This window comes from Cupriavidus sp. JZ107 (genome assembly GCF_053903255.1).
This window is the reverse complement of sequence record NZ_CP096480.1, coordinates 1,028,509-1,941,464: the sequence shown is the minus strand read 5'-3', so window position 1 is coordinate 1,941,464 and position 912,956 is coordinate 1,028,509. Positions and strand designations below refer to the sequence as shown.

Sequence of the window (912,956 nt, the reverse complement as noted above, 5' to 3'; positions counted from 1 at the left end):
ATCAGCATCTGTACAAGTCGCTGCCCTACGATCCGCAGAAGGACTTCACCTTCATTGCGCCGGTGGTCGATACGCCGTTCGTGCTGGTGACCAGCAAGGCCAGCGGCATCACGTCGATGGCGCAGTTCATCGAGAAGGCGAAAACCAAGCCCGGTGGGCTGACCTTCGGCAGCGCTGGCGTCGGCAATTCCACGCATCTGGCGATGGAGATGCTGGCCGACAAGGCGGGCATCAAGCTGACGCATGCCGCCTACAAGGGCTCGGGTCCGGCGCTGACCGGCGTGATCGCCGGCGAAGTCGATGCGATGGTCAGCGTGGTCGGTTCGGCGCTGCCGCAGATCACCGGCGGCAACGTGGTGCCGGTGGCGATCGTCGGGCAGAAGCGCGCGAAGGAGTTGCCCAATGTGCCGACCGTCAAGGAGGCGGGCCTGGACGTGCCGGTGATGCCGGGATGGTATGCGTTGCTCGGGCCGGCCAATATGGACGCCAAGGTGGTGGCTCGGCTCAATGCCTCGGTGCAGGCCTTCCTGGCCGATCCGCAGGTCAAGAGCAAGCTGGCTTCGCTCTATCTGGAGCCGCTGTCCGGTTCGGCCGACGCGATCAAGCAGCGCGCCGTGACGGACGCCAAGGTCTGGGGCGAGTTCATCAAGCGGCGGGGGATTCAGAACTCGTGATCGAAAGCCTGTGGCGTTGAGCCGGCAGGCCTCGACGGCAGCCTGTCGCCCTCGCGAGCGCGGGGACGACAGGAGCTTCTGCGATACCGCTAACTCTGCAGCTCCGGCACGTTGCCCGCTTCGTCGTGCACGGTCAGGCGATCGTCGATGTCCTGCACCCCGGCGACCCCGCGTACCGCGGCCAGCAGTGCCTCGTGCTCGGACGACAGGATGTGCCCGCTCAACCATACGCGTCCGCCGACTACCGCGACGTCGATGGCGCCGGGATGGCCGACCAGACGGCCCATTTCCGCGCGAACCCGCTCGGCAATGGTGTCGTCATCGGCCGCGTGCTTTCCCAGGCCGGTCGCGCTGCGTACCTTCGCCGCGATGCCCTGCATCCGGTCGGTGATCCGTTTGGCCTGCTTCTCCGCCAGATCCTGCATGTCGTGGCGGCTTGCCTCGGCCTTGTCGCGCAGCTCGGCGCGGCGCCGGCGACCCGACTGCGGATCGAACAGGTACATGATCGCGGCGCCAACCGCCGCCGCGACGGCAAACGGCAGCAGCCCCGGCCTGTTGCCGTGCATGTCGCGCTGCGTGCCTTCCCGCCGCTCCTCGTGCATTCCGTCGTTCATTTGCGCCTCCTTGGGAACAATGGCTTCACGCCCCGCCCGGCGGCGGGGGCGCGCTTAATGCGCCGAGCATCAGCTGTGCCAGTCCGAGCGCGCGCGAGGAGGGCCGGGCAGGCCGCGTCCATCGCATGGCGAGCGGGATCGGCAGGTCCGCGCAAATGCGAACTTACAGCGGCGTGTAATTCGGAAAGGCGAGCGAAACGGAAAACGACGTAGCCAATGCACGTGGCGTAATGGCGTCATGCAGCCGGCGTGATGCCAAGCGTTACGGCAACGAGTGAAGGGAACGGAAACGGCTGACTGGAAAACCGGGATGCGGAACGCGATCTCGGTGGGCAAGGTCGTCGCCGGCGCCGGATAGCTATGCCTCCGGCGCCGTCGTCGATTTGCGTTGGTAGGCTCGATTGGACTCGAACCAACGACCCCCACCATGTCAAGGTGGTGCTCTAACCAGCTGAGCTACGAGCCTGTGGAAGGCGCGGATTATAGAGAAGCTTTTGCGGACGCACAAGCCCGTCGGGCAAAAAACGCAGCGGGGCGTTTTCCGCTGTGGGACGCCGCCCGATTGCCGCGGCAGCGCGGCTCTCCTAAAAAGGGAGCATTGGCAAGCCAATCCGTCCATCGCCATGCTGAAAATCGCCACGTTCAATATCAACGGCATTCGCGCCCGCCTGCCGGCATTGCTGGAATGGCTCGAGCGCGAGGCGCCGGATGTCGTCTGCCTGCAGGAATTGAAGACCGCCGATTCCGGTTTTCCGGCCGATGCCATTCGTGCCGCCGGATATGGCGCGATCTGGCACGGCGAGAAATCGTGGAACGGCGTGGCAATCCTGTCGCGCGGGACCGATCCGATCGAAAGCCGGCGTGGGCTGCCCGGCGACGACAGCGACAAGCAGAGCCGCTACATTGAGGCCGCGGTGCATGGCGTGCTGGTCGGCTGTCTGTATCTGCCCAATGGCAACCCGCAGCCGGGACCGAAATTCGAGTACAAGCTCGCCTGGTTCGAACGGCTGCTGAAGTATGCGGCCACGCTGTACGACAGCGGCCATCCTGTCGTGCTGGCCGGCGACTACAACGTGGTGCCGACCGACGAGGACATCTATAACCCGCGCTCCTGGCTCAAGGACGCGTTGCTGCAGCCCGAAAGCCGCGCCTGTTATCGGCGCCTGCTCGAGCAGGGATGGGTCGATGCCTTGCGCGCAAACTATCCGCACGAACGGATCTACACGTTCTGGGATTACTTTCGGCAGCACTGGCAAACCAATTCGGGTCTGCGCATCGACCATCTGCTGCTGAATGCGACGCTGGCGCCGGCGCTGCGCGAGGCGGGCGTCGATCGCTGGGTCCGCGGCGCGCCCCAGGCGAGCGATCATGCGCCGGCCTGGATCACGCTGGACGTTGGCGGCGCCGCGGGCGGGCGCAGGGTATCGGCGAAGACGGCGACGAAATCGCCGGGCGGCGCACCGGCTGCGAAGAAGGTGACCGCTGCAAAGAAGGTGAGCGCTGCGAAGAGGACGACCGCCGTGAAGAAGACCATCGCGGCGAACAAAACCACTGCTGCAAAGAGGCCTGCCGCCAAGAAGGCAACCGGCGCGAGGCAAAGCGCGACTAAGCGACAATGACGCCCGTCGCGGCCACGGGGCCGTGTCCATGTCGTTTGTCGATTCACCTTCCGCTCGCTTTGCCCATGCTTCTGAAAGTCGGCACGCTCGCCAAGCAAACCGGCCTGACCGTCCGCGCCCTGCATCACTACGATCGCATCGGGCTGCTCAAGCCGTCGGGCCGCTCCGCGGCGGGCTATCGTCTCTACAACCGCGACGACGTGGCCCGCTTGCACGCAATCCAGGTGTTGCGGCAGTCAGGCCTGTCGCTTGCCGCGATCGGCGCGTTGCTGGCGGGCGGGGGGCCGCCGCGTCATCGCATCGTCACGCAGCAGATCGAAGCGCTCGATCGCGAGATCGCGCGGGCGACCGAGCTGCGCGGGCGCCTGGTGCTGCTGCAGACCGTGCTGGCCGCGGGCGGCGAGCCGGAGATCGAGCACTGGCTGGCGGCCCTGCGCCAGATGCGCGCCTATCGCCAATATTTCAGCGAGGCGGAACTCGAAACCATCTTTCGCCAGTGGATTGCCACCGAGGCGGAATGGCAGCCGCTGCTGGATGAAGTCCGCGAGGCCATGGCACAGCAGTGGCCCGCGGACGCGATCGGCACGCAAGCGCTGGCCGCGCGCTGGATGCATCTGGCCATGCGATGGATGCAGGGCGATATGGACCGGGCCGTCCGTTGGGGCGAAATGATCAAGCAGGCCGCGCAACAGGGCTTTGGCGGCATCGACGCCGCGATGGTCGCTTATATGGAGTCGGCCGTCGCACTGCGGATGGCGGCGTGGCTACGGCATCTGTCGCCGGACGAACTGGCGCGGCTCGACAAGCGCCTAGAACCCGAATGGCAGGCCCTGGCGCAGCGGGCCCGCGCGCTGATCGCCGCCGGCACCGATCCTTCGGCGGCCGCGAGCCGCACGTTGCTACACGATTGGGACGCGCTGGTCGATCGCATGGTTGGATACGATGCGGGGCTACGGGAAAAGCTGCTGAAGGCCTATCGCGACGAGCCGCTGCTGCAGATCGGGCATATGGTCGATGCCGAGGTGCGGGAGTTTGTCGAGGCGGTGCGCGCGCACGCCGGCGAGGCGGGGTGCGGCGGCGCTGACGGTCGGCGCTGAAAATCGGCGCTGAGAAGCAGTTCAAGCCATGACATGACGGCACCCGCCACGGGTGCGGGGGTTGACCCTGACGTGCACGTCAGGGTCTATGCTGCCCGGCTTTCGCAGCAGGAGCCGATCATGTCCCAAACCGAAACGACCGCGCTGGCTCAGGGCCGGCCCAGCACGACCGCCCTGATGATGGCCATCGCGCGCGCCGCCCACCAGTTGCTCGACGAGCCGATCGTGCTCCCCGATGCCATCGCCTTGCCGATCCTCGGCCCCGAGCTCGAGCGTGGTGTCCGCGACGATCCCTATCGTTATAACGACCCGATGGCGCGTCCGATGCGCGCGGCCGTGGTCGCGCGCGCGATGGTGGCCGACGCCGAACTGGCCGAGGCCTCGCGGGCTGGCGTGCGGCAATGCGTGGTGCTCGGCGCGGGCCTCGACACCCTGGCGTGGCGGGTGCCCGCCGCGGCCGACGGCATGCGCGTCTTCGAGGTCGACCATCCGGCGACGCAGGCGTGGAAGCAGGGGTTGATGCGGCAGGCCGGACTGAGCATGCCGGACTGGGCGACGTCCGTGCCCGCCGACCTTCAGCATGCCTCGTTGCAACGCGTGCTGGAAGAAGCCGGCTTTCGCGGCGACCGGCCCGCCTGCTTCGTGTGGCTGGGCGTGACGCCGTATCTGACCGACTCCGCGATCGAAGCGACGCTGCGCTATGTCGCCAGCCTGCCGCCGGGCACCCGCATCGTGTTCGACTATCGGGTCGATGCCGCCATGCTGCCGCCGTTTGAACGCGTGATGGCCGTGCATATGGCCGAGCAGGTTGCCGCGCTGGGCGAGCCCTGGCTATCCGAATTCATGCCGGAGCAGCTGGCGCAACGGCTGACCGCGATGGGCTTTGGCAGCGTGACGGACCTCGACGCGCCGGCGCTGAATGCGCGTTACTTCGCCCGCCGCAAGGACGGGCTGCAGACCGCGGGTGGCGGCCTGCGCGTGCTGTGTGCCCGCGTCGGCGAAGGGCGATAGCGCGGCGTCGCCGCGCCGATCCGGTCCGATCGAGTTCAGCCGCGTGCTCAGCCGCGTGCCGCCAGCGTGCGCCGCGCGTAGTACTCGAACGTCAGCTGCGAGCGTCGCGGCGTCAGGATCCAGTCGTGCGCCTCCCTAGCCAGCGCCTCCGGCAGCGGCTTGATCGTGCCCGCCGCCATCGCGGCCAGCTGCATGCGGGCCGCGCGCTCGAACAGCAGCGCCATCACGCAGGCCTCCTCCACCGAGGTCGCGGCGATCAGCAGACCGTGGTGGGCCAGCAGGATGGCACGCTTGTCGCCCAGGGCCGCCGAAATGATTTCGCCTTCCTCATTGCCGACCGGCACGCCGGGCCATTTTTCGAGGAAGGCGCAATCGCCGTACAGCACGCAGGTGTCCATGTGCGACACCGTCAGCGGCACTTCCAGCATCGACAGCGTCGCCGCGTGGAACGGATGTGTATGGATGATGCAGTTCACGTCCGGCCGCGCCCGGTAGATCCACGAGTGAAAGCGGTTGGCCGGATTGGGCATGCCGCCGCCTTCGAGCACGCGCAGGTCTTCGTCGACCAGCAGCAGGTTCTGCGCGGTGATCTCGTCGAAGCCGAGCCCCAGCTGCTGTGTGTAGTAGCGGCCGGGTTCGTCCGCGCGCGCCGTGATCTGGCCGGCGAGGCCGGAATCGTGGCCGCCGTCGAACAGGATGCGGCAGGTCAGCGCCACCTTTTCGCGCAGCGATCGTTCCGGTACGGTCAGCCGGGTTTGCATCTCGCCCTGTGCGCGGGCGATCAGCTCGTCTTTCTTCAGGTCGAAGGTATCAGCCATATTGCAGGTTCCGTTGGGATGTTGAAGGAGGGCCGTCGGTCATGTCTTCACTTCTATTCGGCCTTGATCTTTGCCGCGTCGACCACCGCCGCCCACTTCTTTTTCTCGGCGGCCATCATTGCAGCGTATTCCTGTTGCGTGCCGGCCAGTGCTTCGCTGCCTTGCGCCGCCAGGCGGCTGCGCAGGCTCGGACGGGCCAGCGTGGTACGCAGTGTCGTGGACAGTTTCTCGACCACATCGGCGGGTGTGCCGGCCGGAACGTACAGCGCATTCCAAGAGCTCGTCTCGAACGACGGCAAGCCGGCTTCCTGGCTCGTGGGCACCGCCGGCGCCGCGGTGGAGCGCGTGCCATTGGCGATGGCCAGCGCACGCAACTTGCCGGCCTTGACCTGCGGCATGACGACGGGCACGGCGTCGATCACCGCGGCCACGTGGCCGCCGATCGCGGCATTGACCGCTTCGGCGCCGCTCTTGTACGGCACGTGATTGATCTTCGTGCCGCTCAGCAGCTTCAGCAACTCCATGCTCATGTGCGGCGCGCTGGCGCTGCCCGCCGAGCCGTAGTCGAGCCGGTCAGGGTGGCTGCGCGCATAGGCGAGGAATTCCTTGAGGTCGCGCGCCGGTACGCCGGTCGCCACCGCCAGCATGAACGGCGACTTCGACACCATGCCAAGCGGCGTGAACTGGCTCTCCGGCGAGTAGGGCAGCTTGCCGGCCGGATAGATCAGCGGATTGACGATCTGGGTGCCGACCGTACCCATGAACACGGTATAGCCATCGGGCGCCGCCTTGGCGGCGGCCTGCGCGGCGAGCAGCCCGCCGGCTCCAGGCCGGTTCTCGATCAGCACGGTCTGGCCAAGCGCGCCGGACCATTCCTGCCCGACCAGGCGGGCGATATTGTCGGTAATCCCGCCGGCGCCAAACGGCACCACCAGCCGGATCGGCTTGGCTGGAAACGGTTCTGCGGCTACGGCATTGACGGCCAGCAGGCAGCAGCCGGCCACCGCCACCATCCATCGGGGCGCTTTCATCTGGAACTCTCCGTTGTGTGTCATGTCATTGCCGGCATGACACAATGTGTCCTACAGAATGTGTTGTGTCAAGTAGGACATGTTGTACCCGGAGCGCCGATATAATGCCGCGGTCGCTTTCGCTACCGCCCCCCATGGTCAATCTGGCGCATCGCCTTCGCACGCTCCGCCGCCAACGCGGCCTTTCGCTGGAAACGCTGGCCGAGCAAACCGGCCTGACGCGCAGTTATCTGTCCAAGCTGGAGCGAGGTCTCAGTTCGCCATCGATCGCCACGATCCTGAAGATCGCCGATGCCTATGGCATGGGGACGGGGCAGCTGCTGGGCGATGCACGCGACAGTGCGCACGAGGTCGTCTGCATTTCTCGCGCCGGCGAGCGGGAGCCGTTGTCGCCATCGGCGCGCGAGGGCACCTATCGCTACGAGGCCATCGCCGCGCAGCGCAAGGTCAAGGCGATGGAGCCCTTCATCATGTATCCGCCGCGGGAGTTTCCCGACGAAGCGCGCTCCGCGCACAGCGGCGAGGAGTTCCTGTTCGTGCTGAAGGGCCAGGTCGAGGTGATGCTGGGGGAAGAGACCATCGCGCTGTCGATCGGCGATTCGCTGTACTTCGATGCCGATCTGCCGCACCGCATTCGCACGGTGGGACGCGCGCAGGCCGAGGTGCTGGTCACCACGGCGAAATAAGAACCACAGCCGCAATGACAAAGCCGCCGGGGCGCATCGCTCCCGGCGGCTTTGTCATGATGTGGGCGGAGACGGCTGGCGCCGGGCGCCTTCGAGGCCGTTTCAGGCCGTCTTGGCCTCTTGATAAGCGGCGTACAGGCGCTTGAATACCGGTCCGGGCACACCGCTGCCGATCGTCTTGCCGTCGATCGTCACCACCGGAAGGATCTCCTTGCTGGCCGACGACAGCAGGACTTCGTCGGCGGCAAATACCTCGTCGCGGGTGACCGGGCGCGACACCAGCGGAATCTCGAAGCGTGCGCACAGCTCTTCGATCAGGCCATAGCGGATGCCCTCGAGGATCAGATTGTCCTTGGGCGGCGCGGCGACGGTGCCATGCTTGACGACCCAGACGTTGGACGCCGAGGCCTCGGTCAGCATGCCGTCGCGGAACTGGATGGCCTCGGTGACACCATGCTCGGCGGCATTCTGCGCGGCGAGCACATTGCCCAGCAGCGACGTCGACTTGATCTGGCAGTGCAGCCAGCGCTTGTCCTCCATCGTGACGCAGGCGACCCCACGCTCGGTCGCCGCGGCCGGCGGCAGCGACATCGGATTGGTCATGATGAAGACGGTCGGCGTGATCTCCTTCGGGAACGCGTGCATGCGCTTGGCGACGCCGCGCGTGACCTGGATATAGATCATCTGGTCAGGCATCGGATTGGCCTGCATCACGCGCGCGATCAGCGCCGACCATTGGCCTTGGTCATGCGGATTCGGAATACCGATCGCGTCGAGGCTGCGCGCGAGCCGCGCCAGATGCTGTGCCGCGCGGAACGGCTTGCCGGCGTAGACCGGGATCACCTCGTAGACGCCGTCGCCAAAGATAAAGCCGCGGTCGAGCACGGGAATGCGCGCCTCGGACAGTGGCGTCAATTCGCCGTTCAGATAAACGATGGCGTCGGAGCTGGAATTCATGGTCTGAATGGGATCGAAGTGAGAGGAACAGCGTTCAGGCATTGTTCCACAACGGGTCGCGGGCAGTCATGCCGAATCCGCATAACGTCGAAGCCCCGGCCCCGTCGCCCAGGCCGCCCCGAAAGCAAGCTCGGCCTTGCTTGTAGGACGAATCCTTGCCGTAATCAGCCATGCGCCGACGGCGCCGCCAGGTCCCCTCCGGAATACTCCGGGGAAAACGACTGACAGCGTGGCGCCGTGCTCACCTTCGTGCTGCTGACCCTCGCCGCGATCGGACTGATCGCGATCGTGATCTACCTGTCCAGATGACTGGCGGATGGACGACCGGAGTCGTGCGCCTGGGCACGAGCCAGGGCCGGGCGCGCTTGCAGCGCGCTTCAGCTGGCGCCGTCGGTGCGCAGCGGCGCGGCCGCGACAGGCAGGCCCGGCGGCTCCAGGCCGCCACCGCTGTCGTTGGCGGCGGTGTGCTCGGGTGTGGGCGCGGGCGTTGGCGTTTCGTCGAGCCGATTGCCATGCGCGTCGAGGTCGGGCCGGCGCGCAAACAGCAGCGCAAAGTCGCTGAGCGCCTGCCACGTGCTCTGGTGCGCAATGATGTCCGAATGATTGCTGCCGGGGATGGTCTCCACCGCCACCGGTCCCGGCCACGCCGCCATCAGCCGCTCGGAGCATTCATGCGGAACCACGTCGTCGACCTCGGCGAGCAGCACCTTGGTCCGCTGTACCACCTTCTTGCAGTGCGAGATCGAATCGAAGTGATGACGCATCAGCTGACGCAGCGGCACCAGCGGGAAACGCTTGCGCACGAGTTCCAGCAGCGAATCGTAGGGCGTAATCAACTGCAGACTCTCGAAGTCCTGCAGGTCCGCCAGCTGGATCGCGACCCCCGTGCCCAGGCTGCGGCCCACCACATGCACGCGCGTGCCCGGCAACACGCGACGCAGGTGCAGCAGGAACTGGCTGGCGTCGGCCACCGCGGCGGCCTCCGAGGGGCTGCCGTCGGAATGGCCCAGGCCCCGATAGTCGAACGTGGCGAAGCCTACTTCGGCCGGCAGCCAATGTAGAAATTGCATGGTCTCGAGCACGTCTTCGCCGCGACCTGGCAGATAGAACAACAGATCGGTGACGGCACAGTGCGCGTCGCCGCGATACACGTAGCCGCGCAGCATTCCGCCTGGAATGGTGTGCGAATAGGCGGTAATGCCCTCCGGCAGCTCGCGCGGCGGGCGCCGGCGCGCGTCGAACAGCAGGCGGCCCTGGTTGATGCCGAGGTAGGTCCAGTAGCTCAAGAAGCCGGCGGCCGTCAGCACGGCGGCGGCGCCGATGGTCTTGTAGGGCAGGTGCGTCAGGACCTGGCGAAACAAGTAGCGATTCGCATTGCGGTTTGGGTTGCGTTTCTGTTCTTCCATGAGGCGCACCTTATACGAATTCGGCCCCGCGCGGCAAATCGACGCCAAATGCGGGGCGGATAGCGGCAATTGCCGGCAGTACCTGATTTGAGCGGACCCGCGCGTTGCGGCATCGCATCGGCATTGCGGCTATGCCCTCGCGATAGGCGGATCGATTTCCTATGCTGCCTGTGTCCCCTCACCTGTCCCTGTCCTGACATGGAGAACAACATGGATCGTCGCCAGTTCTTGAAATGGGGAAGCTTCATCACCGTCTCGGTCGCCACCACGGGGTTGGCCGGCTGCGGCGGTGGCGATGACAATCCCGATCCGCCCGAACCGGACCTGTTCGACTTCCGCCACGGGGTCGCCTCGGGGGATCCCCGCCCCGACAGCGTCGTGCTGTGGACGCGCGTCGAGGGCGACAACGGCAGGCGTCACGTCAATGTGCGCCTGCAGGTGTCGACCCAGGAGGACTTCTCCACGCTGGTCGTCAACGACCTGTTGCGTGCACTGCCGGATTGGGATTACACGCTGCGCACCAAGGTCACCGGCCTGAACGCCGCCACCACCTACTACTACCGCTTCCGCGTCGGCAGCCGTTTCAGTCCCGTCGGCCGCACGCGCACCGCCCCCGCGGCCGGCACGCCGCTGTCGCAGCTGAAGTTCGCCTTCGTCAGTTGCCAGGACTGGAGCATCAACCACTGGGCCGGCATGGAGGAGCTCGCCCAGCAGGACCTCGATTTCATCGTGCATACCGGCGACTACATCTACGAGGCGGTGGCCGACGGCGCGCCGGTCAACCTGGTCGAAAGCCGCCATACGCCGCTGTCGCTGCCCAACGGCACCACGCTGCCGAGCGGCTTCCGCTACGCGACCACGCTGGAGGACTACCGCTATCTGTACAAGGCCTACCGCAGCGATGCGCGGCTGCAGGCGCTGCATGCGCGCTTCCCGATGATCGCGATCTGGGACGACCATGAGTTCTCCGACGACTGCTGGCAGGACCGCCAGAGCTATGACGCCGACGACGACCAGACGCCGCAGACCGCGCGGCGGCGCAGCGCCAACCAGGCGTGGTTCGAGTACCTGCCGGCCGACGTGACGCTGGACCTGAACAACCCGTCGTTCCAGAACATCCAGATCTATCGCGCCTTCACCTTTGGCAATCTGGCGACGCTGCTGATGACCGACGAGCGGCTGTATCGCGCCGACCATCTGATCTCGGAGGCCAATGCCGGCGGCGATGTCGGCAGCCGCTTCTTCATCCGGCGCGACACGCTGAAAGCCGCCGAGGACGCGAAGATCGCCGCGGCGGGCGGTGCGCTGACGCCGGTATCGATGCTGGGCGATGCGCAGCGCGCGTGGTGGCAGGACCGTATCGGCGGCGCGGCGACGACCTGGAAACTGTGGGGCAATCAGGTCTCCCTGCTGCGCATGCAGGCCGATCTGACCGAGGCGATCGCCGAGCTGATGGTGCTGCGGCTGATCGCGAGCAATACGGCGCTGACACCGCTGCGCGACCAGATGGAGACGGCGCTGACAGCGGACCTGCGCGCGGCGGTATCGTCGGGGACCTATCCGAACAACGTCGCCTACGCCAATCTGCGGCAACTGCTGTCGACGCAGGCGGGCATCGACGCCGCCAACTTCGACGCCAATATCAAGCCGACGCTCGACAGCCGCCTGCCGCCGGCTTCGCTGCTGGCCACCTACGTGCTGAACGCCGACCAGTGGGATGGCTACGACGCCGAGCGCCGCAATCTGATGGCCTTCCTGAAGACGAACAACGTGCGCAATGTGGTGGCGCTGACCGGGGATATCCACGCGTTCTTTGCCGGCGTGGTGATGGACGACTACGATGCGGCGACACCGACGCCGGTGATGGTCGACCTGGTCGGCGCAGGGCTGTCCAGCAATACGCTGATGAGCACGTACAAGAGCGTGGTCGACAACGATCCGCGCCTCGCCGAGATCAAGGCGCTGATCTACGAGGAGGTCAGCGGCGCCGTGGTCAACACGCTGAATCGCACGCTGCAGCATTTCAATCCGTGGATGCGCTACGTGGAGACCAACGTCACCGGCTATGCGATCGTCACGCTGACGCCGGACCGGCTCAATTGCGCGTTCCATATCCTGAAGGGACTGGTCGACGGCAATGCGCCGCCGCAGCCGGCGACGACCAGCGTCACGACGGTGGAGGTGCCGGCGGGCTCGGCGGTGGTCAACGTGGTGTAGCGCACCACGCCGCCGCGGCTCCCCTCTCCCTTTCGCGGGAGAGGGGAGCAGTACGACTCGGGATGTCGCGCGTCACGCGCTTTGGTACGATGCCCTCGTTGCCCGAGCCACCACGGAGTCCCCATGCGTCGCAGCGTTGCAGGCCGGGTTCTGCCCGCCGTCATAGTGGCCGCGTTGTGCGGCGCCAGCCTTGCGCATGCCGCGCGCTCGTCGTCACCGGCCGATCAGGCGCCGGTGCCGCCCGTGGTGCCGTCCATGCCGGCCCAGCCCACGCCGGTCGCCACCGCGGAAGGCATCACCGAGTACCGCCTGCCCAACGGGTTGCGCGTACTGCTCGCTCCCGACGCGGCGCAGCCGACCACCACGGTCAATATCACCTATCTGGTCGGAAGCCGGCACGAGAGCTACGGCGAAAGCGGCATGGCGCACCTGCTCGAGCACCTGCTGTTCAAGGGCACGCCGAGCCTGCCCGACGGCGCGACCGGCCGGCAGATGGCCAGCCGGGGCATGCAATTCAATGGCACCACCGCGTACGATCGGACCAACTACTTCGCCACCTTCGCGGCCAGCGAGGAAAACCTGGACTGGCTGCTGCGGATGGAGGCGGACCGGATGGTCAACAGCACGATCTCGCGCAGCGCGCTCGGCAGCGAGATGACGGTGGTGCGCAACGAGCTGGAGCGCGGCGAGAACAGCCCGACCGGGGTGCTGCTGCGGCAGCTGGCCGCCAGCGCCTATCACTGGCACAACTACGGCAAGGCGCCGATCGGCGCGCGCAGCGATATCGAACACGTCGGCATCGACGCGCTGCAGGCCTTCTATCGCCGCTACTACCAGCCCGACAATGCGGTGCTGGTGATCACCGGGCAATTCGATCCGCAGCGCGCGCTGGCCAGCGTGAGTCGCTATTTCGGCGCGATTCCCCGGCCCGCCCGTGTGCTGGCGGAGCAGTACACCGTCGAGCCGCCGCAGGAAGGGCCGCGCGAGATCCTGCTGCAGCGGCCCGGCGATATCCAGGTCGTGGCCGCGCAGTATCACATCGGCCCGGGCGCGCATCCGGATACCGCGGCGATGACGCTGCTGGTCGATATCCTGACCGCGATTCCCGGAGGACGCCTGTACCACGGACTGGTCGAGCAGAAGAAGGCGGCGTCGCAGACGGGCTTTGTGCGGGCGTTGAAGCAGCCGGGCAGCGTGGTGTTCCTGGCGCAGGTCGGCAAGGCGCAGCCGCTGGAGCCGGCGCGCAGCGGGCTGCTGGAGCTGGTCGAAGGCATCGCCGCGCGGCCGATCACGCAAGAGGAGCTCGACCGCGCGCAGCGGCGTGCGCGCAATGGCTACGAACGGATGCTGAACGATCCGGCCAGCTATGGCGTGGCGCTGTCGGAGGCCATCGCCAAGGGCGATTGGCGGCTGATGCTGATTGCCCGCGATCAGATCGAGCGCGTGACGCTCGACGACGTCAACCGCGTGGCACGCCACTATCTGCAGCGCGCCAACCGCACGCTGGGCCAGTTCATTCCCGTCGATGTGCCCGGCTACGTGGCGATTCCGCCGGCGCCCGACCTCGCCGAACTGACGCGCGACTATCGGGGCAAGCCCGGCGCGGCCCCGGTCGCGCCGTTCGCTCCCACGCCCGCCAATATCGAGGCGCATACGGTGCGCGCCACGCTGCCGAACGGCATGGCGATGGCGATGTTGCCCAAGCCCGCGCGGGGGCAGCGTGTGCAGGGCCAACTGGTGCTGCGCATGGGCGATGTGCAGAGCCTGCGCGGGCTGGACGCCGTGGGCACGCTGACCGCCGGCATGCTGATGCGCGGCGCCGGCGGGCGCGATCGCCAGCAGCTGATCGATGCGTTCGAGGCGCTGAGGGCGACGGTCGGCGTCTCCGGCGATGCCGAACGCGTGACCGTCGGTTTCCAGGCGCCGCGCGAGCACCTGCCGCAGGTCCTGACGCTGCTGCGCGACGTGCTGCGCGAACCGAGCCTGCCGCTCGCGGAATTCGAGGTGCTGCGCGCCAGCACGATCGCCGGCATCCAGAGCCAGGTACGGCAGCCCGAAGCCCTGGCCCCGGTCGTGCTGGGGCGGCACGGCAATCCCTATCCGAAGGGCGATCCGCGCTATGTGCCCACGCTGGAGGAATCGATTGCCGAATTGCGCGCGGTCCGGCTCGAGCAGGTGCGGGACTTCCATCGGCGTTTCTACGGCGCCAGCCATGCGCAGTTCGCGCTGGTCGGCGACTTCGATGCCGCGGCCGTGCGGCAGCAGGTGGAGGTCCTGTTCGGCGACTGGAATGCGCCGATGCCGTTCGCGCGTGTGGAGCGCGATTTCGTGCCGCTGCATCCGGCGAGCCTGGCCGTGCCGACGCCGCACAAGGCCAACGCCAGCTTCATCGCGGCGCTGCCGATCGGCATGACGATGGACCATCCCGACTATGCGGCGCTGGCGATCGCCAACCGGATCTTCGGCGGCAGCTCGATGAAGAGCCGGCTGGCCGATCGCCTGCGCCAGCAGGAGGGCATCAGCTACGGCGCCACCAGCTATCTGCGGATCGGCGCACTCGACACCGCGGGGCGTTTCGGCATCCAGGCATCCTTCGCGCCGCAGAACCTGCCGCGGCTGAAGGCTGGCGTGCAGCGCGAATTGCGGCGATTCCTGCGCGAAGGCGTGACCGGGGACGAACTGGCCGAGGCCAAGAGTGGGCTGCGGCAACAGGGGCTGGTCACCCGCAGCCGCGACGAGGCGTTGGCCTCGATGCTGGCCTATCAATTGTTCGTCGGCCAGACCATGGCGTTTACGGAGCAACTGGAGGCCCGCATCGAGCAGGCCACGGTCGAGCAGGTCAATGCGGCGATCCGGCGGTATCTGGACCCGGACCGCTTTGTCGAGGTCTATGCCGGCGCCTGGCCGGACGCCCGCGGGGCCGAGGACACGGGCAAAGTCGCGGCCTCGCCGGAGGGTGGTCTATAGCTTTATATAATGACGTCGGTTTAAATGATAAATTGTACAAATCGAGGGGGCATCGCCAGAATGGGGCCTTCGCTGCGAAACACAAAGCACGCAGCACAAGAATCTGAACCCTGACACCGACCATCCAACCAAGGAGCGATCCCAATGCTGCAATCCCGTGAAGGCCAACGCGTCCCCAACGTCACGTTCCGCGTCCGCGAGAACAATGAATGGAAGAACCTGAGCACCGCGGAGCTGTTCGACAACAAGACCGTCGTGGTCTTCTCGCTGCCCGGCGCATTCACCCCGACCTGTTCGTCGACCCACCTGCCGCGCTACAACGAGCTGGCGCCCGTCTTCGCCAAGCACGGCGTCGACGCGATCCTGTGCGTCTCGGTCAATGACACCTTCGTGATGAACGAGTGGGCCAAGGACCAGGAATCCGAGAACATCGTGATGATCCCCGACGGCAACGGCGAATTCACCGACGGCATGGGCATGCTGGTGGACAAGACCGACCTCGGCTTCGGCAAGCGCAGCTGGCGCTATTCGATGCTGGTCAAGAACGGCGCGGTCGACAAGATGTTCATCGAGCCGGAAGAACCGGGCGACCCGTTCAAGGTCTCCGACGCCGACACGATGCTGGCCTATGTCGCTCCGAACGCCAAGAAGCCTGACCAGGTCGTGGTGTTCTCGAAGGAAGGCTGCCCGTTCTGCGCCAAGGCCAAGCAGCTGCTGGCGGACAACGGCTACCAGTACATCGACGTGCCGCTGGAACACAAGATCCGCGGCAAGGTGCTCGGCGCGGTGTCCGGCACGATGACCGCTCCCCAGGTGTTCATCAACGGCAAGCTGATCGGCGGCGCTGAGCAGGTCGAGCAGTATCTGGCTGCCTGATCTTCCGCAGCGCCTCTTTTCCCCAATTCCACTGAATTTTCCGTGGCGCGGTCCGGCAGTCGCCGGACCCGATGGCGGCGTGCCGCCATCGGGTCCGTGGATTGAACCGCCCCGAATACAACGAACGTCTCTCCGAACAGGAATTTCGCCATGCAAACCATCGACACCGACATCGCCGTGATCGGCGCAGGCACCGCTGGCCTCGCCGCGTATCGCGCCGCCAGGGCCGCCGGCAAGCGCGCCGTGATCATCGAGGGCGGGGAATACGGCACCACCTGCGCCCGCGTTGGTTGCATGCCGTCGAAGCTGCTGATCGCGGCGGCCGAGGCCGCGCACGAGCTGCGCCATACCGCGCCGTTCGGCGTCCATGTCGATGGGCAGATCCGCATCGACGGCCGCGAGGTGATGGACCGGGTGCGGCGCGAACGCGATCGCTTCGTCGGCTTCGTCGTGCGCGGCGTCGACAATATTCCGGAGCAGGACCGCCTGCGCGGCTATGCCCGCTTCATCGACAACACGGTGCTGCAGGTCGGCGACGATGCCGGCGGCACCGTGGTCCGCGCGAGTCGCGTGGTGATCGCCACCGGCTCGAGCCCGGCCGTGCCAGCGCCGTTCCGCGTGTTCGGTGACCGCCTGGTAGTCAACGACGACGTCTTCGACTGGCAGGATCTGCCGCGCCGCGTGGCGGTGTTCGGTCCCGGCGTGATCGGCCTTGAACTGGGGCAGGCGCTGTCGCGTCTGGGCGTGCAGGTGCGCGTGTTCGGCGTGCGCGGCGGCGTCGGTCCGTTGACCGACCCGGCGATTCGCGCCTACGCCGCCCAGGCCTTCCGGCAGGAGTTCTATCTGGATCCCGATGCCAACGTCACGGACATGGCGCGCGAAGGCGACGAGGCGGTGATCTCGTTCATCGACCGCGACGGCAATTCGGTCACCGAGCGCTTCGACTACGTGCTGGCCGCCACCGGCCGCCAGCCGAATGTCCGCAATCTCGGCCTCGAAAACACCGGCCTGGAGCTCGACGCCCGCGGCGTGCCGGTATTCGATCCGGCCACGCTGCAGTGCGGCTCAGCCCCGATCTTCATCGCCGGCGACGCCAACGACGTGCTCCCGCTGCTGCACGAGGCCGCCGACGAGGGCAAGAGCGCCGGCGAAAACGCCGCCAGCTGGCCGCGGGTTTCCCCGGTGCCGCGCCGCGCGCCGATCGCGGTGGTGTTCTCGGACCCGCAACTGGCGATGGTCGGCCAGCGCTACGCCGACCTGCCGGCCGACAGCTTTGTCACCGGCGAGGTCAGCTTCGAGGACCAGGGGCGCAGCCGCGTGATGCTGAAGAATCGCGGGCTGATGCACGTCTATGCCGACAAGGCCAGCGGCCGTTTCCTCGGTGCCGAATGGATGGGCCCGCGCGCCGAACATATCGCGCATCTGCTGGCATGGGCATATCAACAGCAATTGACGATCGGTCAGATGCTGGCGATGCCGTTCTATCACCCCGTGATCGAAGAGGGCCTGCGCACCGCGTTGCGCGATGCACAAGCCAAACTGCGCGCCTGAGCCGGGTAAATGCCGCCGTGGCGGCATTCCTTCCATTGCCGTTATGCGTGCTGCCGCGCATCCCCGCCTCGACATCGCGGGGGTGCGAATTATTATGTAATTGCCGAATATTGTGATTCTGTCTTATTGGATTACATTTTTTATGGTGACGCGAACATAACCGTGAGCTAGCATAACGGCACCCTACAACTGGCAAGGAATGACGATGGCGACTTACAAACAATTGCTGGCAGAAAAGGAAAAACTCGAAGCGCAACTTGAGGAAGCCAGGCAAACCGAAGTGGCGACGGTGATCGCCCAGATCCAGCAGCTGATGGAGGATTACGGTTTGACGGCAGAGGATCTCGCGCCGCGCCGCCGTGGCCGTCCTCGCAAGTCGGCAGCCCGCTCCGGCACGCCGGCCCCGGCCAAATATCGCGATCCGAAGACCGGCAAGACCTGGTCCGGCCGCGGCCGCGCACCGGCATGGCTGGGCAAGAATCGGGATCGTTTCCTGATCACCGAGTAAGGTTGTGCGTGCAAGACCGTGCGTGATTGCAATTCACCAACGGTAATGCGCCGAATGGCAATATCCGGCGCGAGCGATGTCCTGCCAGGGGACGCGATTGACGCGATTTGCCGCCGTGCCCCCGCATGATTCTGTGCGATAGCCGGTCCCGGGGGCGCAGCATACCTGTCCGTTTTTTGCGGGAATTCCTGTTTTTTGAACCGGTTCCGCCAGCCTGCTTGCAGCAAGACATTGCGACAAGACATTGCGACAAGACAATGCGCAAGCCATTGACGGCGCTTAATTAAGTCTCTTCTTACAATCGAGCCGATCCTCCGTATTGCGACGGGTCAACGCAATACGGGCCGGCCGCCGCCGAATTGCCGAAACGATAACGGTAACGGTGCGCGGCGCATCGAAACGCTCGCCTCGCGCCAATACGATATCCCGCGCCGCTTCCGTGCGATCGTCCGATTCGCAGGTCAACCATACCGACCCTTGCAGGCAAAGCACGGTGTATCCTTGGCCGACCACCAGCCGAAGCGGTTCGGAGCCGATTCTGTCAACGCGACCAATACGATCGATCCGGTCAATTCGGACAATGCCGTCGGGTCCGGCGAATGCATGCATGGCGATCTCCGTGCGTGCCCAGTAGCGGTGGGGCGCCATGTCATTGTGGTCGCGCGTCCGATAGCCTGGCCGGATGTTTCGGCATCCCCGGCATTCCGGCGCATCATGACCGGCGCCAATGACCGCGCCAATACGGCGCCAATGACGACGCCTGCGCTACCATGACTGCGCATATCCGCAGCAACCAGCCATGACGAAGATCAGTCCGGCCGCTTCCCAGGCCTTGCGCGCCATGTCCCTCGACGCGCTGCGCGGATTTGACAGCGCGGCCCGTCATTTGAGCTTTACCGCGGCGGCGGACGAGCTGTGCCTGACACAGTCGGCCATCAGCAAGCAGATCAAGAGCCTGGAGGACGGGCTGGGCGTGCCGCTGTTCCTGCGCGGGGCCAAGGGGTTGTCGTTGACGCCCGAGGGCCGTCTGCTGCAGCAGGCCGCCCGCGAGGCGATCGAACGGCTGGCCGGCACGGTCGAACGCCTGATCGCGCCGGAGCGCAGCGCGATCTCGGTGACCACCACGCCGTCGTTCGCCACGCTATGGCTGGTGCCGCGCCTGGCGCGGTTTCAGGCGGAGGCGCCTGATGTCGACGTGCGTGTGGACGCCTCGGAGGCGGTCGCCAATCTGGACCGGGACGGTTTTGATCTGGCCATCCGGCTGCGCTCGCCGGGACAGGCCGCCGCCGCGCTGCTGCGCGAGCGGTTGATGCTGGTTGCCGCGCCACCGGTCGCCGCGCGCATCCAGCGCGCCGGCGATATTCGCGGCGCGACGCTGCTGGTCTATCACGATCCCAATGCCCGCTTCGGCTGGATGTCCTGGGGCGAGTGGTATCGGCGCCTGGGGCTGACGGCCGCCGCCAGTCAGCCCTGCCTGTATTTCTCGCGCTACGAGCACGTCGTCGCCGCGGCCGCGGAAGGGGCGGGCATTGCGATCGGGCGCACACCGCTGATCCTGCCGCTGCTGGCTCGCGGCGAGCTGCAAGTGGTACTGCCGGAGGCCGGGATGGACGGCATGGAGTACCAGATCGTGCTTGCGGACCATGCACAGGCACGGCCCGCGGTGCACCGCTTCGAGGCCTGGTTGACGCGCGAACTGACGCGCGACGTCACCGGCTGACCGGAGACGCCGCGGCCCACGCCATCAGAAGCGGTGGCGCACACCCACCCCGTAGTTGTTGCCGTGGGACAGGCCGCCGACCTTGTCGTAGTAATAGGCGACATAGACATCGGTGCGCTTGGACAGGTTGTAGTCGTAGGCCACCGCCGCCGTATTGCGCTCGATATCGGCGACCTCGTTCTTGACCTTGCCGTAGGCATACGACAGCAGCAGGCTGCCGGCGCCGATCGGCACCGACGCGCCGATCTGTCCGTTGCTGTGCTTGATGTCCCCGGTCGCGCCGTCGATATCCGATCGGATGTGCTGGCCCTGCGCAAACAGCTTGACCACCTTGAAGTCGTAGCTGAGGCCGGCCTGCACGGCGTTCTGCTTGCGAAAGCCGACCATCGCGGCGGGCGAGGTCACGTCTCCCGGCGTGTTGTTGAACTTGACCTGCTGGAACGCGACCGTCGCGGCAAACGGCCCGTTGAAATACAGCACGTTGCCGCCCCACTTGTTCTTGCCATTGTCGCCGGCCTGCTCGCCGAACGCATAGATCGCATTGAAGCTGAGCCCGCCGAACTTCGGCGACGAATAGACCAGCGAATTGCTCCACCCGGAATCGCCAATGATGCCCGGATCGTAGACCGTGCCGCCATTGCTGCTGACATAGGTGTGGAAGATGGTCGGCGAGAAGTGGTACGAATCGACCAGCGGATTGAACAGGATCGTCGACAGGAAATACGGCGTGGTATTTCGGCCGAGCCGGACGGTGCCGGCTGACTCGCTCTGCAGCCCGACGTAGGCGCTGCGCGTGAACATGCCGTCGGCATCGAACCGGCCCGCGCGGCCGCCGTCGGCCCGATAGAAGCCATTCAGATCGAAGATCGCCTTCAGGCCGTTGCCCAGATCCTCGGTGCCCTTGATGCCCCAATACGACGTCTGCATGCCGCCGGCACCAAGCACATAGGCGCGATCGCCGCCGACCGCCTTGTTGCTGCCGACGTAGGTGTCGATCTGCCCGTACAGCGTCACGCTGGACTGCGCCAGTACGCCCCCGCTCGCCAATGCCGCCACGGCGGCCACCATCGCGGCCGACAGCGCGCGCGCCGGCCGGAATATCGTTGTTGTCATGCGAACCTCCATCGTTGACCCTGATTTCTCTCGTGCTGCCTTCTATCGAGGCGTCGTTGTCGTGATGTCCCCGCTCGGCTGGCTCGGCCGATTTACCGGGGTGTTCGGAGCAGTGTGCGGAAATCGGGCGGGACCGACCACCATCATTTTTCGTGCGACGCGAGCACAAAATGTGTGCGGTGGCGGAACGAGCCGTGCAGAGGTCCGGACGAGATGGGGGGGACGGCGTCGCGCCCGTTATGCGGCCAACGTCAGCGGCGCGTGCAGGCCGCCGATGGCGGTCTTCAGATGCTCGGCGAATGCGGCGGCAGAGGGCGGCAGCGCGCGGCCCTTGCGAGCGGCCAGCACCAGCCGGCCCAGCGCCAGCTCGGGATCGCCGAGCGGCACCGCGGTCAACGTGCCCTGGCGCGTTTCGCGCAGCGTGCCGGCATGGAACTGGAAGCAGATCGCATCGGTCTGCCGGACGAAACCCTTCAGCGTCTCGACCGTGGTCGCCTCGAGCATCACCGACAGATGCAGCCGATTGCGCGCGGCGATCGCTTCGATCAGACCGCGGCTGGCAAAGGTGGCCGGGCCGAGGGCCACCGGGAAGGCCGCGCAGTCGGCCAGCCGCAGCGTGCGCCGTGCGGCAAGCGGATGGTCGGGCCGCATCATCGCGCAGAACGGCTGTGGCGCGGCCGCGAGCTCCTGCAGCAGCGGACTGGCAGGGGGATCGTGCGCCAGCAGCAGGTCCGCCTCGTCCTGCTTCAGCGCTTGCATCAGCGCATCGGTCCCGCCGATCTGCACCTGGAATTGCACGCCGCGATGATGTGTCTGATAGCGGCCGATCGCGCCGGGCAGGAAATCTGTCGCCACCGACTCCGCCGAGGCGATCCGCACCGAGCCGCGCACCAAGCCGCGCAGCTGTGCCATCTGTGCCGCCGCCGCGTCCAGGTCGGCCAGGCTGCGCCGGATGGTGGCCACCAGCACTTCGCCGGCCGACGTCAGCCGCACGCCGCGCGGCAGCCGTTCGAACAGCGGCGTGCCGATCTGCTGTTCCACCTCGAGAATCTTGCGGTTCAGCGCGGTCGACGCGACATGCAGCTGTTCGGCCGCCTTGCGGATCGAGCCGCAGCGGGCCACGGTGTCGAGATACAGATAGACGCGGGGAGGGTGGAGCATCGGCTCGGGGGGCGCGCGGCAGGAATCGGAACGATCACTGGCAAGCAAGGATCGTGCGCGGTCTCGAAGCCCTGGAGACAACACGGGCGTGGCCGCCCTGCGCTGGCCGATCTTCCGTTCGCATCCTATTGTGGGACGTGGTTGGGTCGGTCCGATCGTATCCGGGGCGGCCCGTGTCTCGTAACAACACTGACGGAGCGCATGGCTATGCAGAAGATTGGATCGGCAAGGTGGCAAGGCGGCATCAAGGACGGCGGCGGCACGATCTCGACCCAGAGCGGCGTGCTCAAGGATGCGCCATACGGCTTCAAGGCACGCTTCGAGGGCGGCCCCGGCACCAATCCGGAGGAGCTGATCGGGGCTGCCCATGCCGGCTGCTTTTCGATGGCCCTGTCGCTGATTCTCGGCGAGGCGGGCATGGTGCCGGACAGCATCGACACCAAGGCCACCGTCACGCTGGAAAAGGAGGGCGGCGGCTTCAGTATCACGGCCATCCATCTGGACGTGGCGGTGCGTATCCCCGGCGCGGACCAGGCCGCCTTCGACAAGTGCGCGCAGACCGCCAAGGAGAACTGTCCGGTGTCCAAGCTGATGAAGGCACCGATCACGATGAATGCCACCCTGAATGCCTGAGTACCCGCCCGCCGCCGTGCCGCGCCCAGGCGGCACGGCGGCGAGATTTCCCGGGAACCGGGCGCGCAACGCGCTTTCTATAATGGACAGGGCGCAGCGCCCCGCCATCCGGCGCTGCTGCCCGCCACCTCAGGAGGCAACATCATGCAGAGCAGCGAAGCGGTGCTCACGCAGGCCCGCGCGGCGCTGGCCAATCTGCCGTTCCACGGCCAGCATCTCCATCCCACCATCAATTTGCGCCTGTCCGACGGCGCACTGATTCTCGAGGGCGACGTCCCGGATATCGTCGCCAAGACCCGGGCCGCGGCCCGGATGCGCAAGATCGACGGCGTATCGTGCGTGATCGACCATCTGCGCGTGGCCAACGGCGCGGCGCCCGCCGGCGATGGCGAACTGCGCAACGCGGTCTGCGAGCGGCTGCTGCAGGCCGTGGATTTCCGCAGTTGCAAGATCTGCGTGCATGCCAAGGGCCGGCTGGAAACGCTGCGCGAGGCGGTCGGCGAGCGCAGCGGCTGGATCGAGGTCAATACGGTCGATGGCATCGTGACCTTGCGCGGACAGGTGATCAGCCTGTCCCATATGCGGCTCGCCGGCGTGCTCGCCTGGTGGTCCCCCGGCTGCCAGTGCGTGGTCAATGAACTCGAGATCGCGCCGGCGGAACGCGACAACGACGAGGAGATCACCGAGGCGCTGCGCCTGGTGCTCGAGTCGGATCCGATGGTCAATGCGGACCAGATCGCCATTCGCACCGAGAACCGCGTGGTCACGCTGGAGGGCTATGCGGGCGAGGGCGCACGCCGCCAGGCCGAACGCGATGCCTGGTATCTGCACGGCGTCGAGGACGTCATCAACCGGATCGAACGCCGGCCAGATGCCGTCTGAGCGCGCGGCAAGCGTTGCGCCAGGGTTTGGCGCTGCCATGGGCCCGGCCTATCGTCAGGCCGCGGTCCCTTCGCGCAGCCCGTCCTCCACGCGCCAGTAACGGCGCCGCGCCCGCAGCGCATAGCGGGCGCGATAGTCCGACATCGACATCCCGGTCGCGCGCTGGAACAGCCGCCGGAAGGTCGCTGCATCGCTGTAGCCGCACGCTTCGGCGATCGCCTGCGTGCCGTGCAGCGAGACCTCCAGCAGTGTCTTCGCCCGCTCGATTCGCAGGGCATGCAGGTAGGCCAGCGGCGTCATGCCGGTAACCTGGCGGAAATGCCGCAGCAAGGTCCGCTCGCTGACCGCGGCCGCGCCCGCCACCTCGGCCAACCGGTATGGCGCGCCGATATGGTCCCGCAGCCAGCGCCTGGCGCGGAATACCGGGCTGTCGGCGGTCGGGGTGAGCCAGCGCTGCGCCGTCAGCGCCGGCGTCAGCAGCTGGCGTTCAGCCTGCAGCAGCAGCACGCGGGCACTGGCCTGGGCCAGGTCGGGATCGTGCAGATGGCCGAGCACGCGCAGCATGAATTCGGTCTGCAGGGCCGGCGCCACGCTGTGGAAGACGCGGCCGTGCACGCCCATCGGTTCGTCGTGGGTGAAGTCGCACAGCCGGTAGCGGCGCGCCATCCAGCTCTGGTAAAGCCACGGTGCGCCGATGCGGGCGCCGTCGAGCAGTCCCAGTTCGGCGGCATAGGCGATGCCGTTGAACGACGCCGCGATCCAGCCGCCCGCCTGCGCATGCCGCTCCACCAGCTTGAGCACCGCGCGTTGCTGTTCGAACAATTCGCCGAGATGCGGCGCGTTGCGCGCCATCACGCCCGGGATCACCAGCAGTGAACGGGTTTCGCCCTGTTTGCGGCCGCGCTTGGCTGCGCGCGAGCGGCGGCGTGAGCGGACCAGACCCGGTACCGGCATCGGCAAGGCCCGTCCCGTTTCGCCGATGACCTGCCAGCTGAGCCCGCACTCGCTTCCCGGGCGCTGCAATTGCGCGATGCCGCTGGCCGTGCGCAGGACGTCGAGCGCGGCGAACAGCGAGCCCGGCATGGCATGGGGCAGCCACAGCAGCCGCACATGCAATGCCGGCGCGGGGCGGTCCGTCGCCGGTAGCGGGCCCAGTTCGGGGAAATTCGGCGCAGACGCGTCGTCGTCGGGGCAGGGCGGTGGAGGCGCTGGCATGGCGGGATCGACATCGGAAATGGCGATATTGGTCCTCCCCGATGCGGCGGACAAGCCCTAGCATCCCGGATTGACTCCCGGCACAACGCGGCCCCTTGCCGCCAACAACATTCGCTAACCGGGCCTTCACCTCAGGAGACTTCATGCAGCCACGCCTGCAACCCGCCGTACGCCGCCTCGCCGCGGCAGCCCTGTTCGCTTGCGCCGCCGGTGCTGCCACCATCGCAGGCCCCGCCCAGGCCGCGCCCGATGCGACGCTGCTCGAGGCGGCCCGCGCCGCGCAGCCGAAACTGATCGAATCGCTGAAGGAGATGGTGTCGATCGAATCGGGCAGCCGCAACGCGGCCGGATTGGCCCAGATGGCGGCGTATGCCGAAAGGCGGCTGGCGGCGCTGGGCGCAACCACCGAGCGCGTCAAGCCGAAAAGCGGGGACAGTCCGATCGTCAAGGGCACGCTGACGGGCAACGGCAAGGCGCGCATCATGCTGATCGCGCATATGGACACGATCTATCCGCCCAATACGCTGGCCACGCAGCCGATCCGCCAGGATGGCAACAAGCTGTACGGGCCCGGCATCGCCGACGACAAGGGCGGCATCGCGGTGATCCTGCACGCGCTGGAAATCCTGCAGGCGAGCGGCTGGCGTGACTACGCGCGCATCACGGTGCTGCTGAACGCCGACGAGGAAATCGGCTCGGAGGGCTCGGGCGAGCTGATCGCCGCGCTCGGCGAGCAGCACGACGTGGTGCTGTCGTGCGAGCCGACCGCGGCCAAGGCCGTGGTCAAGGCCGAGGCGCTGCTGCTTGGCGCCAGCGGCACCGCCAGTGCGACGATGGAGGTCAAGGGACGCGCCGCGCATGCCGGCGCCGCGCCCGAGCACGGCCGCAACGCGCTGCTCGAACTCGCCCATCAGTTGCAGCAGACCCGCGATATCGCCAAGTCGGTTCCCGGCACGCAGCTGAACTGGACTGGCGCGCAGGCGGGCGTCGTGCGCAACCAGATTCCCGAGGTCGCGGTGGCGACAGCCGACGTGCGCACCACCGTCAAGGACGGTCCGCAGAAGCTGAAGGCCGCGCTCGAGCGCAAGGTCGCCGAGAGCCGGCTGGTTCCCGATACGCACACCACGGTGTCGATGGAAGAGGGCCGTCCGCCCTTCGTCGTCAACGAAAAGGGCCGCGCGCTGGCCAAGCGGGCGCAGCAGATCTACGCCGAACTGGACGGCCGTCAGCTTGCGCTGGCGGAAGGAACCGGCGGCGGCACCGACGCGGGCTACGCCGCGCTGTCGGGCAAGCCCGCGGTGGTCGAGAGTTTTGGACTGGCGGGCTTCGGCTATCACGCGCGCGACGAGTACATCGAGATCGACTCGATCGTGCCGCGGCTGTATCTGATGACGCGCATGCTGCAGGAAATCGGCAGGCAATAGCGCTGCGCTTTCCATTACCGGCAATCTGAATCCAGTCCCGCGTCATTCCGATCTTTTCAATGCGCCCGCCGGCAATAACCGGCGGGCGCATTTTTTCTTGCGTAATGCCACAGAACCCGCCAACGCAAGTTTTGCAAGGCGTGCAGGGATTGTCTGTCGGATTCACAACGTGGGGCGCGTGCTGGCGCGGAATTGGATCGGCACGCCCGTTGCTAGAGCTAGAAACGCGTCGCCGGCGGCTCACCGCACGGCGTCTTTCGCTCACCCCACAACGGAGTTTCCATGGACACCTTGACCGATCTGCTGGATGCCAAGGGCTGCCCGCTGGGCCAGCAACATTTCACTTGGAAGGACCTGGTCCAGGCGCCGATCAGCAAGCTGGACGATGACGCATTCACCCGCGTCCGCATCATTCTGATGAATGGCATCGAATCCGATGCGCTGCGGCTCAAGCACATCATGTCGCGCTGCAATCGGGAATTGCGGATTCCGCTCGCGCAAATCCGCCGCGTCGAGCATCACCAGGCCACGATGATCAACTGGCTGATCGGCGCCGATCATTCCCCGCTGGAGACGACGATCGCCTATGAACAAGTGGCCATCGAGGTCACCGCGGCGGTCGCGCAGACCGAGCCCGATCCGTACCAGGCGCAGGCCTATCGCTTCGGCCTGCTCGAGGACTTCGATCATCTGTACCGCTATAGCGCGCTGCTCGACCGGCTCGAAGGCAAGGACGCGAATGCGATCACGCAGGGCCATACCGACATCGTGCCGGGACGCTCGACCTGGGTCGAACACCGCGCGCCGCAGGACGACGTGCGCGAAAGCTACGACCGCGCCAACGCCGCGCTGATCACCAAGATCCACGCCGCGATGATCACCGCGGCCGAGTACCAGACCCACGACTACTACATGAACATCGGGCCGCTGTTCTCCGACCCGCTGGCGCGCCAGCTGTACGCCGAGATCGCATCGATCGAGGAACAGCACGTGACCCAGTACGGCTCGCTGATGGATCCCGATGAAAGCATGATCGAGAAGTGGGTGATCCACGAAGCGATGGAGGCCTACAACTACTACAGCTGCGTGCAGCAGGAGAGCAATCCGCGCATCAAGGCGATCTGGGAACGCTTCCTCGACTACGAGCTGGGTCATCTGCATGTCGCCTGCGAAATGCTCAAGCGCCACGAGAATCGTGACCCCGCAGAGATCCTGTCCGGACCGCTGCCCAAGCCGATCGACTTCGCCAGCCAACGCGATTTCGTGCGCAAGGTGCTGGCGGACGAGGTCGACCTGCGCGCCAACGGCATGGACTTCGTGCCGCTCGACAAGGACAGCCCCGCCTCGATCGAATACCGCCGCGTGATGAATGCCGACGGCTCGCCGTCGCAGCTGGTTTCCGCCGGCTATGTCTGGACGCCCGGCACCGAACTGGCGCGGATGCACACCGCCGCCTGAGGCGATCGCTGAAGCCGCTACGAAGCCGCCACGAAGCCATCTCGCTGGACCAGCGAACTGGACAACCGAAACTGGAGAGAACGCATGCAACAGACCACCCAGATGGGCGTCAACCGCACCGGCGCGCAGATGTCGCCGATCGACACCGAGACCATGGAGCGTTATGCCGAGAACATGGGGCCGGACAGCGGGATCGACGACATGAACGTACCGGCCGAATCGCAGCCGGCCGCCGAGGTGCGTGCCCAATATATCGACGAGGCAGACCCGGTCGGTTCGGTGCCGCTGCCCGGTACGCTCAAGGGCGCGATGAGCACGACGATGGACAAGCTGACCGGCAATCGTCCCGAGGTGCTGATCGACAAGCTCGGCGAGCGCCTGGCGTTCGAACGCACCGGCACGCGCCTCTACGAGCTGATGATCGCCAAGTGCAAGGAGATGGATACCAGCGCGGTCGATCCCGACGTGCTCGGCACGCTGATGCATTTCCATGATGAAGAGGCCGAGCACTTCGCGATGGTCGACGAGACCATGCGGGCGATCGGCGCAGACCCGACTGCGGTCACGCCTTGCGCCGACGTGGCAGGCGTCACCGCCATGGGAGTACTGCAGACCATCGCCGATCCGCGCACGAACTTCGCGCAATGCCTCAATGCGCTGCTGACCGCGGAGATGACCGACAACGCGGGTTGGGAATTGCTGATCAAGCTCGCGACCGAGACCGGCCATACCGAGATGGCACAGAAGTTCCAGCAGGCGCTGACGGAGGAGGAGCAGCATATGGCCACGATCCGGCAGTGGCTGGAGCGTGCAGTCATCACGGAAGCGACGTAAGACGAGCGCACCAGCACCAGCACCAGCACCAGCACCAGCACCAGCACCAGCACCAGCACCGGCGCCGGTTGCCGCGGCGGACCCGCGGCACCGCCCGCCTGAAGGAGGGCGCATGAAGGAAATGTTCTATCGCGACCATCTGATCGCCGCGCACGCGGTGCCGGTCGGCGCCAGCGCGGGCGTGCGCTACGGCTACCAGGGCGAGATCCTGCCGGCCGGCGCGCGCGCGGCCACGACGCAGGAGGACTTGCCGGCGTCCTTCGCCTCCGATGTCGAGACGGCGTTCGACAACGCGGCCACCGCGATCGAGGCCTGCCTGCTCGAGGGCCGGCGGCTGATCGATATCCGGCTCGACGGCGCCGACACGCCGGCGGCATCGTCCGACCCGGCCCGGGCCCCCGGCTCGGGCAATAGCAACCAGAGGAGCATGCAATGACCCAGAAGCAGACCGACCAAGGCAAGAGCGGATCGAGCGGCAAGGGTGCCGCGCAGGGTGACAAGGGCGGTGAAGGCGGACGCGAGGAGCCGAGCCCGATCGACGTGCAGAAGTCCCTGAAGGGCATCGATTTTCCCGCCACCAAGGAAGACATCCTCTCGCGCGCCCGCGACGGCGGCGCCAGCGAAGAGGTCATGGCCGAACTGGAGCAACTGCCGGAGCGCGACTACGATTCCCCGGCGGAGATCTCGCGGGAGTTGGGCAAGCTGCATTGAAGCTGATGCGCTCGACGCGCGGCATGGGCGGTGGAGCGCGAAGGTGAGGCTCAGGTACACCTTCTGCTGCGACTTTTCGCAAAAGCGCGCTGCGGTCTTGCGGCGCGCTCATCGATTGTCTAGATTGGCCCGTCTACCGTGGAGGGGCCAGCATGCGCACGATCAACCTGGATGAAGCTTCCGCCGACTTGCCGCATCTCGTTGAGATGGCGGCGCAAGGGGAGTCGTTTGTCATCGCGAAAGGCGGCAAGCCAATGGTCAGGGTCGTTCCGGTCCAGGCCATCTATCGCTCCGGTGAAAAGCGGATCGGCATTCTGCAGGATCGGTTCAACGTTCCCGAGGATTTCGACCGGCTGTGCAGTGATGAAATCGAAGTACTCTTCACTGGCCGAATATGAAGCTGCTTTTCGATACGCATATCTTGCTGTGGGCGTTGATCAAGCCCGGACGTCTTCCAGCCATCGTGGAAGACATGGCCCTCATTACCGCGGATCCAGTGGTCGCACGTTATCCCGGCCCGGTGCGACACGTGTGACACTGGACCGAAGAGAGCCCAGACGGGTCCTTACGACACCGCCTCCAACACTGGCGCCACTACCGGCCGCGGTCCGGGAAACGAATCGCGATAGCCCATTTCCGGATCGCGCGCGAATATTTCGGCGGCCCAATCGACGAAGACGCGGACCTTGGCCGACAGGTTCCGGTTTTGCGGATACATGGCCGAGATCGGCATGACTTCTTCCTGCCAATCGCCCATGATTTCAACCAGCCGGCCGCTTTCCAGATACGGTTGGGCCATCACACGGGAAATGACGGCGATACCGTGGCCTTCCAGCGCGCAGCCGATATAGACCTCGGGATCGTTGGTCGAGATCGCCGACGGTAGCAGCAATTCATGGCGTTCGTCGCCGCGCGTCAGGATCCATGGCATTTCGCGGCCGGTGCGCGACGACAGGTAATTGATCGCGCGATGCTGCATCAATTCATCCGGCGTGGTCGGCGTGCCGTGCTGCTTCAGATAAATAGGCGAGGCGTAGAAAGCCAGGCGCAATTGGCCGATTCGGCGCGCCACCATCGTATCGTCGACGGTATCGCCGACCCGAATGACCACGTCGACGCCTTCCTTCAGCAGATCGATCGGTTTGCCATTGATCGTCAGTTCGACCTTCAGGTCCGGATAGCGCGCGAAGAACTCATGCAGATTCGGCACCAAGGCCAGCCGCGCCAGCCCGCCGACCGTATCGACCCGCAGCGTGCCGCGCGGGGTCTGGTTCTGATGCGTCAGCGATTGCTCGGCTTCGTCGACATCGGCCAGAATGCGGACGCACCGTTCGTAATAGGCGGCGCCTTCCGACGTCACGCTGATCCGGCGCGTGGTCCGGTGCAACAGCTTGACGCCCAGATGCGTTTCCAGATTCTGGATCAGCCGCGTCAGCGTGGCCTTGGGCAAATCGAGCGATTCTGCCGCGCGCGCGAAACTACCGACATCGACGACGCGGGTAAAGGCTTGCATTGAGACGAAGCGGTCCATGGCGGCTGTCCAATAAGAAAGCCATAGCGAGCGGACTGTGCCGCGCGGCTGGCGAGGGCGAATGTTACTCACTCTGCGAGGCGTATGCACGGTAGGGTCTTTCATTGGCATAACCGCAACAGTGGAGCGGTTATTGGCCGAATGGGGACGATCTACCGGAACGAACCCGGGGCCGGCGCGATTATTCCATCCGCAGAATAGTGCGTTGGCAAACTGCGCCTTTATCCCGCCTACGTCAATCACCATAATTCGGTGCAACGCAACATGCAAACCATGCGTCGAGCCGTTTCCGGCGGCCGCGCAACGGAACCCAGACCATGACCAAGCCGACGCAAGATACCGCTTCCCAGCCCGCCAAGGCCGGCGCCGCGGCGCGTGTGGTGCGGCATGAGATCGCCAGCGGCGAGCGCACCATTGCTGTGCACGTGTGTTATCCCGCCGGATATCCGACCGCGTGGGCGCCGTCTCCGCTGCCATGGTTGCTCTATCTGCATGCCGGCAGCTTCGTCGACGGCGGCATCGAGAAGGCGGCCCATCTGACCCGCCAGTTGGCCGGCGCGGTCCCGGCGGTAGTGGTCGCGCCCGAATACTCGCTGGCTCCGGACCATCCGTTCCCGGCCGCCCCGGAAGACGCCTTCAATACCGCCGAATGGGTATTGCGCCAGGCGCGCCGGCTCAAGGTCGACAAGATGCGTTTCTCGCTGGTCGGCGAGGAAGCCGGCGGCAATCTGGCGATTGCGGTGGCGCAGATGTTGCGCGATCGCGGTCTGCCGGCGCCGCGCGCGCAATGGCTGATCCGCCCGGTCACCGACCCCTGCCTGCAGCACGCCTCCTGCGCCGGCCAGGCGCACGTGCCGCTGGAAACGCTGCAGCGCATGGCCGTTTGCTATCGCGATTACCTGCCGACGCCCGCGGCGTCGGTCCATCCCTACGCCGCGCCGGCGCATGCGATGCGTCTGGCCGGCCTGCCGCCGACGCTGATCCAGGTGGCCGAGCTCGATGCCCTGCGGCCGGAAGGCGAGGCCTTCGGTCGCAAGCTGCTCGACCGCGGCGTGGCGGCGGAAACCCGAATCATGCCCGGCGCCTGTGGCGCCGGTGTCGAAGCATCCCACGACCGATGTCAGGTATGGGTCGATGAAGGCGCGCGCTTTCTGCGAGAACGTTTCGCGGACAGCGACGAAGCCTCGCCACAGGCCGAACGCCGGCCGGCAGCCAAGCCTTCCGGTTGGGCGCCGTGACGTGCCCGCGGCCGCGCCGGTGCTGACAGGCTAGCGCGGACCGCCATTCGAGAAGTCAGCCGCGTGTGAATGTCTCCGGACCCCGCGTCGGCGCCCCAGGGTTTGCATACCCGCAAGGCGTCGAACGGGCCCGGCGGGCGGCGTTCGTCCTTTTGCTTTTCCGGTTGAAGAAAACCCGAAACGGAGTGAAGAAATGAAGCTGCAATCCCGACGTAGCCTGATCGCCGTCGCCATCGTGATCGTGCTGGGCACCGGCCTGGCCACCACGGTCCTGCGCCCCTGGCATGCCGGCGAGGCACAAGCCGTGCCGAGCCCCGCCCCAAGCGCGGCGGCGGTTGATGTCGCCGCCGCCATCGGCAAGACCATTACCGAGTGGGACGAATTCTCGGGCCGCCTGGAGGCGATCGATCGCGTCGAGGTGCGGCCGCGCGTCGGCGGCACCATCGACGCGGTGCACTTCCGCGAAGGCGCGATGGTCAAGAAGGGCGATCTGCTGTTCACCATCGACCCGCGTCCTTACGCGGCCGAGGTGGCACGCGCCGAAGCCGCGCTGGCCGCCGCGCAGGTACGCGCCAGCCATGCGCAGAGCGAGCAGGTGCGGGCGCAGCGGCTGCTGGACGACAACGCGATCTCGCGCCGCGAATTCGACGAACGGATCCACGCGGCGCGCGAGGCGAACGCCAACGTGCGCGCCGCGCAGGCGGCGCTCGATTCCGCCAGGCTGAACCTGGCCTACACCCGCATCACCTCGCCGGTGACCGGCCGCGTCTCGCGCGCCGAGATCACGGTGGGCAATCTGGTCGCGCCGGGCGCCAATTCCCCGGCGCTGACCACGGTGGTGTCGGTGTCGCCGGTGTACGCCAGCTTCGAGATCGACGAGCAGAGCTATCTGCGCTACACCGCGCCGGGCGCCGCGGGCGGCGCCAACGGCAAGGGCATGGCGGTCTATCTGGGCCTGGCCAACGAGGAAGGCCATCCGCATGAAGGCCGCATCCAGTCGGTCGACAACCGGCTCGATCCGCGCAGCGGCACGATCCGCGTACGCGCCGTGTTCGACAACCCGGACGGTCGCCTGCTGCCGGGGTTGTACGCCAAGGTCAAACTCGGCGGCAATGCGCCGCATGACGCGGTGCTGATCAACGACCGTGCGATCGGCACCGACCAGGGCAAGAAGTTCGTGCTGGTGGTCGACAAGGACAACAAGCTGAACTATCGCGAAGTCCAGATGGGGCCCAACTATGACGGTCTGCGCGTGATCCGGTCCGGCCTGAAGGCGGGCGAGGTCATCGTGGTCAATGGCCTGCAGCGCGTGCGGCCGGGCGACACGGTTGCGCCGACGCCGGTGCGCATGGCGCTCAAGCGCGAGCTCGAGCGGGGCAATGCCACCGGGAAGAGCGCGGACAACCAGCCCGAGCAGGCGAAGAAGGAGTCGGTCGGATGATAGAGAACCTGCACGCCGCCGGCGCCTGACGATCCGGTACTCCCCTCTCCCGCCTGCGGGACAGGGTTGGGGAGAGGGCAGGGCAGTCGATGAACCGACCGCGCCATTGCCAGCGCATGGCCCTCTCCCCGGCCCTCTTCCGCAAGCGGGAGAGGGAGGACACCGATCCCGCGCCATTTCATCGCCCATATGCTTTTCCATGGCGTCCCCAGCGGACCGCCAGGGGGCTCCCTTTTTATCGAGACCCGTCATGAACCTCTCGAAATTCTTTATCGACCGGCCGATTTTCGCCGGCGTGCTATCGGTGCTGATCTTCCTGATCGGCGCGATCGCCATGTTCAAGCTGCCGATTTCCGAGTATCCGGAAGTCGTGCCGCCGTCCGTCGTGGTGCGCGCGCAGTATCCCGGCGCGAACCCGAAGGTGATCGCCGAAACGGTGGCCTCGCCGCTCGAAGAGCAGATCAACGGCGTCGAAGACATGCTGTACATGTCCTCGCAGTCCAACAGCGACGGCCTGCTGACGCTGACCGTGACCTTCAAGCTGGGCACCGACCCGGACAAGGCCCAGCAGCTCGTGCAGAACCGCGTGTCGCAGGCCGAGCCGCGCCTGCCCGAGGACGTGCGCCGGCTCGGCATCACGACCGTCAAGAGCTCGCCCGACCTGACCATGGTGGTCCACCTGGTCTCGCCGAACGACCGCTATGACATGACCTACCTGCGCAACTACGCGGTGATCAACGTCAAGGATCGTCTGGCCCGTATCCAGGGCGTGGGCCAGGTGCAGCTGTTCGGCTCGGGCGACTACGCGATGCGCGTCTGGCTCGATCCCGAGAAGATGGCCGAGCGCCAGCTCGCCGCCAGCGACGTGGTGCGCGCGATCCGCGAGCAGAACGTGCAGGTGGCGGCCGGCGTGATCGGCGCCTCGCCGTCGCTGCCGGGCACCGACCTGCAACTGTCGGTCAACGCCCAGGGCCGCCTGAACTCCGAGGAGGAGTTTGGCGGCATCATCGTGCGCACCTCGCCGGACGGCGGCGTGACCTATCTGCGCGATGTCGCCCGCATCGAGCTGGGCGCGTCCGAATACGCGCTGCGCTCGCTGCTCGACAACAAGCCGGCGGTCGCGATTCCGATCTTCCAGGCGCCGGGCTCGAACGCGATCCAGATTTCGGACGACGTGCGCAAGACCATGGAAGAGCTCAAGGAGAACTTCCCGGACGGCGTCGACTACAGCATCGTCTACGATCCGACGCAGTTCGTGCGGCACAGTATCGAGGCGGTCACGCACACGCTGTTCGAGGCGATCGCACTGGTGGTGCTGGTCGTGATCCTGTTCCTGCAGACCTGGCGCGCATCGATCATCCCGCTGCTGGCGGTGCCGGTATCGATCGTCGGCACGTTCGGCCTGATGTACGCGTTCGGCTTCTCGATCAATGCGCTGTCGCTGTTCGGTCTCGTGCTGGCGATCGGTATCGTGGTCGACGATGCGATCGTGGTGGTCGAGAACGTCGAGCGCAATATCGAGCAGGGTCTGTCGCCGAAGGAAGCCACCTACCAGGCGATGCGCGAAGTCAGCGGCCCGATCATCGCGATCGCGCTGGTTCTGTGCGCCGTCTTCGTGCCGCTGGCGTTCATGACGGGCCTGACCGGCCAGTTCTACAAGCAGTTCGCGCTGACGATCTCGATCTCGACGATCATCTCGGCATTCAACTCGCTGACGCTGTCGCCGGCGCTGTCCGCGCTGCTGCTGCGCAGCCATGACGCACCGAAGGACTGGCTGTCGCGGGCGATGGACCGCGTGCTGGGCGGCTTCTTCAAGCGCTTCAACCGCTTCTTCGGCGCCAGTTCCGAGCGCTACGGACAGGGTGTCAAGGGCGTGGTCCGCCGCAAGGGCGCGGTGTTCGGTGTCTATGCCGTGATGCTGGTGCTGACCTGGGGCATCTTCCAGCTGGTACCGAAGGGCTTCGTGCCGGCGCAGGACAAGCAGTACCTGGTCAGCTTCGCCAAGCTGCCTGACGGCGCGACGCTGGACCGCACCGAGGACGTGATTCGCCGCATGTCCGAGATCGCGCTGAAGCATCCCGGCGTGGAATCGGCGGTGGCGTTCCCGGGCCTGTCGATCAATGGTTTCACCAACAGCCCGAGCGCCGGCATCGTGTTCGCCACGCTCAAGCCGTTCGAGGAGCGCAAGTCCGAAGACCTGAGCGGCAACGCCATCGCGGCGCAGCTGAACCAGCAGTACGGAGCGATCCAGGACGCGTTCATCGCGGTGTTCCCGCCGCCCCCGGTGCAGGGTCTGGGCACCATCGGCGGCTTCAAGCTGATGATCGAGGACCGGGCCGCGCTGGGCTACGACGCGCTGTTTGCCGCGACCAATGCGTTCGCCACCAAGGCGCGCGCCACGCCGGAACTCGCCGGCATCTTCAGCAACTACCAGGTCAACGTGCCGCAGCTGGACGTTCAGCTCGACCGTGTCAAGGCCAAGCAGCTCGGCGTGCCGGTGACGGACGTGTTCGACACGCTGCAGACCTATCTCGGTTCTGCCTACGTCAACGACTTCAACAAGTTCGGCCGTACCTATCAGGTCAAGGTCCAGGCGGATGCCAGCTACCGCCAGCATGCCGAGGACATCCTGCAGCTGAAGACGCGCAACGCCGCCGGCGAGATGGTGCCGCTGTCGTCGCTGGTGCAGGTCAAGCAGAGCTTCGGCCCGGACAGCGTGGTGCGGTACAACGGCTTTACCGCCGCGGACATGAACGGCGGACCGGCGCCCGGCTTCTCTTCGGGCCAGGCGCAGGCTGCGGCCGAGCGCATCGCCGCGGAGACGCTGCCGAAGGGCATCAAGTTCGAATGGACCGAGCTGACCTATCAGGACATCCTGGCCGGCAACGCGGGTGTGTGGATCTTCCCGCTGTGCGTGCTGCTGGTGTTCCTGGTGCTGGCCGCGCAGTACGAGAGCCTGACGCTGCCGCTGGCGGTGATCCTGATCGTGCCGCTGTCGTTGCTGGCCGCGCTGACCGGGGTCTGGCTGACGCGGGGGGACAACAACATCTTCACGCAGATCGGCTTCATCGTGCTGGTCGGGTTGTCGGCGAAGAACTCGATCCTGATCGTGGAGTTTGCCCGCGAGCTGGAGCATCAGGGCCGCACCATCGTGCAGGCCGCGATCGAGGCGAGCCGCCTGCGTCTGCGCCCGATCCTGATGACCTCGTTCGCTTTCATCATGGGCGTGGTGCCGCTGGTGGTGTCGACCGGTGCCGGCGCGGAGATGCGCCACGCGATGGGCGTGGCCGTGTTCGCCGGCATGCTGGGCGTGACGTTCTTTGGCCTGTTCCTGACGCCGGTGTTCTACGTGGCGCTGCGCAAGCTCGCCACGCGGGGCAAGGCCGAGCCGGAGCCGGCGCCGGAAGCACGGCCGGAACGCACGGTGGCATTGGCCGAACCGCAGCATTGAGCGCATGCCGCGGGGTTGCTCCCCTCTCCCGCAAGCGGGAGAGGGAGCACGCCGGCGGCAAGCCACGAACTGAAGAGCGACGACGAGCCGACTGCAAGTCGACAACGAAGAATTCGAGGATGAACAAATGACAGCAAACCTGCAATCGTGGATGCCGCGGCTGGCCACGCTGGCCGCCGCGCTGGTGCTGGCAGGCTGCTCGCTGGCGCCGACCTACAAGGTGCCGGAAACCGCGACCATGCCGGCCTTCAAGGAGGCCGAGGCCGCGCAGGCCGAAGGCGCGCAATGGAAAGTGGCCACACCCGCCGAGGGTGCCGAACGCGGCCAATGGTGGAAGCTGTTCGGCGATGCGGAGCTCGACCGCCTGATCGAAGCGGCCAACAGCAATAACCAGGACCTGGCCGCGGCCGCGGCGCGGGTCAAGCAGGCGCGCGCGTTCACCGGCGTGGCCGAGGCCGATCTGTATCCGCAACTGAGTGTGGGTCTCGATCCGACCCGGTCGCAGCCGTCGGCAGCGTCGCTCGGCTTGCCCGACGGCACGCCGGTATCGCCGCGCACCGTGCTGCGTGCACGTGCCATCGCCAGCTACGAGCTCGACCTGTTCGGCCGCGTAGCCGACAACGTGCGCGCCGCGCGTGCCGAGGGCGAGGCTGCCGAGGACCTGTTCCGCTCGGTGCAGCTGACACTGCAGGCCGATGTCGCGCAGGCCTATTTCACGCTGCGCACGCTCGATGCCGAGCGTCAGCTGCTGCGCGCCACCATCGCGCTGCGCGAGGACGCGGTGCGCCTGCTCAAGCGCCGTTTCGATGCCGGCGAAACCACCGACCTGGACCCGGCACGCGCCGAAGCGGAGCTTGGCACCGCGCGTGCCGATCTGGCCGACGTCGAACGCCGTCGCGCCAATCAGGAGCATGCGCTGGCGGTGCTGACCGGCGTGCCGCCGGCCCAGTTCGCACTGGCCGAGCGGCCCTTCGACGCTGCGCCGGTCGCGATTCCGGCCGGCCTGCCGTCCGAATTGCTCGAGCGCCGGCCCGACATCGCACAGGCCGAGCGCCTGATGGCCGCGGCGAACGCCCGCATCGGCGTCGCCAAGTCGGCCTTCTTCCCGCGCATTTCGCTGACCGGCGTGTTCGGCTTCGAGTCCAGCGAGCTGTCCAACCTGTTCCGCTGGTCCTCGCGTGCGTGGCTGCTCGGTCCGCTGATCGGCTCGACCATCGCGGCGCCGATCTTCGACGGCGGCCGCAACCGCGCCAATCTGGCGGCGGCACGCGCCCAGCATGAGGAAGCGGTGGCAGCCTACCGGCAGACCGTGCTGGTGGCGTTCCGCGAGGTGGAGGACGGGCTGGCCGACGTCCGCTGGCTGTCGCAGCAGGCGAGCGCGCTCGACAGCGCGCTGGCCGGCGCACGCCGCGCCCAGCGGATCTCGCGCAGCCGCTACGACGCCGGCGCGGTCGACTATCTGACCGTGATCGATGCGGACCGTACCGTGCTGCAATCGCAGCGCGCGGCCAATCAGGTGGCGGGCCTGCGCGCCGCCGCGACGGTCGCGCTGGTGCGAAGCCTGGGCGGCGGATGGGGGCCGGTGCAGGCGCCGAGCGACGCGGCGGCACGTTGATCGTGGCGAGGCAATAACGCAGAACGGCCGCTGCCGGCGTGGAGCAGGCAGCGGCCATGCCGCAACAAGAGGCCGGTCTTTCACCGGCCTTTTTTTCATCAAAGCATCATGCCGCCCGAGGCCTCGACGCGTTGCGCGTTGATCCAGCCAGTACCGGGTGCGAACAATGCCGCCACGACGGCGCCGATGTCGTCCGGCTTGCCGGGCCGGCCCAATGCGGTCACGGACGATACGAAGGCATTGACCTCCGCGTTGTCGCGCACGGCGCCCCCGCTGAAATCGGTCTCGATGGCACCGGGCGCCAGCGTGTTGACGCTGATGCCGCGCTCGCCCAGCTCCTTGGCCAGATAGCGCGTCAGCACTTCGACGCCGCCCTTCATCGTCGCGTAGGCCGAGTAACCCGGCAGCGCAAAGCGCGCCAGGCCGGTCGACACATTGAGGATGCGCCCGCCGTCCGCAATCAGCGGCAGCAAGGCCTGCGTCAGGAAGAACGGTGCCTTCAGATGGATGCGCATCAGTTCGTCGAACTGGTCTTCGGTGGTTTCGGCAAAGCTCGCATGCAGGCCGATGCCGGCGTTGTTCAACAGGAAGTCGAAACGGTTGCGGCCCCAGCCGGCCAGTACGGACTCGACCTGCGCGGCGAAGCCGGCGAAGGTCCGGCTGTCGCCGACGTCCAGTTGCAGCGCGGCGGCGCGCCGGCCCAGCCCCTCGATTTCCGCGACGGCACGCTCGGCCTCGGCACGATGGCCCCGGTAGGTCAGGATCACGTCGGTGCCCTGGCGGGCGAGGTGGATCGCGGCATTGCGGCCGAGGCCGCGGCTGCCGCCGGTGATCACGGCGATGGTGGAGGTAGTGGTCATCAAGCGGACTCCGGTGGAAGTTCGGGTTGCGTTTCGGATGCGGTGGCGCCGCATGTGTCCACTTTATTGATTCGACCGGAGCGCATAAACTGCCGCCATGTGGCAGCTATGTTTGCAATACGTAAACAATTGACCAACGATCCGGCCCATGGATTCCCTCGACACGCTGCGCATCGTTCTGCGCGTCGCCGAACTCGGCGGTTTCGCCCGGGCCGCGGACAGCCTCGCGCTGTCCAAGGCCGCGGTATCGATCGCCGTGCAGCGGCTGGAGGCCAGCCTTGGCACGCAACTCTTCCATCGGACCACGCGCCGGGTCCAGCTGACCGCGGACGGGCAGGCGTTCTACGAGCGTGCGCGGGATCTGCTCGATGACATGGACGAGTTGCACGGCATGTTCCAGCGAGACGGTGGCGCGCTGAAGGGCCGCTTGCGTGTCGACATGCCGGCGGGCATGGCATCGCGCTTCGTGATTCCGCGACTGCCGGAATTCCTCGACCGGTATCCCGAGCTTTCGATCGAGATCAGCGGCACCGACCGTCGCGTCGATGTCGTGCGCGAAGGCTTCGACTGCGTGGTTCGCGTCGGCACGCTCGACGACAGCAGCCTCGTGGCGCGGCCCCTGGGGGCGATACGGCTGATCAACTGCGCCAGTCCGGACTATCTGCGTCGCCATGGCACGCCGCGCAGCATCGAGGATCTTCGCGATCATCGGCTGGTGCACTACGCCGGCACGTTGGGGCAGCGCCCGGTCGGATTCGAATATCCGGACGGCGGCGGCCATGCGGCATTGCCGATGGCGGGCAGCGTCACCGTCAACAACGGCGCCGCCTACGAAGCCGCGGCCGTGGCAGGGCTTGGCATCATCCAGGTACCCGCCATGGCGATGCAGTCAAGGCTGGCCGCAGGAGAGCTGGTCGAAGTCCTGCCGGGCTGTCCACCGCCGCCGATGCCCGTGACACTGCTCTATGCGCAGCGGCGCAACCTGCCGCGGCGCGTGCGCGTCTTCATGGATTGGATCGCACAGGTCCTCGAACCGCATCTCGAACCGGTGCCGTCAAGCCCGCGCAGCGCCTTGCCGGCATGAGCCGTTGGTGTCCGGCGACGGCAGCCTGCTTGGTGAACTGCACACGCCGCTGCGGTACAGTCGAGGCCATGAGCAAGCCCCGTCCCACCGAGCCCACCCACGACCCTGGCGATGCCGCGCTGCGGCAGCGCGCCGCGCGCCGCAGCACGCTGGTCAGCGTCGCGGTCAATCTGGTGCTGACCGCGGCCCAGGCCATCACCGGCATCCTGGCCGGCTCGCAGGCGCTGCTGGCCGATGCCGTCCATTCGCTGTCGGACATGCTGTCCGATTTCATCGTGCTGTTCGCCGGCATACACAGCGGCAAGGGGCCCGACGAAGACCATCAGTACGGGCACCAACGCTTCGAGAACGCGGCTTCGCTGGCGCTTGGCGTGCTGCTGCTGGCCGTCGGCGCCGGCATGCTGTGGTCGGCCGCCGGCAAGGTGGACCCCGCCGCGGACACGCCGCCGGTCGGCATGGTGGCGCTGTGGGTGGCGCTCGGCACGCTGGTGTTGAAGGAGTCGCTGTTCCGCTATCTGCTGGCGGTCGCGCACCGCGTTCGCTCCAGCATGCTGGCGGCGAACGCGTGGCATTCGCGCTCGGACGCCGCGTCGTCCCTTGTGGTCGCGCTCGGCATCGGCGGCAGCCTGCTCGGCTACCGCTGGCTCGACCCTGTCGCCGCGATGGTGGTCGGGCTGATGATCATCCGCATGGGCTGGCGTTTCGGCTGGAACGCGATGCAGGACCTGATGGACCGCGGCGCCGATGCCCACACCGTCGAGGCGATCCGGCACAGCCTGTTGTCGACCCCCGGCGTGCTGGGCGTGCATGACCTGCGCACCCGCAAGATGGGCGACCTGATCCTGGTCGACGTGCACCTGGAGATGGAAGCGATGCTGACCGTCGAGCAGGGCCACGCCATCGCAATGGAGGCCCGCCGGCGCGCGATGGAGAATCGCGACGTGCTCGACGTGATGACCCACATGGACCCGGTCCGCCGCGGCGGCGCCACGATGGACCGCGCGGCCGGCTAGCGCTTGCGCAGCGGCGCAAGCAGATGCGACAGGCCGTTGTGGTCGAGCTCCTGCATCAACGCCAGCAGCCGCCCGATTTCGCCGGGCGGAAATCCTTCGCGCGCAAACCAGTTCAGGTAGTTGCCCGGCAGGTCGGCGATCAGCCGGCCCTTGTATTTGCCGAACGGCATGGTGCGGGTAACGAGGAGTTGGAGGTCTTCGGGTTGCATGGCGGCTGCGAGCAGTTCGGCCGGGATGGGAACGCTTGTCGAACTGTTCGGGTGAGTCGGCGAGAACTACAATCGTATCCGACATGCCATCCATGGAACCGTCCACCACCTCGATCGCAGCTCTCCATGCTTGTGTTGCATGCCTGCGGATACCGTACGCTGACTAGCCGCGCTGGGCATCAGCGTACGGCGATCCGGGCCTTGCAAGTGGCCATGGGACTACCGGTTGAACGACTGATCGCGCTGGACACCTTGCGCAAGCAGCGCAATGCCACGGACTACTCCGGAGATACCTTGCCTCCCGCACTGGTAGTCGAATGCATCGAGGCAGGCAAGGCATTGCTTGGCGACGTCTTGCACTGGCTGCATGCCGAGAAGTCGGAATTGCTCTCCCAGGGCAGCAAGGACCCAAGGCGACTCTGCAGTGCCATCAACCAGCTTCGACCCCCGCCGCAGCCGTAGGCAGCGACGAACGAGTCCGCTCCAGCCGCACGCTCCAGGCCGCGACCGCCAGTGCCGATAGCGGGGCCAGCGCGGCGACCCAGGGCAGGGCGGTCAGGCCCGGTCCGTGGTCGATCACCATGCCGCCGAGCCAGGCGCCGAGTGCATTGCCGAGATTGAAGGCGGCGATGTTGAAGCTCGATGCCAGATTCTGGCCCGGGCCGCGCGCGTGCCGCAGCACGCGCAGTTGCAGCGGCGACACCGTGGCGAAGGCGGCGATGCCCAGGATGCCGACGAAGGCGACCACCGCGAACTGGTTGTGGATGGCGAAGGTCATCAGTGCCAGCACCGAGGCCAGCGACGTCAGTGTGGCGAGCACCGCGGCGACCGGACGGCGGTCGGCCAGCCGGCCGCCGAGCAGGTTGCCGACGATCATGCCGGCGCCGAACAGCAGCAGGATCGGCGACACCGTCGCCTCGCCATAGCCGGCCACCTTGGTCAGCAGCGGCTGCACGTAGGTGATCACCGCGAAGATGCCGATGGCCTGCAGGATCGTCATGGCAAGGCCCAGCATCACCTGCGGGCGCACCATGGTCGCCAGTTCGTCCTTCAGCGAGGCCGGCGCGCTGTGGTCGCGGCTGGCCTTGACCAGCACGCCGATCACCACCAGCGACACCAGCCCGATCAGCGTCATCGCCCAGAACGTCGAACGCCAGCCCAGATGCAGCCCGAGCCAGGCGCCGGCGGGCATGCCGAGCAGCGTCGCCAGCGTCAGGCCGGAGAACATCACCGAGATTGCCGAGGCGCGGCGATCTTCCGGCACCAGGCCGGTCGCCACTACGGCGCCGACGCCAAAGAAGGTGCCATGCGTCAGCGACGTGATCACGCGGGCGATCATCAGCGTGGTGTAGTCCGGCGCCAGTGCGCAGGCCGCATTGCCGACGGTGTAGATCACCATCAGCGCCAGCAGCACCGCCTTGCGCGGCATGCGCCGGGTCAGCAGCGTCAGGATCGGCGCGCCGGCGGCGACGCCGAACGCGTAGCCGGACACCAGCATGCCGGCCGAGGCAATGGACACGTGCAGATCGGCGCTGACCTGCAGCAGCAGGCCCATGATCACGAATTCGGCGCAGCCGATGCCGAAGGAGCCGGCGGTCAGCGCGTAGAGGGCCAGCGGCATGCCGGCGCGCGCGGGCTTCGCAGTGGGGTTGTTATTGGGCGGGATGGTGGCGGTAGGCGGGGCGGCCATGACAACTCTCCTATTGGAAGGTCCGCAGTTTGCCCGCCCCCATCTTTTTGAAAAACCGGCGGTATCATGAATCAGTTTCAATATTTGATTGATAGTCATGGACCGTATCGGCGATATCGCGCTGTTCCTGCGCGTGCTGGACCTCGGCTCGATCAGCGCAGCGGCGCGCAGTCTCGACCTGTCGGTGGCCGTGGCGAGCCAGCGCCTGAAGCGGCTGGAACAGGATCTGGGCGTGCGGCTGCTGCATCGGACCACCCGCAGGCTGCACGCGACGCCCGAAGGCGCGGCGCTTGCCGAGCAGGGCCGGGGGCTCGTCGAGGAACTGGAGGCGCTTGGCAGTTCGTTGCGCCGGGCCGGTGGCGAGGTCACCGGTACGCTGCGGGTGACCACGGCGTCGTCGTTCGGGCGCCAGTACCTGTCGCCGTTGTTGCCCGAATTCATGGCGCGGCATCCGCAGCTGCGGCTGAACATCCATCTGGACGACCGCGTGGTGGATCTGGTCAGCGCCGGCTTCGATCTGGCGGTGCGCATCGGCGCGCTCGACGATTCGACGCTGGTGGCCCGCAAGCTCGCCAACAATCGGCGGCTGCTGTGCGCGTCCCCGGAATATCTGCGCCGTCATGGCACGCCGCGCACGCCCGACGACCTGTCCCGGCACGAATGCCTGGTGCTGGTAGGAAGCCAGGGGCGGCAGGACCTGTGGCGGCTGGAGGGCCCCGACGGCCGCGAGATCGCGGTACGGGTACGAGGCCGGATCGAGGCCAATACCGGCGAATTGCTGTCGGACGCTGCGCTGGGCGGGCTCGGCATCGCGCTGCATTCGTACTGGCATGTCTGCGCGATGCTGCGGGCCGGCCAGCTGGTGCAGGTGTTGCCGGACTACCAGATCGCCGACACCGGCATCTATGCGGTGATGCCGCAGAGACGGCTGGTGCCGCCCCGTGTGCGGGCACTGGTTGATTTCCTGGCCGAGCGCTTCGGCGATGTTCCGCCGTGGGAACGCGGCGACAGCCGCGGAGGCTGAACCGAAACGGATGCGCGCCCGCGATCCTTCAACAAAAGCCGATGGCGCGCGGCGGCGGCCACGCCATGGACCGGACGAGCCGATCGTGGGCTGGTCGCCACCGCCAACACACCTGTCACGATTTCAGTTTCGATTTGCCGCCCTTGTGCGCGCCGTCCGAATAGGGATTGCGCGGACCGCTCCTGGCGCCGTCGCTGTAAGGATTGCGCGCACCGGCCCTGGCACCCTGGCTGTACGGATTGCGCGCGCCGGCCTTGGGCCCCTTGGCCTTGCCGTTCGATGCGAGCGTCGAGCGCTGCTCGGTACGGGCGCCCTGCGTGTACGGGTCGAATCGGTCCGAACGCGCGCCCTGCGTATAAGGATCGAATCGGTCCGAACGTGCGCCCTGCGAGTAGGGATCGCGTGCGCCGGTGGTCTGTGCGTTGGCCGATGACATCGCGCCGAACGTCACCATGGCGGCGACCGCCATGCCAACGAGTCCGCGCGTGGAAGCCGTTGAAATCGGCGCCGTCGTCTGCGAAGGGAAAGGTCTTTTCAGCATCATCTACCTCATCGTCTGGCGCCGCGATTGCCGGCGCGGATTGCATGGAACAGTGGATCCGTTCCACGTTGGGTCATGCGCGGGCCGCTGTCGCGGTCAGCGCATGGTCGCTCAGGAAGCGGTGAATCTGGGACACGACGGCGGCCCCCTCGCCAACGGCCGAGGCGACACGCTTGGTCGATCCAGAACGCACGTCGCCGATCGCAAAGACGCCTGCCGCACTGGTCTGCAGCGGCAGCTCCGCGCTCGAAGGCGATGGCAGGTCGGCGCCGGTCAGCACGAAGCCCTTGCTGTCCAGCGCGATGCCGCAGGGGCCCAGCCAGCCCGTCTTGGGATCGGCGCCGATGAAGACGAACAGATGGCGCGCCGACATGGCACCTTCGATGCCGCCGGCGCCGCGGTAGTGCACGCGTTCGAGCCTTCCCTCGCCCTCGAGCTGCGTCAGCTCGGTCCGGGTATGCACGGTGACGTTCGGCAGCGAGCCGATGCGATCGACCAGGTAGCGCGACATGCCGAGCGCGAGACTCGCGCCCCGGATAAAGATGTGCACGTGTTCGGCGTGGCTGGCGAGGAAGACGGCGGCCTGCCCCGCGGAGTTGCCGCCTCCAAGCAGCAGCACCGGCTCCTTGCGGCAGAGCCTGGCTTCCACCGGCGTGGCCCAGTAGTAGACCCCCGAACATTCGAGGCTGGCCAGATTGCCCAGATCGGGACGCCGGTATTCGGCGCCGCTGGCGATCACCACGGTGCGCGCGCTGATGCGCCGGCCATCGGCGAGCTCGACACAGCGCGGATGCCGGTCACAGTGCAGCGACGTGACCTCGCACGGAATGCCGATATGCGCGCCGAACTTCTGCGCCTGCACGAACGCCCGGCCGGCCAGCGCCTGGCCCGTGATGCCGGTGGGAAAGCCCAGGTAGTTCTCGATGCGGGCGCTGGTGCCCGCCTGCCCGCCGGGCGCACGGCAATCGAGCACGGCGACCGACAGTCCTTCGGAAGCGGCGTAGACGGCCGCGGCCAATCCGCCGGGTCCGGCGCCGACGATGGCCACGTCATAGACATGGGCCGGGTCGAAGTCCGGAATCAGGCCCAGGCAGGAGGCCAGGTGGCGCTCGTCTGGATTGCGCAGCACCCGGCCATCGGGGCATACCACCAGCGGGAACTCGTCGTGTCTTGGCGTCAGCCGGGCCAGCAGCGCGATGGCGTCGGCATCCTGCTCGGCATCGAGCGTGGTATGCGGAAAGGCATTGCGCCGAAGGAAGTTCTGCAAGCCCCGGGTTCGCGCATCGCCCGGCCGACCGAGCAGGACGACGCCGTGGCCGCGCTCGAGCACCAGCACCCGTCGCAGGATCAGCGCCCGGATGATGGTCTCGCCGATGTCCGCCTCGTTGATCATCAGCTTGCTCAGTTCGTCGGGACGCAACAGCACCGCTTCGACATCCTCGACCACGCAGGCATCGACGACGGCCGGCTTGTTCGACAGCTGCGTGACATCCGAGGTGAACTCCCCGCGGCGGCTATAGACGTGGATGGTCTGCCCGGCGCGCAATCCATCGCGGCCGGAGATCCGCACCTTGCCCGACAACAGCAGGAACACGCCGGGGCATGGACTGCCGGCCCGGTACAGATAGTCGCCGGCGGCGAAGTGGCACAGCGAGCCGAAGCGTCGCACCCGTTCGATGTCGGCGTCCGCCAGCACCGGAAACATCTGGTGAAAGCGCGGATGATCGCGCACGCCGCCATCGGCTACCAACGCGCCGTCATCGTCTTGCGCTTCGACCTGCTGTCGCGCGCCTGCTGCGTCGGGCGGGACCGTCGGATCCATGCCTGCTCCTGGTTGGCCGCCCGCTACGCCCGGGCCGGCAGGTCCATCAGCTTTTCCATCGTGATCGGCAGATCGCGGATCCGTTTGCCGGTCGCATGGTGGACCGCGTTGGCAACCGCCGCCGCCAACCCCGTGATGCCGATTTCGCCGATTCCGCGCGCGCCGAACTCGTTGAACGCTAGGTCCGGATAGTCGAGCAGGATCACGTCGATCTCCGGCTGGTCCGCGTGCACCGGCATCACGTATTCCGCGCAGTTGTTGTTGCCCGGAATGCCGTTGCGCTCGTCGAATTCCGTCGCTTCGAACAGCGCCATGCCGACCCCCATCACGATCGCGCCCTCGACCTGATTGCGCGCCATGACGGGGTTGATGACGCGGCCGACATCGATCGCGCTGACGACCCGCGCGACGCGCAGCCGCGAAATGCCCGGGTCCCACCGCACTTCGACGAAATGGGCGCCGAAGGACATGAAGGACACCTTGTCGGTCGGCGTGCCGCCCGTATGCGCATGGCCTTCGGCATTGGCGAAGCGCCGGGCGCGAAGCACGTCGGCAAAGTCGATCGCCCGCTTGCCATCGGTCAGCTGCCCCTTGCGCATGCGCAGCGCTTCCGGCTTGACGCCGGCGAACTCGCCGCCGGGCTGCGTGGCGATGCCGCCCAGTTGCGCGATGGCGTTGCGCGTCGCCTCGGCGATCGCCGGCAATACGCTGGCGGTCGCCCACGACCCCCCGGAGACCGGCGCGGCGGGGAACGAGGAGTCGCCCAGCTTGACTTCGATCCTGTCCAGGCCGAGCCCCGTCAGCTCGCTGACGGTCTGCGCCGCAATCGTGTAGGTGCCGGTGCCGATGTCCTGGATCGCGCAGAAGGCGATCGCGGTACCGTCGTCACGCAGCTGCACGCGCGCCTGCGCCGGCGTACGCCACGCGTCCCAGTTGCAGACCGCGACGCCATATCCGGCGATCTCGTTGCCGACCCGCATCGAGCCGATGCGCGGATCGCGCCTGGTCCAGCCGATCTTGTCGGCGCCCTTGGCAATGGCCTCGCGCAAATGATTGCTGGACCATGGCAGATTCAGGCTTTCGTCGCGCGTGGACAGATTGGCGAGCCGGAACTGGACCGGGTCGGTGCGGCAGGCCAGCGCCAGTTCGTCGATCGCCGATTCGAGTGCGAACAGCCCCGGGGCCGCGCCGGGCGCCCGCATCGACGTGGGGGCGCCGCGGTGCACCTCGGCAGTGTGGTGGCTGACCAGGACGTTCGGGCACGCGTAAATGCTGCTTGTCATGCCGCCGCAGTTCTCGACGTACTGCTCGATGAAGGACGTGGTATTGATCGACTCGTGCCGGATCGACGTGATCCGGCCTTTCGCGTCGGCGGCCAGCCGCAGCCGCTGCTTCGTCTCCGGCCGGTGTCCCGTCGCGGTAAACATCTGCGCGCGCGGCACCACCAGCTTGACCGGCCGGCCCGTCATCCGGGCCGCCGCGCTGGCCGCCACCGAATGCGGCCACAGGAACAGCTTGCAGCCGAAGCCGGAGCCGATGAACGGCGCTTCGACCGTGACGTACTCGGGCGGCAGTCCGAAGATCTGCGCCAGCGTGTTGCGATGGACCGTGACGCCCTGGGATGCCTCGTAGACCCGCAGGCGGCCGCCGTCCCACCAGGCGACGGTGGCGTTCATCTCCATCGGATTGTGGCTCTCGACCGGCGTGTGGTAAGTCGCATCGACTCTGACCGGCGACTGCTCGAAGACCGCCGCCGCCGACCCGCGTGCGTGCCCCCGTCCGCCGTCCTGCGGCTTGCCGGCGGCGAGCGCCTGTTCGAGGTTCGCCAGCGCTTTCGTCTGCTGGTAGCTGACCTTTACCTTGTAGGCCGCTTCCCGCGCGTGCTCGAAGGTATCGGCGATGACCAGCGCGACAAACTGGCCGGCGTAGTGGATGGTCGCGTCCTCGAACGGCAGCCGATGCTCGTCGGTGATGGCCGTCGTCAGGATCGCCGTTGCCGAGATCGGATTCTTCGGAATGCGATGCAGCGGCAGGAAGCGATTGTGATGAAGGACATCGACCACGCCTGGCGTGCGCATGGCTTCGCTGACGTCGATGTGTTCGATGCGGCCGCTGGCGATGGTGCTGAAGACGCCGTAGGCGTACAACATGCCCGGCAAGCGCCGGTCGGCGGTATAGGGGGCGGCGCCGGTCAGCTTGAGGCGGCCATCGATACGGCGCGGCGAGGCGCCAATGGCGTTGGTAGTCACGCGGATCTCCGGAAACAGGATGGGCTGCGGATCGATAGGTGGCAAACGGGCGCTACGCGAGCAGCGTCGACAGGTTGCGGGACACCGCCTGCTGGCCGAGCAGGATCTTGAAGCCGTTCTGCCCGTACGATTTGGCCCCGGTCATCGCCGCCGCCGCGGCCGACTGGATCAGCGCCGGCGTCGGCGTCTGGCCGCGCAATACCGCCTCGGCGCCTTCGGCGCGCCACGGCTTGGTGCTGACGCCGCCCAGCGCAATGCGGATATCGCGCACGGCGTTGCCCTCCATCACCAGCACGATGGCGCTCGATGCCAGCGCAAACTGATACGAGGTACGGTCGCGCAGCTTCAGGTAGGCGGACCGGCTTTGCGCCAGCGGCGGGTCGAGCGTGACGTGCGTAATCAGCTCGCCGGGCTGGATCGCATGCTCCTTCCACGGCTCGCTGCCCGGCAGCAGGTGGAACTGCGCGAACGGCACCTCGCGTCTTCCATTCGGACCCTGCAGCTGGATCGTCGCGCCGATCGCCACCATGGCCACGCACATGTCGGACGGATGAGCGGCAATGCAGTGTTCGCTGCCGCCGAGCACGGCATGGACATTGCGATTCAGCCCTTCGATCGCCGGGCATCCCGACCCCGGCGTGCGCTTGTTGCACGGCGAGACGCCGTCGCGGAAGTAGCCGCAGCGCACGCGCTGCATGATGTTGCCCGCCGTGGTGGCCTTGTTGCGCAGCTGGGTACTGGCGCCGGACAGCAGGGCCTGGGACAGCACCGGGTAGTGGCGCTGGATGTGGGAGTGCCGCGCCAGTTCCGTATTGCTGACCATGGCGCCGATGCGCACGCGGCCGTCCGCGCCCACTTCGATCTGGTCGAGCCCGAGCCGGTGGATGTCGACCAGCCGGGCAGGTCGCGTGATGTCGAGCTTCATCAGGTCCAGCAGCGTGGTGCCGCCGGCAAGATAGACCGTGTCGCCGGCACCGGCATGCAGCGCGATCGCTTCGTCGATGCTGCCCGCGCGCGAGAATTCGAAGTTGCGCATCAGCTCTCTCCCCGCAGTTTGCCGCGCGCGTCCTGAATCGCCGTGACGATGTTGCGGTAGGCACCGCAGCGGCAGATGTTGCCGCTCATCGCTTCGCGCAGCGATGCGTCGTCGGCGGGGATACGCTTGTCGCCGATCACGCCGACGGCGCACATGATCTGGCCCGCGGTGCAGTAGCCGCACTGGTAGGCGTCGTGTTCCCAGAACGCCTGTTGCACCGGATGCAGCCGTTCGCCTTGCGACAGGCCCTCGATCGTGGTGATGTCGTCGCCCTGGTGCATCACGGCGAGGGACAGGCACGCATTGACGGGCACGCCGTTGACGTGCAGCGTGCAGGCGCCGCATTGGCCGTGGTCGCAGCCCTTCTTGGTGCCAGTCAGGCCCAATTGATCGCGCAGTACGTCGAGCAGGATCGCGTTGTTGGCCACGGAAAGCGTGTGCGTTTTTCCGTTGACCTTCAGCGTCAGCGCACGCGCATCGGCGGCTTCGCGGCCGGCAGGGCCACCGGCAGGGCCGCCGCTGGGCGCCGCGGATGCCGTCGGGATCCAGCCGACACTGGCTGCGCCGACGCCTGATGCGCCGACCGATTGCAGGAAACGTCGCCGCGTCAGTCGTGGTTTCAACGCGCCGGTCGCGTCGTCGAGCTGGTGCTCGCCGTCGTGGTTTGCTGTATCGCCCATGGGCCTGTTCTCCGGGTGGGGGAAGGAGGAGATTTCATGGTAGTGGGCGGTGGGGCGTTGCGGACGCGGTCCGCGCGACAAGACCCAATGCATGCCGATTCGGGCCAAACCAGGCCGATACAAGCGCAATACAAGCGCGCAATACAAGGCCAGCGCAACGAGTCTGCCGTGGACCCGCCGCCCGCCGGCTTCAGCGCGCCGGAACGAGGAAGCGGAACGTCGCGCCTCGCGGCGGATTCGGCAAGGCGCAGATCTGTCCGCCGAACGCTTCCACGATCGACCGGCATATCGCCAGGCCGACGCCGAGCCCGCGCGGCTTCGTCGTAAAGAAGGCTTCGAAGCAGTCCTTGCCGTCGGCCGTCGGCAGCCCTGGTCCGGTGTCCCGAATCTCGACCATCACGCGGCCCATCGGGTCGAGTCCGCTGACGACGCGCAGTTCGCGCGGATGTCCAGCGGCGTCGGCATCCATCGCTTCGACGGCATTGCTCAGCAGATTCAGCACGACCTGCTGCAACTGCGTGCGCTCGGCGGCCGCGAACAGCGGGCCCGGATGCAGCGCCAGCACGATGTCGATGCCCTTGCTGTCGGCCTCGGCGGCGACCAGCGGCAGCGTCTGGTCGATGACCGCGTTGATATCCACCGCTTCGACACGCGCCGGTGCCTTTCGCATCAGGGCCCGCGTGCGATCCAGAATGTCGGTCGCCCTTGCGCTGTCGCGCATCACGCGCTCGAGCGCGCGTACGGTGGCCTCGATGTTCGGCGGGTTTGCCGCGAGCCAGCGCAATCCGGCATTGGCGCTGGTGACCAGTCCGGCCAGCGGCTGCTTGACGTCGTGCGCGATCCATGCCGACAGATGGCCCATCGTGACCAGCCGGTTGGTGTGGGCCAGCTCCGCATGCAGCATCCGATTGCGGCGTTCGATGGCGAGCGCCCGCGCCTCGGCCTGCTTCTGCTGGCTCAGGTCCAGCACGATGGCGATCCCTTGCTGAACGGACTCGTCGAAGGCGGTCGCGCCCATCAGGACCGGAAGCCGGGTGCCGTCCTTGCGAAAGTACTCTTTCTCGATGGGACGCAGCGCGCCGGTCCGCCGGATTTCGTCCATTTCAAGAACGACCTGGTCGCGCCATTCCGGCGGCGTCATCTCGAACCAGTTCATCGCGCCGTTTTCGACATCCTCGCGGCTGTAGCCGACCATGTTCAGGAAGGCCTGATTGGCGTCGAGCAGGCGGCCGTCGAGATCCCACAGCACGATGCCGATGACGTCGACCTCGAACAGCCGGCGCAGCCTGTATTCGCGGTTCTGCAGATCGGCGTACAGCCGCGCGTTCTCCAGCGACAAGGCGGCCAGCGTCGCAAGAAGTTCGAGCAGGTCCAGCCGGGCCTGCGCGAAGACGCGGGCCATCAGGTTGTTCTCCAGATACAGCGCCGCCTTCAGCCTGGCATGCGCGACGACCGGCAGGCACAGTACCGATCTGACGCGATGAAGGGCCACGTGGGGGTCGTGCTGAAAGCGGCTGTCGGCGGCGGCGTCGTCGACGAGGACCGTTTCACCGGTTCGCAATGCAAAGCGGATCAGGCCTTCCGTTACCGCGGCGCTCCATTTGCCGTCGTCGGGCAGGCTCACCCGGGTCCCTTCGCCGTCGATGGTGACTTCCGCAGCCAGCGAAAGGGTATCGTCCCTCGACAGCAGAAGCACCGCACGTGCTGCGCCCGCGTGCTGGGCCAGCGTCTGCATCAGGGTGATGGTCAGGCGCTCAGTCCTGCCGTCGCCATAGGCCGCGCCCGGCTCTATCCCGTCGCCTGTCTGCGGATCGGTCTGCCCGGACGCGCCTGCACGCGCCTGAGCCGCCAATCCGTCCGGCAGCCGGGCACGGGGCCGCGGATGGAACCGACGGAGCAGCCTGACCTTGGCCTCGGCGCCCCAGCGACCATAGCAGTCCAGCGCGTCGTCGATGTAGGCGGTGGCGATCCGGCCGAGCCCACGGGTTGCATAGAAGCGGCTGGCCAGTTCGCGTGCGAGTCCTTCGATCAGCAACGAGCCGTGCAGCCGGGCCGCGCGCGCGCTGTCGTCGTACAGCTTTTCCGCCGCCAGCCCGTCGCCATCGAGGTCCGCGATCTCGGCGCTCAGCAACAGATGGCGACAGGCGGCCATCGCCGTGCCCGTGGCCCGCGCCCAATCGCCGATCAGCGCCCGATGCCGGGCCAGGCGCGCGCGCAGGGGCTCGGCGTTCCGCGTGGTGACATTGCGCAGGGTCGCGCAGATCGCCAGCGCGGTGAAGAAGTGGCATTCGGCCTGTTCCGGGTGGTCGGCATCGAAGGCATCCGGATTGTGCCCGGATCGCTCGCCAAATACGGCTGCAGCGGCAGCCAGAGCGGCGTTGGGATCGCCCGCCAGGTAGTGGAGCATCACCTTGCTGGCCCAATAGGAATGAACCAGCAAGGTCATGCCCGAACCGGCGACGCTGCTTTCGAAGCGCCGGCCATCGAAGGCGCCATCGTTGAAGTCCGCGAGATGGCAGGTCTTTCCCATCAGGCATGCAAACGTCCGCTCCGGGACCTCCACCAGCTTCGCGGACTCGGACGATCCCGAGGCCCGTGCCAGTTCGAGGTAAGCGAGGACTTCGTCGTAGTCCTGTTGCAGCGCGTGGCCGCGCATCAGCAGATACATGCCGATCCGGTTCGCCAGCCGGCAGGCAAGGCCGGCATCGCCGCTTGCCGCTGCTTGCCTTGTCGCCTGGCGCAGCAGGTCGACGGGCTCGTACTCTGGTACGGATGTCGAGGCGATCATCGTCTGGAGCCAATGGCGTGCTCGACGGCGCTCAACAACTGCTGGGCCTCGAATGGCTTGCGCAGTATCCGTACCGAATCCGGCGGCAGCGCATGCGTACCGCATTCGGCTGGATCGTGTGCCGTCATCAATACCACCTGCAGGCCCGGCCGCCTTTGCTGCAGGATCGCGGCAAGCTGCCATCCGTTGATCACCGGCATGCGAATGTCCGAGATCAGGCATGCGATGGCATCGAGATAGGGGCACTCCAGCAACGCGGTGGCCGTTGCAAAGCACAGCGTGGCGTGGCCTACGGAGGCAAGAAGGTCGGATATCGACTCGACGATCGTCGGGTCGTCGTCGATCACGGCAACCACTGAGTCCGGCGCGAATACCATTGCCTTTACCTTTGCTTTTCCAGCCGGCCGCTATCCGCGGGAATGGTCCGCCTGCGGATTGCCGCGTCGAACCGGCGCGACGTCCTGGCAGCCGAAGGCATTGAGCTGTACCGACATGCGAACCAGCTCGGCGAAGGAGCCGGCGGCCATCTTGCGCATCACTTGCCGCCGATGGATTTGCAGCGTGACTTCGCTGATGCCCAGCTGCGCCGCCGCCTGCTTGTTCAGCAGGCCGCTGACCGCCAATGCGAAGACTTCGCGCTCGCGGGGTGTCAGCAGTGCATGGCGCCGGAGCAGGTCCGCCACTTCGGTGCGCTGTGCCAGCGTCTGCCGGTGTTTGGCGAGCGCGGCTGCCACGGCGGTAACCAGTTGATCGTCGCTGAACGGCTTGGACAGGAAGTCGATGGCACCGGCGCGCATCGCGCGCACCGTCATCGGGATGTCGCCATGGCCGGAGATGAATACGATCGGCGGATGCGCGCCGCCGGCCAGCTCGCATTGCAGGTCCAGGCCATTGACGTCCGGCAGCCTGACATCGAGAACCAGGCAGGACGGCGTCTGCGGCCGCTCGCAGGCGATGTACTCCTGCGCGGACCGGCATGCCACCACGCCCATCCCCATGGACTTCAACAGGTCCGTGGTGGCTTCCAGTACCGACGGGTCGTCGTCGATGACGAATACTGTGCTGTCCCGATTCATGTCCGTTCCATGGCGGTTGTCATTGTGGCGGCGGCGCGCCCTGCGGCGCACCGGTCTCGGTGGCGGCCCGTGGCAGCACCACGCGCAGGATGGCGCCATGCGGCCGGTTCGACGTCGCCGCGATGTGGCCGCCGAACGCTTCCACGATCGATCGGCAGATCGACAGGCCCATGCCGAGCGCGCCGCGCTTGGTCGTGACGAAGGCGTCGAAGCAGTCGCGGCCGTTCAGCGACGGAAAGCCGGGGCCAGTATCGCGAACCTCGATCAGATAACCGTCCGGATGATCGCCGTCCGTCAGCACCGTCAATGTGCGGGCGGCCTCGGACGCGCCGCTCATGGCGTCGATCGCGTTGACCAGCAGGTTCAGCATGACTTGCTGCAGCTGTACCCGGTCCGCGGTGGGCCGCATCGGCGAGCGGCCGAACGTGGTCTCGATCGCAATGCCCTTGCGGACCGCCTCCGGCGCGATCAACGAGATCGTCGTGGCAGCCACCTCATTGATATCGACCGCTTCCGCGGCGGGAGCGACCTTCCTGACCAGTTCCCGTGTCCGGTCAAGGACTTCGGCCGCATGCATGCCGCCGCCAACGATGCGCTGCAGCGCATCCCGGGCCTTGTCCAGGTGCGGCGTTTCTGCCGCAAGCTCGGCCAGTGCCGCCATGCCGCTGGCGGCGATGTCCGCGAGCGGACGCTTGACGTCGTGCGCGATCCAGTCGGACAGTTGGCCGATCGTGGCGAGGCGGTTGGCATGGGCGAGCTCGACATGCAGCTCGCGGCTGCGCCTTTCGCTGTCCAGCGCCCGCTGCTCCGCGGCCTTGCGGTCCGACAGGTCCAGCACGAAGGCGACGCCGCTGCGCGCTTCGTCGAACATGGCCGCGCCGATCAGGATCGGGACGCGCGTGCCGTCCTTGCGGATGTACTGTTTCTCCCAAGGCGCCATCGCGCCTGTTTCCCGCAGCTGCTGCAGCTTTGCCGACATCTGGGTTCGCCATTCCGGCGGGGTCATCTCGCGCCAGCTGATGCCGCCCCGCTCGACATCGGACCGGTCATAGCCTGTCATCGCGAGAAACGCATCGTTGGCGTAGGTGACGTTGCCATTCAGGTCCCAGAACAGGATCCCGATGACGTCGGATTCCACCAGCAGCCGCAGCCGCGCTTCCCGCTTTTCCAGCTCGGCATACAGTCTGGCGTTCTCGATCGCGGCGGCAGCATGCGTGGCCAGTATCTCGAGGATGTCGAGCCGCGTCGCGCGGAATGCGCCCGGGGTGTCGTTGTGCGCAAGATAGAGCACGGTCATCTGCCCACCGAAGCCCGCTATCGGCAGGCACAGCACCGAGCGCAGGCCTTGGCGGGCCACGGCCGGCTCGCCGGCAAACCGCTCGTCGCCGCGGGCATCGTCCACGATCAACGTCTTGCCGCGCTTGACCAGATGCCGGAGGATCGCTTCGGGCCAGCGCCGCGGCGCGTCGCCATTGCCGAGGTCGACCGCCACGCCGTCCGCGGCGAAGCGGGCCGAAGCCATGGTCTCCACCTCGTTCGAATGATGCAGGCGAAGCAGCGCCCCGCATTGCGCCCCCGTGGACTCGAGCACGGCACGCATCACCGTCACCAGCAGCCTGTCGAGCGCGAAATCGTCGTTGACCGGCGACGGCCGCTTGACGAAATCGGCAAAGCTGAACTGGTGCAGCGGCATCATTGCCGTCGGAGCCGGCTCCGCTGCATCCGCCGTGAATCGACTGGCGATCGGATGGGCACGTTGCAATTGATCCACCTTGGCCCGGGCGCCCCACTGCCAGTAGGCCTCGATGGCGTCGTGCAGGTAGATGGCCGCGATGCGTTCGAGCCCTCGCTCCTGGTAAAAGCGCGCGGCCAGCTCGGCCGCCAGCGCCAGGACATGCCTGAATCCGTTCTTGCCGGCGGCCCGTGCACTGCGTTCGTACAGCTGGCCGGCTTCCAGCGTGCGACCTTCGATCCGGGCGATCTCGGCGCCCAGCAGCAGGTGCTTGTCGGTGAAGGTGCGCGATTGCGATTCGGCGGCCCATTTGCGGATCGTCAGATAGTGCTCGTCGAGCTGCGCGCGCAGCGCCGGACGCCGCTCCTCGGGTGCCGAATTCCAGGCGGCCGCGGCGGCCAGCCCGGTATAGAACCGGTACTCGAGATGGCGGACCAGGTGGATCTGGCCGGGCGGCCCTTGCTGGAATCGCTTCGATGCCGCGAGCGCCGCGTCGTGCTGGCCGGCCAGATAGAGCAGCATGGTCATCGACGTCCAGTAGAGTTGGGAGACGACATTCAGCCGCGGTCCGCGGACGTCGGCTTCGAACGCGGTGCCGTCGAAGTCGTCACCCGTAAAGTCAGTCAGGCTACGGGTCTGTCCGCGCAGGCAGGCAATGGTGCGCTCCAGCGTCGTCAGCAGCGCGATGCCGTCCTGGAATCCGGTTTCCCGCGCAAAACCGAGGTAGGCAAGGCACATCCGGGCGTCCTCCGCAAGATCGCGGCCCTGCATGAACTGATGGATGGCGCAGTGGAAGGCGGAGAAGCAGGCGAAATAGATGTCGCCCGCCTCGATGCCCTTCTGGTAGGCCAGGCGCGACCATTCGACGCTTTTCTCCAGCGGCTGCGTCCAGGCCGCCGTCAATGCCATCGTATTGAACGTCCTGGAAGTTTCACGGCTGGTGGCGGCCTGGGCGGCTTGCGCGGCCCGCTCGCATGCGTCCAGGGCCAGGCGATGTCCCTCGCGGTAGCGCCCCAGCGCGGGGCCCATCAGCAATCCGAACAGCGCGAATCCCTGGTTGGACGAGCGGGCCGATCCATGGTCGAGGCTCAGCGTCACCATGTTGCAGACCACGACGATGGCCAGCCTGAAGTCGGTGAAGCTGGCCGCCGGCCACGTATCGGCGAGCAGCCGCATCGACATCAGCCGCAGCGGATCGGTCATGGCCGGCAAGCCGGCGATCGACCGCACGGCATGCTCGTCGAACCGGCGCCAGGCCGATTCGAGGGCGAGGTGCACGTCGTCGGCGCAGGGATGGGCGTCCAGCGAGATGCCGAGCCGGTTCAGTGCCGCGACCGCCGTGTCGACGGCCAGATCGTTCTCCGAGCTGACCATGTGCAACTCGATCTTCAGGCGATTGGCCGCGGCGATCTCCAGTTCGGTGCGGGCGAGCGTGAACAGCTCGCCGATCATGGCCTTCGCCTCCGCCACGCCGCCGGCAAGGAAGCGGCATTCGGCATGTTCGAGCGCGAGCTCGTATGCCAGGGCGCGCTGATCGCGTTCATCGGCGCTGGCCAGTTGAGCGCGGCCGGTCGCCAGGTAGTCGCATGCCGCCGCGTAGGCGGTGGAGGCCCTTGCCTTGCGGCCGGCGCGCAGATTCAGCGCCGCAACGTGCGGCCGTTGCGCCGCGGAGATCGGTCCGCCGCGATTCAGATGGCCGACGATCTCGAAAAGGTGGTCGTCGAGATCTCCGTCCGTCGTGTTGTTCAGCAGCAGCATCCCGATGCGCCGATGCATCTGGCTCCTGGCGGCATCCGGTTCCAGCGCATAGGCGGCCTCGTGGACGCGGTCGTGAGCGAAGGCGTACTCGCTCGAATACCGCAGCACCAGTCCGAGCGCGATCGCTTCCTCGAGATGGCGGCGGACGTCCTTCTCGCTGGCCGACAGTGCTATGGCCAGCTTGTACGCCGGCGTCCGGCTTCCCATGCAGGCCAGCACCGTGACCGCGTGGAGCGACGCCTCGGAAAGGCGTGTCAAACGCTCGACCATCAGACCGACGATGTTGTCGTCGATCTCGCGCCGGCGAATTCGCTCGAGGTCCCAGCCCCAGCCGCGGCTCGGGACGTCATAGACCAGCAGGCCATCGTCCGCCAGCGCGGCGACGAACTGCACGATGAAGAACGGATTGTCGCCAGTCTTGTCCAGGATGCACGCACTCAGTGCGGACACCGCGCTGACAGGACATTTCACCGCGTCGGCGATCATCTGCGCGACCTGCGCCTTGCCGATGCCGCGCAGCGAAATATCCAGCGGCGGGCTGGGCTGGGCGTGAAGTTCATCGAGCAGGCTGGCGAGTTCCGGCCGGCCTTCCACTTCGTTGCTGCGGTACGAGCCGATCAGCAGCAGGTTGGCCATGTCGGGATGCGTTGCCAGGTCGCGAAACAGGTCCAGCGTCGCGGTGTCCAGCCACTGCAGATCGTCCAGGAACAGGACCAGCGGATGCCCGGGACGGGCGAATACCCCGATGAAGCTGCGGAACACGCGCAGGAAGCGCGCCCGCGCCTCGGTGCCGGAAAGCTCCGAGATCTCCGGCTGCGGGCCGAGCAGATGCTTCAAGTCGGGGATCAGGTCGACGATCAGGCCGCCATGGCCGCCCAGCGCCGCCTGCAGCGGCGCACGCCAGGCCTGCAGCTCATGCTCGGTCTTGCCGAGCAGCTCGCGGACCAGAGGCTGGAGTGCTTGCGCCACGGCTGTGTACGGCTCGGCGCGCTTGTACTGGTCGAACTTGCCGATCGCGAAGGGGGCGGTCGACGCCGCGATGGTCTTGCGCAACGCGTCGATCAGCGCGGACTTGCCGATACCGGAATAGCCGGAGACCAGCACCACCCGGCGCTCGCCCGCATTGGCGACGTCGGCATAAGCGGCTTCGAGCTGCGCCAGCTCGGCGTCGCGGCCATAGAGTCCTTCGCGGAAGCGGAATCGTTCGGGCGATTCGCCCGCCCCGGGGGGAAACGGCCGAATCGTCCGGTCGGCCTCCCATTGCGCCAGGCAACGGGCAAGATCGGATGCCAGCCCGCTCGCGCTCTGGTAGCGGTCGCACGGGCTCTTGCCGAGCAGTTTCATCACGATGTCGGAGAGCTGCGCCGGCACCGATTCACGCCGGTGCATGGGCGGAGCCGGTTGCCTGGCCAGATGGCCATGGATCCATTCCGCCGGGCTCGATGCGGTCAGGGGCAACGTGCCCGTGAGCAGTTCGTAAAGCGTGACGCCCAGCGAGTACAGGTCGCTTCGTTGGTCGACGCGCCGATGGATGCGGCCGGTCTGCTCCGGTGCCATATAGGCGAACGTGCCGAACGTTGGGGCTTCGTCTCCCGGATCCTGGCCGGGCGGCACCGCGATGCCGAAGCCGGTCAGGCGGGCGGTGCCCGTCGCCGCATCGAACAGGACGTTTCCCGTACGGATATCCCGGTGAAGCCATCCCGCCTGGTGCATCTTCGAAACGGCGGTGGCCAGCGCGATCGCGATGGCCAGGAATCGCTCGATGGCCAGCGCCGGCCCGGCCAGCCGCGACGCGATGTCGCCGCCCGGATCGTGCAGCAGCAGTGCGCCGCTCTGCTCGACGAAGGCAAGCGGAACGACCGCCCATTCGCCATCGAGCCGCTCCTTCAGCCGGTCTTCGTGGCGCAGGCGGGCGCAATCCGGCTTGCGGCCGGGGCGGCCGACCGCTTCGACCACCAGCAGCGCAGATGCAAGGGGCTTCGCAGGGGAGGGGTGTCCGCGATAGATCCGGCGATCGGGCTCGTCGGACAGCAGTTCGATGTGGCCGCCGAACCAGTCGCCAGCTGGGCGCGGGTCATGCATCGCGACGATCTCCGTGCACGTCCTGTCTCCCTTGTCGGACTGGTCCGCGTAGTCGTGTAGCCGCGGCCAGCGCGGCCGTCGGGGTGCCATATGATCGCGCGAACCGCGCCGACTATCCAGCCCGCGGTATGCCGCTCGACATCATACAAAGCCATGATTTACGTACGGGCCCAAATGCTGTTGCCTGCGGGCCCTTGGACAGGGCGCGGAGGCGCTGCCGCTGCGCCGAGACACCCGGCGGCGTCGATCCTGCCGCTGGCGATCGCCGTCGCGGCAAGGCGGTCGGTCCAGTGGCCGCTGACGATCAGGCCGCCGCGATGCGCGAGCCGGACGCCCGCCGCGAACGGCTGGCAACAGGTGGCGTGGCCGGACCCTGTGGCCTGAAGGTGGACATAGGCCAGGGCTTCGGTGCCGACCGCGCGTACGGCCGCTTGCGCACGCGCCAGTTCCGCCGCCGTCGTTGGCAGGCTCAAGTTCAGCCCGACGCGGCCCGGCGGCCATGTGGTCAGCAGCGCCTGGACCGCGTCGCGCAGGAAGCCGCTGTCGGCCGACGTCCGGCCGATCCGATCCGGCCACGTACCGAGCGTCGCGGCAAGCTCGACCCCATCGAAGCCCGCGTCGATGGCCTGCTCCGCCGCGGTACGGTACGCGTCGAGCGCCGCATCGATCTGGTCCTCGTTCAGCGGCAAGCCGACCGCACCGGCCGATGCGCCGATGCGCGCCACGGCAATGCCGCCTGCCGCATGGATCGAACGCGTGGTCTCGAGCCAGCCATTGACCTCGCCGGCGCAGGCGATCCCCCTTGTCAGCGGATGACCCTGTCCGGCCAGCGCGCCGTCGGCCAGCGCGCAGACCCTCAATCGGCCTTCGGCGGTTCCGTGGCTGTCGGCCTGGCGGGCGCAGCGGACAGGGTCCGCCGGGGCGCCGACCATGAAGATCCGGTGTCGCAGGCGTAGCGCGCCCAGGGTCAATGGCAGGAGCAGGGCTCGAAATGGTTCGGCGGTCATGGTGGGGTGAGGCAGTGCCGCGGGGACACCGTTGATGTTGGTCCAGCGGTGCGGCAGGGGCGAGTTATTCGTTGCTAAGAATCGCCCGGCATGGCCGCGGGCCGGCGGGAGTTGGGGCGGGCAGGGATCAGGCGCCCGCAGCGTTCTTAGCAAGTCTTAACTCGCGTTATGCGCAGGCGCCGACAAGAATGACCGCAATGCATTTCTGTCTCCACTGAGCTACAGATCCCCATGAATACGCCGCCAGCCGCCACGTTTGGCCTTGCCGCAAGGCGCGTTCCGCCGCCTCCGACCGCCCGCGCCGCGAGCTCGCTGTTCGAGCCCGGCGTCACGCGACATGTGATGGACAACGGGGTGCCGGGGCGCGGCGCTCCGTTGTCACCGGGCGCCCGGGTTCAGGCACGGCGGGGGGCAAGCTGGCTGATGCCGGTCACGGTGTGGGAGTCCTCCGCGGATGGCGGGGCCGCGCCCGCACCGCCGCCTGTAGACGGCCATATCCTGGAGTGGCATTTGTCGGCCTCCACCGTGCAGCGGGTGTTGCCGTCCGGCCACATCATCGAAACGCTGCCGCCGAACGGCTTCCTGCTCCGCCCGATGGGTCTGTCGCTGCGGGTGAAGACGGCCGGCCCGACCTGCTACGTCCATTTCCATCTGGCCGACTCCTTTCTGCGTACCGTCGCCGTGGACTGGCTCGGCGATGCGGCCGACTGCGACGGCTTGCTTTGCTGCGGGCAACTGATGAGAAGCGATGCTCAGCTTGTGTCGATGCTCGATGTGTATTTGCGCCGCGCGCTGGACCCTGACGAAGCGCCGACCCGGCTCGAAATGGACAGTCGCGCCCACCTGATTGCGTTGCAGGTCCTGCGGCGCCATTCCACGCTGGTCGAGGGGCAGCTCCGCGCCAGGCGCGGCGGCCTGGCGCCCCATCAGTTGAAGAAGGCCTGCGAGCTGATGACGCGCGATCTCGCCGAGGATATTCCGCTGAGCGTGCTGGCTGGCGAGATCGGCGTTTCGTACCATCACTTCTGCCACGCCTTCAAGATGTCCACCGGACAGCCGCCACGGCAATGGCTGGTCGAGCGCAGGGTCGAGGCCGCGTGCGAACTGTTGCGGACCACGCGCATGACGGTGACCGAGATTGCCGCTGCCGTCGGATATGACGACCAGAACCAGCTGCTGCGCGTGTTTCGCAGCAGGCGCGGGACCACTCCCGGCGCGTATCGGCGCGAATTCCAGGATGTCGCCGGCGGCGCGGCCGTGGCCATGACCGTGGCCGCATGATGGCTTGAGGCCGAGCATGGAATCGGCTCGCTCGGCGCGAGCGCCCTGCAATGTGTCATACAATCGCCCGCTTTTTCGCCGGGCATGCCTTTGCCTCACCCGATTGGACTAATAGAAAGCTGTGATTCCGGCGCGCGCCCGCGTCACGGTATCTTCGCGCCGGAAGCCGTCATCGAGTCGGGGACGCAATGGTCGAGCGATTTCAATTCCTTGTTCCGGGAGCGAACGGCGCTGCCCTGATGGCGCGGCAGGGGCCATAGCCATGGCGCCCGAAGCGACGCTGAACTTCGGCCCTTTCAGCCTGCTCCCGCGTCAGCGCGTATTGCTGGAGGGCGGGGTGCCGGTACGGCTTGGCAGCCGCGCGTTCGATCTGCTTGTGACGCTGGTGGAGCGGGCTGGCGAAATCGTTCCGAACGCCGAACTGATGGCGCGCGTCTGGCCGAATGTGATCGTCGAATCCGGCGCGCTCAGGGTCCATCTGGCCGGCCTGCGCAAGGCGCTTGGCGATGGCCGGCAGGCACAGCGCTACATCGTCAACGTGCCGATGCAGGGCTACTGCTTCGTTGCTCAGGTCACGCCGGGAAGCGCGCCGGATTTGCCGGCAACGACTGCCTCCGAAGCAGGCGGAGCGGGCGGGATGGCCGGTGCAGGCGGCCCGATACCCACGGCAACAGGCACCGTGCCGGCCCCGCAAGCGCCGATGGCGATGCCGCTGCCCGCGCAGGTAGCGCGCGTGATCGGCCGGGACGAGGTCGTCGCCGAACTGGTGCGGGAGCTGCCGCAGCGGCGGTGCGTCACGGTGACCGGACCGGCCGGAATGGGCAAGACCACGGTCGCACTCGCCGCGGCAAGGCAGCTTTCCCCTACGTTTGGCCAGCACGCGGTATTCGTCAATCTGGCGCCGCTCAAGGACGCCTCGCTGGTCACCAACACCGTTACCGCCGCGCTCGGGATTTCCGCGCCCGGTGCGGCATCCTTGCACGTCCTGCTGACCCATCTGCGGGACCGTCGCGTCCTGATCGTGCTGGACAATTGCGAGCATGTGATCGAGTCCGCCGCGGAACTGGCCGAGGCGCTGCTGACAGGCGCGCCTGGCGTCCATTTGCTGATGACCAGCCGCGAGCCGCTGCGCATCCACGGCGAATGGGTCCAGCGGCTCGGCTCGCTCAGCGTACCTCCCATGCTGGAAAAGCTCAGCGTGCACCAGACGCTCGGCTATGCGTCGGCGGACCTGTTCGTCGAGCGCGTCAGGGCCAGCCTAGATTCGTTCGAGCTATGCGAAGCCGATCTGCCGGCCCTTGGCCGGATTTGCCGCGCGCTCGACGGCATACCGCTGGCACTTGAACTGGCGGCCGCGGGGGTGGACCGGCTCGGCATGCGCGGCGTGGCTGCCCATCTCGACGATCGGCTCGGCCTGCTGACCCGTGGACGCCGCACCGCGCTGCCGCGCCACCAGACTCTGCGGGCGGCGCTGGACTGGAGCTATGCGCTGCTGCCCGAACCGGAGCGCTGCCTGCTGCGAAGCCTGTCGATCTTCCGTGGCCGGTTTACCGCGGAAGGGGCCAGGGCCCTGATGGACGGCTGCGCGATGGCCGGCGATGTCGACGAGCATCTGTACAACCTGGTCAGCAAGTCGCTGCTGATGTCGGACGTCAGTGGGGAGGTCGCGCAGTACTGGCTGCTGGAGACCACGCGCGAGTATGGGCTGGCGCAGATGGAAAGCCATGGCGAAACGGCCAGGGTGTCGCGCCTGCATGCCGGCCACATGGTGCAGCTCGCCGACGCGGCCGAACGCGCGAGGCCGCATCAGCCGCAGGGCGAATGGCTGGCGCGCCATGCCTACCTGCTCGACGACTTTCGCTTCGCGCTGCACTGGAGCCTGTCCGAGCGCGGGGATCTGAACATCGGCGCCGCGCTGGCCGGCGCCTCCGCGCCGCTGTGGTACGCGCTGTCCCATATGGCCGAATACCTGTCGCTGGTCGAGCGACTGCTCGAACTGCTGCCCGGTACGGACGCGCTCGACCCCGCTCGCGAGATCGCGGTGCGCGAGGCCCACGGCCATGCACTGTGGAACAGCCGTGGTGCAGGACCCGCTGCCATCGCGACCTTCGAGCGTGCGCTGGAGCTTGCGCAGCGGACCAATTCGATTCCAGACCAGCTGCATGCGTTATGGGGCCTGTGGCTGGTCAGCAATTCGTTGGGGGACTATCCGCTGACCGTCCGCCGGGCCAATCAGTACGGGGAGCTGGCTCCGCTGACCGGCAATCCTGCCGATGCGGTGGTGCATGACAGGATGATGACGCTGAGCATGCATTTCACGGGCCAGCATGCCAGGGCGAACTTCCACGCGCGGCGGGTGCTGGCACAACCGTTGAACGTCAATGTCAGCGCGCGGCGCAGCGGCTTCCAGTTCGACCAGCGCGTGGCGGCGCTGATGACGCTGGCGCGCATCCTGTGGCTACAGGGTTTTCCGGATAGCGCGCTCGATCATGCGGAAGGAGCGATCGAGCGGGCGCTGAACATCAACCATTCGCTGTCGCTGTGCTTTGCCATCTCGGTGGGGTGCGGGCCGGTGGCGTTCTGGAGCGGCGACGGCGAGCGGGCCGAGCGCTATACCGCTCTGTTGCGCAAACGCGCGGCGGAGTACGCACTGACGTTCTGGGGCCATTTCGGAGAAGGCTATGCGCTGGTGCTCGGCCGTCGTCGCGGCGACGTCGACCACGCCGACGTTCCGGCAAATTGGCCGCGATCGCTTCGGGACACGCTCTGCACACTCGACGCGGACCTGGTCCAGACGGCGGATTTCGAACGCGGCCGGACCGGGGTGGTACCGTGGATCTCCCCCGAGCTGTTGCGGATCGAGGGCGAACGCCTGCGCCGTCTTGGCGATGCCGAGGCCGCGGAGCGATCGATACGGGCGGGCCTGGCGATGGCCGACGAACATGGCGCCCGGTCCCTGTCGCTGCGCTGCGCGATGAGTCTGGCGGACCTTCTGGCTGATGTCGGATCGCGCGGCCCGGCGATCGACGTGCTGGCGCCGGTGTATGAAGCCTTCACCGAGGGATTAGGCACGGCGGATCTGCAGGCAGCCTCGTGCCTGTTGAAGCGGCTGGCGTGAGGGCGCCGGCGGTCAGGCGATCGCGCTGGCGCCGATGCTGTCGAGCACGAAGCGGACGCGGGTGGCCACGTCGGCTCGCGGCAGTTCGATCAGCGTATAGCCGCAATCGCGATACGCCTGCGCGACGGCATCAAAGGTGCGCTCGGCTTCGTCCAGCGATTGCTTGCGCTCCGCGTCCTGCCGATAGATTTCCGGCCACGGCGGTGCGATGAAGACCTGTTGCCGATAGCGGAATGCGACGGCGGCCCGCAGCAGATGCTTCGGCACCGGCAGTTCGCACAGCCGCAGATAGCCGATGACGTCCGGCACGCCGCGATCGAACAATACCGGGCCCGCTTGCCGCTGCCCCATGCGATAGGACCTCAGTTCCCAGCCGAGCATCGCCTCGGCGAAGGCCTGCCGGTCGCGCCACGGCAACGCGGGGCCGTCGATCGCGACCTGATCCTGGATGATGCCGCGGCCCGCTTCTTCCGAGCGGGCGTAGCCTTGCTGCTCGAGCGCATCGATCAGCGTGCTCTTGCCCGAGCCCGGGCCGCCGGTGAAGACGATCAACCGGGCGGTATTGTCGGTGCCGCGGGCGGCGGCATGGCGGCCCGTCAGGCCCATGTCTTGTGCTGACATTGCTCCTTCCTCAAGTTGGGAGTATGGGGTGCTTCGGTTTGGCGCACTCGCGCCGCGACTACTTCGACGTGGCGATGCGCGCCGTCAACAGCGGGTAGGGATTGATCGCGCCGGCCGGCGTATAGATGCCGTAGTGCAGATGCGGCGGCGTACCGCGCGCGTTGCCGGTATTGCCGACATAGCCGAGCACGGTGCCCGGCATGACGCGATCGCCGGGCGCGATCTCGCCATAGCGGTCGAGGTGGGCGTAGTAGTGCATCTGCCGGCCCGGTCCCATGACCCAGACGACCTGGCCGCCGAGATTGTTGGTGCCGACGCGGGACACGATGCCTTCGGTCGCCGACACGACTTCGCGTCCGCGCGGCGCGAAGATGTCGATGCCCTGATGCCGGCGGCCGCCGGAGCGCGCGGCATTCCAGGTATCGCGCAACGCGTTGGCCGATACGCCCGCGACCGGCACCGGCAGCGCTTTCGGCGCCGGCATCGCGGCCAGGCGGATGCCGTAGACCATGCGATCCAGCACCGGCTGGAGGCGCGGCCAGGCCCACCAGGCGACGGCCGCTAAGGCCGCGATCCACAACCAGCCGGACCGCCTGCGCAGGATCGACACGGTGGTCAGTCCGTCGCGGTGGTCGCCGGCCCGCGCGGAATCAGGCGGCCCTCGTGGTGGCAATCGACACGCCGGCCTGCAGCGTGCGGGTGACCGGTGTCTTGCCGGCGATTTCCAGCAGGCGTTCCCACTGCTCGTCGCTCAGCGATGCCGACGTGTGCAACGTGCGTTCGATCCGCGTATCGCCGTCGCGGTTCTTCAGCAGCGTCAGCTCGACGCGAAGATCGCCGAGGTCCCAGCCCTTGCGGTCCGCATACATCCGCAGCGTGATCGCGGTGCACGCGCCCAGCCCGGTCAGCACATAGTCGTACGGAGCCGGCCCGGCATCCTGTCCGCCGGCCCTGGCGGGCTCGTCGGACACCAGCTGATGCTTGCCGGTGGTGATCTCGTGCCGGTAATTCGGTCCGGCGGCGCGGACGCTGGCGTGGGAAACCGGGGTCATGAAGGGGCTCCTGTCGGCGACTTCGAACGGCGAAGGGTCTGCGCAATGCCGCACCGCGGCGGCGCATGGCAGTGCTGCCTACACTATCACTTCGGGCTGGACCCGTACACTGGAACGCCGAAAGCCTGCGCCGGAAATCCAGCGGATTGCCATCGCCTTACCATTGGCGGCCCTCGCATATGTACGTGCATCGGGTCCCATGGACGCCGACACATATGCGGATATTGCCAGCGACCCAGGAGGCTTCCCAATGCCCGAAGTCGAAACTGGAGTACGAATATTTGTCCCCCAACACGGCAGCGATCTCGGCTTCCACGTCGTTGAAGTCCTTGCCGAGATACTTGTCAGCCTGGCGTACGAACTCCCTTCCACGGTCTGCCCAGGCATCTTGCTCTACGCGTGCCAGCCGATGTCGTTTGCGCTGCCACAAGATCCAGGCGGCAAGGCATCCGAGCGCCGCAGCTTCGATCAATATCAATGACATCAGGATTCTGCCGGGCCCACTGCGGGATCCAGCGTCGCGTTGACGGTGACTGGCGCATCGACCCGCCGGGCACCCCGTTCCCAACGGTGTCGGACGGCGCGGGAACGAAGACTCGGCGCGACCAACGGAACGCCGATGCATGCGGCGTTGAACAGAATCGCAAGAAAGGTCGATAGCAGCGGCCGCAATCCGGGCGGTGATCTCCTGGCATGGCAAGCTGCCAGTTTATCGCGGCTGCGCGCCATCAGAGCACCGCGCGCAGCCGTGCATCCTGCCATCGATGCCCGGCAACGGCGCAACGTGTTGGTTCAGGTGTGTGCCTCAATTCGTCGTCAACACCCGCACCGGCCCGCGCCGCTCCAGCATGTCGACGACGACATGCCGGCCCGAGCGCCGCAGCGCGACGTCGGCCGAGCCGCCGCCGACCGCGAGGTTGCGGAAGACCACCTCGTCGAGGAAAGCCGGCAGAGCCGGCTCGTCGAAGGTGATATGCACGCGTTCGGTGTCGAAGCCCAGCCCCAGGCTGGCCTGCAGCATGTACAGCGGCGCGGCCGCGGCCCAGGCCTGCGGGATGCAGGCGACCGGATAGAAGGTCGGGCCCTGCGTGCCCTGGCGCGGGAAGCCGCAGAACAGCTCGGGCAGGCGGCGCAGGTCGATATAGGTCGACGCCGCGAACAGGCCCTCGAAGATCCGTGCCGCCTCTCGATGGAAGCCGTAACGGGCCATGCCGCCGGCGATCAGTGCATTGTCGTGCGGCCAGACCGAGCCGTTGTGATAGCTCATCGGGTTGTAGCGCGCCTCGTTCGACGCGACGGTCCGCACGCCCCATCCGCAGAACGACGTTCCCGACATCAGCGTGCGGACCACCGCGGGCGCGCGCTCGGGAAACGCGATGCCGGTCAGCAGCGCATGGCCCGCGTTCGACGTGCGCACCCGGCAGGGCCGCTTGTCGCCATCGAGCGCGAGCACGTAGGTGCCAAGCGCCTCGTCGAAGAACGCCGCGTCGAAGGCCGCGCGCAGCGCCTCGGCGCGCGCGGCGCATTGGGTGGCGCGCTCCGTCATGCCCAGTTGCCCCGCAATGTCGGCGCCGGCCTGCCAGGCACCGTAGACGTAGGCCTGCACCTCGGCCAGTGCGATCGCTCCCTTGGCCAGCGTGCCGTCCGCGTGGAACACCGAGTCCTGGCTGTCCTTCCAGCCCTGGTTGACCAGCCCTTCGGTGGTGCGCCTGCCGTACTCGACGAAGCCGTCGCCATCGCGGTCGCCATAGCGCTCGATCCACTGCAGCGCGGCCTCGAGGCTCGGCCACAGCCGCTGCAGCGTGCCCAGGTCTCCGGTGCGATGCAGATAGGCGCCGGCCAGCATCACGAACAGCGGCGTCGAATCGATGCTGCCGTAGTAGCGGCGGAACGGCACCTCGCCGAGTTCGGCCATCTCGCCGTGCCGTACCTCGTGAAGGATCTTGCCGGGCTCGGCATCGGCGGCGGCATCGTTGTCGGTGGCCTGATTGGCCGCCAGATAGCCGAGCACGCCGCGCGCGATATTCGGGTCCAGCCACAGCGTCTCCAGCGCCGTGATCAGCGCGTCGCGGCCGAACACGGTGCTGAACCACGGAATGCCGGCGTAAGGGTACGGACCTTGCGGCGTATCGGTGATCAGCATGTACAGGTCGGACACGCTGCGCCGGACGGCCTCGTTGAAGATCTCGTTCGACGTGACGATCGAGGCCGCGCGCGAGGCCGAGTTGCGCAACGCCCGCCTGGCATCGCGCAGCGCGCTGAAGAACGTGCAGCGCGTCTGCTGCGGAATCTCGCCGATGCCGCAGCGGATCTCGACGAACAGCAGCCGCGCCTCCTTCGGCTGCAGCTCCATCGTGAAGCGGGCGCAATTGCCGGTCAGCCGTGTCGGCGCCGGATCGAACAGCAGCGCGGTGTGCCGGCTCTGCTGGTCCAGTCCGGTATAGCCGAGGATGACCCGATTGTTGGTGATGCGGGCCGGATGGTGTTCGCCGCGGCGCTCGCGCTTCGAGCCGCGGACTTCGAACAGGTCGGCGAAATCCGCGGCAAACGCCAGTTCGAGCTGGATGCGGCGCGGCTTGTCGTCATAGTTGCGGATCAGCAGCCGCTCGTAGCATGTCGCATTCCACAGGAAGCGCGAGCGGCGCAGATGGAGCACGTCGTGTTCGACCGTTAGCTGGCCATCGCCGTCGAACAGATCGGGATTGGTCAGGTCGCAGGTCAGCGTCGCGTTGTCGTCGCGCAGCGTCGATGACAGCAGCATCGGCCGCGCGCCATCGATCGACAGGAACAGGTGCGACAGATGGCGGCAGTCCCGATGGAATACGCCCTCGGGACTGCCGGGACCGGACAGCGCATCGCCATTGTGGTCGAACACGGCGAAGGTATCGCCATGCTTGAGCGTGCGCGGCCTTCGTTCCTGCAGCGACGCGGCGGCCGGGATGAAGAACTGGGCGAGCTGGGTACCGCCGGGCCCGCTGGGCGCCGGCGCGTGGGTAGCGGCAACAGTGCTGGCGGTTGGCATCGTCGCGATCCTTTGCGGTTCAGGCGAGGGCACGCAGACCGACGCGATCGCTGCCGATCGCGTTGCCCACCGTTGCTCCCATGGCACGGCGCAGCAGCGCACCGGCGTTCAGGTCGGCCAGGCTGCGATAGATCTCGACATACCGCTGCGCCATTTGTTCCACGGTGAAGCGGCGCTCGAAGGTGGCGCGGATCCGGCCCCGGTCCAGTTCGTCGATGCGTCCGACCGCTTCCGCCGCCTGCTCGATGTCGTCGACGATAAAGCCGGTCACGCCCTCGTCGATGACTTCGGGCACCGAGCCGCAGCGATAGGCGATCACCGGTGTGCCGCAGGCCATCGCCTCGATCATCACCAGGCCGAACGGCTCCGGCCAATCGATCGGGAACAGCAACGCGCGGGCATTGCCGAGGAATTCGGCCTTCTGGTGCTCGTTGATTTCGCCGATGAACCTGACTTTCGGATGCGCGGCGATCATCGGCGCGATGACCTCGTCCCAATAGGCCTGGTCGGCCTTGTCGATCTTGGCGGCGATCTTCAGCGGCATGCCGGTACGCGCCGCGATCTCGATCGCGCGATCGGGCCGCTTTTCCGGCGAGATGCGGCCGAGGAAGGCCAGATAGCCCCCCTTCGGATCGGCGGTGAAGGGCAGCAGGTCGCGCGGCAGCCCATGGTGCACCGTGCCGACCCAGTTGACAGGCGGCATCGGCCGGCGCTGGTGGTCGGAGATCGACACCAGCGGAAACTCCGGAAACGCGCGATAGAACGGCGCCAGATCGGGCAGATCGAGCCGGCCATGCAGCGTGGTGACGGTGCGCTCGGCGATATCGCGGATCAGCGGGAAATGCAGCAGGTCGATGTGGAAGTGCAGCACATCGAAGTCGTCGGCACGCCGACGGACCTCGTCCAGCATCATGACGTGATAGGGGATCGGGTCTTTCACCCTGGGATCGAGCCGTAGCGCGATGTCGGAGCCGCGTACCAGCTTCGCGGCGGTCCTGGAGTCGCCGCTGGCGAACAGGGTCACGTCATGACCCTGGCGGACCAGCTCTTCGGTCAGATAGGACACGATGCGCTCGGTGCCGCCGTAGAGCTTGGGTGGGCAACGCTCGGCAAGCGGGGCGATCTGGGCAATCTTCATCAGCAAACCTCCTCTTCAAGCGAAGTTGACTGTCCGGAAGCCGCGCGGCCGCGATGGCCGGCGCGGCGTGGGTGCCGTTCCAGAGAAGACGGGCCGACGCCAAAATAGGGGCGGCTGTGTGACCTTCAAGAGCCCGCCTCCCCAAATTTTTTGGGCGGCGCAGCTGCGCCGCCCTTCTGGATTAGTTATATGCGATGCCGAAACGGTGTGAAGAGCGGGCCGCATGGCGGCTTTGCGCAAAGGGATGTTCGGTGTTCAGCGCTGGCCGTCGCCGAGACCATGACGGGCATGCCATTGCGCCAGCGACTCCTCGGGCCACTGGCCGCAATGGATATGGCCCTTGCCGCGCGGCACGTCGACCCAGGGCGCCGCAAAGTCCAGCGCCGCCTCGACGACCTCGGGCGGCCGCGGCAGCGGGGTATCGATCGCCGACGCATGCGGATGGACCAGCTCCGGCCAGCGCGGGTCCCATAGCCACAGCGGGCTGCCGCATTGCAGGCAGAAATGGCGCGATGCCGGCGAGCGGGTCGCGCGCTTGCCCGGCTCGCGCATCACGGCGTGATAGATGCCCAGATGCTTGCGGCCCCGTACGCGCAGCGTGTTGGCGTCGGCGCCCAGATTGATCGCATAACCGCCCGAGCCCGCCGTCTTGCGGCAGATCGAGCAATGGCAATGCATGAACGGGTAATACGAAGACGACTCGACGCTGAAATGCACCGCGCCGCAATGACAGGAGCCTTCCAGATGCATGGCGACCTCATCTTCCAGAGTGGTGGATCGAGGTTCCCATTGTGGAAGCTGATCGCTGGAATACCAATCGAATGCCAATCCGCAGGCCGGGATGCAGGGAGGACGCCGCGCAAAACAAAAAGCCCGCCGATCTTGCGATCGGCGGGCTTTCTGCTTGTTGCTGGCGGAGTGGACGGGACTCGAACCCGCGACCCCCGGCGTGACAGGCCGGTATTCTAACCGACTGAACTACCACTCCTTGTCGGCATCCGGACGCCTTTGGCGACCGGTCAAGCTGGCGTCCCCTAGGGGATTCGAACCCCTGTACTCACCGTGAAAGGGTGATGTCCTAGGCCTCTAGACGAAGGGGACTGGAACCGTTTCGCTAACGCTGTGTTTTGCGTCGCGAGGGGCGCAAGTATAACCCCGTTTTTTTCGCGTGTGAAGCCTCTTCGATGCAATTGGCGAATTGGCGGGCAGGGTAGATGCCTATGGCATCATTCCGGCACGACAACATGAGGATGGACATGATTCAGGACACGCACAGCAAGCTGATCGGTTATTTGCTCTGGATCTTCGGATTCACCGGCTCGCATCGTTTCTACTATGGCAAACCGGTAACGGGCACGATCTGGTTCCTGACGCTGGGCCTGCTTGGCATCGGCTGGCTGATCGACCTGTTTCTGATTCCCGGCATGGACCGGGATGCCGACCGCCGTTTCACCTCCGGCCGCGTGGATTTCAATATCGCCTGGATCCTGCTGACCTTCCTCGGCATCTTCGGCGTGCATCGGATGTATATGCGCAAATGGCTGACCGGCCTGCTGTATCTGGTGACCGGCGGCTTCTTCCTGATCGGCGTGCTCTACGACTTCTGGACGCTCAACGATCAGGTGTCCGACAAGAACCGCGTGTTTTCCTGAGCGGCGGACCGATTCGAATGCGCACGGAGCGCTGACCGATGGCAGGCAGGCAAGGCGCCCTGGGCCTGAAAGGCATCGCGCTGCTGGAGGCGGCCAAGGGCGCGCTGGTGGTGCTGGCCGGGATCGGCCTCGCGGCGCTGCTGCATCGCGACGCGCAGGCACTGGCCGAAGCCATCGTCGCGCGGCTGCACCTGAATCCGGGCAGCCGCTATCCGACGATCTTCCTGTCGCTGGCCGCGCATCCCGACGATCCCCGCCTGTGGGCCATCGGCGCGTCGGCCGCGGTCTATGCGGCGATGCGCTTCGCCGAGGCCTATGGGCTGTGGCACGAGCGCGCCTGGGCCCAATGGCTGGGCGTCTGGTCCGGCGCGATCTATATTCCGGTGGAACTTTACGAAGCGGCGCGGCATCCGACCTGGATACACATCGGCGTGGCCGTCGCCAACGTGGCGATCGTTGCCTATCTGGCCGCGAGCCTGGCCCGCCGTCGCGGCACGCAGCGATGACAGGCCCCTGATCCCGGCACGATATCTGCAACGCCTGTAACGGGAACGGCCCGGGGTTGCCAAGGGACGATCGAAGACCGACCACGCGAGGAGCCCGATATGCCTGAATCGAACGATCCGACTCGATCATCGGCCGATCCATCTGCAAGGCCGCGGCATTTCTCGATGATCCGCGAGCTGGCGCTGGCCGACGTCTTCACGCTGGCCAATGCGGGCTGCGGCATGGCGTCGGTGTTCTTCGCGATGTTCTACATCGACAGCCAGTCGCTGCGGCATTTCCTGATCGCGGCGGCCTTCGCGCCCGCGGCCTTCTTCTTCGACGTGATCGACGGCCGTGTCGCGCGCTGGCGCCATGCGCATTCGGCGCTGGGCCGCGAGCTCGATTCGCTGGCCGACATCATCTCGTTCGGCGTCGGTCCCGCGGCGCTGGCCTTTGCCGCCGGCATGCGCGGCGGCTGGGACCTGATTGCGCTGATCTATTTCGTCTGCTGCGGCGTCAGCCGGCTCGCGCGCTTCAACGTCACGGCCGAATCGCTGTCCGGGGCCAGCGGCAAGGTCGCCTATTTCGAGGGCACGCCGATCCCGACCAGCGTGGTGCTGACCGGCGTGCTGGCGCTGTGCGCCTGGCAGGGGCGCATCGGCGACGCGCTGTTCGGCGGTGCCTGGACGCTCGGTCCCGCGGTGCTGCATCCGCTCGTGCTGCTGTTCGTGCTGTCGGGCTCGCTGATGATCAGCAAGACGCTGCGGATTCCGAAGTTCTGAGGCGGCGATCGTCTATCCCAGGCCCTTATCGCAGCCCCCTTATCGCAGCCCTTATCGCAGCCCTTATTGCAGCCCTTATTGCAGCCCTTATTGCAGCTCCTATCGCAGCCGCTATCGCAGCGACAGCCACACGGTCTTCGGCTCCGTGAAGTTCTGCAGCGCCGCGTCGCCATGCTCGCGGCCCAGTCCCGAGTCGCCGGCCCCGCCCCACGGCAGCCGGACATCGGTATAGCCATAGGTATTGATCCAGACGGTGCCGGCCTTCAGCTCGCCGGCGACGCGGTGTACGCGGCCGATGTCGGCGCTCCAGACGCCGGCCGCCAGGCTGAACGCGGTCCCGTTGGCGATGCGGATCGCATCGGCCTCGTCGTCGAACGGAATCACGCTGGCCACCGGGCCGAAGATCTCTTCCTGCGAGATGCGCATCTCGTGCGCGACGTTGGCGAAAACCGTGGGCGCGACGAAGTAGCCGCGCTCGCCGACACGCATGCCGCCGGCCACCGCCGACGCCCCTTCCTGCTTGCCGATCTCGATATAGTCGAGCACCGTCTTCAGTTGCGCGCTGGACACCAGCGGACCCATCGTCGTATCGGGCAAGGCCGGGTCACCGACGCGGATCGCGCGGGCCCGTTCGGCGAGCCGCTCGACCACCTCGTCGTAGACGGCGCGTTGCGCGAGGATGCGCGATCCCGCGGAGCAGACCTGGCCGGCGTTGAAGAAAATGCCTGACGCCGCGGCGCGTACCGCCGCGTCGAGATCCGCGTCGGCAAAGATGAGGTTGGCCGATTTGCCGCCCAGTTCGAGCGTGACGCGCTTGAAGTTGCCGGCCGCCCCCTGCATGATGCCGCGGCCCACGCCGGGCGAGCCGGTGAAGGTCACCTTGTCGACGCCGGGATGGCCGACCAGCGCATCGCCTACCACGCTGCCCTTGCCGGTGACGATATTGAGCACGCCGGGCGGCAGGCCCGCTTCGAGCGCCAGTTCACCGACGCGCAGTGCCGACAGCGGTGCAATTTCCGCGGGTTTGACGATCACGGTGCAGCCGCATGCCAGCGCCGGCGCGATCTTCCACATGCCTATCATCAGCGGGAAATTCCACGGCACGATCGCGGCCACCACGCCGACCGGTTCGCGCACGGTATAGGTCAGCGCATCGGGGCGGGCCGGTATCACGTCGCCGTGGATCTTGTCGGCCCAGCCGGCGTAGTAGCGCACGGTGTCGATCACCGCCGGCATATCCTGCCGACGCACGGCGGCCAGCGGCTTGCCGGCGTCAAGGCTTTCCAGTGCGACCAGCTCGTCGCGATGGGCCTCGAGCAGATCGGCGAAGCGCTGCAGGATGCGGCCACGCTCGGCGGCACGCATGCGGCTCCAGCCCTTCAGCGCGCGGCGTGCGGTCTGCACCGCCAGATCGACCTCGGCCGGACTGCCTTGTGCGACCAGCGCGATCGGAGCCTCGGTGGCGGGATTGATGTCGGTCGAATAGGCCCCGGAAATGGGCGCGACGCGCTCGGCGCCGATCAGCAGATCGTGCCGCGGCAGCGCGGAAGAGTTGGGCCAGATCGGCGAACTCGGCGAACCAGGCGAGTGAAGCGGCGACGGCATGATGGCTCCTCACGGGATCGACCCCGATGCTGTGTCGATTCAGTGTCCGCAAGCCAGCAGTCAAAGTCCAATTAATAGATCGGATTGATTTATCAAAAAAACTTATCCAAGTGCAACGGCCGCATTGTTGCCGGTCGCGTCTAACCCCGCGCCATGCTTTCCGGCGCGACCAGCGCCACGATCGCCGCGTGCAACTCCGCGGCGACCACGGGCTTGTGCAGCAGCACCGTGCCACTCGCATGCACGCTGCGCAGCCGGTCGGCCGCGGTATCGCCGGTAATGATGATCGCGGGTACCGCTTCCCCCAACTGCTTGCGCAGCGCGGCCATGGCCTGCAGGCCATCCCGGTTTCCGCGCAGCCGATAGTCCGCGACGATCAGATTGGGCCGGAACGCCGGCAGGCAGGCCAGCGCATCGCGCTCGGACTCCGCCGCCCGGCAGTCGCATTGCCAGCCCGACAGCAATTCGGTCATCGCCAGCCGGATATGCGGATCGTCGTCGATGACCAGCGCGCGCACCGCGGGCAGCGGCTTCAGCGGTGCCGGGGCATCGCTTGGCAGTCGATGTACCAGCGCATCGATGCCGGCCGGCGGCAGCCAGACCCACGGCAGCGCCATGCGGAACACCGAACCGCGCCGCGGCGTCGACGCCAGCGTGACTTCGGTGGACATCGTCCGTGCCAGACCGCTGGCGATCGACAGTCCCAGCCCCAGGCCCTTGCGCTGATCGCGCTCGGGATTGCCGAGCTGATGGAACTCCTGAAAGATCGCCGCGTGCTGCGACGCCGGGATGCCGATCCCCGTATCCCATACCTCCACCACCGCGTGTTCGCCGCGCCGGCGGCAGCCCACCAGCACGCCGCCGCGCTCGGTATAGCGGATCGCATTGGCGATCAGATTGCGCAGCACCAGTTCGACCAGCGCCGGATCGGCAAACACGGCGCAGGTGGTCTCGCGCGTCCGGTAGACCAGGCCGCGCGCTTCCGCCAGCGGCGCGAATTCGCTTTCGAGCCGGTAGAGCAGCGGTTGCAGGCGGAACGCCATCGGCCGGGCCTGCACCACGCCGGCTTCGAGCTTGGAGAAGTCGAGCAAGGTGTTCAGCATCGCCCGCGCGGCATCCGACGCGGACTCGATATGCGTCAGCAGCTGGCGCTGCTTGTCGTCGAGCGCGGTGCGGCTCAGCGACACCAGGAACAGGCCCAGAGCATGCAGCGGCTGGCGCAGGTCGTGGCTGGCCGAGGCGAGGAATACCGACTTCGCGCGGCTTGCCTGTTCGGCCTCGCGCTGGGCCGATTCGGCGCGCGCGGTCTGTTCGCGCAGCTGGCCGATCAGTTCGATATTCTCGAAGCGCAGCGCGATCGAATGCCGCGCCACGCGCGCGTAATTGCGCGCGAAGATGATCAGCACGATCAGATAGAGAGGCGTTGCCAGGAACATCGGCAGATAGTCCGGGTCGCCGGTGGCCAGGAAACTGATCCATACCGGCAGGATCGCCGGCACGAAGAAGCCGACGGCGACCGGCAGGCAGGCCGAGAACACCGCGAGCGCAGCGGCGCTCATGCCCGCGATCAAGCACAGCACCGAAATGACGATGGGTGGTTGACGAACATCCAGATAGAGCAGGGCGATCAATCCCCACAACGCGCCGATGCAGGTCAGCAGCATCGTCATCCAGCGCGCGTAGTACGGCGCGCCGGCCTCGCTGGTGCGGGCCGGCATGCGATGGCGGCCGAGCACGCCGTAGGCGCAGGCCAGCGTCATCGCGGCCATCCATGGCCACGCCAGCGGACGATCGCCGGACAGCACCAGCCCCGCGGTCAGGAACCAGGATGCCAGTGCGCAGCCGACCATGGCGACGCTGAAGCTCTGGTCCAGCAGGTCCATCTGCGCGGCCAGCAGCCGGCCCTCGTCGAAGCGCGGCAGCAAGGGCAGCCGCCGGCGGCCGCTGGCGGGCTTCACCGCGCGGCCTGTATCAGGCCGCGCCGCTGGGCCTCGATGATGGCCTCGACGCGGCTGACCACGCCAAGGTGATCGAGGATGGCGGCGACATGCACGCGCACCGTGTTCTCCGACAGGCCGAGATGGTGCGCGATGATCTTGTTGGAGCGGCCCAGCGCCAGCTGGCCCAGCACCTCGAGCTGGCGCGGTGTCAGTTGGCTCGGCAGGTAGCGTGCCGCGCCGGTGGCGGACTGGCCCGGCACGATGGCGTCATCGGCCGCGCGGAAGAAGTAGCTGCCGCCCTGCAGGCAGCGGGCAATCGCCTGCTCGATCTGCGTGGCATCCGCCGATTTCGGCAGGAACCCGGCCACGTCCTTCAGCACGTCCGCGGGAATCGCATCGCGGCCGGACGTGCCGGAGACGATCAGGATGCGCGCCGCGGGGAAATGCCGGCGCAGCACCCGCACGCCCTCGATGCCGTTCAGGCCCGGCAGCTGGATGTCGAGCAGGATGATGTCGATCGCCGCGCCGGCATGATGTTGCACCGCCTCCATCACCGTGCCGGCCTCGGCGATCGCGGACACGCTCGGGCTGTCTGCCAGCAGCAGACGCAGTCCGGTTCGGAACAGCGTATGGTCGTCGATCAGCAGCAGGCGGGCATCGGGCATGGTGGTCGGGAATGGGCCGGTCATCGGCATCGCGCGGCGGGGCCGATGCGCGCCGATCGCGGCTGCCGACCCTCGTCAGTGCTGGATTGGAATCGATTCCCGCTCGCTTGTCCATGCCCGCGATCGGACGCCAACTAGTCCGGATGGATTATTGGCGGGACGGGCGCATGGTGCGAGGATGCGCCCTGAGCGGAACCGCGACTCGCTCATACCACTTTGGAATACCCGCACCTCCCGGCTGCGGGTATTTTTTTGCCCGGGCCTTGTTCACCGATATGGCCGCCGTGCATGGCGGTCATTCGCGGCAATGATCCAGCCCCATCATGCAGCCTGGTCCAGTGGCCACACCCGCGTATCGCGCGGCGTATCGAAGCGATAGTCGCTGTAGGGGCGCGCAAACAGCTCCGTGCCAAGACGCTCGGCCTGCGCCATCGCGTCGGTCGGATCGCGTACCACCTCGCCGCGGCGATTGCCGGTGCCACGCACCACGCCTGCCAATTGCGAATCGGTATAGCGGGCATACTCCTGCAATTGATGGACGATGCCGAGTGCCGCGCCGGCATAGCTTTCCTCCGAGGCCAGCACGAGCCCCAGCCGCTTGCGGGCGAGCTTGGGCATCACGTTGGCGGAATCCGGATGCGAGGCGGCGTAGTAGCAGAACATCCGGTCGAAGAAGGCCTTGGTCTGCGCCGACAGGCCATACCAATAGATCGGCGAGCAGAACACCACGCCGGCCGCCGGCAGGAAGTCCTGCAGCAACAGATCGCGATAGCCGTCGTCGATGCCGCAGCTGCCATCGGGACGGCGGCATTGGCGGCAGTCGCGCAGCAGCCCGCCGATATGGTCGTCGAGAAAACGCAGCTTGACCGGATGGCCGGCGCGCTCGGCGCCGCGCTGCACGGCCTGCGCCATCACCGCCGAATTGCCGTCCCGCCGGGGGCTGCCGACCAGGATCAATACCGAGCCGGCAGAAGGGGTTTGGGAGACAGTGGTGTCCGTCATCATGTTCCTTGCATTGTGGGGTAGCGACACGGCGACTGTAGGATGGCGGCTGCGGCGCGACAAACGAGCAATTCTCGCGTCGGATCAATTGGATTCATCCCAGCGTTTTGTGCGCATTTTTCGGAGCGCATTGCATGTTCGCTTCCTTGCCGATCGCCGCCCTGCGGGTATTCGAGTCCGCGGCGCGGCATCTGAGCTTCAAGGCCGCCGCGGCCGAGCTGTCAGTGACGCCGGCCGCGGTATCGCATCAAGTGCGCGGACTGGAGTCCTGCCTGGGTGTGGCGCTGTTTACGCGCTTGCCGCGCGGTGTCGCGCTGACGGTCGAAGGCGAGCGGCTGTTCCATCGAATGCATGGCGCGCTGCTCGATGTGGCACAAGCGATCGACGAGCTGCTGCCGCAGCCTGCGGCCGGGTCGCTGACGGTGACCACCACCATGTCGTTCGCGGCGCTGTGGCTGGTGCCGCGGCTCGGACGCTTCTATCAGGCTCATCCCGATGTGCATGTACGGATCGACAGCGACGGCGCGCCGGTCGACCTGCATCAGGACGCGCGCATCGACGTAGCGATCCGCTATGGCACCAGCGCCTGGCCCTCGCTGCTGAACGCGTGCCGCCTCGGCGAAACCTTCGGCGTCTATGGATCGCCGGCCCGGATCGCGGCGGCCGGCGTAGGGGCCCCCGAACTGATCACGGTTCGCTGGACCGATTCCACGCTGTACGACGATGGCTGGCAGGCGTGGTGCGATGCCGCCGGTGTGCGCTGGCTGCAGGATGGCGCGACGATGCGCGCCTACGAGGAAGAAAGCTATGCGCTGCAGGCCGCCGTCGCGGGACAGGGGCTGGTGCTGGCCAGTTCGATCATGGTATCCGACAGCGTGCGCAACGGGATGCTGCAGCCGTACCGGCCCGATATCACGGTAGCCGGTGCCGCCTATACGGCGCTGTGCGTGCCCGGACGCGAGCGCCATCCGCCGGTGCGCGCATTTCTCGCCTGGCTGGCGCGGGAATGGGCTGAATAGCGTCATATCATTCAGATCGTGGCGGTTCCGCCAGCGGCCCTGGGAGGAAAGCATGCCGATCGCAGCCCGACACCGTGGTGCCCTTGCCGCCCGCCTCGCAAGCGTGGCGCTCGGCATGGCGTGCATTGCCGGCATGGCCCCGACCGCATCGTTGGCGGCATTGCAGGACCACTTCCTGTACTTCCCGAGCAAGGCACCGGTGGCTGCGCTGGTGTCCGACGAATTGCGCGCCTGGCCGGGAGAGGACGACTTTCTGGGCCTGCTCGCTGAACCTGCTCGTCCGGCCCGTGCTACGGCGATCGTGTTTCATGGCAACGCCGGTCATGCCGGCCATCGCAAGGTCTATGCGGACGCGCTGGTGGCGCAGGGCCTGCGCGTGATCCTCGCGGAATATCCGGGCTACGGGCCGCGCGAGGGCCGGGTAGGCGAGGCCAGCTTCGTTGCCGATGCTCAGCGTATCGTCGAGCTGGCCCATTCCCGCTACGGCGCGCCGCTGCTGCTGATTGGCGAATCGCTCGGCGCCGGCGTGGTCGCCGCGGCCGCCGCGCAACAGCGGGACAGGATTGCCGGCCTGATGCTGATTACGCCGTGGGACCGGCTGGCCCATATCGCCGCGCATCACTACGCCTGGTTGCCGACCACCTGGCTCTTGCGCGACCGCTACGACAGCGTCGCCAATCTCGCCGCATTCGATCGCCCGGTATTGGTGGTGGTCGCCGAGCGCGATCGGATCGTGCCGGCACGCTTTGGCCGCGCACTGCACGATGCGCTGGGCACCCGCCGCCAATTGCGCATCGTGCCGGGTGCCGACCACAACGACTGGTTCGATCGTGTCGATGGAGCGTGGTGGCGCCAGGCGCTCGCTTTCTTGCTCGAAGCCGGGCCCGCCGGCGTCTCTCCGTGAGCCGGGTTCATCAGCGCCAACGGTAATTGCATTAATGTTGGAACTTACGGATTTGGTCGCGCATTGGTTATGCTTCTGTCATTGCATTGAATGAACCAATCGGATGAAGCTCTCACCCGCCATTCCAATTCTGCGTATCTTCTCGGTGGAGAAGGCCAAGGAGTTCTATCTCGATTTCCTCGGATTTTCGGTCGACTGGGAGCATCGGTTCGAGGAAAGCCTGCCCCTGTACATGCAGATATCGCGCTCGGACTTGCTGCTGCATCTGAGCGAGCATCATGGCGATGGCACGCCCGGAACGGCCGTTTTCCTGCGGGTCGACGACATTGACATGCTGCAACGGGAATTGGCGGCGAAACCATACCGATATGCGCGGCCCGGCGTCGAAACGATGGACTGGGGCAAGGAAATGCAGGTGGTCGACCCCTTCGGTAATTCCCTTCGTTTCTGTCAGCTCATTCACGATTAATTAAATTTCGAACACCTACCGTAGTAGGGGTTGCGGGGCGCCGCGCAAATTCCGTTGTGCGAAATCAATTACACTGGCGCAAAAAATAAGCTTTATTTCGGCAGGGGTCAGGAGCCAAAGCTTGGTGAAGAGTCGAATTGCGTCGGGCATGGCCCCGGCGCGCCAGTCGTATGCCATCGTCGTCGACGACCATCCGCTGGTGGCGCGCGGTATTGCGGGATATCTGACAACGCATTGCGACTACGCGGTGGCGCACTATGCCGCGAATGCGCAGGAGTGCTTTCAACGGATCGATGACGACGGTCCTCCCAGCCTGCTGGTGGTCGATTTCTGGCTGCCCGGCGGCACCGCCCTTGCGCTGCTGCGAGAGGCCGCCGCAAAGCTGCCATCGTGCCGCCTGCTCGTGATGAGCGGCGATGAGGACGCGCGCGTGCAGATCAAGGCCATGGAGGCCGGCGCGCATGGCTTTCTGCGCAAAAGCGAGCCGCCGGAGACGTTCGCCCAGGCCGTAGCCGCGTTGCGCAAGGGGGGAACCTGGTTTCCCGCGATGCCGCCGGCGGAACTGACGCCGGCATTGCGGCGCGAACTGCCACTGAGTCCGCGTGATCTCGGCCTGACCGACCGGCAGGGCCAGGTTCTTGCATTGATGCTGCGCGGGCTGCCGAACAAGCAGATCGCGAAGGAACTGGCGATTTCCGAGCAGACCACCAAGGAACACGTGACGGCCATCCTGGGCAAGCTCGGTGTCAGCAATCGCGTCGAAGCCATCACGCTGCTGCACGGACGACGGCTCGAACCGTGAGCGAGCCGTTGTCGCCACCGCTGGGGCTGCGTCCCACCGCCGAATCGAGCGTCAGCCCGCGCGCCAGGGCGCGCCTGGTCGACATGACGTTCCAGCGGCTGGTCTTCAGCGTCAACGCCATCCCGTTCGTCGGCTTGCCGTTCGTTGCGTGGCTTCACGTCACCGGCAAGGACGCGCGTTCGCTGCTCGTCTGGACGCTGGCCTATTGCCTCGCGGCCGGCTGGATGCAGCTGGAGCGGCGCCACTATCAGCGCGAGCGGGCGCAGTCCGACGATGCCGTGATGGCCGAGCGCTGGCTGCCGGTGGTCAAGCGGATCGCGCTGGTTCACGGCCTGTGCCTGTCGATGGCGACGGTGTTGACCGCGGGACAGGTGACGTTCGACTTCGCGCTGCTGCTGCATATCAGCCTCGCCGCCATCCTGGCCGCCAACGCCACGCACCAGACGCCGATCCTGGGCGCCTTCCAGCGCTTTTTTTTCGCCTGCTGGGGCGTGGTCACCGTCAACGTGCCGTGGAGTTTTCCCGACCACTGGCAATTCGTGCTGCCGCTGACGCTGCTGTATGCGGTCGCGATCTATCGGCACGCGCTGATCGCCAATCAATTCTTCCGTCAGCAGGTGCAGCTCGAAGACGACGGCATCCGCCTCGCGGAAAGCTACCGGCTCGCCAAGGAGGCGGCCGAGGACGCGCTGCGAGCGAAGAACCTGTTCCTGACCACCGCCAGCCATGACCTTCGCCAGCCCGTTCATGCGATGGGCTTCCTGATCGAAGCGATCGCTCAGCGCAATCGCGATCCGGCGCTGATTCCGCCGCTGGACGATCTGCGGCGCAGCGTGCGATCGGTTCATCTGATGTTCAACTCGCTGCTCGACCTGTCGAAGATCGAGCAGGGCATGGCGATGCCGCGCAATGTGCCGGTGGCGCTCGCGCCGATCATGGAGGAGGTTGCGGCGCTGTTCCGCGAGGAGGCGCATAGCCGCGATCTCGATCTGCGCGTGCGCGTGCCGAAACAGGCGGCCGCGGTGCTGGCGGACGCCTCGTTATTGCGCCAGTCGCTGGTCAACCTGGTCCACAACGCGCTGCGGTACACGCAGCGGGGCGGCGTGCTGTTGTCCGCCCGGCGTCGCGGGGCGGACTGGCTGCTGGAAGTCTGGGATACGGGCATCGGCGTGGCCAACGAGGACAAGAGCCGCATCTATTCGCCGTACTATCGCAATGAATATGCATGGCGCATCGATAGCGCGGGCCATGGACTTGGATTGGCCGTGGTGGCCCGCTGCGCGACGCTGATGGGTGCCGCCTATGGGCTGACCTCGGTGGAACGCCGCGGCTCGCGCTTCTGGTTGCGCTTTCCCGCCGCGGATCCGGCGCAGGCCCATGTGCAGGAGATGACGACGGAGTCCCAGGCGCGGCCGACGAGCACGCTGCCGCCGCTGAGCGGCTGCTGCCTGATCGTCGAGGACGATCCGGTGGTTGTCAGGGCGTGGATGAGCCTGATGCAGGCATGGCACGTCGATGCCCGCTTCGCCGCATCGGCTACCGAGGCGTTCGCGCTGCTCGACGGCGGCCTGCGCCCGCAGGCGATCCTGTGCGACCAGCGCCTGCGTTCGGGCGAGAGCGGCTTCGAAGTGCTGAAGGACCTGCTGGAGCGCTGTCCCGACGCCAGCGGCGCGATGGTCAGCGGCGAATTCGATTCGCCGGCGTTGCTGCAGGCCGAACGCGAAGGCTATGTGGTGCTGCGCAAGCCGTTGGAGCCGGCGCAGTTGCATGCATTGCTGTATCAGTGGCTGCGGCGCGAAGAGGCGCTGCATCGTTCGTCGTGATTCGAAGGGGGGCGATGCGGGCCTGCATCGCTGTCCAATTCCTTGCAGGCGGTCAACATGCCCATTCAGATCCGTGACGAAGTACCAGCCGACATCCCGACGATCGAGGCGGTCGTCGGCGAAGCATTTCGCAGCGCGACGCATGCCAGCGGCACCGAGCCGCTGATCGTCAATGCGCTGCGCGCGCGAGGACAGCTGTCGATTTCACTGGTCGCCACGGACGCCGACCAGATCGTCGGCCACGTCGCGGTGTCACCCGTTGCAATTTCCGACGGCAGCGAGAAATGGTATGGCCTGGGACCGATCGCGGTACTTCCCGCATGGCAGGGAAAGGGCGTCGGCTCCCTGCTGATGAACGGGGCACTGGACGCGCTGCGCCGGCAAGGCGCACGGGGCTGCGTGGTGCTCGGCGAGCCTGGCTACTACGGACGCTTCGGCTTCGTTTGCCGCGCGGATCTCGTCTTGCCCGACGTGCCGCCGGAATACTTCCAGGCGGTGCGCTTGAAAGGGGGCTGGCCGACGGGGACGGTGCAGTATGACGAGGCGTTTTGGGTGACCGGGTAGCGTGCGTGCGCCTGCGCCAACAGGAGCGAGACATGAAAGGAAGCTGCCTCTGCGGCGAGATCGAATATGAAGCCCGGGCATTGGCCGGTCAGATTGTCCATTGCCATTGCCGCAAATGCCGAAAGGCGCATGCCGCTTCCTTTGCCACGACGGCGAGGGTGGATCGGACCGATTTCCAGTGGCTGAAGGGAAAACCGTTTCTCGGCTCGTTCGAGTCATCGCCTGGCAAGCTGCGCCATTTTTGCAAGCAATGCGGCAGCCACCTGATGGCTGAATGGATCCATCAGGATCAGGTCATCCTCCGCGTTGCGACGCTGGACGAAGATCCGGGCCAGCGGCCGGCCGCGCATATCTGGGTGTGCGAGCAGGCCGAGTGGTTGGCGGATACGGAACTGACGCGGTCATTCGACAAGGCACCGCACTGAGTTCTTGCGGTGGCTAGGTGTATGTTCGTGAAGATGGACGATCTGCCAGGTGCCAGCGCGGACGAGCCGCTGTTCACCTGCGTACAATGCCGGGCTCCACCCCTGAGATGATCCCGTGAAGAAAACTGACCTCGAAAAGAACAAAGGCCTGAAGATCGCCAACAGCATGAAGCAGGCAGGCGCCAAGCGCGGCGGCCCGGCGCCGAAGACCGAGCGCCGCGGCGCGGCCGCCAAGACCGGACTGCTCGGCAAATTGCTGGGAAAGGCGGTGCCGCCGGAGAAGTCCGGCGATTGAAGCCACAGGCGGCTTAGCGCGCCCCAAACACCAGCGATTGGTGCACCGCCACCCCGGCCATCACCCCATCGGCGCTGGCGAACGTCGCGCTATGCATGCCGCGCGCGATATCGCCCGCGGCGTAGACGCCCGGGACCGTGGTGTTCTTTTGGGCGTCGGTCCGGATGATCGAACCGAACGGCACTTCCTCCATTTCGCAGCCAAGCTGATGCGCAATGTCGCTGTTCAGGCTGCTGCGGACGGCTAGATAAAGCGCATCCACAGCGGCGGTGCGGCCGTCGGTAAACTCGATTGCCGATAGCGCCGTGCCCTGGCCGTGCAGCGCCTTGATCGGCGCCGTTTCGATCGATACGCCACGCTTCTCCAATTCCGCGAGCACGGTGTCGTCGGCGTTGTCGCCGCCATTCAGATAAAGCGTGGTCGGTCCCCATTCGGCAATCAGCATGGCCTGATGGACCGACATCGGCGACATGCTGAGCACGCCCAAGCGCTGGCCACTGAATTCGAAGCCATGGCAGTACGGGCAATGAATCACCGACTTGCCCCAGCGTTCCTTCAGCCCCGGCAGGTCGGGCAGTTCGTCCGAGATGCCATAGGCGAGCACCAGCCGGGCGCCTTCCACTACCTCTCCATTCGCCAGCCTCACCGAGAAGGCGCCCAATTCTCCGGACGCGCCGATGGCCTTGCCCTCGATAAACGTCGTGGTGGGATAGGCGGCGACCTGCTGCCGCGCGGTCGCGAGCAAGGCGCCGGGATTGCTGCCGTCCTGCGTGAGAAAGCCGTGCGAATGCGTGGCAAAGCGATTGCGCGGGGCGCCCGCATCGATGATGCAGACCGATCGTCTTGCCCGCGCGATATAGGTGGCGGCCGACAGGCCGGCGAAACTGCCGCCGATCACAATGGCGTCATACCGCATGGACGTGCTCCAGATCGTGGCGGCCGCCGCGGGCGACCATCCGTTGGTGGAAATCGGCGCTCAGCATGGCCAGCGTGACCTCGCCCAGCCGCGCCAGCAACAGCGCTTGCGCGTCGTTGAAGGCCTGGTCGAGCGCGGCATTGACGGCCTGCTCGACCAGGCAACCGGGCGACTCGGTCCGATTGCCGATGGCGAGCAGCGAGGGGCAGCCGAGCGCGGTGTAGACGTCGCGCAGCGTGACCGTGGACAGGTCGCAGGCGAGCGTCCAGCCGCCGCCGTGTCCCTTTTCCGAGCGCACGTAGCCCTGCTCGCGCAGGCCCGCCATGACGCGGCGAATGACCACGGGATTGGTGTCCATCGCCTTGGCGAGGACCTCGGAGGTGACCGGACCATCGTGCTCGGCCATGTGCAACAGGACGTGGAGTACGCCTGACAGTCTGCTATCGCGTTTCATGAAACTTATGGTGTTACATGAAACGCCGACTGTCAAGGGGCTGTTGCTGCGTTGGCAAGACCGCGGTCGCTATCTCGTCGTTCCCGCGAAAGCGGGAATCCAGCGTCGTTGCAAGCCACTGGATCCCCGCGTTCGCGGGGACGACAGTGCTTGTCGGCGATTCGACTACGTTCGGATTGCCTGCCGACGGATCAGATCCACTGGTCGTTCTGCACAGTCCGTTCGCCGCCTTCTTCACCGGTATTGCGCACGCCGCGCGGCTCGATCAGCAGCAATTTCACTTCTTCGGCGGCAAAGGGCTTGTGTTCGATGCCCTTGGGCACCACGGCCATCTGGCCGGCGCGCAGCACGATCGCGCCATCGCGAAGGTCGATCCGCAATTCGCCGTCCAGCACGATGAAGGTCTCGTCGGTATCGGCGTGCGTATGCCAGATGAAATCGCCTTTGAGCTTGACGACCTTGAACTGGTAGTCATTCATTTCGGCGACGACGCGCGGCTGCCAGTGGCCGTCGATTTGCCCGATCTTGTCGATCAAATCGATGGCGGTGCCCTGGCCGCGGGTGGCCGGGGCCGCGTGATTGTTGGCTTGCATGAGTGCTCTCCATGGATGCGGAGAGCACAGCGTAGGCGGATGCTGCGGCGGCGTCTTGAACGATCGTGCGAGCCGGATTGGCGCGCAGAATCAGCGGCCGCCGGCGGCGCGCACCATGCCCAGCCACCTGGCCGGGGGAATGCCGTACGCCCTGGTGAAGTGCCGGGTCATATGGCTCTGATCGGCAAAACCGGCGGCGGCCGCGCAGTCGGCCAGTCCGACGCCGCTCTGCATCAGGCGGCGTGCCGTCTCCAGGCGCCGCATCGTCAGGTAATGGTAGGGGCTGGTGCCGTAGAACGTGCGGAAATCGCGCGACAGGCTCCAGCGGTCTCGTCCGCAGGCGGCGGCCAGCTCTTCCAGCGTGACGATGCGATGCGACGAGGCATGCAGATAGTCGCGCGCCAGCTGGGCCGCCCGGAAGTCGCAGGAGGGGCGCAGTGGCCTGGCACCGGAAGCGGCGTCGAGCGCCAGCGCAAGCTCGACCATGCCGTCGTCCTGTTCCAGCGGATCGAGCCGCGTATCCGGCTGCTGCAGCAGCGCCGCGGTGGCGGCGAACAAGCGCGGGTCGTCGCTGATGCCGCCTTCGATGAATGGTAGCGGCTTGCCGCCGAGCACCGCCTGGAATACCGCGGGCTCGATATAGAGCATCCGGTAGCGAAAGCCCTCGTCGGTACCGGCCTGTCCGTCGTGCGGCTCGTCCGGATGCAGCACGATGGTCTTGCCCGGCAGGCTCGCGCGCAGGCTGCGCCGATACTGGAAGCATTGCACGCCGGCCAGCGTGCGCCCGATCGCATAGGTATCGTGCCGATGCATCGAATAGGCATTGCCGGTGAGAAAAGCCTCGATGCGCTCGACGCCTTGCGCTGGCTCGGCGCGATGCACCCAATCGGGGCTTTCGGCGCGGCGTGTTGTCATGATTGAGAAGGGTTCCAAGCGGCAATGATGCGGGGCATTGTCTGCAGAATGTATAGCCTTGCGCCCTTACCTGCAATCCGCTGTAATCCCGGGGGCTTCCTGTTCCCGCCGCCGAATAACTACCGAATAAAGAGACAAGCGAACCCGCCATGTTGAAAACCCGAATTGGCATTCTTGCCTTGGCGATATCCGCCCATGCCGTTCCCGCCTTTGCGCAATCCGCCGTCAATCGCGACGAATTCTATTGGCTAGGCGAGATCAACAAGGCCACCACCGTCATCAATACCGATGAGGGGCTATTGGACAAGTCACTCGCGCCGCGCATCGCGGCGGGCATCGTCAAGGTGCTGGAGGACGGCAATCGGCCCGGCGGCAAGCGGCCTTCCACGGTGATCACCTTCGAGCCCTTGCTGATCCAGGCGGCCGGCGTCGAGGTGACGCTGCTGCATGCAGGGCGGTCGAGCCAGGACATGCATGCGACGTACCGCGCGGCGATCCTGCGCGACCACCTGCTGAGCCTGGCCGACCAGTTGAACAGGACGAGCCGATCGCTGGTGTCGCTGGCCGAGAAGCACGCCAATACCATCGTGCCGAACTACACCAATGGCGTGGCGGCGCAGCCTAACAGCCTCGGCCACTATCTGCTGGGGCATGCGGCCGGACTGGAACGCGACGCGCAGCGGATTCGCGAGGCCTATGCGCGCATCGACCGCTCGCCGATGGGAACCACGGTATTGAACGGCACCAGCTGGCCGCTGAATCGCACGCGGATGGCCGACTATCTGGGCTTCTCGGCGATCGTCGACAACGCCTACGATGCCGCTCAGATCTCCTCGACCGAGCAACCGGTCGAGGTTGGCGCGATCGTCACCAGCATTGCGCTGCATGCGGGCAATTTCATCGAGGACGTGATGACGCAGTATGCGCAGTCGCGTCCTTGGATGCTGCTGCAGGAGGGCGGCAGCAATACCTATGTCTCCAGCGCGATGCCGCAAAAGCGCAACCCCGGCCTGCTCAATACGACGCGCCGGCATGCCTCGACGGCGGTCACGCTGGCGATGGGGCCGGTCATCCAGGCGCACAACATCACGCCGGGGATGGGCGACGCCAAGGAGGTCAAGCCCAACAGCGACATGGTCCAGAGTGCGATCCGCGTGCTGCAGGGCTGGGACAAGATCCTGAACGCGCTGGTGATCAGCCCGGAGCGCGCGCTGGAAGAACTGAACAGCGACTGGACAGCTTCGCAGGAACTGGCCGACGTGCTGATGCGCAAATACAAGCTGCCGTTCCGCGTGGGTCATCATTTCGCATCGGAAGTGGTCGATTACGCGAAGGCGAACAATATCCGGCCCAGCGAATTTCCATATGCGCAGGCGCAGCGCATCTATGCGGAGGCGGTCAAGGGCCAGGGGCCCGCGCAATTGCCGATGAGCGAAGCGGAATTCCGGGCCACGCTGGATCCGGTGGCGATCGTTCGCCACCGCGCCACCGTTGGCGGTCCGCAGCCTGCCGAAATGGAGCGGATGCTGAAGGCCGCGAAGCAGACGTTGGCGCAGCAGGACGCCTGGATCAAGGAAAAGCGCGGCCGGATCGACGCATCGCTGGCCCGGCTGGATCGGGATTTCAGCAAGCTGGTGAAGGCCGCGAACTAGGCCCGGGCGCGATGTTGATCCGATGAAAGCCGTTCGATCAACCGCTGCGCATCGAATGGCGCCTTGACCTTCATGTCGTTATCAAAATAGCAGTACACGTCGCGCCGCGCCGCCTTGCGTGCCTTGATGTGAGAAATACGCTTGGCGTCGTCCGGTTCTCCGCCGCCGCCCCACGCGCTCAGGCGATCGGCCCAGCGATCGAGCGCGGGATCCGAATAGGAGCCGCCATACAAGGTCTCCGTGCCGTGCAGCCGCAGATAGACGAAATCCGCGGTCACGTCCTCGACGTAGGGCCAGTCCGCCACCGCATCGGAGACCACCAGCGCCACCCGATGCTTGCGCAGCAGCGCGGGGAATTCCCGCGTGCAGAAGCTGGCGTGCCGGATCTCGATGGCGTGGCGCAGCCGGCGTTTGCGCGTCGGCTCGAACCACGGTTGCTTGACGCGGCCATCGTGCTCCCGGGCGAGCTTTCTCGCTTCCTCGGTATTGCGGGGCAGCATCGCCAGGAAGCGCTCCAGCCGTTCGGGTTTGAAGCTGAAATTCGGCGGGAATTGCCACAGGAAGGGCCCCAGCTTTTCCTGCAACGCCAGAACGCCGGAGGCAAAGAAGTTCGCCAGGGCCGGGCGCGCCTTTTCGTCGCGGAAGCGCAGCATATGGGTCAGATAGCGCGGCCCCTTGACGGCAAAGACGAAGCCGGGCGGCGTGGCCTCGTACCAGGCACGGTAACTGCCGATGGTCTGCAGCGAGTAATGCGAGCCGTTGATCTCGATGGTGTCGACCGCGCGCGCGGCGAATTCGAGTTCGCGCGCCTGGGCCAGTCCCTTCGGATAGAAGACGCCACGCCAGCCCTCGTAGCGCCATCCCGAGATGCCGATTCGAATAGTCATCGGATTGCGCCGGCGGCGGCCGATTCGCCTTGCGTCGTGGCGATGGCCTCGCTGGGCGACGAATGATCGATATGGACGATCATAGGCCGAATGCGCGCAACCAACAGGTGCCGCGACATCCACCGTGCGCGTAGGAACCGGCCTACGCGAGTCTCCGTTGCCGACCGATCCCTGCCGCGCGGCATGGCCCCTACATTGCACTTAAGCCGCAGCCGATTACGGCAACGCGCGGCAATTGCCAGGAGCTGGGTTATGTCGTTTGCACTATTCCTGATTGGACTGTTGATCCTCGTCGGCGGCATTGCGTGGGGCCTGATCACGGCCGGCGTGCCGGAGACCTATGTGGCCATCGCCTGTGTGATCGTGCTGGGTCTTGGCATCATGGGCGCGGTGTCGCGCACCCGTACCAAGGACCCGTCATAGCGCATCAGGCGCGGCCATTCCGCGCGGATCCGTGCGATTCGGATGAATGGGGCGCCTGCCGCAACGGCGGCGCCACCGTCCGGACCGCCGCCGCGCGTTGGCTCAACCACATGCTGGCGAGCACCAGCACCATGCCGGCCAATTGCGGCGCGCTGAGCCACTGATCCAGCAAGCCCCATCCCAGCAGCACCGCGCTTAGCGGGCTGAGAAATCCCAGCGACGCTACCACCGACGGTTCCAGCCGCGCGATGCCGCGAAACCACAGCACATAGGTCAGCGCGGCGCCGATCAATCCCAGATAGAGAAAGCCCGCCACGTTGGCCTGCGTCAGCTGCCCGAGCGGTGGCTCGATCCACAGCGCCACCGGCAGCAGCAACAGGCCCCCCGCCACCAGTTGCCATGCGGTGAAGGTCAGCGCGGACACGGGCGGTTGCCAGCGGCGCGTCAGCACCGTGCCGAGCGCCATCGATGCTGCGCCCAGCAGTCCCGCGGCCACGCCGGTGGCGTCCAGCGCGGCCTTCGGCGTCAGCACCAGCAGGGCCACGCCCACCATGCCGCCCATCGCGGCGATCACGGCAACGGGCCGGATTGCGCTGCCGAGCAGCAGCCGGGAGAACAGGATCACGATCAGCGGTTGCACGGCGCCCAGCGTCGCGGCCACGCCACCCGGCAAGCGATAGGCGCTGACGAACAGCATCGCCCAGAACACCGAGAAATTCAGTGCGCCGAGCACCAATACGCGCAGCCACCAGCCGCGCTGCGGAAATTGGCGGACCCACAGCAACAGCAGCAGGCCGGCGGGAAGGGCGCGCAGCATGGCTACCGTCAGCGGATAGCCGTCGGGCAGCAGGCCCGTCGTGACGACATAGGTGCTGCCCCAGATCGCCGGGGCCAGGCCCGTCAGCAGCAGGTCGGTGGTGCGGTTCATGGTAAGTGCCTCAGGCGAAATCCAGCACTTCGGCCAGCGGCCGGCGCGGCTTTTGCGGCCAGTTGCCCGGCGCCGCGTGGCCGACCGCCACCAGAATGGCTGGCACCTCGTCCGGGGCCAGCGCGAACTCACGGGCCACGCCCTGCGGATCGAAGCCGGTCATCGGGCCGGTCGCCAGGCCCATGCCCTGCGCGGCCAGCATCAACGTCGCGGCGCCCAGCGAGGCGGTGCGGATCGCTTCGTCACGCCGGCTCTGCGGCTGCTCCAGATATTGGCCGCGCGCCGCATCGACCCAGCCCTGCACCATGCCGGCCGGCATCAGGCCAGCTTCGACCATTGGCTGCAAGCGCTGCGCCAGCGTGTCTGGATCGGCCAGCACGCCGCAGACGATAAAGACGACCGCCGCATCGGTGACCTTGGGCTGGTTCCACGCGACCGCGCGCAGACGTGCCTTGGCCGCGGCCGTTCGGACCGCGATAAAGCGCCAGTTCTGCAGGTTGTAGGCGGTGGGTGCACGCGTTGCCAGCGCGGTCAGCGCTTCGATCTGCGCGTCGGATAGCGGACGGGAGGCATCGAAGAAATTGGCGGAGATACGTTGCTCGATGGCATCGATGACGGGATGGTTCATGGTCGTTCTGGTTTCGAAAAGTTCGTTGAATGTCGGACGGCGATTTGGGCAGTCATTGGGGTGACGTTTATTCACGGTCCAAGATTAATCGCGGTCCTCGCGCGTTGAAATATGCGATATGCTCACCACAATATTTACTAGCGGTGAATAATCGGGGCGAATCGACCGTGGACCATTTGACGGCGCTGCGCGTATTTCGGGAAGTCGTCGAGCGCAACAGCTTTGCCGCGGCGGCGCGGCGGCTTTGCCTGTCCCCCGCCGCGGTCAGCAAGAATATCGGCGAGCTGGAAGCGCACCTGTCGACGCGGCTGCTCAACCGCACCACGCGGCGGCTGAGCCTGACCGAGGCGGGCCAGCAGTACTACACGCAGATTGCACAGATCCTCGACGACCTCGACGAGGCCGACCGCGCGCTCGGTCCGATGCAGAGCGAGCCGACCGGCACGTTGCGTGTCAGCGCGCCGATGTCGCTGACGTTGACGCAATTGGCCGATGCGATTCCGCAGTTCCTCTGTCGCTATCCGCAGCTGTCGCTTGACTTGCGGCTGGACGATCGCCGCGTCGATCTGGTCAAGGAGGGCTTCGACGTCGCGATACGAGGCACGGACAAGCTGGAGGACTCGAGCCTGGTCGCGCGCAAGCTGATGTCGATGACGCACGTGCTGTGCGGCGCGCCGGCCTATTTCGCGCGCCATGGCGTGCCCGATTCTCCCGAGGCCCTGCGCCAGCACGAATGCGTGCAGTTCAGCCTGTCCGGCCACGCGAGGCTATGGAGCTTTCGCAAGGCGGGAGGGCGGGGAGACGTCGAGGGCGGCGTCCAGGTCGACGTGCCGATCGATGGCCGCTACAAGGTCACATCGAGCCTCGCGGTGCGCGAGGCGCTGCGGGCGGGATTCGGCATCAGCCTGATTCCGCTGATCTATGTCCGCGAGGATATCGAAGCCGGGCGGTTGGTCACCGTATTGAACGAATGGACCGCCGTCGAGACGCATGTCTATGCCGTCTATCCATCCCGGCGGTATCTCAATTCGAAGGTGCGCGCCTTCGTCGACTTCTTGATCGAGACGCTCGGCTGAATGGTGGAGGACTGCCCTCCAGGCTGCCTCAAGGCTGGCGCGCGTAGCTGACGGTCAGCATTTCCCATTGGTGCCCGTCGGGCTCGTTCCAGTAGACGATGCGCCCGCCTTGCCAGGTGTCGACCGCATGATCGACGGGGCCACGGACCCTGCTGCGGTAGGCAATGCCGGCCGCCTGAATGCGCTGCAGGATGCGGTCGAATTCGTCTTCGCTGACCCGGAAGCAATAGTGAATGCGCGGAAACGGCTCGTCCCATTGATCGAAATCGAGCGTCAGGCCGTCGTTCAGGTAGACCGGGCAGAACGGCCCAATGCCGGTTTCCGACCACGGCACGCCCAGCAGCTCCGCCACTTGCTTCGCCGCCGCGATCTTGTCGCGCGCGGGCACCATCAGGTGATCCAGTTCGATCGTCATCGTGGTCTCCGTTCTGGCGCGGCACGATGGCTGCGCATCGCGCCTGCGACCCTTAACCTGCGTTCAAGGCAGCCATGCCGCGTGGGGAGGGCAAGCCGTCCTAGACTGGCTTCGTCCTGTCCGATCCCACCAGAAAAGGCTGCGCCCCATGATCCGTTTTCCTTCCTTGCGCCGGCTTTGTGCCTGCCTGGCGCTGACCGTCGCCACGCCGCTGGCGCTCGCGCAATCCGCATCCGCATCGAGCGCCGGCTACCCGGAACGGCCGATCCGCTTGCTGCTGGGCCAGGCCGCCGGAGGCGCCGTCGATACCATCGCCCGCATGCTGGCCGAACGCCTCGGCGCCACGCTGCGGCAGCCCGTGGTGGTGGAGAACCGGCCCGGTGCCGGCGCAATGATCGCGGCGGAGGCGGTGGCGCGCGCGCCGGCGGATGGCTACACGCTGGCGCTGCTGGACGAAGGCGCGCTGACCGTCAATCCGGTGCTGCAAAAGAAGATCGCCTATGACGTCGTCAAGGATTTTAGTTACCTCGGCACCGTTGCGCGTATCCCGCTGGTGATGGTGGCGCACCCGTCCCTGAACGTCGCGACGCCGGACGATTTGACGCGCTACAGCAAGGCAAATCCGTCGGCATTGAGCTATGCGTCGGCGGGCGTCGGCAGCCCGCCGCATCTGGCCTTCGAGGCCTACAAGCAACAGTCGGGCGCCGTCGTTGCGCACCTGCCCTACCGCGGCGGCGCACCCGCGCTGGCCGATGTGGTGGCCGGCCACGTGCATCTGACCTTTATCGACACCAATCTGGGCAGCCAGTATGCGAAGACCGGGCGCGTCAAGCCGATCGCGGTGTCGACGCGACAGCGCAGTCCCTTGCTGCCCGCCGTGCCGACGTTCGAGGAGGCAGGCCTGAAGGGATTCGAATTTGCCCCATGGGTCGGGGTCGTGGGCCCGGCCGGGTTGCCGGCCCCGGTGGTCGAGCGTATTACCCAGGCGCTGCAGACCGTGCTGGCGGACCGCGATTTGCTGGCACGCGTGCGAGGCAGCGGCTTCGAGCCCTTCGCCACCGGCAGCGCGGCGTTCGCGACGCTGGTCCGGCACGACCTCGAGGCGCGCCGCACGCTGATTCGCGAACGCCATATCCGGCTCGAGAACTGAGCCGTCGCCACCCCCGCGCCCCTCGTCAATCGTCAATCGTCAATCGTCGACTGCTCCCTCCCATGACCAAAACCCTGTTGCTCGATGCCGTCCCCGGCGCCAACGCCGGCGCCGATCTCGATACCTTCGTCGATGCCTGTCTGATCCTTGCCGCCCAAGGCCATGCCGCGGGCTTGGCCGGTCAGATCACGATGCGTGACGCCCAATCCGGCGGTATGGTCACGCTCGCGCTCGGCACAGGGATGGAAGAGGCCAGCCCGGCCAATGCGCTGCTGGTTGACGCGGAACTGAACACGCTGCAGGGCAAGGGCAGGGCCAATCCCGGCGTGCGCTTCCACAGCTGGATCTACCGGCACCATCCGCAGGTCAAGGCGATCGTCCATACCCACCCGCCCGCGCTGTCGGCGCTGTCGATGCTGGGCATCCCGATGCCGGTCGCGCACATGGATGCGGCGATGTTCCACGACGATTGCGGCTTCCTGGCGCACTGGCCTGGCGTGCCGACCGGAGACGACGAGGGAGGATTGATCTCGGCCGCGCTGGCCGGCCGGCGCACGGCCTTCCTGGTCAATCACGGCGCGGTTTGCACCGGGGCGACGCTGCAGGAGGCGGTCTACCTGAACGTGTTCGCCGAGCGCAACGCGCGCATGTGCCTGGATGCGCTGGCCGCCGGGTCGTTGCAGCCGGTCGATCCGGCCGCCGCCCGCGAGGCGCACGACTTCCTGTTGCAGCCTGCGATCGTCAACGCGACGTTTGCCTACTGGGCGCGCCAGGCGAAGGCCGCGTTGCGTCGCTGATCCGCCGTTGATCGGCGGCCGCTATCGCGTCGCGATACGCGCCGCCGCCGACTCGATCGCGCGGATCGCGCGGCTGACCGCCTGGGTCGGCGTCGCGCCGCTGCGGTGGATCAGCACCACATGGCGATGCAGATTGGCCCCTTCGATGGCAAGCCGGTGCAGCCCGCGCGCCTTGATGGCGATGTCGGGCAGATCGCGCGGCAGGATCGTGGTGCCGACGCCCTGCATCGCCAGGTCGAGCGAGACGCTGACCGAATTGCTCTCCACCGCGATCGACAGCGGCCCCGGCAATTCGCGTTCGATCACGCGCCGCAGCGCGTACGGCCGCGGCGGCACGATCAGCGGCCGTTGCGCCAGCGCGCTGACGCTTAGCGTTGCCGGGTTCGGTGCACCCGGCTCGCGGCTATAGGCGGCGATCTGTTCGATGCACAGCCGCCGCAGCGTCACGGTGTCGGTATCGACGGCGAGGTCGTAGACCAGCCCGATATCGGCATGGCCGCGCTCGACCCGCTCGACCACATCGGGCGAGCTGGCGTTGAACACGCCGAGCGTGATGCGCGGATGCGATGCGCGCAGCGATGCGACCACCTGCGGAACCAGATAGGCCGCCAGCGTATTGACGGTGGCGATCGTCACGCGCCCATAGCCGCCGGCCGAGGTCTGCCGCGCGACGTCCAGCGCGCTGTCCACCATGCCGAAGCCCTGATCGATCTCGCCGACCAGGCGTTCTCCCAGCGGCGTCGGCCGCATGCCGCGCCCATGCCGGTCGAACAACGGTGCCCCGAGGAAGGATTCCAGCGCGGCTACCTGCTTGCTGACGGCGGCCTGCGTGATGCCCAGCGAAGCAGAGGCGGCGCGCAGCGATCCGGCGCGCGCAACGGCGAGAAAGGTGCGAAGCAGGCGATCTTTGTCTTGCATCGAGCGGGGCGCTGAGAGTATCTGCCGGAGCACGTGCTCCGCGGCGTCTGCATTGGAATCGATTCAACCGGCGCTGTCCATCGGGGTGCGTGCTATGGTTGCGCCAACGCTCCATCGATCCATGCCTGCCGGCCAATTCCAGCTCCTCCCTTGTGCGTTGCCCGGCGTGCTCGCCGTCCAGGCCAGCTCGCGGCACCGCTTCGCCCGCCATACGCACGAACAGTTCGGCATCGGCGTGGTCGAGCGCGGCGCGCAGCGTTCGGCCAGCGGGCGCGGCGAGGTTCAGGCGGTGGCGGGGGACATCATCACCGTCAATCCCGGCGAGGTGCACGACGGCATGCCGCTGGACGAGGCCGGGCGCTCGTGGCGCATCCTGTATTTCGATCCCGAGGTCGTCGCGCCGGTCTGTCACGATGTGAGCGAAGGGGCCGCGCGGCTCGGGGAATTCCTGCAGCCGGTGCTCAGCGATCGCGCGTCGGCCGCCGTCTTCCTGCAATTGTTCGATGCGATGACCGGCGGCAATGCAGCCGATGCGGCCTTGCGCCGCGACAGCCTGCTGCTGATGCTGCTGGCGCGGACGATGGATTGCCGGCACGGCTCGCGGGTCGGCGACGGCGCCCCGGCGGCGATTGGCCATGCGCTGGCGCGGATCGACGACGACCCTTCGGTGCCCGTGTCGCTGGACGATCTCGCCAACGCCAGCGGCCTGAGCCGCTTCCAGGTGCTGCGCGCCTTTACCCGTGCCACCGGGCTGACGCCGCATGCCTATCTGGTACAGCGGCGGATCGATCTCGCCCGCCGCCTGATCGCGCAGGGCGAGCCGCTGGCCGACGCGGCGATCGGCAGCGGGTTTGCCGATCAGAGCCATATGACGCGCATCTTCGTGCGCAAGTACGGGCTGTCGCCCAGCGCCTATGCCGCCATCGCCACCGGCCGATCGTCGCGCTGATGGGCATCGTCTGAAGACCGGCTCCCGCGCCGCTGCAATTTCGTTCAAGACGCCTGCCATGCCGCCGCCTAGCCTTAGGCATCCAACGATGCGGAGGCGGCCATGTCCGACAAAACCGAAGGTTATTTCTATCTGGCGCTGGCCATGATCCTGGTCGGCAGTACTGTCATTGCCAGCAAGGTCATCGCCGCCGGGCTGCCGCCGTTTACGGCGACGGCGTTGCGCTTCGCCATCGCGTTGCCCGGTTTCCTGCTGCTGATGAAGCTGACCGGCACGCGCCTGCCGCCCATCGGCCGTGGCGACCGGCTGCTGCTGGTCCTGCAGGCCGTCGCCGGCAGCGTCGGCTATACCACCTTGCTGATCTCCGGCCTGCGGATGACATCGGCCGCGGACGCCGGCGTGATCATCGGCACGCTGCCGGTGGTATCGGCGCTGGTGTCGATCGTCGTGCTGAAGGAGCGGCCCGGTGTCGCCTTGCTGCTGGCCATTGGGTTGGCGACCGCCGGCGTGGTCGCGGTGGCGGCGCCGGGCGGAGGCGGCGACAGCGGTCGGGGCACGTGGCTCGGCAACGCGTTGGTGATGGGCGCGGTGTTCTGCGAGAGCCTGTTCATTCTGCTGAACAAGCGGCTGCGCCAACCGCTGCAGCCGCTGGCCCTGTCGACCGTGATGACGGCAATCGGTCTCGCGGCATCGATCGTGCCCGCGCTGTTCGAGGCGCCATGGCGGCATGGGTTGCCGAGCGGCGCGCTGACCGCGGTGCTGTATTACGCGCTGGTGCCGACCGTGGCGGGCTTCGTGCTGTGGTACGCGGGCTCGGCCCGCACCAGCGGCACCGAGGCCTCACTGTTCACGGCGCTGGCGCCGATATCGGCCGTCGCGATGGCGTTCCTGCTGCTGGGCGAGCCGGTCGGCGTCAGCCAACTGATCGGCATCGCTTGTGTGGTGGTGGCCGTGCTGAGCCTGGTGCTGGTCGGCAAGCGCAATCCCGGCAGGCCGCGCACGGTGGCGCGCCGGGAACGCGGGTTCGACCGCGATTGCGACCGCCGCTGCGACCGCAAGTGCGGGCTAGCGCAGCGGCCGTGAGCGCGCGGCGCCGTCCGCGGGCATATACGCCCGCGGCGTCGTGCCGAGGTAGCGGCGGAACATCGCGATAAAGCTGCTGACGCTGGCATAGCCCAGATCGATCGCAATCGTGGTGACGCTGTGGCCCGCCGCCAGGCGCTCCATCGCCGCCAGCAGCCGCATCTGCTGCCGCCACTGGACGATCGTCCATCCCGTTTCGGCCTGGAAGCGCCGCGTCAGCGTGCGGCGGCTCATGCCGATGCGTGCGGCCCAGCCATCGAGATCGGTGTTGTCGTCCGGCGCGGCTACCATCCGCGCCGCCATCCGCGCGAGGCGAGGCTCGCGCGGCATCGGCAGGAACAGCGTCTGCGCCGGCTCGCGCGCGAACGCATCGGCGAACACCGCGAGGTAGTGCTCGAGGGCCGTGCCGGTGGGCGCCTCATCGCCGGTCAGCGCCGCGAGCAGCGCGTCCAGCAGCGGCGACAGCCTTGCCACCTGACCGTGTCCGGCATCGCGGCACGGCTCCACGCGCCGTCGAAATACAGGCCGGTGCCGGCCATGCCCCCCTGCACGCTCGCGCCATGCATCATTCCCGGTGGGATCCACGCGATGCAGCGGGTCGGCATGACCCAGCGGCCGCCCTCGGTCTCGATGGCGACCACGCCGGACTGGATCGTGAACAGCTGTCCTTGTTCATGCCGATGCCGGCGGCGCTCGCGGATGCCGGCATGCGACAGCCGGCGGATTTGCTTCAGCGACACGATCGATCGAATGGTGGCCCGATTGGAATATCGCCTGGCATTCTAGCGTTAGCGGGCAAGATGGGTCGGCTCTAGACTGGCTGCATCGCCAACACCATGGAGCCATTCGATGTCATCTACCGCGCCATCCCGATCGCTTGTCCGCAACCGCGGAGGCCGCGCATGAAGCCGGAAACCATGCTGCCGGACCATATCGATACCGTGCAGGCCAACGGCATCACCGTACGCAAAGGCAGTGTCGGCGCGTTCCTGGCGAACTGGCGGGTGCTGTCCAATCCGTCGCAGTCCGACGACAGCCGTGCCGCGGCGAGGGAAGACCTGATCGCGCTGCTTCCGGCGCTGACCGCGCTGGGTCTGTTCGATGTGTTCGAGGCCCGCGATCCGCGACTGCGCGAGCTGATCGCACAAGGCCGCGACGGCGCGTGAGCGCCCGCCGCGGCCTCATGCCCGCCGGGTGCGGGATGCGGTTGCCGCTGAAGATCAGACCAGCGTCAGCCGCACGTCGATGTTGCCGCGCGTCGCGTTCGAGTACGGGCAGACCACATGGGCCTTGTCCACCAGCGCTTGCGCGGTGTCGCGCGCGACGCCGGGAATCGCGATCTGCAGTTCGACCTCGATGCCGAAGCCGGTGGGGATCTGGCCGATGCCGACGTTGCCGGTGATCGTGGTCTCGGCGGGCAGCGCGATCTTCTCGCGGCCGGCGACGAACTTCAGGGCGCCCAGGAAACAGGCCGAGTAGCCGGCGGCGAACAGTTGCTCGGGGTTGGTGCCCGGACCGCCGGCGCCGCCCAGTTCGCGCGGCGTGCTCAGCTTGACCTCGAGCGCGCCATCGGACGAGACGGCACGGCCGTCACGGCCACCGGTGGCTTGGGCTTGGGCACGGTACAGGACTTTTTCGATCGACATGGTTGGCTCCTTCAGGTTGATGGCCGGGTTGTTACTGCAACATAGTGCGCTATTACATAGCGCGCGATATAAATTCGTCAAAACAGGACGGCGTCGTTGCCCCTTGCGGCTCAGTCCGCCGCGCTTTGGGCGATCTTCGCCGTCACGCTATCGAGCTTGCGCTTCAGGCCGGTCAGTTCCTCGACGCTGCACGCCGACGCGCACAACACCGACTCCGGCACCTTGCCGGCCTGCGTCTTCAGCGCGCGGCCGGCCTTGGTCAGGCTCACGATGACCTGCCGTTCGTCCGCTGCCGCCCGTGCCCGCGACACCAGCTGCTGGGTCTCGAGGCGCTTGAGCAGCGGCGTCAGCGTGGCCGAGTCCAGATTCAGCTGCGCGCCGATTTCCGATACCGTCAAGCCGTCCCGCTCCCACAGCACCATCATCACCAGGTATTGCGGGTAGGTCAGGCCCAGCGGCCGCAACAGCTTGCGGTACAGCTTGTTCAGCGCCAGCGAGGCCGAATAGACCGAGAAGCAGAACTGCCGGTCCAGCAACAGCGCGGTGGCAGGGTCGATTCGGGAGTTGGCTGCGGCGTTCATGGAACGGAATATAGATCGTGCGCGATTGAATAGCAAGAAATTTATTTGCTGGTACCGAAACATTGTTCCAAGCGCGCATGCCAACGTCCTCGTTGTCCCCGCGCAGGCGGGGACCCAGCTGCTTCGAAAGACGCTGGATTCCCGCCTTCGCGGGAATGACTCGGTGGAATGCGAGTTCGGCCAGCGCACCTCGCTCGTCTCGATTCTCTCCCGTCAGCCCGCCACTTCCATCAGCGCATCGACCACCACGACGCCATCCGGACTCGCCATCACCGGATTCAGGTCGACCGAGCGGATCGCCCCGGCGGCGGCGTGGACCATCCTGCCGACCGCCACCGCGGTGCGGCACAGCGCGGGCATGTCCACGGCCGCTTCGCCTCGTACGCCGGCCAGCAGCGGCGCGATGCGCAGGGCCTGCAGCGCGCGGGCGACGTCGTCTTCCTCGCAGGTGGCCAGCAGTACCGCGGTGTCGCGCAGCACCTCGACATACTTGCCGCCGTCGCCGACCACCAGCACGGCGCCGAATACCGGATCCCAGTGCGCGCCGATCATGCATTCGCGCTGGCCGCGCACCATCTTCGCGACGATGACACCCTCGGCCTCGACACCCATGCCGGCCAGCGTGGCCATCTGGCGATCGAATGCCGCGACGATCGAAGCGGCGTCATTGCAGCCGAGTGCCACCAGCCCGTGTTCGCTCTTGTGCGGCACCGCGGCGGCGCAGGCCTTGACCGCGACCGGCCCGCCGAGCGCCCGCCATGCCGCCACCGCATCGTCGGCGCTGCGGCACAGGCGATGTGCGACGACGGGAACGCCGGCCTGCGCCAGCCTCGCAAGGCTGGCCGCTTCGCTCAGCGTAGCCGACGGCGACGAGACATCGAGCGCGGCCGCCGCCGGCGGTGCCGGCGGACGCGCGGCCAGCTCCGCCAGCCGCAACCGGTGCCTGCGCCACTGGCTCAGCGCCGGCAGCGCCTCGCCGGCATTGGCATAGACCGGTACGCCGCGCTGCCGGAACGGGGCCGCCACGCCCTGCTGCCAGGCCGCTACCACGATCGGCTTGCCGCTGGTATCGGCAAAGGCCGCGGCATCGGCGGCGAAGCGTTCGATGTCGTAGCCCATGCCGGCCACCGGGATATCGAGCAGCACCATGTCTGCCGCCGCGTCGCCGGCGATCACCGGCAACACATCGCCGAACAGCGCGCTATTGGTCAGCAGCGCGGCGGTCACGTCGACCGGATTGGCGGTGGCGGCGAAGCCGGGCAGGCGCTCGGCCAGCGCGGACTGGGTCTGCGCGGCCAGCGGGGCCATCGACAGTCCGCAGGATTCGGCGGCATCGGCCGCCATCACGCAACTGGCGCCGGAATTGCTGACCACCACCAGGCCACGGCCTTGCGGGCGCCAATCGCGCAGATACAGCGGCGCGCAGCGCGCCAGTGCATGGGCGTCGTCGACGCGCCAGATGCCGTGATGCGCGAGAAACGCATCGACGGCGCGATCCTCGTTGGCCAGCGCGCCGGTGTGCGAGGCCGCGGCGCGTTGGCCCGCGCTGGTGCGCCCGGCCTTGATCGCGACGATCGGCACGCCGCGCGCCCGCGCCACGGCGGCGGCCTGCGCCAGCGTGGCCGGATCGGTCAGCGTCTCCAGATACAGCAGCATCAGCCGCACGTCATCATCGTGCGCGACGGCGAGCGCCAGGTCGCTGACGGTGACGTCGGCCTGGTTGCCGGTGGCATGCATGTGCCGCACGCCGATGCCCTGGTGGCGCAGCAGGCCGTAGACCATCGCGCCCATGCCGCCGCTCTGGCTGATCACCGCGACCGGGCCATCCTGCGGCGGTACTTCGATGAACATCGTCGAGAAGCTGGCGATCGCGCCGCTGCCGAAGTTGGCCAGGCCCTGGCTGTTGGGGCCCACCATGCGCAGGTCTCCCGCGCGCGCGATATCGACCATCTTCTGCTGCTGGCGCCGGCCTTCCTCGCCCGCTTCGCCGAAGCCCGAAGCGATCACGATGGCCGCCGCCACGCCCAGCCGCGCGCAATCGGCGACCGCCTGCACCGCCGCGTCGCCCGCGACCACGACGATGGCAAGTTCCGGCGCTTCCGGCAGCGCGTCGAGCGACGCGTAGCTGCGCAGGCCCTGGATCTTGTCGCGCTGCGGGTTGATCGGATACAGCGTGCCGCGGTAGCCGTGCTGCTGCATGTAGTGGATCGGCCGGCCGCCGATCTTGTGGATATGGTCCGAGGCGCCGATCACCGCGATCGATCGCGGCGTCAGCAGGGCCTGCAGGCCGCGGGGGAGGGAAGCTGCCATGTCGTTTTCCTGTCAGTCCAATGGGTAAGGCCGAGCGATGGATAAGGCGGAGCGATGGATAAGGCGGAGCGATGAGCCAATCAATGGAAGGTCAGTCGATCGTCGCCCCGGACGTCTTGACCACGCCGGCCCATTTGTCGATCTCGGCGCCGAGGAAACGGCCCGTGGCGTCGGGCGACGTCCATTCCGCGCCGAAGCCCTGCGTGGCGAAACGCGAGCGGACCTCGGCATCGTCGAGTACGGTACGCAGCGTCTTGCTCAGTGTGTCGATCACCGGAGCCGGCGTGCCGGCCGGCGCCAGCAGCGCGTTCCATGCGGTGGCCTCGTAGCCGGCCAGGCCGGACTCGGCAATCGTCGGCACATCGGGCGCCGCGGGCGAGCGCTTGCTGCTCGTCACGGCCAGCGCCTTGAGCTTGCCGTCGCGCACGAACGGCATTGCCGACAGCATCGTGTCGAACATCACCGTGGCCTGACCGCCGATCACATCGGTCAGCGCTGGCGCGCTGCCCTTGTACGGCACGTGGGTCATGCGCACGCCGGCCATCGCGTTGAACAGCTCGGCCGACAGATGGGTCGATTGGCCATTGCCGGAACTGGCAAAGGTGACCTGACCGGGCTTGGCCTTGGCCAGCGCGATCAATTCGGCGACATTGCGCGCCGGCGTCGACGGCGCGGTCACCAGCACCAGCGGTCCGCGCGTCAGCAGGCTGACCGGCGCGAAGTCGCGGCGCGTGTCGTAGCCCGGCTTGCGGAACAGCGTCATGTTGATCGCGTGCGCGGTGGTGGCGACCAGCACGGTGTAGCCGTCGGGCGCGGCCTTGGCGACGGCCTCGGCGCCGATGTTGCCGCCGGCGCCTGGCCGGTTCTCGACGACCACCGGTTGCCCGAGCCGCTCGCCAAGCTTCTGCCCCACCACGCGCGCGACGATGTCGGTGGGCCCGCCCGGCGGATAGGGCACCACCATCCGGATCGGTTTTGCGGGCCAGGTTTCCGCATGGCCAGGCCGCGGCAACACGGCGCACAGGGTGCCAAGCGCGAGCATCGACAGCAGGGCGCGCAACGCATGCCGCCTATGCCGCATGGATAGGGAAAACGAAGGGGCGAGCGCGGCCCGCCGATGCTGCTGATTCGGCTGCATAGGTGTCTCCATGTGGTTGTTGTGCTGTGCGGGGAATCCCGCCGGCGAATCACTGCCCGCCATTCCGACCGCCATTCCGACCGCTATTCCGGACCGCTATTCCGGACCGCTATTCCGGACCGCTATTCCAAGCCGCTATTCCAAGCCGCTATTCCCGCTGGAATCGCAACAGCGTGCGCTCGCCATGCCGGAAAAAGCCCGCGCGTACACGGTCGCCGATTGCCACGCCGGCCTCCGCATGGCCCATCACGCGGGGCCCTTCATCGAGCGTGGCCAGCACCAGCGTGTAGGGGACCAGCGCGCGGAAGCTGTCGTCCGGCGCGCGCGCGACCTCTGTCACCGCATAGACGGTCGCTGCGCCGGCGGCATCGCGCCACGCGAGCCGGACGCTGCCGCAGCGCTGGCAGGCATGGCGCTCCAGCGATTGGGCCGTGCCACAGTCGCCGCAGGACTGATAGCGAACGCGGCCGGCTTCCAGACCCGCGGTATAGGGATGACGCCCCTGGGGCAGGACGTCATCGGCGGAATTGGCTGAGCTCGGCATCACAGGGCCTCCAGCACCAGGCTGACATGGGAAGACAGCACGCCGCCATCGGCATGGAACAGCGCGCGGCGACGCGGACGGATCTGGCGGTCCCCGGCACGCCCCGCGAGCTGCCGGGTCGCCTCGGCCAGATGCATCAGCCCGCCCGCGACGCCTGAGTGGCCGAACGCCAGCAGGCCGCCATGGGTATTGAGCGGCAGCGCGCCATCGATATCGAAGTCGCCGGCCAGCAGCCGCGCATGCGCGCCGCCGCGCGGCGCCACGCCGATCTCTTCGAGCAGCATCAGCAGCGTGATGGTGAACGAGTCGTAGATCGCCAGATAGTCGAGCCGGTCGACACCGATGCCGGCCTCGGCGAGCGCACGCGTGGCCGCGTCGCCGGCGCCGGTCGTCATCACGCTGTCGATCGCGCACAGATGCTGATGGCGGTGCGCCTGCCCCGCGCCGGTGATCCGTACCGGCTGGCCGGACCCCGGTTCCGCCGACACCACCAGCGCCACCGCGCCGTCAGAGATCGGACAGCAGTCCGACAGCAGCAGCGGCGTCGCCACCGGCTTGGCGGCGCAGGCGGCGGCCGCGCTCAACGGTTCGCGCAGATGCGCATCGGGATGCGCGGCCGCATGCTTGCGCATCAGCACGGCGAAGTCCGCCAGGGCGTCGCGCGGCAGGCCGGTCTCCATCAGATAGCGCGACGCCAGCAGCGCGTAGTACGCCGGCACCGAGGCGCCGTTTGGCACCTCGACCTGCGGCTCGCCGACCTGGGCCAGCGTCTGCACCGACTGGTCGCGGCTCTGCCCGCTCAGGCGGTTCTCGCCGGCCACGACCAGCACATGGCGGCAGCGGCCGGCGCTCACCAGCTCGCGCGCCAGCATCGCCATCGCTCCGCCGGTGGCCCCGCCGGCGGCCATGCCGTGCGCATAGGCGGGTTGCAGAGACGCATATTCGCAGAAGCGGTCGGCCAGCATCAGATGCGGCAACGTGGTCGCGTAACCGCACAGCACGCCGTCGATGTCGGCGCGCGACAGCTCGGCTTCCGCCAGCGCGGCGTCGGCGGCCTGCGCCATCAGCGTCAGCGGCGTGCCGCCGGGCAGCCTGCCGAAGCGGGTATTGCCGGCGCCGCGCAACCAGGCGGCGCGTTGCGTCGATTCGCTCATGTCCGGCCCATGTCAGCGCTTCAGCAGCGGGCACTTCGACTTCGACGGCGGGATGAACGCCTGGTCGCCGGGCACCGTGGCGAGGACCTTGTAGTAGTCCCACGGATACTTCGATTCGGCCTGCGTCTTCACCTCGAACAGGTACATGTCGTGCACCATGCGTCCGTCTTCCCGGATACGGCCGTTGGACGTGAAGAAGTCCTGGATCGGCATCGCCTTCATCTGCTTCATCACCGCGGCGGTCTCGTCGGTGCCGGCGGCCTGCACCGCCTTCAGATAGTGCATCACCGACGAATAGACGCCGGCCTGGCTCATGTTCGGCATCTTCTTGAGCTTGTCGAAATAGCGGCGCGACCATTTGCGGGTGGCGTCGTTCATGTCCCAATAGAACGCCTCGGTCAGCACCAGGCCCGCCGCGGTCTTCAGCCCGATCGCGTGGATGTCGTTGATATAGAGCAGCAGGCCGGCCAGCTTCTGCTTGTTGTCGCGCGTCAGGCCGAACTCGTGCGCGGCCTTGATCGCGTTGACGGAGTCCCCGCCCGCGTTGGCAAGGCCCACGACCTGCGCCTTGCTGGCCTGCGCCTGCAGCAGATAGGAGGCGAAGTCGCTGGCGCCGATCGGATGGCGCGCGGCGCCGAGCACCTTGCCGCCGGTTTCGTTGACCACGGTGGTGGCCGAGTCCTGCAGCGTGTGGCCGAAGGCGTAGTCGGCGGTCAGGAAATACCAGCTCTTGCCGCCGCGCTGGACCATCGCGCGCGCGGTGGTATTGGCGAGCGCATAGGTGTCATAGGCGTAGTGCACCGAGATCGGCGTGCACAGATCGTTGGTCAGCCGCTCGGTGCCGGGGCCCGAGAACACCACGATGCGGTTCTTCTGCTTGGCGACTTCCAGCACGGCGAGCGCGGGCGCGGACGCCGCGACATCGAGGATCGCGTCGACGCGGTCCGTGTCGAACCATTCGCGTGCCTTGTTGGCGGCGATGTCGGCCTTGTTCTGATGGTCTGCGACCACCAGCTCGATCTTGCGGCCCAGCACCTTGCCGCCGAAATCGTCGATCGCCATCTGCGCCGCGGTGGCGCTGCCGCGGCCCGTCACATCGGCGTAGAGGCCGCTCATGTCGAGGATCAGGCCGACCTTGACCAGATCGTCGGAGAGGGCCGCTTTCGGCTGGGCCTGGGCATAGGCGGCGCCGCCGAGCGCCAGGGCGCCGCTGCCGAGCATCGCGGCCAGCGTGCGGGAAACGAGGCCGGCAATGCGCCGGCGTGCGGGAAATGGCTTCATGTCGTGGGTCTCCTCCGGATCGTTGGTGTCGCCGCCCAGTGTCGCCGCTCAGACGGTGGCGATCGGTGTGGTGGGCGAACCGACCGCCCCGGGCAGGCGCAGCGGCGGCGCCGTCAGCATGAAGCGGGTGCGGCCATGCTCGCGCAGCCATTGCGCCAGCTCGCGCAGATACCAGAGCTCGCCTAGCGGCAAGCCAAGCTTGAACAGGCAGTGTTGATGCAGTGGCAGCAGCGGATGCGGACCCGGACCGCTTGGCGGTTGCGCCGGATAGCGCTCCACCGCGTAGTTGTCGGCGATCAGCGCGGCAATGCCGGCATCGGTGATCCACTGCAGCAGCTTGTCGTCGCGCCCGTTCAGCGCGCTGCAGCTGTGGTGCAGCACGTTCTCGTCGGGTTCGCGCTGCATCGACAACACCACCTCGGCAAAACCGGTGCGCAGCAGCAGCATGTCGCCGCGCTCGACCTCGACCCGGTCCGCTTCCATCGCGCGCATCAGCTCGTCGTAGCCGATATCGCGGAGGTCGGTGCCGTAGCAGTGCGCCAGATCGACCAGCACGCCGCGGCCCTGCATGCCCTTGACGGCGAAATTTTCGATGCCGAGAGCGCGCGCCTCGCTGTGTTCGTGATTGCAGCCGTGCGCGGCGAAATGATCGTCGTCGGCGTAGTCGACCGGCCCGACGATATGTTCGTTGGCGCGATAGCCGTTGTAATAGACCCGCTCGGCGCGGCCGTCGCCGTCGGCATCGAACAGCGCGCCGACGTGCGCCAGCGAATCCCATTGCGTCGAATATTGCAGCGACAGCAGCACCTGGTCGTCGCTGATCACGTCGGTGGCCGCTGGGTCGACCTTGGCCAGCGGGAAGTTGACGTAGGGCAGGTCGTCGCGGAAGGTGGGCCGCAGCACCGGCGGATGGCGGCGCGGATTGAGCTTGTTGCCGCCGGGATAGTCCAGCGGCAGCGACAGGCAGAAGCTCAGGCCGGCCTGGACCTCCTGCGCGGCCTTGCGTACCTGCTCGGCGCCGATCAGATTGAGCCGCCCGATCTGATCGTCCGGGCCGAAGTCGCCCCAGGTCGAACCGTCGGGACGTTGTTTCCAGCGCATGCCTGATGTCTCCATGTCGGTGGTCCTCCTTGTTGTTGTTCGGGATGTCCTTTGCGTGGCCGGCGTTTGCGGCGGCAGCCCGCCGGCATTGCGGGGCGGACTCGATTACGGCGTATCGGCTGGCGACAGCGCGGCAGCCGCCGTGCGCGCGGCGGCGCCACGGTGCGGCCAGCGGTCGGGCTGCGACGCCTCGATGGCGCCCAGATGGGCGACGATGCCGTCAGCCTCACGCCGCAGCGCCTTGGCCATCGCGGCCTCCCGTTCGGTGATGCGCTCGTTCAGCGCGGCGATGCTCAACGCCCCGAGCGGATAACCGTCGGGCCCGGGCAAGGCGATCGCGATGCCGCCCATGCGCTCGACGACCACATCGAGCAGCACCGCATAGCCACGCTCGCGCGTCGCCTCGACATGGCGCAACAGCGCCCCCGTGCTCAGCCGCGGATAGCGCTTGAGCGCCGGCGCTACGCAGCGCAGTACCGCATCGATTTCGTCGTCGGGAAGGGCGGCCAGCAAGGCCAGGCTACCGGCGCCGACGCCGAGCGGGCGGCGGCTGCCGATATCGAGATAGTTGGCGCGGATCGGGAAATTGCCGAAGCGCAGCTCGGTGCAGACCGATTCCCAGCCGCTCGGCACCGACAGGATTGCGGTGTCCTCGAACGCGCAGGCGAGGCGGATCAGCGCCGGACGGGCCAGGGGCCGCATGTCGAGGCGCCGCAGCGCGGCAGCGCGCAGCACCAGCCATTCCGGCCCGGGACTGAAGGCCTTGGTGGCCGGGTCGCGCGACACCAGGCCCTCGGCGGCCAGCGTGTCGAGCAGACGCAGCGCCGACGCCTTGTCGACGCCCGACGCCTGCGCCAGGTCGGTCAGCCGCGTATTACGCGGATCCGACAGCGCCCGTAGCAGCTGGCAAGCCTTGCGCAGCGACGATCCCTGCGTCGTCATCCGGCCGTCTCCCTGTTCTGGTCATTTCGCGGAATGAAACCGCAGATGCCGTTATAGGGCGACTACAGGGCTGCGTCATTTTGCGACGCATCAAAGTTTCGCGGCGTGAAACTCGATTGGCGGACTCGCAACGACGTCCGGGCGATGTGTCGGCCGTGTTCGCTTTACCGGACATTCGCCGGCAGCGGCGGAGAAATGTCTGGAATTCCGTATCCGAAGAAAGCTGGCTGGAATCATCAGGCGCAACAGCGGGCCGCGGGCTCGACGGCAACACCTATCCCGCAAACACCGGCTCATCCCGATCGACCTTCGCCGCGGCCAGCAGCGCGTTCAGTTCGGGCACGCACGAACCGCAATTGCCGCCGGCCTTGACGCAGGCGGTGATCTCGGCCGCGCTGCGCAGGCCGTGCTGGCGGATCGCGTCGCAGATGGTATTGCGGCCCACGCCGAAGCAGGAGCAGACCGTCGGGCCGGCATCGACGCCGGGTTGGGCCGCCTGGCCGATCAGCAGGCCGATGCGGTCCTCGTCATCGAGCAGGCTCTTGGCGAACAGGCTGCCGAGCCAGGCCCGAGCCGGCAGCAGGTCGGACCGCGTCGAGACATAGACGCAGGCCTGCACCTTGTCGTCGACGACCAGGGCGGCGTGGTAGATGCCGGCGGAACGGTCCTCGCACTCGAGCCAGTCGGCCTCTGGATCAGCCGCGCCGAGCAACTGGCGCGCCCAGGCCGCACGATCGCCGACTGATTCTCGGCCTGCGAATTCGTAGCGCTCGAACCGTTGGCCCGTCACGCGGGTCCACCAGGTCAGCGCACCGCAGTCGAGCCGCTCGCGCGTCAGCGCGAAGCCGTGCCACGAGACCGGAAACGGATCGACGCGCACCGGCGTGTGCTTGAACTCGGGCTCGCCGGACACTGGATCGACCACCGGATTGACCAGCGCGCCGACGCGCGCATCGGAGCTGAACTGTCCGTTCCAGTGGATCGGCACAAAGACGCTGCCGCGCGGGATGCCGCCGCCATGGCGCACGCGCACCACCATCGCGCCCCAGCGGGTCGACACCCGCGCGAGCCGGCCTTCGCCGACGCCGCACAGCAGCGCGTCCTGCGGATGCATGTCGACGAAGGGCTCGGGCAGGTGTTCGGCCAGCCGCGCCGACATGCCGGTGCGGGTCATCGTGTGCCACTGGTCGCGCACGCGGCCGGTGTTCAGGATCAGCGGGTAGTCCTCGTCGGTCGCGTGGACCGGCTTGCGCGGCGCGGTGGCGACGAAGCGGGCGCGCCGATCCGGGTGCGAGAAGCCACCTTCGCCGAACAGGCGCGCGGTGCCGCCACCGTCCCCGAGCACCGGCCATTGCACCGGTTGCAGCGCGTCGTAGCCTTGTGCGTCGAGGCCGGCGAGGCCGCCGATGTCGAAGGCGCGCGGGACCACATCGTCGCTGCCGACGTCGCTGTGGTTGCCGCCCTGGTTCCGATACGCCGACAGCCGCGCATGCTCGTCGAAGATCTCGCGCGGCGAACCGTAGTCGAAGCCGGCAAAGCCCATGCGGCGCGCCACCTGGCAGACGATCCACCAGTCGGCCCGGGCCTCGCCCGGTGCGGGCAGGAAGGCGCGCTGGCGCGAGATGCGGCGCTCGGAGTTGGTCACCGTGCCGTCCTTCTCGCCCCAGCCCAGCGCCGGCAGCAGGATGTGCGCGCTGTCGTTGGTATCGGTGCGGGTCACGATGTCCGACGCGATCACCAGTTCGCAACGCTGCAGCGCGCGGCGAGCCTGGTCGGCGTCGGGCAGGCTGACCACCGGATTGGTGGCCATGACCCACACCGCCTTGATGCGGCCCTGCTCGATCGCCTCGAATAGTTCGACCGCCTTCAGCCCCGGGCGGTCGGCGATGGCCGGAGCAGCCCAGAAGGTCTGCACCAGCTCGCGATGGCGCGGCTCGGCCAGCTCCAGATGCGCGGCCAGCATGTTGGCCAGGCCGCCGACCTCGCGCCCGCCCATCGCGTTCGGCTGGCCGGTCAGCGAGAACGGGCCCATGCCGGGTTGGCCGATGCGGCCGGTCAGCAGGTGGCAGTTGATGATGCTGTTGACCTTGTCGGTGCCCGCGGACGATTGGTTGACGCCCTGAGAGTACGCGGTCACGACGCGCGGCGTGCCGGCAAACCATTGGTAGAAGGTCAGCAGGTCGGCCGGATCGATCTTGCAGGCACGGGCGACGGCCGCCAGATCGGCCTCGCCCGCGGCGGCCTGCAGTGCGGCCGCGAGCGCGTCGTCGCCATCGGTATGCGCCTGCACGAACTGCGCATCGGCCACGCCTTCGCGGTGCAGATACTGCAACAGGCCGTTGAACAGCCAGACATCGGTGCCCGGCCGTACCGGCAGGTGCAGGTCGGCCAGATCGCAGGTGGCGGTGCGGCGCGGATCGATCACCACCAGCTTCATCCGCGGGCGTTCCGCCTTGGCCCTGGCCAGCCGCTGGAACAGGATCGGATGGCACCACGCCGTGTTCGAGCCGACCAGCACCACCAGATCGGCGAGCTCCAGGTCTTCGTAGCAGCCCGGCACGACGTCCTCGCCGAAGGCGCGCTTGTGGCCGGCCACCGCCGACGACATGCACAGCCGCGAGTTGGTATCGATGTTGGCCGTGCCGATGAAGCCCTTCATCAGCTTGTTGGCGACGTAGTAGTCCTCGGTCAGCAGTTGCCCGGAAACATAGAGGGCGACCGACTCCGGACCGTGGCGGGCGATGATGTCGCGCAGGCCCGAAGCCGCGCGGTCCAGCGCCTCGTCCCACGACGCCCGCCGCAACGCGCCGTCGGCCTCACGCAATTGCGGATGCAGCAGGCGGTCGTTCAGGTCGACGGTTTCGGCCAGCGCCGAGCCCTTGACGCACAGCCGTCCCGCGTTGGCGGGATGCGATGGATCGCCGGAGACCTCGACGGTGCCGTCGGCGTGCCGCTGCGCGCGAACGCCGCAGCCGACGCCGCAGTAGGGGCAGGTCGTCTGCACGCTCGCCACCGGCTTGGACCGCGCCGCGGCGTCTTCGGCGATAGCGACTGGAATATCGGAGAGTTTCACACCTTGCCCCTTGCTACTGGATTCCATGTTGGCGCCGTGATGTCACATTCGTGCCCGTGCACGCGGGGACGACGACGGTATCGCCCACCATGTCGTCACGCGGCCACCGCCTCGCACTGCGCCTTGCCGAACAGCAGCCGATTGCGGATCGCGCCGATCGGCGTGCCGTTCTGGATCAACTCGAAATACCACGGACCGTCCTGCACGTCGCCATACAGCACCGCGCCGGCCAGGCGGCCCTGCTGCAGCACCAGGCGCTTGTAGATGCCACGGCGCGGGTCGCGCAGCACCAGGTCCTCGCTGTCCTCGCCGCCGACGATGTCGCCGGCCGAGTACAGCTCGACGCCGCTGACCTTCAGCCGCGTGGCGGTGGCCTGCTGGACATAGCGCCGGTGCCCGGCGCCGGCCAGATGCGCCGCGCAGACGCGGGCCTGATCCCAGATCGGTGCGACCAGTCCGAAGGTCGCCTGGCGGTGCTGCACGCATTCGCCGACGGCATAGATGCGCGGATCGTAGGTCTGCAGCGTGTCGTCGACGACGATCGCGCGCTCGCAATGCAGGCCGGCGGCGCGGGCGAGTTCGGCGTTCGGACGCACGCCGGCGGCCATCACGACGAGATCGGCCGGGATCTGCGTGCCGTCTGCCAGGCGCACGCCGGTAACCCGCGTCTCGCCGAGAATCTCGCTGGTATTGGCGCCGAGCAGGATCCGCAGGCCGCGCCGCTCCAGCGTGCGCTTGAGCAGGGCGGCGGCGTTGGCGTCCAGCTGTCGATCCATCAGCGCGTCGCCAAGATGCAGCACGGTGACGTCCATGCCCTGGCGCAGCAGGCCGTTGGCCGCCTCCAGCCCCAGCAGGCCGCCGCCGATCACCACGGCATGGCGATGCGCGCGCGCGGCGGCCAGCATCGTCTCGACATCCTGGATGTCGCGGAACGCGATCACGCCGTCGAGCGCGTGTCCGGGCACGGGCACGATGAACGGGCGCGAGCCCGTGGCCAGCAGCAGCCGGTCGTAACGGATCTCCTTGCCGGACCGCGAGCGCACCAGCCGGCGCGCGCGATCGATCGCCACGACCGGATCGCCGGCCAGCAGCGTGATGCCATGGCGCGCATACCACTCGCGCGGATGCAGCATGATGTCGTCGACCGTCTTTTCCCCGGCCAGCACCGGCGACAGCAGGATGCGGTTGTAGTTGCCGTGCGGCTCGGCGCCGAACACGGTGATGTCGTACAGATCGGGCGCGAGCGCCAGCAGCTCCTCGACGGTGCGCATGCCGGCCATGCCGTTGCCGACCACGACCAGGCGGGGCTTGTCGGTGTGGGTCATTCCGCCACCCATACCTTGCCGTCGTAGACTCGAGCGGGGTAGGCGTGCACCGAATGCTCCGGCGCCTCGAGGCATTCGCCGGTGCGCAGGTCGAAATGCTGCTTGTAGATCGGCGAGGCCACCACCAGCCGGTCGCCCAGGTTGCCCACCAGACCGCGCGAGAGTACCGCCGCATCGGCGTTCGGATCGTAGTTGTCGATCGCGAAGACCTGGTTGTCCGGCCCGACGCGGAACACCGCGATCTGACGGTGCCCGACCAGCGCGCAGACGCCGGTGTTCGGCACGATGTCGCGCAGCGCGCAGACCGCGGTCCATTGTTCGGAGGCGTGGGTGGCAAGCTGGCTCATGGATGACTCCTGGTACGGCTGGGTTTGGTACTTGTTCGGTACGCGTTCAATACTCGTCGTCCCCGCGAATGCGGGGACCCAGTGACTTCGAACGTGGACTGAAGACGCTGGGCCCCCGCTTCCGCGGGGGCGAAGACCGAGGCCATCACGCTACCGGGTCCGCCTCGGCGACCCGATCGATGCGCACCAGCGGCACCGCCACCGGGCGCTGCGCCGGCATGCCGCCGCCGGCCACGCGTTGCAGGTTCCTTTCCTCCGGCGTGGCCGGACGGATCTGGCCGCGTTCTTGTACGAACACGACATGCTCGTCCCCTCGCTCGCTGTTGACGAAATGGTGGAAACGCTGGCGCGTCTGCGGATCGGTGACGGCCTTCTTCCATTCGCATTCGTAGGTATCGACGACCAGCTGCATCTGTGCCTCGAGCTCGGCCGCGATGCCCAGGCTGTCGTCGACGACCACGGCCTTCAGATAGTCGAGGCCGCCTTCGAGGTTGTCGCGCCAGACGCTGGTGCGCTGCAGGCGGTCGGCGGTGCGCACGTAGAACATCAGCACGCGGTCGATGTAGCGGACCAGCGTATCGCGGTCCAGGTCGCTGGCGAGCAGCTCGGCATGGCGCGGCTTCATGCCGCCATTGCCGCAGACGTAGAGGTTCCAGCCCTTGTCGGTGGCGATCACGCCGATGTCCTTGCCCTGCGCCTCGGCGCATTCGCGCGTGCAGCCCGACACGCCGAACTTGATCTTGTGCGGCGCGCGCAGGCCCTTGTAGCGGTTCTCCAGCTCGATCGCGAGACCAACCGAATCGCCGACGCCATAGCGGCACCAGGTCGAGCCGACGCACGACTTCACGGTGCGCAGCGACTTGCCGTAGGCGTGGCCCGACTCGAAGCCGGCCGCGATCAGCTCTTCCCAGATCAAAGGCAGCTGTTCGACCCGCGCGCCGAACAGGTCCACGCGCTGGCCGCCGGTGATCTTGGTGTAGAGGCCGAACTTCTTGGCCACGCGGCCGACCGCGATCAGCCCGTCCGGCGTGACCTCGCCGCCCGGCATGCGAGGCACCACCGAATAGGTACCGTCCTTCTGGATATTGGCCAGGAAGTAGTCGTTCGAATCCTGCAGGCTCGCGTGCTCGGGTTTGAGCACGAACTCGTTCCAGCAGGAGGCCAGGATGCTGGCGACGGTGGGCTTGCAGATATCGCATCCGTGGCCCTTGCCGTGCGCGCCCAGCAGCGCGTCGAAGGTGCGGAAGCCGCCGACGCGGACCAGGTGATACAGCTCCTGGCGCGAGTAGGCGAAGTGCTCGCACAGGTGGTTGTTGACCACCAGCCCCTGCTTCTTCATCTCGGCCTTCATCAGCTGCGTGACCAGCGGCACGCAGCCGCCGCAGGCGGTGCCGGCCTTGGTGCAGGACTTCAGCGCGCCGATGCTGGTGGCGCCGTCACCGACCGCGGCGCAGATCTGGCCCTTGGAGACGTTGTTGCACGAGCAGATCTGCGCGCCGTCGGGCAGCGCATCGACGCCGAGGCCCGGCTTTGCCTTGCCGTCGGAGGACGGCAGGATCAGGAATTCGGGCGATTCCGGCAGCGGCATCCGGTTCAGCATCATCTGCAGCAGCGTGCCGTACTCGGCCGCATCGCCGACCAGCACGCCGCCGAGCAGGTAGGTGCCGCACTCGGACACCACCAGCTTCTTGTAGACCTCCTTGCGCTCGTCGGCGAACTGGTAGACGCGCGCGCCGGGGGTGCGACCGTGCGGGTCGCCGAGGCTGGCCACGTCCACGCCCATCAGCTTGAGCTTGGTGCTCATGTCGGCGCCGGTGAAGGCCGCCTCATCGCCGAGCAACTGGCTCGCGGTCACGCGGGCCATGTCGTAGCCAGGCGCGACCAGGCCGAAGATCTTGCCCTGCCACAGCGCGCATTCGCCGATCGCGAAGATGTCCGGATCGGAGGTGCGGCACTGGTCGTCGATCACGATGCCGCCGCGCTCGCCGATCGCAAGGCCCGCGGCGCGCGCCAGTTCGTCGCGCGGGCGGATGCCGGCCGAGAACACGATCATGTCGGTGTCCAGGTGCGTGCCGTCGGCGAAGCGCATCCGGTGCGTGCCGTCCTCGCCGTCGACGATCTCGACGGTGTTCTTGCCGGTATGCGCGGTGACGCCCAGCGCCGCGATCTTCCGCCGCAGCATCTGGCCGCCGGCATCGTCGACCTGCACCGCCATCAGCCGCGGCGCGAATTCGACCACATGGGCCTGCAGGCCCATGTCGTGCAGCGCCTTGGCGCATTCGAGGCCGAGCAGGCCGCCGCCGACCACCACGCCGGTGCGCGAGCGCGCGCCACATTCGCGCATCGCTTCCAGATCCTCGATGGTGCGGTAGACGAAGCAGTCGGCGCGATCGCGGCCGGGCACCGGCGGCACGAACGGGTAGGAACCGGTCGCCAGCACCAGCTTGTCGTAGTGCAGCGTCTCGCCGGTCGAGACGGTGACCGTGCGCGCGGTCCGGTCGATCGCGGTAGCGCGCGCGTTCAGCCGCAGCGCGAAGCCGGTCTCGTCGAAGAAGCCCGGCTCGACCAGCGACAGGTCGTCGGCGCTCTTGCCTGCGAAGAATTCGGACAGGTGAACGCGGTCATAGGCGGGGCGCGGTTCCTCGCACAGCACGGTGACCTGCAGGTTGGCGCCGCTTTCTTCGCGTGCCTGCGCCAGGCATTCGAGCAGTTTGTGGCCGACCATGCCGTGGCCGATGATGACGAGCTTCATGATGCGTTCCTTGTTCGTGGGCGCCTGCGTGGGCATCTCGTGGTGCGTTGTTGTCGGCAGTGGGGCAGGCGGTATTGGCTAGCTGGCGAGCGCGTTCTCGAGCAGTGCCTGTTCGCGGGCCTTGTGCTCCGCGGAGAAGCGCACCGCCACCGCGCACAGCGCCGACAGCACCACCAGCACGCCGAGCACCATCAGGGTCTGCTGCAGGCTGCCCAGGCCCTTCATCAGCAGGCCGGCGGCGACCGCGCCGACATTGCCGCCCGCGCCGATGATTCCGGACACGCCGCCCAGCGCCTTGCGGTCGATGAACGGCACCAGCGCATAGGTCGCGCCGCAGGCCATGTGCGTGAACAGGCCGAAGGCCAGCATCGCGATCACCGCCAGCACGACCGAATTCGATTGCGAGAACCACAGCAGGCCAAGACCCTCGCCTAGCATCAGCACGAACAGCAGCGTGGTGCGAGCGCTCAGGCCGTGCGTGCGCGCAACCCTGTCCGAGGCCCAGCCTCCCAGCGCGCGGGCGAACAGCGCCAGCAGGCCGAAGCTCGCCGCGGCCAGGCCCGCGGCCTTCAGCGACAGTTCGAACTTGTCGACGAAGTACATCGCGGCGACGTTGTGGATGAAGATCTCGACGCCGAAGCAGGCGCCGTACGTCACGAACAGCAGCCATACCCGGTAGTTGGCGCTGGCGGCGACGAAGCTGGCCCAGCCGCCTTTCTTGCCGCCGTCGATGGCGACGCCGCGCGCGCGCAGATCGGCGTAGTTGCCCTGCGGGCAGTCCTGCGTGAAGCGCCAGTACAGCGCGGCCATCAGCAGCATCGCAACGCCGGGAACCAGCAGCGCGACCCGCCAGCCCATCGTCTCGCTGACGCCGAGCATCAGCACGCCGGCCAGCAGCAGCGGCATCAGGCCCTGGGCCGCGCCGCCGCCGGCATTGCCCCAGCCGGCGGACGCGGCATTGGCGGTGCCGACGACGTTCGGCGCGAACATCACCGAGGTGTGGTACTGCGTGATCACGAAGCTCGCGCCGATCGCGCCGATCAGCAGCCGGAAAAACAGGAAGGCCTCGTAGGTCTGCGCCATCGCCACGCCCAGCACCGGAATCGAGCCGAGCACCAGCAGGCCGGTATAGGCCTTGCGCGGCCCATAGCGGTCGCACAGCGGGCCGATGATCAGCCGCACCAGGATCGTCACGGCGACGGCCGCGATATTGATGTTGGCGACCTGATCGGGCGTCAGTCCGAACTCGCCGCGCAGCATCGGCATCAGCGGCGCGCAGGCGAACCAGGCGAAGAAGCAGACGAAGAACGCCATCCACGTCATATGGAAGGCGCGCATCTGTGGCGTGCGGAAGGTGAACAGCGCGATGCGGGTCGCTTTGCTTTCCGCGCTGGAATTCAGGCTTGCATCCGGGCTGAGGGTCGCTGCCATGCTGGCTCCAAGAAAACAAAAGGCGTCCCGAGAGCCGATGCAGGCGATGCGATCGGTTCAGGGGACGCCGTTGTCCTGACGCCGGCGGTGAAGACCGCCGACGCGCTGTGTGTCTGGAGCGGGCCGCCGTTGGTCCGCTCGCGTCACAATTCAGCAAGCGGCATGCCAGCGGGTTTTGTGCTGTTCGATGCGGATACGACGCTGCGGCAGCGCGGCAAAGATCACGCGATGCGCGCTGTTGGGGCGGGGCGGCACGACGATGGTGCGCCGCAATGCGCGGCGGCGGTGCGCGGGGTCAGCCGGCGCTGGCGAGGTCTGGCGCGCCAGGGGTGACGTCCGCTTGCGGGGAGGAGGGCGAAGCGTTGGACTGGTCCAGCCGGGCCGGCATCGCATGACGCGATCGCACGGTCTTCAGTTCGTTCAAAGGCACTTCGTTGCCAGCCTCGTCGACCAACGCGGCATGGACCTTGAGACCACTGGTGGCCGAGCGCACCTCCACCAGGCCGCAGCCATCCCTCAGATGGCGGTCGCCCCACTGCATCAAGCCAATCAGCACGGGCAGCAGTTCGACGGCGGCGCGCGTAGGCCGGTAGGCGAAGCGCTCCCGCGCCCCCGGCTCGCGGTAGCTGACCCGCCGGAGCAGCCCGGCCTCGGTCAGCGTCTTGAGCCGGGCGGACAGCACGGCCGGCGAGCATTGGAGCCGGGACAGGAAGTCGTCAAAGCGGCTGACGCCGCTCAGCACGTCGCGAAGGATCAGCATCGACCATTTCTCGCCGATCAGAGCGAGCGTGCCGGCGATCGAACAATGACGGAGGTCTTCGGAGGTCGGTTCCATGATCGCAGCATAGCAGGCTGACTTCATTTGCAAAAGTCAGGATCTCGCCTATACTCTGGCTACGATAAATGAAGTCAGGATGCCAGCCATGCCCGCCGTCTTGCGTGCCGCCGAGATCGCTCCCTTCCTGTTTGCCAGGCCCCTGGCCTTCGGCGACTTTCCGCAGACCTGGACCGTCAAGGGTGGCCAGATGCTGACGGCGCGCGCCGTACGTCTCGATGACTTCGTCCGCCAGCGGGCCTTCGTCGACGGCCTGTCGCGCGAGAGCCGCTACTACCGCTTCCTGACCGGTGGGTTGGTGTCGGACGACTTGATCGGGCAGTTCGTCCGCAGCCGCTCCGCGCTTGTGGTCACGGCCCGCGGCGATGGCGATGGCGGCGGCGAGGAAATCATCGTCGCCAATGGGGAATACGCGGTGGGGGAAGCGGGCGTCGCCGAACTTGCCCTCGTCGTCACCGACCGCTGGCAGGGGCGCGGCATCGGCCGCCGGCTGGTGCAGACCTTGGTGCAGGGCGCCAGCGCGCAACGCCTGCGTGCGCTGCGGGGTGAGGTATTGAGCGAGAACCGCCGGATGCTGGCGATCCTGCGCGAGCACGGTTTCTCGGTGCGGCTGCATCCGGACGACGCGTTACTGCACGAGGCCACGCTGACGCTGAATCCGCCGGCCCGGCACGCCACCGAGTGGCTGCCGGAGAACTGGTTCTCGATGCGCTGAGCCGCGGCGGCGTGTTCAGCCTTCAGCGCTTTCGGGGCCTTCAGCGAGGATCTGCCGGATCGCCTGTTCGAACGCTTCCGCCGGCTGACCGCCGGTGACCAGATAGCGATCGTTGAAGATGATCGACGGCACCGATTGGATGCCCATCGACTGGTATTCCCGTTCCTCGGCGCGGACCTCGTCGGCATAGTCGCCGTTCTCGAGCACGCGGCGCGCCGCGGCACCATCGAGGCCCGCCGATTGCGCCGCCTCGACCAGCACGCCATGGTCGCTCGGATCCTTGCCGTCGCCATGATAGGCCTGCAGAAGCGCCAGCTTCAGCGGCAACTGCCTGCCTTGGAGCCGGGCCCAATGCAGCAGGCGATGCGCGTCGAAGGTGTTGTAGACGCGCTCGCGCGGACCGAACGAGAACCCGACGTCGGCGCCGCGCTCCCGGATCATCGCCTGCGTCTCAGCGATCTGCGCCGGCGTGCGGCCGTACTTCTTGCCCAGATAAGTGACGATGGCCTCGCCACCGGGTCCCATGTCGGGGTTCAGTTCAAACGGGTGCAGCACGACCCGGGCATCGACCTCGTCGCCAAGACGGGACAGCGCCAATTGCAGCGAGGAAAGGCCGATCGCACACCAGGGGCAGGCGATGTCGGAGACGAAATCGATTTTCAGCGGTTGGGGTTGGGGCATGTGGGGATTCCTGACAGAGGGATTGGATCCGAACGACGGTCGGAATCTTCAATTGGAGCGCGACAGGGTAGCGTGAATATCCGGACCCTGCAGGAGCGGCTCGCATGGAGCCATTCAGGTGCTGCTCCAACCCTGGACCTTCGCGGGAGGCGCAATCAAGCGCAATTCCAATGGTTGCTGCGTCTGTTCTGCTCGTGCAACGGCAAGCTCGCGCCAAGCCTTGGCGATGGCTTGGTACTGTACTTTTAGCGCTGCAGCACACCAGAAGTCATAAGGATCCTTCGCTAGTTGTTCCTCTGTTTCCCGGGCAACCGCAATCAAAGCCTTTACATGCTGTTCAAGAAATTCCGCGCTCACAATGCGATCTCCACGAATCCTTTCGCTGTAATCCGATCATGGCAAAAACCAAAAACGCCAGACCAGTAAGCCTCTCGCTGGAAACGGTCGCCGCTCCAGGGTCCCTCCATAAAAAAATCCAGCCCAAACTCACTGTCTACATGGTTCTTGTCGATTAGCGGCGCAAGGAGTTCTTTTGTACCCTCCGTCATCTCGCCATCCACTCGGGGATTCCAAAGGATGCAATCGACGTCACGGGGGCCGGGTTTTTCCGTGGCGAACGACCCGTCGAGCCAGAGTGTTGCCTTGACACCGAGGGACTGAAGCTTCTTTATCCAGGCTTCCAACCGAAGATACAACTCTCGCCGCCGCCCGTCGCGCGGGAACCGTTCCACCGCGACGGCGCGAAAGTCCGAAAGCGTGATCCTGTGACGGCCGGGAGGCCACAACGGCGGATAGTCCTGCTTGGGCACGGTTTGGTCCCTTACCAGCGAGTGTCTGGGAGTTCGCCCGGTTGGGCACGGTTTGTCCAGACGGAGCCATTTGCAACCCCTTCATTAGAGAAGGGAGGTCACGAATATACTGTGCATCCATACAGCTAGTGCGGCGCATCGGGACAAAAGCGAACAAGAATGCCGATTCGCAAAACTACCGACCTTCACCCTCCGGCGTCCGCTACTAGACGACCGGTCTAATTCTGGTATCATCGACCCCATGCCACCCTCCACCACCGCTGACGTCCGCCAGCACATCCTCGACACGGCCAAGCCGATCATGCTCCGCAAGGGATTTTCGGCGGTGGGGCTGAACGAGATCTTGCAGGCCGCAGGGGTGCCAAAGGGCTCGTTCTATCACTATTTCGGCTCCAAGGAAGCGTTCGGCGAGGCCTTGCTCGAATCCTATTTCACCGACTATCTGACGCACCTGGAGCAAATGCTGGTGCGCGGAGAGGGCGATCACGGCCAGCGGCTGTTGCGCTACTGGAACGTGTGGCAGAACGCGCAGAATGCGGACGACCCGGAGGGCAAGTGCCTGGCGGTGAAGCTTGGCGCAGAGGTGTGCGACCTGTCGCAGGCGATGCGCGGCGTGCTGGAACGCGGCACCGGGCAGATCGTGCAGCGGTTGGGCGCCTGTATCGAGGCGGCCTTGCGCGATGGCTCGCTGCGTGGGATCGACGATCCGTACGAACTGGCGGCCACGCTGTACCAGTTGTGGCTCGGCGCCACGCTGTTGGGGAAATTCCGGCAGGACGGCAAGCCGTTCGCGCTGGCGATGGCCGCGACGCGGCAATTGTTGAAGCTGTCGTAGCAGAGCACGGCTGGCGGAAAGACACCGCCAGTGGCGACGCGGAAGGCGCGTCGTTTTTTTTGGTTTCGTTACTAGACGACCGGTCTAATTCCCGGTGGCCGTTCGATTGAACCGACAAGGATTCGCATCATGAAACTGCTGATCGTACTGACCTCGCATGACCGTCTTGGTGACACCGGCCAGAAGACCGGCTTCTGGCTGGAGGAACTGGCGGCGCCGTACTACGTGTTCCGCGACCAGGGCGTCGATATCACGTTGGCCTCGCCGCTAGGCGGACAGCCGCCGCTGGATCCGAAGAGCAGCGACCCGGCCTCGCAGACCGACGCCACCCGGCGTTTCGAGGCCGATGCCGAGGCGCGCGCCGCGCTGGCATCGACGCGCAAGCTGGCCGACGTGTCGATCGACGATTTCGACGCGGTGTTCTACCCGGGCGGCCACGGGCCGCTGTGGGACCTTGCCGAAGACCGGCACTCGATCGCGCTGATCGAACGCGCCGTTGCCACCGGCAAGCCGGTCGCGGCGGTGTGCCACGCGCCGGGCGTCCTGCGCCATGTCAAGGGACCGGACGGCAAGCCGCTGGTCCAGGGCAAGACGGTGACGGGCTTTGCCAATACCGAGGAAGCGGCGGTCGGCCTGACCGACGTGGTGCCGTTCCTGGTCGAGGACATGTTGACGGCCCATGGCGGCCGCTACGAAAAGGCCGCGGATTGGCAGCCGTATGCCGTCACCGACGGCCTGCTGATCACCGGTCAGAATCCGGCCTCCTCGGAGGCGGTCGCGCACGCGCTGCTCGGCGCCGTGGCGGCACGGGACCATTGAGCCCGCCGCGCGCTGCCGCCTTGCCACCTTGCCACTTGGCTTTACCCGCTGTTTCGATCTCACTGAAGGAAAACGATAGATGTCCGCGCTGTTCCAACCGTTCCAACTGAAAGATGTCACGCTGCGCAACCGGATCGCGGTGCCGCCGATGTGCCAGTACGTCGCCGAGGATGGTGTCATCAACGACTGGCACAAGGTGCACCTGGCCGGCATCGCGCGCGGCGGCGCCGGTCTGGTGATCGCCGAGGCCACCGCCGTCTCGCCGGAAGGCCGCATTACCCCGGGATGCGCCGGGCTGTGGAATGACAAGCAGGCCGAGGCCTTCGCCCCCGTGGTCGGTGCCATCAAGGCCGCTGGCGCGGTGCCTGGCATCCAGATCGGCCACGCGGGACGCAAGGCGAGCGCGAACCGGCCGTGGGAAGGCGATGACCACATTGCCGAAGGCGATCCGCGCGGCTGGCAGACGATCGCGCCTTCGGCGATCCCCTTCGGTGCCGGCCTGCCCAAGGTGCCGCGCGCGATGACGCTGGACGATATCGCCCGCGTCCGCGCGGACTTCGTCGCGGCCGCCGAGCGGGCGCGCGACCTCGGCATCGAATGGCTGGAATTGCATTTCGCGCATGGCTATCTGGCGCAGAGCTTCTTCTCGCCCCACTCCAACCAGCGCGACGACGCCTACGGCGGCTCCGCGGAAAACCGTGGCCGCTTCCTGGTCGAGACGCTGACGGCGGTGCGCAAGGTCTGGCCCGAGCGCCTGCCGCTGACCGCGCGTTTTGGCGTGATCGAATACGACGGCCGCGACGAGGAAACGCTGAGCGAAGCCATCGCGCTGACGCAGCGGCTCAAGCAGGAAGGGCTGGACATGCTCAGCGTCAGCGTCGGCTTTTCGACGCCGCAGGCGAACATTCCGTGGGGTCCGGCATTCCTCGCGCCGGTGGCCGAGCGGGTCCGTCGCGAGACCGGCCTGCCGGTGGCTTCGGCCTGGGGCATCGATACGCCGCAGCTCGCCGAACGCGTCGTCGCCCAGCAGCAGCTGGATCTGGTGATGGTCGGTCGCGCCCATCTGGCCGATCCGCATTGGCCGTACCACGCAGCCAAGGCGCTCGGCGTGGACCGCCCTTCGTGGACCCTGCCCGCGCCGTACGCGCACTGGCTCGAGCGCTACAAGGTCGCCTGAGCGTGACCAAGGCCCCGTCACGGCGGGGCGTCGCGCGTGCTCAAGCGGCGGTGCCTGTGCCGCGCGCGTCCGTCTTGGCCGGGCGGCGCGCACCGGCCGTCGCGGTACAGCCAATTGAAGCGACGATGATGCAGCCGATCGCCAGCCATTGCGTGGCGCTCAGCTGCTCGTGCAACATCACCAGGCCCGCCAACGCACCCATCGCCGGCTCCATGCTGAGCAGGATGCCGAAGGTCCGCCGCGGCAGCCGCTTGAGCGCGACCATCTCCAGCGAATAGGGAATCGCGCTGGACAGCACGCCGACGGCCAACCCCGCCAGCAGCAACGGCGGGCTGAACAGTGCCGTGCCCGCATGGGCGAGGCCAAACGGGAATACCACCAACGACGCCATCAGCAAGCCTAGCGAAGTCGCCTGGCCCCCATGCGCATTGCCGGCGCGCTGGCCGAAGATGATATAGAGCGCCCAACCGACCCCGGCGGCGAGCGCGTAGCCGATGCCGACGGGATCGAGATTGTCGGCGTGCTCCCGCAACGGCAGCAGCAACAGCAGTCCCGCCACCGCGAAGGCGATCCAGACGAAATCGAGCGCGCGCCGCGACGAGGCGATGGCCACGGCCAGCGGCCCCGTGAACTCGATCGCAATCGCCAGCCCGAGCGGCACGGTCCGCAACGACATGTAGAACATCAGATTGGTCGCACCCAGCGCCGCGCCGTACAGCGCAATGGCGCGCGCATCGGCCCCCTTCAGCGGCCACCGCCACGGCCGCCACGCCACCAGCAGGATCAGCGCGGAAAACCCGACCCGCAGCGCGGTGGTGCCCTGCGCGCCGACCGCATCGAACAGGCTTTTGGCAAACGACGTGCCGACGCACAGCGATGCCATCGATCCCATCAGGGCGAGCACGGCGAGCAGGGTGGAGCGGTCTTGGGACGATGCGGAGGACACGATTTCTTGTTGTTCAACTCGGCCGGCGAGCCGAGGCCTGGAACGATGCCGGCACGGAATAGGAAAGCCGCAAGTGTAGTGGAAGGTGGGGTGCGGGGCACACCGCGGGATGGGTGGAGTCTGGTTGCGCGGAACGACGCTGATCCGCTACCGGGGCAATTCACTTGGGGCCACGGCTACTGCGCCTCCGCGCTCCCGGCCGGCCCCGGCTGCGTTTCCCCGTTTTGTTCGATCTGCCTGGCCTTGCGCATCCCGCGCAGATTGAGTGCGGCCAGCGCGAACTGCAGCACCACCAGCGCATAGGCGCTGGTGTGCAGGCCCCAGATGACCCACAGTGCGTTGCTCAGCAGGAAGACCCAGAAGCCAACCTTACGGCGCGTGGCGACTCGCGAACCGATCAGCCAGGTGGCCGCGACGGTGATGGCCATCGCGGGCCATTGCAGCATGTCGATCCAGTCCATCGCCTCTCCCGGTTGCGTGTCGGCCCATGCGGTCCAAACGTGGACCAGCATAGGCCGGGGCGGCGATCGCAGGACACCGGCGTCGGGCCGCATCGGCTGTCAGCCGATTCCGACACCGGCGCCTTTGGCGGCAGCGGTCAGCTGGCGAAGGTGACGTAGCCCTCGGGCGAGATCGGCCAGGCGGGGTTGTGGGCCACCTCCCACAGATGCCCGTCCGGATCGGCGAAATAGCCGGAATAACCGCCCCACGACAAGGCGCGCGCCGGCGACACCAGTGTCGCGCCGCTGGCGACGGCCTTGGCGATCAGCCGGTCGACTTCCTCGGGCGATTCGACGTTGTGGCCCAGCGCCGAGCCGCGCGCGCCCGGGCTGGATGGGCCATGGATTTCCGCTTCGAACGAGCTTTGGGTCCACAAGCCGACGATCAATCCGTTGAACTGGAAGAACGCGATATCGCCGTTGTCGAATACCGGCGACCAGCCCAGTCCACCGCAATAGAACGCCTTGGCGCGGTCGAGATCGGCGACGGGCAGGGTAACGACGGAGATGCTTTGTTTCATGATGGCCTCGCTGAATGGGCGGACCGGCATGCCGATGCGGCAGCCGGACCAGCGTCGAACGAAAGGCTTCGCCGCAAGAAGCGGGCAGGGATCGAGGCGGCAGGCGAAGTAGACGCGCGCGACCCCGCCCGCTCGGATGCAGGCGAAGGTCGCGGGTCGGCGGGCGCCGACAGAACTCCGGGAACCGGAGCGGGCGGACTAACCGATACCGCCGCTGTCTTTTTCGACGGTGCGATTGTAGCGCTGGCGGGTGGCATCACAGGCAAAACCTGCTTGCCTTTGTCTGCAATGTCAGGGCTTCGGCGTGGCTTTACATTTGCCGACCTCGTGCCTTAAATGTTCCGCACCAGCGCCCTCCGCCGATCCCGCCTCCCACCCTCATCCCTCGCAGGTCGCAGACCGATCGATCCGGGCACACATACCACGTGATGGCCATCACCGTGCCACCGCGCGGCCTCCAGGCCGGACAGCCTGTCGAGGACGCTGCGTCAAGAGCAAGACGAGAGGTGCGCCATGACCAGTGTGACCAGGGAAACCATCGACCAGTGGAAGTCGGGGATGCGGGGAGCGGTATTGCAGGCCGACGATCCGGGTTATGAAGAAGCGAGAAAGGTGTGGAATGCCACGGTGGATTGCCGGCCGACCGCGATCGCGCGCTGCGCCGGCGCCGCCGACGTGATCAGCGCGATCGGGTTTGCGACAAGACATGGCATGCGCGCGGCGGTGCGGGGCGGCGGCCACAATATCGCCGGCACCGCCGTCTGCGACGAGGGACTGGTGCTCGATTTATCGGGGATGCGATCGGTCGTGGTCGATCCGCAGGCACGGGTCGCATGGGTCGAGCCAGGTGCGACGCTGGCCGATTTCGATCATGAGGCGCAAGCCTTCGGGCTGGCGACGCCGCTGGGCATCAACTCGACGACCGGCGTCGCGGGCCTGACGCTGGGCGGCGGTTTCGGCTGGATCAGCCGCAAGTACGGCACGACGGTGGACAACCTGCTCGGTGCGCACATGGTGACGGCCGACGGAAGACACCACCGTGTCGATGCCGACAACGATCCCGATCTGTTCTGGGCCATCCGCGGCGGTGGGGGCAATTTCGGCGTGGTCACGCAGTTCGAGTTCGAGCTGCATCCGGTCGGACCTGAAATCTACGGCGGCCTGGTGGTCTATCCGTTCGAACAGGCGGCACAGGTGCTGCCGCGCTATCGGGAGTTCATGGATTCGGCGCCGGACGACGTGACGGTATGGTCGGTGTTCCGCCTCGCGCCGCCGCTGCCCTTCCTGCCGCCCGAGGTGCACGGCAAACCGGTGATGGTGCTGGCCTGCTGCCATATCGGCCCCTCGGCGCAAGGTGCCGACGCCATCGCACCGATCCGCGAATTCGGCCAGCCCTATGGCGAGCATCTTGGGCCCATGCCCTATGCCGCCTGGCAGAAGGCCTTCGATCCGCTGCTGACGCCGGGGGCGCGCAACTACTGGAAGTCGCACAATTTCGCGCGGCTCGACGACGGCATGCTGGCCGTGCTGGAAGACGGGCTGGCGACGTTGCCGTCGCCGGAATGCGAAATCTTCATCGGTGCGCTGGGCGGGCGGGTCGGCCGCGTGCCGGTCGACGCCACGGCCTACGCGCATCGCGACGCCAACTTCGTGATGAACATCCACGGCCGCTGGCAGCAGCCCGCCGACGACAAGCGCTGCATCCAGTGGACGCGCGGCCTGTTCGATGCGCTGACGCCATTCGCGCTGGGCAGCGTCTACGTGAACTTCCTGACGCAGGACGAGACCACGCGGGTCGACGCCGCCTATGGCGCCAACTACGCGCGGCTGGCGCAGATCAAGCGCGAATACGATCCGGACAATCTGTTCCGCGGCAATCAGAACATCCGTCCGGCGCAGTAACGCCGTCGCGCCATTCCGGCACGCAACGCCGCCCGGTGGCGCGGCCTAGGCCGTCGCCACCTGTGGCGGCCGCGGCCGCGTCGCCACGGCGAACGCGATCTGCGCGAGGCCCGCGGCCAGGCCCAGCGATACGCCGACCTGCCATGCCAGCGTGTAGGAGCCGAGCGCGTCGAACAGCAGGCCGCCGCCGAAAGCGCCGACGAAGCTGCCGATCTGGTGGCTGAAGAAGGCCACGCCGCCCAGCATCGCTTGCCAGCGCAGCCCGAAGGTCTCCGCGATCCAGCCCGCCACCAGCGGCGCCACGCCGAGCCACAGGAAGCCCATCACCGCGGCGAACAGCAGCGTGCTCTCCGGCGTCGGCGCCGACGAGAAATACCAGATCAGTGCCAGCGAGCGCAGCGTGTAGATGCCGCCGAGCAGCAGCAGCTTGTTGACGCGCCCGCCGGCCCAGCCGAAGAACAGGCTGCCGAGCACGTTGAAGCCGCCGATCACGCCGAGCGCCTGCGCACTCAGCATCGCGTCCATGCCGCAGACATCGAGATAGGACGGCAGGTGCGTGGTCAGGAAGACCAGCTGCATGCCGCAGACGAAGTACGCCATCGCCATCACCAGGAAGGGAGCATGGCGCAGCGCCGTGCCCAGCGCCTGGCGGGCGTTCTGCTCGATGCCGCTCGGCGACACGGGCGCCGGCAGCCGGTCGACCCGGCCGGCGAACCACGCGGCTGGCAGCATCGCCAGCGCCAGCACGACGAAGGCGACCATGCCGACACGCCAGCCGTAGCCTTGCGCGACCACCTGTCCAATCGGCGCGGCGATCAGTGCCCCCAGCGAGCCCGCGGCCGACACGATGCCGAGCACCGTGCTGCGCAGCGTCGGCGAGATCGGCCGGGCGGCGACCGCCATCGCGATCGCGCTGCCGGTGCAGGCCATCGAGGCGCCAATGGCGACGCCGGCGCCAAGCGTGACGCCGAGCATGCCTTGCGCCCCGGCCAGCAAGGCGAGCCCGAGCACATAGAGCGCGGCGCCGCTCATCATCAGCGGGCGGAATCCGATCCGCACCGCCCAGGCGCCGGCGATCGGCTGCAACAGGCCCCAGGCGAGGTTCTGCACCGCGATCGCCGCGGTGAAGTCCGATACCGAGATGCCGATATCGCGCGTCAGCGGCGGCATGAAGATGCCCAGGCTTTGGCGCAGGCCCATCGCCAGGCTCAGCATCACGGAGGCGCCGATCAGGATCGGCAGGGCGGGGCGCAACTCGCTGAGCAGCGAGGGAGTCAGGCGGGAGGAAGGCACGGCGAGGCTGTCTCGAAGAGATTTGTCGTTATGGGTATGGGGGACTGCGGTGCCGCAAGGGCTTGCGGCGCGGCGGCGCGAGGCGGCGTGCGGGGCATGTCCAGGGACGACCGAGCGTAAGTCCGTCCGTTCGGGGGTGTCAATTTTTCTCAAAGACGGACCGCGGCGGCCGGATCGTGGAACCGGCGCGGGGGGCGCGTGCGGCATGGAAATTGCAGCCGCCGCTCGGACATGACCACCACGCTGCCCGATTCCGTCCGCCGCCTGCTGCGCGAGCGCTTCGACATCCAGCGCCTGCGCCCCGGCCAGGCCGAAGTCATCGACAGCGTGCTCAAGGGGCACGACACGCTGGCGGTGATGCCGACTGGCAGCGGCAAGTCGCTGTGCTACCAGGTACCGGCGCTGTGCCTGGACGGCCTGACGGTCGTCGTCTCGCCGCTGATCTCGCTGATGCAGGACCAGGCCGAGAAACTGGAAGGGCTCGAGCTGGACCCGGCGGTCGTCAACAGCGCCGTCGGCGATGCCGCCGCCGATGCGGCGCTGGACAGCGTGGCTCGCCGCGACGAGCGGATCGTGCTGACCACGCCGGAACAGCTGCAGGACCCCGAGGTCATCGCGTCGATCCAGCGCAATCGCATCGCGTTGCTGGTCGTCGACGAAGCGCACTGCATCTCGCAATGGGGACATGACTTCCGTCCGGCGTATCTCGGCATCCCTGACGCGGTCCGTGCGCTCGGACGGCCGCCGGTGCTTGCGCTGACGGCGACCGCCACCGACGCGCTGATCCACGATATCGCCGCGCAGCTGGACCTGCAGTCGCTGTGCGTGGTGAAGGCCGGCCTGTACCGGCCCAATCTGATCTATGCGGTCCAGCATGTCGCCGGCGACGACGAGCGGCTGGCGCAGGTGCGCAGCCTCGTCGCGCGCGAGAAAGGCGCCGGCATCGTCTATACGGCCACGGTTCGCGAAGCCGAGCGGCTGCATGCGGGCCTGAAGGAGGCCGGGCAGCAGGTCGCGCTCTATCACGGCCGCTGCACGGCCGGGCAGCGCCGCGACAGCCAGGCCGCCTTCATGACCGGTGAATGCCGCGTGATGGTCGCCACCAATGCGTTCGGCATGGGCATCGACAAGCCCGACGTCCGCTTTATCGTCCACGCCCAGCTGCCGGGCAGCCTCGACGCCTACTATCAGGAGACCGGCCGTGCCGGCCGCGACGGCGAGCCGGCGCGCTGCACGCTGCTGCATGACGAACGCGACAAGCGGGTGCAGCAGTTCTTCCTGTCGAATCGCTATCCCAGTGCCGATACGCTCGAGCAGATCGTCGCAGAGATGCGGGACATCGATGCCGCCGAACCGCTGTCGCTCGACGCGCTGCATCAACGGCTGCCGAACGTGGCGAGGCGCAAGCTGCAGGTCGCGCTGACGATGCTGTGCGAGGCGGAAATCGCGCGCCGCCACAAGGACGGCCGCTACAGCCGGCAGCCGGGCAAGAACGATGCGCAGGCGGTGCAAACCATCGCGGCCCAGTACGCCGAACGCAGCGGCAAGGACCGCGCCACGCTCGAGGCGATGCTGCACTACGCGCGCAGCGGCAGCTGCCGCTGGGCGATGCTGCTGGAGTACTACGGCGAACATGGCGGCCCGGAACGCTGCGGCACCTGCGACAGCTGCGTGCGGGCGGCCGAGGCGGCGCGCCATCCGGTCGAACCGCTGCCCGAATCGAAAGCCGGCGCGAGCGCGCCGCGTTTCGCCGAAGGCGACAAGGTGCGCGCCCGCCGCCATGGCGTCGGCACCGTGGTGGCGACCACGCGCGAACGCGTCGATGTGCGCTTTCCTGATGGCGCGATCCGCCGCTTCGTGCCGCGCTATCTGAAGCGCGAGGCTATGCCTGCGGGCCGTACCACGGATAGCTGACGAAACCGTCAGCCTGGCGCCAGCGCCGTGACCGGCATGGACGGATAGCATCGGTGCCGCCCGATGTTCTCCGATGCCGCCATGCCTGCCGACCCTGTCTTCAACACCTCCCGTTCCCTGTCATTCGCGGCAACGCCCGCGATCGCGCTGGTCCTGCTGACGGCATTGACGCTTGCCGCCTGCGGCAGGCAGGATGCCCCCGCCGCTGCCCGCACTCCCGAGGTCGCCTATGTCACGCTGCAGCCCCAGCCGGTGGCGCTCAGCACCGAACTGCCCGGCCGCACCGTGGCCTACCGCGTCGCCGAGGTTCGGCCGCAGGTCGACGGCATCATCCTGAAGCGGCTGTTCAAGGAAGGCAGCGAGGTCCGGCAGGGCCAGCAGCTGTACCAGATCGATCCGTCCACCTACCAGGCCGCGCACGCCAGCGCCGCCGCGACGCTGGAGTCGGCCCGGCAGACCGCACAGCGCTACGAGCGGCTGGCACGCGAGCGGGCGGTCAGCCAGCAGGAATACGAGCAGGCGCGAGCGGCCTGGCTGACCGCGCAGGCGGCGGTGGACCGCGCCGCGATCGACCTGCGCTACACCCGGGTGCTGGCGCCGATCTCCGGGCGCATCGGCCGCTCCTTCGCCAGCGAGGGCGCGCTCGCCACCAACGGCCAGGCCAACGCGCTGGCCACCGTGCAGCAGCTCGATCCGATCTATGTCGATGTCACGCAGCCCTCGTCCGCGCTGCTGGGCCTGCGCCGCGATCTCGCGGCCGGTCGTCTGGAAGCGGCGGGGGAGAACGCGGCCCGCGTGCGGCTGATCCTCGAAGACGGCAGCGAGTACACCGAGCCGGGCCGGCTCGAGTTCACCGAGGTGGCGGTGGACACCGGCACTGGTTCGGTGACCTTGCGCGCGGTGTTTCCGAATCCGCGGCACGAGCTGCTGCCCGGCATGTTCGTGCGCGCGCGGATGCAGCAGGGCGTGCGGCCCGCCGCGATGCTGGCGCCGCAACGCGGCGTGACGCGCGACGCGAAGGGGCAGGCCACGGCGCTGCTGGTCAATGCGAACGACGAGGTCGAACTGCGCCGGATCGACGCCGAACGCGTGATCGGCGACAACTGGCTGGTCAGCGCGGGCCTGCAACCGGGCGAGCGCCTGATCGTCGATGGGCTGCAGTTCGTGCGGCCGGGCATGAAGGTGCGTGCGCTGCCGCTGGCGGGGGCAGCGCCGGCCAGCGCGCCCGCCTCCGCAGTCGCGGCCCCCCCGGCGCGCGCCGCCGTTTCGCAGCGTTGAACGGAGCGCCCCGATGTCCCGCTTCTTTATCGAACGCCCGATCTTCGCCTGGGTCATCGCGCTGGTGATCATGCTGGCGGGCGCGCTGTCGATCGGCGCGTTGCCGGTCAGCCAGTATCCGGCCATCGCGCCGCCGACCATCGCGATCCAGGTCAACTACCCCGGCGCCTCGGCGCAGACCGTGCAGGACACCGTGGTGCAGGTCATCGAGCAGCAGCTCAATGGGCTGGACCGCCTGCGCTACATCTCCTCCGAGAGCAACGGCGACGGCAACATGACCATCACCGTCACGTTCGAGCAGGGCACCAATCCGGACATCGCGCAGGTGCAGGTCCAGAACAAGCTGCAGCTCGCCACGCCGCTGCTGCCGCAGGAGGTGCAGCAGCAGGGCATCCGCGTGACCAAGTCGGTGCGCAACTTCCTGATGATCGTCGGCGTGGTGTCGAGCGACGGCAGCATGACGCGCGAGGACCTCGCCAACTACATCGTGTCGAACATCCAGGATCCGCTGTCGCGCACGCCGGGCGTCGGCGACTTCCAGGTGTTCGGCGCGCAGTACGCAATGCGGATCTGGCTCGATCCGGCGAGGCTGACCGCGTATCAGCTGACGCCGTCGGACGTCCGCGCCGCGATCCAGGCGCAGAACGTGCAGGTGGCCTCCGGCCAGCTGGGTGGGCTGCCGTCGGTCGCCGGCCAGCAGCTGAACGCGACGGTGGTGGGCAAGACGCGCCTGCAGACGCCCGAGCAGTTCCGCGAGATCCTGCTCAAGGTCAACGGCGACGGCTCGCAGGTCCGGCTCAAGGACGTGGCCGAGGTCGGCTTCGGCGGCCAGGACTACAACATCAATGCCCAGTACAACGGCCGCCCGGCTTCCGGCATCGCGATCCGGCTCGCCACCGGCGCCAACGCCCTCGATACCGCCAAGGCGATCCGCGCGACGCTGGGCGAGCTGGAGCCGTTCTTCCCGGCGGGCATGCAGGTGGTCTATCCGTACGACACCACGCCGGTGATCTCCGCGTCGATCGAAGGCGTCGTGCGCACGCTGCTCGAAGCCGTGGTGCTGGTGTTCCTGGTGATGTATCTGTTCCTGCAGAACGTGCGCGCCACGCTGATTCCGACCATTGCGGTGCCGGTGGTGCTGCTTGGCACCTTCGGCGTGCTGGCGGCGTTCGGCTATTCGATCAATACGCTGACGATGTTTGGCATGGTGCTGGCCATCGGACTGCTGGTCGACGATGCCATCGTGGTCGTGGAGAACGTCGAGCGGCTGATGGCCGAGGAAGGACTGCCGCCGAAGGAGGCGGCGCGCCGTTCGATGGGCCAGATCCAGGGCGCGCTGATCGGCATCGCGCTGGTGTTGTCCGCGGTGTTCCTGCCGATGGCGTTTTTCGGCGGCTCCACTGGGGTCATCTATCGGCAGTTCTCGATCACGATCGTGTCCGCGATGGTGCTGTCGGTGCTGGTCGCGCTGGTGCTGACGCCGGCGCTGTGCGCGACCATGCTGCGCCCGCTGCCGCAGCACGGTCATGAACATGGGCACGGCGCGGCGAAACGCGGCCCGCTGGGCTGGTTCAACCGCGGCTTCGAGGCGGCCACGCGCGGCTACGAACGCGGCGTGGTGGCGGTGCTCAAACGGCGCGGCCGCTACTTCGCCGTCTACCTGCTGATCCTGGCGCTGGCCGCATGGATGTTCACGCGGATTCCGACCTCGTTCCTGCCGGACGAGGACCAGGGCGTGCTGTTCGCCCAGGTGCAGACGCCGCCCGGCGCGTCGGCGCAGCGCACGCAGCAGGTGCTGGACCGGCTGCGCGAGTATCTGCTGCAGGAAGAGGGCGGCGTGGTGCAGTCGCTGTTTACCGTCAACGGCTTCAACTTCGCCGGCCGCGGCCAGAGCTCCGGCTTTGCCTTCGTGCTGCTCAAGCCATGGCACGAACGCATCGGCGAGGCGACCAGCGTGTTCGATCTCGCCCGGCGCGCGCAGGCGCGGTTCAGCGGCATGCGCGATGCGATGGCCTTCGCCTTCGTGCCGCCGGCCGTGATGGAGCTCGGCAATGCGACCGGCTTCGACGTCTATCTGCAGGACCGTGCCGGTGTCGGGCGCGAGGTATTGATGCAGGCGCGCGACCGCTTTCTGCAGCTCGCGGCCCAACGTCCCGAATTGCAGCGGGTACGGATGAACGGCCTGAACGACGAGCCGCAATATCGGCTGGAGATCGACGACGAGAAGGCGCGCGCGCTCGGTGTGTCGCTGGCCGAGATCAACAGCACGGTGTCGATCGCCTGGGGCTCGAGCTATGTCAACGACTTCATCGACCAGGGCCGCGTCAAGCGCGTCTATCTGCAGGGCCGCCCCGATGCGCGAATGCATCCCGACGACCTCGCCAAATGGTTCGTGCGCAACGACCGCGGCGCGATGGTGCCCTTCACCGCGTTTGCCAGCGGCAGCTGGGGCCATGGCTCGCCCAAGCTGCAGCGCTACAACGGCGTCGCGGCAATCCAGATCCTGGGCGAGCCGGCGCCGGGCCACAGCTCCGGCGAAGCGATGGCCGCGGTCGAGGCCATCATGGCGCAGATGCCGGCCGGCGTCGGCTATTCGTGGAGCGGGCTGTCGTACGAGGAGCGGCTGTCCGGCGCGCAGGCCCCGGCGCTGTATGCGCTGTCGCTGCTGGTGGTGTTCCTGTGCCTGGCTGCGCTGTACGAGAGCTGGACCATTCCGTTCTCGGTGATGCTGGTCGTGCCGCTGGGCATCGTCGGTGCGCTGGCGGCGACGCTGTCGCGCGGGCTGCCCAACGACGTGTTCTTCCAGGTCGGCCTGCTGACGACGATGGGGCTGTCGGCCAAGAACGCGATCCTGATCGTCGAATTCGCCAAGGCGCTGCACGATCAGGGCAAGGGCATCGTCGAGGCCGCGATCGAGGCAAGCCGGATGCGTTTGCGGCCCATCGGGATGACCTCGCTGGCCTTCGTGCTGGGCGTGGTGCCGCTGGCCACGTCGGTCGGCGCGGGTTCGGGCAGCCAGCATGCGATCGGCACCGGCGTGATCGGCGGGATGATCACCGCGACGGTGCTGGCAATCTTCTGGGTACCGCTGTTCTATGTCGCGGTGCATCGCTGGTTCGGCGGAAAGTACGCCCAGCGGACCAGCGAAGCGTCGGCAAAGACCGCGTGAAGAACCTTACCGGCCGGGTATTTGTTACTCACGGGTCCGGTGCCCGGGCGCGAGCCGATGCCGGCGGCACAGGCCTTGCTCCGGCCGCAGGCGCGTCCTGACGCGGTTTGCGGCCCCTGCTGCGCATGCGCCGCCGCCAATGGCAGGGTTCTTGCAGCTTGCCTGCAGGCATCGTGACGTATGGAGGACACCATGGCACAGCAACCGCAGGGTGGACAGCGCGGACAAGCCGGGCAAGGCGGCGACGCAAGACAGCAGAACGCCGCCGCGGACCCGGCGCAGCGTCCCGATCCCGAGGGCGCCAATACCGATGAAACCGTACAGGCAGAGGAGCGCGCCGCCGGAGGAGTCTCCGGCAGCGGCAATACGCTGGGCGACGGCATGACCGCCGGTGGCGCCGAGAACGTCGAGCAGCGCAAGGTCTTCAAGCAGGAGGACCAGCAGGATGACCAGGGCCAGCAGGGCAACAAGCAGCAGGGCCCGGTGAAGATCGCTGTCGCGGGAGACGAACACGGGGACGAGGACGCGACCAGCCAGTAGGACGCGATCGCATCGATCCCATCGACAGGGGCCACCACGTCCCGCGTCGGACGTCAGGCACCCACAGCAGAGGAGCATCCGATGAAAACCACCTGGGTCCTGGTGGCCGACGAGGCCATCGCCCGTATTCTCGAAGGGCACAAGCCCGGCCAGGAACTGGCCTGCATCGATGAACTGACCGACGCCGGCGCGCATGCGGATGCCGCCGACCTGCGTCGCGACGCGTACGGACGCCGCGCGGGCGCGGGAGCGGGTCCCGGCGCGGGGCCAGCGGTGGGCGGTGGCACCGGCCGCCAGCGCGCGCCGTCGAGCGTCACGTCGTCGGCCGGCGAGGACGAACTGCATCTCGAGGCCGAGGGCTTTGCCCGGCGCGTTGCCGAGCATCTGGCCGATGCACTGCAGAAGCAGCGCTATGACGAGTTGCGCATCGCCGCGGCGCCGCGCTTCCTCGGCCTGCTGCGCAAGCACCTGCCCGCGCAGGTCGCCAACGTGGTGACCGAGGAAGTCGACAAGGACCTGGTGCATCTGCCCGAGCGCGAACTGACCGAACGGCTGTTTGCCGCCAGGTTTGCCGGCGATCGGTCCGGCGGCCAGGCCGCGGGCTGAGCGCGAGGCCGCCATGCCGCGCCGCGCGGTGGGCGCGGTCCGTAATCTCTACGGACTGCTGAAGGACACGGTCAGCGCCTGGATCGACGACTACGCGCCCAGCATGGGCGCGGCGATCGCCTACTACACGGTGTTTTCGGTGGCGCCGCTGCTGCTGATCGTCATTTCGGTGGCGGGCGTGGTGTTCGGCGCCGAGGCGGCGCGCGGGGCCATCGTCACCGAGCTGCAGGGCTTTATCGGCACCGAGGGCGCGAAGGCGATCGAGGACATGCTGGCGGCGGTCAGCGAGCCGGCGACCAGCACGCTGACGACGCTGGCCGGCCTTGTCACGCTGCTGATCGGCGCGACCACGGTATTCGCGGAACTGCAGAGCGCGCTCGACCGCATCTGGCGCGTGCCGGAACGGCAGAAGAGCTCCGGGCTATGGGGACTGCTGCGCGCGCGCGTGCTGTCATTCGGCATGATCCTCGGCATCGGCTTCCTGCTGATCGTCTCGCTGCTGGCCAGCGCCGCGCTGGCGGCACTGTCGCGCGGTTGGGCGCCGCTCTTCGGAGAGGAAGAAGCGGTGGCCCATATCGTCGATTTCGTCTTCAGCCTGGCCGTGATCACCACGGGGTTCGCGATGATCTACAAGATCATGCCGCGCGCCCGCGTGCGCTGGCCCGACGTCTGGCTCGGCGCGCTGGTGACCGCACTGCTGTTCACGTTCGGCAAGTTCCTGATCGGCCTGTATATCGGCAAGACCGGCGTGGCGTCCGGCTACGGCGCCGCGGGCTCGCTGGTGGTGCTGCTGGTCTGGGTCTACTACTCCGCGCAGATCTTCCTGCTCGGGGCGGAATTCACCTGGCTCTACGCGCACCGCTACGGCTCGCTGCGCGGGCAGCAGCCGGCCGAACGGACGGTGGCTGTCAAACCTGGCCGCTACGTCGAGCCGCAGGAGCTCAGGGGCCCGCCCGAAGGGCAGGGGCGGCACCAGGGGCCGTGAGTCCCATGTCGCCGAAGCACGCCAGGCAGTGCCACACCTTCTTCAGATCCTGAGAGTCGTGCCTGCCGCCGCGGGCCGCCTCGCCGATCAGCGCGGGCGTCAGCCAGCCGCCGCGTGCCAGCGCGCAGCCCAGTTCGACGTAGCGCGGGCCGCGATAGCCGGGGTGGCGGCGCAGTTCGTCGACCGACAGCCGGAAGCCCGCATGCCATTCCAGCGCGCAAGGCAGCGCGCGGGCCATCGCCTCGATTTCGGTGCCGCGATAGCAGGGATCGAGCACCAGCGCCTCGACATCGCGCGCCAGATCGACCGGTCCGTGCACCTGCGCCTCGATATAGTCATCGAGCGGGTCGGGCTGCGGCGTGGCTGCCAGCGCCATCAGGCCCATGCGCTCGGACACACCGAACGCGGTGGGCTCGTAGACGCTGTCGGGATAGCAGAAGGTGGTGCGGCCCAGCACCGCGCCGGTCAGCCGCAGATGCGCCGAGCCGAAGCGCGGCGAGCCGCCGGTGGCTCGGCGGCGGAAATCGAGCGCGCCGTACTTCGGGCGCTCGGCCGGCGCGGCGTCATCGTAGGCGCCGCCGAACAGCCGGCTCTCCCACTGCCAGCGGTCGCCGCCGGGGTGCGCGGTCAGTCCGCCATTGCTGGTGCCGGTCTCGAACTGCGAGCGATAGACCCCGTCGTTGGCAAGCGCCTGCAGGAACGGCACGCCGCGGTGCAGGCGGTCGGGATGGAAATTGAGCGTGACGCGCAGCGTCGGGTCGATCGGCTCGCCGAGGCTGCGTGCGGCGACATGGGCGAGGGCGCGCGCCTGCGGAGAATCCGGGGGCGGCACCCATGCATTGCGGGCATCGATGGCGTGGACGGGCATGACGGTCGCTCGGCGTTCGGCTGGCTTGCGGCTTGATCTTGCGCTCACCGCGTCGGCGCTCACTGCGCGCCTTGCATTCTAACGTCGCCGATGCCGATGCCGATGCCGATGCCTGTCCTTCGTCCCATCAAGCCTGCATGCCGTCCAGTACCTTGTCCAGCGTCAGCGGATAGCTGCGCAACCGGATGCCGGTGGCGTTGAACACGGCGTTGGCCAACGACGCCCCGGCGCCGCAGATGCCGAGCTCGCCGACGCCCTTGGCGCCGAGCGGATTGGCCTTGTCGTCGTATTCGTCGAGAAACACCGCGTCGATCGCCGGGATGTCCGCGTGCGCGGGCACGTGGTAGCCGGCCAGGTCGCGGTTGACGAAGGCGCCGTAGCGCGGGTCCACCGTGGTCTCTTCCATCAGCGCCGCGCCGACGCCCCAGATCATGCCGCCGATCATCTGCGAGCGCGCCGTCTTCGGGTTCAGGATGCGGCCGGCCGCGAACACGCCCAGCATGCGCCGCAGCCGGATTTCGCCGGTATCGATGTCGACGCCGACCTCCGCGAAATGCGCGCCGTAGGCGTGCTGCGAATAAGTCTGGTATTCCGGACCGCGCTGCACCTCGCCGGTGACGCTGAGCCCGTCGGGCATCGCACGGGCGAGCAGCGCGCCCACCGGCTCCGATCTGCCACCGGCATGCAGGCGGCCGTCCGCCAGGCGAGCCTGCGCCGGGTCGGTGCCGAACAGCGGCGAGGCGCGGTCCGCCGCGGCGACCTCCGCAAGCCGGCGGCACAGCGCGGCGCAGGTATTGAACACGGCCGAGCCGGTGCTGGCCGCACCCCAGGAGCCGCCGGAGCCAGGTGTCGGCGGAAAGTCGCTGTCGCCCATCTCGACCAGCACCGCCTGCAGCGGCAGGCCCAGTGATTGGGCCGCGATCTGCGTCAGGATCGTATAGGTGCCGGTGCCGATATCGGTCATCGATAGCCGCACGCGGGCAATGGCATCGCGATACAGCGTGACCTCGGCGCTGGACGCCTGCAGGTAGTTGGGCCGGATCGCCGCCGACATGCCGTAGCCGATCAGCCAGCGTCCGTCGCGCATATTGCCCGGTGTCGTGGGCCGGCGCGACCAGCCGAATCGTTCGGCGCCCTCGCGCATGCAGGCGACCAGTCCGCGCGTGGAGAAGGGGACGTTGCGCTCGGGATCGACGCGCGGCTCGTTGCGGATGCGCAGTTCGATCGGGTCCATTCGCAGCGCATGCGCCAGCTCGTCGACCGCGCACTCCAGCGCCAGCGCGCCCGGGGCCTCGCCCGGCGCGCGCATGATGTCCGACGGCGGCAGGTCCAGCCGCACCAGCCGATGGCTGGTGCGCCGGTTCGGCGCCGCATACAGCGAGCGCGTGAAGGCCGCGGTCTGCTCGGCGAATTCGTCGTACATCGCGGTCTGCTCGATGACGTCGTGCGCCAGCGCGGTCATGCGGCCATCGCGGCCGGCGGCCAGGCGGATGCGCTGGCGTGTTTCCGTGCGATGGTTGGTGTTGGCGAACATCTGCTGCCGCGTCAGCGTGACCTTGACCGGCCGCCCTGTCATGCGCGCGCCGATCGCCGCCAGGATCGCGTCGGCATGGGTCGGCACCTTGGAGCCGAAGCCACCGCCGACATGCTTGCAGACCACGCGCACATTCTCGGCCGGCAGATTCAGCGTGCGCGACACCGCGATCTGGCAGGTGTCGACCATCTGCGTCGAGGTATGGATCAGCAGCCGGTCTCCCGACCACTGCGCGACAGTGCCGTGCGGCTCCATCGGGTTCACGTGTTCGTACGGGGTCGTATAAGTGGCGTCGATTCGCACCGGCCCGGCGGCGAACGCGGCATCGAAGTCGCCGACCGCGGTGTCGTGCGGCATGCCGGCATTGATGCCGTCCGGCACGTAGGCGTTGCGCAGCTCGGCGGTCATGTCGAATTTCGCGCCCCATTCGGGCGTGTACCGCACCCGCACGCGCGCCGCGGCATCGCGCGCGGCCTCGAACGAGTCGGCGATCACCAACGCCACCGGCTGGCCGTAGTGGCGCACCTGGTCGCTGTCCAGCATCGGCTTGGGCCGCTCGAAGCGCCGCGCGACCTTGGGCGGCCCATAGGGCGACTGCGCCGGCGCGTTGCGATGCGTGACGATCAGGATCACGCCGGGCATCTGCGCGGCGTCCTCGGTATCGATGGCGGCGATGCGGCCGCGCGCGATCGCGCTTTCGACGAGGTAGCCGTAGGCGAGCGGGCCGTTGGGCACGTGATCGCAGGCGTAGACGGCGCGGCCCGTGACCTTGAGGCGTCCCTCGACCCGGTCGACCGGCGTGCCGATCCATTGTTGACCGGCGTTTTGATCTCTCCGCTGGCGCTGCTGAAGTTCATCCATGGTGGGCTCCGTCGCGTTGCGATGCCTGCGTCAGGCTGGCCTGCAATACCCGCCTGGCCAGCGGAATCTTGAAGTCGTTGCCGCCGAAGCCGCGCGCGCCGGCCAGCGCCGTATCGGCGGCCCGGGCGAACAGCTGCGCGGACGGCGCCTTGCCGGTCAGCATGGCCTCGGCCTCCGGCACGCGCCAGGGACGATGCGCGATGCCGCCGAAGGCCGCGCGCACGTTCTGCAGACGGCCGCCTTCGACCTGCGCGATCAGCGCCACCGACACCAGCGCGAAAGCGAACGAGGCGCGGTCGCGCACCTTGCGGTACGACTGCACGCCGGGCGGGGGCGGCGGCAGCACGACCGCGCCGATCAGCTCGCCGGGCGCTAGATCGGTTTCCAGATGCGGTGTCTGTCCCGGCGCGCGATAAAGCTGGTGGATCGGGATCACGCGCATGCGCCCATCGGGCTGCACGGTCTCGATGCGCGCGTCGAGCGCGCTCAGCGCGACCGCCATGTCGGACGGATGCACGGCGATGCAGGCCTCGCTGTGGCCGACCACCGCGTGCATGCGGTTGCTGCCGCGCAGCGCCGCGCATCCCGAACCCGGCTGCCGTTTGTTGCACGGCATCGCCGTGTCGTAGAAGTAGGGGCAACGCGTGCGCTGCAGCAGGTTGCCGGCGGTGGTGGCCTTGTTGCGGATCTGCGCGGAGGCGCCCGACAGCAGCGCGCGCGTCAGCAGCGGATAGCGTTCGCGTACCAGCGGATGGGCCGCCAGATCGCTGTTGCGCACGGTTGCGCCGATGCGCAGCGTGCCGTCGGCGCCGGCCTCGATGCCCTGCAGCGGCAGCGCATTGACGTCGACCAGCCGGGCCGGGCGCTCGATCTGCAGCTTCATCAGGTCCAGCAGATTGGTGCCGCCGGCGATGAAGCGCGCGTCGGGCTGTGCCGCCGCCGCGATCGCTTCCCTGAGCGCGGTCGGGCGCTCGTAGCTGAATGGCCTCATCGCTGGCTCCCGGCCGCGCTGCGGATCGCGGCGACGATATTCGGATAGGCGCTGCAGCGGCACAGGTTGCCGCTCATGCGCTCGCGCACCTCGGCCTCGCTCAGGTCCTGCAGCGACACCGTGCGGGCACCGCTCAGATCGGCGCTGGCATGGCTCGGCACGCCGTCGGCGACCTCGCGCAGCATGCCGACCGCGGAGCAGATCTGCCCGGGCGTGCAGAAGCCGCACTGGAAGCCGTCGTGCGCGATGAAGGCGGCCTGCACCGGATGCAGTTGCCCGTTGCGCTCGAGCCCTTCGATCGTGGTGATCTCGTCCTGCTGGTGCATCACCGCCAGCGTCAGGCACGCGTTGATGCGGCGGCCGTTCAGCAGCACCGTGCAGGCGCCGCATTGCCCGTGGTCGCAGCCCTTCTTGGTGCCGGTCAGATGCAGCGTCTCGCGCAGCGCGTCGAGCAGCGAGGTGCGGACATCGAGCGCGAGCCGATGGCGTTTGCCGTTGACCGTCAGTGTGACGGGCTCGTTCGGGGTGCCGCCGGCGGCCGGCATCGGCTCGCTGGCGGCGGCGGCCGCCGTTTGCGCGCCGGCCGGAGCGCAGGGCAGTACCGTGACGCCGCCGGCGGCCACCGTGGTGCCGAGAAACGCGCGCCGGCTGAGCCGCGGCGTGCCTGTATCGTCGTTGCGATCTCTCATGTGGGGGCTCCCGAGTCGAGGTGACGGGCGCGGTGCTGGCGTCGATGGATCGGGTGGAACCGGCGCGGCAGCAGCGCGTTCGGGCGCAGTTTGCGCAATCGGCTGATCGCCTGGTAGCCTCGGCGCGGTTGAAACCTCTTCAACCGAATGACACGGAACGAGGCAGGGCCTGGGGTTGGCGGCGATGGCGTCAGCGCATCGTCACGACGCTGTCAGCGTGGTGACAGTTTTGGGTCAGCGGCCTGTCAGCGCATTGCCGCGATACTGCAAGCCAGGGTGACGCCGGGCGCGACGCCGGGCGCTATGAAGCCCCGCGCGACGGGCGGCACGCTCCCCCACTTTGAACCGCATCGACAGGATGGCGCGATGGACCGCTTGCGGGCGCTGACGGTATTCGTGCGTGTGGCCCAGGCTCGCAGCTTCAGCCAGGGCGCGCGCGAGCTTGGCATGACGCCGCAGGCGGCGAGCAAGCAGGTGATGCTGCTGGAACGGATGCTCGGCGTGCGGCTGCTGCACCGTACCACGCAGAAGGTCGGGCTGACCCGCGAAGGCGAGTTGCTGCTGGCGCAGTGCCAGCGCCCCGTCGAATCGCTCGAGGTGGCGCTGCGCCATATCGATGGCGACCGCGAGCAGGTGGCGGGCGTCGTCCGCGTCGCGGCGCCGTATTCGCTGGCGCATCGCTATGTCGCGCCGGCGATCGGCGAATTCGTGCAGACGTATCCCGACGTCGCGGTCGAGCTGATGGTCGGCGATCACCTGACCGATGTGATCGAGCAGGGCATCGATATCGGCCTGCGTACCGGCACGCTGCCCGACAGTTCGCTGGTCGCGCGGCGCATCGCGCCGCTGCAGCTGATCGTCTGCGCGGCGCCGGCCTATCTGGAGCGGCACGGCGTGCCGAAAAGCATCGCCGAGCTGGAGCGGCATCGCTGCACCAGCTTCCTGCATCCGCGCACGGGCAAGGTGTTTCCGTGGGAGTTCCTGGTCGACGGCGAGATCGAAGCGCGCATCTTCGCGCCGTTCGTCGCGACCAACGATGTCGATGCCGAGGTCGAGGCGGTGGCCAGCGGCGCCGCGATCGGGCAGTTCTTCCAGTATGCGGTGGCGCAGCATCTGCGCGCCGGGCGGCTGGTGCCGGTCCTGCCGCAGCATGTGACCGAGCGCTACGGCGTGTTCCTGTACATGCCGGCACGGGCGCATGTGCCCCGGCGCAATCGCCTGCTGGCGGATTTTCTGGTGCAGACGCTGGCAGCGCATCCGGACTTCGCGCGGCTGTCGCTGGGGACGGTCGTGCCGGTCAGGCGGCGGGCGTGACTGATCGGTTTGCGGGCGTGGTTTGCCCTCTCCCCCGACCCCTCTCCCGCAAGCGGGAGAGGGGAGCCGAACGTCGGTCTATCCGTGCGGTCGGCTCCTTTTCACCTCTGTCCCGCTTGCTGGACAGAGGAGCAGAGCAGCGGTTTGCCAGTGTCGTCGCGCGCCGCTTTTCTCCCCTCTCCCGCTAGCGGGAGAGGGGCTGGGGGAGAGGGGGGCAGCGGCGCTCGACGTGCGACAGCGCCTCACCGTGCCATCACGACGCCGGGCACGGCAATGCCGCCGCGATCTGCGGGCGGGCCTGCGCGACGCCAGGCGAATCGTCCGCGCTGACCGTGTTGTCGGTGAACCTGCAGCCGTAATCCGGCCTCGCCACCGTGGCCGCGTCGAGCACGTCGTCGCCCGCGGGTCTCGGGCCGCCCTGTTCCCACTGCACCATTGCCTCGAACGCCGCCTTCTGCTCGGCCACGGTGAAATCGCAATGGCTGACGCCACGGATCGCGCGCTGCACCAGCCACTGCGCGGTGCCCTGCGCATCGGCCCGCCGCTTGTAGATCTGCTGCATGCTGAACGGCACGTACATGTCCCCCAGCGTATGCAGCGTGACCACCGGCACGTTGATGCGCGCATTGGTCTTCGGAATCCAGCGCAGGCCGTCGCGCCGCAGGCGGTTGGCCTCGGGATCGGCCCTGGCCCGCAGGATGGTGTCGTTCAGCGTGGTTTCCTCGGCGGACAGCGCCGGATCGCTGTCCAGCTGATACACGATGCCGGTGGTCGACACGCCGTTGCGGTTCAGGATGCCGTTGATGGTGCCGTCGCCGCCGAACGTGCCCCACACCGTGTTCTGCACCGGGCCGGCAAAGCCTTGATCGAACATGGGCCGGGCGCCGCCGGTCAGGTTCTGCACGATCGCCTTGACCTTGTCGCCCTGCGCGGTGGTCGCGCTCGGGAAGGTCGTGAACAGCGCGTCGCGCACCGCCGGCCCGATCTCGGCCCAGTTGGTCACCGGCCATGCCGTGGCCGGACGGCCGGCATACTGCTGCGCTGCCAGCTGATAGGCCGCGAAGTAGTCGAACAGTTCGGTGTCGCCCATCACGCCGCACATCGGCACCGCGCCGTGATAGCGGACCTTGTTGTTGGCGGTGTCCAGCGTTTCCTGGTCCACCGCAGCGGCCGCGATATGGCCGCCCATCGAGTGGCCGACGATGTAGATGCGGCTGGGCGGCGCGAGCGGGCGCCGGTTCTGCGCGGCGATCTGCACGAAGGCCAGCGCCAGCGCATTGGTGTCCTCGACGCCGGCGCGCACGTCGTAGTAGTTCTTGCTGTAGCTGGACGCTGCCCACGCGTAGCCGGCCTCGATCAGATGGCGGCGGATGCTGGGCGTGGTGACGCCCAATGCCGCGCCGGTGCCGGCATAGCCGTGCGCGTACATCACCAGCTTGCCGTTCCACTGCTTCGGAACCTCGATGCGATAGCCGGAGCCCTTCAGCGTGCCGGTCCAGCGATCCGTCTCCGGGGCGTTGGGCAGTGCCTCGAAGGCGAGGGCGGCTTCGTTGACGGTGAAGGTGCGGCTGTCCTGGGCGCGGGTCTCTTCCGGCTGGCGCGGGGGATCGTCGTCGTCCCCGCCGCAGCCGGCGAGCGGCAATGCGGCGGCCAACGCCAGCGCCAGGGCGGCGCGCGTGGTGAGCTGCATGGTTTGTCTCCTCGTTATCTCGTTTTCGACTTCGGGAGGCCTTCGCCTTCATGCCGCACTGCCACATCGCTTCGTCACGAAAACGAACGACCGTGCACGAAGTCTAAAGATGAGGAGACAAAAAGTAAAAGAAAAGCCGCCCGGTGTTTCGCGCTGCGAAATAAACGCCGGGCGCTTCGTCGTTCCCGCGAAGGCGTGGACCCGGCGACTAGTTGGAGGCCCAGTCGCTGAAGCCACTGGGTCCCCGCCTGCGCGGGGACGACGGGGAGGGATGCAGTGTTCAGCCGCGCTTCGGAATCTCCAGGCCGCGGATCACCGCCGGCCGCGCGACAAAGGCGTCGAGCACGCGTTGCACCTGCCGGAAATCGTCGAAGCCGACGAGCTCGCGGGCCTCGTAGAAGCCGATCAGGTTGCGGATCCACGGGAAGGTTGCGACATCGGCGATGGTGTACTGGTCCCCCATGATCCAGTCGCGGCCCGCCAGATGGTTGTCGAGCACGCCGAGCAGGCGCCGCGACTCGGCGACGTAGCGGTCGCGCGGGCGCTTGTCCTCGTATTCCCGGCCGGCGAACTTGTGGAAGAAGCCGAGCTGGCCAAACATCGGGCCGACGCCGCCCATCTGGAACATCACCCACTGAATGGTCTGATAGCGCGCGGCCGGATCCGCGGGCAGCAGCTTGCCGGTCTTCTCGGCCAGGTACAGCAGGATCGCGCCGGATTCGAACAGCGCCAGCGGCTTGCCGCCCGGGCCGTCCGGATCGAGGATGGCCGGAATCTTGTTGTTCGGATTCAGCGACAGGAATTCCGGCGACAGTTGATCGTCGGTGTCGAACCGCACCAGGTGCGGCTCATAGGGGAGCCCGATTTCCTCCAGCATGATCGACGCCTTGACGCCGTTGGGCGTCGGCAGCGAATAGAGCTGAAGCCGGTCGGGATGTTGGGCGGGCCATTTGCGGGTGATCGGGTAAGCGGAAAGATCGGGCATGGTTCCTTGGGTTGGGCTTGAGCTTGGGCTTGGGCTTGGGCTTGAGCTTGGGCTTGGGCTTGAGCTTGGGCTTGGGCTTGGGCTTGGGCTTGGGCTTGGGCTTGGGCTTGAGCTTGGGCTTGGGCTTGGGCTTGGGCTTGCTCTGGACGGACGCTCGCCGCCACGGCGGGCAGAGGCGATCATAAGCGCATTGCCGATGACGCGCCGGGCGGCGCGCGGCCGGAGCCACTGGCCGTTTTGGTACGATGCACGCTTCCCGAATCCGCAGTACTCCGTGTGAAGCGTCTCTTCCTACTCAGCGCCGGCCATGCCGGCGAGCGCGCGCCATGATGCGCGACCGACTGCGCAGCACCCTCGCCGACTGGCGTGCGCGGCTGCGCCGGCCCACCGGCCGCCAGATCGCCTGGGGCGCGGCCGCGGTGCCCGTCCTGTTTCTCGCCTATACGCTGGTGCTGGTGCCGTTCACGCCCGGCATCAGCGATATCCGCAAGGCCAAATCCGAACGGCCGGCCCAGGTGCTGTCGGCCGACGGCAAGCTGCTGGCCGAGTTCAAGCGCGCCAACCGCGACTGGGTGCCGCTGGACAAGATCTCGCCGAACGTGGTGGCCGCATTGATCTCGACCGAGGACCACCGCTTCTACCAGCATTTCGGCCTGGACTGGCGGCGCACCGCGGCGGCGGCCTGGTACACGCTGTCCGGCGACCGGCAGGGCGGCTCGACGCTGACCCAGCAGCTGGCGCGCAACCTGTATCCGGAGGAAATCGGCCGCGCGGCCAGCGTGACGCGCAAGATCAAGGAAGCGATCACCGCGCTGAAGATCGAGGCGCTGTATTCGAAGGACGAGATTCTCGAGACCTATCTGAATACGGTGCCGTTCCTGTACAACGCGACCGGCATCGAGATGGCGGCACGCACCTATTTCGACAAGCCGGCCGACCGGCTCGACGTGCTCGAGAGCGCCACGCTGGTCGGCATGCTCAAGGGCACCAGCTACTACAACCCGGTGCTCAATCCCGAGCGCGCGGTGGAGCGCCGCAATACGGTGCTGGCGCAGATGGTCAAGCGCGGCAAGCTCAAGAGCGCGCAATTCGAGGCGCTGAAGAAGCGCCCGCTGCGGATCGACTTCGAACGCCAGACGCCGGAGGAGGGACCAGCCCCGCATTTCGCGCAGCAGCTGCGCAAATGGCTGATCGACTGGGCCGACCGCAACGACTACAACATCTACACCGACGGACTGGTGGTCCATACGACCATCGATTCGCGGCTGCAGGCGATGGCCAACCAGGCGGTCGCGCGCCAGGGGGCGCGGCTGCAGGGCATCGCCGATGCCGCGTGGTCCCCGCGCGGCGGCTGGAGCGCGAATCGCGCGCTGGTCGAGGCCTTCATGCGCGAGACCGCCCAGTACCGGGCAGCGCGCGAGGCGGGCCTCAGCGATGCCGACACGCTGGCGCAGCTGCGCAAGGACGGTGACGCGATGCGGAAGCTGCACGAGCAGAAGACCCGCATCCAGGCCGGCTTCTTGGCGCTGGATCCGCGCAGCGGCGAGATCCGCGCGTGGGTCGGCAGCCGCGACTTCGCCGACGACGCCTTCGATCACGTACAACAGGCAAGGCGCCAGCCCGGCTCGACCTTCAAGCCCTTCGTCTATGGCGCGGCCTTTGCGCAGGGCATTGGCCCCGACACGACGTTGCGCGACGAGGCGGTCGAGATCCGGCTGGCCGGTGGCGAGGTCTGGCGCCCGACCGACGGCGGCCCGCCGAGCGGGCGCGACCTGACGCTGCGCGACGGCCTGGTCTATTCGAAGAACACCATCACCGCGCAACTGATGCAGCAGGTGGGCCCCGCGCGCGTGGCCAACTTGGCGCGGGCCATGGGCGTGCGGCAGAGCCGGCTCGATACGGTGCCCTCGCTGGCACTGGGCACCAGTCCCGTGACGCTGAAGGAAATGGTCGCGGCATACGGCACCATCGCCAACGGCGGCGCCTATCTGCAGCCGACCATGGTGACCCGCATCGAGGACCGCGACGGCCGGGTGCTGGAGTCCTTCCGCCCGGCGTCGCCGGAGCGCGTGTTGCCGCCCGCGGTCGCCTACACGCTGCTCGATGTGATGCGCGACGTGGTCGACCGCGGCACCGGCGCCAGCATCCGCAGCCGCTATGGCATCCGTGCCGACGTCGCTGGCAAGACCGGCACCACGCAGGACAACGCCGATGGCTGGTTCATCCTGATGCATCCGCAACTGGTGGCCGGCGCCTGGGTCGGCTTCAACGACGCGCGCGTGACGCTGCGCAGCGACTATTGGGGCCAGGGCGCGCACAGCGCGCTGCCGATCGTCGGCGACGTAGTCCGCCGCGCGTTGCAGACGCGGACCATCGATCAGCGCGTGCGCTTCGAGAACCAGCAGCAACCCGGCATGCTGGACCCGTGGCTGAAGTCGGTGGAGGGCTGGTGGGCGCGCACCTTCGGCCCGGCGTCCGAGCCGGAGGCCACGGCCGAGGTGCACGTCGCGCCCGCGCCGGCAGAGCGGCGGCCGGCGCCGGTGGACGACGGCATGGCCTCCGAGCCGGAAGTCCTCGACGAGCCCGAGCCGCTGCCGATGCCGACCGATCCGCAGGCATCGGCGCCGTTCGGGGAACCGGTGCCCGGGTCCGGCCAGCCGGCATCGGCTGGGGCAGCGCCTGGGGCGATCAATGGAACAAACGGTGCGGCTGGCGCGGCCGGCACGAACGCGGGGCCGAATCCGGAGGGCTACCCGGGCACCTATCCGGGAGCGGCTGTCGGTACCGGCACCGGCGCTGGCACCGGCACCGGCAACCCCGCGCCGCCCGCGGTGCAGGGCAATGGAGCCGCGCAAGGCGCGGCCAACGGAGCGGCCGGGGCACGGCCATCGTCAACGTCGCCCACGCCGTCTGTTGCGCCGTCGCCGCACGCGGCACCGCCCGCCGTGCCGTCGGCACCGCCATCCACGCCGGCCGCATCGCCGGCACCGGTTCCAACACCGGCCCCGGCGCCGCCGGCCACCAACGGCACGGCGAGCCCCAATGCCCCCGGCTGACCGCAGTAGTCGCCGCAGTGCCCCATGCGCTATGCTTGCGCGATTTGGTGAGGATAGGCGCGCACAATGGGCATCCTGAGCTTGAGCAATCTGGTGGCGGAGTTCCTGCTCGCGTTCTCCGCGCTGCTCAGTATCATCAACCCGTTCGGCATGGCCTTCGTGCTGTTCGACCGGACGCGCTTCCTGACCGTCGAGGAGCGCCGCAAGCTGAGCCGCCAGGTCGCGATCAATTCGCTGATCGTGCTGCTGGTGACGTTCTTCCTCGGCACCGCGATCCTTGGCTTCTTCGGCATCTCGCTGCAGGCGCTGCGCCTGGCCGGCGGCTTCGTGGTGGCGTTCAGCGGCTGGACCATGCTGAACGCGCCGACGCAGCCCGCCGAGAAGCGCATCGAATCGGTATCGACCGGCGATGTCACGCAGATGGCGTTTTTCCCGCTGACGATCCCGCTGACCACCGGACCCGGGTCGATCGCCACCGCGATCGCGCTGAACGCCAGCCGCAGCCGCGAATGGCGCGATGCGATCGAGTCGGCGGTGGTGTCCGTGACGGTCAGCGTGGCGGTCGCGATCGTCGTCTATGTCGTCTACAGCCGCGCCGAGCTGCTGGCCCGCGTGCTGGGGCCGGAAGGCACCAATGTCGTCACGCGGCTGTCGGCCTTCCTGCTGCTGTGCATCGGTGTGCAGATCATGATGACCGGCATCAGCGAATACCTGACGTCGTTGCCGGGCCTGGGCTGATCCGCACGGCGGCCCGCAGGTTCGATCGCACCGCCGGCAAGCCGGCCGCCGGCTAGTCCAGGCGGAACTGCCCCACCGCGCCGGTCAGCCTCGCCAGTTGCTGCTGCTGGCGCGCGACCTCTTCGGCGGTCTGGTCGACATGGTCGGCGTTCTGGCGCGCCGCCGCGTCGATGCCGGCGATATTCCCATCCACCTGATCGATGCCGGCGCGCTGTCCCCCGGTGGCGAGCGCCATCTGGTCGACGATGGCGGCGAGCCGCGCGACGCTGGCCTCGAGCTCGCCCATCGTGCTGCCGGCGGTGCCGACCAGCTCGGAGCCCGCGCGTGCGCGATCGACCGATTCGCCGATCAGCGCGCGGATCTCCTTGGCCGCCGCTGCGCTGCGCTGGGCCAGCGTGCGCACCTCGCCCGCCACCACGGCAAAGCCGCGGCCCTGCTCGCCCGCGCGCGCGGCCTCGACCGATGCGTTCAGCGCCAGGATATTGGTCTGGAACGCGATGCCGTCGATCACGCCGATGATGTTGGCAATCCGTTCGCTGGCCGCGTGGATCTCGCCCATCGTGCGGATGACCGAGCCGATCACCTCGCCGCCCTGCGCCGCCACCGCGCGCGACGTGCCCGCCAGCGTATGCGCCGCCTGCGCGTGGTCGGCGTTCTCGTGGGCGCTGCGGCGCAGCTCGCTCATCGCCGTGACGATTTCCTCCAGCGCGTGCTGCTGGCCGTGGGTCCGTTCGGCCAGCACCGTATTGCGCTGCAGGATGTCGCCTGACGCGGCCGCCGCCTCGGCGGCGCTGTCGCGGACCTGCAGCAGCGTGCCGCGCACCGCGTCCAGCGTGGCCTGGAACGAGCGCGCCAGCGCGCTGACGGGCTGCGGCTCGCCTGCGCGCGCCGGCGTCAGCGTCAGGTAGCCGGGATCGCGGCCGATGCGCGCGGCCAGCGCCGCCAGTTCGCCGGCGGAGCGGGCGTCGGCCTCCATGCGATAGGCCAGCACCACCAGCACCGCGGTCTGTACGACGACGAAGGCAGCATGCAGCAGCACGATGCCCAGGCCCGGTTCCGTGAAGCAGATCACGCCCCAGCCCCAGGTCTGGAAGTAATTGAAGCTCAGGTGGTGCACCGCGATCAGCGCCGCGGCCAGCAGGATCGGGCGGAAGTCACGATAGGCGAGCAGCACGGACAGCAGCACGAACACCGCGAAGTGGTACTCGGCCTGTCCGCGCGCCTGGTGGATCAGCAGCCCGACCATCGCCATCGAGATCGCCGCGGTAGCGAGCCGGGTGCCCAGCCGGCCCGGCAGCGCTGCCGCCCACAGGCTGGCCGCCACAGACAGCGGCAGGCCGACCGCGAGACTCGGACCGATGGTGCCGTAGCGCCAGCCGGCCAGCAGCGAGGCGGCCCACAGCAGCCAGATCGTTCCGACCAGCAGGCGGTCGGCGCGCCGGTGAACGGCGGCCAGCAGCGTGCCGGCGGCCTGCGTCTCGGGCATGCGTGGATCCGGTCGCGCTGCGGTGCGATCCGCTTCGGCGCGCAAAGCCAGTGTGCTGCTACCCATTCGATCCCCCCTGTCGTTGCAATCAGTTCGCATTCGTTGTGGATGTTGTTATCGCGGCTGCACGACGGCATGCCGCCGCACCGACGATATCGGCAGATTCGGGGTGGACCTGAGGCCGGATGCAGTCATGGTTTACCCGCAGGAAAGACGGGGTTTGCCGGTAAGGATTGCCAGCCCGGTTGTAAGGAGGCATCGGCAAGGCTAGCGGTCCGGCTCGTTGGAAGGGAAGCGCAGCCAGCCTGGCAGCGCAGGGAACGGATATGGCGGTGGCGGCATGAAAGTTGCGGCCGCACGGCCAGGTGCCGCGCGACAAGGCGTGGCGTTCGCCAACCTTTGCCAGACAGGAGAAAGCCCATGGCCACACCCGAGCAACTCCCGCCGCAGCATCAGGACCGGCAGCCCGGCCTGGAGAGCGAAATGCACCCGAAGCCCGACAGCGGCGCCGACGACTATGTCGGCAGCGGCCAGCTGACCGGCAAGGTCGCGCTGATCAGCGGGGGCGACAGCGGCATCGGCCGCGCCGTCGCGGTGGCGTTCGCCCGCGAGGGCGCCGATGTCGCGGTGGCCTATCTGAACGAGCACGAGGATGCCCGGGAGACCGCGCGGCTGGTCGAGGAAGCGGGCCGCCGTTGCCTGCTGATGGACGGCGACCTGGGCGACAGCGCGCATGCCGCGCAGGTCGTCGAGCGGACCGTCAAGGAGCTCGGCAAGCTCGACATCCTCGTCAACAACGCGGCCGAGCAGCATCCGAAGCAGCAGCCCGAGCAGATCGACGAGGGCCAGGTCGAGGCGACCTTCCGCACCAACGTCTTCGCGATGTTCCACCTGACCCGCGCCGCGCTGCCGCACCTGCAGCCGGGCTCGGCCATCGTCAATACCACGTCGGTCACCGCCTATCGCGGCAGCGCGCACCTGCTCGACTACTCGTCGACCAAGGGCGCGATCGTCTCGTTCACGCGGTCGCTGGCGCTGCAGGTGGTCAAGCGCGGCATCCGCGTCAATGGCGTGGCGCCGGGGCCGATCTGGACCCCGCTGATTCCGTCGACCTTCTCGCCGGAGCAGGTCGAGAAGTTCGGCAAGGAGACGCCGATGGGCCGCCCCGGCCAGCCGTTCGAGGTGGCCGCCGGCTTCGTCTTCCTGGCCTCGCGCGCGGCCAGCTACATCACCGGGCAGGTGCTGCATATCAACGGCGGCGAGGTGATCAACGGCTAGCGCAAAGGCAAGTTTCGTTGTGGCAAGGGACCGATGGGCCGGACCGGCGCCGGCCCATCGGGGTGGCGCTCGCGCTTGACGTTCAGGGCTCGGCGTCTAACCTGAAGGCTTGCTGGGGTAAGCTGCGCATTCGTGCAGTGGCCGCTATCGCGGTTGCCCGGTCCAGCCCTTGCCACCATGCCCCACAGCTATCTCGGTACGCGCCACTACTTCGCCACGCAGCGCCGCACGCTGGTGGCGCTGCTGTTCGGCGCGATCCTGTTCCCCGCGGCGGTGCTGGCGACCTGGGCGTGGCTGTCGCTGCGCGCCGACGTGGCCGAGGCCGAGCAGCGCTCGGCGCGGCTGGCGCGGGTGATCCAGGAGCACGCCAGCAAGGTCTTCGAAGCCAATCACCAGATCAACAGCCGCATTCGCGATGCCACCGCGGGCTGGAGCAACGCGCAACTTCGCCAGCACGAGGACGACATCCACACCCGTCTTGCCGATATCGTTGGCGGCCTGCCGCAGGCGTCGTCGCTGGCGGTCTACGACGAGCACGGCATGCTGCTGGCGAGCAGCCGCTTCTATCCGGTGCCGCGCGTATCGATCAGCGAGCGCGAGGATTTCCGTGCGATCGTCGGCGGGCTGCGTCCGTTCGACGTGACCGGTGTCGTCATCGACAAGGTGGTACCCGAGCGGGTCATCAACGTCAGCATGCCGCGCGTCGGCCCCGCAGCGGAAGTCGCCGGGCTGGTGTCGGTGGCCCTGCGCCCGTCGTACTTCGCCGACTTCTATCGGGACGTGCTGAGCCAGGAGACCGGCGCCGAGGCCGCGCTGGTGCGCAGCGACGGCGTGGTCCTCGCGGCGTATCCGGACAGCGTGCCCGAGCAGGCGCCCGATGCGGTGCGCGAATCGCTGCAACGGATATCGGAAGGGTCCGGCGACAGCGTCTCCAGGATGACGGGCCTGGGCGGCGACGACAGTATCGTCGCCAACTGGTCGATCGGCAGCGGACTGCTGCACGCGGTGGTTGGCATTCCGATGCGGGTGATTCACGCCCAGTGGCGGCACCGGCTGTATATCGGCGCGACCGTCGCCGCGATTCCCGCCTTCGCGCTGTGGGCGCTGGCCTGGATGAGCCTGCGCCGGCTCAAGCGCGAAGAGCAGTCGTATCTGCGCTGGCAGGAGGAGGTCACGCGGCGCCAGGAGGTCGAGGAACGCTATCGGCAGTCGCGCAAGCTCGAGGCGGTGGGGCATCTGATCACCTCGGTCGCGCACGACTTCCGCAACGTGCTGTCGGTGATCTCGTTCAATACCGATCTGATGATCACGCGTCCCGACGTTGCCCGCGAGAAGGCGCTGGCCGGCATCAAGCGCAGCGTGGCGAGCGGCGTCGCGCTGAGCAACCAGCTGATCGGCATGGCCCGCAAGCGCCAGCACCGCAAGGAGGTGCTGTTGCTGGCGCAGGAGGCGGAGGGGTGGACGCCGCTGATCCGCTCCGCGCTCGGTCCGCGCGTGCAGTTGCGCTACGAGATCGATCCGGCCTGCTGGCCGGTCTGCGCCGACAAGAACGAACTCGAGCTGGCGATGATGAACCTTGCATCGAATGCGCGCGACGCGATGCCCGGCGGCGGCCAGTTCGTCGTGGCGGCATCGAACGTGACGCTGGACGGCAGCCGTCCCGGCGGCATGCGCGGCAACTATGTTTGCCTGTCGGCGCGCGACAACGGCAAGGGCATGCCCCCCGAGGTGGTCGAGCGCGTGTTCGAGCCGCTGTTCACCACCAAGACCGCGGGGCTGGGCAGCGGCCTCGGCCTGGCGCAGGTACACGACTTCTGCCGCGAAGTCGATGGCGTGGCGGTGATCGAATCCGAAGTCGCCAAGGGCACCACGGTGCGGCTCTATCTGCCGGCTTGGGAACATGGCGACAGCCATGCGCGGACCCGTTGGGGCGCCGGCGCCAGCGCGGTGCTGATCGTGGCCGATCAGCCGCGCAGTGTGCAGAGCGCCGTCGAATCGTTGCAGGCGACCGGCCACCGGGTCACGCTGGTGCGCGACGAGGCCGAGGCGATGGCGGCGACCGACCGCTACGGCTTCGATCTGGTGATCGCCGATGCGCGCCTTGGTCCCGCCCTTGGCGGACTGGCGCTGCGCGATCGCCTGACTCGCAGCTTTCCGTTCCTGCCAGTGATCCTGATGACCGACGACGCCGACATGATCGCGCTGGCGTCGGTGTCCGGGCTGCCGTTCCTGCTCAAGCCATGGAACGCGCAGACGCTGGTCAAGGCCGGCATCCTGGCGCCGACCCGGGCGGTGGACGGACAGTCGAGCCCGTCGCGGCTGTAGCGCTCGGCCGCGCCCGCCCGCTGCCGATCAACCGGTACGGCGCAGCAGCGCGACCGGCAGCGGATCGAGCACGTCGGCGACGCGCAGCCGGCCATTGGGCGCGGACAGCGTGCGGCCGGTCAGCGCATCGGTCCAGCGGCTCGCGCCGGGCTCGCCGACGCACAGCAGCGTGTCGCCCCATGCCGCCTGCGCAATCGCCGGCCGGTCCTGCACCAGCCGTGCCGCGAGCCGCGCGGTGATCGCGATCACGCGATCGTCGCCGTGGCGCCGCTCGAACGCCAGCAGATGCGACGCCGCCGGTCCTTCGCCATGCAGCTGCCGATAGCCGCCGTCGCGGAACAGCGCCGGCTGTTGCTGCCGCGCGGCCAACAGTGCGCGCACCAGCTGTACCTTGATGCGGCCGTCGCGCCATTGCTCGAGCCAGCTCTGCCAGCCCGCGGTGCAGGCGAGCGCCGCCCGCAGCGCGTCGTAGTCGACCGGGCGGCGATTGTCGGGATCGACGAGGCTGAAGTCCCAGCCCTCCGTGCCCTGATAGCGGTCGGGGACGCCGGGCGCCGTCAGCTGCAGCAGCGTCTGCGCCAGGCTGTTCAGCGCGCCGGCCGGGGCGATGCGCTGCGCGAAACGCGCCACGTTGCCGAGCAGATCGCTGTGCGCCATCGCCTGCAACAGTCCCGCATAGGCCTGCTCGTAGGCTTCGTCGGGCCGCGTCCAGTGGCCGTGCCGCTTCGCTTCGCGCACTGCCTTGATCTGCCACGCGCCGACGCGCTCTAGCAGCGCCTGCACGGCCGGGTCGCCGGCATCGCGGTCGGCGGGCAGTTCGGGTGGCCACATGCCCACCAGCGTCTGGTACAGCATCAGCCGGTCGGCGCCATCGGGACCGGCGCGCTCGGCGGAACCGGCCAGCCGCAACGCCCGTGCCTCCCACTCGGCGACGGCCGCCTGCCATTCCGGCGCGAGCTCGCTGAGCACCGCCAGCCGCATCCGCATGTCTTCGCCGCGCTTGTGATCGTGGGTCGCGGTCGCCAGCATCGCGTGCGGCCAGACCTGCGCGCGCACCGTCATGCGGGCATGGAAGCGATCCGGCGGCATCGCCAGCGTGGCGGGGTGGCTGCCGACCTCGTTGCGCGACAGCAGCCGGCCGTAGCGGTAGAACATCGTGTCTTCGGCAGCCTTGGCAGCCAGCGGCGGCATCAGCTGCTGCACGCGGGCGCGCGCTTCGCGCAGCCCGGCGCTGGCGTGCGGACCCGCGCACAGCCAGGCCAGCAGCCGATCGACGGTCGCGGTGTCGTCCGGACGGACCGCGCGGCGGGCCAGTTCGGCGGCGGTCTCCAGCCGCAGCCGATCCTCGCGCGACCACGCGTGTTCGCCCAGATAGGTGCGGTAGACCTCCAGCGGTTCGAGCAGCGCGGCCAGCGCGCGGCGCCAGCTCGCCAGCGTCAGGTCGCGCGTGGCGGGCTCGGCGCGGGCGCACGCGTGCAGACGACGGCAGGCACCTTCGAATTCGGTGACGAGGAAGCGCGACAGCAGATGGCGGCGCGCCTCGCGCACCTGATCGCCGTATTCCCGGCTGTCGCAGCCGACCTGCTGCCACAGCGTGGTCAGTGCCGTTTCACCGGCGCCGTCGTGCAGCACCGCGCCGACCTCGTCCATGAAGTCGTAGCCGGTGGTACCGTCGATCTGCCATTCGGTGCGCAGCGTCTCGTGCTCGGCCAGGATCTTCTCGATCACGATCCAGGGCCGTGCGCCGCGCGCCGCCATCGCGGCATTCAGGTGCCCGCGCAGTTGCTGGCAATAGCCGCCGGGGTCGGCCAGGCCATCGACATGATCGACGCGCACGCCGTCGATCAGGCCATCGCGCGCGAGCCGCAGCACCAGCGCGTGCACGTCGTCGAACACCTGCGGCTGCTCGACCCGCACCGCGACGAGCTCGCTGACCTCGAAGAAGCGCCGCCAGTTCAGTTCGTCCGCGGCGGTGCGCCACCAGGTGAGCCGATAGTTCTGCTGCTCGAGCAGCGCGTGCAGCCGCTCGAGGCCGCCGGGCGTGGCCGTATCGAAGCGGCTGCCGTTGCCGCTGCTGCTGTCGCCGCTGGCGTCGAACGCGGCCATCGACTCGTCGGACAACGGTACCTCGTGCTCGCCGTACTGCAGCCAATGACGCTGCCCGTCGCTGCGGACGGCGATCTCGCCCGCCTGCAGCGTCTCCCAATACGGGCGCCCAAGGATCGGCAGCAATACCTTGCCGTGCAGTTCGGGGTCGGGCGAATGCCAGTCGATATCGAAGTGTCCGGCGTAGGGACTCTCCGCGCCGCGCGCCAGCACGTCGGCCCACCAGCGGTTGTGGGTCGAGCTGGCCGCCATATGGTTGGGCACGATATCGATGATCACGCCGAGCCCCGCTGCGCGCGCGCGTCCGGCGAGCGCCCGGAAGCCGGCGTCGCCGCCGAGCTCGGGGTTGATCCGCTGGAAGTCGGTGACGTCGTAGCCGTGCGTCGATCCCGGCTTGGCCGTGAAGATCGGCGACAGGTACAGATGGCTGACGCCGAGCGAGGCCAGATAGTCGACCTGGCGCTCGGCATCGGCGAAGGTGAAGCCGGCATGCAGCTGCAGCCTTGCGGTGGCGCGCGGCACGATGGTGTTGCCGCGGTCGGCAGCATGATCGACAGTGTGCGGGGCCGGGTGAGCAGCGCCGGGGTGTGACGCGTTGGCTGGGGCTGACGACATGGTGGCAAGCGTGCGGCGTTCAGCCGGTGGTATTGACGGATGGTTGCTGCTGCCCGGATTGCAGATAGGCGACCGTGGCGCCGGCGGGCAGCGTGCCGTCTTCGAGCAGACGCGCGGCGCCGGGCTCGCTCTCGGCCAGCAGCTCGCCTTGCGGCGCGTCGCCGCAGGAAACGACGGCGTCGCCGAGATTGGCCCACAGCGTCAGCAACGCGCCGTCGCCCAGGCGCCAGCTGGCACGCACCGCCGCGTCGCCGAGCACGGCGGCGCCTTCGCAGCGCGTGCCGGGCAAGCGCGGCAACAGCTCGCGCCGGCGCAGCGTGATCAGCGACTTGTAGTACTGCGCGTATTCACCGTCGGGGTCGAACTCGGGCCGCGATGCCTCGAAGGTGGTCGGCGCATTCGGGTCCGGAATGCTGTCCGCGCGCGCGCCGTCGGCAAAGCCCGCCATCGAGCCGAACTCGCGGCGGCGCCCTTCGCGCACCGCATCGGCCAGTTCCGGCGGATGGCTGGTGAAGTAGAGGAAGGGCGTCTGCGTGCCGCCTTCCTCGCCCATGAACACCATCGGGATCTGCGGACACAACAGCTGCAGCGCGATCGCGGCGCGCAGCGGGCGCGGCTTGGCCAGCGCCGTGATGCGCTCGCCGAACGCGCGATTGCCGATCTGGTCGTGGTTCTGCAGGAAGCTGATGAACGCGGTAGGCGGCAGATGGGCGCTGCGCTGCCCGCGATGGACGGGCTTGTCGCCGCCCGATTCGCGCGTGCGATGCGGCGACGCCTCGCCCTGATAGGCGAAGCCCTCGGCCAGCACGCGCGCCAGATGGCGGGTGGTGGGGCCGAGCGGCTGGTGGTCGCCCCGCGGTGCCGCGTCCTGGTCATAGGCGCGGCCGTAGTCCGGACCGGGATGGCTGCCGGAATCGGCGCGATGCGCGGCATCGGCGCCGGCGCCGAATTCGGGAGCGACCACCGCGCCATAGTCGGCGTAATAGCCGTCGTGTTCGCCGGTCAGGAGCACGTGCAGCACGTGGTGCGCGTCATCGTTCCACTGCGCGTCGTAGCCGCCGGCGAGCAGCGCGGCATCGTTGTTGTCATTCTCCAGCACCAGATGGATCTGGCGGCCGGCGCAGCGCTGCCGCAGCGTGGGCGCCAGTTCGGCCAGCCAGCCCTCGTCGGCGATGGCGTGCACCGCATCGAGCCGCAGACCGTCGAAGCGGAAGTCCTGCAGCCAGTAGCTGGCGTTCTCGGTGAAGAAGTCGCGCACTTCCTGGCGACGGAAGTCGATGGCCGGGCCCCAGGGGGTGCGCACATCCTCGCGGAAGAAGGCGCTGGCGTAGCGCGGCAGATAGTTGCCCTCGGGGCCGAAGTGGTTGTAGACCACATCGAGCAGCACCATCATGCCCAGGCCGTGCGCCGCATCGATCAGCGCCCGCAGCTGGTCTGGCGTGCCGTAGCTCGATTCCGGCGCGAACGGCAGCACGCCGTCATAGCCCCAGTTGCGGCTGCCGGGAAACTCGGCCAGCGGCATCAGCTCGACCGCGGTAAAGCCGAGCGCCGCCAGCCGCGGCAGTTCGCGCGCCGCGCCGGCGTAGCCGCCGCACAGGCCGACGTGCATCTCGTAGACGATCGCTTCGTGCCATGGCCGGCCTTGCCAGTACGGATGGCACCACTGATAGGCGGCCGGATTGACGACCACGCTGGCGCCGTGCACGTCGCCGGCCTGCGCGCGCGACGCGGGGTCCGGCACGATGGTGCCGTCGCCAAGACGGAACCAGTAGCGCGCGCCTTCGCAACAGGCCACGGTGGCCTCGAACCAGCCGTCGGCGGCCGGTGTCATCAGCACTGGGCCGGCGTCGTGGATCTCGAGCCGGGGAATCTCGCCCTCGGCCGCCATATCGGGCGCCCACAGCCGGAAGCAGGTGCGGCCGTCGGCCAGCCGCAACGGTCCGAAGCGCGGCTGGCTGGCCGGCGCCGCTTCAGGCGCGCTGCCCAGCGGCGCGGCCGCCGGCGCGGTGCCCAACGTTTCCCAGCCGCCGCGCGGCTGGGCCGCGGCCGCCGCGGCTGCGGGATTCGGCTCTACGCTCATGATGATTTCCGTATCGATGAAAGGCGGGCGGCGGCAGCGGCGACGGCGCGCGGCCCGCGCACCGTGCCGTCCCGCCGGCTTGGGACATCAGGCGGCCGCCGTCGGCAGCGCATCGCCGAACCCGCCGTTGTTGGCAGTCGCACCGGCCTGCGCGGGAGCCGCGCCGCGGTCGACGCGTGCGCTCCGGCTGCGCCGCCGCGACGGCGAGGCCTGGATCGCCAGTTCTGGCGCCGGCTCCGGCGCCATGACCGGCGCCATCGCGGAAGCGATGGCCGGCGTGGAGCGCGGCGCGCGCTGCGGGACGCGTTGCGGCTGCGCGGATTCGGCCTGCGCCACCTCTGCTGCGCGCTGCGTGGCGCGCTGCATCGCCAGCGCCGATGCCAGCGCAGGCGACAGCGCGCTGTACAGCGACAGGTATTGCTCGGCCGGCCGGGTCCAGCAGAACAGCGACTGCATGCCGGCGCGCTGCAGCACCTTCCACGCGCGCGGCCGCCGCAGCCATTGCAGCGCGCGCTCGATCGCCGCGCTCATCGCCTCGACGGTCTCGCCGTCGAACAGGAAGCCGGTGGCGCCAGGCCGCGGGGTCGAGCCGTGGCCGGCGTCGCGCACGGTATCGACCAGGCCGCCGACGCGCGAGGCGACCGGCACCGTGCCGTAGCGCATCGCATAGACCGGGGTCAGCCCGAAGGGCTCGAAGCGGCTGCCGTGCAGCAGCACGTCGGCGCCCGCGTGCAGCAGATGCGCCGTTTCCTCGCGGTAGCCGATCGACACGCCGACGCGCTCGGGATAGCGCGCGGCCAGCGCCTCGAAGCCGCGCTCGATCGCGGCGTCGCCGCAGCCGAGCACCGCGAACTGCACAGTGTCGTCGGCCTGCAGCGCGCGTTCGATGGCACCGAGCGCGACATCGGCCATTTTCTGATGGGTCAGCCGGCTGCCCATCGCGACCAGCGGCGCGGCGGGATCGGCCGGCAGCCCGAAGCGGTTTTGCAGTGCCGCCTTGCAGGCGCGCTTGCCGGCCATCGAATTGGACGTATAGCAGTGCGGCAGCAGATCGTCGCTGGCCGGGTCCCAGTCCTCGGTGTCAATGCCGTTCGGGATCGCGCCCAGCACATCGCGCCGCGCCTGCAGCAGTCCTTCCAGCCCGTGGCCGAACTGCGGCGTCAGCATCTCCTGCGCATAGTTGTGGCTGACCGTGGTGACGCGGTCGGCGTAGCGGATGCCTGCCTTCAGGAAATTGAGCTTGCCCCAGAACTCGACGCCGTCGGCGGTCAGGCAGTCCTCGGGCAAGCCGAGCTGCCGCGCCAGGCACAGCGGGAAAATGCCCTGAAAGGCCAAGTTATGGATCGTCAGGATGCTCGGCGTATCGAGCCCCGCCGCGCGCATAAGCAGCGGCGTCAGCCCGGCATGCCAGTCGTGCGCGTGCACGGCCGCTGGCATCGGCAACGGTGTGCGGCCAGCGGCAATCGCGGTGGCCGCATGCGCCAGCGCCGCGAAGCGCTGCGGGTTGTCGGCAAAGTCGCGCCCGGTCGGGTCGGTGTATGGCGTGCCGGCGCGATCGTAGAACGACGGGCAATCGAGCAGGGCGACCTGCACGTTGCTTCCCGGCATTCGGCCGAGCATCAGCCGCATCGCGCTATGCCCGGGTGCCAGCGCCAGCCCGGGCGCGCTCTCGGCAAGCTTCAACGCGCCGAGGCTGCGCAGCCCCACGGCGCCGGCCAGGGCCTGCGGATAGCCCGGCATCAAGATCGTGACATCGAGGCCCCGCTGCTGCAGGGCGCGGGCCAGCCCGCTGACGACATCTCCCAAGCCGCCTGTCTTGGCCAAGGGCATGGCCTCGGCCGCCACGAATAGCACGTTCGTGTTCAAGTTGATCTCCGCCATTCTGAATGCGCTGGTGGTGGGGCGGCGGTCGGGCTGCACCGCCGCTGTTGCACTTCACTTGCGGAGCGTTGTCGCGAGGCCCCGGCGCGTGAAGCGTTGGAGCCATGCGAATGGCATGCCAGCGTGGCGTGAGTTTCGCAAAGGCTTTGCGTTCAACGGTTTGCGTAACCGGTTCGTAACTGTTGAAACACGCGCTGCGTAAAGGCTCCGCCGGCCGGTGTAAGAACTACATGCCCGGGCCGCCCTTGTGGCGGGTGCCCGCGGTGCTCATCGCGGCGCGATGCAGCAGCGGCACCGGCACCGGCTCGACGCGCCAGATCCGCTCGCAATACTCGCGAATCGCACGATCGGACGAAAAACGCCCCGAGCGCGCGCACGACAGCACCGACATCCGCTGCCAGCGCGTCTGGTCGGTGAACGCAGTGGACACGTCCTGCTGGCAATGCAGATAGGAGGCGAAGTCGGCCAGCAGCATGTAGGGGTCGTGCTGCAGCAGTCCGCCGAAGATCGGCTGGAACACCGACGGATCGCCGCGCGAGAAGAACCCCTGGGCGATCAGGTCGATCACCGCGCGCAGCTCGGCATGGCTCTCGTAGCAGGCGGCCGGCCGGTAGCCGGCGGCCTTCAGCGCGTAGACCTCCGAGGCCGACAGCCCGAACGGGAAAAAGTGATCGGCGCCGATCGCGTCGCGCAGCTCGATATTGGCGCCGTCCATCGTGCCGATCGTGATCGCGCCGTTCATCGCGAACTTCATGTTGCCGGTGCCGGACGCCTCCTTGCCCGCCAGCGAGATCTGTTCGGACAGGTCGGCGGCCGGATAGATCTTCTGCCCATAGGTCACATTGAAGTTCGGCAGGAACACCACCTTGAGCCGGTCGCGGACCTGCGGGTCGCGGTTGATCACGTCGCCGACGGAGGTGATCAGCCGGATCATCAGCTTGGCGTAGTGATAGCCCGGGGCCGCCTTGCCGGCGAACAGGAAGGTGCGCGGCACGATGTCGGCGTTTGGATCGGACTTGATCCGGTGGTACAGCGCGACGATATGCAGCACCGCCAGATGCTGGCGCTTGTACTCGTGGATGCGCTTGACCATCACGTCGAACATCGACGCCGGATCCACGACGACGCCGGTGGTCTCGCGCACCAGCCGCGCCAGGTCTTCCTTGTTCTCGCGCCGCGCCGCCTGCCACCGGTCACGAAAGCCGGTGTCGTCGGCGTACGGTTCCAGCTCGCGCAGTTTGTCCAGGTCGCCGATCCAGCCATCGCCGATGGACTCGCACACCAGCCGCGCCAGCCTGGGATTGGACAGGGCCAGCCAGCGGCGCGGTGTGACGCCGTTGGTGATGCTGGTGAACTTCTCCGGCCACATGGCGTAGAAGTCCTTCAGTACGTCCTCGCGCATCAGCCGCGAATGCAGCTCGGCCACGCCGTTGATGGTATGGCTGCCGACGCAGGCAAGATGCGCCATCCGCACATGACGCTGGCCGCGTTCGTCGATCAGCGACAGGCGCGACAGCTGCGACTCGTCGCCGAAGAAGCGGATCCGGACCTCGTGCAGAAAGCGCGCGTTGATCTCGTAGATGATTTCGAGATGGCGCGGCAGCGTGCGCTGGAACAGCGGCAGCGGCCACATTTCCAGCGCTTCGGGAAGCAGCGTGTGGTTGGTATAGGCGAAGGCCCGGCGGGTGATCTCCCAGGCTTCGTCCCAAGCCACATCGTGCTCGTCGACCAGCAGCCGCATCAGTTCGGCGATGCCGATGGCCGGATGGGTGTCGTTCAGCTGCACGGCGAACTTCTCGTGAAAGCGCGTGACGGGAATGCCATGCGCGTCGAGCAGCCGCAACATGTCCTGCAGCGAACAGGACACGAAGAAATACTGCTGCTCCAGGCGCAGCTCCTTGCCTTGCTCGGTCTCGTCGTTGGGGTAGAGGACCTTGGTCAGGTTCTCGGAAGTCACCTTCTTGCTGACGGCGCCAAGATAGTCGCCGCGATTGAACACGCCGAAGTCGAACGCCTCGGTCGCCTCCGCCCGCCATAGCCGCAATGTGTTGACCGTGTTGACGCGATAGCCAAGGATCGGCGAGTCGAAGGGCACGCCGACCACCGTCTTGGCCGGCACCCAGCGGACCCGGTAGTGGCCGCGATCGTCGGTGTAGTGCTCGGTCTGGCCGCCCAGCTTGACCTGGACCGCCCATTCGGAGCGCTGGATCTCCCACGGATTGCCGTGGCGCAGCCAGGTGTCGGTGCTCTCGACCTGCATGCCGTCGATGATCGACTGATGGAAGATGCCGTACTCGTAGCGGATGCCGTAGCCGAGCGCGGGGATCTGCATCGTCGCCAGCGAATCGAGGAAGCAGGCCGCCAGCCGGCCCAGGCCGCCGTTGCCCAGGCCCGGCTCCAGTTCCTGTGCCAGCACCGTGTCGAGATCCAGGCCGAGCTCGGCCATGGTTTCCTTGACCTCGTCGAAGATGCCCAGATTGACCAGGTTGTTGCCCAGGTGGGGGCCCAGCAGGAATTCGGCCGACAGATAGGCGACCGTGCGCGAAGGCTGGCCCAGATAGGTCTCCGCCGTACTGATCCAGCGCTGCACCAGCCGGTCGCGCACCGTATGGGCGAGCGCCTGATACAGGTCGTTGGGACTGGCAAGGCCGGGCAGCTTGCCCTGCGTATAGAAGACGTGATCGAGGAAGGCGCGGCGGATGGTCGCGCCCGACATCGCGGTGCGAGTGTCCTCGTGGCTGTCTGGGGGCATGGTTTCGGTGAGCTGCGCCCGGGCGGCTTGCGGCATGGCGGTCCTCCGGTTGGAAAACCGCAAACAGCTGCAAGAGACGTACCTTGCCGTCGGTAAGCGCGTTTTGCTTGACCAGACGGGCATCGGCGCCCTGGCGGTTCTTGCCAATTATTGGTGAGTTTGTAGAAAACGGTTAGATCTGATGCGGGATGCGGTCGGCTCCCCTCTCCCGCTGGCGGAAGAGGGGTTGGGCGGGACGTAGGGCGGCCGATCCGCAACGTCGCCAGCCATCCTGCCGCCCGATTCCCTCTGCCCGACCCTCTCCCCGCTCTCCCGTCAGCGGGAGAGGGGGAACACCGGCGTCGATGTCGTCCGTTTCCTACAAACGATTGCGCTAGCGGCGGGATGCATCGGGCGCCGCCCCGGACTAATGTCGGAATGCCATCCCGGACAACGGCGCAACCACCGCTCGACACGGCGCCGGAGGGGAAGGGCGGAGAGGGGAGACACGATGCGCGCTTCGACGCCAGCCGCCGACAGCGTGACGGCAGGGACGACAGCAGGGACCACGGCAGCGGCCGCGGCAACGACCGCGGCGGCGCGCGACGCAATGCCGCGCGGCGTCCGCTATGTCAACGACACCGGGCCCGGCATTACCCGGCGCCTGCTGCGCGGCCGCTTCGCCTACTTCGCCCCCGACGGCACCCGCATCCGCGATCGCGACACCATCGCCCGCATCGATGCGCTGGCGATTCCCCCCGCCTACCAGGACGTCTGGATCTGCCCCGATCCGCGCGGCCATATCCAGGCCACCGGCCGCGACGCCCGCGGCCGCAAGCAGTACCGCTACCACCCGGCCTGGATCGCGCTGCGCGACGAGAACAAGTACGACCGCCTGCTGGCATTCGGCCGCGCGTTGCCGCGGCTGCGCCGGCGCGCGCGGCGCGACCTGCAGCGCAACGGCATTCCGCGCGAGAAGGTGCTGGCCGCCGTGCTGCTGCTGCTCGACGCCACGCTGGTGCGGGTCGGCAGCCGGCGCTACGCGCGCCAGAACCGGACCTACGGCCTGACCACGCTGCGCCGCCGCCATGTGCAGGTGCGCGGCAGCCGGCTGCGCTTCCTGTTTACCGGCAAGAGCGGCGTCGAGCATGACGTGACGCTGCAGGATCGCCAGCTCGCGCGGCTGGTGCGCACCTGCGCGGACCTGCCGGGCCAGCATCTGTTCAAGTACCGCGACGAGGACGGCCAGCTGCGCGAGGTCGGTTCCGACGATGTCAACGTGTACCTGCGCGAACTGGCCGGCGAGGACTTCACCGCCAAGGACTTCCGCACCTGGGCCGGCAGCGTCCATGCGCTTGCCGAACTGCGCAAGGCGCCGGCGGCCGAGTCGGAGGCTGCCCGCAAGCGCGCGGTCGCCGCGACGATCAAGATCGTGGCCCGGCGGCTGCGCAATACGGTCGCGGTATGCCGGCAGTGCTATGTCCACCCGACCGTGGTCGACGCCTATATGAACGACCGCATGGCGGCCTGCGTGCAGTGCCGCCGCTCGGTCGCGGCGCTGAGCATGGACGAGACCCGGCTGCTGGCGCTGCTCGAAGCGCAGGGCGCGGCGGCCGGCGAGCGCGGTTAGCGGATGCGGGGCAAGGGCGTCAGGGCGCTGGCGCCTCGGCCTAGCTCTGTTCGAGCAGTTCGTCGATCGTGCGGATCAGCGTGTCCGGCGCGCAGGGCTTGCGGCAGTAGCGCACGATCGGATTCGGCACCTCGGGCAGCGTCTGGATGCTGGTGAAAACGACAATCGGTGTATGACTTAGCGACGCGTCGCCGAGCAGCAGATGACACAGCAAGGCGCCGTCGCCGCGCGGCATGACCCAGTCGGTGACAACCACCGACGGGTGCAGCCGCTGTGCGGCATCGAAGCCGGCCAGTCCATCTTCGGCCAACTCGACGGTAAATCCCGCGCGGCTCAGGGCGCTGGCCATGGCATGGGCTACGGCGGGATCGTCGTCCACGACGAGTACGGTTCGCACGGTCAGACCTTGTGTTTGCAGATCGCAATCGTTTCGACCGTGCCATGCAAACCGCGCGCCAGGGGGCCACCGCCCACCCGACTCAGCCCTTCTGCGCACGCCCCGTGCGCAGCGCGTCGATGCGCCGCTGCACGCCCGGCTGGCTGAACAGCGCCTGTACATCAAAGCGCAGCCGGCGCTGCCAGTTCGGATGGCCGCTGGTGGTGCCCGGCAGGTTGGGCTGTTCGACGTCGGCCAGCAGGTCCTCGACGGGCACCAGCCGCAGCGGCGTGCGGGTGCGCGACAGCCAGGCAAGGATCGTGGCCACCGGCGCGCGGTCGGGGTCGGGCGCCTCGCCTTTGGCGAGCCCGGCCTCGCACAGCGCCTGCCAAAGCGCCTGCCGGTCGCGGGCGCGCTCGGCGCGCGCGCTGGCCTCGGTGACATCCGGGCCAAGCTGGTCCAGGCGCGCGCGCCACGTGATGTCCTGCCCCGCCCACCAGCCGGCGATGGTCGGCAGGTCGTGCGTGGTGGAGGTCGCGACCGCGTTGGTCGGCCAGCGCTCGGGCGGCACGAACGCCGCGGGGCCTGCGTCCGCCTCGTCCCCCTCTCCCACCTCCTCGGTCTTGTCCGCCTTTTTTCCCTTGCCGCCAGCTTCGCCCTCCGGCTGCGCGCGCTCGAACCACAGCACGTCGATGCCGAGCATGCCGCGCTCGGCCAGCGTGGTGTTGAAGGTGTCCGGCACCGTGCCGAGGTTCTCGCCGATGATGATCGCGCGATGGCGCCACGATTCGAGGGCGATCAGCCGCAGCAGGTCGTCCATCGGGTAGCGCAGATAGGCGCCGGATTCCGGCGGCATGCCTTCAGGCACCAGCCAGACGCGCGCCAGCCCGAGCGCGTGGTCGATGCGCAGCCCGCCGACATGCGCGAGGTTGGCCCGCAGCATCTCGATGAAGCCGGTGTAGCCGTGCCGGCGCAGGCCCCGCGGCGAAAACACCGTGATGCCCCAGCTCTGCCCCAGCGCGTTGTACACGTCGGGCGGGGCGCCGGCGGAAAACCCCTGCAGCATCTCGTTCTGCCGGGTCCAGGCATGGCTGCCGGTGGGGTCGGTGCCGACCGCCAGGTCGCCGATCAGGCCGATCGCCATGCCGGCATCGCGGGCGCTGCGCTGCGCGGCGCGCAGGCCGTCGTCGGCCAGCCATTGCAGGAACACGTGATAGCCGATCTCGTCGGGACAGGCGCTGGCGAAGGCCGACAGCGCGGCGTCCTGCGGCGAGCGATGCGTGACGGGCCAGCGCCGCCAGTCGCCGGCCACCTGCAACTCGGCGCGGGTGCCGGCCTGCGCCACGTGCTGGGCCTGCAGCGCCTCGAAGGCGGCGTGCGCCAGCAGCGGCGTGCCGCCATTGCTGCGGAATTTCGCCAGATCGTCGGCGGCGTCGGCGGGCAGCAACTGGTCGCGGTGTTCCCATAGCCAGCGCGTGATCTTCAGCCGCGCCTGCGCGACCGCCGGCCAGTCGATCTCGGCCTTCGATTCCAGCGTCTGCATCACGCCGCCCAGCTGCAGCGCCGAGATCGCGCGCGCCACCGCCGCCTGGCCGAACACCGGCGCCGGGTCGGCATAGAGCACGTTCAGGAACAGCCGGCTGGACGGCGAATAAGGGCTGTAGCGTTCGGGAAAGGCCGCAAAGCCGGCGTGCAGCGGACTGATGGCGACGGCGTCGGCGCCTTCGCGGGCGGCCGCCTCGGCGAACATCGCCAGCGCGCTCAGGTCGCCGATGCCGGCCGGCGCGCCGCGGCGCAGGCCGTAGACCTGCACGGACGGGCCCCAGGGCTTGCGGCTGATCCGCTCCTGCTCGGACAGGCCGATGCCGCGCAGCGCGTCCTGCACGCCGAAGCAGCGCAATGGCGCGACGGCCACCTTGACCTCGATGTCGCCCATCAGCAGCCGATGGTAGCCATGGCTCTGCACCGCCGGCACGATCAGCGCGCCGTGCGCATCGCGCCGCGCGACGCCGGTCTGCACGCTGCCGTCTTCCAGTTCGAGCCGGAACGGCTGCTCCTGCCGGGTATGGACGAGCGGCACGCGGATCGGCTTGCCCTGGTCGGCCGTCAGCAGCGGCGCCAGCGCGGTGGCGGCATCGTCGGCCAGCATCCGGGCGCGCGAAGCCTCGCACTGGCCGATGGTCTTGCAGGGCAGCTCCAGCCGTTCGAGCACGGCCCGCAGCGATGCCTCGGGGACCACGCGTTCGCGCCCCTGGGCATCCTGCCAGTGGACCAGCAGGCCGGCGCGCTGGGCGAGCAGATGCAGCGATGCGAGCGCGGCATCGGGATTGGCTTGGCGCGGCATGGTGAGACTCCTTTGTGGCTGGCTGGTCGGGATGGCGGACGATGGCAAGGATGGCCGTTGAACCGGGTCCGTCCGCTACGACGGCCCCGACGGCGCCAGCGTGGCGGCCAGCAGCACCGCGGCGTGCGGCGCGACGGGCTGGACCGGGTGATCGAGCGGCGCTTCGGGCAGCTCCGGCCGGGCGCTGTCGAACAACCGGGACCAGATCAGCGCCGGCGGCGGCAGCCGGTATTCGACCGGCTCGGTGCCGGCGTTCAGCAGCAGCACTGTCACATGGACCTGGCCGTCGGCGTCGCGCGTCGCGCGCCTGAGCGCCAGCGTCCGCTCCTCGGGATTGGACCACTGTTCGGGCGTCAGCGGTTGGCCGTCGACGCCGAACCAGCCGATATCGTGAAGACCCGGTGCGAATTCCTGACGACCGTGCAGGAAGTGGCGTTCCGCGTAGGCGGGCAGCCGCGCGCGCAGGCCCAGCAGCCGGCGCACGCATTCGACCATGCCGCGCCCGGTCGGCGTGCGCGCCTCGTCCCAGTTCAGCCACGACAGTTCGTTGTCCTGGCAGTAGGCGTTGTTGTTGCCCTGCTGCGTGCGCAGCCACTCGTCGCCGGCGGTCAGCATCGGCGTGCCTTGCGACAGCAGCAGCGTGGCCATCATCGCGCGCGCGACCTGGCTGCGGGTGGCAAGGATGGCCGGATCGTCGGTCGGGCCTTCCACCGTGCCGTCGGGGCTCCAGTTGGCACTGGCGTTGTCGTCGGTGCCGTCGCGGTTGTCCTCGCCGTTGGCCTCGTTGTGCTTGGTGGCGTAGCTGACGAGATCCGCCAGCGTGAAGCCGTCATGCGCGGTGACGAAGTTGATCGAGGCCCAGGGCTTGCGGTGGCGCCGGTCGAACAGGTCGGCCGAACCGGTCAGCCGCGCGGCCAGATCGCCGCGCTGGCCGGGGTCGCCGCGCCAGTAGCGCCGCACCGTGTCGCGGAACTTGTCGTTCCATTCGGCGAAGCCTGGCGGCTGGTTGCCGACCTGATAGCCCCCCGGACCGAGATCCCACGGCTCCGAGATCAGCTTGACGCGCGACAGCACCGGGTCCTGCAGCACCGCGTCGAAGAAGCCGGCGCCCGGATCGAAGCCGTTGCCCTCGCGGCCGAGCGTGCTGCCCAGGTCGAAGCGGAAGCCGTCGACGTGGTAGCACTGGACCCAGTAGCGCAGCGAGTCGAGCACCATCTGCAGCACGCGCGGATGCGACAGGTTCAGCGTGTTGCCGCAGCCGGTGTCGTTGATGTAATGGCGCTCGTCGCCCGGCACCAGCCGGTAGTAGCTGGCGTTGTCCAGTCCCCGCCACGACAGCGTCGGGCCCAGCTCGTTGCCTTCGCAGGTGTGGTTGTAGACCACGTCGAGAATCACCTCGATGCCGGCTGCGTGCAGCCGGCGGATCGCCACCTTGACCTCGTTGAGCTCGCCGCCGCTCAGATAGGCCGGCTCGGGCGCGTAGTAGCTCAGCGTGCTGTAGCCCCAGTAGTTGCGCAGTTCCCGCTGTACCAGGAAGCGGTCCTGCAGGAAGGCGTGGATCGGCAGCAGCTCGATCGTCGTCACGCCAAGGTGATGCAGATGATCGACGAAGCGCGGGTCCGCCAGCGCGGCGAAGGTGCCGCGCTGATGCGGCAGCAGGTCCTCGCGCCGCATCGACAGCCCGCGCAGGTGCGCTTCGTAGATGACGGTGCGTTCCCACGGCACCGCCGGCGGCCGGTCGTCCCCCCAATGGAAGCTCTCGTCGACGACGATCGCCTTGGGCATCATCGGCGCGCTGTCGCGACGGTCCGGCGTCAGGTCGGCGCGCGGGCTCTGCAGCCGGTAGCCGAACAGCGCATCGGCCCAGCGCAGCGGGCCGGTCAGCTTGCGCGCATAGGGGTCCAGCAGCAGCTTGGCGGGATTGAAGCGATGGCCGTGGTGCGGTTCGTACGGGCCGTGCACGCGATAGCCGTAGACCGTGCCGAGCGCGGCGTGCGGCAGATAGCCGTGCCAGACCTCGTCGGTGCATTCGGGCATCGTCAGCCGTGCCAGCTCCTTGCGGCCGTTGCGCGAGAACAGGCACAGCTCGACCCTGGTGGCGTTGGCCGAGAACACCGCGAAGTTGATTCCGAGGCCGTCCCAGTGGGCGCCGAGCGGGTAGGGTTTGCCGGGAAGGAGCGTGCTGGCGATCGGGGAACGCGACAAGCAGGGCCCTCCTAGTCGGGCAGATGGCGCAGCAGCAGCGTCGCCAGCGGCGGCAGCGTCAGCGACAGCGAGGCGGGCAGCCCATGCGACGGCTCGGCCTGCGCGAACAGTTCGCCGCCGTTGCCGACATTGCTGCCGCCATAGCAGGCGGCATCGGTATTGAGGATTTCCTGCCAGCGTCCGGCATGCGGCACGCCGAGCCGGTAGCCGGGCCGCGGCATCGGCGTCATGTTGACCACCGCGAGCACCACGTCGCCGCTGTCGGGCGCCGCGCGGCGCAGATAGGCGAACACGCTGTTATGGCTGTCGTCGCCGATCACCCAGCTGAAGCCGCCCGGATCGTGGTCGCAGGCGTGCAGCGCGGGCAGCTCGCGATAGACGCGGTTCAGGTCGCGGATCAGCATCTGCATGCCGCGATGGCTGGGATGGTCGAGCAGCGCCCAGTCGAGCTCGCTCTCGTGGTTCCATTCGAGCCATTGCGCGAGCTCGCCGCCCATGAACAGCAGCTTCTTGCCGGGGTGGGTCCACATGAACCCGAAATACGCGCGCAGGTTCGCCAGCTTCTGCCAGTGGTCGCCCGGCGCCTTGTTGATCAGCGAGCCCTTGCCGTGCACCACCTCGTCATGCGACAGCGGCAGCACGAAAGCCTCTGACCACGCGTAGACCATGCCGAACGTCATGTCCTGGTGATGCCAGGCGCGGTGCACCGGATCGTGCGACAAATAGCGCAGCGTGTCGTGCATCCATCCCATGTTCCACTTGAAGGTGAAGCCCAGCCCGCCGCTGTCGACGGGCGCGGTCACGCCCGGCCATGCGGTCGACTCCTCGGCGATCGTCATCGCGCCGTGGCAGCGTTCGCGCACCACGGTGTTCAGCTCGCGCAGGAATGACACCGCTTCCAGGTTCTCGCGTCCGCCGAAGCGGTTCGGCACCCACTGGCCGGCCTTGCGGCTGTAGTCGCGGTACAGCATCGAGGCGACCGCGTCGACGCGCAGTCCGTCGATATGGAACTCGCGCAGCCAGTGCAGCGCGCTGGCCAGCAGGAAGCCGCGCACCTCGTTGCGGCCGAGGTTGTAGATCAGCGTGTTCCAGTCCTGATGGAAGCCCTCGCGCGGGTCCTGGTGCTCGTACAGCGCGGTGCCGTCGAACTGCGCCAGGCCGTGCGGATCGGTCGGGAAGTGCGCCGGTACCCAGTCGAGAATCACGCCGATGCCGGCCTCGTGGCAGCGGTCGACAAAGGCGGCAAAGGCCTGCGGCGGCCCGAAGCGCGCGGTGGGCGCGAACAGCGACAGCGGCTGGTAGCCCCAGGAGCCGCCGAACGGATGCTCGGTGATCGGCAACAGCTCGATATGGGTAAAGCCCAGGTCGCGCACATAGGGGATCAGGCGCTCGGCCAGGATCTCCCATCCGCGCGAAGGATCGTTGACCTCGCGCAGCCACGATCCGGCATGGACCTCGTAGATCGACATCGGCGCCGAATATGGATCCTGGCTCGAGCGGCGGCTCATCCAGGCCTGGTCGGTCCAGCCGAACGGCGGCGCCGACACCCCGGCCTGCGTGACCACCGACGCGGTGCCTGGCGGCAGCTCGGTGGCCAGCGCCAGCGGATCGGCCTTGTCGGGCAGCGGATGGCCGTTGGCGTCGCTGAGGTCGAACTTGTAGCGGCTGCCGGGCTGCACGCCGAGCCCGGCCGGCACGAACAGCTCCCACACGCCGGCGCCGTAGCGCAGCCGCATCGGATGGCGCGCCGGATGCCAGCCGTTGAAGTCGCCGATGACCGAAACGCGGCTGGCGTTCGGTGCCCACACCGCGAAGCGCACGCCCTCGATGCCGTCTACCGTCATCCATTGCGCGCCCAGGCAGCGGCCGAGCTCGAAATGCCGGCCCTCGCCGATCAGGTGCAGGTCCAGCTCGCCGAGCAGCAGGTCGAACGAATACGGATCGGCGCTCAGCTGGCGGGTGCCGTCGCCCCAGGTGATATCGAGCCGGTAATCGCGCCGGCCCAGCCTGTCGGGCAGCGTGCCGGCGAAGATGCCGCCGGCGTGGATGCATTGCATCGGACCGATCGCGTTGCCGACGTTGTCGGCCAGCGCGACCGACTGCGCGCCGGGCAGGCAGGCACGCACCACCATCCGATCGCCCTCCCGGTGCGGACCGAGCAGCGAAAACGGATCGGCATGCCGCGCGCCCAGCAGGGCGTCGTATTGGGCGGCGGTGTGTTCCGATTGCCCGTGCTGGCCCCGCGTCGACGCGGGGCCGGAGGAAGTCATGGTGGCCATGGTTGCGTCTCAGACGTGAGGGGGCGGGGGCGGCGAGGCCGGCGGCCCTGCAGTGCCGGCGGGCGCGCCGGTCAGCGTACGGATCAGCCGCGCCAGGCCGTGCACCGGCAGGTCGATCCACGTCACCCGATTGTCGGCCTCGTACTTGACCTCGTAGGCGGCGCGTTCGAGCAGGAACAGATCGAGCAGCGGCTGCATCTGGCCGGGGGCGACCCACGGGTGCAGCGCGGTCTCGGCCACCTCGCGGTAGCCGCCGAGGAAGGCGTCGGTGGCGGTCTGCCGGAAGCGCTCGAGCAGCCCCTCGCGCCGCTCGGCCTGCGCCGGCGGCAGCGCCGAATGGGTGCGCTCGCTGCGGTCGGTGCCGACCGTCGCGGCGGCATAGTCGAACGAGCGCAGGATGCCGGCCACGTCGCGCAACGGCGACGTCTTGCGGCGGCGGTAGGCCAGCGGCAGGCCCGGCTCGCCCTCGAAGTCGATGATGTAGGTGTCGTTCTGCGCGATCAGCACCTGGCCCAGATGCAGGTCGCCGTGAATGCGCGTCTGCAGGCTGCCCGGCGCTGCCGCGGCGAGCGCGGCGACCAGGTCGGGCAGCCGTTCGCGGCTGTCGAGTACCGCCTGCACGTCGGCGCGGTAGCGCTCGCCGATCGCGCCCTGCGGCGGCTGGCCGGCGCCGGCGCCGATCAGCTGCAGCGCGGTGTCCAGCGCGGCCATCGCGTCGTCGGTCCACTCGCGCACCTGGGCCTCGCCGGCCGGCACCGGCGTGAAGGCCTCGTCGTCGCTCGGCCGCGCCAGCACCGCGTGCAGCTCGGCCAGGCGCCGGCCCAGCGTCGCCGCCATCGCCGCGAAGCCGTGCATCGCCTCGGTGAACTCGTCGTCGCCGTTCTCGTTCTCCATCGGCAGCGCATCGTCGATCGCGCGGCCGATATAGTCCAGCGTCCAGTTCCAGCCGTCGCCCTGGTTCAGGATGTAGCCCTGCAGCAGCATCAGCGTATGTGGCGTGCCGTCGGCGCCCGTGCGTACCACTTCGCCGAGCAGCGCGGCGGCATTGGCATAGCCCTGCTCGGTCAGGTAGCGCGTCATCTCGGCTTCCGGATGAATGCCGCCGGAGACGCGGCGCACCAGCTTGAGCACCGCCGAGTTGTTGAACGACAGCGAACTGTTGGACTGCTCCGCCGACATCCACTGGACCGGATCGTCCTCCAGCGCCAGCGCCGCCAGGCCCGGTCCGCCGCGGAAGTGGATCTGCCCGCGCGGCGTGGCGATCTCGGTGCCGGCGCGCAGCGCCTTGACCACCTCACGGGCGAAGCGTTCGACGACGAAGCCGTCGGTGGCCAGGCCGACCCGGCTGCCGCGGCGCACGCGCGCCATCGCCAGCCCGTGCGCCAGTTGCGGCACGCTCGCGCCGGGCGCGTCGTGGTCCCACAGCACGCTGACCGGCAGCTGGTAGCACTCGCTGCGCTCTTTCAGCGCGACCTCGACCTCGGACAGATAGATCGCTTCGCCGGGCGCGGCGGCGCCGAACGGCACCGCGTAGGCAATGGTGACGCCCCGGATCTTCTCGCTCTTGGCGCCGAACCAGCGGCGCCGCGCGATGTAGTCCGGCAGCACTTCGTTCGACAGGATGCGACGCGACGCTTCGGTCAGGTCGGCTTGCGCGGTGTTTTGCATGATCAGCGTGATCAGCTCGGGCATCTGCTGCGGCGCGTCGACGTGCCAGGACGGCGGCTGCGCCTCGGTGGACAGCACGAACCAGTAAAAGCCATAGGGCGGCAGCGTCAGCAGATAGGTCAGCTGGCCGATTGCCGGGAACGGGGTCGCGCCGAGCATCTCGACCGGCACCCGGCCTTCGAATTCGGACAGGTCCAGCTCGACCGCCTGCGGCGCGCGCGACAGATTGGCCACGCAAAGAATGTGCTCGCCCTCGTATTCGCGCAGATAGGCCAGGATTTTCCGGTTGCCGGGGAACAGGAAGCGGAAGCTGCCGCGGCCGAACGCGCGGTGCTGGCGCCGCAGCGCCAGCATGCGGCGCATCCAGTTGAGCAGCGAATGGGTGTCGCGCGACTGCGCTTCGACGTTGACCGCCTCGTAGCCGTACAGCGGGCCCTGCAGCGGCGGCAGCACCAGCCTTTCCGGATCGGCATGCGAAAAGCCGCCGTTGCGGTCGGGCGACCACTGCATCGGCGTGCGCACGCCGTCGCGGTCGCCCAGGTGGATGTTGTCGCCCATGCCGATCTCGTCGCCGTAGTAGATCACCGGCGTGCCCGGCATCGAGAACAGCAGGCTGTTCATCAGCTCGATGCGGCGGCGGTCGCGCTCCATCAGCGGCGCCAGCCGCCGGCGGATGCCCAGGTTGATGCGCGCGCGGCGGTCCGACGCATAGACCTCCCACAGGTAGTCGCGCTCGCTGCTGGTCACCATCTCCAGCGTCAGCTCGTCATGGTTGCGCAGGAAGATCGCCCACTGGCAGTTCGGCGGAATCTCCGGGGTCTGGCGGATGATGTCGGTGATCGGGAAGCGGTCCTCCCGCGCGATCGCCATGTACATGCGCGGCATCAGCGGGAAGTGAAAGGCCATGTGGCATTCGTCGCCGTGCGCGGGCCGCTCGCCGGTGGCCGGCGCGCCGCCGAAGTACTGCTGCGCGTCCTCGGGCCACATATTGGCCTCGGCCAGCAGCAGCCTGCCCTGGTAGTGGTCGTCCAGATGCTTGCGGATCTGGCGGATCACCGTATGGGTCTCGGGCAGGTTCTCGTTGCTGGTGCCCTCGCGCTCGACGAGATAGGGCACCGCGTCGAGCCGCAGCCCGTCGATGCCCATATCGAGCCAGAACCGCATCACCGACAGCACGTCGCGCAACACCAGCGGATTGTCGAAGTTCAGGTCCGGCTGGTGCGAATAGAAGCGGTGCCAGAAGTACGCCCCGGCCACCGGGTCCCAACTCCAGTTGGACTTCTCGGTATCGCAGAAGATGATGCGCGTGCCGCTGTAGGCCTGGTCGGTGTCGGACCAGACGTAGTAATTGCGCGCGGCCGAGCCCGGCTTGGCATGGCGCGCGCGCTGGAACCACGGATGCTGGTCGGAGGTGTGGTTGATCACCAGCTCTGTGATCACGCGCAGCCCGCGCGCATGAGCGGCGGCGATGAAGCGCCGCACTTCGGCCAGCGTGCCGTATTCCGGATGGACGTTGCGGTAGTCCGCGATGTCGTAGCCGTCGTCGCGGCGCGGCGAGGGATAGAAGGGCAGCAGCCAGATCGTGTCGACGCCGAGGCTGACCAGGTAGTCGAGCTTCGCCAGCAGACCGGCGAAGTCGCCGACCCCGTCGCCATTGGCGTCGTAGAACGACTTGATGTGCAGCTGATAGATGACCGCGTCCTTGTACCACAGCGGATCGGCGTTCAGCAGCGCGGTGCTGCCGCGCTCGGAGAGGCGCTTCATGCAGACTCCTCGCGTCTTGGCTTGACGTGCCAGAGGGCGAACGGCAGCGCATGCGGATCGAGCCGGATGCGCTGATGCTTGCCTTGCCACTGGAAGCGATGGCCGTGCATCAGATCCTCGGCGGCCAGCGCGCCGTGATCGGGCAGGCCCCATTCCCACAGCGGCAGTTCGATATCGGCCTCGCGCACCGCGCGCGGGTCCAGGTTCACCGCGGCCAGCAGCACGTCGTCGCCGAAGCCGGCGTCCGCATCGTGCGAGGTCGGCACATAGCGCGCGAAGTACAGCACCGCGTCGTCGCTCGCGTGCAGGAAGCGCAGGCCGAGGTGGTTCTGCAGCGCCGGATGGCTGGCGCGGATCTGGTTCAGCCGCGTGATTTCGGCAACGATATTGCCTGGCCGGTTCCAGTCCCAGGCGCGCAGCTGGTACTTCTCCGAATCCAGATACTCCTCCTTGGTCACGCCGTTGACGACCAGCGGCGTGCCTTCGCACAGCTCGAAGCCGTTATACATGCCCCAGAGCCCGGACAGCAGCGTCGCCAGCGCGGCGCGGATCAGGAACCCGGGCCGTCCCGAGTCGTGCAGGAAGTAGGGGTTGATGTCGGGCGTGTTGACGAAGAAGTGCGGCCGGAAATATTCGCGCAGCGGCGAGCGCGTCAGTTCGGTCATGTACTCGATCAGCTCGCGCTTGTGGTTGCGCCAGGTGAAGTAGGTGTACGACTGGCTGAAGCCCAGCTTGGCCAGCCGCGCCATCATCTTCGGCCGCGTGAAGGCCTCGGCCAGGAAGATGGTGTCGGGATGGCGCTCGCGCACGTTGGCGATCATCCATTCCCAGAAGGGCAGCGGCTTGGTGTGCGGGTTGTCGACGCGGAAGATGCGCACGCCCTCGTTGACCCAGAACATCACCACGTCGCGCAGCGCGATCCACAGCGCAGGGGCGGCGCCGCCCTTGGCGTAGAAGTCGACGTTGACGATGTCCTCGTATTTTTTCGGCGGATTTTCCGCATAGCGCAACGAGCCGTCGGGCCGGTGTGCGAACCATTCGGGATGCTCGCGCAGCCACGGATGGTCGGGCGAACACTGGATCGCGAAGTCGAGTGCCAGCTCGAGCCCCGCCTCGGCGCTGGCCGCGCGCAGCCGGCGGAAGTCCTCGATCGTGCCCAGTTGCGGGTGGATCGCGTCGTGGCCGCCCTCGGGCGAGCCGATCGCGTACGGGCTGCCGGGATCGTCCGGCGCGGCGCGCAGGCTGTTGTTGCGGCCCTTGCGGTTGGCGCGGCCGATCGGATGGATCGGCGGGAAGTACAGCACGTCGAAACCCATCGCGCGGATCGCCGGCAGGCGTTCGATCACGTCGTCGAAGGTGCCGTGGCGCTCGGCGTCGCCGCTCTGCGAACGCGGGAACAGCTCGTACCAGCTGGCGAAGCGCGCCGCCAGCCGGTCGGCCTCGACCGGCATCGCGACCGGATGGCGCGTGGCGAAGTGGCGCGGATCGGCCGCCTGCATCAGCGTGCGGGTATGCGGCGACAGCAGGATCTCGAGCCGGCGCAGGTCGTCGCCGGCGGCCGCCTCCAGTTCCGCGGCGACGTCGCGCAGCGCGCGCGTGGCGTCGCGCTCGCCGCTGCGGCCGTGCCGCAGCGTATTGGCGACCAGGCGCGCGCCTTCCTCGATTTCCAGCGTCACGTCGACCCCGGCCTGCTTCTTCTTGGTGACCTCGTCGCACCAGGTGGCGAATGCATCGTGCCACGCCTCGACGGTGAATTCGTGCCGGCCCAGCGCGGTCAGCGCGAAGCTGCCGACCCAGCGGTCGTTGACGGTCGGCGCCATCGGCGCCTCGTGCCAGCTTTCCTCGCCGGGGCCGCGCCACAGCACGACGGCGGCGAGCTTGTCGTGGCCGTCCATCCAGATGTCGGCGCTGACCTCGACGCGCTCGCCGGTCACGCGGCGCACCGCGAAGCGGCCGTTGTCGCAGGCGGGCGCGACGTTCTCGATGGCGATGCGCGGCGCCTGTACGGCGGCGGCAACGCTGCGCTCCAGTGCGGCGCGCACCGACGCGCCGAAGCGCTTGCCTTCGCGCCGGGCCGGCTCGGCGAGCGCCGCCGACGGGGCGGCATGGAACAGCTGCACGCCGGCCGGGGCCAGCGTGATGTTGTCCAGCGCATCGAGCAGCGTGCCCGCCTCGACGCCGCCGCCGGGTCCGCCGTCGGCCGCCAGCAGCGTGCCCGCGCCATGCGGCAGGGCGCTGAGGATGCGATCGGCCCCGAGGCTGGCGGGCTGCTGCGTATCGGGATTGATCACGATGGCCAGCGGCAGCGGCGCGCCGGCGGCGGGCATCGGCAAGCGCGCCAGCGCGATCAGCGCGCCATCGGCGCCGCTCAACTGGCGCACGGCCAGCGCCGGGGCCGGACCGCGCGCGGCGATCCAGGCGTTGGCATGGATCAGTTCGTGCGACAGGTCGTAGCTCAGGCCTGGGTCGGCATCGCCATCGCGGGAGCCCGGCTGGTCGTAGGGCTGGTCACGTGGTGGGTCCTCCTCGCAATCGCCGCCGCCGCATTCGAAGCCGGCCGGCACCAGGATGCCGTCTCCCAGCGCGGCCGCGGTCCATAGCGCGCGCCGCGCCGCCAGCGCGTCGAGGCCGCGGGCCTGGATCGCCGGTGCGGCCAGCACCGCGCCGAAGGGCCGCAGCCGGGCGATTTCCTCGGTCAGCCAGGGGCTGCGGTAGTCCCACCACGGCAGCGAGCAGAAGGCGCCATCGAAGCCGCCGCCGCTCAGATCGGCCAGTTGCGCCGGGCTGGTGCCGGGCGTCCACGCCAGCATCAGCGGCGGGCGCCGTGCGCCCGTGTGGCTGCCGCTCACGCTTGTGTCACGGGCGCCCTTCAACGCGGCGCTCAGCCTGGCCCAGTGCCGTCCCGCCACGCGGGCCGGCGCGCGGCACACATAGCCGGCGATATCGAGCTCGGCCAGTCCCTGCAGCCGCTCGGTCCACCACGACACCAGCGCGGCAGCGACCCCCTCGTCGTGCCAGCGCAGCCGTGTGCCAGGCAGATGGTTGTCGGTATCGCGCGGATCGGGCATCGCGCCGTCGTGCCGCCAGAGCGGATCGATCGGCGCGGCGCCGTCGGGATAGCGGTCCAGCGCGAGCTCCAGCAGGCAGGCCAGCCCTTGCGCCCGGCAGTGGGCCGCGAGCGCGGCCAGCGTGTCGGGCGGGGTATGCAACGCGGAGGCGCCTGTCAGCAGCACATGATCGAAGCCGAGCGCCTTGGCCCGGGCCAGAGCCCCGAGGGCGCCGTCATTGGCCTGGTGGACAAAATTCGGATCGATCTGGCAGATGCGCACGGATTGGCTCGTCGGAGGCGAAGGACAGTCCGGGCACTGATGCGAAGCGCGTGCCAATATACCGCCGCGTCGGACAAGCACCGACGCGCCGGCAGAGCCTCCCCTTGCCGGGCAAGGCGCCGAGCACGATTGCGGCCGGGAAGCCGCTTGCCGATATGACAAGCCCCGAAATGTGGCCTGTAAAAACTACAGTGCCGCGCTGGCAGAAAGTATCCGAAGGAGTATCCGCCGCGTGTAGCCGCGGCAAGCATTCGAGCCGTCGGCGGGACCGGGCTCAGGCGGCAGGACGTCCGGTGGCCGCACCGCGCCGGCGCCGGCCGCTGCTGGCGGGCCGCCGTGCGGCCGCAACGGGGCGGCCGTCTTTATCGGCGGACATCGCGGCAACCGCGGCGCCATCGACTGCGGCGGGGGCCGGCAGCGCGGCGCGGCCAGACGCCGGCACGGTGCATTCGCAACTGCGGCGGCACACCAGCACGCAGCCATGGCCGGCCTGCCGGCAGTAGTCGCGATGCAGCACCGCGGCAACGATGGCCGGATGGCAGGCCATCAGGCCCGGATAGGACTCCAGCGCCCACGGCCACGACAGGCCATCGTCATGCAGCACCAGCAGCGCCTGCGGCGGCCAGCCGGCCTGCGCCTGCGCCAGCGGCCCGCGCACCATCGCGCCGCCATCGACCAGGGCCTCGCGCTGGCGCAACAACGGTTGCACCGTGAGCGGGCCGGTCACTTCGGTGCCCGCCTGGATCACGCAGGCGCAGAAGTGGCCCGCACCGGCGACGCGCACGTGGCCGGCCTGTGCTTCGATCTGGGCGGCCGCCAGCGCCATGTCGCCGCCCCCGGGAAGCGTGGCGCGCACGCGGTCGATCTGCTGCATCTGCGCGCCGAAGCCCTGCAGCGCGGCGACCCGGCGCGCCGCTTCGGCGCCGCGCCCCAGGCCCAGCACCACCGTCGACAGTCCGCGCGCGGAATGGATGTTCAGACCGCCCGGTGCGAGATCGCCGTCGGCCGGGGCCCACACCACGCCCACCGCCACGGCGGGCAGCGAGACCGGGCCGGGCCGATCGGCGGGGGACAGCGTCATCCGGATGACCGAGCCGGCGGGGCCGTCGTAGCGGTCCAGCGCGGTCACCAGTTCGTACAGCGCGGCAAGCCTGCCCCCCGCGCGGGCGCCGGCGTGCCTGCCGTCCGCACCGCGCGACGAATCAACCGGCCCATCGCGCGACCGATCGCCCAACCCATCGCGCGGGCGCGGCCGGTCCACGGCCAGGATCTCGACCTGCGGCGCGGCGGCGCCGGTCACCTCTTCCTGCAGGGGCCGCAGATGCAGCACGCCGCCGCCGGCGTGGTCGAGCATGCCGGTGGCCGCCGCGACGGCCGCTCGGCCGAGCCGTTCGGTGGCGATTTCGCCGAAGCCGCAGCGCACCGCCAGTTCCGTAGCCGCGTCATGCGCGTGGGCGAGGTCGTCGGTCGCGTCGATCGCAAGTCGAGTCTGCATGGCTGCGTGGCGGGGTAAAGAGGAGTGAACAGCGGTGAACCGGCGTGATCAGGTCTGGCCGGCGCGGGCTTCGCTGCCCTGCGCCGCGCGATTGCCCAGTTCGGCAAACAGCGTGACGATCTGCTGGTTGAAGGCGGGGATATCGTCCGGCTTGCGGCTGCTGACCCAGTTGCCGTCGCGCACGACCTCGCGATCGACCCATTCGCCGCCGGCATTGCGGATATCGTCGGCCAGCGACGGCCAGCTGGTCAGCGTGCGGCCCTTGACCAGACCGGCCGACACCAGCAGCCAGGGACCGTGGCAGATCACTGCAATTGGCTTGCCGTCGTCCTGCATTTTCTTGACGAAGCGCTGCGCGGCCTGGTCCATGCGCAGCGCGTCGGCATTCATGGTGCCGCCGGGCAGCACCACGCCGTCGAAGTCGTCGGGATGGGCGTCGGCCAGCGTGGCCTGCACGCCGAAGCGATCTGCCTTCTTGTCGTGCTGGGCGCCTTGTACCTCGCCATCGTGCGGCGCAACGATGACGGTTTCGGCACCGGCCTGTTGCAAGGCCTGGCGCGGGCCGGTCAGTTCGACCTGTTCGAACAGATCGGTAACCAGGAAGGCGATGCGCTTGCCCCTCAGCGGATGATTGGCGTCGGGGGACGTGTTCCGGTTCATGTTGCGGTCCTCGTTGCACAGGGAAGTCGATCCGTCGATTCATCGAATCGCCGAAATGGAGCCGGACGCGGTCCGACCTTGTAGCTTTTGCGGCCGGCGGTAAAAAAGCGCTCGCCGCCGCGCCGCGGGTCTTGCGGGATGGCGGCGTCCGCGTCCACTTCGGTCCAGAGCGGCAAGAAGCGTGCCCCCGAGGCCGGGTGCCGAGCCACGTCGGCCTGAGTCCGATGGGCCCGCAGCGGCCGCTGGCATAACATCGTCTTATCGATGTGCCGGCCGATGGACCCGATCGGCAAGGCCATCGCAGCCGGAGTCCGCATCCATGGACCTTGTCGTAGCGCGGCCCGAGGGCCTGTACTGCCCGCCGGGCGACTTCCATATCGACCCGTGGCGCCCCGTGGCGCGGGCTGTCATCACCCACGCCCATTCCGACCATGCGCGCGCCGGCAGCGGCCGCTATCTTTGCGCGGCGCCGGGACGCGGCGTGCTGCTGTCGCGCCTGCCCGATATTCACCTGGACAGCCTCGACTATGGCCAGGCCATCGTGCACAACGGCGTTCGCATCAGCCTGCATCCGGCCGGGCACGTGCTCGGCTCGGCCCAGGTCCGGCTCGAATACCGCGGCGAGGTCTGGGTCGCATCGGGCGACTACAAGCTCGCGCACGACGGCACCTGCGCGCCGTTCGAGCCGGTGCGCTGCGATACCTTCATCACCGAGAGCACCTTCGGCCTGCCGATCTATCGCTGGCAATCGCAGGCCGAGCTGATGGCGCAGATCCTGTCGTGGTGGCGCGCCAATGCCGAACAGGGCCGGGCCAGCGTGCTGTACTGCTACGCCTTCGGCAAGGCGCAGCGCATCCTGCATGGGTTGATGACGCAGGCGGGCGAGGCGGGGATGCCGGGCCCGATCGTCGAGCATGGCGCAATGACGGCGCTGAACCGCGCCTATGCGGCCGCCGGCGTGGCGCTGCCGGCGACGGTGCATGCGTCCGAGTTGCCGGCGCGCAGTCCGCTGCTGCGCCAGGCGCTGGTGATCGCGCCGCCGTCGGCGCAGCGCTCGCCGTGGCTGCGGCGCTTCGGCGATGCCTCGCAGGCCTTCGCCAGCGGCTGGATGCGGATTCGAGGCACGCGCCGGCGGCGCGGCGTCGATCGCGGCTTCGTGATTTCGGACCATGCCGACTGGCCCGGCCTGCATGCGGCGATCGAGGCGACCGGGGCGCAGCGGGTGTTCGTCACCCATGGTTATGTGCATGCGATGGTGCGCTATCTGTGCGAACGCGGTCTGCAGGCGCAGGGTTTCGAGACGCAGTACGGCGACGAGGAGGACCACGATCGGGACGAGCCAGAAGGCGCGGCCGGCGCCAACGGCGCGCCCGGAGAAAACGGCGAGCCGGCGGACGGCGCGATCGACGCAGCGGACGGCAAAGCGGACGGCAAAGCGGACGGTGTATCCGCCGATCCAAGGGGCGGATCATGAAGGCCTTCGCCGAGCTGTACGCCGCGCTCGATGCAACGACCTCGAACAACGCCAAGCTGGCGGCGCTGCGCGGCTATCTGCAGGCTGCGCCGCCGGCCGACGCCGCCTGGGCGGTCTATTTCCTCGCCGGCGGCAAGCCGCGCCAGCTGGTGCCGGTGGCGATGCTGCGCACGCTCGCCGAGCACGCGGCGCGTTTGCCGACCTGGCTGTTCGAGGAGAGCTACCAGGCCGTCGGCGATCTGGCCGAGACCATCGCCTTGCTGCTGCCCGAGTCCGAACATACCGACGATGCGGGTCTGGCCGAATGGGTCGAGCAGCGGCTGCTGCCGCTGCGCGGCCTGCCGCCCGACGTGCTGCTGCCCAGGCTCGACGCGCTGTGGCGGCCGCTCGACGCGCAGGCGCGGCTGGTACTGTTCAAGCTGATCACCGGCGCCTTTCGCGTCGGCGTCTCGCGGCTGCTGGTCACGCGCGCGCTGGGCGAGGTGGCCGGCATCGATCCGAAGCGCGTGGCCGAACGGATGGTCGGCTATACCGATATCTCGGCGCGGCCCGATGCCGAGCACTATCTGGCGCTGATCGCGCCCGACGGCAGCGGCGAGCACGGCGGGGTCGGAGAGCGCGTAGGCGATGGTGCCAACGTTCCACGCAGCCGCGGCGGCCAGCCCTATCCGTTCTTTCTCGCCCATCCGCTGCAGGCGCCGCTCGAGCAGTTCGACGCCGTGCTGGGCCCGGTCTCGCAATGGCAGGTCGAATGGAAATGGGACGGCATCCGCGCGCAGATCGTGCGGCGCGACGGCCAGACCTGGATCTGGTCGCGCGGCGAGGACCTGATCACCGAGCGCTTCCCCGAGCTGGCAGAAGCCGCCGCACCGTTGCCCGACGGCACGGTGATCGATGGCGAGATCGTGGTCTGGCGCGACGAACGCGTGCAGCCATTCGCCCTGCTGCAGCAGCGCATCGGCCGCAAGAACCTCGGCGCGAAGCTGCTGCGTGACGCGCCGGCGGTGCTGCTGGCCTATGACCTGCTCGAATGGCAGGGCGAGGACTGGCGCCGCCGCGCGCAGAGCGAGCGCCGCGCCGCGTTGGAGCGCGTGCTGGCCGCGCATCCGCATCCGTCGCTGCGGCCCAGTCCGCTGGTGCAGGCGGACGACTGGCCCGGGTATGGGGTGCTGCGCGAGTCGTCGCGCGAGCTCGGCGTCGAGGGCTTCATGCTGAAGGCGCTCGATGCCGCCTATGGCTCGGGCCGGACCAAGGATGTCGGCGTCTGGTGGAAATGGAAGATCGATCCGTATGCGGTCGATGCGGTGCTGATCTACGCGCAGCGCGGCCACGGCCGCCGCGCGAGCCTGTACACCGACTTCACCTTCGCGGTATGGAGCGCGCCGCCGGGTACCGAGGGCCGGGTGCTGGTGCCGTTCGCCAAGGCGTATTCGGGCCTGACCGATCAGGAGATGCGGCAGGTCGACGCGATCGTGCGGCGGACCACCATCGAGACCTTCGGGCCGGTGCGCAGCGTCGAGCCGACCCAGGTGTTCGAGCTGGGCTTCGAGGGCATCGCCCGCAGCAGCCGCCACAAGAGCGGCATCGCGGTGCGCTTTCCGCGGATGCTGCGCTGGCGTACCGACAAGACGATCGAGGAGGCCGACACGCTGCAGACGCTGCAGGGCATGCTGCCGTCCGCCGAAAGCGGCGACCGAGGGAACGCGGCATGAGCGCGCGTGGGGCCGACGCATTGGCCTTGCCGGCGGCGCCGCTGGCGCAGGCGCTGCCGCAATGGTTCGCGCGGCGCGGCTGGCAGCCGTTTCCGTTCCAGCAACAGGTGTGGCAGGCAATCGCCGCGGGCCGCAGCGGCCTGGTGCATGCGACCACCGGCACCGGCAAGACCTATGCGGCCTGGCTCGGCGCGCTGCTGCGCCATGGCGAGCCGGTGGCACAGACCGCCACCGCGCCGCCGCTGACCGTGCTGTGGCTGACGCCGATGCGCGCGCTGGCCGCCGATACCGCGCGCGCGCTGCAGGCGCCGCTGGCCGAGCTCGGACTGAACTGGACCGTCGGCCTGCGCACGGGCGATACCGGCAGTAGCGAGCGCACCGCGCAGGCGCGGCGGCTGCCGACCGCGCTGGTCACCACGCCGGAGAGCCTGTCGCTGCTGCTGACGCGGGCCGATGCGAGAGAGGCGTTGGGCCGCGTGCGGATGGTGGTGGTCGACGAATGGCACGAGCTGATCGGCAACAAGCGCGGCGTGCAGGTACAGCTGGCGCTGGCGCGGCTGCGCCGCTGGTGTCCCGACCTGGTGGTCTGGGGTTTGTCTGCCACGCTGGGCAACCTCGAACACGCCAGCGAGGTGCTGCTGTCCGGCACGCCGGCCGATCGGCGCGAGCTGGTGCGCGGCAAGATCCCCAAGGAGCTGATCGTCGATACGCTGCTGCCCGATGCCGCCGGGCGGTTTCCGTGGGCCGGGCACCTGGGCCTGTCGATGCTGCCGCATGTGGTGCGCGAGATCGACGGCAGCAGCACCACGCTGGTCTTCCTCAATACCCGCTCGCAGGCCGAGCGCTGGTACCTGGCGTTGCTGGAGGCGCGGCCCGACTGGGCCGGACAGCTGGCGCTGCATCACGGCTCGCTGGATCGCGATGTGCGCGAATGGGTCGAGGCCGGCCTGAAGACCGGCGCGCTGAAGGCGGTGGTCTGCACCTCCAGCCTCGATCTGGGCGTCGACTTCCTGCCGGTCGAGCGCGTGCTGCAGGTCGGCTCGCCCAAGGGCGTGGCGCGGCTGCTGCAGCGTGCGGGCCGCTCCGGCCACGCGCCGGGGCGGCCCTCGCGCGTGACGATCGTGCCGACCCACAGCCTTGAACTGGTCGAGGCGGTCGCGGCGCGCCACGCGGTCAGGGCAGGGCGCATCGAGGCGCGCGAGTCGCCGGTCAAGCCGCTCGACGTGCTGGTCCAGCATCTGGTCACGGTGGCGCTGGGCGGCGGCTTCGTTCCCGACGCGCTGCTCGACGAGGTGCGCGGCGCCTATGCCTACCGCACGCTGACCGACGCCGAATGGCAGTGGTGCCTCGACTTCGTGCGGCAGGGCGGCAGCAGCCTGTCCGCCTATCCGGACTACCGGCGCGTGCAGCCCGACGAGCAGGGCGTCTGGCGCGTGCCGGACGTCCGCCTTGCCCGCCGCCATCGGATGAGCGTCGGCACCATCGTCAGCGATGCGACGATGCAGGTGCGCTACTGGAGTCGCGCGGGACGCGGCGGCGCCTCCCTCGGCACGGTGGAGGAGGGCTTTATCGCGCGGCTGTCGCCGGGCGACTGCTTCCTCTTCGGCGGCCGGCTGCTCGAGTTGGTGCGCGTGCAGGAGATGACCGCCTATGTCCGGCGCGCCGACAAGGGCCGGCCCGTGGTGCCGCGCTGGAACGGCGGGCGGATGCCGCTGTCGACCGAACTGGCCGACGCGGTCGTCGCCACGCTCGAGGATGCCGCCGCGCAAAGGCTCGATCCCGCGGATACGCCGGAGCTGCCGTTGATCCAGCCGCTGGTCGAACTGCAGCAGCGCTGGTCGGCCCTGCCGACGCGCACCACGCTGCTGGCCGAGACGCTGAACTCGCGCGAGGGCTCGCATCTGTTCCTGTATCCCTTTGCCGGGCGCTCGGTGCATCTCGGCCTGGGCAGCCTGCTGGCGTGGCGGCTCGGCTCGCAGTTGCCGACGACGATCTCGGTCGCCGTCAACGACTACGGGCTGGAACTGCTGTCGGCCGCGCCGCTCGACTGGGCGCACTGGCTGCCGCTGGTGCTGGCGCAGGAACGGCAGCGCGATCTGGTCGCCGACGTGCTGGCCAGCCTCAATGCCGGCGAGCTGTCCCTGCGGCGCTTTCGCGAGATCGCGCGGGTGTCGGGGCTGGTGTTCCAGGGCTATCCCGGCGCGCACAAGAGCGCGCGGCAGCTGCAGGCCTCGTCGAGCCTGTTCTACGAGGTGTTTCGCAAGCACGATCCCGAAAACCTGCTGCTGGGCCAGGCCGAGCGCGAGGTCCTGAACCAGGAGCTCGATGCCGCGCGCCTGTCGCGGACGCTGGATCGGCTTGCGGAGCTGCGGCTCGATCTGCGCGTGCTGAAACGGCCGACGCCGCTGTCATTCCCGCTGATCGTCGAATTCCTGCGCGAGAAGCTGAGCACCGAGAAGCTGGCCGACCGCATCGCACGGATGCTGGCCGATCTCGAACGGGCGGCGGGGCCGGAGGGCGAGGGCGACGAAGTATCGGTGCTGGCGAACGAGCCGCCGCCCGATCGCGTCGCGGAGATCGCGCGCTTCGGCATGGCCGATCACGCCGGCCGGTCGTCCTCGTCCTCTTCCTCGTCCTCTTCCTCGTCTTCGTCGTCCCGGCGCCGGCGCCCACGCAAGGTGTCGAAGCCGTTGCCGCCGCTATGAGCGTGCCGATGTCGTCCGCTCCGTCGTTCTCGCCCTCGTCGGCTTCTTCATCCTCGCGTCAGGTCGAGGTTGCCGGCGAGACACTGTGGCTGCTGCCGGAGCGCGCGCTCTGGTGGCCGGCCGCCGCGATGCTGCTGGTGGCCGACGTCCATTTCGGCAAGGCCGCGGCCTATCGCGCGCTGGGCCAGCCGGTGCCGGCCGGCACCACGCGCGACAACCTGGCACGGCTGGCGGATCTGGCGGCGCGCTATCCGGCGCGCGAGCTGGTCTTTCTCGGGGATTTTCTCCATGCCCGCGCGAGCCGCACGCCGGCGGTGCTGGCGGCCCTCGCGGATTGGCGCCGCGGGCTTCCGTCGACGCTGCGCTGCACGCTGGTACGCGGCAATCACGATGCACGGGCCGGCGATCCGCCGCCCTCGCTCGATATCGCGGTGGTCAGCGAACCGTGGCGGCGCGGACCATTCGCGCTGTGCCACTTGCCGGGAGCGGCGAACGGCGGCTACGAACTGGCCGGGCACCTGCATCCCGCCTATACGCTGCGCGCCGGCTCCGACTCGGTTCGTCTGCCGTGCTTCGTCTTCGATGCGCATGCCGGCATCCTGCCGGCGTTTGGCGCCTTTACCGGTCACGCGCCGGTCAGGCGGGCGCCGGACCGGCGCCTCTATGTGATCGGCGACGACCGGGTCTGGGCCGTGCCGGCGCGCTAGCGCAACGGGTGAGCCGTCGCGGTCGGCCTCATGGATGCCAGGTCGCCGGTGCTTCGATGCGCGGCGCCGGCCGCTGGCTTCCCGCCATCGCATAGGAAAGCCGGTTCGCCGCCTCCACCACGGTCTTGGCCATCTTCAGCAACCGGGCTTCCGTCAGCCGGGAGGTCGGCCCCGAGATGCAGATCGAGCCGAGCAGCCGCCAGTGCAGCCCGAACACCGGCGCCGCCACGCTGGACACCTCGGGCTCGCGTTCACCCATCGAAAGATGAAAGCCCCGCTGCCGGATGGCTTCGTACGGCCGGCCCGACGCCCCGGAGAAGGCCAGGATCACGCGGCCGGGCGCGCCCTTGTCCAGCGGCAGCGTGGAACCGATCCGCACATGGTGCCGGATCGCCTGCGGTCCTTCGACGCGCAGCAGGCAGGCCCGCTCGTCTCCCTCTCGCACGTAGAACGACGCGCTCTCGCCGGTCTTGCGCGACAGTTCGCGCAGTACGGGCTCCACCACTTCCTGCACGTTGAACGTGGCCTGATAGCAGGCGCCGAGCCAGCCCGCCGCGCGCCCCAGGCGCCAGTTCCCGTCTTCCTTCTGCACCAGGTAGTTGTGCGCCGCCAGCGTCCTGGCGAGGCGAAGCACGGTGGTCTTGTGGATTCCCGTGCGCCGGCTGATCTCGGCCAGCGGCAGATCGGCATCGTTGACGCCAAACGCCTCCAGCACCATCAACGCCCGCGAGACGGCCGTCACGCCGCCGGCGGCGTCATCCCCGCGCTCTGTCGAGCCCTTCATCGCTCCGCTCCGATATGAAATGCGTTTTGCACAACGAAACGGCATTGTATGAGGTGAAACGACGCAACACAATGCGCGAAAACCAAACGGAGACAACCATGCAAGGCCCCTGCCGATTTTCGATCGCCGCCATCTGCCTGGCGAGCGCCTTCCTGACTTCCACCGCTGCCACCGCCACTACCGCCGCTGCCGGCTATCCCGCCAAGCCGATCCGCGTGGTCGTGCCGTTTCCCGCGGGCGGCGGGACCGACATCATTGCCCGCGAGGTCACCAACCGGGTGGCGCTGTCGACCGGATGGACCTTCGTCGTCGAGAACAAGCCCGGCTCGGGCGGCAATCTCGGCATCGATGCCGTGGCCAAGGCGCCCGCGGATGGCTACACGATCGCGCTGGGCCAGACTAGCAATCTGGCCATCAACGCCACGCTCTATCCCCGCCTTCCGTACAAGCCGATGACCGACCTCGCGCCGATCGCGCTGGTGGCCAGTGCGCCGCTGGTGCTGGCGACGTCGACGACCTCGCCCTACAAGACCCTGGGCGAAGTCATCAGCGCCTCGCGTGCCAGGCCATCGGCCATCAATTTCGCCTCGCCGGGCAACGGCACCGTGGCACACCTCGCCGGCGAGCTGTTCCAGAAAACGGCCGGCATCGAGCTGACCCATATCCCGTACAAGGGCGCGGCGCAGGCGGTCAATGACCTGATCGGCGGCCAGGTCGACCTGTACATGGCCTCGGTGCCCAGCCTGCTCGGCCATATCCGCAACGGCAAGCTGCGGGCGCTGGCCGTCACGTCGACCGGCCGCGTCGCCGACCTGCCGCAGGTGCCGACCTTTGCGGAGTCCAACGTGAAGGGCTTCGAGGCCTCGACCTGGTTTGGTTTCGTGGCCCCGGCCTCCACGCCAAAGGACATCGTGGTGCGCCTGAACGCGCAGTTCAACAAGGCGCTGCAAGCGGCCGAGCTGAAGAAGAAGCTGAACGACCAGGGCGCAACCGTGCTCAGCGGTACGCCCGATCAATTCGGCGCGCTGATCCGTCAGGACATCGCGCGCTGGGCGGCGGTCGTCAAGGCGTCCGGCACCACGCTGGATTGACGTCTTCGGTCATCCCGCCCGCCGTCCCCATCCGATCCGATTCCATCCGATTCCATCCGATCCTTTCTGCCTCACGGAGTAGCACCATGGCCCAGCCCAACATCCTGAAGTCGTTCGAGCGCGTGTCGCCCGATATCGTCGCGCGCGCCGCCCGATTCCAGCCTGCCATCCTTGCCGACGTCGCGGGTCGCCGCGGCGCGGTGCACGGCCGCATCAAGCCGCTGCGTCCGCAGATGAAGCTGGCCGGGCCCGCGTTTACCGTGGAAGTGCGGCCCGGCGACAACCTGATGATTCACGCGGCGCTGGCGCTGGCGCAGCCCGGCGATGTGCTGGTCATCGACGGGAAGGGCGACCAGACCTCCGCGCTGATGGGCGCGATCATGATGAACGCGGCGCGTCAGCGCGGTCTTGCCGGCGTGGTGATGGATGGCGCGGTGCGGGACAGCCTCGAGATCGAGGCGCTCGATTTCCCGGTGTTCTCGGTGGGCACCAATCCCAACGGTCCGACCAAGGAAGTGGCCGGCCGCATCGGCCACCCGGTCTCGATCGGCGGCGTCACCGTGAATCCGGGCGACTTCGTCAGCGGCGACGCCGATGGCCTGGTGGTGGTCGAGCGCGAGAAGATCGAGTCGCTGCTGCCGCTGGCCGCGCACAAGGAAGAGGCCGAGGCCCGCCGGATTGCGCAGATTCGCGAGGGCAAGACCAATGCGCCGTGGCTGCTCGCCGCGCTGGTGACCGCGGGCGTGCTGAAGGAAGGGGAGGTGCTGTAATGACCCGCTCCGTCATTCTGGTCACGGCCGCCGATCTCGCGCAGCCGGCGCTGGACCTGCTGCGCGACTACGACGTCGTGTTCGCCGGCAAGGCGCCGCAGCCCGACGATCTCGTGGCGCTGGCCAGGCAAACCAACCCGGCCGGCATCATCGTCCGCTACGGCAAGGTCGGGGCCGACATCATGGACGCCGCCCCGGCGCTGAAGGTCATCTCCAAGCATGGCAGCGGCATCGATGTGATCGACCAGGTGGCAGCCGCCAGGCGCGGGATCGCGGTGAAGGCAGCGGTCGGCGCAAACGCGGCGGCGGTCGCCGAACATGCCTGGGCGCTGATCCTTGCCTGTGCCAAGTCCGTGCCGCAACTGCATGGCAGGATGCGGGCCGGACACTGGGACAAGGCCGCCCACAAGACGATCGAGCTGTCCGGCCGCACGCTGGGCATCGTCGGCCTCGGGGAGATTGGCCGCCGCGTGGCCGTCATCGGGCAGGCGATGGGCATGCGCGTGCTCGCCTTCGATCCCTTTGCCCGCACTGTGCCGGAGGGCGTCGAACTGGTGGAACTGCCGGCGCTCTACCGCAACGCCGACGTGGTGTCGCTGCATTGCCCGCTGACGGACGAGAACCGCCGCATGCTCGATCGCGAAACGCTGGCGACCTTCAAGGATGGTGCGATCCTCGTCAACACGGCGCGGGGCGGATTGATCGACGAGGCGGCGCTGGTCGAGGCGATGGCGGCCGGCAAGCTGTATGCGGCCGGGCTCGACAGCTTCGAGAGCGAACCGCTGCCGTCTCCTCACCCGTTTCGCGACATTCCGCAACTGATTCTGTCGCCGCACATCGGCGGGGTCAGCGATGCCGCCTACGTGAAGATGGGCATCGGTGCCGTGCGCAACGTACTGGACGTGCTGGAGGCCACGGTCGCCACCTGAGGACTTCTTGCTGCTGGCGCCGCCATCGCGCCGCGCCAGCCGCGACACAAGATCGCCGCGGCCAACCGCGTTATGGAGACAACTGTGAAAACGACTTACCGCCTGGCTGCCGCCGCAGCCGCTATCGGCCGCACCGTGCTGCTGGCCACGACCCTGATCAGCGCCGGCGCCGCATTCGCAGCCTATCCCGACAAGCCGGTGCGCATCATCGTGCCGAACCCGCCCGGTGGCGCAGTGGACGTCGTCACCCGCAAGGTGGCGCAGCAACTGTCTGTCCAACTCGGCCAGAGCTTCGTCGTCGAGAACAAGCCCGGCGCGTCGGGCACCATCGGCACTGGCACGGTCGTCAATGCGCCGGCCGACGGCTATACGCTGCTCGCCAACGACAATTCGTACACGACGCTGCCTTACGTGTTCCGCAAGCTGAACTGGGATCATCAGTCCGCGCTGGTGCCGATCGCACCGTTTGCGTTCTCTCCGGTGGTGCTTGGCGTCAAGGCGGATTCCCGTTTCAAGGACCTGGCCGCGCTGGTCGCCCACGCGCGTGCGCACCCGGATACCGTGACGTTCGGCTCGGGCGGGGCCGGCAGCGCGCCGCACTTCGCGACCGAGGCGTTCCAGCAGGCCGCCGGCATCCAGCTGATGCATGTACCGTACAAGGGCGCCGCAGACGCCATGGTCGGGCTGTTGTCGGGCAACATCGACGTGCTGGTGCTGTCGACGCCCAGCGTGCTGTCGCAGGTCAAGGGCAAGCAGATCCGCCTGCTCGCGATCAGCGGCACGCAGCGGGCGGCAGCGCTGCCCGATGTGCCGACCTTCGCCGAGGGCGGCGTGCCGGGCTTCAGCCAGTTCAATTGGTCGGGGCTCGCCGCGCCCAAGGGGACGCCGCCCGAAGTCGTGCAGACGCTGCAGAAGGCAGTCCACCAGGCGCTCAGCACGCCGGACATCAAGGCGTTTCTGGCCAATATGGGTGCTCAGCCGGGCAATCTCGACACCGCCGGCTTTGCCAGCCTGATCCAGCGCGAGACCGCGCAATGGGCGACGGTGGCGCAGCGCGCCAACATCGAGAAGCAATGAGCCGGCGCGGGCCGACGCACAACAGGGAGCCGAACCGATGCTGTTACTGACCCAACCCGCGCTGCGCGATGCCGAAGTGTTTACGTCGCTTCCCGATGCCCTGCGATGCCGGGGCGTTGCCTCCGATTGGGCCCGTGCCAATCGCGGCGGCGCCGCGATCGACGCCTTCCTCGAAGGGCCGGTATGGGCCAACGGTTGCCTGTGGGTCACCGACATCCCGTTCGGGCGGATCTTCCGGATCTCGCCACGCGGCGATTGGGAACTGGTCGCGCAGTATGACGGCGAACCGAACGGCATGAAGTGGCTCGGTGGCGACGAGTTCCTGATCACCGACTACCGCAACGGGCTGATGCTGCTCGATGCCGGGTCGGGCACGGTGCGGCCCTGGCTGGAGCGGCGCAACAGCGAGCGCTTCCGCGGCGTCAACGACCTGACCTTCGACTCGCGCGGCAATCTGTACTTCACCGACCAGGGGCAGACCGGCATGCACGATCCGAGTGGCCGCGTCTATCGGCTGGCGCCGGACGGAAAGCTCGACATGCTGATCTCCAACGCGCCGAGCCCGAACGGACTGGTGCTGTCGGCGGACGAAACCGTGCTGTTCGTCGCCATGACGCGGGGCAACTGCGTCTGGCGCGTTCCGCTGCAGGCCGATGGTTCGGTCAGCAAGGTCGGCCAGTTCTTCACGAGCTACGGGCCCAGCGGTCCGGACGGCCTGGCGATGCGTGCCGACGATCATCTGCTCGTCGCCAATCCGGGATTGGGCTATCTGTGGGTGCTGAACCCGCGCGCCGAGCCGGTGGAGGTAATCCGCAGCCCCGTGGGGACATCGCTGACCAATGCCTGCTTCGGCGGCGACGACGGCGGCACGCTGTTCATGACCGAATCGACCTCCAGCTCCATTCTGCGGATCGAGATGCCGCAGGGCGGCGCGCCGGTGCATGCCGTGGGGAGCGGCCGGTATGGCAGGTGAGGGCGCCGCCGAGCCGAGGGGTATTCGGGATATCTGCTTCAACCTGACGGCTGTACGCCATGGCAACCGATGGCTGGCTAAAAAATAAGGGATGTCCGTCGAATACGGCAGTTGGCGATTTTTTACTATGAGATGACAACGCCTTGCGGCGATCGCTGCTCGTTGTTGCATATTAGCGTGTCCAGCACCTTTCAGATTTACAATAACTCCCACGCAGAAACGCTGGAAGGCTGTTGACTTGTATTGGCGAAACCACCGGGCCCCCTCCACCAATGTCGAGTACATGCTGATCACAGGGGGAATCCCCCTGGGATTGGTTGGATGTGTTTTTGCGCATAATTGCTATGCGAAGAGCTATGGCGTTCATTGGAGAGTCGCCATTGTCAGCGCCGTACTACTAGGCCTCGCCGCGACCGTCGCCGCTTATCGAGAACTCGCTCACGGAGCAGCTTGGCGACGCAAAACTGCCGCTGTTGCGTGCTTTGGCGCCATCTTGGGCTTTATAGTCGGCTTCATCTGGAGCGAAGCGCTACCTGCTTTCACCGCTTCGGGTACTCGTGTCTATACCGTGGCTTTCACCCAAACAGACGGCTGGAGGAATTGTGCGTTTGGCACGCGTTTTCGTGACGCGAATCTGGGCAGCGATATTACTCTGTGCGGGGCAAAATGGGGTTTGCCAAGATCAGCTAGCCGGGGCTATGTGCAGGTCACCGAAAGGGTCGGGCGCTTTGGCGTTCAGTTGAACGAAGTCGTCGTCATCGACACGAGTCCGCATTGAATGGCCAAGCGCTATGTGTCAATCGGCCTGCATCAGTATGCCCAATTAATGGCGCAGCACTCCGGGATGGCAGCAATTGGCACCCTTATCAAGCGCCGAGTCTGGACATTCGATTACGACGAGGAAAACGGCGGCGCCCGGTTTAACCCGGGAGCTCCATGAGGGCGCCGCCAGTATGGCGGATGCCGACCCTCAATCGGTGCGCGTCCAGCCGCCCCCCATCGCCTGGTACAACGCCACGCTGGCATTGAGCCAGTCCGCCTGTGCCTGGATCAGGCTCAGCTCCGCGCTCAGCAGTCCGCGCTGGGCGTCGAGCTGCTCCAGATACGGCGAATAGCCGGCGCGATAGCGATTGGTCGCGTGGCGCAGCGCGGCGGCGAGGGCATCGCGCTGCTGGCCCAGATGCAGCACCTGCGCCTCCAGCTGGCGCAGCGCCGCGAGGTTGTCGTTGACCTCCCGAAAGGCGGTCAGCGCGGTGCGGCGGTAAGCGAAGGCGGCCTGATCGCGCTGGGCCGTGGCGACCTGCGCGCCGGCCTCGATGCGGCCGCCCTCGAACAGCGGTGCCAGGATGCTGCCGCCGAGCGACCAGATGCGGACCGGGCTGGCGACGCCGCTGGCGTACAGCAGGCCGGCCGATCCCGATAGATGCAGCCGTGGCAGGAAGGCCTTGCGCGCGGCGCTCAGGTTGGCATCGCTCGCGGCCAGCTGGAATTCGGCCTGCGCGATGTCGGGCCGCCGCCGCAGCAGGTCGGCGGGCAGGCCGTCGGGGACCGGTGGAGGCCGCAGGGCGGACAGCGCGGCGCCGCGCGCGATCTCCCCCGATAGCGAGTCGCCGATCAGCAGCAGCAAGGCGTTCTCCTGGCGGGCGACGGCCAGCTCGGCCTGCGGCACCGCCTGCGCGGTGGACTCGTACTCGGCGCGCGCCTGGGCGTACTCCAGCTGCGAGGTGTAGCCGGCCTCGGCCCGGCGCCGCGCCAGCCGCAAGGCGTCCTCGCGGGCGGCCAGCGTCTGGCGTACCACGGCAAGCTGGGCGTCGAGCGCGCGCAGCGTCAGATAGGCGCGCGCGGTGGCCGCGGCGACCGACAGCACCGCCGCATCTCTTGCGGCTTCGCTGGCCTGTGCGCCCGCAAGCGCGGCCGCCGACAGGTCGGCCAGGCGGCCGAACAGATCGATCTCATAGGCCGCCTGGAACTGCGGTTCGAACGAATTCGAAATCGACTCGCGTCCGAGCGCATTGAGGCTGCGGGAGCGTCCGCCCGTCGCGGTCGCATCGAGCGTCGGCAGCAACTGGGCCTGTGCGAGCCGCTGCTGGGCGCGCGCTTCGGCGACCCGCGCGGCGGCGATGCCAAGGTCGGCATTGCTCGCCAGCGCGCGCTCGACCAGTTGTGCCAGCACCGTGTCGCCATAGCGGCGCCACCAGTCGCGCTCGAGCGGCACGCTGGGACCGGGTTCGACGCGCCACGCCGGTGGCGGCGTCAGCGCGGCGGCGGCCGGTGGTGCGGGCCGCGGGCCCATGCAGCCGAACAGCAGCGGCAGCGCCGCGGTGCACAGGACCACGCGCAACGCTGTCCGAATACGTAGGAGGCAAGCGCCAGCCGTCATCGCGTGCGGGACTCCGCTCCCCGCGTATCGACCTCGACCCGCACCGACATGCCGGGCCGCAGCCGCGCCGCGAGAGGCTGGTCCGGATCGATGGCGATACGCACCGAGATCCGTTGCGCGACCTTGACGAAGTTGCCGGTCGCGTTGTCCGGCTGGATCACCGCGAACTCCGAGCCTGCCGCCGGCGCCAGCTGTTCAACGTGGCCGGTCAGCCGCGCGTCGTCGAGCCCGTCGACGCGGAAGCTCGCCGGCTGGCCGGGCGCCATGTGCGAGGTCTGCGCCTCCTTGTAGTTGGCGATCACCCACAGCGTCGGCGGCACCAGGAACATCGCCTGCGTGCCGGCCGTGACGTACTGGCCCAGGCGCGCGCCGATCTGGCTCAGTTGCCCGTCCTGCGGGGCGCGCAGCACGGTGTTGGCCAGGTCAATCTCGGCCAGCTTCAACGCGGCGCGCGCCGCTTCGACCGCCGCCTGCAGCCCCTCGCGGCTGACCGCGACCGCCTGCACGTCCTGGCGGGCAATCTCGGCGGCGGCGCGGGCCTGGCGCACCGCGGCTTCGGCCTGCCGCAGCGCGGCGCGCGTCTGGTCGCGCTCGCGCAGCGACACCGAGCCGTCCGCCACCAGTTCGTCGACCCGCCGCATATCGGCCTGCGCCCGCAGCAATTGCGCCTGCGCGTTGGCGAGGCTGGCCTGCTGCGCCAGCACCGTGGCCTCGCGCGAGCGGCGCGTCTGGTCGGTGTTGTTCAGGTTCGCGATCTGCGTGTCCAGATTCGCGCGCGCCTGCTCGACCCGCTGGCGGTAGATGCGGTCGTCGATCTTCAGCAGCACCTGGCCGGCCTTGACACGCTGAAAGTCGCGCACCGGCACATCGGTGACGTAGCCGCTGACCTGCGGGCTGATCACCGTTGTCTGCCCGCGCACATAGGCGTTGTCGGTGCCCTGGATCACGCGCGTAAACGGCGGCAGTCCCCATGCGTACAGGATGATCAGGATGCTGGCGAGCGCGATCGCGACGACGATCACGGTGGCCCGCCGCGTGCCCTTGGGCGGCGACCAGCCAGTCGGTGGCGCCGAGGGCTGCTGCGGTACCTCGACGGGGTCCTGCAGGCGCTCGTGCGACTCGGCCTGACCGGACTTCTGGGCGGAAGGGGTGGGGCCGGGCTCGCGGGGCGGCGTTGGGTCGGTCACCGGTGGCTCCAGATATCGTTGTTGTTGTCGCGGCTATTGCTGACGCTGCCGCATTCTCGCCATCGCTTCGAGCGGCTCGGCCATCGGGTTGTGGCCGCGAATCCGATCGCGGATATAAAGTGCCAGCAGCCAGGCGAAGGTCACCGATGCAATGATGCCGATCATCAGGAAGACATCGTTGAACGCCAGCACATTGGCTTCGCGCGTGACCTGCTGCGCCAGCAGCGCCGAGCCTTCGAATTGCCGCAGCGTGGGATCGGACAGCACGCGTCCGTAGGCGCCGCCCAGCGCCTGGATGCGTGCCGCGTCGAGCGGGTCGGTCAGCGTGATCGACTGCACCAGCGAATGCGAATGGAACTTCTCGCGATAGACCTGGAACGTTCCCAACAGCGCAGAGCCGGCCAGGCCGCCAAGCGATTGCGTGATGCCGAACAGCGCCGAGAAGCTGACGATATGGCTCATGCCCCTGGACAGCGCGCGCAGCATGCCGATCAGCAGCGTCGGGCCCATGAAATAGACCGCGGCGAACGCGATCAGCGCCTGGCTCAGGTACATGTTCGCCGGCCGCGTCAGGTTGTTCGAATGCGCGTCCATGAAGGCGCCGATCGCGATCAACAGCAGGGAAATGCGGATCGGCCGCTCGAGATTCAGCGGGTTGACCGTCAGCGCGCTGACGGCCAGGCCGGCGATGGTCGCCAACGAGACCACGACGTACAGCGGAACCAGCTGGTCGTTGCCCATGCCCAGCGCGGTCAGCAGGCCGACCGCGCCGTAGGCCTGCTCCGACAGCAGCACGCGCACGGCGATCGCCACCAGCGCGAAGCGCAGCATTGCGCGACTGCTCAGCCAGCGCGTGTTCAGCAGCGGGTTGGCACGGTTGTGTTCGATCCACAGGGCCGCGGTGATCAGCGCGACCGCGCCGCACAGCGCATAGCCGAGCCAGGCGGCCTCGGTCCACCACAGGATGCGGCCCTGGCTCAGTACCGCGCACAACAGCGCCATGCCCGGCGCGAACAGTGCGAAGGTCAGGAAATCGAGCTTCTCGAAGGCGCGGATGCGCTCGCTTGGTGGCAGCCGCAGCAGCGCCACCGCGACCAGCGACAGCAGCGCCAGGCCCAGTTCGAACAGATACAGCGCCTTCCAGTTGCCGGCTTCGAGCATGCCGGAGGTGAGGACGCGGGCCAGCGGCGTGGCCAGTTGCGGCACGCCGATGCCCAGCACGATCCCCTTGAGCCGGTGCGCCGCCGGCATCGACTGGATCATGTAGTACAGCGCCAGCGTGCTCAGGCCGCTGGCCGCGATGCCATTGGCCGCACGCACCAGCAGCGCCGTCTCGAAGGTATGGACGAAGATGTGGGCGAGCGTGATGACGACATAGCCCAGCAGGAACAGCCGCGCGAAATGCTGCAGGCCGTATTGCTGCCGGAACTTGATCAGCAGCATGCTGGCGCAGACGTTGGTCATCACGTAGACCGTCGACAGCCAGGCCGCCTGATCGCTGTAGAGGCCGAATACCCCCTGGATATTGTTCAGGTTGGCGATCACCAGCGCGTTGCCGAAGCCGGCGGTCAGGCCGATCAGCACGCCGACGCAGAAATAGCCGACGCGCCGTGGCGCCGGATGATCGGGCGTCGCGGGAGAGCCCGGAATGGTGGGCCGCTCATGCGGCTTGAACTGGTATTCGGCCGTGGCAGCGCCCATTGGCATGACGGGAAGCGGGTTCAGCGAAGGTCCAGCGGGTTTGATGATTGCCGCTGCCGGGCTGAAGTGTCAAGCCATCGTTTGGGTGTCGGGGCAGGCAGTACGGAACGAAGTCCGACACCGGTCGGCCATCAAATGCGATGGCCGGGACGTGAATCCCGGCCATTGCTCGAGGGAAGGCGGTCCGCTGTCAGGCCGCCATCGCGCGCCGTTCATCCTCGGTCAGCTGCGGACCGTCCAGGGTCACGCGCGAATCGTCGTGGCGGAACTTGCGGATGATCGGCTTCAGTTCCTCCTTGATATGCGCCTCGCTGTAGCCGTTGAACAGGTGGCCGAACAGGCCGCGGCGCAGATCGCTGGTGCCCATCAGCCAGTCGGCGATCGGGAAGGTCAGGTTCATGTTGTAGTGCATCATGATTCCCTGGTTGTGGTGCGCGGTATGGTGCCGGCGGATCGTGTTGATGAACGGCATATTGCGCACGAACCAGTTGTCATGGACATGGCAGCAGTAGTGGAACACCTCGTAGACCAGGTAGTGGCCGACCATCGTCATGAAGACGATATAGGCGGCGTTGGCATTGATCAGCAGATAGGCCAGATAGCCGAGCAGGCCACCACCGACACCCAGCGTGATAAGGACGCGCCAGGGGAAGAACACGATGCGGAATTCGCGCGTGGTGTCGATGGTCGGCTCGTTATCGGTGAAGTACTGGTGATGCTGGCGAGTGTGCCGCTCGTAGATCGCCCGCAGCGCGAACACGTCGATGCGCCGGTGCATCACGTACTTGTGCATGAACCATTCGACCAGGTTGCCGGCAAGAAAGACCGGCAGCACCAGCAGCCATTCCCACGTCGCGTTCTCCAGCCGCGCCGCGCAGTAATAGAGCGCGGCGATGCCGGCGGCAAAGATCACGCCGATATGCAGCAGGCCGTTGTATAGCGGGCTGATATCGGCCTTGTATTGCTCGCGGAATTTGCGTTGGCGTTCGCTCATCATGATGTTGTCTCCTGTCTATGCCGAACTGACATCGTACTAATATATTAGTGGTATATGAAAATGTGTCAAACGGTTTTTCGGCGCGGTACGTCAGGCCGGCCATCAAGCAACCCATCAAGCAAACGGCCCTCGAATGGAGGGCCGTGCGGACACCGTCGTCCCCGCGAAGGCGGGGACCCAGTGACGTTTCGAAACGCTGGGTTCCCGCTTTCGCGGAAACGACATGGCAGGTTTGTTCAGCTCGACACTTCCTCCAGGCACCGGCCCTTGGTCTCGATGCCGAGCCACAGCACGGCCATCGCGGCGATCGCGAACGATAGCGCGCCCAGCGTGAAGATGCCGCCCTGGCCTGTGACGGGCAGCAGCACGCCAACCAGATACGGGCCCACCAGCGAGCCGATGCGGCCGATCGACGAGGCGAAGCCCGAACCGGTTGCACGGGAGCGCGTCGGATACAGCTCGGGCGTGTAGGCATACAGCACCGACCACATGCCGAACAGGAAGAACTGCATGCACAGCCCGGCGGCGATCAGCTGTTCGACCGGCAGCTTCAGCACTGCGGCCTGTCCGTACAGATAGGCGGACGCGGCGCTGCCGAGCAGCATCAGCGCGCAGGTCGGCTTGCGCCCCCATTTTTCCAGCAGCCACGCCGAGAAGATGAAGCCGGGAATGCCGGCCAGCGAGATATAGACGGTGTACAGCACCGACTTGGTCACCGCGTAGCCGGCCTGCTGCAGCAGCGCGCCGAGCCAGGTGGTCAGGCCGTAGTAGCCGAGCAGCGCGAAGAACCACACGCCCCACAGCATCACGGTGCGTCTGGCGTACGGGCCTTTCCACAGCTCGCCGAACATCGTCTTGCGATCGTGGACCGCGGCCGGCGCGAAGCCCTGCTGGACTTCCGGCAGCGGCTTGCCGCTGGCGCGCTCCACGCGTGCCTCGATGCCGGCCATCACGGCCTCAGCCTCGCGTTGCCGTCCCGCCCCTTCGAGCCAGCGCGGGGATTCCGGCACCGTCCGCCGCACCACGAAGACGAACGCCGCGGGAAACGCCATCGCGATGAAAATGCCGCGCCAGCCGATTACCGGCAACGTCAGATACGCCAGCAATCCCGCCGCGATAAAGCCGATCGGCCAGAAGCCCTCCAGGATCGCGACATACTTGCCACGGCTCCTGGCCGGCACGATCTCGGACACCATCGACAGCCCGATCGGAAATTCCATGCCCATGCCGAAGCCGAGCAGCACACGGTACAGCATCAGCGAGGTCACGCTGTCCGCCAGCCCGCACATCAGGCTGCCCACGCCCCAGAAGATCATGCTGACCTGGAACACCGGCTTGCGGCCGAAGCGGTCGGCCAGCATGCCGGCCACCGCGGCGCCGGCAAACATGCCCAGAAAGCTGGAGCTGGCGAGCAGGCCGGTCTGCGCCGCGCTCAGGCCGAACTCGGCTTTGATCGAGCCGAGCACGAAGGTCATCATGCCGAGGTCCATCGAATCGAAGAACCACGCGGTGGCGATGATGCCGAACAAGGTGCGCTGATAGCGGGTCATGGGAAGGCGCTCGAGCCGCGCCGCGACTCCGGGGGTCAGCGCCACACTGCCTGCCGACATGTCCATGGTTGTCTCCTGTCTTTGTCGTGGGGCCGCCTGTTGGCGGTCTGACTAATATATTAGATGGATGCTATACGTATGCAAACTGCGCACAGGGGATGAGGTGCCGCGTTGACGTTCGGGGCGCCGTGTTCTTGCCCGGGAAGCGTTATCTGGCGCGGCCTGGCGGACGAGGCTCGGGATTTGCCCTAAGCCGCCCGGCGGGAGCCCGAGGCGGCGTCGTGGGCGGCGAGTTCGCCGCGCCACGCGTGCTCGATGACGCGCGCATAGGTGCCCGGCAGGTCGTCGACGGGAAACGCCTGTGCCAGCCGCGTGACGCCCAATGCGTCGCGCGTCAGAGCGGGCAGCGCGTCGCGCGGCACACCGAAGGCCTGCAGATTCGACGGAATGTCGAGCGCGTCGATCAGGTCCCGCACGGCCAGCGGCACGCCGGCGATGCGCTCGGCGTCGCTGTCAGCGTCGACACCGAACAGCGGCGCGAGCGCCAGCAGATCGGCGCCGCGCGTGGTGCGCAGCGCGTCCAGCACATAGGGCAGCATCACCGCATTGGTACTGCCATGCGAGCGGTGGGTCAGGCCCGCGACGGCGTAGGCGATGCCATGCACCGCGTTCAGGCCGGCACTGCCATAAGACAACGCGGCGTAGAGGCTGGCATAGGACATGCCGATTCGCGCTTCGATATCGCGGCCGCCGGCTGCACCGTTGCGGCCGTCGCCGACGTTGCCGCTGTCGCGATAGGCGCGCAGCAGGTAGCGGCTGCACAGCGCGATCGACTCGCGGGCGAACAGCATCGTCAGCGCCGAGCGGCCGCTATAGCCGGGATCGGCGTTGCCTTGCCGCGGGTAAGCCGCGCTGTCCACGGTCAGGTACGACTCGATCGCATGCGTCAGCGCATCGATGCCGGCATCCGCGGTCACGCGCGGCGGACAGGTGTAGGTGAACTCGGGATCGATCAGCGCGATCTGCGGGCGCAGCGCGTTGTCCATCACCGCGATCTTGGTCGCGTTGTCGGGGTCGACGAGGATCGCGCCGGGGGTCGCCTCGGAACCGGTGCCGGACGTGGTCGGCAGCGCGACCAGCGGTATCGGCCGCGTGCCGGCGGGCAACGCACCGGCGAACTCGCGCACAGGCCGGCCTTCCCGCAGCGTCAGGCTCAAGGCCTTGGCAAGGTCGATATTGCTTCCGCCGCCCAGCGCGACCAGATGATCGGGAACACGGCCACCGAGCCGCGCGCGCAGCGCCAGCGTGGCCTCGTCGCACAGCGTCGTGCTCGGATCCGGCATGCCCCCGTCGTAGACCACCGTGTCGATGCCGGCCGCACGCGCGGCCTCGACGTATTCGGCGGCCCACGGCGTGCGCTCTGTGAAAAAGGTATCGGTGACCAGCACGCCGTGACGATGGCCGAGCCGCTGCAGCAGCGCCGGCAATTGCGCGCGCGTACCGGCGCCGACGATCAGACGCGCCGGCGCGCAGAAGTAGACCAGGTCTTCGATTCTCATGGCAGCTCCAGGGGGATGGACGGAGAGGGGGCAGGCGTGTCCCCGGTGTGGATCGAGTCGGCGAGTTGTCGCAGCCACGGCGAGGCGAACTCGCAGACCGCATCGGCATGACCGGTCAGCAGGCCATGGCCGGCGCGTTCGATGGTGGCCAGACGGCCGGCGGGCAATCCATTGGCCAGCGCCTGCGCATGGGACCAGGGGCAGTCGTCGTCATCGCGGCCATGGATGACCAGGGCCGGCATCGGCAGCGTAGCCAGGCGCGACCGCTGATCGGTCTGCCGGATCGCCTGCCACGTCAGCGCGACGGCGGCGTGGTCGGCTGCCTCGCTCAATCCGAGCCGGCGCTCGCGCGCCGCGATCTCGTCGAGCAGCGGCGCACCATCGTCGGCGCCGAACCAGCGCGTCTCGCACAGGGCAGGCGAGCCCGACAGCAACCACAGCGCGAGTGGCGAGCGTGCCTCGCCACGGTCGTCGCGGTAACGGTCCGCGTACTGCAGCGCCACCGACACCCCCATGCTCCATCCCGCCAGCACAAAAGGACGCCCACCGGCATGCCGTTCCACGACCTCGCGTACCGCGGCCGCATAGCGCTCCAACGTGTACCCGCCGGCCGTCGCCGGCCGCGGCGCCGCCCCACGTCCCTGCAGATTCGGCAGCACGAAGGTGCAGAGCGGGCTCAACCGTTGCGCCACCGGCAACCACGCCGCGCGCGTCCCCTGGATGCCGTGCAGCGCCACCACGCACAACGGCCCGCTGCCGACTTCGATCACGTCCATGGAGTCTGCCGCCATGGTGTCTCCTGTACATCTAATATATTAGATGGATCATAGTAGTGTACAGAATGGCGGGAAGGCAAGCGGATAGTCGGCAAGGGACGGCGGCTAGTGGACTGTGTGCATCGGCGCCATACGAATTTTCACTGAAACGGGCACTTTCAGCATTTGCTGAAATGGCCTGTTTCAGTGAAAATCGGGCACATCGACTGTCTAGAAACGCGCCACTTCCATCAGATGACGTTCACCGAAGTCGCGACCCCGGCACTTGAACGCGAGGCGACCGCGTTGCGCACGCTATTGCGGCAGGTGCCAGTGATCGAACGCCTCGAGTTGGCGACCGCCTTTCCCGAAGACATGGGGCCGGGCGTTGTCGCCGACATGCGCGTCGAGGACCGGTGCCATACGCTGGTCTGTCGCGTTGTCACAAGCGGCCAACCCCGCCATGTGCGAGCCGCATTGCTGGAGCTTCGGCATCTCGCGGCGGTTGGCGGTCGGGACGACGCGACGCCAGTGCTGATTGCACCGTATCTCTCCGCCGCAGCGCGAGCCTTGTGCCGCGAGCACAATGCGGGTTACCTCGACCTCGAGGGCAATGTTCATCTCGTATTCGGCAGCGTCTTCATCGAGCGGACGGTGACAAGCAAGCCGTTGGCCGAACGCCGCGACCTCCGTTCCTTGTTCAAGCCGAAGTCGGCGCAGATGCTGCGCGTGATGCTGCGTGAGCCAGGGCGCGCGTGGCGCGTCACGGCACTGGCCGAAGCCGCCGGCATCAGCCTCGGCCACGCCAGCAATGTCCGAGCCGGCTTGCTCGATCGCGAGTGGGCGAAGGTCTCGCGCGACGGTCTATCCCTGAGCGATCCCGATGCGCTGCTCGATGCCTGGCGCGATGCCTACGAGCCGCCGGTCGGCAAGCGTCACGGTTTCTATACGCCCCTGCATGGCAGTGCGCTCGAGCATGCGGTACGAGATGCGATGCGGACGCGGACCGGCCTGATGACGCTTGCCTCATTCTCGGCGGCGCAATGGCTAGCCCCCTATGCCCGCACGGCGACGCAGTATTTCTATGCCGACGAGGCGGGACTCGAACAACTGCGCTCGGCGTTGAAATTGTCACCGGCATTGAAAGGCGAGAATGCCGTGGTGATGACGCTGGAGGACCATGGTCCGTTCCGCGATACGGTCGAGCCGGCCCCCGGTGTCATCTGCACGAGTCCCGTTCAGACCTACCTCGACCTCGCGAATGCCGGCGAACGGGGCAGGGAAGCGGCCGATCATCTGCGGAAACATCAGCTCGCCTGGCACACATGAAATCCGGTGAACCGCAATCCGCGGTGGACTACGACGATCGCACGACAGCGGCGGTCCAGACGGTACTGATCCAAATCGGTCAGATTCTTGGCAGCTTCAAGGGAAAATTCGCCATTGTCGGCGGCGCGGTGCCCTGGCTGTTGCTCGGCAAGACAGACGATATGCCGCATGTCGGCACCATGGACGTCGATCTCGGACTGGATGCCGAGGCCTTGGGCGACGGCCAGTATGCGACGCTGATCGACGCGCTGAGGCAGCACGGATACGAAAGCGCCGTACGCTCCGGCGCTTTCAGTTGGTGCGCGAGGTTCCTGCAATGGACGACGGCCCGCCGATCGATGTCATCGTCGATTTCCTGATGCCGCGGGATGCCGAGATCGTGAAGAACGTTCCGCCGTTGATCAGCGACTTTGCGGTACAGCGTGCCGACGGCACGGATCTCGCGCTGCGCTTCTACCAGATGGTGGCGATTGCAGGACCGATGCCGACTGGCGGGACCAATCGCGTGGAAATTGCGGTGTGCTCGATTCCGGCGCTGCTTGCGATGAAGGGGCATGCGCTAGCCGGGCGCTACAAACAGAAGGATGCCTACGACATCTATTACTGCATCCGCAACTACCCCGGAGGACCCGAGGCGCTCGCCCAGGCTTGCCGTCCATTGCTCGATCACCCGAGTGGCACGATCGGCTTCGATTGCATCGCGCGCAAGTTCGATACGGTAGAGGGCTTCGGGCCGACCTGTGTGCGAAGGTTTGTCGAGGATACCGATGTCCTGCGCGACCGGACGCCCGAACAGTGGCAGCAGGATGCGTTCGGACAGGTCGATGCCTGGCTGCGGGCGCTTGGCTTGCGTCGCTGAACGTCGCGGCGATATCGCTGCCGGGTTTCCCGCTCGCACGCAAAATGACTCATATACAATTTGCATTCGTCAAACATGCAAACGACGTCAATGGTCAAGAAAGCGGCGACAGTCAGGCGGGCGGCGGCCCATGTCGAGGATGACGGCAGCGAGAACGGGGCCGGGCCGCGGGGGCGGCTGACGGACCAGGCCTATCGGTGGATCGAGGAAGCGATCGTCACGCTGCAGCTTGCGCCTGGATCGTCGGTCTCCGAATTCCAGTTGAGCGAGATGACCGGTATCGGCCGCACGCCGATCCGCGAGGCGATTCAGCGGCTGGCGCGCGAGCATCTGATCGTGGTGCTGCCGCAGCGCGGCCTGCTGATTCCGCCGATCGACGTGGCCAAGCAATTGCGGCTGCTGGAGACGCGGCGCGAGGTTGAGCGGTTGATCTGCCGCAGCGCGGCTCGCCGTGCCACGGTCGAGGAGCGCCAGGCCTTCCGGCGCCTTGCCGCCGAGTTCGAGCGCGCCGTCAAGAAAGGGGACGAAGTCGCGTTCGTGCGTGCCGATGCGGGTTTCAACGAGCTCTGTCTGCAGGCCGCGCGCAATGAATTCGCCGAGGGCGCGATGCGGCTGATGCATGGGCTGTCGCGCCGCTTCTGGTATTTTCACTACAAGCAGGCCGCGGATCTTCCCGAGATGGCGCGTCTGCACGCCCGTGTCGCCGCCGCCATCGCGGAAGGCGATGTCGACGGCGCGGGCGAGGCGCTCGACGCGCTGCTGGACAATATCGAAGACTTCACCCGCGCGACCGTGCTGGGCGACCGCCGCTAGGGGTTGCGAAGCGCGGCCGGCCCAGGCCATGCAAGACCATTCAGGCATTCGGCCGGCACGGCGCGGGTTTGCAACCAAGGAACCCACCAACGCATGCCACGTCGTCAGACTCGCCAGATCCGCCCGTTTCGTCTGCTCCCGGCCCTGCTGTTCAGCCTGCTGACTGCCCCAGCCTTCGCGCAAGCCCCCACGCCGCCCGCGTCGACCGACCCCGTCCCGGCCGCGGTCGAGGTCCGCAATCTGACCACGCCGACCACCTGCGCCGAGGAGGACAACGTCTCCTTCGCGCTGTCGGCCCCGTCGATCCAGCGCTTCCGCGTCGAGGCGCTGCATCCCGCCTATATCGGCAAGATCCGCAAGGACAGCTCGGCGCCCGACTTCTCGGGCTGCAATTTCGGCGATACCCCACATCCGACCGATCCGCGCCACGCGTTCAAGCCGCGCAAGGTCCGTCTCTATGACGGCAAGGATCTCGCGATCGTGGGCATCACGTTCGACAGCTTCTGGCGGCCGCAGCGCGTGCCGGTCACCGTGGGCGGGCGCAAGGACGGCGGTTTCCATCTGATTCAGTTCTTCGACAAGCGCAAGGGCGCCAAGGGCAAGGTCGTCGAGACCGAAGTGCTGGTGCTCTATCCGTCGGACGGCTACTGGCGCGCCAAGCCGCTGCCGGCCGCTCACCTGCCCGACAACGCCTACGGATCGTCGTTCCTGATGGGGCCAGTGCAGCAGGATCTGCGGCCGATCGTCGATATCGCCCACATCGATATCGATCCGCGCCAGCGCACGATCGGCCTGCGCTTTACGGCCGGCGGCGAGGCACAGGTGGCGATCCGCGAGATCAGCCGCACGCGCACCGCGCTCGACGTCGCCTTCAGTCCGCCGTATCGCGCCCAGGCACCGTTCGCGATGCTGCGCTCGATGTACGTTACCGAGGACAATGCCGACATGAGCCGCGTGGCCTGGCAGGACCCGGCCGGCCAGCGCCGCGATGCCACAGTCGCCGAGGTGTCGGACTGGCAGGCCAGCGATGTCCGTTTCGGCCGTACCGTGCCGTCGCGGCACAACACCAGCGCCCCGGACATTCGCTTCAGCGATTTCCGCTGACCTGCCTGCACGGTCTGCCGCCTTTGTAATTCCGGCCACCGGAGCGACGTGGCGGCCGGCGTGCCATGGCACCGCCGCCGGCGGAACGAAGTTTGCTTGATGACCCGGTTGGTCATGCCGCCCCGGCGCAGCGTTTGCGCCCGGCGGCATCCGCCGAGCCGCCATCAGGAGACCGCCGTGAACCAAGCCGTCCGTCCCTTTGCCGTCGTCACTGGTGCCTCGTCGGGCATCGGCTTCGAGCTTGCGCGCTGTTGTGCGACGCAAGGTTACGATTTGCTGATTGCCGCGGATGAGCCCGCGATCGATACCGCCGCGGTGGCGCTGCGCGATACCGGCATGGCCGTCGATGCGCTGTGCGTGGACCTGGCCGATCCGGCCGGCGTCGAGGCGTTGTATGGGGCCACGCGCGGACGTCCGGTCGACGTGCTGTGCGCCAACGCGGGCCGGGGACTGGGCCGCGCCTTCCTGGACCAGGACTTTCGCGATATCCAGCGCGTGGTGGAGACCAATGTCACCGGCACGCTGGACTTGCTGCACCGCATCGGCCGCGACATGCGCGATCGCCGCACCGGCCGGATCCTGATCACCGGCTCGATCGCCGGCTTCATGCCGGGCACCTATCAGGCCGTCTACAACGCCACCAAGGCCTTCCTCGATTCGTTCTCGTTTGCGCTGCGGCACGAACTGCGCGATTGCGGGGTCACCGTGACCTGCCTGATGCCGGGCGCGACCGAGACCGATTTCTTCGAGCGCGCCGACATGGTCGACACGCGCCTGGGCCAGCAAAAAAAGGACGATCCCGCGGAGGTCGCCCGCGAGGGATTCGAGGCGATGCTGCGCGGCGAGGGCGATGTCGTGACCGGCTGGCAGAACAAGCTGCGCGCCGCGATTTCGAACGTGACACCGGCCGATCTGCTGGCCGAGCAGCACCGCCGCATGGCCGAGCCAGGCGGTGGCTTCGAGCGCTGAATTCGCCGGAGCGCAAGCTTGCCGCGAGCCAAATCGTCGATAAGGACCATTGCATAGCGGCCCTGCGCGTACTAGCGTCGTAGTTGTCGTTCCCCACCGCCGCCGATCCGGCGCCAGATGCGCGCCGGCGGACGCGTTCGCATCCCGGGCACCGAGCCAGCCCATCCAACTGGTGCCCCACAACAAGGAGACAGCCATGCGACAGCGCACGACCTTCGATCCCGCCATTCCCGCATCCCCGCCGCGCAAACGCCCCCGCGGCTGGCTGATGATGGCCACCGCCGCGCTGCTGCTTTCCGCGTGCGGCGGCGACGATGACGACGACCACCATGGCCACAAGCCGCCGCCTCCGCAGCCGGTGGCCGGCTGCGAGCTGAACGGCACCACCGGCGGCGAAGTGATCGTGCTGCCCGGCGAACCGGGCGCGCCCGAGGTCGCGACGGGCTACGCGCCGAAGCGCACCGTCTATGCCAGGACCTATATGGCAGTGACCAACAATCCCGTGTCGACCAAGGTCGCCTGCGACATCCTGAAGGACGGCGGCACTGCCGTCGATGCGGCAGTGGCCGCGCAGATGGTGCTGAACCTGGTCGAACCGCAATCGTCCGGCATCGGCGGCGGCGCCTTCATCATGCATTACGACGCGCAGACCAAGAAGGTCATTGCCTACGACGGCCGCGAGACCGCGCCGGCCGGCGCCGACGAGAACTATCTGCGCTGGAAGTCCTCGACCGACCAGACCCCGCCGCTGCCCAATGCCGTGCGCAGCGGCCGCTCGATCGGCACGCCGGGCACCTTGCGCGTGCTCGAACTCGCCCATCGCGACTACGGCAAGAAGACGTGGAAGGAGCTGTTCTCGCCGGCAATCAAGCTGGCCACCGACGGCTTTGCGATTCCACCGCGCATGGCCGCGTCGATCTCCAGCGCGACCACCGTGCAGAACATCAAGCGCGATCCGGAGATGGCTGCCTACTTCCTGAACCCGGACGGCACGCCGCGCGCGGTCAATACGATCCTGAAGAATCCGGCGCTGGCGCAGACCTTCACCGCGGTGGCCGAGGGCGGGGCCGATGCGTTCTACAAGGACGGGCCGATCGCGCGCGCGATCGTCGACAAGATCCGCACGACGTACGACGGCGGCACCACGCCGGGCGTGACCACGCTCGACGACCTTGCCAACTACCAGGCGAAGAAGCGCGAGCCGGTCTGCACCACCTACCGGCAATACGAGATCTGCGGCATGCCGCCCCCGTCGTCGGGCGGCATCGCGGTCGGCCAGATCCTCGGCATCCTGGAGAACTTCGACATGGCCAGCCATGCGCCGACCAGCATGGACCAGAACGGCGGCAAGCCCAGCGTCACCGGCGTGCATCTGGTCGGCGAGGCCGGCAACCTGGCCTATGCCGATCGGAACCAGTACGTGGCCGACACCGACTTCGTGCCGCTGCCCGGCGGCAGCCCGGACACGATGCTCAACAAGAGCTATCTGGCCCAGCGCGCCGGCATGATCAGCCTGACCGCGGCGATGCCGCGGCCCGTGCCCGCCGGCAACTTCGGCGGGGCGCCGATGGGGGCGCCGATCATCGCCGAGCGCGGCACCACGCATCTGTCTCTGGTCGACAAGTACGGCAACGTGGTGGCGATGACGACGACGATCGAATCGGGACTGGGCTCGTACCACATGACCGGCGGCTTCCTGCTGAACAACGAGCTGACCGATTTCAGCGCGGAGCCGGTCGATGCGAACGGTGCGCAGATCGCCAACCGCGTGCAGCCGCTGAAGCGGCCGCGCAGCTCGATGTCGCCGACGCTGGTGTTCGAGCGCAAGGGCGACGGCAGCCGCGGCGACTTCAAGATGACCACCGGTTCGCCGGGCGGTGCCACCATCATCCAGTACGTCGCCAAGACGCTGGTCGGCGTGCTCGACTGGAAGATGGACGCGCAGCAGGCGGTGTCGATGATCGACTTCGGTTCGAACAACGCGACGATGATAGTCGGCGGCGAGCATCCGAACGTCGATACCAGCACGCCGCAAGGCGGACTGCCGGGCGACAACGACCCGCTGGTCAAGGGTCTGCGCAACCTGGGCCACAACGTCAGCGTGGGCAACCAGTCCAGCGGCCTGTCCGCGATCGTGCGTGAAACGATCGGTGGGGCGCCGGCGCTGGTCGGCGGTGCCGATCCGCGGCGCGAGGGCGTGGTGCTGGGCGATACGTTCCGGCCGTGACAGCGGCGCGTTAGCGCGGCAGTGAAGGGGCGGGCCGGGTCCTGTGCGAGCAGGCCCGGCCCGCTTCGCTTGCAGCGCCGGTTCGGGCCGGCGCCGGCAGCGCCCCGGTACAATACCCGCCTTCCGCTTGCGCGCTGACTCTTGACTCTCTCGCTCCCATGACCACGCTAGGAACGCCGCTGTCCCCCCGTGCCACCAAAGTGATGCTGCTCGGCTCCGGAGAGCTCGGCAAGGAAGTGCTGATCGCCCTGCAGAGGCTCGGTGTCGAAACCATCGCGGTCGACCGCTACGAGAACGCGCCGGGCCAGCAGGTCGCGCATCACGCGCGCACCTTCGCCATGAGCGACCCCGAACGGCTGAAGGGGCTGATCGAGGCCGAGCGGCCCGACCTGGTGGTGCCCGAGATCGAGGCGATCGCCACGCCGATGCTCGAGGCGCTGGAAGCGGCCGGCACGGTGCGCGTGATTCCGACCGCCCGCGCCGCGCGGTTGACCATGGACCGCGAGGGCATTCGCCGGCTCGCGGCCGAAACGCTGGGCCTGCCGACCAGCCCGTATCGCTTCTGCGATTCGCTGCAGGAACTGCGCGAGGCCATCGACGGCGGCATCGGCTATCCGTGCGTGGTCAAGCCGGTGATGAGCAGCTCGGGCAAGGGCCAGAGCAAGCTCGACGGCCCGCAGGACGTCGAGCGCGCGTGGGAATACGCGATGGCCGGCGGGCGCGTCAGCCACGGCCGCGTGATCGTCGAAGGCTTCATCGATTTCGACTACGAGATCACGCTGCTGACCGTGCGTGCCCGCGGCGCCGACGGCAACATCGAGACGCATTTCTGCGAGCCGATCGGCCATCTGCAGCAGGCCGGCGATTACGTCGAGAGCTGGCAGCCGCATCCGATGCATCCCGCCGCGCTGCAGAAGGCGCGCGAGATCGCCCGCGCGGTGACCGGCGATCTCGGCGGGCAAGGACTGTTCGGCGTCGAGCTGTTCGTCAAGGGCGAGCAGGTCTGGTTCAGCGAGGTCAGCCCGCGCCCGCACGACACCGGCATGGTGACGATGATCACGCAGTGGCAGAGCGAGTTCGAACTGCATGCGCGCGCGATTCTGGGCCTGCCGGTCGATACCGCGCTGAAGAGCCCGGGCGCGAGCGCGGTGATCTACGGCGGCGTGGAAGGGCAGGGCGTGGTGTTCGACGGCGTCGACGAGGCGCTGCGCGTGCCGCGCACCGATCTGCGGCTGTTCGGCAAGCCGGAGAGCTTCGCCAGGCGCCGCATGGGCGTGGCGCTCGCCTACGATGGCGACGTCGAGACTGCGCGAGCCAACGCGCGAGACGCGGCAAGCAAGGTGGTGCCGCGGCTGCCGGACTGATCGACGTCACCAACCGGCGCAGCGGCCGTACGGATCGGCCCCACGGATCGGCCGCACGCACCTGCCGTACCTGCCGACCAACCCATGCCCCGCCCGGGCCGCGCTCATGCCGCGGCCCTTTTTGTTTGCGAACGAACAGGCGACCCCTGATGTGGGGCAACCGCGGCAGGTAATGCCGCCAACGCGCCGCGCTAACCAGCCGCCGTCGCCAGATGTCGGGCCAACCGGTTTCTCTCCTGGCACAGGCGCCCGCCGAGCTCGCGTTGACGCGCGGGTGGTAGTCGATCCTGGATAGCGGCGATCGACAGGGCGCCCACGACATCGCCGGCTGGCCCTCGGACAGCCACGCCGATGCCCCACGAGCCTTTCAGCACCATCCCCTCGTTGACCGCATAGCCGCGTTGACGCGCAGCATAGATTTCGCGGCGCAGTGTCGTTTCCGTGATGGACGGATAGCGTTCGCGCAGCAGCGGGGCGATCTCCACAAGGCAACGATCCACCTCGGCATCATCGAGTGCCGCCAGCATGGCCAGGCTGCCTGCGCCAACCCCGAGCGGATGCCGGGCCCCGGGTTGCAGAACGTGCGTCTTCAACGGGTAGTCGCCGTCTTCGCGCAGCACGCAAAGCGCATAGATATCGCTGCGGATCGAGAAGAAGGCCGAATCGCCGCTGATCCGTGCCAACCGTGCCGCCGAGTCGGCCGCCTCGCGGCCAAGTCCAAAACGTTCGCTGGCGATGTTGCCGAGCACGTAACACTGCGGGCCGACGAAATAGCGCGCGCTTTGGTCGTCCTGCTCGATCAGGCCTTCCGCGGCAAGGGCTTGCAGCAGGCGGTGCGCGGTTGGCTTGTTGAGCCCGGTGTCGCGCACGAGTTGCGCCAGCGTGGTACCACGCTGGCGGCTCTGGGCGACCGCGCGCAGCAATTGGAGGGCACGGCCGACGGCCTGCGTGCCGGGTATGGTCTCTGTCATGGCGGAATATGGGTCCGTATTGTGGACCATGGTTAACCACTATATTGGTGGGAAACGGTGGTCCCCTCCGTAGCTTGGCGTGTAGGATCTGTCCCGGATATTACGCCAATTGCCAATCGAGGTCCATATAGTGGACCTATGTACGATTCCAGACCCCCGCGAGAGGTAACCCGATGCCGTTTCCTTCCATCATTGGCTGGTACCACCTGCCGTTCGGCAAGTTCGACGATGCCGATCCAGAAGCGATGATTGCCGAGAGCGCGCAAGGCGCGCTGCGGCATGCTGGCGTCCCGGCCGAGGACATCGATTCGGTGCATGTCGGCACCTTCAACGGCGGCTTCGTCTATCAGGACTTCCCATCGGCGCTGGTATTCAACGCCGTTCCCGCGCTGCGCTTCGCCGCCACCGTCCGCTGCGAGAACGCCTGCGCCACCGGTTCGGCCGCGGTGTACTCGGCGCTGGACGCGGTCCGATCCGGCCGCTCACGCTACGCGTTGGTGATCGGGTTCGAAAAGATGAACAGCCTGCCCACCGCGGAAGTTGGCGCCGTGCTGCAAAAGTGCTCGTATGCCAAGGAGGAGGCGGGCGTGGCCGGCGGCTTCGCCGGCATCTTCGGCGGTATCGCGCAAGCCTATTTCGATCGCTATGGCGACCACTCCGATGCGCTGGCGGCGATCGCGGCCAAGAACCATCGGAACGGTGTGGACAATCCGTTTGCGCATATGCGGCGCGACTTCGGCTACGAGTTCTGCAGGACGCCGTCGGAGAAGAATCCCTATGTCGCCGGGCCGTTGAAACGCACCGACTGCTCGCTGATCTCCGACGGTGCCGCCGCGCTGGTGATCGCGGCGGACGATGCTGCTCGTTCCTTGCCCCGCGCAATCGCCTTCAAGGCGGCGGTGCAAGTCAGTGATTTCCTGCCGCTGTCGCGTCGGGACCGCACCGAATTCGCCGGTGCACGGGAAGCATGGCGCCGCGGACTGGCGGAGGCCGGCGTGGGCCTGTACGACTTGTCGCTGGTGGAGACGCATGATTGCTTCACCATTGCCGAGCTGCTCGAATACGAGGCGATGGGGCTGGCCGGCCCCGGGCAGGGCGCCACCGTCGTGCTCGACGGCGTCACGCTGAAGGACGGACGGTTACCCGTCAATCCCTCCGGCGGGCTCAAGGCCAAAGGCCATCCGATCGGCGCTACCGGTGTGTCGATGCATGTCATGGCGGCAATGCAGCTCGCGGGCGAGGCGGGCGGCATGCAGATACCGAACGCATCGCTGGCCGGCGTATTCAATATGGGTGGCGCGGCCGTCACCAACTATCTCAGCATCCTGGAGCGCCGCGCATAAGCGCATGTTCCGCTATCGAGGCAAGCGCCATGTTGACCCGTGTCATGAACCTGGGCGACCTGCTGACGCAGGTCGCACGCCGGCTGCCAGACGCTCCCGGCTTCATCACGCCCACCGCGACTTACCGCTGGGCCGAGATCAATTGCCGTGTGGACGCGGTCTGCGCCGCCTTGCGTGCGAAGGGCGTGCGCAAGGGCGATCGCATCCTGGTCCATTCGCGCAACAACCTGCCCTTGTTCGAGAGCGCCTACGTCGCGTTCAAGCTCGGCGCGGTGTGGGTGCCGACGAATTGCCGTATCGCTCCGCCTGAGGCCGCCTATCTCGGTCGGGCGAGCGGCGCGCGCGTGATGCTGTACGACGGCGGCTTCGAGCACTATGTCGACGCCGTCAAGAAGGCCAGTCCGGCCCTCGAGATCGTGGTGGCGCTGGGCGCGCCTCGCGAGGGCGAGTTGTCGTACGAAGCGATGGCTTCGAGCCGCGCCGAATTCCAGGCCGAGGAGGTGGATCGCGACGATCCGCTGTGGTTCTTCTATACGTCCGGCACCACTGGGCATCCCAAGGCCGGCACGCTGACCCACGGACAGATGGCCTTCGTCATCACCAATCATCTGGCCGATCTGATGCCCGAGCTGACCGCGGCCTCGCGCTCCCTGGTGGTGGCGCCCCTGTCGCACGGCGCCGGCATCCATGCGCTGGTCAACACCGCGCGCGGCGCGGCGAGCGTGCTGCCGGCCTCCGAAAAGCTCGATCCGGAAGAGGTGTGGGCCCTGGTGGAGCGATATCGCGTCGACAACATGTTTACCGTGCCCACCATCGTCAAGATGCTGACAGAGCATGAGGCGGTGGACCGCCATGACCACAGTTCGCTGAAATACGTCATCTACGCTGGTGCGCCGATGTATCGCGCTGATCAGAAGCACGCGTTGCGCAAGCTGGGCCGCGTGCTGGTGCAGTATTACGGGCTGGGCGAAGTCACCGGCAATATCACGGTACTGCCGCGCGAACTGCATCACGAGGACGACGACGCCTGCCGCGTGGGCAGCTGCGGCTATCCGCGTACCGGCATGGAAGTGGCCATTCTGGACGGCGAAGGCAGGCGGCTGGCACCTTTCGAGACCGGCGAAATCTGCGTGCGCGGCCCGGCCGTCATGCTCGGCTACGACGGCAACCCGGACGCCAATGCCAAGGCTTTCCAGGGCGGCTGGTTCCATACGGGGGATCTCGGACATGTCGACCGCGAAGGCTTCGTCTACATCACCGGCCGCGCGTCGGACATGTATATCTCCGGCGGCTCCAATGTCTATCCGCGCGAGGTCGAGGAAGCGCTGCTGACGCACGATTGCGTGCATGAGGTGGCGGTGCTCGGCATGCCCGATCCCAAATGGGGGGAACTCGGTGTGGCCGTGGTGGTGCTCAAGCCAGGTGAAAGCGCGAGCGCCGAGGCGCTGGCCGAGCATCTCGAGGGGCGGCTGGCGCGCTACAAATGCCCGCGGCTGTTCGTGTTCTGGGACGCCTTGCCGAAGTCCGCCTACGGCAAGATCACCAAGAAGGACGTGCGCGCGCGCCTGAACGCAGAGTGGGAGCGGTACTGCGCCACGCAGACGGTTTAGTGCGGCCGTGCACGGTTGCGGCCGGGCCGTCCGGCATTGCGCGGCACCGAGCGGGCTGGGAGCGGCGTGGTGGCACGTGCAAGCCGATGGGAGCGCCAGCGCCCGCGGCGCGTATCCGCGGCCCGGCGACGTCCGCCTGTGCCTGGTCGCCATACCCTCCGGCACGTCCGCCGAGGCGGCGGGCTTGCGGCTGCTGAGCGCCGACGAACGCGACCGCGCCGCCTGCTTTCGCCGTGATATCGATGCGCTGCGCTATATCGCCACCCGCGCGCGGCTGCGGCTGTGTCTCGCCAGCGCGCTCGACGTACCGCCCGGCACGCTGCAATTCTGCGTGGATGCCGGCGGCCGTCCGATGCTGGCTGGCGAGCATGCCGGCCGGCTGGACTTCAACGTTTCCCATAGCGGAGGCTTCGGCCTGATCGCGTGGTCCGCCGAGCGGCGTGTGGGCGTCGATATCGAGCGACGCGAGTTCGCCTGGCGCTGGCAGGCCTTGCTCGACAGCGCATGCGGCGAGGGCGACCGCGCGTGGCTCGCGCGTCAGCCGCCGGGCCGCCGGGCCGCACGCTTCTACGACGTGTGGGCCGCCAAGGAAGCCTTGCTCAAGGCCCATGGTTCCGGCATATCGGCCGGCCTTGCGCATTTCTCCATCGCACCGGGACGCAAGGAAGGCGCCTCTGGTTGCCGCCTGCATGGCGCACCGCCACTGTGGATCCCCACCAACGAAGGGAGCGCGCCCATGCCCCTGCATGGCTATCGCGCACACAGCCTGCCGGGCATCGCGGGCTATGCCGCTTGCGTGTCATGGGCCGTCGATCGCGGCACGAACGTCGCCGCGACGGCCAGCGACAACGGCATGGCGCGCGCGTCGATACGGGGGCGCCGTTAGACAGTTGTTCGCCGCGGACACAGCTGCGCGCACACATGTATCGAATGTCGGCACATTTGCGTCCGCCAGCCTCGAATCCTTCGTCGCCGGGTCCTTGGCATCGAGTTTGCGGTGTGATCCGTCGATGGCGAAACCCTCTCGCTATCGCGGCTCACTCGTTCCCAAACCGATACCAAGCAAAGGACTCCCTCATGGACAACATCGCTCTCCTGGAGAAGCAGATCGAAGAGCACCACGCCATGCTGGCAAATCACCCGGTGTTTCATTCGATCGAATCGATGGACGGACTGCGTACCTTCATGGAATGGCACGTGTTCGCGGTATGGGACTTCATGTCCCTGGTGAAGCGCCTGCAAGCCGATCTCACCACCATCACGCTGCCGTGGGTGGCACCGCGCAACGCCAATGCAGCGCGGCTGATCAACGAGATCGTGCTCGGCGAGGAATGCGATGAAACGCCGAACGGCCATATGAGCCATTTCGATCTGTATCTGCATGCGATGCGCGATGTCGGCGCATCGACCGAGCGCATCGAGCGCATGATCGATCTGCTGCGGAGGGGCCATACCGTACAGGAGTCGCTCAGCACGGTAGGGGCCCCCGCACCGGTGGCACGCTTCGTCAACTCGACCTTCGCCACCTGCTACCAGGGGGCCACGCATCAGGTGCTGGGCAACTTCTTCTATGGCCGCGAGAACGTGATTCCCGACATGTTCCGCACGCTGCTGGACGGCTGGAAGATCGATCCGAAAAGCGTGCCGCTATTGACCTACTATCTGGACCGGCATATCGAGGTCGACTCCGGAGAGCATGGCCCGGCCGCGCGCGCGATGATCGTCGAGTCGGCGGCGAACGACCCACGCAAGATCACCGAGGCGCTGGAGGCCGGCCTGCGTGCCATCGACGAGCGCTTGCGGCTGTGGGATGGGCTGCATGCGCATCTGGTCCTGCAGAAGGAAGAAGTGGCTGCCTGACCCGCCATCCGCACGCGCCGGGCGCCGCGCGGCGGCGCCCCGGCTTTCGTCATGCAAATCGCCGAGGCAAGACCTATGTTGGCACTCGATAGTTATGTCAGCCACGCTGACCAATGGGAGCAGCGCGCGACCATCCGCTCGCGCCCGCGCCGTGTCGTCGAGGATGACGACCTGCGCTATTACCCGGTGGAACGGCAACCACTGTACGCGCATCCCGCGATCGTGGAAGCCGGTCCTAACGTGCAGGACTTCATCCTGCTCCAGAGCTTCTACAAGTACATCAACGACGTCATCATCTTCGAGACCGAAATCGTCAACCGCACCGCGCTGGCGATCGCCAAGAATCGCTTCCCGTTCGAGTTCCCGTTCCCATGCAAGAGCGATGCGATGTCGGTGGTCATCGACGAGCATTACCACGCCTACGTGGCGATGGACTACCTCGATCAGGTGGAGCGCAGCACCGGCATCGCGCCGATCCGGCAGAACAAGGAGATCGAGTTGTCGCGCGCGATACCGCTGGCGATGGCGCAGGTCGCGCAGGAGCACGCGCCGGGCATGGAGCTGATCGCGGTGGCGATTTCCGAGAACACGGTGACGGCCGAAGTGGCGGCATTCTCGCGTGACGCCACGCTCAAGCGCTCGGTCAAGGGCGTGATGGCCGACCATCTGGCTGACGAAGGGCGGCATTCGGTGTTCTGGATCAATCTGGTGAAGCTTTACTGGGCCAACGTGGATGAGGATACCCGTGTCGCACTGGGCCGCTGCCTGCCGTTCTTCCTGCAGGAATACCTGACAGCCGAGCTGCAGCTGGAATTCGATCGCCGACTGGTCGGTGCGCTGGAGCTGCCGTCGGCGGTGCGGGCGCAGATATCCAACGACATGGTGGGCGCGTATCCGATCACCAACAAGCACCCGATGATCGTCAACATCCGCCGCTTCCTGAAGATGTCCGGCCTGCTCGATCACGAGCCCACGCGCCTGGCGCTGGCTGACTACCTGTGAGGAGGGCGTCATGAGAACGCTTGTTTTTGCCGTGACAGGCAACGATGCGCTTGGCGCGCGGATCGCTACGGTGCTGCACGAGATGGGCCACACCGTACACGTCGCCGCGCACGAAGCGGGGCCGCTGCGCGACGCGGCGGAGGCGCTGGGCATTCCGGTGGACGGGCCGTGGCCACCGGCGCAGCGCGTTGAGTGGCTGGTGCAGTCGCATTACCTGCCCGATGCGCCTCTGGCCGCAGCAGATCATGTGCTGGCGTTCGTCGCGCACGCGGCCGATTTCCCGCCGCAAGCCGTGGCCGTGCAATGGTGCGTGCGGGACGATATTGCGGACAGGCTGGCCGCCTCGCGCGAGTGCGCGGTGTCGGCGCCGTTGTGCGGGGCCGACATCGCGCTGGATATCGAGACAGCGGCGGAGGATCTCCTGCTCGAATTCGTTAGCGGTCTTGGCCGCGATGCGGTGCAGATCCACGCGCTGCCCAGGGTCGCGCGGCCCGACACCGAGGCATTGCTCGATTTGCGGCGTTTGGCTGGCTGGCACGCATCGAACGAAACTTCGCGCGTCTTCGCGCTGGACGCCTCGCTGCCTGAAATGGTGGCGCGCACGGCTCGACTGATGCCGTACGCCACCGCGCTGCGGGACGAGGTCGGCGACGTGGACTACCGCACCTTCGTCGGCGCAGCGATCAAGCTGGCACGCCAGCTTGCCACCATGCAATCCGGGGCTCATCAGCAGGCGGCCACGGCGCCGGTCATCGCGGTGCGGCTGCGCAAGTCGCGCTTGCTGTACGCGGCCATGCTCGGGGCCATCGGTGCCGGGGCCGCCTACCTGCCGCTCGATCCGGCGTTCCCGCCGGAGCGCGTGCGAACCATCCTGGAGCAGTCGTGCGCGGTCGGTCTGATCACTGACGAGCATTACGACACGGGGGCGCTGGGCGATCTGCCTGTCCGTGTACTGCGCTATTCGGAGCTGGACGCCAGCGGAATCGACATCGTCTCGGATGCCTGGCCCCTGGAACAGGACGCGCGGCGATCCACGCGTTGCGCAGTCACGATCTTCACCTCGGGATCCACCGGCGTCCCGAAAGGAGTGATGTTGAGCCATCGCAGTATCGTGCACTTCTGCCATTGGTACCGCGATTACATCGAACTGACGCCGGCCTCACGCGTGCTTCAGTTTTGCACCGTGGCGTTCGACGTTTCGCTCCTGGACATCTTCCCGACGTTCCTTGCAGGGGCGATGCTCTGTATTCCCACGGAGGAGCAGCGGCATGCGCTGGACGAGTTGAGCGCGCTGATCGGGGGCAACGCGCTGACGCATGCCTTCCTGCCGCCGGCGCTGCTGGCCGCGATGCCCGATGCAGAATGGCCGCATCTGCGCCATCTGCTGACCGGGGGCGACGTGTGCTTCCCGGAAACGATCGAGCGCTGGAGCCGCGGGCGCGCGTTTCACAATATCTTCGGACCGGCCGAATGCACGGTGCTCGCCACGATCGCAAGGCTGGGCCCGGGCGACAGCAATCGGCTGATCGGCAAGCCCATGGCGAACGTGCGTTGCTATGTGCTGGACGAGCAAGGCAAGCCGGTGCGCACTGGCGAGGCCGGCGAACTGTGCATTGCCGGCGCGGGCGTGGCGGACGGCTATCTGCATCAGCCCGAGCTGACCGCGCGCAGTTTCGTGGCCAATCCGTTTGCGCCGGACGGCGGCCAGTGGCCAGAGGCGAAGGAGGAGCGCATCTACCGCACTGGCGACATCGTGCAGTGGGATCAGCACGGCGGGCTCCATTTCGTCGGCCGGCGCGACGCCCAGGTCAAGATTCGTGGCTTCCGCGTCGAGCTTGGCGAGATCGAAGGCGCGATCCTGAAGAGTGGGCTCTATGGGCAGTGCGCCTGCGTGGTCGACGACAAGAAGCGCATTCGCGCTTTTGTCACGCGGCCGGTTGAGTCGGCCACGCCAGACGCGCTGCGCGAACGGCTTGCGCAGCGGCTCCCGGACTTCATGTTGCCGCAGGAGGTGGTCGTACTGGAGCGGCTGCCGGCCACGCACAACGGCAAGATCGACCGGGCCGCGTTGGTACGGCTGCCATCGCCGCGCGCGGCGCATCTTGCCACCGAGGGCGAGCCGGCAAACGAGGCCGAACGTCAGCTGCGCACCTTGTGGGCCGGCTTGCTGGACCTGGATGAGGCCGAGATCAGCCGAGACGACTCGTTCTTCCATCTCGGCGGCCATTCGCTGCTGGTGTCGCGGCTGATGCTGGCGGTCAAGATGCAGTTTGCCGGCAATGCCCCCCTGGCGCGCTTCATGGAGCGACCGACCATCGCCGCGCTGGCCACGCTGCTCACCGATCGCGAGCAGAAGAAGGGCGATCAGATCCCCGAACGTGTGTACGAGGACATGCGGCTGCCCGACGACGTCTGGCCGGTGGAAGGGGTGCGCAAGCGCGCTGGCGACCCGGAGGCGGTGCTGCTGACCGGGGCCAACGGCTTCCTCGGCAGTTTCCTTGCCGCCGAGCTGATCGCGCAAACGCGCGCCACCGTGTATTGCCTGATTCGTGCCGAAGATGCGGCGGCCGGACGCGCGCGGCTGGATCAGGCCCTGCACGCCAACGGCCTCACCGCGCTGGTCGGGCATCCCCGGGTACGGGTAGTGCTGGGCGATCTGGCCAGGCCCCGACTGGGGCTGTCGCCGGACGCGTGGCGCCACCTGGCGCGCGAGATCGATGCCATCTATCACAACGGCGCGCACGTCAACCACGTCTACGACTACCCGTTCCTCTACGAGGCCAACGTCGGCTCCACGCTGGAGCTGCTGCGGCTGGCCTGCGACCACCGCAACAAGTCGCTGCACTTCGTCTCCACGCTGTCAGCGGCGAGCGCAATGGACGGCGGCGGCATGGTGCTGGAGGAGGGCCCGGCGATGAATGCGCCCGCCTTCGTCAACAACGGCTACAACGTGTCGAAGTGGGTCTCGGAACATCTGGTGTGGGAGGCATTGCAGCGCGGCTTCGATGTGACCATCCTGCGGCCGGGCAATATCACCGGGGTGGCGGCCACCGGACTGTGCCAGCCCGACCGCAATCGCATCCTGCTGCTGGTCAAGGGCTCGGTGCAGCTTGGGTACGCGCCGGCCGGCGATACCGCCTTCGATTTCAGTCCGGTGGACGCGCTGGCCCGGGCGATGGTCCGCTGCACCCTGGATCCGCGGCGCGACGCCGCGGTGTTTCATCTGCAGAACCCGCAACCGCTGAGTTGGGAGGACTACCTCGGCGCGCTTGCCCGCCTTGGCTACGACTTGACGCTGGAGGACCCCGCGGCCTGGCGGCGGCGGTTGCCGTCGATCGACGAGCGCAATGCGCTGTTCGACGTGGTGGCGTTCTATCTGGACGATAGCCAGGAGGACATCGGCGACATGTCGCGGATCGCCTGTGCGCGCACCACCGCGACGCTGGCACGGCTCGGCGTGGCCTATCCCGCCAAGGACCGGTCGCTGCTGGAGAGCCATTTCCGCTATCTCGTCGAGAGCGGCTTTCTGCCGCGCCCGGCACCGCGGACAGCGCGTTCCCGCGATGCTGCCGACGCTCTGAACTCCGCGCCGCAGTCGGCGTGAGAGCCGCGGCGCGCCCGCGCCGTGGCTGCTGTAGGCGATGTTGTTGCCGTACTTCCCGCTGCATTTTTCTTCAACCAGGAGAGCACCATGCTGCAAAAGACCCGCACCACACTGCAACCCGATACGCTGATCCGCAACCTCGATACCAGGCTGCACGAGGGCATCGCCGACCTCGACGCTCCCGCGCGCAAGGTATGGGCGGTGGTAGGCCGATTCGACGGCTACAACCGCTTTGTCACCGGACTGGAGCGTATCGAGATGACCGGTACTGCCACCGGCCTGCGCTCGCTGCGCAACAAGTTCTTCACCGGCGGCGACCTGGTCGTCGAACAGCTCAACTCGCGCAATGACGACGCCATGACGATGACCTGGACGCTGATCTACACGACGTTCGATATCGGCAACATGTGGGCGTCGATGGAGGTGATCCCGCGCGGTGACAATGCCTGCACCGCCATCTACCGTATTGTCGGCGAGGCGCGTTCCGGTGATCCGAAGGACCAGCCGGCCTTCGACGCCTTCGCCGAGGGCTTCCTCAAGATGGCGATGGGCAACCTGCGCGAGCTGTTCAACAAGCAGTAAGGTTGACGAGGCCGCGCCGCCGTATGGCGTCACCCTGCGACTGCGGTGGTCCAGCGGGCAGCGCGCCTCCGGCAAACACGCCGCCGCCGCTCCGTGCGGCGGCCTCCTTTCCCGCAATGCTCTGAGGCGATCCGACATGGATAGACACTTACCGCCGGCTGGCAATTGGACGCTCGCGCAACGCGCCGTCCGCATGAAGCCGTCCGCGCTGCGCGAACTGCTGAAGGTGGCAGAATGCCCGGACATCATCTCGTTCGCAGGCGGGCTGCCGTCCCCTCTGGCACTGCCCGCTGCACCGCTGCGCGAGGCTGCGGCGCGGATCCTGCGCGACGACGCCATCGCCGGGCTCCAGTACGGGCCGAGCGAAGGCTTCACGCCGCTGCGCGAGGCCATTGCCGCGTGGCACAGCCGTGCTGGGCGGCGCATCGCGGTGGAGCAGGTGATCATCACGACCGGCTCGCAACAGGGGCTCGACCTCGTTGCGCGTGTGCTGGTCGATCCTGGCAGCAAGGTGCTGGTGGAAAGTCCAACCTACCTCGGAGCGGTCCAGGCACTCGCTCAATACGAGCCGCGGTTCGCGCAGGTTCCGATCGATGCACAGGGGCTGCTGCCGTCGGCGCTGGACGAGGCCATGATCAGCGACGCGCGCCTCCTCTACACGCAGCCCAATTTCCAGAATCCCACCGGACGGAGCCTTTCCGCGCAACGCCGCGCGGAACTGGTGCGCCGCGTGCGCGGCCGCGGCGTGGTGCTGATCGAGGATGATCCGTATGGCGAGCTCAGCTATGGCGCCCCGGTGCCCCCATCGCTGCTGTCGATGGCACCCGAACAGGTGGTTTATCTAGGGTCGTTCTCCAAGGTACTGGCGCCGGGCATGCGGGTGGGCTATCTGGTCGCCCCCGAGGAACTGGCGATCAAACTGGTGCAGGCCAAGCAGGCCAGCGACTTGCATACCGCGGGCCTGATGCAGCGGCTGGTGCATGAGGTGTTCACCGACGGCTTCCGCGGGCGGCATGTCGCCGGCTTGCGCGAGCGGTATCGTCGCCAGTGTGCCACCATGCTGGCCAGTCTCGCGCGGCACATGCCGGACGGCGTCACGTGGACCCGTCCCGCTGGCGGCATGTTCCTGTGGCTGACCTTGCCCGGAGGTCTGGACAGCGCACGGCTGTTCCACGACGCAATCGAGGCGGGTGTCGCCTTCGTGCCTGGCGCGTCGTTCTATCCGTTGGCGGCCCGGCATGACACGCTACGCCTGTCGTTCACCACCGCATCGCCGGAGCAGATCGAAGACGGGGTGGCACGGCTGGCGGAGGTGGTGCGGTCGCACCTGCAGCGAGGGCAGTAGGGTGGCCGGGCGCGATGCGGCCGGAACGGGCCATCATCAGGGGGGGCGGACGTGCCGCTGCCTTGCCGTCATGGATGGACCAGCAACGCGACCGTTGCGGCGACGTGATGGAGCTTCCGATGACCGCATGGGCCGCCGCCATCGCGCGATTGCGGCGGCCCAACGCAACCCTATGACGGATTGGACGGCGCGGCATCCGTCTGCGGCAACCACTCCTGCAGCACGCATTCCACCGTGATAAACGACAGATTGGAGCCGCGCACTAGACGGCCGGCAAAGACCTGACTGTCGACACCGGACAGGATGGCGGTCAGCTCGGTCAGACCCGCGGCGCCATCGCCGTCGCGTTGCAGGCGCACCTCGCCGGTCAGGCTGACGATCTCCACGCCGGGCCCGGGAACGCGGATCAGCGCGGCGGAGTCGCGCGCATGGGCAAGGCAACCGTCGACGAGGCTGCCCACAGCGCTGCGGACCACTGCATGGGCAATGCCGTACTGCCGGCACAAGCGTTCCAGCGCTTCGATCAGATCTTCGTTGGGCTTGAGGCGCGCCACCAGGGTGCGGCCGTATTCGCCGTTCTCCAGCTTGATTTCGGGACCGGCGATCATGACCGCGCCTCCTCGACTTTCGGTCCAAAAAGCGTGAAGAGGGTCTCGGTGTCCGCGAAGTGCTCGAAACCGCCGCGTTGGAACGCGGTCATTCGGACCAGCAGCGGTGTGGTGCCCACGATCAGCCGATCCAGGATGACATGCCCCCCATGCAGCAGATGGTCGGAGCCGAGGAAAGCGGCATGACAGTGCAGCGCCGTCCCTCCGGCGGCATCGCGGCCGATAGTAAAGGTGCCGTGCAGCGCGGTCGCCTCGCCCGCATCGAGGAGCGGTGCGCCATACGTATAAGGCCGGTCGCCGGCGTCGGCCTTGACCACCACGTGATACTGAAGGCGGCACGCCGACCCATGCAGGATGCGACCGCAGCCGCTGTGAAGGCCGTGATGGTCGATGACATGCCGCAATACCGCGCCGGCGTTGCTGCCTGAGGGAATCTCGACGCGCAGCTCGCGCGTCTTTCCTACCTCCGCGGCCTGCACCCGCGGGTAAGCGGATGGGCCAGGATGGCGGAACGTTCGTGGTTGGGAAAGCATGGTTGAACACCGGAGTTGAGGGTGCGATTGTTTAGCAATTTGAATGCCCAGGACCCATCGCGCCTGTTCCATGGTGAACCCGCCGATTCAAGCGGCTTGCAGGACTGCATTGCGTAAAACGCTGCGACAGTTGTCGCAGCTTTTCAAACAGTTGTCGTCTGGGACAGCTGTGCCGGCATGCCGAGTTGATCGGCCATTTCGATAAAGCGCCCGACGCAGGGATTGACCGTGTCAGCGCTCCACACCAGCGCCACGTCGATATAGGGGGGCTGGAGCAGCGGAATGAAACGCACGTTGTCCGCGTGGGAGGTCTGCATCGAGCTGTGCACCAACGCTACGCCGAGGCCCTGCCCCACCAGGTTGACGATGGTCTGCTGGTAGTTGGTTTCCAGGCGGATATGCGGCGTGAATCCGGATCGCCGGCAATGTTCGACGATGGTGTTGTAGATAAAGGGGGAGGCGCCCTGCGGCGAGATAATGAAGTCATCACCGCGCAATTCGGATGCCGAAATGGCTCTGCGCTCGGCCAGAGGATGATCGTCGGGCAGCACCGCGACCAGCGGCTCGCGGAAGATGGTGCGCGTTTCCAATTCCACTCCGGCATCGGACGGATACATGATGCCGACATCCACCTTGCCCGCGCGCAGGTCGTTGACCAGCGAGGTGGGAATGTTCTCGCTCAATTTCAACGTGACCCGCGGAAACGCAAACGCGTAGGCACGCGTCAGCGTGGGAAGGATGCTATATGCTGCGGCGAACATAAAGCCGGCAACCAGCGTGCCTTCCTCGCCGATATTGGCCGCGGTGGCATGGGCGCGCGCCTGGTCCACCGTGGCCAGCGCGGTCTTGGCATCGCGATAGAAGCGGCGTCCCGCCGCGGAAAGCTGCACATTGCGGCGTGTGCGTTCGAACAGCACCACGCCGAGCTCGCTTTCCAGCATGGCAATCTGGCGCGAAAGCGGCGGTTGGGAAATATGGAGAATGCGCGCGGCGCGGCCAAAGTGAAGGGTCTCGGCCAATACCACGAAATAACGTAGCTGCCTTAGCTCCATGTACGAATCCAAGCGGCGAACGATGAATTCAATTGATATCGTGGCGGTATGACTGAAAGCATCATAACGTATTGGCGGTCATAAATATACCGCGCTATGCTTTACCGTGGCGCATCCAGCCGAAGCGGCGCGCCGCCATCGCCATCGCCGGGTCACAAGCCGGCGCGATGCCCGATAACCACTAAATAAGGGACGCCATGAAAGCCCGTGATCCCCAGGACTACACACGCGAACCCACCATTCGCCCGGCTTGGCCGTCGTTGTCCCAGCTATGCGGCGAGGACCCGGCGATGCTTGCCACCCTAGATCGGGCCCGCCTGCTGATAGACCGCAAGCTTCCCATTTTGATTCTCGGAGAGACAGGAACCGGCAAGGAATTTCTGGCGCGCGCATTGCATGCCTACAGCAATCGCCGCGATGCCTCGCTGGTATCAGTAAATTGCGGTTCGATTCCCGAAAATCTGATTGAAAGCGAATTATTCGGCTATCAGCGCGGCGCGTTTTCCGGCGCCCTGTCCACCGGAATGAAGGGAAAGGTGGTGCAGGCGCATGGCGGCACGTTGTTCCTCGACGAGATCGGCGATATGCCCGCCGCCCAGCAGACAAGGCTGTTGCGCGTGCTGTCCGAACGTGAGGTGACGCCGATCGGATCGGCCGCGCCGATCACAGTCGACTTGCAGCTGATCTGTGCCACGCACCAGAACATCGAAATGCGCGTCCAGGCCGGTGCCTTCCGCGAGGACTTGTATTACCGCATTGCGGTTGGCATCGTGCATCTCCCGCCGCTGCGTGCGCGGCGAGATCGCGCCTGGCTGCTCGACGCCATCCTGGCCGCCGAGGCGCAAGGTGCCAATGCCGCCAGCGTGATGGACGACGAGGCGCGCGAGATCATGACGACGTATAGCTGGCCCGGCAATCTGCGCCAGATGCGCTCGGCCATTCAGTATGCATGGGCAGTCAAGAGCGGCGACCGCATTCGCGCCTGCGATCTGCCCCCGAACGTGCTGGCCAATTTCGGTCGGCCGCATGTCGCGCTGGCCGGGAAGGGCAGCGCGGCTTCGGTGTTTTCCGGCCAACTCGGCCGGCATTCCGTCACGGTCCCGAGACTGGCCCAAGCCTACGGATTGCCAGCGGCTCCGAGCAACGGCACCGAAGCGCAAGCGCCGACCGGCGATGAGCGCGAGAACATCATCCGCGCGCTGACCGCGAGTCGCTGGAATATCTCGGCAGCATCGCGTGAGTTGGGAATGTGCCGGGCCTCGCTTTATCGCAAGCTGCGGCAGTTGCGTATTCCTCATCTGCGGGACGTTGGCAGCGACCTGCTGCTGACGATGGGCTGATCGCGCGGTGCGTTGAGGCCCGACCAGCCGACGTCGCAGGGATCAAGGCGGGGGACGGCACGGTTCGCCGCCCCGCCTCCACGCCGCACCATGCGTGGCGTTCAATCGTTCGAAACCGATCCCGCGCCGCGCGTCAACGCCATTCGACCGGCATGGTCCTGTACGAACTGCACCGCCACACGGCCGGAACGCGCACCGCGTGCCAACGCCCACTGCAATGCTGGTTCACGCGCCGCCTCGATCGCCGTGGAGTCGAATCCGAGCGCTGCCAGCCGGCTCTCGACGATGGCGAGATACTCGCGCTGGCCGAAGCCGTAGAAGGTCACCCACAGACCAAAACGCTCCGACAGCGAGATGCGCTCCTCCACCGCGTCGCCCGGATGCAGTTCGCCGTTCTCGTCCAGGGCGGTGCCGACGTTGTCGCTCGCGCTTTCGGGCAATAGATGGCGTCGGTTGGAGGTAGCGTACACGAGCACATTGGAAAGAGCGGCGCCGACCGAGCCATCCAGCACGGTTTTCAGGGTCTTGTAGCCGGTTTCTCCGACATCGAACGACAGATCGTCGCAAAACACGATGAAGCGCTCGGGGCGCCGGCGCACCAACTCGACGATGCGCGGCAGTTCGTTGAGGCCAGGTTTGTCCACTTCAATCAGACGCAGTCCCTGCGGAGCGAACGCATGCAGGCAAGCCTTGACGATCGACGACTTGCCGGTACCGCGCGCGCCCGTCAGCAGCACGTGGTTGGCACCGAGGCCGAGCACAAACTGCCGCGTGTTCTGCCGCACCGCCTCTACTTGGCGGTCGATGTTGTGCAATGCGTCGAAGCCAATCAGCGCCGGCTCCCGAATCGGTTCCAGCGGCGGCACGCGACCAGAGCCATCGAGCCCTCGCCAGCGGAACGCTATCGCCGCGTCGAAGTCCACGGCAGGCGGCGATGCGGTGCCGCTCAACATCTCGACCGCGCGCGCAATGCGTGCAAGTTCGGCGACGATCGTGGCGTGGAGTCCCGCTCCGCTTTCCGGCGCGGAGGCTGGCGTGACCGCTGCCGCGTACGGGTCGGGCGCTGAGTCGCGCAGATGGGCCTTCATTGCCGCACCGCGTCCGTTGCCTGCATCGGCGCGCGCAATCGCTGCGCCAGCACCACGCCGAGCAGGGCGAGGCCACCGCCGATCACGTGGTAGCGGTGCAGCGCTTCATCAAGCATCAATATCGCCAGTGCTGCGGTGAACAGCGGCAGAAGGTTCATGAACATGGCGCAGCGGCTGGGTCCGAGGTAGTGCACGCCACGCATCCAAAGATAGGGCAGCACGACGGAGGCGAGCACGCCGGCATAGAGGATCAACGGCAAGCTCGCGGCGGTAGGCACTCGCGCGCTGGCCGGAAGACTCAGCACCATCGGCACCATGAAGACCAATGCGGCGAGGGCCTGCACGTATGTCGACTGCCACGCCGGCAGCCCCAACTCCCAGCGCTTGAGCAGTACGCCGTATAACGCATAGGCCAGCGCCGCGAGCAGCATCAGCAGATCGCCGGGATGAAAGCTCTGGCTCAGCCAATGGGCGGGCTCTCCCCGCGAGATCAGATGCACGACGCCGATCAGGGAAAGCAGTCCGCCGCCGACCATGCCCACGGTGGGCGCCTCGCGCAGCAGCGGGCTGCCGAGCGCCATGGTCAGCAGTGGAACCAGCGCGGTGATGATCGCCATATTGGTGGCGGTGGTGGTTTTGGCCGCCTCGTACGAGAGCAGCTGGAACAGCGTCATGGCGAGAAATCCCAGCAACGCCAGGCGCGGCAACTGGCGGCGCACCACGGCGCGGTTCGCCCATGTCGGGCGCAGCAGCCAAAGGCTCATCAACGCGGTGGCAAGCAACAGCCGATAGAAGGTCACCGCCACCGGATCGATTGCCGATGCGCTCAATTTGGACACGATCACATTGCCGGCCCACAGCGCGACGGCCGCAAGCGGCATCAGGAAATGCGGTGGGTTCATCGCGGAAGATTGGTTCATGGCGCGCTATTGCTTATGATGGTAATCACGTCGATCGCGGCATGTACGCCGCCAGGCCATCGTGCCAGCCAGTGAAACCGCCTGTCTAACTCCAATATGTCAACCCGTATCGCGAAAGGGACAATCGCTGCGACCGATCCGCACGCGCACCTGCCTTACGAAACCACGTCGATGCCGGTCTCTGCGATGGCCGCTTGGTATCCCCATGGCACTGTCATCTCCCCGCATCGGCATCGCCGCGCGCAATTGCTTTACGCCGTCGAGGGCGTGATGCATATCGAGTCGGAACGGGGCTCCTGGGTCGTGCCGCCTACGCGGGGCGTATGGCTCGAAGCCGGGCTCGATCACACGGTGCAGATGAGCGGCGACGTCAAGATGCACTCGGTGTTTGTCGAGCCGGACATGGCCGAGCCATTGCCTGAGCAAAGCTGCGTGGTGGAGATTCATCCGCTCCTGCGCGAGTTGCTTGTCGCTGCGGTGGGCGTGCCTCTGGATTACGCTCCCGCGTCGCGGCACGATCTTCTGATGCGCTTGCTGCTGGCCGAGATTCCAGCGGCTCCGCTGTTGCCGATGTATCTCCCATGGCCGCGCGACACTCGGCTGCGCGCCATCTGCGAAGCGCTGCTGCGCGCGCCGGACGATGCGCGCGCGGTAAGCGAATGGGCTGCAATGATCGGCCGCTCGGAGAAAACGCTGCACCGGCGCTTTCGCAGCGAAACCGGCCTGACGTTCGGCCAGTGGCGGGAACAGGCGCGACTGCTGCTCGCGCTAAAACGGCTGGCGCGCGGCGACAAGATCCTGACGGTGGCGATGGATCATGGCTACAACAGCCAGAGTGCCTTCACGGCGATGTTCAAGCGGCATTTCGGCATGACACCGTCGCGCTTTTGTCAGTAGGGGGCAGCATTGCCACCCCCTCCAACAGCACCAAGCGGAATCAACGATCGACCAGGCTTTCCATTAGTCCCGTGTAGCGGGGCCCGGTAGTCGCCCCCCGTGGCATTGCCGCATCGAGTTCCGCCAATAGTGCAGGATCGACAGCGGCCGACGCCGCCGCCAGATTTTCTTCGAGCCGCCGCACATGCCGCGTGCCGGGGATCGGGACAATATCGCTGCCGCGCGACAGCACCCACCCCAGCGCCAGCTGCGCCGCGGAGACACCTGCTCGCTGGGCGTAGGTCTGCAGGATCCGGGCGAGCCGCATATTGGCGTCGAAGTTCGCGCCCTGCAGGCGCGGGTCGGAGGTGCGGCGGCTGTCGCCCTCGGGGAAGTCCTCGGCGCGTCGCGCCGTGCCGGTCAGGAAGCCACGACCGAGCGGGCCGAAAGGTACCAGCCCGATGCCTAGTTCGCGCAGGCAGGGAAGGATATCGCTCTCGATATCACGCTCCCATAGCGAGTATTCGCTCTGCAGCGCGGTGACGGGATGCACCGCATGCGCCCTCCGAATGGTTCGCGGCCCCGCCTCGGACAGCCCGAAATAGCGCACCTTTCCCGCCTTGACCAACTCGCCGACCGTGCCGGCCACATCCTCGATCGGCACGGCCGGATCGACCCTGTGCTGATACAGCAGATCGATATGGTCGGTGCCGAGCCGCTGCAGGCTGGCATCGACGACGGAGCGGATATGTTCGGGCCGGCTGTCGGTGCCCGCTATCTTGCCGGCGGAGTCGACTCTAAAGCCGAACTTGGTCGCAATCACTGCGCCATCGCGGCGTCCGGCCAGCGCCCGGCCCAGCAGTACCTCGTTCAAATAGGGCCCATATACCTCGGCCGTATCGAAGAAGGTGCAGCCCAGTTCAAGCGCGCGGTGGATCGTGCGGATCGATTCCGCCTCGTCGGCGGGCCCGTAGGCGTAGCTCATGCCCATGCAGCCAAGACCCAGAGCGCTTACCACCAGGCCCTGGCTCCCCAAAGATCGTGTCGGCAGCATCATGTCCTCATCGAAGGGTTTGAATTTCCGTCGCCGCTAACGGGACGGGATGCGAAGACGACAAGGGGGGCTCGCCGCGATGTCGACGTCCGGGCCACCTTGCCGCGGCGTGACAAGCAATTGCCCTGCCACCGGCCGTTGGACCGCTGGACCGCCCATGGACACGACCCGCCGGCCGGGCATCGGATGCGGCAATGAGACAGGTGTCGCATCGGCTCGACAGTTGACGGCCAGTTGTGTCCGTCGTGCCCCCGCCGCGATGCGCGGCTCCACCAGGGCCAACGGCAGGTATCGCGCGCAATCCCAGGTAAATCCAGCGTTTGCCGGCGTGCGTCCGTGCGCTGCACAGACCTGCCTGCATTGCCATGCCGCTGGCCTTCAAATTGCTATGAATGGACGCCTCGTCGCACAACTGGCGGCGAGGTCATAGTCAAAAGAAAACAGGAGACGCCTATGTCCTCGCTATCCCGTCGCGATTTTTTGTTGCGCACGTCTTTCGCCGCCGCGGCCACTGCCTTGGGCGCCGGCGCGCTTCCGGCCCAGGCCGCCGAATTCACGCTCAAGTACGCCAACAACCTGCCCGACACGCACCCGCTCAATGTTCGCGCCAAGGAGGCGGCCGCGCGCATTGCGAGCGAAACGCGCGGCCGCGTGTCGTTGCAGATCTACCCGGCGAACCAGCTCGGCAGCGATACCGACATGCTGTCGCAGGTGCGCTCGGGCGCCGTCGATTTTTTCACGCTGTCGCCGCTGATTCTCGGCACGTTGGTGCCCGCCGCGCAGATAAGCGGCATCGGTTTTGCGTTCAAGGACTATGGCCAGGTTTGGGCGGCGATGGACGGCGAGGTGGGCGCGCGCGTACGCGCCGAGATCGCCAAGACCTCGCTGATCGCGTTCGACAGGATCTGGGACAACGGCTACCGGCAGATCACCACCAGCACCAGGCCGGTACGGCAGCCGGACGATTTGAAAGGCATCCGACTGCGGGTGCCGATGAGCCCGCTATGGACTTCGATGTTCCGCACGCTGGGTGCATCGCCGGCCAGCATCAACTTCGCCGAGGTCTATTCGTCGTTGCAGACCAAGGTGGTGGAGGGCCAGGAGAATCCGCTCGCCACCATCGTGGCGGCGCGACTCTACGAGGTGCAGAAGTACTGCTCGCAATCCAACCATATGTGGGACGGCTTCTGGTTCCTGGCCAATGCCCGCTCCTTCGGCCGGCTGCCGAAAGATCTGCAGGACATCGTGCGCGCATCGATCAATGACGCAGCATTGCAGGAGCGCGCCGATGTCGCGCGTCTGAACGCGTCGCTGCGCCCCGAGCTGCAGGGCAAGGGGCTGCAGTTCAACGAGGTCGATGCCGAAGCGTTCCGTCAGCGGCTGCGGGTGGGTGGCTTCTATGCGGAATGGCGTCAGCGCTTCGGCGACCAGGCCTGGGCCACGCTGGAGAAATACACCGGCAAGCTGGGGTGAACCGCACCATGGAACTGACTCTCAACAAGACCCCTCCGGCGGTAGGCTGCGCGCCGCGCTGGCTGTCGTGGACCGTAGACCGAATCATGCAGCTGGTCGGCTTCGCGGCCGCTTGTCTGGTACTGGCTGAAACCTGCGTCCTGCTCGGCGGGGTGTACTACCGCTACGTTCTGAACCAGCCGCTGATGTGGTCGGACGAACTCGCGTCGATCCTGTTCAGTTGGCTCGCCATGCTCGGCGCCGTGCTGGCGGTGCATCGCGGCAGCCATATGCGGCTTGCCGCGATCGCCAACCGGTTGCCGCCCCGCTATCGCGGTTGGCTGGAGGCGGTCAGCGGCGCGACCGTCTGCGTATTCGCCGCGTTGATCGTCGGCCCAGCGCTCCAGCACGCCGAACTTCAGATGCCGATCACCACGCCGGCGTTGCAACTGCCGGACGGCATTCGCAGCGCGGCCTTGCCGGTGGGCGCGCTGCTGATGCTGCTGGCGGCGGTATCGCGGTTGGCTAGCGAGGTAACCGGCGCGCAGCTGGCGGCGGCACTGGCCACCGTCGGAGCCATCGCCGGCGCATTGTGGCTCGCGCAGCCGGTACTGTTGGCACTGGGCAATTACAACCTGGTGCTGTTCTTCGTGATACTGGTGGGCGCCTGCGTGGCGGGAGGTGTACCGATCGCGTTCAGCTTCGGCGTGGCCGTGCTCGGGTATCTGATGTCGGTCACGCATGCGCCGTTGGGGATCGTGGTCAGCCGCATGGACGAAGGCATGGCCCATCTGGTGCTGCTGTCCGTGCCGCTGTTCGTGCTGCTCGGCGCGCTGTTGGAACTAAGCGGGCTTGCCCGCACGCTGATCGACTTCATGGCGGCGCTGCTCGGCCACGTACGCGGCGGCTTGCAGTACGTGTTGCTGGGCGCGATGTTCCTCGTGTCCGGCATCTCGGGATCGAAGGCCGCCGATATGGCGGCCGTGGCGCCCGCGTTGCTCCCCGAGATGAAACGTCGCGGATCGAAGCCGGAGGAGCTGGTGGCGTTGCTGTCAGCCAGCGGCGCGATGACAGAGACCATTCCACCCAGCCTTGTCCTGATCACCATCGGAGCCGTGTGCGGGGTGTCGATCACAGCGCTGTTTATCGGCGGAATCGTGCCTGCGGTGGTGGCCACGTTAGCCATCGCCGCGGTGTGCTGGCTACGCGCGCGAGGCGAGTCCGGACAACTGGAAAAGCGGGCCAGCGCGCGCAAGATCGCCCGGACCTTTGTTGCCGCGCTGCCCGCGCTGGCGCTCCCCATCCTGATCCGTACCGTGGTGATCGAGGGCGCCGCCACGGCCACGGAGGTATCGACCATCGGCATTGCTTATACCGCATTGGCCGCGCTCGGCATGCATCTGCTGGGCAACCGCGTCGAATGGCGGCGGTTGTACGGCATCCTGCTCGATACGGCGGCATTGTCCGGCGCCATCCTGCTGATCATCGGGTTGGCCACGTCGATGGCCTGGGCGCTGACGCAATCGGGCTTCTCGGCCTCGCTGGTCGCCCTGATGCAGCAGGTGCCGGGCGGGCCGTACGCCTTCATGGCGATCTCCATCGTGGCCTTCATCGTACTGGGCAGCCTGCTCGAGGGTATCCCCGCCATCGTGCTGTTTGGCCCATTGCTGTTCCCGGTGGCGCGCTCGCTGGGTATCCACGATGTGCATTACGCCATCGTGGTGATTCTGGCCATGGGGCTGGGCCTGTTCGCGCCACCGATGGGCGTGGGCTTCTACGCGGCGTGCGCGATCGGCGGTATCGAGCCGGACCGCGTGATGCGCCGCGTGTGGCCTTACCTGGGCGCGCTGCTGGTCGCACTGGTGGTGATCGCTTGCGTGCCGTGGCTGTCGATCGGCTTTCTCGACTAAGCGGACGTTCGGGGCGTCCGGTCGTCTCGGACGCTCCTGCATCGTCCCATCTCTGGAGGACCTTCCTTGAATCGACCCCATCTATACGACCCCGGCCAAGGGCCGGCGTCCCGCCGGGTGGCCGTGGTGACCGGTGGCGCCGTTGGCATTGGCGCCGCCATCGTGCGGCGGCTGGCGACGGACGGCCATATCGTGGTGATCGCCGATCTGAATCTGCACGCGGCTGCCGATCTGGCGGGCGTGCTGAACCGCGAAGGTTTCGAGGCCTATCCGCAACTGCTCGACGTGGGCGAACCGGATTCCATCGCGGAGGCATTCGCGGACCTGAACGCCCAGCTAGGCCGCTGCGATGTGCTGGTCAACAACGCAGGCATCGCCAAGACCTATGCATTCCTGGACTATCCGCTGGAACACTGGCGCAAGGTCTTCGACATCAACGTCACTGGGGCGTTCCTGTGCGCGCAGCATGCCGCGCGGTTGATGTCGGCGCGGCAGTGGGGCCGCATCGTCAACCTCGCGTCGGTCAGCGGGATCCGCGCCAGCGCGGGTCGCACTGCTTATGGTACGTCGAAGGCCGCCGTGATCGGACTGACGCGGCAGATCGCCATCGAACTGGCCCCGCACAACATTACCGTCAACAGTGTTGCCCCGGGACCGATCGACACGTCGCTGACGCAAGCCCTCCATTCTCCGGTGGCACGGGAAAACTACACGCGTTCGGTGCCGGCGGGGCGCTACGGGCAACCGGAGGAGATTGCAGGCGTGGTCGGCTTCCTGTGCTCGGACGCGGCCTCCTATGTCAACGGACAAACCCTGGCGGTCGACGGCGGCTTCCTTGCTGCCGGCGTGCTCGAAATCTAGGCAGCGGGGTGGCGACGATGGCGTTTTCCGTGACAGTGGCCGGCTCCAGCGAGTGCTTTGGCGTGGAACCCGACGAAACGGTACTTGCGGCCGCGTTGCGCCAGGGCGTGGCGCTCAAGCACGGCTGCCGCGTAGGGTCCTGCGGCGACTGCATGGCCCTGGTGGTCAGCGGTGACATCGTGCGCGGGGCGCGCGAAGCGCAAACGCTCGCGCCGGCGCAGCGCGCGCTGGGCGGGGCACTCCTATGCCTGGCGCGAGCACGCAGCGATCTCCGCATCCAGGCCGAGCTGACCGCGCCGGACAATGCGGGGGCCGAGGTCCGCCGCATGCCGTGCCGGGTCGCCGAGATCCGCAACATGGCGCCCGATGTGGCGGCGCTCCGGCTCAAGCTGCCGGCCCTGCCCCCGCTTCGTTACCGGCCCGGGCAGTATGTCGATCTGATCCTGCGTGAAGGGCTGCGCCGCAGCTACTCGCTTGCCACGGCCTTGCCCGAGGACGGCTGCATCGAGGTCCATGTCCGGCGCATCGCGGGCGGCGCGTTCAGTGCGCGCGCCCTTGACACATTGCGCGTGGGCGACATCCTGCGCCTGGAAGGGCCGTTCGGCCAGTTCTATCTGCGCGAGGAGAGCCGCAGGCCGATCGTGTTGCTGGCCTCCGGCACCGGCTTCGCGCCAATCAAGGCGATCGTCGAAGCGGCGCGCGCCAAGGGGCTGGTCCGCCCGATGACGCTGTATTGGGGCGGAAGACGGTGCGATGACCTATATCTGGCAGCGCTGGCGCGGCAGTGGGAGACCGACCTGCCGTGGTTCCGGTTCGTGCCGGTGTTGTCGGAATCCATGGAGGGCGACGGCTGGCAGGGGCGCACCGGGCTGGTCCATCGCGCCGTGATGGAAGATCTGCCCGCTCTGTGCGATCACGAGGTCTATGCCTGCGGCGCACCGGCGATGGTCGACGCTGCACGACGGGATTTCGTCGCTGCGCGAGGCTTGCCTGGGGAGCGCTTCTTCGCCGACGCCTTCCTGCCGGCCGCCGCAGCGCCCTAGTTGACGATCTCGATGGTGCGATGAATGGCTGCGGCGTTCGCTGCGTGCTCCGCCTGCGCTGCCTTGGGCGCGACCACAGGGGGCGGAGGCGATCGGCGGCGCACCGGCCCGTGGCTACGGCGGGCGGGGCGAGCGCCTCTCGCAGCGTCAGGCGTTCCGGACAGCCGCGCGCCTCAGGCCGCCGGCTCGGCGTGAATCTTCCCCAGCAGCCACTGCATCCCCGCCAGATGCTGCTGGTCGTGGCTGCATAGATAGTGCACGAGGCTGCGGACCGTCAGCGGCCCGTAACCCTCGAACTCTGCGGTGCGGGCAAGCTGCCGATCGTCCAGCCCGGCGATCAGCGCGACGGTCTTCTCGCGCGCCGCGCGGAAGTCTGCGAGCGCCTGCGCGCCATCGGCCGTCGCATAGGCACGCTCGATTGCCAGCGCGTCGCCGTCGATCGACGGCAGCAGCGGGTGGGTCTCGCTCAGTGCGCGCTCAAGGCGCCGGTGATAGCCGTCGATCTCGATATCCCGAACGTGGCACAGCTGGCCGATCGGCGTGAACGGCTCGCTCGGCACGCCGTTCCAGCTGGCCGGGGACCAGTTGCGATGCTTGGCCGGAACGGCCGCGTAGAAGGCTTCCAGTTGGCGCGGGAAGTCGCGCAGGGCGGCAAGGGTGGCGGCGTCGATCATGTCGTGGGGGCGCTTGGGCTCGGCGTGGCGGAACGCATGGCGAAATGTACCGAGCGCCGCGGCACGTCGACAACCATGACGCCGCTGTTTCCCTCCGGCGGACCGGAACAGAGCCGCGCCGACCCGCGCCTCGGTCATGCGGCGGCCGCCTCGTCGCCGGCCATCCGGTCGATCTGCCGCATCGCCTTCTCGATTTCGTCCGCGTCGGTCGGCCTGACCAGCCGCGCCACTTCCTTGCCATCGCGCAGGAACACCAGCGTCGGCCACAGCTTGATGCGGAACGAGCGGCCCAGCGGACGGCCGCTGCCGTCCTCGACCTTGATGTGCCTTACCTGCTGGTGGCGCGTGAAGGCCGAGGCGATCGGCCCCTGCGCCCGCATGCAGTAGCCGCACCAGGGCGCGCCGAATTCCAGCACCGCGGCGCCGGGCAGCGCGTCGATATCCTCGCGTGGCGGTTCGATCGCCATATAGGTTTCGGACATGGCCATTTGTCGTCTCCGTCGTTGTCCTCGATATCCCTGAACTAGCGAAATTCACGCCAAGCGCGGCTCAAGTGTGCGCCAGGGCTGACGTAAACCCTGAATGAAACCACACTAACATCAGAATTAAGCGGCTACTGAGTCGCTTTTTTGATGATAGCCGTCCCCTTGGCCCATCATGAACATCAGTCAACGTCTGCTTTTCACGCTGTTCTTTTCCCTGCTCGCCATGCTCGTCGTCGGCCTCGGCGGCATCTGGCAACTGAACCAGGCCGAACAACGCCTCGAGTACTTCAACGAAAACACGCTGACCAGCGTGCGCCGGCTCAATGCGATCAAGGACAGTACCACCGCGATCCGGGTGCAGCTGTACCGCCACGCGCTCGCCGACGATGCGGCTGCCAAGGACGACGCGGAGAAAGAGGTCGCCAAGGCGATCGCACGCTTCGACGAGCTGGCCGCCAAATACGAGCGCGAGGACATCTCCAACGATGCCGACCGCAAGCTGCTGGAAGAAGACCGTGCCGCGCTGGCGCGCTATCGCGCCCAGCATGCCGCGTTCTTCACGCTCTCGCGCACCAACGACACCGCGGGCCTGCATGCGATGCTGTCGTCGGGCGAGCTGCATCTGGCATCGGCCGCGCTGCGCAAGCAGATCGACGCGCATCTGGACTTCAACAGCAAGATGGGCGACGACTCGGTGGCCGAGAACCAGCGCGCCAGCGCGATCGCGGTGCGCGTGTTCGGCACCGTGATCGGCGTGACCGTGCTGGTGGTGGCCGTGCTGGCGTGGCTGCTGTATCGCCGCATCCGCGACAGCCTGGGCGAGATGCAGGCCAGCATGGAGCATGTCAGCGAAACGCTGGACCTGGGCCATCGTTCGCCGGTGCGCCGTCTGGACGAGGTGGGTCGTACCGCGCAGAGCTTCAATGCGTTGCTCGACCGTGTCGCCGCAGCGATGCGCGAGGTGCGCCAGTCAAGCGATTCGGTCGGCGTGGCCGCACGCCAGATCGCCGCCGGCAACGCCGACCTGTCGTCGCGCACCGAACAGCAGGCCGCGTCGCTTGAAGAGACGGCCTCCAGCATGGAAGAGCTGACCACCACGGTCCGCCACAACGCCGACAGCGCGCGCCAGGCCAGCACGCTGGCCGACAACGCCGCCGCCGTCGCGCAGCACGGCCATGTCGCCACCGGCCAGATGGTCGAAACGATGGGCGCGATCAGCACCAACTCGAACCGCATCGCCGAGATCACCGGCATGATCGAGGGCATCGCCTTCCAGACCAACATCCTGGCGCTGAACGCGGCGGTCGAAGCGGCGCGTGCCGGCGAGCAGGGCCGCGGCTTCGCGGTGGTGGCCGGCGAGGTGCGCACGCTGGCGCAGCGCTCGTCGACCGCCGCCAAGGAAATCAAGGAGCTGATCGACGCCTCGGTGACGACCGTGCGGACCGGCTCGGCGCAGGCCGAAAGCGTCGGCGCGACCATGAACGAGATCCAGCAGGCGGTCAAGCAGGTGTCCGACATCATCGGCGAGATCGCCGCGGCCACCGGCGAACAGAGCCGCGGCATCGAGCAGGTCAACCAGGCGGTCGGCCAGATGGACCAGGTCACGCAGCAGAACGCCGCGCTGGTCGAAGAGGCCGCGGCCGCGGCGCATTCGCTGGACGAACAGGCGACGCGCCTGCTCGACACGGTGGCGATGTTCCGCCTCGCGGCGGGCCATGACGCCGCGATGCCGTCGAAGGCCCAGGCGGCTGTCCGCGGTCAGCTGGCGGCGGCTTGAGAACGTGAAGGACCTGAAGGACCTGAAGGACCTGAAGGACCTGAAGGACTAGCTCGCGGCGACCCGCTGTACGGTGCCGCGGTTGCCGTCGACGGCCACCATGTCGCCGTCGGCGAGCTGCGACAGGATGCCCGGCAGATTGACGACCGCCGGAATGCCGAACTCGCGCGCGACGATCGCGCCGTGCGACAGGTAGCCGCCGGTCTCCATCACCAGGCCGCCCGCGCGCAGGAACAGCGGCGTCCAGGCCGGATCGGTGCTCGGCGCGACCAGGATGTCGCCGTTCGCCATCCCGGTCGCCTGTTGTGGGCTGCGCGCGACGCAGGCCGGTCCGCGCGCCTGCCCGGCGCCGACCGGCGTGCCGGACCAGCGCCCGGCGGCCGCATCGGCCACGTACGTGGCGCTCGATTCCGCGGACGAGAACACCGCCGGCAACGCGCCCGGCTGTTCGACGATCACCGCCGGCTCGGTCCGGTCCGCCTGATCGGCCAGCACCTCGGCCCGCCGTGCCGCGCGCCGCGCTGCATGCCGCAGCGGCATGCGCCCTTCGGCGACAGCGAGCAATTCGAATGCGGTCAGATGAAATACATCGTCGGGCCGCTCGAATCCGTCCTCCTTGCCGCCACGGGCCAGTTGCGTGCCCAGCGCGAGCGCGGTACGGCGCACCGCTTCCAGATACCGCATCAACGCGCTGCGCGCCGCTTCGCGCTGATTGCACTCGCGCGTGGCCACTCGCACCAATCGCTTCAGCACCGCCAGCATCGCGGGCCGCGCCAGCGGCGGGATCGCCCGGCGCAGCCGCTGCCATGCCTGCGCCGCGGCAACGCGCTGGCGCTGCCGTACCGCCTCGGCGTTGCTGCCGATCATCCCCAGCACGGTATCGAGCAGATAGTCGGGCGCCTCGCGCCAGCGCGGCTGCCGCACATAGCTTTCCGCGGTGGCCCGATGGCCGTAGCGATCCAGGAACTCGGCGAATGCTCGCCGGAAGGGACTGTGCGCGGGCAGCTGCTGCGCCCACTGGGCGCCGCTGCGCTGTGGACCGCGCAGCCAGGCCAGCGCTTCGGCGTCCGCCGCGGCGGTCTCGGCCAACGCGATCAACGCATAGCCTTGCTGTGCGGTCACGCTCGGCTCGCCGCCTGCCATCAGCGCCGCCGTCACCGCATAGCCTTCGCCGGGGCAGTACTTCTCGACCAGATCGACAAGCCCTGCCAGCGTGCCCCCTGCCGACCCCTGCAGGAAGAACAGCGGATCGGCCTGCGCCACCGTGCGGAACTGCTCGCGCAGCAGCGCGGCCAGCGCGGCGGGGTCGTCCGGCAACGCTTGTTCGCGCCACTGGCGCGCCTGCTCGGCGGCGCGCGCCAGCGCGGCTTCGCCCAGGCGGCGTTGGCGCGGCGAGCGCGCCAGATAGCGCAGCATGCGCAGGCCGCGGGCGAGCCGGTCGCCCGCGGTCGGCGGCGGCACCGCGATCTCCGGCTGCGTGCCGCCAAGCAGGCGATTGACCGCGTCGGGACGCACGCCCAGCGCGTCGTAGCACTCCCATTGCATCAGCGACACGTCCAGATACAGGCGGCCGTCGAACAGCGCCGCGTGTTCGGTGCCGGGCAGGATCGGATAGCCGGACAGCGAGAAGCCGAGCGTCAGCATCCGGTTCGCCATCGTGCGGCAGCCGTGCCAGTCCAGCGCGGACAGCGGATCGGGCATGATCTCGCGGGTATTGCCGCGCGACCAGTAGCGCGGCTGCTCGCGCAGCGCCGGATAGGTGTGGCGCGCCCGCGCGGTGACGGGCCGCGCCTGCACGATCCAGAAACGCTCGCCGTCCCAGACCCATTCGATGTCGTAGCGGGGATTGGCGAAGTCGAGCGCGCCGGCGGCATCGCGCGCCAGTTCGCCAAGCGCGATGGCCTGCGCGTCGGACAGTACCGCCTGGGCGGCCTGCTGCGCGGGCGTGTCGATCGCCGTGGTGCCGCCGCCAGGCAGCAGTTGCGTCATCCTTTGCTTGCCGCCCAGGCGGCGCGCGATGACGCGCAGCGCGTCGTCGCCATCGGTGCTTTCGTTGCTCTGCAGCCGATACTCGTCGCCGTCGGCCTGTCCGCCGACCAGCGCCTCGCCCAGGCCCCAATGCGCGTGGATCAGCAACTGGTCGTCGCGGCCGGACAGCGGATCGCAGGTAAAGGCGATGCCGGCCGCCACCGCGGCCAGCAGCGGCATCACGACCACCGCCATCGCCGGTGGCTCCCCATCGAGGCCGAGGCGTTGCCGGTAGGCGACCGCAGCCGGCTCCCACACCGAATCCCATGCCGCCTGCACCGCCTCGGCGACGGCATCGACGCCGGTCACGTTCAGCCGCGACAGATGGATGCCGGCAAACGACGCTTGAGCCGAATCTTCCTGCGGCGCCGACGAGCGGACCGCCAGCGGCGTCCGCTCCCAATCCCGGGCCGCGAGCTCGCGCGCGAGCGCGTCGCGCAAGGCCTGGGGCACCGGATCGCCGGCGCGCCGGCCGCGGCTGGCCTCGGCGTGGATTACGAAGCCGTCGGGCACGGGCACGCCGAGCTGCGCCATCAGCGCCAGTTGCCAGCCCTTGCCGCCGGCCGCGGCGGGGCCTTGCGCCGCGGCAGCCCGCCAGTCGAGCAGCAGGGCGCTCATGACGCGTCCTCCGGCTCGGCCGCGCGTGCCGCGCCGTGGAAGAACAGGTCGACGGTCGCCGCGAACTCGGCGCGCAGATCGCTTTCCGAGGCTGCCAGCCAGCGCATCAGCGCGCCCAGATACAAATGATGGAACAGCGTGGCCAGTTGCCCCGACGGCAGGTCGCGGCGCAGCTCGCCGCTCTGCTGTCCCGCCGCCATCAACGCATCGAAGGCGAGGTCCATGCCGCTGCGCCCCGGCGCCCCTTCACCGTCGCTCTGCCCGAAGCGGCCCGGCCCGAGATCGAGAAAGCGGAAGCGCAGATAGTGCGGCAGGTAGCCGCGGCGCGCCTCGCACCAGTCGGCCGAAGCCGACAGCAGATAGCAAAGCCGTGCCTGGAAACTGCCCAGCCCGTCCAGCGCGGCCCGCAGCTGCTGCAGTCCCGCGGCCAGCTCGCCGTGGAACTGATGGGCGAGCAGCGCCTCCTTGACCGGGAAGTGGTTGTACAGCGTGCCCTTGGCCACGTCGGCCTGTGCGGCGATCTGCTCCATCGTCACCGCGTCATAGCCATGCGCCTCGAACAGATCGAAGGCGGTGGCCGCCAGATGGTCGAGCGTCTGGTTGCGCTTGCGCTGACGTCGCCCCGCGGGCGGCGGAGCGGCGCTGGCGTCGATGGGTGGGTCGAACGGGGTCTGGATGGTGCGCTGAGACGAGGCTTCCATTTGCACGTCGCTTAAATTTGAACGTCGTGCAATTTTATGCTTCGTACTTCGCTTGTCAAGCCATCCGGCGGAAAGACTCAGGCAGCCGTTTCCGCCTCGGTGTCGCCGATGTAGACGACCTTCTCGGTCATCGGATCGAACGGCAGCGAGCCATGTTCGTGCACGACCAGCCAGCGGCCATCCCGTTTCTGCAAGCAGACCGTGATGCGGATCCAGGTGCCGCCGGCCGGATGGTCGGGCTCGTCCACCGGCGCGATGCGGCTCAGGCAATGGCAAAAGGCAAGGTCCGCGCCGACGGTCAGCACGAGGTCCTTGCGCTCGGAACGGAAGCGCCGGGGAAGATAGGGAAAGCAGGCCTCCCAGGTGGCGCGGTATGCGTCCACACCACGCAGCGCGTAGGGCGGCTTGACGTCGAACAGCGCCACGTCGGGCGCATAGTGCGCCGTCATGGCGGCGGCGTCGCGCCGTTCCAGCGCGCGCGCCCAGTCCTCCATCATCTGCCTGATGGTGCGTTCATCGGTCTGCTGGTCCTTGCTGATGCTCATGATGGGCTCCTTGTCGGTTCGGTTGCGAACCCGCTTCCGGGGCCTGTCGGTACGGCCCGCGGAGCGGCTCCTATCCCTTTGTCGAGTGGGAGCGTCGCAATTCGACAATCGCCGATCCCCCGTCGCCCCCGCGCAGGCGGGGGCCCAGTGGCTTGGGGCACCCTCGACAAGACACCGGGTCCCCGCCCGCGTGGGGCGCCGGAATTTCGTGTCTTAAAATGCACAGAACCGGGTTTGCCACCGCTGGCAGCGGCGGCAATCGCGCCGATACTTGCTGGAAGACCTGTCAGGTCGCAAACCATCGAGGAGTGCGTCATGAGAAGGGTTCGCCTTGTCGTCGTACTGGGTGCCGTCACGCTGCTGGTCGGCGGCTGCTTTCTGCTGGGCATGGGTGACCGCGCCACGCTGACGGTGGCGCAGGGCACCGGTCCGTCGCCGACCCTGCCGCCACCGAACAAGACGCTGCTGCCGACCGTGGACATCGCACCGGCGATCGGCTGGACGGCCGGCGCGCGGCCGACGCCGGCACCCGGCCTTGCGGTGACGGCCTTCGCCGATGGGCTCGATCATCCGCGCTGGCTTTATGTGCTGCCCAACGGCGACGTGCTGGTGGCCGAGTCCAATGCACCGCCCAAGCCGGAATCGGGCAAGGGCATCCGCGATTGGGTCATGAAGCTGGTGATGAAGCGGGCCGGCGCCGGCACGCCCAGCGCCAACCGCATCACGCTGCTGCGCGATACCGACCGCGACGGCGTCGCGGACAAGCGCTCGGTGTTCCTGCAGGGCCTGAACTCGCCGTTCGGCATGGTGCTGGTCGGCAACGACTTCTATGTCGCCAATGCCGATGCGCTGATGCGCTTTCGCTATCGTCCCGGCGCGGACCGCATCGACGAGCCCGGCGTCAAGGTGGTCGACCTGCCCGCCGGCATCAACCACCACTGGACCAAGAACGTGATCGCCAGCCACGACGGCCGCAAGCTGTACATCACGGTCGGCTCCAACAGCAATGTCGGCGAGAAGGGCATGGAGATCGAACATGGCCGGGCCGCAATCTGGGAGCTCGATCGCGCCAGCGGCAAGATGCGGCTGTATGCGACCGGTCTGCGCAATCCGAACGGACTGGCCTGGGAGCCGGTCACCGGGCAGCTGTGGACCGCGGTCAACGAGCGCGACGAGATCGGTAGCGACCTTGTTCCGGACTACATCACCGCGGTGCGCGATGGCGGCTTCTATGGCTGGCCATACAGCTACTGGGGCCAGCACGTCGACGTGCGGGTCAAGCCGCAGCGCCCCGAATTGGTGGCCACCGCGCTGGTCCCGGACTATGCGCTCGGTCCGCACACGGCCTCGCTGGGAATCACGTTTGCCGACGGACTGCGCTGGCCCGAGCCGTTCCGCGAAGGCCTGTTCGTCGGCCAGCATGGCTCATGGAACCGCAAGCCCAAGAGCGGATACAAGGTGATCTTCGTTCCGTTCCGCGGCGGCGTGCCAAAAGGCGAGCCGATCGATGTGCTGACCGGCTTTCTCGACGCCTCGGAGCACGCCCATGGCCGCCCGGTCGACGTCAAGGACGATCGCCGCGGTGGGCTGCTGGTCACCGACGATGTCGGCAACGTGGTCTGGCGCGTCACCGCGATGACGGCGAAGCGCCGATGAGGGGCGGTGCAGCAGCATGGGCGGCAGGCGTCTTGCTGCCGCTGTCGGGATGGGCCGATGCGCAGGATGCGCGCTCCGCGTCGGCAGCGGACGCGGAGCGCGCGCTGGCGCCGGTGGTCGTGACCGCCACGCGCATCGATGCCCCGGTATTCGATACGCCCGCGTCGGCCGACGTGGTTTCGGGCGGGGCGCTGCGCGACGACAGGCCGCAGATCAATCTGAGCGAAGGGCTCGGCGGCGTGCCTGGCCTGCTGGTCAAGGACCGGCACAACTACGCGCAGGACCTGCAGTTGTCGATCCGCGGCTTCGGCGCGCGCTCCAGCTTCGGCGTGCGCGGCCTGCGGCTGTATGTCGACGGCATTCCCGCGACGATGCCCGACGGACAGGGGCAGACCTCGAATATCGATATCGCGTCGATCGATCGCGTCGAGGTATTGCGCGGCCCCGCGTCGTCTTTGTACGGCAACGCATCGGGCGGCGTGATCCAGGTCTGGACCGAACCCGGCGCGCGTCCGCCGTTGCTCGAAGCCAGCCTCGGCGCCGGCAGCTACGGCGCCTGGCGCTATGGCCTGAAGGCCAGCGGCGCGCCCGCGGAAGGGGAGCCGGGCCTGGACTATCTGGTCAGCGCCTCGCGTTTCACCACCGACGGTTATCGCGACCACAGCGCCGCGCGCAAGAACCTGGGCAACGCGCGGCTGACGTGGCGTCCCGATGCCGACAGCAGCTGGACGCTGGTGGCCAATGCAGTCGATCTGAGCGCGCAGGACCCGCTCGGGCTGACACGGGCGCAGTTCGGCAGCGCGCCGCGCTCGGCGCAGCTGGCCGAGCAGTTCAATACGCGCAAGACCGTGCAGCAGGCGCAGGGCGGCCTGCGCCATCAGCGCCGGGTCGATGCGGACAACACGCTGACGGCGATGGTCTACTACGGTCGGCGCGAGACCCGCCAGTTCCTGTCGATCCCTCCGGCGGCGCAGCGCAGCCCGTTGTCGGCGGGCGGCGTCATCGATCTGGCGCGCGACTACGGCGGCGCGGACCTGCGCTGGACGCACCATGCGCGGATCGGCCGCATGCCGCTGACGCTGATCGCGGGGCTCGCCTACGACACGATGGAGGAAACGCGCCGCGGCTACGAGAACTTCATCGGCAGCACGGAACAGCCGGTGCTCGGCGAGCAGGGGCGCCTGCGGCGCGACGAACGCAATACGGTCTGGAACTTCGACCAGTATCTGCAGGCGTCGCTGGACGTGACACAGCGCTGGACCGTCGAGGCGGGGCTGCGCCACAGCACGGTGCGCTTCTCCTCCAGCGATCGCTATATCGTCGGCGCCAATGGCGACGACAGCGGCTCGGTACGCTACGACAAATGGTTGCCGGTCGGTGCGGTGCGCTATCGCGTCAGCGAATCGCTGAATCTGTATGCGACCGCGGGACGCGGCTTCGAAACGCCGACGCTGAACGAGATCTCGTATCGGCCCGACGGATCGGCCGGACTGAACTTCGCGCTGCAGCCCGCCACCAGCACATCGCTGGAAGCCGGTGCCAAGCAGAAGCTCGCTGGGGGCGTGTTGACGGCCGCGCTGTTCCAGACCCGCACTGACCAGGAGATCGTCACCGCGACCAGCAGCGGCGGCCGCGCCAGCTACCGCAATGCCGGCCGCACGCTACGCCAGGGCGTGGAACTGGGCTGGAGCGGCGTGCTGCGGCCGCATTGGCAGGCGCAGCTCGCCTACAGCTTTCTCGACGCGACGTTCCGCGACACGGTGCCGGCCGGCATCGTCGCCGGCAACCGTCTGCCCGGCACCGCGCGCCACGCTGTCTATGGATCGCTCGCCTGGGCCCCGTCGCGCGGCTGGCGCGCCGGCATCGATCTGCGCTATCTGGGCGCGGTCCCGGTCGACGACCGCAACAGCGATCGCGCGCCCGGTTATTTCGTGACCGGCATCCACGCCGGCTATGCGATGCCCCTCGGCCGCTGGACCTTCAATGCGTTCGCGCGGATCGACAATCTGTTCGACCGCCGTTATGCCGGATCGGTGATCGTCAACGACGCCAATGGCCGGTATTTCGAGCCGGCGGCCGGACGCAATGCCTTTGCCGGGGTATCGCTGTCTTATGCGTTCTGAGTTCGCGCCGCGGTAAATGCTCCGTTAATTCCATGCGGCGGAAAAACGCAACAGCGTTCGCAAAAAGGGATCGGTGTTTCAGGTCTTACAATATGTCACGCCTTTCCAGAGGGGCGGGAAATTATGCTCAAGATTCCCCATAAGGAAATCAAGGAGAGGGAAATGAGAACCAATTTCAAATACCGGGGGCTTGCATTCGGCGTCGCCGCGTCCGCTGCAATCCTGGCCGCCTGCGGTGGCGGCGGCGATGACGATGGCGGCGGCACCGGTACGCTCAGCGTGTCGATGACCGATGCGCCGGCCTGCGGCTTCGACCATGTGTTCGTCACCGTCGACAAGATCCGCGTCCATACCAGCGCCAACGCCGAGGATGGCACCGGCGGCTGGGCCGAGATCGATGTCAATCCCTCCCGCCGCATCGATCTGCTGTCGCTGCAGAACGGCACGCTGACCAAGCTCGGCCAGACCGTGCTGCCGGCCGGCCAATATCAGCAGGTCCGCCTCGTGCTCGATCGCAATACCGGCAATTCGCTGGCCAATTCCGTGGTGCCGACCGGCGGCGCCGAACAGCCGCTCGATACGCCGAGCGCCACGCAAAGCGGGTACAAGATCATCCGTCCGTTCACCGTGCAGCGCGACACGCTGGTCGACCTGGTGCTCGACTTCGATGCGTGCCGCTCGATCGTGCAGCGCGGCAACGGTTCCTATGCGCTGAAGCCGGTGGTGACCGCGGTGCCGCTGGTGGTCAGCGGCGCGATCCAGGGCTACGTTTCGCCCGCGCAGGCCGGCGCGACCGTCTATGCGCAGCAGAACGGCGTGACCATCAAGGGAACGCTGGCCGACAGCAATGGCGCCTTCACGTTGTCGCCACTGCTGCGCAGCAGCGATGCAGGCAACTACAGCGTCGTGGTGGTGCAGAACGATCGTGCGACCGGCGTGATCCAGAACGTGCCGGTCACCGCGCAGACCACCACCACGGTCTCGACCTCGGCGGCACCGATCACGCTGCCTGCCTCGCCGATGCGCCGCATCACGGGCGCGGTACTCCCCGCCTCGGCACAGGCCTTCGTGCAGGCGAAACAGAATGTCGCCGGCTCGCCGATCGAGGTCGCCGTCGCCAACGCGAACTTCGATACCGGCGCCTATCAGCTGAACGTGCCGGCCGCCGCGCCGCTGGTGGGCACCTACCAGCCGACGCTGCCGATCGCGCTCGCTGCCGACACCGCCGCCGCAGGCAAGTACACTGTCACGGCGACATCGATCACTGGCGCCACGCTGAGCACCGAGCGCGACGTCTCGGCAGGCGATGCGACGGCGAACTTCCAGTTTTGATCGGTTGAACCCCACATCAACGACAAGGAACATGCAATGAGTTCGATGAAGGCAATCTGCGCGCTGCTGATCGGCGCCGGCACGCTGCTCGGTGGCTGCGCTGTCTATACCCCGCACGGTGCGGTGGTCACGCCGGGCGCGGTCGTGGTCGATCCGGGCCCCGGCCCGTATCACTGCCCGCCGGGACAGGCCAAGAAGGGACGCTGCTGATATCGGTCGACACTGTCGATCGTCTGTTCACGATGTCATTGCCGCGCGGGCGGGAATCCGGTGTCTTTTGACGCCACTGGGTCCCCGCCTGCGCGGGGACGACAATTGGTTCGAAGACGGTAGATGGGCCTGCGGGCCCTTCTTTTTTGCCCGCGCTTCAAGCGCAGGCAATCAATCGCGAATCAATCGATCCAGCTTGCCATGGACGGTGGCCCAGGCCTCGTGATCGGGCAATGGTCCCTTGGCATGGATCAACGGTTTCCATGCCGGATTGCGCGCCAGTTCGGCATTGATCGCAACGAAATGCCGCTGGTCTTCGGGAAGGTCTTCCTCGGAATAGATGGCACCGACCGGGCATTCCGGCACGCACATCGAGCAGTCGATGCACTCGTCGGGATTGATTACCAGGAAATTCGGCCCTTCGTGGAAACACGACATCGGGCAGACGTCGACGCAATCGGTATAGCGGCACTGGATGCAGGCATCCGTTACGACAAACGTCATGGGGAAATGCGCGGGACAGCGGGGGACGACGAAAGCCCCGATGCTAGCGCGCGAGCCGGCCGCCGTGCCGGCGCGGGTTTGTGCGACACCATCAAAAATCTTCAAGCCATCCGATGATGTGTGCGGCGCTAGCCGGACCGCCAATAAAAAAGGGCCGGTAATGCTACCGGCCCAACGTCCTTGCACCCATGAAGAAGACAAGGTCGATATGATCGTTCGCGCGGCGGCGCGCCCTGGCGCCGCCGCATGCCCGCATGGCGGGTTCGCAGGCTTCGCTTAGAAGCGGTGACGCATGCCGATCGTCACGCCGGTCTGGTTCTCGCCGGCCTGGGCGGTACCCGCGCCGTTCAGGCCCAGGTCCGAACCGTCCTTGTTGCGCACGTAGCCAACGTTCAGATAGACGTCGGTGCGCTTGGACAGCGAGTAGTCGGCGGACAGCACGAACATCCACGGATCGGCACCGGTGTTCTTGGTGTCTTCGTAGTAGGCCGCGCCGGTCAGGCTGAAGGCCGGGGTGAACTTGTAGCGAGCGCCGGCCCAGTACAGGTTGCTGCGGGTGCTGGTGTCGGTCAGCGCGCCGAGGCCTTCGTCGCGCATCCAGCGATAGCCGGCGAACAACTTGGCGGCGCCGAATTCGTAGGCGGTACCGACCGCCAGGCGCTTGGCCGCGCGGTCCTGCAGCGCGATGGTGGCGCCCTGGTACTGGTCGTACGCGGTGCCGATCGAGAAGCCGCCCGCCGCATACGACAGGCCACCACCGAACTGGCGCGCCACCTTGGCTTCGCCCGGCACTTCACCGTTGTTGTCGCGGCCGAAGCTGTAGAAGCCGGTCGCGGTCAGGCCACCGAACTTGCCGGTGTACTTGATGTTGTTGTCGGCGCGGCCGTTGAAGGCCGAATCAACGCTGTTCAGCGAGTAGCGCGGACCGACGCCCATCGGGTCGAAGGCACCGAACAGGTCGTACAGCGCGTTCTGCTGACGGCCCAGCGAGATGGTGCCGAAGTTGCCTTGCAGACCGACGTAGGCGGCGCGGCCGAACAGGCGGCCGCCCTGGGCCGAACGGCCGGTGTCGATGTCGAAGCCGCTTTCCAGCACGAACAGACCCTTCAGGCCGCCGCCCAGGTCCTCGGTGCCGCGCAGACCCCAGCGCGAGCCCGACAGGTTGCCCGAGTTCATGCGCACGGCGGTGTCGCCGCCGCCGGCGCTCGGCGCGTTGCTGATGACTTCGATGCCGGCATCGACGATGCCGTACAGCGTGACGTTGGTTTGGGCGGACGCTGCGCCGGAGGCGGCGGTGGCAGCGGTCGCGGCCAGCGCGAGGAGGGCTTTCTTCACGGTGTGTTCTCTTTTGACTGGTGATGGAAGACTGAAGAGGTCTGCCGCCGGCAGCGTGGCGCGGGTTCGACCCGTGAACCCCTGCCGGCGCAAACGGGGGCGATCTTCGCTTGCTTTTATGACACCTATAAGTAAGGTGAAAATCACGTTGTAAAAAAGCCGCAGTGCCATCCCGTTACGGCGTGCGGGGTCCGTGAAGACTTCGGATCAAACAGAGATGAAAAAGGGCGAAGCGCCGAAGCGCTTCGCCCTGGTGGCCATTCACGGCGAGCGACGGCCCGCGGCGGTTCAGCCGCCCTTGGCCAGACGGCCTTGCATGCGCTTGGCGCGATCGGCCGAGCCCGGGTGCGAATCGAACATGCCGGACTTGCCGCCATCGAGCTTGGCCAGCTTCTCGAACGCCGTCACCAGGCCCTGGCGATTGGCCTTGTTCTTCGTCAGCAGGTCGAACGAGTAATCGTCGGCCGCGGTTTCCTGTGCCTGGGAGAACTGCGCATTGATCAGCTTCTCCGACAGATCGCCCAGCTGCGACTGCGACAGCGCGGCCACGGTGCCGTTGGCGCTGGCCGCCAGCGCGCCGCGCGCGGCGACGGCGGTGTAGGCCACCTGCATCTGGCTCTTGCTGTGGCCCAGCGCCACGTGGCCGATTTCATGGCCAAGCACGCCGCGCACCTCGTCGTTGTTCATCATGTCCATCAGGCCGCTGTAGACGCGCACGCAGCCGTTGGCCATCGCCCAGGCGTTGACGTCCTTGGTCAGGTAGACCTTGGCCTGGACCGGCACGCCGCTGTCCTTCAGGCCGGCCATGATCGCGGTCAGGCGCTTGGTGTACGGGCTGTTGCCCGGGGCGATCTTGTTTTCCTTGTCCGATTCGGCGCAGGCCTGCTCGGACAGCGACTTGACGTCCGCGTCCGACAGCGTGGCGGCCTTGAACAGCGAGCCGCCGGCGTCGACCATGCTGTTGACGTTGGTGCCGGCGCAGCCGGCGATCAGCGCCGCGGCGCAGGTGGAAAGCACAGTGAGAGAGAGAACGGTTTTCATGCGTTGCATTGCCCCTGGATTCTTATTAATTCGTTATCAAGCGTGCCCGACGAATAAAAGGCGCCGCATTGTACGATTGTTTCGATTCCCCGATTGCAAACAACGGTAATAAAAAACGCCGGACAGGCCGGCGTTTCGGGGTCTTCCGGGTGAATTCACAGAAATAACCGTTTCAAGATCGCTTGCGATTGACGAATTCCGCCATGTAGCGCTGCGGCTCGCCGGTATCGAATGCGCTGCCGAATTCGGCGACGCTGTTGGCGATCGCCGTATCGACCGGTTGATCCTCCCATTCGCGCAGCAGCCGCTTCTGCTGGCGCACGACCGTCGGCCCGAAGCCTGCCAGCAGCAGTGCAACCCGCTCGACTTCGGCGTCGAGCTCGGCCAGCGGCACCACGCGATGCACCAGCCCCCACGACAGCGCCTGCGCGGCGTCGCACAGCTCGCCGGTCAGCAGCATCCAGGCCGTGCGGGCATTGCCGATCAGGCGCGGCATCAGCGCGGCGTGAATCACCGACGGAATGCCGACCTTGACCTCGGGCATGCCGAGGTTGGCGTTGTCGCCTGCGATCCGCAGGTCGCACGCCAGCGCCAGTTCCAGTCCGCCGCCGAGGCACCAGCCCGGCATGCGCGCAATCACGGGCACCGGGCAGTGCCGCACGGCATCGCAGAGCGCGCGCAAGCCGGAGATGAAGCGCTCGGCGGTGTCCCGCGTCAAGCCGGCCATCTCCTTGATGTCCGCGCCGCCGATGAATCCCTTGTCGCCGGTGCCGCGCAGGATCAGCACGCGCACCCGGGAGTCGGCGGCCAGCGTGCGTACCGCCTCGGTCAGCGCGGCAATCACCGGCGTGCCGAGGATATTGAGCGAGCCGGCCTCGCTGATGGTCAGCGTGGCAATGCCGCGCGCGTCGATGGCGACGGCCGCATGGCGGCCCGGATCGGCAACAGGTGTGGCGGTGGTGCTCATGGTGTCCTCACTGCAGTTTGGCGAACTGGATCTTGTCGACGACGCGTTTCCAGTGCTGGTTTTGATGGCGGATCAGGTCCGCGAAGGCCTTGCGCGAGGTCCACGCCGGAATCGCGCCCTGCTTCTCGATGGCGGCAATGACCTCGGGGTCCGCCAGCGCCTGGCGCACCGCATCGTTGAGCTTGTCGAGGATGGCGTCCGGCGTGCCGGCCGGGGCGCCGAGGCCGAACCACGACGGATTGTTCATCGCCGGCAGTCCGGCCTCCGCGTAGGTCGGCACATCGGGCAGCAGCTTCAGGCGCTGCCTGGCGGCGACCGCCAGCGGCTTCAGGCGCTTGCCCTGGATCAGGCCCGACGAGGACGGAATATTGTCGAACACGACCTGGATCTGCCCGGCCACCGCGTCGTTCAGCGCCGGTCCCAGTCCCTTGTAGGGAACGTGCAGCATGCGCGTGCCGGTCTCGCTCATGAACAGCTCGCCGTTCATATGGCTCAGGCCGCCGTTGCCCGAGGAGCCGAACGAGTATTTGCCGGGGTTGGCCTTCAGCAGCTTGATGAAGGACGCGACATCGGTCGCCGGGAACGATGGGTTGACTACCAGCACATTCGGCACGTCGGCCAGGTTGCTGATCGGCGCGAAGTCCTTGACCGGGTCGTACGGCGTCTTCACGTAGACGTTGGGATTGACCGCGTGCGAGCTCTCGACCTCCATGACCAGCGTGTAGCCGTCGGCCGGCTGCTTGGCCGCATAGGCGCTGCCGACCGCGCCGCCGGCGCCGGGCCGGTTTTCCACCACGACCGGCTGCGCAAGGATGGCGCCCATCTTCGTGCCGACGATCCGGGCCAGGATGTCGGTGGTGCCGCCGGCGGCGTAGGGGACGATCAGCTTGATCGGCTTGCTGGGATAGCTGTCGGCATGCGCGTGCGTGGCGACGGCGGCCGTGGCGGCCAACGCGGCAATCAGCCGCATGGACTTGTGCAAGGCGGCGCGGTGCGGATGTTTCAAGGGTGTCTCCTCGTGGATGTTCGTATGGAAAGGAAAGAACTCAGGCGCCGTGCTCGCCGAGCAGCGGCGGCGCGGCGAGCGGGGTGGCCGGCGTGTCCGTCGTGTCCGTCGTGTCCGTCGGCGAACCCGGCAGCATCGGATTGCGCACCATCGGAATGCGGCCGAGCACCGGATGTTGGGCGTGCCGCAGCAGGCCGCGATGCCGGACCTGCGGATGCGCGAACACTTCCTCGATCGAGTGGATCGGCCCCCATGGCACGCCGGCGGCATCGAAGGCGTCGGTCCATTGCCGGCGCGAGCGGGTTGCAAAGACCTGCGCCAGCAAGGCCCGCAATGCCGGCAAATTGGCGATACGCGCGCTGTTGGTCCGATAGCGCGGATCGGCCGGGAGGTCGGCCAGTCCGGCCACCTCGCAGAAACGCCCGAACTGCGCATCGTTGCCGATCGCCAGGATCAGATGGCCGTCCGCGCAGCGGAATACTTCGTAGGGCGCGCAATTCGGATGCGCATTGCCGCTGCGCGGCGGATTGCGGCCCGAGAACAGATAGTTGGCGCCCTGGTTGGCGTTGAGCGCCACCGCGACGTCCAGCAGCGCGATGTCCAGATGCTGGCCCTCTCCGGTTGCCTGGCGCTGGAACAGCGCGGCCAGCACCGCCGACGTGGCATACATGCCGGTGCTCAGGTCGACCACCGCGACGCCGGTGCGCAGCGGCCCCTCGCCGGGCTCGCCGTCGGGCTGGCCGGTATAGCTCATCAGGCCGCCCATGCCCTGGAACACGTAGTCGTAGCCGGGCTTGTCGGCCATCGGGCCGCTTTGGCCGAAGCCGGTGATCGACAGGTAGACCAGCCGCGGGTTGCGCGCCTGCAGGCTCGCGTAGTCCAGCCCGTAGCGCTGCAGCGTGCCGGCCTTGAAGTTCTCGACCAGCACGTCGGCCTGGTCGGCCAGCGCCAGGATGGCGGCCTTGCCCTCGTCGGTGGTGAAGTCGATCGCCAGCGAGCGCTTGCCGCGATTGCAGCAGGCGAAGTACGCCGACATCCGTTCGCTGCCGTCGGGCGACTGCAGATAGGGCGGGCCCCAGCCGCGCGTGTCGTCGCCGCGCTCCGGATGCTCGATCTTGGTGACCTCGGCACCGAGGTCGGCCAGATTCTGGGTACACCAGGGCCCGGCCAGGATTCGGGACAGGTCCAGCACCTTGATGCCGGACAGGGCCTTGTGCAGCATGGGGTCTCCGCGTCGATTCGATCGCGGAGCAGTATATTTTTGCGCCCGGCGGCCAACCAGTCGAATGTCTTCAAGCCACCGTTCGTGGCAATTCAACGGTCGGGCGGCCGGTCACGCCAGCGCGTCGCGGGTCGCCGCCACGTGCGGATCGCCCAGCAGGAACTCGGCAAAGGCCTCGGCGAAGGCGGGCAGCTTGCCGGCGGCCGGCAGCACCAGATTCAGCTGGCGTCGCGCCCAGTCCTCGGCCAGGCGTACGCCGACCACACGGCCGTCGCGCAACGAGGCCGCGGCGACGCTGCGCGGCACCAGCGCCAGCCCGACGCCGGCCTCGACCAGCGCCAGCACCGCGTCGAAGGTCGGCGCATGCAGGCGGACGTTGGGCGAGCGCCCCAGCCGGTGCGCGGTATCCCGCAGGAACACCACATTGCTGGTATCGCGGCCCGGGCAGACGAAGTCGTGCTCCAGCGCCGCGCCGAAGCGCACGCCGCCGGGCTGCGCCTCGGCCTCGCGCGCCAGCGGATGATCGGCGGGCACGGCCAGCATCAACTCGTCGACCGCATACGGCATCCATCGCACGCCCTGCGTCTCGACTTCGCCGGCCTGCACGCCGACATCGGCCTCGCCAGCGGCGATGGCGGCCGCGATCTCGAGACTGGCCCGCTCCTCCAGATCGATATTGACCTCGGGATGGGCGTTCAGGAAGCGGCCGACGCTGGGCAGGATGAAGCCGTTCAGTGAACTGCTGTTGGCGATCAGGCGGATATTGCCCTTCAATCCCGCGGAAAACCGGCCGAGTTCGCCATGCATTCGTTCGAGGCCGCGCAGCAGCTCGCGAACGTGGCCGAGCAGCGCGGTGCCGGCCGCTGTCAGCTCCATGCCGCGCGCCGCGCGCACGAACAGCGGCGTGCCCAGCGCCAGCTCGAGGTTCTTCAGCCGATAGCTGGCCGCCGATGCGGTGATATGGATGGCGGCGGCGCCGCCGGACAGGCTTTGCGATTCGGCGATGGCCTGGAACAGCCGAAGGTCCGTCAATTCGTAGCGCACCGGGTTCTCTCTGGCGGGTCGGTCGATGGGCGATGCCGTGCATGGCGTGCCGGTGCCGCATTCTAAGCCCCGCCGCAGCGGCGGCCGGCGTTGGCGAGCGGCGCTACAGGCCGAACGGATATGTGTCCGGCATGCCGGTGCGCGCCGCGGTGGGCAACGGCGTCACCGCGTCGGTCCGATCGAACCAGGCGAGTGCATCGAACTGCTGCGGCAGGCAGGCGAACGCATAATGGCTGGCGAACTCGGTATCGGGCCGGTACACCACGCCGATGAAGCGTTCCTGGCGCGGCACCGTCAGCAGCGCGCGCGCCTGCTCGTGGACGCCTTCGCGCAGGTCGATGAAGCAGCGGTCGATGCCGGTGCGCTGGAACAGCGCCTCGTAGCTATCGGCGCGCGCGGGCACCACGTCCATCAATTGCATCGGGCCATCCCAGTCGGACGCCGCGGCGACGGTGCCGCGCGACGTCGAAAAGCCGATCAGCGCTGCTTGCTTGCCGAAGCGGGCTCGGCACAGCCGGCCGATATTGGTCTCGCCGTGGTCGCGGCCCATCGCGGTCGCGTCGGCATCGCCGATATGCGAGTTGTGCGCCCATACCACGGCCTTGGCGCCGGGCGCATAGGTGTCCAGCAGCCGCGCCAGCGTGTCGAACATATGGGTGTCGCGCAGGTTCCAGCTTTCCGGGCCGCCGTAGTACATCAGCCGGTAGTACTGCTCGGCCGAGGCGACCAGGTGGGCGTTCTGCGCGGCGTCGAAGAACGGCTCCTTGCCACGCGTCGCATAGTCGAGCTGGCGCTCGAGCAGCGCCTGCAGCTGGGCGATGACTTCGTCCTCGCAATCGCGCGCGCGGCCGGTCAGCACCGCGCGCCCATAGCGCGACGGGTCTTCGCGCCACGGCAGCAGGCAGCCGTAGCGCTCGCGCGCCTCGCGCGCACCGTCGGGATCGACGCGGTTCAGATAGCCGAGCACGGTGGCGATCGAGCTGCCCAGGCTGTAGATGTCCAGGCCGAAGAATCCCGCGCGCGTATCCGGCGCCCGTTCGGCGTTGTAGCCGCGCATCCATTCGACCAGCGCCTCGACCGACGTATTGCGCCACATCCAGGTCGGAAAGCGCCGGAACGGCGGTTCCTGGTGCTCGGCCGCCGGCAGCTGGCGGACATAGCGGTCGATCGCCGCGGCATCGGGCCAGTCGGCCTCGACCGCGACGATGCGAAAGCCGTGCCGCTCGATCAGCCGTCGCGTGAAGGCCGCGCGGGCATCGTAGAACTGCGCGGTGCCGTGCGTCGATTCGCCGAGCAACACCACGCGGCAATCGGCAAACCGGTCCACCACCGCGGCGAATCCCGGATCGTCGATGGCCGGCAGACGCTCGGCGGCCTCGGCGATCCGTTCGACGATATCGCTGTCGGCGAGCACCTGGCCGGTGACGGGATCGTGCAGTGCGCTGGTCATGTCGGTCCTCCGTGGATTGTCGATGGTGTCGATCGTCGTCTGGTCGATCGTCGTCGGGTCGATGGACTTCAGTCGCTGGGCGTTTCGTTGCCGGCGTCCTCGGCCGTGCGTGCGACCAGCGGCACGAAGGCCACGCCGGCGAGATCCTCGCGCTCGAGTGTGCCGTCCTCGCGCTTGCCGATACGCAGCAGCCGTTGCGCATGGCCCGGATGGCCGTGCGGCATCACCAGCGTGCCGCCCGGTGCCAGTTGTGCCAGCCACGCGGCGGGGATATCGGGGCTGGCCGCGGCGGAAACGATGGCGTCGTACGGCGCGCCCGCTTCCCAGCCGGCGGTGCCGTCGGCCAGGTGCACTTCGACGTTGTCGAAGCCCAGCGCGCGCAGCACGTCGCTGGCCCGCTCGGCCAGCCGCCGCCAGCGCTCCAGCGTGATGACGCGGGCCGCGATGCGTGCCATCACCGCGGCCGCATACCCGGAACCGGTGCCGATCTCGAGTACGCGGGAGGCGGGATGCAGCCGCGCGGCTTCGACCATGCGCGCGACGATATAGGGCTGCGAGATGGTCTGGCCGGAGCCGATCGACAGCGGCGCGTCGTCATAGGCCGACTGGCGCAGCGCGTCCGGCACGAAGCGCTCGCGCGGCACCTCGCGCATCGCCGCCAGTACCGCGGGATCCTGAATGCCGCGCGCGGCGATCTGCAGCTCGACCATCCGCTGCCGGTAGCGTTCGGGTTGTTGTTCGGGGCTGTCGAAGAGGGGAGGCATCATGGCGGGATCGAGGCGCGATTGGTCTGGCGCAACTCTGTTCGCGATCGTGCTCGCATTGACGCATCGACCGTGCCATCGATGGCGCCGCACCATGCCGCGTGGTTTCGATCACGTCATTTCCTCGGCTTCCCGCAGGCTGGAAGATCGTGCACGGGCCCGCGTACAAGCCGTGTAAATGCTCCCTACGCGTGCGCGACGCTGCGGGCGCGATGCCGCTGGCGCCGTTCTTGCGTACCGCTCGGCTTCTTTTCCCTCGCCGTCCGGCGACTTCCAAGGAGCATGACGATGAAGAGCAAAGCACCTCGCACCCACGCGATCAGCGACGTCACCGATGTGACCGATGTGACCACCGAGCGCCTGGCCGAGCAGCGGCCGATTCCCGCGGTCACCGAAGTGCCCGACGCTTCCACCATGCTGGCGCGCGACTACCTGAAGCTGACCGCGCTGGGCTGGAGCTTCTATGCGGCGTTGATGGAGGAGGCGGGCTTCCAGTGGACCTCGTGGGCCTGGAAGTGGAACCCCGACGAGCGCCTCGCGCAGCAGATCACCGCGCCCGCGCCGGCGCTGTCGATGGCGACGAAGTACGGGCAGACCGCCTGGGAAATCGGCGCCGACATGCAGGGACGCTGGCTGGATGCATGGATGCGGTACTTCACGTGGAATCCGGCGGCGATGTGGGGCGGGATGACGGGAACCGCGGAGACGGGCGCTAGAGCGTAGTCACCACGGACCTGGGCGTTCGCGGTGGGACGATGTAGCGGAAGCGCTGGTAGAAGGCCCCGCTCTCCTACTTGCGGGAGAGGGGTGGGGGAGAGGGCAGCGGCGGTCGTATTCGCGATATCGCTCCTGCGGGCCCCCTCTCCCCCAACCCCTCTCCCGCCGCGCGGGAGAGGGGAGCAAGTCGTCCAGCGCGCAGGCGCCGAAGCACGTTTACGGCGCTGTGCACGTATAGTTCGACGCCTGCGCAGCGGCCGCGGCGTCGTTGGCCGGTCCCGTATAACGCGGATACTGCGGATAGCGGCACAGCGGACGCGAGAACGCGGTCGCGCCGTTGTTCTCCTTCGTCGCCGTCAGCGTACCCGGCGCGGAGCCTTTGGTGACCCAGGTATCGAGCGCCGTCAGCAGGTCGGTCTGGTCCGCACCCGGGCCGCCGGCGCAATGGTTGACGCCCGGTGCCAGGTAGTAGCGCACGAACTCGTCGGCCGATGCCTGCCCGCCGACCGCGGCGACCATCCCTTCGTAATAGGCGTCGGTGGCCTTGAAGCTCAGCGCGGCATCGTTGGTGCCATGCCAGAGGATCAGCTTGGCGTTGCTGTTCTTCAATGGCCGCAGGTCGGTGTTGGTTGCGTCGTTGAGGTTCGACAGATTCGCCAGCGCGGCGACGTTGCTGTCCCACGTATAGGTTAGCGAGTTCTGTGAGCGGTCGCGCGCCAGATAGTTCTTGACCGTCGTGTCCTGAAACAGGAACTGCAGCGCCACGTTCAGATTGCCGTTCCCGGTCAGCCAGGCGCCCCACGCTCCCGGGTCGTCCTCGTTGCCGCTCAGCGCCCAGCCGGCATTGGAATAGGCGCCGTTGGCCCACACCGCAGGCGAGGTCCACGATTGCACGGCCGCCAGCTGCGCGTCCGACAGGCAGGCGTCCCCGCCATCCGTGCCGCCGGCACAGCGAAGCACCGCCGGATCGAAGCTGCACGACCGCGGATTGGAAACGACGCCGTCCGCGATGCCATCCTGCGCGTCGCAGGCATCCCGCACCGCCTTGGCGAGCAAATTGATCTTTGGCGCGCCCAGCATGCCGCCCGGAGCGGCGAGGGCCTTCGCATTGCGATTGAAGGCGCCCATGAAGCCGACCCAGTTGTAGGCCGGCGCGCGGGCGATGATGCCGTCGAACAGGTCCGGATTGCGCTGCGCCGCCATCAGCGCCTCACGGCCGCCATTGGAGCAGCCCTCGAAGTAGGACCGCTCCGGCGCCTTGCCATAGGCGGTTTGCAGCATCTGCCGCGCCGACGACATCACCGTCGGTACCGACTGATGGCCGAACAGCGCGGCGGCGTGCGGATCGTCGAGCGCGAAGTCCGCTGACAGCACGTTGCCGGCATGCCCCGAGTCGCTGTTGACGGTGGCGTAGCCCTGTTTCAACGCGGTCAGGTTGGTGGGAACGTCGATGCCGGGGATCGACCCGTTGTAACCGCCGCCGCCGCCGTAATACAGCTTGCCGTTCCACCGATCGGGGAGCCGCAGTTCCAGGTTCAGTCGCGGTGCGATGATCGCGTTGACCTTGCAGAACAGCGGTTGGGGCCCGCTTGCCGCGACGGTCGCGGCCGCCGTGACCGTCGCGCCGGCGACGGTCTTGCCCGCCAACTGCGAGCACGCCTGCTCGGCATTGGCCGAGGCCGACGGCCCGGGTTTGTGGTCGTCGTCGCTGCCGCCGCAGGCGGCCAGCGCGGCCATCGCGACAGCAGTCAGGGCGATACGATGCCAACGGAAAGCGAAAGTCTGTGCCATGTCGTCTCCTTCGATGTCGTGGAGTCAGGCCAGGACGGGCGCGACCTGCCCCTCGACACCGGTCTGGCACAGACTCGAGCGGCTGCTGCTGTTGCTGCTGCTGGGGGCGGTCCGAAGGAAGAATAGACGGGAGGCGAGGTGCAGATTGTCCCCGCGCGGACAATCGCGCCGCCATCGGATCGGGGTTTGCCCTAGGCTCGCCACTTGATGTGCTGCGCGGGCAGCCTGCCGGCAAGGGAACAGCGGGCGGTGCCGTGCCTCAGCGCCGCCGCTCGTGTTCGATCAGCTGGGCCAGCAGCCGCACGCCTTCCTCGATCCGTTCCTCGGCGATTCCGGTGTAGCCGAGGCGGAAGTGCGGCGATGGTCCGTCGGTGGCAAAGAACACGTCGCCGGGCTCGATGATCACGCCGTGCCGCAGCGCGATATCGCCGAGCTTGCGCGCGTCGAGGCCCGGCGGTCCCTCGACCCAGAACGATGACGCGCCGGGCGAATTCTGGACGCGGCATTGCGGCAGATGCCGCGCCAGCATGTCGCGCAGCACGGCCGCGCGGCGCTGGAAGATCGGGGCGACCCGCCGCAGCAGCGCGTCGTGGTGGCCCAGCGAGATGAACAGCGCGGTGGCGCGCTGGTTGTTGGCCGGCGGGTGCCGCAGCATGTAGCGCCGCAGCGCCCGCGCCTGGCGGATCACCGAGCTCGGCGCGACGATATAGCCGAGCCGGATGCCGGGCACGAAGGACTTCGACAGGCTGCCGACATAGATCACGCGGCCCTCTCGATCCAGGCTCTTCAGCGCGGGAATCGGCTGTGTCAGTGCCGGATTCTCGGTGTCGTAGTCGTCCTCGATCAGCACCACGTCGTGCCGATGCGCCTCGGCCAGCAGCGCCTCGCGCCGGTCCAGCGGCATCGTCACCGTGGTCGGGCACTGATAGCTGGGTGTGACGAAGGCATAGTCGCAGCGCGCCAGCTCACCCTCGGGACGCAGGCCCGAGTCGTCGACCGGCAGCGGCACCACCTCGCGTGCCCGCATGCCGAAGATCGCGCGCGCATCGCTGTAGCCCGGTTCCTCCAGGCCGACCACCGCGTCGCGCATCAGCAGATCGGCCAGCAGATAGAGCGCATGCTGCGCGCCCAGCGTGACCATGATCTCGTCCGGATTGGCCCAGACCCCGCGGCGCGGCAGCACGTGGCGCTGCAACTGCTCGATCAGCAGCGGATCGTCGCGGTCGATCAGGTCGGAGGCCCAGCCACGGATCTCCAGCACGGCCAGCGCCATGCGCGAGCATTCGCGCCAGTCCGCGGTCGGAAACAGCGCCGGGTCGAACTGCCCATAGATGAACGGATACGGATAGTTCTGCCAGTCGTTGGGCTTGACGATGGCGCGCAGGCCGCTGATATCGGGCAGCCGTTCGCTCCAGTCGGGGCCGGGCGTCTCGCTGCCGCCGTCGCTGCGGGCCGCCGTGTCGGCGTTCGCCGTGGACGCCGGTGGCGCCACGCTCGGCAATTGCTGGACGACGAAGTAACCGCGGCGCGGCCGCGTTTCGAGGAAGTGCTCGTCGACCAGTTGCTGGAAGGCCAGGATCACGGTATTGCGCGCGATGCCGAGCGTCGCGGCCAGTTCGCGGCTCGACGGCAGCGCGCTGCCTTCCGGCAATTGCCGCGACAGGATGGCGGAGACGATCTGCTGGCGCAGCTGCGCCTGCAGGCTCAGCGCCGAGTCGGCGGGCAATTGCAGCAGCCGATTCCAGAAGGTGTTTCCCTTGCCCGCCGTGGCCATGCCGTTCGCGCTCCGTATCGCCGGTTTCGTCCTTGGGTCGGGGAGCATTATCGGATATGGGGCGGGGAGGGGGTATGGGTGGAAAGCCGGTGATCGAAGCGGATGCGTCGCTGATGGCTTTGCTCCCCTCTCTGCTTGCGGGAGAGGGGCTGGGGGAGAGGGGGCACGCAACAGCGATATCGCGTGCTCGACCGCCTGGCCCTCTCCCCAACCCTCTCCCACAAGTGGGAGAGGGAGCGCGTTGGCGGTTGGCCCGTCGCGCCGCGCTGGCAAGCGCTTCAACTACAGCACATCATCCTTCAAGTGATACCAGTGGTACAGGAACCGCTGCCCCAGCCGCCGGAACGGTGCGAACGCCGGCGACTCGACCCACTCGCGCACATTGGGGAACGGCAGCGCCGAGCGGAAGATCGGCAGCTCCGGTCCCGGGTTCTTGCCCGCAATCATCGCGGCCATGCGCCGGCCGGCCTGGGCCGAATACATGACGCCGTTGCCGCCGTAGCCCATCGCGTAGTAGATCGTCTGCGCGGGATCGGGCCGGAAAATGCGCGGCATCATGTCGTGGCTGACGTCGACCCAGCCCCACCACGAGTAGTCGATCGGAATGCCCTTGAGCGCCGGGAACTTGCGCACCATGTCGTCGACCAGCTTCTGCTCGTATTGGGGCCGCGGCGCGTCGGTGCCGGTGATCGCGCTGCGGCTGCCGATCTGCAGGCGGCCGTCGGGCATCAAGCGATAGTAATGGCGCAGGATGCGGGTGTCGGTGATCACCTGCGTCGTGCGGAAGTTGCAGGCCGCGATTTCGTCGGGTGTCAGCGGCCGCGTCACGATCGAGTTCGACAGGATCGGGAACAGCCGGTTCTTCAGATGCGGATGCAGGTTCTGCGAGGTATAGCCGCCGGTCGCGACGCCCACTGCGCGCGCCCGCACGATGCCGCCCGGCGTGCGCAGATAGTGCACGCCGTCGCGCGTGGTCCAGTCGAGCACCGGGCTCGACGGGTGCACGGTCGCGCCCAGCGCGCGGGCGCGGCGCAGATAGCCGAAGGCCAGCTTGCCGGCATGGATGCCGATGCCTTCGGGCTCGTGCATCGCCCCGGCCGCCTCCTTGTCGTCGACGTATTCGCGCTTGACGGTATCGGCATCGAGAATGCGGGCGTCGTAGTGGAAGACCTCGCGCAGCAGCTTGGCCTCCTTCTCCAGCGCCGGCATCGCCTCGGGACGGTGCGCGATGTACAGGTGGCCGCCGGGCTGCGGATCGCAGTCGATATCGCGGATCAGCGTCTTGAAGGTCTCCATGCCGGCGCACACTTCCTCGTGCAGCCGCAGCGCGGCGTCCAGGCCGTAGCGCTGGATCCATTGCGAGCGCTTGAGCCGGCCCGACGCGCATTGCGCCTGCCCGCCGTTGCGCGTGCTGCAGCCCCAGCTGACGCGGTTGGCTTCCAGCACGGTGGCCTTGATGCCGTGTTCCTGCGCCAGGAAGATCGCGCAGGTCAGCCCGGTGAAACCCGAGCCGATGATCGCGACATCGACGTCGACGTCGTGCGTGATCGGACCGTCGTCGGGCGGCGGCTCGCCGGCGGTGCCGATCCAGTAGGTCGGCGCGTAGTCGCGGCCCTGGCCGGGCGTCGGCGCGACCAGCGGGTCGTAGGCGGGATCGTAGGGCCGGGACGGACCGGTTGCCCGGTTTTGTCCGGTGTGGCCACCGGCCTGGCCCGGCGTCCCGTTCTCCCGTCCGATGGCGGTGATATCGGCAATGGCTTCCATCGCTGCGCTCCTGTTGGCGACGCGTTTGTCGACGCGTTCGATCAGCCGCGCGAACCGGCCGCCAGCGCGGGACGGTCCTTGCGATAGGCGTTCTTGACCGCGATCTTGCCGTCGCGGAAGGTGAACACGTCGACCATGCGCGCCTCGATGCGCGAGCCGTCGGCCTTGGTGCCGCGGAACGTCGATTCGCTGACGCCGCGGTCGCCGCAGACGAAATGCTCGCCGTCGAGCCAGGCGGCGTCGGGGAAGGTCTGCCACGCCAGCTGGAAGCCCTCGCGCACCGCTTCGCGGCCGCTGAACGTGCGGCCGAACAGCTCGCCGCCGGCCACCGCGTGGAACACGCAGTCGTCGGTCATGAACGACATCAGCGCGTCGATGTCGTGGCGGTTCCAGGCGTCGCTGAAGGCCTGCAGCGTGGCGGCGGTGACGCCGCCGCTGGCGCCACCGGCCTGCTGTCCGGACGGGTTGCTGTCGGGCGCGACGATGGCTTCGGTGCCGGCCTGCTTGCTTGCGTACTCCACTTGAATCTCCTCGATGTTGTTGCGGTCCGCGCGGCAGCGGACCAGGTCCTTTGCACGTTCCCAGCATAGGGAAGCGCCGGGACGCGCTGTAGGGCCAGTTGGATGGAATCGATTGGGCCAGCGTTTGCCGCTGGTGGAAACGCTGACCCTCTCCCCCAGCCCCTCTCCCGCATGGCGGGAGCGGGGAGCGCGTCATCGGCGTTTGATATGTCGCAGCGTTCGGGGCTCGTCTCCCCCTCTCCCGCTTGCGGGAGAGGGGTTGGGGAGAGGGCAAGGCGCTCGCCAGCCTCTGTAAGAGTCAAAACCGATGCACTTCGGCCCGCGGCATGTCGCCCAGATGCTGCTGATGCGGATCGATCTCGTTCTCGCGCAACGCCGCGCCGCGGCGGTACTGCCGACGCACCAGGTAGACCAGCAGCAGGATGCCGAGGCTGACCACCCCGAGCAGCAGCGGCTTGCGCTGGTCCGGAATGAAAGCCATTGCGATCACGATGCCGGCCATGCCGATGATCGCCACATAGGTCAGATACGGATACATCCACATGCGCACGCGCAGCTTTTCCGGCGCCTCGCGTTCGAGCCGCGCGCGCAGACGCAGCTGCGATACCGCGATCAGGATGTAGACGAAGATCGCGACCGTGCCGTAGGAGTTGACCAGGAAGGCGAACACCGTATCGGGCGACACGTAGGACATCACCACCGCGGCATAACCGAACAGCGTCGAGAACAGGATCGCGCGGACCGGCACGCCATTGCGGTTCAATTTGGCCAGCGCGGCCGGCGCATCGCCGCGGCGCGTCAGCGCGAAGATCATCCGCGACGACGCATACAGGCCCGAGTTCAGCGCCGACAGCACCGCGGTCAGCACCACCGCGTTCATCACCTGGGCGGCGCCACGGATGCCCATCGCGTCGAGCGCGCTGACGTACGGGGTGGCGATGCCCGGCGAGTTCCACGGCACCAGGCACACCACCAGCAGCACCGAGCCGACGTAGAACACCAGCACGCGCGTGATCACCGAGTGGGTCGCCTTGGCCACCGCCTTCTGCGGCTCCGCGGTTTCGGCCGCGGCGATCGTGACGATCTCCGCGCCGAAGTAGAAGCCCGTCGCGGCGACGGCGCCGGTCAGCACCGGCATGATGCCGTTGGGTGCGAACCCGCCGTGCGCGCTCAGGTTGGCGACGCTGGGCGCGGTATCGGGCCACATGCCCAGCACGAACAGGCCGGCCAGGAACAGGAACACGACGATCGCGGCCACCTTGATCGACGCGAACCAGAATTCGAACTCGCCGAAGGACTTGACCGAGAACAGGTTGGTCAGCGTCAGCATCACCAGCAGCACCAGGCTGATGGCCCAGGACGGAACGTCGGGCAGCCAGTAGCGGATCAGGTCCGCTCCCGCCACCGCTTCGATGGCGACCACGATGACCCAGAAGTACCAGTACATCCAGCCGGTCAGGAAGCTGGCGAGCGCGCCCGTCTGGGGCTTGTCGCGCCATGCTTCGCGCGCGTATTCGTAGAAGGAGCCGACGGTGGGCAGCGCGCACGCCATCTCGCCCAGCATCCGCATCACCAGCACCACCAGCATGCCGGTCAGCAGGAAGGAAAGGACGGCCGCCGGGCCGGCCGACTTGATCACCACGCCGCTGCCGACGAACAGTCCGGCACCGATCACGCCGCCGAGCGCGATCATCGTCATGTGGCGCTGTTTCAGGCTGTGCTTGAGGCCGCGCGAGCCCTCGGGGTTATCCAGCAATTTTTGTCTCCAGTGCTTCTCATGATGGTGTCGTCACGGCGTCGCTGTCTTTGTTTTGTCTGTCCGGGGCCGCATTGCTGCGGCGGCCCCGAAGGCCGTGATCGCGCGGCGCGGCAGGGCCGCACCGCGCGCCTCGTTGCTTCCGTTATACGTAATCCTTGTACTTGTCGAGCAGGCGGACCGGCTTGGACAAGGCATCGCGGCGGAACGGATCGCCCAGTTCGCGGGTGCACATGATTTCCACGATGGTGGTCTTGCCGTGGTTCATCTGCAGGTCGATGGCCTTCTTCAGCGCCGGGCCGACATCCTCGAGCCGGTCGACCACGATGCCTTCGGCGCCCATCGCGCGGGCGATGTTGGCGAAGCTCGGGTTGTCCAGCTCGCCGGCGACGAAGCGGCGATTGTAGAAGTCGACCTGGTTCTTCTTCTCCGCGCCCCATTGGCGGTTGTGGAAGACCACCGCGGTGACCGGGATGTTGTGGCGTACGCAGGTCATGGTCTCCATCAGGCTCATGCCCCAGGCACCGTCACCGGCGTACGAGATCGCCGGCCGGTGCGGCGCCGCGACCTTGGCGCCGATGATGGTCGGGAAGGCGTAGCCGCAGTTGCCCCAGCTCATCGCCGCGAAGAAGCTGCGCGGCTTCTCGAAGCGCAGATAGCTGTTGGCCACCGAGTTGATGTTGCCGATGTCGGTCGACACCATCACGTCGGCCGGCATCGCCTTCTCGAGTTCGCGCAGCACCTGGCGCGGATGCAGGTAGGTGCCGCCATTCGGCGTCCGTTCGTTCTTCTGCTCCTCGATCATGTCCAGGCTGAACGGGTCGCGCTCGTGCGTCCACTCGTCCAGTTCCTTCTCCCAGGCGGCCTTCTCGGTGGCGATCTGGTCGGCGCGCGCGGCGCGGGTCGCGTCGCAGGTCAGCGTGCGGTTGGCCAGCCGTTCGGTCAGCGCGACGGCGGCCGCCTTGGCGTCGCCGCAGATGCCGACCGAGATCTTCTTGACCAGGCCGAGCATCTTGTGGTCGGCGTCGATCTGGATGATCTTGGCCGTCTTCGGCCAGTAGTCCATGCCGTGCTGCGGCAGCGTGCCGAACGGTCCAAGCCGCGAACCGAGCGCCACCACGACGTCGGCGCGCGAGATCAGCTTCATCGCCGCCTTCGAGCCCTGATAGCCCAGCGGACCGCACCACAGCGGGTGGCTCGCGGGGAAGGAGTCGTTGTGCAGATAGCTGTTGACCACCGGCGCGCCCAGCCGCTCGGCCAGCGCCTTGCATTCCTCGACGCCATCGGCCATCACCACGCCGCCGCCGGAGATGATCACCGGGAACTTGGCCTGCGCCAGCAGTTCGGCCGCTTCGTTCAGGCTCTGCTCGCCGCCCGGGCCGCGGTCCAGCCGGCGCGGCTGCGGAATCTCGGCCTTGATCTGGCCGTAGAAGTAGTCGCGCGGAATGTTCAGTTGGGTCGGGCCCATCTCGGCCATCGCGCGATCGAAGCAGCGGCCGGTGAATTCGGCCATGCGCGCCGGATTGGTGACGTGGCCCTGGTACTTGGTGAACTCCTGGAACATCGGCAACTGGTTGGCTTCCTGGAAGCCGCCCAGGCCGATGCCCATGGTGCCGGCCTCGGGCGTGACGATGACCACCGGGCTGTGCGCCCAGTAGGCCGCGGCAATCGCGGTCACGCAGTTGCTGATGCCGGGGCCGTTCTGGCCGATCACGACGCCGTGGCGGCCCGACACGCGCGCATAGCCGTCGGCCATATGGCCGGCGCCCTGCTCATGCACGACCGGGATCAGGCGGATGCCGGCGGGCGCGAAGATGTCCATCGCGTCCATGAAGGCCGAACCCATGATGCCGAACATATCGGTCACGCCGTTGGCGGCGAGGGTTTCGACAAAGGCCTCGGAAGGCGTCATGGCTTGCGGGCCGGCGGTGGGGGTGTGGTCGGACATGCTTGCGGTCTCCGGTAGGTTGGGATCGTTGTGACTCGTAAAACGGTACGGGATGTACCGAAAACTGTTGTTTGGCTGAAATGTAGGACGGACCTTGAGCATCGTCAATAGGAAAATCCATTATTCGGTATGAGTTGTACCTAAAAGTGAGACTGGGATAAGATGGCCTCGTAAACAGCCGGCGGCGGGCATGCGCCTGCGCGGCGCGTCGAAGTAGTCCAGCCTTATCCAGGAGAAACCGAAGTGGCGATCGACCTTGCCAGCGTGACGCCGGACCGGATGGTGTCGGTGCGTGAAGTGTTCGGCATCGACAGCGCGATGCGGGTGCCGGCCTTCGGCGTGCGCGACGATCACGTGCCGGAGATCGATCCGGGCTACCGCTTCGAACCGGAGGTCACGCTGGCGATCCTGTCCGGTTTCGTCAGCAACCGCCGGGTGCTGGTGCAGGGCATGCATGGCACCGGCAAGTCGACCCATATCGAGCAGGTGGCGGCGCGGCTTAACTGGCCGTGCGTACGCGTCAACCTCGATGGGCATATCGGCCGCATGGACCTGGTCGGGCGCGACACCGTGGTGCTGCGCGACGGCCAGCAGGTCACCGAATTCCAGGAGGGCATCGTGCCGTGGGCGCTGCAGCGGCCGATCGCGCTGGTGTTCGACGAATACGACGCGGGCCGGCCGGACGTGATGTTCGTGATCCAGCGCGTGCTCGAGCGCGATGGCCGGTTCACGCTGCTGGACCAGAACCGCGTGATCCAGCCGCATCCGTTCTTCCGGCTGTTCGCGACCGCCAACACGGTCGGGCTTGGCAATCTGACCGGCATGTATCACGGCACCCACCTGCTGAACCACGCGCAGATCGACCGCTGGAACGTGGTGGCGACGCTGGACTATCTGCCGCGCGAGGCGGAGATCGATATCGTGCTGGCGCGCGTGCCGGAACTGGCCGACGCGGCCGGACGCGAGTTGGTTGGCACCATGGTCGCCGTCGCGCAGTTGACGCGCGAAGGGTTTGCCGCGGGCGACGTGTCGACGCTGATGTCGCCGCGCACCGTGATCGCCTGGGCCGAGAACTGCCAGATCTTTCGCGATCCGGCGCTGGCGTTCCGGCTCAGCTTCCTGAACAAGTGCGAGCCGGGCGAGCGCCCGATCGTGGCCGAGTATTTCCAGCGCGGCTTCGGTACCGAGCTGGAGCCCTGCGGCGACGCGGCGGCCTGACGATGTCGACGCCGGCGATACCGGACGCGTCGGGAACCACGGACGCCGCGATCACGGAGCCCGCGAAACCCGCGCTGCCGGCTGCGACGCAGCGCCGGCGCGAGGCGTTGTGCGCGGCGGCCTTGCGCGCGCTGGCAGGGGACGCCGCCTTGCATTACCGCGCGGGAAGGCCATGGCGCGGCCAACGGCCGCTGCCGCTGCACGCGCCGCACGTGCTGACCGATGTCGGCCGCGACTCCTTCCCCGACCTGCGCGGCAGCGTGGACGCCGTCGCGCTGCGCCTGCGCCATGGCGATGCGGACCTGCATCGCGCCCTGCGGCCCGCCGACCCCGTCGCGCGGCTGCTGTTTGAACTGTTCGAGCAGTTGCGCTGCGAGACCCATCTGCCCGCCGGCATGCCGGGTGTGGCCGCCAACCTTCATGCCCGCTTCGAACGATGGTCGCTGGCCTTCCATCGCTCAGGCCTGACGGAAGGGCGTTTCGGCATCCTGGTCTACACGGTGGCGCAGGTGGCCTGGTCGCGCCTGTCGGGCCGGCCGGTGGTCGAGGAGACCGAGGACCTGATCGAGGCCACGCGCGCGGCGATCGTGCCTGCGCTGGGCACCGCGCTGGCCGGCATGCGGCGCACGCGCGCCGACCAGCGCGCCTTTGCCGAACACGCGCTGGCCGCGGCGGAGATGGTGGCCGGGATGCTGCGCGACGATGCCCGTCGCGCAGGCCTGGCCGACGACGATGGGCGTGAAGCGCACGAATCCGTGCGCGACGGCTTCTCGCTGCTGCTCGACTTCGAGGACGAGGCGTTGTTACAGGAAGCAGGCGGCGCGGGCACCGGCGGTGCTCGTGCCCGCGCCAACGAGGCCCGTGCGCCGGCCTACGCTGCCTTTACCACCCGCTACGACCGCGAGCTGCGCGCCGCCACGCTGGCGCGGCAGGCTTCGCTGCAGGCATGGCGCGAACGCCTGGACCGGCGCATCGTCGGCGGTGGCATCAATCCGGTCCGCATCGCTCGCACGTTGTCGTCGGCCTTCGCGCTGCCGGCCGCCGATGGATGGTCGTCCGGCGACGAAGAGGGCCGGCTCGACCGCAGCCGGCTCGCGCAGCTTGCCTGTGCCGGCGGACAGCCGCGCATCTTCCGCCAGCCCCGCCTGCAGGCGCGCATCGATGCGGTGCTGGCGTTCCTGATCGATTGCTCGGGCTCGATGAAGGCGCATATCGACCAGATCGCCTTGCTGGTCGATGTGATGACCCGCGCGGCCGATGCCGCGGGCCTCGCCACCGAAGTGCTCGGCTTCACCACTGGCGCCTGGAACGGCGGCCGCGTGGCGCGCGACTGGCAGGCGGCGGGCCGCCCGCCGTCACCGGGCCGCCTCAACGAGGTCTGCCATCTGGTGTTCAAGGATGCCGACACCAGCTGGCGCCGCGCACGGACCGGCATCGCCGCGCTGTTCAAGGCCGATCTGTTCCGCGAAGGCATCGATGGCGAAGCGGTCGACTGGGCCTGCGCCCGCCTGCTGTCACGCCCGCAGGCACGCCGTCTGCTGGTGGTGGTATCCGACGGCAGCCCGATGGACCGCGCCACCGCGCAGGCCAACGGCGAACGGCTGCTGGACGACCATCTGAAGGACGTGGCGGCCCGCCACGAGGCCCAGGGGCGGATCGAACTGATGGGGCTCGGCGTCGACCTGGACCTGAGCCCTTACTACCGGCGCCACTTTCCGCTGGATACCACCCGGCCGCTGGATACGGCGGCGATCGATGTCATTGCGAGGTGGGTGGGGAGTGGGGGACGCTCGGCGCAAGGCTGACGCCGAGTCGGGCGCCGGCTAGCGTTGCAGTTGCCTCGACATCTGCGCGAGCGGCATGAAAAGGATGGAGTTCAATATCCGCATTTCACCTGCATCAGGTTGGGCCTCAGCCACGACCTGCTCGACGACCTCACCCTTGGCGCGTTCCAGCGTGGCGAGCAACGCGTCGAGTTCGGTCGCCGCTCCACCTTCGGACAGGCCCAATTCCACGCCGGCCTGTATCACGTCGTCACGGCGTATGTCGCGGAAATGGCGGGCGTTGCCGATCGGCATGGTCAATTCGGAGTCCGGCCAGAACGGGTCGTTGTTTCGGTAGGTGACCGTGTCATAGACCACGGTGCTGACCAGATCGTAGAAAGGCGCGAGCGCATAGCCGCGCGGCCCGCTGAAAAAGGACAGATTCTTCATGTGAGCGTCGCCATTGCCCATCAGCACATTGAAGGCGATCCACCGATACAGCGCCAGGCGCGACGCGGTGCGTTGCAAGGTCAGCGCGATCAGTTGTTTCACGGTCTCAGTCGAGCTCTGCGCATACTTGAGGACGCGGCTCTTTCCCCGTATCTGCATGCCGTCGATGACATGACGCCGCCAGATCCGCCCATCGGCGCTGCGGCGGTCGAATCGCGCCACGGCGAACACGGGCGCCGGTACGCGAAGAAAGGCGGTGGCGGGAACGGGAAGGCCAGCGCGTGCGGCCAGCCGCATGCAAAAGAACTCGTTGATCGCGGTGTGGCGCCAGGTCTCGGATCGGGAATCCGGCTTCAGGATATGCGTCGACGGTTCCGCGCCGACGGGTTCCCAGATGCTCCAGTGTCCCGGTCCGCCCTCGAGAATCGCGGCGAGCTTGTGTTGGGCACCCGCGACCGACATGTGTTTGGGGGCGTTCGCATCGAGAGGGCGGCGGGGCAAGTCGAGAATCCGCGCGTTCAATGTTTCCAGCGGAAGAGGAACGCGCCCGGGCGCCGGCTCGTCGGCGCCCGGCGGCAGCAGCGTGATGGCGCCAGCGGACTCGGCCCCGTAGTAGGCGAGCATCGACCAGGCGTCGTCGACGTCCAGCCTTGCCGCCGTCGCCAACAAGCCGCGTTGCTCTTCCTCCGGCAAGAGGTTGTCGAAGAACCATTGCACCGGGCGATCGGTACTGGTGTCCGTTTGGCGGCCAGGCTGCAACGGCAAGTCGGGACACAAGGCAAACCGGTCTGGGCGCTGCAGCCACAGCGGGTCGTATTCAAAGCTCCAGACGCCGTTGTCCTCGACCAGCTTGCCGATCCCGATGCCATTGGCACTTGCCATCAACGTCCGCGAATCGCCGTTCATTTCCGCACCCGCCGTTTGGTGACCGTCTTGGGGTTCGCCATCCATGGTTCGACATCGAAGGCTTCGGCGGACAGCAACACGCCCAGCTCGCGCAGCAGGTGCAGGACCTTTCCCAATTGGGCCGTGGATTTTCCCGCTTCGACGTTGGAGATGAAAGTTGGTGACAGGCCTGTACCCCGCGCCACTTCATCGCGGGTGAGCCGTTGGGACAGGCGAGCGGCGCGGACCAGTTGCCCGAGCACTTCAGGGTCGGAGATGGGGACGTGCATGGCACGATACCGTAGTCGATCGGCATCATTATAGGGCGAATGTCCGATTTGGGGAGCTTATCGTATTCGCTCGAATACTTTATACCGGTTCTTGCGCCAGGGCAGGTATAAAGAGTGCGATCGTAATCTTTATGATCATGTCGAGCGTTGAAGACTGATAAGGATTACGATCGGCAACGTTAACCCGAGAGCCTAGGTGGAGGGGGCCCCAAACCACTGCCACAGCGCTCCCACCATCAAGTACGCACCCAGCACGACCAGCACGCCAAACGCGACTCTTCGCGTGGCTTCCGTCGACAGCGGCGGCGGGAAGCGCCGTGCCGCGATCGTGCTCAGGGCCACGACCGGGAAGGCCAGCGCGGCCTGCAGCCACACGTCGCCGGCCAGCTCGCCTTGCCAGGCGCTGTAGGCGGTGCGGACGGCCGAAGTGGTGGTGAAGACCAGGATCCGCGCGCAGCGGATCTGCACCATGTTCAGCGGCTGACGGTAGAACTGGAAGATCAGCGGCGGCCCCGAGACGCCGAACAGGCCGCTGAGCAGGCCGCCGCAGACGCCGCTGACGAAGAAGCTGCCGTCGCCGGAGCGGCTTGGCAGCGCGGCGGGGCGCAGCGCGGCGCCGATGCCGCCATACAGCACGACCGCACCGAGCATCAGCTGCAGCACGCCGGCGGCGGTGCCGCTCAGGTAGTGCAGCAGCACGACACCGGCGACCACCGACGGCAGGATGCCGAGCGTGGCGGCCCGCACCGCGCGCCAGTCGATATGGTGCAGCTTGCCCGGCAGCGCCAGCGCGCCGTTGGCGAGCGTCAGCAGGCTGACCAGCGCGGCCAGCGTGGCGACCGGTGCCAGATGCAGGCCGCTGGCCGCGCCCATCACGATCAGACCCATGCCGAACCCGGTCACGGTCTGGAAGTAGCTGCCGAGCCCGAGCAGAGCCAGTACCGGCAGCAAGGTTTCGAGATTCATCGGGACTGCGCGGCTCCCGATGGCGGCGTGGCGGCAGGCAGGTCGATGGGCAGCGCCATCTGCGCGCCGGCATCGCCGTCTTCGAGGTCCGCGGCCTGTGCCTGCACCACGGTCACCGCGATCACATGGAAGATGTCGTCGGCGCTGCAGCCGCGCGACAGATCGTTGGCGGGGCGCCGCAAGCCCTGCAGCATCGGTCCGATCGCCACCGCGCCGCCCAGCCGCTCGGCCAGCTTGTAGCCGATATTGCCGGCCTCCAGGCTCGGGAACACCAGCACGTTGGCATGCCCGTGCACCTGCGACGCCGGCAGCTTGCGCTCGGCGATCTCGGCGACGATCGCCGCGTCGAGCTGCACGTCGCCGTCGATCGCCAGGCCGGGCCGCAGCGCACGCACGCGCTGCGTCGCCGCGGCGACCTTGTCCACGGCGGCGTGGTGGGCGCTGCCATTGGTCGAGAACGACAGCATCGCCACGCGCGGCGTCTCCATCAGCAGGCTCTGCGCGCTGTCGGCGGCGGCCATCGCGATCTCGGACAGCGCTTCGGCGTCCGGGTCGATCACCAGGCCGCAGTCGGAGAAGATCAGCCCGCCCTTCAGCGAGTGGAAGGGCTCGCAGAACATCATCAGGAAGAAGCTCGATACCAGGCGGAACGACGGCGCGATGCCGATGATCTGGATCGCGTGGCGCACCACGTCGGCAGTGGTATGGACCGCACCGGCCACCGAGCCGTCGGCGTCGCCGGCCCGCACCATCAGGTTGGCGAAGCACAGCGGCGCCAGCACGTCGCGTTGCGCCTGCTCGGGCGTCATCCCCTTCGATCGGCGCAGCGCCAGCCATTGCTCGGCGTAGCGGTCCCGCTGCGCAGCGCTGGCCGGGTCCACCACGTCCAGGCCGTCCAGCGCGATGCCGTGCCGCTCGGCGGCATCGGCGATGCGGGCGGCATCGCCGACCAGCACGATGCGCGCGATGCCTTCTTCCGTGGCGCGCCGCGCGCCCTGCAGCACGCGCGGATCCTCCGCCTCGCACAGCACGACGCGCCGGGGGGACGAGCGCGCGCGCTCGATGATGCGGTGGATCGCTTTCATGGCGGATACGGTGAATAAAAAAGCGGGATGAAACGTACCGAAAACGGGATTTGACCGAAGCATAGGTCGGCTGGCCCTCGCGGTCAACAAAAATCTCGAAAAACGGTACGTCATGCGCACTAAAACGGGACACAAGGGACCGTCATGGTGCGATGGAAGGGCGCGCGCGGCTGGCAGCAGAGCCGAATACGGTGCCGTTCGGCGGCCGGTCCGTGCTTGGACCCACGATTGCCGCCCAGTGGCACTATGGCGCGCGCCACCCGCTGCCTACGATAGCGCTACCCAACGTGCAAGGCGTTGGCCGCCGATTGCCGCCACGATGCGGCGACGGCCGATCAAAGGACGCGACAGCCGTCCACTGCAAGGAGACATTGGCATGCGACCTGCTTCCAGTCTTCCCCTCCTCGAGTAGGCACCTCGCCGGTGCCTGGATTCTCCGTGCCGCTCCCTGGCTCCCTGCCGCGGCACGCAACCTGTCTTTCTTGAGGAATACGACGATGCGTTGGATCGAGCGTTGGATCAAGCAGTTCGCAACAGGCGCAGTGCTGGCCGCCGCCGTGCAGACGGGCGCGCTGGCACAGAGCAAGGAGGTGGTGATCGCCTACCAGGACATGGTGGTGCCATGGCGCCATGTGCAGGACGCCAAGGAGATCGAGAAGCAGACCGGCTACAAGGTGTCGTTCCGCCAGTTTTCCGGCGGCGGCGACGTGATTCGCGCGATGGCGTCGGGACAGATCGCGATCGGCGAGGCCGGCACCTCGCCGATTGCCTCGGCGCTGTCGCAGGGGCTGGACGTCGAGCTGTTCTGGATTCTCGACGACATCAACGCCGCCGAGGCGATGGTCGCGCGCAACGGCACGCGCATCGACAGCGTCGCCGATCTGAAGGGCAAGCGCGTCGGCGTGCCGTTCGTCTCGACCACGCACTATCACACGCTGGTCGCGCTGGAGCAGGCCAAGGTCGATCCGAAGCAGGTCCGCATCATGAACATGCGGCCGCCGGAAGTCGCCGCGGCCTGGCAGCGCGGCGACATCGACGCGACCTTCATCTGGGACCCGGTGCTGGCGCGCATCAAGCCGACCGGCAAGGTGCTGCTGACCTCGGGGCAGATCGCGCAGTCGACCGGCAAGGCCACCTTCGACGGCATGATCGTCAGCAAGAAGTTCGCGCGGGAGAACCCGGACTTCATGGTCAAGTTCGTCAGGATGCTGGCCGCCGCGGATGACAGCTATCGCAAGAACAAGGCCGCGTGGACCGCCGATTCGCCGATGGTCAAGACCGTCGCGAAAGTGTCGGGCGCCAAGCCCGAGGACGTGCCGGGCAGCATGTCGCTGTACGCGTTCCCGACGCTGGAGGAGCAGGCTTCGGCGCGCTGGCTCGGCGGCGGCGCGGCCAAGGCCCTGCAGTCCGCGGCGCAGTTCCTGAAGGAGCAGGGCACGATCCAGACCGTGCTGCCGGACTACTCCGCCGGCGTCAATGCCGAGTGGGTCAAGCGGGCGATGCGTTGAGCCGCCGCCTGTCCAGTTCTTCCAGCGATTCGCCAACGACCCCACAGGGAGCCGAGATGGCCAAACTCGAAATCGACAACCTCAGCGTCAACTATGGCGGCGCGGGCGGTGCGCAGACGCTCGCGCTGTCGCAGGTCAACCTGACCATGGAACGCGGCGACTTCGTCGTCGCGCTGGGCGCCTCCGGCTGCGGCAAGACCACGCTGCTGTCCTGCATCGCCGGCTTCATGCAACCGTCCGAAGGCGAGATCCGGCTCGACGGCCGCGCCGTCAACGGGCCCGGCGCCGAACGCGGCGTCGTGTTCCAGAAGCATGCATTGATGCCGTGGCTCAACGTCGCGGACAACGTCGCGCTGGGTTTGCGCATGCGTGGCGCCGGCCGTGCCGAGCGGCTGCGCATCGCGCGCGACAAGCTGGCGCTGGTCGGGCTGGAGCATGTCGCGGACAAGCCGGTCTACCAGTTGTCGGGCGGCATGCAGCAGCGCGTCGGCATCGCACGTGCGCTGGCCAACGATCCGGCGGTGATGCTGATGGACGAACCGCTGGGCGCGCTGGACGCGTTGACGCGCGAATCGATCCAGGCGCTGATCCTGCAACTGTGGGCGCGCGAGCAGAAGATCGTTTTCTTCATCACGCACAGCGTCGAGGAGGCGCTGTTCCTGGCCACACGGCTGATCGTGATGACGCCGTCGCCGGGCCGCATCGCCCACACCTACGAGCTGCCGTATGCGCGCCGCTATATCGAATGCGGCGATGCGCGCGCCGTCAAATCCGATCCGGATTTCATTCGCCACCGCGAGGAAATCGTCGACCTGATCCATGCCACGCCACAAGGATAAGCCGATGCCTGCCACCGTTCAGAGCCTGCCGGGCGCGACGCGCGCGCCGGGCGCCCTCGTTGCCAACGAGATGTCTTCCACCACGAGCGCCACCATCGCATCGCCCGCATCGCCCGCCTCGCCGGCATCGCCAACGCGCAAGCTCCGCACGGTCTCCGGTTACCGGATGCCGGGCGAGGGCTCCAGCTCGCGCATTTCCGTGGTCACCGTGGTGTCGCTGCTGGTGCTGTGGTGGGTCGCCAGCCATTTCGGCTGGCTGCCGCCGCTGTTCCTGCCGACGCCGGAGTCGATCGGCAAGGCCTTTGTCGATGCGTGGAACGGCAATGTGCAGGGCGGCCTGCCGCTGCTCGACCATTTCTGGGCCAGCATGGTGCGCGTGTTCGGCGCCTTCGCGCTGGCGGCCGTCACCGCGGTGCCGGTCGGCGTGCTGATGGGCGTGTCACGCATCGCGCGCGGCGTGTTCGATCCGCCGATCGAGTTCTACCGGCCACTGCCGCCGCTGGCCTATCTGCCGCTGATCGTGATCTGGTTCGGCATCGACGAGACCTCGAAGATCCTGCTGATCTTCCTCGCCTGCTTCGCGCCGATGGCGATGTCCGCGCGCGCCGGCGTGCGTTCGGTGACGATCGAGCAGATCAACGCGGCCTATTCGATGGGCGCCACGCCGTGGCAGGTGATCCGCCATGTGGTGCTGCCCGCCGCGCTGCCCGACATTCTGACCGGCATGCGCATCGCGATCGGCTTCGGCTGGACCACGCTGGTCGCGGCCGAGATGGTGGCCGCCACCGCCGGCCTGGGCCAGATGGTGCTCAACGCCTCGAATTTCCTGCGTACCGACGTGGTGGTGATGGGCATCGTGCTGATCGGGCTGATCGCCTATGGCTTCGATCTGCTGATGCGTGCCGTGGAAAAGTGGCTGGTGCCGTGGAAGGGAAGGGCTTGATGGGCTGATGCGCGATGTCGCTGGACTACTCCCCTCTCCCGCCTGCGGGAGAGGGGCCACTACTGCCGGGCGCTCAGGTCTTAGAACGTCGACGCCAGATCCGCCGCCGCCTGCTGCAGCCGCGGCACGAATTCCAGCGAACGCGACAGCGGCGAGCGCACCGTCGGCGCATGGACGGCGAGGGCGGCCACCACCTGCCCGCGCTCGTCGCGCACCGGCACCGCCACGCAGCTGATGCCGGCGACGAACTCCTCGTTGTCGACGCCGATCTGCTTGTGCGCGCAGCGGTCCAGCTCGGCCTCGAGCAGTTCGACGTCGGTGATGGTGTTCTGCGTGAAGCGTTCCAGCGGCAGCTGCCGCACCAGCGCGCGGCGCTGTTCGCGCGGCAGCAGCCCGAGCAGCAGCTTGCCGCTGGCCGAGCAGTGCAGCGGCACATGAGAACCGGGCTTCAGGTCCAGCCGCAACGGCCAGGGCGCCTCCATGCGGTCCAGATAGAGCACCGCGCTCTCGTGCAGCATGGTCAGGTTGACGGTCTCGCCGATATCCTCGACCAGCCGCGACAGGATCGCGTGGCGCAGCTGGCGGGTGCCGGAATGCGTGACGATGGCCACGCCCAGCCGGGCCAGCCGCGGGCCGACCGCATAGGCGTTGCGCGCGCCCGGTTCGCGGATCACCAGCCCGCCGGACTCGAGCGCGCCCAGCATCCGGTGCAGCGAGGCCTTCGGCGCCTCGAAGCCCTGCATGATCTCCGCCAGCGTCAGCGGCCGGTCCGCGGCGACCAGGAATTCGAGCAGCGCAAAGGCCCTCAGTGTCGGTGTGTCGCCGCGGTCGTTCGCCGCGTCGCTGGGCGGCGGCGAGGGCGGCACCGGGGCAGGCCGCGCAGCGGCCTTGGCTGCGGCGGCCGCGCTGGCCTTGGCGGCCCCGCGCGCGCGCGGAGCAGTCGCCGCGGCGGTGGTGGCGGTTTTCAAAGCGATTCCTCCGTTCCGGAAAACGAGACAAGGCGATTGTACTTCCGGAAGGGGCAGGGGTGCCAGGCGGGGGCAGGGGCACGCGCCGGCCCTCTCCCCCACCCCTCTCCCGCCCGCGGGAGAGGGGAGCCGGGTTCGGATGTAGCAGTCATGTCAAGCCACCAGTTCGCTGCTCTCTCCCGGGAGAGAGCAGCCGAGTCGCACGCAGCAGTCACGTCCCGCCACCGGCTTGCTCCGCTCTCCCGCTTGCGGGAGAGGGGTTGGGGAGAGGGCGGCAGCCAAGTCAAGCCGCTGGTTTGCTCCGCTCTCCCGCTTGCGGGAGAGGGGTAGGGGAGAGGGCAGCAGCGTCCCCATTCCCCACGTCCTACCTCGCCAGCTGCAACGTCACGATCCCCGCCAGCACCAGCGCGGTCGCCAGTAGCCGCCGCCGGTCGAACGGCTCGCGCAGCAGGAAGTAGCCCAGCAGCGCGGCGAAGATCACGCTCGATTCGCGCAGCGCGGCCAGCTTGGCGACCGGCGCCAGCGTCATCGCCCACAGCATCAGCGCATACGAGCCGACCCGGTTGATGCCGCCGATCCACGCGCGCTTCCACTCGGTGCGCAGCAGCGTCAGCAGCGTGCGGCCGCGCCGGACCGCCGCATAGCCCGGCATGAACAGATGCGACAGCGTCTGCAGCCAGACGATGTACGAGAACACCTGCCCGTGGCGCTTGACCGCGGTGCCGTCGATCACGGTGCCTCCCGCCAGGCACGCGCCGGCCAGCAGCGCGAACCCCATCAACTGCGGCGATTGCGTGCGCCACCGCACCAGGCTGACCAGCCCGCAGCAGATCAGCGCGATGCCGGCGTAGCCGCCGGGGCCGAGCCGCTCGCTGCCCATCGCGAGCAGCAGCAGCGCGACCATCATCGGCGCGCAGCCCCGCATCAGCGGATAGGCCTGGCTGAAGTCGCCGCGGTTGTAGGCGGCCACCAGCGACAGCTTGTAGACGACCTCCAGGCAGACCGTCGCCAGCAGGAAGGGCCAGACCGCCGGCGCGGGCAGCGGCACCAGCAGCAGGAAGGGCAGCGCCGCCAGCAGGCAGAACGTGTCGATCAGCGCCATCGACGACAGGCGGTCGCCGCCGATCTTGACGATCGCATTCCAGGAGGCGTGCATCACCGCGGACAGCATCACCGCGACGAACGCCATCCAGTGGAAGTCGGCGGGAAGGGTCATGCCGCCTTGGCCAGCTGCGCCGCCATGTCGATGCCCATCTCCTGCAGCGTCAGCCCGATCGCCGACACCACGTTGCGCATTTCGTTGTCGTCGATCGCCCCGATGCAGCCGACGCGGAAGGTCTCGACCTGCGTCAGCTTGCCCGGATAGAGGATATAGCCGCGCTCTCGTACCTTCGCATAGAAGGTCTTGAAGTCGTAGCGCGGGTTGTCCGGCGCGTGGAACGTCACGATGATCGGCGCCTGTACCTCGGGACGCAGGAAGGGGCGGAAGCCCAGTTCGCGCATGCCATCGACCAGCGCGGCGCAGTTGCGGCGATAGCGGTCGCCACGCACAGCCTGCCCGCCCTCGGCCAGATACTGGTCCAGCGCCGCCCGGAAGGCGGCCACCACGTGCGTGGGCGGCGTGAAACGCCACTGCGTGGTCTTCTGCATATAGGCGTACTGGTCGTACAGATCGAGCGCCAGCGAATGGCTGTTGCCCTGGCTGGCCTCCAGCACGTCCTTCCTGACCAGCACGAAGCCCATGCCGGGCACGCCCTCGATGCATTTGCCGGTGGCCGCCACCAGCGCGTCGAACGGCATCGTCCGCGCATCGATGTCGATCGCGCCGAACGAACTCATCGCATCGACAATCAGGCCCTTGCCGAGCCGCGCGCACAGCTGCGCGATCTCGGGCAGGGGATTGAGCACGCCGGCGCCGGTCTCGCAATGGACCTGCGCCACATGGGTGATCGACGGGTCGGCGGCCAGCGCGGCCTCGATGGCCGCCGCGCTGGCGGGCTGGTCCTCCGGGATGGCCAGTTCGACCGCGGCGCGGCCGATCGCCTTGCAGATCTTCAGGATGCGCTGGCAATAGGCCCCGTTCTGCGGCACCAGCACCTTGCCGTCGCGCGGCACCACGTTCGCAATCGCCGCTTCGACGGAAAACGTGCCGCTGCCCTGCATCGGCACGCAGACGTGGGTGCCTTCGCCGTGCACGATGCGAATCAGATCCTCGCACAGGCTGCCGGTGATGGCGTTGAAGGCGGCGTCCCACGACCCCCAGTCGCGCAGCATGGCTTGCTTGGTCGCGAGCGAGGTGGTCAGAGGGCCGGGCGTCAGCAGAATGGGGTCGTTGCCGCGAATCATGGTCGAATCTCCTGGCAGGGTGTGGCGGAGCGGGAATCGTTTGTCATCGTTTGTCGTGGTTTGCCGCCGAGGGCTCAGTCGCGATCACCGGCGCCGCGCCATGCCTGTGTGCGGCGCTCGAGCCAGCGCTGCAGGCCGTGGTACGCCAGGCAGGCGGCGGCGCAGGTCAGCACGACCAGCGTCGCCATCGCCGCGGCCGGGCCGATATCGCCCGATTCGTCGAGGTTGACGATCTCGACCGAAGCCAGCTTGGTATCGGCGCCGTACAGGAACACCACCGCCGACACGGTGGTCATCGCGTTGATGAACAGGTAGCGCGAGATCTCGACGATCGCGGGCAGGCAGGCCGGCACGGTCACGCGCAGGAAGGTGGTGTAGAACGGCACCTTCAGCGAGGCGGAGACGGCCTCGAACTCGCCGTCGAGCTGCTTGAGCGCCGTCACCGCGGTCAGATGGCACGACGCGTAGTAATGGACGATCGTCACCAGCACCAGCATGCCCAGCGTCTGGTACAGGACATGGAGCGGATTGGCGGCCGGCACGAAGAAGAAGATGTAGCCCAGCCCAAGCACCAGCCCCGGCACGCCCATTGGCAGCACCGCCATCAGCCGCACGAAGCCGCGCAGCCACTGCAGGCCACGGGTCTTCTCCAGCAGATAGGCGGTGGTGAAGATGAAGACCGGACCGACCAGCGCGCAGGCCAGCGCCAGCTTCAGGCTGTTGAAGTACGAAGCGACGACGCCGCCTTCCACCAGTCCGAGCCGGTAGTGGTTCAGCGACAGCGAGAAGTCATAGGGCCACAGCTTGACGAACGACGCGTAGACCGCCATGCCCATCACGGCAACCATCAGCGCGGCGACCATCCAGCAGAACGTCGCCATCGCGGCATCGAAACGGCGGCTGCGACGCGGCACGTAGGGCACCGAGCGGGCCGACATCTGTGCCATCTGGCGGCGCTGCACCCGCGCGTCGATGCAGTAGGTGATCAGCACCGGCACCAGCAGCATCAGCGCGACCACCGCGCCCTGCGAGAAGTCCTGCATGCCGATCACCAGCTTGTAGATGTCGGTGGCCAGCATGGGGAAGTTGCCGCCGATCACCTTCGGGATGCCGAAGTCGGAGATCGCATAGGTGAATACCACCATCGAGGCACTGATCAGGCCATAGCGCGCGGCGGGGATCGTGATCGTGAGGAACTTGCGGACGGTCGACGTGCCCAGCGCATCGGCCGCTTCGTACAGCCTGGCATCGGTCAGCGACAGCGCCGTGATCAGGATCATCAGCGCATGCGGGAAGGTGGCGAACACCAGCGCGCCGACCACGCCGAGCGGCCCGTAGATCTGCACGCCGCCCATATAGGGCTTGAGCAGTCCCTGGTTGCCGAACCAGAAGATGAACGAGATCGCGGCCAGCAGCGACGGTGCCAGCAGCGGAATCAGCGCGAGATTGCGCAGCAGGCCCTTGGCGCCGATGCGGCTGCGCGTCAGCGCATAGGCGAAGGTAAAGGCCAGCGGCACCGTGATGGCGGTGGCCAGCGCCGATACCCAGACGCTGTTCCAGACCGAGTGCCACAGCGCCGGCGTGGCCAGGTATGCGCGGAGATGCGCGATGCCGGCCAGCGTGCCGTCGCGGTTCTGCACGCTCCTGGCGAGGATCATCACGATCGGCGCCAGCACGAAGCACAGCAGCGCCAGCGCGGCGGCGCACAACAGCGCGTGCGCGATGCGGTCGGTCCAGTGCGTACGGACCGTGCCGAGGACGGTGGCGGGCGCGAAAGCGGGAGATAGCGGCGTGACAGGCGGCGCGGGCGCCTTCGACAGGAGCAGGCTCATGGCTGGCGGAACACTCGCAGGCGGTCGGCGGGAATGGCCAGGCGCAGCGGATCGCCGGCGCTGGGACGCAGTTCGTGCATGTCGTTGAGCGACAGGTCGGCATAGAGCGGCGCCGCGGTGGCGCCACCGTCGGCCAGCTTCAGCGTCAGCCGCGAGAACGCGCCGAGAAACTCGATCTTGTCGACGGTGGCGTCGAGCACGTTTTCGCCCTGCTGGTCGCAGCCGCGCACGCAGACATCCTCCGGCCGGAAGAAGACCTGCACGGTGTCATCGGTACAGCAGCCCGGCGGCGCGATGCATTGCAGGCGCCGTTCGCCCAGCCGCAGATGGCCGTCGCTGTCTACCGTCGCGGGCAGCATATTGGTCTTGCCGACGAAGTCCGCCGCGAACGGCGTGGCCGGGCGCTGGTAGATCTGCGCCGGCGTGCCGATCTGCTCGATCGCGCCGTGGTTCATCACGACGATGCGGTCCGCCATCGACAGCGCTTCCTCCTGGTCGTGCGTGACCAGGATCGTGGTGATGTTCAGCCGCTGCTGCAGCGCGCGAATCTCGCTGCGTAGCCGCACCCGCACGCGCGCGTCGAGCGCGGACAGCGGCTCGTCGAGCAGCAGCAGGCCGGGCGAGGTCGCCAGCGCCCGCGCGATCGCCACGCGCTGCTGCTGCCCGCCCGACAGCTGGCCGGGATATTGCGCGCCGCGCTCGGGCAGGCCGACCAGGGTCAGCAGTTCGGCCACGCGCGCACGCCGCTGCTCGCGCCGCATGCGCCGGTTGACCAGCCCGTAGGCGACGTTGTCCGCGACCGTCAGGTTGGGGAACAGCGCATACGACTGGAACACGATGCCGTAGTCGCGCTCCATCGGCGGCAGCGTCGAGATATCACGCCCCGCCTGCATGATGGTGCCGGCGGTCTGCGATTCGAGGCCGGCGATGATCCGCAGCAGCGTGGTCTTGCCGCAGCCGGACGGGCCGAGGAAACACAGCAGCTCGCCCTCGCGCACGTCGAGGTCGACATGTCGCAGCGCGGTGAAGCCGTCGGCACCGCCGAACCGCTTGTGGATGCCTTTCAGGCTCAGATAGCTATCGTGCCTGCTGGGGGACGTGGACATGGATGTGGGCTCCATCGGGTCGGTTGCGGGCGGTGGCGGCTCGCGATGAGCGCGTGCTTTGCGTCGTTCCCGCGCAGGCGGGCATCCAGCGTCTCCGAGAGTCGCTGGGTCCCCGCTTTCGCGGGGACGACGAGCGCCGGAGGACCGGACGCTGCTTACTGCTTTTCGGCCTTGGCGCTGTAGCGCTTCTGCCATTCGGTCAGCACGCGCTCGCGGTTCTTCGCGATGTAGCCGAAGTCGTTCTTGACCAGCATCTTTTCGTAGCCGGCCGGAATCGTGTCGATCTTGCGGGCCACGCCGGGGTAGGCCACGATCGCCCAGTCGCGCGCGAACAGCTCGTTGGCTTCCTTGCTGGCCAGCCAGTCCAGATAGCGCTGCGCGGCCTCCTGCTTTCTGGTGCCCTTGACGATGGCCGCGGCCTCGATGTCGTAGCCCAGTCCTTCGCGCGGGAAGATGATGTCGATCGGCGCGCCGGCGGCCTTGGTCTTGTGCGCGCGCAACTCGAACGAGATGCCGATCGGAAATTCGCCGGCGCCGGCCTGCTTGCACGGCTTCGAGCCGGAATGGGTGTACTGGGCGATGTTCTCGTGCAGCGCATCCATGTACTTCCAGCCTTCCTGCTCGCCGAACAGCTGCAGCCACGCGGTCACGTCGAGAAAGCCGGTGCCAGAGGAGACCGGGTTGGGCATCACGATCATGCCCTTGTAGATCGGCTTGGCCAGATCGCGCCAGGTCTCGGGCCTGGGCAGGTTGCGCTTCTTCGCTTCGATGGTGTTGAAGCACACCGTCGCGCCCCAGACGTCGAGGCCGACCCACGAGGGCGGCGTCGCCTTGTCGCTGTAGTCGCGCGTCAGCCGTTCGAAGCCCTTCGGCGTATAGGGCTGGAGCATGCCTTCCTGCTTGAGCAACTCCAGGCTCGAGGCGGCGAGGCCGGCGATCACGTCGGCCTGCGGGTTGGCCTTTTCGGCGAGCGCCTTGGCGGTGATCACGCCGGTCGAGTCGCGCACGTACTTCAGTTCGATATCGGGGGCGACCTTGGCGAAGCCCTCGGCGTAGGGCTTCAGCGTCTCGATTTCCCAGGCGGTGTAGACGGTCAGCGTGGTCTTCTGCGCGAACGCGGCGCCGGTCAGAACAAGGGCGGCCGTGGCGGCGAGGGCTTGCTTGGCAAGTGTCATGGCGGTTCTCATTGTGGGGCTCCTTGTGGCATTGTATGTGCCATGTTGTGTCAATTTGGTGAATTACGTGCAGTGCCACACGAAGCCATGCACCACCTTGAATCACCGAGAAACCCTTGTGTAGCAACACTTGCAAGACATATGCCCATACGGAGCCGCGCTTTTTTCTCCGATCCAGCGCTCCGCGGCGTCTTGGTTTGTTGACAATATACAAACCGCTTGCTTTAATCGCAACCAGCAAATGCACGCACGCCGGCCGGTCTTGGCGGACCGCTGAAACGCCCTGCGCCGCGTGCAACGCCATCCCAGCAAGTCAGGAGTGTTCATGTCCCGCCAAGCGCCGCTGTCCAGCGAAATCGAGATCCTGCAGAGCCAGTCGCTGACCTCGCTGGTGCAGCGGGAGCTGGAGCGGCGCATCACCGCGGGCGAGCTCGCCCCGGGCGACAAGCTCAACGAGATCGAGCTGGCCAGCGAGCTCAACGTGTCGCGCGGCCCGGTGCGCGAGGCCTTTCGCGCGCTGGAGCAAGCCGGGCTGCTGCGTACCGAAAAGAACCGCGGCGTGTTCGTGCGCTCGGTGTCGCTGCAGGAGGCCGACGAAATCTATGCGTTGCGTGCCGTGCTGGACGAATACGTCGGCCGGCAGCTGGCGCAGCGCATCACGCCCGAAGCGCTGCGTGAGCTGCGCGCGATGATCGAGGCGCTGGGCGCCGCCAGCGCGGCGCGCGACCTCGACGACTATGCCCGGCTGAACTTCGCCTTCCACGATCGCATGGTCGAGCTGGCCGGCAATGGCAAGCTGCTCGAGACCTATCGACGCCTGGTCAAGGAATTGACGCTGTATCGCCGCGAGGCGCTGTCCGCCGCGCCGACCGCGATGCCGGCCTCGACCCGGGAGCATCGCGACATCGTCTCGGCGATCGCGTCGCGCGATCCGGAGCTTGCCGGCCGGCTGATGCGCGAACACGTCGAACGCGGCCGCGCCCGGCTGCACGCGGCGGTGCAGGGCCAGGCCGGAGCCGACACGGCGGCGCCGGCCGACACGCCTGCAGGCTCCGCCTGAATTGATCACCGGCTGGCGGCGCCCGGTCCCTGCCGGGCGTCGTCCGACCCTTACGCTTCCTCCGTCCAGGACCACCGACATGCCCGCCCCTCGCTCCGACTCCTCGCCCGGCAAGCCCGCCGTGACCGTCAACCAGCGCACCTACCGATGGATGCAGCAGCCCGTCGTCGTGGTCTGCGTCGACGGCTGCGAGTTCGACTATCTGGAAGCGGCCGCCGCCAGCGGCAGCGCGCCGTATCTGAAGCGGCTGCTGGCCGAGGGCGCGGCGTTCCGCGGCGCCTGCGTGGTGCCGACCTTCACCAATCCGAACAACCTGTCGATCGTCTGCGGCGCGCCGCCGTCGGTGCACGGCATCTGCGGCAACTACTTCTTCGATCGCACGGGCAATGGCGGCCGCGGCGAGGAAGTGATGATGAACGACCCGAAGTACCTGCGCGCCGGCACCATCCTCGCGGCCTTCGCCGAGGCGGGCGCCAGCGTCGCAGTGGTCACCGCCAAGGACAAGCTGCGCCGGCTGCTGGGCCATGGGCTGCGGGGCATCTGTTTCTCGTCGGAGAAGGCCGACCAGGCGAGCGTCGAAGAGAACGGCATCGACAATGTGCTGGAACTGGTCGGCATGCCGGTGCCCAGCGTCTACAGCGCCCAGCTGTCCGAATTCGTGTTCGCCGCCGGCGTGCGCCTGATGGAGACGCGGCGCCCCGACCTGATGTATCTGTCGACGACCGACTATATCCAGCACAAGTTCGCGCCTGGGTCGGACGGCGCCAACGCCTTCTACGCGATGATGGACCGCTATCTGGCCCGGCTCGACGCGCTGGGCTGCGTGGTCGCGCTGACCGCCGATCACGGCATGAATGCCAAGCACGACGCCCGGACCAAGGCGCCGAACGTGGTCTTCCTGCAGGACCGGCTCGATGCCTGGCTCGGCCGCGGCGTGGAGCAGGGCGGCGCGCGCGTGATCCTGCCGATCACCGATCCCTATGTCGTGCACCACGGCGCGCTCGGTTCGTATGCGACCGTCTATCTGCCCGACGATGCGGACGCCGGCGCCGCCGCCGCGTTGAAGGCCAAGCTAGGCGATATCGAGGGCGTCGATGCCGTGCTCGACAACGCCGAGGCCTGCGCGCGCTTCGAGCTGCCGCCCGATCGCGTCGGCGATCTGGTCGTGATCAGCGGCAAGCATGTGGTGCTGGGAACCAGCCGCAGCCGCCACGACCTGAGCGGGCTGGACGCGCCGCTGCGCTCGCACGGCGGCGTGTCGGAGCAGACCGTGCCGCTGCTGTTCAACCGCCCGACCGCCGGCATTCCTGGCAAGGCGGTGCTGCGCAATTTCGACATCTTCGACGTCGCGCTCAACCATCTGCATTGATCCGCCCGCATCTCGCCGGGGTCGCAACGATCCCGCCCGCACCCACGGAGCCCCGAACATGAACGCCCCACAGTTTCCCGCCGCCCAGGTCAGCCCGCACTTCCGCGCCGAGGCGCTGCGCATCGACGGCGAGAAGGTCGTGCGCGACCGCGTCATCGAAGTGCGCAATCCCTACGACGGCACGCTGGTCGGCACGGTGCCGAAGGCGACCGTCGAGGACGTGCGGCGCGCCTACGCAGTCGCGCGCGCCTATCGCTCGACGCTGACCCGCTACGAGCGCGCCGCGATCCTCGATCGCGCCGCCGCGCTGCTGCGCGAGCGCACCGAGCCGGCCTCGGACCTGATCACGCTCGAGTCCGGCCTGTCGAAGAAAGATTCGCTGTACGAGATTGGCCGCGTCGCCGACGTGCTGAACTTTGCCGCCAACGAGGCGCTGCGCGACGACGGGCAGATGTTCTCGTGCGACCTGACACCGCACGGCAAGAAGCGCCGCGTGATGACGCAGCGCGAGCCGCTGCTGGGCGTGATCACCGCGATCACGCCGTTCAACCATCCGATGAACCAGGTCGCGCACAAGGTCGCGCCGTCGATCGCCACCAACAACCGGATGGTGCTCAAGCCGTCCGAGAAGGTGCCGCTGTCCGCGTACTACCTGGCCGATCTGCTGGTCGAGGCCGGCTTGCCGCCGCAGATGCTGCAGGTGCTGACCGGCGATCCGGCAGAGATCGCGGACGAGCTGATCACGCATCCGGCAGTGGACCTGATCACCTTCACCGGCGGCGTGGCGATCGGCAAATACATCGCCGCCAAGGCCGGCTACAAGCGCGTGGTGCTGGAGCTCGGCGGCAACGATCCGTTGATCGTGATGGACGACGCCGACCTCGACCGCGCCTCCGACCTCGCGGTGCAGGGCTCGTACAAGAACTCCGGCCAGCGCTGTACCGCGGTCAAGCGCATGCTGGTGCATCAGGCCGTCGCCGCGCGCTTTACCGAGCTGGTGGTCGAGAAGACCCGGGCGTGGAAATTCGGCGACCCGATGGACCGCGGCGTCGACATGGGCACGGTGATCGATGCCCAGGCCGCGGCGCTGTTCGAGGCGCGCGTCAACGAGGCGGTGGCGCAGGGCGCGCGGCTGCTGATCGGCAACCAGCGCGACGGCGCGCGCTATGCGCCGACGGTGGTCGATCGCGTCGATCCGGCGATGACGCTGGTGCGCGAGGAGACCTTCGGCCCGGTCTCGCCGATCATCACGTTCCGCGACATCGACGAGGCCATCCGCATCTCGAACGGCACGGCCTTCGGCTTGTCGTCGGGCATCTGCACCAACCGCATCGAGGACTTCACACGCTTTGCCAACGAGCTGCATGTCGGTACGGTCAATCTGTGGGAGGTGCCCGGCTACCGCATCGAACTGACGCCGTTCGGCGGCATCAAGGACTCGGGGCTCGGCTACAAGGAAGGGGTGCAGGAGGCGATCAAGAGCTTCACCAACCTGAAGTCGATCACGATGCCGTGGGGGTGAGGGCCTGGGGCGGGCGGCAAGGAACCACCCCCTCTCCCCAGCCCTCTCCCCCTGAGGGGGAGAGGGAGAAAACAATCGGCCGGAACGTAAGGCGTCGCGTCGGGTAAGGCGTCGCGATCGATTTCCAGCGGTTTTCTCGCCTCTCCCGCTCGCGGGAGAGGGGGAGAGGGAGAGCACAATCGGCCGGAACGTAAGGCATCGCGTTGGGTAAGGTGTCGCGATCGATCTCCCGGCGGTTTTCTCCCCTCTCCCGCTCGCGGGAGAGGGGCGGGGGAGAGGGCAAGCGGCGTGCGCCGTTGCCACCACCGCCTGTCACAACGCTCGGCTAAAATCCCCGCACCTTCCACAAGCCCCGGAGCGCCCGTGCTGGCCGAACAACGGCAGAAATTCATCCTCGACCAGCTTGCCGCCAGCGGCGCGCTGCAGATCAGTCAGCTGGTCGGCGAGCTCGACGTGTCGCGCGAAACCATTCGCCGCGACCTCAATGCGCTGGCCGCGCGCGGCCTGCTGGTGCTGACCCATGGCGGGGCGCTGGCGCCGAACCGCGCGGAGGCCGATACGCAGACGCGGGCGGCGGTCAACGCCGAAGGCAAGCGCGCGATCGGGGTACGGGCCGCCGAGCTGGTGCCCGATGGCGCCTCGGTGATCATCGACTACGGCACCACCACGCATGCGGTCGCGCAGGCGCTGCTGGGCCACCACAACCTGCTGGTCTATACCAACGACCTGTCGATCGCGCTGCTGCTCGGCCGCCGCAACGGCAACCGCGTGGTCGTGCTCGGCGGCGAGTTGCAGGACAACGAGGACGCCACCAACGGCTGGGACACCGTCGAGCAGCTGTCGCGCTATCACGCCGACTTCGCCTTCATCGGCATCGGCGGCATCAGCAACGACGGCGAGGTCAGCGAGTATTCGCGGCCCGCGGCCGAGCTGCGCGGCCGGATGCTGCTGTCGGCCAGCGTGCCTTGCGTGGTGGCCGACCATACCAAGTTCGGACGCCATACCGGCGTGCAGGTCAGGCACTTCGACAAGGCCGCCTATCTGATCAGCGACATGGCCCCCGAGGCCCCGCTGGCCGACGCCCTGAAGCGCCGCGGGCCGGCGCTGCTGATCGCCTGAAGCGGGTCCCGGGACGGACGGCTGCGCATTTTTTCGCTCAGGGTCATAACACTTTTGACTGTCGAAATTCACCGTTTCGGTGCTAAAGTCGCGCTCCGACTCAAGAAAATCGACAGAGACAGCCGTGAGCCTTCCGACCCTCGATGCCTTCCTTGCCGGCGTGGCCCGGCGCGATCCTGACCAGCCCGAGTTCCAGCAGGCGGTCAAGGAAGTGATGATGACCCTGTGGCCGTTCGTCGAGCGCAACCCGCGCTACGCCGACCAGGCCCTGCTGGAACGGCTGGTCGAACCCGAGCGCGTGATCCAGTTCCGCGTGGCATGGACCGACGACCAGGGCAAGGTGCAGGTCAACCGTGCCTTCCGCGTGCAGCACAGCTCGGCCATCGGCCCGTACAAGGGCGGCATGCGCTTCCATCCGACCGTCAACCTGTCGGTGCTCAAGTTCCTCGGCTTCGAGCAGACCTTCAAGAACGCGCTGACGACGCTGCCGATGGGCGGCGGCAAGGGCGGTTCCGATTTCGATCCCAAGGGCAAGTCGGACGGCGAGGTGATGCGCTTCTGCCAGGCGCTGATGACCGAGCTGTATCGCCATCTCGGCGCGGACACCGATGTGCCGGCCGGCGATATCGGCGTGGGCGGCCGCGAGGTCGGCTTCATGGCCGGCATGATGAAGAAGCTGTCGAACCAGTCCGCCTGCGTCTTCACCGGCAAGGGCCTGGCCTTCGGCGGCAGCCTGATGCGTCCCGAGGCCACCGGCTACGGCACCGTCTATTTCGCGCAGGAGATGCTGCACCGGAGCGGCCGCGACTTCGACGGCCAGCGCGTGCTGATCTCCGGCTCCGGCAACGTCGCGCAATACGCCGCGCAGAAGGCGATCGAACTGGGCGCCAAGGTGCTGACGGTGTCCGATTCGGGCGGCGTGCTGCACTATCCGGAAGGCATGAACGACGAGCAGCTGGCCGCGCTGATGGAATTCAAGAACGAGGAGCGGGGCCGTCTGTCGGACTTCGCCGAGCGCGAGGGCCTGCGCTTCGAGGCCGGCCGCACGCCGTGGCATGTGCCGGCCGATATCGCGCTGCCGTGCGCGACGCAGAACGAGCTCGATGGCGAGGATGCCAGGCGGCTGCTGGCCAATGGCGTGTTCTGCGTGGCCGAGGGCGCCAACATGCCGTCGACGCTGGAGGCGGTGGACCATTTCCTGGCCGCGCGCATCCTGTACGCGCCGGGCAAGGCCAGCAATGCCGGCGGTGTCGCGACGTCGGGGCTGGAGATGTCGCAGAACGCGATGCGGCTGTCGTGGCATCACGCCGAGGTCGACGCGAAGCTGCACTTCATCATGAAGGACATCCATCAGAACTGCATCAACCACGGACGCAAGGACGACGGCTACGTCAACTATGTCGAAGGCGCCAATATCGCCGGTTTCGTCAAGGTGGCCGACGCCATGCTGGCGCAGGGCGTGATCTGACGACAGGGGCGGCCGGCGCCGGCGATGTAGCTTCTTACCCGTCTTGCCGCCGCGCCGCTTGCGGCGTGGCAATTCTGCAAGCCCGTGTAAGAACGCGCCACCGGCGCCGCGCCATACCGCGTCGCACAGCGGGCCTTCGGGCCCGCTTTCTTTTTGTCAGTCGGCGCGGGCCGACGGCGGCGCGGCCGGAATGGCTCTTGCATCCTGCTGCTGGCGCGGCCGGCATAGCGTGACCAGCGGCAGCGCGAGCCCGAAGGCGACATAGACCAGCGCCAGCGACCACGGCGACAGCCGCCGCTCGAAGCCCGGCGTCAGCCGTTTCGGCGTCAGGCGCAGGTCCACCACGCAGGCCGCCGCGGCGACCGCGAGGCCGGCCAGGATCGCTGGCGCCGGCCGCCGCCGCTGCGGCGAGCGCCCCACCCACGCTTCGTAGAACGCGGCCCAGAATACCGACATCGCATGATGGATCACGTATCCCACCGCGGTATAGCGCCATGCCGGACCATTGGCATGGATCGCGCGATCGCCCCAGACCCAGTGGCTGACCGCATTGACCGGCGCCAGCGTGTTGCGGCAATCGAAATGGCCGCCGCAGGCCAGGGCGATGGTGGACAGCGCGCTGGCGCTGGTGCCGGAGACCAGGCTGCGGCCGACGAAATCCTGGATGGCGCTCATGTCGGTTCCTTGGAGCGGGAGGCGGCAACCGGCGGCACCGCGCGTCCCACGGTGCTGCTGACCGGCGCCAGCGGGTTCATCGGCGCCGCGATCGCCGCGGCGCTGGCACGCGCCGGCTGCCGGGTCCTCTGCGGCGTGCGCGATCCGGCGAAGGCCGCGCGCGACCTCGGCTCATGCGAATTCCGTGCCGTCGATTTCGGCGCGCTGACCGACGCGCAGGCATGGCTGCCGCTGCTCGACGGCGTCGACGTCGTCGTCAATGCGGTCGGGATCTTCGCCGAGCGCGGCGCGCAGACCTTCGAGCTGTTGCACCGGCGCGCGCCGATCGCGCTGTTCGCCGCCTGCGCGCAGGCGGACGTGCGGGCGGTGATCCAGATCTCGGCGCTGGGCGCCGACGAGCACGCCACCACGCCGTACCACCTGAGCAAGAAGGCCGCCGACGACTACCTCGCCGGCCTCGGCATGCCCGCGGCGATCCTGCAGCCCTCGCTGGTCTACGGGCCGGGGGGGACCAGCGCGCGGATGTTCGGCACGCTGGCGACGATGCCGTTGCTGGCGTTGCCCGAGGGCGGCAGGCAGCGCGTGCAGCCGGTCCATCTGGACGACGTGGTGGCCGCGATCGTAAGGCTGGCGACGATGGCCGCCGGCAATCGCGGCGCGGCCCCCGCAATGCGCACGGATTGGCCGCAAGGGCGCATCGCTGTGGTAGGACCGACTGCGCTGACCCTGCGCGACTATCTCGGCCAATTGCGCGGCACGCTGGGGCAGCCCGGCCCGCTGCGCGTGGTGCCGGTGCCCGATGCGCTGGTTCGGGCCGGTCTGCCGCTGATGACGCGGCTGGCCCCGGGGCTGCCGCTGAACCAGGATGCGCTGGCGATGCTCGCGCGCGGCAATACCGGCGATCCGGCGCCGATGCATCGGCTGCTTGGCCGGCCGCCTCGCGCCGTCGATCAATTCGTGCCGGCGCGCTGGCGCCAGGCCGCCCGCACGCAGGCCGTGCTCGGCTGGCAGTTGCCGATCCTGCGCACCGCCGTCGCGCTGGTCTGGATCGTCACCGGCATCGTCTCGCTCGGCCTCTATCCGGTCGAGGACAGCTACGCGTTGCTGGCGCGCGCCGGCGTACCGCAGGCGCTGCGGCCGCTGGCGCTGTACGGCGCGGCCGGGCTCGACCTGCTGTTGGGGCTGATGTGCTTCGCGCCCGCGCGCTGGCGCTTCCCGTGGATCTGGGCCGCGCAGGCCGCGCTGATCCTCGGCTACACCGTGATCATCAGCGTGCGGCTGCCCGAGTTCTGGCTGCATCCCTATGGTCCGCTGACCAAGAACCTGCCCATGCTGGCCGTGCTGTGGCTGCTGGGCACGCTGGAGCGCAAGCGATGGACTACATGATCGTCAAATGGATCCACGTCGTCGGCAGCACGCTGCTGTTCGGCACCGGCGTAGGCAGCGCCTTCTATCTGCTGGCCGCCACGCTGACACGCGACAGCCACGCGGTCGCGGTGACCTCGCGCCATGTAGTGATCGCGGACTGGCTGTTCACCACGAGCACGGCGATCCTGCAGCCGGTGACCGGCTACATGCTGATGCGCATCGCCAATTTCTCGTGGGAGCTGGCGTGGCTGCGCGTATCGATCGGGCTGTACGTGATCGCCATCGCGTGCTGGCTGCCGGTGGTCTGGCTGCAGATGCGGATGCGGACCGTGTCCGCGGCCGCGGCCGGCGCGCAAACGCCGCTGCCGCCGGCCTACTGGCGGTACTTCCGCTGGTGGTTCGCGCTGGGCGTGCCGGCGCTGTTCAGCTTCCTGGCGATCTTCTATCTGATGATCGCCAAGCCGGCGACGCTGTTCTGAAGCGCGCCGGCGAAGCTGTCGCCGCGGGCGCCGGTCACCGCCCGCGGCCGGCGTCAGCGCGCGCCGGTCTCGCGCGGATCGGTGCTGGGCTCGCGCGCCTGGTCGATCGCCGCGCCGCCGCTGCCCTTGCGCTCGCGGCCCTTCAGCGGCGCCGGCGGAGGCGATGGCGCGGAGCCGGAGGCCTGGGTGCGCGGCGACGGCTCGTCCTTGCCGCCGGGCGGGTTGGGCAGCGGATCGCCCAGCTTGCCAAGGCCGCCCGGATTCGAGCGGATCGCTTCGCCTTCGCGGGTCGACGGCTGCGTCACGGCCTTGGGCTGGCGCGACATCTGGCTACCGCTGCCGCGCTCCGATTCAGTCCGCACATTGGCCGGCTGGGCGGCGGCGGTGGCGGCCCATGCCGTGCCGAGCGCCAGCAACGCCGCGCAAACGCCATGTCGATGGAACAGCATGATTTCTCTCCTCGCAGGGGGATCTCGACATGGACAAGCACAACGCGGGCCAAGGTAGGCCCCTCAAAACTAAAGCGTGCGAATCGAACTTAACAGTTCGGTAACACTTCGGCCAACACTCCTGATCAGTATCGGTGAGCGACCCGGTACTGGCACCGCCAGGGCCTGGCGGTGCGATCGATCCCTTCGACAGGAGCCATCATGATCGGCACGCCTACCGCCATTTCGCCCGCGGTCGTTGACCACCGGCCGCCGCGCGAGGCGGATACCGTTCCCCTGGGCAACGCTGCGACGATGGCGGTGCAGGCCGGCGGCAGCGCCGTCCGCCTGCGATGTCACCCTTCGCCGACCAGGCCGTTTCCATCGCGGTCGTCGGCAGACCGGGTGTCGGGCGCATGGCATGCGGTCGTGTCCCTTCTGCGGCGCAATTCGCCGACGGCGATGAAGCGGTGCGCCAGTTCGGAATCGCGTACGAGTCCGGACAAGCCGTGCCGTGCCGGTGGCGGTATCCGCCCGGCCGCGGCAGACCGGCCCCCGCAGGCAGCGCAGCCTGCCTCGTGGTCTCTGCTGCTCGATCTTCCCTTCGAGCTGCTGTGCGAGGTGCTGGCGAAGGTGCCGGCTTGCGACCGGCATTTCGCGTTCAGTGGATCGCCGCTGTCCGCCACATGCCGGTCCTTTCATCTCGCGTGCAACACCATCTCGACGATGCGGCAATACCAGGACGAAGATGCCATCGCCCGGCGTATCGCTGGCATGCGGCGGCCCGATCAGGTCCGGTCGACCACCGACGTGCTGGCCATGCAGCCGCCCTCGATACGGGAGTGGGCCATGAAAGCGATCGTGTCGATGGCGGGCGCGATGTCCCCGGAGGACAGGCGGTACCTGATCGTCGCGGCGCTCGAGCGGGCGCGAGAACACTCCGAATCGTGGGCCCTCGAGTTGATGCGCCATTTCGCCCGCTGGATACCGCATGACGACACCGCGTCTCTCGACATGCTGACCGACTCTGCCGTTCGGTTGCTGCCAGGCAACGACGAGATCCGCCTCGCCAGATCGCGCGTTCTTGCGCAGCTGGCGCAGAGAATCAATCCCGCCGACCTGCCCGGATCGGTCCGGCGGTGGGAAACGATCTATCGGGCCATGCCGCCCGATCTGCACGGCGAGGACTATGTCGCGCTGCGCGGGCTACGTCAGGCGCTGAGCCATCTCGGCAACGACTTCGACGCCGCCTTCACGATCGGCGATCCGACGGACCTGCTGATCGATTTGCTGTCCCGGCTCGGCCAGTTGCGCGCAGCGGGATCGGATCTCCATATGGCTGCCTGCGGCGACGAAGAGCTCGCCTGTCTGCCGCTGTCCGTGCCTGGCGCCGGGCCGTCGGCCTCGCGGCTGCGCGCCTGGACCGGCGTCAAGGCCAGGGCCGTACCGCAGGCCGATCGATTGCCTGCCCATATGGTCTAGTCCGCCAGTCCGCGCGCGAGGTTGCCGACGCGGCGGCCAACGCGGTCCGGACATGCGCCTTCCCTGAAGCACCGCAGATCACTGGAGGAAACCATGCCGATCAACGCGTATGGTTCGGTTCTACATGAGGCATCGCCTCCGCGCCTGGAACACGACGCCGGAAATCGGGAATCGATGGCCAGCGGTTCCGGCCGCCAATGGCCTCCGGCCTTCGCGACGCACGCCAGGCTGTCCCGGTCGAGGGAATGGCACCTGCTCAACGAGGTCACGTACGCGGTGTGGGGAGGTGCGACGACGGGAAGAGCCGGGCTGCAGGTCGGCGCGTTCGTCACCGGGAAAATCGACACGCTGTCCATCACGTCCGTCGTGCCCGCGACCAGCGAGGCCGGCGTTGCCGGCGCCGTCTTCGCCATCGTCGAAGCGGCCGGGGTGTTGCACCTGACATGGAAGGCGGGCTGGAAAAAGGCGGCGCTGGACGAATGCAAACGGCAACACGCCCAGGGTCATGCCCGGTTCGTCCAGGCGGATACCGGGCGGCAGGGCCGGATAGGTTGGCTGCTGGCCAGGCAGCAGGAATTGCAGGCGCCTTTGCGCGGTTTGCCGGCCGGCGAAGGCGGCAATCCGTTGTTGCCGCCGGCCCGGCATGTGCCCGATGCCGGCGGTCCGCCGAGGATGCTGGCCGATATCGCGCTCGAACTGCGGGACGTCAGGATCGGGCTCGAGAAGCAGGCGCTGGACCTGAACAACGACCTCGAACACTACGCCCTGTACGAGCAGGCGGCGAACGAACTGGGGCAGGCGGATGACAATATCCGGACGATGGGCGTGGCCGCCGCGCGTGACGTCGTCATTCAGTTGGGCGGCAGCGGATGCACCGTTGCCTCGGCGGTCGGAAGGGCCGGCGTTCCCGGCGTGGACATGGCGGCGGTCGGCATCGCCGGTGGCGTGTTCAGCGTGGCGATGGGTGTGCTGCAGATGGCCGCCGGGTTGCTGAGCTGGTATCAGTCCGCGCGCCGGCTCGACGATCTCTGCACAGCGCGTGCGCGCGCCTCGGAGTGGCTGACGCCGGACCATCGACTGCAGCGCACGGCCGCCATCGCCGATGCGTTCTACGAAGCGGCGCGCAGCGAACCGGCGGAGCCGGCGCAACGGGAGCAACGTTCGCAGCAGGCGCTACAGGCGGAACTGGCCAGACGGGCGGACATCGAGCGCGCCAACGAACTGATCGACATCCTGATGCATCACCGCGAGCAGGCGTTCCAGGCCATCGAAGCGGCGGAGCGGAGCAAGATCTGGTGGTCCAGGGTCCGCACGATATACGGTGCGGTCTCCGTCGGCATCGGTGTCGCCGCGATCGTGGCCACGACGGTATTCGCGCTGATACCACCGGTGGGCATCATCGTCGGCGCCGTCGCGCTGCTTGCGGGTACGGCGTGGCTGCTGGTTGCCTGTGTACGCCTCTATCGGGACCGGAGCCTTGGCCGCGCGGAAGCGGCGCGAGATCGACAGGCGCGCGCGCAGGCGCAGCAATTCGCCGATGCCGGTCGCGACCCCAACGTGGAAGACCTGCGCGGCAACCGCCTGCTGGCCATCGACGTGCTGCTGCACACCTTGCTCGATCACGAGCAGACGGTCGCCAGAGGCGCACTGTGGGAGATCCTGGCCGCGCTCGAGATGGACCGCGCCCTGATGCACGCACTGGAGCTGCGCTCGTCCGTGCGGCTCGACGCCGTCTACGCCGATGACCGCCGTACCCTGATCGAAAGGACGCGGTGCTGCGCCTCTGCCACCGAAGAGGCGGCACTGAGGAAGATGATCGACGGCATGAGCGTGCGCAGCGATGACGCGGTGCTCGGGCTGCTGCGGCAGCTGTTCCAGGACTTCATCGAAGGCAAGACGCCGATGCGGCTGGAGTACCAGCGCCGCACCGGCGTCTTCGCGTATCTGGGCGGGAAACTGCCTGCCGGCCTGCGCCGCTGGCTGGGGCTGGGCGGGGCCGACGCGGCACGGCGAGCGCCAGTGCCGACGACCATCAGGCCTCCGATGGTGCCGGCAATGGTGCCGCCGATGGTGCCGCCGATGGTGCCCGCCACCGAGGCGACGGAGCGGACCCCGTTGGTCGCGGCGCCGGCAATGCCGATGCCGGCCGAACCCTCGCCCGTTCGCGTTCGCTGACGCCGCGCCGGACCGGCCAGGCCGGCCGGCCGATCAGGCGTTGGTGCGGAACGGGTGGTACTGATACAGCCAGGTCTCCGACAGCGGCTTGCCGTTCAGGCGCAGGAACAGCCGCATGTCGACCGGCTCGTCGCCGTCGACGGTCAGGTCGAACTGCGCGCGCCAGTGGCCCGGTACGCCGTTGGGCACGGCCTCGGTGAAGATGTACGAGAACTTGCCGCGCGAGGCCCACAGCACGGCCTCGGGCTTGGTGCCGAACGGCAGGCCTTCGAGCGGCGCGCCCTTGAACTCGACCATGAACTTGCGCACGCCCGGCGGGCGCGGCTGGCCGGGCTGGCCGCCATTGCCCATGCGCGTGGCCACGCAGCGGGCCAGCGGCGTCGGGTAGGGCTCGTCGGCCAGCCAGTGCAGGCGGTAGCGCAGGCGATAGGCGCTGCCGGCCTTGGCCGGCGCCTTCGGCACCCACATCGCGACGATATTGTCGTGAATCTCGTCATCGGTCGGGATCTCGACCAGCTGCACGGTGCCTGCGCCCCAGCCTTCGCGCGGCTCGACCCACAGGCTGGGCCGGCGCTCATAGAAGACGCCGTCCTGGTAGTGGTCGAAATTGCGGTCGCGTTGCAGCAGGCCGAAACCGCGCGGGTTGTCGTCGCCGAACGCGGACGCGATGGTGCGCGGGGGATTGTTCAACGGGCGCCAGATGCGCTCGCCGGCGCCGGTCCACATCGCCAGCCCGTCGGAGTCGTGCACCTCGGGCCGCCAGTCGACGCCGGTGCGCTTGACCGACTCCGAGTACCAGAACATCGAGGTCAGCGGCGCCAGCCCCAGCCGGCCAACGTCCTTGCGCAGGAACAGCGCGCAGTCGACATCCATCACCACGCCCTTGGCGCGCTGCATCGTGAAGCGGTAGGCGCCGGTGACGCTCGGACCGTCGAGCAGCGCGTGCACGGTGACGGTATCGCTGCCGTCGCGCGGCGCCTCGAAATAGAAATGGGTAAAGGACGGGAATTCCTCGGGCTTGTCCGGCTGTGCGACATCGACCGCGATGCCGCGCGCCGACAGGCCGTACTGATACAGCTCGCCGATCGCGCGGAAGTACGAGGCACCGAGGAAGGCGACCCAGTCGTTCTTGCGCCAATCGAGCTTCTTCTGGTCGCCGAGGCGGCTCTCCTGGAAGCGGAAGCCGGCGAAGCCGCTGCCGCGCGGCAGCTTGCGCGCCGGGCTGTTGGCCGGCATGTCGAAATACGACTCGTCGTAGACGATCTCGCGCGCGGTGCCGCCGTTGTTGCTGGCGCCGCCGGTCTCGACCAGATGCATCCGTACCGGCACGCGGAAGAAGGTGCCCAGGTGGAAGAACGTCACCGGGAACTGGCCCGGGCCATCGGCGAACAGCGCGTCGTCGGTGCGATAGCGGATCTTGCCGTGTTCCTCGTAATCGATCCTGGCCAGGATGTCGGCCGGCGGCGAGGGCGGCGCGACATACGGCCGGCTTGCCATGGTGCGGGCCAGCTCGACCAGGCCCTCGTGGGTGAAGGGTTGGCCCTTGGCCAGCTTGATGCGGCCAGCGGCCAGCGCGGAAGCGGGAATGCCCAGTGCGGCGAGCGCAGCAGTGGCGGCGGCGGAGACCAGCACGGTCCGTCGGTTCATTTTCGGCATGCGGTGATTCGGCGTCTGGCGCCTTCAATGAAGTTGCAGAAAAGACGCCCGCTGGCGCAAAAAGTTCGACCGCTCCGTGGGGAAGCGGACGCCGCGGGCACGACAGAACGCAGCATGGTACCGCATGGTTCCGGCGCACTCGGCACTTGAAGAGATGCGCAACGGACGCGGACAAGGAGCGGACGAGACGCCGCTGAGACCGGGCTGAGACCTTGCCGGACGCTGGTTGGGAGGCTGCCTGGACCCTGCTGAAGCAGGCTCGGACTTGCCCCGCACGCAAATAGAGGTTGTGATTCCGCGCTTGTGAAATATAGTATGTGATATATCAATTCACCAAAAAAGCACGGGAGACAGCCATCATGAAGGTATGTATCTACGGCGCCGGCGCCATCGGCGGCTACATCGGCGCGCAACTGGCCGGGGCGGGCGTCGATGTCAGCTTCGTCGCGCGCGGTCCGCATCTGGCGGCGATGCAGGCGAACGGCGTCAAGCTGCTGATCGACGGCGAGGAACGGGTGCAGAAGGTGCGCTGCACGTCCGATCCGCGCGAGCTGGGGGAGCAGGACTATGTGTTCATCACGCTCAAGGCGCATTCGGTGCCGGGCGTCGTCGATCTGATGCAGCCGCTGCTGGGGCCGGATACCGCGATCGTCACCGGCGTCAACGGCATTCCCTATTGGTACTTCTATCGGCATGGCGGCGAGCTCGCCGGCACCACGCTGCAGAGCGTCGATCCGGGCGGCAGGCAATGGAGCGGCTTCGGGCCGGAGCGGGCAATCGGCTGCGTGCTGTATCCCGCCGCGGAGATCGCCGCGCCGGGCGTGATCCGCCACGTCTACGGCAAGAAATTCCCGCTCGGCGAGCCGGACGGCACGCGCTCGGAACGGGTGCTGCGGCTCAGCGAGGCGATGATCGCTGCCGACCTCGAGGCGCCGGTGCGCGAGGACATCCGCAACGAGATCTGGCTCAAGCTGTGGGGCAATCTGTGCTTCAACCCGATCAGCGCGCTGACGCACGCCACGCTGGACGTCATCACGTCCGACCCGGGCACGCGCGCGCTGTCGAGGCAGATGATGCTCGAGGCCAAGTCGATCGCCGAACGCTTCGGCGTGCATTTCCGCGTCGATGTCGAGCGGCGGATCGACGGCGCGGGGGCCGTGGGGGCGCACAAGACCTCGATGCTGCAGGATCTGGAGGCGGGCAGGGCGATGGAGATCGATCCGCTGCTGACCGTGGTGCAGGAGATGGGCCGGCTGGTGGACCAGCCGACGCCGATGATCGACGCGGTGCTGTCGCTGATCAAGCAGCGCGAGCGGATGGCGCAGGCGGCGTGAGCGCGGCGGGGCCCGCCATGGCGGCCACCATGGCGCTGGCCGTGGTGACCGCCATGACGGTGACCATGGCCGGGGCGGTGCAACGGGTCGGTTGCGCCGCCGCCACGCCTGGACGATGCCGCCACATCGAACTGGCGGTGCACGCGTTCTGATATACCATATACAAAAATCGAAAGAGCGATCCCATGTCCGTGCAACCCGCGCAACGTCAAGCCGAGATGTCTTCCGCCACTGCCTCAGATGCGCCTCCCCCGGGCCTGGCGCTGTCGCTTCAGCCCATCAATGCCGGCGCGAGCCTGCGCGACCAGGCCTACGCGATGCTGCGGCAGGCGATCGCCGATGCCGACATCTACCAGTCGCGCGAGGAGATCCGGCTCGACGAGCGCGTGCTCAGCGAAGCGCTGGGCGTCAGCCGCACGCCGATCCGCGAGGCGATGACGCTGCTGGAGCAGGAAGGCTTCCTGCGCACGGTGCCGCGCCGCGGCATCTACATCATGCGCAAGACCAAGCGCGAGATCGTCGAGATGATCCAGATGTGGGCCGCGCTGGAGAGCATGGCCGCGCGCCTGGCGACGCTGCATGCCACCGACGAAGAAATCTCGCGGCTGCGGCATATGTTCGACAACTTCCGCGACACCACGCCGGCCGAGCATATCGAGGAATACTCGGACGCCAATATCGCGTTCCATCAGGCGATCGTGCAGCTGTCGAAGTCGCAGATCATCATGGACACGATCAAGAACATCTTCATCCACGTCCGTGCGATCCGGAAGATGACGATCTCGCAGAGCGACCGCGCCGCGCGCTCGATCGTCGACCATCTGCGCATCATCGAAGCGCTGGAACGGCGCGATACCGAGCTGGCCGAACGGCTGGTGCGCCAGCATTCGCTGGACCTGGCCGACTACGTCGAGAAGAACTGCGATTTCCTGGATTGACGGCTGCCCGGGTAGCACGCTTCGCAAGTATCGAAGGCCGGCTCGCCGGCCTTTTTCATACCCTCGCCTTATGGCCGGCCCTATGCCCGCGCCTGCGTCTCCCGAACGAATTCCGAGGCCGACTCCAGCAGCCATTCCCGCAACCGCGACATCGCGTCGCTGACCGGCTGCATTTCGGGATAGACCAGGTAGTACCCGCCCGATGACGGCATTGCCAGCGGCACCGGCATCACCAGCTCGCCTTCGTTCAGGTAGCGCTCCACCAGGAAGCGCGGCACCAGCCCGATGCCCAGCTTGGCGCGCGCGGCGGCGATCACCATGCTGTGGTGATCGTAGCGCGTGCCGCGCATCGCATTGACGTCCTCGACGCCCGCGAGGCGCATCCACTGTTCCCACTCGAACTGGCGCGTCGACAGATGCAAAAGCTCGGCCCCGGCGATATCGGCCGGGCGGATGCGCTTGCGGCCGCCGAAATAGTCGGGATGGCAGACCGGCACGGACTCCTCGGGAAACAGCGGGTCGGCGCGCGCGCCGGGGTAGTGCGGCTCGCCGAAGTGGATGGCGGCGTCGAAATCCGTTCCGTCGAACAGGAACACGTCCGAGCGCGCCGTGAGGTTCAGCACCACCTGCGGATGGCGCGCGTAGAAGTCGGGCAGCCGCGGGATCAGCCATTCGACCGCCAGCGTCGGCAGGCAGGCCAGCTCGACGATGCCGCCGCTGCCCTCGTGCGCCATGATGTCCAGCGTATCGCGCTGCAGCTTGCGCAGCGTCTCGCGGACCTGCCGGCTGTACAGCGTGCCGGCCGGCGTCAGCGTCAGCCGCTGGTTGACGCGATGGAACAGCTGCACGCCGAGCTGGCTCTCCAGCGTGGCGATCTGCCGCGACACCGCGCTCTCGGTGACGTAGAGATCGGCCGCCGCGCGGCGCAGGTTCAGATGCGAGGCGGCGGCCTCGAAGGCGCGAAGACTGGACAGGCTGGGGACGCGAAATGCCATGGGCGCGATGGGGTGGAACGTGGTTGCGAAGTGGGCAGGACGTGGGCAGGACGTGGGTGCGACGTGGCCGGCAAAGTTGATGCGTTTTTCTCATCAACCCCGGCAAATTTCTCGCTTGAGCGCGGTCCGGCGATGAGAAAGAATCGGCGCCGTAGCAAATACCAAAGCCGATACCAACACCAATACCAACACAGCAAGAGCCCCGGAGGAGACCGCATGACACCGATCAAACCGTCCCGCATCCTTGCCGCGATCGCGGCAGCCGCGCTGACCGTGCCGATGAGCGCGGGCATCGCGCAGGCGCAGGAATTTCCGAACAAGGCGGTCCGCATCGTCGTGCCGTACCCGCCGGGCGGGACGACCGATATGGTAACCCGGCTGATCGGCGATCAATTGTCCAAGGTCTGGGGCCAGCCGGTCATCGTCGACAACCGTCCGGGCGCGGGCGGCATCGTCGGCACCAGCCTGGCGGCCAAGGCACCGGCCGACGGCTATACGCTGCTGATGGGCTCGGTCGGCGAGTTCGCCATCAACCCGACGCTGTACCGCAAGCTTGCCTATGACGTCGCCGATTTCGCGCCGGTGTCGCTGGTCGCCCGTGTGCCGAACGTGCTCGTGATGTCGCCGTCGTTCGCCGAGCGCTCGAAGGTGATGTCGCTGCCCGATTTCGTCGCCTACGTGAAGGCCCATCCGAAGAAGGTCAACATGGCCTCGGCCGGCAACGGTACCTCGACCCATCTGGCCGGCGAACTGTTCCAGCGCATGACCCACACCGAGATGAGCCACGTGCCCTACAAGGGCAGCAGCCCGGCGATCTCCGACATGATGGCCGGCAATGTCGACGTGATGTTCGACAACCTGCCCGCCTCGCTCGAATTCATCCGCGCCGGCAAGCTGCGGCCGCTGGCCGTGACCTCGGCGCAGCGCTCGCCCGCGCTGCAGGACGTGCCGACGGTGGCCGCGGCCGGTCCGGTGCCGGGCTTCGATGCGACGCCGTGGTTCGGGCTGTTCGCCCCCAAGGGCGTGCCGCCGGCGGTGGCCGAGAAGATCGCCAGGGACCTGGCGGTCGCGCTGAACGATGCCAGGATCCTCGGCCGCATGCGCAATATCGGCGCCGAGCCCGCCTTCAACACGCCGGGCCAGTTCGCCGAGCTGGTCAAGCGCGACCGCGAGAAGTGGGGCGAGGTCGTCAAGCAGTCGGGCGCCACCATCGACTGATGCAGATTCCCCGGGGCCGGCCCGTCGCAAAGGCGCGGGCCGGCCGCTTTTTTATTCGTTTGTCTTCCCTTGCATTACGAGCTTTCCATGTCCGACCACATCCTCTCTCTGGTGTCCGCCTGCGTGGGCGCGACCAAGGCCGCCAAGCTGCTGTCGCTGATCGAAACGCCCGCGGGCCTGCCCGCCGGTGCCGCCGGCCAGCCCAGCCGTGCCGAAATCGCTCACGCGCTGAACGTGGTGCTGTTCGACGGCATCCTGACGCGCGTGCCGACCGGCCGTGAATACACCGAGGATGTCGCCGCGGCCGGCGGCAAGGTGAATTTCGACCACGGCGCGCTGCGCACGGTGGCGTGGCGGGCCAATGGCCAGCTGCCTCCGGGCGAGGCCGCCTTCACGCGTTTCCTGCGGCCGCTGGGTTACCGCCTGAACGGCACCTATCCGCTGGACCGCATCGGCATGACCGGCCGCTCCTACGCGCACGAGGACGCGCCGGACGGCATCGCGCAGTTCTTCGTCAGCGAGTTCCACCCCGAGCGCTTCAGCGCGGAGCTGCAGGCGGCGGTCACCCGCGTGGTTTCGACCTCGGTCGACCCGCTGCGTCCGGACACGGTCGCGCTGCTGTGGAAGCTGGACCGCGACCGCGCGCTGCCTTTGGCCGAAGCCGTTCACGTGATCCGCAACCTCACCGCCTGCTTCGAGCGCCATCACGCCACGCCCCGGCTCGAGGACTACCAGCGCATCCTGCAGGAATCGGCGGAGATGGCGTGGATCGCCACCGAAGGCAATGCCTTCAACCATGCGACCGACCGCGTCGAGGACGTGTTCGCGCTGAGCGACCAGCAACGCGCCCTCGGCCGTCCGATCAAGGAGAAGGTCGAGGTCTCCGGCAGCGGCCGCGTCAAGCAGACCGCGTTCCGCGCCGATCCGGTGATGCGCGAGTTCGTCGGCGCGGCCGGCGAGATCGTGATGCGCGAGGTGCCGGGCTCGTTCTACGAGTTCATCACGCGCGACCGCTACGCCGATGGCGCGAGCCAAAGCAAGCTGGATCTGGGCTTCGATGCCTCCAACGCGCAGGGCATCTTCAAGATGACCGCGGCCACGGTCTGAGGCTGCGCAGATGTCGTCCAGCAAGGAGCTGATCGGGTATCTGTCGCAGGCCCATCCGGACCTCGACGTGCTGACCGATGCCACCGACCGCGCCGGCTACGAGACCGGCGCGCGCTACGGCGCCGGCATCGCCGCGGCGGTGGTGCGGCCCGCCACGCGCGAGCAGGTGCAGGCCGTGGTGGCGGCCGCGCAACGCTTCGGCGTGCGGCTGGTGCCGCAGGGCGCGAACACCGGCCTGGTCGGCGCGTCGACGCCGGATGCCGGCGGCGAGCAGGTCGTGCTGAGCACCGCGCGCCTGAAGGGCGCCATCACGGTCGACCCGCTGAACCAGTCGGTGACCGTCGGCGCCGGCGTGCTGCTCAGCGAGCTCAATACGCGGCTCGCGCAGGACGGCCTGTTCTTTCCGGTGGACCTGGGCGCCGACCCTACCATCGGCGGCATGATCGCCGCCAATACCGGCGGCGCGCGGCTGCTGAAGTACGGCGACGTCCGGCAGAACCTGCTGGGCGTCGAAGCCGTGCTGGCCGAGCCCGCCGGCGAACTGCTCGACCTGAACCGGGCGCTGCGCAAGAACAATGTCGGCTTCGACTTCAAGCAGCTGTTCGTCGGCACCGGCGGCGCCTTTGGCGTGGTCACCGCGGCGACGCTGCGGGTCTATCCGCTGCCCGTGCAAACCGCCACCGCGCTGCTGGTGCCCACCGGCGTGGCCGAGCTCGAGGCGCTGCTGCTGGCGTTGAACGCCGAGCTGGGCGATTTCCTGTCGTCGTGCGAAGGCATTTCTCGCGAAGCGGCGCAGGCCGTGGTGCGCCACCTGGACGATGTCGAGGACCCGTTCGCCGAGCTCGAAGGCGCCGATTACGCAATGCTGGTCGAGCTGTCGTCGACGATGCCCAACCGCGCCGGCGGCGTCGATCTCGAGGCGCTGCTGATGGATTTCCTCGAGCGCCACTACGGCACGCTGATCGGCAACGCGGTGGTCGGCAAGCCCGAGGCGCTCTGGCGCCTGCGCCATTCGATCACCGAGTCGATCCGCCACGAAGGCAAGATCATCGCGCTGGACCTGTCGGTGCCGCGCTCGCGCTTCCCCGCCTTCCGCGCCGAGGCGCGCGCATTGATCGCGGCGCGCTGGCCGTGGCTGCGGATCTACGACTTCGGTCATCTCGGCGATGGCGGCGTGCACCTGAACATGGTCTGGCCGCTGCAGGACGCGCCGGCCTACGACGACGCGGTGGCGGGCGAGGTCCGGGCCGAGCTGTACCGGCTGACCGTCGAGCGCTTCGAAGGCAGCTTCAGCGCGGAACACGGCATCGGTCCGTACAACGAACGCTTCTATCGCGATTTCACCGCGCACGCCGTGCTCGATCACGTCGGCGCGATGCAGGCGCGGCTCGATCCGCGCCGCACGCTGAGCCGCCTGTGGCTCGGCACCGGCGAATGACGAGCCAGGACGAATGACCAGCCAGGACACATCCATGTTCCCCTTTGCCTCGGCTTTCCAGCAGCCGGCCGGCTCGCCGATCCGCGAGCTGTTCCAGTACCTGTCGCGCCCCGGCATGATCTCGTTTGCCGGCGGCTACCCGGCCGCCTCGACCTTCGACACCGCGGCGATCGGCCAGTGCATGGCGGAGGCGCTGGCCAGCCATCCGGCCGAGTGCCTGCAATACGGCGCCACCGAGGGCGTGCCGGCGCTGCGCGAGGCGCTGAGCCGGCAGATGGGGCGGACCGGTACGCCGACGGCCGCCGAACGGATCCTGGTGACATCGGGCTCGCAGCAGGGCTTCGACTTCCTGGTCCGCGCCTTCGTCGAGCCGGGCGTGCCGGTCATCGTCGAGGCGCCGACGTATCCCGCGGCGATCCAGGCGCTGCGCCTGGCCGGGGCCCGGCTGGTGCCGGTGCCGGCCGATGCGGAAGGCATCGATACGGACGCGCTGGAGCAATGCCTGCGCGAATGCGCGCCCGCCGACAGGCCACGGCTGATCTATCTGGTGCCGACCTTCGCCAATCCGACCGGCGCGACGTTGTCGGTCCGGCGGCGCGAGGCGGTGCTGCGGCTGGCGGCGCAATACGAGCTGCTGGTGATCGAGGACGACCCTTACGGCTGTCTCGCGTTCGACGGCGCGCCGCCCGCCACGCTGCTGGCGATGGCCAATGGCGAGCCCGCGCTGCGGGATCGCATCATCTATCTGGGCAGCCTGTCGAAGACGGTGGCGCCGGGCCTGCGGATCGGCTGGATGGCCGCGCATCCCGACGTGGTGCGGCGCGCGGTGCTGGCCAAGCAGGCCTCGGACCTGTGCACGCCGCCGTGGATCCAGCGCGCGATGGCAGCCTATCTGGACGCCGGCCATCTGCAAGGACAGGTCGCGCGCATCATCGACGTCTACCGCGACAAGCGCGACGCGATGGTGTCGGCGCTCGAGCGCGAGCTCGGCGGCCGCATCGACTATATGCGGCCCGGTGGCGGCATGTTCGTCTGGGCTTCGCTGCCGGACGGCACCGACTCCGCCGAACTGCTGCGCGAAGCGATCGAGGAAAACGTGCTGTTCGTTCCCGGCAAGGCGTTCCACGTGGCGACCGGCCGGCCCTCGCCGGCGCTGCGCTTGTCCTTCGCGACGCCGTCGGTGGCGGAGATCGAAGAGGGCGTACGGCGCCTCGCGCGCGCGTTGGCGAAGCGCTGACCGGCCCAGGCGGCGGCATTCCCCGGTAAGATCGCGGGGCTTCGCCTGGGCCTGAGCGCCTGTCGTCCGTTTCCCTTTCCGCCTTCCCGATCCTTCGATGGAATATCTGATCATTGCCGTTGGCGCTGCCCTCGCGGGATTCGTGCAGGGCCTGTCCGGGTTTGCCTTCGGCATGGTCGCGATGTCGCTGTGGGCGTGGACGCTCGAGCCCAGCATGGCCGCCGTCCTGACGGTATTCGGCTCGCTGACCGGACAGGTGATCGCCGCGGTCCGCGTGCGGCGCGGCTTCGATGTCGCCGCGCTGCTGCCCTTCATCGCCGGCGGGCTGGCCGGCATTCCGCTCGGCATGCTGCTGCTGCCGTATCTCGACATGGCGTCGTTCAAGACCGCGATCGGCGCCTTCCTGGTGCTGTGGTGTCCGGCCATGCTGATGGCGCGGCGGCTGCCGCCGCTGCGCTGGGGCGGCAGGGGCGGCGATGCCGGCGCCGGGCTGGTGGGCGGCGTGATGAGCGCGATCGGCGGCTTCAGTGGCACCGTGCCGACGCTGTGGTGCACGTTGCGCGGCTACGAGAAGGACCGGCAGCGCGCGATCATCCAGAACTTCAACCTGACCATCCTGATGGTGACGATGCTGGTCTACCTGATCGCCGGCAACGTCACCGCCGAAATGCTGCCGCGGTTCGCCGTGGTCGCGCCCGCGATGCTGATTCCGGCGCTGATCGGCGCGCGCGTCTATCACCGCATCGACGAGGCGCGCTTCCGTGCGATCGTGCTGACCTTGCTGACGGTGTCCGGCGTGATGATGCTGTCGTCGGGCCTGCCGACCGTGCTCGGCCGCATCGGCTAGCGGCCGCGGCGTTCGCGCGGCATCTCCGTCAGGCCGGCTCGCCGCCGAATGCCTGCTCCAGTTCTTCGCGCAGCAGCCGGCCCAGTTCGACGCGCCGCCCGGCATGCATCCGGCTGCTGATCGCGCCGAGGCTGATCGCCGCCTCGGCACCGTAGGGCAGCGTGAAGGCGCAGCCCACGCCCGACACGCCGACGGTGATGCTGTCGACGATCTCGGCAAAGCCCTTCTTCCTCGCGCGTTCGACCGCGCTGTTCAGCTTGGCCAGCGTCATGCCGTGCTCGGCATAGAGCGACGCGCGCCGCTTGAATACCTCGCGGATCGCGTCGTCTTGCATCTTCGCCATCAGCGCCAGGCCGCCGGCGCCGATGCCCAATAGCCGCCGCTGCTGCGGCACCGTGGTGAAGATCCGCACCGGGAAGGGCCCTTCCTCGCGATGCAGGCAGACGGTGAAGTCACCCTGCTGCACCACCAGGAACACGGTATCGCCCGACAGCCGCGCCAGCCGCTTCATCGCCGGCAGCACCAGATCGACCACCGGCGCCTTGTCGTGGACCGCGGCGCCCAGCTGCAGCGCATCGAGGCCGAGCCGATAGCGCTTGCTGGCCGGATGGCGCTCGGCGAAGCGCTCCTCCTCCAGGCAGCACAGCAGGCGGTAGGCGGTCGGCCGCTCCAGCCCCGTGGCCTCGACCAGCTCGGCCAGCGACAGTCCTTCCTCCTGCCGTTCCGCCATCAGCCGCAGCAGCTGCAGGCCGCGCCGCAGCGTCTGCGCGCCGGCGGTCCTCGCGCCTCGTTCCCCAGTCTCCTCGGTCACCTTGGTCGTCCTGGCCATCGTATGTCCCGTATGTCCATATAGTGGTTATTTGGTGCGGATAAGTTTGTATTGTAGAAACCTTGCTTTCTACACTGGCCCTCGTTCGGCGGCAAGAGCGTCGAGACGAATCACGCGACCGACCACAACACCAACCACAAGACCAGACGAGGAGACCGGCATGGGCGATGCCACCATCGAGATCGAGCAGACAGGCGCGGTACGGCGCCTGTGGCTGTCGCGCGAGAGCGCGCGCAATGCGCAAAGCCAGCAAATGCTGGACGAACTGGACGCCGCGCTGCAGGCAGCCGAGCAGGACGACGGCGTGCGCGTGGTGGTGATCGGCGGACGCGGCAGCCATTTCTCGGCCGGCCACGATCTGAAGGAAGCGCAGGCCAGGCGCGCGGACTTCACGGTGGAGGAGCGCTGGGCCTACGAGAGCCGGCGCTACTTCGATTACTGCCTGCGCATCTGGGACTTCCCCAAGCCGACGGTCGCGCAGGTGCAGGGCGCCTGCGTTTCCGGCGGCTTCATGATCGCCAATATGTGCGACCTGATCGTGGCCGGCGAATCGGCTTATTTCTCCGATCCAGTCGGCCATACGCTGGGCGCCGCGGCCACCGAGGTGCTGATCCATCCTTGGGTGATGGGGCTGCGCAAGGCCAAGGAGATGCTGTTTGCCGGCGGCCGGATCGATGCCGCGGAAGCGCTGCGCATCGGCATGGTCAATCGGGTGGTGCCCGACGCCGCGCTCGACGACGAGGCGCTGGCGCTGGCCGCGCGCATTGCGCAGGCGCCGCCGTTCGGCCTGCGGCTGATCAAGCGGTCGCTGAACCGGACGCTCGATGCGCAGGGGCTGCGCTCGGCGCTGTCGGCCCACTTCGATACGCACCAGCTGTCGCACCTGAGCGAAGGCTTCCTGCGGGCACGCGATGCGGGGCTGGCCAAGGCGATCCAGTCGGGCCCGGCCCGCGAAGCGCGGAGCGGCGAACATGGCGCATAAGCTCGACCCGCTGCTGAATCCGCGCTCGATCGCGATCGTCGGCGCCAGCGACGACGCCGGCCGCATCGGCGGCATGCCGATCGATCTGCTGACGCGCTTCGGCTACCGCGGCGACATCCATCCGGTCAATCCGAAGTACGACACGGTATTCGGGCTGCGTTGCCATCCGTCGATCGAGGCGCTGCCCGAAGGCATCGACCTGGCGGTGCTGGCGATCGGCGCGGAGCAGGTCACGCCGATGCTCGAGCGCTGCCATGCGCGCGGCATCCGCGCCGCGATCGTCTACGCGGCCGGCTTTGCCGAAGCGGGCGAGGGCGGGGCCGCGCTGCAGCGCGAGATGGAAGCCTTCGTGCGGACCACCGGCATGGCGGTCGCCGGTCCCAACTGCATGGGCTTCGCCAATCTGAACACGCACGCCTATACCGCGTTCGCCTCGGTCTTTCGCACCGCGCCGCCGCAGCGCGAACGGGGCACGGTCAGCCTGCTGACGCAGAGCGGCAATGTCTGCGCCGCGGTGTTCGCGATCGCGCGCGAGCTCGGCGTGTCGTTCAGCCAGTTCATCAATACCGGCAACGAGGCCTGCCTCGATTTCGCCGAGTACCTGCAGTTCCTCGCGCAGGACCCGGATACCGATGTGGTGCTCGGCTATATCGAGGAACTGCGCAATGGCGCGCGCTTCATCGACGCCGCCATCGCCTGCGCGCAGGCCGACAAGCCGGTGATCGTGTTCAAGGCCGGCGAGACCGACAAGGGCCGCGAGGCGGTGCGCTCGCATACGTCGGCGCTGGCCGGCAACCAGCAGATCTATCGCGCCGCCTTTGCGCAGCTGAACGTGATCGAATGCCAGGACTTCGCGCAGATGGCGCATCTGGCGGAGCTGGCGCGCTACCGGCGGCGCAGCGCCGGCCGCCGCGTCGCGATCGTCAGCATCTCGGGCGCGGTCGGCGCGATCCTGGCCGACAAGTGCATCGGCGCGGGCCTCGAGGTGCCGACCTTGCCGGAAACATTGCAGCAGACGCTGCGCGCCGGCATTCCCGACTACGGCATGGTGTCGAACCCGGTCGACGTGACCGGCAATGTCGTCAACGACCCCGGCTTCGTGCGCACCGCGCTGACCGCGCTGGCGACCAGCGACGCGATCGACGCCGTGATCGTCTACGCGCCCGGCTATCTGCTGGACCGCATGGCCGACGACCTGATCGACACGGCCGCCGCCCATTCGCGCCTGCTGCTGGCGATCGACACCGGCCGCGCAACCCGTCGCGACGACCTGCGCGCGCATGGCGTGCCGGTGATGACCGATATCGGCATGGCAATGCAGACGCTGCCGCCGCTGCTGCAATGGCACGAACGCCGTGCCCGGCGGCCCTGGCGCGCGCTGCTTACCCTCTCCCCCGACCCCTCTCCCGCAGGCGGGAGAGGGGAGAACGCCGCCGGTATGGCAGCGCTCAGGGAGGAGCCATCGTCCTCCGAAGCAGCGGTCGCGCTTGCGGCAACCGGCTCCCTCTCCCGCTTGCGGGACAGGGCTGGGGAGAGGGAACGGGCGGCCGTCATGCCGGCGCCGCCGGCCTTGCCCTGCGATGAACAAGCGGCGCGCCGCTACTTGGCCGCGTACGGTGTCGGCGATATCCCGGGTTACGTGGTGCGGCACGCCGACGAGGCCGCCGCCGCGGCGCTGGAATTGGGCTTCCCGGTGGTGCTGAAGGTGCTGAGCGCGGACCTGCCGCACAAGACCGAGGCCGGCGGCGTGCGGCTGAATCTCGGCGATGCCGACGCCGTGCGCGCAGCCTGCGCGGAGATGCTGGCCAGCGTCCGCCAGCATGCGCCGCAGGCCCGCATCGACGGCGTGCTGGTACAGCCGATGCTGAGCGGCGGCGTCGAGCTGATCGTCGGCGCGGTGCGCGACCCGGTGTTCGGGCCGACGCTGACGGTCGGCCTCGGTGGCGTGCTGACCGAGCTGTACCGTGACGTCAGCCATCGGCTGCTGCCGGTCGATCGGCGCACCGCCGAGCAGATGCTGCGCGAGCTGCGGGCGTTCCCGCTGCTCGACGGCTTCCGCGGACGTCCGCTGTGCGACGTGCCCGCGGCCTGCGAGGCGATCGCGGCGTTCTCGGACGCGGTGCTGGCGCTCGGCGATGCGGCCGACGAGGTCGAGATCAATCCGCTGCTGGTGCGCGACAGAGGCAAGGGCGTGGCGATGCTCGATGCCCTGATCGTGCCGAAACGGGAATAACCACCGGCAAGCACCGCGCAGGCATCAAAGCCGAAGCAACGAAGCGCAACACAACGACAATCGAGAGGAGACTGACCATGACCACCAGACCCTGGATCGCCGCCCTGGCGCTGACCCTGCCACTGACCCTTGCCATGCTGCCCGGCGCCCGTGCCGCCGACGCCGGCGCCTATCCGTCCAAGCCGGTGCGCATCATCGTGCCGTTCACGCCGGGCGGGGCCGCCGACATCATGACGCGCGCGCTCGGCGAACGGCTGCGCCAGCATCTGGGCCAGCCCGTGGTGATCGAGAACAAGCCCGGCGCCGGCACCGTGATCGCCTCGGACTACGTCGCCAAGCAGGCCCCCGACGGCTATACGCTGCTGATGGCCGCGTCGTCGCTGGGCATCGCGCCGGCGGTGTTCAAGACGGTCGGCTACGACCCGGTCAAGGACTTCACGCCGATCACGCTGGTCGCCTCGGTCGTCCATGTGCTCGAGGTCAACGCCAAGCTGCCGGTGAACAACGTCAAGGAGCTGATCGACTATCTGAAGACCAGCGGCAAGTCGGTCAGCTACAGCTCCGCGGGCTCCGGCACCTCGACGCATCTGGAGGCCGAGCTGTTCAAGACCATGGCCGGCGTGCAGATGGCCCACATCCCGTACAAGGGCAGCGCGCCGGCGCTGAACGACCTGGTTGGCGGCAATGTGCAGGTGATGTTCGACGCGTACGCATCGTCGGCCCCGCACATCAAGAGCGGCAGCGTGCGCGCGCTCGCGGTGACCACGGCGAAGCGCTCGGCGACGCTGCCCGATCTGCCGACGGTCGCCGAGTCGGGCCTGCCGGGCTACGAGGCGATGCCCTGGCTGGGCCTGCTGGCCCCGGCCGGCGCACCGCCCGAGGTCGTCAAGCGCGTCTACGCCGCCACCCAGCAGGCGCTGAAGGACCCGGGCCTGCGCGAGCAGTTCCGTGCGCTGGGGCTGGACATCATCGGCAATACGCCGGAGCAGTTCGCGGCCTTCATCAAGCAGGACGCGCAGAAGTGGGCCAAGGTCGCCAAGGCGTCCGGCGCGCAGGCGGATTGAGCCGATGCAGCTGACGCTGAACGAACAACAGCGGCTGATCGAGGAGAGCGCGCTGAACTTCCTGTCGCGGCAGCCCGAGGCCGCGGGGCCGTGGTACGAGGCAGGACCCGAATCGGGACCCGAATCCGGACCCGAATCAAGACACAACTTGCGATGGATGCCGATGTGGCGCGCCTTTGCCGAGATGGGCTGGCTGGGACTGCCGCTGCCCGCGCAAGCCGGCGGCTTCGATGGCGGCGCGGTCGAAACGGGGCTGTTGATGCGTGCCTTCGGCCGGTACGGCGTCAATATGCCGTACCACGGCGGCATCCTGCTGGCGGCGCGCATGCTGGCGGCGATCGGCACGCCGGCGCAGCGTGATCGGTGGCTGCCGGTGGTGATCGACGGCAGCCGCCGCCTGACGCTGGCCCACGACGAACCGCAATGCCACGACCCGTGGGCCCCGCGCGCGACGGTGGCGCGGCGAGAAGGCAGCGGCTGGCGGCTGCACGGCGCCAAGCTGCTGGTGCCCGACGCCGATGGCGCGGACGCCCTGCTGGTCAGCGCTCGCATCGAGAACGAGGGAAGGGCGCCGAAGCCGGACGCCGATGCGGAACGCGACGGTCAAGCGCTGTTCCTTGTGCCGATGCGCGATTCCGTCGCCGAAGGGCTGCGCCTGCATCGCTGCCATACCGTCGATGGCACCGCTGCCGCCGACGTGTGGCTGGACGGCGCCCATGTCGAGGCCGACGCGATGCTGGGCGCCGGGGATGGCGGCGATGCCGCCCCGGTGCTGCACCGCCTGCTGGCCGAGGGCGCGATCGCGCTGTGCTGGGAGGCCTGCGGCGCGATGCAGGCCGCCTTCGAGCGCACGGCCGCCTATGTCCGCCAGCGCGAGCAGTTCGGCCGTCCGCTCGCGAGCTTCCAGAGCGTGCAGCACACGCTGGCCGAGATGGCGGTGTGCTGCGAGGAAGCGATCGCGGCCTGCGAGCTCGCGGCGTTGCGCGTCGACGCGGGGCTGCGGGACGCAACCGATGCCGTCGCGCTGGCCGCGATGGCGAAATCCAAGGTAGGACGCGCGGCCCGCTACGTCTCGCAACAAGCGGTGCAACTGCATGGCGGCATGGGCGTCTCGGAGGAACTGCCGATCGCCGGCTTGTTCCGCAAGCTGACGCGCTTCCAGCAGCAGGACGGCAGCCCGTCGTGGCATGCCGCGCGCTACGGCCGCGCGATGCTCGCGTCCGGGGCCTGGCGCGACAGCCGCACCCTGCCGTCTTCCGATCGATCTTGCGCCGAGGCGACCACGACATGGATCTGCAACTGACTGCCGAGCTCGCGGCGTTTCGCGAGGAAGTGCGCGCCTTCCTGCGCGACAGGCTGACGCCCGAGCTGCGCCGCGGCCAACGGCTGACCACGGCGATGTATCCGGAGCCCGAGGTCTCCGGCCCCTGGCAGGCGATGCTGCGCGAGCGCGGCTGGCTGGTGCCGCTGTGGCCTGAGGAGTGGGGCGGCACAGGCTGGAGCCCGCTGCAGCGCTTCGTCTTCGAGACCGAGTGCGCGCTGGCCGGTGCGCCGCTGGTCCATCCGATGGGCGTGCGCCTGCTCGGGCCGGTGATCCTGCGGTTCGGCACCGACGCGCAGAAGCGGCACTATCTGCCACGGATCCTGTCCGGCGAGGACTACTGGTGCCAGGGCTTCTCCGAGCCCGGCGCCGGCTCCGACCTGGCCGCGCTGCGCACGCGCGCGGTGCCCGATGGCGGCGACTACATCGTCACCGGCTCCAAGCTGTGGACCACGCACGCGCACCATGCCAACCGGATGTTCGCGCTGGTCCGTACGAGCAACGAGGGCCGGCGGCAGGACGGCATCAGCTTCCTGCTGATCGATATGGATTCGCCCGGCATCACCGTGCGTCCGATCGCGACGATCGGCGGCGATCACGACGTCAACGAGGTGTTCTTCGACGAGGTGCGCGTGCCGCAGGCCAACCGCATCGGCGAGGAAAACGCCGGCTGGGCATGCGCGCGCTACCTGCTCGAGTTCGAGCGCGGCGCCGGCATTTTCAGCCCGCGGCTGCGCTCGCAACTGATGCGCGTCGGCGACGTGATGGCGGTCCTGCAGGCGGGCGGCCTGCGCCATGACAGCGCGCAGCGCGAACTGCTGCATGCGCGCTTCGGCGAGGTCTGCGCCGATCTGGATGCCTTCGAGATGCTGGAGCTGAAGACGCTGGGCCAGCTGATGCCGGGTCAGAGTCCCGGCCCGGTGTCGTCGATCCTGAAGCTGCGCGCCAGCCGGCTCAAGCAGCAGATTGGCGAGCTGGGAGTGGAGATGCTGGGGCTGGAGGGGCAGCGCTGGCGCGATGACGTGGCGGGGCTGCCTGAGGGCGGCAATCCGGACGACGAGATCGTCGGTACCGTGCTGCCCGAGTACCTGAACAGCCGGGCCTTCACGATCTTCGGCGGCGCCGCCGAGGTCCAGCTAGGGATCATCGCCAGGAGCGTGGTCGGCGTGTAGTACGGGGACTGTAGTACGGCGCCTGTGGTGCGGCGCTTGTAATACGGCGTCGGCAGGACGGCGGCGGCAGGACGGCCGCCGCTGCATCGCGCCACGGCGGCCGTTCGCAGCGCGACGGCGCTACACCCCCAACGCCTTCGCCATCGTCTGCCCGAGCTCGGCCGGCGAGCGCGACACATGGATGCCGGCCGCGCGCATCGCATCGATCTTCGCCTCGGCCGTGCCGCTGCCGCCCGAGATGATCGCGCCGGCATGGCCCATGCGCCGACCCGGTGGCGCGGTGGTGCCGGCGATGAAGCCGACTACCGGCTTGTCGCTGCCGGACTCGCGCAGGAACTGCGCGGCTTCCTCCTCGGCCGAGCCGCCGATCTCGCCGATCAGGATGATGCCTTCGGTGGCGTCGTCCTCGAGGAACAGCTTCAGGCAATCGATGAAGTTGGTGCCGTTGACCGGATCGCCGCCGATGCCGATGCAGGTCGACTGTCCGAGCCCGGCCGCGCTGGTCTGCGCCACCGCTTCATAGGTCAGCGTGCCCGAGCGCGACACCACGCCGATCCTGCCGGGCCGATGGATATGGCCGGGCATGATGCCGATCTTGCATTGGCCCGGCGTGATCACGCCCGGGCAATTGGGACCGACCAGCCGGGTGCGCGAGCCGGACAGCGCGCGCTTGACGCGCACCATGTCGAGCACCGGGATGCCCTCGGTGATGCAGACGACCAGCTCGAGGCCGGCGTCGACCGCTTCGAGGATCGCGTCGGCCGCGAACGGCGGCGGCACGTAGATCACGGACGCCTGCGCGCCGGTGCGCTCGGCCGCCTCGGCGACGGTATCGAACACAGGCAGGCCGAGGTGGGTCTCGCCGCCCTTGCCGGGCGTCACGCCGCCCACCATCTGCGTGCCATAGGCCAGCGCCTGTTCGGTGTGGAAGCTGCCCTGCGCGCCGGTCAGGCCCTGGCACAGCACCCTGGTGTGGTTGTCGATCAGCACGGCCATCTCAATGTCCTCCCCGCTTGGTGTTGCGCGTGGCCGCGACGACCTTGGTCGCCGCATCGGCGAGGTCGTCGGCCGACACGATCGGCAATCCGGAATCGCGCAGGATCGCCTTGCCCAGTTCGACGTTGGTGCCTTCGAGCCGCACCACCAGCGGCACGGTCAGATCGACCTCGCGCGCGGCCGCGACCACGCCCTCTGCGATCACGTCGCAGCGCATGATGCCGCCGAAGATATTGACCAGGATGCCTTCGACATTGCGGTCGGCCAGGATCAGCCGGAATGCCGTCGCCACGCGCTCGCGCGTCGCGCCGCCGCCGACGTCGAGGAAGTTGGCCGGCTTGCCGCCGTGCAGCTGGATGATGTCCATCGTGGCCATCGCCAGGCCGGCGCCATTGACCATGCAGCCGATATTGCCGTCGAGCTTGACGTAGTTCAGCGCATGGCGCGCGGCCTCGGTCTCGGCCGGGTCCTCCTCGGCCTCGTCGCGCATCGCCTCGATATCGGGATGGCGGAACAGCGCGTTGTCGTCGAAGTTGAACTTGGCGTCCAGCGCCATCACGTGGCCGCTGTGCGTGACGACCAGCGGATTGATCTCGACGATCGACGCGTCCAGTTCGGTGAAGGCGCGATAGGCCGCCAGGAACAGCCGCGTGGCCTCGCCGACCTGCTTGCCGCGCAGGCCGAGCCCGAAGGCCAGCCGCCGCGCGTGGAAGGGCTGGATGCCGGTGGCCGGATCGATCGCCAGCTTCAGGATCTTCTCCGGCGTGTGCGCGGCGACTTCCTCGATGTCCATGCCGCCTTCGGTCGACGCCATCAGCGTGATCCGTGACGTCGCGCGGTCGATCAGCATGCCGAAATAGAGCTCGCGCGCGATGTCGCAGCCTTCCTCGATATAGAGCCGCCGCACCTCGCGCCCGGCCGCGCCGGTCTGCCTGGTGACCAGCACCGCGCCGAGCATCTTGCCGGCTTCCTCGCGCACGGCCTCGAGCGAGCGCGCCACGCGCACGCCGCCCTTGCCGCCGGGATCGTTCTGGAAGCGTCCGGCGCCGCGGCCGCCGGCATGGATCTGCGACTTGACGACCCACAGCGGGCCCCCGAGCGTGCGTGCCGCGTTGGCTGCCTCGTCCGGCGTGAACGCAACCGCGCCCCGCGGCACGGCGACGTCGTAGCGCCGAAGCAGCTCCTTGGCCTGATATTCGTGAATGTTCACTGTCTCCTCACTGGTTTGGATACGTCGTTGTCTGAAGCCCGAACAGAACTGCATGCGTGGGGCGAAAGACGCTGGGTCCCCGCCTTCGCGGGGACGACGCCACTCCCTCGTCGTTCCCGCGAAGGCGGGAACCCAGCGGCTTCAGGTTCGACCGCTGGTCGAAATATGGTATGTAATATATCAACGCACAACAAGGCGAATTATCGGCCCCGCGGTACACGGAGGCCAACGAAATCGACATTGATGCGGACCGCCACTAAGCGACAGTGTTTATAGAAGTTGGGCGAATTTATCGGCAAGAAAAAGGCTGTTTTGCTGCGTTGCGTCGTCGAAATTTGCCGCCTTTCCCACATTTCTCCTTGCCGACCTTTGATATATCACATACGGTATGTCATCAAGATCGCCCGAAACGATCGATTCGCGTCGCAAGCCGGCAGCCCTGCCGAGAAGAAGGTGAAGCGGTGCGTGCCCACACAACCGGGCCGCCCGGAGTCCAACGAGGAGACCAAGACATGTCTGCAGTCGTATCGCTGCGGCCGGAATCGACGACGGCCGATGACACCCTGAAGCAGAAGAGCCGGGATGCCGGCATCGTGTCGGGCGGCCATCTGGTCGCGCGGGCGCTGAAGAACGAAGGGGTCGACACCATCTTCACGCTATGCGGCGGCCACATCATCGACATCTACGATGGCTGCGTCGACGAAGGGATCCGCATCATCGACGTGCGCCACGAACAGGTCGCGGCGCATGCGGCCGATGGCTATGCGCGCCAGACCGGCAAGCTCGGCTGCGTGGTGACGACCGCCGGCCCGGGCTGCACCAATGCCGTGACCGGCATTGCCACCGCCTTCCGCTCGGAAAGCCCGGTGCTGCATATCGGCGGGCAGGGCGCGCTGACGCAGCACAAGATGGGTTCGCTGCAGGACCTGCCGCACGTCGACATGATGGCGCCGATCACCAAGTTCGCCGCGACCATCCCGAGTACCGAACGCGTTGCCGACATGATCTCGATGGCCGCGCGCGAATGCTTCAACGGCGCGCCCGGGCCCGCCTATCTGGAGATTCCGCGCGACGTGCTCGACCGCGAAGTCGAGATTGCCCGCGCCGTGGTGCCGCGCCCCGGCCACTATCGCGCCTCGACCAAATCGATCGGCGATCCGCGCGACATCGAGAAGCTCGCCGACATCCTGGTCAATGCCGAGCGTCCGGCCATCCTGTTCGGCCAGCAGGTGTGGACCGCGCGCGGCCACGAGGAAGCGATCGCGCTGTTGCGCGGCCTCGATATCCCGGGCTACTTCAATGGCGCCAGCCGCGGGCTGCTGCCGCCGGGCGATCCGCATCACTTCGACCGCACGCGCTCGCAGGCCTTCGCCAACGCCGATGTGCTGGTGATCGTCGGCACGCCGTTCGATTTCCGCATGGGCTACGGCAAGCGCATCAGCAAGGAGCTGACGCTGGTGCAGATCGACATGGATTACCGCACCGTCGGCAAGAACCGCGAGATCGACCTGGGCCTGGTCGGCGATCCGGGCGCGATCCTCGGCGCGGTGCTGCAGGCCGCCAGCGGCCGCATCAAGCAGGACAAGCGCCAGGCGCGCCAGAAGTGGATGGGCCAGCTGACCGAGGCCGAAGGCGTCGCCACCGAGAAGCTGATGCCGCTGTTCCTGTCGGAGAACACGCCGATCCATCCGTATCGCGTCGCCTACGAACTGAACAACTTCCTCGGCGAGGACACGATCTACATCGGCGACGGCGGCGACGTGGTCACGATCTCGGCGCAGGCGGTGCGGCCGCGCAATCCCGGCCAGTGGATGGACCCGGGCGCGCTGGGCTCGCTCGGCGTCGGCACCGGCTTCGCGATCGCCGCGGGCCTGGCCAATCCGGGCAAGGAGGTGCTGTGCTACTACGGCGACGGCTCCTTCGGCATGACGGCCTTCGACATGGAGACCGCCAACCGCTTCGGCGTGCCGTATCTGGCCGTGATCGGCAACAACTCGGCGATGAACCAGATCCGCTACGGCCAGCTGGCCAAGTACGGCGAGTCGCGCGGCAACGTCGGCAACCTGCTGTCGGACGTGCCGTTCAGCCAGTTCGCGCAGATGCTGGGCGGCTATGGCGAAGAGGTGCGTGACCCGGCCCAGATCGCCGGCGCGCTGCAGCGCGGCCGCGAGTCGATCGCCCGCACCGGCAAGTCCGCGGTGATCAATATCTGGGTCGATCCGCGCGAATACGCCCCGGGCACCAAGAATCAGACCATGTACAAGTAGCCGGCTGCCGGCCCCGGCCGACAGCGCGATCGCGGCGTGCGACACCGGATGCGGGGGCCTGCACCAGGCCCCCGCATCCGGCGGGCGGCGCACGCCCTCGCCGGCCCGGCCGCGGCCCTGGCTCCAGTGCAACGAACGATCACACCATAGAGGCGAGGAGACGACGCCATGAGCAAGGCATTGGAAGGAGTACGCATCCTGGACATGACGCACGTGCAGGCGGGGCCGTCGGCGACGCAGCTGATGGCGTGGCTGGGGGCGGACGTGATCAAGGTCGAGCTGCCCGGCCGGGGCGACATCACGCGCAGCCAGCTGCGCGATGTGCCGAACGCCGACAGCCTCTATTTCACGATGCTGAACTCCAACAAGCGCAGCCTGACGCTGAACATGAAGACGCCGGAAGGCAAGGCGCTGCTGGAGGACCTGGTCGAGCGCTGCGACGTGCTGGTCGAGAACTTCGGCCCGGGCGTGCTCGACCGCGCGGGCTTCGACTGGGACCGGCTGCGCGCGCTCAACCCGCGGCTGATCTACGCGTCGATCAAGGGCTTCGGCCCCGGGCCGTACGCCGACTGCAAGGCGTACGAGAACGTCGCGCAGTGCATGGGCGGCTCCGCCTCGACCACCGGCTTCGAGGAAGGGCCACCGACCGTGACCGGCGCGCAGATCGGCGATTCGGGCACCGGCGTGCATTGCGTGATCGGCATCCTGGCCGCGCTGCTGCAGCGCGAGCATACCGGCAAGGGCCAGCGCGTCGAGGTCGCGATGCAGGACGCGGTACTGAACCTGTGCCGCGTCAAGCTGCGCGACCAGCAGCGCCTGTCGGCCGGCGCGCTGCGCGAATATCCGAACAAGGAATTCGGCGACTACGTGCCGCGCGCCGGCAATGCGTCGGGCGGCGGGCAGCCGGGCGCGGCGCTGCGCTGCGCGCCGGGCGGGGCCAACGACTACGTCTACGTGATCGTGCAACCGCAGGGCTGGGAACCGCTGATGCGGCTGTGCGGGCGCGAGGACCTGATCGCGCATCCGCAGTTCGCCACGCCGGAAGCGCGTCTCAAATGCCTGCCCGAATGCTTCTCGATCATCGAGAAATGGACGCGCACGCGCACCAAGTTCGAGGTCATGGAAGCGCTCAACGAGGTCGACGTGCCGTGCGGCCCGATCCTGTCGATGAAGGATCTGATCGAGGACCGCTCGCTGTACGAGCGCGGCTATCTGGTCGAGGTCGATCATCCGCAGCGCGGCCGCTATGTGCAGCTGGGCTGTCCGATCAACCTGTCGGAATCGCCGGTCCAGGTCGATCGCTCGCCGCTGCTGGGCGAGCACACCACCGAGATCCTCGAATGGCTGGGCCGCACGCCCGCGCAGATCGAGGCGCTGCGCGCGGCCGGCGCGGTCTGACGCCGCCTTGCCCTGGGCGGCCCGGCGCCGCCCTTCGTTCGCAAACTCCGCTGCAACCATGACCCAATGGAGGTCTGACATGGCGTATGACAAGGACGCGGTGCGCAATATTCTCGCCACCGCCAAGGAACAGGGACGCACCGCGCTGACCGCGCCCGAAGGCAAGCTGGTCTGCGATGCCTATGGCATTGCGGTGCCGGGCGAAGGCCTGGCGACGTCGCCGGCCGAGGCGGTCGAGCTCGCCGGCCGCATCGGCTTTCCGGTGGTGATGAAGATCGTGTCGCCCGACATCCTGCACAAGACCGAGGCCGGCGGCGTGCTGGTCGGCCTGGACAGCCAGCAGAAAGTCGAGGAGGGCTACCGCACCATTCTCGATAATGCGAAGCGCTACAACGCCAAGGCGGACATCGTCGGCGTGCAGGTGCAGAAGATGATCGGCGGCGGGCAGGAGGTGATCATCGGCGCGGTCACCGATCCGTCGTTCGGCAAGCTGGTGGCGTTCGGCCTCGGCGGCGTGCTGGTCGAGGTGCTCAAGGACATCACGTTCCGCATGGCGCCGGCGAGCGAGCAGGACGCGCTCGGCATGCTCGACGGCATTGCGGCCGCCCAGGTGCTCAAGGGCGTGCGCGGCGCGGAACCCGTCGATCGCGCGGCGCTGGCCAGCATGATCCAGCGCGTGTCGCAGCTGGTGACCGACTTCCCCGAGATCGCCGAGCTGGACCTGAACCCGGTGTTCGCGAGCCCGAGCGGCGCGATCGCGGCCGACGTGCGCATCGTGCTGGACCACGCGCCGCAGCCGCAGCGCTATCGCCCGACACAGGAGCAGATCGTCGCGCAGATGAACCGCATCATGCGTCCGGACACCGTCGCGGTGATCGGCGCCTCGTCCGAGGATGGCAAGATCGGCAACTCGGTGATGAAGAACCTGATCAACGGCGGCTACCAGGGCAAGATCTATCCGATCCACCCGAAGGCCGAAGAGATCATGGGCATGACCGCGTACAAGAGCGTGCTCGACGTACCGGGCGAGATCGACGTGGCGGTGTTCGCGATCCCCGCCAAGCTGGTGGCGCAGGCGCTGGAGGAGGTCGGCCGCAAGGGCATTCCCGGCGCCGTGCTGATTCCGTCCGGCTTTGCCGAGACCGGCAATGTCGAAGGGCAGGAGGAGATCGTCGCGATCGCGCGCAAGCACAACATCCGGTTGATGGGGCCGAACATCTACGGCTTCTACTACACGCCGAAGAACCTGTGCGCGACGTTTTGCACGCCTTATGACGTCAAGGGCAAGGCCGCGCTGTCCTCGCAATCGGGCGGCATCGGCATGGCCATCATCGGCTTCTCGCGCTCGGCCAGGATGGGCGTGTCCGCCATCGTGGGCCTGGGCAACAAGTCCGACATCGACGAAGACGATCTGCTGACCTTCTTCGAGCAGGATGACGAGACCGAGATCATCGCGCAGCATTGCGAGGACCTGAAGGACGGGCGGGCGTTTGCCGAGGCGGCACGCCGCGTGTCGAAGGTCAAGCCGGTGGTGGTGCTCAAGGCCGGCCGCACCAGCCTGGGCGCGCGCGCCGCGAGCTCGCACACCGGGGCGCTGGCCGGCGACGACCGCATCTACGAGGACGTCTTCAAGCAATGCGGCGTGATTCGCGCCCGCTCGCTGCGCGACCTGCTCGAGTTCGCGCGCGGCATTCCGAAGCTGCCGACGCCGAAGGGCGAGAACGTGGTGATCATCACCGGCGCCGGTGGCTCGGGCGTGCTGCTGTCCGATGCCTGCGTCGACAACGGGCTGTCGCTGATGACGATGCCGGAGGACCTGGACGCGGCCTTCCGCAAGTTCATCCCGCCGTTCGGCGCGGCCGGCAATCCGGTCGACATCACCGGTGGCGAGCCCCCGACCACCTATCGCAACACGATCAAGCTGGGGCTGGAGGATCCACGCATCCACGCGATCATCCTGGGCTACTGGCACACGATCATCACGCCACCGATGGTGTTCGCCAAGCTGGTGGTCGAGGTCAAGGAGGAGATGGCAGCCAAGGGCATCGAGAAGCCGATCGTCGCCTCGCTGGCCGGCGACGTGCAGGTCGAGGAAGCCGCCGAATACCTGTACCAGCATGGCGTGCCGGCCTACGCGTACTCGACCGAGATCCCGGTCGCGGTGCTCGGCGCGAAGTACAAGTGGGCGCGCGGCGCGGGCAAGATCTGACTCTGCGGCGAAGGGCGAGAGCGGCGGCGTTGGGAGGCGCCGCTTGCCCTCTCCCCCGGCCCCTCTCCCGCAATGGCGGGAGAGGGGAGAGCGTCAGGCGAGAGCTGATGGCATTTCCCGATCCCCCGGTTTCCTCCCCTCTCCGACCTGCGGGAGAGAGGGGAGCGCCGGGCGAGAGCTGATGGCATTTGTCGATTCCCTCGGTTCTCTCCCCTCTCCGACCTGCGGGAGAGGGGGGAGCGCTGGGCGAGAGCTGATGGCATTTGTCGATTCCCTCGGTTCTCTCCCCTCTCCCGCGTGCGGGAGAGGGGCGGGGGAGAGGGCAGGGCCCCGACACCGCCCATAAAAAACCACCCGCCACAGGAGACCCCCATGCAAACCTGGATTCGCTTCGACGCCGGCGATGGCCGGTCACGGATGGGCCGGCTCGATGGCGAGCGGGTGTTCGAATACGACGGCCCCGGCTATGCGTCGCCGAACCCCACCGGCGTTTCATTCCCGCGCAACGAGGTGAGGCTGCTTGCGCCATGCGAGCCGTCCAAGATCGTCGCGCTGTGGAACAACTTCCGCGCGCTGGCGCAGAAGCTGGGCAAGCCCGAGCCGGAGCATCCGCTGTTCCTGATCAAGCCTGGCACCTCGTTGGCCGGCCCCGGCGACACCATCGCGCGGCCGGTCGGCTATGCCGGCAAGATCGTGTTCGAGGGAGAGCTCGGCATCGTGATCGGACGGGTCTGCCGCGATGTGCCGGTCGCCGATGCCGCCTCGCATATCTTCGGCTATACGGTCGTCAATGATGTCACCGCGGCCGACCTGATCGCCGAGGATCCGAATTTCGCGCAATGGTGCCGCGCCAAGGGCTTCGATACCTTCGGCTGCCTGGGGCCCGCCATCGTCACGGGCTTCGACTGGCGCGACGCCAGCGTGGTCACGCGGCTCGACGGCGCCGAGCGCCAGCGTTATCCGCTGTCGGACATGATCTTCACGCCCGAGCAGATCGTCAGCCGCCTGTCGCGCGACATGACGCTGATGCCGGGCGACGTGATCGCCTGCGGCACCTCGCTCGGCGTGGGATCGATGAAGGCCGGCGCGGTCGTCGAGGTGCGCATCGACGGCATCGGTGCGCTGGTCAATCCGGTCGGCGGCTAGCCCGCGCGGCGACGCGCCGCCGGCCTTGTTCCCGATGGTCGCGATGGAGGCCCGCCATGACGGACCCTCAAGAACTGGCTTATCTGCTCGCCTGCGCGTCGATGGTGGCCGGCCTGGCCGGCTACCGTCACGCCGGTGCAGCCGCGCTGCACGCGGGTTGCCTCGGCGGCATTGTGCTGGCCATCTCTGCCGCCTGGCTGTCCGGCGGCAATGGTCCGATGGTGGTGCTGACGGGATTGGCGCTGGCCGCGGTCGCGGCAGCGGGGATCGCGATCGGCGCGCGCAGCGGTGTGCGCGGCGCGCGGTCTTCCGAAGCGAAGTAGTTCCTCGAAGTCGTTCGATCGAAGTCGTTCGTCGAAGTCATTCGTCGAAGTCATTCGTCGAAGTCATTCGTCGAAGTCATTCGTCGAAGTCATTCGTCGAAGTCGTTCGTCGAAGTCGTTCGTCGAAGTCGTTCGTCGAAGTCGTTCGATACAAGCACGTCGTCCCCGCGCAGGCGGGGACCCAGTGGCTTTCATTCAACGACGCTGGGTTCCTGCGTGCGCGCGAACGAGGTGGTAGTTCGCGAAGCGGCCATTCAGCTGACGCGCCGGCCCATCGCGTCCAGATACCCGTTCTTCTTCTCCAGAATCAGCTGGCTCAGGAACGGCGCGTCGTAGGCGGTCAGCAGATGCGCGTGATAGGTCTCGATGTAGTGCGCGATCTGCGTGCGCTCGCAATCGACCACGCCGCACAGCCAGCGGTACATCGCCTCGTCCCAATGAAAGGGCAGCTCCAGTTCGACGAAGGCCGAGTTGTAGGCGGCGAGCTGCGCCTGTACCGGAATCTGGGGGTCCGCGGCCGCGGTGGTGACGTCGTTCTGCCGTTCGATCTGCGCTTGTGCCATGTCGCTCTCCTTGTGCCGGTGCGGTGGGACATGCAGGCAGCATAGGGGGCGCGAACGATTAACAACAATTGAAGTTGATCGGCAAAACCATAAGCCATCGTTTATGGATGGGCCCGCCGAAGGAAGGGTCAGCCGCGGGCCGCTGCCGCGCCCTTGCCGCGGATCAGTCCGGCGACCGCGGTGATCCGATCGATCTGCGCCGCGCCTTCGCTGAGCAGGAAATGCTTGAACGCCAGCGCGACCGGCGGCAGCCGCTTGTTCTTGCGATGGACCACGTACCAGTTCAGCATCACCGGGAACCCTTCGACGTCGAGCACCGCCAGATGGCCGGTACGCAGTTCCAGTGCCACCGTGTGGGCGGACAGGAAGGCGATGCCCATATTGGCGATCACGGCCTGCTTGATGGTCTCGGTGCTCTTGATCTCCATCGTGATGCGCAGGTTCTGCAGCCGCGCCGCGAACCCTTCCTGCATCGAGTTCCAGGTGTCCGAACCCTTCTCGCGGCAGATGAAGGCCTCGTCGGCCAGCGCGGACAGCGGCACGTTGCGCTTGCCGACCAGCGGATGGTCCGGCGCGGCGACGATCACGTAGGGGTGAGGCGCGAACGATTCGTTGACGGTATCCATCCCCGCCGGCGGGCGCACCATCACGGCGAGGTCGGTCAGGTTGCCGGCCAGCTGGTGCAGCAGTTCCTCGCGGTTGTGCACCGCCAGGTTCAGCGTGACGCCGGGGTGTCGCCGCATGAATTCGGCAATCACGCGCGGGAAGAAGTAGTCGCCGGCGCTGATCACCGCGATATTGAGCCGGCCTCCCGCGATGCCGCTCAACTGTGCCATCGCGTCCTCGGCCTCGCGGAACTGCTGGATGATGCTGCGGCTGTAGTGCAGCATCTCGGTGCCGGCCGGCGTCAGGTAGATCTTCTTGCCGAGCTGCTCGAACAGCGGCAGGCCGACATGGTTCTCCAGCTGCCGCACCTGCGTCGACACCGCGGGCTGCGTCAGGTGCAGCTCCTCGGCCGCGCGCGAAAAGCTCAGGTGACGGGCCACCGTTTCGAAGACCTTGAGCTGGCGCAGCGTGGCGTTTTTCATGGCGGCCTCTTCGGTCGACGCGGCGCTTGCTGCGGCGCGTGATCGGGATCGTTTCGCTGCGGTGCACGCTTCGTGCATTGCGACAGCGCCGCCGATCCATAGACGGTCGTCAATGATCTTAATAAAAAAGTTAAGGCGTCGTGGATAGTCGTTTGCACTAGCATCGAAGGACCCGTCGGCGTCCGCGCAGCCCTGCCGGACGACCATGGCGACATAAGAAAGCACAGCGCTGCCCCGTCAGTCCCACGCTGGCGGCACCGGCAGCGGCCGCGCGCCCACGAGGCAGGCGGTGCCAGAGGAGACCACGATGAATGTCTCGCTTCCGCAGTTGAAGGCCTTCGCCGCCGTCGCGCGGCATCGCAGTTTCACCCGTGCCGCCGCCGAACTGGGACTGACGCAATCGGCCGTCAGCCGCAGCGTGCGCGAGCTGGAGGAGGAGATCGACCTGCGCCTGTTCGACCGCACCACGCGCCAGGTCGAGCTGACCGAGGCAGGCACGCTGCTGTCCGAACGCATCTGCCATCTGATCGACGAGGTCGAACAGACCTTGCACGAGACGCACTCGAGCGCGCGGCCCGCGCATGGGCGCGTGCAGCTGGCGGTGGCGCCGATGCTGTCGTCGATGCTGGCGCCCGCCTGGCTGCAGGCCTGCCAGAGCGCCTGGCCGGACATCGATATCGTGCTGCGCGATGTCGGCCCCGAGGCGGCGCTGCATGCGGTGCGCGGCGGCGAGGTTGATTTCGCGGTGGTCAGCGATCCGGAGCCTTGCGCCGAGCTGCAGTTCGACCCGCTGTACGAGGAGACCTTCCATGCGGTGCTGCCGACCGGCCATCCGCTGGCGTCGCGCGAGGCGCTGGGTTGGGGCGATCTGAACGATGCGCAGCTGTTCGGGCTGGACCGCCAGTCGGGCATGCTGGCGGCGATCGAGCGCGCCATGGCCGCCTACCACGTGCGCCCGCGGGTCTATCGGCCCCTGGGCCATTTCTGCGCGGTGCTCGGCATGGTGGCGCGGCGGCAGGGATTGGGCGTGGTGCCGTCGCGCGCCCGCGCGGCCGGCGTTCCGCCCGGCGTGGTGCTGCTGCCGCTGCGGCCGCATGCCGCCATGCAGGTCGTGCTGGTGCGCCGCAAGGGACGGTCGCTGAAGCCGAACGCCGCAGCCATCTGGCGCGTGATTACCGAGCAAGAGGGCCCGGATGTGGCGTTGAAGACCGGCTAACTTGGGGCCTGTGGCACGGGAACGACAGAACAGGGCGTTTATTGATATATCACATACAGAATATTTACTTATGGTGCGTTGCACCATATACTGGGCATTCCTTGATTGATGTCTTATCGGAGTGTCCTGATGCAAACCACCCTGTTGACCCTGCTGTCGCTTGGCCTGTTCTCTCTCGGCGTGTCCGCCACCGTGCTGCTCGCGACCTCTCTGCCCGCCCCGGCGCTACTGCGCGCCCAGGCGCATGGCCGCCTGGCCGGATTCGGTAGCGCGCCCCGCGAGGAGGACGCCACCGAGGACTCGCACAAGGCCGCCGGCCAGTTCGTGCTGACTCATGCCTGATCGCAAGTTCGCTGGCCACGCCCCGGTCGTCTCTCGCGGCCATAGCGACGGACGAACCCGCCCGTGGCCAGCGGCTTCGCAGTCGCGCGTTCCCTCGTCGTTCCCCCCTCCTTTTCTCTCTTTTCCCCTCTCTTCCTCTCCGCCGCAGGGCGTCATTGCGCGGCAGTCCGCCGTCTCTTGAGTCGACAGCCATGGATGGACAAGCGAAAACGCCTTGACCATTTTGATATATCACATACCGTATAACACTAGCGGACGTTGACGACGCATCTGGCGACTGGATGCATGGAGACCGTGAAACGTCCGCGAGTCGATTTGACGCGAGGCAGTGACCCAGGGCAGTGCCGGCGGAGAAGCGGGAGCGTCGTCCGCAAGTTGCCACGGCCGATGGCGCTATCATCGACCGGCGGCGTCCCCCCGCGGCGCTCTCCAGGCATCCACGACAACGAACAGAGATGGCCATGAACCATGTCGTAATCCCCATTCCGGTCGAGAGCATCGGCCGCCAGCGCAAGCGCCGCCAACCGAAGGGGCGGCAGGTCGACCCCGCCGCGCTCGCCGAAGTCCGCGCCTTGCTCGGCGAGGCGCCGCGCCGGCGCGATCTGCTGATCGAACATCTGCATGCGATCAACGACCGCTATGGACAACTGGCCGCGCCGCATCTGGCCGCGCTGGCGGCCGAGATGAAGATGTCGCAGGCCGAGGTCTACGAGGTCGCGACCTTCTATCACCACTTCGACGTCGTGCGCGAGGATGCCGACGGCGCGATCGCGCCGCCGCCCGCGCTGACCGTGCGCGTCTGCGAGGGCATCGCCTGCGAGATGGCCGGCGCGCAGTCGCTGCTCGACAGATTGCCGGCGCTGTTCGGCACCGACGTGCGCGTGGTCGCCGCCCCTTGCATCGGCCGCTGCGAGCGGGCGCCGGCGGCGCTGGTCGGACAGAATCCGGTCGATGTGGCGAGCGCCGAGGCGATCGCCGAACGTGTCGCCGCGGGGGCGGTGCGCCACGAGCCAGAGCCGTACGTCGACTACCTGGCCTATCGCGAGCAGGGCGGTTACCGGACGCTGCGTGCGGTGGCCGAAGGCGCGCTGTCCGCCGACGATGCGATCGCGACGATGGAGCACGCGGGACTGCGCGGGCTGGGCGGCGCCGGTTTTCCGGCCGGCCGCAAATGGCGCATCGTGCGGGCCGAGGCGGGACCGCGAATGATGGCCGTCAATATCGACGAAGGGGAGCCGGGCACCTTCAAGGACCGCTTCTATCTGGAACGCGATCCGCATCGCTTCCTCGAAGGCATGCTGATCGCCGCGCAGGTCGTGCAGATCGATGCGATCTATATCTACCTGCGCGACGAATATGCCGGCTGCCGCGCGCTGCTGACCGAGGAACTGCGGCGGCTGCGCAAGGACCCGCCGTGCGCCGGTCTGCCGCCGATCGAATTGCGGCGCGGCGCCGGCGCCTATATCTGCGGCGAAGAGTCCGCGATGATCGAATCGATCGAAGGCAAGCGCGGCTGGCCGCGGCTGCGGCCGCCCTATGTGGCGCAGGTCGGCCTGTTCGGCCGGCCGACGCTGGAGCACAACTTCGAAACGCTGTACTGGGTGCGCGACATCCTGGAGCGCGGCGCGGATTGGTTCGCGGGGCAGGGCCGGCATGGACGCAAGGGATTGCGCTCGTTCTCGGTGTCGGGCCGCGTCAACAAGCCGGGCGTGCATCTGGCACCGGCCGGCATCACGATCACGGAGCTGATCGACGAGTACTGCGGCGGCATGCTCGATGGCCATCGTTTCTACGGCTATCTGCCGGGCGGCGCGTCGGGCGGCATCCTGCCCGCGTCGATGGGCGATATCCCGCTGGACTTCGACACGCTGCAGCCGCATGGCTGCTTCATCGGCTCGGCGGCGGTGGTGGTGCTGTCGGACCATGACCGCGCCGTCGACGTGGCGCGCAACCTGATGCACTTCTTCGCGCACGAGTCCTGCGGCCAATGCACGCCCTGCCGCGTCGGCACGGCCAAGGCCGTGCAGCTGATCGCGCAGCCTCAGTGGGACCGCGAGGCGCTGGCCGACCTGTCCGCGGTAATGCGCGATGCGTCGATCTGCGGCCTGGGCCAGGCCGCGCCCAATCCGATCGACTGCGTGATCCGCTATTTCCCGCACGAGCTGGCCTGAGCCCCGCAAAGCGGAAAGACACCGAAAGACGCCGCACGACAGAACCACGAGACCGCCATGAATGCATTGACCCGCGCCGAACGCGCCCTCGTCCAGGCCTCCGATCCGGCCTCGGTCTCCTTCCAGCTGAACGGCCGCGAGGTGGTGGCCGCGCCCGGAGAAACGCTGCTGCAGGTGGCGAAGCGCGAGGGCGTCGAGATCCCGCACCTGTGCTACAAGGACGGCCTCGAGCCGGCCGGCAACTGCCGCGCCTGCATGGTCGAGATCGACGGCGAGCGCGTGCTGGCGCCGTCGTGCTGCCGGCAGCCGGCCAACGGCATGAAGGTGCAGACCGATTCGCCGCGCGCGCGCAAGGCGCAGGGCATGGTGCTCGAGCTGCTGCAGTCGGACATGCCCGAGACCGCGTACACGCGCGACAGCGAGCTGGACCGCTGGTCTGCCCGGCTCGAGATCGGCAAGCCGCGCTTTGCGCCGCGCGCGCCCGTGGCGCCCGATCTGTCGCATCCGGCCATCGCGGTCAACCTCGACGCCTGCATCCAGTGCACGCGCTGCCTGCGCGCCTGCCGCGACGAGCAGGCCAACGACGTGATCGGCATCGCGCTGCGCGGCGCCGACGCGAAGATCGTGTTCGACATGGACGACCCGATGGGCGCGTCGACCTGCGTGGCCTGCGGCGAATGCGTGCAGGCCTGCCCGACCGGCGCGCTGATGCCGGCGCGTGCCGCCGCGCTGGCGGTGCCGGACAAGCAGGTGCAATCGGTCTGCCCGTACTGCGGTGTCGGCTGCCAGCTGACCTATCACGTCAAGGACAACCGCATCCAGTACGTGGAAGGGCGCGATGGCCCCGCCAATCACGCGCGGCTCTGCGTCAAGGGGCGCTACGGCTTCGACTATGCCGCGCATCCGCATCGGCTGACGGTGCCGCTGGTGCGCCGCGAGGGCGTGCCCAAGCGCGGCGATGCGGTGATGGATCCCGAGCGCGTGATGGAGGTGTTCCGCGAGGCGACGTGGGAAGAGGCGCTGGCGCTGGCCGGCGGCGGCCTCGCGCGCATTCGCGATACCCATGGCAAGCGCGCGCTGGCCGGCTTCGGCTCGGCCAAGGGCAGCAACGAGGAGGCCTATCTGTTCCAGAAGCTGGTGCGGACCGGCTTCGGCAGCAACAACGTCGACCATTGCACGCGGCTGTGCCATGCGTCGTCGGTGGCGGCGCTGCTGGAAGGGATCGGCTCGGGGGCGGTGTCCAACCCGGTGATCGACGTCGGCAAGGCCGAGGTGGTGATCCTGATCGGCGCCAACCCGACCGTCAATCATCCGGTCGCGGCGAGCTGGATCAAGAACGCGGTGCGCAACGGCACCAAGCTGATCGTCGCCGATCCGCGCCGCTCGGACCTGGCGCGCTTCGCCTATCGCTTCCTGCAGTTCCAGCCGGATACCGACGTCGCGCTGCTCAACGCGATGATGCATGTGATCGTCACCGAGGGGCTGGTCGATCGCGATTTCATCGACAGCCGCACGATCGGCTACGACGAGCTCGAACGCAATGTCGCCGCCTACAGCCCCGAGGCGATGGCGCCGATCTGCGGCATCGACGCGGAGACGATCCGCCATGTCGCGCGGCTCTACGCGACCGCCGGCAGCGCGATGATCCTGTGGGGCATGGGCGTGTCGCAGCACGTGCACGGCACCGACAACGCGCGCTGCCTGATCGCGCTGGCGCTGATGACGGGCCAGATCGGCCGGCCCGGCACCGGCCTGCATCCGCTGCGCGGCCAGAACAATGTGCAGGGCGCCTCGGACGCCGGGCTGATCCCGATGATGTATCCGGACTACCGCCGCGTCGACGATGCCGACGCCGCCGCGCGCTTCGAGGCGCTGTGGGGTACGCCGCTCGATCGCCGGCCGGGTTTGACGGTGGTCGAGGTGATGCAGGCGATCGAGCGCGGCGAGGTCCGCGGCATGTACATCATGGGCGAGAACCCGGCGATGTCGGACCCCGACGCGCAGCATGCGCGCGAGGCGCTGGCCGCGCTCGATCATCTGGTGGTGCAGGACATCTTCCTGACCGAGACCGCCTACCTCGCCGACGTGGTGCTGCCGGCCTCGGCCTTCCCCGAGAAGACCGGCACCTTCACCAATACCGACCGCATCGTGCAGCTGGGCCGGCAGGCGATCGATCCGCCGGGACAGGCGCGCCAGGATCTTTGGATCATCCAGCAGATGGCCGCGCAGCTCGGCCTGGACTGGCGCTACGACGGCGTGGCCGACGTGTTCGACGAAATGCGGCTGGCGATGCCGAGCATCGCGGGAATCAGCTGGGAGCGGCTGCAGCGCGAGCACGCGGTGACCTACCCGTGCCGCGCCGAAGGCGATGCCGGCGAGCCGGTGATCTTTACCGACAGCTTCCCGACGCCAAGCGGGCGCGCCCGCTTCGTGCCGGCCGATATCGTGCCGGCGGCGGAACGGCCGGACCACGACTATCCGTTCGTGCTGATCACCGGACGCCAGCTCGAACACTGGCATACCGGCAGCATGACGCGAAGGGCAGGGGTGCTCGATGCGCTCGAGCCGGATCCGACCGCGCTGGTCCATCCGCTGGACCTGGCGCAGTGGGGCGGCAAGCCGGGCGACATCATCACGCTGGCGTCACGCCGCGGCGAGGTCGCGCTGTACGCGCGCGCCGACGAGGGCACGCCGCGCGGCGCGGTGTTCGTGCCGTTCTGCTACTACGAGGCGGCGATCAACAAGCTGACCAATTCCGCGCTCGATCCGTTCGGCAAGATCCCCGAGTTCAAGTACTGCGCGATTCGGGTGACGCTGGGCGGCACGCCGCCGGTGCAGTCCAGCTATGGGGGCGGACAGATCCTGGCGCGGGCGGGATAGGCCGCTGACGGGCCGAATTATCGAACCAGCCCGAGATCGCCGGCCCGCAACGGTGCGTGCAGCGTCCGCTCGGTATGCAGCGGCGCCACCATCGGCGTGCGCGTGCCGCGCGACGACAGGCGCTGCGCGAGGAATGTCACCACCTGCTCGATCACGCCGGCATCGCGCAGGATGCGCCGATGGCCCAGGCCCTCGGTGGTCAGCAGCGTCGCGCCCGGCCACGCGCCGGCTATTGCCGCGCCATCCTCCCAGCGCACCTCCTTGTCGTGGCGATCGTGGACGACCAGCGTCGGCGGCACCGGCCGGCAGCGGCCGATGTCGGGCACGTTGAAGTCTCCCCACGGCATGCCGAGCCACTGTTCGCTGTTGCGCTGGACGCGTGCCAGCACCGCCGGCGCCACGCCCAACTGCCAGGCCAGCGTGGCCGAGGCATGGCGCATGTCGGCAGGCGCGCCGATCAGCACCGCGGCGTCGGCGGGCAATCCTTCCCGCAGCGCCAGCGCCGCCGCGGCGGAGCCCAGCGAGTGCGCCACCACCGCCTGGATCGGCCCGGCGTGCCACGCGGCCGCCAACAGTGCACGGGACATCTCGATCAGCGAGCTTTGGCCCGGCCCTAGTGCACCGGCATCGGAGGCGCCATGCGACAGCGCGTCGAAGGCGACCACGCGGTGACCGGCGGCAAGCAGCGCGGGCACCAGCGTCTGCCAGTGCGCGGCGTTGCCGCCCCAGCCATGCGCCAGCAGCACCGCCGGACCTTCGCCATGCCAGCGGTAGACGCGCACGCGGCGCGTCGCGCCGCCGCCGGTCACCAGCGCCCAGTCGGCGCGCGCGCCGGCAAGGAAGGCCTGGCCGGCGGCATCGATATTCGCTTCCGGCACGCCGAACCACGCGCGCTCGAAGGCGCGCGCCGTCTGCTCGGGAAACAGCGCCGACGCGGTCTGCCAGCGCAGGCGCCGCCATGCCAGGCCGGCCTGCGCGAGCCGCGCGGCGAGCTGGCCCGGCGCGGCTTGGCCGGGGCGGCGGGAAGACAGGGCCTGTGTCACGATATTCACTCCGTTTGCGGTTCCATCCCTGGCCCGTCGACCTCCCTGCGCGGCCCCTCCTGCATCTCTCTCGGGCCTCGATAAGACCGACCGGTCGTGCTATTTATCGGCGAAAATGTTACCGATCGAAAACGTTGCCGCGTGGACCAGCGCAAAACGGTTCCGCGCCGGTGACCCCAGCAAGCTATGCGGCCGCGCGTTTGCCGCGTGTCACCAGCGACTGGAAGGCGCGGCGCGCCATCGCTTGCGCGTCGGCGCGCCCGAGCATCTTCAGCGATTGCTGGAAGGCCATCACGATGCCGGCCATCTCGAAGGCGATCTGGCGCGGTTCCTCGTCCGCCCCAAGACCGCCATCCTGGATCGCGTCCGTCGCCACGCGGACCACGATGCCGTTCCAGTCCTTCAGCGCGCGGACCAGCATGTCGCGGATCACGCCGGGCCGGTCGCGATATTCCTGGCCCAGCGCCATGAACAGGCAGCGGCCGCCGGAGTCGGTGCTGCCGATCCATTCGAGCTGTCCTTCGAACAGCGCGCGCAGACGGGGCACGCCGCGCGGCTGGCGCAGCGCGGGCTGCACCACCATCGCCGTGAAGCGCTCGATCGCCAGTTCCAGCACTGCCTGCTGCAGGGCCTCCTTCGACTTGAAGTGCGCGTACAGGCCGCTCTTGGACATGTCCGTGCTGGCGGCCAGTTCGGCAAGCGACAGCTGCTCGAATCCGATCCGCGTGGCGGTATCGAATGCCTGAGCGATGATTGCGCTGCGCGTCAGCTGGCCTTTTTGCATGCTCGGAAGAATAGCACGACCGGTCGGTCTGTCAAACCGAACTTGGCGCTAACGAGGTCGATTCGCTATTGTGGAAGCACGGGCACTTCAAAGGGCCCGATATCGAGACGGCAGGGGCTGGAGGAAAGCCAACCGGCACAAATCGTGAAATCTGTAAAAGTGTTTCCCTGATTACATACGGAACGCGACGTGTGCTCTATACTCGAATGCACGTCCGCGCACTTTCTTTTTTGGTGACTGGAGACCGATATGAACAGTACAGCCGTGCCACGAGGCGCTAGCGAACCGTTCCGGCAACTGCGGGCGTTGCGCCGAGCGCGCAAGCTCAAGCAGGAGGACGTCGCCCGCAAGGCCGGGATCTCCCGGGAGGCGTATCTGCGTGCGGAGTCGGGCCAGGCCGATCCGCGTATGAGCACCTTCCTGGCCGCCTGCGAGGCGCTCGGTCTGGAGGTGGTGCTTGCCCCCCAGCATCTGGCGCAGGACGTCAACGCCTTCATCGCCAGCCGCAACGGCGGCGTGACTGCCGCCTCGATGGCCGGTCCGGCCGGCGGCGCCTCGGCGTCCTCGGCTTCGTCCGCCTCCTCCGGCGGCGGCACGTCCGGCGCGGGCGGCATGGGCTCCCCGCAGGGCGAAGGCCAGAAGCCCGCCTGATCCTGTCATTGTTCCGTTGGCGGCCGGCGTTCGTCCGGCCGCTGGTATTGGCACCGCGCGGCCTCCGACCGCGTGCGGCGTGACGCGGCTCGTTCGTCCGGACGCGCTCCCGCCTTCTGCCCCGCCTTCTTCTCCCTCCTTTTCCGTTTCCTGAGACCGGCACCCGGCGCCGCGCGCACATCGCCGTGCCGCCGATGGCCGCCCTCGTCCTCCGTCGTCGTTCTGTTCCGGTTCTCCGTCCGGCCTTTGGGGCCGGATCCGATTGACACCCTTCGTGCCGGTGATTACGATTCGGTAAATTCGTTTCACAATCCGTAATTAACGATGCGCGGCCACGGCCGGTACCTCTCGCGGCCTATGCTGGGAAAGGCCAGCCAGCAGGGCGGGAGCTCACAGCGGAACCCTGGCAGCTACAAGCAGAACGGAGACAAGCCCCATGTCCAAAGCCTTTGCGTCGCAAGCCGACCTCGAAGCGAAACAGGTCACCTTCACCAAACTGTCCGACAACGCCTACGCCTATACCGCCGAGGGCGATCCGAACTCGGGCGTGGTGATCGGCGACGACAGCGTGCTGATCGTCGACACCACCGCCACGCCGGCGATGGCGCAGGACCTGATCGCGCGCATCCGGAGCGTGACCGACAAGCCGATCAAGCACGTGGTGCTGTCGCACTACCACGCGGTGCGCGTGCTGGGCGCCTCGGCCTATTTCGACGAAGGCGCGCAGAACGTGATCGCCAGCCGCGGCACGTACGAGATGATCGTCGAGCGCGGCGAGGCCGACATGAAGTCCGAGATCGAGCGGTTCCCGCGGCTGTTCGCCGGCGTGGAGACCGTGCCGGGCCTGACGTGGCCCAACCTGGTGTTCGAGCGCGAGCTGACGCTGTTCCTCGGCAAGCTCGAGGTCAAGATCCTCCATCTCGGTCCGGGCCACACCAAGGGCGATACCGTGGTCTGGATTCCGTCGCAGAAGATCCTGTTCTCCGGCGACCTGGTCGAGTACGACGCGGCCTGCTATTGCGGCGACGCGCAGCTGGAGGAATGGCCGGCGACGCTCGACGCGCTGCGCGCGCTGCAGCCGCAGGCGCTGGTGCCGGGACGCGGACCCGCGCTGACCACGCCGGAACAGGTCGACAAGGGCCTCGCCTACACGCGCGATTTCGTCAGCACGCTGCTGCAGCGCGGCCGCGAGGCGGTGGCGCAGAAGCTGGACCTGAAGGGCGCGATGGCGCATACGCGCGCGGCGATGGATCCGAAGTTCGGCCACGTCTTCATCTACGAGCATTGCCTGCCGTTCGACGTGGCGCGCGCCTATGACGAGGCCAGTGGCATCAAGCATCCGCGCATCTGGACCGCCGAGCGCGACAAGGAAATGTGGGCAGCGCTGCAGGACTGAAGGCGCGGCATGCTGGCCGCCGCAGTCCGCGGGACAGCGGGCGCGACGGCCGGAGGGAGACGACATGGAAACCACAGCTGAGGAAACCACGGCTCAGGCAGGCGACAACTACCAGGCCCGCACCTTCGCCTACCGGCGCTGCGCCGAGCAGCAGCCGGACGCGCGGCCCGCGGTACGGCCGGTGGTCGTGATCGGGGCCGGTCCGGTCGGCCTCGCCACGGCGATCGACCTGGCGCAGCAGCAGGTGCCGGTGGTACTGCTCGATGACGACTGCACGCTGGCCAGCGGTTCGCGTGCGATCTGCTTCGCCAAGCGCACGCTCGATATTTTCGATCGCCTCGGCTGCGGCGAGCGGCTGGTCGACAGGGGTGTGCGCTGGCACGTCGGCCGCGTGTTCCTCGACCAGGAGCAGGTCTACAGCTTCGATCTGCTACCGGAGAGCGGTCACCATCGTCCTGCCTTCATCAACCTGCAGCAGTACTACGTCGAGGGCTATCTCGTCGATCGGGCCGCCGAACTGGAAGGACTCGAACTGCGCTGGCGTCATGGCGTCAGCGGGCTGCGCCAGCAGGAAGATCATGTCGTGCTGACCGTGTCGACGCCGGATGGCGACTACACGCTGCCGGCACGCTACGTGGTGGTGGCGGACGGCGCGCGCAGCCCCGTGCGCCAGCTGATGGGGCTGCAAAGCCAGGGCCGGACCTTCCGCGACCGCTTCCTGATCGCCGATGTGAAGATGGCCGCCGGCTTCCCGGCCGAGCGCTGGTTCTGGTTCGATCCGCCGTTCAACCGCAACCAGTCGGTGCTGCTGCATCGGCAGCCGGACAATATCTGGCGCATCGATTTCCAGCTGGGCTGGGATGCCGATCCCGAACAGGAGCGTCAGCCCGAACGCGTGCTGGCGCGGCTGCGCGCGCTGCTCGGGCCCGACGCGCAGTTCGAGCTCGAATGGGTCAGCGTCTACACCTTCTCGTGCCAGCGGATGGAGCGTTTTCGCCATGGCCGTGTGCTGTTCGCCGGGGACGCCGCGCATCGGGTGTCGCCGTTCGGCGCGCGCGGCGCCAACAGCGGCGTGCAGGACGCCGAGAACCTGGCGTGGAAGCTGCGGCTGGTGCTGGAAGGGCGGGCGCCCGACGCGCTGCTCGACACCTATGCCAGCGAGCGCGAATACGCGGCCGACGAGAACATCCTGCATTCGACGCGCTCGACCGATTTCATCACGCCGAAGAGCGCCACCAGCCGCGTGTTTCGCGACAGCGTGCTGCGGCTCGCCCGTCAGCATCCGTTCGCGCGCCAACTGGTCAACAGCGGCCGGTTGTCGACGCCGACCGTGCTGGCGCCTTCGCCGCTGAACACGCCGGACAGCGCGCCGTTCGCCGGCGCGATGGTGCCCGGCGCGGTCTGCGCCGATGCGCCGGTGCGCGTGGTCGGCGACAAGGGGCAGCGCAAGAGCTGGCTGCTGCCGCATCTGGGCAACGGCTTTACCGCGCTGGTGTTCGCCGATGCGCAGGGCCTGTCGTCCGCGGCGCGCACGGCGCTCGAACAATTGAGCGCCGCGCCGGTGCCGGTGAAAGTGGTTTGCATGATGCCACCGACGCCATCGGCGCAGCCCACGCCCACGCTGCCGCGCGGCGCGGTCGTGCTCGAAGACGTCGAAGGCCTGGCCGTGCGCCGCTACGACGGCCAGCCCGGCACCTGCTATCTGCTGCGCCCGGACCAGCATGTCTGCGCACGCTGGCGCGAGGTCGACCACGACGCGCTGCTGGCCGCGCTGCGCCGCGCGCTCGGCATGATCGACGTGCAGTGGCGCGCGGCCCCGGCCGAGCCGCAGCCGCAGCACGCGCGGCTCGTCACCGAACCGAATCTCGCGCAGCCGGACGACGTCTACGAGTCGCTGCTCGAGATGCATCGCGATCTGAGCGATGCGCAAAGCCAGGCCGCCAACGCGCAGCTGATCCTGCTGCTGGCCAACCATATCGGCGACACCGCGGTACTGCGGCAAGCGATGGCGCTGGCGCGCGCCGCGGTGCCACCCGCGGTGCCGGGGCCGCAAGCGGACGCCGCCGTGCCGATTCCGGTTCCCGCGTAAGCCGATCCATCAAGCCGATCTTTTTTCCGAGAACCCTTCCCGAACCTCTGTCAGGACCACCATGACCCAAGCACTACGCCAAGACACCGACACCGGCGCGCTGCGCTACCAGTCCGGCTTCGCCAACGAATTCGCCACCGAAGCGCTGCCGGGCGCGCTGCCGGTCGGCCAGAATTCGCCGCAGCGCGCGCCGTACGGCCTGTACGCCGAGCAGCTGTCGGGCACCGCCTTCACCGCGCCGCGCGCGCACAACCGCCGCTCGTGGCTGTACCGGATCCGCCCGGCGGCGGTGCACGAGTCCTTCGTCAAGATCGAGCAATCGCGAATCGTCAGCCGCTTCGACGAGGTGGCGCCGTCGCCGAACCAGATGCGCTGGAGCCCGCTGCCGATGCCGGACGCACCGACCGACTTTATCGACGGCATCGTCACGATGGGCGGCAACGGCGGCCCCGACGCGATGGTCGGCTGCGGCATCCACCTGTACCTGGCCAACCGCTCGATGCAGGGCCGCTTCTTCTACAACGCCGACGGCGAGATGCTGATCGTGCCGCAGCAGGGCCGGCTGCGCCTGGCCACCGAACTGGGCGTGCTCGAGGTCGAGCCGCAGGAGATCGCGGTGGTGCCGCGCGGCGTGCGCTTCCGCGTCGAGCTGCTCGACGGCGAGGCGCGCGGCTATATCTGCGAGAACTACGGCGCGCTGCTGAAGCTGCCCGACCTCGGCGTGATCGGCTCGAATGGCCTGGCCAATCCGCGCGACTTCCAGACGCCGGTGGCCTGGTACGAGGACGTCGAGGGCGACTTCGAGCTGGTGGCCAAGTTCCAGGGCAATCTGTGGCGCGCGAAGATCGATCATTCGCCGCTGGACGTGGTGGCCTGGCATGGCAACTACGCGCCGTACAAATACGATCTGCGCCGCTTCAACACGATCGGCTCGATCAGCTTCGACCATCCGGACCCGTCGATCTTCCTGGTGCTGCACAGCCCGTCCGATACCGAGGGCGTCGACAACATCGACTTCGTGATCTTCGGCCCGCGCTGGCTGGCGATGGAGCACTCGTTCCGCCCGCCCTGGTTCCACCGCAATATCGCCAGCGAGTTCATGGGCCTGATCGAAGGCGTCTACGACGCCAAGGCCGAAGGGTTTGCCCCGGGCGGCGCCAGCCTGCACAACTGCATGAGCGGCCACGGCCCCGACGCCGAGACCTTCGCGCGAGCCTCCGAAGCGGATACCACCAGGCCGCACCGCATCTCCGACACGATGGCCTTCATGTTCGAGACGCCGACGGTGATCCGGCCCACGCGCTTCGCCGCCGAATCGGCCGCGCTGCAGCCCGACTATCAGCACTGCTGGCAAGGGCTGAAGAAGCATTTCAACCCGAACGTGCGCTGATCGCGCGCGTTCCCCGGCGATAGCATCGACGTACCGAAACACAGCCAAACATCCAACGCATTGCATCCATGACTCAAGCCCAATCCTCCCGCAGCTGGATCGAATCGGCCAACGACGCCGCCACCCACTTCCCGCTGCAGAACCTGCCCTATGGCGTGTTCTCGCACGGCGCGCAGGCGCCGCGCGTCGGCGTCGCGATCGGCGAGAGCATCGTCGACCTGTCGGTGCTGGACGAAGCCGGCCTGCTGCCGGCTGCTGCGCGCGGCACCTTCGCCGCGCCGGTGCTGAACCGCTTCATCGCGCTGGGCCGTCCGGTCTGGCGTGAGACGCGCCAGCGCATCGCCGAACTGCTGGCCGCCGGCACGCCGACGCTGCGCGACGACGCCGCGCTGCGCGAGCGCGCGGTGGTGCCGATGGCCGGCGCGACGCTGCATCTGCCGGTGCAGATTCCGGGCTACACCGATTTCTATTCGTCGAAGGAGCACGCGACCAACGTCGGCCGCATGTTCCGCGACCCGGACAACGCGCTGCTGCCGAACTGGCTGGAAATCCCGATCGGCTACAACGGCCGCGCCAGCTCGGTGGTCGTCAGCGGCACGCCGATCCATCGTCCCAACGGCCAGATCAAGCTGCCGAACGAGGCGCGCCCGATCTTCGGCGCCTGCCGCAAGCTCGACTACGAACTGGAGATGGGCTTCATCGTCGGCAAGGACTCGGCGCTGGGCGAGCCGGTGCGCGTCGACCAGGCCGACGACTACCTGTTCGGCATGGTGCTGCTCAACGACTGGAGCGCGCGCGATATCCAGCAGTGGGAATACGTGCCGCTGGGGCCGTTCAATTCGAAGAGCTTCGGCACGTCGATCTCGCCCTGGGTCGTCACGATGGACGCGCTCGAACCGTTCCGCCGCGACAATCCCGAGCAGTCGCCGCAGCCGCTGCCGTATCTGCGCCAGTCTGCGCGCAATGCCTACGACATCGAACTCGAGGTCGCGCTGCGGCCGCAGGGCGCCGAGCGCGCCGAGCCGATCAGCCGCACCAACTTCCGTGCGATGTACTGGACGATGGCGCAGCAGCTCGCCCACCACACGGTGTCGGGCTGCAATGTGCGGGTCGGCGATCTGATGGGCTCGGGCACGATCAGCGGCACCACGCCGGACTCGTACGGCAGCCTGCTGGAACTGACCCGCAACGGCAACGAGCCGCTGAAGCTGGCGGGCGGGGCGCAGCGTGGCTTCCTGCAGGACGGCGACGAAGTGGTGATGCGCGGCTGGTGCCAGGGCGATGGCTATCGCATCGGCTTCGGCGAGGTCAGCGGCGAGGTGCTGCCGGCACCGAGGGTCGAGGGGTAATCCCGGCCTCGACGATCGAAAGCCACTGGGCCTCCGCTTGCGCGGGGGCGACGCGATACGTTATTGGATGTCGTCCCCGCGAAAGCGGGGACCCAGCGTCTTCAACCGGCCCGAACCGGCCCGCGCCGGGTTTGAGGAAGGTTCACCCGCCCGGCGTGGCGTCCAGCACCACCGCCGCGCGGCCCGTCAGCAGCACAGCGCCGCCGCCATGCAGCGCGAATTCGTAGAGCACCTGGCGTTCGTCGCCGCCGATGCGCTCGGCCTCGATCGCCAGCGGGCCCGCCACGGTATCGAGCCGCTCGGCGTGGATCTCGACCTTGCGCACGCTGGCCAGATAGCCGACGCGCGGCCTGGCCGCGGAGCCGGACGTCAGCAGCGCGCCGTGCACGGCCATTGCCTGCGCCGCATATTCGATGCCGCACAGCGCGGCGAGCCGTCCTTCGGCACGCAGCGGATGATCGGGCGACGCATGGTTGTTCGCCTCGCAGCGGATGCGCATCGCATTCCAGTCGACCACCCGGTCGAGCAGGCACATCGCGCCGCGATGCGGGATATGCGCGGCGATCCAGTCCCGGCCGACCGGCGTGCCGGGCCCCATGCCGCTCGCCGACGCAGCGTCGTCACGGCCTTCGTTCACCGCCATGGCGCGACCTCGACGCGCAAGCGCAGCGGTTCCAGATAATCGAGCACCGGGGCGGCATCGTCGCCCCGCGCCAGCGCTTGCAGCAGGGGCAGGGCGCGGGCGGCCGGGATCGCGGCGCGCAGGCCCTCCAGCGCGCCATCGGCCATCATCGTCGGCGCCTCGCCTTCGAGCGTCAGCGAGGGCCGCAGGCTCGCCAGCGTCGCCGGCCCGGGCTCCGCGCTCAGCACCAGCGCGAGCCCGAACACATCGGGAATCGGCCGCGCGCTGCGCAGCGGCTCGGGATAGTCGGTGTCATAGGCGATCAGCACACAGGGCGCGCCGGTCGCCAGCACCTGGCTGCAGGCATCGAGCAGGCCCGCGGCAAAGCTGCCGTCGTGCGCGCACATCGCGTTGGACGGCGCCATCGCGCCGGTGGCGATGCTCCAGTAGCCGGCCGGCGCGTTGTGCACCGAGTTGTGGAAGCGGGTCGGCGAGATCAGCGGATCCTCGCCCGCCAGCGATTCGCAGATCGCGTGATAGTTGTGGCCGTCGGCGCCGGAGGCGCTGAACACGGTCGCCAGCGTGGCAGCATCGCGTCCGCTGGCCGCGATCGCCTGCCGGCCGACCGCCAGCGCCAGCTTGACCGCGGGACCGGTGCGCCGGCGCTCGGCCGACGGCAGCCCTTCCGGCGCGGGCAATGCAGTCGCGGCATGCAAATAGGGGACCGCCCCACGCAGCACCGCGGCGCCTTGCTGCCAGTCCGACAGTCCCGGGCCGAGCAGGCCGATTCCTTCGATGAACACCGGCGCCGTCATGACCGTTCGCCCCGCAGATGCGCGTCGGCGCGGCCGAACAGCAGGCTGCAATTGGAGCCGCCGAAGCCGAACGCATTGCTCAGCGCATAGCGGGGACGATGGCCGGCATGGGACGTGTCCGTATGCAGCAGATAGCCCACCGGCAACGCCGGATCGAGCTCGGTACCGGCGATGCCGGCCGGCAGCCAGCCCTCGCGCAGCGCCAGCGCGCTGATCACGGCCTCGATCGCGCCGGCCGCGCCCAGCGTATGGCCGGTCGCGCCCTTGGTCGAGCTGCACGGCGTCGTGCCGAACAACGCCAGCACGGCCTTGCCCTCGGCGGCGTCGTTGCTCGGCGTGGCGGTGCCGTGCAGATTGATGTAGTCGATGTCGGCTGGCGTCAGCCCGGCATCGGCCAGGGCCTGCTCCATCGCCAGCCGTGCGCCCAGTCCTTCCGGATGCGGGCTCGACATGTGATGCGCATCGCTGGATTCGCCGACGCCGCACAGCAGCACCGTATCGTCGGGCATCGCCGCTCCACCTTCGCGGCGAGAGTCAGGCAGCCGTTCGAGCAGCCCGAACGCGCCCCCTTCGCCGATCGAGATGCCGTTGCGCCGCGCATCGTAGGGCCGGCAGGGCTCGGCAGACACCAGCTCCAGCGAATGGAAGCCGTACAGCGTGGTATGGCACAGCGAATCGACGCCGCCGACCAGCGCCGCGTCGATCAGCCCGGCCTCGATCATCCGGCGCGCGGAGGCGAACACCTTGGCGCCCGACGAGCAGGCCGACGAGATCGCCGCCGCGGGACCGGTCAGGCCAAGGTAGACGCGCACGAAGGCCGGCAGCGAGAACGGGCTGTGCCGGTGCGCATAGTCGAAGTCGGGCGGCAGTGTGCCTGTCGCCGGATCGCGCCGCCGGTAGGCCTGTTCGGTTTCGAGAATCCCCCCGGTGCTGGTGCCGAGGAATACGCCGATACGGTGCGCGCCATAACGCGCGATGGCCTCGCGCACCCGTTCGGCAAAGCCGTCCTGTTCCAGCGCGAGCCGGGCGAGCCGGTTGTTGCGGCAGTCGAAGATGGCAAATTCGGACGGCAGCGGCGCGTCGTCGACGCCGGCGACCTCGCCGACATGGGTGCGCAGCCGCACGTCGCCGAAGCGGCACGGCGCCAGTCCGCTGCGCTGCGCGCGCAACGCCGCGGACGTCGCGGCCAGGCCATGGCCCAGGCAACTGGTGACGGTGAAATGGGAGAACTGCAGGGCGGACACGGAGGGGGACAGCTTACGATCGGGATGCGAGGCGGCGCGCCGCGGTGCGGCGCCAACATTTGCAGGGCCGCCAGCGCCGCCGCGGCTGCCGGCGTTGCGGTCGGTGGCCCGCACCAACGGGCGGCGCGATTGTATCAAAGCGGCTCCAGTTCGCCGGCGGACGTCACGGTGCCGTGCCGGACCTGTGCCGTATGCGCGGGCTTCTGCTGTTGCGCGTGCAGCGTGCCGACCATCAGCACATTGGCGCCATGCGCGTCGCGCGGCAGTGGCACCTCGCGCAGCGTCATGCCCATGCCGCGCAGCAGCGCGCGCCACTCGTCGGCGGGCCGGCAGGTCAGCGGACTGGTGCGGCCGGCGCGCAGCCACTGCACCACGCGGTCGACCGCGCGGCTGTAGCAGGCGCGCCAACCCGCGCTGGCGTCGCCGACGCGCAGCAGCAGCCGGCCGCCCGGCGCCAGGCAGCGCAGCGCGTCGCGCAGCAGCGCCTCCTGCGCGGGGCGGTCGATGTAATGCAGCACGTCGAGCAGCACCACCAGGTCGCAGGCCGCGGCGACCTCGGCCACCGCGGCACGGGCGTCGGCCTGGCGGATTTCCGCCGGCCACGGGCCCGGCTCGGCCAGCGCCGCGCGCGCGCGTTCGGCGTCGGCCGGGGTCAGTTCGATGCCCAGATAGGAGCGCGGCACCGGCGGTGCCGGCCAGCCCGACGGCCAGTTGTCCGGGTGGCATTGCGTCGCCGCCAGCAGCCAGCTCGCCAGCAGCCCCTGGCCGCAGCCGATATCGAGAATGCGCGCGCCCTCGGGGATCAGGCCCTGCGCCAGCGCGATCGCGAAGACCGGATCGTTGCGCAGCTTGAAGCGGGCAAAATGCACGGCAAAGGGATCGGCCGCCCGGTAGCGCGCGCTGGCCCGCGCGATCAACGCCTCGCCGGCCTGGCCGGCGGCATCGGTCCAGCGCGTCATGCCGGCACCGCCTCGCGCAGCGTCACGTAGCGCAAGCCCGCCCGGTCGATGGCGCGCAGCACGCGCGGCAGCACGACCAGGATCATCGGCGTGCCGGCACGGTCGGTGCCCGGGTTGCCGTCATGCATCAGCAGGATGTCGCGCGCGGCCAGGTCCTTCAGCAGCCGCGCCTCGACCTTGTCCGGATCGCCGCCGCGGAAGGTATCGAAGCCGCGCCGCGTCCAGCTGGCGAGCCGCAGCCCATGCCGGCACAGCGCGGGCTCCAGCAGCGGATTGCGCAGGCCCGCTGGCGCGCGGAAAAAGCGCGGCACCTGCCCGGTCAGTTCGGTCAGCAAACGCTGCGCGTCGCCGACCTCGCGCGTGATGCGGCCCGGGCCGAACGTCGAGAAGTGCAGCCAGTGGTGCTGGGTATGGTTTTCGATCGCATGGCCGCGGCGCACGATGTCGGCCACCAGGTCGGGATGGCGCAGCGCGCGTTCGCCGATGCAGAAGAAGGTGGCGCGGGCGCCGTGCGCATCGAGCAGGTCCAGCACGGCCGGCGTGACGTCGGGATTGGGACCGTCGTCGAAGGTCAGCGCGATGCTGTGGCCGGCGCTGGGCGGCAGCCGCAGCAGGTTCGGTCCCAGCAGCGTACTGCGCGGCCACAGCCCGGCGCCGGCCAGCAGCAGATTGGCCGCGACCACCGAGCCGGCCGCCCACGGCAGCGTCGCCGGTTGGGCGAGCACCGCGGCCACCGCGCCCAGATGGACGGCGGCCGCGCCGCCGATCAGCGCCGACGGCCGCCAGCTGCGGACCGCACCGGGCGCGGCGGCCGAGGCGGTCGAGGCGGTCGACTGCGGCCGCGGATAGGGATTGCGCATGCGCGTCATGGTCTTGCCTCCTGATCGTGACCGGCCGCGGTCGGACGGGGCGAGGCACCCAGCATGGCCGCCGGTGCGAACACCGCGGAGAACAGCAGCGCCAGCACCGCGCCCGGACCGACCGTCTGGCCGAAGGCCTGCAACAGCGGCAGATGTGATAAGCCTAGCAGACCGAAGGCCGCCACCGTGGTCAGGTTGGCCAGCAGCAGCGAGACCAGCGTGCGCGGCGCGATGGCCGCGGGCTCGTTCGGCCCGGCCGTTCCGGCCGCGCCGTTGAAGAACAGCGCGTAGTTCGAGCCCACCGCGACCAGCAGCAGCATGCCGACCAGATGCAGCAGCGACAGCGTCTTGCCGGCCAGCGCCAGCCCGGCGATCACGACCAGCGCGGCGGCGGCCAGCGGCAGCAGCGTCGCCAGCACGCGGCGCGGCGAACGCAGCGCCACCAGCAGCAGCATCGCGATGGCGGCGGCCCCGCCGAGCGACAGCCGCAGCGCCTCGTGCAGATAGCCGGCGTAGAGCCGGTCCGATTCGCCCTTCAGGTCGACGAACAGCGCATCGGCGACGCCGGCCCTGGCGATCGCGGCGCGGATCGCCGTGGGGATCGGTGCGGCGGCCGGTTCCTCGCTTGGCGCCGAACCTGCCGCCGAACTTGGCGCCAAACTTGTGCCGGCATCGCCTGCCTTGGCCGAGGCTGGCGCGCGCAGCGGCAGCGTCGCGGTCCAGCGGCCGTCGTGCTCGGTCAGCAGCGCATCGACCGCCAGCGCCATCGACGTGCCGCGCAGATCGGCCCGCGTCAGCGGCGGCATCTCGCGCACGCGCGCGGCCTCGTCGAGGAAGGGCGCGAACAGCGCCGGCTTGACCGGCAGCTCGGCCACCGCGGCCTGCAGCCTGCCCGCCAGTTCGTCGCGCGGCGGCAGCGAGGCCTGCCGCGCGCGCTGCGTCGCCTCGCTCGGCAGGAAGCGCGCGGGGCTGTCGTAGCCGCCGATCACACCCTGCGCGACCAGCGGCGCCAGTTGCGCGCCGACGCGCTCGGCGCCCTGCAGCGCGCCCTGTTCGGTGGCCGCCGACACGGTGATCAGATAGCGCACATCCGGGGCGCCGAGGTCGGCGCGCAGGCCGGCATCGAGCGCCTGCGCGTCGGCCGGCACCGGGCTCAGCGAAGTCAGTTCCTGGCTCCACAACGGCGTGCGTTGCACGGCGACCAGCCACACCAGCGCGAGCGCGGCGGCCAGCACCAGCGCCAGCGCGGGCCAGCGCAGCCGCGGCGCATGGGCCGCGATGCGCGCCAGCCGGCTGCCGAGCGGGCGCAGATCGCGCATGCGCCAGCGCGCCGGGATCAGCTGCGGCAGCACGAAGCGCGTGACCAGCGCGGCGGTGGCGAGCCCAGCGATCGAGAACAGGCCGAGCTGCGCCAGCCCCGGAAAACCGGACAGCAGCAGCGAGGCGAAGCCGCAGACCGATGTCAGCACGCCCAGGCGTACCGTGGGCCAGAAGGCGCGCGTCCAGCGTTCGCGCGCGGCGGCAGTGCCGGTGTCGGCCGGCGCCTCGTCATCCCGGTCCTGCGCGGTCTGGGCAAACAGATAGATCGCGTAGTCGACCGACTCGCCGATCAGCGTGGTGCCGAACCCCAGCGTCAGCCCGTGGACCATGCCGAACCCGAGGCTGACCGCGGCAATGCCCGCCAGCACGCCGGACAGCACCGGCACCAGCCCCAGCGCCAGGGCGGTCGGCGAGCGGTAGACGAACCACAGCAGCGCAACGATCACGGCCACGCCGATCGTCGACAGCCGCTCGACTTCGGCACGGATGGTGTCGCGCGTCTGCACGCCGATCGCGCCGGGCCCGGACATCACCAGGCGGAATTCGCCGGCCCTGGTCCCGGTCTCGGCCACCGCCGTGGCAAACGCGGTGCGGATCGCCGCCATCGCCTGCGCCTGCGCGTCGAGGTCCGACCCGGGCGCGGCGGTCTGCGCCAGCAGCACCGCGCGGCGGCCGTCGCGCGAGGCCCAGACGCCGTCCCGCGTCGCGGCGCCGTGGCCGGGATCGAGATCGGCCAGCAGCGTCGCGATCTCGCCGGTCGGATCGCGCGGCAACAGCGGCTTGATCATCAGCCCGGCCGACGAGCCGAGCAGGTCGATGGTGTCGCAGACGGCCGCGCGCAGGCCCGCCTCGGTGAAGCGCTCGGGCGTGACGGCGGGACTGAGCAGATAGCGGTTGGCGAACAGATAGCGCTGGTCGCGCTCGCGGTTGACCGGCTCGCCGTTGTCGATCGCGGCAAAGCGGGAATCGCCGCGCAGCTTGCCCGCCAGCGCCTTCGACAGCGCCGCGCGCCGCGCGCCATCCTGGTCCTGCCCGGCGCCGCCTTCGATGCCGATCAGCAGCAGCCTTGACACCAGGCCATCGCGCAGCTGATCGACCAGCAGTTGCTGTTCGGCGGTCGGCGCGCGCGGCAGGAAGGCGGACAGGTCGGCCGTGAAGGTGGTGCGCGCGGCGATGGCGGCGCAAGCCAGCACGAAAGCCAGCCAGAGCGCAACCGCCAGCCGCGCCGGCAGCGTCCTTCGGTGCAAACGCCGGCCCGCCGCGCTCATTGGCCGCCGGTCGGCACGATGGTCATCACCGAGCGGTCACCGTCGGCCTGGCGGATCTCGACGCGCTCGAGCCGTTCGCCGGCGCCGTCGATGCGGATCGCCGCGATGGCGGCCGCCATGCGGCTGTCCGACGGCGTCAGCGTCAGCGTCCACCGCCTGGCGCTGCCTTCCAGCGCGAGCCGGTAGTACTGCTCCAGCGCCTGCCGGTTGCCGGCCAGCGTGCCGCGCAGGCTCTCGATGAAGCCGGCGAGCTCGGGATGGTTGCCAAGCGGAATGGTGGTCTTGCGGCCCGCCCGCTCGACCGTCAGCATGTCGCCCTGCACCAGCAGCGTCTCGGGCTTGGGCGCCAGCGTGCGCTTCTCCAGCCGATCGGGGGCGACGAAGCGCAGTTCGCCGCTCGACTCCAGCGGGCGCTCGAGCATCGCCATGTACTTCTTTTCGACGAAGCGCGCGTTGCCCGAAGGCTGCCGCGCCAGCGTCGCCATCAGCCGGTCCACGCTCCAGGCGGCATCGGCGCGGGCCGGGGCCGTCGCGGTCGACGTCACCGCCGGGGCCGCGGCGCCGGCTTGCGGCAGCAGGCCGGCCAGCGCCAGGCAGCACGCCGCGCCCAGACGAAGGGCGGCACCGAAGGTAGGCAAGCGAAGGCTTTCGAATGGGCTGCTGATCGGCATCATCCGTTTGCAGGCGCGCGCGCCGGCGCCTGCCAGAAATCGTAGAAATTGAACCAGTTGTATGGCGCCGCCCGGCAATGCCGCTCCAGCAGCGCGACATAGCGGCGCAGCGCGGCCTCGATCGCGGCCTCGCGCTCGGCGGCCGGCGTCGCCGAGAAGTCGGCGATCGTGTCGAAGTGGATGTCGTAGCGGTTGCCGCCGCGGTACAGGCCGGTCATGAACAGCACCGGCCGGCGCAGCATCGCCGCCATCCGCAGCGGCCCGGTGGCGAAGGGCGCCGGCGTACCGAGGAATTCGCAGTGCCGCGGCGGATCGGTGGCGAGCCGGGTCAGCGTGCGGTCCGCGAGCAGGCCGAGCAGGTAGCCGCGCTCCAGGTAGTCGCGCGCCTGCAGCATCGCGTCCAGCCGGCCCAGCGCGATCACGTCCTGCCGCACCGCGGGATTGATCGCCGCCAGCACGTCGTTGAGGCGGCTGGCATTGTCCTGGTACATCATCACCGCCAGCCGCAGCGCCGGATAACGCAGGCCGACCGTGCGCACCGCCTCGAAGCTGCCCAGATGGGCGCCGAACAGGAAGGCGCCGTCGCCGCGCGCGATGGCCTGCTGGATGACCGGCTCGCCGTGGACCCGGATATCGAACAGGTCCAGACGGCCGTTCAGCAGATAGACGCGGTCATGGATCGTCGAGGCGAAGGCGAAGCCCTGGCGGAGCAGGTCGATCAGGCCGGCCGGGCGTCCGAGCGCGCGCGACAGGTACAGGTGCGAGGTGCGGCGCGCGCCCGGCGAGATCAGCAGGTAGACCGCCACCACGGGCCACAGCAGCGTGCGGCTGGCGCGCCGGCCCAGCCGCAGCGACAGCCAGCGCATCGCGCGCAGCAGGCGCAGATGGCTGCGCTCGGGCTGGCTGCTCCAGTCGTCGGCCGGCGCCGCGTGGCTGTTGTCCGGTGCCGTCATACCACCGCGTCGGTGGGCCCGGCCGCGCCCGGCAGCGTCAGCATGCCGCTGGCGACGGTGCGTCCTGGACCTTCGAGCTCGAAGCGGACCGTGTGCTCGGCCTGGTGGCTGGCGTGGTGGTCGGCCTGGTCGCCGGCCGGGTCATCGCCGACGCTGGCATAGCGGACCGTGACCGGCTCGTTCGGCGCCACCGTCGCCAGGAACTTGACCGAGGCAAGGCGGGAAGGCTGGGGCGCGCGGCCCAGCGCGGCGGCGATGCGCAGCACCGCGTGGTCAAGCAGCACCACGCCGGGCACGATCGGCTGGCCGGGAAAGTGTCCCGGCAACGCCGGGTGGCCGGCTTCGATGGTGAAGACGCCGGCGCTGTTCATGCCGGCCCGAGCACGGTGGTGGGCGCGCGATCGTCGCGGCGCGCCGCCTGGCCGCTGTGCAGCCGCGCGACCAGCGGCTCGAGCAGGTCGCGCGGCAGCTTGCCGGTGGCATTGCGCGGCAGGCTGTCGACGAAGAACACGCGCCGCGGCAGGAACACCGGATCGATGCGCGCGCGCAGCGCCTGCCCGATATCGGCGGCATTCAGGCCCGGCGCGACGACCAGCGCCGTCAGCCGCGCCTCCTTGCCCAGCCCGCCCGGCGTCTCGCTGCGCGGCAGATGGAAGACGCCGTCGACCACGCCCGGAATCGCGTTCAGATGATGGTTCAGATAGGCCAGCGACGTGCGCTTGCCGGCGATCTTGATCAGGTCGGCCTTGCGGCCGTGCAGCAGGAAGCGGTGCGCGTCGAGCGGCTCGATCGCGTCGTTCAGCGCCACCGGCTGGGCCAGATGGGCGCCGCTCGCCAGCCAGCTCGGGCCGTCTTCGGCATCGTCGCCATCGGCTGCGGCTTGCGCACCCGGCGCGCGCTCGAGGCGCAGCGTCAAGCCCGGCAGCAGCTGCCAGGCGGCATCGTGCGCGGTGCGGCGCGTGGCGATGTGGCCGGTCTCGGTGCTGCCGTAGATTTCCAGCAGCGGCGCGCCGGTGCGCGCCTCGATGTCGCGGGCCAGCCGCGGCGCCAGCGGCGCCGTCGCCGACAGCAGCCGCGCCAGCGCCGGCAGCTCGACCGGCGACAGCTGCAGCGTGCGCAGATGCACCGGCGAGGCCACCAGCACGCGCGGTGCCGGCACCGCGGCCAGCGCGGCGGCGACATCGTAGGGGTAGAAGGGATGGGCCGCGCTCAAGGCGACGCCGCCGTGCAGCGCCAGCATCACCGTGCATTCGAGGCCGTACATGTGCTGCGCCGGCACCGTGCCGACCAGCGTCGCGCCGGCCAGCGCATCGATGCCGAGCCGAGCCGCCGCGGCCTGCGCATTGCGCACCATCGCCCCCCAGCTCTTGCGATGCGGCATCGGCAGGCCGGTCGAGCCCGACGTAAACAGATAGGCGAGGGTGCGATCGGCCGGGATCCGGGGGACCGTCACGGCCAGCGCGTCGTCCGCCTGGGCTTCGTGCGTGGCCGGCAGCGTCACGCGCATGCCCGGCAGTCCGCCGGTGCCGCCGCCAGCGCTGTCGCCGGCATGGCAGCCGGCGTTGCAGTGGCAGCCGGCGCCGTCGTACAGGCAGAAGGTGTCGGGCGCGAATGTGGCCAGCTCGCGGACCATCTCCGGCGTATGCGCCGGCGGCAGCAGGCTGATCTTGTCGGCGAGCAGGCTGGCGCACAGGCCGACCGTGAACAGGTAGCGGTCCGCGCACATATTGAAGACGTGGCGGCCGGCCGGCAGACGGGATGCCAGGTCGCGGACGTCGGCCAGAAAGCGCGCCACGGTGACCGGGGCGCCTTCCCGGTAGGCGACGATCTGGTCGCCGCGGGTATGCGCGATCAGCGGCAGCGTCCCGGCGGACGGGTTCGCCGCGGCGGCGCCGGCGCGGCGGGCGGCGAAATTCTGTGGGCGCGATCGGCGCGGAATGCGGGACACTGGCATGGCGGCGCGGTCGGGGCTTCGGCCGGGATCGGGGAGGGCAGTCTGGCGCTCCCACGGCGGCGGCGAAGCGGTCCGGTCATCGATCTTCTTGGGGACTATGGCTGGAAGACCCGAAGTGTGGGGGTTCCGTTTCTCGCCGTGGCGGCGAGGTTGTTACCAAATTTCACCCGTATGGAGCGAACCCGGAGGGCTTGGTAGCATTGCGCCCGAAGGCGGTGCCGCAGTATACCCCACGGCTTTGCGCGGCCCCGGGCCGGGCCCCGGCCGCCGCCGCGACGACATAACTTACATTTAGCGACAATGACCGATCTCGAAATCGAACTGGCCCGGATGATTCTCGGCGAACTGGACATTACCGAGCTGACGCTGGACCAGGTCACGGCCGATACGCCGCTGTATGGCGAAGGCTTCGGCCTCGATTCGATCGATGTGCTGGAAATTGCACTCCTGATCTCCAAAAAGTACGGATTCGAGCTGCGCTCGGACAATCCGGACAACAAGACGATCTTCGCCACGCTGGGCAGCCTGGCGGCCTACACCGCCGCCAACCGTACCCGCTGATGCCCCGCACGCCCCGGACGGCGCCCGCGCCCGCCCGCAAGCTGGCTCTCGTCACTGGCGGCAGCGGCGCGCTCGGACAGGCGATCTGCCAGACCCTCGCCGCCGGCGGCTGCCGCGTCTGGGTCCATGCCAACCGGCGCCTGGACGAGGCGCGGCAGGTCGCCGAGCGCATCCGTGCCGCCGGTGGCGAGGCCGAGGCGATCGCCTTCGACGTGACTGACGCCGATGCCACCGAGCAGGCGCTGCAGCGCATCCTCGCCGAAGGTCCGGTGCAGGTTCTGGTCAACAACGCCGGCATCCATGACGACGCCCCGATGGTCGGCATGACGCGCGAGCAATGGCGCCGCGTCATCGACGTCTCGCTGCACGGCTTCTTCAACGTGACCCAGCCCCTGCTGATGCCGATGATGCGGACCCGCTGGGGACGCATCGTCAATATCGCCTCGGTGGCAGGCCTGATCGGCAATCGCGGTCAGGTGAACTATGCTGCAGCCAAGGCGGGCGTGATTGCGGCCACGCGTTCGCTGGCGATCGAGATGGCTTCGCGCGGCGTCACGGTCAACGCGGTGGCGCCCGGCATCGTCGATTCGCCGATGGCGCAGCCGGCCTTCCCGCCGGAGCGGATCCGCGAGCTGGTGCCGATGGGCCGCGCCGGCCAGCCGGAAGAGGTGGCGGCGATGGTGGCCTATCTGGTGTCCGAGGCCGCCGCCTATGTCACGGGGCAGGTGCTGTCGATCAACGGCGGCATGGCGACCGGCTAGGCCAAAGGGACGAAGCGGAACGAACCGGAACGAAGCAAGGAACCAACGGTACGGCACAAACGTCGAGGAGAAAGGAGCAGTGCGCAGGCAGGGGCCGGCGGACGCGCAGCGCGCCACGCCGGCCAGGGACAACACATTGATGGAGCACGGCCGCATGACCGAACGTTCGACCACGCATCTGGTGATCATCCCGAGCTACAACCCCGGCCCCAAGGTGCGCGAGGTCGTGCGCGAGGCGCGAGCCCAATGGAACCCGGTCTGGGTCGTCGTCGACGGCAGTACCGACGGCAGCACCGAATGGCTGCAGCAGCAGGCCGAGGCCGATCCCGGCTTGCGCGTGCTGGTGCTGCCGAAGAACCGCGGCAAGGGCGCCGCGGTGCTGCACGGGCTGGAACAGGCCGCCGCGGAGGGCTTTACGCACGCGCTGACGATGGATTCCGATGGGCAGCATCCTGCCGCGATGATCGGCAAGATGCTCGAGCTGTCGCGCCGCAATCCCGACGCGATGGTGCTCGGCAAGCCGGTGTTCGACGACAGCGCGCCGCGCGCGCGGGTCTACGGACGGCGCCTGAGCAATGTGTTCGCCGACCTCGAGACGCTGTGGGCCGGCATCGGCGATTCGCTGTACGGCTTCCGCGTCTATCCGATCGCGCCGCTGTGCGCGGTGATGCGGGGCAACCGCTGGATGCGGCGCATGGACTTCGACCCCGAGGTCGCGATCCGGCTGTGCTGGCGGGGCGTGCGGCCGATCAACATCGATACCCCGGTGCGCTATTTCCGCGAGGACGAGGGCGGCGTCTCGCACTTCCACTATGTGCGCGACAACATCCTGCTGACGTCGATGCATGTCCGGCTGGTGTTCGGCTTCCTGCTGCGCCTGCCGATGCTGGCGCTGCGCCGGCTCGGCGAACGCGGCAGCGCGGGAACGAAGCCCGCGGCCTGATCCATCTCGAATTCCCTACGGTTTGCTCCCCTCTCCCGCGACGCGGGAGAGGGGCCGGGGGAGAGGGAAAACGGCACTCGCGGTCCATCGCGGCATCCCGACATCGCGGCACCCAAAAAGAAAAGGCGGTCTCTCGACCGCCTTTTCACCTGCCCGTCGCCCCCTGTCCCCAAACAAGGCGGCGGGCAGGCCTACCGGTACCGCGCGTGCTTCGATGCCGCGCGCTACAACCTGCCCATGACGACCAGGGCGATCACGATCAGCAGGATCAGGCCAAGCCCGCCGCTGGGCCAGTAGCCCCAGCCGCTGCTGTAGGGCCACGAAGGCAGCGCGCCAATCAACAGGATGATCAGCACGATCAGGAGGATGGTGCCTAGAGTCATGGGAGGCTCCTTTGCCGAGGGCTAGCCTGGCGGGTTTGTTCGTTGCTCTTCAGTACCGTGCCACCCCTTGGCGCTGTCCGGCCGCCTCGGGGTCCGCTCCCGGTTGCTTCAACGATAGACCCGCGCCCACGGGCTCCCACCCGGTCCGGCGCTGAAAGCCATGTAGGAATCGGACGACGCGGGACGACGCGCCACCGCGCGCAGTCCCCGGCCACCCCGGTCCGCGTGCCGATCCCGCGCCGCTGGCTTACCGGCGCAGGCGCCGGATCAGCGACGAGGTATCGTCGCGGCCGCCGCCGTCGCGCTGCAGTTCGGCGTAGAACTGGTCGACCAGCGCGGTGACCGGCAGCGTGGCGCCGTTGCGGCGCGCCTCGTCCAGGCACAGGCCCAGGTCCTTGCGCATCCAGTCGACCGCGAAACCGAAGTCGAACTTGCCTTCGACCATCGTCGGTCCGCGGTTTTCGAGCTGCCACGAACCGGCGGCGCCCTTGCTGATCACCGACAGCACCAGCGGCATGTCGAGCCCGGCGCGCTGGCCGAAGGCGATCGCCTCGGACAGCCCTTCGAGCAGGCCCGCAATCGAGATCTGGTTGACCATCTTGGCCAGTTGCCCGGTGCCTGGGCCGCCGATGCGCGTGACCGCGCGGGCGAAGGCCGAGATCACCGGCTCGGCGCGCGCGAACACCGCCTCGTCGCCGCCGCACATCACGGTCAGCACGCCGTTCTGCGCGCCGGACTCGCCGCCGGATACCGGCGCATCGATGAAATGCAGCCCGCGCGCCTTGGCCCGCTCGTACAGTTCGCGCGCCACGTTGGCGCTGGCGGTGGTGTGGTCGACGAAGATGCAGCCGGCCGGCGCGCCGTCGAAGGCGCCGTCCGGACCGGTCAGCACCGCGCGCAGGTCGTCGTCGTTGCCGACGCAGCTGCAGACCAGCTCGGCATCGCGCGCGGCCAGCGCCGGCGTGGCGGCCGACTGGCCGCCGAAGCGCTCGACCCACGCCTGGGCCTTGCTGGCGGTGCGGTTGTAGACCGTGACCTGATGCCCCTTGGCGGCCAGATGGCCGGCCATGTGAAAGCCCATGACGCCGAGGCCGAGGAATGCGACACGCATGACTGCTACTCCGTGTTGTTATCGAATGTGGAAGGGAAAGATCGGTGAGACGCGCTGTGCCGCGCGTTGGGGTGGGGCGCCCGACCGGAGGATGCGCGGCGCGCCAGGGGCATCAGTATACGGGCCTCGATTTCCCTCTCCCCCAGCCCCTCTCCCGCAAGCGGGAGAGGGGCTGGGGGAGAGGGCAAGAGGGCAGGCCCACCACAGACTACCGCCCATCGATCCCCGCATCGCCGCCCCCATCGAGATTCGCCGGCGCGATCTCGCCCGGCGCGCGAGGCGTCGGCACCTTGGCGGGCGGGGGGCGCGTGCGTGCGCCGTCGCCGAAGCTGCCGCGCAGCGGCGGCCGCGCCAGATTGGCTTCCCACGCCTGCCGGATCGCGCGCGCGATATGGTTGTAGGCCTCGCGCGAGATCACGTTCTCCTCGCGCATCGCCTGCAGCTCGTGCTGGCCCTTGCGCAGTGCGAACAGCATCAGCATCCGCTTCTCCAGCGCGACGGTATAGCTGCCGAACTCCTCGCGCATTTGCTGCAGCGCCTGTTCGGCGGCGTGGAAGCGGTCCTCGAGCACGCCGTCGAGCACGGCGGCCATGCGTGCGCCGAACACCGGCGACAGCATCGCGCGGTTGTATTGCCGCAGCCGCTGCAGCACGGTCTGGCGCACGATCATCAGCTCGAAGCGGTCGGCCAGCACGCGCGCCAGCGGCCGGTCGATCGACAGGCGCCGGTGCAGGAACAGCGCGATGCGAAAGCTCTTCTGATAGTCGAGGATATGGCGGGCGGCGCGGTTGTAGCCGATGCGGCCCTGTTCGCGCGCGGCGTCGATCATCTGCGCGGTGTTTCGCATCATCGCGTCGAGGTTGGCGACCGACACCACGCCGTTGCCGTATTCGGGGATCAGCTCGCTCTCGCGCGTCGCCAGCGTGACCAGCCCGATCGACAGCCGCGCGCGCTCGGACAGCGCGCTGTCGAAATCGAAATCGGCCGAGCCCAGCTCGATGTCGCGCCGGTAATGCGCGGCGACCTCGCGCGCGGCCGACGGCGGCAGCCCGAAGCTGTCGGCCAGCCGATCGAGCGCGCTCTCGACCTCCTCGGTCGACAGCCGGATCGCCTGGCGCTGCAGCGCCAGTTCCTGCGGCGACAGCGTGTCCAGTTCGAGCCGGCGGATCAGCCAGCGCAGCGTGGTGCCGTTGACCAGCAGACTGACCAGCACGAAGCCGGTCGCCAGGATCGCGACGAAATGGCGCGTTTCCAGCGGCAGCGCGCGGTTCTCGGCGATGCCCAGCGCCAGCACCAGCGTGACCGCGCCCCGCAGCCCGCCCCAGGCGATCGCCAGCTTGTACGCCGAGTCGATCGGCGCGGACAGCCGCAGCCAGGTCAGCACCGGCAGCAGGCCGAACAGCGTCGCCAGACGCGCCAGCAGCGCGGCCGCCACCAGCGCCAGCAGCAGCCAGCCGTGGTGCGGCGTGACACCCTGCAGCAGCGCCGGCACGCGCACCGCGGCCAGCAGGAAGACCACCGCGCCCGCGATCCCGGCGAACTGTTCCCAGATCATGCGCAGGTGCCGCCAGTTCGGCGGATTCAGCCGGGTCGGACCCAGCGCGCCGAGGGTCAGCCCGGCGCAGACCACGGCGACTACGCCGGACACATGCAGCAGCTGCTCGGCCAGCAGATAGAGCGGATAGGGCAGCGCCAGCGTCAGCGCGGCCTCGGCGACCGCAAGGCCGGCCAGCGCCGGCAGCAGCTCGGCCAGCAGGCGCCCGGCAATCAGGCCGCATACCATGCCGCCGCCGAAGGCCCAGGCCAGCTCGGTCAGGCCGGCGGCGAGCGTCGCTTCGGCGCCGTGACCGGTCAGCATCGCGATCAGCACGCCGACCAGCGCGATCGCCGCGGCGTCGTTCAGCAGGCTCTCGCCCTCGACCAGCCGGATCAGCCGGGCCGGCGCGCCCACATCGCGAAAGATCGCGATCACCGCGGCCGGGTCGGTGGTCGCCACCACCGCGCCGAGCAGCAGGCAGACCACCAGGTTCATGCCGCTGGCCGCCGCGGTGACCACGCCGATCACGCCGGTGGCGACCACCACGGCCACCACCGCCAGCAACAGGATCGGCGCCGCGTCCGGCAGCATGCTGCGCACGTCGGCGGTCAGCGCCGCATGGAACAGCAGCGGCGGCAGGAAGATCCACAGATAGGCTTCGGGCGGCAGCGACGGATCGATCAGCGGATGCAGGAAATGCTCGGCGAACTCGGGCAGCGTGGCGTCGATCGCCACATAGCCCGCGCCAATGGCGATGCCGATCCCCGACAGCAGCGTCGATTCCGGAAACCGCAGCCTGGCCGCCGCGACCTGCACCACCGCGACGATGGCCAGCAGGGCGCCGAGCAGGATCAGTACGTCGACGATGATGTTCACGGGCGCGCGCTCCTGGCGCGCGTGGCATGGCATCGGCGCAGAGGCGGGAAGGCGAGCGGCAACGACAACACGGAGGAATCCTGGCTTGCGGCGAAAGAGAGGCTCGACCTTAGCGCGAAGGCGTGGCGCAATTCAAGGTTTTGCCGCGCCGGCAGGGCGTATCGGCGCCGAGCCTGTAGAATCGCGATGTTCGACCGGCACCGCCGGGTCCTTCTGTTGTCCTCCTAGCCTGTCGGCCGCTTCGGGTCGGCAGCGTGCACGAAAACGCCATGTCCGAGTTCGATGAAGCCCGACTAGCCGCGGCCGCCTGGGTGCGCGCGCAGATGGATCGTTATGGCCTGTCGCTGGACGATCTGGTCGCGGCCGGTTGTTTCTCCGGCAGCGGCCGGACCGAACGCGGCCGCGCCGCCGATACGCCAACGTCGGCCACCCCGGCCCCATCATCGTCGGCCGCTCCTTCGCCCGCTCCTTCGGCTGCCACCCCCGCCGCGAACAAGGCCGCGCCGCCCGAGCCTGCCGGCGTTCTCTATCGCAATGCATTGGGCCAGTGCTGGGATGGCACCGGCGAGATGCCGGACTGGCTGCAGCGGGCCGTCAACGCGGGCCAGACGCCCGAGTTCTATCGCGTCAGTTAACGGCCCCCGGCATCACCGCGGTGCGGGCCGGCACGCCGCCGTCCATGTCGGGTCGGCGGAACATTGCAGGGCAGCAAGCCCCTTCGTCGGTTTTTCCATACACTTGCCCATTGCCCGCCAGGCCAAGCCTGGCGCGGCTTTCCACTTTCTGGGCAAGGCCAGGGGGACAGGCGTTTCGATTCAGACACATTTGTTTACAATGTTGTTTTTGAATCACTAGGACAATCCGCTCCGCGTTCGCAGAGCAGGTTCCACGGGGTGGGAGTTGTTGTCCCGCGAATCCGCTCCAGCGTCATCGCTTTCTCCGTCGCAGCCGACCCGGCCATGTCCCGGCACGCCATCGGGGAAACGCCTCAGCGATCCGAAATACCAGCAGCACAGCCTTGAAGCCGCGCCTCACCGTGTACGACACGGCGGGGAGGGTGGCGTGTGGGTTTGGCCGGCGTATGCCGGCACGCGGGCGGGGAGCCAGCCGCCCATCGCAGCGAAGCAAAAGAAGCAAAAGAAGCAAAAAGACAAGTCGGCCGGCGCGACAGCGCGATAGACGCGACCGCGACCGGCGTGGCCTTGAGGAAACGGGGAAATCATGGATTGGTCGTCTCGGACCGCGTTCGCGGGCCCGGGCAGGCGCGCGTGCGCGCTTGCCAGGGGCAAAGCCTGGCGCAACCGCCTGCTGGCGGGGCTGGCAATGGTCGTCATGTCATCGGCGGTCACCGCCGCGGACCTGGTGCTGAACCACAGCGACGACGGTTTCGATCCCGTTCCCGCCGGCGGGCTGCTGACCTACACGCTGCGGGTCGACAACAACACCACCAATGCGGCCGCGACCGGCGTCGTCCTCAGGGACACGCTGCCGCCGGGCGTCGTCTTCGTCGACGCCCAGCCCAGCCAGGGCAGCTGCGCGGCGCCGGCCGGCGGCGTGGTGTCCTGCTCGCTGGGCTCGATCCCGGCGTCGGGCGTCGCCACGGTGCTCGTCACCGTGCGCCCGCAGAGCGCCGGCACCATCGAGAACGTGGGCGAGGTCACCTCGGCCGAGTCCGACCCCGATCTGAGCAACAACACCCGGCCGCAGACCACCACAGTTACGCAGGGTGCCGACCTGGCGATCCAGCTGATTCCGTCGAGTCCGACCGTACAGGCGGGCGGCGCGCTGAACTACGCGATGCGCGTATCGAACGCCGGCCCGGACGCGGCGACGTCGCTGCGCGTGGTCAACACGCTGCCGCCGGGCTACACCGCGACCTCGCTGCCGCTGGGCTGCTCGCAGAGCGGTTCGACGGTGACCTGTAACGTTGCGGGGCCGATCGCGCCGAACGCCACCGTCGACGTCGGCACGATCCAGGGCGAGGTCTGGACCAGCGCCAGCTCGACGCTGACCGACAGCGCCTCGGTGTCGGTGGTGTCGCCGTCCGCGGCGCAGGACCCGACCAGCGCCAACAACACGGTCACCGCCAACACCACCGTGACCGCGGGCACCGACCTGCGCATCGTCAAGGGATCGACCGGCGCGGACACGGTGACCGTCGGCACCGAATTCGACTACACGCTCGCCGTCTCGTACACCGGCGACGCGCCGGTCGGCATGGAGGTGGTGGACACGTTGCCGTCCCAGGTGGCGCTGCGCAATCCGGGTGCGTTCAGTTCCGGCGGATGGAGCTGCACGGTGTTGGGCCAGACCGTCCGCTGTACCTGGGCGGGCGGCGCGCTCGGCGCCGGCCGCAACGTCAATGCCGGCACCATCTCCATCGGCGTGCGCGCCGTCACGGCGTTCCACCCGGTCAACAACGTGGCGACCATCAGCAGCAGCACGCCCGATGTCGGCAACCTGAACAACAGCAGCACCAAGACCATCGCCATCGTCGATCCGGCCGCCGACCTGCGCGCCGAGAAGCGCGGCCCCTCGCCGGCCCTGGCGACCGTCGGTTCGAAGTGGCAATGGCAGGTCCGCCTGCACAACGACGGACCGAGCTCGCTGGTCGGCACGGCCCGGATGATCGACACGCTGCCGGCCAATCTGCGCGTGCTCGGCTATACCGCGACCAATGGCTGGACCTGCACGCCGACGCCGCCGTACGACACCAGCGCGGGCACGCAGATGACCTGTACCCGCGAGTACACCAGCGGTGCGCCGCTGGCCTCGGGCCAGGCCAGTCCCTGGGTCACCTACGAGGTCGAGGCGAAGGCCGACGGCCAGTTCGCGAACACGATGTGCGTGTCCGCGGTGGCCTCGGCCAGCGGCACGCCGGCGCTCGACAACGTGCCCGAGAACAACTGCGCGTCGTACGGCATGTCGACGCAGCCGCCGAGCGCCTCGGCGAACCTGTCGGTGATCAAGCGCGTCGCGCCGGCCTCGCTGCCGGCCGGCGACATCCTGACCTACAGCCTGCAGGTCGTGAACGCGGGTCCGGAGCCGTCGACCGACGTCACGCTGTTCGACTCGCTGCATACGCTGATCAGCAACGGCGTCGGCCCGACCGGCGAAGGCTTTATCGATGCGGTGATCGCCAACGGCAACACGACCGGCGGCAGCTGCAACAGCGCGGCGGGCAATGCGGGCGTGCGCGATCTGTCTTGCCGGTTCCCGTCGATCCCGGTCTGTACCGCGGACAGCGACTGCCCGGTCGTCACGGTGCGCGTGCGCCCCGGCGGCGATGGCGGCGCGCGCCAGAACCAGGCCAGCGCGCTGTCGAGCAATGTCGCCGACCCGGACTACACCGACAACTTCGCGACCGTTTCTTCGAACATCGAGCCGCGCGCCGACGTCACGGTGCAGAAGTCCGCGAACCCGACCAGCATCCCGGCCGGCCAGGACCTGACCTATGTGATCACGGCGCGCAATGCCGGTCCGAGCAAGGCGGCCGATGTGCAGGCGGTCGATACCCTGCCCGCCGGCGTCTACTTCGTGCGGGCGCAGGGCAACGGCGGTGGCAGCTGCACCACCGCGCTGGCGCCGGGAGCATTGACCACCGGCGGCGAGACCGTGACCTGCAGCTGGGCCGAGATCGTGGCCAATGGGCAGCAGACCGCCACCATCGTGGTGCGACCCGGCACCGCGCTGCGCAACACCACGATCACCAACAACGTGGCCGTCAGCACGTCGACGGTCGAGACCAATACCGGCAACAACACCGGCTTTGTCAACACCAACGTGACCGGCCCCGACCTGGACCTGCTGGTCAACAAGCGCGACAGCGTCGACCCGGTCGCGGTCGACGACATGGTGGTCTATACGATCACCGTCACCAACAACGGTCCGTCGCAGGCGCAGAACGTGATGGTCACCGACACGCTGCCGACGAGCGGCCTGCGCTTCAAGACGCTGACCTCGACCGGCAGCTGCACCACCGGCCCGGTCGATTCGATCGGCGGCACCATCAGTTGCAGCTATCCGCGAATTGCGTCCGGCGAATCGGTGCAGATCCAGGTCGGCATGCAGGGCGTGACCAAGGGGACCGTGCAGAACGCGGTCAGCATCACCTCGGACGAGATCGCCGGCGGCTTCGACCGCAACGCCGGCAACAACCAGACCACCGAGCCGACCACGGTCCGTACCAAGGCGGACCTGATGGTACTGTCCAAGACTGCGGCGCCGGCGACCGTGGACCTGATGCGTCCTTTCATCTATACGGTGATGGTTCGCAACAACGGTCCCACCGAAGGCGACAACGTGCGCGTCACCGACACGCTGCCCGCCAATATGGTGCTGACCGGCCCGCCGGTGGCGACGATGGTCAGCGGTTCTGCCACCAGCCTGAGCTGCAGCGGCGCGGCCGGCGGCAGCACGGTGCAGTGTTCGTTCGGCACGGTCGACGCGCTGGCACAGATCTCGATCGCGATTCCGGTCAAGGTGACCGCGGTCAGCAGCGCCGCGCCGACGCAGTTCACGAACAGCGCGACCGTCACCACCGATTCCAAGGACGAGCAGCCGTCCAACAACAGCAACAGCGGCATCGTGACCGTGGTGTCGTCGTCGCTCGCCGGCGCGGTCTATGTCGATGCCGATAACGACGGGGTGCGCGATGCCGGCGAAAACGGCATCGCCAATATCGCGGTGACGCTGAGCGGCACTGCCTTCGATGGCACGCCGATCACGCGCAGCACGACCACCAACTCCAGCGGCGCCTACGTGTTCGACCGGCTGCCCGAGGGCACCTATCAGATCGGCGAAGGCCCGGTCAACAACGCCGCGTACGCGGACGGCCGCGACACCATCGGCTCGGCCGGCGGCACGGTCGGCAACGACGTGTTCAGCAATATCCCGCTGCCGGGCAATACCGCGGCGACCAGCTACCTGTTCGGCGAGATTCCGGCCAGCGGCATCAGCGGCCGTGTCTATCACGACCGCGATGCCGACGGCGCGATCGACGGCGGCGAGCCTGGCATCGCGGGCGTGACGGTGACGCTGACCGGCACCGACGATCTCGGCGCGACGGTCACGCGTACCGCGACTACCGATGCCACCGGCGCCTACAGCTTCACCGGCCTGCGTCCGGGCAGCTACACCGTGACCGAGACCCAGCCGGGCGACTATCTGCCCGGCCGCACCAGCGCGGGCACCGGCACCAACGGCGCCAGCGGCGGCTCGGTGTCGGGCGGCCCGACCGGCAACGCGGTGCAGGCGATCGCGCTGACGCTGAACGGCAGCGTGGCCAACGTCAACTTCGGCGAGGTCAAGGCTGCGCAGATCGGCGGCTCGGCCTATATCGATACCAATGGCGACGCGACGCGCCAGCCGGGCGAAACTTTCGGCCTGCCCAACGTCACCGTGACGCTGAGCGGCACCGACGATCTTGGCGCCGCGGTCAACGCCACCGCCACGACCAACGCCACGGGCGGCTACAGCTTCGCGAACCTGCGCCCCGGCACCTACACGGTGACCGAGACGCGCCCGGCCAGCATCAGCGCCACCGGCACGCAGGTCGGCACCGGCGCCGCCACGCCTGGCACCGGCAGCACCAACGCCGCGACGCAGGTTATCGCGGGCATTGGCCTGGTGTCGGAAAGCCATGCGGTCAACTACAACTTCGGCCACCAGGGCGACACGCAGCTGACCGGCTCGGTCTATGTCGACCTGAACAACAACGGCCGGCGCGATACCGGCGAGCCCGGCATCGCAGGCGTGGCGGTGTCCCTGTCCGGCAATACCGGCGCGGGCGCGGCGGTGTGTTCGGTCTACCCATGTACGACCACCACCGACGCCAACGGCAACTACGCCTTTGCCAATCTGCCTGCCAGCGATGGCAGCGGCTATTCGGTGCGCGAGCGCGACGGCGCCGGCAATCCGTCGGCGCTGCTGAGCGCCTATGCCGACGGCACGGACCGTGCCGGTTCGGTCGGCGGCGCGCCGGTGGGCAGCGCCGGCAACGACGTGATCAACGGCGTGGTGGTGCAGCAGAACCAGCTCGGCGCCGGCTACGACTTTGGCGAACTGGGCGGCCGCGTATCGGGCTCGGTCTATGTCGATGCCGACAACGACGGCGTGCGCGGCAGCGGCGAGACCGGCATCGGCGGCATCGCGGTGCGCCTGGGCGGCAATACCACGACCGGCGTCGATATCTGCACGCTGGTCAATTGCAATGCGACCACCGCGGCGGACGGCGGCTATCGCTTCGAAGGCCTGCCGGCCGGCACCTATACGTTGGTCGAAACGCAGCCGCCGCAGTACGGCGACGGCAAGGAGTCGGCAGGCACGCCCGCCGGCACCGTCAACCACGCGCTCTTCGACGGCACGCCCGGCGCCAACACGATCGGCAACATCACGCTGGCTCCAGGCCAGGAAGGGCGCGACTACCACTTCGGCGAGCGCCTCGGCGGCCTCGGCGGCGCGGTCTACAGCGACCTGAACAACAACGGCCTGCGCGATGCCGGCGAGCCGGGCATCGCCGGCGTGCAGATCCGCCTGAGCGGCACCGATGCCGCTGGCCAGGCGATCACCCGCACGGTGACCACCGGCGCGGACGGCGGCTACGTGTTCACCGGCCTGCCGAAGTCCGGCGCCGGCGGCTACCAGCTGGAGCAGCAGCAGCCGGCCAACTACCTGGACGGCAAGACCACCGCCGGGGAGCTCGGCGGCAGCGGCTGCGCCGGCTGCTGGACCACGGCACCGAACCAGGTGCCGAACCTGAGCCGGATCGGCAATATCGTGTTCGATCCGCTGCAGAGCGGCACGAACTTCAACTTCGGCGAAGTCGGCGGCGGCAGCATCGCCGGCAAGAGCTGGTTCGACGACAACGGCAACCGCGTGCAGGACGCGGGCGAAGGTTCGCTGCCGAACATCACGATCACGCTGACCGGCATCGACGATCTCGGCCAGCCGGTCAACCGCACGGTGCAGACCGGCGCGGACGGCAGCTACCGCTTCGACGGACTGCGGCCGAGCGACGCCGCGGGCTACACGATCACCCAGACGCAACCGACCGCTTATATCGACGGCGGCGTGGTGGTCGGCAACCGCGGTGGTACCGCGGGCACCAACCAGGTCAACGGCGTCAGGATCGACAGCGGCGTGGCCGCGGCGGGCTACGACTTCCCCGAGCGTGCCTCGGGCCTCAGCGGCTCGGTCTACGTCGACATCAACGCCAACGGCCGCCGCGACAGCGGCGAGCCCGGCATCGCCGGCGTCACGGTCGCACTGTCCGGCCCGGTCACGCGCACCGCGACGACCGATGCCGATGGCCGCTACCGCTTCGGCGACCTGCCGGCCGGCACCTACACCGTGACCGAGCAGGGCGGCCCGGCGCTGGCGATCTACAAGGATGGCCAGGAGACCGTCGGCAGTGCGGGCGGCACGGCCGGCAACGACACCATCGGCAATATCGTGCTGGACGCCGGCGTGCCGGCGGGCGGCTACGACTTTGGCGAACTGACCGGCGACAAGGGCAAGATCACCGGCCAGGTGTGGATGAACAAGCCGGGCGGTTCGCGCGAAGTGCGCGAGGGCGACGAGCCGCCGCTGGGCGGCTGGCGCGTGGTGCTGTACAAGGACGGCGCGCCGGTCGGCTCGGTGGCCCCGGTGTTCACCGATGCCAGCGGCCGCTATACGCTGGACAACGTGCCGGCGGACAACGGCTACGAGCTGCGCTTCTTCAATCCGGGCGGCGCGCTGTACGGCTATCCGGTGCCGAATCCCGCCAACGGCGTGGTATGCCCCCCGCAGAGCAACGATCCGCGCTGCGCCAGCGGCGGCCGGCGCGACGTGTCGGCGATCTTCGACGTCGTGGTGGCCTCCGGTGCCACGGTGATCGAGGAAAACCTGCCGGTCGATCCGACCGGGGTGGTCTACGACGCCGTCAGCCGCAATCCGGTGCGCGGTGCGAAGGTCACGCTGATCGGCCCGGACGGTGCGCCGGCGCGGCCGGAGTGGGTGGTGGGCGGCGCGCCCAATGTCGAGCAGACCACCGGCGAGGACGGCTTCTACCAGTTCCTGCTGACTTCGCAGGCGCCGGCGGGTACCTACACGCTGCGCGTGGTGCAGCCCGCCGCGTATCTGCCCCCGCCTTCGGGCATGCTGCCGCCCGCCAGCGGCGTGCTGCCGGCCGGCGGTGGCGGCCTGCTGCAGGTCGTGCCGACGCCCGGCGCGCCGCGCGGCAACGACACCGTGCTCTGGTACAACGCCTTCGCCTTCGGCGCGGTGCCGGCGCAGATCGCGCACAACCACATCCCGCTCGATCCCGTGCTCGGCGGCGCGCTGCGCGTGGTCAAGACCACGCCGATGCTGAACGTGATGCGCGGCTCGCTGGTGCCTTACACCATCGCGGTGACCAACACGCTGAACGCGCCGCTGACGCATATCGCGGTGCGCGACCTGCTGCCGCCGGGCTTCAAGTACCGCAGCGGCTCGGGATCGATCAACGGCGTCGGCTCCGAACCGCGCGCCAACGGCCGCGAGATGACCTGGCCGGTGCAGACCTTCGCCGCGGGCGAGACCAAGACCTACCGGCTGGTGCTGCTGGTCGGTACCGGCGTCAGCGAGGGCGAGTACACCAACCAGGCCTACGCGCTGAACGCGATCGCCAACCTGCAGGCGTCCAACACGGGCGCGGCGACGGTTCGCATCGTGCCCGACGCGGTGTTCGACTGCACCGACATCATCGGCAAGGTGTTCGACGACCGTAATGCCAACGGCTATCAGGACGACGGCGAGCCGGGCATTCCGAACGTGCGCGTGGTCACGGTGCGCGGGCTGCTGGTGACCGCCGACGCCAAGGGCCGCTTCCACGTGCCCTGCGCCGATATTCCGCAGGCGGACCGCGGCTCGAACTTCGTGATGAAGCTCGACGAACGCACGCTGCCGTCGGGCTATCGCGTGACCACCGAGAACCCGCGCGTGGTCCGTGCCACGCGCGGCAAGATGGTCAAGCTCGATTTCGGCGCGGCGATCCATCGCGTGGTGCGCATCGAGGTCGATGCCAAGGCCTTCGCCAACGAAGGCAACGAGCTGCGGCCCGAATGGCAACGCGAGCTCGGCAAGCTGGTGCCGGTGCTGGAGGCCGGCGTGTCGGTGGTCCATGTGTCGTATCGAGGCAGGCCCGGGGAGACGGGATGGGCGGACAGACGGCTGTCCTACCTGACCGATGCCTTGCGACGACTTTGGGCCGACGTTCCCAATCGTTATCCGCTGCAGATCGAAACCGAGTACGTCGAGGTCCGATAATGAAAACAATCCATCGACGTCGCACGGCCGTGCTGGTCGGGGCCCTGTTCGCGGGTACGCAGGGAAATCTGTGGGCGCAGGGCGCGCCGGGAGCCGGTGCGCCGGCCAACGCGTCCACCATGCCCACCACGCCTGCCGCCAACGCAACGAAGGGCGCGGTGCCGCCGCTGATGCGGGGCCTGTCGGAGACGGGCCGCCGCGATGACGACAGCCGGCTGTTCGAGCGCGCCATGCCCGCCTCGGCGGAGCGGCCGCTGCGGCTGGACGGCTTCACGCCATCGGAGATCGTGCAGATGCGTGCCGCCGGCGCGCAGCCGCCGCAGGGCGAGCCGCTGCTGCGCGAGCAGGTCTCCGATGCCGGCGGCGCGCTGTTCGATTCCGGCAAGGCCGAGCTGACGCCGGCCGCGCGCCAGGCGCTCGACGCCATCGTCGCCAAATATCGCGGACAAGCCGACGTGTCGATCCGCGTCACCGGCCATACCGACGACCAGCGCCTGTCGCGCCGGACCGCGGCGCGCTTCGGCGACAACCAGGGACTGTCGGAGGCGCGCGCGCTGGCGGTGGTGCGCCATCTGGCCGACGGCCTGAAGGTGCCGGTCGACCGCCTGGCGGTGCAAGGCCGCGGCGCCGCCGAACCGGTCGCCGACAACGCCACCGAGGCGGGCCGCGCGCAGAACCGCCGCGTGGTGGTCGAAATCAGCGCCACCGTGACGCGCGCGGCGGCACCGGCCAGCGCGGAAGACGCCAGCTGCCGTCCCGCCGCGGGCGGCGACGGCGCGCTGCCGCCGTTCCGCGTCACCGTCGATGGCAAGCCGATCGACGCGGCGCCGACCAGCGAGGCCGATGCGCAGCGCTGCGTCGACGTGGCGCTGGCGAACGCCGATATCCAGATCCGCTACGACCCGATGCAGGTCACGCCGGCGCTGAACGCCTGGGTGTCGCCGGAGAACGTGGCGCGCGGCGAGACCGTGCACTTCCGCAGCTGGACCAACTACAAGGCCTGGATCGCGCGCGGCGAAATCCGCGTGTTCCGCGCGGACCAATCGCTCGACGAGACGCCCTATGCGGTGGTGCCGGTCGTGCGCCCCGACGACATCGCGTGGCAGCCGCCGGTCGATGCGCCCGAGTCGATGCGCTTCGTGCTGCGGGTCTACGATCAGCGCGGCCGCTTCGACGAGACCGCGGCCAAGCCGCTGCGTCTGCTGGCGCGCGTGCGCGGCTTCGCCGATGCCGACAGCGCCGAGCGCGAACGGCTGGCCGGCTACGGCGAGAACAGCCGCATCGTGCGCAACATCCCGGTCGCGGGCGGCACGGTGACCGTCAACGGCACCGCGATTCCGAAGGGCTATCGCGTCGATGCGCTGGGCGATGCCGTGCCGGTCGATCGCAACGGCGCCTTCGTCACGCGCCAGATCGTCGCCGCGGGCTCGCAGCAGGTTCGCGTCTCGGTCAGCGATCCGAACGGCGGCGGCACCACGTTCGTGCGCAACCTGGTGGTGGCCGACAACGACTGGTTCTATATCGCGCTGGGCGACCTGACCGTGAGCCGCAATTCGACGGCCGGTCCGGCCAGCATGGTCGCGGTCGACGGCAAGGACACCTACGACAAGCGCACCTCGGTCGAGGGCCGCGGCGCCTTCTACCTGAAGGGCAAGATCAAGGGCGAATACCTGCTGACCGCGGCGGCCGACACGCGCGAGCAGCCGTTCTCGGATCTGTTCTCGAACTTCGCCAGCAAGGATCCGCGCTATCTGCTGCGCCGGATCGACCCGGACCAGTTCTATCCGGTCTATGGCGACGACTCCACCATCGTCGACGACGCGCCGACGCAGGGCAAGTTCTTCGTCAAGCTCGAGCGCGGCGATTCGCACGTGATGTGGGGCAATTTCCAGACCACGTGGACCGGCACCGAGCTGACGCAGTATTCGCGCGGACTGTACGGCGCGAACCTGCTGTGGCGCTCGGAGGACAGCACGGCCGCCGGCGAGCGGCAGTCGAGCGTCAACGTGTTCGCGGCCGAGCCCGGCACGCTGCAGTCGCGCGAGGAATTCCGCGGCACCGGTGGCTCGTTGTACTACCTGCGCCGGCAGGATGTGACGATGGGCTCGGAGCGGCTGTGGATCGAAGTGCGCGACCGCGACTCGGGCCTGGTGCTCGAGCGCACGCCGCTGCAGCCGGGCGGGGACTATGACATCAACTACCTGCAGGGCCGCGTCACGCTGCGCGCGCCGCTGTCGGCGGTGGCCGACGGCTCGGGCATGCTCGTGCGCACCGGTGCGCTGCCCGGCAATCCGGTCTACCTGGTGGCGACCTACGAGTACGTGCCCGGCATGACCGAAGTCGATGGGCTCGCCTATGGCCTGCGCGGATCGCACTGGTTCAACGACTATCTGCAGGTCGGCGTGTCGGGCTACCGCCAGGGCGGCGGGCAGGGGCGCCAGAGCCTGTTCGGCGTCGACGCGACGCTGCGCTACCGGCCCGGCACCTATATCAAGGTCGAAAACGCGCGCTCGACCGGCACGGGCGCGGGCACGCAGGCGTCGCTCGATGGCGGCTTCGCCTTCGCCGGCTACGCGTCCACCGGCGATCCCGCCAATGCGCAGCGGGTCGAGGGCGCGGTCGAGCTCGGCGACCTGGTACCCGACGCCAGGGGCCGCGTCAGCGCCTATTGGCAGAACCGCGAGCAGGGCTTCTCCGGCCCCGGTCAGATCGGCTTCGGCGGCGAGGCGACGCGCCAGCAGGGCGCGCGCGTCGACCTGCCGGTGGGAGAGGACACGCGTGTGATCGCCCGCGCCGACAAGCGCGATGCCGTCAGCCAGGACACCTCGTCGGCCGAGGCCAGCGTCAAGCACCAGCTCAACGAGCAGTGGGCTGCCAGCATCGGCGCCCGCAGCGACGAGCGCGGTACCGCCTCGCCGCTGGTGCAGAGCGCCTGGCTGGCGCAGCAGGGCCGGCGCACCGATGTGGTGGCGCGGGTCGACTACAAGCCCGAGACTGAACCGGTGCCGCCGGCCGCTGGTACCGAGCCTGGCAAGCCGCCCGCGGCCACGCCGCCGTGGGACGCCTATGGCTATGTGCAGCAGACCGCCCAGCGCACCGGCTCGCGCAGCGACAACGATCGCGCCGGGGTCGGCGGTACCTGGCAGGTCAGCGACCGCCTGCGCCTCGGCGCCGAAGCCTCGCAAGGCGATGGCGGCTTCGGCGGCAAGCTGTCGGGCGACTGGCGCGTCAACGATCGCAGCAATCTCTATCTGCAGTACGCGATGGAGACCGAGCAGCCCGACCTCGGCTATCGCGGCCGCTTCGGATCGCTGACGGGCGGCGGCCGTACCCGCATGTCGGACACCGTGGCGCTGTTTACCGAAGCGCGCTACGCCTACGGCAGCGGCCCGCAAAGCCTGACGCAGGCCTTCGGCGTCGAATACGCGCCGACCGACAAGTGGACCTATGGCCTGCGTGCCGAGGCCGGCCGCGTCTCGGACCTGTTCGCCGGCGACATCAAGCGCTGGACCACCGGCGCGTCGGTCGCCTACAAGGATGACCGCCTGAAGGCGACGTCGATGCTGGAATTCCGCCGCGAGCAGAGCAACGTCTCGGGAGACCGGGACAGCTGGCTGTTCCGCAACACGGTGGGCTACCAGGCCACGCCGGCGTGGCGGCTGCTGGGCAAGTTCAATCTGGCCGCCAGCTCGTCGAGCCGGGGTGTGTTCTTCGATGGCGACTTCACCGAGGCGGTGCTCGGCGCCGCGTACCGGCCGGTCGACAACAACCGCTGGAACGCGCTGTTCAAATACACCTACTTCTACAACCTGCCGTCACCGGGCCAGTACACGCCGGGCAGCGGCTCGTTCAATCCGGTGGTTGCCGATTACTCGCAGAAGAGCCAGGTGGTGTCGGTCGATGCGATCTGGGACGTGATGCCGGTGCTGTCGCTGGGCGCGAAGTACGGCCTGCGCTGGGGCAGCCTGAAGCCGACCAAGGCGGCGGGAGAGTGGTTCTCGAGCACGGCCCAGCTGGTGGTGCTGCGCACCGACTGGCACGTGGTGCATCAGTGGGACGCGGTGCTGGAGTTCCGCCGGCTGTGGGCGCGCGAGGCGCAGGATGCGCGCGCCGGCGTGCTGGCGGCGGTCTATCGGCATGTCGGCAAGAACACGAAGGTCGGCGTCGGTTTCAACTTCACCGATTACTCGGACGACCTGACCGATCTGTCGTACCGCCACCGCGGCTGGTTCCTGAACGTGGTCAGCGCGTTCTGAGCCCGGCGTGCCCCGCGTGCCCTGGCGGCTGCAACGCCGCCGGGCGCGCGCGCCGGCCGAAGGCGGGAGCGCTCAGCAGCGTGCCGGCGCGGGGAGCAACAGCGAGTCCGGCGTCGCGCCCGCCAGCGTGCCGAGCGGCGAGCGCGGCGGCATATGGCGATACTGGCTCAGTTCCCGCCCCGGCAGCACGGCGGCGATCGGGCACATGGCGGCGGCGGGATGCCACGCGTGGCGGTCTTCCCCCTCGGCGGCATCGTCGCCGGTGTCCCGCTCGCTGTCCGCCCCGGTGCAGCCGGCCTGCTCGCGCCCCAGCAACTGCGCTTCGGCCTGCAGCTTCAGCGCCGCGTGCCGGCTCATCAGCGGCGTGGCCGCGGTCGCCTGCGCCGTGCCGCACGTCGGCTTCGCCGTGCCCGCGAGTCCCGGCAAGGGCAGGGCCACCATGGCCAGGGCGACAGACAGCAGGAGGCGTTGCGGCAGACGGTTCACGAGCGGATCGGCGGGTGTCGGAGGGGTTGGAGAAACGGGAAGGACGTGTCGAAGGTCCGCGGCAGGCACTGCGGCGGCGGCCATCCGCACGGTCAGGCCGCATTGTACCCGCAGGCCCTCGAACACGACCCTGACGGCAACATGACAAAGTTGAAAGGCAGCGAGTCCCTGCGGTGCAGCGGCGCATAATGACGGCGCCCTTGTGGTATGGCCGCGAGGCACGCGGCGCCAGCGCGATGGCACCGGCGCCGCCAACCCTTCATCGACACGATCGACCCAGGAGACGGACATGCAGATACAGCCTTATCTCTATTTCGGCGGACGCTGCGAGGAGGCGCTGGCCTTCTACGGCAAGGCGCTCGGCGCCAAGGTCAACATGATGATGCGGTTCAGCGAGATGCCGGCCGAGGAAGGCGAAGCCGGCGACGGCCAGCCGCCGCTGCCGGCCGGCTGGGACGACAAGATCATGCATGCGAGCGTGACCGTCGGCCAGAGCGAGGTCCTGGCGTCGGACGGCATGCCGGGCGCACCGCCGGAGGCCTTCGCCGGCTTCAGCCTGTCGATCGTCGCGCCGTCGCTGGACCAGGCGCGCCAGTGGTTCGACGCGCTGTCCGAGGGCGGCCGCGTGATGATGCCGATGCAGAAGACCTTCTGGTCCGAGGGCTTCGGCATGCTGCAGGACCGCTTCGGGCTGAACTGGATGGTCAATGTGACGCACTGAGGCGGCGCGAGGCGGCGAGAGGCGGCAAGGGGCGGCAAGAGGCGCCGAGAGGCGGGGACGCGCGGCATCAGGCGCGGACTTCAGAAAATGACCGCGCCGGAGGTAGGGTGGCTTGACCCTGTAGCGGCTACAGGCTATTCAATGCCACCGATGCCACAGCCCACGGAACCTTCGATGGCCAGACTCTCGCCGGAAGACCCATCCTCCACCAGTTCCTCCTCCAGTCCGTCCACCAGCGCCGCCTCCTGCTGCGACGCGAAAGCAGGCGCCTGCGGCGGCCCCGCGCCAGCCGAGGGCCACACCCACGGCCACGATCATGATCATGGCCCTGACCACGTCCATGATCACGTCCATGATCACGTCCATGACCACGGCCACGATCATGGGCACCACCATGAGGGCGGCAGCGATCATCGCCACGCCGCCCCGGCCACCTCCGCCTCCCTGACTTCCTCCTGCTGCGGCAGCGCCTGCGGCGCCATCGCGATGCCTGGCGCGCCGACGGAAACCGCGGCGCCGGCCGGCGCCCGCACCGCGCGCTTTCGCATCGAGGCGATGGACTGTCCGACCGAGGAGGCGCTGCTGCGCGGCAAGCTGGGCGGCATGCCGGGCGTGGCCGGGCTGCAATTCAATCTGATGCAGCGGATTCTCACCGTGCACCACACGCTCGCATCCGAGCAGCCGCTGGTGGCGGCGATCGCCAGCGTCGGCATGCAGGCCGAAACCCTGGCCGCCGAAGGCGGCGCCTTGCCCTCGACTGCCCAGGCCGCGCCGGCGCCGGCCACGCCGTGGTGGCCGCTGGCGCTGGGCGGCGTCGCCGCGCTGGGCGCCGAGCTGGCCGAATGGTTTTCCGTGGCCACGCCGTGGCTGCCCGCGGCCTTTGCGCTGGTGGCGATCGCCGTGGCGGGCCTGGGCACCTACCGCAAGGGCTGGATCGCGCTGCGCAACCGCAATCTGAATATCAACGCGCTGATGAGCATCGCGGTGACCGGCGCGCTGCTGATCGGCCATTGGCCCGAAGCGGCGATGGTGATGGTGCTGTTCGCGCTGGCCGAGCGGATCGAGGCGGCCTCGCTGGACCGCGCGCGCAACGCCATCCGCGGCCTGATGGCGATGGCGCCGGAGCAGGCCACCGTGCTGCAGCCCGACGGCGCCTGGCTGGCGGTGCCCGCGGGCGGCGTGTCGCCCGGCGCGGTCGCGCGGCTGCGGCCCGGCGAACGCGTCGCGCTCGACGGCCGTGTGCTGCGCGGGCAGTCGGCGCTGGACCAGGCGCCGATCACCGGGGAGAGCGTGCCGGTCGACAAGCAGGCCGGCGATCTGCTGTTCGCCGGCTCGATCAACCAGACCGGCGAGCTCGAGTACGAAGTCACCGCGCCGGCCTCCGATTCGACGCTGGCGCGCATCATCCACGCGGTCGAGGCGGCGCAGGCGAGCCGCGCGCCGACGCAGCGCTTCGTCGACCGCTTCGCGCGTATCTACACGCCGACGATCTTCGTGATCGCGCTGCTGGTCGCCGTACTGCCGCCCTTGCTGGCCGGCGGCGCCTGGCTCGACTGGATCTACAAGGCGCTGGTGCTGCTGGTGATCGCCTGTCCGTGCGCGCTGGTCATTTCGACGCCGGTCACCATCGTCAGCGCGCTGGCCGCGGCCGCGCGCCACGGCATCCTGATCAAGGGCGGCGTCTATCTGGAGCAGGGCAAATCGCTGCGCTGGCTCGCGCTGGACAAGACCGGCACCATCACGCACGGCCGGCCGCAGCAGATCGACTACGCGCTGCTGTCCGGCGCACCGGAGCGCGCCCGCGCGATCGCGGCGAGCCTGGCCGCGCGTTCGGACCATCCGGTATCGGCGGCGGTCGCCGCGGCGGCGCGGCGCGAGGGCGTCGAGACGCTGGACGTTCAGGACTTCGAGGCGCTGCCGGGCCGCGGTGTCGCAGGCAAGGTCGACGGCCATCCGTACTGGCTCGGCAACCATCGGCTGATCCACGAGATGGGGCTGTGCTCGGAAGCGCTGGAGTCACGGCTGGAGACGATCGAGCGTCAGGGCCGCACCGTGGTGCTGCTGGGGGGCGGCGATCCGGGTGCCCTCGGTGTCCATGCGCTGTTCTCGGTCGCCGACACCGTCAAGCAGACGAGCCGCGATGCCATCGCCGAACTGCACGCGCTCGGCGTCGGCACGATGATGCTGTCCGGCGACAACCCGCATACGGCGCAGGCGATTGCGGCGGAGGTCGGCATCGACGAGGCCCGCGGCAATCAGCTGCCGCAGGACAAGGCCGAGGCCGTCGCGGCGCTGACCGCGCAGACCGCTGCAAGGCAGGGTGCGTCGCATGGCCGTGTCGGCATGGTCGGCGACGGCATCAACGATGCGCCGGCGCTGGCGCGCGCCGACATCGGCTTCGCGATGGGCGTGGCCGGCACCGACACCGCAATCGAGACCGCCGACGTCGCGCTGATGGACGACGACCTGCGCAAGATCCCGGCCTTTATCCGGCTGTCGCGCCGCACCGGCACGGTGCTGGCGCAGAACATCGCGCTGGCGCTCGGCATCAAGGCGGTATTCCTGGCGCTGACCGTGGCGGGGCTGGGCACGATGTGGATGGCGGTGTTCGCCGACATGGGCGCGAGCCTGCTGGTCGTGTTCAACGGGCTGCGGCTGGCGGGGCGGCTGCGCTGAGCGCCGGCGCGCGCCAGCGTCGGCAGATTCCGCTTCAGCGCTGGACGATCAGCTCGCCGCTGCGCCCCGGTACCGTGCCCCAGGCCAGCGGCAACTGCGGCAGCCGATTGCGATCGAGCTGCCCGTACAGCGCCGCCAGCGGCGCCAGCCGATGTCCCTGCCGGCGCCATCCGTGCAGCAGACGCTCGAACACCGGCGCCAGCTTGCCGCCCTCCAGTTCCGCATGCAGCGTGAAGACCTGGTCGCGGCCGTCTTCGGTGCGCGAGAGCAGCGCCTCGTGCACGTTGCCCTCGTCGATGCCGTCGGCGCCGATCAATTCGTCCAGCGTCGGCAGCGTGGTCGGCAGCTGCACGTGACGGCACGGCTTGCCGTCGAGCACCGGCACATAGGGCTCGGTGCCGCGGCCATCCGACGCATAGCGCAGGCCCCAATCGTCGAGCTGCCGGAACGCTTCCGCATTCATCTGCCAGCCGGCGGCGCCGTGCGTGGCCGGGGGCGCGCCGAACACCGCTTCGAAACGCTGCCACGCCCGCCGCATCTGCGCGCGCGTCCATGCGGCGTCGCGCGAGCGCACGTGGTCCTGCCAGTAGACGTGGTCCCAGGTATGGATGCCGCATTCGTGGCCGGCGCCGCGCGCGGCGCGCATCGCCTCGGCCGCGCGCAGGCCGATGTCCGGGCCCGGCAGCAGCACGCCATACATCAGCGTGCGCAGGCCGTAGTGCGAGACCACCGAGGTACGCGACACCTTGCGCAGAAATCCCGGGCGGAACACGCGCCGCAGCGCCCAGCCGGTATGGTCCGGTCCGAGGCTGAACAGGAAGGTCGCGCGGGCGTCGTGCGCGCGCAGCAGCGCGATCAGCTTCGGCACGCCCTCGCGCGTGCCGCGCAGCGTGTCGACGTCGACCTTCAGGGCGATCGTGGCCATCGATGTCGTGCCTCGCCGGCCTAGTTGCCCGAATCCACCAGCGTGCGGGCCTCGATCACCTTCTCGCGATAGGCCTCGAAGATCCGCCGCAGCGATTCGGCCATCGTCACCGTGGGCTGCCAGCCGAGTTCGCGCATCGTGTTGTCGATCTTCGGCACGCGGTGCTGCACATCCTGGTAGCCGTTGCCGTAGAACTCGCCCGACGACGTTTCCAGGATCCGGCTATGGCGCGCGCTTTCGGCGTACTCGGGATAGTCGGCCGCCATTCGCAGCATCATCTCGGCGAGCTCGCGCACCGAATGGACGTTGCCTGGGTTGCCGATATTGAAAATCTTGCCGCTGGCGATGCCGCCGGGATTCTCGATGATCCGCATCAGCGCGCTGATGCCGTCCGAGATATCGGCGAACGCGCGCTGCTGCGCGCCGCCGTCGACCAGCCGGATCGGCTCGCCGCGCACGATATGGCCGAGGAACTGCGTGACCACGCGCGAGCTGCCTTCCTTCGACTCGAAGATCGAGTCCAGTCCCGGCCCGATCCAGTTGAACGGCCGGAACAGCGTGTAGTTCAGGCCCTGCTCGATGCCATAGGCGTGGATCACGCGGTCCATCAGCTGCTTGGAGCAGGCATAGATCCAGCGCGGCTTGTTGATCGGACCGTAGACCAGCGGCGAGGACTCGGGATCGAACGCCTCGTCGCCGCACATGCCGTAGACCTCCGATGTCGACGGGAACACCAGGTGCTTGCGGTACTTGACCGCGGCGCGGACGATCGGCAGGTTGGCCTCGAAGTCCAGCTCGAACACCCGCAGCGGCTGCCGCACGTAGGTCGCCGGCGTGGCGATCGCCACCAGCGGCAGCACGGCATCGCACTTGCGGATGTTGTACTCGATCCATTCCTTGTTGATCGTGATGTCGCCCTCGAAGAAATGCATGCGCGGATGGTTGACCAGCTCGCCCAGGCGGGCCGTCGACATGTCCATGCCATAGACTTCCCACGACGTGGTTTCGAGGATGCGTCGCGTCAGATGGTGGCCGATGAAACCATTGACGCCGAGAATCAGGACTTTCTTCATGGACTTCCGGACTTCAGGCTTGAGGAGAAGACTGCAGCAGCGCGGCGAGCGCGGCCGGGGACAGCGGTGCGTTGCCGCGGGACAGCGCGTCGGACAGCGCGTCGATCAGCACCAGGCCGCCGTCGCCGCACAGGCCGACGATGCGGCCGTCGATGACGTGCAGACCGGGGGGGAGACCGGCCAGCACCTGCCTGGGCGGCATCTCGGCCGGCAACGGGCGGCGCGCGCGTTCGACCACCAGCCGGTGGCCCTTCCATTCGGTGAAGGCACCGGGATAGGGCGGCGCGACCGCGCGGATCAGGTTGTAGACGGCCGCCGCCGGCTGCCGCCAGTCGATGCGGCCGTCCTCGGGACGGCGGCCCGAGAAATAGCTGCCTTCGGCCAGCACATTGGGACGGCGCGGCGTGTTGCCGGCCAGCATCGCCGGCAACACGCGCCACAGCGTCTGCTCGGCCGCCACGGTGACCTTGTCGAAGACCTGCTGCGCGGTGTCGTCCGGCAGGATCGGCACCGCGGTCTGCGCGACGATATCGCCGGCGTCGGGCTTCGCCTCCATCGCGTGCAGCGTCGCGCCGGTTTCGGTCTCGCCATGCAGCACGGCCCAGTTGACCGGCACCCGGCCGCGGTATTTCGGCAGCAACGACCCATGCATGTTGAAGGCGCCGTGCGGTGCCAGCGCCAGCAAGGCCGGCGGAATCAGCGCGCGGTAGTAGAACGAGAACAGCAGGTCGGGCCGCGCCGCCTTGACCGCGGCGGCCAGCGCCGGATCGTTCGGATCGTCGCCATACACCAGCGGCAGGCCGAGCTCCGCGGCGGTGTCGGCCACGCGGCGGAACCAGATCGTTTCATCGGGACGGTCGCGATGCGTGACCACCAGCGGCACCTGCACGCCGCGCGCGTGCAGCACGCGCAGGCAGCGGTCGCCGACGTTGTGGTAGGCGAACACTACGGCGCGCATGGCGGCTTCCGGTCATGACGCGGATCGAGACGAGCGGGCTCTCCACCTTCGCCGAACTCGTCGAGCCCGCTCCAATCGTCCTGCGCCGCGCGGCGTCCGCCTTCGCCGCGCACCCCATCGCCCTGCGACGCATCCAGAATCGCCTTGATCCGATAACGCGGCCGGTCGCGTACCTGCTGATAGATGCGGCCGACATATTCGCCCAGCAGGCCGATGCCGAACAGCATGATGCCGACCAGGAAGAAGTTGAAGGCGAACAGCGTGAACAGGCCCTGGACCTCCGAGCCCAGCAGGAAACGGCGCACCAGCAGCACCACGAACAGCACGCCGGACAGCAGGGACAGCGCCGTGCCGATCATCGAGAACCATTGCAGCGGCACGATCGAGAAGCCGGTGACCAGGTCGAAGTTCAGGCGCACCAGCTGGTACAGCGAATATTTCGATTCGCCCGCGTGGCGTTCCTCGTGGCCGACCTCGATCTCGACCGGATTCGACGAGAACGTGTAGGCCAGCGCGGGGATGAAGGTATTGACCTCGCGGCAGGCATTGATGGTATCGACCACGCTGCGGTCGTAGGCGCGCAGCATGCACCCCTGGTCGGTCATCCGGATATGCGTGATCCGCTCGCGCAGCCGGTTCATCGCGAACGAGGCGACTCGCCGAAACGCGCTGTCATGGCGCTGGCGGCGGATCGTGCCGACATAGTCGTGGCCGGCGCGGATCGCTTCGACCAGCCGCGGGATTTCCTCGGGCGGATTCTGCAGGTCCGCGTCGAGCGTGATCACCATGCGGCCGCGCGCATGCTCGAAGCCGGCCAGGATCGCCATGTGCTGGCCGAAATTGCCGTTGAACATCACCACGCGCGTGACCTCGGGCCGCTGGCGGAATTGCCGCGCCAGGATCTGGGGCGAGCGGTCGGTGCTGCCGTCGTTGACGAAGACGATCTCGTAGCTGGTGCCCAGGCCGTCGAGCGCCGGATAGAGCCGGTCGAACAGCGCCTGCAGGCCGGCCTCCTCGTTGTAGACGGGGATCACCACCGACACCTCGATCGGCCGGGCGCGCGGCGGCGTGGGCCGGCCGGGCAACGGCGCGGTCTCGTCGTCGCGAATGCGGGAGGGCTGACCCGGCAGCGGATGCGGCATCGCGCAGGACACCAGCTCGGAAGTTACGGAAGCAGACGTTTGCATGTGTCGTTCAGCGTGGCGCAGACGCGCTCGACATCGGCCTCTTGCATGGCCGGGAAGAGCGGCAGCGTGAGAATGCCCCGCCCGATGCGCTCGGCGTGCGGCAGCATGCCGTCGCGCCAGCCCAGCGAGCGGTAGTACGTAAACAGATGCAGCGCGGGGTAGTGCACGCCGGTACCGATGCCGGCCTCGCGCAGGGCCTGCATCACCGCGGCGCGTCCGCCCCGCAGGCGCTCGGCGGGCAGTACCACTTGAAACATATGCCAGTTCGACAGTGCTGTCGCGGGGTCGCCGGCGACCGGCAGCTCGATGCCGAGTTCGGCAAGGCCATGCCGCGCGGCGGCGTCCATGTAGGCGCGGGCCAGCGCGGTACGGCGCGCGGTGATCGCGCCGAGCCGCGGCAGCTGGGCCAGCCCGATCGCGGCGTTGACGTCGGTCAGGTTGAACTTGCCGCCCGGCACCTCGACGTCCATGCCATCGACGCCGCTGCGGATCACGCCCTGCAGCCGCAACCGCTCGGCGCGCAGCGCCTCGTCCTCGTCGTTCATCACCAGGCAGCCGCCTTCGACCGTCGTGATGTTCTTGTTGGCCTGGAAGCTGAAGCTGACCAGGTCGCCGAAACTGCCGATGCGCCGGCCGCGCCAGCGCGAGTCGATCGCCTGCGCGGCGTCCTCGATCACGCGCAGGCCGTGCTGTTGGGCGATCGCGTAGAGACGGTCCATGTCGACCGGCAAGCCGGCCAGATAGACCGGCAGGATTGCGCGGGTGCGGGGCGTGATCGCGGCCTCGACCGCGTCGAGATCGAGGTTGCGGGTGCGCGGATCGATGTCGACGAAGACCGGGCGCGCCCCGACCGCGACGATCACGTTGGCGGTGGCGACCCAGGTGATCGCGGTGGTAATGACCTCGTCGCCGGGACCGATGCCGGCGATCCGCAGCGCGATCTCCATCGTCGCCGAGCCATTGGCGAACGTGCGCACCGGCCGGCCGTCGAACAGCGCCGACAGCGCGGCCTCGAAGGCCTGCATCTTCGGGCCGGAGGTGATCCAGCCCGAGGCCAGCACTTCGCCGACCGCCGCGATCGCGTCCGCGTCGATGTCGGGCCTGACGAAGGGCAGGAAGGGTTCGGCGGATCGGGTGGAAGCGGGCATCGGGCGAATCGGCAAGGACGTCGGCGTGGATCGGTGGCGAGGAACGGCGGAGGTCAGGAACAGGAAGGTCAGGAACGCGCGATCAGGAACACGCCAGCCAGGATCAGCAGGATGCCGGCCATCCGCAATGGTCCGATCATCTCACCGAACAGCCACCATGCGGCCACCGCGTTGACCACATAGCCGAGCGACAGCATCGGATAGGCCATCGATACATCGACGCGTGACAGACCGACGATCCACACCGCGACGCTGGCGACATAGAGCGTCAAGCCGGCCAGCACCGGCCATTGGGCCAGCACGCGCAGCGCGGTATCGAACAGCGTGGCGCGGTCCAGCGCGATCGCGCCGACCGCATTGACGCCGGCCTTGAGCAGCAGTTGCGCGCAGGCGTTCAGCAGCACGCCGGTCAGGATGAAAGCGAAGGTAGTGATCGTCATCGGTTCGAAGGAATGGCGCGGGTAGCGGCCGGCGGCGGGGCGAAATTGGTGACCACGACGCGGCGCACGTCTTCGGCGACCCGATACATCGGCAACGCCTGAGCCTGCAATCTGGTGTACATCTCCGGCGACATGATGGCCACCGCGGGGCGGCCGCTGCGCCAGGTCTGGGCGAAGCCCTCCAGCGTCGGAATCCACTTGTCCGGTTCCTGCTGCAGGCCGAACTGCAGCTCGTCGGGATGCCAGACCAGCGTCAGCGGATGGCGCAGGTAGAACGGCAGCGTGTGGTCGAGCATGCCGACGCCATAGAACGGCATGTCGTCCTTCAGCACTTGCTGAATCGCCGGCACCAGGTCGATGCCGGAGGTGCGCCGGCCCATCACTTCGTGTCCGAGCAGTGCGACCGTGAAGCTGGTGTACATCGCCAGGCCATAGCAGACGATGCTGGCCAGCCTGCCGTTGCGCCGCGCCAGCCAGTGGGCGAGCAGCACGCCGGCGAACATCACGACGAAGGCGGCGCCGATCCACAGCGCGAAGACCCGGTAATAGGCGTTGGGCGTGTTGTCCGAATCGAGCGTGGCGACCACCGGCGTGGCGGCCAGCCCGAGCACCGACACGGCCAGCATCAGCAGCAGCAGGCGCCGCCAGCCGGTGTCGCCAATGCGGTCCAGCGCGACCCCGGCCAGCATGCCGAGCGCCGGGAAGATCGGCACGATGTAGCCGGGCAGCTTCGAGTTCGACAGGCTGAAAAACACGAAGATGGCGCCGGCCCAGACCAGCATCAACAGCGCGGGGCGCAGCGGGGCGGCGCCCGCCGGCTGCGCGGCTTCGGTGCGCTCGCGGCGCACCGCGCGCCAGATGCCGGGCGCGAGCGCCAGCCATGGCAGGAAGCCGGCCAGAAGCAGGGGCACGAAGTACCACACCGGGCCCTGGCGATGATGGACGCTGGTGGTATAGCGCTGCCAGTGCTCGTGGATGAAGAAGAAACGCAGGAATTCCGGATTGCGCTCGGCGATCAGCCAGAACCACGGCACGGTGATCGCCAGCAGCAGCGCGGCGCCCCACAGCAGATGCAGACGGCGCCACAGCGCGAAGTCGCGGGTGATCGCGGTGTACACGACCAGCACCAGCCCGGGCAGTGCAATTCCGATCAGACCCTTGGTCAGGATGGCGACGCCCATCGCGGCCCAGCAGCCCAGCATCCAGCCGCGCCGGGCGGCGGGCGTGGTGTCGGGGTGTTGCGCCAGCAGCATGCAGGCCAGCACGCAGGCCAGCGCGCCGCCCAGCGTCATGTCCAGCGAATTGAAGTGGGCGGCGACGCTCCACATCGGTGCGGCCGCCAGCGCCAGCCCGGTCAGCCAGCCGGCGCGCGCGCCGAACCAGCGGCCGGCCGCCCACATCGACGCGAGCAGGCCGACGAAGCCCGACAGCGCCACGCACAGCCGCGCCTGCCATTCGCCGAGCCCGAAGGCGGTATAGGTCAGCGCCGTCACCCACAGGTGAAAGGGCGGCTTCTCGAAATACTTGACGCCGTTGTAGCGAATCGTGACCCAGTCGCCGCTGGCGAACATCTCGCGCGCGATCTCGGCATAGCGGCCTTCGTCGGAGCGCAGCAGATGGCGGGCGTCCAGCGTCCCGAACCACAGCAGGACGATATAGAGGACGACCAGGGCGATCACCGCCGCGGACAACCCGGCGGCTTGCGTGGTCGGAAAACGGCGCATGAAACTCCTGAAACGGTGCGGCGCGGCCTTGGCCGCTTGCTGACAACCCGCTACGGAGCCATGCGCTCCGTGTGGTGCTTACGACGCCTGTGTCAACGGCGAAGTTCGCATTTTGTGCGAAAGCGATGACACTCGATACCGAAAAATGTCCTACACGGGTCTCGCGGGCGGGTTTCGGGCGGCCCGGGACATATGTCCTGTGCTTTGGATGGCACTTCTTGGCGCTTCGAAGGCGTGTCAAAACGCGGGCGCAAAAAAACCCGCGCGCGGCGGGTTCTGGAATTCGCATCGATATCCGCATGGGATATCCCGCATGGATATCCGGATGGGGTCGGGCCGCCCCCGGGGTGGCCCGTGCACCGATCTCAGTTGGCTGGCTTGGCGGGCTTGGCCTTCTTCGCCTTGTTGTGGCCGTTCTTCTTGCCCTCGTCCTGGCCCGGCGCCAGGTCGGCGCGGGTGCTCTGGTTGGTTCCCTGGGTATAGGGATCGAACTTGTCGCCGGCCTTGGCGCCCTGGCTGTAGGGGTCGAACTTATCGCCCGCCTTGGCGCCTTGCGAGTACGGGTCGAACTGCTTCTTGCCGCCGGTGTTCTGGGCGTGCGCCGCCAGCGGGGCGATGCCGATGCACAGCGCGATGGCCGTCGCGACGAACTTGCTCATGATGTCTCCTCGAAAGTTGCCGTCCACCGGATGGGCGGCTGACGATGGGCGGGCGTCGACACGCCGCCCGCGCCAGTGTCTCCAACCTGTCTCGAGGCTGTCAAGCGAGTCACATCGGCTGCGGTCAGCGCGTCGCGCTCATGGAAAGCGAGCATTGCCGCGCGTCGGCGCTTCGGTATGCGCCTATTCGGTCACGGCGTCGGACGGATGCTTCCACGCCTCGCGAACCTCGGCCGATGGGGCGAGCGCCAGGTTGATATTGCGCGCGCCGATCGGCTTCTGGAACCAGCGCTGCTGCAGCGTCTCGATCTGCGGGCTGCCGTAGACGCCGGCCAGCGTCTGGTCGACCAGCTGCTTCCATGCCGGGTCTGCCTTCGACAGCATCAGCGCGTTCTGCTCGACCGACAGCGCCGGGCCGACGATCACAAATTGGGACGGGTCCTTGGCGCGGGCGCGCAGGCCGGCCAGCAGCACGTCGTCCATCACGAAGGCCTGGGCGCGGCCGGACTCGAGCAGCAGGAACGATTCGCCATGGTCCTTGGCGTAGATGTCGCGGTAGCCGTACTGGCCCTTGAGCCGGCGCACATGGCGGTCGCCGGTCGAGCCGGCGCTGGTCACCACGGTCTTGCCGCGCAGATCGTCGAGCGAATCGATGCCGGAATCGGCGCGCACCAGCATCCGCACCGCCGACACATAGTGGGAGACGCTGAAGGCGACCTGCTTCTGGCGCTCCAGCGTATTGGTGTTCGGCGCGCAGTCAAGGTCGACCAGGCCATTGACGATGCCCGGGATGCGGTTCTGCGGGGTCAGCGGCATCCAGCGGACCTTCAGGTCCTTCAGGCCCAGTGCCTGGCGCGCGCCCTCGGCCGCGCGCAGGCACAGGTCGACCGCGTAGCCGGCCGGCTGGCCCTTGTCGTCGGCAAACGAAAACGGCAGCGCGGACTCGCGGTAACCGAGCACGATGGTGCCGCTGGAGCGGATCTTGTCGAGAACCGGGCCGTGCAGCGCCTCGGCGCCGGCGGCATGCGCGACGCCGGTGCCGAGCAGAGCGGCCGCGAGCAGCACCGGGCGCAGCGAACCAAGAGAGCGACGGAAAGAGCGGAAGGAAGGCAACATGGCGGGGCGATAGAAAACAGCAAAGACCCAAGGGTAGCGATAGCTTTGTCCCGGGGGAACGACAACTTCGTCATAAGTAAATACCCTAGGTCAATGTGCCGAGCCGGACGCAACGGCAGGGAACGACATGCCGATGCCTGCACGTGGCCCCGGGTACAATCCCGGGCCACGCGGTCCGGTGCCGCGCCGCGCACGGGCGCGTCGGGGCCGGGCGGCGAATTCCCGTTCGGTTTCCGTCTTGTCCTCCATCTCTTCGCAACCCGCGCGCCTGGCCGGCATCGATGCGCTCAAGGCCATCGGCTCGCAATTGATCGTGCTGCATCACCTGGCCTTCTACGGGCCGATGTCCGATGCGGCGCATTCCCTCGCCCCCGCCTTGATCGACTGGCTCGCCGACTACGCGCGCATCGCGGTGCAGCTGTTCCTGGTGATCGGCGGCTTCCTGGCCGCACGCAGCCTCGCCCCGGACGGCCTGCTGCGCACGTCGCGGCCGCTCGCGGCGCTGCTGCGGCGCTATCGCAAGCTGGCCGTGCCCTTTGCCGCGGCGATCGGCCTGGCCATCGCCGCGGCGGCGCTGGCGCGGCAGGGCATGGACCATCCGTCGATCCCGGCGCCGCCGCAATGGGGGCAGCTGCTGGCGCATCTGTTGCTGCTGCACGACGTGCTCGATATCGACGCGCTGTCGGCAGGGGTGTGGTATGTCGCGATCGACTTCCAGCTGTTCGGGCTGCTGTTGCTGACGCTATGGCTGGCGCGCCGATTGCCCGCGGACTGGCAGGTCCGCGTGGGCGCCGCACTGGTGGCGGCGCTCGCGCTGGCCTCGCTGTTCTGGTTCAACCGGGACGCGGACTGGGACATGTGGGCCATCTATTTCTTTGGCGCCTACGGACTGGGCGTGCTCGGCTACTGGGCGTCGAACCCCGGCCGCTCGGGCTGGTGGCTCGCGGCGCTCGCCGCGGTAGGCATTGCCGCGCTGATGGTCGATCTGCGCTCGCGCATCGCGCTGGCGCTGGCCGTCGCGCTGCTGCTGACGCTCGCACGGCGCGGCGGCTGGCTGGCGGCGTGGCCGCGCGGCCGCGTCTTCGCCACGTTCGGCGCGATCTCGTACTCGGTGTTCCTGGTGCACTTTCCGATCTGTCTGCTGGTCAACAGCCTGATGTCGCAGCTGGCGCCCGGCATGCCGTGGCTCAATGCGGCGGGCATGGCGCTGGCGTGGTTGGCGAGCAACGCCACCGGTGCGCTTTTTTACCGATATGTCGAATCGCGCGATCCGTTCGCATCGCTTGGCAAGTTGTTGTTGCGCAACCGCGAGGGGCTGGCGCGCTAGGGGGCGTTGCCCATCCGCAACATGGCACGCGCTGCACGATACGCGGGCGCCGCATGAACCGTTGTTGTGCCGCGTTCGGTGAGGCGGCGTACTCAAAAGGGGAAAACGCCCATACGCGCTTGGCATGGCGATTGCCTACCATCAAGGTAAACCTGACCGTTTGGTCAGGATTCACGCCTCGAGGCTGCCATGTCCGATCACATCGTCCTGACCTCGCACGCACGCCGCGACAAGCCGGCCGAGCCGATCCACTGGGGGGCGCCGACCGCGGCCGAACGCGGCCCCGTGATCGCGACGCTGACCAATCCGGCGCACCGCAACGTGATCGGGACGCATGCCGGCGCCTACGCCGTCTATCGCGCGCTGGCGGTGGCTTCGGGCAAGCTGCAGCGCGACCATCGCCCCGACCTGACCGACACGGCGCCGGCCGAGCCGATCGGCCCGCATCCGCAGTGGGGCGATCCCGACACGATCGTGTCGCTGGACCCGTGGGGCCATCTGGTGTCGACCGTCTTCGCCGACCGCATCGCGGCCGGCGTCGATATCCGGCCGACCATCGCGGTTACGCGCGCCCATATCAACATGCCGGAACTGATGGCGGCGATCGCGGCCGGCCGGCTGATTCCCGATGGCAGGATCCTGTTTGCCAACGGCGATGTGCGCGTCACCAAGGCCGCGGTCGATCCGGTCTGGTATCTGCCCGGCATGGCACGCCGCTTCGGCATCAAGGAAAGCGCGCTGCGCCGCAGCCTGTTCGAGCAGACCAGCGGCATGTTCCCCGAACTGGTGACGCGGCCCGATCTGAAGGTCTTCCTGCCGCCGATCGGTGGCATGACGCTGTATTTCTTCGGCGACGTCAGCCTGCTGGGCAAGCCGCAGACGCCGGTCGCCTGCCGCGTGCACGACGAATGCAACGGCTCGGACGTATTCGGGTCTGACATCTGTACGTGCCGTCCTTATCTGGCGCACGGTATCGAGGTGTGCATCGAGATGGCGCAGCAGGGCGGCGTCGGACTGGTGGTCTACAACCGCAAGGAAGGCCGCGCGCTGGGCGAGGTCACCAAATTCCTGGTCTACAACGCGCGCAAGCGGCAGGTCGGCGGCGACCGCGCCGAAACCTATTTCGCGCGGACCGAATGCGTGGCCGGCGTGCAGGACATGCGCTTCCAGGAGCTGATGCCCGATGTCTTCCATTGGCTGGGCATTCGTCGCATTGACCGCTGGGCCTCGATGAGCAATATGAAACACGGCGCGCTGGTCGCGCAGGGAATCGAAGTGGTCGAGCAGGTGCCGATTCCCGACGCGCTGATTCCGGCCGACGCGAGGGTGGAGATCGACGCCAAGGTGGCGGCGGGCTACTTCACCCGTTACACGCCTCCGGACGCCACCGAACTGACGGTGGCCAAGGGCAGGGGACTGGACGAATGACAGAACGAGACGATGCAGCATCGATGGGCGCGGCCGGGCAGTCCGGCGTGCAAGCCCGCGCTTCGCGCGAGGGCTGGCAAAGCTGGGTCGAACCCGATCACCCGGCTTCGGCGTTGCTGACGGCGCAGGCGGTGCGGGCGCGCTGCGCCGCGGTGACCGCCGCGGTCGCGGCCGGCGACTCGCAGTGGTTCAGCTGGCATCCGCAGCGGGTCGCCGCGATCGCCGACTATGTGGCGACCACCATCCGCTCGCGCTACCGCGATCTGCAGGTGCCTTACCACAGCCGCTGGCGCCATTTCGAAAGCGGCGGACCGGGCGAGCTGCGCGACCGCTGGGGCATCCTGTGCGAACGCGCCGCGCTGACCGGCGACGATCATCGCGAGGAGCGCGCGCGCATCGGCATCGACCTGGTGATTCCCAGCGTGCTGCTCGACGCGGGCGCCGGGCCGGACTGGCGCTACCGCGATCCGGCCAGCGACCTGAGCCTGAGCCGCTCCGAGGGGCTGGGCGTGGCCAGCTTCGACCTGTTCGCGCGCGGCGGCTTTTCCGCGACGCCGGACGAGCCGCTGCGCTCGGATGCCGAGCGGCTGGCGCAGATCGATCCGTCGACGCTGGCCACCGCCTTCCAGGTCGCGCAGCACAATCCGCTGGTCGGGCTCGAGGGCCGCGCCGGCCTGGTGCGCCGGCTCGGCAAGGTCGCGCAGGCGACGCCGGCCGTGTTCGGCGAGCCCGCCAGGCTCGGCAATCTGTTCGACTATCTGAAGGCGCATGCCAGCGAGGGGCGCATCGACGCGGCCTTCGTGCTGCGCACGCTGTTGGTCGCGCTCGGGCCGGTCTGGCCCGGACGGCTGCAGCTGGAGGGCGTCTCGCTCGGCGACTGCTGGCGCCATCCGGCCAGCCCCGACGGGCTGGTGCCGTTCCACAAGCTGACCCAGTGGCTGACCTACTCGCTGCTCGAGCCGCTCGAGGACGGCGGCCTGACGGTGACCGGGCTCGATGCGCTGACCGGCCTGCCCGAATACCGCAACGGCGGCCTGCTGTACGACTTCGAGTTGATGGTGCCGCGCGATGCGAGCTTTGCCGAGGCGGTGCACCGGGTCGACGAGCCGGCCATCGTCGAATGGCGCGCGCTGACGGTGACCGGCCTGGACCTGGTCGCCGAGGCAACGCGGCAGGCGCTGGGCCTGTCGGCCGACGCCTTCCCGTTGGCGCGCGTGCTGGAGGGCGGTACCTGGGCGGCGGGACGGCGCATCGCCGCCAAGCGCCGGCCGGGCGGCCCGCCGCCGTTCGCGATCGACAGCGACGGCACGGTGTTCTGAGTTCCCAGTCCGTGCAGGGCGCGGCCGCCAGCATGCCGTCAGCATGCCGCCAGCATGCCCCCCACGAGCCGCGCGCCTGCACGCCGTCGTTTCGCCCTGGCCAGATCCGGCCACCGCCGCATCGAGGAGTGCCATCATGACCGCCCTGTCTGCCGATCTGTCCGTCGATCCGTCCGTGGCGCTGTCCACGGGGCTTCCCGCCGGCATGCCGCCCATCGCGCCGGCCGCCGCGCCCGTGATGGTGGTCGACCACCCGCTGGTGCAGCACAAGGTCACGCTGGTGCGCAGCGAGGACACCACCACCGACAACTTTCGCCGCCTGGTGCGGGAGATCGCGCAGCTGCTGACCTACGAGGCGACGCGGGATCTGGCGATGGAGACCGTGGCGATCAAGACGCCGATCGCGCCGATGCAGTCGCCGATGCTGTCGGGCAAGAAGCTGTGCCTGGTGTCGATCCTGCGCGCGGGCAATGGTTTCATCGACGGCATGCTCGACCTGCTGCCGGCCGCGCGGGTCGGCCACATCGGCCTGTACCGCGATCCGGAAACGCTCGAGCCGATCGAGTACTACTTCAAGATGCCTGACGATATCCAGGAGCGGCAGGTCATCGTGGTCGACCCGATGCTGGCGACCGGCAATTCCGCGATCGCCGCGCTGAACCGGCTCAAGGAGGCCGGCGTCACCGCGCTCAAGTACGTCTGCCTGATCGCCTCGCGCCCGGGCTTGCGAGCCTTGCAGGCCGCGCATCCCGACGTGGCCATCGTCACCGCCGCGATCGACGAACAGTTGAACGAGCACGGCTATATCGTGCCCGGACTCGGCGATGCGGGCGACCGGCTGTACGGCACGCGCTGACGCCGGGGCGCCCGTCCCGGCCCGGTCCGTGAAGGCGCTGCCGTTGCCCCCGCCACGCCGGACCGCGCCATGGACGCGCTAGCTCCCGCCGCGCGCCTGCAGGCGCTGGCCGGCCGCGACGGCAACGCGGGCCGCATCCGCCAGCGCAACGAGGCGCGCATCCTGCGCGCGGCCGAAGGGGTGTTCGCGCGGGCCGGCTTCGCGGGCGCGACCATGGCGGAAATCGCCGCGCGCGCCGGCGTGCCCAAGTCGAACCTGCACTACTACTTCCGCACCAAGCAGGCGCTCTACCGCGCGGTGCTGGCCAACACGCTGCGGCTGTGGCTGTCGCAGGCCGACATCATCAGCGCCGAGCGCTCGCCCGAGGCCGCGCTAGAGCAATACATCCGCGCCAAGATGCGGCTGTCGGCGCGCTATCCCGACGCGTCGCGCGTGTTCGCCAACGAACTGCTGCATGGGGCGCCGGAGATCGGCGACGTGTTGCGCGACGCGCTGCGCAGCCTGGTGGGACGCAAGTCCGTGGTGATACGCGGCTGGATCGCCGCGGGCCGGATGGCGCAGATCGATCCGAGCCATCTGTTCTTCACGATCTGGGCCGCGACACAGACCTATGCCGACTTCGAGGCCCAGATCTGCGCCGTGCTCGGCGTGCAGCGGCTGGAGCGGCGCGATTACGAACGGGCGACCGAGCATCTGGTCGCCCTGGTGCTGCGCGGCTGCGGGCTGACGCCGCCCGCGCCGTCCACGGCGGCAACGCCGTCCCGTCATGGCCGCCGTGCCCGCGCCGCGCCGGCACCTGGAGCGCAGCCCGTCGCCGGCGAACAAGCGACGCCACGGCGCCGCGCGTTCCAGCGCAATGCCGATCCCTTGCCGTAAGGCACACGCAATACCCCCGTATACCCGGAGGCCCGACATGCTCGATCTGATCGTTCGCGACTGCAACCTGCCCGACGGCCGCACCGGCATCGACATCGGCATCGCCGGCGGCCGCATCGTCGCGGTCGAGCCGGCGCTGCCGGCGCAGGCGGCCGAGCAGATCGACGCGGCCGGTCAGCTGGTGTCGCCGCCGTTCGTCGACGCGCATTTCCATCTGGACTCGACGCTGTCGCATGGGCTGCCGCGCGTGAACCAGTCGGGCACCCTGCTCGAGGGCATCGCGCTGTGGGGAGAACTGAAGCCGCAGCTGACGCAGCAGGCGCTGGTCGAGCGCGCGCTGGCGTATTGCGACTGGGCGGTGGCGCGCGGCCTGCTGGCGATCCGCTCGCATGTCGACGTCTGCGACCCGCGGCTGCTGGCGGTCGAGGCGCTGCTGCACGTGCGCGAGCAAGTCCGGCCTTACCTCGACCTGCAACTGGTGGCCTTCCCGCAGGACGGCGTGCTGCGCAGCCCCGGTGCGCTGGACAACCTGAAGCGCGCGCTCGACATGGGCGTGCAGGTGGTCGGCGGCATTCCGCATTTCGAGCGCACCATGGCAGACGGCGCGGCGTCGGTGCGGCTGCTGTGCGAGCTGGCCGCCGAACGCGGGCTGCCTGTCGACATGCACTGCGACGAGACCGACGATCCGATGTCGCGCCACGTCGAGACGCTGGCCGCGGAAACGGTGCGGCTCGGCCTGCAGGGCAGGGTGGCCGGCTCGCACCTGACCTCGATGCATTCGATGGACAACTACTACGTGTCCAAGCTGCTGCCGCTGATGCGCGAGGCGGGCATGGCGGCGATCGCCAATCCGCTGATCAACATCACGCTGCAGGGCCGGCACGACAGCTACCCGAAGCGGCGCGGCATGACGCGCGTGCCGGAGCTGCTGGCCGCCGGCGTGCCGGTGGCGTTCGGCCATGACTGCGTGATGGACCCCTGGTATGGGCTTGGCTCGGGCGACATGCTCGAGGTCGCGCACATGGGCCTGCATGTTGCGCAGATGACCGGGCAGCAGGCGATGCGCGCGTGCTTCGACGCGGTCACCGAGACGCCGGCGCGGATCCTGGGTTTGTCCGACTACGGCATCGCGCCCGGCCGCCGCGCCGACCTGGTGCTGCTGCAGGCCGCCGATCCGGTCGAGGCGCTGCGGCTGCGCGCGGCCCGGCTGCTGGTGATGCGCGCGGGCAAGGCCATCGCCAGCACGCCGCCGGCGACGGCCACGCTGCGTTTGAGCGGCAGGCCGGAACGCGTGGATTTCCGCGTCGGCGGCGCGGCAGCGGGACGGTTGCCCGCCAGGTAAATATTTTTTGTGAAAGGGTGTTGACGACCTTCGGTTCGATCTGCATAATTGCGGTCTTCGCATCGCAGCAAACGTGACGCAAGACACGGAAGCGGCGAAACGAAGCCCAGGTGGCGGAATTGGTAGACGCACTAGGTTCAGGTCCTAGCGGTGGCAACACTGTGGAGGTTCGAGTCCTCTCCTGGGCACCAAAATCCTGAAGAGAAGGCCGTTGCAAATCGCAACGGCCTTTTTTTCGTCTGCGTTTTTCCTTCGCCGACTCTTCCCTTCGTCCGCGCTCTATCCGAGCGCCCGGTCGCGCGGTCCTCGCGTTCTCTCTGCGATTCCCGCTGCCTCACCCGCCGATTCCGTATCGCGGCGCGCCGTTTCAGCAGGTGCGCATGGCCGCTGCCGCAGCGCGCGCGTGCGAACATGGATCGGGTTGACGACCCTAACGGTTGCGTTGCCTTTGACCTATGCTCAGAACAAATCGGGCGCGCGGACATCAGCCCGAAGGTGGTCGCCATGGACATGGTCTTGTTGTCGAGAGAGAGGAAGACCGGCATTGCCGCTGGCCGGGCTTGCGTAGGCACCAACCATCGAAGGACCTGCCGCTGTCGCCGATGGCGCTACGGTTCCTGCGTCGCCGTGCTGCTGAGCGCGATCGCTCAGGCCGAGAGCGGGCCCCCCGGCAGCGAGGCCGTGCTCGGCTGGCAGCCACTGGGCGAGGAAGAGGCCGCCGCGCTGTTGGCCGCGCTGGACCCGGCTACGACGCTGCAACCCACCTCCACCTTTTCACCGCCCGACCCCTTCGAGTCCGCGCCTTCCACCGGGCACGCCGCCGTTCCCCAGCCATCGTCGCCCGAGGCATCGCCACCATCGTCCGCGCCGGTATTGTTGGCCTCGTTGCCGTCGACTCACGCCTCGGCATCGCCTTCGTCTTCGTCCTCCGCATCACGATCCGCTCTGGCGCAAATGGCTGCGGAATCCGACAGCGCGATTCGTGCCGCCCTGGCCGCCGAGCCGCGCGATGGCGCGCGGCGGCCCAGCTGGCTGCTGCACGCCGACGATGCGGCGTCCGCCAGCGGTTTCGTCGACACGCGCGTGCGCACGTTGTCGCTGGCGCTCGACGCGGTGCTGCCGCGCAGCGGGGTCACGATCCAGCCGCGCGTGCAGCTCGCCTACCAGCCGCGCGACGACGGCCTGCCCAACCCCGCGCTGGCCGCGATGCCGGCCGACGACCGCGCGACCGGGCTCGCGGTACGGCTCTACGGGGCACAGCCGACCCGGCTGGCCGGCGTCTATCCCTTCGTCGAGGCCGACCTGTGGCAGGACAGCAGCCGCAAGACCATCAACATCAACGGCACCCGCATCGACACCGACCTGCTGCGCGGCCTGTTCTCGTTCAATATCGGCGCGCATGGCAGCACCCGCGGCGGCGTCAAGATCTGGGTCAAGGTCAAGACCGGGCGCAATGCGGGCGGCATCATCGGCGCCCGCTACCGGTGGTAAGGGAGGGGCAGGGCATCGGCGCGCAAAAAAGGCTTGCGTTCCCATGCCACTGCGATACAATTGCGCCCTCGCGTGCGGCTGTAGCTCAGTTGGATAGAGTACTTGGCTACGAACCAAGGGGTCGTGGGTTCGAATCCTGCCAGCCGCGCCACCTATACGAAGGGCTTCCAGTGATGGAAGCCCTTTTTCTTTGCGCCCGCCTCCTGGGTCCGCCTTTGCGGCGGACCTTCGTGCAGGGTCTTCGTGCAGGGATGCGTGACAGCCGTTACAGCGCGGCGCGACAAGATGCTTCCGGCATTCCCTACACTGCGCTCATCCCGATTTGTGCAATGCCGCTCAGCCGGCATGCCGATTGCCATGAAGCCATCGAAGCTGCCGTTCTCCAGGCTGTTCTCCAGGTCGTCCTTCCTGCGGGCCTGCCTGTTCGTTTGCCTGTCCGCCTGCCTGTCCGTCAACGCCAATGCCTATGCCTATGCCGCCGATGATGGCGACGCCATGACGAGCGCGGCGATCGCGGCGATCGTCGATGCCGCCGTCAAGCCCGCGATCGCGCAGCATCGGCTTCCGGGCATGGCGGTCGCCGTGACCGTCGACGGCAAACGCTACTTCTACAACTACGGGCAGACCGCAATGCGAGGCGGCCGGCCGGTGACCAAGGAAACGCTGTTCGAGATCGGCTCGGTCAGCAAGACCTTTGCGGCCACACTGGCAGCCTACGCCGAAGCGAGCGGCAAGCTTTCGCTGCAGGATCCGGTCAGCCGCCACCTGCCCGCGCTGCGCGGCGGCACCTTCGACAAGGTCACGCTGCTGCAGCTTGGGACGCATACCTCCGGCCTGCCGCTTGCGGTGCCGGAGCGAATCCGCAGCGAGCCCGACATGGCCGAATACCTGTCGGCATGGCGGCCACCTTACCCGGTCGGCACGCATCGCGTGTATTCGAACAATGGCATCGGCCTGCTCGGCGCGATTGCGGCGGCCCGCCTTGGCGGCGCGTACAGCGATCTGGTCCACGCGATCGTGTTCCAGCCGCTCGGCATGAAGCACAGCTACTTCAAGGTGCCCGCCGAGCGGCAGGCCGACCATGCGCAGGGATATACCGCGGCCGATGCGCCGATCCGGATGAAGGAGGGCTATCTATGGGAGCCGGCCTATGGCATCCGCTCATCGTCCGGCGATCTGGTGGCGTTTGTCGAAGCCAATATGCCCGGCGCCCGCATCGACGACACGTTGTGGCAGGCGATCGCGCGTACCCATGTGCCGCGCTTTCGCGCGGGACCGATCACGCAGGACCTGATCTGGGAACAGTATCGCTATCCGCCGACGCTGCAGCAGTTGCTGGCCGGCAATGCCGCGATCCTTCGCGCCGAAGCCGCGACGCCGATCGTCGCGGCGCCATCGGAGCAGCCGGCGTATCTGCACAAGACCGGTTCGACCAACGGCTATTCGGCCTATGTCGCGTTCGTGCCGGACAAGCGGATCGGCATCGTGCTGTTGGCCAACAAGGCGTATCCGGTCGATCAGCGGGTGACGATCGGCTACGAGATCCTGTCCCGCATTGCCGAGCGCGCGAAGCGCTAGCGTGCCCCTTCACGCCAGCACCGTCATCGAGGCACCAACGGAAACCGCACCCGCGCGACCACGCCCGATGGCACGTCGCGGCGGTTGGCGATGCTGGCGTCGCCGCCGTATCGCTCGGCGATCGCCTTGACGATCGCCAGTCCGAGACCGCTGCCTTCGGTGCCATGGACGTCGGCACGGAAGAAGCGGTCGAACACGCGGGGCAGCGCCTCGGGCGCGACGCCGTTGCCGGTGTCGCGCACTTCGATGCAGGCGAGCCACTCGTCGCGATAGGCGCGCAGGTCGATGGTGCCGCCGTCCGGCGTGTACTTGATGGCGTTGTCGACCAGATTGCTGAGCGCCGTGCGCACGTCGGCCAGGTTGGCGCGCACCTCCAGATCGTCCAGCTGTTCGACGCCCAGATCGATGCCGTGCGCCGCCGCGCGCGGCAGATGCATCTCGATGACGTCGGGCACCACATCGCGAATCGCCACCGGCTGCGACGAGGCCCGCTCGGGCGGAGCGTCGGCCCGCGCGAGCCGCAGCAACTGCGAGATCATGCGCGTGCTGCGCGCGATCACATGCTGCAGCGCGTGGTATTCGCGCAGGCTGTCCGGCTCCGACAGCGTGCGGCCGAGGTTGTCGGCCTGGATCTGCAGCGAAGTCAGCGGACTGCGCAGCTCGTGGGCGGCATCGGCGATGAACTTCTTCTCGACTCGCAGCGACTGCGACAGCCGCGTGATCATCAGGTTGATCGACTGCACCAGGGGCAGCAGCTCGCGCGGCACCTTGTCGGTCGGCAGCGGCTCCAGATGGCCGATGTCGAGCCGCGCCGCGCGCTCGCCCAACGCCCCGACGCGCCGCAGCGCGCGCTTGACCGTCACGAAGATCGCCAGCCATGCCAGCGGGATCATCGCCAGCGCTGGCGTGGCACTGGCGATCGCGGCGTCTTCGGCAATGCGCTTGCGCGAGGCCTCGCGCTGCGCGACGTTGATGGTCCACCTCGGCCCGTGCTCCGAGTACACGCGCCACCGTTCCTCGTCGACCGTCTGCGTCGAGAAGCCCGGCGGCGCCTCGCGGCCGATGGTGATCCGGTCGCTGTCCGGATGCAGCGTCGGCTCGGGCGCGCCGAGCCAGATCTGGATCACGATGCCGTCGGATGCGTCGCGATAGAGGTAGAGCGGCTTGGTCGCGCGCGTCATGTCGTCGCTGACGCGGGCCGCCACCTCCTGCAGGCGGCGGTCCAGCAGTTCATGGATTTCGGAAGTGGCCAGCACATACGTCCATGCCGTATGCAGCAAGGCGAAGACCGCGATCACGGTGCTGAGCGCCACGCTGAGCATCAGGCTCAACGAGGGGTTGCGCGATGGCGCGGCACGCCGGACCGGATGCGGTGCGCGGGGCGAGGCCTGGTGCGGTTCGGTACGGGCGGGCATGGGGATCTGGCCAGGTGCGCACCGGACTGCCGGCCGCGAGGTTCAGCTCGGGAGATCGTTGGGTGGACTGCTCGGGGGGGCGCCGGGGCGATTGCCTGGGGCGCTGCCATCCTGCGTGCTCGATTCGGGCGCCGTGGACGGCGTATCGCGCTTGAGCTTGTCGCCGCCCAGCAGAACGGTCCAGCCGAGGCCGCGCACATTGCGGATGGAGGAAGCACCGAATTTCTTGCGCACCGAGTAGATCAGCACGTCGACCGCATTGCTTTCGACTTCCTGTCCCCAGCCATAGATCTTTTGTTCGAGTTGATTGCGCGACAGGATCGTGCCCGGCCGTTCGAGCAGCGCCAGCATCAGCGCGAACTCGCGCGCCGACAGCGTTTCGGTGTGGCCATCGACCGTCAGGCTGCGCGTATCGAGATTGAGCCGGATGGTGTCGTCGCCCAGGCTCGAGGTCGCGTAGCCCGCCTTGCGCCGAAGCACCGCACGCATGCGCGCCAGCAGCTCCGGAACCTCGAAGGGCTTCAGCACGAAATCGTCGGCCCCGGCGTCCAGGCCCTGTACCCGCGTGTCCAGGTCGTCATGGGCGGTGAGAATCAGCAGCGGTGTCTGGTTGCCTTGCACCCGCAGCCGCCGCAGCAGATCGAGGCCCCCCATGCGCGGCAGGCCAAGGTCGAGCAGGATGATCGTGTAGGACCCTTGCTCGACCGCCTGCTGGCCGGCGACGCCGTCGCGCACCCAGTCGACGCTGCACTGCATGTTCTCCTTCAGCGCGCGCATCAGGCTGGTGCCGATCTGCAGGTCATCCTCGATCAGAAGAATGCGCATGATTTCCGCTCGATACGCCGTCGAAAAGATAAGCCGGAGAGACATCGGCTCGGTGCCGCTCCGTAACGCGCGGACAGGCTGGCGCGCGCTGCGGCTTTACTTATACCGCCGCGGAATACGCGGGGGAAGTGGCGCTTGTCCCCATCGGTGTGCCGTCGATGCTGTCAGCCGTGGAGTCGCCGGATCTCGGCGTGGCAAGTCGCTTTCCAGGATCGAAAGTCGCGTGCGATTTGCTGATGTGCCGGCAGCGATGGAAGACGACACTTCGCGCCGGTCGGACCCGTTTCCGGCCTCCCCGCCTCTGCTTTGTCCGCCTTTCACAGGCGGATTTTTTTTGCCTGCGTGGTTTCCTGCCGGCAGTCGCTACCCAAAGCGCGTGATCGCAGGATTCGGCCGTCCGCACCCCCGCTCGGAGGGTCCTGCACCGTGCGCTCGCGCACGCGAACCGCCGTAGGCGTCTCACATTTCGAGTTGAGAGAAAGAAGTTATAAGAAATCGATCAAGACTTTCTCTAAACGATTCGAGTAGACCCTCAAATTCTCAAAGTTCATTCGATAAATGGTTTGATATCGATGCGCTGTCCGGCGCCGCTCAACGCATCGAATCGAACGCATCGAAACGACGCGCAACGACCCCGGACAGCGACGTCTTTCAGGTCATCACCGGATCGGTCTCCAGCTCCGGCGATGGAATGATGCAGCCACTGAGCACCAGTGTTCGAGGGAAAGATGGGGGCAGTCAAGCTAATGATCTTCAGCCGGTCCGGCCGGATCGAGTGCAACGGCGAGACGCACGAAGTGCCGGCATGCAGCCTGGTTTTCACCAACGGCAATGCGACGGCGATTCCGGCGCGCGATGGCATCGATACCTACGTCTTCCATTCGGGGGACTTCCAGGACATCTACCGCGAACTGCATGAGCTGGCGAGCCGCTACCGACGAGGTACGCAGTTCTGGCGCGAACCGGTCAAGCGGATCACGGTGCCGGAGGAAACGATCAACGTGATCCGGCATCTCGGTGCCGTCGAGCCGCGCGCGATGCTGCGCTTCGCCTATGTCTACTGCATGGGAACGGAGCCCGAGTATTTCTCCCGGCTTCTGCACCATCTGATCGACAGCAGCCGCGACTTCTTCGAGTTCATCGAGGAGAACAGCATGAGCGCGTGGCCGGTCACGCAGTACGCCAAGGCGCTCGGCATCCCGGTACGCAAGCTGAACGTGATGTTCTACGAGAAGTTCGGCGTGTCGGCCAAGAACTGGCTGCTGGAGCGCCGGCTGCAGCGGGCGAGGGAGCTGCTGTTGCTGACATCGATGAAGGTCACCGATATCGCGCAGGAGTGCGGCTTCAACAGCCATGCGCATTTCAGCGTCAGCTTCCGCCGCCGCTACGAGGCCAGCCCCCGTCTGCTCCGGCAACACCACCAGAGTATCAACGACGCAGCGAACGAGGAATAGAAGGCGATGAGTCTGAACACAATGATCGATGGCATGGACGGTCCCGTCGCGTCCGCCAGTTTCAACATGGCCGAAGCGGTACAGCGCGCGGTGAGCACCGGCGAGACCACCGACTTCATCCTGGCCCAGAAGATGACGGCCGCCTTTACCAACATGACCGCGCTGCAAAGCTCGATCATCAAGGCGATGCACGACACCATCGCCGGCATCATCCAGAAGATCTAGCCATGCAGCGCTTGCCAACAGAGGTCAGGCGCCTGCTGGTCGAGCTGGCGTTCGCCGCCGGCAATCAGCGCCTGCACGCGGAGATCGACGTGTTTCTCGACACGTTGCACCTGCTGGTCGATGACGAGCAGGACCGCGCGATCTGCCGCGCGCATCTGTACATGCAAAGCGGCCGGCTCGTCGAGGCCCGTGCGTGCCTGGGCGACCGCAACGACCCGCCGGCGCTGTTGCTGGCGATGCTGATCGCGGCGCGGCGCGATGTCGCCGCCGCACCCCGCGTCATCGCCCCGTTTCCCCGCACACGTCACTGAGCGGACGCGTCACCGAGCACCGAAGGTTTTCATCATGACTATGGACCCCATCACCATCGCCGGCCAGATGCTGGCCAGTACGGCCGGCAAGGCGACCGGCAAGGAGCCCGCGGCGGCCGCCATCCAGGCGTTCATGGACGCGATGTCGGCCCGCGTGCCAAAGCCCGAGGCGATCGCCGCCGAGGCGATGCGCAAGGCGGACGCCACGGTTTCCGCGCGGGTGGAGACCATCACCGCAGCCAGCGCGCTCGATCCTGCCGCGATGAAGCGGGCACAGCAGGCCATGCTCGAGATGCGCAACGGCGTCGACCTGATCGCGAAGATCGCGGGAACGCTGTCGCAATCGATCAACAAGCTGACGACGATGCAATGAAGCGCTTCCGCACGATCGCCCTGGCCGTGCTCGCCACCATCAGCATGGCCGGCTGCAAGATGACGCTGTACTCGAACGTCGGCGAGGCCGAGGCCAACCAGATGCTGGCCCTGCTGATGCTGCGCCATATCGCGGCCGAGAAGGTGGTCGAGAAAGGCGGCGCGGTGACGTTGCGCGTCGACAAGGGCGAGTTCATCAATGCCGTCGAAGTCCTGCGGCAGAACGGTTATCCGCATCACAAGCGGCTTGGCATGGAAGACCTGTTTCCGTCGAACCAGCTGGTGACATCGCCCGCGCAGGAGCGCGCCAAGATGCAGCTGCTCAAGGAGCAGCAGCTCGAAAGCATGATCTCGGCGATGGACGGCGTGATCGGCGCCAAGGTCTCGATCGCGCAGAAGGTCGACGAGAACGGCAAGCCGACCGGCACGCCATCGGCGGCAGTCTTCATCAAGTACTCGCCGCAATTCAATCTCGGCAACTACGAGGTGCAGATCCGCAGTCTGATCCGCGATGGCATTCCCGATATCGCGTCCGACCAGATCAGCGTGGTGATGCAGGCCGCCGACTACCGCTATCAACCACCCGCGGCCGAGGCGCCCCCGCCGCGCTGGCGCCAGTGGCTGCAGGCGCAGCCGGCACAGGCGGCGGCCGCGGTGGCCGGCGGCGTGCTCGCGCTGTGCGCAATGGCCGGACTGTCGCTGTGGATCGCCCGCCGCAAGGGGAGTGCCGATGTCTGATGCCGCCAATGCCGGCGCGCGCGCGCAACAGAGCCTGTGCCCCGCCGTGCAGCGGCTGCACGCGCTGGCGTGGCGGCCAGGCGCCGTGATGCACCAGGGGTGGTGGGGCTATCTCGGGCTGGACGCCTGGCAAGACGACTACCGGCGGCATCCGGGCAGCCGGCGCGCGCTCGATGCGCTGATCGTGCAGCGCCGCGGGTTTCCCGCCGGCCCGCTGCCCGCGACGCTGTCGGACCAGCAGCGGCGCCTGCTGGCCATCGAGCCGCGTTTGCCGATGCTGCTTGTCGCGCTCGGAGCGGTGGCCGCGCGAGCGCCCGAACTGTTGCTGCTGGGCGATTACCGCCGGCAATTGCTGGCGGTACTGGGCGACGACGGCTGCGACCAGCTGGCTGCGCTGGTGCCCGACGGCAAGGGTGCGGCCCTGAGCCGGCCGCCCGAGCAGATCGTCGAATGGCTGCGCGAGCTCGGCAGGTTGTGGCTGGACCACACGTTGCCCGGCAGCACCGTCTGGCAGGCGTTGTCGATCTGCCTGCCACCACCCGGCTCATTGATGGCGACACCGCCGGCCGGCCTTGCCTTGCCGATGCTGTTTCGTCTGGAACGTCTGCTATGAATCCCTTTGGACTGACGATCACCGAGGTCCGCGGTGAGTTGCCCGTGGGCGGCATCGTGCCGGCGGCAATGCTCGACCAATACATCGATGCGGCGGCGGCGCTTCGTCGCAACCGGTCGCGGGCCGCCGCCGTGATGCTGGCAAGCCGGCGCCACCGGGCGCGGGCGCGCCTTCAGGCCGAGCAAATCCTGGTCGAAGCAACCGCCGAGGGCGAGCGGCGCGCGGATGCGGCGGCGCGGGCGGCCCACGACGCGATCTGCGGGGACGTGCTGCGCTGGCTGGTGCACGAGAACGAACTGGAGGCGGTCATCGCGGAGCGGCTGGAGTTGCGCTGCCGGATGGTGATCGCCGATGCGGTCGCCAGCTTCGCCGGCGAGGCCGAGCGCGCGGCGTTGATCGCGCAGCGCGTTGCGGCCCGCTGGCGCGAGCTGTCCTCACACGGCGCCTTCACGTTGCGGTTGTGCCCCGACGACGTCGAAGCAGTGGCGGCGCTGCTGCCGGCGGAGCCGGGGTTCACCATCAGTGCCGAGCCGGCGCTGACCTCCGGCCAGGCGCTGGTGGACAGCCCCTACGTCCAGCTGCGCATCGATCTGGACCGTCATCTGGCCGTGCTGTTGGCAGCCATCGGCGTCGAGCCAAGCGCAGCGAGCCCGTGCGCAGGCGAGCCTCACGCGGTCAGCGAGCGCGGGGACGAAAACGATCCGGATGCCCTTGCCAACCAGCTTGACGGCCTCGTAGAGGACGTGGACCGGATGGCAAGAGGCCGGCTTCTCCCACCGCAACGCGATCCCGGCGTGCCCGATGCCGATTCGACGGGATGGCCCGCATGAACCCGAAGGTACAGGGCGCCAAGCCCGTCATTCCAACCGGCCCGGCGCCGGCGGTCCTCCCGGGGCAGGGCGGCGGTGCGGCCAGCCGCGGGCCCCAGCAGGTCAGCCCGGCCCGTTCCGCGATGGATCTCGCGGCTCGCGCGCTGAACGCGTCCCGCCGCCTGCACGAAGCCGGGCTCAACAACGTGCATTCGTCCAAGCTGCACGCGCTGCTGCGCGGCGACCGCCGCAATGATGCGCTGCTGGCGCGCGCCTTCGTCGGCAAGCTCGCCAAGTCGCTGCTGGCCAACAAGGACCCGCGCATCGCGCAGCTGCTGCAGCAGTTCGGCGATATCGAGGACGTCGACAGCCTGTTCGCCGCAATCGAACGCAGCGAGCTGCATCCGGCGGCGCTGGCATTGCTGCTCGCCGCGATGGCCGAGCAGCACCGGCCGGGACGCAAGCGTAGCCGTCTGGAAGAGGCCCTGGAGCGGCGGCTCGGCGCCAACGGCGATTGGGAACTGGCCATGCTCGGCTGGCTCGAGTTCGGCGCGATGACGCCGGAACTGATGTCGCAGCTGAAGTCGCTGTATCAGCGCGCCGGTGTGGTGCAGCAGGGCATGGCGGCGTTCCTGGACCAGTTGGCCGGCATCGGCGAGCGCCGGCGCAAGGTCAAGGTGCTGATCCGCGCGCTGGGCGCCGAACTGAGCGGCATCGACGACGATGCCGCCGAGGGCATCAAGCTCGCCGCGGTAGTGCGAGACCTGAAACGCCTGTTGATCTTCCTCGGATGCGAGGAGCAATGCGGCCGGATCGCGCGCGCCCTGGGCGAGCCGCCGGTCGAGCCCGACTCGGTGTTGCGGCTGCTGATTCGCATGGTCGACCAGCCGTGGCTTTATCACGACTGGATCCGCGGCGAAGTCGGCGGCATGGAGCTGGGCCGGGAACGCGGCTTCAAGCTGGTCCGGGACATCACCCGTCTGGTCAAGCTGCTGCCCGAGCCGTGCTTCCGCGACGACGACCACAGGCAGCAGGTGCTGACGGCACTGAACGAGTTCAACGACCGCGCCGAGAACGCGGACCCTGCCGAGGGCGACCCCACGGGCTGACGCCCCTTCAGGTATCGGCCCGATGCCGCGTGCCGCGACTGCCGCGCACGATGGCGACACAGCAAGCAATGAGGACAGCAAGCGCGTCCGGTGGCTCGCGCCGCCGGGGTCGTGCCTGGATCACCGATGGATATTGGAACGCTGCGCAATCTGGAAAAGCTGTTTCGTCTGATGGACGTCAAGCCCGTCACGATCGAGCCGCGCGTCGAAATACGCGACGGCGAGATCCAGGTGTTCATGGAAGTGCGCGACCGCCGCGTGCTGCTGTCCACGATGCGGCCGGTCGATCGCTACGTGGCCGACGCCGCGCTGCGCTCGCTGTTGACGCGCTGGTCGCCGGCCTGCATGGCCGGCGTGCCGCTGCGGGTCTTCCGCGTCGACGACTGCCTGTTCGTGTCGGGCGCGATGCCGGCGGGCAGCGGTGCCGAGCTGTGGTACCGGACGGTCCGGGCACAACGCAGGCTGCTGGAAGCCTGCACGAAGGAGGAAGCATGAGGTTCGTCTTCGCGGCGTTGCTGTTGCCGCTGGCGCTGCTGTGGGGCACCGCGATCGCCGGGTTGGTGTTGGCGATGGCGCTGGCACTGGTGCTTGGCGCGATCACCTTCGGCCTCGGCTGCCGGACCGCCGTTGCACTCGTTGATGCGATCCGGCGTATCCGCCGGACATGGCCGGGAGCGCGGCCATGATCAAGCGCTTGAGTACCTGGCTCGCCACCGTCGGCGGCCGGCAGGACGTGGTGCTGGCCGTGATGCTGATGGTGGCGGTCTTCATGATGATCCTGCCGCTGCCGACCATCCTGGTCGACCTGCTGATCGCCATCAACCTGGGCCTGGCGCTGCTGTTGCTGATGACGGCCATCTATGTGCGCGATCCTCTGGACCTGTCCGCGCTGCCGTCGCTGCTGCTGATCACGACGCTGTTCCGCCTCGCGCTGACCGTCAGCACCAGCCGCCTGATCCTGCTGCAGCACGACGCGGGTGAAATCGTCACCGCCTTCGGCAACTTCGTCGTCGGCGGCAATCTGGCGGTCGGCATCATCGTCTTCTCGATCATCACGGTCGTGCAGTTCATCGTGATCACCAAGGGCGCGGAGCGCGTGGCGGAAGTCGGCGCCCGCTTCTCGCTCGACGCGATGCCCGGCAAGCAGATGAGCATCGACGGCGACCTGCGCGCCGGCACGATCGACGCCAGCGAGGCCAAGCGCCAGCGCCAGCTGGTGCAGAAGGAGAGCCAGCTGTATGGCGCGATGGACGGCTCGATGAAGTTCGTCAAGGGTGACGCGATCGCCGGCATCATCGTGATCCTCGTCAACATCGTCGGCGGCATCGCGGTCGGCACGATGCAGCACGATATGGGCGTCGGCAAGGCGCTCGAGGTCTACTCGGTGCTGTCGATCGGCGACGGCCTGATCGCGCAGATCCCCGCGCTGATCATCTCGATCGCCGCCGGCATCGTGGTGACGCGCGTGCCCGGCGAGAAGCGCGAAAACCTGGCGCAGGACCTGGTCAACCAGTTCTCGCGCCAGCCCAACGCGTTGATGATCGCCGCCGGCGTGCTGCTGCTGTTCGCGCTGGTGCCGGGCTTTCCCGCAGTAATTTTCATGCCGCTGGGCGTGCTGCTGGGACTGATCGCGTTCTATGCGCGCCGCCGCGCCAGGGCGCTCGCCGCCAATACCGCCGACCAGGGCGGTGCGGCGGCCGGCGCAGAGGGCGAGGCGCGCATGACCCCCGGTGCGGAGCCGCTGTCGCTGAAGCTGGCGAAAGATGTGGCGGCGCTGCCTGGTCTGGTCGACGCGCTCGAGACCCTGCGCTGGCAGAAGTTCGAGCGGCTCGGTGTCGCGCTGCCGAAGATCGAGATGGCCGTCGAGGCGGGTCTGCCCGCCGGCAGCTTCAGCGTGCTGCTGTACAGCGAGCCCGTGCTGAAGGTGGCTATGCCGGCAGGCCGGCTGCTGCTGGCGCGTCAGTCCAGCGCCATGCCGGTGGCCGAGCGCGTCGACAACCTGCCGTTCGGCGGACTGACGCTGCAATGGATTGCGCCCGAGCACCAGGCCTCGCTGGCGCAGTCAGGGTTGTCGCTGCTTGCCGGTGCGCAGGCCGTGTCGTACGCCGCCGCGCTCGCCGTCGACCGCTTCGCCGACGAATTCATCGGCGTGCAGGAAACCCGCTATCTGATGGACGCGATGGAGGCCCGCTACGGCGAGCTGGTCAAGGAGCTGCAGCGCCAGCTGCCGATCAGCAAGGTCTCGGAGGTGTTGCAGCGCCTGGTGGCCGAAGGCATCTCGATCCGCGACCTGCGCACCATCTTCGAGGCGTTGATCGAGTGGTCGCCGAAGGAAAAGGAGACCGTGATGCTGACCGAGTACGTCCGCGTCGCGCTGCGCCGCCAGATCGTCGGGCGCCATGCGCGCGGTGAAGGGCGTATCCATGTCTGGCTGATCGGCGATGGCATCGAGAACATGATCCGCGACTCGGTGCGCCAGACCGCCGCCGGGGCCTATTCGACGTTGCAGGGCGACCAGATCGAAGCGATCGTGGCGCGCATCAAGGCCGGCATTGCCGGTCGCGAGGACATGGAGGGTGCGCTGGTCACCGCGATCGATGTGCGCCGCTTCCTGCGCAAGTTTCTCGAGCGGGAGCTGTTCAGCGTGCCGGTACTGTCGTACCAGGAACTGGGCGACGACGTGCAGCTGCACGTGCTCGGCAATATCGACATGATCGGAGAGTACGACGATGCGTATGCCTGACGTCGATGCGATCGTCTCCCGGGTGGCCGGCCGCCTGACGTTGCCGGCGCTGGACGATGGCGTGGAGCGTTTCGGCCGCGTCGTCGAAATCGGACCCACGCTGATCAAGGCCAGTCTGCCCGACGCGGCGCTGGCCGAGCTTTGCCTGATCGGCGCCGACATGCAGGCGGAGGTGGTCGGCCTGCAGCGAGAGGTCGCGCTGCTGTCGCCATTCTCCGAGCCGATCGGCATGAGCTGCGGCGCACTGGTGCGCCCGCTCGGCACCGAGCATCGGATTCCGGTCGGTCCGCATCTGATCGGCTCGGTGATCGACGGCCTGGGCCGCCGGATGAGCGGTCCGCCGGTGCCGGCCGCATGCGAGACGCGCCCGCTGGAGGCACCGGTGCCCGATCCGCTGACGCGCACGCTGATCGACCAGGTGTTGCCGCTGGGCGTGCGCGCGATCGACGGCATGCTGACCTGCGGCCGCGGGCAGCGGATCGGCATCTTCGCGGCCGCGGGAGGGGGCAAGAGCACGCTGCTCGGCATGATCTGCGACGGCAGCCTGGCCGATGTCGTGGTACTCGGGCTGGTTGGGGAGCGCGGCAGGGAGGTCCGCGAGTTTCTCGACCAGACGCTGACCGCCGAGGCGCGCGAGCGGTCGGTGGTGGTGGTGTCGACCTCGGACCGCCCGGCGCTGGAACGCCTGAAAGCCGTCTATACCGCGACCACCATCGCCGAGTACTTCCGCGACCAGGGCCTGAACGTGCTGCTGATGGTCGATTCGCTGACGCGCTTTGCGCGCGCCGGCCGCGAGATCGGCCTGGCCGCCGGCGAACTTCCGGCCGCCGGCAGCTTCCCGCCCAGCGTGTTCGCGCGCCTGCCGCGCCTGCTGGAACGGGCCGGCTGCGCGGCCACCGGCAGCATCACCGGCATCTATACCGTGCTGGTCGAGGGCGACGACATGACCGAGCCGATCGCCGACGAGGTCCGCTCGATCCTCGACGGACATATCGTGCTGTCGCGCGAGCTCGCGGAAAAGAACCACTATCCGGCCATCGATATCCCGGCCAGCATCAGTCGCGTGATGCACCAGGTCACCAGCGAGCCGCATCGGCAGTGGGCGGGCAAGGCACGCCGGCTGCTGGCCCAGTACAAGGAAATCGAACTGCTGGTGCGGGTCGGCGAATACGAACGCGGACACGATGCCGAGGCCGACGACGCGCTGGACCGTCGCGCCGGGCTCGAGGCCTTCCTGTGCCAGGGAACGGGCGAGCGTGCCGACTACCAGGGCACGCTGCGCCAGCTGCGGCAGGTCGTGGAGGGATGATGGCCAGGCCCAGCACCGCACAGATGCTCGAGCAGTTGCGCACGATCAAGACGTGCCGCGAAGGCGTGCTGCGTCATCGCGCCCGCCGTGTCGAGGCGGACATGCGCGAATGCAGGCGGCAGTCCGATACCCGCAGGGCCGAGCAGGCCGAACTGCGCGTCCAGTGGCGCGCCGCCAACCAGACCGAGCAGGCGGTCGGCCCGCGCGATTTCCACCAGCTCAAGCAACGGTTCGCCGATTTCTATCAGCGCGAACAGCAACTGCAGGCTGCGCTGCGCAAGCTCGCCGATCAGCTCGCCGATTGCCAGGCGCAGGCGGCACGCCTTGCCCAGGCGCTGAAGGAGAACCTGCGCGGCCAGGAGAAGCTGGCCGCGCTGATCGAGGAGCAGCGATGAGTGTGACTCCGGTGGGCGGGGTCCCGCCCAGGGGTGGCCGCGATCGCGACGAACGTCGCAACGTGGAATCCCGGCAAACCGCGCAGTTCGATGCGGCGATGCGCAAGCGCAGGCCCGCCCGGGAGCGGGTTGGGGAAGAGAGCGAGGCTGCGGTGCCGCCGTCCGTGCCGCCATTCGTGCCGCCGGCATGGTGGTCGATGCTCGGCGGCGCGCGTCCCGAGTCGGCGGCCGCGGCGGCCTGTGGTGGGCCCGACAGCGGCCGCGCCGACGCGGCCGCTTCGGGCGAACTCGATGCCGACCGGTTCGCACCGGGCACGCAGACGCGCCTGAGCGGCAACGGCTTGCATGTCCGCTTCACACAGGGCAGCTGGGCCGGCATGGAACTGCAGGCGTCGCTGCACGCCGGGCAGATCGTCGTCACGCTGCGGCCGCTGAACCGCCAGCAGCACAAGCGCCTGGTCGAAGCGAAGGCGTCGCTGAGCGACGAGGTGGCCAGGCAGACCGGTGAAGTGATCCGATTGGAGGTGGCCGATGCTACTCGATGAATGGAGCGACCAGGACCTGGAACTGGCGCGGGCGATCGGCGCGGGCCGGTCCGGCGCCGCAGCCGGAGGCCGGCGCGCCGGCATCGGCAGCAGTGCCGAAGGCGATGGACTTGGCGCGCTGCAGGCGCTGCGGCGGCACGATGCCGCCGACCCGCTTGCTGACCCGATGGCGGATCCGCTGATGGATCCACTGATCGATCCGCTGAGGGATCCCCTGAGGGATCCGGCCCGGCCGCTCGATCCGTTCGACGACGGATTCGACGCTGCCCCCCAGCCGGACCTCCATGCCGATCGCCGCGATGGCGCGCAGGAGCACGGCATCGGCGGTATCGCAAGCATCCGGGACGCCGACGTGCACGCCGAAGGCGCCGCGATCGTGCTGGACCTGAAGTCCAGCGGCGGCGACGGCGTGGTGCTGTCGATATCGATCGACGGGCAGCGCGCCCGCGCGTGGGTCGACGCCGATGCCTGGTGCGATTGGCTGGCGCCGCGCCTGGCGGTCCAGCGCTTCCCGCAGATCCCGCCGGACCTGCTGGGCCTGCTCGGCGACTGGACGTTGCTGCCGCTTCAGCACCATGCCAACCGGGCCGGTCTGGGCTTGCCGCGCTTCTGCTCTGCCGAGCCCGGCAGTTGCGCGCGCGCGATCGCGCCGACGCTGACGTTGTGCCGCGCCGACGCGGAGCTGGACCTGCGCCTGCTCGACTGGCCCGAGCCCTGGATCGCCGCGCTGGCGCAGACCATGGAAGACCGGCGGCCGCCGCTGACGATCCCGCCGATCCCCGTCGCGCTGGCCGCAGGGTGGGTCCGGCTGACGCGCGCGCAGCTCGCCGGGCTGAGCCCGGGCGACGGCGTCGTGCTGGAGCGGCCCGCCGCGATCGAGCACGGCCACGCCTGGCTGGTCGCGGAGCGCCCGCTGGCGCTGGCGTGCCTTGCGCACGGCGCCTGGCATATCGAACACGCATGCAACGAGGAAACCAGCATGGAACAAGGGACCGAGGCCACGCTGCGCGGCAGCCAGCTCGACGACGCCAACATCGTATTGACCGCGGTGGCGGAAGTGGGGCGCCTGTCGTTGTCGCTCGACACGCTGCGCGAACTGCAGGCCGGGCAGACGCTGGAGCTCGCCCATGCCAGCCACGGCCGGGTCACGCTGACGGTCTCGGGGCACGCGGTCGCCAGCGGCACGCTGCTGCGCGTCGGCGACAAGCTGGTGATGCGGATCGAGTGAAGGCCGGTGATTTCAGGCATGGGCCCGATGCCGGCGCTTGCCGGGCATGCCGAGAATGATCGCTCACCCACGGACCAGATCATGTCGCTTGCCGATCATCCTCTGCAGCTGATCCTGCTGCTGTTCGCGCTGTCGTTGCTGCCGTTGTTCATCGTGATGGGAACGGCCTTCCTGAAGATCTCGATCGTGCTGTCCACGTTGCGCAATGCGCTCGGCATCCAGCAGATTCCGCCGAACATGGCGATCTACGGGCTGTCGCTGGTGCTGACGCTGTTCATCATGGCGCCGGTGGGCATCGCGATCGGCGACAACCTGAAGGCCAATCCGATCAAGATGGAAGCGCCGGACCTGTTCGGCCAGGTCGAAACCCGTGTGCTCGAACCCTACCGCGAGTTCATCAAGGGCAAGGCGAGCCCGCAGCAGGTCCGCTTCTTCATGGACATCGGCGAAAAGATGTGGCCCGAGCCCTATCGCAACCGGATCCCGGACGACTCGCTAGTGGTGCTGATCCCGGCGTTCACCGTCAGCGAACTGGTCGAGGCCTTCAAGATCGGCCTGCTGCTGTACCTGCCGTTCGTCGCCATCGACCTGATCGTCTCCAACGTGCTGCTGGCGATGGGGATGATGATGGTGTCCCCCGTGACGATCTCACTGCCGATCAAGCTGCTGGTGTTCGTGCTGATCGGCGGTTGGGAAAAGTTGCTCGGCCAGCTGATCCAGTCCTATCTATGAGCAACGAAATCATTGCGCAGCTGGCGTCGAACCTGCTGTGGCTGGTGCTGATGCTGTCGCTGCCGGTCGTGGTCGTCGCCTCGGTGGTCGGCGTGCTGGTCAGCCTCGTGCAGGCGCTGACTCAGGTCCAGGACCAGACCATCCAGTTCCTGCTGAAGCTGATCGCGGTCTGCGTCACGCTGGTGATGACCTATCACTGGATGGGCGCCACGCTGATCGGCTATACGAACATGGCGTTCGAGCAGATTTCCGTGATGGGGAAATAGGTGGGCGGCTGGCAGCATATCGTTCCGACGCTCGCGCTGACGATGCTGCGTCCACTCGGCATGCTCGTGCTGATGCCGATGTTTTCGGCACGCGCGCTCGGCGGCGGCCTGATCCGCAATGCGCTGGTGCTCGTGATGGCGCTGCCCGCGCTGCCGATGCAGCTCGGGCATGCCGCCGAACTCGCGGGCCGCCTCGGCGAGGTGTCGGTGCCGTCCCTCGCCGTGCTGGTGATGCAGGAGTTCGTGATCGGACTGGTGATGGGCTTCTGCGCGACCATTCCGTTCTGGGCGATCGACATGGCCAGTACTGTGATCGACACCGTGCGAGGGACCTCGATGGCGTCGGTGCTGAACCCGATGCTGGAAGAACAGTCGTCGGTGTTCGGCGTGCTGTTTACGCAGGTCCTTGCCGTGCTGTTCCTGGTCGGCGGCGGCTTCAACGCGATGCTGACCGCGCTCTACGCGTCGTATCAGAGCATGCCGATGCTCGGCGGCTGGCATCTGTCGGCGAGCTTCCCCGGGTTTATCGCGCACCAGTGGCAGATGATGATGGAGCTGTGCATCGGCTTCGCGCTGCCCGCGCTGGTGGTGATGGTGCTGATCGACGCCGCGCTGGGCCTGGTCAACCGCTCGGCGCAGCAATTGAACGTGTTCTTTGTCGCGATGCCGATCAAGAGCGCGCTGGCGCTGTTCGTGCTGGCGATCGGCATGAGCTACGCGCTCGGCGCCTTCCAGCAGCGCTTCGACGCGTTCGGCGGCGTGGTCGCCAATCTGCTCGGGACCATGCGATGACCGAGAAGACCGAACAGCCGACGCCGAAGAAGATCCGCGACGCGCGCCAGGAAGGCCAGATCGCCAAGAGCGTGGAGATTGCCATCGGCATCCAGCTGGCGGTGCTGCTCGGCTATTTCTGGGTGCGTGGCGAGGACATCGTCGACGCCTTCCAGAACATCATCGAGGTGGCGATTGCCAGCATCGGCGAGCCGCTGCGGGTCGCCATGGGGCGCGTGGCGACGGTTACCGGCATGCTGATGCTGCATCTGCTGGCGCCGGTCGGCATCGTGCTCGTTCTGGCCACTGTCGGCGTGGTCATGGCGCAGATCGGTCCGCTGTTCGCGCCGAAGTTCATCAAGCCGAAGGGCGAGCGCGTCAGTCCGCTGAAGAACGCGAAGCAGCTGTTCTCGCTGCGCTCGCTGTTCGAGTTCGGCAAGTCGCTGCTCAAGGTGTCGATCCTCAGCATTGCCTTCTATCTGCTGATCAAGCGCTACCTCTACTCCTTCCAGTTCCTGCCGCTGTGCGGTACCGAATGCGGGCTGCGGGTCACCGGCGTGCTGATCGGCTGGCTGTGGGGAATCCTGGTGCTGTTCTACGTGGTGTTCGCCATCGCCGACCTGGCGTTCCAGAAGCGCAGCCTGACCAGGCAGCTGATGATGAGCCGCGACGAGATCCAGAAGGAATTCAAGAACACCGAGGGCGACCCGCACATCAAGCACAAGCGCAAGGAGATCCATCGCGATATCCAGAGCGGCAGCATGGCGGCGAATGTCAAGCGGTCGACCGCGGTGGTGCGCAACCCCACCCATGTCGCGGTCTGCCTGTATTTCGTGCCCGGCGAGACGCCGCTGCCGCAGGTCATCGAGAAGGGCGCCGATGCGCGCGCGAGACGAATGATCGCGATCGCCGAGGAGGCCGGCGTGCCGATGGTCGAGCAGGTCCATGTCGCGCGCCGGCTGTATGCGCGGACCGACGTCGGCGACTACATCCCCGCCGAGCTGTTCGAGCCGGTGGCCGAGATCCTGAGCCTGGTCAGCGAGATGAGGCAGGCGGAGCAGGCGCTGGACGGCGATCTGGACGGCGATCTGGACGGCGATCCGGACGAGGAACCGGACGAGGAACCGGACGCCGATTCGGAACGCGACACCGAAGCCGGCACCGATTCCGATTCCGATTCCGATACCGATACCGATACCGATACCGATACCGATACCGATACCGATACCGATACCGATACCGATACCGACGCCGCCAGCCCGAAGCCGGGCCCGGACAGTCGCGGCGACCCTCGCGGCGATGGCGGCCGCGACCCACGTTCCGATCCCCGTCGCCCGGCCGATCGCTAGGCCGGCACCAGGGACGGTTCCCCAATTGGAGAGCGTTTTCGTGATGAGGACGATAACGGCGGTCCCGGTGATCGCCTTGCTCGGCGGCCTGACGGCTGGTGTTGCTCACGCCGACGATCCCGCGCCGGCGGCGTGGACCGCGATCGAGCCGCGAGCGGAGCCTGGCGACGACAAGGGCGGTGGCCGGCCCGCCGGTGCTTTCGGCAATGTCTGGGGCGTGCAGAGCGCCGCGGAGCGGGAGGCGAGGGCCATCGCCGATAGCGAGCGCGGTGCATTGCCTGCCGCGACGTCGCCAATGCCAACGGCGCCTGCCGCGCCAGCGCCCGCGGTCCGGCAACCTCGCGGCGGAGGTGGCGTCGATGTCGGCCGGCTGGCGCTCAGCACGCTGGCGCGGCACGCTGCGCGCGCCATGGGGCAGGACAACGCGCGCGTGCTGGGTCTCGATGCCATCGCGCCGACCGTCGAATCGCCGATGGCCCGCGCCGATGCGCCACCGCCGGCGCCCGCGGCGCCGCACGCGCGCACCGTCGCCTTCCAGCCAGGTTCGGCTGGAGAGGGCAGCGTATCGAGCCGGGACCTGCCCGGCGCGCGCGCCTCGACGCGGCCGCGCCACGCGCAACTGGCGCAGGCGCCGCCGAATACGCGGCTGGCATCGGCCTACGACGAGCTGATCGACGAAGTCGCGCGCCGGCACGATGTCGCGCCGCATCTGGTCCGGGCGGTGATCAAGGTCGAATCCAATTTCCAGCCGAACGCGCGCTCGCCAAAGGGCGCGGTCGGCCTGATGCAGGTGATGCCCGCGACCGGGCGACGCTTCGGCGCCGCCGATCTGCGCGATCCGCGCAGCAATCTGAGCGCCGGCACGCAGTATCTGCGCTGGCTGCTGAACCGCTTCGACGAGGACCTGACGCTCGCGCTGGCCGCCTACAACGCCGGCGAGGGCGCGGTCGAAAAGTATGGCCGCCGCATTCCGCCATTTGCCGAAACGCAAGGCTACGTCAGCAAGGTGCTGGCGCATCTCGGCCTGACACCGGGGACCGAGGCAGCGTCCTTGCGAGCGGTTCCGACGGCCGGCGGCGATGTCCGCGGCAACGGTGGCACGACCGACGAAGGCAGCGGCGCCAAGCCGGGCCGCACGGCAAGGGCCGGCGGCAACGACACCGTGGCACGCCAGCAGGCCGATGCGGCGCTGCGCTCCGTGTCGAACTGGCTCGGCGCGGTGCTGACGTCGAGCGCGCGGCCGCCGAGCCGCGCGGCGACGGAGGAGGCGGCGACCGACAGGACGGCGACGGACAGGACGGCGACCGGCAGGGTGGCCACGGTACCGGCCATGGCGGCGGATGCGTCCGTCGACGGGTCGACCTGGACGCGCTTGCCGCTTCCGGTGCCAGTACGCAGGGGACCGGCCTGATGTCGCTGCTGCAAACCATGCCGCCACCACCGCCATCGCCACCATCGCGCTGCACCGGCGCGCGGCTTTCAGGTCATGACCGGATCACGCCGCCGTGGCCCCTACCCGATGATGCATCGATGAACCCGCCGTCCCTTCCCGGCCAACGCGGCGCCAACGCCTGGCTGCGCAAGTTGATGGACTGTCCCAGCGTCGCGGTGATCGCCGCCAATGGGCCCACCGCGCAGATCGAGGTCGGCGGTGTGTCGGCCCACGCGTGGTGGCTCGAGGCCGGGCTCTGCGTGGGGCTGCGGATCGAGCTGGGGACCGACCCTCCCGAGGGCTGGCTCGATGACGCGACGCTGTCGCTGGCGGCAACACCGGCCGCGACCGACGACGCGCTGGCGATCGACGGCGAGGCGTGGCTGCTGTGGCATCGCTACGACCACGACATCGAAGCGAGGCAACTGGAAGAACGGCTTGCGCTGCAACTGGCGCTGGCGCGCCGGCTGGCGGAAAGCGCGCAGACGGCGGCGGCCGGACCGGGTTCGGATATTGGAAGATTGATATGAATGCAATGCAGCTGGGCAAGCTGTCGATCGTTGCCGCGACCCTCGCCCTCGCGCTGAAGGCGCAGGCGGCATCGGGCCCGCTGGGCCTGTCTGGCCCGGAGTTCTCCGTGTCTTCGCGCGGCATGAAGGTCGCCGCGCTGCTGCGCGACCTGGGCGCGAACTATGGCGTGCCGGTGATCGTCAGCCCGGACGTCAACGATACCTTCGTCGGCACGATCGAAGGCCGCCAGCCGGAGCGGCTGCTCGACCAGCTGGCGCAGCTGTACAACCTGGCCTGGTATTTCGATGGCCGCGTGCTCTATGCCTACAAGGCCGGCGAGGTCAGGATCGAGGTCGTCACGCCCTCCTATCTCGATGCGAACGAGCTGGCGCAGTATCTGCGCGAGGCCGGCGTGTTCAAGGGCGGCACCTGCTCGGTGCGGCCGGTCAGCAATTTCAATGCGGTCGAAGTGTTCGGCGTGCCGGTCTGCGTGCAGCGGATCGGCAAGCTGGCCAAGGACCTCGACGAGAAGACGCTGAACCAGACCCAGAACAAGGAGGTCGTGCAGGTCTTTCCGCTGCGCTATGCCTCGGCGGTCGACGGCGCGTACACCTACCGCGACCAGCAGGTCGTGATTCCGGGCGTGGTCACCGAGCTGCGCGAAATGGTGCGCAGCCGCGCGATCCCGGCGCCGACCGAAAGCGGGCAGGTGGTGCCGCCGGCCGGCACGCAGCCGACCTTCTCGGCCGACGCGCGCAACAACGCGGTGATCGTGCGCGACCGCAAGGCCAATATCGCGCTGTACGCCGAGCTGATCAGGCAGCTCGATCAGCGGCCGCGGCAGATCGAGATCTCGGTGGCGATCATCGACGTGGACGCCGCCGACATGCGCGAGCTGGGCCTCGATCTCGGCGGCAGCGTCGGCCTGGGCAAATCGCGCATCAGCTTCAACGCCGGCAATGCCGCGGCCGCCGACGGCACCTTCTCGACGGTGCTGAGCAATACCGCCGACTTCTTCGTCCGCATCAACGCGCTGGAACAGAACTCCAAGGCCAAGGTGCTGTCGCGGCCGTCGGTGGTGACGCTGAACAACGTGCAGGCGGTGCTCGACCGCAACATCACCTTCTACACCAAGCTGCAGGGCAACAAGGTTGCCGAGCTGGCCTCGGTCGCGGCCGGCTCGCTGCTGCGCGTGACCCCGCGCCTGATCGACATGGAAGGGGAGCAGGAGGTAATGCTGACGCTCGATATCCAGGACGGCAGGCAGGAGCCGCCGGCCAACAACATCGAGCAGCTGCCGCAGGTGCGCAATTCCGGCATTGCCACGCAGGCGATTCTGCGGCCGGGCCAGAGCCTGCTGCTCGGCGGCTTCGTCGAGGAAAAGCAGCGCCAGGGCCAACGCAAGATTCCGCTGCTGGGCGACCTGCCGCTGGTCGGCGGCCTGTTCCGCAACGAGACCCGGGAGAACCTGAGCGTCGTGCGGCTGTTCCTGATCAAGGCAGAACCGCACGCCCTCAACTGAAGTGGTCATGAAATACCGATACCAGATCAAGATCCTCAGCGGGCCGCTGTCCGGACGCCGGCTGCGCTTGCCCGAGGGCGAATTCACCATCGGCGGTGCCGATCCCGACCTGGACGCGATGCTCGAAGGCGGTGGCAGTGCGGTGCTCGACTGCACCGAGCAGGGCGTGTTGCTGCGCACCGAGGTGCCCGTATGGATCGAAGGCGTGCCCACCCGGATGGAGCAAGCGCCGTTGCCGCTGGAGAAGGTTGTCGACATCGGTGGCCTTGCGCTGCTGGTCGGCGATGCCGAGCGGGCGCTGCCCGAGCGCAAGGTGCCGCCACGGCGCGACGGTCGCCGCGGCATGGCGGCGACCGTGCTGGCCTACGCCGGCCTGGTGCTGCTGATGTCCGGCAGCGCGGGCGCGGCGATCTGGGCCTACGGGATGCTGCAGCCGGACAGCGCCGTGGTCGATCGCGACGAATGGCTGGCCGAATGGCGCAAGCGCGCGCGGCAGCAGGGCATCGACGTCGCCACCCAGCAGGACGGGCTGACGGTGCTTGGCGGCAGTTGCCTGGATTCGAGTGCGCGCAACGCGCTGGTCGACAAGCTGCGCGAGCACGGCAAGCCGTATCGCGACAACACCTTGTGCCAGGACGAACTGGTGCGCAACGTGCAGGCGGTGCTGAACCTGCATGGCTTCGGCGAGGCCCGCGCGCGGCCCGGCCCGGCGGGCGGCACGGTGGTCATCCAGGGCACGATCCACGCCGACGCGCGCTGGCGCCGGGCGGTGTCGATGCTGTCGTCGATGCAGGGCCTGCAGCGGTGGTCGGTCGAAGACCCGGTCGGCGCCAGCGTCAAGACGCTGATCGGCATGCTGCGCGATGCGGGACTGATCGGCCGGCTCAGCGTCGCGCGGGAGAAGGACCTGATCCTGATCACCGGCGTGCTCGACGAGGGCGGACAGCGCAGCCTGTCCGCGGTCACGCACGCGTTCGCCGGCTCCTATCCCGAGGCGCCCAAGGTCATCTTCCAGAACATCCCGACCCGGTCGATCCAGACCGGCATCTTTCCCGCGCCGGTGGTCAGCTTCGGCGGCAGCGGCGAGCTGGCCTTTCTCGATCTGGCCAACGGCACGCGGCTGAAGACCGGCAGCCGGCTGCCGGCCGGCCACGTGATCGTGCATCTGGACCGCAACGGCATCGACCTCGAGCGCGAGGGCGAGCTGATGCATCTACCGCTGGAGCTTTGATGGAACCCGATCCGACCGCCACCCCCGCCGTGTATGGCACCAGCATCGAAGGCCGTCTTGCCGAGGACCGCGACGGCGCGCTGCGCAAGCGGCTACGCGCCGATCTGGCGCGCGCACGCCGGGCCATCGACGCGCAGCTGCTTGAGCCGCAGACGCCGGAGGCCTTCGCCAGGCTGACCGCGCTGCGCGAGGTATGTGGGGCAGGGACACGCACGATCGACAAGATCTGGCGCCGCCTCGCGGAAAAGCAAGCGTAGGCGGCGCGTCGGGCTGGCGCACTCGACGGCCAATTCGGCGGCCAATTCGGCAACGCAGTCGGCAACGAATTGGCGCAATACCCGAACGCAAACCAAATGCTTTAGCACCCCGGATTTTTCAATAGATTCATGAAGCCTTGATCCGTAGAGTCACCACAACGGGCTTCGAATGGAGAAGCAAGATGGAAGAAGAGCAATTGTGGAAGCAGGCCGTGGAAACGCTCGAACGTCTGCGCGCGACGCTGCAAAGGGAGATGAACGACTGGGCCGAAATCGAACGGCGCATCGACGATCTGCAGCTGCGGGCGACCAGGGATCCCAAGGCCGCGCACGAGCTGGCCGCGCTGGCCGCCTTCCTGGAAGCGAGCCGCAACAACGGCGATGACATCCAGGGCCGGATGGAGCAGCTGCAGGCCATGATCAAGGAAATGAACCTGCGCGCCGCGCAGGACCGCCGCGAAATCGAACGCTACAAGCAAAAGGTGTTCGGAGCGGGTGGTGATGAACAACAAACCGCTCCGGTGCCGCCTCGCGCCGAGGGCACGGCGGAAAAGCCCAAGAAACGCGTGCGCCGTTTTGCATGACGAGGCCGTCCTGTCTTGAATCTTGAATATTGAATTGGAGTAGAAAAATGCCTGGACAAATACAAACGCGGCCCAATCCGGAGCTGCTGCTGCAAACCGACGCGCCTGCCAAGGAAGTGCCCCTGACGACCGCCGATCCCGCGCCGTTTGTCGGCGGCCTGCTGGTGCCGCGCAACTACGACACCAAGCCGGTCACCGATTCCGCCTGCTTCGCGATGATGTTCCAGGCGATCGAGAACCAGCGACTCGAAGTCGGCTCGCGCATGGACGAGTACAAGTGGAACAACGAAATGGCGCGCGCGATCGAGAGGCTGAAGAACGCGACCCAGATCGCGATCGACAAGGACATCGGTTCCGATCCGAACAAGACCACCACGTTGCCAAGCGATGTCGCCCGCTACATGTGGGACAACAACCTGCAGATCGACGGCGTCTTTCCCCGCAAATACGCAAGCTTCGAGGAATTCGCGAGCCAGAAATACTCGGCCGCCCAGTTGCGCACTGCCATCGGCAGCCTGGATATCAAGAAGACCGAGTACACCGACATGAACAGCCAGTACATGCAGCAGACCAATATTGCGCTGAGCCTGCTGCAGGTGGTCCAGCAACTGCTGACGTCGCTGATCGACATGGTCAAGCGCATCAAGGAACAGATCACGTCGAAGGTCTGATCGCGCAAGCCAGGGGAGAGCACCGTGCAAAGCGTGCTGAAGCAGACAAGCCCATCCGCAGCGGCGTCGGTTGCCAAGACCGGCCTCGTCGACGGCGATCGCGATCCGGCGCCTGACGAGCCGATCGCAGCGATCGAGCCAAGCGAGCCGAACGAGCCGAACGAGCCGGACGAGCCGGACGAGCCGGACGAGCCGGACGACCAGATCGCGGCCCGGCAGGGCGTCGAGCGCTATTTCGCCGAGGGCGGAAGCCTGCGCGCATTGTTCGGGCTCGATGCCGCCGCGCTCGAGGTCCTGTACACGTACGCCTGCCAGCGGTACGAGGCGAACGATCACGAAGGCGCGCGGCAGCTCTTCCTTGCGCTGGCGGCGATCGACCCGCATGGCTACGACTACTGGCTGTCGCTGGGGCTGAGCCTGCAGAAGCTGCATCGGCACGACGAGGCGATCTACTGCTTCACGCGCTGCGCGCAGCTGCGCATGTGGGAGCCGAAGCCGCCCTATCTGGCCGGGATCAGCCTGCAGCTGTGCGGCGACTATCAGAAAGCGGCGCAAGCCTATTCGGCCGCGATCGGGTGGTGCGGGGAGCAGGACGCCTGTCAGGGACTGCGCGGTCTCGCCGAACAATCGTTGCGGTCGTTGCGGGCCTTGCAGCCCGCAACGCCGCTGGCGGCCGAGTACGAAGGTATGGAGGAAGGAAAACAATGATCGGTGCCAATGCACTACAGCCCATTGGGCTGGTTCCCGGCGGGGAGAGGCGGGAACGCCTCGATACGCAGTGGGAGGCGAGCGGACCCGGCCGGACCGGCCCGGTCGGCGGCAGTACGGCCACGCGCGTCACCATGCCGGTGGCTTCGGGGCCGGCGGTCGAGGAGGCCGATCAGGCCGACGAGGTCGCTCGAGCCGCCGCCCTTGCCGCTTCACTGTTGAAGCCACCGCCGCCAGCGCTGCGCGAGGTCGATCGTCGAACCGCCGAGCGCGCCTGGGACAGCGTCATGGATGTGTTGTCCGGCGCGTTCCGTGCCGCGAAGGCGGCTTCGAAGCAGGACGAACGGGGAGTTCAACTGGCGCTGAACGACCTCGGTAGCGCGGCCGAATCGATGCACGCGTTCTATCGGCGCGCGCTGAATCCCGAGGCGGTGCTGATGGAACTGCAGGTCGAGAGCGGCATCTTCACGGCCGAAATGATGAAGGCCAACCTCGACCACACGCTGGCGCTGCGCAAGGAAGAAATGGCGGCGATCGAAGAGAAGCAACGCAAGGAGCAGGAGGCCGCCGAGAAGCAGAAGCAGATGCAGCAGAAGGCCGGCAAAGGGCAGGTGCTGGGGCTGGTGCTGAACTGGGCCATGGCCGCCGCGCAGGTCGTGACCGGCGCGTTGAAGATCGCCACCGGGCAGCCCCAGGGTGCCATCGACCTCGCGGCTGGCCTGGTGGGACTGGCGAAATGCACGCTGCAGACCATCGAGATGGCTCACCCCGAACTTGCCGGCAACCTTCGCCACCATATCGACGAACTGGCGAAATGGGAAATGGGCCTGAGCGTGGTGGCCGGCCTCGCCAGCGTGGTCTCGGTGGCGAGGATCGCCAAGGCGGCCAACGCGATCCTCGGCACGGCAGCCGGCGAGCTGCTGACCACCGGCGTGGAGCAGGGCGGCAAGCGAATCAGTTCGGTCGGCGTGACGCTGGTCAATGCGATGGAGAAGGGTGGTGACGCCGCCGAGGCCGCATCGCAGCTGGTCAAGAACATCGCGCAGACCCTGGTCGACGATGTCGCCGTGCAGCTGCGCAATTCGCTGCGGGTTGCCGGCGGCAGCCAGAAGCTGGCGGAGGCGTTCGCGAAGTCGTTCACCAACGAGGCGGTGCAGAAATTGGTCGAGCAGTCGCTATGGCAGGCGGCCAAGCAGGTGCGCGGATTGACCACCGAGGTCATCCAGTCCACCTTCATCGACCAGGTCAAGAAGCAGCTGATGCTGGCGACGATGCGCGCGGCGGTCAATTTCACGGCCGCGCTGGAGGCGGCGTCGACGACGGCGCGGGTGGTTGCGCCGGCGGCGCAGCAGATCACCGTCAATGCGCTGCGCATCGAGGGCGCCAACAAGAAGGAAGAGATTGAGCGCGTGATGATCCACGCGATGATGCTGCAGTTCCTGATCGACTTGATAGGCCGGCAGATCAAGGAGAACAAGAGCGCGCTCGAACGGATCACCCAGGACCATATCGACAATACCGAGAACATCACCAACGCAATCGGCGAGGTTCGCGACGTGGCACTGCAGGCGGTGACCGCCGGCGTTTGATTGCCGACAGTCGTTCCCTTTTCAAGAAGCGGGCGGTGGCGCCGCATCGGCAGGCCGCCGCCGCCGACATCGCGGAAGCGATTTCACTGATTTCACAGGAGCAGCAACGATGAACATCATCACCAATCCGGCCGGCGTCGCGACGCAGCAGCCGATCGCCGTGCCGCAAGCGCCGGCGGCCAGCAGCGAGACAAAATCGGCCCAGGCCATGATCCTCGAATTCCAGGCGTTGATGAGGAAGCTGTACAACACCTACGTGGAGTGCCATGCGGCGCTCGAGAAGAACGTGGCGGACCTGCAGAAGCTCGCCTACCAACGGGCCATCGAGGCGAAGGACCAGCGCAAGAGCGCCGAGGTGGGCAGCGGCATCACCGGGATCGTCACCGGCGGATTCAGCCTGCTGTGCGGCATCGGCGGCGGCGTGTACGGCGCCAGGAATCCGGCGATGGGTTTCGGCATGGGCGCGGACATGGGATCCCATCTGGGTACCCCGACCGGCAATATCGGCAATATGGTCGGGCAGATCGTCACCGCCGGCACGCGCGGCAAGGCAGAGGAGGCGCAGATTCATGCCGATCTCGCGCGCAACGTTTCGGACTCGGCGGCGCGCGACTCGGGCAAGGCACGCGACAACGCCGACCAGCACCACGATCAATATCTGCGTGAAGCTGGCCAGCTGACACAGGAAATGATCGCGGCCATCAGGGCCACGGTCGCCCCGCGGTAATCGATCGTGGCAGCGCCGAACCATTCCGACAGCGAATCGCCGCGGGCCGCGGCCGTCGTGCCGGCAGACCCGGTCACCGGCTTTCTGCTGTCGCGCGGCCTGCAGACCGTCATGGCCTATCTCGGCGAGTCGGCGTTCGAACTCGGGCGCCGGGTGCGGTTTGGCGGCCTGGATCTGATCTACCGCTTCGAGCAGGGCACCTTGTTGATCTGCGATATCGCGGCGTACGACGTCGCGGCGTACGGCGGGCCCGGCATATGGAGTTCGTCGGATTCGCCGTATTCGCCGGCTCCGCCGAGCGCTGCAGGCGACGTCGGCGGCGCGATGCGCGCGCTGGTATCGCTGATCCATGCGATCGAGCGATCGGTGCCGGAGGTCGAGACGGTCGAAGGGCTGGTGCCGTTGATGGAGGGCAAAGCGGGCGGAGGCGATGGGGGCGATCGCGGCGATGTCGACGAGCAGCAGCTTGGGCGGCGGTTGCTGTCGCTCTATCGCAAGCTCGGCGCGCAATGCTGGCCGGACGGCGATGCTGGCATGGTGCGGGTTCGCTATCGGATGCGGGGCGGCCAACGGCAAGGGCGGCCGGCACAGCCGTGATGCCGCATGACGCTACGGCGCAGCCCGGTCCGCGCGGCATGGCCCGGACCGTGGCTGCCGAATCGGCCCGATCAGATGTCGATCAGGCCGAGCCGCCGCGCCCATTTGGACAGGTCGGCGACGTGATGGGCGTCGAGCTTGCGCATCAGGTTCATCCGATGCGTTTCGACGGTCTTCAGGCTGATCGACAGGCGCTCGGCGACACGCCGGTTGGTGTGTCCCTCGGCGACCAGCTTCAGTATCTGACGCTCGCGCGGCGTCAGGCCCGCGGCGGCCACCTGGCTGCCGTCGTTCCCGTCGGCGCGGCGCATCGCGTCGACCTGTTCGAGATCGATGTCGGGATCGAGATAGGCCATGTCCTGCCGCACCGCATGCAGCGCCGCCATCAGCTTTTCCAGGTTGCTGCGCTTGAGCACGTAGGCGTGCGCGCCGGCGCGCAGCGCGGCCGCCGCCCGGTTCTCCGAATGCAGGCCGGCCAGGACCACGACCCGGATGCTCGGCCATCTGCGGCGAATCGTCGCAATGGCATCGACGCCGTCGAGCGAGCGCAATTGGAGGTCCATCAGGATCAGATCGGGATGGAGCTGCAAGCAGGCATGGACGGCGCCGTGGCCGTCCGAGGCTTCGCCGACGATATCGACGGTCGGGTCGGCCTTGGTCAGCAGGGACTTCAGGCCCTCGCGCATCACGGCGTGATCGTCGACAAGGACCACCCGCGTCGCGGGCAGGTGCGCGGCAATGGGGCGGCGCGCCGACTGCACCAGCCGAGGCAGTACGGCGAGGCTGTTCAACGTTGGGATAGTCATGTGTTGCTCCGAAGACGATGCCGGAATCCGAGTCGCGTCCGATGCCAGGTGTTGGCTCGATGGCCCTCGGTTCAGGATGGCGCCAGTCTAGGTAGCGACAATGAGCAATAAATGATGGAACGATGAGATGGAAATGAGGGCCGCCGATCGGCAGCATCGACACCCGGTATCGAATTCGATCGATGCCATGGATCGAGGTGTGAACGACGCCACTGGAGCGCGACATGAACAGACTGGATGGATTTGACCGCCTGCTGGCGGAGTTCGGCGAATCGATCGGGATTCCCGAAATGGCGTTCGACGAGGATGGCCTGTGCCATATCCGCGTCGACGAGGAGTACCCGATCACCTTCCGCCGCGATGACGACAACCACAATCTGGTGCTGGTCGGATTGATCGCCGAGGAACTGCCGCAGCGGCTCGGCCGTGAACTGGTCGGCGAGATGCTGGCCACCGGGGTCGAACCGCTGCGCGACCACGGCGCGGCGCTCGGGCTGGAGCCGCAGTCCGGCACGCTGATCCTGCATCAGACGATGCCGCTGGCGAAGATCGACCGCACGGTACTGGAGACGATGCTGGGGAACTTCATCCTGATGCAGAAGGACTGGTCGGCGCGGATCGCCGGTGCGGATGCCGACGGCGCGGAGGCGGAACCGGCCGGCCAGGCCGGAACCCGAGCAGGCCACGCACTGCCGGCCGGTCCGTTGGCAGGCCGGCCGCCCGCCCCCGGCAGTGCCGCCGGCGCGCCAGGCGCGCCAGGCGCACCTGGTGCGAAACCCGGCTCGCCGGGCGCCGGTCAGCCCGGTTCGAGGGCCCCGGCCAAGCCGGCCGCGACGGAACCACGCTACCACCCGCATCTGCATCACCGCTGATCGCAGGGCCAGTGGGGCCAGTGGGGCCATTGGGTCAGTGAGCTACTGGGGGCTACCGGGGGCTGACCGTTGGTCCGCCCCCAGGTTCGCGCCCCCGGGCGCGTGCCGTGGTCCCACGGTGCGAAGATCGACCGGCCGCGGCGTGCGGACGCCACACTGTCGTTGACAACCCCGGCCCAGGCTATCCATCATTCTGGTCGGAAAAGAAGGCGCCCCGGATCGGCATTTGCCGCCGGGGACAGCCGCACAAGAAGGAACGGGAAATGATGCAGTGGATACGCCTGGTGGCGGGCGCGGCGGGAGTCGCCGCGCTGTTGGCGGGGTGCGCGGCGGTGCCGCCCGACGAGTCGCCGATGCGGGTGGCAGTACAACCGACGCGGGACGACGCCCGCGCTCTGGCCGTCGAAGTCTATACCTACGCCTATCCCCTCGTGCTGACCGATGTCACGCGCGAAGTCATGGCGGCACGGGCCGCGGCCGGAGCGGCCGGTCAGACAGCCGTCAATACCTTTGTCCACCAGCGCGGCGCGCCGCGCCCCGGGGCCTCCGACATCGCGAGCCCGGACGCCGACACGTTGACCTCGATCGCCTGGCTCGATCTGTCGCGCGGGCCGGTCGTGCTCAGCGTGCCGGATACCCAGGGCCGCTACTACACGATCCAGTTGCTGGACGGCTGGTCCAACGTGTTCTCCGCGCTGGGCAAGCGGACCACCGGCACCCAGCGCGGCAACTATGCGATCGTCGGTCCGGACTGGACCGGCGCGTTGCCGGCCGGCGTGCGCGAGATCCGCTCTCCGACCGCGATGGCATGGGCGGCGCTCCATATCCAGGTCGACGGCAAGCACGATCAGGCGGCCGCGCAGCGGCTGCGGAACGGCTACCGTCTGACGCCGCTGGCAGCCTGGCCGAATGGACGCCGCGCCTTGCCGGCGGTGCCGACGATCCCGCCGGCGGCGGTCGACCTGGAGACGCCTCCGGTCGAGCAGGTCGCCGCGATGGACGCGCAGGCGTTCTTCAACCGCTTTGCCTCGCTGCTGCCAGCCAACCCGCCGACCGCGGCGGAGGAGGGCATGATGCAGAAGGTACGCGGGCTGGGCATCGTGCCGGGCGCGCCGTATTCGACCACCGTGCTGGAACCGGAAACGGCGCGCGCCCTGCAGGACGGCGCGACGCGGGCGCTGGCCCGCATCGTCGCGCTGGCGCGCGGCGGCGAGGGCGCGGCGTCAGGGACCTGGCTGTCGCGCAAGGACGCGGGGCGCTACGGCACCGACTACGACCGCCGCGCCGCCACCGCGTGGCTGGCGCTGGGGACCAGCCTGGGCGAGGACACGCTGGTGTTTCGCGCCAATGCGGACGCCAGCGGCCAGCCGCTGCACGGTGGGAATCGCTATGTGATCCGCTTCGACAAGAACGCGCTGCCGCCGGCCAAGGCGTTCTGGTCGCTGTCGCTGTACGACCAGGCGCAGGATGTTGTCGCGAACCCGTTGAACCGCCATGCGATCGGCAGCCGCGACCGGCTGCGGCGCAACCGCGACGGCTCGGTCGAGATCGTGGTCCAGCATGCGCGGCCGCCGCGGGCGCAGGCGGCCAACTGGCTGCCGGCTCCCGACGGTCCGTTCAATCTGATGCTCCGGCTCTACTGGCCGCAGCCGGCGGCGCTGGATGGCAACTGGAGCGCGCCGCCGGTGCGCAAGATCGGCGCGGACTGAGCGTCAACAGCGCGCGCCGACTGCTGGCGCCAACGCAGCAAAAAGGGGCGGCCCGGAGCCGCCCCTTCGTCATTGCGCCCGCGCTGCAGCGCCGCTGAAGGCGTCCATCAATGCGCCATCAATGCGCCCATCAATGCCCCCATCAATGCGCCGCGCAATCGCATTGGCCCGCCGGATGCGCCGCACGCTCGCGTGCCACCGGCTGGCCCCGCAGACCCGCCGGACCCTCCGCCGCCAGCCGCTCGCGCAACTGCCGGGCCGCGGCCACCATATTGCGTAGCGCCGCCTCGGTCTCGAACCAGCCGCGCGTCTTCAGTCCGCAATCGGGATTGACCCACAGCCGCTCGGGCGGAATCACCTGGCAGGCGCGCGTCAGCAACTGGCCGATCGCCTCGACGCTGGGCACGCGCGGCGAGTGGATGTCGTAGACGCCCGGCCCGATCTCGTTCGGATAGTCGAACGCGGCAAAGCCGTCGAGCAGCTCCATTGCCGAGCGCGAGGTTTCGATCGTGATGACGTCGGCATCGAGCGCGGCGATCGCCGGCAGGATGTCGTTGAACTCCGCGTAGCACATATGGGTGTGGATCTGCGTATCGTCGCGGACCACGGCCGCGGCAATGCGGAAGGCGCGCACCGCCCACTGCAGATAGTTGTCCCAATCGGCGCGCCGCAGCGGCAGGCCCTCGCGCAGCGCCGGCTCGTCGATCTGGATCACGCGGATGCCGGCCTGTTCGAGATCGGCGACCTCGTCGCGGATCGCCAGCGCAAGCTGCAGTGCCGTATCGGCGCGCGGCTGGTCGTCGCGGACGAACGACCATTGCAGCATCGTGATCGGGCCGGTCAGCATGCCCTTCATCGGCCGCTCGGTCAGCGACTGCGCATAGCGGGCCGTATCGACGGTGATCGGCTCGGGCCGGTAGACGTCGCCATAGATCAGCGGCGGCTTGACGCAACGCGAGCCGTAGCTCTGCACCCAGCCGAACTCGGTAAAGGCATAGCCGCACAGCTGCTCGCCGAAGTATTCGACCATGTCGTTGCGCTCCGCCTCGCCATGCACCAGCACGTCGAGGCCCAGCGCCTCCTGGCGGCGCACGGCGTCTTCGATCTCGGCGCGGATGCGCTGCAGATAGGCCAGCGCGCCGAGGTCGCCGCGCTTGAAGGCCGCGCGGGTCTGGCGGATTTCGGCGGTCTGCGGGAACGAGCCGATGGTGGTCGTCGGCAGCGGCGGCAGCTGCAGCGCCGCGCGCTGATCGGCGATGCGCTGGGCGAAGGGGCTGCGGCGATCGGCCATCTCCGGCGTCACCGCGGCCACGCGCTGGCGCACCTGGCCATTGACGACGCGGCGCGACGCGCGGCGGCCGGCCTGGGCGGCATCGGAGGCGGCCAGCGCGTCGGCCACCGCGGCTTCGCCATCGTTCAACGCGGTTGCCAGCACCTTCAGCTCATCCAGCTTCTCGGTGGCGAACGCCAGCCAGTTGCGGATTTCGGGGTCGAGGCGCGTTTCCGGCGCCAGCGACACCGGCACATGCAGCAGCGAGCAGGACGGTGCCAGCCACAGGCGGTCGCCGAGTTCGGCGTGCAGCGGTGCCAGCCGCGCGAGGATCGCGCGCAGGTCGGCGCGCCAGATATTGCGGCCGTCGATGACGCCGGCCGACAACACGGCACCGGCCGGCAGCACTTCGCGCCAGGCCTGCCACTGCTGCGGCGCGCGCACCAGGTCCAGGTGGAAACCGTGCACCGGCAACGCGGCGGCGCGGGCGGCGTGGTCCGCCGCCGAGTCGAAGTAGGTCGCCAGCAGCAGCTTGACGCCGCAGTCCCCGAGGGCGGCGTAGGCGGTGTCATACGCGTCCAGCCAGGCACCGTCCAGCTCGAGGCACAGCGCCGGCTCGTCGAGCTGCACCCATTCGATGCCGCGCGCCTGCAGCCGCTGCAGGATGTCGCGATAGGCGGCGGCCAGCCGCGGCAGCAGCGTCAGTCGGTCGAAGCCGGCGACATGGGTCTTGGACAGCCACAGCCAGGTGACCGGTCCCACCAGCACCGGCTTGACGCGGTGGCCCAGCGCCAGCGCCTCGTCGATCTCGTCGAACAGCCAGTCGACCCCGCCGTCGAAGCGCGTGTCGGGGCCCAGTTCCGGCACCAGGTAGTGGTAGTTGGTATCGAACCACTTGGTCATTTCCATCGCCGGCTGCGCCGCATTGCCGCGGGCCAGCTCGAAGTACTGCGCCAGCGTCAGCGTGCGGGGATCGAAGCCGAAGCGCGCGGGCAGCGCGCCGAGCAGGGCGCTGGTGCCCAGCATCTGGTCGTAATAGGCAAAGTCGCCGGCGGCCACCAGGTCGAGGCCGGCATCGGCCTGCAGGCGCCAATGCGTCTTGCGCAGGCCGGCGGCGCATTCTCGCAGCGCCGCCTCGCTCGACTCGCCGCGCCAGAACGCCTCCTGGGCAAATTTCAGTTCGCGTTTTGCGCCGATGCGTGGGAATCCCGGAATATGGGTGCGTGCCATTTCTCGCTCCAATCTCGCTTCAAAACAAGTTGGCGCACAGTGTCCGGTCGCGGGTAGAATGAATCAAGTGATATGTTTTAAACAAAATATGAACGAATTTCATATCAAGCGCCGATATGCGGCTTCCTTCGGCGGCGGCATCCCGATGATTTTCTTGACCCCCGCCGCCCTCCGGCTTCGGACGACTCCATGATCGAAGTCCGCCATTTCCGCTCGCTGGTCGCCATCGCCGAATCCGGCAAGCTCGCCGCGGCCGCCGAGCGCGTCCATGTCAGCCAGTCCGCGCTGTCGCATCAGATCAAGGCGATCGAATCGCACTACGGCCTGTCGTTGTTCGACCGTACGCGCGGCGGCCTGCGTTTCACGCCGGCAGGGGAGCGGCTGCTGGCGCTGTCCCGCGAGGTGCTGGCGTCGATCAGCGCGGCCGAGCGCGATCTGGAGCGGCTCAAGGGCGATACGCGGGGGGAGCTGCGCATCGTGCTCGAGTGCCACACCTGCTTCGACTGGCTGATGCCGGTGATGGACGAATTCCGCACGCGCTGGCCCGAGGTCGAGGTCGACCTGGTGGCGGGCTTTCATGCGGATCCGCTGGCGCTGCTGGCCGAGGGCCGTGCCGACATGGTGATCGGCTCGCTGCCGCCGACGCGGCGGGGGCTGGCCGTGGTGCCGCTATTCCGCTTCGAGATCCTGGCGGTGATCGCCAACGAGCATCGGCTGCGCAACCGGCGGCGGCTCGAGGCGGCCGACCTCGAGGGCGAGACGCTGATCACCTATCCGGTGCCGGAGCCGCGCATCGATCTGATCCGCGAGGTGCTGGAGCCGGCCGGCATCCGGCTGCAGCGCCGTACCGCGGAGCTGACGGTGGCGATCCTGCAGCTGGTCGCCAGCCGGCGCGGCGTCGCGGCGCTGCCGAACTGGGGCGTCAAGAACTACGTCGACCACGACTATGTGCTGGCCAAGCGCATCGGCGCGCGCGGGCTGTGGAGCGAGCTGTATGCGGCGATGCCGGCGGCGCTGGCCGAGCGGCCGTTCGCGCGGGACTTCGTCGCGATCGTGCGCGAGACCTGCGCGCGCGATCTCGACGGCATCGAGCTGCTGCCCGAGGACGCGGCGCAGCGGGCAGGGGGCAGGGAAGGCGCGAAGGAAGTCAAGCGAGGCGACCGAACCGGGAACTGAACGCGGCCGCCCCGCCGCGAACCCTCACAGCTCCAGCACGATCCGCCCGCATCGGGCGCGCGAGCAGCAGCTCATCATCTTGCCGTTCGCCTCGCGCTCGGCGCGCGTCAGCACCACGTCGCGATGGTCGATGTCGCCGGCCAGCACGCGCACTTCGCAGGAGCCGCACAGCCCTTCCTCGCAATCGCTCTGCACGTCGATATTGGCGGCGCGCAGCGCGGCGAGCAGCGTCTGGTCGGCCCGCACCGTAACGACGATGCCCGAGTCCTTGAGTTCCGCCTCGAAGGCCTGTTCCTTGCTCGGATCGAGCGCGCCCAGCGTCGAGGTGAAATGCTCGACCCGCAGCGCATCCTCGGGCCAGTCCGCGCAACAGGCGGCCAGCGCGTCGAGCATCCGCGCCGGGCCGCAGGCATAGATCTGCGTCGCGGCATCGGGCTGGCCGAGCAGCGCGCCCAGGTCGGCGCGCGCGCCTTCGTCCCTCGCGTAGACATGCAGCCTGTCGCCATGCAGCGCCGCCAGCTCGTCGAGCAGCGCCATCGACGCGCGGCCGCGGCCGCAGTAGTGCAGCTGGTAGTCGATGCCGAGCTCCTTCGCGCGCCGCGCCATCGCGCTGATCGGCGTGATGCCGATGCCGCCGGCGATCAGGATCAGCCGGCGCGCGCTTTCGTCGAGCCGGAAGTGGTTGCGCGGACCGCGGATGCGCAGCCGGTCGCCGGCCTTCAGTTCGCGATGGATCCACGCGGAGCCGCCGCGGCTGTCGGCCTCGCGCAGCACCGCGATCTCGAACGCGCGGCTGTCGGCCGGGTCGCCGCACAGCGAATACTGGCGCGACACGCCGGTATCGCCGCATTCGACATCGATATGCGAGCCGGGCGACCAGCGCGGCAGCGGCTTGCCATCCGGTGAAACGAGCCGCAGCCGCACGATGTCGTCGGCCACGCGCGTCATGCTCTCTACCACCACGGTGCGGTTGATCGCATGGCTGGACGGCTCGCCGATCCGCACCGGCGTGCGCACCTGCAGCAGCGCGGGGTTGCGCCGTTCGGGGTTCTGGCTCGGGTCCCACTCGACCCACAGATGCTCGGGACCGCGGAACGAGGTGTTCGGCACGTAGGTGAATGTCTGCTCCGACAGCTTCATATGCGGCAGCCGGCGCGTGAATTCCTCCAGGAAGATCTGCATCTCCATCCGCGCCAGGTTCTTGCCCATGCACTGGTGCGCGCCGTAGCCGAACGTCAGCTGGTCGCTGGCATTGGCGCGGCGGATGTCGAACAGGTCGGCGTCGGCGAAATGGCGCTCGTCGTGGTTGGCCGACGACGTGACGATCAGCAGCTTGGCGCCGGCCGGAATGTCGACGCCGCCGATCTGCACGTCGCGCGTGGCCAGCCGCCGCCAGGCCGCGACCGAGCCGTTGTGCCGCAGGCATTCCTCGACCGCGTTGGGGATGAGGCTGGGGTCCTCGCACAGCTCGCGCCAGGCGTCGGGATGCTGCAGCAGCAGCTTGATCGCGTTGGCGCTGGCGTTGGCCGTGGTCTCATGCGCGGCGACGATGCCGGCCATCATCATCGAATGCAGATAGGAATCGGTGACGACGTCCGGATATTCCTTCTGCTTGCGGATGCCGTACTGCATCCAGCCCGGGCCCGACGGATCCTGCCGCATCTTGTCGAGGATGCGCCCGGCGAGCTGCCAGAAGTTGCCGACCGCGTGCGCGACCTCGACCTGCTCCTCCGGTTTCGGGCGGCCCCAGGTATTGACGGTATGGGCGATCGAATACTTGCGCAGCAGGTCCATGTCCTCCTCGGGCACGCCGAGGAAATGCAGCGCGACGGTCAGCGGCACTTCCCACAGGATCTGGTCGACCAGGTCGGCCTTGCCGTCGTCGATGAAGCGATCGACGTATTCGCGCGTCAGCCGGCGCACCATCGGCTCGTGGTGCTGCAGCTGTTCGGGCGTGAACGGCTCCATCAGCACGCGCCGGCGCGGCATGTGCGCGGGCTCGTCCTCGTTGACCAGCGTGCGGTTCATCGCGTAGCCGTAGGAGGCCAGCACTGCGTTGGCTTCGTCGCCGGTCGGCGTGATCTTCTCCAGCGCGATCGACGGGCTGAACGTCAGGTTGTCGCGGAAGATCGCCTTGATGTCGTCGTAGCGCGTGACGACCCAGTATCCGAGCCTGGGGCTGTAGAACACCGGCTCCTGCTCGCGCGCCCAGCGCACGTAGTCCGGCGGGTCCTGCTGGTAGCCGTCCTCGAACGGGTCGAAGTCCGCGGCGCGCGCGCTGACCGGGCAGCCGGTCGGGCTCAAGGGCGTTGCAACGGCATCCGGGCTGGCGTTCGCCTGGCCGTGCGGCTGGACATGAAAAGGGCATCCCTGCGCACGGGCAGGTTCGGAGCGTTCGCTCATGGTCGATCCTCTACAACAGGTAGGCGCAGCGGGCAGGGCCGACGATGGCCCCGCCTGCCGTGCTCATTCGAGCGTGATATTCAGGTCGCGGATCAGCTTGTGCCACAGCGCGGTCTCGCTGCGCAGCAATGCGGCGAATTGCTCCGGCGTGCTGCCGACCGGCTCGACGCCGAAGTCGACCAGCTTGCGGTTGACCTCGGGTTGCTTGATCGCCGCGGCGACGCTGGTCTGCAGCCTGGCGATCACGTCGGGCGGCGTGCCGGCCGGCGCCACCATGCCGACCAGCGCGGCGGCCTCGACGCCCTGCAGGCCCACCTCCGCAAAGGTCGGCACATTGGGCAGCTGCGGCAGCCGGGTGGCGTTGGCCACCGCCAGCGGACGCAGCTTGCCGGCCTTCAGGAAGGCGGCGCCCGCGGCCAGGTCGGTCATCATCGCCGGCACCTGGCCGCCGACCACGTCGAGCAGCGCGGGCGCGGCGCCGCGATAGCCGATATGCACCATGCGCAGGCCGGCCCGCTCCTTCAGCAGTTCCATCGCCAGATGGTGCGGGCTGCCGGCGCCGGCCGAGGCGTAGCTGACCTTGCCGGGGGCGGCCTTGACCTTGGTCAGGAAGTCGCGCGCGTCCTTGTATTCGGCATTGGCGCCGACCACCAGGATCATCGGAAACTTGCCCAGCAGCGAGACCGGCGCCAGGTCGCGCGTCGGGTTGTAGCTCAGCGTCTTGTACAGCGCCGGGTTGAAGACCAGCGTGCCGTTGTCGGCCGACATCACGGTATAGCCGTCGTGCGGCGAGCGCGCGGTCTCGGCCGCGGCGATCGCGGTGTTGGCGCCGGGTTTGTTCTCGACCACGATCGGCTGGCCGATATGGGTCGACAGCTGCTGGCCGATGGTGCGGGCCAGGAAGTCCGAGCCGCCGCCGGCGGCATAGGGCACGATCCAGCGAATCGGCTTGCTCGGGAAGCTCTGGGCGGCGGCCTGCGGCGCCAGCGCCAGCGCGGTCAGCATCGTGCCGGCGAGCGCCAGCATCGACGAGATCTTTCTCATTGTTTGTCTCCTCTCGGGTGGGTGAGCGGACGGTGGGCCGTCTTCTTGTTGCCGCGTTTGCCGACATGGATCGATGCAATTACGTCAGGCGTAATGCGGTTATGCCAAAAGTAATTGGCGGTCTGCGGGCTGTCAAGAGAAAATTACGTTGTGCGTGCTAGCATTACGCTATACGTAATCAAACAACCAAGCGCTCGAAAAAGGGAGCGACCGGAATGGCCAATCAGCGAAGCGAAGCGGAGACGGGGGAGGGCAGCGGCGAGCGCGGCGGCGCCGGCGTGCAGGCACTGGAGACCGGGCTGTCGGTGCTGGACGCGCTGTCCGGCGCCCTGCACCCGATGCCGCTGAAGGACGTGGCGCTCGCCGCCGGCATGCACCCCGCCAAGGCGCACCGCTACCTCGCCAGCTTCGTCAAGCGCGGCTATGTGGAGCAGGACGACACCGGTCGCTACAGCCTGGGGCGCAATGCGCTGCGGATGGGGCTGGCGTGCCTGGCCCAGCTCGATCCGCTGCGGCTGGTGACGCCGGTGCTCGACGACCTATGCGCGTCGACCGGCGAAACGGTGCTGGCTGCGGTATGGGGCAGCCACGGGCCGACCGTGGTGCAGTGGCGCGATTCGCTGCGGCCGGTCACGGTCAATGTGCGGCCGGGCTCCGTGATGCCGCTGCTGTCTTCGGCGACCGGCCGCGTCTTTACCGCGTTTCTCGATCCGGCCGTGACGGCGTCACGGATCGAGGCCGAACTGACGGCGCGCGCCGCGCTGCAGCCGCCGCGCTTTCCGCGCGATGCGGCCGAGGTCGCGCAGCTGCGCGAACAGGTGCGGGCCAGCGGGATCGGCAGCGTCCATGGCGATCTGCTGGCGGGCGTCGATTCGGTCAGCACACCGGTATTCGATCGGGACGGCCGCATCGTGCTGGCGATCACGGCGCTGGGCAACGCAGCCACCTTCGACGGACGGCTCGATGGTCCGGTCGCCGCGGCCATCCGGGCGGCGGCCGCCGATCTGTCGCAGCGGCTCGGCCACGGCCTGCTGGCCGAGCCCGCCTGACAGGGGGCGCCGAAGGCGGGCGTGAACGCCGATCAGTGAACCGGCGCGGCGGCCGGCGAGGCCGCGGTCGCGCCATCGCGGCGCCGGACGGTCGTCGCCTCCGGCTGCCCCGCGGTTTCCTCGACCACGGCAACTTCGCGCACGTCGACGCCGTTTTCCAGGCGCTTGACCAGCAGAGAGAACAGCGCCGGCTCTTCAGCGGTCACCGTCAGCCGCAGCCATTGGCCGGCGCCAGGCAGTGCGCTATGCGAGAGCGTCATCGCGGCCAGTCCCAGTCCGGTACGGCGCGCCGTCGCCAGCGTCCACTCGATCGCGCCGATCAGATCGTGCTGGTCGAGCAGCAGCGCGAGTTGCAGGGCGGGCGTGGAGGCTTGGGCGGACATGACGGCAACCGGTGGTAGTGACGATGTAGTGAATCTACCAGCCGGCAGGCAGAATGTGCTTCTCAATATTCTGGTTCTCAGGCCTACAGCAGAATGAATCGGGTAGTATGTCGCCATCTGGGAGAGAAATCTTCTTTCTCGACCGAATTGACCCACTCGAACCGTTTCCCATGGCCGATCCAACCAGCGCCGCCACGACCCCAACCGCGGGCCGCCCGCCAGGCAAGCTCGCCCCCAAACTGGACGAAACCGACCGCCGCATCCTGCGCGCGCTGCGCCGGGACGGCCGTCTGTCCAATCTGAAGCTGGCCGAACAGGTCGGGCTGTCTCCCACGCCGTGCTGGAACCGCGTCCGTGCGCTCGAGGAGGCCGGCGTGATTCAGGGCTATACCGCGTTGTTGAACCAGAAGGCGCTGGGCCTGCCCGACACCGTGCTGATCGAGGTCACGCTGGAGCGGCACGACGACGACATGCTCGACCGCTTCGGCCGCGCACTGGCGCAACTGCCCGAGGTCATGGAGGCGTACCTGCTGACCGGCGAGTATGACTATCTGATCAAGGTGGCGGTGGCGGGCACCGAAGGCTACGAGGAGTTCCTGCGCCACAAGCTGTACAAGCTGCCCGGGCTGCGGCACAGCCGCTCGACCTTCGTGCTGCGCTGCATGAAGCGCGAGCCGTCGGTCGAGCCCTGAGACATGCGGTGCGCCGCGGTGGCCTGTCGGCGTCGAGCCCGTTTTTATTCGACCACTTCCAGCTGGAATTCCCCGCTCGGGCCGTCGTAGCCGATCCGCAAGCGCGCGCCGTTATGGCGGCACGATTTCGCTACGCTGCGCAGTTCCGCCTGGCGTTCGCCGCGCCGCAGATGCGAGCGTGCCTTGGTGCTGATTTCGGTGGGACCGCAGTCGTCATTGCGGCATTGATAGCGCATCCATTGCCCATATGAGCGCGGGCGTGCCGATGCTTCCGTGATGGTTGTGCACAGCGGACAACGTTGCAAGGCTTCCTTCATTGCCATTCCCATTCGGTGTCATTTGCGCGGTCATCGTGCGAGCGTTCGGAAAAAGCGCTGCCAAGCTCACTCCAATGAGCGCAAGCGATTGACGCAAAGTGATTTAACGCAAGAAAGTGCTGCCGGAAGAAAGCAGATTATCGGCACAGAGGGATGGGCTTGGCTACCCCCAAATCGGTAGCCCCTCGGCGGGAGGGTCGGCACCGCGCGATCGGGCGATCGCCGCGGTGCCATGATGCCGCCCTCGACGAGGGCATGGCAGCAGGATCGCCGGCGCTCAGGCTGCCTTGGCGACGACGGCGCCGGCGGCCGGCTTCGCCTTTGCGGCTGCCTTCGGTGCAGCCTTCTTCGGAGCCTTGACGACCTTGGCGGCCGGCTTCGCTGCCTTCGGTGCAGCGGCCTTCGGTGCAGCCGCCTTCGGTGCAGCCTTCCTCGGCGCGGCGGTCTTCGCACCGGCCGGCTTCTTTGCCGACTTCGCGGCCTTCGCGGCCTTGGCCTTTTCCTTCTGCGCGGCCAGCTTGTCCTTGGCAGCCTGCTTCTCGGCCTGCAGTGCCAGCTTGGCGGCGGCGACGGTCTCGGCCACTTCGCGCTTGGCGGCGTCGATCGCCTTCTTGGTGTCGGCGCGCAGCTTCAGCAGGCGCTTCTTCGCGGCTTGCGCTTCGCGTGCCAGCACGCTGGCCTTCTTGGTCGGCGCCGCCGGCTTGGCGGACTTCACTGCGCGCGGTGCGCTTTTCTTGTTGGCAACGGCCATTGTTCGATATACCCGAAATGTGGTTTATGGAGCGCGGAGTATAACCGGTCACCCGTGTCGGAAGAAACGTTCTCGTCGCATCGTGCGCGGCCATTGCACGAGAAAACGATCGTCTATGCTGCCTACTGGATTTGCCGCGCGAGACCGGCAGTGTTGCGCGGCGAGTCCTTCAGTCGATTCATTCCCGGTGGCGAATCGAATTCCGATTCGATTCCAGACTGACAACGCGGCCACCACGCCGCGCAAGGAGCGACAGAAATGACCGATATGAATTCCGGCGCTTCCCCCAGCCAGGGCAGCACGGCGATCCCGTGCGTGCGCTATCGCGATGCGCCGTCGGCAATCGCGTGGTTATGCGATACCTTTGGTTTTACCCGGCATCTAGTCGTGGAAAACGATGACGGCACCATTGCCCACGCGCAATTGCGTTACGGCAAGGGCATGGTGATGCTGGGTTCGGTGCTCGATTCCCCGTATGGCAAGCTGATGCGCCAGCCGGACGAAGTCGGCGGCGGGCAGACCCAAAGCATTTATCTGGTCGTGCCGGATCCCGATGCGGTATTCGCGCGCGCCCAGGCTGCCGGCGCGCAGATCGTGCTCGATCTGAAGGATCAGGATTATGGCGGCCGCGATTTCAGCTGCTTCGATCTGGAAGGCCATCTGTGGACCATCGGCAGCTATGATCCGTGGGTCAGCACGTCGTAACGACAAATCGCATTCCGACCCATTCCATTTCAAAAACAGTTCCGAAAACAGGAGACGCCTCGATGGCAAGCCAGATCTTCGTCAACCTCCCCGTCAAGGACCTCGACCGCTCGGTCGATTTTTTTACGCGGCTCGGCTATCGCTTCGATCCGAAATTCACCGACCGCAATGCCACCTGCATGATCGTGTCGGACCAGATCTACGTGATGCTGCTGGTCGAGGAATTCTTCAGGACGTTCACCGGCAAGGCCATCTGCGATACCGGCAGCAGCAACGAAGTGATACTCGCGCTGTCGATGGACAGCCGTGCCGCGGTCGACGACATGGTGTCGAAGGCGGTCGCAGCCGGCGCGCGCACGCCGAACGAGCCGAAGGACTACGGCTTCATGTATCAGCACGGCTACGAAGACCTGGACGGCCATCTGTGGGAGGTGTTCTACATGCAGCCGGAGGCCGCGCAGTAGTCGTAGACCCCATCACGGCGTGGGTGGCGGCGCGTTGCGCTCTCAGCTGCTCGCCGCCTGCAGCGCCGTCACCAGCGCCATCAGCGGCCCGCTGTGCTGGGCGCGGCGCAGCCACATCGCCTCCACAGGCGGCAGGTCCCAGCGCAACGCATGAGGCAGCAGCGCGGCGCCGCCGCCGTTGGCAAGCTCCGCCGCGACCGCGCGCGGCACGATGGTGATCGTGCGCGGCTGCGTCCGCAGCAGCGTGGCGATCGTCTTGATCGAATAGGTCTCGACCAGCGGCAGCGGCGGCGCCACGCCCGCGGTCGCAAACATCGTGTTGATCGTGCGGCGTGTCGGCGTCTGCGGCGGCGGCATGATCCAGTCGAGCGTGGCAAGCCGAGCCCAATCGAGCGGGCCGCGCGACAGCCGCGCCGCCGCGCGCGACGGCACCACCAGCGCCGGCTCCTCGCGGTACAGCGGCATCTGCACGATGTCTTCGCCGGCGGCATAGAAGGAGCGCGCGATCACGCAATCGACCTCGTGCGCGCGCAACGCGCCGACCAGTTCGTCGGTGGTGCCCTCGCGCACCAGCACCGCGATGCGCGGCTGCTGGCTCAGCGCATGCGAGCAGGCCGCGTCGAGTATCGCCGGCGCGATGAATGGAATCACGCCGATCCGGAGCCTGCCGCCGAGCCCCGTATCGAGGACCGCCAGCTCGTCGCCGAGCGCGCGTGCGTCGGCCAAGGCGAGCCGCGCATACGCCAGCACCGCGGCACCGGTCTCGGTGGCCTCCAGTCCCGCGCGCGATCGGTGAAACAGCGGCGTCAGGAAGATCTCCTCGATCTCGCGCAGCGCCTTGGTGACCGCCGGCTGGCTCAGGTTCAGCTCGGCCGCCGCGCGCGACAGCGAGCGATGCCGCTCCAATACCAGCAGCAGCGACAGCTGCTTCAGGCGCAGGCGGGAGATCAGGTTGTGCTGCAGGCGGTCGGCGAAGGCGGGCATGGCGAAGAAAGAAAAAAGGCAAAGGGGTCGGATGCGGGGAGTCGTATTCCCAGTCGTATCCCCAGACGTATAACCATTCGGGAATGGAAGAATAATGCAATCGTCCGTTCTGGTTATTCGATCTTTCTATACTTGCCCCATTCCTGCCCAGTCAGGCCGCACTCGGAAACCAGCATGTTCACCACCCGCCCCGAAATCGTCGGTACCTTCGGCGTCGTCTCGTCGACGCACTGGCTCGCCTCGCAGACCGCGATGGGCGTGCTCGAGCGCGGCGGCAATGCCTTCGATGCGGCGGTGGCCGGCGGTTTCGTGCTGCAGGTGGTCGAGCCGCATCTGAATGGCCCCGGCGGCGAGGTGCCGATCCTGCTGTGGAGCGAACGCGAACGCGCGGTGCGCTCGATCTGCGGCCAGGGTCCCGCACCGGCGCTGGCAGATCCGGCCGCGCTGCGCGCGATGGGGCTGGATCTGATGCCCGGCATCGGCCTGATGCCCGCTACCGTGCCCGGTGCGTTTGGCGCCTGGCTGACGATGCTGCGCGACTACGGCACGTGGTCGCTGGCCGACGTACTGGCGCCGGCGATCGCCTACGCGCGCGACGGTTTTCCGCTGGTGCCGCGCATTTCGCAGGCGATCCTCGCGGTGCGCGAACTGTTCCAGCGCGAATGGCGCGATTCGGCCGACGTTTGGCTCGTCGATGGCCGCGTGCCGTCGCCCGGCAGCCTGCACGCGACGCCCGCGCTGGCGCGCACCTACCGGCGCATCGTCGAAGAATCGCAGGCGGCCGGCGGCACGCGCGAGAAGCAGATCGATGCCGCGCTCGATTGCTGGTATCGCGGCTTCGTCGCGCGCGAGATCGATACCTACTGCCGCACCCAGCAGGTTCGCGACACCACCGGCGAGCGCCATCGCGGCCTGCTGCGCTACGAGGACATGGCGGGCTGGCAGCCCGAGGTCGAGGCGCCGCTGACGCTGGATTTCGGCCGCCATACGGTCGCAAAGTGCGGCGTCTGGAGCCAGGGCCCGGCCTTCCTGCAGCAGCTCGGCATGCTGCGGCACGCGGGGCTGGAGGCGCACGAACCGACGTCGCCGGGCTTCGTCCACCGGATCGCTGAGGCGGCCAAGCTGGCAATGGCAGATCGCCTGGCCTGGTATGGCGACCCGCGCTTTGCCGACGTGCCGGCGCAGGGTTTGCTCGACGCGGACTATCTGCGGGCGCGAGCGCAACTGATCGGGGAGCAGGCATCGCGCGAGTTGCGTGCCGGCAGCGTCGACGGCCGCGCGCCGCGGCTGCCCGATCTCGACGCGGCCGAACGCACGCTGGCAAACGCCGATACGCGCTTCGGCGTCGGCGAGCCGACCTTTGCCGCGCTGCCGCCGGTGCAGCAGTGGGCCGAGAAAGAGATCTTCGTCGGCGACACCTGCCATCTCGACGTGATCGACCGCGACGGCAATATGGTCGCCGCCACGCCATCCGGCGGCTGGCTGTCGTCGAGCCCGGCCATTCCGGCGCTGGGCTTCGCGCTCAATACGCGGCTGCAGATGACCTGGCTCGAGCCGGGCCTGCCCAATTCGCTGGCGCCGGGCAAGCGGCCCTGCACCACGCTGTCGCCGTCGCTGGCGTTGCGCGACGGCGAGCCTTACATGGTGTTCGGCACGCCCGGCGGCGACCAGCAGGATCAATGGTCGCTGGCCTTCTTCCTGCGCCACGCGGTGCACGGCATGAACCTGCAGGAAGCGATCGACGCGCCGGCCTGGCACATCGACCACTTCCCGGGCTCGTTCTGGCCGCGCCAGACCGTGCTGAACCGGCTCAGCATCGAATCGCGCTTTCCGCAGGCCACGCTGGACGCGCTGCGCGATGCCGGCCATGAATTGCGGGTCGGCGAGCCGTGGTCGGAAGGACGGATGTCGGCCTGTTCGCGCGAGCGCGACGGCAAGGGCAGGCTGGTGCTGCGCGCCGGCGCGAATCCGCGCGGCATGCAGGGCTATGCGGTGGGACGTTGACAGCGGGGATGCCTTGAGAACGGGGATGCCGCGGCACGGCCGGCACAGGCGTCGGCATGTCACGGCACGATCGAACGACAAAATGACAGAACGACAGAACGACAGGCCGGACGCGCGGTGCGCCCGGCATGACATACGGGGAGAAGCGAGGATGAACGCGAGGAGGAAAGCGACCATGAAGACGACGATTCGAAGCTGGCTGCGCGGCGTGGCCGCGCTGGCGCTGTGCTGCGCCGCGGGCACCGCGGCGGCGCAGGACTATCCGACCAAGCCGGTCACACTGGTGGTGCCGTGGGCCCCGGGCGGTTCGACCGATATCCTGGCGCGCGTGCTGTCCGAACGGCTGACGCGCTCGCTGGGCCAGCCGGTGATCGTCGACAACAAGCCGGGCGCGTCGGGCAATATCGGCTCGGCGATGGTCGCGCGCGCCAAGCCGGACGGCTATACGCTGCTGATCGGCTCGATGAGCACGCATGCGATGAATCCGGCGATGATGCCCAATATGCCGTTCCGCGGCGTCGAGGATTTCACGCCGCTGGGCCTGCTGGCCTATGTCACCAACACGATGGTGGTTCACCCATCGGTGCCGGCCAACAACGTCAAGGAACTGATCGCCTATGCACGCGCCAATCCCGGCAAGCTGGCCTACGCCAGCGCGGGCCCGGGTTCCACCAACCATCTGAGCGCGGTGCTGTTCGAGAAGATGGCCGGCGTCGAGATGCTGCACGTGCCGTACAAGGGCGGCGCGCCGGCCGTGGTCGACACGGTGGCGGGCCAGACCCAGCTGCTGTTCTCGGCCGGCACGCAGACGCTGCCGCACGTCAAGGCCAACAAGCTGAAGCTGCTGGCGGTGACCGAGGCCAAGCGCTCGCCGCTGCTGCCCAATGTGCCGACGGTCGCCGAGACCGTGCCGGGCTACGAACTGGCGGTCTGGTATGGCGCCTTCGGTCCCGCCGGCATGCCGCCGGCGCTGGTGGCGCGCCTGAATGCCGAGATCAACAAGGTGATGCAGCTGCCCGAGGTCAAGGCGAAGATGGACGCGATCGGCGTGGAGACGACCACGTCGACGCCGCAGCAGTTCGGCCAGGTGCTGCGGCGCGATGCCGAGCGCTACGGCAAGCTGATCCGCGACCTGAAGATCAGCGCGGAGTAAGCGTGAGCGAAGCATCGAATCTGCGGGTGGATTCTGCGATGGCAGCGTTGGCTGCGCTGCGGCCGCGATTGTCCGCGCAGCAGGCGTCCGCGCTGGAGGTTGCGGTTGCCCAGTCCGAACGGACCGCCGCGCTGTTCGACGCGGTCGGCGCCGCCACGCTGGCGCTGCTCGGTCCCGGGCTGCTGACAGTCAATCTGTGGCGCCCGGACAGCCGCGAGGTGGTGCGCCAATGGTCCAGCGATCCCGCCGCCTATCCGGTCGGCGGCAGCAAGCGCAAGGGCGATACGCCGTGGGCGCGCCAGCTGCTGGAGCGCTGCGAGGTCTTCGTCGGCGAGGGCGACGCGGCGCTGACCGAAGTATTCGACGATGTCGCAACGATCCGCGCGCTCGGGCTGAGGGCAGTGGTCAATGTACCGATCGGCGAGCGGGGTCGCTGCATCGGCACGTTCAACTACCTCAGCCCGAGGTCGGCGTGGCAGGCCGACGAGGTCGAGACGCTGCGCCAGTTGGCCGGCCTGGCCGCGCCGGCCGTGGCGCATTGCCGTGCCGGTCACGCCGACCACGCCGGTCACGCCGAGCCGGTGCGCGACGCGCGCTAGCTGCCGATCGGCTCCGGCGCCGGCTGCACGAAGCGCCGCGACAGCAGCGCCTCGCGCGGATGGTAGTAGCGCAGCGTCAGCGAGAACCGTCCGGCCGGCGCGGGCAGCCAGTTCGCCTCGCGCGCCGGCTCGGGCCGCGCATGCTGCAGCCACAGGTCGATGCTGCCGTCGGCGTTGACCTGTAGCCCCGGCGTGCGGTCGCCGATCGTATAGCGGCCGATCGGGTTCTCCGTGAAGAAGCGCCGCCCATCGGGCGCGAACTCGTACATCGACAGCGACCAGAACGCGTCGACCGGCATCGCCGGCGGGATATGCAGCCGGTAGGCACGGGCCCCGTCCAGCCGTTCGCCGGCGGCATCGTTGACGCAGGTCGCGTAGATCGCCTCGGCGCGTTCCAGCGCGCCCAGTCCGATCAGCGACACATGGGCGCGGTAGGTGTAGTCCTTGCCGAAGTTGCCCAGATGGTCCGGGCCCGACTGCCACGGCCCCGATTCGGAGCCGTTGCCGAAGCCCGGCGTGCGCGCCAGCTCCTTGCGCAGCGCCGGCAGCATCGTGCGCCACGCTTGCTGGACCGGCGCCGGCAACTGCGCGAAGACGTCGCGATGGCCCGGGCGGACGCCGGCTTCGGCAAAGCCCGCCACCAGGTCTCGCTCGTCGGCAGGGACCGGATTGCGGCCCAGCACCTCATTGACCAGATCGAGATAGCGCGCCGGATCGGCCTCGTCGGGCACGGTCTTCAGCAGGCCGCCATCGCCGCCATCGCCGCCATCGGCGCCATTTCCGCCATCCCGCCGTGCCACCGGCTCGAGGCCGATCGCGTCCTGCAGCGCATGCACCGCCGGCAGATCGTGCTCGCCATCGACCAGCAACCGGCCCAGCAGCCAGACGTCGTTGCTGGGGCAGCGTACCAGCCGCGCACCGGCCGGCGCGTCGCCGGCCCAGTCCGGCCCCGCCAGCAGAAATTCGGCCGCCCGTGTGCCCGTGGTGCGGTTGCCGATGCAGGCGAAGTTGTTGGTGAAGATGTCCAGCAGCGCGATGCTGTAGTAGCGCTCGCCCATGTCGGGCAGCCGCAGCAGCATCGGTCCGTCGTGCAGCGCCAGGTACGACAGCGTATAGAGCGTGTCGTTGTTGGGCTGCGTCACGGTGCGGGCGCGATGGTCGAGCAGCCGGCGGTAATGCAGCAGTCCATTGACGGGCACGCGGTTGCGATTCTGCGGGTTCTGCGTGATCTGCCAGCGGACCTGAGCGAGGTCGTGCACCGGGAAGGTATAGATGAAGGCCTCGCGCAGGCGCGCGGCGAGGGCGGGATCGGTCGTGGTGTTTTCCATGGCTTGCGTCGTGGCGTCTAGAAGATGGTGCGGATGCCCAGCGAGATGCCGAGCTGCCCCTTGGCGTCGGGGCGCTTGTAGTAGACCTGCGAGGTCGCCGGCGCGTAGCCGACCGATTGCCCGTTGGGCAGGTAGGCGATGTTGTCCCAGTTCAGCGAGGCATTGCGCGCGTACATCACGCCGGCGAACACATCGGTGCGCTTGGTCAGGCGGTAGTCGGCCAGCGCCAGGTACTGCTGCGGATTGGCCGGGTTGACGCTGGCGCCGCCGATATCGGCGCGCTTGATGTCGTCGTAGTACCAGGCCAGGCTCAGCCGCAGCGCGGGCGTGGTCTGCCAGTGCACGCCGGCCCAATACATGTCGTCGCGGTGGGGCAGCAGCGTCGGGGTGCCCTCGCCGGGCGCGACCGAGTTGCCCCAGCGGTAGCCGGCGACGAACTTGAACGCGCCGATCTCGTAGCTGCCGGCCAGGAAGGCCCGCATGTCGCGGCCGTAGTCGCCCGAGGACGAGGCGCCGGCCGCCTGCGCGGCGTTCAGCGTCTTGACTTCGTCATAGGCGGCCGCCACGCCGAAGCCGTTGGTGTAGTACGACACGCCGATGCCATAGGCCGAGCCCGCCGCCAGGCTGCCGGTGCGCTCTCCGAACGACCAGTGCGTGTGCAGCGACAACGGCCCGAACTTGCCCTGGTACTGCACCATGTTGTTCTCGCGGAAGTTCGGCCCGGCCATGCCGACCACCGGCTCGAACTCGGGCGCGTAGGCGACCGGCGTGAAGCTGCCCAGCGCAAGGAACGACGAGGTGTACTGGCGGCCCAAGGTGATGCGGCCGAGCTTGTCGTTCTTCAGGCCGACGAACGCCTGGCGGCCGAACATCGCGTTCTGCCCCATCCGTCCGTCGTCGGTGTTGAACTGGTTCTCCAGCACGAACAGCGCCTGCGTGCCGCCACCGAGCTCCTCGGTGCCGCGCAGGCCGAAGCGCGACTGCGCGATGCCCGACGAATTGAGCATCGTGCGCGAGCCGCTGCCAGGCGCCAGCACGCCGCCGCTGACGTTCTGCGAATTGTTGACGTACTGCAGGCTGGCGGTGACCACGCCATACAAGGTCACCGACGATTGCGCATGCGCGCCCTGCGCCATCAGGCCGGCGGCCGCCGCCGTGATCCACCATCGCTTCATGCCGTGTCTCCTCCGCGTCTTGCGGTGTTTTCGTTGCCCGCTCGCGTTTAATACGTCGTATTACGCGGGTCCGGAACACCATAGCGCCGCATCGCGATTCGAAAATCTGGGGATTACCCCGATGCGCCCGGCACGCCGTTGGCGGCGCCGGAGTTCTCGGGTTAATCCCTAGTATTAGAACGGCGCGACGCGACTATGCTGACAGCGAACCTCGCGATGTTCGCGGGGAAAACGCGGATTGCACGCATGAAGCTGAAACAGATTCGCTCGGTGATCGGCGAGGACGCCGAGACGGCGGGGCGGCGCAAGACAGCTGCGCCGGCCGCCGAGGACGACGCCCAGGTGCCCGGCACCGCGGCCAGGATGCTGGAGATCGCCGAGCGGCTCTTTGCCGAGCATGGCGTCGAGCAGGTGCCGCTGCGGCAGATCGTGATCGAGAGCGGGCAGCGCAACCGCTCCGCGCTGCACTACCACTTCGGCTCGCGCGAGGCGCTGGTCAGCCATCTGCTGAACCGGCGGCTGCACCAGATCAACGTGATTCGCCATCGCTATCTGGACCGGCTGGTCGCCGAGGGCCGCGACACCGATCTGCATGCGGTGGTCGAGTCCACCATCCTGCCGCTGGCCGATGCGGTGCGCGATACCGACTGGGGCCGCCACTACCTGCAGGTGCTGGCGCAGACCACGTTCAGCCCGAACCTGCTGAAGAAGGGACTGGTCGAACGCGACGCGGTGTCGGCGCTGATCCGCGTGCGCAAGCTGGTATTCACGCTGTGTCCGCAGGTGCCGCGCGAGGTCATGAATCTGCGGCTGACCTGGTTCAACGACACCGTGGTCTATTCGCTGGCGCACTGGTATCGCGATCAGGGCCGCCGCGGCGGCGAGCCGCCGCTGTCCGAGCTGATCGACTTCTGCGCCGCGAGCCTGAGCGCGCCGGTCGGTTCCCGCGTCGGCCGGCGCTAGCGCAGCCCACCTTTTCCTGGCGTTGCCCACGATGACGCTCCCCGACGGAGCGGGGCGGCGCTCGTCCTTCGTTCTGTCACAGGAGTCGTTCGCATGCAGGATTTCGAAGCGCGCCCCGCCGCGCTGGCCACCGGCGACGGGGTCGAGGCCGTCGCCCCGGGCGTCTGGAAGCTGCACGGCCAGGGCCAGTCCTTCGTCGCGCGGATCGCCACGCAGACCACCACGCAGGCCGGTGCCGCCGATGGCGATGCGCTGCTGCTGGTCGATGCCGGTCCCGGCGGCGCCATCACGCGGAGCATGATCGACGCGCTGCGCAGCGTGACTTCGCTGCCGCTGGCGGCCATCGTCTTCAGCCACGGCCATCTCGGCTACAACAGCGGCTTGCCGCTGTGGCTCGCGCATTGCGCCGAACGCGGCGACCCCGCGCCGCGCGTGATCGCCCACGCCAACGTGCTGCCGCGCCAGGCCCGCTACCGCGCCACCATGCCGCTGCAGGAGGCGCTGGCCGAGGTCCAGTTCCGCCAGCCGCGCGGACGCCTGGGCGGCAAGCTGAGCCAGCACGCACCGACCGAGACCTTTGCGCAGGGGCTGACCGTCGGCACCGGTCCGCGCCGCGCCGAGCTGCTGTGGGCGCCGTCGGAGACCGACGACGCGGTCGCGGTCTGGCTCCCGGAATCGCGGATCCTGTACGGCGGTCCTGCCGTCATCGATTCGATCCCGAACATCGGCACCCCGCTGCGCACGCTGCGCGACGCACCGCGCTGGGCGCGCACGCTGGAAAACCTCGCCGCACTCGAGCCGCAGCGCGTGGTGCGGGAATTCGGCGCGGACCTGTGCGGCGCGCAGGCGGTCGAGGTACTGCGCCATACCGCCGGCGCGCTGCACTGGCTGCACGACGAGGTGATCCGGCTGATCAACCAGGGCATGGACGAGCGCGAGATGCTGGCGGCGCTGCGCTATCCCGAAGCGCTGTTCGGCAAGCCATGGATGCGGCCGAGCTACGGCGATCCCAGCTATATCGCGCGCGACATCTACCGCGCCGAAAACGGCTGGTGGGACCGCAACGCGACGTCGCTGCATCCGGCCCCGCCCGAGCAGGCGGGCGCGCAGATCGCCGAGGCGGTCAGCGATCACGACGCGCTGATCCGCCATGCCCAGGCGCTCGCCGACAAGGGCGAGATTCAGCTCGCGCTCCATGTGATCGACGTGCTCGCCGGCGCGCCCGGCGATGCGCCGACGCTGCGGCGCGCGCGCGAACTGAAAGCCGGCTGGCTGCGCCAGCGCTCGCGCCAGGTCGCCAGCTATGTTTCGCGCAGCCTCTACCTGGCCTGCGCCGACAGCATCGAACGCGGCGAGCGCCACCCGTTCAGCCGACCGCTCAGCCAACCGTTCAGCCGATGACAGGGAGGAACCGAATGATGTCGTTCGACAGCAAGGAAGAAGCGCGCATCAAGGACATGGACAGCGGCGCGCCGCAAGGTAGTCGGCGGCGAACGCTGCTGGCGCTGATGGCCATGATCGCCGCGCCGCTCGCGGCGGGGCCGGCATGGGCGGCCGATGCCTGGCCGTCGCGGCCGATCCGGCTCGTGGTGGCGTCCTCGGCGGGCAGCGGCACCGACCTGTTCGCCCGCGTCATCGCCGAACGGCTGGGCAAGCGGCTGGGACAGACCGTGGTGGTGGACAACAAGCCCGGCGCGACCGGCATCATCGGCGTCGATGCCGTCGCCAAGGCCGCGCCCGATGGCTATACGCTGCTGTTCACCTATGCGGCGTCGGTCGTCATCAACCATACGCTGCAGCCCAAGCTCCCCTACGACGCGCTGCGCGACCTGGCGCCGGTCGCGCAGGTCGGCGAGGGCGGAAACTTCCTGGTGGTCACGCCGGATTTTCCCGCGCGCAACCTGCGCGAGTTCGTCGCCGCGGTCAAGGCCAGACCCGATGCCTACGACTACGGCTCGTGGGGCATCGGCTCCGGCGGGCACCTGACGATGGAGGCGCTGAAGATGCAGGCCGGACTGCGCATGCGCCACGTCCCGTACAAGGCCGTGGGGCAGGTACTGAACGATCTGCAGGGCGGCATGATCAAGGTGGCCTTCGTCGATACCTCGTCGTCGCTGCCGCTGATCCGCTCCGGCAAGATCCGCGCGCTGGCGATCAGCGGCAGCCGCCGCGGCTCGGTTTCGCCCGAGGTGCCGACCATGCGCGAACAGGGCTATCCGTTCGATACCAACAGCTGGTATGGCCTGTTCGCGCCCGCCGGCACGCCGGCGCCGATCGTCAAGCGGCTCAACACGGAGATCAACGGCATGCTGGGCGACCCGCAGATCCGCGAGCGCTTCGCGCTGATGAACATGGCCAATCCGCCGGCCAAGACCAGCGAGGCCTTCGCGGCGACGATCCGCGACGACATCAAGGTATGGGGCGAGATCATCCGGGCCAACGGGGTGACGGTCGACTGAAGGCCGCCCGGCGCCCGCGGGTATGTGTCTTGCGTCGGCAATGGGAAGGGCTGCGGCGCCGCGCTGTCGCGGCAAGCCGCAGGCTGCACCCTCCACCCATTGCAAACGGAGATGCGCATGAAGGACAAATCTTCAGGGATCCCGAATCCCGTGGCCCCGCAGTCCGTCGAGTCGCTGAAGCCGGAAAAGGGCTCGCTGTCGCAGGAACGCGGGCAGAATCCGGCCGCCGAAGCCGACACGCTGCCGTCGGAAAGCAACCCGGCGGGGAGCGGTGCGCAGGGGCAGCACGGCCAAGGCCAGGGCCAGGGGCAGCAGCAGGGCGGGAAGCCAGGCGAAAAGGCCGGAGAAAAGTCGGGCAAAAAACCGGGTCCCACGGCAAACGAGGTGATGAACGAGCAGGTATCGCCACCGGACGAGCAGGGCGACCGGATGCAGTCGGACCGGCCGCATATCGGCGGTTGACGTAGCCCTGCGTGCACGAAGCCGCGCCCGCCGTTCAGCCTGGTGCCACAGTGGCCGAGATGAGTAGCGAAGTAGTCCAAATACAGCGTTGACTACTTTGCTACTCACACGCCTCCGCCGTGGAACCAACGCCGCAGCGATAGCGGACGGATCTAGGATTCGATGGATGCCGCGCGGCTCCGACCGGCGGCCCGCTTGCGCACCGAGATGACCATGGGGTGCTGCTCGAAGTGGGCAAGCAGATTGCTCTTCTGCATGTCGGTGAGCCGCGACGCGACAATCATCTGCGGCCAGTTCTTCACGGCCGCCAGCACGGTACGCTGGATCGCCGCGGCGGCCGGTTTCTCGAGCAGCCGCAGATGTCCGCAAAACTGGCGCAGCATGGCTGGCGACAAGTGCTGATGGCGCCCGCGTGTGCCGTCCGCGGATGGCGGCAACAGCTCCGGTGGCACGATGAAGATGGCATGGCCGGTACGGCGCTGATAGGCGCTGTAGCCGACGATGTCGTAGGCGGGAGACAAGGTCGGTGTGATGCCGTCCCGGTAGATGACGCCCACGTTCTTCAGATGCATGTCCGGGTTGCCAAGCAGCTCGTTGACCGTCATCCGCCGCAGCAGCTCGTGCACTGCCGCCTCGCCCAGAGAGGGTTGCGCCAGCATGATCGCGGCCATCGCGAGATAGCTGTGGCGGTACTTGTCTTCGGGCTCGACAGCCATGATCTGGCCGAAATCCTCCACATGGAAACGTGAGCCGGGCGCCCGGTCGAAACGTGTGACCGCGAGAAAGTTCGTGGCGCCGGTGACGTCGTTGCCGAGGTCGTAGCCATGCTCGACGGCGAGCTTCTCCAGCGGTTCCAGCTTTGCCTCGCAGACATCCACGCCCGCCGCCCGGGCCAGCCGCAACGATAGTTCTTCCAGTTCGGGCAACAGCGGATGACCGACGACGGGCAGCTTGGCGATGATGTGGGTGTCCTGCATCTTTGTGCGGCCCACATAGCGGTCGCCATCCCGGATGACGCCGACCTTCGGCTGCACGCCGGAAACGGAGACGCCATCCTCCATCGGCTCCTCGACGACGCTCATTTCCAGCGAGTCGGCATCCTGCGTCACCAGATGCGCGGCTTCCTGCCGCGTCAGTGTGACGGGCCGCGCGTGGACATTGCCCGGCAAGTCTCTGCCGGTCGCCGCCAGCATCTCGAAATGGTCGTCCGGTTCGCAGCCACGGACCGCGGCAACATGATCCCGAAACACGCCTTCGGGCAGCAGCCCCTGGAAGAACGGGGGCAGCAGCCAGCCCTTGCGTCTGGATTGCCGGCCGTTGAACACCGGCGCCGAGACATTGGCCCACAAGGCGCGCTGCGTTTCCGGGTCGTCGGCGCGCATCGACAGCGACAGGGTAGGGGCCTTGTCTCCCAGCGCAACGAAGGCGTCGTCCGCGACGAAGCGCAGGATCGGGTTGTCGGTGCCGTACTGAAACAGCAGGCCAGCGCGCTGTTCGCCGAGATAGATGGCCAGGGTCTTGAGGTTCATTGCGGGCGGTTGGACTTCAGGCGTTGGAGAGCGGCATCGACCACCGATGGAATGGCAGGCTGCGCGGGACCCGCCGCCCCGAACAGCGGTCGGGCTTCCCGCGGAACCAACATCAGCTCGAGGCCAAGCCGATCGGCGACGGCCAACAGCGTGGAAACCTTGAAGTCCTGATTCCCTTGCAGAACGTGGCTAAGGGTCCGAAAAGTGATTCCGGCGTCATGGGCAAGTCGGGTCTTGCCGTAGCCGACACGTTCGGTCTGGGCGGACAGGACTTGGGACACCTCTTCAATGGTTTTCATTGTACTAAAGTATCATTTTTCGCCATAAAGATACTTTAGTATCGATGCTGGGGGCAGTCAATGACGATAGCAAAGTATCATATTCATCGAAAACGATACTTTAGTATCACTGCGCGCTGTTTAGAAATCCACGATGGAGCTGCTGGCGAGTGGCGGTGGACTGTTCGCGGACGGGGCTGCGTCTCCATGACTGCCGACCGCGGCACGTGACCACCGCCGGCATGCCTTGGACTCAAACCGCGGTATGCCCCCCATCGGCCATCACCAGCGCGCCGGTCACGAAGCTCGCCTTGTCCGACGCCAGGAAGGCGATCACCTCGGCGATCTCCTCCGGTTGCGCGGCGCGGCCCAGCAGGTTGTTCTTGCCGTGTTCGGCGAGGAACTCGCGGCCGTTCGGCATCTGGTCGTCGAGAATGCCGGTCACGATATCGCCCGGTCCCACCGCGTTGACGCGGATGCCGTGCTGGCCGTTCTCGGCCGCCAGCACGCGCGTCAGTTGCGCGACCGCGCCCTTGGAGGCGGCATAGGCGCCGATGGTCGGTAGCGCGACCACGCAGGCGTAGGAGCCGACGTTGACGATGGCGCCGCGCCTGGCGGGCACCATGGCCCGCAGCGCTTCGCGGGCGTGCACGAACATGCCGCGCGCGTTGATCGCAAGAATCTGGTCCCATTCGTCGACAGTCATGTCGGCGACCGTGCGGTTGATGATCCGGGCCGCATTGTTGACCAGGATGTCGAGCCGGCCGAAGCGAGCGATCGCCGTATCTACGGCGGCGCGGGCGGTGACTTCCTGCGACACGTCGCCGGTGATGGCGACGATCTCGCCGTCGATCTCGAGTTCGGCAACGGTGTCCTTGATGTCCTCGGCCACCACGCGCGCGCCGCGGCGGTGGAGCAGTTCCACGGTCGCGCGTCCGACTCCGCCGGCCGCGCCGGTCACGATGGCGACCCGGCCTTCGAGGTCGCGCTGGCCTTGCTGTGCATTCATGATGTGAACTCCGTACAGTAGAAGAGGAAGGGCCGCGATGGCGACGTTCGACCGTCGATGCCATCGCTTGCCGTCACTGTACGAAGTGCGAGCGCGCAAGCCCATGCCGAATCCTATGGAGCGCTTGCCCGATTCTCTGCAGGACGTCCTTGGCCGATTTCTCCGGCGCAGGACCCGCGCAGGACCCGCGCCGCGCTCAAGCGGCGCGTGCCCAATCCACCCGTGTGCGCAGCGCCATCGCTTCCTTCATCATGCGTGCCTCGTCGATCGGGCTGCGCCCGAAAAACCGCTTGAATTCCCGGCTGAACTGCGAGGGACTTTCATAGCCGACCTGGCTGGCCGCGACCGATGCGTTGATGCCCTGCTGGATCATCAGCATGCGCGCCTTGTGCAGCCGCGTGGCCTTGATGTACTGCAGCGGCGAGGTGCCGGTGACCGCCTTGAACGCCGCGTGGAAGGCCGCCACGCTCATCGCCGACGCGCTGGCCAGCGCGTCGACCGACAGCGGCTGGTCGTAGCCCGCATGGATCATGCGCAGCGCCTTGCCGATGCGGCCGAAGTTGCTCTGGTAGGCGAGCGATGCGCGCAGGGCCTCGCCCTGCGGGCCGCACAGCACGCGGAAATAGATCTCGCGCAGGATGGCCGGGCCCAGCACCGCGGCCTCCATGTCGGAGGTCAGCGCTTCGAGCAGGCGTACCACGGCGTCGCCGAGCCTGTCGTCGAGCGGGGTCGAGTGGATGCCGGATACCTCGGCGGACCTCGCGCTCTCCGCCGCGGATGGCGCTGCCGGTGCCGATGCCGGCGGCACCGACAGCGCCAGCTCGGCCAGCACGCCGAGGTCCACGCGGATCGAGATCGCCAGCATCGGCTCGTCGGGCGAGGCCTCGGTCTGCGACTCGAATGGGATCGGCAGCGACAGCACGAGGAAATGCTGGGCGTCGTAGACGAACTCGCGTCCCGCGAAGAAACCGCGCTTGCGCCCGCTGCACAGCACGATGATGCAGGGGTCGTAGAGCACCGGCGTACGCGGCAGCGGGCCGTTGGCGCGCAGGAACTTGACCGCGTCGAGCGCGGACATCGTGTATCCCTCGGCCGGCGCCAGGCGGCCGATCAGTGCCGCCATGCGTTCTTCACGCTGGCGGCGGGACTGCTCGGACCCGGATGGTTGTGGCGGCGTTGGCGTCGGAGCGGCGGTGACGGACATGGTCGGCATGGACGATGGCATGGCGGCGAATGTGGGACGCCGGGATGGGCGCCAGTGTAGCGCGCGCTGGCCGGGCCGCGGCCGTGCAGGGCCGCACCGCGGGCACCCTCTGGAGAATCAGGCAAGCGCGCCCGAGTTTTGAACTAACGGGCGCCGGGGCCCGCTGCCTACCATGGCAGCCATCCACCCACACCTGAAGGAGTTCAGCATGAGCAAGACCTGGTTGATCACCGGCGCGGCGCGTGGCATCGGCGCGTGCATCGCCAAGGCGGCGTTGGACGCCGGCGACAACGTCGTCGCGACGGGACGCGATCCACAGCGCATCGAGCAGACCCTGCCGGGGTACGGCGAGCGCTTGCTGGCATTGCGGCTCGATGTCACCGAACCGGCGCAGGCGCGCGACGCGGTCGACCGCGCCGTGGCGACCTTCGGACGCATCGACGTGCTGGTCAACAACGCCGGTTACGGCCAGCTTGGCATGTTCGAGGAGAACAGTGCCGACGCGGTCGTGCAGCAGTTCGACACCAACGTCCATGGCACGCTGCACGTGACCCGCGCGGTGCTGCCGGTAATGCGGCGCCAGCGGGCGGGGCGCATCTTCAATCTGTCGTCGATCGGCGGCATGGTCGGTTTCGAGGGCGCGTCGATCTACTGCGCGGCCAAGTTCGCGGTGGAGGGCTTTTCCGAGTCGCTGGCGCTGGAGGTGGCGCGTTTCGGCATCCAGGTCACCATCGTGCAGCCGGGCTTCTTTCGCACCGATTTTCTCGATGGATCGTCGGTGCGCTACGGGGCCGAGTCGATCCCCGACTATGCGCCGGCATCGGCGGCGCTGCGCGGCGGCTACGACGACTATAGCCACCGGCAGCCGGGCGACCCCGACAAGCTGGCGCGGGCCATCGTCGAACTGGCCGGCGTGCCGCGGGCCCCGTTGCGTTTCGCGGCTGGCACCGATGCGCTGGGCTACATCGGCGGCAAGCTCGACGCCGCGCGTGCCGAACTCGAGCAGTGGAAGGCGTTGTCGGCCTCGACCGATCATGCGGCGCCGGGGGCGTAGCCCTGCCGTATAGCGCGCGGATGCCGGGACGCCCGGACGAACGAACGCCCCTCTCCCGCGAACGGGAGAGGGGCCGAGGAGAGGGGGGAAGGGTTGCCGGCGGGACCGCCAGCGTTCGAGGCTTGCTGCGGTACTTACTGCGGTGCGCTCGCGCCGGTGCGCGTATCGGTGCTGCCGCCCGAGCCCGCGGCTGCGCCGGTGCCCGTCCCCGTGCCGGTGCCGGTCGAGCCGGCAGTGCCGGTGCCGGTGGTGCCGGTCGCGCCGGTGGTGCCCGATCCGGTGGTGCCGGTCGTGGTGTCGGCCGAGCCCGTGGTGCCCGTGGTGCCGCTCGTACCGGTGCCGGTGCCGGTGGAACCGGTGGTGCCGGTAGTGCCGGTAGTGCCCGTGCCGGTGCCAGCGCTGCCGGTGGTGTCGCTCGGGACCGGGCCCATCGGCGCGCTGGCCGCGGTGCTGTCGGTGGTGGCGGCGTCGTCGCCGCCGCGGTTACAGCCGGCCACCAGGCCGCCCAGCATGGCGACGCTCAAGGTTGCAACGGAAATCCAGTTTCGCTTCGTCATGGTATGGCTCCTATAGTCGTCCCCCATCGGACGAAGGCAACGGCCGTACCAGGGGCGCGAAAGCGCCATCTCGCGTGATCCCGGCGTGGCCTTGCCACGCTTCTTGCATCGGCTGCGGTTTTTCGAGGAGCGCAGCGATGACGAAACCCTTCACGCCCATGCGGCGCACGCTTCTGAAAGCCCTCGGGGCCGGATTGCCGGCCGGAGCCGCGGCAACCGGGCTGGCCGCCGATAGTGCGCTGGCGGCCCAGCCGGGCCCGGCCAGCGCGGCGGCGGCCAATCCCGGCGGTGTGTCCCATTTTTTCAATGCGCGCGAAAGAATTACCGTGGATGCGATCGTCGCCAGGCTGATTCCGAACGACGAACTGGGACCGGGCGCGCGCGAGGCGGGCGTGACCGATTTCCTGGACCGTCAACTGGCCGGCGCGTGGGGCAGCGGGGACCATTTCTATCGGCATGGGCCGTTCCAGGCCGGGACCCCCGAGCAGGGCTACCAGCTCGCGCTGACGCCCGCGCAGGCATTTCGCGCGGGTTTGGCGGCGGTCGATCAGGTCAGCGCGAAGCGGCATGGCGGCAAATCGTTTGCGCAATTGCAGCCGCGCGAACAGGACGCGTTGCTGACGGCGCTGGAAAAGGGCGAGGTCGAACTGGGCGCGCTGCCCGGCAAGGTCTTCTTCCAGATGCTGCTTGACGGCACCATGGAGGGCTTCTTCGGCGATCCGATCCACGGCGGCAATCGCAATATGGCGGGGTGGAAGCTGGTCGGTTTTCCCGGCGTCTACGCCAGCTATTCGAACGATATCGAGCGCCATGGCGTGGCCTATGTCCGGCCCCCGATGTCGATCGCGATGGCGCGCGCCTCGGGGCATGGCGCCATGCACGGGGGCGGCCACGGAGCCGGTCATGGTGCCTCGCCCGCCAGGGCTGCATCGGCGCCCAAGGGAGGGCGGCCATGAGCAAGACCCTCGATCGTGTCGACGCGGTGATCGTCGGCGGCGGCTGGACCGGCTCGATCATCGGCAAGGAACTGGCCGCGGCGGGGCAGCGCGTGGTGATGCTCGAACGCGGCGAGCCGCGCTGGCCCTCGCCCGATTTCCAGGCGCCGGCGGTCCACGACGAGTTGCGCTATACGCGGCGGCACGCGCTGCATCAGAACACCGCCACCGAGACCTTCACCTTCCGCAACAACAACAGCCAGACCGCCTTGCCGATGCGGCGCTGGCAGTTCGCCTATCCGGGCACGCATCTGGGCGGCTCCGGCAATCACTGGTCCGGCGCCTACTATCGCTTCGACCCGACCGACTTCAAGCTGCGCAGCCATTACGAGCGCCGTTACGGCAAGGGCATCTTCGCGGCGGACCTGACCGCGCAGGACTGGCCGCTGAACTACGACGAGCTCGAGCCGTACTACGACCGCTTCGACTATCTGATCGGCGCCTCGGGCTTTGCCGGCAATCTGAAGGGCAAGATCCAGCCCGGCGGCAATCCGTTCGAGCCGTGGCGCTCGCGGCCGTATCCGAATCCGCCGATGAAGGTTGCGCACGCCTCGGCGCTGTTCGGCGAGGCCGCCGCCAAGCTGGGCTATCACCCCTACATCCAGCCGTCGGCGCTGTCGACGCGGCCCTATACCAATACCGAAGGGCTGCCGATGAGCGCCTGCGTCTACTGCGGGTTCTGCTCGAACTTCGGCTGCGAGCATTTCGCCAAGGCCTCGCCGCAGGTCTGCATCCTGCCTGCGGCGATGAAGCTCGATACCTTCGCGCTGCGCACCGGCGCGCAGGTGCTGCGCGTCGAGCTCGACAAGGACCGCAAGCTCGCGCGCGGCGTGACCTATGTCGATGCGGGCGGGCAAGAGTTCTTCCAGCCGGCCGACATGGTGTTCCTGTGCGCGTTCAGCGTGCACAACGTGCGGCTGCTGTTGCTGTCGGGCATCGGCAAGCCGTACGACCCGGCCACCGGCCAGGGCGTGGTGGGGCGCAACTACACGCACCAGACCACCTCCGGCGTCAATCTGTTCTTCGACGAGAAGACCCACATCAACCCGTTCATGGGCGCGGGCGCGGCGGCGGTGACGATCGACGATTTCAGCGCCGACAACTTCGATCACGGACCGCTGGGCTTCGTCGGGGGCGGCTATATCCAGATCCAGGTGGTCAGCGGCGCGCCGATCGGTTACCACCCGACGCCCAGGGGCACGCCGGCCTGGGGCAGCGAGTGGAAGAAGGCGGTGCGCCGCTACTACAATCATTCGGCGTCGATCACGATCACCGGCTCGGCGATGCCGACGCGCGGCGGCTACCTGTCGCTCGATCCGACCTATCGCGATGCCTGGGGCCAGCCGCTGCTGCGCATCACCTACGATCTGCCGGACAACGACATCAAGCTGTCGGCCTTCCTGACCGAGAAGGGCGACCGGATCGGCAAGGCGATGCGCGGAGTCGTCGCCACCGAGCCTGGCCCGCGCAAGCGGCCGTTTACCGCGACCAGCTATCAGTCGACGCACCTGAACGGCGGCGCGGCGATGGGCAGCGATCCCTCCAACAGCGTGGTCAACCGCTTCGGCCAATGCTGGGACGTGCCCAATGTGTTCGTCACCGGGGCCTGCCTGTTTCCGCAGAACTCGAACTTCAATCCGACCGGCACGGTCGGCGCCACCGCGTACTGGATCGTCGACGCGGTCAAGCGCGACTATGTCAAGGCGCCAGGGAAGCTGATCGCATGAACACGCCGAACGAAGTGGAAGCCGGGCGCAATCGCGCGACCTGGTGGGTCGGTGCCCTGGTGCTCGGCATCGGCGCCTTTCCGCTGTATGCGCTGCTGTTCCAGGTCTGGCCCGACCTGTTCGCGCCGCAGCCTGGGCCGCGCCAGGCCGCCTCGGCCGGTGGGGCGGGCCAGGCCCCGGCACCCGCCGCGGCATCGGCACCCGTGGCCGCGGCCAGCGAGGCGGTGGTGCGGCGCGCGACGGATTTCCTGCCGAAGGAACCGGCCTGGTCGCAGGCATTGCGGGCGTCCGGACAGGAAGCCGACAAGCGCGGCGCGACGATCGCCGCCAGCGGCAATGGCGCGGGAGCGGTGGCCTGCGTGTCGTGCCACGCGGCCGGCGGATCGCCCGGCGCGGCGGGCGCCGCGGTGCCCGCCGGCGCGTTCCCGTCGCTGGTCGGCATGCCCGCCGAGTATCTGGCCAAGCAGCTGTTCGATTATCGCGATGGCCGTCGCGTCGATCCGGTGATGGCGCCAATCGCCAAGGCGCTCAAGGACGACGAGGTCGCCGCGGTGGCCCGCTACTACGCGAGCCAGCCGGCGCCGTCGTTGACGCTGGCCGGCGATGGCCAATCCGGCCAGTCGGCCGCGCTGACGCTGCACGCGGCCGGCGACAACGGCCGGGCATTGCCGGCCTGCGCCAATTGCCATGGCGTCGAGGGCGAGGGGCAGGGATTCCTGTTGCCGCGGCTGACCGGGCAGCCGGCCGACTATCTGGCCAGGCAACTCGATGCGTTCCGCACCGGCGGCCGCCACAACGACGACGATGGCGCGATGCGCGGCATCGCGCAGCGGCTGGGCGAGGCGGATGCGCGCGCGCTGGCGAGCTTCTACGCGCAGGGTGGGGCGCGCTAACGATGCGGCGGCGATGCGCTGGCGTCGAGCAGGGCGGCGCGCTCAGCCGCCGACCGACACGCCGCAGGCCACACGCCACGCCGCCGGTTCGGTGATCTCGTTGGCGGCCTTTGCCGCGGCCGAAGCGGGCACGCCGCCGGCATTGACGGCGTGGGTTGCGGCATTCGCCGAACCATTCGCCGAACCATTCGCTGCGGCGTTCGCTGCGACATTCGCACCAACCCCGGCGCCTGCACCCGCCCGCATCACGCGGTTGCGCCCTTCGCGCTTGGCGCGATAAAGCGCACGGTCGGCCGCGTCGAACAGCTGCTCCCAGCTGCGGCGCGCATCGCCGGCGTCCTCGGCCTGCGCGATGCCGATGCTGACGCTGGCATGTCCGCCGATTTCCTCCGGCAGCGCGATGCCGGCGATCCGGGCCCGAATCCGTTCGGCCAGCAGCACCGCTTCCTCTTCGCCGGTGTTCGGGCACAGCAGGCAGAATTCCTCGCCGCCGAAGCGTGCCGCGACGTCGCTGGAGCGGCAGGCGCGGCGCAGCGTCTCGGCGATGTGCTTGAGCACCTGGTCGCCCGCCTGGTGGCCCGCGCGGTCATTGACCTGCTTGAAGCGATCGACGTCGATCACCAGGCAGGACAGCGGCTTGCCGGTACGCCCGGCCTCGGCCGCCAGCGTCATCGCGGCGTCGTCGAGCGCGCCGCGATGGAACAGCCCGGTCAGCGAATCGAGGCGGGCGCGCGCGCGCTGTTCGGCCAACTGGCGCTCCGCGCTCAGCAGCGTGAAACCGACCACGCCGGACAGCACCGCGATCAGCATCAGCAGCAGCGGCGCCTGCGCCAGCATGCCGGGCTCTTCGGGGCCGAGCGGACTCCAGGCGCCGGCACCGCCGGCGGCCAGCGCCAGCGCGAGGCACAGGCCCTGCGCGGCCAGTTGCGCGCAGCAGGCCACCCAGACCAGCGCATGGCCGATCGTATGCGAACGGCGTTCGCGGTTGAGCAGGCGCAGCGCCTGCCAGACGACCAGCGCGGTGATCGCATGGCCCAGCGTGCGGATCGCGCGCTCCGCCATCACGGCGTCCTGTACCGTGGCGATCAGCGCCAGCAGCGCCACCGAAGCGACGCCGCCGGCGACCATCGCGCGCAGATGATGCGGGGCCATCGCCATGCCGCTCGCGGCCAGGCCGCGCACCAGCATCAGTTGCGCACCGAGGCACAGCGCCTGCGCCAGCACCGCCCACAGCGGGGCAGGGGCGATCGCACCGAGCGCGAGCGCCATGCCGCCGAGCGAGGCGAAGGCATGGGCGTCGGTCCAGCGCGCACGATGGCCAGCCTGCGCGGCGCCGTAGCGCAGGCCGATCGAGATGCCCAGCGTGCTGGCGAACAGCACCAGCAAGGTCAGATAGGCAGTGGGTAAATCCGGCGACATGCAATCGTCTCCCTGTAGGCGCGCGGCGGCGCCGCGACACCGTTGGTGTAAGGCAATGCGCCCCCGGCCATGGCCGGGGCGGCGCGAATACTTGTCAGAGAGCTTGACCCGGATGACGCCGTCGACATTCCCGAAGCTGCGGTCCCTGGTATGGCTCTGTGTTGCCGGTACGCCGACAGGCGCAGCCTGATCCCAGTTGCAGTTGCCATCGCGATTGCATTCGGAACTGCAATGGCAAGCGCGCAGCGAGGCCGCGCATCGAGGCACGGCTTGTGGTTTTTTTCATGATGGTGATTCTACTGATTGCGTCGAATCGCGCGTGTGCGGCATGCCACGTTTGACAATTGTTGACATTCCCTTTTTGTACCGTTCGCTAGGATTCGGCTCGTAGTTACAAATTGATATCCGGGCCGGGGGAGCGACGACGCCGCGTCGTCGAGGCAATAAAACGGGGAAGTCATGGGGAAGCAAGAGGCGGCGCGCATGACGCCGCTGGAGTCCGGGGCAGCCGCTCCCGCGCGCGAACGTCTGCTGCCTCCGGCGTTCGCAACAGGCATTGCCGCCGCGATGGCGCTTTGCCTCGCGCTGATGTTTCCGCGCGAGCCGCTGCGCGACCGTCTGCTTGGCGAAGGGGGGAATGGAGGCCGCGCGCTGGACGGCCCGGCGCTCGCCTATATGGAAGCCTGGCTGCGCGTGTCGCCGCCGGATGCCGCGCTGGTGGCGGAGCTGGCCGAGCAGTTTGCGCGCGACGGCAGGCTGGACGAAGCGCAGACGCTGCTGGCACGGATGCATGCCACGACCGGCGAGGCCGCGCTGCCGATGCTGCGCGCGCGGCTCGATATTGCGCGCCAGCGGGCCAACGCCGCCGCGTCCGACCTGCCGGCGCGCGAGCGCTATCGGACCGAGCTGCGCACGCTGCTGCGGCAGGCCGCGCGGATGCCGGCCCCGCCGTCGGACCTGATCGCCTTCGCGGCGCAGGCGCGCGCGCTCGGCGCCGGCGACCTGGAACTCGCCTTCTACCGCGCGCTGGCGTGCCCGCAGCCCGCCCATGCCGCGATTGCCGGGTATCGCCCGCCGGCGGTTCCGATGCGGTCCGAATGGCGCGACAACAAGCAGCCGCCGCCGCGGGTGCGCGGTTGATGCGGCCGAATCTGACAGCCCGGCCGGGCTGCATCTGGAGAAGTGAATGACTGCAACGGCGATGGGCGACCGGCGCGCGGCTGCGGGCAGCATCGCCGCGGCCCGCCGGGCGGACGACGTCCGTGCGGCATGGCTGGCGCCCGCGATGGGTGCGGCCAGTGCCCGTACCGCGATGCTCGAACTGACCGTGCTGATGACCGCGGCGATGGGGCTCGGCTACGCGGCGATGCCCGGCAACCCGCTGCTGCTCGACCTGGGTTTCCCCTGGGCCTGGCTGCTGCCACTGGTACTGGCGCTGCGCTACGGCACGCTTGCCGGCATCGGTGCGGCGCTGTTGCTGCTCGGCGGCTGGTTCCTGTTCCACCAGATCGGCGCCCAGCCCGGCGCGTTTCCGCGGCCGTTCTTCATCGGCGGCACGCTGCTGGTGCTGCTGGCCGGCCAGTTCGGCGACGTTTGCGCAAGCCGGCTGGCGCGCCAGCGCTCGATCCACCGCTATCTCGACGAGCGGCTGACCGCGCTGACCAGGCAGCACTACCTGCTGCGGATCTCGCATGCCCGTCTCGAAAACGATCTGCTGGCAAAGCCGGCGACATTGCGCGATACGCTGGCCCAGCTGCGCGCCGCGACCGCGGAACAGGCGGCCGCCCCGCAGCGCCGTGCCGAGCCGCCAGCCGGAGCGGCGATGCGCCGCGAGCGTGCGCCGACCCCGTCGCTGACCGCTGCCGCACCGATGCTGCAGCTGGCCGCGCAGGCGTGCCAGCTCGAAGCCGCCGCGCTGTATCGCTGCGACGGCGAGCGCGTGCTGCCCGAAGCCGTGGCGACCGTCGGGCCCGGCTGCCGGCTCGATGACCGCGATCCGCTGCTGCGCCGCTGCCTGCAAACCCGGCAGCTGGCGCATCGCCGCAGCGACGGTGGCGACGGCGTGCCGAGCCGCTATCTGGCGGTGGCGCCGGTATTGTCCGGCCCCGACCGGCTGCTCGGCGTGCTGGTGGTCGAACGGATGCCGTTCCTCGCGCTGCATCACGACAATCTCGCGCTGCTGCTGGCGCTGCTCGGCTACTACGCCGACGGCGTCGAGCACGCCGCGGCGGCGCGCGGGGTCGAAGATGCGCTGCCCGACTGCCCGCACGATTTCGCGCTCGACTATGCGCGGCTGGCAAGGCTGCGGCGCGACGCGGGCATTCCCAGCACGGTGATCGCGCTGGCCTTCGGCACCGACGAGCACAGCGCCGACTGGTTCGAGCAAACCGTACGCAGCCATCGCGCGCTGGACCTGGCGTGGCCGCGGGAGGGCGGTGCGCAGCGCGTGCTGATGACGCTGATGCCGCTGGCCGATACCGAGGCCGCTACCGGCTATCTGCTGCGGATCGAGCGGATGCTGCAGGCGCAGTTCGGCATCGATTTCGAACGGGGACGGATCGGCGTCCATACGCTGCCGGTGCCGGCCGATGGCGATCCCGAGCCGCTGCGGCGCCTGCTGGGACGCTGTGGCGGCGGTTCGGCAGATGGCCGGCCGGGGAGCGGCCACGATGCTTGAGGTCCCGCTCGTTCTCGCCGGCGTCACGGTGCAGGCAGCCGCGCTGGCGGCGCTGCTGCATGGCGACGGCACTGCCGGCGCGCTGCTGGCGTACCTGGCCATGCAGGCACTGGCCGCCGCGCTGCTGGCGATGCCGCTGCGGCGATTGCTGTCGCGGCGCGTGCGAGTGCCGTCGGGCTCGACGCTGGTGTATCTGTTCGCCGCGGGCGCCTTCGTTCCGCTCGGCGGCGTGCTGGTTGCGCTGTTTGCCGTGCTGCCTTCGATGCGGGTCGGCATGGCACCGTCTGCCTGGCGGCCCCGCGCCCTTGCGACGCAGCGGGTGGCGCTGGTGTCGCTGCCGGACTTTGCGTCGGGTCCAATGTCGTGCGTTGCGCCGCGGACCGACGGCAACGATCGTTCGGCCGTTGCCGCGCGCCGGCCAGCATCCGCGAGCGCCGATGCCGGTGCAGCGGACGCGCATCGCCTGAGCGCGCTGGCCGCACTGCAAGCGATGCCCGCCCGCAGCGTCAGTCCGCTGCTGCACGCGTTGCTTGACGACGACGTCGAGGACGTCAGGCTGCTTGCCTACGGCATGCTCGATGCGGCCGAGCAGCGGCTGACGCGCCGGATCCTGCAGGCGCAGGACCGCCTGCATGCGCTGGCCGACGGCGATGCGGCCGGTCGCGCCGCCACGCACGAACAGCTGGCGCAATTGCACTGGGAGCTGGTCTATCAGAACCTGGTGCAGGGCGACGTGCGCAGCCACACGCTGGCGCAGGCCGACCTGCACGCCGAGGCCGCGCTGCGGGCGCTGTCGGAAGCGCCGGGCGCGACGACGCTGTACGTACCGGCAGCCGATGGCTCCGGCGTGGCAAGCCCCGTGGCGAGCCTGTGGCAGTTGCGCGGCCGGCTGGCGCTGGCGCGCCGCGATCCCGCCGCCGCGCGCGCGGCGTTGCGGCGCGCCACCGCGCTGGGCTTCCCGCGCCAGCGTGCGCTGCCGCTGCTGGCCGAGGCGGCCTTCATGGAAGGCGATTTCGCCGCGGTGACAACGGCGATGCGAAGCCTGCGCCAGGCCGCGTCGTTGCCCGCGGCGCCGCAGCTTCAGCCCTTGCTGCGCTACTGGACATCATGATCGCGACCACGCAGAACATGCCGGACGCGGCCTTGGCGGCCCCAATCCCGGCCTCCCGCGACGCCTGCCGCGACGCCTCCCGGCCCGCGGGAGTCGATGTCGCGCTGCTGCTCGAGGGCGGCCATCCGTTTGCGAGGACCGGCGCACCGGGCTGGGCCGCGCGGATGATCCGGGCCTTTCCGCAGACGACGTTCGCCATCGTGCTGCTCGCCGACCGCCCGCTGGACAGCGGCGAGGGCGTGGACGCGCTGCCCGGCAACGTGCTCGATCTGCAGACGCATTTCCTGCACGACGAAGATCCGGCCGACGCGATGCCGCGGCTTCGGGCCGACGAACAGGCCTTCGCCGAGGCGGCGCGGTGGCACGATCTGCTGCGCCTGCGTGGCCACGGCGGCAACGCGGGCAACCCAGGCAACGCAAGCCATGGCCAGGCAGGGGGGCATGCGCAGGGCGGGGCCGCGATGCGCGCGCTGATCGACGAGCTGGGCGACGACGGCCGGCTGTCCGAGCATGCCTTCCTGCACAGCCGAGCCGCCTGGGACACCATCGTCGAGCAGTACCGCCGCTACTGTACCGACGTCTCGTTCTCCGACTACATCGGGACCGTGCGTGCGATCCACCGGCCGCTGTGGCGGCTGGCGCGGATCGCGGCCACGCTGATGCCGGCGCGCGTCTACCACGCGGCATCGACCGGCTATGCCGGCTTCCTGGGAACGATGCTGCGCTACCGGCACGACCGTCCGCTGCTGGTGTCGCAACACGCGATCCAGACGCGCCAGCATGGCATCGATCCGGGGTATTGCCGCGACCTGTCGCTGCGCTTTTTCGCATCGCTGGGCCGCGTCTGCTACGACGCCGCGGACGAGATCGTCGCGCTGTACGAGGGCAATCGCCGCCGGCAGGTGCAGGACGGCGCGCCGGCCAGCCGCACGCGCACGATCCCGAACGGCATCGACCTGCCCGCGCTGGCGCCGCTGCGCGCGCTGCGTCCCGCCCAGGTGCCCCAGGTCCTGTGTCTGGCGGGCGAAGTCGTGCCCCGCAAGGACGTCAAGACATTCATCCGCGCGATGCTGACCGTCGTCAGGCACTGTCCCGATGCGCAGGGCTGGATCGCCGGACCCGAGGACGAGGATCCGGAATACGCGCGCGAATGCCGCGCCCTCGTGCGAAGCCTGGGGCTGGCCGGCCACGTGCGCTTTGTCGGCGCTCGGCCCATCGACGAACTGCTGCCACAGGTTGGCTTGCTGGTGCTGAGCTCGATCAGCGAGGCGCTGCCGCTGCCGGTGCTGCAGGCCTTCGCCGCCGGCGTGCCCTGCGTGGTCACCGACGTCGGCGCCTGCCGCGAACTGATCGACGGCGTCGGCGACGAGGATATGGCGCTCGGCGCCGCGGGGGCGGTCGTGCGGATCGGCGATGCGGCGGCGCTGGCGCGCGAAGCGGTCGCGCTGCTCGGCGATGGCGAGCGCTGGCGCGCCGCCCAGCGCGCGGCCATCGTGCGCGCGGAGCGCTATTACACGCAGCATGCGACGGTGGCCAGCTACCGCCAGCTGTACCAGCACCTGGCCGCGAAGCCGCACGCCGATGCCGGCGGACGCGGCGGCGTGGGCCGTCCGGTGCTGCCGGCCACGCCGCCGGCGGCCGAACGGCTGTCGGCCGGCCGTTGCCCGTTTGCCGGAGCGCCATGATGGTGGACCTGACCTTTTTCCTTCGCCGCCTCCGCGACCGCAACCGCGTCGGCGGCACGCTGCAGGCGTACGGCTTTGCCGGCGTGCTGGCCTGCGGCGCCTGCGCGCTGGCGCTTGCCGGCCTGTTGCCGATCGCCATGCGCGCATTGCCGGACCGCTTGCCGGCCGGATTGTCGTCCGCGCTGGCGATGCAGTTCCAGGTATCGGCGACCGGCCTGATCGTCGCCAGCCTGATCCTGACCGGACCGCTGCAGCTCCATCTGGTGCGCTTCGCCGCCGATCGCCTCGCCGAAGGACGGGGCGAGCTGGTGCTGCCGGGCCTGCGCGCGACGGGACTGGCCGTCACCGTGCTGGCGGGATTGTTCGGCGTGGCATGCCTGCTGTGGGCGTTCCCGCAGCAGTCGGCGCCGTATCGCGCGTTGATGCTGGCCGGCTTCGTGCTGATGTGCCATGTCTGGATCGCCGTGGCCTTCCTGGCCGGCATGAAGCAGTACGGCACGATCGCCTGCGCCTTCCTGGCCGGCGTTGCGGGGGCGTCCGTCGCCGCGCTGGCGTTGCGCGGTTTCGGCGTGGAAGGGCTGCTGGGCAGTTTCGCGATCGGTGCGCTGGTGCTGCTCGCCGGCACCACGATGCAGATCCATCGCCAACATCGCAGCCGGCGCCTGCTGTCTTTCACGGTGTTCGCGCGGCGTCATCGCTATCCGAGCCTGATCGCCATCGGCCTGCTGTATCCGCTCGGGCTCTGGGTCGACAAGCTGCAGTTCTGGTACCACGCGGGCACGGGCCAGGCGGTCATCGGTCCGCTGCATGCATCGGCGATCTACGACATCCCGGTGTTTCTGGCCCATCTCGCGGTCGTGCCCGCGCTGGCCGTGTTCCTGCTGCGCATCGAGCGGGATTTCGTCGCCCATTACGATGCCTTCGTCGACGCGGTGCGCGGGGGCGGCTCGCTGCAGCGCATCGAAGAGGCACGCAACGCGATGGTGCGGGCCGTCCGGCTGGGCCTGTACGAGATCGTCAAGGCGCTGGCGATCGCGGCGCTGCTGCTGTTCGCGCTCGGGCGGCCGCTGCTGGCGCTGTTCGGCATGACGCAGCTGTACCTGCCGCTGCTGCATGTCGACATGGTCGCCGCGGGCCTGCAGGTGGTGCTGCTTGCCACGCTGAGCCTGTACTTCTATCTGGACCGGCGCCGCGAGGTGTTGCTGCTCGGCGCGGCGCTGCTGGCGTTGAACGCGGGCCTGACGCATCTGACGCTGACGCTCGGGCCCGCGTGGTACGGCTACGGTTTCGCATTCGCGGTGCTGATCGTGGTGGCGATCGCGCTGGTGCTGCTGGACCGCCGGCTCGAGCGCCTGGAATATGAAACTTATATGTTGCAGTAATGCGAATCGGACGGCTCCAATTGCGCCATCGCGGGCGGGCATGGTGACCGACGCTTTACAATTCGACACATTTCATCGATCCCATCCATGAAGTCGCGCTTGCCGGAGCCGCCGTGCGGCAAGACGCGAACGGACCTGTAACCGAGAAGAACATGAACATCGCATCGGTCGAAGACGATCCCAGCCAGGCCGAACTGATTCAGCAGATCCTGATCAGCGCCGGGCATACCTGCGACAGTTATTCGAGCGGCAAGGCCTTTTTGCGCGCAATGCGCGAGCGCTCGTACGACCTGCTGGTGATGGACTGGCAGTTGCCAGATATCAGCGGCTATGACGTGGTAACGCACGTGCGGCTGCATTCGGGCCAATACCCGCCGATCCTGTTCCTGACCAGCCGGTCGCTGGAAGAGGACATCGTCACGGGATTGGCCGGCGGCGCCGACGACTACATGATCAAGCCGGTGCGAAGGGGCGAGCTGCTGGCGCGGGTGGGCGCGCTGCTGCGCCGGACCTATCCGTCGGCCCCGGCCAACGAGGCCATCGTGGTGGGCGCCTATCGCCTCGACCCGGTGGCGCGTACCGCCAGCCTGAACGGCGTCGAGGTCGATATCGCGCCGCGCGAATTCGATCTGGCGCTCTATCTGTTCCGCAACATGGACCGGCTGCTGGCGCGCGACGTCGTCGAGCAGGCGGTCTGGGGGCGCTCGCTTGGCGCCAGTTCGCGCACGCTGGACACCCATCTGTCGCGGCTGCGCATCAAGCTCGGCCTGCGGCCGGAGAACGGCGTGCGGCTCGCCTCGGTGTACTCCTACGGCTATCGTTTCGAGCGCTGCGCGGGGCAGGCCGATGGTGCGTAAGGGTGGTGTGCTGACGACCACCGGGGCCGCCGCGACCGTCACGGTCGTCACGGTCGTACGGGCCGCCGTTGCCGCATGGACGCTGCTGGCATTCGCACCGGCGCAGGCGGGCCCGGCCGGTGCCGACGGCGAATATTTCCTGCACCAGGTGGAACCGGGCGATACGCTGTTCTGGGTGGCGCAGCGCTATACCGGCCGCGCCGACGTCTGGCGCGAGCTGCAGGCGCTGAACCGCGTCGCCGATCCGTATCGGCTGCCGGTCGGCACCCATGTCCGCATTCCGCTCGCGCGCATTCCGGTGACGGTCGCCAGCGCGCGCGTGGTGTCGGTGGTCGGACAGGCCGATGCCAACGGCGCGGCGCTGCGGCCCGGCATGCGCGTCGACGAGGCGGCCTGGTTGCAAACCGGCGCCGATGGCCTGGTCACGTTCGAGCTGCCCGACGGCACCCGCGTCGCGATGCCGCCGAGCACTCGGCTGCAGGTCAAGCGCCTGCGCGTGTTCGCGGGCACGGGCCTGGGCGACACCGTGATGCAGGTCGACCGCGGCGGCATCGAATCGCGCGTCGCGCCCGCGGGCACCGGCGTGGGCCGCTTCGAGATCCGCACGCCGATGATGGTCACCGGGGTGCGCGGCACCCGCTACGCCGTCGACGCGGGCCAACCCGACGAACCTGGCCGGCGCGCCAACAGCAGCGCGGTGCTCGAGGGAACCGTGGCGGTGCGCGCGCGGCGCGCCAGGCGGACCGTCACGGCCGGCCACGGCATCGCCGTCGGCAGCGCGGGCGACGCGGTGGTGCACACGCTGCTGGCCGCGCCGACGCTGAGCGCGGTGCCGGCCGAGCCCATCTACGCCAGCCACGCCGAAGTGGGCTGGCAGCCGGTCAAGGGCGCGATCGGCTACCTGGTGCGCGTCACGCGCGATGCCGAGCGTACCGAAGCGGTGTTCGCCAGTACCGTCACGCCCGCGTCCGCGGCGCTGACGGGCTTGCCCGATGGGGCAGCCTATGTCGAGGTGCGTGCGATCGACCGCAACCGTATTCCCGGCAACGCGGCGATCGCGCCGCTGACCGTGCGGCTCAATCCGCCGGCGCCCTATACGGTCGAGCCGGCGCCGCGCAGCACGGTGCATGGCGCCGTAGTGCAACTGCAATGGGCGGCGGTCGACAGCGCCGTCGAGTACCGCTTCGAAATCGCCTCCGATGAGAGTTTCGGCACGCTGGCCGCGCAGGGCAGCACCCGCGAGGCGGGCACGCAGCAGACGCTGGCGCCGGGCGACTGGTGGTGGCGCGTGCGTTCCATCGATGCCAAGGGGCAGGCCGGGCCGTGGAGCGCGCCGGTGCCGTTCCGCATCCTGCCGCCGGCGCCGGGCGTCGCCGTGGTCGAGGACAACGGTGGCCCGCTGCGGCTGCGCTGGGGCGCGGCCGGACAATCGGCCGCCTTCGCGCCGCTGGCCTATCGGGTGCAGCTGGCCGACGAGCCGCGCTTTGCCCGGCCGCTGCAGGACCAGCGCATCGAGTCGGACACCGCGGCGCTGCCGCGGCCGCCGGCCGGCGTCTATTACGTGCGGGTCGGGCGCATCGAGCGCGACGGCAGCGAGTCGCCGTTCTCGGCGCCGCAACGCATCGAAGTCCACGAGCATCTGCGCGACGGCACGGGAGCTCCGATCGGAACTGCCGCCGGCAGTGTGCGCCGTGGCGGATAGCCGGTTCCGTCTGCCCCAGTTGCGCACCGCCGCGGGCAGCGGCCTGATCGCGGGCTTTCATCGGCGCACGCTGATCGAATGGCTGGTGCTGACCATGCTGGTGATGGTGCTGGCCGCGGTGCGCGCCGATTTCGGCGCCAGCCAGCGGCTGGACCTCGCCGTCTACGACATCGGTATCGCCGCGCAGCAGCACGCGCCGCGCGACGACATCCTGATCGTCTCGATCGACGATGAATCGCTGTCCGCGGTGGGCCGCTGGCCGTGGCGCCGTTCGCTGCTGGCCGGGCTCGTCGATCGGCTGGCCGACGGCGGCGCGCGCGTGATCGGTCTCGACGTGCTGCTGGTGGAGCCGGACTGGCGCCATCCCGAGGACGACGAGGCGCTGGCCGTCAGCATGGCGCGCGCCGGCAACGTGATCATTCCCGCGCTGGCCGAGCCGGTGCGGGACGGCTACCGCCTGAACTATCCGCTGCCGGCGCTGGGCGCGGACGTCGGCCATATCAATATCGCGACCGATGTCGACGGGCTGGCCCGCCATATCTACCTGCAGGAAGGGCTGCCGGGCCAGATGCTCGACCATTTCGTCGTGCGCCTCGTGCAGTTCGGCCAGCCGCAGCGGCCGCTGGCAAGCTACCGGCAGGTGCCGGTCGACGAGACGCTGTCCGGCGAATGGCATCGGCGCTATCGGCTGGGCATCCCGTTCGCCGGGCCGATCGGCACCTTCCGCACGGTGTCGGCGATCGACGTGCTGAGCGGCGCGATTCCGCCCGAGCTGTTCCGCGACAAGCTGGTGCTGGTCGGCGCCGGCGCAACCGGCCTCGGCGACATGTTCTCCGCGCCGCTGTCGAAGAACGGCGCCGGCATCAGCGGCGTCGAGCTGCTGGCCAATTCCGCGCAGGCGCTGCTCGACGACAACGGCATCGTGCCGGTGCCGCGCGCCTGGTACTGGCCGCTGACGCTGCTGCCGGTGCTGCTGGCCTGCCTGGCCGCGCTGCTGATGTCGCCGCGCGATGCGCTGCTGGTCAGCGCGGCGGTGATCGTCGGCCTGTTCGGCGCCAGCGTCGCGCTGATGCATTTCGATCGGCTGTGGTTCTCGCCGGTACCGGCGATCCTCGCCTGCCTGGTGTTCTACCCGCTGTGGAGCTGGCGCCGGCAGGAATCGGCGCTAAGCTTCCTGTCGGCCGAAGTCGCGCGGCTCGAACGCGAGCCGGCGCTGCCCGGCAGCAAGAGCGCGCCGCCGCTGGCCGGCGGCACGCTGGACACCCGCATGAGCGCGCTGTACCGGATGATCACGCGGCAGCGCGACCTGCGCCGCCTGCTGTCCGACGGGCTGGAAAACCTGCCCGATGCGACGGTGATCTGCGATGCCGACGGCAGCATCCTGCTGGCCAATGCCGGCGCGGTCGCGCTGTCGCCGCGGCTGCTGTCCTCGCTCAATGCCGAGGGCGGGGCGCGCCCGCTGCTCGATACGCTGATCGCCGACATCTTCGCGCCGCCGCAGGGCGGACTCGAATACTGGGATCGGCTCAGGCGCGCGGCCGACAGCGGCGCGGCGCCGACGCGGGGCGAGCGCGCCGGGGTCGAGCTGCAGACGCATGACCAGCGCGCGATGCTGTTGCGCGGAGCGCCGCTGCGCGGCAACGGGGGCGAGGTCGCCGGCTTCAGCGTCAGCTTCATCGACATCACGCAGGTACGGCTGGCCGAGCGCCAGCGCGAGGAAACGCTGCGCTTCATCTCGCACGACATGCGCTCGCCGCAGGCGTCGATCCTTGCGCTCGTCGAATTGCAGGCCGACCCCACGCGCGCGCTGGAACCGCCGGTGCTGCTCGACCGCATCCGCCATCACGCCGGCCGCACGCTGGCGCTGGCCGACGATTTCATCCAGCTGGCGCGGGCCGAATCGCAGCATCTGCGCTTTGCGGAGATCGACCTGACCACGGTGCTGATGGACGCCGCCGATTCGCTGTGGGCGCTGGCGCAGGCCCGCCGCGTGACCGTCGCGGTGCAGACCGGCAACGAGGAGATGATGCTGTATGGCGAAGCGGCGTTGCTGATGCGCGCCGTGTCGAATCTGATCGACAACGCGGTCAAGTACAGCCCGCCGGGCGGCACCGTGACCGTGCGCGCCGGCCGCGTGCGGCACGACGACGGCAGCGACGGCGGCCTGATGGTGTCGGTCTCCGACCAGGGGCCCGGCATCGCCCCCGAGGAACAGGCGCGGCTGTTCCAGCCGTTCAGCCGGCTGCAGGAGGAGGGCCGTCCGGTGCGCGAGGGCAGCGGGCTGGGACTGCTGTTCGTCAAGACCGTGGTCGAGCGGCACGGCGGCCATGTCGGCGTCGACAGCGCGCCGGGACGCGGCACGACGTTCCTGATCACGTTGCCGGGTTGAGGCCTGGTACCGCCGACACGCTTTGCATTAGCAACATCAGGCTCCCTCTCCCGCTTGCGCGAGATGGCTGGGGAGAGGGAACGGGCGGTTCAAGCCGCGATGGCATTGGCGAGCGCCGCTGCCCTCTCCCCCGGCCCCTCTCCCGCCGGCGGGCGAGGGGAGGCAACACCCGCATCGGGCGGGCCTCGGCGGTCCTTTCGCCTTCCTGCGGCCGGCTTGAAACTTCTTCCCCCACATGTAAGTTTCGCGCCGCCGCGTGCCACCGAAGGGAGACATCGGGACTCGCACCCGCCCGTCATCCCCGTGGAACAGCGCTTGCATTCCCGCCCCATGCGGCGCGACTGGCGTGCCGCTCTTCCCTGGGGAGCCCGCGATGAAAGCCCTTTGCTGGCACGGCAAGCACGATATCCGCTATGACACCGTTCCCGACCCGGTGATCGAACACCCGCGCGACGCTATCATCCGCGTCAGCAGCTGCGCGATCTGCGGCTCGGACCTGCATCTGTACGATGGATTCGTGCCCGGCATGGAGCACGGCGACATCATGGGCCACGAGTTCATGGGCGAGGTCGTCGAGGTCGGCGCGCAGAACCGCCGGTTGCGCGTCGGCGACCGCGTGGTGGTGCCGTTTACGATCATCTGCGGCGAATGCGACCAATGCCGGCGCGGCAATTTCTCGGTGTGCGAGCGCACCAACCGCAACAAGGAAGCGGCCGACAAGATGTTCGGCCATACCACCGCCGGGCTGTTCGGCTACACCCATCTGACCGGGGGCTATGCGGGCGGGCAGGCCGAATACGTGCGCGTGCCCTATGCCGACGTGGCGCCGGTCAAGGTGCCGGCCGAACTGAGCGACGAGCAGGTGCTGTTTCTCGGCGATATCCTGCCGACCGGCTGGCAGGCGGCGGCGCAGTGCGACATCCAGCCGGACGATATCGTCGCGATCTGGGGCGCGGGACCGGTGGGCCAGTTCTGCATCCTGTCGGCGCTGTTGATGGGCGCGAAGCAGGTGGTGGTGATCGACCGCGTGCCGGAGCGCCTGCGGATGGCGCAGCAGCTCGGTCCCGACCGCGTGACGTTGATCGATTTCGAGAACCAGAGCGTGCTGGAGGCGCTCAACGAGATCACGCATGGCAAGGGCCCCGACAAGTGCATCGACGCGGTCGGTCTCGAAGCGCATGCGACCCGTTCGCTCGATTCGATCTACGACCGCGTCAAGCAGGCCGTGATGCTGGAGACCGATCGCCCGCACGTGCTGCGCGAGATGATCTATGTCTGCCGGCCCGGCGGCATCGTGTCGATTCCCGGCGTCTACGGCGGACTGGTCGACAAGATCCCGATGGGCGCGCTGATGAACAAGGGGCTGACCATCCGTACCGGCCAGACCCACGTCAACCGCTGGACCGACGATCTGCTCCAGCGCATCATCGACAGGCAGATCGATCCGACCTTCGTGATCTCGCATCGCGTCAAGCTGGCGGACGGCCCGTCCATGTACGAGACCTTCCGCGACAAGCACGACGGCTGCATCAAGGTCGTGATGACGCCGGCCTGACCTTGCGGCCGGCCTTGCGCGGGACGTCCCGCTTCTTCTCCCGCTTCCCCGCCCGGTTCTCCTCCCGTTTTGCGGCCACCGCCCAGGCCGCGCCGCCCGGCGTGGCCCCGGCGCCGAACACCTCGCGGTGCCAGGCCCGTGTCACGTCCTCCAGCAGCGCGAGAAAACGCTCCAGCGCGGGCAGCGCATGCTCGCGCCGCACCGTCGCGTGCAGGTCGGCATCGAGTCCACGCGCGGCCAGCGGCACGTAGCTGACGTCGTCGCGCCGCGTGGCCGACAGCGAGGCCGGCAGCACGCTGACGCCGACGCCGGCGCCGACCAGTCCCAGCACCGTCTCCGGATCGACCGATTCGTGCATCACGCGCGGCTCGAAGCCGTCGCGCAGGCAGGCGGCCAGCACATTGCGGATCATCGGGCTTTGCATGTTCAGCAGCACGAAGGCATCGCCGGACAGCTGCCGCAGCGAGACGCGGTCCGCGCCCGCGAGCGGATGGTCGGCCGCCATCGCCACCATCAGCGGCTGCGCATAGACCAGGATCGAGCGCAGATCGCTGCGCGCGGCCGTGCTGCACGAGAAACCGACGTCGATGCGGCCGCGCGCCAGCGCCTCGTACTGCTGGTCGGGCAGCAGTTCGTGCAGCGTCCATTCGACGCCGGGATTGCGCAGCTGGAACTGGCGCAGCGTCAGCGGCAGCGGGCCGTACATCACCGAGTTGATGATGCCGATGCGCAGATAGCCTTCGAGCCCATCGGCAACGCGCCGCACCTGCCGTTCCACCGATTCGCAGTCGTCGACGATGCGCCGCGCGCGCGTCAGCAGCGCCTCGCCGGCCCGCGTCAGCCGCGCGCCATGGCGGCCGCGCTCGAACAGCGTGACCCGCAGCGCGCCCTCGAGCGACTTGATCTGCTGGCTCAGCGGCGGCTGCGAGATATGCAGGCGTTCGGCGGCGCGGCTGTAGTTGCCTTCCTCGGCAACCGCGATGAAATAGCGCAACTGGCGGAGATCCATATGCGATCCGTATGGATTGGATTCCAAAATCATATTTCACATATGGTTGCGCGACACCTAGGCTTTCCCTGATCCGTCCACGCCAGAGGGGCGGCCGAGGAGACCACGATGACCACCAAGCTCGATGTCAATGGCGCCCGCCGACGGGTGGACGCCCCCGCGGATACGCCGCTGCTGTGGGTGTTGCGCGACCAGCTGGATCTGACCGGCACCAAGTACGGCTGCGGCATGGGGCTGTGCGGCGCCTGTACGGTCCATGTCGACGGGCAGGCCGTGCGTGCCTGCCAGACCCCGTTGTCCAGCGTCGCCGGCAAGCGCGTGACGACGATCGAGGGGCTGGGCAAACCGGACGCGCTGCACGTGCTGCAGCGCGCGTGGCAGGCCGAGGACGTGCCGCAATGCGGCTACTGCCAGTCGGGGCAGCTGATGTCGGCCGCCGCGCTGCTGGCGCGGAAGCCAACGCCCAGCGACAGCGATATCGATGCGGCGATGGCGGGCAATATCTGCCGCTGCGGCACCTATGACCGGATCCGGCGCGCGATCCATCGCGCCGCGGCCGAACTGCGCAGCGGGAGGCCGGCATGAAGCGACGCGACTTCCTGAAGAGCGGGGCGGCGCTGGCCGGTGGCCTGATGCTGGAGCTGGGCGCCGGTGGCGTGCGAGCGGCCGGCGCGTCCGCGGGGGCATCGCCTGGTGCACCGTCCTCCGGCGCGGCCTTCGCGCCGAACGCGTGGGTCCGCATCACGCCGCAAGGCGAGGTACTGCTGGTGGTGCACAAGTTCGACAGCGGCACCGGCGTCAAGAACGCGCTCGGGCTGATGCTGGCCGAAGAGCTCGATGCAGACTGGTCGCGCGTACGCGTGGTGCAGCCCGACGATCCGCTGGCGCAGGTCTATATCCATCCGCTGTGGGGCATGCACGCAACCGGCGGCAGCACCAGCGTACCGCTCGAATGGAATACGCTGCGGCGCGCCGGCGCCACTGCGCGCGCGATGCTGGTGGCCGAGGCCGCGCAGCGCTGGCGGGTCGATCCGGCGAGTTGCCGCACGAGCAACGGCATGGTGGTCGACGCTTCGGGTTCGCGCCGGCTCGGCTACGGCGATCTCGCCGAAGGCGCGGCGCGCCAGCCGGTGCCCAAGGAGGTCGTGCTCAAGCGACCCGAGGACTTCGTGCTGATCGGCAAGGAGCGCAGCAGCTACCGCGTCGCCGACAAGCTGACCGGCCGGGCCCAATACGCGGTCGATATCAAGCTGCCCGGCATGCTGACCGCGATCGTCGTGCATCCGCCGGTGATCCATGCCCCCGTGGTGTCGTTCAACGCGGCCGAAATCAAGGCGATGCCGGGCGTGCGCGACGTGTTTGCGACCGAGATCCCGGCGGCGATCGCGCATTTCCGTCCCGGCATGGGCCCGGCCGTGCCCGACAACGGCGCCTGCCAGCCCGGCGTGGCCATCGTCGCCGACCACTTCTGGGCCGCGCAGCGCGCACGCCAGGCGTTGAAGGTCCAATGGGGTGATAGCGACATGGCGGACTTCAGCGCCGAGGGTGCGCTGCGCGAGCTGGCGCGGCATGTCGACGATCCCGGCGCCAAGAGCAAGGTCAAGGGCGATGCCGCAGCGGCGTTCGCTCGTGCCGACAAGGTCGTCGAAGGCGTCTACACGATGCCTTACAAGGCCCACGCGCAGATGGAGCCGCTCAGCGTGGTGGCGTGGGTGCACGACGGCATCGTCGAATACTGGGGCGGCATCCAGGTGCCGTCGCGCTGCGCGCAGGCGGCCGAAACCATCGCCGGCGTGCCGGCCGACAAGGTCAGGATCCATCTGACCGAGGCCGGCGGCAGCTTCGGCGCGCGCGAGGGCATGCATCAGATTCTCGAGGCCACCTACATCTCGCGCCGCGTCGGCAAGCCGGTCAAGCTGATCTACAGCCGCGAGGACGATATGCGCGGCCTGTTCTACCAGACCGCCAGCGTCCACAAGGCGCGCGCCGCGCTCGACCGCGACGGCGGCATCGCCGCCTTCAGCCTGCGCGCGGTGACGCCGTCGATCAAGGAGCCCGACGATCCCGGCTTCCTCGCCAAGGTGCCGGTGGATCCGAGCTGCACCGAGGCGATGCGCGACGACTTCTACTACGACATCGGCACGCTGGACCTGGCGTGGGTGCGGGTCGAGCCGAAGCTGCCGATCTGGTGGTGGCGCGCGGTCAGCTACGTGCCGAACGTCTTCGCGATCGAGAGCCTGATCGACGAGGCCGCGCACGCGGCGGGGCAGGACCCGCTCGCCTATCGCCGCCGCCTGCTGCGCGAGCGGCCCGAGCATCTGGCGGTGCTCGAGCGCGCCGCCGCGCTGGCCGGCTGGCCCCGGGCATCGGCGCCCGGACGCGGACTCGGCATCGCGACCTATCAGGGCTACAAGAGCTATATCGCGGTGGTCGCGGAGGTCGAGGTCAGGGAGCGCGCGATCACCGTGCACCGGCTCAGCTGCGTGGTCGATTGCGGCCTGGCGGTCGATCCAAGCTCGGTGCGGCAGCAGCTGGCGGGCGGGCTGTACTGGGGCGTGTCGACGGCGATGATGAACGAGGTGCCGATCGACCACGGCACCGTGCGCATCAGCAACTACCACGACTATCCGGTGGTGCGGATCACCGATGCGCCGCGGCTGGACATCGAGCTGATGCCGCCGTCGGGCCGGGCGCCCAGCGGCGTCGGCGAACTGTCCAATCCGCCGGTGGTACCGGCGATCGGCAACGCGATTTTCGCGGCGACCGGCAAGCGCCTGCGCGCGACGCCGTTCCGCTTCGCCTGACGCGAGATCCGCAAGGAGATACCCCCATGAAAGTCCAACACGACGCGGTGCGCGGCACCGCGGCGCCGGCGCGCGCGCCCGTCGATGCGGTGCCCGCCACCGGGCCGCTGCTGATGCTCGGCTTTCAGCATGTGCTGGTGATGTATGTCGGCGCGATCGCAGTGCCGATGATCATCGCCACCGCGCTGAAGCTGCCGAAGGAAGCGGTGGCCGTGCTGATCAACGCCGACCTCTTTACTTGCGGTATTGCGACGATCCTGCAATCGGCCGGCTTCTGGCGCATCGGCGTGCGGATGCCGGTGATGCAGGGCGTCGCCTTCAGCGCGATCCCGCCGATCCTGGTGATCGCCACCAATCCGGGCCTGGGCCTGCCCGCGGTGATCGGTGCGGTGATGGCGGGCGGCTTGCTGACGATGCTGATTTCGCCGGTATTCGGCAGGCTGGTGCGTTTCTTCCCGCCGATCGTCGGCGGCTCCATCGTGATGGTGGTGGGGCTGTCGCTGTTCCCGGTCGGCGTGAACTGGATCGGCGGCGGCAAGGGCGCGCCGGACTTCGGCGCGCCACACAACCTGGCGCTGGCCGGCTTCGTCTTCGCGCTGATCCTGGTGATCAACCGCTGGCTCAAGGGATTCTGGACCAATGTCTCGGTGCTGCTGGCGCTGGCGGCCGGCATGCTGGTGGCGATTCCCTTCGGCATGGTCGACTTCGCCGGCGTCGCCGAGGCGCCGATGGTGGACGTGATCCGGCCGTTCTACTTCGGCTGGCCCGTGTTCGATCCGCTCGCGGTCGCGACCATCGTGGTCGTGATGGTGATCATCATGATCGAATCGATGGGCCTGTTCCTGGCGACCGGCGACGTCGTCGGCAAGACACTGACGCCGCGCGAGATGACCGACGGCCTGCGCGCCAATGGGCTGGCCAGCGTGATCGGCGGCGCGTTGAACGGTTTTCCGTACACGATCTACAGCCAGAACATCGGGCTGCTGGTGGTGACCGGCGTCAAGAGCCGCTGGGTGGTGGTGGCCGCCGGCGTGATCCTGTGCGTGCTGGGGCTGTTCCCCAAGATGGCGACCGTGGTGGCCTCGGTGCCGCTGCCGGCGCTGGGCGGCGCGGCGCTGTTCATGTTCGGCGTGGTGACCGCCGCTGGGGTGCGCACACTGGGGCGGGTCGATTTCGAATCGCAGCGGCACAACGTCTATATCGTCGCGGCGACGCTGGCGATCTCGCTGCTGCCGACCTTTGCGCCGACGCTGTTCCACCATCTGCCGAAGTGGCTGCAGCCGCTGATGCACAGCAGTATCCTGCTGGCCTGCGTGCTATCGGTACTGCTGAACCTGCTGTTCAACGGCGTGCCGCGCAGCGATCCGCACGCGCTGCCGCAGGGCGACGCGCAGGGAAGCGATCAGGCCCTGCAGCCAGGCCGGTGATCCTGCAAAAAGGGAACCCCGTCGTCCCCGCGCACGCGGGGACCCAGTGACTCTAGGCACGACATAGGCTCAAAGCCGCTGGGTCCCCGCTTTCGCGGGGACGACGGGGCCACGAGGAGGGTAGGTCAATCCCAGGCGGGCGCGATGCCTTCCGGATTGGCCAGCCGGTCGCCGCGATCGAGCGTGGCGATCTTGGCCATCTCGTCGTCGGTCAGGCGCAGCTGCTGCGCCTGCAGGTTGCTGGCGAGGTTCTCGCGCTTGGTCGACGACGGGATCACCGCAAAGCCCTGCTGCAGTGCCCAGGCCAGCGCGACCTGGGCCGGCGTGGCGCCGTGCGCCTGCGCGATGGCCTGGATGACCGGGTCCTGCAGCACCTTGCCGTAGGCCAGCGTCATGTACGAGGTCAGGTGGATACCCTGGCCGCGAGCGTGCTCGACCAGCTCGCGGTTCTGCAGATAGGGATGGATCTCGACCTGGTTGGTCGCGATCTCGCGCGCGCCGACCGCGGCGATGGCCTGGTCGAGCAGCGACACCGTGAAGTTCGACACCCCGATCAGCCGCGTCAGGCCCTGCGCCTTGGCCTCGGCCAGCGCGGCCATGTATTCGGGCAGCGGTACCGCGCCGTTCGGCGACGGCCAGTGGATCAGCGTCAGGTCGACCTGCTCGGTGCGCAGCCTGGTCAGGCTGTCCTTCAGGCTGGGGATCAGCTTGTCGCCGGCCAGGTTGTCGGTCCAGATCTTGGTCGTGACGAACAGGTCCTTGCGGGCAACACCGCTCTGCGTGATGGCCTGGCCGACCTCGGCCTCGTTGCCGTAGATCTGCGCGGTATCGATCAGCCGATAGCCGAGCGACAAGGCGTTCTTGACCGAGTCGATCACGGTCTGGCCGGTCAGGCGGAACGTGCCGAGGCCGAAGGCGGGAATCGTTTGCGTCATGGTGGGCTCCAGGAATGCGTGATTGGGGATTCGGCGCATTGTGGTGCCGATTGACGGGAAGAAACAGCCCTGTGCCGTCAAATGATTGTTGCCTGACGATCAAGGGTAGGGGGTTGGGGGACGCCTTGCCCTCTCCCCAGCCCTCTCCCGCAGGCGGGAGAGGGAGCAGTGTGTCGCCAGCACGGTTGCCATCGCTGCTTCCCGGACCGCTTCGCATGCCGGCGGTTTTCTCCCCTCTCCCGCTTGCGGGAGAGGGGCCGGGGGAGAGGGCAAGGGGTAGTGCCATCACCCCAGTGGCATTGCCCACGCCGCCCCATCACACCCGCACGTCGTCATGGTCGGTCGACACCGCCAGCGCCCGCCATGCCGACAGTTCCGCTTCGACCTTGCGGTTCTTCTCCGTAATGCGGGCCACCGTGTCCGAGCCGAGGGGCAGCCGCACCGGCGGTGAGTCGCTGTCGGCCAGCGCCAGCAGCGCGGCGGCCAGCTTGACGGGGTCGCCCGGCTGCTGGTGATTGGCCGATGCCATGTGGCCACGCATCGCGCCGACGGTCTCGGCATAGGCGGCGATCTCCGAGCGCACGCGCACCAGCGAGCTGTCGTCGAGGAAGTCCGTACGGAAGAAGCCGGGCTCGACCACGGTAGCCCGCACGCCCAGCGGTGCCAGTTCCGCATCGAGCGCCTCGGTCAGCCCCTCGACCGCGAACTTGGTCGCACCATACACACCCCAGCCAGGATAGGCCGCATAGCCGCCGATCGACGAGATATTGATCACGTGCCCGCTGCGCTGGCGGCGCATCTGCGGCAGCACCGCGCGCGTCACGGCCAGCACGCCGAACACATTGGTGGCGAACTGCTGCTCGACTTCCTTCGCCGACGCCTCTTCCACCGCGCCGAGCAGGCCGTAGCCCGCGTTGTTGACCAGCACGTCGATGCGGCCGAACCGTGCGACCGCGGCATCGGCGGCGGCGATGGCCTGCGCCTCGTTGGTGACGTCCAGCGCCACGCTCAACAGGTTCGCGTGCTCGCCCAGCGCGGCAGCGATCGTTTCGGGGCGGCGCGCGGTGGCGACGACGCGGTCGCCGCGAGCCAGTGCGGCGCGCGTCAGCTCCAGGCCGAAGCCCCGCGAAGCGCCGGTGATGAACCAGACCTTGCTGTCGTTGCTGGCGCGGGTGTTGATGGTGGCGGACATGATGATTCTCCTGTGAGGATGCTGCGTTGGGTGAGGTTCGAAATGGCCGTGGCCACGCAGTCCAATGTAGGCTCGCGGATCTCTTCACACAATGCGATGTAATGGCGCTTCAATAGCAACCAACGGTTGTCTGTTTGACCGGTGCATTTCGATTGAGCAAAGCTCAACCGTATGGCAGACTCGCCGCCATGGACAAACTGCCCCCACTGAACGCGTTGCGCGCCTTCGAGGCCGCGGGCCGGCACCTGAGCATCACGGCGGCCGCGCAGGAGCTGCATGTGACGCCCGGCGCCGTCAGCCGCCAGATCCGCGGGCTGGAGGAGGGGCTTGGCGTGCAGCTGCTGCACCGCGGACATCGGCAGATTGCGCTGACCAGCGCCGGCGAGGACTACTACCGCGCGGTCACGCGGGCGATGGACGACCTGCGCGAGGCCACCACTCGTCTGAACAAGCGGGCGAAACGCAAGCAGCTGAAGGTGCGTGCCTACACTACCTTCGCGATGCGTTGGCTGATCCCGCGGCTGTCGAGCTTTCATGCGGCAAACCGCGGCATCGAGGTGTTGCTGACCGCGTCGCTCGATCCGGTCGACTTCCGCAAGGAGGACATCGACGGCGCGATCCGGCTCGGCGACGGCAAGTGGAGCGGGGCGAACGCCTACCGGCTGGTGTCGAACATCCTGGTGCCGGTCTGCAGTCCCGGGCTGCTCGCCGCCGGGCCGAAGGTCAGGAAGCCGGCCGACCTCCGGCACCACACCTTGCTGCATTCGATTGCCCGGCCCGACGACTGGGCGCACTGGCTGCGTTCGGTGCGCGCGGAACGGGACGTCGATGCGCGCGGCGGCATGACCTACCAGAGCTCGGCGATGGCCTACGCGGCCGCCATCGAAGGGCAGGGCTTTGCGATCGCGCAGCGCTTTCTGGTGGCGGCCGACCTGGAGGCCGGCCGGCTCGTCGCGCCATTCCGTCAGGCCGTCGACATGGGCGATTTCACCTACTACCTGCTGACGCCGGCCGACCGCAAGGAAAGCCCAAGCATGACGGTGTTCCGGCAGTGGCTGCTGGCGCAGTTCGCGGCGCAGCAGTAGGACGACGCGATATCGTCGCGAGGATTGTCGCGACTCACGCCGCCGTGGCGGCGGGCGCGGCAACGTCGGCGCAGTGGATCGCACCGCTCGCACGCAGCCTGGCGATGTCGCCGCCGCTGTAGCCGAGCTGGCCCAGCACCGCCTCGGTATGCTCGCCGCATGCGGGCGCCGGCCGGGCCGGACGTGCATTTTCTGGTGCGCTGTTGATCGGGAACCCCGGCATGCGGATGCCGCCCAGCGTGGGGTGAGGCACGGTCTGCAGCATGCCATTGGCCGCCAGCTGAGGGTGCGCCATCACGTCGTCGTAGGTCGCGACGGGCGCGCACAGGATGTCCGCCTGCTGCAGCAGCGCCAGCCAGGTGTCGGTCGGCCGCGTGCCGAACGCGCGGTTCAATGCATCGACCATCGCAACGCGGTTCGCCACCCGCAGTGGCGAGGTGGCAAAGCGCGGATCGTCGGCCAGCGATTGCAGGCCGAGCACCTCGCACAGCCGGCGCCAGCGTTCGGGCATGTAGGCGGCGACCATGATCCAGCCGTCGGCGGTGCGAAACGCCTGGTTCGGCGCCGAATACGGTGCCGCGCTGCCGACGCGTTGGGGCGCCTGGCCGTCGGCGCAAAAGCTGGTCAGCGACGACTGTTGCAGCGCCAGCGCCGCGTTGAACAGGCTGACGTCGAGGTGGCCGCCCTGTCCGTCGCGGGACCGTTGGGCCAGTTTGGCCAGGATGCCCATGCAGGCGACGTAGCCGGTCATCACGTCGACGACCGGCGCCTGCACCTTGCACGGCTCGCCGTCGGGCGTGCCGATCAGGCTCATCAAGCCCGAATCGGCCTGCATGATGCCGTCGACCCCGGCCCGGTGCGCGTACGGTCCGTGCTGTCCATAAGCCGAGATCGAGCAATAGATCAGGCTCGGATGCGCCTCGGCCAATGCCGCGTATCCGAGTCCAAGCCGATCCATCACGCCGGGGCGCATGCTCTCTACCACGATGTCGGCGCCGGCGCTCAGCCTGCGCGCCACGGCGATGCCGTCCGGCGTCTTCAGGTCCAGCGCCACGCCCAGCTTGTTGCGGTTGAAGCCGTGAAACAGCGCGGCATCGTCGCCGATCCAGCCGGGACCGAGGCCGCGTCCCAGTTCGCCGCCCGGCGGTTCAACCTTGATGACACGCGCTCCCATGTCGGCCAGCAGCATGGTGCAGGTCGGCCCCGCGCCAATCTGCGTGAAGTCGATCACGGTCAGGCCGTGCAGTGCGTCGCGCAACATGTCAGTTCTCCAGACGGGGACGGGCGCGTTTGAACGTCCCCTGCGCGGTGGCGATCAGCACGCCGGCATCGGAAGTCAATTGCGCCGAGGCGAAGTACAGGCTGTTGCCGGCGCGGGTCACCGAGGCCATGGCGCGCAGCCGCCCCGCGCTGGCCTTGCTGAGGTAGCTGATCGACAGCATGGCGGTGGCGGCGTGCCCGAGCGCGCCGTCCGGTCCCACGGGCAGGCCGGCATAGCCACAGGCGGCGTCCAGCATCGTCGCGATGACGCCGCCCTGCACGCTGCCCTGGCGGTTCAGGTGGCGCGGCTCCAGATCGAGCTCGAATACGCAGTGGCCGTCGCCGACGCTGGCAAGCCGGATGCCGAGGTAGTCGAGCAGCGGATTGTCCGCCGGCGGCACCGTGGCGGCGAATGGGGTCATTGGGGCCGGCGGGGTGATGGCGCGGTCGTTCACAGCCCCACCTTGATGCCGTTTTCCTGGATCAGCCGCTGCCAGCGCGCCATGTCCTTGCCGAGCTGCGCCTTCAGTTCCGCCGGCGAAGAGGCCTGCGGCTCGAAGCCCTGCCTTGCCATCTGCGCGGACACCTCCGGCGACTTCAGCGCGGCGAGCATCGCGGCATTGATCCTGTCGATCACCGGTCTGGGCGTCTTCGCCGGCGCCAGCAGGCTGTACCACAGCTCGGCGTCGTAGCCCCTGATGCCCGCCTCGGCGAAGGTCGGCAGGTCCGGCATCAATGGCGTGCGCCTGGTTCCCGCAATCCCCAGCGCGCGCAGCCGGCCGGCTCGCACGTACTCGATGGCCGAGGCGAAGGTCGCGAAGGACAGCTGCACCTGGCCGCCCATCAGGTCGGTGATCGAAGGGCCGGTGCCGCGATAGGGAACGTGCAGCAGTTCGGTCTTGTTCAGCTTCGCAAAGACCTCGCCGGCCAGGTGCTGCGGCGTACCGTTGCCCGGGCTGCTGTAGCTGAGCTTGCCCGGATTGGCGCGGCTGTACTCGATGAAATCCTGCAGCGTGCGGAACGGCTGCTGGTTGTTGGCGACCAGCATGATCGGCACCGAGGCGATCCGCCCCACCGGCTCGAAATCCGCTTCGATCCTGAACGGCACCTTGATGCCGAGAAACGGGTTCATCGTGACCTGGCTGGAGGCGATCACCAGCGTATAGCCGTCCGGAGCGGCATGAGCGACGTAGTCGGCGCCCAGATTGCCGCCCGCGCCGGGCTTGTTCTCGATCACGATGGTCTGGCCCAGCGCCTGGCCCATCTTCGGTGCGATCAGGCGGGCCAGGATATCGTTGCCGCCGCCCGGCGCGAACGGGACCACCAGCGTGATGGGTTTCTGCGTGGGGAAGGGGGCCTGCGCCGCGGCGCCGAGCGCGGTGAGCGCCAGCATGCCGGCCAGCGCGGTGCGCGCGAGGCGCGCGATGGTGGTCATCGTTGTCATGGTCGTCTCCTGTCGGTATGTTGATTTGTTGATTTATTCGTTTGTGGGTTATCGCATTGGTTGGCAATCGGGACCCGGCGCGCCCGTCAGCGGCCGGTGTAGCGGGGTTGGCGCTTCTCGGCAAAGGCCTGGCGGCCCTCGATCCGGTCCGCGGTATCGCGCAGCGCGCCCCAGTAGAGCTCGGTCAGCTGCTGCGCATCGGCTTCGCTCAGATGGCTGGTCTGCCGCGACAGCTTCTTGACGGCCTGCACCGCCAGCGGCGCATTGGCCGCGATGCGGGCCGCAATGGCCAGCGCGCGGTCATGCAGCGCCGCCGGTGCCAGTGCCTCGGTCACCAGGCCGATGCGCATCGCCTGCGCGGCATCGATGCGCTCGCCGGTCAGCACCATCTGCATGGCATGCGCGGCCGGCACCGCCTTGAGCAGCCGATGCAGGCCGGAGACCGCCGGAATCGAGCCGACCGCGGCCTCCGGCAGGCCGAAGCTCGCCGACTCCGCCGCGATACGGACATCGCACTGCAGCGCGATCTCGAGCCCGGCACCGAGGCAGTGCCCGTTGATCGCCGCGACCAGCGGCTTGTGCAGGCCCAGATCGGTCAGGTCCATCAGCCGGATGTAGAGGCCGAGATCGGCCGCCGGCTCCGGCGCGCGAAACAGCGCCTCCGGATAGGGGGCCGGCGATGCGCGTGTGCCCTTCAGGTCCGCGCCGGCACAGAAGGCCCGCGTGCCGGCGCCGGTCAGCACCGCCACGCGCAGGTCGTCGCGATCGCGCACGGCTGACAGGTGCGCGCGCAGCTGGCGCAGCGCGGGGACGTCCAGCGCGTTCAGCGCTTCGGGCCGATCGATGGTCAGTACCGCCACGGGTCCGTGGGTATCGAATCGTATGGTCATCGCGCGCTCCCTAGACGCTGGGCGAGGACAGGCTGCGTCCGCCGCAGACATAGAGGACCTGGCCGGTCACGTAGGACGAGCGCGGATCCAGGAAGAAGCCGACCGCGTTGGCGATGTCCCCGGCGGTACCGATCCGCTGCACCGGCACCGATTGCTTCAGCCGTGCCTGCACGTCGGGCGCGAAGCCGCGAAACAGCGGCGTGTCGACGATGCCCGGGGCGATCGCATTGACCGTGATGCCCTTGCTGGCAAATTCGATGGCCAGCGAGCGCGTCAGGCTGACCACGCCGCCCTTGGCGGCCGAGTAGTTCGCCTGCCCGAAGCCGCCGAGCCAGGCGCGCGACGAGATATTGACGATACGTCCGTGGCCGCGCTCGACCATGCCGGGCAGCGCCGCGCGGCAGCACAGGAACTGCGAGCGCAGGTTCGTGTCGATGACCAGGTCCCAGTCGGCATCGCTCATCTTCAGGAAGCGCATGTCGCGGACCGCGCCGGCGTTGTTGACCAGATAGTCGACGCGGCCGGCGCGGGCCTGCACCTGTGCAAAGGCGTCGTTGACCGCGGCCGACTCCGTCAGGTCGGCGCTGGCGCCGAAGACCCGCAAGCCGTCGGCCGTCAGCGCGCCGACCGCGCCATCGAGCGCGGCGGCGTCCCGGTCGAGCAACGCCACGGTCAGCCCCTGTCGGGCCAGTTGCGCGGCGATGCCCAGGCCGATGCCGCGCGCGGCGCCGGTCACCACCGCGACGTGGGCGGGATCGAAGCGAGGGGTCGTGTCGGTTGCCATGTCAGGCTCCCAGCAAGTGCACGGAGGAGGCGGCGTGGTCGACCCCCGCAATGCCGCCGCCGGTGCATTGGGTCAGGCCGACGCGGGCGTCCGCCACCTGCCGTTCGCCGGCGCGGCCCTGCAGCTGCCACAGGATCTCGACCATCTGCGCCACGCCGGTCGCGCCCAGCGGATGGCCCTTGGCCAGCAGTCCGCCGCTCGGATTGACCGGCACGCGGCCCCCGAGCCGGGTGGCGCCGGAGCGCAACAGCGGCACCGCGTCGCCACGGGGGGCCAGTCCCAGCGCTTCGTAGTAGAGCAGTTCCGCGATGGTAAAGGCGTCGTGCAGCTCGACGACATCGACGTCTTCCGGGCCCAGGCCCGCCTGCTGGTACGCCAGCCGCGCGGCGCGCGCGGTGATCTCCGCGTCCAGGATGTCGTCGTCGGCGCCCTCGCGCATGCCGGACACCACCACCGACGACAGCAGCTTGACCGGACGCGGCTGCGCCGGCCGCCGCGTGCCGAGCACCAGCGCAGCCGCCCCATCGACCTGCGAGGGGCAGCACTGCAGCAGCGTCAGCGGATCGGCGATCATGCGCGAGCCGAGTACCTCTTCGACCGTCGTGGTGCTGCGCTGCTGGGCATACGGATTGAGCGAGCCGTGATGGCGGTTCTTGACCGCGACCTGCGCCAGGTCGGCGGGCGAGGCGTCGCGCTCGTGCAGGAAGCGCGTGCCGCGCATCGCATAGACGGCGGGCAGCACCATGCCGGCCCGTGCGTACAAGTCGGTCTTGTGGTCGTTGCGCTGCAGCGGAATGGTGCCGCCGCCGAGCGCCGTCAGTTGCTCGATGCCGACGACCAGCACCGTCTCGTACTGCCCGGCCAGCAGCGCATGCCGCGCCAGATGGACGCCGGTTGCCCCGCTGGCGCAGGCGTTCTCGACGTTATAGACGGGGATGCCTTTGAGGCCGAGATCGCGCACGATCAACTGGCCGAGGATCATGCCGCCCAGCACGTTGGCGCAGTAGACGGCCTGGATCCGGCCCGCGGGCACGTCGGCGTCGGCCAGCGCCTTCAGGATGGCCTGTTGCGCCAGTTCGGGGGCGAGTACGCCGGCATGGCGGCCGAATGGCGTCATCGCGCCGCCATGGAGATAGATGTCCTGCATCTTGCTTGCCTTCTTCGGTTGCGTTTGCGTTTGCGGTTGCGGTGGCCGTCGCGGCCGGGTCAGGGCCGGACGGCCTCGAAGACGTAGCCGAGTTCGGCATCGCGGCGCGGCACATAGCGGTCGCCGATGGCCGGACGGTCGTTGCCGGCCAGCCTTCCGAACAGCCGCACCGGACCGGTGAAGTCGACATAGCCGACCGCATAGGGCGCCAGCCCGGTCTTCGGCGCCGGATGGATGATCGTGAAGCTGTAGACCACGCCGGTGCCGGCGATGGCGACCGGGTCGTGGGCGGCGGCGAGCGGCGAGTGGTCCGGCAGCGCGGGAAAGATCCATTCGCCGGTGGCGCGCTCGCGCGAGGCAAGCAGATGGGGGATGGGTTCCGTAGTCCAGAGCGGGTCCGACACGGTTGTCTCCTGTGATGGTTGGCCTTGGCGTAATGGTTGTCGCCCGCGCCGGACCCGACAAACGATATTTCCGGCGCTTTCGCTTGAGAAAATATCAAGCGAAAGCGCCGGGCAGGGGCAGGGATTGCCGTAGCGTTGAGGCCGGCGAGCCGGAGGGGCCGGCGAGCGCCGTTACACCAGGGCCGGCACGCCCGTCAGCGCCGCGCCGCGTGCGCGCGGATCGCCGTCGACGGTGCGGGCGCCGTCCGAGTACGGATCGAACTGCCGTGCGGGCGGGGCGGAGACGCCGCTGCGGTCCAGCCCTGCCACCAGCGCGCCGTCCGCCGCGCCACGCGCCCCTTCGGAGTCGGGGTCGAAGCGGCCATCGCGCAGCCCCTCGCTGAAGACATCATGGGCGCGTGCGCTCACGATGGCGGCGGAAACGTTGCCGCGGGCGCCCTCCGTGAACGGATTGAACGAGCCCTGGCGCAGCCCTTCCGAGAACACGTCATGCATGCGCGCCGCGGTGCCGACCGGGGCGCTGTCGATCGGCGCGGCGTGCGCGCCTTGCAGCGAAAGGCCGACCACCAGCGAGACGGCGGCGGGGACGAAGATGCGGGTGAACTGGGAAATCATGATGTCGCTCCTGATGACGGGTCTGAATCGGTTCGCACTGGGCGGTGGCCGCGGCGCGTTCCCCGGTGTGGGGGGCGATGCAGCCGCCGTTGAGACCAATGTAGGAGGGCGGCGACAGTGGCACTAGGGCGTCCAATGCCGTCTCAGAAGCAACCAGAAGTTGGCAGTGGGGGCGAAACGTCAGGAGGCCAGCCCGACCAGCCTGGATAGCGACTGCTCAGCGCCGCGGCTCGCCTCGACCACGAAATCGATGAATCGGCGGACGCGCGCCGGCATTTGCGTGCGATGGGGAAAATACATGTACAGGCCGACGTTGCTGCTGGTGTAGTCGGTCAGGATCGGCTTGAGACGGCCACGGACCAGATCGTCGTGGACCATGTAGGCGAGCAGCTGGCCGATGCCGATGCCGGTGCGCACCGCTTCGACCTCGGTGTCCAGGTCGTTGAAGCTGGCGACCGTCGGCACTTCCTGGTAGACCAGATTGCCATCCACCTGCAGCTCCCATGGCACCATGCGACCGGTCGAGGCGCGACGAAAGCCGGTGCACCGGTGTTGCAGCAGCGCCTCGGGCGTGGCCGGCTCGCCGTGGCGCGCCAGGTATTCGGGCGACGCGCAGATGATCAACGGCACATCGCACAGCCGCCGTGCCACCAGGTTCTGGCCCGGGCTGGTGCCGACGCGAAAGCCGACATCGATGCGGGATTCGACCAGGTCGGTGAAGAGGTCGGTCAGCACCACGTCGAACACGATGCCCGGATACCGTTCCCGAAAGCCGTGCATCAGCGGCACCAGCACGCGGCTGCCCAGCGAGGGCGGCGCGGTCAGCCGGATCGTGCCGTCGTCCTCGCTCCTGCTGCTGCGGATCTGCTCGAGTGCCTCGTCGAGCTGGCGCATGCCCGGCGCCGCCAGCTCGAACAGCCGCGCGCCCTCGGTCGTCAGGCTCAGCTTGCGCGTGGTCCGGTGCAGCAGGCGCACGCCAAGTTCCGCTTCGAGCGTCCGCACCGCCTTGCTGACCGCCTGCGGCGTGACGCCGGCCTCGACCGCCGCGCGGCGGAAGCTGCCGGCGCGAACCACACCAATAAACAGGGTAAGAACGCGGGCCTTGTCCATGATCGGCAACCGATGGTTGAGAGTGCCGCCATCATAACGCCGACTGGTTACCCAAGGCGGGCCCGTCGCGCTGCGCCCTAGAACCCCAGCGGATAACCGTCCTTCCGATGATCCGACGCCGCGGCATACCCCTGTGGCAGCCGCATCGCCATCTGTGCGCCGCCAAATTCGAGGCTGTCGGCCGGCGCCACCTGAACCGCATGACCCATCGCACGCAGTGCCTGCACCGTTTCCGCCGGGCAGTGCGCCTCCACCGCGACGCCTGCGTTGTCGTCCATCACCCGCCAGCGCGGCGCGTCGCAGGCGACCTGCGGGTTCTGGTGGAAGTCCGCCAGCCGGCTCGTCATCTGCACGTGGCCCTGCGCCTGCATCGAGCCGCCCATCACGCCGAACGCAGCGAGCGGCGCGCCCTGGCGCATCAGGAAGCCCGGAATGATCGTATGGAAGGGGCGCTTGCCGGGTGCAACCTGGTTAGGATGTCCGGGCTGCAGCGTGAAGCCCCAGCCGCGGTTGTGCAGCGCGATGCCGGTACCCGGTACCACCACGCCGGAGCCGAAGCCCTTGAAGTTGGACTGGATGAACGACACCATCATGCCGCTCTGATCGGCCGCGGTCAGATAGACGGTGCCGCCGCTGTGCGGCTTGCCGGGGCCCGGATAGCTCGCCCTGGCCGGATCGATGGCGCGGGCGCGCTCGCTCAGATAGCCGGGATCGAGCAGGTCGCGCGCGGTGACCGTGCGCATCGCGTCGGCATCCGCCACATAGGCGTGCAGATCCGCGAAGGCCAGTTTCATCGCTTCGATCTGCAGATGCATGGTCCGCGCCGAGTCGACGCCGGCCGACGCCACGTCCCATTGGTCCAGCATGCCCAGCGCCATCAAGGCACCGATGCCCTGTCCGTTCGGACCGATCTCGTGCAGCGTCAGATCGCGGTAGCGCATCTGGATCGGCTCGACCCAGTCGGACCGATGCGCGGCGAGATCGGCTTCATCGATGCGGCCGCCGGTGGCGCGCGCATGCGCGGCGATGCGCGCGGCCAGTTCGCCGTGATAGAAGTCGTCGCCGCCGCTGCGGGCGATGCGCTCGAGCGTGTCGGCCTGGCCGGGGCAGACGAAGCGTTCTCCGGGCAGCGGCGCGCGGCCGCGCGGCGCGAACGCTTCGGCAAAGCCCGGCTGGCTTTCCAGCACCGGGATCTGGGACTGCCATTGGCGGTGCACGGTGGGCGAGACCACGAAGCCGTTGCGCGCGTATTCGAGCGCCGGCTCGAACAGGTCTTCGAACGGCAACGAGCCGAACTTGTCCCAGGCGGTGCGCCAGCCGGACACCACGCCGGGCACCGTCACGCTGTCCCAGCCCTTGAACGGCATCGCGTCGTAGCGGGAAAAGGACTCGGGCGTCCACGCCCGCGGCGCGCGGCCCGACGCGTTCAGGCCATGCAGCTTGTTGCCGTCCCAGATCAGCGCAAAGGCGTCGCCGCCGATGCCGTTCATGCAGGGCTCGACCACGGTCAGCGCGATCGCGGTGGCCAGCGCGGCATCGACGGCGTTGCCGCCGCGCGCGAGCATGCGCAGCCCGGCGGCCGCAGCCAGCGGCTGCGAGGTGGCCACCACGTTGTCGGCCAGCACGGGCGCGCGCTGGGAGCGGTAGGGGAAGTTCAGGAAGGAAGTCATCGGATGTGCAATGGAAGCGATCGGGGAACGGCGCTGGGCATTTGCCCGAGCGCCCGCGGCGGCGTGCGGCGTTCGGGCGTCAGTCGATCCTGACCTTCGCCGCCTGGGCGACCTTGCTCCAGGTCCGCATTTCCTCGCCGATCATCCGAGCGAAGGCGTCGCTCGGCGTGAATTGCACCTGCACGCCCTGCGTTTCGAGCGATTGCACCAGGTCGGGCATCGTCAGTGCGGCCTTGGTGGCGGCGGCCAGCTTCTGCACCACGGCGGGCGGTGTGCCCTTTGGCGCAACGAGGCCGAACAGGTTGTTGACCCCGAAGTCGCGGATGCCGGCCTCCGCCATGGTCGGCGCGTCCGGCAGCGAGCCGACGCGGCGCTCGGAGGCCACCGCCAGCAGCCTCAGCTTGCCGGATCTGACGTGCGGCAGCGCGGATGGGATGCTGTCGAACATCATGGCCGAGCGGCCCGCCATCAGGTCGGGCAGCGCGAATGCACTTCCCTTGTACGGCACGTGCACCACGTCGACGCCCGTGCGCAGCCGGAACAGTTCGGACTCCAGATGCGACAGCGTGCCGTTGCCCTGCGAGGCGAAGTTGTACTTGCCGGGCGCGCCTTGCAGATACTTGACCAGGTCCGGCACGGTCCTGACCGGCAGCGTCGCGGGCACCACCAGGATGTGCGGCACGTTGCCGATGCCGGCGATCGGCACGAAGTCCCTGGCGAGGTCGGCGGGCTGGCTCGAATAGGTGGCGGCGGCGATCGCCGCATTGCTGACGGCGGCAAGGTACAGCGTGTAGCCATCGGGCGCCGCCTTGGCGGCATAGGCGAGGCCGATCGCGCCGCCCGCGCCCGGCCGGTTCTCGACCACCACTGGCTGCTGCAACTGCTGGGACAGGCGTTGGCCGACCGCGCGCGCCAGCACATCGGTGGCGCCGGCGGGCGGGAATGACAGCACCAGCTGGATCGGACGATCCGGGTACTCGGCAAGCGCTGCGGGTGCGCCGGCAGCGGCGGCCATTGCCACGGCCGCCACGGCGGCGAGCCGCAGCGCCTGGCGGCGGGCGGTGTTCAGGATGGTGCGCGGATGCGCCGTGGCGGTGCGCGCGGGGTGAAGCAATTGCATGACCATGATGTCGACGACTCCGTGATGGCTGCCTCAACGGCGTGCCGCCATGGCGGCGTTGCCGGGGAGGGACCGGGATGGCGAATCTGGCGCGGTCCGCTTGTCGCGCGGCTCCGGGCGCCTGTCATGCCGCGTCCACGGCCGGGCCGCGGACTGCGCTGATGGGAATGGCCGATTCTAGGCACGGTCCGTGCGTCAGCGGATGCGGATCGGCCATGGCGTCATGCGGAAACGGAATAAGGCGCCAGCGGCCGCACTGCCGTGCCCCGCGACGAGGCCGGCACGCATCTGACGGAAGACGACCATGCAGTTGAAGTGGATCGAGGACCTGCTCGTGCTGGAGCGCACGCGCAGCTTTTCGCGCGGCGCGGAGTTGCGCCATATCACCCAGTCGGCGCTGTCGCGCCGCATTCGCTCGCTCGAGCAGTGGGCCGGGGCAGAGCTGGTCGACCGCAATACCTATCCGCTGGCGTTGACGCGGGCGGGCGCGGCCTTCTGCGCGACGGCGCGCGACGCGTGCGAGCGGCTGCTCGAAGCGCGCGCGGCGCTGCGGCGCGAGGCCACGATGCCGGACAAGGGCATCGAGATCGCGGCTGGCCACACCTTGTCGCTGACGTTCCTGCCGGACTGGCTAAGGCAGTGCCGGCAGCGTGCGGGCACCTTCCATGCGCGCGTGGTCGCCGCCAACGTGCTGGACGCCGTGGTGGCGTTGTCCGAGGGCCATTGCGATCTGATGCTGGGCTACAACCATCCGCGCGTGCCGGTGTCGCTGGACAGCGAGCGCTTCCGCAGTCTGACGGTGGGCAGCGATCTGCTGATGCCGGTGTCGGTCCCCACCTCGCGCGGCGCGCCGGTCTATTCGCTTGCCGAGCGCAATGGCAAGACGCCGAGCCCGGCACCGTTCCTCGCCTATACCGCCAACACCACGCTGGGCCGCGTGGTCGAGTCGATTCTCGAACAGAAACAGGCGCATCGCCGGCTGGTTCGCTGTTACGAAGCCGATATGGCGATGCTGTTGCTGAAGATGGCCAGCGAAGGGCACGGCGTGGCCTGGTTGCCGCACAGCACCGTCGCGCAGGCGCTGGCGGCGGGCACGCTGGTGCCGGCCGGTGACGACAGCTGGTGCTCGCCGCTGCAGATCTGCGCCTACCGCTCGGCGCAAAGCGCCAATCCGACCTTGCACGCGCTATGGCGCATGCTGGCGGGCGAGCAGGCGGGCGAGCATGCCGACGCGCCGGCGCGGCAGGCGGCGCAGTTCGCGTAACGACGAGCGCCCGGACCCCGGCTCAGATCCCGATGAACTGCGCAAACTCCTCGACCGGCGCCCGCTGCGCCACCAGCCGATTGGCCGCAGCGTCCGGGTCGGCGTAGCCGATCGCCATGCCGGTGAACAGCATGCGTTCGGGCGGCGTTCCGAGGAAGCGGCGCATCGTTTCCGGATACATCGCCCAGCATTCCTGCGGGCAGCTGTCCAGGCCCGCTTCGCGCAGCAGCAGCATCACGTTCTGCAGATACATGCCGAGGTCCGACCATTGCGGCGGGCCCATGCGGCGGTCCACGGTGCAGAACAGCGCCAGCGGGGCGCCAAAGAACTGGAAGTTGCGCGCGAACTGCTGGCGGCGCGCGGCCTTGTCCTCGCGCGGGATGCCGAGATGGCCGTACAGGTCCTCGCCGACCTGGAAGCGCCGCTCGCGATAGGGCGACACCAGCTCGGGCGGATAGATGTGGTATTCGGCGGACTCGCCCTTCGGTTCGTCGACCACGCGCTGGCGCATGATGGCCTTCAGCTCGTCCAGCGGCGCGCCGCCGACGACCTGGATATGCCAGGGCTGCAGATTGCCACCGGACGGGGCGCGCGCGGCCTTCTCGACGATCTCGCGGATCAGCTGCGGCGGCACCGGCTTGTCGAGAAAGCCGCGGATCGAGCGGCGCGTGGCAATGGCTTCGCTGACGTTCATGGTCTCCTCTCGTACCTGGTCTGGCGCGGAATGCGCGTTCGCGGCGCCGGGCGTGGCGTGGTAACTTGGCGTCCGACGATACCACGACAACAGGAGACAGGCATGGCGGGTCCGCTGCATGGACTGAAGGTGGTGGAGATGGTCGGCCTCGGGCCGGGGCCGTTCTGCGCGATGATGCTGGCCGATATGGGGGCCGAGGTGATTCGCATCGACCGGCCCGATCGCGGGGCGGGCGTGCTGCCCGAAGACGTCCGCTTCGACGTGACCGCACGCGGCCGGCGCTCGCTGGCGATCGACCTGAAGCAGCCGGGCGCCGCGGAGACCGTGCTGCGGCTGATCGAACGGGCCGACGTGCTGATCGAGGGCTTCCGGCCCGGCGTGATGGAGCGGCTGGGCCTGGGGCCGGACGTCTGCCTGGCGCGCAACGCGCGGCTGGTCTATGGCCGCATGACTGGCTGGGGCCAGCACGGCCCGCTGGCGCAGGCAGCCGGGCACGACATCAACTACATCGCCATCACCGGCGCGCTGCATGCGATCGGCCTGCCCGACGAAGCGCCGGTCGTGCCGCTGAACTACATCGGCGATTTCGGCGGCGGCGCGATGATGCTGGCCTTCGGCGTGGTCTGCGCGGTGCTGGAGAGCCAGCGCAGCGGCAAGGGGCAGGTGGTCGATGCCGCGATGACGGATGGCGCCGCGCTGCTGTCGGCGATGATGTACGGCTTCAAGGCGGCCGGACGCTGGAGCAACCGGCGCGGCGAGAACCTGCTCGACGGCGGCGCGCCGTACTACGGTACCTATGCCTGCGCGGACGGCAAGTATGTCGCGATCGGCGCGCTCGAGCCGCAGTTCTATCGCCGGCTGATCGAGCTGTGCGGCATCGAGGACCCCGCCTTCGCGAAGCAGGGCGATCCGCGCGACTGGCCGCAACTGAAGCAACGGCTGGCCGAGGTGTTCCGCACGCGCACGCGCGACCAGTGGTGCGCGCTGATGGAAGGCAGCGATGCGTGTTTCGCGCCGGTACTCGACTGGGACGAGGCCCCGGTCCACGCGCACAACCGCGCGCGCGACACCTTCGTCGAGATCGATGGCGTCATCCATCCGGCGCCGGCGCCGCGCTTTTCGCGTACGGCGGCGGACAAGCCCACCCCCGCGTCGCCGCCCGGTGCCGACACCGAGGCGGTGCTGCGCGACTGGGGCTTCGCGGCGCAAGAGATTGCCGCGCTGAAGGGCGACGGCGTGATCTGATCCAGCCAGGCCTGCGAGCCTCTGCCGGCGACCGGCCTCACTGGCCCGGCAGCGCCACCCCGAGATCGCCGGCCACCCTGGCCAGATTGCGCCAGATCGCGGGATTGACGTCCAGTTCGTCGCCGGTGCGGGCGCGGTGGTCGGCCTCGTACTCGCCCGGGTACTGCACGCGGTCGAAGCCCGGCGCGGGCGGTGTCTCGTGCAGATAGCGGATGAACGATTCGACCTCGGTGCTCTGCCATTGCAGGCCCAGATCGAGCTGCGGATCGATCAGCACCGCGAACATGTTGTTGGTGGCCACGCCGCCGCGCGGATTGTTCGGTTGAATGGTGCCGCCGCCCGACAGCACGCCGGCCAGCAGTTCGGCGACCACGCCGAGCGCGTAACCCTTGTGGCCGCCGAAGGGCAGCAGCGCGCCGGGCGGATCGGCGAAGATCGCGCCGGCGTCGGTGGTCGGCGCGCCGCTCGCATCGATGACGCTGCGCTCCGGGGCCGGCTCGCCTTTCTCGGACAGCACGCGGGCCTTGTTGATCGCGATGGCGCTGGTGGCGATGTCCATCACCAGCGGCGGGCGCCCGTTCGGCATCGGCCCGGCGAAACAGAGCGGATTGGTCGTCAGCCGCGCAACCCGGCCGCCATAGGGCGCGACGGCCGGCGGCCGGTTGATGACGTTGGTGAAGCTGAGCAGCACCATGCGCGCCTGCGCCGCCATCTCGCCGTAATAGCCCATGCGGCCCAGATGGTGCGAGTGCCGCAGCGTGAAGATGCAATGGCCATGTTCGCGCGTGCGTTCGATGGCGGCCTGCATCACGCGCTTGCCGACATGCTGGCCGAAGCCGCCGTTGCCGTCGAACACCATCAACGTGCCGCGGTCCAGCGCGCAGCTGGCGCGGCCCGATGGGTTGACGCTGCCGCCTTCGACCGAAGCGCGATACTGCGGCAGCATCGACAGCCCGTGGCTGGCATAGCCGCAGCGGTCGGACTCGACCAGGTGCTCGGCGACATCGTCGGCGATATCGTCGGGCACATTCAGCGCCACCAGAATGTCCCGCGCCAGCCGATGGGCTTCCTGCAGGGTGATCTTCATGTCGGACTCCTCGTATTGCGAGGCGCTGATCCCCGGATCCGTCCTCAGATCCAGCCGAGCCAGCGCCAGTAGGTCGCCGCGAACAGCAGCATCATCGCGTAGCCGACCAGCGTGACCGGAATGCCGATGCGCGCGAACTGGCGGCCGTTGAAGGTATCGGTGCCCAGGCACACCATGTTCTGCGGCGCATTGATCGGCAGGATGAAGCCGAAGCTCATCGTGAAGCCGAGCAGCATCGTGATGCCGACCTTGTCGATGTCGCCCGGCAGCGTCTGCAGCACCGAGATCAGGATCGGCAGCATCGCCGCCGTCAGCGCCGTGGCGCTGGCAAAGCCGAGGTGGATCACGATCAGGAAGGCGGCGAGGATCGCGAACACCGCGATCGGACCCTGCGTCGCCAGGCCCGAATTGGCGACCACGAACTTGCCCAGCCATTGCCCGGCCTGCGTGGTCAGCAGCGCGGTGCCCAGGCTGATGCCGACGCCGAACACGATCAGCGTGCCCCACGGCGTGCGTTGCTGCATCGTCTTCCAGTCCATCACGCCGACGCGCGGCAGCATCAGGATCACCAGGCCGACGAAGGTCACGGTGGCGGTGTCGAAGCCGTGCAGCTTGCCCTCGGTGGCCCACGCCAGCAGCAGGCCGATCGATACCGCGGCGAGGCGCTTCTGCGGGCCGCTCATCGGCCCCAGTCCCGCCAGTTCGCGCTGCACGGCCTCCTTGCCGCCGGGAATCGCCTCGGTCTCCGGCGGCAGCAGCCAGCGCACCAGCAGATACAGCACCACCGACATCGCCAGCGCCCACGGCGCGCCGGCGATCAGCCATTGCAGCCAGGTCACGCGCTCGCCCAGGAGCTTGTCCATGAAGCCGACCGCGAGCAGGTTCTGCGCGGCGGCGGTCTGGATGCCGACATTCCAGATGCTGGTGGCCTGCGCCACGGTGATCATGATGCCGGCCGCGATATTGGAGCGCTTGTCCACGCCGAAGGCCGCGATGACCCCCATCATGATCGGCACCACGCAGGCGCTGCGGGCGGTGGCGCTCGGCACCACCAGCGACAGCGCGATGGTGACCGCGATGGTGCCGACCAGGATGCGGCGCGTGCTGGTGCCGATCGCCGACAGCGTGACCAGCGCGATGCGGCGGTCCAGTCCGGTCACCGTCATCGCCGCCGAGATGAACAGCGCGGCGGCGACCAGCGCCAGCGCCGTATTGGCGAAGCCCGCCAGCGCCATGCCGAGCGCGCGCGAGGTGCCATAGAGCGTATTGGGGTCGCCGATCGTGGGCGCGAGGCCGATCAGCGCGGCCATCAGCGAGGTGATCATGATCGCGCTGGTCTCGTACGACACCGCCTCGCTGATCCACACGACTACCGCGAAGGCGAGGATCGCGAGCATCCGGTGTCCGGCCAGCGGCAGGTCGGCGGGGGTGGGCAGTGCCAGCACGCCGATCAGCACCAGCACCGCGACGAACAGGCCCCAGGGCGGCCGCCTGCTGGCGGTAGCAGGACTGGCGGCGCTTGCCGCGCAGGCCGGTCCAGCCGGTGCCGCCGGTGCAGCCGATGGGGCCGATGCAGCCGATGGGGCCGGTGCTGCCGGTGCAGCCGGCGTGGAAGGCGGGGATGACGCGTTGCTGTGCAAGTCGCTCATTGCCGTTTCCCTGGATGACGGCAGCGGCCGTGCAGGGCCGCCGGCACGAAACGGGTCGATTATCTGCCCGCCTCGCCGCGATTGTCGAGCGCGGCGGCGACGGTCATTGCGCCAGGTCAAGCGTCTTGCTTGCCGGGCACGGATCTGCGGCCGATGACGCCGGCGCGCCACGCCGGAACCGCTGCGAACATCTATATTGGTCTCGTGGCCCGGCCGATTCGTGCTTCGCCGCGGCCACAACATGCCGCCGCGCCATGCCCCAGGAGATCGACATGCAGGTGCTGATTCGCGGCCTGCGCCGCGATATCACCGAACAGCGTCTGCGCGACAAGTTCGCGCCCTATGCGCCGGTGCGGTCGGTGGAAATCATGCGCGATGGCGATCCGGAGCAGCCATGGGCATGGCTGGACTTCGACATGGACTTCTTCGCGGCGCTGGGATTGCTGCGCCAGTTCGACGGGCAGTACTTCGACGGCGGCGTGATGCGGCTGCATCTGGTCGCGCACCAGAGCGACGACTGAGTCTTGTACGGTCAGGGACCGCTCGCGCGCCGGCGTATCAAGCGCGGCGATCGGTGCGCCACGGCGGCCGCGGTCCCAGCGCCTTGCGCAACATCTCGACGAACAGCCGCGTGCGCATCGACGCCACCCGCGATTGCGGCACCAGCGCCACCACGTCCGCGTCGGGCAGCCGGTAGCCGGGCAGCAGCGCAACGAGCCTGCCCGAGGCGAGGCTGTCGGCCACATCCCATTCCGATCGCGCCATGATGCCCTTGCCGGCCAGGCACCACTGGTGGACGACGTCGCCGTCGTTGCTCTCCATCGTCGGACGCACGCGCACCGTGTGTTCGCGGGCATTGTCCCCATCGGCGTTCTTGCGGGCGTTCCTGCTTCCGCCCTTGGCCGTGTCCTTGCCGTCGCGGCCGGCGAAGCGCCATAGCGTCACGTCCTCGTCGTTCTCGCGCAGCACCAGGCAGGCGTGCCGCACCAGATCGGCGGGATGCAGCAGCGGCGGCGCCTTGGCCAGGTACTCGGGCGCGGCGCACAGAAGACGGCGGTTCGGCGCGATCCGGTGCGCGACCCAGCGCGAGTCGGGGATGGCGCCGATGCTGACCAGCACGTCGAAGGCATCGCGGCCATGGACCGGCTGGCGCGGCAGCATCAGGTTGTCCGACAGGTACAGCTGCACCTCGAGATTGGGATGCGTCGTCTGGAACTGCGCCAGCAGCGGTCCGAGGTAGCGCCGTCCGAAGCCGAACGGGCCATGCACCTTCAGCTTGCCGGCCACCGCCTGGCTGCGCTGCTGCAGCGCCTCCTCGATGGTCTGCATGTGTTCGAGCACGCCGGTGGCGTGCTGCGCCAGCAGATGGCCCTCGTGGGTCAGCTGCAGCCGGCGCGTGGTGCGCAGCGCAAGCCGGATGCCCAGGCGCGCTTCGAGCTGGCTGAGCCGCTTGGTCACGGCCGGCGGCGTCACGTTTTCCTCGCGCGCCAGCGCCGCGAGGCTGCCGAGCCGGTCCAGCGCCAGCACGAAGCGCAGGTCGTCAATGGTCAGCTTCATCATTCGTCAGCATCATGATTCTTAACCCGGGGGTGAATTAAGAAATTCTATGCCATTAACCACGGCCGGGCGCGCGACACCTACACTGTGGCATCGATTCCAACCAGGGCCGCACCATGACCAGCCAACCTCGCCAACCTTCCCAACCGGGCCGTCCCAATGGCGCACGCCAATACGAGGTCGTGCTGTTCGATCTGCTGACCGCGCTGCTCGATTCGTGGACGCTGTGGAACAGCGTGGCGGGCGGCGAGGCGCCGGGCCGCGCCTGGCGCGCGGCCTATCTGAAGCGCACCTATGCGTGCGGCGCCTATCGGCCCTACGAGACGCTGGTGCGAGAGGCCGCCATCGAGACCGGGCTGCCGGCCTCGATGGCCGACGCGCTCGACGAGCGCTGGAGCGAACTGTCGCTGTGGAGCGGCGCCGCGCACGTGCTCGAGCGCCTGCGCAGCACGCACCGGCTTGGCGTGGTGACCAATTGCTCCGAGCGCCTGGGCCGGCTGGCGGTCGAGCGCCTCAATGTGCCGATGGACGTGGTGGTGACCTCCGAACGCGCCGGCTTCTACAAGCCCGATCCGCGTCCCTATCGGCTGGCGCTGCGGGAACTCGGGGCCGAGCCCGTCAATACGCTGTTCGTCGCCGGTTCCGGCTTCGATCTGTTCGGCACGTCGGCGGTCGGGCTCGATACCTACTGGCATAACCGCGTGGGACTGTCGCTGCCAGAAGGCGCGCCCGCACCGCTGCAACAGGGGCCGAGCATCGTGCCGGTGCTGGAGCTCGCGGCGGCCCCGCGCATCCAGTCGCCGGCGCAGGGCTGATCGCGCCGTTCAGGAGGAGACACCATGAAACTTGCCATCGTTGCCGCGCTGCTGGCGGGCGCGCTCGGCACCATCGCCATGCCGGCCGCAGCGCAGACGCCGAACCCAGCCAATTGGCCCGGCAAGCCGATCACGCTGATCATGCCGTTCCCCGCGGGCGGGCCCAGCGATGCGCTGGCGCGCGCCGTCGCCGCGAAGATGGCGCCGCGGCTGGGCACATCGATCGTGGTCGAGAACGTCGGCGGCGCCGGCGGTTCGATCGGCATGCAGAAGCTCGCCCGCGCGCCGGCCGACGGCTACACGATCGGCTTCGGCACCATCGGCACGCATGCTGCCAACATGATCCTGTACCGCAAGCCGCTGTACGACGCGGGCAAGGACTTCGAGCCGCTGGGACTGGTCGGCTCGGCACCGGTGCTGCTGCTGGTCAAGCGCGACCTGCCGGTCAACGACTTCAACCAGTTCGCCGACTATCTGCGCGCCCACCACGCCAACATGTCGTACGGCAGCGCGGGCGTGGGGTCGATCGCGCATCTGGCCTGTCTGATGCTGCTGGGCGATCTGAAGGCCGAGGTCATGCACGTGCCGTACAAGGGCGTGGCGCCGGCGATGGCGGGGCTGATGGGCGGCGAGACCGATTTCACCTGCGATCAGACCACGACGTCGCTGGCGCAGGTGGCCGGCGGGCGGATACGGGCGGTGGCCGTGCTGACGCGCGAGCCCTTGTCCGCGCTGCCGAAGCTGGCTACCGCGCAGGCCAGCGGCAGGACCCGCATCCACTTCCGCTCGTGGAATGCCTTGTTCGCGCCGAGGGGGACGCCGCCCGCGGTGGTGGCGAGGCTGAATCAGCCGATCAACGACGCGCTCGCCGACCCGGCGCTGATCCGCCAGATGCGCGAGGTCGGTGTCGAATTTCCCGCCCGCGCCGACAACACGCCGGCCAATCTCGCGCGGCTGGTCGACAGCGAGACCAGGCGGCTGCGGCCCATTCTCGAAGCCAACAAGGTGCAGCTCGATTGAATGGCGAACGCTCGATCAGCGGACGCACCGGATGCAACCAAGGAAAACCATGACCCTGCATGAACTCGAAACGCCGGTGCTGGTGCTGGACCGCACGAAGATGGCGCGCAACATCGCCCGGCTGCGCGAACGGCTCTTGCCCTTCGGCGTCGCGCTGCGTCCGCATGTGAAGACCAACAAGTCGGCCGAGGTCACCGCGCGCATCGGCGCACCCGGTACGCCGATCACCGTGTCGACGCTGAAGGAGGCCGGCTACTTCCTCGACCATGGCTGGACCGACATCCTGTACGCGGTCGGCATCGTGCCGTCGAAGCTGCCGCATGTCGAAGCGCTGGTGCGGCGCGGCGCGAGGATGACGCTGCTGCTCGACAACGTCGACGCGGCCGCGGCGGTGGACGCCTATTGCCGCCGGCGCGGCTTTGGCGTGCCGGTGCTGATCGAGATCGATACCGACGGCCACCGCTCCGGCGTCAAGCCGGAAGACCCGCTGCTGCTCGAGATCGCGGCGCAGCTGCGCGGCCACGAAGGGCAGGGCGCCTGGCTCGCCGGCGTGCTGACGCATGCGGGCGATTCGTACAACTGCCGCTCGGCGGCAGCGATCGAGGCGCTCGCCGAACAGGAGCGGGCCGGCGCCGTGCGCGCCGCGCAGCGTCTGCGCGCGGCCGGGCACGCGGCCCCGGTGGTCAGCGTGGGCAGCACGCCGACCGCGCACTTCGCGCGGTCGCTCGACGGCGTCACCGAAGTGCGGGCCGGTGTGTTCGTCTTCTTCGATCTGGTGATGAACGGTATCGGCGTCTGCGAGACCGCGGACATTGCGCTGTCGGTGCTGTGCACCGTCATCGGCCATCAGCGCGACAAGGGCTGGCTGATCACCGATGCGGGCTGGATGGCGATGTCGCGCGATCGCGGTACCGCGAAGCAGCCGGTCGACCAGGGCTATGGCCTGGTCTGCGATGTCGACGGCAAGCCGCTGGCCGGCCTGCTGATGATCGACGCCAACCAGGAGCACGGCATCGTCAGCCATCGCTCCGATCCCGCCGCGACGCCGATGCTGCCGGTCGGCACGCTGCTGCGCATCCTGCCGAACCACGCCTGCGCGACGGCCGCGCAGCACGGTGCCTACACCGTGGTGGCAGGGGGTACCGACGTCGAGGCGCAGTGGCCGCGCTTCAGTGGATGGTGAGCGCGATGACCGACGTGAATCCAGACGCGAATCCGAGCGCCGCCACGAGCGCCGCCACGAACGCCGCGACGAACGCCGCGACGATCGCCACGCAAGGCGTCGCCTGTCCCGACGTGCCCGCGCTGGCGAAGCCGCGCGGCCACTACTCGCACGTCGCCACGGGACTGGGCCTGGTGTTCGTGTCGGGCCAGTTGCCGCTGGACGCGCAGGGCGAGCCGCAACCGGATCTGCCGCTTGCCGAACAGGCCGCGCTGGCGCTGCGCAACGCCGAGGCGGCGCTGGCGGCGGGCGGGTGCGGCTGGAAGGACGTGCTGAAGGTCACCGTCTATCTGGCCGGCGTCGAGCATTGGCCGGCGTTCGACGCGGTCTACCGGCAGGTGCTCGGCGACGCGCGCCCGGCACGCGCGGTGGTGCCGGTGCCTGCGCTGCACTACGGCGTGCTGGCCGAGGTCGAGGCGGTGGCCATGCACCCCGCGGCGGCACAGGCGCTGCTGTCACCGCCGCTGGTGCTGCGCTGAAGATGCCTGGCGACCGCTAGCAGCCGAGCGCCAGGCCGTCGCTGCGCGGATCGTGGGCGCCTTCGATGGTGCCGCCGGCATCGATGCGGATCGCGCCGGGGTGGCCGGCCAGCGGGCTCTGCGCCGGGATCGGGCTGAGCTCGTGACCGCGCGCGGCGAGATCGCGCATCACCGCGTCTCCGACGTCGGCCTCCAGCTTCAGGGTGTCCCGGGAATCCGAGAAGGTGCGACCGAGCAGGAAGCGCGGACGCGACAGCGCCGCCAGCGGATCCATGTCGTAGTCGATCATCCGCGTCAGCACCGCCGCGAGCGTCTGCGGCTGGCCATCGGCGCCCTGCGTGCCGTACAGCAGGCGGGGTCGGCCATCGCGCAGATAGAGCCCGGGATTGAGCGTGTGAAAGGGCCGCTTGCCCGGCCGCAGCACGTTGTGGTGCCGGGGATCGGTGCGGAACGCCGCGCCGCGGTTGTGCCACAGGATGCCGGTGTCGCCGGCCACCACGCCGCTGCCCCAGTCGAAGTAGATGGTCTGCAGCACGCTGGCACAGCGGCCCTCGCGGTCCACGGCACCGAGGTAGACCGTATCGCCGGTGCGGAAGCGGTGCGGCCATGGCAGTGCGCGGTCGGGGCGGATCGCCGCGGCCAGCGCATCGAGATGCGTGGCCGACAGCATGCCCTGCACCGGCACATCGGCGAACTCGGGATCGGCCACGTACCGGTCGCGCTCGATGAACGCGCGCTTCACCGCTTCGACCAGCAGATGGTAGTAGTCGGCGCTGCCCTCGGCGATCGCGCCGACATCGAAGCGGTCGAGTATCCCCATGATCTGCAGCGTGGTCACGCCCTGCGTGGGCGGGCGCAGGCTGACCAGCTCGCCGCCGCGGTAGGGGACCGTCAGTGGCGATTCCTCACGGGCGCGGGTGGCGGCGAGGTCGGCTGCGCGCAACGGCGAGCCGGCTTCGCGCAGGCCCTTGGCAATGCGCTCCGCCAGTTCGCCTTCGTAGAAGTCCCGCGCACCTTGTTCGGCAATTCGTCGCAGGCTGCGCGCCAGTTGCGGCTGGCGAAAGCGTTCGCCGACCTCGGGCATGCGGCCTTCGGGCAGGAATACGCGGGCGAAGCCTGGCCAGTCGTGCCACTGTCCCGCCCTGAAATCGAGCCAGAAGCGATGCGACGGCGTCACCGGGAACCCGGCCTCGGCATGCTCGATGGCGCGATGGAACAGCGATTGCCACGAGTTGGTGCCGCCCCAGTTGTCGCGACTGAGCCGATAGGCACGGTCCCAGCTATCGACGGTCGCGGCCGTGGTCAGCGCGGCGGCCGGTCCTCGCGCCGGAATCTCGCCATCGAAGACCGGCGGGGCGGCTGCGGCCTGGCCGATGCCGGACAGCGTGCGCACGTCGCCGGCACCGTCGGCAATGACCCAGAAGGCGTCGCCGCCGAGTCCCGTGAAATGGGGATAGGTCACCGACAGCGTCGCGCCGATCGCGATCACCGCCTCGATCGCATTGCCGCCGGCGCGCAGCACTTCGCGTCCCGCCTCGCTGGCCAGCGCATGCGGGCTGGTCACCATGCCGGCGCGCGAGCGTGCGAGACCCGCCGCAAGGAGGGTGGTCTGCATCAGGCCTCCACCGCTTGCGGGGCGACGGCGGACCTGCCGGCGGTGTCGCTTGTGGTGTCGCCCGCATCGTCCCCGTGCCCGCCCAGATAGGCCTGCACCAGCGCGGGATCGCGAGCCAGCAGGTCGGCGCGGCCGCTGGCGACGACCCGGCCTTCCTCGAGCACGTAGGCGCGGTCGGCCAGCGTCAGCGCCAGCGCGGCCATCTGATCGACCAGCAGGATCGTGATCGACGCCTCGCGCAGCCGGTCCAGCGACGCGAAGAGTTCGTCGATGACCTTCGGCGCCAGCCCCAGCGACGGTTCGTCGAGCAGCAGCATGCGCGGCTGCGACATCAGTCCGCGCGCGATGGCCAGCATCTGCTGCTCGCCGCCGGACAGCAGGCCGGCGCGCTGGTGCTGCCGTTCGCGCAGCCGCGGAAATCGCAGCAGCATCGATTCGATGCGGCGCTGCATCTCGCCGCGGCTCAGGCGGCCGGATGGAAACGCGCCGAGCCTCAGGTTGTCGAGCACGGACAGTTCGGCAAAGACCTGCCGCCCCTCGGGCACCAACACCATGCCCATCGCCGCGATGCGGGCCGCATCGACGCCGGCGAGATCGACGCCGTCGAACGCGATGCCGCCCTGCACCGGGCGGTGCAAGCCCGACAACGCGCGCATCAGCGTCGACTTGCCCGCACCGTTCGCGCCGAGCAGCGCGACCATCTCGCCCTCGCGCACCTGCAGCGCGACGTCATGCAGCACCGGCGCCGCGCCGTAGCCGGCCCGCAGGGCGTTGACGCCCAGCAGTTCCGCGCCGGCGGCGCCGCGCGCCGACCGCTGTGGTCCGGCGGCGGCATCGTCCATGGCCGCTTCGCCGAGGTAGGCCCGGCGGACCGCGGGATCGGCCCGCACCTCGGCCGGTGTGCCGACCGCCAGACGCTGGCCCGCATCGATCACCACGATGCGGTCCGATACGTCCATCACCAGCGACATGTCGTGCTCGACCAGGCCGACGGCAATGCCGCTGTCCGCGATGCGCCGCAGCAGCCGGCCGAGGCTGGCCTTGTCCTCGCGCGACAATCCGGCGGCCGGCTCGTCGAGCAGCAGCACGGCAGGCCCGGTGGCCAGCGCGCGTGCAATCTCGACCAGCCTGCGGTCCACATGCGCCAGATCGGCGGCACTTGCGTCGGGATCGCCGCGATAGCCGCAGGCGCGCAGCAGCGCAACGGCCCGCTGCCGAACCGGGGCGGCGGTAAAGCGCGCCGTACCGAGCAGCGTGCCGAGGCGTCCGGCACCCAGTGCGAGCGCGACATTGTCGGCGGCGCTCATGCCGCCGAACAACTGCGAGGTCTGATAGGTCCGTGCAATGCCATGGCGTGCGCTATGGCAGGCGCCGCGCGAAGGCAGCGCGATGTCGCCGAGCCGGCGGCCGCCGGCGTGCGGCCGGTAATAGCCCGACAGCATATTGAGCACGGTCGACTTGCCTGCGCCATTCGGGCCGATCAGGCTGGTCACGGCGCCGGCTGACACCATCAACGACAACTGGTCGACCGCGCGCACGCCGCCGAACACCATCGACAGGCCGTCCGCCACCAGCGCGCGCCGCGCAGCGGGCTCGCGCACGGGCAACGGCATGTCGCCAGGCTCGCGCGATGGCGCGCCAGTGGGGCGTGGGGGCCGAAGCTGGCGCAGCAGCGCGGTGCCCACGCCGACGATCCCCTGCGGCGCGGCCCACAGCACCACCAGCAGCAGCATGCCGAAGCAAAGCAGCCGCAGGTTCTCCAGGCTGGACAGCAGCTCCGGCAGCATGCCGACCACGACCGCGCCGATCACCGGACCGGCGACCGTGCCGGCACCGCCGATCATCACCACCAGCACGAACAGGATCGACTGCAGGAACGAGAACATGCCCGGCGTGACCATGCCCTGCATCGGCGCGAACAGCCCGCCGGCGAGCCCGGCCAGCGCGGCCGAGAAGGCAAAGGCCACCGTACGCACCAGCAGCGGATCGATGCCGATCGACGCCGCCGCGGTGTCGCTGTCGCGCACCGCCCGCATCGCCGCGCCCCAGCTGCCGCGCGACATGCGCGCGTAGGCCGCCAGCGAGATGGCCAGCACCGCCAGCGCGAGCAGCGCCAGCGCGCGTTCGCCGCCTTCGACGCCCGGCAGCGAAGGCTGCGCGATGCCCATCAAGCCGTTCTGGCCGCCGGTCAGCGCGCGCCATTCGACCGCGCCATGCTCGACGATGAAGCCGAAGGCGATGGTGATCATCGCCAGCCCCGGCCCCTTGACGCGCAGCGCGGGCAGCGCCAGCAGCGCGCCGGCCAGCGCGGCAAGCGCCGTTCCCGCCAGCCAGGCGGGCCAGAACGGCCAGCCGGCCTGGCCGGTCAGGATCGCGACGCTGTAGGCCCCGATCGCGTAGAAACCGACGTGCCCGAACGAGATCTGGCCGGTCAGGCCGATCAGCAGGTTCAGGCCGACGCCGCAGATCGCCAGCATCGCGACCCCGGCGATCACGAAGACGAAATAGCCGTTCAGCATCATCGCGGCGGCTGCGGCGCCAAGCAGCGCCAGGGCCATCGCGCCGATCTGCAGCGGGGTGCCGATACCGGCAACGAGACGAGCGTGCGCGTTCATACCTTGCGTACCTCCGCGCGGCCGAACAGTCCCGCCGGGCGCAGTGCCAGCAACGCGATCACCAGCGCGAACGTGATGATCTGCGTGTAGCTCGAACCCAGCGAGGCCGTGATGGCGGCCTCGGCCACGCCGAAGATCAGGCCCGCGATCATCACGCCCCAGGCGCTGGACAGTCCGCCGAGAATGGCCACCGCGAAGGCCTTCAGCCCGAACACCGTGCCCATGTCCGACTGCACGTTGAACAGCGGGGCGATCAGCACGCCGGCCACGCCGGCCAGCAGCGTCGACACCGCAAAGGCCGCGGCCACGGTGCGGCGGATCGGAATCGCCATCAGCCGGGCGGCATCGCGGTTCTGCACGACCGCCAGCATCGCCAGGCCCCAGCGCGAGTGGCGCAGCACGTAGTGCAGCATGCCCGCGAGCGCCAGGCCCACGACCGGGATCAGCAGCTGCAACGGATAGACGCCCAGCCCGTCGGCCAGTTGCAGCGAGCCCGTGGCCAGCGGCGACGGCAGGCTGCGCGGTTCGGTGCCGAAGGTCAGCGTGACGACGTTATCGAGCACGATGCCGAGCGCCACCGTGGCCATCAGCCAGGCGTCGGAGCCGCGGCTGGCGAACGGACGTACCGCGACGAACTCGATCGCCAGCCCGTACAGCGCGCACAACGCCAGCGCCAGCAGCACCGACGGCGCCATCGGCCAGCCCAGCGTCTGCGCGAAGGTGTAGGTCAAGACTGCGCCGAGCATCATCGAGCTGCCCTGGGCGAAATTGACGGTGGCGCTGACCACATAGGTCAGGTGAAAACCCAGCGCCATCAGCCCGTACATACTTCCCAGGCCAAGGCCGCTGATCGCGGCGGAGATCCATAACATCGTGTTTTCCTCGAGCGGGCGTCGTCGGCGGCTTGGGCCGCCGGCTTGGTTCGCGGCCTGGCCGGCTTCTTACTTCGACGCGACCTGTTTGTCGGCGACCGGCACGATGCGGTTGTCGATGAACTGGGCCCAGACGTAGTCGTTCTCGCTCAGCGCGTCGTGGACCTGCGGCGAGAAGGGCTTCAGATAGGTCTTGATCAGGCCTTCGTAACGGTCGATCTGGTAGAAGCCCTGGCGAATCGCGTCGCCCTTGGTCGACCCGGCGCGCTGGATGGCCAGCGCGGCCAGATGCGTGGCGTCGTAGGCGTTCGCCACGCCCACCGCGGGCGTAATGTCGTCCGGCCCCTTGATGTCGCTGTATTTCGCCTTCAGCGCGTTGACGACGCGCGTGCCGACCGGCGACCGCGCGCCGAAGAAGCTGTAGGTCTGCACGAAGTGAACGTTGCGGGCGTTCGGGCCGGCCAGCTCGGTGAAGCGTCCGCCGGCCGGGCCCCAGTGCGAGACCACCGGCACCTTCCAGCCCATGCGGTCCAGCGACTTGACGACCTGCGCCGACGGGCCGACGTTGCCGACCATCAGCAGCGCGTCGGCGCCGGCGGCCTTCAGGCGTCCGAGCTGCGGCACCACGTCGACATCGTTGGCCTCGAATTTCTCGATGCCGGCCGGCTTCATGCCCTTGGCGGTCAACGCTGCGACGATGCCCTTTTCGTTCGACTCGCCCCACGGGTTATTGACCAGGATCAGCCCGGGCTTGCTGGCGCCAAAGGTCTTCTGCGCGTATTGCAGCATCGCCTTGTCGACCAGCTCGTCGACCGCCGACACGCGGAACACGAAGTTGGGATTGGCACCGTTGCGCGTGATCGGCGTACCCGCGGCCCACGGCCCCATGAACGGCACCTTTTCCTGGTTGGCGATCGGCACGATCGCCATCGATACCGGCGTGTCCAGTCCGCCGAACAGCACCGCGACCTTCTCCTTGTAGATCAGCTCGCGCGCGGCCAGCACGCCCTTGGCGGGATTGCTTTCGTCGTCGCGCCGGACGAGCTCGAGCTTGCGGCCGTTCAGCACGCCGCCCTTCGCATTGATCTCGTCGATGGCAATCGTCATGCCGCGCGTCAGCGCTTCGCCGGCGCGTGCCGACTGTCCGGTCATCGCGGTGATCAGTCCGATCTTGACGGTGTCGGCCGCCAGCGCCGGCACGGCGGACAGCGCGCACGCGGCGGTGGACGCGGCGACGGCGAGCATCAATGCGCGGCGGCGCGGTTGGGGACGGTGGCGGGACATGGCGGTTCTCCGGATCGGTGCAGGGGGATGGAATTGGCGTCATCGAAGCGACGGCCGCCGATGCGATCGCAAGAGGCATGCCACGCGTCGACACACGACCGCGATGCCTTGCAGGGAAAGGACCCGCGGATCGCAGACGATCTGGCCTGCATCTTGCGAACGATGTCGATATCGAGATGATTGCGATCGAAGCCGGTGCGTGCCGCACGACTGCGGTGCGGCGCGCAGCGAAGCGGGCCAGGGCGGTGCACCGCGCGCCGCCATTGCCGCGCGGAACGTTCGATTTCGCGCGGATGCCGCGATCGCCCAACCAGGAAAGACACAGGTCGATGACCCACCATCCGGATCCGTTGCCGCCGTTCGGCCCGCTGCGCTCGCATGGGCGCTTCCCCTATCGCCCCATCACCGATGCCGACGATTTCGTCTGGCCCGGCGGCGCAAGGCTGGCCGTCTATCTCGGCTTCAATATCGAACACTTCGCCTTCGGCGAAGGGCTCGGCGCGAACATCGGACCCGCGTCGCCGCAGCCCGACGTGCTGAACTACAGCTGGCGCGAATACGGCAACCGCGTCGGCGTCTGGCGTTGCCTGGAGCTGTTCGATCAGCTGCGGATGCCCACCGGCGTGCTGCTCAATACCGCGCTGTACGACCATTGTCCCGAGGTGCCCGACGCCTTCCTGGCGCGCGGCGACGAACTGATCGGGCATGGGCATACCAATGCCGTGCGCCAGAGCGATCTGGACGAGGCCGGCGAAAGGGCGCTGCTGCGCCATTGCCGCGACCGCATCGCCGCCCATGCGGGCGAGCCGCCCAGCGGCTGGCTGTCGCCATGGATCTCCGAAAGCGCGCTGACGCCGGACTTGCTGAGCGAGACCGGCTACCGCTACACGCTGAACTGGTGCCACGACGATCGCCCGGTGCGGATGGCCACGCGCGGCGGACCGCTATGGTCGATTCCCTATCCGCAGGAGCTCAACGACATTCCGATGATCGTCGGGCGGCAGATGGACGGCGCCGCCTTCGCCGACATGATCGTCGACCACTTCGACGAGATGCTGGCGCAGGCCAACCATGCCACGCATCCGCAGCCGCTGGTGATGGGCGTCGCGCTGCATCCCTATCTGGTCGGGCAGCCGCACCGGCTGCGTCATCTGCGCCGGGCGCTCGCGCATATCGCGCGGCACCGTGACGATGGCGAGATCTGGATGACGACGCCGGGAGCGATCTGCGAGGCGATGGAGGCTGCGGCCGGCGGGGCTGACGTCGCCGCTCGAACGCCGATGTCAGCGTCGATGCCAGCGCCGATGCCAGCGCCGATGGCAGCGGTGACGGCCGCGGTGACGGCCGCCGTGGCGGCCGGAGGGTGAGGTCATGACGGTCCGTTCGTTGAACAAGGCCCGCACCAGTCCACGCGCGGGCAAGGCCAGCACCGCGGCGGCGGCCAATCGCACTGCCGCGGCGAACCCCGAGCCCCGGACCAGCGATGCCGACGCGCGCATCTACCAGGCGATCTTCGACGGCGTGCTGAACCATCGGCTGACGCCAGGCACCAAGCTGCCCGAGCCGGAGCTGTGCCAGCTGTTCGGCGTGGGCCGGGCGGTGGTGCGGCGCGTGCTGGAGAAGCTGGCGCACGACGGCATCGTGGCGCTGCGGCCGAACAAGGGCGCCGTGATCGCGGAACCGACCCCGGAAGAGACTGGCCAGATCTTCGAGGCGCGCCGCGCGCTCGAACGCGTGCTGGTCGAGATGGCGGTGGCGCGCGCCACCGCGTCGGACTTGCGCGATTTGCGCCGGCAGCTGGCCGACGAGCACGACGCCATGCACCGCTTCGACCAGCCCTCGTGGGCGCGGCTGGCAAGCGGCTTTCATCTGCGCATCGCGGTGCTGGCGCGCAATGCGGTGCTGCAGCGCTATCTGACCGAACTTGTGTCGCGCTGCTCGCTGATCGTCGGCCTGTACGAGCCCCCCGGCCATGCGCCATGCGAGCACGAGGAGCACGCGGCGATCGTCGACTGCATCGAGCAGCGCGATGCGGCCGGCGCGATCGCCAGGATGGATGCGCATCTGCGCGAGCTGGAGCAGCGCATCGAGACCTCGCGGATGCAGGGCGAGAAGAGCCTGGCCCAGATGCTCGGCCTGTGACACACCACCAACGAGGCAGTTGCGCCACCATGGAAATCGATTTCGACGCCATTACCGAATACCAGCGCTACAAGCTGATGGCCAGCCTGATCGTGCCCCGGCCGATCGCGCTGGTCACCACGCTGGGGGTGGACGGCACGGCGAACGCCGCGCCGTTCTCGATGTTCAACATGCTCGGCGAGGAGCCGCCGATCGTGATGATCAGCATCAACCGGCTGGGTGACGGCGCGCTGAAGGACACCGCCGCGAATATCGTGCGCACCGGCGAGTTCGTCGTGCATCTGTGCGACGAGCCGATGGCGGAACGGATGCACCGCTGCGGCGAGCGGCTGCCGCCCGATGTCAGCGAGCTCGCGCACGTTGGCCTGACCGCCGCGCCCAGCACGCGGATCGCGCCGCCGCGGATCGCGGAGGCGCCCGTGGCGTTCGAATGCAGGCTCTGGGAGACGCTGGAGACCGACAGCCGCCAGATCTTCATCGGCCGCGTGCTGCGGCTGCATGCGCGGGACGGGCTGATCGATACCGAACGCTGGCGCGTGCGGCTGCAGGACTATTTCCCGGTCGGCCGCTTTGGCGCGAGCTTCTATGTGACGACGCGCGAGCGCTTCTCGCTGGAGCAGGAAGCGGGCAAGCCTGCCGCGTCGACCGCGATCGACGAGATTTGACGGCAGGTCACGTGTTGGCGTTGCGCCGTCGCGCAACTGCCGTGGTGGCCGCCTTCTTTGCCGCATTCTTCGCCGCATTTTTTTCCGTCGGCCTGCGCTTGGCCGGCACCGCGTTCGCGAGCCGCAGCGCGGCTTCCACCGCCGCGCGCGCCCACGGTTCCATCTCGCCGGGCGACTCCAGGCACTGGGCCGGCAGGCTCAGGTAGTGCCGCAGCGCTACCTCCTTGCCGCTGCTGCGATAGCGGAAGGGCTCGCAGCCCTGCGCCTCGAAGCGGGGCAGCGTGATCGCATCGGTCTTCAGATAGCAGCGTCCGTCGCTGATCAGCCCGAACATCAGCCCGTCGTAGAACAACCCATGCCCACCGAACATCCGCTTCGCCGCGATGGGGCCGATGCGGGCGGCCAGCGGCGCCATCAGTTCGAGCAGGTGGTCGACGAAGGGGTCCGGGCGGCGAGGGAGCGAGGACATGGGCGAAAGGCCGAATGGCCGAATGACGTGCGATCCGCCGATGGTAGCACCGGCGGCCCCGGGCCTCGGGGGGATGCGCCGCCGCCCGAATGCTGCTAGCCTGACGCGGCCGGCGGCCGATGTTCCCGCAGCGGTTCGCCGCGAGCAGATGCAGAGAACAGGCTCGGAACACGAGCACAAAACAGGCATAGGAGACAGCAGCATGACGCTAGACCAGCAGGCGGCGATCCGCCGCGCGCATCAGCATGGTGTGGGAGACATCCTGCGGCGCTCGGCGCAGCGTACGCCCGACAAGACCGCCATCGTCTGCGGCGACGTGCAGTGGAGCTACCGCGATTTCGACCAGATCTGCGACCGCCTGGTCGCCGCGCTGTCGCAGCAGGGCATCGCCGCCGGCGACCGCGTCGCCATCCTGTCGCGCAACTCGCACGCCTTTGCGGCGATGCGCTTCGCGCTGGCCCGCATGGGCGCGGTGCTGGTACCGATCAATTTCATGCTCAATGCCGGCGAGGTCGCCTATATCCTGCGCAGCTCCGGCGCGCGCACGCTGCTGGTGGGCGCGGGCTTCGAGACGCTGGCGGTCGACGCGATTGCCGCGGCCGAGCAAGGTACGGCGGACGGCCAACTTGCCGGCGTGCAGATCGGCCTGCAGATCTGGCTGCCGTCCGAGGACCAGGCCGACGGCGCGCCCGAGGGCATGCTGCGGTTCGACGATCTGCTGATGGCGAGCGCGCCGGCGCCCGACATCGCGCCGGTCGATCCGCGCTCACTGCTGCAGATCATCTACACCAGCGGCACCGAGTCGCTGCCCAAGGGCGCGATGCTGAGCCACGAGGCGGTGCTGTGGGAATACGTGACCTGCATCGTCGAGGGCAATATGCAGGCCGGCGACGTCGTGCTGCATGCGCTGCCGCTGTATCACTGCGCGCAGCTCGACGTGTTCCTCGGGCCCGCGGTATATCTGGGCGCGACCAACATCATCACGGGCCAGCCGCGGCCGGACGTGATCCTGCCGCTGATCGCGCGCCATCGCGTCAATGCCTTCTTCGCGCCGCCGTCGATCTGGATCGCGTTGCTGCGCTCGCCGCTGTTCGAGGGTGCCGACCTTGCTTCGCTGGCCAAGGGCTACTACGGGGCGTCGATCATGCCGGTCGAGGTGCTGAAGGAAATGCAGCGCCGCATGCCGGGCGTGCGGCTGTGGAACTTCTACGGCCAGACCGAGATCGCGCCGCTGGCGACGGTGCTGCATCCCGATGACCAGCTGCGCAAGGCCGGCTCGGCCGGCAAGCCGGCGCTCAATGTCGAGACCCGCATCGTCGACGACGAGATGCGTGATGTCGCGCCGGGCGAGATCGGCGAGATCGTCCATCGCTCGCCGCAGCTGCTGGACGGCTATTACAACGATCCCGAACGCACCGCGGAGGCGTTCCGTGGCGGCTGGTTCCACAGCGGCGACCTGGCGGTGCGCGACGACGAGGGCTATATCACGATCGTCGACCGCAAGAAGGACATGATCAAGAGCGGCGGCGAGAACGTAGCCAGCCGCGAGGTCGAGGAAATGATCTTCCGCATCCCCGAGGTGTCCGAGGTCGCGGTGATCGGCCTGCCCGATCCCTACTGGGTCGAGGCGGTGACCGCGGTGATCGTGCTCAAGGAAGGCCAGTCGCTGTCCGAACAGCAGGTGATCGACTTCTGCAAGGCGGGCATGGCGCATTTCAAGGTGCCCAAGCGCGTGATCTTCGCCGAGGCGCTGCCCAAGAACCCGAGCGGCAAGCTGCTCAAGCGCGAGCTGCGCCGCCGCTACGAGGCGCCGCGATGAGCGCCGGCGAGCCGACGCCCGACGCGTACTTCGATGCCGTCTACGCGAACGGCGACGATCCCTGGCACTACCGCACGCGCTGGTTCGAGGCGCGCAAGCGCGCGCTGCTGCTGGCGATGCTCGATCGGCCGCGCTATCGCTCGGCCTTCGAGCCCGGCTGCGCCAACGGTGAAATGACGGCCGCGCTGGCGCCGCGCTGCGAGGCGCTGCTGGCGGCCGACCGGCACTCGCGAGCGGTGCAGGCCGCCGCCGCGCGCGCCGGCCGCGCCCCGCACGTACGTGTGGAAGCGATCCAGGTGCCAGCGGAATGGCCGCGGCAGCGCTTCGATCTGGTGGTGCTCAGCGAGTTCTGCTACTACCTGGCGCCCGACCAGGTCGCGCTGCTGGCGCGCCGGGTACGCGAGTCGATGGAGCCCGACGGGCTGCTGCTGGCCTGCCATTGGCGGCATCCGTTCGACGAGCAGGCGTGTCCCGCGCACGAGGTGCATCGCCTCCTCGAGCAGGAAACCGGCTACGCGCGCACGGCCAGCTATCGCGAGGACGACTTCATGATCGACGCGTGGACCGCCGATGGCTTGAGGCCGACTCAGCGCGAGCCCGGCTGATTGGCTGGCTTGCGGCGGGGCGCTGCCGCGGCGCGAGGCTGGCCTTGCTCATGCTTGCCAAGCTGCGTGCCTGTCTGCGCGCTCAAGCGCATCGCCAGATAGTCGATCAGCACGCGGACCTTCGGCGGCAGCACGCGCTTGGGCGGATACAGCAGCCACACCGCGCCCTGATAGGCCCGCGCGCGGAAATCCCAGTCCGGCAGTACCTGTACCAGCTTGCCGGATTGCAGTGCCGCGTGCGCGGCGAAGTCGGGCAGGGCGGCGATGCCGAGATGGCCGAGCGCGCCTTCGAGCCGCGCGCCGACATGATTGGCGATATAGCGCCCGCGCACCGCGACCGTCTGCGTTTCGACGCCGCGGCGAAAGCGCCAGCGATTGTCGTCGGCGGCCTCGCCGAGAAACAGGCAGTCGTGTCCCGCCAGTTCGCGCGGCTGCGCCGGCACGCCGCGCTTGCCCAGATAGCGCGGCGACGCGCACAACACCCAGCGCACCGTACCGAGGCGGCGGCCAGCCAGCCCCGGCGGCGGATCGTCGGTCAGCCGGATCACCAGATCGACCTCGTCGGCCAGCGGATCGACGCTCTGGTCGGAAAAGCGCAGATGCACGTCGATCTGCTCGTACTGGCGCAGGAACGCCGGAATCAGCGGATGGAGGACGGTCTTCGCATAGGCCACCGGCGCGCTCAGCGTGACGCGGCCCTGTGGACTTCCGCCCAGTTGGCCGGCCGCATCGACGGCGCCGGCCGCGGCGCCCACCATGTCGCGGCAGAACCGCGCCACCTGTTCGCCGGCTTCGGTCACGCGCACCTTGCGCGTCGAACGTTCGAGCAGACGCGTGGCCAGCGCCTCCTCGAGCCGCTTGATCTGCCGGCTGACGGTGGACGGCGTGCTGCCGAGCTGGCGGGCCGCCAGCGAGAAGTTGCCGGTTTCGACGACGCGGGCGAAGACCGCGAGGTCCGGCAGCAGGGCGATTAGCGTGTTCTGGTGCATCTGGCGGGCGTGGAGATTGATGAATCGGCGACATCAAAGATTTGCGGATGAGACCGATTATCGCCGTGGATGCAATACCCGACAATGCGCGAAACGATCTTCTTGTCCGCGCATCCGCCGAGTCCCGAAGCCATGACCGCCCCACAAGCCCGCCTGCTGATGTTGTCCGACCTGATGCTGCTCGGGGTCGCCGTGGTTTGGGGCACCAGCTACGGTGTCGCCAAGCAGGCGCTGCAGTACTACCCGGTGCTGGGTCTGCTGGCGCTGCGCTTCGGGCTGACCTTCGTGCTGCTGTCGCCGGCGCTGGCGTCCCTGCGGAGCATACCGGCGGCGTCGGTGGCGCGCGTGACCGGGGCCGGCGTGCTGTTGCTCGGCATCTTCCTGTGCGAGACCTTCGGCCTGTTGCTGACCCGGGCCGCCAATGCGGCGTTCCTGATCAGCCTGTGCGTGGTGCTGACGCCGCTGATCGAATGGCTGCTGCTGTCGCGCCGGCCGGCGCGCCTGGAATGGGTCGCGGTGTTGCTGTCGCTGTGCGGTGCCTGGATATTGGCCGCCGGCGGGGCATGGCCGCTGTCCTTTCATCCCGGCGATGCGCTGATCCTGCTGGCCGCGCTGCTGCGGGCCATCTATGTCTGCGCGATGAAGCACAGCATGGGCCGGCAGCCGCCGCCCGCGCTCGCGGTTACCGCGCTGCAGGCCGGCGTCGTGACGATCGGCAGCGTGGCAGCCGCATGGGCCGCTGGCGCCAATGGCGCACCGACCTGGCCGCTGCCGCCGCTGCCCTCGTTACCCGGGTTCGGCGCGCAGGGCGCCTTCTGGTTCTGCCTCGTTTATCTGGTCGGCGCCTGCACGCTGTTCGCCTTCTTCGCGCAGAACTACGCGATCAAGCACAGCAGCCCGACCCGTGTCGCGTTGCTGATGGGAAGCGAGCCTGCGTTCGGCGCGCTGTTCGCGTGGCTGTGGCTGGGCGAGCGGGTTGCGCCGTCCGGCTGGATCGGCGGCGGCCTGATCGTGCTGGCCTCGCTGCTGGCCACCGTGCGATGGCACCGTGCGATCGCCCCGGCGCACGAGGTGCCGAGGGCGGTGGAACCGACGTAGCGGCGAGGCCGGATCGCCATCCCCGTCAATGCGCGGCGGTACCGCCGGCGCGGCGGGCGAGCACCGCCTTGATCGCCAGCAGCACGGGAATCGCCACGACGAACAACAGCGCCAGCGACAGGAAGCCCGCATTGAAGGCCAGCGCGCCGGCCTGCCGTTCCAGCAGCGGTTCCAGCGTGGCGGCCATTGCCACGGCGGGATCGACGGGCGACAGCGCCTGCCGCAACGGCGACTCCATCGACGCGGCGGCGAGCGGCGCGTCCAGGCCGACCGGCAGCGTCTGGACCAGCGCCGTCCGTGCGGCGCCGTGGCGATGATGCAGATACGTCTGCAGGAAGGCGATACCGATCAGCCCGCCGAATTGCCGGCCGAAGTTGAACAGCGCGGCGCCCTGGCAGGCCAGTGCGGCCGGCAGTCCGCCCAGCGTGACCAGCGTCAGCGACAGGAACATCAGCCCGAGGCCGAAGCCGCGGATCAGCAATGGCGGCGTCATGTCCGGCAGGCCGCTGTACGCGGTCGTGTACGACAGCATGACCATCGCCAGCATGAACAGCACGATGCCGAGCGGGATCAGCTTGAACGGCGCCACGCGCGTGTATTGCGCCAGCGCGCCGCCCGCCAGCAGGCCCAGCGACGCGGTGGCGGCGCTCGATACCAGCAGATCGCCCGCATGGGCCGGGCTGAGCCGCAGCACGTTCAGTGCGAAGGCGGGCAGCAGGAAGGCGCTGCCGAACAGCGCGAAGCCGGCGACGAAGCTGACGCAGAAGCCGAAGGTGAAATGCGGATCGCGGAACAGCTGTGCCTGCAGCCACCGGCCGCGATCGCGCCGCAATTGCCGCCATGCCGTCAGCAACAGGGCTGCCGCGGCCAGCAGTGCTGCCTGCACGATCAGCGGCGAGTGCAGCCAGTCGTGGCGATTGCCTTCCTGCAGCACGAACGCGGTCGCGATCGAGCCGACGGTCAGCAGCGCGATACCGACCGGATCGAGCGCGTCCCCCGGCGCTGACCTTTCCACGTCGCCACGCTGGTGCGACGGCTCGCGGCGGAGCGCCAACAGCGCCAGCCCGATCCCCGGCAGCCCGAATGGCACACCCGCCAGAAACACCAGGCGCCAGGATCCATGATCGGTGACCCATCCCTGCGCCAGCGGCGCCAGCGTGGTCGGCGCCATCACGGTCGCCAGCGCGAACACCGCCTGGCTCAGCGGCGTCCAGCGCGGCGGCGCTTCGCGAAACAGCAGCGCCTGCGCGGTGGCGAGCATCAGCGCGGCGCTCGCTCCTTGCACGAAGCGGCAGGCGCTCAGCATCGCCAGATCGAGCGGCAGCGATGCGGCCGCGGTCGACGCCACCAGCAGTACGCCGGACCACCGCAGCGCCGCAGCCTCGCCGAAGCGGCGGGCCACCGCGGCCGCGATGACAAAGCCGGCCAGTTTCGCCGCGAAGTAAAGGATGTTGAGCCAGGCCGCCTCGTCCAGCGTCGCATGCAGGCCGCCGGCGAAATGGGCGCGATTGACCATCATCAACGTGCCGTTGATGGCATCGGTCAGCGCCAGCAGGGTCACCGACGCCAGCAGCATGGCAAAGCGCCGGTCCATCATCTGGCCTGCGTCAGTCCCTGCGTGGATCCCTGCGCGAGCCCCCGCGGAAGTTCCTGGGCGACCTGCCGTGGCGCCGGCGTAGCCGATGCCGCGGCGCTCGGGCGCGTATCGATCGACACCACCGCCGACAGGCCCGGCACCAGCTTGCCGTGCAGCGCGCCGCCGGGCGCCGGCACGATCTTGACCGGCACATGCTGAACGATCTTCGTGAAGTTGCCGGTGGCGTTGTCCGGCGGCAGCAGCGCGAACTGCGCGCCGCTGCCCGGCGACACGCTGACGACCGTGCCGTCGATCGGCACGCCGGGATAGCCGTCGAGCTCGATCCGTACCGGGCTGCCGACGCGGATCCGGTGCAGCTCGGTCTCTTTCAGGTTCGCGACGACCCACGATGTCTCGACCGGCACCAGCGCCAGCGCTTGCGTGCCGGGCTGCACGTAGCGGCCGACGCGAATCTGCCGATTGCCGACCACGCCGTCGACCGGCGCACGTACCACGGTATTGCCCAGGTCGATGCGCGCCAGCTCCAGCCGTGCCAGCGCGGCCGCTTCGGCGGCCCGGGCCTCGTCGACCTGCGCGGCGATCACGTCCAGGCGGCGGCGCTCGGCATCGAGCTGGGCCAGCGCGCCTTGCTCGGCGGCCGCCGCCTGTTCGGCCTCGGCGCGCGCCAGCTCATAGGTCTGGCGGCTGCTGGCATGGACTTCCAGCAGCGAGGCGTGGCGCCGATGGTCGAGCGCCGCGCGGTGCGTGGCCGACTGCCGGATGCGCAGCGTCGCCTGTGCCTGCCGGATCTGCGCCTGCTGCAGCCGGTGCTGGCGCTCGAGCGTCGCGAGCGCGGCGCGGCGCGCCCGCACATCGGCCTCGGCCTGGCTGACGCGCGCCTGATAGTCGGCGTCGTCGATGCGGAACAGCACGTCGCCCGCGCGTACCCGCTGGTTGTCGTCGACCGCGACGGCCCGCACGTAGCCGGCCACGCGCGGCGCCACCGCGGTGACGTCGGCGCGCACATAGGCGTTGTCGCTGGTGACCGTGTGCTGGCGGTGCTGCCACCAGCGATAGCCGCCGTAGCCCGCGAGCATCGCGCCGGCGATCGACAGCGAGACCAGCACCGCTCGCCGCGATGGCCAACGCGATGGTCCCCGCGACGAAGCGGGACTCCTTGCCTGGGTCGCCATGGCGTTCGCTCCGCTGCCTAGCGGTCGACGAAGGAATCGCTCAGGCGTACGCCGGACCGTGGCACCGGCCTGTCGTCGAGCATCGGATGCCGATGATTGATATCGCCCAGGCTCATGCCGATCGGCGCCTGCGCGGACGAAGCGCGGACGTCGCGGCCGCCATCGCTGTTGACATCGCCTTGCCTGGTGGCGCAGCCGGACAGCGCGGCCGCTGCGATCGCCAGCGCGATCGAACTGGGGTAGAACCGGAAAGTCATCGTTGGCCCGGCATCGTTGCATGCCGCCTCGTGGTGGAAGTGGCACGACTATAGGCAGGGCCTTCACGCAGAGGAAATCGAATGATTCGATGGCCGTCATGCGGCGTTTCGATGCGGGCTGGGCCCGCCGCGGCGGGCGCGTGCAGGCGTCAGCCTGCGCCTTGTCCGAGCATCGCGGCGAACGCGTCGGCGACGTGCTGTCGGACGTAGCGATGCACCGGATCGCCGTCGGCGCCGCTGTGCCAGTGCAGACGGATCGCGACGGCGTCGTCGGTGCCGCGCACCGGCACACAGGCCAGCGTGCCTTGCGCCACGATCAGCGGCGCGACCAGCGCGGGCAGCACCGCGACCACCGGTGCGGTCTGCAGCAGGCGGCTCAGCGTCAGCAGGCTCTCGACTTCGGTGGGCATCGCGCCGCTGTGCTGCAGCTGGCCGAGAAAGGCGTTGCCGCCCGAGCCAAGCTCGACTGCATGCGACAGGCCGATCGCCTGCAGCGTCCGCAATTCGTCGGCGCCGATGCTGGCCGGCAGCGGCAGTTGCGCCGGCGCGTGGGCGCAGACCAGATGGCAACGATGCAGGTCCGTGCTGCGGTGCCAGTCCTTCGTCGCCAGCGGCACGCCGGTCACCGCCAGATCGATCTCGCGTGCATCGAGGGCATCCGGCATGCGGGCGGCGGGCATCGCGCGCGACGCCAGCTGGATCGACGGCGCTTCGCGGGCCAGCGCGGCGCACAGCAGGGGCAGCAGCATCGCCTCCAATGGCGCCGGCAGCGCGATGCGCAGGCGCGCCTGCGCGGACGAGGGGTCGAACTCGCCGGCGGGCCGCACCAGGCCATAGGCCTCGTTCAGCAGCGCGCGTACCGGTTCGACCAGGGCCTGCGCCTTGGCGGTCGGTTCCATGCCCTTGGCGCCGCGCACGAACAGCGGATCGTCGAACAGCCGCCGCAGCCGCGCCAGCATATGGCTGACCGCCGGCTGGCCGAGGAACAGTTGCCGGGCCGCGCCGCTGACCGAACGTTGGCTTGCCAGCGCGTCGAAGGCCACCAGCAGGTTCAGGTCGAGCGTGCGGAACTTGCGGTAGTCGAGTGGTTCCATGCCGTTCTCCATCGCATCCGTCGCATCCGTCGCATCCGCCGCTATCGGCTGCCGTCGTCGCGGGGCTGGGCGATCGCATCGAGCATCGCCTGGCCCAGCGCGATGTCGCCTTGCCGCTTCAGCGCCTCGGCCGCGCCGAGCTTGTCCCGCAGCTCGCGATTCTGGCTCAGCTTGAACTTGCCGGTCAGCCGCGTGATGTCGATCTCGATGCCGACGATCGCCTTGAGCATCGTATCGATATAGTCGGCGGGAGCGTCCGTCATCTTCCACGGCGCCGGCTGCGAGGCCTCGTGCGCTCGCGTCAGCCGGGCCACCACGCCGCGGACGTACCGCTCCTCATCGCGGATCGCGATGCTGCCGTGGGCATGAACGACCCGGTAGTTCCACGTCGGCACCTGCTTGTGCGATTCGTGCTTGCTCGGGTACCAGGTTGGCGTGATGTACCCATCCTCGGCACGGAACACGACCATCACGTCGTCACCGTTCCTTACGTCCTGCCACAGAGGATTGGCTCGGGCGACATGGGCGCGCAACATGCCGTGGGATCCGCTGGACAGGTCGAGTTCGAACGGAAGATGGTTGGCGTCCAGGCCATTGGCGCCATGGGTGACCAGCATCCCGAACGGGTGCTCGCGGATCAGCCGATGCAGCGCCTCGATGTCCTGCACTTCGAAATGGGATGGGATGTACATGGCCTCGAATTCCCGTGGAGTTGAAGGTTTCGCCGCGCGAATGGCGGCACCGGCTCGATGTTCGGTCGGAAGCCGGTCGGCGGGAAGAGCCAATTTGGCCTGATTCGAATGGACCAGTATTCCGGGGCGATCGAGCGACGCCGTGCCGGCATCCAGTCTTCAGCCGGCGCGCGATGCGGCGCGGCCTCGGGCCGCCGAGTTCAACACCTTCGCCAGCGTCTTGACTGCCGCGTCGATCTGTTCGTCGCTGTAGCCGCCGAGTCCGAGCACCAGGCCCGGCCGCGCGTTGGCGGCCGAGTACATCGGCGACACGGGCCTGACCGCCACGCCGGCCTCGACCGCCAGCGACGCGATCCGTTGATCGTCGGTCCCCTCGGCGAGCCACAGCACCAGGTGCATGCCCTGGTCCCCCGGCTGCAGCCACGCCAACTCGTCCGGTATCCAGCGTGCGATCGCGGCGATCAGGTGCTGGCGCCGGTCGGCATAGACCAGCCGCACGCGGCGGATATGACGATCCAGGTGTCCTTCGTCGATGAAGGCGGCCAGCACATGCTGGTCGGCGCTGGGAGAGTGCCGGTCGATCAGCACACGGGCGCCGCAGAATGCCGGCACCAGCGGCGGCGGAACGATGGCATAGCCCAGCCGCAGCGAGGGGAACAGGATCTTGCTGAAGGTCCCCAGATAGACGACGAGCTCGGGCGCGAGTCCCTGCAAGGAGGGGAAAGGGTGGCCGACGTAGCGCAACTCGCTGTCGTAGTCGTCCTCGACGATCCACGCGCCGTTGGCCCGCGCCCACGCCAGCAGCGCGTTTCGCCTGGCCATGCTCAATGGCATGCCGAGCGGATACTGATGCGACGGCGTGACGAACGCCGCGCGTGCGTGCTCGGCCATCGCGCGTCCTGCCTCGACGTCGATGCCGGCCTCGTCGACCGGTACGCGCACCATGCCGCGCTGGTGCCCGGTGCTCTCCAGAATGCCGGTGATGCCGCGGTAGGCCGGGTCCTCGACCCACGCGAGATCATCGGCATCGAGCAGTACCTGACACGACAGGTAGAGACCTTGCTGCGTGCCGGTGGTGACGATCACCTGTTCCGGCGTGCAATGGACCGAGCGCGAGCGGCGCACGTAGTCGGCAATCGCCGAGCGCAGCGCAGGAACACCCTGCGGATCGTCATAACCCGATGGCGCGGCCGCCCGCAGTGCTCGCGTGCGGTTGCCGAGCCGGCGCCAGACGTCGTCGGGCGCGGTCGGGCCCATCGGCACGGAGACCGCGAACGGCACGGGAGGCAGCGGCGCGAATTGCCGCGAGATCTCGGCAAACGCCGCGGCGCGTGTGCTCAAGCGCGTGGGCGCAGCCGGCTCGGCGACATGGCGGGCCGGCGCGCGGGTCTTCGATCCACCATGCGGGCCATCATTCGGCCCAACGGATAATGCCGCCGCGACCCTGGTGCCTGCCCCGGCCTGCGCTTCGAGATAGCCCTCGGCAATCAGTTGCTCGAACGCCTCCAGCACGGTCCCTCGCGACACGCCCAGCGAGCTCGCCAGATGACGTGTGGAGGGCAGCAGCTCGCCCGGCTTCAGTTCCCCTCGCCGGATCGCCTCGCGCAACAGCGTCGACAGCTGTCTGCCGAGTTGTCCGGCGCAGCGGTCGAGCTTGCCGATCGACGGCAATTCCATTGCGTGGCGGTGTCGTGCCATGAATTCGGCCTTCGAAGTGGGGCAGCCTCAGGATCGGTCCTGGATGGCACGGCCATCGTCGCCCGCATAGACGGCGCGGCCGGCATCTCGCAACGCCTGGACCATCAGCGTCGCGGCCGGCGACAGCAGCCGGTCGGTGCGCGTGATGATGCCGAAATCGTCCATATGGCAGGGCACGTCCAGCGGCAGGATCGCGACCATGCCGTGCCGCGCATAGTACTCGGCAACATCGGCGGCCAGTACCGCCAGCATGTCGCTCTGCTCGATCATCTGCGTGACGAACAGCAGCGCCGCGGTTTCGACCACATTGGTCGGGGGCATCAGGCTGGCGCGCTGGAACATCAGGTCGAAGCGATGGCGCAGCACGCTGCCGGCCGGCGGCACGATCCAGGTGGCCGTTTCCAGATCGGCCAGCGACAGCGCCGGGGCGTCCAGCAGCCGATGGCCGCGGCGGGCCACCACGCAGACAGGCTCGCCGGCCAGCGGCTCGTAGCGCAGCTGCAGCTTGTCATGCTCGGCGAACAGCCGGGCCACCACCAGATCCAGCTTGTCCTGCGCCAGGCGCTCCAGCAGCACGTTGCTGTTCTCGATCTCCAGCGAGACGCGCAGCCCGGGATTGTCGCGCTTGAGTTCGGCCACCGCGGGCGGCAGCAGCTTGACCGCGGGCGAGGTGATCGCGCCGACCGCGACATGGCCCAGGCGGCCGGCGCGCAGGCCCATCACTTCCTGCTGGGCCTGGTCCAGGCTGCCGACCACGGCGCGCGCATGCCGGATCATCGCGTCGCCATACAGCGTCGGCCGCATGCCGCGCGGCAGCCTCTCGAACAGCGGCACGCCCAGCATTTCCTCGAGTTCGCGCAGCAGCTTCGATGCGGCGGGCTGCGTCATGTTCAGGACCGCGGCGGCGCGATGAATATTGCCTTCCTCGGCCAACGCGACCAACAGCAGCAATTGGCGGGTTTTCAGGCGGGCGCGGATATACCACGGCGGGGAAGTCGGCATCGGGTTAACACGGATATCTGATTCGATATCGCAATGGCGTGAATTTTCATTAGAAGGATATCCGATCGGTTTGTACACTGCCGCCTGTCGAAAACAAAACCGATCGCCCCCAAGGCGCGACGCAGCCTGGAGACACCCTCAGCTGCCCCAATCCCGATGACGTCCCCGCCGCGTGGCCGATGCCGCGGGCCGGCGTTCGTCCCGCCGCATTCAGGAATTTCCATGCCGGATTCAAAACCCAAGCTCCGCTCCGCCCAATGGTTCGGCACCGCCGACAAGAACGGCTTCATGTACCGCAGCTGGATGAAAAACCAGGGCATTCCCAATCATGAATTCGATGGCCGGCCGATCATCGGTATTTGCAATACCTGGTCGGAATTGACGCCCTGCAATGCGCATTTCCGCAAGCTGGCCGAGCACGTCAAGCGCGGCGTCCATGAAGCCGGCGGCTTTCCGGTCGAATTCCCGGTGTTCTCCAATGGCGAATCGAATCTGCGGCCGACCGCGATGCTGACGCGCAATCTGGCGGCGATGGATGTCGAGGAAGCGATTCGCGGCAATCCGGTCGACGCCGTCGTGCTGCTGGCCGGCTGCGACAAGACCACGCCGGCGCTGCTGATGGGCGCGGCCAGCTGCGACGTGCCGGCGCTCGTCGTCAGCGGCGGCCCGATGCTCAACGGCAAGCTCGACGGCAAGGACATCGGCTCGGGCACCGCGGTCTGGCAGCTGCACGAATCGCTGAAGGCCGGCGAGATCGACCTGCACCATTTCCTGTCGGCCGAAGCCGGCATGTCGCGCTCGGCCGGCACCTGCAACACGATGGGCACCGCGTCGACGATGGCCTGCATGGCCGAGGCGCTCGGCACCACGCTGCCGCACAACGCGGCGATTCCGGCGGTCGACGCGCGCCGCTACGTGCTGGCGCACATGTCCGGCATCCGCATTGTCGAGATGGCAAAAGAGGGGCTGTGCCTGTCGAAGATCCTGACGCGCGAGGCCTTCGAGAATGCGATCCGCACCAATGCCGCGATCGGCGGTTCGACCAACGCGGTGATCCATCTGAAGGCGATCGCCGGCCGCATCGGCGTGCCGCTCGAACTCGAGGACTGGACCCGCATCGGCCGCGATACGCCGACCATCGTCGACCTGATGCCGTCGGGACGATTCCTGATGGAGGAGTTCTACTACGCCGGCGGCCTGCCCGCGGTGCTGCGCCGGCTTGGCGAAGGCGGCCTGCTGCCGCATCCGGGCGCGCTGACCGTCAATGGCCGGACGCTGTGGGAGAACGTCAAGGACGCGCCGAACTTCAACGACGAGGTGATTCGCCCGCTCGATCGGCCGCTGATTGCGGACGGCAGCATCCGCGTGCTGCGCGGCAACCTGGCGCCGCGCGGCGCGGTGCTCAAACCCTCGGCGGCGACACCTTCGCTGCTGAAGCACCGTGGCCGCGCGGTCGTGTTCGAAAACCTGGAGCACTACAAGGCCCGCATCGTCGACGAATCGCTCGAGGTCGACGCGGACTCGGTGCTGGTGATGAAGAACTGCGGGCCCAAGGGCTACCCCGGCATGGCCGAGGTCGGCAACATGGGCCTGCCGCCGAAGCTGCTGCGGCAGGGCATCAAGGACATGGTGCGGATCTCCGATGCGCGCATGAGCGGCACGGCCTACGGCACCGTGGTGCTGCACGTTGCGCCGGAGGCCGCCGCGGGCGGCCCGCTCGCGGCGGTGCGCGACGGCGACTGGATCGAGCTGGACTGCGAGGCCGGCACGCTGCATCTGGACATCCCGACCGAGGAGCTGGCCGACCGCATGGAGATGTTCCGGCCGCCGAAGCCAGACGGCCGCGCGGGCGAGGGGGGCTATCAACGCCTCTATGTCGACCACGTGCTGCAGGCCGACCAGGGTTGCGATCTCGATTTCCTGGTGGGCTGCCGCGGCGCCGAGGTGCCGCGCCACTCGCATTGAGCACGGATGGCACGGCAACCGATGAACGGCAACCAGGAGCACACCCAATGCCATTGACAGGCAATCTGCTGATCGGCGCCGCCGCGCTTCGCGGCAGCGGCGAGGCCTTCCACGCGGTCCATGCGGCCAGCGGTGAAACGATCGCCGAACCCGTTTTCCACGGCGCCTCGAACGCCGAGGTCGACCAGGCCTGCGCGTTGGCCGCCGAGGCCTTCGACGCCTACCGGGCGCTGTCCGACGCAGCGCGCGCCGCGTTTCTCGACGAGATCGCCGCGCGCATCGAGGCGATCGGCGATGCGCTGATCCTGCGCGCGATGGACGAGACCGGCCTGCCGCGCGCCCGGCTTGAAGGCGAGCGCGCCCGCACCACCGGCCAGTTGCGCATGTTCGCGGCGCTGGTACGCAGCGGCGACGCCTGGGACGTCCGCATCGAACCGGCGCTGCCGCAGCGCCAGCCGCCGCGCACCGATCTGCGCCTGCGCCGTATCGGCGTCGGACCCGTGGCGGTGTTCGGCGCCAGCAATTTCCCGCTGGCATTCTCGGTCGCGGGCGGCGATACCGCATCGGCGCTGGCGGCAGGCTGCCCGGTGGTCGTCAAGGCCCATCCCGCGCACCCCGGCACCTCGGAACTGGTCGGCCGGGCGGTGCAGCAGGCGGTAGCCGCGGCGGGTCTGCCCGAGGGCGTGTTCTCGCTGCTGTTCGATGCTGGCCACGCGGTCGGCGCGGCATTGGCCGCGCATCCGGCCATCCAGGCGGTCGGCTTCACCGGCTCGCGGCGCGGCGGCCTCGCGCTGATGGCGATCGCCGCTGCGCGGCCCATACCGATCCCCGTGTATGCCGAGATGAGCAGCGTCAATCCGAATATCCTGCTGCCGGCCGCACTGGCACGGCGCGGCGACGCACTCGCGCGCGACTTTGTCGCCTCGGTGACGCTGGGCTGCGGCCAGTTCTGCACCAATCCGGGCCTCGTTCTGGCAGTCGGCGGCGAAGCGTTCGAGCGCTTCGTCGCGGCCGCGGCCGGCGCGATCGCGGCCGTGCCCGCCGGCGTGATGCTGACCGCCGGCATCGCGCGCGCCTATGCCGACGGCGTCGAACGGCTGGCTTCGCATCCTGCCGTGACCACGGTCGCGCAAGGTACCCGCACGGCGGGGCGCGCCACCGCGAGCCTGTTCCGCGTGCACGCCGCCGATCTGCTGGCCGACGCTCACCTGGCCGAGGAATGCTTCGGTCCCTGCAGCGTGCTGGTCGAATGCACGAATGCCGGGCAGTTGCGCAAGGTGCTGGAGCAATGTGAGGGTCAGCTGACCGCGACGCTGCATCTGGATGATGACGACCACGACGCTGCCCGCGCGCTGTTGCCGGTGCTGGAGCGCAAGGCCGGCCGCATCCTGGCCAACGGCTTTCCGACCGGCGTCGAGGTGTGCGACGCGATCGTCCATGGCGGTCCGTTCCCGGCGACATCGGACGGGCGCAGCACCTCGGTCGGCACCGCGGCGATCGAACGCTTCCTGCGTCCGGTCTGCTACCAGAACCTGCCCGATGCGCTGCTGCCCGACGCGTTGCGCGACGGCAATCCGCTCGGGCTGCGGCGCCGCATCGGCGGCAAGCCGGAGGGGGCGCCCGCGCCAGCCTGAGGCTCGCGCATCGACGCCCATCCCATTCCCAAGAACAAGGTGAGGAGACCCATATGAACAGCCATTCCACGGCCGGGCTGGAGCAGCCCGTACCGCTGCCGCACGACACCGCCGACACCGCCGCCGCCGACGAATCGCGCATCATCGGCATGCTGACCCGCAAGCTGATCCCATTTCTCGCGCTGATCTATGTCGTGGCCTACATCGACCGCTCGGTGGTCGGCTTCGCCAAGCTGCATATGAACGCGGCGGTCGGCATCAGCGATGCCGCCTACGGTCTCGGCGCGGGGCTGTTCTTCATCGGCTATTTCCTGTGCGAGGTGCCCAGCAACCTGGCGCTGGAGCGCTTCGGCGCGCGCCGCTGGTTCGCGCGCATCCTGCTGACCTGGGGCCTGATCACGATGGCGATGGCGCTGATCCACAACGCCACCACCTTCTACGTGCTGCGCTTCCTGCTGGGCGCGGCCGAGGCGGGACTCTATCCCGGCATCCTGTACTTCCTGACCAAGTGGTTCCCGATGCGGCATCGCGCCCGCATCATCGGCCTGCTGGTGCTGGCGCAGCCGATCGCGCTGATCATCACCGGCCCGATTGCCGGCTGGGTACTGTCGACGCCGGGGCTGTTCGGCATGTCGAACTGGCAGACGCTGTTCGTCGTCAGCGGCCTGCCCGCGGTGCTGCTGTGCCTGCCGACGCTGCGGCTGGTGCCGGAGTCCCCGGCGGACGCGAAATGGCTGTCGGCGCGCGACCGTGCCTGGATCGAACGCGAGCTGGCGGCGGACCGGAAGACCTTCGCGCTGAAGTCGCACGGCAATCCGCTGAAGGCGCTGAAGGACAAGCGCGTGCTGCTGCTGTCGCTGCTGTTCCTGCCGTTTCCGCTGAGCATCTACGGCCTGTCGCTGTGGTTGCCGACCATCATCAAGCAGTTCGGCGTCACCGACGCGAGTACCGGCCTGCTGTCGGCGGTGCCGTACCTGTTCGCGGTGGTCGGCCTCTACCTGGTGCCGCGCCATTCGGACCGCAAGGGCGAGCGCTACTGGCACATCGTCGTGGTATCGGGTGCGGCGGCGCTGACGATGGCGGCCAGCGCCTGGGTCCAGACGCCGGCGCTGCAATTCCTGTTCATCTGCCTGACGGCCTTTTCGATCTATTCGATCCAGGCGGTGGTATGGGCGTTGCCTGGCCAGTTCCTGACCGGCGCCAGCGCCGCGGTCGGCATCGCCACCATCAATTCGCTGGCCAACCTCGGCGGCTACCTCGGCCCCTATGGCATCGGCCTGATCAAGGACGCCACCGGAAGCCTCGCCGCCGGCCTCTATTTCCTCGCCGCGATGTTGGTGTTCGCGGTGGTCATGACCTTCGTGGTACGCGCCGCGCTCGAGCCGCGCGCCTCCCGCTGATACGACAAGCCCTGCCCATGCCTGACAGCTACGCTTCGCCGCGCTATCGCGGCATCTTTCCGGTGGTGCCGACCACCTTCACCGAAACCGGCGAACTGGATCTGCCGAGCCAGAAGCGCGCGGTCGATTTCATGATCGACGCCGGCTCCGACGGCCTGTGCATCCTCGCCAATTTTTCCGAGCAGTTCGCGCTGTCGGACGACGAGCGCGAGGTGCTGACGCGCACCGTGCTCGAGCATGTGCAGGGCAGGGTGCCGGTGATCGTCACCACCACGCACTACAGCACGGCCGTCTGCATCGAGCGCAGCCGGCGCGCGCAGCAGATGGGCGCGGCGATGGTGATGGTGATGCCGCCCTACCATGGCGCCACCTTCCGCGTGCCGGAGCCGCAGATCCACGAGTTCTATGCGCGCCTGTCCGATGCGATCCGCATCCCGATCATGATCCAGGATGCCCCTGCCAGCGGCACCGTGCTGTCCGCGCCGTTCCTCGCGCGAATGGCCCGCGAGATCGAACAGGTGGCGTACTTCAAGATCGAGACGCCGGGGGCGGCCAACAAGCTGCGCGAACTGATCCGGCTCGGCGGCGACGCGGTGGAAGGGCCGTGGGATGGCGAGGAAGCGATCACGCTGCTGGCCGACCTGGAGGCCGGTGCGAGCGGCGCGATGACCGGCGGCGGCTTTCCGGACGGCATCCGGCCGATCATCGAGGCGCACCGCCGGGGCGATGCCGAACTGGCCTTCGCGCTGTACCAGCGCTGGTTGCCGCTGATCAACCACGAGAACCGGCAGGCCGGCATCCTTGCGGCCAAGGCGCTGATGAAGGAGGGCGGCGTGGTCGCCTGCGAGGCCCCGCGGCACCCGCTGCCGCCGATGCATCCGGAAACCCGCAGGGAGCTGATCGCGATCGCGCGGCGGCTCGATCCGCTGGTGCTGCGCTGGGCGAAATAACCAGACAGCGGCAGGGGTGGCCACATGGCGGCCTTGCGAGGCGGCCATGTTGCATGGCGAAGGCCGGCGGCCTGCTTGCCGTCGTCCTGGCCGTTTCCGCTGACGGCCTTACTCGCCGTCCGTCCACTCCACCTGCACGCCGAGGCTGCGCAGGTTCTCGACGAAGCGCGGATGCGCGCGCCGGATCGGCGCCGCGTTGCGGATTTCCGAGCGGCCGTCGATGCTGGCCGCGACCATGAACAGCGCGATGGCCACGCGAATGATGTACGGGCTCTCCACCACGGCCGGCGCCAGCGTGTTGCCGCCGAAGGTGATCAGCCGGTGCGGGTCCGACGAGAACACATGCGCGCCGAACTTCGACAGCTCGCTGGTCCAGCCCAGCGCGCTGTCGTAGACCTTGTTCCAGAACATCGCATTGCCCTGCGCGCGCACGCCCAGCGCGATGAAGATCGGCAGCAGGTCCACCGGGAAGTAGGGCCACGGCGCGGCCTCGACCTTGGTCAGCACGTTGCTGGTGAACGGCGTCTGCACCTGCAGCGGGCCAGAACGCTCGGCGCGCGACCAGCCATCCTCGTGCACGATGCGCACGCCGAACTTCTCGAAGGTGCGATCGATCAGCGGGAAATTCGCCGGCGCGCCGTTGCGCACGACGACGTCGCCATTGGTGATCGCGCCCAGCGCGAGGAACGTCGTGATCTCGTGGAAGTCCTCGTCGAAGGTGAACTCGCCGCCGCCGAGCTTCTCGCCGCCATGCACGGTCACGCGCGAGGTGCCGATGCCCTCGATGCGCGCGCCCATCATCGTCATGAAGCGGCAGAACTCCTGCACATGCGGTTCGGACGCGGCGTTGGTCAGCGTCGAGGTGCCACCGGCCGCGGCCGCGCACATCACGAAGTTCTCGGTGGTGGTCACCGACGCGTAGTCGAGCCAATGGTCGATCGGCCGCAGCGGACCTTCGCTGTGCAGCAGCAGCGAGCCCTGCGCGCGTTCGACCTCGCCGCCGAAGCGGCGGAAGATCTCGACGTGAGGATCGATCTCGCGCACGCCCAGCGTGCAGCCCTTGACGTTGTCCTCGAGCCGCGCGACGCCGAAGCGGCTCAGCAGCGGCGGCACCAGCATGATCGAGGAGCGCATTTCCTCGGGCAGGTGGTGGCGGGCGGGATCGAACACGGTGTCGCGGTGATGCAGGTCCAGCGTGCCGCTGTCATGGTCCATGCGGACATCGGAGCCAAGCGTGCGGAAGATATCGAGGATCTTGCGCACGTCGGTGATGTCCGGCACCCGGTGCAGCCGCACCGGCTGGTCGGTCAGCAGGGTGGCGCACAGCACCGGCAGGACAGCGTTCTTGTTGGCGGAGGGTACGATGCGGCCACGCAGCGGCGTGCCGCCATGCACGATCAGATTCGACATGAGGGGAGAGGGTCCGTGCCGCGCCGGCAGGCGGCGCCGAACGGCGGTAAGCGGTGGAAACGGACGGCATTGTACTGCCCCGGCCGCCGGCGCGGGCGATCGCCGGCGCCGCTATAATGCCCGGCTGCGGGCGCGCCGCCGCCATGCGGCCTTTGCATCGCCTGCGCCATCCCGCCACGCAACTTCATCGCGCAACCCGGCCCCGATCCGCGTCGACATGAACGCCCCGTTTCCGATCCGCAAGGAGTGCCCGCCCGGGGCCTGCGTCTGCGGGCGCGAGCAGCTGCTCGACGATCCGCAGGCGGACATCCGCGTGCTGCGGCTGACCAAGGAAGAGGAAAAGCGGCTGATCGCGCGGCTCGAGGACGTGCGCACGCTCGACGACCTGCGCCGCATGCAGCAAAGAATGTACGAGCTGCTCGGCATCACGGTGACGATCGAGCCGAGCATTCACGGCGTGCGGACCGTGCGCGGCTTCAATATCGAGCTGGCCGAACAGTTGGGGCTGTGCAAGAAGACCCGGCAGACCATTCCGGCCGCGATCCGGCGCTGCCTGGAGCGCCATCCCGAGATCGCCTACGCGATTCTGGATGCGCAGGGGCTGCTGGGCGAGGGCTGACGTTCTCCCACGCCTACCTCCGTGGTCCGCGGAAAGCGGGGACCCAGCGGCTCTTGTTGCGCCGAAGCCAAAGTCACTGGGTCCCCGCATGCGCGGGGACGACGTAAATCGATTCCACGGCGCCCGTCGGCCCCAGCGCCATCCCGAGATCGCCTACGCGATTCTGGATGCGCAGGGGCTGCTGGGCGAGGGCTGACGTTGACCCACGCCTACCTCCGTCGTCCCCGCGAAAGCGGGACCCAGCGGCTCTTGTTGCGCCGAAGCCAAAGTCACTGGGTCCCCGCATGCGCGGGGACGACGTAAATCGATTCCACGGCGCCCGTCGGCCCCAGCGACATCCCGAGATCGCCTACGCGATTCTGGATGCGCAGGGGCTGCTGGGCGAGGGCTGACGTTGACCCACGCCTACCTCCGTCGTCCCCGCGAAAGCGGGGACCCAGCGGCTCTTGTTGCGCCGAAGCCAACGTCACTGGGTCCCGGCGTGCGGGGGGACGACGGTGAATTCAATTCCACGGCGCTCCGTTTGCCCACGCGCGGTCGATCTCGTCGATCAGCCGGCGCACCTTCGGCGACAGATGGCGGCGGTTCGGATAGACCGCGCAGACCGGCGCGCCGGGGCCGGTGAACCGCTCGAGCACCGGCACCAGCGTGCCCGCCCGCAGATCGCCGCCGACCAGGAAGGCCGCGATCTGCACCAGCCCCGCGTCCGCCAGCGCCAGGTCGCGCATCGCCTCGGTATTGTTCATCCGCCAACGGCCCTCGATCGCCAGCGTACAGGCGCGGCCGTCGACGGTGAAACGCCACGGCGGTGCCATCCCCGCATGCGTATAGACGATCGTGTCGTGACGCGCGATATCGTCGAGCGTCGCGGGGGTGCCGTGCCTGGCCAGATAACTGGGCGTGGCGCAGGTCACCAGCCGGTGCGGCGCCAGCACCCGGCGGATCAGCCCGCTGTCGTGCTCGCCGCCGACGCGGATCGCCAGGTCGATGCCGTCGCGCACGAGGTCGCTGTATTCGTCCGAGAACGACACCTCGGCCCGCAGCTCGGGCCATTGCGCCAGGTACCGGTGCAGGATCGGCACGATGTGCAGGCGCCCGAGCGTGACCGGCAGATCGATGCGCAGGCGGCCGCGCGGCACCTCGTTGCGCCAGGCCAGCGCGGCCTGCGCTTCGTCGACCTCGGCCAGGATGCGAACCGCATGCTCGTAGAACAGGCGGCCCTCGTCGGTCAGGCTGACGCTGCGCGTGGTCCGCTGCAGCAGGCGGGCCGCCAGTCCCGCTTCCAGCCGGCCGATGCATTTGCCGACCGCCGAGCGCGAGATGCCCAGCCGCTGCGCCGCCAGCGTGAAGCTGTGCGCCTGCGCGACCTGCACGAAGGCGCGCACATCGCCCAGGTGATCGAGCGCGATGCCTTCCCCATTAGGCACGATTCGTCCCCAGTGTTGCGAAAGTTGGCTACTTTATCACCGCATTGGCAACGATTACGCTTGCCGGACTCGCGGGCGGCCCGGCGAAACGGGCCGGGCACCGCGTCAGACGGAGCAATTGCCAATGACTGACATCCATCAAACAAGATTCGACGATTCCCCGCTTGCCGGTCCATCCGCGGCATCCGGCGACACGCCCCCCAACCGCTGGCCCGCGGTCGCCGCGGTCGGCCTGGCCACCTTCGGTGTCGTCACCACCGAGATGCTGCCGGTCGGCCTGCTGACGCCGATCGCGCAGAGCCTGCAGGTATCGGCCGGCAGCGCTGGCCTGATGCTGTCGGCGCCCGCGCTGCTGGCCGCGCTGTTTGCCCCGCTGATCGTCGTCGGTGCCGGTTCGATCGATCGCCGGCGTCTGCTGGCCGCGCTGCTGCTGGCATTGGCCGGCGCCAACGTGCTGTGCGCGCTGGCGCCGACGCTGCCCTGGCTGCTGGCCGCACGGGTGGTGGTGGGTTTCTGCATCGGCGGCATCTGGTCCGTGGCCGGCGGGCTGGCGCCGCGGCTGGTGGCCGCGCCATCGGTCGGCTGGGCGACGGCGATCATCTTCGGCGGCGTGTCGGTGGCCTCGGTGGCCGGCGTGCCGCTGGGCGCCTGGCTGGGCGAACTGGTGGGCTGGCGCGCCGCGTTCGGCGCGATGGCGGTCTGCAGCGGCCTGATCTTCGCGATGAACGTGGCCACGCTGCCGCCGCTGCCGGCCGCCGCAAGCGGCTCCCGGCAAGGGCTGCGCGCGCAATTCGGCAACCGCGGCGTGCGGCTCGGCCTGACGGTGACGTTCTTCCTGGTGGCCGGCCACTTCATGGCCTATACCTTCGTCCGCCCCTTGCTGCAGCAGGTATCGGGCTTCGGCGCCGGCTGGATCGGCGTGCTGCTGTTCGGCTACGGCGTGGCGGGCATGATCGCCAATTTCGCTGCAGGGCCGCTCGCGGGACGGCATCCGGGACGCGCGCTGCTCGTCGTGGCGATGGCGCTGAGCGCGACGCTGCTGCTGTTCGCGGCCTTCGGCGACACCATGACGAGCGGGGCGGCGCTGCTGTTGTGCTGGGGGCTGTCGTACGGCGCGGTGTCGGTCTCGGTGCCGAGCTGGATGCTGAGGGCGGCCGACGGCATCGACGGCATCGAGTCCGCGACCGCGCTGCTGGTGTCGGTGTTCAACCTCGGCATCGCGCTGGGTTCGTTCTTCGGCGGCATCGCGGTCGATGCGGCGGGGCTACAGACCACGCTGCTGATCGCCGGTGCGCTGACGCTGGCGGGGCTTGCCACCAGCGCGCGCATGCAGCGGGCGCCGGCGGAACGTTCCGCCGGCCTCGCTCAATGCAGGCCGTAGCGCGCCAGCGTGTCCTGCAATTCCAGCAGCTCGACCATGGTGGCGCCCCCGGCCAGCCGCTCGCGCATTTGCTGCTCCTTGCGTTCGCGCGCTTCGCTCGCTTCGATGACCTGCGCCACCTGCTCGCGCGCCACCACGACCAGGCCGTCGCGATCGCCGACCACGATATCGCCGGGGCGGATCGCGGCGCCGCCGACGATCAGCGGCACGCCGAGCCTGCCCGGCTGCTGCTTGTTGGTACCGCGGATGCAGACGCCGCGGCAGAACACCGGGAAGCCCATCTCGACGATGCTGGACGCGTCGCGCACCGCGCCGTCGATCACCAGCCCGGCAAGGCCGATCGTCTGCGCGGCGAAGGTCAGCACGTCGCCCCACGGGCCGGCGTCGGCGAAGCCCTTGGCGTCGACCACCAGCACGTCGCCGGGCCGCGCCTTGGTCAGCGCGTAGTGAATCATCAGGTTGTCGCCGGGGCGGATATCGACGGTCAGCGCCGGGCCGGCCAGCCGCATGCCGGGATCGAGCGCGGCGATGCGCGGGTCGATCGCGCCTTGCTGGCCCTGTGCCTCGTGGATGGTGGCCGTGCCGAGCCGCTTCAGGCGGTCCAGCTGGGCGATGGTGGTGTCGGCGTACGTCATGGAGAACGGGAAGTCGGGATGAGGGCAGGGAAGCGGGCGGGGTGCGGGCAGGGATGTGGGCAGGACGCGGTTCAGTCCACGGTCGCGCCGGAGCGCTTGACCACGGATTCCCAGTACGGCATCTCCTTGGCGATGAAGGCGCGGAACTGCGCCGCGGTGCCGCGTACGTCGGCCGACCCCATGTCCGACAGCCTGCTGGCGATATCGGGCTGGCCCAGCACCGCGTTCAGCGCGGTGTTCAGCCGCTGCACCAGCGGCGGCGGCGTGTCGGCGGGCACGAACAGGCCGTACCAGTTCTCGATCACGAAGCCGGGAAAGCCGGCCTCCTGCATCGTCGGCAGATCGGGCAGCGTGCGGGCGCGCTTCGCGCCGGTTGTCGCCAGCGGGCGCAGCCGTCCGGATTTCAGTTGCGGCGCGATCGCGGTGGTGGTCTCGAAGGCGATCGGTACCTGGCCGGCAATCACGTCGCTGAGCGCCGGCCCCTGTCCGCGATAGGGGATATGAACGATATCGAGCTGGCGTTCGAGCTTGAGCATTTCGCCGGCCAGATGCTGCGGGCTGCCGCTGCCGCCGGACGCGTAGCTGTACTTGCCGGGCGCGGCCTTGGCGAGCGCGACCAGCTGCGCCACCGAGTTGACCGGCAGCGCGCTGTTGACGTACAGCACCAGCGGCACCGACGCGACCGCGCCGACCGGCGCCAGTGCGCGCGTGGGATCGAGCTTGAGCGAGTAAAGATTGCGGTTGATCACGATGCCGGTGTTGTTGCCCAGCAGCGCGGTACAGCCATCGCCCTTGGCGCGTCCGACGAACTCCGTGCCGATATTGCTGCTGGCGCCGCCGCGGTTGTCGACGATCACCGGAATGCCGAGCCGCGTCGACAGTCCGGGCGACACGATGCGCGCCAGGATATCGGTGGTGCCGCCTGGCGGATACGGCGACACGATGCGCAAGGTCGCGCATGGGTAAGGCTCGGGCGCTGCGGCGCGGGCGGCCGTGCCGGTGAAGACGAGGCTCGCGATCGCCCCGACGGCCAGCAGCACTGTGGGGTGTCGGCGCGGAAGGCGGCGCGCGGGAGTGGGCGCGATGGTCATGCTGTCTCCTGTTGGATTCGGTGCGACGTGGTCCGTCGTCTGTCGATGAGAGGCGATGCCGTCAGCGGTGAAGGCTGCCGACAGGCTTTAGCGAGCGCTAGTGGCCGGCACGCTGCAGCAGGTGATAGCCAAACTGGCGGCGGGCCTCGCGCAATGCCATGCCGCTCAGCGCCGCGTCGAGAATCCGCTGTTCGACGTCGCGGGTCCGCAGCGCGCGCTCGATCACGCGCCGCGCGTGCGATTGCGGAATGACCACGACGCCGTCGCCATCGGCGAGGATGTAGTCGCCGGCGACCACGCGCACGTCGCCGAGGCTGACGGGCTGCCCGACCGCCGAGACCTGCACGCGATCCTTGCCGGTGCGCATGAAGCGTCCGCGGGCATAGAGCGGGTAGCCGGCGGCATCGGCTTGCGCGGTGTCGCGGCAGACGCCGTGGATCACGGTGCCGGCGACGCCGCGATGCGCGGCCAGCTGGCTCATGATGCCGCCCCACACCGTGCAGTCGAGCCGGCCGCCGTTGTCCAGCACGGCCACCGATCCGGCCGGGATGTCGTCGAGAAAGTCGCCGACGGTGCCGGGGGATGCCACATCCACCGGCACGAAACTGACGGTGAAGGCCGGGCCGAACAGCGCCGGCGCGCCGGCGATCGGCCGGATGCCCAGCGCGCTGCCGGGCAGCCGGAAATAATCCAGGGCGTCGGAAACCTCGGCGGTGGAGAGCTCGCGCACGGCCTGCAGCCAGTCGTCTCCGTGCTGCTGCCCGAATTTGTCCCTGTGCCCGTCCCGGGGCTGCATGGCGTTCATATCGATGTCCTCGTAAGCGTCAGGCGCAGTTTCAAGTAAAGTTGCAGCCGGATCAAACATCGATTAATGGACCCATATTCATAAAAAATGAACTTGCGCCAGCTCAGCTACTTCTGTGCCGTGGTCGATGCCGGCAGCGCCGTCGAGGCAGCCAATCGGCTGTTCGTGGCGCCGACGGCGATCAGCATGCAGATCTCGCAGCTAGAAGGCCGGCTCGGCGCGCCCGTGTTCGATCGCTCGACGCGGCCCATGTCGCTGACCGCGACGGGGCGCTTCCTCTATCCGCGCGCCAAGGACCTGCTGTCTCAGATGCGCCGGCTCGACGAGGAGGCGCGTGCGGTCGCCGCCGGCAATCTCGGCTGGCTGGGCATCGGCTTCACCCGCTCGGCGATCTTCTCGATCCTGCCTGCGGCGGTCCGCCGCTTCCGCAAGCGTTTTCCCGATGTCCATCTGGACCTGGTCGAGCAGTTGTCGGAGCACCAGAGCGCGTTGCTGCGGCGCGGGCGCATCGATGTGGGCATCTCGCGCTATATCGGCGGCTTCGAGCGGCCCGCGGATCTCGAGCACACGATCCTGTTCGAGGAACCCTTCGTCGCGGCGCTGCCGGCGACGTCGGCGCTGGCGCGGCGCAAGTCGCTGCGCGCGGCCGAGCTCGGCGCGATGGCGCTGATCCGCTATCCGAAGGATCCGCAGAGCGGCTTCGCGGACCTGATGCTGGCGGCGCTGCGCCGGGCCGCTTGCGATCCCCAGCCCGGCCACGAGGCGATCGAGATCCATACCGCGCTCGGGCTGGTCGCCGCTGGACTGGGCTTTACGCTGGTCGGCGCGTCGGTCGCCGAGGCGAACCGGCCCGACGTCGCCTTCGTGCCGATCGCGGATCTCGACGCCCATGCGACCGTGGTCGCGGTCACGCGGGCCGACGGGTCGACGCCGGCGGTGCAGGCCTTTGTCGCCGCGCTGAAGGAGGGCAGGGGCGGCGCGGACCGGCGCGTCCCGCGACGGAAGGTCCGCGTGCCATAGCGGGGCACCATGTCGCCGGCGATGACCTAACATGAGGACTTGTCCCGCCTGCGCTTCCCTTGTGCGGGCTCTCGACGGCAGGAGGTCGCCATGGCTCTCTTCGCAAAGGCTGCGATTGCGCAGGTTCGTGTCGCGACGGGCGCCGCACTGGCCCTGGCGATGCTGGCAGGGTGCGGAGGCGGTGGGGGCGACGATGGCGGGACCGCCATCCCGCAGCCCGAGGTCGCGACGGCCCGCGACGGCACGCTGCGCGCGACGCTGCGGCAGGCGCCGGCCACCATCACGGTGGCCGGCAAGACCTTCACCTCCAATGTCTTCAACGACACCTATGTGCCGCCGGTATTGAAGCTGCGGCGCGGCGAGCGGCTCGAGCTGACGCTGCGAAACCGCATCGGCAAGGCCGACGTGCAGATCGACGGCCCCGAGGAGACCAACCTCCACTATCACGGCATGTCGATCTCGCCGAAGGCGCCGGCCGACGACATCTTCCTGCATATCGCCAGCGGCGCGGACTACCAGTACAGCTGGCAGGTTCCGGCCACGCACCCGCAGGGCAGCCATTGGTATCACCCCCATCCGCATGGGCTGGTCGAGCCGCAGATACTGAGCGGCATGTCGGGCATGCTGGTGATCGACGGCGTGCTGGACCATTTCCCTGCCTTCGCACGGCTGCCGGAACGCTACTTCCTGCTCAAGGACATCCAGTTGCCCGGCGCCGACGACAGCGCGCCGCTGACCAAGACCATCAACGGCGTGCTGGGCGGCGTGCTGCGCATGCGGCCCGGCGAGATGCAGGTCTGGCACCTGGGCAATGTCGGCGCCGACGCCTACTTCCATGTCGCCATCGATGGCGTGCCGCTGTGGGAGCTGAGCCGCGACGGCAATCTGCGCGCGGGGCCAGAACGCAATGCGTCCCTGTTCCTGCCGCCCGGCGCGCGCTCGACCGCGATCATCCAGGCGCCCGACGTGCCGGGGCGTTATGCGATCCGCACGCTGGCGGTCGATACCGGCCCGCAGGGCGACCCCAATCCCGAGGTCCAGCTTGCCACGCTGATCGTCGAGGGGCCGCGGCATGAGAGCGCCTCGCTGCGCGCCGCGCTGGCAGACCCGGCGGTCGATGTCGATACGCTGACGCCGGCGCAGGTCGCCGCAATGCCGATCACGCGCCGCCGCACGGTGGTCTTCTCGGAATCCGCGGACGGCAATACGTTCTTCATTGACGGCAAGCAGTACGACCCGGCCCGCGACGATGTCACGGTCAACCTGGGCGATGTGGAAGAGTGGACCGTGCAGAACGTCAGCGGCGAGCGCCACGTCTTCCATATCCACCAGCTCGACTTCCTGGTGACCTCGATCAATCAGCAGGACGTTGACGAGACCGGCCTGCGCGATGTCATCGACCTGCCGTACCAGCAGAACGGCGTGCCGGGCGAGGTCAAGATCGTGATCCCGTTCACCAACCCGCTGATGGTCGGCCGCTTCGTGTTCCACTGCCATATCGTCGGACACGAGGACGGCGGCATGATGGCCAATGTCGTGGTGCTGGGGCCGGGACAGACCACTGCAGCGCCGGCCAGGATGCGCATGGTGACACCAGCAGGGTCAGCAAGATCGGCGAACGCGACTTTCCTTTCGCGCTGGCTGGGCACGCCCGCTCGGACGCGGACGCCGTGGGAGGAGGCGGTGTGCCGGTCGCCCCAGGCGAATGCGGCGGCGGGCGGCGTGGTGGCGCGGCTGCGCTGAGATCGGTGCGCGCATCCCACATGCGCTGACCGCGTATCGAAATCCGAAACGCTTCGTTTGTCATGGCGGCCTGTCGGGCTATCGTCGGGGCTACTCGATTCCCGATCCCCGATCCATCAAGCCATGACGCTTCCGATCCTGATTCAAGGGCTGCGACGCCTGCGCGCCCTGCGTGGCCTGGCGGCGCTCGCCATCGTCTGCGCTGCCGCGGCGGCATCCGGTGCCGCGCTGGCGCAGGCCGCCACCGACACCCTGCGCATGGGCTATCAGAAGTCCGCCAGCCTGCTGGTGCTGCTCAAATCGCAGCAGTCGCTCGAGCGCCGGCTGGCGCCACTCGGCACCACGGTCAAATGGGTGGAGTTTCCGGCCGGCCCGCAATTGCTGGAAGGGCTGAACGTGGGCGCCGTCGATGTCGGCTTCGTCGGTGAAGCGCCGCCGATCTTCGCGCAGGCGGCCGGCGCCGACTTCGTCTATATCGGCTTCGATCCCGCCGCGCCCGAGGCCGAGGCCATCGTCGTGCGCCGCGATTCGCCGCTGCGCTCCGTGGCCGATCTGAAAGGCAGGAAGGTCGCGTTGAACAAGGGATCGAACGTCCATTACCTGCTGGTCAAGGCGCTGGAGAAGGCGGGGCTGAAGATTAGCGATATCCAGCCGGTGTATCTGGCGCCGGCGGACGCGCGAGCGGCCTTCGAGCGTGGCGCCGTCGATGCCTGGGTCATCTGGGACCCGTTCCTGGCCGCCGCGGAAAAGCAGGTCGGCGCGCGCGTGCTGGCCGATGGCCGCGGCCTCGTCAACAACTACGCCTACTACCTTGCGGCGCGGCGCTTTGCCACGCAGAAGCCGCAGATCGTCGAGGCGCTGTTCGATCAGCTGTTGCGAGAGGGCCAGCGCCTGAAGGCCGATACCCGTGCCGCGGCGGCGCTGATCGCCCCGCAGCAGGGGCTCGACGTCGACGTCGTCGAACGCACGCTGAACCGCAGCGAGTTCGGTGTCGCGCCGCTGACCCCGGCCGTGGCCGCGCAACAGCAGCAGATCGCCGATACCTTCCATGCGCTGAAGCTGATCCCGAAGCCGATCCGCATCGCCGACGCGCTGCCCGCCAGGCGAGACGCCGTCGCACAGCGTGCGGCGAACGCCGGAGATGCCCGATGAAAGTCCTGTGGTTCCTGCCCACGCACGGCGACTCGCGCTACCTGGGCACCGCCCGGGGCGCGCGCGCCGCGACCTTCGACTACTTCAAGCAGGTGGCGATCGCCGCCGACAGCCTCGGCTACGAGGGCGTGCTGCTGCCAACCGGTCGCTCCTGCGAGGACTCGTGGATCCTGGCCTCGAGCCTGATCGATGCCACGCGGCGGCTCAAGTTCCTGGTGGCGCTGCGTCCGGGCCTGATGCAGCCCTCGCAGACCGCGCGCATGGCCGCGACGCTGGACCGCTTGTCGGGCGGGCGGTTGCTGGTCAACCTGGTCACCGGCGGCGATCCGGAAGAACTGGAGGGCGACGGCCTGTTCCTGTCGCATCGCGACCGCTATGCGCTGTCGCGGGAATTCCTGACGATCTGGCGCGAGATCCTGGCGCGCAGCCACGATGGCGAGGCCTTCGACTTTGCCGGCGAACATCTGCGCGTCGAGGGTGCGAAGGCGCTGTATCCGCCCATCAGCCGGCCCTATCCGCCGCTGTTCTTCGGCGGCTCGTCGCCCGAGGCGCACGATCTTGCCGCCGAGCAAGTCGATACCTATCTGACCTGGGGCGAGCCGCCCGAGGCGGTGGCGCACAAGATCGCCGACGTGCGGGCGCGCGCCGCCGCGGTCGGCCGCCAGCTGCGCTTTGGCATCCGGTTGCACGTGATCGTGCGTGAAACCGAGGACGAGGCCTGGCGCGCGGCCAGCGAACTGGTGTCGCATCTGGACGAGGAGATCGTCGCCGCGGCCCAGCGCAAGTTTGCCGCGATGGATTCGGTCGGGCAGCGCCGCATGGCGCAGTTGCATGGCGGCCGCTTCAACAAGCACGATGTCCGCCAGGGGCTGGAGATCGCACCGAACCTGTGGGCCGGCGTGGGGCTCGTGCGAGGCGGTGCCGGTACCGCGCTGGTGGGCAATCCCGAGCAGGTGGCCGCACGCATCCGGGAATACGCCCAGCTCGGTCTCGAGTACTTCATCCTGTCCGGCTACCCGCATCTCGAAGAGGCGCACCGTTTCGCCGAACTGGTGTTTCCGCTGCTGCCGCTGGCCCAACGCGAGGCCACCGAGCGCGTGCTGACAGGACCGTTCGGCGAGATCGTCGCCAATACCTTCGTGCCTTCGAGCGCCGCGCAGGCGGCCACGAAGGGGGGCACGCAGGGCGCCAATCTGTCCGCGAGCTGAACGCCATGTCGAATTCATCGAAAAGCGGTGCCGCGCTGGCGGCCGACTTCCATGCGGGCGCGCCCGCGCGCGCGCTGCTGCCCCAGGGTTGGGGGGCATCCGCGCTGCGGCGCGGCTTGCCGTGGCTGGTGCCGGCGCTGATCCTGCTGCTGTGGGAGCTGGCCTCGCGCAGCGGCTGGCTGTCGAGCCGCGTCCTTCCCGAGCCGCTGGCCGTCGTCGCTGCCTTCCGCACGCTGGCGCTGTCCGGCGAGCTGTGGCAGCACACCGCGGTCAGCGCGTGGCGCGCCCTGGCCGGGCTGGCGATCGGCGGCGGATTGGGGCTGTTGCTCGGGCTGCTGAACGGCACCTTCCGCAGCGCCGAGACGCTGCTCGATTCGAGCCTGCAGATGGTGCGCAATATTCCCGCGCTGGCGCTGATTCCGCTGGTGATCCTTTGGTTCGGCATCGACGAGGCCGCCAAGCTGTTCCTGGTGGCGATCGGCGTGTTCTTCCCGATCTATCTGAACACCTTCCATGGCATCCGCTCGGTCGACAAGGGCCTGATCGAGATGGCGCGCAGCTACGGGCTGTCCGGCTGGGCGCTGTACTGGCAGGTGATCCTGCCGGGTGCGCTGCCGTCGATCCTGGTCGGGCTGCGCTTCTCGCTGGGTCTGATGTGGGTGCTGCTGATCGTCGCCGAGACGATTTCCGCGCAGGCCGGCATCGGCTACCTGACGATGAACGCGCGCGAGTTCCTGCAGACCGACGTGGTGCTGGTCGGCATCCTGCTCTACGCGCTGCTGGGCAAGCTGGCCGACCTGCTGGCCAAGGGACTGGAGCGCTGGTGGCTGCGCTGGCATCCGGGCTATCAAGGCGCCGAACCGCCGAGCGCGACGAAGGCCTGAGCGCACTCGAGCCAACCACGAACGACCCTGCCGGAGTAGAGCCGATGCATGCCACGCAACAACACTTGCCGCTGCGGCGCGCGGGCCGTGAGGCCGGCGAGTCCGATCCGCCGGCCGCGCCTCGGACAGCGGACGATCGCGGCGACCGGACCCCCCGTCCGCGCGGCACCGAGGTCGCGATCAGCGCCGTGCACAAGGCCTACGGCGGCCGCACGGTGCTGCAGCAGATCGACCTGCGCATCGCGCCGGGCGAATTCGTCGCGATCGTCGGCCGCAGCGGCTGCGGCAAGAGCACGCTGCTGCGTCTGGTCGCCGGACTCGAAGGCCCCAGCGCGGGGCGCATCGCGCTCGATGGCCGGCCGCAGGACGGCCATGACGACGGCACCCGCATCATGTTCCAGGACGCGCGGCTGCTGCCGTGGAAGCGCGTGCTCGACAACATCGCGCTGGGCGCGCCGGGGCGGGAAGGCCGCGAACGCGCGCGCGAGGCGCTGGCCCAGGTCGGGCTGGCCGAGCGTGCCGACGACTGGCCCGCGGTGCTGTCCGGCGGCCAGCGCCAGCGCGTCGCGCTGGCGCGCGCGCTGGTGCATCGGCCGCGGCTGCTGCTGCTCGACGAGCCGCTTGGCGCGCTCGATGCGCTGACCCGTATCGAGATGCAGCAGCTGATCGAGCGCCTGTGGCTGGCGCACGGCTTCACCGCGCTGCTCGTCACGCACGATGTGGCAGAGGCCGTCGCGCTGGCCGACCGCGTGGTGCTGATTGAAGACCACCGCATCGCCTTCGACGAACGCGTGCCGTTGCCGCGCCCGCGCAGCCACGGCGCGCCGGCATTCGCCGCGATCGAGGAGCGCGTGCTGCGGCGGGTGCTGCGGCAGCCCGCGACCGAATCCCCTGACAACGACGCGCGGACCCGCGCATTGGCAACGCTCTGATGAACATCGTCGGCATTCTCGGCAGTCCCTCCACGCCTTCGCGTTCGGCCTACCTGCTGGAGCTCGCGCTCTCGCGGCTGGACGCCTTCACGTCCTCCTACCGCTCGATCCGGCCGCGCGACCTGCCGGCCCAGGCGCTGACGCAGGCGGACTTCGGCGATGCCCGCCTGCAGGAGGCGGTGCGCGCGGTCGGTGAATCGCAGCTGGTGATCGTCGCCACGCCGATCTACAAGGCCTCGTACAGCGGCGTGCTGAAGGCCTTCCTCGATCTGCTGCCGCAGGACGGCCTGCGCGACAAGACCGTGCTGCCGCTGGCCACCGGCGGCAGTCCCGCGCATCTGCTGGCGCTGGACTATGCGCTCAAGCCGGTGCTGTCGGCGCTCGGCGCGCGCGACATCCTCGACGGCATCTATGCGACCGACCAGCAGCTGCCATCGCGTCCCGAGGGCGGGTACACCGCGACGGGCGACATCGTCGAACGGCTCGACCGCTCGGTGCAGCGTGTCGCCGCGCGGGCGCGCGAACGGCAAGAGCGCGAGGCCGAACTGGCCCGTGCCGCGACGTCTTCGGCGATCAGCGAACCGTGGCCGGCCGAGCGCGTGCGCTGGTCCGTCTGACTTCGAATCAATCCGCTATTTCATCCAGGAACCCGTCATGACGATTCATGCCATCAACGTACGCAACCAGTTCCGCGGCAGGATCCGCGAAATCATCGAGGGACCGGTGGTGTCCGAGATCGATGTCGAAACCGCCGGCGGGCTGGTGGTCACCTCGGTCATCACGACCCGCTCGGTCAAGGAGCTCGAGCTCGCGGTCGGCAAGGAAGTGATCGCGCTGGTCAAGTCGACCGAAGTGTCGATCGCGACGCTATGACGCAAGGGAAGAGCGGCATGCAAGAGACGCGGCGACGGCTGTTGCTGACGGCGGCCGGCATTGCGGCATGGACGCTGGCCGGCACGGCACGCGCACAGACGGGCGGCAAGCCGGAAACGGTGCGGATCGGCTATCAGAAGTCGTCGACGCTGATGATCCTGCTGAAGTCGCGCGGCACGCTGGAGAAGGCGCTGGCACCGCTGGGCGCCTCGGTGTCGTGGCACGAATTCACCTCGGGCCTGCCGCTGCTCGAGGCGCTCAACGTCGGGGCATTGGACCTCAGTGCCGATGTCGCCGACGCGGTGCCCCCGTTTGCGCTCGCGGCGGGAGCGAAGCTGACCTACTACGCGATCGAGACGCCGTCGCCGACGGCGCAGGCAATCGTGGTGCCGCGCGACTCGTCGCTGACGTCCATCGCGCAATTGAAGGGCCACAAGGTCGCCTTCGCCAAGGGCGCCGGCGCGCACTACCTGCTGCTGGAGGCGCTGGCCCGCAATGGGCTGTCGATGCGCGATATCGAACCGGCGTATCTGACGCCGGCCGATGCGCGCGCCGCGTTCGAGCGCGGCAACGTGTCGGCCTGGGTCATCTGGGACCCGTTCCTCGCGGCCGCGCAGCGCCAGGCGCAGGCGCGCGTGCTGGCCGACGGCACCGGCCTGGCCAGCTATCGCCGCTTCTATCTGGCGGCAAGCGATTTCGCGCGCCGCCGCGCCGACGTGCTGGCCACCGTGTTCGATGCGCTCGCGCAGGCAGGAGAGTGGGTCAAGGCCAATCCGGCGGCGGCGGCCGAATGGCATGCACCGTTGATCGGCCTGGACGCGGCCACCGTCGAGATCGCCAACCGGCGCCGCAGCTACCGGCTGCAGGCGGTCGACGCGCCGGCGCTGGACGAGCAGCAGCGCATCGCCGATGCCTTCCACGCGCAGCAGATCATTCCGCGCAAGGTGGTAGTTGGCGCTTCGCCGGTGTGGCGGCGGCAGGCCTGAACAACGCTTGCACACCGGTGCAGATCGAGGGCTTGGCATTCGGACAACGGGTGTACTAACCTCGTTCTACGTTCCGGTGAACCGGGTTTACCCCCGGGCCGGAACGGCGCCATCGAAGGCGCGCACGCGGGGGCGCATGCCCTTGCCCTTTGTCATCCACTTCGCAATCCTCATGTGGCCATGCCCGGCAGGAATGATCCGCGCTGGCCAACACAGACTCGAACGATGACCGGCACCGTCCAGGTCCCGCGTCATCCTTCACGAGCGCGCATGGCGCAGCATGCCGATGCCGCCTTTGTCCGCGACCTGTCCTTGTAGTCGCGTGGGGACTTCCCCGGCAAGACGCTGGCTTCGGATGACCTGCGACGAAGAGGCGCGCTCGTGTCCGCATTGCGCGGCTTTGCGAGGCTTCACGCGGCTTCACGCTTAACGTATTCGCCCGGCAGGCCGCCCCTTTCCGCCTCTGTCCGATCCCGCCCAGCGTCGTGACCCTGTTGGCGCTTCCGTGTCCGCCTTCGCGACGGCAGCGGCGGCGCTCGTCTATTCGACGCCGAGGTAATCATGAGCAATGTTCCTCTTCGCATTCCCGGTGGCATCGGCCGATGCCTCGTGGCCGTTGGCACCGCGTCGGTGCCCTTGCTGCTGGCGGTCGCGCCGGCCCACGCGCAGACGCCTGCGGGGCCCGCGCCCACGCCCCATACGCAGGAAGCCAAGGACCCGACCAGCAACTTCACCGCTCGCTGGACGCGCGCCGATGCGCGCCAGATCATGGCGATGTCATCGCCCAACGTCAGCCCCGGGCAGAACTCGCTGCCGCTGCATCTGACGATGCCGGACATACCGGCCAATTTCCCGCAGACCAACGATCGCGTGTGGGTCTGGGACACCTGGCCGCTGACCGATGCGAGGGCCAACCAGTACAGCTACAAGGGCTGGGAAATCATCTTCTCGCTGACCGCCGATCGCAATGCGGGCTATACGTTCGACGACCGGCATATCCACGCGCGCATCGGCTACTTCTATCGCCGCGCCGGCATTCCGGCCTCCCGGCGGCCCGCGAACGGCGGCTGGATCTATGGCGGCCACCTGTTCCCGGACGGATCGAGCGTGCGGATATTCGGCGGTGTGCCGATGACCCACAACGCCGAATGGTCCGGCTCGACGCGGATCATGCCGGATGGCCGCATCGTCGTGTTCTATACCGCGACGTCGTTCAATCGGTCGAGCCCGTCTGGCGGCAACATCACGCCGCCGATCGCGATCATCGCAAAGGCGGAAGGGCGCGTGGAAGCGGATCACAATGGCGTGCGCCTGACCGGCTTCAATGACCATATGAAGCTGCTGGAGCCGGACGGCACCTGGTACCAGACCGGCCAGCAGAACGAGTTCTTCTCGTTCCGCGATCCCTTCACCTTCGAGGATCCGGCCAATCCCGGCGTCACCTTCATGGTCTTCGAAGGCAACACCGCCGGCCCGCGTGGCGCGCGCACCTGCACCGAGCAGGACCTGGGCTACGCACCGAACGACCCGCATCGGGAAGACCTGAACGCGGTGATGGATTCCGGCGCGGTGTTCCAGAAGGCCAACGTGGGACTGGCGGTGGCGATCAACCGGCAATTGAGCCAATGGGTGTTCCTGCCGCCGATCCTGTCGGCCAACTGCGTCAACGACCAGACCGAGCGGCCGCAGATCTATATCAAGGACGGCAAGTACTACCTGTTCACGATCAGCCATCGTTCGACCTATGCCGCCGGGGTCGACGGCCCCGACGGCGTCTATGGCTTCGTCGGCAACGGCGTGCGCAGCGACTACCAGCCGTTGAACAATGGCAGCGGACTGGTGCTCGGCAATCCCACCGACATGAACCGTCCGCGCGGCGAGCCGTTCGCGCTCGATCCGACGCAGAACCCGCGCACCTTCCAGTCGTATTCGCACTACGTGATGCCGGGCGGGCTGGTCGAGTCCTTCATCGATGCCATCGGCCCGCGGCGCGGCGGCTCGCTCGCGCCGACGGTGCGCATCGACATCCAGGGCGCCAACACGGCAGTCGATCGGAACTATGGCGTCAATGGCCTCGGCGGCTATGGCGACATCCCGGCCAACCGCGAGGCGTTGTTCAGCCTGCGCGGCGTGCTGATCGGCGATCTCGTGCGCCGGCTGTTCGATTGACGGAGGCGGCCATGCGAAGAATCGCTCGTTTGCCACGGATGCTGCCGGCCGCCGCGCCGCTGCTGGTGATACCGCTGGCGCTGGCGGGATGCGGAGGGGGTTCGCCGGACGAGGGTGCACGGCTGAGCGAGGCGGCGCAGCGCGCGCTGGCCGATGCTCCGCCGACCGCGCCGCCGGATACGGTATCGGCGGCAGAAAGCGTGGCCCAGGGCGCTGAGGGCGCGGCCGAAGGCGTGATCGAAGGCGAGGGTCCCGAAACGGCCGGCCCGCCGCCCGTCGCGCCCCATCCGACCCGCCTGATGATCCTGGAAGATGGACTGTACGCCCGTGACGCCGGCGACAACTGGAAGAAGTACGAGAACGGGAGCTGGGTGTCCGTGCACGCGCCGCAGCTGCCGCCGGGCATGCAGTAGCGTGCCGCCGGCCCGGGTCGGTCCTGTCAGCTCTTCAGCGCCTTCGGCTCCAGATGCCACAGCGTGCGGTCGCTGGTCGATACGGCGACCGCGCCGTGGGCCAGCGCGCTGCGGATGTCGTCCTGGTTGCAGACAAAGCCCGAGGTGACGATCGGCGGCAGCCCCTTGCGGTCCGCCTCGGGCAGATGTGCCAGCATCGGCGCCGGCATGATCTGCACGAGATTCGGGTCGCTTTGCTCCAGCGCCTTGACGCTGCGCGGCCAGGTCGAGCGGTCGGTCACGAAGACCTTCTGCATGGTCACCATGCCGGCGCGGTTGGCGCGCTGGATGGTGGCCACGCGGGTCGAGACCAGGCTCGCCACGCCGATGTCGGCCAGGTAGTCGACGCCGCCCTTGTCCTGCGACAGCCCTTCGCAGCTGTCGATATTGACGATGACGTATTTGCCGGCCTGCGTCAGCGTGGCGATCACCGGCTGCAGCTTGCGCAGCTCGACGTTGGCGACGATCGACACCTCGGCCGCACTGTCGACAAAGGCGCCGACCTGTTCGACCCCGTACAGCGTGGCAATGACGGGATGCCGCATCAGGCGTGCACCGAGGGATTTATCCATGGCGTCTATCGGGCTTCGTGGGAAAGGGCGTCGGTCAGGCCCAGCTTCCCGGGGTTCAGGATGTTGTGCGGATCGAGCGCGCGCTTGACGGCCTCGAGCAGCGGGAACGCGCTGCCCAGCGACGGCGCCATGTACGGAGCGCGCAGCAGGCCGATGCCGTGATGGTGGCTCAGCGCGGCATTGTATTGAATCAGCACCGCGTTGGCCGCATCCCAGGCGGCGCGATACCAGCGTTGCCGGTCCTTGACCGCCACGTCGCCGCGCAGCGAGAAGTACAGGCAGGCGCCGTCGACATAGGCGTGCGACTGATGCGCGGAGCCCGCCAGCGTGCCCGGCACCGCATTGATCGCGGCGACCACGTCGCGATAGATATCGGCCAGCGCGCTCCACGGCCCGCACATCTCCAGCGTGTCGGCGACGAAGCCCGGGCTGCGCTTGAAGCCCTCGGCGCTCTTGCCGGTCAGGTAGCGCGTATCGAGCCAGCGTTCGAAGATCGCGTCGCTGTCCAGCGGCTCGCCGAGCTCGCGGCACACGCGTTCGCTGATCGCCATCACTGCCTCGACCACCTCGGGCGCGCCTTCGTCGGCGACCAGCAGCACATTGGTGTCGGGCAGGCCGAACTGCACGCCGCTCTCCAGTTCGTCGTAGAGCCGTAGCGCGGCCGGATTGCCGCCTTGCTGCAGGATCTGCCGGCAGGCCTCCAGGCCGATCGCGAACGTCTTGAAGCCATAGGCAATGGCACGGCCGTGGTCCGGCAGCCGATGCAGCGTCAGCCGTACGCGGACGATCACGCCCAGCGTGCCCTCCGAGCCGATGAACAGCTGCTGCAGGTCCGGCCCGAGCGCCGCGCGCGAATAGCCGCCGACGGTGACGAGCCGACCGTCGGCCAGCACCACGTCCATGCCGAACACCATGTCCTCGATCTTGCCGTAGCGCGTCGACAGCTGGCCGGCGCCGCGGCACGCGACCCAGCCGCCGACGGTGCTGATGGCGTAGGACGACGGCCAGTGGCCCATCGTCATGCCGTATTCGCGCTGAATGGTCTGCTCGAAGATGTCGCCGAACATGCCGGCCTCGACCTCGACGATCTGGCTGTCCCGATCGAAACCGAGCAGCCGGTTCAGGCCGCAGACGTCCAGCACGATGCCGCCGCGCACCGGCAGCGCGGCGCCGGTGACATTGCTGCGGCCGGCGGACACCGTCACCGGGATGGCACGCTCGCTGGCGATGCGCATCACCGCCTGCACCTGCTCGACGGTGGACACGCGCACGATCGCCGCGCGCGGCGTGGCGGGCTTGCCGGCGGTCTCGGTCATCATCGAACCGGCCCACCAGTCGCGCGTCCACGCGACCACGCTGCCGGTATCGGTCAGCACCTCGTCGGCGGCCTGCCGCAGCGCCGCGAGCGCCGCGGCGTCGACCGTCACGGCTTCGCGCTGCAGCCCCGGCTCATCGGGCGTCTGCGCGATGGTGGCGGCGTAGCCTGGCGGCGTGTGCGCGCCCACCACGTAGTTGCCGCGGTTGTAGCCGCGCTTGATGGCTTCCTTGCTGATCATGCTGCATCTCCCATGAGTACGGATTTTTCGACGGCAATGGCGTCCAGGTAGTCCCCGACCTGCCGTGCCACGGCCCCCTCGGACAATCCGAGTTCGGCCTGCAGAAGCTGGCCCACGCGCGCGGCGGCACGCGCGGAGGCGTCGCGCGCCATCAGGCGGGCGCGCATGCGGCGCGACAGCACGTCGTCGACGGTCGCCGCGAGCTCGTGGCGGGCCGCGTAGACGACCTCGGCCTCGGTGTAGGGCAGGCCCTCGACGATTGGCCGCGCGAGGCGCGGATCGGCCTGCAGGAGGTCGCTGACGAAGCGCGCCTCGGTGCCGTAGCGCTCGCCGAGATGGGCGGACAGGCCGCCCGAGGCGACGATGGCCTGCGCGTCGTAGCCCGCCGCGCCCAGCAGCCAGGCCGATTTCGTGCGGCAGGCCGCGCGCTTGCCGATGACCTTCTGCGCCGCGTCGATCGTCTGCTCGGCCATATGGCGAGAGGTCGTCAGCTTGCCGCCGACCACGGTCACCAGCCCGTCGTCGGCGATGCGGATGTCGTGATCGCGGGGAATCTCCAGCGTCTTGCCGCCGGGCGGGGCCACCAGCGGGCGGCATCCCGCGATGCTGCCGACCACGTCCTCGGGCTGCAGGTCGGTCTTCAACGCCGAGCGTGCCCCCTCGAGCAGGAAATCGAGCTCGCTGCGCGTGCACAGCACGTTGTCGAGATCGCCCTCGTAGTCCTCGTCCGTGGTGCCGAGGTAAGAGACGTTGCCCCAGCGCGTGATGGTGGCGCGGCGATTGCGGCCCGGCACCGGGATCGTCACCGTGCAGTCGTTGCGGATCTTCAGCCAGGGGATCGCGACGTGCACGCCCTTGGCGGGCCGGATATGCAGCGTCTTCGCTTCGCCGGCCTTGCGCCCGGTCCAGTCGCGCAGCCAGACGCCGGTCGCCATCACCACCACGCCGGCGCGCACGCGGATCTCGCGTTCGCTGGCCTGGACGATCGCGCCGTCGACCTTGCCATGCCTGTCGCGCGTGATCTCGGCCACGCGGGCGTGGTTGACCACGGCGGCGCCATGGAAGGCCGCGGTGCGTGCGATATTGAGCGTCAGCCGGGCGTCGTCGACGCGCGCGTCGAAGTACATGAAGCCGCCGGTCAGGTATTGCTCGTTGAAGGTCGGGCAGTGCGACAGCACCTCGGCCTTGGTCAGCTTCTGGTGCAGGATGCCCTCGCGCCATCCGCCGGCCAGGTCGTAGGTCCACAGCAGGCTGTCGAAGGCCTTGGCCAGGCGTTTGTCGAACACCCCGTCCCGCTCCATCACCGGAAACAGGAACGGCAGCCGCTGCACGAGATGCCGTGCATTGCGGCGCAGCCGCTGGCGCTCCAGCAGCGAATGGCGGACCAGGCGGAGATTGCCGTGCTCGATATAGCGCAGGCCGCCGTGCACCATCTTCGACGACTTGGACGAGGTGCCCGAGGCGAAGTCGTCCTTCTCGACCAGGGCGACGCGGTAGCCGCGCAGCGCGGCGTCGAGCGCGGTGTACGCGCCGGTGACGCCGCCGCCGACCACCAGCACGTCGAACGGCTCGCCGTGCAGCCGGTCGAGCTGCTCCTGACGATCCAGCCGCAGGGGCTCGGTGCTGGCCATGGCGGCACGCGCGCGGCCGGCGCTTCGGGATGGCAGAACCATCATGCTGATTGCTTCTCCTTGTTGTTGGCGGGCGATGAAGCGGTGGCGCGGGCGTGGGCCTGCGCGTGGACATGGGCGACGGCATCGACGTGCTCCAGCTCCGATGCGACACGCGCATGCCACAGGGAACGGCGCTGCTCGCGCTCGTCGGTGCCGATCGCGGGCTCGAACACCGCGTCGGCGGCGGTGGTGGCGCGGGCCTGCCGCAGGTCGTCCCACAGCAGGCCGGACGAGCCGGCAAGGAAGGCGATGCCGCGCAGGCTGGCGCGGTCGGTCTCCTTCATGCGCAGGATCGGCAGGCCGGTCAGATCGGCCTGCATCTGCAGCAGCGCGTCGCTGCCGGACAAGCCGCCGCCGACCAGCAGGCTCGATACCTCGACGCCTGCCATGTCGCGGTTGGCCTCGATGCACGAGCTGACCGAATGGGCGATGCCGTCGAGGATCGCGTAGGCGATCTCGGCCTGCGTGGTCGCCATCGAGATGCCGTTCAGCGCCGCGCGCGCGGCCGGCTCCATGCGCGGCACGCGCAGGCCGGTCAAGGCGGGGATGAAGGTCACGCCGCCGGCAGAAGACACGCCGGCCGCCAGCGCGCTGATCTGGCGGGCGTCGTCGAACCAGTGCAGCTTGTCGCAGATCCAGTTCAGCGCCGAGCCGGTGGTGGCGACGAACGTCTCGACCGAGAAGTGCGACTGGCCGCCGTGGCGGCGCGCGGTCATCGTCAGCGTGCTGTCGGAGCGGCCCATCGCGGCGGGCAGCGTGGGGCCGACAATCAGGTCGACGAAGCTGCCGGTGCCGTGCAGGCACATCGATTGGCCGGCGTCCAGGCAGCCGAGACCGACCGCACCGGCCAGCTGGTCGCCGGCGCAGGCGAGGATCGGCACGTCGATGCCGAGCAGGTCGGCACGCGTGCGGCCGAAGTCGTCGGCGTCCTGCCGCAGCGCGGGCAGCAGCTCGGCGGGAAAGCCCAGCGCATCGAGCCAGTCGAGCCGATAGCGGTGCTCGGCAAGCACATAGGCGCTGCACGAGGTGGCGTTGGTCGGCGTCGTCACGACGGCGCGCTCGCTCGACAGATGCCAAAGCAGCCAGCTGTCGATCGTGCCGAAGGCGAGCCGCCGCGCGCGCCACGCATCCGCGACCGCCGGCGTCTCGCGCAGATGCCGCGCGGCCCACAGATAGGGCGAGCGCACGCCGGCCGGGCGGCCGACGGTGGGCCGCAGTTTCGCATCCCAGTCGGCGGCAAGGCGATCCAGTTCGGCGGCGTAGCGCGTGTCCTGCCACACCATCGCTGGCACCAGCGCGCGGCCGGTGACGGTATCCCACAGCACCGCGGTGGCGCGCTGCGTCGCGATGGCGATCGCCACCACGCGCAGTCCTTGACGATCGGCGTGGGCCAGCGTCGCGCGGCACACCGCCAGCGTCTTGTCGAGCAGCACGTTTGCATCCTGCTCGACCACGCCGGGGCGCGGCGAATCGACGTTCAGCGTCGTGTATTCGAGGCACGAGACATGGCCGTCCGCGCCGACCAGCGCGGCACGGGTGCCGGAGGTGCCTTCGTCGATGGCGAGAATGACGTCGGTGGTGCGGGTCATGGCCGGGACTTCTCGATGGCGGGATTCAGGAAGGGCGAGGCCGCATCCGCGTCGCCGCGGAACTGCGGGGCATCGGCCTCGTTGTCAGGATGGACGGCCGTGCGGGTCGGATCCCAACGGATCGCAAAGCAAATCACGCTGGCGATCAGCGGCACCACCGACAGGATCAGGAAGGTCTTCTCCAGCCCGTACTCGGCGCGGAACAGCGGGAAGACCAGCAGCCCCAGCGCGGCGCCGATCGCGCCGAGCGCGCCGATCACGCCGTTGGCGCCGGCGCGCAGCTCGCTGCGGAAGGACAGCGACGACAGGCTCTTGCCGTTGGCGCCCGGGCCGCCGGAATGGAACAGGATGAACAGCGACGGCACCACCACCGCGACCCACAGCGGCATCTTGCCGTTGAACAGGCCCAGCACCAGCAGCATGGCGAACACCGCGGCAAAGCCGAACGCGGAGGCGCGGCGCAGGCCCAGCTTGCGGCCGATCGTCGGCGACAGGAAGCCGCCGACGATGCCGCAGACGTTGAAGACGAGCGCGCCGATGGTCGCGTAGACGAAGTCCTTGCCGAACAGCGCGGCGCTGATCAGCGGCAGGTACCAGCCGATCGCGAAATACTGGATCGACTGGCCGATCTGCACGGTCGCAGCCAGGATCGTGCGCGGCAGATAGATGCCGCGGAAGATCAGCAGCACATTGGCCAGGCCGCGGCGGGCCTGGTTCAACACCGGAATGCGTTCGGCCGGCGGCGCAGCGGTGAAGGGCCGGCCATAGATGCGCGTCATGGCCTGCGCGGCGGCGTCGAGCCGTTCCTTGCGGGCGAGCCAGGTCGGGCTCTCGACCAGGAACAGCAGCTGCAGCACCAGGATCGCCACGCCGAAGATCGCGGTGGCCGCCACCGAGTAGCGCCAGATCGCGTCGCCGACCTGCCACGAGTGGAACAGCAGCGCCAGCAGCAGATTGGTGCAGACGGCCGTGTACCACATGCCTTGCCAGGTATTGAGCCGGCTCTTGAGCTTGACCGGCGTGAACTCGGCCAGCACGGCCATCGCGATGGCGAAGTCGATGCCGTAGGCGGCGCCGACAAAGAAGCGGCCGACCAGGATCACTTCAAAGGTCGGCGCGAATACGACCAGCACGGCGCCGACCACGGCCAGCACCTTGGCCAGCACCAGCGGGCGCACGCGGCCCCAGCGGTCGGCCATCCAGCCGCCGATCGGATTGAACGCGATCGCTACCCACGAGGCGAACGAGGTCAACAGCGCGACCTGTGCCGGGGCGAGCGCGAGATCGCGCGTCATCGGCCCCAGGCCGGCGCTCAATGCGGAATTGGAAAAGGCGTCGAGAAACAGTCCACCGAGTGCGAGCCACCAGATCAGGCCGGCTCTGCCCCGTATACCTGGACAGGAATCGATATAGGCGATGACATCGTCGATGCCACGAAGGCGGATGGCAGGCGCTTGCACGGCGGTCTCCTTTCATTGTTCTGTAAGAGGCCGCAGCAAACTGCACGCGCTAAGAGACCATCCTACAGATGGTCTCTTATCTGAATCTGCTCGGCCAATGTAGGCCGTCGGACTTGATCAGTCAAGCGGGAAAACCCTGCCGGCGCCATTTCGGGAACGGCGGGAAAGCCGGGATGTCGATCACGTATGCACGGCTCGGCGACGGCCGAGACGACACGTAGATGGAGGGCGACATGTCGCATCTGAACCCGGAACAACTGGCCGCGCTGCGCGGACGGCTGGACGCGCGCGAGCGGGAACTGCAGCCGCTCTATCAGCAGGGGCGCGACCGTCCATCCAGCAACCCGGCCAGGGAGCCGCAGGACCTCGTCGACACCGCCGAGGGCGTCAACGAGGAGCTCGACCGCGCCGCGTTGCAACAGCACTACCGCGGCGAACTGGACGACATCGCGCAGGCGCGCGAGCGCATGGATGCCGGCGAATACGGCGTCTGCCAGGACTGCGAGCAGGAGATTCCGTACGAGCGCCTGCTCGCCAATCCGACGGCAACTCGCTGTGCGCCGTGCCAGGAACGGCGCGAGCGCACGTTCGCCACGTAGGCCGCCGGCTCGCGCCTGCCCGTGCACGCGAGCGGGAGCGCAAGTGGACGGCTGCCACCGCTCAGGCCATCACTGCCATCGCTGGTAGGGCCTGTCGCGCCTGCAGTTCCGCGGGCTTGATCTCGCCGAACGGCGACAGCAGCGCGGGATCGAAGGCACGCGGTGCGACGCCTTTCGCCACGCGCATCGGCCAATCGGGATTGGCCAGCGCGCCGCGGCCCAGCGCGACCAGGTCGGCGCCATCGGCCAGCGCGTCTTGCGCTCGCGCCGGATCGTGCAGGCTGCCGTTGGCGATCACGGTCAGATGCGGCGCGGCAAGCCGCGCATGCTGGACCAGCGTGCGCGTGTCGCCGGGGAAGGCAGGCTGCCAGGCCTCGAACTCCGTCACGTGCAGGAAGTCGATGCCCGTCGCGGCCAGCGTGCCGAACACGATCGCCGCGCCCTCGGCTCCCTCGGCCCACTTGTGCGTGAAGTCATTGACCTTGCCTTGCGAAATGCGCACGCCGACAGGAAAGGCGTCGCCGACCGCGGCACGGACGGCGCGCGCGGTCTGCTCGGCGAGCCGGATGCGTTGGCCGATGGCGCCGCCCCAGGCATCGTTGCGCCGATTGGTGTAGTCGGTCAGGAACTGGTCGAGCAGATAGCCGTTGGCGCCGTGGATCTCGATACCGTCGAAGCCGGCGATGTCCCTCGCCAGCCGGGCCGCCTCGGCGAAGCCGTCAATCGCCGCGTCGATCTCGTGCGGCTCGATCGCGCGGGGTGTGCGATAGGGCCCGTTGCCGCGATAGACGCCCATCTGCTTGCCCTTTGGCGTGATGGCGGACGGGCCCACCGTCTCGTCGCGGAAGCGATTGGCCTGCGACAGCGCGCCCGCGTGCATCAGTTGCACGAAGATGCGGCCGCCGGCATCGTGCACGGCGTCGGTGACCGCGCGCCAGGCGCGCGCCTGTTCGATGTCGGTCAGGCCGGGCTGCCCGGCATAGCCCTGCGCATAGGCGCGGTCGGTGTAGGTGCCTTCGGTGACGATCAGCCCGAAGCCGCCGCGCGCGAAGCCCGCGTAGTAGTCGACCATCACCGGCGTGGGTACGCCCTCGGGCGTCGCGCTGATGCGCGTCATCGGCGCAACGACGAGGCGGTTGGGCAGGGCGATGCCGTTGATATCGAGCCGATCGAACAGCGTCGGCCGTGCCTGGGCGTTCATGCCGGCTCTCCTTCGGCCACGGCGATGGCCTCGATCTCGATCAGCGCCTCGGGCGAATACAGGCTGGAGATCTCGACGATGGTGTCGGCCGGGTAGGGCGCCGAAAACCATTTGCGGCGCAGCGCGACGATCTTGCCGAAGTTGTCCATCGACTTCAGGAAGATCGTGACCTTGGCCACGCGGTCCAGGCTCGAGCCCGCGGCTTCGAGCGCGCGTTGCAGGTTGCGGAAGGCCTGCTCGGCCTGCTTGTCGAAGTCGCCGCGGCCGACGATGTTGCCGTCGTCGCCGATGGCGGCCTGCCCCGAGATAAAGACCAGGTTGCCGACGCGGATGCCTTGCGACAGCAGGAACGGCGCGTACGGATCGGGGTTGGTGCGAACTTGTTCGAGCAGCATGGGGAGACTCCAGGGTAAAGTTGAGGGAATTTCATCCGTCAGGCGGCCATCGCAGTCACTATCGCGTTGTCCCGCGGAGGATGGTCCCAGTATCGTGATCCCATGCAGAGCCGACAAATGGTCAAATCTCAGGATATGGATGAGTTTGGCTCATCCGTGACGACATCATGCGGCGCCTGCCTCCACTGAGCGCGCTACGCGCCTTCGAGGCGGCCGCCAGGCGCATGAGCTTCAAGCGGGCGGCCGACGAATTGAACGTGACCGCGACGGCGATCAGCCACCAGATCCGTCTGCTGGAGCAATGGCTCGGGGTCAGGCTGTTCGAGCGCGAAACGCGCAAGGTCGGCCTGACCGCGAGCGGACGGCTGCTGTTTCCGGCGATCCGCGACGGGCTCGATGGCTTCGAGCGTGCCGTAGCGGCGGTACAGCGGCAGCGCGCGGCCAATATCGCCACGCTGTCGTCGACGGTGGCCTTCGTCGCCAAGCGGCTCGCGCCGCGCGCAGGGTCGTTTCGCGCCGCGCATCCGGACTGGACGCTGCGGCTCGATGCGTCGAACGCCGTCGTCGACCTCGATAGCGATGCCGACGTGGCGATCCGCTATGGCGGCGGCCACTATCCGGGGCTGACGGTCGAGCCGCTGTTCCAGGACCGCTTCGCGCCGGTCTGCAGCCCGCATCTGAAGCTGTCGTCGCTGGCCGAGCTGCGCGACGCCGAGCTGATCCATTTCGAATGGGGCGCCGGCGTGCGGCAGGACCCGCGCGCCGCGGTCTGGCCGCACTGGCTGGAACGCGCGGGCGCCGACGGGGTCGACGGGTCGTCGGGGCTGTCCTTCACCGACGAGATCCACGCGATCCAGGCCACCATCGCGGGGCAGGGCGTCGGCTTGCTGAGCCTGACGCTGGTCGCCGAAGAACTGGCCTCCGGCGTGCTGGTGCAGCCGTTCGAATTGTCGCTGCAGAGCTTCCGCTACGACCTGGTCTACAGCCCCCGCGCGGCAGAGCGGCCAGCCACTCGGCTGGTGCGCGACTGGGTTCACGCCGAGTTTGGCGCCGTACCGCCGGAAACGGCCTTGACGCCCGGCTAGAATGGCGCGCATGCAATCTGAGCACTCCTGACAAACGGGCAACCGACGATGACGAGTACAGCGACGCCGGTGTTCTGGCGCGATCCTTCCCTGTCGTTTATCGAGGCGCGTTGGATCGAGGACGGCCGCCGCATCCGCTACGGCGCGCATTCGCACGAGACCTTCTCGATCGGTGCGGTGACCGGCGGCCGCAGCGTCTACGTCAGTGGCCGCATGCGCGCCGGTGTCGGTGCCGGGGCCGTCGTGCTGATGAATCCCGAAGAGGTGCACGCCTGCAATCCGCTCGACGATGCGCCGTGGTCGTATCGGATGCTGCATGTCGACGCTGGCTGGCTGGGCGCGCTGCAGCACGATCTGGGCTTCGACCGCAACAGCGACTTCCAGGCGTTTTCGACGCGGGTCAGCGACGATGCCGCGCTGCATCGCGCGTTGGGCCGCTTCCATGCCTTGCTGACGGACGAGGGCATCGAGCCGATGCGCAAGGAGGAGGCTGCCATTGCGTTTTTTTCGGAGGTGCATCGGCGTCTTCTGCCAGCGCCGAGGCCGCGGTCTTCCGATACCGGTGAGAACGGAGCGCATCGGCACTGGCCGGTATATCGGCTGCGGCGCGCCGCCGAATATATCGACGCCAATTTCGCCCGGCCGCTGCGGCTTGGCGATATCTGCGCCGCCGCGCAGTTGTCGGAATCGCATCTGATCCGCGCCTTCAAGCAGCGCTATGGGTTGACGCCGCACGCCTATCTGGTCAATCGGCGCGTGCAATTCAGCCGCAGCCAGCTCAAGCGGGGGCGCGCGATTTCGGATGTCGCTCTGGAAGCGGGATTCGCCGATCAGGCCCACCTGCAACGGGTGTTCAAGCGAATGGTCGCCGCCACGCCGGCGCAATATCAGCGCATGCGCTGAGACCGGCTCGCGGCCGACGGGGCTTCAACGCTCGACCAGAAACAGGGCGCTGGCGACCAGCAGCAGCGCCATCGCGCGATTGAAGATGCGCACGCGGCGTGCATCGCGCAGATAACCGCGCAGGAACGCCCCGGCATAGGCCCAGCAGGCGATCGACAGATAGCAGACCACGAAATAGATCGCCGCGAAGCGCCACACCTGCACGCCGGCGCCATCGGCCGCGTAGACGCCGATGCCGGCCACCGACGCCAGCCAGGCCTTGGGATTGAGCCATTGCATCGCGGCGCCGTACAGGAACGACGGCCCCTTGCCGCCGCCGCTTGCCTCGATCGCTCCCTCGTCGGTAGCGAGTTTCCACGCCATGAACAGCAGGAAGGCGATGCCACCCCAGCGGATCGCCGTCGTCAGCGCGGGCCACTGCGTCAGCAGTCGATGCATGCCCAGGCCGACCAACAGCAGCAGCACGGAAAAACCGACGGTCGCGCCGGTGACATGACGCAGGCTCGCGCGCAGGCCGTGCTGCGCGCCGGCGCTGAGCGCCACGATATTGACCGGCCCGGGCGTGATCGAGGAGACCAGGGCAAAGGCGGCCATGGACAGCAGCAGGGGCAGAGAGGCCATCGTTGCGCTCCGGATTGGACGATGGCGCATGCTAGAAGCGGCCATGGGCCGCTGTATTGAACAAAACTGCTTCGGCAAAAAAACGGGCTTCCGAAGAAGCCCGCATCAGTTCCGGCGTGTGCCGGGGTGGAGATCGATCAGGCGGGTACCTGCGTGCCGGCTGCCGCCGCCTCCTCCTTCGAGAACAGCCGTCTGGATGTCGCCACATGCCCCGCCAGCACCGGCCGCAGCACCATCAGCGCCAGGAAGGCCGCGATCAGATCCATGGTGGCCACCGTGTACAGCACGGTAGACCAGGTACCGGTTGCCTCCATGATCAGGTTGCCGATCGGCACGAACAGCGCGCCGATGCCCTTGGCGGTATAGAGCACGCCGTAGATCTTGCCGATGTGCTTGGTGCCGAAGGCATCCCCGGCCAGCGCGGAGAACAGCGAGTAGACCTCGCCCCAGGCCAGGAACACGACGCCGGACAGGATCAGGAAGGCATACGGGTTGTGGCCGAAGTACCCCAGCGCGATGATGCCCATCCCCTCCAGCGAGAAGGCGATCACCATGGTTTTCTCGCGGCCGATATGGTCGGAGATCCAGCCGAACAGCGGACGCGAGATTCCGTTCATCACGCGGTCGAGCATCAGTGCCAGCGGCAGGGCGGCCATCACGAAGAAGTGCAGGTCGACCTGGAAGTCCTTGACGCCGAGGTCCTTGGCGATGACGCCCAGCTGTGCCACGGCCATCATGCCGCCGGTGACCACCAGCACGAACATCACCAGCATCAGCCAGAACAGCCTGGTGCAAAGCGCTTCCTTCAACGTGTAGTCGCGCGTGGCCTGCGCCAGCTTGTTCGATGCCTTGACCTCGGTTGCCTTCGGCGAGCGCAGGAACCAGGCGGCCGCGAACGCCAGCGTGCCTTGCAGCACGCCGAAGAACAGGAAGGTGTGCTGGAAGCCCGAGGACTCGATCATCGCCGCGATCGGCAGGATCGTGGCGGCCGAGCCGGCGCCGTAACCGCCCGCGGTCAGGCCGACCGCGAGACCGCGGCGGTCGGGGAACCACTTGATCGCGTTGTTGATGCAGGTCGCGTAGATCGAACCGACGCCAAGCCCGCCGACCGCGGCGCCGACGTAGAAGCCCATCAGCGTGGTGGCCTGCGAGTTGATGACCCACGAACTACCCATCAGCAAGGCGCCGAAGGCGACCATCATCCGCGGCCCGAACTTGTCGATGAAATAGCCCTCGATCGGCGCCAGCCAGGTCTGCACCAGCACGAACACCGTGAAGGCGATCTGGATATTGGCGCGCGACCAGCCGAAGGTTTCCTGGATTTCCGGGACGAACAGCGTCCAGGCGTATTGGATGTTGGCGGTGGCGACCATGCAGATGACGCCAACGATCAGCTGTGTCCAGCGCGTCTTTTCGGAGACCTGTGGATTGGGGCGGAATGCCGCCGTCGACGAATTATTCATGGCGCACTCCTTCAATCGTTTGATCCTGCCTGTCCGAATGTGCGGTACCGCACCTCGGCTGGGATATCGTCGCTAGCATTTCAATGTCTCCTGTGTCGTTGGCTTCTATGTCCGTTACACATCCGCTCCTGAAACAAAAAACCCTGCGCTATTGCGCTGCCGGCGGCGGCAGGCGCGATCGGAACTGAAGGATGGGGCGAAGCGGGCTTGCTTAAACTGATCTGGCGGCGATGGACGACCCGGTCGAATCGTTTTCCATGCATTCCTCCTGCCGTTGGTGTCCCTCTGTTGGGGTGCCGGTTGCCATCACGGACATCGCCCCGCTCGCATTGGGTGTGGCGATGGGTTACAAGGTATGTGATATATCAATTAAGTCAAGTGAAAGGGATGGCAGGGTTTTCACCAGCAGGGATTCATTCCGGAAATCACTATGCTGCGCCGCTTCAGATGGATGGCGAATGATTATGGAAAATAAAATGATTGCCCGTTGAAAATATCTGGCGATGCGGTTTCCATGGTGATGCGGCGCAATATTGGATGCCGCCGGGAGTGCTGCCGGGAAGATTATTGATTTGATTTGTTTTTTCGCTCGCCATTTTCCGGACGATATTGCATGTCATTATCGGCGGAGGCGCGCCGGCACCATGAATAACCGCCACCAATGCCGATTGCGCATCGCCGGCTTGCCGGTATCGCGGTAGATTGACGCTCTCGATGGCGAGGGCACGCGGCCCATGACAGAAGACCGCGCCTGCCCAAGCCTGTCTGCACAAAGGAGGGCGATCATGAATCCATCGGCATCCCCGGGCGGCACTCCGCAATCCGCCGACGTCCAGCTGGTCGCGTGGTCCTGGCTGACCCGCACCGGCCTCGATGTGGCCGCCGTAACCCGCACCGCGGATCGCGTACGGGTCGAAGGGCGGGTCCAGGCCCAGTGGGACGACGGCCCGCTGGAACTGGCCTATCGGCTCGAGTGCGAGGCGGACTGGCGCTTTGTCCGGCTCGAGGCCCGCACCGTGTACCAGGGCGATACGCGGGCCCTGGAGCTGGCGTGGGACGGCAGGCAGTGGACCGATGAGCAAGGTCCGCGCGACGACCTTGCCGAGGCCGGCTATATCGACATCATGGCCACCCCGATCACCAACACGCTGCCGGTGTGCCACGCCAGCTGGGAGCCGGGCGTCGCCCAGGTCTTCACGATGGCCTATGTCCGCCTGCCCGAACTGCGGGTCGAGCCGGTCCGGCAGCGCTACACCTTGCTGGCCGTGGACACGGACGGTTGCCGCCGCTTCCGTTATGAGACGCTCGGGCCCGCAGGGGAGCGTCAGCAGGCCGGCAGCGGCCTGGGCGGCTACCACGGCCAGGATTCGTCGTTCACCGCCGAGTTGACGGTCGATGCCGGGGGCCTCGTCATCGGCTATCCCCCGTATTGGGACCGGATGCCGGCGGCACGGGCGCTGGCCGCAAGCGGACCCTGACCCTTCGGCAGCACGGCGCTGTCACAAACGGGCCTCGCCAGACGTCTTGTGTGTGACTGGCTGCTACAGTGCCACGCCGGCACCGCAGCGGCGCCATGGTCGCGCGACGGTTGCGCCATGGCATTGACCCTTGACGATCTGGAATGCGATGACCCGCCCATCCGATACCCGCGATCGGCCGGACCCGGCCGCTTATGCCGCCACCGCCGCCACCGCCGCGCCCGCCGATCCCGCCACGCTGACCTTCGCCCGGCTGCGGCCGCGCCTGCACGGCATCGCCTATCGGATGCTGGGCACGGTGGCGGAAGCGGAGGACGTGGTGCAGGACGCCTGGCTACGCTGGCATGAGGCCGACCGCGGCGGCATCGACAACGCCGAGGCGTGGCTGGTCACCGTCACGACGCGGCTATCGATCGACCGGCTGCGCATGGCCAAGGTCCAGCGCGAGCACTACGCCGGCATCTGGCTGCCGGAACCCGAGCTGTCGGAATCGCCCGCGACCCCCGAGCAGCTGACCGAGCGGGCCGACGACCTGTCGGTGGCCTTCCTGATGCTGCTGGAACGTCTGACCCCGGAGGCGCGCGCGGCCTTCCTGCTGCGCGAAGTCTTCGACGCCGACTACGCGGACGTGGCCCGCACGATCGGCAAGAGCGAGGCCGCCTGCCGCCAACTGGTCAGCCGCGCCAAGGTGCAGCTGCGCGACGAGCGGCCGCGCTTCGCCGTCCCGCGCGAGACGCATCTGCGTCTGCTGCAAGGGTTTGCCCAGGCGATGGAGCGCGGCGACATGGCGGCATTGCAGTCGATGCTGGCCGAGGACGCGGAGCTGATCGGCGATGGCGGCGGCAAGGTGCCGAGCTTCCCCAAGCCGCTGGTCGGCGGCTGGCGCATCGCCAAGGTGTTCGCGGTCAGCGCGCAGCGCCCCGGCGCTGCGGTCAGCGTCGAACTGGCACTGCTCAATGGCGACTGGGCCTTGCTGCGCTTTGTCGACGGACAACTGGAATCGGCGCAGTGCTACGAGACCGACGGCGAGCGCATCGTCCGCATCCACGCCCAGCGCAATCCCGACAAGCTGCTGCGCATCGCGCTCGCGCGCGGCGCCTGCTGAGCGCCTGCATGTTCGTTCATTTCAGGGGCGCGTGGCCGATGGCCGCCGCCGTGATAACCGCCGCGCTCCCCCCGGTGCGCACCCATTTGGACCAGGAGAAAGCCATGACCCAACGCCTGAACTACATCCAGCAATCGCCCGAACTGTTCAAGGCCTATCTGAACTTCAGCCAGGCCATCGATGGCGGCGCCATCGAACGATCGCTGCTCGACCTGGTGTCGATCCGCGCCTCGCAGCTCAATGGCTGCGCGTTCTGCCTCGACATGCACGTCAAGGAAGCCAAGCTGCACGGCGAGCGCGAACTGCGCCTCTACCATGTCGCGATCTGGCGCGAGTCGGCGCTGTTCTCGCCGCGCGAGCGTGCCGTGCTGGAATGGACCGAGACGCTGACGCAGTTGCCGCCGCACGGCGTGCCGGACGACATCTACACGCGGGTGCGCGAGCAGCTGTCGGAGAAGGAGCTGTCCGACCTGACCTTCGCGGTGATGGGCATCAACGGCTGGAACCGCGCCAACGTCGCGTTCCGCACGGTGCCGGGTTCGGCGGACAAGATGTTCGGACTGGACAAGGCCGGGCTCGAATAACGGCCCACCGGCCACACTGGAAAAACCGCTCCGTCGTCCCCGCGCAGGCAGGGACCCAGCGGCTTCAAAAGACGCTGGGTTGCCGCGTTCGCGGGAACGACCCGAACATCCTCACGCCAGCCGGAACAGCCCCACCGCGCCCGCCAGCTTGTTCGCCTGCGCCTGCAGCGCTGACGCGGCCGCCGACGATTGTTCGACCAGCGCGGCGTTCTGCTGCACCATCTCGTCGAGCTGGCCGACCGCCTGGTTGACCTCCTGAATGCCGCGCGTCTGTTCGACCGCGGCGCTGGAGATCTCCGAAATCACCGTGCTGACCTGCGACACATTGCCGACGATCGCCGTCATCGTCTCGCCGGCCCTGCGCACCTGGCCCGAGCCCGAGGCCACCTCGCCGACCGTGGACTCGATCAGCGTCTTGATCTCCTTGGCCGCCTGCGCGCTGCGCTGGGCCAGTCCGCGCACCTCGCCGGCGACCACCGCGAAACCGCGGCCCTGATCGCCCGCGCGGGCCGCTTCGACGGCGGCGTTCAGCGCCAGGATATTGGTCTGGAAGGCGATGCCCTCGATCACGCCGATGATGTCGGAGACCTTGGCCGAGGCGTGCTCGATCTTGTCCATCGTGCCGATGACCTCGCCGATCACCACGCCGCCTTCGGAGGCGATCTTCGAGGCAGCGACCGCGGAATTGTCCGCCTGCCTGGCCGAGGTGGCCGACTGCGCGACGGTGGCAGTGATCTGCTCCATCGACGCGGCGGTCTGCTGCAGGCTCGCGGCCGCCGATTCGGTGCGCTGCGACAGATCCAGGTTGCCAGCGGCGATCTCGTCGGCCGCATGGCGCACCGATTCGCTGGCATCGCGGATCTGGCGCATCACGGTGCAGAGCTTGTCGACGAAGGTATTGAAGGCCCGGGCGATCTGCGCGACCTCGTCCTTGCCGTCGGCCGGCAGGCGCCGCGTCAGGTCGCCATCGGCGGAGCCGATCGCATCCATCACGTCGCGCACCTGCGACAGGCGGCGGAACGAGGCCGCCGTCGCCATGCCGGCCAGCGCGGCCGCGGCCAGCGCGATGACGACCAGCGTCAGCGCCGAGGCCATCAGCACCGAACGCATGCCGGCGGTTGCTTCGGTCTTGTCCAGCGCGATCACCGCGATCCAGTCAGTGTTCGGAATCGCGCGGGCGCGCAGCAGCTTGGCGGCGCCGCCGACCTGCACTTCGGTCGGCGCGGCGGCCGTCAGCAGCGCGGCCAGTCGCGCGGCGTCCAGGCCCGGCACCAGATCGGCGACGGGTTTGAGCGTCAGCTTGTCATCGGGATGCGCCACGATCAGGCCGGCCTGCGTCACCAGCATGCCGAAGCTCGAGGGCGTCGGGTGGATCGCCTTGACGTTGGCGATCACGCGGTCCATCGCCACGTCGCCCGACACCACCGCCTTGACGCCGCCGTCGGCAATCACGGGCGCGGCGAAGGCCACCACCAGCTTGCCGCTGCCGGCATCGACATAGGGCGGCGTCACCACCGGCTTGCCCGCGGCGGCGGCCTGGCGATACCACGGGCGGCCGGTCGGATCGTAGCCCGGCGGAATGCCGGTCGGGTTGGAGAACATCGCCCGCTTGTCGTCATAGCCGACATAGACGTTGGTGAAGCCGCCGGCGTCCGCGACCTGCTTCAACGCGGCGGACGGGTCGGCCTGCAGCACCGCATCGCGCAGCGACGCAATCATTCGGCCATGGCTGTCGACCCAGTCGGCAATCGCGCCGGCATGGCCCGCCTGCAGCGCGGTCAGCGAATCGTCGATCGCCGTGTCGTTGTAGGAGTCGGCGACCACATAGTTGATGGCGGCATTGACCGCGAGCGCGGCCACGACGATAGCCACGCACAGCGCCACGATGCGCGAGCGGATGGAGGAGAACATACGAAGCAATTCCAGGAAATGGCGCCGTTGCAAGGGGGAGCCAACGGCCCCTCGGGGACACTCGCGGCGGCGCATGCGCGGCTAACGGCGCGCAGCGGCGGATATTCACCCTCGGCTTGACAGGGAAATACAAATGTGATTTGAGAGGCAGTTTGCGAGGCCGCGCGGTACGCCCCGGCAGCGGTTCGCGGGGCATCGGCGTGGTGACTACTCCTGTCGGGGGGAGTGACCGGATGTACTTTGGTAATACAATCGCGGGTTTCGAAAATCAAAAGAACACGGGTAAGGTCAACAAGGGGAGCGTCAATTCGCGACCGACATCGATACGGGGTCGGTCGCCCGCAGTCAGCGCCATCGCCATGCCCGCGCGTGCCAACGTGCGGGCAGCCTTGACCGGCGCGCTGCCGCGGGAAGCCTCAAGGTCTGCGCAAAGCCGTCGATAACCGCTAGCAGCGCCAATCGGCTTCCTCATCCGCACCAAGTTTCGGCATACGGCAAGTCGGCCCGGACGCCTTCGCGCGCCCGTGGGCCGCTGCGCGCCGTCTGTCGGTATATCCAACACCTCGCATGGCATGTGAATTCGCAATCCGCGGCTGGGCCGCGTGTGCGCCGCAACTGCATACCGCCCGGCAATGGGAGGCATGGAGCCGCGCGCCATGGCTTCCCCCGGATGGCGAGGTGCCGGCGGTGGCGGGCATGGCCCCGATGCTGCGGCGCCGGCTCGGTGAACTGGGCCGCGTGGCCCTCCATGCCGCCTACGCGTGCGAGGCACCGGCGGACATCCCCGCAGTTTTCGCTTCGCGCCATGGCGAAGTTTCCCGCTCTGCGCTGATGCTCGAGGAGCTGGCCGCCGGCGCGCCGCTGTCGCCCACCAGCTTCGGCCTGTCGGTTCACAACGCGATCGGCGCGCTCCATTCGATCGACCAGCGGCGTCCGGCGGTGCTGCAGGCGATCGCGGCCGGCCGCGAGACCGCCGAGACCGCATTGGTTGAAGCCTGCGCCCTGCTGGCCGATGGCCACGAGGAAGTGCTGGTGGTGTGTTACGACGCGCCGCTGCCGCCGTCCTACGCGATGTTCGCCGATGAGCCGCAGGCACTGTATGCCTGGGCCTGGCGCATTGCTGCGCCAGGCGCCGATGCGCCGCGCTGGTCGTTGACATGCGATGGGGACGAACCATTGGGTCCCCGTCACGCTGTCGACGTCGAATCGCCATGCAATACCGGCGTGCCGCTGCCGCACGGGCTCGAGGTACTTCGCTTCATGCTGGCGCGATCCGCGGTGCTGTGCCATCGCGGCGGCGGTCGCAGCTGGACCTGGCGGCATCATGGTTGAGCGGCTCGATCGCGGCTGGCGCATTTGTGCGACCGGCATATGTTTCGCGTGCTTCGGGGTGGGTGGACTGGCGCTGCGCGTGCTGGTGTTTCCGCTGCTGTCGCTGCTGCTGCGGCCGTCGCCGGTATGCCAGCGTGCTTGCAAGAACCTGATCCACCATGTGTTCCGACTGTTCGTCTGGCTGATGGCAACGGTCGGCGTGATCCGCTACGAGGTTCGACATGCGGAGCGTCTGCAACGCTCCGGCCTGCTCATCGTGGCAAATCACCCGTCGTTGATCGACGTGGTGCTGCTGATCTCTCAAGTGCGGCGAGCCGACTGCGTGGTCAAGGCCGCGCTGATGCGCAATCCCTTCACGCGTGGTCCGGTGCGCGCCACCGGTTATGTCTGCAACGACGCTGGTCCGGGCATGGTCGATGCATGTATTGCGTCGCTGCGCGCAGGCAACAATCTGGTCATCTTCCCCGAAGGAACCCGTACCGACCCGTGCGGCCTGCCGCGTCTGCAGCGGGGCGCGGCCAATATCGCCGTGCGGGGCGGGTTTGCGTTGACGCCTGTGACGATCCGCTGCACGCCGCCGACTCTGACCAAAGGGGAGAAGTGGTATCGGGTGCCAGTGCGGCGGCCCTGCTTCGTGCTCCATGTGCACGAGGACGTGCCTGTCGAACACTGGGTCGCTCCCGATACCGAACCGATGCAGGCGGTGCGCGACGTCACGCGCGCGTTGGCAGAGTTTTTTATCCAGGAGGTACGCCGTGAAGGCGCTTGAACAAGAAATCAAGGAACTGATCGTTGCCTCGCTGTCGCTGGAAGATATCCGCCCGGCGGACATCGACAGCGATGCGATGCTGTTCGTCGAGGGGCTTGGCCTTGACTCGATCGACTCGCTAGAACTCGGGCTGGCCGTGCAGAAGCGCTACGGTGTCGCGATGAGCGGCGACAAGGAGGAGATGCGCAAGCATTTCAGCAGCGTCGCGGCGTTGGCGCGATTCGTAGCGGCCCAGCGCACGCCGGAGCCTGCCTGAGGTAGCTGTCGCGAGCCCCGTTGCAACCCCTGTTGCAATTCCCATCCCCTGCGAAGACATCAAGCCAAAGATCATGACTCACGAAGAGATTTTCGCGCGCGTCGCGGCGGTCCTGGAAGAGACGTTCGAAATCGATGCCGAACGCATCCGTCCGGACGCACGCCTGTATGAGGACCTGGACATCGACAGCATCGACGCGGTCGATCTGCTGGTCAAGCTCAAGCCGATGCTGAACAAGCCGCTCAAGCCCGAGCAGTTCAAGTCGGTGCGTACCGTGCAGGACGTGGTGGCGGCGCTGGCGCTGCTGATCGACGCCTCGCCTACGCCGGCGGAGGTGTAAGTCTCGATGGCACCCGGCACCGGCTGGCGCGTGCCGCCCCGCATGCTGCTGGCGGGGGCGGCCACGCTGCTCTATCCGCTGATCGTCTACGCTGGGCTGCGCCATGCGTCGCCGCGCGTGGCCGCGTTCGCGCTGGTGGGCGTGGCGCTGCTGCGCGCCAGCACGCTGCGCGGCAAGCCGGCCTGGATCGCAATGGCGGCCGCGGCGTTGTTGCTGGCGGTCGCGGTGTTCCTGTCCGGCGAGACGCTGCCGCTCAAGCTGTATCCAGCGCTGGTCAATGGCGTGATGCTGGCCGTGTTCGGATGGAGCCTGTTGCATCCGCCCACGCTGGTCGAGCGTATCGCGCGCCTGCGCGAGCCGGAGCTGCCGCCCAGCGGCGTGGCCTACACGCGCCGCGTGACCATCGCCTGGTGCCTGTTCTTCGTTTTCAACGGCGCGCTGGCGCTCGCGACCGCCTGGTGGGCCAGCGACGCGGTCTGGGCGCTGTACAACGGCGGCATCGCCTATGTGCTGATCGCGCTGATGTTCGCCGGCGAATGGCTGGTGCGGCGACGCGTGCTGGCGAGGAAGCATGATGAGTGATTGTGTTGGCCTCCACGAACTGGTGTCGCGACTGGCGCGCACGCCGGACGCCACCGTCGCCAGCGGCCTCGGTGCGGCCGCCTTCGTGCAACGTGTCGCCGCATGGCGCGACGCGTTCGGCGCGCGCCAGGGCGTCCGCTGGGCGCTCTATCACGACGCCGCGCCCGAATTCGCTGCGGCGCTGTTCGGTGCCTGGCACGCCGGCAAGCACGTCGTGCTGCCAGGCGATACGCGGCCCGAGACACTGGCCGCACTGCGTCCGTTCGTGGACGGCTTCGCCGGCGAGTTGGCCGATGGCCTGCTGCCCGATCCTGGTGTCCAGTCGCAAGCGGACCGGTTGGCCGAGGTCCTGTCCTGGCCGCCGCTGTGTCCTCGGTCGACCACGGTGACGCTGTTCACTTCCGGATCGACGGGCGTCCCCACCGGCCTGCCCAAACGCCTGGACCAACTCGACTGCGAGGTGAGAGCGTTGCAGGCGGCGTTCGGCGCCGCGCTGTCCGCTGGCACGGAGGTGCTGACGACGGTGTCGCATCAGCACATCTACGGCCTGCTGTTCTGCGTGTTATGGCCCCTGGCCGCGTTCCGCCGGATGCCGGCGGTACGCTTTGCCTTCCATGAAGAGATCGTCCGCACCGCGCCGAGCGTATCGCCTGGCGCGGTGCTGGTCAGCAGCCCGGCGCATCTGCGCCGGATGCCGGCCTCGCTCGATTGGGCAAGCGCCCGGCGGGCGCTGCGGGCCGTGTTCTCGTCGGGCGGTCCGTTGCCGGCGGACGCCGCCGCGGACGCGCATGCGCATCTCGGACGTTGGCCCATCGAGGTCTACGGCAGCTCGGAGACCGGGGGAATCGCGTGGCGCACCGCCAGCGGTGGAAACCTCGCCTGGACGCCGCTGCCCGGCGTCGAATGGCGCATCGAAGGCGGCCTGCTCGCCGTCCGCTCCGGCCATCTGGCGCAGGCGGGCTGGGTGGTCGGCAGCGATCGCGTCGAAGCGGCAGACGGCGGCAGTTTCGTGCTGGCCGGGCGCGCCGATCGAATCGTGAAGATCGAGGAAAAACGCGTGTCGCTGACCCGCATCGAACAATTGCTGGTGGCCTCGCCGCTGGTCGAGGAGGTGCGCGCGCTGACCGTCGAGCTCGACATCGGTCTGCGTACCGCGGTGGTCGCGGTGCCAGCCCCCGCAGGTGCCGCGCTGCTCGCCGACGCCGGCCGGCCGGCACTGATCGCGGCATTGCGCGCGCTGCTGGTACAGGCGCTGGAGCCGATCGCTTTGCCGCGCCGCTGGTGCTTCCCGGCCGCGCTGCCCTGCAACGCGCAGGGCAAGACGACCGAGGCGATGCTGCGCGAGATGGTGCGTGGCGTGCTGCCGCGGGTGCAATGGCTGCCCGCCGAAGCACCGGGGCGTGCCGCGGCATGGCTTGGCATCGACGCGGACCTCGCGGTGTTTGATGGCCACTTCGAGCACGCGCCGATCGTGCCAGGCGTGGCGCAGCTGGACTGGGTGATGACGCTCGCCGCGCAGTCGCTCGAAGTACCGCCGCGCAGCGCGTTCCGCCAGCTCGACGCCCTCAAGTTTCAGCAGGTGATTCGTCCCGGCGATGTCGTCCGCGTCGATCTCGACTGGCAGCCGGAGCGCAACACGCTGACGTTCAAGCTGGCGTCGGATGCCGGTCAGCATGCCAGCGGCCGCGTCGTGTTCTGTGCCGTCCCGGGAGCCGGCGATGTTTAGACCGGTCGTGTTGATCCCTGTGTACAACCACGAGCGCGCGGTCGGGCAAGTTCTTGCCGCGGTGCTCGCGCATCCGGTGCCGTGCCTGCTCGTCGACGACGGCAGCGCGCCGGCGTGCGCGCAGGTATTGCGCGAGCTGGCCGCCAGCCATCCGGACCGTGTCGAGCTGCTGCGGCTGCCCACCAACCAGGGCAAGGGTGGGGCCATCATCGCGGGCGCGCGGCATGCGCGGCAGCGCGGCTACAGCCATGTGCTGCAGATCGACGCCGATGGCCAGCACGACAGTGCTCGCGTCGCCGATTTCCTGGCGCTTGCCGAGGCGAGCCCCGAGGCGCTGATCTGCGGTTGTCCGGTCTATGACGAGTCGGTACCGCGCGCGCGACTGTTGGGGCGCTACTTGACCCATCTCTGGGTGTGGATCAACACGCTGTCATTCGCGGTGCGCGACGCGATGTGCGGACTGCGGGTCTATCCGCTGGCCTCGCTGGTCCCGCTGGTGGAGAGCGTGCCGCTGGGTCGCCGCATGGAGTTCGACATCGAGGTGCTGGTGCGCATGGTCTGGCGCGGCGTGCGCATCGTCAACGTGCCGGTGCGCGTCACCTATCCTGCCGACGGCGTGTCCCACTTCCGCATCTGGCGCGACAACGCGCTGATCTCCGGCATGCACGCGCGGCTGTTCGCCGGCATGCTGATGCGCGCGCCACTGCTGCTCGCGCGCAAGGCCGGCTGGGGGACCGCATGAACCCGTCCGCATCGAGCAGCCGGTGGTCGCCGCATTGGGCCGATATCGCCGAGTCCACCTGCGTCTGGGGCATCTGGTCGTTGTACGCGGTCAATCGGCTATTCGGCCGGGCGCTGTTCCGTGTGCTGCTGTATCCCGTCGTGATCTATTACTGGCTGGCCAGGCCCGCCGCGCGACGGGCCTCGCTGGACTTCCTGCGGCACGTGCACCGGTACAGCGGCGCATGCGGCGCGGAGCCGGGTCTGCGCCACAGCCTGCGGCATCTGATGTCGTTCGCCGAGACGCTGCTCGACAAGATGCTCGCCATCGGCGGCCGGTACCATTTCAACGCGGTGCGCCGGGAGGGCGCAGAACTGATGGCGCGGCAGCGTGACAGCGGACGCGGCGCGGTCATCGTCACCGCCCACATGGGCTGCCTCGAACTGTGCCGGGTGGTGTCCACCCACAAGGCAGGGCTGCGCGTCAATGTGCTGGTGCACACGATGCACGCCGAGCGCTTCAACCGGATTCTGGCCCGGCTCGATCCGCAATCGGTGGTGCAGCTGATCCAGGTCACCGAGATTACGCCGGCGACAGCGCTGATGCTGCAGCAGAAGATCGAGGCCGGCGAGTTCGTTGCCATTGCGGGCGATCGCGTGCCGCTGGAAGGCGGCCGCAGCGTGACGGTCTCCTTCCTGGGCGCACCGGCCCGAATGCCGATCGGGCCGTACGCGCTGGCGGCGCTGCTTCGTTGCCCGCTGCTGGCGATGAGCTGCGTGCGAGCCGGCGATGGCCATCTGCTGCGCTTCGCAAAACTGGCCGATGCGATCGTGCTGCCGCGCGGCGCGCGGCAGCAGGCGCTGACGGACCATGCGCAGGCCTATGCCGACTGGCTGGCCATGCAGGTCTGTGCCGCGCCCTACGAATGGTTCAACTTCTACGATTTCTGGAGCGACGCCGGCGACGGCGACGCCCACTGAGCAAGGCCTCCATGTCGATCCCGCCGTCCTCAGCGCACGCACCGCTCGCGCATGAACTGGTACTGAGCCCCGCCTTCCACGACCTCGATCCGATGGACGTGGTCTGGCATGGCAACTACGCACGCTATTTCGAACTGGCCCGTTGCGCGTTGCTGGCCCGCTTCGATTACGACTATCCGGCGATGCGCGATTCCGGCTACGCCTGGCCCGTCGTCGACATGCGAATCAAGTACATTCGGCCGCTGGTCTATGGACAGCAGACCATTGTGCGGGCCACCATCGCCGAGTGGGAGCACCGGCTCAAGATCGACTACGAGATCCGCGACGCGGCGACTGGCCAGCGGCTCACGCGTGGCTACACGATCCAGGTGCCGGTGGAGATGGCTACCGGCGAAATGAGCTATGTCTGCCCGCCAGTGCTGGCCGAGCGGTTGGGAGTGGCGTCGTGAAGGCGCAGTGTTGGCGGGTCGCGTCGGGCATGACGCGGTGCTTCCTTCTTGTGGCGATCGCACTTGGCAGCGCTTCTGCAAATGCCGCCAGCATGCTGGACCAGGTCGCGGTGCGGCTCGACGATGCGCCTGTGATCCGGGGCCGGTTCGAGCAGACCCGCAAGGTTGCAGGCTTTGCCATGCCGCTGGTCTCGCGCGGCGACTTCGTGCTGGCACGCGGCCGCGGCTTGCTCTGGCAGACGCGCGCGCCGATCGCGTCCAGCCTGTTGCTGACGCCGCGGGGCCTGACCATGCGCGGGGCCGACGGCAGCGTCCAGCAGCAATTGCAGGCCGATGCGCAACCGGGCATGCGTGCGGCGCTCGAAGCCATCCTTGCCGTGCTGCGTGCAGATGCGCCCGCGCTGGCGCAACGCTTCGCCATGACCGGCGAAGTGCATGGCAAACAGGGCTGGAGACTTGCGCTGACGCCCACCGATGCCGACATGCGCAGGGTATTGAAGCGAGTGGACCTGGAAGGCGACCGCTTCGTCCGCGAGGTGCGCCTGCAGGAGGCAAGCGGCGACAGCACCGTGGTGCGCCTGCTTGCGCCGATGGCGGCCGGTGCCGACGCGGCCCGGGAGATCGACGTTGACTGACGTTGCGATCGCCGTGCGGGGCACGCCCGGGCCGACGCGCATGGCCCGGGCGCTGGCGCTCGTCTGGCTGCTGCTGGCGATTGGCCTGGTCGTGCACCAGATGCAGTTCTGGCGCGAGGCGCGGCTGGATACCGATGTGCTGGCGCTGCTGCCGGTGACCGAGCGCACCGCGATCGCGGACCGCGCGTTGCGGCAACTGGCCGACAACGCCGAGCGCGAGGTGATGGTGCTGGTGGGCGCGCCGGACTGGCCGCGTGCCCGGGCGGCGGCTCAGCGCTTTGCCGCTGCGGCCGCGGCGGCGCCCGGCGGCGCACTGCTGCAGCCGTCCGCGCGGATGGGAGCATTTGATCTCGACGCGGCGCTGGACTTCTATCGCCCGTACCGTGCCGGCATGCTGACCGACGCCCAGCGTGCCATGCTGACGCGGGCGGACACCGAGGCGTTGGCTGGCCAATCGCTGGCGCGGCTGTACCAGTTCGCGGCCGGGCCCCGGCTGGCGGACTGGCAGGCCGATCCGCTGAATCTGTGGCCGGATTGGTGGCTCGCGCGGGGCGGGGCGACCGCGGTCCGTCAGCGCGACGGCCTCGCCACGGTCAGTGGCGACGGCGCCGAATGGGTGGTGCTCGGCTACCACGCGGCGCGCGCGGCCTTTGCCGCCGATGGCGCGTCCGACTACCGTGCCTTGCTGGCCGCGGGCGAGCGCGCCGCCCAGCAGGGCGACGGCGACGTGAAGGTGGTGGCGGCGGGCATTCCGCTGCATGCGGAGGCGGCCGCTGTTCAGGCCAACCGGGAAATGAATGTGATCGGGCTGGGCTCGCTGGCGGCGGTGCTGCTGCTGGTCTGGCTTGCCTTCCGCTCGCTGCGGCCGATCGGGCTGGTCGCGCTGTCGCTGGTGATCGGCACGGCCGCGGCGCTATCCGTGACCGCGCTGGTCTTCGGCCGCGTCCACCTGATCACGCTGGTGTTCGGCGCGAGCCTGGTCGGTGTCGCCGAGGACTACGGCATCCACTACTTCGTGATGCGCCAGGCCCGGCCGGCATGGACGCCCGCGCGCACCGTGCGGATGCTGTTCGGCGGCATGGCGCTGGCGCTGGCCACCAGCGTGGCGGCCTATCTGGCGCTGGGCGTCGCGCCGTTCCCCGGTCTGCGCCAGATGGCGCTGTTTTCGGCGACCGGCCTGGTGTGCGCGTTCCTGACAGTGGTGCTGTGGTTCCCGTGGCTGGACCGGGCGCCGGTCCGGCCCACGCCGCTGTCCCGCTGGTTGGCCGGCAGCCTGGCGCGCTGGCCGCGTGTGCGAGCGGACCGCCGCACCGCGCTTGCGCTGGGGCTGCTTGGTGTCTTCATCGCGCTCGGCGTGTCCCGTGTGCGAGTCAGCGATGACGTGCGTCAGCTGCAGAGTTCGCCGCCGGAACTGGTCGAGGCGCAGCGGGTCGCCGCACGGTTGCTCGGCACGCCAAGTCCCGCCCAGTTCATCGTGGTGCGCGGCGCCACGCCGGAACAGGTGCTGCAACGCGAGGAAGCCGTCAAGCGCGCGCTTGCGCCGGTCGTGTCCGCAGGGCAGCTGCGCGGCGTGCTGGCCTTGTCCGACTGGGTGCCTTCGGCCGCGCGGCAGCAGGCCGATGCGGCGTTGGCCGGCAGGGTCGAAGACGACGTGCGCGCGCGCGTGCGCCGCGCACTGGGCGAGTCGGCGGCTGCCGGTCCGGCCGTTGCAGCGTCCGGCGCCGTGCTGACGCTGCCGGCATGGCTCGCCGATCCGGTGTCGCTGCCACTGCGGCAGCTATGGCTGGGACAGATCGGCCCGGACCATGCCAGCGTCATGATGCTGCAGGGACTGGACGGTCGCGATGCGATCGGGGCGGTGGCCGCGGCGGTGGCACCTGTCGCAGGCGCGCTATGGGTCGACCGCGTGGCCGACTATTCCGCATTGCTGGCCCGCTATCGCGCGATGATGACCTGGCTGCTCGTGGCAGGTGCGGCGGTGGTCGCGGTGCTGCTGGCCTGGCGCCATGGGCGCGCCGCATGGCGAGCGCTGGTGCCGACCTTGCTGGCCGCGGCACTGAGCGTCGCGATGCTGGGCTGGCTCGACGTGCCACTGCAGTTGTTCTCGGTGCTGGCGCTGGCATTGCTGCTGGGCGTCGGTGTCGACTACGGAATTTTTCTGCTGGCGCATCCCGGCGACGGCGTGTCATGGACCGCGATCGTGCTAGGTGCGGCCAGCACGCTGCTGGCGTTCGGGCTGCTCGCCCTGTCGGCGACGCCGGCGCTGCATGCGTTTGGCATGACCATGCTCGGCGGCGTGGGGGCCGTGTGGATACTGTCGCCGTGGTTCCGGCCCGCGCCAACCGATCAAAACGTGGCGCGCTGAAGGCGCGCCAGACTTCGAGGATACGCAGATGCAACAGATGGAACTTCAATACGTCGATGTGCTGATCATCGGTGCGGGACCGGCCGGCGCGGTGGCCGCCGGGCTGCTGCGCCAGCGCGGCATCGCGGTGCTGGTGCTGGAGAAGGAGACGTTTCCGCGCTTCTCCATCGGCGAGAGCCTGTTGCCGCAGAGCATGGAATACATCGAGCAGGCCGGCATGCTGCGCGCCGTCGTCGAAGCGGGCTTTCAGTACAAGAACGGCGCCGCCTTCGTGCGCGGCGACCGCTACACCGAGTTCGACTTCCGTGACAAGTTCACGCCGAGCTGGGGTACGACCTACCAGGTCCAGCGCGCACACTTCGACGATGTGCTGATCCGCGATGCGCAGCGCCAGGGTGCCGAGGTCCGCTTCCGCCACCAGGTCACGGCGGTCGAGCTCGACGGCGCTCGTCCGCGCGTGACCGTGCAGGGGGAGAATGGCGGGCCGTATCAGGTCGAATGCCGCCAGTTGCTGGATGCCTCGGGCTTCGGCCGCGTGCTGCCGCGCCTGCTCGATCTGGAATCGCCATCGAACTTCCCGGTACGCAGCGCGATCTTCACGCATATCGAGGACCGCGTCGCGCCCGGCGCATTCGATCGCAACAAGATCCGCATCAGCGTGCATCCGGAACATGTCGACGTCTGGTACTGGACGATCCCGTTCTCCAACGGCCGCTGCTCGCTCGGCGTGGTCGCCGAGAAGGCCTTTCTCGACCGCTATGCCGGCACCGACATGGAACGGCTGCAAACGCTGGTCGGCGAAGAGCCGGCATTGGCGGCGCTGCTTGCCGACGCGCGCTGGGACACCCCGGCGCGCCAGCTGACCGGCTATTCGGCCAATGTGCGGTCGCTGTGGGGCAAGGGCTACGCGCTGCTGGGCAATGCCGGCGAATTCCTCGACCCGGTGTTCTCGTCCGGCGTGACGATCGCCTTCAAGTCCGCGAGCCTGGCGGTGGACTGCATCGCCCGCGAGTTCGCCGGCGAGGCGGTCGACTGGGAACAGGACTATGCGCGCACGCTGAAGGCGGGGGTCGACTGTTTTCGCACGTTCGTCGAAGCCTGGTATGCCGGCTCCTTCCAGACGCTGATCTTCCACCCCGATGCCACGCCGGAAATCCGCCGCATGATCTCGTCGATCCTGGCCGGATACGCATGGGACCGCAGCAACCCCTTCGTGGTCGAGTCCAAGCGCCGGCTGACCGTGCTGGAGGAATTTTGCCGCGCCTGATCCAGACCGTGGTGGCCGCAGGACTCGTCGCCTGGCTGGCGGCGTGCGCCGGCCTGCCGCCATCGCCATCGCCATCCGCCGCAGCTGCCGCGCCCGTGCTGCGTCTGCAGCCGGCGGCGCTGCAGCGAACCATCGCCGTACAGCAGCACATCGAGGCGCGCTACCGGACGGCCGGTGGCCGGGTTGAAACGCGCGAGCTGATTGCGCTGCTGCAGGCCGACGCCAAGCATACGCGGCTGGCTGCGCTCGCAGGCGGGCAGGTCCTGGCTCGGCTGGACTGGGACGGCACACGGCTCGATGTCTCGCGCGCGTCCTGGGCGCCCGCGCAGCTCGATCCCGAGCGGATCCTCAGCGACCTGCAACTGTCGCTGTGGCCGCTGCGCGCTGTCGCGGACGCCTTGCCAACGGGCTGGACCGTGCGCGAGGGAGAAGGGCGGCGAGTGCTACACCATGGCGACGAGGTCGTCGCCGAGGTGCAGCACGCCGACGCCGGCACGCTGCGCTTCATCCAACATCGCGACGGCTATGCGCTGACGATCCGCACGCTGGCCGGTGGGGAGACGTCGCAATGATGTCCGGGCATACAACGCCACCGGTTTATCTGAACGCGATGGGCGTGCTGTGCGCACTCGGCAACGGCGGCGGCGATGTCCGCGCCGCGCTGTGGCGTGACGACGGACCACACGGAGGCGAGGTGACCGATCGCTTCACGCCCGGCAGGCCAATGCATGTCGGCAGCCTGCCATCGCCGCCGGCGCTGCCTGCAGATATGCCCCCGTCGCAGCGGACCCATGGCAACGCGATGCTGCTGCTGGCATTGGCGCAGATCCGGCCGCAGGCCGAGGCCGTGTCGAGCCGCTTCGGCCCGCGGCGCGTCGCCGTGGTCCTTGGCACCAGCACCTCCGGCATCCGCGAGGGCGGGGACGCCGTGCGCGCGCGCCTGGCACAGGGCCGCTGGCCGGACGCATTCGACTACGCCCAGCAGGAGCTCGGTACGACGGCGGCCTTTGTCGCCGCGCAACTTGGCGCGCGCGGCCCCGCCTACACGCTGTCGACCGCCTGCTCGTCCGGTGCGAAGGCGCTGGCGGCCGCGGCACGGCTGCTGAACGCCGGCATCGCCGATGCCGTGATCGCAGGCGCTGCCGATTCGTTGTGCCCGTTCACCATCGGCGGATTCAGTGCGCTGGAAGCGGTGTGCGCCGCGCGCACCAACCCATTCTCCGCTCACCGCGCCGGCATCAATCTGGGTGAGGGCGCCGCGCTGTTCGTGTTGTCGCGCGAACCCGGACCGGTCCGGCTGTCGGGCTGGGGCGAGAGCTCGGATGCCTACCATATCTCCGCGCCCGAGCCGGAAGGCAAGGGTGCCCAGCAGGCGATGCGGCAGGCCCTGGAGCGCGCCGGCCTTGCGCCAGCGCAGATCGACTATCTGAACCTGCATGGGACCGGTACCGGACACAACGACGCGATGGAGTCGCGTGCCGTCCATGCCGTGCTCGGGGCCGACGTGCTGTCCAGTTCCACCAAGCCGATGACCGGCCATGCGCTCGGTGCGGCCGGCGCGATCGAAGCCGCGCTGTTGTGGCTGACCCTGGTCGACAACGCGCACGGCCGGCTGCCGCCGCATTGGTGGGACGGCGTGCCTGATCCCGCGCTGCCGGCATTGCAGCTGGTGGGACCGCGCGATCGGCTCGGTCGGGCGGCCCGCCATGCGATGAGCAGCTCGTTCGCCTTCGGCGGCAGCAATTGCGCGTTGATTCTCAGTGCGGCGTGACGACGATGACCACGAACACGACCCCGAATACCATTGCCGTGCCGATGCCGGCGTCCGAGAGCGTTGCCGGCGATATCGCCGCCATGGTGCCCCATGGCGGCGCGATGCTGCTGCTCGATGCGCTGCTGCATGCGGACGAGGATCATGCGATTGCACGCGCCACCGTCCGGCCCACGCAGCTGTTTGTCGATGCAAACGGCATGCCGGCCTGGGTCGGCGTGGAGTACATGGCCCAGACCATCGCCGCGTGGTCCGGCGCGCGCGCCCGGCGCGGCGGCAGCGCACCCGCGATCGGCTTTCTGCTCGGTTCGCGCCGCTATACCTGCGACGTGCCGGCATTTCCCCGCGGCAGCGAGCTGACCATTACGGCCCGGGTCGAGCTGATCGGCGAGAACGGGCTGGGCATGTTCTCGTGCGCCATCGACATGGACGGGCGCGAGGTAGCCCGCGCCAACGTTTCCGTTTTCCAGCCTGCGGATGCGCAGGCTTTCTTGCAAGGACACAAGCCATGAGCGACCACACCGTCCTCGTGACCGGCTCCTCGCGCGGCATCGGCCGCGCCATTGCGTTGCGGCTCGCGCGCGAGGGCCATGACATCGTAGTGCACTGCCGATCCCGGCGCGACGAGGCCGAGTCGGTCGCCGACACGGTGCGCAGCCTCGGACGCGCCGCACGAGTGCTGGCCTTCGATGTGGCCGATCGGGAGCAGTCGGCGCGGACGCTGCAGCAGGACGTCGACGCGCACGGCGCCTACTACGGCGTGGTGTGCAATGCCGGCATCGCGCGCGATGCCGCCTTTCCGGCGATGACCGGTGCGGAGTGGGACGAGGTCATCCATACCAACCTCGATGCCTTTTATAACGTGCTCAATCCCGTGGTGATGCCGATGGTCCAGCGGCGCGCGCCCGGACGCATCGTCACGCTGTCGTCGGTATCGGGCCTGGTCGGCAACCGCGGACAGGCCAATTACAGCGCAGCGAAGGCCGGCATCATCGGCGCCACCAAGGCGCTGGCGATCGAACTGGCCAAGCGCCAGATCACCGTCAACTGCGTGGCCCCGGGGTTGATCGACACCGAGATGATCGACGCGGCCGTTCGCGACGAGGCGCTACGCCTGATTCCCGCGCGCCGCATGGGGACGCCGGACGAGGTCGCCGCCACGGTCGCCTTCCTGCTGTCGGCCGACGCGGGCTACATCACGCGCCAGGTGATCTCCGTCAACGGAGGGATGTTCGGATGAAGCGCGTCGTCGTCACCGGTGCCGGCGCCATCAGCGCGCTCGGCAACGACTGGGCCACGGTGGCTCCACGGCTGCGCGCCGGCCAGAGCGCCGTCGTCAGGATGGAGAACTGGAGCAAGTACAAGGGCCTGAACACGCAGCTCGCCGCTCCCGTTCCGGAGTTCGAGACGCCGGCGCACTACACCCGCAAGCGCACTCGCGGCATGGGGCGGGTCGCGCTGATGGCGGTGCTGGCCAGCGAGGCGGCGCTGCGCGACGCCGGGCTGTATGGCGACCCGCTGGTCGCCAGCGGCGAGCTCGGCATCGCCTACGGCTCGTCCACCGGCACGCCGGAAGCCGTGGCCGACTTCGGCCGGATGCTGCTGGACTGCTCGACCGAAGGCGTCAGCGCGACCACCTACATTCGCATGATGCCGCATACCACCGCGGTCAATATCGGCGTGTTCTTCGGCATCACCGGCCGCATCCTGACGACCTCCAGCGCCTGCACCTCGGGCAGCCAGGGCATCGGCTACGCCTACGAGACCATCCGTGCGGGGCGCCAGGTGGCGATGCTGGCCGGCGGTGCCGAGGAGCTCGACCCGACCGAGGCGGCCGTGTTCGACACGCTGTTCGCCACGAGCACGCGCAACGACGCCCCGCAGACCACGCCGCGCCCGTTCGACGCCGCGCGCGACGGCCTGGTGCTGGGCGAGGGCGCCGGGACGCTGCTGCTGGAAGAACTCGAACATGCGCGCGCCCGTGGCGCGCGCATCCTGGCCGAGGTGGTGGGCTTCGGCACCAACAGCGATGGCGCGCACGTGACACAGCCCAATGCGGACACGATGGCGCAGGCGATGCGGCTGGCGCTGCGCGACGGCGGCATCGATCCTTCGTCGATCGGCTATGTGAATGCGCACGGCACCGCGACCGACCACGGCGACGTGGCCGAGTCGCACGCGACTCATGCCGTGCTGGGTGCCGGCGTGCCGATCAGCTCCTTGAAGAGCTACCTGGGCCATACGCTGGGCGCATGCGGCGCGCTGGAGGCGTGGCTGACCATCGAGATGATGCGCGCGGGGTGGTTCGCGCCGACGCTGAACCTGACCACGCCCGACCCACGCTGCGCACCGCTGGACTACATCGCCGGAGAAGGACGCGTGCTCGAAGCCGACCACGTGATGAGCAACAACTTCGCCTTTGGCGGCATCAACACCTCGCTGGTGTTCCGGCGCTGGGCCGACTGAACGGCCCGTCTCGCGCCGGATTTGTTGAACCTCGACAACGACAAGGAAAATCATGAAGTTCGGTCATTACGCAAGCCGTGCAATCTTCGCCGCCATTGCTGCCGGTGCCATCGTCAGCGCTCCCGCCAGCGCCCGCGACACCAAGTACTTGCTGCCCATCCAGGATGTATTGGACATGCCGGAGGCCAAGGAGAAGCTCGACGGCTCCGTGCGCTTCTTCTTCGCCGGCCAGCGCACGCCCAAGGTGCTGGAGACCAAGGGCAGCGACGTGTCGAACCGCAAGACCAACGGCGTCGGCAAGAGCGATGAGGAGGCCTGCCGCTGGGCCGCACTGTCCGCGTTGCTGTCGTTCCAGGACAAGGCGAAGACAATGGACGCCAACGCCGTCGTCAACCTGGTCAGCTACTACAAGAAGAACGAGATGGCCAGTGCCGACCAGTACGAGTGCCACGCCGGTGCGGTGGTGGTTGGCGTCGCGCTGAAGGGCGACTACGCCCGCGTGGGCAACTGACCGTCCGGCGGCCGCGCGTGACGATCTCCATCCGGCTGCGATCGGTCAGCGCCTTGATGGCTGGCGTGGGTGCGAATGCCCACGCGTGGCTGTCACCGGCCGAGCGCGTTCGTCTGGCCGAGATCCGTGCGCCGCGGCGCGCGGCTCAGTTCGTCGCCGGCCGATGGCTGGCCCGCGCGTTGCTGGCGGAACGGTTCGGCGGCGTGTCCGGCGATTGGAGGATTGAGGCATCGCCGAATGGCGCGCCGCTCGTCGCGAGGCATGCCGACAAGCATGTTTCGATCGCGCATGTCGGCGACAGTGTCGCGTGTGCGGTGAGCAATCGTCCGATCGGCCTCGATCTGGAGATGCTCCGGCCGGGACGGTCGCGCGCGGCGCTGCTGGAGGCGATCACCGATGCCGCGGAACGGAGCATGCTGCTTGCCGGACGGAGGCACGATGCCGAAACGCTGGCCCTGGAGGCGTGGACCTTGAAGGAAGCCGCGCTCAAGTGCCGTGGCGGCGAGCTGTTCTCGACGATGCTCGGCCATCGATCCTGCATCCGGCCGGCCGGGTCCGCGCACCCCGGCATCCCCGCCAACGGATGCAGCTGGTGGCATGGCGACACCGTCGTTGCCGTGGTCAGCGACCCGTTGCTGCCGGAGCTGGACCACGACGGCGCCACGCCCGACGCCATGCGCCAGTGGCAGGTGGCGATGGCTGGCTCGGGCGCCGATTTCCCGCAACGATCGGCGGCGTCCTCGCCGCGCTGATCGTTCCGATGGTTCGGTCCGATTTCCCAAACGATCTTCCAAACGACTACCCAGACCATGCGTATCTCTTCGCAGTCCTCTTCCGACGCCGGCCCAGGTTCGGGCGGCAGCGTCCGTCACGCGACCGTGATCTTCGACGGCACGCCCCTGACGGTGGAGGACGTGGCCGCGCTGGCCCGTCGCGAAGCGGTGGCGGCCCTGTCGGCATCCCCGGCGTTCCGCGGCCGCATCGAACGCGGCATGGCGTTTCTCGACCGGCTGTTGGCGGAGGAGGGCCGCATTTACGGGGTCACGACCGGCTACGGCGACTCCTGCGGTGTCGAGGTGCCGGTGGCGATGGCGGATTGGCTGCCGCCGCGCCTGTACACCTTCCATGGCTGCGGCCTGGGTCGCATGCTCGATGCCGACGAAACTCGCGCGGTGCTGGCGGCGCGTCTGGCGTCGCTATGCCAGGGGTATTCCGCCGTCAGCCCGGCCTTGCTGGAACAGCTGACTGCCCTGCTGGCGAACGATGTGCTGCCGTGCATCCCGGCCGAAGGTTCGGTCGGTGCCAGCGGCGACCTGACGCCGCTGTCCTATGTCGCCGCGGTGCTGTGCGGCGAGCGCGACGTCATGGTGGAAGGCCGGCGGATGGCCGCGGCCGATGCGTTGGCTCAGCTGGGGCGCGCGCCGCTGCGTCTGCGCCCGAAGGAGGCGCTGGCCATCATGAACGGCACCGCGGTGATGACAGGCCTGGCCTGCCTGGCCTGGCAGCGCGCGCGCCAGCTGGCGCGGTTGGGCTGCGCGATCACCGCCGGCGCGGTCGCGGCGACCGATGGCAATCCCTATCACTTCGACCCGACGCTGTTTGCGGCGAAACCGCATCCGGGCCAGCTGCGTGCGGCTGCGGCGATCCGCGGCTGGCTTGGCGACGTGCACGCGCCGCGCCACGCGCACCGGCTGCAGGACCGCTATTCGCTGCGCTGCGCACCGCATGTGATCGGCGTTCTGGAAGACGCGCTGGATTGGTCGCGGCAGTGGATCGAAACCGAGCTGAACAGCGCCAACGACAATCCGCTGGTCGATCCGGACGAAGAGCGCGTGCTGCACGGCGGTCATTTCTACGGCGGCCATATCGCCTTCGCGATGGACGGCTTGAAGGCGGCGGTGGCCAGCGTGGCTGACCTGCTCGACAGACAGTTCGCGTTGATGGCAGACCCACGCCACAATCACGGCCTGCCCGCCAACCTGTCCGGTGCGACCGGCGACGACGCCTGCCTGAACCATGGCCTGAAGGCCCTGCAGATCGGCGTGTCGGCGTGGACTGCCGAGGCGCTGAAGGCCACCATGCCGGCCGCGTCGTTTTCGCGCTCGACCGAATGCCACAACCAGGACAAGGTCAGCATGGGCACCATTGCCGCGCGGGACTGCCTGCGGGTGATCGAGCTGAGCGAGCAGGTTGCCGCCGCGATGCTGGTCGCGGTGCGGCAGGGGGTGGCGCTGCGGCGCCGCGCCGGCGGCACCCCGCCCGCCGCGCTGGCGCCGTTCGAACAGCGGCTGAACGCCGCGATTCCCTTCCTCGAACAGGACCGCGCGCTGGACCGCGAGCTGGTCGCGTTGGTCGGCCAGATCCGGGAGGGCCGCTGGTGAACGGTGCGGCGGTATTCTTCCTGCAGGCCGCCATCGTCGTCGGCCTGCCTTATGCGCTGTGGCGGCTGTTCGGCAAGGGTCGCGTGCTGCCGCTGGTGGTGGTGCAGATCCTGGTCGGCATCGGTCTGGGGCCGACGGGGTTTGGACGCTGGTTTCCCGAAGCCTGGGCGACGCTGTTCGGTCCGCAGGCGCTGTCAATGCTCGGCGGCCTGCAATGGCTAGCGGTGACGCTGTTCTGTTTCCTGACCGGCCTGCACCTGCGTGAGACCGAGCTGGGCGGCCAGCCGCGAGCCGCGGTGGCGGCTGGCGTAGGCGGCATCGTGCTGCCCTTCTGTCTGGGCACCGCCGCCGGTGCCTGGCTGGTGGCGGATCTGCCGCAGCTGGCCGGGCCGAACGCCGGCCCGATCGGCTTTGCACTGGTGCTGGGCCTGTGCAGCGCGGTGACCGCGCTGCCAGTGCTCGCGGCTATCCTGCGCGAAATGGGGATGGCGAGCACCGGCATGGGCCATCTTGCGCTGCGCTGCGCCGCGCTGACCGATGGCGTGGTGTGGCTTGCCCTGGCGGTAGTGCTGGTCGGCCACGGCGAAGGTGCCGGGCCACTCGGTGTGGCCGCGCTCGCACTGACCTACCTGGCGGCCTGCCTGCTGGTGGCGCGGCCGCTGCTTGCACGCTGGCTGTCGCGCGATGGCTGGCACGCCGAACCGCTGCTGGCGGTGGCGCTGGTCACGGTGCTGGTATCGGCCTTTCTGTCGGAACTGGTCGGGCTGCACCACGTGATGGGCGGGTTTGTCGCCGGGCTGGTGTGGCCGCGACAGCATGCCTTGCAAATCAGGAAACTGCTCGAACCGGCGACGGTGGTGGTCCTGCTGCCTTTCTTCTTCCTGGCGGCTGGCCTGCGGACCACGGTCGGCATGGCCGATGGCGAAGTGCTGCGGGTCTTCGCGATCGCTGTGGTTGTTGCGGTGGTCGGCAAGACGGTTGGCGTGGCCGTGCCCGCGCGGCTGGCAGGGCTCGACTGGCGGCAAGCATGGACCTTGGGCGCACTGCTGCAGACTAAGGGCCTCGTCGAGGTCGTCGTGCTCGGCATCCTGCTCGACGCCGGCCTGATCGCCGGCCCGGCGTTTTCCGGCCTGTTGTGGATGGCACTTGCGACCACCGTATTGGCGCGTCCGCTTGCCGCCATCGCGATGCGCGCGAGGGGGAACGCCTGGCCTGTCGTCGCCGACCGCGCCGCCGAGCGCGGCTGACCCGCAGTCAGCATGGTGATGCGACTGGCTTACTGCTCGCTGTAGTTCCACAGCAGCCCACCGTCGATCACCAGCGTGGCGCCGGTGATGTAGTCGGCGTCGGCGCTGCACAGGAAAGCGGCCAGTCCCGCCACATCGCCCGGTTCGCCCAGCCGGTTCAGCGGGATATTGGCCAGCAGCGCGCGCAGCTGATCGGGGCGTTGCTGCAGGGCCTGGTTGATCGGGGTCTGGATCGCGCCGGGCGCGATGTTGTTGACGGTGATGCCAAGCGGCGCCAGTTCGATCGCCAGGTTGCGCATCAGCATGCGCAGTCCGCCCTTGCTGACGCAGTAGCTGGTGAAGTTGGGGAAGGGCAGGTCTTCGTGCACCGAGCTGATATTGACTATCTTGCCGCCGCGGCGCTGCTGTTTGCAGTGGTGCACGAACTGCTGCGACAGGAAGAACGGTCCTTTCAGGTTGACGTTCAGCACGCGGTCGTAGTCTTGCTCGGTGACCTCGCCGAACGGGGCGCGGATCTCGATGCCGGCGTTGTTGATCAGCGCATCGATCGAGCCGGCGGCCTCGGTGGCCTCGCGGAACAGCCGCTGGACCTCGCCGACGCCGCCGACATCGCCTTGCACCAGCCATGCCTGCACGCCGGCCTCGCGGATCTCCTTGCACACCTGCTCGGAACGTTCGTCGAGCCGATGCACGGCGACCACCACGTTGGCGCCTTCGCTTGCCAGCCGCAGCGCGATGCCGCGGCCGATGCCGGAGGCGGCGCCGGTCACCAGCACAGTCTTGCCTTGCAGTCTCATCTGCGCACCTCTTGACGGTGAGGCCGCCTAGGGGCGGCCGATGCTGCGGGACGGGATTATCCCGGTGTGAGTGGGTGCGCCGGCGTGAAGTTCCGGAAGCGCGGCGCATTCGGCCATGAAATGCGCTGCGTCAGCACCGCCGTCTAGTCCGCCATGCCGACCTCGGCAACCGCAGCGGCCGCGACCTCGGCCATCCGCCGATAGCCCACATCGCCCGGATGCAGATGATCGCCGCTGTCGTAGCGCGGCAGCATCGCCTGCGGACGCGCCGGGTCGCGGATTGCTGCGTCGAAGTCCGCGACGGCATCGAATTCTCCGCTGTCGCGTATCCAGGCATTGACCGCCTGCCGCAGCGCTTCCTTTTGCGGCGGCGCATCGTAGCCGCGGATCGGCGTGCCGGCCAGCGCGCCGGCGAACGGCGTGATGGTGGCGCCGATCGCCCGGATGCCGCGTTGATGCGCCCGCCGGATCAGCTCGCGGTAGCCCTGGATCATCGCGGCCGCCTGCGGCAACGGGGTGTGCGGGGCGAAGGTCGAGCCCGGCCAGCCGATGTCGTTGATGCCGATGGCGACGATCACCGCACGGATGCCACGCTGCGCAAGCACGTCGCGCTCGTAGCGCGCCAGCGCGGATTCGCCCATGCCGTCGCGCAACAACTGGCCGCCGGAGATGCCGGCATTGAGCACGGCGATGCCACGCGGCGCGAGCCGCTCGGCGAGGCCGTCGGGCCAGCGGCGGTTGGCGTCGACGGTCGAGCCATTGCCTTCTGTGATCGAATCGCCGATCGCGACCACGGCCCCTGCGTTGTTGCCCGCCTCTACCTCGATGGCGGCGACGAGCAGCCTGCCGCTGAAGGATGTCGCATGGGACAGCGTGGCATTGCGCGTTGCGTCGCCTGGCGACAGCCACGCGGTCTGCCGTCCATCCCAATGGAAGCCGCCTGGCCGGAACGGCTTCGGCAGATGCAGGCTGACCGCAATCTCGCTCAGCGGCGGCACGGCCAGCTCGATCGCATCGCTGGTCACGGCCGCGCCGGCCGGAATCGTGATCGACGGACTGCCGCCGAAGGTCGCCGCGCGATCAGTGCTTGCATCGATGCCATCGCGCCCTGCGGCAAGGGCCAGCCGCGCCGCGCCGATCGTGACCGGCTCGCGTCCATAACGGTTGGACAGCACCAGCCGCGCGCGCGTACCGCCCACGCTGACTCTGGCGAGCTGGCGCAGCGTCTGTCGGTACAGCCGTGCCGGCACGCCGGTCGGCAGCGGCAGTTCGCCGGCTTCCCAGATCGGCTGCTCGCTGGCGGTCCAGGTCGGCAGCCAGTGAGTCATGGGCGCCTCGGTGGCGAACGCGGAAATCGCCGCGGTGCCCACTACGACGGCGGCGCAGGTGCGCAGCGAGCGCTGGCGCAAGGCTTGGGGAAACGAAATCGGCATGGTTCAGGTGGTCCTGTGAAAGCCCGGCGGCAAGCCGGTACAGGCGTCAAGCTACGGTATGCCGATCCGTTGCAGAAGCTGGCAAAATGGCATGTCGCTCATTCGATATTGGAATAGGCTGCCCGATATTTGCGGTGCAGCGCAACGTTGTCGGGAATCCATGATGGACACCATCCGCGCCATGCAGACGTTCGTCCGCGCCGTCGAACTGGGCAGCCTGTCGGCCGTCGCGCGCGAACAGCAGGCCTCGCAGCCGACCGTCAGCAAGGTCGTGGCCGCGCTCGAGAGGCAGCTCGGCGTACGGCTGCTCGAGCGCAGCACCACCAGCTTGTCGCCGACCGAGGCGGGGCGCCGCTTCTACGAGCGCGCGCGGCGCGTGCTGGAGGAGTTCGGCGAGGCCGTCGGCGATGCGCAGGGCCAGGCCGAACGTCCTTCCGGACTGGTCCGGCTCAGCGCTCCGGTCAGCTTCGGCGTGCTGCGCCTGAACGCGCTGGTGCTCGCGTTCCAGCAGCAATATCCCGACGTGGAGGTCGAGCTGCTGTTCGACGACCGCTATGTCGACCTGGTAGCCGAGGGCGTCGATCTGGCGCTGCGGCTGGGCGCGCAGCTGCCGCCCAATGTGGTCGCGCGGCGCATCGCCGTGTCGCCGCGCATGCTGGTCGCCAGCCCCGTGCTGATGGGGCGGCATAAGCGCGTGCGCCGTCCCGCGGACCTGGCATCGCTGCCGATGCTGCGCTTCACGTGGCTGGCCGGCGGCAACGCGATCGTGATGGAAGGGCCGGATGGCACGGCCACGGTCGAGGCGCCATGCCGCTATCGGGTCAACAACTCGCTGGCGATGCGGGAAGGCTTTGTCGCCGGCGCCGGCTTTGGACTGACGCCGGCCTGGCTCGTGCAGGATCTGCTCGATGACGGCGTGCTGGTGCCCGTGTTGCCACGCTGGCATGGCTCCGCGCAGGAAGCCTTCCTGGTCTATCCGAGCCGCCGCTATCAGCCCGCCCGCGTGCGCGTGCTGATGGATTTCCTTGCCGAGCGCATTCCATTGCTGCCGGGAATGCAGCCCGTGTAACGCGCCCGGGACGGGACTACACGGACGCCACGATGGTGTCGCGCAGCCAGCGATGCCCCGGGTCGCGATGGACGCGCTCATGCCACAGCATCGACATTTCGTAGCCCGGTATCTCGATCGGAGCGTCGACCACCCTGATCCCGGCGGCATTGCGCACCAGGCGCGACGGCAGCATCGCGACCAGATCGGTGCTCCCCAGCACGGACAGCACGAACAGGAAATGCGGCACCGACAGGGCGACCCGGCGTGACAGCCCGCGAGCGGCCAGCGCCTCGTCGGTCGGCCCGTAAAAGCCGCCGCCATCGGGCGACACGATCACGTGCTCGAGCCTGCAGAACTGCGCCAGCGTCGGCTTGCGCTTCAGGCCGGGGTGCCCGGCGCGGCCGGCCAGCACATAGCGTTCGGTGAACAGCGGGCGGCGATGCAAGCCCTGCGGCGCCCCCTCGGTTGTATGGAAGGCCAGGTCGATCTCGCCGTGTTCCGCCTGCCGCGCCAGCAGCGACGGCACCGCCTGTACGATCGCCAGCCGGGTGCCCGGCGCTTCGGTGCGCAAGTCGCGCAGCAGCGGCAGCACGATGGTCGCTTCCGCGTAGTCAAAGGCCGCGATGCGCCAGGTGTCGCTCGCCTGCGCCGGATCGAACGGGCCCTGCGGGGATACCGCTTGCTGCAGCGCCTTCAGCGCTTCGCGCAACGGCTCGCGCAGCGCCTCGGCACGGGCCGTCGGCCGCATGCCGCGCGGACCGGGCAACAGCAGCGGGTCGCCCAGCGTGTCGCGCAGCTTGGCCAACTGTACGCTGACCGACGGTTGCGACAGGTTCAGCCGCTCGGCCGCGCGCGTGACGTTGCGCTCGGCCAGCAGCACGTCGAGCGTGATCAGCAGGTTCAGATCCAGCCGTCCGAAATTGTTCATGGCAATACCTGGAATTTCAGAAATTCATTTCCAATATACCGGACGCGACCCTAAGCTGGCCTTCTCTTGCAATGGGCAATGGAGGCTCACGATGAACATTCTTCTGGTCTATGCACATCCCGAGCCCCGTTCGCTGAACGGGGCCATTCGCGACTTTGCCGTCGAGCGGCTAAGCCAGGCCGGGCATACGGTGCAGGTATCCGATCTCTATGCGATGCGGTGGAAGGCCGCCCTCGATGCCGCGGACAATCTCGCCCATCGGGCCGGCGAGCGTTTCGATCCTTCGCTCGACTCCAGACAGGCGTTCGAAAACGGCACGCAGAGCGAAGACATCGCCGCCGAGCAGCGCAAGCTGCTGTGGGCCGATGCGGTGATCCTGCAGTTTCCGCTGTGGTGGTTCTCGATGCCCGCGATCCTGAAGGGCTGGGTGGAACGCGTCTATGCCTATGGGTTTGCCTATGGCGTGGGCGAGCACTCGGATGCGCGCTGGGGCGACCGCTATGGCGAGGGCACGCTGGCGGGCAAGCGCGCGATGCTGATCGTCACCGCGGGCGGATGGGAGCCGCATTACAGCGCGCGCGGCATCAACGGCCCGATCGAGGACATCCTGTTCCCGATTCATCACGGGGTCCTGCATTACCCGGGCTTCGACGTGTTGCCGCCCTACGTGGTCTACCGGACTGGCCGCGTCGATGCGGAACGCTTTGCGATCATCCAGCACGAATTGGGACAGCGGCTGGATCGGCTCGACACGACAGCGCCGATTCCATTCCGGCGGCAAAACGGTGGGGATTATGCGATTCCGCAGTTGACCTTGCGGGACGACCTCGCGCCGGGGGAGACGGGCTTCGGGGTGCATGTTGCGGGCGTGCACGAGGCACGCCCGCCGGCCGCATCGGCAATCGGATCCGATGCGGTGATGACGCCTTAGCGAGGCGTCAGCTCGATCCGCTTCTCCGCCGCCCGCTCGACCGCCTTGCGCGAATACACCAGCGGGAACGTCTGCCCCTTGGCCCACACCGGTGCCAGATCGCGGTAGTGCGGGTTGGCCGGGTCGCCCGATTGTCCCGGGGTATTGATCACGCGCCCCTGGTCCCAGTTGCCGACGTCGAGCACCATGCGGAACGACGCGCCCGCGGTCAGGTGGTAGTCGCTGTTGCGATAGCTGGTGTTCATCGGCGTGAAGGCGGACCCGCCGATGCCGCCCGCATCGACGTTGTACTGGGCGCGCGTGGCGTCGTCGACGATGCTGGCGAGCGGATGGCGGAAGATCGCGCGATGCAGCGCGCCCCAGTTGGCCAGTTTTTCCGGCGAGGGCGAACGCCGCTCCAGTTCGGCCATCGCCGCCTTCAGCGAGGTCAGCATGACCTCGTCGCGCCGCGCCACCGGCATCCACGTGTCCGGCTGCTCCAGCACCGCCAGCACGCGCGCCGCATCGCCGGCGCCGACCAGCCTGGCGGCGCCCTCCGGCAGCGCCGCGCGCACGACCGCGGGCCGCAGATGGTTGCTGAACCAGATCTCGAACAGCGCGGCCGGCACGCTGTCGGCCCGCACATTGCCGTCCCAGCCGCGCAGCAGCGCGACGGCGCGCTGCACCTGCGGGTCCTGCAGCAGCGATGCCGCGGCGCCGGCATTGCCGACGGTGCGCATCACGGCCAACGTGCGTTGCGCCGGCAGCGACACCGTGTCGTTCTGCCACGCGATCGAATCGCGCAGCGAGCTGACCGGTGCGGCCGCGACCAGACTCTTGAGCCGGCGCGCCCGCGAGCTGTCGCTCCATTCGTAGCCGACGCCGAGCTTCGCGGCCGGATGATCCGGCGGAATATTGTTCTCGTTCGCGGTGACGATATGGCCGGCGGACGGGTTATAGGCCCACGGCAGCTCGTCCATGTTGCGGTAGCCGGCCCACTCGTAGCGGCCGTCGCCCGGTACCGGGAACAGGCCGTCCCAATTGGGGCGGATCACCGTCAGGCCGCCCGGAATCCAGCCGATATTGCCGTTGCGGTCGGCGTAGACCTGGTTTTCGCCGGGCGCGCCCCAGCGATTCATCGCCGCGCGGAACTGGTCCCAGTTGGTCGCGCGCATGTAATCCATCGAGCCGAAGTAGGGCGCCATGCCGGCATCGAGCCAGGCCGCGCGCAGCGCCCAGGCGCGGTGGCTGGCATCGTCGGCATGCAGCACGGGGCCATGGCGCGTGAAGTCGATCGTGACCGTGCGCGGTTCGGCCTCGCCGCGGACCGCGATCTTTTCGGTGATGGTTTCCATCGGCTCCCAGCGTCCGCGATAGCGGTAGGACTTGGGCTGCGCGGGATCGGTCTCGTAGACGTACAGGTCTTCCTGATCCATGTAGAAGCGCGTCAGGCCGAAGGCGATCGTGCCGTTGTGGCCGATCGAGATGCCGGGCAGGAACGGCTCGCCCGCGCCGATCACCGACAGGCCCGGCGCATTCAGATGCGACACATAGCGCAGGCTCGGCGCGCCGTGCGACCGGTGCGGGTCGTTGGCGAGGATGGGCCGGCCCGTCGAGGTCCGGCTGCCGGCGATCACCCAGTTGTTCGAGCCGAGGCTGCGGCCGGTGTCGCTGTTCGCGTCGACCGCGGCGTAGAGCTGGTCGACCGGCACGCTACCGGCGGCCGCCTTCTGCCACGCTTCCTTCGGGAAGTTCGCCGCGGCCGTGGCCAGCGTATAGGCCTTCTTCAGCGCGGCGGCGGGCACCGCGCAGGGGTCCAGGCCCTCCGGCAGCGTCGGCGTGATCGGCGGATCGAGCTCGCGCCGCAGCCAGTCGGCGCGCGCTGCCTGCTCCTTGGCCTGGCAGTACAGCGTGGCGCGGTCGACCTCGCCGGTGAAGTTCAGCGTCAGGCCATGGTGGCGGATCCGGACGATGTCTTCGGCGCGCCAGCGCGAAGGCTTGTAGCCCAGCTGCTTGAACTCGCGCGGCAGCAGTTCGGGCTGCGCCTCGGTCAGCGCCACGTAGGCGTTGACGCCGGCGACGAAGGCCTCCGCCACGCGCTTCGCGTCCGAGCCGTAGGCCAGCCATTCGCGGTACATGTCGCCGCGGTACAGCACCGCCCGCGCCATGCGGTCGCCATCGACATAGGCGGGGCCGAAGTCCTTGGCCATCTCGCCGAGCCCGCGCTTGCGCCACAGGTCGATCTGCCACAGCCGGTCGCGGGCGGCGATGAAGCCTTGCGCATAGAAGGCGTCGTACAGCGTGCCGGCGTAGATGTGCGGCACGCCCCAGCGATCGATCAGGATGCTGGCCGGCTTCTCCAGGCCTGGGGCGGCATAGCGGTCGGTGGGCGGGGCCGCGGACGCCGTGCCGGCCAGCATGGGCAGGGCAGCGGCTGCGACGGCGAGTTGGCGGAGCAGGGTGGCGGCGGGCCGCCGGCGGACGATGCGCATCGGGTCTCCTTGCTTTGTTGGTTTTGATGGAGCGCGTGCCGGATGATGGCTCAGCGGAATCCGGCCACCGAAGCATAGCCGAGCGGGCAGCGGCATGGGGAAGGGATGCACGGTGATCGCACGGATCGCGGGCGATGCGGGCAAGACGGGCGAGGTGGGGCGCGTAAGGCCATGCCGTTGTCAAAATTGCACGCGGCGCGGTATGGCGCGCCGCAGCGAACGGCGCTGTTGCACCCGGCACGATCCGTGCGTGGTCAGCAAGACTTCAAGCCCTTCGAGTCATCGCCATGGCAAGGAAAGATGAGTACGGCACCAATGCCGAGGCCGCGCGCGCGTCGACGCGCGGCCGTCACCTGATCGCGCGCCCGATGCTGTGGGTGTTTATCGCGATCGTGCTGATCGGCCTGCTGATGCTGTCGTATTGGTAAGGCAGTCGGGCGACCGTCGAAGCGCGGTCCGCCCTTGGTGCGCTCAGGCGCCTACCGGCACGTACTTGTTCCGGTGGGCTTCCAGCCATTGTGCCGACGCGCTGGCGTCGTGGTCGGTCGGGTGGAAGTCGCGGCGGAAGTAGTCGCGCCATGCGCCGAACGTCTGCCGGATCAGGCCGCGCTTGCCGAACAGGAATCGCGCCGCGCCCGCCAAAGTGCGCCACTGCCACAGCGTGCCGTCGCGGCGCAGGTTGTCGACGGTCTGGCGCAGCGCATCGCCGAGGAAGGTGAGGCTGATGCGGCGGAACCAGGTGATGCGCCATGCGTGGGAGCCGCCCAGCGCCTGGTACAGGTCGAAGGCGGTATTGCGATGCTCGGTCTCTTCGGCGCTGTGCCACAGCCATAACGTCGCCAGACGCGGGTCCTGCTCGCCGAGCATGTCCGCGTTGCGCAGGATCCAGTCGGCAAAGATCGCGGTGAAGTGTTCGAACGCCGCGGTGATGGCCAGCGGGTGGCGCGGGTCCACGCCCTCGAGCTGCTTGAGCCGTTCCTTCGATCGGACCTCCCACGCATTGACCAGCCCCTGCCTGCGCAGATGCTCGTTGTAGAGGCCGTGCAGGCGGCGGTGCGTGGCCTCCTGGCCGACGAAACCCTGCACCTCGGCGCGGAAGCGGTCCTGCTGCTCTGGCGGCAGCGCCTTCAGGCCGTTGCGCACCGCATCGATAAAGAACTGCTCCCCGACCGGGAAGCTCATCGACAGCGCATTGAGGAAGGCCGTGCGAAAGGGATCGCCCGCGCACCAATGCCGCGGGATCGGCGCTTCCATATCGACGAGCAGGCGGCGAACGACGAGATGCGTCACGGTAGTCTCCCTGGGGTATTTGCCGGGAGCGTTGCCCGGCTGGTACTGCGGAGTACCGATCATGATGGCGCGGGTCGGTACTGTCAAGTACCATGGCGGCGGACCACGACCCGACCATGACGAGCCGCCCATGCACGTACCCGCCATCCTCACCGCCGGCACCGCGCCGGACCGCAGCGAGCATCGACGCCGCCTGCTCGAAGGCATGGCCGGCGCGGTCGCACGCAAGGGCTATGGCGAAGTCACCATTGCCGATATCGTGGCCGAGGCCAACGTCTCGCGCCGGACCTTCTACGAGCATTTCGATTCCAAGGCGGATTGCCTGATGGCGCTGTACGTCAGCGCGAGCCGGCATGCGCTGCAGGTGCTGCGCGACGCGATCGACCCGCGCCAGCCGTGGACCGCCCAGGTCGAAGGCGCGATGCGCGCCTATCTTGGCTACATGGCCGGCAATCCCGCGCTGCTGCGCACGCTGTTCATCGAGATCCTCAGTCTCGGCGGGCCAGGCCTCGCGGTACGCCGGCAGGTCCACCGCGAACTGGCCGAATTTATCCAGCGCACTGTCGGCACCGATCAGCGCCGCCGGCAGCGCCTGCCCTACGAGAGCGCACTGGCCCTGGTCGGCGCCGTGCACGAACTGGTGCTCGAGCGGATCGAGGGCGCGGGACCGGCACGGCTGGAGGCACTGGTGCCGACGGTGTGCGATCTGGTGCGGCGGATCGTCGGGGAAGAAGGGCGCGCCTCAACCTGATATCGTCCAGGGGCGTCGTCATCCCCGCTCGACCATACGGAGATTGGTTCCATGCCCGTGTTTCGCAACCTGGATCAGGAATCCCTGGACAAGCAGTACAACAACCGGGCCGCGGTGCCGCAGCACCCGGCCATCCTCGCACGATGGGCGGCGGAGGCCGCAGCCTTCCGCCAGACCCATGCGGTCGAGGAAGATCTCGCCTATGGCAGCGATCCGAAGCAGACGCTGGACTATTTCCGCGCCGGTGGGCCGGGCCGGCCGCTGCTGATCTTCATTCACGGCGGCTATTGGCAGGCGCTCGACAAGTCCGATTCGAGCCATCTGGCCGCACCGTATCTGGCACGCGGCATCGATGTGGCGATGCTCAACTACCGGCTGGCGCCGCAGGCGGCGATGGCCGACATCGTGCGCGACAACCGGGGCGCCGTGGTGTGGCTGCACCGAAACGCGAGGGTGCTGGGCTTCGATGCCGAGCGCGTCTTCGTGTCCGGCCATTCGGCAGGCGGCCAACTGGCCGGCATGCTGGCCGGTACGCAGTGGGAGGATTTCGGCCTGCCGGCGGACGTGCTGAAGGGCGCCTGCTCGATCAGCGGGCTCTATGATCTTGAGCCGATCCGCCTCTGCTATCTGAATCGCGTGATCGGCCTGACCGAGGCCGACGTCGCCGCCTACAGTCCGATGCGCCATCCGCCTGCGACCACGTTGCCGATGATCCTGACCGTCGGCGGCGACGAATCGGCGGAGTATCACCGCCAGCAGGCCGACTATGCCGCGCTGCTGCGGCAACGCGGCGTGCCGGTCAGCATCATCGTGCAGCCGAAGGGCCATCATTTCGATGCGCTGGAGCCTCTCGGCGATGCGCAAAGCGAGCTGACCGCCGCTGTATTGGCAATGATCGAAGCGACTGCCTAGCACGCGTTCAGGAGCGGGCCATCTGCGAATCCCCCGCCTTCGCCGGGATGCACAGCTCCGCCAGCAGTGCCACCACGAGCAGCGCCGCCGCGGTCAGGAACAAAAGCCGGTGCGATTGCCCGCTCGCATTGAACAGCGCGGAATAGGCGTAACCCGCGACGGCCATCGCCGCCGCCGACACGATGCTGGCGCGGCTCCAGGCGATGTTTTGCCGCGGCGCATGGTCCGGGACGAGTTCATGCACACGGGCCAGCGCCAACGGCACCATGCCGGGCGCGAAGGTGCCGATCACGACGGTCAGGGCACCGAGCACCAGCAGGTTGTCGGTGACATACACCGCGGCCAGCACGATCGCCAGCACCAGCGACACCAGCCTGATACCCGGACCGGCACCCAGCCGATCGGCGAGAAAGCCGTACAGCGGCGGTCCGGCGATGGCGCCAAGCCCATAGACCGCCCAGAACACCGCGCCCAGATGCGTGCCCGCGCCCAGGCCGCGGGCGATGAAGTCCACCAGGAATACCATCGGCACCACCGCGGCGGTCGCCATCAGCGCGTACTGCAGGAACAGCATCCACACGGCGCGGCCGAAGTGCGGCGTCGCGGACGGTGCCGGTCTTGCCGGCGCCGGGTGAGGCCGATCCAGCTGCCGTGGCGGCCACGCGAACCAGCTGGCCGCGGTCAGCAGCGCTGACACGATTGCCAGGCCGATCCAGGTTTGCGCCAGCCCCAATCGCAGCAACAGCGGAATGATGGTGCCCGATCCCGCAATGCCGAGCCCGAGACCGAGGAAGATGGCGCCGCCAGCGGCGCCTTTGCGCGCAGGCGGCACGTGCGGCAGGATGGTGCCGGCCACCAGCACCATGACGATCCCGCCGGCGATTCCCGACATGAAGCGCCACGCGAAATACCAGCCGAACGACAGCGGCACGGCACAGGCGAGAAAGGCGGCGGTGATCCATACCATCATCAGGCGCAGCGTGCGCTCGTTGCCCAGCCGCGCGCCGACGGTCCGGCCGATCCATGCACCGCAGACATAGCCGGCCAGATTGGCGGCGCCCAGATAGATCACGCTGGAAGCGGGAAACCAGTGCGCCTGGATCAGTTCGGGGATCAGCGGCGTGAACGCGAAGCGCGCCAGCCCGATGCTGTCGAGGCTGGCGCACAGGCCGGCGAAGATGTAGCGCCAGACCAGCGCGCGGTCCAGTTGTGCTGGCGTGTAGGAAGGAGGGTGTTTGGTCATGGGTGAGCGTGATAGGGAGGCAGGGCGCGCATCGTCCGGCGCCGGTTCGATGGATGGCTGATGTTTGACACTGTTGTCATGCTTGACAACTTAGTCAAGATTGACGAAGGTGTCAATCATCGGCTTAAATGGCAGCATGTTTTCAAGGGGCTTTGCCGCCCGAGCATTCGGAGAAACAGATGGCTGGGGTTCGCCAATTCGATGAAGGTCTTGCGCTGGACAAGGCGCTGGCGCTGTTCTGGCAGAAGGGCTATGCCGCGACCTCGATGCAGGAGCTGGCCGCGGCCACGGGGGTGCAGCGCGGCTCCCTGTACAACGCCTATGGCGACAAGGAAACGTTGTTCCTGCGCGTGTTCGATCTCTATCGCGAGCGCTTCGTCGGGCAGATGCGCGAGGCGCTGGACAAGCCGAGGTTGCGCGACGCGCTGCGCGGCTTCTTCGGCTGCGTGATCGCCTCGATGACCACGTCGATGGCCAGCGGGATGCCGACCCGCGGCTGCCTCAGCACCAAGACCGCCGTGGGCACCGAAGATCTGGAGGGGCCGCTGCGCGCGGCCCTGAAGGCCTTGCTCGACGATATCGAGCAGGTGCTGTTCGAGCGCTTGTCGCGTGAGGGCGAGCAGGCGCCGCTGGCACTGCCGCCGCGGCAGGCCGCCCGGCTGATCGTCACGTTCACGCGGGGACTGGTCGTGGTCGAACGGGTCTATCAGGACGAGAAACGGCTGCGCGCCACGGCCGACAATCTGATCGCCGTGCTGCTCGGGCCGCAATAACGCCTCTTCGCGATGGCCCGATGACGCGATGACCCGACCACCGCGGCGCGCCATTGTTCAAGCGGCGCCAACAGTGCTGCCAATGCCGGGGCGATGATCTTTTGGTCGGCGCCGCGCATAGTTCTCCCATGTCGCAACCCTTCCTCTCTATCCGCGACCCTTCCAACGGAGAACTGACATGAGCACCGACAATCTCACCGACAAGCGCGCCGGCAAGCCCACCAAAAACCAGGTCGCCATCGTGACCGGCGCCTCCCGCGGCATCGGCGCCGCGATCGCGCGGCGCCTGGCCCGCGACGGCTTCACCGTCGTCATCAACTATGCCGGCAGTGCCCGCGACGCCGAGGCGCTGGCCGGGCAGATCGAGCAGGCCGGCGGGCGCGCCATTACCGCGCAGGCCGACGTCAGCGACGGCGCGGCCGTCCGGCGCATGTTCGACGCGGCCGAGACCGCGTTCGGCGGCGTCGACGTGCTGGTCAACAACGCAGGCATCATGCGGCTCGCCACGCTGGCCGACAGCGACGACGCGTTGTTCGACAGCCAGGTCGCCATCAATCTGAAGGGCACCTTCAACACGCTGCGCGAGGCGTCGCGACGGCTGCGCAGCGGTGGGAGGATCATCAATCTGTCGTCGAGCATGGTCGGCTTGTCTCAGCCGACCTACGGCGTCTATGCGGCGACCAAGGCCGGCGTCGAGGCGATGACGCGCGTGCTGACCAGGGAATTGCGCGGCCGCAATATCACGATCAACACGGTGGCGCCAGGTCCCACGGCGACCGCGCTGTTTCTCGATGGCAAGCCGGACGAGGTGGTCGAGCGCCTGGCGAAGCTGGCACCGCTGGAGCGGCTCGGTCAGCCGGAGGACATTGCCAACGTGGTGTCCTTCCTCGCCGGTCCCGATGGCGCCTGGGTCAATGGGCAGACGCTGCGCGCAAACGGCGGCGTCATTTGATGCCGGAGTATCGCGCCGGCGCTAGCGGAAGCTGGCGCGATACTGCGCCGGGGAAATGCCAAGCCGCTGCTGGAACAGCACGCGCATCCGGTCCACCGTCACGAAGCCGCACTTGTAGGCGATCGACTTCAACGGCAGGGCGCTGCCCTCCAGCAGATTGCGCGCGATATCGATGCGCGCGCGCTCGATGAACGCATGCGGCGTCATGCCGGTATCCGCGACGAACAGGCGGACCAGATTGCGTCCGCTCATGCCGACTTCGGCAGCCAGCGCATCGAGCGTCAGCCTGGCGCTGATGTTGGCCATCACATAGTCCTGCACGCGGGCCACCGGCGAATCGGCCTGCGTGGGCGCCGCGGCCAGATAAGGGCTGAACTGCGACTGGCCGCCCTGGCGCTGCGCCACTACCACCAGCCGCTTGGCCACCGCCAGCGCCGCCGCGGCGCCGTGACCCTCCCGCACCAATGCCAACGCCAGGTCGATACCAGCGGTGACCCCGGCCGAGGTGACCAGCTTGCCGTCGCGCAGATGGATGCGGTCGTACTCGACCGTGGCGGCGGGAAATCGCTCTGCCAGGTGGGCGGCGTTCTGCCAGTGGGTCGTTACCGTCCGGCCATCCAGCAGGCCCGCGTGGCCCAGCACGAAGGCGCCGGTACAGACCGAACCATGCAGCCGCGCGCGCGATGCCGCGTTACGCAGCCACTTCGACACCGCGGCATCGGCCGGCGCGGTGGGCAGCCCGGGGCCGCCTGCCACCAGCACGATATCGAGGCGTGGCGCTTCGTCGTTCAGCGACAGGTCCGGCATCAGCTGCATGCCGTTGGACGCGCGCAGCGGCTTGCGTGTCTTGCCGACCAGCACCGTCTGATAGCGGTCCTTGGGCCCGATAAAGGCATTGGCCTCGGCGAAGACGTCGACCGGACCGGCGACATCCAGCGCCTGCACGCCGTCGAGCATCAAGATGGCTACGGTGGTTACGCTCATATCGTCGATGTCCCGAGGCTGTCCTGAAGTGCGCTCATGATGTCCTGATCTGACGGAATCGCACCATTGTAGCCAACGACCGCGCCAGCCAGAATGAAAGCGCAAGCCCGGGCCGCCGAGGTCGACGATAAGGCGGGCCGGCTGGCATCCCACTTTCCACTCTTGCGATGGCGACCGCATCGTGCGCCGTGCCGATGCCCCGCCATGCCAATCCTTCAGGAGCAATAACGATGGCTGAAATCATTGCCGGCATCCGCGTGCCCGACAGCGCGATGGCACGCGCCGCGACGCAACTGGTGCGCGATACCGAAGACGACCTGCTGTACCACCATAGCCGCCGCGTGTTTTTCTGGGGCGCGCTGACCGGCGAGCGCAAGGCGCTGGCCTATGACCCGGAGCTGCTCTATATCGGCGCGATGTTTCATGACATGGGGCTGACGCAGCGCTATGCCAGCGACAATCTGCGCTTCGAAGTGGACGGCGCCAACGCGGCGCGCGATTTCCTGAAGGGGTATGGCATTGCTGAACGGGATATCGACGATGTCTGGGCGGCCATCGCGCTGCATACGACCCCCGGCATCCCCGAGCATATGCGCCCGACGGTGGCGCTGGTCACGGCGGGCGTCGAGATGGATGTGCTGGGGCTGTGCTATCACGACTTCACCGGCGAGCAGCGCGACCACGTCTGCCGGCATCACCCGCGCGAGCACAACTTCAAGGAAAGCATCATCGACCATTTCGCCGAGGGCACACGCCGCAAGCCGCTGACGACGTTCGGCAACGTCAAGGCCGATGTGCTGGCGCTGAAGGACCCGAACTATCAGCGCCTGAACTTCTGCAGCATCATCCTGGGGTCGGCCTGGCCGACCTGATCCGGCCGGGCAGGGACCGGGCGCACGAAGGGTTCGCGCATGCCGGGTCGCGAATCCGTGCTAGCGGCCCGGCCGCGGACCCTTGGCCGCGAACTCCGCGACGAGCGGGCCATACTCCTCCATCTGCGGAAACTTCGCGAAGCTGTGCGCCGCTCCGGTCTTTGCCCAAGGCAGCGCCTCGCTCGTATAGGTTTCGACGTAGGGCGCGAACCAGGCGGCATCGTCGAGCATGGTGGGGCGAACGTTGACAAAGCCCATGCTGGGTTCCATCTCGGTAAATACCCAGCTCTTGCACCAATCGCAATGCCGGTGGTGCACCTGCTCGCCATGCATGCCACCGACGACCGGCTCGCCATCGGTCACGCGAAAGCCGGCCTCGGGAATCGCCATCGACAGCGAGAAGGCGCTGGCGCTCATTTTCTGGCAGCCGGTGCAATGACAGGCCATCGTCAGCAGCGGCGGCGCGGTGACTTCAAAGCGCAACCGTCCACATCGGCATCCGCCGGTCCAGGGCAAGTTCCAGTCGTTCATCGCGATCTCGTCGTAGGTTCGAGGAGACGAAATTCTATGATGGATCGGAATTTCCCCGGATCGGCTGTACTGTGCGGCGCCGATGGTGGCCTCAATGGCGATGGCGCAGGGCGGACTTCATTGCAGTGTCAGCCCGATCGCCTTGGTTGCCGCCTGGTAGGTCGGCCAGACGCGGCCGATGAACTGGCGCAGGGCATCGCCGGTCAATGGCGTGTCCTGGCTGCCGAGTTGTTGCCTGACCATCTTGACCTGCTCCGACTCGCTGATCGATCTGGTCACCAGCTCGGCCAGCCGCGCGGCGATCTCCGGCGGCATGCCCGCCGGGCCCAGCAGCATGTTGCATTCGGTCAGGTTGCGGAACACCGGACTGGTGAAGCCCTCGTCGGCCCATGTGGGGATGCCGGGCAGGCGATCGCTGCGCGGACCGGAGATGATCAGGATCGGCTTCAGGCCGCCCGACTGCAGGCCGCCCGTCATGCCGAGCAGCGAGCCGGCGCCGACATCGATATGGCCGGCCAGCAGGTCGCCCATCATCGCGCCCGTGCCCTTGTAGTTGATGATGTCGAGCTGGGCGCCGGTTTCCTTCTTCAACTGGGCCACCATCAGTTGCCAGCCGGAGCCCACCCCATAGTTGCCGACCGAGACCGGCCGCTTGCGGGCCAGCGCCAGCACCTCCTTGAAGTTGTTGGCGGGCAGGTTCTTGTTGGCCACCATCACGCCGACGCCCGTGCTGACCGCCGCGATCGGCAACAGATCGCGCGACGGATCGATCGGCGGCTTGCGCAGCAGCACCGGCGCCTGCGCGAGCTGGCTGTGCAGCGTAAACAGCAGCGTGTAGCCGTCGGGCTCGCTGCGCGCCACGGTCTCGGCGGCGATCATGCCGACGCCGCCGGGCTTGTTCTCGACCACCACGGGCACCTTCAGCACGCCGGTGAAATACTCGGCGAACGCGCGCGCCGTGCTGTCGTTGGACGAGCCGGGCGCTTGCGCGGCGATGATCCGGATCGGCCGGGCCGGCCAGTTGGCGGCGCGTGCCGACGCGACCGGCCACGGCAGCACGGCAAGGGCGGCACCAGCGCGCAGCAGGCGACGGCGTTGGCCGTCGACCAGCCATTGGGGTGGGTTGTCAGCCTTCATATCGTCTCCGTATCGTTGTTATCACTGCGCGGCCGCCAGCCGCGCCGAAGCGGGCGCTACATGCCGATCAATGCGGCCCGCTCGACCAGATTCCGGACGATGCGGATCGACGCGATGTCGATCATCTTGCCGTCGTACTGGACGGCGCCCAGGCCCTGTGCGAGCGCGGCGTCGTAGGCGCGCATCATGTCGCGGGCGCGAGCGACATCGTCCGGCGAGGGCGAGAACACCTGCTGCGCCAGTTCGACCTGCGACGGGTGGATTGCCCACTTGCCGACCATGCCGAGGATCATCGCGCGCCGCGCTTCCTGCAGATAGACGTCCGGGTCGCGGAAGTCCGCGAAAGGACCATCGACCGCATCGAGCCGGTGAGCACGCGCGGCGATCGTCAGCCGGTGGCGCTGGTAGTGCCAGATATCGCCCGGATAGCCGCCGCTGCCGCCGATATCGCGCACCGACACGCCCTGGCTGGCCGAATAGTCCCCCATGCCGAAGATCAGGCATTCGAGCCGGGGCGTGGACGCCGCAATGGCTTCCACGTTCATCATGGCCTCGACCTCTTCGATCAGCACGTCGATGCCGATCCGATGCGGCAGCTTGAGCTTGATCTCCATCATCGTCAGCAGCTTGTCGACGAACTGCACGTCGGCCGCGCTCATCGCCTTGGGCAGCATGATGACGTCCAGGTTGGCGCCGGCGCCTTCGACCACGTCGATGATGTCCTCGTAGGCGTACTCGGTGGTCAGGTCATTGACGCGCACGCAGCGCGTGGTCCTGCCCCAGTCGAGCCCGTTCAGCGCGTCGACGATCTTTGCCCGCGCTGGCCGCTTCTCGGCCGGCGCGACGGCGTCCTCGAGATCGAGGAACACGAAGTCGACGTCCATCGCGGCGGCCTTGCTCATCATCTTCTCGCTCGAGCCCGGCACCGAAAGCTGGCAGCGGCGCAGGCGCCGCGGTCGTTGTTGTGCATCCCTTTGCATCGCGGTATTTGCTCCTTGGTGGTATGCGCTGTCGCCCGGCGGACCATGGCGATCCAGCGTGTCAGGGCCGCAGCGCGGCAATCTCGGTTGCGGTGAAGCCAAAGTCCGTCAGCGTCCGTTCGGTGTGTTCGCCGACCATCGGGGCTCGGCGCCGCACCGCGCCGGGCGTCGCGCTCATGCGCACCGGCGTTCCGGCGACCGTCAGTGGCCGGGCCGCGCCGGGCTGCTCGACTTCGACCAGCATGCCGCGCGCGCGAAAGTGCGGGTCGGCGAAGATGTCGCGCGCATCGAACACCGGGCCGAACGGAATCTCGCCGCCGAGTTCGTGCGCCAGTTGCTGCTTGGTAAAGCGCCGGGTCCACGCGGAGACGATCTCGTCGACCGTTTCGCGATGCGCGACGCGGGCGTCGTTGGTGGCGAAGCGCGGATCGTGCTGCAGTTCGGGCCGCTGCATCCGCGCGACCAATAGCGCCCAGAAGCGGTCGTTCGGCACGCCCAGGCTGACGTGGCCGTCGGCGGCGGGAAACAGTCCGAACGGGCACAGCAGCGGGTGGCCGTTGCCCTCCGGCCCCGGCGCGTTGCCGGTCACGCCATACTGGAACACCAGCCGCTCGCAGATGGCCAGCACCGCATCGACCATCGCGACGTCGACGAACTGGCCCTGGCCGGTACGTTGCGCGCGCCAGCATGCGGCCGCGATGCCATAGGCAAGGAACATGGCAGGCACGATATCGCCGATGCCGGGACCGATCTTGGTCGGCGGGCCGCCGCGGCGCGCTCCGGTGATCCCCATGATGCCGCCCATGGCCTGGGCGACCGGATCATAGGCCGGCCACTCGGCGTAGGGGCTCGCGCCGCTGCGCGGATCGCCGAAGCCCCGCAGCGTTGCGTAGACGAGCCGCGGGTTTTCGGCGGCCAGCGTCTCGTAGCCCAGGCCGAGGCGATCCATCACGCCCACGCGATAGTTCTCGACCAGCACGTCGGCCTGCCGTACCAGCCTCAGCAGCGCATCGCGGCCGGCGGGCTGCTTCAGGTCCAGCTCCACCGATTCCTTGTTGCGGTTGATCGACCCGAAGTAGGCGCCGTATCCCCGCTGCTCCAGGCGCAGCGCGCCATCGAGATGCGGGCCGTTGCGGCGCGTCAGGTCGCCGCCTGGCGGTTCGATCTTGATCACGCGCGCGCCCTGGTCGGCCAGCATCATCGATGCGTACGGTCCCGCCAGCATCTGGGTCAGGTCGAGCACGACCAGGCCGTCGAGCGCGCCGGCGGGACGCTCGTCCCCGCTCATCGCTCCCCCCAATGGCTCTTGCGCTTGAGCAGTACCGCGCGTTCTGCCTGCACGCACAGCTTGTCGTGCTGGTTGATGCCGTAGTGGCGAAAACGGACGAGGCCCGCGTCCGCGCGGCCGGGCGCGTCTTCCACGGCCAGCACCTCGGAATAGGCGTACAGCGTGTCGCCATGGAAGACGGGATGCGACAGCCGGATCTTGTCCAGGCCGACTTCGCGCAGGCATTGTTCCGCGGTGTCCTGCGCGGCGAGGCCAAGCACCATCGACAGATTGATGCCGCCGAACACCACCCGCTGCGAGAAGATGCCATTGGCCGCGCGCCGCATCGCGTCCTCGTTGAAATGGCCCTCGGCGGTGTTCATCACCATATTGGTCAGCAGCACGTTGTCCATCTCGGTCACGGTCTTGCCGCGCGCGTGGCGGATCAGCATGCCGGGCGAGAAGTCCTCGAAGTAGCCGTCGTGGCTGGTCAGCGCATGCGTCTTCATGCCGTGGCCCTCCCGGCGCCCTGGCGCTGGTCGAAGGCGCGGCTGGCGATCATGGCCTCGACCTCCGATCGTCCCAGCAGGCTGTTGGCGATGATGCGCTGCTGGATTTCCGAGGTGCCCTCGAAGATCTTGGTCAGCCGCGCGTCGCGCCAATAGCGCTCGACCGGGAACAGCCTGGTATAGCCGGCGCCGCCGAAGATCTGCAGCGCGGTCGAGGTCACGCGCTCGGCCATCTCCGAGGCGAAGTACTTGACCATCGACGCTTCCTTGTCGCAACGGCGGCCGCTGTCGATCTCGTTGCAGACGTAGTACAGCAGCTGGCGCGCCGCCTCGATTTCCGTCGCCATGGTGGCGATCTTGAAGCGGATCGCCTGGTACTCGGCGATCGGCATGCCGAACTGCCGGCGCTCCAGCGAGTAGGCGATGGCATCCTCGAGCGCGCCCTGGGCCAGTCCGATCGCACGCGCCGCGGTATGCGCGCGGGCGCCCTCGAGCCCCTTGGCCATCAGCAGGAACGCCTTGCCTTCTCCTCCCATCAGGTTGCGGGCGGGGACGCGCACGCCATCGAGCGCCAGTTCGAAGGTCTTCCAGCCGAAGTAGCCGATCTTGGGAATCGGCGAGCCAGTCATGCCCGGCGGAAAGCTGCCGCGTTCCTTCTCGATCATGAAGCAGGAAATGCCTTCCCAGCGCTTGTCCGGGCTTGGCGGCGGCGAGGTGCGGGCGAACAGGATCAGGTAGTCGGCGCCGTCGGCAAAGGTGCACCAGTACTTGTTGCCGGTCAGCACCCATTCGTCGCCGTCGCGCTCGGCCCGGCACGAGATCGAGGCCAGATCCGAGCCGGTGTCGGGCTCCGACAGCGCACTCGCGTTCAGGAATTCGCCGCGGACCACGCGCGGCAGATAGGCTTGCCGCATGTCCTCGGGCATGGCCTTCATGATCCAGCCCCCCTGGGCGCGCGCGACGATGGACGCGACCGACATCCAGCCGCGCGACAGCTGCTCGCAGATCAGGCAGTACTCGAAGATGCCAAGGCCGAGGCCGCCGTACTGCTCCGGAATCGTGATGCCGAAATACCCCATCTCCGCCATCTTGTCGCGCAGATCCATGGGGATCTCGGCATCCGGGCCGTCGAGGGCGTTGGCGACGGGCAGCACCTCCTTCATGGTGAACTCGCGCGCCGCCTCCCGGATCATCTGGCGCTCTTCCGTCATGTAGCCCTTGCCGTCTGCCGATATGGTCATGCCCTGGTCCTCACAAGATTCGAACGTTTGAACTCGATCACCGCTTCGCCGCGCTGGTTGGTGCCCCGCGTGTGCCAGGTCACGATGCCGTAGCCGGGACGGTTGCTGGCGAGCCGCCGCGCGACCACCTCGGAGCTGGCGTACAGTGTGTCGCCCGGGTAGAAGGGCTGTCCGTAACTGAGCTCGTCGACGCCGAGGAAGGGCCCCCCGCCTTCCGACAGGTCCTCGACCGACAGGCCGAAGACGGTGTTGAACACCAGCAGCGGATTGACGGGAATGCGCGGGTGTCCGCTGGCTTCGGCCACCGCGGCATTGGTGTATTGCGGGTTGTAGTGCAGCGTCAGCACCGAGAACAGCGTGTTGTCGGCTTCGCTGACGGTGCGGCCCCAGTGATGGGTAAAGGCGCGCCCGGGCTCGAAGTCCTCGTAGCGATTGCCGCGGACGCGCAGCCTGGCCTCGGATTTGAGCCGCGCCACGATCGGGTCCATGGAAGCGGTGTCCTGGGATGTCATCGGATTGCCTCGAACAGGTGGTCAAGGGAAGGGAGCCGGTCCAGCGTTTGCACCGCATCGGCCAGGCGGCGAAAGCGCGCGCCGCCCAGCACCGGCGTGACGATGGCCTCGGCCTTGGCCAGCAACTGCTGCCACTGCCGGTCGAGATCGGTGGCGGGCACCGCGACATTGGCGCTCTCGCGCACGGTGCGGCCGTCGCGCGTGCGAATCTCGACCACGGCAGTGTTGCGGTCTCCGCCCTGATCGGTGCGCAGCGTGACCCGTTCGCGAGCGCGCGCAAGGCGAGGGTCGGTGGCCTGCTGGTCGGTGTAGTTGCCCAGGGACGCGGTCGATACGCCGTCGAGCGCCATCACCGCAAGATGCTGGATCGCGAACTTGATCTCCAGGCCCGTGCGCGGCTGCGCGATGTCGCAGACGCCGCGATGCGGCCCGGACACGAGAATGGCCATCGTGTCCATGTCGTCAAGGCCGATGCCATGCTTGCGGCGCGCCTGCGCCACGGCTTCCAGCGTGGAGTGGGTCAGATAGCAGGACGCGTGGTACTTGAACAGCGTCTTCTCGATCGCCATGGTGCCGCGCGGCTCGAAATCTATGGGCAAGGGCTCCCCATCGGGCGCCTGCGTGGCGGCAAATCCCTGGGCGCATTCCAGCGCGGCGGTGTTGGCGGTGAAGCCGCGCGCCGCCAGCCGGGCCGCCATCACGCCATGCATCGCCGCCTTGCCGGCATGCAGCGGCTTTGCCATCGTGCCAAACATGCATTTGAGGCCGGCCGCCTGCGTGGCCGCCAGACCGAGCGCGTGGGCGCTGCGATCGGGGTCCAGCCGCATCAGCCGCGCGCAGGCCGCCGCCGCGCCGATGGCGCCGGTCGTTCCAGTGGGATGCAGACCGAAGCGGTACTGCGCATCGCCAATCCGCTCGCCGATGCGCGATTCCACCTCGTGCCCGATCACCAGCGCGCGCAGCAGGTCCATGCCGCCGGCGCGTTCCAGTTCTGCGACGGCGAGCGCGGCGGGAGCGACCGGTACGGTGGGGTGGCCACGCATCGCGGAAGCGACGTCATCGAAGTCGAGCGCGTGGCCCGCGGCCCCATTGATCAGCGCGGCATCGGCGACATGCGCGCGGCTGCCGGCCAGCACGGTACACGGCGCGTTCGTGCCGCCGCCGTGCTCGGCGGCCAGCATCCTGACCAGCGGCTCGTCGTTGGCGGCGAGCGCTACCGCCAGCCAGTCCAGCAGCGCGTGGCGGGCCCAGAGCAAGGCCGCCGGGCGGATTGCGGTGTCGTCGACCGTACTGATCCACTGCGCCATCGCGGCGGTAAAGCCGGGTGCTGCCTGATCCGATCGTTCCATGTCCACCTGTTCGATGCGCCGCGATTTGCGAGCGGCGGTTGTTGCGGGTGGAGGCAGTATCGGCCGGCCGGGCTTTGGCGGGCATCACATATGTGATGGTTGACGATGGCCGCCATTCATCACGTATGTGATGGCGGGATGACGGACGGAAGGGCAGACTGCAGGTCGCGCGGTCGCGTACCGCCTGTCCTCCAGCCAACTTCGATATCCGGACCATGACCGACGATTCCATTCGCCTGCGCCGCTCCGTTCTCTACGTTCCCGCTGCCAACGCCCGCGCCATCGACAAGGCAGCCACGCTGCCATGCGATGCGATCGTGTTCGATCTCGAGGATGCGGTGTCGCCGGCGATGAAGGGCGCCGCCCGTGCACAACTTGCACAGGCCCTGTCCGCACGGGACTTTGACGGGCACGAGATCGTGCTGCGCGTCAATGCGCTGGGCACGGCCGAGTTCGAACAGGATCTGATGCTCGCCGCCAGCGCGCGCGTCGACGCGGTACTGCTGCCGAAAGTCGGGGACGACGCCGATGTCGTGGCGTTCGCCCGCGCCTGCGCGGCGCTGGCGTGGGACAAGTCGGCGGCGCTATGGGCGATGGTGGAGACGCCGCAGGCGATCCATCGGCTCGACGCGATCGTCGCGGCAGGGCGGGCGGCGACGCCCCGCCTCGAATGCCTGGTGATCGGCACCAACGATCTGGCCAAGGACACCGGTGTATTTGCCGGCGAGGAACGCCGCTATCTGTTGCCCTGGCTGATGCAGGCCGTGCTGACCGCGAAGCGCCACGGGGTCGACATCCTCGACGGCGTCTGGAACGACTTCGGGGACCAGGCCGGCTATGCCGCGGAGTTGACGCAATCGGTGCGGATGGCCTTCGACGGCAAGACGCTGATCCACCCGTCGCAGATCGATGCCGCCAACGCGGCATTCGCCCCGTCGGCACAGCAGGTCGCGGAGGCCGGACGGATCGTTGCCGCGTTTGCGGCAGACGCGCACGCCAATGCGGGTGTGATCAATCTGGGCGGCAAGATGGTCGAGCGGCTGCATCTGGAGCAGGCGTCGCGGCTGCTGGCTCGCCACGAGGCGATCGTGCAGGCAGAACTGCGGCGAAGCGGGGCAACGCAGAACGCCTAGCAGTTTCGCGCGACCGCCAGCACCGCGGGCAGCAACTGCTTGCGGCGCGCGTGCAGCCGCGCCACCGGCCCGCCGGTACCGATGCCCAGCCATTGGCCGCGGATCGGCGTCGCCAGCAGCGTCGCCAACACGCCGGCGCCCGGCGTGGCCAGGTTCGCGGATTCGTAATAGCCTTGTTCGCGCGCCTGCCGCACGGCGCGCATGGTATCGGCCAGCCGCGCCGGCGGCCATGCCGGTTTGTGCTCCGCGTTATAGCGTCGCAGCAGGCGGCCCACCTCGTCGTCGTTCATCCGGCTCATCAGCATGATGCCGATCGCGGTCAGGTGCATCGGGCGCATGCCGCCGGATACGGCGGTAAGCCGAAGCGCATGCGGGGATTCGATGACCGACAGGTACTGCAGCATGATGCCGCTCTGGCGGCCAAGCAGCACGGTCTCGCCGGTTTCTTCGGACAGCCGCCGCATGGCGTCATGCACGGTGGCACTGGCGCCATGCTTGCGCGTGGTCCAGTCGCACAGGAACGACACGCGAACAGAGGGACAGAAGGTCCGTGCCTGCGCGTCGAACTCCATATAGCCGCGGGCCACCAGCGTGCGCACCAGCATCGAAACGCTCGATTGCGGTATGCCGAGCTTCTCGACGATTTCGCTGACCCGCAACGGCCGGCGCTCTCGCTCGAACAGCTCGAGCAGATCGAAGACCCGGTTCGCTGACTTCACCATGCCTGCATCCATCGACTGTCTCCCATGCCGCGCAGCCTGGGCTACGGGTCATTCTGATGTTGGTGCGTATGGTAAACCGGGGCGTTTCGCCTGCGATGGAGACGTGCGCCGGTCAGTGTCCAAGGTGTTCATTGCTTCGAGCGCCGCCGGCTCGCGCGCGGGGCCGGAAGCTTTCGCGGTGGTTAGACTTTCCGATCTGGAACTGTCATCTACTCTAATGATCGCTGTAGATCATTTCCGGAATGGCATACATTGCTCCCACCCGGCCGCGCCAGGTCGCCGATCTGCCGGCCCGCATCGTTGTGAGAGCCATGAACGCCCGCCATCTTTCCTCCCTGCCAAGCCGTGCCGTGATCCGCGAGGTCGGCCTGCGCGATGGGCTGCAGAGCGTGCAGACCATCGTGCCGACCGAGCACAAGCGCGAATGGATTCGTGCCGCCTACGAGGCCGGCCTGCGTGAAATCGAGATCGGATCGTTCGTACCGGCGCGGCTGCTTCCGCAACTGGCCGATACGGCCGAGCTGCTGGACTTCGCCGGCACTCTGCCGGGATTGTTCTGCTCGGTGCTGGTGCCGAACCTGCGCGGTGCCGAGCTGGCGCTGGACCACGGCGCCGACCTGATGCTGGTGCCGCTGTCGGCAAGCCACGCGCACAGCCTGGCGAACCTGCGCAAGACCCCGGACGAAGTGGTGGCCGAAGTGGCCCGCATGCGCGCGGCCCGCGATGCCGCCGGTGCCCGCACGTTGATCGAAGGCGGGGTCGGCACGGCCTTCGGCTGCACGATCCAGGGGCACGTCGATGCCGACGAGGTATTGCGTCTGATGCAGGCGCTGCTCGATGCCGGCGCGGACCGCGTCAGCCTCGCCGATACGGTGGGCTATGCCGATCCAGCGCAGGTCGCATCGTTGTTCGAACGCGCTGTCGCGATCGCCGGCGACCGGCTATGGTGCGGCCACTTCCACGATACCCGGGGACTCGGGTTGGCCAATGTCTACGCTGCGATGCAGGCCGGCGTGAGCCGCTTCGACGCCTGCCTTGGCGGCATCGGCGGTTGCCCGCATGCGCCGGGCGCCAGCGGCAATGTCGCATCCGAAGACCTGGCCTATATGCTGGGCAGCATGGGCATCGACACTGGCCTCGATATCGGTGCGCTGCTGCGCCTGCGCGGGCGGGTTGCGGGCTGGCTTGCTGGCGAGACCTTGCACGGCACGTTGTGGCGCGCCGGCTTGCCGAAGACATTCCCCGGCGTCGACGCCGGCCACGATGCCGGCCTTGATGTGCCGAGCCGCTGTGGCGCGGCAACTTCCTCGACTTTCCACGCCTGATCGCCGCCAATTGGCTCATATCATGACGCAAAGCAATGAATCCCTGCCGCTTGCCGGCATCCGCGTGGTCGAGTTCACCCATATGGTGATGGGGCCGACCTGCGGCATGATCCTCGCCGACCTCGGCGCCGAGGTGATCAAGGTCGAACCGCCGGGCGGCGACAAGACGCGCAATCTGCCGGGCCTGGGCATCGGGTTTTTCCGCGCCTTCAACCGCAACAAGAAAAGCGTGGTGCTGGACATCACGACCGACGAGGGCCGGGCCACCGCGGCGGAACTGGCCGCGCAATGCGACGTGCTGCTGGAGAACTTCCGTCCCGGGCTGATGCAGAAGCTCGGCCTGGACTACGGCACGCTGTCGAAGTCCTGCCCGCAGCTGATCTATGTCTCGCACAAGGGCTTCCTGCCGGGGCCGTACGAGAACCGGCTGGCGCTCGACGAGGTGGTGCAGATGATGGGCGGGCTGTCGTACATGACCGGCCCGAAGGGGCGGCCCTTGCGCGCCGGCACCTCGGTCAACGACATCATGGGCGGCATGTTCGGCGCGATCGGCGTGCTCGCCGCGCTGCGCGAACGCGATCGCACGGGGCGCGGCCAGGAGATCCAGAGCGCGCTGTTCGAGAACTGCGTGTTCCTCGCCTCGCAGCATATGCAGCAGTACGCGATGACCGGCGAGGCGCCGCCGCCGATGCCATCGCGCGTATCCGCATGGAGCGTCTACGACGTCTTTACGCTTGCCGACGACGAGCAGCTGTTCATCGGCGCGGTCAGCGACAAGCAGTTCGCCACGCTATGCACGGTTCTGGAGCGGCCCGACCTGCTCGACGTGCCCGAGTACGCCAGCAATGCCTCGCGCGTCGCCGTCCGGCCGCGGCTGCTCGAGCAGCTCGGCGGCATCCTGCGGCATCACCGCGTCGCCGAACTGGCGCCGAAGCTCGAGGCGGCAGGCATTCCCTACGCGCCGATCGTCCGCCCGGATCAGCTGCTCGACGACGTGCATCTGAAGCAGAGCGGGGGAGTGGTGCCGATGCAGGTCGAGGACGGCTCGACGGCGCCGACCGTGTTGCTGCCGCTGCTGATGGGGGGCCGCCGTCCCGGCGTCCGCAGTCCCTTGCCGAAGCCCGGCGAGCACAACGACGAAATCCTGGCGCGGCTCGGCAAGGGCGCGCGCTGATATCACCGGGGCGGCCGGGGTGCAAGGCACGCCGGGAAGCCCGAACAGCCTGGACAGGCCGCGGCACAGCGGCCGAACAAGACCCATCCGGAGACAACATCATGCATTCCTCCCGCCCTCGTTCTGTCGCGCCCTCGCTGCCGCGCCGTCGCAACATGATCAAACTGGCGGCCGCGGCCGTCACGTTCGGCATGCTCGGCGCGCCGGCGCTGTATCCGTTCCGCGCCGCCCAGGCGCAGCCGGGGTCCGGCAAGCCGATCCGGCTGATCCTGCCAATCAGCGCGGGTTCGGGCGTCGATGCGATCGTCCGGGCCGCTGCGCCGGCGCTTGGCAAGGCGCTCGGCCAGCCGGTCGTCATCGAGAACATGCCCGGCGCCGGCGGCATCACCGGTACGGCCGCTGTGGTCAAGGCGGCCCCGGACGGCACCACGCTCGGCATGGTGTCGAACAACCATGCGATCAATCCCAGCGTGTTCAAGTCGATGCCGTTCGACGCGATCAAGGACATCACGCCGATCAGCGTGCTGGGCGCGACCTCGCTGGTGCTGGTGGTCAACCCCAAGGTGCCGGCGCGCAACGTCAAGGAACTGGTCGCGCTGCTGAAGGCCAGGCCGGACGAATACAACTACGCGTCCTCCGGCAACGGCACCGTGATTCATCTGGCCGGCCAGATGTTCCTGGAGGAGGCGGGCATCAAGGCGCGCCATATTCCGTACAAGGGCACCGGCCCGATGGTCACCGATCTGCTGTCGGGCCAGGTGCAGATGGGCGTGGTCGCGTTGAACGCCGCGCTGCCGCATCTGAAGGCGGGCACGCTGCGTGCGATTGGGCTGTGCGGCGCGACCCGTTCGCAGGCTGCCCCCGATATCCCGACCATCGCCGAACAGGGCTTGCCCGCTTACGACATCGAGGGCTGGTTCGCGCTCGTCGGTCCGGCCAACATGCCGCCCGCCGAAGTCCAGCGCCTGCACGACGCCTTCGCCAAGGCCTTCACCAGCCCCGAGGTGGTCGAGGCGCTGAAGAAGCAGGCGACCGCAACGCGCCCGACCACGCCGGCGCAGGCGGCAAAGTTCTTCGCCAGCGAGGTCGCGCGTTATGCCACGCTGGTCAAGAAGGCCAACGTGTCGATCGAATAGCGTGACGCGTCGCGCGTCACGCGGGCCCTTCTTCTCCCTACCAACGCATCATCGAACATGGCTCTCTACCAGCTCGGCGACCTGACGCCGTCCATCTCCGACACCGCCTTCGTTGCGGATCAGGCCACCGTCATCGGCAACGCGCAACTTGGCGAGCAGGTCACCGTCTGGCCCGGCGCGGTGATCCGCGCCGATAACGAAGCGATCGCGATCGGCGATGGCTCCAACGTGCAGGAGGGCGCCGTGCTGCATACCGACCCGGGCTTCCCGCTGCGGATCGGTCGCGACGTCACCATCGGCCATCAGGCGATGCTGCACGGCTGCACCATCGGCGATGGCGCGCTGATCGGCATCCAGGCGGTGATCCTGAACAACGCGACGATCGGCAGCGAATCGCTGGTCGCGGCGGGCGCGCTGGTCACCGAAAGCAAGTCCTTCCCGCCGCGCTCGCTGATCCTCGGCTCGCCGGCCAAGGCCGTGCGCGAACTCAGCGAAGAAGAAGTGCGCAACCTGCGCGCGAACGCCGCCGATTACGTGAAGCGCGGCGCGGACTACAAGAGCCAAATGAAGAAACTGGTCTGACCGGGCATTCGGGCCCGACAGGCAGCAACAAGGGGGAAACGTCGCGCAAGACGGTCTGCCGGTGCGGAGTGCCGCGGACCGTCACGCCCGGGCTGGCGTTGACGGGGAGAGCGGCCCTGCATCCAGGCCGGTTTGCTTTTTAATGAGAATGAAATATCATTATCGTCCACTCGAATGAGGACGATACCTTGCCCGCCGCCCCACATCCACGACCCCACACGATCCGATGGCACCGGCGCGCCGCCGTGGCATTGCTGGCGACGGCGCCAGGCATCTGCGCGGCGCAGCCGGGGGAGGCCGCGCCGGCCGCCGAGCTGGAGGAGGTCACCGTCACCGGCACGCGCGAGCGGGCCTATCGCGCGGTGGTCGCGCCCACCGCCAACAAGAGCGATACCGCGCTGAAGGAAACGCCGTTTTCGATCCAGACGGTGACCCGGGAACTGATCGAGGACCGCGGCGTATTCACGCTGGGCGAGGCGATCCGCACGGTTCCGGGTGTGACCGCGCAGGTCGGCTGGGGCGGCAGCAACGACCGCTTTCGGCTGCGCGGCTTCGCGACCTCGGCGAACCTGAAGAACGGGTTTCGACGCAGCGTCTTCGCCCCGGTCGACGAGATGGTCAATATCGAGCAGATCGAAGTGCTGAAGGGGCCTGCGTCCGCGCTCTATGGCCGTTTCGAGCCGGGCGGCGTGGTCAACCTGGTCACCAGGAAGCCGTTGGACAAGCCGCAGCACAGTGTCGAGCTGACCGGCGGCAGCCATGATTTCCGCCGCGTGACGGTGGACAGCACGGGCCCGATCAGCGATACGCTGAGCTACCGGATCACCGGTTCCTGGCAGGACAACCGCAGCTTCCGCGATTTCGTCGATGCCGAAACGGCGTTCGTATCGCCGGTACTGCAATGGAAGATCGCGCCGCAGACGCGGCTGACCGCGGAGTTCGAGTTCGGCCGCCGGCGCGGAGCCTTCGATCGCGGCTTCGGCAACAGCCCGCTGTTCCTGAACGTACCGGTTCACTACAACTATGGCGAGCGGGACGCGCGGCTGGACAACGACAGCGCACTCGGCTCGCTCGTGCTCGATCACCGTTTCGACAATGGCTGGGAACTCCGGGCTGGCGCCCAACGGTCGTACGCGCGCACCGATGCGGTCTGGTATCCGTATGGATTCCCCGCGATCAGCGGCGCCGACAGTTCCGACCCGCAGGTCAATCGCCGCAAGCAGCGCAATATCGACCGGCAGACCGATACCACGCTGATGGCCGAGGCCTCGCGCCGCTTCGAGACCGGCGGCATCGGCCATCGCGTATTGATCGGCGCCGATTACAACTGGGACGAATGGGACTTCAGCGCGCAGGCCAACGTCGGGCCCGGCGGCTTCCCGGTCAATCTGCCGATCGACCTCTACCACCCGGTGCATGGCGCCACTGCGGGACCGCTGCTGCCGTACGATGGTTCGCGCTACACCGGCCGCAATCTCGGCCTGTATGCGCAGGACGAGCTGCAGTTCGGACCGCATTGGCGCCTGCTGCTGGGCCTGCGCTACGACCGCTCGCGCTCGAGCGCGCGGGCGCAGTACCTGCGGGCGGCCGACACACTGGTCCGGCATGACGATGCGTTGTCGCCGCGGGTGGGCCTGACGTGGACGCCGGTCGAGCCGGTGTCGTTCTACGCGAGCTGGGCGCGCTCCTTCCTGACCGAACCGTCCGGCGGCATGCTGCGCGCCGGCACGCTGCCCGCACCGTCGCGCGGCAAGCAGACCGAGGTCGGTGCCAAGTTCAGCCTGCTGGACGGCCGGCTCGAGCCGACCGTCGCGCTGTTCGACATTCGCCGCAGCAACGGCGTGGTCTCCGATCCGGAGGATTTCAACTATGTGATCCAGGTCGGCGAGCAGCGCAGCCGGGGCTGGGAGATCGACGTGCCCTTCAGCATCACGCCGCGCTGGCGCGTGCTGGCCAGCTACACGCAGTACAAGGCGGAGATCGCCGCCGACAGCAATCCCGCGCTGGTCGGCAAGCTGCTGGCCAATGCGCCGCGCCGCACCGCCAGCATCTGGACCACCTACGATTTCGCCGGTGCTGCCTCTGGGCTCAGTGTCGGCATCGGCGCGACCTATGTCGGCGAACGGCAGGCCAATACCGAGAACACCTTCGCGCTGCCTTCCTACACGCGCTGGGATGCCAATATCGCGTACCGCTTCGGCAAGGCCCGCCGCTACAAGCTGCAACTGACGGTGCAGAACCTCGGCGATCGCCGCTACTACGACTCCGGCGGCGCCTTCGTGCCGACCTATCCGGGGGCGCCGCGCACCGTGTTCGCCAGCTTCGGAGCGACGCTGTGACGGTGCTGGCAACCACGGCCCTGTTCGCCGGCCACGGCGGCCGGGCGTTGCTCGGGCCGCTCGATCTTGCGATCCCGAGCGGTCGTTTCGTCTGCCTGCTCGGTGCGAACGGTGCCGGCAAATCGACGCTGATCCGCACGCTGTGCGCGATGCAGGCGCCGGTGGCGGGGCAGGTGCATCTCGATGGCGAGCCGATCCACGCGATGTCCTCCGTGCAGCGCGCGCGGCGTCTTGCGGTGGTGCTGACCGAGCGCGTCGACGGCACGCTGATGCACGGCTACGAGCTGGCCAGCATGGGACGCTATCCCTATCTCGGGTGGGCAGGCCGGCTGAGCCCGGACGACCATCGGATCGTGCACGAGGCGCTGGCCTGCGCCGGCGCGCTGTCGCTGGCGGATCGGCTCGTCGCCGAGATGTCCGATGGCGAGCGGCAGAAGATCATGATTGCGCGCGCCCTCGCACAGCAGCCTCGCCTGCTGGTGCTCGACGAAGCAACGGCCTTCCTCGACCTGCCGCGCCGCGTCGGCACGATGCAGCTGCTGCTGGATCTCTCCCATCGGAATGGCCTGGCGGTGCTGTTGTCCACGCACGACCTCGAGCTGGCGCTGCGCTATGCCGACGAGCTGTGGTTGATCGACGGCCAGCGGCGGCTGCATGTCGGCGCGCCGGAGGACTTGGCCATCGACGGCGTGCTGGGGACGAGCTTCGCCGCCGACGGTCTGACCTTCGATCTCGAGCGCGCGGAGCTGCGCGTGGGACCGGCGGGAACGCGTGCGATCCGGCTCGAAGGTGGCGGGCTGCGCGCCAGCTGGGCGGCACGCGCGCTGGAGCGGGCAGGGTATGTCCGCGATCCCGCCGCCGCGCTGACACTGCGCGCCGATGCGAGTGGATATGCGCTCGCCGGCGACGACAGCGAGGCGACCCGCTATTCGACGCTCGGCGAGCTGGTCGAGGCGCTGCGTTCGGCGTCGAACGGGACGGCCATCGCGCAGGAGCGGCCGTGAACCGGCACGGGTTTGCCGCCGCCACCGCCGCGGCAATCGGGCTGACCATGCTGTTATGCGGCTGCACGCGGATCGAAGCGCCGCCGCGCGCCACGTTGCCGAAGCAGGCCGTCGGCGCAGCCGGTCCCACCGCCAATCTCGATGCCGCCTGCGTCGCCGACTATCGTCCCGGGGTCGATTACTTCCCGCACAAGACGACGTTTTCGCATGCGTTGCAACTGGAGGTCGAGTACGGCCCCCACTACAAGCGCGTGCGTTTCACGCCGAGCGTGGGTACCGGTGAACGGCTCGAATATCTGCTGGTCCAGTGCGGTACGCCGGTCCCGCCGCATCGCGACGAGGTTCCGGTGATCATGGTGCCGATCCAGCGCCTGGTCACCGGCAACGCGGCCATCCTTGGCGCGCTGGACGAGCTGGGCCTGGTGGACCGCCTGTACGGCACGGAGAACGTGCGCAGCGTCACGGTGCCGTCGGTGCGGGCCCGGATCGCGCAGGGCCAGGTCCACGACATGTGGGGCTATGGCCATGCCTCGATCGAACAGGCGATGTCGGTGCAGGCCGATGTCTACCTGAGCTTCTATTCGGCCTATCCGCAGGGCAATATGCATCCGCGCCTGTGGGAGCTCGGCGTGCGTGCGATCGCGCAGGCAGACCATCACGAGCCCCATCCGCTGGGACGTGCGGAATGGCTCAAGCTGCTGGCGCTGCTGTCCAATCGCGAGCAGCGTGCCAACACGCGATTCGCGTCGATCGAGACGGCATACCGACGGCTGGCCGAGTTGGCGGCGCGCGCACCGGCTCGCCCTGCGGTGATGTCCGGCTTTGCCGCGGGACGCCAGCGCTTCGAGACGTTCGGCGCGGACAATCAGCGCGCGCGCTTGATCGCCGATGCCGGCGGACGCTATGTGCTCGACGGTGGCGGTACAGGGAGCCTGGTTTACCTGCCGTTCGAGCGCGTCTATGCGCGCGGCGCCGATGCGCCGGCCTGGCTTGGCACGGTGGGAGGGCGCGCCGATATCGAGGCGTGGATCGCCGCCAGTCCGCTGCACGGGCGCTTTGCCGCGGCTGCCAGCCGCAACGTCCACGCATGGGACCGCGGCTATACCGGCGCCTGGGCGTACCCGTACCAGGACCAGAGCATGACGCAGCCGCATGTCCAGCTTGCCGAGGCCATCGCGACGCTGCATCCCGAACTGGCGTCGGAAGCCGCCGACGTCCTCGCCGGCTCGCAACAGGACACGCCGGCGTCCCGTCTCACCTCTCGATTCCTGCGGAAACTACCTTGACGACCCTGACCTCTGCCGCGGCTTCGATGCCGCGGACTTCTTCGCGGCGCGGCCCGCTGATCTTTGCCGGCCTGGGGCTCGCCATGCTGGTGCTGCTGGTGTCCGAGCTCACGCTGGGCGCCGTGGCCGTGCCGCTGCCGGCCGTGCTGCAGGCATTGACCGCACAGCCGATGGAGGCCGAGGTCTGGCGCGATATCGTGCTGGGCTTTCGGCTGCCCCGGGCGATCAATGCGATGGTCAGCGGGGCGGCCCTCGGTGTGTCGGGGCTGCTGTTGCAGACGCTGTTCCGCAATCCGCTCGCCGATCCGTTCGTGCTCGGCATCGTGCACGGCGCGCGGCTGGGCACGGCGTTGCTGGTCACCATCGCCGGCGTCGCGGGCAATGCGTTCCTGCTGCGCTACGGAGTGGTCGGTGACCTCGGCATGGCACTGGCATCGATCGCCGGGTCCACCGCCGTGCTGGCTCTGCTTGCGGTGCTGTCGCGCCGGGTCGGCACGGTGACGCTGCTGATCACGGGCCTGATGCTCGGCTATCTGGCGGTGGGCCTGATCAGCGCCTCGATGCACTTTATCGACGAAACACAGGCGCGCGCGTTCAAGGCCTGGGACGATGCCAGTTTCGCGGGCGCCACGCGCCGGCAGCTGGAACTGCTGGTGCCCGGCGTGGCGCTCGGCCTGCTCGGCAGCCTGCTGCTGGTCAAGCCGCTGAACGGCCTGCTGCTCGGCGAGCGCTATGCCGAGTCGATGGGGATTCCGGTGGCGCGGGTCAAGCGCGCCGCGTTGCTGGCGACGGCATGGCTGACCGGGCTGGTGACGGCGTTCTGCGGCCCGGTTGCCTTCCTCGGCCTGGTCTCGGCCCAGGTGGCCCGTACGCTGTGGCGTTGCGCGGACCATCGCGTGCTGCTTCCGGGCGCGGCGCTGGTCGGCGCGGTGCTCGGCCTCGCGGCGGATCTGGTGGTGCATCTGCCCTGGAGCCGGCATGTGTTCCACCTGAATGCGGTGATCGGCCTGGTGGGCGCGCCGGTGGCGCTCGCCATGCTGTACCGGACCAAGGCCTTGCATCGGACCGAATGAGAATGGCCGGGACACGCGTATTTCGAGATGAAGTGCAATTAACCGCCAGGATTTTGCCCAAACCATCAACGCCTGCATGCAAGGAGAGGGGCTTGGACCGCTGTCGCCGGCAGCGCTAAAATCCGCGGCTTCGATCCTCGTGCCCCGGACGTCCTGGTGCCACGTTCCCATTCGTATCACGCCATGATTCAAGCCACGCTGGCGGTGCTGGCGCTGGCCCTGCTTTCGCCGTCGGCGGAAGCTGCAGGCGATCCGCGCGCGGGCAAGGCGGCATTCGACCGCAAATGCGCGTCCTGCCACAACGTCGGACCGGGCGCGCGCAGCGGCTTCGGTCCGCAGCTCAATGGCATCGTGGGCCGCAAGGCCGGGGCGGCCAGCGATTACCCGTATTCGAATGCGATGCGCGGTTCGGGCATCGTGTGGTCCGACAACACGCTGGCCGCATTCCTCCGTGCGCCGGAGCAGGTGGTCCCCGGCAACAAGATGCGCTTCTGGGGAATCGGCAGCGCCAGGCAGATCGACGATCTGCTGGCGTATCTGCGGCAATTCCAATAGCCTCGCTGTCGTGCCGATTGCTACCGAAGGAGAGTCCCACGATGTTCAGCCATGTCACCGTCGGCGTCGCCGATCTATCGCGTGCTGGAAGGTTCTACGATGCCCTGTTGACGCCGCTGGGCCTGCGCCAGCGTCAGGTCATGCCGGATGGCGGTCCGCCGGCGCTGTGCTGGATCCAGCCGGGTGAAGCGCTGCCGCGCTTCTACGCCTACATCCCGTTCAACGGGCAGCCGGCCACCGCGGGCAACGGCACCATGGTGTCGTTCCTTGCGCCTTCGCCGCAGGCCGTCGAGCAGGCCTATGCGGCCGCGATGGCGGCCGGCGGCACGGACGAAGGCCCACCTGGGCCACGGCCGCACTACGGCGAGGGGTATTTCGGCGCCTATCTGCGCGATCCGGACGGCAACAAGGTCCAGGTGGTCCATCGCGGCGATCTGCCTGCGCCTTCGGCCTGAAGGACCGTCGCCGCCGATTTCGATGAGGGCAGCGGGGCGGCGGCCCACTCAGCGCCGCATCTGCGATGCCGCCACGAATGCGACCAGCGCGATGGCGGCCAGGCCGCTGCCCGTCATCACGACGCCTTGCCATCCGGCCTGTGCGTACACGAAGCTGGCTACCGCCGAACCGGCCGCGCCGCCGATGAAGATCGCGGTCATGTACAGCGCGTTCAGGCGCGCACGGCTGGCGGCATCGAGCGCATAGATCGCGCGCTGGCCCAGCACCATGTTCATCTGCACGGCGAAGTCGAGCACGATGCCGGTGGCGGCGAGGGCGTAGACGCCGTAGGGGCCGGTGGCCAATCCCGGCACAAAACTCAGCGCGGCGAGCGCCATCGCGGCGAGGGACGCGATACGGGTGTGTCCGGCATCGGCAAGGCGTCCGGCGATCGGCGCCGCGACGGCGCCCAGCGCGCCAACCAGTGCGAAGATGCCGATCTGCGCTTGCGACAGGCCGTGGTGCCCGGCGAGTTCGAGCGGCGCCGCGGTCCAGAACAGGCTGAAGGCGGCGAACAGCAGGCCCTGGTACAGCGCACGCTGGCGCAGCAGCGGAAAGCGCGCCAACAGATGCCACAGCGAAACCAGCAGTTGGCCGTACCGAGCACGGTGTTCCGGCACGCGGCGCGGCAGCGTCAGCGCGATGATCGCCACGGTGGCCAGCGTCATCGTCGCCGCGGCGACAAAGACCGCGCGCCATCCCAGCGCCTCGGCCAGCAGGCTGGACAGCGGCCGCGCCAGCAGGATGCCGGACAACAGTCCGCCCATGATGGTGCCGACCGTGCGGCCGCGCGTGGCCTCCGGTGCCAGATGCGCGGCCAGCGGAATCAGGATCTGCACGCTGACCGAACTCAGCCCCAGCAGCAGCGACACCAGCAGGAAAGGTCCGGGCTGCGTCGACAGTGCCGCGGCGACCAGGCTCGCCGTGGCCGCCGTGCCGCTGAGCAGCAGCAGCCGGCGGTTTTCGTAGAGGTCGGCGAGCGGCACCAGGAAGAACAGCCCGACCGCATAGCCGATCTGTGTCAGCGACACGATCAGGCTGGCGTTGCTTGCAGACAGGCCGATCTGCGGGCCGATCAGTTCGATCAGCGGCTGCGCGTAATACAGATTGGCCACCAGCACCCCGGCGCAAAGCGAGAACAATGCGACCAGCGTGGCGGGCATCGCAGGCGCGTGGGAAGCCGATGGGGCGAGAGCGGAAGGAGCGGGCATGTTGATGGCCTCGGACTTGTCGGTTGGAATGTCCGAAGCTTAGGCGGACGGGTCGTTGCGGTGAATGCCATGCCGGCGCAAATCAGCGTTGCGCCCAAGACAATGCGTCGCGTGCGGGCGTCAGCAGCGGCCCTGCGCCAGGGCCGGCAGCCCCTCCAGGAAGGCGAGAAAGGCGGCGATACGGCGGGAGCCACGCTGGTTCGGCAGATACAGCGCCGACACGCCGCTGCTGACCTGATCCGGGTTGACGGTCCAATCGTCGAACAGGCGCTGCAGTCGTCCCGCCTCGATATCGGCATCGGTGACCCAGTCCGGCAGCAGGCCGATCCCGGCACCGGCCAACACAAGCTCGTGCAGCACGTCGATGTTGTTGCTGCGGAAATGGCCCCGGACCGGCACGATTTGCCGTTCCCCATCCCGCTCGAACGTCCAGACCTGATCACGCGCACCGTAGCCGAAGCGGAAGCGCAGGCAGGCATGGCCGACCAGATCCTCGGGAAGCGACGGCGTGCCATGCCGCTGCAGGTAGGCGGGACTCGCGACCACATGCCGTCGGAACGTGCCGATCTGTCGCGCGATGACATTGTCGTACGACGAGGCATTGCCGATGCGCACTGACAGGTCGAAGCGGTCGCCGAGCAGATCGACGATGTCGTCGGTCAGCGTCACCTCCAGCTCCAGCTGCGGATACCGTTCGAGCAGCGCGCCCAGATGCGGGGCGATGCAGCGGCGGCCAAAGGCGACGGGAAGCGACACGCGCAACTGGCCCACCGGTATGTCGCCGCGGTCGGCGATCAGCGCATCGGCTTCCTCGACTGCCTCGAGAATCCGTCGGGCCTGCTGATAGTAGGCGGCGCCCGCCTCGGTGACGGTGACCTGGCGCGTCGAGCGGTTCAGCAGCACTGCGCCGAGCGATTGCTCGAGGCCGTCCAGCGCGCGCGTCACCGACGAGGTGGCCAGGTCCAGCCGCCGCGCCGCGGCGGAAAAGCCTTTGGCGTCGACGGTCTCGACGAACATCTTCAGCGCAAGCAGTTTGTCCATCGGGTTCAGCGTCCGGCGTTGCCGGTGTTTGTTCGGTTCGGATACATCGCCGGCATGATACGTGCGAAGCGAGGGAGAGGCGAGGAAGAGGCGAGGGCCTAGTCGAGAAACAGGTCCGCAATCACCGAACGCAGCCAGCGATTGGCCGGGTCCTGGTGATAGCGCTCGTGCCAGTGTTGCTTGATCGAGAAGATCGGCAGCGGGAAGGGCGGGGCCAACGCCTTGACGTTGGCGATACCCATCAGCATCTGCGCCACGCGCTCCGGCACCGTGGCGACCAGGTCGGTATTGGCCAGTAGATTGCCCAGCCCAGGCAACGTCGGCAGCGACAACGCGACGTTGCGCGTGACCCGCCGCCGCGCCAGCTCGCGTTCGAGCAGTTCATGGCCGGTGCCCGCGGCGGTGATCGCCACATGTTTTTCGCGCTTGAACAGCGTGGCCGTCATGCGCCGCTCGACTCGGGGATGGTCCTGCCGCACGACGCAGGCAAAGCCCTGATTGAACAGGCGTTGCTGATAGAAGCCCGCCTCCAGCTCGGGCATGAATCCCACGGCGAGGTCCGACGCCCCAGTTTCGAGCTCCTTGGGTGTCTCCGTCGAGATTCGCATCACTTCCACGCGGATCGCAGGCGCCAGTGTATTGAGCCGGTTCATCAGTCCCGGCAGAAACTGCAGGTGCGAGATATCGGTCATGCTGATGCGGAAGGTGCGTTCCGAACGCGGCGGGTCGAACACCACCTGCTGCTGCGTGGCGGTGCGCAGGATCGCCAGCGCCTGCCGGAACGGCTGGATCAGCGTCTCCGCATGCGGGGTCGGCAACATGCCTTCGGCGGTCCGGACGAACAGCGGATCGCCGAACTGACGGCGCAGCCGGCCCAGCGCCAGGCTGACCGAGGTCTGCGGCAGGCCCAGATGTTCGCCCGCGCGGGACACGCTGCGGGTCTTGTAGACCTCGTCGAAAACGGCCAGCAGCTTCGTATCCATTATTGAAAATCCCGCTTGAGCCTATGTCGGCCATTGCATGGACGCCATAGTGCCATTGCCCTAATCTTGCCGCAAGGCGCCACCGGACAGCGCGCCGCATACAGACAAGACATTGTTGGAGACATTGCATGCAGACAGGCAAGCTGGGGAGATGGCTCGCTTGTACCGCGCTGGCTGCACTGCCCGCGGTATCGACGCTTTCCCATGGGCAGGACTGGCCGAGCGGTCCGTTGCGGGTGATCGTGCCGTTCGCGGCGGGCTCGACGCCGGACATCACCGCGCGGCTGATCGGTGAACGGCTGACGGCGCGGCTGGGGCAGCCGATGGTGGTGGAGAACAAGACTGGCGCCGCCGGCAATATCGGCACCGACGCCATCGCCAAGGCCAGGCCCGATGGCCAGGTGATCGGGCTCAGCATCGCCGGTCCGCTGGCGGTCAATGCGCTGCTGTACCGCAAGATGCCGTATGACCCGGCGCGCGACCTGCAGCCGGTGACCATCGCGACCAGCCAGCCCGCGGTGCTGGTGGTGGCCAACCGCGTGCCGGCGGGCAACGCCGCCGAACTGCTGGCGCTGCTGAAGAAGCAACCGAAGGCATTGAGCTATTCGTCGATGGGCGCGGGCACGATCTCGCATCTGGCGGTGGCGGCGCTCGCGGCGCGCAGTGGGGCCGATCCCGTCCACGTGCCGTATCCCGGCTCCGGTGCCGCGGTCACCGCGGTGATCGCCGGCGACGTCGACATGGCGATCCTGCCGGCGGCCACCGTGATGCCGCATGTCAAGAGCGGCCGCATCAAGGCGCTCGCGGTCGCGAGTGCGAAGCGTTCGCCATCGCTGCCGGACCTGCCGACGCTGGCGGAGGCCGGCATCGCCGACGTACAGGCCGATGCGTGGATCGGTTATGTGGTGCCGGCCGGTACGCCGGCGCCGATCGTCAGGCGGCTGCACGACGAGATCGTCGCCGCGCTGGCCGAGCCGGCGCTGCGCGAAAAGATGCGCCTTCAATATATGGACCCGGTCGGCAACACGCCCGACGCGTTCCGCCGCGTGATGGCGGAGGACGTCGCGCGCTGGAAGCCGGTCATTGAAAAACACGGGATTCGGCTGGACTAGCATGGCAACGACGATGGAAGAACTGGATCGCGGGGACAGGTTGACGGAGGCGCGGCGCGAAGTCCCGGTGCTCGGCCCCTTTGACGTGGTGGTACTGGGCGGCGGCCCCGCCGGCATCAGCGCAGCCGCGGCAGCCGCCTGCAATGGCGCGCGGGTGTTGCTGGCCGAACGCTACGGCTTCCTCGGCGGCATGGGCACCGCCGCCGGCGTGACGAACTTCTGCGGCCTGCATGCCAACGTGTTTGGCGACATCCGCCAGGTCGTGCATGGCGTCGTGGATGACCTGCTGATGCGGATGCGCAGGCTCGATGGCCTGAACGAACCGCATCTGGTGCTCGGCAAGATCCACGCGCAGGCCTACGACATGTCGGCGTTCAAGTGCGCCGCCGATGCGCTGCTGGCCGATCACGGAGTCCAGTTGCTGTTCCATGCGCTTGCGGCAGGCGTCGTTCGTCATGCGGACGGCGGCCTCGACGCGCTGCTGCTCGAGACCAAGTCCGGCCGCGTCGCGGTGCGCGCGCGCTGTTTCATCGATTGCTCCGGCGATGCCGATATCGCCCACTGGGCCGGTGTGCCCACCGAGAAGGGCGACGGGCACGGACATATGCTGTATCCCACGCTGATGTTCCGCGTCGGCAATGTCGACGCGCAGCGCGCCGGCGAGGCCTGGAAGACCATCCCGGCGCTGATGGACGAGGCCGAGGCCGCCGGGGAATTCCGCTTCCCGCGGCGTGGCGCGGTGGTACGCCCGCAGAAGCATCCGTACGAGTGGCGCGTCAACGTGACCCAGCTCCGCGAGCTCGACGGCTCCGCGACCGACGGTACCGACGCATATTCGCTGAGCGAAGGCGAGATCGAGGGCCGCCGCCAGATCGTCGAATATCTGCGCTTCCTGCGCGCCAGGGTGCCCGGCTTCGAACGGGCCTATGCGCTCGACATTGCGCCGCAGCTGGGCATTCGGGAAACGCGCCGGCTGATCGGCGAGACCATGCTGACCGCCGGCGACGTGCTGAACTGCGCCGATTTCCCCGATGCAATTGGCGTCAACGGCTGGCCGCTGGAGAAGCATGTGGCCGGCGACGTGCAATGGGTATGGCCGCCGATTCCGGATTCGCGCGGCTACAACCAGCTGCCATACCGGATGCTGCTGCCGCGGCGCGCCAGTGCGGGCGGCGTCGACAATCTGCTGGTGGCGGGCCGCTGCGCGTCGATGACGCATGACGGGCAATCGGCGGCGCGCGTGTCGGGCGCCTGCTTCGTGATGGGCCAGGCGGCCGGTACCGCGGCCGCACTGGCGGTACGGGACCGCTGCTCGCCCCACGACATCGACGTACCGGAGTTGCAGGCCGTGCTGGTCAGGCAGGGCGCCTTTCTGGGCGACGGCAAGCAGGCGCGCGCTTAGCCCTGCACCGCCGGCAGCGCCGGGCGGGCGGCCGTATGCCCGCGGCCCAGCACCAGCATCGTCAATCCGGCCAGTACGGCGGGAATGCCGACCAGCACGAACAGCGCCGGCATGCCCAGGCCCAGCGACAGCATCGCGCCGCCGCCGACGGAGCCGACCACCGAGCCGATGCGGCCGACACCGTTGGCCCAGCTGACGCCGGTCGCGCGGCAGTCGGTCGGGTAGTAGGCCGCCGACAGCGCGTTTGCGCCGACCTGCGAGCCGGACACGCAGAAGCCGGCCCAGAACACGGCGACGGCGGCCAGCACCGGGCTTGCCGTCACGTTGCCGATCACGGCGGTGAACAGGCCGGCCAGCGTGTAGCTGGCGGCAAGCACATGATGCGGATTGAGCCGGTCCATCAGCCAGCCGAGCACGATGGCGCCGACGGTGCCGCCGACCTGGAACATCGCGGTGACCAGCGCTGCGTGCTTCAGCGAGATGCCGGTGCCGCGCAGCACGGTCGGCAGCCAGCTCGACAACAGGTAGATCACCAGCAGGCTCATGAAGAAGGCGAACCACAGCAGCAAGGTGCCGCGCAGCAGCTCCGGACGGAACAGATGCCAGACCGGCGAGCCGGCCTGCGTGCGCGGCGGCACCATGAACGTCGCGTCGCGCAGGTCCGCGTTTCGGTCGATACGCCGCAGCGCCGCGGCGACGCGATCGAGCTTCTTGCCCATGGTCACCAGATAGCGGACCGACTCCGGCAGCAGCACCAGCAGTACCGGCACCAGCAGCAGCGGCAGTACGCCGCCGACCACCAGCACCGAGCGCCAGCCATACGTTTCGATCAGGCCCGCCGAGGCCAGGCCACCGAGCGCCGAGCCGATCGTGAAGCCGCAGAACATCGTCGTCACCAGGAACGAGCGGCGTTTGTCGGGGCAGTATTCCGAGGTCAGCGTGATCGCATTGGGCATCGCACCGCCGAGCCCGAGGCCGGTGATGAAGCGCAGCGCGATCAGTTCCCACAACGAGTCCGACCAGGCCGACACCAGGCTCGCGACGCCGAAGAACAGCACGCTGAAGACCAGCACGGTCTTGCGGCCGTAGCGGTCCGACAGCGGACCGAACAGGAAGGCGCCGCCCATCAGTCCGGCCAGCCCTGCGCCGAACAGGGGGCCCAGCTGTGCCGGGCTCAGCTGCCATTCGCTGCGGATGGCCGGTGCGATAAAGCCGATCGCGGCGGTATCGAAGCCGTCGATCGCGACGACGAGGAAGCACAGCACGACGATCAGGATCTGGAACGGCGATAACGGCGCTTCGTCGATGAAGCGCGTCACGTCGATGGCGGGGCGCGGCATGGTTGTCTCCTTGGGATTCGCGCTGGGCGCGTTATGTTTGGGCGTGCGCAGAGCCGCTGGGTCCCCGCTTTCGCGGGGACGACAGACTTTTCCGTCGTTCCCGCGCAGGCGGGAACCCAGTGACTTGATCTGCGGACCGGTATCAGCGTTGGCCCGGGACCTTCAGGCAGTCCTGCGCGCGCCATCCATGCAGCCAGGCCAGCGCGTCGTAGAACTGCTGTTGCGTGCGGCCGACCCACAGCGAATTGCGCACCAGACGTTCGACGCCCCTGGCGTGGTAGATCCGGCCCATCTCGCGGGCGGAGTACAGCACGCGTGCGGTGCGCGGAATCCGGACCCGGTCGTACAGCGCGAACGCCGCCTCGAAGTCGCCGTCGCAGTGCTCGACGGCGGCGCCCAGCGTCACCGCGTCCTCCAGCGCCTGGCAGGCGCCCTGCGCGAGGTATTGCGTCATCGGATGCGCGGCGTCGCCCAGCAGCGTGGCGCGGCCAAAGCTCCACCGCTCGACCGGATCGCGGTCGGCGGTGGCCCAGCGCTTCCACGAGGTCGGGCGATGCAGCATCTGATGCGGCCGCGGATGGATGCCTTCGAAGTACGACAGCACTTCTTCCTTGCTGCCTTCCCTGACGCCCCAGACCTCCTGCTCGCGGCTGTGGAACGTCACCACCAGGTTGTACTGCTGGCCGCCGCGCAACGGGTAATGGACCAGGTGGCAGTGAGGGCCGGCCCAGACCACCGGCGCATTGATGCGCAGGTCCCGCGGCATGTCGTCGAGCTCGACGACCGCGCGGTAGACCACATGGCCCGTGACGCGCGGCTCGTCGCCCAGCAGCACCTGGCGCACGGCCGATTTGACGCCGTCGCAGCCGATCACCGCATCCGCGCGGTGCCGCTCGCCGCGCTGGTCGACCACGGTGACGCCGTTGTCGTCCTGATCGAGCCCCTCGACCCGCGTGGCGGTGTGGAAGCGGATCAGCGGATGGTCCTGAACCGCTTCAAGGATCGACAGATGGATGTCCGCGCGATGGATCACGGCATAGGGATTGCCGAATCGCTGGCGATAGCGCTCGCCTACGTCGACCACCGCCACCTCGCTGGCATCGACCGCGTCCATCAGCATCAGATGGTCCGTGAATACCGAGCGGTTGCGCGCCGCCTCGCCGACGCCCAGCGCGTCCAGCGCGGCGAAGGCGTTGGCCGCGAGCTGGATGCCGGCGCCGATTTCGCCGATCCGCTCGGCCTGTTCCAGCAGTTCGATGCGAATGCCCTGTCGTGCCAGCGCCAGCGCTGCCGCCAGGCCGCCGATGCCGCCGCCGACGACGATGACCTTGCGGTCCTGTTGTGATGTGTTCATCGATGTCTCCTGTCCCGCTCCCCGGGATGCATGGCGCTCAGCCCGGATAGTCCGGCTGCTGGCGCGGATCGGCGGCGCGGAAGGCCGGATGCTCGACCGCATGGCGATAGACCGCCATCGCCAGCGGAAAACGCTCGGTGTCGCAACCCATTCGCTGCGCGTTGGCGATCTGCGGCACCAGGCAGCAGTCCGCCAGCGTGGGCCGATCGCCGGAGCACCACGGGCCGGACGCGTGTTTTGCCAGCAGCCGTTCGACCATGGCCAGGCCCTCGTCGACCCAGTGCCGGTACCAGGCGTCCTTCTGTTCCGGCGACACGCCCAGCGTGTCCTGCAGATAGCGCAGCACCCGCAGGTTGTTGACCGGATGGATGTCGCAGGCGATCGCGTACGACAGCTCCAGCACGCGCGAGCGCGCTTCGATGTCGGCGGGAATCAGCCGCGGCTCCGGATGCCGCGCGTCGAGGTAGTCGATGATGGCCAGCGATTGGCCCAGGTGCAGATCGCCATCGACCAGCGCCGGCACGCTGGCCGACGGATTGATCTGCTCGACATAGCCGGGGGCGCGATGGGCGCCGTTGCGGATATTGACCGGCACGTAGTCGTAGGGCAGACCCTTCAGCGCGAGCGCGATGCGCACGCGGTACGACGTCGAGCTGTTGAAGAAGCTGTGCAGCTGCATGATCGCTTTCACTCGTTCCGCTCAGGCGATGCGCACCGACAGTTCGCCAAGTCCCTGTACGCCGGCCACCATCCGCTGGCCCGGTTTCACCGCGCCGACACCCTCGGGGGTGCCGGTAAAGATCAGGTCGCCCGGCTCCAGGCGGAAGTACTGCGACAGATAGGCCACCGTTTCCGCGACCGACCAGATCAGATGCGAGACATTGCTGCGCTGGCGCGTGTCGCCGTCGACGGTCAGCCATAGTTCGGCCTGCTCGGGATGGCCGACGTCGCCTGCGCGATGCAGCGGACCGATCGGTGCCGACGCGTCGAACGCCTTGCCGATTTCCCAGGGGCGGCCCATCTCGCGCATCTTCATCTGCAGGTCGCGCCGCGTCATGTCGAGGCCAACGGCATAGCCCCAGACGTGATCGAGCGCCTGTTCGACCGGAATATCGCTGCCGGCGCGGCCGATTGCGGCAACCAGTTCGGCCTCGTAGTGATAGTTCTGCGTCTGCGGCGGGTAGGGCAGCGACAGCGTGTCGCCGTAGGCCACCGGAATCACCGCGTCGGCCGGCTTGCAGAAGAAGAACGGCGGCTCGCGGTCCGGGTCGAAGCCCATTTCGCGGGCATGCGCGGCGTAGTTGCGGCCGACGCAGTAGACGCGGCGAACCGGGAAGCGGTCATCGCCGCTGCCGGCGACAGGAATGCCGACGGTGGGCGCGGGATCGAAAACAAAAGGCATGGGAAGTCCTTGCAGGATCGTAGCGTTCAGGAATGGGTGCAGGCATCGGGGGCGCGGCCGTGATTCAGGCGCGCGCCAGTGTCCCGATGCGGGCCGTCAGAGCCGTTCTTCGCGCAGCAGATTCAATGCGCTGAGCACCGGGCGGTCGGAATAGCTGAACAGCACCGCGTCCTCGACGCAGGCGAGCTGCACCGGCTGCCACGACGGCGCGACGAAGATGTCGCGCGGCTCGAACTGGAATTGCATCTCGCCGATGCGCGCGGTGCCGCGGCCTTCGACCACGCTGTAGACGGTCGCATCGGTGCTGCGATAGGTGCGGCCCTGGAAGCTGGCCGGCAGCAGTTGCATGTAGGTGGCCATCGTCGGCATCGGCCAGCCGCCGGTGGCGGGATTGACGTAGCGCAGCTTGACGCCGTCCCACGGGTCGAGCTCGCCATGGCGATAGAGCTGGTCGAGCGCCTCTCGGGTCCGCGCATACGGATAGCTGAAGATCGGCGAGCTGCCGCCCGTGGGCTGATAGCGCACCGGCACCATGTTGTTGCCGTAGCGCGCGAAGCTGTTGCCTTCGGGGCGTGTGACCGGCTGCACCGCTTCGGGGTAGCTCTCGGCGAACCCCGCATCGAGATGCTGCAGCAGCGGGATATCGAGCCCGTCGAGCCAGACCACCGGCTCGCCGCCGTCCGCCTCGAGCGGATTGCCGTGGTCGTGCCAGGTCCAGGACGGCGTGATGATGAAATCGCCGGGATGCATCGTCGTGCGTTCGCCGTCGACCGCGGTCCAGGCACCCTGGCCCTCGACGATGAAGCGCAGCGCGGACTGCGTATGGCGATGGCTCGGCGCGATTTCGCCGGGCAGGATCAGCTGCAGGCCGGCATACAGCGTCGACGTAATGCTCGATCTGCCGGGCAGGCCGGGGTTTTCCAGCACCAGCACGCGGCGGACCGCTTCCTCGGCGCTGATCACAGAGCCGGCCTGCATCACCAGCGGGCGGATCTGCTCGTATTTCCAGATCGCCGGTTGCGCCTTCGGCTGCGGTTGCGGCGGCACCAGCGCGTGCAGCGATTCCCACAGCGGCGCCATATGGCTGCGTCCGATCTGTTCGTAATAGGCTGCGCGGGCGATATCGCGCTTGCTGTTCGACATCGAGGTCTCCAATCGGGAAAACACTGGCGGATCGGCTCCCCTCTCCCGCTTGCGGGAGAGGGGCTGGGGGAGAGGGAAGCTTGTCCGCGTCATCGTTTGTTGGGACTGTAGCCGCGCAGGTATATTTCGGAAAATGAATTGTTGATCTGATCCATACGAATATGGATATGACTGGGAGGGTTTTCCCCGATGGATTGGACGCACCGGCTGCGGCTTCGCAACCTGCAGATGTTGTTGAGCCTGGCGGAGACCGGAAATATGAGCCAGACCGCGGCGGCGCTGAATACCACGCAGCCCGGCCTGTCGAAATGGCTGCGCGAACTGGAGGAGGACATCGGCCTGCCGCTGTTCGAGCGGCACGCGCGCGGCCTGCGGCCGACGCCCTATGGCGAATCGCTGATCGAGCATGCGCGCCGCATCGAGGCGCAGCTCGATACCGCGCGCGACGATCTGCAGGCGCTGCGCGATGGCGGCAGCGGCCTGGTGGTGATCGGCACCTCCGGCGCTTCGGCGGCCGATACCGTGCCGCTGGCAGTGGTGCGGCTGCTGAAGGCGATGCCCGGTGCGCAGATCCGCCTCGTCGAAAGCACGATGGACGAGCTGATGAGCCGGCTCGCGCGCGGCGAGCTCGATATCGTGGTCGGCCGCTCCGCGCCGGAGCTGCAGGATGCGCGGCTGCGTACCGAGGCGCTGTACATGGAGCCGATCCACTTCGTCGCGCGGCCCAAGCATCCGCTGCTGTCGATGGCGGCGCTCGACTGGTCCGCGCTCGAATCGTTCCAATGGGTGATCTGGCCGCGCGGCACGCCGATCCGCAATGCGCTCGAATCCGCGTTGGCGGCGGCGGGGCGGCCGTTGCCGGCGCGCTGTGTCGAGTCCAATTCGACCGTCCTGAACCTGACGCTGCTGAACCACACCAACATGATCGGCGTTGCCTCGCACCGCACCGCGCGCCGGCTCGAGGACCTGGGCGCGCTGCGCATCGTGCCGCTGCGGCTGTCGGGATTCGGCTCGGTGTCGATGTATTGGCGCGAGGACAGTTTCCGCCGCGGCGCGGTGGTGGCCGCGCTCGATGCCTTGCGCGAAGCGGGCGGGGGCGCCAGCGTGTAGAGGCGGTCTGCGGCCTTGGACGGCCCCGCGCGCATGGTCGGGATTGGATATGATGGCGCCGGCCGGCTTGCATCGACATCGAGCTGCGAGCCGCAACAACGACAACAACGATCGCAAATCACCACACAAAAGGAGACCGCCCCATGACGCCCATCACGCCCATGGCGCCCATCACGCCTCGCGTCCGCCATCTTCCCCGCCGCACCATTCTCGGCATCGCGCTCGCCGGCCTGGCAACCGCAATCGTTGGGCTGCCGACGCCGGCCAGCGCCGCTGACTACCCGGCCAAGCCGATCCGCTTCATCGTGCCCTACGCCGCGGGTGGCACCACCGATCTGGTGGCGCGCACCGTCGGCCAACGCGTCGCCGAGAAGCTGGGCCAGCCGGTGGTGATCGAGAACCGGCCGGGCGCCGGCGGCAATATCGGCATGGAGGCCGTGGCCAAGGCGGCGCCGGACGGCTATACGATCGGCTTCGGCGCGATCTCGACCAATGCGCTGAACCCGCATATCTACAAGGCGATGCCGTTCGATCCGCGCCGCGACTTCACCGCGGTCAGTCTGCTGGGCACGTCGACCATCGTGCTGGAGGTCGGCAATCAGCTGCCGGTCAAGACCGTGGCCGAACTGGTGGCGTATGCCAAGCGCAATCCCGGCCTGACCTATGCGACAGCGGGCACCGGCACGTCGATGCATCTGGCCGCCGCGATGTTTGCGCAGATGACGGGCACCAGCCTGACCCACGTCCCGTACAAGGGCAGCAGCCCTGCGATCAACGACATGCTGGGCGGGCATATCCCCGTGATGTTCGACAACCTGCCGGCCTCGCTGCCGCATATCCAGGCGGGCAAGCTGCGCGCGCTGGCGGTGGCGGGCAGCACGCGCTCCCCGGCATTGCCCAATGTGCCGACGCTGGCCGAGGCGGGATTGGCCGGCTATTCGGTCGAGCCATGGTTCGGCGTGTACGGGCCCGCCGGCATGCCGGCCGATATCGTGCAGAAGCTCAATGCTGCCTTCGTCGAAGCGCTGGGCAGTGCCGCGGTGCGCGACAAGCTGGTGCAGGCCGGCTTCAATCCGAAGTCGTCGAGCGCCGGGGAATTGCAATCGCTGACGCAAGCGGAGTACGAGAAGTTCGGCAAGGTGGCGCGCAGCGCGAATATCTCGGTGGATTGAATCGCACCTGTCCGTTGTGCCCCGTCGTCCCCGCGCAGGCGGGGACCCAGCGGCTTTGCATCGGGCATCGAGCCGAAGCACTGGGTCCCCGCATTCGCGGGGACGACAGTAATGGGACATCGACACGCCGATCGCGCACCTGTATATTTATACAGTCCATTTCGTCCCCCGCGAAATGGCGCGATTCCCAGCCGTTATCGATGTCCGCCGCCGCCAGCCCGTCCGACTCCGCCGCCAACGTCCAGCACCAGCCATTCGCCTCGCCACGCGCGCAAGGCGAGCCTGCGTCGGTGGCCGACAGCGAACCGCGCTACATCGTTGCGGTCCGCACGCTGTGCGATTTCACCGCCCGCGCCGGCGATCTGGACCTGCGCTTCACGCCTTCGCCGACCGCGCTGGAAGGCATGGCCGGTCATGCCACCGTGACCTCCCGCCGGCCCGCCGGCTATCGGACCGAGATCTCCCTGAGCGCGGACTTGGGGCCGCTGCGCGTGCGCGGCCGTGCCGACGGTTACGATCCCGCCCTACGGCGGCTCGAGGAAATCAAGACGGTGCGCGGCGACGCCGCCGAGGTGCCCGACCATCATCGGCATCTGCATTGGGCGCAGGCCAAGGTCTATGGCTGGCTGATGTGTCTGCGCGAGGCGCTGGACGACATCGAGATCGCGGTGGTCTATTTCGATATCGTCAGCGGCCGCGAGCGTGCCGAGACGCAGCGATTTACAGCGCAGACGCTGCGCGAATGCTTCGAGGCGCAATGCCGTGCCTTTGTCGGCTGGGCCGAGCAGGAGCTGGCGCATCGCGCCGGGCGCGACCTGTCGCTGGACTCGCTGGCCTTTCCCCATGGCTCGTTTCGCGCCGGCCAGCGCGAGCTCGCCGAATCGGTCTATCGCGCCAATCTGTCCGGTCGCTGCCTGCTCGCGCAGGCGCCCACCGGCATCGGCAAGACCGTCGGCACGATCTTTCCCGCGCTGAAGGCAATGCCGAAGCAGAAGATCGACAAGCTGTTCGTGTTATCGGCCCGTTCGACTGGCCGGGCGCTGGCGTTGGAGGCCACGCGCGGACTGGCCGCGCAGCGGGATGCGATGCCGCTGCGCGTGCTCGAGATGGTGGCGCGCGACAAGGCCTGTGAATATCCGGGCCGCGCCTGTCACGGCGAAGCCTGTCCGCTGGCGCGCGGCTTCCATGACCGCCTGCCGGCGGCGCGCGCGCAGGCGGCCGGACGGACGATGCTGGACGGCGCTCAGATTCGCGAGATCGCCCGGGCAAACGACGTCTGCCCGTACTACCTGAGCCAGGAAATGGCGCGCTGGAGCGATGTAGTGGTGGCGGACTACAACTACTACTTCGACCGCACGGCGTTGCTGCATGCCTTCGCGCTGCACGACGGTTGGCGCGTCAGCGTGCTGGTCGACGAGGCCCATCAGTTGCCGGAACGGGCTCGGGACATGTACAGCGCCACGCTCGATCAGGCCGACTTCCGCGCGCTGCGGCGGCAGGCGCCAGCGGATCTGCGCCGCGCGTTCGATCGCGTCGGCCGCCAATGGAATGCCGCCGGGAAGACGCTGGCCGGCGACTATCGGGCCGAGGCGAAGGTCCCCGCGCCGTTGCTCGATGCCTTCGAAGGGCTGTGCGCAGCGTTGCTGGAACGGTTTACGGAGCGGCCCACCGAACAGGACCCGGCGCTGCAGCGCTTCTATTTCGATGTGCTGCAATTCTGCCGGCTGGCCGAACAGATCGGTCCGCATTCCGTGTTCGACATGACGCGGATGCCGGCGCGCGGCGCGCACGCCAATGTCCGTCTCGGCGTACGCAACCTCGTGCCAGCGCATTTCCTGCGGCCGCGGCTGGCGGCGGCGCATTCCGTCTCGCTGTTCTCCGCGACGCTGGCGCCGGCCTCGTACTACGCCGATATGCTGGGCCTGCCCGAGCGATGGGTGTGGCACGAGGTGCCGTCGCCATTCCAGCCGGACCAGTTGCGCGTTCGCGTCGCCTCGCATATCTCGACCCGATTTGCGCATCGGCAGCGCTCGCTGCCGGATATCGTCGAGCTGATCGCCGCGCAGTATCGGGAGAAGCCAGGCAACTATCTCGCCTTCTTCAGCAGCCACGACTACCTCGGCGATGCGTTGGCGCTGTTTACGCAGCGGCACGCCGATATCCCGAGCTGGGCGCAGGCGCGCGGCATGGGCGAGGGCGAGCAGGCCGATTTCCTGGCCGCCTTCCGCCCCGGCGGCCGCGGCGTGGGCTTTGCCGTACTGGGCGGCCCGTTCGCCGAGGGCGTCGATCTTCCCGGCGACCGGCTGATTGGCGCCTTCGTCGCCACGCTCGGACTGCCCCAGTTCAATCCGGTCAACGAGCAGCTGCGCAGCCGGCTGGAGGACGCGTTTGGCGACGGCTATGCCTACGCCTATCTGTACCCAGGCCTGCGCAAGGTCGTTCAGGCAGCGGGCAGGGTGATCCGAACCAGCGAGGACCGCGGCGTGGTCTATCTGATCGACGACCGCTTCGCGCAGCCGTCGGTGCGGGAGTTGTTGCCGGCCTGGTGGCGGGTAGAAACCTGGCCGTCGCGTTTTGTTTCAGCGAACATCTACGGTCCTTAGCCACGGAGAACGCCAATGCGCATAGAGAAGTGGGGAACCAGTTTGGCCATCCGCCTTCCGAACAGCATCGTGGAGCTGCTGAAATTGCGCGAGGGGGACCACGTCGAAATTGTTGTCGACAATTCGGGCAGTTCGCCAAGGCGCAGGAGTCGGGACGCTGATGCGTTGTTGGAGCGCCTGCGAACATTCCGCGGACGACTACCCGCGGATTTCAAGTTCGGTCGCGGCCAGGACATGAGGTAGGCGAACTGACGGACAATGCGAGCCTATGCGTACTTCCCCGTCAGCCCGCCATCCACCACCATCTCCGTCCCCGTGACATACGCCGCCGCGTCCGAAGCCAAAAACGCGCAGGCGTAAGCCACGTCCCAGGCCGTTCCCATCCGCTGCACTGGTACCTGCCTTGCCCGCGCCGCGCGCGCTTCGTCGAGGTCGTTGTCGGAGAACATCTTCGCCACGGTATGCGCGATCCGGGGCGTATCGATCAAGCCGGGGACCACCGTGTTGGCGCGGATGCCGTGCGAGGCGTATTGCTGTGCCAGCATGCGCGTGAACTGGATTACCGCCGCCTTGGTGACGCAGTACGACAGGTGCGGATAGCCGAGATAGCGCAGGCCAGCGACCGACGAAATGGTCACGATGGCGCCGCGGCCGCGGGCGACCATCTCGGGCAATACCTGTTGCGACGCGAGCAGCAGGCTGCGGACGTTGACGTTGTGCGCCTGGTCGAAGTCTGCCAGTGCGGTGTCGAGCGGGCCGCCGGGCTTGCCGATGCCGACGTTGTGGTGCAGCACATCGATCGGACCAAGGCGATCGCGTGCCTGGGCGAACAGACGCTCGACCTCCGGCTCGATGGCGACGTCCCCGATGAACGTCTCCGCTGTGCCGCCTTCCGCCCGGATCAGCGCGGTGGTCTCCTCGGCGGACGCTGCATCGCGATCGACGACGCAGACGCGGGCGCCGAGCCGCGCATAGGTCAGGCTGGCGGCGCGGCCGATGCTCCAGCCGGGACCGGCCGAACCGGCGCCGGCGACGAACACGGTCCGGTCGGCGAGGCTCAGGGGAAGGGCATGCATGCCCGTCACGATGCCTCTCCCGTCGGTGCGTTGCCGGCATAGGGAATCGCGTGCTCGACGGTGTCCCAGATATAGCGGCCGGAAGGACTTTGTTGTTCCTCGACGATATGCGCGACCAGTCCGGCCGCGCGCGAGATCACGGCAAAGCCGCGCATCACCGCGGTCGGCACGCCGATCTCGCCGAGCAGCGCCGCCACCGCGCCGGTGGCATTGATCGTGATCGGCCGGCCGGCCGCTTCGTCGACGGCGGCCGACAATTGCTTCAACGCGCGAATCCGTTCGCCGCTCAGTTCTGGCTCCGCTTCGGCCAACTCAAGCAGCTTGTATGCACGCGGATCGACCGGCTTGTGCAGATGGTGGCCGAAGCCGGGAACCGGGCTCTTCGTTTCCTTGTAGTGGCGTGCGATGGCGCGCGCTTCCGCCTGCGGGTCGCCGGCAGCAAGCAGCCGATCGAGCAGCTGCGAGCAATTCTCCATGGTGCCGACGAAGGAGCTGCCGACCGCCAGCAGTCCGGCGGAAACGGCGCCCTGCAGATTCTCCGGCGCGCTCATGTAGATCAGCCGCGTCGCGATCGCGCTCGGCGTCAGCCCGTGTTCCATCAGCACGATCAGCACGACATCGGTGATCCGCATATCGACGGGCCGCGGCGTACGGCCGAGGATCTGCATCAGCATCACCTCGGTAAACGTCTTCTTGCCCATCAGGTCATTGACCAGATCGGCGTCGCGGTAGTGCAGGCTCGTCAGCGTATGCGTGCAGAGGCGGGTCACGGGCTTGGTGGTGGCGGTCATCGCTGGTCTCCCTGGTTTGCGGAAGCGGTGTTCGCTGCGTGGGCGAGCGCCCAGTCGCGTACGGCGTTTTTCAGCACCTTGCCGACGCTGGAGCGCGGCAGGTCGTCGTGGAAATGGATTCGCTTGGGCGTGGCCACCGGGCCTAGCCGCTCGCGCACGAAGGCGATCAGTTCGGCCTCGGATGGGATGACTGCCCCGTCGCGCAGCTGAACGGCGGCGTGCACCGCCTCGCCCCATTTGTCGTCCGGAACGCCGAAGACCGCGGACTCGTGGACCGCGGGATGCTGGCCCAGCGCGTTCTCGACATCGATCGGATAGACGTTGAAGCCGCCGGTGATCACGACCTCGCGCAGCCGATCCTTCAGATACAGATAGCCGCGCTCGTCGATCAGACCCCGATCGCCGGTATGCAGCCAGCCGTCGACGATCGTCCCGGCGGTCAGGTCCGGGCGCCGCCAGTAGCCGGTCATCACCAGATCGCCGCGCGCGACGACCTCGCCGATCTGTCCCGCTGGCAACAGCCTGCCGTCCGGCGCCATGATGGCGACGTCGCTGAACCAGGTGGTTCGTCCGACCGAGGCCAGATTGCGTTCGTCCTCGAAATCCTCGGAGCGCAGCACGGTCAGCAGTTGCGGCGCCTCGGTCTGCCCGTAGGTGGTGCCGACCACCGGGCCGAAGAACGCGCGCGCCTGGCGGATCTTCTCCACCGGCATCGGCGCGCCGCCGTAGATCAGCCGGCGCAGCGCCGGATAGTCGTCGCGCGAGGTGTCCGGCAGCGCCATCAGCATGTAGATCAGCGTCGGCGGCATGAAGGACACCGTGCCGCGCCGGTCGCGAAACGCGGCGCGGACCGCCTCGGCACCGCTGCCGTCCAGGATCACGTGGCAGCCGCCTTGCGCGAGGATCGGCAGCACATAGGTCGAGGTGCCGTGCGTGATCGGGGCCGCCATCACATAGCGGTCGTCGGCATCGAAGCCCCACGCATGGATCTGGTTGACGATATTGGCCATCCACGCGCGGTAGGGCTGCATCACGCCCTTGGGCGCGCCGGTGGTGCCGCCGGTGAACTTGATGGCCTGCGTCGCATCGCGATCGAGATCGGGATACAGGTCGAGACGGGGCCGCGCCGCGCCGGCATGGCGCGCGATGATTGCCGGCAACGCGTCGCAGCCGTCGTCCGCCACATCCGTGAAGATGCGGGCGCCCGGCGCGCCGTCGAGCAGTGCCGTGCAGCCGCTATCCAGCACCAGAATGCTTGGCTCGGTCGCATCGACGATGCGGCGCAGCTCGGGCCGTGTGCTTTTCGGATTCAGCGGTACCCAGACCTTGCCGCTGGCCAGCACCGCCAGCAGCGCGACCAGATGCGTGGCGGAATTGCCGGCGCAGATGCCGACGCGGCTCTGCGGCGCGGCATCGAGCGCCATCAGTCCGGCCGCCACCGCGGCGACGCGCGCCGCCAGCTCGCGATAGGTGACGCAGCCGTCCGGCGCGTCGATGGCGAGGTGGTCGGGCCAGCGGTCCGCGGCCCGCCAGAACAGATCGATCGGAAACATGGGACTCCTCAATTCACACGGGCGCCGGATTGCTTGACGACGTCGTGCCAGCGTTTGATCTCGGACATCATGAAGGCGCGCATCTGCTCCGGCGTGCCCGGTTGCGGATTGGCGGCGAGTTCCTGCATCCGCTGCCGCACGTCGGGCGCCGCCAGCGCCTTGTTCAGCGCGGCGTTGAGCCGGTCCACCACGGGCCTTGGCGTACCGGCTGGCGCGGCGATTGCGAACCACGACTGCACGTCGAAGCCGGGGTAGCCCGACTCGGCGACGGTTGGCACATCGGGCAGCAACGGAATGCGCTGCGCGCTGGTTACCGCAATGGCGCGCAAGCGGCCGGCCTTGACGTGGGGCATCGCGGACGGCGTGTTGTCGAACATCGATTGCACCTGCCCGCCGAGCAGATCGGTGACGGCCGGCGCGCTGCCGCGATAGGGGACGTGCAGCATATTGATGCCGCTGCGCATCCGGAAGATCTCGCCGGACAGATGGATCGACGAGCCGCTGCCCGAGGAGGCGAACGTGATGCCCGACGAAGATTCCTTCGCAAAGCGCAGGTAGTCGGCCACGTTCTTGACCGGCAGGCTCGGATTGACGACCAGCACGTTTGGAATCTTCGCGATCATGCCGACCGGCTCGAAGTCCCTGGCTGGGTCGTAGCCGAGCTTGTCGTAGAGCGAGGCATTGATCGTGTTGGCGATCGTATAGACGTACAGCGTGTAGCCATCGGGCTCGGCCTTGGCGACCACCTCGGCGCCAACGTTGCTGTTGGCCCCGGCACGGTTCTCGACGACCAAGGGCTTGCCGAGTTCTTCGCCGACCTTGAGCGCGACCAGGCGCGCCAGCACGTCGGTCGCGCCGCCCGCGGCATAGCCGACGACGAGCCGCAGTGGCTTGCTGGGCCAAGGCTGCTGGGCATGGACAGAAAGGGAAGTTCCGCCTGCCAGCGCGGCAAGCGAAAGGGCAAGGGCACAGCCGAACAGGCGCCGGCGCGGCGCGTTGCGTACGTTCATGATGGTCGTCTCCTGGGTCGATAGCCTCGCCGGGGCGGCCCTCTTGTGGTGTTGGGGCATACTGCGCACTGGTATCCCGGCACGGAAATTCTTCCCGATGACCTCTCGCCTTGCGAATCGGAACGTCCGGCAGGCGGACGTTTCAACCACCGCTCCGGAGGAGGGCGCGCGAGCGCTGCGGCGCGGCCTGACGCTGCTCGACGCGATTCTCGCGGGCGGCAGGGACGGTTTGCGCGTGGTCGATCTATGCAGGGCGGCGGGGCTGGAGCGCCCGACCGTCTATCGGCTGCTGGCCACGTTGATCGAATGCGGCTATGTCGCGCAGCGCGGCCGCTTTCGCTATGTCAGCGGGCCGCGGCTCGCCGCGATGCCGCAGCGCGACGGCTCGACCGAGTTGGCGGAGAAGCTGCGGCCGGTGCTGGCGCGGGTCAGCGGAGCGTGCGGGGATGCGGCCTTCGCGATCGTCCGCGATGGCTCGCTGTCGCGCTGCATCGCGCGCCATGTGGGCACGCATCCGGTGCAGGTGCTGGTGATCCAGGTCGGTACGCGCCAGCCACTCGGCGTCGGCGCGGCCGGGCTGGCGCTGCTGTCCGCGTTGCCGGATGAGGCGGTGGGGGAAATCATCGATGGCAATGCCGACACCCTGGCTCAATACGGCGGCATGACGCCGGAGCGGATGCGCATCCTGATTCGGGCGACGCGGGAGCGCGGATGGTCGGTGATCGGCAATCACGCGACCCGCGGCGCGCTCGCGGTCGGCATGGCGGTGCACAACCGCGACGGCGAACCGGTGGCCGGTATCAGCGTCGCCACCACGCTGGCGCGGATGCCCCGCGATCGTCAGCAGTTGATCGCAAGGCTGATGCGGGAGGCAGTGGGGACGTTATTGCCGAAGGGGCTGTAGCGCAGTGACGAGGGCGGACTGCGGGCGTACCCCGCTACGTGAGCGCCGCGACGGTGATCCCGATGCCGACGATCGCCAGCATGCCGGCGACCGCGACCAGTTCGAACTCGTACCACGCGTCGCGCCGCATCGGCGAAGCCGGATACCGGCCCAGCGTCACGATCTTCAGTACCAGCCAGCCGGGCCAATAGAGGACGAACTGGAACAGCGCGTACATCGCGAAGCGCGCCACGACCCCGATGACAGATTCCATTCGCCATGCCCCGCTTGATGGTGGAATGGCAGCATTCTAAGCGGGGCGACCGGAGCGTCAAGCCGCGATCAAGCCGGGATCAAGCCGCGATCAAGCCGCGGTATAGGCCGTCTTCACCGTCGTATAGAACTCCTGCGCATAGCGGCCCTGTTCGCGCGGACCGTAGCTCGACCCCTTGCGTCCGCCGAACGGCACGTGGAAATCGACGCCGGCGGTCGGCGCGTTGACCATCACCATGCCGGCCTGCGCGTGGCGCTTGAAATGCGTCGCCAGCTTCAGCGAGGTGGTGCAGATGCCGCCGGACAGGCCGAACTCGGTATCGTTGGCGAGCGCCAGCGCTTCCTCGTAGTCCCGTGCCGCAATCACCGCGGCCACCGGCCCGAAGATTTCCTCCCGAGCGATCCGCATGTCGTTGCTGCAGTCGACGAACAGCGCCGGGCGCAGATAGAAGCCTTCCTTGCCGACCGAAAGCCGTTCGCCGCCGCACACCAGCCGCGCGCCTTCCGCCTTGCCGATGGCGATATAGCGTTCGTCCTGCTCCAACTGGCGCGCGTCGACCACCGGGCCGATCTGCGTGCGCGCATCGCGGGCGTCGCCGACCACCAGTGCCGCGGTGCGCTCGGCGAGCCGGGCGACGAAGCGGTCGTGGATACCCTGCGTGACGATGATGCGGCTCGACGCGGTGCAGCGCTGGCCGGTCGAATAGAACGAGCCCTGCAGCGCGACCTCGACCGCAAGCTCCAGATCGGCATCGTCGGTGACGACCAGCGGATTCTTGCCGCCCATCTCCAGCTGCAACTTCGCCATGCGCTGACAGGCCTGCGCGGCGATGCTGCGGCCGGTGGCCACCGAGCCGGTGAAGCTGATGGCATCGACCTGCGGATGTTCAACCATCCGCTGGCCGACATCGCGTCCGCGGCCGAGCACCAGATTGAAGGCGCCGGCCGGCAGGCCCGAACGGCTCAGGATTTCCGCCAGCGCCCAGCTCGAGCCCGGCACCAGCTCCGCCGGCTTGAACACCACGCAATTGCCATAGGCCAGCGCTGGAGCGATCTTCCAGGCGGGAATCGCGATCGGAAAGTTCCAAGGCGCGATCAGCGCGACCACGCCGATCGGCTCGCGCGTGATCTCGACGCCGATGCCGGGGCGCACCGAGGGCAGCAGCTCGCCGGCCGTACGCAGCGCCTCGCCGGCGAAGAACTTGAAGATCTGCGCGGCGCGCGCGACCTCGCCGGTCGCCTCCGGCAGCGTCTTGCCTTCCTCGCGCGCCAGCAGGTCGCCCAGCTCGGCGCGGCGCTGCAGCAGCTCGTTGCCGACGAAATCGAGCACATCGAAGCGCTGCTGCGGCGTCGACAGCGACCACTTGCCGAAGGCTTGCCGCGCGGCGTCGACCGCCTGGTCGACGAGCACTGCGTCCCCCTGCGCGTAGTGGTCAATGATGTCCGACAAGTCGGACGGATTGACGTTGGCGCTGCTGTCGGTGCCGGCGACCCATTCGCCGGCGATGTAGTGCGATTTCACGGTGGCTTCCTTGTTGGCGACGGGGGCGCCCGGCGGCGCCGGGCACGGCTTATTCCTTCTCGATACCGGCGGTGCGGATGATGCGGCCCCAGCGGTCCAGCTCGGCCAGTTGGAAGCGGCCGAGCTCCTCGGCGCTCGACAGCGCGATTTCCTGGCCGCTCTGCTCGACGACCTGCCGCACGCTCGGCGTGGCCAGCGCGCGATGGACCAGCTCGCTCAGGCGCTGCACCACCGGCTGCGGCGTATTGGCGGGCGCGTACAGCGCGTTCCAGTAGCCAGCCTCGTAACCGGGAAGCGTGTCGGCGATGGTCGGCACGTTGGGCACCAGGGCCGAGCGCTTGGGACCGCTGAAACCGAGCACGCGCAGCTTGCCGGAACGTACCTGCGGCAGGCTCGCGGGCAGGTCGACGATCATCAGGTCCGTCTGGCCGGCAACCAGGTCCACCACCGCCGGCGGGTTCGCCTTGTAGGGGACATGGGTCATCTCGGTGCCGCTCATCTGCTGGAACAGTTCGGCGGCGACGCGCGCCGACGAGCTGCCCGAGCCGTACGTCAGCTTGCCCGGCTCCTTCTTCGCCAGGGCGATCAGTTCGGCGACGCTGTTGGCCTTGACGTTCTGATTGACGACCAGCAGCTGGTAGCCCTTGGTCAGCATCGAGACCGGCGTGAAGTCCTTGATCGGGTCGTAGGGCAGCTTCTTCAGCAGATGCGGATTGGCCGCCTGCGTGGTGTTGGTCGTGATGAACAGCGTGTAGCCGTCCGGCTTGGCCCGAGCCACGGTCTGGGCCGCGATGCCGCCCATCGCGCCGGCGCGGTTCTCGATCACGACGGCCTGCCCGGTCAGCCGGGTCACTTCATTGCCCAGGGCGCGGGCCAGGCCGTCGGTGGCGCTGCCGGGGCTGGAGCCGATCACGATGGTGATGGGACGGGCAGGATAGGTTTCCGCGAGCGCGCTGCCGGTCAACGAGGCAAAGGCGCAGAAGGCAAGCAGGGTGCGACGAAATGGCATCGATAGTCTCCAATGAACGTTGTTGTAGTGGGACGTGGCACGTCCCGGGCGTGCGGAGCGGGCTCCCGCCCGCGATGAAATCAGCGTGCGAGCCCCCAGCCGGACATCAGCTCGTGCAGGCGCTGCTGCTGGGCTTCGGTCAGCGGCCACGCCGACGGCGGCCGTGCGGCGCCGCAGTCGTTGCCCATCAGCTGCAGCGCGGCCTTGACGACCGTGACGTTGGTGCCGTTGTTTTCCTGGGCGCGCAGATCCTCGAAGGGCAGCATCTCGCCGATCAGGCGCATCGCCAGCGCATGGTCGCCGTCTTCCAGCGCGCGATGGATCGCCACCGAACGCTCGGGCATCACGTTGATCAGGCCGGAGGTGAAGCCGCGCGCGCCGACGGCATAGAAGGGCGGCGCCCAGACTTCGGCCAGCCCGCCGACCCAGGCCAGCCCGCGGTCCGCGGTGCGGCGGATTGCTTCGGCCAGCATCATCGGCGTAGGCGAGGCCCACTTGACGCCGACGACCTCGGGAATGCGGCACAGCGCTTCGATCGCGGCCAGGCCGATGTTGTCGTTGCGCAGATAGAGCACCAGCGGCAGGCCCTGGCCGGCCTCGGCAATCTTCTGCACATAGGCGACCACGCCGCGCGGCGCGACGAAGGGATCGGGCGGCTGATGGACCATCAGCGCATCGGCGCCGGCTTCGCGAGAGGCACGGGCGAGGGCGCAGGCTTCATGGACGCTGCGGCCGACGCCGGCCAGCAGCGGCACCCGGCCGGCCACGCATTCCGCGGCGGCATGGACCATGCGCACCGCCTCCTGCTCGCGCAGGCCGTAGAACTCGCTGGTATTGCCGTTGGCGACCAGTACATGCACGCCGGCGTTCACGGCTCGATCGACCACGGTCGAGAGCGGACCGGGCGAGACGGTATCATTCGCGTCGAACGGCGTGACCAGGATTCCGGAAATGCCATTGAGCGCCTCGCGCAGCGCGGAACCTTCGAAAGTCGCCACTTGAACTCCTGATGGAATGGACATGAGAGGCGCTACTGTAGAAAGGCGCCGGTGCCGCCGTCCAATCCAAACTGGCGATTACCCAATTCAAGATTTGAATCGTGTTCCAGCTATCCCATCTGCGCAGCTTCGTGGCCGTCGCGACCGAATTGCATTTCGGCCGGGCCGCTGCCTTGCTGAACATGACGCAGCCCCCGCTGACTCGGCATATCCAGCTGCTCGAACATGAGGTGGGCGTGCAGTTGCTGGACCGCTCGGGTGGCGCGGTCCGCCTGACGCCGGCGGGCGCGATCTTCCTGCGCGAGGCAGAGGACATCCTGCGCCGCAGCCAGGCCGCCAAGCTGGCCGCGCGCCGCGCCATGCGCGCCGACGCCGGCAGCGTGTCGATGGGATTCATTCCGGCGGCGAGCTTTGCGCTGCTGCCGCAACTGCTGGGCGCGATCCGTAGCAGCCTGCCCGAGGTCCATGTGTCGCTGCGCGAGATGCAGACCGACGCGCAACTCGAGGCGATCGCCGCCGACCGCATCGAACTGGGCCTGGTGCGCCCGTTCGCGCCGCGCAGCTTCGTCGAATCGGCGCCGCTGTTGCGCGAGCCTTTCGTGCTGGCCGCGCCGGCCGGGCATCCGCTGCTGCAGGCCGAACGCCTGCCGCTGTCCGCGCTCGAAGGCCAACCGTTCATCGAGTTCTGCCGCTCCGAATCGCGCTATCTGTACGAGATCGTCGCCGGGCGCCTGCGCGCCGAAGGCGTGGCGCCCGACACCGTGCAGACGCTGAGCCATACGCACTCGATCCTGTCGCTCGTCGACGCCGGCATGGGCGTCGCGCTGGTGCCGCAGTCGGCCTGGCGCCTCGGCTACGCCGGGGTGCGCTTCCGGCCGATCGACGATCAGGTCGGGCTGGATGTCGAGCTACATCTGGTCTGGCGGCGTGGCAATCCGCATCGGGTGGCGGCGACGGTGCGGCAAGTCCTGGAGCAAGCGTTCGACACGACGTGATTGCACTCGCCAGCCGGCGCGCGGCGCGCCATCCAAGTCGTTATTGTTCCGGAGATTGAGGAATTATTGCCTCCGTGGCGGCCAATAGGTCGATAGTTCCGGAATATGGGAACTAATGGGCCGACCAAGGTGGATGACGAGGTCAAAACATGGTCAGAAAACTGCCGTTGCCGGATATCTCCCTGAGCCCGGTCGCTCACGATCTGCAGTCGTTAGGGGCTTTGATTCGCAGCCAACGAGGACGTTGTCAATTGCGGATCGACGATGCGGCCGATTTGCTCAATGTCTCCAAGGACTTGCTTTCTCGTCTGGAGAACGGCAGATCGGTCGGGCTCGACGGCCTGATGAAGGTACTCGATGGTCTGGGGCTGAAGTTGCTTGTTGTCCCTAAAGGGGACGCCCTGTTTTTGGAGGACCGCCTCACCGAAAGCTGGAAAGAAGCGTAAGTCCTAGAACACGCCCAGCGCCAGCCCGCTTGCCAAGCCTTCCCCAAGTTCCGCGCAGCGCGCCAGATCTTCGGGGCCGATCTGCTTCGGTGCCAGGATGCGCTCCGGCGTTTGCGCATGCGTGCAGACGATCAGCCCGGGTGCCACGGAGCGCAGGCGCCAGCCGGTGGCGATCCGGTCGATCTGGCGCAGCGCGTTCTGGCCGTCGCTGCCGGCGCAGATCATCGCGGCATAGGGGCGGCCATTGATGCGGTCGAGTACCGGGTAATAGCAGCGGTCGAAGAAGTCCTTCATCAGCCCGGACATCGCGGCGAGGTTCTCCGGCGTGGCGAACAGATAGCCGTCGGCGTTCAGCACATCGTCGGGCCGGGTCTCGGTGGCCCGCAGCAGGCGGACCTCGATGTCCGGCTGGCTCCTCGCCGAGTCGGCGGCGGCCTCGGCCATCTGCTGCGTGCCTCCGGTCATCGTGTGGTAGACGATCAGCAGCGTTTTCATCGGTGCGTGTGGGCGGGTCGGATTACGAGGGCAATGTAGCACGCGGTAAGCGCCGTGCCGCGGCGTACCGCACCGGACGGGCGTCAGCGCAGCGCTTGGCCGTTGGCGGGTTGCTCGACGGGAAAGGCCGACTGCGCGACCTGCCGGAAATGCCGCCCGGCGGGACGCTCGGTCTCGGCGCAATAGGCCAGCGCCAAGCCGATCGACGCGGCACCCGGCATGTCGTCGACCGGAATGCACGCCAGCCGCTCGTTGGCGAAGCGGTGCATGATCGACGGCACCAGCGCGATGCCGAGCCCGCTTTCCACCAGCGCCATCACCGTCTGGATCTGCGTGGCGATCTGCGTGATGCGGGGCTGGAAGCCGCCCAGTTGGCAGGCCGCCATCGCCGCCGCGTGCAGTCCCGAGGCCTCCTCGCGGGCGTACATCACGAAGCGCTCGCCGGCGAGCTCGGACAGCGACAGCGACCGGTGCCCGGCGAGCGGATGATGGCGCGGCAGCGCCGCGACGAAGCGGTCGTGCTCCAGCGCAGCGAGCGTGATCCTGCCCGCCTGCAGCAGCGGGATGCGCACGAGGCCCACGTCCAGCGCCTCGTCTTCGAGCTGCTTGACGATCGAGGCCGAGGTGGCCTCCTTCAGCGTCAGCTCCACCGCGGGATACTCGGCGCGAAAGCGCGACACCAGTTGCGGCAGCAGGTGATAGGTCGTGGAACCCACGAAACCGATCCGCAGCGTTCCACCCGTGCCGCTGGCCGCGGCGTGCGCGGCCTCGCGGAAATGGCCGGCATGAAACAGGATGCGCCGCGCCTCGGCCAGCGCCGCGTGGCCGCTCGGCGTCAGCGTGACACCGCGCGTCTCGCGCACGAACAACTGCGTTTCCAGTTCCTGTTCCAGTTTCTGGATCGAAACGGTCAGCGCGGGCTGTGCGATATGCAGCCGTTCGGCGGCGCGGCGAAAGTTCAGCGTTTCCGCGAGAACGACAAAATGCCGGATACGTCGGAAATCCATGGGGCAGGGCGGCGCGCGGGCAGTGGCGAAGCCCACATCTTACCGATGGCCGACGCCGTGCCCCGCCGGTCAGCTTCGCGAGGCCGGTTTCCGTTTCTCGAGAAAGGCCGTTACCGCGCGCCGATGGTCTTCGGTCTGGTGGCACATCGCCTGGAAGGTCGCCGACATCTCGAGCAGCGTGTCGAGCCGCGTATGCATGCCCTCGCGCAACAGCCGTTTGGCGAGCCGCACCGCTTGCGGCGGATTGGCGGCGATCGCCTCGGCCAACCGCATCGCCGTCGGCAGCAGCTGATCGGCGGGCACCACCTGGGACACCAGGTTCCATTCCAGCGCCCGCGCGGCATCGATCGGCAGGCCGGTGAAGATCATCTCGGCGGCACGCGACAGGCCGATGACGCGCGGCAGCAGCCAGGCGCCGCCGTCGCCCGGAATGATGCCCAGCCGCACGAAGCTCTCGGCGAACTGCGCGCTCTCGGACGCAATGCGCAGATCGCACATGCAGGCGAGGTCCAGGCCCGCGCCCATCGCGGGCCCGTTGACCGCGGCGATCACCGGCACCTCCAGATTGAACAGCGCCAGCGGCAGCCGCTGGATGCCGCGCCGGTAGTCGCGCCGGATCTCCATGCCGGGCACCGTTCCAGAGGCTTGCCGCTCCATGTCGCGGATGTCGCCGCCGGTCGAGAAGACCGGACCGGCGCCGGTCAGGATCACCGCACGCACCGAGTCGTCGCCGTCGATCCGTTCGGCCGCTTGCACCAGCTCGGCTACCGCGGTGTTGCCGGTCAGCGGATTGCGGCGTGCCGGCTCGTTCAAGGTGAGGGTCACGATATGACCTTGCTGCGCGTAATCCAGGAACTGGCTCATGGTGGTCCTCGTTCGGTTGCTTGTCTGCCGCGGTGGTTGTTCGCGTGGCTATTGCTTCGGAATGCCGGCGCGCGTCGCCGCATCCGACCATTTGCGGATCTCCGCCAGCTGGAAGCGCCGCAGCTCGGCGGCATTGCCGGTAAACACATCCCAGTTGGTGCGGGCGAAGAACTCGGCGGTCTCCGGCGCGGCATTGATTTCCAGCAGCAGCTTCTCCAGTTTTTCAACCACCGGGCGCGGCGTCTTCGCGGGCGCGAAGGCCGCGGTCCAGTTGACCATGAAGTAGCCGGGAAACCCGCTCTCCTGCAGAGTAGGCGTATTCGGCTGCGTCGCCAGCCGTTTCTCGCTGGTCACCGCCAGCAGCCGCAGCTTGCCGCCCTGCAGCAGTGGCAGCACCGCGCCATAGTCTGCGAAGGCGAAATCGACCTGGCCCGCGGCAACATCGGTCAGCGCCGGCGCGGCGCCCTTGTAAGGGATGTGGTTAGCCTTGATCTGCCCCTGCGTCAGGAACAGTTCTGTCGCGATCTGATAGGACGCGCTGCCGGCGCCGTAATTCAGCTTGCCCGGCTGCTGGCGGGCATGCGCGACCAGTTCCGCCACCGTATGGAATGGCGAGGCCGGGTTGACGACCAAGGCCATCGCGCCCACGCCGAGCCGCGCGATCGGCGCCAATTCGCCGACCGGATCGTAGGGCAGCTGGCGAAACATCGCGACATTGGTCGCCACCGGGGAATTGCTCGCCAGCAGCAGCGTGTAACCGTCGGGCTCGGCGCGGGTGACGGTCTGCACGGCGATGAAGCTGTTTGCCGCCGGGCCGGTTCTCGACCACCACCGACTGGCCGGTCTTTTCCTCGAGCTTGCGCGCCACGTAGCGAGCGGTGGAATCAGTGCCGCTGCCGGGCGGAAACGACACGACGAGGCGGATCGGCTTGTTCGGATAGTCGGCTCGCGCCGGCGCGGCAAGGCTCAGGGAAAGCGCGGCGACGCAGAAGGTGGCGGCCAGCAGCCGGCCCGGGCGGGTCATCAGCATGTCTCTCTCCAGTCGGCGCCCCGTCATCGCGCGAGGCTTGTGCGCAAGGCTAAGAGCGGCGTTGGCAGCCTGTCCAATATGAATTCGGCGTGTGGCGATATACAAAACTTATCGGCGAGTGCCGTTGGTCGTCCCCGCGCAGGCGGACCCAGCGACTTTGATGTTCGAAAGAAGCGGAAAGCCACTGGGTCCCCGCATTCGCGGGGACGACGGAAGGGGATGCAGGCGAGAGCGATAAGCGCTGTGTATCGATCGATGCCGATTCGATATTGGACGCCCTGCGTACGCCTTCACTACGCTTGCCCCATTCGCAGCCCCAGGAGACCACCGGTGAAAGGCGCACTGGCACATATCAAGGTTCTCGACCTGACCCGCATCCTGGCCGGCCCGTGGGCAACGCAGAACCTGGCCGACATGGGCGCCGAAGTCATCAAGGTCGAACGTCCGCGCGTCGGCGACGATACCCGAGCCTGGGGCCCGCCGTTCCTGAAGGACGCGCAGGGCCGCGAAACCGCCGATTCCTCCTACTTCCTCAGCGCCAATCGCGGCAAGAAGTCCATCACCGTCGATCTGGCCGCGCCGGAGGGCCAGCAGATCATCCGCGAGCTGGCGCGCGAGGCCGATGTGGTGGTCGAGAACTACAAGGTCGGCACGCTGGCGCGCTACGGCCTCGGCTACGACGATCTGCGCGCGCTCAATCCGCGGCTGGTCTACTGCTCGATCACGGGCTTCGGCCAATCCGGTCCCTATGCCGCGCTGCCAGGCTACGACTTCGTGTTCCAGGGCATGGGCGGATTGATGAGCATCACCGGACTACCCGATGACGAGCCCGGCGGCGGGCCGATCAAGTCGGGCATCGCGATCACGGACCTGCTGACGGGCATGTACGCGAGCACCGCGATCCTGGCGGCGCTCGAGCATCGCAATGTCAGCGGCGAAGGGCAGTACATCGACATGGCGCTGCTCGACTGCGTGGTGACCATCAACTCCTACCAGGCGATCAACTACTTCCTGTCCGGCAAGGTCCCGCAGCGGATGGGCAATGCGCACTCGAACATGGTGCCCTACCAGGTGTTCCGCTGCCGCGAAGGGGACGTCATCGTCGCGGTGGGCAACGACGCGCAATACGCCGCGCTGTGCGAGGTGATCGGCCGCCCGGAGTTGGCGGCCGACCCGCGCTTCACCTCCGCCGGCCAGCGCAACCGCAACCGCGAAGCGCTGATCCCGCAGATCGCCGAAGCGATGCTGGCGCGCACGATGACCGAGTGGGTCGAGCGCATGGAAGCGGCCAACGTGCCGTGCGGGCCCATCTACGACATGGAGCAGGTCTTCGAGGACGAGCAGGTGCGCCATCGCGGCATGCAGCTGTCGCTGCCGCATGGGGCGGGCGTGCAGGCGCCGGGACTTGCCAATCCGATCCGGCTGTCGGCCACGCCGATCCAGTACGAGCGCGCCGCACCGACGCTGGGCGAGCATACCGAGACGGTGCTGCGCGACAAGCTCGGCTTCGACAAGGCACGGCTCGATGCATTGCGCGCCAAGGGCGTGATTTGACGCCGGATCGCTGGCCTGCGCACCACGCACGGAATGGAGCCGCCCATGCAGACCATCGCCTCGCTGGAGGAGTTGCGCTCGGCGGTTGGCGCGCCAGCTGCAGTCAGCGGCTATTTCACGCTGGATCAGCGCATCATCGATACGTTCGCCGACCTGACGCACGACCGGCAGTGGATCCATGTCGATCCGGTGCGTGCGGCCGCCGAATCGCCGTACGGTTGCACGATCGCCCATGGGGCTGCTGACGCTGTCGATGGTCACCGCGGCCTTCGGGCAGTGCTATCGCTTTCCCAATCGCAAGTTGTCGCTGAACTACGGCTTCGACCGCGTCCGTTTCACCGGCGCGGTGCCGGCGGGCTCGCGGCTACGCGGCAGCTTCGCGCTGCAGCGGGTCGAAGACGTGCGGCCGGGCGAAGTGCGCTGCTTCTGGCAGGCCGAGCTGCAGGTCGAGGGCGCCGACCGGCCGGCGATGGTGGCGACCTGGCTGATGCAGATGCGGTATTGACGCTATTCCACGTGCGAGCCGCGGAAACGACCGTGAACAGACCGAACATCGACCGCATCGGAGCCGATCGCAGTGTCCAGTCTTCTCGATAACTTCGTCCGTGCGGAACTGCCGTCCGAGGCCGAGTCCTTCCGTACCGAAGTCAAACGCTTCCTTGCCGAGCAATTGCCCGAGGCGCCTGCAGATCGCCGCGCGCGCGCGTGGATGGGCTTCGACGCGGACTTCAGCCGCCGGCTGGCGGCGCGCGGCTGGGTCGGCATCACGCTGCCGCCGGAATACGGTGGCGCCGGACTCGATCCGTTTCGCCGCTTCGTGCTGGTGGAGGAACTGCTGGCCGCCGGCGCGCCGGTCGCCGCGCACTGGATCGCCGATCGCCAGAGCGGGCCGTTGATCCTGCGCTACGGCACCGAGGCGCAGAAACGCCGCTACCTGCCGGCCATCTGCCGGGGCGAGAGCTTTTTCTGCATCGGCATGAGCGAGCCCAACTCGGGCTCGGATCTGGCGAGCGTGCGCAGCCGCGCGAGCCGCACGGGCGATGGATGGGTGTTGAACGGCCGGAAGATCTGGACCACCAATGCCCCGCACTGCCGGTACATGATCGCGCTGGTGCGGACCTCGGGCGTGCCGGAGGACAAGCAGAAGGGGCTGTCGCAGTTCATCGTCGACCTGTCGTTGCCAGGAGTCACCGTGCGGCCGATCGAGGATCTGACCGGCGACGCGCATTTTGCCGAGGTCGTGTTCGACGACGTGCGGCTGGACGGCGACGCGCTGATCGGCAACGAAGGCAGCGGCTGGCAACAGGTCAATGCCGAACTGGCCTTCGAGCGCAGCGGACCGGAACGGATCTATTCGAGCGTGGTGCTGCTGGATCTGTGGGCTGCGCGCCTGCGCCGCGATGGCGCCACGCCGGAACAGCAGGCGCTGTTGGGCCGATTCTGCTCGCAACTGGCCACGCTGCGGCAGATGTCGATCGCGGTGACCGCGAGCCTGGCGGCGGGGGAGAGCCCGGTAGCCGAGGCGGCGTTGGTCAAGGACCTGGGCACGACGCTGGAGCAGCAGATCCCGGCCGCGCTGGAGGCCGTCATCGCAGGCAATCCGCGCACCGTTGCCGATGCCGACCTGTATCGCACCGTCAGCTATCTGAGCCAGATCTCGCCGACGTTCTCGTTGCGCGGCGGCACGCGTGAAATCCTGCGCGGCATGATCGCCCGCAGCCTGGGACTGCGCTAGGCACGAGGCGGGAAGCGCAAGGGGAGAGCACCATGTTCGTCGAAGCGATCGAATCGATCCTGCAGGATGCCTGCACGCCTGCGGCGGTCCGCGCCGTCGAGGGCGGCGCCGACCCGAGGGGGCTGTGGGCCACGATCGAGGATGCCGGCTTTCTGGACCTGCTCGTGCCCGAGCAGAGCGGCGGTGCGGGCTTGACGCTGTCCGAACTCGCACCGGTGCTGATCGCCATGGGACGCCATCCGCTGCCCGTGCCGCTGGCGCAGTCGGTGGCCGCACGGGCGCTGCTGCGCCGGGCCGGGCTGGGGGTCCCGAACGGAATGATCACGCTGGCCCAGGCCGGCATGCGCGAAGCCGATGGCGGCGTGGTCTGCTCCGTGACGCCATACGGGGCGATCGCGGACCACATGGTGCTGGGCCTCGACGGCGAGCTGCTGTTGCTCGATGCGGGCGCCGCCAGCCGGGTTGCCACTGGCGTGCACCGCGACCAGGCCGCGACGCTGCGCTGGCCGGCGCAGGCGGTGCCCGAACCCGTGGCGGCGCCCGGCGCCGACGTCGGCGCATGGGGCGCGGCGCTGCATGCCGCGCTGATCGCTGGCGCCGCGCGCCGCGTGTTCGATCTGACGCTGCAGTATTGCAATGACCGGACCCAGTTCGGCCGCGCGATCGGCAAATTCCAGGCCGTACAGCACCAGCTCAGCGTGATGGCCGAATTGGTCGCCGCCTGCCATATCGCCGCGCAGATCGGGCTTTCTGACGATCGCGACCAGCCGGACCGCATCGCCGCCGCGATTGCGAAGGCTCGTACCAGCGAGGCCGCAGCCACGATCGCCGCCACCGCTCACGCGTTGCACGGCGCGATCGGCATTACCGAGGAGTACGATCTGCAGCTGCTGACGCGGCGCCTGCATCAATGGCGCATGGCCCACGGCTCGGAGGCGTTCTGGGAGCCGGTGGTCGGCGCGGCCTGCCTGGCGTCCGGCCAGGACACGGTGGTGGATTTCATTCGGATGACGATCGACGCGACGTAGCCTGTGTGGATGTGCCCGATGCGTGCCTTTTGGAAGGAGCCAGGACGAATCCGATAGACAGTGGACGGGGCGACGCGCTAGAGTATTAAAAGGTATTACCTTTTAATAAGGAGTTGCGATGGCTACGTCCATTAAGCTCGACGAAGTATTGAAGGAACGTATTCAGCACTTGGCTGCGCTCCGCCGGCGTTCCGCCCATTGGATCATGCGAGAAGCGATCCAGCAGTACGTCGAACGGGAAGAGGCCCGCGAAAGCTTCAGGCAGGAGGCAATGGCGTCGTGGGCCGCGTATCAGCAAACAGGGCGGCATCTCAGCGGCCAGGAAGTACGAACCTGGCTAAACACCTGGGGCACTGAAGATGAAAAGGCGAGCCCCAAGTGCCACGAGTAATCGTCACGGAAGGCGCCGTTATGGGTTTGGAGCGTTGTCGCGAATTTCTGATGGCGAATGCCCCGCATGTGTCCCGGCGTGCGGCTCAGGCAATCGAGCGACATCTGCTCCAGTTGGAAGCCATGCCGGAAATCGGACGACCCTTTCCCGAACAAGAGGAACTGCGGGAGTTGGTGATCGCGTTTGGCGACTCGGGCTATGTCGCACTGTATCGGCATGAGCCCGCCGATGACGCGATCTATGTCCTCGCGTTCCGGCATCAAAAGGAGGCGGGGTACTGACGGATGTCGGCACTCTATCCCTCGGCAACCTAGGCCGCTTCGAACAGCCGTTCTCTGCCGGCCAAGCCCGGTTTCTCCACCTGCATCGCCCGATACCCCGCCGCGAACACCAGCCGGCCCGCCGACCATGTGTGCGTGACCATCGCTTGCCCGGCCACGTCGGCGACCGCGATCACGTCCGCGCGCAGTCCCGGCGCCAGGCGGCCCCGATCGTGCAACAGGCAGGCGTCCGCCGGATTGGCGGTGACCAGCGCGGCCGCCTCGTTCAGCGGCAAGTCGGCCAGGCGTGCCGCGGCAAAGGCGGCGGCGATCAGCGTCGATGGCTGGTAGTCCGAACACAGGATGTGGCCGACGCCCGCCTGGATCGCGTCGATCGCGCGCATCGATCCGCTCTGGCTGCGGCCGCGCAGCACGTTCGGCGCACCGAAGATGGTCGGTAGCACGTGGGCGGCGGCCGCCTGCGCGGTGTCGAGGTTGATCGGAAACTCGCTCATGCGCACGCCGAGGGCCTGCATCGCGGCAATGCGCTGCGGGGAATCGTCGTCATGGCTGGCGGTCGGCACGCCGACTTCGTGCGCGCGGGACAGCAGCCGGCGGATCCGCTCGTGCGCACCGTCGCGCTGCTCGGCCTTCTTCGCGGCGGCGTCCGCGGCTTCCTCGCGGCTCATGCCATGGTTGCCGACCATGTAGGCAAGGTATGCGTCGAGGGTCTTGAACTGGCCCTGTCCCGGCGAATGGTCCATCACCGACAGCAGGTCGACCACGCCCTCGAGCATCAGCATCTCGAGCACCGGCACCGCGGCAGCGTCGGTCACTTCGTAGCGGCAATGGATTCGGTTATCGACCAGGCTGTGGTCGCGATATGCCGCCACGGTGCGCACCAGTTCGGCCGCCGTGTCGTTGTTGCGTACGCCGAACTGGTTATTGGCGAAGGACAGCGCATGGTAGGGCGTCGTGATGCCGGCCGCCGCGTTGCGCCGATCGACCTGTGCCACGGCGAAGTCCATCGGGAACAGCACGTTGGCGCGCGGTTCGACCTCCTTCTCGATCGCGTCGCAGTGGACGTCGATCAGGCCGGGCATCACCGTGTGTCCGCGCAGCGCCACGACGCTGGCCAGCGCGGGCACCGTGGATGGGTCGGGCTCGATGGCGGCGATGCGTCCATCCTCGATCAGCAGCGCGCTGTCTTGCAGTACGCGGTCGAGCAGTACCAGGGTGACGTGCGTCAGGTAAGTGGCGGACATGTCCGGCTCCGTGTCGGTTCAGGCTGGTGCGGGGTAGGGTGCAGGTAGGGTGCGGATAGGGGCGGCCGCAACGCGCATCACGCGGCCGCGGTCGCCGGCTGCAACGGCAACAAGCGCGTGGCGACCGCATCGCGGACCGCCTCGCCGTGAAAGATGCCGATCAGGCAGCGGCCCTCGGCCAGCGCCTCGCGGATCAGTTCGATCACCACGGTGCGGTTATCGGCGTCGAGCGAGGCGGTGGGCTCGTCCAGCAGCAGGATCGGGTGGCCGCCGATCATCCCGCGCGCGATGTTGACGCGCTGCTGTTCGCCGCCGGAAAACGTCGCCGGCGGCAAGTCCCACAACCGGCGCGGCAGGTTCAGGCGCTCCAGCAGCGCCGCAGCGCGCTCGCGTGCCACGTTGCGGTCGATGCCCCGCTGCTGCAGCGGCTCGGCCACGACGTCCAGTGCGCCGACACGCGGTATCGCGCGCAGGAACTGGCTGACATAGCCGATCACGTCGCGGCGCAGCTTCAGCACGCGTTGCTCGGGGGCATCCGTCAGCTCGACCCAGGGCGCGCCTTGCGCACTGGTATCGCGCAGCCGGATGCTGCCTTCGGTGGCCAGATAGTTGCCGTACAGGCATCGCAGCAAGGTGCTCTTGCCGGTGCCGGACCGGCCCGACAGCACCAGGCATTCGCCGCGCGCCGCGTCGAAATCGATCGACTGCAGCACCGGCAGCCGGATGCCGCCCTGGTTGTGCAAGGTAAACATCTTGCCGAGGCCGCGGACCTCGATCAGCGTCCGTGCGTGCTCGCCCTGCCGTGCTTGGTTCATGGTTCAACCCTGCAGAATGGAAGAGACCAGCAGCTGCGTATAGGGATGCTGCGGGTCGTCGAGAATCTGGTCGGTCAGGCCCTGCTCAACCACGCGGCCGCCCTGCATCACCAGCGTGCGGTGGGCCAGCAGCCGGGCGACGGCGAGGTCATGCGTGACCAGGATGGCGGCGAGGTCGAGGTCCGCTACCAGCCGGCGCAGCAGGTCGAGCAGGCGCGCCTGAACCGAGACGTCCAGAGAGGCGGTGGGTTCGTCCATGAAGACCAGGCGTGGATGCGTGACCAGGTTGCGGGCGATCTGCAGCCGCTGCTGCATGCCGCCGGAAAAGGCGTGCGGGGTGTCGTCCAGCCGCGCGAGGTCGATCTCCATTTTCTCCAGCCAGGCGCCGGCGATCTCGCGCAGCTCGCCGTAGTGGCGCTGTCCGACTGCCATCAGGCGCTCGGCGATATTGGCGCCGGCACTGACCTGCATGCGCAGGCCGTCGCGCGCGTGCTGGTGCACGAAGCCCCAGTCGGTACGGGCCAGCAGTCGCAGCCGGGCGCTCGACAGCGAGGCGAGGTCGGTCAGCCCGGATTCGCGCATGTCGTAGCTGACGCTGCCGCGCTGTGCCGGCGCCTGCATCGACAGCGCCTGCAGCAAGGTGCTCTTGCCCGAGCCGGATTCGCCGACGATGCACAGCACTTCGCCGGGATACAGATCGAAGCTGACGTCATGGCAGCCGTGGATGCCGTCCCAGGTGCGCGTCAGCTCGCGCACCGACAGCAATGGCGTCGCGTTCATCGCGCACCTCTTGCGGCGGGATCGATGGCGGGGTCAGCCTGCGCGGCCTGGCGGTCGGCGCAATACTCGGTATCCGAGCAGACGAACATCCGCGTACCGGCATCGTCGGTGATGATCTCGTCCAGATAGCTGTCGGTGGCGCCGCACTGCGCGCAGCAGCTGGACCACTTCTCGACCGTGAACGGATGATCCGCGAAGTCCAGGCTCTTGACCGAGGTGTACGGCGGCACCGCGTAGACGCGCTTCTCGCGGCCCGCGCCGAACAGCATCAGCGCCGGATTGCGGTGCAGCTTCGGGTTGTCGAACTTCGGGATCGGCGAGGGCCGCATCATGTAGCGCTGGTTGACGATGACCGGATAGTCGTAGGTCGTGGCGATATGGCCGTGGCGTGCGATGTCTTCGTAAAGCTTGACGTGCATCGCGCCGTATTCGGCCAGCGCATGCATCGTGCGTGTCTCGGTTTCGCTCGGTTCGAGCCAGCGCAGCGGCTCGGGAATCGGCACCTGGAGCACCATGGTCTGGCCTTCGCGCAGCGGTGTTTCAGGGATGCGATGGCGGGTCTGGATGATGCTGGCCTCGGTGGTGCGCTCCGTGGTCCGTACGCCGGTCACCCTGCCGAAGAAGCGGCGGATATTGATGGCGTTGGTGGTGTCGTCCGAGCCCTGATCGATGACCTTGAGCACGTCCCGCCGGCCGATGATGGCGGCGGTCACCTGGATGCCGCCGGTGCCCCAGCCATAGGGCAGCGGCATCTCGCGGCTGCCGAATGGAACCTGGTAACCGGGGATCGCCACCGCCTTCAGCAGCGCCCGGCGCAGCATGCGCTTGGTCGATTCGTCGAGGTAGCCGAAGTTGTAGTGCGCGTCCGGCGTGGCCCGTTCCGGGAGAGGTATTGCGATGGCGGCGGTCATGCGACGCTCTCCTCCTGCGGCTGGCATTTCAGCGCAGCTTGGCTGTCTGCGCAGGGCGATGGGGCGGCCGCCGGCGTGTCGGTGTCCGCTTCGCCTGCTTGCCGCTGTGCGCGCAGCCGGCGCAGCAGTTCGAGATTGGTCTGGAAGTCCACGTAGTGGGGCAGCTTCAGATGCTGGACGAAGCCGGAGGCCTCGACATTGTCGCTGTGGTACAGCACGAATTCGATGTCGTTGGCCGGGTTGTCCGCTGCCTCGCCGAGTTCCGCGGCGCGCATCGCCCGATCGACCAGCGCCATCGACATCGCCTTGCGCTCGTTGTAGCCGAACGCCAGCCCATAGCCGCGGGTAAAGCAGGGCGCTTCCTCGGCGTTGCCGGCGAAGTCGTTGATCATCTGGCATTCGGTCAGCTCGATCTCGCCGATCGTCACGGCGAAGCCCAGCTCTTCGACGAACAGCTCGACCTCCGCGGCGCCGTAGCGGATCTCCGCCGCGAACGGGTGCGAGTTGCCGTATCCGCGTTGGGTCGAATAGCCCATCGACAGCAGGAAGCCTTCGTCGGCCCGCGCGAGGTTCTGCAGCCGCGACGCGCGATCGGCCGGGAAGGTCAGCGGTTCGCGGGTCAGATCGGTCGGCGCGGGATCGCCCGGCGGAATCGGTTCGGCCTCGATCAGCTCGTCCGCCTGCAGCAGGTCGGTCACGCGCGGCATCGGCCGGACGTTGGTGCCCGGGTCCGTGGCCGGTGCGATGGCCGGGCGCGCAGCGCCTTCGGCCTCGAGCGTGAAGTCGAGCAGCCGCTGCGTATAGTCGTAGGTCGGCCCCAGGACCTGGCCGCCGGGTACGTCCTTGAACGTCGACGAAATCCGCCGGCGCAGCCGCATGGCGCCGGTATCGAGCGGCACCGTATAGCCGAAGCGCGCCAGCGTGGTGCGATAGGCCCGCAGCAGAAACACCGCCTCGATCTGGTCACCTGCCGCCTGCTTCAATGCCAGCGCGGCGAGATGCGGGTCGTACAGCGAACCCTCGGCCATCACGCGGGAAACGGCGAGCGGCATCTGCTCGCGGATCTGGGCCAGCGTCAGTTCCGGCACCGAGGGATCGCCGCGGCGATACGCGTCGACCATCCGGTACGAATTGAGGATGGCGCGTTCGCCGCCCTTGACTGCGACGTACATGTCAGTCCTCCACCAGTGTGGTGCGCGGTAGCGCGCAAATCCGCGCGCCGGCGGTCAGCAGCAGGTCCACGCCCAGCGGAAAGCCGGCATGGTTCGCTTGCCATTGGCGGCGGAAGTCTTCCGGCAAGCCGCCGACACGCAGCGTGCACGTGGTCTCGATGCCGGGGCCGCGCAGCGTCAGCGTGTCCCCTACGTCGAGCGAATCGGCCTCGACGATCAGCGTGGCCGAGCGGTCCGGAAAGGCGGGATCGCCCTGCGCGCAGCGGTGCAGCGCCGGCATGTCATGGCCGGCCGGTGCGCAGACGAACTGCGCGGCCGCGACCTCGTCGACCAGCGGGCAGCCGCAGTGAAAGCGCAGAAAACCGCCGATCGATGCGGCGACGTCGGCCGGCAGCCAGACCGGCGTATCGGGGTCGGCCAGCGTCAGCAGCAGCGCCGTCATCGCCGGCGACAGGCCGTCGGGCACGCCGCAATCGGCGCTCAGCGTTTCGATGCGGCCGGGATGCGAGATCGCCTGCAGCGTCGCGCGAAAGACCAGTTGCGCGTCGTCGACAGGATTGTCGAAGCCGGGCAGCAGCGACGCGGTAGTCTGGCCGGACATCGTATGCAAGGTCGGCATGTCAGTCGTCTCCGCGGGCCATCGTGAAGAACTCGACGCGGGTCTGCGCGGCGGTAGCGGCTTCGGTCGCGGCGCGTTCGGCCAGCGCGCGTGCCAGAGGCTCGACCACGATCTGCTGTACGCGGGCATGCCACTCGGGCCGCTGCAGCAGCGCATCGAGGACGGCCGCCTGTTCGGCATGGCGCGGGCAGCGGCCCATTGCATAGGCCACGCCGGCGACCGCTGGCTCTTCGGTGGACGCAGCGCTCGCTTCAGCTTCAAGTACCACCGCGCAGCGCGTGACCGTGAATTCGCCGAGATTGAACTGCGCGCCGGTGCCGCCGGTACGCGCGCGCACCATCGCCATGCCGGATTCCGGCTTGCGCAGCAGCCGGTAGGCCGGCAGCGGTGCCTGCTGGCCCAACTGCCGGTAGGCGCCGGTTAGCGCGTCGGTGTCCGCCAGCGCCAGAATCCGCAGCCATGCGGCCCGGGAAGCGTCGGCGGTATCGCCGATCTGGCCGCTTTCGCCGATCTTGCCTGTCATCGTCATCCCTATACGTCTATACGTTTAGATGTGAGCTGAAACAACACGGCGCTACTAGACCACGGCGGGATGACCGTTTGATGACGAGCCCGGATCGTGATCGGACACCGCGCACGAGGGCATGCGGCTCGGGCACAATCGCACGATGCGATTGCCGCTGAATGACAGCGAACAACGACCAGAGGAACAACAACGATGTCGGAACGAGAAGTCGAACGGGGTTCGGGTGTCGCGGTATGGCGCCAGATCGGGGAAGCGCTGGCCGACGACATCCGCAAGAAGCTGTACGGGCCGGGCGAGCAGCTACCGCCCGAGTCGGAGCTCGCGATGCGGTTTGCCGTCAATCGTCATACGGTGCGGCGTGCCATGAGCGAGCTCGAGCAGAGCGGCCTGGTGCGGATCGAGCAGGGGCGCGGCACCTTCGTGCAGGAGCATGCGATCGACTACGCGATCGCACGGCGTACCCGTTTCTCGCAGAACCTTGCGGCGCAAGGCATGCGCGGCCATACCGAAGTGGTCGGCAGCCAGGTCAGCCGTCTGCCCGAGGTCGCCCGGCATCTTGGCCTGGCGCGCACGGCGCCGGTGCTGCATGTGCAGATGGTGGGCAAGGCCGAGGGCCGTCCCATTGATGTGGCCGAGCACTATTTCGATTACCAGCGTTTCCCGCAGCTCGCGGACCTGCTGCGCGAGCAGCGCTCGATTTCGCGCGCCCTCGCGCAATGCGGCATCGCCGACTACACTCGCAAGTGGTCGCGGATCACGGCGGCGCTGCCTAGCGCGCCGGTGGCGCGGCTGCTGAACCAGCCCAAGACCAGGCCCGTACTGCAGGTCGAGGCGTTGAACATCGATATCGACGGCGCGCCGGTGCAGTACAGCGTCACGCGGTTTGCCGGCGACTGGGTTCAGCTGACCGTATCGGATAACGACTGAACCGCCGCGCGAGCCGATGGCATGCTGGTCGATTGGTCTAGACATCCGTCTGTCACCTTGCCGCGCTAGCCTGCCGATTGGACAAGCCCACGAACCTGACCATGCCGGCGCATCGATACGCCATATACCTTGCCCCCAACGAGCCGTTCCGGACCTTCGGCCAACACTGGCTCGGCCGCGACGCGGACACAGGTGCCGCGGTGCCCCTGCTTCCCGAAATGGCGGCCCGGCCGGCCGAGTGGGTCGGGGCGCCAGCCCATTACGGCCTGCACGCGACGCTGAAGCCGCCGTTCCGCTTGGCCGCAGGCGCAGCCCCCGCGATGCTGGACGAGGCCATGCGCCAGTTCGCGCGCGGTCGGCGGCCGTTCGAGGTTCCGTTGACACTGCGCGCGCTGCGCGGTTTTGTTGCGTGGTGCCTGGCGGATCGGCGCGAGGCCGTGGCACTGATGCATCAGCTTGCCGACGCCAGCGTGCGCGAACTGGACCGGTTCCGCGCGCCGCCGACGCCGGACGAGATCGCGCGGCGCAACCCCGAACGGCTGTCAGCGTTGGAACGGCAAATGCTGCTCGACTGGGGCTATCCCTATCTGTTCGAGACCTTTACCTTCCATATCACGCTGACCGGCATGCTGGACGCGGAGCGGCAGGCCGCGGCGCTGGCCCAGCTGTCGATGGCGGCCGGCGCGCTGCTGGACACTCCGCTTCACGTGGACAGCGTCAGCGTGTTCGTGCAGCCCGAGCCCGGCGCCGCGTTCGTCGCAGCGCGCCACTACGGCTTCGATGGGCAATCTCGCGATGGCGCCGGCGCGGCGTACCTGTCGGCATGAGCGCGGCAAATCATGGCGTGGATGGCGCCGGCCTGTTCTATCTGATGGGCCCATCGGGCAGCGGCAAGGACTCGCTGCTGCGGGCCCTGCACACGAGACACGGCAGCGATGATCGCCTGGTCGTCGCGCATCGCTATATCACGCGTCCGGCGGATGCCAACGAAGCGTCGGTCTCGCTGACCATCGAGGAATTCCAGCGCCGCGTCGCGCTGGGCTGCATGGCGATGCACTGGCAAAGCCATGGCCTGCACTACGGCATCGGTATCGAGATCGAGCAGTGGCTGGCACGGGGCATCAAGGTCGTCGTCAACGGCTCGCGTGAGTACCTGCCCCAAGCGGTGGCGCGCTATCCGAACCTGAGCGCGCTCCATGTACGGGTATCGCCGGAAGTGCTGGCCGCACGCTTGCGCCAGCGTGGCCGGGAATCGGAGGAGGCGATCGCACGGCGCCTGGCGCGTGCCACCGCTTCGTTCGATGTGCCGGCCGGTTGCCGGCTTGTCGAGATCGACAACAGCGGGGCGCTGCACTCGGCCGCCGAGGCGATGGCAAAGGCGATCGGCATGGCGCCGGCCATCAGGCCGGCGGGCGAAGCACGCTGATTGCCGAAGTCCGCTACGGAAGCGGTGCCGGCCGTCCTCAGACCAGCACCTTGCGGATCTGCGCCGACAGCACGTCGATCACCGTGACAAACGCGATGATCAGGATCATCACGGCGCAGGTCTGGGCGTACTGGAAGCTGCGAATGATTTCCCACAGCACAGTGCCGATGCCGCCCGCGCCGACGATGCCGACCACCGACGCCGAGCGGACATTCGACTCGAAGCGGTACAGCGCGAACGACAGCCACAGCGGCAGGACCTGCGGGATCACGCCGTAGACGATCTCTTCAAGCCTCCCCGCGCCGGTGGCACGCACGCCCTCGACGGGACGGGGATCGATGGCCTCGACCGCCTCGGCGAACAGCTTGGCCAGCACGCCGGTGGTGTGGATCCAGATCGCCAGCACGCCGGCGAACGGTCCCAGGCCGACGGCAACGATGAACAGCATCGCGAACACCATCTCGTTGATGGCGCGCGAAGCGTCCATCAGGCGCCGCGCCGGCTGGTAGACCCAGGCCGGCACGATATTGGCCGAACACAGCAGGCCCAGCGGCACCGCCACGGCGACCGCCAGTGCGGTGCCCCAGACCGCGATCTGCACGGTCACCAGCATCTCGTCGAGATAGTGGCGCCAGTCGCGGAAGTCCGGCGGAAAGAAGTCGGCGGCGAACTGCGCCATGTTGCCGGAGTCGCGCAGCAGGTCGAGCGGGCGCATGTCGGCGCCCTGCCAGGAAAGCGCCAGCATCGCGAGCACGATGGCCCAGACGAGCATGGCGGACAGGGAGGCGCGCGGCGGCCGGCCGTTGGCGTTCGGCGAAGGCAGGCCAGGCTTGGCGGTGGCGGTCATGAGGGCAATCCGTAGAAGGCAGGGGCAGGGCCGCCGCACATCGCGAGCCCTGCGTTAATTCTGATCACTGCGCGGTCACTGCGCGCTGACGGCCTTGTCGAGTTCGGCGAGGCGGCGCGACACGTCGGCCAGCCGCTTTTCCTTGTCGGCGGCGCCCAGCGTGCCGTCCGATTCGATGCGGGCTTTCTCCTTGGCCAGCTCGATCTGCCGGATCGGCACGAGCTGCGCATCGCTGGACGGGCGGAAGCCCTGGTAGGTCAGCGTGGCCAGCACCTGCTTCTCGCGCGCGGCATCGGCGCCCTTGCCGTAGTTGACGAAGAACGTCTGGATCTTCTTCTTCAGCTCGGCCGGCAGGTCCTTGCGGTACACCATCGGATCGGCCGGGATCAGCGGCGATTTCCACAGCACGCGCACCTGTTCGTACGGGTCCTTGCCGGTGTTGACGCGATAGCGCCCCAGGTTTTCGGTATTGTTCACCGCGACGTCGACCTGCTTGTTCAGCACCGACAGCAGATTGGCCTCGTGGTTGCCGATGCGCACCGCCTTGAACAGCGTCTTCGGCTCGACCTTGTTCGCCGCCCACAGGTAGTGGCCGGGAACCAGCGTGCCGGACGTCGAGTTCGGATCGCCGGCGCCGTACGACAGCTCCTTGCCGCGCTTGATCACGTCGTCGACCGACTTCAGGTCGCTGTCCTTGCTGACGATCAGCAACGACCAGTAGCCCGGGTTGCCGTCCTTGTCGATCACCGAGGCGAACACCTCGCCGTTGGCGCGATCGACCGCCTCCATCGCCGACTTGTTGCCGAACCAGGCGATCTGCACCTTGTTGAAGCGCATGCCTTCGATGATGCCGGCATAGTCCGATGCGAAGAACGGCTTGACCGGCACGCCCAGCGTCTTGCTCAGGTCGTCGATCAGCGGCTGCCAGGCGGTCTTCAGGTTCGACGAGGACTCGGTCGAGATGAAGCCGATGCTCAGCGGCCTGGAATCCTGCGCCAGGGCCGGGGTGGCGACGATGGTCGATGCGATCAGCGCGAAGAAGGTTCTGCGAAGCATGGTGGTCTCCGATGCGGAATTGGGGTGGGGAATGCGGTGCGGCAGCGAGAAGCAGCAGGATCAGGGAGGGTGCTCACGCGGCCGCGAGGTCCATCCTGACGGTGGCCGGTACCAGCGCGCCGTCGACTGGCGTTGCAATCCGGTCGGGCACCAGGTCATGCAGCAGCTCGTCCGCTTCGGTGCCGTAGAGATCGCGCAGCATGCCCTGCGTCAGCGCCTGCGACGGACCGTCGTAGACGACCTTGCCGTGGCGCAGCGCCACCACGCGCGGGCAGTAGCGCATCGCGATGTCGACCTGGTGCAGCGACACCACCACGGCCACCTTGTGCGTGCGATTGATCTGCGTCAGCAGCGACATCACGCGGCGCGACGATTCCGGATCGAGCGAGGCGATCGGCTCGTCGGCCAGGATCACGCGGGCGTTCTGCACCAGCGTCCGCGCGATCGCGGCGCGCTGCTGCTGGCCGCCCGACAACGTCGAAGCACGTTGAAACGCATAGTCGTCTATACCAACTTGCGCGAGCGCATCGAGCCCGGCGCGCAGTTCATCGGCCTTGAAATAGCGAAGCAGGCCACGCCATTTCGGGATGCGGCTCAGCATGCCGATCATCACGTTGGTGATCACCGGCAGACGTCCGACCAGATTGAATTGCTGGAACACGAAGCCGATGTCGGCGCGGGCCTTGCGCACGTTGGCAGCCAATCGGCCATCGCGCTGGACAGCGCGGCCATGTACCAGGATCTCGCCACTGTCGGCGGCCACGAAGCCTGCCACATGGCGCAGCAGCGTGGATTTGCCGGAGCCGGAGGCCCCCAGCAGCGCCACCATTTCGCCGGGCGCCACCTGCAGCGTCACGTCGTCGAGGGCCTTGCGGTCGGCCCGGAACGACTTGCTGACGCCGCGCACTTCGATTGCATGGGTCATGTCGACTCCCTTGCTGAATGACCGGGGCATTCTGGAGCGAGGGAATGACAGAGGGATGACGCCGGTGAGGCGTTTATGTGCAACGACCGCCGGAAGTCGTCGGTTGCCTCAGCGGCGGACCAGCCAGATCACGACGGAGACGATCAGCGAAATCAGCAGGCAGGTCGCGATCGGGAAATGGAAGCTGAATCCATCGCGAACGATATGGATGTCACCGGGCAGGCGCCCGAACGGCAGACGCGACACCCATGGCCACAACAGACCCACGGCCACGAGGATCAACCCAGCGATGACGAGAACGCGTTGCATGACGGCGAGCAGCAGATCGGACGGATGAATTGGACCAGACGGTATGGGTGGAGCTTACGCTCGCCAGCCGACGTACCGGGGCCCGGTATTCGGTGTCGCTTAAATCTCATCTTAAAAATCTGAAAAAGACGGGGCTTCGCGTCCGTGTCGTAACAATTATTTACAAAGCGTATCCGGAATATCACGGTGTGACGCATTCGTTGTGAGAATCCTCTGACATACTTTGTATCTAGTTGCTTACAAAAAAACATAGCCGAGCGCCATTTCCGTACGAGCCAGCGGCGGCGCCGTCACAAAGGAGAAACGGGATGCACAAGCATGGGGCAAACCAGGGGCAAGTCTCGTCCGAAGTTCCCACTTCGCAGGTCAATGCCGCTGCTCGGAGGATGGCGCTGTCGCGTTTCCTGCGAGGCGGGCGGCTGACCCGCTGGAAAGGGCAGCTGGTCAGCTGTCCGCCGCTTTCCCTTGATCTGTTCCATGCGCCGAGCCCTGGCGTGATGCTGGCCGTGTTCCTGTCGGCCTTCGGCATGCTGGCGAAGCCCGTCCTTGCCGAACAGCGGTATTGGGACGCGAATCAAACGGCCGTCGGAGTCGGTGGGGCCGGCATCTGGGATACGAGCACATCCCGCTGGAGCCCGAACAGCGATGGTGTCAGCGGTCCTTACTCGGTATGGAACAACGGCCTGGGAGACGATGCGATCTTCACCGGGACCGGCGGCGCGGTGACGATCGGTACGCCGATCAGCGTCCACAACCTGACATTCAGCAGCAACGGCTATTCGCTGACCGGCAGCAATCCGCTGACATTGACCGGCGCTGCACCGACGATTACCACCGATACCGGCGTCTCGGCCACCATCGGCGCGGCCATTGCAGGCACGACCGGCCTGACCAAGGCCGGCGCTGGAACCCTGTTTCTGACCGGTACCAATACATTCTCAGGGGGCGTCAACGTCAATGACGGCGCCTTGAACGTCAACAGCAATGCGGCGTTGGGCAGCGCCGGCAATGTGGTCAACATGAATGCCGGCCGCCTGGTCGCCAGCGGATCGCTGCAGGGGCGGACGATCAACCTGGTCGGGCCGTCCGCTTCGGTGGCAGTGCAGGGGGCGGGAGTCGGCGACGCGCACTACACCGGCAGTGGCGGGGTCCAGATTGGCACGGGTGTCGCGATGACCGACGACACCAATGACTTTACGGGCCAGGCCTGGTTCTGGTCGAACGGGGCCGTGGCATTCACCTCCGTGCGCGACTACGGGCAGGCGAGTTCGCTGGGCGCTGGCACCGGACCCAACGGCACGATCCGCTTCACCTCGGCGCTGCAGTACTCCGACAGTGTCACTTACGTCGGCACCGGCGACAGCTCCAATCGCGATTGGGCGATCGATCACTTCACGACTGGGTCTACCCCATCCGGCACGCTGTTCATCAATGGCGGCACGGGGGCGTTGAACATCAGCGGCAATATCTCGGTCAGCAGCACCGTGCCGGTTGCCATGACGTTTCGAGCCCAGACGGCCGACCTCGGACTGACGGGGACCATCAGCAGCGGCAGCGCATCCCGCCTGTTCCGCTTCGATGGGAGCGGCAGCAATCGCACCGTCACGCTGGGCGGCGCCAACACCTTCGCAGGGCCCGCCTCGATCGGCAACGTCACGGTAAAGGCCTCCACGCTTGCCAATGCCGGTGCCAACAGCTCGTTGGGAACAGGCAACACGGTCCTGCTGACCGACGCCGGCGTCCTCAGCTATACCGGTGCCGGCGCTGCCACCAACCGTACCTGGACGATCACCGCCGGCACGACGGCCGCGACAATAAGCAACGATGGTACGGGCGCGCTGTCACTGACAGGCCCGGTCAATTTCGATGCGGCGGCCCCCACCGATACGCTGACGTTGGGCGGCAGCTTTACCGGCGCCGACAACACCATCAGCGGGACGATCGCAGGCAATGGCGATCTCGTCAGCGACGGCGCGGCGACCTGGGTGCTGAGCGGCAACAATACGCGCACCGGCAAGCTGACCGTTACCAACGGCACGCTGCGCGCGGGCAGCGCCACCGCCTTCGGCACGACCACGGACGTTCGCATCGATGGCGGCACGCTGGATCTCGGCGGTCATGACCTCGGCGCCAGCTCGCTCAACGGCAGCGGCGGCAGCGTGGCGCTCGGCGGCGCCGACCTTTCGCTCAACATCGTGACGGGTGCGAACAGCAGCTATGCCGGCTCGATCCAGGGTGCCGGCAACCTGATCAAGGATGGCGGCGGCACGCTGACACTCAGCGGCGCCAACGCCTACACCGGCACCACGCAGATCAACGGTGGCACGCTCGCACTCGATTTCACACCTGACAGCGCGCCGGCCAACAACATTCTGGCCAGCACCTCGACGGTGACCATGTCTGGCGGCTCGCTGCTGGTCACTGGCGACGACGGCGAGAGCAATTCCCAGGAACTGGCCGGCCTGACCGTCAACGGTGGCAGCAACACGGTTGGCGCGGTGGCTGGCACCGGTGGCAGCGTCACGCTGGACCTCGGCACGATCACTCACAATGGCGGCCTGGTCGACTTCCAGGTTCCCACCAGCGGCAATATCAAGACCGACAGCGCGTCCGTAGGCGGCTGGGCGACCGTCAACGGCACCGACTACGCCAAGGTCGATGCGGGCAACATCGTCGCGTTCACCGAGTCCGACTATACGGACATGGACGACGCCGCCACCTGGGGCGCGGGGCAGTACATCACCGACGTCGACGGCTTCTTCGGCACCGTCGGCAGCACGGTGCAGCTCGCGGGCCTGCGCTACACCGAGCCGGTGTCCACGACGGTGACAGTCGCCGACGGCCAGACGCTCGGCGTCGACGGCACGATCATCGTCGCCCCTTCGGTGGGCGCCAACGACCAGACCATCAGCGGCGGCATGATCACCGGCACCACGGGCGGCGGCATCCTCGGCGTGCAGCAGAACAGCGACGGCAATTTCACCATTGCTTCGCAGATCACCGACAACCAGGGCGCGTCGGTCGGATTCACCAAGGGCGGAACGGGCCGGGTCACGCTGGACAACGGCGCGAACAGCTACACGGGTGGAACCACCATCGCCGGCGGCACGCTGTCCGTCGACACGATCGCCAACGGCGGGGCCGCCAGCTCCATCGGCGCCTCCGGCCCGGCGGCTTCGAACCTGATCATCCAGGGCGCGACGCTGGAATACACCGGCGATGGCGATGTCAGCGACCGCAGCTTTACCATCGCACGCTCGGGTACCGTTACCAGCGCAACCATCGCCGTCACGGACCCCGCGGCCCGGCTCCAGTTCGGTGGCGTGGTGACAAGCCCGGATGGGGCGGGACTGACCAAGAGTGGGCCCGGTACGCTGGTACTGTCGAATGGCGGCAGCGATTACACGGGACCGACGACGATCAATGGCGGCACGCTCGAGGTCGGCACGCTGGCCAATGGCGGCAGCAACAGCAGCATTGGCGCCTCCTCGAACGCCTCGTCCAACCTCGTGCTGCAGGACGGCGGCAGACTGGCCTACGCGGGCGGGACGACCTCGTCGGATCGCGGCTTCACGCTGACCAATGGCGGCGGCATCGGCGTGTTGGACCCCGGGGCGGCGCTGACCCTGAGCGGCACCGCGACAGGCGGCGGCGGGCTGACGAAGACCGGGGGCGGTACGCTGATCCTGTCGGGTACGAACGACTACACAGGCGGTACCACCGTCAGTGCGGGCACGCTGCAGGCCGGCTCCGCAAAGCCCTTTGGTACCGGGCCCGTGACGGTCAACAGCGGGGCCACGCTCGACATCGCCGATATCGCGAACGTCAGGACAGGCGGACTCGCCGGCGACGGCACCTTGAACCTGGGTGTCCTGTCCACGACGCGCTACATCATGGACGGCACCGGCAACACGTTCAGCGGCATCATTGCCGGTGCGGGCGGGGTAACGCTCGGCTCCGGCGCGCAAACCTTCAGCGGATGCAAGAACACCTATGCGGGCCCGACCACGATCTGGGGCACGCTCAATGTGTCCTGCCTGGCCAACGGTGGCGAGGTCAGCGACATCGGTACGTCCGACGCCGACGCCAGCAACCTGGTACTGGCCGGTGGCACGCTGAACTACACGGGCAACAGCGTCACCACGGATCGCGGCTTCACCACTGGAGGGTGGATCGGCGTCGCGAATTCCAACACGACGCTGACGTTCCAGGGGCAGGCGATCGGCGGCGGGCAGCTTGTCAAGCTGGGCGCTGGCACGCTGGTGCTGAGCGGCAACAACACCTATAGCGGAGGGACGACGATCCAGCAGGGCACCGTGCGCGCCGGCTCCACGAGCGCCTTCGGTACGGGAGCGCTGATCGTCAACGCGGGTACGGCGGATCTTGCGAACTTCAGCAACACGGTGCTGAGCCTTGGTGGCGCCGGCAATGTGACGCTCGGCTCCGGCACGCTCGCGATCAGCCATGGCCAGTCCAGGACGTTCAGCGGTGCGATCAGCGGCAGCGGCGGCCTGGTCAAGACCGGCGCCGGCAGTACGCAAGCGTTGTCAGGCTCGGCCAGCAGCTATACCGGCTCGACGCGGATCGACGGCGGCACGCTGGTGGTTACTTCGCTGAAGGACGGCGGCGTCAACAGCTCGATTGGCGCGTCGCTGGCGGGCGCCGGCAATCTGGTGCTGAACGGCGGCACGCTGTCGTACGCCGGCACCGGCGACAGCACCAATCGCCAGTTCACGCTCGGCGCCGCAGGCGGCACGCTGGATGCATCGGGCAGCGGCGCGCTGCGCTTCACCAGTACGGCAGCGACCACCCTCGATGGCACCGGCAGCCGTACGCTGACGCTCAGTGGCACCAGCACCGCCAACAATGGCCTGGCGGCTCAGATCAGCGACGGTGGCGGGGGCACGACCGCGCTGACCAAAACCGGCGCCGGAACCTGGGTCCTCGAGAATACCAACAGCAACTACAGCGGACCGACCACGATCAGCGGCGGCGTGCTGGCCGTGACCAAGCTGGCCGACGGCAACCAGGCCAGCAGCATCGGGAACTCGTCCAGTGCCGCCTCGAACCTGGTGATCGGCAATGGCTCGACGCTGCGCTACACCGGCGCTGGCGATACCACCGACCGCCAGTTCACGCTGGACGTCGGCACGACCTTCATCGAGTCCTCGGGCACCGGGGCGCTGGTGTTCGACAACACCGGTCCGGTGACGCTGACCGGCACCAATACCGGCCGCACCATCGCGCTGGGCGGGACGAACACCGGCAACAACACGATGGGGGGCACCATTGGCGACAACGGCACCGGCCAGACCGTGCTGGCCAAGAATGGTACCGGTACCTGGGTGCTGACCGGCAATAACAGCTACTCCGGCAATACCGTCGTCAACGATGGCACGCTGGTGGTCGGCAACGGCGGCACGTCCGGCAATGTCGGCACGGGCAACGTGATCGTCTTCGCCGGGACCTCGACGCTGGCGGTCAATCGCAGCGACACCTTCAATATCAACGGCACGCTGAGCGGCGCCGGTGCGCTGTCGCAGATCGGCACGGGCACCACGGTACTGGCCTCGACCGGCAACAGCATCGGCGCCACGCGCGTCGGCGCCGGCACGCTGCAGGTCGACGGCAGCCTGGCCAGCGCAACCATCGGCATGAGCGGCGCCTCGGCGCTGACGGTGAACGGCACGATGACGGGGGCCGCCGGCGCGGCCGCGGCGCTGACCGGCGATGCCGGTGCCAGCACCATCACGGTCGGCACCGGCGGCCTGTTGCGCGCGACGGGAGACCTCGGCGACGGTGCCGATACCGTCAATGTCGCCGGCACCCTGGATTCCGGCGCGACGGCATTGAGCCTCGGCGCGGGTAACGACACGCTGCGGCTCAACGACGGCGCGACGCTGGCGGGCACCGGTGTGAGCGGGGGCGCCGGCACCGATACGCTGGCCGTCAACAACGCCGCGGCGCTGACGCTCGACGGCGCCCGTGTCAGCGCATTCGAAACGCTGAACAAGCAGAACAGCGGTGTGCTGACGCTGACCGGCAATCATGCCTATTCCAGCGGCACGCTCATCGATGCCGGTACGCTGCAGATCGGCAACGGCACCACGACGGGTGCGCTGACCGGCAACGTCGCCAACAACGGCACGCTGGCGTTCAACCGGTCCGACGCGTACACCTTCGCCGGCACGATCTCCGGCAGCGGTGCGGTGAACCAGATCGGCACCGGGACGACCACGCTGACCGGCACCAACAGCTACACCGGCGCCACCAACGTGCAGTCGGGCACCTTGCTGGTCAACGGCAACCAGTCCGGCGCCACCGGCACGACTTCGGTGGCCAGCGGCGCGACGCTCGGCGGCACCGGCACCATCGGCGGCTCCGTGACCGTTGCCGACGGCGGCACGCTCAGCCCCGGCAACGCAGCGGGGGCACCCGGCACGCTCTCCATCAACGGCGGCCTGCAATTGGGTCCGAATGCCAACCTCAACGTCAATTTCGGCGAGGCCAACGTGGTCGGCGGCCAGTGGAACGATCTGGTCAACGTCGGGGGCGACCTGACGCTGGACGGCACCATCAACGTCTCGCAAAGTTCGGGAGGCAACTTCGGGCCCGGCATCTATCGCGTGATCAGCTATGCGGGCGCGCTGAACGACCAGGGCGCGACGCTGTCGCCGTCGAGCGGGCTCTCGCTGCAGACGTCTATTGCCAACCAGGTGAACCTCGTCAACGCCAACGGGCTGTCGCTGAACTTCTGGGATGGCGATGCCGGTCCGAAGAACAATGCGGCGGTCAACGGCGGCAGCGGGACATGGCGCGCCACCGGCGATAGCAACTGGACCGGGGAGGCGGGCACGATCAACGGCGTCTACGCCAACGGCAGCTTTGCGATCTTCGCCGGCGCCGCCGGCACGGTGACGGTCGACAACGGCAATGGCGCCGTGCAAGCCTCGGGCATGCAGTTCGCCTCCGACGGTTACCGCATCCAGGGGGACGAGATTGCGCTCGCCGGCACGCAGGCGACCATGCGTGTGGGCGATGGCAGCAGCGTCGGCGCCGGCTACACGGCCACGGTGGCGTCGAACCTGAGCGGCACGAGTGAACTGGTCAAGACCGATCTGGGCAAGCTGGTGCTCGAAGGCACCAACAGCTACGCCGGCGGCACCCGGATCAATGCCGGCACGGTCAGCATCTCGGCCGATGCCAATCTGGGCGATGCGTCCGGAGGCCTGACGCTGAACAACGGCACGCTGCAGACCACGGCCGACCTGTCGAGCGCGCGTGCGGTGACGCTGGAAGGCAACGGCACGATGCTGACCGATGCGGGCACCACGGCGACGCTGAGCGGCGCGGTGTCGGGTGCCGGCGCGCTGACCAAGGATGGCGCCGGCACGCTGGCGCTGGCCGGCGACGCCTCGCACACCGGCGGCACCACGATTGCCGCGGGCACGCTGCAGATCGGCGCCGGCGGCACCACCGGCAGCCTGGCGGGCGACGTGGCCAACAACGGCACGCTGGCCTTCGATCGCAGCGATGCCTACACCTTCGACGGCACGATCTCCGGCAGCGGCGCGGTCAGGCAGTCGGGCAGCGGCACCACGATCCTGACGGCCGACCATAGCTACAGCGGCGGCACCACGATCGACGCCGGCACGCTGCAGCTGGGCAATGGCGGCACCACGGGCATGATTGCCGGGGATGTCACCAGCAACGGCACGCTGGCGTTCAACCGCGCCGACACGGTGACGTTCGGCGGCACCGTCTCGGGCACCGGTGGCGTCCGTCAGGACGGCGCGGGCACGACGATCCTGACCGCGGCCAACAGCTACGGCGGCACGACCACGGTCAACAATGGCACGCTGCTGATCCAGGGCGACCAGTCGCTGGCGACCGGCGCGACCACGGTCAACGCCGGCACGCTCGGCGGCACCGGCATCGTTGGCGGCGATGTCACCGTGGTCGACGGCGCGAGCGTGGCGCCGGGCGGCACCACCAACGTACCGGGCATGCTGACGATCAACGGCGACCTGACGCTGGCGTCGGCGGCCAACATGAACTACGACTTCGGCCAGGCCGGCGTGGTTGGCGGTGCCTACAACGATCTGATCGAGGTCGGCGGCAACCTGACGTTGGGCGGCACGCTGAACGTGTCCGAGAGCGCGGGCGGCAACTTCGGTCCGGGCCTGTATCGCGTGATCAGCTACGGCGGCACGCTGGTCAATAACCCGGTCACGGTCAGTTCGCCGGACTATTTTGTCCAGACCTCGATCGACAAGCAGGTCAACCTGGTCAACACCGCCGGATTGACGCTGAACTACTGGGACGGCGACGCGGGCGGCAGGAACGATGGCCAGATTGCCGGAGGCAACGGCACCTGGCACGCCGGCCCGACCAGCGACAACTGGACCACCGACACCGGCAATGCGAATGCGCCGTTCCAGGACCAGAGCTTCGCGGTGTTCGCGGGCACGCCGGGCACCGTCACGGTGGACGACAGCCAGGGCAACGTGAACGTGGCCGGCATGCAGTTCGCGGCCGACGGGTATCGGATCGAAGGCGATGGGATCGGCCTGACCGGCACGCAGGCGACCATCCGCGTCGGCGACGGCACCGCTGCCGGCGCGGGCTATACCGCGACCATTGCGTCGAACCTGAGCGGCGGCAGCGAACTGGTCAAGACCGATCTGGGCAAGCTGGTGCTCGAAGGCACCAACAGCTACGCCGGCGGCACCCGGATCAATGCCGGCACGGTCAGCATCTCGGCCGATGCCAATCTGGGCGATGCGTCCGGAGGCCTGACGCTGAACAACGGCACGCTGCAGACCACGGCCGACCTGTCGAGCGCGCGTGCGGTGACGCTGGAAGGCAACGGCACGATGCTGACCGATGCGGGCACCACGGCGACGCTGAGCGGCGCGGTGTCGGGTGCCGGCGCGCTGACCAAGGATGGCGCCGGCACGCTGGCGCTGGCCGGCGACGCCTCGCACACCGGCGGCACCACGATTGCCGCGGGCACGCTGCAGATCGGCGCCGGCGGCACCACCGGCAGCCTGGCGGGCGACGTGGCCAACAACGGCACGCTGGCCTTCGATCGCAGCGATGCCTACACCTTCGGCGGCACGATCTCCGGCAGCGGCGCGGTCAGGCAGTCGGGCAGCGGCACCACGATCCTGACGGCCGACCACAGCTACAGCGGCGGCACCACGATCGACGCCGGCACGCTGCAGCTGGGCAATGGCGGCACCACCGGCATGATTGCCGGGGATGTGACCAGCAACGGCACGCTGGCGTTCAACCGCGCCGACACGGTGACGTTCGGCGGCACCGTCTCGGGCACCGGTGGCGTCCGCCAGGACGGCGCGGGCACGACGATCCTGACCGCGGCCAACAGCTACGGCGGCACGACCACGGTCAACAATGGCACGCTGCTGATTCAGGGCGACCAGTCGCTGGCGACCGGCGCGACCACGGTCAACGCCGGCACGCTCGGCGGCACCGGCATCGTCGGTGGCGATGTCACAGTGGCCAGCGGCGCGACCCTGTCGCCCGGCGCGGCGGCGGGCAACCCTGGCACGCTGACGATCAATGGCGATCTGGCGCTGCAAGCCGGCGCGACGCTCGACTATGACTTCGGGCGCGCCAACACCGTTGGGGGTCCGCTGAACGACCTGGTCGAGGTGGCGGGCGACCTGACCCTCGGCGGCACGCTGAACGTCAAGACCGCGGCGGGTGGCGCCTTCGGTCCGGGCGTCTATCGCGTGATCAGCTACGGCGGCAATCTGCTCGGCGGCACGCTGGGTCTCGGCACGCTCTCCACCGGCTCGCGTGCGACCGTGCAGACATCGATTGCGCAGCAGGTCAACCTGGTCAACGCGTCGAACAACGCGCTGAACTTCTGGGACGGCGATGCCGGCGGCCGCGGCGATGGCAGCATCACCGGCGGTGACGGCACCTGGCGTGCCGCGGGCGACGACAACTGGACCGAGGCCGATGGCGGCGCCAATGCCGCATTCGGCAATGGCGGCTTCGCGGTCTTCGCCAGTACCGCCGGCAAGGTTACGGTCGACAACAGCCAGGGACAGGTGGAGGCGGCCGGCATGCAGTTCGCCACCGGCGGCTATACCGTCGACGGCGACCGCATCGTGCTGACCGGTAGCGACGCCACCATCCGCGTCGGTGATGGCACCGCCGATGGCGCCAACTATGTCGCGACGATCAATGCGGCATTGAGCGGCAGCGCCGGCCTGACCAAGACCGATGCCGGCACGCTGGTGCTGGGCGGCACCAGCGACTACACGGGCCCGACGACGGTGGCCGGCGGTACGCTGACGATCAACGGCGCGATCGCGAACTCGCCGGTCTCGGTGCAGGGCGGCGCGACGCTGGCCGGCAACGGCACCGTGGGTTCGACCACGGTCGCCGGCGGCGCGACGATCGCGCCGGCCGGCAACGGCAGCGGCACGCTGACCGTCAGCGGCAACTACGTCCAGCAGGCGGACGGCACCTACCAGGCGCATGTCGATCCGACTTCGAGCGCGTCGGATCGCATCGCGGTGTCGGGCAGCGCCACGCTGGCCGAGGGGGCGCGCCTGAACGTGACCAAGACCAGCAACGCCGCCTATGTGGCCGGCACGCGTTACACGGTGCTGACCGCGACGGGCGGATTGCATGGTGCCTTCACGCTGACCGGCGATACGGCCGTGACCGCCTTCATGGGGCTGCGCGGCGACTACGACGCCAACAACGCCTATCTGGTCGTGCAGCAAGCCCGCGCGATCGACAGCGCCGGCCAGACGCCCAACCAGATTGCGGCGGGCCGCGGTGTCGACAGCCTGACCGACACCAATCCGCTGAAGACCGCGGTATTGAACCTGACCGACGACGCAGCGGCGCGCAACGCGCTCGACCAGCTGTCCGGCGAGATCCACGCCTCGCTCCGGACCGCGTCGATCGAGGAAAGCCGCTTTGTTCGCGATGCAGCCACCGATCGTCTGCGCGAAGCGTTCTGCGCGGTCGGCTCGGAGCAGGACAAGCGCGATGCGCGCGGCGCGGCCGACTGCGGTCCCGAGTCGCGCCGTCCGAGCGGCTGGGTGCGCGTCTTTGGCGCGTGGGGCGGTCACGATGGCAACGGCAATGCCGGCGCGATGCACAGCGCTACCGGCGGCATTCTGCTCGGCGCGGATTCCGCGGTGTCGCAGAACTGGCGCGTCGGTGTGCTGGCCGGCTACAGCCACACCAACGTCGACGTCGATTCGCGCCACTCATCCGGCTCGATCGACAACTACCATGCCGGCATCTACGGCGGCGGCCAATGGGGCGCGCTGGGTCTGCGCACCGGTGCCGCTTATACCTGGCAGGACATCGGCACTTCGCGCTCGGTCAACTTCGGCGGTTTCCGCGATCAGGCGAAGGCGGACTACCACGCCGGCGTGGCGCAGGTCTTCGGCGACCTGGGCTACCGCATCGATGCCGGCCGGTATTCGTACGAGCCGTTCGCCAATGTCGCCCACGTCAATCTCGATACCCGCGGATTCGACGAGCAGGGTGGGGCGGCGGCGCTGGCGAGCCCCGGCAATACCAGCAACGTCACGTTCAGCACGCTCGGCCTGCGCACCACGGCGGACATCTCGCTGGGCCGCCTGACCGGCACGCTGCGCGGCTCGCTGGGTTGGCGCCATGCCTTCGGCGACCGCATGCCGATGTCGACGCTGGCGTTCCGCGGCGCGGACCAGTTCGGCGTGGCCGGTGTGCCGATCGCCGACGATGCGGCCGTGGTCAATGCCGGGCTGGACGTGAAGGTAGGCAAGGCCACCACGGTGGGTGTCAGCTACAGCGGCCAATTCGCTGGCAGCTCGCGGGCACAGACCGTCAAGGCTTCGCTGAAGGTGTTGTTCTGACCGTACGCAAGGCTTGGCCCCTGTGGCCCGGCCTTGCGAGATCGACGGACCACGGAGCGCACGGAGTTTTCCGCGCGCTTTTTTTTTGTTCGGCGTCATCGCCGAGCACGGGATCACGAGGATTCGTAGTCGGGACTTTGTGTCAAGGAACTGACATTTGATCTATCAACAATGAAGCCGTCCTGCCCGCTGGCGCCGTGCATCGATCCGGTGCTTGCCGTCCCGACGCCAGGCAGAAGGCACGACGCAAACGATGCCGTCCCCGTCCCCCACCTCCTGGAGACCCGACCTATGCTCCCTGAACTTGCGCCGCCATCGCCGCGCCGTCCCACGCTGCGGCTCGCGGCCGGTGCCCTCGTCACCGCGCTGCTGCTGGCCGGCTGCGGCGGCGGCGACGATGGTGCGACCCTGTCGCCCTCGGCCGCTCCCGACACCACCAATCCGAGCGGCAAGCTCCCCGGCAAGCCCGGCAACTGCTCGAGCCGCTGCGCGCCCTGACTGCGCGACGTTCCCAACGAACAAGAATCCGCCATGACATTCAATCCGTCGAAGCGACAATTCCTGAAGGCTTCGCTGGGCACCGGCGCCGCTGCCGCCGTGCTGGCGAGCTTCCCGCCCGCCATCCGCCGCGCGCTGGCGATCGAAGCCCACAACGCGACAGGCACCATCAAGGACGTCAAGCACGTCGTGATGGTGATGCTCGAGAACCGTTCGTTCGACAGCTATTTCGGCACGTTCAAGGGCGTGCGCGGCTACGGCGACCGCTTCCCGATTCCGCTGCGCAACGGCCGCACCGCGCTGTACCAGACCGATGCGAACGGCAACATCATCACGCCGTATCACCTCGACGAGACGGCCGGCAACGCGCAGCGCGCCGGCGGCACGCCGCACAACTGGGCCGACTCGCAGGCGGCTTGGGACCACGGCCGCATGGACCGCTGGCCGGTCGCCAAGCAGCCGCTGTCGATGGGCTACTACGATGACGAGGAGGTGACGTTCCAGCGCGCGCTGGCCGATGCCTTCACGCTGTGCGATGCCTACCATTGCGGCATCCATACCGGCACCATCGCCAACCGCCTGTTCTACTGGACCGGCTCGAATGGTCCGACCGGCGACAACGTCGCGGTGACCGTCAACGAGTTCAACGGCGGCGCCGACGTGGGACCGTCGACCGAAGGCTGGACCTGGGAAACCTATGCGGACCGGCTGCAGGCGGCCGGCGTCAGCTGGAAGGTCTACCAGAACATTCCGGACAACTTCGGCTGCAACCAGATGATGAGCTTCCGTCATTGGCGCGCCGAGATGGAGAAGATGCCGGCCGGACGGCAGGTATCGAACACCAACGCGCCGGGCTTCAATCCGCCGTACGACCCCGCCATCGACGACCGCTACAGCCCGTTCGCCAAGGGCTTCTGCAACACCATGGCCGACGGCGGCTTCCTGCAGTCGCTGCGCGACGACGTGCAGAACGGCCGCCTGCCCGAGGTCTCGTGGATCATCCCGCCGGCCGAGTTCAGCGAGCACCCGGGACCGTCGAGCCCGGCGAAGGGCGGCTGGTACGTACAGGCGATTCTCGATGCGCTGACGTCGGACCCCGAGGTCTGGAGCAAGACCGCGCTGATCATCAACTACGACGAGAACGACGGCTTCTTCGACCACCTGCCGCCGCCGACCGCGCCGTCGCGCAATCCGGACGGGACCGTCGCCGGCAAATCGACGCTGTCCGATGCGCAGATGGCATTCGAATACCACGATTACCAGCCGGCGACGCCCAAGCAGCCGGCCCGCGACGGCCGGCCCTATGGCCCGGGTCCGCGCGTGCCGATGTGGATCGTCTCGCCGTGGAGCCGCGGCGGCTGGGTCAATTCGGAGGTGTTCGACCATACCTCGGTGATCCGCTTCCTCGAGGCGCGCTTCGGCGTGATGGAGCCGCAGATCAGCCCGTATCGCCGCGCGGTATGCGGCGATCTGACCAGCGCGTTCAATTTCGCGACGCCGAACGCGAACCCGCTGCCTGAACTGGCGGGTCGTACCACACGAGCGGAGGCCACCAGCCTGACGGCCGCGCAACAGGCGATGCCGAAGATCCCGGTGCCCGCCACGCCGGCATTGCCGGTGCAGGACGCCGGCACGCGCCCGTCCCGTGCGCTTCCTTATGAGTTGCACACCAGTGCGCGTGTCGATGCCCGCAACAACCGGCTGCAGCTGCTGTTCGCCAATGCCAGCGCGCGCAGCGCCGGCGCGGTGTTTCACGTCTACGATCGCCTGCATCTGGACCGCATTCCGCGACGCATCGTCGTCGAGGCCGGCAAGATGCTGGACGACGTCTGGGACCTGAGCGGCGACGGCGGCAAGTACGATCTGTGGGTGCTCGGCCCGAACGGCTATCACCGCAGCTTCGTCGGCGATGCGGCGGAGCAGGGCGAGGCGATGCCGGAGATCCAGGTCTGCTACAACCCGTGCGAGCGGCCGACCGTGCAGGTCAAGCTGCATAACAACGGCCGCCGGCCGATCCGCTTCACCGCCGAGGCGCTGGCCTATCGCAACGATGGTCCGTGGACGAAGATGGTCGCTCCCGGCAAGGTCGTCGAGTTCGAATGGGCGATCGGCGACTCGGGCTGCTGGTACGACTTCGTCGTGACCTGCGACGCGAGTCCGGCATTCCGCCGCCGCTTTGCCGGACGGATGGAGACCGGCAAGGACCTGGTCAGCGATCCGGCGATGGGGCAAAGCGCCTGAGTCGGCCGCAGTCGCGGAGGACAACCCCGTCGTTCCCGCGCAGGCGGGAACCCAGTGTCTTTGAAAGCCGCTGGGTCCCCGCGTTCGCGGGGACGACGGAGGTTGGCCGGCGCGCCGCGCCCGCTCAGCCAGTTCGCATGAAGGTGCCCAACCCTTCGTGGTCGTAGTACTCGAGCGTCAGCCGATCGCTGCCGAACCACACGCGCGAGATCGTGCCGGGCGTCGCGTTCTCGTTGCGCAGCTGGAACGTGTAGACGTCGCCATCCCAATGCGACAACGGCAGCACCAGCGGGGCGGGACCGATCGTCAGCACCAGCCCGCCCGCGGACTCGCGCACCGTGATGGGCCCGTAGTAGTCGTTGGCGTAGTCGCCGGCATAGACGGACAGCGCGCGCGGCGGCAGCGGCGAGGCCGGCGGCGTGGCGCCGACCAGCGCGCCCTCCGGCGCCAGCACCGGTGCCAGCGCCTCCTCGATGATCGTGGCCCAGTCCTGCTGGATCGCGCCGTGATCGACCAGATCGAAGAACTGGTTGTTGATCGTCTCGGGCACGCCGATCGGATAGCCGTTGGTCAGCGTGACGATCGCCAGGCCGAGCGATGGCACCGCGAGAAAGGCCGTGGCGGCGCCGAGCGCGAACGCGCCCGAGTGGTTGTACATCGGGCGGCCAGCGGGATTGGTGCCGACATTGAAGCCATAGCCGTAGAAGCCGGCCGGACGTCCGCCTGCCGGCGGCGTCGACTGATTATGCGGGGCGATCGCTTCCCTCAGCGCACCAGCGTCGACGATGCGCCTGCCTTCGAACATGCCCTCGCCGAGCATCATGATCAGCCAGCGCGCGACATCGTTGACCGAGGCGCTGACGCCGCCGGCCGGCGATTGCGCATCGGCATCGCGCACCGGGCCCCGTACCCACACGCCGTTCTCCCGTACGTGGCCGACCGCCCGATTGTCGCGGGCCACATAATCGGCGTGGCGAGAGCTGGTTCGCGTCATGCCGAGCGGTCGATAGAGGGTCTGCTCCGATAGCGTGGCCCAGTCCGTCGCCGCTGCGGTTGCGACCGCTTCGGCGGCGGCGGTCAGCCCGAAATTGGTGTACTGGTACGACGCGCGAAACGGATGCAGCGGCAGGAACCGCAGCCGCTCCAGCACCTGGCGGCGGTCGTACCCCATGTCCTCGAGGCGGTCCCCGGCATGGTCGGGCAGACCCGAGCGATGCGAGTACAGGTCCGCCACGGTCAACACCGGATTCACTTCGGCATCGGACAAGGCAAACCACGGCAACTGCGATTGCACCGGCGTGTCCCACCGTACGCGTCCGATTCCGACCTGATGCGCGACGACCATGGCGCCGATCGATTTCGACATCGAGGCGAGCTGGAACACGGTATCGGCGTCAACGGGCGCGGTCTCGTCGACGGCCCGCTTGCCGAATCCTCTGGCATAAACGATTCGACTGCCGGCTTGATCGCGGCGCACCACCGCGGTGACCACACCGGGCACGCCGGTGCGCGACATCTGGTCGGTCACCAGCTTGTCGAGGCTGGCGATGGCCTCGGTGATCCGGGCCTCCGGCACCGGCGACGGCTGACCCGAGGGTGGCGGGGGATCGTCGTCGTCGCCACCGCAGGCGGCGAGGGCGGACCCCAACGTGGCGACGAGAAACGAGCGGCGCGAATGCAAGGTCGTCATGGCGGGTTCCCCTTCGTGTTATTCGGGCAGGCCGATGCGCGCGCAGCGCTCCTGTCTTGCTGGACAGTAGAAGCTGCGGCGGCGAATGTCGAGGACGGGAACGGGGCCGACGGCGCGACAAGGCCGGATGTGCCGGACGGGATGCCGCGAGCGCAGTGTGGCGCCGCGTTCAGGCGAATGCTGCTTGCCTTTCTGGCCAGGCAAGATGGGTACGCAAGAAGGCGATCTGATCCGCGACAACGAGGCGGCGGACCGCCTCCTTGTAGAAATCGAAATGCGCGCAGGGATAGCGCCGCAATTCGCCGAGCGGTGCCCGATCCGCGATCCGGCGGCCGAGGTGCGAGGGCGTTTGCGCATCGCGCTCGGCCAGACAGACCAGCAACGGCGCGTTGACGCGGTGCGCGCGGCGCCACGGGCGGTACCACAGCATCATGTCGAGCAGCACGCGCGGCGTGATCTCGTTGCGCCAGCTGTCGTTGCGCATCGAGCGGATCACCGCGTCCGCCTCGTCGAAGGCCATCACCGCAAGCTGGCCCCGCGGCGCGACCGCCGGGACATAGTGCGGCGGCCGGCCGGTTCGGCCATGCCACCAGTCCTTCAGCATGGCCCGCAGCAATTGCCGGGTCTCGGCCGAGGTCCTGCCTTCGACCTTGCGCGGAAAGCCGTTGAACGGCACCTGCGCGACCACCGCGGCGATCCGCGAATCTTCGGCTGCTACCTCGACCACATGGCCGCCGCTCAGCGAGCTGCCCCACAACGCGATTCGTCCGGGATCGACGCCCGCCAGCGTGCGCGCATGCCGGATCGCCGCATGCCAGTCCGCCTTCTGCGCGGCGATCGAGATCAATTGACGCGGCGTGCCGGCGCTCTCGCCGAAATAGCGGTAGTCGAAGGTCAGCACGACAAAGCCGGCGCCGGCAAAGTCTTCGGCGGTGCTGGCCAGCGAGCCCTGTTGCGTTCCGCCAAAGCCGTGCGCCATCACGATGCAGGCGGGCAACGGCTCGCGCTGCGCGGGGCGATAGACATAGCCGATGCAATCGACGCCATCGGCCTCGAAGCGCGTTGCGGTCTTCTGCACCATGGACATCGCTTGATTTCGCTCCATTCCGCTCAGGCCCCCGCTGCCTCAAGCGGCCGCTTGCTGCCCGGCTTTCCATGCCTCATGCCGTTTGCCCCAGGCGGACATTGCCGTCACCGCATCATTGAGGCTCAGGCCCAGCGGCGTGATCGAATATTCGACGCGCGGCGGCACTTCATCGTAATCATGGCGATGGATCAGTCCGTCCGCCTCCATCTGCCGCAATTGCTGCGCCAGGACTTTTTCGCTGACGCCGGGCAACAGCCGGCGCAATTCCGCGAATCGATGCGGGCGCAGATGCAATTCCCAAAGCACCGATGTTTTCCATTTGCCGCCAATTGCCTGCAGCGCAGAGGCAAAGCCGCAGCTGTCCGGTTCCTTGTTCCTCATTGCAAAAACTCCATCCCCGGAATCGGGGTACTTACCTCAAGGTGGTTCTTCCACGGGCAAAGGCGAATCGATATCATCGATTCTCCCTTTCACAACTCATCAGGCGGCCGCAATCTCGATCTGCGACCGCCGGAGAACTGTTGCATGACATCGAATTCGCAGCCGCGCGGTGCTGGCCCGATGGGCGCAGCCGTCGTTGCCATTTTAGTGAACCCGTGCCATTGGTTTCGGCATGACATTGCGGAGTGCGGCAATGCGGGCTGAAGATCGCAAGCGAACCGCGGCATGTTCGTGCCGTGGCGTCGAACTGGTGCTCGCCGGCGAACCGCGCCGCGTCTACGCATGCAGTTGCCTGGAGTGCCAGCGCTGTACCGGCTCGGCCTTTTCCTACCGGGCCATCTATGCCGAATCGGCGATTGTCAGCCGAAAAGGCGAAACCCGGACGTGGCGCCGTACCGGGACATCGGGACAATGGCTGGAACAGGAATTCTGCACCACGTGCGGATCGGTGGTGCTGATGCGGGCGGAGGCATTGAAGGACGCCATTTCGGTATCGGCGGGATGCCTGGAGGATCGGGATTTCCCGCCGCCGCAATTGCTGCATTGGGCGGAGCGCAAGCATTGGTGGCTTTGTCTGCAAGACATTATCGAACCCCGCCCGGCATAAAAACACGGCGATCCGCAAATGAACTGCGCGGCATCACCGCGGGTTTTCCCTGATTCGGGCAATTTTTCTTCGCTTCCTTTCGAATTTGCCGCGTTCGGGTTATTAGTCCGGCAAAGGGTTTTCGGTATGATGCGAAGCCATGCCCGCGCCCCAGCCCCAATCCTGCTCATCGGACGATTCCGCCGCCAGCGGCATTGTCCTGGGCAGTATCTGGTCGTTCGGGTTTCGCGCCCTGGCCGCATTCTCCGGCCTGATTGTGGCGATGCTGATTACCCGGCAATTATCCCAGCCCGATGCCGGGCGCTATTTCCTGTTGCTCAGCGTGGTTTCGGTCGCCGCGGTCGTGCTGGGCGGTGGACTGAATTTCAGCGTCGTCAGGCTGATTGCGGAAGCCCAGGCGCAGCGGCGTCCGGCACGCACGCTGGGCGTGATCGATCTGTCGATCCGGTTCGTCGCGGCGGCGGCGGTCCTGACCGCCATCGTCATGGCCGTGCCGCCGATACGGGTGCTGCTGGTCGATTGGCTGGCCTACGACGGCCGCCTGCCGTGGATCGCGCTATGGCTGTGGATCGCCGCGAGCGCCTTGCAGACCTTGCTGGCAGAGATCTTTCGCGGCCTGCGGAACCTGTTTCTCGCCTCGCTGTTCTCCGGCGCGGCAAGCGCCGTGCTGTCGGTATTGCTGCTGACCGCATTCCGCTGGTTGGTGCCGGCTTCGCTTGACACGGTCGTGGTCGCCATCGCCGCGGCCACGCTCGCCGGCGCAACCGTTGCCGCGGTCTGCCTGTGGCGCGCCCGCGAGCCCTTGGGAACGTCCATCGAACGCGATGCCCGGCGGTTGTGGCAGACCAGCGCTCCGCTGTGGGTGACACAGTTGACCCTGCTGGTCCTGCTGCAGGCCGATATCTGGATCCTGCAGGGCGCCGGCGACAGCGCCGGCGTCGCGCTGTATGGCACCGCCGTTCGGATGACCGTGCTGCTGACCTTGCCGCTGACGGTGCTCAATGCCGCGCTGATGCCGGTGATTTCGGCTCGCCATGCGCTGGCGCGCCATGCCGAGTTGCAGCGCCTGTTGCGTGATGTCGCCTCGCTGGCCGCGCTGCCCGCCGCGCTGGCGGTGCTGGTCTTCGCGGGCTGCGGGGAGCCACTGCTGAGCCTGCTGTTCGGCGATGCCTATCGGGCCGCGGCGCCGCTGATGCTGGTGCTGTCGCTGGGCCAGCTCGTCAATGTCCTCTGCGGCTCGGCCGCTTATACGCTGATGATGACGGGACGGCAGCGGGACATGATGTGGATCACGATCGCCGCCGGTGCATTGACGATCGGGCTGGGCCTTGCCGCGGTTCGCAGCCACGGCGCGCTGGGCGTGGCCTGGGCCTCGGCCATCGGCCTCGCGCTGCAGAGCCTGGCGATGTGGCTGCGGGTGCGGCAGACGCGCGGCCTGTGGACGCATGCCAGCTGGCGTGGGTTGCTGCAACCGCTCGCGACGCTGAGGCAATTGCGATGACGCCGCCGCGCGTGAGCCTGGTCGTGCCGGTGTACAACGCCGGACGCTATATCGCCGAGACGCTGGACTCGCTGCTGGCGCAGCGCTATCCGGACCTCGAAATCATCGTCATCGATGACGGCTCCACCGACGATTCGTGGGCGCGGATCCAGCGCCATGCCGGCCGCTGCCGTGTGTTCACGCAGCCGAACCAGGGCCAGGCCGCCACGCTCAATCGTGGCTGGGCGCTGGCCTCGGGCACCGTGCTCGGCTACCTCAGCGCGGACGACACGCTCGAGCCCGACGCCGTCGCACAGGTGGTGCAGGCGCTCGAATCGCGGCCGCAGGCGGTGCTGGCCTATCCGGACTATTGGCTGATCGACGCCGATTCGCGGCGATTCCGCGAGGTCAGCGCGCCGGACTTCGACTATGCCGCGGTGCTGCTCGAAGGGGTCTGTCCGCCCGGCCCCGGCATGCTGTTCCGCCGGGAGGCCTTTGCGCGTGTCGGCGGCTGGGACCCATCGCTGCGGCAAATTCCCGACTACGAGTTTCTGCTGCGGATCGGGCTGTGCGGCGAGGGCCTCCATGTTGCCCAGCGGCTGGCCAGCTTCCGTGTCCACGAACAATCGCAGACATTTGCGCTCGCCGATGCCGCTCGCGTTGGCGAGCATGGCAGGGTGATTGCCGGCTTTTTTGCCCGCGACGATGTTCCGCCGGCGTATCGGGCGGCGCGGCGGCAGGCGCAGGCCAACGCCGCGATCCTGATGAGCCGCGGCCATCTGCGCGCCTGGCGCTTCGGTCAGGCGCTGGGCTGCGGAATGCGGGCGCTGGCGGCGCACCCCGGCGTGCTGCTGCGCGCGCGGACGTGGCGGCTGCTGGCGAACGGCTTGCTTGGCAGGGCACTACATTATTGGCGTGCGCGCCGAGGACAGCAGGTGAGGGCATGAAGGCGGCGGGCATGACGGCAACGGATCGGACCGGACAATCGCGCCCGGCGCTTCGGTGGGGTGGGCGCGCGCTGGTTCTCCTCTGGCTCGCGGTCGCCGCGGGTACCTATGTCGGTCACCCCGGCAGTCCATGGGTACTGACCGCGTTTCACCTGGCGTTCGCGGCGATGCTCGCGCTGCTGCCGCGTCGGCCGCGCGTCGACGCCTACAGCTTCCTGGCGATCTTCCTGTTCCTCGGCTTCTGGGCGAAGTTCGTCGCGCACCAGTGGTTCCGCTATCCCTATATCGAGCCGATTGGCGACTTCGCCCAGCGCCCCGAACAGTGGGACCGCGCGCTGGCGGCGGCGACGGCGGCGGCGGTCGGCGTCGCGCTGTTCCGTGCGGTGCAGCTCGGCTGGCTGCGCCACCGGGCCGGGCTGGCGGTGCTGCCGCTGTCCATGCCGAGCCTGGCCGTGCCGGCCTGGTACCGGCGCGCGCCGGGGTGGACCTGGGCCGGCCTGACGGTGGCGGTGGGGCTGTTCTACCTGGCCAACTATCACTACGCGTTCTTCGTGACAGGCGTCAACGCGCGCATCGTGCTGCCGTTCAAGCTCAATGCGATCTTTGCCTGGACCGCGTATTGCGGCATCGCCGCGCTGGTGATGCTGCTGGCCGACTGGGAACAGCAGCGTCGCCCCAATCGCTTGTGGCCGCTCGTGATCGCACTGAGCGTGCTTGGGGTCGTGATGTCGGCATCGATGTCCAGCCGGGCCAGCGCACTGTTCGTATTCGGCGCGTTGGCGATGGCCAGCCTCGCTCACGGCCGGATCGCGCCCTCGCGCTGGTGGCGCAACGGCGGGTGGAAATGGCTGCCGGTGATGGCCGCCGCGTTCGCCGCGAGCCTGGTGGCGGTCTCGGCGATCCGGCTGACGTTGTACAAGGTGGCCGATCCGAACGCGCCTGCCGCCGCGACGCCGCCCGCGCAGCCGGCCATCGACGCCGGCGCGGCACCCGACGCGACTTCCAACGCGCCGGCCAACGCGCCGGCCAACGCGATCTCCGCGCCGGCGGTCAATGCATCGCCGGCTCCGGCAGCGGCTACGCAGTACGTACTGCCTGCATCGGCAAGCGCCGCTTCAACGGACGACTCGGCGCCCGCCATCGCCGTCGCCCCGGTTGCGCAACAGCGGCTGCAGATGACGCCGAGCAATATGCTGCGCCAGGTCATGCTGCTGACGATCGACCGCTGGATCGGCATGGAAGGCATGATGGCCGTGGCGTCCAGCGACCGGCTCGGCCTGCCGCTGTTGCGCGAGGGTCTGACCGAAGACCCGGCGCGCGGCGTCCATGCGGTTTTCCAGCGCCTCGCGCATTCGGTCTACGCCTATCAGCCGGACTTCACCTATCTGACGCTGCCGGGCTTCGCGACGGTGCTGTACTACAGCGGCTCGCTGCTGGTGGTCTGCCTCGGCATGTTCGCGGTCTGCGCGCTGATCTGCTGGCTCGACGGCCTGGCGCTGCGTGCGACCGGCAGCCGTCTGCTGACTGCATGGGTCGGCCTGCTGCTGGCCAATGCGGTGTGCCAGATGAGTTTTCCGTATCTGGCCCTGGTATTCGCCGTGCTGACCGGGCTGTCGCTGATCGGCTTCTGGCTGCTCGGCCATATCGGCCGCGGCGAGCCGCGGACGGTGGCGCAACATGCATGAGCCGCGGGTGGTGTGCGTGACGGGCGCCAGCGGCTTTCTCGGCCGCCATCTGGTGCGCGCGCTGCAGGGCGAGTCCGGCACGGTGCTGCGCACATTGAGCCGGGGCGGTCCGCACGACGGCCACACGCAATTTCGCGGCGACCTGCAGGATGCGGCGAGCCTGCGCGGCTTTGTCGATGGTGCCGCCGTGCTGATCAATCTGGTCAATCCGGCCGACGCGCCGGACGAGGGCGCCCACGCGGACGCGATCCGCCACCTTGCCGAAGCGGCGCGACAGGCAGGAGTCTCCCGCGTGCTGCATGTCAGCACCGCCGTCGTCGTCGGGCGCTGCAATGCCTTGCGGATCGACGAGGACACCCCATGCCGGCCGCGCACCGAATACGAGCATCGCAAGGGGCTGGCCGAGCGGCTGCTAGCCGAGCATCTCGGCCCGGCGGTGGATCTGGGAATCATCCGGCCGACCGCGATCGTCGGCGAAGGTTCGGCCAATCTGCGCAAGCTTGCGTCGCTGATCGCGCACGGTCCGGCGTGGAAACGGCACGCGCTGCGCGTCATTCATGGCCACAGGCAGATGCATCTCGTCCCGGTCGAGCGCGTCCTCGCGGCGCTGCGGATGCTGGCAAAGGATCCGCGGCCGCTCGCCGGCGCGACGTTTGTGGTCAGCGCGGATGACGATCCGCTCAATCGCTACCAGGCCATCGACGCCCGTCTCGGACAGCTGCTCGGCAAGCCGCTTGCGGGTAACACGCCGGCCGCGCCGACGTGGCTGCTGCGCTTCGCCTTGCGCATGCTGGGCCGCTCGCTGTGCGATCCGCGCCAGCGGTTTTCCGACGCCAGGCTGGTGGCATATGGATTGGCCGACCGCCATTCGCTGGACGCAGCCCTGGCCGCCTTTGCCAGGGGCTTTGCCGCCGACCGCGGCGCGGAGCGGGCACGATGAAGGTGCTGTTTGTCTGCGATGCGATCGACCCGTCGATGGGCGGCGGGACCGCCGAACGGACCTTTCGGCTCGGCCGTGCGATGAAGCAGGCCGGTGCCCAGGTGTCGCTGCTGGCGACGCGCCTCGGACTCGGCCCGCAGCGGCTGCGCGAGCTCGCCGGCATCGACTGCACGCTGGTGCCGACGCCGAGCCGGCGCTTCATCGTGCCGTGGGTCTGGCCGGGCAGCATCGCGCGCCGCGTGCGGCAGGCCGACGTCGTCCATATCCACGGGCACTGGAGCTGGCTGGGCGCGCTGAGCGGATGGATGGCCCTGCGGCACGGCCGGCCGTACGTCTACTGTCCGGCCGGATCGTTGCCGATCTTCGGGCGCTCGAAGGCGATCAAGACGCTGTACAACGCCATCGTCGGCAAACGGCTGGTGCTGGGCGCCAGTTGCTGCGTGGCGGTCACCGAGCAGGAGCGCGCCCACTTCCATGCCTACGGCGTGCCCGATTCGCGCATCGTCGTGCTGCCCAACGGCGTCGATGCCGAGCCGTGCGACGATCTGCGGCCGCAGCGCGCGCGCGACCGCCATGGCATCGGCACGGCACCGCTGGTGCTGTTTCTCGGCCGGCTGGCGCTGATCAAGGGTCCGGATCTGCTGATCGAGGCATGGAGCCGGGTCGCAACGGCCCATCCCGATGCGCGGCTGCTGCTGGCGGGCCGCGACGCTGGCGAGCGTGCCGCGCTACTGGCGCAGATCGAACGGCTCGGCCTGCAGGGGCGCGTGCAGCTGATCGGCAATGTCGAGGGCCAGCACAAGCTGGACCTGCTCGCCGCCGCCGACCTGCTTGTGGTGCCGTCGCGCCAGGAAGCGATGTCGCTGGTCGTGCTCGAAGCCGGCCTGCTGGGCACGCCGGCGCTGATCACCGACCAGTGCGGCTTCGATGCGCTGGAGCCGGCCGGCGGCGGGCACATCGTGCCGGCTACGGCCGAGGGACTGGCCGCCGGGCTCGAGCGGATGCTGGATCTCCCCCCGGCGCAGCGGCAGGCGATGGGCGCGGCGCTGCAGCGGCTTGTGCTCGAGCGTTATACCTGGGCGCATCTGGCCCGACAGGCGTGGGCGCTGCATCGGCAGCTGATCGACGCCGGCACACCCGCCAACGCGGCCCCTTCCGCCAACGCGGCTCCTTCCACCACCGACCATCCCGATCCCCATGTTCAGCGATAAATGCCTGCTCATCACCGGCGGCACCGGCTCCTTCGGGAATGCCGTGCTGGAGCGGTTTCTCGACAGCGATCTGCGCGAAATCCGCATCTTCAGCCGCGACGAGAAGAAGCAGAACGACATGCGGCTGCGCTACGCCAGCCCGAAGCTGAAATTCCATCTGGGCGATGTGCGCGACCAGCAGAGCCTGCTGGCGGCATTCCAGGGCGTCGACTATGTGTTCCATGCCGCGGCGCTCAAGCAGGTGCCCTCGTGCGAGTTCCATCCGATGGAGGCGGTCAAGACCAATATCGTCGGCACGGAACAGGTGCTCGGCGCCGCGCAGTCTTGCGGGGTTCGGCGCGTGATCTGCCTGAGCACCGACAAGGCGGTCTATCCGGTCAGCGCGATGGGCATGAGCAAGGCGCTGATGGAAAAGGTGGCGCAGGCCAAGGCGCGCCAGCTCGACGAGCAGCGCACCAGCGTCTGCATCACGCGCTACGGCAACGTGATGGCATCGCGCGGCTCGGTGATTCCGCTGTTCGTCGAGCAGATCCTGGAGCGCCGGCCGTTGACGCTGACCGATCCGCGCATGACACGCTTCATGATGAGCCTGGAGGACGCGGTCGAACTGGTGATGTTCGCGTTCAAGCATGGCCGCAATGGCGACATCTACGTGCAGAAGTCGCCGGCGACGACAATCGCGACGCTGGCCAAGGCCCTGTGCGAACTGTTCGATGTGCCGGACCACCCGGTGCGGATCATCGGCACGCGCCACGGCGAGAAGCGCAGCGAGGCGCTGCTCAGCCGCGAGGAGATGGCGCTGGCCGAGGACCTGGGCAGCTACTACCGTGTGCCGCCGGACAATCGCGACCTGAACTACGCCAAGTTTTTCGAGCAGGGCGAGACCGCGATCTCGGCGTCGGCCGACTACAGCTCGGACAACACCGAGCAGCTGGACCTGCAGCAGACCAAGGCGCTGCTGCGGCGCCTGCCCTTCGTCCGCGCGGCGCTCGAGGGCCAGTACAGCCAGGTGGAGTACTGACGATGCGCGTGCTCGTGTTTGGCGCCGGCGGCATGCTCGGCTATACCCTCTACCGGCATCTCGCGGCGGATAGTGACATCGAGGTGCATGGTTCGCTTCGGACGCCGCTGCCCGGCAACTATCCGTTGCCGGCACGTGGGCGCCTGCATATTGGCATCGATGCGCTGGACGAAGCGGCCGTCGATGCCCTGGTTCGCCTCGTCAAGCCGGATGCCCTGATCAATTGCGTCGGCCTGATCAAGCAGCGCGAGCAGGCGCAGGACCCGCTGGCGGCGATTGCGTTGAACGCGAGCCTGCCACATCGGCTGGCGCGCGCCTGCACGGCGGCCGGTGCGCGGCTGATCCATGTGTCCACCGATTGCGTGTTCTCCGGCCGGAAAGGCAGCTACCGCGAAACCGATCCGGCCGATGCCGACGACCTCTACGGCCGCACCAAGCGGCTCGGCGAGGTCGACTACGGCGGCCATCTGACGCTGCGTACCTCGCTGATCGGCCACGAGCTGGCACGCGGCATCAGCCTGGTCGACTGGTTTCTTGGCCAGCGCGGGGCGGTGACCGGCTACGGCGGCGCCGTGTTTTCCGGGCTGCCGACCGTGGAAATCGCCCGCGTGCTGCGCGAACGCATTCTGCCGCGGCGCGAACTGGCCGGTCTCTACCACCTGAGCGCCGCGCCGATCGACAAGGACCGGCTGTTGCGGCTGGTCGCCCGCCAATATCGCCACGACATCGACATTCACCGCGAGATGCAGCCGGCCATCGACCGTTCGCTCGATTCGAGCCGGCTGCGCGCCGCGCTCGACTATGCCCCCCCTGCGTGGGAGGCGCTGATCGACGCGATGCACGCCGACTATCTGCAAGCCTATGCGCCCGGGCGGCGCAGCCAGGGTGACGCGTCATGAAACGACTGAAGGTGATGACCCTGCTCGGTACGCGGCCGGAGATCATTCGTCTGTCGCGCATCATCGCGCTGCTGGACCGGCACTGCGATCATTGCCTGGTGCATACCGGCCAGAACTACGACTTCGAACTGAACGAAGTGTTCTTCGAGCAGCTGCAGGTCCGCCGGCCGGACCATTTTCTCGATGCCGCGCGCGAGTCTCCGGCGGCGACGATTGGCGAGGTCATCGTCCGGACCGATGCGGTGCTGGCCAGCCAACGGCCCGATGCCCTGCTGATCCTCGGCGATACCAACAGCAGCCTGGGCGCAATCGCCGCCAAGCGGCGCAAGGTGCCGGTCTTCCATATGGAGGCTGGCAACCGCAGCTTCGACGAGCGCGTGCCGGAAGAGATCAACCGCCGCATCGTCGACCATATTGCCGATATCAACCTGACCTACAGCGACATCGCGCGCGAGTACCTGCTGCGCGAGGGCTTGCCGCCCGATCGCGTGATCAAGACCGGCAGCCCGCTGCGCGAGGTGCTGGACCACTATCGGCCCGGAATCGAAGCCTCCACCGTGCTCGATACGCTGGCGTTGCAGCCGCGGCGCTTCTACGTGGTCAGCGCGCACCGCGAGGAGAACGTGGACACGCCGGAGCGGCTGCGCCGGCTCGCGCAGGTGCTGGCCGACCTCGCCCGCGACAGCGGCATGCCGGTCATCGTGTCGACGCATCCCCGTACCCGCAAGCGCATCGACGCGCTTGGGCTGGATTTTCCGGCCAACGTGCGGCTGCTCAAGCCGCTGGGCTTTCTCGACTACGTGCGGCTGCAGTGCGAGGCCCGTGCGGTGCTGTCGGACAGCGGCACCATTACCGAGGAATCGTCGCTGCTGAACTTTCCGGCGCTGAACCTGCGCGAGGCCCACGAACGGCCCGAAGGCATGGAGGAGGGCGCGGTAATGATGGTCGGCCTCAACCCGGAGCGCATTCGCCAGGGCCTGGCGATTCTCGACGCGCAGGGCCGTGGCGAGCAACGGCAATTGAAGATGGTCGCCGACTACGGCGCGGACAACGTCTCGGAAAAGGTCCTGCGCATCCTGCACAGCTATACCGACTACGTCGACCGCGTGGTATGGCGCAAGGACAGCGCATGACAGCCGGCAGCCGGGTCCTGATCCTGAGCCAGTATTTCTGGCCGGAGAACTTCCGCTTCAACGAGCTGGCGGTCGAGCTTGCGCGGCGCGGGCATGCGGTAACCGTGCTGACGGGCGTGCCGAACTACCCGCAGGGCGCGGTATTCCCATCGTATCGCCAGGCGCCGGCGGACTTCTCCGCGCTGGACGGCGTCGATATCGTGCGCGTACCGATGATGGCGCGTGGTACCGGCTATCGGCGGCTGGCGCTGAACTACCTGAGCTTCGCGCTGAGCGCCAGCGTGCTCGGCCCGTGGAAGCTGCGCGGCCGGCGCTTCGACCATGTGTTCGTCTGCCAGCCATCGCCGGGCACGGTCGGGCTGCCCGGCGTCGTGCTCAGCCGCCTGAAACGGGCCAGCCTGATGCTGTGGGTGCAGGATCTGTGGCCCGAATCGATCAGCGCGGTCGGCGCGGTGCGGTCACCGCGGCTGCTTGCGCCGATCGCCGGCTTCATGGCATGGGTCTATCGGCGCTGCGACCACGTGTTTTCGCAGTCCCGCGCGTATATCCCGTTGCTGAACGCGCGTGTCGGCGGCCGCTCGCGCGTCAGCTATCTGCCGAACTCGGGCGATGGCCGCGCGGACGACGGCACCGCGGCCCGGCCGATGGCGGCAGAAGGCGGCAAGGACGGCTTCGATATCTATTACCTCGGCAATCTTGGCCATGCCCAGGGTTTTGCCGCCGTGCTCGACGCCGTCCAGGCGGCGGGGGACGACGGCACGCGCTGGCATTTCGTCGGGGCGGGCAGCGCGGCCAGCTGGATGGCCGACGAGGTCGCGCGCCGCGGGCTTGGCGCCCAGGTCCGATTTCATGGCCTGGTCACGCCTGACCAATTGCCGCGCTTCTATCAGCAGGCCGATGCGCTGCTGGTGACGCTCAAACCGGATCCGCTGTTCGCAATGACGGTGCCCAGCAAGGTGCAGTCCTATCTGGCCACGGGCGTGCCCATCGTCGCCATGCTGGATGGCGAGGGCGCCCGCGTGGTCGAGGATGCCGGCGCAGGCGTGACCTGCCCGGCCGGCGACAGCGCAGCGCTGCTCGCCGCGGTACGCAGGCTGCGCGCGTTGCCGGCGCGGACCCGCCACGCCATGGGCGAATCGGCCAGGCGCTACTACGACAGCCAGTTCAGCTTTGCGCGCGTCGTCGACAAGCTGGAGGGCTGGCTGTGCAGCGAGCCCATGCACGACGCGCACGGCGAGAGCGCGGGCGAGGAGGCCGAGGAGAAGGAGGACTGCGGCGTGGTGGCGCAGTAGTCGATCAATGGAACGAGGTGGGCGGCGAGGCCGGTGATTTAAACACCGTCGAATTCACCGCCGCCCCCAGTTCTGGTAATGTCTCGGCCTTGACGCCAGCCTGCCGCCACGCGCATGCCCGGCGTCGAGCCAAGACCAGATACCAATACCAATAAATCCGGAAGGGGGTCCCGGTGCACCGGCCGCGCAGCGTCCGGTCCCGGCTCAGCCTGGCGCATCGCCATGCCGCTTCCGGCGCAAGCTATGCGGGAGGCCGGCGCAATGACGCTCTACGAACTCAAGCCCAGATTTCAGGCATGGCTGCGGCCGCTGGTCGAGGATCTGGCCGAGCGCGGCGCGACCGCCAATCAGGTGACGCTCGTCGCCGCGGCCGGCTCGCTGGCCGTTGGTGCGCTGGCCGCGATCGGCGCGCTGGTGGCCGAGACGTCGGCGCTGTTCCTGCTGTTTCCGCTATGGCTGTTCGCGCGGATGGCGCTCAATGCGATCGACGGCATGCTGGCGCGCGAGCATGGCCAGAAGAGCGCGCTGGGCGCCTATCTGAACGAGCTGGGCGACATCGTCTCCGATGTCGCGCTGATCCTGCCGCTGGCCGCGCTGCCGGACTTCAATCTGGCTCAGGTCGGGCCGTTCGCGCTGCTGGCGGTGATCGTCGAGGCAGCCGGGCTGATCGGCCCGCTGGCCGGTGCCAGCCGCCGCTACGACGGCCCCTTCGGCAAGAGCGACCGCGCGCTGGTGGTTGGCGCGATCGCGCTGTGGGCCGGCGTCGGCCTGGGCTTCGGCGCGGCCGGGCCGTGGCTGTGGCTGCTGCTGTCGCTGCTGTCGGTGCTGACCATCGTCAACCGGGTGCGGCGCGGCGTTGCCGAAGCGCAGGCCCATGCCCAATCCCAAGCCCAGACCGCGGAGTAAGGCATGGACCGACTGTCGTCACGCCAGCCGCAGGAATTGCAATTTCAGACGCACGATGGCCAGGCGCTGTTCTATCGGCATTGGCCGGCGGTGGAGGGGCAGCCGCGCGGAGCGGTGGTGCTGTTCCATCGCGGTCACGAACATTCCGGCCGAGTCGCCCACCTTGCCGACGAACTGAATCTGCCGGGCTACGACATCTTTGCCTGGGACGCCCGCGGCCATGGGCGCTCGCCGGGCGAGCGCGGCTATAGCCCGAGCCTGGCCGACTCCGTGCGCGATATCCAGACCTTTACCGAGCATATCGGCGCCAACCACGGTATCCCGCTGCAGCGGATGGCGGTGCTGGCGCAGAGCGTCGGCGCCGTGCTGGCCGCAACCTGGGTCCACGACTACGCGCCGCCGATCCGTGCGCTGGTGCTGGCCTCGCCCGCGTTCAAGGTCAAGCTGTATGTGCCGTTCGCGCGCCCGGGCCTGAAACTGATGCACCGGCTGCGCGGCAAGTTCTTCGTCAACAGCTATGTCAAGGCAAAGTTCCTGACTCACGATCCGGAGCGCATTGCCAGCTATGACAACGATCCGCTGATCACGCGGCCAATCGCGGTCAATATCCTGCTCGATCTGTACGAGACCGCCGAACGGATCGTCGCCGACGCCGCGGCGATCACCGTGCCGACGCAGCTGCTGATCTCCGGCGCTGACTGGGTGGTCCATCGCGGCCCGCAGGACCGCTTCTACGAACGGCTGGGCAGCCGGACCAAGGAGCGCATCGTGCTCGACGGCTTCTATCACGACACGCTGGGCGAGCGCGACCGCCAACGCGCGGTCGATGCGGCGCGGCGCTTCATCGTGCGCGAATTCGACGCGCCGTCGGCGCCGCGCTCGCTGCTCGATGCCGACCAGATCGGCCCGTTCCGCGAGGAATCGGACCGGCTCGCCTCGGCGCCGACGGGCCTGGCGGCGTGGTATTGGCGCGCGGCGCGCGCCAACCTCAAGCTCGGAGGGCTGCTGTCCGACGGCGTGCGGCTTGGGCACCAGACCGGCTTCGATTCGGGCTCGACGCTCGACTACGTCTATCGCAACACGCCATCGGGCCGCGGCGCGCTGGGCCGGATGGCCGACCGCCAGTACCTCGGGGCGATCGGCTGGCGCGGCATCCGTCAGCGCAAGGCTCACGCCGAGGAACTGATTGCCGAGGCAGTGCGCCGGCTGCAAGCGGCCGGCATGCCGGTGCGGATCGTCGATATCGCGGCCGGCCACGGGCGCTACGTGCTCGAGGCGCTGGAGAAGCTCGATCGCACCGCAGTCGAATCGATCCTGCTGCGCGACTACAGCGCGCTGAACGTCGAGCAGGGCAGGGCGCTGATCGCGGCCAAGGGGTTGGCGGGCATCGCCCGCTTCGAGCAGGGCGATGCGTTCGATGGCGACGATCTGGCCGTGCTGTCGCCGGCGCCGACCTTGGCCGTCGTCTCCGGCCTGTACGAGTTGTTCCCCGATAACGCAATGATCCGCCGCTCGCTCGATGGCATGGCGCGTGCGGTGCCGCCGGGCGGCTATCTGGTCTACACGGGCCAGCCCTGGCATCCGCAGCTCGAGTTCATCGCCCGCGCGCTGACCAGCCACCGCGCCGGCGCGGCGTGGGTAATGCGGCGCCGCTCGCAGGCCGAGATGGACGAACTGGTGCGCACCGCTGGTTTCGACAAGGTGACGCAGCGGATCGACCGCTGGGGCATCTTCACCGTCAGCCTGGCGCGCAGGCGCGACGCATGAGCGCCTTGCCTGCCGACACGCAGTCTGGGACGCAGCCTGCTCCGAGGGAGGCCCGCCCCTGGGGCCTGGCCTGCGTGCTGCTGGCGTTGGCCGGCGCGCTGTTCTTCTCGAGCTATGGCTTCGCCAACTGGCTTGCCAGCCAGCGCGCGCACGTGCCGTCGTTCTACTTCGGCTGGGAACGCGGCATCCCGTTCGTGCCGTGGACCATCGTGCCGTACTGGTCGATCGACCTGCTGTACGGCATCTCGTTTTTCCTGTGGCGCACGCGCGCCGGGCTGCTGACGCACGTCAAGCGCCTGGTCGCGGCGCAATTGATCTCGGTTGCCTGCTTTATCGTATTCCCGCTGCGCTTTGCCTTTACCCGTCCCGAGGCTGACGGTCTGCCGGGGCAGCTGTTCACGCTGCTTGGCGGCTTCGACCTGCCCTTCAATCAGGCGCCGTCGCTGCATATCAGCCTGCTGATCATTCTGTGGGTCGCGTTTGCCGCGCATCTGCCGAGGCGCTGGCACTGGCTGCTGCATGGCTGGTTCGCGCTGATCGGCGTCTCGGTGCTGACGACGTGGCAGCACCATCTGGTCGACGTGCCTACCGGCGCGCTGGTTGGCTGGCTGTGCGTCTACCTGTTTCCGCTGCGCCTGCCGGCGATCGCACCGAGTGCGGCGGATGTGGCCACGCGCCGGCTCGCGCGCCGCTACGCGCTCGGGGCGGTGGTGACGCTGCTGTGCGCGCTGCTGGCGCTGGGCACCTCGGTCACGCTGGCGCTGTTGCTGCTGTGGGGCGCGCTGGCGCTCGCCTGGGTCGCCCGCATCTATGCGCTGGCGGCGCCGGCCTGGTTCCAGAAGGACAGCGACGGCACCATGGCGATCGCCGCGCGCTGGGTGCTGGCACCCTATCTGCTGAGCGCCTTTCTCAATTCGCGTTGGTGGACGCGGCGGGACCCGCAGGCAAGCGTCATCGCGGACGGCATTCGGGTAGGGCGTTTCCCCACGCGGGCGGACCTGCGCGCGTGTGCCGCCGATGCCGTGCTCGACCTCAGCGCGGAACTGCCGCGCGCGGTCGGCGACGACGCGATCGCCTATCGTTGCGTGCCGATGCTGGATCTGACCGTGCCCACCGCCGCGCAGCTCGATCAGGCGGTAGCCCAGCTCGACGCGTGGCACGCGGCGGGCAGGCACGTATTGGTCAGTTGCGCGCTTGGCTATTCGCGCAGCGCGATGGTGGTGACCGCGTGGCTCGCGCGTCGTCAAGGTTCGCCCGATGCCGCGGCGGCCGTCGACGCGGCGCTTGCCCATCTGCGTACGCACCGTCCTGCGGTCGTGCTCGGCGACGCCCATGCCGACGCGCTGCGGCGGTGGCTCGTGCAGGCCCGGGCAACGGAGATCGACCATGCCGCCTGATTCGATGCAGAAGGGCGCCGGCGCAAACGTCGAAGCCAACATCGACGCCTGGACCGCGCATGCCGTTGCCGGTGCGCTGTCCGGCGCCATCTGGATGGCGGGTGCGGGGCTGGCGTTCGGCCTTGCGACCGTCTGGCTGCTCGTTGCCAACGATTTGCCCGGCTGGCTCGCGGGCATGCCGGTGCTGCTCGCGCTGGCCCAGCTCTGGCTGCTGCTGCGCGTGGCGATCGACCGCCGGCTATTCGAGGCGCTGGCAGCCTACGCGAGCCGCCACGGCGCGGCCGATCTGGCGGGCCTGGATGCGGCACTGCTGCAGCTCGGCTGGATCGCGCTAGGCCGCCAGGGCCGGACGATGACCGACCGCGCCCGTGGTGCGCTGCGGCTGGTGCGGCTGTGCGGCGCGCTGGCCGTGATCCAGTTTGTCTTGACCTTCCTCACATCGATCCTGGGATAACGCCATGTGGATTGCCCGCGTGACCGCGCGCGCCATCATCGTCTTCGCCCGCCTGCTGACCGGCATGCGCGCCAACTGGCAGGGCTGCGTGCCGGCGGCGGTGCAGCGCGTCTACTTCGCCAATCACAGCAGCCACGGGGACTTCGTGCTGATCTGGGGCTGTCTGCCGCCGGAGCTGCGGCCGCGCACACGGCCCGTGGCGGGCGCCGATTACTGGGACCGCTCGGCGCTGCGGCGCTTCATCGGGCGCGATGTCTTTCGTGCGCTGCTGATCGACCGCACCCGCAGCGACCCGGGCAGCGATCCGGTCGCGCTGATGCGCGGCGCGCTGGAAGGCGGCGATTCGCTGATCCTGTTTCCCGAGGGCACGCGCAATACGACCGAGGCAAGGCTGCTGCCGTTCAAGAGCGGCATCTTCCATCTGGCGCGCGCCTGCCCGTCGGTGGAGTTCGTGCCCGTGTGGATCGACAACCTGAACCGCGTGATGCCCAAGGGCGAGATCGTACCGGTGCCGCTGCTGTGCACGGTGACGTTCGGGCAGCCGGTGCTGCTGGTCCCGGACGACGACAAGGACAGCTTCCTCGCCCGATGCCGCGACGGCCTGCTCGCGCTCGCTCCCGTACTGGATTGATTTGCCATGCCGACCCTGCATTGGAACCACGAGACCTGGCTGTTGTTCGGTGGCCTGTTTGCTGTGCTGCTGCTTGCCTCGACGGTGACGCTGCTGCTGCGTTGGCGGATCGCCGGCGGCGGCGCGCATCCGGTGATCGACAACCTCGCGCAGCGGGTCTGGGCCTGGTGGTGGATGATCGGCGTGATGGGCGTGGCCTTCGCGCTGGGCCGCACCGCGGTGATCGTGCTGTTCTACCTGCTGTCGTTCTTCGCGCTGCGCGAGTTCGTCACCATCACGACGACGCGGCGCGGCGACCATCGCGCGATCGTCGCCGCCTTTTTCCTGTTCCTGCCGCTGCAATACGTGCTGGTCTATGTCGACTGGTACGGCATGTTCTCGATCCTGATTCCGGTCTACGCCTTCCTGCTGCTGCCGATCCTGGCCGCGCTGTCGGCCGAGACCACGCGTTTTCTCGAACGCTGCGCTGGCGTGCAGTGGGCCGTGATGATCTGCGTGTTCTGCATCTCGCATGTGCCGGCGCTGCTGACGCTGCCGATTCCCGGCTTCGAGGGCCGCAACCTGCTGCTGATCGCGTTCCTGGTGATCGTGGTGCAGGGCAGCGACGTGCTGCAGTACGTCTGGGGCAAGTTGTGCGGCAAGCGCAAGATCGCGCCGCTGCTGTCGCCGTCCAAGACGGTAGAGGGCTTCGTCGGTGGCGTCGCCAGCGCGACCGCGCTCGGTGCCGCGCTATGGTGGATCACGCCGTTCGCGCCATGGCAGGCCGGCGCGATCGCGCTGGTCATCGCGCTGATGGGATTTCTCGGCGGGCTCGTGATGTCGGCGATCAAGCGCGACCGCGGCATCAAGGATTGGGGCCAGATGATCCAGGGCCACGGCGGTATGCTCGACCGGCTGGACTCGGTGGTGTTTGCCGCGCCGGTGTTCTTCCATATCACGCGGTATTGGTGGGTGCCGTGATGGCGGTCGCTCCGCCGCGTTAGCCAATCGCCGTTTGCCTTCACCGCTAGAGCAGCCCCGTGCCGCGCACGGCCAGCCATGCGCCCGCGCCGATGCCGGCGGCGCCAATGGCCCTGGCGGTCCGCTCGCCGGCCGGCGCCACGCGTTCGGCACTGATTGCCACGGTAGCGGCCGCCATGGCGCCGAGGTCCATCACGCCGACCGCCGCCAGGCTCGCGGTCGCGCCCGCGCAGCACTGGATGCAGTGCAGGCCGAGACGAAGGCCATGCCTGCAGGCGGCGCGCGCGTCTTGCCGCGACGCTGCAGGGAACGCGTGCCGGCAGCCGGCCAACAAGCCGGATTTCCAGGCAGTGAATTGCGTGGCGCCTGCAACGAGCACAACAACCCCGGCAAGCGCGGGCATGGCACGCGCCAGCTCCGGCCACTGCATCGCAAGCGCAGCCAGCGCGGCGCCGACGGCGAACACCGCCGCTCCCAGCGCCGACCAAACCACGAAGTAGGCCACCGCGGCCACTACAGTGAGGCGCATGGCGCGCCCCGTGCCCTCTGCGGCCAAGCGATAGCGCCACAGCGCCGGCGCGATCGACGGCAGCATCATCGCCACCATCATCACAGCCCACTTGCCGATGAAAGAGGCCGCGGCGCCTGCCCAGGTCTGCCCGCACATCGGCGTCCAGGCCATCGACAGCGTCCAGCCGCCCGGCATCGGCGTGGCCGCCATCGAAGACATCGCGCCATGCAGCGTCACGGTGGCCGCGGCGCACAGCCCGAACAGCAGGGCGCAGACGCCGGCAAAGACTCGACGGCCGGCGTCGCCGCACGTCGGCTCGGCGCGCGCACAGCAGCTCCCCGGCTCAGCGATCGTCGTACTCGTCATGGCGGCGCCACCAGACACCCGTTTCGTTGCGGCCCTTGGGCGCGCGATCCAGCCACTGGTACATGCCCCAGAGTCCGTCCAGTCCGCGCGAATACGCCGAGTAGGTGTGATAGACCACGCCGTCCTCCATCACGAAGGCGCTCAGGCCTGGCCGGTCGCGGTGGAAGGTAGCGGTATCGGTGCCGCACATCGCGGCGATCCGGTCTTCCGCCGCCTGGCCGCCGCCTTCCATGTTGCGGCGCCATCCGCGTACGGCGGGCTCGCGGCGGTAGTTGTATTCGATGTCACCGTCGCGCTGCTGCGCGGTGGTGAACGACACGTTGAAGTCGGCATTGAAGTCGCTGTCGTGCGACGACGCCCACGGGAAGGTCCATCCCATGCGCTGCTTGTAGGCCTGAAGCTTGGCAAGCGGCGCGCGCGATACGGCGGTCAGCGCGACGTCGTGGTTGGCGAGGTGGACGGCAAAGCCGTTGAAGCCGTCGGCGATCGACGAGCACGACGGGCAGCCGGCCTTGTAGTCGGGCCCGAACATGAAGTGATAGACCAGCAGCTGGGAGCGGCCGCGGAACAGGTCTGCGAGCGTCGCGGGGCCCTCGTCGGTGTCGAACCGATAGGTCTTGTCGATTCGCAGCCAGGGCAGCGCCTGGCGTTGGCGGGCAATTTCGTCGCTGCGCCGCGTCAGCGCCTTCTCGGCCTCGAGCAGCTCCAGGCGGGCGGCCAGCCACTGTTCGCGGGTGGCGGTGGGATGGGTGGTCATCGTGTTTGCTCCTTGTGGACGTGGCGCGGGCTGCGGTGCGGTGTCATGCGGTGTCTTCGGATGTTGTGCAATGCACAGCGGCAAGCCGGGCCGGTGGATCGTCGTGCTAGATTAGGCGCCGGCCTCGACAGGGAGGGAGTGACAAGTGTGGCGTGATTCGAATGGACCCGACGATCTCGGCAGCGGCCCGCGCGCTCGCCGCCGGTGACCCGCTCGGGGCGCTCAATTGCGTAGCGCTGCGCGACGACGCGCCGGCGCTGGCGCTGCGCGGCATCGCGATGGCGCAGCTCGGCGACCTCGCGCGGGCCAAGGCGCTGGTGCGCAGCGCCGCGCGGGCCTTCGGCAGCCGGTCGCCCGTTGCCCGTGCCAGGTGCGTGGTGGCCGAGGCGGAGATCGCCCTGGCTGCGCGCGACCTTGGCTGGCCGGCCAGGGCGCTCGATGCGGCCCGCCTGACGCTCGAGGCGAACGGCGACCGCGCCAATGCGGCGCATGCGCGCTATCTGGCGAGCCGCCGGTTATTGTTGATCGGGCGCCTGGACGAGGCCGAGCAGATGCTGACAGGGGTCGATCCGGCGAAGCTGCCGCCGGCACTGCGGACCGTGCACGAACTGGTGATCGCCGGCATCGCCATGCGGCGCGTGCATGCGCGCAGCGCCGCCGCGGCGCTCGACCGCGCGCGCCACGCGGCCCGCCGGGCGGCCGTTCCGGCCCTGGCCGCGGAGGTCGACCGGACCGCCGCGATGCTCGCCGGTCCCGCGGCCCGCCTGATCGATCGCGGCGAAACGCGACAACTACGGCTGGACGAAGTCGAGGCACTGCTTGCATCGAACACGCTGGTGGTCGACGGGTGCCGCCACGCCGTGCGCCACGCCGGCACGGTGGTCCCGCTGGCCACGCGGCCGGTCCTGTTCGTGCTCGCGCACGCCTTGGGCGAGGCCTGGCCGGACGATGTACCGCGCGACAGCCTGATCGCGCATGCCTTTCGCATCAAGCATGCCGATGATTCGCATCGGTCCCGTCTGCGTGTCGAAATGGGCCGGCTGCGTGCCGCCATTCGGTCATTGGCCGACATCCGCGCGACGGCGCGCGGCTATGCGCTGGTGCCGCACGGCACACGGCCGGTCGTGGTGCTGGCACGGCCGGTCGACGAGCGGCATGCCGCGGTGCTGGCCTTGCTGGCCGATGGTGAATCGTGGTCGAGCTCCGGATTGGCATTGGCGCTCGGCGCCAGCCAACGCACCGTGCAACGCGCGCTCGACGCGCTGGCAGAGGCAGGCAAGGTGCAGGCCGTTGGCCATGGACGGGCGCGCCGGTGGATGACGGCGCCGGTGCCGGAAATCACGACGACCTTGTTACTCCCGGCGATCCCGAGCCTGGACTAGGATGCCGGCATGAACGCGTCATCGCGCCGCCTGCTCGGCCATCGATGACGCGCCATGTCCTTCAGGCCCTCATCCACCCAGGAAACCAGCATGAAAACCATTCCCGCAGAAGTCCTCCAGGAGTACGGTCCGTTCCCCGGCATCGAGGCGGTCCACGGCGTGTCGTATGACGGCAAGCATGTCTGGGTCGCGTCCGGAGACGGGCTCCACGCGATGGATCCGAACAGCGGCCGGATGCTTCGATCGATCGATGTCACCGCCAATGCCGGCACCGCCTTCGACGGGCGCTACCTGTACCAGATCGCCGGCGACCGTATCCAGAAGATCGACCCGCAGACCGGCCAGGTCGTCTCGACCATCCCTGCACCCACCGACGGCGGCAACTCCGGACTGGCCTGGGCTGAAGGCACGCTATGGGTCGGCGTATGGCGCGATCGCAAGATCCATCAGGTCGATCCGCAAACCGGCGCGGTGCTGCGCACGCTGACGTCCGACCGCTTCGTCACCGGTGTCACCTGGGTCGACGGCGAACTGTGGCACGGCACCTGGGAGGGCGAGGCCAGCGACCTGCGCCATGTCGATCCCGCAACCGGCGAAGTGATCGAGCGCATCGAGATGCCGGCAGGCATGGGCGTGTCGGGGCTCGAGTCCGATGGTGGCGATCGCTTCTTCTGCGGCGGGGGCGAGAGCGGCAAGGTGAGGGCAGTGCGGCGCAAGCGGGCTGGCGCGGAAGCAAAAGGTGCCAACGCGGGTGCATAACGGGTAGGATGACGGCGGCCTCGCCGCGCCCATATCGGCGCCGCCCCCCATTCTCACACCGTTGCCCGAATGTCCTCTGTCTCCGGCCGTCAGTCACCGCCCGGCACATCGTCCCATTCCATCGCACGTCATCGCTCGGCACGCCGCTGGGCGCTGGCCGGTTTTGCGCTTGGCGCTGCATGGATTGCCATTTCTTTCGACGCGCTCGAATTCGGCGGCTGTTGGGGCGGCGGCTTCCTGTTCTTGGGCGCGTCGGCGCTCTTCGTTCCCTCGGGGTTGATCTGCCTTGCCATCGCGGCGTGGCGCCGCCCCTCGAGCCTGCTATGGCCTATCCTTTGGCTGGTCCTGCTCGCGTGTGTCGCGGTGCTGGTCGGGGCTGCCATACCAGATTCCCCTTGCGGGACTGCATGAGGGCTGCGCCCCGCTCGCGTGCCCGCCGTTCTGCCAGTTATTTGCTACGCTCCGATGGGTGCAACCCTGAAGGAGCGATCCATGGCGCATCAACTTTCGAGCTGGGCTGCGGGCGACGCCGAGATGGCGGCGGTGTTGCGGAACGATCCTGCTGTCCGGCAGGCCCGTATCGATCTGGCGGCCTGCCTGCGCATGGCGGCGCGGCTCGGGATGGCGGAGGGCATCTGCAACCATTTCTCGGCGACGTTGCCGGGGCACCCCGGGCTGTTCCTGGTCAATCCGCTGGGGCTGGCCTTCTGCGAAGTCACGGCTTCGCGCCTGCTGGTCTGCCATGTCGACGGCCGCGTGCTCGATGGCGACGGCGAGCCCGAGGCCACGGCCTTCTTCATCCATGCCCGCCTGCACATGCGCAAACCCTCGGCGGTCGCGGCCTTTCATACGCACATGCCGAACGCGACCGCGCTGGCGATGGTCGATGGCGAACCGCTGGTATGGGCTGGGCAGACCGCGCTGAAGTTCTACGGCCGCGTGGCCACGGTGCCGTTCAACGGGCTGGCGCTGGATGAACTGGAGGGCGATCGCATCGCGGACGCGATGGGCAATGCGGACATCGCCTTCCTGCGCAACCACGGCGTGATGGTGACCGCGCCGAACATCGCGCAGGCGTGGGACGATCTTTATTACCTGGAGCGTGCGGCCGAGGTCCAGGTGCGCGCGCACGGCACCGGTCGCAAGTTGATACCCGTGCAGCCCGACGTCGCGGCCCTGTGCGCGCGGCAGATGCGCGAGGGCGATCCCGACAGCGCGCGCCTGCATCTGGCGAGCATCCACCGTCAGTTGGCACGGCTCGAGCCCGATTATCTCGACTGAGGCCGCGTGCGTGCTGCCGCTCAACCGGCGGTCAGCAGATCGATCATCGCCCGTGCCGCCGCCGACTGGCGGCGGTGCGGCGCGTAGATCAGCGAGAACGGCCGCGAGCGCCCCCGCAGAAGCGGCAGCACTTCGACCAGCCGCCCGCGCTCGATCCGGTCGCGCACGATGAAGTCATAGCTCTGGCAGATGCCGGCGCCGTGCTCGGCGAGCGAGACCACGCCCAGCACATCGTCGGAGATCGCGATCGGGGAGCTGGTGGCCCAATCGATATCCCGGTCGCCGTCGCGAAATACCCAGGGCGCAATGCGGCCAGTGCTGGGCAGCACGAAGGGCAGGCAGACGTGGCGATGCAGATCGTCCAGCGTCCGCGGCGTGCCCGCGCGCCGCAGATAGTCCGGGGCCGCGACCAGACATAGCGCCGCATCTTCGAGCTTGCGCGCAACCAGCCCGCTGTCGGGCAGCTCGCCGAGACGGATGGCGAGGTCGAAGCCCTCCGCCACCAGGTCGACATTGCGGTTCGTGATGTTCAGTTCCACCTGCACGCGCGGGTACTGCCGCGTGAAGCGCGCCAGCAACGGCGGCAGCCGGAAGTGTCCATAGGTGGTCGGCACGCTGAGGCGCACCCTTCCCGACAGTTCGCCTTCCTGACCCTGTATCTCACGCTCGGCGTCGTCGAGCAGCGTGAAAGCAGCGCGTGCCTGTTCGACATACTGCCGTCCCGCGTCGGTCAATCCGATGCGGCGCGTGGTCCGGCGCAGCAACTGGCTGCCGAGCCGGGCCTCCAGCCGGGCGATGGCGCGGCTTAGCACCGAAGCGGTCGTCGACAACGCCACGGCCCCGGCCGTGAACGACCCATGCTCTACCACCGCCAGGAAGGCTTCCACGTCCCCAAGATGGTCGAAGCGGCGCGCCATTATGTCCTCCGGGGAACAGATGAATTCGATGGTGGCCAGTTTATCTCCGTCGGTGCGGGTAATAAAGTCCGGTATCCCCATCCGATCACGAGGAATCCCATGGATCTTCAGTTGCAAGGCAAGACTGCCATCGTTACCGGCGCCACGGCCGGCATTGGTCTGGCCATCGCCCGGACCCTGGCGCGCGAGGGCGTTGCGGTGACGATCACCGGCCGTCATCGCGACAAGCTCGATGCCGCCGTCGCGCAGATCGCCGCGGCCGCGCCCTCCGCCAAGGTGTCGGGCTTCGTCGCCAACCTGGGTAGTGCCAGCGGCGCTGCCGCGCTCGCCGAGGCCGTGCCGGACACCGACATCCTGATCAACAACCTGGGCTACTACGAAGCCCGGCCCTTCGCGGAAATCACCGACGAAGACTGGCTGCGCATGCTGGACATCAACGTGATGTCCGGCGTGCGGCTGTCGCGCCATTACTTCCCGCGCATGCTGCAAAGGAACTGGGGCCGTGTGATCTTCATCTCCAGCGAGGTCGGCGCTTTCACGCCGCCGGACATGGTGCACTACGGCGTCAGCAAGTCGGCGCAGTTGGCGGTGTCGCGCGGCATGGCAGAGCTGACCAAGGGGACCGGCGTCACGGTCAACAGCGTGCTGCCGGCCGCGACACGTTCGGACGGCATCGTCGAATACCTGCGCCAGACCGCGCCGCGTCCGGGCATGAGCGATGCCGAGATCGAAGCGTATTTCTTCGAGACGTACCGGCCCAGTTCGCTGATCGCTCGCATGATCGAGGCGGACGAGATTGCCGCGATGGTGGCGCTGCTCGCCAGTCCGCTCGGCGCTGCGTCCAATGGGGCTGCCGTCCGTGTCGACGGCGGGTCGTTCCGCTCGATCCTTTGATGGGCGGCGCCAATCAAATTGGCAACCGCTGACCGCTAGCCATCGGCTTTGGCCACTGACCGCAATTGCCAACCACGATCGCCGGCAGGAACGAGCTCGAGTCCGCACCGCTCGCTCGTTGACTGTCGGCCCAACGTTCCGGACATCATCATGCTGCTTTCCTCACCCCGTCTTACCGCGCTGGCGTTCACCGCGCTGACCGCGCTCACCGCCGTGCCCGCGTTTGCCGGTGCCGGCGATTCCGCGGCCCAGGTTCCTCTCGAACGCTGGCGCAGCTATGCAGGCGTCAGCTGGGAGCCGTCCCGGCAGCGCGCGGACCCGGCGCCATTTGCCGGTTCGGTCAACGCGCCGATCGCCGGCATTCATTTCGATGCCGAGGGCCGCGCCTTCGTCAGTACGCCGCGGCTGGTATCCGCCGAGGCGCCCGCAACGCTGAGCGTTCTCGATACCGCGGCGCAGAGCGGCCCCGCTCGCCTGTCGGCCTTTCCGTCGGTGGACGGCAATGCGGTCGATGCCGCCCCGGACACGCATCTGCGCAATGTGCTGGGCTTTCATGTCGACCGCCGCAACGGCTGGCTATGGGCGCTCGACATGGGCTTCGTCGCGGGACAGGCGGAGGCACCCGCCGGCGCACAGAAGGTGATGGTCTACGATCTGCGTACCGGTCGCACGGTTCGCCGTATCGCGCTGGACGGCGTGGCCGACCGCCAGGGCAGCTTCCTGAACGATATCGTCGTCGACGAGCGGCGCCGGATCGCCTACGTCTCCGACAGCGGCCTGCGCAGCGCCCCGGACAATCAGGCGGGCCTGATCGTGGTGGACCTTGCCGCCGGCAAGGCGCGGCGCGTGCTGGACCGGCACGCGAGCCTGCTGCCGGAGCCCGGCGCGAAGGTGGTCTCGCATGGCGCCGAGGTGTGGCCGGGCAACCCGTTGAAGCTCGGCATCAACGGCATCGCACTGTCGCCCGATGGCAGCACGCTGTACTGGGCCGTTACCACGGGGACCCACATCCATGCTGTGCCGACGCGGCTGCTGCGCGACCCGGGCGCCAGCCCGGAGAGCCTGGCCGCGGCGGTGCGCGATCTGGGCGACGTCGGCGGCAATACCGATGGCATCGTCACCGACGCGAAGGGCAACCTGTACATCACCGACGTCACGCGCAACGGGATCGTCAAGTACGACCCGGCCTCCGGTGCGATGTCGCTGTTAGCCGCCGACGAGGGCGTGCACTGGCCCGACACCCCGGCGCTGCTGCCCAACGGCGATCTGGTGTTTACCGCCAGCCATCTGAACGGGCATTTCGCGGGGGCGGTCAAGGCCGGCGAGGAGCGCTACGAGTTGTGGCGCCTGCCGCTGCATCGGACCCCAGGCAAGCGCGACTGAGCCGGGCGGCGCGGGTTCGAAGCGATGGGGGTTGGCAAGGAGGCTACGGACAACGGATGATATGGCGATTTCCCGCGCACCCATATCGACCCCAGGAGCCAAAACGATGAGATTGATCGGCATGCTCGATTCCCCCTATGTCCGCCGCGCCGCGATCACGATGCGCCTGCTGGGGCTGTCCTTCCAACATGAACCGGTCTCGGTGTTCCGCACCTTCGAGCAGTTCCGCGCCATCAACCCGGTCGTCAAGGCGCCATCGCTCGTCTGCGACAACGGCGTGGTGCTGATGGACTCGACGCTGATCATCGACTACGTCGAAGCGCTGGCCGGACGCAGCCTGATGCCGGCGGAGCTGGCGGCGCGCCAGCGCGACCTGCGCGTGATCGGCCTGGCGCTGGCCGCTTGCGAGAAGGCGGTGCAGAACGTCTACGAGCACATGCTGCGGCCGGCGGAGAAGCAGCACCAGCCGTGGGTCGAGCGCGTCGACGGCCAGCGCACCAGCGCCTTTGCCTTGCTCGAGGAAGAGGTCGCGCGCCTGCCCGTGCCGGTGCAGGAGACCGCGCTGACGCAGGCGCAGCTGACGACCGCAGTGGTTTGGACGTTCACGCAGGCCATGCTGCCGGGGGCGGTCGATGCTGACAAGCATCCGGCCATCGCGTCGCTGACGGCGGCCGCCGAGCGCTTTCCGGTATTCGAGGCGTGGCCGCACGCCTGACAGAAGTCCGCCCCGGCAGGATCAAAGACCCGTCTGCTGAACCTCTACCCGATACGGGGCAAACGCGGCCAGGTCGGGCACCACGCCGAAACCGGGCGCGTCGCCAAGCTGCACGCAACCGTCGCTCAGGCGCATGACGGGCGCCGCCATCGCGTCGCGCAGCGGGTTCGGGTTGGCATCGACCTCGACATAACCAGCGCCGCCCGCGGCGGTTTTCAGGTGCAGCGAGGCGAGCAGGCCAATGCCGGCGCCCAGCCAATGCGGGCAATACCATTTGCCGGCCGCGATGGCTTGCTGCGCGACGTCGAGGCATCCCGTCAGTCCGCCCCATTTGCCGGCGTCCGGCTGGATCACCGACATGCCGGGCACGCCGATGAACTCGCGATACTGCGCATGGCCGCACAGGTTTTCGCCGCCGGCAAGCCGCAGGGGCTGCGCGGCGGCGAGCTTGGCCCACATCTGCGGTGGCGCATCGGCGCGCACCGGCTCTTCCAGCCACAGCAGATCGAATGGCGCCATGCGATGACCGGCGGCCACCGCTTCCTCGGCATCCCAGGCTTGGTTGGCATCGACCATCAGCACCGCATCGCCGCCAAGCGCATCGCGCATGTCGCGCAAGTTGGCGTGATCGCGCTCCGCCCCGAAACCGACCTTGAGCTTGAAGCCTCGGTAGCCCTCGTCGCGCTTGGCCAGCGCCAGCTCGGCCGGATCGGTCGGATTGATGCCCGACGCATAGACCGGCACCGGCCACGCGCGCGCACCGCCCAGCGCGCGCCAGACCGGCTGGCCCGCGCGCCGCGCGAACAGGTCCCACATCGCCATGTCGATGCCGGCGGCGATCTGGTGCAGCGGGCCGGGCTCGCCGGTCTGCAGCATCAGCACCGCCAGCCGCGCCACCAGCGTTTCCCAGGCCTGTCGGGGCGAGGCCCACGCCTGGCCCGTCACGATGGGCCGGCCGTACGCCAGCAGCAGGCGCGCTCGGTGTTCGGCGCCTACCGTCGGGAAATTGCACCAGACCTCGCCCCAGCCTTCGCAGCCATCGCTGTCGGTCAGCCGGACCAGCACCGCGGGTCGGTCTCGCATGATGCCGAACGAGGTCTGCACCGGCGGATCGGCGGGGGCGCGCAGGACGAAGGCATCGAGCCGCTCCACCTTGACCGGCGTCGCGCTCGGTCGGCCGCCGAGCATGCGGTCCGCCATCAGGTTCGCCATCAGGTCCGCCATCACGCCACCCCCGCCACGCAGACGTACTTGATCTCGAGGTAGTCGTCGATGCCGTAGCGCGAGCCTTCGCGCCCCATGCCCGACTGCTTGATGCCGCCGAACGGCGCCGCCTCGTTGGCGATCAGGCCGCTGTTGACGCCGACGATGCCGCATTCCAGAGCCTCGGCGACGCGCCAGATGCGCGCCATGTCGTGCGAGAAGAAGTAGCCCGCCAGCCCGTATTCGGAATCGTTGGCCATGGCGACCGCGTCCTCCTCGGTCTCGAAGCGGATCAACGGCGCCAGCGGGGCAAAGGTCTCCTCGCGCGCGACCAGCATCGCCTGCGTGACGCCGGTCATCACCGTCGGCTCGAAGAAGGTGCCGCCCAGCGCGTGGCGCGATCCGCCGCACAGCACTTGCGCGCCGTGCTCGCGGGCGTCGGCGATATGCTCCTCGATCTTGGCGACCGCGTGGCGGTCGATCAGCGGTCCGATGGAGACCCCGGGCTCGGTACCCGGGCCGACGCGCAGCGCGCCCACCGCATCGGCGAGCCGTCGCGCAAAGGCATCGTAGACGCCGGCCTGCACGTAGATCCGGTTCGCGCAGACGCAGGTCTGACCGGCATTGCGAAACTTGGCGATCATCGCGCCCTGTACCGCGGCATCGAGGTCCGCATCGTCGAACACGATGAAGGGGGCATTGCCGCCAAGCTCCATCGAGGTCTTCTTGATCTGGTCGGCCGAGGCCTTCAGCAGGCCGCGGCCGACTTCGGTCGAGCCGGTGAAGGTGATCTTGGCGATCCTGGGGTTGCGGCAGAATTCGTCGCCGATGCGGGATGCGTCGCCGGTCACCACCGAGAACACTCCCGCGGGCACGCCGGCGCGCTGCGCCAGCTCGGCAAGCGCCAGCGCGGACAGCGGCGTCTTCGAGGCGGGCTTGAGCACCATGGTGCAGCCCGCGGCCAACGCGGGGCCCGCCTTGCGCGTGATCATGCCGTTGGGGAAGTTCCACGGAGTGATGGCCGCGCAGACGCCCACCGGCTGCTTGAACACCAGGATGCGGCTGCCGGGCTCGGCCGGCGGCACGATGTCGCCGTAGACGCGCTTGGCTTCCTCGGCGAACCACTCGAGATAGGCGGCATTGGCGAGGATCTCGCCGCGCGCCTCGGCCAGCGGTTTGCCTTGCTCGGCGGTCAGCAGTTGCGCCAGATCGTCGACGTGGGCCACCACGAGTTCATACCAGCGCCGCAGGATCGCGGCGCGCTGCCTGGCCGGCCGGGCGCGCCACGCCGGCAACGCGGCATGGGCGGCATCGATGGCGCGTCGGACCGTGTCGAGATCGAGCCGGGGCACCGTGCCCACCAGCTCGTCGGTGGCCGGATTGCGCACCAGCAGGGTTTCGCCGTTGGCGGCATCGGACCATTCGCCGCCGATCAGGCATTGCTGGCGGAACAGGGTGGGATCTTGGAGGTGCATGGTGGTCTGCGGGTCTGCGGAAAGAGAGGGGCGACGAAAGGGAGTCGAATCGGCGGCGCTCAGGTGACCGGCGTCAGTGCGCCGCGGCCTTCGGCAAACGCGACCGCATTGGCCACCACGAGGTCGGCCATGGCGCGGCGCGTGCCGACCGTGGCGCTGGCGATGTGGGGCGTCAGCACGACGTTGGGCAACGCGGCGAGCGCGGCCGGCACCTCGGGCTCGTGCGCGAACACGTCGAGGCCGGCCCCGGCCAGCGCGCCTTGCTGCAGCATCTCGACCAGCGCCTCTTCGTCGACGACGCTGCCGCGCGCAATATTGATCAGCACGCCGTCGGGGCCCAGCGCTTCCAGCACGTCGCGCGAGACCAGCCGCTCGGTGCCAGCGCCGCCCGGCGTGGCGACGATCAGCACATCGACCGCGCCGGCCAGCGCCCGGGGCGTGGGATGCCAGTCGTAGGGCTCGAACGCGTCGCGTTGGCGATTGCAGTACGACACCTCGGTATCGAAGGCCAGGCAGCGCTGCGCGATCAGCTTGCCGATGCGGCCCAGGCCCAGCACGCCGATGCGGGTGACGGCGAGCCGCCGGCCCAGCGGCATCGGCCCTTGGGACCAGCGGCCCTCGCGCACGAAGCGGTCGGCGGCCGGGATCTGCCGAAACACCGCCAGCAGCAGCGCCAGCGCGAGATCGGCCACGTCGCGCGACAGCACGTCAGGGGTGTTGGTCACCACGACGCCGCGCTCGCGGGCCCAGCCCATGTCGATGCCGTCGTAGCCCACGCCATTGCAGGCAATCAGCGACAGATTGGGTAGTTGCGGCCCAAGCCCCGCCGGCAGGCCAGCGGCGCCGCTGGCGATGACCGCGGTCACGCGCGCCCCTTGTTCGGCGAGAAAGCGCGCGGGATCGGACAGGTCGCGCCAGCGCACCACGTCGAAATGCCGGGCGAGCGGCAGCAGCGGTTCGTCGGCCAGCGGCGCGACGACCAGAATGACAGGCAATGCGGCAGGCAATGACATGCGGACGGTGTGGGGTTCAGTAGATCGGCGGCTCGACGGTCGGCGCGTTGCCGGCGAGGCTGGCGAAGTCGCAGCCTTCGTTGGCCTGCGTCACTTCGTGCTGGAAGATGCGGCCATAGCCGCGCGCATACGGCAGCGGCGGCGGCTGCCAGTCCGCGCGCCGCGCTTCGAGTTCGGCGTCGGACACCAGCATGTCGAGGCGGCGAGCGCCGATGTCGAGCCGCACGAGGTCGCCGGTGCGCAGCAGCGCGAGTGGCCCGCCGACTGCCGATTCCGGCGCCACGTGCAGCACGCAGGTGCCGTAGTGGGTGCCGCTCATGCGGCCGTCGGAGATGCGTAGCATGTCGCGCACGCCTTCGCGCAGCAGCTTCTTGGGGATCGGCAAATTGCCCCACTCGGGCATGCCGGGACCGCCGATCGGGCCCGCATTGCGCAGCACCAGCACGGTAGAGGCATCGACGTCGAGGTCGGGGTCGTCCATCGCCGCGAACATCTCGGCGTTGGAATCGAATACCCGCGCGCGACCCTCGTGTCGCAGCAGGTGAGGGCTGGCGGCCGACGGCTTGATCACCGCGCCGTCCGGGCACAGATTGCCGCGCAGCACGGCCAGCGCGAGACCGGCCTCCGGGCATTCCGGCGTGCCCGTCTTCAGCGGCCGGTCGAGGTCGAGCACGGTGCCATCGTCCTCGCAGGGCCAGGCGGCGATGTTCTCGCCGAGCGTGCGGCCAGTGACCGTGCGCGCTTCCAGGTCCAGGTGCGGCGCGATCCTTTGCAGCACGGCGGGCAGGCCGCCGGCATAGTGGAAGTCCTCCATCAGGCGTTCGCCGGAGGGATAGAGGTTGGCGATCACTGGCACATTGCGCGCGACCGCGTCGATCTCGTCCAGATCCAGCGCGACGCCCGCGCGGCCGGCCATTGCCGGCAGATGCACCGCGGCGTTGGTCGAGCCGCCGAGCGCGGCGTAGGCGGCAACCGCATTGAGGAAGGCCGCCTTGGTGGCGATCTGCGATGGCCGCAGGTCCTCCCACACCATCTCGACGATGCGCTGCCCGCAATGCCATGCCATGCGGCTATGCGCCGCGTCGACGGCGGGGATGCTCATCGCGCCCGGCAGCGTGAAGCCCAGCGCCTCGACGATGGCCGTCATCGTGCTGGCCGTTCCCATCGTGTTGCAGGTGCCCACCGAGCGAGTCATGCGCGCCTCCATCGCGACCCATTCGTCCCTGGCGATATTGCCGATGCTGTATTCGGCGAAGTACTTCTTGGTGTGGGTGCCGGCGCCGACCGCGGCGCCACGGTAGCGGTCGTTCAGCATCGGGCCGGCCGGCACGAAGATCACCGGCAGGTCCATCGAGAACGCGCCCATCATCAGGCCAGGAGGCGTCTTGTCGCAGCCGCCCATCAGCACCGCGCCGTCGAGCGGCAGGCTGCGCAGCAGCTCTTCGGTCTCGATCGACAGCAGATTGCGATAGAGCATGGTGGTCGGCTTGACCATCACTTCGCCCAGGCTCAGCGCGGGCAGCTCCAACGGATAGCCGCCCGCCTGCAGCACGCCGCGCTTGACCGATTCGGCGCGCTCGCGCAGATGCGCGTGGCACGGCGACAGCTCGCTCCAGGTATTGATGATGCCGATCACCGGCCGGCCCATGAAGGCCTCGCGGGCCAGCCCCTGCTGCTGCATGCGCTGACGATGCGCGAAGCCGCGAATATCGTCGCTGGCGAACCAGCGATGGCTGCGCAGATCTTCCGGGCGGCGCGGCGGCTTGTCTGGATGAGTCATGCTTGCGATTCCTTCGTTTTGCCGCAACTCGTTCAGTACGCCGAGTGTGCCGCGCCGGGGCCGCGGCCGAAACGCGTGGCCAGATCGTCGGCGCTCTTGCGCAGCAGCACCTGGTCGGTGCCGACCGCGACGAACAGCGCACCAAGATCGAGGCATTCCTGCGCACGCTTCTCGTCGAGCATCAGGATGCCCGGGGCCTTGCCACAGGCGCGGATGCGGCGGATCGCCCCGTCGATGGCCGCGCGCACGCGCGGGTGGTTCAGCTCGCCCGGCACGCCCATGCTGGCCGACAGGTCGGCCGGCCCGATGAAGATGCCGTCGACGCCGTCCACCGCGGCGATCGCTTCGAGCCGTTCCAGCGCTTCCTCGGTCTCGATCTGGACCAGCACGCAGATCTGCGCATCGGCATCACGCACATAGTCGGCATCGCGGCCGAAGCGCGAGGCGCGCATGGTGCCGCCCATGCCGCGCAAGCCGCGCGGCGGATAGCGCGTGGCGGCGACCGCGGCGGCGGCTTCTTCGGGCGTCTGCACGAACGGGAACAGCAGCGACTGTGCGCCGATGTCGAGATAGCGCTTGACCAGCACCATGTCGTTCCAGGCGGGGCGCACCACCGCCGAGGTGGTGCCGGTGCGGCCCGCGTCGACCGCCTGCAGTTGCTGCTGCATCAGCACAGGATCGCTGGCGGTGTGCTCGGTGTCGAGCATCAGCCAATCGAAGCCGGAGCCGGCGATCAGCTCGGACACATAGGGGAACGGCAGCGTGGACCAGAGGCCGATCTGGGGGCGCTGCTCGAGCAGCGCCTGCTTGAAGTGGTTGCGTGAGGGCACGTGTGCTCCGGAGTGGAGGAGAATCAGTCAGTCGGGTCGGTCGGGTCAGTCGATCTTGACGTTGGCGGCCTTGATCAGCGCCCCCATCGAGGTGTAGTCCGACTTGATGCGTTCGGCAAACTCGGCCGGCGTGGAAGACAGGACCTCGGTGCCCTGGGCCTCCTGCGGGGCGCGGAAGGCCGGGCTCTTCAGGATCTCCACCATCTCCTTGCTCAGCCGCTCGACGATCGGTTGCGGCGTACCGGCGCGCACCAGCATGCCGCTCCACGGCACCTGCACCACGCCAGGCGCACCGGCTTCCTTCATGGTCGGCACATTGGGCAGCAGCGGGGCGCGCTTGTTGTCGGCCACCGACAGGATGCGGACCTTGCCGGACTTCTCGTAGGCCAGCACCGCGTTCAGGTTGTGGAACATCATCGGAATCTGCCCGCCCAGCACGTCGGTCAGCGCGGCGGGGCCGCCCTTGTAGGGCACGTGGGTCAGCGTGGTGCCCGTCTTCTGCTGGAACAGCACGCCGGTCAAGTGCATCGTGTTGCCATTGCCCGCCGAGCCGAAGTTCAGCGAGCCCGGGGCGGCCTTGGCGGCGGAGACCACGTCGGCCACGGTGCGATACCGCGCCGCGGCGTTGACCACCAGCACGTTCGGGGTCTGATTGGTCAGCGTGATCGGCTGGAAGTCCTTGAACGGATCGAAGCCTGGCGACTTGTACAGATGCGGGTTGACCGCAAGCGTGCTGACCGAGCCGAAGAAGATCGTGTAGCCGTCGGCTGGCTGCTTGGCAACGTAGGCCGCGGCGATGTTGCCGTTGGCGCCCGCGCGATTCTCGATGACGACCGGCTGGCCCAAACGCTGGGACAGCGCCTGCGCGAACGGGCGGGCAAAGGCATCGGCGGCGCCGCCGGGCGGCTGCGGCACGACCATTACGACAGGGCGCTCGGGCCAGGCGGCAAGGGCCGCGGGTGCCGCCGCGGCGAGGAAGGGGACGGCCAACAGGGGCAGCATCTGGGCCGCGCGACGGACGGAATGCATCAGGGTGTCTCCATGGAAAAGGCGATGTCAGGCTCGCCTCGATCGTCGATGTTACCGGTTACATTTTGGCGTGAGCGTTCCAATGAAACCGGTAACATTGGCGGAGTGTATAATCCGCTGCGCTCAATCGTCAACCCGTCAACCGACCCCGCCGGCAGCATGCCCACCGATCCTGGCTCCGTTCCTCCCGCCAAATCCGCCTCCACGCGGTCGCGCGCTTCGCGGCCGAGGTCGGGCACCTATACGGTCCATGACGTTGCCCGGCTGGCGGGTGTGTCGTCGGTCACGGTGTCGCGCTACTTCAACGAACCGCAAAAGGTCTCCGAGGCACTGCGCGCCAGGCTGGCACAGGTCATCGAGCAAACGGGCTACGTGCCGAACCAGGTGGCGCGGATTCTTGCAACCAACCAGGGCGGAGTGGTCGGTGCCGTGATGCAGAACGTCACCAGTCCCACGTTTGCGGACATGGTGCGCGGCATGATGGACGTCGCCGAGCGCAACGATCTGCAGTTGCTGCTGGCGAACAGCAATTTCTCGCGCGATTCCGAGGCGCGGGCGCTGCGGACGTTTGCGGGATGGCATCCACGCGCGCTGATCCTGACGCGCAGCGATCATTCGCCCGAGTCCGATGCGCTGCTGGCCAAGCTGAAGGTGCCGATCGTCGAGGCATGGGAAGTGCATGCCGGCCGGCCGTTTCACCAGGTAGGGTTCTCGCAGCGGCTAGTCGGACGGATGCTGGCCGAACACTTCATCGGTCAGGGAGCGGCACGCATCCGCTTCGTGCTCAACGGCGTCGTCGAAGACGGCCGTGCCACGCGGCGCAGCGAGGGCTACGCGCAGGCGATGCGCGACGCGGGGCTCGTGCCCGATGTCTGGCGTGCGCGAGCGAGCGACGACGTCGAGGCGGCGCGCGAAGCGATGGCCGCACTCTCGGCCTTGCATTCCGGTGAACGGCCGCAGGCGGTGATCTTTGCCAACGACAATATGGCGATCGCCGCGATCCTGTGCGCACGGGCACATGGCCTCGCCATTCCGCGCGAGCTGGCCGTGGCGGGATTTGGCGATACGCCGCTGGCCGCCGTGACCACGCCTTCGCTGACCACGGTGCGTCCCAATCCCTATGCGATCGGCAGCCGCGCCGTGGATATCGTCGTGGCGTCGCTGCATGACGGCGCTGCGGCGGCCGGCCCGCAGGTGCACGAGATCGCCTGCGAACTCGTGGTCAGGGAAAGCAGCCGCGTAGTGCGTTAGCGCGGCCGCCTTTGGACAGAGCTACCGCGGCGCAAACGCCGTCGCCTTGATTTCCACCAGTCCGCCATCGGGGTTCAGATCCGCGACGCCCAGTTCCACCGCGGCCGGATACGGCGCGGCAAAGAACTCGTCCCGAACGCGGCCGATCGCGGCCAGCTGTCCGGCTTTATCCAGCGCCAGGCGTTCGCTGCCGAAGACATGGAACATCTGCAGCTCGACGACATCGTCCAGTTGCGCGCCGCAAGCCAGCAGCAAGCGCTCGATCTGCCGGAAAACCGCACGCAATTCGTCGCAGAACGCGGCCTCGTTCATCGGCTCGGCGTGCCGGTTGCACGCGACCACGCCTGAGAGACAAACGAAGTCGCCGACGCGCCGGGCAGGGGCATAGTGGAACTGCGCGACATCGGCCTCGAGCTCGGCCGGGATGACAGCCATGCCGTTGCGGGTCGGAATCTGTCGAACTTGGGTGGGGATGGACTGGGTCATGTAGCTGGCTTCTTGATTTTGACTTTATCGATCGGTACAAAAATCAGTAAAAAACAACGGGCGAGTGGGCCCGTTACTGTGTTGCTTCAAGGGAACGGCGCTCGGATGCGCGAGCGCGGTCCGGCGAGGATAATTTGTTTTGTACCGATCAGTCAAATAATGCGGGCACGTCGTGGTGCAATTGCTCCGCGCGTTGGCCCGCACGGCCAGTCACGGCGACTCCTCACTCCGCGCGGATATTCGCCCGCGCCGCGACGGCACGCATTTCCGGCAGCTCCTTTTCGACCCGCGCCTTGACCGCGGCGGCATTGCCATAGGCCGGCGTCAGCGCCAGTTCGACGAGACGAGCGCGCGTGGCCGGCGCATTGACGACGTCGGCCAGCGCCTTCTCCAGCTTCTGCTGGACCGGTGTCGGCAGCCCCGCCGGTGCGATCAGCGCGAACCACGTGCCCATCTGGAAGCCCGGATAGCCGCTCTCGGCGACTGTCGGCACCTGCGGCAATGCCGGCAGGCGCTGCGGCGACAGCACCGCCAGCGGACGGATCCTGCCGGCCTTGATCAGCGGCAGGCCAGCCACGACGGTGTCGACCGCTACCTGGACCTGGCCCCCGGCCAGCGCCGTCAGATTGGGCGCGCTGCCGTTGAAGGGCACGTGCACCATGCGGATGCCGGCGGCCGCCTTCAGCATCTCGCCGCCGAAATGCACCGACGAACCGGTGCCGAACGAGCCGTAGGAGAACTTGTCCGGGTCGGCCTTTGCCTGCGTCACCAGATCCTTCAGCGAATGCAGCGACGTGTCGGGGTTGGCGACCAGCACCAGGTTCATATCGGCGACCAGGCCCAGCGGCGTGAAGCTCTTGATCGGGTCATAGGCGAGGTTGGGCCGGATCGCCGGGTTCAGCGTCAGCGTGGTGCTTGCGGCGAGCAGCAGGGTGTAGCCATCGGGCGCGGCCTTGGCGACTTGCGTGGCGCCGATCACGGTGCTGGCGCCGGGCTTGTTTTCGACCACCACGGTTTGGCCGAGCTTCTCGCCGAGGCCCACCGCCAGCAGACGCCCGAGCACATCGGTCGCGCCGCCGGCGGCAAACGGCACCACCAGACGGATTGGGCGCTCCGGATATGTCTGCGCCGTGGCTGGCGCCATGGTGGTCGCCAGGACGGCGATCAGGCCGGTGCATGCGAGGAAGAATCGCTTGGGGGGCAGCTTCGGGGGCATTGCGGTCATCAAGGGCACTCCTGCCAGCAGTGGTGAAGTTCGAATTCGGTCGGGCGGCTGTGGGATCGCCGGATGTGGCGGGGCTCAACCCAGCCAGGGACTGCGCACCCGCGAGAAACCGCCCGCCTGGTCGTAGGCATGGCCGAGCTGCAGCACGGCGGCATCGGTCTGCGCGGGGCCGATGATCTGGATGCCGGCGGGCAGACCGTTCGGTCCGAAGCCGGCCGGTGCGGCCAGCGCCGGCAGACCGGCCATCGTCGCCGGCACCACGGTCTGCATCCAGCGGTGATAGGTGTCCATGTCGCGGCCGTCGATCGCGTGCGGCCAGTCCCATTCGGCGTCGAACGGAAATACCTGCGCGGCGGGCAGCACCAGATAGTCGTAACGCTCGAACAGCTGGACCAACGTCTGATACCAGGCGCTGCGCACGCACATCGCTTCGTAGACGCGCGGGCTCGGCAGCGCCATGCCCCGTTCGATTTCCCACGCGGCCTCGGGCTTGAGCATCGCGCGCTTGGCAGGGTCGTGCCACAGCGCGGCATTGGCGCCGGCCACCGAGAAGCTGCGCAGATCAATCCAGGCATGCCACAGCGTTTCCAGATCGAATGCCGGCAGAGCGGGATCGACCGTGCAGCCCAGCGTCCGGAAATTGTCCAGCGCGCGGGCGCAGGTATCGAGCAACCCCGGATCGGTCGGTAGTTGGCCGTTCATATTGCCCAGCCAGCCGATGCGCACGCCGCTCCAGTCGCGCTCCGGCGGCAACACAAAACTGCCCGGCGGCTCGCAGCGGCGCGTCAGCGGCAGGCGCGCATCGAAACCCGCCTGCACCGACAGCAACAGGGCCAGGTCCGGCACGTTGCGTGCCATCGGACCGGCCACGCTGAATTGCTGGAAGAAGACCTCGTCGGTCGGGCCGTGCGGCACCAGGCCGAACGACGTGCGCAACCCATAGACATGATTGAACGCTGCCGGCGTGCGCAGCGACCCCATCATGTCCGAGCCGTCTGCCACCGGCAGCATGCGCAGCGCAACGGCGACCGCCGCGCCGCCGCTGCTGCCGCCCGCGGAGCGCGACGGATCGAATGCATTGCGCGTAGTGCCGTAGACCGGGTTGTAGGTATGACCGCCCAGCCCGAATTCGGGCGAATTGGTGCGTCCGACGAACAGCGCGCCGGCCGCGCGCATGCGCGCGAAGATCGCGGCATCGGTCTGCGTGACCTGACCGGCGAAGATCGGCGAGCCCTTGGTGGTCACCATGCCCGCGGCCGGGCTGATGTCCTTGGGCGCCTGCGGAAAGCCATGCAGCGGTCCGCGGCTTTGTCCGCGGGCGAGCTCGGCATCGCGCTCGGCCGCCTGGGCGCGCAGCGTCTCTCGGTCCATCGGGGCAACGATGGCGTTGACGCGCGGGTTGTGGCGATCGATCTGGTCGAAATAGGCGTCGAGCACCTCGACGCACGAGACCTCGCGCGCGTGGATGGCTCGGGACAGTGCGACGGCGTCGAGTTCGACGATCGGATTGGCCGGTTGGCTGGAAGGGGCTTGGTCGGGCGACATGGTCTGGGTTGTCTCCTTCGTTGATGCGGCAAAGCATACGGGCCGGTTGGGATTTCGCACAATCGACGATTATTTCAAATATCCTTGCGTAAAACGCAAACCGGATTGGGCGCCTTGCCCTGGAGAGCCGAACCGATGCTGTCGCACCGCCTGCAGGACACCTCGCTGCGCTATTTCCTCGAAGTCGTCCGCAGCGGCTCGCTGACCGAAGCCGCCCAGCGGCTCAACGTCACCGCGTCGGCGGTCAGCCGCCAGGTCGCCTCGCTCGAGGCGCTGCTCGGCGTGCCGCTATTCGATCGCCGCCCGCGCGGCATGGTGGCCAGTGCGGCTGGGGAATTATTGGCCGCCTACGCATTGCGCGGCGCTCTGGAAGCCGACCGCGTCGTCTCGGAAATCGCCGCGCTGCAGGGCCTGCGGCGCGGACGTGTGCGCATTGCCAGCTCGGCCGGCTTCGCCATCGACTTCCTGCCGCGATGCATCGCCGAATTCCGCGCGCGCTATCCGGGACTGCACTTCCATGTACGCGTGGCACCGCCCGCTGAAGTCACCGGCATCGTGCTGCATGGCGACGCCGACATCGGCATCACCTATAGCCGCGCCGGCGAGCAGGGCATCCGCGTCGAGCATCGGCAGCCGGCGCCGGTAATCGCCATCATGCGCCCCGACCACCCGCTCGCGCGCTTTCGCAGCGTGACGCTGGCCCAGATGCAGCCGTATCCGCTGGCATTGCCCGAGGCCGACAACACGGTGCGCCAGCTATTCGATATCGCCGCCGGCGAACGCGGCATCGTGTTCGAGCCGGTGCTGGTCACCAATCATTTCGAGACGCTGACTAGCTTTGTGCTGCATGGCGGCGGGTTGTCGATTTCCGGTGCGGTGACGGTGGGAGACCGGTTGCGCCGCGGGGAACTGCACGCTTCCGTGATACGGGAGCGGGGGATGAAGGGGCGTTCGATCGAACTGCAGACTTTGGCGGGGCGGACGTTGCCGGAGGGGGTGAGGGCGTTTCTCGGGTTTGTGCGGGAGAGGTTGGGGGCGGAGGCGGGGGCGGTGGGGTGATGTGTTCCTCGAGTGTGTTGAAGGAGGAGTCCCGCCTTCAGTAGGGTCCAGACTCTAGCCGTACCCACCGTAAACACCGCCATGCCGCCGTGGAAACCAGGTACAGCATACGGGCATTGACGGTCCTTTGTTGCGGGCAGAGCGAGGGTGGGGCTTCGGGATTGAAAGGAAGATGGCAAATCTCGGCGATGTGTTCCCAATGTACAGCGTTTGGAGTGCGCATGTTCGAAATGGAGAGCGACATGAAGGGCGCGCCTGACCCGTTCGAACTGAAAGTGATGAGACTCGCCTTGCAAGGCGAAGCGGACTGGATCGCAGGCATGCGAGCTCAGATGCCGCATCTCACTGTGTCCGTACGCCGCACGACAGGCCGTGGCTTTATGACCGACTTCATCTGTGCAGAAGAAGCGAACCCGGTTAGCGTTCCCTGCCAGGGTAACGGTCTTCCCGTAACGCAGTATCCGCCCGCCATCAACGCGAGGCGGCGCGAGCCGGTAGAGGGCCTGGTCAGTTTTATCGTCTGGCTAGGGGATGATGGGAGGATTTCTCAATTGGAAGCGTGCTCCTTAACAGACGATGAGTGGCCCGACGATCCATTCAGTAGCTTTTACGATTTTCAGGACGATAGCGGAAATACATTAGAAAAATAGAAATGATATCTCGATTGAGGAAAATAGGCGTTTCCTCGCGACAGCTTGAATCTTCATCCACTGGAACAAGTTGGCTGTCCGCGTCATGAGATCGTGTAACTGGCAAGCGATCCATGGATTCAAGTCACCCGGCGAATACACACGCTTCTGCGCCTGGATTGAAGCGCAACTAGATGCCGGGTTGGTTGAGCAGCTTCCAGTAAGGGAGCCGAGTAGCGACCTGATATTCGCGGTGGAAGAGCGTTGGTATCGGTGCAAGGCCTGCGCGTTTCCGAGCGCATCATGGTAGTCCGAACGCAGCCTAACCAGACGGCACAATATTCGCCTCCCGCGCTGGCCAGATTGAAATGCGCTCCGACGAGTGGTTCAAAGCTGATCAGGTCGCTGGGATATTTGTTGCCTTCCAAAATGGACTGCCGGAACCAGGATACGTCAGGTGGAGGAATGCACCGTGCTTCTGAAAATTTCGCTAGGCATGGACACAGCTCATCGGTAAGGTGGGGCTGAATACACCTCAAAAGGTGCGCCTGTACGCTGGGCTGTGGAAGGCGTGCGGGACGGGGCAGATTCGCGTCATTGTAGAGCCTCGTGGTGAAGGCATCATTACTATATATCCGAAACAATGAGGCGGAAATGAGCAAATTTATGAATGTGGAAGCCATCATTGCCGCAGTACTGGAGGAGCTGGGCTGCGCCTTCCCTGACGACACCGTAAAAAATGTTAGGGAACTGCTGGACCATGGCGAGCCGGGTATTGCACTAGAGACCTTATGTGCACAGTTGATTGAATACCAGATCCAGTTTTCTCCTGCTATCCGGGCTCGTTTGCGGGCGGCTGCTGATTTGATGGGTATGCCTATGACTGACCTAGACGGAGCAGTTTCCAGATGGGGTAACCACTCGGGGCTACCAGGGGCCTGACCAGCGGCGATTGTGGGGGAAGGTGCAATCGGCGGGGCCACTTCTTCCATTGTTGCACCGCTTGAAGGGAAGGCCTCAATATCGAAACGAACGGGGATCGGGCGGAACCTGCGAACAGGGCGGTGAGAAAAATGGTCATGGGGCCGGTTGCTACGACCCCGGCACGACCCGACGCCCGTGCCCGGCAAGGCCACCTATATCGATGGTCAACTGAGCCCCGCGCTGTCGGCCGGCTTCGGCCCACAGATTTTGCTCGACAACCTGCCGGAGACGCTGCAACCGGGATCGACGCTGTTCTACTACAACCCGGAGGAAGAGAACCTGCTGCTGCAGCAGGCCGCGCTTAAGCAGACCGGCAAAGCCAGCTTCATCGACGGCCTAACACCGGACAGCAAGCAAAACCTGTCGGCCGCGCAGGTCGAAAAGGCGATCCTGTACCAGAACGCACTGGAATACGCGCAGGCAAACGGCGTCCAGCTCGGCGAGGCATTGACGCAGGCCCAGGTCAACGAGCTCGACAAGCCGATGCTCTGGTACGTGGAACAGACGGTTCCCGACCCCAGTTGCACGGCGACCGGCACCGCGACCTGCCCGACCATCACCGCGCTGATGCCGCAGATCTATCTGCCGGCCGATATGCAAGCGATGTCGGCGGGCGGAAATATCAGCGGGCATAACGTCACGCTCAATTTCAATCAGGATGGGAATGGAAGCATCCTGAATACCGGCACGATCAGCGCCACCGGCAATCTGTCGGTTGACACGCAATCGCTGAGCAACCAGGCCAATGTGGTTGACATTGGTGCCATCTGGAGCAAGGTATCCGGCGGCTATCTGAAGACGAGTGGCACGCAGGTGCAGCCCGGCGGTTTCATGGCCGCGGCACAGATGGACATCAATGCCGAGCGCATCAATGCCGTCAACGACGCCTTCCAGATCCGCAAGGCCGACGGCAGCATCGACCGCGAGGCGTCGGATGCGCTGGTCGCGCAACTGAAGGCCAATCTCGGCCTCGATTACACCAGCAGCACGGTGAAGGACGATATCCATCAGGATTTCGTCAAGGAGAAGAAGGGGCTGCCGACTTTTGTCGTGATGGCGCTGGCAGTCGCTGCATCGGTGCTGACAGCCGGCGCAGCAGCAGGGGCGATGGGCGTTGCATTGGCCAATATGACGCTTGGCCAAGCGATGATGACCGCGGCGCTATCCAGCATCGCGAGCAGTGCTGTCAGCCAAGTTGCGTCTGGACAAGGGTTGAACTTCGGCAAGCTGGTGATGGCGGGCGCCGTTGGCGCAGCTACCGCTGGATTGACGCACGGAATCACTTTTGATGGGTCCAGCTTCGGGTTTAGCGAATGGGGGCAGTCGCTGAAGGGAACCAACACCCTTGCGAACCTCGCTGGTACGACCAGCGTGTCAGGCGTCACGCAGGCAATCAAGGACGGAGGCAGCAATCTTCTTTGGCAGCAGGCCGTAGGCGTGATTGGCACTGGGTTGGTTAGTGCCGGGGTCAATACGGCAATCTACGGTGGGAGTTTTGGTAGTGCGCTGATTGGCAACCTTGTGAGCCAAGGGGCTGCGCTCGGTGCCAACGGAATCGGCTTAAACCTCCCTGGCATTGGGACGCCCGGGGCTGACGCCGGCACGATACTCGCCAACGCGCTGGCTCACGGGGCGTTGGGGTGCGCTGCTGCGAGTGCCACGGGCAGGGACTGCGCAGGTGGTGCAATCGGCGGAGCCACTTCCGCAATCGTTGCACCGCTTGTGGGCGAAGCCCTCAATATCGAAACGAACGGCGATCGGGCAGACCCGGCCAACCGGGCGATAGTGGCCGCACTTGCGATGCTCGCGGGAAGTGGCGTGGCGGGAGCCTTTGGGGTAGACGAGCTGGCAGCAGCGGAAGCGGCACAGAACGAAGCGCTGAACAACTACCTGAGCGCGAAGCAGGAAAAGGGGTTGATTGATTCGCTTAAATCGTGCGCGACGCGGGACACCCAATGCGTGGCGAAATGGACTTCATACTATGCAAGCGTCGATACGATGCAACAGCAGGTTGCTCAGAACTGCACGCTCGACAAATGCACGACGATTGCCAATGACGCGCGCGCGCCGTCCATCAACACCGATGCAAATCTTGCGCTCTGCCAAGGAGTTCCATCATGCGAAGACCTGCTGAACCGCTTGCCCGCTCAGAACGTATCGGCGCAGGCGAGCGCGCTGAGTCGGTGGAACAGCACGAAGAACGCGCGTGCACAGCGCCTAAGTGAGCAAGCCGCCGAAACTTCTACCGGTTCGTCCATCTGGTCGAAAATCTTTGGGCAGCTCTCACCGGTTGATGCGTCAGGTGCCGTGGACGTTGCGATTGGTGCCTTAGGAAGCATCGGAAGTCGACCCACACCACCGCAGTCTGAAAAGGACGTTGGCAGCGACTTAGGAGGAGGCCACAGGGCCCAGATCAGCTATAAGGATGGTAAGGAGGTCCCGTACGGCACAGCCGGCAGTGTGCGGCCTGACTTCGTGGCAGCAGATGGATCGGCTAGTTTCGAGGTGAAGAACTACAATATCGCCACAAACTCAAGCGGATTAATCAACAATGTTGCACAACAGGCGATCCAGCGCGCTCGTAACCTTCCGGCCGGCATGGAGCAGAACGTTGTTATAGATGTACGGGGCCAGGCGGTGACAGACGCGCAAAAGAACTTGATCGTTCAAAGCATTGTGCTGAAGTCGAACGGGGTCATTAGTCCAACGGAAATACAGTTCAAAACGCGATGAGAAAAATTGGGTTCCATGGTGGTCACACGATATACGAGCTTGGTCCTGTACCGGATGTGGTGCTATTTTTTGAGTGCCTAAGTATCTACGTGGAGCGGCAACATCCCGAGCAGAATTGGAGTCTGCTGACGGACCGTCTGTACCGCCGTTATCTTCGCTTGGAGGAACTTGATGCAGCGTCGGCTCTGATGGAGCAAGCGCGAGCGATATTTGCCGGGGTGCCTTGTTCGGTAGTTGAATGGGACCCGCGAATGCTGGGGAATGAAGATAAAACTTGGCTGGACCCGACTCTACCGACGTTGGCGGATGTGTTCGGAAAATACTTTGAGCACTTCCGGAGCGCGCGAACCTCGGCAGAATCCTTCCAGATGGCCTTCAATGTCTATCAACCTGTTAGAGTCGTAATTTCTGATCTAGCGGGATTTGCTCGCGACAAGAAAAAGCCTTTGGTGGAGTACGACATGCTAGATGGCACACCATTTTGGCTGCAATAAACAATCCAAGAAATAATGATATTTCGATAAGAGGTATCGCGGGAACAGGGTGGTGTGACACGAACAGAATTGGAAAGAGGGCTGGCGGAAATTGGTGTCCACATGCAACAATTATTCGTTGGGCGGCATTCGGTCAAGCGATTGTGTACGTGTGATGGCTGAAGCTGGTGGATGGTGAGTTTATTAAGTTGAGCGTGATAAGCCTGATTGGCTGGGGTCTTTAGTGCTGTCGAGGACGCGTTTGACTTTGTTTATGCGACATTCGGCAAGTGGCGTGGTGTTAGTCCGTCTTGAGTATGAATTAAAAGCATCGTAGCTCCCAAGGTGGGGACTATGATCGTCGGTTATAACTTTGAAAAGACAGAGGGCGCAGCATCTTCTTGATGAGGGCTGAAAATGTGCGTGGACCAAAAGAAATTGAGTGTAGAACAGGCGTACCGCGCAATGTTTTACTTTCTGGAGAAAGAATATGAACGAACGGGGGCAGACGAAATTGGCGGCCTTTTGAGTTCGCTTGCTTGGACGATAACGGAAGGCCGCGGGCCAGCCGATCTTGGCGCTTGGCAAGATTGGCGGGACGCCGTTGAAAGGGTATTGATGACTGAAGGCAACGCCTCTCCTCCTCACTATTGATGGCCTTTTTTGATGGAGCGCTTCTTAGGTGCTCGACGCGAAGCTTGCAGACAGCCTAAAGATAGCGACGTTCTGGAACCTCGAAAGGCTACTTGCAATACACGTTCCCATTTTCCGGTCGGCTCCAGGGGTTGTTCACCCGCACTGAGCCCATAAGCTATAGATATTGGGACGCCCTTCGCGATCTCGACTCTGAGGGGAATTGTCACAGGTACCGTCAATAATGACCAAAACATTTCCTACAGTACGGAATCTGTTCTCCGCCTACCTGAACCAAGATTTTGATGTCATCTTCGGTACTGCCGACGGGTAGGATGTGCGCAGCCAGAGGGCGTTGCTTGAACGTGGCCGTTCGGGCTTGAAAGATAAGAGCGGCGCGACAAAAACTGGCTCTGGCACTGCGCCAATATGCCGAAAGGAAGAAGACAATGAAGGCGGGTCGTTGGGTCGAAGTTTTCGATCTTTATGAGTGGCTGCCAGCATACGGCGAGAATGCCGTTTTACTCTCCAACACTGGCCACGAACTCACTGTCTCAATTGACTATGACGGTGACAACGGTGGTGTTTATCGCCGGGAGTTGATCTTTGAGGCTACTTGTTTCTTTTGCCAAGCAGCGATGCCAGGTCCCTACATGTTGGATCTGGATCATGAAAGCAAGCCAACGCCCTCGAGCCTGGGAGCTCTGGTCCAGTACCCGGATTCGGAGGCGGCACTTGTTTGGCGCCAGCACTTTGGAGATGCTCGGGAGGTCAACGACTACAGGATATTTTTTCTTTCAGAGAACCTCATGCTAGAGGTGCTAGCAAAAAGTGCAGCCTTAAATGAAGCAAGCCGGCTGTCGTGATGCATAAGCAGTAATCGGCATGGCCGGTCACCTTCAACGAAGCTCGCAAGCACGTCGGAGCGGCAGACTAGGCAAATCGCGAGGCTCTGTGAGCCTTTGCGGAAGATCTAGCCCCGCTGCAATCTCCCCGGAACGCCACCACCGCTCGTGACATCCATCCCCATGAAAGGACCCGATTGCCCACGCCGTCCGGCGCCGAGGCCACCGGGTTCGTTTAATGGAGGAGCGATGCCATGAAGCACATCCTGACCGCCTTATCCCTATGCTGCGCCGCGACAATAGGTTGGGCCCAGTCCCCCAACGATGCTCAAATCGCCGCCATCGTCGTCACAGCCAACCAGGTCGACATCGACGCCGGCGAACTGGCGCGAACGAAGGCGAAGTCCAAGGACGTGAAGGAGTTCGCTGACTTGATGGTCACAGACCACTCCAGCGTCAACAAGTCCGCAATGGACTTGGCCAAGAAGCTCAATCTCAAGCCTGAAGACAACCCGACCGCGCAGACCCTGAAGCGGGGAGGGGAAGCAAACATCGCCAAACTGAAGGGGCTCAAGGGTGAGGCGTTCGACCGGGCCTATGTCGATCAGGAGGTTGACTACCACCAGGCCGTACTGGACGCCCTGGACAAGACCCTGGTGCCGAGCGCGAGCAACGCCGAATTGAAGGCGCTGCTGGTCAAGGTGCGGCCGGCCTTTGTCGCGCATCTGGAGCATGCGAAGCAGTTGCAGGCCTCGCTGCCCAAGAGCAAGACCGTCACCAAGAACAAGAAGCCATGATTCGCAGCCGGGGGACCGTCCTGGGATCGCTGGTGCTGGCGGCGGTCCTTGGCGGCACGGAAGTCGGCGCGGCGACCTATATTGTCACCATCGAGGGCATGGAATTTCGTCCTTCGACATTGGTGCTGCACCGCGGCGATCGCGTCGTCTGGGTCAATCAGGATCTCGTGCCGCATACCGCGACCGCGGCGGACGGTAAGGGCTTCGATTCCGGCCATATCGCGCCCGGTGCGTCATGGGAGCTTGTGGTGCAGGGCCAAGGATCGCTGCCCTATGTCTGCACGCTCCATCCGACCATGCAGGCGGTGCTTGAGGTTCGCAAGCGATGATCCCTTCCAGTGCAACGACGCTCGCCACCGGCAATCCGCATCACGATGACCAGGAGCTTGCCGGGCGTATCGCGGCGGGCGATCGTTCGGCGTTCGAGTTGCTGATTCGGCGGAATAACAGGCGCCTGTACCGGCTGGCGCGCGCGGCGCTGCGCGACGACGCGGAAGCCGAGGACGCCTTGCAGGAGGCTTATCTATCGGCCTATCGCGCGATCGGCGAATACCGCGGCGACGCGGCGCTGGCAACGTGGCTGTCGCGGCTGGTACTGAATCAATGTCTTGGTCGACTGCGCCGCCACGCGCGCCGCGAGAAGGTGATTCCGATGGTGACTTCATCGGGGGATGACGCTATGGAGCACGACTATCCCGCACCCGAAGACGATGCGCCCGACCGGGCCTTCGCGCGTACCGAGTTGCGCGGACTGATCGAGCGTCAGCTGGACCGCTTACCCAAGGCGTTTCGTCTCGTATTCGTGATGCGGGAAGTCGAGGAAATGAGCGTGGAGGAAACCGCGCAGTGTCTTGATATTCCAGAGGCAACCGTTCGCAGCCGGCATTTTCGTGCGCGAAGCGTGCTGCGCGAGGCGCTGGCTCGCGAAATCGATCTGGCCGGACGCGATCTGTATGAATTCGGTGGCGTGCGGTGCGATCGGATCGTGCAGGGCGTGATGGCACGACTGGACCGCGAGAACGCAGGCAAGGCCTGAACAAGCCCAGGCCCACAACACCGCCGATAACGCCGCAAGGAGACCCACGATGACTACCTCACTCTGGCGCGGCACCACCAACCCGACCGGATCTCCGATGCTGGTCGAGGACATCCAGACCGATATCGCCATCGTCGGTGGCGGCATTACCGGCGTCAGCCTCGCATGGCGACTGGTGCAGGCGGGCCGCAGTGTGGTGCTGCTCGAAGCGAATGCCCTCGGCGTCGGGGATACCGGCAATTCCACCGGCAATCTCTATGCGACGGTCAGCAGCGGCTTGCGCGCCCTTCGGCAGAAGTGGGGCGACGACGTCGTGCGGCAGGTCGCGCAGTCGCGCGCAGAGGCGATGGATTGGATCGAGGAGCACGTTCATCGCCTCGGCATCGATTGCGCGTTTCGGCGTTGCCCTTTGGTTCGTTATGCGGCATCGGCCGATGCGCGCGACGGGATCGAGGCCGAGTTCGAGGCGTCGCTGGCCGCCGGCCTACCAATTCGGAGGGAGGGCGCCTTGCCTACGGGCTTGCCGCACGCCCACGGCGATGCGCTTGTGCTGGAGCAGCAGGCGCAATTTCATCCGCTCGCCTATGTGCTAGCGCTGGCCCGGCATGCCGTCGACAATGGCTGCCGCATCTTCGAGCGCTCGCCGGTGGTCGAAATCGACCGCTCGCAACAGCTGCTGCGAACGGAGCGCGGCAGCGTCAAGGCGCAGCACATCGTGCTGGCCACGCATTCGCCGAGCGGCTTTCATCTGATGCAGGCCGGCATGGTGCCGCATCGGGAGTATGGATTGGCTGCGCCATTGAACGGCGACTCCTTTCCGGCAGGGATTTTCTACGCCGAAGGCAGCGAGCGCTTGTCGGTGCGCGGTCTTGATACCACGCAGGGCAACTACCTTGTATGCGTCGGCCAGACGGCCAAGACCGGTCAGCATGACGCGGCGGCGGCCATGACCAAGCTCGAAGACTCGGCGAGGCAGCGTCTCGGCATTCGGCAAATTGCCTTTCGCTGGTCCGCGCAGAATTTCCCGTCGCCGGACGGGCTTCCCTATATCGGCAAGGACGCGTTCGGCAGTTACGTGTCCACCGGTTTCGCCACCGACGGCCTGACCTACGGCACGCTGGCCGCGGCCATCATCGCTGACCAGATTGTCGGGGTCGACAATCGCTGGAGCGAGCTCTACAAGGCGACGCGGCTGACCGCCGTGAAGTCCGCAAAGGGCACCGCCGAGGAAATGGTCAGCATGGGCAAGGCGCTGATCCAGGACTATCTGACGCGACGACAGCACGAGCAGCTGCAGAGCCTCGCACCGGGAAGCGCCGCGATCGCGGAACTGGAAGGGGAGCGCGTCGCGGCCTATCGCGATCCCGCTGGACGGTTGTTCGCGGTATCGCCGGTCTGCACGCATATGAAATGCATCGTGCATTGGAACGCGGTCGAGGCAAGCTGGGATTGTCCATGCCATGGCAGCCGTTTCGCGCCCGATGGCAGCGTGCTGTCCGGACCGGCGCTGGCACCGCTGACCATCAAGCTGGTACCGGACCAGGAAAGCGGAACCTGAGCCGACGCGACCGTGCCTGAATCGCCGTCGTTCTGCACTGCGGAAAATGGCGGAAAACCCCAACATGTCGCGGCCTGGAACACCCATTAAGATGAACCGGCAGCAGCGGGACCTCAAGACAACAGCCGGAGACATCAGCATGGATCGACGACAGTTCCTCGGCGCGGCGGCCTGCGCCACCGCGACGCTGGCGGCAAGCGGCCTGGCGCCGCAAGCATGGGCCGCCGCCGATTGGCCAAGCCGGCCGATCCGCCTGGTGGTCGCCTACCCGCCGGGCGGCGGTACCGACGTGGTCGCGCGCCTGTTCGCCGACTACTTCACCAAGGTCATCGGCCAGTCCGTGGTCGTGGAGAACAAGCCTGGCGGCGCGACGATCCCTGCCACGCAGGACGTCATTCGAGCGAAGAACGATGGCCATACGCTGCTGGTGACGCTGGGCTCGTCGGCGACTTCCGGTGCCCATATCAACCGCGTGCCCTACGACCCGCTGACCGATCTGACCGCATTGGCGGAGCTCGGCAAGGCCCCGGTCGTGATGGTCGCAAACAAGGACGCGCCATTCTCGTCGCTGAAGGAGTTGATTGCCTGGTCCAAGGCCAATCCCGGCAAGCCGCTGCATTCGGCCTCGTACGGCCCCGGCACCTCGTCGCACTTCGGGCCGCTGCTGTTCAACCGGCTGTCCGGCACCCATATCGAGCCGGTGCTGTACAAGGGCTCGGCGCCGGCCACGCAGGATCTGGTCGGCGGCGTGGTGCCGCTGATGATCGACGGGCTGACCACGGGCGTGCCGCTGTATCAGGCCGGCAAGACGAAGGTGCTGGCGACCACGATTCCGGAGCGGTCCGATCTCGCGCCCGGAGCGCCGACGTTCCGGGAGCTGGGCTTTCCCGAGATGGAGCAGCTGAGCGGGTATTTCGCGCTGTTTGGTCCCAAGGCGATGCCGAAGGAGACCGTGGAAGCGGTATCGGCCGCGGTGCGCAAGGTGCTGGCCGATCCGGCCTATCACAAGCGGCTGGCCGGCGTCGGCGTATTGCCACCGCAGGCCGTCACGCCGGACGCCTTTGCCACGCAGATCAAGACCGATCATGCCCGCTGGGGCAAGTTCATCAAGGACATCGGCTTCAAGATCGACGGAACCTAGGCGCCAGCGCCAGCTCCCGTACCATCGCGGGATTTCCCATCCGGGGCGCGGTGCCCTATGCTACGGGCTTTGCGTGGCCTGCCGACGCATCGGATGGGCCATCCGGCCCGCCGCGGGCGCCACGCCAGCCTGGAATCAGAGGACCCGCCTTGAAGGCCGATAGCAGCGCGTCGACCGTCGACGACTACCAAAACCTGTTCGATCTCGCGCCAGTCTCGTTGTGGCTCGAAGACTATAGCGACCTGAAACGGCATCTCGATGGCCTGCGCGCGGGCGGCATCGTCGACCTGCGCGCCTACCTGCATGGCCATCCCGACGAGGTCGCCCGTTGTTCGTCGCTGATGCGGGTCGTCAACGTCAATCGCCGCACGCTGGAGCTCTACGGCGCCCGGGATCTTGCCGACCTGGTCGGCAATCTGGACAAGGTGTTTCGCGACGACATGTTCGAGCAGCATGTCGAGGAGCTGGTGCAGCTGTGGGAGGGGAAGGGGGCGTTTTCAGGACAGTCCGTCAATTACACGCTCGACGGCCAGCGTCTCGATATCCAGCTGTCCGGCCGCGTGCTGCCCGGCCACGAGCAGCTTTGGGACCGCGTGCTGCTGTCGATCGACGACATCACGCAGCGCCAGCGTGCCGAGCGCGAATTGCGCAATAGCCGGCAATATGCGGTCGGGCTGTTCGAGCATTCTCCGGTGTCGCTGTGGGTCGAGGATTTCAGCGCGGTCAAGGTGCTGATCGATGAGGTGCGCGCCGCTGGCATTACCGATTTCCGGACCTTCCTGAACGTCCATCCCGATTTTGTCGCGCGCTGCATGCAGGAAATCCGCGTGATCGACGTCAACCAGCAGACGCTGCTGATGTTCAGCGCGCCGTCGAAGGCGGTGCTGTATTCCCGGCTGGGCGATGTGTTCCGGGACGACATGCAGCAGCATTTCGCCGAACAGCTGGTCGATCTGTGGAACGAGAAGCTGTGGCAGCAGCGCGAGATCGTCAACTATGCGCTCGACGGCCGCCAGGTCGATGTGTACATGCAGTGGTCGGTGTTCCCAGGTCATGAGGCGGAATGGGACCAGGTGCTGGTATCGCTGACCGATATCACCGCGCGCAAGAAGGCCGAGGCCTATGTCGAATTCCTCGGCAAGCACGACGTGCTGACCAAGCTGTACAACCGCGCGTACTACGAGGACGAACTGGCGCGGCTGGGCCGCAAGGGCCCGTGGCCTGTCAGCGTCATCGCGGTCGATCTGAACGGGCTCAAGCAGGTCAACGACAACCTGGGCCATGCCGACGGCGATGCGCTGCTGCGCCGCGCCGGCGAGGTCCTGAAGAAGGCTGTCGGCGACGGCTTCTGCGTGGCGCGCGTCGGCGGGGACGAGTTCATGGTGCTGCTGCCGGACCGCGACGAGCACGCCACGGCCTCGGTCGTCGCGCAGATCGAGCAGGTCGTCGAGCTGAACAACCAGTTCTATCCGGGCGCGGCGCTGAACTTCGCGATCGGCGCGGCTACCTGCGCAGTCGGCGAGCGGCTGACCGATACGGTCAAGCAGGCCGACGCGCGCATGTATGCGGCCAAGCGCGCCTTCTACGAAAAGCTGCGGGCGGAGCGGGAACGCCGCCGCAGCTAGCGTCACCCGCGCTGGGCCATCAGTCGCGTTCGCCCATCGCCGGGTCGGACACCAGGTCCTTGCCCGTTTCGATGCGCCCGGCGAAGCGGCGGCGGAAGCTGCCCTGCTGCGTGGTCACGGTGAAGTCGTACCAATTGCCTTGCGAGCCGACCGGCCAGTGCTGGTCCAGCTGCTTGCCCGCCGGCACCTCGAAGGTCCACGGACCGTCGTTCCGATAGGCGTTCGGCACCACGGTGAAGGTGCAGGCGCTGGTGCCGGCGTTGATCATCGTCAGGTAGACCGCCGCGTTGGCGATGTCGTAGCAGACACGAATCTCAGGGGCGCTGGCGCCCGCGGTGCCCAGCGTGCTGACGTCGCCGCGCAAGCTCCGATGGAAGCCATTGGGCCCGAGCACGAACAGGTCGTAGCGGCCTTCGTCGCTGGCGAACACGTCGTAGCGGCCATCGAGCTGCTTGCCGGGTTCGACGGTATAGCGGCGCGGCACGCGGTCCAGGTGCAGGCGATCGTAGACGTGAAAGACCGCGGTGGCGGTTCCGGTATTGCTGAACAGCAGCCACATCGCGCGTCCGCTGGCGTCTTCCCGCCCGCTGACGTGCAGTTCATACGGCAGCGCGCGCGACGGCCGCGTTCCGGTTGCCTGCGCGGGCAGCTGCTGTGCGCTCGTCGCCGGCAGTGGCACCTGTGGCAACTGGCCCTGCGCGGTGCGGATCGCGTCGGCGCTGGTCTTGTCGCGCGTCGGCAGCGTCGGCAGCGTCTCGGTATTCGGGTTGACGAAGTTGAACGCCGAGGTCAGGTCGCCCGCGATCGCGCGGCGGTAGGCGCTGATATTCGGCTCCATCACGCCGAAGCGGGCCTCGAGGAAGCGCAGCACCGAGGTGTGGTCGAACACCTGCGAGTTGACCCAACCGCCGCGGCTCCACGGCGAGACCACGTACATCGGCACGCGCGGGCCCGGGCCATAGGGATTGCCATCGGTGTGATATTCGCCGTCGGTCGCCACCGTCGAGGCGCCGGCCAGCGTGCCATTGTCGAAAGCGGGCGCGCACGGCGGCGGCACGTGGTCGAAGAAGCCGTCGTTCTCGTCGAAGTTGATCAGCAGCACCGTGCGGCTCCAGACCTCCGGATTGGCCGTCAGCGCGTTCAGCACCTCCTGCGTATACCAGGCGCCTTGCACCGGACTCGACGGCCCCGGGTGTTCGGAGTAGGTGGCCGGCGCGACGATCCACGACACCTGCGGCAGCGTTCCCGCCGCGATATCGTCCTTCAGCGCCTGCAGAAAGCCGCCATCCGGCATCGTGTTGCCGATGCCCTTGATCAGCGGGCTGATCGCCTCGTCCGCGGGCGTGTACGGCGGATACGGGCTGCCGTTGGGCTGGTTGCCGCGCGCCGCATTGGCGTCTCGGTATTGCTTGAAGCCCGCCAGCGGGTTGTCGGTGAAGTTGTCCGGCAGGTTCTGATAGACCTTCCAGCTGACGCCGGCCGCCTGCAGCCGTTCCGGATAGGTGGTCCAGCGGTAGCTGATGCTGGTCGCGTCGAGCGAATCGCCGCGGTTGTCGATCACCGGGCCGCCCATCGCGCCGGTCGGGTCGTTGGTGCCGGTCCAGTGGAACAGGCGGTTCGGATTGGTGCCGCCGTGGAACGAGCAGTAGTACGCGTCGCAGATCGTGAAGGCGTTGGCCAGCGCGTACTGGAAGTCGAGTTCGGCTTCGGTATAGAAGCCCATCGAATGCGGTTCCTTGTACGTCGGCCACTGGTTCATGCGGCCCAGGTCCCAGGCGTCCTGCGCGTCGGGATAGCTGTGCGGCGTGCCGGCGACGCGCTGCGCGTTGCCGGCGCTGCTGTCCAGGTGGTAGGGCAGCACGACGCGGCTGACACCGTTCTCGGTATAGGTCTGCTCGAAGACGTTGCGTCCGCCGGCCAGCGGAATCGGAAAGCGGTCGCCAAAGCCGCGCACGCCTTTCATCGTGCCGAAGTAGTTGTCGAAGGACCGGTTCTCCTGCATCAGGATCACGACATGTTCGACATCGCGAATCGTCCCGGTGGCGTTATTGGCGGGAATGGCCAGGGCGCGGCGAATTGCAGGCGGGAATGCGGCCAGCGTGGCGGCAGCGGCGGCGCCGGTGCTGGCGAGCTTCAGGAATTGACGGCGGCTGTTCGATGGCATGGCGAAAGGCGGCTGGGATGGCGGGATGGTACCGGCAGGGCGGCGATCGGGAAACCATGGGCGCCGGCGCGGAGACAGCAGGGCGCCGGAGAGTCGAAGCCGGCACCGTACCCGACCGCGATGTCAGCGCCATGACGTCGCGATGACAGCGGCCGCTTTGCAACACGGCAAGCGATCGACATCGGGTCACAGTGTCGTCATCCATGCGCACTAGGCTGGCGGGATTTCCGGAACGGCTTCCCCATCGATCCGGAATCTTTCCCATCCTTCTTCCACGCCAGCGAAGGTCCTAATGCAAGCCCTGAGAATGACGAGAGCGCTGTTGGCCGTTCTTCTGACCACCGCCGTGCTGACCGCCTGCGGCGGCGACGACGACAAGCCGGGCGAAACGCCCAAGCCGCCGGAGACGCCGAAGCCGGAACTGCGCTGCGCTCCGTGAGCGCACCTAGCGCACCTAGCGCCCCGAGCGCCCTGCGCACCCCGGCAACCGGCGCACCTTGCGCCATCGAATCTCCGCCTCCGACCACAACAACAAACAGCAATGACCTCTCGCCGCAGATTCCTGCAGGCGAGCGCGGCTGCCGGTTTCTCGGCCGCCGCGCTCGCCGCCTTTCCCCCGAGCATCCGCCGCGCGCTGGCCATTCCGGCCAACAATGCCACCGGCACCATCATGGACGTGCAGCACGTGGTGATCCTGATGCAGGAGAACCGCTCGTTCGACCACTACTTCGGCACGCTGAGCGGCGTGCGCGGATTCGGAGATCGCATCACGATCCCGATGCCGAACGGCCGCAAGGTCTGGCAGCAGGAGCGCGCCAACGGCACGGTGATCACGCCCTACCATCTGGATGGCACCGCCAACAACGCGCAGCGGGTTGCCGGCACACCGCACTCGTGGAAGGACAGCCAGGAAGCGTGGGACCACGGCCGCATGTCCCGCTGGCCGGTCGCCAAGACCGACACGTCGATGGGGTATTACAAGGAACAGGAGATCCCGTTCCAGTTCGCGCTGGCCAACGCGTTCACGATCTGCGATGCCTACCACTGCTCGATGCATACCGGTACCGACGCGAACCGGTCGTTCCATCTGACCGGCACCAACGGCCCGGTGCCGCAGAACGTCGCCTTCGTCAATAACGAGTGGGACGCGATCAACGGCATTCCGTCGGACGCGAATATCGGTTACACGTGGAAGACCTATGCCGAGCGGCTGGAAGAGGCCGGCATCAGCTGGATCAGCTACCAGAACATGCCGGACGAGTGGGGCGACAACATGCTCGGCGCCTTCCAGACGTTCCGCCGCGCCAATCTGGCATCGGGCTTTCCGGTGTCGAGCGGCGGCGCCCCGGGCGCGCCGTACAACAACACGGGGCAGCCGCTGCCGTATCACGCGTACGATCCGGCGACCGACAACGCCAGCAACCCGCTGTACAAGGGTGTCGCAAACACGCTGCCGGGAAGCCGGCCGGACCAGTATCTGGACGCCTTCAAGCGCGACGTGCGCGAAGGCAAGCTGCCGCAGGTATCGTGGATCAACGCGCCGTCGATCTACTGCGAGCATCCTGGGCCGTCGAGCCCGGTGCAAGGCTCGTGGTTCCTGCAGGAAGTCCTCGATGCGCTGACCGCCAATCCCGAGGTCTGGAGCAGGACGGTGCTGATCGTCAATTTCGACGAGAACGACGGCTATTTCGATCACGTGCCGTCGCCGTCGGCGCCGTCGCGCAATCCGGACAACACGCTCGCCGGCAAGACGACGCTGAGCGAGGAGCAGCTGGCGCCGGAGTATTTCACGCAGCCGCCGCCGCAGGGCAGTACCAGCCAGCCGGCGCCGGATGGCCGTGTCTACGGCCCGGGCCCGCGCGTTCCGCTTTACGTGATCTCGCCGTGGAGCCGCGGCGGCTGGGTCAACTCGCAGGTGTTCGACCACACGTCGGTGCTGCGCTTTCTCGAGGCCCGCTTCGGCGTGCAGGAGCCGAACATCAGCCCGTTCCGGCGCGCCGTCTGCGGCGACCTGACCAGCGCCTTCAACTTCAAGACACCCAATAGCGAAGCGCTGCCGACGCTGGCCGGCCGCACCACCCGCGATGCCGCCGACGCGCTGCGCGCCGCGCAGCAGCGGCTGCCGGCCGTGCCGGTGCCGCGCGACATGGCGCTGCCGCTGCAGGCACCGGGCACGCGTCCTTCGCGCGCGCTTCCCTACGAGCTGCATACCAGCGCGCGGTGCCAGGCGTCCGGCCAGGTCGAACTGCTGTTCTCGAACACCGGCACGCAGGCCGCCGTGTTCCACGTCTACGACGGCCACAAGCTCGACCGCATTCCACGCCGCTATATGGTCGAGCCCGGCAAGACGCTGTCCGATACCTGGAACGCCGCGTCCGACAACTTCGGCCGCTACGATCTGTGGGTGCTGGGTCCCAACGGTTATCACCGGCACTTCAAGGGCGATCTGAACCGGCTCGGCGGGACGCAGGCCGCGCCCGAGATCCGCGTCTGCTACGACATCGCCAATGGCGACGTCTACGTGGACCTGCTCAATCCGGGCGCCGCCGCATGCCAGTTTGCGATCGCGCCGCTGGCCTATCGCAGCGACGGCCCCTGGCAGGTCGACGTCGCCGCGGGCGGCACGGCGTCACGTCACTGGTCGTTGGCCGATAGTGGCCAGTGGTACGACTTCGCGGTGACGTGCAGCAGCGATCCGGCGTTCTATCGTCGCTTTGCCGGCCGCGTCGAGACCGGGCGGCACACGGTCAGCGACCCGGCGATGGGCGAGGTCTGATTGCCGCGGATCAGCGGTCCGAGGTGCCGGGCGGCAAGGGTGGGTCCCTCGCTTCCCGGATCCATCGCCACAACGTCGCCCGGCTGATGCCTAGCTGCTGAGCCGCCTGCTGCCGATTGCCGCCGCATGCGGCCAGCACCTCCAGCACCCGTTCGCGAGACGCGGCGTTGGGGCCGGAGCCGCCGGCATCCAGGCCAAAGAGCTCGGGGCAGTCATGGCGCAGTTGGTCGAACGCGATCGCGTCGACGCGCGGCCACTGCGAGAAGAACACCGCCATCCGCTCGCACAGGTTCTCCAGCTCGCGCACGTTGCCCGGCCAGCGATAGGCGAGCAGCCGCTCGCGCAACGGCGCAAGCAGGGCCTTCGCGTCGAGGCCGCTGTCGAGCCGGTCCAGGCTGCGCCGCAGCAGCACGGCAGCCAGCGCTTCGATGTCCTGCTGCCGCTCCCGCAGCGGCGGCAGGCTCAATTGCAGCGTGTTGATGCGGTAGTAGAGGTCCTGCCGGAATTGCTTCGCCGCGATCCGCTCCGGCAACGGCTGGTGGGTTGCCGCGATGATGCGCACGTCGACGGGAATGGGCACGCCGCCGCCCAGGCGCACGATCTCTCGCTCCTGCAGCACGCGCAGCAGCCGCGTCTGCAGCGGAACCGGCATGTCGCCGATCTCGTCGAGGAACAGCGTGCCGGTGTGAGCGGCTTCGAACAGGCCGCGCTTGCCGCCGCGGCGCGACCCGGTGAACGCGCCTTCCTCATAGCCGAACAGCTCGCTCTCGAGCAGCGACTCGGGAAACGCCGCGCAGTTGACCGCGACGAAAGGCTTGTTCGCGCGCTTGCTGTCGTTATGGATGGCCTGGGCGAACAGCTCCTTGCCGACGCCGCTCTCCCCGGAGATCAGCACCGTCAGGTCGGTCCTGGCGAAGCGTTTGGCTGTCTGACAGGCGCGCAGGAAGGCCGGGCTGGTCCCGATCAGATTGTCGAAGCGATGGCGCGCCGTGGGCTGATGGCGTCGCTGCTGGCTGCGCAGGCTGGCGTCGGCATCCTGGATATTGCGGGCGTCGTACAGCGTCAGCGCGGCGCCCACCGTATCGCCGTGCTCGCGAATCGGCGTGCGGTTCGCAATCCAGTCGCGCTGGGCGTAGCGAAGCACGCTGCCGCGCTCCTGCAGGCCGCTGTCCAGCGTGGCCTGCAGCGACAGCGCCGGCTCGATGTCGTCCAGATGCTGGCCCAGCAGGCGGGCGCGCACGCGCCCGAGCAAGGTCTCCATCGGCGGATTGACGGCGATCACCCGATTGTCGCGATTGACGGCCAGCACCGCCTCCTGCAGGTTGTGCAGCACGCCGTTCAGCTGCTCGTAGCGGCCGGCCTCGAGCCGCGCGACACGTGCCAGCTCGATCGCGTCCTCGATACCCTGGCGCACCGCGCCGAGCGAGTAGGCGAGCCGTCCTTGCAGACCGTACTGCTCGGCCAACTCGACCACGATGCTGGAGCCGACCACCACTTCGTAGCCGTCGCGGGCCAGCAGTTCGAAGCACTGCCTGGCTTCGTCCGGCGTGCGGTAGGCGTATTGGGCGACCTCGATCTTCAGCAGATCACGCACCGCATCGAGCTCGGGGATGCAGGTGCCGTACATCACCACGCCGACCTTGGACGAGATGCGCCGCGCATTGAGCAGCGCCAGCAGGATGTCGAAGCCGGACAGCTTGATGGTGGCTACCGGCGCCGCCACCGCATTGCGCAGGATGGTGGCGTTGGCGCCGGCGCTGATCAGCGCGTCGGTCGAGCCATCGCGAATGCGCTCGCGTGCGGCATCGAGGGCCGCCTCGAACGACGCGTTGACCACCTCGATGTCGGCCCGGTCCGCGTATTCGTCCAGCACCGTCATTGCGAAGCGGCTCAGGTGCTTGTAGCTGATGAAGCAAAGCCGCGGCCTGATGCCGCGGTCGTTCGGGGTGTTACGCATGGTCTCCTCGCCGGCAATCTTCGCGCCTCGGACGGATCGGGGTCGTCGTTACGCGAGGTCGCCGTGTTTCATCGACGTTTCATCAGTGTTTCATGAAACGCCGAAACGCGAGTAGCAAAAATGGATTTCGTCGAAGAATCAATACGTTAGGGTCCGTTGCAACGATGGCATAGCGCTTGCGGAACAGGCCTCACGCTACTGACGGAGGAAAGAATGCAGGCGCTCAGCCATATCACCGTGCTGGATTTGACCCATATGCTGTCGGGCCCGTACGGCACGATGCTGCTGGCCGATCTCGGCGCGCGCACCATCAAGGTGGAGCCGCCCGGCGCGGGAGAGGGGACGCGGCGGCTGCTGGCTGACAGCGAGGACTATGCGCGCGACGGCATGGGGGCCTATTTCCTGACGTTGAACCGCAACAAGGAAAGCGTCTGCATCGACCTGAAGGCCGACGCCGGCCGCGCGGTGTTTCTCGATCTGGTCCGCCATGCCGACGTGGTGTTCGACAACTTCAGCGCCGGCGTCACCGAGCGGCTGGGCATCGATCATGCGGCGCTGTCGCAAGTCAACCCCCGCATCGTGACCTGCTCGGTGACGGGCTTCGGCCAGACCGGCCCGGATCGGCAGCAGCCGGCCTTCGATCAGGTCGTGCAGGCGATGGGCGGCGGCATGTCGATCACTGGCATGGCCGACGGGCCGCCGGTACGCAGCGGCATTCCGATCGGCGACCTCGGCGGCGGCGTGTTCGGCGCGATCGGCGTGCTGGCGGCGCTGGCCGAGCGGGAGCGCAGCGGCGTCGGGCAGCACGTCGACATCTCGATGCTCGACGCGCAGATCTCGCTGCTGAACTACATGGCGACGATGCATCTGATGTCGGGCATCGTGCCGGAGCGGATCGGCAACAGCCATTTCGTGCACGTGCCGTACAACACCTATCCCACTCGCGACGGCCACATCATCATCGCCTGCATCGGTGACGCGTTCTTCGAGCGCTTCCTCAGCGTGATCGATCATCCCGAGCTGCGCCGCCCGGAATATCTGCGTCAGCCGGGCCGTTATGCCGACAAGGACCGCATCGACGCGATCATTGGCGAGGTGCTGCGCACCGAATCGTCGGCCTGGTGGCTCGACCGGCTGCGCCAGGCGCGCATTCCCTGCGGCCCGGTCAACGACTTCGCGCACGCGTTGCGCGAACCGCAGGTGCTCGGGCGCGACATGGTGGTCGGGGTCGAGCTGAAGACCGGCGAGACGGTGCGCATGCCGGGCAATCCGGTCAAGCTGTCGCGCGCCGCCGCGCCGACGTACAGCTGTCCGCCTGCGGTTGGCGAACACACCGAGGCCGTGCTGCGCGATCTGCTCGGCTATGACGTCGAACGGCTGCGCCTCCTGCGCGCGGCCGGTGCGGTTGCGTGACGGAGGTGAGCACGATGCAACGGGAAACGATCGTCATCACGGATGTCGCGCCCCGCGATGGACTGCAGAACCAGGCCGCCGCGATTTCGACCGAGGGGAAGCTGGAGCTGGTCCGCCGCCTTGCCGCGGCCGGTGTGCGCAGCGTGGAGGCGACCAGCTTCGTCTCGCCCCGCGCGGTACCGCAGATGGCCGACGCCGCCGACGTGGTGGCGCGCCTGCGCGCCGAGCTGCCCGATCTGCGCCTGTCGACGCTGGTGCCGAACCGGAAGGGATTGGAACGCGCCCATGCCGCCGGCGCGCCGGAGATCGCGGTGGTGCTGTCGGCGACGGAGACCATGAACCTGCGCAACATCAATATGGACCTGGACCAGGCCACGGCCGTCAGCGAAGAGACGCTGGCCCACGCCTGCCAGTTGGGCCTGCGCACGCGGGCCTATGTCGCGGTTGCGTTTACCTGCCCGTTCGAGGGAGACGTGCCGCTGTCCACCGTCGTTCGGCTGGCGCAGCGGATGCGCGAGGCCGGCGCGGAAGAGATCGTCATCGCGGACACCATCGGTGCCGCCGCGCCCGCGCAGATCAAGGCGCGCTTTGCGGCGCTGTCCGAAGTCATCGAACTCGATCGGCTCGCGGTTCATCTGCACGATACGCGCGGCCTCGGCGCCGCGAATGCATGGGCCGCATTGGAAGCGGGCGTGCGGCGCTTCGACGCCAGCGCCGGCGGCATCGGCGGCTGCCCGTTTGCGCCCGGCGCCGCCGGGAATCTGGCCACCGAGGACCTGGTGCTGATGGCCGAGCAGAGCGGCTTTGCCACTGGTATCGCGCTCGAAGGCCTGCTCGATGCGGTCGACTATGCGGAATCCTTGCTGCGGCGTCCGCTGGGTGGGCGATCCAGCGCGTGGCTGCGGCGTCGGTACCGCGCTGTATCGGCGACGTGATTGCGTCGTCCGGGATGGGCATACAAGCACAACGACCCAAGCACAACGAACGCAATACGCAACAACACAAACAACAAACACAACAGGAGACAACCGATGCTGAACCATCGCTGGATGCGCGCGGCCGTGATGAGCCTTGCCTGCCTGGCCGCTGCCATGCCGTGGAGCCACGCCGCCGCCAAATGGCCCGACAAACCGGTCACGCTGATCGTGCCCTATGCGCCGGGCGGCGGCACCGATATCGTCAGCCGGCTGGTCGCGCAAAAGCTGTCGGAGCGCTGGGGGCAGTCGGTGGTGGTCGAGAACCGCCCCGGCGCCAACGGCGTGATCGGCACCGGTCACGTCGCCAAGTCGGCACCGGATGGCCACACCTTGCTGATGGTGGTCGGCTCCCACGCGATCAATCCGGTGCTGATGAAGAGCCTGCCCTATGACACCGCCAAGGGTTTCACGCCGATCACGCGCCTGGCCGTCTCGCCGATGGTGCTGGTGGTTGCCAAGTCGAGTCCGTACAAGACGCTGAACGATCTGGTGGAGGCCGCGCGCAAGCAGCCGCTGGGCGTGGGCTATTCGGAGGGGCAGACGCGGCTGACGGGCGAGCTGCTGCGCCAGGTCGGCAAGCTGCAGACGATCCCGGTGTCGTACAAGGGCGGCGCGCAGATCATGGTCGACATCATCGGCGGCCATCTGGCATCGGGCTTTACCAGCGTGCTGACCGCCTTGCCGCACGTCAACGGCGGCAATCTGCGCGTGATCGGCGTGGCGGCGGACGAGCGCATGCCGATCTTCCCCGATGCGATGACGTTCAAGGAGGCCGGCCTGGACGGCGTGCAGTCGCTGAACTGGTATGGCCTGTTCGGGCCAGCCGGCATGCCCGCGGCCACGGTTGAACAGATCCACCGCGACCTGCGCGAGGTCACCGCCGATCCTGCGGTGGCCAAACAGATGCGGGACCAGGGCGCGGCGATCGTGCTGACGCCGCCGGACGCGTTCCGCGCGTTTATCGGCAGCGAAACGCAGAAGTGGGCCGAGGTCGCGCGCCGCGGCGGCATTCGGCCGGAGTAGCGCGGCGCGAGCGGAGTAGTAGGGCGCGGGCGCAAGGGTCCGCGCGATAACGAGCAGGAGGAGACAAGATGCAACGCCGAAGACTGATTCAGGCGCTGGGGACAGCCATGGTGGCGCTCGCCCTGGTGCCGGGTTTCAATGCCTTCGCGCAGGACTATCCGGCGCGGCCGATCCGCTTGATCGTGCCGTTCGCCCCCGGCGGGGTCTCGGATACCAGCGCACGCGTGATCGCCGACAAGCTGGGCCAGCGGCTCGGCCAGCAGGTCGTGGTCGACAACCGTCCGGGCGCCTCGGGCAACATCGGCACCGCGATGGCCGCGCAGGCCGCGCCGGACGGCTATACGCTGTTGCTCGGTTTCGACGGCACGATGGTGATCAATCCGCATGTGTTCGCCAAGGTCCCGTTCGACACGATGAAGGACTTCGTGCCGATCAGCAAGATTGGTGACGCCGCGTTGATCCTGATCACCCATCCGTCGGTGCCGGCGAAGAATCTGAGCGAACTGGTCGCGTACTCGCGAACCACCTCGGCGGGCCTGTCCTATGGCAGCGCCGGCACTGGCAGCACGCCGCATCTGGCCGGCGAACTGCTGAAGGCGCGCACCGGGCTGAACATGGTCCATGTGCCCTACAAGGGCGGCGGACAGGCCATGGGCGATCTAGTCGGCGGCACGCTGCCGGTGCTGTTTACCGCGGTGGCGGGCGCTCAGCAATACGTGAAGAACGGCAAGGCCAACGCGATCGCGGTCTCCGCCGCGAAGCGCGTGCCGTCGCTGCCCGACGTGCCGACGCTGGCGGAGTCGGGCGTGCCCGGCTTTGTCAGCGACTCCTGGGTGGGCCTGCTGGCGCCGGCCAATACGCCGAAGGAGATCGTCGACAAGCTGGCGCGCGAGCTCAATGCGGTGGTCAACATGCCGGACACCCGGGAGCGTTTGGCGACGCTCGGGATCGTGCCGTCCGGCAATACCTCGGAGGCGTTCGCCAGCGAGATCCAGAACGATCTGAAGAAATACAGCGAGATCGTCAAGACCGCGAAAATTCGCGTGCAGTGAGGTCGTCGGCGTCGGCAAAACGATCGGTGGCCGCAATCAGCCGATCAAGGATGCCCGGCTCGGTCCACGCATGGCCGGCGCCCTCGACCAGGTGGAAATCCGCTTGCGGCCAGGCCTGGTGCAGCGCGTAGGCGTAGCGCGCCGGGCACGGCATGTCGTAGCGGCCGTGCACGATGACGCCGGGGATGCTGGCCAGCCTGTGCGCGTCGCGCAGCAGCTGGCCTTCTTCCAGCCAGCAGCGGTGCGTGAAGTAGTGGTTTTCCAGCCGCGCAAACGCCAGCGCGAAATGGCCGTCGTCGTGCTTGGCCGCGATCGCCGGATCGGGCAGCAGCGTAATGGTTTCGGCTTCCCACACGCTCCACGCGCGCGCGGCTTCGATCTGCCTGGCCTTGTCGTCGCCGGTCAGCAGCTTGCGGTAGGCCGCCATCATGTTGCCGCGCTCGGCCTCGGGGATCGGCGCCTGGAAGCGTGCCCACTTGTCGGGGAACATCTCGGATACGCCGTATTGGTAATACCAGTCGAGCTCGGCCTGCGACACCGTGTAGACGCCGCGCAGCACCAGTTCGCTGACGCGTTCTGGATGCTTCTGCGCGTAGGCGAGCGCCAGCGTCGAGCCCCACGAGCCTCCGAATACCAGCCAGCGCTCGACGCCGGCCAGCGTGCGCAGCCGTTCGATATCGTCGACGAGATGCCAGGTGGTGTTGGCCTCCAGCCCGGCATGCGGAGTCGAGCGGCCGCAGCCGCGCTGGTCGAACAGCAATACGTCATAGCGTGAGGGATCGAACAGGCGCCGGTGGTCGGGCGAGATGCCGCCGCCTGGCCCGCCGTGCAGGAACACCGCGGGCTTGGCGCCGGGAGTGCCCGCCCGCTCGTAGTAGATGATGTGGCCATCGCCGACATCGAGCGTGCCGGTCTCGTAGGGTTCGATTTCGGGGTAGAGCGTGCGCAGCGCGGGCATGAGTGCGGTCTCCGGTTGGAATACCGCAGTGTGCCGGCGCCGCGCAGCCGCGGCAGGGCGGGGCCGGGCGGGGCAGTCAGGCGGCGGACGGCGCCACGGCAAGCCAGATCAGCAGCACGCCCGCCGCGATCAGCACGACGCCGGAAAGCCGCGCCACCTGCAGGCCGGCCGGCCCTGCCTTTTCCAGCAGCACGAGCAGCGCCAGCGCGGCAACCCAGAGCAGCGCCATCACGCCGGTGACGAACAGCATCGCCATCAGCGCCCAGCAGCAACCGAGGCAAAACGCGCCATGACGGATACCCATCGTCAGCGCGCCGCGCTTGCCGTCGCGCCAGTTTGTCATCAGGAAACCGAGCGGGCTGCGGCAGTGCGCCAGGCAGGCCCGCTTCCATGGCGTCAGCTGGTAGAGGCCCGCGAGGCTGAGGATCGCGCCCCCGGCGACGCGGCTCGATATCGCCATCGCCGGGGACAGCAGCATGGTCTCGTGAAGCCCCCATTGCACCAGCGTGATGGCCGCGCTGAAGCCGACCCAGACGGCCAGATAGCCAAGTCCGAAGCAGACGACGGTTGCCGGCAGCCGTTTGCCCTGCCGCCGGCGTTGCAGCCCGGCGTAGATCAGCATCACCGGCGCGGCGGCCGGCGCCATCATGCCGATCATCATGACGACCCACATCGCGAAGGTGTAGAGCCCGTCCGCTGCGGTCCACGGCATCGCCATGCCCATGCCGGCCATCATTGCTGCGTGGTCGGCGGCCGGCGCCATCGAGCGATGCAGATGAATCAGATAGCCCCACGCCAGCGCGGCGATGACCAGCATGCAACCCCAGACGAGCAGGCGGTCCCGCTGCCGCAGTTCGCTGTAACGACCGGCGTCGAGCAGCGGCACCGCGCCGGCGGGCTCAGGCTCCCTGCCAGGAGAATGGCGCATATTGGCCATTGTTGCGGCCGCTGTCGTCGTCCCAGACCATGCCGAGCGCGTGGACATGGCTGCGGGCGGGGCGTGCCAGCGCGACGCGGTCCGCGGCCGGATGGCCGGTGTTATCGAGGTGGATCGGCTCGCTGGCATTGGGATTGATGCCCATCACGCCTTCGGCCGCCATGTCGACGAGGTTCGGTGCGGTGACCGTCCAGCTTCTGCTGTTGCGATCGAAGCGGATCTGCGCGGACTCCACGCCTTCGAACGTGCCGACCAGCGGGGAGAGCGCCGCCATCGGCCCGCCCGCGGCGCCGCTGGCAATCGCCGTGATCGCATCACGCTGTGACGCATCGGCGCGTTCATCGACGATCAAGCCGACGGACCAGTTTCCTTTGCCCATCTCCTCCGGCGTCGAGCCAAGCACGATAAAACCGAGTCCATCGAGCGGGACCTCACCATAGCGGCCCTGCTCGATCTGGAACCCCATCGCGAAAATGCAGTGGCCCTTGGTGGGGGGTACCGCCAGCTGTCCCGGCAGGCAGGGGCAGATGAAGTCGCAGTTGCAGGTCTCGTAGTACTGACCCTGGATGTTCCAGCTGGGCGTTGCCATGGTTGCCTCCTCGTCTTGCTGCTGCACCGCACCGCGGTATCGCGGTGGATCAGGCGATACGCGGCGTTCCGGTTTCGCGAGAACCGGATCACTCGAATATAGGTGAGCGCGCAGAGGATGCCGGCGAGGCGGGAAAAGTCAGTGTTTTTCGCCGAGACGGGCGAGCGTGGGGAGAGCAGAAGCGCCGATGCCGCCGCGCAAGGCGGCGGCATCGGGTCTTGCAGGCGTCTGGAGATACGCCCGGCGAGCGGAGCTGCGCTTATTCGACCGTCGCGCCGGATTCCTGCACGATGGTCTTCCACTTCCTGTAGTCCGACTGGACCAGGTCGGCGAACTGCTTCTGGGTCATCACCTTCGGCTCGGCGCCTTGTTCGTGGATGGCCTGGATCATGGCCGGCGTGGCGAGCTGCTTGTTGACTTCGGCGGCCAGCTTGTCGACGACCTCTCGCGGCGTCTTGGCCGGCGCGAACAGGCCATACCACGTGCTGACGTCGACCTGCTTGTAGCCGCTCTCTGCCAGGGTCGGCACATCCGGCAGCGACGTGCTGCGCGTGGCCGACGTCACGGCCAGCGCACGCAGCTTGCCGGCCTTGATCTGCGCCATAGCCGACGGCACCGAGGCCACCATCAAGTCGACGTTGCCGGCGATCGCATCCATCATCGCCGCGTTCGAACCCTTGTACGGCACGTGCAGCAGCTTGATGCCCGCGGCCTGGCTGAAGATTTCGGCGGCAAGGTGAATGGTGGTGCCATTGCCGGGCGAGCCGTATTTGATCGAACCAGGCGCGCGCTTGGCGGCGGCAACCACGTCGGCAATGTTCTTGAACGGCGAATTGGCCGGCGCGACGATCATGATCGGGGTATAGGCGACGTGGGTTACCGCCACCAGATCCTTCGTCGGGTCGTACTTGACCGTCTTGTAGAGCCACGGCGCCACGATCAGATTGTCCTTCTGGCCCATCACCAGTTCATAGCCATTGGGCGTCGCCCGTACGGCTTCGGCAATGCCGATGGTGCCGCCGGCGCCCGGACGGTTGTCCGGTACCACGGTCCACTTGGCGCTCTGGGTCAGCTGATTGGCGACGAGGCGGGAGAGGATGTCGGTGCCGCCGCCCGGAGGGAACGGAATCACCAGTCGAATCGGCTTCGAAGGCCAGGCGGGGTCGGCCTGGACCGGGGCGACGGCGGCCATGCCGCAGACCGCCAGAAGGGCGAGCAACGCCTTCTTCATCGTTTGTCTCCTGTTCTGGAATGTCCCGAACCAGTCGTTTTGCTGGCTTGTCGCGGCCGGATGGCGCCGGTCCCGCTGGGCTGGAGCAAGTCTAGAGGGCGGGAGTGGAGCGGGCGAAGTCATATTTTCAGAGACCAGATATGCGTTTTAAAAATAGCGGAGGTTACCACTAACGGGGATCGGGGGCGCAGGAAGGGCCGCGCGGGACGCCGATCCAGGGGGCTGCTGGCGGTATGGACAGGGAACCGGTATCGCGCAGGGGCCGCCGCGGGCAGGCGTTCCTGCGCGCACCCTATAGAGGTCCCCACCTGTTAAATCCGCGGCATTTCAGGCAAGCACCGTAGCCGATTGGCTGGCAACTTATCGGGACGTTGGCCCCCTCCTTAACCTGGATGTCCTTGCCTATGACCCCCTATCTCGACCCACCCGTTGCCGCCCATTCCGTCCGCTATCCCGTTCGCCCTCCCGCGCGCTGTTTGATGACTCATTCGGGCGGGCATGCCATCAGCGGCTATTCGACCCTGCGCCGATTTCCCGATCCCATATGCCACCGCATAGCCGAACCCGGGGATACGGCAGACGGTTACGCACCCGCGAAAGGCCGCGATCACGATGCCTCATACAAGCTGGTGTTCTCCTTTCGCGAAGTCGTACGCGACCTGATACACGGTTTCATCGACGAGTCCTGGCTGCACGCGCTGGACTGGAATTCCCTTGAGCCGGTGCCCGGACACTATGTGTCGGACCGCCTTCGTTACGGCATCAACGATGTGGTTTGGCGTATCGACGTCGCCGGGCAGCAGCAGCCGCTCTACTTTCTGATTGAGTTTCAAAGTCGAATCGATTCCGACATGGCGGCACGCATGCTGGCGTACGTCGGCATGTTCTACCGCGATGCGAGCCGTCGACGCAGTCGTCCAGGTGGCGGCCGGCGCGGTCCACGGTATCCGGCGGTGCTGCCGATCGTGCTCTATAACGGCAACCGACCATGGCATGCGGATACGGAGATTGCGACGATGATTTGCCTACTGCCGCAGTCCATGGCGAGTCACCAGCCGCGCCTGAACTATTACCTGATCGACCGTACCCGCTACACGGATGCAGAACTGGCGGGGATGCGAAATCTGGTGGCAGTGCTGATGCGATTCGAACGGGCCGAGAACATGGAAGCGATGCTCGAACCATTGCGGCTGGCCAGGGAGTTGACGGCACACAACACCGCGCTCGACGAGGCAATGACGGCGTGGTTTGCAGCTCTGACACCGAATGCGTTGCGTTTAACTGAAGTACATAACCTGATGGAGTTGGAAATGGACATGACGGCAAAGTTTTACCGCTGGGCGCGGGAGTATGCGCAGAAGGAGGTCGAGCAGGGGATCGAGAAAGGGATCGAGCAGGGGATCGAGAAGGGGGTTCACATGGGTCACGCCAAAGCTTTGGCAAAGCTCCTGAGGCACCATTTCGGCCCATTGTCTACACATGTCCTCGCCAGGTTGGACGCCGCTTCAACGGAACAGATAGAGGCCTGGCACGACAGAGCCCTGGACGCGAAGTCCCTCGACGACGTATTCCGCCCCTGACGCATGCAATCGGGGGCAGGTCGGACTTGTAAAGCATGACGAGCCGCATGCGGCGTGGACCGGCCCAGCCTCACTGTTACCCGAGGCCGGGCCTCCGGAGCACGAGGCCATTCGTAACGGACGCTCGCGCTATTTGCTATTGCGTGACGCAGCTGAAGCTGTCGGCCACGTTGATGTCACCGCCCCCCTTGTAACGCGGCCAGCTCGGATACGGGCAAAGCGGGCGCGTGCGTCCCGGCACACCGATCGTGTCGGCGACCACCTGCGCGGGCGGTTCGGCGCCTTTCTCCACCCAGTTTTCCAGCGCGGTCAGCGAATCCCAGGCCGCGTTGAACACGGTGCTGGCGGCGTGGCCATAGCCCGGGATTTCATAGTAGCGCATGAACTGCCCGACCCGGTCCGCGCCCATGGTGGTGCGCACGCGCTCGTAGTATTGGGCCGTCGCGCGCGAGCTGACCAGCACGTCGGCATTGCCGTGGGCCATCAGGATCTTGCCGCCCTTGGCGGCGAATGCGCTCAGGTCCGTCTTGTTGATGTCCTGCAGCGCAGTCAGCTCGCTGACGCGAGACTGCCAGGGGCCTGGGTTTTCCGGGTCCAGCGACAGCGAGTTGAAGTTCGGATCGCGCGTGACGAAGAAGCGGACCCACTGGTCCCAGAACACCGCGAAATATGGCGCCGTGGCGGGCATTGGCGTCGCGGGCGGGTCGAGATTGAGCGCGAGCGCGATCACCGTCGCTTGCACGGGCGACGGCCCCGACATGCCAAGGTCCGCTCCCCATACGTTGAAGCCCGGGTACTGCGTCTCGCCGCTGCCCAGCGGATACGCGAACTGGATCGGCGCGTTGTAGACCTTCAGCGCCGCGATCTGCGGATCGGACAGGCAGTTGTCGCCGGTATCGCCGCCGCCCGTGCAGCGCAGCGGGGCGCCGTTCAGCGTCGCCGTCGCCGGATCGAAGGTGGCGTTGCACGCCGCGACATTGCTGATGAGGCCATCCTGCACGCCGTCGAGCGTATCGCAGGCCTGCAGTGAGGCGTCAAAGAGTGCGCGACGTTTGGCGGCGTTGGGATAGGCCCCTGGCTGCGCGAGCGCTCGCGTGATGCGCCCAAACGCCAAATCCAATGTTGCAGCGTTCCACGCGGGATAGAGCACGATGGCACCGTTCCAATCGTCGGGCCAGCGCTGGACCACGGCGAGCGCCTCGCGGCCACCGGTGGAGCCTCCCGCAAAGTAGGCCTTGCGCGGTCCTTCGGTCGCGTAGCGAGCCTTGATCAAGTGCAGCGCTGTGTCGCGGGTCTTCTTCAACGCATCGCTGGCGAAATTGCGCAAGGCCTCGTCATTGACGCCGAACGAGCCATCCCGGCTACCCAGCGCGCCGGCCTGATGGCCGGAGTCGCTGGCGAAGGTGGCATAGCCGCGCCCCAGCGGTGTGGGCTGGTCGGCGGGGCCGGCCGGCACATTGCCTTGCGCCGACGGAATCGTGCCGTTGTAGCCGCCGCCACCGAACATCATGATCTTGTTGTTCCAGTTGGCCGGAAGATTCAACTGGAAGCGAATGTTCGGCGCATTGGGGTCGACCGGCCGGATATGGCCCAACACTCGGCAATACTCGCCGGTAGCCTGCGCGCCGCTGCCAGCCGCCGGTACTACGGTCGCCTCGGTGACCACCGCGCCAGAAGTGGGCAGCCCGATTGCCGTGGCCGGTACTTCGACGTTCGCCAATTCGGCGCAGGACTTGGGCTTGGCGACACTGGGTGGTGGCTTGTGTTCGTGATCGTCGCCGCCGCAGGCGGAGAGGGTCAGGACGATGCCGGCCAGTAGCGCGCCGGAGGTGGCGCGGATCGGATTGTCAGCGTGGCGGGTGCTGCGGCCCTGGTCCGGCGGATTTTCCGTGTTGGTATCTTGCATGCTTTGTCTCCATGTCGATATTCCGCCTTGGCCCTGGACCGGCACTTGGCAAGGCTGTCAGGCCGCGCAAGGGGGCGGCCAATCGACCATAGGAGGCGCAGCGCGATGCGTCAATCACGGAGATGGCTGATGGCCCGCAACGCGGCTGCCATCGATCGTGGGGACAATGCAGGCGGAGAGCGCCGGCCCTCAGAAGTCGACCTTCTGGCCCGGCTCCGGCACGATGACGCGGATCGTCTCCGTGGCGCCCAGCGCCGCGGAGAACTCCGCCGGCGTGCCACGCAGCATCGGGTTGGTCAGGTAGTGGATCGGGATCGCGTATCTGGGCCGGATCATCTCACGGACCGCAATGGCCGCCTCGCGCGGTCCCATGGTGAAATGCCCGCCAATCGGGATCAGCACCAGGTCGGGCTTGTACAGCTCGCCGATCAGCCGCATATCGGCGAACAGGCCGGTATCGCCCATATGCCAGATCCGAAAGCCGTTCTCCAGCTCGATGATGTAGCCCACCGGCTCGCCGCCATAGTGGACCTCGTCCTTGCCCGAATTCGGGTTCTTCCAGATCAGCTCGGACGAGTGTTCGGCATGGACGGCGGTGATCTTCGGGCCGTTCGGGCCGAAGGGCGTCACCGTGCCGCTCTTGCCGAAGCGCTGCGACAGGTTGGCCGGCACCATGCCGAGGCTGACCAGCGTCTGCCCCATTCCCCCGCCGTTGTAGATTGGGGCGTTATGCATCTTGGCCAATGCCGGCGCGTCACCGAGGTGGTCGCCGTGCGCGTGCGTGACGAGGATCAGGTCGACCTTGCCCAGTGCCTGCAGTTGCTTGAAGGGGGCCGGGGTCTTCGGATTCGCCGTGAGCCAGGGGTCGATCACGATCACCTTGCCTCCCGGCGTCGTGATGCGCGTGGCGGCCTGGCCGAGCCATAGGACCTCTGTCTTGCCTGCGGCAGTCTGGCCCACGGCGGCTGGTGCAGGCCCCGGTGTAGAAGCGGTGGGCGCAGTCGGTGCTCGGGCGGCGCATCCAGCGAGCAGCGTCAGCAGGACGGCGAGCAGAAGCGGGCGGGCTTGGGGCATGGCTTCCTCCGGCGTGGTAGGCGAAGCGGCAAGCGCCGAGCGGGCAATTGCCAGCGTCCAGTATTGGTTTGCGCACTTGCAGTGTCAACCTGGAACTCGGTGGGATTGCCGTGCCGTCTGTGCGTTGCGTCATGCCGAATGGATGGACGCCATGCTCGAGGGCTAGCAGTTGGGCTTGCCTCCGCTCAGCGCCCGCTCGATACACCGGATGATCTCCGTATCCTCGAACGGCTTGTTGACAAAGCAGGCGGCGCCGGCCGCGTAGGCGCGTTGCTCGTGGCCTTGTTCGGAGAACGCCGTCATGAAGATGATCGGCACATGGCAGCCGCGCTCGCGCAGCGCCTTGCACAGCGCGAAGCCGTTCATCCGCGGCATCTGGACGTCGGTGATCACACAGGCGATCTGATTCAGCGTGGACGATTGAAGCAGGTCCGCGGCACCTCCGTAGAGTTCGACCGCCAGGCCGAAGGACCGCACCAGCCTCCCCATGGCATCCCTGACGGAGATGTCGTCGTCGACGATGGCGATCACGGGGGGCGAGGTCACAAGGGATCCTTGAGGAATCGGGCGTTTGCCTAGAAGGTGTGCCGCATGCCGAGCGCAAAGACCTGCGGATCCGCTCCCGCCGCGATGCCCAGCTCGTTGATCGCGAAGTCGTAGGTGGCGTTCCGCTTGTTGTCGATGCGGCTGTAGTACGCATACAGCGCCGTGCGCTTCGACAGCGGATGGTCGTAACCGATTGTCCATTGCGTGGCGCCGGTCTGCGGACCGCTGCGGACGACCCCGATGGTGTCGGTCGATGCGCCGGTGCCATTGGCGGCAAATCCAAAGCCCAGCCGCAGGCTGCCGGCGCCCAGCCGCTGCACCAGCGATGCATACCAGGCGTTGCGCTGCAGATCGCCGCTGGCGGTCCGGTAGTGCAGCCGCTCGTAGACGCCGGCGATCCGCGTGCCGGACAGCACCTGCCACGCCACGCCGAGCTTCAATGCGTCGTCGTTGCGGCCGGCTGCCTGGTAGTGCCGGTGGACCTCGTAGGCGACGCTCGCATCGAACGCTCCGCGCTGATAGACCAACGCTGCGGAGTAGAGCGAAGGATTGCGTGCGACCGTCGCCCTTTCCTCGGGCAGGCCCCAACCGAGCCACAGGCTGGCACCGCCGAAGCGCGGCGACCGGTATTGCACGATGTTTTTCTGGCGGCGATCGAACGAACTGGTGTTCTCGACGTTGTCGGAGCTGGAGGCCGACCCATTGCCGATCAGCGCCATATAGCCGGCGGTGGTCGGGTAGTAAGGGTCGTAGCCCATCGTCGACTCGGTATACGGCGTATGCCAATGGCCGAGGAACAGCAGGCCGTAGTCGCCCTGCAGCCCGATCCGCGAACTGCGGCCGGCGATCTGGCCCTCGCCGGTGTCCAGCGACAGGTTGCTCTCGATCTGCCACAGCGCCTTCAGCGAGCCGCCCAGCGCTTCCTCGCCGCGCAGGCCGAACACCGAGCGGTAGTTGCTCTGGCGCATGCCGCTGGCGAGCGCGGTGCCATCGGTGGCGGTGCTGGCTCGCGTGTATTCGATTGCCGTATTGAGCCGTCCGTAGACGGTGACGGTACTGTCCGCCAGCGCGGGAACGCACGCCATCGACAGCGCGCCGGCGCACAACAGCGCGTCAGTGCGCCGCATCGCCGTCCTTGCGGTTGGCGGCAAGCGTTGGCCCCGGCGTGCCGGTAATCTTCGGCACGCACTCGGAATGGAACCACGCGACGGTGACCGGCTCGCCCGCCAGCATCCGCTTGACCGGCGGAATCAGCTGCTCGCCGATCAGCATGCCAAGCAGGCCGATCAATGCGACCGCCGGCGGCGCCGGCGAGCGAACCTGCATCAGCGCATAGATGATGCCGACCAGAATGCCGGCGCCAAGGGAAACGAGGTAGATCTTCATGGCGGTCTCGTAATCGGGAGGAAATCGGAAAAGAACCGGGCTCAGGTGCGCGTTGGCGGCAGGCCCACACCGAGCAGATGACGCACGCGGGGCGGCTCGGCACCGGTGTGGAAGCGGGCGATGTCGCGCTGCAGGTCCGCGTCGGCATGCGGCACGCGCCGGTGCTGGCGTAGGTGCTCGGCCCACGATTCGACCAGGAACCACTCGGTCAGCAGGTCCGGATCCTCGGGGTCCTCCATTACGCCCCAGTTGAAGGCGCCGTCGCGCAGCCGTTCTTCCGACAGTTGGTGAATGGCCCGCAGGAACGCCTCGCGGTTCTCGGGCGAGACGCGATACTCGATCAGGATCATCACCGGGCCGCGGTCGTGCGCGATCTCGTCGGCCTTCTCCGGCTCGGGCCAGTGGCGTGCCGGACCCAGGTCTTCCTCGCCGCGCGGCAGGCGCACGCGGCGCAGCAGCAGCGTCGCGACGATCAGGCCCGCGCCGGCAATCCACAGCGCATTCGGCGTCCCCAAACCCTGCGCGACGAAGCCCCAGATCAGGCTGCCGCCGGCCAGCGCGCCGTTGAAGACCATCTGGTAGACGGCCAGCGCGCGGCCGCGTACCCAGTTCGGCAGGATGGCCTGGGCCGCGCCGCCCAGCGTCGTCAGCGCGGTAATCCATGCCGCGCCGAGCAGCAACAGCAGCGGCAGCGCGACCCACACCGGCGGTGCGATCGACAGCGCGGCCATGACAGCCGCGGTGACTACCGCGGACAGCAGCACCAGGCCATCGCCGTCGAGCCGCTTCTGCAGTGCCGGCATCGTCAGCGCGCCCAGGATCGCCCCGGCACCCACGGCGCCCAGCAGGATGCCGTAAAGGCCGGCGCCACCGTTGAGCAGCTGGCGCGCAACCAAAGGAAGCAGGGCCCAGACGCTGCTGCCGAACGCAAAATGCACCGCGGCACGCAGCAGCACGATATGCAGCTTGCTGTGCGCCCGCGTGAAGCGCAGTCCGGCCCGGAAAGCGCTGAAGAAATGCTCGCGCAGCGGATCGCTGGGCTGGGCCGGCCGGCGCCACCAGATCAGCGCCGCGATCACGAACAGATAGCTGAGCAGGTCGGCGCCGTAGGTGACCGCCGCGCCGAACGCGGCCAGCAGCAGGCCGCCGGTCGCAGGACCGATGGCGCGCGCGATATTGACGCCCAGTGCATTGAGCGCGACGGCCTGCCGCAGCGTGCTGGGCGGCACCAGCTCGGGGACGATCGACTGCCAGGTCGGGCCCATCATCGCCGCGCCGATGCCGCCGACGAAGGCGAGAGCGATCAGGATCTCGATGGTCAGCGCCTGCCGCCAGGCCAGCAGCATCAGCGTGCCGCTGACCAGCGCCAGGCCGATCTGGATCACGATCAGGAAGCGGCGGCGATCGAGGATGTCGGACAGCACGCCGGCGGGAATCGCCAGCAGGAATACCGGCAGCGTGGCCGCCGCCTGGATCGTCGCGACGGCAGCGGGCGAACTCGACAGATCGGTGGCCAGCCAGGCGCTGGCGACGTCGCGCATGAAGCTGCCGATATTGCCGAGGATGGTCGCGACCCACAGCACCGCGAAGGTCGGCTTGGCCAGCGGCGCGAAGGTGCCGGCCGGGGCCGGTGCGGCCGCGGTCGTGTCGGGTGGCACGCTGGTGCTCATGCCGGCCTCCGCGTACGCCAGTCGTGCCAGGCCACCAGCAGGAAGCCCCCGACCAGGCCCAGATGCTCGAAGAAGGCGTTGGCCATCATGAACTGCGCCTCGGGCGGGGCGCTCCAGAAGCGGTTGGCCAGGAACGTCGCGGCCAGCGTGAAGGCCGCCAGGGCCAGCGCGCCGAGCCAGCGTCCGATACCGGTCAGGATCATCGCGGCGGCCACGAGTTCGAGCGCGATGGTGGCGACGGCCATCGGCACCGCCGGGCTCAGGCCGAAATGCTGCATCTCGGCGACGGCGCCGGGGAAGTCGAACAGCTTGACCAGCCCGCCCTGCAGATACGCCGCGCACAGCAGCAACAGCGCGATCCAGCGCATCGAGCGCGGCAGCGTGCCCGCATCGTCATCGGCCGGGGAAGGCCGGGAGCTCGACAGCATCATGTTGGTTCTCCGGTTGGCGGCTTGCGGGCCGGCTTGCACGTCGGCTTGCACTTGGGCTTGCAGGTGGGACTACCCATCAGAACGCCCAGCACGAGCACCCCAGCGCGCCCCAGAACCCGCTTTCATCGCTGGTCGGCACGTTGGACGTCCACGCCTTCGCGTGCGCGTGGCCATGCACGCCGCATGACGATGCGCAGCCGCAGGCGGTGTTCAGCGCCAGCGTGCGAGCCTGCGCCTGCGGACGCGGCTGGTAGCGGCTGCCGTGGCGGGCAGGGGACCAGTCCGGCATCGGCGGCGGCAGCTCCGGCGCATGCCTGCCGAATTCGGCGTCGCCGTAGACCACCTTGCCGCCGAGCACGGTCATCACCGACGTGATGTCCTGGATGTCGTCGCCGGGCACCGAGAAGTAGTCGGCCGACAGCACCGCCACGTCGGCAAGCTGGCCCACCTGGATCTGCCCTTTCTTGCCGACCTCGGACGAGAACCAGGTATTGGCCTCGGTCCACAGGCGCAGCGCGGTCTCGCGGTCCAGCAGATTGGCCTGCGGATACATCGCCATGCCGCCGACGGTCTTGCCGGTGGTCAGCCAGTACAACGACACCCATGGGTTGTACGAGGCGACCCGCGTGGCGTCGGTACCAGCGCCGACCTTGACGCCGCGCTCGAGCATCTTCTTGACCGGCGGCGTGGCCTCGGCCGCCTTGGCGCCGTAGCGCTCGACGAAGTACTCGCCCTGGTAGGCCATGCGGTGCTGCACGGCGATGCCGCCGCCGAGCGCGGCGATGCGGTCGATATTGCGGTCCGAGATGGTCTCGGCGTGGTCGAAGAACCAGTTCAGGCCCTGGAACGACACGTCGCGCGCGACCTTCTCGTAGACGTCGAGTGCGCGCGTGATGGTCTCGTCGTAGGTCGCATGCAGGCGCCACGGCCAGCGCTTCTCGGCCAGCAGGCGGATCACCGGCTCCAGATCGGCCTCCATCGACGGCGGCATATCCGGGCGTTCTACGCGGAAGTCCTCGAAGTCGGCCGCGGTGTAGACCAGCATCTCACCGGCGCCGTTGTGGCGATACAGATCGTCGCCCTGGCCCGGCCGCACCGACGAGGTCCAGTTCTGGAAGTCGCGCAGCTCTTCCTTGGGCTTCTGCGTGAACAGGTTGTAAGCCAGCCGCACGGTCAGATGGCCCTCGCGGTGCAGCTCCTCGATGATCTGGTAGTCATCCGGGTAATTCTGATAGCCGCCGCCGGCATCGATCACGCCGGTGACGCCGAGCCGATTGACCTCGCGCATGAAATGCCGCGTCGAATTCTTCTGGTACTCGGGCGGCAGCTTCGGGCCCTTGGCGAGCGTCGCATACAGGATGGTGGCGTTGGGCTTGGCCAGCAGCAGGCCGGTCGGGTTGCCGCTGCCGTCGCGCACGATTTCGCCGCCCGGGGGATTGGGTGTGTCCTTGTTGTAGCCGACGGCGCGCAGCGCGGCGCCGTTCAGCATCGCGCGGTCGTACAGATGCAGGATGAACACCGGCGTGTCCGGTGCCACGGCGTTCAGCTCCTCGATGGTCGGCAGGCGCTTCTCGGCGAACTGGTGCTCGGTGAAGCCGCCGACCACGCGCACCCATTGCGGCGCCGGCGTGCGGTCGACCTGCGCCTTGAGCATGCGCATCGCGTCGGCCAGCGAGCGTACGCCATCCCAGCGCAGCTCCATGTTGTAGTTCAGGCCGCCGCGAATGATGTGCATATGGCTGTCGATCAGCCCGGGAATGGCCCGCCGGCCATTCAGGTCGATCACGCGGGTGCCCGATGCCGCGAGCTTCATCACGTCCTGGCGCTCGCCGACGGCAATGAAGCGGCCGTCCGCGATGGCAACGGCATCGGCTTGCGGATTGGCGCGATCGAGCGTGGCGAACTTGCCGTTGACGAGAATCAGGTCGGGTGTCGGATTCGGTGACATGGCGAAGAGTTCCGAAGAGGCGGCCGCGCCGAGCGCGGCGGCCGAGGCGATGAATTGCCGGCGGGTGACTGACATAGGCTCGTGCGTCCGGATCAGGCGTTCAGGAAGGCCAGCAGGTCGGCATTGACCTCGTCGGCATTGATCACGCACATGCCATGCGACGCGCCCGGGTAGACCTTCAGCGTGGCGTTCGGCGCGATCTCGACGGACAGCCGCGCCGCGTTGTCGATTGGCACGATCTGGTCGTCATCGCCATGCAGGATCAGCGTCGGCACCGTCATCTTCTTCAGGTCCTCGGTGTAGTCGACCTCCGAGAACTCCTTGATGCAGGCGTACTGACCGACAATGCCGCCGGCCATGCCCTGCGCCCAGAATGCGTCGATGGTGCCCTGCGAAACCTTGGCATTGGGCCGGTTGAAGCCGAAGAACGGCATCGCCAGGTCCTGGTAGAACTGCGAGCGATTGTCGGCCACGCCCTTGCGGATGCCGTCGAACACCTCCAGCGGCAGGCCGTTCGGATAGGCAGCGCTCCTGGCCATGGTCGGCGGCACCGCGCCGATCAGCACCGCCTTGGCGACGCGTTTGGTGCCATGGCGGCCGATGTAGTGCGCCACTTCGCCGCCGCCGGTGGAATGGCCGACCAGCGTGGCGCCCTGGATGTCGAGCGCATCGAGCAGCGCGGCCAGGTCGTCCGCATAGGTGTCCATGTCGTTGCCGTGTGCCGGCTGATCCGAGCGGCCGTGGCCGCGCCGGTCGTGCGCGATCACGCGAAAGCCCTGCTGCACCAGGAACAGCATCTGGGCATCCCAGGCATCGGCGTTCAACGGCCAGCCATGCGAGAAGACGACCGGACGGCCCGTGCCCCAGTCCTTGTAGAAGATGCGGGTGCCGTCCTTGGTGGTGATCGTGTTCATCGGTTCGTTCCTTGAGTCAGGTGGAAGCGGTGGGGTGGGGGGCGTTCAGCGCGCCGCGACCGGGGCGATCGACTGGTGCGGGGTGGCCGTGCGCTGCTCGGCCTTGTGCACCATCGTGTAGGCGTAGTCCACGCCCATGCCGTAGGCGCCGGAGTGTTCCTTGACCAGCTTCATCACCGCGTCATAGGTGTCGCGGTGCGCCCAGTCGCGCTGCCATTCGAGCAGTACCTGCTGCCAGGTCACCGGCACCACGCCGGCCTGCACCATGCGCTGCATCGCGTAGTCGTGCGCGTCCTTGCTGGTGCCGCCCGACGCATCGGCCACCATGTAGATCTCGTAGTCGCCTTCGAGCATCGCGCACAGCGCGAACGTGGTATTGCAGACCTCGGTCCACAGGCCGGACACCACGACCTTCTTGCGGCCGTTGGCCTTCAGCGCGTCGCGCACCTTCTGGTCGTCCCAGGAATTCATCGAGGTGCGCTCGAGGGTCTTCGCCTCGGGGAACACGTCCAGGATCTCGGGAAAGGTGTAGCCCGAGAACGACTCGCTCTCGACCGTGGTGATGGTCGTGGGCACGTTGAAGATCTTCGCGGCCTTGGCCAGGCCGACGACGTTGTTCTTCAGCGTCTGCCGATCGATCGACTGCACGCCGAACGCCATCTGCGGCTGCTGGTCGATGATGATCAGCTGGCTGTTCTGCGGGGTCAGGACTTCTAGCTTCGGGTTGGCCATCGGGAACTCCTTGGAAACGAGGTTAGGACGAAGTGGGACGAGCGGGACGAGTGGGACGAAAAAGGCGGTGCCCGCATTCGCGGTACGCTAAGCGGGGTAGGCGGCACCGAACCGGTGCGCGATCGGCGGGCGCCGGCGATGCAGCCGACAGAAGACTAGACGGCCCAGGCGTTGGCCGCCATTGACCGATCGTATTAGTTGCCAGTGGCGCGATGGCGGCAGCGCAGTGCGGGTACCGCGGCCGTCCGCGCGTTCACGGGGACGATGGCGGCGGCACCGGGGCAGTCTGCGGCACTAACACAAAGGTATGGGTGGCCCGCCCGGCGCCGCTATGCTGAAATCGGCCGGTCCACGGGCCGCGTCAACGGCCCTGTCTATAATTCCCGAGATCTGTTCGAGCACACTGGAGGACCGACCGTGACATCCCACAGCGAGGCGCATGCTGCCGGCGGCGAGTCGATGGTGCTGATCGTCGACGACGATGCTGGGTTGCGCAATGCACTGGGCAACCTGTTCCGGTCCGTCGGCATCCGAGTGGCGCTGTTTGGCTCGGCAGCCGAGCTACTCGAGTTCGAGCTTCCCGACCTGCCATGCTGCCTGGTGCTGGATGTTCGCCTGCGCGGCCCCAGCGGCCTGGAACTGCAATCGCGCCTGGTGCAGATGGGCGTTCCCATTCCGATCATCTTCATGACGGGGCATGGCGACATCCCGATGACAGTCGCGGCAATGAAGGCGGGCGCGGTGGATTTCATGTCCAAGCCGTTTCGCGATCAGGATCTGCTCGATGCCGTCACGGCAGCGCTGGACAAGGACCGCGCGCGACGGCAAGGCATGCGCCAGATCGAAGCGATCCGCCGTTACTACGCCACGCTGACACCGCGCGAGGCCGAAGTCATGGGGCTGGCCGTCACTGGGCTGCTGAACAAGCAGATCGCGGCCGAGATCGGCATCAGCGAGGTCACCGTCAAGATCCATCGCGGGCAGGCCATGCGCAAGATGAAGGCCCGGACCTTCGCCGACCTGGTGTTGATGGCCCAGCAACTGGGCATCCGGCAGAGCGTGCCGGTCGGCTGAAGCCGCGCAACGCGTGGCTCCACAGAGGGCGAGACATCAAAATATTTGAATAACAAGGCCAAACCGCGGCGCTTCTCCCGCCGCGGCCTCCCTCTATAGTTCAGCACATGGACGACGCGACGGGCGCAACAAGCCCAAGTGCGGCAGCGTCCGAACCGATTCAAATTCGCTGACTAATGAAGGAGAAAGCCATGCCCAAGAACACCGCCCTGAAGATCGCTTCCGCTCTGCTGCTGTCGTTTGCCGGTGCCGGCATCGCGCAGGCCGCGACGGTCCCCGCCGACAAGTACGGCTACGAGTTCCGCACGCCGCAGGCCTACACCGACGGCGCGCGCACCTTCGATGTGCATAGCGATGGCGCCCGCGGCTTCGACCCGTACACCCAGGGCGCGCGCAAGGCCGACCCGTTTGTCGACGGGGCGCGCAAGGTGGCTGGCCTGGATCGCGTGGGCGTCTCCGCAACGCCGGGCCGTGCGGCCGATGCGTATTCCGACGGTGCCCGCGGCTTCGACGCCTTCAGCGAAGGCGCACGCAGCGTCAATCCCTACCTCGATGGCGCCCGGGCCCAGGCCTGAACCGATGCGGCGGGCCGCGTAAATCGCGGCCGTCGCACACGCTCTCTATAATGGCCGCCCACTCGCAAGCAACGGACGGGAGAAGGGCGGTGATGGATCCAGTGCAGGCAGCCCCGATCGCCCCGGCTGGGGGCGGCGCGGGTCAGTCCAGGAGCGCCGCGCCATGACCTCGCCGAACCGTCCCGAGCGACATTCATCGATCGTGTTCGATGCCGCATGGCTTGCCGCCACGACAGCCCACCGGTTGAGCATGGCGGACGGCGTGGTCAGCGAGCGCCTGTTCGATCCTCGTACCCGGACATACTGGCTGTCCCGCAGCGCCTTGCTGGCGTCGGCCGGCGCGCATCGGCAGCTGCAGAACGAACTGCGGCTGGCCCCGCGCCTGCATCCGTCGTGGGCCACCGTACCGATTGCCACCGTCTGGACCGCCGACCGGATGGTGCTGCTATCGGAGGCGCAGCCGTCTTCTCGCACCGCCGCAGCGCGGATCGGTCCCCAACTTTCCATTGCCGCGGTGTTCGAGATCGCCATCGCCGCCGCCCGCGCGTTGGCGGCCATGCACGGGCAGGGGCTGTTGCATGGCGATATCCGCCCGCACAATCTGTTGATCGACGACAGCGGCGCGCTGCGCCTGACAGGCTTCGGCCATGCCGTTCCCGTCGACTTCGACGGGCAATGGGCGTCCCTAACGGTACCGCAACCGGCCCCGCAACCGGCTCCGCAACCGATACCGCAACCGGGCCCCGCCGCGCTGCCGTATCTTGCCCCCGAGCTGGCCCGCGGCGACGCCGCCCGCATCGGCGTGCGCGCCGACTTGTACGCGCTGGGCGTTGCACTGTACGAGTTGCTGATCGGCGCGACCCCGTTCCAGGGGGATTCGCCGGCCGCATGGCATCACGCCCATCTCGCCATCGAACCGGTGCCGCCACAATTTCGCCGCAACGATGTGCCCGGCATGCTGGGCCGCATCGTGCTGAAGCTGCTGGCAAAGAACCCCGCCGACCGCTACGCCAGCGCCGCTTCGTTGGTGTCGGATCTGCTGCGGCTGCGGACCGAATGGGAATCGGCAGGGCGTATTGCGCCGTTCCAGCCCGACGCCACCGTTCCGCCGCCGATCCCGATGCTGCCCGGCCAGCTGTTCGGCCGCGATACCGAGAAGGCACTGCTGACCGAGGTATGGTCGCGCGTGCGCGACAGCGGTAAGTCCGAGCTGGTATTGATCGCAGGCGCCGCGGGTTCGGGCAAATCGGCGCTGGTCGATTGGCTCGGCCGCGAGGCGGGCCTGGATGCGCTGCACTTTGCCAGCGGCAAGAGCGATCAATTGCAGCGCGAGACGCCGTATGCGCCGGTGGTGCAGGCGCTGCGCGCGTTGACGATGGCCTTGCTCGGCGAGGATGAGGCCGTGCTGGCGCCGCTGCGGCAGCGCTGGCTCGACGGGCTCGCGGGCCAGGGCCGCGCGATCGCGCAACTGGTGCCCGAGGCCGAGCACGTGATCGGCGCCACCGCGCCGCTGTCCGAGGTGCCGGCCGCGCAGGCGAGGGCGCGCGTGGACACCGCGATGCTGCGTACCTTCGCCGCCTTCGGCGAGGCTGGCAAACCGCTGGTGCTGTTCATCGACGATCTGCAATGGGCCGACGCCTCGACGGTCAGTCTGCTCGAGGCCTTCACCGCGCAGCCCCCCGACCACGTGCTGCTGATCGGCGCCTGTCGCGAGTCCCCCGCCGGGCAGCAGCCGGGTGCCGGCACCATCGAGCCGCTCGCGGGCCTGCTGCAGCCGGCGCGGCCGGGGATGACGGCGGCAGCGCCGGCAACGCTGATATCCGACGCAACGACGGCCGCAACGACGGCCGCAACGAGCGCCCCGATGGCCGTCAGCCGCATCCAGATCAAGCCGCTGGCGCTTGCCGAGCTGACCGAGCTGGTGGCGGCTGCGCTGGACGAAGCGCCGGCCCGGGTCGCGGAGCTCGCGCGCGCCGTGCGCGCAAAGACCGGTGGCAACCCGTTCTTTACCTACCAGCTGCTGCGCACGCTGATCGACGAAGGGGTGCTGGCCTACGACGGTGCGGCTTCGCTGTGGCAGTGGAACGCGGCCGACCTGGTGCGCCTGCGTTATACCGACAGCGTGATCGACCTGATGATCCGGCGCTTTGCGCGGCTGCCGACCGCCGGCACGCTGCTGCTGCAGCAACTGGCGTGCGTCGGCATACGCTGCGGCGAGGGGCTGCTGGCGGGCATTGCCGGCATCTGTCCGCTGCAGATCGGCCAGCGGCTGCGCCCCTTCGTCGACGCGGGCTTGCTGGATCGGCTGCCCGAGGGCTATGCGTTCCGGCACGATCGCGTGCTGGAGTCGGCGTACTCGATGATCGCGCCGGACCGGCGGCCGGCGATGCACGCGCACATCGCGGCCAGCATGATCGAGCACTGGCAGGAGGAGCTGCCTGACTACGCCTTCGAGATCTGCAACCAGATCGAGCGCGCGGGCGACCATCCGCTGACCGGGCAGCAGCGCGCCGCGTTCATCCATGTCGCGATCGTCGCGGGCCGGCGCGCCAAGCGCGCGGCCGCGATCGAACAGGCCACGCGCTATACCGATGCGGCGTTCCGGCTGATGCCGGCGTCGTGGCGGTCACTGGAAGACCGCTTGCATGACGGTCCGCCTGAGGGGCCGCCTGAGGGTCCGCATGACGCCTCCCATGCGCGGTCCGACGATCGTTCCCCCTACGCGCTGGCCTACGCGGCCAGCGTGCTGCGCTGCGAATGCCTGCTGGCGCAGGCCGATCTTGACGGCGCCCGGCGGGAGATCGATGCGCTGCTGATGCGCGAGCTGCGGCCGATCGACCGGGCCGCCGTGCACCGCCTCGAGGCCGTCCTGCTGACCGTGCGCTGCGATTACGAAGGCGCGATCAATGCGGCGCTGTCCGGGCTCGCGCTGCTCGACGTGCGGTTGCAGCGGGATCCGGCGCGGATTCACCATCGCGCGGCGTACGACGCCGTCGTGGCCGCGCTGGGCGACCGCGCGATCGCGGATCTCGGCGCGTTGCCGGCGACCGACGATCCGCGCATCCGCACGGCGATGGGTCTGTTGTCGACGCTGATCTCGTCGCTGTTCGTGTCCGACGGCATCAGCTTCCTGCATGTCGCCAAGATGGTCGAGCTGACGCTGGAACACGGCGCGACGCCCGAATCGGCCTACGGCCTGTCGTGGTTCGGCGTGTTCGTCGCCAGTCTCTACGATGAATACGACGACGGCCTGGCCTATGGGCTCGCCGCGCTGGCGCTGATCGACCGCCATGGCTACGAGGCGGAGCGCATCGCCACGCTGGTCGCGCTCGACCAGGTCAGCGCCTGGACCCGGCCGCTTCCGTACGCGCTGGAACACGCGCAGCGCGCGGTCGCGCTGGGGCGCGCGTCCGGCGACATCGGCATGGCGTGCTACGCCTGCAACCATATCGCCTCCGACCTGCTGGCGATGGGCGAGCATCTGCGGCTGGTCAAGGAGGAGATCGAGCGCGGTCTCGAACTGACGAGGCTGGTTCAGTACCGCGACATCGAACTGATCCTGCACGCGCAGAGCCACTTCGCGCAGCGCCTGTGCGCCGGCGACGATGCAATGGCCGAGGACGGACCGATGGCGGCGGTGCGGACCAGTGTCAAGGAGCGGCTGCGCCTGAGCAACTCGTTGCCGACGCGCTTCTGGATCTGGCTGTATGACGGCATGGCGGCGGCATACCTGCACGACTGGGAGCACGCGAGCCGCAGCCTGGCGCAGGCGGAGACCTTGATCTGGTCAGCTCCCGCGCATATCAACGTGGCGGATTGCCGCCTGTTTCTGGCGCTGTCGTATGCCCGCGGTCCGGCGGCCGCACTGGATCCCGACGAGGCCATCGCCGCGCTGCAGGGCCAGCGCGAGCGCTTTGCGCAATGGGCTTCGCTCAATGCGCTGACGTTCCAGAGCAAGCTGTCGCTGCTCGATGGCGAGATCGCGCGGCTGCGCGGCGACCCGCTTGCCGCGCTGCTCTGCTACGAGCGCGCGGCCCACGCCGCGCAGGCCGCCGGCTTCGTGCATGAACAGGCGCTGGCCAACGAACTGGCCGCGATGCTGTGCGAGAGCCACGGTCTGCATACCGCGGCCCGTCTGCACTACCGCGGCGCGCACGACGGCTACCGGCGCTGGGGCGCAGACCACAAGGCGGCACGGTTGCTGGCGCGCTATCCCGATCTCGACGCCGGTTCCGACGGCAAGGCAAGCCCCGCGGTCCGTTCCGGTGCGGCGCTGCCCGCGGCGACGCGCTCTCTCGGTATAGAGGCCGCGCAGGCGCTGTCGGGCGAGGTCGTGATGGACCGGTTGATCCAGACGCTGATGACCAATGTCGTGATGCATGCCGGCGCGCAGTACGGCGTGCTGCTGCTGATGCATGGCGACCGGCCGATGATCGAGGCAACGGCGCGGGTCGCCGACGGACGCGTCGCGGTGACGCTCGCCACCGCCGCGCCGACTCAGTGGGCGTTGCCGCTGACCGTGCTCAATACCGTGCTCAGGACGCAGCGGACGCTGGCGCTGGCCGACGCGGCCGTCGAGGCGCCGTCGATCCGCGAGCGCGCCGGCACCGTCGGGCCGTTGCGTTCGGTGCTGTGCGTGCCGCTGATCCGGGGCGGCGGCTTGATCGGCGCCTTCTATCTGGAGAACAATCTGGCGCCGGGCGTGTTCCATGTCGACTGCGTCGCGGAACTGGAGGTACTGGCGCCGCAGGTCGCCATCTCGCTCGAGACCGCGCGGCTCTACGAACAGTTGATCGACGAGAACACGCGCCGGTTGACCGCCGAGATGAACCTGCGCACGGCCCGCGCGGAGCTGGCCCGCACCTCGCACCTGACCGTGATGGGCACCCTCGCCGCGTCCATCGCGCACGAGGTCAATCAGCCGTTGACCGCGATCGTGGCATCGGTCGATGCGAGCCTGCGCTGGCTGAACCGGCCGGCGCCGGAGCTCGGCGAGGTCACCGAAGGGCTCGTCCAGATCAAGCAGAATGGGCTGCGCGCGGCCGACATCATTCGCGCGCTGCGGTCGCTGGCGAAGCAGGCGCCGCCGGTGCTGGCCCACCTGCGGCCGGACGACGTGGTGCGCGAAGTGCTCGAGATGGTGCGGATGGATATCGACGAACGAGATGCCCGCGTCACCGTGCGGCTCGAGGCCGGTGCGGCGACGGTCGAAGGCGACCGGGTGCAGCTGCAGCAGGTCGTGCTGAACCTGATTACCAACGCGCTCGATGCGATCGATGGCACGCCGGCCGAACGGCGCGAACTGATCGTCGCGTCGCGGCGGGAGCGGGGGCAGCAGGGGCAGCAGGATCAGGTGGTGGTCAGCGTGCAGGACCGCGGCGAGGGCATCGCCGCGGACGCCGCCGAACGGATCTTCGATCCGTTCTTCACGACCAAGGCGAACGGCATGGGCATGGGCCTGGCGATCTGCCGCTCGATCGTCGAGGCGCATGGCGGCACGCTGGAGGCGAGGCGGGTCGAGCAGGGCGGCAGCGTATTCGAGTTCCGCCTGCCATTGGTGGCGGGTTAGCGGCGCGGCAGCTGCCGGTCACGCAGCGGCAAAAAAAAACGCGCGCAAGGCGATCGGCCTGCGCGCGTTCGTGCCGGTCAGGCGGCAAGCGCCCGGTGCTAGGCGACTGTGCGCACAGGCAGCGAACGGATCCGCTTGCCGGTGGCGGCAAAGATCGCGTTGCACAGCGCCGGCGCGACCGGCGGCACCGGCGGCTCGCCGACGCCGCCCGGCGGCACGTCGTGGCTGCCGTTGACCAGATGGGTGCGAATCACCCGCGGCGAGGCGTGGTGGCGCAGCACCTCGTAGTCGTGGAAATTGCTCTGCTTGACGCGTCCCTTCTCGAAGCTGATCTCGCTGGACAGTGCGAGGCTCAGCCCCATGATCGCGCCGCCTTCGAGCTGCGAGCGGATCCGTTCCGGGTTGATCTGCGGGCCGCAGTCCATCGCCATGTCGACGGCGACGACCTGCACCTCGCCCTTGTCATTGACGGCGACCTCGATCACCGCGGCCGTATAGCTCATGAAGCTGTAGCAGAAGGCCAGGCCCAGGCCATGCCCGCGCGGCAGCTTGCGGCCCCAGCGCGCGCCGCGCGTGGCGGCCTCGATCACGTCGCGCAGCCTGCCCGTGTCATAGGGATAACGCTCCGGCGATTCGGTGTAGTTCCAGCTGTCCGCCATCGTGCGCGGATCGATCTTGCGCGCCGGGCCGATCAGGTCCAGCGCGAACTGCTTGTGATCCTTGCCGGCGCGATGGGCGAGTTCGGCGATGAAGCACTGCGCCGCAAATGCGTGCGGGATATTGGACACCGAGCGGAACCAGCCGATGCGCGCGTGGGCCTCGACTTCCGCGGTCTCGACGCGTACGTTCGGAATCCGGTACGGCATGTTGATGGCCGACATCCCCAGCTCGAACGGCTGCTGGCCCTTGGCCCCCGCCGTAAACAGCGAGCCGATGGTCGGCGCGGCGCTGCGGTGCAGCCAGGTCTGCGGGCGCCCGTCCTTGCCGACCACCGCTTCGAGCCGCTCCACCGACACGGTGTGCAGGTAGTCGTGATGGATGTCGTCCTCGCGTGTCCATACCAGCTTGACCGGCGTGCCGGGCATGGCCTGGGCCACGACCGCGGCCTCGTCGACGAAGTCGGGCTTGGACTTGCGGCCGAAGCCGCCGCCCAGCAGCACCACGTTGACGCGCACGTCCTTGGGCTCGAGCTTGAGCCGCTTGGCGACGGCGGTCTGGGCGGCGACTGGATTCTGGACCGACGTCCATACCTCGGCGGTCTTGCCGCTGACGCGCACCGTCGCCACCGGCGGTTCCATCGAAGCATGGGCCAGGTGAGGCAGGTAGTACTCGGCCGCGTAGCGCTCGGTCTCGGCGCTCTTGTTCCAGGCGGCCGGCGCATCGCCCTCGTTGCGCACCACCTTGCCGGGTTGCCGCGCCGCGGCTTCCAGCGTGCGGCGATAGGCGACCGAGTCGTAACCGGCATTGGGGCCGTCGTCCCACTCGATCTCGAGCGCGGCACGGCCCTGCATCGCGGCCCAGGTATTGCGCGCCACCACGGCGACGCCGCCCAGCGGCTGGAAGGCGGGGGCGCCGGCAAACGGCGGGATCTCGACGACCTTGAGCACGCCCGGTACGGCCAGCGCCTTGTCGGCGCGAACCGCACGCACCTTGCCGCCGACCACCGGCGGCCGGGCGACCACGGCATAGACCATACCGGGCAGGCGCACGTCCATGCCATAGGTGGCCTGGCCCTTGCCGATCGCTTCCAGATCGACCAGGCGGACACGGTCCTTGCCGATATAGCGGAACTGGTCGGGGGTCTTCAGCTTGAGCGTGCCTTGCGCGGGGACCGGCTGCTTCGCGGCGTCGGCGGCAAGCTCGCCATAGGACAGGCGCCGGCCCGTCGGCAGGTGGACCACCTCATGCCGTTGCGCGCGGACCTCGCCGACCGGCACCGACCAGCGCGCCGCGGCGGCGGCCTCCAGCATCTGCCGCGCCGCCGCACCGACACGCCGCATCGGCATCAGGAAATGCCGCACGCTGCGCGAACCGTCGACGTTCTGATTGCCGTAGCGCGTCTCGTTGGCCTCGGCCTGGACGATCTTCACGCGGTCCCAGTTCGCCTCCATCTCGTCGGCGACCACCATCGGCAGGCTGGTCCGCACGCCGGTGCCCATCTCGGCGCGATGCGCGACGATGGTCACCGTGCCATCGGCGGCGATCGAGACGAATACCAGCGGATCGGACACGGTGCCGCCCGGCATCGAGTCCGCGCCATATTTCTTTGGCGCGTCGTCGTCGGCGCGGGCCAGGCCGATGACGCCATTGGCGCCGACGACCAGCGACAGCGTGCCGAGCGCGGTCCCTTGCAGGAAGCCGCGGCGCGAAAGGTTCGGGGTCACTGCCGAGGTCATCGTCGAGGTCATGGTCGGCTCGTTCGCGCGCATCACTTGCCCCCCTTGGCCAGTTCGCCGGCCGCCTGCTTGATCGCCGCGCGGATCCGTGGATAGGTGCCGCAGCGGCAGATGTTGCCGCTCATCGCTTCGTCGATCTGGCGTTCGTTCGGCGCGGGCGTCGCCTTCAGCAGGCTGACCGCCGACATGATCTGGCCGGCCTGGCAATAGCCGCACTGAGCTACATTGTTCTCTACCCAGGCCTTCTGCACGACGCGGCCGACGCGATCGGCTTCCACGCCTTCGATCGTTGTGATGGCGTGCCCGTCCGCGGCGGAGACCGCGGTAATGCAGGCGCGAATCGGCGAGCCGTCCATATGCACCGTGCAGGCGCCGCACAGTGCCATGCCGCAGCCGAATTTGGTGCCGGTCATGCCGAGCTCGTCGCGCAATACCCATAGCAGCGGGGTATCGCCCGGAACGTCGATTTCCTTGATCTGGCCATTGAGTTGGAGGCGTGCCATGGCGAAATAGAGGTCGGTGGGGTAGGGTTCGAGGAATGATTGTCGGAGCCCGGGCAGCGACGGCATGCGCCCGGATTGCGCTCCGGCGCAATGATATTCGCATATGGCGTTTCCCGCATCGTGCGCAATCGGCAAGCACTGATGCGTCGGCTCGCCGGACTACTTCGAAGCGCACGGCCTGCCGACCTCGGCCGAAGACCTGCTGCGGCACAACCTTGACGAAACCCGATCTGCGCGAGGGGCGCCTGCGCAGCGTGATGGCGGCCCATTGCCCCAGGTTTCCGGGGCTGTTCGCCTACGATCCGAACCGCCGCAATGCGTCGAAGGCGTTGACGCTCGTGGTCGACGCGATCCGGTGGCGGGATGGAAACGGATCGCGGCAACGCGGAAAGCGGGGCCGGCTGACGCCGTGCCCCGCTTTCAATACCACGGACGGGACCCGCTCAGGGCTTGACCGCGATCGCGCCGATCTCCACCGCCACATCGCGCGGCAGCCGGGCCACCTGCACCGTCGCGCGCGCCGGCGTGACGCCGGTGAAGTAGGTCCCGTAGACCTCGTTCATCTTGGCGAAGTCGTTCAGGTCCTTCATATAGACCGTGGTCGAGACGACGTTGGCCATCGTCATTCCGTCGGCCGCCAGCACGGCCTTCAGGTTGTCGAGCACCAGCCGGGTCTGCACCTCGATCGGCGCGTCCTTCATCAATTCTCCGGTCTTCGGATGAATCGGGATCTGCCCGGCCAGGTACAGCACATTGCCGGCGCGGACCGCCTGCGAATAGGGCCCGATGGCCTTGGGCGCATCGGGCGACGAGACGGCGCGCAATGCGCCGCCTTGCTGGGCGCAGGCGGACAGCGATGCCACGCCGCAAATCGCGGCGGCAATCAAAGCGATCGATCGTTTCATGGGCTGACTCTTGTTGGAAAGGAGGGAGGTCGGTTATGCCATGGCGCCGGACAGATTCCACATCGAGTCCACCAGCCGGTCGATGTCGTTCGCGTCGTGCCACAGGTGCGTCGAGATGCGAATGCCGTAGTGCTGCGCGGGCGCGCCGATGACTTCGAAATTGACCGAGCGGATCACGAAGCCCGGCGAGAAGTCGCTCAGCATCCGGTTGACGAACGTCGTGGCCTTCTGCTGGTTCATCGCATCGTCGCGATTGCGGAACGGGTTGAAGCAGGTCAGCGCCGACACCAGCTTCGGATCGTCCTTCGGCGAGTACAGCGAATCGATACCCCAGCGCTCGACGATCTTTTCCTTCAGATAGGCCGACAGCGTCAGATCGTAGGTCTCGATCTTCTTCCTGCCGATCGAATCCCACATTTCGCAGGCCCGTGCCAGCGCACGGAACATCGGCACATGCAGGCTGCCGCAGGAGGTCACCGTGGCGGCGATATCGTAGGCGCCGCGCGGCTGCTGCCTGGCGTAGGAACTGGTATGGATCGGGAACCAGTCGGGCAGCGGCAGCGGGTTCGATGCGCGCATCTTGTTGCGGATGACCAGGATGCCGGTCGAGCCGGGGCCGCACTGCCACTTGTGGCCGGCGCCGGACATGAAGTCCATGCCGAGGGCGCCGTAGTCATACGCCATCATGCCGGGCAGGTGCGCGCCGTCGACGATGCTGATCAGCCCGTGCGCCTTGACCACCTCCATCAGGTCGGCGATCGGCAGCATGGTGCCGGTCTTGTAGGTCGGCGACGACCACATCATCGCGCGCACCCGCTTGCCCTGGCCCTTCAGGGCACGGATCCGCTCGTCGAACAGCTGCACATAGGTGCTGGCGCTCTGGCGGTTGCCGGTCGGCAGCTGGATCATCGACACCTCGATGCCATAGCGGTCGACCGCGATATTGAGCGGCGTCAGGCCGCCGCCGTGCTCGTGGTTGGTGGTCACCACCACATCGCCCGGCTCCCACTTGATGCCGAGAATCGCATGGCACATGCCCGACGAGGTGTTGGCCGAGAAAGCGAGCTCGTCGCGATCGACGCCGAAGCCCTTGGCCACCGCCTCGCGCAGGTCGGCGAGGTTGCCGTAGCCGCTGGAGGAATCGGCCGCCTTGGCGAAGTTCTCCTGCTCGAAGGTATCGAGCACGACCTGCGGCATCGAGCCGCCGGTGCCGATGTTCATGTAGACCTTCTCGGGCTTGAGCACGAACATGCCCTGAACCTGTGCCCAGAAGGCTTCGTCCTGCGTCAGCTGCGAGCGCAGGTCCGATGCCTGCGCCGATGCATCGTTCGAGCAGGCGCTGATCAGCGGCCCCAGCGCCAGCGAGCCGGCGCCATAGGCCAGCATCCGAAGAAATTCGCGCCGCTTCGGTGTCCACGTCGCCAGGTCTTCCGCCTGCCATTGCGTCGCGACTGCCGGTCTCTGCGTTTGCTTCAGCTCGTCCATGGTGCTCTCCCGTTTCGGTCCAACGATCTCGGTCCAACGATCGGCGCATCGGCGCATTGCGTATTTGAAGATTCGACCATTCGAACATTCGAACATTTGAACGCATGGCGCCTGTCCGAAAAAAGTCTACGCAAACTACGGTCCAAGCATCAGGACGACTTTCCCCTACGCAGTAATACCGAGAGCGCGGTGTGCAGGCACGCAGAAGGGCAATGCGCAAGCAAGGCGCGCCTGCGCGTTGCGCCGCGACAGTGCGCTCGCACCGTGCGGCGGCACCATCGCGGGGATCGTGCCCCAGGAAGGAGAGAAGCCTCAGCAGTCCGTCGCCAATGCCTCGTCGGCCAATCCGACGGCATGCAGATCGGAGAAGTGAACCGCGTACTTGACGAGCTCCGCGCGCCCGCCGACCTGCAGCTTGCGACGGACATGCAGGCGATGCGTCTCGACCGTCCGCACCGAGGTGCCGAGCCGCTCGGCGATTTCCTTGTTGGAGTAGCCCTCGGCCACCAGCTTCAGCACCGTGGCTTCCTTGGGTGTCAGCGTCCGCCGCGATGACGGCGGCGGCTCGTCGGTCCGCAGGTACGCCTGCAGTTCGGTATTGAGATAGGTGCCGCCAGCGGCGACCGTGCGGATCGCGGTCACCAGCTCGTGTGCCGGCGCTTCCTTCAGGACATAGGCCGCGATGCCGAGCGCGAAGGCGCGGCGCACGTACTCCGGATCCTTGTGCATCGACAGCGCGACGACGCGTATCGAAGGAAACCGCTCGGCAAACCGCGTGGCGAGCTGCAGGCCGTTGGCGTCCGGCATGTGAATGTCCGATACAACCAGGTCGGGACGCCGCTGCTCGGCCACCACGATGGCGTCCTCGACGTTGGACGCCTCGCCGACCACCGTCATTTCGCCGGTGGCCTCCAGACGCAGGCGGACGCCGTCCAGCACGAACGGATGGTCATCGACGAGCAGCACACGCAGGTTCGAGGTCATGCAGCAGGGCTCCTTGCAGGGGGGCGGCGGGCTGGATAGCGGGCGGGGTATCGGCCTGAACCGCGGGCGGAACGGCGGGCTCGGGCGGGCGCAGCGCCAGGCGTACCTCGACACGTGTGCCGTCCGCTCCGGTATGGATCGCGAAGTCGCTGCCCTCCAGGCTTTCGATGCGCTCGCGCATATTGCGCAGGCCGATGCCGCCCTGGCGGTCGGCGCGCACCTTCTTCAGATCGAAGCCCCGGCCGTTGTCCTCGATCGTCAGCGCGACATGGCGGTCGGTACCGCTCAGCGCGATCTGGACCCAGCCGGCATGGGCGTGGGACAGGGCGTTGTTCAGCGCCTCCTGTGCGACGCGGAACAGCGCCGTGGCCTGCGCCTCGGACAGCGCCGGTATCGCACCGTGTTCGGCGAAGCGCAGATCGACCGGGCACTGTGGCCGCAACTGTTCGACCAGCATGCGCAGCGCGGCGGCCAGACCCAGGTCGCTCAGCAGGGCCGGATGCAGGCCGTGCGAGACGCGCCGGATCTCGACCAGCGCCTCCTGCAGGCGGCCCAACCCCTGCGCCAGCAGTTCGTGCGGGGCGTGGCGGCGTGCCGGCGGCGCGACCTGTTTCTGGTCTTGTCCTTGCCCTTGTTCCTGTTCCTGCTCGAGATGGACCTGGGCGGTCTCCAGCAGGTACTTGGAGGACACCAGCACCTGCACCACGCCGTCGTGCAGCTCGCGCGCGACGCGGGCGCGTTCCTCCTCCTGCGAGCTGACCACGCGCCGAGCCAGCCGGCGCAGCTTCTCGCCGGAGATCCGCGAGTTGTGCAGATTCAGCGCGAGACCGCCCAGGCTGATCAGCATGATCGAGCCGAGCGCGAACGCGCTGATCCGGATCTGCGTATCGCGCAGCGTGCGGGCGGCATTGGCGTCGAAGGCAGCGAGTTCGCGCTCGATGTCGTCCATATAGAGGCCGGCGCCGAGGATCCAGCCCCATTGGTCGGCGGCGCGGACATAGGACATCTTCGGCGCTTCGGTACGCGACGAAGGCTTGATCCAGTTGTATCGAACAATACCGCCGCCGGCGCGCGCCTTGTTGATCAGCATCATCGCCTGGTCGCTGCCGGTATCGGCCGGATCGCAGAAATCGACGCCGTCGATCCCCATGCTGCCCGGGTTCAGCAGCACATTGCCGAGCCGGTCGTAGACGAAGAAGTAGCCGTCGTTGCCGAAGTGCATGCGGGACAGCGCGGCCAGCGCCTGCTGCTGCAGGTCCGCCTCCTCGCCGCTGCCGTGGGCGATGCGCACGAGCGTGGCATGCCCGAGTTCGACGTAGTGGCGCAGCTCCTTTTCCTTGCTGGCCACATAGACCGCCTGCACCTGCTGGCGGTCCTGCCGCGAATGGCTGACCATCTGGTACGAGACTGCCCAGGTCACCAAGACGAAGACCACCAGCATGAAGGCCGCGAACAGCGCGACCGTCCGCATGCGGATCGTCAGGCTTTGCACACGTGGGGGCAAATGGATCATCGAGGGGGCGCCCAAGAGCCGGTCGTATTCGGATTCGGCAAGCCGTGGGGATGGCCGCCGACGAAACACCGAGGCGGCGTCGACCAAATGCCGACGCCGCCGAACAAATCGATTCCTCCCAGTTCGATTTATCGAATCAGCCCGCTGCGCGATTTCAGTGTCCGCGCTTTGTCAGGCTGATTCTCGACCCCTCGCGCCGATCGACGAACAAGGACTGTTTGGTCGATTGGCATGACGAAAGCTATGACGTTTTGTGGCAAAAGGCAAGCGGTGTGCCAATGCCGGCCAGGCCTTGCCGCACAAGCGAATGCGCGCCTGGCAAGGGATTGCGCATCGATCCCAAATGTCAATGCGGGTAGGCACGAAGAACAATGCAGACATACGCGTCAATGGGCGCGGCACGCGGATACCAGAGACCCCCGTGCTCGACTGCCGCACTGCACGAATGCCTGTTGCTGGCCGCTGTCATGGCCTACGCGCCGTTGGTCTTGCGCCCCACGCTTCGCACCAGTTGCGTGACCCGCGTCAGGTAGCGCTCGAAGACCTGATTCGCCTGCGCCTGGCTGTCGATCGGCTGCGCGACGGTGCGGCCCTCCGCTTCGAGCCGGGCGCGGATGTCCGGCTTGGCCAGCGCCTCGCCGATCGCCCTGCGCAGCACCGCCACGCGGCTCTCGGGCGTGCCGGTCTTGACGAAATAGCCGCCGCTGATCGTGTACTCGAAGTCCGGCACCAGCCGGCTCTGCATGATCAGCGGAATGTGCTTGAGCGCCGGCGGCAGGGCCTTCGAGAAGCTGGTCAGGATCCGCAGCCGCCCTTGCTGCTGCATGCTGTCGAAACTGGACTGGTAGGGCAGGATGGCGAAGTCCACCTCGCCGCCGGCGAGGCCCTGCAGCGCGGGCGCGCCGCCCTTGTATGGCACATGCAGGAAGGTCGTGCCGAGTTTTGCCGCCAGCGCGTCCCCCATCAGGTGGTAGATCGAATCGATGCCGACGGTGGCATAGGTCAGCGGCTTGTCCTTGCCCTGTCTGGCCTGTTCCAGAAACCGGTCGAAGGTCTCGGCCGAAATGCCGCTGCGCACCATCAGCACGATCGCGGCGTCGCTGATCGGCGCGGCCAGCATGAAGTCCTGCGGCTTGTAGCGCGCGGCCGGATTGAGCATCGGCGCCAGAAAGACCTCGTTGATCGAGCCGTGGAAGAAGGTGTAGCCGTCGGCGGGCGCGCTCAGCACCTTGTTCGCGCCGATCAGCCCGGTACCGCCGCCGTAGTTCTCGACCACGACCTGCTGCCGGACGGTCTTGCCGATCGACTCCCCGAAGATGCGCGCCGACGTGTCGCTGGCACCGCCGGCCGGATAGGGCACCACCAAGGCGAGAGGCTTGACCGGAAAGCTGTCCGCGAACGCGGGCAGCGCGCCCAGCGCAGAGGTCCCGGCGATAGAGCCGGCATATTGAAGGAAACGGCGGCGATTCAGAGATGGCATCGATGTCCCCCGGGGAACGTTGGTCAAACCAGGTAGCTTTGCGCGAGGTGGGCCCAGAACGCGGCGCCAACCGGCAGCGCCCTGTCGTTGAAGTCGTACAGCGGGTTGTGGACCATGCAGCCGCCGTCTTCGCCCAGGCCGTTGCCGAGCCGGACATAGGCGCCGGGCCGGTGCTCGAGCATGTAGGCGAAGTCCTCGCTGCCCATCACCGGCGGCCGCTCGACCACGTTGTCGGCCCCGACCAGGCGGATCGCCGCCTGACGTGCGAACTCGGTCTGGAGGGCATGGTTGACCAGCACCGGATACTTGCGCTCGTAGACCACCTCGCTTTGCAGGCGGAAGCTGTCCGCCTGCGCGGCCACGAACCTCCGGATGCGTTCCTCGACGAGGTCGCGCACCTTCGGGTCCAGCGTGCGCACGCCGATCTTGATCGTCGCGGTTTCCGGCACGACGTTGTAGGTGCTGCCGGCCTGGATGGAGCCGACGGTGATGACGGCCGGCTTCAGCGCATCGATCTCCCGGCTGACGATCGATTGCAGCCCGAGCACGATGCTGGCGGCGCACTGCATCGCGTCGATGCCATGGTGCGGCATGGCGCCGTGCGCGCCGCGGCCGCGCAGCGTCACCGTCGCGCGGTCGAACGAGGCCATGGCCGGCCCGGTGATGACGCCGATCTGCCCGACCGGCAGGCCGGGCGAGTTGTGCAGCGCGTAAATTTCATCGCAAGGGAACCTGTCGAACAGCCCTTCCTCGACCATGCGCAGCGCGCCGCCTTCGTTCTCCTCCGCCGGCTGGAAGATCAGGTTCAGCGTGCCGTTGAAGTCGACCGACTCGGCCAGGTACCTGGCCGCGCATAGCAGGATGGCGGTGTGGCCATCATGGCCGCACGCGTGCATCTTGCCGGCGACGGTGCTGGCGTAGGGCAGGCCGGTCTTTTCCTGGATCGGCAGTGCGTCCATGTCCGCGCGGATGCCGAGCGACCGCTGTCCGCGTCCCTTGGCCAGCTGTCCGACGACGCCGGTGGTTCCCAGTCCACGATGCACCTGGTAGCCCCATGCGGCGAGCCGTTCGGCGACGAGCTCGCTGGTCTGGCGTTCCTCGAAGGCCAGCTCGGGATGGGCGTGGATGCGCCGGCGGATCGCGACGAATTCGGTCGACAGCGTGGCGATGGACTGCCGCAGGGCATCCAGGTTCGAGGCGTTCATGGCGGTAGGCGATTCGAATGGTGCGCACCATTCTGCTTCCGCGGCCTTCCCGCATCCATGACAATGATGGAGCTAAATCGTTGTATAAATGGCAACATTAAAAAAACCGGTGCCCGCGCGTCCGATCGGCGGGCGGCCGGCGGACAACAAGGGGGAGAGACGTCATGGAGCATGTGCTGGACCGCAAGCGGGCGCTGTGCCTGCTGCAGATCATCGAGACGGGCACGGTGCGCGGCGCCGCCGACGTGCTGGAAGTCGATCCGTCGGTGGTGAGCCGGGCCGTGGCCCGGCTGGAGCAGGACCTGGGCGTGACGCTGCTGGAGCGCAGAGGGCGCGGCGTCGTGGCCACCGATGCCGGACGGCTGCTGGCGCTGTTCGCGCGGCGCCAGCAGGATCTGAGCGATACCTTCCTGGCCGAGATCAACAATCTGAAGAACGCGCAGCAAGGCCATGTGGAACTGGTATTCGGCGAGGGCTTCGTCGACCTGGTGCTCGAGCCCGTGCTGCAAGGATTCCTGCGCAAGCATCCCGACGTGACCTACAGCATCCAGGTGGCCGGCACCGATGAAACGGTACGGCATATCCTCGAAGACCTCGCGCATATCGGCTTTGCCTTCCAGCCGCCGAACGATGTCAGGCTGCGCTCGCATTATTCGCGGGTCTCGCCGATCCGCGCCCATGTCCGCAAGGACCATCCGCTCGCGCGCCGGCGCCGTGCGCTGACGCTCGCCGACCTTGCACCCCATCAGGGCGCCGCGCTGGCCGAATCGTTCGGCGTGCGCAAGCACGTGCAGGCTGCCGAACTGGAAGAACACATCACGCTCAAGCCGATGCTGGTGACCAACTCGTTCAAGGTGCTGTGGGAATTCGCAGCGATGGGCCTGGGCTATATCCTGACGCCACGTTCGGTGCCGCTGAAGGGGCCGCAGTTCAAGCAGCTGGTGTCGCTGCCGCTCGCCAGCCCGATTCTCAACAACAGCCGCATCCACGTGATCACCCGTGCCGGCCGGCCGCTGTCGCCGGTGGCCGACAGCCTGCTGCGGCATGTGGTCAAGGCCTTCCCGCTGATCTGAGGGCCCGCGCCGCCGGAACGAATGTTGCTCCCGACGCAACGTTCTTCCACGTCTTAATCAACGCTTAATGTCGCGCTGGCATCCTCGCGTGCCCGCGACCCCCATTCCAACTCTCCATTCCGACTCTCCATACGTTCCCAATGACAAGCGCCATGGATTTGCTGCTGGTCGAAGACGATCCCATGCTGGCCGAGGTCATCTGCGATGGCGCCCGGCAGAACGGCTGGCGGATCGACCATGCGGATTGCGCTGCCGCGGCCCGCGCCGCGCTGGTCGACCATGCCTATTCGGCGGTGCTGCTCGATATCGGCCTGCCGGGCGAGTCAGGCCTGACGGTGCTGCGGGCCATGCGGGCCGGCTACGACGTCACGCCGGTGCTGATGCTGACGGCGCGCGGCCAGCTGAGCGAGCGGATCGAAGGGCTGGATGCCGGCGCCGACGACTATCTGGTCAAGCCATTCCAGGTCGACGAACTGTGGGCGCGGGTGCGCGCGGTGATCCGGCGCAGTCAGGGCAGGGTGGTTCCCGTGTTCAGCTGGGGCGAAATCGAGCTCGATCGCAGCCGCCGGGTGGTCACGCGGGCGGGGGCCCGCGTTCCGCTGAGCGCCCAGGAGTACCGGACACTGCTGGCGCTGCTGGAGCGCCCGGGCCGCGTCATCACGCGGGAACACCTGGAGCGCGTGGTATACGGCAACGCCAGCGCGATCGAGAGCAATACCATCGCGGTGTTCATCCATCAGTTGCGCCGCAAGCTCGGCGAGGGCCTGATCACCACGGTGCACGGCCATGGCTACATGATCGGGGAGTCCGGCGCATGAAGTCGCTGCAGGGCAGGCTGCTCGCGGTGATGGTCGGCGTCATCGTGCTGTGCTGGGTCGTGTCGCTGGCCGCGCTGATGGTGTATCTGCAGCACAGCCGCTCCAGCATCTGGGACGACAAGCTGCAGGCTTTCGCCGCCCGCATCGTCCGCGCGCTGCCGGCCAACAAGAAGGCGTTCAATCTGGTCGGGCCGGGCCGCGAGGTGCGCGACGACGACGGATCGCCCGAGTTCGACCTGGTGATCCAGATCTGGTCGCAGCGCAAGCTGCTGACCGTGCAGAGCCCGCGGCCGCGTGCCCAGGCCACTTCGCCGGCGGCCGCGCTGAAGCCGGACTTCGTCGACGGGTTTGCCACGCGTGTCATCGACGGCGAACGCTGGCGCGTGTATGCCATCTCCGATAGCACCGGCACCATGCAGGCACAGGTGGGGATTCCGCATGCCATCATCGACGCCGAGGTACGCGAGGCCACGATGCACGCGCTGATTGCCAACAGCGTGCTGCTGGCGCTGGTCGGCGTGCTGTTGTGGCACACGATGCGCCGATCGCTGAAGCCGGTCGCGGTGCTGGAGCGGCTGGTGCGCGATCGCACGACGTTCGACCTGACACCGCTCCCATCGACGTCCTTGCCGACCGAATTGCAGCCGCTGGTGCAGTCGTTCAACCGCGTGCTGGCGCAGCTCGATCAGGCGGTGGAGAGCGAGCGGCGTTTCATCGGAGACGCGGCACATGAACTGCGCACGCCGTTGTCCGCGCTGCAGGCTCAGGTGGAGGTCGCCATGCGCGCCCCCAGCGGGAAGGAGAAGGACACCGCGCTGGAAAAGCTGCTGGCCACGGCCAAGCGGACGACGCGGCTGGCGGAACAATTGCTCGATCTGGCCCGCCTCAATGCCTGTGGCCAGGCGCCGCACGAACCCGCCGACCTCGGCAATCTGGTACTGCATGTCGCCAGCGAGTTCGAGGTGCAGGCCGAACTGCAGGCGCGCCAGCTGTCGGTGGAGACCGGGGGCGGGTGGATCGCCTGCAATGTCGACGAGATCGGCATCCTGCTGCGCAATCTCGTCGACAACGCGCTGCGGTATACGCCGCCGGGCGGCCGCATCCATGTCGCCTGCGGGACCGCGAATGGCGGCGCAGGCGGTGCGGTCTATCTGGAGGTCGCCGACGACGGGCCGGGCGTGCCGGCCGCCGAGCAGCAGGCGATCTTCCGGCGCTTCCACCGCGCCAGCGGAAATCGGGTCCGCGGCAGCGGCATCGGCCTGTCGCTGGTCGCCACCATTGCGCAATCGCACGGGGCGCGCATCGAGACGGGCCCCGGCCTGGACGGCCGGGGCTTTCGCGTACGGGTCGTCTTCACGCCGGCCGAGCCGATGCCGCCATCGGCATCGGCTGCGGTGTCGTTCCCCGGCGGCTCAGAACCGGTACAGGTAGCCCACCTGCACGGTGGTCGTGTTGGAGCGGTCGACGATCGGGCTGTCCTTGATTCCCGAACCCAGCCGCGTGGCGCTGACGTCCAGGAACAGCCCGTGATGGCGCGCCAGGCGGTAATCCACGCGCAAGCCCGCGGTGAAGTTGACGGTTGAATCGCCCTGATATTGGGGCCGGCCGATGCGCGCCTCCGACGCCCTGACGCCGTAGTAGTAGTCGACGTTCTGGCTGCTGAGCCATTGCGCCGAGACATGCGGCGTCAGCCGGAAATTGCCATATTGGAAGCCGCGGCTGACCTGCAGCGTGGCCCGGTTGCCATCGGCCGAGCCGAGCCATTCGGCCGAGACATTGGCAATGGGGTTGTGCCAGATCGCCGTACCGCCGAACCAGAGCCTGGCGTTGCGGTCGGCCATGCCTTCCAGCGCTCCAGAGTCCGAGGCCTCATAGCCGTCGCTCAGGCCGTAGCGCGTGCGCAGCCGGAACGAGACCGGGCCCAGCGAAGGCAGCTTCAGGTCCGCAGTGAGGCCGAACACGTGGACCCACCGGTTCTCGTACGACAGCACCGGAATCACGCTGTAGTCGGTGCCGATATCGCGATAGGGCTTGCGCCGGGCGGCGGCGCCGACACCGAGGCCCCACTGCGATTCGCCGGGCTGCAGCGCGGCATCGGCAACCTGCGCCCAGCCCTGTGGCGTCCACAGGCTGGCCAGCAAGGCAATGGCCGCCACGGCGGCCGGATAGCGAATGGGTGTCGCGCGGCGACGAGATCTGGTTTCGTTCATTCTGGATGGGTAAGGCGAGGGTGGATCGGGAGGTCAGCAGGGTGGGCGATCGGCTGCGCCTGCTCCACGCGGGCCCGGGCAAGCGCCAGTGCCCGGCACCGCAGGCACAGGCATGGACCGTCGATCGCGGATGCAGGCGAGCCGGCCGGCGCCGCGGGCGCAGTCGTGGCGGAGCGGGGAGGAAGCATGGGAATCGGCACGGGATACCTTGCTGTTGCCGGGGCCGCCAAGGGCTGGCGTCCCACGGTGCGAATCGTGCCGATGCGGGTTTAAGAAGTTATTAGCGACGGCATCGCTGCCCGGCAGGCACCGCCGATGTCAGACGCGCACCGATGACACGCGCGGGTCCGGCTGCGCATACTGGTCGGCATCACCATGACCTTGCCCGCGGAATATGAATCGACCGCGGCGATGCGACGCCATGCCATCAAGGAACGCGCCTTCTTCCCCTGCCAGCGAGCGCAAGCGCCTCGGCAACTGGCTTCCCGCCGACGAGTCCGCCGTGGCCGAATTCAGGCTGCGGCTTTGCCGGCAGGCCAGCGAGCACGCAAGCAGCAGTGGTCCCCGCTCAGAAGCGGTAGCTGCGCTGCATACCTTGTTGCGCGACGACGCTACGCTGCGGATGGGCCTGACGCGAGCGATCGGCGAGGCGACCGATGCGGGCTACGCGCTCGGATATCGCGACATCGACGAGCTGATGCTGGTGGTCGACTATCTGATGTCGTACGCGCCGCCGTTCAGCGACAGCAGCCTGGTGGTGTGCCCGCTCAATGCCGTGTTCGACTGGCCGATGTGCATGCCGTCGGGCTACGCGGTGTTCCGGCATCCGGTGTTCAACAAGCAGATCCGGCGCGTGCTGACGGCGTGGTCGGCGTTCCTCGGCGGGCCGCACTCGCGGGCGCACCTGAATACCGGATCGCCCGATGGCTGGTTCAGTGCCGAGGCGGACGCCAAGATCGGGCTCTCCCAATTCGTTACGCATCGCGAGCTGCCGTATTGGGGCTTCCTGTCCTGGAATGACTTCTTCACGCGGCGTTTCCGCGACGGCGTCAGACCGGTCGAAGGCGCCGACGACGGCAAGATCGTCGTCAGCCCATGCGAGGCAAAGCCGTACGCGCTGCGCCGCGATGTCAAGCTGGTGGACGACTTCTGGATCAAGTCGCAGCCGTATTCGCTGCGCGACATGGTGGCCGCGCACGAGGAAGACCTGGCGCGCCGCTTCGTCGGCGGCACGGTCTACCAGGCCTTCCTCAACGCCTACAGCTATCACCGCTGGCACGCGCCCGTCGACGGCACCATCGTCAAGGCGTACAACCTGGCCGGCACCTACTACTCGTGCGCCGAGGCGCAGGGCCCCGATCCCGAGGGCCTGAACGATTCGCAGGGCTATACCAGCGCGATGGCCGCCCGCGCGGTGGTCGTCGTCGAGGCCGACGACCCAGCCGTCGGACAGATCGCCTGCGTGTTCATCGGCATGGGCGAGGTGTCGTCATGCAGGGTCGAGGTGGTGCCGGGCCAGCGGGTCAGCAAGGGCGAGGAACTCGGCTGCTTCCAATACGGCGGATCGACGATCTGCATGCTGTTCGAGCCGGGCAAGGTCGACGAGATCGTCTGGGACCCGACGCGCATCCACGATCCGCCGATCGTCAAGGTCAACGCGCATCTGGCGACGGCGCGGTAGCGGCGCCGTCGGTAAACACATCGCGCGTTCCCGCGCGCGCGCCGTCGGTGAACGGATCGACGCGGCCCTGATGGGCACCATCCAGATAGACGTTGCGTGCGCGGATATCGGCGGCGCTGCCCGCGCTCGCAAAGGCGGGCAGTGCGGCCAGGGCCAGCGTGGTGGTGAGCAGGGCGTGCTTGAGCATCTTCATCGTCAGCGTTCTCCGAAAGGGTTGGCCGGTTGCGACCGGTGAAGACAGTCTAGGGAGCGCTCCGCCACCACAGCATGACGGCGACATGACAATGCTGTCATGCGCGTCGGAGATGCCATCGGCGATGCGATCCCGGCGTGGACGCCGGCCATCGGGTCGGCGGTTGTCACCGGCCGCTGCAGTCTGACGACGACATGACAAATTTGTCATGTTCGGTCGTGAGCGCCAGGATTGCGGTACCGTTACCGTCTTGCCGGCGGTCCGGCGATTCGTTGAATGTCGATGCGTGTATTGATTGTCGAGGATGAACCGAAGGCGGGCGCCTATCTGCACAAGGGCCTGACCGAGTCCGGCTTCGTCGTGGACCTTGCCCGCGATGGCGTCGATGGCCTGTCGCACGCCCGCGCGCACCCCTACGACCTGATCGTGCTGGACGTGATGCTGCCGGGCATGGACGGCTGGCAGATGCTGCGGGAGCTGCGGCGCGACCAGGACACGCCGGTGCTGTTCCTGACCGCCCGCGACGATCTGGCCGACCGGCTCAAGGGGCTCGAGCTCGGCGCCGACGACTACATCATCAAGCCGTTCGCCTTTGCCGAGCTGGTCGCCCGGATCCGCACGATCCTGCGCCGCGGCCCCGTGCGCGAGAACGAGTGGATCGAGGTGGCGGACCTGCGCATCGATGCCGTTCGCCGGCGCGTCACGCGTTCGGGACAGAAGATCGAGCTGACCTCCAAGGAGTTTGCGCTGCTGCATCTGCTGGCGCGCCGGCGCGGCGAGGTGCTGTCGCGCTCGCTGATCGCCTCGCAGGTGTGGGACATGAACTTCGACAGCAACACGAACGTCGTCGACGTATCGATCCGGCGGCTGCGCGCCAAGGTCGACGATCCGTTCCCGGCCAAGCTGATCCACACGCGGCGCGGCATGGGCTACGTGCTGGACGATATCGCGCGGTAGCAACATGGTCGCCATCGCGAAGTCGCTGGGCACGCGCCTGCTTCCGCAATCGCTGACGGCGCGGATGGCGCTGGCCTTCGGCGCGCTGGCCGCCGCGATCATGGCGGCGATGGGCACCTATCTCGCCTCAGCGCTGTCGACCCAGCTGCAGGAACGGGACGAGGCCGAGCTCGTCGGCGAGGTGGTGCTGGTCCGCCATCTGTTGTCGGAGGTGGACTCGGAGCGGGCCGTGCGCGAGGGGACGCACCGGTTTGCCGATATCGCGCTCGGCCACGAGGGCCTGATCCTGCTGGTCCGTAGCCGCCAGGGCGAACCGCTGGTGACACTGAATCCTCGCCACGAGGTGGTGCCGCCGCTGACGGCCGTGCCAGCCGACGTGCATCCCGAACCTTCGATGCTGCAGACCTGGTATCCGCGCAATGGCGTGCCGTCGCGCGCGATCGCCGCGCTCGGCCGGCTCGGCGACAGCGACGAGACCGTGGAAATCGTCGTGCTGCGCGATGCCGGCTATCGCGCGGTGCTGATGCGCGACTACCAGTTCCATGTGTTCTGGGCGACAGTCTGCGCGAGCGGTGCCGCCGCCGCGCTCGGCTATCTGCTGGCGCGCCGCGGACTGCGCGGCCTGCGCAGGATGGCGGAGGAAGCGTCGGCCGTCACGACGAGCCGGCTGGCGACGCGGCTCGATGCGGGCACCGCGCCGAGCGAGTTGCGCGAGCTGGCGGACGCCTTCAACGGCATGCTGGCCAGATTGCAGGACAGCTTCTCGCGGCTGTCCGAGTTCTCCGCCGACCTGGCGCACGATTTCCGCACGCCGCTGAGCAATCTGATCGGGCAGACAGAAGTCACGCTGGCCCAGGCGCGCAATGTCGAAGAATACGAGGCGCTGCTCGAATCGAACCTCGAGGAGTACGACCGCCTGTCCCGCATGATCGAGAACATGCTGTTCCTCGCCCGTGCCGATCACGCGCAGGTCGCGCTGGCGCCGCGCACGCTCGATGCGCGCGCCGAGGTCGAGGCCGTGGCGGAGTACTTCGAGGCGGTGGCGGCCGAGCGCGCGATCTCGCTGTCGCTGCAAGGGCATGCGCCGGTGCGCGCGGACCAGACCCTGCTGCGCCGCGCGCTGACCAATCTGCTGGACAACGCGCTGCGCCATGCGCCGCAGGGCAGCCGGGTCTCGGTCATCGTCAGCGCCGAGCGCCAAGCGACCCGCATCCGCGTCGCCAACGGCGGCGCCGGCATCCCGCCCGAACGGCTGGCGCATATCTTCGGCCGCTTCTACCGCGGCGATCCGGCGCGCAGCAATTCGGCGCAGTCGACCGGCCTGGGCCTGGCCATCGTCGATTCGATCATGCGGCTGCACGACGGGCGGGCCACGGTTTCGAGCCGGCCGGGGCTGACGGTGCTGGAGCTGGCGTTTCCGCTGCCGGCCGCATGAGCGGTTCCGGGATTGACGGTGAACCGGGGGAATGCTTGCGGCGCTCAGCTGCGGGGTGAATCGAGGTAATGAACAGCGGTGGCTGCGGCAAACATCCGTGCGAGACAGCGACCGTCGCGGTCAGGCAGGGTCTGTCCGCTCGCCGTCCGCGACGGGTGGCGTGCCTTCCGTGGCGTCCGCTGGCGAAGCCTGGGCAGGTGCCGGGGAAGATGGCTTCGCGCGCCGGCTGCGCAGCTGCTCCAGATGCCGCGCGCGAGCGGCATCGCGCGCCGACACCTGGCCCGCTTCCGCGCCGGCCAGGTCGATCCGCGGCGCGCCTTCGGCCAGGCACGCCCAGTAGCGGCTGCCGCGGCACCATTGCTTCAGGGCGTCGCGCAGCTCCTGCTCTGTCATCTGCAATGCCGCGGCATGCGGCAGCAGATCGTCGTAGATGCCGATCTTCAACGGCAGCTTGGCGGCCGGCGCCTTGGGGAACGCGAGCGGGAACTGCTTCTGCAGCTTCCAGATGTTGCGCACGGTCGGATCGACCGGCTCTTCGGTGCGCCGGGCGGCTGCCGGCTCCCGGCGCGCCTTGCGCTGCGGCTTGCCGGCGCCGGTGCCAACGCCACCAGGCTTGGTGCCGCCATGTACCGCCTTGTCGCGTGCCGGTGCCTTGCCCTGACGATGTTGTCCCTCGTCTTGCGACTTGGCCTTGCCCTGAGGGGCCGTCGCCTCCTTGGCGGGGCGGCGTGCGTCGGATCGTCGTTCGGCGGGACGGCGCGAGCCCTCCCGTTGCCTGGCGAGTTCGGCTTTCAGTGCGGCGAGTTTTTCAAAGCCCATTTACGGTTCGGATAGCGAGTCCGGATAGCAAGTTCGGAGCGATTCTATCAGCGCGAGGCCATCCGCCGACGGGCCGGGGCGCAATTACGTCGCGCTGATGCCCTTCGCCTTGACGATCGCGCTCCAGCGATCGTAGTCCTTGTTCAGCCGCGCCTGCATCTGCTTGCCGTCCTGGAACGAGGCAATGGCACCGGCCGTCACCAGCTTCTGCTGCAGTTCCTTGTCGTTGGACAGGATGTCGCGCGTTTCGCTGGCGATCCGGTCGACGATCGGTTGCGGCGTATTGAGCGGCGCGATCAGGCCGCCCCACGAATCGAAGTCGAAGCCGCGGAAGCCCTGCTCGGACACCGTCTTCACGCCGGGCAGCAGCACCTTGGCATTGGGCGAGCTCAGTGCGATCGCCTTGAGCTTGCCGGCCCGGATATGCGGCAGCGCGGCCACGACGTCGGCGAACATGGTGCCGACCTGGCCGCCGAGCAGATCGGCGACGGCCGGCGCGCTGCCGCGGTAGGGCACGTGCATCATGTCGAAGCCGCCCAGGTCCTTCAGTTGCTCCATCGCCAGATGGCCGAAGCTGCCGGTGCCCGAACTGGTGTAGTTCAGCGGCGTCTTGCTGGCCTTGGCAAAGCGGATCAGGTCCGCCAGCGTCTCCACGCCCGGTACCACGTTCGGGTTGATGACGATGGCCATCGGCAGCACGTAGACGGTCGCAACCGACTGGAAGTCCTTCTTCACGTCGTACGCGCTGTTGTTGTACATCAGCGGGGCCAGCAGCGCCGGCATGCCGAACATCGACAGGTTGTAGCCATCGGGCGCGCTCTTGATGAAGCTGGCAGTGCCGATCGAGCCCGACGCGCCGGGCTTGTTCTCGATGATGACCTGCTGCCCCAGCCGTTCGGACAGCTTCTGCGCGACGATGCGCGCGGCGGTGTCCGTCGGGCCGCCGGCGGGGAAGGCCACCACCATCTTGATGATCTTGTCCGGCCAGCCGTTGCGCGCGAACGCGGCGGGCATCATCGCGGCCATCGAGGCGGCGGCCCCGGCCTTGAGCATCTGGCGGCGGCTGAGGGTCAGCTTGGTCATGTTGTTGTCTCCGTCTATTGAGAGCGTCGATTGGGAAATTCGATCGTCAGATGACGCCGCGCGATCGCAGATCCGCGATGGCGCCGTCGTCGAGCTGCAGCAGTTCCTTGAATACCTGCTCGGTGTGTTCGCCCATGTGCGGCGGCGGCATCCGCACCGGCATGCGCTGGCCGTCGATGGCGTACGGCGGCGCCAGCACCGACTGGGTACCCGCCTCGCTGTCCTCGTAGCGATGCAGCAGGCCGGCCTGGGCGGTGCGCTCGGACTGCAGCGCGTCGAACATGCCGAGCACCTCGCCGCACGGGATCTGCGCGGCGGTCAGGCGCTGCAGCAGTTCGGCCCGCATGAATTGCCGCAGCGCCTCGCGCAGCTGCGGCAGCAGCGTGTCGCGATGCCGCGAGCGCGCGGTGTTGGTGGCGAAGCGCTCGTCCTCGGCCCATTCGGGCCGGCCGATCACGTCGCGACAGAACCGCTGGAATTGGCCGTTGTTGCCGACGGTGATCACCAGCGGGCCATCGGCGGCATCGAACACGCCATAGGGCACGATCGACGGATGCGCATTGCCGAACTTGGCCGGATCCCCGCCCTGCAGCAGGGCCTCCATGCCGTAGTACGAGGTAATCATCAGGCCGCAGTCGTACAGGGCCATCTGCACATGGCGTCCGCGTCCGCTCGACTGGCGCGCATACAGCGCGGCGAGGATCGCCTGCGCCGAATACATGCCGGTGAACATGTCGACCGCGGCCACGCCGAACTTCAGCGGTCCCTGGCCGGCTTCGCCGTTGGTCGCCATCACGCCGGCCTCGCCCTGGACGACCAGGTCGTAGCCTGGCCGTTCGGCCTCGGGCGTGAAGCGGGCGTAGCCGGAGATCGAGCAGTACACCAGCCGGGGATTGCGCTCGGCCAGTTGTTCGTAGCCCAGGCCCAGCTTTTCCGCGCCGCCGACCTTGAAGTTCTGGATCACCACGTCGCTGCGCGCGGCCAGTTCACGGGCCAGCTTCAAACCCGCTTCGCTTTGCAGGTCCAGCGTGATCGAGCGCTTGTTGCGGTTGGCGCTGTTGAAGTACGAGGTATTGCGCATGCCGATGCGCAGGCCCCAGTCGCGGGTGTCATCGCCGCGGGCCGGGTGTTCGACCTTGATGACGTCGGCGCCGAGGTCGGCCAGCGCCATCGCGCACATCGGCCCCGCCAGCACGCGCGACAGGTCCAGTACCCGCACGCCGGCCAGCGGCAGCGATGCGGCATTGTTTTCGTGATGCATGGTCAGCGTCCCCTCCCCGGGGACGATCCGGTGTTCTTGGTCAGCGCAGATTGTCTATATGTTGATAAAGTTTGACAATTGCAACGGGTAATCACCATACCTGACACCTCGGAGTTGACAATGGATTTGAGCGCGCTGTCTCTGCTGGTCGATATCATCGACGCCGGCAACCTGAGCCGGGCCGCCCGGCAACTGGGCATGAGCCGGGCGAACGTCAGCAAGCGCCTGAACCATTTCGAGCGGCAGCTGGGCGCGGAACTGCTCAGGCGCAGTACCCGCCAGCTCGAGCCTACCGAGCTGGGCCGCCAACTTTACGAACACGGCCGCGCGATCCGGCGCGAGCTGTTGGCGGCGCGGGAATCCGTACAGAGCCTGGGCAAGCGGCTCAGCGGCACGGTGCGACTCGCCGTGCCGAGCGGCTTCGGCCAGCACACGATGTCAGCCTGGTTCATCGAGTTCATGCGGAGGTATCCGGCCATCACGCTGAACGTGATCTTCGACAACGACATCGAGGACCTGATCAAGGGCGCGGTCGACTTTTCGATCCGCGTGATGGGCGAGACGCCGACCAATGCGGTGGCGCACAGCCTGGGGGACATCGAGTATGTCGCCTGCGCGACGCCGGAGCTGGCCCGCGAGGTCGGCATGCCGGGCTCGCTCGCGCAGTTCCGCGACCTGCCGCTGATCACCTCCGAGCTGACCGGCGAGCGGCTGCAACTGGCCGGACTGGGCGGAACCGCCGGCGCCCGGCCGCATATCCGCCCCCGGCTGATGTCGGCCAACTTCTTCTTTTTGCGCGACGCGATCCTGCAGGGGATCGGCGTGGGCCTGGTGCCGCAGTACATGGTGGCCACCGATCTCGCGACCGGGACGCTGGTTCGGCTGCCGCTGCCGCCGCGGGACCTGGCCTTCCTGCGGACCACGATGTATCTGCTGTATATGCCGGCCCGCTACCAGACGCGGGCCGTGACGACGCTCATCGCCTTCCTGCGGGAGAAGGCGACGGCGGCGATGGCGGAGTAACCGCGGCGGCGGCGAGTTCGCGGCCTTTCGCGATGGCCTGGGCGATCGCCGCGACGATGTCCTCGCGCTTGCCGGCGTCATCGACCCGCAACGCATAGGACGGGTGCCAGGTGGCGACCAGCCAGGCGTCGCCGAGCCGCACCGGCGCGTTCAGGTGGTCGCGCAGACTGGCCTTGGGGCCCAGCATCGCGCCGAGCGCGGTCGCGCCCAACGTGACGATGACCGAGGGCCGTACCCGCGCCCGTTCCTCGTCAAGCCAATGGGCGCAGGCCTCGACCTCGCGCTGCGCCGGCGTCTTGTGCAGGCGCCGCTTGCCCCGGGCGATCCAATTGAAATGCTTGACCGCATTGGTCACGTAAACCGAATCGGGCGGCACGCCGGCGCGGCGCATCGCCTCGTCCAGCACCTTGCCCGCCGGCCCGACGAAGGCGCGCCCGGCGAGATCTTCCTGATCGCCCGGTTGTTCGCCGACCAGCATGATGCGGGCCGTCTGCGGACCGTGGCCCGGCACGGCCTGGGTCGCATGGCGCCACAGCTCGCAGCGGCGGCATTGGTCCAGCGAAGAGGGCGCCGGGCGCAGCGGCTGCGCGTCCTCGGGATTCACCGCGACCGGCTTGCCCCTCATCGTGCCGACCGCGCCAGCCTGTGCGACGCGGCGGGCGCCGTTGCGGGCGTCGGCGATCATCGCTGGTATCAGGCGGCCCTCGGGCAGCCCCTTCCAGAAACGCACCGGCATGTGCTGCTCGAGCGCGGCTTCGTTCAGGCGGGCCGGATTGAAAATGCTGCGGTAATAGGCCAGCCACAGCGGCTCGATGTCGTCGGCGGTGGCGCCTGCGCGCAGCGCGTCGACATCGATGCCGGCCACCGCACCGGCCACCCCGCTGGCCGGTGTCTCGGACAACTGCAGCGTATGCCCGTCCCAGAGCGCCGCGCCCTGCGGCGTGCCGATCCACCACGACGAGCCGCCCATGCGGCGCGCGAAGTGGTCGGCGGCGTCGGCCAGCACACCGTGCTCGGGCTCGTACCAGGCCAGGTATTCCGGGCTCCCGCCATTGCTGCGCCGATGAAACCGCACGTAGGCAATCATGTCGTGGTGGGCGCGCCGCACCGACTTGGCCATCGCGTGCAGCCGCGCGCCGTCTTCGTCGGCGGGCGAGGCCACCGCGCGATCGCCCTGGCACCATCGCCACAGCACCCGATAGAGGAAGGCCCAGCGTTGCGGCGAGCGGTAGCGCGCGGCTTGCTGCAGCAGGGCGGCCAACGCCTTCGATACGCGGATCGCCGGGGCGGCGCCGACGGCCTGCTGGCACTCCGCGGATGGCGGGTCATCACCGGACATCGGCGCCGGGCCGGCGTCGAGCAGCATCAGCTGTGCCGTCCCGGTGCAGGCTGCCGAACCCCGTTCCGCCCAGGTGACGGCCTCCGGGGGCCAACCGGCCGCCAGCGCGCGCAGGGCCTGCGCACGCCAGCCCGCGTAGCCGCCGTCGACCACCAGTACCGGCGAGCTGGCGCCGCTCATAGCAGCGCCAGCTGCACCGGCGGCGCGGCCAGCGCCCGCCGCAACTGCTCCGACGGCCGGTCCGCCTGCGCCGGCCGGTAGTCCTGCACCACGATGAACGGTTTGATCTTGTCCATCGCGCAGCGCAGCCGCACCAGGTCCTGATAACGGATCGCGCGCGAGCGGCGCAGCTCCACCAGCCGCTTCGCATTGCGCATGCCGATGCCGGGCACGCGGGCGATCAAGGCCTGCGGCGCACGGTTCAGGTCGACCGGAAACGACTCGCGATGCGCCAACGCCCAGGCCAGCTTCGGATCGATGTCGAGCGGCAGGTCGCCGGCGGACTGGAACAGCTCCTCGGCCTGAAAGCCGTAGCCGCGCATCAGGAAATCCGCCTGATACAGGCGATGCTCGCGCAGCAGCGGCGGCGCCTGCGCGGGAAGGCCGGAGGGACTGTCGGGAATCGGGCTGAACGCCGAGTAATACACGCGCTTCAGCTTGTAGGCGCCATAAAGCGTCTGCGCGGTCTGCAGGATCGTGCGGTCGTCCGCGTCGTCCGCGCCCACGATCATCTGCGTGCTTTGGCCGGCCGGCGCGCGGCCCGGCGCGGACTTGTCGCTCTCCGCCTCTTCCTGGGCGAGCCGGATCGACCCCATGGCGCGCTTGATCGTATGCGCATTCTTCTCCGGCGCCAGCCGCTGCAGGCCGCCGTCGGTGGGCAGCTCGATGTTGACGCTGAGCCGGTCCGCATACTGGCCAGCCTGCGTGATCAGCCGGGGATCGGCGTCCGGAATCGTCTTCAGGTGGATATAGCCGCGGAACTGGTGTTCCTCGCGCAGCGAGCGCGCCACCTGGACCAGCTGCTCCATCGTGTAGTCGGCGCTGCGGATAATGCCGGAGCTGAGGAAGAGGCCGTCGATATAGTTGCGCCGGTAGAAGTCCAGCGTCAGATCGACGACCTCGCGCGGCGAAAAGCGGGCCCGCGGGACGTTGCTCGAGCGCCGGTTGACGCAGTACTGGCAGTCGTACTGGCAGAAGTTGGTCAGCAGGATCTTGAGCAGCGAAACGCAGCGCCCATCGGGCGTGAAGCTGTGGCAGATGCCGGCCCCGGTACTGGCGCCCAGCCCGCCCTTGCCGAGCGAATCCCGTTTCGGCGCGCCGCTGCTGGCGCAGGAGGCGTCGTATTTGGCCGCGTCCGCCAGGATCTCCAGCTTGGTGAGCAGTTCCATCGGGAAACCATACTGTATGAATGTACAGTATTATAGGCGGGATCGAGCTGCCTCGGCTCAATACCGATGTCCGCTCCCTGCGATGGCTGCGACGATGGTGTACTCGTGAGCGCCAAAGGGAGAGTTCGATGTGCTACGCCGCGCAGATCAAGGCCGACTTCAGGAAGTTCACGCGCCAGTACGGCGCGGTGATGAGCCTTCGCCAGTTCTTCGAACTGTTCTGGCAAAAGCGCAAGGACCAGGAGTGGCAGAAGCTGCCCAAGGCGATGCGCGTCGCGTTCGCGCAGGGCGGCGCGGGAGGCGAGGAGGGCGGCCCCGAAGAGCGCGAGCTGGCCGCGCTGATCGCCGCCGGCGACCGCGAACAAGCCAATGGGCTGGAAGCGGAGCTGTTCCGCCAGCGGGCGCGCCTGGCGGAGGCCGAGCGCGCGCTTGCCGGGCGGCCGACCCGCAAGGCGGAGAACGAGCAGCGCATCGCCGCCGACAAGATCGCCCGGCTGCAGCAGAACCTGGCCGACCTGCAACGCGCCACGCCGGCTCCGGAGGACGCGATGATCTTCCCGGGCTATTACGCGCCGGTGATGATCGAGGTGGACGGCCAGCGCACGATCGTGCCGATGCGCTACCGCTGCCGACTGCCCGGCTGGGACGTGTCGATGGAAAGAAAAAAGCCCGGGACGTACAACGCACGCCGCGACAATCTCGAGACGGCATGGCGCCAACTGTTCGGCTACCGCCACGGCATCCTGCCGATCCGCGCCTTTCATGAACACGTGGCCCGGCATCGGCTCGAGCACCGCGAACTCGGTCCGGACGAGAAGGAGCAGAGCGTCGTGCTGGAGTTCCGTCCCGATCCGCCGCAGGATCTGCTGATCGCCTGCCTGTGGTCGCGACACAAGGGCGAGGCCGGCGAACCGGACCTCTATTCGTTCGCGGCGATCACCGACGAGCCGCCGCCCGAAGTCGCCGCGGCCGGCCACGACCGTTGCGTCATTCCGATCAAGCCGCAGCACGTCGACGCGTGGCTCAACCCGGACCCTGCCAATCTGGCCGCGCTGTACGCGATCCTGGACGACCGCGAACGGCCGTTCTTCGAGTATCGGCTGGCGGCTTAGCGGGGAGCGCCGTGGCCGCATGGCCGACGGGGATGGTGCGTATCAGCCTGACTGCCCGAAGGTGTTGAGGTATTCGTCGAACTCGTCCCGGACGATGCTTTCTATCCGTTCGACTTCATCGTGGGTCAGGTCTTCGAACAGCTTGCGCTTTCGCTTCGACAATTCTCCGTGGTTCTGCACGATGAGATCGATCAGGTTGGAAAGCCGCGACTGTGGCAGATCAAGCCAGCCTTCTATGCGCTCTAGACTGGCGTCGTAGGCTCGCAGGTATTGGATTTCCTGCGCCAGATCGTGCTCGACGCATTGCTCGATACACCTGAACACAAACTCGCACAACGCAGTCGCGTCGAACGACGCATACAGCCAATACGGTTGAGGCGACTTGATCAGAATCGTGTCGCTGTCGGCGTCCAATACGTAATTGAGCAGTGCGGTGCGCGGTGCCGAGTACGCCTTCAGCAAGCCGGCATAGGTGTCGATTTCCTTGAGCATGCGTGCAGATATGGGCAGGACGACGCCTTCCGGGGTGACCCCGGCCTGCCGGAGCAGGTGATGGATCAGGAAGCGGTGCAGACGCCCATTGCCATCGTAGAAGGGGTGAGCGAACACGAAGCCGAAAGATGCGCAGGCAGCCACAACGATGGGATGGACAGTCCCTGTCTGAATCAGGCTTGCCACCTGCGAAATGCCTTCCATCATTGCGTCAAGTTGCTCGGGATTCGGAGGAATATAGTCCGCCATATTCCGCATGCGGCCACCGCGCGAAAGCCAGTTCTGCCTGTCGCGATACGAATACTCGCTACGCGGGCCCGAGATGATTTCGTTTTGCCATTCGCATAGCTGGTCCTCGGTCAAAGGTCCAGGGGCGCCGGCAAACTGAAGCAATCGACGGAATTTCGCCACGCGCTGGTTATCGGGCACCTCTCTCTCGATCGAGTATGTCGAACGGGTTTCGGCGAGATACAGATAGTCGACGGCCCGGGCCAGCACCTCTGGCTCAAGGCTCTCAATCGCCGCGGCGACCTTGTCTGGCAGGTCAGACGCGATCCAGGCCGCGAGTTCGTCGGTGCGTCGCACCACCGGACAGAATGCAGGCGGTCCGAGATGGTTGTTCTGGACGCCGAACTGGGTATCGTTCTTGACGGGGCCGGTGATATACGCGCGTTCGTCGAGCGCCGGAATGCGGGGCGCGCCGGAAGGCACGTTGTAGTCGAACTGGGCTCCAGCCAACCATTTGGCGTAGAAACCGCTCAATCGGGCATAGCGCGACGTGGGCGCGGCTCGGAGCCATTCCTGCACGGCCTCGATGGCCTCCGGGTGCTCGAACAGTGCCGCCAGGACAGTCAGGTCCAACTGTTCCTTCTTCAGCGCAAAGAGAAGGTGATCGACGATCGAGTCGCCGCCGCGGTACCTGTTTCGCGGGTAAATCACACGAGTGGTGCCATCGGGGCCAGTGTGCCGAGTCAACACGCCTGTCTTGTCGGCCAGCTCGTACGTCGAGCGTAGCGGCGGCACGCGCAGATCGAACTTCTGGACCAGCGCCATGTAACCGAGTGATGTAAGTGCCATATTTTGCGATGCAACTTTGGGCGGTTTGCTCGCGGCAGCTTACCAAACCTTCTACTCGACTTACCAGAATATCTATTTTTTGCCCTCGGACTTACCGTTTCATCTATGGGGCGTCGTCCCCTCGAAGGTATCGGGCTTGACAAGACCTGATGGGACGGTGCCGTGCCAACTTACCAATTTCTCTACTCCCTTTACCAATTCATCTACAAAAGGTCCCGAGTCTTACCATTTCGTCTACACGACCCAGGCTTCAGCGCCGGAACCACAGCACCGAAAGCACGCTCGCCGCCACCAGCAGCAGCACCGCGGCCCCGGCAAACAGCGCGCCGATCTCGGTCTCCCTGCGCTCCAGCGCAAACCGCGTGCTGAGCTGGCGATAGACCTGGCTCAGGTCCGCCTCGGAGCCCGCGTGGAAGTATTCGCCGCCGGTGAGCTTTGCCACCGCCCGCAAGGCCGGTTCGTCCAGCTGCATGTAGTAAGACATGGTCGAACCGCTGGCGGCCCCGCCATCCTGCGAGCCGAAGCCGACCGTATAGACGCGCACGCCGCGCTCGGCGGCCATGCGGGCCGCAATGACCGGATCGGGGCCGGTGGTGCGGCGGCCGTCGCTGAGCAATATCACCGCGCCGTGCCGATAGGAGCCGGGCTCCGCCGCAGGCCGGTCGTCGCGCCTGGCGCGCTTTTCGCGATTGCGCGCGGCCTCGGCGGCCGCCGATTCGTCCAGCGATCGGCCCTGGTTCTCCATCAGCTCCGATGCGCTGCCGAACAACACGGACTCCAGATCGATGCCATCGTCCGGGAACAGCACGGCAAGCGCTTCGATCAGGCCGCTTCCGGTCGCGGTGCCGCGCTGGAGCTGGAAGCGCTCGATCGCCTCGAGCATGTCCTGCCGGTTGTCGGTCGGGCTGAGCACCACCGAGGCCGTCGCCGCGAATGACACGATGCCAAGCCGCACGTTGGCCGGCAGCCCGGTGACCAGATTGGTGGCGGCCTGCTGGGCCGCGCTGAGGCGGGTCGGTGCGACGTCGGTCGCCTCCATGCTGCGCGAGACGTCCATCGCGAGCACCAGCGTGATGGTGTCGGCCGGCAGCGTGATGGTCGCGCTGGGACGCGCGCAGGCGAGCAACGCGGTACCGAGCGACAGCAGGAAGAGCAGGGGAGGGAGGTGGCGCCTAAGCCATTGCCTCGGACCGAGCGCCGCGCGCGGCAGCGCGAGACTGGCGTACAGCAGGGCGGCCTTTCTGCGCCGGGCGAGCACGTAGAAGTAAGCCGCTGCCAGCACGGGAAGCACGAGCAGCAGCCAGAGCATTTGAGGCCAGAGAAACTGCATGCCCTGCTCCTTGGCGCGTGGTTAAGAACGATGGTACTGTAGTTTCCGACGCGTGAACTCGAGGCAGCGATGAAACGGGTGACGATCTACGGAACAGCCTTGGCGGCGATCGCACTCGTCTTCGCCGCGGGCGTCGGCTCCGCCTGGCTGCTGCAGCCGAAACAGCGGGCGCTGACGCAATCCGACATCGATTCCGCCGTGCTCCACACGCTGCACAACAAGGATCTGCCGTCGCGCGCGGCGCGCGCCGCCGAGGCGATCCGCCAGTCGGTGGTCGAGGTCCGCAGCTATCCGGCCGCCGAAGCCCCCGCGGCAAAATCGCGTGCCGACAAGGCCGGGCGCGATCGTCCCGGCAAGCCGCCCGAATCGTCCGCCCCTGCCAAACGCCTGCCCCGTGACGAAACCGCAAAGGGCAAATCGCCAGGAACGCCCGGCACGCCCGGCACCCCGGGTCCCCACGCAGAGAAGGGCGCGCCGGAAGCCTTGCCCGACGGCCGGCACATCGGTACCGGCGTGGTCGTCACCGAGAGCGGCGTGATCCTGACCAACTACCACGTGGTCGCCGGCGCCCGCCGCGTCGAGGTCCGGTTCCACGACGGGCATACGGCCGAGGCGACCGTGCTGCAGGCCGTGCCGGAAAAGGACCTCGCGATCCTGCAGCCCAGATCGATTCCCGACGACCTGCCGCCGGCGACGCTCGGCTCCAGCCGCGAACTGGCGCCGGGCAGCGAAGTGGTCGCGGTCGGCTTTCCGTTCGGCATCGGCCCGTCGGTGACGGCCGGCGTGGTGTCGGGGCTCGACCGCCAGTTCGTATCTCCCGACGAGAAGCAGCAGCTGGACAAGCTGATCCAGTTCGACGCCGCCGCCAATCCAGGCAACTCGGGCGGGCCGCTGGTCAACATGAAGGGCGAGGTGGTCGGCATCGTTACCGCCATCCTCAATCCCAACCAGAGCGGCAATTTCCTCGGCATCGGTTTTGCCATCACGATCGAAAGCGCGGGCGGTTCCGTCGGCGCTTCGCCCTTCTAGCCATCCAGACCTTCCAGATCGGAGCGACAGGCCCATGAACGACCAAGCCCGGGACGCCATCGAGACCGCCAACCTGATGGAACGCCTGCTGTACGAGGTCAAGCGCGTGGTGGTGGGACAGGACCACTTTCTCGAACGGGTGCTGGTGGCGATTCTTGCCGGCGGCCATCTGCTGGTGGAGGGCGTGCCCGGGCTGGCGAAGACGCTGACCGTCAACACGCTGGCCAGAACCATGCGCGGAACGTTCAAGCGGATCCAGTTCACCCCGGACTTGCTGCCCGCCGATCTGGTCGGCACGCGGATGTATCACCAGGGCACCGGCGAGTTCTCCACGGTGCGCGGGCCGGTCTTCGCCAACCTGCTGCTGGCCGACGAGATCAACCGCGCGCCGGCCAAGGTCCAGAGCGCCCTGCTCGAGGTGATGCAGGAAAAGCAGGTAACGATCGCCGGCGAGACCCACCGGGTGCCGATGCCCTTCCTGGTCATGGCTACGCAGAACCCGATCGAGACCGAGGGCACCTATCCGCTGCCGGAGGCGCAGGTCGACCGCTTCATGATGAAGGTGCTGGTCGGCTATCCGAGCGAGGACGAGGAGGTCGTGATCGTCAATCGCGTCACCGGTCCGCGGATCGACGTAAGCCCGGTCGCCACGCCGGAGCAGCTGGCCGAGCTGCAGCAGGAATGCCGCAACGTCTATGTCGATCCGGGACTGATCCAGTACGCGGTGCGCGTGGTGTCGGCCACGCGCCGGCCGGCCAGCTACGGGCTCGACGATCTGGACCGCTACGTGACCTTCGGTGCCAGTCCGCGCGCGACCATCGGCCTGATCGAAGGCGCGCGTGCGCTGGCGCTGCTGCGCGGCCGGCACTATGCGGTGCCGGAAGACGTCATCGACCTGGTGCCGGACGTGTTGCGCCACCGGCTGTCGCTGTCCTACGAGGCCATGTCCGACGGCGTCACCGCCGATGCGTTGATCGGCCGCATCGTGCAGGCGATGCCGGTGCCCGAGCGTCCGCTGGAATCCCATGTTCGGGCGGCTGCGCGCTAGGCGCCGGTCCGGCCCGGACCCCGCCTCCGACAAGGCCACCACGCGGGGCGCGCCGCGCGGGGTCGCCGCCAGCCGTACCGACGCCTTGCTGCGCCGGATGGAGTGGACCGTCGTGCGGCGCCTCGACGGCATGCTGCAGGGCGACTACCGGACGCTGTTTCGCGGCTTCGGACTGGACCTGGCCGACCTGCGCGAGTACCAGGCCGGCGACGACGTCCGCCACATCGACTGGAACGTGACCGCGCGGCTGCAGACGCCGCATGTGCGCATGTTCCAGGAGGATCGCGAGATCGCGGTCTGGTTTCTGCTCGATCTGAGCGGCTCCGTCGAGTTCGGCTCGGGCGAGGTCCGCAAGCGCGATCTGCTGAGCGACTTCACCACCGTGATGGCGCTGCTGCTGACGCGCTATGGCAACCGCGTCGGCGCCGTGCTCTACAACGGCGCGGCCGACATGACGGCGTCGGTGGTGCCGGCGCGCGCCGGTCGCCGGCAGCTGCTGCATCTGCTCGACCGCATGCATGCGACGCCCGCCGCCTCGCCCGGCCACACCCGGCTGCGCGGCCTGCTCGACCATGCGCGGGCGGTGGCCCGGCGCCGTTCGGTTCTGTTCGTCGTCTCGGATTTCATCAGCGACCCGGGCTGGCAGGCTTCGCTGGCGACGCTGGCCAGGCGTCATGAGGTCATTGCGGTGCGGCTGGTCGATCCACTGGAGCAAGCCTTGCCCGACCTGGGTTTGCTGGTGCTGCAGGACGCCGAGACCGGCGAGCAGATGTTCGTCGATACGCATGATCCGGCCTTTCGCAAGCGCTTCCTGGCGGCCGCGCAGGCGCGCGAGGAAGAACTGCGGCTGGGGTTCGCACGCGCCGGCGTCGATTGCCTGACGCTGTCGACCGACGCGCGCCTGGACCTGGCGCTGCTGGATTTTTCGCGGCAGCGCCGTCACCGGCAGGGCACGGCGAAGGGCACGGCGAAGGGGACGGTGAAGGGTGCATCGAAGGCGGCAGTGAAGCAGGGGGCCGCATGGACGGCGTAAGCGACGCGATCAGCCGGCTGCCCGCCATCAGCTTCCTGTGGCCCAGGATGCTGTGGTTGCTCGCGCTGATTCCATTGCTGGCCCTGGCCTACCTGTGGCTGGACGCGCGCCGGCGGCGAACGGCGGCCCACTATCCGGCGCTGAAGACGGTCGGCTTCGCCAACCGCAGTGTCGCGGGCTGGCGCCGGCACGTGTCCCCGGTGCTGATCCTGCTTGCGCTGACGGCATTGATCGTTGCGATCTCCCGCCCGCATGCGCTGATGGTGCTGCCGTCCCGCATCGAGACTGTGATGCTGATCATCGACCTGTCGGGCAGCATGCGCGCGAAGGACGTTCAGCCGAACCGGCTGCGCGCCGCTCAGCACGCCGCCAAAGGGCTGCTGGAGGCCAAGCCTGCGGGCGTCAGCGTTGGCCTTGTCGCGATGGCGGGGACATCGGCCGTCGCCCAGGCGCCGAGCCGCAGGAAGCAGGACGTGGCCACGGCGATCGACCGCCTGCAGCCGCAGGGCGGCACCGCGCTGGGCAACGGGCTGCTGATCGCGCTGACGGCGCTGCGCCCGCAGGCGACCGAGGATGCCGCGCGCCTGATGGAGGGCGACGCCTCGCCGCTGAAAAAGGGCGGACCACCGGGCAGCCCGTTCGGCGCGCCGGGTCCGGCGCAGGGGGCAGCGAATTCCGCCGACCCCGAGGCCCCCGCTGGTCCGGGGACCTATGCGGCCGGTGCGATCGTCGTGTTCTCCGATGGGGAAAGCAACGCCGGCCCGACCGCGGTGCAGGCCGCCGAACTGGCGGCCACCTACGGCGTGCGCGTCTTTACCGTGGGCGTGGGCACGACCCAGGGCGTCGTACTGTCCGCCGACGGCTGGTCGGCACGCGTCAAGCTGGACGAGGCGGTACTGAAGGAGGTCGCCAATATCACCGGGGCCGAATACTTCCGGCTCGAGGATGCCGCCAGGCTGAAGCAGGTCTATCGCGCGATCAACGCGAAGCTGACGCTCGGCAAGACCGAGCAGGCGGAAATCACCGCGCTGTTCGCCGCGCTCGGCGCGGTGCTGGCCGCCGGGGCGGCGCTGCTGTCGCTGTGGTGGTTCGGGCGCGTGATGTAGCGGCGCGGCTGCGCCATCGGCGCACCTTCAGCGCCCCTTGAAGATCGGATGCCGGGCGCAGGCCGACAGCACGATGCGCTCGGACTGCACCAGATAGTCGTTCAGCGCCGTCGCGCACTCGGCAAGCTTGCCCGACTCGAACAGCTGCAGGATCTGCTGGTTCATCTCGACGTAAGGGCCGTGCAGGAATTCCGGATCCTGCAGCATGCCGAATGCCAGCCGCAGCTCCGCCAGCAGGTGGGAGAACATCACGTTCAGCCGTTCGCTGTCGGCCAGTTCCACGATGGCCATGTGGAACTCCATGTTGGCGGTGCCTGCCCCCTGCCAGTCGCCGCGGTCGCGGCATTGCAACCCCGTTTCGACCGCTTGCCGCATGTGCTTGCGCGCCGGATGGCTGGGGTAGGCCTGCGCGATTGCCTGGCATTCGATCAGGCGGCGAACCCGGTAGATGTCGATGATCGCCGCGATGCTCGGAATGGCCACCGCGACGCCGCGGTTCGGCTCGTGCTTGAGCAGGCCTTCCTTGGTCAGCACGCGGAACGTCTCGCGCAGCGTGTTGCGGGAGATCTGCAGGCTTTCGCTCAGCGCGGCCTCGGAAAGCCGCTGCCCCGGCGCGAAGTCGCCATGCAGGATGCGCTGGCGAATCTGCTCGGTGACCCGGTCGGCCAGGTTTTTTACGTCGGAACTGGTTGTCATGTTGGCTGCAAGGGACCGGTCGTCCGGCTGGGGAATCGGGAGGCGCGGCGGGCGCGCCCGCACCCCGCCGCACGCGTGCCCGGATTTCGCGCGATGTTACCCCACCTTTGTTCAACAAAATGCCCCTGATTGGTGCTGCGCCGCTGGCCTGGGTGCGGCTAGGTGTATACCAGAATCGATCCTGTCGGATGATTGTTGAACAATATAGCCACGGTGGTTGAGTAATACGTGCATATATATCAACATGGCACGTGCCTTGCTAAACAGCGCTGCGGTGGAGGGGCGGCTGTTTCGATGGTCCGCTCACTGCCTCGACGCCGTCGCAGCAGGGTCGTGAAGACAGCGCGACGAGCATCCCACGTTTCGCCGTTATCCCAAGTGAGCGCAACCATGTGGCTTAAAGAAACAACGCAGGCAGAGCGCAAGACGCTCTTTGCCGCCTTCGTCGGCTATGGGGTCGATGCCTTCGACTACATGATCTACACGTTCATGATCCCCACCTTCATCCTGGTGTGGGGCATGACCAAGGCCGAGGCCGGCTATATCGCGACCGGCGCGCTGATCAGTTCGGCGATCGGCGGCTGGCTGGCCGGCATCCTGGCCGACAGGTACGGCCGCGTGCGCGTGCTGCAGCTGACCGTGCTGTGGTTCAGCTTCTTCACCTTCCTCAGCGGCTTCACCCAGTCGTCCGAGCAGCTGTTCGTGACGCGGATGCTGCAGGGCCTGGGCTTTGGCGGCGAATGGTCGGTCGGCTCGGTGCTGATCGCCGAGATGATCCGCGCCCGCCATCGCGGCAAGGCCGTCGGCCTGGTGCAGAGCAGCTGGGCCGTCGGCTGGGGCCTGTCGGCCATCGCCTTCTGGGCGGTCTACGCGGTCTTCGAGCAGCAATACGCCTGGCGCGTGCTGTTCTGGATCGGCGTGCTGCCGGCGGTCTTCATCCTCTATATCCGCCGCAATATCAGCGAGCCCGAGGTGTATCGCGAGACCAAGGCGAAGCTCGCCGCCACCGGGCAGAGCAACAACTTCATGCTGATCTTCAAGCCGGGCGTGCTGCGCGTGACCGTGCTGGCGAGCCTGCTGGCCACCGGCATGCAGGGCGCCTACTACTCGGTGACGACCTGGCTGCCGACTTACCTGAAGATGGAGCGCAACCTGTCGGTGCTGAACACCAGCGGCTACCTGATGGTGCTGATCGCCGGCTCCTTCGCCGGTTACCTGACCAGCGCCTGGCTGTCCGACCACCTGGGCCGCCGCCGGTGCTTCATGCTGTTCGCGGTCAGCGCGGCCATCCTGGTGATCTGCTACACGCAGTTGCCGATTACCGATGCGGCGATGCTGGTGCTGGGCTTTCCGCTGGGCTTCTTCCTGTCGGGCATCTTCTCCGGCATGGGTGCTTACCTGACGGAGCTCTATCCGAGCCATATCCGCGGTTCCGGACAAGGCTTCTGCTACAACTTCGGGCGTGCGGTCGGCTCCGTGTTCCCGGCGCTGATCGGACATATGGGGGCCACGATGTCGCTCGGTGTCGCGATCGGCTATCTCGCGGCCGGCGCCTATGGACTGGTCGTGCTCGCCTGCCTGCTGCTGCCCGAGACCCAAGGGCGCGAACTGGTCGGCGAAGCCGAGCCCGCGCATTGAGGTCCGACGCCATGCAAATCGATCTGAACAGCGATCTCGGCGAGAGCTTCGGCGCCTGGCGCATGGGCAGCGATGCGGCGATGCTCGACATCGTCAGCAGCGCCAACGTGGCCTGCGGCTTCCACGCTGGCGATCCGGCCGGCATCCTGCGCACGCTGAAGGCCGCCGCGGCGCGCGGTGTCGCGGTGGGCGCGCATGTCTCGTATCCCGACCTGCAGGGCTTCGGCCGCCGCAACATGGACGTGGCCAGCGAGGACCTGATTGCTGACGTCATCTATCAGATCGGCGCGCTGGCCGGCATGGCGGCGACGGTCGGCACGACGGTGCGCTACGTCAAGCCGCATGGCGCGCTGTACAACACCATCGCCAGCGACGAGCGCCAGGCGCGCGACGTGATCGCAGCCATCCGCGCGGTCGACCCCGAACTGGTGCTGGTCGCGCTGGCCGGCTCGCCGCTGGTGGGCTGGGCGCGCGATGCCGGCCTGCGCGTCGTCGCGGAGGCCTTCGCCGATCGCGCCTATACGCCGCAGGGCACGTTGGTCTCCCGCCGGGAACCGGGCGCGGTGCTGCACGATGCCGGCGAGGTCGCACAGCGGATGTTGCGCCTGGTGCGGGAAGGCACGGTGGTCGCCATCGAGGGCAGCGTGGCGCGGGTCGAGGCGCAATCGATCTGCGTGCATGGCGACAGCGAGGGCGCGCTGGAGATGGCACGCGCCGTGCGCGAGGCGCTGGAACGCGATGGCGTGAAGGTGTCCGCGTTCGCCTGAGCGCGGATCGCATCCGGAGATCATCTTGCGTTTCCTGCCCGTTTCCACGAATGCGCTGCTGGTCGAGCTGGCCGACCTGGAGCAGACGCTGGCGCTGCTGGCCTCGCTGCAGCGCGATCCGTTGACCGGCGTGGCCGAGCTGGTGCCGGCCGCGCGCACGATTCTCGTGCACTACCGCCCCTGGGCCACCAACGCCGCCGCGCTGGTCCGCGCGATCGCCGCGCGCGACCTGTCGCGGCGCGTCGCGCGCAGCCGTACGCTGATCGAGATCCCGGTCCGCTATGACGGCGAGGACCTGGCCGAGGTCGCGCAGCGGCTTGGCATTACCACCGACGAGGTCGTGCGCCGCCATACCGGCAGCGAATACACGGTCGCGTTCACCGGCTTCGCGCCGGGCTTCGCCTACCTGAGCGGCGGCCATCCTTCGCTGGACGTGCCGCGCCGCCATACGCCGCGCACGCGGATTCCGGCCGGGGCCGTGGGTCTGGCCGGGACCTTCAGCGGCGTCTACCCGAAGGCCAGTCCCGGCGGCTGGCAGATCATCGGCACCACGCCGGTGGCGATGTGGAATCTTGATCGAGAGCCGCCCGCGCTGCTGCAGCCCGGATATCGGGTGCGCTTTGTCGATATCGCGACGCTGGACGATGCCGCGCAGAGCCGCATGACGTCCCTGCACGACCCCGCGCCCGCTTCAGGTGCGCAGGGCCCGCAGGGCTTGCAGGGCTCGCAACGCGAATGCGCTCGCGCCGCGGCGCTGAAGGTCAAGGGCACCGGATTGCAGACCGTATTCCAGGACCTCGGCCGCCCCGGCCAGGCCGGGCAGGGCGTGTCGGCCTCGGGCGCATTGGACCAGACCGCACTGAGGATGGCCAACCGTCTGGTCGGCAATCGCAGCGACGTCGCCGGGCTGGAAACCGTCGGCGGCGGTCTGCAGCTGCAGAGCCAGGGCGAGACCGTGCTGGCCGTGACCGGTGCCGATGCGCCGCTGACCGTGCGGGCGGTCGATGGCCGCCAGTGGCGGGTGCCGACGCATCAGGCCGTGGCCCTGGCCGATGGCGACACGTTGAGCGTCGGCCAGCCGGTCGCCGGCGCCCGCTGTTATGTGGCGGTACGTGGTGGCTTTGCCATGGCGCCGGTGCTTGGCAGCTGCGCGACCGACACGTTGGCCGGCATCGGTCCCGCGCCGTTGGCCGTCGGCGATCGGCTGGGTGTCCTGCCCGCGCCGCCGGGCGCCGTGGTCGGCATGCCGGAAGAGCCCGCGGCCGATCTGCCGACGGTCGAACAGGACGTGGTGCTCGACGTCGTGCTGGGCCCGCGCACCGACTGGTTCACCCCCGAGTCCGTCGCGCGGCTGGCCGCGCAGCGTTGGCAGGTCACGCCGCAGTCCAACCGCGTCGGCCTGCGGCTGGCCGGAGAGATGCCGCTGGAACGCGCCATCACCGGCGAACTGCCCAGCGAAGGCACCGCACTGGGCGCGCTGCAGGTGCCGCCCAGCGGGCAGCCGATCCTGTTCCTGGCCGACCATCCGCTGACCGGCGGCTATCCGGTGATCGGCGCCGTGGCGCCTCACCATCTGGACCGTGCCGGTCAGATTCCGGTCGGCGCCTGGCTGCGGTTCAACCCGATCGGCCCGTTCCAGGAACTGCCACCATCTGCCGACTGAGCCGGCGCCTTTTACCGAAACTCGCGATGAAGAAAGTCCTGATTGCCAACCGTGGCGAGATTGCCGTCCGCATCATTCGCGCCTGCGCCGACTACGGTGTCGGCTCGGTGGCGGTGTATGCCAACGCCGATATCGACGCGATGCACGCGCGCCTGGCCGACGAGGCTTACGGCCTCGACGGCGACCGTCCCGCCGATACCTATCTGAACATCGCCAAGCTGCTGGACATCGCGCGCCGCAGCGGCGCCGATGCCGTGCATCCCGGCTACGGCTTCCTGTCGGAAAGCGAGGCCTTCGCGCAGGCCGTCATCGATGCCGGCCTGACCTGGATCGGCCCGTCGCCGGCCACGATCGCGCGGCTCGGCGACAAGGTCGAAGCGCGCAAGATCGCGCTGCGCGTCGGCGCACCGCTGGTCGCCGGCACGCCCGAACCCGTCGCCGACGCCAACGAGGTGCTGGCGTTTGCGGAGCAGCACGGCCTGCCGATCATCATCAAGGCGGCGTTCGGCGGCGGTGGCCGCGGCATGAAGATCGCCTGGCGCATGGACGAGGTCGAGGAACTCTATGCCTCCGCGGTGCGCGAGGCGGTCACCGCCTTCGGCCGCGGCGAGTGTTTCGTCGAGCAGTTCCTCGACAGGCCGCGCCATATCGAGGCGCAGGTCCTCGCCGATCGGCATGGCAATGTGGTGGTGCTCGGCACGCGCGACTGCTCGCTGCAGCGCCGGAACCAGAAGCTGGTTGAGGAGGCTCCCGCGCCGTTCCTCAGCGATGAGCAACGCGAGCGCATCCACGCCGCGGCGCGCGACATCTGCGCGGCCGCGGAATACACCAGCGCCGGTACGGTGGAATTCCTGCTCAGCGCCAGCGGCGCGATCTCGTTCCTCGAGGTCAACACGCGGCTGCAGGTCGAACACCCGGTGACCGAACAGACCACTGGCGTCGACCTGGTGGTCGAGCAATTGCGCGTGGCCGATGGCCTGCCGCTGTCGATCACCGCAACGCCCGCGCCGCTCGGCCATGCGATCGAGTTCCGCATCAATGCCGAGGACGTGGGCCGCGGCTTCCTGCCCACGCCTGGGCCGGTGCGGCGCTTCGACGCGCCGTCCGGCCCGGGCGTGCGCGTCGATTCCGGCGTGCAGGCCGGCTCGGTGGTGCCGGGGACCTTCGATTCGCTGATGGCCAAGCTGATCGTGACCGGTGCCACGCGCGAACAGGCGCTGGCGCGTGCCCGCCGCGCGCTGCGCGAATTCCGCATCGAGGGCGTGGCATCGGTGCTGCCGTTCCATCGCGCCGTGATCGATCATGCCGATTTCGTCGGCAGCGACGGCTTCAACGTCCATACGCGCTGGATCGAGTCGGACTTCGCCGAGCCGCTGGCCGCGGCGGCGCGTGCCGAACCGCAGCAGGACGACGGCCTGCTGCGCACGGCTGTCGAGGTCGACGGCCGCCGCATGGTGCTGGGCTTGCCGGCTCAACTGCTGCGCGGTCTGGCAGACGCGCCGGCCGGCTCCGCTGTCGAAGGTACCGCGGGGGCCGAGGTGTCCGCGAGCAACCCCGCCGAACTGCCATCGCCCATCGCCGGCACGGTGCAGGCGTGGAAGGTCGCGCTCGGCGACGAGGTCAAGGAAGGCGATCTGATCGCCGTGATGGAAGCGATGAAGATGGAGATGCAGGTCCACGCGCATCGAGACGGACGTGTCGCGTGGCAGGCGGGCGCCGGGACGTTCCTGGCCGCGGGCGCGCGGCTGGCCGAGATTGCCTGAGCGGGCTTGCACGGCCCGGCCGCGGTCGCGTCATGCCGCCTTTGCGTCCGTGACCGGCCGCTCGGCGTCCGCATGGAAATGCGGCAGCACGTAGGCGGCAATTTCCTCCATCGCGTCGCGTACCGGCCGCTGGTTGCGCCGGAAATGCAGGCCGACATGGTGGACGCCGGCCTCGCGCATCGCGTGCAGCTCCTCGATCAGGCCATGGCGGCCGACCGCACCGCCAAAGCGGTGCCGCTGCATCGGGGCATCCGGGTCGGCCAGCAGATCCAGATGGATGAAGCTGATGTACGGCTTGTCGCCGGCAACCTCGCGCCATCGCGCGCTGCGGCGGACATGGTCCTGCGGCGTCCCGGGATAGGCCAGCCAGCCGTCCATATGCTGTCCGGCCCAGCTCGGCGTCTGCTGCGCGAGTCCGGCGACCAGCAAGGGCAGCGGACCGGTGGCGCGCGGCAATAACGCGATGCCGTTCGGCAGTCCGGCGGCGCCGTCGCGCAGCAGCGCCACGTGCTCGCGGAAGTGTTCGCCGCGCTGATCGAAGTCGCGGCCGAAGATCGGATATTCCACGGGCCGATCGCCGCTGGCCACGCCGAGCAGCAGCCGGCCGTTGCTCAGCTGGTCGATCGTCGTCGCGGACTTCAGCGTCAGATGCGGGTCTCGCAGCGGCAGCACGATGGCCGCCGTGCCGAGCAGGATGCGCTCGGTGATGCCGGCCAGGTAGCCGAGATAGGAGAAGGCCTCGAAGACCTGCGCGGCGTCGCCGAAGTGCGGATCGTACAGCGGCACGTCGCGCACCCATAGCGCGCGAAAGCCGGCGCGATCCGCCAGTTGGGCCAGCGCGCGGTGCTCCGACAGATCGGGTTCACCCGGCAGACGTCCGTCGCGCTGGCGCGCCACCTGGCCCGCCGGCGACCAGTCGTTGTCCAGGGGCAGCTCCACGCCGATGCTGAAGCCGCCTGCGGTCAGTGTGTGCAATGCCGACATGGCAGATCCTCCAGGCGGGCATGCGGGCCCGCCTTCCATGCTGAGTCGAAGAAGGGCCGCCGGGTCAGGTGGCCGCGCTGACCGTGCTGACCGCGCTGACCGCGTATTTCGGGTAATCGGTATAGCCCGCGGCGCCACCGCCGAAGTAGTGGGCCCGATTGCCCGGGTTGAGCGGCAGGTCGTGGCGCAGGCGGTAGGGCAGGTCGGGATTGCCGATAAAGCTGCGGCCAAACCCGATCAGGTCGGCCCAGCCCCTGGCAAGCGCTTCCTCCGCGCGCGCCTTGTCGTAGTTGCCCGAATAGATCAGCGTGCCGGGATAGACCTCGCGCAGCGCCTCCTTGAACGCGGCAGGCATCACCGGCGCGTCTTCCCAGTCGGCCTCGGCGATGTGGATGTACGCGACGCCGATCTTGCCGAGCGCGTGGGCGGCCGCCAGATAGGTGGCCTCGGGCGTATCGTCGACCGCGCCCTGCAGTGTCGTCAGCGGGGCCAGGCGCACGCCGATGCGGTCCTTGCCGACGACATCGGTGACGGCCTGCGCGACCTCCTTCAGAAAGCGCAGCCGGTTGTGCAGCGAGCCGCCGTATTCGTCGGTGCGCGCGTTGGCCTGCGAATCGATGAACTGATTGATCAGGTAGCCGTTGGCCCCGTGCAGCTCGACGCCGTCGAAGCCAGCGTCCAGCGCGTTTCGCGCAGCTTGCGCGTAGTCGGCAACGATGCCGTGGATCTCGGGGACCGTCAGCGCGCGCGGCGCGCAGTGCTGCACCATCTCGCCGGCGCCGCCGGCCGGCCCCTTGCCTTCCACATCGACGAATACCTTGACCCCTTCGGCCACCAGCGCGGACGACGACACGGGAGCCGCATTGCCGGGCTGCAGCGAGGTGTGCGACACGCGGCCGACGTGCCAGAGCTGGGCGAACATGATGCCGCCGGCGGCGTGCACCGCGTCGGTGACCTTGCGCCAGCCGGCCACCTGTTCCGGCGTGTGGATGCCCGGCGTCCACGCGTAGCCCTGGCCCTGCTGGCTGATCTGCGTGCCTTCGGAAATGATCAGGCCGGCCGAGGCGCGCTGCCGGTAGTACTCGGCCATCAGGTCGGTCGCCACGCCGCCATCGCCGGCGCGCGAACGCGTCATCGGCGGCATCACGATACGGTTTTCGGTGGTCAGCTTGCCAAAGCGGTAGGGCGTAAACAGCATGGGTTCCTCTCGGTTACGGTTGCGGATCGGCGTGGCGGTGGGCCATGCCTATGCCGCGATGAGGCCATTGTGGGCAACGCGTCCGTTCGGAAAAACCCGGTGACCGGCAAATGATTCTTGCGCCGGGGTCAAGGGTCATGCGTGCTTCGGCAAATGCGCGGCGGTATCCTTCGTCCGGGCCGCCGATCAGGCGGCGTCGCATCTGAAGACCTTGAAGACACCGAACAAGACGATGAGGACTGCATGACGGAGTCGAACTCCACCTCCCGGCCACCGGCCATCGGCCTCGCAGGCGCGGCGCGCGACCTGTATCGCGCGCTGTGGCGTCATGCGAGCGGCGTGCGGCTTCATTTGATCGGCGCCACGGCGCTGCTCGCCGCCGCGCAGCTGCTGCGGCTGACGATGCCGTGGCTGGCCGCCCAGGCGATCAACGCGCTGCAGCAGGACAGCCTCGCCACGGCCGGCCGCTGGATTCTTTATCTGATCGGCGTCTATCTGCTTTCGTGGCTGCTGCACGGCCCGGGCCGCGTGCTCGAGCGCAACGTCGGCGTCCGCGTACGCGAGCGGCTGGGCGACCAGCTCTATGCGCGCATCGCCGCCGCGCCGCTGGCCTGGCGCGATGGCCGGCATTCCGGCGAGTTGCAGCACCGCGTGGTGCAGTCCAGCCGCGCGCTGTCGGACTTCGCGCAGAACCAGTTCGTCTACCTGCAGAACGCCTTCAACTTCGTCGGTCCGCTGGTCGCGCTGACGTTGCTCTCGCGCACCAGCGGCCTGATCGCCGTCACCGGCTACGTGGTGATCGCGCTGATCATCCTGCGCTTCGACCGCACGCTGATGCAGCTGGCCCGCGCCGAGAACGATGCCGAGCGCCGCTATGCCGCGGCGTTGCTCGACTTTGTCGGCAACGCCGGTACGGTGATCGGGCTGCGCCTGCAGGCGGCCTCGCGCAAGTTGCTCGGCCGCAGGATGGCGGCCGTGATGGCGCCGCTGCGTCGTGCGGTCATGGTCAACGAAGGCAAGTGGTTCGCCGTGGACCTGCTCGGCATGGGACTGACCTGGATCCTGGTGGTGATGTACGTGCTGCAGGAGCGCTCGCCGGGGCAGGCGGTGGCGCTGGGCACCGTCTTCATGATCTACCAGTACGCGCAGCAGGCCGCCTCGGTCGTCGGTTCGATGGCCGCGAACTTCCAGAGCTTCGCGCGGATGCACACCGACTACGGCAGCGCCGAGCCGATCTGGGACGCCCCCGGCGATCCGGACGCCGTGGTGCCGGCCGTGGTGCCCGATGCGCCGTGGCAGACGCTGGAATTGCGCGGCGCCACCGTGCACTATGCCGACGGTTCCCGCGGTGGACTGCACGGCATCGACCTGGTGCTGCGGCGTGGCGCGCGCGTGGCCCTGATCGGCCCAAGCGGCGGAGGCAAGAGCACGCTGCTGCGGACGCTCGCCGGTCTCTATCAACCGCAGCACGGCGAACTGCGGCGCGACGGCGCGGCAGTCGGCTGGACCGAGCTGCGTACGCTGGCCACGCTGATTCCGCAGGAGGCCGAGGTATTCGAGGCGAGCGTCGAGGAGAATCTGACCTTCGGCCTGCCGGTCGATGCGTCGGCGCTGGGCGGCGCCGTGCATACGGGCGGATTCGACGAGGTATTGCACCGCCTTCCCGATGGCCTCGCCAGCGCCATCAACGAGCGCGGCGGCAACCTGTCCGGCGGTCAGCGGCAGCGGCTGGCGCTCGCCCGCGGCGCGCTCGCGGCGCAGGGAAGCTCGCTGCTGCTGCTTGACGAGCCGACCAGCGCGCTCGACCCGCAGGCCGAGGCTCGCGTGTTCGACCGCATGCACGCCGCCTTTCCGTCGGCCTGCATCGTCGCCTCGGTCCATCGGCCGAGCCTGCTGGCGCGGTTCGATTCCGTCGTCGTAATGGAGGGCGGAAAGGTCGTCGATGCCGGCCCGCGCGACGAGGTGCTGGCCAGGCGGGCGCATTGAATCGATTCAAGCATCCTTCCGGCGCCCGGATGTCCGGGGTTTAGCGATCCCGGTTCGCATGGCGGCGGCCCGCCCGCGCGCCGGACCTTCCGCTGTGCTGCCCCCCAGCGCACCGGCCGCCGCCGCGCGCAGCATGCGCCGGAACGTCGGACACTCCAGGTGGCTCGGCGCCGGGCACACCGCGGCATGCCGCAGCCCGTCGCGCATCGCGGTCAGCCGGCGGATCGTGCGATCCAGCTCGTCCGCCTTGGCGGCGAGCCGTGCGCGGTCGATCCGTGGCCGGCCGTCGCTGGCGAACATCAGCGAAATCTCATCCAGCGAGAACCCGGCGGCACGGCCCAGCGCGATCAGCGCCAGCCGATCCAGCACGGCCGGCTCGAACAGCCGGCGCAATCCGCGCCTGCCGACCGACGCGATCAGTCCCTTTTCCTCATAGAAGCGCAGCGTGGAGGCGGGAACGCCAGATCGTTGCGCGACTTCTGCAATGTCCATGTCGGCAGCCCTTGACTTCAAGTTGACTTGAAGTGCCATGATGGCTCGCATGGACGATCAATGCAACGATCGATGCAACGGTCAATGCAACTGCGAGGAGCCGACGATGGACGGAAAACGGCAGGCTTACGACGAACAGGCTGCACTATGGAACGGTGCGGCCGGACAGGGATGGGTAACGGCGCAGCACGTGCTGGACCGGATGTTCGAGCCGATGGAGGCGCTGCTCGTGCAGGCCGTCCGCGACAGCGGCGGCACCGAGGTGCTGGACGTCGGCTGCGGCACCGGCGCCACCACGCTGGCCGTCGCGCGCGACCTGGGCGAGCGCGGGCGGTGCACCGGCATCGACCTGTCGGAGCCGATGATCGAAGCGGCCCGGCATCGCGCCAAGCGGGAGGGCGCCACGGCGCGCTTCCTCTGCGCGGATGCGCAGCGATACGCGTTCCCGCGGGCGAGCTTCGATACGGTGATCTCGCGGATCGGTGTGATGTTCTTCGACGATCCCGTCGCCGCCTTCGCCAATCTGCGCCGCGCCGCGCGCGACGGTGCCGCGCTGCGCTTCATTGCCTGGCGCGGCGCTGACGAGAACCGATTCATGACGACCGCGGAGAAGGCGGCCGCGCCGTTGCTGCCCGCGCTGCCGGCGCGCGCCTCCGACGGGCCCGGGCAATTCGCGTTTGCCGATGCCGACAAGGTCGGCGGCATCCTGTCGGCCGCCGGATGGGCCGGTATCGGCATCCGTGCGGTCGATCTGGCATGCACCTTTCCCGCGAGCGAACTGCAGCGATACGTAACCAGCGTGGGGCCGCTGGGGCGAGTGTTCGGGACGCTGGATGCCAACGTGCGGGACACCGTCGTCGCGACGGTGCTGCGGGCCTTCGCACCCTACGTCGACGGCGGCGAGGTCCGGCTTACCTCGGCGTGCTGGATGGTCGAGGCGACGGCGGGCGCGCGCGAGGAGCACGGCCATGCATGACAAGCTGCCGCTGCTGGCCGTCGCCATCGGCGCGGGCGCAACGCTGACGATGGACCTTTGGGCCGAGATTCAACGAGTCGGGCTCGGCATGAAGCCGCTGGACTACGGCATGGTTGGCCGTTGGCTGGGCCATATGCCGCGCGGCCGTTTTCGACACGAGGCAATCGGTCAGTCGCCGGCGATTCCGGCCGAACGCTGGATCGGCTGGACTGCGCACTACGTGACCGGCATCCTGTTCGCGGCGGCGCTGCTGGCCATCTGGGGACCGCAGTGGGCCTGCCGTCCGACCCTCGGCCCCGCGCTGATCGTCGGGCTCGCCAGCGTGGTGTTTCCCTTCCTGCTGATGCAGCCCGGCATGGGCGCCGGCATCGCGGCCCGCCGCACGCCCAAGCCCGGCGTCGCCCGCTTGCGCAGCCTCGTCACCCATGCGGTATTCGGCCTTGGCCTGTACGCGTCGGCCCACGTGATGCTGTTGCTCGACGGGCTGCTGCCGGGCATCTGCGGGGGATGACGCCGACCGCGTCCTGACATACGCCAATCAACCGGCCGTCGCGGCCACCCCGGCCCCCTGCAGGAAAGCCCGCTCCGCCAGACCCGCCAGCCCGGCGCGGGCAATCCGCCCGCGCCGCTCCCCGTCGAGCAGGCCGATCAGCACCGATGCCCAGATTTCGGTCAGCGCCTGCGCGGTAATGTCGATCCGAAACACACCTTGCTGCTGGCCGCGCAGAAAGAAGGCGTCCAGCTTGCCCTCCCAGTCGGTCTGCCAATCCGACGAGACGCCGGAAACCACCTCCCGCCAGTAATAGATCAGGAACGCCGCCACCTCGCGTTGCTCGATCATGTTCGCATTCAGGCGCCGCAGTGCGTCAAGGGGAGAGGGGTCGTCCAGTTCGGCGCACTGGACCACGTCGGCCAGCACGCGCACGCCATGGTCGATCAGGCGGGAAATCAGTTCGTCGCGTGTCCGGCAGAACCGGTACAGCGTGGCCTTGCTGATGCCGACGGCTTTGGCCAGGTCCTGCAGCGTGCCGCGCGGCTGGTCGACCAGCGCAAGCGCGAGCGCGGCCAGCAGGCGGCTGTTGTCTTCGTTCGATGCGGGGACGGCGGTCATGACAAGGTGAAATCCATTCTTTGTATCTCAAGAAGCACTTTCTGTGGCGTTTGCGGGGACGCAGCGCGTCGGTCCCGGATTATCCGGCAAAACAGGCAACTCCCATACCATATGAATCTTTATTGATTCATATGATGAATGAGCGTAGCATGCGCTCCTTTGCCGAACACTGAAGAAGGTAGACATGAATCACTTCCCAACGCGGGGATGGCGCACGCTGGCGGTAGCCGCCGCGGTCATCGTCACGGCGGCATGCGGCAATGCGGAACAGGCGGCCGCCCCGGCGGCGCCCTCGGTCGATGTGCTGACGGTGCAGCCGCGGCCGATGGCCGTCAGCAGCGAGCTGCCGGGCCGCATCGAGCCGGTTCGTGTCGCCGAGGTGCGGGCACGGGTAGCCGGCATCGTGCTCAAGCGCAACTTCAAGGAAGGCAGCGACGTCAAGGCCGGCGATCCGCTGTTCCAGATCGATCCGGCCCCGTTGCAGGCGGCGCTGTCGCGCGCCGAAGGCGAGTTGGCGCGTGCCGAGGCGGTACTGGCCGACGCCGACGCGGTGGTGCGCCGCTATGCGCCGCTGGTCGAGATCGAGGCGGTCAGCCGGCAGGATTTCGATGCGGCGCAGGCCACGCTCAAGAGCGCGCGGGCCGCCCGCCGCAGCGCGGCCGCCGAAGTCAAAACCGCGCGGCTCAATCTGGAGTACGCAACGGTACGGGCGCCGATTTCCGGCCGGATCGGCCGCGCGCTGGTCACCGAAGGCGCGCTGGTCGGGCAGGGCGAGGCGACGCCGATGGCGACCATCCAGCAGCTCGACCCGGTCTACGTGGACTTCAAGCAGCCGGTCGCCGATGTGCTGCGCATGCGTGAGGCGCTGGAGCAGGGCCGGCTGCAGCGGGAGCCGGAAGGCGGCGTGCCGATCGTCGTGACCATCGAAGGCACCGACAAGAAGCGCGAAGGGCGGCTGCTGTTCTCGGACATCTCGGTCGAGCGCGGCACCGGACAGGTGTCGCTGCGCGGCCAGTTGCCCAATGCCGACAGCCTGCTGCTGCCGGGCATGTACGTACGCGTGCATGTCACGCACGCGGTCGATCCCGCCGCGATGCTGGTGCCGCAGCGGGCGGTGCGCCGCAGTCCCGACGGCAAGGCCCAGTTGCTGGTCGTCGGCAAGGGCGACGTGGCGGAGACCCGCCAGGTCCGCACCGGCCCGATGCAGGGCGCCGAGTGGCAGATCCTCGAGGGCGTGAAGCCGGGCGACCGCATCGTGGTCGGCGGCGAAGCCAGTCCCGGGCAGAAGGTCACCATCGCCCCCGCGGCGCCAGCCAGGCAGGCCGGGGAAGCCGGACAGTCCGGGCCCTCGAACCCTCCTGCGGCGGAACGAGGCTAGGCGCGCAGGCGCCGCGCCACTGAACAGACATCATGCTGCCAAGATTCTTCATTCATCGCCCCAACTTTGCCTGGGTGCTGGCGATCTTCATCGTGCTGGCGGGCCTGCTCGCGATGCCGTCGTTGCCGGTGTCGCAATATCCCACCGTCGCGCCGCCGCAGATCGCCATCTCGGCGGTCTACCCGGGCGCGTCCGCGACCACGCTGGTCGATTCGGTGACCAGCGTCATCGAGGAGGAACTGAACGGCGCCAAGGGGATGCTGTACTACGACTCGTCCAGCAGCTCGGCCGGCATCGCGGAAATCACCGTGACGTTCGCGCCGGGCGTCGATCCCGATCTGGCGCAGGTCGACGTGCAGAACCGGATCAAGCAGGCCGAGGCACGCCTGCCGGCCGCGGTCACCCGCCAGGGCCTGCGTACCGAGCAGGTCAGCGCGGGCTTCCTGCTGGTCTACTCGATCAACTTCAAGGGCGACGACGCCGGCAAGGATATAATCACGCTGGCCGACTACGCGGCGCGCCGGATCAACAACGAGATCCGCCGCGTGCCGGGCGTCGGCAAGGTGCAGTTCTTCGGCGCCGAGGCCGCGATGCGCGTGTGGATCGACCCGCAGAAGCTGCTCGGCTTCGGCCTGTCGGTCGCCGATGTCAACGAGGCAATCGCCGCGCAGAACGTGCAGGTGCCCGCCGGCAGCTTCGGCAGCCCGCCGGGCAGCGCGGACCAGGAGCTCAGCGCGACCATCGCCGTCAAGGGCATGCTGACGACCACCGAGGAATTCGGCGCGATCGTGCTGCGCGCCAATGCCGACGGTTCGAAGGTGACGCTCGCCGACGTCGCGCGGCTCGAGGTCGGCCTGCAGGACTACAACTTCGACATGCTGACCAGCGGCAAGCGCGCGGTCGGCGCCGCGGTGCAACTGCGCCCGGGCGCGAACGCGCTGGAGACCGCCCGTGCGGTCCGCGCCAAGCTCGAGGAGTTGTCCAGGTCCTTCCCGGACGACATCGAGTACTCGGTCCCCTACGACACCTCGCGCTTCGTCGAGGTCGCGATCGAGAAGGTCATCCATACGCTGGTCGAAGCGGTGGTGCTGGTGTTCCTGGTGATGCTGCTGTTCCTGCAGAACCTGCGCTACACGCTGATTCCGACCATCGTCGTGCCGGTCTGCCTGGCCGGCACGCTGGCGGTGATGTATGCGATCGGCTTCTCCGTCAACATGATGACGATGTTCGGCATGGTGCTGGCAATCGGCATCCTGGTCGACGACGCCATCGTCGTGGTCGAGAACGTCGAGCGCATCATGGCCGAGGAAAGGCTCGGGCCTGTCGAGGCGACCGCCAAGGCGATGAGCCAGGTGTCGGGCGCCATCATCGGCATCACGCTGGTGCTGGCGGCGGTGTTCTTCCCGCTGGCCTTCATGTCAGGGTCGGTCGGCGTCATCTACCGGCAGTTCTCGCTATCGCTGGCCGTGTCGATCCTGTTCTCGGGCTTTCTCGCGCTGACCTTGACGCCCGCGCTTTGCGCGACGCTGCTCAAGCCGATTGCGCAAGGCCATCATGAAGAGAAGCGCGGCTTCTTCGGCTGGTTCAACCGCCGGTTCAGCCGGCTGACCGAGCGTTTCACCGCGCTGAACTCGAAGCTGCTGCGCCGCGCCGGCCGCTGCATGATCGTCTACGGCATGGTGGTGGCGCTGCTGGCGCTGCTGTACACGCGGCTGCCGGAATCGTTCGTGCCCATCGAGGATCAGGGCTACTTCGTGGTCGACGTGCAACTGCCCCCGGGCGCGACCAACCAGCGCACCGAGGCCGTGGTCAAGGAACTGGAGAGCTGGCTGCTCGGCCGCAAGGCGATGGAGTCGACCACGATGGTGCTGGGCTTCAGCTTCTCGGGCAGCGGCCAGAACGCGGCGCTGGGCTTTCCGACGCTGACCGACTGGTCGGAGCGGGGCGGCGGCCAGCATGCCAGCGACGAGGTGGCCGCCTTCAACGCGCAGTTTGCGGGGCTGAAGGAGGCGCGCGTGATGGCGGTCGATCCGCCGCCGATCGAAGGGCTGGGCAATGCCAGCGGCTTCGCGCTGCGCCTGCAGGATCGCGGCGGCCTGGGACGCGCCGCGCTGGTGGCGGCGCGCGATACGCTGCTGAAGGAGGCCAGCGCCTCGCCGGTGCTGGCGTACGCGATGATGGAAGGTCTGGAGGACGCGCCGCAGCTTCGCCTCGATATCGATCGCGACAAGGCCGAGGCGCTGGGCGTCGGCTTCGAGGCGATCAACACCGCGATTTCCAGCGCCTATGGTTCCGCGACGGTGGCCGACTTCGCCAACGTCGGGCGGCTGCAGCGGGTCGTCGTGCAGGCCGACGTGCGCGACCGCATGACGCCCGAAGCGCTGCTGTCGCTGAACGTGCCGAACGTGCGCGGCGAACAGGTGCCGCTGAGCGCGTTCGCCACGCCAGAGTGGGAGATCGGCCCGGTGCAGGTGTCGCACTACAACGGCTATCCGACGATCAAGATCATGGGCGACGCCGCGCCCGGTTTCAGTACCGGCGAGGCCATGGCCGAGATCGAACGGATCGCCGCCAGGCTGCCGGCAGGCATCGGCTACGAATGGACTGGGCTGTCGTACCAGGAACGGCAGGCCGGCGCGCAGGCGCCGCTGCTGCTCGGGTTGTCCTTCCTGGTGGTGTTCCTGCTGCTGGTCGCGCTGTACGAGAGCTGGGCGATTGCCGCCTCGGTGATGCTGATCGTGCCGATCGGTGCGCTGGGATCGGTGCTGGCGGTCAATGCCCTTGGCATGCCGAACGACGTCTATTTCAAGGTGGGGCTGATCACGATCATCGGTCTGGCGGCCAAGAACGCGATCCTGATCGTGGAATTCGCCAAGTCGCTGCGCGAGCAGGGCATGCCGCTGATCGACGCCGCGCTGGAGGCGTCGCGGCTGCGGTTCCGCCCGATCGTGATGACGTCGATGGCCTTCATTCTGGGCGTCGTGCCGCTGGCCATTGCGACCGGCGCCGGCGCGGCCAGCCAGCGCGCGATCGGTACCGGCGTGATCGGCGGCATGCTGACCGCGACCACGCTGGGTGTGGTGTTTGCCCCGGTGTTCTTTGTCTGGGTGCTGTCGCGCTTCAAGCGGTATCGGGACAATGCAGGGGACAACGCACGAACCACGACGCCGACTGCAACCACGACGACGGAGGGCGCGCAATGAAATCGATTCGATACCGCACGACGTTGCCGTGCCTGCTGTTGAGCGTCACCGCTGTCCTGACCGGTTGTTCGCTGGCGCCGGTCTATGAGCGGCCGGCGGCGCCAGTGCCCACGCAATGGACGTCCGGCCCGATGACGCAGATGGCCGGGATGGCGGCCGGCGAAGCACAGGCCGCGCCCTCATCGGCCGCCGTGCTGCAATGGGACAGCTTCATCGTCGACGACAAGTTGCGCGAGCTGGTCGCGCTGGCGCTCGAGAACAATCGCGACCTGCGGCAGGCGGTGCTGAACATCGAGGCGGCGCGCGCGATGTATCGCGTGCAACGTGCCGACCGTGTGCCGGGGCTGCAGGCGGAGGCGGGCAGCACGCGGCAACGCGTGGCCGAGGACCTGCGCCAGCCGGGCATGGGTTCTGTCCAGCAGACCGTGCAGGCCGGCATCGCGGTGCCGGCGTTCGAGCTCGACCTGTTCGGCCGCGTGCGCGACCTGTCCGAAGCCGCGCTGCGGGAATACTTCGCGACCGAGGAGGCCGCACGCAGCGCGCGGATCAGCCTGGTCGCCGAGGTCATCCAGGCGTATCTGGCGCGGGACAGCGCCCAGCGGCGCCATCTGCTGACCACGCAGACTCTGCAGACGCGCGAAGCGTCGCTGCGGCTGATTGCCCAGCGCCGCCAGGCCGGCACGGCCACCGCGCTCGATTTCTACGAGGCGAGCGGGCTGACCGACCAGGCGCGCGCCGACCTCGAACGGACCGACCGCGAGTTTCGCCAGGCAACCAATGCGCTCGCGCTGCTGGTCGGCGTGCCGGACATCGCCGCGCAATTGCCGCAGGCGCCGCGCGACGACGTGCTGCTGGTGCAGACACTGGCGCCCGGCACGCCGTCCGAGCTGCTGATTCACCGGCCGGACATCCTCGCCGCGGAACAGCGGCTGCGCGGACGCCATGCCGACATCGGCGCGGCACGCGCGGCGTTCTTTCCGCGCATCACGTTGACCGGCATGTTCGGCAGCGCCAGCGGCGAGTTGTCCAACCTGTTCGGCGCGGGCCAGACGGTATGGTCGTTCGCCCCGCAACTGACGCTGCCGATCTTCTCCGGTGGCCGCAATCTCGCGAACCTCGATCTGGCCCATGTGCGCAAGGACATCGCGGTGGCCAACTACGAGAAGACGATCCAGACCGCGTTCCGCGAAGTCTCGGACGCGCTGGCGGCAACCGACACGCTGCGCCGCGAAGAAGTGGCCCGCCGCGCCGTTGCGCAGACCAGCGAGCAGACGTTGCGGCTGTCCGAGGCGCGCTACCGCGCCGGGGTCGACGATCATCTGCGCTATCTGGAGGCGCAGCGTAGCCACTATGCCGCGCAAACGGCGCTGATCGACGTGGCCGCGCAACGGCAAAGCGCGCTGGCCGCCCTGTTCAGGGCCCTCGGCGGCGGCTGGTCAAGCGAGCGGACGCAGGAGGCCGACGCGTCCACAGTGGGGCAACGTTCCCCGACATAGTGCTTCGGATGCCCCCTTGGGTAACACCTTGGGGATCCGTTTTGGGGCGGGCATTGGCCTTAAGTTTTTCTTGGGAGACGGCAAATAAAGTCTTAATTTTCTTTATTTGAGCGGGCCAGTAACATCGGGCGACCATAAGAGGAGAAGCCTGCCATGCCCGCCGTTCGCAACACCGTTCGCAACCCCGTTTGCAACCCCGTTCGCCGCCGTACCTTGCTCGCCGTCGCCGCGTTGTGCGCGATGCCTTCGCTGACAGTCGCCGCGGACAAGTACCCATCCAAGCCGATCCGCATGGTGGTTGCCTTCGCGGCGGGCGGGGCGAACGACACCATCGCCCGCATCCTGGCCAAGGAACTGCAGCAGAGCATGGGCCAGTCGGTCGTGGTCGAAAACCGCGGCGGCGCCGGCGGCCTGATCGGCGCCGACATGGTCGCCAAGGCGACGCCCGACGGCTACACGCTGCTGCTCGGCAGCGCCGGCGCGCAGACCATCATGCCGGCACTGACCCGCAAGATGCCCTACGATCCGCGCACCGGCCTGGCTCCGGTGTCGCTGGTTGCCGAGGCGGCCAATGTGCTGATGGTCAGGACCGGTCTGCCGTTCAACAACGTCAAGGAACTGCTGGCCGGCGCGAAGCAGAAGCCCGGCGCCTATACCTACGGCTCGTCGGGCAATGGCACCACGCTGCATGTCTCCGGTGCGCTGATGGAAAAGCTGGGCGGCATCGACCTGCTGCACATCCCCTACAAGGGCAACGGCCCCGCGATGAACGACCTGTACGCCGGCAACGTCGACATGGTGTTCGGCTCGGTCCCGGTGGCGATGGCGGCGCTGAAGACCGGCAAGGCGAAGATCCTGGCGGTCACCACGAAGAAGCGCATCCCGTCGCTGCCCAATGTGCCGACCATGGCCGAAGCCGGCGTGCCGGGCTACGACTTCTCCAGCTGGTACGGGCTGTTCACCACCGGCGGCACCGATCCGGCGATCGTCGAGCAATTGGCGCGCGAAACCGCCAAGGCACTGGCCAAGCCCGACGTGGTCGCCGCGCTGGCGCAGCAGGGCGTCGAACCGGAGAGCAGCACGCCGGCGGCATTCCGCGCCCGCATCAACGACGAGCTGGTGCGCTGGGAGCGGGACGTCAAGACGATGAAGATTGCGGCGGAGTAAGACCGTCAGTCAGTATCGGCGCGCGCGGCGCCGCGGTATGCGCACAGCGCCGCGCCGGTGATCGCGATCTGCACGATGGCGCAGGCCGTCGCCGGCGTCGAACCGAATCCGACCAGCCTGGTGCCCAACGCGCCGATCGCCATTTGCCCGCAGCCGTAGAGGCCGGCGGCCGCGCCGGTCAGTCCGGGCACCGCCGAGATCGAACGCGACAATGCCGCGGGGCTGGCCAGTCCCGCGCCGACCGTCAGCATGAAGGTGATGGCGATCAGCAGCGGGGCGGTGAGCCAGCCGCCAAGCTGCACCAGCAGCAACGCCGATGCCATCGACAGGCTCAGCCCCGCGCCGGCATTCAGGAAGACCTCCGGCCTGAGCTGGCCCGCCAGGCGCTTGGTGATCATCGTTCCCACACTGGCGCCGACGATCGTGACCGTGGCAAACCAGCCGATCTGCCAGACCGGCAGACCCAGCTGGTCATGGACGATGTACGGCGAGGTCGCCAGATACGGGTAGAGCGCGGTGGTCGAACAGGACCCGCCCACCATGAAGCCCAGATAGCGCCGATTGCGCAGCAGGCGGCCGTAGTCTCGCGCGATCGTGAACACCTGCAGCGATCGGCGCTCCGGATTCGTCTCGGGCAGCAGCCGCCAGGCGCAGTACACCATCACCCCGGCAATGGCGACCAGGAATACATAGATCGCACGCCAGCCGAACTGGTCCGCGAGAAACGATCCCACGACCGGCGACAGGCCCGGGCCTACCAGCGTCAGCAGGTTCAGCAGCGCCAGTTCGCTGGTCACACGGTCAGGCGCGGCGGTGTCGCGCACGATCGATCGGCCCAGCGTGATGCCCGCAGCGCCGCCGAGCGCCTGCGCCATCCGCGCGAACAGCAGCCAGGTCAGGGACGTCGCAAAGAGGGCCAGGATGCTGGCGCACAGGTATAGAGCCAGCCCGATCAGCAGCGTGGGCCGCCGCCCGATCGTGTCCGAGACCGGCCCATAGATCAGTTGGCCAAAGGCCAGTCCCAATACGTAATACGTGATGGTCTGCTGCATGCCCGCGGTGCTGGCGTGCAGGTCGGCGCCGGCGAGCGGCAGCGCCGGCACGAAGATATGCATGGCCATGGTGCCGCTGAGCGTCACCAACACCAGCAACCACATCGGGGCACGGACGGAAGGGGGAATCGCTTGTTGTGAGGACTGCATGATCGGGGCCGCCTCAGACTTCGGTCAGGCGGCGTGCGATTTTCTCGAGGGCGGCACGGGTCGTGCGCAATTCTTCGTGCGACAGCGCCTGCAGGATCTGCGCTTCGATTTCCAGACTCTTGCCCAGCATGCGTTTGGCCATCGCCCGGCCTTTCGTTGTCAGGCGAATGCTCTTGGCGCGCCGGTCGGACTCGTCCGCCTCCCATTCGACCAGACCCATCTCGCGCAACTGCGACAACACCCTGACCAACGACGACTTGTCGAGCGCCAGATATTCGGCGAGCTCGCCCTGGCGCATGCTCGGCGCCGATGATTCATAGAGCGCGACCAGCGGCGCACGCGAAGCATCGGTCAGCCCCAGCTCGCGAAAGCTCTGGTCGACGGCTTTTCGCCAGCGGCGATAAACGGCGCCGACCAGACGGCCGAGACGCGCGGGGGATTGTTCGACGGCGGAGGAATCGGGGGGCTGGGACGGCGGAATGGGTGGCATGCAAACTATTTTGCCGGGTAGATGGTTTGCATGTCAACCAACGCTACGGACCAGACCTTGAGGCTCAAGAGGCCGTGAGCGGCGTTTCGATAGGCGATAAGGCTTCAGGGAACGGCGAAAGGCATTTGATTTCCCGGTAAGCGATATCAAAATTACCGGTTTTACTTGTATTCCCCGATCTTTTACGCTGCTCGCCATTCAATATTCGAAAGACGAGGAGACTTGAATGGCGGAACAGCATAAGCGCAGCGTTACCGATCCAAGCCGCCGCACCGTCATCAAAAGCGGTGCGGCGCTAGCGGTTCAGGGAACGCTCGGCCTGGTGGCACCGACCGTGTTCGGAGCGACGCCGACCAGGGAAATGCCGTTCGACAACGGCCATCGCGAGCTGGTGGCATTTCCGCAGAAGCGTCCGCTGATTCTGCTGACAAGCCGGCCACCGCAGCTGGAAACACCGTTTGAAGTGTTTCGCGAAGGCGTGATCACTCCCAATGACGCATTCTTCGTGCGCTATCACTGGAGCGGCATTCCCACGGATATCGATCCCGCCAGCTATCGCCTGAAGATCGACGGCCATGTCGGCAACGCGATGGAGCTGTCGCTGCGGGAATTGCGCAAGATTGCCGATCCCGTCGAATTGGTCGCCGTCAACCAATGCTCGGGAAATAGCCGGGGATTCTCCGATCCACGCGTCAATGGCGGTCAGCTTGGCAATGGCGCGATGGGCAATGCCCGCTGGACCGGTATTCCGCTGCGGGCGCTGCTGGAAAAGGCAGGCATCAAGCCCGGCGCGGTACAGGTCAGTTTCGATGGACTGGACCGCCCTCCGTTGGAAACAGGACCCGACTTCGTCAAGGCGCTGACCGTCGATTACGCGATGGATGGCGAAGTCATGCTGGCCTGGGCGATGAACGGCAAGGACCTGCCCATGCTGAACGGCTACCCGTTGCGCCTCGTCGTGCCTGGGCACTACGGTACGTATTGGGTCAAGCATCTGTCCCACATCCAGGTACTGGATAAGCCGTTCGACGGATTCTGGATGAACGCCGCCTACCGGATTCCAGCCAATGACTGCGCTTGCGTCTCGCCGGGGACCGCGCCCACTAGCACCGTTCCGATCGGCCGCTTCAATGTGCGCTCCTTCATTACGAGCCACATGCAGGACAGTGTCGTCCCGATAGGCCGGGACGTCATCGTCAAGGGCATTGCGTTCGACGGCGGGCACGGCATCCAGGACGTCGCATTTTCCGACGATGGCGGCGCCAGCTGGCGTGCGGCGTCGCTTGGCAAGGACCTGGGCCGGTATTCGTTCCGGGAGTGGACCATTGCGTTCCGTCCGAACAGAAAGGGCACCTATGACCTGCGGGTTCGGGCAAAAAGCCGCTCTGGCGAGACGCAGCCTCTGACGGCGAACTGGAATCCGGCTGGATACATGCGCAACGTGGTGGAATCCACGCGCATCATCGTCAGGTGAGGGCACCATGAAAAGAACGACATTGCCTTCCATCGTTGCTGCGCTCATTGCCTTCGCAACAACATCGAGTGCGACAGCGCTCGAAGTCCAGCTCCCTCAGGAAACGGCCATGTACCAGCCCAGTACCCTGCCGGGATACACGCTTGCGCTGCAAAATTGCATGACCTGCCATTCCGCGCAATATGTCTCGACGCAGCCCGTGACTTCGTCGCGGACCTACTGGGAAGCCACCGTCAAGAAGATGAAGAAGCCGTTCGGCGCCCCGCTGAAAGACGAGGACATACCGGCGATTGTCGATTACCTCGTCAAGACCTATGGGGCCGAAAAAGGGGAGGGCGTTTCCTCGACCGTGAAAAAGTGAGGCGATGCAGGTGCGGGTGCAGGTGGTTCGCGGCGCGATCGTGGCGCTTCTCCGGTATCACGCCTGGAGATGCGGATGGATCAGCTCCTCGAACCACTCGATAAACGCGCCGACGCGGCGCGATCGATGGCCGCGATGCGGATAGATCAGCGAAATCGGCATCGGAGGCGGGCGGAATTCGGGCATGACTTCCACGAGCCTGCCTCGGTCCAGCAGGTGCTGTACGTCGAAACGCGGGATCTGGATCAAGCCAATTCCGGCGGTGCAGCAGGCGATATAGCTTTCGGCATTGTTGACGACGAGGCGGCTCGGAATCGTCGCATGATGCAGCGTGCCGTGCGACATGTATTCCCATGGCAACTCGCGTCCGGTGGTCGGCGAGGCATAGCCCACCGCCCAGTGGCCTTGCGAAAGATCGCCGGGATGCGCCGGCATGCCGTATTCGTGCAGATAGTCCGCGCTGGCGCAGTTGATCAGGGTCAGCATGCCGAGCCGATGCGCCACCAGGCTGCTGTCCTGCAGCGTCCCGACCCGGATCGCGCAATCGACGCCTTCACGTACCAGGTCGATCGCGCGGTCGGTCGACCCCATGACCAATTGAAGCCTGGGATAGCGCCGCAACAGGTTGCGCAACGCCGGCGCAACCAGACGCCGTGCGATGCGGCTCGGCATGTCTACATGCAGCCGTCCCGAGACGGCGCGCTGGCTGGCTCGAAACATCTGGCCGATATCGTCGGCCTCGTCAAGAAGCGGGCGAACGCGATCGAGCAGCAGCATGCCGTCGGCGGTCAATTGCACCTGCCGCGTGGTCCGGTGCAGAAGGCGGACGCCAATGCCCTGTTCCAGCTGCTGGATGGCCGCCGACACCGTGGTACGCGGCAGATCCAGCGAATGCGCGGCCTTGATGAAGCTGCCCATTTCCGCCACGCGGACAAAGACGCGGTATTGATCCAATCGGTCCATACGATTTCTTCCGTTGCCGCCATGCTACGGCATCGGCCGTCTTACCGGGAGCCGGGGCGCAAGAAAACGGCCCGCTCATGCGCCGATGGAACCGGGCGCGAGCAGGCCGCAAATGGGGGTAGGGGGAATCAGGGGGAATCCGCGGAGAACGTCGTCAGACCGCCGACCGCTTACTTCGTGGTGTAGCCGCCATTGATCAACAGGGTCTGACCGGTGATCCACCAGCCGTCACTGACGAGATGGCGGATAAAGGGAACCACGTCTTCGATATCGGTCAGGCCGGTCGCCGAGAACGGGGACAGCGCCGCCGCGGTCTTGTGATAGGCGACCGCGTCTTCGCCCTCTGCGGGATAGAAGAACGGGGTATCCATCGGCCCCGGCCCAACCGCGGTTACCGAGATACCGCGCGCGCCGAACTCCTTGGCGGCGGCCCGCGTGAAATGCTCGACTGGCGCCTTGGTGCCGGCATAGGCGGAATAGAAGGGTGTAAATGCGCCCAGCAGCGAAGTCACCAGCGTCACGATCTTGCCGTTGTCGTTGACGTGCCGACCGGCCTCCTTCAGAAAGAAGAAAGCGGACTTCGCGTTGACCGCGGCCATCTCATCGTATTCGGCTTCGCTGACCTCGAGGATCGGCTTTTTCAATACCTTGCCCACCGTATTGATGGCGATGTCCGGCCTGCCCACTGCGGCCACCGTATCGGCGAACAGTTTGCCGACCGCAGTCGCACTGCCGAGATCGCCCTGGAACGCAACGGCCCGGGCTCCGGCGCGCTCGATCGCCGCCAGTGTCGCTTCGGCATCGGCCTGACTGGCCGCGCTGTGGTAGTGGATGGCCACCGCCTTCGCGCCTTGCTCGGCGAGGTCGCGGGCAATCAAGCCGCCAAGGTTCTTTGCGCCGCCCGCAATCAGGACGGTCTTGTTCCGGATCGAATGGTCTGCCATTGCGGTCTCCCGTGCGTGTCGAGGGGACCAGTGTAGGCAGCAAACGGTGGGAAATTGAGAGGGCGCGTTGGGATGGACTATCCACGAATTGTGGACAATGCACCGCACATGCGAGTTCCAGATCGCGACCCACGCGGAGTCTTCAGAAGGGACATTCGGCAAAAGACAGTTTCTTATTGCCGACGTAGCTTCATTCTCCTCCCAGCGGGGAACAAAGCCGTCGCGTCGCCGTGCGGCTGATCCGGGCGCCGGCTCCAGTGATCTGACCGAAACGTCGCTACACGATAAAGGATTGCATTTATATCCCTCTTTCGTATGGGGATGGCTTCCGTTTGCTGAATTTCAGTTGACGGAAAAAGTTAGGAGGGAATTAGCATAAATAAGAGAAAATGCCTTTGATCAAATACATCGGCAAGCCATTCTTTTAATCCAGATGGAAGTTTATTTCATCCGTTGCTTCGAGCGATTCCAAATTATCCAGTGATATTCTTGCGCCGCATTTGGTGAGCGTCAAGGCGGAGGGATTCAACCCTAACCCTGAGTACAAGGGACCCGTCAAGCAGCCACTCATCAAGGTCATGCCGATCTTTGCCTGCGGCGAATCCCAGGAGGTCTCGGGCTACACGCCGGAATGCACCGTGGCTGGCAGCCCTCTGAGCGTTCCCTTGAATGGCGGGGAGGTCAGTAGCGAGTACACCATCACCTTCAATTGGGTTCAGACCGCCGAATTGAAGCGGGACGCGCTGACTTTCCCGGTCAAGTTCGACACGTTCGCCTTTGCGCCCGATGGTGCATCGTTCCAGAGCGCCTATGGGCAGACCATCTCGTTCTATCCACGGCTGGACTCGTCGGGTATCCTGCTACGCTGCGACCGCGGAGTTGCGTACAGCGGAGATAACGGCTGCGTTTTTCCCCAAGCCGCCGCCGTGCTTACCGTATCTTCGCCTGGGGCAGAGGAGTATGCGGCTCACATCATGGAAGCCCAGACTGCTGGCGCTCCCGGCAAGTTTCAGATGAAGCCCGGATTTCGGGCCATTGCTGACGACTCAGTACGTGGGACTGGCCTCGTACTACAGCGGACGCAAATACCTATCATGAACGTTGCTAACCGATACGCCTCGTGCGGGAGCCCGAGCTCGCTTATCGTTCAAAATCCCAGGGCAAGCAGCTCATGCTCCCCAACAGGCGGTGTGCCCACGTGCCAATGCGACGAGTATCCCTTTGCCAGTACATATCAAGGGGCTTTCGAGATGCCATCGACCACTTCTGCGAAATACATTCTTGCGGCACATAACGGAAAAGGGGGAACCGACCTCGGAACGTTCTACCGGCAGGAGCGTGTTATTGATCTCTCCTATGAGACTGGTCAGGCTGGAAGCCGCTTGGACCCGTATCCAGCATTCGTTCGCGAGTATGGTGGCGATGCGTTTTGGGTCCATGTAACACCGTGAGCTAGCAAATGAACACCGCCGTGGTACAACTATGGAAACGCCTGGACTTGCTGTTGCGGGAGCGTGCTGCGCCGATGTACACGATCCTGCTGCCGCCAGCGCATTCTTCCGATTTCGAAGCACTGGAGCAAACTCTGAATCTGAGGTTGCCGGACGACGTACGCCAGTGTTATTCGTGCCACGGTGGCCAGCACTTCCAGGACTGGAATTCTCTCGCTTTCTTCCCATTCCTCTACTGGCATGATTTGGACCGCATCGGACAAGATATGGCGTTCCTGTCGACGCTGCGCGAAGAGGGCATCGCATCTGACGGCAATGCTGACATGTGGTTCCAGCCGAACGATTCTATTCGTGCGAACCAGGCCGTTCGTTTCGACTATTGGAACCCGAAGTGGATTCCCATTGCGAGAAGCGTGACCGGCGTAAGGATGTTTATTGATTTGGTGCCTGGACCGATTGGTACGGTGGGGCAACTTGTCTTGTGGATGCCCGACAGTGGCGATGGAAGGTATGTCCTGGCACCAAGCCTTCCGGCTTATCTATCCGACATGGCGGACGCACTTGAGCACGGCTGGCTGCGCTTGTCAGGGAAGGAATGGTGGGATTGCATCCTGAATGGACCGTCTGGGGATAAATGGCCGCGGAAAACTTAGCAGGATTCCCAACCAATGAATACCAATGTCGCATCGCTGCGCACTACTGGCATGATGTTGCGCAGAGCCCCGTCACCTCCGGACCCGCTGGTACATCGCCATCAGCGGCGTCGCGGTCGAACCATGCAGCACAATCGACACGACCACCGTGCACAAGGTGATCTGCAGCAGCAGGTCGGCCTGCGCCATTTCGGGGGCATGGGCGAGCGAATAGGCCAGGTAGTACAGCGAGCCGATGCCACGGATGCCGAACCATGCGGTAAGCCGCCGTTGCGCCGGCCGCAAGCCCATGCCGGCCGTGGAGAGATAGACCGAGAGCGGCCGGATCAACAGAATGAGCAGCAGGGCGCAGCCCAGCGCCGGAACGCTGAACGTCGCCCGAGTCAGCATGGCCCCGATCAGAAGCGTGACGCATAGCTCCGCCAAACGCTCCACGTCCAGGGAGAACGCGGATACGGTCTGCGTGAGATACGCCGCGGCCTTGTGCTCGTGAGTGGCGACCTGTTCGAGACCCTTTATGGGGACGGTACCGAGCACTTCGTCCGGCGGCGTGTTCGGGTTTTCGTCGCGTTCCACCTGGCGCATTGCCACACCGGCCGCAAACACCGCCAGGAAGCCATAGGTGCTCGCCGATAACGCGGCGCCATAGGAGACGCCGATCAGTCCCAACGTGAAGAAGCTCTCTAGCCCGACAGCCTCATGAAAGCGCATGCGCAAGGCAAGAATCGTCTTGCTGGACAGCAGGCCGAGCGCGGCGCCGATCGCGAGGCCCCCTACCGTTGCCCAGATCAGGTCGACGGCAATCCATCGCGTCAAACCGGGGCCCAGCTGGTGATGGCCGAGCAGGCCCAGGCCAAGCATCACGAAGGGAAATGCCGTGCCATCGTTGAGGCCGCCTTCCCCGGTCAGGCTGAAACGAACGATGTCCCGGTCTTCGGTGTCCTCCATTTGCACGTCGGAGGCGAGCACGGGATCCGTGGGCGCAAGGATGGCGCCGGCAAGGACCGCGACGCCGAGCGGCAGGCCGAGCCAACCGACCCCTACCGCGCATACCCCGGCGATGGTGAGCAGCATCGCCACACTGGCAAGCTGGACCGGCAATCGCCATATCCGATATGACATGCGCACGCGCAAGCGCAGCCCGACGCCGAACAGCGAGATCAGCACAGCGATTTCAGTGACGATCTCCAGCGCGGCGACGTGGTCCGGATCGTGGAGATCGAGCAAGATAAGCCCGGCGCCAACCGGTCCGAGCGCCACGCCAAACAGCAGGTATAGCGCCGAGGGGGCGATCGGCATCCGTTTCACAACCGAGCCGATGAGGCCCATCGTTACCATCAGCCCACCGATTACCAGCGCCCAGATCGCGAACATCGTGACCTCCCGGCCAAGCCGGCTCGCCAACGCCGGGCGCAATATTCGACTCGCCCGTACGCAGCTATCCGCACCCAATCAACTTAGGCGAAGTTGGGCGATAGACGCAATGCCGGGCGCGGGCGCGGCGGGCAATTCGATCCGGATCCGAAGTCCTCGTCCATCGGGCCCGTCCTCAAGCAGTACCCGCCCGCCATGCGCCTCGCAAATCTGGCGCACGATAGCCAGGCCCAGACCGCTGCCCGGCTGAGCCACGTTACCCAGGCGCGCGAATCGATCGAAGGCCTTGTCCCGCAGCGCCGGTGCAATCCCCATGCCGCTGTCGTCCACCAGAACCAGGTGCGTGGCGGTGCCGGCAATCACCGTCACTTCCACCCGTCCGCCCGCCGGCGTGTATTGCACGGCGTTGTCCAGAACGTTGGCGAGCATCTCGCGCAGCATGCCCTCGTCGCCATTGACGTAGGCCTGCGCCTCGTCGCGGGCGATCAGGCCAAAGTCCAGCTGCCGGTCACGTGCGGCGAGATACCACTCGGCCGACACCGTCCTGCATAACGCCGTCAGGTCGAGCGGATGTGCCGCGGCGCCAGCGGCAGAATGCGGCGGCTGGGCATCGCTACGTGCCAGCGTCAGCAGCTGGTTGGTCAGCCTGATGGTGCGGTCGATTGCGTCCCTGATCTCGCGCCATTCCGGCTTGGCCTGATAGGTGCGCACGGCATGATCTGCCTGAGTTCTGACCAGTGCCAGCGCGGTGCGCAATTGATGCGAGGCGTCGTCGAGGAATTGCGATTGCCGCGAGATCATGGCGCGCAGGCTGTGCAGATAGCCGTTCAGCGACGCGAGCAGGGGATGGACTTCGCGCGGCAGCTCGGGGACGTCGATCGGGTCCAGACTGTCGGTGCCGCGGGCGCGCAGCGTTTCCTCGATGTTCTTCAGCGGTCGAAGCGCGACATGTACGGCCAGCGCGATCAGCGCAATCGAGGCGGCAATCAGCAGCGCTTGCTGCCACAGCGTGGTCGCCAGCAGCCGCATCGCCATATCGTCGCGCATTTCCAGCGTTTCGCCGACCTCGACCAGAGCGATACCGCCATCGCCAGCGCCTGCCACCGGTTGCCACAACGCCGCGACACGCAAGGGCGTGCCGAGATAGTCGGTATTGTAGAAATGCACGAGAGCAGGGTAGTCGTCGCTGCGCGGCACATCGTTGGGCATCGCGGGTAGATCGCGATCGCCGGAGACAAAACGCCCGGCCGGATCTCGCACCCGGTAATAGATGCGGCCGCGCGTATCGACCTGGAAGGTATCCAGCGCAACGTAGGGAACGTCGACCACGAGCTGTCCGTTGCGATAATCCAGCCGTTCGGCGATCGCGCGCGCGGAGGCCAGCAGCGTGCGGTCATGGGCCTGGTTCGCTTCCGCCAATGCCGTGCGATACGACGTGAAGGCGGTAAAGAGTCCTACCGCCACCAGTGGAATGGTCAGGCGCCACAGCAGACGCCGGCGCAGACTGTGCCGCCTGTCAGCCGTCGCCATGGTTCGCTTCGAGCAGGTAGCCGATACCCCGGACGGCGGTAATCGTCGTTTTGCCATTGCGCAGCTTCTTGCGCACGCGCGACACGTAGAGCTCGATGGCCTCGGGATTGACTTCATCGTCGAGCGAGAACACCCGTCCCAGCAGGCTTTCGCGGGTCACGACGCGGCCCGCGCGAATGAACAGGGCCTCCAGCACCGCATGCTCTCGCCGCGACAGCGTCAGCGGTTCATCGCGCAGCAGAAAGGCGCGCTCGACCGAGTCGAAGGCGAGGTCGCCGAAGCGCGTCACGGGCTGGCCACCATGGGTGCGACGCAACTGCGCCTTGATACGCGCGCTCAATTCACCGAGGTCGAAGGGCTTGGCGATATAGTCGTCCGCGCCCAGGTCCAGGCCCTTGATGCGGTCGGCAACTTCGGTGCGGGCCGTCAGGATCAGAATGGGCGCGCCGATGCCGCGAGCCCTCGCAATACGCAGTACCTCCAGGCCATCGATGCCGGGCAATGACAGGTCGAGCAGGATCAGGCCATAAGGTTGGTCCTGCAGCATCGACAGAGCCGTTTCGCCATCGGGGACATGATCGATATCGAATCCGTCCGCCCGCAGGGATTTGACCATCCAGGCTGCCAGCTCCTGATGGTCCTCGATCAGCAATAAACGCATGGAATAGGGTAAACGCTAGGCCGTGACAGTCGCAATGACAGGCTTGCGACAGGATCGGGCTCTACGATACGGCCAATCGCGCGGAAGTCAATTCGTGTTCGCGCGCCATAACAACGACCACAACGACCGGACCAGGAGACCCTATGACTGCCGTTCCCAAGCTTGTTGCCGCCGTGCTCGCGACCGGCTTGCTGCTATCGACCAGCGCGCAAGCCCAGCCATCGCGACCGGAATGCATTGCGCCCGCCAAGCCGGGAGGCGGATTTGACCTGACCTGCAAGCTCGCACAGAGCGCGTTGCAGGACGCCGGGCAGCTGAAGTCCCCAATGCGCGTCACCTATATGCCGGGCGGCATCGGTGCGGTCGCCTATAACGCCGTGGTGGCGCAGCGGCCGGCCGATGGCCAGGCCATCGTCGCGTTCTCCAGCGGCTCGCTGCTGAACCTTGCGCATGGCAAGTTTGGCAAGTACGGCCCTGACGACGTCAAGTGGCTGGCCGCCATCGGCACGGACTACGGCATGGTCGCGGTCGCGGCCAACTCGCCATACAAGACGTTGAAGGAGTTGATGGCCGCGATGAAGGCCGATCCGCAGAAGGTGGTGTTTGGCGCCGGCGGCTCGGTGGGCAGCCAGGACTGGATGAAGGCGGCACTGGTGGCCAAGCAGGCCGGCGTCGAACATCGCGCGATGCGTTACGTCGCATTCGAAGGCGGCGGAGAGGCCATCACCGCGTTGCTCGGTAACCACGTGCAGGTCGTGCCCGGCGATATCGGCGAAGTCGCCGGCATGCTCGAGGCCGGCAAGATCCGGGTGCTCGCGGTGCTGTCGGACAAGCGGCTGCCGGGCAAGCTGTCGGGCATTCCGACCGCGAAAGAGCAGGGCTTCGATGTGCAATGGCCGATCGTGCGCGGCTTCTATATGGGGCCGAAGGTGCCGGACGCTGAATTCCAATGGTGGAGCACCGCGTTCCGGACCTTGCTGGCTTCCCGCCAATTTGGCGAGGCGATCGACGCGCGTGGCTTGTTCCCGTTCGCCAAGACCGGTCCGGAGCTGGACGCCTATGTCAGGGCCGAGGTGTCCCGTTATCAGACCCTGGCGCGTGAATTTGGCCTGCTGAAGTAGGCCGGCAAGCGGCCTGTGCCGGGCGCATGCCGCCCGGCATTCCTCCTGGCATTTCTCCTGGCGCCGCGTTCGCGGCCCTTCCAATACGCCGAGACATCGATGAATAGTGATCGCGTTTTCGCCATCGCGTGGCTGCTGCTGAGCGTCGCCGCCGGGTGGGTGGCCACCGGCTTTACCGCCGAGTTCAGTTACGAGCCGGTCGGCCCGCGGGCATTTCCGCTGTTGCTGTGCGTGCTGATGGCACTGTGCAGCGTCTGGTTACTGCTCTTCCCGGGACCCAGGGTGGCCTGGCCAGAGCGCCGCGGCGTCATCCGGCTCGCCATCATGGTGCTGACCTTGCTGGCGTATGCGCTGGTGTTCCAGTGGCTTGGCTTCGCCATTGCCACCGCCTTGCTGACGATCGTGCTGGGCCGGCTGTTCGGCGGCGGCTGGCGGGCCTGCGTGGCAACGGGCGTCGTCATGGGCATCAGCCTGTTCTTCCTGTTCGATCGCTGGCTGGAAGTCACGCTGCCGATCGGCTCCCTGATCGAGGGTCTGCTATGAGTGCGTTCGAACATCTGCTGCATGGCTTCGGCATCGCGTCGCAATGGTCGAACCTGCTGGTCGCGGCCATCGGCGCCTTTATCGGAACGCTGGTCGGCATGCTGCCGGGGCTGGGCCCGATCAACGGGGTCGCCATTCTACTGCCGCTGGCGTATGCGATGAAGCTGCCCCCGGAGACCGCGCTGATTCTTCTCGCGGCGGTTTACATGGGATGCGAGTATGGCGGCCGCATTTCGTCGATCCTGCTGAATGTGCCGGGCGACGCGGGTGCGATCATGACCGCGATCGACGGCTACCCGATGGCGCGCAAGGGGCTGGCCGGCGTGGCGCTGTCCATCTCGGCATGGAGCTCTTTCGTGGGATCGGTGATTGCCACCATCGGCCTGGTGATATTTGCGCCGGTGCTGGCCGACTGGGCGGTCGCCTTCGGTCCCGCCGAGTACTGCGCGCTGATGGTATTTGCCATCGCGTGCCTGGCCGGCATGGTCGGCGACAAGCCGGTGCGCACGCTGCTGGCGGCATTGATCGGTCTGACCCTGGCCACCGTCGGCGTGGACGCCAATAGCGGCGTGTACCGTTTCACCTTCGACAACGTGCACCTGTCCGACGGCATCCAGTTCATCGTCGTGGTCATCGGCTTCTTCTCGGTCAGTGAGTTGATGTTGATGCTAGAGCAGCATACCGAAACGGGACAGCAACTGGTCAAGAACACCGGCCGCATGATGTTCAACGCCCGTGAAGCCGCGCAGACCTGGTGGTGCACGGTACGTTCGTCGGTCATCGGCTTTTTCGTCGGCGTGCTGCCGGGGGCGGGTGCCACCATTGCCAGCGCGATCAGCTATATGACCGAGAAGCGCATCTACGGCGGCAACGGAACGTTCGGTCATGGCGATATTCGCGGCGTGGCAGCACCCGAAGCCGCCAACAACGCCTCGGCGACCGGCTCCTTCGTGCCGATGCTGACGCTGGGCGTGCCGGGCTCCGGTACGACCGCGGTGATGATGGGCGCGCTGACGCTGTACAACATCACGCCTGGTCCGATGCTGTTTACGCAGCAGCCGGATATCGTCTGGGGCCTGATTGCGTCGCTGTTTATCGGCAACGTGATGCTGCTGGTGCTGAACATCCCGTTGGTCAATCTGTTCGCGCGGGCACTTTCCACGCCGATGTGGATGCTCGTGCCGGCCATCGCGGCCATCAGCGCCATCGGCGTCTACGCGGTGCATGCGACCACCTTCGATCTGGTGCTGATGACGGTGCTCGGCGTGTTCGGCTACATCCTGCGCAAGATGGATTTCCCGATGTCCGCGCTGATCCTCGGCTTCGTGCTGGGCGAAATGCTGGAACAGAACCTGCGCCGCGCGCTGTCGATTTCGAATGGCGACGTGGCGGTGCTGTGGTCGAGCCCGATTTCGGCGGGCTTGCTGGCGGCGTCGATCACGATGCTGATTGCACCGTTTCTTGTCCGGCGGTTGCGCAATGTGCGCAGGCAAGCGGCGTAAGGCCTGGAACGCTCCAGAGGAGATTGGCGATGTCCCTGTTGATGGCACCATGGCACCGCGCACTGGCGTTTGCCTTTGCTGTGCTGATCTGGTCCGGCCAGGCGTTGGCGGCCGATATTCATGTCGTGACCTCGGGCGGCTTCACGGCAGCGTACAAGCTGCTGGTGCCCTTGTTCGAACAGGCGACCGGTCATCGCGTGATCAGCGCCTATGGCGCTTCGATGGGCAACGCGGCCGACGCCATTCCCAACCGGCTCGCGCGTGGCGAGCGATTCGATATCGTGATTCTGGCCGATAGCGGCCTTGCAGCGCTGCAACGCGAAGGGCGGGTCCAGCCGGATTCACGGGTTGACCTGGGTCGCTCGCTGATCGGCGCGGTCGTCAGAAAGGGCACCGAGCCGCGGCCTGATGTCAGTACCGTGGAAGGCTTGCGGCAGGCTTTGCTCGATGTCAGGTCGATCGCGTATTCCGCCAGCGCCAGCGGCACCTATCTGTCGACCGAGCTGTTTCAGCGTCTCGGTGTCGCCGAACAGGTCAAAGGCAAGGCGCACCGTATTCTGAGCGAACGTGTCGGCGCCGTCGTGCTGCGAGGCGATGCCGATCTCGGTTTCCAGCAGGTCAGCGAACTGCTGCCGTTCACCCAGCTGGATTTCCTCGGCCCGATCGCGGCCGAAGCACAGCAGCGCGTGTTCTTTTCGGCCGGCCTGACGGCCGACGCGCGTGAACCCGAGGCAGCCCGGCAGTTGATCCAGTTCCTGGCGTCGCCTGCCGCTGCACCCATCGTCCGCATCACGGGGCTGGAGCCCGCTGGCCAGTGACACGGCATGGCCGGCCATTCGCCGGCCTGCCGGGGCTATTGGTCGCGTTGCAGGTCGGCGAGCAGCTTCCGGCGTTCGCCCTTCTTCCTGATCTGTTCCGTATCCAGGGTAGCGCCATGCAAGCGCAGCCTGTCTGCCGCGGGCGTCACGACGAATCGACGCCGCGCACCGACCGGAAGGTCCTCGGAACCGTAGACGCCGAGGACAACGATCGTCACGGCCTGCACCGCCGCAACCCCTTCAGGCAGCTCCCGCAGTGCGGGCGCCATCAGATGTTCGAACGAGCCGATATCCCGGATCGCCGCCGGCTGCAGCGGCCCTTGCCGCGTGCGCTCCAATGGCCGCGAGTAGGCCCGCTGTTCTTCGTCCTGGGTTTCGGTCGCCGGCATGACGATCGTTCTGTCTGGCGTCTCCAGCGCAATGAGGACGCTTTGCACATAAAGCGGGCCCCAGCTCATGTTCGTCACGAAACAGCGCGCGGCAAGGCCGTCCCCCGGGCCTCGCGTGATCAACAGCGTGGCGCGCAGTTGCCGCCGGTAACTGCTGACGAACACCTGCAGATAGATGACCCATACCAGCAAGGTTCCCACGCCCGTGAACGCGGAAATCAGCTGGCTGTGGTCGAGAATCCACTGCAAGACATACTCCGGGGAATGGTTCGGTAGGAGAGGGTCCGGGGGCCATGCCGGGATCTTCGCTACCCCTTGATGTCGCGAGGGTCGTTGCCGAAGCTGTTGCGCTCGCGAATCCGGCCGTCGGCGCCATGGATGAACAATTCGACCTTCGCCTGTTGCGCCGCTTCGGTCGCGGAGGCAATCGCCTCCTGTTGTGTCGCGTAGGTAGGGCCGGTGCCGTCCGTTCCCTCGATCTGCACCGCCCATTTGCCGCCGTCCGTGGGCACAACGTGGACATTTCCTGCCATGGTCGCCTCCTGTCAGTGCTTGGCTTGCATTCCGTTGTACGCCGAGCCGCAGAGATGCGGTATCGGGCGCCGTCTGACCGCACCGGAGGCCAGGCGCAGCGTCCCGATCGATGGGACCGAGGCTGCCCAGAGAATCGGGCAAGCATCGCGGACCAATAGGCATTCGCGTCTGCCGGCCGCAGCTGGACAATGACTCGGTCAGACAACGCCATCGCCGAGGGGCCTGCCATGCCAGATCGCCATCGCTTCGCTTTCCTTTCCCGTCTTCGTGCCGCCGATCCCGCTCTTGTCCTGACCGCAATCTACGTCAGCGCTACGTTCAGCGTGGCGTACGCCCAAGGGGTCACCGGTAACCTGCCGGCGCAAGGCACGCCGCGCGAGCGCGGCAACGCTACCATGGACAAGCTTTCCGGCGGGGCGGGCCAACCCGTGCTGAACGCGTTGCGCAGGGACTTCCCACCGCTGGCGGACGCCATCGTCGACTACTCCCTTGGCGATGTCTGGTCCCGGCCCGGGCTGGACGACCGCACCCGCCAGCTCGCCGCCATCGCCGCTTTCGCGGCGCAGGGAAACCTGCAGGTGCTGAAGATCCACGCCGGCTACGCGCTGCGCTTGGGCGTAACGCCGGAAGAATTGAAGGAGGTGGTCTACCTGACCACGGTCACCGCCGGCTTTCCGCGGGCAATCGATGCGGCCAATGCGGTGCGCGAGGTGTTGGAGGCTGCAGGGCAGGGAAAAGGCGGGGTGGCGCCACGGTGAATGCGGATCGAGCGCAGAGCGAAGCGTGGCAGCCGTATCGCGCTGATGTGCGTTACGCAAAAGCGGGTGTCGTCTCGACTAGGCCTGATCAACTGGTCTGCGTGCTATCAGGTCGAAACGGTGCCAATTGATCGAGTCGGAATCCTCGCCCATCTGAGACTCTGATTCACGAAGGAGCAGGACGTCCAGGCCATGGCACAAGGACCGAATTTCCTGTTCGGTGTGGAAGGTCAAATGCGAATGGGGCGACCAACCGTGGCGGTTTCCAAAGAAGTGTCCCACATACACGCCGCCCGGTACCAGCGCTTGCCGTATTTGATCCCAAAGCTGCCGAAAGTGTTCGGGCCGACAAAACGGCAGCGCCAGTCCGGCGTGAATCAGATTGGAAGCGGGCAATTCGGACAGTTGTTCGAAATCCACAAGCCACGTCGTCAGCACGCCTTCATCGGTGCCGGAACAAGCCGAGGTAGTGCGAGAGATTGCTTCCGGCTCACGATCTATTGCCAAGACTTGCCAGCCAGCCCGAATCAGCTGCTGCACTTCGATTCCCGCGCCACAGCCCAGGTCGACGGCCTGCCTGCACCCTTCCTCTTGCACATGGTGCAAAGCTTCAGACAACAGCGGAGAAGGCCCTCGTTTCTCGCTCCGCCGATAATAGTTGCTCCAGCCGTTCACAGGCGACCTCGTTTATTTGGCAGCGGAATACTTTGATATCGTAACGCCGATCCTTTCGTACTGGGCGTCAATTTTGCCAACTGCTATCATGGGATTGTCAGTTCGAACGGCTATCCAAACGGAAACTTTCTTCGATACCAGCGATATGAAACATCCCGAAGAAGCGTTGCAAGCTTTTCAGAATGCCTGGAACCAACACGATATGGAATCCCTTGGAGCCTTGTTCCATGAGGATGCGACGTTCGTGAATCGATTTGGGCGCTACGTTCGCGGTGTCGAGGCAATTATCGAGATGCACGCCCCGATCCATGCAACGATCTACAGCGATTCCACGCTCGAGAACGAATTGATAGACGTGGTGGCAATCGGTACTGATGCGGCGGTCATGCATTTCTGGAGCCGGCTGACAGCCGGAACGGCTCACCCCGCGGGCCCGCATGCTGTCGACACGCTGATCCTCGCGGTCCTGACGCGGCAGGCGGACGAATGGCGAATCAAGGCGCTGGAGAATGTCACCTTGACCAATCCGCGCACGGGTGAACCGGTCTTGAGAGACGGCCTGAAGCAATGAATCTACCGGCAGCGATCCATACCTGAGATGATGGCGTTCCTGCTGGCGGCTTCCTTGCTGCTACTGATTGCCCTGCCGCCGTTCTTGCTGCAGCGGTTTCGTAGTCAGACCCTATGGTGGCCAAAGTATGTAATTGCACTTGCCCCCGGCATGCTGACATTGGCTGGCTGGAAGACGGCAGCCTTCCTACAGCCATTTCTTGATTGCAAAGGCGGGCCAAAGAACCTTCATGCATGCAACGGCTTTGGCGTGGACCTGACCTGGCTGACAGACTTCAGATTCTTCATGATGCTCGCTTGCATCCTTGTCGCGACGCCATTGTCATTTTGGTTGACTGTCCGCACATTCGCCGAACACTTTGCCTTGAAGCCAACTCGGAACGCAGAAGAGTAATTGGCGAGGTGGACGCGACGCAGCGATAAATCGCTACGGCACCGCCGCCTCCTCTCTGGCCCGCAGCTCCTGCACCAGGCTGACGTAAGCCTGCATCGCCGCCTGCGTCGTCATGCCTTTGCGTGCAGCCCAGGCATCGTACTTGGCGCGGCCCACGACATCCATGACGCCCGGGCGCTCGCCTACCACATCGCCAATGCTGCCTTGCTTGTAGAGCGCGTAGAGGGCAAGCAGCGTGTCGTTGTCTGGCGCCTGGCGTAGCGTCTTCGACAGCGCCGCGGCTTCGGCGAACGCCTTTTCCTGCGGGCTCGGGCCTTCGGGAACGGGCTCGCCGCCGAAGAAGCGGTCTTCCAGCGTGACGTCGTCGGGAAACCAGCGTGCTTCGAGCAGCTTGCCGGCGCGCATCGCGAGCGCCAGTACGCCCGGCGAAGCGAGCGCATTGCCGGCCATCAGCGTGGCCGGCAACACCGCCACGCCGGCGTTCAAGCTCGGCATGCCGAAGGCGCCGAAGCGCAATGGCGGCTGACCCATCGCCCAGCCCTTGAGCCGGGCCAGGCCCTTGGCGCCGCGGTAGACGCCTGTCGCGCGGTTCGAGCCCGGTTGCAGCCATGCAAAATCGGGAATGCCGGCGGCGTAGAGACCGGCGAAGTCGCCAGATTCGAGAAGGCGCCGCACGGATTCGAGCAGCGTCAGCACATCGGCGGGCGCCATGGCGGCATCCACCGGTCCCATTCCCAGAGAGGCCGCGGCCGTGACATCGAAGAATTCCAGCACGTTGCGGGCGACGATCTCGCGGTCGTTGTCCACGCAGACCATGTGGTAGCTGTCCTCGAGGACCACCATGCGGGCCAGCCCGGCGCGCTTCCTGCCGCCGATGTGTTCGACGAGGTAAGTCGCCGAACGCAGGCTGGTCAGCTCGTCCTCGCGCGCATGGACGACCAGCGTCGGGCACACGATTCGGTCCAGCCCCGTCATGACGAACGCGCGCAAGCGGTCGACTTCGCGGATGCAAGCGAGCGGTACCCATCCATAGTGGAAGTTCTCGCGGCGCTCGAACTTGGCCTTGACGATGGCGCGCAGCTGCTCGTTCTTGATGCCGTACGGGTCTTCTTCCATGACCTTCATCCGCGCGGGCACACCCGGCAGCCGATAGAGCAGGCTGCGCGCGCCGCGATACCAAGGCGTGGCCCAACCGTCGATATAGACCGGCGGCGCCAGCACCACCAGCTTGCCCTTGGCATGGCGTTCGCGCTTGGCGGTTTCCACCGCCAGCAGCGAGCCCATGCACATGCCCATCAGGTGCAGCACGTCGTGCTGATCGATGATTTCGTGGTACTTGGCCCGTACCGCTTCGAGCCAGTCCTCCGCGCGCACGTCGACCAGGTCCTCCGGCTTCGTGCCGTGACCGGGCAAGGTCAGCGAGTGCGTGACGAACCCCGCGTTCTTGAGCCGCTTGTGCATCGAGCCCAGGTCGTACTGCGTGCCGCCCAGCCCGTGGATCAGGAAGACGCCGGGCTCACGCATGGCGTTCCGCGCCGACTGGCGAAACCAGACGCAGCAGGCATGCCACGCGTTCGACCGCGCCATCTGGTCCCCGTACCGGAGCCAGACGCGCCTGCACATGCAGATCGCGGCCGTCAAGCCGGATGTCATACGCATCGGTGCTCATATCGCGCTGACCGGCGGACACGGCTTCCCAGCCGGCCTGCGCCAGCGGCCGATCCGCATCGTCGACGCGGTCGAGCCAGTCGCGGATATTGCGCAGCTGCGCCGCCTCGGCGCCGAGTACGGCTTCGGCCGATTCTCCCCACCACGCGACGCCGGTGACGGCATCGAACTCGACGCTCGCCACGCCATTGGCCTGCAGCGTCCGTTCGTAGCGCAGCTGCCATTCACGTGCCTTGGCCAGTGCGATTCGTCGCGCCTCGTTGAGCGCGCGGCCGGCCAGAAGCAGCACGGCCCAGACCCAGACATAGGCCTGCACTTCGATCACCGACTCGCCCGGGAAACCTTCGCGGATCGCAAACGGTCCGCCGCCATGCGCGGTCAGCCAGATGATCAGCAGCGCGCCCACCATCGTGGCAACGGCACCGCCGCGCGGGCCCCAGAACATCGAGGCCAGCAGCAGGAACGGCATCGGCAGGTAAGTAAGCGTCGCTGCGACGTCGCCAAAGCGCTGATGCACGCTGCTGTCGAAGACGATCAGGGTCGTCAGCAGGAACAACGCGAACATGGCCGCGCCGGCGCCGAACTGCTTCATTGGCATGCCGCCGGAGCGCTTGACCGCAAATCCCTTGAAGCCGACGATCACGGGCGCGACGAGCAGGATGCCGACGATCGTGGAAAACGCCCAGGCGCGCCATTCGCGGGATAGGTCGATCGCGCGCTCCGGTTGCAGCCAGCGCCAGAACTCCACGGCCAGCGTCGCGCCCACCACACTGGTGACGATGGCGCCTGCCACGAGCAGGGCCGCCGCGGTCAGCGGCCGGGCGGCCTGCTGGCGATGCGAGGCGATCCAGGCGCCGATCGCAATGCTGGCTGCCTCGATCAAGGCGAATGCGAGCGCGGCTCCGAACGGCAGGGCGTGTCCGGTCACGCCCCAGATCACCGCGGCAACCACGGTGCCGGCCAGCACTGCCGCCCGCACGCCGGGCGGACTCACCAGCCAGGCGCCGAAGCTGACGCCGCAAGCCAGCCACACGGCGACCGCTTGCGTATCGCTGGCGGCCATGGCGCGCGATAGCACGCCGACGGCCAGATAAGCAACGGCGACCAGGATCGCCACGACGATGAAGCGGGTGCCTGCAGACTGCATCGATATCCCCCATCGATCCGAATTCCTGCCGGAGCGAACCGCCCGCGCGGCCGCCATGCGTCGATGACGATAGTAGTACAAGGTCGCGCGGGCGCAACATTGTGACTAGAATCCGCGTGGAAGACATCGCCCTGGGGAAACGATGATCCGGCTCGCGTTGATCCTGTTGGGATTCGACTATCTGCGCCAACGGGCACGCGGAATGTTCTGGCTCGGCATCGCCTTTTTGCTGGCCGGCATCGTGTTGTTCATCGATGGACTGGACGGCGCGGTCTATTTTCCGCTCGAACTCTTTGCGGTGCTGCTGATGGCTGGCGGCATCGGTACGCTGGCCGTCGCGTTCGTCGGCGCGGGCGGCATGCGGACCATGCGCGTGTTCAAGGGACTGTCGCTGATGCTCGCGGCATCGCTGATCCTGGCTGGACACCATCACGGTCACTTCTGGCTGTCGATGATCTTCGGCACGCTGTTCCTGCTCGATGGCTTGCTGCAATGCATATCGGCGAGCGTGGTCCGGTTCCCGCGCTGGCGCCTCGCCGTTGGCATGGGCGCGCTGGAAATCCTGATTGCGATGTTCTTCTTCCAGCCTTATCCGACGGATTATCGGGGCACGGTGCCTTACGCATTGTCGCTGTGGATGTTGTTCGGCGGCTGGGGCATGGGCATGCTGGCCTACCGCGCGATGCGGGTTCCCGAGACGACAACGATCGAAAGCCTGATGCACGGTCCGCGACGGCGGCGCGGCGGGGCAGAGAAGGGCGGCGCCGCGGACGCCGGTTCTCCGCCGTTTCGTACTGGCACGGCGCAGGAGCCCGTGCACAAGGTCACGAAGACGCTGCTGTTTCCGCAGCCCGAACCATCCGCGACGCTCCCCGCCAAGGATGGCGGGGCTTTGACGGTCCATGTCTGGACGCCGTCGGGCTCGGTACAGCGTCCGCTACGGCGCCGTCCGCTGGTCGACCGCTATATCGCCGCGGTCGACGCCAACGGCGCGATCTGGACCGGCCATGCCGCGCTGGAATCGCCGGAAGGCATCTACATCAGCTTCGACCCGGCCACGCCATTGAACCGTACGCCCGACAGCGTCGCGCAAGCACTGCGCGCGTCCAGCGACAACGATGTGCCGGGGCACTTCGAACTCGACTACCCAACGGAGTCGGCCCGCCGCGGCGATTCCACCGCGCGCGTGCACCTGCGCAACTACGATCCGGCGCGGCTCGAGCGATTCCGGGATGCCTGGTGCTCGGATACGACCTACAACTTGACGTATCGCAATTGCGCGGTCAGCGTGGCGCGCGGGCTGGAGGCAGCCGTAGAGGGTGCGCTGATGCGCCGGCGTGGTGATCGGCACAGCTGGGGCCTGCTGCTGACGACGATGCTGACGCCGGAACTTTGGCTTGCCGCGCAGATCCGCAAACGCGCGAAGACGATGGCTTGGACGCCGGGCCTGGTGCGCGACTACGCGCGTGCGCTGAGCCTGCTGGTCGATCCCCATACGGGACCGCAAGCCCGGCGTACATGGCGGCTCGGCATCCCGGCATTGAGGCGGCTGCAGCGTCAGCGCCGGCGATGGCAGGAGGAGGACGAGCGGGGCTGGTGATTCGTTCGCGGGTCCAGCTCGGGAGCGGAGGGCGCGGGGCGATCCTGGCACAGGAGGCACCGCAGTCTTGGCGATTAACGCTGGCGAGTAACCCGTGCTATATTAGAAAACGATCGATTCCAAAATAAACGATATCCTGAGCATGGCCTCCCAACCGCAAGCCCCCTCCGGCCCTCGCTCCCGCAGCCCAGGCCGACCGCGTGAATTCAACGTCGATCAGGCGCTCGACCGGGCCGTGCGCGTATTCAGCGAACGCGGCTACCACGGTGCCTCGATCTCCGATCTGACGCAGGCCATGCGTCTGGCACAGGGCAGTCTCTACAAGGCGTTCAAGGACAAACAGCAGCTTTTCCTGGCGGCGTTTGACCGGTATCGCGTGCAGCGGATGGAGAAGCTGCGCCATGCCATTGGCGAGGGCGGTACTGGACTGGAACGGCTGCGCAAGACGCTGGCCTTTTATGCCGACTCCTCTCAGGGGGCGATGGGACGGCAAGGATGCCTTGTCGTCGGCAGCACGGTGGCGCTGTCGGCGTTCGAGAAGCCACTGGCCGACCACGTCTGCACGGCGCTGGCACGCAACGAAGCATTCCTCGCCGATCTGATCCGTCAGGGACAAGACGATGGTTCCATTGCTGCCCACGTCAATGTCGAGGCCTCCGCGCGGATGCTGTTGTGTCTGACGCAAGGCATGCGCGTGGTCGGCAAGACCCGCCGCAGCCGCGAAGACATGCATGCGGTGGTAGAGGCCGCGCTCAGGGCGCTGGCCTGATTTTTTTGTCTATTTAGGAAATGATCGATTCCATTTGAGCAAGGAGAACCAATATGAAAGTCGCATTTCTCGGCCTCGGCACGATGGGCCTGCCGATGGCAGTCAATCTGGTCAGGGCAGGCCACGCGGTGCGGGGCTGGAACCGCTCGCCAGCACCGATGACGAAGTTAGCGGAGTTCGGCGCGCAAAGCGCCGCCACACCGCGGGAAGCCGCCGCCGATGCCGATGTCGTGATCTCGATGCTGGCCGACGACGCTGCCACACGCGCCGCCGTGCTCGAGGCGGGAACGCTGGCCGCCCTCAAGCCCGGTGCAATCCACGTCAACATGGCCACGGTATCGGTCGCCCTGGCCGCCGAACTGGCAGCGCTGCACCGGGAGCAAGGCGTTGGATACGTCGCCGCACCAGTACTCGGCCGCGTGAATGTCGCCGAAGCGGGCGAGCTCAATATCCTGGCTGCCGGCGCTGCCGCGACGGTAGCGGCAGTGCAACCGCTGTTCGACGTGCTGGGCCAAAAGACCTGGTACCTGGGCGAGCGGCCCGAGCAGGCCAATGCCGCCAAGCTGGCGGTGAATTTCATGATCGGCAGCGCGATCGGCACCATGGGCGAGGCGGTCGCGCTGGCGCAGGGACATGGCGTGGACAAGGCCGATTTTCTTGAACTGGTCACGTCGACGGCGTTCGCCGCGCCGGTCTACAAGGGCTACGGTAAGGCGATTGCCGAGGAACACTTCGAGCCGGCCGGCTTCAAGCTGGCACTTGGCCTCAAGGACATACGTCTTGCGCTGGCTGCCGCCGAGCAAGTCAACGTACCGCTGCCGTTGGCAAGCGCCCTGCGCGATGCCCACATCGAAAGCCTCGCGCACGACGAAGGCCATCTGGACTGGGCGGCGTTGTCGCGGACGTCGGCACGCCGGGCAGGGAAGCTGTAAGCGGCTGGACGGCGCCAAGAAAACGTTTGCGCACCGAAGCGCCCTTATTGGCGAGATGACGAAAGCCCTTTCTGGACGCATGGGACTGTCTACCACCTGACGGTGCCATGCGCTCAGGTTCGTTATTTCGGCCGCAGCCCGGATGATGTGCTCGAGGTCCTTCCTGTGCCCGGAACAGTAGGGCAGGATCGGCCTCGATCAGTCGAACTGCCTCTCTGTGTAGCGCCAAACTCTGCAGGTCCTGCGCCTGATGGCGGCTGAGATCCGTTCTGACCCGTACCTCGACCTGTGGCGCAGCGCGCCGGGAGGACGCCGCGGCAGAATCCCACCGGCGCCGGCTGGAACGTATCGCTGACCAGCAGGGCGAGGTCGACCGCCACTCCGAGGGACCGACATAACGCGCAGATATGTCCCCACGGAAGGCGCCGGGTCGCCGGCCTCGACTGCAGCGAGAGTTGTACGAGAGATGCCCACGCGCTTTGCCATTTCGACCGTGCTGAGGCCTTGCGCCTTCCGTAGCCGCTTGATGCGGTCTCCGAGCTGCAGGAGCAGGTGACGTTCCAAGAGAGATGTCGTATCAGTGAAGGCTGGCATTTGTCCAAGATTCCAGACAAAACGTGGCACTTTGACTAATTTGATGAACAGCTTATCTTGGCGTCCAACAGCGGGACAGTCTGCCGCCTGCGCGCTGGGAGTACAGGTAATGGCGAGGGCCGACAAGCGCCAGCGGGACAGAGACGATGCGGCCGCCGCCAACTTAACATAAGAAGTATTATCGGCAACAAATTTGACGTGCTGTTTTAGTCACGTCGCAGTTTGCGCTTTCCGGATACCGAAAATACCCACTCCCGAACACCACGGGGCGGCACCGTCGGGCCTTCTATATCGATTGCCGACCGCTCCTGAATACAACGCACGCCGCAACGCGAGCCATCACAGCATGGCCAGGGTCGCGGCCTTCTGCATCTGTTCCGGCGGGGTTCTGCTCTCTCGCAGGGTCCGATTCAACATGCCGAGTGCTTCGGTCAGTGCGCCGTTGATCGAGGCCAGCTCGGACTGCAGCGCCTGTTGGCGCAACTGTCGCTGTTGTGGCGTCATACTCTGGTCGGCCATCAGCGCCTGCAGCTCCTGCTGCTTCTCCTGCAACTGCTTACGCAGCTCACGAATGCGTTTCAGCAGGTCCTGAATGGTTTCAGGAAGGCCGCTTTCCTCGATGTCCTGATTGCCGGATGCGGCCGCGCTGCGCTGCGCCAGGCTTTGTCCGGGACCGGATATGCGAACGTTGACACCGTTCACGGAGTTCTGACGGGCGCCGTTCTCGCTGCGGGAGTTGCTCGCCGTGGCGCTGACGGTGTCCGGCGAATCGGTGGACGCCTCCGCGCTCGTAGCGTCGCGCGGGACGGGGATTCCGAAGCCCACGGCGGGCGAAACAGGTTCGATTGTGCTCATTGTTATTGCTCTTGGCGGATCGAGGAACGAGATGCCGGTGTCCCGGCTCTCTTCTTATCGGCCGCCGAAAGCTTGGACTTGAGCCTGCAGGCCGCGTGGTGATCGTGGAGTCGGAAAGATCCGCCGTAGCGCTAGCCCACCGGCCCGCTCAGCTTGCCGTCCCCGCTTGATTTCGGCGATCACCACGCGATAGCCGTCGAGCCAGCGTGCCTGTTTGGCCTTCGCTTCGATGTGCGCGGGATGTCGAATCAGCTCGAGCAGCGCTTCTTCGGTGTCCCAGTAGTAGACATTCTGGATCAGCCCCGCGGCGCTGTTTTCCCAGGTCTCTTCCCCGAGATATCCCGGAATGGATCGGGCCACCTCGGCAATTTGCTGATCCAGGCGATGAAATTCCGCATCGTACTGGCCTGCACGGAAAATGAAGGTGGACGCGAACATCAATGGCTATGCAGCACGGCGGGACAAGCGCAAATCATATCGCACTGATGCTATTCGTAGCCCTCGATGACCACCAGATCCGCCTGCGAATACGGTGCTCGCAGCGCGATCAATGCCTGATAGTCCGGCGACTGGTAGCACTCCAGCGCGCGCTGGTAGCTGTCGAACTCGAGCACGACCACGCGCGATCGCGGGTGGCCTTCGACGACGGTCTTTTGACCATTGCGGACCAGGAAACGGGCGCCGAATTTTTCGAATACCGTTTTATTGGCGGCGATGTATTGCTGATAGCCCTCCATATCCGCAACATCAACCATCGCGACCCAATAACCCTTGGCCATGTCTTCCTCCGATGTTGAATTGACCTGTCAGGCCGTCCGGCGCACGTCATGGAGCGCGGGAGCGACGACAGACCAGTCTATATCGTGTATCGGAAAAGCATGAACCAGTACAGGCCGGCTGCGCCGGCCGAGCCCCCTACTCCAACCGCGCGCCGGACTCCTTGACCACCTTGCTCCAGCGGTTGATTTCGGCGTCGATATGCGCACCGAGCGCAGCCGGGGTCGAGCCGACGGGTTCATAGCCATTTGCGGCCAATTGCTTTTTCAGTTGGGGCTCCGCGATAACGGCGGCGATTTCCTTGCTGAGCTTGTCGACCACCGCGGTTGGCGTGCCGGCCGGGGCCAGTATCGCGTACCAGCCGTTGATGTCGAAGCCGGGCACGCCGGCCTCGGCGAGCGTCGGTACCTCCGGGGCCAGCGATGCGCGCTTGCCGCTCGTCACGGCGAGCGCCCGGAGCTGGCCGCTGCGTATATGCGGCATCGAAGTCGAAATACTGTCGAAGGTCAACTGCACCTCTCCGGCCAGCATGGCGGTCACGACCTGGGCGCTGCCTTTGTAGGGGACATGGGTCATCTTGACGCCGGTCATCGAATTGAACAGCTCGCCGGCGAGGTGGCCGGTATTGCCGTTGCCGGCCGACCCGAACGTCAGTTTCCCCGGCGCCGCCTTTGCCTCGGCGATCAGCTCGCCGATGGTATTGGCGCGCAGCGAGGAACTGCCCGCCACGATCAGCGGCAGATTGGCGACCAGCGACACTGGCGCAAAGTCCTTGCGGGTGTCGTAAGGCAGCTTGGGATACAGACTGGCGTTGATGGCGTGCGCAGCGAGCACCATGATCAGCGTGTGACCATCCGGTTTCGCGCGCGCCAGCGCCTGCGTCGCGATGGTGCCGCCGGCGCCCGGACGATATTCCAGAACGACGGGCTGTCCCAGACGCTCCTGCAATCTGGCGGCGACCGGACGTGCCAGCAGATCGGCGCTGCCGCCCGGCGGATAGGGTATCAGCAGCTGGATCGGACGCGCTGGCCAGGTGTCGGCACGCACGGGCGTCATGGCGCTGGTCAGCAGGCCCACTGCCAGCACGGTGACAAGCACGGCGCGACGGCGCGGCGTGAGCTCGTGCGATGGTTGTCTTGGCATGATGCCTGTCTCCCCGATTGACCCCTTCGGCGCTCGGTTGCTCCGGCTGCGTGCGCGACGACCGGAACCAGTGCATCGGGGCGGAAGTTGCGCCACGAGCTAACAACATAGATGGTGCGCGACCGTAGCGGAATTCGACACTGGCGAACCGGCACTTCGGCCACGCGAAAGTCTGCCCTCTCCTTTCGCGGATTCGTTATCGGCTCAATTCCAGACTCGTGCTGTTCACGGCGACAAACGCTCTGCCGCTGCGGTCGTAATCCCAGCGCTGAACCCGGCAGCTGACTTGCCCGTCTTCGAATCGATGTTCGATGAGATTGACGGAATTGGGAATGGCGCCGCGCACCCGGTGCGAGACCGCGGTGCCAGCCTGTACCGCCCAGGCGCGACGCGTGGAGTAGGCCGGCAGCGGCGCCACATACGGAAGGTGGATATGGCCGCCGAGCACGATATCCACGCCGGCATCGACCCACGCAGGTACGGCCGCTTCGCGCCCGATCAACAGATTTCGTGTATCCGACGCGACGACCGCTCGCACCGGTTGATGCACGACGACGATGCGCAATTGGTGAGGCTGAGCTTGGCGCAACTGCGCGCACACGCGGTCGACCTGTTCGCGCGAGATTTCCCCATTCTTGTGTCGTGACGGCCTGGTGGTGTTCACGCCGATTGCAAGCACACCGTCATTGCTGAAGACCGGTTCGAGGTCCATGCCTATCGCGCGCCGGTAGCCTCCATATGGATTCAGGATCCGAGCCGCGACATTGAATAACGGAATATCGTGGTTGCCCGGTATCGCCAAGGTCGGCCGACTCAGTTTCGAGATAAAGGCCCGTGCCGCAGCAAATTGTCCCCTTCTCGCTCGCTGCGTGATATCGCCCGACAGAACCACGACATCCGGCTTCATGCTGTCCGCCAACTCCAGCACGGCTTCGACGACCGGCGTCTGCTCGGTACCGAAGTGCGTGTCGGACAGGTGCAAGACGCGGCTGACTGTCATGAACGGTCCAGGCGGCTTTGGTCTCGTGGGATCAGCAGCTGCAAGCGCTTCGGCGATACCGAAAAGTGCAACGGCGTGCGGGCCCAGTGGATCTCGCCGTCCATCGCGACCTTGATGCGCCGGCGCCCGCGCACGCGCACCGTCAACGTTTCAAAGCTGAAGCTGATGACCCTGGAGGTATCCCCCAGCCGGCCGATTGCGCCCATCAGCAACAATCCATACAGCGCGAGCGTGCCGACCGGCTTTGCGATCATGGCCACCAGTCGGTTGTCTTCCAGATGCGCGACTTCCGGTATGCCGACCTGCTCCAGCTGCAGGCTGTTGTTGCCGACCACCAGCGTCGGCGTTCGCATTACCTGGTGTTCGCCATGGGACAGCAGGTCCAGCGTGAGCTGCGCCGGCGCACGCGCCAGTGTGACCAGCGCCGACAGCAGCGCGACCCAGCGCCGCCGGCCGAGCATCTTCTTGTAGACCTCGCGGTCTTCCAGCAGTTGCGGATACAGCCCTAGACTGGCATTGACCAGGAATGGCCGCCCGTCGAGCAGGCCGACCTGTACCGGTTCGATGCGGGCGTCCAGCAGGCTTGCCAAGGCCTCGTCGGTTTCCCGCGAGATGCCGTAGGTGCGGCCGAAGTAATTGAACGTGCCGCGGGGCAGGATGCCGAAAGGCAGCCCCGTCGGCAACACGGCTGCGGCCACCGCATTCAAGGTGCCGTCGCCGCCCGCGGCGACGACGATGCCGTTGGCCTGTCTGGCGCGCTCGACCGCCATCTCGGCGATCCGTGGCAATTGCCTGGGCCGGTCCACCGTGAAGATGGTATGGGCGCGTCCTGCTTCGCTCAGTCGCTTCTCGATCGCCGCGCGCGTCTCCATCGCGTCGCCACTGCCGGAGCCGCCATTGAAGACAATGAAAAATGGCTCATTACCGGACAGCCTGGCAATCGGTTCGGTGACTGGCGAGATGTCTTCGGTCGGCATGGTCACAAGACTTGAACGGGCGCTATCGCAACGAGAGTCAGGCCTGCTGCATCAAGCGCCTTGTCCACCGAGCCGTGCCGCCTCGATCGCTGCGATGTCGATCTTCTTCATCGTCATCATCGCGTCGAATACGCGCTTGGCCGCCGCGCGATCCGGACCAGTGACCGCGTCAGTCAGGGCACGCGGACTGATTTGCCATGACAATCCCCACCGGTCCCTGCACCACCCGCATTCGATTTCCTGTCCGCCATTGCTGACGATCGCGTTCCACAAGCGATCGGTTTCGGCCTGGTCGTCGGTAGAAATCAGAAACGAGAAGGCCTCGTTGTGTTTGACCTGCGGGCCTCCGTTCAATCCGATGCAAGGAATGCCGATCACCGTGAATTCGACCATCAGGACATCGCCCTCCTTCCCGGACGGATAATCGCCTGGCGCCTTGTGGATGGCGCCGACCGCGCTGTCGGGAAAAGTCTGGGCATAGAAGGTGGCGGCATCGAGCGCGTCGTTGTCGTACCACAAGCAGATCGTGTTCTTGCTGAGCATGTCGTGTCTCCTGAAGCGTCAAGAATCCGTCATCGGACGCCGCGCTCGCGCAGCGGCCGCTGTCCACATTGGTGGGCCGGTCCAGCGGATCGAGCGGATGCCGTTGTTGGGCCCTTGTCGGGCCCTGCCACTGTCGCACACTCTCGCGACAGGAGCGAGGCCAGCGCTCCACCATCACGGCTGCGATCTTCAAGCCGATGCGCGGGACAGCGCCGAGAACACTGGCTGGCTGCCGACCGTCGGGCGTTGCAGCATTCTCGCGTACCAGGCTCGCAGCGCCTCGCACTCGGCCGGCACCGGCAGCTTGACCAGTGCGGCAAAGATCAATCCACCGATCACCGCGATATCCGCCATCGAAAAGGCCTCGCCAGCGACATACGGCTGCCGTTTCAGGACCGAGTCGAAATAGTGCATGCCCCTCACTGCCTTGTCTCGTTGGCGCAAGCCCCATTCCGCGTTTTGATAGATTTCGACACCCGGCCCCAACCCCGGGGTGCCGTGATGGAAATAGACACTGATGGCATCAAGCAATTCCAGTTCGGCGCGCTTGTTCATCATGTGGATGATGCCTTTTTCGCGCGCCGTCCGGCCGGTCAGAGTCGGTTGGCCATCGACTGCGTCAAGATATTCGGTGATGGCCGTACATTCCGCAATGCACGTGCCATCGCCAAGCTCGAGCACCGGCAGTGTGCCCGAGTAATTCCTGGTGGCAATGAACTCCGGCCTTTTGTGCTCGCCCTGGTAAAGATCGACCATCACGAATTCGACGCGCGACTGAAGGTTCTTTTCGGCCAAGGCAATGCGAACGCGCGTTGGATAAGGCCCGGTCGGGAAATCGTAGATCCGCATCGGGGATATCGTTGTGGCGGTGATGCTGTTGGAATGGGAAGTCACGATTGCCGTTCTCCAAAGTGAATGGCGGGTCCGATGGAGCGTGCGTTGGCCTCCAAGGCTATCTACCTAACGATCGTTAGGGTTCGACAATAGAAGGTACAATGCGGCACGTCAAGAACTGGTTGTGGTCCGAGAGGCGCAAACAATGACAAAGCACACGAGCGCGAGCGAGACCCCTGGCTCCTCCTCCGGGTCCAGGGAGCGAATCCTGGCCGCGGCCACTCGCATCGCGCAGGCGCACGGCTACGGCGGCTTGAATTTTCGTGATCTCGCGGAGGCGGTGGGCATCAAGGCCGCCAGCATCTACCACCATTTCGATAGCAAGGCCGATCTTGGTGCGGCCGTAGCGCGGCGTTATTGGCAGGGCACAGCGGACGCTCTTGAAGAACTGCTCGCCAGATCGCCGGATCCCCTATCAAGCCTGCATCGCTATCCCGAGTTGTTTCGCAAGGCGCTCGAAAGCGGCAATCGCATTTGCCTATGCAGCTTCATGGCCGCGGAAACGGATGATCTGCCGGAAGTGGTGAAGGCCGAAGTCAAGGCCTTTCAAGACGTGAATATTGCTTGGCTGAGCAAGGTGTTGTCGGCTGCGGCCGTAGTCGATCCGGCTCAGAGCGGCCAGCGGGCACGCGCGATCTTTGCCGCCATCGCGGGCGCTCAACTCGTTGCAAGAAGCCATGCCGACATTGCTGTGTACGACGCGTTGGTCGACAGTTATCGAAACGCTGGTCTTCTACCGGCATAGCGTCTTTTCTGCTGGCTGAACGAATTCGGGCCGCACCCATTTGCACAGCCCGTTTCATCGCACATCCGGCCCATGGAAGGCCGGCGATACGTGTTCAATATCAGGCGGTGGCTGCCGTGGCCGGGTTGGCGGCGGGCGGTGCGGTTCGCAGCGGCAATACCACCCTCGCCACGAGTCCCTGCCCGCCATCCGCGCGCCCCGTCAGTTCGACGCGGCCGCCCAGGTTCGCTGCAATCGTCTGCACGATGGCGAGTCCGAGTCCACTGCCCTCTTCGTCGGTCGCGCCGCCGCGGTAGAAGCGCTCGAAGACCCGCAGGCGAGCGGCCTCGGGAATGCCCGGGCCGGTGTCGGCCACTTCGATCACGACATTGTCCCCGCCACCGCCACCGCCTTCGTCGCGGCGCACGCTCAGGTCTACCCGCCCTCCCCGGCCGCCATACCGGATGGCATTGTCTGCAAGGTTCTTGATCAGCATGCGCAGATCCGTCTCCGTGGCGGCGAGCCGCACGTCGTCCAGCCGCTCCACGCCCAGGTCGACGCCGCGGTCGATGGCAAGCGGCAACAGGTCGGTCACGACATCGGTGACGACAGCGGCCACCGCCACGTTATCCAGCGCGCGCGGCGTGCCGATTTCCGCGCGAGCCAGTTCGAGCAATCTGGTAATCAGCGTTCCCGTACGCCGGATGCCGCGGCGCAGTTCTTCCAGTTGCTGGTCGATGTTGTCGCGCGGCGCCTGCATCAGGTTCTCGACCTGCAGCTGGAGGGCGGTCAGCGGCGAGCGCAATTCATGCGCGGCGTTCGCGATGAAGCTGCGCTCCGTATTGATCAGCCCGGACAGCCGGACCATCATCCGGTTGACCGATTCCAGGAAGGGGCGCAGTTCCTCCGGCGCGGTGCCGGTATCGACGGGCTCCAGATGATTGAGGTCGGCCTGCGCGACGCGCTCGCCGATCACGCTCAATGGCCGCAGCGCCTGCCTGACGCTGACACGGATCGCCCATACCAGCACCGGCAGCAACACCACGACGGGAATCGCGGCCCACGCCGCCACCCGTCGCGCATTGGCCGCGCGGACCGCTCGCTGCTGGGCAATCTGCATGTAGGCATCGCCGGCCTGCATCGCGAATACGTCCCAAACGAGTCCGCCGGCTTCCACGTCGGAGAAGCCGAGCTGCATCCGCGGCAGCAGCACCCACGGGGCGCTGCTGTGGCCAGGACGGACGCCGTCCTCCGGCCCCCAGGTCTGCACCAGCACAGGCGGGGCCGGCGGGGGCTTGCCGTGGGACGGCGCCGGCATGACCGGTGGTGCAGCGCGGATCGCGGCGGCGGCGTGCCGCAGATCCTCGTTGAACTCGCTGGCGAGCTGACGGACCACGATCCACGCGCCCAGCGCACCCAGAAGTCCGACAAGGAGCGCCAGGCCGCCGAGCGACAGGCTCAGACGGCGGTGCAGCGATCCGAGGGCAGCGGTCTTGGCCATGTCCGACTCCAGTCCGGTTCACGACCGCAGTGTGGGCGATCGGCTTCCCCATGCCAATCGGGTAGGCCCCGCCCCGAGGTTGAGTCCGGACTTTGCGCATGGCACGATACCGCGATGCCCGCCGCCGCCCCCGACACCACGCTACGAGACCTGGCCCGCCTGCGCCGCGTCCGCGACCGCATCGACCGCGACTACGCCAAGCCGCTCGACGTCGAGGCACTCGCCCGGAGCGTCCACATGTCGGCCGGCCATCTGAGCCGCCAGTTCCGACTGGCGTACGGCGAATCCGTCTACTCCTACCTGATGACCCGGCGCATCGAGCGCGCGATGGCGCTGCTGCGCCGCGGCGACCTGAGCGTGACCGAGGTCTGCTTCGAGGTCGGATGCGCGTCGCTGGGCACGTTCAGCACGCGGTTCAGCGAACTGGTCGGCGTCTCCCCGAGCGTTTACCGGCGCAACTGCGCCGGCGAGGCCGAGGGGATTCCGGCCTGCGTCGCCAGGCAGGTCACGCGACCGATCAGGAATCGAGAAGCGCCGGAAAAAGAGCCCGTCTAGACTGGCTCACATGGCTTCGAGCCCACGCCGCGACGGCGCGGCCGACGCCTGTCCTCAAACACCATGGAGCCTGATCTTGGACATCACCATCCACTCGACCTTCCTGCCCCACACCGACCCGGAGGTCTCGCTGGCCTTCTATCGCGACGCCCTGGACTTCGAGGTGCGCAAGGATGTCGCCTTCGGCGGCCATCGCTGGATCACCGTCGGCCCGAAGGGCAGGCCCGACACCTCCATCGTGCTGTACCCGCCCAATGCCACGCCGGGCGTCACCGACGACGAGAAGCGCACCATCGCCGAGATGATGGCCAAGGGAACCTTCGCAATGCTGCTGCTCGGTGCCAGGGACCTGGATGCCGTGTTCCAGCGCCTTCAGGAGCGCGACGCGGAGATCGTTCAGGAGCCGACCGACCAGCCTTACGGCGTGCGCGATTTCGGCGTGCGCGATCCGGCCGGCAACATGATCCGGATCCAGCAGTTGAAGTGAGGTCGAACGGGCGGCGCGCATTGGATCGATTGATGGCTCGCCGCCATCCCCGTACCCTGCCCTTCCCTTGGCGAACCCCTGCTGCGATGCCTGACGTTTTTACCAACGACTACGCGTCAAGATTGCATCGCCTCACCGTATCCTCCGCACTCCAAAGCAGCTCCCGGATGTAGCACGGCGCACGTTTGCCGGGGATTGGTGCCGCCTTGGCGTCCAGCCGTCGCGCCAGCCGCCTTCTGCCGCCTCTCCTGCCGCATTGGCGCAGCCCTTGCGTGGCCGCCCAAGGTGCTCCGCTTCTGTCGGGGCCTGATGGCGACACACGGAGGACCGACATGCTGGCACCCGAGCCCAAACCGATCACCCGCTCCCCGCGGAACGAGCCTCGCCCCGTGCCCTCGCGGCTGCCGGTACGTCTTCGCATCAATGGCGCCGATTACACGCTGCACGTCGAGCCCTGGGTCACGCTGCTGGACCTGTTGCGCGAGCAGCTGGACCTGACCGGCACCAAGAAGGGCTGCGACCATGGCCAGTGCGGCGCCTGCACGATTCTTGCGGACGGCCGCCGGATCAATGCCTGCCTGGCGCTGGCGGTCGCCTACGACCAGGCCGACATCACGACCGTCGAAGGACTCGCTCGGCTTGCCGGCGACGGGCATGCGCTGCATCCGCTGCAGCAGGCCTTCATCGAATGCGATGCCTTCCAGTGCGGCTATTGCACGCCAGGACAACTGTGCTCGGCGGCTGGCTTGATGAACGAAACCCCGCCGCGCAACGTGCCGGAGATTCGCGAGCGGATGAGCGGCAATCTGTGCCGCTGCGGCGCGTATCCGCAGATCGTCGAGGCGGTGTCCCGGGTCGTGCTGAACGGCCGCGCACGGGACGAAGGCGCACGCCAAACGGAAAACGCAGACGAAACCGCCGCGATTCCTGCCGGCGCAACGCCGTCATCGGCAACACCGGAGCAGACGCCATGAACCCGTTCCGCTATGAACGCGCCGACACCATGCCGGTGGCGCTTGCACTGATCCATGAGGCCGCCGAGCGCGCATCGGGCAATGCGTCCGCACGCTGCCTGGCGGGCGGCACCAATCTGGTCGATCTGATGAAGGTCGACGTGATGCGCCCCGTCACGCTGGTCGACCTGGGCCTGCTGCCGCTGGCCGAGATCGAGGAACAGCCCGACGGCAGCCTGCATCTTGGCGCGATGGCGCGCAACGCGGACACCGCCGAGCATCCGCTGGTGCGCGAGCGCTATCCGCTGCTGCGCGCCGCGATCCTGGCCGGAGCCTCGCCGCAGATCCGCAATATGGCGACCAACGGCGGCAATCTGCTGCAGCGCACGCGCTGCTACTACTTCTACGATGCCGGCGTGCCGTGCAACAAGCGCGCGCCGGGCACCGGTTGTCCGGCCGCGACCGGGCTGGCCCGCCAGCACGCGATCCTCGGCGCCACCGAGCATTGCATTGCGACCCACCCATCGGATATGTGCGTGGCGCTGGCGGCGTTGGACGCGACGGTCCATGTCGAATCGGTCAGCGGCACGCGCGAGATTCCGTTCGGCGAATTCCATCGCCTGCCGGGCGATCGGCCGGACATCGATACCACGCTGGCGCCCGACGAGATCATCACGCATCTGTCGCTGCCGCCGGCCGAGGCCTTCGCCGCTCACAGCTGCTATCTGAAGGTCCGCGAGCGGGCCTCGTACGCCTTTGCGCTGGTGTCGGTGGCGGCGGCTCTCGATCTGGAGGCCGACGGCCGCATCCGCGCCGCCCGGCTCGCACTGGGCGGCGTCGCCCACAAGCCCTGGCGCGACACCGAGGCCGAGGGCCTGCTGGTCGGCAAGCCGGCGGACGCCGAGGCGTTCGCCGAGGCGGCCCGTTTCGTGCTGCGCGACGCGCGCGCCTGGGGCGGTCCGGCGCTGCCGGAAAGCTGGCCGGACAGCCCGCGCAACGGCGGCACCAACCATGCCCCGAATAACGGCCCAAACAACGGCCCAAATAACGGCCCAAATAACGGCTTCAAGATTCCACTGGCCGAGCGCGCGATCGTGCGCGCGCTGGAAATGGCGGCGGCCGGCATCCTGACCAACACCGGTCAGGACGCCTATCGCGAGGAGACACTGGCATGACCAAGACCGTGCTCGAACCGATCGACGAGAATCAGCAGCCGGTGGCGCTGCCCGGCTCCGGGCAGTCGGGGATCGGCACGCCGACGCCCCGCATCGACGGCGTTGCCAAGGTGACCGGCCACGCGCGCTACGCGGCCGAGCATCCCGCGCCGGATCTCGCCTACGGCGTGGTGGTCAACAGCACCGTTGCGCGCGGCCGCATCGTTTCGATCGATGCAAGCCAGGCGTTGGCGGTGCCCGGGGTCATCGACGTGATCACGCACGAGAACCGTCCCAAGGTCCGCTCGCTGCGGCTGTTCTACAAGGACATGACGGCCCCGGCCGGCTCGCCGTTCCGGCCGCTGTACGACGACGAGATTCACTACAGCGGCCAGCCGGTCGCGCTGGTGGTGGCGGAGACCTTCGAACTGGCGCGCTACGCCGCGATGCTGGTCCAGGTTGAGTACGAGGCCACACCGCACGAAACGAACTTGCTGGCCAACTTGCAGCACAGCCACGAGCCTTCCTCGCTGAAGGCCGGCTATTCGCCAACACCGAAGCCGAAAGGCGACGCCGATGCGGCCTTCGACGCCGCGCCGGTCAAGATCGATGCCGAGTACTACGCCGGCGTCGAGCACCACAACCCGATGGAGATGCACGCCAGCACGGTGATCCGCGACAGCCGCGGCCATCTGCTGATCCACGACAAGACCCAGGGCTCGCAGAACTGCCGGTGGATGGTGTCGCGCGTCTTCGGCCTGCCCAAGCGCAAGGTGGTGGTGCGCAACCAGTTCGTCGGCGGCGCCTTCGGCTCGGGCCTGCGGCCGCAGTACCCGCTGCTGATGGCGGTAATGGGCGCGCTGAAGCTGCAACGCTCGATGCGCGTGGTGCTGACCCGCCAGCAGATGTTCACCTTCGGTCATCGTCCGGAAACCTGGCAGCGCGTTCGGCTGGCCGCGGACACCGAGGGCCGGCTGAAGGCCGTGATCCACGAGGTCGCCGCGGAAACGTCGCGCCATGAGGACTACGTCGAGGTCGTCGCGAACTGGTCGGGACAGCTCTACGCCAGCGAAAACGTTCGCCTCGAATATCGGCTGGTCGATCTGGACCACTACACACCGATGGACATGCGCGCGCCGGGCGCGGCCCACGGCGTGCATGCGCTGGAAGTGGCGATGGACGAGCTGTCGTACGCGGTCGGCATCGACCCGCTGGCGCTGCGGCTCGCCAACTACGCCGAGCGCGACGGCAACAAGGGCCTGCCCTTCTCGACCAAGTCGCTGCGCGAATGCTATGACGAGGGCGCCCGGCGCTTCGGCTGGCACAAGCGCCCGCTGCAGCCGCGCTCGATGCGGGACGGCCACGAACTGGTCGGCTGGGGCATGGCCACGGGGACCTGGGACGCGATGCAGATGGCCGCGCGCGCCAGTGCGACGCTGCATGCGGACGGCATGCTCGAAGTCGCCAGCGCGGCCAGCGACATCGGCACCGGCACCTATACCGCGATGACGCAGATCGCGGCTTCCGCGATGGGCCTGCCGCTGGAACGGGTCGTGTTCCGCCTCGGCGATTCGGAATTGCCATTCGCGCCGATCGAGGGCGGCTCCTCGCATGTGGCGACCGTCGGCTCGGCCGTCGACGGTGCCTGCGAACGCCTGCGACGCCAGCTGTGGCGCCTGGCCCGAGGACTGCGCGGCAGCGCCTTCCACGGCTGCGGCTTCGAACAGGTGGCATTCCGCGACGGCATGATCTGCCTGCGCGCCGATCCCGCCGTCGCGATGCCGCTGACCGAACTGCTGTCGGCCAACGGCAAGGACAAGCTGGGCGTGCGCTATCTGCTGGTGCCCAATCTTGCGGAACAGAAGAAGACCGTCCGAGCGGTCCATTCGGCGGTGTTCTGCGAGGTACGCGTCGACGAGGCGCTGGGGCTGGTGCGCGTGATGCGCGTGGTCAGCGCGGTGGCGGCCGGCCGCATCGTCAATCCGCTGACGGCCCGCAGCCAGGTCATCGGCGGCGTGGTCTGGGGCATCAGCCAGGCGCTACACGAGGAAACGCATGCCGACCATGCGCTGGGCCGCTTCATGAACCATGACATCGCCGAGTACCACGTCGCGGCCAACGCCGACATCCGCGATATCGATGTCGTCTTCATCGAAGAGGACGACCGCATCGTCAGCCGCATCGGCGCCAAGGGCGTGGGCGAGATCGGCATCGTCGGCGTCGCGGCCGCGATCAGCAACGCGATCTTCCATGCGACCGGCAGGCGGCTGCGAACGACGCCGATGACGCCGGACAAGGTGATGGCGCGCTGACACCCCTCTGGCTCGAACGAGTCGCCGCGCATATGCACGCGCCGCATATGCGCATGACAATTTGCAGCTTCGCTCCCGTTCCGCCCGTCCCTACAATGGGCCGGCATCTGGGCCGGTGCAGCCGCGCCGCCCTGAACAAGATCGAGAACCAACGGGAGAATTCGATGCGAGTCGCAAGCCGAGTCCGGATACTGGCCGCCCTTCTGCTGGCGGCCGGCGCCATGCAGTCCGTCAGTGCCGCGGACCCTGACAAGAAGGAAATCCGCTTCGGTGCGACCGCCGGCCCCTATGCCGACCAGATCCGCTACGGCATCAAGCCGATCCTGGAAGGCCGAGGCTACAAGGTGACCATCGTCGAATTCAGTGACTACGTGCAGCCAAACCTGGCGCTGGCGGACGGTGCGCTCGATGCCAATGCCTTCCAGCACTCGGTCTATCTGAAGACCTTTTCGGCCGACCGCAAGTTGCAGCTGTCCGAGGTAATCCACGTGCCGACGGCACCGATCGGCATCTACAGCCGCAAGCACAAGGCGCTGAGCGGCGTGAAGCCTGGCGCGACCGTCTCGCTGCCCAACGACCCGACCAATCTGGCGCGCGCCATCGCGATCCTGCAGCAGATCGGCTGGATCACGCTGAAGCCCGGTACGGACGCGGTCCGTGCATCGGAGCGGGACATCGCCGGCAATCCGCACAAGCTCAAGCTGGTGCAGCTCGAAGCGGCGCAACTGCCCCGCTCGCTCGACGATGTCGACTATGCCTTCGTCAACGGCAACTTCGCGCTGGCCTCCGGGCTGAAGCTGACCTCGGCACTGGCGCTGGAAAAGATCCCCGACTACTACATGAATCTCGTGGCCGTCAAAACGAGCGATCTGAACAAGCCCTTCGTTGCCGATATCCGGGATGCCTACCGCTCCGCCTCGTTCAAGGCCGTGACGCAGCAGCGTTTTGCCGGCTTCGTGGTGCCGGCATACCAGAAGTAGCGCATCGTCACAGCCGCCCCGCGCTCGCGGGGCGGCGTCCCGACAGCAGCGGCCGGATCGCGATGGCCATCAGCGCCAGCCAGATCATTGCCAGCGCGATCACGGTATTGGCCGATACCGGCTGCCGGTAGACGAACGTCGCCACGACGAACTGCGTGGTCGGCAGGATGAATTGCAGCAGGCCGCTGATCGACAGCGACAGGTGGTTGGCCGCATAGGAAAACAACATCAGCGGAACCGCCGACACCAGCCCGGCCATGGCCAGCGCGGCCAGATGCGGCTTCGACATATCCGCCGGCAGGGCAAGCGTCATGTCCGAGAACATCAGTGCCAGGCCGCAGCCTATCGACAGGAACACCGTCTCCATCAGCAGGCCGCTGACCGCGTCCAGCGGCGTGAATTTCTTCAGGCAGGCATAGCCGCCCCAGCTGATCGCGGCGGTCAGGTATAGCCAGTGCTGCAGTTCGCCGCTGCGCCACAACAGCAGTGCGATCGCGGCCGCGATGACCAGCAGCGCGCCGCCGACGAGCTTGTCCACCTTCTCGCGAAACACGATGATCCCGGCCGCGATCGAGATGCACGGCGCCGTCAGATAGCCGAGCCCCGTCTCGACGACGTAGCCGTGGATCGAACTCCAGATGAAGACGCTCCAGTTGACCACCACCAGGCACGATGCGGCGACATGCAGCGCCAGAACGCGCGGCGCCAGCTTGCCGCGCAGGGCCCGCAGCCGCCCCGTCAGCCACAGGATGGCCAGCAACGTCGCCAGCGAAATGAAGATGCGATAGCCGACCAGCGTCGTCGGTGCAATGCTCGCCAGCAGCCGCCAGTACAGCGACGACGCGCCGAACACGACGTTGGCGGACACGCCGGCCGCTGCGGCGGCCATGCCGTTCGGGATTGCGAAACGCGATACGGTCATCGGTTGAGCCTCGTCCATGCAGTTGCCTTACCGAAACTGTATGAGCGACTGTCCATCGCGTAAAATGAATTATCCCGAACGGATCATTCGGAGAAATCGATATGCTGGAGTTGTCGGACCTGAAGACCTTCGCCGCCGTCGTGCAGGCCGGCGGTATCAACAAGGCCGCGGAATCCCTGCATCGTGCGCAATCGAGCATCACCGTCCGCATCCAGCAGCTGGAAGACAAGCTCGGCGTGACGCTGTTCCATCGCGACGGACGCAAGCTGGCGCTGTCGCCGGCGGGCAAGGTGCTGATGGACTATGCGGAACGGCTGCTCGATCTGGCCGACGAAGCGGCCGAGGCCACCCGCAACGACAGGCCCAGCGGCACGCTGCGGCTCGGCGCGATGGAGAGCACGGCGGCGGTTCGCCTGCCTGCGCCGCTGGGCCTGTTCCACGAGATGTATCCGGACGTCGCGCTGGAACTGTCGTCGGGCGATCCGGCCGAGCTGGCGCAACTGGTCATCGATGACCGGCTCGATGCGGCGCTGACCACCGACCCGGTCTCCGACAAGCGCTTGAACGCGATGCCGATCTACGAGGAAGAACTGGTCATCGTGGCCGGCGCCGGCCATCCGCCGATCGCCTCGCCCAAGGACATCCCCTCGAAGACGATCCTGGCCTTTCCGCGGGGCTGTCCGCATCGCCGCTGCCTCGAGGACTGGTTCGCCCGCTCGCGGACGCGGCCGCGGCGCGTCGTCGAAGTCGGCTCCTATCACCTGATCCTGGGCTGCGTGGCGGTCGGCATGGGCGTTGCGCTGGTACCGCGCAGCATCGTCGGCATCTACAGCGAGCGAGCCCGGCTGAGCCTGCATCCGCTGCCCGCCAAATCAGGCCGCATGGTGACCCGGCTGATCTGGCGCAAGGATGCGGCCGAGGCCAATATCCTGGCGCTCTCCCGGACACTGCTCAAGGGCAGGAGCAAGCCGCCGGCCAGCCCAGCCTAGTCGCGCGGCGGGAGCGGCGAACCCGATCGACTGAGCAGGTGTTCAATCCGGGGCGATTTCAGGGCTCGAGGGCCGGATGCTTGAGCGCGTGCGCCGTCTCGACCAGGTGGAAGCGGAAGTTGCGCTCGTCGGGATCGAGGCCCAGCTCGCCATGGCGGTAGGCGATGGCCAGTGCCTGGATCGATTCCGGATGATCGCGCTCCGCGGCAGCTTCGTACCAGGCCACGGCCTTGGCGTCGTCGCGCGCTACCCCGCTGCCCTCGCGATAGGCGTTTGCCAGCATGAACATCGCCTGCGCCACTCCGCCCTCGGCCGCCACCGTGAACCAGCGCGCCGCTTCCCCGGGGTTCGGCTCGGCGCCGTAACCGCCGCGATGGAGCAGGCCGAGGTAGTAGGCCGCGCCGACATGGCCCGCCTCTGCCGCGGCGCGCAGATGCCGCCAGGCCGCCGGATGGTCGGGCTTGCCGTTTATCGCCGCGCCGCCGTCGCGGCCAGCACCGCCAAGGAACGCGGCCTTGCCGAGCACGAAATTGGCACGCGCGTCGCCCGTCGCCGCCGCGCGCTGCAGCCACTGGCGTGCCTGCTCTTGCTCGGCGGCATCGGGCCGCGACCCCAGCGCTTCGCCCAGCGCGGTCTGCGCGGCGGTCTCGCCGCGCTCGGCCGCGGCACGCAGCGCGGCCAGCGCGTCAACGTCGCCGGCCGCCGTGGCCAAGGTCTGCCATTGCGCCAGCTGCATCCGGCGCGCGTCGTCGTGGTGCGCGGCATGGTGGCGCCAAAGCGCCGCACCGGCGACGCATGCAGCGGCCAGCAATACCGCCATCGTGCCGATGACCGGCAACGGACGCAGCCGGCGCCACGCGAAGCGCTTGCCGCCGCCCCGCCACTCAGCTGTCGAGATCGATCGCATATTTCGCCAGGTTCTTGCCGGAGCCGTCGTCGGCGCTCTCCAGCGTGATGTTGGTGAGACCGGCGGCCTGCGCCTGCGGCAGCTGCCCCGGCGCGGAACTGAACACCACCTTGCCCGCGGTCGCGACCTTGGTGAAACGCCAGCTGCGTGCCGAGCCGTTGGCGGCACGGGTGATGGTGCCGATCTTCTTGATGTAGGCAATCAGCACGTCGCGGTTCGCATCGGGCGAGGCGTAGACGGTCTTGCTGCCGTCCAGCCCCGGGAAGTTGCCGCCGCCGCTGGCGCGGTAGTTGTTGGTGGCGACGATGAACTGCTGGCTGGCGGTCACCGGCGCCCCGAGGTAGCTGAGATTGCGGATGCGGCTGCCGACCGGCTGCGTTACGTCGATCTCGTAGCTCAGGTCCGCGCTGGTGAACATATCGAAGTTGTAGCCCGGAAAGCTGCTGATCAGCTTCTGCTCGGTGGTGGCCGTGGTGCTGATCTGGTTGAAGCGGCGCGCCGCGGTCTCGAGCCAGGCCTTCAACTCGTCGCCGTTGACCTTCACCGCGTAGACCGTGTTCGGATACAGGTAGAGATCGGCGGCGTTGTTGATGGCCAGGTTGCCGGCCTGCACGTCGGTGTAGTCGCTGCCCCCGCCGAAACCGCTCTTGAACGGCGCCGACACCGACAGCACCGGCAGCGATGCCAGCTCCGGCAGGTTGGCGGCGATGTAGTCCTTGACGTAGGCCGCCTGGGCCTGATTGACGATCTGGATCGCGCCCGGATCCCCAACGTCAGCAAAGTAGCTGTTCATCCGGTAGTCGGTGGTGCCGATCGGCGTCTTCACGTAGGCGATGGTGGCCTGGTGCTCGGCCTCGATCGCGGCGGCGACCTCGGGGTCGGCCTCGACATAGCTCTTGTCGGCCTTCTGGATCGAGCGCGCCTGCACCGTGGTCGCGTTCTTGTCGACCGTCCAGCGCGTGCCGTCATGGGCCAGTTCGAGCTTGATCACGCCCAGGTGCTTGCCCCAGTAGTTCGCCATTACCGTCGGCACGCCGTTGACCAGCCCCTTGGCCTTGTCGACGCCCGGCAGGTTGAATTGCGCCACGGTGCTGTTGGCGTCGGGGAAGATCTGGTGCGAATGCCCGATCAGCATCGCATCGACGCCGGGCACCTTGGACAGATGCCAGCTCGCGTTCTCCATGTTGGGCGAATACGTCGACGCATCGAGGCCGCCATGCGAGATCACCACCACCAGGTCGGCGCCCTTGGCGCGCATTTCCGGGATGTATTGCTCGGCGGCTTCCCTGGCGCCGACCGTGTAGACCTTGCCGTCGAGCCAGCGCTTGTCCCAGGTCATGATCGCCGGCGGCGCGAAGCCGATGATGCCGACCTTGACGGGCACCGTCACGGCCTTGCCGTCGGGCGCGGTGGCGCTCAACTGCCGCGTGATGATCGTGTAGGGCTGGAACAGCGGCGCCTTCGACTTGACGCTGTAGACGTTGGCCAGCACCTGCGGAAACGTCGGGCCGGCGCAAGCGGTCTGCGCCGCCGGCTCGGGCAGCCCGTCGACGTTGAAGCGGTTGCCGGTGACCTGGTTCAGGAACGGCAAGCCGTAGTTGAACTCGTGATTGCCGATGCCGCCGCCATCGAACCTGGCTGCGTTCATCACCTTGTACATCGCCAGCGTATCGCCGCACGACAGCGGGCTGACCTGCGCCTGGTAATCGGCCAGTGCGGTGCCCTGGATCGTGTCGCCGTTGTCCAGCAGCATCGTGTTGGGGAATTCGGCGCGCGCCTGCTTGATCAGCGTCGAGACGCGCTCGAAGCCCATGGTCTGGTCTTCGGCCAGCTTGAAATAGTCGTAGCTGCGCACGTTGCTGTGCAGATCGGCGGTCTCCAGCAAGGCCAGCGTGGCCCGGGTGCCCGGCGCGACCGCGGCCGGCGGCGGCGTGCCCGGACCGGGATTGCCCGCGCCGTCGTCATCGGAACCGCAGGCAGCCAGCACGGCAACCGTCGCCAGGGCCGCCAGCCTGGTCAACCTGGATTGGAGTGAGGACACGGGTCTGCTCCTTTGCTGGGGGAGAAGCCGAAGATTGTCGCGGCGGACTATGGCGGCGGCATGGCAGAAATGTGGCAACGGGCGGACGGCGGACGATGCGCACGCCCTCCTTGCGGCTGGCCCCGATGCTGCCTTGACAGATTTCGTTTAACTCTGTTATTAATAATGATTACTATTTGCATCATCCTGTTTTCATCACCTCCCTTTTTCATTCCGCCCTCCGTTGCGCCTTGCCCACTTCCGACCCGCCGGAGCGGCAGTCGAGCGGAACCCCCTGCTGGAACATGTCTACGCCGGTCTGCCTGACACCCACGAGCATCGAGTCGCTGTATTGCGACCACCATCTATGGCTCAAGGGCTGGCTGCACCGGCGCCTGGGCAGTGCCGAGCAGGCCGGCGACCTGGCGCACGACACCTTCGTGCGGCTGCTGAACAGCGACCGCGTACCGAGCCGGCTGGACGAGCCCCGCGCCTACCTGACCACCGTCGCGCAGCGCCTGGTGTCCAACCACTGGCGGCGCGAGAAGCTCGAACGCGCCTATCTGGAAGCCCTGGCGCAGGCGCCAAGCCGCGCCGAACTGTCGCCGGAGGAACGGGCGATCCTGCTCGAGACCCTGTTCGAGCTCGATTGCCTGCTCGACGGCCTGCCGCGGATCGTCAAGGAGGCCTTCCTGCTGTCCCAGCTCGACGGGCAGACACACGGCCAGGTCGCGCAGGCGCTGGGCATCTCCATCCCGACGGTCAAGCGCTATGTCGTCAAGGCGCTGCAGCGATGCTTCTTCGCCGACCTGTCGTTCGTCGGATAACGACCGCATCAACCCGGATATCGCCGCCTTGGCCTCCACCTGGTACCAGACCACCGCCGACGCGGCCAATATCCCGGCCGACGTGGCCGAGCGCGCGCTGGAATGGCTGCTCGAACTGCAGCGCGACGACGTGGCGCCCGAGGTCGTGGAGGCCTGGCAGCGCTGGCGCGCCGCGCATCCCGATCACGAGCGGGCCTGGCAGCGGATCGAATCGGTCAAGGACCGGCTGCGGCCGCTGTCCTCGCCGGTGACCGCCGAACTCGCGCGGGCCGCGCTCGCCCCGCCGGGATCCCCGGGATCGACCAGGCGCCGGCGCGCGATCAAGGTGCTGGCGCTGTCGCTGTTCGCCGGTGGACTGGCCTGGAGCGCGCGTGACCAAACACCGTGGCGCCAATGGGCCGCGGACCATCGCACCGCGGTCGGGGAACGGCGCCTGGTGGTGCTGCCGGACGGCACGCAGCTGTGGTTGAACACCGCCAGCGCGGTCGATATCGAATTCGATGCGGTCCAACGGCGCGTCAGGCTGCTGGCCGGTGAAATCCTGGTCGCCACGGCGAAGGACGATGCATCGCCATCCCGGCCCTTCCTCGTCGAAACCGCGCAGGGCACGGCGCGGGCGCTCGGCACGCGCTATGTCGTGCGCCAGCGCGGCGACGATACCGACGTCAGCGTCTTCGAGGGCAAGGTCGAAATCCGCCCCAATGGCAGAGGCAATGATGGCCGCTCGATCGTGCTGCCGGCCGGCTATCGCGCCAGCTACACCGCGGGCGGCATCACGTCCCCTGCCCCGGCCGAGACCGCCGGCGCGTCGTGGGCCGAAGGGTTCATCGTCGCCCGCAGCATGCGGCTGGACGATTTCCTGGTGGAACTGGGCCGCTACAGCAACGACGCATTGTCGTGCGACCCGGCGCTGGCGGGCCTGCGCGTGTCCGGCTCGTTCCCGGTCGACGACATCGGCAAGGTGTTGAGCGCGTTGGGCACGACGCTGGATGTGCGCACCGAAGTGGTGACACGGCTGTGGGGAAGACGCGAGATCCGGCTGACCCCCAAGCCTGCCGCATAGCGACCCGATGCCGACGATGCCCGAAAACCCACCACGTCATTCCCGCGAAAGCGGGAATCCAGCGTCCTGGCAAGCCACTGGGTCCCCGCCTTCGCGGGGACGACGCAGGATTGCCGGCCAACCCATTACCGGAGATCTGAAAAAAAAATTTGCCGCGAGCTGATCCGTTTTGGTTTTTCGCGGGTCATGGAGGTGAGCACTCCAACTTCTCCTCCTTTAGAAAGGTCAGATCATGGCTTCCCTCCGGGTCCACGTCACGGCGCCGACGCGCCAGCCCACTCACCGATTCCGGCGCAAGCTGCTGGCCCGCGCGGCGCGGCAGATCGCCTTCGGCGCCGCCGTTGCCGCGCCGGCGCTGTCCCTCCCGGCCATCGCCCATGCACAGCCGGCCGCGGCCAGCCGCAGCTATGACATCCCGGCCGGCACGCTCGAATACGCGCTCAGCCGCTTCGGCCGCGAGGCCGGCATCATGCTGTCGTTCAAGCCGGAACTGACCGCCGGCCGCAGCAGCGGCGGCCTGAAGGGCGACTACACGGTCCGCCGCGGGCTGGACACGCTGCTGGCCAGTTCGGATCTGGTGGCGGTCGAGCAGGCAAACGGCACCTACGTCGTCACTGGCGCGCCGCGGTCTGCGCAGGCCGGCGACGGCGTCGCGATGCTGCCGACGGCCACCGTGGTCGCCTCCGCCAACGACGGCGGGCTGCCCGCGCCCTATGCGGGCGGCCAGGTCGCGCGCGGGGGCGGCCTCGGCGTATTGGGCACGGCCGACGTGATGGACGTGCCGTTCAGCACCACCAACTACACGGCCGAGATGCTGCAGGACACGCAAGCCCGCACGCTGGCCGACGTGGTCGTCGGCGAGGCCTCGGTGCGCACGCTGACCTCGAGCGGCGGCTTCGGCGAGGACTTCCAGATCCGCGGCTACACCGTGTCAAGCGGCGACGTTGGCTTGAATGGCCTCTATGGCATGGCCTCCGCGAGCCGGATGCCGGCGCTGATGATGGAGCGCGTCGAGGTGCTCAAGGGCCCGGGCACGCTGATGTACGGCATCGGCCCGAACGGCAGCATCGGCGGCGCGATCAACGTGGTCACCAAGCGTGCCGGCGACGAGCCGCTGACCCGCCTGACCGGCACCTTCCAGAGCAAGTCGCAGCTCGGCGTGCAGGCGGACATCGGCCGCCGCTTCGGCGACAACAAGGAATGGGGCGTGCGCTTCAACGGCGCCTACCAGAACGGCAAGACAACGCTCGACGATGGCCGCGCCGAACAGACGGTCGGCGCGATCGGGCTGGACTATCGCGGCCGCAAGCTGCGCTGGTCGCTGGACGCCTACAGCCAGCACGAGGGCATCGACAATTTCCGGCCGCAGATCGGTTTCCTGGCCGGGGTGACGTCCATTCCGGACGCGCCCTCAGGCCATCGCAATTTCTACCCCGGCACCAGGCTGAACCTGCACGACACGGCCGTGATGAGCCGGGTCGAGTACGACCTCGCGCCTAACCTGATGGTATGGGGCGCGGCGGGCTATCACGAGGGATCGACGTATCAGGACTTCCCGTCGGGACGAGTCGATGCCCTGGGCAATTTCACCGTCAACAACGCCTGGTACGACGCGTACAGCAAGACACGCACGGCCGAGGTCGGCGCGCGCGCAAGCTTTGCAACCTGGAACGTCGGCCATACCGTTACGTTCAGCGCGACGCGGCTCGATCAGGAGGCCGGCAACTTCTATCGGGCGAATCCGCTCAGCGACGGCGTGCCGTCCAGCATCTACAACCCCGTGCCGATTCCGCCGGTGCGCGGCACCCGTGACGAACCGCAGCGCGCCTCCGAAACCGAACTGACCAGCTTCTCGCTGACCGATACGCTGTCCTTCGCCGACGATCGCGTGCTGATCACCGGCGGCCTGCGCCACCAGCGCGTGGCGCTGGAAAATTTCACGGCTGGCGTTCAGTCTGGCAAGTACGACGACAGCGCGGTCTCGCCGCTCGCCGGCATCGTGATCAAGCCGCTGTCCAACGTGTCGGTCTACGGCAACTACACCGCGGGCCTGACGCGCGGCGGCGTCGCGCCGGCCGGCACCGAGAACGCGGGCGAGGTCTTCGCGCCGTACAAGTCCCGGCAGTACGAGGCCGGCGTCAAGGTCGACTGGAGCCGCCGCGTCACCACCACCTTCTCGGTGTTCCAGATCGAACGCCCGAGCGCCGTCACCGATCCCGCCACCAACATCTACAGCTTCGACGGCGAACAGCGCAACCGCGGCCTGGAACTGTCGGCCTACGGCGAAGTGATGCGCGGCCTGCGGCTGATGGCCAGCGCGACCTTCTTCGACGCCAAGCTGACCCGTACCGCGGGCGGCGTCAACGACGGCAAGGACGCCAACAACGTGCCCAAGCGCACCTTCAACCTGGGCGTCGACTGGGATACGCCGTGGGTGCAGGGCCTGAGCCTGTCCGGCCGCGTGCTGCATACCTCGTCGATGTACTTCAACGCGGCCAATACGCTGAGCCTGCCCAGCTATACCCGCTACGATATCGGCGCCCGCTACCGGACCCGCATCGGCAGCACGCCGGTGGTGCTGCGCGCCAATGTGCTGAACCTGTTCAACGACAACTACTGGCTGGCCAGCGGGACCTATGTCACCGTGGCCGCCCCTCGCACGCTGATGCTATCGGCGCAATTCGACTTCTAACGGCTATCCAAGGACTATCCAAGGACGATTCCATGAAACCTACCGCATCGCTTGCCTTCGCGCTGATGGCCTTCGCCACCGCGGCGCAGTCGCACCAGATCTGGATCGAACAGGCGCCGGGCCAGAACGCCAGCGTCCGCTTCGGCGAATTTGCCGAAAACCTGCGCGAGGTCTCGCCAGGCACGCTGGACAAGCTCGGTGTGCCGAGCGCCGCGCTGCTGTCGTCCAAGGAAGAGCGGGCCGCCGATGGCGTCAAGACCGGCGACGGCTATGCCCTGCCCTTCCGGGCCAAGGCCGGCGACGCGATCGTCGCCCAGGCGCCCCACTACCCGCTGTATCCGTTCAAGCGCGGCGACCAGCAACTGACCGGCTGGTATTTCCCCGCCGCGCGGCTGGTGACCGAGCTGGCGCCACAGGCGCCGAAGCTGGTGCTGGACGTGGTGCCGGCGGGCAAGGCCGGCGAGCTGCAGGTCTTTTTCCGCGGCAAGCCGCTGCCCAAGGCCAAGGTCGCGCTGGTCACGCAGTCGGGATGGGCCAAGGAAAAGCAGACCGACGAGCAGGGCAAGGTCGCCTTCGACATGCCGTGGCAAGGGGTCTATGTCGCCGAGGTCAGCCACCAGGACGAAACCCCGGGCGAGCGCCAGGGCCAGGGCGGGCCCGAGCGATACCATCGCGTCGACTATGTCAGCACGCTGACCTACGTCAAACCCGACGGCCTGCCCGCCGTGCCCGCCATTCCCGCACCGACCAAGAAGGCCAACCACTAAATGCAAGCCGCCGTGCCCCGAGCCCTGAAGATCGGCTCGCTCGTTTCGCGCATCGTCGCCGCGGTGCTGGGCGGCTATGCGCTGGCGGCGCTGGCCAGCGTCGCCCCGCTGGCGCTGCCGATCAGCAAGCCGCAGGCCGTGCTGACCGGCATGCTGGCCAGTTTCGCCATCTACGCGGGCGCCGTGATCTGGGTGTTCGCGGTACGCAGCGCGGGGCGCGCGTGGGCCGGCCTGCTGGTGGCGGCCGCCCCGTTGCTGCTGGCCGCCTGGTATGCCGGCGCCGTAGGGAGTGCATCGTGACGTCTACCGCGAAGGCCCCCAACAACAAAGCCGCCCAGGGCCGCGGTATCCGCCAGACCATGTCCGACCTGCATACCTGGGCCGGACTGCTGGTCGGTTGGATTCTGTACGCGATGTTCCTGACCGGGACGGTCAGCTATTTCAAGGACGAGATCTCGCAGTGGATGCGGCCGGAACTGGCCCATCAGCTCGAGGTGCCCGATCCCGCGGTGGTGGCCCAGCGCGTTGCCAACACGCTGGGGACCGTGGCCGCCGGCAGCCCGCTGTGGGGCATGGAGATGCCCACGGACCGGCACAACGTCGTCAGCGCGTTCTGGCGCACCCAGGGTGCACCGGGCGGCAAGCGCGCCTTCGACAGCGGCACCTTCGATCCGGCCACCGGCCAGAAGGTCGCGGCGCGCGATACCAACGGCGGCGAGTTCTTCTATCGCTTCCACTTCCAGTTCCACTACATGCCGGTGCTGTGGGGGCGCTGGCTCGCGGGCTTCTGCGCGATGTTCATGCTGGTGGCGATCGTCAGCGGCGTAATCACCCACAAGAAGATCTTCGTCGACTTCTTTACCTTCCGCTGGGGCAAGGGCCAGCGCTCCTGGCTCGATGCGCATAACGCGCTGTCGGTGTTCGGCCTGCCCTTCCACCTGATGATCACCTATACCGGCCTGGTGACGCTGATGGCGATGTATATGCCGTGGGGCCAGCAGGCGGCATTCAAGACGCCGGCCGAGCGGCAGCAGCTGACCGCGCAATTGAATGCGTCCCCGCCGCCCGTCAAGCCCAGCGGCGTGCCGGCCCAGCTCGCCCCGATCGACGACATGGTGCGCCAGGCACAGGCACGCTGGGGCCAGCACAACATCAGCCGCGTAACGATCGCCCATGCCGGCGATGCCTCGGCCCGCGTCACCGTGTTGCGCGGCGAGGCCGCGCGCGTGTCGATGAGCCCGCAGTACCTGGTGTTCAACGGGACCACCGGCAAGCTGCTCGAGGCGCGCGACAGCGTCGGCCCGGCGGCCGAGGTGCGCGGCGTCATGTATGCGCTGCACCTGGGGCGATTCAGCGATCTTCAACTGCGCTGGCTCTACTTCATCGTCAGCCTGGCCGGCACGGCGATGATCGGCACCGGTCTGGTGATGTGGACCGTCAAGCGTCGCCAGAAGCTGCCGAATCCGGAGCGGCCGTATTTCGGCTTCTGGCTGGTCGAGCGGCTCAATATCGCGGCGATCGCCGGCCTGTCGATCGCGATGACGGCGATGCTGTGGGGCAATCGCCTGCTGCCGGCCGAGCTCGCAGCCCGAGCCGCATCGGAGATCCATCTGTTCTTCATCGCGTGGGCGGCGACGCTGCTGTACGCGCTGCTGCGTCCGGCAAGGAAGGCCTGGATCGAACTGCTGTGGCTGGGCGCCCTGCTGCTCGCGCTGCTGCCCGTGCTCAACGCGCTGACGACCGACCGGGGGCTGTGGCGCAGCCTGGCCGACGGCGACTGGGTGTTTGCCGGCTTCGATCTGATGATCTGGGCCTTCGCCGCCCTGCACGCGATGCTGGCGGTGCGCACCGCGCGCCATCGGCCGCAGGCCAGGCCCGCCCCAAGGACGCGCGCGGGGTCCGTCACCGCCACGGCCACCGCCACGCTGTCGGAGGACGGCGCATGATGGACCTGCTCGCCTTCCTGTTGTGCCTGGCCGCCTTCGGCGCGCTGGCGCTCGCGATGGAGCGCCATCAGCAAGCGATCTTTGCCGCTTCGTTGCCACGGTCGCGCACGCGGCTGCTGCGCGCGGCCGGCTGGCTGGGACTGCTGCTCGCGTTGTGGATGCTGGTCGCGCACCGCGGCTGGGCGCTCGGTCTGGTCCATTACAGCGGGCAGACCAGCGTTGCCGCGGGACTCGTCTATGGCGCGTTGATCTGGCGTGAGCGGCGGCACGCGGCTCGCCGGTAACGCGGTCTCGATCGCTGCGGCGTAAAAACCCCCGCGCCCTCGCACTGTTTCAGCGCTGATACGAATAAAACCGCGCGAGTATCAGACCTGCACAGAATTCATTTGCGTCCCCCGTTGCTGTCGCCTCAGATAAGACGTCCCTGTCCTTCCATCGTGTGAGGCATCGGGGGTGCCGCGCGGCAACACGCGGCACTGCCCCACCCGGATCGCACGGACCGCCTGCTCGCCCGGCCTGATCGGGCGGTCCTCGATCGACGCAGTCCGCCAGGGCACGACGCATGGCCAGCAGCGAAGTCATCCGGTACGCGGTGGAATTGGGGCACAGCCTGCGGCGCACGCTCGGCCCGGCGGCTCCCTCCGCGAATCTGGATGCGCTGCAGGCCGCCGCACAGCAGCTGGACCAGTTCGCGCAGCAGGCGCCGTCGGCGGCCGCCTGGACCGCGGCGGTCGATGCATGGACCGCCGCGCGCAACAGGCTCGCGGCCCATCTGAACCGGTATCTGCTCGAAGGCTTGCCCGATATCCCGGGCCTGCAGGACCTAGTGCGCGCGCTGAACTGGGACAGCCCCCACGGCCTCAATGGCGAACTGCCGCTCGGCCCGCTGAAGCTGGCGCTGTCCTCGTCCGCGCTGGTACTGCAGCCCAGGCTGCCGGACAACTCCACGTTGCCGCCGTTCGCCGCCGGACCCCGGCAACCGTCCGGCATTGCGGTCTCGCTGCCCTCGCCGTTCGGCGGCGGCCTGCCCGGCGGCGGCGCGATCGTGCGGCTGCCTTCGGCGACCGGGTTCGGCGGCGCGCTGAACGTTCCGCTCGGACCCGTGTCGGTCAGCGCGTCGGCCGTGCTAGAGCGCATGCCCGACGGCGTGCCATCGTTTCTGGCGCTGATGGGCGTGTCGTTCGTCCCGCCGATCCAGCTGTCGTTCGGCTTCTCGCTGGACCGCGTCGGCGGCCTGGTCGGCGTGCACCGTCGCGCCGATACCGATGCGCTGGCGCTGGCCGTGCGGTCCGGCGCGGCGGCCGACACGCTGCTGGCCACGCGCCCGCCGGCGAACCCCAGCCTTGCGATCGAGGCGCTGCAACGCTTCTTTCCCGCGTTCCGCGGCAGCCATCTGGTCGCGCCGACCTTGCGGCTCGCGTGGCTATCGGCCGGCGCGGGCAGCTTCCTGTCGCTCGATCTCGGCCTGGTGGCCGAGGTCCCGAGCGGCAAGGTCGTGCTGCTCGGCGTCGCGCGTGCCGGCATCCCCGGCGTGCCAGGGTTGGTGCAGTTGAGGCTGGACCTGCTGGGCATCGTCGATCCGGCGCAGGCGCTGATATCGCTCGACGCCAGCCTGGTCGACAGCCACGTGCTCGGCGTCTTTTCGGTGTACGGCGATGCCGCGCTGCGGCTGCACTGGGGCAGCCAGGCGTATGCGGTGGTGTCGATCGGTGGCTTCTATCCGGGCTTCAACCCCGAGCCGGCGCAGTTGCCGGCCTTGCGCCGCGTCGGGCTGTCGATGCAAACGCTGGGCGGGCCGCTGTCCATCCGCGCCGAAGGCTATCTGGCGTTCACGACCAACACGATCCAGCTGGGCGGGCGGTTCGATATCACGTTCTCGATGGGGCTGACCGCGCATGGCTTCCTGCAGATCGACGCGCTGGTGCAGTTCCGCCCGTTCGCCTTCGTCGCCAATGCGTCCGCGGGATTCGACGTGCGCGCCGGCGGCTTCAGCTTCGGCGGCGTGCGGCTCGACGGCACCGTGTCCGGTCCCGGCCCGCTGGTGATCCGCGGCCGGCTGACCATCGAGACCTTCCTGTTCGACGTCTCCTGGGACGAGACCTTCTCGCTGGGCAGCGGCCCGGCCGACATGGCCGCGAGCCCAGGCGAGCTGCTGACGATCCTGCAGCAGGAGATCGTCCGTGCCGGCAATGTGCGGGCCGCGTCGATCGACGATCCCGCGGTGGTGCTGGCCCCGCGCCCCACGCGCCCGGGCATCGCCGCGGTGCCGCCGACCGGCGCGCTGCAATGGTCGCAACGGCGCGCGCCGCTGGGCCTGCCGATCGACCGCGTGGACGGCCTGCCGCTGCCCGCACGCGGGGGCGCGCGTGTGTTGACGCCTGGCGAGCCGGTCCTCGAACGCTTCGCGCCGGGCCACTACTGCAACCTGAACGAGGCCGAGCAGCTGAACCGTCCGCCGTTCGACGTGCTCGATGCCGGCGTGGTGGTGAGCGGCGGCCCGCCCCACGACAGCGCGGCGCAGAATGACGACCGGAAAGTCGACCTGGTCGTGATCCTGCCCGGGCTCGAGGACGAATGGATCGCCCAGCGCACCGACCTCAGGGCGATCGCGCATCTGGTCGCGGCCAGCCATCGTCCCCCCGCGCTCGGCAACACGGCGCAGCTGATCCACGCGGCCCGCGAAGTGTGGACCACGGTGCCGCCGACGGAATTCGCGAGCTACACCAGCGCCACTGCCGCGCATGCCTTTGCCCGCCACAACAGTACCGGGGGCGCGGTGCCGATGGCCGACCTGCTGTCGCCGGTCGACCTGTCCGGAGTCTGAGCATGGCGAAGTTCCTTTCCTGGCGGGTCACCGCGCTGCGCCACGGCGCCAACGGCAATGTGATAGCCGGACGCCTGCAGGCCGGCGCCACGCTGACGCTCGAAGAGATCGTCACCGGCGGAACGCCGCGCTCGATCACGGCGCCCGCCCCCTACGAGCTGTTCGGCCCCGGCGACGTGCAACGGCTGGCGCCCGGGACGATCACCCGGCGCTATCCGCCGCCGGGCGCGTCCGATGCGGAGAACACCAAGCGCACGCTGGTCGAGTTCAGTCACCCGGATACGCTGGACCTGCCGTGGCGGTATTCGCCCGATCCGCGGCTGCCCGCCGCGATCCGGCCATGGCTGGTACTGGTGGTGGGGCTGCCCACCGACGTCGTGCCCGGCGGCGATGGCCGCGTTACGCTGTCCGCGCAGGCACAAGCCGGCCATCCGCTCGGCGACTCCCACCAGTGGGCTCATGTGCATGAAGTCGACGGCGACTGGTACAGCCGTATCCTCAGTCCGCTGAAGCTCGAACCGCAAACCGCCTACGTCGCCTGCCTGGTACCCGCGTATGTGGTCGAGCCCGACGGCACGCTGCGCGATGCGTGGCCCGTCGCCGCCGGGCAGCCGGTGCGCGTGACCTGCTACGACAGCTGGGGCTTCCGTACCGGCGAAGGCGGCGATTTCCGGGACATCGCCAAGCGGCTGCGCACGCCGGTCGACGGCGAGCTCAAGGAAGACTTCGGCCGCGCGAAGCTGCGATACCAGCGGCGAGGCCCCGCCGCCGCCGGCGAGCCCACGACGGTCGCGCTGCCGATGGGCGGCGCGCTGCAACGGGTCAGCATGGTCGGCGCACCAGGCGATCCCCTCGCGCCCTGGCTCGCCGCGGAAACCGCCGCGCTGACGGCGATGCCGCCGATGCCGCCGGGCCGCTGGCTGCTGACCGCGCCGCGCTACCACGCGCCGTTCACGATGCCGGGCACCAGCCCCGCGGCCGGATGGAGCGAGCAGCTCCATACCGATCCGCGCCATCGCGGCGCGGCCGGTCTCGGCGCATGGGCCGCCATTGCGTGGCAGGACCGCATCGCCAAGGCCGCCGCCACGCGTGCGGGCGATCTGGCGATTGCACGCGAGCGCATCGGCAACGTCGCGCTCGGCGTCGAGGTGTCGCGTTCGCTGTGGTTCCGCCATATGCCGCCCGACCCCGTCGACAAGCTCGCGGTGCTCGGCGCCATGCTCGGCCGGATGCCAGTCAACGCCGAGCAGACAGTGTCGTCGGCGTTGACCGGACGCACGCCCGGCATGGTGCCGGCGATCTGGTCGTCGGCCGCGCGGCGCGCGCTGCGTCCGGGCCCCGCGCGCTCGGTGCTGACGCGCGATGGCGTGATTGCCCATCGCGTGCTGCTCGAGGCGGCCGCCGCCTGCCCGGCGCCGCCCGACGATCCCGATGCGATCTGGCACCGGCCGCGCGGTGACGCCGCCCCCTGGCTGAAGGACGCGGTGCGGCGCGCGTTCGACGACGAGCGCCAGGCCGATGACCTATTCCGGATGCTGATGGACAGCGAAACCACGACGGACCTGAACCGCCTGGCCGCCGCGCTCGATGCGCTGACGCCCGATGCCGATGGCCGCGTCGACCCGGATAAGGTCATTCGGGCCGTGCGGGAACCCGGACAGCGGATCGACGAGCCGGCCGCCGCCCAATGGGTCGACACGCTCGCGGGGAGCCGCCCGCGTTGCCGGCCGGTGGACCTGGACACGCTGGGCCAACGCGTTGCGGACGCCGTCAATCCGTTCGCCGCGCGTCCGCCGGCGGCCGATCGCGTACTGGCCACCCTTGTCGGCATCGACGACATCGGCCCCGTCGAAATCGAGCCCGAGCTGGACCTGCCGCTGTGGCAGTTCCTCAACGAGGCCGCGCCCGACTGGATGCTGCCGGGCATCGGCGACCTGCAACAGGACCGCGTGGTCGGGCTGGCCACGCACGCCGCCTTCGTCGAGGGCGTGCTGGCCGGCGCCAATCATCAGGCGCTGGGCGAGCTGCGCTGGCGCAATGTCCCGATCGCCCCGCGCTGGTCGCCGCTGCGCAAGTTCTGGCAGCGCACCGGCGGCCAGTTCGATATCCATCCGATCCGCCAGTGGCCCGCCGATGCGGCCCTGGGCGCCGCCGCGCTGACGCCGACGCCGCTCGCCAGCGAGGCGGTCGTGCTGTTCAAGACTCCGCTGTTCCGCCGCTATCCCGACACGGTGGTCTATCTGTACAAGGCCGAGGCGGATTGGTCCGTGCCGGACCCGGACGAACCACTGGACGAGTCGCTCAAGCAGTATCCGACGTTCCCCGGCAGGATCGGCCGCGACGTCGCGTTCTTCGCGTTCAACGTGGCGCCCGCGGATCTGGCCAACTATTGGGTCGTACTGGAAGAGCCGCCGGCCGGCTACCGCTTCTACAGCCGGCACGACGATCAGGACCGGCCCATTGGCAGCGTCGCCGATGGCGCCGCCTACGCCCTCGAAACCTTCGCCCGGCCGGTTCGCGTGATGATCGGCAAGCTGGAGCTGGCATGAGCGCCGTCGAGGTGCTGGCCCCGCTGCGGATCGAGACGCGCTTCTACGCGCCGGACGGTGCGCGGCCCGGCTGGCTGCTGCGGCTGCGCGTCTGGCCCGACGAATTCTCGATGGCGCGCCGGCCCATCGCCCCGTCGCCGGCCGAGCTCGATCTCTACGACGACGTGCTGCGCCAGTTCCCCGCCGATGCCGGCATGCAATGGCGCATGCTGGCCGCGCGGCTGGGCGTCGAACGGGCGCTATGGCTGCGACGGACTGTTGCCATCGTGGCCGATCCGAGCCCGAGCACCGATCGCGGCATGGCGCAGCCGCGCGATCCGTTGGCCTGGCCCGACACGCACCAGCCCTTCGGTCTGCCGCCCGCGATCCACGTCTGGTTCGTTCAAGCCGGCCAGGCAGCAACGCCCACGCTGGCCGGTACGATGCGTCCCAAGCGCGAACGGATCGCCGAACAACTGGGCTTGGCCGCCTTCGAAAATCCTGCCGCCACCGGCGAGCTGCCGCAAACGTGGTGGACCTCGTTCGAGGTCGCCATGGACGTCGAACTGGCGATCGAAATCGCCTTTCCCGCCGGCGCGCAGCCGCCCGCGCTCGACGCCATCGTGGTCGCTGGCATCGGCGACGTCTCGCCGGAACCGCTGATCGCGATGCACGCCGCCAGCGGGCGGCTGTCGGTGCTGCGGCCCGGCACGCCGACCAATACGGTGGACGGCGAGGCCACCGCCGAGGTCGCATCCAATGCCGGCGCCGATCCGGCCGCATGGGAAGGCATCGACGATGCGCCGCCAGCCGCGGACAGCGCCTCGGCCGCCGTGATGCAGGCGCTTGCCGGGCCGGATGCGGTACCGATCAAGCTGCAAGGGGGCGACGTTGCCGCAAGCGGATACGACCCGTTGGTCGTGCATGCGTTATGGCCGGTGCTGTGGGGTCATGCGCTGCGCGATGTCGTCGGCGCGGGCGAACAGGAGGCGCGCCTTGCGGAATGGGCCGAGGCCTGGCTGGCGACGCAGGGCCCCTACCCGGCGATCCGCGTCGGCTCACAGCCCTACGGCCTGTTGCCGGCCACCGTACTCGCCGGCTGGACCGGCCAACACATCACGGCGGGACAGATCCGCGCTTGGGCCGGCCCGTGGCGCGATGCGGCCGCCGCCGATGCCGCGGTCTACCCCGGCACCGTGGTGGGCGCCTCCGCGCAGCGGGCGGCGGAACTGCTGGGCGAGGATACGCCCACGCGCCGCTGGGCCGTGCGGCTGGTTTCGCCCTTGCCCGTGGTCAACGCGATCCGTGCGATGCGCGGAATGCCGCCGCTCCAGCCGAGCGCGTGGGAAGACGACACGGCCTCGATCCTGGCCGGCCGCAAGACGCCGCTATCGCCGCTGGGCGCCTTCTCGGAGCAGGCCCCTGTGCCCGCCAGCACGCCCGAAGCCGACAGCGACGACCCGGAAACGCTGCGCCTGCTGCTGGAGGACGACAGCGAGATCTTCCCGCAGCGCTGGGACCACAAGCTGGGCCTGCTGGGACATCTGATCTTCGAAGCGCTGTGCCTGCTGCGCGCGAGCGTCGGCCAGGCGCGTGAGTCGATCGAAACTGGCCAGCCCGTCGACCCGCACGCGCCCTTGCCGATGCAGGCGGGCACCGATGCGCTGGTCAGGCTGGTGCGGCGCGGTTATCCGGGCACGCCGTCGCAGCCGCAACTGGACGATCTGTTCGCCTCTCCGGACGCCGGCGCGCAGCGCGTCGCCAAGCGTTGCCTGCGCGGCATCGAGGCGTTGGTGGCGCTGGTGCAGGCCTATGCCGATGACCCAGACGGCGTCTTCGGGTGCGTGCTGGCCGCGCTGGACACGGCCAGCCATCGCGTCGACCCGTGGGTCACGGGCCTTGCCAGTTCGCGCCTGCGCGAGCTGCAGAACGCACGGGCACCGTGGCGGCTCGGCGTGTACGGCTGGGTCGATGCGCCGGCGCCCTACGATGCCGCCACTCCCGGCCATGGCCTGCCGCCCGGTCCCACCGCCGCCGGCCTGCTGCACGCGCCGTCGCACACGCAGGCGATGACGGCCGCGCTGCTGCGCGATGCGGCGGTCCGCCATCCCGGCGATGCGCGCTGGCGGATCGCCATCGATTCGGCCAAGGTGCGCGCCGCCATGCGGCTTGCCGAGCGGGTTCGGCTCGGCGTGCATCCCTACGAGGCGCTGGGCCTCGAGGTCGAGCGCATCGTCGGCGACTGGGACACCGTGCGCAAGCTGCGCGAGGACTACCCGATGCGCGACACGCATGCGGGCACGCGATGCTGCGACGGGGCGCGCGTGCTGCGGCTGCTGTTCCGGCATCAGGCGGGCGATCCGCCGCCACCGGCGCTGCCGGCCGGCGTGCGGGAAGCCCTGGCCACCTGCGATGCGGCGCTCGACACCTATGCCGATCTGCTGGTGGCCGACGGCGTCCATGCGCTGGTCAGCGGCCATGGCGGCCTGGGCAACGCGGCGATGGAGGCCGCGGCGGGCCTCGGGCCGCCGCCCGAACTGCGCGCGATACGCACGCCGCGGCAGGCCACCAGCGTGCGCGTATCGGCGTGGGCGGTGCTGCCGCCCGGCGATGCGGCGCAAGCAGGCGGCCAGACAGGCGCGCCGCCGGCCGTGCTCGCCGATCCCGCGTTGGCGAGCCTGTTCGACCGGGAGTTGGGCCCGGCAAGCGGCTGGACCTGGACCGTCGGAGCCGATGCGGTAACTCTGGCCGACCTCGGGCTGCATGCGATCGAGGCGCTCGCACTGTCGCCGGCGGAACTGGCGCAGCGCCTGCGCGGCCAGCGCGACGCGTCGCTGCCCCTCGCCTCCGGCACCGGCGCCGGCATGCTGGCCCGCGCCACGCGGCTGGCTGAGCTGCTTGGTGGCGGCGACAGCGATCCACCGATTCCCGGTGCGATCGATGGCCGCGACGACGATGCTGCGCCCGGCTCGCCGCTGCGCGACGCGATGATGGCCGACCTGGCGGGCCGGCTCGGCGTGCTGCGAAACCGGCTGACCTCGCTGCTGGTTTCGCTCGCCGCGCTGGATCTGAACGACCCCGCCGCGGTGACATGGTCGCTGCAGCAATGCCGCGCCTGGGGCGCCGTGCAGGCCGACGACGCCGAGCCGCTGGCCCAGGCGCTCGCCCGCCTGCAGGCACGGCTGACGGCTATGCCGGAAAGCGGCGCCGATGGTGCGGGCGGCCTGCGCGGGCTGCGGCAATCGATCCGTGCCCTGGTTGGCCATCCTCGCCTGCCGGTGCTGCCGCTGGTGCCGTCGCTGGCCGTGGGCCCGTTGCGCGCGGCAATGCGCGACGACGAAGGACGCCCGCGCACCGACCGGGATTGGCTCGAGATCGTCGCCGCCGTGCGCCCGCGTCTGGCGAGCCTCGAAGCCTGGCAGCTCGATCCCGCGACGCAGCCCTGGGGCGCCGCCGTACGGACTGGCGATGGCTCGGGCAATCCGTGGAGCCCGGCGGGACCGGTGGTGGTCGCGTATGGACCCGACCCGGCCGCGCTGGCCGGCAGCCTGGCCCGGGTCGCGATCGCCGGGCTGGACGCCTGGCAGGACGCGATCCCTTCGGCCCGGCACACGACCAGCGCGGCCTTTGGCTTCAACGGCCCGAAGTCGCGCGCGCCGCAGGCGGTGCTGCTGGCGGTGCCGCCGGACCCCAGCCAACGGCTGAACGACGCGGAACTGGTGGCGCTGGTGCTGGAGACGCGGCAGCTGGCGCGCGCCCGCGCCTGCCGTCCGCGGCCGGGCAGCCGGATCGCGACACCGGCGGCGCTGTCCTCCTTGCCGGATATGTTCTGGAGCCATTGGACCTGAGGCCGCCCACCGGCCCGCGACGCCCGCCGATGGCTCCCACCGATCGAGACCGCCATGTCCCTGCATTTCCGCCTCGAACCGCTGAGCCCGCCGACCGACTTCCATCGCGGCCTGCGAGCGCGCGTCGCCGATCCCGTCTGGTTCCTGACGCGGCAATGGCAGCTCGGCGAACTGCAGGGCGAAGACGTGTCGAGCCCGGTCTCGGTGGCGGTCAGCGTCACGCATGAGCCGTTGCGCTATGCGCCGCGCCGCCCCGATCTCGATCCGGCGCGCATACCGGCCGAAGCGCTGGTCGAGGCCGAGCCCGGAGACTGGTGGACCATCGGCCGGCGCATCCGCCTGGGGCGTGCCGCCGCGCCGCTGTTGCCTGCGCTGCCGCCGCAGCGCCTGCAGACCTTGCGCCTCGGTCCGCTGCCCGCGCCCTACGAAGCGCTGTCGGACGAACTGGACGGGCGCGCGATCTTCACCGCGGGACTGCTCGCCGGCCATGCCCTGTGGAACGAGGTGCCATCGCCACCGGCGGACAACTGGTCGTCGCGGCGGCTGACGCACGATGCGCGCTTCAGCGCGGGGACGCGCGCGCTGGAGATTCGCGACCACGATGGCGGCGACGTGGACTGGTACTCCGCCGACGCGGGCGGAACGGTGCTGCGCGCGGACGCCGGCGCGGCTGCCCCGCGGCCTTTATCGCGGCAACTGCTGGTCAGCCGGCTGTCCTACCCGGGCGCGCCGCATCCGCGCTGGTGGCAGATCGAAGACCAGGCCGTGGATCTGGGCGCCTTCTCGCCGGACCGCGCGCATCTGGGCACCGCGCTGCTGCTCGATGTGGCCCTGGCCCATGCCGACGACTGGTTCTGGTTCCCGGTGCCCGAGCCACCGCCGGCGACGAACGGGAAACGACCGCCTTCGTCCGGCATGCTGGTGACGCTGCGCGAGACCGTGGTGCACGACAGCTTTGGCGATATCTGGACGCTGGCGCCGCCGCCGGTGGACGGGCAATACGCTTGGTCGCTGTTTCGCACCACCGGCATGGAAGCCGGCGCGTTGCTGATCTGGCCAGTTGCGGTCGCGCCGCATGCGGGCCCGTGGCTGGACGACGTGTCGCTCGGCATCGACGAGGACGCGAACGTGGCATGGGCGGTGGAACTGCGCGCCGATGGCCGCGTGCTGCTGGCCGACGATACCAGCGAGGCCGCCGCGCGCGAGACCACGCGCACCGGTACGCGGCAGTTCCGCTATCTGCCGATGACGACCCTGCCCGCGCACTGGCATCCGTATCGGCGTACCGGCCCCGACGGCATCCATGGCGACTGGCAACAGGGACTGGTGGCCGATCTCGGCGGCGTGCTGCCGCGCGTGCGGGCGGGTCCGGCATCGCGGCTGATCGGCGGACCGTCGGGGCCCGGCTTCGGGCGCGGCCACGAGATCGCTGCCGAGGCGATTGCCAGCAGCGGCGCATCGCTGCGCCGCCGTGCCCGCCTGGCGCGCGATACCGAGGGCCGCCCGGTGCTGTGGGTCGAGCGCAGCCGCACGCCGCTGGCCGGACCGCCGGTCTCGCATCTGCGCTTCGACGTGATGGCGGAGGATGAGGTGCCCCCGGGAGACGGCGATGGCTGAGGCCTATGTCGACGTGAAGCTGTTCGACGGCTTCGTACTGCCGTACGAGAGCGGCGCCGAGCAGTATCTGGGCGAGCTCAAGCCGTGGTGGGACGAGCTTGCCGCGAGTTATCCCGGGCTGCGGCTCGATCCGGGCTTTCCCGTCGAGCAGATTGGCTTGCTGGCCCATATGGTCGATGCCGGGCGGATGCTGGGCGGCGAGCCGCCCGATCCGTTCGCCTGGTTCGAGGTGCCATGCGAGGCGGCGCAGCTGGAGGCGCTGGTGGGTTTGCTGTATGCCCTGCCCTTCGTGGAATGGGCCGAGCCGCGGATACAGAACTATCCCGCCGCACGCGTCGCTTACGGGACCAACGAGGATGCGCTGGCTTCGAAGCAGCTGCGCGCGGCACCGGTCGGCATCGACGCATGCTTTGCATGGCGCGTGCCCGGTGGCGCGGGAGGCGGCATCCCGCTCGCCGATGTCGAGCATGGCTGGAATCTGCAGCATATCGATCTGGCCAGCGTACCGATCACGCCGTTCTCGATGTTTGGTGCCCCTAACCAGCAAGACATCGACCATGGCACGTCTGCCCTCGGCATCGTGGTCGCAGGCGACAACGGCGGCGGCATCGTCGGTATCGCCCCGCAGGCGCATGCGCATGTCGTGACATCGATGCGGCAGGACGGACAACATCGGCTGGATGCCGCCCTTGCGGTCGCCGGCGATGCAGTGCGGCCCGGCGGCGTCGTGCTGATCGAACTGGGCAGCGCGCGGCCCTGGGCCGGCGATAACGAACCCGGGCTGCCCGTCGAGCTGTCGAGGAAAGTCCAGACCACACTGCAGCTGCTGGGATTCTTTGGCATCACGGTGATCGAGCCCGCGGGAAACACCGGAGAAAACCTGGACATTCATCACGAATGCAACCACTTCCATCCCGCCCATCCCGGTTTCCGCGATTCGCTCGCGATCATGGTCGGCGGTGCCACACAGGATCCACCCGTCGCGGGGGTGCATCAGCCATGGCAACGCGGTTCGACGTTCGGCTCGCGCGTGGACTGCTTCGCTGCGTTCGCGGGCGTGCGCGCCCCGTACGATCATGCCCCCTATCCCTATCGCGAATTCGGCGGCACGTCCGCAGCCTCCGCGGTGATCGCCGGCGTGGTTTGCGCGATTCAAGGCATGCAGGCCGCCAGGGATGGGCAGTGCCTCTCCCCTACTTCCATTCGCGATCTGCTTCGCAACCCTTCCCTTTGCACGCCGGCCGCGTCCGACCCGCCTGGCAATATCGGCGGCATGCCGGACCTGCGCAAGATTGCCGTGCATATGGGCTGGCCGCGCATTCTGCCCGCGCCGGCCGCCGCGGCCATCGCCGGCGACAGCGCGCTGCTGGTGGGGCTTGGCGCCGACGACCGCCTCAGCCTGCGGATCTGGTCGCGCTTGTTCGGCCCAGGGCCCGAACTGCCCCAGCCGGACAGCAAGCCGTTCGCCCTGTCCGATTGTCAGCCTGCTCTGTTGGTCTCGCTCGAGACCGCGCCGCTGCTGCGTACGGTGTTCGAGGTCCTGATCACCGGCGTCGACGGGTCCTTGCGGTACTACTACTGGGACACGCTTGGCAATACCGGCGATATCGCCAGGGAGCGGACAGAACTCGGCAGCCTCGCCCCCGGCTACGACGTGGCGGCTTGCCATCCGTTGTACGAGCTGACGACGGTGGCGGCGATCCAGATGAGCGGCCAGTTGGTGGCGGTGGAGTACGACGCGACCGTCATGGGCAATCACGACTTCTCCGACGCGGTGCAACTCGATTCGTTCAGCACCTACCGCCGTACCCCCGGTCCCGTGATGCTGTCGCGCAAGCCGCGCACCGTCGATGTCGTCGCCATCGACGACGGCGGCGCGCTGCGCTGGATTTCCGGCATCGTTCCCGATGGCGGCACCACGACGTTCTGGCGTGAATCGGTGGCCGCGCAGTGCGATGTGCCGATGGAACCGGGTGTCAAACCCGGCATCGTCGGCACGCTCGATGGCGTCGCCGTAGTGGCCGTCGGCAGCGACGGGTTGCTCTACTGCTGCGGCTTCGGTCTGCAGCCGCTGCTGTTCGAGACGCTGGTGCCGATCGGCCCGGCGCCGGCCTTCGCCGCGGAAGGCCATCTGGGCCTCGCGCTGCTGCACGACGATACGCTGGTGGTGGTTGCCGTCAGCGCCGACGGGCTGCTGCATGCCGCCTTCCGACCGCTGGTACCGGGCGGCGAATGGACGCCATGGCTGGCGATCGATCCTTACACCGCGGTCAGCCCCGCCGGCGGGGCCACCGTCATCACGCAGGGCGGCACCGTGATGGTGTTCGCCGTGCTGCCCGACGGCCGCGTCTGCCGCAGCGACTACACGCCCGAGAGCGGCTGGTCGCCGATCATGGCGGGATGATCGACTGCGACCGCATCAGGGCCGGCGGCAGCTGACGTCGCCCTCCTGACAATCCGTCAGGCGCTTCAGCTCGCCGGTGCGCCACTGCGTCAAGCGCGCCTGGCATAGCTGCACGGCAACGCCGCCAATCGAGCCACCGGCCGTTCGCCCCGTTTCCAGCTCGCAGGCGCGGCGCTGGTATTCGAGAAAACTCTTCTGCGATGCGTTCAACTGCTGCCGCTCCCTGGCGTTCAGCACCTTCGTCAGCTTGCGGTACTCCCGTGCATATTCGGCGTTGGCCGCATCGAAGGTTTCCTGGGCGCAGCTCTGCATCTGCACGGTGGTGACAGCCTGCTCCATGCAGTCCGCGGCATTGGCGAACTGGCATGCGCCGGCTAGAACCGCGAGTGCGGCCGCATGTTTGACGATCATCTCGATTGACCTCCGAGTGGGTGCGGGATGGTGTGTGGGGTGGCTGCCGCATACGGTCGCGATTTACGGTCGCCATTTACGGTCGCCATCGGTCGCCACTTCGCCGACATTATTGCCGCAGACGAAGGGACGGTGCGCTTGCGCCGCCGCTGCGGCTGACGTATGGTTGCGCCTTCAGGGATAACCGAAGCACCGCCTCGAAACCCGCCGAACCCGGCCCGGCATGCAAGCCGTGGCCCCACGTACGACGGGAGGCGATCTTGGACAGGCGCGTCTATCTGCTGACGGCAACGGTATTCCTGCGGGCATCGCCGAAAACATCTGCATCGGCATCCTGCCTTCCATCGCCGGCGATCTTGGCGTTTCGGTGGCATCCGCGGGACAACTGACCACCATCTTCTCGGCCGTCTTTGCGACCGTGGCCTTCCTCTCGTCGGCGCTGCTCGGGCGCGGCGATCGCAGGACGCTGCTGTTGATCGCGCTGGCCGTGTTCGCAACGAGCAATGCGATCGCCGCGGCGAGCCCCAACTACCCTGCCTTGTTCGGCGCGCGCATGCTGATGGCCGGCAGCTGCGCGCTGGTGATCCAGTTGGCGGTCATGCTCGCCACCTCGCTCGCCGGTCCTCATCGGCAAGGCCGTGCCATCGGTATGGTGTTCGTCGGCATCAGCGGATCGCTGGTCCTCGGCGTACCGGCGGGCATGCTGCTCGATCAGTGGGCAGGCTGGCGCGCGGTGTTCGCCACGCTGGCGGCGCTGTCGCTGCTGCCCGGCGCGCTGCTGTGGATGGCCATGCCGCCATCGCCGATGGAGCGGAGCACATCGCTGCGCGCCTATTGGCGCGAGCTCGCCGATCGGCAGGCACTGAGCGCCCAGCTGGTATCGGTGGCGATGATCGGCGGGCATTTCACGCTGTTCGCCTATCTGACGCCCTACCTGCAGGCAAACCTGAGCCGCGACCCCTCGGTACTGACGGCCGCCTACCTGCTGTTCGGCGTGGCCGGCGTCGTCGGTGCCTGGCTCGGGGGTTGGTGTTCGGACCGGCTCGGCAGTACGCGCGCGTTGATCGCATGCCCCGCCGCGTTCAGCATCGCCATGGCGGCGCTGCCGCCCGCCGCGGCTTCGCCCTGGCTGCTGCTGCCGGCGATAGTCGTGTGGGGCGCGATCAGCTGGTCGATCTCGCCCATCGTGCAGAATTTCCTGGTGCAGACGGCCCCCGGCAACGCCGATATCCGCGTCGGTATCAATGTCGCGGCAATGCATGCCGGCGTGGCCGTGGGCGCCGCGGCAGGCGGCGTCATCGTCGACCGGGGCGAACTGCTGAATGCGCCGTGGGCGGGCAGCATGCTGGTCGTGCTGGCGTTCGCCTTTGCGGTGGCGGCCGTACGGATTCACGCAGGCGCAGGCCGCGCGTCCGAAGCACGCACACCTGCGATCCGTGCGGACGGACCGCCTGCGCCCCTATCGCGTCGTCCCCAGCGCGCCGCCGTATTGCGCGGCGCCCTGCTGCCGCGAGACCAGCCGCGCGGGCACCAGCAGCGTCAGCACCGCACCGGCGACCAGGCAGCCGGCCAGCAGATACATGCCGGCATTGGTGCTCTGCGTCAGATCCTTCAGCCAGCCCACGGCATAGGGACTGATAAAGCCGGCCAGATTGCCCAGCGAATTGATCATCGCGATGCCGGCAGCCGCGCCGGTGCCGGCCAGGAAAGCGGTCGGCAGGCTCCAGAACAGCGGCAGCGTGGTCATGATGCCGATCGTCGCCAGCGTCAGGCCAACCATCGCCAGCACCGTGCGGTCGTGCCACAGCACCGACAGCACCAGCCCGATGGCACCGGCGATGGCCGGAATGGCGATGTGCCAGCGGCGTTCGCCGGTGCGGTCCGCGCTGCGCGCCACCAGCACCATGCCGAGCACGGCGACACCGTAAGGAATGGCGGTCAGCAGGCCGATGTCCAGCGCGCCCTTGACGCCGGTCTGGCGGATGATGGTCGGCAGCCAGAAGCTGATGCCGTACAGCCCCATCACGAAGCTGAAGTAGATCGCGCTCATCATCCAGACGCGCGGGCTCGACAGCACGCGCCGAATCGGCATGTCCTCCTTGTGCGCCGTTTCCGCGGCGATGTTGCGCTCGAGCACGGCCTTTTCCTCGGCGGTCAGCCACTTGGCATGGCTGATCCGATCGTCGAGGAAGGCCAGCACCCACAGTCCGACCAGCACCGACGGAATGCCTTCGAGCAGGAACATCCATTGCCAGCCGGCCCAGCCGTTGTGGCCATCGAACGTCTGCATGATCCAGCCGGACAGCGGGCCGCCGATCACCCCTGACAGCGCGACCGCGGTCATGAACCACGTGGTCGTGCGCCCGCGCCGTTCGGCGGGATACCAGTAGGTCAGGTACAGGATGATGCCGGGGAAGAAGCCGGCTTCTGCAACGCCCAGCAGGAAACGCAGCACGTAGAACATCGTCGGCGTGGTGACGAACATCATCGCCGCCGAGATCAGGCCCCACGTGATCATGATCCGCGCGATCCAGACCCGCGCGCCGACCTTGTGCAGGATCACGTTGCTCGGCACTTCGAACAGGAAGTAGCCGATAAAGAAGACGCCGGCGCCGAGCCCATAGACCGTTTCGCTGAATTTCAGGTCGTTGAGCATCTGCAGCTTGGCGAAGCCGACATTGACGCGATCCAGATACGCGACCACATAGCACAGCAACAGAAAGGGAACGAGGCGCCAGCTGACCTTGCGGTAGATCGCGTCTTCGAATCCAGCATTCGTGGAACTCATGGCTGTCTCCTGATGGTTGTCATGCTTGACGGGGGTGGCGACGGTGATGCCGCCATTGGCGATGCAAGCGGGCCGCCTCGTGGGCGGCCCGTGCGGTGTGCGAAGCGGTCAGACGCAGCGGCCGCCGTCCACTTCGATGCAGGTGCCGGTGACAAAGGCCGCTTCGTCCGACGCGAGGTAGAGGCAGGCCGCCGCGATATCGGCGGGGGTGGACATGCGGCCCATCGGAATCGTGGCGAGGAAGGACGCGCGATTCTCGGGTGTGTCGGGCTTGCCCATGAACTGTTCGAGCAGGCCGGTGGCGCCGATCACCGGATTGACGCAATTGACGCGGATATTGTCCGGGCCGAGCTCGGCGGCCATCGCCTTGCTGGCGGTCACCACGGCGCCCTTGCTGGCGTTGTACCAGACCAGCCCGGGGCGCGGCCGGATCGCCGCGGTCGACGCGATATTGACGAACACGCCGCCGCCGCGCTGGCGAAAATGCGGAATGAAATGGCGCGCGGTCCAATACACGCTTTTGACGTTGACGGCCTGCACGCGATCGAATTCGTCTTCGGTGATTTCCAGAATGGGTTTGTTGCGATGCGTGGTGCCGGCATTGTTGACGACGATGCCGACATCGCCGAATGCGGCCAGCGCGACCTCGCGCATCGCCTCGACATCGCTGCCCTTCGAGACGTCGGCGCGCACGGCACGGGCCTGACCGCCGGCCTGCTCGATCGACTGCGCCACTTCCGTAGCCTTGGCCTCGTCGATATCGGCCACCACCACGCGCGCGCCTTCCCGCGCAAACAGATTGGCGATGCCTTCGCCAAAGCCCGAACCACCACCGGTCACCACCGCCACTTTGCCCGCGAGTCTCATCGTTGTCTCCATCGTTATGCTGCGGCTACATGGCGGGACATTTTAGCTTCGCTTTGCGATCGGGGTGGCGTCCGGTGAAATATTGCCTAATTCCCTTTCGCTGCCGCCCGATCCAGCACCACGAAATATTTCCGCACCGGCTCGATCACCTCGAATACGCCTTCGAATCCGGCGGGAATCACGCAGGCATCGCCGGGACCGAATTCGCGCGCCTCACCCGCGGCATCGCTGATGCGCAGGCGGCCGCTAATCACATGGAAGAATTCTTCCTTGCCCTGTGGGAACGCAATACGCCACGCCCCGGGCTCGCAGGCCCAGATGCCGCAATCGAAATCGCCATGCGTCGCGCTGTAATGCGTCCACGTGGTGCGATCCGGATTGCCACGCACCAGGCGGTCGGGACGCGGATTGTCATGCGCGGGAATGGGCTCGGTACGAAAGTCGATCAGCTTGGTCATGGGTACCACGGTGTTGTCGTATGGGATGGTGTCATCCGCAGTGGTCTTGTTGGCAATGGCGTTATCCGCCCGCGCCGGTCCAGCGCAACTCGCTCAGGTAGTCGTGGCCATCGGTAGCCATCCAGGTGCGCCGGAATTCGACCGGGGCGCCTTGCAGATCGAATGCCACGCGAATCGCCAGCAATACCGGATGTCCGGCCGGCAAACCGAATGGATCGGCCATGCTTTGCGGCAATACGCGCGCCTGCAGTCGATCCTCGACGCGGCTGATCGATACGCCGCACTGCTGCTCCAGAAACGAATAGACCAGATGCGCGGCGGCGCCGTCCTCGCCCCACTCCCGAGCGCCGACGCGGGCAAAAGGGAACGCAATGGTTTCGAGCACCAGCGGCTTGCCGTCGATGTCCCGGCGGCGCCGCAGCCGGTAGACCATCGCATCGTCCTGCAGCCTCAGCGCCGCCCTTTCCTCTTCGTCGGCGCTGGCCCGTTCGCGGCTCAGGATGGTATCGACCGGCAGCCGCCGCGCGCCATCGGCGCGATCGACCAGGCGAAAGAAGCTGGTGAAGGCACGCTCGTCGGTGGCGCGCGCGACGAAGGTGCCGCGGCCGCGATGACGCGTGACCAGGCCCTGGCCGCTGAGGACATCGAACGCCTTGCGCACGGTGCCGACGCTGACTTTCAGCTCACGCGCGAGCGCCTCTTCGCCGGGCAGCAATTGGCCGGGCAGCCATTCCCCTCCGATGATGCGTTCGCGGATATGCCGGGCAAGACGAACAAAGGCCGGGCTCAGATCGATGGCGGTCATCCGCGAATTCTATATAGAACATAGAAATAACACTACAGAATTTGATTCCCAACGGTTTATCGAGTCCCTACAGTCACCATCGATCTGCATCCGCAATGGCATCGGCGATGGCATAGCGAATTCACCGCCGATTTCGCCCCCGTATCGATGCAGCGCCAATAACCGGCCGCGACCATGCGCAAGGCCGGAACGACCGAGGAGACATCCCATGAACCGTCCTTCCACCGCCGCGCGCCTGCTTGGCGCGCTGACGCTGGCCGCGGCCTGCGGCGCCGCCATCGCGCAGACCGCGTATCCGACCCGCCCCGTGACCATCGTCGTGCCGTACTCCCCTGGCGGCACCACCGATATCGTCGCGCGGCTGGCCGCGCAGTATCTGTCCGAGTCGCTGGGCAAGAGCTTCGTGGTGGACAACCGCCCAGGCGCCAGCGGCACCATCGCCGCCGGCATGGTGGCCAAGGCCGCGCCCGACGGCTATACGCTGCTGGCCAACGAGGTCGGCCAGACGGCGACGCCGGCGCTGTTCTCGAACCTGAAGTACGACCCGGTCAAGGACCTGACGCCGGTCACGCTGATCGCGGAAACGCCGGTAGTGCTGGCCGTCACGCCGTCGCTGCCGGTACGCACGCTCAAGGACCTGCTGACCTACGGCAAGGCGCATCCGAATGCGCTGAACTACGGCTCCGGCGGCGCCGGCAGCGGCCCGCATATCGCCGGCGAGCTGTTCAAGCAGGTATCGGGCATTCCGGTCACGCATGTCCCCTACAAGGGATCGGGCCCGGCGATCACGGACCTGATGGCCGGGCAGATCCAGATGCTCAGCTCGGCCGCGCCCACCATCGCGCCGCACGTGGTCAGCGGCAAGATCCGCGCGCTGGCCGTGGCGGGACCGCGCCGCGTCCCGACGCTGCCCGATGTGCCGACCGCCGCAGAGGCCGGCCTGCCGGGCTTCCAGTTCAGCATCTGGTTCGGACTGGCCGCGCCGCATGGCACGCCGCCCGAGATCGTCAACAAGCTCAATGCCGAACTGCAGAAGATGCTGCAGCAGCCCGCGATCCGCGAAAAGCTGTCGGCCGCGGGTGCCGATCCGGTCGGTGCCGGTCCGGAAGCGTTCGGCAAGCGCATTGCCAGCGAAACCCGCCGCTGGGGCGACCTGATCCGCCAGTCGGGCATCAAGCTCGATTGATCGAACCCATCGAATTGCCATGAACAAGCCCATCCATCGCATTACCTCCGTCGAAGCCCTGCATGTCGGGCAATTCCTCTATGCCCGCATCCGTACCGAGGCCGGCCTGACCGGCTATGGCGAGGCCGGTTCCTGGGGCCATATCGAGGCCGCCAAGGCCGCGCTCGAGAAATTCGGCCAGTACCTGATCGGCAAGGACGCGAACGAGATCGAGCTGCACTGGAACGTGATGCAGCGCTTCTCGCATTTTCGTGGCACCGCCGTCAACGCCGCGGTATCGGCCATCGATATCGCGCTGTGGGACCTGCTCGGCAAGCGGCTGCAGGCACCGGTCTGGCAATTGCTGGGCGGCGGCTATCGCGACAAGCTGCGCGTCTACGGCCATGTCTATGCCGAAACGCTGGACGAGGTGCTGGCCGATTGCCGCCGCCTGCGCGCGGAAGGCTTTACCGCGGTCGGGCATATCAACCCCTTCCTCGACGAACCGGAGGGCGACGCCTATTTCCGCTCGCATGCCGGCAAGGTACGCGACGCCAGGGAACGCGTGATGGCGTTTCGCGAGGCGGTCGGTCCGGATGTCGATCTGCTGATCGAGATGCATCGGCGCCTGAGCCCGGCCGAGGCCATCGCCATCGGGCAAGTCCTCGAGCCGCTGACGCCGATGTGGCTGGAGGACCCGCTTCGGCCCGAGTTCTATCCGCAGATGACGACGGTCGGCCATGCCATCCGCGTGCCGATCGCCACCGGCGAGCGCTTCTGCACGCCGGCCGAGTTCCATCTGCAGCTGGCCGGCGGCGGCGTGCGTTTCGCGCGGACCTCGGTCTGCGTCTGCGGCGGCATCACCGGCGCGAAGAAAATCGCCGCGCTGGCGGAGGCGCAGAACGTCGATATCGCCCCGCACAATCCACTGTCGCCGATCAGCCTGGCCGCCTGCATGCAGGTCGCCGCGGCGGTGCCGAACTTCGCGATCCAGGAATATCCGACCGGCTTCGAGAACCTGGTACTGAAATCTGGCCAGAAGCTGCTGGGCGCCGATCTGGTCAAGCGCTATCCGGTACCGGAGAACGGCTTTATCGCAGTGCCGGACGCGCCGGGCATCGGCATCGAACTGGTCGACGATGTCGAGCAACGGCGCGCGCCGCTGTATCGGCCGGTGTCGATGCGGCGGACCATCGATGGCGCGCCGCTCGATCAATAGGAACGCCAGCCCCTTCTGCGCCGCGTTCTACGCCTGCTCGCCGACCTGGCTCTCCAGCTCGGCGAGCCGCTTCCTCAGCGCTCGCTCCTGCTGGAAGCGGACGGTCTCGTCGCGGATCACCGCGACGATCCCCGTCACGGTACCCGCCGCGTCCTTCAGCAGCGCGACGGTGAAGGCGATCGACATGGCCTTGCCGTCCTTGTCGATCGCCGGCACCTTCAGCAGCTCGCTGCCGTAGCGCGTGATGCCGGTGGCCATCGTCTTGTCGTAGCCCTGCCAATGCCGCGCGCGCAGCCGCTCGGGAATGATCAGGTCGAGCGACTGGCCCAGTGCCTCGGCCTCGGTATAGCCGAACATCCGCTGCGCCGCGGGATTCCACAGCGTAATGGCGCCGCGGGCATCGGCGATCACGATGGCATCGCCGATGGCGGCCACCAGTTGCGCATAGTCGATCGGTTCCGGCATGGGGATCTCCTCGTTGTCGTCGTTGTCATTGTCGTCGTTGTCATTGTTGTCGTTGTCTTTGCCCCCCGCGCGTTCGGTGCGCCGGGTACTGGACCGACGGTAGCCCGATCCGCGCCGGCCCGCAATGGATGCCGCGCTGCCAGCGTGGAGAATCGCATTCGCCGCGGTACTGAGCGCCTTTCGATGATTTCGCTTGGGAATCAATCGGGCACCATTTAAGATGCCGCCCTGAGTCAGGCCGGAGAAGCCATTGGCGCGGCCTTTTTGTCGATCCGTCATCGATTCGCCATTGCCAAACAGAATGCTGCGAGCGCGCATCCCCCTTTATCTGACGTTCCTGATCGCCATGCTGATCACTGTCCCGGCGAGCGCGAGGCCCGCGAAACTTGACGCCCGCCTGCAGGCCGCGGCCGCCAAGGGCGATGCCGCCGAGATTGCGCTGCTGCTCAAGCAAGGGGCGAACCTCGAGGCCCGGGACGACAGCGGCGCCACGCCGCTGCTGATCGCGACCCGCCGCAACCATATCGACGCCGCCAGGGTACTGATCGACGCCGGCGCCAACGTCAATGCCAAGGACCGCATCCAGGACAGCGCCTATCTGTATGCCGGCGCGCGCGGCTACAACGAGATCCTGAAGATGACGCTGACGCATGGCGCCGACCTGAAGAGCACCAATCGGTATGGCGGCACGGCGCTGATTCCCGCGGCCGAGCGCGGGCATGTGCAGACCGTCCGCATCCTGATCGCCGCCGGCGTCGACGTCAATCACATCAACCGGCTGCATTGGACGGCCTTGCTCGAGGCCATCCTTCTCGGCGATGGCGGACCGAGCCACACCGAGATCGTCCGCCTGCTGGTCGACGCCAAGGCCGATGTCAACATCCCCGACGGCAAGGGCGTGACCGCGCTGCAGCATGCCCGCCAGCGCGGTTATCGCGATATCGAGCGAATCCTGGTCAAGGCGGGCGCGCGGCAATAGCACCCCGGCCCGACATCCCGCGCTAGCGCTGCATGCCCCAGCGCCGCACCGTGGCCGCCTCCAGCGTGCGGAACACCAGCCCTTCGACCAGCAGGCCGATCAGGATCACCATCGCCAGGCCCGCGAACACGCGGTCGGTATAGAGCTCGTTGCGGTTCTGGAAGATGTACCAGCCCAGGCCGCCCTTGCCCGACGACGCGCCAAACACCAGCTCGGCCGCGATCAGCGTGCGCCAGGCGAAGGCCCAGCCAATCTTCAGGCCCGACACAATGGCCGGCAGCGCGGCCGGCACCAGGATCAGCAGCACATAGCGCAGCCCGAGCAGGCCATAGTTGCGTCCCGTCATGCGCAAGGTCTCCGGCACGCCACGAAAACCCGCATAGGTGTTCAGCGCCAACGGCCACAGCACCGAGTGGATCAGCACGAAGATCAGGCTGCCGCTGCCCAGGCCGAACCACAGCAGCGCGAGCGGCAGCAAGGCGATCGCCGGCAAGGGGTTGAACATCGCGGTCAGCGTATCGAGCAGGTCGCGCCCGACCGTCGTGGAGACCGCCAGCGTGGTCAGCACGAAGGCGAGCGCAATGCCGGCGGCATAGCCTTGCAGCAGGATCGTCAGCGAGATCGCGGCCTTGCTCAGCAGCTCGCCGGTGGTCAGGCCCTCGACGAAGGCCTGGGCGGTCGCCACGAAGGACGGCAGCAGCAGATCATTGTTCTGCAGCCGGGCGACGGTCTCCCACAGCGCCGCCAGTACCAGAAGGATCACGGCGCGACGCAATCCGCTGTTCTGCCACAGCCGCTGGCGCAGCGGCAGCGCCCGCGCAACCGCGGTGGCGGTGAAGGGTTCGAGCTCGCGTTCGTACTCAGGCCGCAGCGGCGGCAGGGACTGCGTTGTCGTAGTGGCGATGGTCGTCATGGCTGTCCCCTTCAGCGTGCCCGCGCGGTACGCGGCGGGATGTCGGCGGCGTCCGCGATGTCAGTGTCGGCGGCGGCGTCCGGCCCCGGCGTATCGAACAGCAGCCGATGGATGCGCTGCGCGGTCTGCTGGAAGGCCGCGCTGCCCTGGCTGTGCAGATCGAACTGGTGGCTGTTCAGCTCGGCGCGTACGCGCCCCGGATGCGGCGACAGCAGCAGGATGCGGTTGCCGACGACCAGTGCCTCCTCGATCGAATGCGTGACGAACAGCAACGTGAAGGCCGCGTCCTGCCACAGCGCAAGCAGTTCCTCCTGCATTCGCCGGCGGGTCAGCGCGTCGAGCGCCGCGAACGGTTCGTCCATCAGCAGCACCTTGGGCCGCAGCGCGAGCGCCCTGGCAATCGCCACGCGCTGCTTCATGCCGCCGGACAACGTATGCGGATACGCGTCCGCGAAGTTGGACAGGCCCACCTTGTCCAGATAGTGCAGCGCCACGTCGGCCGCTTCCGCACGGCGCAGCCCGCGCGCCTGCATTAGCGGGAAAATCACGTTCTGCTTGACCGTCTTCCACGGCGGCAGCTGGTCGAATTCCTGGAACACGACGATACGATCCGGCCCCGGCGCGCGCACGCGTTCGCCATCGAGCCGGATCTCGCCCTCGATCGGCGGGACGAACCCCGCCACCGCCTTCAGCAGCGTCGACTTGCCGCAGCCCGAGGGGCCAAGCAGCACGAAGCGGTCGCCGGCGTGCACATCGAAGCTGACGCGGTGCGTGGCGCGCACCACGCGCTCCGGCGTCCGATACTCGAGCGAGACGTCGTCGATCTGCAGCAGGGGGCCGCGTTGGCCGGCGGCGCCGACCACGCGCAACGGTTGCGAGACGGTGGCGGTCATGATCAGCTCCCTTGCGCGGTGGCCGGATCGGCGAAGAAATAGTCCTGCCAGGACTTCGGCTGATTGCGGATTGCGCCGACGCGATGCATGAACTCGGCCAGCACGAAGGTGTTCTGCGGCGCGATGCGGAATTGCACCTGCGGGTTCTTCAGGATGCCGACCAGCAGGGTGCGGTCGATCTTCGCCTTGTTCGCCCGGATATAGAGGTCGGCCGCGGCCTCGGGATTGGCGGTGGCAAAGCGCGCCGCCTCGGCCAGTGCGTCGACGAAGGCGCGGTAGGTCTTCGGGTTGTCGTTGCGGAATTTCTCGGTCGCGTACAGCACCGTCGACGAACTGGGACCGCCGAGCACGTCGTACGAATTGAGCACGATATGCGCGTTCGGATTGCCGGCCAGTTCCTGCTCCTGGAACGGCGGATTGGCGAAATGCGCGGTGACCTCGGTGCCGCCGTTGATGATGGCCGACGCCGCCTCGGGATGCGGCATCGCCACGGTCCACTTGTCGAGCTGGTTGAAGGCTTTGTCGCCCCACTGCTTCGCCGCGGCCAGCTGCAGCACGCGCGCCTGTACCGACACCGTGACCGCCGGCAATGCGATGCGATCCTTGTCGGTGAAATCGGCCAGCGTCTTGACCTTCGGGTTGTTGCTGACCAGGTAGTACGGAAAGCTGCCGAGCGAGGCGATGCCCTTGACGTTCTGCTTGCCGCGGGTGCGGTCCCACAGCGTCAGCAGCGGACCGACGCCCGCGCCGCCCACGTCGATCGCGCCCGACAGCAGCGCGTCGTTGACGGCGGCGCCGCCCGACAGCCGGGTCCATTCGACCTTGATGTCGATGCCTTGCTTCTGCCCCTGCTTTTCGATCAGCTGCTGTTCGCGGGCGACGTTCAGCAGCAGGTAGACCACGCCGAATTGCTCGGCGATGCGGATCTGCCCTTCGGCGTGGGCCGGTGTGGCAAACGCCAGTGCGCCGGCGCCGACGCTGGCGCCAACGGCAAGGGCCATCAGGCGGCGGCCCAGGTTGCTGAGCAGGGACGAACGGGGATACGGTGCTGCCATGGTGGGGCTCCGGAGAAAATTCTGGTTGTCTTGCGAAGGGGTAGTCGGACCGCCAGGAGGCGGTCCATCAGGCTGGCCAATCCCGCCACTGCGGGCCGCTTCGGATCGGCCCCGGGGTTGTCCGTGCCGTCAGAACGGGATGTCGCCCTCGATCGTGGTGCGGTACATCACGCGCCGTTGGTCGGCCGGACAGCCGGCCGCCAGATGCAGCAGCGACCGGTTGTCCCAGAACACCAGATCGTGCGGCTGCCAGCGATGGCGATAGACGAACTCCGGCTTGACGCTGTGCGCGAACAGCGCGTCGAGCAGCGCGCGGCTTTCGTCCTCGGGCAGGCCGACGATGCGCGTGGTGAAATGCTCGCTGACGAAGAGCGCGCGCCGGCCGGTCTCCGGATGCGTGCGAACCACCGGCTGCAGCACCGGCTTGACCTGCGCGATCTGCTCGGCGGTCAGGTTTGGCCGCCACGGGCTGCGCTGCTGCAGCTCGGCATAGCGCGCCAGATAGGTGTGCTCGGCCTGGCGCCCCTCGACCGCCCGCTTCAATTCCGCCGGCAGCGTTTCCCAGGCCAGATGCTGGTTGGCGAACAGGGTGTCTCCTCCCTCCGCCGGCAGCTCTTGCGCGTGCAATAGCGAGCCCAGGCTGGGCTTTTCCTTGTACGACAGGTCCGAATGCCAGAAATGGCCGGCATCGCCCAGACCGATCGGCTTGCCGTCCTTCAGCACGTTCGAGACGATCAGGATCTCCGGATGACCGGCCAGCTGGAACTGGTGCAGCACGTGGATCTGCAGCGGACCGAAGCGCCGGCTGAAGGCGATCTGCTGGTCGGGCGTGATGCGCTGATCGCGAAACACCAGCACGTGGTGGTCCAGATGCGCGCGGTGAATACGGGCGAAGTCCGCATCCGATAGCGGCTGCGACAGGTCCAGCCCGACTACCTCGGCCCCGAGCGGCGCGTCGAAGGGACGAATCTCGAAGCCGGTGCCGGCGCGTGGCGTCACGACGGGAGGACGCGCGGGCAGTGCCGCCTGGATGGAAACGGTCATGTCTGGTACGTAAACTCGGAATGGATCAGGGCACGATGCAAACGCGGCAAACGCGCTGGCATCGACTGGGATCGATGCTAAGGAGACCGTCCAGCGCCGGTCAACGAATCAAATCGTTCGGTCTTATCCGTTCTTCGCATATGCCCGACGGGGACACGGCCGTCTCGGTCAGCGCGCCGCGGCGGCTCTGTTGCCGTCCCCTGTTCCGCCGCTGCGCGTCGTCACGGCGCGCCGCAATGCCGCCAGCGCGGGCGGCAAGGCCGGATGGCGCGAGCGCGGGTCGTACAGCGCCGCCAGCGGCAATACCAGCGCCGCGGGATAGGGCTTGATCGGGACGCGCACCGTGCCGGCCACTGCCAGGCTGCGCGATTGCGTCGGCGCGATGCCGATACCGAGTCCGGCCGCGACCAGCGACAGCTGGCCGTGCAGGCGCGGCGCAGTGGCCGCCAGCTGCATGACGCGGCCGGCCACGCGGCAGCGGTCGCGGATCGCCGCATAGAGCGCGGGGCCCTGCGCCTCGGGGAACAGCACCAGCGGCTCGGCGGCCAGTTCCTCGATACGGATCGTCGTGCGGGTTGCCAGACGGTGGTCGGCGGGCAGCACCGCGTCGAAGCGGTCGTTGGCCAGCAGCACGCTGGCAAGGCGCGCATGCGTGTCGAATGGCGGGTGGCCGATGCCCAGATCGATCTCGCCGGCGGCGATCAGCGCCAGCTGCTCGTTGGTGGTCGCCTCGTGCAGCGCGAACTCTACCGGCTCCGTCGACGCGGACAGGCTGCGCAGTGCGGCCGGCAAGGCCCGATAGAGCGCCGCGGAAACATAGGCAATCCTCAGGCGGCGGCGCCTTTGCTGCCCCGCCGCCCTCGCGGCTTCCTGCGCCCGCCGCTCCGCCTGCAGCAGCGCGATCGCCTCCTCGCGCAGCCGCTCTCCGGCGGCCGTCAGCGCGACACGGCGGCTGGTACGGTCGAACAGCCGCACGCCGACTTCCTGCTCGAGCCTGGCGATCGCCCGGCTCAGATGCGGCTGCGCCATGCCGACCTGCTGCGCGGCCCGGCCGAAATGCAGCGCGTCGGCAACGGCGAGAAAGAGCTTGAGCTGCTGGAATTCCATTGATACCTCGTGGCGTATCGAACGATGCCATTTTGGCGGATTGATGTATGGATTGGCGAGGGCTATCTTGGCCGCCATCCATTCGCTCCCAAGGACGCAACGATGAAGCAGCTAGTGGCATTGGCTCGGGCAGTCGCATTGGCGACCGCACTAACAATTGCACTGTGCGGTCTGGCAATGACGCCTGGAAGGCCGGCGTGGGCGCATCACGGGTGGGGGTACTACGACACCGCCGCGCCGCTCTATTTTTCTGGCCGCGTGGTGTCGGTGACCTGGCGCAACCCGCATCCGCAGGTGACCATCGAGGTCGACGCCAGGGCCCTGCCGGCCAACTGGAACGCGCTGCCGGTGCCGCCGGAACTGGCCGAGCTCGGCTTTGCCAGGACGCTCGCCGCGGTGCGCGCGCCGGCCTCGCCGGGACGCTGGACGCTCGACCTGGCGCCGATCAACCGGCTGGAGCGATGGGGCATGCCGCGCGAGCCCGGTCCGGGCGATCGGCTCGAGGCGATCGGTTTTCCGTCCTGCAGCGACCGCCATGTCGCGCGGCCCGCGCTGATCGTGCTGGACGGCGTCGGCGTGCGCCAGCAATCGGTCGCGCTGCCGGCCGGATGCAGCGGCGCGCCGCGCGGCTGAGCGGGACGGCGGCATGGAAGCGTGGAACGACTTGTTCGCCGCGGTCGAGACATGGCAGCCCGTGACGGCGCTGCGCGCATCGACCTGGGCCTATCCACTGGTCAGCTGGCTGCATCTACTGGGCATTGGGCTGCTGTTCGGCACCATCGCGGTGGTCGATCTGCGGCTCGCCGGTGGATTGATGCGGCTCGATGACGCGGCGTTGCAGCGGACGCTGGT

General features: G+C 68.0%; 783 protein-coding genes, 5 tRNA genes and 9 pseudogenes (2 of these 797 only partly in view). 430 read left to right on the top strand and 367 right to left on the bottom strand.

Translation table 11 applies throughout. The features are described 5' to 3' along the window. Window positions 1-674: the 3' portion of a Bug family tripartite tricarboxylate transporter substrate binding protein gene (locus M1D55_RS08330; RefSeq protein WP_006575533.1), read on the top strand. The gene continues 298 nt to the left of window position 1, outside the view; only the last 674 of its 972 coding nucleotides appear in the window; its start codon lies beyond the left edge, outside the window; its stop codon occupies window positions 672-674. Between the two features lie 89 nt (window positions 675-763). On the opposite strand, the gene M1D55_RS08325 is transcribed toward M1D55_RS08330, so the two are convergent. Together M1D55_RS08325 and M1D55_RS08320 are read right to left on the bottom strand one after the other, a co-directional pair. After that, window positions 764-1,288 (bottom strand): YtxH domain-containing protein, encoded by a 525-nt coding sequence (locus tag M1D55_RS08325; RefSeq protein ID WP_006575534.1) that lies wholly within the window; start codon window positions 1,286-1,288, stop codon window positions 764-766. A 389-nt stretch (window positions 1,289-1,677) separates the two neighbouring features. After that, window positions 1,678-1,754: transfer RNA gene (locus tag M1D55_RS08320), tRNA-Val, on the bottom strand. 151 nt (window positions 1,755-1,905) lie between these two features. Between M1D55_RS08320 and xth the strand changes: the two are divergent. From xth to M1D55_RS08305, 3 genes and pseudogenes are all read left to right on the top strand, one after another. Then, a pseudogene (xth, locus tag M1D55_RS08315) lies at window positions 1,906-2,709 on the top strand (exodeoxyribonuclease III); the annotation flags it as partial. Window positions 2,710-2,903: 194 nt separating this feature from the next. Further along, the gene (locus M1D55_RS08310; RefSeq protein WP_456280633.1) at window positions 2,904-4,004 is read left to right on the top strand and encodes a MerR family transcriptional regulator; all 1,101 of its coding nucleotides are present in this window, start codon (window positions 2,904-2,906) and stop codon (window positions 4,002-4,004) included. A gap of 120 nt (window positions 4,005-4,124) precedes the next feature. Continuing rightward, window positions 4,125-5,015 (top strand): class I SAM-dependent methyltransferase, encoded by an 891-nt coding sequence (locus M1D55_RS08305; protein WP_456280632.1) that lies wholly within the window; start codon window positions 4,125-4,127, stop codon window positions 5,013-5,015. A gap of 47 nt (window positions 5,016-5,062) precedes the next feature. Here M1D55_RS08305 and M1D55_RS08300 read toward each other — a convergent pair whose 3' ends face one another. Together M1D55_RS08300 and M1D55_RS08295 are read right to left on the bottom strand one after the other, a co-directional pair. Beyond that, on the bottom strand, window positions 5,063-5,833 hold the full coding sequence (locus M1D55_RS08300) for an aldolase (RefSeq protein WP_006575538.1): 771 nt from the start codon (window positions 5,831-5,833) through the stop codon (window positions 5,063-5,065). Between the two features lie 53 nt (window positions 5,834-5,886). Next, a complete protein-coding gene (locus M1D55_RS08295) occupies window positions 5,887-6,864 on the bottom strand; it encodes a Bug family tripartite tricarboxylate transporter substrate binding protein (RefSeq protein ID WP_456280631.1) in 978 nt (325 codons plus the stop codon). 134 nt (window positions 6,865-6,998) lie between these two features. On the opposite strand from M1D55_RS08295, the gene M1D55_RS08290 reads away from it, so the two are divergent. Then, window positions 6,999-7,550, top strand: coding sequence for a helix-turn-helix domain-containing protein (locus M1D55_RS08290; RefSeq protein WP_006575540.1), 552 nt, complete (start codon window positions 6,999-7,001; stop codon window positions 7,548-7,550). A gap of 102 nt (window positions 7,551-7,652) precedes the next feature. Here M1D55_RS08290 and M1D55_RS08285 read toward each other — a convergent pair whose 3' ends face one another. Then, the gene (locus M1D55_RS08285) at window positions 7,653-8,507 is read right to left on the bottom strand and encodes a D-amino acid aminotransferase (RefSeq protein ID WP_456280630.1); all 855 of its coding nucleotides are present in this window, start codon (window positions 8,505-8,507) and stop codon (window positions 7,653-7,655) included. Between the two features lie 377 nt (window positions 8,508-8,884). Further along, window positions 8,885-9,913: an alpha/beta hydrolase gene (locus M1D55_RS08280; RefSeq protein ID WP_456281333.1), complete on the bottom strand. Its 1,029-nt coding sequence runs from the start codon at window positions 9,911-9,913 to the stop codon at window positions 8,885-8,887. Between the two features lie 210 nt (window positions 9,914-10,123). On the opposite strand from M1D55_RS08280, the gene M1D55_RS08275 reads away from it, so the two are divergent. The 5 genes from M1D55_RS08275 to M1D55_RS08255 all read left to right on the top strand — a co-directional run bounded on the left by M1D55_RS08275 (window position 10,124) and on the right by M1D55_RS08255 (window position 18,032). Further along, on the top strand, window positions 10,124-12,130 hold the full coding sequence (locus tag M1D55_RS08275; RefSeq protein ID WP_456280629.1) for an alkaline phosphatase D family protein: 2,007 nt from the start codon (window positions 10,124-10,126) through the stop codon (window positions 12,128-12,130). 123 nt (window positions 12,131-12,253) lie between these two features. Continuing rightward, window positions 12,254-15,097 (top strand): M16 family metallopeptidase, encoded by a 2,844-nt coding sequence (locus M1D55_RS08270; protein ID WP_456280628.1) that lies wholly within the window; start codon window positions 12,254-12,256, stop codon window positions 15,095-15,097. A 144-nt stretch (window positions 15,098-15,241) separates the two neighbouring features. After that, window positions 15,242-15,973, top strand: coding sequence for a glutathione peroxidase (locus tag M1D55_RS08265; protein WP_456280627.1), 732 nt, complete (start codon window positions 15,242-15,244; stop codon window positions 15,971-15,973). Between the two features lie 150 nt (window positions 15,974-16,123). Further along, on the top strand, window positions 16,124-17,524 hold the full coding sequence (locus tag M1D55_RS08260; RefSeq protein ID WP_456280626.1) for a dihydrolipoyl dehydrogenase: 1,401 nt from the start codon (window positions 16,124-16,126) through the stop codon (window positions 17,522-17,524). A 205-nt stretch (window positions 17,525-17,729) separates the two neighbouring features. After that, on the top strand, window positions 17,730-18,032 hold the full coding sequence (locus tag M1D55_RS08255) for an H-NS histone family protein (protein WP_006575547.1): 303 nt from the start codon (window positions 17,730-17,732) through the stop codon (window positions 18,030-18,032). Between the two features lie 279 nt (window positions 18,033-18,311). Here M1D55_RS08255 and M1D55_RS08250 read toward each other — a convergent pair whose 3' ends face one another. Beyond that, window positions 18,312-18,641, bottom strand: coding sequence for a DUF2917 domain-containing protein (locus M1D55_RS08250; RefSeq protein ID WP_456280625.1), 330 nt, complete (start codon window positions 18,639-18,641; stop codon window positions 18,312-18,314). Window positions 18,642-18,831: 190 nt separating this feature from the next. On the opposite strand from M1D55_RS08250, the gene M1D55_RS08245 reads away from it, so the two are divergent. Next, window positions 18,832-19,752, top strand: a complete 921-nt coding sequence (locus M1D55_RS08245) for a LysR substrate-binding domain-containing protein (protein ID WP_064576387.1) — start codon at window positions 18,832-18,834, stop codon at window positions 19,750-19,752. A gap of 24 nt (window positions 19,753-19,776) precedes the next feature. Here M1D55_RS08245 and M1D55_RS08240 read toward each other — a convergent pair whose 3' ends face one another. Then, entirely contained in the window at window positions 19,777-20,865 is a 1,089-nt protein-coding gene (locus M1D55_RS08240) for a porin (RefSeq protein WP_232204404.1), read from the bottom strand. A 237-nt stretch (window positions 20,866-21,102) separates the two neighbouring features. Continuing rightward, a complete protein-coding gene (locus tag M1D55_RS08235) occupies window positions 21,103-22,026 on the bottom strand; it encodes a LysR family transcriptional regulator (RefSeq protein WP_456280624.1) in 924 nt (307 codons plus the stop codon). 207 nt (window positions 22,027-22,233) lie between these two features. Here M1D55_RS08235 and M1D55_RS08230 point away from each other — a divergent pair, with 207 nt between their 5' ends. Both M1D55_RS08230 and M1D55_RS08225 read left to right on the top strand, forming a co-directional pair. Then, the gene (locus M1D55_RS08230) at window positions 22,234-22,659 is read left to right on the top strand and encodes an OsmC family protein (RefSeq protein ID WP_006575552.1); all 426 of its coding nucleotides are present in this window, start codon (window positions 22,234-22,236) and stop codon (window positions 22,657-22,659) included. A gap of 144 nt (window positions 22,660-22,803) precedes the next feature. After that, a complete protein-coding gene (locus M1D55_RS08225; RefSeq protein WP_456280623.1) occupies window positions 22,804-23,541 on the top strand; it encodes a BON domain-containing protein in 738 nt (245 codons plus the stop codon). 54 nt (window positions 23,542-23,595) lie between these two features. Here M1D55_RS08225 and M1D55_RS08220 read toward each other — a convergent pair whose 3' ends face one another. Further along, window positions 23,596-24,624 carry a GlxA family transcriptional regulator gene (locus M1D55_RS08220; protein ID WP_456281332.1) on the bottom strand — a complete coding sequence of 343 codons (1,029 nt, stop codon included), beginning with the start codon at window positions 24,622-24,624 and terminating at the stop codon, window positions 23,596-23,598. A 275-nt stretch (window positions 24,625-24,899) separates the two neighbouring features. Between M1D55_RS08220 and M1D55_RS08215 the strand changes: the two genes are divergently transcribed. The 6 genes from M1D55_RS08215 (at window position 24,900) to M1D55_RS08190 (ending at window position 29,581) form a co-directional block, all read left to right on the top strand. After that, on the top strand, window positions 24,900-26,180 hold the full coding sequence (locus M1D55_RS08215) for a M20/M25/M40 family metallo-hydrolase (RefSeq protein ID WP_023263270.1): 1,281 nt from the start codon (window positions 24,900-24,902) through the stop codon (window positions 26,178-26,180). 282 nt (window positions 26,181-26,462) lie between these two features. Continuing rightward, a complete protein-coding gene (locus M1D55_RS08210; RefSeq protein ID WP_006575556.1) occupies window positions 26,463-27,638 on the top strand; it encodes a hypothetical protein in 1,176 nt (391 codons plus the stop codon). 84 nt (window positions 27,639-27,722) lie between these two features. Then, window positions 27,723-28,472, top strand: a complete 750-nt coding sequence (locus tag M1D55_RS08205) for a DUF892 family protein (protein WP_006575557.1) — start codon at window positions 27,723-27,725, stop codon at window positions 28,470-28,472. A 112-nt stretch (window positions 28,473-28,584) separates the two neighbouring features. Beyond that, the gene (locus M1D55_RS08200; RefSeq protein WP_006575558.1) at window positions 28,585-28,908 is read left to right on the top strand and encodes a hypothetical protein; all 324 of its coding nucleotides are present in this window, start codon (window positions 28,585-28,587) and stop codon (window positions 28,906-28,908) included. Further along, entirely contained in the window at window positions 28,905-29,183 is a 279-nt protein-coding gene (locus tag M1D55_RS08195) for a DUF2795 domain-containing protein (protein ID WP_456280622.1), read from the top strand. Before M1D55_RS08200 ends, M1D55_RS08195 begins: the two co-directional genes overlap by 4 nt. A gap of 152 nt (window positions 29,184-29,335) precedes the next feature. Continuing rightward, on the top strand, window positions 29,336-29,581 hold the full coding sequence (locus M1D55_RS08190) for a type II toxin-antitoxin system Phd/YefM family antitoxin (RefSeq protein WP_456280621.1): 246 nt from the start codon (window positions 29,336-29,338) through the stop codon (window positions 29,579-29,581). 167 nt (window positions 29,582-29,748) lie between these two features. On the opposite strand, the gene M1D55_RS08185 is transcribed toward M1D55_RS08190, so the two are convergent. Then, window positions 29,749-30,714 carry a LysR family transcriptional regulator gene (locus M1D55_RS08185; RefSeq protein WP_064576263.1) on the bottom strand — a complete coding sequence of 322 codons (966 nt, stop codon included), beginning with the start codon at window positions 30,712-30,714 and terminating at the stop codon, window positions 29,749-29,751. 317 nt (window positions 30,715-31,031) lie between these two features. Between M1D55_RS08185 and M1D55_RS08180 the strand changes: the two genes are divergently transcribed. From M1D55_RS08180 to M1D55_RS08165, 4 genes are all read left to right on the top strand, one after another. Next, window positions 31,032-31,952: an alpha/beta hydrolase gene (locus tag M1D55_RS08180; protein ID WP_006575562.1), complete on the top strand. Its 921-nt coding sequence runs from the start codon at window positions 31,032-31,034 to the stop codon at window positions 31,950-31,952. Window positions 31,953-32,145: 193 nt separating this feature from the next. Continuing rightward, window positions 32,146-33,393: an efflux RND transporter periplasmic adaptor subunit gene (locus M1D55_RS08175; protein ID WP_456280620.1), complete on the top strand. Its 1,248-nt coding sequence runs from the start codon at window positions 32,146-32,148 to the stop codon at window positions 33,391-33,393. Between the two features lie 250 nt (window positions 33,394-33,643). Next, on the top strand, window positions 33,644-36,844 hold the full coding sequence (locus M1D55_RS08170; protein ID WP_006575564.1) for an efflux RND transporter permease subunit: 3,201 nt from the start codon (window positions 33,644-33,646) through the stop codon (window positions 36,842-36,844). 127 nt (window positions 36,845-36,971) lie between these two features. Beyond that, window positions 36,972-38,459: an efflux transporter outer membrane subunit gene (locus tag M1D55_RS08165; RefSeq protein WP_456280619.1), complete on the top strand. Its 1,488-nt coding sequence runs from the start codon at window positions 36,972-36,974 to the stop codon at window positions 38,457-38,459. Window positions 38,460-38,557: 98 nt separating this feature from the next. Here the strand turns inward: M1D55_RS08165 and M1D55_RS08160 are convergent, their stop codons facing one another. Beyond that, window positions 38,558-39,319: an SDR family NAD(P)-dependent oxidoreductase gene (locus tag M1D55_RS08160; protein WP_006576615.1), complete on the bottom strand. Its 762-nt coding sequence runs from the start codon at window positions 39,317-39,319 to the stop codon at window positions 38,558-38,560. A 148-nt stretch (window positions 39,320-39,467) separates the two neighbouring features. On the opposite strand from M1D55_RS08160, the gene M1D55_RS08155 reads away from it, so the two are divergent. Together M1D55_RS08155 and M1D55_RS08150 are read left to right on the top strand one after the other, a co-directional pair. Next, window positions 39,468-40,403, top strand: coding sequence for a LysR family transcriptional regulator (locus M1D55_RS08155; protein ID WP_064576266.1), 936 nt, complete (start codon window positions 39,468-39,470; stop codon window positions 40,401-40,403). A 68-nt stretch (window positions 40,404-40,471) separates the two neighbouring features. After that, on the top strand, window positions 40,472-41,416 hold the full coding sequence (locus tag M1D55_RS08150; RefSeq protein ID WP_006576617.1) for a cation diffusion facilitator family transporter: 945 nt from the start codon (window positions 40,472-40,474) through the stop codon (window positions 41,414-41,416). Here M1D55_RS08150 and M1D55_RS08145 read toward each other — a convergent pair. Continuing rightward, on the bottom strand, window positions 41,413-41,625 hold the full coding sequence (locus M1D55_RS08145) for a DUF3820 family protein (RefSeq protein ID WP_006576618.1): 213 nt from the start codon (window positions 41,623-41,625) through the stop codon (window positions 41,413-41,415). The two genes, M1D55_RS08150 and M1D55_RS08145, sit on opposite strands and share 4 nt — an antisense overlap. A gap of 201 nt (window positions 41,626-41,826) precedes the next feature. Here M1D55_RS08145 and M1D55_RS08140 point away from each other — a divergent pair, with 201 nt between their 5' ends. After that, window positions 41,827-42,087, top strand: coding sequence for a hypothetical protein (locus tag M1D55_RS08140; protein ID WP_456280618.1), 261 nt, complete (start codon window positions 41,827-41,829; stop codon window positions 42,085-42,087). Here the strand turns inward: M1D55_RS08140 and M1D55_RS08135 are convergent. Beyond that, window positions 42,056-43,246, bottom strand: coding sequence for an MFS transporter (locus tag M1D55_RS08135; protein WP_456281331.1), 1,191 nt, complete (start codon window positions 43,244-43,246; stop codon window positions 42,056-42,058). The two genes, M1D55_RS08140 and M1D55_RS08135, sit on opposite strands and share 32 nt — an antisense overlap. Window positions 43,247-43,412: 166 nt before the next feature. Here M1D55_RS08135 and M1D55_RS08130 point away from each other — a divergent pair, with 166 nt between their 5' ends. Next, complete coding sequence (locus M1D55_RS08130; protein ID WP_456280617.1) at window positions 43,413-44,339, top strand: LysR family transcriptional regulator; 927 nt, start codon at window positions 43,413-43,415, stop codon at window positions 44,337-44,339. Window positions 44,340-44,454: 115 nt separating this feature from the next. On the opposite strand, the gene M1D55_RS08125 is transcribed toward M1D55_RS08130, so the two are convergent. The 10 genes from M1D55_RS08125 to M1D55_RS08080 all read right to left on the bottom strand — a co-directional run bounded on the left by M1D55_RS08125 (window position 44,455) and on the right by M1D55_RS08080 (window position 61,110). Beyond that, window positions 44,455-44,808, bottom strand: coding sequence for a hypothetical protein (locus M1D55_RS08125; protein WP_456280616.1), 354 nt, complete (start codon window positions 44,806-44,808; stop codon window positions 44,455-44,457). 145 nt (window positions 44,809-44,953) lie between these two features. Beyond that, a complete protein-coding gene (locus M1D55_RS08120) occupies window positions 44,954-46,702 on the bottom strand; it encodes an FAD-dependent oxidoreductase (RefSeq protein ID WP_232204418.1) in 1,749 nt (582 codons plus the stop codon). Window positions 46,703-46,725: 23 nt separating this feature from the next. Next, entirely contained in the window at window positions 46,726-48,951 is a 2,226-nt protein-coding gene (locus M1D55_RS08115) for a xanthine dehydrogenase family protein molybdopterin-binding subunit (RefSeq protein WP_456280615.1), read from the bottom strand. Window positions 48,952-49,003: 52 nt separating this feature from the next. Beyond that, window positions 49,004-49,987: an FAD binding domain-containing protein gene (locus M1D55_RS08110; RefSeq protein WP_456280614.1), complete on the bottom strand. Its 984-nt coding sequence runs from the start codon at window positions 49,985-49,987 to the stop codon at window positions 49,004-49,006. Then, on the bottom strand, window positions 49,987-50,667 hold the full coding sequence (locus tag M1D55_RS08105) for a (2Fe-2S)-binding protein (RefSeq protein ID WP_006576624.1): 681 nt from the start codon (window positions 50,665-50,667) through the stop codon (window positions 49,987-49,989). The genes M1D55_RS08110 and M1D55_RS08105 overlap by 1 nt, the downstream gene beginning before the upstream one ends. Window positions 50,668-50,857: 190 nt before the next feature. After that, entirely contained in the window at window positions 50,858-52,402 is a 1,545-nt protein-coding gene (locus M1D55_RS08100) for a GAF domain-containing sensor histidine kinase (RefSeq protein WP_456281330.1), read from the bottom strand. Between the two features lie 1,049 nt (window positions 52,403-53,451). Beyond that, window positions 53,452-53,832: a response regulator transcription factor gene (locus tag M1D55_RS08095; protein ID WP_006576626.1), complete on the bottom strand. Its 381-nt coding sequence runs from the start codon at window positions 53,830-53,832 to the stop codon at window positions 53,452-53,454. Between the two features lie 30 nt (window positions 53,833-53,862). After that, complete coding sequence (locus tag M1D55_RS08090) at window positions 53,863-54,531, bottom strand: response regulator transcription factor (RefSeq protein WP_023263277.1); 669 nt, start codon at window positions 54,529-54,531, stop codon at window positions 53,863-53,865. A 19-nt stretch (window positions 54,532-54,550) separates the two neighbouring features. Beyond that, window positions 54,551-60,103 (bottom strand): trifunctional serine/threonine-protein kinase/ATP-binding protein/sensor histidine kinase, encoded by a 5,553-nt coding sequence (locus M1D55_RS08085; protein ID WP_456280613.1) that lies wholly within the window; start codon window positions 60,101-60,103, stop codon window positions 54,551-54,553. A gap of 158 nt (window positions 60,104-60,261) precedes the next feature. Beyond that, the gene (locus M1D55_RS08080) at window positions 60,262-61,110 is read right to left on the bottom strand and encodes a hypothetical protein (protein WP_456280612.1); all 849 of its coding nucleotides are present in this window, start codon (window positions 61,108-61,110) and stop codon (window positions 60,262-60,264) included. Window positions 61,111-61,341: 231 nt separating this feature from the next. Here M1D55_RS08080 and M1D55_RS08075 point away from each other — a divergent pair, with 231 nt between their 5' ends. Then, window positions 61,342-62,391, top strand: coding sequence for a helix-turn-helix domain-containing protein (locus M1D55_RS08075; RefSeq protein WP_456280611.1), 1,050 nt, complete (start codon window positions 61,342-61,344; stop codon window positions 62,389-62,391). Between the two features lie 121 nt (window positions 62,392-62,512). Further along, window positions 62,513-65,509, top strand: coding sequence for an ATP-binding protein (locus tag M1D55_RS08070; RefSeq protein WP_456280610.1), 2,997 nt, complete (start codon window positions 62,513-62,515; stop codon window positions 65,507-65,509). Window positions 65,510-65,521: 12 nt separating this feature from the next. Here M1D55_RS08070 and M1D55_RS08065 read toward each other — a convergent pair whose 3' ends face one another. The 3 genes from M1D55_RS08065 to M1D55_RS08055 form a co-directional block, all read right to left on the bottom strand. Further along, window positions 65,522-66,115, bottom strand: coding sequence for an AAA family ATPase (locus tag M1D55_RS08065; protein ID WP_456281329.1), 594 nt, complete (start codon window positions 66,113-66,115; stop codon window positions 65,522-65,524). A gap of 73 nt (window positions 66,116-66,188) precedes the next feature. After that, complete coding sequence (locus M1D55_RS08060) at window positions 66,189-66,641, bottom strand: M23 family metallopeptidase (protein WP_157071884.1); 453 nt, start codon at window positions 66,639-66,641, stop codon at window positions 66,189-66,191. Window positions 66,642-66,780: 139 nt separating this feature from the next. Next, a complete protein-coding gene (locus M1D55_RS08055; RefSeq protein WP_064576279.1) occupies window positions 66,781-67,182 on the bottom strand; it encodes an OsmC family protein in 402 nt (133 codons plus the stop codon). On the opposite strand from M1D55_RS08055, the gene M1D55_RS08050 reads away from it, so the two are divergent. After that, window positions 67,181-67,663: a hypothetical protein gene (locus tag M1D55_RS08050; RefSeq protein WP_456280609.1), complete on the top strand. Its 483-nt coding sequence runs from the start codon at window positions 67,181-67,183 to the stop codon at window positions 67,661-67,663. The genes M1D55_RS08055 and M1D55_RS08050 overlap by 2 nt on opposite strands. Window positions 67,664-67,987: 324 nt before the next feature. Here M1D55_RS08050 and M1D55_RS08045 read toward each other — a convergent pair whose 3' ends face one another. From M1D55_RS08045 to M1D55_RS08025, 5 genes are all read right to left on the bottom strand, one after another. After that, window positions 67,988-70,204: an amylo-alpha-1,6-glucosidase gene (locus M1D55_RS08045; protein ID WP_456280608.1), complete on the bottom strand. Its 2,217-nt coding sequence runs from the start codon at window positions 70,202-70,204 to the stop codon at window positions 67,988-67,990. Between the two features lie 19 nt (window positions 70,205-70,223). Next, complete coding sequence (locus M1D55_RS08040; RefSeq protein ID WP_006576637.1) at window positions 70,224-71,342, bottom strand: glycosyltransferase family 4 protein; 1,119 nt, start codon at window positions 71,340-71,342, stop codon at window positions 70,224-70,226. Window positions 71,343-71,597: 255 nt separating this feature from the next. After that, window positions 71,598-72,092, bottom strand: a complete 495-nt coding sequence (locus tag M1D55_RS08035) for a GFA family protein (protein WP_456280607.1) — start codon at window positions 72,090-72,092, stop codon at window positions 71,598-71,600. A gap of 161 nt (window positions 72,093-72,253) precedes the next feature. Then, a tRNA-Asp gene (locus M1D55_RS08030) sits at window positions 72,254-72,330 on the bottom strand. A 37-nt stretch (window positions 72,331-72,367) separates the two neighbouring features. Next, window positions 72,368-72,443: transfer RNA gene (locus tag M1D55_RS08025), tRNA-Glu, on the bottom strand. A gap of 155 nt (window positions 72,444-72,598) precedes the next feature. Between M1D55_RS08025 and M1D55_RS08020 the strand changes: the two genes are divergently transcribed. The 3 genes from M1D55_RS08020 (at window position 72,599) to M1D55_RS08010 (ending at window position 74,262) form a co-directional block, all read left to right on the top strand. Beyond that, window positions 72,599-72,994 carry an NINE protein gene (locus tag M1D55_RS08020; RefSeq protein ID WP_197498343.1) on the top strand — a complete coding sequence of 132 codons (396 nt, stop codon included), beginning with the start codon at window positions 72,599-72,601 and terminating at the stop codon, window positions 72,992-72,994. 38 nt (window positions 72,995-73,032) lie between these two features. Beyond that, a complete protein-coding gene (locus M1D55_RS08015; RefSeq protein ID WP_456280606.1) occupies window positions 73,033-73,500 on the top strand; it encodes a DUF2127 domain-containing protein in 468 nt (155 codons plus the stop codon). A gap of 165 nt (window positions 73,501-73,665) precedes the next feature. Continuing rightward, a complete protein-coding gene (locus tag M1D55_RS08010) occupies window positions 73,666-74,262 on the top strand; it encodes a CDP-alcohol phosphatidyltransferase family protein (protein ID WP_043436551.1) in 597 nt (198 codons plus the stop codon). Between the two features lie 111 nt (window positions 74,263-74,373). On the opposite strand, the gene M1D55_RS08005 is transcribed toward M1D55_RS08010, so the two are convergent. The 4 genes from M1D55_RS08005 to M1D55_RS07990 all read right to left on the bottom strand — a co-directional run bounded on the left by M1D55_RS08005 (window position 74,374) and on the right by M1D55_RS07990 (window position 79,474). Continuing rightward, on the bottom strand, window positions 74,374-75,867 hold the full coding sequence (locus M1D55_RS08005; RefSeq protein WP_456280605.1) for an aldehyde dehydrogenase family protein: 1,494 nt from the start codon (window positions 75,865-75,867) through the stop codon (window positions 74,374-74,376). 140 nt (window positions 75,868-76,007) lie between these two features. Beyond that, complete coding sequence (locus M1D55_RS08000; protein ID WP_006576642.1) at window positions 76,008-77,825, bottom strand: ATP-binding response regulator; 1,818 nt, start codon at window positions 77,823-77,825, stop codon at window positions 76,008-76,010. Further along, window positions 77,822-78,472: a response regulator transcription factor gene (locus M1D55_RS07995; RefSeq protein WP_043436556.1), complete on the bottom strand. Its 651-nt coding sequence runs from the start codon at window positions 78,470-78,472 to the stop codon at window positions 77,822-77,824. The genes M1D55_RS08000 and M1D55_RS07995 overlap by 4 nt, the downstream gene beginning before the upstream one ends. Before the next feature lie 321 nt (window positions 78,473-78,793). Then, entirely contained in the window at window positions 78,794-79,474 is a 681-nt protein-coding gene (locus tag M1D55_RS07990; RefSeq protein WP_440268236.1) for an NAD(P)H-dependent oxidoreductase, read from the bottom strand. A gap of 134 nt (window positions 79,475-79,608) precedes the next feature. On the opposite strand from M1D55_RS07990, the gene M1D55_RS07985 reads away from it, so the two are divergent. The 8 genes from M1D55_RS07985 to M1D55_RS07950 all read left to right on the top strand — a co-directional run bounded on the left by M1D55_RS07985 (window position 79,609) and on the right by M1D55_RS07950 (window position 85,775). Further along, complete coding sequence (locus M1D55_RS07985) at window positions 79,609-80,493, top strand: LysR substrate-binding domain-containing protein (RefSeq protein ID WP_006576645.1); 885 nt, start codon at window positions 79,609-79,611, stop codon at window positions 80,491-80,493. Between the two features lie 115 nt (window positions 80,494-80,608). Continuing rightward, a complete protein-coding gene (locus M1D55_RS07980) occupies window positions 80,609-81,397 on the top strand; it encodes an alpha/beta hydrolase (RefSeq protein ID WP_456281328.1) in 789 nt (262 codons plus the stop codon). A 103-nt stretch (window positions 81,398-81,500) separates the two neighbouring features. Further along, on the top strand, window positions 81,501-81,866 hold the full coding sequence (locus tag M1D55_RS07975; protein WP_456280604.1) for a glyoxalase superfamily protein: 366 nt from the start codon (window positions 81,501-81,503) through the stop codon (window positions 81,864-81,866). A 124-nt stretch (window positions 81,867-81,990) separates the two neighbouring features. Beyond that, a complete protein-coding gene (locus tag M1D55_RS07970; protein WP_231906481.1) occupies window positions 81,991-82,668 on the top strand; it encodes a LuxR C-terminal-related transcriptional regulator in 678 nt (225 codons plus the stop codon). Continuing rightward, window positions 82,665-84,491 carry an ATP-binding protein gene (locus tag M1D55_RS07965; protein ID WP_456280603.1) on the top strand — a complete coding sequence of 609 codons (1,827 nt, stop codon included), beginning with the start codon at window positions 82,665-82,667 and terminating at the stop codon, window positions 84,489-84,491. The genes M1D55_RS07970 and M1D55_RS07965 overlap by 4 nt, the downstream gene beginning before the upstream one ends. 57 nt (window positions 84,492-84,548) lie before the next feature. Beyond that, entirely contained in the window at window positions 84,549-85,055 is a 507-nt protein-coding gene (locus tag M1D55_RS07960; RefSeq protein WP_456280602.1) for a GNAT family N-acetyltransferase, read from the top strand. 32 nt (window positions 85,056-85,087) lie between these two features. Beyond that, window positions 85,088-85,480, top strand: a complete 393-nt coding sequence (locus M1D55_RS07955) for a GFA family protein (protein WP_456280601.1) — start codon at window positions 85,088-85,090, stop codon at window positions 85,478-85,480. 115 nt (window positions 85,481-85,595) lie between these two features. Further along, window positions 85,596-85,775 carry a hypothetical protein gene (locus tag M1D55_RS07950; RefSeq protein ID WP_064576286.1) on the top strand — a complete coding sequence of 60 codons (180 nt, stop codon included), beginning with the start codon at window positions 85,596-85,598 and terminating at the stop codon, window positions 85,773-85,775. 13 nt (window positions 85,776-85,788) lie between these two features. On the opposite strand, the gene M1D55_RS07945 is transcribed toward M1D55_RS07950, so the two are convergent. From M1D55_RS07945 to M1D55_RS07930, 4 genes are all read right to left on the bottom strand, one after another. Further along, window positions 85,789-86,691 (bottom strand): NAD(P)/FAD-dependent oxidoreductase, encoded by a 903-nt coding sequence (locus M1D55_RS07945; RefSeq protein WP_456280600.1) that lies wholly within the window; start codon window positions 86,689-86,691, stop codon window positions 85,789-85,791. Continuing rightward, window positions 86,681-87,145, bottom strand: coding sequence for an Rrf2 family transcriptional regulator (locus tag M1D55_RS07940; protein ID WP_456280599.1), 465 nt, complete (start codon window positions 87,143-87,145; stop codon window positions 86,681-86,683). The genes M1D55_RS07945 and M1D55_RS07940 overlap by 11 nt, the downstream gene beginning before the upstream one ends. Window positions 87,146-87,336: 191 nt before the next feature. Continuing rightward, the gene (locus M1D55_RS07935) at window positions 87,337-87,738 is read right to left on the bottom strand and encodes a cupin domain-containing protein (RefSeq protein ID WP_456280598.1); all 402 of its coding nucleotides are present in this window, start codon (window positions 87,736-87,738) and stop codon (window positions 87,337-87,339) included. A 90-nt stretch (window positions 87,739-87,828) separates the two neighbouring features. Next, window positions 87,829-88,653 (bottom strand): AraC family transcriptional regulator, encoded by an 825-nt coding sequence (locus tag M1D55_RS07930; RefSeq protein ID WP_456280597.1) that lies wholly within the window; start codon window positions 88,651-88,653, stop codon window positions 87,829-87,831. Between the two features lie 149 nt (window positions 88,654-88,802). On the opposite strand from M1D55_RS07930, the gene M1D55_RS07925 reads away from it, so the two are divergent. Beyond that, complete coding sequence (locus M1D55_RS07925) at window positions 88,803-90,305, top strand: argininosuccinate lyase (RefSeq protein WP_456280596.1); 1,503 nt, start codon at window positions 88,803-88,805, stop codon at window positions 90,303-90,305. Here M1D55_RS07925 and M1D55_RS07920 read toward each other — a convergent pair. Further along, window positions 90,302-91,192 (bottom strand): DUF72 domain-containing protein, encoded by an 891-nt coding sequence (locus M1D55_RS07920; RefSeq protein ID WP_456280595.1) that lies wholly within the window; start codon window positions 91,190-91,192, stop codon window positions 90,302-90,304. The genes M1D55_RS07925 and M1D55_RS07920 overlap by 4 nt on opposite strands. Before the next feature lie 252 nt (window positions 91,193-91,444). On the opposite strand from M1D55_RS07920, the gene M1D55_RS07915 reads away from it, so the two are divergent. Next, entirely contained in the window at window positions 91,445-91,615 is a 171-nt protein-coding gene (locus M1D55_RS07915; RefSeq protein WP_006576660.1) for a hypothetical protein, read from the top strand. Window positions 91,616-91,619: 4 nt separating this feature from the next. Here M1D55_RS07915 and M1D55_RS07910 read toward each other — a convergent pair whose 3' ends face one another. Continuing rightward, window positions 91,620-92,543 carry an EamA family transporter gene (locus M1D55_RS07910; protein WP_456280594.1) on the bottom strand — a complete coding sequence of 308 codons (924 nt, stop codon included), beginning with the start codon at window positions 92,541-92,543 and terminating at the stop codon, window positions 91,620-91,622. Window positions 92,544-92,553: 10 nt separating this feature from the next. Next, the gene (locus M1D55_RS07905; protein WP_006576663.1) at window positions 92,554-93,171 is read right to left on the bottom strand and encodes a nitroreductase family protein; all 618 of its coding nucleotides are present in this window, start codon (window positions 93,169-93,171) and stop codon (window positions 92,554-92,556) included. A gap of 167 nt (window positions 93,172-93,338) precedes the next feature. Between M1D55_RS07905 and M1D55_RS07900 the strand changes: the two genes are divergently transcribed. Next, complete coding sequence (locus tag M1D55_RS07900; RefSeq protein WP_023263290.1) at window positions 93,339-94,247, top strand: LysR family transcriptional regulator; 909 nt, start codon at window positions 93,339-93,341, stop codon at window positions 94,245-94,247. A gap of 28 nt (window positions 94,248-94,275) precedes the next feature. Here M1D55_RS07900 and M1D55_RS07895 read toward each other — a convergent pair whose 3' ends face one another. Further along, a complete protein-coding gene (locus M1D55_RS07895; RefSeq protein ID WP_006576665.1) occupies window positions 94,276-94,662 on the bottom strand; it encodes a VOC family protein in 387 nt (128 codons plus the stop codon). A gap of 148 nt (window positions 94,663-94,810) precedes the next feature. Here M1D55_RS07895 and M1D55_RS07890 point away from each other — a divergent pair, with 148 nt between their 5' ends. Both M1D55_RS07890 and M1D55_RS07885 read left to right on the top strand, forming a co-directional pair. Beyond that, on the top strand, window positions 94,811-95,812 hold the full coding sequence (locus tag M1D55_RS07890) for a tripartite tricarboxylate transporter substrate-binding protein (RefSeq protein ID WP_456280593.1): 1,002 nt from the start codon (window positions 94,811-94,813) through the stop codon (window positions 95,810-95,812). Window positions 95,813-95,874: 62 nt separating this feature from the next. After that, window positions 95,875-96,609 carry an aldolase gene (locus tag M1D55_RS07885; protein ID WP_232204490.1) on the top strand — a complete coding sequence of 245 codons (735 nt, stop codon included), beginning with the start codon at window positions 95,875-95,877 and terminating at the stop codon, window positions 96,607-96,609. A 21-nt stretch (window positions 96,610-96,630) separates the two neighbouring features. On the opposite strand, the gene M1D55_RS07880 is transcribed toward M1D55_RS07885, so the two are convergent. Further along, on the bottom strand, window positions 96,631-97,527 hold the full coding sequence (locus tag M1D55_RS07880; RefSeq protein WP_456280592.1) for a LysR family transcriptional regulator: 897 nt from the start codon (window positions 97,525-97,527) through the stop codon (window positions 96,631-96,633). Between the two features lie 121 nt (window positions 97,528-97,648). Between M1D55_RS07880 and M1D55_RS07875 the strand changes: the two genes are divergently transcribed. Further along, window positions 97,649-98,476, top strand: coding sequence for an AraC family transcriptional regulator (locus M1D55_RS07875; protein ID WP_456280591.1), 828 nt, complete (start codon window positions 97,649-97,651; stop codon window positions 98,474-98,476). Between the two features lie 102 nt (window positions 98,477-98,578). Beyond that, complete coding sequence (locus M1D55_RS07870; protein WP_456280590.1) at window positions 98,579-99,559, top strand: DMT family transporter; 981 nt, start codon at window positions 98,579-98,581, stop codon at window positions 99,557-99,559. Here the strand turns inward: M1D55_RS07870 and M1D55_RS07865 are convergent. After that, complete coding sequence (locus M1D55_RS07865; protein ID WP_456280589.1) at window positions 99,542-100,033, bottom strand: helix-turn-helix transcriptional regulator; 492 nt, start codon at window positions 100,031-100,033, stop codon at window positions 99,542-99,544. The genes M1D55_RS07870 and M1D55_RS07865 overlap by 18 nt on opposite strands. Beyond that, window positions 99,988-100,299: an AraC family ligand binding domain-containing protein gene (locus tag M1D55_RS07860; RefSeq protein WP_456280588.1), complete on the bottom strand. Its 312-nt coding sequence runs from the start codon at window positions 100,297-100,299 to the stop codon at window positions 99,988-99,990. The genes M1D55_RS07865 and M1D55_RS07860 overlap by 46 nt, the downstream gene beginning before the upstream one ends. 162 nt (window positions 100,300-100,461) lie before the next feature. Between M1D55_RS07860 and M1D55_RS07855 the strand changes: the two genes are divergently transcribed. After that, window positions 100,462-100,725 (top strand): hypothetical protein, encoded by a 264-nt coding sequence (locus tag M1D55_RS07855; RefSeq protein WP_456280587.1) that lies wholly within the window; start codon window positions 100,462-100,464, stop codon window positions 100,723-100,725. A 54-nt stretch (window positions 100,726-100,779) separates the two neighbouring features. Here the strand turns inward: M1D55_RS07855 and M1D55_RS07850 are convergent, their stop codons facing one another. The 15 genes from M1D55_RS07850 to M1D55_RS07780 form a co-directional block, all read right to left on the bottom strand. Continuing rightward, on the bottom strand, window positions 100,780-101,205 hold the full coding sequence (locus M1D55_RS07850) for an organic hydroperoxide resistance protein (RefSeq protein WP_006576673.1): 426 nt from the start codon (window positions 101,203-101,205) through the stop codon (window positions 100,780-100,782). Between the two features lie 110 nt (window positions 101,206-101,315). Further along, window positions 101,316-101,786 (bottom strand): MarR family winged helix-turn-helix transcriptional regulator, encoded by a 471-nt coding sequence (locus M1D55_RS07845; RefSeq protein WP_006576674.1) that lies wholly within the window; start codon window positions 101,784-101,786, stop codon window positions 101,316-101,318. Window positions 101,787-101,999: 213 nt separating this feature from the next. Further along, window positions 102,000-104,096, bottom strand: coding sequence for an acetate--CoA ligase family protein (locus M1D55_RS07840; protein WP_456280586.1), 2,097 nt, complete (start codon window positions 104,094-104,096; stop codon window positions 102,000-102,002). 91 nt (window positions 104,097-104,187) lie between these two features. Continuing rightward, entirely contained in the window at window positions 104,188-105,138 is a 951-nt protein-coding gene (locus M1D55_RS07835; protein ID WP_456281327.1) for a tripartite tricarboxylate transporter substrate binding protein, read from the bottom strand. 244 nt (window positions 105,139-105,382) lie between these two features. Next, window positions 105,383-105,778 (bottom strand): Zn-ribbon domain-containing OB-fold protein, encoded by a 396-nt coding sequence (locus M1D55_RS07830; RefSeq protein ID WP_006576288.1) that lies wholly within the window; start codon window positions 105,776-105,778, stop codon window positions 105,383-105,385. After that, window positions 105,778-106,932, bottom strand: coding sequence for a thiolase family protein (locus tag M1D55_RS07825; protein ID WP_456280585.1), 1,155 nt, complete (start codon window positions 106,930-106,932; stop codon window positions 105,778-105,780). The genes M1D55_RS07830 and M1D55_RS07825 overlap by 1 nt, the downstream gene beginning before the upstream one ends. A 12-nt stretch (window positions 106,933-106,944) precedes the next feature. Further along, window positions 106,945-108,153, bottom strand: a complete 1,209-nt coding sequence (locus M1D55_RS07820) for an ABC transporter substrate-binding protein (protein WP_064576395.1) — start codon at window positions 108,151-108,153, stop codon at window positions 106,945-106,947. Between the two features lie 108 nt (window positions 108,154-108,261). Then, the gene (locus tag M1D55_RS07815) at window positions 108,262-109,314 is read right to left on the bottom strand and encodes a cyclase family protein (RefSeq protein WP_456280584.1); all 1,053 of its coding nucleotides are present in this window, start codon (window positions 109,312-109,314) and stop codon (window positions 108,262-108,264) included. A 105-nt stretch (window positions 109,315-109,419) separates the two neighbouring features. After that, the gene (locus M1D55_RS07810) at window positions 109,420-110,256 is read right to left on the bottom strand and encodes an IclR family transcriptional regulator (RefSeq protein ID WP_232204506.1); all 837 of its coding nucleotides are present in this window, start codon (window positions 110,254-110,256) and stop codon (window positions 109,420-109,422) included. A 274-nt stretch (window positions 110,257-110,530) separates the two neighbouring features. Beyond that, on the bottom strand, window positions 110,531-113,329 hold the full coding sequence (locus M1D55_RS07805) for a molybdopterin-dependent oxidoreductase (RefSeq protein WP_456281326.1): 2,799 nt from the start codon (window positions 113,327-113,329) through the stop codon (window positions 110,531-110,533). A 95-nt stretch (window positions 113,330-113,424) separates the two neighbouring features. Further along, a complete protein-coding gene (locus M1D55_RS07800) occupies window positions 113,425-114,654 on the bottom strand; it encodes an NAD(P)/FAD-dependent oxidoreductase (RefSeq protein WP_456280583.1) in 1,230 nt (409 codons plus the stop codon). After that, window positions 114,651-115,001 (bottom strand): nitrite reductase small subunit NirD, encoded by a 351-nt coding sequence (gene nirD / locus M1D55_RS07795; RefSeq protein WP_456280582.1) that lies wholly within the window; start codon window positions 114,999-115,001, stop codon window positions 114,651-114,653. Before nirD ends, M1D55_RS07800 begins: the two co-directional genes overlap by 4 nt. Window positions 115,002-115,146: 145 nt before the next feature. Continuing rightward, a complete protein-coding gene (gene nirB / locus M1D55_RS07790; protein WP_456280581.1) occupies window positions 115,147-117,753 on the bottom strand; it encodes a nitrite reductase large subunit NirB in 2,607 nt (868 codons plus the stop codon). Between the two features lie 78 nt (window positions 117,754-117,831). Continuing rightward, the gene (locus tag M1D55_RS07785; protein ID WP_456280580.1) at window positions 117,832-119,184 is read right to left on the bottom strand and encodes an MFS transporter; all 1,353 of its coding nucleotides are present in this window, start codon (window positions 119,182-119,184) and stop codon (window positions 117,832-117,834) included. A gap of 295 nt (window positions 119,185-119,479) precedes the next feature. Further along, complete coding sequence (locus tag M1D55_RS07780; protein ID WP_023264380.1) at window positions 119,480-120,046, bottom strand: winged helix-turn-helix transcriptional regulator; 567 nt, start codon at window positions 120,044-120,046, stop codon at window positions 119,480-119,482. A gap of 61 nt (window positions 120,047-120,107) precedes the next feature. On the opposite strand from M1D55_RS07780, the gene M1D55_RS07775 reads away from it, so the two are divergent. Further along, entirely contained in the window at window positions 120,108-120,734 is a 627-nt protein-coding gene (locus tag M1D55_RS07775) for an N-acetyltransferase family protein (protein WP_456280579.1), read from the top strand. Window positions 120,735-120,749: 15 nt separating this feature from the next. On the opposite strand, the gene M1D55_RS07770 is transcribed toward M1D55_RS07775, so the two are convergent. From M1D55_RS07770 to M1D55_RS07760, 3 genes are all read right to left on the bottom strand, one after another. Continuing rightward, a complete protein-coding gene (locus M1D55_RS07770) occupies window positions 120,750-121,415 on the bottom strand; it encodes a DsbA family oxidoreductase (protein WP_456280578.1) in 666 nt (221 codons plus the stop codon). A gap of 114 nt (window positions 121,416-121,529) precedes the next feature. Next, window positions 121,530-121,772 carry a hypothetical protein gene (locus M1D55_RS07765; protein ID WP_156526538.1) on the bottom strand — a complete coding sequence of 81 codons (243 nt, stop codon included), beginning with the start codon at window positions 121,770-121,772 and terminating at the stop codon, window positions 121,530-121,532. Beyond that, a complete protein-coding gene (locus M1D55_RS07760; RefSeq protein ID WP_156526539.1) occupies window positions 121,769-122,224 on the bottom strand; it encodes a DUF6932 family protein in 456 nt (151 codons plus the stop codon). Before M1D55_RS07760 ends, M1D55_RS07765 begins: the two co-directional genes overlap by 4 nt. Window positions 122,225-122,465: 241 nt before the next feature. Between M1D55_RS07760 and M1D55_RS07755 the strand changes: the two genes are divergently transcribed. From M1D55_RS07755 to M1D55_RS07745, 3 genes are all read left to right on the top strand, one after another. Then, window positions 122,466-123,059 (top strand): TetR/AcrR family transcriptional regulator, encoded by a 594-nt coding sequence (locus M1D55_RS07755; RefSeq protein WP_064576313.1) that lies wholly within the window; start codon window positions 122,466-122,468, stop codon window positions 123,057-123,059. A gap of 129 nt (window positions 123,060-123,188) precedes the next feature. Then, window positions 123,189-123,878, top strand: coding sequence for a type 1 glutamine amidotransferase domain-containing protein (locus tag M1D55_RS07750; RefSeq protein ID WP_456280577.1), 690 nt, complete (start codon window positions 123,189-123,191; stop codon window positions 123,876-123,878). Window positions 123,879-123,957: 79 nt separating this feature from the next. Then, window positions 123,958-125,055: an NADH:flavin oxidoreductase/NADH oxidase gene (locus tag M1D55_RS07745; protein WP_456280576.1), complete on the top strand. Its 1,098-nt coding sequence runs from the start codon at window positions 123,958-123,960 to the stop codon at window positions 125,053-125,055. A 40-nt stretch (window positions 125,056-125,095) separates the two neighbouring features. Here the strand turns inward: M1D55_RS07745 and M1D55_RS07740 are convergent, their stop codons facing one another. The 3 genes from M1D55_RS07740 to M1D55_RS07730 form a co-directional block, all read right to left on the bottom strand. After that, window positions 125,096-125,947 carry an EamA family transporter gene (locus M1D55_RS07740; protein ID WP_052511374.1) on the bottom strand — a complete coding sequence of 284 codons (852 nt, stop codon included), beginning with the start codon at window positions 125,945-125,947 and terminating at the stop codon, window positions 125,096-125,098. 230 nt (window positions 125,948-126,177) lie between these two features. Then, the gene (locus tag M1D55_RS07735) at window positions 126,178-126,462 is read right to left on the bottom strand and encodes a hypothetical protein (RefSeq protein WP_456280575.1); all 285 of its coding nucleotides are present in this window, start codon (window positions 126,460-126,462) and stop codon (window positions 126,178-126,180) included. Between the two features lie 137 nt (window positions 126,463-126,599). Continuing rightward, complete coding sequence (locus M1D55_RS07730) at window positions 126,600-127,022, bottom strand: VOC family protein (protein WP_043439785.1); 423 nt, start codon at window positions 127,020-127,022, stop codon at window positions 126,600-126,602. 513 nt (window positions 127,023-127,535) lie between these two features. Between M1D55_RS07730 and M1D55_RS07725 the strand changes: the two genes are divergently transcribed. Then, window positions 127,536-128,924, top strand: coding sequence for an FAD-binding oxidoreductase (locus M1D55_RS07725; protein WP_456280574.1), 1,389 nt, complete (start codon window positions 127,536-127,538; stop codon window positions 128,922-128,924). A 45-nt stretch (window positions 128,925-128,969) separates the two neighbouring features. Here the strand turns inward: M1D55_RS07725 and M1D55_RS07720 are convergent, their stop codons facing one another. Then, window positions 128,970-130,139, bottom strand: a complete 1,170-nt coding sequence (locus M1D55_RS07720) for an MFS transporter (protein ID WP_156526544.1) — start codon at window positions 130,137-130,139, stop codon at window positions 128,970-128,972. Between the two features lie 309 nt (window positions 130,140-130,448). On the opposite strand from M1D55_RS07720, the gene M1D55_RS07715 reads away from it, so the two are divergent. The 6 genes from M1D55_RS07715 to M1D55_RS07690 all read left to right on the top strand — a co-directional run bounded on the left by M1D55_RS07715 (window position 130,449) and on the right by M1D55_RS07690 (window position 138,709). Next, window positions 130,449-132,131, top strand: a complete 1,683-nt coding sequence (locus M1D55_RS07715; protein WP_456280573.1) for a RecQ family ATP-dependent DNA helicase — start codon at window positions 130,449-130,451, stop codon at window positions 132,129-132,131. A gap of 81 nt (window positions 132,132-132,212) precedes the next feature. Continuing rightward, on the top strand, window positions 132,213-133,409 hold the full coding sequence (locus M1D55_RS07710; protein ID WP_456280572.1) for an efflux RND transporter periplasmic adaptor subunit: 1,197 nt from the start codon (window positions 132,213-132,215) through the stop codon (window positions 133,407-133,409). A gap of 13 nt (window positions 133,410-133,422) precedes the next feature. After that, the gene (locus tag M1D55_RS07705) at window positions 133,423-136,578 is read left to right on the top strand and encodes an efflux RND transporter permease subunit (RefSeq protein WP_456280571.1); all 3,156 of its coding nucleotides are present in this window, start codon (window positions 133,423-133,425) and stop codon (window positions 136,576-136,578) included. Between the two features lie 192 nt (window positions 136,579-136,770). After that, window positions 136,771-137,118 carry a hypothetical protein gene (locus M1D55_RS07700; protein ID WP_157071991.1) on the top strand — a complete coding sequence of 116 codons (348 nt, stop codon included), beginning with the start codon at window positions 136,771-136,773 and terminating at the stop codon, window positions 137,116-137,118. An 81-nt stretch (window positions 137,119-137,199) separates the two neighbouring features. Beyond that, the gene (locus tag M1D55_RS07695) at window positions 137,200-137,724 is read left to right on the top strand and encodes a host attachment protein (RefSeq protein ID WP_053824242.1); all 525 of its coding nucleotides are present in this window, start codon (window positions 137,200-137,202) and stop codon (window positions 137,722-137,724) included. Between the two features lie 13 nt (window positions 137,725-137,737). Further along, window positions 137,738-138,709: a YihY/virulence factor BrkB family protein gene (locus M1D55_RS07690; protein ID WP_082928571.1), complete on the top strand. Its 972-nt coding sequence runs from the start codon at window positions 137,738-137,740 to the stop codon at window positions 138,707-138,709. Here M1D55_RS07690 and M1D55_RS07685 read toward each other — a convergent pair. The 4 genes from M1D55_RS07685 to M1D55_RS07670 form a co-directional block, all read right to left on the bottom strand. After that, window positions 138,666-139,577 (bottom strand): DUF3626 domain-containing protein, encoded by a 912-nt coding sequence (locus M1D55_RS07685; protein ID WP_023264898.1) that lies wholly within the window; start codon window positions 139,575-139,577, stop codon window positions 138,666-138,668. The two genes, M1D55_RS07690 and M1D55_RS07685, sit on opposite strands and share 44 nt — an antisense overlap. 127 nt (window positions 139,578-139,704) lie before the next feature. Further along, window positions 139,705-141,972, bottom strand: a complete 2,268-nt coding sequence (locus M1D55_RS07680; RefSeq protein WP_456280570.1) for a molybdopterin cofactor-binding domain-containing protein — start codon at window positions 141,970-141,972, stop codon at window positions 139,705-139,707. Continuing rightward, the gene (locus M1D55_RS07675; protein WP_064576322.1) at window positions 141,965-142,963 is read right to left on the bottom strand and encodes an FAD binding domain-containing protein; all 999 of its coding nucleotides are present in this window, start codon (window positions 142,961-142,963) and stop codon (window positions 141,965-141,967) included. Before M1D55_RS07675 ends, M1D55_RS07680 begins: the two co-directional genes overlap by 8 nt. Further along, on the bottom strand, window positions 142,960-143,652 hold the full coding sequence (locus M1D55_RS07670; RefSeq protein WP_064576323.1) for a 2Fe-2S iron-sulfur cluster-binding protein: 693 nt from the start codon (window positions 143,650-143,652) through the stop codon (window positions 142,960-142,962). Before M1D55_RS07670 ends, M1D55_RS07675 begins: the two co-directional genes overlap by 4 nt. 366 nt (window positions 143,653-144,018) lie before the next feature. Here M1D55_RS07670 and M1D55_RS07665 point away from each other — a divergent pair, with 366 nt between their 5' ends. Next, window positions 144,019-144,966 (top strand): LysR family transcriptional regulator, encoded by a 948-nt coding sequence (locus tag M1D55_RS07665; RefSeq protein WP_456280569.1) that lies wholly within the window; start codon window positions 144,019-144,021, stop codon window positions 144,964-144,966. A gap of 253 nt (window positions 144,967-145,219) precedes the next feature. Here M1D55_RS07665 and M1D55_RS07660 read toward each other — a convergent pair whose 3' ends face one another. Beyond that, the gene (locus M1D55_RS07660; protein WP_064576325.1) at window positions 145,220-146,656 is read right to left on the bottom strand and encodes an alpha/beta hydrolase family protein; all 1,437 of its coding nucleotides are present in this window, start codon (window positions 146,654-146,656) and stop codon (window positions 145,220-145,222) included. 280 nt (window positions 146,657-146,936) lie between these two features. Beyond that, a complete protein-coding gene (locus M1D55_RS07655; protein ID WP_064576326.1) occupies window positions 146,937-147,641 on the bottom strand; it encodes a glutathione S-transferase N-terminal domain-containing protein in 705 nt (234 codons plus the stop codon). A 326-nt stretch (window positions 147,642-147,967) separates the two neighbouring features. Here M1D55_RS07655 and M1D55_RS07650 point away from each other — a divergent pair, with 326 nt between their 5' ends. Together M1D55_RS07650 and M1D55_RS07645 are read left to right on the top strand one after the other, a co-directional pair. Next, the gene (locus M1D55_RS07650; RefSeq protein ID WP_456280568.1) at window positions 147,968-150,697 is read left to right on the top strand and encodes a penicillin-binding protein 1A; all 2,730 of its coding nucleotides are present in this window, start codon (window positions 147,968-147,970) and stop codon (window positions 150,695-150,697) included. A gap of 66 nt (window positions 150,698-150,763) precedes the next feature. Next, complete coding sequence (locus tag M1D55_RS07645; RefSeq protein ID WP_006578648.1) at window positions 150,764-151,435, top strand: MarC family protein; 672 nt, start codon at window positions 150,764-150,766, stop codon at window positions 151,433-151,435. 52 nt (window positions 151,436-151,487) lie between these two features. On the opposite strand, the gene M1D55_RS07640 is transcribed toward M1D55_RS07645, so the two are convergent. Then, entirely contained in the window at window positions 151,488-152,921 is a 1,434-nt protein-coding gene (locus tag M1D55_RS07640) for a methyl-accepting chemotaxis protein (protein WP_456280567.1), read from the bottom strand. A gap of 420 nt (window positions 152,922-153,341) precedes the next feature. On the opposite strand from M1D55_RS07640, the gene M1D55_RS07635 reads away from it, so the two are divergent. Together M1D55_RS07635 and M1D55_RS07630 are read left to right on the top strand one after the other, a co-directional pair. Beyond that, complete coding sequence (locus M1D55_RS07635; protein ID WP_006579394.1) at window positions 153,342-154,199, top strand: SDR family oxidoreductase; 858 nt, start codon at window positions 153,342-153,344, stop codon at window positions 154,197-154,199. 177 nt (window positions 154,200-154,376) lie between these two features. Beyond that, window positions 154,377-156,524 carry an ATP-binding protein gene (locus tag M1D55_RS07630; protein ID WP_232204556.1) on the top strand — a complete coding sequence of 716 codons (2,148 nt, stop codon included), beginning with the start codon at window positions 154,377-154,379 and terminating at the stop codon, window positions 156,522-156,524. Between the two features lie 27 nt (window positions 156,525-156,551). Here the strand turns inward: M1D55_RS07630 and treY are convergent, their stop codons facing one another. The 4 genes from treY to M1D55_RS07610 form a co-directional block, all read right to left on the bottom strand. Then, the gene (gene treY / locus M1D55_RS07625; protein ID WP_456281325.1) at window positions 156,552-159,155 is read right to left on the bottom strand and encodes a malto-oligosyltrehalose synthase; all 2,604 of its coding nucleotides are present in this window, start codon (window positions 159,153-159,155) and stop codon (window positions 156,552-156,554) included. Between the two features lie 109 nt (window positions 159,156-159,264). After that, on the bottom strand, window positions 159,265-161,325 hold the full coding sequence (locus M1D55_RS07620) for an alpha-amylase family glycosyl hydrolase (protein WP_456280566.1): 2,061 nt from the start codon (window positions 161,323-161,325) through the stop codon (window positions 159,265-159,267). An 87-nt stretch (window positions 161,326-161,412) separates the two neighbouring features. Next, on the bottom strand, window positions 161,413-163,191 hold the full coding sequence (gene glgA, locus M1D55_RS07615) for a glycogen synthase GlgA (protein WP_456280565.1): 1,779 nt from the start codon (window positions 163,189-163,191) through the stop codon (window positions 161,413-161,415). Window positions 163,192-163,432: 241 nt separating this feature from the next. After that, complete coding sequence (locus M1D55_RS07610; protein ID WP_440268247.1) at window positions 163,433-165,922, bottom strand: glycogen/starch/alpha-glucan phosphorylase; 2,490 nt, start codon at window positions 165,920-165,922, stop codon at window positions 163,433-163,435. A gap of 625 nt (window positions 165,923-166,547) precedes the next feature. Between M1D55_RS07610 and M1D55_RS07605 the strand changes: the two genes are divergently transcribed. Then, complete coding sequence (locus tag M1D55_RS07605) at window positions 166,548-167,567, top strand: DNA topoisomerase IB (protein WP_456281324.1); 1,020 nt, start codon at window positions 166,548-166,550, stop codon at window positions 167,565-167,567. Between the two features lie 40 nt (window positions 167,568-167,607). Here M1D55_RS07605 and M1D55_RS07600 read toward each other — a convergent pair whose 3' ends face one another. From M1D55_RS07600 to M1D55_RS07565, 8 genes are all read right to left on the bottom strand, one after another. Continuing rightward, a complete protein-coding gene (locus M1D55_RS07600) occupies window positions 167,608-167,916 on the bottom strand; it encodes a response regulator (protein WP_006578305.1) in 309 nt (102 codons plus the stop codon). Window positions 167,917-168,046: 130 nt separating this feature from the next. Continuing rightward, a complete protein-coding gene (gene malQ / locus M1D55_RS07595; protein WP_456280564.1) occupies window positions 168,047-170,287 on the bottom strand; it encodes a 4-alpha-glucanotransferase in 2,241 nt (746 codons plus the stop codon). A 75-nt stretch (window positions 170,288-170,362) separates the two neighbouring features. Beyond that, a complete protein-coding gene (glgX, locus tag M1D55_RS07590) occupies window positions 170,363-172,492 on the bottom strand; it encodes a glycogen debranching protein GlgX (RefSeq protein ID WP_023263416.1) in 2,130 nt (709 codons plus the stop codon). Between the two features lie 11 nt (window positions 172,493-172,503). Next, on the bottom strand, window positions 172,504-174,771 hold the full coding sequence (gene glgB / locus M1D55_RS07585; protein ID WP_456280563.1) for a 1,4-alpha-glucan branching protein GlgB: 2,268 nt from the start codon (window positions 174,769-174,771) through the stop codon (window positions 172,504-172,506). Between the two features lie 9 nt (window positions 174,772-174,780). Beyond that, window positions 174,781-178,203, bottom strand: coding sequence for a maltose alpha-D-glucosyltransferase (gene treS / locus M1D55_RS07580; RefSeq protein ID WP_456280562.1), 3,423 nt, complete (start codon window positions 178,201-178,203; stop codon window positions 174,781-174,783). Beyond that, window positions 178,200-181,532, bottom strand: coding sequence for an alpha-1,4-glucan--maltose-1-phosphate maltosyltransferase (locus tag M1D55_RS07575; RefSeq protein ID WP_456280561.1), 3,333 nt, complete (start codon window positions 181,530-181,532; stop codon window positions 178,200-178,202). The genes treS and M1D55_RS07575 overlap by 4 nt, the downstream gene beginning before the upstream one ends. 274 nt (window positions 181,533-181,806) lie before the next feature. Further along, the gene (locus M1D55_RS07570) at window positions 181,807-183,027 is read right to left on the bottom strand and encodes a hypothetical protein (protein ID WP_456280560.1); all 1,221 of its coding nucleotides are present in this window, start codon (window positions 183,025-183,027) and stop codon (window positions 181,807-181,809) included. Window positions 183,028-183,075: 48 nt separating this feature from the next. Next, the gene (locus tag M1D55_RS07565) at window positions 183,076-183,687 is read right to left on the bottom strand and encodes a type 1 glutamine amidotransferase domain-containing protein (protein WP_456280559.1); all 612 of its coding nucleotides are present in this window, start codon (window positions 183,685-183,687) and stop codon (window positions 183,076-183,078) included. A gap of 319 nt (window positions 183,688-184,006) precedes the next feature. On the opposite strand from M1D55_RS07565, the gene M1D55_RS07560 reads away from it, so the two are divergent. From M1D55_RS07560 to pdeM, 4 genes are read left to right on the top strand one after another with little or no spacing between them, the layout of a single operon-like run. Further along, the gene (locus tag M1D55_RS07560) at window positions 184,007-185,161 is read left to right on the top strand and encodes a ligase-associated DNA damage response exonuclease (protein WP_456280558.1); all 1,155 of its coding nucleotides are present in this window, start codon (window positions 184,007-184,009) and stop codon (window positions 185,159-185,161) included. Then, the gene (locus tag M1D55_RS07555; protein ID WP_456280557.1) at window positions 185,158-186,873 is read left to right on the top strand and encodes an ATP-dependent DNA ligase; all 1,716 of its coding nucleotides are present in this window, start codon (window positions 185,158-185,160) and stop codon (window positions 186,871-186,873) included. Before M1D55_RS07560 ends, M1D55_RS07555 begins: the two co-directional genes overlap by 4 nt. Continuing rightward, the gene (locus M1D55_RS07550) at window positions 186,870-189,578 is read left to right on the top strand and encodes a ligase-associated DNA damage response DEXH box helicase (RefSeq protein WP_456280556.1); all 2,709 of its coding nucleotides are present in this window, start codon (window positions 186,870-186,872) and stop codon (window positions 189,576-189,578) included. The genes M1D55_RS07555 and M1D55_RS07550 overlap by 4 nt, the downstream gene beginning before the upstream one ends. 8 nt (window positions 189,579-189,586) lie before the next feature. Beyond that, the gene (gene pdeM, locus M1D55_RS07545) at window positions 189,587-190,285 is read left to right on the top strand and encodes a ligase-associated DNA damage response endonuclease PdeM (RefSeq protein WP_456280555.1); all 699 of its coding nucleotides are present in this window, start codon (window positions 189,587-189,589) and stop codon (window positions 190,283-190,285) included. Between the two features lie 28 nt (window positions 190,286-190,313). Here pdeM and M1D55_RS07540 read toward each other — a convergent pair whose 3' ends face one another. Continuing rightward, the gene (locus tag M1D55_RS07540) at window positions 190,314-191,069 is read right to left on the bottom strand and encodes an IclR family transcriptional regulator (protein ID WP_006577273.1); all 756 of its coding nucleotides are present in this window, start codon (window positions 191,067-191,069) and stop codon (window positions 190,314-190,316) included. A 98-nt stretch (window positions 191,070-191,167) separates the two neighbouring features. Between M1D55_RS07540 and M1D55_RS07535 the strand changes: the two genes are divergently transcribed. From M1D55_RS07535 to M1D55_RS07505, 7 genes are all read left to right on the top strand, one after another. After that, window positions 191,168-192,160, top strand: a complete 993-nt coding sequence (locus M1D55_RS07535) for a tripartite tricarboxylate transporter substrate binding protein (RefSeq protein ID WP_456280554.1) — start codon at window positions 191,168-191,170, stop codon at window positions 192,158-192,160. A gap of 86 nt (window positions 192,161-192,246) precedes the next feature. Next, window positions 192,247-192,930 carry an RraA family protein gene (locus tag M1D55_RS07530; RefSeq protein WP_456280553.1) on the top strand — a complete coding sequence of 228 codons (684 nt, stop codon included), beginning with the start codon at window positions 192,247-192,249 and terminating at the stop codon, window positions 192,928-192,930. Beyond that, entirely contained in the window at window positions 192,930-193,859 is a 930-nt protein-coding gene (locus M1D55_RS07525) for a hydroxyacid dehydrogenase (RefSeq protein ID WP_064576341.1), read from the top strand. Before M1D55_RS07530 ends, M1D55_RS07525 begins: the two co-directional genes overlap by 1 nt. Before the next feature lie 84 nt (window positions 193,860-193,943). Beyond that, on the top strand, window positions 193,944-194,936 hold the full coding sequence (locus M1D55_RS07520) for a Bug family tripartite tricarboxylate transporter substrate binding protein (RefSeq protein ID WP_006577277.1): 993 nt from the start codon (window positions 193,944-193,946) through the stop codon (window positions 194,934-194,936). A 37-nt stretch (window positions 194,937-194,973) separates the two neighbouring features. Then, window positions 194,974-195,909: an SMP-30/gluconolactonase/LRE family protein gene (locus M1D55_RS07515; protein ID WP_456280552.1), complete on the top strand. Its 936-nt coding sequence runs from the start codon at window positions 194,974-194,976 to the stop codon at window positions 195,907-195,909. Window positions 195,910-196,192: 283 nt separating this feature from the next. After that, window positions 196,193-196,687 (top strand): hypothetical protein, encoded by a 495-nt coding sequence (locus M1D55_RS07510; protein ID WP_456280551.1) that lies wholly within the window; start codon window positions 196,193-196,195, stop codon window positions 196,685-196,687. Then, a complete protein-coding gene (locus M1D55_RS07505; RefSeq protein ID WP_456280550.1) occupies window positions 196,688-196,849 on the top strand; it encodes a hypothetical protein in 162 nt (53 codons plus the stop codon). It abuts the gene before it with no gap. Between the two features lie 30 nt (window positions 196,850-196,879). On the opposite strand, the gene M1D55_RS07500 is transcribed toward M1D55_RS07505, so the two are convergent. The 7 genes from M1D55_RS07500 to M1D55_RS07470 form a co-directional block, all read right to left on the bottom strand. Then, window positions 196,880-198,244, bottom strand: a complete 1,365-nt coding sequence (locus M1D55_RS07500) for an efflux transporter outer membrane subunit (RefSeq protein ID WP_456280549.1) — start codon at window positions 198,242-198,244, stop codon at window positions 196,880-196,882. A gap of 41 nt (window positions 198,245-198,285) precedes the next feature. Next, window positions 198,286-199,476 (bottom strand): HlyD family secretion protein, encoded by a 1,191-nt coding sequence (locus M1D55_RS07495; RefSeq protein ID WP_456280548.1) that lies wholly within the window; start codon window positions 199,474-199,476, stop codon window positions 198,286-198,288. A gap of 33 nt (window positions 199,477-199,509) precedes the next feature. Then, the gene (locus M1D55_RS07490; protein ID WP_456280547.1) at window positions 199,510-201,177 is read right to left on the bottom strand and encodes an MFS transporter; all 1,668 of its coding nucleotides are present in this window, start codon (window positions 201,175-201,177) and stop codon (window positions 199,510-199,512) included. A gap of 190 nt (window positions 201,178-201,367) precedes the next feature. Further along, window positions 201,368-202,174 (bottom strand): fatty acid hydroxylase family protein, encoded by an 807-nt coding sequence (locus M1D55_RS07485; RefSeq protein ID WP_456280546.1) that lies wholly within the window; start codon window positions 202,172-202,174, stop codon window positions 201,368-201,370. Window positions 202,175-202,410: 236 nt separating this feature from the next. Then, the gene (locus M1D55_RS07480; protein ID WP_456280545.1) at window positions 202,411-203,790 is read right to left on the bottom strand and encodes an MFS transporter; all 1,380 of its coding nucleotides are present in this window, start codon (window positions 203,788-203,790) and stop codon (window positions 202,411-202,413) included. A 182-nt stretch (window positions 203,791-203,972) separates the two neighbouring features. Then, complete coding sequence (locus M1D55_RS07475; protein WP_456280544.1) at window positions 203,973-205,283, bottom strand: iron-containing alcohol dehydrogenase; 1,311 nt, start codon at window positions 205,281-205,283, stop codon at window positions 203,973-203,975. Further along, a complete protein-coding gene (locus tag M1D55_RS07470) occupies window positions 205,280-206,074 on the bottom strand; it encodes an alpha/beta fold hydrolase (RefSeq protein ID WP_456280543.1) in 795 nt (264 codons plus the stop codon). The genes M1D55_RS07475 and M1D55_RS07470 overlap by 4 nt, the downstream gene beginning before the upstream one ends. Before the next feature lie 219 nt (window positions 206,075-206,293). Here M1D55_RS07470 and M1D55_RS07465 point away from each other — a divergent pair, with 219 nt between their 5' ends. The 7 genes and pseudogenes from M1D55_RS07465 (at window position 206,294) to purT (ending at window position 214,703) form a co-directional block, all read left to right on the top strand. Beyond that, entirely contained in the window at window positions 206,294-207,367 is a 1,074-nt protein-coding gene (locus M1D55_RS07465; RefSeq protein WP_456280542.1) for a type IV toxin-antitoxin system AbiEi family antitoxin, read from the top strand. Next, window positions 207,364-208,226, top strand: a pseudogene (locus M1D55_RS07460) (nucleotidyl transferase AbiEii/AbiGii toxin family protein). Before M1D55_RS07465 ends, M1D55_RS07460 begins: the two are co-directional and overlap by 4 nt. 90 nt (window positions 208,227-208,316) lie before the next feature. Then, window positions 208,317-209,039, top strand: a complete 723-nt coding sequence (locus M1D55_RS07455) for a GntR family transcriptional regulator (protein WP_006576989.1) — start codon at window positions 208,317-208,319, stop codon at window positions 209,037-209,039. A gap of 93 nt (window positions 209,040-209,132) precedes the next feature. Further along, window positions 209,133-210,143, top strand: a complete 1,011-nt coding sequence (locus M1D55_RS07450) for a hypothetical protein (RefSeq protein ID WP_232204578.1) — start codon at window positions 209,133-209,135, stop codon at window positions 210,141-210,143. A gap of 177 nt (window positions 210,144-210,320) precedes the next feature. After that, window positions 210,321-211,112: an SDR family NAD(P)-dependent oxidoreductase gene (locus M1D55_RS07445; protein WP_456280541.1), complete on the top strand. Its 792-nt coding sequence runs from the start codon at window positions 210,321-210,323 to the stop codon at window positions 211,110-211,112. 196 nt (window positions 211,113-211,308) lie between these two features. Further along, window positions 211,309-213,339, top strand: coding sequence for a gamma-glutamyltransferase family protein (locus M1D55_RS07440; protein WP_456280540.1), 2,031 nt, complete (start codon window positions 211,309-211,311; stop codon window positions 213,337-213,339). Between the two features lie 158 nt (window positions 213,340-213,497). Beyond that, on the top strand, window positions 213,498-214,703 hold the full coding sequence (purT, locus tag M1D55_RS07435) for a formate-dependent phosphoribosylglycinamide formyltransferase (RefSeq protein ID WP_456280539.1): 1,206 nt from the start codon (window positions 213,498-213,500) through the stop codon (window positions 214,701-214,703). A gap of 191 nt (window positions 214,704-214,894) precedes the next feature. Here purT and M1D55_RS07430 read toward each other — a convergent pair whose 3' ends face one another. Further along, window positions 214,895-215,674, bottom strand: a complete 780-nt coding sequence (locus M1D55_RS07430; protein WP_456280538.1) for an IclR family transcriptional regulator — start codon at window positions 215,672-215,674, stop codon at window positions 214,895-214,897. Window positions 215,675-215,847: 173 nt separating this feature from the next. On the opposite strand from M1D55_RS07430, the gene M1D55_RS07425 reads away from it, so the two are divergent. From M1D55_RS07425 to M1D55_RS07390, 8 genes are all read left to right on the top strand, one after another. Then, complete coding sequence (locus tag M1D55_RS07425) at window positions 215,848-217,017, top strand: acetyl-CoA acetyltransferase (protein WP_456280537.1); 1,170 nt, start codon at window positions 215,848-215,850, stop codon at window positions 217,015-217,017. Window positions 217,018-217,046: 29 nt separating this feature from the next. Then, complete coding sequence (locus tag M1D55_RS07420) at window positions 217,047-218,627, top strand: acyl-CoA synthetase (RefSeq protein WP_456280536.1); 1,581 nt, start codon at window positions 217,047-217,049, stop codon at window positions 218,625-218,627. Between the two features lie 76 nt (window positions 218,628-218,703). Beyond that, complete coding sequence (locus M1D55_RS07415) at window positions 218,704-219,513, top strand: 4'-phosphopantetheinyl transferase family protein (RefSeq protein ID WP_456280535.1); 810 nt, start codon at window positions 218,704-218,706, stop codon at window positions 219,511-219,513. Window positions 219,514-219,704: 191 nt separating this feature from the next. Further along, window positions 219,705-220,487: a DUF3050 domain-containing protein gene (locus tag M1D55_RS07410; RefSeq protein ID WP_456280534.1), complete on the top strand. Its 783-nt coding sequence runs from the start codon at window positions 219,705-219,707 to the stop codon at window positions 220,485-220,487. A gap of 75 nt (window positions 220,488-220,562) precedes the next feature. Next, entirely contained in the window at window positions 220,563-221,489 is a 927-nt protein-coding gene (locus M1D55_RS07405) for a diiron oxygenase (RefSeq protein WP_456280533.1), read from the top strand. A 10-nt stretch (window positions 221,490-221,499) separates the two neighbouring features. Further along, window positions 221,500-225,093: an amino acid adenylation domain-containing protein gene (locus M1D55_RS07400; protein WP_456280532.1), complete on the top strand. Its 3,594-nt coding sequence runs from the start codon at window positions 221,500-221,502 to the stop codon at window positions 225,091-225,093. A gap of 87 nt (window positions 225,094-225,180) precedes the next feature. Beyond that, entirely contained in the window at window positions 225,181-225,675 is a 495-nt protein-coding gene (locus M1D55_RS07395) for an SRPBCC family protein (RefSeq protein WP_456280531.1), read from the top strand. 136 nt (window positions 225,676-225,811) lie between these two features. Continuing rightward, window positions 225,812-227,020, top strand: coding sequence for an aminotransferase-like domain-containing protein (locus tag M1D55_RS07390; RefSeq protein WP_456280530.1), 1,209 nt, complete (start codon window positions 225,812-225,814; stop codon window positions 227,018-227,020). Window positions 227,021-227,190: 170 nt separating this feature from the next. On the opposite strand, the gene M1D55_RS07385 is transcribed toward M1D55_RS07390, so the two are convergent. From M1D55_RS07385 to M1D55_RS07375, 3 genes are all read right to left on the bottom strand, one after another. Beyond that, on the bottom strand, window positions 227,191-227,628 hold the full coding sequence (locus M1D55_RS07385; protein WP_456280529.1) for a PPC domain-containing DNA-binding protein: 438 nt from the start codon (window positions 227,626-227,628) through the stop codon (window positions 227,191-227,193). Continuing rightward, complete coding sequence (locus M1D55_RS07380; RefSeq protein ID WP_456280528.1) at window positions 227,625-228,161, bottom strand: PCC domain-containing protein; 537 nt, start codon at window positions 228,159-228,161, stop codon at window positions 227,625-227,627. The genes M1D55_RS07385 and M1D55_RS07380 overlap by 4 nt, the downstream gene beginning before the upstream one ends. Before the next feature lie 143 nt (window positions 228,162-228,304). Beyond that, on the bottom strand, window positions 228,305-229,213 hold the full coding sequence (locus tag M1D55_RS07375) for a LysR substrate-binding domain-containing protein (RefSeq protein ID WP_456280527.1): 909 nt from the start codon (window positions 229,211-229,213) through the stop codon (window positions 228,305-228,307). 197 nt (window positions 229,214-229,410) lie between these two features. Between M1D55_RS07375 and M1D55_RS07370 the strand changes: the two genes are divergently transcribed. Beyond that, window positions 229,411-230,553 carry a sigma-54-dependent Fis family transcriptional regulator gene (locus tag M1D55_RS07370; RefSeq protein WP_456280526.1) on the top strand — a complete coding sequence of 381 codons (1,143 nt, stop codon included), beginning with the start codon at window positions 229,411-229,413 and terminating at the stop codon, window positions 230,551-230,553. A gap of 101 nt (window positions 230,554-230,654) precedes the next feature. Here the strand turns inward: M1D55_RS07370 and M1D55_RS07365 are convergent, their stop codons facing one another. Together M1D55_RS07365 and M1D55_RS07360 are read right to left on the bottom strand one after the other, a co-directional pair. Beyond that, window positions 230,655-231,641, bottom strand: coding sequence for an ATP-binding protein (locus tag M1D55_RS07365; protein WP_456280525.1), 987 nt, complete (start codon window positions 231,639-231,641; stop codon window positions 230,655-230,657). Then, complete coding sequence (locus M1D55_RS07360; protein WP_456280524.1) at window positions 231,638-232,543, bottom strand: DMT family transporter; 906 nt, start codon at window positions 232,541-232,543, stop codon at window positions 231,638-231,640. The genes M1D55_RS07365 and M1D55_RS07360 overlap by 4 nt, the downstream gene beginning before the upstream one ends. Before the next feature lie 189 nt (window positions 232,544-232,732). Between M1D55_RS07360 and M1D55_RS07355 the strand changes: the two genes are divergently transcribed. Then, window positions 232,733-233,458 (top strand): AraC family transcriptional regulator, encoded by a 726-nt coding sequence (locus tag M1D55_RS07355; RefSeq protein WP_456281323.1) that lies wholly within the window; start codon window positions 232,733-232,735, stop codon window positions 233,456-233,458. A gap of 40 nt (window positions 233,459-233,498) precedes the next feature. On the opposite strand, the gene M1D55_RS07350 is transcribed toward M1D55_RS07355, so the two are convergent. Further along, window positions 233,499-234,491 carry an aldo/keto reductase gene (locus M1D55_RS07350; protein WP_456281322.1) on the bottom strand — a complete coding sequence of 331 codons (993 nt, stop codon included), beginning with the start codon at window positions 234,489-234,491 and terminating at the stop codon, window positions 233,499-233,501. 453 nt (window positions 234,492-234,944) lie between these two features. Here M1D55_RS07350 and M1D55_RS07345 point away from each other — a divergent pair, with 453 nt between their 5' ends. The 4 genes from M1D55_RS07345 to M1D55_RS07330 all read left to right on the top strand — a co-directional run bounded on the left by M1D55_RS07345 (window position 234,945) and on the right by M1D55_RS07330 (window position 239,757). Continuing rightward, window positions 234,945-235,964 (top strand): TRAP transporter substrate-binding protein, encoded by a 1,020-nt coding sequence (locus M1D55_RS07345; protein WP_456281321.1) that lies wholly within the window; start codon window positions 234,945-234,947, stop codon window positions 235,962-235,964. A gap of 8 nt (window positions 235,965-235,972) precedes the next feature. After that, window positions 235,973-237,853: a TRAP transporter large permease gene (locus M1D55_RS07340; RefSeq protein WP_456280523.1), complete on the top strand. Its 1,881-nt coding sequence runs from the start codon at window positions 235,973-235,975 to the stop codon at window positions 237,851-237,853. Window positions 237,854-237,919: 66 nt separating this feature from the next. Beyond that, window positions 237,920-238,714: an SDR family NAD(P)-dependent oxidoreductase gene (locus M1D55_RS07335; RefSeq protein WP_456280522.1), complete on the top strand. Its 795-nt coding sequence runs from the start codon at window positions 237,920-237,922 to the stop codon at window positions 238,712-238,714. A gap of 17 nt (window positions 238,715-238,731) precedes the next feature. After that, window positions 238,732-239,757 carry a CDP-6-deoxy-delta-3,4-glucoseen reductase gene (locus tag M1D55_RS07330; protein ID WP_456280521.1) on the top strand — a complete coding sequence of 342 codons (1,026 nt, stop codon included), beginning with the start codon at window positions 238,732-238,734 and terminating at the stop codon, window positions 239,755-239,757. Window positions 239,758-239,930: 173 nt separating this feature from the next. Here M1D55_RS07330 and M1D55_RS07325 read toward each other — a convergent pair whose 3' ends face one another. Further along, a complete protein-coding gene (locus tag M1D55_RS07325) occupies window positions 239,931-240,569 on the bottom strand; it encodes a DinB family protein (protein ID WP_456280520.1) in 639 nt (212 codons plus the stop codon). After that, window positions 240,566-240,919 (bottom strand): thioredoxin family protein, encoded by a 354-nt coding sequence (locus M1D55_RS07320; RefSeq protein WP_456280519.1) that lies wholly within the window; start codon window positions 240,917-240,919, stop codon window positions 240,566-240,568. Before M1D55_RS07320 ends, M1D55_RS07325 begins: the two co-directional genes overlap by 4 nt. A gap of 169 nt (window positions 240,920-241,088) precedes the next feature. On the opposite strand from M1D55_RS07320, the gene M1D55_RS07315 reads away from it, so the two are divergent. Continuing rightward, window positions 241,089-242,693 carry a methyl-accepting chemotaxis protein gene (locus M1D55_RS07315; RefSeq protein ID WP_232204587.1) on the top strand — a complete coding sequence of 535 codons (1,605 nt, stop codon included), beginning with the start codon at window positions 241,089-241,091 and terminating at the stop codon, window positions 242,691-242,693. A gap of 48 nt (window positions 242,694-242,741) precedes the next feature. On the opposite strand, the gene M1D55_RS07310 is transcribed toward M1D55_RS07315, so the two are convergent. From M1D55_RS07310 to M1D55_RS07300, 3 genes are all read right to left on the bottom strand, one after another. Continuing rightward, window positions 242,742-245,339, bottom strand: coding sequence for a PEP/pyruvate-binding domain-containing protein (locus M1D55_RS07310; RefSeq protein ID WP_456280518.1), 2,598 nt, complete (start codon window positions 245,337-245,339; stop codon window positions 242,742-242,744). After that, window positions 245,336-246,040: a TetR/AcrR family transcriptional regulator gene (locus M1D55_RS07305; RefSeq protein WP_456280517.1), complete on the bottom strand. Its 705-nt coding sequence runs from the start codon at window positions 246,038-246,040 to the stop codon at window positions 245,336-245,338. Before M1D55_RS07305 ends, M1D55_RS07310 begins: the two co-directional genes overlap by 4 nt. Window positions 246,041-246,117: 77 nt before the next feature. Beyond that, window positions 246,118-246,585 carry a YybH family protein gene (locus M1D55_RS07300; RefSeq protein ID WP_456280516.1) on the bottom strand — a complete coding sequence of 156 codons (468 nt, stop codon included), beginning with the start codon at window positions 246,583-246,585 and terminating at the stop codon, window positions 246,118-246,120. Window positions 246,586-246,900: 315 nt separating this feature from the next. Between M1D55_RS07300 and M1D55_RS07295 the strand changes: the two genes are divergently transcribed. The 4 genes from M1D55_RS07295 to M1D55_RS07280 all read left to right on the top strand — a co-directional run bounded on the left by M1D55_RS07295 (window position 246,901) and on the right by M1D55_RS07280 (window position 251,906). Continuing rightward, complete coding sequence (locus M1D55_RS07295) at window positions 246,901-248,241, top strand: PQQ-dependent sugar dehydrogenase (protein WP_456280515.1); 1,341 nt, start codon at window positions 246,901-246,903, stop codon at window positions 248,239-248,241. Further along, window positions 248,238-250,364, top strand: a complete 2,127-nt coding sequence (locus M1D55_RS07290) for a TonB-dependent receptor family protein (protein WP_456280514.1) — start codon at window positions 248,238-248,240, stop codon at window positions 250,362-250,364. The genes M1D55_RS07295 and M1D55_RS07290 overlap by 4 nt, the downstream gene beginning before the upstream one ends. Window positions 250,365-250,526: 162 nt before the next feature. After that, window positions 250,527-251,696, top strand: a complete 1,170-nt coding sequence (locus M1D55_RS07285; protein WP_064576363.1) for a DUF4382 domain-containing protein — start codon at window positions 250,527-250,529, stop codon at window positions 251,694-251,696. Between the two features lie 36 nt (window positions 251,697-251,732). After that, on the top strand, window positions 251,733-251,906 hold the full coding sequence (locus M1D55_RS07280; protein WP_158507296.1) for a hypothetical protein: 174 nt from the start codon (window positions 251,733-251,735) through the stop codon (window positions 251,904-251,906). A 171-nt stretch (window positions 251,907-252,077) separates the two neighbouring features. Here M1D55_RS07280 and fdxA read toward each other — a convergent pair whose 3' ends face one another. The 9 genes from fdxA to M1D55_RS07235 form a co-directional block, all read right to left on the bottom strand. Continuing rightward, window positions 252,078-252,410 carry a ferredoxin FdxA gene (gene fdxA / locus M1D55_RS07275; protein WP_456281320.1) on the bottom strand — a complete coding sequence of 111 codons (333 nt, stop codon included), beginning with the start codon at window positions 252,408-252,410 and terminating at the stop codon, window positions 252,078-252,080. 276 nt (window positions 252,411-252,686) lie between these two features. Further along, window positions 252,687-253,745 carry a porin gene (locus tag M1D55_RS07270; protein WP_456280513.1) on the bottom strand — a complete coding sequence of 353 codons (1,059 nt, stop codon included), beginning with the start codon at window positions 253,743-253,745 and terminating at the stop codon, window positions 252,687-252,689. Window positions 253,746-254,033: 288 nt separating this feature from the next. Beyond that, window positions 254,034-254,786 (bottom strand): metalloprotease LoiP, encoded by a 753-nt coding sequence (gene loiP, locus M1D55_RS07265; RefSeq protein WP_456280512.1) that lies wholly within the window; start codon window positions 254,784-254,786, stop codon window positions 254,034-254,036. Window positions 254,787-254,958: 172 nt separating this feature from the next. Then, complete coding sequence (locus M1D55_RS07260; protein WP_456280511.1) at window positions 254,959-255,753, bottom strand: enoyl-CoA hydratase; 795 nt, start codon at window positions 255,751-255,753, stop codon at window positions 254,959-254,961. Between the two features lie 7 nt (window positions 255,754-255,760). After that, window positions 255,761-256,723, bottom strand: a complete 963-nt coding sequence (locus M1D55_RS07255; protein WP_064576411.1) for a Bug family tripartite tricarboxylate transporter substrate binding protein — start codon at window positions 256,721-256,723, stop codon at window positions 255,761-255,763. A 76-nt stretch (window positions 256,724-256,799) separates the two neighbouring features. After that, on the bottom strand, window positions 256,800-257,981 hold the full coding sequence (locus M1D55_RS07250; RefSeq protein ID WP_456280510.1) for a CaiB/BaiF CoA transferase family protein: 1,182 nt from the start codon (window positions 257,979-257,981) through the stop codon (window positions 256,800-256,802). Between the two features lie 111 nt (window positions 257,982-258,092). Further along, window positions 258,093-259,025 (bottom strand): LysR family transcriptional regulator, encoded by a 933-nt coding sequence (locus tag M1D55_RS07245; protein WP_456280509.1) that lies wholly within the window; start codon window positions 259,023-259,025, stop codon window positions 258,093-258,095. 103 nt (window positions 259,026-259,128) lie between these two features. Next, window positions 259,129-260,475 carry an erythromycin esterase family protein gene (locus M1D55_RS07240; protein WP_456280508.1) on the bottom strand — a complete coding sequence of 449 codons (1,347 nt, stop codon included), beginning with the start codon at window positions 260,473-260,475 and terminating at the stop codon, window positions 259,129-259,131. Window positions 260,476-260,543: 68 nt separating this feature from the next. Beyond that, on the bottom strand, window positions 260,544-261,242 hold the full coding sequence (locus tag M1D55_RS07235; RefSeq protein ID WP_232204599.1) for a protein-L-isoaspartate(D-aspartate) O-methyltransferase: 699 nt from the start codon (window positions 261,240-261,242) through the stop codon (window positions 260,544-260,546). Window positions 261,243-261,527: 285 nt separating this feature from the next. On the opposite strand from M1D55_RS07235, the gene M1D55_RS07230 reads away from it, so the two are divergent. After that, the gene (locus tag M1D55_RS07230; protein ID WP_064576370.1) at window positions 261,528-261,962 is read left to right on the top strand and encodes a hypothetical protein; all 435 of its coding nucleotides are present in this window, start codon (window positions 261,528-261,530) and stop codon (window positions 261,960-261,962) included. A 210-nt stretch (window positions 261,963-262,172) separates the two neighbouring features. Here M1D55_RS07230 and M1D55_RS07225 read toward each other — a convergent pair whose 3' ends face one another. The 6 genes from M1D55_RS07225 to xsc all read right to left on the bottom strand — a co-directional run bounded on the left by M1D55_RS07225 (window position 262,173) and on the right by xsc (window position 271,510). Then, window positions 262,173-263,747 (bottom strand): tannase/feruloyl esterase family alpha/beta hydrolase, encoded by a 1,575-nt coding sequence (locus M1D55_RS07225; RefSeq protein ID WP_456280507.1) that lies wholly within the window; start codon window positions 263,745-263,747, stop codon window positions 262,173-262,175. Between the two features lie 259 nt (window positions 263,748-264,006). Beyond that, window positions 264,007-265,521 (bottom strand): MocR-like pyridoxine biosynthesis transcription factor PdxR, encoded by a 1,515-nt coding sequence (gene pdxR / locus M1D55_RS07220; protein WP_456280506.1) that lies wholly within the window; start codon window positions 265,519-265,521, stop codon window positions 264,007-264,009. 282 nt (window positions 265,522-265,803) lie between these two features. After that, window positions 265,804-267,285, bottom strand: a complete 1,482-nt coding sequence (locus M1D55_RS07215) for an NAD(P)/FAD-dependent oxidoreductase (protein WP_231906472.1) — start codon at window positions 267,283-267,285, stop codon at window positions 265,804-265,806. A gap of 41 nt (window positions 267,286-267,326) precedes the next feature. Next, window positions 267,327-267,698: a nuclear transport factor 2 family protein gene (locus tag M1D55_RS07210; protein ID WP_043437690.1), complete on the bottom strand. Its 372-nt coding sequence runs from the start codon at window positions 267,696-267,698 to the stop codon at window positions 267,327-267,329. A 406-nt stretch (window positions 267,699-268,104) separates the two neighbouring features. Further along, window positions 268,105-269,505 carry an amino acid permease gene (locus tag M1D55_RS07205; protein WP_156526546.1) on the bottom strand — a complete coding sequence of 467 codons (1,401 nt, stop codon included), beginning with the start codon at window positions 269,503-269,505 and terminating at the stop codon, window positions 268,105-268,107. Window positions 269,506-269,707: 202 nt separating this feature from the next. Continuing rightward, window positions 269,708-271,510, bottom strand: a complete 1,803-nt coding sequence (xsc, locus tag M1D55_RS07200) for a sulfoacetaldehyde acetyltransferase (protein ID WP_456280505.1) — start codon at window positions 271,508-271,510, stop codon at window positions 269,708-269,710. 279 nt (window positions 271,511-271,789) lie between these two features. Between xsc and M1D55_RS07195 the strand changes: the two genes are divergently transcribed. After that, window positions 271,790-272,728: an AAA family ATPase gene (locus M1D55_RS07195; RefSeq protein WP_053824677.1), complete on the top strand. Its 939-nt coding sequence runs from the start codon at window positions 271,790-271,792 to the stop codon at window positions 272,726-272,728. Between the two features lie 2 nt (window positions 272,729-272,730). Beyond that, a complete protein-coding gene (locus tag M1D55_RS07190) occupies window positions 272,731-274,533 on the top strand; it encodes a cobaltochelatase CobT-related protein (RefSeq protein ID WP_456280504.1) in 1,803 nt (600 codons plus the stop codon). Between the two features lie 18 nt (window positions 274,534-274,551). Here the strand turns inward: M1D55_RS07190 and M1D55_RS07185 are convergent, their stop codons facing one another. The 4 genes from M1D55_RS07185 to pta all read right to left on the bottom strand — a co-directional run bounded on the left by M1D55_RS07185 (window position 274,552) and on the right by pta (window position 278,167). Beyond that, the gene (locus tag M1D55_RS07185) at window positions 274,552-275,847 is read right to left on the bottom strand and encodes a HipA domain-containing protein (protein WP_456280503.1); all 1,296 of its coding nucleotides are present in this window, start codon (window positions 275,845-275,847) and stop codon (window positions 274,552-274,554) included. Continuing rightward, complete coding sequence (locus M1D55_RS07180; RefSeq protein ID WP_082928562.1) at window positions 275,844-276,116, bottom strand: helix-turn-helix domain-containing protein; 273 nt, start codon at window positions 276,114-276,116, stop codon at window positions 275,844-275,846. Before M1D55_RS07180 ends, M1D55_RS07185 begins: the two co-directional genes overlap by 4 nt. 192 nt (window positions 276,117-276,308) lie before the next feature. Further along, complete coding sequence (locus M1D55_RS07175) at window positions 276,309-277,082, bottom strand: TSUP family transporter (protein ID WP_456280502.1); 774 nt, start codon at window positions 277,080-277,082, stop codon at window positions 276,309-276,311. Next, entirely contained in the window at window positions 277,079-278,167 is a 1,089-nt protein-coding gene (pta, locus tag M1D55_RS07170) for a phosphate acetyltransferase (protein WP_232204604.1), read from the bottom strand. The genes M1D55_RS07175 and pta overlap by 4 nt, the downstream gene beginning before the upstream one ends. Before the next feature lie 497 nt (window positions 278,168-278,664). On the opposite strand from pta, the gene tauA reads away from it, so the two are divergent. The 3 genes from tauA (at window position 278,665) to M1D55_RS07155 (ending at window position 281,457) form a co-directional block, all read left to right on the top strand. Then, window positions 278,665-279,675: a taurine ABC transporter substrate-binding protein gene (tauA, locus tag M1D55_RS07165; RefSeq protein WP_006576510.1), complete on the top strand. Its 1,011-nt coding sequence runs from the start codon at window positions 278,665-278,667 to the stop codon at window positions 279,673-279,675. A 56-nt stretch (window positions 279,676-279,731) separates the two neighbouring features. After that, on the top strand, window positions 279,732-280,514 hold the full coding sequence (locus M1D55_RS07160; RefSeq protein WP_006576511.1) for a taurine ABC transporter ATP-binding protein: 783 nt from the start codon (window positions 279,732-279,734) through the stop codon (window positions 280,512-280,514). A 70-nt stretch (window positions 280,515-280,584) separates the two neighbouring features. Beyond that, window positions 280,585-281,457, top strand: a complete 873-nt coding sequence (locus tag M1D55_RS07155) for an ABC transporter permease (RefSeq protein WP_456281319.1) — start codon at window positions 280,585-280,587, stop codon at window positions 281,455-281,457. Window positions 281,458-281,537: 80 nt separating this feature from the next. On the opposite strand, the gene M1D55_RS07150 is transcribed toward M1D55_RS07155, so the two are convergent. The 6 genes from M1D55_RS07150 to M1D55_RS07125 all read right to left on the bottom strand — a co-directional run bounded on the left by M1D55_RS07150 (window position 281,538) and on the right by M1D55_RS07125 (window position 288,896). After that, the gene (locus M1D55_RS07150) at window positions 281,538-282,323 is read right to left on the bottom strand and encodes an IclR family transcriptional regulator (protein WP_456281318.1); all 786 of its coding nucleotides are present in this window, start codon (window positions 282,321-282,323) and stop codon (window positions 281,538-281,540) included. Between the two features lie 466 nt (window positions 282,324-282,789). Beyond that, window positions 282,790-283,641, bottom strand: a complete 852-nt coding sequence (locus M1D55_RS07145) for an EamA family transporter (protein WP_006576943.1) — start codon at window positions 283,639-283,641, stop codon at window positions 282,790-282,792. After that, window positions 283,638-284,771, bottom strand: coding sequence for a 2-aminoethylphosphonate--pyruvate transaminase (locus M1D55_RS07140; protein ID WP_456280501.1), 1,134 nt, complete (start codon window positions 284,769-284,771; stop codon window positions 283,638-283,640). Before M1D55_RS07140 ends, M1D55_RS07145 begins: the two co-directional genes overlap by 4 nt. Before the next feature lie 74 nt (window positions 284,772-284,845). Next, the gene (locus M1D55_RS07135) at window positions 284,846-286,603 is read right to left on the bottom strand and encodes a putative 2-aminoethylphosphonate ABC transporter permease subunit (protein WP_456280500.1); all 1,758 of its coding nucleotides are present in this window, start codon (window positions 286,601-286,603) and stop codon (window positions 284,846-284,848) included. Then, window positions 286,600-287,709 (bottom strand): putative 2-aminoethylphosphonate ABC transporter ATP-binding protein, encoded by a 1,110-nt coding sequence (locus M1D55_RS07130; RefSeq protein WP_232204608.1) that lies wholly within the window; start codon window positions 287,707-287,709, stop codon window positions 286,600-286,602. The genes M1D55_RS07135 and M1D55_RS07130 overlap by 4 nt, the downstream gene beginning before the upstream one ends. A gap of 155 nt (window positions 287,710-287,864) precedes the next feature. Next, entirely contained in the window at window positions 287,865-288,896 is a 1,032-nt protein-coding gene (locus tag M1D55_RS07125; RefSeq protein WP_052511247.1) for a putative 2-aminoethylphosphonate ABC transporter substrate-binding protein, read from the bottom strand. A gap of 313 nt (window positions 288,897-289,209) precedes the next feature. Here M1D55_RS07125 and M1D55_RS07120 point away from each other — a divergent pair, with 313 nt between their 5' ends. From M1D55_RS07120 to gdhA, 5 genes are all read left to right on the top strand, one after another. After that, window positions 289,210-289,944, top strand: coding sequence for a phosphonate utilization associated transcriptional regulator (locus M1D55_RS07120; RefSeq protein WP_023263457.1), 735 nt, complete (start codon window positions 289,210-289,212; stop codon window positions 289,942-289,944). A gap of 79 nt (window positions 289,945-290,023) precedes the next feature. After that, window positions 290,024-291,313, top strand: a complete 1,290-nt coding sequence (gene phnA / locus M1D55_RS07115; RefSeq protein WP_456280499.1) for a phosphonoacetate hydrolase — start codon at window positions 290,024-290,026, stop codon at window positions 291,311-291,313. Window positions 291,314-291,371: 58 nt separating this feature from the next. After that, the gene (gene phnY, locus M1D55_RS07110) at window positions 291,372-292,835 is read left to right on the top strand and encodes a phosphonoacetaldehyde dehydrogenase (protein ID WP_232204610.1); all 1,464 of its coding nucleotides are present in this window, start codon (window positions 291,372-291,374) and stop codon (window positions 292,833-292,835) included. Window positions 292,836-293,198: 363 nt separating this feature from the next. Next, the gene (locus tag M1D55_RS07105; RefSeq protein WP_064576944.1) at window positions 293,199-293,954 is read left to right on the top strand and encodes a DeoR/GlpR family DNA-binding transcription regulator; all 756 of its coding nucleotides are present in this window, start codon (window positions 293,199-293,201) and stop codon (window positions 293,952-293,954) included. A 124-nt stretch (window positions 293,955-294,078) separates the two neighbouring features. Then, window positions 294,079-295,422 carry an NADP-specific glutamate dehydrogenase gene (gene gdhA, locus M1D55_RS07100; protein WP_023263455.1) on the top strand — a complete coding sequence of 448 codons (1,344 nt, stop codon included), beginning with the start codon at window positions 294,079-294,081 and terminating at the stop codon, window positions 295,420-295,422. A 156-nt stretch (window positions 295,423-295,578) separates the two neighbouring features. On the opposite strand, the gene M1D55_RS07095 is transcribed toward gdhA, so the two are convergent. Continuing rightward, window positions 295,579-296,097: a hypothetical protein gene (locus M1D55_RS07095; protein WP_064576942.1), complete on the bottom strand. Its 519-nt coding sequence runs from the start codon at window positions 296,095-296,097 to the stop codon at window positions 295,579-295,581. Between the two features lie 9 nt (window positions 296,098-296,106). Here M1D55_RS07095 and M1D55_RS07090 point away from each other — a divergent pair, with 9 nt between their 5' ends. Continuing rightward, window positions 296,107-297,483, top strand: coding sequence for an SDR family oxidoreductase (locus M1D55_RS07090; protein ID WP_456280498.1), 1,377 nt, complete (start codon window positions 296,107-296,109; stop codon window positions 297,481-297,483). After that, on the top strand, window positions 297,471-297,944 hold the full coding sequence (locus tag M1D55_RS07085) for a DUF2269 family protein (RefSeq protein WP_006579860.1): 474 nt from the start codon (window positions 297,471-297,473) through the stop codon (window positions 297,942-297,944). The genes M1D55_RS07090 and M1D55_RS07085 overlap by 13 nt, the downstream gene beginning before the upstream one ends. Window positions 297,945-297,997: 53 nt before the next feature. Here M1D55_RS07085 and M1D55_RS07080 read toward each other — a convergent pair whose 3' ends face one another. Further along, on the bottom strand, window positions 297,998-298,393 hold the full coding sequence (locus M1D55_RS07080) for a hypothetical protein (protein ID WP_456280497.1): 396 nt from the start codon (window positions 298,391-298,393) through the stop codon (window positions 297,998-298,000). A 201-nt stretch (window positions 298,394-298,594) separates the two neighbouring features. Here M1D55_RS07080 and M1D55_RS07075 point away from each other — a divergent pair, with 201 nt between their 5' ends. Together M1D55_RS07075 and M1D55_RS07070 are read left to right on the top strand one after the other, a co-directional pair. Beyond that, window positions 298,595-299,854, top strand: coding sequence for a hypothetical protein (locus tag M1D55_RS07075; protein ID WP_456280496.1), 1,260 nt, complete (start codon window positions 298,595-298,597; stop codon window positions 299,852-299,854). Window positions 299,855-299,947: 93 nt separating this feature from the next. Then, window positions 299,948-302,029 carry a hypothetical protein gene (locus tag M1D55_RS07070; RefSeq protein WP_456280495.1) on the top strand — a complete coding sequence of 694 codons (2,082 nt, stop codon included), beginning with the start codon at window positions 299,948-299,950 and terminating at the stop codon, window positions 302,027-302,029. Between the two features lie 33 nt (window positions 302,030-302,062). On the opposite strand, the gene M1D55_RS07065 is transcribed toward M1D55_RS07070, so the two are convergent. Next, window positions 302,063-303,685, bottom strand: coding sequence for a glucan biosynthesis protein (locus M1D55_RS07065; protein WP_082928663.1), 1,623 nt, complete (start codon window positions 303,683-303,685; stop codon window positions 302,063-302,065). A 359-nt stretch (window positions 303,686-304,044) separates the two neighbouring features. Here M1D55_RS07065 and M1D55_RS07060 point away from each other — a divergent pair, with 359 nt between their 5' ends. The 3 genes from M1D55_RS07060 (at window position 304,045) to M1D55_RS07050 (ending at window position 305,957) form a co-directional block, all read left to right on the top strand. After that, entirely contained in the window at window positions 304,045-305,019 is a 975-nt protein-coding gene (locus M1D55_RS07060; RefSeq protein ID WP_456280494.1) for a 2-dehydropantoate 2-reductase, read from the top strand. A 17-nt stretch (window positions 305,020-305,036) separates the two neighbouring features. Continuing rightward, window positions 305,037-305,171 (top strand): hypothetical protein, encoded by a 135-nt coding sequence (locus M1D55_RS07055; protein WP_023263627.1) that lies wholly within the window; start codon window positions 305,037-305,039, stop codon window positions 305,169-305,171. 66 nt (window positions 305,172-305,237) lie between these two features. Continuing rightward, entirely contained in the window at window positions 305,238-305,957 is a 720-nt protein-coding gene (locus M1D55_RS07050) for a GntR family transcriptional regulator (protein WP_053824674.1), read from the top strand. A gap of 80 nt (window positions 305,958-306,037) precedes the next feature. Here the strand turns inward: M1D55_RS07050 and M1D55_RS07045 are convergent, their stop codons facing one another. Continuing rightward, window positions 306,038-306,952, bottom strand: a complete 915-nt coding sequence (locus tag M1D55_RS07045) for a LysR substrate-binding domain-containing protein (RefSeq protein ID WP_456280493.1) — start codon at window positions 306,950-306,952, stop codon at window positions 306,038-306,040. A gap of 216 nt (window positions 306,953-307,168) precedes the next feature. Between M1D55_RS07045 and M1D55_RS07040 the strand changes: the two genes are divergently transcribed. The 5 genes from M1D55_RS07040 to M1D55_RS07020 all read left to right on the top strand — a co-directional run bounded on the left by M1D55_RS07040 (window position 307,169) and on the right by M1D55_RS07020 (window position 312,799). After that, window positions 307,169-308,170 (top strand): Bug family tripartite tricarboxylate transporter substrate binding protein, encoded by a 1,002-nt coding sequence (locus tag M1D55_RS07040; RefSeq protein WP_456280492.1) that lies wholly within the window; start codon window positions 307,169-307,171, stop codon window positions 308,168-308,170. An 87-nt stretch (window positions 308,171-308,257) separates the two neighbouring features. Then, the gene (locus M1D55_RS07035; protein ID WP_006577356.1) at window positions 308,258-309,277 is read left to right on the top strand and encodes a DUF1338 domain-containing protein; all 1,020 of its coding nucleotides are present in this window, start codon (window positions 308,258-308,260) and stop codon (window positions 309,275-309,277) included. A gap of 10 nt (window positions 309,278-309,287) precedes the next feature. Further along, window positions 309,288-310,715, top strand: a complete 1,428-nt coding sequence (locus M1D55_RS07030) for an FAD-binding oxidoreductase (RefSeq protein WP_456280491.1) — start codon at window positions 309,288-309,290, stop codon at window positions 310,713-310,715. Window positions 310,716-310,749: 34 nt separating this feature from the next. Next, window positions 310,750-311,952 carry an aminotransferase-like domain-containing protein gene (locus M1D55_RS07025; RefSeq protein ID WP_456280490.1) on the top strand — a complete coding sequence of 401 codons (1,203 nt, stop codon included), beginning with the start codon at window positions 310,750-310,752 and terminating at the stop codon, window positions 311,950-311,952. Window positions 311,953-312,049: 97 nt separating this feature from the next. Continuing rightward, on the top strand, window positions 312,050-312,799 hold the full coding sequence (locus tag M1D55_RS07020) for a sulfite exporter TauE/SafE family protein (protein ID WP_456280489.1): 750 nt from the start codon (window positions 312,050-312,052) through the stop codon (window positions 312,797-312,799). Between the two features lie 28 nt (window positions 312,800-312,827). On the opposite strand, the gene M1D55_RS07015 is transcribed toward M1D55_RS07020, so the two are convergent. Then, window positions 312,828-313,628 (bottom strand): IclR family transcriptional regulator, encoded by an 801-nt coding sequence (locus M1D55_RS07015; RefSeq protein WP_232204622.1) that lies wholly within the window; start codon window positions 313,626-313,628, stop codon window positions 312,828-312,830. Window positions 313,629-313,788: 160 nt separating this feature from the next. On the opposite strand from M1D55_RS07015, the gene M1D55_RS07010 reads away from it, so the two are divergent. The 5 genes from M1D55_RS07010 (at window position 313,789) to M1D55_RS06990 (ending at window position 320,400) form a co-directional block, all read left to right on the top strand. Then, window positions 313,789-314,610 carry an enoyl-CoA hydratase gene (locus M1D55_RS07010; RefSeq protein ID WP_456280488.1) on the top strand — a complete coding sequence of 274 codons (822 nt, stop codon included), beginning with the start codon at window positions 313,789-313,791 and terminating at the stop codon, window positions 314,608-314,610. Then, entirely contained in the window at window positions 314,600-316,843 is a 2,244-nt protein-coding gene (locus tag M1D55_RS07005) for an acetate--CoA ligase family protein (protein ID WP_456280487.1), read from the top strand. Before M1D55_RS07010 ends, M1D55_RS07005 begins: the two co-directional genes overlap by 11 nt. A gap of 134 nt (window positions 316,844-316,977) precedes the next feature. Next, a complete protein-coding gene (locus M1D55_RS07000; RefSeq protein WP_157071990.1) occupies window positions 316,978-317,907 on the top strand; it encodes a tripartite tricarboxylate transporter substrate binding protein in 930 nt (309 codons plus the stop codon). Between the two features lie 4 nt (window positions 317,908-317,911). After that, complete coding sequence (locus M1D55_RS06995; RefSeq protein ID WP_456280486.1) at window positions 317,912-319,210, top strand: acyl-CoA dehydrogenase family protein; 1,299 nt, start codon at window positions 317,912-317,914, stop codon at window positions 319,208-319,210. Beyond that, window positions 319,195-320,400 carry an acyl-CoA dehydrogenase family protein gene (locus tag M1D55_RS06990; RefSeq protein WP_456280485.1) on the top strand — a complete coding sequence of 402 codons (1,206 nt, stop codon included), beginning with the start codon at window positions 319,195-319,197 and terminating at the stop codon, window positions 320,398-320,400. The genes M1D55_RS06995 and M1D55_RS06990 overlap by 16 nt, the downstream gene beginning before the upstream one ends. A 120-nt stretch (window positions 320,401-320,520) precedes the next feature. Here M1D55_RS06990 and sucD read toward each other — a convergent pair whose 3' ends face one another. Both sucD and sucC read right to left on the bottom strand, forming a co-directional pair. After that, entirely contained in the window at window positions 320,521-321,396 is an 876-nt protein-coding gene (sucD, locus tag M1D55_RS06985; RefSeq protein ID WP_456280484.1) for a succinate--CoA ligase subunit alpha, read from the bottom strand. 1 nt (window position 321,397) lies between these two features. Next, window positions 321,398-322,606, bottom strand: a complete 1,209-nt coding sequence (gene sucC / locus M1D55_RS06980) for an ADP-forming succinate--CoA ligase subunit beta (RefSeq protein WP_456280483.1) — start codon at window positions 322,604-322,606, stop codon at window positions 321,398-321,400. Between the two features lie 512 nt (window positions 322,607-323,118). Here sucC and M1D55_RS06975 point away from each other — a divergent pair. The 5 genes from M1D55_RS06975 (at window position 323,119) to M1D55_RS06955 (ending at window position 329,949) form a co-directional block, all read left to right on the top strand. Further along, window positions 323,119-324,873, top strand: coding sequence for a thiamine pyrophosphate-binding protein (locus M1D55_RS06975; protein ID WP_023264406.1), 1,755 nt, complete (start codon window positions 323,119-323,121; stop codon window positions 324,871-324,873). 168 nt (window positions 324,874-325,041) lie between these two features. After that, window positions 325,042-326,271 (top strand): formyl-CoA transferase, encoded by a 1,230-nt coding sequence (frc, locus tag M1D55_RS06970; protein ID WP_023264405.1) that lies wholly within the window; start codon window positions 325,042-325,044, stop codon window positions 326,269-326,271. A gap of 79 nt (window positions 326,272-326,350) precedes the next feature. Continuing rightward, on the top strand, window positions 326,351-328,480 hold the full coding sequence (locus tag M1D55_RS06965) for an acetate--CoA ligase family protein (protein WP_023264404.1): 2,130 nt from the start codon (window positions 326,351-326,353) through the stop codon (window positions 328,478-328,480). Window positions 328,481-328,852: 372 nt separating this feature from the next. Then, a complete protein-coding gene (locus M1D55_RS06960) occupies window positions 328,853-329,626 on the top strand; it encodes a fumarylacetoacetate hydrolase family protein (RefSeq protein ID WP_456280482.1) in 774 nt (257 codons plus the stop codon). Window positions 329,627-329,682: 56 nt separating this feature from the next. After that, the gene (locus tag M1D55_RS06955; protein WP_456280481.1) at window positions 329,683-329,949 is read left to right on the top strand and encodes a hypothetical protein; all 267 of its coding nucleotides are present in this window, start codon (window positions 329,683-329,685) and stop codon (window positions 329,947-329,949) included. Window positions 329,950-330,203: 254 nt separating this feature from the next. Here M1D55_RS06955 and M1D55_RS06950 read toward each other — a convergent pair whose 3' ends face one another. Both M1D55_RS06950 and M1D55_RS06945 read right to left on the bottom strand, forming a co-directional pair. Further along, window positions 330,204-330,512, bottom strand: a complete 309-nt coding sequence (locus M1D55_RS06950) for a LysR family transcriptional regulator (protein ID WP_456280480.1) — start codon at window positions 330,510-330,512, stop codon at window positions 330,204-330,206. Between the two features lie 128 nt (window positions 330,513-330,640). Beyond that, window positions 330,641-331,600, bottom strand: a complete 960-nt coding sequence (locus tag M1D55_RS06945) for a LysR family transcriptional regulator (RefSeq protein ID WP_006577237.1) — start codon at window positions 331,598-331,600, stop codon at window positions 330,641-330,643. 307 nt (window positions 331,601-331,907) lie between these two features. On the opposite strand from M1D55_RS06945, the gene M1D55_RS06940 reads away from it, so the two are divergent. The 4 genes from M1D55_RS06940 (at window position 331,908) to fdhF (ending at window position 338,209) form a co-directional block, all read left to right on the top strand. Beyond that, entirely contained in the window at window positions 331,908-332,816 is a 909-nt protein-coding gene (locus M1D55_RS06940) for a LysR family transcriptional regulator (protein ID WP_064576924.1), read from the top strand. Between the two features lie 129 nt (window positions 332,817-332,945). Beyond that, window positions 332,946-333,158 (top strand): hypothetical protein, encoded by a 213-nt coding sequence (locus M1D55_RS06935; RefSeq protein ID WP_006577913.1) that lies wholly within the window; start codon window positions 332,946-332,948, stop codon window positions 333,156-333,158. A gap of 461 nt (window positions 333,159-333,619) precedes the next feature. Next, a complete protein-coding gene (locus M1D55_RS06930) occupies window positions 333,620-335,329 on the top strand; it encodes an NADH-ubiquinone oxidoreductase-F iron-sulfur binding region domain-containing protein (RefSeq protein ID WP_456280479.1) in 1,710 nt (569 codons plus the stop codon). A 57-nt stretch (window positions 335,330-335,386) separates the two neighbouring features. After that, window positions 335,387-338,209: a formate dehydrogenase subunit alpha gene (fdhF, locus tag M1D55_RS06925; RefSeq protein WP_456280478.1), complete on the top strand. Its 2,823-nt coding sequence runs from the start codon at window positions 335,387-335,389 to the stop codon at window positions 338,207-338,209. Window positions 338,210-338,226: 17 nt separating this feature from the next. On the opposite strand, the gene M1D55_RS06920 is transcribed toward fdhF, so the two are convergent. Continuing rightward, window positions 338,227-339,252 carry an alpha/beta fold hydrolase gene (locus M1D55_RS06920; protein ID WP_456280477.1) on the bottom strand — a complete coding sequence of 342 codons (1,026 nt, stop codon included), beginning with the start codon at window positions 339,250-339,252 and terminating at the stop codon, window positions 338,227-338,229. A 184-nt stretch (window positions 339,253-339,436) separates the two neighbouring features. Then, window positions 339,437-340,036, bottom strand: coding sequence for a TetR/AcrR family transcriptional regulator (locus M1D55_RS06915; protein ID WP_006580270.1), 600 nt, complete (start codon window positions 340,034-340,036; stop codon window positions 339,437-339,439). A 249-nt stretch (window positions 340,037-340,285) separates the two neighbouring features. Here M1D55_RS06915 and M1D55_RS06910 point away from each other — a divergent pair, with 249 nt between their 5' ends. From M1D55_RS06910 to fahA, 5 genes are all read left to right on the top strand, one after another. Beyond that, window positions 340,286-340,687 (top strand): helix-turn-helix domain-containing protein, encoded by a 402-nt coding sequence (locus M1D55_RS06910; protein WP_456280476.1) that lies wholly within the window; start codon window positions 340,286-340,288, stop codon window positions 340,685-340,687. Window positions 340,688-341,123: 436 nt separating this feature from the next. Further along, window positions 341,124-342,083, top strand: coding sequence for an MBL fold metallo-hydrolase (locus tag M1D55_RS06905; protein ID WP_064576923.1), 960 nt, complete (start codon window positions 341,124-341,126; stop codon window positions 342,081-342,083). Between the two features lie 64 nt (window positions 342,084-342,147). Next, a complete protein-coding gene (locus M1D55_RS06900) occupies window positions 342,148-344,172 on the top strand; it encodes an FAD-dependent monooxygenase (RefSeq protein WP_456280475.1) in 2,025 nt (674 codons plus the stop codon). Between the two features lie 61 nt (window positions 344,173-344,233). Next, window positions 344,234-345,562, top strand: coding sequence for a homogentisate 1,2-dioxygenase (gene hmgA, locus M1D55_RS06895; RefSeq protein ID WP_023264125.1), 1,329 nt, complete (start codon window positions 344,234-344,236; stop codon window positions 345,560-345,562). 68 nt (window positions 345,563-345,630) lie between these two features. Then, a complete protein-coding gene (fahA, locus tag M1D55_RS06890; RefSeq protein ID WP_456280474.1) occupies window positions 345,631-346,911 on the top strand; it encodes a fumarylacetoacetase in 1,281 nt (426 codons plus the stop codon). A 142-nt stretch (window positions 346,912-347,053) separates the two neighbouring features. On the opposite strand, the gene M1D55_RS06885 is transcribed toward fahA, so the two are convergent. From M1D55_RS06885 to M1D55_RS06840, 10 genes are all read right to left on the bottom strand, one after another. Beyond that, the gene (locus tag M1D55_RS06885; RefSeq protein ID WP_456280473.1) at window positions 347,054-347,554 is read right to left on the bottom strand and encodes a hotdog family protein; all 501 of its coding nucleotides are present in this window, start codon (window positions 347,552-347,554) and stop codon (window positions 347,054-347,056) included. Then, window positions 347,545-348,348, bottom strand: coding sequence for a beta-ketoacyl synthase chain length factor (locus tag M1D55_RS06880; protein WP_456280472.1), 804 nt, complete (start codon window positions 348,346-348,348; stop codon window positions 347,545-347,547). The genes M1D55_RS06885 and M1D55_RS06880 overlap by 10 nt, the downstream gene beginning before the upstream one ends. Then, window positions 348,345-349,592, bottom strand: a complete 1,248-nt coding sequence (locus M1D55_RS06875) for a beta-ketoacyl-[acyl-carrier-protein] synthase family protein (protein ID WP_456280471.1) — start codon at window positions 349,590-349,592, stop codon at window positions 348,345-348,347. Before M1D55_RS06875 ends, M1D55_RS06880 begins: the two co-directional genes overlap by 4 nt. Before the next feature lie 134 nt (window positions 349,593-349,726). Continuing rightward, entirely contained in the window at window positions 349,727-350,551 is an 825-nt protein-coding gene (locus M1D55_RS06870) for a methyltransferase domain-containing protein (RefSeq protein ID WP_456280470.1), read from the bottom strand. Next, the gene (locus M1D55_RS06865) at window positions 350,548-351,411 is read right to left on the bottom strand and encodes a polysaccharide deacetylase family protein (RefSeq protein WP_456281317.1); all 864 of its coding nucleotides are present in this window, start codon (window positions 351,409-351,411) and stop codon (window positions 350,548-350,550) included. Before M1D55_RS06865 ends, M1D55_RS06870 begins: the two co-directional genes overlap by 4 nt. Window positions 351,412-351,416: 5 nt before the next feature. Next, window positions 351,417-353,999: an MMPL family transporter gene (locus M1D55_RS06860; RefSeq protein WP_456280469.1), complete on the bottom strand. Its 2,583-nt coding sequence runs from the start codon at window positions 353,997-353,999 to the stop codon at window positions 351,417-351,419. After that, on the bottom strand, window positions 353,996-354,670 hold the full coding sequence (locus M1D55_RS06855; RefSeq protein ID WP_456280468.1) for a LolA-related protein: 675 nt from the start codon (window positions 354,668-354,670) through the stop codon (window positions 353,996-353,998). The genes M1D55_RS06860 and M1D55_RS06855 overlap by 4 nt, the downstream gene beginning before the upstream one ends. Further along, the gene (locus M1D55_RS06850) at window positions 354,670-355,623 is read right to left on the bottom strand and encodes an LpxL/LpxP family acyltransferase (RefSeq protein WP_456280467.1); all 954 of its coding nucleotides are present in this window, start codon (window positions 355,621-355,623) and stop codon (window positions 354,670-354,672) included. Before M1D55_RS06850 ends, M1D55_RS06855 begins: the two co-directional genes overlap by 1 nt. Next, the gene (locus M1D55_RS06845; protein WP_456280466.1) at window positions 355,620-355,994 is read right to left on the bottom strand and encodes a hypothetical protein; all 375 of its coding nucleotides are present in this window, start codon (window positions 355,992-355,994) and stop codon (window positions 355,620-355,622) included. The genes M1D55_RS06850 and M1D55_RS06845 overlap by 4 nt, the downstream gene beginning before the upstream one ends. After that, complete coding sequence (locus tag M1D55_RS06840; protein ID WP_456280465.1) at window positions 355,991-357,577, bottom strand: AMP-binding protein; 1,587 nt, start codon at window positions 357,575-357,577, stop codon at window positions 355,991-355,993. The genes M1D55_RS06845 and M1D55_RS06840 overlap by 4 nt, the downstream gene beginning before the upstream one ends. 300 nt (window positions 357,578-357,877) lie before the next feature. Here M1D55_RS06840 and M1D55_RS06835 point away from each other — a divergent pair, with 300 nt between their 5' ends. The 3 genes from M1D55_RS06835 to M1D55_RS06825 all read left to right on the top strand — a co-directional run bounded on the left by M1D55_RS06835 (window position 357,878) and on the right by M1D55_RS06825 (window position 359,842). After that, the gene (locus tag M1D55_RS06835) at window positions 357,878-358,138 is read left to right on the top strand and encodes a phosphopantetheine-binding protein (protein WP_006577304.1); all 261 of its coding nucleotides are present in this window, start codon (window positions 357,878-357,880) and stop codon (window positions 358,136-358,138) included. Then, window positions 358,138-358,899 (top strand): 3-oxoacyl-ACP reductase FabG, encoded by a 762-nt coding sequence (gene fabG / locus M1D55_RS06830; protein ID WP_023264281.1) that lies wholly within the window; start codon window positions 358,138-358,140, stop codon window positions 358,897-358,899. The genes M1D55_RS06835 and fabG (M1D55_RS06830) overlap by 1 nt, the downstream gene beginning before the upstream one ends. A 154-nt stretch (window positions 358,900-359,053) precedes the next feature. Next, a complete protein-coding gene (locus tag M1D55_RS06825) occupies window positions 359,054-359,842 on the top strand; it encodes a glycosyltransferase family 2 protein (protein WP_006577306.1) in 789 nt (262 codons plus the stop codon). A gap of 224 nt (window positions 359,843-360,066) precedes the next feature. On the opposite strand, the gene M1D55_RS06820 is transcribed toward M1D55_RS06825, so the two are convergent. The 3 genes from M1D55_RS06820 to M1D55_RS06810 all read right to left on the bottom strand — a co-directional run bounded on the left by M1D55_RS06820 (window position 360,067) and on the right by M1D55_RS06810 (window position 363,749). Then, window positions 360,067-360,225, bottom strand: coding sequence for a DUF3309 domain-containing protein (locus M1D55_RS06820; RefSeq protein ID WP_006577307.1), 159 nt, complete (start codon window positions 360,223-360,225; stop codon window positions 360,067-360,069). A 247-nt stretch (window positions 360,226-360,472) separates the two neighbouring features. Next, window positions 360,473-361,336, bottom strand: coding sequence for an NAD(P)-dependent oxidoreductase (locus tag M1D55_RS06815; protein ID WP_456280464.1), 864 nt, complete (start codon window positions 361,334-361,336; stop codon window positions 360,473-360,475). Between the two features lie 208 nt (window positions 361,337-361,544). Beyond that, entirely contained in the window at window positions 361,545-363,749 is a 2,205-nt protein-coding gene (locus M1D55_RS06810; protein WP_456280463.1) for a cation:proton antiporter, read from the bottom strand. Between the two features lie 269 nt (window positions 363,750-364,018). On the opposite strand from M1D55_RS06810, the gene M1D55_RS06805 reads away from it, so the two are divergent. The 3 genes from M1D55_RS06805 to M1D55_RS06795 all read left to right on the top strand — a co-directional run bounded on the left by M1D55_RS06805 (window position 364,019) and on the right by M1D55_RS06795 (window position 377,293). Then, window positions 364,019-364,384 (top strand): H-NS family nucleoid-associated regulatory protein, encoded by a 366-nt coding sequence (locus M1D55_RS06805; RefSeq protein WP_456280462.1) that lies wholly within the window; start codon window positions 364,019-364,021, stop codon window positions 364,382-364,384. A 586-nt stretch (window positions 364,385-364,970) separates the two neighbouring features. Further along, entirely contained in the window at window positions 364,971-373,037 is an 8,067-nt protein-coding gene (locus tag M1D55_RS06800) for an SdrD B-like domain-containing protein (RefSeq protein WP_456280461.1), read from the top strand. Window positions 373,038-373,156: 119 nt separating this feature from the next. Further along, a complete protein-coding gene (locus M1D55_RS06795) occupies window positions 373,157-377,293 on the top strand; it encodes an OmpA family protein (protein ID WP_456280460.1) in 4,137 nt (1,378 codons plus the stop codon). 72 nt (window positions 377,294-377,365) lie between these two features. On the opposite strand, the gene M1D55_RS06790 is transcribed toward M1D55_RS06795, so the two are convergent. Then, window positions 377,366-377,779, bottom strand: coding sequence for a hypothetical protein (locus M1D55_RS06790; RefSeq protein ID WP_456280459.1), 414 nt, complete (start codon window positions 377,777-377,779; stop codon window positions 377,366-377,368). 289 nt (window positions 377,780-378,068) lie between these two features. On the opposite strand from M1D55_RS06790, the gene yjdN reads away from it, so the two are divergent. Together yjdN and M1D55_RS06780 are read left to right on the top strand one after the other, a co-directional pair. Next, on the top strand, window positions 378,069-378,500 hold the full coding sequence (yjdN, locus tag M1D55_RS06785; protein WP_064576913.1) for a VOC family metalloprotein YjdN: 432 nt from the start codon (window positions 378,069-378,071) through the stop codon (window positions 378,498-378,500). Window positions 378,501-378,674: 174 nt separating this feature from the next. Continuing rightward, window positions 378,675-381,176: a heavy metal translocating P-type ATPase gene (locus M1D55_RS06780; protein ID WP_456280458.1), complete on the top strand. Its 2,502-nt coding sequence runs from the start codon at window positions 378,675-378,677 to the stop codon at window positions 381,174-381,176. Between the two features lie 34 nt (window positions 381,177-381,210). On the opposite strand, the gene M1D55_RS06775 is transcribed toward M1D55_RS06780, so the two are convergent. The 9 genes from M1D55_RS06775 to M1D55_RS06735 all read right to left on the bottom strand — a co-directional run bounded on the left by M1D55_RS06775 (window position 381,211) and on the right by M1D55_RS06735 (window position 390,406). Further along, window positions 381,211-382,101 carry a polysaccharide deacetylase family protein gene (locus M1D55_RS06775; RefSeq protein ID WP_064576912.1) on the bottom strand — a complete coding sequence of 297 codons (891 nt, stop codon included), beginning with the start codon at window positions 382,099-382,101 and terminating at the stop codon, window positions 381,211-381,213. A 20-nt stretch (window positions 382,102-382,121) separates the two neighbouring features. After that, window positions 382,122-383,174, bottom strand: a complete 1,053-nt coding sequence (locus M1D55_RS06770) for a bifunctional UDP-4-keto-pentose/UDP-xylose synthase (RefSeq protein WP_006578538.1) — start codon at window positions 383,172-383,174, stop codon at window positions 382,122-382,124. Window positions 383,175-383,187: 13 nt separating this feature from the next. After that, window positions 383,188-384,132, bottom strand: a complete 945-nt coding sequence (locus M1D55_RS06765; protein WP_456280457.1) for a formyltransferase — start codon at window positions 384,130-384,132, stop codon at window positions 383,188-383,190. Next, the gene (locus M1D55_RS06760; RefSeq protein ID WP_456280456.1) at window positions 384,120-385,319 is read right to left on the bottom strand and encodes a glycosyltransferase; all 1,200 of its coding nucleotides are present in this window, start codon (window positions 385,317-385,319) and stop codon (window positions 384,120-384,122) included. The genes M1D55_RS06765 and M1D55_RS06760 overlap by 13 nt, the downstream gene beginning before the upstream one ends. After that, window positions 385,298-386,467 (bottom strand): DegT/DnrJ/EryC1/StrS family aminotransferase, encoded by a 1,170-nt coding sequence (locus M1D55_RS06755; RefSeq protein WP_232204651.1) that lies wholly within the window; start codon window positions 386,465-386,467, stop codon window positions 385,298-385,300. Before M1D55_RS06755 ends, M1D55_RS06760 begins: the two co-directional genes overlap by 22 nt. Before the next feature lie 68 nt (window positions 386,468-386,535). Then, window positions 386,536-386,907, bottom strand: coding sequence for a DMT family transporter (locus M1D55_RS06750; RefSeq protein ID WP_006578534.1), 372 nt, complete (start codon window positions 386,905-386,907; stop codon window positions 386,536-386,538). Beyond that, entirely contained in the window at window positions 386,904-388,631 is a 1,728-nt protein-coding gene (locus M1D55_RS06745) for a glycosyltransferase family 39 protein (protein WP_064576909.1), read from the bottom strand. Before M1D55_RS06745 ends, M1D55_RS06750 begins: the two co-directional genes overlap by 4 nt. 365 nt (window positions 388,632-388,996) lie before the next feature. Beyond that, window positions 388,997-389,290, bottom strand: a complete 294-nt coding sequence (locus tag M1D55_RS06740) for a hypothetical protein (RefSeq protein ID WP_006577877.1) — start codon at window positions 389,288-389,290, stop codon at window positions 388,997-388,999. A 183-nt stretch (window positions 389,291-389,473) separates the two neighbouring features. Continuing rightward, window positions 389,474-390,406 (bottom strand): amino acid ABC transporter substrate-binding protein, encoded by a 933-nt coding sequence (locus tag M1D55_RS06735; protein ID WP_456280455.1) that lies wholly within the window; start codon window positions 390,404-390,406, stop codon window positions 389,474-389,476. Between the two features lie 247 nt (window positions 390,407-390,653). Here M1D55_RS06735 and M1D55_RS06730 point away from each other — a divergent pair, with 247 nt between their 5' ends. The 10 genes and pseudogenes from M1D55_RS06730 (at window position 390,654) to ampC (ending at window position 400,623) form a co-directional block, all read left to right on the top strand. After that, window positions 390,654-391,733, top strand: a complete 1,080-nt coding sequence (locus M1D55_RS06730) for an acyltransferase family protein (RefSeq protein WP_456281316.1) — start codon at window positions 390,654-390,656, stop codon at window positions 391,731-391,733. Between the two features lie 189 nt (window positions 391,734-391,922). Further along, on the top strand, window positions 391,923-393,161 hold the full coding sequence (locus M1D55_RS06725; RefSeq protein ID WP_064576907.1) for a GTP cyclohydrolase II: 1,239 nt from the start codon (window positions 391,923-391,925) through the stop codon (window positions 393,159-393,161). A 23-nt stretch (window positions 393,162-393,184) separates the two neighbouring features. Continuing rightward, window positions 393,185-394,480, top strand: a complete 1,296-nt coding sequence (locus tag M1D55_RS06720) for a URC4/urg3 family protein (RefSeq protein WP_064576906.1) — start codon at window positions 393,185-393,187, stop codon at window positions 394,478-394,480. Window positions 394,481-394,685: 205 nt separating this feature from the next. Continuing rightward, window positions 394,686-395,336 carry a uracil phosphoribosyltransferase gene (gene upp, locus M1D55_RS06715; RefSeq protein ID WP_064576961.1) on the top strand — a complete coding sequence of 217 codons (651 nt, stop codon included), beginning with the start codon at window positions 394,686-394,688 and terminating at the stop codon, window positions 395,334-395,336. Window positions 395,337-395,405: 69 nt separating this feature from the next. After that, window positions 395,406-396,068 (top strand): annotated as a pseudogene (locus M1D55_RS06710) (TetR family transcriptional regulator C-terminal domain-containing protein); the annotation flags it as partial. A gap of 181 nt (window positions 396,069-396,249) precedes the next feature. After that, window positions 396,250-397,554 (top strand): amidohydrolase family protein, encoded by a 1,305-nt coding sequence (locus M1D55_RS06705; RefSeq protein ID WP_456280454.1) that lies wholly within the window; start codon window positions 396,250-396,252, stop codon window positions 397,552-397,554. Between the two features lie 104 nt (window positions 397,555-397,658). Next, window positions 397,659-397,745 (top strand) — tRNA-Leu (locus M1D55_RS06700). 763 nt (window positions 397,746-398,508) lie between these two features. After that, window positions 398,509-399,045, top strand: coding sequence for a hypothetical protein (locus tag M1D55_RS06695; protein ID WP_370646739.1), 537 nt, complete (start codon window positions 398,509-398,511; stop codon window positions 399,043-399,045). Window positions 399,046-399,119: 74 nt separating this feature from the next. Beyond that, window positions 399,120-399,196 (top strand) — tRNA-Arg (locus M1D55_RS06690). 206 nt (window positions 399,197-399,402) lie between these two features. Then, window positions 399,403-400,623: a class C beta-lactamase gene (gene ampC, locus M1D55_RS06685; protein ID WP_456280453.1), complete on the top strand. Its 1,221-nt coding sequence runs from the start codon at window positions 399,403-399,405 to the stop codon at window positions 400,621-400,623. A 23-nt stretch (window positions 400,624-400,646) separates the two neighbouring features. Here ampC and M1D55_RS06680 read toward each other — a convergent pair whose 3' ends face one another. Continuing rightward, complete coding sequence (locus M1D55_RS06680; RefSeq protein WP_456280452.1) at window positions 400,647-402,038, bottom strand: sensor histidine kinase; 1,392 nt, start codon at window positions 402,036-402,038, stop codon at window positions 400,647-400,649. A gap of 42 nt (window positions 402,039-402,080) precedes the next feature. After that, window positions 402,081-402,863, bottom strand: coding sequence for a response regulator transcription factor (locus M1D55_RS06675; protein ID WP_456280451.1), 783 nt, complete (start codon window positions 402,861-402,863; stop codon window positions 402,081-402,083). 728 nt (window positions 402,864-403,591) lie between these two features. On the opposite strand from M1D55_RS06675, the gene M1D55_RS06670 reads away from it, so the two are divergent. From M1D55_RS06670 to M1D55_RS06525, 30 genes are all read left to right on the top strand, one after another. Next, window positions 403,592-404,317: a helix-turn-helix transcriptional regulator gene (locus M1D55_RS06670; protein WP_064576902.1), complete on the top strand. Its 726-nt coding sequence runs from the start codon at window positions 403,592-403,594 to the stop codon at window positions 404,315-404,317. 6 nt (window positions 404,318-404,323) lie between these two features. Next, window positions 404,324-404,542: an EscF/YscF/HrpA family type III secretion system needle major subunit gene (locus tag M1D55_RS06665; RefSeq protein ID WP_006578323.1), complete on the top strand. Its 219-nt coding sequence runs from the start codon at window positions 404,324-404,326 to the stop codon at window positions 404,540-404,542. A 2-nt stretch (window positions 404,543-404,544) separates the two neighbouring features. After that, a complete protein-coding gene (locus M1D55_RS06660) occupies window positions 404,545-404,853 on the top strand; it encodes a DUF1039 domain-containing protein (protein WP_456280450.1) in 309 nt (102 codons plus the stop codon). 34 nt (window positions 404,854-404,887) lie between these two features. Then, complete coding sequence (sctI, locus tag M1D55_RS06655) at window positions 404,888-405,226, top strand: type III secretion system inner rod subunit SctI (RefSeq protein ID WP_456280449.1); 339 nt, start codon at window positions 404,888-404,890, stop codon at window positions 405,224-405,226. Next, window positions 405,223-405,963 carry a type III secretion system inner membrane ring lipoprotein SctJ gene (sctJ, locus tag M1D55_RS06650; RefSeq protein WP_023263617.1) on the top strand — a complete coding sequence of 247 codons (741 nt, stop codon included), beginning with the start codon at window positions 405,223-405,225 and terminating at the stop codon, window positions 405,961-405,963. The genes sctI and sctJ overlap by 4 nt, the downstream gene beginning before the upstream one ends. Next, window positions 405,956-406,576 carry a type III secretion system domain-containing protein gene (locus tag M1D55_RS06645; protein WP_456280448.1) on the top strand — a complete coding sequence of 207 codons (621 nt, stop codon included), beginning with the start codon at window positions 405,956-405,958 and terminating at the stop codon, window positions 406,574-406,576. Before sctJ ends, M1D55_RS06645 begins: the two co-directional genes overlap by 8 nt. Beyond that, entirely contained in the window at window positions 406,573-407,406 is an 834-nt protein-coding gene (locus M1D55_RS06640) for a hypothetical protein (RefSeq protein WP_456280447.1), read from the top strand. The genes M1D55_RS06645 and M1D55_RS06640 overlap by 4 nt, the downstream gene beginning before the upstream one ends. Next, window positions 407,403-408,494 carry a TyeA family type III secretion system gatekeeper subunit gene (locus M1D55_RS06635; RefSeq protein ID WP_456280446.1) on the top strand — a complete coding sequence of 364 codons (1,092 nt, stop codon included), beginning with the start codon at window positions 407,403-407,405 and terminating at the stop codon, window positions 408,492-408,494. The genes M1D55_RS06640 and M1D55_RS06635 overlap by 4 nt, the downstream gene beginning before the upstream one ends. A gap of 126 nt (window positions 408,495-408,620) precedes the next feature. Then, window positions 408,621-408,989: a hypothetical protein gene (locus tag M1D55_RS06630; RefSeq protein WP_006579055.1), complete on the top strand. Its 369-nt coding sequence runs from the start codon at window positions 408,621-408,623 to the stop codon at window positions 408,987-408,989. Beyond that, window positions 408,986-409,180: a hypothetical protein gene (locus tag M1D55_RS06625; RefSeq protein ID WP_456280445.1), complete on the top strand. Its 195-nt coding sequence runs from the start codon at window positions 408,986-408,988 to the stop codon at window positions 409,178-409,180. Before M1D55_RS06630 ends, M1D55_RS06625 begins: the two co-directional genes overlap by 4 nt. Continuing rightward, the gene (locus tag M1D55_RS06620) at window positions 409,177-411,237 is read left to right on the top strand and encodes an EscV/YscV/HrcV family type III secretion system export apparatus protein (RefSeq protein WP_456280444.1); all 2,061 of its coding nucleotides are present in this window, start codon (window positions 409,177-409,179) and stop codon (window positions 411,235-411,237) included. Before M1D55_RS06625 ends, M1D55_RS06620 begins: the two co-directional genes overlap by 4 nt. Then, on the top strand, window positions 411,224-412,546 hold the full coding sequence (locus M1D55_RS06615) for an EscN/YscN/HrcN family type III secretion system ATPase (protein ID WP_456280443.1): 1,323 nt from the start codon (window positions 411,224-411,226) through the stop codon (window positions 412,544-412,546). The genes M1D55_RS06620 and M1D55_RS06615 overlap by 14 nt, the downstream gene beginning before the upstream one ends. Further along, on the top strand, window positions 412,546-412,941 hold the full coding sequence (locus M1D55_RS06610) for a hypothetical protein (protein ID WP_456280442.1): 396 nt from the start codon (window positions 412,546-412,548) through the stop codon (window positions 412,939-412,941). Before M1D55_RS06615 ends, M1D55_RS06610 begins: the two co-directional genes overlap by 1 nt. Window positions 412,942-413,003: 62 nt before the next feature. Then, complete coding sequence (locus M1D55_RS06605) at window positions 413,004-413,486, top strand: hypothetical protein (protein WP_456280441.1); 483 nt, start codon at window positions 413,004-413,006, stop codon at window positions 413,484-413,486. After that, the gene (gene sctQ, locus M1D55_RS06600) at window positions 413,473-414,714 is read left to right on the top strand and encodes a type III secretion system cytoplasmic ring protein SctQ (RefSeq protein ID WP_456280440.1); all 1,242 of its coding nucleotides are present in this window, start codon (window positions 413,473-413,475) and stop codon (window positions 414,712-414,714) included. Before M1D55_RS06605 ends, sctQ begins: the two co-directional genes overlap by 14 nt. Before the next feature lie 81 nt (window positions 414,715-414,795). Continuing rightward, window positions 414,796-415,446 (top strand): type III secretion system export apparatus subunit SctR, encoded by a 651-nt coding sequence (gene sctR, locus M1D55_RS06595; RefSeq protein WP_006579920.1) that lies wholly within the window; start codon window positions 414,796-414,798, stop codon window positions 415,444-415,446. Beyond that, on the top strand, window positions 415,443-415,712 hold the full coding sequence (sctS, locus tag M1D55_RS06590; RefSeq protein WP_006579921.1) for a type III secretion system export apparatus subunit SctS: 270 nt from the start codon (window positions 415,443-415,445) through the stop codon (window positions 415,710-415,712). The genes sctR and sctS overlap by 4 nt, the downstream gene beginning before the upstream one ends. Further along, entirely contained in the window at window positions 415,713-416,504 is a 792-nt protein-coding gene (gene sctT, locus M1D55_RS06585; protein ID WP_456280439.1) for a type III secretion system export apparatus subunit SctT, read from the top strand. Then, a complete protein-coding gene (locus M1D55_RS06580) occupies window positions 416,501-417,832 on the top strand; it encodes an EscU/YscU/HrcU family type III secretion system export apparatus switch protein (RefSeq protein WP_456280438.1) in 1,332 nt (443 codons plus the stop codon). The genes sctT and M1D55_RS06580 overlap by 4 nt, the downstream gene beginning before the upstream one ends. A 43-nt stretch (window positions 417,833-417,875) precedes the next feature. Next, entirely contained in the window at window positions 417,876-419,243 is a 1,368-nt protein-coding gene (locus tag M1D55_RS06575) for a lytic transglycosylase domain-containing protein (RefSeq protein ID WP_456280437.1), read from the top strand. Window positions 419,244-419,362: 119 nt separating this feature from the next. Further along, window positions 419,363-419,794, top strand: coding sequence for a hypothetical protein (locus M1D55_RS06570; RefSeq protein ID WP_456280436.1), 432 nt, complete (start codon window positions 419,363-419,365; stop codon window positions 419,792-419,794). Beyond that, a complete protein-coding gene (locus tag M1D55_RS06565) occupies window positions 419,791-421,296 on the top strand; it encodes an EscC/YscC/HrcC family type III secretion system outer membrane ring protein (RefSeq protein WP_456280435.1) in 1,506 nt (501 codons plus the stop codon). Before M1D55_RS06570 ends, M1D55_RS06565 begins: the two co-directional genes overlap by 4 nt. A 7-nt stretch (window positions 421,297-421,303) precedes the next feature. Next, on the top strand, window positions 421,304-422,527 hold the full coding sequence (gene sctD, locus M1D55_RS06560; RefSeq protein WP_456280434.1) for a type III secretion system inner membrane ring subunit SctD: 1,224 nt from the start codon (window positions 421,304-421,306) through the stop codon (window positions 422,525-422,527). Beyond that, window positions 422,527-422,784: an EscE/YscE/SsaE family type III secretion system needle protein co-chaperone gene (locus M1D55_RS06555; RefSeq protein WP_456280433.1), complete on the top strand. Its 258-nt coding sequence runs from the start codon at window positions 422,527-422,529 to the stop codon at window positions 422,782-422,784. The genes sctD and M1D55_RS06555 overlap by 1 nt, the downstream gene beginning before the upstream one ends. A gap of 182 nt (window positions 422,785-422,966) precedes the next feature. Then, entirely contained in the window at window positions 422,967-423,368 is a 402-nt protein-coding gene (locus tag M1D55_RS06550) for a hypothetical protein (RefSeq protein ID WP_456280432.1), read from the top strand. 47 nt (window positions 423,369-423,415) lie between these two features. After that, window positions 423,416-424,039: a hypothetical protein gene (locus tag M1D55_RS06545; RefSeq protein WP_456280431.1), complete on the top strand. Its 624-nt coding sequence runs from the start codon at window positions 423,416-423,418 to the stop codon at window positions 424,037-424,039. 24 nt (window positions 424,040-424,063) lie between these two features. Then, complete coding sequence (locus M1D55_RS06540; RefSeq protein ID WP_456280430.1) at window positions 424,064-424,747, top strand: SycD/LcrH family type III secretion system chaperone; 684 nt, start codon at window positions 424,064-424,066, stop codon at window positions 424,745-424,747. Window positions 424,748-424,881: 134 nt separating this feature from the next. Continuing rightward, window positions 424,882-426,336 (top strand): type III secretion system translocon subunit SctE, encoded by a 1,455-nt coding sequence (sctE, locus tag M1D55_RS06535; RefSeq protein ID WP_456280429.1) that lies wholly within the window; start codon window positions 424,882-424,884, stop codon window positions 426,334-426,336. Window positions 426,337-426,445: 109 nt separating this feature from the next. Next, window positions 426,446-427,063, top strand: coding sequence for a hypothetical protein (locus M1D55_RS06530; protein ID WP_456280428.1), 618 nt, complete (start codon window positions 426,446-426,448; stop codon window positions 427,061-427,063). Between the two features lie 6 nt (window positions 427,064-427,069). Continuing rightward, window positions 427,070-427,660, top strand: a complete 591-nt coding sequence (locus M1D55_RS06525) for a hypothetical protein (protein WP_456280427.1) — start codon at window positions 427,070-427,072, stop codon at window positions 427,658-427,660. A 71-nt stretch (window positions 427,661-427,731) separates the two neighbouring features. Here M1D55_RS06525 and M1D55_RS06520 read toward each other — a convergent pair whose 3' ends face one another. Next, entirely contained in the window at window positions 427,732-428,466 is a 735-nt protein-coding gene (locus M1D55_RS06520; protein WP_156526583.1) for a response regulator, read from the bottom strand. A gap of 224 nt (window positions 428,467-428,690) precedes the next feature. Here M1D55_RS06520 and M1D55_RS06515 point away from each other — a divergent pair, with 224 nt between their 5' ends. Further along, a complete protein-coding gene (locus tag M1D55_RS06515; RefSeq protein ID WP_232204678.1) occupies window positions 428,691-429,338 on the top strand; it encodes a type III secretion system chaperone in 648 nt (215 codons plus the stop codon). 263 nt (window positions 429,339-429,601) lie between these two features. Beyond that, window positions 429,602-431,047, top strand: a complete 1,446-nt coding sequence (locus M1D55_RS06510; protein ID WP_456280426.1) for a DUF1254 domain-containing protein — start codon at window positions 429,602-429,604, stop codon at window positions 431,045-431,047. A 142-nt stretch (window positions 431,048-431,189) separates the two neighbouring features. Here the strand turns inward: M1D55_RS06510 and metE are convergent, their stop codons facing one another. Then, window positions 431,190-433,547, bottom strand: a complete 2,358-nt coding sequence (gene metE / locus M1D55_RS06505; protein WP_456280425.1) for a 5-methyltetrahydropteroyltriglutamate--homocysteine S-methyltransferase — start codon at window positions 433,545-433,547, stop codon at window positions 431,190-431,192. Between the two features lie 189 nt (window positions 433,548-433,736). On the opposite strand from metE, the gene M1D55_RS06500 reads away from it, so the two are divergent. Then, window positions 433,737-434,723: a LysR family transcriptional regulator gene (locus tag M1D55_RS06500; protein WP_456280424.1), complete on the top strand. Its 987-nt coding sequence runs from the start codon at window positions 433,737-433,739 to the stop codon at window positions 434,721-434,723. Between the two features lie 24 nt (window positions 434,724-434,747). Here the strand turns inward: M1D55_RS06500 and M1D55_RS06495 are convergent, their stop codons facing one another. Together M1D55_RS06495 and M1D55_RS06490 are read right to left on the bottom strand one after the other, a co-directional pair. Beyond that, window positions 434,748-437,126: a cytochrome P450 gene (locus tag M1D55_RS06495; protein ID WP_456280423.1), complete on the bottom strand. Its 2,379-nt coding sequence runs from the start codon at window positions 437,124-437,126 to the stop codon at window positions 434,748-434,750. 63 nt (window positions 437,127-437,189) lie between these two features. Beyond that, complete coding sequence (locus M1D55_RS06490; RefSeq protein ID WP_456280422.1) at window positions 437,190-438,170, bottom strand: Bug family tripartite tricarboxylate transporter substrate binding protein; 981 nt, start codon at window positions 438,168-438,170, stop codon at window positions 437,190-437,192. A gap of 215 nt (window positions 438,171-438,385) precedes the next feature. On the opposite strand from M1D55_RS06490, the gene M1D55_RS06485 reads away from it, so the two are divergent. Next, the gene (locus M1D55_RS06485) at window positions 438,386-439,219 is read left to right on the top strand and encodes an IclR family transcriptional regulator (RefSeq protein WP_064576874.1); all 834 of its coding nucleotides are present in this window, start codon (window positions 438,386-438,388) and stop codon (window positions 439,217-439,219) included. Between the two features lie 32 nt (window positions 439,220-439,251). Here M1D55_RS06485 and M1D55_RS06480 read toward each other — a convergent pair whose 3' ends face one another. Continuing rightward, window positions 439,252-439,602 (bottom strand): hypothetical protein, encoded by a 351-nt coding sequence (locus M1D55_RS06480; RefSeq protein ID WP_456280421.1) that lies wholly within the window; start codon window positions 439,600-439,602, stop codon window positions 439,252-439,254. Between the two features lie 170 nt (window positions 439,603-439,772). Here M1D55_RS06480 and M1D55_RS06475 point away from each other — a divergent pair, with 170 nt between their 5' ends. Next, window positions 439,773-440,294, top strand: coding sequence for an Lrp/AsnC family transcriptional regulator (locus M1D55_RS06475; protein WP_456280420.1), 522 nt, complete (start codon window positions 439,773-439,775; stop codon window positions 440,292-440,294). A gap of 44 nt (window positions 440,295-440,338) precedes the next feature. Here the strand turns inward: M1D55_RS06475 and M1D55_RS06470 are convergent, their stop codons facing one another. Both M1D55_RS06470 and M1D55_RS06465 read right to left on the bottom strand, forming a co-directional pair. Next, a complete protein-coding gene (locus M1D55_RS06470) occupies window positions 440,339-440,611 on the bottom strand; it encodes a hypothetical protein (RefSeq protein ID WP_006576870.1) in 273 nt (90 codons plus the stop codon). 277 nt (window positions 440,612-440,888) lie between these two features. Then, window positions 440,889-441,362, bottom strand: a complete 474-nt coding sequence (locus tag M1D55_RS06465) for a fumarate hydratase (RefSeq protein WP_456280419.1) — start codon at window positions 441,360-441,362, stop codon at window positions 440,889-440,891. A 258-nt stretch (window positions 441,363-441,620) separates the two neighbouring features. Between M1D55_RS06465 and M1D55_RS06460 the strand changes: the two genes are divergently transcribed. Further along, window positions 441,621-442,067: a VOC family protein gene (locus M1D55_RS06460; protein WP_082928648.1), complete on the top strand. Its 447-nt coding sequence runs from the start codon at window positions 441,621-441,623 to the stop codon at window positions 442,065-442,067. Window positions 442,068-442,129: 62 nt separating this feature from the next. Next, on the top strand, window positions 442,130-442,531 hold the full coding sequence (locus tag M1D55_RS06455) for a VOC family protein (protein ID WP_006576867.1): 402 nt from the start codon (window positions 442,130-442,132) through the stop codon (window positions 442,529-442,531). Between the two features lie 42 nt (window positions 442,532-442,573). Here the strand turns inward: M1D55_RS06455 and M1D55_RS06450 are convergent, their stop codons facing one another. Then, entirely contained in the window at window positions 442,574-443,515 is a 942-nt protein-coding gene (locus M1D55_RS06450; protein ID WP_456280418.1) for a LysR family transcriptional regulator, read from the bottom strand. A 174-nt stretch (window positions 443,516-443,689) separates the two neighbouring features. Here M1D55_RS06450 and M1D55_RS06445 point away from each other — a divergent pair, with 174 nt between their 5' ends. The 3 genes from M1D55_RS06445 (at window position 443,690) to M1D55_RS06435 (ending at window position 447,271) form a co-directional block, all read left to right on the top strand. Then, complete coding sequence (locus M1D55_RS06445) at window positions 443,690-445,519, top strand: gamma-glutamyltransferase family protein (protein WP_456280417.1); 1,830 nt, start codon at window positions 443,690-443,692, stop codon at window positions 445,517-445,519. 175 nt (window positions 445,520-445,694) lie between these two features. Then, window positions 445,695-446,672 (top strand): Bug family tripartite tricarboxylate transporter substrate binding protein, encoded by a 978-nt coding sequence (locus M1D55_RS06440; protein ID WP_456280416.1) that lies wholly within the window; start codon window positions 445,695-445,697, stop codon window positions 446,670-446,672. Between the two features lie 38 nt (window positions 446,673-446,710). Then, window positions 446,711-447,271: a GAF domain-containing protein gene (locus tag M1D55_RS06435; RefSeq protein ID WP_456280415.1), complete on the top strand. Its 561-nt coding sequence runs from the start codon at window positions 446,711-446,713 to the stop codon at window positions 447,269-447,271. Here M1D55_RS06435 and M1D55_RS06430 read toward each other — a convergent pair. Both M1D55_RS06430 and M1D55_RS06425 read right to left on the bottom strand, forming a co-directional pair. Further along, window positions 447,268-448,599, bottom strand: coding sequence for a DUF1254 domain-containing protein (locus M1D55_RS06430; RefSeq protein WP_456280414.1), 1,332 nt, complete (start codon window positions 448,597-448,599; stop codon window positions 447,268-447,270). The genes M1D55_RS06435 and M1D55_RS06430 overlap by 4 nt on opposite strands. A 17-nt stretch (window positions 448,600-448,616) precedes the next feature. Continuing rightward, the gene (locus M1D55_RS06425) at window positions 448,617-449,774 is read right to left on the bottom strand and encodes a porin (protein ID WP_456280413.1); all 1,158 of its coding nucleotides are present in this window, start codon (window positions 449,772-449,774) and stop codon (window positions 448,617-448,619) included. A 246-nt stretch (window positions 449,775-450,020) separates the two neighbouring features. Between M1D55_RS06425 and M1D55_RS06420 the strand changes: the two genes are divergently transcribed. From M1D55_RS06420 to M1D55_RS06405, 4 genes are all read left to right on the top strand, one after another. Further along, window positions 450,021-450,737 (top strand): TetR/AcrR family transcriptional regulator, encoded by a 717-nt coding sequence (locus M1D55_RS06420; protein ID WP_023263334.1) that lies wholly within the window; start codon window positions 450,021-450,023, stop codon window positions 450,735-450,737. Window positions 450,738-450,830: 93 nt separating this feature from the next. Then, entirely contained in the window at window positions 450,831-452,138 is a 1,308-nt protein-coding gene (locus M1D55_RS06415; protein ID WP_006576261.1) for an alkyl sulfatase dimerization domain-containing protein, read from the top strand. Window positions 452,139-452,194: 56 nt separating this feature from the next. Continuing rightward, window positions 452,195-453,196 carry a Bug family tripartite tricarboxylate transporter substrate binding protein gene (locus tag M1D55_RS06410; RefSeq protein WP_043436710.1) on the top strand — a complete coding sequence of 334 codons (1,002 nt, stop codon included), beginning with the start codon at window positions 452,195-452,197 and terminating at the stop codon, window positions 453,194-453,196. A 117-nt stretch (window positions 453,197-453,313) separates the two neighbouring features. After that, the gene (locus tag M1D55_RS06405) at window positions 453,314-453,658 is read left to right on the top strand and encodes a hypothetical protein (RefSeq protein ID WP_006576259.1); all 345 of its coding nucleotides are present in this window, start codon (window positions 453,314-453,316) and stop codon (window positions 453,656-453,658) included. A gap of 152 nt (window positions 453,659-453,810) precedes the next feature. Here M1D55_RS06405 and M1D55_RS06400 read toward each other — a convergent pair whose 3' ends face one another. From M1D55_RS06400 to M1D55_RS06385, 4 genes are all read right to left on the bottom strand, one after another. Then, window positions 453,811-455,187: a type II toxin-antitoxin system HipA family toxin gene (locus tag M1D55_RS06400; RefSeq protein WP_456280412.1), complete on the bottom strand. Its 1,377-nt coding sequence runs from the start codon at window positions 455,185-455,187 to the stop codon at window positions 453,811-453,813. Beyond that, window positions 455,184-455,486, bottom strand: a complete 303-nt coding sequence (locus tag M1D55_RS06395) for a helix-turn-helix domain-containing protein (RefSeq protein WP_006576257.1) — start codon at window positions 455,484-455,486, stop codon at window positions 455,184-455,186. The genes M1D55_RS06400 and M1D55_RS06395 overlap by 4 nt, the downstream gene beginning before the upstream one ends. A gap of 232 nt (window positions 455,487-455,718) precedes the next feature. Then, on the bottom strand, window positions 455,719-456,474 hold the full coding sequence (locus M1D55_RS06390; RefSeq protein ID WP_456280411.1) for an SDR family NAD(P)-dependent oxidoreductase: 756 nt from the start codon (window positions 456,472-456,474) through the stop codon (window positions 455,719-455,721). Window positions 456,475-456,670: 196 nt separating this feature from the next. Next, a complete protein-coding gene (locus tag M1D55_RS06385; RefSeq protein ID WP_006576255.1) occupies window positions 456,671-457,597 on the bottom strand; it encodes an AraC family transcriptional regulator in 927 nt (308 codons plus the stop codon). 289 nt (window positions 457,598-457,886) lie between these two features. Between M1D55_RS06385 and M1D55_RS06380 the strand changes: the two genes are divergently transcribed. Continuing rightward, the gene (locus M1D55_RS06380; RefSeq protein WP_456280410.1) at window positions 457,887-458,732 is read left to right on the top strand and encodes an oxidoreductase; all 846 of its coding nucleotides are present in this window, start codon (window positions 457,887-457,889) and stop codon (window positions 458,730-458,732) included. A 134-nt stretch (window positions 458,733-458,866) separates the two neighbouring features. On the opposite strand, the gene M1D55_RS06375 is transcribed toward M1D55_RS06380, so the two are convergent. Then, window positions 458,867-459,289 carry a hypothetical protein gene (locus M1D55_RS06375; RefSeq protein WP_052511227.1) on the bottom strand — a complete coding sequence of 141 codons (423 nt, stop codon included), beginning with the start codon at window positions 459,287-459,289 and terminating at the stop codon, window positions 458,867-458,869. A 137-nt stretch (window positions 459,290-459,426) separates the two neighbouring features. Between M1D55_RS06375 and M1D55_RS06370 the strand changes: the two genes are divergently transcribed. From M1D55_RS06370 to M1D55_RS06360, 3 genes are read left to right on the top strand one after another with little or no spacing between them, the layout of a single operon-like run. Continuing rightward, the gene (locus M1D55_RS06370) at window positions 459,427-460,245 is read left to right on the top strand and encodes a gluconate 2-dehydrogenase subunit 3 family protein (RefSeq protein ID WP_456280409.1); all 819 of its coding nucleotides are present in this window, start codon (window positions 459,427-459,429) and stop codon (window positions 460,243-460,245) included. Next, window positions 460,242-462,011, top strand: a complete 1,770-nt coding sequence (locus M1D55_RS06365) for a GMC family oxidoreductase (protein WP_456280408.1) — start codon at window positions 460,242-460,244, stop codon at window positions 462,009-462,011. The genes M1D55_RS06370 and M1D55_RS06365 overlap by 4 nt, the downstream gene beginning before the upstream one ends. Beyond that, complete coding sequence (locus tag M1D55_RS06360; protein ID WP_456280407.1) at window positions 462,008-462,904, top strand: c-type cytochrome; 897 nt, start codon at window positions 462,008-462,010, stop codon at window positions 462,902-462,904. Before M1D55_RS06365 ends, M1D55_RS06360 begins: the two co-directional genes overlap by 4 nt. Before the next feature lie 42 nt (window positions 462,905-462,946). On the opposite strand, the gene M1D55_RS06355 is transcribed toward M1D55_RS06360, so the two are convergent. Next, window positions 462,947-464,323, bottom strand: a complete 1,377-nt coding sequence (locus M1D55_RS06355; RefSeq protein ID WP_456280406.1) for a diguanylate cyclase — start codon at window positions 464,321-464,323, stop codon at window positions 462,947-462,949. Window positions 464,324-464,782: 459 nt separating this feature from the next. Between M1D55_RS06355 and M1D55_RS06350 the strand changes: the two genes are divergently transcribed. The 9 genes from M1D55_RS06350 to M1D55_RS06310 all read left to right on the top strand — a co-directional run bounded on the left by M1D55_RS06350 (window position 464,783) and on the right by M1D55_RS06310 (window position 477,681). After that, entirely contained in the window at window positions 464,783-465,463 is a 681-nt protein-coding gene (locus M1D55_RS06350) for a hypothetical protein (RefSeq protein ID WP_456280405.1), read from the top strand. Window positions 465,464-465,509: 46 nt separating this feature from the next. Beyond that, window positions 465,510-467,000, top strand: coding sequence for a PelD GGDEF domain-containing protein (locus M1D55_RS06345; RefSeq protein WP_456280404.1), 1,491 nt, complete (start codon window positions 465,510-465,512; stop codon window positions 466,998-467,000). Next, window positions 466,993-468,111, top strand: a complete 1,119-nt coding sequence (locus M1D55_RS06340) for a lipopolysaccharide N-acetylglucosaminyl transferase (RefSeq protein WP_456280403.1) — start codon at window positions 466,993-466,995, stop codon at window positions 468,109-468,111. The genes M1D55_RS06345 and M1D55_RS06340 overlap by 8 nt, the downstream gene beginning before the upstream one ends. Further along, on the top strand, window positions 468,108-469,796 hold the full coding sequence (gene pelF / locus M1D55_RS06335; protein WP_064576705.1) for a GT4 family glycosyltransferase PelF: 1,689 nt from the start codon (window positions 468,108-468,110) through the stop codon (window positions 469,794-469,796). The genes M1D55_RS06340 and pelF overlap by 4 nt, the downstream gene beginning before the upstream one ends. Next, window positions 469,796-471,178, top strand: coding sequence for an exopolysaccharide Pel transporter PelG (gene pelG / locus M1D55_RS06330; RefSeq protein ID WP_456281315.1), 1,383 nt, complete (start codon window positions 469,796-469,798; stop codon window positions 471,176-471,178). Before pelF ends, pelG begins: the two co-directional genes overlap by 1 nt. Before the next feature lie 152 nt (window positions 471,179-471,330). Then, complete coding sequence (locus M1D55_RS06325) at window positions 471,331-472,035, top strand: response regulator transcription factor (RefSeq protein ID WP_006579049.1); 705 nt, start codon at window positions 471,331-471,333, stop codon at window positions 472,033-472,035. Next, entirely contained in the window at window positions 472,025-473,737 is a 1,713-nt protein-coding gene (locus M1D55_RS06320) for a FecR domain-containing protein (protein WP_456280402.1), read from the top strand. The genes M1D55_RS06325 and M1D55_RS06320 overlap by 11 nt, the downstream gene beginning before the upstream one ends. Next, window positions 473,727-476,126 (top strand): CHASE2 domain-containing protein, encoded by a 2,400-nt coding sequence (locus M1D55_RS06315; RefSeq protein ID WP_231906531.1) that lies wholly within the window; start codon window positions 473,727-473,729, stop codon window positions 476,124-476,126. Before M1D55_RS06320 ends, M1D55_RS06315 begins: the two co-directional genes overlap by 11 nt. Window positions 476,127-476,499: 373 nt before the next feature. Next, a complete protein-coding gene (locus M1D55_RS06310; protein WP_006579038.1) occupies window positions 476,500-477,681 on the top strand; it encodes a zinc-dependent alcohol dehydrogenase in 1,182 nt (393 codons plus the stop codon). On the opposite strand, the gene M1D55_RS06305 is transcribed toward M1D55_RS06310, so the two are convergent. Further along, window positions 477,656-478,690 (bottom strand): LysR substrate-binding domain-containing protein, encoded by a 1,035-nt coding sequence (locus tag M1D55_RS06305; RefSeq protein ID WP_064576703.1) that lies wholly within the window; start codon window positions 478,688-478,690, stop codon window positions 477,656-477,658. The genes M1D55_RS06310 and M1D55_RS06305 overlap by 26 nt on opposite strands. 108 nt (window positions 478,691-478,798) lie before the next feature. Between M1D55_RS06305 and M1D55_RS06300 the strand changes: the two genes are divergently transcribed. The 3 genes from M1D55_RS06300 to M1D55_RS06290 are packed head-to-tail and all read left to right on the top strand — an operon-like array spanning window position 478,799 to window position 482,921. Beyond that, on the top strand, window positions 478,799-479,275 hold the full coding sequence (locus M1D55_RS06300) for a (2Fe-2S)-binding protein (protein ID WP_064576702.1): 477 nt from the start codon (window positions 478,799-478,801) through the stop codon (window positions 479,273-479,275). Further along, window positions 479,272-481,494, top strand: coding sequence for a molybdopterin cofactor-binding domain-containing protein (locus M1D55_RS06295; RefSeq protein ID WP_456280401.1), 2,223 nt, complete (start codon window positions 479,272-479,274; stop codon window positions 481,492-481,494). The genes M1D55_RS06300 and M1D55_RS06295 overlap by 4 nt, the downstream gene beginning before the upstream one ends. A gap of 26 nt (window positions 481,495-481,520) precedes the next feature. Then, a complete protein-coding gene (locus M1D55_RS06290) occupies window positions 481,521-482,921 on the top strand; it encodes a nucleobase:cation symporter-2 family protein (RefSeq protein ID WP_456280400.1) in 1,401 nt (466 codons plus the stop codon). Between the two features lie 125 nt (window positions 482,922-483,046). Here M1D55_RS06290 and dkgB read toward each other — a convergent pair whose 3' ends face one another. Together dkgB and M1D55_RS06280 are read right to left on the bottom strand one after the other, a co-directional pair. Then, entirely contained in the window at window positions 483,047-483,856 is an 810-nt protein-coding gene (dkgB, locus tag M1D55_RS06285; RefSeq protein ID WP_456280399.1) for a 2,5-didehydrogluconate reductase DkgB, read from the bottom strand. Between the two features lie 316 nt (window positions 483,857-484,172). Further along, a complete protein-coding gene (locus M1D55_RS06280) occupies window positions 484,173-485,048 on the bottom strand; it encodes an oxidoreductase (RefSeq protein WP_064576698.1) in 876 nt (291 codons plus the stop codon). A 188-nt stretch (window positions 485,049-485,236) separates the two neighbouring features. On the opposite strand from M1D55_RS06280, the gene gcvA reads away from it, so the two are divergent. Beyond that, a complete protein-coding gene (gene gcvA, locus M1D55_RS06275; RefSeq protein ID WP_064576697.1) occupies window positions 485,237-486,133 on the top strand; it encodes a transcriptional regulator GcvA in 897 nt (298 codons plus the stop codon). A 34-nt stretch (window positions 486,134-486,167) separates the two neighbouring features. On the opposite strand, the gene M1D55_RS06270 is transcribed toward gcvA, so the two are convergent. The 11 genes from M1D55_RS06270 to M1D55_RS06220 all read right to left on the bottom strand — a co-directional run bounded on the left by M1D55_RS06270 (window position 486,168) and on the right by M1D55_RS06220 (window position 496,577). Continuing rightward, window positions 486,168-487,394 carry a CaiB/BaiF CoA transferase family protein gene (locus tag M1D55_RS06270; protein WP_456280398.1) on the bottom strand — a complete coding sequence of 409 codons (1,227 nt, stop codon included), beginning with the start codon at window positions 487,392-487,394 and terminating at the stop codon, window positions 486,168-486,170. Window position 487,395: 1 nt separating this feature from the next. After that, window positions 487,396-487,815, bottom strand: a complete 420-nt coding sequence (locus M1D55_RS06265) for a PaaI family thioesterase (RefSeq protein ID WP_023263634.1) — start codon at window positions 487,813-487,815, stop codon at window positions 487,396-487,398. Window positions 487,816-487,844: 29 nt separating this feature from the next. Beyond that, window positions 487,845-488,837, bottom strand: a complete 993-nt coding sequence (locus M1D55_RS06260; RefSeq protein ID WP_456280397.1) for a tripartite tricarboxylate transporter substrate binding protein — start codon at window positions 488,835-488,837, stop codon at window positions 487,845-487,847. Between the two features lie 86 nt (window positions 488,838-488,923). Next, the gene (locus M1D55_RS06255) at window positions 488,924-489,727 is read right to left on the bottom strand and encodes an enoyl-CoA hydratase/isomerase family protein (protein ID WP_456280396.1); all 804 of its coding nucleotides are present in this window, start codon (window positions 489,725-489,727) and stop codon (window positions 488,924-488,926) included. A gap of 10 nt (window positions 489,728-489,737) precedes the next feature. Continuing rightward, window positions 489,738-490,511, bottom strand: a complete 774-nt coding sequence (locus M1D55_RS06250; RefSeq protein ID WP_064576693.1) for an SDR family oxidoreductase — start codon at window positions 490,509-490,511, stop codon at window positions 489,738-489,740. A 1-nt stretch (window position 490,512) separates the two neighbouring features. After that, window positions 490,513-491,658, bottom strand: coding sequence for a thiolase family protein (locus M1D55_RS06245; protein ID WP_064576692.1), 1,146 nt, complete (start codon window positions 491,656-491,658; stop codon window positions 490,513-490,515). Window positions 491,659-491,717: 59 nt separating this feature from the next. Beyond that, window positions 491,718-492,062, bottom strand: a complete 345-nt coding sequence (locus M1D55_RS06240; protein WP_064576691.1) for a Zn-ribbon domain-containing OB-fold protein — start codon at window positions 492,060-492,062, stop codon at window positions 491,718-491,720. A gap of 171 nt (window positions 492,063-492,233) precedes the next feature. Next, entirely contained in the window at window positions 492,234-492,677 is a 444-nt protein-coding gene (locus M1D55_RS06235) for a hypothetical protein (RefSeq protein WP_064576690.1), read from the bottom strand. A gap of 180 nt (window positions 492,678-492,857) precedes the next feature. After that, window positions 492,858-493,787, bottom strand: a complete 930-nt coding sequence (locus M1D55_RS06230) for a LysR family transcriptional regulator (protein WP_064576731.1) — start codon at window positions 493,785-493,787, stop codon at window positions 492,858-492,860. A gap of 77 nt (window positions 493,788-493,864) precedes the next feature. After that, entirely contained in the window at window positions 493,865-495,457 is a 1,593-nt protein-coding gene (locus M1D55_RS06225) for a gamma-glutamyltransferase family protein (protein WP_064576689.1), read from the bottom strand. 79 nt (window positions 495,458-495,536) lie between these two features. Then, a complete protein-coding gene (locus tag M1D55_RS06220) occupies window positions 495,537-496,577 on the bottom strand; it encodes a Bug family tripartite tricarboxylate transporter substrate binding protein (RefSeq protein ID WP_157071895.1) in 1,041 nt (346 codons plus the stop codon). A 304-nt stretch (window positions 496,578-496,881) separates the two neighbouring features. Here M1D55_RS06220 and M1D55_RS06215 point away from each other — a divergent pair, with 304 nt between their 5' ends. Further along, window positions 496,882-497,841 carry a LysR substrate-binding domain-containing protein gene (locus tag M1D55_RS06215; protein WP_064576687.1) on the top strand — a complete coding sequence of 320 codons (960 nt, stop codon included), beginning with the start codon at window positions 496,882-496,884 and terminating at the stop codon, window positions 497,839-497,841. Between the two features lie 22 nt (window positions 497,842-497,863). On the opposite strand, the gene M1D55_RS06210 is transcribed toward M1D55_RS06215, so the two are convergent. Then, window positions 497,864-498,535: a nitroreductase gene (locus M1D55_RS06210; RefSeq protein ID WP_064576686.1), complete on the bottom strand. Its 672-nt coding sequence runs from the start codon at window positions 498,533-498,535 to the stop codon at window positions 497,864-497,866. A 102-nt stretch (window positions 498,536-498,637) separates the two neighbouring features. Between M1D55_RS06210 and M1D55_RS06205 the strand changes: the two genes are divergently transcribed. Next, window positions 498,638-499,780 (top strand): CaiB/BaiF CoA transferase family protein, encoded by a 1,143-nt coding sequence (locus M1D55_RS06205; protein ID WP_064576685.1) that lies wholly within the window; start codon window positions 498,638-498,640, stop codon window positions 499,778-499,780. A 37-nt stretch (window positions 499,781-499,817) separates the two neighbouring features. Here M1D55_RS06205 and M1D55_RS06200 read toward each other — a convergent pair whose 3' ends face one another. Beyond that, entirely contained in the window at window positions 499,818-500,867 is a 1,050-nt protein-coding gene (locus M1D55_RS06200; protein ID WP_064576684.1) for an Ldh family oxidoreductase, read from the bottom strand. A 44-nt stretch (window positions 500,868-500,911) separates the two neighbouring features. After that, window positions 500,912-502,516: a DASS family sodium-coupled anion symporter gene (locus M1D55_RS06195; protein ID WP_456280395.1), complete on the bottom strand. Its 1,605-nt coding sequence runs from the start codon at window positions 502,514-502,516 to the stop codon at window positions 500,912-500,914. A 272-nt stretch (window positions 502,517-502,788) separates the two neighbouring features. On the opposite strand from M1D55_RS06195, the gene M1D55_RS06190 reads away from it, so the two are divergent. Then, window positions 502,789-503,037 (top strand): RNA recognition motif domain-containing protein, encoded by a 249-nt coding sequence (locus M1D55_RS06190; RefSeq protein ID WP_064576682.1) that lies wholly within the window; start codon window positions 502,789-502,791, stop codon window positions 503,035-503,037. Between the two features lie 37 nt (window positions 503,038-503,074). Here the strand turns inward: M1D55_RS06190 and M1D55_RS06185 are convergent, their stop codons facing one another. Next, entirely contained in the window at window positions 503,075-504,076 is a 1,002-nt protein-coding gene (locus tag M1D55_RS06185; RefSeq protein WP_231906523.1) for a LysR family transcriptional regulator, read from the bottom strand. Window positions 504,077-504,189: 113 nt separating this feature from the next. Between M1D55_RS06185 and M1D55_RS06180 the strand changes: the two genes are divergently transcribed. From M1D55_RS06180 to M1D55_RS06165, 4 genes are read left to right on the top strand one after another with little or no spacing between them, the layout of a single operon-like run. After that, entirely contained in the window at window positions 504,190-504,888 is a 699-nt protein-coding gene (locus M1D55_RS06180) for an HAD family hydrolase (protein WP_231906521.1), read from the top strand. A 24-nt stretch (window positions 504,889-504,912) separates the two neighbouring features. After that, window positions 504,913-505,908 carry a tripartite tricarboxylate transporter substrate-binding protein gene (locus tag M1D55_RS06175; protein ID WP_456280394.1) on the top strand — a complete coding sequence of 332 codons (996 nt, stop codon included), beginning with the start codon at window positions 504,913-504,915 and terminating at the stop codon, window positions 505,906-505,908. 49 nt (window positions 505,909-505,957) lie between these two features. Continuing rightward, window positions 505,958-507,091, top strand: a complete 1,134-nt coding sequence (locus M1D55_RS06170) for an alanine racemase (RefSeq protein WP_064576679.1) — start codon at window positions 505,958-505,960, stop codon at window positions 507,089-507,091. Between the two features lie 5 nt (window positions 507,092-507,096). Then, the gene (locus M1D55_RS06165) at window positions 507,097-507,609 is read left to right on the top strand and encodes a RidA family protein (RefSeq protein ID WP_082928619.1); all 513 of its coding nucleotides are present in this window, start codon (window positions 507,097-507,099) and stop codon (window positions 507,607-507,609) included. Between the two features lie 16 nt (window positions 507,610-507,625). Here M1D55_RS06165 and M1D55_RS06160 read toward each other — a convergent pair whose 3' ends face one another. The 4 genes from M1D55_RS06160 to M1D55_RS06145 form a co-directional block, all read right to left on the bottom strand. Continuing rightward, a complete protein-coding gene (locus M1D55_RS06160; protein WP_064576678.1) occupies window positions 507,626-509,224 on the bottom strand; it encodes a gamma-glutamyltransferase family protein in 1,599 nt (532 codons plus the stop codon). Further along, complete coding sequence (locus M1D55_RS06155) at window positions 509,224-511,839, bottom strand: branched-chain amino acid ABC transporter ATP-binding protein/permease (protein WP_082928611.1); 2,616 nt, start codon at window positions 511,837-511,839, stop codon at window positions 509,224-509,226. The genes M1D55_RS06160 and M1D55_RS06155 overlap by 1 nt, the downstream gene beginning before the upstream one ends. Beyond that, window positions 511,836-512,711 carry a branched-chain amino acid ABC transporter permease gene (locus M1D55_RS06150; protein ID WP_064576677.1) on the bottom strand — a complete coding sequence of 292 codons (876 nt, stop codon included), beginning with the start codon at window positions 512,709-512,711 and terminating at the stop codon, window positions 511,836-511,838. Before M1D55_RS06150 ends, M1D55_RS06155 begins: the two co-directional genes overlap by 4 nt. 69 nt (window positions 512,712-512,780) lie before the next feature. Further along, complete coding sequence (locus M1D55_RS06145) at window positions 512,781-513,956, bottom strand: ABC transporter substrate-binding protein (RefSeq protein WP_064576676.1); 1,176 nt, start codon at window positions 513,954-513,956, stop codon at window positions 512,781-512,783. Window positions 513,957-514,324: 368 nt separating this feature from the next. Between M1D55_RS06145 and M1D55_RS06140 the strand changes: the two genes are divergently transcribed. The 3 genes from M1D55_RS06140 to M1D55_RS06130 are packed head-to-tail and all read left to right on the top strand — an operon-like array spanning window position 514,325 to window position 516,802. Continuing rightward, on the top strand, window positions 514,325-515,362 hold the full coding sequence (locus tag M1D55_RS06140) for a polysaccharide deacetylase family protein (RefSeq protein WP_064576729.1): 1,038 nt from the start codon (window positions 514,325-514,327) through the stop codon (window positions 515,360-515,362). Window positions 515,363-515,366: 4 nt separating this feature from the next. Further along, window positions 515,367-516,137 carry a GntR family transcriptional regulator gene (locus tag M1D55_RS06135; RefSeq protein WP_156526567.1) on the top strand — a complete coding sequence of 257 codons (771 nt, stop codon included), beginning with the start codon at window positions 515,367-515,369 and terminating at the stop codon, window positions 516,135-516,137. Between the two features lie 29 nt (window positions 516,138-516,166). Beyond that, window positions 516,167-516,802, top strand: coding sequence for a flavin reductase family protein (locus tag M1D55_RS06130; RefSeq protein ID WP_064576675.1), 636 nt, complete (start codon window positions 516,167-516,169; stop codon window positions 516,800-516,802). 7 nt (window positions 516,803-516,809) lie between these two features. Here M1D55_RS06130 and M1D55_RS06125 read toward each other — a convergent pair whose 3' ends face one another. Next, window positions 516,810-517,271, bottom strand: a complete 462-nt coding sequence (locus M1D55_RS06125; RefSeq protein WP_456280393.1) for a TfoX/Sxy family protein — start codon at window positions 517,269-517,271, stop codon at window positions 516,810-516,812. A 202-nt stretch (window positions 517,272-517,473) separates the two neighbouring features. Here M1D55_RS06125 and M1D55_RS06120 point away from each other — a divergent pair, with 202 nt between their 5' ends. Both M1D55_RS06120 and M1D55_RS06115 read left to right on the top strand, forming a co-directional pair. Then, on the top strand, window positions 517,474-519,090 hold the full coding sequence (locus M1D55_RS06120) for an acyl-CoA synthetase (RefSeq protein WP_064576674.1): 1,617 nt from the start codon (window positions 517,474-517,476) through the stop codon (window positions 519,088-519,090). Further along, complete coding sequence (locus M1D55_RS06115) at window positions 519,087-519,695, top strand: SAM-dependent methyltransferase (protein WP_456280392.1); 609 nt, start codon at window positions 519,087-519,089, stop codon at window positions 519,693-519,695. The genes M1D55_RS06120 and M1D55_RS06115 overlap by 4 nt, the downstream gene beginning before the upstream one ends. Here M1D55_RS06115 and M1D55_RS06110 read toward each other — a convergent pair. Beyond that, a complete protein-coding gene (locus M1D55_RS06110) occupies window positions 519,677-520,684 on the bottom strand; it encodes a LysR family transcriptional regulator (RefSeq protein ID WP_456280391.1) in 1,008 nt (335 codons plus the stop codon). The two genes, M1D55_RS06115 and M1D55_RS06110, sit on opposite strands and share 19 nt — an antisense overlap. A gap of 132 nt (window positions 520,685-520,816) precedes the next feature. On the opposite strand from M1D55_RS06110, the gene M1D55_RS06105 reads away from it, so the two are divergent. Continuing rightward, a complete protein-coding gene (locus M1D55_RS06105; protein WP_456280390.1) occupies window positions 520,817-521,782 on the top strand; it encodes a DMT family transporter in 966 nt (321 codons plus the stop codon). 25 nt (window positions 521,783-521,807) lie between these two features. On the opposite strand, the gene M1D55_RS06100 is transcribed toward M1D55_RS06105, so the two are convergent. From M1D55_RS06100 to M1D55_RS06070, 7 genes are all read right to left on the bottom strand, one after another. Continuing rightward, window positions 521,808-523,379 carry an MFS transporter gene (locus M1D55_RS06100; protein WP_456280389.1) on the bottom strand — a complete coding sequence of 524 codons (1,572 nt, stop codon included), beginning with the start codon at window positions 523,377-523,379 and terminating at the stop codon, window positions 521,808-521,810. Beyond that, on the bottom strand, window positions 523,376-524,551 hold the full coding sequence (locus M1D55_RS06095) for an HlyD family secretion protein (RefSeq protein WP_456280388.1): 1,176 nt from the start codon (window positions 524,549-524,551) through the stop codon (window positions 523,376-523,378). The genes M1D55_RS06100 and M1D55_RS06095 overlap by 4 nt, the downstream gene beginning before the upstream one ends. Window positions 524,552-524,568: 17 nt before the next feature. After that, the gene (locus tag M1D55_RS06090; protein ID WP_456280387.1) at window positions 524,569-524,808 is read right to left on the bottom strand and encodes a hypothetical protein; all 240 of its coding nucleotides are present in this window, start codon (window positions 524,806-524,808) and stop codon (window positions 524,569-524,571) included. A gap of 149 nt (window positions 524,809-524,957) precedes the next feature. Beyond that, window positions 524,958-525,902: a LysR family transcriptional regulator gene (locus M1D55_RS06085; RefSeq protein WP_006578796.1), complete on the bottom strand. Its 945-nt coding sequence runs from the start codon at window positions 525,900-525,902 to the stop codon at window positions 524,958-524,960. Window positions 525,903-525,943: 41 nt separating this feature from the next. After that, a complete protein-coding gene (locus M1D55_RS06080) occupies window positions 525,944-526,594 on the bottom strand; it encodes an FMN-binding negative transcriptional regulator (RefSeq protein WP_064576668.1) in 651 nt (216 codons plus the stop codon). Window positions 526,595-526,753: 159 nt separating this feature from the next. Beyond that, complete coding sequence (gene pdxR / locus M1D55_RS06075) at window positions 526,754-528,292, bottom strand: MocR-like pyridoxine biosynthesis transcription factor PdxR (RefSeq protein WP_456280386.1); 1,539 nt, start codon at window positions 528,290-528,292, stop codon at window positions 526,754-526,756. Window positions 528,293-528,319: 27 nt separating this feature from the next. Beyond that, a complete protein-coding gene (locus M1D55_RS06070) occupies window positions 528,320-529,294 on the bottom strand; it encodes a LysR family transcriptional regulator (protein ID WP_456280385.1) in 975 nt (324 codons plus the stop codon). 222 nt (window positions 529,295-529,516) lie between these two features. Between M1D55_RS06070 and M1D55_RS06065 the strand changes: the two genes are divergently transcribed. The 4 genes from M1D55_RS06065 to M1D55_RS06050 are packed head-to-tail and all read left to right on the top strand — an operon-like array spanning window position 529,517 to window position 535,243. Then, on the top strand, window positions 529,517-531,259 hold the full coding sequence (locus tag M1D55_RS06065; RefSeq protein ID WP_456280384.1) for an IlvD/Edd family dehydratase: 1,743 nt from the start codon (window positions 529,517-529,519) through the stop codon (window positions 531,257-531,259). Between the two features lie 47 nt (window positions 531,260-531,306). Beyond that, complete coding sequence (locus M1D55_RS06060; protein WP_456280383.1) at window positions 531,307-532,893, top strand: aldehyde dehydrogenase (NADP(+)); 1,587 nt, start codon at window positions 531,307-531,309, stop codon at window positions 532,891-532,893. A gap of 53 nt (window positions 532,894-532,946) precedes the next feature. Continuing rightward, window positions 532,947-534,293 carry an MFS transporter gene (locus M1D55_RS06055; protein ID WP_456280382.1) on the top strand — a complete coding sequence of 449 codons (1,347 nt, stop codon included), beginning with the start codon at window positions 532,947-532,949 and terminating at the stop codon, window positions 534,291-534,293. Window positions 534,294-534,310: 17 nt separating this feature from the next. Next, a complete protein-coding gene (locus tag M1D55_RS06050; protein WP_456280381.1) occupies window positions 534,311-535,243 on the top strand; it encodes a dihydrodipicolinate synthase family protein in 933 nt (310 codons plus the stop codon). A 108-nt stretch (window positions 535,244-535,351) separates the two neighbouring features. Here the strand turns inward: M1D55_RS06050 and M1D55_RS06045 are convergent, their stop codons facing one another. Then, on the bottom strand, window positions 535,352-536,653 hold the full coding sequence (locus M1D55_RS06045; RefSeq protein WP_064576662.1) for a UDP-N-acetylglucosamine 1-carboxyvinyltransferase: 1,302 nt from the start codon (window positions 536,651-536,653) through the stop codon (window positions 535,352-535,354). A 217-nt stretch (window positions 536,654-536,870) separates the two neighbouring features. On the opposite strand from M1D55_RS06045, the gene M1D55_RS06040 reads away from it, so the two are divergent. Beyond that, window positions 536,871-537,272 (top strand): hypothetical protein, encoded by a 402-nt coding sequence (locus M1D55_RS06040; protein ID WP_006578493.1) that lies wholly within the window; start codon window positions 536,871-536,873, stop codon window positions 537,270-537,272. Window positions 537,273-537,775: 503 nt separating this feature from the next. On the opposite strand, the gene M1D55_RS06035 is transcribed toward M1D55_RS06040, so the two are convergent. Next, a complete protein-coding gene (locus M1D55_RS06035; protein ID WP_006578491.1) occupies window positions 537,776-538,699 on the bottom strand; it encodes a LysR family transcriptional regulator in 924 nt (307 codons plus the stop codon). Window positions 538,700-538,823: 124 nt separating this feature from the next. Between M1D55_RS06035 and M1D55_RS06030 the strand changes: the two genes are divergently transcribed. Further along, window positions 538,824-540,080: an MFS transporter gene (locus M1D55_RS06030; protein ID WP_456280380.1), complete on the top strand. Its 1,257-nt coding sequence runs from the start codon at window positions 538,824-538,826 to the stop codon at window positions 540,078-540,080. Here M1D55_RS06030 and M1D55_RS06025 read toward each other — a convergent pair. The 3 genes from M1D55_RS06025 to M1D55_RS06015 form a co-directional block, all read right to left on the bottom strand. Beyond that, a complete protein-coding gene (locus tag M1D55_RS06025) occupies window positions 540,065-540,715 on the bottom strand; it encodes a 4-carboxy-4-hydroxy-2-oxoadipate aldolase/oxaloacetate decarboxylase (protein WP_456280379.1) in 651 nt (216 codons plus the stop codon). The genes M1D55_RS06030 and M1D55_RS06025 overlap by 16 nt on opposite strands. Before the next feature lie 71 nt (window positions 540,716-540,786). Continuing rightward, a complete protein-coding gene (locus M1D55_RS06020; protein ID WP_456280378.1) occupies window positions 540,787-541,806 on the bottom strand; it encodes a Bug family tripartite tricarboxylate transporter substrate binding protein in 1,020 nt (339 codons plus the stop codon). Between the two features lie 97 nt (window positions 541,807-541,903). Continuing rightward, on the bottom strand, window positions 541,904-542,611 hold the full coding sequence (locus M1D55_RS06015; RefSeq protein ID WP_456280377.1) for an RraA family protein: 708 nt from the start codon (window positions 542,609-542,611) through the stop codon (window positions 541,904-541,906). Between the two features lie 87 nt (window positions 542,612-542,698). Between M1D55_RS06015 and M1D55_RS06010 the strand changes: the two genes are divergently transcribed. The 11 genes from M1D55_RS06010 (at window position 542,699) to M1D55_RS05960 (ending at window position 553,991) form a co-directional block, all read left to right on the top strand. Further along, window positions 542,699-543,631 (top strand): LysR family transcriptional regulator, encoded by a 933-nt coding sequence (locus M1D55_RS06010; RefSeq protein WP_006578449.1) that lies wholly within the window; start codon window positions 542,699-542,701, stop codon window positions 543,629-543,631. Window positions 543,632-543,721: 90 nt separating this feature from the next. Continuing rightward, window positions 543,722-545,374, top strand: coding sequence for a multicopper oxidase family protein (locus tag M1D55_RS06005; RefSeq protein ID WP_456280376.1), 1,653 nt, complete (start codon window positions 543,722-543,724; stop codon window positions 545,372-545,374). A gap of 123 nt (window positions 545,375-545,497) precedes the next feature. Continuing rightward, window positions 545,498-546,526 (top strand): sulfonate ABC transporter substrate-binding protein, encoded by a 1,029-nt coding sequence (locus M1D55_RS06000; protein ID WP_456280375.1) that lies wholly within the window; start codon window positions 545,498-545,500, stop codon window positions 546,524-546,526. After that, window positions 546,523-547,734 (top strand): FMNH2-dependent alkanesulfonate monooxygenase, encoded by a 1,212-nt coding sequence (gene ssuD / locus M1D55_RS05995; protein WP_456280374.1) that lies wholly within the window; start codon window positions 546,523-546,525, stop codon window positions 547,732-547,734. Before M1D55_RS06000 ends, ssuD begins: the two co-directional genes overlap by 4 nt. Window positions 547,735-547,739: 5 nt before the next feature. After that, window positions 547,740-548,618, top strand: a complete 879-nt coding sequence (ssuC, locus tag M1D55_RS05990; RefSeq protein ID WP_456280373.1) for an aliphatic sulfonate ABC transporter permease SsuC — start codon at window positions 547,740-547,742, stop codon at window positions 548,616-548,618. 44 nt (window positions 548,619-548,662) lie between these two features. After that, the gene (locus tag M1D55_RS05985) at window positions 548,663-549,550 is read left to right on the top strand and encodes an ATP-binding cassette domain-containing protein (RefSeq protein ID WP_456280372.1); all 888 of its coding nucleotides are present in this window, start codon (window positions 548,663-548,665) and stop codon (window positions 549,548-549,550) included. After that, window positions 549,550-550,167: an NADPH-dependent FMN reductase gene (gene ssuE / locus M1D55_RS05980; RefSeq protein ID WP_232204970.1), complete on the top strand. Its 618-nt coding sequence runs from the start codon at window positions 549,550-549,552 to the stop codon at window positions 550,165-550,167. Before M1D55_RS05985 ends, ssuE begins: the two co-directional genes overlap by 1 nt. 37 nt (window positions 550,168-550,204) lie before the next feature. Further along, window positions 550,205-550,423: a TOBE domain-containing protein gene (locus M1D55_RS05975; protein WP_006577405.1), complete on the top strand. Its 219-nt coding sequence runs from the start codon at window positions 550,205-550,207 to the stop codon at window positions 550,421-550,423. 17 nt (window positions 550,424-550,440) lie between these two features. Continuing rightward, complete coding sequence (locus tag M1D55_RS05970; RefSeq protein WP_232204971.1) at window positions 550,441-551,409, top strand: aliphatic sulfonate ABC transporter substrate-binding protein; 969 nt, start codon at window positions 550,441-550,443, stop codon at window positions 551,407-551,409. Between the two features lie 561 nt (window positions 551,410-551,970). Beyond that, window positions 551,971-553,578, top strand: coding sequence for a glycoside hydrolase family 68 protein (locus M1D55_RS05965; RefSeq protein WP_083492541.1), 1,608 nt, complete (start codon window positions 551,971-551,973; stop codon window positions 553,576-553,578). Between the two features lie 11 nt (window positions 553,579-553,589). Further along, window positions 553,590-553,991: a hypothetical protein gene (locus M1D55_RS05960; protein WP_456280371.1), complete on the top strand. Its 402-nt coding sequence runs from the start codon at window positions 553,590-553,592 to the stop codon at window positions 553,989-553,991. A gap of 26 nt (window positions 553,992-554,017) precedes the next feature. Here M1D55_RS05960 and M1D55_RS05955 read toward each other — a convergent pair whose 3' ends face one another. From M1D55_RS05955 to M1D55_RS05935, 5 genes are read right to left on the bottom strand one after another with little or no spacing between them, the layout of a single operon-like run. Continuing rightward, window positions 554,018-554,602 (bottom strand): glycerol-3-phosphate responsive antiterminator, encoded by a 585-nt coding sequence (locus M1D55_RS05955; RefSeq protein ID WP_023263759.1) that lies wholly within the window; start codon window positions 554,600-554,602, stop codon window positions 554,018-554,020. 5 nt (window positions 554,603-554,607) lie between these two features. Next, entirely contained in the window at window positions 554,608-556,158 is a 1,551-nt protein-coding gene (locus M1D55_RS05950; RefSeq protein ID WP_006577411.1) for an FAD-binding oxidoreductase, read from the bottom strand. Next, window positions 556,155-557,834, bottom strand: coding sequence for a glycerol-3-phosphate dehydrogenase/oxidase (locus tag M1D55_RS05945; RefSeq protein ID WP_023263760.1), 1,680 nt, complete (start codon window positions 557,832-557,834; stop codon window positions 556,155-556,157). The genes M1D55_RS05950 and M1D55_RS05945 overlap by 4 nt, the downstream gene beginning before the upstream one ends. Beyond that, entirely contained in the window at window positions 557,831-559,420 is a 1,590-nt protein-coding gene (locus tag M1D55_RS05940; protein ID WP_456280370.1) for an FGGY family carbohydrate kinase, read from the bottom strand. The genes M1D55_RS05945 and M1D55_RS05940 overlap by 4 nt, the downstream gene beginning before the upstream one ends. Continuing rightward, the gene (locus M1D55_RS05935; RefSeq protein WP_006576596.1) at window positions 559,417-560,880 is read right to left on the bottom strand and encodes an MFS transporter; all 1,464 of its coding nucleotides are present in this window, start codon (window positions 560,878-560,880) and stop codon (window positions 559,417-559,419) included. Before M1D55_RS05935 ends, M1D55_RS05940 begins: the two co-directional genes overlap by 4 nt. Window positions 560,881-561,113: 233 nt before the next feature. On the opposite strand from M1D55_RS05935, the gene M1D55_RS05930 reads away from it, so the two are divergent. Further along, complete coding sequence (locus tag M1D55_RS05930) at window positions 561,114-561,479, top strand: TraR/DksA family transcriptional regulator (protein WP_043441772.1); 366 nt, start codon at window positions 561,114-561,116, stop codon at window positions 561,477-561,479. Window positions 561,480-561,540: 61 nt separating this feature from the next. On the opposite strand, the gene M1D55_RS05925 is transcribed toward M1D55_RS05930, so the two are convergent. Together M1D55_RS05925 and M1D55_RS05920 are read right to left on the bottom strand one after the other, a co-directional pair. Beyond that, window positions 561,541-562,680 (bottom strand): oxidoreductase, encoded by a 1,140-nt coding sequence (locus M1D55_RS05925; protein WP_456280369.1) that lies wholly within the window; start codon window positions 562,678-562,680, stop codon window positions 561,541-561,543. Further along, window positions 562,677-563,075 carry a RidA family protein gene (locus M1D55_RS05920; protein ID WP_006576593.1) on the bottom strand — a complete coding sequence of 133 codons (399 nt, stop codon included), beginning with the start codon at window positions 563,073-563,075 and terminating at the stop codon, window positions 562,677-562,679. Before M1D55_RS05920 ends, M1D55_RS05925 begins: the two co-directional genes overlap by 4 nt. Window positions 563,076-563,242: 167 nt before the next feature. On the opposite strand from M1D55_RS05920, the gene M1D55_RS05915 reads away from it, so the two are divergent. Both M1D55_RS05915 and M1D55_RS05910 read left to right on the top strand, forming a co-directional pair. Next, on the top strand, window positions 563,243-564,160 hold the full coding sequence (locus M1D55_RS05915) for a LysR substrate-binding domain-containing protein (RefSeq protein WP_456280368.1): 918 nt from the start codon (window positions 563,243-563,245) through the stop codon (window positions 564,158-564,160). 48 nt (window positions 564,161-564,208) lie between these two features. Beyond that, a complete protein-coding gene (locus M1D55_RS05910) occupies window positions 564,209-565,063 on the top strand; it encodes a helix-turn-helix domain-containing protein (protein ID WP_456280367.1) in 855 nt (284 codons plus the stop codon). Window positions 565,064-565,087: 24 nt separating this feature from the next. Here M1D55_RS05910 and M1D55_RS05905 read toward each other — a convergent pair whose 3' ends face one another. After that, window positions 565,088-565,675, bottom strand: a complete 588-nt coding sequence (locus M1D55_RS05905; protein ID WP_456281314.1) for a LysE family translocator — start codon at window positions 565,673-565,675, stop codon at window positions 565,088-565,090. Window positions 565,676-565,821: 146 nt separating this feature from the next. Further along, window positions 565,822-567,147, bottom strand: coding sequence for an oxalate/formate MFS antiporter (gene oxlT, locus M1D55_RS05900; RefSeq protein WP_006576590.1), 1,326 nt, complete (start codon window positions 567,145-567,147; stop codon window positions 565,822-565,824). 785 nt (window positions 567,148-567,932) lie between these two features. Here oxlT and M1D55_RS05895 point away from each other — a divergent pair. The 3 genes from M1D55_RS05895 (at window position 567,933) to M1D55_RS05885 (ending at window position 570,314) form a co-directional block, all read left to right on the top strand. Beyond that, entirely contained in the window at window positions 567,933-568,625 is a 693-nt protein-coding gene (locus tag M1D55_RS05895) for a putative glycolipid-binding domain-containing protein (protein ID WP_456280366.1), read from the top strand. Window positions 568,626-568,911: 286 nt separating this feature from the next. Next, window positions 568,912-569,730, top strand: a complete 819-nt coding sequence (locus tag M1D55_RS05890) for an RNA polymerase sigma-70 factor (RefSeq protein ID WP_456281313.1) — start codon at window positions 568,912-568,914, stop codon at window positions 569,728-569,730. 104 nt (window positions 569,731-569,834) lie between these two features. Further along, on the top strand, window positions 569,835-570,314 hold the full coding sequence (locus tag M1D55_RS05885) for a carboxymuconolactone decarboxylase family protein (RefSeq protein ID WP_006576587.1): 480 nt from the start codon (window positions 569,835-569,837) through the stop codon (window positions 570,312-570,314). Between the two features lie 111 nt (window positions 570,315-570,425). On the opposite strand, the gene M1D55_RS05880 is transcribed toward M1D55_RS05885, so the two are convergent. After that, entirely contained in the window at window positions 570,426-572,225 is a 1,800-nt protein-coding gene (locus M1D55_RS05880; RefSeq protein WP_456280365.1) for a methyl-accepting chemotaxis protein, read from the bottom strand. 567 nt (window positions 572,226-572,792) lie between these two features. Between M1D55_RS05880 and M1D55_RS05875 the strand changes: the two genes are divergently transcribed. The 21 genes from M1D55_RS05875 to M1D55_RS05775 all read left to right on the top strand — a co-directional run bounded on the left by M1D55_RS05875 (window position 572,793) and on the right by M1D55_RS05775 (window position 592,023). Beyond that, window positions 572,793-573,557 carry a beta-ketoacyl synthase chain length factor gene (locus tag M1D55_RS05875; protein ID WP_456280364.1) on the top strand — a complete coding sequence of 255 codons (765 nt, stop codon included), beginning with the start codon at window positions 572,793-572,795 and terminating at the stop codon, window positions 573,555-573,557. Further along, on the top strand, window positions 573,550-574,326 hold the full coding sequence (locus M1D55_RS05870; protein ID WP_064576644.1) for a lysophospholipid acyltransferase family protein: 777 nt from the start codon (window positions 573,550-573,552) through the stop codon (window positions 574,324-574,326). Before M1D55_RS05875 ends, M1D55_RS05870 begins: the two co-directional genes overlap by 8 nt. Beyond that, the gene (locus M1D55_RS05865) at window positions 574,313-574,582 is read left to right on the top strand and encodes a phosphopantetheine-binding protein (RefSeq protein WP_006576952.1); all 270 of its coding nucleotides are present in this window, start codon (window positions 574,313-574,315) and stop codon (window positions 574,580-574,582) included. Before M1D55_RS05870 ends, M1D55_RS05865 begins: the two co-directional genes overlap by 14 nt. Window positions 574,583-574,655: 73 nt before the next feature. Then, the gene (locus M1D55_RS05860) at window positions 574,656-574,922 is read left to right on the top strand and encodes an acyl carrier protein (protein ID WP_006576953.1); all 267 of its coding nucleotides are present in this window, start codon (window positions 574,656-574,658) and stop codon (window positions 574,920-574,922) included. Between the two features lie 6 nt (window positions 574,923-574,928). Then, window positions 574,929-575,504, top strand: a complete 576-nt coding sequence (locus tag M1D55_RS05855; protein WP_006576954.1) for a COG4648 family protein — start codon at window positions 574,929-574,931, stop codon at window positions 575,502-575,504. Beyond that, window positions 575,494-577,230: an AMP-binding protein gene (locus M1D55_RS05850; protein WP_456280363.1), complete on the top strand. Its 1,737-nt coding sequence runs from the start codon at window positions 575,494-575,496 to the stop codon at window positions 577,228-577,230. The genes M1D55_RS05855 and M1D55_RS05850 overlap by 11 nt, the downstream gene beginning before the upstream one ends. Beyond that, entirely contained in the window at window positions 577,223-577,972 is a 750-nt protein-coding gene (locus M1D55_RS05845) for a glycosyltransferase family 2 protein (protein ID WP_456280362.1), read from the top strand. Before M1D55_RS05850 ends, M1D55_RS05845 begins: the two co-directional genes overlap by 8 nt. Further along, window positions 577,969-578,931: an LpxL/LpxP family acyltransferase gene (locus M1D55_RS05840; protein ID WP_006576957.1), complete on the top strand. Its 963-nt coding sequence runs from the start codon at window positions 577,969-577,971 to the stop codon at window positions 578,929-578,931. Before M1D55_RS05845 ends, M1D55_RS05840 begins: the two co-directional genes overlap by 4 nt. An 11-nt stretch (window positions 578,932-578,942) precedes the next feature. Continuing rightward, window positions 578,943-579,380, top strand: a complete 438-nt coding sequence (locus M1D55_RS05835) for an acyl-CoA thioesterase (protein WP_006576958.1) — start codon at window positions 578,943-578,945, stop codon at window positions 579,378-579,380. A gap of 92 nt (window positions 579,381-579,472) precedes the next feature. Next, the gene (locus M1D55_RS05830) at window positions 579,473-580,015 is read left to right on the top strand and encodes an outer membrane lipoprotein carrier protein LolA (RefSeq protein ID WP_456280361.1); all 543 of its coding nucleotides are present in this window, start codon (window positions 579,473-579,475) and stop codon (window positions 580,013-580,015) included. Next, window positions 580,008-582,380: an MMPL family transporter gene (locus M1D55_RS05825; protein ID WP_456280360.1), complete on the top strand. Its 2,373-nt coding sequence runs from the start codon at window positions 580,008-580,010 to the stop codon at window positions 582,378-582,380. Before M1D55_RS05830 ends, M1D55_RS05825 begins: the two co-directional genes overlap by 8 nt. Before the next feature lie 37 nt (window positions 582,381-582,417). Next, window positions 582,418-583,647 (top strand): NAD(P)/FAD-dependent oxidoreductase, encoded by a 1,230-nt coding sequence (locus M1D55_RS05820; RefSeq protein ID WP_456281312.1) that lies wholly within the window; start codon window positions 582,418-582,420, stop codon window positions 583,645-583,647. After that, a complete protein-coding gene (locus tag M1D55_RS05815; RefSeq protein WP_023264795.1) occupies window positions 583,635-584,219 on the top strand; it encodes a DUF3261 domain-containing protein in 585 nt (194 codons plus the stop codon). The genes M1D55_RS05820 and M1D55_RS05815 overlap by 13 nt, the downstream gene beginning before the upstream one ends. Continuing rightward, entirely contained in the window at window positions 584,216-585,418 is a 1,203-nt protein-coding gene (locus tag M1D55_RS05810; protein ID WP_456280359.1) for a beta-ketoacyl-ACP synthase, read from the top strand. The genes M1D55_RS05815 and M1D55_RS05810 overlap by 4 nt, the downstream gene beginning before the upstream one ends. A gap of 5 nt (window positions 585,419-585,423) precedes the next feature. Further along, entirely contained in the window at window positions 585,424-585,930 is a 507-nt protein-coding gene (locus M1D55_RS05805; RefSeq protein WP_456280358.1) for an ApeP family dehydratase, read from the top strand. Beyond that, window positions 585,927-586,658: a 3-oxoacyl-ACP reductase FabG gene (gene fabG / locus M1D55_RS05800; RefSeq protein ID WP_232204997.1), complete on the top strand. Its 732-nt coding sequence runs from the start codon at window positions 585,927-585,929 to the stop codon at window positions 586,656-586,658. The genes M1D55_RS05805 and fabG (M1D55_RS05800) overlap by 4 nt, the downstream gene beginning before the upstream one ends. Continuing rightward, window positions 586,655-587,884, top strand: a complete 1,230-nt coding sequence (locus M1D55_RS05795; protein ID WP_456280357.1) for a beta-ketoacyl-ACP synthase — start codon at window positions 586,655-586,657, stop codon at window positions 587,882-587,884. The genes fabG (M1D55_RS05800) and M1D55_RS05795 overlap by 4 nt, the downstream gene beginning before the upstream one ends. A gap of 52 nt (window positions 587,885-587,936) precedes the next feature. Beyond that, a complete protein-coding gene (locus M1D55_RS05790) occupies window positions 587,937-588,395 on the top strand; it encodes an excinuclease ATPase subunit (RefSeq protein WP_456280356.1) in 459 nt (152 codons plus the stop codon). Between the two features lie 17 nt (window positions 588,396-588,412). Beyond that, window positions 588,413-589,147, top strand: coding sequence for a 4'-phosphopantetheinyl transferase family protein (locus M1D55_RS05785; protein WP_456280355.1), 735 nt, complete (start codon window positions 588,413-588,415; stop codon window positions 589,145-589,147). Between the two features lie 57 nt (window positions 589,148-589,204). After that, on the top strand, window positions 589,205-590,776 hold the full coding sequence (locus tag M1D55_RS05780; RefSeq protein WP_456280354.1) for an HAL/PAL/TAL family ammonia-lyase: 1,572 nt from the start codon (window positions 589,205-589,207) through the stop codon (window positions 590,774-590,776). After that, window positions 590,773-592,023, top strand: coding sequence for a cation:proton antiporter (locus tag M1D55_RS05775; RefSeq protein ID WP_456280353.1), 1,251 nt, complete (start codon window positions 590,773-590,775; stop codon window positions 592,021-592,023). The genes M1D55_RS05780 and M1D55_RS05775 overlap by 4 nt, the downstream gene beginning before the upstream one ends. A gap of 29 nt (window positions 592,024-592,052) precedes the next feature. Here M1D55_RS05775 and M1D55_RS05770 read toward each other — a convergent pair whose 3' ends face one another. Further along, on the bottom strand, window positions 592,053-592,820 hold the full coding sequence (locus M1D55_RS05770; protein ID WP_006577068.1) for an SDR family NAD(P)-dependent oxidoreductase: 768 nt from the start codon (window positions 592,818-592,820) through the stop codon (window positions 592,053-592,055). Between the two features lie 143 nt (window positions 592,821-592,963). After that, window positions 592,964-594,148 (bottom strand): SGNH/GDSL hydrolase family protein, encoded by a 1,185-nt coding sequence (locus M1D55_RS05765; RefSeq protein WP_456280352.1) that lies wholly within the window; start codon window positions 594,146-594,148, stop codon window positions 592,964-592,966. Here M1D55_RS05765 and M1D55_RS05760 point away from each other — a divergent pair. Both M1D55_RS05760 and M1D55_RS05755 read left to right on the top strand, forming a co-directional pair. Continuing rightward, on the top strand, window positions 594,147-594,272 hold the full coding sequence (locus tag M1D55_RS05760) for a hypothetical protein (RefSeq protein ID WP_456280351.1): 126 nt from the start codon (window positions 594,147-594,149) through the stop codon (window positions 594,270-594,272). The genes M1D55_RS05765 and M1D55_RS05760 overlap by 2 nt on opposite strands. A 144-nt stretch (window positions 594,273-594,416) precedes the next feature. After that, window positions 594,417-595,322 (top strand): LysR substrate-binding domain-containing protein, encoded by a 906-nt coding sequence (locus tag M1D55_RS05755; protein WP_456281311.1) that lies wholly within the window; start codon window positions 594,417-594,419, stop codon window positions 595,320-595,322. 16 nt (window positions 595,323-595,338) lie between these two features. Here the strand turns inward: M1D55_RS05755 and M1D55_RS05750 are convergent, their stop codons facing one another. Then, window positions 595,339-596,232 (bottom strand): LysR family transcriptional regulator, encoded by an 894-nt coding sequence (locus M1D55_RS05750; RefSeq protein WP_456280350.1) that lies wholly within the window; start codon window positions 596,230-596,232, stop codon window positions 595,339-595,341. Window positions 596,233-596,323: 91 nt separating this feature from the next. On the opposite strand from M1D55_RS05750, the gene M1D55_RS05745 reads away from it, so the two are divergent. After that, window positions 596,324-597,163 (top strand): NAD(P)H-dependent oxidoreductase, encoded by an 840-nt coding sequence (locus tag M1D55_RS05745; RefSeq protein ID WP_456281310.1) that lies wholly within the window; start codon window positions 596,324-596,326, stop codon window positions 597,161-597,163. On the opposite strand, the gene M1D55_RS05740 is transcribed toward M1D55_RS05745, so the two are convergent. Then, the gene (locus M1D55_RS05740) at window positions 597,160-599,634 is read right to left on the bottom strand and encodes a penicillin acylase family protein (protein ID WP_456280349.1); all 2,475 of its coding nucleotides are present in this window, start codon (window positions 599,632-599,634) and stop codon (window positions 597,160-597,162) included. The genes M1D55_RS05745 and M1D55_RS05740 overlap by 4 nt on opposite strands. A gap of 287 nt (window positions 599,635-599,921) precedes the next feature. On the opposite strand from M1D55_RS05740, the gene M1D55_RS05735 reads away from it, so the two are divergent. Beyond that, the gene (locus M1D55_RS05735) at window positions 599,922-600,062 is read left to right on the top strand and encodes a hypothetical protein (RefSeq protein ID WP_023264801.1); all 141 of its coding nucleotides are present in this window, start codon (window positions 599,922-599,924) and stop codon (window positions 600,060-600,062) included. Between the two features lie 43 nt (window positions 600,063-600,105). On the opposite strand, the gene M1D55_RS05730 is transcribed toward M1D55_RS05735, so the two are convergent. Then, window positions 600,106-600,924 carry a metal-dependent hydrolase gene (locus tag M1D55_RS05730; protein ID WP_064576629.1) on the bottom strand — a complete coding sequence of 273 codons (819 nt, stop codon included), beginning with the start codon at window positions 600,922-600,924 and terminating at the stop codon, window positions 600,106-600,108. 130 nt (window positions 600,925-601,054) lie between these two features. On the opposite strand from M1D55_RS05730, the gene M1D55_RS05725 reads away from it, so the two are divergent. Continuing rightward, complete coding sequence (locus tag M1D55_RS05725) at window positions 601,055-601,675, top strand: TetR/AcrR family transcriptional regulator (protein ID WP_064576628.1); 621 nt, start codon at window positions 601,055-601,057, stop codon at window positions 601,673-601,675. A 51-nt stretch (window positions 601,676-601,726) separates the two neighbouring features. Then, the gene (locus tag M1D55_RS05720) at window positions 601,727-602,587 is read left to right on the top strand and encodes an alpha/beta hydrolase (RefSeq protein ID WP_064576627.1); all 861 of its coding nucleotides are present in this window, start codon (window positions 601,727-601,729) and stop codon (window positions 602,585-602,587) included. 7 nt (window positions 602,588-602,594) lie between these two features. Here the strand turns inward: M1D55_RS05720 and M1D55_RS05715 are convergent, their stop codons facing one another. After that, complete coding sequence (locus tag M1D55_RS05715; RefSeq protein ID WP_064576626.1) at window positions 602,595-603,830, bottom strand: YbfB/YjiJ family MFS transporter; 1,236 nt, start codon at window positions 603,828-603,830, stop codon at window positions 602,595-602,597. 179 nt (window positions 603,831-604,009) lie between these two features. On the opposite strand from M1D55_RS05715, the gene M1D55_RS05710 reads away from it, so the two are divergent. Both M1D55_RS05710 and M1D55_RS05705 read left to right on the top strand, forming a co-directional pair. Beyond that, window positions 604,010-604,603: a TetR/AcrR family transcriptional regulator gene (locus M1D55_RS05710; protein ID WP_064576625.1), complete on the top strand. Its 594-nt coding sequence runs from the start codon at window positions 604,010-604,012 to the stop codon at window positions 604,601-604,603. Between the two features lie 178 nt (window positions 604,604-604,781). Further along, complete coding sequence (locus tag M1D55_RS05705) at window positions 604,782-605,555, top strand: SDR family oxidoreductase (RefSeq protein ID WP_456280348.1); 774 nt, start codon at window positions 604,782-604,784, stop codon at window positions 605,553-605,555. 21 nt (window positions 605,556-605,576) lie between these two features. On the opposite strand, the gene M1D55_RS05700 is transcribed toward M1D55_RS05705, so the two are convergent. Next, the gene (locus tag M1D55_RS05700; RefSeq protein ID WP_456280347.1) at window positions 605,577-606,539 is read right to left on the bottom strand and encodes a GlxA family transcriptional regulator; all 963 of its coding nucleotides are present in this window, start codon (window positions 606,537-606,539) and stop codon (window positions 605,577-605,579) included. Between the two features lie 230 nt (window positions 606,540-606,769). Here M1D55_RS05700 and M1D55_RS05695 point away from each other — a divergent pair, with 230 nt between their 5' ends. After that, window positions 606,770-607,411, top strand: a complete 642-nt coding sequence (locus tag M1D55_RS05695; protein ID WP_006576408.1) for an HD domain-containing protein — start codon at window positions 606,770-606,772, stop codon at window positions 607,409-607,411. A 60-nt stretch (window positions 607,412-607,471) separates the two neighbouring features. Here the strand turns inward: M1D55_RS05695 and M1D55_RS05690 are convergent, their stop codons facing one another. The 8 genes from M1D55_RS05690 to M1D55_RS05655 all read right to left on the bottom strand — a co-directional run bounded on the left by M1D55_RS05690 (window position 607,472) and on the right by M1D55_RS05655 (window position 614,937). After that, window positions 607,472-607,894, bottom strand: coding sequence for a GFA family protein (locus M1D55_RS05690; protein ID WP_006576407.1), 423 nt, complete (start codon window positions 607,892-607,894; stop codon window positions 607,472-607,474). 165 nt (window positions 607,895-608,059) lie between these two features. Next, on the bottom strand, window positions 608,060-609,079 hold the full coding sequence (locus M1D55_RS05685) for a Bug family tripartite tricarboxylate transporter substrate binding protein (RefSeq protein ID WP_023264808.1): 1,020 nt from the start codon (window positions 609,077-609,079) through the stop codon (window positions 608,060-608,062). 56 nt (window positions 609,080-609,135) lie between these two features. After that, entirely contained in the window at window positions 609,136-610,059 is a 924-nt protein-coding gene (locus M1D55_RS05680) for an HpcH/HpaI aldolase/citrate lyase family protein (protein ID WP_456280346.1), read from the bottom strand. 61 nt (window positions 610,060-610,120) lie between these two features. Continuing rightward, window positions 610,121-611,347, bottom strand: a complete 1,227-nt coding sequence (locus tag M1D55_RS05675; RefSeq protein ID WP_064576621.1) for a CaiB/BaiF CoA transferase family protein — start codon at window positions 611,345-611,347, stop codon at window positions 610,121-610,123. Next, window positions 611,344-611,835: a MaoC family dehydratase gene (locus M1D55_RS05670; protein ID WP_232205063.1), complete on the bottom strand. Its 492-nt coding sequence runs from the start codon at window positions 611,833-611,835 to the stop codon at window positions 611,344-611,346. Before M1D55_RS05670 ends, M1D55_RS05675 begins: the two co-directional genes overlap by 4 nt. Continuing rightward, a complete protein-coding gene (locus M1D55_RS05665; protein ID WP_064576619.1) occupies window positions 611,832-613,076 on the bottom strand; it encodes an acyl-CoA dehydrogenase family protein in 1,245 nt (414 codons plus the stop codon). The genes M1D55_RS05670 and M1D55_RS05665 overlap by 4 nt, the downstream gene beginning before the upstream one ends. Beyond that, complete coding sequence (locus tag M1D55_RS05660; protein WP_456280345.1) at window positions 613,073-613,564, bottom strand: MaoC family dehydratase; 492 nt, start codon at window positions 613,562-613,564, stop codon at window positions 613,073-613,075. Before M1D55_RS05660 ends, M1D55_RS05665 begins: the two co-directional genes overlap by 4 nt. Before the next feature lie 20 nt (window positions 613,565-613,584). Continuing rightward, the gene (locus tag M1D55_RS05655; protein ID WP_456280344.1) at window positions 613,585-614,937 is read right to left on the bottom strand and encodes an MmgE/PrpD family protein; all 1,353 of its coding nucleotides are present in this window, start codon (window positions 614,935-614,937) and stop codon (window positions 613,585-613,587) included. Window positions 614,938-615,152: 215 nt separating this feature from the next. On the opposite strand from M1D55_RS05655, the gene M1D55_RS05650 reads away from it, so the two are divergent. Next, window positions 615,153-616,070, top strand: a complete 918-nt coding sequence (locus M1D55_RS05650; RefSeq protein ID WP_456280343.1) for an HpcH/HpaI aldolase/citrate lyase family protein — start codon at window positions 615,153-615,155, stop codon at window positions 616,068-616,070. On the opposite strand, the gene M1D55_RS05645 is transcribed toward M1D55_RS05650, so the two are convergent. Beyond that, window positions 616,067-616,792: an IclR family transcriptional regulator gene (locus tag M1D55_RS05645; protein WP_006576398.1), complete on the bottom strand. Its 726-nt coding sequence runs from the start codon at window positions 616,790-616,792 to the stop codon at window positions 616,067-616,069. The two genes, M1D55_RS05650 and M1D55_RS05645, sit on opposite strands and share 4 nt — an antisense overlap. A 311-nt stretch (window positions 616,793-617,103) precedes the next feature. Between M1D55_RS05645 and M1D55_RS05640 the strand changes: the two genes are divergently transcribed. The 10 genes from M1D55_RS05640 (at window position 617,104) to M1D55_RS05595 (ending at window position 627,721) form a co-directional block, all read left to right on the top strand. After that, entirely contained in the window at window positions 617,104-618,117 is a 1,014-nt protein-coding gene (locus tag M1D55_RS05640; RefSeq protein WP_231906514.1) for a hydroxymethylglutaryl-CoA lyase, read from the top strand. A gap of 22 nt (window positions 618,118-618,139) precedes the next feature. Further along, entirely contained in the window at window positions 618,140-619,291 is a 1,152-nt protein-coding gene (locus M1D55_RS05635; RefSeq protein ID WP_064576614.1) for a CaiB/BaiF CoA transferase family protein, read from the top strand. A gap of 155 nt (window positions 619,292-619,446) precedes the next feature. Then, window positions 619,447-620,427: a tripartite tricarboxylate transporter substrate-binding protein gene (locus M1D55_RS05630; protein WP_156526562.1), complete on the top strand. Its 981-nt coding sequence runs from the start codon at window positions 619,447-619,449 to the stop codon at window positions 620,425-620,427. A gap of 57 nt (window positions 620,428-620,484) precedes the next feature. Next, a complete protein-coding gene (locus M1D55_RS05625; RefSeq protein WP_064576613.1) occupies window positions 620,485-621,009 on the top strand; it encodes a gamma carbonic anhydrase family protein in 525 nt (174 codons plus the stop codon). Between the two features lie 245 nt (window positions 621,010-621,254). After that, entirely contained in the window at window positions 621,255-623,348 is a 2,094-nt protein-coding gene (locus M1D55_RS05620; protein ID WP_197498352.1) for a TonB-dependent siderophore receptor, read from the top strand. Then, window positions 623,345-624,352, top strand: a complete 1,008-nt coding sequence (locus M1D55_RS05615) for an ABC transporter ATP-binding protein (protein WP_064576611.1) — start codon at window positions 623,345-623,347, stop codon at window positions 624,350-624,352. The genes M1D55_RS05620 and M1D55_RS05615 overlap by 4 nt, the downstream gene beginning before the upstream one ends. Continuing rightward, window positions 624,349-625,638, top strand: a complete 1,290-nt coding sequence (locus M1D55_RS05610) for an ABC transporter substrate-binding protein (protein ID WP_456280342.1) — start codon at window positions 624,349-624,351, stop codon at window positions 625,636-625,638. The genes M1D55_RS05615 and M1D55_RS05610 overlap by 4 nt, the downstream gene beginning before the upstream one ends. After that, window positions 625,635-626,711: a FecCD family ABC transporter permease gene (locus tag M1D55_RS05605; RefSeq protein ID WP_006576391.1), complete on the top strand. Its 1,077-nt coding sequence runs from the start codon at window positions 625,635-625,637 to the stop codon at window positions 626,709-626,711. The genes M1D55_RS05610 and M1D55_RS05605 overlap by 4 nt, the downstream gene beginning before the upstream one ends. A gap of 183 nt (window positions 626,712-626,894) precedes the next feature. Beyond that, window positions 626,895-627,266, top strand: coding sequence for a c-type cytochrome (locus M1D55_RS05600; protein ID WP_456280341.1), 372 nt, complete (start codon window positions 626,895-626,897; stop codon window positions 627,264-627,266). Between the two features lie 41 nt (window positions 627,267-627,307). Further along, window positions 627,308-627,721, top strand: a complete 414-nt coding sequence (locus tag M1D55_RS05595) for a VOC family protein (protein WP_456280340.1) — start codon at window positions 627,308-627,310, stop codon at window positions 627,719-627,721. Window positions 627,722-627,769: 48 nt separating this feature from the next. Here the strand turns inward: M1D55_RS05595 and M1D55_RS05590 are convergent, their stop codons facing one another. The 3 genes from M1D55_RS05590 to M1D55_RS05580 form a co-directional block, all read right to left on the bottom strand. Beyond that, complete coding sequence (locus tag M1D55_RS05590; protein WP_456280339.1) at window positions 627,770-628,924, bottom strand: MFS transporter; 1,155 nt, start codon at window positions 628,922-628,924, stop codon at window positions 627,770-627,772. Between the two features lie 168 nt (window positions 628,925-629,092). Beyond that, a complete protein-coding gene (locus tag M1D55_RS05585) occupies window positions 629,093-630,013 on the bottom strand; it encodes a LysR family transcriptional regulator (protein ID WP_456280338.1) in 921 nt (306 codons plus the stop codon). Between the two features lie 98 nt (window positions 630,014-630,111). Next, a complete protein-coding gene (locus M1D55_RS05580; protein ID WP_456280337.1) occupies window positions 630,112-630,996 on the bottom strand; it encodes a LysR family transcriptional regulator in 885 nt (294 codons plus the stop codon). Between the two features lie 128 nt (window positions 630,997-631,124). Here M1D55_RS05580 and M1D55_RS05575 point away from each other — a divergent pair, with 128 nt between their 5' ends. Together M1D55_RS05575 and M1D55_RS05570 are read left to right on the top strand one after the other, a co-directional pair. Continuing rightward, window positions 631,125-632,108, top strand: coding sequence for a Bug family tripartite tricarboxylate transporter substrate binding protein (locus M1D55_RS05575; protein WP_456280336.1), 984 nt, complete (start codon window positions 631,125-631,127; stop codon window positions 632,106-632,108). A 13-nt stretch (window positions 632,109-632,121) separates the two neighbouring features. Next, a complete protein-coding gene (locus tag M1D55_RS05570; RefSeq protein ID WP_456281309.1) occupies window positions 632,122-633,510 on the top strand; it encodes an FAD-dependent oxidoreductase in 1,389 nt (462 codons plus the stop codon). On the opposite strand, the gene M1D55_RS05565 is transcribed toward M1D55_RS05570, so the two are convergent. From M1D55_RS05565 to gtdA, 5 genes are all read right to left on the bottom strand, one after another. Continuing rightward, on the bottom strand, window positions 633,507-634,850 hold the full coding sequence (locus M1D55_RS05565) for an MFS transporter (RefSeq protein ID WP_006576384.1): 1,344 nt from the start codon (window positions 634,848-634,850) through the stop codon (window positions 633,507-633,509). The two genes, M1D55_RS05570 and M1D55_RS05565, sit on opposite strands and share 4 nt — an antisense overlap. Window positions 634,851-634,992: 142 nt before the next feature. Next, complete coding sequence (locus M1D55_RS05560) at window positions 634,993-636,204, bottom strand: 3-hydroxybenzoate 6-monooxygenase (RefSeq protein ID WP_456280335.1); 1,212 nt, start codon at window positions 636,202-636,204, stop codon at window positions 634,993-634,995. 37 nt (window positions 636,205-636,241) lie between these two features. Next, window positions 636,242-636,883 (bottom strand): maleylacetoacetate isomerase, encoded by a 642-nt coding sequence (maiA, locus tag M1D55_RS05555; RefSeq protein WP_023264819.1) that lies wholly within the window; start codon window positions 636,881-636,883, stop codon window positions 636,242-636,244. A gap of 21 nt (window positions 636,884-636,904) precedes the next feature. Continuing rightward, a complete protein-coding gene (locus M1D55_RS05550; protein ID WP_232205073.1) occupies window positions 636,905-637,606 on the bottom strand; it encodes a fumarylacetoacetate hydrolase family protein in 702 nt (233 codons plus the stop codon). Between the two features lie 96 nt (window positions 637,607-637,702). Beyond that, window positions 637,703-638,749 (bottom strand): gentisate 1,2-dioxygenase, encoded by a 1,047-nt coding sequence (gtdA, locus tag M1D55_RS05545; protein ID WP_456280334.1) that lies wholly within the window; start codon window positions 638,747-638,749, stop codon window positions 637,703-637,705. 189 nt (window positions 638,750-638,938) lie between these two features. Between gtdA and M1D55_RS05540 the strand changes: the two genes are divergently transcribed. From M1D55_RS05540 to M1D55_RS05525, 4 genes are all read left to right on the top strand, one after another. Further along, complete coding sequence (locus M1D55_RS05540; protein ID WP_456280332.1) at window positions 638,939-639,859, top strand: LysR substrate-binding domain-containing protein; 921 nt, start codon at window positions 638,939-638,941, stop codon at window positions 639,857-639,859. Between the two features lie 143 nt (window positions 639,860-640,002). Further along, window positions 640,003-641,031, top strand: coding sequence for a Bug family tripartite tricarboxylate transporter substrate binding protein (locus M1D55_RS05535; RefSeq protein WP_456280331.1), 1,029 nt, complete (start codon window positions 640,003-640,005; stop codon window positions 641,029-641,031). Between the two features lie 200 nt (window positions 641,032-641,231). Further along, window positions 641,232-643,634, top strand: coding sequence for an ATP-dependent DNA helicase (locus tag M1D55_RS05530; protein WP_456280329.1), 2,403 nt, complete (start codon window positions 641,232-641,234; stop codon window positions 643,632-643,634). A gap of 15 nt (window positions 643,635-643,649) precedes the next feature. Beyond that, on the top strand, window positions 643,650-643,877 hold the full coding sequence (locus M1D55_RS05525) for an AbrB/MazE/SpoVT family DNA-binding domain-containing protein (RefSeq protein ID WP_006576378.1): 228 nt from the start codon (window positions 643,650-643,652) through the stop codon (window positions 643,875-643,877). Between the two features lie 23 nt (window positions 643,878-643,900). Here M1D55_RS05525 and M1D55_RS05520 read toward each other — a convergent pair whose 3' ends face one another. Genes M1D55_RS05520 through M1D55_RS05505 form a run of 4 tightly spaced genes read right to left on the bottom strand, consistent with a single transcriptional unit; the run spans window position 643,901 to window position 648,064 of the window. Next, the gene (locus M1D55_RS05520; RefSeq protein ID WP_043441508.1) at window positions 643,901-644,710 is read right to left on the bottom strand and encodes an SDR family NAD(P)-dependent oxidoreductase; all 810 of its coding nucleotides are present in this window, start codon (window positions 644,708-644,710) and stop codon (window positions 643,901-643,903) included. A gap of 5 nt (window positions 644,711-644,715) precedes the next feature. Then, on the bottom strand, window positions 644,716-645,501 hold the full coding sequence (locus M1D55_RS05515; RefSeq protein ID WP_456280328.1) for a citryl-CoA lyase: 786 nt from the start codon (window positions 645,499-645,501) through the stop codon (window positions 644,716-644,718). After that, on the bottom strand, window positions 645,498-647,054 hold the full coding sequence (locus M1D55_RS05510) for a class I adenylate-forming enzyme family protein (protein ID WP_456280327.1): 1,557 nt from the start codon (window positions 647,052-647,054) through the stop codon (window positions 645,498-645,500). Before M1D55_RS05510 ends, M1D55_RS05515 begins: the two co-directional genes overlap by 4 nt. Window positions 647,055-647,062: 8 nt before the next feature. Next, entirely contained in the window at window positions 647,063-648,064 is a 1,002-nt protein-coding gene (locus M1D55_RS05505) for a tripartite tricarboxylate transporter substrate binding protein (protein WP_456280326.1), read from the bottom strand. Window positions 648,065-648,161: 97 nt separating this feature from the next. Between M1D55_RS05505 and M1D55_RS05500 the strand changes: the two genes are divergently transcribed. Continuing rightward, window positions 648,162-648,968 carry an IclR family transcriptional regulator gene (locus M1D55_RS05500; protein WP_006576373.1) on the top strand — a complete coding sequence of 269 codons (807 nt, stop codon included), beginning with the start codon at window positions 648,162-648,164 and terminating at the stop codon, window positions 648,966-648,968. A gap of 34 nt (window positions 648,969-649,002) precedes the next feature. On the opposite strand, the gene M1D55_RS05495 is transcribed toward M1D55_RS05500, so the two are convergent. From M1D55_RS05495 to M1D55_RS05480, 4 genes are all read right to left on the bottom strand, one after another. Then, window positions 649,003-649,221, bottom strand: coding sequence for a hypothetical protein (locus M1D55_RS05495; RefSeq protein WP_456280325.1), 219 nt, complete (start codon window positions 649,219-649,221; stop codon window positions 649,003-649,005). 90 nt (window positions 649,222-649,311) lie between these two features. Continuing rightward, on the bottom strand, window positions 649,312-650,742 hold the full coding sequence (locus tag M1D55_RS05490; protein WP_456280324.1) for an aldehyde dehydrogenase family protein: 1,431 nt from the start codon (window positions 650,740-650,742) through the stop codon (window positions 649,312-649,314). 49 nt (window positions 650,743-650,791) lie between these two features. After that, a complete protein-coding gene (locus M1D55_RS05485) occupies window positions 650,792-651,751 on the bottom strand; it encodes a Bug family tripartite tricarboxylate transporter substrate binding protein (protein WP_006576369.1) in 960 nt (319 codons plus the stop codon). Window positions 651,752-651,831: 80 nt separating this feature from the next. Then, window positions 651,832-652,749 (bottom strand): dihydrodipicolinate synthase family protein, encoded by a 918-nt coding sequence (locus tag M1D55_RS05480; RefSeq protein ID WP_456280323.1) that lies wholly within the window; start codon window positions 652,747-652,749, stop codon window positions 651,832-651,834. A 101-nt stretch (window positions 652,750-652,850) separates the two neighbouring features. Between M1D55_RS05480 and M1D55_RS05475 the strand changes: the two genes are divergently transcribed. Both M1D55_RS05475 and M1D55_RS05470 read left to right on the top strand, forming a co-directional pair. Then, window positions 652,851-653,744 carry a LysR family transcriptional regulator gene (locus M1D55_RS05475; protein ID WP_006576367.1) on the top strand — a complete coding sequence of 298 codons (894 nt, stop codon included), beginning with the start codon at window positions 652,851-652,853 and terminating at the stop codon, window positions 653,742-653,744. Window positions 653,745-653,893: 149 nt separating this feature from the next. Next, window positions 653,894-654,190 (top strand): helix-turn-helix domain-containing protein, encoded by a 297-nt coding sequence (locus M1D55_RS05470; RefSeq protein WP_023264823.1) that lies wholly within the window; start codon window positions 653,894-653,896, stop codon window positions 654,188-654,190. Window positions 654,191-654,193: 3 nt separating this feature from the next. Here M1D55_RS05470 and M1D55_RS05465 read toward each other — a convergent pair whose 3' ends face one another. From M1D55_RS05465 to M1D55_RS05450, 4 genes and pseudogenes are all read right to left on the bottom strand, one after another. Continuing rightward, a complete protein-coding gene (locus M1D55_RS05465) occupies window positions 654,194-654,685 on the bottom strand; it encodes a flavodoxin family protein (protein ID WP_006576365.1) in 492 nt (163 codons plus the stop codon). 83 nt (window positions 654,686-654,768) lie between these two features. Then, window positions 654,769-655,692 (bottom strand): LysR substrate-binding domain-containing protein, encoded by a 924-nt coding sequence (locus M1D55_RS05460; protein WP_456280322.1) that lies wholly within the window; start codon window positions 655,690-655,692, stop codon window positions 654,769-654,771. Window positions 655,693-655,761: 69 nt separating this feature from the next. Further along, window positions 655,762-656,556 (bottom strand): crotonase/enoyl-CoA hydratase family protein, encoded by a 795-nt coding sequence (locus M1D55_RS05455; RefSeq protein ID WP_456280321.1) that lies wholly within the window; start codon window positions 656,554-656,556, stop codon window positions 655,762-655,764. 48 nt (window positions 656,557-656,604) lie between these two features. Beyond that, window positions 656,605-657,586: pseudogene (locus tag M1D55_RS05450) on the bottom strand (Bug family tripartite tricarboxylate transporter substrate binding protein). Window positions 657,587-657,916: 330 nt separating this feature from the next. On the opposite strand from M1D55_RS05450, the gene M1D55_RS05445 reads away from it, so the two are divergent. From M1D55_RS05445 to M1D55_RS05420, 6 genes and pseudogenes are all read left to right on the top strand, one after another. Further along, entirely contained in the window at window positions 657,917-659,140 is a 1,224-nt protein-coding gene (locus tag M1D55_RS05445) for a CaiB/BaiF CoA transferase family protein (protein ID WP_006576360.1), read from the top strand. Between the two features lie 45 nt (window positions 659,141-659,185). Further along, window positions 659,186-659,645 (top strand): annotated as a pseudogene (locus tag M1D55_RS05440) (MaoC family dehydratase). Between the two features lie 72 nt (window positions 659,646-659,717). Then, the gene (locus M1D55_RS05435) at window positions 659,718-660,875 is read left to right on the top strand and encodes an acyl-CoA dehydrogenase family protein (RefSeq protein WP_456280320.1); all 1,158 of its coding nucleotides are present in this window, start codon (window positions 659,718-659,720) and stop codon (window positions 660,873-660,875) included. A 32-nt stretch (window positions 660,876-660,907) separates the two neighbouring features. Next, complete coding sequence (locus M1D55_RS05430) at window positions 660,908-661,903, top strand: acyl-CoA dehydrogenase family protein (protein WP_456280319.1); 996 nt, start codon at window positions 660,908-660,910, stop codon at window positions 661,901-661,903. Between the two features lie 118 nt (window positions 661,904-662,021). Beyond that, window positions 662,022-662,294, top strand: a complete 273-nt coding sequence (locus tag M1D55_RS05425) for a CopG family ribbon-helix-helix protein (protein ID WP_456280318.1) — start codon at window positions 662,022-662,024, stop codon at window positions 662,292-662,294. Further along, on the top strand, window positions 662,282-662,575 hold the full coding sequence (locus M1D55_RS05420) for a type II toxin-antitoxin system RelE/ParE family toxin (protein ID WP_456280317.1): 294 nt from the start codon (window positions 662,282-662,284) through the stop codon (window positions 662,573-662,575). Before M1D55_RS05425 ends, M1D55_RS05420 begins: the two co-directional genes overlap by 13 nt. Window positions 662,576-662,604: 29 nt before the next feature. On the opposite strand, the gene M1D55_RS05415 is transcribed toward M1D55_RS05420, so the two are convergent. The 7 genes from M1D55_RS05415 to phnG form a co-directional block, all read right to left on the bottom strand. Then, complete coding sequence (locus M1D55_RS05415; protein WP_456280316.1) at window positions 662,605-663,819, bottom strand: alpha-D-ribose 1-methylphosphonate 5-triphosphate diphosphatase; 1,215 nt, start codon at window positions 663,817-663,819, stop codon at window positions 662,605-662,607. Between the two features lie 77 nt (window positions 663,820-663,896). Beyond that, on the bottom strand, window positions 663,897-664,634 hold the full coding sequence (phnL, locus tag M1D55_RS05410) for a phosphonate C-P lyase system protein PhnL (protein WP_456280315.1): 738 nt from the start codon (window positions 664,632-664,634) through the stop codon (window positions 663,897-663,899). A 3-nt stretch (window positions 664,635-664,637) separates the two neighbouring features. Continuing rightward, the gene (gene phnK, locus M1D55_RS05405) at window positions 664,638-665,414 is read right to left on the bottom strand and encodes a phosphonate C-P lyase system protein PhnK (protein WP_456280314.1); all 777 of its coding nucleotides are present in this window, start codon (window positions 665,412-665,414) and stop codon (window positions 664,638-664,640) included. Continuing rightward, window positions 665,411-666,325 (bottom strand): alpha-D-ribose 1-methylphosphonate 5-phosphate C-P-lyase PhnJ, encoded by a 915-nt coding sequence (locus tag M1D55_RS05400; protein ID WP_456280313.1) that lies wholly within the window; start codon window positions 666,323-666,325, stop codon window positions 665,411-665,413. Before M1D55_RS05400 ends, phnK begins: the two co-directional genes overlap by 4 nt. Beyond that, complete coding sequence (locus M1D55_RS05395) at window positions 666,322-667,497, bottom strand: carbon-phosphorus lyase complex subunit PhnI (protein WP_456280312.1); 1,176 nt, start codon at window positions 667,495-667,497, stop codon at window positions 666,322-666,324. Before M1D55_RS05395 ends, M1D55_RS05400 begins: the two co-directional genes overlap by 4 nt. Before the next feature lies 1 nt (window position 667,498). Continuing rightward, window positions 667,499-668,116, bottom strand: a complete 618-nt coding sequence (phnH, locus tag M1D55_RS05390; protein WP_456280311.1) for a phosphonate C-P lyase system protein PhnH — start codon at window positions 668,114-668,116, stop codon at window positions 667,499-667,501. Window position 668,117: 1 nt separating this feature from the next. Continuing rightward, window positions 668,118-668,645, bottom strand: a complete 528-nt coding sequence (gene phnG, locus M1D55_RS05385) for a phosphonate C-P lyase system protein PhnG (RefSeq protein WP_456280310.1) — start codon at window positions 668,643-668,645, stop codon at window positions 668,118-668,120. A gap of 189 nt (window positions 668,646-668,834) precedes the next feature. Here phnG and phnF point away from each other — a divergent pair, with 189 nt between their 5' ends. The 3 genes from phnF (at window position 668,835) to phnN (ending at window position 670,995) form a co-directional block, all read left to right on the top strand. Next, complete coding sequence (gene phnF, locus M1D55_RS05380) at window positions 668,835-669,569, top strand: phosphonate metabolism transcriptional regulator PhnF (protein WP_456280309.1); 735 nt, start codon at window positions 668,835-668,837, stop codon at window positions 669,567-669,569. Between the two features lie 95 nt (window positions 669,570-669,664). After that, a complete protein-coding gene (locus M1D55_RS05375) occupies window positions 669,665-670,396 on the top strand; it encodes a DUF1045 domain-containing protein (protein WP_456281308.1) in 732 nt (243 codons plus the stop codon). Further along, window positions 670,393-670,995 carry a phosphonate metabolism protein/1,5-bisphosphokinase (PRPP-forming) PhnN gene (gene phnN, locus M1D55_RS05370; RefSeq protein ID WP_456280308.1) on the top strand — a complete coding sequence of 201 codons (603 nt, stop codon included), beginning with the start codon at window positions 670,393-670,395 and terminating at the stop codon, window positions 670,993-670,995. The genes M1D55_RS05375 and phnN overlap by 4 nt, the downstream gene beginning before the upstream one ends. 37 nt (window positions 670,996-671,032) lie before the next feature. Here phnN and phnE read toward each other — a convergent pair whose 3' ends face one another. The 4 genes from phnE to M1D55_RS05350 all read right to left on the bottom strand — a co-directional run bounded on the left by phnE (window position 671,033) and on the right by M1D55_RS05350 (window position 674,132). Continuing rightward, complete coding sequence (gene phnE, locus M1D55_RS05365) at window positions 671,033-671,842, bottom strand: phosphonate ABC transporter, permease protein PhnE (protein ID WP_456280307.1); 810 nt, start codon at window positions 671,840-671,842, stop codon at window positions 671,033-671,035. Window positions 671,843-671,917: 75 nt separating this feature from the next. Further along, the gene (gene phnD / locus M1D55_RS05360; RefSeq protein ID WP_456280306.1) at window positions 671,918-672,898 is read right to left on the bottom strand and encodes a phosphonate ABC transporter substrate-binding protein; all 981 of its coding nucleotides are present in this window, start codon (window positions 672,896-672,898) and stop codon (window positions 671,918-671,920) included. 73 nt (window positions 672,899-672,971) lie between these two features. Further along, a complete protein-coding gene (gene phnC / locus M1D55_RS05355) occupies window positions 672,972-673,823 on the bottom strand; it encodes a phosphonate ABC transporter ATP-binding protein (RefSeq protein WP_456280305.1) in 852 nt (283 codons plus the stop codon). A gap of 108 nt (window positions 673,824-673,931) precedes the next feature. After that, window positions 673,932-674,132 carry a DUF2905 domain-containing protein gene (locus M1D55_RS05350; RefSeq protein WP_023264972.1) on the bottom strand — a complete coding sequence of 67 codons (201 nt, stop codon included), beginning with the start codon at window positions 674,130-674,132 and terminating at the stop codon, window positions 673,932-673,934. A 308-nt stretch (window positions 674,133-674,440) separates the two neighbouring features. Between M1D55_RS05350 and M1D55_RS05345 the strand changes: the two genes are divergently transcribed. The 3 genes from M1D55_RS05345 (at window position 674,441) to M1D55_RS05335 (ending at window position 688,768) form a co-directional block, all read left to right on the top strand. Then, window positions 674,441-686,029: an autotransporter-associated beta strand repeat-containing protein gene (locus M1D55_RS05345; protein WP_456280304.1), complete on the top strand. Its 11,589-nt coding sequence runs from the start codon at window positions 674,441-674,443 to the stop codon at window positions 686,027-686,029. Between the two features lie 291 nt (window positions 686,030-686,320). Beyond that, complete coding sequence (locus M1D55_RS05340) at window positions 686,321-686,527, top strand: hypothetical protein (protein WP_064576577.1); 207 nt, start codon at window positions 686,321-686,323, stop codon at window positions 686,525-686,527. Between the two features lie 33 nt (window positions 686,528-686,560). Then, entirely contained in the window at window positions 686,561-688,768 is a 2,208-nt protein-coding gene (locus M1D55_RS05335; protein ID WP_064576576.1) for a phosphocholine-specific phospholipase C, read from the top strand. Window positions 688,769-688,892: 124 nt separating this feature from the next. Here M1D55_RS05335 and M1D55_RS05330 read toward each other — a convergent pair whose 3' ends face one another. The 3 genes from M1D55_RS05330 to M1D55_RS05320 all read right to left on the bottom strand — a co-directional run bounded on the left by M1D55_RS05330 (window position 688,893) and on the right by M1D55_RS05320 (window position 691,926). Continuing rightward, entirely contained in the window at window positions 688,893-690,458 is a 1,566-nt protein-coding gene (locus tag M1D55_RS05330) for a serine hydrolase (RefSeq protein WP_456280303.1), read from the bottom strand. Between the two features lie 169 nt (window positions 690,459-690,627). Next, a complete protein-coding gene (locus tag M1D55_RS05325) occupies window positions 690,628-691,539 on the bottom strand; it encodes an alpha/beta hydrolase (RefSeq protein WP_231906508.1) in 912 nt (303 codons plus the stop codon). A gap of 45 nt (window positions 691,540-691,584) precedes the next feature. Beyond that, window positions 691,585-691,926 (bottom strand): winged helix-turn-helix transcriptional regulator, encoded by a 342-nt coding sequence (locus M1D55_RS05320; protein ID WP_064576573.1) that lies wholly within the window; start codon window positions 691,924-691,926, stop codon window positions 691,585-691,587. Between the two features lie 253 nt (window positions 691,927-692,179). Here M1D55_RS05320 and M1D55_RS05315 point away from each other — a divergent pair, with 253 nt between their 5' ends. The 16 genes from M1D55_RS05315 (at window position 692,180) to M1D55_RS05240 (ending at window position 709,316) form a co-directional block, all read left to right on the top strand. After that, entirely contained in the window at window positions 692,180-692,593 is a 414-nt protein-coding gene (locus tag M1D55_RS05315) for a GFA family protein (protein WP_082928593.1), read from the top strand. 262 nt (window positions 692,594-692,855) lie between these two features. Next, window positions 692,856-694,094: a lipopolysaccharide biosynthesis protein gene (locus tag M1D55_RS05310; protein WP_231906506.1), complete on the top strand. Its 1,239-nt coding sequence runs from the start codon at window positions 692,856-692,858 to the stop codon at window positions 694,092-694,094. Further along, window positions 694,091-695,020: a glycosyltransferase gene (locus tag M1D55_RS05305; protein ID WP_064576571.1), complete on the top strand. Its 930-nt coding sequence runs from the start codon at window positions 694,091-694,093 to the stop codon at window positions 695,018-695,020. Before M1D55_RS05310 ends, M1D55_RS05305 begins: the two co-directional genes overlap by 4 nt. Window positions 695,021-695,031: 11 nt before the next feature. Beyond that, the gene (locus M1D55_RS05300; protein ID WP_156526559.1) at window positions 695,032-696,705 is read left to right on the top strand and encodes a hypothetical protein; all 1,674 of its coding nucleotides are present in this window, start codon (window positions 695,032-695,034) and stop codon (window positions 696,703-696,705) included. Further along, a complete protein-coding gene (locus M1D55_RS05295) occupies window positions 696,698-697,645 on the top strand; it encodes an NAD-dependent epimerase/dehydratase family protein (protein WP_064576569.1) in 948 nt (315 codons plus the stop codon). The genes M1D55_RS05300 and M1D55_RS05295 overlap by 8 nt, the downstream gene beginning before the upstream one ends. Further along, window positions 697,642-698,856 carry a glycosyltransferase gene (locus tag M1D55_RS05290; RefSeq protein ID WP_064576568.1) on the top strand — a complete coding sequence of 405 codons (1,215 nt, stop codon included), beginning with the start codon at window positions 697,642-697,644 and terminating at the stop codon, window positions 698,854-698,856. The genes M1D55_RS05295 and M1D55_RS05290 overlap by 4 nt, the downstream gene beginning before the upstream one ends. Further along, a complete protein-coding gene (locus M1D55_RS05285; protein WP_064576567.1) occupies window positions 698,843-699,877 on the top strand; it encodes a polysaccharide biosynthesis protein in 1,035 nt (344 codons plus the stop codon). The genes M1D55_RS05290 and M1D55_RS05285 overlap by 14 nt, the downstream gene beginning before the upstream one ends. A 2-nt stretch (window positions 699,878-699,879) precedes the next feature. After that, on the top strand, window positions 699,880-700,776 hold the full coding sequence (locus M1D55_RS05280; RefSeq protein WP_064576566.1) for a dTDP-4-dehydrorhamnose reductase family protein: 897 nt from the start codon (window positions 699,880-699,882) through the stop codon (window positions 700,774-700,776). After that, window positions 700,773-701,909 (top strand): non-hydrolyzing UDP-N-acetylglucosamine 2-epimerase, encoded by a 1,137-nt coding sequence (wecB, locus tag M1D55_RS05275; RefSeq protein WP_064576565.1) that lies wholly within the window; start codon window positions 700,773-700,775, stop codon window positions 701,907-701,909. Before M1D55_RS05280 ends, wecB begins: the two co-directional genes overlap by 4 nt. Then, window positions 701,906-703,201 (top strand): glycosyltransferase family 4 protein, encoded by a 1,296-nt coding sequence (locus M1D55_RS05270; protein WP_456280302.1) that lies wholly within the window; start codon window positions 701,906-701,908, stop codon window positions 703,199-703,201. Before wecB ends, M1D55_RS05270 begins: the two co-directional genes overlap by 4 nt. A gap of 261 nt (window positions 703,202-703,462) precedes the next feature. Further along, entirely contained in the window at window positions 703,463-704,107 is a 645-nt protein-coding gene (locus tag M1D55_RS05265) for a CDP-alcohol phosphatidyltransferase family protein (protein ID WP_064576707.1), read from the top strand. A gap of 3 nt (window positions 704,108-704,110) precedes the next feature. Further along, window positions 704,111-705,874 (top strand): bifunctional alpha/beta hydrolase/class I SAM-dependent methyltransferase, encoded by a 1,764-nt coding sequence (locus M1D55_RS05260; RefSeq protein WP_064576563.1) that lies wholly within the window; start codon window positions 704,111-704,113, stop codon window positions 705,872-705,874. Continuing rightward, the gene (locus M1D55_RS05255) at window positions 705,871-707,271 is read left to right on the top strand and encodes a phosphatase PAP2/dual specificity phosphatase family protein (RefSeq protein ID WP_064576562.1); all 1,401 of its coding nucleotides are present in this window, start codon (window positions 705,871-705,873) and stop codon (window positions 707,269-707,271) included. Before M1D55_RS05260 ends, M1D55_RS05255 begins: the two co-directional genes overlap by 4 nt. After that, the gene (locus tag M1D55_RS05250; protein ID WP_231906504.1) at window positions 707,261-707,725 is read left to right on the top strand and encodes a hypothetical protein; all 465 of its coding nucleotides are present in this window, start codon (window positions 707,261-707,263) and stop codon (window positions 707,723-707,725) included. Before M1D55_RS05255 ends, M1D55_RS05250 begins: the two co-directional genes overlap by 11 nt. Window positions 707,726-707,729: 4 nt before the next feature. Further along, a complete protein-coding gene (locus tag M1D55_RS05245; protein WP_023264868.1) occupies window positions 707,730-708,356 on the top strand; it encodes a lysophospholipid acyltransferase family protein in 627 nt (208 codons plus the stop codon). 6 nt (window positions 708,357-708,362) lie between these two features. Beyond that, window positions 708,363-709,316, top strand: coding sequence for a phosphatidate cytidylyltransferase (locus M1D55_RS05240; RefSeq protein ID WP_053823971.1), 954 nt, complete (start codon window positions 708,363-708,365; stop codon window positions 709,314-709,316). A 46-nt stretch (window positions 709,317-709,362) separates the two neighbouring features. Here the strand turns inward: M1D55_RS05240 and M1D55_RS05235 are convergent, their stop codons facing one another. Next, window positions 709,363-710,193, bottom strand: a complete 831-nt coding sequence (locus M1D55_RS05235; RefSeq protein WP_456280301.1) for a DUF2182 domain-containing protein — start codon at window positions 710,191-710,193, stop codon at window positions 709,363-709,365. Beyond that, complete coding sequence (locus M1D55_RS05230; protein ID WP_456280300.1) at window positions 710,171-710,950, bottom strand: DUF899 domain-containing protein; 780 nt, start codon at window positions 710,948-710,950, stop codon at window positions 710,171-710,173. The genes M1D55_RS05235 and M1D55_RS05230 overlap by 23 nt, the downstream gene beginning before the upstream one ends. A gap of 161 nt (window positions 710,951-711,111) precedes the next feature. Between M1D55_RS05230 and M1D55_RS05225 the strand changes: the two genes are divergently transcribed. From M1D55_RS05225 to M1D55_RS05215, 3 genes are all read left to right on the top strand, one after another. Further along, complete coding sequence (locus M1D55_RS05225; RefSeq protein WP_456280299.1) at window positions 711,112-712,332, top strand: helix-turn-helix domain-containing protein; 1,221 nt, start codon at window positions 711,112-711,114, stop codon at window positions 712,330-712,332. Window positions 712,333-712,422: 90 nt separating this feature from the next. Next, window positions 712,423-713,091 carry a Vgb family protein gene (locus tag M1D55_RS05220; RefSeq protein WP_006577261.1) on the top strand — a complete coding sequence of 223 codons (669 nt, stop codon included), beginning with the start codon at window positions 712,423-712,425 and terminating at the stop codon, window positions 713,089-713,091. Window positions 713,092-713,583: 492 nt separating this feature from the next. Continuing rightward, window positions 713,584-714,372: an aldolase gene (locus M1D55_RS05215; protein ID WP_456280298.1), complete on the top strand. Its 789-nt coding sequence runs from the start codon at window positions 713,584-713,586 to the stop codon at window positions 714,370-714,372. A gap of 20 nt (window positions 714,373-714,392) precedes the next feature. On the opposite strand, the gene M1D55_RS05210 is transcribed toward M1D55_RS05215, so the two are convergent. Further along, entirely contained in the window at window positions 714,393-715,289 is an 897-nt protein-coding gene (locus M1D55_RS05210) for a LysR family transcriptional regulator (RefSeq protein WP_064575164.1), read from the bottom strand. A 99-nt stretch (window positions 715,290-715,388) separates the two neighbouring features. Between M1D55_RS05210 and M1D55_RS05205 the strand changes: the two genes are divergently transcribed. From M1D55_RS05205 to M1D55_RS05195, 3 genes are all read left to right on the top strand, one after another. Further along, a complete protein-coding gene (locus tag M1D55_RS05205; protein ID WP_456280297.1) occupies window positions 715,389-716,183 on the top strand; it encodes an SDR family NAD(P)-dependent oxidoreductase in 795 nt (264 codons plus the stop codon). Window positions 716,184-716,333: 150 nt separating this feature from the next. Then, window positions 716,334-717,566 carry an L-dopachrome tautomerase-related protein gene (locus tag M1D55_RS05200; RefSeq protein WP_456280296.1) on the top strand — a complete coding sequence of 411 codons (1,233 nt, stop codon included), beginning with the start codon at window positions 716,334-716,336 and terminating at the stop codon, window positions 717,564-717,566. Window positions 717,567-717,672: 106 nt separating this feature from the next. Then, a complete protein-coding gene (locus M1D55_RS05195) occupies window positions 717,673-718,281 on the top strand; it encodes a glutathione S-transferase (RefSeq protein WP_456280295.1) in 609 nt (202 codons plus the stop codon). Between the two features lie 21 nt (window positions 718,282-718,302). Here the strand turns inward: M1D55_RS05195 and M1D55_RS05190 are convergent, their stop codons facing one another. From M1D55_RS05190 to M1D55_RS05165, 6 genes are read right to left on the bottom strand one after another with little or no spacing between them, the layout of a single operon-like run. Next, complete coding sequence (locus tag M1D55_RS05190) at window positions 718,303-719,493, bottom strand: mandelate racemase/muconate lactonizing enzyme family protein (protein WP_456280294.1); 1,191 nt, start codon at window positions 719,491-719,493, stop codon at window positions 718,303-718,305. A gap of 11 nt (window positions 719,494-719,504) precedes the next feature. After that, window positions 719,505-720,959, bottom strand: coding sequence for an NAD-dependent succinate-semialdehyde dehydrogenase (locus M1D55_RS05185; RefSeq protein WP_456280293.1), 1,455 nt, complete (start codon window positions 720,957-720,959; stop codon window positions 719,505-719,507). 59 nt (window positions 720,960-721,018) lie between these two features. Next, on the bottom strand, window positions 721,019-721,972 hold the full coding sequence (locus M1D55_RS05180; protein ID WP_456280292.1) for a 2-hydroxyacid dehydrogenase: 954 nt from the start codon (window positions 721,970-721,972) through the stop codon (window positions 721,019-721,021). 16 nt (window positions 721,973-721,988) lie between these two features. Beyond that, window positions 721,989-723,752: an L-arabinonate dehydratase gene (gene araD, locus M1D55_RS05175; RefSeq protein WP_456280291.1), complete on the bottom strand. Its 1,764-nt coding sequence runs from the start codon at window positions 723,750-723,752 to the stop codon at window positions 721,989-721,991. 32 nt (window positions 723,753-723,784) lie between these two features. Further along, the gene (locus M1D55_RS05170; protein ID WP_456280290.1) at window positions 723,785-724,582 is read right to left on the bottom strand and encodes an HpcH/HpaI aldolase family protein; all 798 of its coding nucleotides are present in this window, start codon (window positions 724,580-724,582) and stop codon (window positions 723,785-723,787) included. 45 nt (window positions 724,583-724,627) lie between these two features. After that, entirely contained in the window at window positions 724,628-725,611 is a 984-nt protein-coding gene (locus M1D55_RS05165; protein ID WP_456280289.1) for a Bug family tripartite tricarboxylate transporter substrate binding protein, read from the bottom strand. A gap of 12 nt (window positions 725,612-725,623) precedes the next feature. On the opposite strand from M1D55_RS05165, the gene M1D55_RS05160 reads away from it, so the two are divergent. Beyond that, a complete protein-coding gene (locus tag M1D55_RS05160) occupies window positions 725,624-726,862 on the top strand; it encodes a LacI family DNA-binding transcriptional regulator (protein ID WP_456280288.1) in 1,239 nt (412 codons plus the stop codon). 21 nt (window positions 726,863-726,883) lie between these two features. Here M1D55_RS05160 and M1D55_RS05155 read toward each other — a convergent pair whose 3' ends face one another. The 3 genes from M1D55_RS05155 to M1D55_RS05145 all read right to left on the bottom strand — a co-directional run bounded on the left by M1D55_RS05155 (window position 726,884) and on the right by M1D55_RS05145 (window position 730,118). Then, entirely contained in the window at window positions 726,884-727,348 is a 465-nt protein-coding gene (locus M1D55_RS05155) for a Rid family hydrolase (RefSeq protein ID WP_456280287.1), read from the bottom strand. Between the two features lie 223 nt (window positions 727,349-727,571). Then, window positions 727,572-728,573 carry a Bug family tripartite tricarboxylate transporter substrate binding protein gene (locus tag M1D55_RS05150; RefSeq protein WP_456280286.1) on the bottom strand — a complete coding sequence of 334 codons (1,002 nt, stop codon included), beginning with the start codon at window positions 728,571-728,573 and terminating at the stop codon, window positions 727,572-727,574. 75 nt (window positions 728,574-728,648) lie between these two features. Then, complete coding sequence (locus M1D55_RS05145) at window positions 728,649-730,118, bottom strand: amidase (protein ID WP_456280285.1); 1,470 nt, start codon at window positions 730,116-730,118, stop codon at window positions 728,649-728,651. Window positions 730,119-730,253: 135 nt separating this feature from the next. Here M1D55_RS05145 and M1D55_RS05140 point away from each other — a divergent pair, with 135 nt between their 5' ends. The 13 genes and pseudogenes from M1D55_RS05140 to M1D55_RS05080 all read left to right on the top strand — a co-directional run bounded on the left by M1D55_RS05140 (window position 730,254) and on the right by M1D55_RS05080 (window position 743,631). Continuing rightward, a complete protein-coding gene (locus M1D55_RS05140) occupies window positions 730,254-731,177 on the top strand; it encodes a LysR substrate-binding domain-containing protein (protein ID WP_456280284.1) in 924 nt (307 codons plus the stop codon). 221 nt (window positions 731,178-731,398) lie between these two features. Continuing rightward, entirely contained in the window at window positions 731,399-731,827 is a 429-nt protein-coding gene (locus M1D55_RS05135) for a hypothetical protein (RefSeq protein ID WP_456280283.1), read from the top strand. Window positions 731,828-732,460: 633 nt separating this feature from the next. After that, a complete protein-coding gene (locus M1D55_RS05130; protein ID WP_156526489.1) occupies window positions 732,461-732,748 on the top strand; it encodes a MafI family immunity protein in 288 nt (95 codons plus the stop codon). Window positions 732,749-732,916: 168 nt separating this feature from the next. Further along, window positions 732,917-735,523 (top strand): annotated as a pseudogene (locus M1D55_RS05125) (DUF637 domain-containing protein); the annotation flags it as partial. Further along, complete coding sequence (locus M1D55_RS05120) at window positions 735,520-736,017, top strand: hypothetical protein (RefSeq protein WP_082928441.1); 498 nt, start codon at window positions 735,520-735,522, stop codon at window positions 736,015-736,017. The pseudogene M1D55_RS05125 and the gene M1D55_RS05120, both read left to right, overlap by 4 nt. A 402-nt stretch (window positions 736,018-736,419) precedes the next feature. Then, complete coding sequence (locus tag M1D55_RS05115) at window positions 736,420-736,650, top strand: hypothetical protein (protein ID WP_082928483.1); 231 nt, start codon at window positions 736,420-736,422, stop codon at window positions 736,648-736,650. A 428-nt stretch (window positions 736,651-737,078) separates the two neighbouring features. Continuing rightward, window positions 737,079-737,495, top strand: coding sequence for a hypothetical protein (locus tag M1D55_RS05110; protein ID WP_456280282.1), 417 nt, complete (start codon window positions 737,079-737,081; stop codon window positions 737,493-737,495). A gap of 233 nt (window positions 737,496-737,728) precedes the next feature. After that, on the top strand, window positions 737,729-738,271 hold the full coding sequence (locus M1D55_RS05105; protein WP_064575183.1) for a DUF4142 domain-containing protein: 543 nt from the start codon (window positions 737,729-737,731) through the stop codon (window positions 738,269-738,271). Then, window positions 738,268-738,600, top strand: coding sequence for a cupredoxin domain-containing protein (locus tag M1D55_RS05100; protein ID WP_064575185.1), 333 nt, complete (start codon window positions 738,268-738,270; stop codon window positions 738,598-738,600). Before M1D55_RS05105 ends, M1D55_RS05100 begins: the two co-directional genes overlap by 4 nt. After that, window positions 738,597-739,307, top strand: a complete 711-nt coding sequence (locus tag M1D55_RS05095) for an RNA polymerase sigma factor (protein ID WP_064575186.1) — start codon at window positions 738,597-738,599, stop codon at window positions 739,305-739,307. The genes M1D55_RS05100 and M1D55_RS05095 overlap by 4 nt, the downstream gene beginning before the upstream one ends. A 49-nt stretch (window positions 739,308-739,356) precedes the next feature. After that, window positions 739,357-740,865, top strand: coding sequence for an FAD-dependent oxidoreductase (locus M1D55_RS05090; protein ID WP_456280281.1), 1,509 nt, complete (start codon window positions 739,357-739,359; stop codon window positions 740,863-740,865). Between the two features lie 139 nt (window positions 740,866-741,004). Beyond that, window positions 741,005-742,006 carry a Bug family tripartite tricarboxylate transporter substrate binding protein gene (locus M1D55_RS05085; RefSeq protein WP_064575189.1) on the top strand — a complete coding sequence of 334 codons (1,002 nt, stop codon included), beginning with the start codon at window positions 741,005-741,007 and terminating at the stop codon, window positions 742,004-742,006. A gap of 149 nt (window positions 742,007-742,155) precedes the next feature. Further along, complete coding sequence (locus tag M1D55_RS05080) at window positions 742,156-743,631, top strand: sensor domain-containing diguanylate cyclase (RefSeq protein WP_064575190.1); 1,476 nt, start codon at window positions 742,156-742,158, stop codon at window positions 743,629-743,631. 19 nt (window positions 743,632-743,650) lie between these two features. Here M1D55_RS05080 and M1D55_RS05075 read toward each other — a convergent pair whose 3' ends face one another. After that, a complete protein-coding gene (locus tag M1D55_RS05075) occupies window positions 743,651-745,795 on the bottom strand; it encodes a phosphocholine-specific phospholipase C (RefSeq protein ID WP_064575191.1) in 2,145 nt (714 codons plus the stop codon). A 541-nt stretch (window positions 745,796-746,336) separates the two neighbouring features. On the opposite strand from M1D55_RS05075, the gene M1D55_RS05070 reads away from it, so the two are divergent. Continuing rightward, a complete protein-coding gene (locus M1D55_RS05070) occupies window positions 746,337-748,571 on the top strand; it encodes a phosphocholine-specific phospholipase C (protein ID WP_064575192.1) in 2,235 nt (744 codons plus the stop codon). A 10-nt stretch (window positions 748,572-748,581) separates the two neighbouring features. Here the strand turns inward: M1D55_RS05070 and prpR are convergent, their stop codons facing one another. Continuing rightward, on the bottom strand, window positions 748,582-750,528 hold the full coding sequence (gene prpR, locus M1D55_RS05065) for a propionate catabolism operon regulatory protein PrpR (RefSeq protein ID WP_064575193.1): 1,947 nt from the start codon (window positions 750,526-750,528) through the stop codon (window positions 748,582-748,584). A gap of 213 nt (window positions 750,529-750,741) precedes the next feature. Between prpR and M1D55_RS05060 the strand changes: the two genes are divergently transcribed. The 4 genes from M1D55_RS05060 (at window position 750,742) to M1D55_RS05045 (ending at window position 754,993) form a co-directional block, all read left to right on the top strand. Beyond that, the gene (locus tag M1D55_RS05060; protein WP_064575195.1) at window positions 750,742-751,941 is read left to right on the top strand and encodes a CaiB/BaiF CoA transferase family protein; all 1,200 of its coding nucleotides are present in this window, start codon (window positions 750,742-750,744) and stop codon (window positions 751,939-751,941) included. Window positions 751,942-751,955: 14 nt separating this feature from the next. After that, window positions 751,956-752,876, top strand: coding sequence for a hydroxymethylglutaryl-CoA lyase (locus M1D55_RS05055; protein WP_064575199.1), 921 nt, complete (start codon window positions 751,956-751,958; stop codon window positions 752,874-752,876). Between the two features lie 96 nt (window positions 752,877-752,972). Continuing rightward, entirely contained in the window at window positions 752,973-753,941 is a 969-nt protein-coding gene (locus M1D55_RS05050; RefSeq protein WP_064575200.1) for a Bug family tripartite tricarboxylate transporter substrate binding protein, read from the top strand. 107 nt (window positions 753,942-754,048) lie between these two features. Further along, window positions 754,049-754,993 carry a Bug family tripartite tricarboxylate transporter substrate binding protein gene (locus tag M1D55_RS05045; protein WP_064575202.1) on the top strand — a complete coding sequence of 315 codons (945 nt, stop codon included), beginning with the start codon at window positions 754,049-754,051 and terminating at the stop codon, window positions 754,991-754,993. Here M1D55_RS05045 and pip read toward each other — a convergent pair. From pip to M1D55_RS05025, 4 genes are all read right to left on the bottom strand, one after another. Then, window positions 754,965-755,951, bottom strand: coding sequence for a prolyl aminopeptidase (gene pip, locus M1D55_RS05040; protein ID WP_456280280.1), 987 nt, complete (start codon window positions 755,949-755,951; stop codon window positions 754,965-754,967). The two genes, M1D55_RS05045 and pip, sit on opposite strands and share 29 nt — an antisense overlap. A gap of 76 nt (window positions 755,952-756,027) precedes the next feature. Next, window positions 756,028-756,879, bottom strand: coding sequence for a DUF2182 domain-containing protein (locus M1D55_RS05035; RefSeq protein ID WP_456280279.1), 852 nt, complete (start codon window positions 756,877-756,879; stop codon window positions 756,028-756,030). Further along, a complete protein-coding gene (locus M1D55_RS05030; RefSeq protein WP_006577513.1) occupies window positions 756,851-757,477 on the bottom strand; it encodes a DUF1326 domain-containing protein in 627 nt (208 codons plus the stop codon). Before M1D55_RS05030 ends, M1D55_RS05035 begins: the two co-directional genes overlap by 29 nt. A gap of 259 nt (window positions 757,478-757,736) precedes the next feature. Beyond that, window positions 757,737-758,708 carry a Bug family tripartite tricarboxylate transporter substrate binding protein gene (locus tag M1D55_RS05025; RefSeq protein WP_064575206.1) on the bottom strand — a complete coding sequence of 324 codons (972 nt, stop codon included), beginning with the start codon at window positions 758,706-758,708 and terminating at the stop codon, window positions 757,737-757,739. A 404-nt stretch (window positions 758,709-759,112) separates the two neighbouring features. Here M1D55_RS05025 and M1D55_RS05020 point away from each other — a divergent pair, with 404 nt between their 5' ends. Continuing rightward, window positions 759,113-760,288 carry an Rpn family recombination-promoting nuclease/putative transposase gene (locus M1D55_RS05020; protein ID WP_456280278.1) on the top strand — a complete coding sequence of 392 codons (1,176 nt, stop codon included), beginning with the start codon at window positions 759,113-759,115 and terminating at the stop codon, window positions 760,286-760,288. Window positions 760,289-760,424: 136 nt separating this feature from the next. Here M1D55_RS05020 and M1D55_RS05015 read toward each other — a convergent pair whose 3' ends face one another. The 10 genes from M1D55_RS05015 to M1D55_RS04970 all read right to left on the bottom strand — a co-directional run bounded on the left by M1D55_RS05015 (window position 760,425) and on the right by M1D55_RS04970 (window position 770,895). Further along, window positions 760,425-762,194, bottom strand: coding sequence for a tannase/feruloyl esterase family alpha/beta hydrolase (locus M1D55_RS05015; RefSeq protein ID WP_456281307.1), 1,770 nt, complete (start codon window positions 762,192-762,194; stop codon window positions 760,425-760,427). A gap of 189 nt (window positions 762,195-762,383) precedes the next feature. Further along, complete coding sequence (locus tag M1D55_RS05010) at window positions 762,384-763,268, bottom strand: metal-dependent hydrolase (RefSeq protein ID WP_456280277.1); 885 nt, start codon at window positions 763,266-763,268, stop codon at window positions 762,384-762,386. 162 nt (window positions 763,269-763,430) lie between these two features. Beyond that, on the bottom strand, window positions 763,431-763,799 hold the full coding sequence (locus tag M1D55_RS05005) for a response regulator (RefSeq protein ID WP_006577517.1): 369 nt from the start codon (window positions 763,797-763,799) through the stop codon (window positions 763,431-763,433). Between the two features lie 44 nt (window positions 763,800-763,843). Continuing rightward, window positions 763,844-764,941, bottom strand: a complete 1,098-nt coding sequence (locus M1D55_RS05000; protein ID WP_064575209.1) for a porin — start codon at window positions 764,939-764,941, stop codon at window positions 763,844-763,846. Beyond that, a complete protein-coding gene (locus M1D55_RS04995; RefSeq protein WP_006577519.1) occupies window positions 764,928-765,200 on the bottom strand; it encodes a XapX domain-containing protein in 273 nt (90 codons plus the stop codon). The genes M1D55_RS05000 and M1D55_RS04995 overlap by 14 nt, the downstream gene beginning before the upstream one ends. Before the next feature lie 41 nt (window positions 765,201-765,241). Beyond that, window positions 765,242-766,870, bottom strand: coding sequence for an MFS transporter (locus M1D55_RS04990; RefSeq protein ID WP_456280276.1), 1,629 nt, complete (start codon window positions 766,868-766,870; stop codon window positions 765,242-765,244). After that, window positions 766,867-767,298 carry a DoxX family protein gene (locus M1D55_RS04985; protein ID WP_456281306.1) on the bottom strand — a complete coding sequence of 144 codons (432 nt, stop codon included), beginning with the start codon at window positions 767,296-767,298 and terminating at the stop codon, window positions 766,867-766,869. The genes M1D55_RS04990 and M1D55_RS04985 overlap by 4 nt, the downstream gene beginning before the upstream one ends. 79 nt (window positions 767,299-767,377) lie before the next feature. Next, on the bottom strand, window positions 767,378-769,324 hold the full coding sequence (locus M1D55_RS04980; RefSeq protein WP_023264665.1) for an amidohydrolase: 1,947 nt from the start codon (window positions 769,322-769,324) through the stop codon (window positions 767,378-767,380). A 17-nt stretch (window positions 769,325-769,341) separates the two neighbouring features. Beyond that, entirely contained in the window at window positions 769,342-770,163 is an 822-nt protein-coding gene (locus tag M1D55_RS04975) for an alpha/beta fold hydrolase (protein ID WP_064575216.1), read from the bottom strand. Window positions 770,164-770,208: 45 nt separating this feature from the next. After that, complete coding sequence (locus tag M1D55_RS04970) at window positions 770,209-770,895, bottom strand: hydrolase (protein ID WP_006577525.1); 687 nt, start codon at window positions 770,893-770,895, stop codon at window positions 770,209-770,211. Window positions 770,896-771,354: 459 nt separating this feature from the next. Between M1D55_RS04970 and M1D55_RS04965 the strand changes: the two genes are divergently transcribed. The 3 genes from M1D55_RS04965 (at window position 771,355) to M1D55_RS04955 (ending at window position 778,113) form a co-directional block, all read left to right on the top strand. Continuing rightward, the gene (locus M1D55_RS04965; protein WP_456280275.1) at window positions 771,355-771,969 is read left to right on the top strand and encodes a response regulator transcription factor; all 615 of its coding nucleotides are present in this window, start codon (window positions 771,355-771,357) and stop codon (window positions 771,967-771,969) included. 191 nt (window positions 771,970-772,160) lie between these two features. Further along, on the top strand, window positions 772,161-772,544 hold the full coding sequence (locus tag M1D55_RS04960; protein WP_232205153.1) for a hypothetical protein: 384 nt from the start codon (window positions 772,161-772,163) through the stop codon (window positions 772,542-772,544). Window positions 772,545-772,707: 163 nt separating this feature from the next. After that, window positions 772,708-778,113 (top strand): trifunctional serine/threonine-protein kinase/ATP-binding protein/sensor histidine kinase, encoded by a 5,406-nt coding sequence (locus M1D55_RS04955; RefSeq protein ID WP_456280274.1) that lies wholly within the window; start codon window positions 772,708-772,710, stop codon window positions 778,111-778,113. A 98-nt stretch (window positions 778,114-778,211) separates the two neighbouring features. Here M1D55_RS04955 and M1D55_RS04950 read toward each other — a convergent pair whose 3' ends face one another. The 8 genes from M1D55_RS04950 to M1D55_RS04915 all read right to left on the bottom strand — a co-directional run bounded on the left by M1D55_RS04950 (window position 778,212) and on the right by M1D55_RS04915 (window position 788,584). Continuing rightward, window positions 778,212-780,521 carry a molybdopterin cofactor-binding domain-containing protein gene (locus M1D55_RS04950; protein ID WP_456280273.1) on the bottom strand — a complete coding sequence of 770 codons (2,310 nt, stop codon included), beginning with the start codon at window positions 780,519-780,521 and terminating at the stop codon, window positions 778,212-778,214. A gap of 20 nt (window positions 780,522-780,541) precedes the next feature. Further along, a complete protein-coding gene (locus M1D55_RS04945) occupies window positions 780,542-781,012 on the bottom strand; it encodes a (2Fe-2S)-binding protein (protein WP_006576107.1) in 471 nt (156 codons plus the stop codon). Window positions 781,013-781,455: 443 nt separating this feature from the next. Next, window positions 781,456-781,917 carry a RidA family protein gene (locus M1D55_RS04940; protein WP_023264299.1) on the bottom strand — a complete coding sequence of 154 codons (462 nt, stop codon included), beginning with the start codon at window positions 781,915-781,917 and terminating at the stop codon, window positions 781,456-781,458. A 33-nt stretch (window positions 781,918-781,950) separates the two neighbouring features. Next, a complete protein-coding gene (locus M1D55_RS04935; RefSeq protein WP_006576105.1) occupies window positions 781,951-783,402 on the bottom strand; it encodes an aminotransferase class V-fold PLP-dependent enzyme in 1,452 nt (483 codons plus the stop codon). A gap of 312 nt (window positions 783,403-783,714) precedes the next feature. Continuing rightward, window positions 783,715-784,386, bottom strand: coding sequence for a response regulator (locus M1D55_RS04930; RefSeq protein WP_456280272.1), 672 nt, complete (start codon window positions 784,384-784,386; stop codon window positions 783,715-783,717). After that, window positions 784,352-785,890, bottom strand: a complete 1,539-nt coding sequence (locus M1D55_RS04925; protein ID WP_456280271.1) for a cache domain-containing protein — start codon at window positions 785,888-785,890, stop codon at window positions 784,352-784,354. The genes M1D55_RS04930 and M1D55_RS04925 overlap by 35 nt, the downstream gene beginning before the upstream one ends. A gap of 481 nt (window positions 785,891-786,371) precedes the next feature. Continuing rightward, window positions 786,372-787,379: a Bug family tripartite tricarboxylate transporter substrate binding protein gene (locus M1D55_RS04920; RefSeq protein ID WP_456280270.1), complete on the bottom strand. Its 1,008-nt coding sequence runs from the start codon at window positions 787,377-787,379 to the stop codon at window positions 786,372-786,374. A 23-nt stretch (window positions 787,380-787,402) separates the two neighbouring features. Beyond that, on the bottom strand, window positions 787,403-788,584 hold the full coding sequence (locus M1D55_RS04915) for a M20 aminoacylase family protein (RefSeq protein WP_456280269.1): 1,182 nt from the start codon (window positions 788,582-788,584) through the stop codon (window positions 787,403-787,405). Between the two features lie 164 nt (window positions 788,585-788,748). Here M1D55_RS04915 and M1D55_RS04910 point away from each other — a divergent pair, with 164 nt between their 5' ends. The 3 genes and pseudogenes from M1D55_RS04910 to M1D55_RS04900 form a co-directional block, all read left to right on the top strand. Then, entirely contained in the window at window positions 788,749-789,657 is a 909-nt protein-coding gene (locus M1D55_RS04910) for a LysR family transcriptional regulator (RefSeq protein ID WP_023264301.1), read from the top strand. A 152-nt stretch (window positions 789,658-789,809) separates the two neighbouring features. Further along, entirely contained in the window at window positions 789,810-790,475 is a 666-nt protein-coding gene (locus tag M1D55_RS04905) for a response regulator transcription factor (RefSeq protein WP_006576100.1), read from the top strand. Then, window positions 790,472-791,770, top strand: a pseudogene (locus tag M1D55_RS04900) (sensor histidine kinase); the annotation flags it as partial. The gene M1D55_RS04905 and the pseudogene M1D55_RS04900, both read left to right, overlap by 4 nt. A 117-nt stretch (window positions 791,771-791,887) precedes the next feature. On the opposite strand, the gene M1D55_RS04895 reads toward M1D55_RS04900, so the two are convergent. Then, window positions 791,888-792,685 (bottom strand): MipA/OmpV family protein, encoded by a 798-nt coding sequence (locus tag M1D55_RS04895; protein WP_456280268.1) that lies wholly within the window; start codon window positions 792,683-792,685, stop codon window positions 791,888-791,890. A gap of 421 nt (window positions 792,686-793,106) precedes the next feature. Here M1D55_RS04895 and M1D55_RS04890 point away from each other — a divergent pair, with 421 nt between their 5' ends. Continuing rightward, a complete protein-coding gene (locus M1D55_RS04890) occupies window positions 793,107-794,366 on the top strand; it encodes a phosphatidylserine decarboxylase family protein (RefSeq protein ID WP_456280267.1) in 1,260 nt (419 codons plus the stop codon). On the opposite strand, the gene M1D55_RS04885 is transcribed toward M1D55_RS04890, so the two are convergent. After that, window positions 794,338-794,559 carry a hypothetical protein gene (locus tag M1D55_RS04885; RefSeq protein ID WP_174780218.1) on the bottom strand — a complete coding sequence of 74 codons (222 nt, stop codon included), beginning with the start codon at window positions 794,557-794,559 and terminating at the stop codon, window positions 794,338-794,340. The two genes, M1D55_RS04890 and M1D55_RS04885, sit on opposite strands and share 29 nt — an antisense overlap. A gap of 282 nt (window positions 794,560-794,841) precedes the next feature. Between M1D55_RS04885 and M1D55_RS04880 the strand changes: the two genes are divergently transcribed. Further along, complete coding sequence (locus tag M1D55_RS04880; protein ID WP_006576095.1) at window positions 794,842-795,516, top strand: heavy metal response regulator transcription factor; 675 nt, start codon at window positions 794,842-794,844, stop codon at window positions 795,514-795,516. 4 nt (window positions 795,517-795,520) lie between these two features. Then, window positions 795,521-796,951, top strand: coding sequence for a heavy metal sensor histidine kinase (locus M1D55_RS04875; RefSeq protein ID WP_456280266.1), 1,431 nt, complete (start codon window positions 795,521-795,523; stop codon window positions 796,949-796,951). A 120-nt stretch (window positions 796,952-797,071) separates the two neighbouring features. Here M1D55_RS04875 and M1D55_RS04870 read toward each other — a convergent pair whose 3' ends face one another. From M1D55_RS04870 to M1D55_RS04860, 3 genes are all read right to left on the bottom strand, one after another. Further along, the gene (locus tag M1D55_RS04870; protein ID WP_064575238.1) at window positions 797,072-797,770 is read right to left on the bottom strand and encodes a ProQ/FinO family protein; all 699 of its coding nucleotides are present in this window, start codon (window positions 797,768-797,770) and stop codon (window positions 797,072-797,074) included. Between the two features lie 84 nt (window positions 797,771-797,854). Then, a complete protein-coding gene (locus M1D55_RS04865; RefSeq protein ID WP_023264306.1) occupies window positions 797,855-798,853 on the bottom strand; it encodes a tripartite tricarboxylate transporter substrate binding protein in 999 nt (332 codons plus the stop codon). A gap of 46 nt (window positions 798,854-798,899) precedes the next feature. Beyond that, on the bottom strand, window positions 798,900-800,114 hold the full coding sequence (locus M1D55_RS04860) for a CaiB/BaiF CoA transferase family protein (protein ID WP_456280265.1): 1,215 nt from the start codon (window positions 800,112-800,114) through the stop codon (window positions 798,900-798,902). Window positions 800,115-800,234: 120 nt separating this feature from the next. Here M1D55_RS04860 and M1D55_RS04855 point away from each other — a divergent pair, with 120 nt between their 5' ends. Beyond that, window positions 800,235-801,137 (top strand): LysR family transcriptional regulator, encoded by a 903-nt coding sequence (locus tag M1D55_RS04855; RefSeq protein WP_456280264.1) that lies wholly within the window; start codon window positions 800,235-800,237, stop codon window positions 801,135-801,137. Here M1D55_RS04855 and M1D55_RS04850 read toward each other — a convergent pair. Continuing rightward, window positions 801,091-802,656 carry a UdgX family uracil-DNA binding protein gene (locus M1D55_RS04850; protein WP_456280263.1) on the bottom strand — a complete coding sequence of 522 codons (1,566 nt, stop codon included), beginning with the start codon at window positions 802,654-802,656 and terminating at the stop codon, window positions 801,091-801,093. The two genes, M1D55_RS04855 and M1D55_RS04850, sit on opposite strands and share 47 nt — an antisense overlap. Further along, window positions 802,653-803,864 (bottom strand): putative DNA modification/repair radical SAM protein, encoded by a 1,212-nt coding sequence (locus tag M1D55_RS04845; RefSeq protein ID WP_456280262.1) that lies wholly within the window; start codon window positions 803,862-803,864, stop codon window positions 802,653-802,655. The genes M1D55_RS04850 and M1D55_RS04845 overlap by 4 nt, the downstream gene beginning before the upstream one ends. 128 nt (window positions 803,865-803,992) lie before the next feature. Between M1D55_RS04845 and M1D55_RS04840 the strand changes: the two genes are divergently transcribed. Then, window positions 803,993-804,976 carry an SOS response-associated peptidase family protein gene (locus M1D55_RS04840; protein ID WP_456280261.1) on the top strand — a complete coding sequence of 328 codons (984 nt, stop codon included), beginning with the start codon at window positions 803,993-803,995 and terminating at the stop codon, window positions 804,974-804,976. A gap of 42 nt (window positions 804,977-805,018) precedes the next feature. On the opposite strand, the gene M1D55_RS04835 is transcribed toward M1D55_RS04840, so the two are convergent. Beyond that, window positions 805,019-806,545: a Fic family protein gene (locus tag M1D55_RS04835; RefSeq protein WP_064575248.1), complete on the bottom strand. Its 1,527-nt coding sequence runs from the start codon at window positions 806,543-806,545 to the stop codon at window positions 805,019-805,021. A 250-nt stretch (window positions 806,546-806,795) separates the two neighbouring features. Then, the gene (locus M1D55_RS04830) at window positions 806,796-807,875 is read right to left on the bottom strand and encodes a VWA domain-containing protein (RefSeq protein ID WP_006576087.1); all 1,080 of its coding nucleotides are present in this window, start codon (window positions 807,873-807,875) and stop codon (window positions 806,796-806,798) included. 69 nt (window positions 807,876-807,944) lie between these two features. Here M1D55_RS04830 and M1D55_RS04825 point away from each other — a divergent pair, with 69 nt between their 5' ends. Genes M1D55_RS04825 through M1D55_RS04810 form a run of 4 tightly spaced genes read left to right on the top strand, consistent with a single transcriptional unit; the run spans window position 807,945 to window position 812,091 of the window. After that, on the top strand, window positions 807,945-808,904 hold the full coding sequence (locus tag M1D55_RS04825; RefSeq protein WP_456280260.1) for a S1C family serine protease: 960 nt from the start codon (window positions 807,945-807,947) through the stop codon (window positions 808,902-808,904). A 34-nt stretch (window positions 808,905-808,938) separates the two neighbouring features. Continuing rightward, window positions 808,939-809,952: an AAA family ATPase gene (locus M1D55_RS04820; RefSeq protein WP_023264310.1), complete on the top strand. Its 1,014-nt coding sequence runs from the start codon at window positions 808,939-808,941 to the stop codon at window positions 809,950-809,952. Further along, a complete protein-coding gene (locus M1D55_RS04815) occupies window positions 809,930-810,985 on the top strand; it encodes a DUF58 domain-containing protein (protein ID WP_456280259.1) in 1,056 nt (351 codons plus the stop codon). The genes M1D55_RS04820 and M1D55_RS04815 overlap by 23 nt, the downstream gene beginning before the upstream one ends. Beyond that, complete coding sequence (locus M1D55_RS04810) at window positions 810,973-812,091, top strand: vWA domain-containing protein (RefSeq protein WP_456280258.1); 1,119 nt, start codon at window positions 810,973-810,975, stop codon at window positions 812,089-812,091. Before M1D55_RS04815 ends, M1D55_RS04810 begins: the two co-directional genes overlap by 13 nt. A 27-nt stretch (window positions 812,092-812,118) precedes the next feature. On the opposite strand, the gene M1D55_RS04805 is transcribed toward M1D55_RS04810, so the two are convergent. Next, window positions 812,119-812,787 (bottom strand): GntR family transcriptional regulator, encoded by a 669-nt coding sequence (locus M1D55_RS04805; RefSeq protein WP_456280257.1) that lies wholly within the window; start codon window positions 812,785-812,787, stop codon window positions 812,119-812,121. A 390-nt stretch (window positions 812,788-813,177) separates the two neighbouring features. Between M1D55_RS04805 and M1D55_RS04800 the strand changes: the two genes are divergently transcribed. Genes M1D55_RS04800 through M1D55_RS04785 form a run of 4 tightly spaced genes read left to right on the top strand, consistent with a single transcriptional unit; the run spans window position 813,178 to window position 818,618 of the window. Next, window positions 813,178-814,425, top strand: coding sequence for an MFS transporter (locus tag M1D55_RS04800; protein ID WP_006578163.1), 1,248 nt, complete (start codon window positions 813,178-813,180; stop codon window positions 814,423-814,425). An 11-nt stretch (window positions 814,426-814,436) separates the two neighbouring features. After that, window positions 814,437-815,192, top strand: coding sequence for a LamB/YcsF family protein (locus M1D55_RS04795; RefSeq protein WP_456280256.1), 756 nt, complete (start codon window positions 814,437-814,439; stop codon window positions 815,190-815,192). Between the two features lie 25 nt (window positions 815,193-815,217). After that, the gene (locus tag M1D55_RS04790) at window positions 815,218-816,855 is read left to right on the top strand and encodes a 5-oxoprolinase subunit B/C family protein (protein ID WP_456280255.1); all 1,638 of its coding nucleotides are present in this window, start codon (window positions 815,218-815,220) and stop codon (window positions 816,853-816,855) included. Window positions 816,856-816,881: 26 nt separating this feature from the next. After that, window positions 816,882-818,618, top strand: a complete 1,737-nt coding sequence (locus tag M1D55_RS04785) for an acetyl/propionyl/methylcrotonyl-CoA carboxylase subunit alpha (protein ID WP_456280254.1) — start codon at window positions 816,882-816,884, stop codon at window positions 818,616-818,618. 30 nt (window positions 818,619-818,648) lie between these two features. Here M1D55_RS04785 and M1D55_RS04780 read toward each other — a convergent pair whose 3' ends face one another. After that, window positions 818,649-819,602 carry a TIGR03571 family LLM class oxidoreductase gene (locus tag M1D55_RS04780; RefSeq protein WP_456280253.1) on the bottom strand — a complete coding sequence of 318 codons (954 nt, stop codon included), beginning with the start codon at window positions 819,600-819,602 and terminating at the stop codon, window positions 818,649-818,651. A gap of 64 nt (window positions 819,603-819,666) precedes the next feature. Beyond that, the gene (locus M1D55_RS04775; RefSeq protein WP_456280252.1) at window positions 819,667-820,800 is read right to left on the bottom strand and encodes an alkene reductase; all 1,134 of its coding nucleotides are present in this window, start codon (window positions 820,798-820,800) and stop codon (window positions 819,667-819,669) included. Between the two features lie 243 nt (window positions 820,801-821,043). On the opposite strand from M1D55_RS04775, the gene M1D55_RS04770 reads away from it, so the two are divergent. After that, on the top strand, window positions 821,044-822,786 hold the full coding sequence (locus M1D55_RS04770; RefSeq protein ID WP_064575268.1) for an ATP-binding cassette domain-containing protein: 1,743 nt from the start codon (window positions 821,044-821,046) through the stop codon (window positions 822,784-822,786). A gap of 6 nt (window positions 822,787-822,792) precedes the next feature. On the opposite strand, the gene M1D55_RS04765 is transcribed toward M1D55_RS04770, so the two are convergent. Further along, window positions 822,793-823,317: a helix-turn-helix domain-containing protein gene (locus M1D55_RS04765; RefSeq protein WP_232205180.1), complete on the bottom strand. Its 525-nt coding sequence runs from the start codon at window positions 823,315-823,317 to the stop codon at window positions 822,793-822,795. Between the two features lie 67 nt (window positions 823,318-823,384). Between M1D55_RS04765 and M1D55_RS04760 the strand changes: the two genes are divergently transcribed. Both M1D55_RS04760 and M1D55_RS04755 read left to right on the top strand, forming a co-directional pair. Beyond that, the gene (locus M1D55_RS04760) at window positions 823,385-824,254 is read left to right on the top strand and encodes a class I SAM-dependent methyltransferase (RefSeq protein WP_456280251.1); all 870 of its coding nucleotides are present in this window, start codon (window positions 823,385-823,387) and stop codon (window positions 824,252-824,254) included. Next, window positions 824,247-824,765: a DUF2938 domain-containing protein gene (locus tag M1D55_RS04755; RefSeq protein WP_232205182.1), complete on the top strand. Its 519-nt coding sequence runs from the start codon at window positions 824,247-824,249 to the stop codon at window positions 824,763-824,765. Before M1D55_RS04760 ends, M1D55_RS04755 begins: the two co-directional genes overlap by 8 nt. A gap of 27 nt (window positions 824,766-824,792) precedes the next feature. Here M1D55_RS04755 and M1D55_RS04750 read toward each other — a convergent pair whose 3' ends face one another. Then, window positions 824,793-825,365, bottom strand: a complete 573-nt coding sequence (locus tag M1D55_RS04750; protein ID WP_006576971.1) for a TetR/AcrR family transcriptional regulator — start codon at window positions 825,363-825,365, stop codon at window positions 824,793-824,795. Between the two features lie 184 nt (window positions 825,366-825,549). On the opposite strand from M1D55_RS04750, the gene M1D55_RS04745 reads away from it, so the two are divergent. The 4 genes from M1D55_RS04745 to M1D55_RS04730 all read left to right on the top strand — a co-directional run bounded on the left by M1D55_RS04745 (window position 825,550) and on the right by M1D55_RS04730 (window position 832,609). Then, entirely contained in the window at window positions 825,550-826,743 is a 1,194-nt protein-coding gene (locus tag M1D55_RS04745; RefSeq protein ID WP_456280250.1) for an efflux RND transporter periplasmic adaptor subunit, read from the top strand. Window positions 826,744-826,778: 35 nt separating this feature from the next. Then, window positions 826,779-829,946 (top strand): multidrug efflux RND transporter permease subunit, encoded by a 3,168-nt coding sequence (locus M1D55_RS04740; RefSeq protein ID WP_456281305.1) that lies wholly within the window; start codon window positions 826,779-826,781, stop codon window positions 829,944-829,946. Further along, complete coding sequence (locus M1D55_RS04735; protein ID WP_456281289.1) at window positions 829,943-831,442, top strand: efflux transporter outer membrane subunit; 1,500 nt, start codon at window positions 829,943-829,945, stop codon at window positions 831,440-831,442. The genes M1D55_RS04740 and M1D55_RS04735 overlap by 4 nt, the downstream gene beginning before the upstream one ends. 153 nt (window positions 831,443-831,595) lie before the next feature. Further along, complete coding sequence (locus M1D55_RS04730; protein WP_456281288.1) at window positions 831,596-832,609, top strand: Bug family tripartite tricarboxylate transporter substrate binding protein; 1,014 nt, start codon at window positions 831,596-831,598, stop codon at window positions 832,607-832,609. A 5-nt stretch (window positions 832,610-832,614) separates the two neighbouring features. On the opposite strand, the gene M1D55_RS04725 is transcribed toward M1D55_RS04730, so the two are convergent. Further along, window positions 832,615-833,811: a multidrug effflux MFS transporter gene (locus M1D55_RS04725; protein ID WP_456281287.1), complete on the bottom strand. Its 1,197-nt coding sequence runs from the start codon at window positions 833,809-833,811 to the stop codon at window positions 832,615-832,617. Window positions 833,812-833,824: 13 nt separating this feature from the next. Continuing rightward, window positions 833,825-834,301: a MarR family winged helix-turn-helix transcriptional regulator gene (locus M1D55_RS04720; RefSeq protein WP_456281286.1), complete on the bottom strand. Its 477-nt coding sequence runs from the start codon at window positions 834,299-834,301 to the stop codon at window positions 833,825-833,827. Window positions 834,302-834,527: 226 nt separating this feature from the next. On the opposite strand from M1D55_RS04720, the gene sorA reads away from it, so the two are divergent. Together sorA and sorB are read left to right on the top strand one after the other, a co-directional pair. Then, window positions 834,528-835,775 (top strand): SorA family sulfite dehydrogenase catalytic subunit, encoded by a 1,248-nt coding sequence (sorA, locus tag M1D55_RS04715; RefSeq protein ID WP_456281285.1) that lies wholly within the window; start codon window positions 834,528-834,530, stop codon window positions 835,773-835,775. A gap of 7 nt (window positions 835,776-835,782) precedes the next feature. Next, entirely contained in the window at window positions 835,783-836,136 is a 354-nt protein-coding gene (gene sorB, locus M1D55_RS04710; protein ID WP_456281284.1) for a SorB family sulfite dehydrogenase c-type cytochrome subunit, read from the top strand. A gap of 57 nt (window positions 836,137-836,193) precedes the next feature. Here sorB and M1D55_RS04705 read toward each other — a convergent pair whose 3' ends face one another. Next, window positions 836,194-837,099, bottom strand: a complete 906-nt coding sequence (locus tag M1D55_RS04705) for a LysR family transcriptional regulator (RefSeq protein ID WP_064575282.1) — start codon at window positions 837,097-837,099, stop codon at window positions 836,194-836,196. A 170-nt stretch (window positions 837,100-837,269) separates the two neighbouring features. Beyond that, complete coding sequence (locus tag M1D55_RS04700) at window positions 837,270-838,043, bottom strand: SDR family oxidoreductase (protein WP_232205190.1); 774 nt, start codon at window positions 838,041-838,043, stop codon at window positions 837,270-837,272. Between the two features lie 503 nt (window positions 838,044-838,546). On the opposite strand from M1D55_RS04700, the gene M1D55_RS04695 reads away from it, so the two are divergent. Together M1D55_RS04695 and M1D55_RS04690 are read left to right on the top strand one after the other, a co-directional pair. Continuing rightward, window positions 838,547-839,494, top strand: coding sequence for a NucA/NucB deoxyribonuclease domain-containing protein (locus M1D55_RS04695; RefSeq protein WP_456281283.1), 948 nt, complete (start codon window positions 838,547-838,549; stop codon window positions 839,492-839,494). Between the two features lie 8 nt (window positions 839,495-839,502). Then, window positions 839,503-840,147, top strand: a complete 645-nt coding sequence (locus M1D55_RS04690; RefSeq protein WP_456281282.1) for an SMI1/KNR4 family protein — start codon at window positions 839,503-839,505, stop codon at window positions 840,145-840,147. Window positions 840,148-840,219: 72 nt separating this feature from the next. On the opposite strand, the gene M1D55_RS04685 is transcribed toward M1D55_RS04690, so the two are convergent. The 3 genes from M1D55_RS04685 to M1D55_RS04675 form a co-directional block, all read right to left on the bottom strand. Beyond that, window positions 840,220-841,521, bottom strand: coding sequence for a cation:proton antiporter (locus tag M1D55_RS04685; RefSeq protein WP_456281281.1), 1,302 nt, complete (start codon window positions 841,519-841,521; stop codon window positions 840,220-840,222). A gap of 78 nt (window positions 841,522-841,599) precedes the next feature. After that, the gene (locus M1D55_RS04680; protein ID WP_456281280.1) at window positions 841,600-843,051 is read right to left on the bottom strand and encodes a sensor histidine kinase; all 1,452 of its coding nucleotides are present in this window, start codon (window positions 843,049-843,051) and stop codon (window positions 841,600-841,602) included. Then, a complete protein-coding gene (locus tag M1D55_RS04675; protein WP_023264320.1) occupies window positions 843,038-843,712 on the bottom strand; it encodes a response regulator in 675 nt (224 codons plus the stop codon). Before M1D55_RS04675 ends, M1D55_RS04680 begins: the two co-directional genes overlap by 14 nt. A 143-nt stretch (window positions 843,713-843,855) precedes the next feature. On the opposite strand from M1D55_RS04675, the gene M1D55_RS04670 reads away from it, so the two are divergent. The 4 genes from M1D55_RS04670 (at window position 843,856) to M1D55_RS04655 (ending at window position 847,696) form a co-directional block, all read left to right on the top strand. Next, complete coding sequence (locus M1D55_RS04670) at window positions 843,856-844,833, top strand: Bug family tripartite tricarboxylate transporter substrate binding protein (protein ID WP_006575677.1); 978 nt, start codon at window positions 843,856-843,858, stop codon at window positions 844,831-844,833. A 99-nt stretch (window positions 844,834-844,932) separates the two neighbouring features. Then, window positions 844,933-845,376: a tripartite tricarboxylate transporter TctB family protein gene (locus M1D55_RS04665; protein WP_456281279.1), complete on the top strand. Its 444-nt coding sequence runs from the start codon at window positions 844,933-844,935 to the stop codon at window positions 845,374-845,376. Beyond that, the gene (locus M1D55_RS04660; protein ID WP_456281278.1) at window positions 845,373-846,878 is read left to right on the top strand and encodes a tripartite tricarboxylate transporter permease; all 1,506 of its coding nucleotides are present in this window, start codon (window positions 845,373-845,375) and stop codon (window positions 846,876-846,878) included. Before M1D55_RS04665 ends, M1D55_RS04660 begins: the two co-directional genes overlap by 4 nt. Before the next feature lie 29 nt (window positions 846,879-846,907). Further along, window positions 846,908-847,696, top strand: a complete 789-nt coding sequence (locus M1D55_RS04655; RefSeq protein WP_456281277.1) for a substrate-binding domain-containing protein — start codon at window positions 846,908-846,910, stop codon at window positions 847,694-847,696. Between the two features lie 35 nt (window positions 847,697-847,731). Here the strand turns inward: M1D55_RS04655 and M1D55_RS04650 are convergent, their stop codons facing one another. Further along, window positions 847,732-848,334 (bottom strand): hypothetical protein, encoded by a 603-nt coding sequence (locus M1D55_RS04650; protein WP_456281276.1) that lies wholly within the window; start codon window positions 848,332-848,334, stop codon window positions 847,732-847,734. Between the two features lie 59 nt (window positions 848,335-848,393). Next, window positions 848,394-848,618, bottom strand: coding sequence for a DUF2188 domain-containing protein (locus M1D55_RS04645; RefSeq protein WP_064575299.1), 225 nt, complete (start codon window positions 848,616-848,618; stop codon window positions 848,394-848,396). A gap of 228 nt (window positions 848,619-848,846) precedes the next feature. Here M1D55_RS04645 and M1D55_RS04640 point away from each other — a divergent pair, with 228 nt between their 5' ends. Then, window positions 848,847-849,377: a carboxymuconolactone decarboxylase family protein gene (locus tag M1D55_RS04640; RefSeq protein ID WP_456281275.1), complete on the top strand. Its 531-nt coding sequence runs from the start codon at window positions 848,847-848,849 to the stop codon at window positions 849,375-849,377. Window positions 849,378-849,455: 78 nt separating this feature from the next. On the opposite strand, the gene M1D55_RS04635 is transcribed toward M1D55_RS04640, so the two are convergent. Next, window positions 849,456-850,052, bottom strand: coding sequence for a class I SAM-dependent methyltransferase (locus M1D55_RS04635; protein WP_456281274.1), 597 nt, complete (start codon window positions 850,050-850,052; stop codon window positions 849,456-849,458). Between M1D55_RS04635 and M1D55_RS04630 the strand changes: the two genes are divergently transcribed. Together M1D55_RS04630 and M1D55_RS04625 are read left to right on the top strand one after the other, a co-directional pair. Further along, on the top strand, window positions 850,036-850,623 hold the full coding sequence (locus M1D55_RS04630) for a YybH family protein (protein ID WP_456281273.1): 588 nt from the start codon (window positions 850,036-850,038) through the stop codon (window positions 850,621-850,623). The two genes, M1D55_RS04635 and M1D55_RS04630, sit on opposite strands and share 17 nt — an antisense overlap. A gap of 27 nt (window positions 850,624-850,650) precedes the next feature. Next, complete coding sequence (locus tag M1D55_RS04625) at window positions 850,651-851,016, top strand: hypothetical protein (protein ID WP_456281272.1); 366 nt, start codon at window positions 850,651-850,653, stop codon at window positions 851,014-851,016. A 33-nt stretch (window positions 851,017-851,049) separates the two neighbouring features. Here the strand turns inward: M1D55_RS04625 and M1D55_RS04620 are convergent, their stop codons facing one another. After that, complete coding sequence (locus M1D55_RS04620) at window positions 851,050-852,540, bottom strand: acyl-CoA-binding protein (protein WP_456281271.1); 1,491 nt, start codon at window positions 852,538-852,540, stop codon at window positions 851,050-851,052. Continuing rightward, window positions 852,533-853,831, bottom strand: coding sequence for an MASE1 domain-containing protein (locus M1D55_RS04615; RefSeq protein WP_456281270.1), 1,299 nt, complete (start codon window positions 853,829-853,831; stop codon window positions 852,533-852,535). The genes M1D55_RS04620 and M1D55_RS04615 overlap by 8 nt, the downstream gene beginning before the upstream one ends. Window positions 853,832-853,973: 142 nt before the next feature. On the opposite strand from M1D55_RS04615, the gene M1D55_RS04610 reads away from it, so the two are divergent. From M1D55_RS04610 to M1D55_RS04600, 3 genes are all read left to right on the top strand, one after another. Further along, a complete protein-coding gene (locus M1D55_RS04610; RefSeq protein ID WP_456281269.1) occupies window positions 853,974-855,431 on the top strand; it encodes an HdeD family acid-resistance protein in 1,458 nt (485 codons plus the stop codon). Between the two features lie 142 nt (window positions 855,432-855,573). Continuing rightward, the gene (locus M1D55_RS04605) at window positions 855,574-856,200 is read left to right on the top strand and encodes a TetR/AcrR family transcriptional regulator (protein ID WP_456281268.1); all 627 of its coding nucleotides are present in this window, start codon (window positions 855,574-855,576) and stop codon (window positions 856,198-856,200) included. A gap of 53 nt (window positions 856,201-856,253) precedes the next feature. Next, a complete protein-coding gene (locus M1D55_RS04600) occupies window positions 856,254-857,132 on the top strand; it encodes an NAD(P)-dependent oxidoreductase (protein WP_456281267.1) in 879 nt (292 codons plus the stop codon). 160 nt (window positions 857,133-857,292) lie between these two features. Here M1D55_RS04600 and M1D55_RS04595 read toward each other — a convergent pair. From M1D55_RS04595 to M1D55_RS04555, 9 genes and pseudogenes are all read right to left on the bottom strand, one after another. After that, window positions 857,293-857,726 (bottom strand): annotated as a pseudogene (locus tag M1D55_RS04595) (helix-turn-helix transcriptional regulator); the annotation flags it as partial. A gap of 339 nt (window positions 857,727-858,065) precedes the next feature. Then, entirely contained in the window at window positions 858,066-858,581 is a 516-nt protein-coding gene (locus M1D55_RS04590; protein WP_456281266.1) for a DUF1931 family protein, read from the bottom strand. 54 nt (window positions 858,582-858,635) lie between these two features. After that, window positions 858,636-859,019, bottom strand: a complete 384-nt coding sequence (locus M1D55_RS04585) for an antibiotic biosynthesis monooxygenase family protein (RefSeq protein ID WP_456281265.1) — start codon at window positions 859,017-859,019, stop codon at window positions 858,636-858,638. A 50-nt stretch (window positions 859,020-859,069) separates the two neighbouring features. Continuing rightward, window positions 859,070-859,360 carry a DUF1330 domain-containing protein gene (locus M1D55_RS04580; RefSeq protein WP_064575313.1) on the bottom strand — a complete coding sequence of 97 codons (291 nt, stop codon included), beginning with the start codon at window positions 859,358-859,360 and terminating at the stop codon, window positions 859,070-859,072. Between the two features lie 136 nt (window positions 859,361-859,496). Continuing rightward, a complete protein-coding gene (locus M1D55_RS04575) occupies window positions 859,497-860,501 on the bottom strand; it encodes a tripartite tricarboxylate transporter substrate binding protein (RefSeq protein WP_456281264.1) in 1,005 nt (334 codons plus the stop codon). 196 nt (window positions 860,502-860,697) lie between these two features. After that, on the bottom strand, window positions 860,698-861,501 hold the full coding sequence (locus tag M1D55_RS04570) for a metallophosphoesterase family protein (protein ID WP_456281263.1): 804 nt from the start codon (window positions 861,499-861,501) through the stop codon (window positions 860,698-860,700). Further along, the gene (locus M1D55_RS04565; RefSeq protein ID WP_006575695.1) at window positions 861,498-862,478 is read right to left on the bottom strand and encodes a diacylglycerol/lipid kinase family protein; all 981 of its coding nucleotides are present in this window, start codon (window positions 862,476-862,478) and stop codon (window positions 861,498-861,500) included. Before M1D55_RS04565 ends, M1D55_RS04570 begins: the two co-directional genes overlap by 4 nt. A 51-nt stretch (window positions 862,479-862,529) precedes the next feature. Further along, window positions 862,530-863,021: a VOC family protein gene (locus M1D55_RS04560; RefSeq protein ID WP_456281262.1), complete on the bottom strand. Its 492-nt coding sequence runs from the start codon at window positions 863,019-863,021 to the stop codon at window positions 862,530-862,532. 189 nt (window positions 863,022-863,210) lie between these two features. Next, on the bottom strand, window positions 863,211-863,870 hold the full coding sequence (locus M1D55_RS04555; RefSeq protein ID WP_456281261.1) for a glutathione S-transferase: 660 nt from the start codon (window positions 863,868-863,870) through the stop codon (window positions 863,211-863,213). A gap of 190 nt (window positions 863,871-864,060) precedes the next feature. Between M1D55_RS04555 and M1D55_RS04550 the strand changes: the two genes are divergently transcribed. Then, a complete protein-coding gene (locus M1D55_RS04550) occupies window positions 864,061-864,660 on the top strand; it encodes a TetR/AcrR family transcriptional regulator (RefSeq protein WP_456281260.1) in 600 nt (199 codons plus the stop codon). Between the two features lie 100 nt (window positions 864,661-864,760). On the opposite strand, the gene M1D55_RS04545 is transcribed toward M1D55_RS04550, so the two are convergent. After that, the gene (locus M1D55_RS04545) at window positions 864,761-866,140 is read right to left on the bottom strand and encodes a sensor histidine kinase (RefSeq protein ID WP_456281259.1); all 1,380 of its coding nucleotides are present in this window, start codon (window positions 866,138-866,140) and stop codon (window positions 864,761-864,763) included. Between the two features lie 114 nt (window positions 866,141-866,254). Between M1D55_RS04545 and M1D55_RS04540 the strand changes: the two genes are divergently transcribed. The 6 genes from M1D55_RS04540 to M1D55_RS04515 all read left to right on the top strand — a co-directional run bounded on the left by M1D55_RS04540 (window position 866,255) and on the right by M1D55_RS04515 (window position 872,581). Further along, the gene (locus M1D55_RS04540) at window positions 866,255-866,695 is read left to right on the top strand and encodes a helix-turn-helix transcriptional regulator (RefSeq protein WP_456281258.1); all 441 of its coding nucleotides are present in this window, start codon (window positions 866,255-866,257) and stop codon (window positions 866,693-866,695) included. A gap of 76 nt (window positions 866,696-866,771) precedes the next feature. After that, the gene (locus M1D55_RS04535) at window positions 866,772-867,182 is read left to right on the top strand and encodes a VOC family protein (protein ID WP_064575331.1); all 411 of its coding nucleotides are present in this window, start codon (window positions 866,772-866,774) and stop codon (window positions 867,180-867,182) included. A 332-nt stretch (window positions 867,183-867,514) separates the two neighbouring features. After that, the gene (locus M1D55_RS04530) at window positions 867,515-868,156 is read left to right on the top strand and encodes a (2Fe-2S)-binding protein (RefSeq protein WP_456281257.1); all 642 of its coding nucleotides are present in this window, start codon (window positions 867,515-867,517) and stop codon (window positions 868,154-868,156) included. Beyond that, entirely contained in the window at window positions 868,153-869,310 is a 1,158-nt protein-coding gene (locus M1D55_RS04525; RefSeq protein WP_456281256.1) for an FAD binding domain-containing protein, read from the top strand. Before M1D55_RS04530 ends, M1D55_RS04525 begins: the two co-directional genes overlap by 4 nt. Next, window positions 869,307-871,601 (top strand): xanthine dehydrogenase family protein molybdopterin-binding subunit, encoded by a 2,295-nt coding sequence (locus M1D55_RS04520; RefSeq protein ID WP_456281255.1) that lies wholly within the window; start codon window positions 869,307-869,309, stop codon window positions 871,599-871,601. The genes M1D55_RS04525 and M1D55_RS04520 overlap by 4 nt, the downstream gene beginning before the upstream one ends. Before the next feature lie 221 nt (window positions 871,602-871,822). Beyond that, window positions 871,823-872,581, top strand: coding sequence for a MetQ/NlpA family ABC transporter substrate-binding protein (locus M1D55_RS04515; protein WP_456281254.1), 759 nt, complete (start codon window positions 871,823-871,825; stop codon window positions 872,579-872,581). 7 nt (window positions 872,582-872,588) lie between these two features. Here the strand turns inward: M1D55_RS04515 and M1D55_RS04510 are convergent, their stop codons facing one another. Continuing rightward, entirely contained in the window at window positions 872,589-873,521 is a 933-nt protein-coding gene (locus M1D55_RS04510; protein WP_456281253.1) for an EamA family transporter, read from the bottom strand. 83 nt (window positions 873,522-873,604) lie between these two features. Here M1D55_RS04510 and M1D55_RS04505 point away from each other — a divergent pair, with 83 nt between their 5' ends. After that, window positions 873,605-874,492 carry a LysR substrate-binding domain-containing protein gene (locus M1D55_RS04505; protein WP_456281252.1) on the top strand — a complete coding sequence of 296 codons (888 nt, stop codon included), beginning with the start codon at window positions 873,605-873,607 and terminating at the stop codon, window positions 874,490-874,492. A gap of 58 nt (window positions 874,493-874,550) precedes the next feature. On the opposite strand, the gene M1D55_RS04500 is transcribed toward M1D55_RS04505, so the two are convergent. Continuing rightward, window positions 874,551-875,399: a tetratricopeptide repeat protein gene (locus M1D55_RS04500; RefSeq protein WP_456281251.1), complete on the bottom strand. Its 849-nt coding sequence runs from the start codon at window positions 875,397-875,399 to the stop codon at window positions 874,551-874,553. Next, entirely contained in the window at window positions 875,377-877,440 is a 2,064-nt protein-coding gene (locus tag M1D55_RS04495) for a bifunctional 2',3'-cyclic-nucleotide 2'-phosphodiesterase/3'-nucleotidase (RefSeq protein WP_456281250.1), read from the bottom strand. The genes M1D55_RS04500 and M1D55_RS04495 overlap by 23 nt, the downstream gene beginning before the upstream one ends. Before the next feature lie 284 nt (window positions 877,441-877,724). Here M1D55_RS04495 and M1D55_RS04490 point away from each other — a divergent pair, with 284 nt between their 5' ends. From M1D55_RS04490 to M1D55_RS04435, 12 genes are all read left to right on the top strand, one after another. Next, window positions 877,725-878,246 carry a sigma-70 family RNA polymerase sigma factor gene (locus M1D55_RS04490; RefSeq protein WP_064575343.1) on the top strand — a complete coding sequence of 174 codons (522 nt, stop codon included), beginning with the start codon at window positions 877,725-877,727 and terminating at the stop codon, window positions 878,244-878,246. Between the two features lie 28 nt (window positions 878,247-878,274). Then, window positions 878,275-879,309 carry a FecR domain-containing protein gene (locus M1D55_RS04485; protein WP_456281249.1) on the top strand — a complete coding sequence of 345 codons (1,035 nt, stop codon included), beginning with the start codon at window positions 878,275-878,277 and terminating at the stop codon, window positions 879,307-879,309. A 232-nt stretch (window positions 879,310-879,541) separates the two neighbouring features. Further along, a complete protein-coding gene (locus M1D55_RS04480) occupies window positions 879,542-882,001 on the top strand; it encodes a TonB-dependent siderophore receptor (protein ID WP_456281248.1) in 2,460 nt (819 codons plus the stop codon). Between the two features lie 32 nt (window positions 882,002-882,033). Then, window positions 882,034-882,768 (top strand): DUF4198 domain-containing protein, encoded by a 735-nt coding sequence (locus tag M1D55_RS04475; RefSeq protein ID WP_006578878.1) that lies wholly within the window; start codon window positions 882,034-882,036, stop codon window positions 882,766-882,768. Beyond that, window positions 882,769-883,068 carry a DUF3649 domain-containing protein gene (locus tag M1D55_RS04470; RefSeq protein ID WP_456281247.1) on the top strand — a complete coding sequence of 100 codons (300 nt, stop codon included), beginning with the start codon at window positions 882,769-882,771 and terminating at the stop codon, window positions 883,066-883,068. Next, a complete protein-coding gene (locus M1D55_RS04465) occupies window positions 883,065-884,714 on the top strand; it encodes a PepSY-associated TM helix domain-containing protein (protein ID WP_456281246.1) in 1,650 nt (549 codons plus the stop codon). The genes M1D55_RS04470 and M1D55_RS04465 overlap by 4 nt, the downstream gene beginning before the upstream one ends. Continuing rightward, window positions 884,711-884,998 (top strand): DUF3325 family protein, encoded by a 288-nt coding sequence (locus tag M1D55_RS04460; RefSeq protein WP_456281245.1) that lies wholly within the window; start codon window positions 884,711-884,713, stop codon window positions 884,996-884,998. Before M1D55_RS04465 ends, M1D55_RS04460 begins: the two co-directional genes overlap by 4 nt. A 278-nt stretch (window positions 884,999-885,276) precedes the next feature. Beyond that, entirely contained in the window at window positions 885,277-887,538 is a 2,262-nt protein-coding gene (locus tag M1D55_RS04455) for a DUF6603 domain-containing protein (protein ID WP_456281244.1), read from the top strand. A gap of 2 nt (window positions 887,539-887,540) precedes the next feature. Continuing rightward, window positions 887,541-890,087, top strand: coding sequence for a hypothetical protein (locus tag M1D55_RS04450; protein WP_456281243.1), 2,547 nt, complete (start codon window positions 887,541-887,543; stop codon window positions 890,085-890,087). Next, window positions 890,084-893,914, top strand: a complete 3,831-nt coding sequence (locus M1D55_RS04445) for a hypothetical protein (RefSeq protein ID WP_456281242.1) — start codon at window positions 890,084-890,086, stop codon at window positions 893,912-893,914. Before M1D55_RS04450 ends, M1D55_RS04445 begins: the two co-directional genes overlap by 4 nt. A gap of 54 nt (window positions 893,915-893,968) precedes the next feature. Further along, window positions 893,969-895,531 carry a hypothetical protein gene (locus M1D55_RS04440; RefSeq protein ID WP_456281241.1) on the top strand — a complete coding sequence of 521 codons (1,563 nt, stop codon included), beginning with the start codon at window positions 893,969-893,971 and terminating at the stop codon, window positions 895,529-895,531. Continuing rightward, window positions 895,524-897,935 (top strand): S8 family serine peptidase, encoded by a 2,412-nt coding sequence (locus tag M1D55_RS04435; protein WP_456281240.1) that lies wholly within the window; start codon window positions 895,524-895,526, stop codon window positions 897,933-897,935. The genes M1D55_RS04440 and M1D55_RS04435 overlap by 8 nt, the downstream gene beginning before the upstream one ends. A 15-nt stretch (window positions 897,936-897,950) precedes the next feature. Here the strand turns inward: M1D55_RS04435 and M1D55_RS04430 are convergent, their stop codons facing one another. Then, the gene (locus tag M1D55_RS04430; RefSeq protein WP_456281239.1) at window positions 897,951-898,346 is read right to left on the bottom strand and encodes a lysozyme inhibitor LprI family protein; all 396 of its coding nucleotides are present in this window, start codon (window positions 898,344-898,346) and stop codon (window positions 897,951-897,953) included. Window positions 898,347-898,569: 223 nt separating this feature from the next. Between M1D55_RS04430 and M1D55_RS04425 the strand changes: the two are divergent. Next, a pseudogene (locus M1D55_RS04425) lies at window positions 898,570-899,505 on the top strand (MFS transporter); the annotation flags it as partial. 300 nt (window positions 899,506-899,805) lie between these two features. Here the strand turns inward: M1D55_RS04425 and M1D55_RS04420 are convergent. The 4 genes from M1D55_RS04420 to M1D55_RS04405 form a co-directional block, all read right to left on the bottom strand. After that, window positions 899,806-901,134 (bottom strand): MFS transporter, encoded by a 1,329-nt coding sequence (locus M1D55_RS04420; protein ID WP_151022544.1) that lies wholly within the window; start codon window positions 901,132-901,134, stop codon window positions 899,806-899,808. Window positions 901,135-901,242: 108 nt separating this feature from the next. Next, window positions 901,243-902,001, bottom strand: a complete 759-nt coding sequence (locus M1D55_RS04415; RefSeq protein WP_064575370.1) for a glucose 1-dehydrogenase — start codon at window positions 901,999-902,001, stop codon at window positions 901,243-901,245. An 86-nt stretch (window positions 902,002-902,087) separates the two neighbouring features. Next, window positions 902,088-902,459: a cupin domain-containing protein gene (locus M1D55_RS04410; RefSeq protein ID WP_456281238.1), complete on the bottom strand. Its 372-nt coding sequence runs from the start codon at window positions 902,457-902,459 to the stop codon at window positions 902,088-902,090. Window positions 902,460-902,520: 61 nt separating this feature from the next. Further along, window positions 902,521-903,264, bottom strand: coding sequence for a GntR family transcriptional regulator (locus M1D55_RS04405; RefSeq protein ID WP_006577630.1), 744 nt, complete (start codon window positions 903,262-903,264; stop codon window positions 902,521-902,523). Window positions 903,265-903,472: 208 nt separating this feature from the next. Between M1D55_RS04405 and M1D55_RS04400 the strand changes: the two genes are divergently transcribed. Together M1D55_RS04400 and M1D55_RS04395 are read left to right on the top strand one after the other, a co-directional pair. Further along, window positions 903,473-904,450 (top strand): Bug family tripartite tricarboxylate transporter substrate binding protein, encoded by a 978-nt coding sequence (locus M1D55_RS04400; RefSeq protein ID WP_456281237.1) that lies wholly within the window; start codon window positions 903,473-903,475, stop codon window positions 904,448-904,450. A 19-nt stretch (window positions 904,451-904,469) separates the two neighbouring features. After that, window positions 904,470-905,648, top strand: a complete 1,179-nt coding sequence (locus M1D55_RS04395; RefSeq protein ID WP_456281236.1) for a mandelate racemase/muconate lactonizing enzyme family protein — start codon at window positions 904,470-904,472, stop codon at window positions 905,646-905,648. Window positions 905,649-905,675: 27 nt separating this feature from the next. Here M1D55_RS04395 and M1D55_RS04390 read toward each other — a convergent pair whose 3' ends face one another. Then, the gene (locus M1D55_RS04390; RefSeq protein ID WP_456281304.1) at window positions 905,676-906,113 is read right to left on the bottom strand and encodes a PAS domain-containing protein; all 438 of its coding nucleotides are present in this window, start codon (window positions 906,111-906,113) and stop codon (window positions 905,676-905,678) included. 301 nt (window positions 906,114-906,414) lie between these two features. Between M1D55_RS04390 and M1D55_RS04385 the strand changes: the two genes are divergently transcribed. Beyond that, window positions 906,415-907,092 (top strand): ankyrin repeat domain-containing protein, encoded by a 678-nt coding sequence (locus tag M1D55_RS04385; protein WP_456281235.1) that lies wholly within the window; start codon window positions 906,415-906,417, stop codon window positions 907,090-907,092. A 22-nt stretch (window positions 907,093-907,114) separates the two neighbouring features. Here M1D55_RS04385 and M1D55_RS04380 read toward each other — a convergent pair whose 3' ends face one another. The 5 genes from M1D55_RS04380 to M1D55_RS04360 all read right to left on the bottom strand — a co-directional run bounded on the left by M1D55_RS04380 (window position 907,115) and on the right by M1D55_RS04360 (window position 912,104). After that, window positions 907,115-908,005 carry an ABC transporter permease gene (locus M1D55_RS04380; RefSeq protein ID WP_456281234.1) on the bottom strand — a complete coding sequence of 297 codons (891 nt, stop codon included), beginning with the start codon at window positions 908,003-908,005 and terminating at the stop codon, window positions 907,115-907,117. 11 nt (window positions 908,006-908,016) lie between these two features. Then, window positions 908,017-908,898, bottom strand: coding sequence for an ABC transporter ATP-binding protein (locus M1D55_RS04375; protein WP_456281233.1), 882 nt, complete (start codon window positions 908,896-908,898; stop codon window positions 908,017-908,019). A 2-nt stretch (window positions 908,899-908,900) separates the two neighbouring features. Further along, the gene (locus M1D55_RS04370) at window positions 908,901-909,953 is read right to left on the bottom strand and encodes an ABC transporter substrate-binding protein (protein WP_456281232.1); all 1,053 of its coding nucleotides are present in this window, start codon (window positions 909,951-909,953) and stop codon (window positions 908,901-908,903) included. 129 nt (window positions 909,954-910,082) lie between these two features. Beyond that, window positions 910,083-910,997: a TauD/TfdA dioxygenase family protein gene (locus M1D55_RS04365; RefSeq protein ID WP_456281231.1), complete on the bottom strand. Its 915-nt coding sequence runs from the start codon at window positions 910,995-910,997 to the stop codon at window positions 910,083-910,085. A 168-nt stretch (window positions 910,998-911,165) separates the two neighbouring features. Continuing rightward, the gene (locus M1D55_RS04360; protein WP_053823853.1) at window positions 911,166-912,104 is read right to left on the bottom strand and encodes a LysR family transcriptional regulator; all 939 of its coding nucleotides are present in this window, start codon (window positions 912,102-912,104) and stop codon (window positions 911,166-911,168) included. A gap of 177 nt (window positions 912,105-912,281) precedes the next feature. Between M1D55_RS04360 and M1D55_RS04355 the strand changes: the two genes are divergently transcribed. Then, complete coding sequence (locus tag M1D55_RS04355) at window positions 912,282-912,737, top strand: DUF6152 family protein (RefSeq protein ID WP_456281230.1); 456 nt, start codon at window positions 912,282-912,284, stop codon at window positions 912,735-912,737. A 13-nt stretch (window positions 912,738-912,750) separates the two neighbouring features. Further along, on the top strand, window positions 912,751-912,956 hold the 5' end (the start) of the coding sequence (locus tag M1D55_RS04350; RefSeq protein ID WP_456281229.1) for a hypothetical protein. Its footprint extends 259 nt past the window's final position; 206 of the gene's 465 nt are visible here — the first part of the coding sequence; it begins with the start codon at window positions 912,751-912,753; its stop codon lies beyond the right edge, outside the window.

What these genes read in the sequence shown, in the direction of transcription:
- M1D55_RS07710 (WP_456280572.1), top strand. Translation starts at nt 132,213, where the DNA reads ATGCCTGCCGACCCTGTCTTCAACACCTCCCGTTCCCTGTCATTCGCG.
- M1D55_RS06965 (WP_023264404.1), top strand. Translation starts at nt 326,351, where the DNA reads ATGGCGTATGACAAGGACGCGGTGCGCAATATTCTCGCCACCGCCAAG.
- M1D55_RS07025 (WP_456280490.1), top strand. Translation starts at nt 310,750, where the DNA reads ATGTTCCCCTTTGCCTCGGCTTTCCAGCAGCCGGCCGGCTCGCCGATC.
- M1D55_RS04750 (WP_006576971.1), bottom strand. Translation starts at nt 825,365, where the DNA reads ATGACCGCCGTCCCCGCATCGAACGAAGACAACAGCCGCCTGCTGGCC.
- frc (WP_023264405.1), top strand. Translation starts at nt 325,042, where the DNA reads ATGAGCAAGGCATTGGAAGGAGTACGCATCCTGGACATGACGCACGTG.
- M1D55_RS07565 (WP_456280559.1), bottom strand. Translation starts at nt 183,687, where the DNA reads ATGAACCGGAACACGTCCCCCGACGCCAATCATCCGCTGAGGGGCAAG.
- M1D55_RS08055 (WP_064576279.1), bottom strand. Translation starts at nt 67,182, where the DNA reads ATGACCCCGGTTTCCCACGCCAGCGTCCGCGCCGCCGGACCGAATTAC.
- M1D55_RS06370 (WP_456280409.1), top strand. Translation starts at nt 459,427, where the DNA reads ATGACGAAACCCTTCACGCCCATGCGGCGCACGCTTCTGAAAGCCCTC.
- M1D55_RS08045 (WP_456280608.1), bottom strand. Translation starts at nt 70,204, where the DNA reads ATGCCAACCGCCAGCACTGTTGCCGCTACCCACGCGCCGGCGCCCAGC.
- M1D55_RS06005 (WP_456280376.1), top strand. Translation starts at nt 543,722, where the DNA reads ATGGCTCTCTTCGCAAAGGCTGCGATTGCGCAGGTTCGTGTCGCGACG.
- M1D55_RS07380 (WP_456280528.1), bottom strand. Translation starts at nt 228,161, where the DNA reads ATGCTTTCCCAACCACGAACGTTCCGCCATCCTGGCCCATCCGCTTAC.
- M1D55_RS06940 (WP_064576924.1), top strand. Translation starts at nt 331,908, where the DNA reads ATGAATGTCTCGCTTCCGCAGTTGAAGGCCTTCGCCGCCGTCGCGCGG.
- M1D55_RS07420 (WP_456280536.1), top strand. Translation starts at nt 217,047, where the DNA reads ATGTTGACCCGTGTCATGAACCTGGGCGACCTGCTGACGCAGGTCGCA.
- phnE (WP_456280307.1), bottom strand. Translation starts at nt 671,842, where the DNA reads ATGACCGCCACCGCCAAGCCTGGCCTGCCTTCGCCGAACGCCAACGGC.
- M1D55_RS05705 (WP_456280348.1), top strand. Translation starts at nt 604,782, where the DNA reads ATGAGCACCGACAATCTCACCGACAAGCGCGCCGGCAAGCCCACCAAA.
- M1D55_RS07785 (WP_456280580.1), bottom strand. Translation starts at nt 119,184, where the DNA reads ATGGCAGCGACCCTCAGCCCGGATGCAAGCCTGAATTCCAGCGCGGAA.
- ssuD (WP_456280374.1), top strand. Translation starts at nt 546,523, where the DNA reads ATGAAAGTCCTGTGGTTCCTGCCCACGCACGGCGACTCGCGCTACCTG.
- M1D55_RS05640 (WP_231906514.1), top strand. Translation starts at nt 617,104, where the DNA reads ATGAACGCCCGCCATCTTTCCTCCCTGCCAAGCCGTGCCGTGATCCGC.
- M1D55_RS05600 (WP_456280341.1), top strand. Translation starts at nt 626,895, where the DNA reads ATGATTCAAGCCACGCTGGCGGTGCTGGCGCTGGCCCTGCTTTCGCCG.
- M1D55_RS05495 (WP_456280325.1), bottom strand. Translation starts at nt 649,221, where the DNA reads ATGGAATCTGTCATCGGGGTCGTGGCGCGCTTCGCGATGTACGCGCTG.
- M1D55_RS06900 (WP_456280475.1), top strand. Translation starts at nt 342,148, where the DNA reads ATGGAAACCACAGCTGAGGAAACCACGGCTCAGGCAGGCGACAACTAC.
- M1D55_RS05765 (WP_456280352.1), bottom strand. Translation starts at nt 594,148, where the DNA reads ATGACTCACTGGCTGCCGACCTGGACCGCCAGCGAGCAGCCGATCTGG.
- upp (WP_064576961.1), top strand. Translation starts at nt 394,686, where the DNA reads ATGCCGCCCATCGCGCCGGCCGCCGCGCCCGTGATGGTGGTCGACCAC.
- M1D55_RS06010 (WP_006578449.1), top strand. Translation starts at nt 542,699, where the DNA reads ATGAACTTGCGCCAGCTCAGCTACTTCTGTGCCGTGGTCGATGCCGGC.
- M1D55_RS04995 (WP_006577519.1), bottom strand. Translation starts at nt 765,200, where the DNA reads ATGAAGATCTACCTCGTTTCCCTTGGCGCCGGCATTCTGGTCGGCATC.
- M1D55_RS07045 (WP_456280493.1), bottom strand. Translation starts at nt 306,952, where the DNA reads ATGGCATTTCGCGTCCCCAGCCTGTCCAGTCTTCGCGCCTTCGAGGCC.
- M1D55_RS06660 (WP_456280450.1), top strand. Translation starts at nt 404,545, where the DNA reads ATGCAGCGCTTGCCAACAGAGGTCAGGCGCCTGCTGGTCGAGCTGGCG.
- M1D55_RS05715 (WP_064576626.1), bottom strand. Translation starts at nt 603,830, where the DNA reads ATGACCAAACACCCTCCTTCCTACACGCCAGCACAACTGGACCGCGCG.
- M1D55_RS05565 (WP_006576384.1), bottom strand. Translation starts at nt 634,850, where the DNA reads ATGCCGCGCCCCGCCATCGACGTGACGCGCTTCATCGACGAAGCGCCG.
- M1D55_RS06575 (WP_456280437.1), top strand. Translation starts at nt 417,876, where the DNA reads ATGAGGACGATAACGGCGGTCCCGGTGATCGCCTTGCTCGGCGGCCTG.
- M1D55_RS04815 (WP_456280259.1), top strand. Translation starts at nt 809,930, where the DNA reads ATGTTCGGGCGGCTGCGCGCTAGGCGCCGGTCCGGCCCGGACCCCGCC.
- M1D55_RS06390 (WP_456280411.1), bottom strand. Translation starts at nt 456,474, where the DNA reads ATGAATGCACAGCAAGGCCAGCGCGACCTCGAAGGCCGGGTCGCCATC.
- M1D55_RS07010 (WP_456280488.1), top strand. Translation starts at nt 313,789, where the DNA reads ATGGGCGATGCCACCATCGAGATCGAGCAGACAGGCGCGGTACGGCGC.
- M1D55_RS07670 (WP_064576323.1), bottom strand. Translation starts at nt 143,652, where the DNA reads ATGAGAGATCGCAACGACGATACAGGCACGCCGCGGCTCAGCCGGCGC.
- M1D55_RS08265 (WP_456280627.1), top strand. Translation starts at nt 15,242, where the DNA reads ATGCTGCAATCCCGTGAAGGCCAACGCGTCCCCAACGTCACGTTCCGC.
- M1D55_RS07070 (WP_456280495.1), top strand. Translation starts at nt 299,948, where the DNA reads ATGCCGATCAACGCGTATGGTTCGGTTCTACATGAGGCATCGCCTCCG.
- M1D55_RS05880 (WP_456280365.1), bottom strand. Translation starts at nt 572,225, where the DNA reads ATGTTCTCCTCCATCCGCTCGCGCATCGTGGCGCTGTGCGTGGCTATC.
- phnD (WP_456280306.1), bottom strand. Translation starts at nt 672,898, where the DNA reads ATGCTTCGCAGAACCTTCTTCGCGCTGATCGCATCGACCATCGTCGCC.
- M1D55_RS04470 (WP_456281247.1), top strand. Translation starts at nt 882,769, where the DNA reads ATGCAAGCCGCCGTGCCCCGAGCCCTGAAGATCGGCTCGCTCGTTTCG.
- M1D55_RS07740 (WP_052511374.1), bottom strand. Translation starts at nt 125,947, where the DNA reads ATGGGATCGATGGCATCGCTGTGCGTCGGCACGTCGTTTGCCAAAAGC.
- M1D55_RS04440 (WP_456281241.1), top strand. Translation starts at nt 893,969, where the DNA reads ATGTCCCTGCATTTCCGCCTCGAACCGCTGAGCCCGCCGACCGACTTC.
- M1D55_RS04910 (WP_023264301.1), top strand. Translation starts at nt 788,749, where the DNA reads ATGGAGCATGTGCTGGACCGCAAGCGGGCGCTGTGCCTGCTGCAGATC.
- M1D55_RS05020 (WP_456280278.1), top strand. Translation starts at nt 759,113, where the DNA reads ATGACCCCCTATCTCGACCCACCCGTTGCCGCCCATTCCGTCCGCTAT.
- M1D55_RS05150 (WP_456280286.1), bottom strand. Translation starts at nt 728,573, where the DNA reads ATGACCGCAATGCCCCCGAAGCTGCCCCCCAAGCGATTCTTCCTCGCA.
- M1D55_RS07620 (WP_456280566.1), bottom strand. Translation starts at nt 161,325, where the DNA reads ATGAGCGTAGAGCCGAATCCCGCAGCCGCGGCGGCCGCGGCCCAGCCG.
- M1D55_RS06915 (WP_006580270.1), bottom strand. Translation starts at nt 340,036, where the DNA reads ATGCAAAAAGGCCAGCTGACGCGCAGCGCAATCATCGCTCAGGCATTC.
- M1D55_RS06405 (WP_006576259.1), top strand. Translation starts at nt 453,314, where the DNA reads ATGAAGGACAAATCTTCAGGGATCCCGAATCCCGTGGCCCCGCAGTCC.
- M1D55_RS08230 (WP_006575552.1), top strand. Translation starts at nt 22,234, where the DNA reads ATGCAGAAGATTGGATCGGCAAGGTGGCAAGGCGGCATCAAGGACGGC.
- M1D55_RS04665 (WP_456281279.1), top strand. Translation starts at nt 844,933, where the DNA reads ATGAATAGTGATCGCGTTTTCGCCATCGCGTGGCTGCTGCTGAGCGTC.
- M1D55_RS05305 (WP_064576571.1), top strand. Translation starts at nt 694,091, where the DNA reads ATGACGCCGCCGCGCGTGAGCCTGGTCGTGCCGGTGTACAACGCCGGA.
- M1D55_RS07360 (WP_456280524.1), bottom strand. Translation starts at nt 232,543, where the DNA reads ATGAACCCACCGCATTTCCTGATGCCGCTTGCGGCCGTCGCGCTGTGG.
- M1D55_RS07605 (WP_456281324.1), top strand. Translation starts at nt 166,548, where the DNA reads ATGCCGCGCGGCGTCCGCTATGTCAACGACACCGGGCCCGGCATTACC.
- M1D55_RS08180 (WP_006575562.1), top strand. Translation starts at nt 31,032, where the DNA reads ATGACCAAGCCGACGCAAGATACCGCTTCCCAGCCCGCCAAGGCCGGC.
- M1D55_RS04920 (WP_456280270.1), bottom strand. Translation starts at nt 787,379, where the DNA reads ATGCCATCTCTGAATCGCCGCCGTTTCCTTCAATATGCCGGCTCTATC.
- M1D55_RS04885 (WP_174780218.1), bottom strand. Translation starts at nt 794,559, where the DNA reads ATGAAGATGCTCAAGCACGCCCTGCTCACCACCACGCTGGCCCTGGCC.
- M1D55_RS08290 (WP_006575540.1), top strand. Translation starts at nt 6,999, where the DNA reads ATGGTCAATCTGGCGCATCGCCTTCGCACGCTCCGCCGCCAACGCGGC.
- M1D55_RS08010 (WP_043436551.1), top strand. Translation starts at nt 73,666, where the DNA reads ATGATCCGCGAGCTGGCGCTGGCCGACGTCTTCACGCTGGCCAATGCG.
- M1D55_RS07215 (WP_231906472.1), bottom strand. Translation starts at nt 267,285, where the DNA reads ATGGAAGCCATTGCCGATATCACCGCCATCGGACGGGAGAACGGGACG.
- M1D55_RS06635 (WP_456280446.1), top strand. Translation starts at nt 407,403, where the DNA reads ATGAACCCGAAGGTACAGGGCGCCAAGCCCGTCATTCCAACCGGCCCG.
- M1D55_RS07630 (WP_232204556.1), top strand. Translation starts at nt 154,377, where the DNA reads ATGCCCCACAGCTATCTCGGTACGCGCCACTACTTCGCCACGCAGCGC.
- M1D55_RS05225 (WP_456280299.1), top strand. Translation starts at nt 711,112, where the DNA reads ATGGACCCGACGATCTCGGCAGCGGCCCGCGCGCTCGCCGCCGGTGAC.
- M1D55_RS06865 (WP_456281317.1), bottom strand. Translation starts at nt 351,411, where the DNA reads ATGCGCAATCCCTATCCGCGGCCGCAGTCGACCGCCTCGACCGCCTCG.
- M1D55_RS05340 (WP_064576577.1), top strand. Translation starts at nt 686,321, where the DNA reads ATGCTCCCTGAACTTGCGCCGCCATCGCCGCGCCGTCCCACGCTGCGG.
- M1D55_RS06100 (WP_456280389.1), bottom strand. Translation starts at nt 523,379, where the DNA reads ATGATGGACCGGCGCTTTGCCATGCTGCTGGCGTCGGTGACCCTGCTG.
- M1D55_RS06950 (WP_456280480.1), bottom strand. Translation starts at nt 330,512, where the DNA reads ATGGCACAAGCGCAGATCGAACGGCAGAACGACGTCACCACCGCGGCC.
- M1D55_RS06320 (WP_456280402.1), top strand. Translation starts at nt 472,025, where the DNA reads ATGGTGCGTAAGGGTGGTGTGCTGACGACCACCGGGGCCGCCGCGACC.
- M1D55_RS07560 (WP_456280558.1), top strand. Translation starts at nt 184,007, where the DNA reads ATGGACCTTGTCGTAGCGCGGCCCGAGGGCCTGTACTGCCCGCCGGGC.
- M1D55_RS08160 (WP_006576615.1), bottom strand. Translation starts at nt 39,319, where the DNA reads ATGACCACTACCTCCACCATCGCCGTGATCACCGGCGGCAGCCGCGGC.
- M1D55_RS07715 (WP_456280573.1), top strand. Translation starts at nt 130,449, where the DNA reads ATGACCACCACGCTGCCCGATTCCGTCCGCCGCCTGCTGCGCGAGCGC.
- fabG (WP_023264281.1), top strand. Translation starts at nt 358,138, where the DNA reads ATGCCCCGCACGCCCCGGACGGCGCCCGCGCCCGCCCGCAAGCTGGCT.
- M1D55_RS06755 (WP_232204651.1), bottom strand. Translation starts at nt 386,467, where the DNA reads ATGCCCGCTTCCACCCGATCCGCCGAACCCTTCCTGCCCTTCGTCAGG.
- M1D55_RS04980 (WP_023264665.1), bottom strand. Translation starts at nt 769,324, where the DNA reads ATGTCAGTCACCCGCCGGCAATTCATCGCCTCGGCCGCCGCGCTCGGC.
- M1D55_RS04860 (WP_456280265.1), bottom strand. Translation starts at nt 800,114, where the DNA reads ATGCATCACGAAAACAATGCCGCATCGCTGCCGCTGGCCGGCGTGCGG.
- M1D55_RS06380 (WP_456280410.1), top strand. Translation starts at nt 457,887, where the DNA reads ATGAGCAAGACCTGGTTGATCACCGGCGCGGCGCGTGGCATCGGCGCG.
- M1D55_RS06060 (WP_456280383.1), top strand. Translation starts at nt 531,307, where the DNA reads ATGCCATTGACAGGCAATCTGCTGATCGGCGCCGCCGCGCTTCGCGGC.
- M1D55_RS07885 (WP_232204490.1), top strand. Translation starts at nt 95,875, where the DNA reads ATGACCAAAACCCTGTTGCTCGATGCCGTCCCCGGCGCCAACGCCGGC.
- M1D55_RS07285 (WP_064576363.1), top strand. Translation starts at nt 250,527, where the DNA reads ATGAGAACCAATTTCAAATACCGGGGGCTTGCATTCGGCGTCGCCGCG.
- M1D55_RS06515 (WP_232204678.1), top strand. Translation starts at nt 428,691, where the DNA reads ATGAACAGACTGGATGGATTTGACCGCCTGCTGGCGGAGTTCGGCGAA.
- M1D55_RS06570 (WP_456280436.1), top strand. Translation starts at nt 419,363, where the DNA reads ATGAACCCGCCGTCCCTTCCCGGCCAACGCGGCGCCAACGCCTGGCTG.
- maiA (WP_023264819.1), bottom strand. Translation starts at nt 636,883, where the DNA reads ATGCAGCTGCACAGCTTCTTCAACAGCTCGACGTCGTACCGCGTGCGC.
- M1D55_RS05320 (WP_064576573.1), bottom strand. Translation starts at nt 691,926, where the DNA reads ATGAGGAACAAGGAACCGGACAGCTGCGGCTTTGCCTCTGCGCTGCAG.
- M1D55_RS05625 (WP_064576613.1), top strand. Translation starts at nt 620,485, where the DNA reads ATGGCTCTCTACCAGCTCGGCGACCTGACGCCGTCCATCTCCGACACC.
- M1D55_RS06520 (WP_156526583.1), bottom strand. Translation starts at nt 428,466, where the DNA reads ATGACTATCCCAACGTTGAACAGCCTCGCCGTACTGCCTCGGCTGGTG.
- M1D55_RS08105 (WP_006576624.1), bottom strand. Translation starts at nt 50,667, where the DNA reads ATGGGCGATACAGCAAACCACGACGGCGAGCACCAGCTCGACGACGCG.
- M1D55_RS05315 (WP_082928593.1), top strand. Translation starts at nt 692,180, where the DNA reads ATGCGGGCTGAAGATCGCAAGCGAACCGCGGCATGTTCGTGCCGTGGC.
- fdhF (WP_456280478.1), top strand. Translation starts at nt 335,387, where the DNA reads ATGAATGCATTGACCCGCGCCGAACGCGCCCTCGTCCAGGCCTCCGAT.
- M1D55_RS07140 (WP_456280501.1), bottom strand. Translation starts at nt 284,771, where the DNA reads ATGATTCGCGGCAACGACCCCATTCTGCTGACGCCCGGCCCTCTGACC.
- M1D55_RS06705 (WP_456280454.1), top strand. Translation starts at nt 396,250, where the DNA reads ATGCTCGATCTGATCGTTCGCGACTGCAACCTGCCCGACGGCCGCACC.
- M1D55_RS05630 (WP_156526562.1), top strand. Translation starts at nt 619,447, where the DNA reads ATGATCAAACTGGCGGCCGCGGCCGTCACGTTCGGCATGCTCGGCGCG.
- M1D55_RS06610 (WP_456280442.1), top strand. Translation starts at nt 412,546, where the DNA reads ATGGCCAGGCCCAGCACCGCACAGATGCTCGAGCAGTTGCGCACGATC.
- M1D55_RS07310 (WP_456280518.1), bottom strand. Translation starts at nt 245,339, where the DNA reads ATGAGCGCCCTGCTGCTCGACTGGCGGGCTGCCGCGGCGCAAGGCCCC.
- M1D55_RS06360 (WP_456280407.1), top strand. Translation starts at nt 462,008, where the DNA reads ATGAACACGCCGAACGAAGTGGAAGCCGGGCGCAATCGCGCGACCTGG.
- M1D55_RS04580 (WP_064575313.1), bottom strand. Translation starts at nt 859,360, where the DNA reads ATGGCCAAGGGTTATTGGGTCGCGATGGTTGATGTTGCGGATATGGAG.
- M1D55_RS06190 (WP_064576682.1), top strand. Translation starts at nt 502,789, where the DNA reads ATGCAGGTGCTGATTCGCGGCCTGCGCCGCGATATCACCGAACAGCGT.
- M1D55_RS07190 (WP_456280504.1), top strand. Translation starts at nt 272,731, where the DNA reads ATGTCGACGCCGGCGATACCGGACGCGTCGGGAACCACGGACGCCGCG.
- M1D55_RS04760 (WP_456280251.1), top strand. Translation starts at nt 823,385, where the DNA reads ATGGACGGAAAACGGCAGGCTTACGACGAACAGGCTGCACTATGGAAC.
- M1D55_RS06200 (WP_064576684.1), bottom strand. Translation starts at nt 500,867, where the DNA reads ATGAAGATCACCCTGCAGGAAGCCCATCGGCTGGCGCGGGACATTCTG.
- M1D55_RS07330 (WP_456280521.1), top strand. Translation starts at nt 238,732, where the DNA reads ATGGCGTTTTCCGTGACAGTGGCCGGCTCCAGCGAGTGCTTTGGCGTG.
- M1D55_RS06310 (WP_006579038.1), top strand. Translation starts at nt 476,500, where the DNA reads ATGAAAGCCCTTTGCTGGCACGGCAAGCACGATATCCGCTATGACACC.
- M1D55_RS05300 (WP_156526559.1), top strand. Translation starts at nt 695,032, where the DNA reads ATGACGGCAACGGATCGGACCGGACAATCGCGCCCGGCGCTTCGGTGG.
- M1D55_RS07855 (WP_456280587.1), top strand. Translation starts at nt 100,462, where the DNA reads ATGAAGCCGGAAACCATGCTGCCGGACCATATCGATACCGTGCAGGCC.
- M1D55_RS04445 (WP_456281242.1), top strand. Translation starts at nt 890,084, where the DNA reads ATGAGCGCCGTCGAGGTGCTGGCCCCGCTGCGGATCGAGACGCGCTTC.
- M1D55_RS05200 (WP_456280296.1), top strand. Translation starts at nt 716,334, where the DNA reads ATGCTGCTTTCCTCACCCCGTCTTACCGCGCTGGCGTTCACCGCGCTG.
- M1D55_RS05515 (WP_456280328.1), bottom strand. Translation starts at nt 645,501, where the DNA reads ATGACCGCCACCACCAAGCCCGTGACCCGCCTCTGCACGCATACGCTG.
- M1D55_RS05155 (WP_456280287.1), bottom strand. Translation starts at nt 727,348, where the DNA reads ATGACCCAGTCCATCCCCACCCAAGTTCGACAGATTCCGACCCGCAAC.
- M1D55_RS07470 (WP_456280543.1), bottom strand. Translation starts at nt 206,074, where the DNA reads ATGGCGGCAGACTCCATGGACGTGATCGAAGTCGGCAGCGGGCCGTTG.
- M1D55_RS05680 (WP_456280346.1), bottom strand. Translation starts at nt 610,059, where the DNA reads ATGCAAAGGGATGCACAACAACGACCGCGGCGCCTGCGCCGCTGCCAG.
- M1D55_RS05720 (WP_064576627.1), top strand. Translation starts at nt 601,727, where the DNA reads ATGCCCGTGTTTCGCAACCTGGATCAGGAATCCCTGGACAAGCAGTAC.
- M1D55_RS06220 (WP_157071895.1), bottom strand. Translation starts at nt 496,577, where the DNA reads ATGCAATTGCTTCACCCCGCGCGCACCGCCACGGCGCATCCGCGCACC.
- M1D55_RS06000 (WP_456280375.1), top strand. Translation starts at nt 545,498, where the DNA reads ATGACGCTTCCGATCCTGATTCAAGGGCTGCGACGCCTGCGCGCCCTG.
- M1D55_RS06530 (WP_456280428.1), top strand. Translation starts at nt 426,446, where the DNA reads ATGAACATCATCACCAATCCGGCCGGCGTCGCGACGCAGCAGCCGATC.
- M1D55_RS07125 (WP_052511247.1), bottom strand. Translation starts at nt 288,896, where the DNA reads ATGAGAACCGCCATGACACTTGCCAAGCAAGCCCTCGCCGCCACGGCC.
- M1D55_RS05535 (WP_456280331.1), top strand. Translation starts at nt 640,003, where the DNA reads ATGACGCCCATCACGCCCATGGCGCCCATCACGCCTCGCGTCCGCCAT.
- M1D55_RS06470 (WP_006576870.1), bottom strand. Translation starts at nt 440,611, where the DNA reads ATGAAGGAAGCCTTGCAACGTTGTCCGCTGTGCACAACCATCACGGAA.
- M1D55_RS07750 (WP_456280577.1), top strand. Translation starts at nt 123,189, where the DNA reads ATGAAACTGCTGATCGTACTGACCTCGCATGACCGTCTTGGTGACACC.
- M1D55_RS06795 (WP_456280460.1), top strand. Translation starts at nt 373,157, where the DNA reads ATGCCCACCACGCCTGCCGCCAACGCAACGAAGGGCGCGGTGCCGCCG.
- M1D55_RS04990 (WP_456280276.1), bottom strand. Translation starts at nt 766,870, where the DNA reads ATGAGCACCAGCGTGCCACCCGACACGACCGCGGCCGCACCGGCCCCG.
- M1D55_RS06775 (WP_064576912.1), bottom strand. Translation starts at nt 382,101, where the DNA reads ATGGCCACGATCGCCCTGAAGGTCGACGTCGACACGCTGCGCGGCACG.
- M1D55_RS07005 (WP_456280487.1), top strand. Translation starts at nt 314,600, where the DNA reads ATGGCGCATAAGCTCGACCCGCTGCTGAATCCGCGCTCGATCGCGATC.
- M1D55_RS07370 (WP_456280526.1), top strand. Translation starts at nt 229,411, where the DNA reads ATGAAAGCCCGTGATCCCCAGGACTACACACGCGAACCCACCATTCGC.
- M1D55_RS04375 (WP_456281233.1), bottom strand. Translation starts at nt 908,898, where the DNA reads ATGACCGCCACCGTCTCGCAACCGTTGCGCGTGGTCGGCGCCGCCGGC.
- M1D55_RS07895 (WP_006576665.1), bottom strand. Translation starts at nt 94,662, where the DNA reads ATGACGATCGAACTGGATCACCTGATGGTGCCCGCGCGCGACAAGATC.
- nirD (WP_456280582.1), bottom strand. Translation starts at nt 115,001, where the DNA reads ATGAGCCAGCTTGCCACCCACGCCTCCGAACAATGGACCGCGGTCTGC.
- M1D55_RS04735 (WP_456281289.1), top strand. Translation starts at nt 829,943, where the DNA reads ATGAAATCGATTCGATACCGCACGACGTTGCCGTGCCTGCTGTTGAGC.
- M1D55_RS06270 (WP_456280398.1), bottom strand. Translation starts at nt 487,394, where the DNA reads ATGTTGCGCGACGCACTGCACGGCCTGACCGTGATCGACTTCACGCAG.
- M1D55_RS04600 (WP_456281267.1), top strand. Translation starts at nt 856,254, where the DNA reads ATGAAAGTCGCATTTCTCGGCCTCGGCACGATGGGCCTGCCGATGGCA.
- M1D55_RS07130 (WP_232204608.1), bottom strand. Translation starts at nt 287,709, where the DNA reads ATGTCCACGTCCCCCAGCAGGCACGATAGCTATCTGAGCCTGAAAGGC.
- M1D55_RS05095 (WP_064575186.1), top strand. Translation starts at nt 738,597, where the DNA reads ATGATCCCTTCCAGTGCAACGACGCTCGCCACCGGCAATCCGCATCAC.
- M1D55_RS04845 (WP_456280262.1), bottom strand. Translation starts at nt 803,864, where the DNA reads ATGGAACTGCTCACCAAGCTGGAGATCCTGGCGGACGCGGCCAAATAC.
- M1D55_RS04865 (WP_023264306.1), bottom strand. Translation starts at nt 798,853, where the DNA reads ATGACCAAGCTGACCCTCAGCCGCCGCCAGATGCTCAAGGCCGGGGCC.
- M1D55_RS07850 (WP_006576673.1), bottom strand. Translation starts at nt 101,205, where the DNA reads ATGTCGATCGAAAAAGTCCTGTACCGTGCCCAAGCCCAAGCCACCGGT.
- M1D55_RS08120 (WP_232204418.1), bottom strand. Translation starts at nt 46,702, where the DNA reads ATGGATCCGACGGTCCCGCCCGACGCAGCAGGCGCGCGACAGCAGGTC.
- M1D55_RS04745 (WP_456280250.1), top strand. Translation starts at nt 825,550, where the DNA reads ATGAATCACTTCCCAACGCGGGGATGGCGCACGCTGGCGGTAGCCGCC.
- M1D55_RS04965 (WP_456280275.1), top strand. Translation starts at nt 771,355, where the DNA reads ATGGTGCTGATCGTCGACGACGATGCTGGGTTGCGCAATGCACTGGGC.
- M1D55_RS06420 (WP_023263334.1), top strand. Translation starts at nt 450,021, where the DNA reads ATGAAGCTGAAACAGATTCGCTCGGTGATCGGCGAGGACGCCGAGACG.
- M1D55_RS06160 (WP_064576678.1), bottom strand. Translation starts at nt 509,224, where the DNA reads ATGCAGACCACCCTCCTTGCGGCGGGTCTCGCACGCTCGCGCGCCGGC.
- M1D55_RS04975 (WP_064575216.1), bottom strand. Translation starts at nt 770,163, where the DNA reads ATGAACACGATCACCACCAAGGACGGCACCCGCATCTTCTACAAGGAC.
- M1D55_RS06175 (WP_456280394.1), top strand. Translation starts at nt 504,913, where the DNA reads ATGAAACTTGCCATCGTTGCCGCGCTGCTGGCGGGCGCGCTCGGCACC.
- M1D55_RS05655 (WP_456280344.1), bottom strand. Translation starts at nt 614,937, where the DNA reads ATGGAACGATCGGATCAGGCAGCACCCGGCTTTACCGCCGCGATGGCG.
- M1D55_RS05290 (WP_064576568.1), top strand. Translation starts at nt 697,642, where the DNA reads ATGAAGGTGCTGTTTGTCTGCGATGCGATCGACCCGTCGATGGGCGGC.
- M1D55_RS04830 (WP_006576087.1), bottom strand. Translation starts at nt 807,875, where the DNA reads ATGCAGTTTCTCTGGCCTCAAATGCTCTGGCTGCTGCTCGTGCTTCCC.
- M1D55_RS06450 (WP_456280418.1), bottom strand. Translation starts at nt 443,515, where the DNA reads ATGCCCGCCTTCGCCGACCGCCTGCAGCACAACCTGATCTCCCGCCTG.
- M1D55_RS04505 (WP_456281252.1), top strand. Translation starts at nt 873,605, where the DNA reads ATGCTGGAGTTGTCGGACCTGAAGACCTTCGCCGCCGTCGTGCAGGCC.
- M1D55_RS07035 (WP_006577356.1), top strand. Translation starts at nt 308,258, where the DNA reads ATGTCCGACCACATCCTCTCTCTGGTGTCCGCCTGCGTGGGCGCGACC.
- M1D55_RS06070 (WP_456280385.1), bottom strand. Translation starts at nt 529,294, where the DNA reads ATGCCGACTTCCCCGCCGTGGTATATCCGCGCCCGCCTGAAAACCCGC.
- M1D55_RS06445 (WP_456280417.1), top strand. Translation starts at nt 443,690, where the DNA reads ATGTTCACCACCCGCCCCGAAATCGTCGGTACCTTCGGCGTCGTCTCG.
- M1D55_RS05325 (WP_231906508.1), bottom strand. Translation starts at nt 691,539, where the DNA reads ATGGTGCAGAAGACCGCAACGCGCTTCGAGGCCGATGGCGTCGATTGC.
- M1D55_RS06150 (WP_064576677.1), bottom strand. Translation starts at nt 512,711, where the DNA reads ATGTTATGGATCTCCGCCGCGATCAGCGGCCTTGGCCTGGGAAGTATG.
- M1D55_RS07060 (WP_456280494.1), top strand. Translation starts at nt 304,045, where the DNA reads ATGAAGGTATGTATCTACGGCGCCGGCGCCATCGGCGGCTACATCGGC.
- M1D55_RS07465 (WP_456280542.1), top strand. Translation starts at nt 206,294, where the DNA reads ATGACGTTCACCGAAGTCGCGACCCCGGCACTTGAACGCGAGGCGACC.
- M1D55_RS07825 (WP_456280585.1), bottom strand. Translation starts at nt 106,932, where the DNA reads ATGAGCGAATCGACGCAACGCGCCGCCTGGTTGCGCGGCGCCGGCAAT.
- M1D55_RS05920 (WP_006576593.1), bottom strand. Translation starts at nt 563,075, where the DNA reads ATGCTGCTCGAACAAGTTCGCACCAACCCCGATCCGTACGCGCCGTTC.
- M1D55_RS06680 (WP_456280452.1), bottom strand. Translation starts at nt 402,038, where the DNA reads ATGCCCGCCCGTACCGAACCGCACCAGGCCTCGCCCCGCGCACCGCAT.
- M1D55_RS08325 (WP_006575534.1), bottom strand. Translation starts at nt 1,288, where the DNA reads ATGAACGACGGAATGCACGAGGAGCGGCGGGAAGGCACGCAGCGCGAC.
- M1D55_RS07685 (WP_023264898.1), bottom strand. Translation starts at nt 139,577, where the DNA reads ATGCCCGTCCACGCCATCGATGCCCGCAATGCATGGGTGCCGCCCCCG.
- M1D55_RS08170 (WP_006575564.1), top strand. Translation starts at nt 33,644, where the DNA reads ATGAACCTCTCGAAATTCTTTATCGACCGGCCGATTTTCGCCGGCGTG.
- M1D55_RS08050 (WP_456280609.1), top strand. Translation starts at nt 67,181, where the DNA reads ATGAAGGGGCTCCTGTCGGCGACTTCGAACGGCGAAGGGTCTGCGCAA.
- M1D55_RS06625 (WP_456280445.1), top strand. Translation starts at nt 408,986, where the DNA reads ATGAGGTTCGTCTTCGCGGCGTTGCTGTTGCCGCTGGCGCTGCTGTGG.
- M1D55_RS08110 (WP_456280614.1), bottom strand. Translation starts at nt 49,987, where the DNA reads ATGCGCAACTTCGAATTCTCGCGCGCGGGCAGCATCGACGAAGCGATC.
- M1D55_RS08080 (WP_456280612.1), bottom strand. Translation starts at nt 61,110, where the DNA reads ATGACCGCCGAACCATTTCGAGCCCTGCTCCTGCCATTGACCCTGGGC.
- M1D55_RS04545 (WP_456281259.1), bottom strand. Translation starts at nt 866,140, where the DNA reads ATGGCCAAGACCGCTGCCCTCGGATCGCTGCACCGCCGTCTGAGCCTG.
- hmgA (WP_023264125.1), top strand. Translation starts at nt 344,234, where the DNA reads ATGACCCAAGCACTACGCCAAGACACCGACACCGGCGCGCTGCGCTAC.
- M1D55_RS07160 (WP_006576511.1), top strand. Translation starts at nt 279,732, where the DNA reads ATGGCCAAACTCGAAATCGACAACCTCAGCGTCAACTATGGCGGCGCG.
- M1D55_RS06230 (WP_064576731.1), bottom strand. Translation starts at nt 493,787, where the DNA reads ATGGACAAGGCCCGCGTTCTTACCCTGTTTATTGGTGTGGTTCGCGCC.
- M1D55_RS05695 (WP_006576408.1), top strand. Translation starts at nt 606,770, where the DNA reads ATGGCTGAAATCATTGCCGGCATCCGCGTGCCCGACAGCGCGATGGCA.
- sctQ (WP_456280440.1), top strand. Translation starts at nt 413,473, where the DNA reads ATGCTACTCGATGAATGGAGCGACCAGGACCTGGAACTGGCGCGGGCG.
- M1D55_RS07505 (WP_456280550.1), top strand. Translation starts at nt 196,688, where the DNA reads ATGGCCAAGCGCTATGTGTCAATCGGCCTGCATCAGTATGCCCAATTA.
- M1D55_RS06395 (WP_006576257.1), bottom strand. Translation starts at nt 455,486, where the DNA reads ATGAAAACCATTGAAGAGGTGTCCCAAGTCCTGTCCGCCCAGACCGAA.
- M1D55_RS05135 (WP_456280283.1), top strand. Translation starts at nt 731,399, where the DNA reads ATGTTCGAAATGGAGAGCGACATGAAGGGCGCGCCTGACCCGTTCGAA.
- M1D55_RS06695 (WP_370646739.1), top strand. Translation starts at nt 398,509, where the DNA reads ATGGCTGCGGAATCCGACAGCGCGATTCGTGCCGCCCTGGCCGCCGAG.
- M1D55_RS07290 (WP_456280514.1), top strand. Translation starts at nt 248,238, where the DNA reads ATGAGGGGCGGTGCAGCAGCATGGGCGGCAGGCGTCTTGCTGCCGCTG.
- M1D55_RS06765 (WP_456280457.1), bottom strand. Translation starts at nt 384,132, where the DNA reads ATGCGCGCCGTAGTGTTCGCCTACCACAACGTCGGCGACCGCTGCCTG.
- gtdA (WP_456280334.1), bottom strand. Translation starts at nt 638,749, where the DNA reads ATGTCGAACAGCAAGCGCGATATCGCCCGCGCAGCCTATTACGAACAG.
- M1D55_RS06745 (WP_064576909.1), bottom strand. Translation starts at nt 388,631, where the DNA reads ATGCGCCGTTTTCCGACCACGCAAGCCGCCGGGTTGTCCGCGGCGGTG.
- M1D55_RS07830 (WP_006576288.1), bottom strand. Translation starts at nt 105,778, where the DNA reads ATGCCGAGCTCAGCCAATTCCGCCGATGACGTCCTGCCCCAGGGGCGT.
- M1D55_RS07065 (WP_082928663.1), bottom strand. Translation starts at nt 303,685, where the DNA reads ATGCCGAAAATGAACCGACGGACCGTGCTGGTCTCCGCCGCCGCCACT.
- M1D55_RS05500 (WP_006576373.1), top strand. Translation starts at nt 648,162, where the DNA reads ATGACCTCTCGCCTTGCGAATCGGAACGTCCGGCAGGCGGACGTTTCA.
- M1D55_RS04685 (WP_456281281.1), bottom strand. Translation starts at nt 841,521, where the DNA reads ATGTTCGCGATCTGGGCGCTGGTAATCGGTGGGCTGATGGTAACGATG.
- M1D55_RS05550 (WP_232205073.1), bottom strand. Translation starts at nt 637,606, where the DNA reads ATGCCTTTTGTTTTCGATCCCGCGCCCACCGTCGGCATTCCTGTCGCC.
- M1D55_RS07305 (WP_456280517.1), bottom strand. Translation starts at nt 246,040, where the DNA reads ATGGAAGCCTCGTCTCAGCGCACCATCCAGACCCCGTTCGACCCACCC.
- M1D55_RS06165 (WP_082928619.1), top strand. Translation starts at nt 507,097, where the DNA reads ATGACCGACGTGAATCCAGACGCGAATCCGAGCGCCGCCACGAGCGCC.
- M1D55_RS07640 (WP_456280567.1), bottom strand. Translation starts at nt 152,921, where the DNA reads ATGCCCGAGACGCAGGCCGCCGGCACGCTGCTGGCCGCCGTTCACCGG.
- M1D55_RS07320 (WP_456280519.1), bottom strand. Translation starts at nt 240,919, where the DNA reads ATGGCCATGTCCGAAACCTATATGGCGATCGAACCGCCACGCGAGGAT.
- M1D55_RS05330 (WP_456280303.1), bottom strand. Translation starts at nt 690,458, where the DNA reads ATGACGACCTTGCATTCGCGCCGCTCGTTTCTCGTCGCCACGTTGGGG.
- M1D55_RS05685 (WP_023264808.1), bottom strand. Translation starts at nt 609,079, where the DNA reads ATGAAGGCTGACAACCCACCCCAATGGCTGGTCGACGGCCAACGCCGT.
- M1D55_RS08280 (WP_456281333.1), bottom strand. Translation starts at nt 9,913, where the DNA reads ATGGAAGAACAGAAACGCAACCCAAACCGCAATGCGAATCGCTACTTG.
- M1D55_RS07485 (WP_456280546.1), bottom strand. Translation starts at nt 202,174, where the DNA reads ATGATGAGCGAACGCCAACGCAAATTCCGCGAGCAATACAAGGCCGAT.
- M1D55_RS06385 (WP_006576255.1), bottom strand. Translation starts at nt 457,597, where the DNA reads ATGGCGGCACTGATCGGCCGCCTGGCGCCGGCCGAGGGATACACGATG.
- M1D55_RS06095 (WP_456280388.1), bottom strand. Translation starts at nt 524,551, where the DNA reads ATGGCGACCCAGGCAAGGAGTCCCGCTTCGTCGCGGGGACCATCGCGT.
- M1D55_RS06170 (WP_064576679.1), top strand. Translation starts at nt 505,958, where the DNA reads ATGACCCTGCATGAACTCGAAACGCCGGTGCTGGTGCTGGACCGCACG.
- M1D55_RS08065 (WP_456281329.1), bottom strand. Translation starts at nt 66,115, where the DNA reads ATGGGCCTGACGGGCCGCCATGCCGCCGCCCGCGGCACCGACAATACC.
- M1D55_RS07000 (WP_157071990.1), top strand. Translation starts at nt 316,978, where the DNA reads ATGCTGCCCGGCGCCCGTGCCGCCGACGCCGGCGCCTATCCGTCCAAG.
- M1D55_RS05260 (WP_064576563.1), top strand. Translation starts at nt 704,111, where the DNA reads ATGGACCGACTGTCGTCACGCCAGCCGCAGGAATTGCAATTTCAGACG.
- M1D55_RS07400 (WP_456280532.1), top strand. Translation starts at nt 221,500, where the DNA reads ATGAGAACGCTTGTTTTTGCCGTGACAGGCAACGATGCGCTTGGCGCG.
- M1D55_RS06440 (WP_456280416.1), top strand. Translation starts at nt 445,695, where the DNA reads ATGAAGACGACGATTCGAAGCTGGCTGCGCGGCGTGGCCGCGCTGGCG.
- M1D55_RS06050 (WP_456280381.1), top strand. Translation starts at nt 534,311, where the DNA reads ATGCCTGACAGCTACGCTTCGCCGCGCTATCGCGGCATCTTTCCGGTG.
- M1D55_RS05580 (WP_456280337.1), bottom strand. Translation starts at nt 630,996, where the DNA reads ATGGATACGAAGCTGCTGGCCGTTTTCGACGAGGTCTACAAGACCCGC.
- M1D55_RS06750 (WP_006578534.1), bottom strand. Translation starts at nt 386,907, where the DNA reads ATGACGATCACTACCTTCGCTTTCATCCTGACCGGCGTGCTGCTGAAC.
- M1D55_RS06030 (WP_456280380.1), top strand. Translation starts at nt 538,824, where the DNA reads ATGACTGACATCCATCAAACAAGATTCGACGATTCCCCGCTTGCCGGT.
- M1D55_RS05895 (WP_456280366.1), top strand. Translation starts at nt 567,933, where the DNA reads ATGAATCCATCGGCATCCCCGGGCGGCACTCCGCAATCCGCCGACGTC.
- M1D55_RS05250 (WP_231906504.1), top strand. Translation starts at nt 707,261, where the DNA reads ATGCCGCCTGATTCGATGCAGAAGGGCGCCGGCGCAAACGTCGAAGCC.
- M1D55_RS07490 (WP_456280547.1), bottom strand. Translation starts at nt 201,177, where the DNA reads ATGGGCGCTGCCACGGCCGAATACCAGTTCAAGCCGCATGAGCGGCCC.
- sctJ (WP_023263617.1), top strand. Translation starts at nt 405,223, where the DNA reads ATGAAGCGCTTCCGCACGATCGCCCTGGCCGTGCTCGCCACCATCAGC.
- M1D55_RS07660 (WP_064576325.1), bottom strand. Translation starts at nt 146,656, where the DNA reads ATGCAGCTCACCACGCGCGCCGCCCTGGCGCTGGCGTTGGCCGCCGCA.
- sctR (WP_006579920.1), top strand. Translation starts at nt 414,796, where the DNA reads ATGTCGCTTGCCGATCATCCTCTGCAGCTGATCCTGCTGCTGTTCGCG.
- M1D55_RS08150 (WP_006576617.1), top strand. Translation starts at nt 40,472, where the DNA reads ATGAGCAAGCCCCGTCCCACCGAGCCCACCCACGACCCTGGCGATGCC.
- M1D55_RS07155 (WP_456281319.1), top strand. Translation starts at nt 280,585, where the DNA reads ATGTCTTCCACCACGAGCGCCACCATCGCATCGCCCGCATCGCCCGCC.
- M1D55_RS05925 (WP_456280369.1), bottom strand. Translation starts at nt 562,680, where the DNA reads ATGAACGCCCAGGCACGGCCGACGCTGTTCGATCGGCTCGATATCAAC.
- M1D55_RS06400 (WP_456280412.1), bottom strand. Translation starts at nt 455,187, where the DNA reads ATGAACCTCAAGACCCTGGCCATCTATCTCGGCGAACAGCGCGCTGGC.
- M1D55_RS06455 (WP_006576867.1), top strand. Translation starts at nt 442,130, where the DNA reads ATGGCAAGCCAGATCTTCGTCAACCTCCCCGTCAAGGACCTCGACCGC.
- M1D55_RS07530 (WP_456280553.1), top strand. Translation starts at nt 192,247, where the DNA reads ATGGCCCAGCCCAACATCCTGAAGTCGTTCGAGCGCGTGTCGCCCGAT.
- M1D55_RS05030 (WP_006577513.1), bottom strand. Translation starts at nt 757,477, where the DNA reads ATGGCAACGCCCAGCTGGAACATCCAGGGTCAGTACTACGAGACCTGC.
- M1D55_RS04455 (WP_456281244.1), top strand. Translation starts at nt 885,277, where the DNA reads ATGGCCAGCAGCGAAGTCATCCGGTACGCGGTGGAATTGGGGCACAGC.
- M1D55_RS07695 (WP_053824242.1), top strand. Translation starts at nt 137,200, where the DNA reads ATGAAAACCACCTGGGTCCTGGTGGCCGACGAGGCCATCGCCCGTATT.
- M1D55_RS05770 (WP_006577068.1), bottom strand. Translation starts at nt 592,820, where the DNA reads ATGAGACTGCAAGGCAAGACTGTGCTGGTGACCGGCGCCGCCTCCGGC.
- M1D55_RS04780 (WP_456280253.1), bottom strand. Translation starts at nt 819,602, where the DNA reads ATGTCGGCATTGCACACACTGACCGCAGGCGGCTTCAGCATCGGCGTG.
- M1D55_RS04765 (WP_232205180.1), bottom strand. Translation starts at nt 823,317, where the DNA reads ATGGCACTTCAAGTCAACTTGAAGTCAAGGGCTGCCGACATGGACATT.
- M1D55_RS05560 (WP_456280335.1), bottom strand. Translation starts at nt 636,204, where the DNA reads ATGAACACATCACAACAGGACCGCAAGGTCATCGTCGTCGGCGGCGGC.
- M1D55_RS07135 (WP_456280500.1), bottom strand. Translation starts at nt 286,603, where the DNA reads ATGAGCCTGCTCCTGTCGAAGGCGCCCGCGCCGCCTGTCACGCCGCTA.
- M1D55_RS08195 (WP_456280622.1), top strand. Translation starts at nt 28,905, where the DNA reads ATGACCCAGAAGCAGACCGACCAAGGCAAGAGCGGATCGAGCGGCAAG.
- M1D55_RS06430 (WP_456280414.1), bottom strand. Translation starts at nt 448,599, where the DNA reads ATGGAAAACACCACGACCGATCCCGCCCTCGCCGCGCGCCTGCGCGAG.
- M1D55_RS04795 (WP_456280256.1), top strand. Translation starts at nt 814,437, where the DNA reads ATGCAAATCGATCTGAACAGCGATCTCGGCGAGAGCTTCGGCGCCTGG.
- M1D55_RS05035 (WP_456280279.1), bottom strand. Translation starts at nt 756,879, where the DNA reads ATGCGCCATTCTCCTGGCAGGGAGCCTGAGCCCGCCGGCGCGGTGCCG.
- M1D55_RS05145 (WP_456280285.1), bottom strand. Translation starts at nt 730,118, where the DNA reads ATGTCGCCCGACCAAGCCCCTTCCAGCCAACCGGCCAATCCGATCGTC.
- M1D55_RS05240 (WP_053823971.1), top strand. Translation starts at nt 708,363, where the DNA reads ATGCCGACCCTGCATTGGAACCACGAGACCTGGCTGTTGTTCGGTGGC.
- M1D55_RS06845 (WP_456280466.1), bottom strand. Translation starts at nt 355,994, where the DNA reads ATGAACAGCGCCGGCGTCTTCACCATCGAAGCCGGCCACCCGGCGTTG.
- M1D55_RS08190 (WP_456280621.1), top strand. Translation starts at nt 29,336, where the DNA reads ATGCGCACGATCAACCTGGATGAAGCTTCCGCCGACTTGCCGCATCTC.
- M1D55_RS07915 (WP_006576660.1), top strand. Translation starts at nt 91,445, where the DNA reads ATGTCGTTTGCACTATTCCTGATTGGACTGTTGATCCTCGTCGGCGGC.
- M1D55_RS06435 (WP_456280415.1), top strand. Translation starts at nt 446,711, where the DNA reads ATGGCAGCGTTGGCTGCGCTGCGGCCGCGATTGTCCGCGCAGCAGGCG.
- phnK (WP_456280314.1), bottom strand. Translation starts at nt 665,414, where the DNA reads ATGAACGCGACGCCATTGCTGTCGGTGCGCGAGCTGACGCGCACCTGG.
- M1D55_RS07555 (WP_456280557.1), top strand. Translation starts at nt 185,158, where the DNA reads ATGAAGGCCTTCGCCGAGCTGTACGCCGCGCTCGATGCAACGACCTCG.
- M1D55_RS07745 (WP_456280576.1), top strand. Translation starts at nt 123,958, where the DNA reads ATGTCCGCGCTGTTCCAACCGTTCCAACTGAAAGATGTCACGCTGCGC.
- M1D55_RS06740 (WP_006577877.1), bottom strand. Translation starts at nt 389,290, where the DNA reads ATGAGCAAGTTCGTCGCGACGGCCATCGCGCTGTGCATCGGCATCGCC.
- M1D55_RS07775 (WP_456280579.1), top strand. Translation starts at nt 120,108, where the DNA reads ATGCCCGCCGTCTTGCGTGCCGCCGAGATCGCTCCCTTCCTGTTTGCC.
- M1D55_RS04530 (WP_456281257.1), top strand. Translation starts at nt 867,515, where the DNA reads ATGCTGGCACCCGAGCCCAAACCGATCACCCGCTCCCCGCGGAACGAG.
- M1D55_RS08090 (WP_023263277.1), bottom strand. Translation starts at nt 54,531, where the DNA reads ATGAATCGGGACAGCACAGTATTCGTCATCGACGACGACCCGTCGGTA.
- M1D55_RS05595 (WP_456280340.1), top strand. Translation starts at nt 627,308, where the DNA reads ATGTTCAGCCATGTCACCGTCGGCGTCGCCGATCTATCGCGTGCTGGA.
- M1D55_RS06780 (WP_456280458.1), top strand. Translation starts at nt 378,675, where the DNA reads ATGGCCAGACTCTCGCCGGAAGACCCATCCTCCACCAGTTCCTCCTCC.
- M1D55_RS07980 (WP_456281328.1), top strand. Translation starts at nt 80,609, where the DNA reads ATGGCGTGCATTGCCGGCATGGCCCCGACCGCATCGTTGGCGGCATTG.
- M1D55_RS08295 (WP_456280631.1), bottom strand. Translation starts at nt 6,864, where the DNA reads ATGAAAGCGCCCCGATGGATGGTGGCGGTGGCCGGCTGCTGCCTGCTG.
- M1D55_RS05885 (WP_006576587.1), top strand. Translation starts at nt 569,835, where the DNA reads ATGACCCAACGCCTGAACTACATCCAGCAATCGCCCGAACTGTTCAAG.
- M1D55_RS07675 (WP_064576322.1), bottom strand. Translation starts at nt 142,963, where the DNA reads ATGAGGCCATTCAGCTACGAGCGCCCGACCGCGCTCAGGGAAGCGATC.
- M1D55_RS07755 (WP_064576313.1), top strand. Translation starts at nt 122,466, where the DNA reads ATGCCACCCTCCACCACCGCTGACGTCCGCCAGCACATCCTCGACACG.
- M1D55_RS05430 (WP_456280319.1), top strand. Translation starts at nt 660,908, where the DNA reads ATGTTCGTCGAAGCGATCGAATCGATCCTGCAGGATGCCTGCACGCCT.
- M1D55_RS04840 (WP_456280261.1), top strand. Translation starts at nt 803,993, where the DNA reads ATGTGCTACGCCGCGCAGATCAAGGCCGACTTCAGGAAGTTCACGCGC.
- M1D55_RS06910 (WP_456280476.1), top strand. Translation starts at nt 340,286, where the DNA reads ATGAACAGTACAGCCGTGCCACGAGGCGCTAGCGAACCGTTCCGGCAA.
- M1D55_RS05465 (WP_006576365.1), bottom strand. Translation starts at nt 654,685, where the DNA reads ATGAAAACGCTGCTGATCGTCTACCACACGATGACCGGAGGCACGCAG.
- M1D55_RS04730 (WP_456281288.1), top strand. Translation starts at nt 831,596, where the DNA reads ATGCCCGCCGTTCGCAACACCGTTCGCAACCCCGTTTGCAACCCCGTT.
- phnH (WP_456280311.1), bottom strand. Translation starts at nt 668,116, where the DNA reads ATGCCGACCTTGCATACGATGTCCGGCCAGACTACCGCGTCGCTGCTG.
- tauA (WP_006576510.1), top strand. Translation starts at nt 278,665, where the DNA reads ATGCGTTGGATCGAGCGTTGGATCAAGCAGTTCGCAACAGGCGCAGTG.
- M1D55_RS04835 (WP_064575248.1), bottom strand. Translation starts at nt 806,545, where the DNA reads ATGGCACTTACATCACTCGGTTACATGGCGCTGGTCCAGAAGTTCGAT.
- M1D55_RS06485 (WP_064576874.1), top strand. Translation starts at nt 438,386, where the DNA reads ATGGCCAATCAGCGAAGCGAAGCGGAGACGGGGGAGGGCAGCGGCGAG.
- glgB (WP_456280563.1), bottom strand. Translation starts at nt 174,771, where the DNA reads ATGGCCACCATGACTTCCTCCGGCCCCGCGTCGACGCGGGGCCAGCAC.
- ampC (WP_456280453.1), top strand. Translation starts at nt 399,403, where the DNA reads ATGAAGCCATCGAAGCTGCCGTTCTCCAGGCTGTTCTCCAGGTCGTCC.
- M1D55_RS06065 (WP_456280384.1), top strand. Translation starts at nt 529,517, where the DNA reads ATGCCGGATTCAAAACCCAAGCTCCGCTCCGCCCAATGGTTCGGCACC.
- M1D55_RS08040 (WP_006576637.1), bottom strand. Translation starts at nt 71,342, where the DNA reads ATGAAGATTGCCCAGATCGCCCCGCTTGCCGAGCGTTGCCCACCCAAG.
- M1D55_RS05875 (WP_456280364.1), top strand. Translation starts at nt 572,793, where the DNA reads ATGGCATGTGAATTCGCAATCCGCGGCTGGGCCGCGTGTGCGCCGCAA.
- M1D55_RS06720 (WP_064576906.1), top strand. Translation starts at nt 393,185, where the DNA reads ATGGGCGCGGCCGGGCAGTCCGGCGTGCAAGCCCGCGCTTCGCGCGAG.
- M1D55_RS08145 (WP_006576618.1), bottom strand. Translation starts at nt 41,625, where the DNA reads ATGCAACCCGAAGACCTCCAACTCCTCGTTACCCGCACCATGCCGTTC.
- M1D55_RS05760 (WP_456280351.1), top strand. Translation starts at nt 594,147, where the DNA reads ATGGGCGCCTCGGTGGCGAACGCGGAAATCGCCGCGGTGCCCACTACG.
- M1D55_RS05000 (WP_064575209.1), bottom strand. Translation starts at nt 764,941, where the DNA reads ATGCGGCGCACTGACGCGCTGTTGTGCGCCGGCGCGCTGTCGATGGCG.
- M1D55_RS05160 (WP_456280288.1), top strand. Translation starts at nt 725,624, where the DNA reads ATGGAAAAGGCGATGTCAGGCTCGCCTCGATCGTCGATGTTACCGGTT.
- purT (WP_456280539.1), top strand. Translation starts at nt 213,498, where the DNA reads ATGACCACGCTAGGAACGCCGCTGTCCCCCCGTGCCACCAAAGTGATG.
- M1D55_RS06545 (WP_456280431.1), top strand. Translation starts at nt 423,416, where the DNA reads ATGCCTGGACAAATACAAACGCGGCCCAATCCGGAGCTGCTGCTGCAA.
- M1D55_RS07300 (WP_456280516.1), bottom strand. Translation starts at nt 246,585, where the DNA reads ATGAGCATCAGCAAGGACCAGCAGACCGATGAACGCACCATCAGGCAG.
- M1D55_RS08255 (WP_006575547.1), top strand. Translation starts at nt 17,730, where the DNA reads ATGGCGACTTACAAACAATTGCTGGCAGAAAAGGAAAAACTCGAAGCG.
- M1D55_RS05710 (WP_064576625.1), top strand. Translation starts at nt 604,010, where the DNA reads ATGGCTGGGGTTCGCCAATTCGATGAAGGTCTTGCGCTGGACAAGGCG.
- M1D55_RS07315 (WP_232204587.1), top strand. Translation starts at nt 241,089, where the DNA reads ATGAACATCAGTCAACGTCTGCTTTTCACGCTGTTCTTTTCCCTGCTC.
- M1D55_RS05505 (WP_456280326.1), bottom strand. Translation starts at nt 648,064, where the DNA reads ATGAACGTACGCAACGCGCCGCGCCGGCGCCTGTTCGGCTGTGCCCTT.
- pelF (WP_064576705.1), top strand. Translation starts at nt 468,108, where the DNA reads ATGATCGCGACCACGCAGAACATGCCGGACGCGGCCTTGGCGGCCCCA.
- M1D55_RS04680 (WP_456281280.1), bottom strand. Translation starts at nt 843,051, where the DNA reads ATGGCGACGGCTGACAGGCGGCACAGTCTGCGCCGGCGTCTGCTGTGG.
- M1D55_RS07230 (WP_064576370.1), top strand. Translation starts at nt 261,528, where the DNA reads ATGAAGAGCAAAGCACCTCGCACCCACGCGATCAGCGACGTCACCGAT.
- M1D55_RS07690 (WP_082928571.1), top strand. Translation starts at nt 137,738, where the DNA reads ATGCCGCGCCGCGCGGTGGGCGCGGTCCGTAATCTCTACGGACTGCTG.
- M1D55_RS07325 (WP_456280520.1), bottom strand. Translation starts at nt 240,569, where the DNA reads ATGACCGAGGCGCGGGTCGGCGCGGCTCTGTTCCGGTCCGCCGGAGGG.
- M1D55_RS04430 (WP_456281239.1), bottom strand. Translation starts at nt 898,346, where the DNA reads ATGATCGTCAAACATGCGGCCGCACTCGCGGTTCTAGCCGGCGCATGC.
- M1D55_RS07425 (WP_456280537.1), top strand. Translation starts at nt 215,848, where the DNA reads ATGCCGTTTCCTTCCATCATTGGCTGGTACCACCTGCCGTTCGGCAAG.
- M1D55_RS08005 (WP_456280605.1), bottom strand. Translation starts at nt 75,867, where the DNA reads ATGCCGTCGCCGCTTCACTCGCCTGGTTCGCCGAGTTCGCCGATCTGG.
- M1D55_RS04705 (WP_064575282.1), bottom strand. Translation starts at nt 837,099, where the DNA reads ATGGACCGATTGGATCAATACCGCGTCTTTGTCCGCGTGGCGGAAATG.
- M1D55_RS06935 (WP_006577913.1), top strand. Translation starts at nt 332,946, where the DNA reads ATGCAAACCACCCTGTTGACCCTGCTGTCGCTTGGCCTGTTCTCTCTC.
- M1D55_RS06550 (WP_456280432.1), top strand. Translation starts at nt 422,967, where the DNA reads ATGGAAGAAGAGCAATTGTGGAAGCAGGCCGTGGAAACGCTCGAACGT.
- M1D55_RS04565 (WP_006575695.1), bottom strand. Translation starts at nt 862,478, where the DNA reads ATGCCGACCGAAGACATCTCGCCAGTCACCGAACCGATTGCCAGGCTG.
- M1D55_RS07940 (WP_456280599.1), bottom strand. Translation starts at nt 87,145, where the DNA reads ATGAAACGCGATAGCAGACTGTCAGGCGTACTCCACGTCCTGTTGCAC.
- M1D55_RS07185 (WP_456280503.1), bottom strand. Translation starts at nt 275,847, where the DNA reads ATGAACGGCGATTCGCGGACGTTGATGGCAAGTGCCAATGGCATCGGG.
- M1D55_RS06975 (WP_023264406.1), top strand. Translation starts at nt 323,119, where the DNA reads ATGTCTGCAGTCGTATCGCTGCGGCCGGAATCGACGACGGCCGATGAC.
- M1D55_RS05235 (WP_456280301.1), bottom strand. Translation starts at nt 710,193, where the DNA reads ATGACGAGTACGACGATCGCTGAGCCGGGGAGCTGCTGTGCGCGCGCC.
- M1D55_RS05220 (WP_006577261.1), top strand. Translation starts at nt 712,423, where the DNA reads ATGAAAACCATTCCCGCAGAAGTCCTCCAGGAGTACGGTCCGTTCCCC.
- M1D55_RS05455 (WP_456280321.1), bottom strand. Translation starts at nt 656,556, where the DNA reads ATGAGCCAGTTCCTGGATTACGCGCAGCAAGGTCATATCGTGACCCTC.
- M1D55_RS05675 (WP_064576621.1), bottom strand. Translation starts at nt 611,347, where the DNA reads ATGAGCGGGGACGAGCGTCCCGCCGGCGCGCTCGACGGCCTGGTCGTG.
- M1D55_RS08270 (WP_456280628.1), top strand. Translation starts at nt 12,254, where the DNA reads ATGCGTCGCAGCGTTGCAGGCCGGGTTCTGCCCGCCGTCATAGTGGCC.
- gcvA (WP_064576697.1), top strand. Translation starts at nt 485,237, where the DNA reads ATGGACAAACTGCCCCCACTGAACGCGTTGCGCGCCTTCGAGGCCGCG.
- M1D55_RS05735 (WP_023264801.1), top strand. Translation starts at nt 599,922, where the DNA reads ATGGCAAGGAAAGATGAGTACGGCACCAATGCCGAGGCCGCGCGCGCG.
- M1D55_RS04415 (WP_064575370.1), bottom strand. Translation starts at nt 902,001, where the DNA reads ATGAGACTCGCGGGCAAAGTGGCGGTGGTGACCGGTGGTGGTTCGGGC.
- M1D55_RS05245 (WP_023264868.1), top strand. Translation starts at nt 707,730, where the DNA reads ATGTGGATTGCCCGCGTGACCGCGCGCGCCATCATCGTCTTCGCCCGC.
- M1D55_RS06870 (WP_456280470.1), bottom strand. Translation starts at nt 350,551, where the DNA reads ATGACGCGCTGGACCGATGCCGCCGGCCAGGCCGGCGAGGCGTTGATC.
- M1D55_RS05165 (WP_456280289.1), bottom strand. Translation starts at nt 725,611, where the DNA reads ATGCATTCCGTCCGTCGCGCGGCCCAGATGCTGCCCCTGTTGGCCGTC.
- M1D55_RS07550 (WP_456280556.1), top strand. Translation starts at nt 186,870, where the DNA reads ATGAGCGCGCGTGGGGCCGACGCATTGGCCTTGCCGGCGGCGCCGCTG.
- M1D55_RS05850 (WP_456280363.1), top strand. Translation starts at nt 575,494, where the DNA reads ATGATGAGTGATTGTGTTGGCCTCCACGAACTGGTGTCGCGACTGGCG.
- M1D55_RS08285 (WP_456280630.1), bottom strand. Translation starts at nt 8,507, where the DNA reads ATGAATTCCAGCTCCGACGCCATCGTTTATCTGAACGGCGAATTGACG.
- M1D55_RS07635 (WP_006579394.1), top strand. Translation starts at nt 153,342, where the DNA reads ATGGCCACACCCGAGCAACTCCCGCCGCAGCATCAGGACCGGCAGCCC.
- M1D55_RS04690 (WP_456281282.1), top strand. Translation starts at nt 839,503, where the DNA reads ATGAACACCGCCGTGGTACAACTATGGAAACGCCTGGACTTGCTGTTG.
- M1D55_RS05025 (WP_064575206.1), bottom strand. Translation starts at nt 758,708, where the DNA reads ATGAAGAAGGCGTTGCTCGCCCTTCTGGCGGTCTGCGGCATGGCCGCC.
- M1D55_RS05975 (WP_006577405.1), top strand. Translation starts at nt 550,205, where the DNA reads ATGACGATTCATGCCATCAACGTACGCAACCAGTTCCGCGGCAGGATC.
- M1D55_RS06930 (WP_456280479.1), top strand. Translation starts at nt 333,620, where the DNA reads ATGAACCATGTCGTAATCCCCATTCCGGTCGAGAGCATCGGCCGCCAG.
- araD (WP_456280291.1), bottom strand. Translation starts at nt 723,752, where the DNA reads ATGACTCATCCAGACAAGCCGCCGCGCCGCCCGGAAGATCTGCGCAGC.
- M1D55_RS08205 (WP_006575557.1), top strand. Translation starts at nt 27,723, where the DNA reads ATGCAACAGACCACCCAGATGGGCGTCAACCGCACCGGCGCGCAGATG.
- sctD (WP_456280434.1), top strand. Translation starts at nt 421,304, where the DNA reads ATGAAATACCGATACCAGATCAAGATCCTCAGCGGGCCGCTGTCCGGA.
- M1D55_RS06255 (WP_456280396.1), bottom strand. Translation starts at nt 489,727, where the DNA reads ATGACCATACGATTCGATACCCACGGACCCGTGGCGGTACTGACCATC.
- M1D55_RS07175 (WP_456280502.1), bottom strand. Translation starts at nt 277,082, where the DNA reads ATGAATCTCGAAACCTTGCTGCCGGTACTGGCTCTGCTCGGGCTCGGC.
- M1D55_RS07365 (WP_456280525.1), bottom strand. Translation starts at nt 231,641, where the DNA reads ATGAAGGCCCATCTGCGCGACTCAGCGCCCGACCCGTACGCGGCAGCG.
- M1D55_RS05750 (WP_456280350.1), bottom strand. Translation starts at nt 596,232, where the DNA reads ATGAACAATTTCGGACGGCTGGATCTGAACCTGCTGATCACGCTCGAC.
- M1D55_RS05860 (WP_006576953.1), top strand. Translation starts at nt 574,656, where the DNA reads ATGACTCACGAAGAGATTTTCGCGCGCGTCGCGGCGGTCCTGGAAGAG.
- M1D55_RS07815 (WP_456280584.1), bottom strand. Translation starts at nt 109,314, where the DNA reads ATGCGCTGGAAACAACGTCCCGACGGTTCGACCTGGGGCGACTTCGGC.
- M1D55_RS05525 (WP_006576378.1), top strand. Translation starts at nt 643,650, where the DNA reads ATGCGCATAGAGAAGTGGGGAACCAGTTTGGCCATCCGCCTTCCGAAC.
- M1D55_RS05255 (WP_064576562.1), top strand. Translation starts at nt 705,871, where the DNA reads ATGAGCGCCTTGCCTGCCGACACGCAGTCTGGGACGCAGCCTGCTCCG.
- M1D55_RS04970 (WP_006577525.1), bottom strand. Translation starts at nt 770,895, where the DNA reads ATGGCCAACCCGAAGCTAGAAGTCCTGACCCCGCAGAACAGCCAGCTG.
- M1D55_RS07205 (WP_156526546.1), bottom strand. Translation starts at nt 269,505, where the DNA reads ATGACGATGATCGCGCTCGGCGGCGTGATCGGTGCCGGACTGTTCGTC.
- M1D55_RS04890 (WP_456280267.1), top strand. Translation starts at nt 793,107, where the DNA reads ATGCCATCAAGGAACGCGCCTTCTTCCCCTGCCAGCGAGCGCAAGCGC.
- M1D55_RS07845 (WP_006576674.1), bottom strand. Translation starts at nt 101,786, where the DNA reads ATGAACGCCGCAGCCAACTCCCGAATCGACCCTGCCACCGCGCTGTTG.
- M1D55_RS04525 (WP_456281256.1), top strand. Translation starts at nt 868,153, where the DNA reads ATGAACCCGTTCCGCTATGAACGCGCCGACACCATGCCGGTGGCGCTT.
- M1D55_RS05205 (WP_456280297.1), top strand. Translation starts at nt 715,389, where the DNA reads ATGGATCTTCAGTTGCAAGGCAAGACTGCCATCGTTACCGGCGCCACG.
- M1D55_RS05425 (WP_456280318.1), top strand. Translation starts at nt 662,022, where the DNA reads ATGGCTACGTCCATTAAGCTCGACGAAGTATTGAAGGAACGTATTCAG.
- M1D55_RS05930 (WP_043441772.1), top strand. Translation starts at nt 561,114, where the DNA reads ATGTCGCATCTGAACCCGGAACAACTGGCCGCGCTGCGCGGACGGCTG.
- M1D55_RS07450 (WP_232204578.1), top strand. Translation starts at nt 209,133, where the DNA reads ATGCCACGTCGTCAGACTCGCCAGATCCGCCCGTTTCGTCTGCTCCCG.
- M1D55_RS06580 (WP_456280438.1), top strand. Translation starts at nt 416,501, where the DNA reads ATGACCGAGAAGACCGAACAGCCGACGCCGAAGAAGATCCGCGACGCG.
- M1D55_RS05965 (WP_083492541.1), top strand. Translation starts at nt 551,971, where the DNA reads ATGAGCAATGTTCCTCTTCGCATTCCCGGTGGCATCGGCCGATGCCTC.
- M1D55_RS06265 (WP_023263634.1), bottom strand. Translation starts at nt 487,815, where the DNA reads ATGACCCCATTCGCCGCCACGGTGCCGCCGGCGGACAATCCGCTGCTC.
- M1D55_RS05940 (WP_456280370.1), bottom strand. Translation starts at nt 559,420, where the DNA reads ATGACCCGCACCACCGACGTCATTCTCGCCATCGACGAAGGCACCTCC.
- M1D55_RS05645 (WP_006576398.1), bottom strand. Translation starts at nt 616,792, where the DNA reads ATGGTGAAGTCAGCGAACCGGGTCTTCGATCTGCTCGAGCTGTTCGAG.
- phnF (WP_456280309.1), top strand. Translation starts at nt 668,835, where the DNA reads ATGTCGGAACGAGAAGTCGAACGGGGTTCGGGTGTCGCGGTATGGCGC.
- M1D55_RS05140 (WP_456280284.1), top strand. Translation starts at nt 730,254, where the DNA reads ATGCTGTCGCACCGCCTGCAGGACACCTCGCTGCGCTATTTCCTCGAA.
- M1D55_RS05805 (WP_456280358.1), top strand. Translation starts at nt 585,424, where the DNA reads ATGACCACGAACACGACCCCGAATACCATTGCCGTGCCGATGCCGGCG.
- M1D55_RS05845 (WP_456280362.1), top strand. Translation starts at nt 577,223, where the DNA reads ATGTTTAGACCGGTCGTGTTGATCCCTGTGTACAACCACGAGCGCGCG.
- M1D55_RS06675 (WP_456280451.1), bottom strand. Translation starts at nt 402,863, where the DNA reads ATGCGCATTCTTCTGATCGAGGATGACCTGCAGATCGGCACCAGCCTG.
- M1D55_RS06855 (WP_456280468.1), bottom strand. Translation starts at nt 354,670, where the DNA reads ATGCCGATCAGCAGCCCATTCGAAAGCCTTCGCTTGCCTACCTTCGGT.
- M1D55_RS08155 (WP_064576266.1), top strand. Translation starts at nt 39,468, where the DNA reads ATGGATTCCCTCGACACGCTGCGCATCGTTCTGCGCGTCGCCGAACTC.
- M1D55_RS06040 (WP_006578493.1), top strand. Translation starts at nt 536,871, where the DNA reads ATGAACGCCCCGTTTCCGATCCGCAAGGAGTGCCCGCCCGGGGCCTGC.
- M1D55_RS04575 (WP_456281264.1), bottom strand. Translation starts at nt 860,501, where the DNA reads ATGCCAAGACAACCATCGCACGAGCTCACGCCGCGCCGTCGCGCCGTG.
- M1D55_RS07770 (WP_456280578.1), bottom strand. Translation starts at nt 121,415, where the DNA reads ATGCCCCAACCCCAACCGCTGAAAATCGATTTCGTCTCCGACATCGCC.
- M1D55_RS06860 (WP_456280469.1), bottom strand. Translation starts at nt 353,999, where the DNA reads ATGAGCGCGGCGGGCCGGCGTTTGCACCGAAGGACGCTGCCGGCGCGG.
- M1D55_RS05650 (WP_456280343.1), top strand. Translation starts at nt 615,153, where the DNA reads ATGACCGACGATTCCATTCGCCTGCGCCGCTCCGTTCTCTACGTTCCC.
- M1D55_RS05460 (WP_456280322.1), bottom strand. Translation starts at nt 655,692, where the DNA reads ATGGATTTCCGACGTATCCGGCATTTTGTCGTTCTCGCGGAAACGCTG.
- M1D55_RS04460 (WP_456281245.1), top strand. Translation starts at nt 884,711, where the DNA reads ATGATGGACCTGCTCGCCTTCCTGTTGTGCCTGGCCGCCTTCGGCGCG.
- M1D55_RS05085 (WP_064575189.1), top strand. Translation starts at nt 741,005, where the DNA reads ATGGATCGACGACAGTTCCTCGGCGCGGCGGCCTGCGCCACCGCGACG.
- M1D55_RS06955 (WP_456280481.1), top strand. Translation starts at nt 329,683, where the DNA reads ATGACGGACCCTCAAGAACTGGCTTATCTGCTCGCCTGCGCGTCGATG.
- M1D55_RS08250 (WP_456280625.1), bottom strand. Translation starts at nt 18,641, where the DNA reads ATGCATGCATTCGCCGGACCCGACGGCATTGTCCGAATTGACCGGATC.
- M1D55_RS04915 (WP_456280269.1), bottom strand. Translation starts at nt 788,584, where the DNA reads ATGAACGCCTCGAACCTGGATGCCCTGCGGCAGTCCATCGCCACGCTG.
- M1D55_RS07430 (WP_456280538.1), bottom strand. Translation starts at nt 215,674, where the DNA reads ATGACAGAGACCATACCCGGCACGCAGGCCGTCGGCCGTGCCCTCCAA.
- M1D55_RS07540 (WP_006577273.1), bottom strand. Translation starts at nt 191,069, where the DNA reads ATGAAGGGCTCGACAGAGCGCGGGGATGACGCCGCCGGCGGCGTGACG.
- M1D55_RS07875 (WP_456280591.1), top strand. Translation starts at nt 97,649, where the DNA reads ATGCCTGCCGGCCAATTCCAGCTCCTCCCTTGTGCGTTGCCCGGCGTG.
- M1D55_RS07525 (WP_064576341.1), top strand. Translation starts at nt 192,930, where the DNA reads ATGACCCGCTCCGTCATTCTGGTCACGGCCGCCGATCTCGCGCAGCCG.
- M1D55_RS08175 (WP_456280620.1), top strand. Translation starts at nt 32,146, where the DNA reads ATGAAGCTGCAATCCCGACGTAGCCTGATCGCCGTCGCCATCGTGATC.
- M1D55_RS04935 (WP_006576105.1), bottom strand. Translation starts at nt 783,402, where the DNA reads ATGGACGAGCTGAAGCAAACGCAGAGACCGGCAGTCGCGACGCAATGG.
- M1D55_RS05185 (WP_456280293.1), bottom strand. Translation starts at nt 720,959, where the DNA reads ATGCACCTCCAAGATCCCACCCTGTTCCGCCAGCAATGCCTGATCGGC.
- M1D55_RS07935 (WP_456280598.1), bottom strand. Translation starts at nt 87,738, where the DNA reads ATGCAAGCCAACAATCACGCGGCCCCGGCCACCCGCGGCCAGGGCACC.
- M1D55_RS06015 (WP_456280377.1), bottom strand. Translation starts at nt 542,611, where the DNA reads ATGAACGCCATGCAGCCCCGGGACGGGCACAGGGACAAATTCGGGCAG.
- M1D55_RS04820 (WP_023264310.1), top strand. Translation starts at nt 808,939, where the DNA reads ATGAACGACCAAGCCCGGGACGCCATCGAGACCGCCAACCTGATGGAA.
- M1D55_RS07350 (WP_456281322.1), bottom strand. Translation starts at nt 234,491, where the DNA reads ATGCTGCCGACACGATCTTTGGGGAGCCAGGGCCTGGTGGTAAGCGCT.
- M1D55_RS07355 (WP_456281323.1), top strand. Translation starts at nt 232,733, where the DNA reads ATGCCGGTCTCTGCGATGGCCGCTTGGTATCCCCATGGCACTGTCATC.
- M1D55_RS05295 (WP_064576569.1), top strand. Translation starts at nt 696,698, where the DNA reads ATGCATGAGCCGCGGGTGGTGTGCGTGACGGGCGCCAGCGGCTTTCTC.
- M1D55_RS05350 (WP_023264972.1), bottom strand. Translation starts at nt 674,132, where the DNA reads ATGCAACGCGTTCTCGTCATCGCTGGGTTGATCCTCGTGGCCGTGGGT.
- M1D55_RS07905 (WP_006576663.1), bottom strand. Translation starts at nt 93,171, where the DNA reads ATGAACCATCCCGTCATCGATGCCATCGAGCAACGTATCTCCGCCAAT.
- M1D55_RS05970 (WP_232204971.1), top strand. Translation starts at nt 550,441, where the DNA reads ATGCAAGAGACGCGGCGACGGCTGTTGCTGACGGCGGCCGGCATTGCG.
- M1D55_RS06260 (WP_456280397.1), bottom strand. Translation starts at nt 488,837, where the DNA reads ATGACAACGATGACCACCATCGCGCGCCTCGCGCGCACCGCGCTGGCC.
- M1D55_RS05345 (WP_456280304.1), top strand. Translation starts at nt 674,441, where the DNA reads ATGCACAAGCATGGGGCAAACCAGGGGCAAGTCTCGTCCGAAGTTCCC.
- M1D55_RS07340 (WP_456280523.1), top strand. Translation starts at nt 235,973, where the DNA reads ATGGAACTGACTCTCAACAAGACCCCTCCGGCGGTAGGCTGCGCGCCG.
- M1D55_RS07390 (WP_456280530.1), top strand. Translation starts at nt 225,812, where the DNA reads ATGGATAGACACTTACCGCCGGCTGGCAATTGGACGCTCGCGCAACGC.
- M1D55_RS04400 (WP_456281237.1), top strand. Translation starts at nt 903,473, where the DNA reads ATGAACCGTCCTTCCACCGCCGCGCGCCTGCTTGGCGCGCTGACGCTG.
- M1D55_RS05130 (WP_156526489.1), top strand. Translation starts at nt 732,461, where the DNA reads ATGAGCAAATTTATGAATGTGGAAGCCATCATTGCCGCAGTACTGGAG.
- M1D55_RS06235 (WP_064576690.1), bottom strand. Translation starts at nt 492,677, where the DNA reads ATGATTTCCCAGTTCACCCGCATCTTCGTCCCCGCCGCCGTCTCGCTG.
- treS (WP_456280562.1), bottom strand. Translation starts at nt 178,203, where the DNA reads ATGAAGCGCCTCTCCGAGCGCGGCAGCACCGCGCTGCTGAACGCCGAT.
- M1D55_RS05470 (WP_023264823.1), top strand. Translation starts at nt 653,894, where the DNA reads ATGGTCAGAAAACTGCCGTTGCCGGATATCTCCCTGAGCCCGGTCGCT.
- M1D55_RS04855 (WP_456280264.1), top strand. Translation starts at nt 800,235, where the DNA reads ATGGATTTGAGCGCGCTGTCTCTGCTGGTCGATATCATCGACGCCGGC.
- M1D55_RS06145 (WP_064576676.1), bottom strand. Translation starts at nt 513,956, where the DNA reads ATGCTCGCCGTCGCCGCGTCCACCGCCGCGTGCGCGCTGTCCGCCGTG.
- M1D55_RS06960 (WP_456280482.1), top strand. Translation starts at nt 328,853, where the DNA reads ATGCAAACCTGGATTCGCTTCGACGCCGGCGATGGCCGGTCACGGATG.
- M1D55_RS07455 (WP_006576989.1), top strand. Translation starts at nt 208,317, where the DNA reads ATGGTCAAGAAAGCGGCGACAGTCAGGCGGGCGGCGGCCCATGTCGAG.
- M1D55_RS07385 (WP_456280529.1), bottom strand. Translation starts at nt 227,628, where the DNA reads ATGATCGCCGGTCCCGAAATCAAGCTGGAGAACGGCGAATACGGCCGC.
- M1D55_RS04625 (WP_456281272.1), top strand. Translation starts at nt 850,651, where the DNA reads ATGATGGCGTTCCTGCTGGCGGCTTCCTTGCTGCTACTGATTGCCCTG.
- M1D55_RS07050 (WP_053824674.1), top strand. Translation starts at nt 305,238, where the DNA reads ATGTCTTCCGCCACTGCCTCAGATGCGCCTCCCCCGGGCCTGGCGCTG.
- M1D55_RS07735 (WP_456280575.1), bottom strand. Translation starts at nt 126,462, where the DNA reads ATGGACTGGATCGACATGCTGCAATGGCCCGCGATGGCCATCACCGTC.
- M1D55_RS05740 (WP_456280349.1), bottom strand. Translation starts at nt 599,634, where the DNA reads ATGCGCATCGTCCGCCGGCGGCCCGCCGCCACCCTGCTCCGCCAACTC.
- M1D55_RS07955 (WP_456280601.1), top strand. Translation starts at nt 85,088, where the DNA reads ATGAAAGGAAGCTGCCTCTGCGGCGAGATCGAATATGAAGCCCGGGCA.
- M1D55_RS05585 (WP_456280338.1), bottom strand. Translation starts at nt 630,013, where the DNA reads ATGGACAAACTGCTTGCGCTGAAGATGTTCGTCGAGACCGTCGACGCC.
- M1D55_RS06770 (WP_006578538.1), bottom strand. Translation starts at nt 383,174, where the DNA reads ATGAAGAAAGTCCTGATTCTCGGCGTCAATGGTTTCATCGGCCACCAT.
- M1D55_RS05045 (WP_064575202.1), top strand. Translation starts at nt 754,049, where the DNA reads ATGGTGGCGCTCGCCCTGGTGCCGGGTTTCAATGCCTTCGCGCAGGAC.
- pdxR (WP_456280506.1), bottom strand. Translation starts at nt 265,521, where the DNA reads ATGGCCACGGCGGGCAAGGGAAACACCTTCTGGAATCGGCTGCTGCAA.
- M1D55_RS06295 (WP_456280401.1), top strand. Translation starts at nt 479,272, where the DNA reads ATGAAGCGACGCGACTTCCTGAAGAGCGGGGCGGCGCTGGCCGGTGGC.
- M1D55_RS06080 (WP_064576668.1), bottom strand. Translation starts at nt 526,594, where the DNA reads ATGTACATCCCATCCCATTTCGAAGTGCAGGACATCGAGGCGCTGCAT.
- M1D55_RS08260 (WP_456280626.1), top strand. Translation starts at nt 16,124, where the DNA reads ATGCAAACCATCGACACCGACATCGCCGTGATCGGCGCAGGCACCGCT.
- M1D55_RS04540 (WP_456281258.1), top strand. Translation starts at nt 866,255, where the DNA reads ATGCCCGCCGCCGCCCCCGACACCACGCTACGAGACCTGGCCCGCCTG.
- M1D55_RS06125 (WP_456280393.1), bottom strand. Translation starts at nt 517,271, where the DNA reads ATGTCCTCGCTCCCTCGCCGCCCGGACCCCTTCGTCGACCACCTGCTC.
- M1D55_RS06425 (WP_456280413.1), bottom strand. Translation starts at nt 449,774, where the DNA reads ATGAAGCGATGGTGGATCACGGCGGCGGCCGCCGGCCTGATGGCGCAG.
- M1D55_RS04755 (WP_232205182.1), top strand. Translation starts at nt 824,247, where the DNA reads ATGCATGACAAGCTGCCGCTGCTGGCCGTCGCCATCGGCGCGGGCGCA.
- M1D55_RS05485 (WP_006576369.1), bottom strand. Translation starts at nt 651,751, where the DNA reads ATGCCATTTCGTCGCACCCTGCTTGCCTTCTGCGCCTTTGCCTCGTTG.
- M1D55_RS05890 (WP_456281313.1), top strand. Translation starts at nt 568,912, where the DNA reads ATGCTGGGCACGGTGGCGGAAGCGGAGGACGTGGTGCAGGACGCCTGG.
- M1D55_RS07295 (WP_456280515.1), top strand. Translation starts at nt 246,901, where the DNA reads ATGAGAAGGGTTCGCCTTGTCGTCGTACTGGGTGCCGTCACGCTGCTG.
- nirB (WP_456280581.1), bottom strand. Translation starts at nt 117,753, where the DNA reads ATGAAGCTCGTCATCATCGGCCACGGCATGGTCGGCCACAAACTGCTC.
- M1D55_RS08060 (WP_157071884.1), bottom strand. Translation starts at nt 66,641, where the DNA reads ATGGTCTACGGCATCCGCCTGGCCGCGATGCCGGCGCCGAAAGCGCTG.
- M1D55_RS08215 (WP_023263270.1), top strand. Translation starts at nt 24,900, where the DNA reads ATGCAGCCACGCCTGCAACCCGCCGTACGCCGCCTCGCCGCGGCAGCC.
- M1D55_RS04800 (WP_006578163.1), top strand. Translation starts at nt 813,178, where the DNA reads ATGTGGCTTAAAGAAACAACGCAGGCAGAGCGCAAGACGCTCTTTGCC.
- M1D55_RS07410 (WP_456280534.1), top strand. Translation starts at nt 219,705, where the DNA reads ATGGACAACATCGCTCTCCTGGAGAAGCAGATCGAAGAGCACCACGCC.
- M1D55_RS04560 (WP_456281262.1), bottom strand. Translation starts at nt 863,021, where the DNA reads ATGCTCAGCAAGAACACGATCTGCTTGTGGTACGACAACGACGCGCTC.
- M1D55_RS04875 (WP_456280266.1), top strand. Translation starts at nt 795,521, where the DNA reads ATGGTCGCCATCGCGAAGTCGCTGGGCACGCGCCTGCTTCCGCAATCG.
- M1D55_RS07890 (WP_456280593.1), top strand. Translation starts at nt 94,811, where the DNA reads ATGATCCGTTTTCCTTCCTTGCGCCGGCTTTGTGCCTGCCTGGCGCTG.
- M1D55_RS05310 (WP_231906506.1), top strand. Translation starts at nt 692,856, where the DNA reads ATGCTGATTACCCGGCAATTATCCCAGCCCGATGCCGGGCGCTATTTC.
- M1D55_RS08220 (WP_456281332.1), bottom strand. Translation starts at nt 24,624, where the DNA reads ATGCCGGGCTCGCTGTTCGCCGCGCTCGACGTCCTGCGCACGGCCAGC.
- M1D55_RS06325 (WP_006579049.1), top strand. Translation starts at nt 471,331, where the DNA reads ATGAACATCGCATCGGTCGAAGACGATCCCAGCCAGGCCGAACTGATT.
- M1D55_RS05335 (WP_064576576.1), top strand. Translation starts at nt 686,561, where the DNA reads ATGACATTCAATCCGTCGAAGCGACAATTCCTGAAGGCTTCGCTGGGC.
- M1D55_RS07075 (WP_456280496.1), top strand. Translation starts at nt 298,595, where the DNA reads ATGATCGGCACGCCTACCGCCATTTCGCCCGCGGTCGTTGACCACCGG.
- M1D55_RS05075 (WP_064575191.1), bottom strand. Translation starts at nt 745,795, where the DNA reads ATGCCATCGAACAGCCGCCGTCAATTCCTGAAGCTCGCCAGCACCGGC.
- M1D55_RS08200 (WP_006575558.1), top strand. Translation starts at nt 28,585, where the DNA reads ATGAAGGAAATGTTCTATCGCGACCATCTGATCGCCGCGCACGCGGTG.
- M1D55_RS06045 (WP_064576662.1), bottom strand. Translation starts at nt 536,653, where the DNA reads ATGTCGAATCTGATCGTGCATGGCGGCACGCCGCTGCGTGGCCGCATC.
- M1D55_RS04655 (WP_456281277.1), top strand. Translation starts at nt 846,908, where the DNA reads ATGTCCCTGTTGATGGCACCATGGCACCGCGCACTGGCGTTTGCCTTT.
- M1D55_RS04480 (WP_456281248.1), top strand. Translation starts at nt 879,542, where the DNA reads ATGGCTTCCCTCCGGGTCCACGTCACGGCGCCGACGCGCCAGCCCACT.
- M1D55_RS04810 (WP_456280258.1), top strand. Translation starts at nt 810,973, where the DNA reads ATGGACGGCGTAAGCGACGCGATCAGCCGGCTGCCCGCCATCAGCTTC.
- M1D55_RS07870 (WP_456280590.1), top strand. Translation starts at nt 98,579, where the DNA reads ATGTCCGACAAAACCGAAGGTTATTTCTATCTGGCGCTGGCCATGATC.
- M1D55_RS06495 (WP_456280423.1), bottom strand. Translation starts at nt 437,126, where the DNA reads ATGAGCGAACGCTCCGAACCTGCCCGTGCGCAGGGATGCCCTTTTCAT.
- M1D55_RS07030 (WP_456280491.1), top strand. Translation starts at nt 309,288, where the DNA reads ATGTCGTCCAGCAAGGAGCTGATCGGGTATCTGTCGCAGGCCCATCCG.
- M1D55_RS07535 (WP_456280554.1), top strand. Translation starts at nt 191,168, where the DNA reads ATGCAAGGCCCCTGCCGATTTTCGATCGCCGCCATCTGCCTGGCGAGC.
- M1D55_RS08210 (WP_006575556.1), top strand. Translation starts at nt 26,463, where the DNA reads ATGGACACCTTGACCGATCTGCTGGATGCCAAGGGCTGCCCGCTGGGC.
- phnN (WP_456280308.1), top strand. Translation starts at nt 670,393, where the DNA reads ATGAGCGCGGCAAATCATGGCGTGGATGGCGCCGGCCTGTTCTATCTG.
- M1D55_RS06475 (WP_456280420.1), top strand. Translation starts at nt 439,773, where the DNA reads ATGGCCGATCCAACCAGCGCCGCCACGACCCCAACCGCGGGCCGCCCG.
- M1D55_RS05415 (WP_456280316.1), bottom strand. Translation starts at nt 663,819, where the DNA reads ATGTCCGCCACTTACCTGACGCACGTCACCCTGGTACTGCTCGACCGC.
- M1D55_RS07015 (WP_232204622.1), bottom strand. Translation starts at nt 313,628, where the DNA reads ATGGCCAGGACGACCAAGGTGACCGAGGAGACTGGGGAACGAGGCGCG.
- M1D55_RS06090 (WP_456280387.1), bottom strand. Translation starts at nt 524,808, where the DNA reads ATGACTTTCCGGTTCTACCCCAGTTCGATCGCGCTGGCGATCGCAGCG.
- M1D55_RS07840 (WP_456280586.1), bottom strand. Translation starts at nt 104,096, where the DNA reads ATGGCAGCTTCCCTCCCCCGCGGCCTGCAGGCCCTGCTGACGCCGCGA.
- M1D55_RS06280 (WP_064576698.1), bottom strand. Translation starts at nt 485,048, where the DNA reads ATGTCCGCCACCATCAACACCCGCGCCAGCAACGACAGCAAGGTCTGG.
- M1D55_RS07395 (WP_456280531.1), top strand. Translation starts at nt 225,181, where the DNA reads ATGCTGCAAAAGACCCGCACCACACTGCAACCCGATACGCTGATCCGC.
- M1D55_RS06555 (WP_456280433.1), top strand. Translation starts at nt 422,527, where the DNA reads ATGGAACCCGATCCGACCGCCACCCCCGCCGTGTATGGCACCAGCATC.
- M1D55_RS05960 (WP_456280371.1), top strand. Translation starts at nt 553,590, where the DNA reads ATGCGAAGAATCGCTCGTTTGCCACGGATGCTGCCGGCCGCCGCGCCG.
- M1D55_RS07680 (WP_456280570.1), bottom strand. Translation starts at nt 141,972, where the DNA reads ATGGATGAACTTCAGCAGCGCCAGCGGAGAGATCAAAACGCCGGTCAA.
- M1D55_RS06290 (WP_456280400.1), top strand. Translation starts at nt 481,521, where the DNA reads ATGAAAGTCCAACACGACGCGGTGCGCGGCACCGCGGCGCCGGCGCGC.
- sorB (WP_456281284.1), top strand. Translation starts at nt 835,783, where the DNA reads ATGAAAAGAACGACATTGCCTTCCATCGTTGCTGCGCTCATTGCCTTC.
- M1D55_RS06825 (WP_006577306.1), top strand. Translation starts at nt 359,054, where the DNA reads ATGACCGAACGTTCGACCACGCATCTGGTGATCATCCCGAGCTACAAC.
- M1D55_RS04520 (WP_456281255.1), top strand. Translation starts at nt 869,307, where the DNA reads ATGACCAAGACCGTGCTCGAACCGATCGACGAGAATCAGCAGCCGGTG.
- M1D55_RS04380 (WP_456281234.1), bottom strand. Translation starts at nt 908,005, where the DNA reads ATGACGACCATCGCCACTACGACAACGCAGTCCCTGCCGCCGCTGCGG.
- M1D55_RS08135 (WP_456281331.1), bottom strand. Translation starts at nt 43,246, where the DNA reads ATGCCGCTGGCCCTCTACGCGCTGACCGCCGGCTCCTTCGGCATCGGC.
- M1D55_RS05215 (WP_456280298.1), top strand. Translation starts at nt 713,584, where the DNA reads ATGGCGCATCAACTTTCGAGCTGGGCTGCGGGCGACGCCGAGATGGCG.
- M1D55_RS04390 (WP_456281304.1), bottom strand. Translation starts at nt 906,113, where the DNA reads ATGCCGGAACCGATCGACTATGCGCAACTGGTGGCCGCCATCGGCGAT.
- M1D55_RS07725 (WP_456280574.1), top strand. Translation starts at nt 127,536, where the DNA reads ATGACCAGTGTGACCAGGGAAACCATCGACCAGTGGAAGTCGGGGATG.
- M1D55_RS04950 (WP_456280273.1), bottom strand. Translation starts at nt 780,521, where the DNA reads ATGACCTCGACGATGACCTCGGCAGTGACCCCGAACCTTTCGCGCCGC.
- malQ (WP_456280564.1), bottom strand. Translation starts at nt 170,287, where the DNA reads ATGCCGCGCCAAGCCAATCCCGATGCCGCGCTCGCATCGCTGCATCTG.
- M1D55_RS04360 (WP_053823853.1), bottom strand. Translation starts at nt 912,104, where the DNA reads ATGGAATTCCAGCAGCTCAAGCTCTTTCTCGCCGTTGCCGACGCGCTG.
- M1D55_RS08075 (WP_456280611.1), top strand. Translation starts at nt 61,342, where the DNA reads ATGAATACGCCGCCAGCCGCCACGTTTGGCCTTGCCGCAAGGCGCGTT.
- M1D55_RS07930 (WP_456280597.1), bottom strand. Translation starts at nt 88,653, where the DNA reads ATGACAACACGCCGCGCCGAAAGCCCCGATTGGGTGCATCGCGCCGAG.
- M1D55_RS06115 (WP_456280392.1), top strand. Translation starts at nt 519,087, where the DNA reads ATGAGCGCCGGCGAGCCGACGCCCGACGCGTACTTCGATGCCGTCTAC.
- M1D55_RS04955 (WP_456280274.1), top strand. Translation starts at nt 772,708, where the DNA reads ATGACCTCGCCGAACCGTCCCGAGCGACATTCATCGATCGTGTTCGAT.
- sctI (WP_456280449.1), top strand. Translation starts at nt 404,888, where the DNA reads ATGACTATGGACCCCATCACCATCGCCGGCCAGATGCTGGCCAGTACG.
- M1D55_RS04940 (WP_023264299.1), bottom strand. Translation starts at nt 781,917, where the DNA reads ATGAAACGATCGATCGCTTTGATTGCCGCCGCGATTTGCGGCGTGGCA.
- M1D55_RS06510 (WP_456280426.1), top strand. Translation starts at nt 429,602, where the DNA reads ATGATGCAGTGGATACGCCTGGTGGCGGGCGCGGCGGGAGTCGCCGCG.
- metE (WP_456280425.1), bottom strand. Translation starts at nt 433,547, where the DNA reads ATGGCACGCACCCATATTCCGGGATTCCCACGCATCGGCGCAAAACGC.
- M1D55_RS04500 (WP_456281251.1), bottom strand. Translation starts at nt 875,399, where the DNA reads ATGCGATCGATCTCGACAGCTGAGTGGCGGGGCGGCGGCAAGCGCTTC.
- M1D55_RS05670 (WP_232205063.1), bottom strand. Translation starts at nt 611,835, where the DNA reads ATGAAGACGCATGCGCTGACCAGCCACGACGGCTACTTCGAGGACTTC.
- loiP (WP_456280512.1), bottom strand. Translation starts at nt 254,786, where the DNA reads ATGAAAACCGTTCTCTCTCTCACTGTGCTTTCCACCTGCGCCGCGGCG.
- M1D55_RS08095 (WP_006576626.1), bottom strand. Translation starts at nt 53,832, where the DNA reads ATGGTATTCGCGCCGGACTCAGTGGTTGCCGTGATCGACGACGACCCG.
- M1D55_RS06410 (WP_043436710.1), top strand. Translation starts at nt 452,195, where the DNA reads ATGGACAGCGGCGCGCCGCAAGGTAGTCGGCGGCGAACGCTGCTGGCG.
- M1D55_RS08130 (WP_456280617.1), top strand. Translation starts at nt 43,413, where the DNA reads ATGGACCGTATCGGCGATATCGCGCTGTTCCTGCGCGTGCTGGACCTC.
- M1D55_RS05635 (WP_064576614.1), top strand. Translation starts at nt 618,140, where the DNA reads ATGACGCAAAGCAATGAATCCCTGCCGCTTGCCGGCATCCGCGTGGTC.
- M1D55_RS06215 (WP_064576687.1), top strand. Translation starts at nt 496,882, where the DNA reads ATGCAGTTGAAGTGGATCGAGGACCTGCTCGTGCTGGAGCGCACGCGC.
- M1D55_RS04590 (WP_456281266.1), bottom strand. Translation starts at nt 858,581, where the DNA reads ATGAGCACAATCGAACCTGTTTCGCCCGCCGTGGGCTTCGGAATCCCC.
- M1D55_RS07925 (WP_456280596.1), top strand. Translation starts at nt 88,803, where the DNA reads ATGTTGAAAACCCGAATTGGCATTCTTGCCTTGGCGATATCCGCCCAT.
- M1D55_RS07650 (WP_456280568.1), top strand. Translation starts at nt 147,968, where the DNA reads ATGATGCGCGACCGACTGCGCAGCACCCTCGCCGACTGGCGTGCGCGG.
- M1D55_RS07835 (WP_456281327.1), bottom strand. Translation starts at nt 105,138, where the DNA reads ATGCTCGCGCTTGGCACCCTGTGCGCCGTGTTGCCGCGGCCTGGCCAT.
- M1D55_RS08125 (WP_456280616.1), bottom strand. Translation starts at nt 44,808, where the DNA reads ATGGCGGTCGCCGCCATGGTGACGTTCGGCGCGATGTCATCGGCCAAC.
- M1D55_RS05520 (WP_043441508.1), bottom strand. Translation starts at nt 644,710, where the DNA reads ATGCATGCCCTTCCCCTGAGCCTCGCCGACCGGACCGTGTTCGTCGCC.
- M1D55_RS06460 (WP_082928648.1), top strand. Translation starts at nt 441,621, where the DNA reads ATGACCGATATGAATTCCGGCGCTTCCCCCAGCCAGGGCAGCACGGCG.
- M1D55_RS04605 (WP_456281268.1), top strand. Translation starts at nt 855,574, where the DNA reads ATGGCCTCCCAACCGCAAGCCCCCTCCGGCCCTCGCTCCCGCAGCCCA.
- yjdN (WP_064576913.1), top strand. Translation starts at nt 378,069, where the DNA reads ATGCAGATACAGCCTTATCTCTATTTCGGCGGACGCTGCGAGGAGGCG.
- M1D55_RS05400 (WP_456280313.1), bottom strand. Translation starts at nt 666,325, where the DNA reads ATGACCGCCGCCATCGCAATACCTCTCCCGGAACGGGCCACGCCGGAC.
- M1D55_RS04450 (WP_456281243.1), top strand. Translation starts at nt 887,541, where the DNA reads ATGGCGAAGTTCCTTTCCTGGCGGGTCACCGCGCTGCGCCACGGCGCC.
- M1D55_RS05050 (WP_064575200.1), top strand. Translation starts at nt 752,973, where the DNA reads ATGCTGAACCATCGCTGGATGCGCGCGGCCGTGATGAGCCTTGCCTGC.
- M1D55_RS04555 (WP_456281261.1), bottom strand. Translation starts at nt 863,870, where the DNA reads ATGCGGATCTACGATTTCCCGACCGGGCCTTATCCAACGCGCGTTCGC.
- M1D55_RS04620 (WP_456281271.1), bottom strand. Translation starts at nt 852,540, where the DNA reads ATGCGTGAGCCCGGCGTCTTCCTGATCCACGGGCTGGGCGGCACGCAG.
- M1D55_RS05985 (WP_456280372.1), top strand. Translation starts at nt 548,663, where the DNA reads ATGCATGCCACGCAACAACACTTGCCGCTGCGGCGCGCGGGCCGTGAG.
- M1D55_RS05090 (WP_456280281.1), top strand. Translation starts at nt 739,357, where the DNA reads ATGACTACCTCACTCTGGCGCGGCACCACCAACCCGACCGGATCTCCG.
- M1D55_RS06205 (WP_064576685.1), top strand. Translation starts at nt 498,638, where the DNA reads ATGGCGGGTCCGCTGCATGGACTGAAGGTGGTGGAGATGGTCGGCCTC.
- M1D55_RS06665 (WP_006578323.1), top strand. Translation starts at nt 404,324, where the DNA reads ATGAGTCTGAACACAATGATCGATGGCATGGACGGTCCCGTCGCGTCC.
- M1D55_RS05395 (WP_456280312.1), bottom strand. Translation starts at nt 667,497, where the DNA reads ATGTACGTCGCAGTCAAGGGCGGCGAACGCGCCATCCTCAATTCGTAC.
- M1D55_RS06140 (WP_064576729.1), top strand. Translation starts at nt 514,325, where the DNA reads ATGACCCACCATCCGGATCCGTTGCCGCCGTTCGGCCCGCTGCGCTCG.
- M1D55_RS07040 (WP_456280492.1), top strand. Translation starts at nt 307,169, where the DNA reads ATGACACCGATCAAACCGTCCCGCATCCTTGCCGCGATCGCGGCAGCC.
- M1D55_RS06210 (WP_064576686.1), bottom strand. Translation starts at nt 498,535, where the DNA reads ATGAACGTCAGCGAAGCCATTGCCACGCGCCGCTCGATCCGCGGCTTT.
- M1D55_RS06800 (WP_456280461.1), top strand. Translation starts at nt 364,971, where the DNA reads ATGGATTGGTCGTCTCGGACCGCGTTCGCGGGCCCGGGCAGGCGCGCG.
- M1D55_RS06105 (WP_456280390.1), top strand. Translation starts at nt 520,817, where the DNA reads ATGACCGCCCCACAAGCCCGCCTGCTGATGTTGTCCGACCTGATGCTG.
- M1D55_RS04490 (WP_064575343.1), top strand. Translation starts at nt 877,725, where the DNA reads ATGTCTACGCCGGTCTGCCTGACACCCACGAGCATCGAGTCGCTGTAT.
- M1D55_RS04670 (WP_006575677.1), top strand. Translation starts at nt 843,856, where the DNA reads ATGACTGCCGTTCCCAAGCTTGTTGCCGCCGTGCTCGCGACCGGCTTG.
- M1D55_RS06815 (WP_456280464.1), bottom strand. Translation starts at nt 361,336, where the DNA reads ATGCGTGTCGCATTCCTCGGCCTCGGCGTCATGGGCTTTCACATGGCC.
- M1D55_RS04720 (WP_456281286.1), bottom strand. Translation starts at nt 834,301, where the DNA reads ATGCCACCCATTCCGCCGTCCCAGCCCCCCGATTCCTCCGCCGTCGAA.
- M1D55_RS08235 (WP_456280624.1), bottom strand. Translation starts at nt 22,026, where the DNA reads ATGCTCCACCCTCCCCGCGTCTATCTGTATCTCGACACCGTGGCCCGC.
- M1D55_RS06225 (WP_064576689.1), bottom strand. Translation starts at nt 495,457, where the DNA reads ATGACTTCCTTCCTGAACTTCCCCTACCGCTCCCAGCGCGCGCCCGTG.
- M1D55_RS05835 (WP_006576958.1), top strand. Translation starts at nt 578,943, where the DNA reads ATGTCGATCCCGCCGTCCTCAGCGCACGCACCGCTCGCGCATGAACTG.
- M1D55_RS06110 (WP_456280391.1), bottom strand. Translation starts at nt 520,684, where the DNA reads ATGCACCAGAACACGCTAATCGCCCTGCTGCCGGACCTCGCGGTCTTC.
- sorA (WP_456281285.1), top strand. Translation starts at nt 834,528, where the DNA reads ATGGCGGAACAGCATAAGCGCAGCGTTACCGATCCAAGCCGCCGCACC.
- M1D55_RS07610 (WP_440268247.1), bottom strand. Translation starts at nt 165,922, where the DNA reads ATGTCGGGCGCGACCATCCGCCGCGCCTTCCTCGATCACGTCTTCTAT.
- M1D55_RS07375 (WP_456280527.1), bottom strand. Translation starts at nt 229,213, where the DNA reads ATGGAGCTAAGGCAGCTACGTTATTTCGTGGTATTGGCCGAGACCCTT.
- prpR (WP_064575193.1), bottom strand. Translation starts at nt 750,528, where the DNA reads ATGCGTAACACCCCGAACGACCGCGGCATCAGGCCGCGGCTTTGCTTC.
- M1D55_RS07920 (WP_456280595.1), bottom strand. Translation starts at nt 91,192, where the DNA reads ATGACTATTCGAATCGGCATCTCGGGATGGCGCTACGAGGGCTGGCGT.
- M1D55_RS06350 (WP_456280405.1), top strand. Translation starts at nt 464,783, where the DNA reads ATGGGGAAGCAAGAGGCGGCGCGCATGACGCCGCTGGAGTCCGGGGCA.
- M1D55_RS07235 (WP_232204599.1), bottom strand. Translation starts at nt 261,242, where the DNA reads ATGATGCCTCCCCTCTTCGACAGCCCCGAACAACAACCCGAACGCTAC.
- M1D55_RS04785 (WP_456280254.1), top strand. Translation starts at nt 816,882, where the DNA reads ATGAAGAAAGTCCTGATTGCCAACCGTGGCGAGATTGCCGTCCGCATC.
- M1D55_RS06880 (WP_456280472.1), bottom strand. Translation starts at nt 348,348, where the DNA reads ATGACGGCGCCGGTGTTCATCGAAGGAATCGGCCTGCTCGGCCCGGGA.
- M1D55_RS06735 (WP_456280455.1), bottom strand. Translation starts at nt 390,406, where the DNA reads ATGTTGCCTTCCTTCCGCTCTTTCCGTCGCTCTCTTGGTTCGCTGCGC.
- xsc (WP_456280505.1), bottom strand. Translation starts at nt 271,510, where the DNA reads ATGTCCGACCACACCCCCACCGCCGGCCCGCAAGCCATGACGCCTTCC.
- M1D55_RS05855 (WP_006576954.1), top strand. Translation starts at nt 574,929, where the DNA reads ATGGCACCCGGCACCGGCTGGCGCGTGCCGCCCCGCATGCTGCTGGCG.
- M1D55_RS07570 (WP_456280560.1), bottom strand. Translation starts at nt 183,027, where the DNA reads ATGCAGACTCGACTTGCGATCGACGCGACCGACGACCTCGCCCACGCG.
- M1D55_RS05755 (WP_456281311.1), top strand. Translation starts at nt 594,417, where the DNA reads ATGGACACCATCCGCGCCATGCAGACGTTCGTCCGCGCCGTCGAACTG.
- M1D55_RS05910 (WP_456280367.1), top strand. Translation starts at nt 564,209, where the DNA reads ATGACGAGTACAGCGACGCCGGTGTTCTGGCGCGATCCTTCCCTGTCG.
- M1D55_RS07240 (WP_456280508.1), bottom strand. Translation starts at nt 260,475, where the DNA reads ATGACCAGCGCACTGCACGATCCCGTCACCGGCCAGGTGCTCGCCGAC.
- M1D55_RS07055 (WP_023263627.1), top strand. Translation starts at nt 305,037, where the DNA reads ATGGCGGCCACCATGGCGCTGGCCGTGGTGACCGCCATGACGGTGACC.
- M1D55_RS06345 (WP_456280404.1), top strand. Translation starts at nt 465,510, where the DNA reads ATGACTGCAACGGCGATGGGCGACCGGCGCGCGGCTGCGGGCAGCATC.
- M1D55_RS07440 (WP_456280540.1), top strand. Translation starts at nt 211,309, where the DNA reads ATGCGACAGCGCACGACCTTCGATCCCGCCATTCCCGCATCCCCGCCG.
- M1D55_RS07250 (WP_456280510.1), bottom strand. Translation starts at nt 257,981, where the DNA reads ATGCTGCACAAGGCCCTGTCCGGCATCAAGGTGCTGGACCTGTCCCGA.
- M1D55_RS06245 (WP_064576692.1), bottom strand. Translation starts at nt 491,658, where the DNA reads ATGCAGGACATCTATCTCCATGGCGGCGCGATGACGCCATTCGGCCGC.
- M1D55_RS06135 (WP_156526567.1), top strand. Translation starts at nt 515,367, where the DNA reads ATGACGGTCCGTTCGTTGAACAAGGCCCGCACCAGTCCACGCGCGGGC.
- pta (WP_232204604.1), bottom strand. Translation starts at nt 278,167, where the DNA reads ATGAAAGCGATCCACCGCATCATCGAGCGCGCGCGCTCGTCCCCCCGG.
- M1D55_RS07800 (WP_456280583.1), bottom strand. Translation starts at nt 114,654, where the DNA reads ATGACCCACACCGACAAGCCCCGCCTGGTCGTGGTCGGCAACGGCATG.
- M1D55_RS04585 (WP_456281265.1), bottom strand. Translation starts at nt 859,019, where the DNA reads ATGTTCGCGTCCACCTTCATTTTCCGTGCAGGCCAGTACGATGCGGAA.
- M1D55_RS07260 (WP_456280511.1), bottom strand. Translation starts at nt 255,753, where the DNA reads ATGAGCACCACCGCCACACCTGTTGCCGATCCGGGCCGCCATGCGGCC.
- M1D55_RS07095 (WP_064576942.1), bottom strand. Translation starts at nt 296,097, where the DNA reads ATGAGCGCCATCCAGGATTTCGTCGGCCGCAGCCTGGTCTCCGGCACC.
- M1D55_RS05915 (WP_456280368.1), top strand. Translation starts at nt 563,243, where the DNA reads ATGCGGCGCCTGCCTCCACTGAGCGCGCTACGCGCCTTCGAGGCGGCC.
- M1D55_RS04385 (WP_456281235.1), top strand. Translation starts at nt 906,415, where the DNA reads ATGCTGCGAGCGCGCATCCCCCTTTATCTGACGTTCCTGATCGCCATG.
- M1D55_RS07480 (WP_456280545.1), bottom strand. Translation starts at nt 203,790, where the DNA reads ATGGACATGTCGGCAGGCAGTGTGGCGCTGACCCCCGGAGTCGCGGCG.
- M1D55_RS05270 (WP_456280302.1), top strand. Translation starts at nt 701,906, where the DNA reads ATGACAGCCGGCAGCCGGGTCCTGATCCTGAGCCAGTATTTCTGGCCG.
- M1D55_RS04880 (WP_006576095.1), top strand. Translation starts at nt 794,842, where the DNA reads ATGCGTGTATTGATTGTCGAGGATGAACCGAAGGCGGGCGCCTATCTG.
- M1D55_RS06155 (WP_082928611.1), bottom strand. Translation starts at nt 511,839, where the DNA reads ATGAACGCGCACGCTCGTCTCGTTGCCGGTATCGGCACCCCGCTGCAG.
- M1D55_RS06490 (WP_456280422.1), bottom strand. Translation starts at nt 438,170, where the DNA reads ATGAGAAAGATCTCGTCGATGCTGGCGCTCGCCGGCACGATGCTGACC.
- M1D55_RS08225 (WP_456280623.1), top strand. Translation starts at nt 22,804, where the DNA reads ATGCAGAGCAGCGAAGCGGTGCTCACGCAGGCCCGCGCGGCGCTGGCC.
- M1D55_RS06020 (WP_456280378.1), bottom strand. Translation starts at nt 541,806, where the DNA reads ATGACCATCGCGCCCACTCCCGCGCGCCGCCTTCCGCGCCGACACCCC.
- M1D55_RS06620 (WP_456280444.1), top strand. Translation starts at nt 409,177, where the DNA reads ATGATCAAGCGCTTGAGTACCTGGCTCGCCACCGTCGGCGGCCGGCAG.
- M1D55_RS04675 (WP_023264320.1), bottom strand. Translation starts at nt 843,712, where the DNA reads ATGCGTTTATTGCTGATCGAGGACCATCAGGAGCTGGCAGCCTGGATG.
- M1D55_RS06990 (WP_456280485.1), top strand. Translation starts at nt 319,195, where the DNA reads ATGGATCTGCAACTGACTGCCGAGCTCGCGGCGTTTCGCGAGGAAGTG.
- M1D55_RS04985 (WP_456281306.1), bottom strand. Translation starts at nt 767,298, where the DNA reads ATGCTGTCGAGCTCCCGGCCTTCCCCGGCCGATGACGATGCGGGCACG.
- M1D55_RS07225 (WP_456280507.1), bottom strand. Translation starts at nt 263,747, where the DNA reads ATGGCACAGACTTTCGCTTTCCGTTGGCATCGTATCGCCCTGACTGCT.
- M1D55_RS04870 (WP_064575238.1), bottom strand. Translation starts at nt 797,770, where the DNA reads ATGGGCTTTGAAAAACTCGCCGCACTGAAAGCCGAACTCGCCAGGCAA.
- pdeM (WP_456280555.1), top strand. Translation starts at nt 189,587, where the DNA reads ATGTCGTCCGCTCCGTCGTTCTCGCCCTCGTCGGCTTCTTCATCCTCG.
- oxlT (WP_006576590.1), bottom strand. Translation starts at nt 567,147, where the DNA reads ATGAATAATTCGTCGACGGCGGCATTCCGCCCCAATCCACAGGTCTCC.
- M1D55_RS04395 (WP_456281236.1), top strand. Translation starts at nt 904,470, where the DNA reads ATGAACAAGCCCATCCATCGCATTACCTCCGTCGAAGCCCTGCATGTC.
- M1D55_RS05660 (WP_456280345.1), bottom strand. Translation starts at nt 613,564, where the DNA reads ATGGACCCGATCGTGGCGCGGCTCAAATCCGAGGCCAGGCTGCGCGTC.
- M1D55_RS06945 (WP_006577237.1), bottom strand. Translation starts at nt 331,600, where the DNA reads ATGAAAAACGCCACGCTGCGCCAGCTCAAGGTCTTCGAAACGGTGGCC.
- M1D55_RS06905 (WP_064576923.1), top strand. Translation starts at nt 341,124, where the DNA reads ATGTCCAAAGCCTTTGCGTCGCAAGCCGACCTCGAAGCGAAACAGGTC.
- M1D55_RS06130 (WP_064576675.1), top strand. Translation starts at nt 516,167, where the DNA reads ATGGAAATCGATTTCGACGCCATTACCGAATACCAGCGCTACAAGCTG.
- M1D55_RS06180 (WP_231906521.1), top strand. Translation starts at nt 504,190, where the DNA reads ATGACCAGCCAACCTCGCCAACCTTCCCAACCGGGCCGTCCCAATGGC.
- M1D55_RS05510 (WP_456280327.1), bottom strand. Translation starts at nt 647,054, where the DNA reads ATGTTTCCGATCGATCTGTTCTGGCGGGCCGCGGACCGCTGGCCCGAC.
- M1D55_RS05100 (WP_064575185.1), top strand. Translation starts at nt 738,268, where the DNA reads ATGATTCGCAGCCGGGGGACCGTCCTGGGATCGCTGGTGCTGGCGGCG.
- M1D55_RS04405 (WP_006577630.1), bottom strand. Translation starts at nt 903,264, where the DNA reads ATGACCGCCATCGATCTGAGCCCGGCCTTTGTTCGTCTTGCCCGGCAT.
- M1D55_RS04700 (WP_232205190.1), bottom strand. Translation starts at nt 838,043, where the DNA reads ATGGCAGACCATTCGATCCGGAACAAGACCGTCCTGATTGCGGGCGGC.
- M1D55_RS05055 (WP_064575199.1), top strand. Translation starts at nt 751,956, where the DNA reads ATGCAACGGGAAACGATCGTCATCACGGATGTCGCGCCCCGCGATGGA.
- M1D55_RS05575 (WP_456280336.1), top strand. Translation starts at nt 631,125, where the DNA reads ATGCAGACAGGCAAGCTGGGGAGATGGCTCGCTTGTACCGCGCTGGCT.
- M1D55_RS04660 (WP_456281278.1), top strand. Translation starts at nt 845,373, where the DNA reads ATGAGTGCGTTCGAACATCTGCTGCATGGCTTCGGCATCGCGTCGCAA.
- M1D55_RS06835 (WP_006577304.1), top strand. Translation starts at nt 357,878, where the DNA reads ATGACCGATCTCGAAATCGAACTGGCCCGGATGATTCTCGGCGAACTG.
- M1D55_RS08085 (WP_456280613.1), bottom strand. Translation starts at nt 60,103, where the DNA reads ATGCATGACCCGCGCCCAGCTGGCGACTGGTTCGGCGGCCACATCGAA.
- M1D55_RS06760 (WP_456280456.1), bottom strand. Translation starts at nt 385,319, where the DNA reads ATGCAAACGTCTGCTTCCGTAACTTCCGAGCTGGTGTCCTGCGCGATG.
- M1D55_RS07960 (WP_456280602.1), top strand. Translation starts at nt 84,549, where the DNA reads ATGCCCATTCAGATCCGTGACGAAGTACCAGCCGACATCCCGACGATC.
- M1D55_RS07990 (WP_440268236.1), bottom strand. Translation starts at nt 79,474, where the DNA reads ATGACGGACACCACTGTCTCCCAAACCCCTTCTGCCGGCTCGGTATTG.
- fabG (WP_232204997.1), top strand. Translation starts at nt 585,927, where the DNA reads ATGAGCGACCACACCGTCCTCGTGACCGGCTCCTCGCGCGGCATCGGC.
- M1D55_RS06055 (WP_456280382.1), top strand. Translation starts at nt 532,947, where the DNA reads ATGAACAGCCATTCCACGGCCGGGCTGGAGCAGCCCGTACCGCTGCCG.
- M1D55_RS08300 (WP_006575538.1), bottom strand. Translation starts at nt 5,833, where the DNA reads ATGGCTGATACCTTCGACCTGAAGAAAGACGAGCTGATCGCCCGCGCA.
- M1D55_RS07700 (WP_157071991.1), top strand. Translation starts at nt 136,771, where the DNA reads ATGGCACAGCAACCGCAGGGTGGACAGCGCGGACAAGCCGGGCAAGGC.
- M1D55_RS06565 (WP_456280435.1), top strand. Translation starts at nt 419,791, where the DNA reads ATGAATGCAATGCAGCTGGGCAAGCTGTCGATCGTTGCCGCGACCCTC.
- M1D55_RS06670 (WP_064576902.1), top strand. Translation starts at nt 403,592, where the DNA reads ATGGGGGCAGTCAAGCTAATGATCTTCAGCCGGTCCGGCCGGATCGAG.
- M1D55_RS07405 (WP_456280533.1), top strand. Translation starts at nt 220,563, where the DNA reads ATGTTGGCACTCGATAGTTATGTCAGCCACGCTGACCAATGGGAGCAG.
- M1D55_RS05790 (WP_456280356.1), top strand. Translation starts at nt 587,937, where the DNA reads ATGAAGTTCGGTCATTACGCAAGCCGTGCAATCTTCGCCGCCATTGCT.
- M1D55_RS06995 (WP_456280486.1), top strand. Translation starts at nt 317,912, where the DNA reads ATGCAGCTGACGCTGAACGAACAACAGCGGCTGATCGAGGAGAGCGCG.
- M1D55_RS07195 (WP_053824677.1), top strand. Translation starts at nt 271,790, where the DNA reads ATGGTGTCGGTGCGTGAAGTGTTCGGCATCGACAGCGCGATGCGGGTG.
- M1D55_RS08305 (WP_456280632.1), top strand. Translation starts at nt 4,125, where the DNA reads ATGTCCCAAACCGAAACGACCGCGCTGGCTCAGGGCCGGCCCAGCACG.
- M1D55_RS07910 (WP_456280594.1), bottom strand. Translation starts at nt 92,543, where the DNA reads ATGAACCGCACCACCGACCTGCTGCTGACGGGCCTGGCCCCGGCGATC.
- M1D55_RS05265 (WP_064576707.1), top strand. Translation starts at nt 703,463, where the DNA reads ATGACGCTCTACGAACTCAAGCCCAGATTTCAGGCATGGCTGCGGCCG.
- M1D55_RS08100 (WP_456281330.1), bottom strand. Translation starts at nt 52,402, where the DNA reads ATGCAGACGCTGGCCCAGCACGCGGGCGCAGCACGTGCGGTGCTTCTG.
- phnC (WP_456280305.1), bottom strand. Translation starts at nt 673,823, where the DNA reads ATGACCCATGCAATCGAAGTGCGCGGCGTCAGCAAGTCGTTCCGGGCC.
- M1D55_RS07280 (WP_158507296.1), top strand. Translation starts at nt 251,733, where the DNA reads ATGAGTTCGATGAAGGCAATCTGCGCGCTGCTGATCGGCGCCGGCACG.
- M1D55_RS05780 (WP_456280354.1), top strand. Translation starts at nt 589,205, where the DNA reads ATGCGTATCTCTTCGCAGTCCTCTTCCGACGCCGGCCCAGGTTCGGGC.
- M1D55_RS04945 (WP_006576107.1), bottom strand. Translation starts at nt 781,012, where the DNA reads ATGGCACGCCTCCAACTCAATGGCCAGATCAAGGAAATCGACGTTCCG.
- M1D55_RS08035 (WP_456280607.1), bottom strand. Translation starts at nt 72,092, where the DNA reads ATGCATCTGGAAGGCTCCTGTCATTGCGGCGCGGTGCATTTCAGCGTC.
- M1D55_RS06465 (WP_456280419.1), bottom strand. Translation starts at nt 441,362, where the DNA reads ATGGCCGTTGCCAACAAGAAAAGCGCACCGCGCGCAGTGAAGTCCGCC.
- M1D55_RS07780 (WP_023264380.1), bottom strand. Translation starts at nt 120,046, where the DNA reads ATGAAGTCAGCCTGCTATGCTGCGATCATGGAACCGACCTCCGAAGAC.
- M1D55_RS05665 (WP_064576619.1), bottom strand. Translation starts at nt 613,076, where the DNA reads ATGACCATATCGGCAGACGGCAAGGGCTACATGACGGAAGAGCGCCAG.
- M1D55_RS06805 (WP_456280462.1), top strand. Translation starts at nt 364,019, where the DNA reads ATGTCCGAGTTCGATGAAGCCCGACTAGCCGCGGCCGCCTGGGTGCGC.
- M1D55_RS04435 (WP_456281240.1), top strand. Translation starts at nt 895,524, where the DNA reads ATGGCTGAGGCCTATGTCGACGTGAAGCTGTTCGACGGCTTCGTACTG.
- M1D55_RS07345 (WP_456281321.1), top strand. Translation starts at nt 234,945, where the DNA reads ATGTCCTCGCTATCCCGTCGCGATTTTTTGTTGCGCACGTCTTTCGCC.
- M1D55_RS06840 (WP_456280465.1), bottom strand. Translation starts at nt 357,577, where the DNA reads ATGCCAGTGTCCCGCATTCCGCGCCGATCGCGCCCACAGAATTTCGCC.
- wecB (WP_064576565.1), top strand. Translation starts at nt 700,773, where the DNA reads ATGAAACGACTGAAGGTGATGACCCTGCTCGGTACGCGGCCGGAGATC.
- M1D55_RS04725 (WP_456281287.1), bottom strand. Translation starts at nt 833,811, where the DNA reads ATGCAGTCCTCACAACAAGCGATTCCCCCTTCCGTCCGTGCCCCGATG.
- M1D55_RS07985 (WP_006576645.1), top strand. Translation starts at nt 79,609, where the DNA reads ATGTTCGCTTCCTTGCCGATCGCCGCCCTGCGGGTATTCGAGTCCGCG.
- pip (WP_456280280.1), bottom strand. Translation starts at nt 755,951, where the DNA reads ATGCCCGCGCTGCGCACGCTCTACCCCGAAATCGAACCCTACGAGACC.
- M1D55_RS04610 (WP_456281269.1), top strand. Translation starts at nt 853,974, where the DNA reads ATGATCCGGCTCGCGTTGATCCTGTTGGGATTCGACTATCTGCGCCAA.
- ssuC (WP_456280373.1), top strand. Translation starts at nt 547,740, where the DNA reads ATGTCGAATTCATCGAAAAGCGGTGCCGCGCTGGCGGCCGACTTCCAT.
- M1D55_RS04550 (WP_456281260.1), top strand. Translation starts at nt 864,061, where the DNA reads ATGACAAAGCACACGAGCGCGAGCGAGACCCCTGGCTCCTCCTCCGGG.
- phnY (WP_232204610.1), top strand. Translation starts at nt 291,372, where the DNA reads ATGAACGCCCCACAGTTTCCCGCCGCCCAGGTCAGCCCGCACTTCCGC.
- M1D55_RS07475 (WP_456280544.1), bottom strand. Translation starts at nt 205,283, where the DNA reads ATGAGAATCGAAGACCTGGTCTACTTCTGCGCGCCGGCGCGTCTGATC.
- M1D55_RS05950 (WP_006577411.1), bottom strand. Translation starts at nt 556,158, where the DNA reads ATGATCAGCAAGGAAGCCATCAAGCGCGGCTACAACCGCGGCAACTAC.
- M1D55_RS05945 (WP_023263760.1), bottom strand. Translation starts at nt 557,834, where the DNA reads ATGATGGTTCTGCCATCCCGAAGCGCCGGCCGCGCGCGTGCCGCCATG.
- M1D55_RS04475 (WP_006578878.1), top strand. Translation starts at nt 882,034, where the DNA reads ATGAAACCTACCGCATCGCTTGCCTTCGCGCTGATGGCCTTCGCCACC.
- M1D55_RS06480 (WP_456280421.1), bottom strand. Translation starts at nt 439,602, where the DNA reads ATGTCCGCCCAAGCCTCCACGCCCGCCCTGCAACTCGCGCTGCTGCTC.
- M1D55_RS04850 (WP_456280263.1), bottom strand. Translation starts at nt 802,656, where the DNA reads ATGAGCGGCGCCAGCTCGCCGGTACTGGTGGTCGACGGCGGCTACGCG.
- sctS (WP_006579921.1), top strand. Translation starts at nt 415,443, where the DNA reads ATGAGCAACGAAATCATTGCGCAGCTGGCGTCGAACCTGCTGTGGCTG.
- M1D55_RS04410 (WP_456281238.1), bottom strand. Translation starts at nt 902,459, where the DNA reads ATGACCAAGCTGATCGACTTTCGTACCGAGCCCATTCCCGCGCATGAC.
- M1D55_RS06630 (WP_006579055.1), top strand. Translation starts at nt 408,621, where the DNA reads ATGGATATTGGAACGCTGCGCAATCTGGAAAAGCTGTTTCGTCTGATG.
- M1D55_RS07085 (WP_006579860.1), top strand. Translation starts at nt 297,471, where the DNA reads ATGGACTACATGATCGTCAAATGGATCCACGTCGTCGGCAGCACGCTG.
- M1D55_RS06375 (WP_052511227.1), bottom strand. Translation starts at nt 459,289, where the DNA reads ATGACGAAGCGAAACTGGATTTCCGTTGCAACCTTGAGCGTCGCCATG.
- M1D55_RS06850 (WP_456280467.1), bottom strand. Translation starts at nt 355,623, where the DNA reads ATGACGGCACCGGACAACAGCCACGCGGCGCCGGCCGACGACTGGAGC.
- M1D55_RS04930 (WP_456280272.1), bottom strand. Translation starts at nt 784,386, where the DNA reads ATGACCTCGAACCTGCGTGTGCTGCTCGTCGATGACCATCCGTTCGTG.
- M1D55_RS05060 (WP_064575195.1), top strand. Translation starts at nt 750,742, where the DNA reads ATGCAGGCGCTCAGCCATATCACCGTGCTGGATTTGACCCATATGCTG.
- fahA (WP_456280474.1), top strand. Translation starts at nt 345,631, where the DNA reads ATGACTCAAGCCCAATCCTCCCGCAGCTGGATCGAATCGGCCAACGAC.
- M1D55_RS07880 (WP_456280592.1), bottom strand. Translation starts at nt 97,527, where the DNA reads ATGCAAGACAAAGATCGCCTGCTTCGCACCTTTCTCGCCGTTGCGCGC.
- M1D55_RS06645 (WP_456280448.1), top strand. Translation starts at nt 405,956, where the DNA reads ATGTCTGATGCCGCCAATGCCGGCGCGCGCGCGCAACAGAGCCTGTGC.
- M1D55_RS05590 (WP_456280339.1), bottom strand. Translation starts at nt 628,924, where the DNA reads ATGCCCGCCACGCTGGTCGCATTGTTCTCGCTTTGCGCCGGGGTGCTG.
- M1D55_RS05530 (WP_456280329.1), top strand. Translation starts at nt 641,232, where the DNA reads ATGTCCGCCGCCGCCAGCCCGTCCGACTCCGCCGCCAACGTCCAGCAC.
- sctE (WP_456280429.1), top strand. Translation starts at nt 424,882, where the DNA reads ATGCCGGTGGCTTCGGGGCCGGCGGTCGAGGAGGCCGATCAGGCCGAC.
- M1D55_RS07810 (WP_232204506.1), bottom strand. Translation starts at nt 110,256, where the DNA reads ATGACGACGCAGGGATCGTCGCTGCGCAAGGCTTGCCAGCTGCTACGG.
- M1D55_RS08185 (WP_064576263.1), bottom strand. Translation starts at nt 30,714, where the DNA reads ATGGACCGCTTCGTCTCAATGCAAGCCTTTACCCGCGTCGTCGATGTC.
- M1D55_RS08310 (WP_456280633.1), top strand. Translation starts at nt 2,904, where the DNA reads ATGACGCCCGTCGCGGCCACGGGGCCGTGTCCATGTCGTTTGTCGATT.
- M1D55_RS08015 (WP_456280606.1), top strand. Translation starts at nt 73,033, where the DNA reads ATGGCAGGCAGGCAAGGCGCCCTGGGCCTGAAAGGCATCGCGCTGCTG.
- M1D55_RS06615 (WP_456280443.1), top strand. Translation starts at nt 411,224, where the DNA reads ATGCGTATGCCTGACGTCGATGCGATCGTCTCCCGGGTGGCCGGCCGC.
- M1D55_RS07145 (WP_006576943.1), bottom strand. Translation starts at nt 283,641, where the DNA reads ATGACCCTTCCCGCCGACTTCCACTGGATGGCGTTCGTCGCGGTGATG.
- M1D55_RS06195 (WP_456280395.1), bottom strand. Translation starts at nt 502,516, where the DNA reads ATGAGCGACTTGCACAGCAACGCGTCATCCCCGCCTTCCACGCCGGCT.
- M1D55_RS06365 (WP_456280408.1), top strand. Translation starts at nt 460,242, where the DNA reads ATGAGCAAGACCCTCGATCGTGTCGACGCGGTGATCGTCGGCGGCGGC.
- M1D55_RS06500 (WP_456280424.1), top strand. Translation starts at nt 433,737, where the DNA reads ATGATCGAAGTCCGCCATTTCCGCTCGCTGGTCGCCATCGCCGAATCC.
- M1D55_RS05195 (WP_456280295.1), top strand. Translation starts at nt 717,673, where the DNA reads ATGAGATTGATCGGCATGCTCGATTCCCCCTATGTCCGCCGCGCCGCG.
- M1D55_RS07820 (WP_064576395.1), bottom strand. Translation starts at nt 108,153, where the DNA reads ATGCTCGGCAGCGGCGCCCTGGCGCTCGGCGGCGCCGCCTATGCCCAG.
- M1D55_RS06340 (WP_456280403.1), top strand. Translation starts at nt 466,993, where the DNA reads ATGCTTGAGGTCCCGCTCGTTCTCGCCGGCGTCACGGTGCAGGCAGCC.
- M1D55_RS05840 (WP_006576957.1), top strand. Translation starts at nt 577,969, where the DNA reads ATGAACCCGTCCGCATCGAGCAGCCGGTGGTCGCCGCATTGGGCCGAT.
- M1D55_RS05210 (WP_064575164.1), bottom strand. Translation starts at nt 715,289, where the DNA reads ATGGCGCGCCGCTTCGACCATCTTGGGGACGTGGAAGCCTTCCTGGCG.
- M1D55_RS07665 (WP_456280569.1), top strand. Translation starts at nt 144,019, where the DNA reads ATGGACCGCTTGCGGGCGCTGACGGTATTCGTGCGTGTGGCCCAGGCT.
- M1D55_RS07655 (WP_064576326.1), bottom strand. Translation starts at nt 147,641, where the DNA reads ATGCCCGATCTTTCCGCTTACCCGATCACCCGCAAATGGCCCGCCCAA.
- M1D55_RS04420 (WP_151022544.1), bottom strand. Translation starts at nt 901,134, where the DNA reads ATGAGTTCCACGAATGCTGGATTCGAAGACGCGATCTACCGCAAGGTC.
- sucD (WP_456280484.1), bottom strand. Translation starts at nt 321,396, where the DNA reads ATGGCCGTGCTGATCGACAACCACACCAGGGTGCTGTGCCAGGGCCTG.
- M1D55_RS07120 (WP_023263457.1), top strand. Translation starts at nt 289,210, where the DNA reads ATGTCCCGCCAAGCGCCGCTGTCCAGCGAAATCGAGATCCTGCAGAGC.
- M1D55_RS06725 (WP_064576907.1), top strand. Translation starts at nt 391,923, where the DNA reads ATGTCCGATCACATCGTCCTGACCTCGCACGCACGCCGCGACAAGCCG.
- M1D55_RS05870 (WP_064576644.1), top strand. Translation starts at nt 573,550, where the DNA reads ATGGTTGAGCGGCTCGATCGCGGCTGGCGCATTTGTGCGACCGGCATA.
- M1D55_RS04895 (WP_456280268.1), bottom strand. Translation starts at nt 792,685, where the DNA reads ATGAACGAAACCAGATCTCGTCGCCGCGCGACACCCATTCGCTATCCG.
- M1D55_RS05570 (WP_456281309.1), top strand. Translation starts at nt 632,122, where the DNA reads ATGGAAGAACTGGATCGCGGGGACAGGTTGACGGAGGCGCGGCGCGAA.
- M1D55_RS05190 (WP_456280294.1), bottom strand. Translation starts at nt 719,493, where the DNA reads ATGGCGAACCTGATGGCGGACCGCATGCTCGGCGGCCGACCGAGCGCG.
- M1D55_RS05110 (WP_456280282.1), top strand. Translation starts at nt 737,079, where the DNA reads ATGAAGGCGGGTCGTTGGGTCGAAGTTTTCGATCTTTATGAGTGGCTG.
- M1D55_RS05010 (WP_456280277.1), bottom strand. Translation starts at nt 763,268, where the DNA reads ATGCCCCAAGCCCGCCCGCTTCTGCTCGCCGTCCTGCTGACGCTGCTC.
- M1D55_RS07645 (WP_006578648.1), top strand. Translation starts at nt 150,764, where the DNA reads ATGGGCATCCTGAGCTTGAGCAATCTGGTGGCGGAGTTCCTGCTCGCG.
- M1D55_RS05070 (WP_064575192.1), top strand. Translation starts at nt 746,337, where the DNA reads ATGACCTCTCGCCGCAGATTCCTGCAGGCGAGCGCGGCTGCCGGTTTC.
- M1D55_RS06120 (WP_064576674.1), top strand. Translation starts at nt 517,474, where the DNA reads ATGACGCTAGACCAGCAGGCGGCGATCCGCCGCGCGCATCAGCATGGT.
- M1D55_RS04775 (WP_456280252.1), bottom strand. Translation starts at nt 820,800, where the DNA reads ATGCTGTTTACGCCCTACCGCTTTGGCAAGCTGACCACCGAAAACCGT.
- pelG (WP_456281315.1), top strand. Translation starts at nt 469,796, where the DNA reads ATGGTGGACCTGACCTTTTTCCTTCGCCGCCTCCGCGACCGCAACCGC.
- M1D55_RS07945 (WP_456280600.1), bottom strand. Translation starts at nt 86,691, where the DNA reads ATGCGGTATGACGCCATTGTGATCGGCGGCAGTTTCGCCGGCCTGTCG.
- M1D55_RS07180 (WP_082928562.1), bottom strand. Translation starts at nt 276,116, where the DNA reads ATGCACGTCCCCATCTCCGACCCTGAAGTGCTCGGGCAACTGGTCCGC.
- M1D55_RS04355 (WP_456281230.1), top strand. Translation starts at nt 912,282, where the DNA reads ATGACGCCTGGAAGGCCGGCGTGGGCGCATCACGGGTGGGGGTACTAC.
- M1D55_RS06085 (WP_006578796.1), bottom strand. Translation starts at nt 525,902, where the DNA reads ATGGAACCACTCGACTACCGCAAGTTCCGCACGCTCGACCTGAACCTG.
- M1D55_RS04905 (WP_006576100.1), top strand. Translation starts at nt 789,810, where the DNA reads ATGGATTTGCTGCTGGTCGAAGACGATCCCATGCTGGCCGAGGTCATC.
- M1D55_RS05280 (WP_064576566.1), top strand. Translation starts at nt 699,880, where the DNA reads ATGCGCGTGCTCGTGTTTGGCGCCGGCGGCATGCTCGGCTATACCCTC.
- M1D55_RS04615 (WP_456281270.1), bottom strand. Translation starts at nt 853,831, where the DNA reads ATGCAGTCTGCAGGCACCCGCTTCATCGTCGTGGCGATCCTGGTCGCC.
- M1D55_RS07080 (WP_456280497.1), bottom strand. Translation starts at nt 298,393, where the DNA reads ATGCTGTTCCATCGACATGGCGTTTGCGCGGCGTTGCTGGCGCTCGGC.
- M1D55_RS05120 (WP_082928441.1), top strand. Translation starts at nt 735,520, where the DNA reads ATGAGAAAAATTGGGTTCCATGGTGGTCACACGATATACGAGCTTGGT.
- pdxR (WP_456280386.1), bottom strand. Translation starts at nt 528,292, where the DNA reads ATGGCACGACACCGCCACGCAATGGAATTGCCGTCGATCGGCAAGCTC.
- M1D55_RS07730 (WP_043439785.1), bottom strand. Translation starts at nt 127,022, where the DNA reads ATGAAACAAAGCATCTCCGTCGTTACCCTGCCCGTCGCCGATCTCGAC.
- M1D55_RS05795 (WP_456280357.1), top strand. Translation starts at nt 586,655, where the DNA reads ATGAAGCGCGTCGTCGTCACCGGTGCCGGCGCCATCAGCGCGCTCGGC.
- M1D55_RS05180 (WP_456280292.1), bottom strand. Translation starts at nt 721,972, where the DNA reads ATGTCATTGCCTGCCGCATTGCCTGTCATTCTGGTCGTCGCGCCGCTG.
- M1D55_RS08020 (WP_197498343.1), top strand. Translation starts at nt 72,599, where the DNA reads ATGATTCAGGACACGCACAGCAAGCTGATCGGTTATTTGCTCTGGATC.
- M1D55_RS05810 (WP_456280359.1), top strand. Translation starts at nt 584,216, where the DNA reads ATGATGTCCGGGCATACAACGCCACCGGTTTATCTGAACGCGATGGGC.
- M1D55_RS05015 (WP_456281307.1), bottom strand. Translation starts at nt 762,194, where the DNA reads ATGCAAGATACCAACACGGAAAATCCGCCGGACCAGGGCCGCAGCACC.
- phnL (WP_456280315.1), bottom strand. Translation starts at nt 664,634, where the DNA reads ATGAACCAAGCACGGCAGGGCGAGCACGCACGGACGCTGATCGAGGTC.
- M1D55_RS04645 (WP_064575299.1), bottom strand. Translation starts at nt 848,618, where the DNA reads ATGGCAGGAAATGTCCACGTTGTGCCCACGGACGGCGGCAAATGGGCG.
- M1D55_RS07705 (WP_456280571.1), top strand. Translation starts at nt 133,423, where the DNA reads ATGTCCCGCTTCTTTATCGAACGCCCGATCTTCGCCTGGGTCATCGCG.
- M1D55_RS08245 (WP_064576387.1), top strand. Translation starts at nt 18,832, where the DNA reads ATGACGAAGATCAGTCCGGCCGCTTCCCAGGCCTTGCGCGCCATGTCC.
- M1D55_RS05830 (WP_456280361.1), top strand. Translation starts at nt 579,473, where the DNA reads ATGCTGGACCAGGTCGCGGTGCGGCTCGACGATGCGCCTGTGATCCGG.
- M1D55_RS07510 (WP_456280551.1), top strand. Translation starts at nt 196,193, where the DNA reads ATGCTGATCACAGGGGGAATCCCCCTGGGATTGGTTGGATGTGTTTTT.
- M1D55_RS06250 (WP_064576693.1), bottom strand. Translation starts at nt 490,511, where the DNA reads ATGGCAACCGACACGACCCCTCGCTTCGATCCCGCCCACGTCGCGGTG.
- M1D55_RS07600 (WP_006578305.1), bottom strand. Translation starts at nt 167,916, where the DNA reads ATGGCCAGCGCCCTGAGCCGCGCGGGATTTACCGTCGAGTTGGCCGAA.
- M1D55_RS06885 (WP_456280473.1), bottom strand. Translation starts at nt 347,554, where the DNA reads ATGGCGGTGAACGAAGGCCGTGACGACGCTGCGTCGGCGAGCGGCATG.
- M1D55_RS07255 (WP_064576411.1), bottom strand. Translation starts at nt 256,723, where the DNA reads ATGCGGCTGATTGCCGCGTTGGCCGCCACGGCCGCCGTCGCCACGCAC.
- M1D55_RS07515 (WP_456280552.1), top strand. Translation starts at nt 194,974, where the DNA reads ATGCTGTTACTGACCCAACCCGCGCTGCGCGATGCCGAAGTGTTTACG.
- fdxA (WP_456281320.1), bottom strand. Translation starts at nt 252,410, where the DNA reads ATGACGTTTGTCGTAACGGATGCCTGCATCCAGTGCCGCTATACCGAT.
- M1D55_RS05285 (WP_064576567.1), top strand. Translation starts at nt 698,843, where the DNA reads ATGTTCAGCGATAAATGCCTGCTCATCACCGGCGGCACCGGCTCCTTC.
- phnA (WP_456280499.1), top strand. Translation starts at nt 290,024, where the DNA reads ATGCCCGCCCCTCGCTCCGACTCCTCGCCCGGCAAGCCCGCCGTGACC.
- M1D55_RS08165 (WP_456280619.1), top strand. Translation starts at nt 36,972, where the DNA reads ATGACAGCAAACCTGCAATCGTGGATGCCGCGGCTGGCCACGCTGGCC.
- M1D55_RS07975 (WP_456280604.1), top strand. Translation starts at nt 81,501, where the DNA reads ATGAAGCTCTCACCCGCCATTCCAATTCTGCGTATCTTCTCGGTGGAG.
- M1D55_RS08275 (WP_456280629.1), top strand. Translation starts at nt 10,124, where the DNA reads ATGGATCGTCGCCAGTTCTTGAAATGGGGAAGCTTCATCACCGTCTCG.
- M1D55_RS06640 (WP_456280447.1), top strand. Translation starts at nt 406,573, where the DNA reads ATGAATCCCTTTGGACTGACGATCACCGAGGTCCGCGGTGAGTTGCCC.
- M1D55_RS05700 (WP_456280347.1), bottom strand. Translation starts at nt 606,539, where the DNA reads ATGAGCGTAACCACCGTAGCCATCTTGATGCTCGACGGCGTGCAGGCG.
- M1D55_RS04825 (WP_456280260.1), top strand. Translation starts at nt 807,945, where the DNA reads ATGAAACGGGTGACGATCTACGGAACAGCCTTGGCGGCGATCGCACTC.
- M1D55_RS04770 (WP_064575268.1), top strand. Translation starts at nt 821,044, where the DNA reads ATGACGGAGTCGAACTCCACCTCCCGGCCACCGGCCATCGGCCTCGCA.
- M1D55_RS05540 (WP_456280332.1), top strand. Translation starts at nt 638,939, where the DNA reads ATGGATTGGACGCACCGGCTGCGGCTTCGCAACCTGCAGATGTTGTTG.
- M1D55_RS08240 (WP_232204404.1), bottom strand. Translation starts at nt 20,865, where the DNA reads ATGACAACAACGATATTCCGGCCGGCGCGCGCGCTGTCGGCCGCGATG.
- M1D55_RS07020 (WP_456280489.1), top strand. Translation starts at nt 312,050, where the DNA reads ATGGAATATCTGATCATTGCCGTTGGCGCTGCCCTCGCGGGATTCGTG.
- M1D55_RS04960 (WP_232205153.1), top strand. Translation starts at nt 772,161, where the DNA reads ATGCCCAAGAACACCGCCCTGAAGATCGCTTCCGCTCTGCTGCTGTCG.
- M1D55_RS04640 (WP_456281275.1), top strand. Translation starts at nt 848,847, where the DNA reads ATGCCAGATCGCCATCGCTTCGCTTTCCTTTCCCGTCTTCGTGCCGCC.
- M1D55_RS04515 (WP_456281254.1), top strand. Translation starts at nt 871,823, where the DNA reads ATGCAGTCCGTCAGTGCCGCGGACCCTGACAAGAAGGAAATCCGCTTC.
- M1D55_RS05725 (WP_064576628.1), top strand. Translation starts at nt 601,055, where the DNA reads ATGCACGTACCCGCCATCCTCACCGCCGGCACCGCGCCGGACCGCAGC.
- M1D55_RS04805 (WP_456280257.1), bottom strand. Translation starts at nt 812,787, where the DNA reads ATGACAACCAGTTCCGACGTAAAAAACCTGGCCGACCGGGTCACCGAG.
- M1D55_RS05955 (WP_023263759.1), bottom strand. Translation starts at nt 554,602, where the DNA reads ATGGATAAATCCCTCGGTGCACGCCTGATGCGGCATCCCGTCATTGCC.
- M1D55_RS06025 (WP_456280379.1), bottom strand. Translation starts at nt 540,715, where the DNA reads ATGACGTACGCCGACACCACCATCGCCCAGCTGGACCGCCTGAAGCGG.
- M1D55_RS06185 (WP_231906523.1), bottom strand. Translation starts at nt 504,076, where the DNA reads ATGATGAAGCTGACCATTGACGACCTGCGCTTCGTGCTGGCGCTGGAC.
- M1D55_RS04510 (WP_456281253.1), bottom strand. Translation starts at nt 873,521, where the DNA reads ATGGACGAGGCTCAACCGATGACCGTATCGCGTTTCGCAATCCCGAAC.
- M1D55_RS06300 (WP_064576702.1), top strand. Translation starts at nt 478,799, where the DNA reads ATGACCACCAAGCTCGATGTCAATGGCGCCCGCCGACGGGTGGACGCC.
- M1D55_RS05820 (WP_456281312.1), top strand. Translation starts at nt 582,418, where the DNA reads ATGGAACTTCAATACGTCGATGTGCTGATCATCGGTGCGGGACCGGCC.
- M1D55_RS04365 (WP_456281231.1), bottom strand. Translation starts at nt 910,997, where the DNA reads ATGACCGTTTCCATCCAGGCGGCACTGCCCGCGCGTCCTCCCGTCGTG.
- M1D55_RS07995 (WP_043436556.1), bottom strand. Translation starts at nt 78,472, where the DNA reads ATGCCCGATGCCCGCCTGCTGCTGATCGACGACCATACGCTGTTCCGA.
- M1D55_RS05745 (WP_456281310.1), top strand. Translation starts at nt 596,324, where the DNA reads ATGAACATTCTTCTGGTCTATGCACATCCCGAGCCCCGTTCGCTGAAC.
- M1D55_RS05230 (WP_456280300.1), bottom strand. Translation starts at nt 710,950, where the DNA reads ATGACCACCCATCCCACCGCCACCCGCGAACAGTGGCTGGCCGCCCGC.
- M1D55_RS07720 (WP_156526544.1), bottom strand. Translation starts at nt 130,139, where the DNA reads ATGCTGAGCCTGGCGATGGGCCTGCGCCAAAGCCTGGGCATCTTCATG.
- M1D55_RS04370 (WP_456281232.1), bottom strand. Translation starts at nt 909,953, where the DNA reads ATGGCAGCACCGTATCCCCGTTCGTCCCTGCTCAGCAACCTGGGCCGC.
- M1D55_RS06415 (WP_006576261.1), top strand. Translation starts at nt 450,831, where the DNA reads ATGCAGGATTTCGAAGCGCGCCCCGCCGCGCTGGCCACCGGCGACGGG.
- M1D55_RS06820 (WP_006577307.1), bottom strand. Translation starts at nt 360,225, where the DNA reads ATGACTCTAGGCACCATCCTCCTGATCGTGCTGATCATCCTGTTGATT.
- M1D55_RS06355 (WP_456280406.1), bottom strand. Translation starts at nt 464,323, where the DNA reads ATGTCGCCGGATTTACCCACTGCCTATCTGACCTTGCTGGTGCTGTTC.
- dkgB (WP_456280399.1), bottom strand. Translation starts at nt 483,856, where the DNA reads ATGACGCAAACGATTCCCGCCTTCGGCCTCGGCACGTTCCGCCTGACC.
- phnG (WP_456280310.1), bottom strand. Translation starts at nt 668,645, where the DNA reads ATGACGATGACAGGCAAGATCGGCGAAAGCGGCCAGATCGGCGATACC.
- M1D55_RS04570 (WP_456281263.1), bottom strand. Translation starts at nt 861,501, where the DNA reads ATGACAGTCAGCCGCGTCTTGCACCTGTCCGACACGCACTTCGGTACC.
- M1D55_RS05105 (WP_064575183.1), top strand. Translation starts at nt 737,729, where the DNA reads ATGAAGCACATCCTGACCGCCTTATCCCTATGCTGCGCCGCGACAATA.
- ssuE (WP_232204970.1), top strand. Translation starts at nt 549,550, where the DNA reads ATGAACATCGTCGGCATTCTCGGCAGTCCCTCCACGCCTTCGCGTTCG.
- M1D55_RS06305 (WP_064576703.1), bottom strand. Translation starts at nt 478,690, where the DNA reads ATGGATCTCCGCCAGTTGCGCTATTTCATCGCGGTTGCCGAGGAAGGC.